Source organism: Chitinophagales bacterium (assembly GCA_020636495.1).
In the GTDB taxonomy this organism is placed as follows: Bacteria; Bacteroidota; Bacteroidia; order Chitinophagales; family Chitinophagaceae; genus UBA5543.
In genome coordinates this window covers 1,730,141-2,652,886 of sequence record JACJXQ010000008.1, presented here as the reverse complement: position 1 = coordinate 2,652,886, position 922,746 = coordinate 1,730,141, and the positions used below count along the sequence as shown (strand labels likewise).

Below are 922,746 nucleotides of genomic sequence, written 5' to 3'. Positions count from 1 at the left end.
AGAGCCGCTCTAAGTACGGTACGAAGAAGGCAAAAGAAAAGAAATAATATTAATTAATAATAAGCCATAATACAATCCAATGAGGAAGGCACAAGCTAAAAAAATACCTTTAGCACCAGATCCACGGTTCAATGACAAGATGGTAACCCGTTTTGTTAATTGTCTGATGTGGGGTGGTAACAAGAGCGTCGTATTGAAAGCATTCTACGACGCAATAGACAAAGTGAGCAAAACTACCGGCGAAGACGGTTACGAGGTTTGGAAAAAAGCCCTGGCCAATGTAACGCCTGCAGTTGAGGTTCGTAGCCGCCGTATTGGTGGTGCTACCTTCCAGATACCTGCGGAGGTTCGCCCTGATCGTAAGATCTCTCTGAGCATGAAGTGGTTGATCCGCTACAGCCGCGAGCGTAACGGCCGTACTATTGCCGACAAACTGGCTAACGAGATAGTAGCAGCCAGCAAGGGTGAAGGTGGTGCTTTTAAAAAGAAAGAAGATACACACCGTATGGCAGACGCGAACAAAGCGTTCTCTCACTTCAGGATCTAATAGCCTGGCAGGTGTAAATAATATTAAAGAAGGGTCGCAATGCGGCCCTTTTTTTTGCCCGCCACTGAAGGGCATTTTTCTGAATTTATACAAATGTGGATAACTTTATTGTACAAATGTGTAAAATGTACAAGATTGCACACTATATTTGTAAAAATTATAGTTTAGCATAAAATCAAATAAACAATGGCTGCAGATGACAAATTAAAGGTTCTTAAGCTCGCTCTGGACAAGATCGAGAAGGATTACGGTAAAGGCTCGGTAATGATGCTGGGCGACAAGCAAAAGGTAAATATTGATACGATCAGCACGGGCAGTTTGGGATTAGACGTGGCTTTGGGTGTTGGTGGTTTCCCACGCGGGCGTGTTATAGAGATATACGGCCCCGAGTCTTCAGGTAAAACAACGATAGCGATACATACTATTGCCGAGGCACAGAAAAAGGGTGGTATCTGCGCAATAATAGATGCTGAACACGCTTTTGACGCCAGCTATGCCCGCAAACTGGGGGTGGATGTAGATAACCTCATCATTTCTCAGCCGGACTACGGTGAGCAGGCACTTGAGATAGCTGACAGGCTGATATCTTCAGGCGCACTGGACGTGGTGGTTATTGACTCTGTAGCCGCACTGGTACCTAAGGGAGAACTGGAAGGCGAAATGGGCGATAGTAAAATGGGCCTGCAGGCCAGGCTGATGAGCCAGGCGCTGCGTAAGCTTACGGCTACTATCAACCGTACGGGGTGCTGCTGTATCTTCATCAACCAGCTCAGGGAGAAGATAGGTGTGATGTTTGGCAATCCGGAAACCACAACGGGTGGTAATGCGCTGAAGTTCTACGCTTCTGTACGTTTAGACATTCGTAGAATAAGCCAGATAAAAGACGGTGATGTGGCCAGTGGTAACCGTACCCGTGTAAAGGTGGTGAAAAACAAGGTCGCACCGCCATTCCGCACGGTTGAGTTCGATATTATATTCGGACAGGGCATAAGCAAGGTGGGCGAGATAATAGATATGGGTGTAGACCTGGGTATACTGAACAAGAGCGGCTCATGGTTTAGCTACGGCGATGCCAAGATAGGCCAGGGCAGGGAAGCGGTTAAAACTTTCATGCTGGACAATCCTGAGATGATGGCAGAAGTAGAGGGCAAGATAAGGACTGCTTTGCAGCCGGTAGAAGAATAGGCTAAGATAGGGTTAGTAAACATAAACGTGTAAAATGAAGAAGTCCCGCCATGTTATATGAGCGGGACTTCTTTTTAATATCTTAGCAGATATTATAGGCTGAAGCAGTAATACTACTTCAGGTGGCAGCCGGTAACATTACCTGTAACAGGTGTAGTACCTTCACATGTAGTTTTAGCTACAGATTTAACTGCTTCGATCTCGAAGTTGTCAGCAGGGTCTTCGCATTCGCAAGTCCACTTCTTCTTACAAGAAGTCATACCAAATGTGATCACCAGGGCGGATGCGATTAATAGAGCTTTTTTCATATAAAATGGTTTTTTGTTAATGGTGCCAAAATAGAACAAGATTTTTAAAAATCATACTCTTATTTGTAAATATATTATTAATGAATGTGTATGCAATAATAAAGCCCGCAACGGGTCTCTCCGTACGGGCTTTATCCGGTCTTTTTGATAAGTGTACTATTGAATGTCGCAGCCGGTACCTTTTGCGGAACATGTTGTCTGTGCTTCAGATTCGCTGCTCGCTTCAACAATAGTGCTGAAGTTATCGCATTCGCAATTATATTCTTTTTTGCAGGATGTTGCCAATATGTTGATGGCTATCAATGTGAGTGCTGTAATTGCTATCTTTTTCATACCTGGTATATTTTATTCTTAAAATCTGTATCCGATCTTAAAGCCGAACTGGCCAATGCTATTCGTATTTAAGTTTGTATTACCTACTTTGTCAAAATAAGTGAAACCCAATCCGAGTTCCAGCCCCAGGTGCAGGTGTGCATTGGGGTTGATGTTGAGCGAGTTGGTGACCATAATGCCCAGTGCCGTGCGTTGTTCCCAACCCGGAGTGGTTTGGCCAATGATGTTGCCATTATTATCGTAGATGAACTCTGTACCTGAATATTGTTGCCCGCTTATGTAAGCCAGGTTAGGACCAACAGCATAACGTACTACGCCTTTGCTACCTGTAGGGTAGAATTTCAGTCCCGGCATAATATAGTAGGTAGGAGGTGTGTTGCCTGACGTTGTTCCGAGAACGGGGTCGTAGTTATCATTTGCAAAAGCAATAGTTACCGGCATGTAAAAGCTCAGAATACCCGTCTTTTTATCGATAACACGCTCGTAAGACAGGCCTATGCCAACACCTGAGGTGATCTCCATAGGGATGAAGCTTACAATGTTGTTACCGTATTTCACCTGTTTCCTGTGGCTTGTTTCCCTTTCAGCTCTTACGGGGGCAAAGTTGTCTTCGCTGCCATTGGCGTATACGATGTGGGATACATGGTCCTTCTCTATTTTATAAATAGGGCCATCCAGGTTATCGGATTTTTGATAGGAGATGAGTTTGGGACCCACTTCTATTACTTTTACATCCATCACGTCGCCGTTCTTCTTATGCAGTTCGTCCTGTGCATATGCAAAAGAAAATGAACCAATGCAGATAATGGTAATGAACAGAGTTTTGATATTCATAAAATGTTTTTTGGGTAATATAGCACAGATTATGCCAATAATATTGTTTCCGGTTTATTTAACTATAAAAACTAACATTATTCATACGAAAAGGTTCCGTGCGGGCTTTCTATGACCACTTCTTTCTTTTCAGCAGCCTCTACATAGCCTGAAATGCAGGCGTCTATGCCAAAGCTACGGGCAATTTCTATAATGCTTTCAGCTGTATCCTTGTCGGTAAACAGTTCTAACCTTTGTCCCATATTGAACACCTGGTACATTTCGCGCCAATCTGTTCCAGCCGACTCCTGTATCATTCTGAATAAAGGAGGGGTGGGTAAGAGGTTGTTTTTGACAACCCTGAGCGGTTGGGGCAGATAGTGCAGGCATTTACTTTGTCCGCCACCACTACAGTGGATAATGCCATGTATGGCATCAAAATGTTTTTCCAATACTTGTAGAACAACGGGCGCATAGGTGCGGGTAGGCGATAAGATCATTTTGCCTATATCCAGTCCTGTTTCGGTAGGGTCGGTAAGGCTGTACTTACCGTTGTACACCACCTCTTCGGGCAGGTTCGGGTCTACACTTTCGGGATATTTAACAGCATATTGTTTGCTGAGCATTTCGTGACGGGCACTGGTAAGGCCGTTGCTGCCCATACCACTGTTATATTCAGTTTCGTAAGTTGCCTGACCATAACTTGCCAGGGAAACGATAACATCTCCGGGCTTCATTTTTTCGGTAGTTACCAGCTTGTCGCGCCTCATACGGCAGGCCATTGTACCATCAACAATAACTGTCCTTACCACATCCCCTACGTCGGCTGTTTCTCCTCCCAGGAATTTTATGTCAATTCCATATTCCCTTAACGTGTCGAAATATGACTGTGTGCCGTTTATTATTTCGGAGATGACATCGCCGGGTACCAGGTTCTTGTTTCGGCCTATGGTTGACGAATAAGTGAATGGCCCTGTAGCGCCTACGCACAGCAGGTCGTCTGTGTTCATCACGATAGCATCTATGGCTATACCTTTCCACACGCTTATGTCCCCGGTTTCTTTCCAGTACATATATGCGAGTATGGATTTGGTTCCCGCACCATCTGCATGCATCAGGTTGCAGTATGCGTCATCACCGCCCCAATAGTCGGGATATACCTTACAGAATGCATTGGGGAACAATCCCTTGTCCAGTTTCGATACAGCGCGGTGTACGTCTTCTTTCTGAGCGGAAACGCCACGCTGGTTATAACGATTATTGTCAGCCATAGAATGCTGCAAAAGTAAAAAGAAAACAGTTCTTTACCTTATATAATACCAAGATGCATCAACGAAGCAAGATGACGGTTCCTTTCTTAACAACCTCTTCGCTGTCGTTGCAAATGTATTTTATATAGTAGTTATATGTATCCTGGCCCAGGGGGCTACCGTTAAAAGTACCATCCCAACTATCGTTCACATTGTTTGTCTGGAAGACGATCTGCCCGCGCCTGTTGGCGATCATGAACTGCACCAGTTTTTTCCTGTCCATATTGATGAGCTTAAAGCGGTCGTTGTGGCTGTCTCCATTGGGGGTAAAGGCATCCGCAACAGGGATGTCGCAACATGCATCTGCATTGACCAGTATTGTATCATAGGCAGTGCATCCCCACTGGTTGGTCACTTGCAGGTAATAACCTTCTGTTCTCTCTACGGTTGCTATAACATCCGGCTGATTATTGGCTTTGAAAACCCGTGCCGGTTCCCAGCCATAAATGTACCGGTCTCCCTTTGTGGCTTTTAGTTTTAATTCTTTGCCTATACAGATGGGGTTTTTGTTGTCGATAGTTATAGCAGCTATCGGGAACGGGTATATGCTTATCTCTTTCTCAAAAGAATCAACACAGTGATGGTCGTTGACCACTACCTTGATCTTTTTCGTGCCGGTCACATCCCAGGTCAGGGCATACTGATCTCTGTATGTTTCATCAGCTATGTTCTGCTCCTGAACATACCATTTGAAATGAGGTGGCCCGGCCATCGGGAATAACATTATAGGTTCGCCTGCACATCCGTACGGGGGGATCTCAAATCCCGGTCGCGGATACTCGAGTACAAATACCTCGGCAGTATCAGATGTGTTGCAGATACCCCTGTAGGTAGTATGAATGATCTTTTTCGTACCTCCTGTTACCCAGAATACAGAAACGCTGTCAGTTCCGGCGCCATATACTATACTGCCGGAATCAACTCCCCAGAGGTAACCAATGATCTCGGGGTTGTTGCCTATGTTCCTGAGGCTGAGTATCTCGTTAACGCAAATGGTATCAGCAGAGATAGTAAAGTCAGCAAAGGTCATAGAATCGACAGTTAAGCTGACCGTACTTGTATCGTAACAGCCCAGGTTGTCAGTAGCATATACCGTGTACGTGACGTTGGTAAAAGGTGTTGCCTTGGGGTTATTGCACAGGCTACAGCTTAAGGTGGTAGCCGGTGTCCAGTTGTAGCTTATCGGGTTCGGCGAGTTAGATGAAACATTCAGTTGGTGCGTAGCACCGGGGCATACAGTATCGTTGGGCGATGTAGTGATGACATAACTGGTACCAATAAATACATCTGCTGTATCCTGTGTGTTACATTCGCCCATTGAAACTGCCAATGCTATTCTTTTTGCACCCGTGGATGTGTATTGAACAACGGCTGTGTCTGACTGTCCCCCGCCAGAAATGATCGTACCGCCGCCAGTGTTCCAAATTTGTGTTTTACCCGGGGGATTGTTTGATAGTGCATTGAAAACGGTTATCGGTTGTGTACCGCAAATGGTATCATCGGCCACCAGTTTCACTTTTACAAAGCTGTCTATCCCTATGGTTACATACCCGGTGTCAGTGCAGCCAAGTATATTCTTTGCTATGACAGTATATACCCCTGCAGCAGATCCTGTGAGTGTGGGGTTATCGCAGAAGGTGCAGCTTAGTCCTTTTGGAGGAGACCATTGGTAAGTATAAGGCCCGTCGCCACCACTGGCAATAGCCCTGATATTTGTTTTTGCTCCGATACATATAGTGGTATCGCCATATGCATTGACACTAACGGATGAGTGAACCGGAGCCGTAAATGTTGTATAGAGTGTATCCTTGCAGCCGAAACCCGGATATGGAGTGAGGATAACCGCAAATTGTGTACCTACAGAGGGAGTTGGAATTATGAGTGTCTGCGTGGTGTCTAATACAGTGGTAAGTGTAGCATCCCGCCATTCATATGACTGGTAACCCTGCGGGCCGTTCAGTGTGATCTGCCCTACAGCCGAATCGCAGATCGTGCCTTCTATCTGGAAAAGACCGCAATTCATATCGATATACCCGTACCCGAAGTGTCCGCCGGCACCGCAATCGGCAGATGAAAATTGTATAGCCACTGTTCGACCGATATAACCTGACAGGTCGATAGTAGCGGTAGTCCAGGGCTTATAGAATACCGGTGTCCCCAGGCTGTATTTAGATTGTACGAAGCCGGGAAGGCTGGATGAAGAAACATAGGTTACATGTGAGCACGGCAGTTGTGCATTCGTTGCAGAGTCAAAAGCTTCAACCTCAAAACGAGGTTGGTCGTTCGGGCTATGGCCGGGGTCCTGCATTACAATGGCATACCTGTATAGCAACACATGTTTGCCAGCAGTATTCGGGACATGTACATAGTAGCGTGCGCGCTCAGCCTGCGCGCCATTAATATCGTTGCCCAGCATCAACGAATAAGAACCACCGGATATGGCCACGATAGGGAACTTTCCAAATGGGTCAGTATTATTACCACTGGTAAGCGTATGCCTGTTGGTCACTACCCCAGAAGGTGTAACCGCAATAGGGCAGCAGCTACCTGTAAAAAATTCCCAGTTACTGAGATTGCCCAATTCAAAATCGATATTAGGGGGGCAGAATATAGTTTGTGCCTGGCCAAACTGTGTCCACATGCAGATAATGACGAGTAGTATAGAGCTGATCGTTCGTGTACCTGGTGCTTGTTTTATTGTGATATTACCGGTATTCATTAATAAGGTATTGTTCTGAATAATAAACCATGCAAAGGCCTGTACCACTCAATAAATATACCCGCACTGTTTGCAAAGTTATCTAATATAAACATATTTAATGTATCTGGCAAGAAATCGGCTAAATTGTCTACCTCAGCAATATCAAAGTTCCTTTCTTTGTCATTTCTTCCTTGCCATTACATAAGTATTGTATATAGTAGTTGTATGTATCCTGTCCCAATGGCTGTCCTTTGAATGTGCCGTCCCAGCCAGATGAAAGGGTATTGGAGTCGTATACAACCTGTCCGCGCCTGTTGGCTATCATAAATCGCACCAGGGTATGTTTGTTAATGTCTGGCGACCAGTAAGTGTCGTTATGACCGTCATTATTCGGGGTAAAGGCGTCAGGCATAAAAATGTCACAGCAAGGTGAAGCCTCTATCAGTACAGAATCATATGAAGAGCAACCCCATTGATTGGTTACCTGTAATGTATAAAGTTCTGTTCTTTCGGCCCTGGCAGTGACGTCTGGTTGGTTATTGTTGCTGAAAGCTAATGCGGGTTGCCATGAGTATTGGTACCTGCTTCCTCTTGTAGCTCTCATAGTAAATTCTTTGCCCTTGCAAATATCATCATAGTTGTTAACAGATATATCTGCGATAGGGTGAGCGTGTATGGCTACCTGTTTCTCATAATAGGTGGTGCATATGAGGTAGGTAAGCGTGAGTTTAATATCATTTGTACTTTCTGTCGGCCATGTGAGCCTGTATGATTCTTTAAAATTGGTATCTGCAATGCTCTGCCCGGTAATGCTCCAGTGATAGAAGCCATTGCTGAAAGCCGGAAACAGATCAACAGGTTCATTGATACAACCTTCTGAACTTACCTCGAATGAGGCGTAAGGATGATCGATAACATATATCTGTATACTATCTGAGCTGACACAAATGCCCTGTGTAGAGCGGATTTTTACCGTTTTATAACCAGGTGTTGTCCAGAATACGTTGATGCTATCAGTATTCAATCCGTAAGTGATCTGTCCTGTGTCTACACCCCATACGTAGTAGGCAGTAAAGGGGTTATTCCCCGTGTTAAATATATCGGCGCTTTTGTTCAGGCAAATGCTGTCAGAAACGGTTTTTAATACAGACTCTGTTGTTGTGTCAACCGATATCCTGATAAGTCCTGAGTCAAAGCAACCATATTGGTTGTTTGCGACTACTTTATATAGTGTTGTTGTGGTTGGGCTGGCAAATGGCGCAGGGCAGTTATTGCAGCTCAGCCCGGTTGATGGAGTCCATTGATAAGTGAGATTTATGGTACTTGTATTAGTAGTGGTCAATTGCAGCTGCTCGCCGGTACACATTGTATCGGGGGGCGGAACAGTAAAAGTGAAATCCGGTTTGACAAAAACGGTGAAGGTGTCAGAGTAACTGCATATGTTTTTAATGCAGTTGAGTATCACCCTCTTGATGCCTGGTGTGGTCCAGTGCAGTTTAACGAAATTAGCATTGCCGCCTCCTGCCAGTATGTTGCCTCCTGCAGTATTCCATGACTGTCCTGTATTGAGTACACTTTTCAGATTTGCGTTGGTGATGACGATACTGTCGCGCATACAAATGCTGTCGACGGGAGCCGACAGGTCTGCTTTTTCTACTGTGTCTACATTTATTACGATCGTGTCTTTAACCGTACATCCTTGTTGGTTGGTGACACTGAATATATATTGGGTGGTAGTGAGCCCGGAAAATACAGGGTTAGCACAATTGTTGCAACTCAGCCCGGTAGAAGGCGCCCACTGATATGTGAAAGGTGCACCGCTTCCGCTGACCTGCGGATAGATAGTAGCCACGTCATATTCACACACATTCGTGTCAGCATAGGTAATGCTCGTATTTGAATTCACAGGTGTTTTAAAAACAGTATATATAGTGTCTTTGCACCCGAAACCGGGATAGGGTGTAACTATCACGGCATAGACAGTGGGGGTGCCCGGCATGGGTGTGGTAAATGCCTGTTGATTGCCCAATATCGTCGTCAAAGCTGAGTCTCTCCATTGGTACGACTGATAGCCCGGAGGGCCATTGAGGGTTATGTTGTTGGTATTAGGGTCGCACCTGGTAGGAGCGATCTCAAAAACACCACAGTTCATGTCAATGTAACCATATCCATAGTGACCGCCATAACCACAATCGCCTGCGGCAAAGTCTATGGCTATTGTTTGCCCCTGGTATGCCGAAAGATTGATAGTGCCCGTTGTCCATGGCAGATAATAAGTACTGCTGTTACCGGCTTGTAAAAAGCCCGGTATGCTGGAAGAAGATACATAAGTATATTGGCTGCAAGGTAGAGGAGTAGAAGTAGCCGAATCATATGCTTTTACCTCGAAGCGTGGTTGTGCACTGGATGGATGCCCCGGGTCCTGGAATACCACCGCATATCGGTAGGTCAGAATGAAAGTACTGGAAGAAGTAGGCACCTGTACATAATACCGTGCACGTTCTGCCTGTGCGCCCGTTGTCTGGTTGCCCAGTTTTACTGAAAATAACCCGGCGGCAGGAGCTACTACAGGGAAGCCTGCAATAGGGTCAACGGCAGTACCTGAAGTAAGAGTGTGCCTGCCTGTTATTACGCCAGGAGTAGGTGTGTTAATGGGGCAACAGGAACCGCTGTAAAACTCCCAAACGCCCAGGTTACCCTGTTCGAAATTGATATTAGGCGGACAAAATACTGTCTGTGCCTGTAATTCAGGACATAGGAAAAGAAGCAGTAACGCAACCAGGTAAATTGCTCCAGGGCTTGCAACAGGTATTCTTGAGTTCATTTAACGTATCCGGATGAGTGTTGAAAAGGTAAATCTGATAAGATACAAGACTGTTAATATTAATTAACAGTTGGGGTATATTAATATTATTTATTTGAGTGTATTGCAATGCATTGTGTGTAATATGAACAACAGGATGTTTATTTGAGTTAGTTTTGTTGTAGTTGAGTACCTTTAATAGTTGACAGAGTGACGCATATATTATCTATGTTATATAAAAAGGCTTGTGTATGAGGCAGGGAAATGTCTTGTACTACATATTTGCTGCGGTTCGTATTTTCCTGTACCCGCTTGCGCTGATATATGGTGCTGTAGTATGGATGAGGAACCGCCTGTATGACAGTGGGTTTTATTCGTCCATTGAATTCAGTGTTCCCGTGATCAGTGTAGGCAACCTGTCAGTTGGGGGTACGGGTAAGACACCGCATATTGAGTACCTTATTCGACTGCTGCAATACCAATTCAGGACTGCAACGATGAGCAGGGGGTATAAAAGACGTACCCAGGGTTTTTTGCTGGCTGATGCGGAAACAAATGCATTGCGGATAGGTGATGAGCCTATGCAATATCATATGAAATTCCCCGGTCTTACTGTTAGCGTTGCCGAAGAGCGTATGACAGGTATACCCAAGCTGTTGCAACAGCGTCCGCTGACGGAGGTAGTGTTGCTGGACGATGCATTTCAGCACCGGTCAGTAAAACCGGGTGTGAATATTTTGATCACCGATCATGCCAAACCCTTTTACAAAGACAGGATACTGCCGGCGGGAACACTCAGGGAAAACAGACAGGCGTACAAAAGAGCAGACGTGGTAATTGTTTCAAAGTGCCCGGATAATATTACGACGCAAGAGGCAGATGAGATAACCCGAAACATCAACCCGCAGCAACATCAACAAGTGTTCTTCACCAAAATGTTCTACGAAACTCCATATGACCTGTTTACCGGGGAAAAGCTAACGCTGACAGGCAAGAACATAATACTGGTTTGTTGCATAGCCAAACCGGCACCGCTGATACAATACCTGGAAGCACAGGCCAAAGAAGTGCATGTGTTGTCATATCCTGATCATCATTACTTTTTGAAGAAGGATATAGAGGAGGTACAGGAAACCCATAAGAACTGGGACGCGGGTGATAAGATAATAGTAACCACAGAGAAGGATGCTGCCAGGTTATACCTGCATGCGGAAAAGCTGAAAGAGTGGGGCGTGACCATTGCCGTGCTACCGATACAGGTTTCTTTTTTATTTAATAGAGGAAGTGCGTTCGATCAATTAATTTTAAACTATACCGAGCGTACCATTAACGAAAATAATATGATGTATTATGGCGAGGAAGAATAGTAAAAGGAAAAATACCAACAGCGGCGGGAAAGTAGTGTATAAGGGAACTATAGAAGTAACCCGCAGTGGCCTGGGGTATGTAATGGTAGAAGGGCAGCCTAAAGATATTGTTGTTAAAAGGGAAAATATAAATAATGCACTGAACGGAGATGAGGTGAGAGTAGAGGTGTCTACGAGAGGCAAGAAGTTCGGCGCAAGGCCGGAAGGTGTGGTGGTAGATGTGATAAGAAGAAAACAATCTGAGTTCAGCGGCAGGATAGAAGTGCATAAGCATTTTGCCTTCCTTGTGCCCGATTCGGATAAAATGCCGGTAGATATTTTTATACCGTTGCATCTGCTGAACGGTGCAGGTCAGGGGGACAAGTGTATAGCCCGGATAGTGGAGTGGACTGGTAAATCGAAGAACCCTGTGGGGGAGGTGATAAGTGTGCTGACCAATGAAACGGCAGATGAGATAGCTATGCAGGGGATACTTGTTGAGAATGGTTTCCCGCTCACCTTTCCTGACGACGTTATGGAAGAGGCGGCACGATATCCTGAAGGAGTAAGTAAAGAAGATGTGCAAACACGCAGGGATATGCGTGATGAACTAACCCTGACCATTGACCCTGTAGATGCCAGGGATTTTGATGATGCTATTTCTGTAAAGACACTAAAGGGTGGTTATTATGAAATAGGGGTGCATATTGCAGATGTGAGCCATTATATAGAAGAAGGTTCAGCACTGGATAAAGAAGCATACAAAAGGGCGACCAGTGTGTACCTGCCGGACAGGGTGCTGCCGATGTTGCCTGAGCGACTGTCTAATGAATTGTGTTCGCTGCGGCCAGATGAAGATAAGTATACCTTTTCCGCAGTATTCACTATCAATAAAACAGGTAAGGTAAAAGACTATTGGCTGGGACGTACTGCTACACGTTCCAAACGCAGATTTACCTATGAGGATGTGCAGGCCATGATAGAAGGTGGTGAAGGTGATCATAAGAAAGAACTGCTGCTGCTGAATACTATAGCACAGAACCTGAGGCAACAGAGATTCGATCATGGAGCTATCAATTTCTCATCGCAGGAGGTACGTTTTAAACTGGATGAGCATGGCAAGCCGATAGGCATCATGATAAAAGAGAGTAAGGAAGCACACCAGTTGGTGGAAGAGTTCATGCTGCTGGCCAACCGTACTGTTGCGGAGCATGTGTCCAAGATCATGGTAAAAGGTAAGCCGGTTCCTTTCCCATACAGGGTGCATGACGATCCTAATGAAGAGAAGCTGAAACTGTTCACTACGTTTGCTGCGCGTTACGGGCACAAGTTCAATATTCAGACACCGGAGGCTATAGCAGCGTCGTTCAACGAGATGCTGGCATTGGCTCAGGGCAAACCTGAGCAGCATGTGTTAGAAACACTGGGCATACGTACGATGTCGAAAGCGGTATATACTACCGATAATATAGGCCACTATGGTTTAGGTTTCGAGGACTATTGTCACTTTACTTCACCCATACGCCGTTATCCTGATGTACTGGTGCACCGGATATTGGCACAGTGCCTGGAAGACAATATAAAACCGATAAAACACCTGGAGCAGCAGTGCCGCCATTGCTCAGACCAGGAACGCAGGGCCATGGACTGTGAACGTGCCGCCAATAAGTACAAGCAGGTAGAATTCATGCAGGATTATATTGGCGACGAGTTTGATGCGGTAGTGAGTGGTGTTGCCAGTTTCGGTTTCTGGGCAGAAACGGTGGAACATAAATGCGAGGGTATGGTTGGTATATCAGACCTGGCAGATATAGATGATTTTGAACTGCTGGAGAGTGAATATGCATTGGTGGGCAGGCACACAAGAATGCGTTTTGGTATAGGTGATAAAGTAAGGATAAGAGTAGTGTCTACCAACCTGGAAAAGCGACAAATGGATTTTATGCTGGTGGAGGCTCCGCAGACAGGAGTAATAAAAAAGAGTACAAAAAAGCCGATGGCAAAAACATCGGCGAGGAGAAAGAAGTAATACATGCAGAATTTTAAAGAGATAGTACAACAATTTGAAAAGCGGGTGCAGGACCCGCAACTATTCCCGGCAGTGACCCCCAATTTATATGAACCATGCCGTTACTTGCTGGCATTGGGTGCCAAGCGGGTTCGTCCTGCCTTGTGCATTATGAGCAACGAGGTGTTTGGCGAGATAAATGAGGACGCGTGGAATGCAGCTGCGGCCATTGAGCTGTTCCACAACTTTACGCTTATACATGATGATATAATGGATAAGGCTCCTTTGCGCAGGGGGAATCCTACGATACATGCTAAATATGGTTTAACCGCGGGTATACTGAGTGGTGACGTGATGTGCATTTATGCTTACGCGCAACTGGCCAAGATACAACCACATTTGCAGGTATTGCTTGAACTGTTCAATACGACTGCGATAGAAGTGTGCGAAGGGCAGCAAATGGATATGGATTTTGAGCAGAGAGATGATGTGTCGATAGATGAATATATACACATGATCACCTTGAAGACATCGGTACTGCTGGCGTGCAGCCTGAAAATGGGTGCCATACTTGGCGGTGCCACCGTAGAAAATGCAGAAAAACTGTACGAATTCGGGAAGAATGTGGGTATCGCATTCCAATTGCAGGACGACTACCTGGATGCTTTTGGCGATACTGAAAAGCTGGGTAAACAAAATGGCGGCGACATTATTGCTAACAAAAAAACATACCTGCTGCTGAACGCCTTTGAACGAGCGAACACATTGCAGCATACGGCTATAGAAGCATTGCTGAAAAGAGATGATGCAACGAAGGTGCCTGCTATGTTGTCGTTGTACACGAATACAGGTGCGGATGTAGCTTGCAGGGAAGCGGTTGCTCATTACTCAGACAAAGCATTTGCCAACCTGGAAGATATAGACGTGCCTGATGAGCGGAAGCAACCACTGTATCAACTCGCATCGTATTTGCTGCAAAGGGATAAATAGGATATTTTAGTAAGACAAATCAATACAAACTATGAATTACTGGCTGGTAAAATCAGAACCATTCAAATATAGCTGGGAGCAGTTTAAAAAAGAGAAGAAGACATTCTGGGATGGCGTGCGCAACTATGCGGCACGTAACAATCTGAGGGATATGCAAAAAGGCGACCAGGTCTTCTTTTATCATAGTAATGAGGGGCTGGCGATAGTGGGTATTGCCGAGGTGGTGAAAACAGCTTACCAGGACCCTACTACTGATAACCCTGCATGGGTGGTGGTAGACCTGAAGCCTGTTAAGGATATGCCCAACCCGGTAACGCTGGAAGCAATAAAAGCAGAGAAAGACCTGGCAGATATGGACCTGGTACGTTTGTCAAGGTTGTCAGTTGGAAAAGTGAAACCGGCAGAGTTTAAGAAGGTTTGTAAGATGGGAGGGTTGTAACAAATAAAAGTTGATATTTTCTCTATGCTTTGACATACGCTAAATACGAATATTGCGTTTAAACTATAAAATACCTGTTATGAGAACACTTTTCTTTTTTTTATGTCTATTCGTCTCAATGTATTCATTCGGACAGGCCAAGCATAGTTATGTTACGTACAATAAACTTGTAGAACTGAATGGGACAGATTATGTGCTTGCTTCGGTTGAAGACCATCATAAAATGCGAGTAGGAAGCAGGCACATATTATTTGTGAATGCTAAAAATGGAGAGCATAAGCAAATTGATTTTGCTAAGGATGAGTATATAACCAATATTGAACAAATAATATTAGATAGCATTGGCGTGAACAGGGTAGTAGTAACGATTGGTAAATTCAATACTGATAAAGATAAAGATGCGAATTGGGGAGATGCCAAAAGGTTAGTTGTATTATCAACAGACGGGAAGCAGATGTTGACTGAAGAAACTCACTTTGCAACCGGCTGGATACTTAAAAAGCAAACAGGAACTATAGTGATAACAGGATACGAAGATTCTGACAAGAGTGGTACACATGACAAAAATGACCAGCCACAGGTTATTATATACGACCTAAGGAAAATGACTATACTCGCAAAGATATAGGTGTTACTGCTTTTATTTCTCGACAGTTGGTATAAAATAAAAAGGTGCGGACATCCGCACCATTTTATTTTATGTTAATGTAGTTGTATTACATTTTTTCAATCACTACAGCGCTGGCACCGCCACCACCGTTACAGATACCGGCCGCACCGTACTTAGCGTTGTTTTGCTCCAGTACGTTGATGAGTGTAACCAGTATACGCGCACCACTGGCACCCAATGGGTGACCCATAGCTACGGCACCACCGTTCACATTCACCTGCTCAGGTTTCAGGTTCATTTTCTCCATGTTTACCAGTCCTACTACGCTGAATGCTTCGTTCAGCTCGTAATAAGAGATGTCTTCCATTTTCAGGCCTGCTTTTGCTACTGCTTTAGGCACAGCCAATGCAGGTGATGTGGTGAACCATTCAGGCGCCTGTGCGGCATCTGCATAGCCTTTTATTTTGGCTATAGGTTTCAGTCCCAGAGCTTCAGCTTTTTCTTTGCTCATCAGTACCAGTGCAGCAGCGCCGTCGTTCATCGTGCTGGCGTTAGCCGCTGTTACAGAACCATCTTTTGTGAAAGCAGATTTCAGAGCAGGTATCTTATCGAACTTAACGTTGAAAGGCTCTTCATCTTTAGCAAAAACTATAGGGTCTCCTTTACGTTGAGGTATCTCAACCGGGATGATCTCGTTGTCGAACTTACCACCTTCTACAGAAGCCTGGCTGCGTTTGTAACTTTCAACAGCAAACTCATCCTGTGCTTCGCGGCTGATGTTGCACTCGCTTGCGCAAAGTTCGGCAGCGTTACCCATAGGGTAGTTGTTGTACACATCTGTCAGGCCGTCTTTTGCCAGGCCGTCTATCAGTGTGATGTTGCCATACTTGTTTCCCCAACGTACTTTGTCGTTGTAGAAAGGTACATTACTCATGCTTTCCATACCACCTGCAACTACTACGTCTGCATCGCCCAGCATGATAGCTTGTGCGCCCTGCATAACTGCTTTCATACCACTGGCACATACTTTGTTTACGGTAGTACAAGGTATGCTGTTGGGCAGGCCCGCAAACAAAGCTGCCTGGCGTGCAGGTGCCTGGCCGAGGTTGGCCTGCATAACACAACCCATGAAAACTTCGTTCACTTCTTCAGGTGCAACACCTGCTTTTTCTATTGCGCCTTTTATTGCGAATGAACCGAGTTTGGTGGCAGAAAAATCTTTCAGAGAACCGCCCCAGCTACCCATAGGGGTACGGACCGCGGATATGATATACACTTCTTTCATAGAACTTAAATATTTTTAAAGACCGCCAAATGTAAGGAAAAAACGAGGGATTTCGGAGCTATGTATAACTTACACCTATATGTGTATTTGGTGTATGCATAAAATGGTAATTTGTTGTTAAACAGGTACAGCTTTATTTGAGAACAGATGATAAATTGTTATCTTTGAATATAACCACTCACGTACATGGTTACCCCTACAAATGAAGAGAAGAACATTAGTTTACATTTTAACAATATTCACACTTGCAGGTAATATGAATGTTACCGCGCACGAACCTGATGCTCCTGTTTCAATTACATCTAATGCCATATCCTCATTATACAGGCAGATAGATTTCAATGGTAGCGAAAGGCTGGATTATTATGTGTTCATGAATGCCATGACCGGGTACCTTAACCTGAAAGCAGAACATAAACTGAATGATGGCAAAAAACTGATAACTGTATGTGACTATTCACTATCTGCCAATAAGAAAAGGCTTTGGGTGATTGACCTTCAGGCTAAGAAAGTATTGCTGAATACTTATGTAGCCCATGGGCAGGGCACCGGCGAAGAACACGCAAAATATTTTTCCAATAAAGAAGGCTCACATAAAAGCAGCCTGGGCTTTTATGTAACAGGCGATACCTATCACGGACAGCATGGACTATCGCTTTACCTGCATGGCATGGACCAAGGATATAACTCTGCAGCATATGAACGCACGATAGTAGTACATGGCGCAGGATATGTAAGCAGTGATTTTATTGCCGGCACAGGCAGGCTGGGGCGCAGTTGGGGTTGCCCTGCTGTAAGCAATGAAATTGCTCCGCAACTTATTGATATGACCAAGGGAGGTACCTGCTTATTTATCTTCTACCCGGAGCAGAAATACCTGGCAGACAGCCATTGGCTGCATACGGTTGATGAGCAGAAAATGTAATGTTCTATAGTTCAATTTCAGTGAGCGGATCCCAGAATAAGGTTTTGAAATCCGCTATTGTATCATCCTTTACTTCGATACCTTCTTTTTCCAGTAGTTGCTGCATGCGTTCAGGAGGCGAAAAATGGTGTTTACCTGATAGCATACCGTTGCGATTCACTACCCTGTGAGCGGGCACTTTAGGTTTTGCATTGTGCGACAGATTCATAGCATAACCAACCATACGCGCACCGGATTTGACTCCTATAGCAGCCGATACTGCACCATAGGTGGTAACCCTGCCTTTGGGCACGCAACGAACCACATCGTATATGGCCTCGTAGATACTTTCTTTATTGGTTTCGTTTCTCTTCATGTTGTTTGCGGGCTGCCAGCAGATTATTGCGTTTCACTTCCGGCACATTGATATAGTCGTACGGGCAGTGGCGGCAACCCCTGCCGCAACAAAATCCCCTTTCAAGGTGGAAGTGCTCGGTAAATACCAGCATTCCTTCTTCGTTGATATAATAATCAATCTCTGGTGTCAATGGCCTTGTGTGTTTTGTATCGTTCTTCTACTTCTATTTCCGTTTCGGGCAGGGTAAAGGCAAGATAATAAATAGTACGTCCTTCGGCCAGGTGCATTTTTTCATAGAATGTCTGTATGGCCAGCGGACCTGTAGCTTTCCCTTTGCCATAAATATCAGCAATGTTCTCTTTTATCGTACAGTTATTCTGTGCTATCACCTCAAGGGTATATTCGTACAATTCTTTGGAATCCGTTTTCAGGTTGATGACACCACCCGGAGGAAGGATATGCTGATACCTGTACAGGAAGCGGGGGTGGGTAAGACGGTTCTTTTCGCGGGATTCTCTCAGGAACGGGTCAGGGAATATGATCCATATAGCTTCTATTTCTCCGGGTTGAAAATAGTCCTCTATCTGCAGTATATGGGTACGTAAGAATCCTACATTGGTCAATTCTTCCTCTAGTGCTTGTTTCGCACCTATGTATATCCTGTTGCCTTTTATATCAACACCCAGGTAGTTCTTGTCTTTGTTCTGCCTGCCCAGGTTCACACTGTACTCTCCTTTGCCACAAGCCAGCTCCAGCGTAATAGGGTTATTGTTATTGAAAAATGTATGCCATGATCCTTTAATGTCTTTAGGATATTGCAAAACATTCGTATATTTATTTATCGCTTCGAAGCGTACCAGTTTATTCTGTGCCATTCGCGCAAAGATAAACTGAAAACATGTAAACGATTTTCTAACGAATTATTTTTTTGCTTATGAGAAAAAGAACTCTACTTATTTCATCCATTTTAGCATTTTCAGCACTTACCTTTTCCAGTTATATGACCGGCCCGGCCAATAATTCTATTGGTAATGTAACGGGTAGCCCTAAGGCTAATGGTACCTGCGCGCAAGCCGGTTGTCATTCCGGAGGCGTATTTACAGCCCCTTCCGGAACCATTGAGCTGCGTAAAAAAAGTACCGGGCTTAATGGCCCGCTGGTAACTTCTTACGAAGCAGGTGAAGTTTATTATGTAACATTGACCGGGGCCGCTACCTCAAGTCATTTTGGCTTCCAGACCGTGGCACTGAAAAAATCAGATTCGTCTGAGGTGGGTACATATGGTGGTTTTTCGGCAAACGCGCACGGTTATCCTTCAGCCATACCAACCATTGCAGAACATAAAGTACCGGTAGCCAAGACGGCGTTAGATATGTTTGAGACTAAATTTGAATGGACAGCCCCTTCTTCGGGCGTGGGTGCTATAACTATGTATGCAATATTTACAGCCGTAAATAATGATGGTTTATCTACCGGGGATGTTGTTGGTACTACCTTCTCGCTCAACCTGGTTGATAAGACGTCTGTTGGCCAGGTGTCTAAGGAGGTCGTTTTCAAAACTTATCCGAATCCTGTGCAGGATATACTCACTTTGGATATGAATAAAGCCGAAGAGGGGTACTATGATATTACTGTGTACAGTTACACAGGTGCTATTGTAAGCCAAAGTAAATTGTATATCAGTCCTGCGAAGTATACCGGCACATTCAATACCTCAAACTGGGCACCGGGCAATTACTTTATGCAGATACATAAAGACGGCAGCACACGTGTAATGCCGATAGTGAAACAATAAATTGAACTGAATGAATAATTAAGGCCGGTCTAGTGAAGACCGGCTTTTTTAGTGCCATAATACAAGGATGGCGTAGAGCATCATCATGCCGTCTACCAATCCTAGATAAGCCCTGTCTGAGGGATGTTTGCGTGCATAGTCGATCACAAGTTTTACTGCTGCAGCAACAAACAGCTCAGCGCCCAGCCTCAGATGTGAGGGGTGCCTGATGTACTGTACAAAGCTCATGATGATAAATAATATCATGGATGCGCTCATAACCCTGTAGCTGCCTTTAATACCTATCATATTAGGCAGGGTAGCAATACCAGCGTCCATATCGGTCTGCATATCCCTGATGTCGAATGCAACACAGAGTGTAAGCATGAATACAAAACGCATCAGTATCTCGTATGGATAATCTGATATATTCATGTCGTGGTCAAGTATGGGTAGCACACTGGTGACGATGGTCCAGACTGTAGTAAGTACGGTTATCTTTATCCATCCGAAATCTTTCAGCCTTTTAGGGTTGCTGATAGGCAACAGCGGGATAGAATAAGAAAATGAAAGCAGTGCGAGTACTCCGCAGGCTACCAGTATTTTCAGTGGCAACAAGAAAACTGATACGATACAACCAACAAGTCCCGCACTGAGCAAAAGGTAGTGCCAAAGCCTGTGATGTTCTGACCAGCCAAACCTGTCTGATAGCTCCGGTGTTGATTTTTTTACCAGGTAGTGTACATTATACACCAGCAATGTACTGCTGAATACCAGCAAGTGCAGAGAGGAGTAGAGTGGTGGAATATCATTCAGTAACAGGCGCTCGGTGCTCATACAAAGCCCGACAGCACAAAATGCTGCAAAAAGACTGGTATATAATACCCAGTCAAGTACTTTATGTAAGATGTTCAACACAGGTTACCGAACATAAAAATACGGCTTCTTGTTGAGCCGTATTTTTATTATATCTTCTTTATAAAGGAATATTGCCGTGTTTGCGTTTAGGCCTGAGTTCTACTTTGTTCTCAAGCATTTTGTAAGCTCTTATGAGTTTTTCGCGTGTGGCATCAGGTAGTATCACCTCATCAATGAATCCACGGGCGGCAGCACCATAAGGATTAGCGAATTTGTCAATATATTCCTGTTCTTTTTCCTTCAGTTTTGCTTCGCTGTCAGCAGCTTCGGCTATCTCTTTCTTAAATATGATCTCCGCAGCACCTTTGGCACCCATTACGGCAATTTCAGCAGTAGGCCAAGCGTAGTTCAGGTCGGCGCCGATGTGTTTAGAGTTCATTACATCATAAGCACCTCCATATGCTTTGCGGGTAATGACGGTTACTTTAGGTACGGTTGCTTCACTAAGTGCATACAACAGTTTAGCACCATTGGTGATGATGCCATGCCATTCCTGGTCTGTACCCGGCAGGAAGCCCGGAACGTCTACCAATACCAGTAACGGAATATTAAAGGCATCGCAGAAACGAACAAAGCGGGCACCTTTCTTACTTGAGTCAATATCCAGTACACCAGCCAGGCTGGCAGGCTGGTTGGCCACAATGCCAATGCTACGACCGCCGATACGTGCAAAACCGACAACAATATTCTCAGCGTAGTTCTTATGTACTTCAAGGAACGAGTCTGTATCAACCACCTGCTCTATCACCTCCTTCATGTCATAAGGCTGGTTAGGGTTATCAGGAATAATGTCGTTCAATACCGGGCGTTTCTCGTCAGCGATATCATATGCATATACAGGGGCATCATCTTCGCAGTTTTGCGGCATGTAGCTCAGCAGTTGTTTCAGGTTCTCTATACAAGCTACCTCGTTGGCACAGGCAAAATGTGTAACGCCGGACTTGGAAGCATGTGTTTGTGCTCCACCCAGTTCTTCGCTGGTCACGGTCTCGTGAGTAACGGTTTTTACCACGTTAGGCCCTGTTACGAACATGTATGAAGTATGTTCTACCATAAGGATAAAGTCTGTTATTGCAGGCGAGTATACCGCACCACCGGCGCATGGCCCCATGATGGCAGAAAGCTGAGGTATAACACCGGAAGCTTTTACATTCCTGTGGAAGATATCGGCATAGCCACCCAATGACACTACACCTTCCTGTATCCTGGCACCGCCACTATCGTTCAGGCCTATAAGTGGTGCTCCGTTCTGCACAGCCAGGTCCATTATCTTACATATCTTTTCAGCATGTGTTTCTGACAGGCTACCCCCGAAAACGGTAAAGTCTTGTGAGAAAACATAGGTAAGCCTGCCGTTGATGGTGCCGTAACCTGTCACAACACCATCACCAAGGTATACTTCTTTATCCATACCAAAGTCGCGGCTGCGGTGTGTAACAAGCATGCCTACTTCTTCAAATGAGCCTTCGTCCAAAAGTAATTGGATACGCTCGCGGGCAGTCAGTTTGCCTTTCTTATGCTGGCTTTCAATGCGCTTTTCGCCACCGCCCTGCATCGCCTGGCTTATCTTGTCCTGTAATAAGGATAACTTATCCATAAAAGTGCTTTTTGTCTTAAAATACCCGGCAAACCTAATGTAAATGAAGCAAAACATTACTATTTAAACATGGTTTTAAGATATTCAGCTATGATTAGCTCATAGTTGTGTGATACCTTTGTGTCATGACTAAATACATACGGACCCTGGTATTAGCTTTTGTCTTAATAGCAGGCGTCAATATATCGTTCGGACAGGACATAGCAGCTTATGATGCTGAAATGTTGATGAAAAGATTAGCAGCTTCGCCTGATACATTATTTGTGGTCAATTTTTGGGCAACATGGTGCGGCCCTTGTGTGAAAGAACTGCCCGAGTTCGATAAGCTTGCAGGTAACTATAAAGGCAGGCCTGTGAAAGTATTGCTGGTAAGCCTGGACTTTAAAGAAGATTATCAAAAGAAGATACCAAAGTTTGTACAGAAGAAAAAACTGGAGCACGAGGTGGTGTGGTTCAATGAAACCAATGCTAACGAGTTTATTCCTAAGATAGACAATGAGTGGCAGGGCTCAATACCTGCTACATTACTGTTCTACAAAAAAAGAAGCTATCGTAAGTTTATTGAGGGCACTATACATAGCGATAACCTGAAGGTGCTGATCGACAAACAACTCATGGCCAGATACTAAGTAAGTACCATTGCGTATAGTACAACCATATAAGCAACTTAATAAGCTCATCGTAAATGAGACATTCGAGCCGGACGTGAGTTGGGGGCTGCGCATGGCTATTGCCGCTATGGCTCCGTTAATATGGGGTGTGTACACCGGCAGGCTGGTAGAAGCAGGCTGGGTAGCCCTGATGGCAGAATGTATTTGCTGGGTAGAGTTGAAAGGAGATTTTCAGCACAGGCTTAAGCTGCTGGCAGGTAGCTCTGCTTTAGCTATACTTTTTGCATTGTTAGGTAGTGTTACCGGGCATATATTGTGGTTGAGTGTAATTATGATGGCGGCAGTTGCCTTTGTTTCTTCATTATTGAAGAATATAGGCAACAGGGGTAGCGGGCTGGCTATTTGTGTGTATGCATTGTTCATATTCTGTAACGCATACCCAACCTCTACGATCCCTGAATTGCAAGAGCGTGCAATGCTGGTAGTGGGGGGCGCTTTGTGGAATGGTGTAGCAGCAGTAGTAGCATCGGTGTTTGTTCCCGCCCAGCGTCCTTACCGGCGGTCGATAGCCATCATATGGAAATCGATAAGTGCACTTACTCAAACTATTGCTAAAGGGTGGGATGGCAGTGGCCCAAGGAGTAATGAACACGATATATACCTGAAGGAAAAAGATATACGAACGGCTATTGATGCTTCATTGGAATTGTTTGAAACCATGGCTCATGAGTCTACAGAGAAGGATGGAGATGAGCATGTGCTGGCGCAAGTGCGTAAAGCTGCAGCTATCGTTGGTATACAGGTAACTACTATCAGCGAGGAGATGCATAACCTGCACCGCAGTATGCTGGACAGTAGTATCTGTGTGAAAATATTTTCTTTACTGCGTGCTATGGAGCAAACGCTGGAACGCATGGCAGTATATACCATTACTCACGAACCGGCGGAGGAGCTGATACTCCGCTCGCGCATCAGCAGGCTGAATAAGCTGACAACATTGTTGAAAGAACGTATTCCGGACGCGGGGTCTGAAAATGGGCCGCATATCGCAAGGATCATACTGCTTGCAGAGCGTAACACTAAAGTGATAGATGCGGCATTTAAACATCTTCAAAGTATTGTACAGGAAAAATCGATGATACGGTCATATTCCATGATGAAGACCATATTTATCCTGCACCCTAAATATTGGCTCAGGTATATACAGATACTGTTCAACTTCGGCACCTTTACCGCCAGGTATGCGTTGCGTTCTGCTATTGCTGCTGCTATTGCCATGTTCATATACAAGTTCTGGAATATTGACCATGGTTATTGGATTCCATTTACACTGATCATTGTAACACAAACCTACTTTGGTGCTACACTGAAAAAAGCACGTGACAGGGTGATAGGTACCGTAGCAGGTGGCATTGTTGCCGGTTTGTTTTTGCGATTGCCTACAGGACTGTACCTGCAGGAGGCATTGCTGTTCCTGACGTTTATACCTATGATCGTTTTTTTGCGCAAACGATATTCCTGGGCAGCGTTTTTTATTACAGTCAACCTGGTATTGCTATTTAACATCAACAGGGAGTTGAGTAGTGACCTGATACTGACCCGTGCATTGTCAACTGTTGCGGGCTCTCTTATTGCAGTGGTGGCAGGTTTTGCATTGTTACCTACCTGGGACAAAAAGTGGTTGCCCGTGCACTTGTCGCATGCCATACATATGAACTATGTTTACTTCTGTGCTATATTCTTTCCGGGCAAACAGGAAGGGGTATGGACAAAATACAAACGCAATGCAGAGTCAGCCAATAGCAATGCATTTGATTCTTTCAATAGATATATGGAAGAACCTGCATTCAGGAAACGCCCTTTTGCTATTTTCTATTACATTATCACACATAATATAAGAATTACCAGGGAGCTGAATAACATACAACTGGAACAGGGCGATATGAATGATGATACAGACCAGGACCTGGTGTTGCGGCAACAGAAACTTTTAACAGATTGTGACAGGCTATTTGTGAAGAATGTGTACTTACTCAAAAGTATAGACCCGTCGTCGACATATAATCTTCTTACTGACGGATCAATGAGCCAACCCCATATATTGCTGAGTAATCACCAGGAAATATATCTTGAAAAAATGCTGGTGGAGCTGAAAGCAATGAACAACGACCTTGAAATACTGGCCGAAAAGCTGCCACGTATCATGCAGTTGTAGTAGATTGCAGCATGAACTATTTAGGTCATGCGTTCCTGTCTTTGGGAGATGCAGAGATACTTACCGGGAATATGATAGGTGACTATGTGAAAGGCAGGGTGGCTTTAAATGATTACCCGGAAGGTATACAGAAGGGTATATTATTACATCGTAAAATAGATTCTTTTACAGATACCTTTCCCTCAGTACAGCGAGCGGCAGTATGGTTCCGCCAGAATTATGGTTTGTATTCAGGTGCAATAGTAGATACACTATTCGATCATTACCTGGCTACAGATCCCGCATACTTTAAAACAGAAGATGATCTGTTGGGTTTTACACAGGATGTGTATAAAAAGCTGGAGCAGCACAAAGAGTTCTTTCCTCCGAAATTCGCAGCTATGTTTCCTTATATGAAAGAGCAGAACTGGCTGTACAATTACCGCCATATGATGGGCGCACAGCGCTCCCTGCAAGGGTTACAGCGTCGCGCCAAACATATGCAGCCGGTTGATGAAGCCTATCGTACATTTGTTGTCAGCTACTACGAGATAGGACAATGCTACTACGAGTTTATAGAGAAAGTATATAAATTTGTTAATGATGAGTTAAAGGGGCCGATAGCTTGATCTTATGATATAGTTTTGTAGGTAGTGCCGGTGTATTATGCAGTATAAAAAAACCGTATTTAATGCTTTTTTCCTGATCATAGCTTTAGCTTGTTCGTTGCAGACGACAGGACTGAAAGCTTGTCCCAAATACACCGGGGAACCCAAGAAATTCGGCAGTATCAATCTTTATTTTGAGGACACCACCACTGTAGAATACCAGTTGATGAGGTATAAACTGGACTCATTCTACCGTGTGCAGGTAGCGCATGGATTTAACGGCAGCGTATTGATAGGATATCACGGGCAGATCATTTATGAGCGTTATTTTGGATATGCAGATAAAGGAGCCGGCAGAAAACTTACCCCGGACGCAGGCGTACAGTTAGCCTCAACATCCAAGACCTTTACAGCTACAGCCATTATGTACCTGCACCAGCACAAATACCTGAATATTGACCATAAGGTGCAAACTTACCTGCCAAATTTCCCTTATCCAGACGTGACGATCAAAATGTTACTGAACCACCGCTCCGGCGTTCCTGATTACCTTAGGTGGTACGCACGTTACAATAAGAATACTGTCACGCCGATATATAATGACGACCTGCTGGCTATGTTTGCCAAATACAAACCAGGGTTGGAATTTACCCCCAATACCCGGTTCAAATACAGCAACAGCAACTTTGCTATACTTGCCAGGCTGATAGAGGAAGTAACGGAGATGAATTACCGTGATTTCATGCAGCAGTATATTTTTGAGCCGCTGGGTATGACCAATACCTTCGTGTTTGACCCTGCCTGGGGACTGCCCGGTAATGCTACCAAAAGTTACAAATATGACTGGTCTGTATACCCGATAGTATTCTCTGATGGTATCTATGGAGATAAGGGGATATACAGCACCGTGCGTGATATGTATAAATGGGACCAGTCTTTTTACAACTACCTGTTCTTAGATAGTGCTACCACAGAGTATGCTTATGGCCCATGCTCTTTTGAAAGGCCCGGCGTTAAGAATTACGGCCTGGGCTGGCGCATGTACTGCTACCCTGACGGCGATAAAGTAGTATTTCACAATGGTTGGTGGCATGGTAACAATACAGTATTCCTCAGGTTCATCAAAGACAATTTTACTATCATAGTTCTTGGGAATAAATACAATAAGGGTATCTACCAGCACGGCCCTGCATTGTATAAGCTTATCAACAATTCACCGATGTCTGCCGATTTTGAGGAAGAGGGTTTAGAATAATCCCTTAATATTGTCGTTGTATGTAATGACAATGAACCGTTTTGCCACTTTTATACTACTCTGTTTATTACCTGTTTTATGCCGTGCTCAGCATAGCAAAAGCTGCATTGTGGTAGATGGCTACTCGGGAGAGACACTGCCATACGCCACTGTACGCTATGGCAATACTACACGGGGTACGGTTGCAGATATCAACGGCGTATTTTCCATACCTGCGGGCAATGCTTTTGCCGAACTACATATTTCTTACGCAGGTTACTCAACACTTACAGTGAGGCGACCGCTGCGCGATACCATACGGTTACAGCGCATTTCGGGCAAGATGGATGAAGTGGTGATACGCCCCGATAATGAAAAGATAAGACGCATTATTAATACCGCTATTGCGCATAAAAAAGAACACGACCCCGATCTGTTTGATGCTTATAAATGCCATGTGTATTATAAGATGGATGCGGATATGTTGCCATCTGCTGACTATAAGCAGGATGACAGCAGTACACAACAGTTCAATAAATTCATAGAGCAAAGGCATATACTATTCGGAGAGACCTATAGCAAGCGCTCTTACCGCAAGCGTGATAAACTGCAGGAGACCATACTGGCGTCGAAGCTGTCAGGGTTTCAGAAAACATACTTTACCAACCTCGTGACGGGGCTGCTGCCTTTTCATGTGTATACCGATGTGATAGCACTGAACGGCATCAACTATATGCACCCGGTTGCCCCGGGCTGGCAGGGCAAATACGAGTTCAGCCTGAACAATGAGTTGGTGCAGGATGGTGATACTACATTTATGCTGTCGTACTATCCAAAGAAGGGCGCCAATTTTAATTCATTGCGGGGTATCGTGTATATCAACAGTAATGGGTATGCTATAACGCATATCACCACCAACTCGGCAGACAGCGGGCAGGAGCGTTACCTGAAAATGGAACAGAACTATAAGCAGGTAGACGGCCGTTGGTTTCCCGCCGAGCTGAATTATGATTTCATCTTCAAAAAATATCCGAGCCCCAAGATAGGATTGCGCCTGAGTGGACACTCCATTGTAGATTCAGTTTCATTCAACGAGGACGACCTGGACAAATACAGTAAGGCATACCCTGTTACACTGCACGACTCGATAGATATGCGTACAGACGAAGAGTGGGCTGCTATAAGGCACGAACCGCTTACCCTGAAAGAGCAGAATACCTATGTGTTTATGGATAGTGTGTTTGAGGATGTAGGTGTTGATAAGCTAATGGACGTTGTTGGCTACTTTGCGGTGACGGGGAGGGTACATATAAATGCTGTAGATGTCGACCTGTCTCGCCTGTATACCTATAACGCCTATGAGAAAACAAGGCTGGGTCTGGGCTTATATACCAATGATAAGCTGGTGAAGAACCTGTCTGTAGGTGGCTGGTTTGGTTATGGTTTTAAAGACAAACAATGGAAATACGGCGGCTCTGTAAAGAAGTATTTTGACAGCAGGAAGGAATACTGGGCCGAGGTGGCTTACGAGAACACCTACCAAAACAGTGGTAATGTAAGTATCCACCCCGAGCTGGATATGCGCTACTACCGCAGCCTGCTGCTGAACAAGGTAGACAGGATAGTGGGCTATACCGCAACGGTACATGGCAGGGCGGGCTACCTGGAAGGGGATGTGCAATACAGCCTGCATACGCTAAAACCGCAATACTCCTATAAGTGGGGCAACGGTGATGCCTACAACACAAAGTTTGAGCAGCAGGAGGTGTCTCTGCACCTGAGGTATGCCTACAGGGAGAAGAGAGCGCCCTTGTTTGGCTATTACTTTCCTATAGCTACAAAATACCCGGTGTTGTACCTCAATATCAGTAGCGGCAATGTGAGGAGCCTCGGCTATGATGTGAACTATGCGAGGGTGGTGGGCGCAGTGAATTACAGGACACATATCAACAGGTGGGGGAAGGATATAGTAAGGGCGGAGGCAGGCCTGCTGCTGACGCAGAACGATGCACCCCTGCCGCGCTCGTTCCTGCTGGCGGCCAATGGCTACAGGCTGAACAAAGGGTACCTGTATGTATATGGCGGCTTTGTGACCATGCACCCGTACACGTATTACAACGACAGGTATGCCTGCCTGTTCTACCGACACGAGTTTGACAGGATGCTGTACAAAACAAAATACAGCGCGCCCTATATCAGCGTGATACACAACCTGCTGTATGGCAGCCTGAACAGGCAGAACAGTTTGGCAGGCGGCAACCTGGGTACACCCGCTACGGGCTATCACGAAACGGGGATGATGCTCAACAGGATCATCCGCCTCAACTATCTGAATATAGCCTACCTGGACATAAACGCCGGCGCCTTCTACCACTGGAACGGCCCTTTCGATTGGGGCAGCAACGGTATGTTTGTTGCCGGGGTGGGATTGAGTTTTTAAACCGTGACGGTGTAATATATTCCCCTCCTCGGAGGGGTGTAGGGGTGGGTTGCTCGCGAAGGACAATCGCGAATTACAAAACAATAGCCATTTGTGAGAGAGCAACAGAAATACAGATGACGCACTGACGCACGCGCGTCAACGCTACAATTTAGCGAAATTCATGAGGTAAGTAGAATTCATCTAAATTGCTTTCTTGATGAATGAAAGTTGTAAGGTCTTTCTTGATGAATCGTTCTATTTTTGATTGAATTGAATAGTAGTCAGCATCCTGTATGTAAACTTGAGTGTCTCCCGATTGCAATTTTAGACTTTGTAGTATATATGTATCCATTTCACGGTTAAATGTTGGGAATGAATAGCCAATTACGACTAATGCGCGTGACATTGATGTGCACTCCGTTATTGCTTTTTTTAAACTACCGTCGTCATCTTTCTCCCATTCAAATGAAATTGCAGGAATATATTTCGAGTTTTTGCCAGCATATTTATTGTAATTAATGAATAATGGCATTATATCTTTCCATGACATATCTGCAATGTCTTTGTCGCGGTGAAAGTTGGGGAGGTTTAAACCAAGTGTCAATTTTTGGTTCGTATCATAAAATCCTGTCGTACCATTAACTTTAATTATTCTGAATTTATTCTTTAAGTCAACTGGAATACTATTTTTATGTATCACATTAAGTTCATCATAAATAGAGTGAATATCTTCCGTCGCGCTCAATGCATATTTCATAAAAGCTTTTTCAAATTCGTAGTCATAGTTCCATGATATAATACGAATTTCATCAGGTAAGCGTGGTTCTTCCTTTGAAATTATAGAGGCAAAAAAGGCATCATATCTTTTATCAACTTTGTTGTTAAAATATCGGTATAGTTCGAAGAATAATATTATCGTACATTTTATAAGCTTATATTCACTGTTTTTATCGGTTGACCACAGCATCTTTGCGTATGTGTCAACAGTTTTATGCTCATTGCATGCTTTTAGAAGAATGTTTAAGTGGTCAAATACAAGGTCATATGCATTTCTCTCATTCTGATCCCAAAAAAAGTTGATTTGTTTCGATTTAATTGATTCAAGGTGGTTAAGTATTTCTGTAACTGCTTCTCCAAAATTGGCCATTGTTGGAAGAGCTCCAGCACTAGCACCAGCACCTAGTAAATATGTTACTCTATTTGCCATATTAAGTTAAATGTATAGTATATTTTGAAAGTTACATAAGGTGTTTTCACCCAATTCCCAAATTGACGCACTGACGCGCGCGCTACAGCGCGTCAGTGGTTATAGGGTATGCAGCTCACGGGTAAACGCCCGGTGTACATCGGCAAAAATGTTTCGTGCTTCTGCCTGTGCTTCCTGTAGTTCATCCTCTGCGTATCGCATCATAATAAACTGCTTGTCCAGTATGGTATATATGCCTATGCTCACCAGTTGCGGGTCGCAGTCCAGTATATTGTTGGCTATATATTGTTGCAGCAGCGGGTACCTGAGTTGCTGCTGCCAGCCGGGGTAGGGCTTTTCTGTTATGTAGTGGCAATGATAGCGCCCGTTGCGTTCCATTATCCAGGGTGCTTGTCCCGTCATTTTTACCTCATCGTGCAGGCCCTGCCAGCTCACCTGTTTGTTGCCGTATTTAAATTGCCACCCGTTGTTGTTCAGTTGCTCAAAATAGCTGGTGAAACTGTCCAGCATCGGCTCCTGTTTCTCCTTACATGCCTTGCTGCTGAACGTGCCCAGGTTGAAGGCTAAGTTGTTGTATGCCGTATCTATGTCTGCCCCGTGGTGTACGGTCAGCGCCGCACTGCGCCATTTGCTGCTCATGCCCGAGTTGAAGTTGCCGTTCTGTCCTTCCTGTAAGGCCTGTTTCAGTGCCAGCAGTTTGCCATAAAGGGCAGGTTGGTTGCGGCATTGCTCAATTTTTGTACATCTTATTTCTATCATGGTTGTAGTTTTTTTGGTTTGTTTTTTATTCGTCTTTGCTGAGTAGTCCCCCTATCCCCCTAAAGGGGAGACTAATTATGATAAGTTCATTTACATATAATAATCGCGATGTAAAACGGCTATTCTATATGCGTATTGAATCTCCCCTTTAGGGGGATAGGGGGATTGACGCATTGACGCGCGCGCTACAGTGCGTCAACCGCTACAGGCTATTCCTGTATGCCATAGTTTTTCAGTATGCGCCTTACCCGTCCGTGTGCGTGTATATTGCCAAACACCTCCACGGCTATTTTGCGCAGGCTCATGCCCTGCTGGCTGTAGCGGTAGCACAGGTTGCGTTGTGCGTCTGTATTTTCATCGCTGTTGATGTTGGCGGCACGCCTGCTGCCGTGTTTGCCCAGGTATTTATACACGTCTGTAGCGTTGTAACTCAGCACGTCCATAATGTCCAGTGCGTTTTGCAGGTCGGTATCGGTGCAGGTAAGCGCGGCGCGTTGCAGTTGCGTGTCAGCCTCGTAGTGGCGCAGTATGGTCAGTATCATGGCTATACGGTAGGCCATCAGCGCCATACGGTTGATGCTGCCGTCCAGCTCGGTGCCTATCTTGTCCTGCGTCCATTCTTTTACATACCTGAAGTGCGCTACAAATTGTTGTTGCTGCGCTGCGGTAAGCGTAAACTGTTTGGCTACCTGCTGATGTTGCAACAGGCGATACAGGTCGGCGTATTTGCCTGCGTAGTTCTCTATATGCAGCGCATGGGTAAAGTCGTTCTTGCTGAAGGGATCGCGAAAATCGTTGTTGCCATGCAGCATGTAGAACATGAACCTGCTGTACAGCCCGTTATCTATACTGGGTATCAGTTTCAGCAGTTGGTCGTAAGTGCCGGATAGCACTACGCTTAATGCCGGGTTTTGCACGGTCACATCCTCGTTGTTGGCACGGCGAAAAAAGCTGAGCGGCTCGTGGTGGTAGGCCTTGCGCAGTATATCGCTGAAGTTGCCATAGTCCTGCCGCAGCATATCGGCCAACGTGTCGCCCTCCGTTTCAAAAATAATACCGCTGCCGTCGTTCTCTTCCAGCAGTTGCATTACGGCGGTCTTGGTGGTGTTGGCGGGTATGAACAGTTTCAGGTGGCGTGGCTGTGCGGGCTCTGCGGGCGGTTCTGCCAGCTTGCCTTTGTTGTATTGTGCCAGCAGCATGTTATACTGCACCTTGTCGCGCTTGTAGCGTGCTTCTTCTTCTTTGGCTTCGTCCAGCCTGTTCAGGTGGGTGATCTCGCCCAGCAGCCTTGCCCATTTCAAAGCGCCCTTGCCCGTGCCGTAGGCGCCTACTACAAAGCAATACAGGTTGGTACCCACATTGCTGCCAAAGTAGTTGCCGTAATAGTTGGGCAGCATGCCGCTTATTACACCCAGTGCACTTACCAGGAACAGCTCCCGCTCCTCACCATCGCTGAAACGCTTTGCGGGTACACGCAGCATTTCGGGCAGGGTAGTGTACAGCTTGTCGGCAAAGCAGCGATAGCCTTTGCTTTCTTCTTCTCCGGGAGGTTGCAGCGGTATTTGCTCGTTTTGTTTTTTTGCTGCCTTCGATGCCTCATACAGTTCGTTGAACCAGTCTGTCTTCATGATGTCCTTAGGGTCTTCTTGTTTCAAAGGTTCCATAGTGATACTTTTTCATGGTTAAATAATAGTAGCAATAATACAACAATTATTGTTAATAACAAAATTACGTTTTATTTAATATAGTAAGTGACGCACTGACGCACTGACGCACGCGCGTCAGCGCTACAATTGAGGGCACAAAAAAGCGGCCATGCAAAATGCACAGCCGCTGTATGAATTTAAAACTACTAACTATTAACGACTATAGTTAGGTGCTTCTTTGGTAATTACTATATCGTGCGGGTGGCTTTCGGCCATACTTGCTGCGGTGATGCGTATGAACTGTGCATCGTTTTGCAGGGTCTTGATGTCTTTAGCACCGCAGTAACCCATACCTGCCCTCAGTCCGCCAACAAATTGTTGCACTATCTCGCTGAGCGTGCCTTTGTAAGGTACACGGCCAACGATACCTTCCGGTACCAGTTTCTTCACGTCTGCCTCCATGTCCTGGAAGTAGCGGTCTTTAGAACCTTCCTGCATCGCCTCAACAGAACCCATACCGCGGTATGATTTGAACTTACGTCCTTCGTATATGATGGTCTCGCCTGGGCTTTCCTCGGTACCTGCGAATATAGAACCAGCCATGATGCAGGATGCGCCTGCTGCCAGTGCCTTCACCATATCGCCTGTGTAGCGGATACCACCGTCTGCTATCACGGGTATGTTCTTACGTTTCAGCGCCTGTGCAGCTTCCATGATAGCCGTCAGTTGGGGGGCGCCTGCTCCTGTTACCACGCGGGTAGTACAGATAGAGCCCGGCCCTACACCTACTTTCACAGCATCAGCACCTGCTTCTGCCAGTGCCAGTGCACCTGCTGCGGTAGCTATGTTGCCGGCTATTACCGGTAGTTGTTTAAAGGATCTCTTCACCAGCTTCACCATATCTATCACACCTTTTGAGTGTCCGTGTGCGCTGTCTAAAGTAATGATGTCAACGCCTGCTGCCATCAGGGCTTCCACCCTTTGCAGCGTATCGGCTGTGATACCTACCGCGGCACCTGCCAGCAGTCGTCCCGCGCTGTCTTTGGCGGCGTTGGGGTGGCTTTTCAGGTGCAGTATATCCCTGAAAGTGATCAGGCCTATCAGCTTGCCTTTTTTGTCTACTATCGGCAGCTTCTCAATTTTGTGTTTCTCCAGTATGCTTTCTGCCTTAGACATGTTGGTGCCTATGGCGGCGGTTATCAGGTTGTCTTTGGTCATCACCTCGCTTATCTTCTTGCGCATGTTCTTTTCAAAGCGCAGGTCGCGGTTGGTGAGTATACCCACCAGCAGGTTGTTGTTGCCCACTATGGGAATACCGCCTATTTTGTTATCCTTCATCAGCTTTACAGCATCTGCCACTGTAGCCTCTGGGGTCAATGTTATGGGGTCTGTTATCAGCCCGCTCTCACTACGCTTTACTTTGCGCACCTGCTCTGCCTGGCGTTCAATGGACATATTCTTGTGCAGAATACCTATTCCGCCTTCGCGTGCCAGTGCAATAGCCAGTGGGGCGTCAGTTACCGTATCCATTGCCGCAGACATCATAGGGATGTTCAGCGTAATGTTTTTTGTCAGTTGGGAAGCTGTGCTCACTTCGCGTGGAAGTACTTCAGAGTAAGCAGGAGCCAGCAATACGTCATCGAAAGTAAGGCCTTCGCCGTAGAATTTAGATTTTGCAGCCATGTGCAAAGATATATCAGCAAAACAAAAATGAAAAATCAGATTTGGAAATAAGGCAATAGATTTTTTTCGGTGTACTTTAGTAAGGTATTTAACGGAAGGAAATATGTATAACCCCAAACTGGCCTTTGCCACTACAGACGAACAAAGAGACTACCAATACGAGGCTTTGCAGCAGTTACTTAAGTACCTGCAGGACAAGTCGCCCTTTTACCAGCGTTTGTTCAGGGAACACAATATTGATATTAATAATATCCGCTCGCTGGAGGATATGACCTTTCTGCCTACCACTTCAAAAAGTGATATGCAGGAGCATAACTGGGAGTTCCTCTGCGTGCCGGAGACGGATATAAAAGAATATACCGCTACATCGGGCACTATGGGCAAGCCTGTAACCATAGCCCTGACCGAGAACGACCTGCAAAGGCTGGCATATAATGAAGAACAATCATTCAAATGTGCCGACGGGCAGCCGGAAGATATTTACCAGCTTATGCTTACGCTGGACAGGCAGTTTATGGCGGGGATAGCTTATTACCAGGGCATCCGCAAGCTGGGTGCAGCGTTGGTACGTACAGGCCCGGGGTTGCCGGCGTTGCAGTGGGATGCTATCGGTAGGTTACAGTCTAATAGTATTGTTACCGTGCCGTCGTTCATGCTGAAGCTGATAGACTATGCTACCGAACACCAGGTAGACCTGAAACACTCGCCTGTGAAAAAGGCTATCTGCATCGGCGAAAGCATCAGGAATACTGATTTTGAACTGAACACGCTTGGGCAGAAGATACACGACGCATGGCCCATCCATTTATATAATACCTATGCGTCTACAGAAATGCAGACGGCCTTTACGGAGTGTAATGCAGGGGTAGGTGGCCATGAGCAGCCCGACCTGGTAATTATGGAGATACTGGACGACCACGGCAAACCCATACCTGCGGGCCAGTTTGGCGAGGTGACCATCACTACACTCGGCGTAGAGGGTATGCCGCTGCTGCGCTATCGTACGGGTGATATCTGTACTTATTATGATACCAAGTGTTATTGCGGAAGAACATCGCGGAGGTTATCGCCGGTATTGGGGCGCAAGCAGCAGATGATCAAATACAAAGGCACTACGCTTTACCCGCCCGCGATATTCGATATACTGAACAATATCGGCTATGTGAGCGAATATGTGGTGGAGACCTTTACCAATGAGCTGGGTACGGACGAACTGAAACTACATATACATACACCATTGCCCATAGATGATTGCGAAGCCAGGTTGAGGCCTGAGTTGCAGAGCAAGCTGAGGGTAGCTCCATTGCTGCATTTCCATTCGGCATCTGCTATTCACCAGATACAGTTCCCGGAAGGCAGCCGTAAGCAGGTGAGATTCCTGGATAACAGGGAAAACAAACTAGACTGATATGGCTAAGTATGTAGCATTTCACCGGGCGATAAATGTATCGGGTACCAAGATCATTAAGATGGAGTACCTGAGGCAGCTCTTTGCAGATATGGGTTTTAAGAATGTGGCCAGCTATATACAAAGCGGCAATGTATATTTTGAAGCACCCAAAAGCAAGAATGAAACCATATCGAAGAAGATTGAAAAGCACCTAAAGAAAGAACTGGGTTTTGAGGTTGAAACAATGGTGAGAACAGTAGATGAACTGGCTACCATTGCTGATGCCGACCCATACAAGGATATTGAGGATGATGGTAACGCTGTGGTCTACATCGGCTTCCTGTCGGAAGAGCCGGAACAGGACAAGCAGAAATTGCTTTGCTCTTTCAATAACGAGGTAGATGAATGTACGGTTATCGGTACAGAGCTGTATATATTAAGATATAAGGACAGGGGCAAAGCACGGTTTGAGAACAAGTTCATGGAAGGGAAACTGAAAGTAGTATGTACTACGCGCAACAGAAAGACCCTTTATAAGTTATTAGACCTTTATCAATAACATCTGAGGCCCGGGATCAACCCGGGCCTCAGCACATACCCATCTTCTCTATCACACTCGTTTTTTAATTATGTCCGTGCACCTTTGGCGTGGTTACAATATCATTGTATTCCTGTTGCGTAATGTACTGTGGTGTATAGGTACCGCCTTTTGCCTGCAACTGGGTATAAAACTCACGCATATGGTTTTTGCTGGCGCCGGCCAGGTTGTTGTACACTGTTGCTATGTCTGCATTCTGCACCTGGAATAATGCTTTTTCAATGTCATATATATCCATGTCTTCAATGGTCAGCCCTACGATGATGGCATCAAGTTCACTTTGATTGCCCTTTGCTACCAGGTCATTATACAGCTTCTGTATATCAGGATTAGTGAAAACACCTACTCCGTTGTTAGCTACAGGGTCGCTCATGTTGAACTTGTCCAGCAATGTCTTAACAGCATCCATATGTTTTTGTTCACTGGCAATGATGTTATTCAGGAAGGCCATATTGGTCCATTTGGCTACTAGTGTAGTGTACACATCCCTTGCCATCTTCTCTTCTTCTCTTGTGAATGTGATACTCTGCTGCTCAAATGCAGTGATGGTTGCGGAAGTTGGAGTCGTAGTCGATGTTGTGGGAACTACGTTTGTCTTTTCTTTTTTGCAAGATGTAAAACCGAATGCTGCGGTTAGAGCCAGTGCAATTACAAGTGTCTTTTTCATAATCCTGTGTTTTATAGTTATTAAATCAGGTACAGTGTAAAAGTACTATCATGCCTGCCGGCAGTTGGTTACAATAGTTACACAAAAAGATGACATTTGTCATCCTTGGCAATTTGTGTTACTCTTGCAGGAAACAGTTCCATATGAACAGAGTCTTTAAGTGGCTGATCGTTGTGCTGGCTGTGCTCAATTTCGGGTTTATGGCCTTTGACGGTTCGCGTGCATTGCTGGTGGGTGACTATGTACGACCTGAAACCGGTGAATATGCCGGGCAACTGGGGCCGTGGAGCAGACTGGTTACATCTGTTGGTGTTGATCCGGTAGGCACCCCGATGAAAGTCATCTTCCTGACTTTTGGCGTATTGGGCCTGGTGTTTGCTGTGAGTTACGCAATGAAGGTCAGGAATGCAGGAAGATATTTATTATTCCTGAACGTTCTGTCATTATGGTACCTGGTACCCGGCACGGTCTCAAGTATGATACAGATCATATTACTGTTGATGACAAGGCTCAAAAAACAAGAATGACACAGCATTGTCAGTTTCAGTTCATGTCCACCCTAATTCTGTCACCAATTTGTTTGTCAGGGATTATTTTGTTATTCTAGAGGTTCATACAGATATATATAATGAAGTTTATTTATTTTATCCCCTATTTCATACCGTTCGGAGTTATTGTCATTACTATCGAGGTGATCATGAGTATCCGGCATAAACAACACAAGTATGATCTGAAGGATTCTGCTGCGAGTGCGGGTGTTGGTACAGGGGCGGTGCTGATGCAGATGTTGACCAAAGCAGGGACACTTGCGGTGTTCACGGGGGTGTTTGAGTTGTTTGCCCCTGTAAGAGAGGCGTTGAATTATACGGCAGCCTTCGGGCAAAACTGGCTGGGTGCCAGCTGGTGGGTATGGATACTGGCCATTATAGGAGATGATTTCAACTTCTACTGGCACCACAGGTTCGCACACACCATACGCATACTATGGGCGGCGCATATTCCGCATCACTCGTCAGAGTATTTCAACTTCGGTACTTCTTTCCGCAATAGCTGGACCATATTTTTCGTAAAGCCGGTGTACTGGTTGTGGATGCCAGCCGTAGGCTTTCATCCTGTAATGGTGCTGATGGCGATGTCTATCAATTCGCTGTACCAGTTTACGCTGCATTCCTTGTCTGTACCGCACCTGGGCTGGTATGAGAAGATATTCAACACCCCCCAGCTGCACCAGATACACCATAGTAAGAACTTCTCTTATATGGATAAGAATTTTGGCGGTATCTTTATCATCTGGGATAAGCTGTTCGGCACTTTTCATAATGGCCGTGACGGGCAGGAAAGGCACTTTGGTGTTACCAAGCCACCTGAAAGTTACAACCCGATAAAGATAGTGATGCACGAGTTTGAGAATATCTGGATAGATGTGCGCAAAGCCAAAACATTGAAAGATAAGCTGAACTACATTTTTGGCGCGCCGGGCTGGAGCCCTGATAAATCGACCCTTACGGTTAAGGAGATGAGTAAGATCGTAAAGAAGCAGGAGGGTAAGCTAACAGAAGAGCAGAAGAAGGCATTCGGGTATATAGAGAGTAATCCCGATATGAAGAAGGAGTTGGTATCCTGATGTAGCCTGTAAATATTGTACTTATATGCGAAATGTTGTGTTTTGTTGTTAAAGACGAACACAACATTTTTCTTTTATAGCTTACTTTTGTTCCCCGCAGCCGTTTTTGTTTCCATTTTGTTTCCTTGCCTGGGCGATCTTCTTAGGCGTTATCTCTGTAAATGGTTGACTTACATTTTATTACAGTATTTTGTTTCCAAATGTTTCCTTTCAATGCGAAAAAATAAAAAGTATGTGGAACTGCTATTCCGATATTTCATGTTGGTGATATGTCAAAGAACTTTCGACTGAAGTCCAGTCATTAAACAATGACAAATATACGAAAATTATTGTAAATATGATTTTGTAATTTTGATGATCTGGTAGAGATTTCTTATTTTTAGTATTGTAAACGAGTTGTATATGTTAATAGGCCAGTTAGCTAAGCGTACAGGTTTCTCCAGGGATACGATCAGGTATTATGAGAAGATAGGATTGATCGTATTGCCTAAAAGGGCACGCAAGGAAAACAACTACAAGGATTACCCTGAAGACACTGTGCACGTGCTGAACGCCATACGCAAGTATAAGGACCTGGGCTTTACACTTGAGGAGATAAGGGAACTGCTCGTGCTGCAATCTATACAGGTGCTGGATATATCGAAAATGTTGCAGATAGTAGAACGCAAGATAACCGGTATGGATGAAGCCATTGAGCAACTACACAACTACAGGATGAGGCTGAACCGCGAGCACCAGTTGTTGCTGAAGAAGAAAACAGGCCATACCATATCTTTACCGGAAATGAAGCTTGCCGCCTAAGGTGTTACTATTTTGTCTATAATTCCATAGTCTACCGCTTCTTTAGCATTCATCCAGTAATCACGGTCAAAATCTTTCATAACCTGATGCTGCGTTTTGCCGCAATTGCCTGCCAGTATATCCGCTATTATTTCTTTGGTCTTTATTATCTGCCGCGCATTTATCTCAATATCTATGGAGTGTGCCCTGAAGCTGCCAATTGAAGGTTGGTGTATCATCACTTCAGCCATAGGATAAATGTAACGATGTCCCTTTTCTCCTGCCGATAACAATACTGAGCCCATACTTGCTGTGAAACCTATACAATAAGTATATACGGGTGATGATATAGCCTGCATCATGTCATGCATGGCGAAACCTGCAGTTACTACACCGCCGGGACTATTGATGTATAAATGTATGGGTGTGCCGGGAGTTACTGCCTCCAGGTAGGCCAGTTGCTCTATTACTTCTTTTGAGGTGTTGTCTTCTACCACTCCCCAAAGGAATATTTTCCTTTGTTCCAATAATGTTTTGTGCAGCGTGTTGCTGATGGATGATGTAAGTGTTTCTGTGAGTAATTCCTGCATGTCTGTTTTTACCTGCAAGTATAAGGGGTGGAGTATGGTCCACGGTTGCTACATAGGTTGAAGTTTTTTTGCTAATTCTTCCGCCCATTGCTGTGTCATAGATATGGCTACCTGTACGTTGGGTTCTTTCACTCTTGATTCGTCATTGGGTCGCATCAGCCACAGTGTACGGGAGTCTACCAGATCGGTACCTTTTTCTTTCAGCAGCCTGTCGAATGCTGCTTTTGACTCTTTGGTGCTGCCTGAACCTATTGTGAGTGCAGCGACAGGTTTGCCCTTCAACTCAGGATGTTTTTTTACAAATCCTGTTATAGCCATATCCGGGCGCCAGTTGTAGGTGTTGGCGCAGAGCATATATATGTCGTAGCCTGTAGTGGGGAGCTCTTTCATAGCTTTTACGGTTGCTACCGTCGCCTGTATGTGATGCTCTGACATCGCTTGTCCGAAAGCCCTGCATAACTGTTCGTCAAGGTTGTATATAGGGTCAGGGTCATAAACGATCAATACTTTCTTTATGTTATTTGTATTGCCATATTGCCAGCTTTTTGCAGGACCGGGCATTTCTGTCCATATGGTGAGTATGCCCCAGATGCCCAGTATTACCAGTATTGTTATCAGCATGATACGGGATAGCTTTTTCATAGTATGAAAATACAGGTTGTACTACTACTGGATTATGAGTATGGTCAATCGGAGGAGTGATATTGGTCATTCTTTACGCGGGTTTTTATTTCCCCTTGCTCAGCCACGCTTCAAATTCTTTCAGACTGTAGCTACTCAGGTTGCGCTCTTTGGTCAGGCCTCCTTTCTGGGCAGAGAGTGTACCATAATATACGTCGTGGTAACCTGCAATGGCGTGCGCGTCCGGGTCGATAGATAGAAGTGCGCCTGCTTCAATAGCGTAGGAAATCCATTTCCAGTCGAGGTCGAGACGGCGGGGGTGAGCGTTTATCTCAATTACCACGTTGTGCTTTACGCATTCATCTATGATCACCTTATGGTCGAGCGGGTAACCTTCGCGTGATAGCAGGAGCCTGCCTGTGGGGTGGCCTAGTATGGTAGTGTAGGGGTAGCGTATAGCCTTTAATACACGTTCCATAGCTTTCTCCTGTGTCATTTTCAGGTTGGTGTGTACGGATGCAATGACCAGGTCGAGTGTAGCCAGTACGTCATCTGAATAATCAAGGCTACCGTCATTCAGTATGTCCACCTCAATACTCTTGAATATCCTGAATGGTGCCAATTTTTCGTTGAGCGCATCTACCTCGCGGTGTTGTTCTGCAATGCGCTTGGGGTCTAATCCATTGGCGTAAAAAGCGGCCTGTGAGTGGTCGCTGATAACGAGGTATTCGTACCCCTGTTCTATGCAAGCCTTGGCCATAGCTTCGATGGTGTCGGCGCCATCGCTCCATGTAGAGTGGGAGTGTATTATGCCTTTGATATCGGAGGGTTGAATGAGTACGGGGAGTTTGTTTGCTGCAGCTTTGTCTAAAATGTCAGCTGTTTCCCGCAGCGCAGGAGGAATGTATTCCAGTTTGTTTGCTGAGAATATTTCTTCTTCGCTGGCAGGTGTTCCCGGTAACGTGTATTTGCCGGTAAAGGCTGTAAGAAACTCTTCGCCGGCAGAAGTGGAGAATAGGGTGTTGTAAAACTTTTCTTTGGTGGTGAGGTGTACGCGTATGGCCAGTTGGTTAGGAGCATCTACATACAGGACGTTGTCTTTTTCTTCGGTCTTTACTCCTGTGGTAACGCCAAACTGGCTTTGCAGTGTTTTGCTGTCCGTATCCGTAACAATGTCAATGAATTCAACTGTTGGTAATTGCCTGCGTATCTCGCCTGTCAGTGAGAATAGCTTGCCGGGGTTTGCTTTGCCTAATTGTGTTACGAGTACATTGGATATCTCTTCCACTTCGGCCCATAGCCTGAAGTTTTGATTGGCACGAATGAACTCGATGTTCTGCAAAATGCTTTGCTGGGTTTTTGCCCCAAACCCCTTGAAAGAAGCCAGCCTGTTCTCGTTGCAGGCATATTCCAGTTCGCCCACGCTTTCGATGCCCATTTCCTTCCATATCTGGGCAATTTTTTTCGGGCCTAGACCTTTTATTTGCATCATGTCCAGGATGCCTTGTGGCGTGCGGGCCAGGATATCTTCCAGGGCCTGTAGCTTACCTGTTTCCAACAGCTCGCGTATTTTACTGCCCGTACTTTGCCCTATACCACGCATTGTAAACAGTTCAGCATCGTCCATTTCGCTGGCCTGCCTTGGCAGTTTGTCTATGTTGTATGCAGCAATGCTATAGTTCTTGGCACGGAAGGCATCTTCGCCATGTATGTCCATCAGTTTGGACAGCAGAGAAAAGTGGTCTGATATTTCGCCGTTGGTCATTTTCTGTTCTTTCGTTGGAGCTTTAGAAGTAATTTATTGTCTTTTTTATTGTACAACTTATTTCCTTTACACATACTCGTGAAGTAAATGCCAGAATTAGACTGATTTGCGAAGACAAGGTAATTTCTGCCTGTTTCGAATGCTGCCTCGCAACTGGTAAAAGCAAAAGGGTCTATGGCAATAGTATCTGCTGATTTGCTTCCCTTGTACTGGTGAAGCACAACTGCTTTGTATTCAATGCCTTTTAACGTAATTGTTTTTTGATTGTCCGGAGTCAGGGATGTGTCAGAAAGGTTTTTTAATTCAATAATAATTACGTTCACAACAATGTCCGATGTATAGTAAGAACTCTTCGTTGTTATTCCATTAACGCATGTACAAGCAAAGCTGATGTTGCACAAAAATATCAGTACTGACGACAGGAGAAAATGAAACCTGATTTTATTCATCACACTTTCTCCTTTATGCAACGTTCCTTTACCCAGCCAATAGCCTTTTTTAACTGGTCATTACGGTCGAGCGATGTATTGTCGAGTACAAGAGCATCTTCTGCCTGTGTCAGCGGACTTTCTTCGCGATTGCTGTCAATATAATCGCGCATCTGGATGTTGGCCATTACCTCTTCGTAAGTAATGTTCGGATTTTTAGGGTACAGTTCCTGGAATCGGCGTTTGGCTCGTACGTCCATATCAGCGGTCATGAATATTTTCAGTTCGGCATTGGGGAATACCACGGTTCCTATATCCCTGCCGTCCATTACGATGCCTTTTTCTTTGCCCATTTCCTGTTGTTGCGCCACGGCAAAATCGCGCACCTCTTTTATAGCAGCCACATCGCTAACTTTTTCTGCTACGATCATGTCGTGTATATGGTGGGCTACATCTTCACCATTCAGGCATATCTCGGGTTGCTTAGTCGTCTCATTATATAAAAAACTCAGCTTGATATTCTTAAGCGCTTCTTTTACTTCCAGAATGTGACTTATGTTGACATCGTTGCGCAGGAAGTATAATGTAATGGCACGATACATAGCACCGCTATCTATATGCCTGTAGCCCAGTTCTTTTGCGAGCATCTTGGCAATAGTGCTTTTGCCGCAGGAAGAATGGCCATCTATCGCTATGATTATTTTGTCGTCCATAAGCACAAATTTCAGGCTTTGACGGGAGAAATAAAATAGGGTAAATGTTATAAAAATGTGGTAACTTAAACAATTACGCCCTCCTGTTTTGCAGGAGGGCGTAATTAATATCCAGTAGTTGATATTATCCTTTACTCATCTCCGCAAAATACTTGTGGAAGTAAGGTATTGTCTCAATGCCTTTGAAGTAGTTCTCAACGCCATATTTTTCGTTAGGCGAGTGGATAGCATCGCTGTCCAGGCCAAAGCCCATGAGTACGGTCTTCAAACCCAATGTTTTTTCAAACAGTGCAACTATCGGAATACTACCACCACCGCGTGTAGGTATCGGCTCTTTGCCAAAAGCAGTTGTTATGGCTTTTGCCGCAGCCTGGTAGGCAATTGAATCTGTAGGTGTAACTACAGGCTCACCACCGTGATGCGGAGTTATTTTTACTTTCACTTCAGCAGGAGCGATGCTCATAAAGTGCTTGGTGAACATGTCTGTTATTTCCTTTGAGGTCTGGTCCGGCACCAGCCGCATAGATATTTTTGCATATGCTTTGGATGGCAGCACTGTTTTAGCGCCTTCACCAATATAACCACCCCATATGCCATTCACATCCAGTGTAGGGCGTGTGCCGGTACGCTCAGTGGTAGAGTATCCTTTTTCGCCACGAACATCATCAATGCCCAGGTCTTTTTTATACTCATCCAGGTCGAATGGTTTGTTGTTGATGGCATCACGCTCAGCCTGGTTCAGTTCTTTTACCTTGTCGTAAAAGCCAGGGATCGTAATGTGATTGTTCTCGTCATGCAGAGAAGCGATCATCTGGCAAAGGATGTTGATGGGGTTGCCTACCGCACCGCCATATACACCACTGTGCAGGTCGCGGTTAGGGCCTGTAACCTCAACTTCAAGATAAGACAGTCCACGCAGGCCGGTCTCGATGGAAGGGTGCTCCATGCTGATCATCGCAGTATCTGATACCAGAACGATGTCAGCTTTCAATTTCTCAACATTATCTTCCAGGAACTTGCCCAGGTTGTCAGAGCCCACTTCTTCTTCTCCTTCGATCATCATCTTAACGTTGCATGCCAGGGTATTGGTCTTTGCCATTACTTCCAGTGCCTTAACGTGCATGAATACCTGTCCTTTGTCATCGGCAGAACCACGGGCATATATATTGCCGTCTTTGATCACCGGCTCGAACGGGCCGCTTTCCCACAGATCCAGCGGGTCGGGGGGTTGCACGTCGTAGTGACCGTACACCAGGACTGTAGGCAGGGCCGGGTCAACTATCTTTTCGCCATATACTATCGGGTGTCCTGCGGTAGGGCAAATTTCGGCTTTGTCACAACCTGCTTTCAGCAGCGATTCTTTCACCGCTTCGGCACAACGGGCGACATCGCCTTTATATTTACTGTCTGCGCTGATGGAAGGTATGCGCAACAGTTCTAATAATTCATCTAAGAAACGGTCCTTATTTTCGGACATGTAATCATTCCAAGCTTGCATATATATTGAGATTTAGGGCGTAAATGTAAGGCAGTTGAAATAAAATAAGGAATATGGATTCAGAAAGGGATGTTAACATATTCTATAAATATGAGGGAAGTACAGCCAAAATTGTAATATTATCAAAGTTTCGCTAACTTTGCACACTTTTAAAATTATACTGCCACGTATGAAGTTGTCTCAATTCAAATTTGAATTACCCCTTAACATTATTGCTCAAAACCCCACCAAAGCGAGAGAGGACAGCCGCCTGATGGTAGTGCACAAGGATACGGGTAAGATAGAGCATCGTACATTCAGGGATATTTCAGAATATTTTGACGACAAAGACGTAATGGTAGTTAATAATACCAAGGTATTCCCGGCACGTTTGTACGGTAAAAAAGAGAAGACCGGAGCCAAGATAGAAGTGTTTTTGTTGCGTGAACTGAATAAGACTAATCGCCTTTGGGATGTAATAGTAGACCCGGCACGTAAAATAAGGGTAGGTAATAAACTTTACTTTGGTGACAACGATGAGTTGGTTGCAGAGGTAATAGATAATACCACTTCGCGCGGACGTACAATCCGTTTCCTGTTTGACGGCGATGATGCTGCTTTCAGGAGGATGCTGGAACAGCTGGGTGAGACACCACTGCCTAAATACATCAAGCGTAAGCCTGATGAAATGGATAAGGAGCGTTACCAGACAGTATATGCTAAATACGAAGGTGCTGTGGCAGCTCCTACTGCCGGACTACACTTCAGCCGCGAACTGATCATGCGCCTGGAGATACAGGGTATCAAGTTTGCCGAAGTAACGCTGCATACAGGTTTAGGTACCTTCCGCCCGATAGAGGTAGAGGACCTGTCAAAGCATAAAATGGACGCAGAGTACTTCAAGGTGGATGAATATGCCGCTGCAATAGTAAACACTGCCAAGAAAGATAAAAGGCGCATCTGCTCGGTAGGTACTACTACTATGAGAGCGCTGGAGAGCTCAGTAACCGCTAACGGCCTGCTGAAACCGGAAGAAGGGTGGACCAACCTGTTCATCCATCCGCCATACGATTTTTCAATTGCCGATAGCCTCATTACCAACTTTCACCTGCCAAAAACCAGCCTGCTGATCATGGTTTGTGCATTTGCGGGTTACGACCTGGCTATGGAGGCTTATAAAACAGCTATAAAAGAAAAATACAGGTTCTTCAGTTATGGCGATGCTATGCTGGTTATATAATGTATATATAAATATCCACAGAATTTCAATTTTTCCACACAACGCACTTAGCAATAGGTGCGTTGTTGTATTTTTAGGTATATGCAAGACAAGATAAGATCAATTGTTGCGGCATCAATAGATGTTAAAAGCAAGGTTTTAAATGATAACGGGCTGTTAAAAACTATTGACGAAATAACTTCGTTAATAACAGCAGCGTTTAAAAATGGTAATAAGGTCTTGTTTTGTGGTAATGGAGGTAGCGCAGCAGATGCCCAGCATTTGGCAGCAGAATTCAGCGGGAGGTTCTATAAGGACAGGAAACCGCTGCCATCTGAGGCTTTGCACTGCAATACATCGTACCTGACAGCGGTAGCAAATGACTATGGATATGAGCAGGTATATAGCAGGATGGTGGCAGGAACAGGCAGGAAAGGTGACATATTAATAGCACTGAGTACCTCGGGCAACTCTGTTAATATTACAAACGCTTTACAAACCGCGCGGGAGATTGGTATGATTACTGTAGGGTTTACAGGTGAGGGCGGGGGCAAAATGAACGGCCTTTGCGACCTGATAATAAAAGTGCCAAGCAGTGACACGCCTAGAATACAGGAATCGCATATAATGATAGGCCATATTATTTGCCAATTGGTAGAAGATGGTTTTTTTGACTAGCTAAAAGGATATGACATGACGAACGAGCAAAATTTCCAGGGACAAATAGACAACAGCTGGACATTGTTTTTAGACCGCGATGGGGTGATCAATGAGGAAAATGTAGGGTCTTACATAACATCTGTTGAAGAATTCAAGTTTTACAAGGGTAGCCTGAAATCCCTCCGTTTATTAAATGACATATTCGGGCGTATTGTTGTGGTGACCAACCAGCGAGGCGTTGGCAAAGGGATCATGAGCCTGGAAGACCTGAAAGAAATACACCAGCATATGACCGCTAAGGTGGCGGATGAGGGAGGCCGTATAGATAAGATCTATGCTTGTACGGCACTGGATGATAATGATCACAACCGTAAGCCTAATACCGGTATGGCCATGCAGGCTACCAATGACTACCCGGAAATAGACCTCAAACGCAGTATCATGGTAGGTAACAACCTAAGCGATATGGAATTTGGTAAGAAGGCCGGGATGCGTACAGTATTTCTCACTTCTACCCATAAAGCTTACGATCTGCCGCACGACCTGATAGATGAGCAATTCCCTTCTTTGCACCATTGGGCCGTGAGCCTTACTGTTGAACCGGTAGGGTAGAGTAATGGTATATGTGTAATTCGTTGATAATTATAGTTATACAACGTAAATGAGTATCCACGATGAAATACAGCATTCTGTATGAATGTTGTGTTATAATTATTTGGATGAATTAAAAAAAGCACATACCTTTGCAGTCCTTTAATAATATGGCCAAACAGTCTTTAATTAAACAGGATGGAGTGATCGTAGAAGCTTTGTCAAATGCAATGTTTCGCGTGCGTCTCGAAAATGAACACGAAATATTAGCAACTATCTCCGGTAAAATGAGGATGCACTATATCCGTATTCTTCCCGGCGACAAAGTAGGAGTGGAAATGAGTCCTTATGATCTGTCAAGAGGCCGTATTATATATCGTTATAAATAAAATATAAATTTTAAAATAACCAAACTCATGAAGGTTAGAGCTTCAATCAAAAAGCGTAGTGCAGATTGTAAGATAGTACGTCGCAAAGGCAGATTGTATATTATCAACAAAAAGAACCCTCGTTTTAAACAACGCCAGGGATAATAACAGAAAACGTATTTTAAATAAATAATAATAGACATACATGGCTCGTATAGCTGGTATTGACCTTCCGAAAAACAAACGTGGTGAGATAGCGCTCACTTACATCTATGGTATTGGCCGTAGCACAGCCCAGTATATACTGGACAAAGCTGAGATAGATTACGATAAGAAAGCTGCTGAGTGGAACGACGATGAGCAAGCTGCTATCCGTAACATCATCACCGGTGAGTTTAAAGTAGAAGGACAATTGCGTTCTGAAGTTCAGATGAACATCAAGCGCCTGATGGATATCGCATGTTATCGCGGATTACGTCATCGTAAAGGTTTACCATTGCGTGGACAACGTACCCGTACCAACAGCCGTACCCGTAAGGGCAAGCGTAAAACCGTTGCAGGTAAAAAGAAAGCACCGAAAAAATAATATTTCTGCCATTGCCGGATCCGTTGAGGTGCAGCGGGGAGGAATGGCGGAAAGCCGGGTAATACCGGTTTTTGTTATATCAGACTACCTTTATTTAAAAGTAAAATGGCAAAAGCACAATCTACCCAAAAGGGAGCAAAAGTTGCAGCTAAAAAGCGCGTAGTAAAAGTGGACGCACATGGTGATGTTCACGTAAATGCTACATTCAACAACATCATTATCAGCATTACCAACAAGAGTGGCCAGGTTATTTCATGGTCTTCTGCCGGTAAAATGGGTTTCCGTGGTTCTAAAAAGAACACTCCATACGCAGCACAAATGGCAGCACAGGATTGTGCTAAAGTAGCTATTGACGCTGGTATGAAAAGGGCGGATGTAATAGTAAAAGGACCGGGTTCAGGCCGCGAAGGCGCTATCCGTTCTATAGCTAACTCAGGTATTGAGGTTGTATCTATCAAAGACGTTACTCCATTGCCACACAATGGTTGCCGCCCGCCTAAAAAGCGTCGCGTATAATATTTGAAACTATTTTTATTAATAACATGCTGTTGCGGATCGGCTTTTACGATTTTTATATGAGACGCAGCAGTAAAAACTAAAAAATCGTAATGGCACGTTACACAGGACCAAAAAACAGAATTTGCCGTATATTCGGTGAGCCCATCCTGGGATCAGGCAAGAGCCTGGACAAAAACAGCTTTCCCCCGGGACAGCATGGTAATTCTCGCAAGCGCAAATCTGCAAGTGAGTATTCAATCCAGCTGAAAGAAAAGCAAAAGGCTAAATACACTTATGGTGTATTGGAAAAGCAATTCCGTAACATCTATACCGAGGCTAACCGCCTGAAAGGTGCGACCAGTGAGAACCTGATCAAGTTGCTGGAATCTCGCCTGGACAACACAGTATACCGTATGGGTATTGCACCTACACGTCCTGCTGCTCGTCAGCTGGTATCTCACAAGCACATCATGGTAAACGGTAATATCGTGAATATACCTTCTTACCGCCTGAAACCGGGTGATGTTATTGAAGTGAAACCAAAATCAAGGGTTAATACCGACCTGATGGCGCAAGTAGGTTCAAAGAATCCAAAGATAAACTGGGTAGATTTTGATGAGAAGCAATTCAAAGGTACTTACCTGGCTCATCCTGAGCGTGAGAGCGTACCTGAGAACATCAAGGAACAGCTGATCGTCGAGTTGTACTCTAAATAATAATAAGCCCATACTCGCGTATGGGCTATAGTTATGTACAGGCAGTATGAATCATACCCTGTTTATTAAATAAAAAAGTTAAATAATAAAATATCAATATGGCCATATTGAACTTCCAGAAGCCGGATAAAATTGTTCTTCAGAAAGCAACAGATTTCGAAGCCCAATTTGAGTTTCGCCCATTAGAGCCTGGTTATGGTGTTACTATTGGTAACGCACTGCGCCGCGTATTACTTTCTTCGCTTGAAGGTTATGCCATCACAGGTATAAAGCTTGCCGGTGCCGACCATGAGTTTGCTACTATAAAAGGCGTGCTTGAAGACGTAACTGAGATCATCCTGAACCTGAAGCAGGTAAGGTTGAAAAAATCAGTGGAAGACGACATAGCTACTGACAGGGTAGAGCTGAACATCAAAGGCCAGGATACATTTACTGCCGGTATGATAGGTGAAGCACTGCCAAACTTTGAGGTGATGAACCCTGAGTTGGTTATCTGCAGCATGGAGCCGAGCATCAATTTCCAGATAGAATTGCAGATCGGTAAAGGACGTGGTTATGTTCCTGCTGAAGAGAACCGTATGGAAGATGCACCTCTCGGTTACATCGCTATCGACTCTATCTACACGCCGATCAAAAACGTAAAATATACGATTGAAAATACACGTGTTGAACAGCGTACAGACTTTGAAAAGCTGATCATGGAAGTAGTTACCGATGGTACTATTCACCCTGAAGAGGCTGTGAAAGAAGCCTCTCGTATCCTGATCCAGCACCTGATGATCATCACAGATGAGAACATCAGCCTGGATACTAAACGCGAAGAGAAAGAAGCGGTTGTAGACGAAGAGACACTGCAGGTACGTAAGACCCTGAATACACCACTGGAAGACCTGGAGCTTTCTGTACGTGCGTTCAACTGTCTGAAGGCTGCTAAGATCAACTCTCTGAGCGAGCTGGTTCAGTACACACAGGAAGAGCTGATGAAGTTCCGTAACTTCGGTCAGAAATCACTGTCTGAGATAGAGCAGGTACTGGGTGAGCGTGGTCTGCACTTCGGTATGGATATCAGCAAATACGTTCGCAGTAGCGACTAATAAATAATTCAAAAGTCATCCCGCATTTGCGGGGTGACTTTTATCTTTTTTAATTAACAATGTACCCCGTAACTCCTTGACACGGTGCGGGGGAAACTCAAAAAACAACAGTCATGCGTCACGGAGATAAAGTGAACAATCTTGGCCGTAAGAAGGCCCACAGGGTAGCATTAATGCAGAACCTGACCAGCCAGTTGATCGAGCACAAACGTATCGTTACAACATTGGCAAAAGCAAAAGCATTGCGTGTATATGCAGAGCCTATCATTACCCGTTCTAAGGTAGATTCTATGCACAACCGCCGCGTGGTTTTTGGCCACCTGCAGGACAAAGAAGCTGTTAAAGAACTGTTTGGCGTAATTGGTGACAAAGTAGCTAACCGTCCCGGTGGTTACACACGTATCATCAAGTTGCCTCGCCGTATGGGTGATGCCGCTGATATGGCAATGATAGAGCTGGTTGACTTCAACGAGATCTACAAGAAAGGTGCTGATGATGCAGCTAAGAAAACTCGTCGTAGCCGTCGTAGCAGTGCTAAGAAAGCTGCTCCTGCTGCTGCACCAGCAGAAACAGTTGCTGAAGAGCCAAAGGCAGAAGCTGTAGTTGAAGAAACACCTGCAGTTGAAGAAGCTCCTGTACAGGAAGAAAACAACGAAGAGAACAAAGAAGCTTAATCAGCTTATTTATTCCGAAATATTTAAGGGCTACTCATTGAGTAGCCCTTATTGTTTTAGTTCGTTTTTCTGTGTAACGTATTACCAGCTTCCACTGGCGCCACCGCCACCGAATCCACCGCCGCCGAAACCGCCAAATCCACCACCACTGCGGCCTCCGCCAAATCCACCACCAAATCCACCTCCACGGTGCCGGCCACCGCCCAGCAATTCGCCCAACAGCATGCCTGTAGCAATGTCGCCATACCCGCGTCCGCTCATATAGCCACCGCCACGGTTGTTGCCTCCGCCGCCTTTGCTTATGGCAAATACAATGATAACAATGATGATAATGAACAGTATGGTTACCAGTGGGGGTACTTTTTCTTTGCCGTGGTTGTAGTCAACTTCCGCCTTGTATTCTCCCTTAGTGGCCAGTATTATGGCATCGGCAGCCTTATTAAAACCGCCGTAAAAGTCTCCTTGTTTAAATTGGGGCACTATCTCGTTGCGGATAATACGCCCGCATATAATGTCTGTTAAAGCGCCTTCAAGACCATATCCTGACGATATGTTGACTTTCCTGTCTTCTTTCGATGCCAGGATAACTACACCATTGTCCTTGCCTTTTTGGCCCACGCCCCATCTTTGGCCCAGTTCAGTAGCATACTGCGCTACATCATACCCGCCCAGGTTTTTTATGGTAACAACCGTTATCTGTGTAGATGATGTTTTCGCATAATCTTCCAGCTTTGCTTCCAGTTGTTGTGCCTCACCCGGACTCATCATGCCGGCAAAATCATTTACCAACCTGGGAGGATTAGGTTGTTTGGGGAAATCGCCATCGCCGGCAAAGGCAATATGCGATAGCAACAATATGAACAGAATGCTGAGATAACGTAACAAGATATGCTCCTTTGGTTTTAGTTATTTGCCGAATACTATTTCATCGGGCAGTTCATTTTTAGTTACAGTAGGGTCGTATGGAAAGTATTTGGCCAATGCGTTACCTAACTCGTTGATACAGGCCACAAATCCTTCTGCCATTTGCCCGTTGCCCAGGTATTGCCTGAACACTTGTGCCGCATTTTTCCAGAATACAGGACCGCCTGCCTGCTCATATATTTCCTTATCGCCCAGTATGGCAAACTGGTGGTCGTCGTATGCCATGTATATCAATACGGCATTACGGCGTACTGTTTCAGTCATGCCCAGTTCGGCAAATACCTCTTTAGCACGGTCCATTGCATCTACATAGTTGCAACGGCTCTCCATAAATACACGCAGTTCTCCTGTCGTGTTTTTTTCCGCATTCTGTATAGCAGCCACCACTTTTTCCTGCTCTTCTTTATTGAGCGGCTGCTTATTCTTGCCAAATAAGCTCATGGTATCTATTTTTTTAGAATTCTACTTTCGGTGCTTTTTCTGCCCCGGCTTCTGCTTCAAACATACCTTTCTTCTGGAAACCAAGCATGCCTGCAAAAATGTTGTTAGGGAAAGTACGCACTTTTATGTTGTACTCTTTTACGGTCTCATTGAATCGCTGACGGGCAACAGTGATACGATTTTCTGTACCCTCAAGCTGATCTTGCAGTGACAGGAAGTTCTGGTTAGCCTTTAGTTCCGGATATTGCTCGCTTACTACCATCAGGCGCCCTAAAGCCTGGCTGAGCTGTCCCTGTGCCTGTTGGAATTGTTGCAGCTTTTCCGGGGTCAGGTCGTTAGGGTCTATCCTCATAGACGTAGCTTTGGCACGCGCTTCAATCACTTGTGTGAGTGTAGATTTTTCAAAATCAGCGGCTCCTTTTACAGTTGCTACAAGGTTGGGTACCAGGTCAGACCTGCGTTGATATTGGTTCTCTACCTCACCCCATTTGCTTTTCACTTCTTCGTCAACAGTAACCAGTGATTTTTGGAGGTTGCAAGCCTGGCATCCGCCTATCAGCAATATTGCAGCTACAACTATTAGTGCGATTGTTCCTTTTTTCATTGTTGATTTATTTTATGCAAAAGTAGCCTTTTTGGCATATACGCAAAAAGCGCCGTGTAACGCACGGCGCTCCTGTATTCCAGGCAAACTACCTCACTAAAAACTAAACACTACCTGAAATAATATCTTGCTGATGCACCGAACATATTGTGCGAGAAAAATTCAGGCCCACGACTGGTAAAGTTGACTGCAGGTTTTATGTCAGCACTTAAGCCGAGTGGTATTTTTTTGAAGATGTATTCAACACCACCTATGGCGTCAATACCTACTATAGGTTCGGGCCTGTCATACACCCAAACAGCTTCGTTTTGTCTGTACCAGGCGCCATTATCCCAAACGCCTGCATGCACACCACCACCCATGATTATACGCCATGAAGGATCGGGCATAATAATGTTACCTTCTAATAATGCAACCCCTGTAAAACTGTTGCCTCCATATACTCCACCTACATTTGCCTGAGCTTCGAAAGATAGGTGAGGAGAGAAAAATGTTTTAAATGTGACTCCGCCACCGTCAGGCGTAGCACGTAAGCCTATTGCACTGCTGCTTTTTTGTGCATATGTACCAAAGCTGGTTGACAACAATATTATTCCTGCTAACGCGATGATCTTTTTCATATTTCGTGAGTTTGATTGCTTATATAACCACGTAGCAAGTAAATGGTTCACTTATTATGAATACTTTAACAGTGTTTGCGGGCGTTCTGAATTCCTGTATGTATTGCTTACTTTTGCGCAAACAACAAGAATGAATATCAATTACGAGGCAAGCCTGGAGTATGCTCAGCAGCAAGACCTGTTAGATACACTACATCATTTCCGTACGCGTTTTCATATCCCTCAGCACGAGGGCAATGATGTGGTTTACTTGTGTGGTAATTCATTGGGTTTGCAACCCAAAAGTGTTGAGTACCTGATGCAACAGGAGTTGAAAGATTGGGCTAAATATGGTGTTGAAGGGCATTTTGAGGCAAGAAATCCTTGGTTCTCATATCACAAACTGTTCTCCGAGCGCCTGGGTCGCCTTGTCGGAGCCTCAAAAGATGAGGTGGTCGCTACTAATACATTGACCGTAAACCTGCATTTGTTAATGGTCTCTTTTTACAGGCCAAAAGGTAAGCGTTATAAAATAATGATGGAAGCAGGTGCTTTCCCCAGCGATCAGTATGCCATAGAAACGCAGGTGCGTATATATGGCTATGACCCTGCTGATGCTATCATAGAAATAGCTCCGAAAGAAGGCGAACATACCATTAACGATGAAGATATAATTAAAGCGATAGAAAAAGCTGGTGATAGCCTTGCGGTGGTAATGTTTGGCGGTGTGAATTATTACACCGGTCAGTTCTTCAATTTAAAAGCAATAACGGAAGCAGCTCATAAGGTAGGTGCCTATGCAGGTTACGACCTGGCACATGCTGCCGGAAACATACCATTGCAGTTACACGACTGGAACGTGGATTTTGCCTGCTGGTGTTCTTATAAATATCTGAATTCGGGACCGGGAGGCGTGGCAGGCCTGTTCGTTCACGAGCAACATTATGGCAATCCGGAGGTGTTCAGGCTGGCGGGCTGGTGGGGTAATGATGAGAAGGACCGCTTCAAAATGAAGAAAGGTTTTATACCACAAAATAACGCAGGTAGCTGGCAGATGAGTAATGCACCCGTGTTTAATATGGTAGCCCATAATGCAGCACTGGATCTGCATGATAATGCCGGTATGAAAGCACTCAGGGAGAAGAGTGAAAAGCTGACCGGCTACATGGAGTTTTTGTTGAGGCAAATAACTAACCTGGATTTTGAAATTATTACCCCATCTGAACCTGAGCGCAGGGGTGCGCAGTTGTCATTACTGTTTGGAGACAGGGGGAGAGAGGTGTTTGATGCTTTAACCCGGCAAGGCGTTATTGCAGACTGGAGGGAACCTAATGTGATACGTATTGCCCCTGTGCCTATGTATAATACCTTTGAAGATGCTTACAGGTTTTACCAGATATTGAAGAACCTGGGCGATAAAGAATCATAGTAGCTAAATACACGTTCATGCAATACCTGCTCTCATCTTTTCTGTTCTTACTGATATGTATGTCGGTAGGGTGCAAGTTGGAACATGGTGAAGATAACAGAAGAGAACGTACCTACATCACTGCACATACAAATGACCCGGACAGGTATATTTACGCCTGGCAGGGTAATATAGACGGGCAGTATCCTGTTTTGATGTGGTACAAAGAATTCGGTGATAAAGTAGCCGGTTCTCTTTTTTATACTGCACGGAAAAATGCTACGGCTATACAGTTGTCAGGGGCAAAAAAAGGAAAAGAATACGAGTTGCGGGAAATGCTACCTGATGGACGTGTGATAGGTATATGGCATGTGCAACCCGATGCTGTTTCAATGGAAGGTACATGGTATGACCCAAGGCAAGATATTACCCTTAACGTGTCGCTGATGCATATAGATACTGCAGTGACAGTGATAGCGCCCTGATATTTATGACAAACATATGACGATTAGGTGATAAGTTTAGGAATGTTTTAACGTTAATTTTAATGTAACTAAAACATCCCCCTATGTCAAAACTACACTATCTATTCGTTCTTTGCTTCTTTACAGCGTTATCCGGTTCTGCACAGTACAGTCTTTCAGTATCCAATCCTCACTTTAATGTAAATCAACGTACACAAGGAATAATAACAAGTCCGGAGGTGGTTGTGACACCCGATGGAGCCTATGCGCGTGTCGATATGACATTTACTATTAACCCTCAGTCTACTTATAAAGTAACAGACAGTTTAGAAGCGGTATTATTATTTGATCTTCCTGCAGGCAGTTTTATTCATGACTCCTGGCTATGGTTGGATGAAAATACGATCATCAAGGCTGATGTAGTTGAAAAAAACAGAGCTATCAGCATATACGAAGGCATTGTTAAGAGAAAAAGAGACCCTTCATTGTTATACAAAACCGGTGAGAACAGCTACCAGTTAAATGTCTATCCTATGACAACTGCATACCCTCGCAAGGTAAAAATAACATACGTTTCTCCTTTAAAATGGCACGGTGATCATGTGAATGTTGCCTTGCCTGTTCATCTTTTTGAGTCATCTCAGATATTGCCTGATATTATCGTCAAAGTGAAGAACGATTTCTTTTATAGCTCACCCGGGTTTGTAGAAAATGACTATAACAAGTATTTCCTGGGCAAGACAAATGGAGAGGATGCCTTAGTGTTGAGGGGGGCTGATTATAAAAACAATACATTTAACCTGCGTTATACAACCGGTAGTAATGAAATACAATTATATACGTACCCGGTTAACAACAGCGAAGGTGTATACCAACTGATCGTTCCGCCTGCTGCTTTTGGCTTGAATAAAAAACAGAATGTAGTATTTATCATCGATCATCCTAATGGCAGCAATACTATTTATTCATTGGCAGAGGTGTTGCAGGAATTGAAAATAAAATTGTTGACCGATTATAGTACAGATGATTCCTTCAATCTTTTTTATGAGTATGCCGGAAATATTGTTCAGGCATTTCAGGGCTGGCACAATATAGACATCGCATCAGTTAATGCAGCACTGTCTGGTGTGCCGTCATCAATATCCAAGTCAGGTAATCAATATCCTGATCTGATCAAATCAGCTTTGAGCTTTTGTGCTTCAAAAAGTGCATCGGAGGCACAGGTTGTTTTGTTGAGCAATAACAATAGTTATACTAATAATCAAAGCATAGTTGACCAGATGTATAAAAATTTAATAACGGATATGAATGGCAGCTTGCCTAACAAAATAGATGTTGTCAATTATAGTACAACTAAACAATATGTGTCGGGGAGTTATTACTACGCAAATGATATATGGTACAGTAAGCTGACTTTGGGCAGTGGTGGAAGTATATACAGGTACAAGACCTATTTGTACAAATATATAAACGGCAAATACAGCTATACTTACGACTTTGACCTGGGTTCCACGCTCACGTCCATTGCTGAGAATTCAGGTTCTGCCACTGCTTCATATAATGTTAATGTCAGCATTGCAAATGGATTTACTTATTCGCGGTATAATCTGAATTCTGTAAATAAGCTGAATATGTCCAGGCACTATATAGAAACCGGAAGGTACTCTGGAAATATTATGCCCGGTTCTGTGGTTGACGTTAATGCAATTTCAGGAGGTAATGCCATCCAGTTGCATGATACAATAAATACTATTATGAATGGCAACAACACTTTCGTGCCGGTGTGGACACATCACTATATATCAGAATTAATTGGTAAACAGAATCCAAGCTTTGTGCAGGAAATAATAGACAGCAGTATTAATAACCGGGTATTATGTTCTTATACAGCATTCCTGGCAATAGAGTCGGGAGATACCGTTAATACAAATCTTGATGATAATCCTAATGTTCTATATATAGGCGAGCTTCCTGAAGACCAGAAGTCTACTGTAAAATGCTTCCCCAATCCATTTAGAGATAGGTTGACCATTGAGTTTCCAAATGGGGTAGAAAGGATTGAGGTGTTTGACCTTACAGGAAGAAAGGTGTATAGCCATATAATTGAAAAAGGCATGCAAACTCATACTTGGAATGGGAAAGACATGAATGGTAATGACTTGCCTGCCGGTATGTATATGGTTATTGGCTATACTGCATCAGAGCGATTTACTGCCAAGGTGATGAAACAATAGTTGTCCATTTAATGACAGATCAAAGCCCCGCAATAAGCGGGGCTTTATAGTTTAGCGTATTAATGCCTGTTATTGTTAACTTTACGGGCATTTTTTATCCATGGCCATATATTATTCAATAGACGACTTACCCGATTTTTCGAACCCTGTTATTACTATTGGCACTTTTGATGGTGTGCATATGGGGCATAAGGTCATCTTGAAAGAGGTGCATAATTATGGCCGCAAGATAGGAGGGGAGACTGTCCTGCTCACCTTTGAACCTCACCCGCGCAAACTTATTTTCCCTGATACACCTATAGAGATACTTACTCCTCTTGATAAAAAGGTGGGGTTGATAACGAATGAAGGTATACAGTATATTGTGGTGGTACCTTTCACTAAAGATTTTGCAAGTCAATCTGCTGAGCAATACATTTCAGATTTTCTTGTTAAGTTGTTTCGTCCTTCTGTTATCATCATTGGCTACGACCACCAGTTTGGTCATGACAGGAAGGGCGACATAAGCTTGCTGCGCTCTATGCAAAAACAATATGGTTATGAGGTGGTAGAGATACCTGCACAACTGATAGATGAAGCCACCGTGAGTTCTACCAAAATAAGGAAAGCCTTGAAGAGCGGAGCCGTTAGTGAGGCTACTGCTATGCTGGGGCGCAACTATACAATATTGGGTACGGTACAAAAGGGTGCACAGCTAGGCCGTACCATTGGCTATCCTACAGCTAATGTCGTGCCCAACCATAAAGAGCAGATCATTCCGACCAATGGCGTATATGCTGTAAAAATAACCTACGCAGGCAATGAATATAATGCTATGCTGAACATTGGTTTCCGGCCTACGGTGAGTAGTGACATGACCCTGCATATAGAAGCATTCATCTTTGATTTTTCGGACGACATCTATAACGAAGAGATAGAGCTGGCTTTTGTAGAACGGCTGCGGGATGAACAAAAATTCAGCTCGTTGGATGAATTAAAAACTCAACTGGCCAAAGATGAAATAGCAGCTAAAAATGCACTGGGTATCAACTAAGGACCAGTTCCATTTTGCCTATCATTTCCTTCAGCAACTCACGGTCATCAGCTGTGCTTTCAATTCCTACGGCTTTAGTGCTGTATTTGCCCAGTAATAATAAGCAGGCTTCTATGCGGTGTGATGAGAACTTTTGCGCGGTAGCCAGCATTTGCCGGGCCCGGTTAGGGTAAGTGCCCAGAGCGGCAGCGGCGTCTTTTTCGTGTTTCCCCAGCAGGAAGCATGCCTGGTATAATTTGCTGAAATGGCTGTAAAAAGAGCCTATCAACAGGGGCATAGGCGACGACTTTGGGTTGGCGATGAAATAGGCCAGCATGCGGTACAGTTTATCCTTGTCCATGTTGGTGAGCGTTTCAGGGAACTCAAACACATTGTACTCCCTGCTGATACCGATATACTTCTGTATCATCTCTGTGGTCAGCGCTTTTTCTTCAGGCACATTGATGCGCACCTTGGCTATTTCGTTGGCTACTTTTTGCAGATCATTACCTAAAAATGTAGCCAGTATCTGCGATTCACGTTCACCAACTGCAAATCCTGTCTCTTTGCCATATGCCTGTATCCATCCGGGCACCTGTTCGTCTTTTATCTTGTCAGATGTGAAGTAATAGCCCTTTTCTTTGGCGTATTTAACCAGCTTGCCACGGCCGTCAGCTTTTTTAAACCTGTGTTCGATCAGGAATATCGTAGTTGGAGACGGATGCTCAAGATACCCAGCCAGTTCGTTGATACTACGCATCTGCGCGGCATCTTTCAATATCACTACCTGCCTTTCTGCAAACATCGGGAAACGTCTGCATGCATTTACCACGTCTGCCCATTCCACGTCCTTACCATACAATACCATCAAGTTGAAATCACGCTCTGCGGGCTGCAGTATCTTATCTTCAAAATACTCAGTAAGCATGTCAATGTAGAACGGCTCTTCACCGTCTACAAGGTAAACGGGCGCAAATTCCCTCTTCTCCAGCGATTGCAGTATTTTCTTAAAATCAGCTACCATTTTGTGCTTCGTCTACGTATATAGTTTCAAAACTGTCGTCCTCTCCTTTCAGCTTCAGGTATACCCTTGCTGATGTTGCTACATCACGCAGGCAATACCGTGCTATCCGGGGTAGGTCATTATCGTTGTAATAGACACTGCCTACCATACTACCATCAATATCTTCTTTGGGTGAAGGTATACCCAGTATCTCGGCCAGCAAAGATAAGGAGGTGTAGTTTTTAAAATCTCCGAATTTCCACATTTCCATAGTGTCAATATGAGGGTTCTCCCAGGGCTTTTTCCCGCTCAGATTCATGACAGGGGGAAGTGATAACCCATTTACCAGCATACGACGGCACAGGAAAGGAATGTCAAACTCCTTGATGTTGTGCCCGCAAAAGGCCATTTGTGAGTTGTAGGCTACAAACCTGGATACGAGGTCAGAGAATTCTTCCAGCAACTTTTTCTCGTCGTCCATCGCTAAGGATTTCAACCGCATATGCCATTTGCCCTCGCCGTGATACAGGCTGCCAAAGCCGATGCATACCACCTTTGCAAACTCGGCAAAGACACCCGATTTTTCGGTAAACAATTCGTCATATCCTACATTGTCTCCGGCGTCCCGTTTCATAAAACGGGCTTTCTTCTCCCATTCTGTCTGCATACGTTCTGATAATGAGCTGTACTCCTTTACCAGGGGCACTGTCTCAATGTCTATGAACATGATATGTTGATGAAGCTGCATGGCGTTTTAACAATTCTTTCTGTACGTAATGATACAATTTTTTGTTGTCCTGCTATAATCTACCGTTTATACATATTAAATTCATGCTACGGAAACAGGGAATAATATTTTTTCCTGTACGTTTGTAAACAAATTATTTTATGAGTCAGGATTTCAATAACCAGGAAGAACAACAGTCCACACAACAACAATCCCCTAAAAAGGATTATACCCGGGTGTATTGGGTGATAATAGGACTATTGCTGATATCTAATATTTATTTTATTTCCAGTCGCAGCAAGGTGGCAGGAGAAAGAGATAGGGTACAGGCGGAGTTTGATTTCAGCGATTCATCTCGTAAAGCTGTTGAGTCTGACTACAGTGCGGCCCTGGTTCGCCTGGACGAGCTGGTTTCAAAAAATTCAGCGATGGAAGGTATGCTGACCGACCGTGACGGAGAAATAGCTAAACTAAGAAGCCAGATCGATAAGATCATTAAAAACAAAAATGCTTCAGCCGCCGAGTTGGGTAAAGCCAAAAGGCTCATCAATATCCTGAATGGAAAAGTACAGACATACGAAGAGCGTATCGCAGCACTGGAGAGTGATAACGAACGCTTAGGTGTGGAGAGGACCGTTTTACAAGAAGAACGTGACGCACTGGATGCTGAAAGAGAACAACTGGCAAAACTGGGTTCTATCCTGCATGTTTCCAACATTCGCATGACGCCTATTGACATTAAACGGGGTGGTAAAAAAATATCAGAGACCCAAAAGGCAAAACGTGTTGACGTGATGCGTATAGAATTTGATATAGATGAGAACAGGATAAAAGAAACCAGTGTTACTGAATTTTACCTGCGTATTACTAACCCGGATGGAACGGTATTGAGCAACGCTGCTTATGGCTCGGGGGTAACTACTCTTGATGATGGACAATCTGTAAATTATACTTTGTCGAAATTGATAGAGGTGCAGAAAAATACACAGGTGAGCGACGTGGTTGTAGACTGGAACCAGGATAGTGATTACAAGGCCGGTGATTATAAAATAGAGATATACCAGGGCGGTTTCAAGGTCGGTTCAGGCAACGTTACTTTGAAATAAAGTATTCGTTATAAGGCAGTAATAACGCGGTTTTCAGGGTGGCTTAACAATAAGATAATGTGTCATTTCTTTTGAGTTAACATTTGCTGTCATAATATTGCGTCGGATTTCAGAGCTATATATGGACTTTTTAGGGAAAATATTAATTGTAGATGATGAACCGGATATAGTTGAATTCATCAGCTACAATTTAAAAAGCAAAGGCTACCAGATAGCTACTGCATACGACGGCATAGAAGCCTTAAGAAAAGCAAAAGAATTTCGCCCTGACCTGGTTCTTTTGGACGTGATGATGCCTAATAAAGACGGCATGCAGACACTACGCGAATTGAGGCAGACTCCCGACCTGGAGAATGTAGCCATAATCTTCCTGACAGCGCTGAGTGATGAAAAGTCTGAAATAGAAGGATTGAAACTTGGCGCTGACGATTACATCGCAAAACCTATTAAGCCTGAATTATTACTCACCCGTATTGCCGCAGCATTAAGACGTACGAAGGTAGATGAGGACGTAGAACAGAAGCTTACCTTCAACGACCTTGAGATCAACAAGACCAAATTCACAGTTACCTACAAGAATAACGAGATCATGCTGGCAAAGAAGGAGTTTGAACTCCTGTTATTACTGGCATCAAAACCGGGACGCGTATTTCTGCGCAATGAGATATTGCAGCGTGTTTGGGGAACTGACGTTATTGTAGGTGACAGGACCATCGACGTACATATCCGTAAGATACGCCAGAAACTGGGCGTAGACCTGATCACTACTGTAAAAGGCGTAGGATATAAGTTCGAAATGGTGTAGTTTAGTTTAACTATGTCATCTTTCCTGGATACGAAAAATGCCTCGCCGAGGTTATTGTCCACCATCACGGCTACGATCATCGCATGCGTAAACGCATTGATGAGTCTTTTCCTGATATCGGAATGGTATATTCCCCTTATCGTGTTCGGGACAACTTTCGTTATTATCTACTGGATATATAACTATACTTTACAGCACTTCATTTACAGGAAGATAAAGCTCATATATAAGTTCATTTACCAGACCAAGGCAACCAAGAAGGAAGAGTTCTTCTACAACAATATCCTGCCCCAGAAATCGCTGGAAGAGGTGAATATGGACGTGCAGACCTGGGCCATGCAGAAGAAGGACGAGATAGAGATGCTGCGTGCTAATGAACAGTTCCGCAAGGAGTTCCTGATGAACCTGGCCCACGAGCTGAGGACGCCCATTTTTGCAGTACAGGGCTATGTTGATACACTGGCAGGTGGCGCTATTCACGACGACACTGTGAACATGAAATTCCTGAGCAATGCTTCAAAAGGTATAGACAGGCTGGTGAGGCTGGTTGATGATCTGGACGAGATATCTAAGCTTGAATCGGGCAGGATACCCATCATACAGGAGTCATTCATCATACAGGACCTCGTGAAGGATGTATATGAAGAGATGTCGCTAAGGGCCAAAGAAAAAGGGATAGAACTGCTGTTTAAGAAAGGCACAGAAAGGCCGCTTACTGTGTATGCAGACCGTCCTAAAATAAGGCAGGTGTTAGTAAACCTGATAGAGAACGGCTTAAAGTACGGTAACGAAGGGGGCCATATCATTACCGGTTGCTACGAAATGGATGATAAGAACATTTATGTGGAAGTATCAGATAATGGCCCCGGTATTGCAGAAGAACATTTATCCCGCATTTTCGAACGTTTTTATCGTGCAGACCGTAGCCGTAGCCGCCATATAGGTGGCACGGGTCTTGGGCTGGCTATTGTAAAACATATTGTTGAAGCGCATGGCCAGACCGTTACGGTGCGTAGTAAGCTCAGCGTTGGTTCTTCATTTGGTTTCACATTGGAGAAGGGTAAGGAGTAAAGGGTGCTATTCATTTTATTATTAGTTTAACATTTCTATGAATGGAATATCGTAACTGATGTTTCTGTTAAGAAACACCTGTTATGAACATACGCTATATCATGCTGATGAGTGTGCTGCTGTGCAGTGCGACAGGCGCTCCTGCGCAAGAAACAACGATAACAAAACACATCGTTGAAAATACAGGCACAACCTTACAAAAAAGATTCAACCCTCCTGACGGATATATAAGGATGACTGCTGATGGCTTTGGAGAATATCTGCGAACGCTCCCTTTACAAAAGGACGGAGCGAAAGTGCATTTGTATGATGGAACGCTCAAGAATAGGCAGGATATACATATGGCTGTTATAAGGATGGATGTAGGCAACTATAACCTGCAGCAATGTGCAGATGCTGTCATACGGTTGAGAGCTGAATACCTGTATCAAAACCATTTGTATGATAAGATACACTTCAATTTTACTAACGGATTTAATGCTGCTTACTTTAAATGGAGGGAAGGGTACAGGGTGAAAGTGAATGGAAATAAATGTACCTGGGTGAAAACGCAACGTGCATCAACAGGTTATGAAAGCTTTCGGGATTACCTGAAAGTTGTGTTCAGTTATGCAGGCACCTTGTCACTGTCTAGGGAGATGCAGAAGGTGCCGTTTTCAAAAATGCAGATAGGGGATGTACTGATACAAGGAGGTACTCCGGGTCATGCCGTGATAGTCGTTGATATAGTTGAAAATAAAGCGGGTAATAAGCTGTTTATGCTGGCGCAAAGCTATATGCCTGCTCAGGAGATACATATATTGCGCAATTTGGGAGACCGGTCGATCAGCCCCTGGTACGATATCACCGATGTAAAGAATGTGATAAGCACGCCACAATGGAGCTTTTCTCCGGCCGACCTGAAAAGGTTCAAAGATTAACGGTGGTAATTCTGATGTATGTAACATATACTTGTGCACATAATATAAATTATTATCTTTGAGTGTACATAAGAGGGAGATATGCAACCAATATTCCGTGAAATATTCGGCGACCGTATATATGGCGCTGAGTTTCTGAGGCTATATAAGGATATGGCCCACACATATACAAGAGATACCATAGAGCAGCTATACAAGGATGTAGAAGACAAGGGGATTCCTGTGTCGTTTACAGAGATCAATGCTAAAGTGGCCGCATTTAACAACGAACTCATCAACAGGGCTACCTGGATACGTGAAGATTATAAAGAAAACAAAGGCTATTCATCTCCCAAGCTGACACGCGGCTGCAAAAAGATCATCAGCCAATGTGTAAAAGAATATCTACGTGCGCTCCAGATCGCCAACCGTACAGTTCAGTACGATTATGTTTCCTAAAAAAGAAGCTACCCGGAAGGGGTAGCTTGATACATACATATAGAGGAAAGAGAAGACTTGTTTATAACGATTCCCTTACATAAGGCGTTCGTTTTCTTGTAGTTACATTGTATCACAAATCTCGTGCAAACAACTGAAGAATACCAATGCAGTTAATCACTCCCTATCCACATTAATCCTCATAAAAGTAATAAGCACTACTTTGTTTATTTTCAGTTACTTAGATAATGCATTGTGATTTTATTTTTCTGATATCCACATTTGGCACCTTACAACTATCTATTTTGTGTATAGCGTATGTGTATTATTGTTTAACTGTTTAAAAAACAATTATATAGAAAGACCATTTTTACCGGATTGTAAGTGATATTGCGGATTTTGAGTTGAGTTTATCCACATATATTCACAGATAATCCACAAATAACGGATAGATAGTAGACTTTCCTATATGTACTGATATTGCAGGTTTTACTACAAATATCGCTCATTGATGATGTTCATATGGTGTAGCATATGTCCAATGTTGATGTATCCCAAAGCTCTGACCGTAAATGTGCCGCCATCGATCATGTGTATCACAGCCCTGCTTTGCTCACTCGTAATATGGCCGAAAAGTTTCAACCCTGTTGTACGCACAGCAGCAAACTCCTCAAGTATATCATCCCATGTTCTGCCCGAGACGTCTGCCCCGGCCGCGTACAGGTCCTGGTCCATATCATACATTATTGCAGCTCTGTCACCTCTTATTCCTGTTAAAGCACGGTAGTTCATCACTCTTTCTGTATCAGCAATGTGCATCAGCATTTCTTTCAGCGTCCATTTACCCTCTGCGTATCTATACTCATGTCTGTTTGCAGGAAGGTTACTGAAGAATCCTATTGCGTCGTCGGTATTTTGCCTGTATAGTTCCATAAAATCACCTTCAGGAACAAGTTGTATATAACGTTCGGCAAAGGGTTTGTATTCATTGCTATCTGGTCGTTGCATGCAGTTGTTGTTTGTGTAAATATACTACTGTATGTCATTGCAGATGCTGAAAGTTAACGTTACATTTATGTATGATGTACAAGTGAAAGCACAAAATATGGCAACAAATAAAAATTTGCAGACAGAGGTAGATGCATCCTACCTGTATGGAATGCTGGCAGCAAAAGAGACTGATAAGCAGGTCGCAAATGTTTTTGCGCAGATGAGTGATATAGAGAAGGGGCACGCGTTGGCTTTTATGCGCAAGACAGATCATGCTGCGACAAAATTACCGCCTCCGTCAGGTAGAGCTAAAACACTGAACCTTATAGGAAAGTTGTTTGGCTATGACTATGTTTTAGGTGTGCTTATGGACACGGAAAAAAGCTTGTCAGGAGCCATAATAGCCGGTAAAAGGAAAAATAACATGCCCATATCCGGCATGGAGACCAATCATGTAAAGATACTGAAGGCAATTGCTGAAAAGGATGCAGGCACAGCAGTGGATATGATGACACGGCTTGAAAAACGCCATCGTTCAGTAGGGGGGAATGCGCTGCGTGCAGCCGTGCTGGGGGGTAATGATGGACTGGTATCAAACTTTAGCCTTGTGATGGGAGTAGCGGGGGCAACAGAGGGAGGGAGTGGTGTTTTACTGGCTGGCCTGGCCGGCTTGCTGGCGGGTGCCTTGTCTATGGCGTTGGGCGAGTGGATATCCGTAAAAAGCTCCCAGGAGTTGTCAGAAAACCAGATGCAACTGGAAATGGATGAGTTGGAAACCAATCCTGAAGGAGAAGAACAGGAACTGGCATTGATATACATGGCAAAGGGTATACCTGAAGAGCAGGCAAAAAGCATGGCCCGGGATATTATGTCGGACACCGGGCGTGCACATGAGATATTGGTAAAAGAAGAGTTGGGTATTAATACCGAAGACCTGAAAGGCTCGGCGATAGAAGCTGCATTATACTCCTTTTTCCTGTTTGCCATAGGGGCTATAATACCGGTGGCTCCGTTTTTGTTTACAAGTGGAGTGCAGGCTATTTACCTGAGTGTGGCGTTAAGTGCCGCAGGTTTGTTTCTGATAGGCGCTGCAATAACCCTGTTTACCGGCAGGAGTGTATGGTATTCCGGTTTCAGGCAGGTATTGTTCGGTTTGCTGGCAGCCGCGGTTACTTATGGTATTGGCAGCCTTATAGGCGTATCGGTAGGGTAGTAGTAGCTGCCAGAATTATTCGTAAAATAATAATTTGTATTATTGTTATTATGTTGTATATTTGTTTTAAATACCTGCTTTGAAATTACTTGTATGACGTTGCAGTATCGACATAGTGAAAAAACAATATTTGTAAAACGCCCCGCTACATCGGGGCGTTTTTTATGGGCAGATTTGTTTGTGAGTATACGTATTTACTTAACAAAACTTAACAAAATAGATGCTAATCATTTGATCATTAGTCTTTTAGGTTGCTATGTTTGTTGCAGGGAAACTGTTTTTAGTACGTTCTTTCCGTTGTTACTTAACAATTTTGGGGTGCCGGTTACGCATTGTCATTCTTCAGTGACCCCTATTAAGAATTTACCAACCCGAAAACGTAAATTTGCACCCATGCAATTATCAGCACTTACAGCAATCAGTCCCGTAGATGGACGTTATAGGAATCAACTGGCATCATTATCGCCTTATTTTTCTGAGTTCGGGCTTATCCGTTACCGGGTACTGGTAGAAGTAGAGTACTTCATCTTCCTGGCTCAAAAGAAGATATTTACCCTTCCGGCAGAAGTAAAGCCCGCGAAACTCCGCAGGATATATACAGACTTTACCATAGAAGATGCACAGCAGATAAAGGACACAGAACGTATCACGAATCATGATGTTAAAGCGGTAGAATACTTCCTGAAAGAAAAGCTGAAAGCTATGGGAGGTGAAGATGTTTTAGAGTGGGTACACTTTGGTCTCACCTCGCAGGATATCAATAATACCGCTATTCCCCTGAGCTGGAAAGAAGCGATGGAGAATGAATACCTGCCTTTATTGCAAAATACCGTTTTGGCTATAAAGAAGATGGCAAAAGATTGGGGTGAGATTCCTTTACTGGCACGTACGCATGGTCAACCGGCATCGCCTACCATGCTGGGCAAAGAAATGATGGTGTTTGCAGAAAGGCTTGAAGGCCAGGTACGCTTGCTGAGTCATATACCTCATGCTGCTAAGTTTGGTGGCGCTACGGGTAATTTCAATGCGCACAATGTAGCCTTCCCGGGTATGAACTGGGAGAAGCTCGGCAATGAATTCGTAAACAACAAACTGGGGCTGGAACGTATGCAGTACACCACCCAGATAGAGCATTACGATAATATCGCTGCCCAGTTTGATGCATTAAAGCGTATCAATAATATCCTCATAGATTTTTCTCGGGATATATGGACTTATATTTCAATGGAATACTTCAGGCAAAAGACAAAGGCCGGAGAGATAGGCAGTAGTGCTATGCCGCACAAAGTAAATCCTATTGATTTTGAAAATGCGGAAGGCAACCTGGGTATTGCTAATGCCATATACGAGCACCTGAGTGCCAAGTTGCCCATCAGCCGCCTGCAGCGCGACCTGACAGATAGCACCGTATTGCGTAATATAGGTGTGCCTTTATCACATAGCTACCTGGCATTGCGCAGCCTTGAGAAGGGAATGGGTAAACTGTTGCTGAATAAAGACAAACTGAAACAAGACCTGGATAACAACTGGGCAGTTGTGGCAGAAGCGATACAGACTATCCTGCGCAGGGAGAATTATCCTAAACCTTATGAGGCGTTAAAAGACCTGACACGTGGAAAGACAAGTATCACAAAAGAGGATATACATGAATTTATCAAGACACTCAAGGTATCTGCAACGGTCAAAAGGGAGCTCAAGGCAATAACCCCTCATAACTATACCGGCATATTTTAATGCCGTTGTGGTCTTATGGTAATTATGTCTGTTATGTTAAAATGTATAAGTGTTGAAGGTTGGGCATAATTATTGTATTTTGAACCGTTGTAAAATCCGGTAGAATTATGCTCAGGGTGCTATTATTCATATTTACATTAGGAATTGCCACGCCGGCAATATCGCAGATAAGGGTAACAGCAGACAACCCGGATATCGACACACTACGCGTTGTGTTTTACAATGATAAGTGGGCGATTGAGCACGAAGTAGAAACAGGAGAGAATCTTTTCATGCTTTCGCGCAGGTTTCATGTTCCGCCGGCGTTACTGGCCGATATGAATGGTGTTGATTTCCAAACCATACTTCAACCGGGTTCAATACTATATATTCCTTTCGGTCCTTATAACCAGGCAAAGGGTGTTTCTGCTAATAGGTTTGACACAAGACCGCTTTCCTACGTTGTGCGCAAGTATGATAATATGTTCAGGTTAGCGCACCTTGCAGGTGTCTCTCAACGCACCATGCAAGACTGGAACGCAATGTCGGATAATTACCTGGAAGAAGGCAAGCATCTTTTTGTTGGCTGGGTTTTGTACGACGCATCAGATGCTCCGGTCGCTGATACAGTTTCTGTGAATAAACAGGGTATAGAAAATAAAAAAGAGCAAGAACAGAAGCCGGTGCAGAATGGCAGTCAGTCAAACGGTCGTAAAAATAAGAAGGGGCAGACTGTTATCGAATATGTAATAGGTAATAAGTACGATACGCTGCCTGAAATAGAAAAAGCATACCAGGCACAGACTGATAAAGAAGAAGTAGTGACAGAGGAGAAGGGCACAGCTGTGTTTTATGAAAATAAGGGTAAACTCAAAAGCAGCACAACTTTTTTTGCATTCCACAATATGGCAAAGCCGGGTACTATAATTAAGGTTTACAATCCGGGCACAGACAAAACGGTCTTTGTAAAAGTGCTGGGGCCTATACCAAACACCAAGCAATATTACAATTGTATCATTGGTATCAGCAGTGGTGCAAAAGAAGTATTGATGGTCACAGAAGATAAAGCCTGGTGTGAATTGAAATTTGCACCATCAAATTAAATCTTGAATGCATCATAATATCCATTGTGGTATTTGCAACTTATTAAATTATTTTGGCTGAATGAAAGTGCTGATCGTCCGGTTTTCCTCAATAGGTGATATAGTATTAACCAGCCCCGTGGTGCGTTGTCTGAAACGGATACCGGGCATGCAGGTTCACTTCCTGACGAAGGCCTCCTTTCGCGCAGTTGTTGAACATAATCCGAATATTGACAGGTGTTATTTCCTGGAAGATAGTTTAGATAAAATAATGCCGGCATTAAGAAAGGAAAAGTATGATCATATAATTGATCTGCATAAGAACATCAGGTCGTTGAAAGTTAAGCGGTCACTGGGGTGTCATTCTTTTTCTTTTAATAAACTCAATTTTGAGAAATGGATACTGGTCAACTTCAAAAAAAATATTCTGCCGGATAAGAGTATTGTGGATCGCTATTTTGAGGCAGTGCGTGATTTGGGAGTGAAAAATGATGGACAAGGGTTGGATTATTTTATTCCTGAAGAGGCAGAGGTCGGCAGCAAAGATATACCCATGAGTCATTGGGCCGGATATGTCGCTTGTGTAATCGGCGGCTCATATGCAACGAAAAAGTACCCTGTTGATAAATGGATCGAGTTTTGTAAAAAATGTCCCTATCCAATAATTCTTTTGGGTGGACCTGAAGATCGTGACGCCGGTGAGAAAATAGCAGTTACAGATAAAGTGAAAATCTACAACTCATGTGGTAAGTTCAAACTAAATGAGTCTGCCAGTCTTGTTAGATATGCAAAAGTTGTAATAAGTAATGATACGGGGCTTATGCATATTGCTGCTGCATTAAAAAAGCCAGTAATATCATTGTGGGGGAATACTGTTCCTTCTATGGGAATGTTCCCCTATTACGGGTTCAATAATCTGCAGACAAATGTCAGCCCTAAGTCTGTAATTATCGAAAATTGTAATATTAATTGCAGGCCATGTAGTAAGATAGGGTATGACTCTTGCCCGAAGAAACATTTTAAGTGCATGAATGATGTTGATAATGAGGTTGTTATAAGTCATTTGATTGATTTTTGGAAAGGCTCCCAACCTTAATTCATTTCTGGTATGTCTATTTATACAAAGCGTATAGTTTTGTATTGATTTTTTTATCTTTGTGAGACTAAAGTATAAAAGATAATACTTATATACGGCTTAGGTTGTATATGTTAAATATTTAAATAAATATGGTCATGAGAAAATTACTCTCATCATTATCGTTCACCATTGTAGTAGCCCTGCTGGTTATTTTTTCAAGCCAGAAAGCTTCTGCCTCGCATGCTGCGGGCGCAGAGATAATTTATGTACATATCAGTGATTCAACTTACCAGTTCTTCTTTAAGTTCTATCGCGACTGTACAGGTATATCTGAACCTCCTACTGCAGACCTGTGTTTCTATAACACCTGTACCAATCAGAATTTCAGCATTACTATGCAAAAGTGGACAGGTACATTACCGCCGGACAACAGGCCGAATGGTTCTTCCGTATCTGCCGGATGTTCTCAATATTCCAATAAGTGTGATAACTCATCATCCAATGTTCCGGGTTACCGTGAGTGGTGGTACTCTTGTATCGCAACATTGCCGTTAAAGTGTAACTACTGGAAATTTGGTGTGTCGATCAACGCACGTAACCCTCAAACCAACATCGTTCCGGGTAACTTATATGTTGAAACAGCGTTCAACAGCAGTTTTACATGGTTGAACTCATCTCCATACTATTCGGTTAAGCCGATACCATATGTTTGTCTGAACCAGGCATATACTTATAATAACGGAGCCCTGGATGCTGACGGTGACTCTTTATGGTCGCAGATGATCAACCCACTGGCAGCAGGTAACTGTGTTGGTACACCTGCTAATGCATCGCTGGTAACACTTACACCCCCAATTAATTTTACCAATAACCCGCTTCAAACGAATAACTCATTCAGTCTGAACGGTGCGAATGGCCAGATGTCTTTTACAGCTACCCTGCAGGGTGCAGCCACACTGACCATGAAGACCCGTGAGTTCAGGAAGAACGGTAATAATTTTTCAGAGATAGGTTCAATCATGCGCGACATCCAGGTGCAGGTACTGCCATGTAGTACGATAGCCCCTACACTGGATACAGTATCTATTAATGATAGCGGAGTATTCAGCAACGGATTTGTATATGGTTGTGTTGGCCAGAACCTGAACTTCTGTTTTGTGATCAAATCTACTGATACAGGTGCCGTATTGCTTGCAGAAGATAACCTGCTTACTGCAATACCCGGCGCAGCACTTACATATACTAACCTGAAGACAGACTCAGTAAGAGGCTGTTTCTCATGGACACCAACGATCAATGATGTGGGTAAACACAGTTTCCTTGTGATCATCAAGGACTCAACGTGTAAACCACCGGGCATCCTGTTACAGTATGCCAAGACGGTAGACCTTCAGATCTGGGGCCCTGTAGAGGCTTCACCAGATACGAGTATCTGTTACGGCGAGCCTGCCTTCCTGGGTGTAACCGGCGGAGCGAACTACCAGTGGACGGTATTGAGCGGTACAGACCCCAGTTTGTCTAACCCGAACATACCTAACCCTGTAGCTACACCAAAAGTAACGACCACTTACCTGGCAACCTCAACGATCAACCCATACTGTCCTACGTTCAACAAGGATACAGTAGTGATCACGGTACTGAATGGCCCCACTATGAGCGGTCAGCCTGATGATACTACCTGTCCTGGCGTAACCTTGCCGCTGGACCTGGGAATCGTTAAGAGTCCTGGTGTAACTTATAATGTAAAATGGACACCTGCAACAGGATTGAGCAGTGCTACTTCAGACAAGCCGGATGCCAAACTGAAAACAACTACCCAATATACAGTAGAAGTAGGATCCAGCGATAACCGTTGTAAGACACTGGATACAGTACTGATAGACGTATTGACGGGTCTGACACTGGATAACCATGATACACAGATATGTGTTGGCCAGTCAGTAGATGTACTGGGTAAAATGGATGCACGTTATAATATCGTATGGAATTCTAAAACAGACGGCGCAGCTACGTACAATCCGTCAAATGATATCGTAACAACGATCACTCCCGGTGATACGGGTAATCACACCTATGTGATCACCGGTGATTATTACAAGTGTAAGAATGTACCATTGGGTGCACCCAACGGCGATACATCGGCAGAGTTTGTGATCAATGTACAACCTAACCCGACCGTTAGTGTAGATGATGATGCGAGTATGTGTTATGGCGATACGATGCAACTGACAGCCGTAGTATCACCGGATAGTTACCACGACTACATCTATTCATGGGCACCTGGCGAGGCACTGGATTTCACAGACCGTACCAACCCGATCTTCTCAGCGATCACTGAGGGAACCACGACGTTGAAGTTCATAGCTAAGACGCCGGCTGGTTGTAGCGATAGTGATGAGGTGAGCCTGAATGTCTTCTCAGCGACATTCCTGTTCCTGCCGAATGATACCGCGATCTGTCCGGGTGATACCATATCTATAGATATGAATGTAGCGAGCGGCACTAAGTTCTACTGGTTACCTGATTTCAACATCAGCAGTGTGAGCAGCATGCAACCACGTATATGGCCAGTAGCAGATCAGCAATATTCAGTATATGGCGTAGACAGCCTTGGTTGCCTGGATACTGCGCATATCAGCATCACGGTACGCCCGAGGGCAGTGATAGACATGCCGGATTCAATAACGATCTATCCTGGAGAGAGCTACCAGATGGATCCCGGAGGTAACTGCCTGTACTATACATGGTTCCCACCACTGGGTCTGAACAATGCAGATATCAGCAATCCGTCGGTAAGTCCGAAAGTGAATACGAGGTATATAGTACATGGCCGCACAGAGGCTGGTTGTATGGTAACGGATTCACTGGATGTGATCGTGAACAATGACAGCTACCTGACGATGCCGAATGCATTCACTCCGGGTAAGCGTACTAACGGAACGCTGAAGATAGTGAGGAGAGGTATAGCAGACCTGAAGAGCTTTGCGGTGTACAACCGTTGGGGAGCTAAGGTATTTGAGACCAAAGACATCAATGAAGGTTGGGATGGCACCTACAATGGTGAGATACAACCGATGGGCGTATACCTGTACACAATAGAAGCAGTAACACCATCAGGACAAACATTTAGAAAACAAGGCAACGTAACACTGATACGTTAATATCTGGCAGATAATATATCAATCAGTATGAGTTGCATGACTTGAAATATGAAGTTTATGTATAGAAAGTTTGTACAATCATTAGCAACAGCGTTTGTAACGCTGTTGCTAATGTGCTTTAATCAAGACAGAGCTTTTGCATCGCATTTTGCAGCAGGAGAGATTTATTTAACCTATATCGGAGAGGGAGCAGACGGATGTAGTAATACAAGTGAGTATAAATACTTGCTGACGATAGACATCTACCGGGCCTGTGAAGGAGGTTCGCCGGCACCGCTTACGGCATTGGTGAATTATGGTTCTGTGAATGCCGGTGTGTCAAGCTCAATTAATATGAGCAACCCCATAAAAGATACTTTGCATGACCTGTGCGAAGCTTTTGTTCCTCAGAACTCATGTATTACCCCCGCCAATGCGTCTACTTTCCCTGCTTATATCAGGCACAGGTTTGTAGATACTCTGGTGTTGCCCTCTGCACAAACAGACTGGTTATTCTCTTATTCATCATGTTGCAGAAATAGTGGTATCGTGAATGGTGCGTCTAACGGCTCATTCTACATTGAGACAGGATTGAATAACCTGACAAAATACAATAATAGCACACCAAGGTTTCTGGTGAAACCATTGCCATATATATGTGCTATGCAGCCAGCAATTTACCTGAATGGCCCATATGATCCCAATGGCGACTCAATGTTCACTAAAGTTCAGGCACCACTGGGCGCAGCTAACACGCCTATCCCTTACCTGGCGCCAAATTATTCTCTTGCAGACCCTATGGGTGCTGCTCCGGGAACATCATTCAACTTTGATAATGCAACTGCGAGTGCATCGTTCACCCCTGCCAACCAGGGAAAATATGTTATGGCATTTCGCTGCGAAGAATTTGAACGCGGTACAGGTATATCGTTAGGATTCGTTGTACGTGACGTACAGGTTTCTGTATTTGGTTGCAACGCTCCTCCGCCTGCCGTAGACGACTTGCCATTGACGATCGATAATGCCAGCCTGGTGAAGGTAAATGGTGAGGATGCGATATTAGCATGCCCGGGTAGTAATATCAAATTTCCGGTAAATACAAAATCAACAAACCCCAACAGTAATATCTACCTGGAAGCGAACGTAGGTAGTATTCCGGGTTCAGCATTTACTACTACGGGTGCAGGCACAGCAAGTGTTACGGGTGAATTTACATGGACACCTACCTCTTCTGATATAGGTGAGCACACACTTATAATAACGGGTAAAGATTCAACTTGTAGTGGTACCGGTTTTGCGATTGTTCTGAAAAACTATACGGTACTGTTGATCAAAGTGGTTTCCGGACTGGATGCTGGACCAGATTTGCCTATATGTGAGATTGGCGGTGACTCTGTACAACTATTTGTGCGTGGTGCAGACGCTGCAGACAGTATCGGTCTTGTGTGGTCAGTTGCAGGTGGAGGCCCGGTTGAAGGTCTTAGTGATCTGACGATACATAACCCTAGGGCGAAGCCTGACGTAACTACAGACTATATTGTTTCGGCACCTCAAATGATAGGTGGCTGTAAATCAGTAGACACTGTTTCTGTATTTATTGATAAAACAAACGGTGTTGTGATCACACCTAAAAATCCGAACAATCCCGAAAATGCACTGGTACTATGTAGGCCAGGGTATATTCAGCTGGAAGCGTTAATATCCGGAAGGCCACCTAAGAATAATGTAGCATGTGGTACCGGTGGGCCAACCATCTGTTCTAAGCCTGATACGGGAATAGTTTACGGATCTGCTGTATACGGGCGTGTGCCTTACGATACGTTCAGCGTAAACTCTCCAATTATGTTCACAACTTTACGTACGAACAAGCAACAATACCTGATACATAAAGAAGACCTGCAGAACGCGGACATTTATTCGTCCACCATCAGGGGACTGGCAATGGAAGCTAAAGGAACAAGTAACCCGGGCTATGTATATAGTAACTTCAGGATATTTGTTAAGTGTACCGAAAAAAATGAACTCAGTAAAAATACAGGATTCGAGAATTTCGGTCTTACACAGGTATACTCTGCGCCTACCGTGACTTTTGAAGATGGTTTGCACGTATATCCTTTTACGTCTGCATATAACTGGGATACCACCAAAAACCTGATCGTACAATTTTGTTATAGTGACAACCCTGATGTTGATACAGGATGTGGTGTCTCTAGTAGCCCGCCAATTATTCCATATGTACCGACTACTTATATTTCCGGTTTGAAACTGGTAGGAGCTGATCCTACTGTTACAAGTGTATGTGGTATTGATAAGGACCCGAACATACTTGATGTGCCTGCCCGTCCGGTATTACACTTCATTTATTGCGAGGCTGATCCATTGCCTTTTGATGTAAAATGGACGAATTCCCAGTATTTGTCAGATACTACCATAGTTCAGCCATTGGCATACGTGCCTAAGACGTCAACCTTCGTAGTACAAACGATTGGCCGCAGTAACTGTGTGATGCGCGATACACTGGAGGTGTATGTACCAGAACACGACATGCGCGTAGAGCCTATTGATACAGCCTTCTGTCTCGGTGATAAAGCACCGTTCACTATCTACGGAGGTAAATTCTTCAAATGGTATGAGTATGATGCCGCCAATGACAGTTTCCTTACACCTGTAAGTGTGATCGACCCAACGAAAGGTTTCACCTATATCGGGCCACAGAGGAGCACAGATTACCGTATTGTGGTGTCAGACAGTGTATGGTGTTATGATACATTATCAGCCAAGATCAAGATACTTCCGTTGCCTGATGTACGTATCCTGAACAAGGATGATACGACCATCAAGTATGGTCAGTCGTTCCAGATACTGGCAACAGGTGCCAGGTTGTATAACTGGAGCCCGGTATCGTCGCTGAACAATCCTAATATCTCATACCCGATAGCACGTCCTACCGAAGATACTAAGTACATCGTAGGTGGTATAGCAACCAATGGTTGCCGTGCGTTTGACACGCTGCATGTGATAGTAGATAAGAAGGATAACCTGTTTGTACCGAGTGCGTTCAGCCCGAACGGAGATGGTAAGAATGACATCTTTAGGGTAACGAACCTGAGCTTCCAGCGCATCATGGAGTTCCGTGTGTTCAACCGCTGGGGTGTAGAGGTGTTCAGCACCAACGACAGCCGTATGGGTTGGGATGGTAACTATGAAGGTAAGCCACAGGAGATGGGTACTTACACCTACCTGATCCGCGTAGCTTATCCTGATGGATTTGTTGAGACCTACAAAGGTGAAACAACTTTAATAAGGTAATTTGTTGGTATTAATAAAAATTATATTTAAAAAGGCTTGTATTAATACAAGCCTTTTTTTTATTTTCAGAGGAAATTTTTAAAGCTTAAAAAAGCTGAATTGCCCAACCTTTTATTTATATAAGTATGTCATTATATAGAAGATGTGGTATTTTATTGCTGTTTTTGAGCGATTTATACTGTAATCTATTGAATTTCAAATAAGTAATATTTATTAAAAGAAAGCACTACGCATGATTCATTTCAACAAATTAAGAGGCTTTTTTACCGTGCTTATGGTCTTTATTATGACCAGCCTTATCGGTTTGCCCAAGGCAAATGCCTGCCACTTTGCCGCTGCTGATATCAGTATCAGATATGTAGGGCCGGGTGCCGACGGTTGTAGCGGAACGACCAAATACTGGTATATTGTGGAGCTGGATATTTACTATGCATGTATATCCTGCCAGGGAACAGGTGGTACAACCGCTACAATACAATATGCATCGGCCAGTGCACAGGCTGATGGTCTCCCTAATCCAAGTGGTAATTTTGTAGCTACAGATCCACAAACCAATATAGATACTGTGCACCAGTTATGTGCCCAGTTTGATGATAGTAACAGTTGCAAAACCAATCTGAAAACTGCCAGCAGGTATCCCGCGTTCAAAGTACGCAGGCATGTGAGTGATACTTTGAAACTGCCTTATGCCAGGACAGACTGGAGATTCTGGTGGTCGGGTAGTGCACGTAGTAACAGTAACGTAAACCTGGGTGGTTGCGGTTCTCTGTATGTAGAGGCCATGCTGGATAACCTGACTAAATACAACAACAGCACGGTGAAATTCCTGAGTAATCCTTTACCGTATATATGTGTTAATCAGCCTAATACTTACCTGAACGGCCCATATGATCCTGATGGTGACTCAATAAATGTTGAAATACAACCACCATACACAAGCACGGGTACGCAGTGTAATTATACGGCACCATCTACCTATGCGAACCCGATCGTGTCCAGCACAGGTTTTAACCTGAATAAGACAACAGGTAGTGTAGATTTTAAACCTACTCAAACAGGTCAATTCGTACTGGCTTTCAGGGGGGAGGATTACCTGAAAGGAACTAATATAAGACTGAGTTATGTATATCGTGACGTACAGGTGTCTGTATTGCCTTGTACTGAACCACCTCCGGGTATCGACTCACTGACGCAAGCCATTGCTTCGATTACCAATGGTACTGTGGTAAATACGCAATTTAAAGGACAGGCTGTATTTGTGTGTCCCGGTAGTGATATGGAATTTGACCTGAACTCAAAATCAGCAGATCCATCACACAACGTCTATATGTATGCCAATACAGGTCTTATTCCGGGTTCAAGTTTTACGACTACGGGCCAGGGTACAGGAAATGTTACAGGTACATTCAAATGGACCCCTACCACAAGCGATATAGGCGAACATACTTTAGTGGTACAATCTAAAGACTCAACTTGTTTGATCTCTCAACCTATCGTATTAACCAACTATCGTGTTATCCTGATAAAAGTACTTACCGGTATTGATGCCGGTCCGGATCAGCCGGTTTGCGAGTTGAACCCTAAACCTGTTCAACTGTTTGTTAGAGGCTATGAAGACCTGCGTCTGAAATGGACCCTGAACGGGGGGCCTGCGGTAGGTATCAGTGATGATACTCTGTACAACCCGACCGCTACTGTTTCGAAAACAACGGATTATGTCGTGTCTACAGTTGACCTTGCCGGTTCGTGCCGTGCTAAGGATACGGTTACACTGTTCATAGATGAGACCAATAAAGTGACCATCACTCCAAAGAATCCGAATAATCCTGATAATGCACTTGTGTTGTGTCGCCCCGGCTATATTCAGATGGAAGCCCTGCTTTCAGGAAAACCGCCGAAAAACAACGTTGCCTGTGGTGTAGGTAATCCTACTATTTGTTCTAAACAGGATACGGGCGCTGTGTTTGGTTCTGAGTTATACGGAAACCTGGCTTTTGATACTATCGGTACGGCGTCTCCTATTATGTACAATACATTGCGTACATCAAGGATGCAATACCTGATAAGAAGGGGTGAATTGAACAAATCAGATATATTCTCTTCTACAATCCGTAGCTTAAGCTTAGAAACGAAGGGTACTACCACTCCTACTTACGCTTATTCTAATTTCAGGATATATATCAAGTGTACAGAAAAAGAGCAGTTGAGCGATAAAGATGGATTTGAGAATTTCGGAATGACCCAGGTATATTCTGCCGCTAATGTAACATTTGATGACGGGGAACATTTCTATCCGTTTACCACGCCATATTCATGGGATACCACGAAGAACCTGATCATTCAGTTCTGTTTCAGTGATAATCCAACGGTTGATACGGGTTGCGGTGTTACTTCTGCTCCTCCTGTTGTAAAATATGTACCTACAACTTATGTTTCAGGTTTGACCCTGAAAGGAGCAGATGCAACAGTTACAAGTGTTTGCGGTGTAGATAAAGATCCTACAATAGCGGCTATTTTAGGTCGCCCCGCATTCAGGTTCGCATATTGTGAGGCCGATCCGCTTGACTTCATTATCACGTGGAACAAGAGCGAATATCTGTCAGATTCTACAATAACACAACCTTTGGCATACGTTCCTAAGAGTACCTCTTTCGTAGTACAAACGATTGGCCGCAGTAACTGTTTGATGCGCGATACACTGGAGGTGTATGTACCGGAACACGACATGCGCGTAGAGCCTATTGATACAGCTTTCTGTCTCGGTGATAAAGCACCGTTCACTATCTACGGAGGTAAATTCTTCAAATGGTATGAGTATGATGCCGCCAATGACAGTTTCCTTACTCCTGTAAGTGTGATCGACCCAACGAAAGGTTTCACCTATATCGGGCCACAGAGGAGCACAGATTACCGTATAGTAGTGTCAGACAGTGTATGGTGTTATGATACATTATCAGCCAAGATCAAGATACTTCCGTTGCCTGATGTACGTATCCTGAACAAGGATGATACGACCATCAAGTATGGCCAGTCGTTCCAGATACTGGCAACAGGTGCCAGGTTGTATAACTGGAGCCCGGTATCGTCACTGAACAATCCTAATATCTCTTATCCTATAGCACGTCCTACCGAGGATACAAAGTACATCGTAGGAGGTATAGCTACCAATGGTTGCCGTGCGTTTGACACGCTGCATGTTATAGTAGATAAGAAGGATAACCTGTTTGTACCGAGTGCGTTCAGCCCGAACGGAGATGGTAAGAATGACATCTTTAGGGTAACGAACCTGAGCTTCCAGCGCATCATGGAGTTCCGTGTGTTCAACCGCTGGGGTGTAGAGGTGTTCAGCACCAACGACAGCCGTATGGGTTGGGATGGTAACTATGAAGGTAAGCCACAGGAGATGGGTACTTACACCTACCTGATCCGCGTAGCTTATCCTGATGGATTTGTTGAGACCTACAAAGGTGAAACAACGCTGATACGATAAAAGATAAATTTTTATATATAAAAAGCCTGCATTTATAAGTGCAGGCTTTTTTGTTTTAAAAATCTTAATAAGATTTTTATTTTTTCCCAACGTTTTTGAAAAAATGATTGTCATCAGTATGTGGAAAATGCTGGTAGGTTAAATGTATGTTATAATAGAAATTTAACTAAATTAGCGTCATATACATTTTTTTAAAGACTAAAATATGGTGTCCCTGTTACAAAAAATCAAGTTTTATCAGCTTGCGATCCTATTAATGCTGATATCAACGCTGGGTGCAACGAAGGCGAAAGCATGTCACTTTGCTGCAGCTGACATTTATGTTACTTATATTGGTACGGGTGCTAATGGTTGTGGCACACCGGATTATCAATATGAGATAACGTTAATTGTATATCATGCCTGTCAGACATGTTACCTGGATGCAGGTACTACAGCACCGGTGTATTACAAGTCAGCTACTCTTGAGGCAGCTGGAAGCCCAAATGCATCAGGTACCGTTACTGTAACCAGCCTTACTACAGCACCGGATACATCGCACCAGCTTTGTGCGCAGTTTGCGGATAGTAACAGTTGTAAACAGTTGAGCACGGCATCAAGGTTCCCGGCATTCAGGGTCCGAACGTATAAAGGAACGGTCACACTGCCTTCCGCCCAGACCGATTGGCGGTTTTTCTGGTCGAACGGGGGGCGTAACAACAGTAACCTGTCAGGTTGCGGTAGTATTTATGTGGAAGCGGGACTTAATAACGTAACCAAGTATAATAACAGTACACCAAGGTTCTTAAGTAATCCTTTGCCTTATATATGTGTTGGTCAGCCAACTACCTATCTTAATGCACCTTACGACCCTAATGGTGACTCAATTTACGTATATCAACAAATTCCGTTTACGCCTACCGGTGGTGGCGTAAACCAGACAGGCCAGGTATGTGGTTACAATGCAGGCTGGAGCCTGGCAGACCCTATTGGCTCTTCTACAGGATATCAGCTTAATCCATTAACAGGTAGTGCTACATTCACACCAAAAACTACAGGATTCTTTGTGTTGGCTTTCAGAGGTGAAGATTATGAAAGAGGATCAGGCCAGCTTTTAAGTTATGTATACAGGGATGTGCAGGTAACAGTGTTGCCATGTACAGCACCACCGCCTGATATTGATTCAGTTGCACAGGTAATCACGTCGATACAAAATGCAACACTTGTGCAGACACCTACACAAGGTGAGGTAGTATATGTGTGTCCCGGTAGTGCAATGGAGTTTTCTGTTAACTCAGCTACAGATAGTACAACACACAATGTGTATATGTACGCCAACACAAGTTTATTGCCCGGTTCTAACTTTACAGTTACAGGTCAGGGTAGTAATAGTGTAACCGGTAACTTTACATGGACCCCTACACAGTCTCATATAGGAGACCATTCACTCGTAATAGAATCTAAAGACTCTACGTGTACATTATGGCAGCCTATCGTGTTGACCAACTACAGGGTTGTACTTATCAGGGTTGTTGAAGGTCTTGATGCGGGCCCGGACTTGCCGATATGCGAATTGAATCCACAACCTGTTCAGCTATTTACAAGAGGGGCAGACTTCCTTCGTTTGAAATGGACGGTAAACGGTGGTCCTGCCACAACATTGAGTGATGATACCATTCACAATCCACTGGCAACTCCTCCGGTAACTACAGATTATGTTGTTACTACCCCGGATCTGATAGCAACATGTAAATCAAGTGATACGGTTCAGGTCTTTATTGATGAGACCAACAAAGTAACCATCACTCCTAAGAATCCTAATAATGCGGATAACGCACTGGTATTATGCCGCCCGGGTTATATACAGTTAGAGGCTTTGCTGAAAGGTAAGCCACCAAAAAATAATGTAGCATGCGGTGTGGGTAATCCTACCATCTGTGCTAAACAGGACACGGCTGTTTTATATGGCTCCCCCATATATGGTGACCTTTATTATGATTCTATCGGACGTGTATCGCCGATAATGCATAACTCATTACGTACATCAAGGATGCAGTACCTGGTGCGTAGGGATGAAATGGCTAAATCAAAAATATACTCGTCTACTATCCGTAGTTTGGCAATCGAGTGTAAGGGTACTTCTAATCCAACTTATGTATACAGCAACTTCCGTATATTCATAAAATGTACTTCAAAAGAAGCGCTTAAAGATGCAGATGGTTTCGAGAACTTCGGTATGACGCAGGTTTATTACAATAATGCAGTTACGTTTGAGGACGGAATTCATTATTTTAACTTTACTACTCCTTACACCTGGGATACCACCAAGAACCTGATCATTCAATTATGTTACAGCGACAATGCGACAGTTGATACAGGTTGTGGTGTTACATCAACACCTCCAAGGCTTAATTATGTACCAACTACCTATGTTTCCGGTATGGTGTTGAAAGGAGCTGACGCTACTGTTACCAGCGTATGTGGCATAGATAAAGATCCTAATATAGAAGCGATCCAGGCTCGTCCTCTGTTTACATTCTCATATTGTGAGGCAGATCCTATTGATTTTGTAATTACATGGAACTCCGGCGAATACTTGTCAGATACAACAATAGCCCAGCCATTGGCATACGTGCCTAAAACGTCAACCTTCGTAGTACAAACGATTGGCCGCAGTAACTGTTTGATGCGCGATACACTGGAGGTGTATGTACCGGAACACGACATGCGCGTAGAGCCTATTGATACAGCCTTCTGTCTCGGTGATAAAGCACCGTTCACTATCTATGGAGGTAAATTCTTCAAATGGTATGAGTATGATGCCGCCAATGACAGTTTCCTTACACCTGTAAGTGTGATCGACCCAACGAAAGGTTTCACCTATATCGGGCCACAGAGGAGCACAGATTACCGTATTGTGGTGTCAGACAGTGTATGGTGTTATGATACATTATCAGCCAAGATCAAGATACTTCCGTTGCCTGATGTACGTATCCTGAACAAGGATGATACGACCATCAAGTATGGCCAGTCGTTCCAGATACTGGCAACAGGTGCCAGGTTGTATAACTGGAGCCCGGTATCGTCGCTGAACAATCCTAATATCTCATACCCGATAGCACGTCCTACCGAAGATACTAAGTACATCGTAGGTGGTATAGCAACCAATGGTTGCCGTGCGTTTGACACGTTGCATGTGATAGTAGATAAGAAGGATAACCTGTTTGTACCGAGTGCGTTCAGCCCGAACGGAGATGGTAAGAATGACATCTTTAGGGTAACGAACCTGAGCTTCCAGCGCATCATGGAGTTCCGTGTGTTCAACCGCTGGGGTGTAGAGGTGTTCAGCACCAACGACAGCCGTATGGGTTGGGATGGTAACTATGAAGGTAAGCCACAGGAGATGGGTACTTACACCTACCTGATCCGCGTAGCTTATCCTGATGGATTTGTTGAGACCTACAAAGGTGAAACAACTTTGATACGATAAAATAATTAAAGGTTAATAACATAAAGTCCGGAACATTATGTTTCCGGACTTTTTTATGCGCGCTATTAAGGTAGATAAACTGATAGTTAGTCTTTTAGTACCTGTTTTTAACAACAAGTAATAATATAAAATAATAAAAAGCAAACCCAACTATCGGAAGGATATGGCTTGTCTTTACTATAGAACTGACGTTATTTTTAGTAATAACCCTTCTAAAAAGAAAGATCATGATATCCGGAACTACCCAAAAGTTATCGCTTGTAGTTATAATTGCCTTGTTGCTTGCCATTATTCCTAATGTCTCCAAAGCATGCCACCTTGCAGCGGCAGATATGTATATAGAATATGCAGGCAAGGGGGTCAATGTGTGTAATCCTCAGCCGGATTATACTTATAGAGTCACCCTGATCACCTATTCTTATTGTAATTGTGGTTTAACAACTAGTACAACAGGAGAAAGGGTATACTATCAGTCAGCCAACGACGGAGGGCCAGCCCTCTCTCAATTATTACCTGCCGACCCGATGGATACTGTAGATCAGTTATGCCCGACATATTCGCTGATCAATCAGTGCCGGGTGCCGGGTAATGCCCAGTATCCGGGCTTTTACAGGTTGAAATATACAGGGATAATAACACTCCCTTCAGGTCAGTCGGATTGGCGGTTTTGGTGGTCTTCAAGTGCAAGGAATCCAAGCACCAACCTTGCCGGTACGGGATCTCTTTATATAGAGGCCGGCATGGATGTCCTGTCAAATTATTACAATAATACACCACGTTTCCTTTCAAACCCATTGCCATACATATGTGCCAACCAGCCATACAACTATCTTAATCTTCCGTGGGACCCTGATCCCTGGGATTCAAATAAAGTTAATGTAATAACATCTGTGCCCTTAAACGGTGCCAATAACCCGATTAATCATGCTGCGGGATATTCACCCACATCGCCGATCTCGGGTTACAGTCTGAATAACTCAACAGGTACAGCTACATTTACTCCTTCTGTTACAGGCCAATATACGCTCTCATTCAGAGCATCGGACAAAAGTAGCTATATTATCAGGGATGTTCAGATAGCTGTGTTGCCTTGTACAGCATCTCCGCCCAAAATGGATACAGTGGCTCAAAATCTTGAAAATGCCACACTGGTCCCCGTAGACCGAAAGGATGGGACCAAACGGATAGACTCAATAGTATATGCATGTCCTGGTAGTAAAATACAGTTTAATCTGAATGGCTGGACAGATGACCCTACTAATAATGTGTATATGCGATCTGACCTGTCTTTGTTCACAGGTGCTGGCTTTACGTCTTCAGGGTCAGGCTCAAGTAAAGTGACGAGTACCTTTACATGGACACCTGGTACAGGTGATTATGGCCAGCATATATTAGTTGTTACAACTGTCGACTCGTCTTGCAAGGCAAGCCAGCCAATCGTACTTACAACAAATGCTGTAATACTTATCTGGGTAGTTCCCGGTATTGATGCAGGGCCTGACCAGACAATTTGTGAGTTAAACCCACAACCGGTACAGTTATTTGTAAAAGGCTCTGACAACCTGCACCTTAAATGGTCAATGGTTGATGGTGGTCCTGTAATAGGATTTCAGGGCCCGGATATGCTGATACATAATCCTACGATACGGTATCCGCACATTGATGGAGGAGATACAATATTCAATCCCAAAACCTCTGGCTATATTGTTGCTACATCTGACCTTGTAGGCACATGTAAGGCAAGGGATACAGTTTGGGTATCGCTGGATACAACCAATACAGTGACCATTACTCCTAAGAATATAGAAGATCCTGAAAATGCTCTGGTGATCTGCCGCCCAACATATCTGCAACTGGAAGCCTTGATCAAAGGCAGGAGACCCCTGGATAATGCCCAATGTGGAATCAGTAAGATATCAACCATTTGCGACCTGCCCGGAACTAAGCCTGATACATTAGATTTCTATGGATCTCCGCTATATGGCCAGGCATTTTATGATACCGTTGGTGATGTGGCACCTACTATGTATACAACAGTGCGCTCTTCGGTAAAACAATACCTGGTAACGAAAGAAGATCTGTGGGAGTGGGGGTTGCGCTCTGCCGCTATTAATGCACTGGGTTTTGAAATGACTGGTTTCAACGGAACAAGTCATACTTATTCCAATTTCACAATATCCTTCAAGTGTACTGATACAAAAGAGTTAAGCAGGGAAAAAGGTTTTGAGAATTTTGGTATGCAAACTGTTTATACAGCTACTAATGAAACGCTTACAGATGGTGCATACATCTTTAAGTTCAAAGATGCTTATAACTGGGATACAACCAAGAACCTGATCATACAGTTGTGCTTCAGTAATACTACACCTGTAGCTTGCGATCCGGCAAATCCTGTACCGGTTATTAAATATGCTCCTACTACTTATGTATCTGGACTGTCATACAAGCCTGCGAATAATGTTACAGATTTCGTTTGTAACACGGGTAAAGACCCTGATATCATGGCTGGTAAGGCCAGACCATTGTTTAAGTTTGCCTATTGTGAGACAATGCCAAGACCTTTTGATATAAAATGGAAAGAAGGTGAGTATTTGTCTGATTCAACGATAGCTCAGCCATTGGCATATGTTAAGAAATCCGGTCGTTATATCGTTCAGACCATTGGCAGGAGTACATGTATCATGCGCGATACTCTGGAGGTATATGTACCGGAACATGATGTGAAAGTAGAGCCACTGGATACAGCTTTCTGTCTGGGAGATAAAGCGCCGTTCACTATCTATGGAGGTAAATTCTATAAGTGGTATGAATATGATGCTGCCAATGATAGTTTCCTCGCTCCGGTTAGTGTTACAGATCCAACCAAAGGGTTTACCTATATAGGACCACAAAGAAGCACTGATTACCGTATAGTTGTCTCAGATAGTGTTTGGTGTTACGATACACTTGCTGCCAGGATCAAAATACTGCCACTGCCGGATGTACGTATCCTGAATAAGGATGATACCACCATTAAGTATGGTCAGTCGTTCCAGATATTGGCAACAGGTGCCAGGTTGTATAACTGGAGCCCTGTCTCGTCACTGAACAATCCAAATATCTCTTATCCGATAGCACGTCCAACCGAGGATACTAAGTACATCGTAGGTGGTATTGCCACTAACGGTTGCAGAGCTTTTGATACACTCAATGTGATAGTCGATAAGAAAGATAACCTGTTTGTACCGAGCGCGTTCAGTCCAAACGGTGATGGAAAGAACGATATCTTCCGCGTAACGAATCTGAGTTTCCAGCGTATTATGGAGTTCAGAGTATTCAATCGCTGGGGTATAGAAGTGTTCAGTACCAACGACAGCCGCATGGGTTGGGACGGAACCTACCAGGGTAAACCACAGGACATAGGTACCTATACTTACCTGATACGGGTAGCTTACCCTGACGGTTTTGTAGAAACCTATAAGGGAGAAACAACACTGATACGGTAAAATAATATGAATGACAAAACTAAAACGGGCTCTTCAAAAAGAGCCCGTTTTAGTTGCATGATACTTGTTAGTGCCCTATTTTGTAACTGGTTATTCTTGTCAAAATGCTGTTGCTGCTCAAATCAATAGAAACAGGTACGATAAGTTATTGCCGGCATTTTAATGATATGTTATACAAAAGGATATTGGTATGCACTTTGCTGGTTATCACTGTTTTAGCAAACAGTTGTGATAGCCCTGCGGATAAAAGTGAAGTATCAGGGCCGGTAGACCTTAAATTCAATTTTTATGCTGACAGCACATACCGTTATTCAATAAAGAATAACATTGCGCTTACCCAACAGATAGATAAGGAAAATTCAATAGTCATCAACCAGAATATGACGTTGACAAGTGCTTATAAAGTAGTAGCTGTTAAACCGGGGCAAAAGACGGTTTCTGTAACCTATGAAAGAATCATGATGAGTTCAGGTAACCAGTTGTACTCTTTAGACTACGATTCGGAGAATGATAACGGAACAGACATAATGTATGAAGATCTCCGTAATCTTATAGATGAGAATTTTAAGATGACTGTGTCTGACAAAGGAGATATAATATCATCTGAACCAATAATGAAAAGCTCGATCGACGGAGTCGGGGCCTATAACTTCAGCGATAGCTCTATTCGCAAAATAATGGTGCATTCGCTACAGGTGTATCCCGGCACATCGGTACAGCCGGGGCAGATATGGGAAAAGACCTTTTCTACCTCAGTAGGTTTTGCCAATGTGCGCATCAAAAACAAATACCAGTTAGTATCTGTAAAAAATGGAATTGCACATGTTGAGTTACAAGGACGCATTACTTCTGATAATGCAGAACAGGCACAAAATAGTAGCATGGCGTTGAATGGCACTCAGAGTGGGTCTCTTGATATAGCTGTGAATAGCGGGCTGGTGCAAAATGGTAAAATTGCACAACAACTCTCCGGCAATATGGATATTACAGGAGAGACAACTCCTGTAACTATTGAATCCAATATTTACATTATGGGTACAATTAAAAATACAAATGGCTCTTTATAACCGGAAGTTATTCAGAGCCATTTGTTTTGCAACCTGTACTTAACAGATTAAGAGCAATTATTATGCCGTTTCAGCGTTACCATTCTCGTTTTTCTCCTCTTTTTCCAACTCTTCAGGCATTTTATCCGGAGCCTCAGGGTTCCATTCAATAATAAAGTTGTTTCTGCCGCTCCCTATCATCAAACCCATGTATTTCATCTGTACCAGTTCAAGCAGTGCAAGGAACGTAAATATTGCGTGAATGCGGTTTTCACATTCTGAGAATATAGTTTCAAAAGCTACGCGTGTATGCTCTTTAATATGACTTAAAAGGTATTTACGCTGGCTGTTCAGGCTGTAATTATATTTTACAACTACGTGCTGTGGCTTGTCTGTTCTATCCTTATAGCGGTTCATAACGCGCTCAAAGGCTTGCATCAACTTGTACATAGTGATGGTCTGTATCTCAGTCCCTTCACTATATTCTTCGCCAAGCGCATCCAGCTCTTTTTTGATGTTACCACGTTTCTGCTGTAGCAAGCGTTCTGCTTCCAGCACGATCATTTGTTCTGATGCTTCTTTGAATCGTTTATACTCAAGTATCTTATCTACCAGTTCCTGCCGGGGATCAATCTCATTTCCCTGCTCATCCAGTTCCTTTCGAGGCAATAGCATCTTTGCTTTAATACGCATCAGGGTAGACACAAATAGAATAAACTCGCTGGCCAGCTCAATATTCAATGACTCCAGTGTGTGTATATAGTCCAGAAAGTCTTTTGTGATAGTGTGTATCGGGATATTATAAATATCCAGCTCGTCCCGCTCTATAAAGAACAGAAGGAGATCAAAAGGCCCTTCAAACTGGTCTAATTTTATCTGGTAAGTTTCTGACATGCTGTTTTCTATTCCGGTATATTTATTCCCGTACTTTCAAATATAGTGTTTAATATCAGAATTTGTACAGGAAGCCAATACTGAACACTTGCTTGATCTGCCACCAACCAAGCTGGTTGCCCAGGTCATTCTTCTCAACAACCTGGCCTGTAGTTTTGTCAACCTCAGTACTTACATATGGTATGTCATTGTCGTAAATAAATGTACCTCCTAATGTAAGGCTGAAGTATTTAGCCAGCTTCCATGAGAACAGGTTATCCCATAGCACGTCTACGTTGCCGGGGCTGTCTTTTTTTACTACGTTACCTAAACTATCAGTATAATCCTTTGCCAGGTAGTTGGAGTACAGGTCAACCCTTACTTTATAGGTCAGGTTTTCTGTTATATTGGCTACATACCGTCCTGAAAAGTAGGCACCTAACTCATACCTTGCGGTTTTGCCATAGGCGATACCAAATGCGCCTTCCGGAGCCCTTTCTGTATATATTTTGCTGGCAACTGTCATTCTGCCCGCAACAGGAGAAATGAACAGGCTCAGGTTAGTACCTTTCCTGTATTCAATACCCGGAGCTAAAATAAAATATGCAGGAGCCAGGAATTTTGAGGTTGAGAATGTATCCCAATTATCAGCTTCATAATCATAGCCTTTTGTAAATTGTGATTTGAAGTTGAATAACGTGGTCAGGTAAAAATCTTTCCCCTCTTTTAATTGATAACCGTATTTTGATGTATAGTCGATACGGTCATCCATTTTGCGTGGCGTGAAATTGTTTGAGTATGCGTAAAACAAGCTGTAGGTCATATCCAGGTTGTTGCTCCATATATGCCTGTGGTATAGTCTGTTCAATACACCACTGAAAAGTCCGTTGACGGTAGCTGAGGCAATTTCGCCACCAGCAGCCCAATTGTGCAGGAATCCCTCGTTGATGCCCAAATTAAATGTCCCGTTATAAACCCACGCCACAGTATCAGTGTTGTTCATCGAAAGGTTAGTCCTTACTGAATCTGTTTTATCTAATTGTGCTTGTGCAGATAGTGTCAATATCGATAATGCAATAAGTAATACTCTCTTCATAATTCCTGTTATTTTGGTTTGTATTTTGATTCCATTAAAAATCTTGGTGCGTCAATTGGTTGTTCTACAAGCTCTTTCAACGATATCTCCGGGTGCTGCTGCATATAGGCTGCTACTATCTTGTAGCCTGTATATGCACCTATATTCCCTGGGCTCTCTCCAGGCATGGCTGTTGCACTAGGGCCATCCATCACATAACGTATCACCTTCTGCAGGTTGTTTTCATACAGTAGCTCCTGCTTTACAAAAAAGTCATAGACCATAGCTTCATTTTCGTTGCACCAGTTCAATTGTTCCGGCGAATAGGCCAGGCGTGTATGTTCTTGTACAAATGGTAAAACTTTACTTAAATAATACATTTCCTTACCGCTCTGTATCATCATGTCCAGCAGGGTTTTGCTGTCTACATTAAAGGGATGCGTTTCGCGGTATACAGTTCGCATTACGGCAACAGGTATATAGTCCTGAGTCAGTTGCCGTGAAAAATACTCGGGTATACCTACAGATTTATAAAACGGATAATCAGCTCCGAGGAACATATCCAGTCCAATACCTATTGTGTTGCTGCCGTAAGTAAGTGCTCCATAGTTGTTCAATCCTGACACCAGGTATATCAGATGGCGCTCTTTAAAGTCAGGGAAGTAATATTTTACATATTTAAATCCTCTCTTCAATTCATCATTTATTGGCTGCTCATTTGGATAATGGGCGAGAACACTGTCAAAAACCCCACGGTAGTCTTTATGGGTGAGAAAGGTTTTCAGCCCCTTCTCAATGGCCATACAGGTGTCTGTGAAGTTCCCGTTTATCCCAAACCCCATAAGTGTATCCAGGTAAAATCCCAGGAATTCAGGATACTTTGCCTGCAGTTGCACCAATCCCTCGCCCAAGTGGTTGGTGTCTAGTGCATACAGGTCTTTATCTAAACGTTGACTGGTTATTTCTACATTAATGTTATTCACATCAGGTGCATCTGTATTATCTCCGCAGCTCTCTGTAAAAGAGATACTCATTAGAGATATTATTATTAGTACGATGTGTCTTATTTTGTTATTTTTCATACACAAAAACTTTACATCCCGTTAAATGCTGTTATTTTTACGTGGGCAAAAATAAGATTAGTCTGTTATTTGCCTAAATATTCTTTTAAACCGGCATATTACATATAGATGAAGAAAATACTTACGATCATTATTTGCAGTATTTGTGCATACTCTGTTTCAGCACAATACACTTATGGCGAGCCTGTTGAATCTAAGAATAGGGCAAGAGGAGGCAGTGATTACAAACAAACACGAATTGGCATTTTTATCGCGCCAAACAATTCCTGGATGAAGCCGACAGCTTCAAAAAGCAATGATGGACTGTATGTGGTGAACAGCGAAGGGGCCAAGATAGGCTATACCTGGGGGCTGATGATCGATCATTTCTTTACAGAGAATTATGGTATCGCCACCGGTTTGCAACTGAATACCACAGGCGGTAAAATGAATGCACTTTATGACATCACTAAGCTGCCAACACCTGCACCGGTGAATATGGTCAAGTCTGCTAATTTTGACTATCGCCTGCAATATTTTGAAGTACCTTTTGGTTTGAAGCTTTTGAGCGATGAGTTGTCAGGGGGAGTACGGGTTTTCGGAAACATTGGAATTACTGCAGCCCTGAATATTGCAAGGAAGGGGACGTATGAGGTAGTATATACAGATACAGTCAGTGGAGTCAGTGTAGATAAGACTATTACAGGAGAAAACGAAAGGTTGCGTGGAGGTCTCAGTATTACCCCGATCTTGTTCCAGATGAACTTAGGCGCAGGTATAGAATACAGCCTTTCTCAGAAGATGAGCCTGTATATCGGCTTGTTCTTTAACAATGGCTTTGCACCCGATGTAACAAATCCTAAAGAGCTGAATATGGAATACAAAGGCTATTTCTCAGATGGGAACGTGAGATTAAATAACCTTGCGTTAAAGGTAGGTATGTTCTTCTGATAATTTGTAAAACCAATATGACAAAATTTGCCCATGCTCCTGTATGGGCTTTTTCATATAAATACTCGGCACTTTAATCGTAATTTTGCGACACATATGAAGATATTTCTCGCACAACAAAACTACCACATAGGCAATTTTGAGGCTAATACAGCTAAAATATCTGATGCTATCAGGCAGTCTAAGGAACAGGGTGGAGACCTGGTAGTCTTCTCCGAACTGGCTGTGTGTGGTTATCCCCCTAGAGACTTTTTAGAGTTCAACGATTTTGTGCAGCAAAGTATTAATGCAATAGAAACCATTGCAGGCGAAGCACAGGGTATAGGAGTGATAGTAGGAGGCCCAAGCAGGAACCCTGTTGTAGAAGGTAAAGACCTTTTTAACAGCGCATATCTGTTATATGATGGAAAAATACAGGCCGTAGTTAATAAAACCTTATTGCCTACCTATGATATATTTGACGAGTACAGGTACTTTGAGCCTGGAAATGAGTGGAATGTGCATGAGTTCATGGGTAAAAAGCTGGCCATAACCATATGCGAGGATATCTGGAACCTTGGCGATAACCCGCTGTACAGGATATGTCCTATGGATAAACTTATTGAACAAAGACCTGATGTTATCATAAATATCAGCGCCTCTCCATTCGACTATGCACAGGCACAAGAGCGTTTGGGGATAGTGAAACAGAATGTGTCAAAATATAAGGTGCCTATGGTATACTGCAATACCGTTGGTTCACAGACCGAGATCGTATTTGATGGAGGCTCTGTAGTAATGGATGCCGGGGAGAATCTTGTTGCAGAGCTGCCATATTTTCAGGAGGCACTTGTGGCGGTAGACCTTAAGGATGATAACACTTTTGCACAACCGGTTATCAAGGAAGCGGTAGATATACCCTACGTAGACCCTATGCCTAAACAGTTAGCCCCTACTCTTGATATTGACGAAATATATGATGCTCTTATTATGGGGATCAGGGATTACTTTGGCAAAATGGGTTTTACAAAAGCTACTGTTGCCTCTTCAGGTGGTATTGATAGTGCTGTTACGTTGGTGCTTGCTTGCCACGCCCTTGGCAGTGAGAATGTAGATGCATTACTCATGCCGTCTGAGTTTTCTACAGGGCATTCAGTAGACGATGCTGTTAGGTTATCTGAAAATTTAAATAACCCATATAATACATTGTCTATCAAGGATATATTTTACGAGTTTAGAAAAGCACTTACCCCTGTTTTTAAAGATTTGCCATTTAATATTGCAGAAGAAAATTTGCAATCCCGTATTCGTGGCGCTCTTGTCATGGCAATGTCTAACAAGTTCGGAACCATACTGTTAAACACGTCTAATAAAAGTGAATTATCGACAGGGTATGGTACCTTATATGGAGATATGGCAGGAGGGCTGGGTATCTTGGGTGATTTGTACAAAATGCAGGTATATGCACTCGCCAGGTACATCAACCGTGATAAGGAAATAATACCTGTACACATATTAGAAAAGGCTCCATCCGCTGAATTGAGGCCCGACCAGAAGGATAGCGACAGCTTACCGGAATATGATGTATTAGACCCGATATTATATCAATATATAGAACGTAGGCAAGGGCCCAAAGAGATCATAGCAATGGGTTATGACCCTGAATTAGTTGCTCGTATATTAAGGATGGTGAATGTGAATGAATATAAGAGGAACCAATTTTGTCCGATAATCAGGGTGTCACCTAAAGCATTTGGAGTAGGACGCAGGGTGCCGATAGTGGGTAAATACCTGTCATAAGGTCAGCGAAGATATACGCTGGCGGTTGCCTTGTCGTAGCCTAATATACCTTCGTCAATAAGTTTCCTGACTGACGACATCAGCTCGTCTTTGTCAATTAGGTGCAGCGTCCTGCACAGTTCTGCTATTCTTACAGGCCCCAATCCTCCGTATGAAGACACGCTTCGAATTATGTGTTGTTGAATGGTTTGTTCTGCTGTAAACGTGCCCCTCATTGTATGGCAAACATCACAATGTCCGCAGTTCTTAATCCGTTCCTCACCAAAATACCTCAGCATGTCTATTGTCCTGCAAACGGTCTTGTTGCTGGTAAAATGTATCATGGCGTTAGTTCGTGCTTTGTGTACATTTTTAAGTGCATTTATTCTTTCGGTGTTAATTATAAGATTTTGACTTTCAACGCGATAATGATGAAAGAATAGTTGCGGGCCATCCTTGGGCCGGTTGTACTGAATGAGCTCCATCTTATCCAGTTGTTGTAGCAATTGTATTACAAGCTGTGGTTTAATGCGCAGGTGTTTGGCTATCACTTTATGGTTGATGACAGTAGGATGGTAGAACAATGATCCATACAAACGCAACATAGTAGTAATGACCATATGCAGGTCAGGGTATACCTTACCGATATGGTCAAGCTCCTGCCTGTCGGCCATTATTTGTACTGTTGCCGGTTTTAGTACTGATTCGGTTAAGGTCCATAAGCCCTCCTGTTCCAATAGTTTTAAGGCGCATGCGGTAGTTGTCAGTGAAAGCTTGAATTTTGTACAAAAATCCTGCAGGTCAAAATTATAATAACGATAAGGTTCTGTTCCGGTTGGTATCTGCAGGTATTCTGCAACAGATTGGTACACTTTTCTGATGAATTCAAAAGGTGGGAATTGAGTTTCGGTAGATTCTTCTAACCTGTTGATATCTTGTTGATTATAAAACATGACTGAATATGCGCGTTTGCCATCTCTGCCAGCCCTGCCTGACTCCTGGTAATAGGCTTCCAGGTGCTCGGGCACGTCATAGTGCAATACCGATTGAACGTCCGGTTTATCTATTCCCATACCAAAAGCTATGGTGGCTACCATTACAGGCACCCGGTTGCTCATCCAAAGTTGCCGGTTTTCTGTACGTGCATCATTGGTCATGCCGGCATGGTAGGGCAGTGCATCTATTCCCATGCTCTGCAGTTGTCTGCTCAGCAGTTCTGTTTTCTTTCTGCTGCGGCAGTATATAATACAGCTTCCTGTATGTTTTTGCAGGTGTTCTGCTATGTCGTTATTCTTTTGCTCGCTGTATTGTACTGTATAATTAAGGTTAGCTCTTTCAAAGCTTTGCCTGAATACATTAGTCTGCTTCATTTGCAATTGTTGCAGCAGGTCCTCTACCACTTCTAAGGTGGCGGAAGCAGTGACAGCGAGTACAGGCAAATGTTTGAATACTTCTCTGAGAGTAGCAACTTTGAGGTAATCAGGCCTGAAATCGTGACCCCATTGTGAAACACAGTGTGCTTCATCAACGGCTATGAGCCGCAGGTTCATAGCAGGAAGGTATTCGTTGAAAAGGTCTGTTTGAATCCTTTCCGGAGAGATATACAATAGCTTGTATCCACCCTCTACAGTATTATTGAGTATTCTGTGTACATCTTGCCTGCTCATACCGGCGCTGATGTGTGCTGCGGAAATGCCCTGTTCCTTCAATCGTTCTACCTGCTCTTGCATCAGGGCTATGAGCGGTGTTATCACCAGGGTTATGCCGTTGTGTATTAATGAAGGCAACTGGTAGCAAATAGATTTGCCACCACCGGTTGGCAGTAAAGCAAGAGTATCTTCTCCTTGTAATACCGAGTTGATAATTTCTTTCTGCAATGGCCTGAAGTGGTCATAGCCCCAGTATTGTTTTAATATATCTTCCGGGTTGGGCAAATTATTGTTGATCTGCAAATATTGGTTTCAGTGCATTCGACCAGAGGTCTTTCTTTGCTTGAGGTTGTTGTTCCAACTCCTGTAAAGATAAGGTAGGTATCCATTTCGCCCCGTCAAAATGATTGATACTGTTGAGACGGAATAAAGCTGACACCCCTAGCTGGTTTGGGTGAACACCAAATAACAAGACATTTTCAGGTTGTATGGTGTTTTTTATTTGGTGCCATGCCACTTGCTTACCTGTTGCTACCTGAATGATATTATATTGTTCTGCAGTAAGTTTACAAGCATTGATTATTTTGTTTAATTGTGCCTGTTCTGCTGAATTTTCATTGTGTTGGGTTGTTACGATAAGCACTTTCCGTGGTGACATATCCGGCATAGCAATGTGATCGTTTTGCCAGAATATATCTATTTCAGTATCAATAATTTCAGTATTTAATATCCTCGGGAAATCAGTCATATCAAGTGTTTCAGCCTATCGTCATACAATTTTAGCAAATCTATTCCATTTTTTTTCGTTTCTTTGTAATCCTTTTCGAATTATTCGCTCTTTAAAATTTTTGCACATGAATGTATCCACATTTAATATAAATGTAAACAAAACCGAATTGAGCAGGCTCCACCAATTGAACCAGGATAATATTGAGTTCGGAAGACTGTATTCGGACCATATGCTGGTGGCTGACTATGAGAATGGTGAGTGGAAACAGCCACAGATAATACCATATGGTAATCTGAGCATGAGCCCTGCGACTTCTTTCATACACTACGGGCAGGCAATTTTCGAAGGTATAAAAGCATACAAAGACCCTGAAGGTAATCCGATAATATTCAGGCCGCATGATAACTGGAAACGTTTCAACCGTTCTGCTGAACGTTTGGGCATGCCCTATGTGCCAGAAGATATTTTTATGGAGGGTCTGAGGGAGCTTATTGAACTGGACAGGGATTGGGTTCCGGGTACTGAAGGTACTTCTCTTTATATACGTCCTTTTATGATGGCGATGGATGAGTTTATCGGTATCAAACCTACCACGAGGTTCAGGTTTATGATCATCTCCAGCCCGGCAGGTCCCTACTATGCTAAGCCTGTGTCCATATATGTTGACGAAACTTATGTAAGAGCTTTCCCCGGTGGAATAGGTTATACTAAAGCGGCAGGTAACTACGGTGCCAGTATGTACCCCATGACTGAAGTACGCAAGAAAGGTTTCGACCAGATATTGTGGATGGACGGAATAGAGCACAAGTATGTACAGGAGATAGGTACTATGAACGTGTTTTTTGTAATAGGTGATAAAGTAGTGACACCTGACCTGAGCGAGACCATATTGGAGGGTGTTACGCGTGATAGTGTTATCTCTATACTCAGAGAGAATGGGTATGAGGTAGAAGAGCGTCCTTTGCATATAGATGAGATTATTGAGGCCCACCGTTCCGGTAAGTTACTTGAAGCATTTGGAACAGGTACAGCGGCATCTGTTGCGCCAATATCGGACCTTACCTATATGGGGGTAAGAATGGAACTACCGGAACAATCAACATGGAAATTAGCACCATGGATCAAGGAAGAGCTTAATGACATCCGCTATGGTCGAAAGCCTGATACTCGTGGATGGGTATACCGGTTGTCGTAACTTGAAATACGTAACTAATAATAATCAATTTAAATGCCCTGCTGTGCAGGGCATTTTTTATTACGATTGATAACCATTGATTAACACAAATTGCGTATATGTTTTTTTAATTTGGCATTTGTGATGATAGCTATCAATCATATATAAATGAAATCGCTAAGTCTCCTCATATCACTATTTGTTTTGTCTGTTGTAGCATGCGGCGCAGACAACAGTACACATTATGTATTTTTTCTGCATAACAAGATACTTGAGGATATGCCGGATAGCGCATTCAATCAGCAATACGGTAGCTACGAATATGATGCAATAAAAGCTGCCTTTCAAGATCGTGGATATGTGTTGTATTCAGAGGAACGCCCATATGGTACTGACCCTGATCATTACTCATGGCTGGTGGCCAGGCAGGTGGATAGCTTATTGAAGGAAGGCATATCTCCGGAAAGTATCAGTGTTGTTGGCACCGGCAAAGGTGCCTTGATTACCATGCTCACCTCGGCTCATATCAGGAACGACCAAGTGAGGTATGTTGTGCTGAGCGGATGCAACGAACTGGTAGCGCATTACTTCAATATCGATCTTTATGGTACAGTTTTATCAATAAGAGAAAAGACAGACTATGTGTGGGTAAGCTGTGATGCGATAAAAGACGCCTCAAAAGGTGTTTACCGGTACGAAGAAGTAGAACTGAATACCGGCCTGCAAAATGGTTACCTGTATAAACCTATGAATGAATGGCTCTCCCTTGTATATGATTGGGTTGAAATGTAAACTAGTTCTTTGCCGTTCCTTTATTTATTGATATTTTTCCGCAAATATTTACAATATGGAATTTGGCAGGAGCGTACTGCTATTGTTAACCGCGTTGCTATTGAGTCACAGCGTGTATGCCCAGTATACCGAAGATGACGGTGGAATAGAAACCAAGAACGGACATTTGCGATACCTGTGTATTGGTGCAGGTGCCACCTACCAGGTGATGAACGACCCGTCTATATCTCCCATCTGGTACAGCAGGGTAGGAGTACAGCCAATGATAGGTAATATCAAGGTGAACCAGACATCGTATAGTGAAGTGTCTATGCGTGCATCCAGCATGAACCTGACGCATAATGTAGACAAGCCACTGAAGCCTAAGGTAAAGACCCAACGTGCATTGGTAGACTATCGTTACCTGGTGAAGCTGCCAACTGAAATGATGTATTATGACTTCAGGGTGGGGGCTATACTGTCCGGGTATTTTGGTTACAAAAATGCACCGATACTGGAAGACGCCGCAAAAGTATATGAATACGCCGCCAGCCTGGGGCTCTGTGGCAAGATAACCAAAGAAGTTACCGTTCGTGGCAAAACCTCCTTCCTGACATGGGATCTGGCAATACCCTTGCTGGCTAATACATCGCGTCCGTATTACCTGAACAGGCAGGAACTCGCCGACCCCGAAAACAATGTGATAGGCGACTTTTTCAGGAATAACGGAACGGGGTCTTTCGGCCGCTATTTCAGGGTGAACAGCAGGGCTGGGCTGATATACAGGCTGGACAACGGTAATGCCGTGCAGATATCCTACCAATGGGACTATACCCGCTTTAAGACCTTTAACAAAGCTTACTTCGCTGAGCATATTGTATCAGTAATATTCATGTTTAATTACTAACCGGACCAAGTGCAGATATGAAGAGAATAATCGTTTTTTTATCGCTGATCATAATGCTTACATCCTGTGAGCGCCTTTTGATGCCCGACCCTACCCCGAAATCGAATATTGCAGTATTTGAGAACCTATGGAAAACACTGGACGAAGGCTATGTGTATTTCGAGTATAAAGACATAGACTGGGATACGATACACAGGGAGTATCTTAAGAAGATATATGATACCATGGAGACCCGTGCCTTTTATGATACCTGTGTTAAAATGCTGAAATTACTGCACGACCCCTCTGTTAGTATGAAGACAGAGTTTGCTGAGTTCTACTTCATCGACACGACCTATTACAATGCAAACTTCAACCGTAAGCTGCTGGAGCGGTTCTACTGGAAGGACCACGAAAAGACCGGGCCGTTTATACATACCATTATCGACTCGATAGGGTACGTGTATTACGAGAGCTTTAACGATGAAGTTAAAGACGCACAACTGGATATCATCATAGAGAAGCTGCGGCTGAACAACGACAGTATAAAAGGCGTGGTGTTTGATATACGTAATAACCGGGGCGGAGACATCAGGAATGCATTCACCCTGCTGAAGAGGATGGGCATTGATACCAACTATACCATCACCGCCCAACTGTGGAAAGCCTATTATAAGCAGGGTCCGGAGCATGATGAGTTTGCGGATGCACAAACCAGCTATCTTGAACAAAGTGATAAAACCAAGTTCCCCAAACAATTCATCTTGCTGACCAACAGGGGCACATTGGGTTCAGCAGCATTGTTTGCCACCGGTGCGCAGGGCTATCCCAATGTCAAAGTATATGGCGATACCACGGGTGGCCAGGCAGGTATGATAGTAGGGGCTGAACTGTCCAACGGCTGGCAGATCACCTTCCCGGGTTCATACTACACCACCGATGATGACCGCAATATAGAAGAGGGGGTTCCGCCAACACTGAGGGTAGATATGGACCCTAACGACAAGACCCACGATGCTATACTGGACGCGGCATTAAATGCTATCAAGAACCCTTAACATCTCAATCACAAAAAAAAGATTAGGATTATTTTGTAAATTTCTATAATAAAGTACATTTACATATACCTAATTTTTTTTGTATGAAACTCAGATTACTTATTGCAACTGCTGCCCTGCTTTCCTTCGCTTCCTGCTCAAAAGACGGTGTTGAAGGTAATAATTGTCAAACCTGTAGCGAAATGAGGATCGTTGTGACGCTGAAACATCACGACGATGTTATTAATACAGGTAAGGTTTATCTTAAGAGAGACGCAACCAACATGCCTGATAGCTACGATGCATCTGCCGAAGTGGTGATGACGGACGAGGGCCCGATGGCTTTGTTCCTGAATCAGCGACCAGGCAAATTTTATATCTATGCTGATGGTTATGATACCAGTATCAACAAAGACGTTGCCGGAGGTGTACCGGTGAATATTACTTCAGACTTCATGTTTAAATACTACAGAATGATAGTACCTGTTACTGAAAAGTAAGAACAGGCTATTTCGATATTCATCCCGTCGCCCGACAGCGACGGGATTTTTTTATGTATTATGCAAAAGTATATAGTGAATATCAACCCCTGCAAAATGTGTTTTTTTGTATCGTTTTGTATCGAAAAGTATCTTTTTTAGGGTAGGGTACTCTGAATATTAAATGCTTGTAGATAATATAGATATATAACTTGTCTTGCTGTCATGTCGGTGAAATGGTTAATATGTCAAAGAACTTCTGAAATATACTTATAATTGACCATGTTAGTATATGTGTAAATATACGTAAAAAATATGTAATTATGACACTTATAAATTACAGATGCCTGATTTGTTTTATTATTAGCTAAATTGCTTATGTAATGAAGTCGTTATTCTCCGTTATTGCAATATTGTTATTAAGCTTGCAGGTATGCACAGCTACGCAATTGAAAAGCGTGAAAGTGCTTAATGCCAATAATGATAGTATAACTCTTGAGGTTGTAGCTTCATTTTCATTTGGTTCGGGTTCGTTTTGTCCGGTCATTCATGACACAACCAGCACCATAAATGGTAATGTATTGAACTTCTCTGTCTACTATGATATTTCAGAAGCATTTCCTGCTAATCATTGTATTAAGACAGATACATTGACCCTGGAAAAGATACCTCAAAATATTAAAGAGATCAGGATAAGTATGTATGGGTTGTTTATCTACCAGCCTCCTCCCCAGGTAGATACCTATTATTATGCTCCAGACTGGTCAATATTCCTGCCACTAAGTGTAGATGGTAATGAACAAAGTTTACCGGACACACATATTTACCCTAATCCCAATAACGGGAGGTTTGTTATTGAAAACTCATTCACAGGCCAGACAGGAGCCGTAAAGCTTGATATTGTTAATGCTATGGGACAGGTGGTATATAGTGAAAGTGTAATGCCGGCGAACAATTATCTGAAAAAGACAATCGATCTCGCAGAGAGCCCGCCGGGTATCTATACACTGAGACTGCATCGCACGGAAGGTGTGCAGGTAAAAAGGTTTGTCATCAGCAGGTAGTGTTATTTCAAATCCAGCAGGGCAACATTTTCTATATGATGTGTATGCGGGAACATATCAACCGGCTGCAGGCGGGTGATGTTATAGTCCTCGCAGAGTAGTGCCAGGTCCCGTGCCTGTGTGGCGGGGTTGCAACTTACATATACAATTTTCGGGGCACGCATCTTCAGCAGTTGTTGCACCAGCTTTTCGTGCATACCTGCACGTGGAGGATCGGTAATGATAACGTCGGGCCTGCCATGCTCCGCAAAGAATTCATCGGTACATATAGCGGCTACATCGCCGGCATAAAAGTCGCAGTGTTCAATATTATTAAGCGAAGCATTCTTTTTGGCATCTACTATGGCATCTTCTATCAGCTCGATACCGATCACCCGTTTTGCGCCTGCTGAGCAGAATATACCAATACTACCCGTGCCGCAATACAGATCATACAATACTTCGTTGCCGGTAAGTCCTGCAAACTCGCGGGTGACACGATATAGTTCTTCGGCCTGGTAGGTGTTGGTCTGGAAGAAGGATTTGGGAGATATCATAAAACGGAAATCCTCCAGTGTTTCTTCAATATAGCCTTTGCCGGAGTACAACTGTACATCCTGGTCGTGGATACTATCGTTCACCTTACCATTGATGGTATAGTGCAATGAAGTGATACCCGGTACATTTTGCAGAATATGTTCCAGTATGGCTTCGCGTTCTTTTTTATTCTCTTTTTTTACGATGAGGTTCACCAGCACCTCGCCGGTACGTGCTACACGTATCATGATATTGCGTAGCCAGCCGGTATGTGCTTTGTGGTCATAATAAGGCAAGTTTCGTTCAGTAGTGTATTCGCGCAATACTTTCAGCAAGGTATTAGTGGGTTCGTCCTGCAGGTAGCAATGCTCTATGGGCACCACTTTGTCGAAAAAGCCCGGGGCGTGAAAACCCAGTGCTGGTTCCGGTTGCAGCACTTCACCTTCTGCGGTTGCCAGTTCCTCTGTAGTACGGTAGCGGTGTGTGCAGAAGGTAAATTCCAGTTTGTTGCGGTAATGCTGTTGACGCGGGCTGCCCAGTATAGGCTGTATATCCGGCAGTGTTACATGACCAATGCGTTTCAACTGATCTGCAACCTGTTGTTGTTTGTATTTCAGTTGCAATTCGTATGGCAACATCTGCCATTTGCACCCCCCGCAAATACCAAAGTGTTCACAAAACGGTTCAACTCGGGTAGGCGAGGGGGTAGTAACCTCGGTAACCTTACCTTCGGCATAGCTTTTCTTGTTCTTCAGCACGCGTGCGGTCACTACATCGCCGGGTATGGCATTGGGCAGAAACAGTACTTTACCGTCTTCCAGGTGTGCAATACTTTTGCCTTCTGCCGCATACGATTCAATTGTAATATTATAAACCAGTGGTTTATTCTTTTTTCTCGCCAAAACCTGTTAGAATTTCGTTAAACAAGGGCAAAGCTACAACGCTTTGTCTATTATACCCCGTCAGGATTTATAAATTTACAGTCATATAGTAATGGCTAATATTAATTATTTAACCATTTTCTAAAAACAGCTACCTTCACGGGCCAAATTATGAGACAAATTCTACTTGCACTGTTCGTACTATCCTTTAGTTATTCAAACCTATTTGCGCAGGATGGCTACACGATAAAACTGAAAGTTACTGACCAGGCCGATAAAAAAGTGTTTTTAGCACACTATTACGGCAAGCCGTTACCCACTATTTACAAGGTTGACTCTGCGACATTGGACAAGAAAGGCAATGCCGTCATTCAAAGTACTGATAAGATCATAGGCGGGTTGTACCTGATCATACTGGATGACAACGCACATTATTTTGAATTTCTGCTGGATAACGGGCAGAAGATGGACATTACCGCCAGCGTAGCGAAAATGCCTATGGACGTAACATTTAAGAACAGTCCGGAGAATGACCGCTTTTTTAAATATGTCACTTTTCTGAGTGAAGTCAGCTCCAGGCATCAGCAATTGACAGCTGATATGGCAAAGGCAAAAACAAAACAAGACTCAGCAGCCATACAAGAGAAGTTCAGGGCTATGTCGGTGGATGTGACCCAATTCAGGAAAGATTATATCAAACAACATCCTAATACGCTGTTGTCAAATATCTTCCTGGCACTGGAAGTGCCTGAAGTGCCGACAGTAAAAAAGCAGGATGGTACTGTTGACAGGGAAGCACAGTATAAGCAGTATAAAGAGCATTACTGGGATAACTTTGATTTTAGTGATGAACGCCTGGTGTATACACCTTTACTGGAGGGCAAACTGGAAGAATATTTCACAAAACTGGTACCGGGCATACCTGATACTTTTAATAAAGAGGCGGATATAGTAGTAAAGAAATCACGTGCATCGAAAGAGATGTTTAAATTCGTAGTGCACTGGCTGACCAACTACGCACAGGAAAGCAACCTGATGGGCATGGATGCAGTGTTTGTGCACATGGTGGAGAGCTACTACATGAAAGGGGATGCCTACTGGCTGAATCCCGGAACTTTGCAAAAATACATAGACCGCGCACGTAGTATAGCACCTAACGTTATTGGTAACCTGGCACCTGAACTCAAGGTGAAGAAGATGGATAATGCTGATTTTTCGCTGAACGGGCTGGATGCTAAATATACCTTACTGGTGTTCTGGTCGCCCGATTGTGGCCACTGCCAGGAGGAGATACCTCGTATAGACTCTATGATACAAGCGGAAGGCCTGCTTAAGAAAGGTATGAAAGTGGTAGGCTTCAACGTAGATAAGGATACAGCAAAATGGCATAGGTTGGTGAAGAATGACCACCTGGACAATTGGATACATGTATATGATCCGGAGGGCACATCCAAATACAGGTCGCAATATGATGTGTATGGAACGCCTAGTGTATATTTGCTGGACGAAAAAAAGATAATCAGGGGTAAAAAGCTGGATCATACCAATATTCCTGTTGTGGTGAGTATACTGGAAGAAGAAGCAAAAGGAGCTTCAAAAAAATAAGAACTGAATTTACATTTAAGAATAATACTATATATGCGTAAGATAACAACAACCCTCTTATTGCTGTTCATAGCTATGACCGCAATGCAAACGGAGGCAAAAACCTTTAAGGGCAAAGACGGATATAAGATCAAAGTGAAGTTTACCGACCTGACAGACAGTACCATATACCTGGTGCATTACTATGGTAAACCGCTGCCTACCATCTATCGTTCAGACTCAGCCATACTTAATAAGAAAGGAGAGGCAGTATTTGAAACAGATACATTTACTGTTGGCGGTATCTATATGGTTTTGCTGTCAGACAAGTCATCATATTTTGAAATGTTGCTGAATAACGGCGATGAATTTTCCGTTACGGCTACCAAGTCGAAACTACCGTCCGGTATCACATTCAAGAACAGTGAAGAGAATACCCGTTTTGTGAAATATGTAGATTACCTGACAGACTATGGTAAAAGAAGTGTAGCGCTGAACGAAGAGTTTGAAAAGGCAAAGACAGCGGCTGATACAGAAGCTGTACGCAACCAGTATAAAAAATTGTCTAATGAACTGAAGCAATACCGCAGGGACTATTCAAAGAACTATCCTAATACATTGCTGACGAATATATTCAAAGCGCTGAACGTGCCGGAAGTACCGGAAGGCAAACACCTTTTGCCTGATGGTACAGAAGACAGCTCGTTTGCCTATGATTATTACAAAGGGCATTATTGGGATGATTTTGACTTCCAGGATGACAGGCTGATACACACACCTATTTATGATGGCAGGCTGGAAGAATATTTTGGTAAGCTGGTGTTGCCACTGGCCGATACATTTGAAAAGGAAGCAGATGCTATCATCGCCAAAACAAGAGGCACAAAAGACATGTTCAAATACACCCTGTGGTGGCTGACCCGCTATGCCGAGTCGAGCAAGATAATGGGTATGGATGCTGCCTTTGTATATCTTGTGGAAAATTATTATATGAGGGGTGATGCTTTCTGGCTGAGTACAGAAGACCTGGAAAAGTATATAGAGCGTGCTCAGAAAATAGCACCCAACGTGCTGGGAAAAATAGCACCAGAGTTGAAAATGCCTGATATTAACGGGAAAATACATTCGTTGCACGACCTGGACGCCAAATATACCCTGCTTATATTCTGGTCGCCGGAGTGCGGGCACTGCCTGACGGAAATGCCTAAAGTAGACTCACTGTACAAAGCAGTGCTAAAGAAAAAAGGGGTTAAGATATATGGAGTACGCACCGAAGGAGATACTACCAAGTGGAAAGAGGTGATAAAAGAAAAAGGTTTTGACGACTGGGTGCATGTGTATGACCCTGAAAGAAAGACAAGATTCAGGGCTGAATACGATATTTATAGCACTCCTGTTCTATATTTGTTGGATGAACGCAAGATCATCAGGGGTAAAAGGATAGACCACTCCAACATTCTTGATGTGATAGAGATGCTGGAAAGAAAAGAAAAAGACAAAAAAGCGGGTAAATTAAAATCATAAAAAAAATAAACAAATATGCTAACGCGAAAGTTGACCTTAACTTGTGCCGTCGTAGTACTACTCACCAACTCACTGTATGCGCAGACTTTATTTAAGTTCGGGAACACGGAAGTAGATAAGAACGAGTTTTTACGTGTTTACAAGAAGAATGCTATTAACCAGAAACCGGATTACAGCCGAGCCGCACTGAAAGAATATCTTGACTTGTATTCGTTGTTCAGGATGAAAGTGAAAGAGGCCGAAGAGCAGCATCTGGATACAATAACCAGTATCCAATATGAACTGAGCAACTACCGCAAACAACTGGCTCAATCTTACCTGACAGACGAAGAGGTAAGCAAGAAACAGATAGAAGAGGCCTATAGCAGGCTGCAGGAGGTGGTGAAAGTATCACATATACTGATACAGTCGTCGCCGATGGCGCCCTCTAAAGACACGGTTGCGCCCTATAAGCTGATAGACAGCCTGTACAATGTAATAACCAAGGGTAAAGCGTCATTCGCAAAGATGGCAGCCCAATATTCAGACGACAGGACATCGAAAGTGAATGGTGGTGAGATAGGTTATGTTACAGCGTTACAAACGGTTTATCCTTTTGAGAATGCGGCATACAGCACCCCGGTAGGTAAAGTGTCTAAGCCATTCAGGACACAGTATGGATATCATATCCTATATGTAGAGGACAGGAAGCCGGCACAGGGAGAAGTGCAGGTAGCGCAGATCATGATCGCATCGCCCAAAACAAAGACAGAGGAAGAGCGTGCTGAAGACCTGAAAAAAGCCAACCAGGTGAAGGCGGAATTGAAGAAGGGCGCGAAGTTTGAAGACATGGTGAAGAAATACTCTGACGACAACTATTCAAAAGAGAATGATGGTGTGATGGAGAAGTTTGGTATTGGTGCTTACGTTCCTGAGTTTGAGGCGGCAGCCTTTGCACTTAAAAAGCCCGGGGATATGTCTGATGTAATAAAAACAGACTATGGTTACCACATCCTGAAACTGGTTAAAAAATACCCTGTTCCTCCGTACGACAGCATCAAGCTGGAGCTGAAGAACAAAGTGGAGCGTGATGACCGTGCACAGATAGCACGCGAGAGTTTTTATAACAGCATCAAAAAGAAGAACAACTTTAAAGAATATCCTGAGAACGTAGAGCAACTGCAGGAAGCGTTTGTAGCAAGTATTGCCGACACTGGTGCTGATGCCAACAAGTTTGCGGCGAAAGACTATAAAGGCCCGGAAACAACACTTTTTGAATTGAAGGGAGTTAAGTACAAAGCATCAGACATGCTTACTTATGCTGAGCAGGTGACCCGTGGCCGTGTAATGGGGCCTAAAGCCATCATCTTCAAAAACATATACGACAACTATGTAAAGACCGTAGTGAATGATATAGAAGAAGAGAACCTGATCAACGAGAAACCGGAATTCAAAAACCTGATGACCGAGTATCGTGACGGTATCATGTTGTTTGAGCTGATGGACCGCAATGTATGGGGCAAAGCATCGAAAGATACCGCAGGTCTGAAAGAATTCTACGAAAAGAAGAAGAATAACTATACATGGCAGGCCGGTTTCAGGGGTTCTGTATACAACTTTAAAACAGAAGCGGCTATGAAAGAAGGTGTAAAAATGATGTCTAAGAAAGGAACGACTGACGAAGAGATCATCAAAAAGCTGAATACAGATAAAGCGCCGGGTTCTGTTAATATCCAGAAGGGTTATTATGAGTTCAGCAAGTTTGAGACATTCCCTAAAGCTGATATTAAGGCTGGTAAACCAACCGATGCCAAAAAGAATGCAGATGGTACTTACACTGTAGTAATGGCGAAAGAAGTGTTTGACGGTCCTAACCCTAAAACACTGGACGAGGCCAGGGGGTATGTAATAGCTGAATACCAGGATTACCTGGAGAAAACATGGAATGAACAACTACGCAAAAAATACCCTATGACTGTCAATGAAAAAGTATTTGACGATATGGTGAAATAATAATAGTTGTATTAAATATGCTTTCGGCCCCGTTGACAATAAACGGGGCCGTTTTCATTTATGTACTATTAGTTCGTATCTTGTTGATGTCTTAAATCTTTTGAATGAAAATTTCCTTTCACGGCGCTGCGCGCACTGTTACGGGGTCTAAACACCTGGTACATCTTAATAATCCTAAAAAGAAGTTTTTGCTGGACTGTGGTATGTTCCAGGGTATGGGCAAAGAAACGCTTACTCTGAATGCAGAGTGGGGTTTTGAGCCGTCGGAAGTAGACTTTGTTATTCTTTCTCATGCGCATATAGACCATATAGGGTTGCTGCCCAAACTGGTGAAGGATGGTTTCAGCGGGAGGATATTCTGTACACCTGCAACCAGGGAGCTGCTTGAGTTGTTGCTGATAGACTCCGCCTATATACAATTATCGGATACAATACACATTAATAAGCAACGCGACGCACAGGGCCGTGAACATGTGGAACCACTGTATACCGAAGCTGACGTGTATAATGTGCTTCCATATATAGAAACGGTGCGTTACAACCACCGTTTTCAAATAGATGATAGCGTTGAGTTGTTGTATACGGATTGCGGGCATATACTGGGTAGTGCCGCTGTGAACCTGAAAATAATTGAGAATGGAAAAGAAATACGCTTGACGTTTAGTGGTGATGTAGGTAGGTATAGTGACATGTTGCTTCGTTCACCGGAAGATTTTCCGCAGGCGGACTATATAATTGTTGAGTCTACCTATGGCGACAAGCTACACGACCTTGTGGCACCTGCAGTTGATGACCTGTTGCATTATATAGAACAAACCTGCCTTGAAAAGAAAGGGAAACTTATCATTCCGGCATTTAGCTTAGGCCGTACGCAGGAATTACTGTACATGCTCAACCTGCTGGAACTGGAAGGCAGGTTGCCTAATCTGACCTATTATGTTGACAGTCCATTGTCTACCAAAATAACGAACGTTATCAAGCATCACCCTGAGTGTTTCAATAAGCATGTGCAGGATGTGCTGAAGAAGGATAATGATGTGTTTATGTTCAAGGGACTTGAATTTGTAAAGGATGTGGATGCCTCTAAGCGACTGAATACGCTGGATGGTCCGTGTGTGATCATATCAGCTTCGGGTATGGCAGAAGCAGGAAGGGTGAAACATCATATAGCCAATAATATCGGCAACGCTGACAATACTATACTGATGGTGGGTTATTGTGAACCTAATTCGCTGGGTGGCAAATTAAAAAAACGTCCGGAGAGTGTTGGTATATTTGGTACACAGTATAATGTAAGGGCGCAGATAGCTATAATAGATTCAATGAGTGCGCATGCTGATTATGAAGATCTGTCGCAATGGCTGTCTTGCCAGCACAAAGAGGATGTGAAGAAAGTATTTCTTGTACATGGAGAATATGATGTGCAGATACGTTTCAGGGACCGCCTGGTAAGAAAGGGCTTTCTTGATGTAGAGATACCTGCACTACACCAGGAGATTGGCCTGGGTATCTGATAGGGTTATTTATAAAGGATATCCTCGTCTTCCAGTCGTTTCAACTGAATATCAGTGACCGGGGAAACGATGATGGGATATTTTTCGATGGTTACATCTGATTGGTCGAGGCCGAATGCACGTTCTTCGGAAAGACTCAGCTTTTTCAGTATGAAGTAGGCTTTCATGACCAGTCTTTCCCATAGTGGTAACTCATTGTCGCGCGACAGGAACTTTTCAATAACAATGAACCTGAAGTCGCCCATAAGATTGCTTTTGTTCAGCGATTCGTATCGGTTTATCACATTGATCTCTTTGTTGGCCACCATTTCTTCTACTACCTTTCTGAACATCAGGTGTATTTTATGGTCGACCCTGAAACCCAACCTGAACTCAACACGGATGATCTCGTTAGGTACTATCGTCTGCACCACATATTCCATAGTGTAGGGATCGTCTAATACATCTACGTGAACAAACCAGTATATATCGGCACGTTTGGGTTTGCGCTGCAGGATAGAGTACATTACTTTGTGTTCTATCTCATAAGGATTATTGGCGCTGGTGAGATAAACAAGGTGGGTAGAATATTTTAATACTGTTTTGTCGTTGCTCAGGTCTTGCAGGTCAGGTACGTATTGGTCCAGGCGCACGAACTCAACATACCTGTTCTTGATCTTGCGTGCCTTGAACCAGGCAAACATGACAGTGAACAAAATACCGCCTATCAATAAAGCGAAATAACCACCATGCGGAAATTTCTCCAGGTTGGCTATCAGGAACGAGGTCTCGATGGTGAGGAATACAGCCAGGTAGGCCACTATCCATATCATGGCTACACGCTTTACAAACAGGTAGTAGGAGAACAGTATTGAGGTCATGGTCATACATATGGCGATGGCCAGGCCATATGCAGCTTCCATGTGCGATGATTTCTGGAAAGACAGTACAATCGTAATGCAACCTGTGAACAGTAACAGGTTGATACCCGGAATGAAGCATTGGCCACGCTCAATAGAAGGGTAGCTGATCTTCATTTTGGGCCAAACGTTCAGTTTAACCGCTTCGCTTATCAGCGTGAATGAGCCGGATATCATAGCCTGGCTGGCGATGATCGCCGCCAGTGTTGCGATGATGATACCTATGATGACAAATGAATCAGGCATCAGGTCGAAAAATGGGTTGGCATTTGCAGAAGACCAGACAACACCGTTGTGATTTTTCAGCAGCCATGCGCCCTGACCCAGGTAGTTGGCTATCAAAGCTGTCTTTACGAATATCCACGATATGCGAATATTGCTTTTGCCACAATGGCCCAGGTCAGAGTATAAAGCTTCGGCTCCCGTAGTGCAGAGGAATACCGCACCGAGTATCCAGAATCCCTTAGGGTAAGCCGTAAGCAACTGAACTGCATAGTAGGGGTTGAAAGCCTTGAGCACATACCAGTATTCGCTGATATTGGTTAAGCCAAGAATGGCCAGCATAAGAAACCAGGTAAGCATAACCGGTCCGAAGTATTTACCTAGGTAAGCTGTGCCAAACTGCTGAAAAAAGAAAAGCCCCGAAAGAATGATAATAACAATGGTCATGATGGTTTGAGTGGTAACCGTGCCGATGCCCGGAATAGCCTGCAAACCTTCTATTGCTGATGTGACAGAGATAGGTGGTGTTATCATGCCATCGGCCAGCAACGTTGCTCCACCAATCATAGCCGGGAATACCGCCCACTTGCCATGCCGCCTCACCTGAGCAAACAAAGCGAATGTACCTCCTTCCCCTTTGTTGTCTGCCTGTAATGTCAGCAGCACATATTTTACAGTTGTTTGCAGGGTCAGAGTCCATATTACGCAGGACAGCCCTCCCAATATCAACATTTCTGTGATCTGCTTACCGTTGCAAATGGCGTTCAGTACATATAGGGGAGAGGTCCCGATGTCGCCGTATATAATACCCAGAGCTACTAAGAGTCCGGCGGCTGATGTTTTATGCAGATGTTTTCCCAAAACGAGCTCTGTGTATATTTATTAATTGCAAAGATAATGTTAAAATGATTGCTAAGAAAAGAATAATGTAACTTTGCACCGCTAAATGGTACAGATAGGTAATATACAATTAGGGGATTTCCCATTGTTGCTGGCGCCGATGGAAGATGTGAGTGATCCTCCTTTCCGTGCTGTATGTAAGGAGCATGGTGCGGATCTTATGTACACTGAGTTTATCTCGTCGGAGGGGCTGATACGTGATGCCATAAAAAGCCGTCAGAAGCTGGATATCTTTGAAGAAGAGCGCCCGATAGGCATACAGATATTTGGTGGTGATGAAGAAGCTATGGCCATGGCTGCAAGTATTGTGGACACGACTAACCCCGACCTGGTGGATATTAACTACGGATGCCCTGTGAAGAAAGTAGTTTGTAAGGGTGCCGGGGCAGGCGTGCTGAAGGATATAGACCTGATGGTACGCCTGACAAAGGCTGTTATTAAATCAACCCGCCTGCCCGTGACGGTAAAGACCCGCCTGGGATGGGATGATAACTCGAAGAATATAGAAGAGGTAGCTGAAAGGTTGCAGGATATAGGAGTAGCCGCTTTATCAATACATGGCCGCACACGTGTGCAGATGTATAAAGGTGAAGCTGACTGGACACTGATAGCGAAAGTGAAGGAAAATCCCCGCATCTCTATTCCGATATTTGGCAATGGCGATATTGACAGTCCGCAAAAAGCATTGGAATATAAGACCCGCTACGGGGTAGATGGTGTAATGATAGGACGTGCAGCGATCGGGTATCCCTGGATATTCAGGGAAATAAAACATTACCTGGCTACCGGTGAAACATTGTTACCCCCAACGCTAGAAGAACGACTGGATGCCTGTCGCAAACACCTTTATGGTTCCGTACAGTGGAAAGGTGAAAGACTTGGTATACTGGAAATGCGCAGGCACTATGCCAATTATCTGAAAGGCTTGCCAAATATTAAAGAGTTTCGTACCAAACTGGTATCGCTGGACACGCCGGCTGAACTGGAAGCAGTTTTCAGCGAAATAAACACCTATTACCGGGGTGTTGAATTGATGGCGTCGTAAAAACAGCTTTTTGTCATGCGGTTGTACTGACAAATTCATTTTTTAGTCATAAATCAGGTTGGCGATTGTACTGATGGTACGTGCACGATAAATTTGTTTTAACATAGTATATACCACTAAAAACAAATTTATGGCACGCCCTTTTTTATACGCAACATTATCTACCATATTATTATATGGTACAACTGCTTTTGCCCAGTCTACCTTTATGACCAAAGAATATGTAGACGTTAATAATGTCAAGTCTGCAATACTGGTACATGGCGACCTGAACTGGAACCCTGTTAGCCTGGGTAGTGATTGTGAATTCCCTACAGGTAGTGGAGTGAGTGTTTCGTCTGCAACTACATTATGGATGGCCGGGTTTGATCAGCAGGCGCAGTTGCATGTTTCTGCACAAACCTTCCGCCAGACAGGCAATGATTTCTGGCCGGGACCCCTTGAGAATGGTTCTCTAAACATGGCAACATCTACCAAGTGGGCTAAGATATGGAAGGTGAACTTTTTTGATATTAACACCTACCTGGCACAATCCATACATACAATAAATAATACACCCGACGCTATCCTGGAATGGCCGGCCAAAGGGAACCCATATGCAAAAGGTGTTTATGATTCTTCGTTAACCATTACAACCGCCATGGCACCTTTTGTTGATGTAGATAGTGATGGTTTATACGATCCTTTAAAGGGAGATTATCCTGAAATAAAAGGAGACCAGATGTTATGGTGGGTATTCAGTGACAATGGCCCGACACATAATAACAACCAGTCGCAGCCTTTTGGCGTAGAGGTGCATGCCAGCGCATATGGTTATAAGAGAGGTACCCTGCTGGATAATGTGGTTTATTACGAGATGGATATTATTAACAGGTCTTCGGCAGACTATGCAGCTTTCAGGATGGGGATCAATGCTGATATGGACCTGGGCTACTATCGGGATGATTATATAGGCTTTGATTCTGCCAGGAGGCTTGGCTATGTATATAACGGGAATGCAATTGATGGCACAGGACAATCCCAGGCCTCCTACGGTTCAGCACCCCCGGTAGCGGGATACACATTTTTACAGATGCCTGGAGATAATGGTAGTACAAAAAAACCTGCAGGCAGTTTTATGACCTTTAACAATGATATTACCCCGGCAGGTAATCCGCAAACAAGCGCTGAATTTGATAATTACTTACGCTCAAAATTCAGGGACGGACAGCAATTGATGAATGATTTTACCGGCTACGGAATAAATTCGTCAGGCAGAGGTTTTGGCACCGCCGCCCGGTATATATATGATGGTGACCCTTCTGATACTTCTGAATGGTCGGAATGCTCTTCATTAAACCCGGTAGGTGACAGGCGCTTTGTCATGGCTACCAACGACCTTACATTATCTTCAGGCGGCTCTGTTATCATTGCCTTTGCGTTGGTGGTAACTGATACCGCCGGTAACGGAAACACCTGTCCGGGAATAGATATTACCGGGATAAAAAAAGTAACTGATACCGCCTGGAAGAATTTTAATAATCCACCTAAGTCTTTTGTTTCTGTAGAAGAAATTACCGCAGGTCATGCATTAGGTATCTATCCTAATCCTGCCACTGACGTAGTACATATATCGGCACCTTTCAGCCTTGAACATAAGCCGGGTGACCTGCGTATATATGATATGATGGGCAGGGAAGCCAACATTTCATATTCAGTCAATGGCATAAATATAGATGTGCATATAAAAGACATTCCGGCTGGTATGTATCATATGGTTTACTCATCCGAAGGGGTGAGACAATCGGGTCTTTTTGTGAAGAGATAACGGGGGCGATATTGCCCCTTCTTTCTCTGTTATTTGAAGAACCGTAGTATAGCAAAGAAGCAGATACTGATAATAAAAACAGAGAACAATAATATGCCGAAGACATATTTTGGGGTTAATTGCCTGGCATCGTCTCTTGATCGTTTACGTTCTGCCAGCAGGTTATTCTCCATGCTGTCCATATAACTGCTCACATATAAAAGGCTATCCATTGTTTTCTTGCCACTCAACAGGTATTCCTTTTTCATGTCCGGGTTGTCGATAAAGGAGTTTTTTACTTCCATTGTCTTCTTCAGCAGCCCGAGTCTTTCCAGGGTAATTTCCTGTAATCTCGCCGCATGATCAGCCTGGTCGGGGTTGTCAGCTACCAGGAGTTTTATTGTATCAATAGCTTTGAGCGCATGACTATTAGCTTTTTGCCAATGCTCCAGGAAGATCGAGTCATCGGTGAGCAAAAAACCTCTTTGTGCTGATTCTGACCTGTTCACATCGGCTTCAACCTGTTTTATTTTTTGCCTGATCCTGTTGCTGTTAGAAACAAGGTCAATAGCTGTATTGAGCAATTGTATCCTGTAATAGAAGAATACGCCACAAAATACCAGGGAAAGTAAATAGATGATGAACAGTATCGTGGTGAATTTTACGTAATTGTTACGTGGCTTCATAATAACCTCCTTCTTAAAAATGGCATTCAGGCATTAAATGTACCTAAACACTGTTATATTTTATATATAGTGTTGCTATGAAATGTTATCGTACCTGCCTTGCGAAAAGGTAGGCAGCCAGCAGGCCGAATATCATATTCGGTATCCATACCGCCAGCAAAGGATCCAGGCCTGATTTGGTAGCAAAAGTATTGGTCAGCTGCATGGCCATGATATACATGGCACTGATAACAATACCTAAGGCCAGGTGCAGGCCGCTTCCTCCCCTGACCTTGCGGCTGGCTATGCATGCACCGATTATGGTTAATATCAGCCCCGCAAAAGGCTGTGCTGTGCGGCGGTACTTTTCTACATAAAAAAAGTTAAGTGTTTCTCTACCTCTTAGTTTTTCGCGGGCAATATACTTGTTCAGCTCCGGTGTTGTCAGGGCATCTTTGATCGCTTCGTCCTCGTCAAGGTCATGAGGGGTGAAAGGAAATTTCTTTTCCATTTCAGCGCGCTGTTCAAAGGTTTCGTTCAGGCTGTCGTTGGTCCGTATCTTAACGCTGTATAGCTTCCATACCCTGTTAACGGAGTCGTAGCTCACACGGTCGGCCATTATTTTCTCTTTCAGGTGAGTGCCTTCTATTGTCTCTGCAGTGAAGCGGTAACCGAAGTTAGACGAGTAGTCATAGTTCTGGATAAAGACATACAGGTTTTCCCGCAATCGCAAGTGTACATTCTTGTCTGACGACTGTGCATTATAGTGCAGGTACTTATCTTCGAAAGCTATACGTTCTTTATTGGCTGCGGGTACTATATAGTGGTTGGCAATAAGAGAGATGAGGCACAGAAAACTACCGGCAATAATAAAAGGCCGGAGCATACGTTGAAAGGACACACCCGAAGCAAGTATGGCTATTATCTCAGATTTATATGCCATTTTAGAGGTAAAGAAGATAGTAGCTATAAAGATGAATAAAGGGAAAAGAAGAGCGGTGATGTGCGGTACGAAATTGCTGAAGTAGTTAAGTATCTCATTCGTTGGTACATCCTTTTTTACAAAATCCTCTACTTTTTCAGAATAGTCAATGACACAGGCTATGACAGCCAGTATCATGATAGCGTAGAAGAACGTACCAAGGAATTTTTTAATAATATACAGGTCCAGCCTTTTCATCAATATGTTACAGTCTTTGTTTTAATACCGGGATCATTTCGCTTTTCCATGCTGCAAAATCTCCCTGTAAAATATGGTGGCGGGCTTGCTTTACCAAATGCAGGTAGAAAGACAGGTTGTGAATACTGGCCACCTGCAATGCGAGCAGCTCATTACCTACGAACAAATGCCTTAGGTAAGCCTTTGTATAGTAATTACTAGTAAGGCATTCAATACCATCGTCAATAACAGAAAAATCATCTTCCCACTTCTTGTTCTTTATGTTGATGACCCCTTTGCTGGTGAACAGCATGCCATTGCGTGCATTGCGTGTCGGCATCACACAGTCGAACATATCAATGCCCAGAGAAATGTTCTCCAGTATATTCCATGGGGTGCCTACACCCATCAGGTAGCGTGGCTTGTCTTCAGGCAGGAATTCGCAGCAATGCGCGCACATTTCATACATCATCTCTTCAGGCTCGCCTACCGACAGTCCGCCGATAGCGTTACCGTCACAATCCATTGAGGCTATGAACTCTGATGAAGCTTGTCGCAGGTCTTTATAAGTACTGCCCTGGACAATAGGGAAAAGGCTCTGGTTGTAACCATATTTAGGTTCTGTATCATTCATATGTTGTACGCAGCGTGCCAGCCAGCGGTGGGTCAGTTCCATTGATTTTCTTGCATAGCTGTAGTCAGAAGGATAGGGAGGACATTCGTCAAAAGCCATGATGATATCTGCACCTATGCTACGCTGAATGTCTACTACATTCTCAGGAGTAAATAAGTGCCTTGATCCGTCTATATGCGACTGGAACAGCGCCCCCTCTTCTTTCAGTTTGCGGTTATTAGCCAGCGAGAATACCTGGTAGCCGCCGCTGTCTGTGAGTATCGGTTTGTCCCAGCCCATGAACTTATGCAACCCACCGGCTCTTTCCAGTATACCTGTGCCGGGGCGCAGGTACAGGTGGTAGGTATTGCCCAGGATGATCTGCGCCTGTACCTGTTCTGAAAGCTGCTGCTGTGTAACGGCTTTTACCGTACCTACTGTGCCTACCGGCATGAATATAGGAGTGTCAATGCTACCATGTGCAGTCGTAATTACGCCTGCTCTTGCTTTCGACCCCGGGTCATTCGCTGAAAGTTTAAATTCCATTATTGACTGGCAAAAATCTATGATATAAACACAATACAGTGTTAAAACATAATAGTTTTAAAGTAGTAATTCTTTCCGTTTCTTTGTTATATGTTCACCAATGCCGCATTTCTGTTCTTTTTGCTTTGTGTAGCTATACAACTCATATTCGTGTTGTATTTCTTCATACGCATCTTTACCCCGCCGGCAAAAAAATACAATTATGCGCAGGGCGAGCCTGTATCAGTAATTATATGTGCTAAGAACGAAGCAGAAAACCTGCGAGCCAACCTGCCCGCAATTCTGGCGCAAAGATACACGAATGATGCGGGTAATACACATTTTGAAGTAGTAGTTGCCGACGATGCCTCTACCGATGATACCAAAAAGGTGCTGAATGAGATGCAAAAAATGTATGGCAACCTGGTAGTAGTGACCATACAGGCAGATGAAGAAAGAAAACTGCCGGGGAAAAAACATGCGCAGGCCAGGGCTGTTGCGGCAGCGAAGAACGATATATTTTTGATGACGGATGCTGATTGCCAGCCTGCCGGTCCACTATGGCTGTCGCTGATGGTGCAGCCTTTCAAAGAAGGGAAAGAGGCTGTGGCCGGTTACGGGCAATATAAAACGGAACCTACGCTGCTGAATACTTTCACCCGTTGGGAAACAGTACACACCTTTTTACAATACAGTACCTATGCAAAGGCGGGTATACCTTATATGGCTGTTGGACGCAACCTTGCCTGTACACGTGCCGCATACAATAAGGCTATTGCTTCGCGCCGGTGGGCTAAGTTGCCTTCGGGCGATGATGACCTGCTCATTGGTGCAGCAGGTAGTAAGGATAACGTTGCTGTTGTTTTTCACCCATCAGCCTTTACAACTACCAGTGCCCGGCCCACCTGGTCGTCGTGGGCCAGGCAAAAGCGCAGGCATCTGTCAACAGGTAAGTATTATAAGTTCACTGTTAAGACCCTGCTGGCAAAATATGGCTTGTCGCATGCATTTGTGTGGCTGTCATTTATCGTACTGTTGTTCACCCCGCTATGGGGCGAGGCTCTGGCGATTATGATGATGCGTAATGTGATATACTGGCTGGTGTGGCAGCGTGCGGCATGCGTGCTGAATGAAAAAAAACTCATCCGTTTCTTCCCGCTGTTCGATTTTGGCTGGTTGATGTATAACTTTGCGTTTTTGCCATACATAATCTGGAAAAACAAGCAACAGTGGACATAATCCATAAATACTTCGGAGATTTTACAGCTAAACAGGAAGAACAGTTCAGTGCACTGGATGCACTTTACCGAGACTGGAATGATAAAATTAACCTGATATCGCGCAAGGATATAGATTCACTTTACGAAAAACATATCCTTCACTCACTGGCTATTGCTGTGTTGTGCAATTTCCATCCCGGTACACGTGTTGTGGATATTGGCACCGGTGGTGGTTTTCCGGGTATACCATTGGCTATATTCTTTCCTGATGTGGAGTTTCTGCTGGTGGACAGTATAGGTAAAAAAATAAAGGTGGTGAATGATGTAGCAGAGAAGATCGGGCTGAAAAATGTAACCGGTGTGCACAGCAGGGTAGAGGAACTGAAGGGCAGGAAGTTTGATTTTGCCGTATCACGTGCCGTGGCTCCGCTGGGCGACTTGTGGAAGTGGGTAGCTCCTTTCCTTGTAAAAGGACAAAGGTCTGATGAGTTGCTGAACGGGTTGATATGCCTGAAAGGGGGTAACCTTGAAACGGAGATAGAGGAATCGGGACTTACCGCGGAGGCGTGGAGTGTACACGATATTTTTGACGAGCCTTTTTTTGAAGAGAAGTATGCGATCTACGTGGCTAAACAGTAGTCGTCAAGCTTCATGTTTCAACTTACGGTCTACATAGAAGGGGGCAAAAGGCAACAAGGATGCTGCAAAGATAAACGTGGCTTTTTTGAAACTCCAGCTATATGCCTGCCATGTCTGCACCAGGAATACTGCATACAATATGAATAATACCCCATGCGCCCAGCCAGTATATTGTACAGCTTCGGGCATGCCTCCTAAGTATTTCATGGGCATAGCTATGAATAATAGTACTAAGTAAGATATCCCCTCGAGTACGGCTATCTGCCTGAATCTTTTCAACAGTTGTTGTTTCATGGCTGCAAATATATCGTATTGAAGTGGTAGACTGTACAAGCTTGATTTTAGCTTTCCAGTATTTGCTAAATAATATTATTTTGCATCGCATTGGGGTATCCTGGAAATATATCCCGATATACGACTGGTTAATTCTATACATTGATGAAAAAAATATTATTACCTGTTCTCCTCCTGTTGTTTGTCAATGGTTATGCTCAAACCCGCGATCTGATATCTTTAGCTAAAGGTGATTTTCTGGGGATGAATGCACTTTTTGATGAAGATGAGAGCCTGTTTGGTTATATCTCGATATACGACTACGGAAAAACCGGAGATAAAACCAAGAAATTCGAATATGTTCTGTTGGATAAAAACCTGAACCCCTTCGCTAATAATACTTTTGAGGGAGACATCACAGCAGGTGACTACTATGGTTATATCAATTTTGATGGGGCAATAGTGTTGAAGCCAAGTAGTGTAGATTACAGCCTTGTTAAGCCCAACGATATGTTTACACCGTCGTCTATGGTTATTGATCTGAAAGACAACTCTGTAAAAAGAAAAGTGTTTTACGATTATGACCATGGGGTATTTAATGAACTTGAACAGAACGATACATGGAGGGACAAAAGAAAAGAATTCAGGACGGAGAAGAAGCAGAACAGCTTTAATTATATCTCTACAGTTGCTGAGATAAAAGAAGGCGGATACCTGGTGCATGAATATGATGCCTACCGTGGATATGTACAAAACAGCCACCTGATGAGGTATGATGAAAATAAAAAAGAAATGTGGCGTTACAGCTATAATGAAACGGCCACGAAGAAGCAATGGCAGGTATTGTATGCTCTTGAAAAAGACGAAAAATATTACTACGCACTACTAAAAAACCATGCAAAAGTTGAGTTTGATAAAGATTACGGAACTCCCGTGACCGTGTATAAAAAACCAGATACATATTCTTTACTGGTATTGGATATGAAAACAGGTAAAGAGGTGCATAAAAAACAAATTGCTGATTCTGCCGAACTGCTGTCCGAAATATTGAGTTTCCCTACATATAGCTACGGTTACCTGGATAATGATAAGTCGTTTGATGACAAAATAGTTATTGTAGGCAGAACCAGTAATGCTTTGTATACAACAGGTATCACGCGATTGGTTATCGACAGGAATACTTTCAATGTTGAACTTAAAGTCTTGTCCTACGGTAACGACTTTAAAGCACATATACCTAAGATAAATGCAACTGGTTTTGTTGAGAAGGGATATATGCTTGATCCAAGAGACCTTTTTTTTATGAAAGACGGAAGTGTAGGTATATTATTTGAAAAATACAGACCTGCAAGTGAATACAGGGGAGTGAAAACCACCGATATTGTGTACGTAAATACAGACAGTGCCTTTAATATTAAGAGTGTTACTGTCCTGGAAAAAGAGAAAACGAAATGGTATAATTCCGATTATCTGTTTTCTCAATACCTGAACGATGGCAATGATCTTGTGTTTTTTTACAGGGACTATCAGCAGAACGAGGAAACCAAGGACAAAAACTGGAATTTATATATCAATACGTTCATCGACAGCAAGTTTAAGCAGGAAATGATACCTATCTCAGCTAAAGAAAAATTTCTGATCTTCCCTTATATAGCCAAGGAGGGTTTCATCCTTTTGCAGGAGATAAATAAGAAAGACAAATATAACCAGGTTAGGTTAGAAAGGCTGAACTACTAAGGTCTCAGCTAATCGTGACTCTGGTAGTATGTAGCAATCTTTTGCAACTCATTTAGACTCATGTTCCACATTAAGTTCAGGAAGCGAATATAGCTTTCGTCATGGTCATCAGGCGCAACCCTGTCAAGGTGCTTGTTCAATTGATAATCTCTCCTGGCCACATATATTTTTTGAAGGTTCACAGATAGCCACTGTTTGTAGAAGGTGTCTCCCGGCGAGTTTTGCAGGTGTATTAGCGTAGTATATAATGCTTTGCCATATTGCTCGTTATGATACAGGTTGGGAATAAGCTCTAATTCTGCAATACGTTTTGCATTACTAAATATCCTGGTCTGTAGCTTATTTGTCTGGCTATTGTCAGCTAATTCAGGGAAGGTGTTTTTCAGGTGCTGTATACGTTCTGCACTTTTGGGGTGGGTTGATAATGAATCCCTGTTGAACTTAGGAATATATGATCCATAGTTGTATGCAGAAAAGTCTTCTGTGTGTAGCCACTTGTCGTTAAAAGGTTGACCGGGTATCCCGAAAACGCGTTTATATGTTTCTATCGCAAGTGTGTCTTTGGCTAAAGAGTCGAACCTGTCGATGACTTCCAGGGCTTCAATAAATGCAGTCTTCTTGTACGCTGTGTTTCTTATCAAGATATAACCGAATGAGTCTGCCTCCATTTCATGTTGCCGTGCTACTTCTCCTTCTTTATAAATTGAGCTTTTCAATAGTTGAATTGCATAGTCTGTTTTCTTTACGTCCTTTTGCCTTACAGCGCGTACATTTTCTACGTCATGTTTGTCTTTTTCAAAATAGAAGGCCAATGCTTTGATGCTGTGCTTTAATACCTGGTGGCCTATTTCATGTGCCAGGATACCGGCCACCTGGTCTTCGCTTTCAAGACAATAGAGCAACCCTGTGTTGACGAAAATGATATTGTCACCGATAGTGTGAGCATTAGGATAATTATCGCGGACCAGAACCACCTGCAATTTTCGGGGAATTGCCGGGTTTTTAGCTTTTAGTTCCTGTAGTATTGCAGTAGTCGCTGAAGATATCTCGGGGATATCGACCATTTTGCCATCCACGATATCTTCATTAAGAGTCTTAAAAAGCACTTTGTAGGTAGCTTCATAGTGTTTAAGCGCCTTCCTGTCATTTGTTTCTTCTTTGAGGCCTTCTATAAAAAGGTCATTCTGCAGCGGATAGGTTTTGATAAGTTCTGCGGTATATGATCGGCTAATTGTGTCGCCCGGCGTGTGTCGCTGGGCATGTGTCTGTGTTGAATATAGACTAATGACGATAAAGAGGCGGCATATTATGCCTCTCATTGTTTTTTTGCGATTTTGTGTTCGGGTTATTGGCTTCAATAGTAGTTTTTTTCGAAAAATAATAAAATGTTGGTTCGTTTCCAGATGCCATGATGTTTGTGCTCTTATGTCGTTAGCAAATTACTACCACCGTTCCAGCAACGATATCGTGTATAGCGCGCTTGTGTTTGTTGATGCTCACTGAGATTAGCGATATCCAACCTAACAGTATTTTTGCCGTCAGCCTTATATAGGATGACAGAATTCTGAACGGGAAATTTTCTGTCACCCATTCTACTTTTGTGCCTGTTAATCGCTGGCCGATGGTGCGTGAACGCAATATCATGATGGGTTCATATGATATCCCTAAAAAGAAAGCTACGATCTTAAGTGGGATTGAGTCTTCATTGATATTGTTTGCGATAACGAAGAATAACATAATAAGTATAAAGGCTATGATCTGATCTACAAATGTTGCCTGTACTCTTTTTAATAGACTGGGGTATTCCATTTAGCATAGTTTATAGTTCTATGAATTGGGGTGATATTGCGTCAGATAGCCATATGCCGTTTTCTTCAGCATAGAAGTTGATGCCGGACTTATATGCACTTGCCGCTTTTATAATCAGTATTTTGTTCCGGCCTTTTCTGCGGGATGCAACAACTATGGCGTTATGCTCATCTATTGACAAGTGTACATATTGCCTTTGCATTGGTTGCAGCCCCTTTTGGCATATGCTTTCAATAAATTCTGCTTTTGTGCCGTGATATAGTATGTCAGGTGGAGCTTGTCTGACCTTTTGTATCTGCTCATCTACAGAATGGCCGTACATTGCTCTTATTCTTTCTCCTACTATTTGGAATCGTTTCTTTCCGGGTACTTGTATAATACTGTCAATATGATCTTTTAATACATTTGGCCAGCCCTTGTCAGCTAAAGCCCGGAGCAGGTCGTCTACGTTTACCCAGCCTTCTGCATCCAGTTTAAGTCCATACTCTCCGGGAGCATGTCGTAAGGCATGAGATAAGGTCTTGCTTAGTTTTGTCAGCTTAGGAGTCATCGTTCTTATTTCCAGTAAAAATAAGCATAAACCTTTTCGATTTTATTAGACAGGTGTCAGAGTTGTAACCTTTGGTTAGTAATTTACCAATCTCATATTTGTCATTTTCTTGTATTTGTAAAATTTTAACACATGGCATAATATTTGTGTGTTTTTATGGTTATATTTAATACACAAAACTGCTCCCTATGAAAAAGATAACCGTTTCCCTTGCTTTGCTTGCAACTGTGTTGGTAATAGCATGTAATAAGAATAAACAATCGGCTACATCGAAACCCAATGCAGAAGTATACCTTGACCTTTCAGATACCACAGGGCATTATTTTGATTCGAAAAATTTTGGCGGAGGCTTCATAGGCGGTGGCCTTAATATACCTTATCCATCAGAATTGGATAAGATGGCAATACTAGGCCGTGTTTTGTTTTACGATGGGCATCTATCTTTGAATAACGCAATTTCTTGCGGAAGTTGCCACAAACAGGCATATGCATTTGCTGATAATGCCTCATTCAGTATGGGATTTGAAGGACGTATGACCGGTAGGAATACCCCTCCAATTCAGAACCTGGGGAAGAACCTTGGTATTATTTCCGACCCTAAGTTTAAACTCGTCTCAAATACACAATCCCTGTTCTGGGATGGAAGGGAAAATAACCTGGAAGCACTTGTAATACGACCTGTTGCTAACCATGTGGAAATGGGGATGGCAGATATTAACGACTTACCTGCTAAGCTAAATTCATTGCCATATTATAAAGGTTTGGTACAGGATGCCTACCATACAGATGAGTTGACCCTGGATATGATAAAAGAATCCATCTCTTATTTTATGATGGCGTTGAGTGCAGATAATTCTCGTTTCGTTCAGTTTGAGCGAGGCGAAGCCGAGCTGACAGCACAGGAACAGATAGGGATGCAATTGTTCAATGATAAGTATAACTGCGCAAGTTGCCATATTCCGGATGGTAATTACGGTGGTGAGCGCCCGAGGAATAATATAGGACTGGATGCGGTGTCAAAAGACAAAGGAGTAGGCGCCATTACTTTAAATCCACAACAGGATGGAGATTTTGTGATCCCGAAACTGACTAATGTAGCACTCACAGCACCTTATATGCACGATGGCAGGTTCAGTACTCTGGATAGCGTATTGGAACATTATAGTAAGGGTATCAAGGATAATCCTAACCTGGATGATCGCCTGAGGGATCAAGACGGACATCCGATGAGGATGAACATTTCTACCGATGACCGTAAAGCATTGATCGCATTCCTGAATACTTTGACAGATCACAGTATTACAACAAATCCGAAATATTCAAACCCATTTAAGATTAAATAATACCCACAACTTAAGTATGAAGAAACAAATAACAGTATTTGTAGCAGGATTATTATGCACTTTCAGCAGCGTATCGTTAGCACAGGATGATATAGAGCCTGTAAAGCCCAGGACAAAATTATTTGAACACCAGGTAGGTGTACAGATGAACGAGCTGGTGAGGCAGGTCTTCAACTTTAACGGTACCGGTAGTTCGCTGAACAACCCATACCTGTTGATGTACTCATTGAACCTGGCAAAATCAGGTTGGGGTGTTCGTTTAGGCCTGGGCCCCGAATTCAATACATTCAAAGACGATGATGGTATTACCATCAGGGAAAATAACGTTAATAAGATCAATGCCCGTTTAGGTTTAGAAAAATCATTTCGTCTTTCTGACAGGTGGACAGCAGGCGCCGGTCTTGACGGGGTATACAGCAGTGATATCAGTTATTCCAAAACCTCCGTTCGTTCGTTTGACTCAACCAGGACGGATCTTGCATCGCAAACAACCACACAGGGTGGCGGAGCAATGGGTTGGTTACGATATCGTATTTCGTCGCATGTGTTAATAGGTTCCGAGGCCAGTTTTTACTACCGCACCGGCAAATACAAGCAAAAGATAGAGATAACGCGCAGGGTGAGTAACGGCATAGGTACCCCGAAGTTTGAAACCTCAACCACAGAGCTGGACAACAAGCTGAAGGAAGGTGTTTTTAACCTGCCTATGGTATTTTACCTTATTGTCAGGTTCTGATATCATACAGGACATATATCTGTAATTTCTGTTCCATCTGCAAAAAACAATCCTTATTTTTGCGCCCTATTAAAACCAGCAATAAATGGGTCGGATATTTGAAGTACGTAAATCCAAGATGTTTGCCCGGTACGACCGGATGGCCAAACAATTTACAAGAATAGGTAAAGAAATTGCCATAGCTGTAAAGGCCGCAGGTCCTGATCCTGATAGTAACTCTGCTTTGAGGCGTATCATACAGAATGCCAAGTCTGTAAATATGCCTAAGGATCGTATTGAGGGAGCTATAAAAAATGCGCTTGGTAAGGATCATAGTAACTATGAAGAGGTTTTGTATGAAGGATATGCACCTCATGGCGTTGCCTTGCTCGTAGAAACTGCTACTGATAATACTACCCGTACAGTTGCCAATGTTCGCTCTCATTTCAATAAGGGTGGCGGTAACCTGGGTAACAGTGGTTCAGTAGGTTTTATGTTCAAGCATGTTGGGGTGTTTAAGCTTGATGCCGCGGGAGTAGACCAGGAAGAACTGGAACTCGAACTAATAGACGCAGGTTTGGAAGAGATGGGCGAGGATAGTGAAGGTAACCTGGTGTTAAGATGTGGTTTCAGTGATTTTGGTAATCTTCAGAAAGCGTTGGAAGAGAAGGGTTTAGAGACAAAATCAGGTGAATTGGAGTGGTTGCCGCTGAATACGGTTGATGTGACCGATGAACAGGCCGAAGATGTGGACAAATTAATAGAAAGATTAGAGCAGGACGACGACGTTCAACGCGTTTTTCATAACATGGCATAGTAAAATATAATTTATAAATCACTGAAAGCGAACCATATGGTTCGCTTTTTTTTGTCTTTAAAAATTTAATATTACCTAATTGTTAAGTTTTGATGAATTAATTGTAACTTTACTAAAAGCGATTAAATAAAAAACACAACCGAGAGGAAGTATGAAGAAAGCATTGGCCATATTATTCGTTAACCTGGTAGTCCCACTGGTACTGTTAGCCAACGATTTTACCCTGAATAAGGGATATGTAAATAACAAAGGTTTTTACGTTAGTGTACCTTTCGAAACACAGAATGACCTGATCATCCTTAATGTATCCCTGAACGGTCACCCAAAGAAATTTCTACTGGATACAGGCGCACCTACCGCCATTTCCTCTTCTTTACAAAAACAGTTCGATTTTGGATTTTTTGCCAGGCTGGGAGCCAGCGATATAAATGGCAATAGTGATTCCTTTACCGCTATCAGCGTTGATGAGCTCAATATAGGCGGGATGTCTGTTAAGGATGTACCTGCGTTAGTAGTCAGCAATAAGAATCCCATATTCAGGCACCTGGATATAGACGGCATAATAGGCAGCAACTTTTTGCGTCATATGATCGTACGTATTTCTGTAAAAGACAAAACCATAACCTTTACCGACAATATTGAACTACTGAACCTTGAGCATGCTTATGCTGAATATATGTCAACAGATAAGGACATGCAAAGCTCACCTGTGATCAAAGTGCATCTTGGGGATGATATTACAGAAGAATTGTTGTTTGATACCGGTTTTTCAGGTTTTTACGATCTGGCTTCAGTTAAGTTCTCTATGTTCAGCCAGCACGATGATGTAAACGTAATGGGGGTTGAAAAGGACAAAGCTATGTATGGTATGATGGGAGTAGAGAAGCCGACTGAAAAATATAAGGTGCTGATACCAAGGTATACTGTTGGGGGCTTTGTTTTCCATAATGTGATCGCGTATACTTCAAGCGACGATAACTCTAAGTTAGGTGCCAAGTTCCTGCGCACAGCCGATGTAACCCTTGACTATGTAAATAACAAATTTTACATGCAGCCTTACACGATGGCTGGTACAGCCTTTGGCGACTATTGCTGCATGGATGCATATTATTGCAAGACAGAATAGTGTGGTTTGGTTTTAGTGTCAGCGAGCGGCAGGGTTACTTGCCGCTCGTTGTTTTATGTGTAAATTCGCTGCATGGCAACCAAGCAATGCAGCAAATGCAATACACCTTTTGCATGTACCGCACCAATAGCGGGGTGCTGGTGTGAGCAATACACTGTGCCTATAGATACATTACAACACCTGAAAAGTACCTATGATAACTGCCTGTGCCCGGACTGCCTGTCTGAATATGCAACAGGAAATGCCCCGGCAGAAACAAGCCCGACAAATAAAGAATAGATTACCTTTGCCAGGTGAAACGTACTAATAATCTCCCATTATTGATAGGCCGCAAGCCACTTATTGAGGCCCTGAAACAAGGCACTGCCGTAGAAAAGATATTCCTGCTACGTACGGCTACGGGCGAGGAGATAAGCACAATCAAAAAGCTGGCAAGAGAAAAGAACATTCCACTGAGCCAGGTACCTGAAGAGAAGCTGAACAGTATGACCCGTAGCATGCACCAGGGCGTAGTAGCGTGGACCAGCCTGCTGAACTATACAGAACTGCAGGATGCCATATCATACGTGGTGGAGAATGGAGAAGTTCCGCTGTTCGTATTGTTGGATGGTGTGACCGATGTGCGTAATGTGGGTGCCATTGCCCGTACCGCTTTGTGTTGCGGTGCGCAGGGACTCATATTGCCCACCTCTTCATCTGCATCGCTTACTGAAGAAGCCATAAAGACATCAGCCGGAGCATTGACAAAAATATTGTTGTGCCGTATTCCTTCTGTACAGCAGGCAATAGACATCTTACGACTGAATGGGTTACAGGTGCTGGGTACGCAAATGAAAGGTAGTGTTCCTGTATATGAAGCCGACTTTTCGGTACCCTCCTGTATAGTAATGGGGGCGGAAGATACAGGTATCAGTAAGGATGTGTTGAAACGTGCTGACCAACTTATACATATACCCATGACTACAGGTTTCGACTCGCTGAATGTATCGGTAGCTACGGGTATGGTGTTGTATGAAGCCATGAGACAGCGTTTGCTGGCATAAAGTCTGTAGCGTGACGAAAAAACATTTTGCGATATAGAATTTACCATTACTTTTGCAGTGCTAAGGTTCTCACTATATGTGGGATGAAAAGGGAACCGGGTGTAAATCCCGGACATTACCCGATGCTGTAAGCTTCATTAGTATCTTTTGTACCCTCAAGCCACTGTTCTAAAAACGAACGGGAAGGCCACAAAAGATGAAGTAAGTCAGAAGACCTGCCTTGGTACATATTTACTTATCGCTGCTTTCGGGATCAAAAGCACAGGTAAGAACAAGACACCATCATTGTCTTTTTCTGTATCTGAATTTTTCCTTGGCTGCGTAATTGTTTAACTTTTTTAATTAACATTTATGCGCAAAATCTTGACTTTCGCAACCGCCCTGGCACTGGGCACCACAATGGTTGAAGCACAAACCGTTGCTACTTTTGACACGCTTACCCTGGCAGGTACAGACACTTTCTATGTTAACTATTCTAATCCCGGCAACGACGTGGGCTTCGACGACGGGTTGGCACATTTTGAATGTGTGTATGACACCGCCGGTTACAGCGGATTGAGCAAAGGTTTTGCTTATTCGAACATGACCGACAGTGCGAATGGAACTTACAATAATATCTATTCTGCTAAAACAGGTATAGGTTATAATGGTAGCAGCCAATACTTATTAGCATCTGCATACGATGCGATAGGCATTAAACTGAAAGGCAAAGCAGCAGGTCAGCCTGTAAAAGGTTTTTACATCACTAATACTGCTTATGGCTACGCCGAAATGAAAGGTGGTGGTTTCAGTAAGAAGTTCGGGGGGACACCGAACACTGATCCTGATTGGTTCAAAGTAACAATAAAGGGTTACCTGAACGGCATGCCGAAGACCGATAGCATAGATTTTTACCTGGCGGATTACAGGGATGCAGACAGTACGAAAGATTACATCATAAAAACATGGGAGTGGGTAAACCTGTTGCCGCTTGAAGAAGTGGATAGCCTGAGCTTCTCGCTTAGCTCTACAGACACGGCAGGAGGCTTTGGTATGAACAATCCTGCCTTCTTCTGTATGGATAATTTTGAGACCTTTGAGACATCTTCAGTAGGGAATACACCCGGGGTGTACGTAGCCAAAGTGTATCCGAACCCTGCCAGCGATAAGTTGTATATTGAGTTGCAGGACAAAGCTATAAAGGATATTACAGTGCTGGATATGTCGGGCAGGATGATAGAGCATTTTTCGGCTACGGATACTATTGTTGTGCATACAGGCAACTATGTACCTGGTGTATATTTCATCAGACTCTCGGGCGATAATGGAACGGCTGTTTCACGCTTTGTAAAACAATAACTATGAGGCAATTTGTTCTTTTATGTATGGTTTGCTGCACTATGCCTGCGCTGGCACAATACGCACCACAGGCAGGTGTTGCCGGCAGTGATGCTATCGGCAAGGATGATACGCGCATTGTAGCATGGGCAAAGACCTGCACCGTAGAGCGAGGCTGGCTGAATATTGCCGATAAATCGAAAGGACAGGTGACGCTGGGCGACCCCGGAAATGGTATTGGCAAGTCGGACAACGTGGTGGTGAGCCTGGGTGATAGTGGAGTAGCAGTTGTTACTTTTTCCGGAGCATTATACAATGGCCCCGGCCCTGACTTCGCCGTGTTTGAAAATGGTTTTGTGAATGGTGCCGATCCTGAAGAAGCATTCCTGGAACTGGCCTTTGTAGAGGTGAGCTCAGACGGGGTGAACTACACACGCTTTGCAGCTTCCTCGTTGACTGATACGCCACAGGTGCCCATGGCAGGAGTGTATATGAATGCCCGCAAGGTAAATAACCTGGCAGGTAAATACAGGGCCGGTTATGGTACGCCTTTCGACCTGGAAGAACTGAAAGGTTCGCCGGATCTGGATATAGACCATATAACACATGTAAGGATAGTTGACGTAATAGGTGACCTTGGTAGCCATGGTACGACAGATACCGCAGGTAATAAGATAAACGACCCATATCCTACGGAGATACCTTCGGGAGGTTTTGACCTGGATGCCGTGGCTGCATTGAGTATACCGGGTTGGTGGCCTGCAGGTATTGATGATGTAGCAACGAATTACAGGATATATCCCAACCCCGCAATTGATGTATTGCATGTTGATTGCGAAATGCAGTTGAAAAATATGACAGTAACAACTGTTACAGGTGTCGCAGTGATACAGTTGCCAATGAATGGCCAACATGCAAAAGTTGACATTGGTCATTTAACCACAGGGATATATTACCTAATATTGAACGATGCAAACGGCAACCAATGGGTAGAACGTTTTACAAAATACTAGGCGTCAGTATATGCCTGTTTGCTTCCGCCTGTCATAAGGAGGCGAAAACAGGCAGCCCTTCAACGACAATAGGTGAAACGCCGCCTGTAGCAGGTAATGAACGCAATGTGTATATAGCCTGTGAGGGAGCATTCGGCAACGGCAATGCATCGTTGTACATGCAGGACCAGTCTACACTCATTACTTATGAGAACGTGTACCTGAATGTGAACGGCAGCCTGTTGGGTGATGTGTTTCAGAGCATGGAACGTATTGATGACCAACTTTTTCTCTGCATCAACAATTCTGATAAGGTATTGATACTGGATGCCAATACAAGAAAATATAAAGGAGAATTGAGCATTCCCAAGCCACGGTATATTCTGAAGCTTAATTCAGAAAAAGCTTATGTGAGCAGCTTGTATGGCAATAAGGTGTACGTGATCAACCCAAAGGCAGGTAAAATTATGGGTACGATAGATATGCCTGCCAGGAATCCTGAAGGCATGATGTCGCTGGGTGTACGTACTTACATCTGTAATTGGGACACTGCCTGTAATAAGGTGTACATTGTAAATAATATTACCGACGAGCTGGTGGATAGCTACTCAATAGCGGGATATGCACCACAACATGCACTGACGGACAAATACGGTTTTGTATGGGTGTTATCTGGCAATGTAGAAAAAGGCAGGCGTGCTGCATTGACCAAATTAGTGCCGGGTGGTGCCGATATTATTGATTCCTTTATTTTCAATGAGTTGCAGGATGTCATTAAGCCAACTTTCAACAATGCTAAAGATGAGTTGTTGTTCATAGGTGTGGACTACCAGGGTAAAAGCGGCTATAATGGTATATTCAGGATGAACGTGAATAACGGAACATTGCCTGTTACGCCAATGATACCTGCACAGAAGTTTCAGTACTTTTGGGCATTGGCTGTTGACCCTGTTACTGATGATATATACGTAGGTGACCCCAAAGGGTTCATGCAGAAAGGTTCGGTGACTGTATATAACAGTAATGGTGAACGGAAGCGGGTTTTTGATGTGGGCATAGGCCCGGGATATTTTTACTTTGATGACAGACAGTAAGATAGTATTGAACAACCACTTTATAAGAACGGCATTGCTGATAGCGATGCTGTTCTCTTTTGCGCATGTTGGTGCGCAGGTTACCGATACGCTGAAAGAAGTAAAGATCAGGGCAAGGAAAGCGAAGGAGAAAGTAGCTAATGATGAACGGCTGAACACCTATTCACCGGGCCAGAATATCATAACCATAGATAGTACAATGCTGGAACAATACCGTTTTCAGAGCATGGCCAACCTATTGTCTCAGCAGGTGCCGGTATTCGTCAAGTCGTACGGGCTGAATAATGTGGCTACGCTCAATTTTCGCGGAGCATCGGCTGCGCAGTCGCAGGTGTACTGGAACGGAATACCCTTGCAAAATGCCGCACTGGGTATAGCTGACGTATCGTTATTGCCTGTTGCGCTTATGAATAAGGTGAATGTGGTATATGGCAGCTCGTCTGCGCTATGGGGCAGTGGTAATGTGGGTGGTGCCTTGCTGGTAGAGAATGACCTGCCGGATTATGATGACAGCGGCAGTTTCGTACATTCAGTATCGGCAGTGGCAGCCAGCTATGGGCATTACCAGGTGGGGTTGAAGTCTGCTTTATCAACTAAACGTTTTGTGCTGAGCGCTAACATATTCGGGCAGACTGCCACTAATGATTTTACCTACATGGATATTGCAGGCAAAGAGCAGCACATGAAGAATGCGCAGTTGCAGAGTGGAGTGGGACTGATACAGGCGGGCTATCAACTCAATGACAGGAGTACGCTTACGGGTAGGGTGTGGTACCAGCAATATTACAGGGAGATACCACCTGCTTTGTTCGAGTCGGTATCGCTGAAGAACCAGCGGGATGAATCTATCAGGACCATGCTGGAATGGAAACGCACAGGTGAAAAAACGAAAACCTATGCTAAACTGGCGTATATCCGCGATTTTGTCTGGTACAGGGACACAACCGTGCTGGTGAACTCGAAGAACTATACCGGGCAGGTATATGCCGAGGCGGGTGTTGACCACCGATTCAATGAGCATCACAAACTGCTGGTGTTTACTCCGGTATATATTTCATGGATAGAAATGATAACGGCTGGAGACAGGTATACGCAAAACCGTTTTGCACTGGCGGCAGCATATTTATATACAGGTTTGCATGATAAACTGAATGTATCGGTAAATGGCAGGGGAGAGGCAGTAAATAACATAAGCTACCTGCTGCCTGGTGTGAATGCCGGGTATGCAGTGAACAGGTTCCTGCATGTGCGTGCCAATGTGCAGCGCACCTATCGTGTGCCTACGCTCAACGAGCTGTATTACATACCGGGTGGCAATCCTTCTCTGAAACCGGAGCGCGGTTGGAATGAGGATATAGGATATACACTCTCAACAGGCTCATACACTTTAAAACGCGAATACCTGCATGATAAAAATAATAGTTTCGTTAATGCAAGGTTGCAAAGAAAATGTGTGGTGACACATAGCCTGAGTGTATATAACCGTGTCATAAACGACTGGATTGCCTGGTTTGGCGGTGCCATATGGACACCGCACAATATTGCAACCGTGCACAGCCGGGGATTGCAAACAGAGAATAAGCTTACTTATATAGTGCGTAAAGACCTTGTGCTACACATGTCAGTAAATGGTGCATATACGTTAGCTACTACAACTTCAAGCTATCTGCCGGGCGATGGTAGTATTGGTAAGCAGATACCCTATACGCCCTTGTATAACGGGCAGGGAAATGTAGGTGCTACGTGGAAGAGATTTTATGTGAATTATAATCACACATATACTGGGCTGCGTTATGTTACTACTGACGAATCGTTCAGCGTGGCGGCCTATACATTGGGCAACCTGCAACTGATGTACACTTTGCCATTAGGTGATAATCAACTGCAACTGACAGGGCAGTGCAACAATATATGGAATGCAAAGTACCAGGTAGTGAATGCGAGACCCATGCCGGGTGCCAATTGGTTAGTGGGAGCTAATTTTACCTTTGGGCAGTAAGTGTTGTGCTGTAGCATTGTGACAAGTGATACGGTGTTACAGAATATTTTCTCTTAAAGGTTTAATATCTTTAGATGTCATGAAAAGATTAAAGATATTGTCTTTCGTATTTTTGGTAATATCACTACTCTGTGTATTTGAATATATTAACCTTATGTCATTATATAAGGATCAGGTAGACTGGGGAACAACTACTGTAGAGCTTAATGATAAGTTGACCAAAGACCAAAAGACAATTCAGTTGAAAGAGATAGCTGCAATATCTACCCAGATCAATAATGCGAAGAAGTACACGGTTATACTATTTATTGTATCAGTAATAGGTATGATAGCATGTGTTGTAATGCTAAATAATAAGAAACAGGCATTTAAATAGCTAGCTGTAACACTGTAACAAGTGTTACATTCTTATTTATCATCCTTATAAATTGACCTCATGCGGCCGTATATGAGCATAAGAATACCAGCGCCGATAATAGCAAACATCTGGAACACTCCCTTTGTCCTGATGATACCATAGAACATGAGTATCATACCGGCTATGTATATCAATGATATGAGTGCCCATTTTTTTGACATGTGGCAAAGGTAATTATTGTAGTTGTAACTCTGTGTCAACAGTTACAGCTTGTATCCGTCAACTTCAATTAAGCCCCTTCATGGGTTTGGGATAAACCTTTTGGCCTCCAGTGTATCCTCGCATTCGCCTAAAAGTTGTGCTATAGTTTTATGACTGACAGGATGTGCCAACGTAGCAGCTATTTCATTCAGTGGTACCAGTGCAAACCGGCGTTTCTCTAATTGGGGATGGGGGATAATGAGGTCCGGCTCATTAATAATGGCATCATTGTAAAACAAGATGTCTATATCCAGGGTACGTTGTCCCCATTTTAGTGTACGCTGTCGGCCAAGGTTAGCTTCTATGCTGTTGATCTGTTTCAGTAGTTCCAAAGGCTGTAGTTCCGTATCAATACTCAGCGCCATATTCAGGAAGCTGGGTTGGTCTTCAATACCCCATGCAGCAGTTTCGTATAGGGCAGATCTTTGTGTAATGTTTCCGCAAGAATCCTGCAATTGCTGTGTCGCCTTGTTCAGCCAATCTGTTCTGTCCCCCTCGTTGCTGCCCAGTAGTAAATATGCCTTATTCATATGCCGTGCAAAGATAATGCTAAGCTGTTATAATGGCTTGCTGATGCGGTAGAACAGGTAATCGCCACGGTCGTTGTCGTATTGCTCAATGATGTCCTGTATCTTACCTGATCTGATATCTTCCTCCAATGCAATCAGTCCGCGGTCTACTTCCGGCTGGTCGGCATAGACGGTAAAGCTGGAGGCGCCGTTTCTTATTTCAGGTATAAGATATTGCTCCGGTTTGTACTTGTTTGAGAACAGGAAATGGTCGGTAAGCCCTTCATGCACAAAATACTTTTCAGTCTGAATGTCTGTAAATCCACAGCTGGTGAATAGCTCTGTCATTTCATCAATACTCAATACTACTTCTGATGAGTTTTTCATGGTTACCGGGAAGTAATGACACAACCAGTAGTGCATCAGTTGTTCCGGCGTAAAGCTCAGGAGCACAAAGTTGGCACCGGGTTTCAATATTCTGTATATTTCGCTGAATCCTTTTTCAATACTGTCCCAGTGGTGTACGGTAAAGGTCCCCATACCTCCTTCGAAGCTGTTGTCCGGCAATGGTATATGTTCGGCCTTTGCATGAATGAAAGTAGTCCCCGGGTTATTAACCCTTGCTTTTTCTATCATTACCTCCGAAGGCTCTACACCTGTCATGTGTAGTCCTTTTTCAGTCATAGCTTTCAGGTAGTTGCCTGTACCGCAGCCTATGTCAACATAGTTGCCTTCATGAATAGGTGCCATCAGGGCGTATAGTCTGCCAGCAATATAGGCGTCAGCTGTGCGTGTCTTGTTGTAGTTAACGCCTATGGTGTTGTATATCGGTTCCATATTATTCTGTTTCATCTTCAGGTTGGTCGGGCAGGGTAGTTGCTTCCATGAACGATTTGTGCGCCTTTCGTTCTCCTGCTTTTTCGAGTATTTGCAACAGGATATCATAATTTTCGTTGGTTCCACCCCTGCCGCTATACAAGAATCTGGCCAGGGATATTTGCTCGCTCTTCTTCATTTTACCTACTATATCGGCAAAAAGTTGTGGGTGCTTATTAGTGCAGTAGTAGATGGTCTTCTGCAATTCATCCACTACACCTTCGCTCCATGTGGGCATGTCTTTACCAATGCTTATAGCCTTGGGCAATACGGAATCTTCAAAATCATACCCCAGTTTTCTGAATGTCTTTACGTAATCGACACCTGTTCCCGCCAGTTCATCGCGCGTATGTGCATTGAACAGGTCCATAAAGTCTCTTTTATTATCGGGAAATGCAGAAATGAAACCTATCTGTAGTACAGGGGCATTCGGCTGTTTCTGCATTTCCACATAGTAATATTTTACTTTTTTAGCAGCATCAGAAAGATGTTGCCCGTAAACATGTATTTGAAGTAGCAGCAATAATACTGCAAGTGATCTCTTCATAGATAAGCGGACAGCCTTTTGCGGCAACCTTAAGGGTAAAGTTATAATATCAGGTCAAGAAAAAATAACTTCAATAATCCCCCTACATGACAGTGTTATTTAATATTTGTTTGTTGAATGACCCCTATATTTGCAGGTATACAATAATACTCAAGTAATTATGAAGCAGTTTTTTAAGATGTTCTTCGCCTCTCTGCTGGCAATGATCGTTGCCGGTGTAATCATTTTCGGGGTGTTGATCGGCATGATCATAGGTGCGGTAAGCAGTACGGTATCCAACAAACCCGAAGTAGCCATCACCTCCAACAGCGTTTTGTATATAGATCTGAAAACTCAGCTACGCGAGCAGGAGCAGGAAAACTCCCTGGCTGTTATTTCTGGTGAAAGTGGGTATAGCCCGGGTCTGTACGACGTTGTAAAATCGCTTGAACATGCAAAAGAAGATGACAATATCAAAGGAATTGTGTTGCGCCTGAACCCCACACCTAATGGATGGGCTACATTGCAACAACTACGCGAAGCTGTAAAGGACTTTAAGACCAGTGGTAAGTTCGTTTATGCCTATGGGGAAAATATTACCCAGGGGGCTTACTATGTGGCCACAGCTGCTGATAGCATCTTCCTGAATCCTGTGGGCGACCTGGAACTGAAGGGTTTCGCAACTGTACTGGCTTTCTTTAAAGGTACACTTGATAAGTTGGAGATAGAACCCGAGATATTCTATGCGGGTAAGTTTAAGAGTGCTACGGAGCCTTTCAGGGCCACCTCTATGAGCGATGCCAATCGAGAGCAGATAGTTGAGTTTCAACAGGACTTCTGGGATGAGTTCGTCAAAGCAGTGGCAGAATACACGGGTACTGATGCTGCTGCTGTAAATCAACTGGTGGCCAATGGAACAATTGAATTTGCTGAAGATGCTTTGAACAACAAACTGGTGAGTGGCCTGCGTTATTCGGACCAGGTGAATGATCTGCTGAAAGAAAAGACCGGAACGGATGAAGATAAAGAAGTGAAGCTGGTAACTATTGACAAGTACGCCAGGAAGCTGGATGTTAACGAAAGGAAGGCTGACCGTATTGCTATACTGTATGCTGAAGGTTCAATAGTTGATGGTGAGTCTGATCAGGATGGGCAGATAGCCAGTGCCAATATGCTGAAAACCATTCGCCAGATACGCAAGAATGATAAGATAAAGGCAGTAGTAATGCGTGTGAACTCCCCGGGTGGTAGTGCGTTGGCATCAGAGGTGATACTAAGGGAGCTTCGACTGTTGCAAAAAGAGAAGAAGCTTATTGTCTCTATGGGAGATGTAGCTGCATCCGGAGGTTACTATATTTCCTGCTATGCTGATAGCATTTTTGTAATGCCTAATACGGTAACAGGGAGTATTGGTGTGTTCACCATGCTGTTCAATATAGAGAATATGACCAAAAATAAATTGGGCATTACTTTCGATAAGGTGAAGAATGCACCTTATGCAGACTTCCCTAGTGGTTACCGCCCGTTAACTCCGGATGAAGCACAGCGTATGCAAAGGTCAGTAGATAAGATCTACGGCATATTCAAAAACCACGTTGCAGAAGGACGCCATATGAATGTAGAGGATGTGGATGTGATAGCACAAGGCCGAGTATGGAGTGGGACTGATGCTGTGAGTAATGGCCTGGCTGATGCTTACGGTGATATAGACAGGGCTATAGAGAGTGCTGCCGCTATGGCAGGTATTTCAGATTATTCTGTCGTTACATATCCAGAAACGGTAGATAAATTTGAGATGCTGCTAAAACGTATGAGTGGTGCTGAGGGTGTTTCTGCAGCCGTTAAGTCAGACATAGAAAAAGAATTGGAAACAGATTATCCGTTCATCAAACAACTGAAAATGCTGAAAAGCTTTAATGGCCGTGCTGTTGCGCTGATGCCTTTCAGCCTGAGTATGCAGTAATAAGAGTTTTAAACGTAATGAGATCCTGCCCTAAGGGCAGGATTTTTTTTGTGCGGTAAATCCAACATCAACAGTGCATCGTATATGTTGCTGAAACCAAATAATTAACCAATCAATTTTTCAAATTATGAAACGTATAATGATCGTGCCGGTAATGGCTCTGGCTCTGATAGCCACGCAACCTGTTGATAGCCTCGCAAAAGGTAAAGAAAAAGAAAAGACGGTAATGGTAGGTGGTGCGGCTATGTATCCATCTAAGAACATTGTAGAAAATGCAGTGAACTCAAAAGACCACACCACGCTGGTAGCTGCCGTGAAAGCAGCCGGGCTGGTAGAAACACTGCAGAGCGCAGGGCCTTTTACTGTATTTGCCCCCACTAACAAGGCTTTTGACATGCTGCCGAAAGGTACCGTAGAAACATTGCTGAAGCCGGAGAATAAAGACCAACTTACAGGTGTCTTAACTTATCATGTGGTAGCAGGCAACCTGGATGCTAAGGACCTGATGGACAAGATCAAAAAAGGTGGCGGTAATGCTACACTGAAAACCGTACAGGGTGAGAACCTGACCGTAATGCTGGATAAAAAGAACAATGTATGGGTAATGGACGCCAAAGGCGGAAAGGCTATGGTGACTATTGCTGACGTGTACCAGAAGAATGGTGTGATACATGTAATAGACCATGTATTATTACCATAATATTTTTTGCTGATATTTATTGTAAGCATAGCTTTGCGCAAAAGTTGATTAGGGGACTTAGTTCCCCTAATTTTGCATATATAAAAAGCATACAGTAAGTGATCAGGGAAAGCATTTCGGTATTCGACATATTTAAGATAGGCATAGGTCCCAGTAGCTCGCATACATTAGGCCCGTGGAAGGCTGCGTTGCGGTTCATTGATACGCTGAAAAAGACAGGACTGGATAAGGTAGAACATGTGAAGGTAATGCTATATGGCTCATTGGCTAAAACCGGTAAGGGACATGGTACGGATGTGGCTGTTTTATTAGGGTTGTGTGGAGAAGATCCAGTTACTTTCAATGTGAATGAGGTAACCCCAAGGGTCAACCTGATAAAGAAGACCAAAGAGTTAAACCTGAACGGAGACATTGTTATCCCGTTTGATTATAATGAGGACCTTGTTTTCCTGTACACTGAAAGTCTTCCTTTTCATCCTAATGCGGTTACTTTTCTTTGCAGGTTCAACGATGGTAAAGAAATAGCAGAAACCTATTATTCAATAGGCGGTGGTTTCGTTATCAAGGAGGCGGACGAAGATATTGCCCGCGGTGATGTACAACTTTCTTTCCCGATAGATAAAGCTAACGACCTGTTGCACTGGGGGCGTAAGACAGGACTGAGTATTGCAGATATAGTGCTGGAGAACGAAAGCGAGTGGCGCAGCGAAAAAGCTACAAAAGACGGTGTGCTGAACATATGGCGTATCATGCGTGAGTGTATCTACCGTGGTAGTCACATTACAGGGGAACTACCCGGAGGCCTTAATGTAAAAAGACGTGCCGCCGGACTCAATAAACGTTTACTGGCCGGCAGAACATACAATGATTACGAAGAGTGGATAGAAGCTATACGTGCGGGTGGTGAGAATTTTAAATATACGCTGGACTGGGTAAGTTGTTTTGCACTGGCTGTGAATGAGGAAAATGCCTCATTCGGCAGGGTAGTGACGGCCCCTACCAATGGTGCGGCCGGCGTTGTACCTGCAGTATTGCAATATTTCATTGTTTTCTGCGATGGCAATGATGAGGAGAAGATCATCAACTTCCTGCTTACAGCTTCTGAAATCGGTAGCATCTTCAAGAAAGGAGCAACACTTTCTGCCGCAATGGGTGGCTGCCAGGCCGAGATAGGGGTATCTTCTTCTATGGCGGCAGCGGCACTTACTGAGGCATTGGGAGGTAGTGTAAGACAAGCGCTGATGGCTGCCGAAATAGCTATGGAGCATCACCTTGGGTTGACATGCGATCCCGTAGGTGGCCTGGTACAGGTGCCTTGTATAGAACGTAATACTATGGGGGCAATAAAAGCCATTACTGCATCGCAGTTGGCTTTGGGCAGCAACCCTGATAACGCTAAGGTGTCATTAGATCATGCGGTGAAAAGTATGTGGGAGACGGCCCTTGATATGAATCACAAATATAAGGAAACCTCAGAAGGTGGACTGGCAACGCAAATAAAAGGAGAGGAAGAAATGCATATTCCGCTGAGCCTGCCTGAGTGCTGATATTCATCGGAAACATTACTTTTACAAAATGAACAACGGTTTTTTGCAGGAGCTATTCGGGGCTCAATACAATAAGGATAACTTTTTTCTGCTGGCAGGGCCATGCGCTATAGAAGGTGAAGAGATAGCATTGCGTACAGCGGAAAGGGTAGTGGCCATTTGTGTGAAATATAATATACCACTGATCTTTAAAGGTTCTTATCGCAAGGCCAACCGTACACGCCTGGATAGCTTTACGGGTATTGGTGATGAAACTGCTCTGAAGATATTGGCCAAAGTTCGCGACACGTTCAATGTTCCTGTTGTTACAGATATACATGCTGCCGATGAAGCCGCTATGGCTGCTGAATATGTAGATGTGTTACAGATCCCCGCTTTTCTTTGCCGCCAAACAGATATACTGGTCGCCGCTGCTAAAACAGGTAAGGTAGTAAACGTGAAAAAAGGACAGTTCCTGAGCCCTGAAGCTATGCAGTTTGCCGTAACCAAACTACAGGAAAGCGGTAACGATAAAGTGATACTTACTGACAGGGGAACAACATTTGGTTACACCGATCTTATAGTTGATTACAGGGGCATACCTGCCATGCGTAATATGAATGTACCCGTTGTATTGGATTGTACGCATTCGTTACAACAACCCAATCAAAGCAGTGGTGTAACGGGAGGTAACCCGGCAATGATAGAAACAATAGCCCGTGCAGGTATTGCCGTTGGTGCCGATGGACTGTTCATAGAAACACATCCTGACCCTTCAACAGCCAAATCTGATGGTGCCAATATGCTGCATCTTGACCTGTTGGATGGTCTTATGGATAAACTTACCCGCCTCAAAGCAGTCGTGAATACCCTCTAAAGTCAAGGTTGTACTTCGTACCCGATATTGCGATAGGTAGATGGCTTGTACATCGGATCTTTGAAATTGATATTACCGCCGTGTAATATAACGTTGTAGTATTTTTTTGTTATGTCTTTGGCTGGCATGCGGCCCTGCAATGTCAGGAAGTAGCTGTGCTCTTCGCCTACCACTTTATTGAAGTTTACATAATTGGCCATGCTGCTAACCGGGTTTCTCAACCTGCGGCCTAATTGCTTTTTTTTGCTAATAAGTTCTGCCCAGAAAAGTGTTCTGTCTTCCGGATTATACTGTATATAAATATTTTGGGCAAAACTCACTTTGTTCAGCCATTTTGTATGGTGGTACTGAGGCACGCATGCTGAGTTGAGTATAATATTATCTGCCCATTTAGTGTCATTTATCCTGAGTAGCTGTTTCTTTTTTACTGTTTGTCTCAGCAAGTAATTACCCATGCTATGAAAGAACAGGCTTATTTTACCGGTTCCCAGTTTACCGTTTGCTTTTAGCTGTTTTATTTCCTCCAACATTGGCACATGGTCAACGTATGCAAGCCTTGCATTTTTGATAGAGAACAGGTAGTTGCCCAGATTGCCTTTTGTTGTGGTGATGCTAGGGTAGTCAAGCATAATGACATTAACGCCATACTGTGATGACATCATCATACCCCTATTCAGTTCAGAGGTGAATATTTTACCCATACCTTCAGTATATATTACCCAGTCCTCGTTAGGGTGCGGCATAAGTTTGACGGCAGACGCCAGGCTTTTCTGTTTCAGAACATGCCATTGCCCTTTGTACGCGTAAACGAAGAAGTATAATAGAGTTCCGTCACCTCGTGTTTCGCTCATAAAACGTAACTTGTCTCCAGTGAGAAACCTGTTGCTGGCAACAACTATACATGTGTCAAGGTTTGCTGTGCCGGGAGCGGACATTTGTTCTTCATAGGCCAGCCTGTGCCACCATTCTTCGGTATTGAATGAATACCCTTGCCCGAAGCTATTACAGGTCAACAGTACGGATATTATAACCAATAATTTATTCATGTGTACAATAACAACTCTGCTGATAATTGGTTTAAAGTTACTTCAAAACGCCTAACCCCGTTCGGGGTATAGATTTTCGGGTAATAATATCTAATTTCAAGCCTCCAAATCAATTACACAATTCATGAATATTTTACGATCATCGGGGTATATATTTATAGCCACGACATTGCTGGCTAATACAGCTATTGCACAGAAGAAACAATACACAATGGCTGAGGCTACCAATGGTATCTATACTACATTGGCGCCAGAAGGGATAAAAAGCGCAAGCTGGGAGCCTGGCTCCAATAAGTTGTATCATGTTGTGAAGGCCGGTAATGACGATGCACTTATTTCGGTGCGTTTCCCTGACCTGGTTACTGATACGGTAATAAGACTGGATGAGCTCAATACAAAACTTGACAGGAGTGGTAAACTAAAATCTATGCCTGCCATAAATTGGATAGATAAAGGTCTGGTATGGATAAAAGATGGCGAGCAGTTATACCAGGGTACAGCTACGGGCGGTGGTTATATGTGGTCGAAGTGGGTGACCGTGCCTAAAGAGGCAGAGAACCTTACTATAGATAAATATCAGAATGTGGTATATACGGTTGCCAACAACCTGTATATGATCACCCGTGACAAAAGAACGCTTACGGTAACAGACGATAAGAATGAACATATTATCAATGGCCAGTCTGTACACCGAAATGAGTTTGGTATCAACGGCGGTATATTCTTATCTCCACAAGGCAACTACCTGGCTTATTATCATATGGATGAGACCATGGTGGCTGATTATCCTATCGTAGATTGGAGTGTTACGCCAGCTACACCTAAAGAGATCAAATACCCTATGGCAGGCGGCACTTCTCACCAGGTAAAGTTGCATGTATATAACCCGTCTAACAACCGCACCACTATTATCAATACACAAGGGCCAGCTGACCAATACCTGCCTTGTATCACATGGAGTCCGGATGAGTCGTATATATACATTGCTGTGCTAAACAGGGAGCAAGATCATATGTGGCTGAACCAATATGATGCTAAAACAGGTGAATTCGTTAAGACATTATTTGAAGAGACTTCTGATAAGTATGTAGAGCCGCTTACGCCGCTTACGTTCATCCCGGGCACTAACGATAGGTTTGTATGGCGCAGCCAGCGTGATGGGTATATGCATATGTACCTATATAATACAGATGGTAAAATGCTGAAGCAGCTCACAAAAGGAGATTGGGTGGTAAATGATATTGCAGGTACTATTGAGAGCGAGCATAAGTTCATCATTACAGGTTCTAAAGATTCTCCGCTTGAAGAACATGCCTATACGGTAGAATGGAGAAACGGTAGAATAGCTGAGATAGATCCGGAGGCTGGCTGGCATAGTGTTTCTGTTAATGACAATGGCTTGTATATGCTGGATGTGTTCAGCAGCGGAGATGTGGCTAAGAAGACGGAGGTAAGAAGTACAGATGGCAAGTACAGCCACCTGATGAAAGAGTCCGGTAATCCGCTGGTTGATTATGACCGCCCTGAAGTAAGGAGTGTAACATTAAAGGCTGATGACGGTACGCCATTGTATGGCAGGTTGATCATGCCGGTTGATTTTGACGCGAATAAGAAATATCCTGTTATTGTTTACCTGTACAATGGTCCGCATGTACAACTGATAAGGAACTCTTTCCCTGCCAGCCGTAATCTTTGGTACGAGTATCTGGCTCAGCATGGTTACGTGGTGTTCTCAATGGACGGACGTGGCAGTGGCAATAGGGGGCTGGCATTCGAGCAGGCTACGTTCGGCAAGTTAGGAACAGTGGAAATGGAAGATCAGTTGAAGGGGGTAGAGTACCTGAAGACATTGCCTTTTGTAGATGCAAACAGGATGGGCGTGCACGGTTGGAGCTTTGGCGGTTTTATGACCACATCATTGATGATGCGCCATCCCGATGTGTTCAAGGTCGGTGTTGCAGGTGGTCCGGTTATTGATTGGAACATGTACGAGGTGATGTACACAGAGCGTTATATGGATTCTCCGAAAAACAACAAAGCCGGATATGATGCCAATAATTTGTTGAATCATGTAGACAGGTTGAAAGGTAAATTACTTATCATACACGGTGCGCAGGACGATGTGGTGGTTTGGCAGCATTCGATGAAACTCATCCGCAAGTCTGTTGAGCTGGGCAAGCAGATAGATTATTTCGTGTATCCTTCTCATCCGCACAATGTGCGTGGAAAGGACAGGGTACACCTGATGCAGAAGATAACGGATTACTTTGATCTGTATCTGAAACCATAAAGAAAAATGCCCCGCATTGCGGGGCGTTTTTCTTTATAATAGTGTTGTTGTTTTACATGCTGATCCCCAGCACATCCTGCATGGTAAATACTCCTTTCTTATCAGCAATAAACTCTGCTGCCAATACAGCGCCCATTGCAAAGCCATTGCGGTTGTGTGCTGTATGGGTAATGCTTATGTCATCAATGGATGAAGTATAATTAATGGTGTGTGTACCCGGAACACCCTCTTCTCGCAGGGCGGTGATGTGTAATATATCTGCTCCCTGTTCTTCTTCGCTCCATTTGTTTTTGCGGTTTATGGCATCCAGTACCTGGTTAGCGAGTGTAATAGCCGTACCACTTGGTGAGTCTTTCTTTTGTGTATGGTGTATCTCGGTCATATTCACATCATAGGCAGGTTGCTCATTCATCAGCCTTGCCAGTAGTTTGTTCACCTCGAAGAATATATTGACACCTACGCTGTAATTAGACGCATACAGGAAAGCGGTATTATTATTTTTTGCAGCCTGTTGTGCCAGTGGAATATCACTGTTCCAACCAGTAGTGCCGCTGGTTACAGGTACACCTGCTTCCAGGCACAACAGCACATTGTTCTTAGCAGCTTCAGGTTGCGTCATTTCTATGGCTACGTCTGCCTTTTTCAGGTTATCTACAGTCAGTTCGTCCACGTTAGATGAGCTGATCTTCAGCACAATGTTATGTCCTCTTTCTGTTGCTATCTGTTCAATGGTCTTACCCATTTTTCCGTACCCGATTATCGCTATGTTCATACTATAAGAATATTAATGAAACTATGGTGAATATGGCAAATACGATACTGCCTATTCCGTTGGTGGTCATAAAGGCTATGTTTACCTTGCTCAGGTCGTTAGGTTTTACAAGTGTGTGCTGGTATATCAGCAGCCCGATAAATATTCCCGCACCTGTCCAGTATATCCAGTTGAAACTGGCCATGGCTCCGGCTATGATTACAAGTAGTGCGGATACTATATGTAACAGGGTAGAAACGCCCAAGGCGTTTTTAACACCTAATGCCGCCGGTATCGAGTGCAACTTATTACTCCTGTCAAAGTCCTCATCCTGCAATGCGTAGATAATGTCAAAGCCGGATACCCATGTGATAACAATGCCAGAAAAGAGTAATGGCAACCAGGAGAAGAAGCCTGTTACCACAAGGTATGCCCCGATCGGTGCCAGTGATAACCCTACCCCCAATACAAGGTGACACAGTGCGGTAAAACGTTTCGTATAACTGTAAAACAATATTACGAACAGTGCCACGAACGATAGGTAGAATACCATCATGTTGATAGCATAGCAAGTAGCTATAAACAACACGGAATTACCTATAACAAACCAAAGTGCATTTTGCGGATTGATAACACCTGCAGGTATCTCCCTTTTAGCCGTTCTGGGGTTCAGTGCGTCAATATCCCTGTCCAGGTAGCGATTGAAAGCCATAGCAGCAGTACGGGCAAATATCATACACAGTAACATCTTTATCAGCAGGTGCCATTCAAAGTTGAACTGTTCGTAAATAACTGCCAATGCAAAACCGATAAGCGCAAAGGGTAGTGCAAAGACAGTATGGCTGAACTTTATCAGCGATAAGTAGTCTTTGATACGTTGCACCATAGTAATATTTACTGTACTCATTTCGGTTTAACTTCTACCACAAATCCTATCGATATAGCTTCTTCCTGCCCATTACTGTATATCAACACATTTTTTCTTTGCTGGCCTACACGGTTGGTACTATTAAACTCTACTTCAATATTTCCCTCTGCGCCCGGTGGTATGGGCTCTTTAGGGAAAGAAGGTACCGTACAGCCACAGGAAGCAACCGCATTTGATATGAATAACGGGTTGTCGCCCGTATTTTTAAAGTGATATGAATGAATCACCTTTTCACCCTCTGTTATGGTGCCAAAATCGTACTTAGTATCATCGAACGAAATGATGGTTTTTGGCATGGCTTTCATTTCCTTATCACGTTGCTCTCTCTCGTTTTCATTGAAGTGTTTGTGGTCATTCCCTCCCTCTCCAATGCCGTATTTATTAAACAAGGCCGTACTGCTTACTCCGCTAAGCTCTACAAGCGCCAGTGTAAATACTGATAGTGTTAATACCGTAAGCAGTATTGTTTTTAATTGCTGGTTCATTCTGTTATGTGTTTGAATGTCGTATGTTAATTGTTCTGTTCCCAAACCTGTGCCAAATGTACTAACACTTCCACTGCTTTTTCCATGTCCTGTACACTTACATATTCCTGCTTAGAGTGGATGCCCATTTCGCCGGTAAAGATGTTAGGACAAGGCATACCCATAAAAGAGAGCCTTGAACCGTCAGTACCGCCGCGAATGCTCAGGCGGGTAGGGTTGAGACCAGCCATCTTATATGCTTCTTCAGCATAGTCCATTACAAATGGGTACTGATCCAGCATCTCTTTCATGTTGCGGTATTGCTCTTTTACCACAAAATCCATAGTTGCTCCCGGATATTTGGCTACCGTGTCGGTTGCAAGCTTCTTCAGGCGGTCTTCGTGTTCTGCCAGCTTGGCTGTATCAAAGTCACGTATGATGAACTGTATTGTCGTTTTTTCGATAAGCCCTTCAATATGTACAGCATGCACATAACCTTCCATGCCTTCCGTTGTTTCGGGGCTCCAACTGTCTTTGGGCAGTTGCTCCATGAAGTCGGCAGCTATTTTAATGGCGCTTACCATTTTGCCTTTTGCATATCCGGGGTGGGCACTGATACCATGAAAAGTAACGGTAGCTCCATCAGCGGAAAATGATTCTCCCTCCAGGTAGTTGCGCTCTCCACCATCCAGCGTATAGCCGAACTGTGCACCCAGTTTGTGCATGTCTACTTTATTAACACCGCGGCCTATCTCTTCGTCCGGCGTAAACAGGATACGTATATTGCCATGTTTGATTTCCTTGTGTGCCATCAGGTATTTGGCCAGGTCCATAATGATGGCAACACCGGCTTTGTCATCTGCTCCCAGCAGTGTGGTACCTGATGCTGTAATGATGTCATCCCCGATACGCTCTTTCAGGTAGGGGTGGTCATTGGTACTGATAATAACGTTATTATCGTCAGGCAGTATAATGTCAGTGCCATCCCATGCCTTATGTAGTATTGGTTTTACGCCGGTTCCGCTACAATCCGGTGCTGTGTCTACGTGTGCGCAATAGCATATCACAGGCACATCTTTATCCGTAGTGGCAGGAATGGTAGCATAAACATATCCATGTTCATCCAGTTCTGCATCTGTTATGCCTAGAGCTATCAACTCGTCTACCAGTATTCTGCTCAGGTCTTTTTGTTTTTCAGTTGATGGTTGTGATGGTGATTCCGGGTCGCTCTGAGTATCTACCTGTACATAGCGCATAAATCTTTCAGCCGCGCTATGGTCATAATTATTTAAAGACATATGGATAATTTGTTGTATTTAGTGAATTGAAGCGTAAAAATAGGCATTCTGAACGCCATCTGAAAACCTTTAAAAACAATTGTAATTTCGCCAACATATGGGTGGAGTTGAAAATATCATGTTATCCGAGATCATTACGGTCTCACTGACGCTTTTTGCGGTAATAGATATGTTGGGTTCTGTGCCTGTATTGTTATCGCTGAAAAAGAAAATGGGCGATATCAGTGCGGTGCAGGCTACTTTCGTTTCCGGTCTGCTCATGCTCCTGTTCTTCTTTGTGGGTGAAGCTGTGCTTAACCTTATGGGGTTGGATATCAGCTCTTTTGCTATTGCTGGTTCCATTGTGATATTCATCCTCGGTCTTGAAATGGTACTGGGTATGGAGTTTTTTCGCAGCGATAGCGAGGAAAAGTCGGGTAGCATAGTTCCTATTGCCTTTCCGCTGATAGCTGGCTCAGGTACTTTAACCACCATTATGTCGTTAAAAGCTACTTACCATGCTTATAATATCCTGATAGCTATACTTATTAATCTTGTTATTATATATGTGATCTTAAAGTCACTAAAATTGATAGAAAGATTGTTAGGGCCATCAGGTATCCTGGTAGTGCGTAAATTTTTCGGGGTAATACTGCTGGCCATTGCCGTCAAACTGTTCAAAAACAGTATCGGCATTAGTTTTTAGAATTCCGGGCTGCCATATATACTCGTAATAGCATCTGCGTATTTTTCGTATATCACTTTCCGTTTTATTTTTAGCGAAGGTGTCAGTTCCCCTGTATCAATGGTCCATTCTTTGGGCAACAGAACGAAACGTTTTATCTGTTCAGAATGACTGAACAGCGGGTTATACTTGTCAATTACCCGCTGTATCTTATCGATAACTTCAGGCATAGATATCAGCTCTTTATTGCTTTCCGGTGCAGGAAGCCCTTTTGCCTTTAGCCAGCTACGCAGGTGTGGGAAGCCGGGCACTATCAATGCGCTCACAAATTTCTGATTAGCACCTAATACGATCATCTGTTCAATAAACTGGCTTTCTTTCAGCTTGTTCTCAATTACCTGTGGTGCAACATACTTGCCGCCCGAAGTTTTGAATATTTCTTTTTTACGGTCAGTTATTTTCAGGAATCTGCCCTCTACCCATTCTCCTATATCTCCTGTTTTCAGCCAACCATCTTCCGTCATCACTTCGTCCGTCAGTTCCGGGTGCTTATAGTAACCCATCATGATGTTGTTACCTTTGCACAACAGTTCGCCATCCTCTGCCAGTTTTACCTGTACATTATCTATCAACGGGCCGATAGAGCCTATGCGCCTGTCCTCACTTTCAAATCTGTTCACCGATACAACAGGGGAAGTTTCTGTAAGTCCGTACCCTTCCATGATCACTATCTGTGCGGCAGTGAATACTCTTATCAGCCTTGGCTGGCAAGGGGCAGAGCCTGTAACAATAGCCTTTACTTTATTACCAAGTGCTTCCCGCCATTTACTGAATACAAGTTTATTGGCCAGCATCAGTTGGAAGCGATACCACCAACTGCCAGTATTAACGTTATCATATTTAAAACCCAGTTTCAGCGCCCAGAAGAATAACCAGCGTTTTATGCCTGTTAGTGCCATACCATTGGCCAGTATCTTCTCATATACTTTTTCCAGCAAACGCGGTACTGTTGTAAATACCAAAGGCTTTACCTCTTTCAGGTTTTCGCCTATCGTGTCCATACTTTCGGCATAGTATATGGAAAGCCCGGCATCTATATAGATATAGGTTACCATGCGTTCAAAAATATGGTTCAGCGGCAGGAAACTCAGTGTTCTGGCACCTTGCTCAGCAAATGAGAACGCAGGCATTGAATCATAAACATTACTTACAATGTTCTTATGGCTGAGCATTACGCCCTTTGGGTTACCCGTGGTGCCCGAAGTGTATATGATCGTAGCCAGCGTATCTTCAGTTATCCTTTCAATAATGCCCTGGTCTGGCTCTGTATGGTCATTTATTAGCTCGTGCCAGTGATTAGTGCCACTTGTTGGGTCAAATGAATAGATATGTCGCAATGTGGCAACTTTGTCAAATGCAGGTTTAAAACGGTCATATAGTTCTTTGTTTGCAACAAACAGTATACGTATACCTGCTTCGTTAAGGATGTATTCCATTTCATGCAGGCTGATGGTCGGGTAGAGTGGTGTAAGTACTGCCCCGGTCATCTGAACGGCAATATCTGTTATGATCCATTCTGGCCTGTTAGGAGATATTACGGCTATTTTTTCCTGTTGCTCCGGTTCAAGTATGCTATTGTTCAGGTTAAGACTAAGTAATCCGCCGCATAGATCACGTGCCATGGTCCACGTTTCAGCACTGCTGTATGTCCGCCAACTGCCTTTTTCTTTGGCAGCAAGCATAATGGAGGAGGGTTGCTCCTGCGCTCTTTTTTGTACTATGTCAAACAGGCGGGTTATCATACTTAAATATAACAAATTTCAAAACCTGTAGGTTATGTTTCGGCAACATTCTTCATTACTTTTGGGAACAATTAACGTTATATATAGTTCAGGAGAGAACTTCTTTTTTTTTATTCATGCGACTTAACATCAGCCATTTAATACCACTACCCTTACAGGAAGAGCATAATGCCTACAATGCTACGGTATGGGAGCAGGATATGGTGTTCAACCAGGGTGAGCAAGTGCTGGTGCTTGGCCCGTCAGGTTCCGGCAAAACATTACTGATGCAGATGTTATATGGTATCCGTGGCGATTATGGCGGCACTATCCACTGGAGTGCGTATAACCTGAAGGAAATATCAAAGGCACAGCTATCGCAACTTCGGGCCGCATCTATTAGTATGGTATTTCAGGATATCCGCTTATTCGATGAATTATCTGTATGGGATAATGTAGATGTAAAAAGACGCCTGACAGATACTGTTCCCGCATACGATGCAGAAAAATGGCTGGTACGTCTCGGACTGAAGGATAAGCTCGAAGTTCCTGTTTCTGTTCTGTCTTTAGGAGAACAACAAAGGGTGGCTATTGTTCGTGCTCTGGTACAACCTTTCGAATGGCTGTTAATGGACGAACCGTTCAGTCATTTGGATTTTTACAACAGGCAAAGAGCAGTTACATTAATAAAAGAAATAACTGCATATACACGTGCCGGTTTGATAGTAACATCAGTAGTAGAGAATGATGATTTTGTGTACGATAAAAAGGTATTGCTGTGAAACAGAGACCACGCAGAATATTGTTACGCAAACTCTTGCTGCGCTCGCAAAGCAATAAACGGCTCTGGCCTGCGTTGATCACACTATGTATGGGTACTGTATTATTATTGTATGCCATAATAGTATGGACAGGTTTCAGGGATATATTATCAGGTAAATATGATAAGGACAGCATTCATGGTACCTATGTTACAGTTAGTAAACCCATACCTAATGAAGGTGTCATTACTGAGCAAAAACAAGCTTTATTCTCCAATACAGAAATAAGGGCGCTTGCTGCATTGCCGGGTGTTAAGGACCTGGGTGTATTTATGCCCGGGCATTTTCCGGTAGAAGTATCATTTACAGGCAAGGATATGAGTTTTTCTACCAACCTGTTCATTGAGTCTGTTCCAGACAGGTTTATAGATAACAAGCCGCTGGACTGGTACTGGCAACGTACTTCGAAAGAGGTGCCTATTATTATTTCTACTGAGTTCCTGAATCTGTATAACTTCGGATATGCACCTAATGAAGGAGTACCACAATTAACGCGTGCTACTATCAGTAGTCTGCTCTTTGATTTGTCGGTTGGGAAAGGGGATAATAAAGAGACTTTTAAGGCAAGAGTGGTTGGTTTCTCCGACCGTATCAGTTCTATACTGGTGCCCCAGGCTTTTGTTCAATATGGTAATAAATACCTCGCAGATACAACGATAACACAACCGTCAAGATTGATAGTGCTGGTGACGGATCCTTCTGATGAACTGTTTACCACTTTTATTAATGAAAGAGGGTATATAACTAATGGCGAATTATTCAGATTAAGCAGGCTAAGGACAATTGTTACCGCTGCTTCCATTGGTATTGGTCTGCTCTCAGTAGTGTTACTAGTGATCAGTGGTATGGTGTTACTGCTATTTGCAGAACTGACAGTCGCAAAGGCCAAAGATAACCTGCATAAACTGGTGTTGCTGGGATATAGTCCTTACTTTCTGGGTAAGTTCATGTATCTCAGGTATGTCATTATTATCGTGCTTACTATGGTAGTAGCAGGTATTCTGGCCATTTTTGCACAAGTGCGTGTTGCCAAGTTTCTGCTCACTCTCAACCTGGATATGACCACCTTCCCGCCGGTTGAGGTGTGGGCAGCACTGGTCTGTATCACATTGGTATTATTCTTCTTGGTGAACAGAGTGATAAAGAAGGGGGTGAAGTAACCATGCAGACACACAAAAATGCCTGCCATTAGGCAGGCTTTTATAATACACAGCCAAGCGTTTATTTATGATGTGTCTCTACCTCAACATGGTGTTTCATGTTTGCGAGGTTATTGAGAATAATGTCGTAAAGTGATTTGTTATACGATTTTGAGATCATAATTGTACCGCTACTCATTGTTGCGCCTGTTATTGCAGACTCTGTGATGCCCGTGGACAGGGAGGAGAGACTTATCGACGTGATCGCAGTAAAGTCGAACGAGGTTGTTACATCTACGTTGTGCTGTTCGGTTTTGAGTTCCACGAGGTCCTCAATGATGACTTCGACAGGTAATGAGACATTGCCATTGTCAAATGTGCCCGTCAGTTTCAGGGATGGGGCATTACCATTGGTATTCAGCAGGATCTTTAGCTCTAATTCAGTGTATGTGCCAGCTGCTATGGAAAAGGTGCCAAAACTTGTAGCAGTAGTTGTCAACAGATTGATGGGAGTTGAATTTGAAGACTTATATTCTGTTTCTGTGGTGCCTTTTTTTGCTTCGAACTTTACTTGCTGTGGGTTGGCTACCGCAAAAGTCCATTGAATATTACCCGCCGTTACTTTTGCAAGGGAAGACGAAGTGTTAGTGGCGGTGAGTTGATAGCTCAGTTTGGTTTGGTCTTTCCCGGGATTATCATCGCCGTTTCCATTGCTATTGTTTGGATTATCATCGGTAGTGCTGATGGTAGTACTCTCTTTTTTTGTGCATGACATTGTAAATGTAGTGATAGATAAAATTGCTATTAATAATAGGCTTCTCATAACGTTTATATTTGTTTCTGAAAACAATGTTACAATGTTGTGTTGATATCAACATAATGAGATAGACCGAAACAGGAAATAAAATGGACGAAACGGGAAGAATAATAAAATTGTCTGTAGTGTCAAGGGTTGTAAGTGCATTGTTTAGATAAGTCTAATATTTTTGTTTTGATACTCTGCCGCTTAACACTTCAATGTTTTCCATAACAATACGATACAGGTAAACGCCAACAGGGTAATTCTTTGTGTCAACTGATACTTGCGCTATTGCCGGGTATGTTCGGACTTGATGGGGTCTGGTTGTTCCGTTCACTGGCAGAGGTATTTACTTTGTTATTAGTAAGTGGGTATTTGCTCCAGTTCAGGACCCGTTACTTTAGCCATGAAGCGATGGCACGTAAAGAGTCCTGATGCTAAACATCCTTTTTCTGTAGCACTAAGTTCCCGATTACCAATATATCCAACGCCGTTTCAAGGAATAGCTCTATAGCTTGTTCCGGGGTTTCTACTATTGGCTGTCGTCTTTTATTGAACGACGTATTCAGCAATATACCTATTCCGCTTTCTGCTTTGAAAGCTTGTAACAACGCATAGTATTCAGGATTCATGCTGCGTGTTACAGTTTGTACACGTGCGCTGTTATCAGCATGTGTTACTCCGGGCAGTAGTTCCCGGTATTCCGGTAATACTTCGTCTACCAATATCATATACGGGCTTTCATAGGCATACCTGAAATACTTGGTGACATCTTCTGCCAGAACAGAAGGGGCAAATGGCCTGAAGTCTTCCCTGAACTTTATTTCCCTGTTGATAAATGCCTGTACTTCCGGTAGCCCCGGGTCCGCAAGAATGCTCCTGTTGCCCAACGCCCGTGGGCCAAATTCGGCTCCATTTTGATACCAGGCAACTATCTTACCCTTAGCGAGGTATTGCGCTGTTTGCGCAGCTACATTGTCGGGATGGATAATATTTATTCCGGATACCTTAAATATCGCAGTGTACTTGTTGATCGCATTTTGTGCCTCTTCCTCAGGGTATGACTTGCCAAAGTAGGTGCTACCGATATGTTGTTGTTTTTCTTTTTTTAGTACCTCTAACCAGCCGTAATAAGCACACCCGATTGAAAGCCCGTTGTCTGCCGCAGCAGGTTGTATGTACAGGTTTTCTACTATGCCTTCTTTCAATAGTCGTGCATTGGCAACAGCATTCAGTGCAACGCCTCCTGCATAACAAAGGTTGGGGTGATAGTTGTGTTTGAGTCGTGTCTTGAAAGTGTATAGTATAGCTTCTTCCACTTCTCTTTGCGCCCATGCGGCTATGTCAGCAAAGTACTTGAAGCGCGTTTTGAAATCATCGTATCCTTTTGATGGTTGGGTAAGGTGCTTAAGAGCGTCCTCATTTACAAAAACTCTGTCGCCAGAATAGCGGAACAGGGGAGTATCATAGAGCGCCCTGTTGCCATATGGAGCAAGGCCCATGAGCTTACCTGCATCATCCATATTGCCGAATACATAGCCGCTTATGACGCTGTATAAGCCACCTATAGAGTGTTGGGTAGTAGGCAGCCTTAGTTCATTGTTCCCGCGGGCGCCGAATTCTGAAAAGTCTTTGATAAGTGGTTGAAGTATACCATTTGCAAAATGATAATAGCTGTCCTTTTCCGCTATCATCGTATTAGTGTCAGGTACATAGCATATGGCCTCCTTTGTATCATCACATTGCTCGTAAGGGCTGCCGCACCCGTCAATTATCAGTACATTGCTTTCATTGAAAGGACTGGTGCCGATAGCGCTATACGCATGTGCCAGGTGGTGAGATATGGTGACAAAAGGAATGTTACAATCAGCAGGAAAGAAACGGGCACCTGAATACCTGTCAGGCAGTATGTCTTTCTCAAAGTTTGCAGCCTGTACCACCAGCGACAGGTCTTTTATGGTAATACCTGCAGCATCCAGGCAATATTGTACTGTATGATAATCATTGCCTCCATCATGTTTAATGCGGGTCAGCCTTTCTTTTTCTATGGCTACTACTATTTTTCCGTCTTTGAGCAGGCAAGTGGAACCATCGTGAGATAAACCTGTTCCCAGTATGTAGGTGCTTTTGTTCATGGTTATTCAGGAATGTGTTTTCATAAAGAAGCCCCGCATTAGTGGGGGCTTCTTGTTTAACAACGTAGATATTACTTATTAATAGCTGCTATACCGGGTAGCTCTTTACCTTCAAAGTACTCCAGCATAGCCCCGCCGCCTGTAGATACATAGCTTACATCATTGGCAAAGCCAAATTTGTTTACCGCAGCCACACTGTCGCCGCCGCCTACAAGGCTGTAGGCGCCGCCTTTGGTTGCAGCTACTACTGCTTCTGCGATGGCTTTAGTGCCGTGCTGGAACTTTTCCATTTCAAATACACCCATCGGGCCATTCCATAGTATAGTTTTGGAATCCGTTATCACTTTGCTGAAGGTCTGGCATGCAAGAGGGCCAATATCCAGTCCCATCCAGCCATCCGGTATCTCCATATTGGGAGCATTAGCTGTATCTGCATCTGGGGCAAACTTATCAGCCAGTATACTGTCTGATGGCAGGTGAATACAAACGCCTTTTGCCTCTGCTTTCTTCAGCAGGTCGTTGGCCATATCCAGGCGGTCATCTTCGCATAGAGAGTTACCTATCTTGCCTCCTTGTGCTTTGAAGAAGGTATAAGCCATACCACCACCTATGATGATATCTGTTGCCCTGTCCAGCAGGTTCTCTATGATCAGTATCTTATCAGAAACTTTAGCACCACCTATGATAGCTACAAAAGGTTTCTGTGCTTCGTTCATCACTTTGTTGGCCGCTACTATCTCAGCTTCCATCAGCAGCCCGAACATTTTATTTTCCGGTGCAAAGAACTCAGCCACTACTGCCGTAGATGCATGCGCACGGTGAGCAGTACCAAACGCGTCATTTACATACACATCGCCCAGCTTGGCCAGGTTGGCTGCAAAGTCGCGGTCGCCGCCTTCTTCATGGGCAGAGAAACGCAGGTTTTCCAGTAACAGCACCTGTCCTGTCTGCAATTCTACTGCTTTCAGCTTGGCTTCTTCTCCTGCGGGGTCTGTTGCAAACAATACTTCCGTGCCCAGCAATTCTGCCAGGTGGTTTTGTATACGCTTCAGGGTAAAGTCTGCAAAGTCTTTAGAGGGGTCTTTCTTTATTTCTTTCAGCGGGCGGCCCCAGTGGCTCATCACCACGACACTACCTCCGTCTGTAAGTATCTTTTTGATGGTAGGGACAGCAGCACGCATACGTGTATCGTCAGTAATAACACCGTCTTTTATGGGCACGTTAAAGTCTACACGTACCAGTGCTCTCTTTCCGCTAAAGTCGTAATTGCTGAATTTGCTCATGTCTGGAGTAGTTTAGAGAGAGAAACGCCACCCTTGGGCGGCGTTTCTGTTCTTATGTTAATGTTATTATTTGCTTATTAAACCGGCAAAATGCTTAACTGTACGAACCAGCTGAGAAACATAGCTCATCTCGTTGTCGTACCAGCTGGCAGTTTTTACCAGTTGTGTATCGCCTACGGTCATTACTTTGGTTTGTGTCGCATCGAACAGAGAACCGAAAGATGTACCGATCACGTCGCTTGAAACGATCTCATCTTCAGTATAACCGAAGCTTTCGTTAGCAGCAGCTTTCATAGCAGCGTTGATCTCTTCAGCAGTAACTGATTTTTCCAGAACGGTTACCAGTTCTGTCAGAGAACCTGTGATGGTTGGTACACGCTGAGCACCACCGTCCAGTTTGCCTTTTAGTTCGGGCAGAACCAGGCCGATAGCTTTTGCAGCACCTGTTGAGTTAGGGATGATGTTGGCAGCGGCAGCACGTGCGCGGCGGAAATCACCTTTCGGGTGCGGAGCGTCCAGCGTGTTCTGGTCGTTGGTATAAGCATGTATCGTGCTCATGATACCGGACTTGATACCATAGTTGTTTTGCAACACCTGTGCCATTGGCGCCAGGCAGTTGGTAGTACAAGAAGCGCAGCTGATAACAGTTTCGCTACCATCCAGTACATCGTGGTTCACGTTGTAAACAACAGTTTTCAGGTCGCCGGTAGCAGGTGCAGAGATAACTACACGCTTAGCGCCTGCTGTGATGTGTGCTTTTGCTTTTTCTGCATCGGTAAAGAAACCGGTACACTCCAGCACTACATCTACATTGTGCGCACCCCACGGAATTTGTGAAGGGTCTTTCTGCGCATATATTTTTATTTCATCGCCGTTAACAGTAATAGAATCGTCGCCGCTGGAAACAGCTGCATCGAAACGGCCCTGCGCTGTGTCATACTTCAGCAGGTGGGCTAGAAATTTAGGACTGGTCAGGTCGTTGATCGCAACAACATCTATACCTTCCATGTTGTAGATCTGGCGGTAAGCCAGGCGGCCTATGCGGCCGAAACCATTAATGGCAACTTTTACTGTACTCATTCTATGGAATTATTTAATATGATTTACTTAAACGTGCCGCAAAGGTACGAGTATGGCAAATAATATCCAAGGTCGTATAAGGAAATGTGGTCATGTTAATATGGTAAATAACAAATTGTTGATAACTATTATGTAGTTTCCGCCCCTTATTTTGCTGAAGATGAGTACTGAACAACTGTTCCGGTCTACACGATACCGTATGCTGGAAAACGGGCATATATTGCTCTGGCTGGTGAAAGACACCTGTTGGGCGCTGGAATTCAAAGCCGGTGGCATTACCATGATATTGCCTACGCTGGGTATGGCCATATACCTGATGTGGCGCTCGCGCGGCAGCATGACCGAGCTGTTTCATAATATAGCGGTATGTATATGGATCATGGCGAACAGTGTATGGATGCTGGGCGAGTTCTTTGAAAAGGAGACGCGGCCATATGCGGTAGTGCTGTTTATTATAGGACTGGCCTTGCTGGCGGTGTACTATATCTTCTTCTTCAGACGGGAGTATGCACTTAAAGAGGAATTGCCTCAGGTTACTGATAGTCAATAAGCTATCGCTGAAATTGTTAAGTGATGTTAAGTAAACAGGTGTTTTTTCTGTAACAGCTCCTTGTGTGTGGTTATATATTAGTGTAATTTCTACTGCAAATTGGTTTGTATCGTTTTGTATTGTTTGGTATCGGAAAACAGGGTGGGGTGAAAAAACATTGTTTTTACAAATGGTTGTTTTGTAGTGTTTTAGCTTTTGTGCCTGCTTTTGTTGCTGAATTGCTGGTGATACTTGTTGATAGTTGAGATGTGTAACTGTTTTCATGACCGGGTGATCGGTTAAGGATAGAGTAATATTTACTATTTCAAAAATACGTAAATGTTATTATTTTTCAAATTAAAATATGGGTGCTGTATGTGTCAATCGGGGGATTGACATCTTCCGGGACGTAGTCGGGGACTACGCCCAACAGGGATGGTTTGGTTTATATTTTTTAACTTTATTTTCTACTGTACATCCATAGTTTATGACTGAAAATACATTGGAACGAGAGATGATTGGTGCAGTTGCTAAGTTGCTTAATATGGCAAGAGAACACACCTGGAATAGAATATCAGACAATACAAGGTTTATTTTGTCAGAAATCCATGATAGCGAACAGAATCTTTTTGAAGCAACAAGGTTAAAACAGAAAGAGAATAATAAAAAAGATACGGCCAGTTTAAAAGAGATCTTGCCACAACTCTTGGAGATGTTCGATAACCTATACGATATTAACCTTGAGATATATAAAACAACAAAGCACTATACAATAATAGACATACGTTGTTATCTTAAATCTTCCCTGGATGAAAAGTATCGTAAAAGTGTAGCTGAAAAAACTCCCATGTTACATTGTAAGATTCCATATCCTCCTTGGTTATGGGATAAAAAAGAGAAGTTTGATATCAACTGGCAACATAAAACATACCTTAATCAGTGGAAGATGCTTATAGCCAGGTTTAAATTGAAGGTTGAATCTTCGAGAAGATGAAACTGACGTCCAACAGAGACCATAAACAACACAGGCGTTACAAACGCCGTTCCGGTTGATCCTCGTTTCAAACGAGGACCAGAGGTGACTACGTCCAGCCTTACAATATGACATATCTGTGTATGGCTAATCCTGTTTATGCATTAACTTACCTGTAAATACATTGATGAAGCACTTATATTCCATACTGTTTATTGTTTTCTATTGTTTGACCAATAACGCAATAGCCCAGTGTTATCGTTATGAGTTAACAATGAATAGTTCAAAACATGGACATATAAGCGATGACCTTGTTTATTGTATAGACAGTAACTACTATGAGTTGATGCGGTATACTACAATGTCAGGCGGTGGGTGCGGACAGTTAAATACTTATCCACTGGCATCAGGATTTGTGATGCGGTTTAAAGATACACTGATACTTCATAATGTAAAGGCCGGCTTTAATACGAAAGTGAAAGTAACGGATACTACGTTGCGGGTAGTACAGGGTTTTGAATGGTTCAAAGAAATTGTGTTTCGTGGTTATGGTAATGAGTGGCGTAAAGACAAATGGAGAGATAGCATAGCTGTAAGGTATGATAATGATTATCTGAAACGATCGACTACTATTGATAGTTTGTTGTTTAGTGCAGGAAAACAACAGGACTCTATAACCAGGTATGCATTTGAAGAGGGCATTTACTCAGAATCGTATACAGGTGTTGTTTTGTCTCCCGAAGATAGTACTACGTTGCATGTTGACTTTCACGGCAGTTCGTATACATACAAATTAGGTGCCTCGTTGATGAGCAGAGGGCAATGGGAAAGGGTAGGTAATTATATTGTTTTTAAAGATGAGACCCTGAATGCTTATTTTATTACTGAACTTGTGGGTGACAATCGATTCAGGACTGATATATTTCCGTTAGCTCATTTCCCGATAGTGTTTGCATTGTACAAACGTGGAAGATAAAACTGTTACCCGTTGTCAGCGGACGCTGATCTTGTCTTGGGTCTAAGTGGATACTTAGACCAGTATTCTTTCATCTTTTCTGTCTTAGCCCTTTTAGGACCATCCCGATGGATTGGTCGGTCAGGAGTTGGGGTTTAAGTTCCGCTGTATGCCCTTCCATTTGGGGCGGGCTAGGGGAGAGGTTTTGAATAGTTTGCGGAATGTTTCTTCTGTCATGGCCTGCCATTCGGCAACGGATAAGTCTAGTATCTCGGGTATAGGTGTAAATTCCGGTTCGTGGTTGGGTTTTGAGAATCGGTTCCAGGGGCAAACGTCCTGGCATATGTCGCAGCCAAACATCCAGCCTTCCATTTTGTCGTGATACTCCGAAGGTATGAGTGCTTCTTTCAGTTCTATGGTGAAGTAAGAGATGCACTTACTGCCATCAACAACGGTGGGGCTAACAATGGCATCGGTAGGGCAGGCGTCTATGCAACGGGTGCAGGTGCCGCAATGGTCGGTGGCAAAGGGAGCGTCGTAGTCCAGTTGCAAGTCGCTGATGAGCGTGGCGATGAAGAAGAAGGAGCCGGACTGTTTGGTGAGCAGGTTGCCGTTCTTGCCTATCCAGCCCAGCCCAGTGCGTTGTGCCCAGGTACGCTCCAGCACGGGGGCGCTGTCTACAAATCCGCGGCCGTCTACTTCGCCAATGTTCTCCCTGATGTAATGCAGCAGTTGGTGCAGTTTGTCTTTTATTACAAAATGATAATCCTTGCCCCATGCGTATTTGGCTATTTTGGGCGCGTGGGGTTGTTGCTCCTGTTCGGGATAATAGTTGAGCAGCAGGGTGATGACAGATTTAGCGCCCGGCACCAGCTTGCGCGGGTCGGTACGCAGGTCGAAGTAGCGTTCCATGTAGTGCATAGTGCCATGATAGCCTTTATTCAGCCATTCTTCCAGTCTGCGGGCGTCATCCTCAAGGAATTCAGCACGGGCTATACCGCAAGCATCGAAGCCCAGGCGTTGTGCCTCGGCGCGTATCATTGCGGTATGTTGGGTGGTGTTCAAATTATAGTGCTATTTGAGAACACCCCTAACCCCTCCGCAGGAGGAGAAGTGTATTTATATTCCCCTCTTGAGAGGGGTTAGGGGTGTGTATACTCGCGTAAGACTTACTCGCTCTTTTGTTCAAAATCTTCAATAAACATTTCAATTACCCGTATTACATTTTGTATATCGTTCATTACTTGTTTGTCATCAAACCTGATAATTGTAATGCCAAGTTCGTTCATTCTTTTTTCTTTCAACAGATCTTTTACATATACTTCTTCAAAAGTATGAGTAAAACCGTCTAACTCAATGCCAAGCATCAGGTCATAACAAAAGAAATCAAGGATATAATTATCAATTGGCTTTTGCCTGTCAAAATCATAACCCAACATCTCCTTATTGCGTAAGTGTCCCCATAGCTTTATCTCACTTTTGGTACTGTTATTTCGCAGTTGTCTTGCCAGATGTTTCAGTTTGGGGTTGTATGGTATTAATTTTCTACGCACCGGTTAAATGTATAAAACAATTTCTTATTGTGCAGTGTGCCTGATAGTGTTGATTTTTCCTGTGCGAGTGGACACACCCCTAACCCCTCTCAAGAGGGGAAGTTGAATGCGTTACTCCCGCGCAATGACGCGAGTGGGAGAAGAGGAATGGAGCTTGTTTATTGTTGTTTTAAAGTTACACCTCTTATCTCTTCCAGCTTAGTAATGTATTGCTCACTATGCCTTACTGGAATGCCTGCTTCTACTTCGCAGAACAGTTGCAGGTCCTGCCGGTATATGGTTGCTTCCGATTGTTTCAGTTGTTGCATTACATCGTTCATAGCGGGGTAGTCGAATGATATGGTCACCATCTGCTCTATCTGTTTTTCTACTACTTCAGCTTTTGCCAGTGCTTCTTCGGTAGCTGTTTTGTAAGCGTTGATTAGCCCCGGCACACCCAGCAACGAGCCGCCGAAATAACGTACTACTACAACCAGTACATTAGTGAGTCCAGCACTATCTATCTGCCCTAGTATGGGTTTGCCCGCACTGCCCGAAGGCTCGCCGTCGTCGTTGGCACGAAACAGTGTGCCGTCTGTACCTATTCTGAAACCGAGGCAATAGTGTACGGCCTTGGGGTGTTCTTTCTTTAATGCTTTTACGTGTTCTTTTACTTCTTCCACATCACGCACGGGGTAGGCAAATCCGAAGAACTTGCTGCCACGGTCGCGAAAATCGCTGGTGGTGGGTGCCGTGATGGTCCTGTATGTATATTGTTCGTCCATTTAGTAACCTGAAAGTGCGATAAGGATTATGGAAATAACGGATAGTATGACACCTGCTATGCGGTGTTTGCCCGCCTGCTCCCTGAACAGGAGTATGGCCACTAAGGTAGTGCTTATTACAATGCCTATGTTGTTGACAGGTATAATAGCCGAGCTCTGCATAAAGTTGCTGTCGAACAGGCGTATGAGGTAGTAAATAGAAAAGTAGTTGGGGATGCCCAGCAAGATGCCTGCCAGTATGTTTTTCACTGCAAACTTATCCTTGCCCCAGGCGATGCGTATGATGGCATATGCGCTGCCTAGTATGGCGGCTACGGCAAAGGAGATAATGGTGAATGCCGGTTGTGTGTCAGCAATGTGCAGGTGAAAACTCTGCACATATTTCAGGTAGGTATCCAGCAGGCCGCTGAAGATGAATATCATGACGGGTAATGCCAGGTGTTTTAATTGAAAAGGCTGCCTTTCTTCTTTTTTTGTAGTGGCCAGGTATACGGCGGGTATGGATAATATGATACCTGATATCTTCCATGCATCCAGCGTATCATTATAGAGCCAGTACGAGAACAGCACAGGTATGACCAGTGATAGTTTATTAGGTATCGTAGTGGCTGTTATACCCAGCGTGCCAGTGCTGTAAGACAGCAGGTTGAACAGGAAGATAAAGTAGGTTCCGGCTACCAATGCGTGCCCGAACCAGCTATCGCTGGTCATGGTTGCGAGGTCGCAGGTAATGCCGTGTGTTACCAGTCCCGTAGCTACGCAAACCCAATAGTTTACCGATATAGCCTGCAGCGAATTGACCCCGTACTGTGCAAAAAGTTTGAACGTGGTAAATACATAAGTATTAAGCAGTATGACCAGCAGCAGGTAGAACATAAAAGTATTATAATGTGTAGCCGTTTACGTAGGGGTAATGGGTGCCTTTGTAGGTATACACATTCAGAACATCTTCGCTTATTTTTTGTTGAAAGGCAAACTGCTCGTGGGTAAGCTGTGGTGCAGGGATGCCCTTGCCCAATGTTTTATTACCAGTGAATATGCGCGCCTCATCCCATAAGCCATCTCGTATGAACGCCGCCAACAGGGTAGGGCCGCCTTCTACTATCAGCGATTGTTTGTTGGCGTGGTACAGCTTGTCCATGAGTTGAGGCAGAATATGAAATTCGAAGTTGAGTTGTACATAATGAGTAAGTCCCCCTGTTTCGTTTTTCGTTTCATTCAATATCCATGTCTCTACACTGTTGTCGAAGAGGTGGAGCGAGTTGTCTAATTGCAGTTTGCGGTCGGTGACGATGCGCAAAGGGTTGTTGCCCTGCCAATGCCGCGCGGTGAGTTGCGGGTTGTCGTGCAGGGCGGTATTGTAGCCGACCATAATGGCATCTTCTTCGGTACGCCATTTGTGCACCAGCTTGTTGCTTTCTGCGCTGCTTATCTGTAGTCGTTGTTTGTCCTCCGGTGCTATAAAGCCATCTTGTGTTTGCGCCCATTTCAGGATGATGTAAGGGCGCTTCTGCTCATGAAAGCAGAAGAACCGCCTGTCGACCCACTTGCCTGCTGCCTCCAGTATGCCTGTCTCTACACGTATGCCATTATCGGCTAGTATATGTATGCCTTTGCCGGATACCTGCTCAAAGGGGTCTGTATTGCAGATGACCACTTCTTTTACATGCTCCTTTACGAGTCGCAGGGCGCAGGGTGGAGTTTTACCGTAGTGCGCGCATGGCTCCAGCGATACGTACATGATGCTGTCCTTTATCAGCGGTTTATCAGCCTCCTGTACCGATGCCAGGCAATTGATCTCGGCATGTGCTTCGCCATATTGTTGGTGCCAGCCTTCGCCAATGATACGGCCATTGTGCACCAGTACTGCACCTACCATAGGGTTAGGGCTCACGTGGCCCTTGCCTTTTTCGGCCAGCTCAAGGCAGCGTTGTATGTATGCTTCGTGGTTCACGGCATAAAAATAATCAGATTATTCCCCCTATCCCCCTAAAGGGGAGACTAATTTATTGTATAAATTAGTAGCATGAACACTACGCATGAAATGAACAAACTGAACCGCACACAGTTTTTACTGGCTTTAGGCTTATTCCTTATTAGTTCAATTGCTGTTTCTTCATGCAATGTTAATGGGAATAGGGTGTATCCAAAAGTGATAGAAAAGTATGGCCTTATGTCACAATATGATGCGTCAAAATGGTACTTATATTGTGTGTATTGTGACAAACAGCCGGATTTTCTAAAAGGTATAATAGAGTACCGCGATTCAATGAAGTATTATCGTTATGTACCGGATACTATGTCCGAAGAAATAACCTATGGTCAACTTGAACTGAAATTGGATAGAATAGAATTGGTAAATGATACTACTAACCTGTATTTTTCCTTTTATCATAATGGTGAAAAGATCACACCGGATCGTGTAAATACTCCACCGTATGCAGGTACTATGTTTATAGGTGACAGTGATACAATATTTGCTTATCGTACATATGGTGATATGGCCTATTTTATGGTGAGGTGTGATAATAAGGACGATTGTAACTATCGAGAGGTCATTCCTGAACAGCCGGAGGTTATTCAGTATATCAGGAATAATAAGAACAACCTTAATGATTGGTTTAAGTATGAAGCTAATCGTCGCGGTATTATTTTAAAGTAAGGCTTACATGCCCCTTACCTTTTCGGCCAATTCAAGGCAGCGTTGTATGTATTGCGTGTGGTTCACTCCCCCAAATGTAATCAGATTATTTCCCCCTATCCCCTAAAGGGGAGACTAATTTGGAGGGGATGGGTAACAACTAATTATTTGCTATGCTTTTCTTCGTATTCTGCTAGGATATTACTGAGTTTGTCTTTCCCTCTGAAATTGTTACTTGTGTCTGATAGTAACTCTGTAACGATATAATATTCCTCTTCGTTTTTGATCTTCTTTCGTCTAAGTATTTTGGTAATTGTCTTTTCCTGTTCAAGTTCTGCATCTATTAAACCTCGCCCCGATTTTGCGATAAGCATATTATCTAAAATTTCTTTTTCGCTTTCGTCATATTCAACAAGGTGTTGAGCCATCGTAGTCATATCATTATATGCTTGTTTTAGTCCTTTGGGGTAGTCTTTGGGATGTTCAGCCTGTATCTGTTTGCATGAATCAATGAATAATTCTTTGTTGTTCTCATGAAATGCTTTTTCCCTCTCTTTTTTATCTATAATGTAGTCAAATATGGTAATGATCGATTCGTACATAAATTCTACACTGTTGTCAGGCTTTGTCATTTGATTGCTTTTTGATGAGCTAAATATAACGCATTCTTACCTCAGTATACTGAGGTTCACAGCTTATGTTTCATGGTGTCATATTAGTGTAATCATGTCTATCTTTACACTATGCATACCTACTTCTCAGCACAAAAGGAACTGGCAATAGCTTTACTGGCTGTTTATGATGACCGCGAGGCTACTGCTATAGCGCAGGAGGTGATGGAGTATATAACAGGAGCCTCTCGCCTGCAAAGGATAACGGATAAGGACAAGCTGCTCACTACGCACCAGCAATCAGATTATGACAGGATAGTACCTCTGCTGCTCAGTGCTACGCCATTGCAATATGTACTGGGCAGGGCGTTTTTTATGGGGCATGAATTTAAGGTGAATGAGCATGTACTGATACCGCGACCTGAAACGGAAGAACTGGTACAATGGATACTGGATGACCATAAGGGTGGCAGCCCGAAGATATTAGATATCGGTACAGGTAGCGGCTGTATTCCTATATCGCTGAAGTTGGGTTTGCCAAAGGCTGATGTTACCTCGGTAGATATCAGTATAGGTGCGATAGGTGTCGCAGAAGAAAATGCTAAGCGTTTGCAGGCTGATGTTACTTTCATTTTGCTTGATTTTTTGGATAAGGATGAATGGGCCGCGTTGCCTTCTTACGATGTTATTGTTTCTAATCCGCCATACATACCGGAAACGGAGCAGGATAGTATACATGCCAATGTAAAAGACTATGAGCCTGAACAGGCTTTGTTTGTGCCCGGCGATGACCCGCAACTATTTTACAGGCATATCGCTGAGTTTGGACATACCCATCTGAAAGAGGGTGGTATAGTGTATTGCGAGTTGCATGTAGACCATGCAGAGCAGACGCAGGAGCTATTTGTAAAAGAAGGGTACAAGGCAGTTGAGCTGATGAAGGATATGCACGGCAATAACCGAATGCTGAAAGCTCAAAAATAAAAAGGGAGCTGAATGAACAGCCCCCTCTTAATATTTACACGAAACTCTGAATTATGCTTTCTTAGCCCTGCTTGAAGTAGTAGTTGTTGTCTTCTTTACAGGATTTTCTTCTGCTATGTTGTTCACTGTTACTTTTTCCAGCTCACGAACTTGCTTTTTCAGTTCGTAGATAGTCTTGTACAGTTCATCCATTTCGCTACGGGTAGCTACAGGTATACCTACCATAGCTTTTTCCAGTTGCTTCTCAACATCTTTACGCAGTGTCAGTTGCATAGCATTTACTTCTGCCATCATTTTGCTGTACTCATCGCTTTCAAACAGTTCAACGAAAGTCTGGTCGCCGATGTTCAGCCAATCCTGGTAAACGGTCATCATGCTGTTGATCTCGTCACCGTTCTCTATTTTCCTTGTGATGTAGTCAGCCAGGTTGTCCATTACTTTGGCACCTTGCGTGTACACCATGTATTGCAGTTCTGAATTCTTGATATTGTAGATAACCATGCGGTTAGCGATGTCGTTCCACTCAGCTACCATTTTAGCGTTCTTGTCAGAACCCATCATTTTGGTCATCGGAGCAGCCGCTTCGTTCATCATTTTGGTGAACGCATTGTAGTTGTTCATCATAGTACCGAAGATGTCGTTCTGAGCAGGCATCATGTTACCCATCATGTCGCGCATCTGGTTGTAACCCGCTACACCATTCTGGTTCATCTTAGCGATGTTCTCCTGCATCATGTTGGTCATGTTCTGCATGTACTCACGGCTTTGCTCAGGCATGAAACCGAAGTATTTATCCATCAGGTCTTTGTACATAGCAGGGTTAGCGTACTGCTTGAACATCTCAGTGTTAAAAGTTTTGTCCTGGATAGACTTCATGAATGGGGTCCACATTTCAGAAAAACGAGTGAAAGCTTCAGAAACATTTACCATGTTACGGAAAGCATCCTGTGTAGTTCCGTTCTGGATGTCTTTCTGCATGTTTGAAAAGCTGTTGTTCAGCATTTCATAATATTGGTTGAACATACCGGTCCAGTCGTTAGCAGCTTTCTTCCATGCATCAGCAGAGAAAGGATTGTTAGCCTGGAACTTGTTCATCATGTCGTTCCACTGTGCAGCCTGGTTCATGTTTTTGTACCAGCTGTTCCAGCTGTTCATCATGTTGTTCCATGCTGCCATAGGATCGTTGTTAACAGTAGTGTTTTGTGTGCTGTTCTTCATGTGGTTCATGTTCATTTCCCACATTTGCTTAGCCATTTCCATTTGGTTGTTCATCCAGTTCTGATAGAATTCAGTCATTTTATCAGTGTTTTCCTGTGTTTTACCAGACATGTCAGCAGCTTTTTCTTTAGCTGAAGTGTATATGTTGTTCTGGCCTTCCAACCAGTTCTTGTACCACTCGCTGCCTTTTTCCACAGTTTCTTTAACGATGTTGTTACCATTAGCGAACTTCCTGGTTTGCTCGGTAACGTTATCCATCATTTGCTTCTGTGCTTCTACGATAGTGTCAACAAAATTCTTGCTGTCTTTGTTAGCCATGTTATTGTTTTTATAAATTAATTTGCTTAAAATTGCTTTTACTCTGCAAAGGTGCTGAACAAATCTCGTTCTGACATTTCTCCCTCGTTAATCTTATATTAAGGTTAATGCCCTACCATTTGGCGGCGCAAAGGTATGGAGATTATTTCCATTAAACAAAATAATATTATAATTTTTCTACCAATAAAGCAGCAGATAGCCTAGAACAGGTATTTACCCTTGTCTACCAATTGCTTAGCTATCCTTCTGCGGGCCTCTTTTGTATTGAAAGGCGCTATTTTGGTAAAACGTTTCATACCCAGCAGCATCATGCGTTGTTCATCGCCATCCGCAAATGCATTAATTGCACATTTACCTGAATGGTTGATACGGTCTGCAGCATCTGCTATAAACACGCGAGTAGCATCATATGCCAGTTCTTTTTTGTCGTCCTGTAGTTTCATCGTGCGTAGCAGCATACTTTCAGCCATAAAGGTATCCATCAGCATATCAGCCAGGTTCATCAATACTTCCTGCTCATGTTCAATTTTCATCATCAGCTTTTGTACAGCAGCGCCGGCACACATTAGTATGGCTTTCTTGAAGTTGGCTATTGCTTTACGTTCTGCAGCATATGGCGTATCATCTTCAGTAAAGTCAGGTATGCCCATCAGTTCTTTCTGAATGGCCATAGCAGGTTTCATCAGGTCTATTCGGCCTTTCATGGCCCGTTTCAGGTACATGTCAAGTGTTAGCAGCCTGTTGATCTCGTTCGTGCCTTCAAATATCCTGTTGATGCGGCTATCGCGATAAGAGCGGGATATGTCATATTCGTCAGAGAATCCATTACCTCCATGTATCTGCACACCTTCATCCACTACATAGTCCAGTGTTTCGGAGCCCAGTACTTTCAGCATAGCACATTCTATGGCATACTCTTCTGCTGCGCCTAATTGTGCTTCTGCTTCTGTTTTACCTGCTGCATCCATTTCTCTTTCTTTGTTGGCTATCCAGCTTGCCGTGCGGTACAGTGCACTGTCTGTAGCGAACACGCGTATAGCCATCTCGGCCAATTTGTGTTGTATTGCGCCAAACTGTGCTATGGGCGTTTTGAATTGCTCGCGCGTAGATGCATATTTAACGCTGATATTCAAAGCTCTTTTGGCGCCACCCAGTGCAGCGGCACATAATTTCAGGCGCCCGATATTCAGTATGTTGAATGCGATGATATGACCGCGCCCAATTTCGCCCAGCAGGTTGGTGGCGGGTATTTTACAGTTCTCGAAAAACACCTGTCTAGTGCTGGAACCTTTAATACCCATTTTGTGTTCTTCTTCGCCAAAACTCATGCCTTCTGTGCCACGTTCTACAATGAATGCGCTGAATTTGTCACCATCTACTTTGGCAAAGACAGTAAATACATCTGCAAAGCCTGAGTTGGTGATCCATATCTTCTGGCCATTTAAGACATAATGTTTACCATCTTCGGTAAGCGTTGCCGATGTTTTGCCACTCAATGCATCGGAACCAGAGTTGGGCTCTGTGAGTGCATATGCGCCTTTAAATTCACCTGTGGCTAGTTTGGGTATGTATTTCTGTTTCTGCTCTTCGGTTCCGAAATAGAGTATAGGCAATGAGCCAATGCCATTATGTGCAGCCATGGCAACGGCAAAAGAATGTCCTCCGCCCAGGCTTTCATTAATTAGGGTAGAGGTAACAAAGTCTTCACCAAGTCCACCATACTTTTCGGGGAATGCGGCACCTAAGAGGCCTAATTCTCCTGCCTTATCCAGCAGCGATACCATAAGGCCTTCTTTCTGGTTATCAATGTCAACCAGGTTGGGTATTACTTCTTTATCCAGGAATTCGTCGCAAGTTTGTGCTACCATGCGCTGTTCGTCACTAAAATCTTCCGGTGTGAATGTTTGTTCAGGAGTAGGTTCTGATATAAGAAAACTGCCGCCTGCGGGTGTTTTTATCTCTGTCTGTTCCATCTGAAAAACCGTTTGTATGAAGTTACTGAAAAAAGGATTGCGTAGTTGTTAAATTATTGTGTGTCAATACTTTTGTGCGAGCTATTTTTACCCGGTGTTTCATGGTATCTTGCGTACTCAACCCATGCAGATAGTTTTATACATAACAGGGGTATTGCTCTTATGCTACATCATTCTAATGATGTTGTACAGGCGGGGGTGGCGTAAAGAACCACTCTTTGTATTGCACGACAGTTATGTACCCTCAACGAAGATATCTGTTGTCATTCCTGCGCGGAATGAGGAAGAGAATATCGCTTCCTGCATCACGTCTGTGCTAACCCAGGATTATCCCCCTGCATTGCTTGAGGTCATTGTAATTGATGATCATTCCAATGATGATACAGCTGCTATAATAAGATCGTTTACAGATGAGCGTGTAAAATATATAGACCTGGCTGCACATATGGGCAGTGAAGCCAAAGTAGTGGCCTTTAAAAAGCTGGCACTGGCTACAGGTATTGCACAAAGTAAAGGTGACCTGATAGTGACCACTGATGCGGACTGTACTGCCGGAAAGAACTGGCTGAAAGAGATTGCTGCTAAATACGAGTTGGAACAGGCGGTAATGGTGGTTGCACCGGTGCGTTTTACCTCGGATAATAGTATAGTGCAGGTATTTCAACAGCTTGATTTTATGAGTATGCAGGGCATTACAGCGGCTACACTCAGGTTGAAGCTAGGTAATATGTGTAACGGCGCTAATCTTGCTTTTTCTAAGAAAGCATATGAAGAAGTAGGGGGGTATAAAGGAATTGATCACATTGCTTCGGGAGATGATTACCTGCTGATGATGAAACTGAACAGGTCTTTCCCCGGAGGTATTGCTTATTTGAAATCTGCTAACGCCATAGTATCTACACCGCCACAGCCGGGATGGATGAGTTTTTTGAATCAGCGTATACGCTGGGCCTCTAAATCGGGCAAGTATGATGATAACAAAATGACCGGGATATTGGCGATGGTATACTTGCTGAATGTACTCCTGTTTGCGCTGTTCGTATATGGTATTGTGCACCCTGTTTACCTGGCGTGGTTCTCTGCAGCATTACTGGTGAAAACAACGGTTGAATTAGTGTACCTGTTGCCTGTTGCGAATTTCTTTCATTGCAGGAGACGTTTACTCCTGTTCCCGGTATTGCAGCCGTTGCATATAGTGTATATTGTGCTTGCCGGTTTCCTTGGTTTTGCAGGAGTGTACCGTTGGAAAGACAGGACCGTTAAATAACTGTTGCGGGAAAGTTAAGTATGTAAAATAGTTATTAAATAATATACTGCTTTCGTACATTTGTCTATGCGTAAGGTTGTATTCTTTTCTGTACTGATAATAGTACTATCGATAGTAGGTTATGTGTATTGGTACTATTACAATCCATATAGCGAGGGATATCGTGAGGGTGTTCTGCAAAAATTCTCGAGAAAAGGAAATGTGTTTAAAACCTACGAAGGGGAGATGATACAACGTGGTTTCGGGCAGGTAGCCGGGGGGAACTTCAAAGCGCAATATTTTACCTTCAGTGTTGTGGATATAAAAGTGGCTGATTCGCTGGAGGGTTGTATGGACAAGCGGGTAAAGCTACACTATGTACAATACCGCAGAAGTCTGCCCTGGCGTGGCGATAATCATGCTAACGATGATATGCCCAAAGGGCAATATGTGGTAGACGGAATAGAAACCGTTAAAGACCTACCTGAAAACGAGAACTAAGATCATTACGCTAATACCAGGAATACGGTAGGTTGCTTTTCCCAGTCGGGCTTGTTCTTTTTCCAATCAGCTATACTCCTTGTTTTGATGTATGCATTTGCTCCTGTTACATTCCGGGCAATGCAGAGCCATGTGCTGTTGTTGCAGTTCTTCAGCAGCTCTTCAAATAATACCTGGTTCCTGTAAGGCGTTTCGATGAATATCTGCGTCTGTTTTTCTTTTGCAGATAATTGTTCCAGTTCTTTTATCCTTTTACTGCGTGCAGGATCTTTCAGGGGCAGATATCCATGAAAGGCAAAACTCTGGCCATTAAGTCCGGATGCCATCAACGCAAGTATCATAGAGTTAGGTCCCGTGAGTGGTATAATATCAACATTCAATTCATGTGCCTTTTGTACCAGTACAGAACCGGGGTCGGCAATGCCCGGGCAGCCTGCTTCACTCATCACTCCTATTGAATAGCCGTTTTTCAGCCATTCAGCGAGTGTTCGCAGATCAGGGCCATTGTGTTTATCTATTTCGGAGAAATGCAGGTTGTCTATAACAATAGAAGGGTGTAGCGCTTTAAGAAAACGCCTGGCGGTACGTACGTTCTCTACAAAATAGTGCTGTACCTGCAGGGTAACAGTTCCTATCTCTTCGCTGAGTGTATGCAGCGCGTCATCCGCTATCGGTATGGGTATAAGATATAATCCTGCCATGAGACGATAAAAATACATTATTGTTTCTCTTTCGCATGACAGTTGTAATTTTATTCGGTGTTAACATCAGAGTTTTACGAAAGGGAGGATGTGGTGCAGGTAGCAAAAGATCTGCTGGGGAAGGTGCTGGTTACTAATTTTGAAGGGGTGGTTACTTCCGGCATTATTGTAGAGACCGAAGCATATGCAGGTGTTACGGATAAGGCTTCACATGCTTACGGAGGCAGGCGTACCGCGAGAACGGAGATCATGTACCGCGAGGGTGGAGTGGCCTATGTATACCTGTGTTATGGTATACATCACCTGTTCAATGTAGTTACCAGTGCGCAGGATGTGCCTCATGCCGTTCTCATACGCGGATTGGAGCCGCTGGAAGGAATTGATATGATGCTTGAAAGAAGGGGTAGGAAAGTACTTTCGCCAGCTCTTACAGCCGGACCGGGTGCTTTGAGCAGCGCCATGGGGATTACTACACGGCTTACCGGTACATTATTACAGAGTGCGCACATATATATCGAGGACAGAGGTATTGATATAACAGGTAAAGATATAGTTGCGGGAACAAGGGTAGGCGTAGGTTATGCTGCAGAGGATGCTTATCTGCCCTACCGTTTTATGATAAAGGGTAATAAGTATATAAGTAAGGGTAAAGGACTTTAGTGCAATAAAAAAGGGTAGCAATTGCTACCCTTTTTTATTATTTAAAAAGTTTGATTAGAACTTAGGACAAGCGAAGTTGTAAGTAGGCTGGGCTGCACGCTTGTTGAAGCAACCGTTATATATCAGTGATATTTCGTAACCGCCGTTACCACCTGTAGCAGGAGCAAAGCTTGAAACGTTAACATCGTAGCTAACACCTAACTTCATTTTTGACCACTCGAAACCGATATATGGAGCGATCGCATCACCGTAGCGATACCAACCACCTAAGTAGAAGATAGTGCTCTTAGTGAATTCTTTATCATAACCGGGGTTCAAAACGAAACCTATAGCACCACCTGCCATGATCTCAGAAGCTGAAGCCTGGCTTTGGTACAAACCGCTTGCATACAGTACCAGGTTCTCGTTCAGATCGAATGAACCACCAATATAGCCGGAGTAACGTGGGCTGATAGTATGGTTATCATTCAGGAAAGACTCTGTTGGAGAAGTCAGGTGGTAGTAAGACAAGCCGATGTAAGCTGTACCATGCTCGGTAACACGACCTGAGTACATAACACCAGCATTGAAATCGGGATAAGTAAGATCCGCATTTCCAACTACTTCGCTGGTTTGGTAGTCAGCAACACCTGATTGAGGATTGTATTGATCTTCGAACTTCAGTTTAGTGAAGTCTAATGATTTTTGAACTAAAGCACCTTGCAGGCCAATAGATAACGTATGTTGTTTTTCGTAACCTAAAGCTTTGTGGTATGCAAGAGAAAGGCCGAGTGTAACGTTTTGTAAACCACCGAGGCCTGATTTGTCATAAAAACCTAAAACACCTACACCTAAAGCGTCTCCATTGCCCAGCGTACCTTTCATAGTAGCCATGTCGTAAGACAGGGTTGCTGTGGTATAAGGATTAGGAGATACACTTCCCCACTGAGAACGGAAGTTCACTGCAAGCCTTGCATCGCATTGAGTAAGGCCGGTCAGTGCCGGGTTCAGTGTAAGGGGAGATGCGAAGTATTGAGTAAAATGCGCATCCTGCGCCATACCTGAAGTTGTGAATATCATCGCAGCACCTACTCCTAATAATATTTTCTTCATCTGGGTAAACTTTTTAATAATTGTTAATTTATCGGTTTCTGCATGGCAAATTAAGCCAAAATCTATTACTATGCAAGACAGAAGGCATAATATTTTAGTTGGGTCAGGATTGCATTTTTATACCAAATGACAAATCGCCCGCGTCGCCCAGCCCCGGCACTATGTATCCGCGTGCTGTCAGCTCATCATCAATAGCTCCTGCCCATATATAAGCTTCCGGAAATTTTCGCTTAAGATGTTCAATACCAACGGTACATGCAATTACTGTTACTACATGTATCTGCGAGGGTTTCCCGTTCTCGAGCAGTGATTCAAGGGCCAGGGCAAGTGATGATCCGGTGGCCAGCATGGGGTCGGCTACTATAAGTGGTCGGCCTTCCAGTTCGGGGCTGGTAACGTAGTATTGAGCTATCTCAAAAGTGCCATCGCGATGGTGTTTGCGGTATCCGGCAATAAAAGCATTGTCTGCCTGGTCAAAATAGTTCATAACTCCCTGGTGCAGAGGTAATCCCGCACGTAAAAGGGTAGCCAGTACAGGCACCTGGCTCAGTTCAGTGCAATCTGCCTCGCCCATAGGGGTTTGCACTTTACAGTCAGTGTATGGGAGGTATTTGCTCAGTTCATATGCTGCCACCTCGCCTATACGTTCAATATTTCTGCGAAAACGCATCCTGTCTTGCTGAATACTGATATCCCTGATCTGGGCTATCCAGTTGCAGAGTATGGAGTTGCTATCACTCAGGTTTGTAACCATAATATGTGTGTTATACCCTGAAATTATTCAAAATTGTCTACAAGAGGAAATATTTGCCAGGTCATATATAAATGACAATTCAGAAGAAGTTGTTAACAATCAGTCATATATATAAGATTACAGTTAAAGTGGCGTTAAACCGGATGAGCTAAATTTTGATACCACCTACAAGGTTCTATTTTTGTACCTTTGCACGCATTTTGTATAAGTTACCAGCTACAAGCTAATAAATGGATATACTCGAATCATTAGATCGCAGCCGGCTGCCACAGCACATAGCCATTATTATGGATGGTAATGGCCGTTGGGCCAAAGAGCGTGGCCAGGACCGTGTCTATGGTCACCACGAAGGGGTAATAAGCGTGCGCGAGATAGTAAACACATGCGGCGAACTAGGTATTGGTTACCTGACTTTGTATGCGTTTTCTGCAGAGAACTGGAATCGCCCGCAGGAAGAGGTGAACGCCCTGATGGAGCTATTGGTGAACACCATACGCAAAGAGGCAGAAGAACTGAAGAAAAATAATGTGCGCCTGCATGTGATAGGTGATTTTGCCAGTTTGCCGGATATATGCCAGAAAGAGTTGAATGAAGCCATAGATATGACGGCTGCCAATACCGGGCTGAACCTGGTACTGGCACTTAGCTACAGCGCAAGGTGGGAGTTGGCAGAAGCCGCGAAGAAATTTGCAAAGGATGTACAGGATGGCAAGGCCGATGTGAATAGCCTGACCGACGAACAATTTCATAAATACCTGGCAACAGCAGCTTTTCCCGACCCGGAACTGATGATACGTACCAGCGGAGAACACCGTATCAGCAATTACCTGCTGTACCAGCTGGCCTATGCCGAATTGTATTTTACACCGGTACATTGGCCTGATTTCAGGAAACAGAACTTATATGAGGCACTGCTGGACTACCAGCAAAGGGAACGCCGTTTCGGAAAAACAAGTGAACAAATCCAAAAGAATACAGCCCAGCATGTATAAAGAAATATCACGAACTTTATTACTTATTGTCCTTTTTCTCTTTAATGCTGAGTTAGACTCCTTTGCCCAGATCAACACCTCAAAGGGCATAGCTAATATGAGGCAAGGCCCGCAGATGCCTGAAAAACCAATAGAATACACTATAGGAGGTATAACTGTATCCGGTACAAGGTTCCTGGATAATGACCTGCTGATAACGGTTTCGGGTCTGAGTGTAGGAGATAAAATAAAGGTTCCGACTGATGAAAAGGTTACACGAGCCATACGCAACCTGTGGAAACAGGAACTGTTCTCCGACATCAGCATATCGGCTACTAATATTGTAGGCGATAAAATATTCCTGAATATCGAGATAGAAGAGCGTCCCCGCCTGAGTAAATATAATTTCAAAGGGATACGCAAGAGTGAAGCTACAGAGCTTAAGGATAAACTTGGCCTTGTCAAGTCGCGTGTGGTAACAGAGGCAACAAAAAAAGAATCAGTAGTAAGGATACGTAAGTATTATTCCGAGAAGGGCTTTAACGACATCAGTGTATCAGTAGATGAAGTTATTGATACAATATCTGTCAACAGTGTTATACTGACCTTTGACATAGACAAGGGCGTGCGTACGCGCATCAACCAGATCAATGTGGCAGGTAATAATATAGTTTCTGATTCGCGGGTGAAGAAGACAATGAAAGGCACGAAAGAGATGGCCCGTATCAGCCTGCACCCGGCAGATGAGATCAGTATATATGAAGCAGAGGAGCGTTCTTTTAAGAACTATGTTAATAACCTGGGATTCCTGTCACCGTCAAAAACATTAGACGCGCTTGACCCGTATTTCAGGTACAATTTCTTCTCTTCGTCTAAGTTCAACGAAAAGAAATTCGAGTCAGATAAACAATCTATCGTAAGCTATTATAATACGCTCGGACACAGGGATGCCATTGTTACTGATGATACTGTTTATAAAGTAGGTGGCGGTAATATCAATATAGATATCAAGATAAGGGAAGGCCACCAATACTATTTTGGTGATATAGAATGGAAAGGTAACACTAAATACTCCGGCGAATTCCTGAGCAAGATACTAGGTATCAAACGCGGTGATATTTATAACGTAGAGTTGCTGGACACCAGGTTGGGTAAAGTGCTGAGCCCTGACGGTGGTGATGACGTGAGTAGTTTGTATATGAATGATGGTTACCTGTTCTTTAACGTGGATCCTGTTGAGGTATCTATTGTGGGTGATACGATCAACTACGAGATGCGTATTACCGAAGGACCACAGGCTACCATTAAGAATGTGACCATAACCGGTAACTTCCGTACCAACGAACATGTTATCAGGCGTGAGCTACGTACATTGCCGGGCAATAAATTCAGCCGTGCCGACCTGATACGTTCGCAAAGGGAGATAGCCAACCTTGGCTTTTTCGACCAGGAGAAGATAGGTATTCAACCAAAGCCTAACCAGGAAGATGGTACAGTGGATATTGAATATTCAGTAGTAGAAAAATCGAGCGACCAATTGCAGCTTTCTGCCGGTTTTGGTGGCGGTATCAGCTTCTACGGTAACGTCGGTGTCACCTTTAACAACTTCTCGCTGAGGAATGTGTTTAAACCGCAGTTCTGGGACCCATTACCTGTTGGTGATGGTCAGCGCTTTTCGGTTAACTATCAGTCGAACGGTAAATACTACAACTCTATGAACGTGTCGTTCACAGAGCCTTGGCTGGGTGGTAAAAAGCCTAACTCGCTTACTACCAACTTCATGTATAGTAAGTTCAGTAGTTCGATAACAGGGGCAAATGTCAACGAATCTTACATGCGCGTGCTGGGTGGTGGTGTATCTATGAGTCGCCGTGTAAAATGGCCTGATGATAACTTCGTATTTACTTATGGTATCAATTACCAGAATTTTAAATTGAAACAATATGAGTTGATATCCGGGTCGGGTTTTAACGACGGCCCAAGTAACAACCTGTACGCAAAACTTGTGTTGGCAAGGTATTCAATTGACCAGCCATTGTATCCGCGTAGTGGTTCGAATATCAACTTTACATTCCAGTTCACACCACCATATAGTTCTATAAGCGGCGATGATTTCAGTAGTGCTGCACCTGCCCAGAAATACAAATGGATAGAATATCATAAGTATCGTTTTACGGCAGAATGGTATCAGCGTATAGTGGGTAATATGGTATTCAAGTTCGCTACCAAGTACGGTTTCATGGGCTATTATAACCGTGATATCGGTTTCTCTCCGTTTGAGCGCTTCCAGGTAGGTGGTGGTGGTCTTTCCGGCCAGAACTATTTCGTAGGTCGTGATATCATTGCACAGAGGGGGTATAATGGTCCATATACCAGCGATGCAACGATATTCAATAAATACACCGCGGAGGTGCGCTATCCGTTCTCTCTGAGTCCTACATCTACTATTTACGGTTTGCTGTTTGTTGAGGCGGCTAATGCATGGGCTAATTTCAGCCAGTATAACCCGTCAAAACTTAATCGCTCTGCAGGTGTTGGTTTAAGGGTGTTCCTGCCCATGTTTGGTCTGCTTGGTTTAGACTACGGAGTAGGTTTCGACCGTTATGATAAAGCTGGTGGGTATACAAAGCTTAAGGATATAGCCAACTTTACCTTTATGCTGGGCTTTGAACCGGATTAATAACTTAGTATCAAATTCTTAAATAAACATAAACTCAACAAGGATGAAAAAGATATTATTAGGTTTGGTTTGTGCAATGATGGTAACTGTAAGTGTTGACGCACAACGTTACTGTGTGATAGACTCAAAATATATACTGGATAAATTAGTAGAATATAAGGACGCACAAACCAAGATAGACAAGCTGTCTGAAGACTGGCAAAAGGATATTGACAACCGTATGATGGAGGTAGACAGGATGTACAAAAGCTACCAGGCAGAGCGTGCCATGCTATCTGACGAAATGCGTAAAAAGCGTGAGGATGAGATAGTTGCGAAAGAAAAGAGTGTAAAGGACCTGCAAAAAGAAAGGTTTGGATACGAAGGTGACCTGTTCAAGGAGCGTCAAAAGCTTATAAAACCTGTACAGGACAAGGTGTTCAATGCTGTTCAGAAGTACGCTACCACTCACGCATACGATGTTGTTTTTGACAAGTCTGGTGGCGTAACACTGTTTTATGCAGATCCTAAGATCGATAAAAGCGACGAAGTGTTAAAATTACTTGGAATAAACAAATAATGGCATTTATTTTGCAACCCTGATACTAAAAACGAAAAACTTAATATGAAAAAAATAGTACTGATTGTAGCCTGCGGATTAATGTTGGGCAACATAGCAATTGCACAAACAAAATTCGGGCATATCAATTCAGCCGAACTATTAAAGAATATGCCTGATGTTACCAAGGCAGAGAATGAAATTCAAACCTATGCAAAAACCTTCCAGGAGCAACTGCAGGCGATGAGCAAAGAGTATGAAACAAAGGTTCAGGCTTTCCAGGCAGGTGAAAAGACCATGACGGAAGCAATGAAAGAAGTGAAGGTAAAAGAGATAAAAGACCTGGAAGCACGTATAGAAAGCACTAACCAGAGTGCACAGGAGAAAGTAGAAAAGAAAAGGCAGGAACTGCTGCAGCCGATCATTGATAAAGCAGATAAGGCAATTAAGAGTGTAGCTACTGAAAAAGGTTATGACTATATTTTTGACACCAGCACAGGTGCTTTCCTGCAGGTGAAACAATCAGACGATATCATGTCGCTGGTGAAGGCAAAACTGGGTATGCAATAATCAAAATGATTTAATTTATTCTGACGGGGCAAATAGTAATATTTGCCCCGTGTTTTTTAGGTACATGTACTTTTAACCAAGTATATTTGTCAGTACAGCGTAAAAATGAAAGCATGCAGGACGGAGCAATTGTTTCTTTAAGAAATGCGAACATATACCAGGGCCAGAGCCTGATTCTCAATAACGTACACTTTGAAGTAAGGAAAGGTGAGTTTGTATACCTGGTAGGGAAAACGGGTAGTGGAAAATCGAGCCTGCTGAAAACACTGTATGGTGATCTGTACCTGAAAGAAGGAGAGGGGCATGTTGCCGGTTTTGACTTGAAAACATTGAAATGGCAGAATGTTCCCCTGCTAAGGAGGAACCTGGGTATCGTATTCCAGGATTTCCGGTTGCTGACAGACAGAACGGTAAATGATAACCTTGAGTTCGTCTTAAAAGCCACGGGATGGACCGATAAGACCCTGATAAAAGAAAAGATAGATAATGTACTTCACAAGGTAGGATTGAGAAACAAAGGTTTTAAAATGCCTTACGAGATGTCAGGCGGTGAGCAACAGCGTGTGGACATAGCCCGAGCACTGCTGAACAATCCGCAACTGATACTGGCAGATGAACCAACAGGTAACCTGGATCCGGACACCCGTGATGAGATCATGCAGTTACTGTTCAATATATGTACAGACTACAATGCAGCTGTTATCATGGCCACGCATGATTACCATATCATTCAGAAATTCCCGGCAAGGGTTGTTCGTATTGAACATAGCGGAGTAAAAGAAATATCTGTAGCAGGTCTTTAAACCGATTTGAACAAAAGCCGGTATAACATCTTAGACAGGCTGAATAACCACAAAAAAGGTGTGAGTATCACATAAGCCGGATTGTGCCTGTAAATAGAACTGTATAGCCTCAATTCTCCCCTCCTCATTTTCCAGATGTTGCCGGAGGCGCCACCTGAACTGAGTTGAGGCCTGCCCAATACTGTAAGCGGTAGATTCAGCCAATGACAACCATATTTATGCGCTACTCTTATTGATAGTTCATGATCTTCGCAATACCTGTAGGTTTCATCAAAGCGCTCACTCAGCGACCTGCGTAAGGCAATGCATGAAGGCTGAAACGGGTTGCGCAGCAGGACAGAGGAGTAATTTAATGGTGTTATACCTTCTTGTAGGTTAGTGTTTTTTTGGGGGGCTGAAACAGTATACGGATGCCCCATGTATTGTATCTCCTTGTGTTCGGTGAATACCTTGCTTATTATTTCCAGTTTATCACTCGTCCAGGTGTCGTCACTATCCAGGAAGGCTATGATATCACCCTTTGCAGCATCCCACCCTCTGTTTCTTGCTGCAGAGGGGCCTGAATTGACTGGTAAGGATATGATGGTAATACCGGAAAATTGCTTTACTATTTCAAGTGTATCATCAGTACTGTGGTCATCCACAACTATTATTTCATAGGGCTGCAATGTCTGTTGCTTGCACGACAGGATAGCATGCTCAATACAGCCTGCTGCATTATATGCTGGTATTACTACACTTATGTTCATGAGCGACCATTTTGATGAGCAAATACCTCTTCGTATACTTTCAGCAAAATTTTTTCTTCGTTTTGCCAGCAATACTGTTCCCGCGCATTCATGCAGTTTTGCTGTAGTGCTTCATAGTATGCCTTATCTGTTATGAGCTTGTTGAGCGCAGCAGCAATATCTTCTTCAGTTGCAGGGTCGTTGACTAATACAGCTATTTCATAGTTTGCATTGATCTCCCTGTATTCTGGAAAGTTCATGCACACCTGTGGTACTGCATTGTGCATATAATCAAAATAACGGTTGGCAAGTGAGTATTCATTACTCAGGCTTACTGCATGAAACAAGGTAAGGCCAATGGTAGCTTGTTCCGTGTATTGTTTCAGTTCATCGGGTGGCAAGAACCCCTTGAATTGTATCTTATCCTGTAAGCCGTATTCAACTGTTAAAGCCTTTGCCTGTTCAAAAAAATTGCCTTCCCCACATACGATCAGTTGCATATCTACATGCCTCATGGCCGGTATCAGTTGCTCAAAGCATCGCCCTTCATTTACCCAGCCCTGGTAGAGTATATATCGTTTTTTCCGTTCAGGAATAGTGAAAGGCTTTAGTACTGTGGCATTGCGTACCACTGCATAGTTTTTATTGTATTTCTCGTTAAAGTAAAGCGCGCAGTAATGACCAACAGTATAGTTGTAATTGAAGTTAGGAAGTGTGGTACGCTCTATCCAGTCCCATATTTTTTTCTCCCTGGGTTTGGTGACCACTTCTTTCAGTTCAGTGAACAATTCATGTGCATCGTACACCCGTTTTTTATTCCTGATAATGGAAACAAGATATACAGGCATGATAGTGTCCAGGTCAATAGCGCACAACGCGTCACACCGTTTGAACAGCAGGTAAAAGAACAACATGATCCAGTAGCCGCCATACAGTAGTTTGCCTTGTTCTGCCAGTATTGGTATCCGTACCTGTTGGTAAGGACGGGGTGTTAACGGTTTGCTTTTTCCTCTTTTGAAACCTACTAATGTCACTTTGTATCCGGCTTCGGTCAGCGACGTGCAGATACGTATCATGCGCTGGTCATAATTCAGATCGTTGGTAACAGTAAAGATGATATGCTTGCCCATTATTTTCCGGTGGGTAAAAATAAGCCTTTTAAACTTGCGTTTTATTTATGTATTTCGCAGAATATGTCTTCCGGTCGAATATTGATATTAACCAATCGTGTGCCATTTCCGCTGAACGATGGTGGCAACCTGGCTATGAAAGCTATGGTTGACGGCTATAATGCAAACGGTTGGGATGTCTTTTTGTTGTCTATGAACACAAAAAGACATTACGTACCCGCAGCAACCCTGGCTAAGATATACAGGAATACCGTAGCTTTTGAAACAGTAGATATAGATAACTCAGTTAGACTTGTTCCATTATTGACTAATTTCTTCTTCAGCAAAGAGCCTGAACATGCAGTGCGTTTTAATGATAAAGCATTTGCGAAGAAACTCTCAGAAGTATTAGCCACATTCAAACCGGATGTGGTACAGGTGGAAAGCCTGTACTTGTCGGCATATATGCCTGTAATACGGCAATATAAGAGCATAAAGACTGTTTTGCGGTTGCACAATGTAGAATACCAGGTGTGGCAGCGACTGGCTGAAGAAACGGCTAACGTCCTGAAAAAACTATACCTGCATAACCTGGCTAAACGAATAAAACACTTCGAAGAACGTATATGGAAGGAGTATGACTTGTTGTTACCTATAACTCATAATGACGAAGGCATGGTAAAACAAATGGTGGCAGATGCTACCACTTATGTTGTGCCGTTTGGTATTGATACAAAGAAGATCTTCCAACCCAAAAGCGTAGAAGACTGGACAGGCTATCACATAGGTGCCATGGACTGGCTGCCCAACAGGGAGGGCATAGAGTGGTTCCTGGAGGAAGCGTGGCCGTTGATAAGAAAACAGGTGCCGGACTTTACCTTCGCTTTTGCAGGGCGTAACATGCCACAGTCATTCCCGGATATGCATATTGATGGGGTGGCTTGTGCCGGCGAGGTTCCTGATGCAGAGGCTTTTATTGCTGATAAAAAGATACTCATCGTGCCTATCAGGTCGGGCGGTGGGATCAGGGTCAAGATATTGGAAGCCATGGCAGCAGGTAAGGTAGTTATCAGTACAGCGGTAGGCATGCAGGGTATTGATGCTAAGGAGGGGAAACACTATCTCAAAGCTGACACTGCTATAACGTTTGCAGAGGCCGTTAAATGGTGTATGGAACATAAAGCGGAGGCAGAACGAATGGGGGAAGAGGCTAAAAAGCTCATTATCAATCATTACAACTTGTCTGTTATTGCACAAGGATTGTCTGAAAAGTTACTCGGATTGAAGGGCTGATATCCATTTGAGTAACTATATAACCATTTTTGATACACGTATTTACCTGCTGAGCCTATTTTATTTATTTAGGCATGGAATTAGCTGTAACTTTGCAGGTACATAGATATTAGGTATATGTTAGATACGATAGAGTCTGCGATAGAAGATCTGAAAAAAGGTAAACTACTGATAGTTGTAGATGACGAGGACCGCGAAAATGAAGGTGATTTTATTACCGCTGCGGCCAATGTTACCCCGGAGATAATCAACTTTATGTCAAAGTTCGGCAGGGGGCTTATCTGCGCTCCTGTTACCGAAGAACGTTGTGATGAGCTGAATCTGAACCTGATGGTGGAGAACAACACTGTTTTGCACCAGACGCCATTTACCGTTTCGGTAGACCTTATAGGTAATGGTTGTACGACAGGTATATCTGCACATGACAGGGCTAAGACTGTTCAGGCGCTCATTGATCCGAATACCAAACCGGACGACCTGGGCCGTCCCGGGCATATATTTCCTCTAAGGGCTAAAAGTGCCGGTGTGTTGAGGAGGGCAGGGCATACTGAAGCGACTGTTGACCTGGCAAGGCTGGCAGGCTTTGAGCCGGCGGGTGTTTTGGTAGAGATCATGAACGACGATGGTACTATGGCCAGGTTGCCGCAGCTTATGGACATAGCTAAGAAATTCGAACTTAAGATCATATCAATAAAAGACCTGATAGAGTACAGGCTGGCAAATGAAAGCCTGATTGAAGAAGAGGTGAGTGTGCAGATGCCCACCAAACGTGGTGACTTTGAACTTATTGCATTCAGGCAAATAACCACCGGTGAACACCACCTGGCGTTGAAAAAAGGTACATGGGACAAAGATGAACCGGTGTTGGTGCGTGTACACAGCTCATGTGTGACCGGCGATATACTACATTCTTTGCGTTGCGACTGTGGTGATCAGTTGGAAAAAGCCATGGAAATGGTAGAAGCAGAAGGAAAAGGTATCGTATTGTATATGAACCAGGAAGGCAGGGGCATAGGCTTGCTGAACAAACTGAAGGCCTATAAGCTACAGGAGGAAGGTAAGGATACAGTAGAGGCCAACCTGGCGCTTGGATTCAAGAATGATCAACGTGATTATGGTGTCGGTGCACAGATACTCCGGCACCTGGGTGTAAGCAAGATAAAACTGATGACCAACAACCCACGAAAAAGAGCTGGGCTGTTAGGTTACGGACTGGAGATCGTTGATAATGTACCTATAGAAATTAAGCCGAATAAGCACAACGAATTTTATTTACAGACAAAACGAGATAAATTAGGCCACGAGATACTTAAATGATCTCCCGTTTAACCAAGTCTGTTTATTTTGAAGATTCTCTTTTTAGCAAATCGTACTCCTTATCCGCCTTATCGAGGTGATAAGCTGAAGATATTTAACCTCGCAAGGAGGTTGAATAAGAGACATGAATTGCATTTACTCACCTTTGCACAGACAGATGAGGATTTGGGGTATAAAGCAGAATTAGAAAAGGTTTTTACCCGTGTACATTTTATTTACCTGCCCAAGTGGAAGTCGGCGTTAAATTGTGTCGCCGCATTGTGGTCTGCTACACCATTGCAGGTATTATATTTCAAGTCGGCCGCTATGAAGGCGAAACTTGCCGAGCTACTGGAGGGTGATGATTTTGATGCGGTACATGTGCAGCATTTAAGAATGTCTCCATACCTGGCAAATCGTAAAGAACTACCACGTATTCTTGATATGCCCGATGCGTTTTCTTTATACTGGGAGCGCAGGGAGAAAGCGGAAAAGAATCCTGTCTTAAAATTCATAAACGGTATTGAAAAAGACAGGCTGCTTCGATATGAGCAGATCATGAAGCGGTATGATCTTTCACTGGTTTGCTCGGCTGAAGACCTGGTATATCTGAAAGGCAAACATCAACTTTCAAATATTGAATTGCTCCCTAACGGTGTAGACCTGGATACTTTTGCAGCTAAAGATCATGACTACAGCCATAACAAGACACTACTGTTTACCGGTAACATGGACTATGCGCCTAATGTTGATGCAGTTCAGTATTTTGTTGCTGAAGTATTGCCGTTGATTCAGAAGGTGCATCCCGATGTACAATTCATAATTGCAGGGCAACGCCCGGTAAAAAAAGTGCAGGACCTGGCATCTGAAAATGTGAAAGTAACCGGTTTCATAAAGGACCTCGCGGCTGTATATAACGAAGCAAGTGTTGTTGTAGCTCCATTGCGCTTTGGAGCCGGTACGCAAAATAAAGTACTTGAAGCGATGGCTATGGGTGTACCGGTGGTATGTTCCGATATTGGTTTCAAAGGGCTGGGTATCGAGAGTGGAGAAGGGGCTGTTATGCAAACTACAGCCGGGACATTTGCCAATGCAGTTGTTGATCTGTTGAATAGCGAAGAAGAGCGGCGAAAAGTTGGACAAAAGGGTATTGAAGTGATCAGGAACAGCTTTGGCTGGGATGCTATAGCTCTTTTACTGGAAAAATATCTGCAACAGGTTAGCGGAAAATAACACTACTTCTTGTCTGTAGCATTGCTGTCGTCGTTCAGCAATTCATTTTCTCTTTGTATTTCTGCTTCTTCTTCTTTCTTCATGTATTTGGCACCGCCAAACAGGTCTTTCAGATTGTCGAAAGATTTACGATAAGACAAACCCACGCCACCACGTGTAATATTCTGGTCGGCCAGTACATCATAACTGCTGGTTCTGAATATATTCCCGCGCAAATTACCGCCTTCTTTCAGCAGGTACTGCAGCCTGAAGTCTCCCACAGGGTTAAAGTTACTGGTGCTGTTACTCGAAGTGGGTTTTCCCCAGTCTACCGAGCTACCCACTTCCACCGTCAGCCTGTCTTTAAAGAGGTTTTTCTTTACACCGATGGATACTGAGTTCCTGTTACTCGCTCCGGGGTCGTTATTGTCGTAGTTGTATTTTTTGTATTTCAGGTCAATGGCAATATTCTCATCACCAGTCAGCTTGCTTATCAGGTTGGTGAGTTGTGAGGATGCAGTGCCCGAAAATATATCACTCACATTATTTACAACACCTGAAGCAGCACCGGCCTCAAAGCCCCCTTCGGCCGGGATAAAGGCGTTCACTAACAACAGAGAAGCCACCTGGTTGAATAACTCGCGCTCATTATTGTTTACATTCTCCAGCTTTTTATAAGCTATAGTACCAGCACCGCTCTTGTCGGGCAGTTCTATTTTAAATCCTAGTTCCGGAGTGCCCAGGCTGCCTTTCATATTCAGTATCACGTTTATTTCTCTTGTTACTTTTGCCTGGTTTATCTCTCTTTCGCCCATGTCTTCCACCAGTGTTTTTTCAGACGGTGTTAACAGGTCATATAGTCGTGCACGGGTGGTGTAAATACCGTCCACATTCAGTTGTGTGTTGTCTATAGGTCCTACAAATTGTATGACGCTACCTTCATTCAGGCTGAATTTACGCTTGAAAAATAACTGAGGTAAGGTGAATGTATAGCTTCCGTTGTCTATTATGTAATTGCCAAACATGCGTATATCACCATTGGGTGGTATGTCCATGCTGATATTGCCCGTTCCGCTGGCATTGATAGCGTCTCCCGTTGTCGGGTCCATGATCATGGTTATCTCTGCCAGTGGGTTAAGTATCGCATCTATCTGTATGCTTAGTTTTGCGTTTTCTTTTTTTATCTCTTCTGGTTCGTCTCCATTTTTCTTAAATGTGATATAGCTGTATGCGCCAATGTCATTTGTACCGCTGCTCAGTGGTAAGAATAAATGAGACTTCTGTGCAGGCTGTGCCTTATTTATGCGAACCAGGACATCGTCAAAAGGCCCTGATATGACCAGGCTCTCAAATTTAGCTACCAGGTTGCCGTAGAACAGTTCACTTTCGTTTGGCCTCAGGTCTATTACTTCAAACTTAGGAGAGGTCATCCTGAAATTGAGTTTCATATCCCTGAGCCTGTCATGGTCTATTCCGCCGGTAAGCAATGCCCTGTTGTCAAACCTGTCATACAACGCCATCTTACCTACACTAATCGATGAGTTGTTAACATCGATCGTGGCTTCAGGTATGCGATACACAGCGCCTAAAAAGTCTATGTGCATACCAATTTCCTTCAGGCCTATTTTTCCATCAATATCAGGGGATGCCGATGTGCCTTTTATAATAATGTTGCCGTTCAGTGTTCCCTTAATATCACTTACAAAGCCTTTTAATACTGGTGATAGCCAGGATAAGGGAGTGTTAGTGAAGTTTACTTTTGCATCAATATTCTGTGATACGTTTTCAGCTAACGAAAAACGCCCGGAGGCTGACAGTGATTCTACGCCACGGGATATACCTGTTTTTTTATCCAGGGTCAGTAACTCTTTTTTACCGTCATAATTGCCTACGATGTTTATTGCACCGATGGTATCTGTTCCTATCTGTATGCCGCTTGCTTTCATATTGGCATCAACATACAGGTCAGAGAAAAGGTTGTTAACAGTAACCGTGCCATTTATCCTGCCTTTTATCTCATAGTCGGCCAGGCCGGTTATCTTGCCTATTTCAGAGGCATGAAAATTAGATATGTTTACGGCTATGCTTTGATCCAGTCCTTTGTTGCTGGAGTTGATGCTTATCTGCTGTGAGCCCGACTTAATAGCAAAATTGTTGATGGACAGGTAACCATCCGTATACACTATTTTGTTGTCACCGGATATATCCCATTTCTTTTTGTTCATGTAAAACTCCGAAGGGAATATGTTTGCATCAAGTGTGTCGCCGTGGGCAAATAACTGGCCTTTTATCACAGCATCGCCCAGCGCATTCTGCGAAGTAGTTGTGATGTAAAAGGTCATTTTGTCGGTGCCAAGTATTGAATTGACTTTTACGGAGCCGTTCATAGAGGTGTCGGTCAATGCAACTCTGCCAACATCAATATTTGTTATCAATGTTTTAAAAGTCCCTTTGGCATCAATGTTTGTATTGTTCAGTTGAATGCCGTTCACGACTCCTTTGTCAATATGAGCATTCAATTCCAACTCCTGCCTGGCGGTGATAAGATGTCCTGATATGGTAGTGTTGTTGAATCCTGATACAGTTGGTACAAATACCGCGAACAGGCTGTCGAGGTCGTTGGTCTCCAGGTCGAAGGTAATGTCCTGTTGTGCCCCCGCATTTGCAGGTGCGCTTATGTAGTTAGGAATATAACCAGAGATATAATACTGGAATGAATTGGCAAGTGTGCTCAACTCATAGTTGCCATTGACCTTTGCCGAAAATGCATTGCTGTTAATCGTGATCTTTTTATTTACACCTTCTTCAGTTGCGTTTACGTAAATTGAGTCAAGATCCAGTTGGTGACCGTTTTTTTCAAAGTCTATGTTGTATAGCTTGGCATAACCTGTAAAGTCATCGATGTTGTTGCCCTGCCAGTCCAGGTCAAAGTCTGCTACCAGGGTCATGGTATCATTTACCAGGTTAAGTGCGGCAAGGTTACTATGCAGCAGATTCGCTTTGGCGTTTATTTTAAGTGTCTTATCGCTGAAGTCGAATAGCCCGTAAAAGCCCAGCGAAAGGTTCGGGTCACTGATCAGCAAATTACCGGTAAACTTCTCCTTCTCCAGTTTTCCATCTGCATTGATGCCCTGGTAGGAATATTTTTTATATTCAATATGGTCAATGACAGTTTTGAAATTCATTGCCACACCATCTTGTTTCGATTCTGTACCGTCTACTTCGGCATTCAGTGTGATGGTTCCAAGGTCATCCTGTCTCAATAGTGCACCGAGATTCAGGTTGCTGACATTTACTTTCCCGGTAAAGGTAGTTTGTGCCTTATCTCCGTCAGGTATCTTCATGCTCACGTCAGATGTAATATTTCCCAGGTTGCTGGTAATAGTACCATTAACTACGAAATTGTTGATGTAACCTTTGAAATCGCCTTTGAAATAAGCGCGGGTAATATTTTCAAGGGCAACTGAGTTGTTGTCTTTTAATTGTGGGGCGTACCTGAAAATACCACTTCCGCTGGTAAAGAGTTCACCATTGGTATAGTTGATATAGGTAGTATTGATGTCGGGTAGCCCTTCCATGGTAAGGTTACCCCTGATAGTAGTAAAGCCATCGGTAAGACTCAGGTCTTTGGCTTTGATGTCTGCTACTGTACCTTTTATATCTCCTGAAATGTTAAGAACAGTAGGGTATTCTCTGAGTACTGTTGCGAAATAGGCTATGTCTTTTGAATCAACGGTAGATCTCCTGAAGTTGGCAACCATCACAACCTTCTCTATATAGTCCAGGAAATCGGGGAAGCGCTTATAGTGCATAGCATAGTAATCGCCAATGTTACTGTTAGCAGTTTGCAACAACAGGTCTTTGCATATGGATTCGTTAGGTGAAACCCTTATGTCTGCTTTCATTTTCTTAACCTGCAGGCCGCATCGTTCTTTTGCCGCCAGCTTGTCCAGGTTTACTGTCAGTGTATCACCATCTATCCTTATGTCTTCTGCCTCTAATTGTATGTCGCTTACATGTATATGTGCCGGGTCAAATTCGTCAGGGTAGGGTGTACGCGTGCCAACATCCAGGCTGAAAAAACAGTCTTTCAGATCAAGGCTGGATAATTTTATGTCCCACTTGCCGGGGTTAAAGGCAGTTGTGTCTATGGTATTAGATGGTGGGGCCTTGGGTTTGGGCGGACGTCCGCCATCATAATCCCTTAGTATTACTTTGGTGGCAGTAGCAGCTATATCATCTATTTCAATGATCTTCTTTTCAAGGTCAATTTTATCCGCGTCTATACTGAAACTGCCCACAGCAAAATTCATATCGCTGCCTACCCAGGCATCATTCATGTTAAATCTCACATTCTTAATATCTACCTCTTTTAGGTCGATATCCATAGTGCCGCTACTTTTTTTAGTGGTGGTATCGTTGCTGGTCCCAAAAGCGTCTATGATAAACTGGTAGTTCCATTCGTCAGATTTTGCAGTTCTGTATAGGTTAACGTATGCGTCGTGCAGGCCTACATATTTTATCACCGGTGTGCCGTCGCGGAAGATGAACCAGTCCGTTATCCTGAAACGTATCTCACCGGCATAAAGTAATGTGTCCTTGTCCGTCCCCTCCACATATATCCCCTGTACATATAGGTGATTGAGCGGGTCGATACGGATATGATCTATACTGACTGTGGTATTCAGCTTGTTTGACAGAAACTTGGTAGCACGGCCTACAATATAATTCTGAACAGGCGTCAGGTTGACCAGTAGTACCAACAGCAATATCAAAGCCACCAGGCTTATTGCTGTGTATTTCAATATTTTAAGAAATCGTTTCAGACTAAATTTATATAAAATTGCGGGCTACAAAAGTAACATCCTTAAGTTATATCCCATGCACTATTTTGTTAATAAATTACCATATAACGATCAGATATATGAGTGATTTTGAGCGGTATTTTTGTCCAGCTCCTGACAGGATACTGAAATCAATGTTATTTTGCAGGTAGTTCATATTTTATAAAGGGTTTTTAAAATATCATTTGATGAATAAAATATCGTTATACATACTTGCAATACTATCTGGAATGGGAGTAAACGCACAGGATATGGCAGCATTTAAGGGCACATATCCGCAGACAAAGAAAACAGATCAGTCGGACGTTTATTTTGGTACAAAGGTCAATGACCCTTATCGTTGGCTGGAAGACGACCTCTCCCAGGAGACAAAAGACTGGGTGAAGGCTGAGAACAAAGTAACCAATGAATACCTGGACCAGATACCTTTTCGCGATGCTATCAAGAAAAGACTGACTGAGTTGTGGAATTATGAAAAGTACAGCGCTCCGTTTAAAGAAGGGGATTATACTTACTTCTATAAGAACGACGGGTTGCAGAATCAGTCCATCCTGTTCCGCCAGAAAGGCAACGGGAAACCTGAAGTGTTTTTAGATCCAAATGCTTTTTCTAAAGACGGTACCACATCCCTGGCTGGTATCCAGTTCACAAAAGACGGTTCTCTTTGCGCCTACCAGATATCCGAGGGGGGCTCTGACTGGAGGAAGGTTATCATATTGGATACTAAAACCAGGAAAATGCTCGGTGATACCCTTGTAGATATTAAGTTCAGTGGCCTCTCCTGGAGAGGTAATGAAGGGTTCTATTACAGTAGCTATGACAAGCCCAAAGAGGGTAGTGAACTGTCTGGAAAGACACAGCAGCATAAATTATTCTTCCATAAGTTAGGTACACCTCAATCGTCAGATGAACTGATCTTTGGTGGAACCGTAACCCAAAGAAGGTACATCGGGGGCTCTGTAACAGAAGATCAGCAATACCTTGTTATTTCAGCTGCTAATGCTACTTATGGTAATGAGTTGTATGTGCAGTCGCTGAAACAGAAGAATGCTCCTATAGTTGCAATGGTAAAAGGTTTCGACTATGAGCAGGATGTAGTACATGCTGAAGATGGTATGCTGTATATACTCACCAATATGGGGGCTCCTAACAGGAGACTGATGATCGTAGATGCTAAAAGCCCGCAATCAGGAAACTGGTTGCCACTGATTCCAGAGATGAAATACCCTATGAGCATCTCAACATGTGGTGGTAAGTTCTTTGCGAGCTTCCTGAAAGATGCTGTATCAGAAGTGCGCCAGTATGATATGCGCGGGCAAGAAGAGCGCGTGATACAACTACCTGGATTAGGTACTGCCAGTGGATTCGGTGGTAAAAGAGAAGAGACGGAGCTGTATTACAACTTTACATCCTACGTTTATCCTCCAACGATATTCAAATACGATATTAAATCAGGTAAGACAGAAATATATAAGAAATCAGGTGTGAAATTCGATCCCGAAAGCTATGAAAGCAAACAGGTTTTTTACACCTCATATCCTGATGGTACATTGATACCAATGATCATAACCTACAAAAAGGGTACACAATTGAATGGTAAAAACCCACTTTTGTTATATGGTTACGGTGGCTTCAGTATCAGCCTCACGCCATCTTTCAGCGTGAGTAATATCGTGTTTCTTGAGAACGGGGGTATATATGCCGTAGCCAACCTGAGGGGAGGCGGAGAGTATGGTGATAGCTGGCATAATATGGGTACCAAGCTGCATAAGCAAAATGTATTCAATGACTTTATTTCTGCTGCACAATACCTGATAGATCAGAAATATACATCAAAAGATTACCTGGCTATTGCCGGCGGGTCTAATGGCGGATTGCTGGTGGGCGCATGCCTTACACAACGTCCCGACCTGTTCAAAGTTTGCTTTCCTGCAGTGGGTGTGCTGGATATGTTAAGGTATCATAAGTTTACCGCCGGCGCAGGCTGGGCTTACGACTATGGTACTGCCGATGACAATGCTGATATGTTCAACTACCTGCTGGGATATTCTCCTGTGCATAATGTAAAACCGGGCACCTGCTATCCGGCTACTATGGTCACTACAGGCGACCATGACGACAGGGTAGTACCTGCACACTCCTTTAAGTTTGCCGCTGCATTGCAGGCTGCACAAAGTTGTAATAAACCAACCCTGATACGTATTGAAACACAAGCTGGGCACGGTGCAGGTAAACCTACTTCAATGATCATCAGTGAGCAGGCAGATAAATGGGCTTTCCTGTTGTATAATATGGGATTAAGCTATCAATAACAGCTGCAGATCGTTTTAATAAAAAAGGGGGTGGATCAACCACCCCTTTTCTTTTTCCGTTTTTTTTCAGGACTGAATAAGCCATTCTTTTGCTGATCATTCTTTTTTATCCAGTCTATTACTTGCATATCCCTGATGGTGGTTTCCCTTACTCCTTCCAGTATATTCTGCCATATAAGGTTGAAGAATGATTTTAGCTCATCTCTTTTTACCTGTGTTTTGATATGCCGGACGTCATCACCGGGCATGGGATTGCCTGAATAGAGAATCATATTGTTGGCAATGAAACTAAGGAATCCTTTTGTTTTCTTTTCACCCACCTGGTTGGTCTCGTTCTTCAATATCCTTATCCCAAGGTTGCTATAGAGCATTGTAAAATAACCTCCGGCTGCATATTCATTACCTGATATTTTCAGGTCGAGACTTTTCATGTTCAGCGACTTTACATCCAGCAAAGAAAATGCTTTTGTTTGTTCGCTTACCTGGTAGCTTTGCATCCCCTCAAGTCTGGCATCAAGGCTGAAGGCTCCTTTAGGATCTGACATGGAGAACCGGAACAAAGCGTCTACATCTGTATATTTATTGAACTTGGCATTCAAGTGGGCTATCGCGATGCTGTCTTTCTCCAGGTAGGCGGGTATATTCGTTACATTGCTTATCGTGCCATCGATATTGTCAAAATGTATAGTTGCTTTCTTCCCTGTTTTATTGCTTATTTCAGCATAGGCCACGCTCCCTTTGTTTATTTTTATCTCGCCGATATATATCGGCAGCTTCATATTTCTTACAACCTGGTTTGGGAATTTGCCCAATTTGCTGATCGTATTAGCTGGGTGTCGCCTGTCCAGCAATATCTCCATTGAGCTGTGATTCAGGTATACGGCAGAGGAGGTAAGTATATGTTCTTGTTTTAGTTTGTTACGGTCTATCTTGTCAAATTCTATGGTTGGGAAGTTCAGATCATAAATCTCCTTCTGCATATCTACTTTCCGGTAAAATTCAGCAGTAGTACCTTTTAACCTGATGCGCAGGTCACGAGCGGTGATCTTATTCTCCTGGCTGCTGAAACGCAGGTTGGTACACGAATAATTATACATGGATGAGGGGGAAGCGTAGCTGAAGTTTCCCACAATTATTTCTCCATGGTCTGCCATCAGGAATTTGCTGGTATCTCTCAGGTAACTAAGGCCATACTGCCAGTTGCTGAGTTCAGCATCACACTTGTTGAAGCTGACAATATTTGAATCGTCGCCATTTAGAAAAATGTATCTGATATCGGCGTTCATCACTTTTAGTGTGTTAGCAGTAAACTCTTTATTTTGCTCTGTTCTATGGGAGGTGTCTTTTTTTATTAGTGCCGAGTCTGTCTTGTAAATAGCTATAGCAGGCCGCACAATAGTTAACAGGCCGCAACTAAAGCCTTCACCTCCTTTTAGCTTGTCCCACATGATGCTGCTTACCTTCAGACGTGGGATATTCACATCCACATACATAGGCTTGGCAGTACTGTCTGCTATACTCCGGGCAACTATGTCGCTGTCAGCCCATATATGAATGCCTCTAAGCGTGATACTCCTGGTCAGGATATTGAGCGATGCTCCTTGTACCGAGATATGATACAGGCTGTCTGTGCCGGCGGCAACTGCCTTTGGCAGCACATTCAGGATGATCTTCTTATACCTGCCCGCAACGATATTGCCGATCACGATAAGTAACAGGATCACAACTGCTGTTATGCCGATAAAGAGCTTCTTTTTTTTGGTCAGAGCTGGCACGAGAGGTTTTTGTATACCGTACTATACTGTCCGGTACGTGAAAATTAGCTATTACCTCAGATATAATAAAAGTGATTTATCAACAATCGGTTGATTAAAGTTATCTTGCAGCCGTTTAAATGTCTATATTATGTATCGTTCGCATACGTGTGGAGAATTACGTATTCAAAATGTAAAACAGGAAGTTGTATTGGCGGGCTGGGTGCAAACCGTTCGCAAATTTGGTGCTATCACCTTTATTGATATCAGGGACCGTTATGGTGTTACGCAACTTTTGTTCAACGAAAAGTTCAATAATGCTTTAGATAAGGCACCACTGGGCCGCGAATTTGTGATACAGGCTACAGGTGTTGTGCTGGAACGCAGTAACAAAAATCCCAAGATACCTACCGGTGATGTTGAGATAGAAGTGTCAGACTATAAAATACTCAATAAGTCCGCTGTTCCTCCTTTTACTATAGAAGAAGAAACAGATGGTGGTGACGAATTGTTGATGAAATATCGTTACCTGGATCTGAGACGCCAGCCGCTGCGCAGGAACCTGGACCTTCGGTATCGTATCAACCGCTCTGTAAGGAACTACCTGGATGGACAGGGCTTTATGGAGATTGAAACGCCGTTCCTTATAAAATCAACACCTGAGGGGGCTAGGGACTTTATCGTGCCATCGCGCATGAACGAAAACCAATTCTATGCTTTGCCACAAAGCCCGCAGACATTTAAGCAATTATTGATGGTCAGCGGTTTTGATAAGTATTTCCAGGTGGTAAAATGTTTCCGCGATGAGGACTTGCGGGCAGACAGGCAACCTGAATTTACGCAGGTCGATTGTGAAATGAGTTTTGTTGAACAAGAAGACATTTTGCAAACTTTCGAGGGGCTGGTCAAATACTTATTCAAAGAAGTAAAAGGTATCACTTTTGATGACGATTTTCCCCGTATGACCTGGGAGGAGGCAATGTGGAGTTATGGGAATGACAAGCCTGATATCCGTTTTGGTATGACCATTAACAACTGCAAGGCCAACAATAATGTGTATGCAGAAGTACTGAGTGAAGTGGATTTTAAAGTGTTTTCCGACGCGGAAACCATATTAGCTATAACAGTGCCCGGCGCTTCGGAGTATACCCGTAAACAACTGGATGAGCTTACTGAATGGGTAAAACGCCCGCAGATAGGCATGACAGGGCTGATATACCTGAAATGTAATGCGGACGGTACATTCAAAAGTAGTATTGATAAATTCCTGGATGGTAACAAGCCTGAACAACTGGCCGGGTTCTGTGGCGCTGATACCGGTGACCTGGTATTGATACTGGTTGGCACAGACGATAAAGCAAGGAAAGCCATGAGTGAATTAAGGCTGGAAATGGGTAACAGGCTGGGGCTCAGGAACCCCGATAACTACAAGCCATTGTGGGTGGTAGACTTTCCCTTATTGGAGCATGATTCGGAAGAGGACAGGTGGGTGGCGCGGCATCACCCGTTCACATCACCCAAGCCTGAACATATAGAATGGCTGGCAATGCCTGAAAAATATGGCGATATAAAGGCAAATGCTTACGATATTGTTCTGAATGGTACCGAGATTGGCGGCGGATCTATCCGTATCTATCAAAAGGATATTCAGCAACAGATGTTTGCCGCTCTGGGCATGGATGCCCATGAGGCAAATGAGAAATTTGGCTTCCTGCTGGGGGCATTTGAGTATGGGGCTCCCCCACATGGTGGTATTGCCCTGGGGTTCGACAGGCTTTGCGCGCTTATGGGCGGGCAGGAGTCAATAAGGGATTTCATAGCCTTCCCCAAAAACAATGCAGGCCGCGACGTAATGCTGGATGCGCCTTCATATGTTGATGATAAACAATTGGATGAGTTGAATATCAGAATAGTTAATACTAAAAAAGATGTTACTGAATAGGGGGACTTATGTTTTGATTTTCTGTTCAGATTATTATCTTTATAGCTGTAATAAAGTACTATGAAGAAACTTTTAATTGCTTCTGCATTGATATTAGGAGCCTCTATGGCTATGTTTTCATGCAATAACGGGGCCTATGATGCGAATCCTAATGTAGATGATGGTGCCGCGCTGAACCCCCTGAGCCCCGATAGTGGTGGTGTTTCTGTGTACCTTGGGTCTATGGAAGGTGTACTTAACAACAGGAAACTGGTTTATGCTCCCGCATTTTACTATGTAGATACAGCAGGTAATACGCAGATAATAGCCAGGGTTAAAGACGACAGCATTTTTCATCGTACTTTAAGGGTTACTTTTGCTCCATATTCAGGTATTGATACCTACTCAGTTACTGCCGGTGATATGAACCCAAGGGTGAATTTTGTGAAACTGGATACCAGCCGTGTTGACTTGGCAGGCAGGAAGATATATAACACTTATACAGCAAATACCGGTGATAAATTGGGTTATGCTACTATAAACATAATAGGTGAAGAAGGCGGCAACTACAGGGGATATTTATTTGGTAAATTATACCGTGTATTACCCGAAAAACAATTTGCCGACACAATGAGCTTAGAGTACACTGAGTTTTATTTCAGGAAGTTGAACTGGCCTTTGCCTCCTGAATATCTTCAGTATTTGGCAAACTAATTGAACATATTAATGATACTATAAAAAGAGCAGCCACGCATTGCGTGGCTGCTCTTTTTATGTCCATTTTCCGGATGTCTAGTAGTAATGGAATTCATTCTGCCTGAACTTCCAAATAAAGCCTGCATAGGCATCAATATTGTTTATCTTATTGGTCATTATCGATGATACAGCTGATGTGCTACCTAAATAGAATGGGCCTACACGTATTATTGCACCTACAGTAAATGTCTGGTAGCCTATCAGGGTAAAAGGTAATGATACTTTGGCTTTACGGCCTCCGTAGCTGGGGGTAAAGTTGATATAGTTTACATATGCCGGTTTATATACAGTGGCGCTGTTCCCTCTCAGGTTCAACAGTAGGTTTATAGCAAAATTCAGTTTATCTCCTGCATTGTAATCAGCATTCAACCTGAAAGCAGTAGGCAGCCCTACACGAAACTTCTCATGTTCTTCCTTCTTTCCAAGTAGTGTGTCCTTATCAAGTTTCTGCATATATTCAGACATGGCCTCATAGTCACGCTTGATAAGTATCCCTGTGTCAACATTGCTCATAGCAAGCCCATATGAACCACTGCCTTTATCCGCAACATAACCTATACCTCCTATATCTGTTAATGATGCTGCTACGCTGAACATGTAGGGTGTAGGCTCATTAGGGGTGCCATTAGGATGATATTCATATTGTCCGCCTATGTCCAATCCCAGGCCCCATCGCCCTGCACGTTCAAACCATGATGTCAGGTCGTTCTGTGCGTTGGGGTCTATATATGGGCCGATATTATAGGTATAATTGACGTTTACATCTCCTTTTACAGACCTCACACTGTCGTAATTGGCAGTATACTGTAGGTCGGGCGCATATATACTTCCGGCAACAAACCCCATCAGGTATTTTACAGAAACGCCACCTCGCAATACATGGTAGTAATCATTGACCATTATTCTTCCGTAACTGAAACCAATTTCTGCAAACGTATGTGTAGTGAACCCTGCATTCGTAAATGTGATTGGGTCACCATTGGGTATTTTCTTGCTACTGTTGCCCAGTACATCGAAATTTACGTCCGATATATTACCCGCCCTGTAAATCTGGCGGGCACGTGTGAAAACGCCGAAGTGATGGATGTCTTTATATTTAAATGACACGGCAGGGCCATTTATCTCAATATTGGCCCACATGTTTTTGTTGCTGCCTTCCAGTTCCCGGTAATAATCCTTATTCTCTATTGCCTGCCCGTTGAACCCCTGGTAGATGAACTTCTTTTTGAAATCATAAGCATTAGTGCCTGCCAGGCCGTTTGCCGAAAAAAGCAATACCTCTGTCCCGTTCTCAGAAAAGTTAACATAGGCAGGATTGGTGGCCATATGTTGTATGGCAGCATATTCTGTTGTGTTTAGACCAATGAATTGCTGTGCAGGGCTTAATAGCGGCAATAGCAGTACAGGTAGGATCAGCAGTGGTTGCACAAAGGAACGTTTCATTTAAGATATTGCTCTTGCTGTTTTGTTGTATGAAAAATAAGTGGGGCAATTTACTGATATATTTCCAAGGGAATGACTCTTAAGAAAACATAGTGGTGAAATATCCGTTTTCAGGGGTTGTTTTACAATCTCATGGCATAAAAAATGCCCCGTTACGAGTAACGGGGCATTTTTATGTTGTTGGTAAAAACCGAAATTAAGCGATCTCAACTTCAGCACCAGCTTCTTTCAGCTTAGCAGCCAGGTCGTCAGCTTCTGCTTTGCTAACACCTTCTTTCACGTTCTGAGGAGCGCCGTCTACCATTTCTTTAGCTTCTTTCAAACCTAAACCAGTCAGTTCTTTTACAACTTTAACTACGTTCAGTTTGTTAGCGCCGGCAGCTTTCAGTACTACGTTGAATGAAGTTTTCTCTTCAGCAGCACCGGCGTCGCCACCACCTGCTACTGGACCTGCAACAGCTACAGCTGCAGCTGCCGGCTCGATACCGTATTCGTCTTTCAATATCTGTGCTAGTTCGTTAACTTCTTTAACTGTAAGGTTAACGAGTTGTTCTGCGAATTCTTTAAGTTCTGCCATCGTAATGATGTTTTAATTTTCAGTTCAAAAATAAATTTAATATAGTTGGACTTGGAAGCCGTATTTATGATGCTGCTCTATCTTCCAACGCCTTAACAAGGCTAGCCAGTTTGTTACCTGCGTTAAGCGCACTGATAACATTTTTGGCAGGAGATTGCAACAATCCGATGATCTCGCCGATAAGCTCTGTTTTGCTCTTAAGCGATTTCAATACTGTCATGTTCTCTTCACCTACAAATACATCGCCATCGATGAAGGCTGCTTTGAATACAGGCCTTTCGGTTTTGTTGTCTTTGCGGAAAGTGCTGATGATGACAGCAGGTTCTTTTGCAGACTCGGAGAACATCAATGCTGTAACCCCTTTCAGAGAGTCGAATGCTCCTGTGTAGCGATCAGTATCAAGTTGCTCCAAAGCCTTTTGGATGAGGGAGTTCTTAGCCACCTTCATTTCCACGTTCTTTTCGAAACAGATACGACGAAGTTTGCTCGTCTGGTCTGCTGATAAAGATTCTGTATCTGTAAGGTAAAAGTTGTCATACTGAGAGAATTTCTCTTTCAGTGCTTCTATCACTTCACCTTTTTGAGCGGTTGTCATTGCCATTGCTAAATGTTTTTAAGGATAATTAACCTTCAAATTTCACGTTTACGATGCTACACTTTTAGTATCGATAGTTAAACCAGGGCTCATGGTACTTGCCATGCTCACACCTTTCAGGTATACACCTTTAGCTGTGGAAGGTTTCATACGTACCAATGTGTTGATCAATTCCTGAGCGTTCTCAGCCAATTTGTTAGGCTCGAAAGATACGCGGCCAACAGAGGCGTGGATGATACCTGCTTTGTCTACTTTAAAGGCGATCTTACCACCTTTAACATCGTTTACGGCAGATGCCACGTCGTTGGTAACAGTACCTGTCTTAGGGTTTGGCATCAGGTTACGAGGACCCAATACTTTACCCAACCTACCTATCTTAGGCATTACGGAAGGAGTAGCGATAACCACATCTATATCGGTCCATCCACCGTCGATCTTTTGGATATAGTCATCCAAACCAACGTGGTCTGCACCTGCGGCTTTAGCTTCAGCTTCTTTGTCAGGAGTACAAAGCACCAAAACGGTTTTTGTTTTACCGGTACCGTGTGGAAGCGTCACCGTACCACGGATAGCCTGGTCTGCCTTCTTAGGGTCAACACCAAGGCGTATGTGAAGGTCAACGGAACTGTCGAAACTTGTACAGTTGATATCCTTCATCATCCCTGCAGCTTCTGCAAGGGAGTAGTTCTTTTCTTTATCTATTTTAGCTTCTGCAGCTTTTCTTTTCTTTGTTAGTTTAGCCATTGCACTAAGTTTTAATAAGGTGAATCAATGGATTAATTGTCCCATGGGGCTGCGCCTGAAACCGTGATACCCATGCTGCGCGCTGTACCTGCAACCATACGCATGGCGCTTTCTACAGTGAAGCAGTTGAGATCAGCCATTTTGTCCTTGGCGATTTCTTCAACCTGAGCCCATGTTACCTTACCAACCTTGTTGCGGTTAGGCTCTTGAGATCCTTTCTTTTTCTTGGAAGCTTCCAACAACTGCACGGCAGCAGGAGGAGTCTTGATTACGAAATCGAAAGATTTGTCTGCATAAACTGTGATAACAACGGGAAGGACTTTCCCCATTTTGTCCTGTGTGCGAGCGTTGAATTGCTTACAGAACTCCATGATGTTCACACCCTTGGCACCTAGTGCAGGTCCTATCGGTGGTGCCGGATTGGCTTGGCCGCCTTTACATTGCAGCTTAACGAAGCCGCTGATTTGTTTAGCCATTTTTTTGACTTTTTTGGTGTTAACGAATCTCGGGGTTGTTCCCCGCTTATTCTCCCAAATGCGTTCTTATAAAGAGCAATATGAGAATTGGACGGCAAAAGTAGAACTAATATTCAAAACAAAAAAATAAAAATTTATTTTTCTGTTGCGCTGCCGGCGCGGTTTTTAATCAATAGCCAGCTTATACATGCTGCCGTTGTCGCCTACTATTATCAGCCTGCCGTCAGGCGCCAGTGTTATAGCACGCAATGCATTGCCGGTGAATTTCTTATACTCTGTCCAGCTATTGCCGCCATCGGTTGTGTATATCAGCAGGCCGTCTTCGCCGCAGGCCCAGCCTTTGTTGCTGTCTTTAAAATATATGTCCAGCAGCATGTAGTTCTTTTGTATTAGCAGGTTGCCGTTGCGCAGTTTGTCCCAGGTAGTACCGCCATTAGTGGTATGGTAGATGGTGCCCCTATACCCGCACACCCATACTTCCTGCTCATTCAGGCAGTATACCGACATGAAATTGTCATTTTTCACATCCATATACGCCCAACTATCTCCGCCGTTGTCTGTTTTCAGTACCGCACCAAAACCGGCTATATAACCCGTACCCGGCAGAGGCATAGCTATATCATTCAGGCCGAATTTCATATAGGTAGTATCGCTAATGTTGTAATTGCTGTCTATCCTTACTATCGTACCATAATTCTGGGCGTTGGTGGCCAGTGCTATACATCTGCCATTGGTAGTAAAAGCCATTGAGTTGAAGAACCACCAATAAGCGAGTTGGTGAAAAGACCAGGTAGCACCGTGGTCATTGGTTGCCAACAGCTTACCATCGGTTCCGCAGAGCCAGGCCTTGCCATTTGCGTCAACAGCCATGCCATACATGCCTTTGCCGGCCTCAGGGTACGATGCCAGCGACCAACTTTGCCCGGCGTCTGTGCTGGTAATGATATCTGCCTCATGAAATCTTTCACCACCACCAACAATGCATACGGAGTCATTCATGAAGTGTATCCTGTTCAGCCGGGAGATGGTATTCAGGTCTACCTGCTCTATTTTGCCGGGTTCTATGGTCTCCTTCCTGCACGATGTTATATTAGTAACTACCAGCAGTATAAATACGATCAGTGACAGGTTACGCATCACAATAGCTATCTTGTTGTTCAGTTTATACACTTTCAGATTACCTTTTCAGGTAGTTTATTATTGAGCCTCCGAATGTTATCGGCAGGCCGGATATCAGCCCAAATATAGGAAACATAGGTACGCAATCATACCCGACAGTTTATTGGTGATAATTATCCTTATTTATCGCTCTTTACGTCAACAGTAGGTATACGCACTATCTCTACCGTTGATGAAGCCAGCTTCACCGCCCCGTTCGTCTTTTGGATGGCTACGCCTATTTGCTCATTCAGCACATGTTTTACATGCCTTCTCTTTTTGTAATCAACTATATACCTCAGGTTGAATTGCATCCAGTTGTCCGTCATGGTAATGGCCAGGGTAGGGGCTACGTTGGCATCTTCTATATAGTACTTCTTTACTATCTCCTGCCAGGTGGCTATGGATTGCTGCACATAACCAGACAACTCTTCTGAGGCTATGTCTATTACTATCGACTTGGCCATTTCAATATCTGAGCCATACCTGATGGGCAGGTCAAACTCATCCCATACAAAAGGAAAATCCTGCGAGTAGTTGTAAATGGGCCCTCTGAATACAAACGCATTGCTCAGCTTAACAATACGGCCACTGTAGTTATCCGTGCTCACCCATTCGCCTATTTCCATCATCGTGGTGTATATGCTGTCTATGTCTATCACGTCGCCTTTTATACCATTGATCTCTATCCTGTCTCCCGGCTTGTACACCTTCACCAGGAAGATGTAGAACGAACCTGCTATGCTCAGTATCAGCTCCTGCAGGGTAATCGTAATGCCCGCCGTCAGCAAACCAAAGGCGAGCGTAAGGTCACTGATGCGGCCTGTGAAATAAGTGATGGTCAGCAAGACGATGAGTATATAGCCCAGTATCTCTATGCCCTTTTGCGACTTGTACCTGATGGTCGTATCAGGCAGTGCCTTCTTCAGTAGTTTGCGGATAAATGAAACCGCGAAGGCTATCAGCGCTATCCATACCAGGTATTTCAGGATGTCTACACTCACCGGGTGGTCGGCCAGCCATGATTTTATGTATTGAACAAGATCCATCAACAGGAATTATATCCTGCAAAAATACAATTTAGTAAATGGTATATTGGTGATTTATGTCATTTGTTGTGCGTGTGCAGAGCGTTACCCGAAAGGGAATTAGCTCACCAAATGGCAATTCAACGGCCCGTCATAATAAGGTTGGTCCTGGTCCTTGCTGATATCAGTACAGTTCTGCTTTGCCGAAGCGCGAGTGGCTCCTTTTACATCGGTCTGGTAAGGTGTTGCAGAGTCCATTAACTGGCAGGAGCACCGGTATGTCTTTTGGCAGGATGTCAATGCGATGCTTGCAGCAAAAACGGTTATTGCTATCAGTGTTTGTCGTTTCATTTTGAAATATGTTTTGGTGAGTGCGTGTATGTGGATAACGTTTTGAACGTCATTTTATTGTGTGGGGGTTCCACCACACCAGTCATTGCGAAGGAGTGTACCATCACATCACACACCGTCATGGCGAGGGAGTAACGCCCGTGGCGTTATGTACGTGGCCATCCAGCCAACCACCACTCTCCCCGTCATTGCAAAGAAGTATTTGCCTCGTCAAATACGCATGAAGCAATCCAGCCATGCGCCGGACACACAACTCATTCGCAAAATGATTCTACAGATGTTTATTCGTCACACTATTACTTCAATATGCCACACGAAGTACTATATTTATAACATGTTCAAAGGCGGTTGGGTATACATTATGGCATCTGTAAGCAAAAGAGTGTTGTATGTAGGTGTCACATCCGACATTGAAGGAAGAGCATGGGAGCATAAGAACAAAGTCTACCCGGATAGCTTTACAGCAAAATACAATTGTGTGCTCCTTGTCTACTATCAGTTCTTTGATAGTATAGAATCTGCCATAGAAGAAGAAAAGCGCATCAAATCATGGAAACGCTCAAAGAAAGAACAACTGATAAACAGACTGAACCCCGATTGGTCGGACCTGGCAGATAATATAGAGTACTGAGTCTGGACTGGATCGTCACGTCGTTCGTTCCTCTCTCTTCACGATGACGGGATAGGGGGAAGCCGAACGCACCCACAGCCAACCACGACCACACCCGTCATTGCGAAGGAGTATTTGCCTAGTCAAATACGCATGAAGCAATCTAGCCACGCGCCGGACACACGACTCATTCGCAAAATATCTCGTTCACACACGTAATAATAAACGCGTGACTAGATCGTCACGCCTGCCCCGATGAAGGCGGGGTCGTTCGTACCTCTCTCCTTACGATGACGGGAGAGGGGGAAGCCGAACACCAAACCCACAACCTACCACCACACACGTCATTGCGAAGGAGTATTTGCCTCGTCAAATACGCATGAAGCAATCCAGCCACGCGTCGGACAGGATACTCATTCGCAATCAGTTACGGATACTTCCTCCCCCTCGTAAAAGTTTAAAACTTAAATGACGAATATATAGCAGGTTTGTAACCGGCAGCACGTATTCTTCAGCTACCCCTCCCTCATAAAACGATCCTGCCCATCTTATCATCCTGTTAATCCTGATTCAGACAATAATTAAAATTGACATTATCACATATTTAACGTATATTTGCTAACAATGTACACACTAAAATAAATATCGCCATGCCCAACCTAAAGCATCACTTCAAGTTCGCCGCCCCGCTGATAAGCGGGCTTTTTTATACCCTGTACCTTCCTGTCAAAACATGGTTTTACTTAACAAACTTTAACAATTATACAGGTAATGCCTTGGTAGTCAATAAGTTAGTATTTTCACCATTTCTCAGGAAGTCGCGGCTACTTAACAATTTGGCATCGCTCCGGCGTGGCATCCATTATCAATTGACATGCTGTGGAAAACTACAACAGGGTATGCCCCTCCTTTTTCGTTATTTTGTTAGACGCAGTTTGGATAGTGCCATATGAAATTCTCACATCTACATAATCATACCCAATTCTCTTTGCTGGATGGTGCCTCATCCATCCCACGCCTGTTTGACAAGGCGATAAAGGATGAGATGCCCGCCATGGCCATTTCCGACCATGGTAACATGTTCGGCGTGTTCGACTTTGTGGCCACCGCCTGGAAGAACACCAAAGTAGTAGGAACAGACGAGAATGGAAAAGAGATAAAGGAGCCCGTGGTAAAACCGGTGGTGGGTTGTGAGTTCTACTTGGTAGAAGACAGGCACAAGCGCCAGTTCAGCCGCGACGAGCGGGACGTGCGCTACCACCAGCTACTGCTGGCCAAAGACGAGGTGGGCTACCGCAACCTCGTTAAGCTATGTAGCCTCGGCTACATGGAAGGGCTGTACGGCAAGTACCCGAGGATAGATAAAGAATTGATCCTCAAGTATCACGAGGGGCTTATCGCAACTACTTGTTGCCTGGCTGCCGAGGTGCCGCGTACCATTTTGCGCAAGGGCGAGGAGGAAGCCGAAAAGGTGTTCAAGTGGTGGCTCGACCTTTTTGGCGACGACTACTATGTAGAACTGCAGCGCCACGAGATACCCGACCAGGTAGCCGCCAACGAGGTGTTGCTGAAATTCGCAAAGAAGTACAACGTACCCGTTATCGCGTCTAACGACAGCCACTATGTGGAGCAGGACGATGCCAACGCACACGACATCCTGTTGTGTATCAACACGGGCGAAAAACAGTCGACACCCAAAGCGAAAGATTTTGATGACGAAGGGGGCAAGAGCAAAGACACCCGCTTCGCATTCTATAACGACCAGTTCTTTTTTAAGAACACCCAACAGATGACGGATCTGTTCAGGGACATCCCGCAGGCCATCGACAATACCCAGATGATAGTGGACAAGATAAAGCCGCTGAAACTGGAAAGGGATATCCTGCTGCCGCACTTTAAGGTGCCGGCAGAGTTCAACGACGACCAGGACAGGTACCTGGAGCACATCACATGGGAGGGAGCCAAAGAAAGGTACCGGGATATAACGCCCGAGATAGAAGAGCGTCTCAACTTCGAGCTGTTCACCATCCGCACCATGGGGTTTGCGGGTTACTTCCTTATCGTGGCCGACTTTATTAAGGCAGGCCGCGACCTTGGGGTGTTCGTAGGGCCGGGCAGGGGTAGTGCCGCGGGTAGTGCGGTGGCCTACTGTATCGGCATCACCAATATCGACCCTATTAAGTACAATCTCCTGTTCGAGCGTTTCCTGAACCCGGAACGTAAGAGCATGCCCGATATAGATACGGATTTTGACGATGCGGGCCGCCAGAAGGTGATAGACTATGTGGTGGATAAGTATGGTAAGAACCAGGTGGCACATATTGTTACCTACGGTACCATGGCCGCCAAAAGTAGTATCAAAGACGTAGCCCGCGTGCTTGATCTGCCGCTCGACCAGAGTAATATGCTGGCCAAGCTGGTGCCCGAACGCCCGGGTATATCACTGAAAAGATTACTGAACGCACCTATAAAAGGCGACAAGAGCCTGACCGATAAAGAAGGCCTGGGTGCCGATGAGATAGCCAATGTTGAGAAGCTGCGTGAGTTCCGCACTTCCAATACCGAACATGGCAAAGTGCTGAAGGAGGCAGAGAAGCTGGAGGGTAGTGTGCGCAATACGGGTATACACGCCGCGGGTATCATCATTGCCCCGAAAGACCTTTCGGAACTGATACCTGTTTGCGCTACCAAAGATGTGGAGCTGCTCATCACCCAGTTCGAGGGTGGTATCATTGAGAACTCCGGCGTTATCAAGATGGACTTTTTGGGTCTTAAAACCCTGACCATCATAAAAGATGCGTTGGCGCTCATCAAGCGTAACTACAATATTGATATCGAGATAGACGAGATACCGCTGGATGACGAGGAGACCTACAAGCTATACCAGAAGGGAGAGACCAATGGTACCTTCCAGTTTGAGAGTGTGGGTATGCAGAAGTACTTGCGCGAACTGAAGCCGGATAAGTTTGACGACCTGATAGCAATGAACGCCCTCTACCGCCCGGGCCCGCTTGAATATATACCCAACTTCATACGCCGTAAGCATGGCGAGGAGGAGATAAGCTACGACTTGCCGGAGATGGAAGAGTACCTGGGCGATACTTATGGTATCACGGTATACCAGGAGCAGGTGATGTTGCTGTCGCAGAAGCTGGCCGGCTTTAGTAAAGGCGACGCCGACGTACTACGTAAGGCGATGGGTAAAAAGCAGAAGGCGGTACTGGACAAAATGAAAAGCCAGTTTGTGGAAGGGGCCAAAGAAAAAGGACACCCCGAAGACAAACTGAATAAGATATGGACCGACTGGGAGGCATTTGCACAATACGCCTTCAACAAGTCGCACTCAACCTGTTATGCCTTCGTGGCCTACCAGACGGCATACCTCAAGGCGCATTATCCGTCAGAGTTCATGGCTGCGGTGCTCAATAACCAGGGCAATATCGATAAGATAAAGTTCTACATGGAGGAGTGCCAGCGTATGGGCTTGTCGGTATTGGGGCCCGATGTCAACGAGAGCCTGAAGGGTTTTTCGGTAAGTAAAGAGAGTGTCATCCGTTTCGGGATGAACGCCATAAAAGGAGTAGGAGAGGCCGCCGTGGAAGACCTGATACGCGAGCGCGAGGAGAATGGTTTGTTCTCGTCTCCTTTCGACCTGGTTTCCCGTGTCAACCAGCGTACGGTGAACAGGAAATCGCTGGAGAACCTGGTGCTGGCGGGTGCTATGGATAGCTTCCCCGAGCTGCACCGGGCGCAGTATTTCTACGCGCCTTCAGTAGACCCGATTACAGGCCTGGAACGCCTCACGCGCTTCGGCAACCAGGTGCAGGCGGCGGGCTCTATGACGGCCAACAGCCTGTTTGGCGAAACGGATATGCCGGACATCAAGCCACCTGTAATGCCCGAATGTGAGCCATGGACATTGTCAGAACTGCTGGAGAAGGAAAAGGACGTGGTAGGTATCTACCTGAGCGCCCACCCGCTGGACGGTTATAAGTTCGAAATGGAGAAGTACGGCTTCACCAATATCATTGATGTAGAGAAGTGTGTAGGCAGGACGATACGTATAGCCGGTTTCGTGACCGATGCGGAACACAGGACAACGAAGAAGGGCTCAAAATTCGGCAAGCTGGTGCTCAACGATTACACGGGTCATATTGATATTATGTTCTGGCAGAACAACTATGTGAAGTATGCCAACTTCCTGGATAATGGTCAAAAGCTGATGATACAGGGCTCTTACCGTGAACATCCTTACCGCCCAGGTGTTATGGAGTTTGATATACAGGATGTGATACTGCTGGATGATGTGAAAAAGAAGTTCACGAAAAAAGTGCATATGCTGGTGCCGCTGGAGAAGGTGAATGAGGAACTCATCAACTTCCTGGGTGTGAATCTCAAAGCCAACCCGGGTAATACCGATCTGAGGATACAGGTGCAGGATAACACAGCCAATATGACAGCGGCACTCAAGACAGGTGGGCAGAAAATTGCGATAAATGACGAACTGGTGCAATATATAGAAGATCATAGTTATATACGCATGCATATTGAAACGCAGTAGTGTCAATAACTATGTGGATAGCTTATGTGAGTATTTGAGCCGTCTATTGTAGTAGTTGTAATATGGTCGTATTTTTGCCGTCTTACTTAATGAGAAAATTATTTTAATTAATTATAAAACAAATAAAAATGGCAGCAGTATATACAGATGCTAATTTCGAGGCAGAAGTGCTGAGCACAGACAAGTTATCAGTTATCGATTTTTGGGCCCCATGGTGCGGTCCTTGTCTGGCTTTAGGACCTACTATCGAGGCTTTGGCTACTGAATATGACGGTAAAATAAACGTTGGTAAAGTGAACGTGGATGAGAATCCTAATTTGTCTATCGAGTATGGTATCACCAGTATACCTGCGGTACTGTTCATCAAAGGTGGCCAGGTAGTAGATAAGCAAGTGGGCGCAGCACCCAAAGGTGTATTCGAGAAGAAGATACAGTCTCACCTGTAATGTATTATAGGGTTAGTAATATATAACAAAGCTCCGCTATGGCGGAGCTTTGTGTTTTAGTGCATAAAAAAGCATTTGTTATAAGCTATATCAATGCTATTTCTCATGCAATATTTCGTTATATTTTACAGATTCACCGGTACTGCCGGAGTTCCATGTCTCAGTGAAATAGGTGATGTCATCCGAGCTTTTTGAGTATTGCAAATCGATTATGCCACTTTGCCCTTCAATCCTATACTGATGAGTTGCAGGGTCTGCATTGCTCCATATTCTGGGTAAGGTGTAGCTATTAAGTTCATTCTTGTATCCATTACTTCTCTGGCAACTGATGCTATCTTCTGTAACCGATGAAATAATCAGAATAAAGGAATCAATATTAACGGTATCTGCATACTGGTTATTTTTATAGTGATATGATGATATATATATACCGTGCAGCTGATGAGTACCTACCAGATCTTTAGATAATGCTATTTCTGACTTTTTGATTTTATTACACTGTGTTAACAAACAGCAGGAAGCAATGGTTATTACCAGGGTTGTTATTCTCATAAGGTAGGTTTATAAAAACAAACTCAAATATGATGCCATAAACTTCAGATCATTTCAAAGCATTCAGCACAGCCAGTAGCAGTTTACCGTCTATCCGGTGTTTGTAGTCGGGGTTGATGTATTCAAATAGTATGTCTCCGTTCTTATCTACCACAAAAACAGACGGTACCGGTAGAAATCCCGGGTTCTTTCCTCCTGAATGCTTTTGCAGTTGGTTGGTCTTCCATTTATGGTCTGGTGATTTATAGGCTATACCCATAGCCTTACAGAAAGTCCCGTCCCCGTCTGAGAGTAAGGTATATTTAAGTTCTTTTTTGTCTACTGTCACTTGCAGTTGTTCCGGGGCGTCCGGGCTTACGGCTATTACCTGGTACCCGGCTTTTATGATTTCATCCTCTATACCGGCTATTTGGGCCAGGTGTGCATTGCAATAGGGGCACCAGCCACCACGATAGAATATCAATACAGAGGGCTTTTGCTTTACTATATCGCGTATCTGTACAGGTTGGTTGTCTGTATTCAGTAGTGTTGCGGCAGGTATCTCTTCGCTTATAAGCAGGGGAGATATACTGTGGGCGTCTTCTGCAAACTGGGCGAAAACAGGAAAACTGAGACATGTGATCGCCAGTAAGAACAAGTATTTCATTATGTGGTGTTGTTTTCAGGTAAGACAAAAAATAACCCCGTACCTTACAGTACGGGGCTGAATATGTTAATATTATATAGTTTTATTACTTACCGTAATCTTCAACAATACCGCAGTAGTGGTATACTATTGCCGGGCGTTGCAGGTAATCTTCCTCGGTCTCATAATATTTACACGCATCTTCAGCATCATATTTTGTACCCTTGATGGTGTGGTGAGTTGTCTCGGTCTTCAATGTATCCTGGGTGTCGATTGCATAGGTTTTTAAATCACAAACACAATCGTATGTCTTGTGGCAGGAAGTTAAAGCAAACATCATCAAGGCCAGTGCGCCGGATATGGTCAAAATATTTTTCATGAACTCGTATTTATCCTCTAAAAATATGGTTAGTATTTGAAAAAAACAAGCGACTCGTAAATGAGTCGCTTGATTTGTTGTTGTAGCCTCGACAGGAATCGAACCTGTATCTAAAGTTTAGGAAACTTCTATTCTATCCATTGAACTACGAGGCCGTTTGGGGGTGCAAATTTAATGAATTGACATTAATTACCTAATAGAAGTTTTTTTGATGCCATTTTGGGTATGTGTAATACTATATATAATCAGCCAGAAGCTGTATTTTGTAGCCGTATGAGGTATTTGTTTTGCGCAGATAATAGTTTTAGACCTATCGGAACCCAAATGAAGCGCAGCATGATATTATGCTTGCTGTCCGTGGTTGTCGTTTTTGCTTCATGTACACGCGACGACAATTATCAGAAGAAGGAAGACACACCGGAATATGTAGAGCCCGCTACAATAGATCTTGGCGAATATCGTACCGCGCATGATATACCGGGTTACAAGTCATATCTGGATAGTATCTATGCCTTATTTGCTAACAGGAGTATCAGTGACCGGTTTTATGTCTGGTACTTATATGCGGATTCGTATGACAGGATTGGGAAAGATAGCCTTGCAATTGTTTATACAGACAGTGCAATACAGCTCTTAGATAACAATCCCCCGTCAAATTTTTCGCGTGACAATTATCTTTGGGCATACTACTTTAAAGCTGACAAAGAATTAAGACGTAAGAATCTTGATGTGGCATACAAGTATTATTACAAAGCTTTATCAATGGCTGAAAAGTATCATGATACCTGTGCGATCGGGTATTACGACCTTAAGATCGGTCTCATCATGTTTAGCACCCGTCAGTATAAAGATGCTTCCAGGTATTTTGTTAGTGCATATGATAACTGTCTTACATGTGAAAGGAACTTCGGGTACTTTTACAGAACACAGGAGTTGCTGAATGATATAGGATTATGCTTTGAACGTTTATCTCAATATGACAGTGCGATACTATATTATAAGAGGGATATAGAACTGCTGGAAAGCAACAGGGAAAACTTTCCTGATCAACGCAAAAGCCATATGGAGCTGGCGATAGCTATAGCAAAGGGTAATCTGGGAGGTGCTTATGCCAAAGCAGGTATGCCCGATAGTGCAGAACAAATGTTTAAAGAAAGCCTGTCCCAGGAAGACTACATTTTAGAGGAGCCAACTGATGCTCAGTTTACCCGTCTCAAGCTTGCTGAATTATACATAGGTAGCGGCAGGCTATCAGAAGCAAAGGGGCTTATCGATGAAATAGGGGAAATCAATAACGGGCAACCTGATAGAAACGTCTCGCTTAGGCTTGACAAAGTATACTGGCAGTATTGGGATAAAATGGGGGATACTAAAAAGGCCTATTCCTACTTGCAGTCATATAGGGCAAAAGAAGATACGGCAAGAAAATACGATATCAGTTTTTCACTGGCCAGCTTAGACAATAACGTAAAGAATATTGGTAACGAATATAAGATATCTGTATTGGAAGAAACTGCGAGCCAGCGGAAAATGTATCTCGTTGCCTTGATAATAATCGCTTTGTTCGCAGTTGTTATCATATTTCTTGTGATCAATAACCTGCGTCGTTCCAAGGTGCATGTTGCTAAGCTGACAGAAATGAATGACCGTATAAACGAACAGAGAAGACAACTGGAAAATACACTGCAAGAGCTGGAAAATGCCACTGGTGAAAAGGACAGGATATTAAAAGCAGTTTCGCATGATATGCGCAGCCCTATCAATTCTTCACTGGCATTGGTAGACATACTCAGGTCGCAGACTGACAAACTGGATGAAGAGCAGCTGGAGTACATAGACCTGATAAAAAAATCGAATGAGAATGCTTTGGGACTGACCAAAGACCTGCTTGAAGTTGCAACATTAAACACAGAACAATTGGAAAAAGAGCCTGTTGACATTACATCCGTTATGAGAGACAGGGTGAAGCTCTTGAAATATAAGGCTGCGGAAAAAGGGCAGGAACTAAGGTTCTCGGCACCGGATGATCATATTACTGCAACTGTCAATGAGGAGAAGATACTGCGTATACTCAGTAACCTGGTTACCAATGCAATAAAATTCAGTTCTATTGGCGGTGTCATAAATATCGACCTGAATAAAAATCCTGATTCTTTTATACTTAAAGTACAAGATAATGGGATAGGCATACCCGACAAAATGAAAGGACATGTTTTCGACCTGTTCTCAGAAGCAAAACGTTTTGGTACTTCAGGTGAGCAGCCTTTTGGTTTAGGGTTGTCTATTACTAAACAGATAGTAGAGGCACATAGTGGTAAGATATGGTTTGAAAGTGAAGAGGGGAGGGGTACAACCTTTTATGTTGAGATACCGCTATAGTACCTGTTTTACTTCCACTCAATCGTTTCTATCAGGTGGCTGATATCCTTTTTCAAAAACTCATTCACAGGTTTCAACGAGTCGGCATTAGGGGTTGCTTCAAAATATAGAGCTCCGCGCATATAGTTCTGTACAGAATCGGTAGCGTAGAATTGGTAGGCTGATGCCGCATCTCCGGTGACGTTGAAGAAAGCACTGTATACTTTGCGCTCATTATCATTATGGTAAAAATCCTGAATATAATCGGCTTTTTTCTCATGTACAGTATAGGTCATATGGTAAAAGTCTCCGTTGACCTTTTCTAATGTGTTGTCTTTGTTGATATACTTATAGCTGATATATATCTTGCCGCCAATTGATGGAAATTCGATGTTGATCCAATACGGGTTCTCCGGTTTGTCGCCAAAGAAATCAGGGTTGGTTACTATCTTTCCATAGGTGGGGTATTCAAATTTATAAGGGAAACCCGCACTGTCAAATGTAGTGTAGCTTTTCTCCGGCAGATCTATTTGAAAATATCCCCTTGGTTTAGGTGTATATACCTCCGGTCTGCAGGAAATAAAAAATGCGCAAACTAACAGTAGTACGATGTAACGGTTCATGCGTCAAAACTAATGCGATATTTTGATAATTGCAGCTTGAATGTTTTGATTATCTTAGCATCTATGCACGAGGCATTGGTAAAATTAAGGAAGACAGCAATTGTTTTAGCACTACTGACACTTGTCGGACTGGTGGTAGATTACATGTTGGATAAAATAAACTTTCCCGGAGCGTACACTTTGTTCCCAATTAGCCTGCTTATTATTACTTTATTAGTTATGTTGGTAATATGGTTGTTCAGGGCACTAATACAGAAAGACAGGTAATAGTTTTAAGTTATGTAATAAACAGAGTGGGCTGCTATATAGCAGCCCACTCTGTTTATTGTCTTATATTTCAAATTATCCAACAATAGGCTCTTTAACCATCAGATCAGGAGGTAATTCCTGCGGGTAAGCTTTTGCTTCCAGTTTTGCACGTACATCTGTAAATGCCTTTAAGGTCAGATCAATATCTTCGTCAGTGTGTGTAGCTGTTGGTATCAACCTCAGCATGATCTGTCCTTTAGGAATAACAGGATATAATACAACAGAGCAGAATATATGATAGTTTTCCCTCAGGTCATATATCAGCTGTGTTGTTTCATAAAGTGTCAGGTCGCCATGCAGGAACACGGGAGTTACCGGAGAATTGGTCGTGCCAATATCAAATCCTTTTTCACGTAATCCGTTTTGCAGGCGCTTTACATTATGCCATAATTTTTCTTTCAGTTCCGGATGTGTGCGCAGTAGCTCCAGCCTTTTCATATTACCTACTACCAGGGGCATTGGTAGTGATTTGGCAAATAATTGAGAACGTGTATTGTAACGCAGTACTTTTAAGATGTCAACATTACCTGCAATAAAACCGCCTATGCTGGCCATTGATTTGGCGAATGTAGAAAAGTACAGATCGATACCTTCCATGCAATTTTGCTCTTCACCTACACCTGCACCTGTTTTGCCTATTGTTCCAAATCCATGCGCATCATCAACGAACAGGCGGAAATCGTACTTTTCTTTAAGTTTTACTATATCGGCAATTTTACCCTGGTTGCCTGACATGCCAAATACACCTTCCGTGATCAACAGTATGCCACCACCTTGTTGATCGGCCAGTTTTTTAGCTCTTTGCAATTGTTTTTCACAATCCGCTATATCGTTGTGTTTGAAAACAAAACGCTTACCGGCATGCAGGCGTACACCGTCCAGTATACATGCATGAGATTCTGCATCATACACAATAACATCATGACGAACGCATAACAGATCTATAGCAGATACCATACCCTGGTAGCCATAGTTCAGTAGCATAGCATCGGGTTTACCCACAAACTCAGCCAGTTGTTTTTCAAATTGCTCATGCATATTTGAGTTACCGCTCATCATACGTGCACCCATCGGGTAGGCAAGTCCATATTGCTGTGCTGCATCTGCATCAGCTTTCCTTACTTCAGGATGGTTGGCCAGACCCAGGTAGTTGTTCAGACTCCATACTATTACCTCTTTTCCCCTGAACTTCATGCGATTGCCAATCTCGCCTTCCAATTTCGGGAATGAAAAATATCCCGGCACTTTATCAGCATGGTCACCTATTGGTCCCAGCCTGTTCTCAAACTTGGCAAATAAATCCATATGCGCTCTCTTGTGTTTAAAATGTAATGGCTTTCAAAAAAATATCGGCAAAATTAAGGAAAATATTGTTGGTACATAGTGCTTTATATAGCTGTAATTGCCATTTTTGTTACTTAATATGTTGATAAATATGAAAAAGTTGTTGTTGTATATATGTGTTTTTCTGCATGTGACAGGTGTGGCGGCACAAAAGACTGATGCTTTATCTCGCCCAAAACTGGTGGTTGGTATTGTTGTTGACCAGATGCGCTGGGATTATTTGTATAAATATTGTGAAAGATATGGGGATGATGGTTTCAAAAGGATGATAAACGAAGGGTATAACTGCCAGAATACAATGATCAACTACTTGCCCAGTTTTACAGGCCCCGGGCATGCCTGTGTATATACAGGATCTGTTCCTGCCATTCATGGCATTGCTTCCAATGACTGGCTGGATCTGCAAAATGGTAATGAAGTGTATTGTGTAGAAGATAATTCTGTGCGGTCGGTAGGGGGGAGCATGAGAGCAGGTATGATGAGCCCGCGCAACATGTATACTACAACGGTAACCGATGAATTAAGAATAGCATCTAAACAACATTCAAAGGTCTTTGGTATAGGGTTGAAAGACAGGGGGAGTATATTACCTGCAGGGCATAGTGCCAATGGAGCGTTTTGGTTTGATGACAGCACCGGCAACTTTATTACCAGTAGCTATTATATGAATGAATTGCCGGCATGGCTGGTGAGATTCAATGGCAGGCGATGGGCTGATAGCTTTGTGGATCTGGCATGGAAGACTTTGTATCCATTAGGTACTTATACTCATAGCACCCGGGATAATATGGTCACCGAGGGTAAACTACAGGGAGAAGATGCCCCTGTTTTTCCGCACTATACTCCACGGGAGAAAAAAAAGCCATATTATGGATTAAGAATTATGCCATGGGGTAACACGCTGACACTAAAAGCAGCCAGGGCATGTATAAAAGGGGAGCAGTTGGGGCAAAGAGAGGAAACCGACTTTTTATGCATCACGTTGTCAACTACAGACTATGCCGGACACAATTATGGACCTGATGCTATTGAAATGGAGGATATGTACCTACGCCTGGATCTCGAATTAGCCCAAATGTTGCGTTACCTGGATAATAAAGTCGGGAAGGGAAAATATACAGTATTTCTTACTGCAGATCATGGTGCGGCGCATAATGCAGCTTATATGAATCAACTTCGTATACCAGCGGGTAGTGAAACACAGGCAGAAGCTACCGGTAAGGTCAATGAATACTTAGTAGAACAAACAGGCGTTGACTCTGTTGTTCGGGCCTTGTATAACTACCAGGTCTACCTGGATGAACAATTAATAGCCGGCAAAGGATTAGACAGGGATGAGATAAAGAAGCTGGTCATCAGGTGGCTTTATCAACAAGATGGGGTGGCTATGGTAGCTGATATGGAAACGGCAGACATGGTTATGATTCCGGAACCGATACGCACTATGATAGTGAACGGTTACAACAGGGAGCGCAGCGGCTGCTTACAGATCATTCTTAAGCCGGGCTGGTATAGTGGCCATAGCAACACAGGTACTACGCATGGTACCTGGAGTCCTTATGATACGCATATACCCTTGCTTTGGTACGGGTGGGGTATTCCCGAAGGTGAAACTTATCGTACCGTATATATGACTGATATTGCTGCCACTTTAGCTGCCATGCTTCATGTACAGATGCCGAATGGGTGTACAGGTAGTGTAATAACTGAACTGTTTGAAGATTAGCTTATTTTGGTACTGCCTGGTCTAACCGTAACGTGAATGCAGCATTCTTATCAAAATAGCTCTCGAGGTCAAACTCGTATTTTTGTTTGCCTGCTGTGATGGTGATATGTGCCGTACAGGGCGGCATTGAACCATAGCTCTCTGCGGTCATCTTGATAGTATGTACAGGTAGTGCTTTGTTTAATGTAACATAGAATACAAGTGGAATCTCGTTAATTCCCTTTTTGTACAGGACTGGATTATCGTCCACGTATATGGATATTATATCACCATCTATTTTTGCGTTATCATATACTTCTATTTTTACCGAATCTGTTTCTATCTCTTTTACGCCGATAGCATGGTCTATTGTTGTGTTACGTTTTAAGTTAGTATCCGGTGCCGATATTGCCTGTTTTTTATCCGATGCGATATTCATAAGTTTTGGGTGAGTAAGGAAGTTATGTTGGAGAGGGATGGCAGCGTGCACAGGCTGGGTTATTTTAGTAACAGCAGGTAATGTAACTACAGGGTAATCGTTAAGGATCTCTTTGGGGGGTACCACTTCTATGGGAGGTAACTTTTGTATCCATACTGATGTAGCCATCATCTGCATCAGCCCGGTCTTGTTGTCCCGCCATTTACCTTCAAAGCGCAATACACCTCCATAATCTTTCAGCTTCATGGTGTAATTGCCCATGACATTGGAGTTGAGCGTGCCGAGGCGCACTTCAATTTCAGAAACCTCTCTGAAGAATATAGTTGAATCTTCTTTACTGTATACGCCTTTTATGACGTAGTGTTCATAATTGTTCCGGCTATAAAATAATTTAGTTGTGCCTCTGATCAGTGAGTCGTTATACAGTTCAAGCTCTACAATTAGTTCATCAACATTGGTACTCAGGAAAGTTTTGCCATAGTTGCCATACCATTTGCCTGACAGGTCCTGTGCAAATATTGTTTGCATGTAGAAAGTGAACGCTAATAATATGGCAAACCTGGCCATGCTTAATGGGTTTAAAATAAAGATAAGGAAGAATTAAGGTTTGATTGTCTTAGTATTTTCCTAAAATAGAAAGCTGTGATTTAGATGACTCATTCCAGACCAAGTGGCACACGTTAACGTTTATTTATAGAATAGCCGTGATTGGTTATCGGCATTGGTTTTCAAGGTCTTTTATATCACATGTCAGATACCGGGCAGTTCATTTTGTTGAACTTTTGACCTACAGTTAGTGTTTTATCATTAACCAAAACATATAGTTATGAAACCGAGTAACATGATAAAAACAGCAGCAATAGCATTATTAATGCCGGTGTTGTTTACAGCTTGTAAGAAGGATTATGTATGCACCTGCGACTCTGAAAATGCTTTAGGAGTAAGTAGTACAGAGACCTACACACTCAAGAATCAGACCAGGATAGATGCCAATGATGCCTGTGAGAACTTTGAAAAAGATAACAACTGGGAAACCCGTAATTGTCACCTTTAAAATGATAAAAGGAATACTAAGAAAGGACAGCCGAACGGCTGTCCTTTCTTAGTATCAGGATAAGCTTATAAACTGTGTAGTAGCCTCGACAGGAATCGAACCTGTATCTGGAGCTTCGGAAACTCTTATACTATCCATTGTACTACGAGGCCGGAAGAGACGTACAAAATAACGACTAAAAATAAAAAAGGGCAACTAATAATAGTTGCCCTTTTTTTGTACCACGTACGGGAATCGAACCCGTGATTCCTCCGTGAAAGGGAGGCGTCTTAACCCCTTGACCAACGCGGCGTACCCGATTTGGGATTGCAAAGATAGGGAGTTGATTTTTTATCTCAAAATTTTGTTTCAAAAATATTTTTAGGCTCCCATCGCTGCTATAATTCCATGGAAGTCAGCAGCTTTGAGTGCGGCTCCGCCTATTAATCCTCCATCCACATCTGCACATGCAAAAAGCTCATTTGCATTTGAGGGTTTGCAACTTCCGCCATACAATATGCTGGTGTTGTCAGCTACTTCCTGTCCGTATTTATTGGCCAATACTGAGCGTATGTGTGCGTGCATATCCTGGGCCTGCTCAGTGCTGGCAGTACGGCCGGTACCAATAGCCCATATAGGTTCGTATGCTATGGTTATATTATTGAATTGTGCAGCGTCCAGGTGGAACAGGCCTTCTACAATTTGTTTTTCTACATAGCTGTTTTGCGTATCTGCATCGCGTACTTCCAGCGGCTCACCGCAACAGAATATCACGTTCAGGCCATTAGCCAGTGCGATGTCTGTTTTCTTTGCCAGCATCTCATTGGTCTCGTTGAAGTATTCCCTGCGCTCAGAGTGGCCTAGTATCACATATTCAGCACCTGTACTTTTTACCATTTTAGCAGAGATCTCACCTGTATAAGCTCCTGATTCTTCTGTATAGCAGTTTTGCGCACCTACATGCACATGTTGCGTATTTTGTGTAAGCTGTGCAGCCTGTTGCAGGTGGATGTACGGAGGGCAAATAACGACAAGATTATCAGCGTTAACCGGGGGTAAGCCATTCAGTATCCCACTGATCAGTTCTTTACCTTCCTCAATATCAAGGTTCATTTTCCAGTTGCCTGCAACTATTTTTTTACGCATAAGTATTTTGATTTTGTAATATGATCATTTGTTAGCGAACAGATCTCTTTGTTCCTGAGTGGCTGCAAAGATATGTTCATACATTTTTATTTCATCGGCAGACAGGGATTTTCCTCTTCTTGCCATCATCCTGCCGGCTGTTTCCATAGCTCTTTCCAGTCGATACGTGGTCATGCCTTCGCTGCCACCCCATGCAAATGAAGGGACAAATTTTTCGGGGAAATTGCCTCCATATATATTCGCGGATACACCAACTACAGTACCCGTATTGAACATAGTATTGATACCTGATTTGGAATGGTCGCCCATGAGTAATCCGCAGAAAGTGAGTCCAGTAGCGACGGACTTAAAGCTATATTCATCCCATATCTTTACAGCATCGTAATTATTCTTCAGGTTAGAGCAATTGGTATCTGCACCCAGGTTGCACCATTCACCAATTACGGAGTTGCCCAGGTAGCCATCGTGTCCTTTATTGCTGTTGGCAAAAAATACCACATTGCTTATTTCGCCGCCCACTTTACAGCCCGGGCCTATAGTTGTGCCTCCGTATATCTTGGCCCCCATCTTAGTTACCGCCCCTTCGCAAATAGCTATCGGCCCCCTGAGCATACCGCCCTCCAGCAGGTTGGCGTTTCTGCCTATATATACAGGGCCTGTGGATGCATTGATGATACATCCGGCACTTATTTCAGCTCCTTCCTCTATAAAGAGTTGTTCCGAACCCGTAACCATAACATTGCCAGGCATAGGCTGACTGGTTCTACCAGCAGTTAGTATGACAAAATCATCAGCTATCGCTTTGTCGTTAAAGGAGAAGATATCCCAGTTGTGTTGTAGGTGATTAACTATTCCGGTATAAGGTATTTCTTGTACCGTTGTATCCACCTGTATCTTATTGCCAAACTTGACAACGCTGTCGGTTACCCGGGCTGCGATTATCAAGTCTCCGGAAACCAGTTGTTGTTGTGGCTGCAATTGGCTGATATGTTCCCACAGGTCTTTTGTGGCGAAAACGGCGCCGTTGATAAAGAGGTTATCTCCGCTGCCATTTTGAGGGAAAACGTCCTGTAGGTAGGCTACGGTAAGTGTACCCGTTGCTTGTTGTATGAAATACTCCCATCGTTCGCGCATGGTCATGATACCGCAGCGGATATCAGCTACCGGGCGAGTATGGGTAAACGGCAAAAGCCTGTTACGCAACTCACTGTCAAAGAGTATATACTTCATACTATTGTTTACCACCCTTCGTACTACCGGAAACCGGGATAGAGTACTTTATGAAAAACTAAAAATCCCGACAAAAGTCGGGATTTTAGCTGCTTAATGCAAGTATGTTCGAGAAGATTATTTCTTCTTACCGTAACGTTTATTGAACTTGTCGATACGACCTGCTGTATCCACAAATACTGATTTACCAGTATAGAACGGGTGAGATTTGTGAGATATCTCCACCTTGATCAGTGGGTATTCTTTACCATCTTCCCACTCAATAGTTTCTTTGGTAGGAGCAGTAGAACGTGTAATAAACGTATAATCGTTAGACATGTCTTTGAAGACAACTAAACGATAACTTTCCGGGTGTATGCCTTTTTTCATTATATTAATTTTTGGTGTATGGATTTTGCCATACTGTTTTAATAAGTGTGCAAAGGTAGTTTTTATTTTAATATCCAACAAAAAATCAACCCTTCTTCTTTTTCTTCTTTGATTTTACATGTTTGTCCAGTTCTTCGGCAGCCAACTCAGCAGAGTTGTAAGTGGCCAGTATCTTGCCATCAGGGCCTACCAGCACGGCTTGTGGTACGAATTGTACGCCATAAGTCTGCGCCGGGGCGGCACTCCAGCCACCCAGGTCACTCATATGGTATTCCCATTCCAGGCTGTCCTTGGCTATTGCAGCTATCCACTTCTCTTTATCCTGGTCAAGTGAAACGCTTAATACAGTAAAGCCTTTTTTAGCATCAACATACTTTTTATCCTTGTATTCGCGGTACATGCTTACCAGCCTTGGGTTGGCCCTGCGGCATGGTCCGCACCAGCTTGCCCAGAAGTCTATCAGTACATACCTTTTATTGTTTATTTCAGACAGTCTAATTGTATCGCCTTTAGGGGTAGGGTAGGCTATATCAGGTGCAACATCTCCTACCTTTATCTTTTCATTCTGGTATTGTGCCTGAGCAGATATGATGCCAATTGCCAGGATAAATAATGTACTTGTCAGTTTTTTCATATTGATTACTTGTTAGCAGTAGGCTAAGTTAAGTATGTTATGTTAATTCGTTAATAATCAAGTGTCAGTCCATCATAAGACAGGTGGAAACCTTCGGGTAGTTGGCGTTCTACATCTTCATGTCTACCCAGTTGGTGACTGATGTGCGTGAAATAGGTTTCTTCTACTCCTATACCTTTAGCCACGTCAATTGCCTCGTCGAGTGTATAATGTGAGGGGTGTTGTTCGTGGCGTAAGGCATTTAATACCAGTGTTTTACTTCCTTTTATCTTCTCTGCTTCTTCAGGTGAAATATAATTAGCATCAGTTATATAGGTGAAGTCTCCTACCCTGAAACCAAGTACATCCATATACATATGTTTCACCAGGATAGGGGTAAACTTCAATCCTTTAATTGCAAATGGGGTTTGTGCGTTTATTGTATTCAGGTCAACTCTCGGTATACCCGGGTACTGTATATCGCTAAAAACATATGAGAATTCTCTCTTGAGTGTTTGCTGCGTTTCTTCTGTGGCATAAAGGTGCATCGGCTCCTTTGAGAAGAAGTTGTATGCTCGTACATCATCCATACCTGCTACATGGTCTTTATGCCCATGGGTATACACAATAGCATCAAGATGCTTTACACCTGCGCGCAGCATCTGGTAGCGAAAGTCAGGGCCCGAATCTATTACTACGCTCACTTCCGGTGTTTCTATCCATATAGAACAGCGGAGTCGGTTATCTCTTTTATCAGCTGAGGTACATACAGGGCAACTGCACCCGATAAGGGGTACGCCTAGCGAAGTTCCGGTACCGAGGAATGTCACTTTCACGATCAGGCTTCAATTTCAGATTGTACGGAATTATTTCCGGGATTAGCGTTCTGTACTGTCTTGTACCATTTTTGCATTTCTGTACTAAGTTCCTCCTCTTTTACGTTAAGACTGGGTAATATCTCAATGAGGACATTAATACGTCCTTCCATGTCAAGGAATTTATTGATGACAGCCACACGGCGTTCATCAAGGATACAATAACCCGAGTTGAAATTACCCCTTTCGTAACGAATGGTAAAGTTAGCTTCTTCAAAAAGCTGTTCCATTTTTTTAAGGGTGTTTGCAGTATATTTGAAGCTCATTAGCAAAATCCGGTTTCGATGGTCAAATTTAGAAAAATAACGCTATTATTAGTGGTTTTGATGGCAGGGATGATAAATAACACCTATGCACAAAATTATTATGTGGATGATGAAAGGACTTTCTATGGTGGATTGATAGCCGGTTCAACTTTTTCGCAGGTGGACGGCGATAATTTTGCCGGGTACAGTAAACCTGGTTTCACGGTAGGGGGTATTGCATATGCCGAGTTGGCTAATAAGATAGCCGGTAGCGTTGAGATATTGTACACCCAGAAGGGGTCTAAGTCAAACAAAACACAACAATCTAACAACAAGACTTACCTGATCACTAATTACAGGATTGACCTGAATTATGCTGAGATACCCATCATGATCAACTATTTTGACAAGCGTAAGAGTCATTTCGGGGCGGGGCTTTCTTATTCAAGGCTCATCAATTATAAAGAAACTGTTACTACTACGCCCAACTTCCCGAACACAATAAACCTGGACGACTATCCGTTCAAGAAGTCGGACCTGAATTTCCTGATAAGCGGAAGTCTGCACCTATACAAAGGACTGTTCCTTACTTATCGTTTTCAATATTCATTATTCCCGGTACGGACAAAGATATATCCTGAATTCGGGCGTGCAGAGCAATATAACAACATGCATGTCCTCAGGTTGATGTACCTGTTCGGGTAGTGCATATTATCTCTGGTTGTAACAGCTAACTAAAAAGAATGAATAAGGGTTTGTGGTTGATGGTAGTAATGCTGGCCTGTTGTGCTACAAGAAGTAGCGCACAGGAAAAAAGTCATTTCTTTTCGCCAGACAAAGAGCAGGTTTTCTTTGGTGGTTTTACAGCTGGAGGCAATTTTACTACCGTAGATGGTGATAGTTACGGAGGTTATAAAAAGGCTGGTTGGGTATTTGGCGGTACTGTATATGTACGTTTCCTGCCCAAGGTGATGGCTGATCTTGAGTTGTTATATACACAAAAGGGTAGCAGGGGTATTGCTCAGAAAACCTCAGTTTACACAGGTGAATTTTTTGAACAATACTGGCTGGACCTGAATTATGTAGAAATACCTTTTATGCTGCATTATAACTTCACACCCAGGTGGCATATCGGGGTTGGTGCGGCATATGCCCGGCTTGTAAAATCCAGCGAAGATATTTATACTGATCAGCCGGTGAATATCGACCCTGATATTAACAGGTTCAATGATGATGATGTAAATTTTGTATTCGGGGGAGGATTGCAGATAGGGAAAGGGTGGTTCCTGATGGGGCGTTATCAGCGTTCTACAAAATCGATTCGGGCTGCGGCAAGAATACCGGTTTGGCAAAATTCATATGCCCAGTTCAACGACCTTTTCAGCCTCAGGCTGATGTACCTGATAGATTAAGTTACTTGCCTCCTATAAGCCGAAAACCTTTGGGATGCTCCTTAAGTTCGTTCATATCGGTGTTTACTTTCTGTAGTTTCTGGTCAGTGTTTTTGTAGGTTTTATCATCATTCAGCATTTTGTCAACCATATCCGACCGTTCCAGTTTTGTTGCCTGCTCTCTTGTAGTCTCTATAGTACTGCGCAGTTCATTCAAAGGCTTTGATATTTCTTTTGCCGCAAATGACGCGGTAGATGCTTCTGCATTTTTTATCGTTGTGTCCAGTTGTTCACTTTTCTTATCCAATACTTCCGACTGTGAACGTAACTCTTGTAGTGAGTTGACAATTTTATCTGCACTGTTCCTTATGCTGCTTACTTGTTTGTTGAGTTTACTCATGCTCTTTTCCATATCGCGGGCATCTCTTTGAGTATTGGCAACAAGCCCGTTATCCAGTTTACGGTTGAAATTGGAAAAGTTCTTATCAGCAGTTCCAAGTATATATTTTACAGACTCTACTATAGGTTCTATCTGGTCGTTCATGTCCATGATAGTGGTGTCGTATGTACCTTTCAGAACATCTTTATGCGTGTACATACCAGGACCTGCCCCCGGATCAAGTTCAATTAACTTTCCTCCCAGTAGCCCGGTAGATGCAAGTCGTGCAATCGTGCCTTTGGGTATCTTTGTCTTTTTATTGATAGACATGGTAACGGCTACTTTCTTGTCTGGGCCTTCAATAACTATATCGCTCACTTCTCCCACTCGAACCCCATTAATTAATACCGGGTTCGACCGCTGTAAGCCATTTACATGTTCATAATAGGTGTAGTAGTCATACTCCTGGTATACCATATAGCCATATTTATATACCAAAAGTCCTCCGCCTACCAATACCAGTAGTATAAATGTGGCCCAGGCACTTCTTTTATTAAAAGGTGTTTTCAATCAATTATATTTCGCCTGTAAATTACGGTTTATTGACGATTCGGCCATTTTACTGCTGTGGCTTTTGAAAATAGCTGATATCTGCCAGCTTTTCTCCGCCTTTTATACCAAAGTCAAGAGTTCTGATAGGGAATGGTATGGTAATGTCGTTTTCATCAAATGCTCTTTTTATAAGCATAATAGCTTCGCTGCGCCCCTGGAGCCAGATGGGTTGTTCCGGGTTGTTGATCCATATTCTCACTTCGAAATTAATAGAACTGTCACCAAATTCGTTGTAGAAGAATGTTATTTCGTCATCTGTACGAACCGATACTTTTTGAACAGCTTCCAGAACTATGCGTTTCACTTTTTCCAGGTCATCTCCGTATGATATGCCGACAGTAAGGTCCATTCTCCTCTTGCCAAGCATAGTATAGTTCTCTATAGCATTCTGGAATACGTCTTTGTTGGGTATGATCACCTTCTGTCCCTGGAAGGTTAGTAATACGGTATCACGAAGGTTGATATCCTGTATCTTACCCATATAATCAGCCAGTTTTACAATGTCGCCGATATGTATGGGGCGCCGGAAGGTAATGAAGACCCCTGAGATGAAATTGGCAGCTATGTCCTGGAAGGCAAATGCCAGGGCTAATCCGATGATACCTGCTCCTGCCAGTATAGATGTAACGGCTTTTTCCAGTTTTAGGATACTGAGTGTCACGAAAATGGTAACACCGATAAAAAGCACATGAATGAATGAGGCAAACAGGTTGTTGATCGTTAACTGACCTGATATTTTTGCTATAAGCTTGCGTGAGACACGTTTCAGTATGCGTGCCAGGAATAGTCCTACGACAAAAACGAATGCTGCCAGAACCAGGTTGGGCAGCATTTTAATAAACTCAACTACCCAACTGCTTAGTTTCTCTGCAAGAATATCATATGTTTTACTGAAATCCATTGATATTTATTTGACCAGCCTCTAAAATACAGTTATTATTTTAAAGGCAGAATGAAGAGAGGCGCACGGTCAGGTGCGCCTCTCATTTATGTCAATAGACGGATAGTTATATTTTTTGTACACTTATGGTTGTAAAAGTGCCTTCTGATATCACTACGGAGTCTGTTTTTGTAAATGTATGGTTGTCATTGTCATATTTGTATAGGGTAGCGGAGAATGTGCCGGACAACTTTTTTGCAGTAGCATCGTAAGATGTAATGTTTAATGTACCTGTTTCTGACATATACATCGGGCCGGTAGCATTATTTGCATCAGGAAAGTAGTATATCCTGCCATTTCCCTGTTTTCTTATGTCCGTCACATTGTAGTTACCCGTCGTTTTCCCGAAAACATCTATCGACAATTGAACATTATTGTCTTCGTATTTGACAAAAAGGTTGGTATCAGCCAGCTCGTAGCCACCACCTGCTTTAGATATACTCGTGCCATCCCGCTTAAAACAGATCATGCCGTCACCGCAACCGCCACTGTTGTTGGTTGGTGTTGATGGCGTTGTTGTGGTTGTTTTGTTGCAGGATATTGTTGATAGTGCGATCACTCCAATAGCTATATACTTTTTCATATCTGATTATTTGTATAAAGCTAAATAGGAATGATGTAACATGGAATACACCAAAACACGTATTTGTCAGCCGGTATCAGCAAAATAAAAAAGCCCGGCATTTGCCGGGCTTTTTTATAATATTTTTTCGAAAACTTTACCTGTTTGCCGGTTTGTCCCAGGTAAGGGCCAATGGCATCAGGATAACAGATATGTTATACCCCAAAGGACCACCATAGGTTCTGCTTATAACACCGGTTGCGAAACTCAGGTCTTTAGATTTATAATCGATCAGGTTGTAATTGCCCAGGTAAGCTGTACCTCTCACTTTAACGGCAACACCCAGAACGAATCCAACTTCTGCTTTAACAAATGGTACTGCTTTGATCAGTGCATCAGATTTTGTCCCATCGTCAATGGTAATATAAGATGTAGCAATACCTGCACCCGCAGATAGCAGCGTTTTGTGTTCCCTGCTCAATGAGGCATCACCACCATATTTGTAATTAAAACTTATTGGCCCTGAAGCCATCATAAATGGAATGCTCTCAGCCATATACAGGTCCTTATATACCAGTGGTATTTTGATGGAGTCATAAGTCAGATTTCCCATTAACACATTTGCTTCAATATCCAGGCAAAACATACTTTTCTCTGATGCCATAGCTATTGGAACAGATACACCCAGGTAACCACTCAAAGACTTGCTTAGTTTAGCATTTGTGCTGAAAGAGGTGTCTACTTCAACACCCCCTATATGGTTGACCATGTCATCATTTGTCGCAAATATGGTGTCGCGCACACGCATTGACATTGGATTGTTCATAAAGTGCCACCCATATACACCAAGGTATATGCGCTTGTGCAACTGAAGCTTGATCTTGTTATCCTTGATCTGATTGTGGGAATACCTGTTCAGCGCTGAATAACTCTGAGCTTCAGAAGGAAGGTATGACAATAAAAATACGGCCAATAAACACCAGGCAGCTTTATTTCTCATTGTGTGTGTAATTGATTTGAAGCTAAAATAATCTAAAAAGCTGTTTAAACAAATAGTTGGGCAGCTAGTTGACCTCATAGAGCCCTATTATTGTAAAAAAACGCTACAATATTGAAAAACCCTGTTTTATAAGGCTAAGAAAGGAACCGGTATAGGTGGTTACCTGTTTTTCCTGCTTTGTTTATAGTTTTTGTGTCCGCTACTCGCAGGTGGTTTATGTGTGCTGCAACTATCCAATACAAGAGCCATAGCGATCATTAATGCTACTATCGTGAACAGATTCTTCATTTTAGTCATTTTAAAAATAAATATAATAAAAAAATCTATAGTTGCGAGGAGTGCTTAGCATTTGATTTATTTAACAATGCCTATCGAACTTAAGATGAAACCGAATGTTTTATCATTGAACCAAAACTAAAAGTCATGAGATCTGTATTGTATCTGGTTGCCGTAATATTGGTCATAGGTTGGATCCTGGGTTTCTTCGTTTATAGTGCAGGACAAGTAATTCACATTTTGCTGGTTATTGCCTTAATAGCTTTGATATTAGGTGTAATACGCAGAGCTTAGTTTGCGGGCTTATATCTTGTTATTCAGCTTCTTTTTTATAAGCTTATTCAGGGGCAATTCATAATACCTGTAAGTAAGCATACTGGCTATTAGTGTTAGCCCCTAAACTACATATGCTTCTATATATCCCTTAGGCATGAGCACCGAAAAAGACGGAAACTTAGTTGGTATATAAGAGTAGTATCTGATAATGAGCATGTGTATCATATAAAAGCCGAAGCTGATCTCACCGAGGTATACCAGCACTTTGTTGGAGAGTATGTCGGAAAGGTAACCACGTGAGTAGGAGAAAGTATATATAAGCATTACCATTGGGGGCCAATAGTAGCATGAATACCTGTATCCCTGTGGAATATCGTTGTGAAAGTAGAAGAACACACATAATGCAAGGATAGAGGTAATTTCCGCTATTGTAGCAGCATTCCTGTTTCTTAATATCTCGATGTCCTTTCTTTTCCTGTACAGACGGTATAATATTACCCCGATAACAAAATCACCGATCCTCAACAGCGGATTGATATAGAAGTATTTTTCGTGGTAAGCTTCTTTTGCCAGGTAAAGCATAATGGGTATAAGCAATAATATTACGGGAGCTACTTTTATATACTTGCGCTTATACAGCAGGAAAACGATGAATGGGAACATGATGTAAAAGAACCATTCATCTGAGATACTCCAGGAAACCGAATTGAAGTAAAAGTAGATATCATCCGACGGGACAAAGCTTTGGATCAGGAACAGGTTCAGCACAAAGCGAGTGATCCACTCCGTTAATGCCCCTTTAAAAGAAAGTGGTATGGCTATAAGCAGAGTAAGTAAATGAAGTGGATAAATACGGGCAAATCGTGCGAGCCAGAATTGGGCAAATCGAGTTTCCCCGCATAATATTTTATCGTGATAACTATAGCCCAATACAAATCCACTCAAAATGAAAAAGAAACTGACACCTATATAACCCTCGTAAAAGATATCATCATATAAGTGTTGCAGAAATGGTGTCTCATCTTTCAAAAACCATAAATGGCTGAAAAACACCATCAAAGCGAAGAAAAAGCGTAAAGAAGTAAGGGGTTTTATCATTTGTATGAACAATAATGCTCAAAGTAAAAGCCCCGAGTAATATTTTACCTAATATAAAGCTTGAGATAACAACTGTGTAACAAGCGATATAAATGAATAAAGGCAGCCATTGGCTGCCTTTATTCATTATGATAATTGTGTTGATTAGCTCAATCCTTCAATTTCACCATTTACCAGTTTGATGTGGTTGGCTTGCGGATCCTTAGGCAATCCCGGCATACGCATAATATCACCGGCTACTGCTACAATAAATCCTGCACCCGCATTGATCACAACGTCACGGATGGTTATGTCGAAATCTGTTGGAGCATTGACCTTTTTAGGATCATCGCTGAAGGAATATTGCGTTTTAGCAATACAAACAGGCAGGTTGCCCCATCCCGATGCTTCGAACTTCTTCAGCTTCGTCAGTGTACCTGCTGCAAAGTTTACACCGTTAGCCCTGTATATCTTAGTGGCGATCTTTTCAATTTTTGTGCGCAGGCTATCATTGTCTTCGTATGTGAAGTTGATGTCTTTTGAAGGGTGCTCATCAATTACTTTCACAACCGTCTCAGCAAGCGCTGCAGCACCTTTACCTCCCTCAGCAAAGCCATTGTTGATAGCGAAAGCAACACCCTGATCTGCACACCATTGTGTCAGGTGATTCACCTCTTCATCTGTATCGAAATGGAACTTGTTGAACGACACAACTACGCTCTGGCCAAAATTCTTCATATTCTCTATATGACGCTGTAGGTTGGGCAGGCCGGCGATCATTGCATCAAGATTAGGCTTTTTGATGTCATCAGCATGTACACCACCATGCAGTTTCAGTGCTGCGGTAGTTACCACGATTATGGTAGCTTTAGGCCTCAGGCCGGATACACGGCATTTGATGTCAAGGAACTTCTCAGCACCCAGGTCGCTGCCAAAACCAGATTCGGTAACTACATAGTCGTTGCAACTCATGGCCATTTTGGTAGCCAGTACAGAGTTACATCCGTGGGCGATATTGGCAAAAGGTCCGCCATGAATAAACGCGGGCGTGTTTTCTGTTGTTTGCACCAGGTTGGGTAAAATAGCATCACGCAATAAAACCACGATCGACTCAGCTACCCCAAGGTCTTTAACCGTAAAAGGAGACTTGTCTGGGCGATAGCCTAATACTACACGCTCTATACGGGCCTGCAGGTCTTCTACACTGCTGGACAGGCAAAAGAGTGCCATGATCTCCGATGCCGGGGTGATATCAAAACCCATTTCTGTCGGTAGTCCGTTAGACAGGCCTCCCAGTCCGCTGACCATGTTACGTAAAGAACGGTCGTTTACGTCCAGTACCCTGCGCCAAACTATATTGTTCAGTGCTTCAGGGCTGTTCCTGTTCTGGTATTGATAGTTATCTATCAGGGCAGATAACATATTATTGGCACAGGTTATAGCGTGCATATCGCCTGTAAAGTGCAGGTTGATATCTTCCATCGGCAACACCTGGCTGTAACCGCCACCTGCAGCACCGCCTTTCATGCCAAAACAAGGCCCAAGGCTGGGCTCGCGCAATGCTACAGCAGCTTTTTTGCCTATATAGTTAAGCCCCAGTGAGGTAGCTACACTGGTTACAGTTTTACCAACACCCGCTTTGTTCGGGGTTATGGCTGTCACCAATATCAGGTTGCACTTTTTGATGTTTTCTTCATTCAGGTACGTAAGTGGCACTTTCGCTTTGGTTCTGCCATAAGGTATCAGGTCGTCTGCCTTTATACCTTGCTGTTCTGCGATCTCTGCGATTGGTTTCAGTTTTGCTGCCCTTGATATTTCAATATCTGATAACATATACTTTACTGTGTTTTGATTTTTAGACTGACGAATATATTAATTATCAGGTGAAAACAGGAATGTCAACCTTTAATAATTAAATAAGAAGCGCCACATACCCCCAAATGCTCTGGGTATCTCGCCGGGCTATAGGGTAGTTGCCTGCTTTCAATTATCGGGAAGAGGATATGATAACAATAGACCCTTGTTAAACAGTCTGTTTAGAAAAGACCCACTCTCATGTGTTGATTTGCTGTTTTGGTGTCTAATTAATTGAAAATCAATTGTATAAATTGTTTTCATTTGTTAACGGCTCGTTAGCGGGTTGCAAATACGTGGTTAACTGAAGCTGAAAATTTCTCTCAAGGCACTTTCCCGTCGCATCTTTGTATCAACAAACGAACAAACACAAACAACAAACATTTTTAAACAAACAACCAAACTAAAACAAACAAAAACAACAATTATGAAAAAGATCATCGCAATCGCAGTTTTCGCTTCAATCGGTTTCGCAGCTAACGCTCAAAACCAGGCTAACCAAACCTCTTCTGCTTCTCAAACTACCAACCTGGTGCTGAGCAACGCAATCGAGATCACTTTCACAGGTAACAGCTCTGCTACAGGTGCTGACGTGACTATCCCTTTCACAACAGTTAACGACTACGCTAACGGTGTTGAAAGTGATGCACAGGAACTGAAAGTACGTTCTAACAAGAATTTCTCAGTAGCTGTTAAAGCTAACGCTACAAACTTCTCATACACAGGTAACACTACCCCGGCTCCAACTATGCCAGTAAGTGGTGTTCTGGCAGTAAAAGTAACAGCCAACGGTACAGGTGGTTCTATAGCCAGCCCGTTCTCTTCAACTGCTTACTCTACTTTGACAGCTTCTAACCAGGACCTGATCACAGCAGCAGACCGTGGTGGTAACCAGACTTTCAGTGTAAAGTATAAAGCTACTCCAGGTTTCGCTTACCCTGCAGGTACTTACGCGGTTGACGTAGTGTACACTGCTACTCAGGAGTAATTGTTTCTCTCACTCGTAATATTAAGAAAGGAGCCCCGTAAGGCTCCTTTCTTTTATTTATGTATGAGTGTCCTGTTTAATTTGTTATCAGGTATGTGCTGTGACTTTTTCCACACCGTCCATTTTTTCTAATGTACTTTTTGCAGCATTCACCACTTCTTTCGTGCCTTGTACAACAACCAGGAATTTGCCTTGTTTGATGTCCTCATCATAGCTATGGGTTTCATTTATTTTTATGCCGGCTACGGTAAGGGCTGATACTATACCACCACCTATCAGGCCCAGGTCAAATCCCGCTATACCGCCGATGAGTGCGCCCGCTCCATACAAAAAGCCAAGCCCGGGAATAGCGAATATGCCTACTCCTGTTAATATACCCAATGCAGACCCGAGGGCTACGCCAATACCTGCCTCTGTTGTGGTTACTTTTGATACGTCATCATCATCAAGTATGATAGCATTCCTGGCTTTATCTGCCTTACCTATGATAGATAGTTGTTTGGAGGTTAAGTGATTCTGCTCTTTTAATGCACCTACGGCTTGTACAGCGGCTAAGTGATTATTGCATACAGCAATTAAGTTGTCCATGACTATTCTGTTTAAATATTGCCTGCACCATTACAGACAATATTTAAACAAACGAAAATAAATAAGGTTTGTTGCCGCTGTTATATAGATAATGTTTATAAAGTTCAAAGCTATTTATCAATGATCCTTATTTCAACACGACGGTTCATATTCTCATCGGCCAAAGACCTTTCCGGCCATTTTAATGGTTGTTGAATACCGAATCCTTCATAGGTCATACGATCAGGTTCAATGCCTTTGTCTGTAAGATATTCATATACCGCCCTGGCACGGTTCTTCGACAGGCCATATTCCTTTTCGTCATAGTCATAACCGTCTTCGGTAGTGTTGGTCAGGCAGCAGATATGGCCTTCTATGTTGATTTTCAGGGTTGGATTGAACTTCATCGTAGTATACAGGTTAAAAAGCGTTTCAGCTGATTCTTCCCTGATCATGTGACTGCCGGGCAGGAAGAATATATTATCCAGCCTTATCGTCTCATTTTTGGCGACCTTTGATATGTCTATTTTTGGTTGAGCTGCAGGCTCCGGTTTTTTAATTCCACTGTCAATAGTGATGATGGCCCGCCTGAAGTCATCTTCTTTGCTTCCGTTGGGTATGTTTTGAGTTAAGCCGAAAGCAACAGTACGGATACGGGATTGGTGAATGCCGCATTGGTTCAGCCTGAATGCCACATATTTGGCTCTGCTATCCGATACCAGTACAGTTTCGTTCTTGCCGATTGCATGACCGGCTATCATGATATTTACCTTGCCGTTCTTCTTAAGGTAATCACATAAATGTGCAATTATTGCGTCCTGCCCGGGTTTTAGTTTGATGCCACTGTTTTCTTTTGTCGTCTGTTCTTCAAAGTATACTTTCCACAAGTTGCCATCATTAGATATAGTGCGTGGAGTGCTCGGCTTTTCTTTAAATCCTCCGATAACAATATCTACCCGCCTGTCAGTAGGGTAGCCTTCAGCCCCTGTCATTTCACGACTGATCTCACCTTTGCCTGTTACCGTTTCTATCAGTTCAGGCCTTACGCCAAGCCCTTGCAGGTACTTTTCAACAGCATCTGCCCTTTTTTGAGACAAGGTAATATTCGACTCTTCTGTACCCAGGTAATCAGCATAACCTATAATGCCGTATTTCTTATTTGTTGGTAATATATCATAATAAGCAAGAGAGTCCAGTTGCGACCGTGTTTGGCTGTTTAGAGATGATACCGCAAGGTCAAAATATACATGTATCGTATCTGTACTTTGCGCATGGCAAAACAAAGGAAAAATAAAAGACAGCAATAATGGTAATATTCTTTTCATAGCATATGTTGTGTCAAAAATACATAAGATAATAAGACCTTAACGGTGAAATAAAGGGGGAATTGTGGAGAAGCAAAAAGAGCCTGCGCATAGCACAGGCTCTTCAATATGATAAGTATAAAATGTTTATTCTTTAATGTCGCAATAACCAACAAGGCCGTATTCATTGCAGTCCTTCTGAGCCTGAGTTCTGTTTATTGAGATAACGGTATGCACGTCTTTGCTGCCATTGGTTTTCAGGCACTCACAGGTATATGATTTATTGCAAGAGGGCAATACAGTGATGGTCAGTAACCCGGCTGCGATGAAAAGTATTGTTTTTTTCATATGTATTTTATCCTTTTAGCTCGTTTTTTTGAACAGTCATCAAATGTAATAAAAAATCAAATTACCTGTTAGTACCGCCGGCTGTTAATATGTTTTGGCCAGCTTAACTGTTCTTTTTTCAGTTCCGGTGTTTATGTTCACCATATACATTCCTGCCGGTAGGTTACTGATGTTGAATTGCATAGCATTTTCTCCGGTTTGCAATGTAATATTAGCGGCTTCTTGCACACGCCCCTGGATATCTGTTATCGTAACATAGGCATCTGATTGCCTGATACTGTTAATGCGGAGCTGTACCGACTCACGGGCAGGATTAGGATATACCTGAACCTCTGTCAATGCCGAAATGTATTGAACGCTTACATCAAAATATGGATATTTGAATGTGCCTGATTTTGCAGTACCGATACTCATATTATAGTAAGTGCCGGATGGGGTAGTGGTCAGCTTGCAGGCACGTACCATATACCAATAGGTACCATCTGTTCCAAATGAATCAGTATAGCTTGTTCCGGTAACCAGGCCGGAGCGCAGTTTGTATTCTCCGTATTCAGCATCAGACCTGTATACATAGTATCCGCTCACATTGGGTTCTGGGCTTGCTGTCCAGTTTATTACGGCTCCGGCAGCCGGGTTGGCTGTTGTCAATACAGTAGGCACTGGCTTTACATATTCCGTCCGAAGGCTGGGGTCGCCCATCAGTGCCATATTAACTGTTCTTGCCAGCGATGGTATAGGCGTTTCATATAAAGAGTAGTTGTTTTGCGATAAGCGTGTAGAGTAACCTATGGTCTCTCCCAATGCCATATGATGCAACGGCCAGTTAGGCCTGCCGCTCCAGAATGAGGCTAATGATGGTTCATTGGCACAGAGAGGTGCCCTGAGAAAGTTGTTGGTGTAATTCCAGTCGCCAAAGTAGCTACCGAAAAACATCGTGAAGATGGCTTTCATATTGCCTGCCGCAATATCATTGGTAGTGCCTACACCTCCGCAACTGGTATAGGTGCCGCCACCACAGCCATAGGCCCATTGATAGAAATCTGTATTCAGCGTAGTGACTATATCTTTCGCGAATACACTGTCAATGCCTACCATGACGGAAATATTCCGCCAGCCATTGCCTGCGAAACCTTCCTGGTAGGTTTTGAAATTGTCATCAACAATACCACGTTTGATGACATTTAAGGCACCGATCTTATATTGGTGTGCTTTGTTCAGATAGCTTTTCATGAGTACTTCCTCCGTCTTACTGAAAGCCGGCATGTCATAAAAGTCTACACGGCCCACCTGTAGCTCTATATCACTAGGGAAATAGCTGGGGTCAAACTTTCCGTCACCCGGTGTATTTCGGTTCAGTGTGTTTGCAGATGTGGTATTGTTTACCGAGGCATCTGTCCATGTGCCATTCAGTTCACCGTAATAGGCATCCGCAGGCCATGCTCCAATATGGTCTTTATGTCCGTCAGGATTTAATTCTCCGCTGTAAGGCACAGCAATATGCCCCAGTATATATACGCCTTCAACACTTGTGTCAGCTTGCGCAGTAGCTGTTATATAGCTTTTTACGGTAGCAACTGTAGCTGTTCTTGGAAAGTCTTTACGTATAACCTTCCACCCGTCGCCACTCAGGTCCTTCATCAAAGTTGCTATCTCGGTACTACAGGTATTTGTAAAGGCATCATCAACCAATAATATCATGGCACCCCTGTAATGAATGGCAGGCTCGTTGATACCTGCATATATATATCCGTGCGCTCCGGTGCTGTCTGTTTTTTTGATGTAGTACTCATAAGCACCACCGGCTGCTACTTTGTTGTCAATATAGCTTAATGTAGCATCCGGTAGCTGCGCAATGGCAGCACCCCACGCAGTAGCAGTTTTTGCTTTACGGTATATGTACGTAGTGCCGGTCCCCGGTGGACACACCCACCGTAATGTTACTGTTGGGTTAGGTGTAGCCTGCGTAGTTGCATTGATGCGTAAAGCATAGTAAGCTGTTGGCTGTGCCATAGCTGAAACAGACAACATTGCACATAAAAATGTAAAGAATTGCTTCATCTTCTTCTTTGATTTATGTTACAATATAATTAAATGTTATGACTACAGAGATTAAAAACTTTAGGCAATAGGGTGTGCTAATGAAAGTTATCCTGAAAAATGTAATACATCGAAAATTACCGGCAAGGTGCTATAGGATCAACGATTTGGGAAAGATATTTTTTGGGGTAGATCGTAAAAAAAGTGTCCACATATAACATTTTACTATCTTTATATGTAACCACCCATTTTTGTATGTTAAGACTCAAAAAATCATTTCCCGGCTTTTTAGCCGCCTTTTTTATCAGTTGTACACTACAGGCACAGTATGTTATTGAGCGTATTGATATCAATCCCGGACCGGCCGATTCCAGGCCACAGAGCTATGTAGGTATTGATTCGCTGGTCTATTTCCAGGCAGATGACGGTACGTATGGCTATGAATTATGGATATCTGACGGAACGGCTGCAGGTACAAAACGGGTAACGGACATTAAACCCGGACCAGGCTCCTCCAACCCCGAATTTTTTACAAAATATAAAGGGAAAGTATACTTTGCTGCTGATGATGGTACAAATGGTAAGGAACTCTGGGTAACAGACGGGACAGCATTGGGAACCCAGATGCTGAAAAATATAAATCCGGGTGCAGGCTCGTCTAATCCGGGGCTCTTTTATGTAGCTAAAAATCTTTTGTTTTTTAAAGCTGACGACGGAACGCATGGTAGAGAGTTGTGGGTAACTGATGGTACGGCAAATGGTACTATACTTCTAAAAGACATAAGGTCGGGAGGCCAACACTCAGATGCTGCAGTAGTTGCAGAGGTCAACGGGACTATTCTGGTGAATGCTTATGATGGTACTGCAAGAAATGCGATCTGGACTACGGATGGTACTACTGCCGGTACGCAGATATTCAAACTGGTAGGCTCAAATTCCAATGGTTGGGCAACGCTTACAGATGGCGTGATGTATAATGGTAAATATTATTTCAGGGCCCAGGCGGGAACACCTTTCGGTTATTCCTTATGGCAAACAGATGGCACTGCAAATGGTACAAGTTATGTCATGACATTTGACCCGGGTGGAAGTGGGGAAGGTATAAAAACAAATATGGTTGTTTTGCAGAATAAACTATTCTTCGGAGCGGATTCGTCAGGTGCATTAAACTCCAGGGATATTGAGCCATGGGTATCTGATGGCACTGCCAACGGAACACACCGACTGAAGAAAATACACCCAAGCGTTGTGCCTAACAGTTTGAATGGGGGGTACATTGATCAGCGGATTGTAACTCTTAAAGATAGTCTGGTGTTTTTTACTGCAACCGATTCTGTACACGGACTGGAGTTATGGGTGTCCGACGGCACTGCGAACGGAACAGTACTTATTCAGGATATTAATAAACAGAGTGACCAGGGTTCTAACCCGGACAGGTTTACCGCCTATGCTGGTAAATTGTTTTTTAGTGCCAGCGATACTTTTTACCCCAATCCTAAAGGTCCTGAGTTTTATGTAACTGATGGCACTACAGCGGGTACTAAAAAGGTACTCGGCCATTCGCAAGGTACTAATGGTATGGGCAGCATAATAGATATACTAGCGGTCGCTAACGGCTCCCTTTTCCTGAGAGGCTCGTTCGATACTACCGGTTTCGAGCTATGGGTCATAACAGATACAGCTTATAACAACAAAGACACGACTCATAACCCGGGGGCAGTTAAAACAGTTACAGCCAATACCGGCCTTAAAATTGCACCCAACCCTGCCAGCGGCAATATACTGTTGTCTTTCGATAAGATACAGAGCAATGGTATAGTGACTATTACCGACCTGTCAGGCAGGGTTGTAAAGAAAATAACTTTAGATAAACCCACTGAAACATTGAACATAAGCTTGCATAATATACCCGTCGGTACCTATATTGTCAGCCTGAAAAATACCGAAGGTATTGTTGCTGAAAAGATATTAATAGAATAGTAATAATAACATGGATCAGTAGATAAAAGAGCCGCGTTCACGCGGCTCTTTTATCTACTGAATATCTGAAACGCGGCTATTTTTTAGTTGTATTTGTAGTAAAAATAACGTAAATTTGATTAATTGTTAATCTCCTTTCAGGGCGTTGATGAGGTTCTTTGAAAATAATGAAAATGCAGTTATGTATTAGTGGAAATGGTCAGGTATAATCGGTTGAGATTTTGCTCCGAAACTGGTATTGAAGATCAATTAGTTATAGTATGCTTTTTTACACCCTACTGTTTTTTCGATATAAAACGATACAAAATGATACAAAACAGGATAAAGCTCCCGGTATCTGCTGAAAATAAGTAATGTATAACTTGTCCCGTTTTATATACTAGAAAAAAGCATCTTCAAAGTGCACGATCTCTTGTATGATGTCTTTTCGTGTAATGATACTGATAATGTCGAATCGTATCTGTGAATATTCGGGGTATTGGTACAGGAACTCTTCTGCCGCCGTTTTCAGGTAGTCTTGTTTTTTTTCGTCAACAGCATCCTCAGGATACCCGAAATAGGAGTCAGACCGGGTCTTAACTTCAATAAATATCAATAACCCATTATGTTCTGCGATAATGTCTACCTCTTTGCGTTCCCAACGCCAGTTACGATGCAACACATAATAACCTTTTGTTTGCAAAAAGTTTTCTGCAATTTCTTCCCCCTTTACGCCAGTTTCGTTATGTTTGGCCATCGAAAATAAATCTATGAAAAAACTGGTACAAAATTTCCCTACCCAACTGCACGAAGCTTTGCTGATAGGCCAGAGCTATAAATTTAGCACACCGAAGAAGCAATATGCTAATGTGGTACTCACCGGCCTGGGCGGAAGTGGTATAGGCGGTTCGATAGTACAGAATTTTGTATTTGATAAGCTGGCCGTTCCTTTTGTCGTTAATAAAGATTATTTCCTGCCTGCTTTTGTAAATAAAGACACGCTCGTTATCGTATCTTCTTATTCAGGAAATACCGAGGAAACATTGCAGGCCATGCAGCAGGCGCTCAAAGCAAAAGCGACAGTGGTATGTATTACATCAGGAGGTAAAGTGGCAGAGATAGCTAAGAAAAAGAACCTGGATTGTATACTGCTGCCTGCAGGAATGCCGCCACGCTCCTGCCTGGGATATTCTATGACCCAGGTACTGTTCATACTTCAGGGACTGGGCTTATTGAATTATAATCTGTCCAAAGACCTGAAAGCATCAATAAAACTTCTTACAGCACAGTCTAAGAGTATACAGGCAAAAGCCAAAGCATTGGCTAAAAAGCTTTACGGCAAGACTCCCGTTATATACTCAGGGCCGAATTTGGAAGGGGTAGCGGTGCGTTTCCGCCAGCAGATCAATGAGAATAGTAAGATGCTGTGCTGGCATCATGTAGTTCCCGAAATGAACCATAATGAGCTGGTGGGTTGGCGCGATAAGGACGATACAAAAGCTGTGGTCTTTCTGCGTGATAAAGATGATTACGCACGTACCCAGTTCCGTATTGAGGTGAACAAAAAAGTGATAAAAAAATACACGAAGAATATTACAGAATTATATACTGAGGGTAAAAGCTACTGGGAGAAGGTGTTCTACCTGGTCCATCTTACTGACTATACATCTGTTTACCTGGCAGAAATGCGCGGACAGGATGCTACAGAGGTTAAGGTGATAGATTTTCTGAAAGGAGAGCTTTCTAAGGTATAATTGAGGATAATAATAAAGAGGAAACGGCTGTATATATGACAGCCGTTTTTTTATGTCCGTAATCTTGTAAGGTATTGTTTATTTCATACCTTTGCAGTTCTGGCAAGTCTTATACGGCCAGCTCCTACTGAATCCCCCAGGACAGGAATGTAGCAAGGGTAGGTGGTCGTAGCGGCGCGATGTAAGTAACTTGCCAGTTCTTTTTTATAGCTCCCCTCATTTTGTTGATAATTTCATTTTCCCTGGCTGAATATTTAACTACTTTTGCCCCAGAAACCAATTGTATATGAAATTTTTTATAGATACAGCAAATCTTGACCAGATCAGGGAAGCAAACGACCTTGGCATACTGGACGGCGTTACTACCAACCCCAGCCTGATGGCTAAAGAGGGTATCAAAGGCGAAGAAGCCATAATGAATCACTACAAGACCATCTGTGATATAGTGGACGGTCCCGTAAGTGCCGAGGTAATAAGCACCGACTTTGACGGTATCATTGCCGAGGGTAAAAAACTGGCTAAGATACACGACAATATCGTGGTAAAGGTGCCTATGATCAAAGACGGTGTTAAGGCTATCAAATGGTTTACAGAAAATGGTATCCATACCAACTGTACGCTGGTATTCTCTGCAGGTCAGGCGATACTGGCTGCTAAGGCGGGTGCTACCTTCCTGTCTCCGTTCATTGGCCGAATAGATGATACAAACTGGGATGGAGTAGACCTGATACACCAGATAGTAGGTATCTACAATGCACAGGGTTTTATGACAGAGGTACTGGCAGCATCTATCCGCAATCCTTTACACATTGTAAAGTGTGCAGAGGCCGGTGCTGATATCTGCACTTGTCCTTTAAGTTCAATACTGGGACTACTGAAGCACCCTTTGACGGACATAGGCCTGGCGCAATTCCTGAAAGACGCACAAGGCTTACAATAAGCTTAGATATAACTGAAATAAAAAGGGCTGTAATTCAATATTACAGCCCTTTTTGTATGTCCTGTATCCCGGTTAGAGGATGGTCTTTTTCACTTCTTCCAGTATGTCAGCAGTCTCTTCTTTACTGTTGCCTTCGGCATATACACGCAGCAGCGGTTCGGTACCCGAAGCACGCAGCATTACCCAACCGCCATTGTCTAAGTGGTATTTCACGCCGTCAATTTTCTCTATGCGGTTGAAGGTGTATTTGCCGAACTGTGTATAACCGTCAGCACCGGCCTTGTTGATGATCGCCTCTTTCTGCTCGTTGGGCAGGGTCAGGTCGTTACGGTCGTAAACGAAAGTGCCGATCACATCATATACCTCCTCGCACAATTGTTTCAGGGTCTTACCTGTTTGCGTCATGAACTGGTATATCAGCAGACCATCGTAGATACCGTCACGCTCGGGGATGTGACCCTTAACAGCGATACCACCGCTTTCTTCACCACCTACCAGCACATCTTCCTGCGTCATGATCTCGCTAATGTATTTAAAGCCTATCGGCGTTACCTCTACAGGCAGGCCATAAGCCTCGCACATGCGCTTTACTCGGTCGGTAACAGAGAAGGCGATAGCCACCTTGCCCGTCATATTCTTATACTTATGCAGGTATTGTATCAATATCAGCAGTATGTGGTGGGCGTCTACAAAGTTGCCGTCCTCGTCGTACAGGCCTATGCGGTCGGCATCACCATCGGTAGCCAGTCCTATTTTCAATTCAGGCGTGGTAGCCATGGTATGCGCCAGTTCCTGCAGGTTTTTGTCTATCGGCTCAGGCGCCTGTCCGTGGAAACCGGGGTTGTTATCGCAATGCAGCAGGGTAGCGTTGGGCAGCAGGCGACGGATGACGTTCTGTCCTGCCCCATACATAGCATCGTATGCCAGCTTAAAGGGCGACTTGTTCAGCGCCTCGAAGTCAAAATGCTCCTGCAGGTAGCTTACATACATCTCTTCCAGCTCTACATATTCCAGCTTGCCGGCAGCTTCCAGGCTGTCTAAAGATGCACCGGGGATGGTTACATCCTCAGGTATCAGGGCTTCTACCTCGGCTATATGTTTAGGGCTGGTAGGACCACCATGAGGGCCTTTCAGTTTAAAACCATTATAGCTGGGAGGATTGTGAGAGGCTGTGATCACCACACCCTGGTCAGCACCCAGTTTCAGCACGCCAAACGACAGCATAGGGGTACTGATAAAACCTTTGGTCATGATAACATGTACGCCGTTGGCGCAGAGCACATCTGCCACGGTCTCGGTAAACATAGCACCACCAAAACGGCAGTCGTGGCCTACCACTACTTTAGGGTTGTCAGACTTTTGTTTCAGCCAGTCGGCCAGGGCCTTGCTTACGCGTGCTACGTTATACACTGTATAGTCTTTGGCTATTATAGCCCTCCATCCGTCTGTACCGAATTTTATCTTGTCAGGAATCATATTGTATTAAGTCAAAATTTTAAAGTGAAAACCCCAAAGCATGTTTTACCCGTGGTGGCGCAAAAATAGTAAAGTTTTGCGGGCTATACTTATGTGGGAATTGCCTATGTGTTGAGCGTGGTATATATGCAGGTGTAGATTAGCGCCACAGCGCTACAGTTCAGATTACCAACTCAGTAACTCCTGCATCAAAGTTTAAAATCACCCGACATGGTGAATTTACCGTATCTCATTGTGCCTTTATCGTCAAAGTTGGTTCGGTAAGTAATGTTATAACTCTGTGTTTTCACGTCTACTGCTCCATACCCGGATATGTTGAATGTGTCTTGAATGCTGGTGCCCAACGTCATATATTGACCGATAACTTGTTGCAGAGGTATGGTGATATTGCCACTTGAACAGTCAAAATCAAACTTTATTTGATCTGTACGTGCACTGTTTGTGGAGTTTAATGCTGAATAGGAAAGATAGTAATCAACCCCTGCTGATGAAAGCGTATATAATACAAGATTGTAAAAATACAGATGTTTTTCATATGAGAGCGGTGAAGGTGTAATGTTGGCAACACTGCCATATGCAGAATCTGAATAGTTGAAATTAGAAGTTTTATAACCATTTAAGAATGCATTGTTGCATTCCTGATCATCGGGCTTGGTAACTTCTATATTGAAGTGATAATCTTTCTGTGTGTTATTTTCTGTTTTTGTGACAAGTTTGATAGGGTAATTGCCGGGAGGAGTGAATTGGAAATCAAAGTGCAGGGATGAATTGTATGTCGGGTAACCGGATTTTACAGATATATTTCCGTAAGTATTAGTTGGCAAGTCTCCCAACGATAGATATACACGCGTATCAGTGATCGTGTTTTGGGTCACGGTGAAATCAATATCAAGTTGAGAAAAACTGTTTACCGTTTTGTCGGCCAGCCCGGGTATGTAGTATGAATCATCTGTTACTTTAGGGGTGTCAGTATTTGTGGTGTCAGCTATATAGACAACTTTTGTTGAGTCCTTTTTCTGGCAGGAAATGGCAAATATCAAAAGTAATGCCGCGACAGTAATTATAGTGTTTCTCATAAGTAGAAGCAGATTTGTCTAACAAGATAACTTTAATATTACAATAATACAATGTGTTTAAGTGCCGGTTAATAATAAAAATGCCCCCAAGAGTGGGAGCATATTTTATTGTATATGTTGTCTTATTCTTTTTAATAACTCAGTAGTTCCCTCATCTTTTCAGCTACCTTATCTACGTTGGGCAGCATGGCTGCTTCCAGTCCCATATTCATAGGTACTGCGGGCAGGTTCAGCGCGCCGAGTGTAGCCACGGGTGCGTCCAGGCTCTGGAAGCAATTTTGGGATATGCGTCCTGCCAGCGCCTCGCAGAAGGAGTTGTTCAGTTGCTCCTCTGTCAGCACCAGGCATTTACCATGCTTGCGAACTGTGTTGTATATCAGCTCTTCATCCAGCGGGAATATGGTGCGGATGTCTACTATGTCGATCTGGTCGTCGAAGCGCTTGGCGGCATTCTTAGCCCAATGTACGCCCATGCCGTAGGTGATAACGCACATACTGGCGCCTATTTCCATAGCTGCATCTGAGGCCTCTGCTACCAGCAGCCCTTTGCCGAAAGGCACTACGTAATCTTTGTCGGGCTCTATCATTTTAGCGTCTTCCGTGCCGGGCACTTTGCTCCAGTACAGTCCCTTGTGCTCCAACATCACTACAGGGTTGGGGTCGTAGAAGGCAGCCTTCATCAGGCCTTTCATATCGGCCGTGTTGCTGGGGTAGGCTATCTTGATACCTTTTATCGTGGCCAGTGTACTTTCCACGCTTCCGCTGTGGTACGGTCCGCCGCCGCCATAGGCGCCTATGGGTACACGTATGATATTAGAAACGGGGAACTTTCCACAACTCAGGTAGCAGCTTTTGCTTATCTCTGTTACCAGTTGGTTCAGCCCCGGGTATATATAGTCGGCAAATTGTACCTCTACTATTGGTTTCAGCCCCAGGGCGCTCATGCCTATGGTGCTGCCTATGATATAGGCTTCCTGTATAGCCGTGTTGAATACTCTTGTATCACCAAATTTCTGCGCCAGTGTAGCTGCTTCGCGGAATACACCACCTATACGTCCGCCCACATCCTGCCCGTAGAACAGGGCTTCGGGATGGTCGCGCATCAGCTCTTCAATAGCGTGCAGGGCAGCGTCAACCATTACGGTCTTATCGCCCGTGCCGGGGTTGCGTACTCCTTTCTCTTCCGTTATAGGAGTAGGGGCGAATACGTAGTCGCTAACGGTAGCCGGGTCGGGATCAGGAGCAGCAACTGCTTTCTCAAATTCAGAACGTACAAAAGTCAGTTCTTCGGCTTCTATAGCATCCAGTTGGTCTTCTGTTATGCCTTTCTGCAGCAGGCGCTTCCTCAGCTTTGGTCCGGGGTCATCCTGTGCGTGTTTGGCCAGGTCTTCTTCGGTACGGTACCACTCTTTACGTACACCGCTGGTGTGGTGTCCCAAAAGCGGAACTTTGGCATGCACCAGTATCGGCCTGCGTTCTTTGCGTACCCAGTCGATGGTGTATTGCATGGTCTTATAAGAGTCGGCAAAGTCGCTGCCGTTCACTTTTACACGTTCCATGCCTTTGAAGCCTGCGGCAAATTCGTAGGCGTTCATCGTGCGGGCCTCATCACTACTTACAGATATACCCCAGTCGTTGTCCTGTATCAGGTAGATGATAGGCAACTGGTGCAATACCGCAAACTGGAAAGCCTCGCTCACTTCACCCTCGGTAACGCTGCCGTCGCCCAATGAGCAAACCACAACGGGTGGTGTTTTGTAGTCGATGAGCTTTTGCTGTTCAATATATTTTATACCCTGCGCAACGCCGGTAGTAGGTATGGCCTGCATACCTGTGGCACTGCTCTGGTGTATGATACTCGGGAAATGCTCTCTGCGGATATTGGGATGGTTATAATAAGCGCGTCCGCCTGTAAAAGGATCATCACCTTTGGCCAGCAGTTGCAGCATCATCTCGTATGGACGGTAACCCATGCCCAGCATCATGCTCTCGTCCCTGTAATAAGGGCTCACATAGTCGCAAGACTCCAGCAGGAAACCCGTAGCCAGTTGTATGGCTTCGTGCCCGCGCGAGGTACTGTGCACGTATTTACATATAGGCCTGTTGGCTTCGTATGTTTCCGCCATAGCTTTAGCGGTCATCATCAGCCTGTAGGCTTTCAACAATATATCGTTAGAGAGTGTTTCTGATCTTTTATCCATATCCACGAGAGCGCAAAAGTAACTTCTAATCGTGAAAAATACGGAATTGCATGGTAAAAACGGGTTATGTGAGGTGAAATAAATTGACCCCGGGTGAGTTATACACAATGTTAAGCATGATATTGTTGATTTTTAACGCAGTTAATTTCCTTTAGAGCTAAGAACCGTTATTTTTGTTTTGCTAAAAAAGCCGATATGGGATCATTTGATTTTAAGAAACTACTACCACACGTTTATATACTATTAAGCTTTATTGTTATCGCTTTTATGTTCAGCTATCCGCAACTGGATGGCAAGGTGTTGTACCAGAGCGATTATGTACAGTGGAAGGCCATGGCGAAGGAGGGTATAGACTGGCATGAAAAAACAGGTGAGAATGTGATGTGGAGTAACTCCATGTTCGGTGGTATGCCCACATTTACCTACTATGTTGGCCATATCAGCAACTATATCTACCCGATACAGGAAGGTATCATGAATGTATTGGGCAAACCGGCAGGTTTCCTATTCCTGGCAATGCTCGGTTTTTATATACTATCCCTGGTGCTGGGTTTTGATAAGTGGGTGCGCATCGCAGGAGCGGTAGCTTATGCTTTCTCAACCTATAATATAACCCTGATAGAAGGTGGACACGAAACCAAGATGTGGGCACTGGCATATGTACCTATGGTCATAGCCGGTCTGTTGGTGATGTATCGAGGTAAATACTGGACGGGGATACCGCTCTTAGGTTTGCCAATGGCATTGCTTATGTGGACATCGCACTACCAGATCATGTACTATGCCATATTCATTATTATTGGTTTGGTCATTACCCTTTTTGTAATTGCATTACGCGAAGGTAACCTGAAGACCTTTTTTATCGCTTCAGTGGTTTCTTTGTTAACAGCCGCTGTAAGCGTGGGGCCTAACCTGCAGATATTCCTCTCTACACTGGAGTACAACAAAACCACCATGCGTGGTGGCGAAAGCGAACTGACCATTAACCACGATGCAGATAAAAAAAGCGGTGGGCTGGATAAGGACTATGCCTTTGGCTGGAGTAATGCATGGGGCGAAAGTTTTACCGTGTTGGTGCCTATGTTGTATGGTGGTTCTAACAGGGAAAATGTAGGAGAAGGTTCTGAAACATACGATGTAATGACAGGGCTTGGTGTGCCGGATCAACAGGCAGAAGGCTTTGCATCGGGGCTGCCAACTTATTGGGGACCTCAGCCATTTACAGGTGGTCCGTTCTATTTCGGAGCAATTATCATTTTCCTGTTTGTATTAGGGGTAATGATCATAAAAAGCCCGCACAAATGGTGGATACTTGCAGTGAGCTTACTTGCATTTTTGATGTCTACAGGAAAGCATTTTCCGTCGTTTAACTATTTCCTGTTCGACACACTGCCTGGTTTCAATAAGTTCCGTATCCCGAACATGATATTGGTGATACCTCAACTGTTGTTCCCGCTTCTGGGCGCATGGGCGCTGAATGATGTACTGAAAGATAAATTATCAAAGGAGGAAGTATGGAAGCAGGCTAAAATGGCCGGTATCATTACCGGTGGGCTCTGCCTGCTGCTGGCGTTTGGCAGCAGTATGTTCTTCGATTTCAAATCGTTCAGGGATCCTCAACTGCAGCAACAACTCACGCAATCATTCCAGAATGAGGATGCAGCTAATAAAGTATTAAGCGCTATTCAGTCAGACCGCTCGTCTATGGCCATGAAGTCCGGTATTACAAGTGCGCTGTTCATAGCATTAGCGGTAGGCCTGCTGTGGGCTTATTCAAAAAATAAGATCAAGGGACAGCATGTGGCAATGGCTATTATTGCACTAGTAGCTATTGACCTGATGAGGATAGATAGCCGCTATATGAATGAAGAGAATTACGTAGACCCCGATCAGTATGAGGCGCAGTTTACACCACGGCCGGTGGACCGACAGATCATGCAGGACCCTGACCCGTATTATCGTGTGCTGGATTTGTCAGTTGATCCGTTCAATAATGCAATGCAGGCAGCTCATCATAAATGTATCGGTGGTTATAGTCCTGCTAAAATGGAGCTATACCAGGATATGATAGATGTACACATGCGTTCCGGATTCAACCAGCAGGTGCTGAATATGCTGAATACGAAATACTTCATATCTCCGCAGGGCAAGAATGGCGAACCTGTTCCCATACCTAACCCTGAGGCATGCGGCAATGCATGGTTTGTCGATAATATTCAGTGGGAAGCTACTGCTGATGATGAGATCATGGCGCTGAACGCTCCCGCACTCGGAACGCCGGATACATTGGCCACCTCTTTCAGGCCATTGCAGACAGCGGTTATTCGTGATACTTATAAACCGGAATTAGGTAATTATCAATTTGGTAAAGACAGTGCTGCTGTTGTGAAACTGGATAAATACGGCTTGAATACCATCAGCTATTATGCTAACAACAGCAGGGATGGTTTTGCGGTGTTCTCTGATATTTATTATCCTTTCGGTTGGAAGGCTTATGTTGATGGTAATGAAACTCCCATCTATAAAGTTGACTACCTGCTGAGAGGTTTAAAGTTACCTGCGGGTGAACATAAAATAGAATTCAGGTTCCACCCTGAGAAGTTTTATACTGCGGATAAAGTAGCTATGGTTTCCAGCGTATTGTTATTGCTGGCTGCGTTTGGTTCTATATTCATGGCAGTGAAGGGAGGCAATAAAGAAGCTTAGTATCGATGGATAACGGCTCGTCAAATATCGTCCGGAAACTGTTTGGCTTACGCAGGGAATACAGCGTAGGTTTCTATATAACAGATTTCCTGTTCAGGAAGATATTCAGGCAGAATGCCGGCGTGAAATGGCCCATACATCATACCAGTACCATTCACAACCCATCGAGGCTGAAAGTTGGTAAGGAGACATTTCCTGCGGATTCGCCCGGGGTATATATCAATGCGTTGAATGGTATTTTTATTGGTGATTATACTAATCTGGGACCTAATGTAGGTATCATATCCGCCAATCATGATTTCATCGACAACAGTCAGCCGGCCGATGCACCGCCTATCCATATCGGCAGGTTCTGCTGGCTGGGCATGGGGGCGATAGTTTTGCCGGGCGTACAGTTGGGCGACTTCACCATTGTAGGGGCAGGGGCGATCGTAACACAAAGTTTCCCGGAAGGGTATTGTATTATAGCAGGCAATCCTGCAAAAGTTATCAAACAATTAAACCAGGAAGCGTGTGAAGCTTTTGCAAAAAGCAGAGCATAATAATACCATCTTTGGTAATTCGTTCCTCATCTTCCTGATCAGGTTCTTCCCCTCATTGGCTACACTGCTGGTGGTAGTATTCTTTTCGAGGGGGATAAGTGAAACGGATTATGGTAACTACCAGAATTTCTGGGTGCAGTTGTTCTTACTGAGTTCAATAGCCACGCTTGGGATACCAGCTTTTCTGCTTACCTACACACCCGCATTTGTCAAGCAAATGTTTGATGCACTGAAACGAAAGCACTACCTGTTAATAATGGGTTGGATGATATTGCTGGCGATAGTGTTTGCTGCTGTACATCATCATACTACGGGCATGGTGTGGTTCGTACCACTTGGTTTTTTTCTTGTGTATGGTTTGAATGCTATCGCAGAATCTATGCTGATAGTACTGCGTAAATTCAGTTTTCTGCTTATTGCTAATCTTATTTATACCGCGTTTTTCATAGTGCTGCATGTAGGCTTATTGGATGGTAGCTATGATATGGAAACCTTATTCCTGTACCTGTTGTGCCTTGGAGTATTGAAACTGATACCGGCAGCTATTAAAGCTACAATAGGTTTAAGGTCAGTGACTGATACCGCAGAGCATGATTACACTATGGCCGATATCCGTTCATTATGGATGCATGTAGGTATATACGATGTCATGCAGCGGGTGTTTACGTGGATAGATAAGTTTGCTATTTCATTACTCTTTACAGCTGGTGTTTCCGCTGTATATTTCAATGGTACGTTTGATATCCCTTTTCTACCTCTGCTGCTGGGAGCTGTGAGCAGTGCTGCCCTGATACAGATGTCCGGCTTTTCTAAAAAAGGAGATACAACACAGGCGGTAGCTATTGCCAACCAGACTGCAAGAATATTATCGGCGGTAGTGTTCCCTTTGTTCTTTTTCCTCTTTCTGTTCCGCGAGGAGCTGTTCATGGTAATATTAACGGATAAATATGCGGATGCGATACCCATATTTGCTGCCACAGTGTGTGTAGTGCCATTACGGGCTTATAATTTTACTTCTATCCTGCAAAACAGGCACAAGGGCAGGGTCATTAATACTGGGGCTTTGCTGGACCTTGTTGTGGCCATAGCACTTATGTACCCCTTATATCAATTGTTTGACATGGTAGGCATCGCAGTGAGTTTTGTCATCAGCAGCTATATACAGGGAGCATATTACCTGTATCAGACAGGTAAGGTCTTAAAAACGCCTGTACAGAAATTGGTACCTATAGGTAACTGGCTGATCAAATTAATTGTTTTTGGCTGTTTGTTTATAGCTATTCATTATGTGCTGGGTATGCTGTTTACCCGTTCAATTGTACTATTTTTAGGTAGCCTTATCCTGGCCGGTACCTTGCTGGTGTCACTGGCTATAGAATGGAAGGCGTCAAAAAAGGTATATGGCGAGCCACTTTCGCAGAAATAAAAAGAATATTGAAGCCGTAGAGAATACCGGCTTTTCCAGCCTCAGTAATACAGAGGGGAGCCGCCTTATAAACAAAGACGGCAGCACCAACCTGCGCAAGACCGGTATGCCTTTTTTGGAGCGTATCAGCCTGTTTCACACGTTGATACATATGAAATGGCCTAAGTTCCTGCTGATCGTATTCCTGTTCTATACTGCCATAAACTCACTGTTTGCACTGATTTATGTGATTATAGGGGTTGAAAGCCTGAAAGGGGTAAGTATGGAGGCAGAGAGCCTGCTGAATGGTTTCGAACAAGCCTTCTTTTTTAGTTCACAAACACTCACAACGGTGGGTTACGGCCATATTACTCCATTAGGGCTTGGCGCTAATATAGCAGCAGCATTAGAATCATTTGTAGGTATCCTGTCATTTGCCATGATGACGGGTTTGCTCTACGGACGTTTTTCTTTGCCAAGGGCTTATATCAAGTTCAGCGAAAATGTATTGGTAGCGCCTCATAAAGGTTATCGTGCGTTGATGATAAGACTCGCTTCTTATAAGAATAACCATATTACCGATGTAGAAGCTAAGATGACCATGGCCATGCACTATAAGGATAATGGTAAAGATGTGACCCGTTTTTATACACCAAAACTGGAAATTGAGAAGATAACCTCGCTGGCACTCAGCTGGACACTCGTTCACCTTATAGATGAAGAAAGCCCGCTGTTTGAGCTAGGGTTAGAAGAACTGAAACAGACTGATATAGAGATCATGTTTCATGTAAAAGGCTTCGATGATCATTTCTCAAATATTGTTCAGCAACGTACCTCATACACAGCCAACGAGATAGTATATGGTGCTAAGTTCCTGCCTGCTTTCCATCGTTCAGAAGATGGTACTACAACTGTGCTGGAACTGGACAAACTGAACCTGTATGAACCTGCAAAAGTGCCCGAGCCCAACCAGTCGTTGATAAATTCTTAACTTTGCACCATTATGATGAACACAGTAAATACTTCGAACGAGACACAGAGATTATTAGAAAAGGAAAGTAAATACGGAGCTCATAATTATCATCCGTTGCCCGTAATGCTGACCAAAGGAGAAGGCGTTTTTGTATGGGACGTTGATGGTAAGCGTTATTACGACTTCCTGTCAGGCTATTCCGCGCTCAACCAGGGGCATCGTCACCCTAAGGTGATGAAGGCGTTTTATGAGCAGGCAGAAAAGCTTACGCTCACATCCCGTGCTTTTCATGCTGATGCATTGGGAGAGTTCGCTGAATATATAACAGGTTATTTTGGTTATGATAAGGTATTGCCTATGAATACGGGTGCTGAAGCGGTAGAAACTGCTCTGAAGCTGGCACGCCGCTGGGGTTACCATGTAAAAGGTATCGAGGATAATAAAGCGAAGATCATAGTATGTGATGGCAACTTCCATGGACGTACCATCAATATCATTTCTTTCAGCAACGATCCCGACTCTAACAAGGATTTTGGTCCTTATACACCGGGGTACGAGATCATACCTTATAACGATACCGAAGCACTGGAAAAAGCACTGCAGGATAAAAACGTAGCTGCTTTTATGGTAGAACCTATACAGGGCGAGGCCGGGGTAGTAGTGCCCGACGATGGCTACCTCTCAAAAGCATATGCTATTTGTAAAGAAGCTAATGTGCTCTTTATAGCAGATGAGATACAGTCAGGCCTGGCACGTACCGGTAAAATGCTGGCTTGCGATTATGACGAAGTTCATCCTGACATCCTGATATTAGGTAAGGCGCTATCAGCAGGTGTTATGCCTGTGTCTGCAGTTCTGGCTAATGATGAGATCATGTTGACTATCAAGCCGGGCGAGCATGGTTCTACTTATGGTGGTAACCCGCTGGCATGTAAGGTAGCAATTGCCTCATTACAGGTACTGAAAGATGAAAAAATGGCGGAAAATGCTACGGTAATGGGTGAGTACCTGCGTGAAAAACTACGTGGACTAAACAACCGGCATATTTCACTGGTGCGCGGTAAAGGTCTGCTGAACGCAATCGTAATCAACCATCCTGATAAAGACGCTGCTTATGAAGTATGTCTGAAAATGATGGAGAATGGTCTGTTGGCCAAGCCGACTCATGGTGATAAGATCAGGTTTGCTCCACCATTGACCATTACAAAAGAACAACTGGATGAGTGTATTGACATTATAGCCCGCAGTATGGAAGTATTGTCTTAATACACCTCATTAAATAGCTTCAATAACAGAAGCGAATAAATTACTAAGTCTGCCATCTGCCGTTCCGGCTACCGCTATTATCTCCTGTATGTTTACAGGGTGCAGGTTGTTCGGGTCACACTCGTCAGTTACTACACTGACAGCGGCACATGGCAGGCTTAATTGATTGGCTACGATCACTTCAGGTACCGTACTCATACCTACCAGGTCACTACCTATTATTTTCAGGTAGCGGTATTCCGCTCTTGTTTCAAGGTTAGGCCCCATAACACAGGCATAAACGCCTTTGTGCAGATTTATCCCTTGCTCCGCAGCCTTGCTAATGATGATCGCTGATAGAGCTTTGTCGTAGGGGCAACTCATATCCGGGAAACGTGGTTCATATTCAACTCCTGTTAAGCCCCTGAGCGGATTGCCGGGTTGCAGGTTAATATGATCGTCTATCAGAACAAGGTCACCTTTTTTAAAGTCGAGGTTCACGCCACCGGCAGCATTACTCAGCAGCAGTTTTTTTATGCCCAGCTTATGCATTACCCTTACAGGAAAGGTGATCTGCTGCATGGAGTACCCTTCGTAGTAATGGAAACGTCCCTGCATAGCCAGCACAGTAGTGTTGCCAATCGTGCCATAAATCAGTTTGCCTGAATGAGACTCTACTGTAGCAACGGGAAAATGTGGTATCTCGCTGTAGGATATAGATGTGATGACAGTTATCTTATCAACCATTTTGCCCAGGCCTGTACCTAATACAATACCTACTTCCGGATCTTTGATACCCTTATCTGCTAAATACTGTGTTGCTTCTATTACCTGTTGCGTATAGTCCATACTTTCTTTATTTGACTGCGAATATAAAACCTTAGCTAAACAAATGCCCGCTATTCCGCAAATTGGGTATAAACTGTATCTTGCGCAGCTTCACATGTATGCACTGGTAAAAATATGGGTCAGAACGGGGTTGCGGTTCTATTGTGGTAAGGTCACCTTTGAAAAAAGGGATATGTACAATGGCAACCACCCATTGATACTGGCATGCAGCCATCCCAACTCCTTTTTTGATGCTTTGGTAATGGGGGCGTATCATCCGCGACAGTTACACTTCCTGGCTCGCGGTGATGCTTTTAAGAATCCTAAAGCTGCACGTGTGTTGCGTATGCTGAATATGATACCCATATACAGGTTGAGTGAGGGTAAGGAGAACCTGGATAATAATAAACAGACTTTTGAACAATGTATGCATGTATTGAAAAATAAGGGTGCTATCCTTATTTTTTCGGAAGGCATCAGTGTCAATGAGTGGCGGTTGCGACCCCTGAAAAAAGGCACGGCACGCCTTGCATGGATGTTTTGGGAAGAGCACAATGTAAAAGATATGGTAGTGCAACCTGTGGGTATCAACTATCATTCGTTTGCAGCAATTCCTAAAAAAGTGTATGTAGAGTATGCGCCCGTTATCAGTTCTCCGGCATTCAATTATGATAATACTGCAGTATTCTATAAACAGTTCAATAATGTGTTAACCGAAAGGTTGGCGAAGGTGGTATTGAATGAGGATAGCCCATTGCTGGCAAAACGTCGCAGCGACAATGCGGCGAAACTATCATTGGCAATACCCGCCCTGGCAGGCTACGTGCTGCACCGCGCATTTTTTGTGCAGTGGCGCAGGTTCATACGCTCTAAAACAAAGGATACGGTATTTTTTGATTCAGTATTGTTTGGCAGCCTCATTATTATTTACCCTATACTGGTATTGCTCATTACTATTGCTGCAGTGGTCGTTTCCGCTAATCATTGGTACTGGCTGTTATTTGTACTCATACCTTTTACAGCCTGGAGCTACAAGCGTTTCAAAAGCCTGTAGTTATTTCACTTTACTGAGCGCCAGCATTTTTACCATCCAGTCGGGCAGGGGTTTCTCCAGGTTCCGTTTTTTCAGGTTGATGTACAGGCCTAGCTTTTTCAGTACAGGAACTTTATGTGTTTCTACCAGTTCTATCAGTGTTCCTTCGGGGCTTTCAATATAGCAGAATCGTCCTGCGGCATTTTCCATGTCAAAAGAGTTCTCACTGTCTACCGAAAAATTGAACCCTTTTTCAATGGCTATTTTTTTCAGCCCATCCATATTGATGACATCAAAGCACAAATGAATAAAACCGCAATCGCCCCAATACCTGTCGGCGAATATTTTTACAGGCGTACGGTCCAACGCTTGTACAAGCTCTATCTCTATTGACCCCAGTAATTTCCCAAATCCTCCCTTGCCGCTTTGTGGTTTTTTTAGCAACACACGGCGGTACTTTCCGGGTTGAGATTCAGGGTTGTCAGAAAAAGTATCTGTTACGTCATATACCATATCAGATATGCCTAATACATCACGGTACAGCACTATAGCGCGTTCCATATCACTCACACCTATTACAGCCCCGGACACACCGCCAGTCATCTTGCCGGTTTGCTGAAACCACTGCCAGCCTTTTACTACATTGAACACATTGCCATAATGGTCTTTTACCCAGAAGTGTTGCTGCCCGGCCGGGTCGGTTTGAATATCGGATACCCAACTGCCAGACTTTTTGCAGTGCTGATGCGACTGTTCTACATTATAGCATTTGATCTTTGGTGCATTAATGCCCAGATCGCCATATTGTGGTTTTTGAGCAGGTTCTGATGGTGTACGGCTTTTGTACTGCCATATTTCAAAGCCACCCCCGCCTGACAGGTTCATGCTCAATATGGCCCTGCGATTGTGCACGGTTCCCCCGGTATATTGGGTCATCAGGGCAGCGTCGGCTACATCGTCAAACACCAGCACATCTATGCCGAAAAGATCTTTGTATTTCAGCATGCTGGCGTGTGCGTCTGCCACCCCGATACCTACCTGTTGTATTCCTGATATGAAATCGTGCATTCAGTTTTTTTGATTTTTTATAATAATGTTGTTGTGGAAGATACAAATTAATAGTTAGGGTTATGCATCCCTTTCTGATTAGCGATCTTCCTGTATACCGATGGCAGGAACCACCAGAACCAGAACAGGAAGCGTTCGGCACGTGCCACTATTATGTGTTTCTTTTTCTTTATCATTCCGTCCAGTATCTTTTTTGCGCATTCACTCACGGGTATGCCGTTCAGCAGGTCCTCGTCCATTTTGCCGTGCAGCTCTCCTGTTGCTGTAATGGCTGACATGGAAATAGGAGTGTTGATCCGGCCCGGGCTAACGATGGTTATCTCAAGACCCGGTATATCCATTTCAGTCTGCATGGTCTCAAAAAAGCCTTTTACTGCGTGCTTGGACGCCGCATAGCCTGTGCGTTTAGGGAAACCCATAAGCCCGGCCATACTGCTGATGGCTACAATGTGGCCGATTTTGCGTTTGGCAAAATGCGGCAACAGGTATTTGGTTATAGACACTACTGCAAAAAAGTTCACTTCCATGATCTTCCTGATGGTGTCCATCATCGTATCCTTTGCCACCGACCTCTGGCTCAGGCCGGCACTATGTATGACAACATCTATATGTCCATATACCCCTATGGCATCCTCCGTTAATTTTTGCAGCGTGTCGCTAAGAGCCAGGTCTGCCTGCAATACGGTACAATCTTTATTATGTGTAAGACAATCTTTCAATACATCATCCAATGCCTCTTTACGCCTGGCGGTGAGTACCAGTTTAGCTCCTTTACCCGCTAACTGCCTGGCTAGTTCTGCGCCAATACCGGACGAAGCCCCGGTTATCCACACTACTTTATCTTTGAAATACATCTCGGAAATATTGCTGTTCAGGCAAAAATACTCCTATTGCCTGTTCATACAAGTAATAATTGAAATGCCTGATGTTTTAAAAAAATCCGTATATTCTCGTTTCGACTAACGGGCAGTGAAGTGACAGGTGAGAATGACGGCCCCTGATATATAAAACATATTATAACTAAATGCCAGCTCATAACACCCCCTCTGACTGGTTCAAAGGTCTTGCGCAAAACTGGCGTAACGACCTGGTAGCTGCTGTCAGCGTATCGCTTGTAGCTTTGCCGCTTGCTTTGGGTATAGCCATAGCAGCCGGAGCCCCGCATATGTCTGGGGTAATATCCGCCGTGGTGGGTGGCGTGGTCACTACGTTTCTCCGTGGCAGCCACGTGGCTATCAATGGCCCGGCAAACTCACTCATCGCCCTTGTGCTCGTGGCCATAGGTATGCTGGACGATGGAACATGGCATACCTTTAATTATATTCTTGCGGCTTTTATCGTTTCCGGTGGCATACAGGTGGTGCTGGGCATATTCAGGCTGGGCAGAATAGCCGAGATGATCCCCTCGTCTGTTATTCACGGTATACTGGCGGCCATCGGTGTTATTATCGTGGCCAAACAGCTGCACGTAGCACTGGGCACCACGTCCGATGCGAAAAATATGGTAGGTGTATTGCTGGATGTGTTCAGGAACATAAAGCAGGTAAACCCCTTTGTGGCGGTTATATCCCTGCTGGGTATGCTGCTGCTGATCTTCCACGCGCGTATCAGTTATAAATTCTTCCATTTTCTGCCTGCGCCTATGTGGGTGTTGATACTGGCGGTACCATTCGTATTTGCCTTCAACTTTTTTGAGCCGCACGCCATTGAGCTATTCGGAAAGTCTTATAACGTAGGACCCGATATGCTGGTGTCTATTCCGCATAATATACTGGACGGCGTTATGTTTCCTGATTTCTCCAAACTGCATACAGGTTCGTTCTGGCTGGTGGTTATTTCTATATCTCTCATTACTACTGTTGAAACCCTTGCCAGTACCAAAGCCGTTGACAAGATAGACCCCTACAAACGCAAAACCAACCTGAACAAAGACCTTGTTGCCGTGGGGCTGAGTACCATGGTATCCGGCGCTATAGGCGGCCTGCCTGTTGTGACGGTTATCCTGCGCAGTACCGTAAACGTGCACAACAATGGCCGTACAAGATGGTCTAATTTCTTTCATGGTATACTGATACTGGTTTTTGTATTCATACTGTCTCCTTATCTGCAAATGGTGCCACTGGCGGCCCTTGCTGCCATACTCGTTTTCAGCGGGTTTAAGCTGACGGCTCCAAGGGTATACGCTAATAGCTACGGCCAGGGTATGGAGCAACTCTTGTTCATGGTGGGTACTATGATCATCACCCTGTACACCAACCTGCTATGGGGCATACTGGGCGGTATCGTCGTTACGCTAGGGGTACACATACTGCTGGCAAGGGTACCCGTGACCGTATTTTTCAGGATGGTATTTAAAACAGGCAACAGGCTGATAGAAAAGAAAGACGGTAGCTATGAACTAAAGATAAAAGGCGTCGCCAACTTCCTCACAATGCTGCGGCTGAACAAGCTGCTCGACCAGGTGCCCAAAGGAGCCCGGCTCAAGATCAACATCTCCACCGCCCGGCTGGTAGACATGACCGTACTCGAAAACCTCGACGATTTCAAGCGCATGCACAGGCTCAATGGCGGCAAGGTGAAGATAACAGGTGCAGAACACCACGTAGCCTCTACCAACCACCGCTTTGCGCTCAAGAGCCAGACCTCACCCATGCCCGTGCGCCTGTCATCCCGCCAGGTAGAATTGAAGAAACTGGCCATTGCCAACGATTGGGTGTACAGGCCCGAGATAGAGTGGGAGGTGTACGACCTGTACCGTTTCCATTTCTTCGAGTCGAGGCCGATAGAATATAAGACCAACGTAATAACAGGCGAGTACAAAGACACAGGCGTTTCGTGGGAACTGAGCGATATTACCTTCGACGAAGGTGCGCTGGTGGCCACAGAAGTGTACCACACCACCGTACAGGTGATACAGATGCCGTACACCATACCCGAATTTACACTCGAAGCCGAAGGCCTGTTCGAAAAAATATTCGACCGCGTGAAATCCTTGCCCAAGTACAAAGACATCGACTTTAAGCTCTTCAGCAAATTCTCCAACCAGTTTTTGCTGAAAGGCGAGGACGAAGAAGCCATCCGCAAATTCTTCCTTACCGACCATATTATAAACTTTCTTGAGAATGAGGAAGTGTACCATATAGAAAGCGACGGTAAAGCCCTGCTGGTGTTCAAATCGCTGCGTTTTTCACGCGCTGCCGAGATAGATAAGATGATACAATTCTCCGATGCGTTAGTGTCTAAACTACAGGCTACAGTGCCGCAGCAATAGCCACAGATGACATTCATCACCCCCGTTTTGTACAAAAACGATAGTTTTGCGGCAAAATTGAAGGGATGAAGTATTGGAAAAAGCTGTCGCACGCGCAGCAGGATGCAAGGATCACAAATGCGCTGGCGCAGAATATTGACTACAAACAAAAGGTATCGCTGGGCGTACCCGCCTCCCGGCTCGACGGCAACGTGTTTTACGAGCAGGCCCCTTTCCTCAAGGATGCCCCCCTGTTGCGTACCTATGTAGCCAATCCCAACCACATCGGTTGTCATACCCTGGGCGAATCCGAAGACTTTTTTAAAGGCACGCAGGATATAGAGCGCGAAGTGATAGAACTGCTGGCCGTAGACGTGCTCAAGGCCGAAGACCAGAGCTGCGACGGCTATGTAGCGGGCGGAGGTACCGAAGCCAACATACAGGCCGCATGGATATACCGCAACTACTTTATGCAGGAGCACGGGGCAGGGCAGCAGGAAATAGCCCTCATCGGCTCCGAAGATACCCACTACTCCATAGCCAAAGCCGCCAACCTGCTCAACCTCAACTGGTACAGCGTACCCGTGGCCAACGATACAAGGGCCATCATCCCCGCCGGGCTGAACGGTGTAGTAGAAACAGCCATGGCCAACGGAATAAAATATTTCATCATCATATCCAACATGGCCACCACCATGTTTGGCAGTGTAGACGACCCCGAACTGTACGTAGCCGCCATGCAGCAGCACAATGCACAGTTCAGGCTGCACCTCGACGGCGCTTTTGGTGGTTTTATCTATCCTACAAGCACGCCTGAGTCTACGGTCAACTTCAGCAACCCCCACGTATCGTCTGTTACCCTCGATGCACACAAAATGTTGCAGGCGCCCTATGGCACAGGCGTATTCCTGGCGCGCAAGGGGCTCATGCAGTATGTCTTCACCAAAGAGGCGCAATACGTACACGGCATGGACATCACCCTCAGCGGCAGCCGCTCCGGCGCCAATGCCATAGCCATATGGATGATACTGATGACCTACGGCCCACACGGCTGGTTCGAGAAGATCAACAAGCTGCTGTACCGTACCGACTGGTGTTGCCAACAACTCGACGCCCTTGGTGTGTCTTACTACCGTTACCCCAGGATGAACATCATTACCATACGTGCCGGGCATGTGCCCCATGCGCTTGCCGTAAAATACGGCCTTGTGCCCGACAGCCACGGACAGCAAGTGCAGTGGTACAAAATAGTAGTGATGGACCACGTAGAGATAGAACACCTCCAGGCCTTCATCGAAGAACTGAAAGCTGTTAATGTTACCGAGGCGTAGGTTATTCTTAACCGGTTCAAGGTGTAATTTGTTAAGTAAAGCTTTCTTAGAGTTTAACTGAAAGTTAATTGAGGGGTGTTGTAACTCATTGATTGGTAGTGTTCTGTGGTTATGATTGTTAAGTTTTGTTAAGTAAAATGGTAAACGTGTTGTACTTAACAATTTATAAAAAAGTCCCGCTAATGCGGGACTTTTTGTTTGTAATAAATTATCGTGGGATCGTATATGCTTCATGCCGTTTTTGCGGTTTGATGGGGTTGTTTTATTATAACAAATATACGCAAATAATAAATTCTATGCAAATTTAAAACAATCAAACCCTACATTAATAAGGGGGAAAATACCCTATGACAGTAGCTGGAAACAGATTATCTTGAGCCACTAACCAGTTTAGTATACCCTGATGACCGATAGAATTGATAAAAAGTCATTGTCCGAAAGGGATATCTGTACCAAGTACATTACACCGGCTATTGCAAATGCAGGGTGGGATGTAGAGTTGCAGGTATTAGAGGAGGTGTCATTTACAGACGGTAAGATATTTGTAAAGGGGAAACTCACTACAAGGGGAAAGCGCAAACGGGCTGATTATATACTCTATTACAAGCCTGATATTCCCATTGCTATCATTGAGGCTAAAGACAATAATCACACCATACGCTCAGGCATACAGCAGGCTTTAGGCTATGCTGATACATTAGATATTCCATGTGTGTTCAGCAGTAATGGCGATGGTTTTTTGTTTCACGATAAGACAGCAGAAGGCAGCAATATTGAGACGGAGCTTACATTAGATCAGTTTCCGGCTCCTGAGCAATTATGGGAGCGCTATAAAAAATACAAGGGTATTACCACACCTGAAGAAGAGCAAATAGTTGCGCAGGACTATTATTCTGATGGTAGCGGGCGAAAGCCTCGCTATTACCAACAGATAGCCATTAACAGAACCATTGAGGCTGTAGCTAAAGGGCAGGATAGAATATTGCTGGTAATGGCTACCGGTACGGGTAAAACATATACAGCATTCCAGATTGTTCACAGACTATGGAAGGCAGGCGCAAAAAAGAGGATATTATTCCTTGCTGACAGGAATGCTTTGATAGATCAGACAAAAAGAGGGGATTTTAAACATTTCAGGGATAAAATGACTGTGGTGAAACACAGGCAAATTGATAAGAGCTATGAAATATACCTCGCTCTATACCAAGGCTTAACAGGTAGTGATGAAGATGCTAATGTATATAAAGAGTTTTCTCCTGACTTCTTCGACCTTGTGATAATAGATGAGTGCCACAGAGGAAGTGCTAAAGACGACAGCGCATGGAGGGAAATACTTAATTACTTCAGCAAGGCTACACATATAGGTCTTACGGCTACCCCAAGGGAGACTAAAGAGATATCCAATAGCGAATACTTTGGAGACCCCATCTATACCTACTCGTTGAAACAAGGTATTGATGATGGGTTCCTTGCACCATACAGAGTAGTACGCATAGGGCTGAATGTGGACTATGAGGGCTGGAGGCCGGAGAAAGGTAAAACAGACAAAGCTGGTAAAGAAGTTGAAGACCGTATTTACAATAGAAAGGATTACGACAAGAACATTGTAATTGATGAGCGTACGGATATGGTGGCTAAAAAGTTGACCGAATTCCTGAAAGGGACTGACCGCTTTGCCAAGACCATAGTGTTTTGTGTGGATATAGACCATGCGGAACGTATGCGCTCTGCCATAGCAAAACATAATGCAGACCTTGTGGCGCAAAATCATAAGTATGTAATGCAGATAACAGGGGATAATGACGAGGGCAAGCGAGAACTGGACAATTTTATCAACCCCGAAGAAAAGTACCCTGTAATAGCCACCACAAGTAAGCTGATGACCACGGGTGTGGATGCACAGACCTGTAAAGTGATAGTATTGGATAGTAATATCCAGAGTATGACAGAGTTTAAGCAGATAATAGGCAGGGGTACACGTATCAATGAGGAGTTTGAAAAACTATATTTTACTATACTCGATTTCAGGAATGTTACAGACCTGTTTGCGGATAAGGAGTTTGATGGAGACCCGGTACGAGTTAAAATTGCTGGCGAAGACGAAGACCTGGGCAAAGTGGAACAGGAGGAAACGGAAGCTGCTACTGACACAACCGATATTGACGGTACTGAAGTAACCTTTGAACAACCACAAGTAAGATACCCGATAGGTAATCTGGGTAGCAAGGTAGGCGAACCAAGAGCCAAAATTTATGTGAATGGAGTGGATGTAACTGTGCTGAATACCCGTGAAATGTACTTCGATAAAGACGGTAAGCCTGTAACCGTTTCCCTGAAAGACCATACAAGGGATATTGTACTCAACCATTACACATCCCTGGAAGCATTTTTAAGCAGGTGGAATGAGGCTGACCGTAAGGATGCGATAATAAGAGAACTGGAAGAGCAAGGCGTATTGGTAAACGACCTGCGTAATGCGGTAGATAAAGAGCTGGACCTTTTTGACCTGGTATGCCATGTAGCTTACGACCAGCCACCGCTGACACGAAAAGAACGTGCCAACAACGTGAAAAAGCGCAACTACTTTACCAAATATGGTGACGAAGCCCGCAATGTGCTGGAGGCACTGTTGGATAAATATGCTGACGAAGGAGTAACCACATTGGAAAATACACAGGTACTGGCACTCGACCCGCTTACAGATTATGGCTCTCCCCGTGAGATCATAGAACTGTTTGGTGGTATGGATGCCTACCAAAAAGCTATACATGATTTAGAAAATGAATTATATCAAATAGGATAATAGAATTCCTCCTTGGAAGGAGGTGCCCCGAAGTATGAGGGGCGGAGGATGTTTGTCGCGAGTGTACATCCCCCTATGTCCCCCTTCGAAGGGGGAATTGTGAATATGAAAAATAAAATAATACCATATAATCCGAGGTTGAAGGAAATTGCGAGAAGGCTTCGTAAACAGGGCATATTGGGCGAAGTGTTGTTATGGAAACAATTGCAAAGGAAAGCTTTTGGTGTTGAGTTTCACAGGCAAGTGCCTATACTGGAATATATAGTGGACTTTTACTGCCATGAGTTGATGCTGGTTATAGAGATAGATGGTATTACCCACGATTTTGAAGGGGCTGATATAAAAGATGCAAAAAGGCAGGCGGAAATTGAAGCGTATGGGGTAGTGTTTATTAGATTTGCCGATTCGGAGATAAAAAAGAATATGCAGGGCGTGGTGCGGATTATTGAAAATGTGGTTTGGGAATTACAACAGCGAGGGTAGTACATCCCCCGCCTTCGGCACCCCCTTCAAAGGGGAAATTGAGGAATTCCTCCTTGGAAGGAGGTGTCCCGAAGTCTGAGGGGCGGAGGATGTTTGTCGCGAGTGTACATCCCCCTATGTCCCCCTTCGAAGGGGGAATTGTGGCGCGAGTGTACATCCCCCGTCGCCACAGGCGACACCCCCCTTCGAAGGGGGAATTTTAAAAAGGTAGATTATGGCTAATTTAAGCAGTACAATAAAAGCGATACAGGACATCATGCGTAAAGACGCTGGTGTGGATGGTGATGCGCAACGAATTTCACAATTAGGGTGGATGCTCTTCCTGAAAATATTTGATGAGAAAGAGCAGGAGTGGATGATAACCAACAGCAACTACAAATCGCCCATACGTAAAGACCTGAGATGGGCATCGTGGGCGGCAGACGAAGAAGGAATGACGGGTGATGAATTGCTGGACTTTGTGAACAATAACCTCTTTCCGGCTCTTAAGAACCTGAGCATACGCAACAATAAGGATGTGGCACGGATGGTGCGTGATGTGTTTGAGGATAGCTACAACTATATGAAAAGCGGTACACTGCTGCGGCAGGTCATCAATAAGATTAACACAGGCATTAAGCTTACCAGCAAGACCGACAGGCACGCATTTAACGATATATACGAACAGATACTCCGTGACCTGCAAAGTGCGGGCAATGCCGGAGAGTTCTATACTCCAAGGCCTGTAACACAGTTTGTGGTAGAAATGGTTGCCCCTAAGCTGGGTGAAACAGTGCTGGACCCTGCCTGCGGGACTGCGGGCTACCTGACCAATGTGGTGGACTATATAACCACCCACCAAAAGGTGAAGACCCTGGAGGAGCGTGCACAACTGCAAAACAACATACGTGGGGTAGAAAAGAAACCCCTGCCACATATGCTGGCTACTACCAACATGATACTACATGGTATAGAAGTGCCCAGTATAGACCACGACAACCTGCTGAACCGCAGCTGGACGGAGTGGACTAATAAAGACAGGGTGGATGTGATTTGTACCAACCCGCCGTTTGGAGGTATGGAAGAAGACGGGGTAGAAAATAACTTCCCGGCGCAATTCCGTACAAGGGAGACGGCCAACCTGTTTATGGCGCTGATAATACATATGCTGAAAGACGGAGGCCGTTGCGGATTGGTATTGCCCGATGGTTTCTTATTTGGTGAAGGTGTGGCTACACGCATAAAGGAAAACCTGCTGGAGAAATGCAACCTGCACACTATTGTACGCCTGCCCAATGGCGTGTTTGCCCCTTATACTAATATTAAAACTAACCTACTGTTTTTTACTAAAGGTGAACCCACCAAAGAAGTATGGTATTATGAACACCCATACCCGGAAGGCGTTAAGAACTATAACAAGACCAAGCCGATTAATATAAAAGAATTTGACAGAGAGAGGAAATGGTGGAACAACCGTAGGGAAAATGAATATGCATGGAAAGTATCTGTAGAAGATATAAAAGAGCGCGGCTATAACCTGGATATTAAGAATCCTAATACCGTAGAAGACACTCATGAATATTCAAGTGAAGAATTAATAGATAGATTGACAAAGTCATTTAGGAAAAGTCAGTTACTACTTGATGAATTAGCAACAGTATTGGGAAAATGAGGTTTAGAGACTTTTTGAAAATTCAGAAAGACAATTATGTCGATATTGATGATGCTTCTTCATACATCATTGCAGGTGTTCAAAACTATGGTAGAGGTATCGTCAATAGGCGACAGGTATTGGGTTCAGAGTTAACTATGAAGAAATATCAGGTTATCTCACCAAACCAGCTTATGTGGTGCAAAGTTGATACTAAAAATGGTGCATTTGGTATTACGCAATTACAACATAAAGGTGCATTAGCTTCAACTAATATGTGTCTTGCTCAGATAGACACTAAACTTGTTTATCCGCCTCTGCTACAGCTAATTTTTTCAATCAAATGGTATTATGAATCTATTAATAGCAAGTCAACAGGAACAACCAATAGGAAATATTTGACACCTAAGCAGGTTTTTGAAGAATTACACTTCCCCGACTTAACTATCGCAGAACAAAAGAGAATTGTAGCAAAAATCGATTTTTTCGAAAAATCAGGTTTTACATCTGAAATAGACTCCCAACTCACCAATATACAGCTACTACGCCAAACCATATTGCAGGAGGCGGTACAAGGCAAGCTGGTGCCACAAAACCCCAATGATGAGCCCGCTATCGAATTGCTGAAAAGAATCCAAGCAGAAAAAGAACAACTCATCAAAGAAAAGAAAATAAAAAAGCCCAAACCGTTACCACCCATTGCCGATGATGAAATACCCTATGATTTGCCTGAGGGGTGGGTGTGGTGTAGGTTAGGAGAATTGACGACTCTTATTACTAAAGGTTCATCACCAAAATGGCAGGGAATAAATTATGTTCAGAATGGCTTATTGTTTATTACGAGTGAAAATGTAAATAGCTATTACATTGATTATTCCAAGGAAAAGTTTGTTGAAGAACGTTTTAATGATATCGAACCTCGGTCGATTTTGAAATATGGCGACTATTTAATGAATATCGTTGGTGGGTCAATTGGTCGTACTGCCATGTATATGAATCATGAAATTGCAAATATTAACCAGGCGGTTTGTTTAATAAGAATAGAAACCACAAATGTTGACAAAGGATTTCTACTTCACTTTTTTAATAGTGAGATTTGTAAAGGTTATATGTTTGACAAACAGGTTGACAATGCAAGACCTAACCTTAGCATGGGAAATATAGCCAAATTTATTATCCCGCTTCCCCCTCTCAAAGAACAACAACGTATAGTCGCCAAAGTAGAGCAACTGATGCAGCTATGCGATGAACTGGAGGCACAGGTGCAGCAAAGCAAAACAGATGCAGAGCAGCTACTGCAGGCGGTATTAAGAGAAGCCTTTGAGGGTGGTGTGCGTACATCCCCCGCCGCCAAAGGCGGCACCCCCTTCGAAGGGGGAATTGTGGCTGCTGTTGCTGCAGAGGGAGAGGTGGTGTATAAAAAGAAGAAATGATCTGCAGACCTTCAGTAATTCCTCCTTTGAAGGAGTTGCCCCGAAGGATGAGGGGTGGAGGATGTTCTTCGCGAGTGTACATCCCCCTATGTCCCCCTTCATAGGGGGAATTGTGGCGCGAGTGGACATCTCCTGTCGCCGCGGGCGACACCCCCTACGAAGGGTGAATTTAGGACAGAACGTACAAGAGTGCGACGCAACGTATGCTGAATAGCATTGCCGGCCCCTGCCACATGACCTCCTCGTTACGAGGTTTTCGCATTAAGCAGTATTTTAGCCCCATGACACCCGAACGTTTAGCCAATATAACAAGAGTACTCAACAACCGTCAGCCGGATCTGGCCATAGTGATGGAGAACATAGAAGACCCCCACAATATATTCGCCGTCATGCGCACCTGCGATGCGGTGGGCGTACAGGATGTGTACGTGGTCAACACAAAATTCAGGGCACACAAAAAGCACGGCAATGCCAGCTCTTCATCGGCCGCCAAGTGGCTCACCCTCCACCAGTTCGACACGCTGGAGGACTGTATAGAAGTGGTAAAAAGCCGCTACGATAAGCTGTATGCAGGTTACCTCGGCGAGGGCTCACAGTCTATATACGATATGGACCTGACGGAGTCTGCGGCGCTGGTATTCGGCAACGAGCATTTCGGCGTTACAGAAGAGATGCTGGAGCACTGCGACGGCAGGTTTATCATACCACAGGTGGGCATGATACGCTCCCTGAACATATCGGTAGCCTGTGCGGTTACTTTGTATGAAGCAAGGCGTCAGCGGGCCGTAAAAGGCTATTATGACGATGAAACGCCCCGCCTCCCGGAACCGGACAGGCAGGTGCTGAAAGAAAAGTGGAGCAGGAGCCGCCACAAACAACAGTAAAAAAATAAGGCACCGGAAACCGGCGCCTTACTATAGTTCTTTGAAATAATAAATGTTTAGTTGCCTAAGTAAGATTTAAGCAGTTGGCAGCGTGTAGTAGTGCGCAGCTTGGTTATAGCTTTATCCTTGATCTGGCGCACACGCTCACGGGTCAGTGAGAATTTCTCACCGATATCTTCCAGGCTCATGGGGTGCTCAACACCTATACCAAAGTACAGTTTGATCACATCCCTCTGGCGCTCTGTAAGCGTACCCAGCGAACGTTCTATTTCGCAACGTAACGAGTCGTAATGAGACAGTTCTGAGTCGGCTGCTTCTGAGTTGGGGTTTTCCAGCACATCCAGCAGCGTATTGTCTTCGCTGTCCACAAAAGGAGCGTCAACAGATACGTGCCTTGCAGCAACACCAAGTGTAGTTTCTACTTCTTCGGTACCGATCTCCAGCAGTTCTGCCAGCTCTTCAGTAGAAGGTTCGCGCTCGAACTCCTGTTCTAACTGTGAGTATGCTTTGCTGATCTTGTTAGAGAGGCCTACTTTGTTCAGAGGCAGGCGCACGATACGTGATTGTTCGGCAAGTGCCTGGAGGATAGACTGGCGTATCCACCATACGGCGTAAGAGATGAATTTGAAACCCCTTGTTTCGTCAAAGCGTTGAGCCGCTTTTATCAGGCCAAGGTTACCTTCGTTGATAAGGTCGCTGAGGGAGAGGCCCTGGTTCTGATACTGTTTAGCCACAGACACTACGAAACGCAGGTTGGCTTTTGTCAGTTTCTCCAGTGCAATTTGATCGCCTTGTTTGATCCTGATGGCTAACTGCACTTCTTCTTCGGGGGTAATCAAATCTACTTTTCCAATTTCCTGCAGGTACTTCTCCAGGGACTGGCTTTCACGATTCGTAATCGATTTCGTGATTTTGAGCTGACGCATAGACATAGGCAGTAATAAATTTTTAAACTAGATATAAACGTGTAATCATCTTGTAATGGATCCCTTAAAAAATGTCATTACTAAGACAAATCTAAGGTTATAGACAATTCAACCCAAAAAAAATTAAGAATACCTTAACAAGCATTATAACATGTGTAGATATAACGATACAAAATATTTAGGACTAAACTTTGGTAAAAATTTTGATTGTTCAACCATTTTTATATTATTGCAGCATAAGATAGTCCCAGATGAATAAGAACAGAATAATGTATTCTCTAGAGTTCCCGATCAGATGCTCCCCTGCGATTTTGTATGAGTTTCTGTCAACGCCCGTAGGTTTGTCAGAGTGGTTTGCCGATAAAGTGGATCAGAAGGATGAAACCTTCAAGTTTTCGTGGAACGGCGCACAGGATATAGCCTACCAGATAGACAGCCTGGAGAATGAATATGTACGCTACCGTTGGGATTATTACGCGCCTGATGAGTTTTTCGAGTTCAGGATAGAACAGAGCCCCGTAACCAACGAGACCATCCTTACGATAACTGATTTTGCCGATAAAATCGACATAAAAGATCAGGAAAACCTATGGGATAGCCAGGTGCACGAACTGAAGCACAGGATAGGCAGTTGATACAGCCTGTTGTATGATATATTATTTAATCCGCTTCCCGACCCGGAGCGGATTTTTTATGTCCATAGGTGTTGTTGCTATGCAAAAACGTTATTGATAACATTCTACCATTTGATGATTCTGTACTGATTAGGTATATTTATATTCAATTATCCTGTATGCGCACACTCTTCACGCTGTTGTCAGCATTATTACCTTTACTATCGTTTGCCGTAGACAATACTAGCACCGAAGCTTTTTCAGCCAGGCATTTGTACTTTATGGAGAATAAAGGGCAGGTGACAGATCAGTATTATAAAGCGAGGCCGGATATAGACTTTAAATTGTCAGCAACATCGGGATTAAATGTGTATGTAGGTAGTGGAGCCATACACTACCAGTTTTATATGCCTGATACATCGATACATAGGATGCCTAAACAGCATGATAGTGTATTTGCAGAACAAAGGCCTGATATGCAGGATAGTATTAGGTACCTCATGTACCGTATGGATGTAGAACTGATTGGTGCAAATAAGGATGCAGTACTGAAAAAAGAAGGAAGGCAGGATTATTATGAGAATTACTACACTCCTGGTGTGGGTAAAGATGGTGCTACCGTATATGCTTATGAGAAAATAATCTATAGGAATATATACCCGAATATTGATTGGGTATTGTATGTAAACTCAAAAAGAAACAATACAGTTAAGTATGATTTTATCGTTCATCCCGGCGGTGATCCTTCAATCATTCAGTTGAAGTATAATGGGGCATCTGAAATTAACTTGAATCAGGATGGTAGTTTATCGGCTGTAACGCCACAGGGTATTATTACGGAAAATGCGCCTGTCTCATATTCAGAAGATGGAACAACGGTTGCAAGCAAGTTTGTGTTAAGTGGTAATATCCTGAGGTATAATGTAGCACCTTATGAGGGTACATTAGTTATAGATCCGGGGTTGGATTGGGGTACTTATTATGGGGATACGGCATATAATGATGAAGGGTATGGTGTTACAACCGACTTAGATAATAATGTGTATTTGACTGGAGAAACATCAAGCATAGGTAATATAGTAACAAGTGGTGCTTACCAAACTGTGCAAGGTGGCTGGTATGATGTTTTTCTCGTTAAGTTTGATAGTTATGGTAATCGTATTTGGGGGACTTTTTACGGAGATGTTGGCAATGATGCTGGCTTATCAGTTGCCATAGGGAATTCTAAAGCATTGTATGTTGCAGGCAGATCAACCAGTGTCATCGGAATTTCAACCTCAAATAGTTTTCAAAGTGTACTTGATGGTAGCCAAGACGGATTTCTGATAAAATTTGACACATCTGGTAAGAGAATATGGGGAACTTATTATGGAGGTAGTGCTGGTGATGTTGTTGAAGGAATAGGTATAGATGGTTTGGAGTTCATTTATCTTGTAGGGTCAACACAAAGTACAACTGGATTAGCTACCGTAAATGCTAACCAAACATCATATCGCAGTGTGTTTGTGGCAAAGTTTGATAGCACAGGACAACGAATTTGGGGTACGTACTTTGGGGGAAGTGGTTCAGAGGGTTTTAATAGTATTGATGTAACAGATAAAGGTGATTTATATATTGGCGGATGTAGTTTTGGAGGGTATGGCTTAGCGACTATTGGTGCTCACCAAGAATCATTTGGTGGAGGCTCACGTGATGCATATTTAGCTAGTTTTGATAGTTCTGGTAACTTGAAGTGGGCAACATATTATGGCGGATATAGAGAGGATGGTTCTTATTATAACAGTGTGGTCAGCGACAGATTAGGAAATGTGTATTTAGCAGGTTATGCATTCAGTCCAAATAATATTGCAAGCCCTAATGGCTATCACAACAGCTTGATTGGTGGGCTTTATGATGCATTTCTTGCAAAGTTTGATAGTTCAGGTAACCGTATTTGGGCAACTTACCTCGGAGGTTATGATTGGGATGCTGCATACGCTCTTAATATTGATAATAATTCGAACTTAATAATTGGAGGACGTACAAAAAGTACAAATGGCATAGCTACAAGTGGAACTTATCAGACATATTTTGCTGGTGGTGAATTTGATGCCTTTTTGATGAAAGTTGATAGTGCTGGTATTCCTTTATGGGGTACGTATTATGGAGGTGCGGGTATAGATGAAATAAGTTGTATCGCATGTGATATGCGTGGTAATATATTCGCTACAGGACGAACAACAAGTGTATATGGTATATCAAAAGGAAATGGGTTTCAATTAAACGGTGGTAAAGTTATATTCACACCACCATTTCCTCAATATGCTATATATGACGTTTTCCTTAGTAAGTTTTGTGATGCAAACCCGGTTTCCGGAACTATAACAGGTTCAGGTGCGATTTGTGAAGGCGGATCAACAACTTTCCAACCTGGTGTGCCATATGGTTCCTGGTTTTCTTTAACCGGCAATCTTGATATTGATTCGTTGGGTAATGTGACAGGTGAAACTGCAGGTATAGATACAGTGATATACGTTGTGTCTAATGCTTGCGGAACTGATACTGCTCGGCATCTTGTTACTATTATGCCAACTCCTGTTATAAGCATACAACCTGCTGATGTGGCCGTAAATGCCTCTCAAAGCTCATTGTTTACACTATATGTTACAGGAGCTGGTTTGGTGCATCAATGGCAGGAAGATGCAGGCAGTGGTTTTACGAATATTAATAATGGAGGGAATTATAGCGGCGCAAATACCAATACCCTGATTGTAAGCAATGCAACAATTGCTATGAATATGAATAAATACAGATGTGTAGTGTTATCTGGACCCTGCTCAGACACTTCTGATCCAGCAACCTTGTATGTATGGCCACTTAGTATTGATGATGTAGATGCAGCTAACATTCATATTGCTCCCAATCCAACTAATGGAGTAGTGACCATTACAGCACCTGAGAGTATTATTAAGGTGGAAGTATTCAGCCTAATGGGGCAGAAATTGTTATCGCACAATGCCACTACCAGAGCTGTTGAGATCGATCTGAAAGGACTTGCTGCCGGTGTGTATATAGTGAAGGTGAATGATAGCTATGTAAGCAGGGTGGTGAAAAAGTAATACTTATTCAGCCCAACTGCTGATAACGCTTTTTAGTTCTGCTTCGTTGCCTGTCAGTTCTGCAAGGCGGGTTACTACGCCTTCTACCAATGCGTCGGGGCAGGAAGCACCGGATGTAATGAGTACGTTTAAAGGGCGTTTTTCGGGCAGGTAGTTTTCCGTTGTTTGTTCTTCGTGCGTATGCAGGTCGAAGTGGGAGATAAGTTTATCGTCCAGCAGGCAGGCTTCATTTTTGATAAAATATGTTGGTAGCTCCGTTTCGCACAGTTCTACCAGGTGCGACGTATTGCTACTGTTATAACCGCCTATAACGATGGCCAGGTCTGCTTCCTGTTGCAACATGCCTTTTACAGCCGATTGGTTGTCGTTGGTAGCATAGCAGAGTGTATCACGGGTATCTGCCACACGTTCTGCTATTTTATCGGCAGAGAGTTGATAATGTTCTATCATTACCTGTTTCAGGTAGTCGGCAATGCCTTGTGTTTCGCTGGCCAACATGGTGGTCTGATTCACCACGCCTATACGTTGCAGGTGTTGTGTTACGTCAAAACCTTCTGAATGCTGCCATTTGAAATCGGTGTAGAATTGTTCCGCAGGCAGTTCTCCTGTCAGGAATTTGGCCAGGTGTTCAGCCTGTGCCATGTCTTTTACCACAACTGTGGGGGCGTTCTCTTTACTGTGCGAGAAGGTGGCTCTTGTTTCTTCGTGGCGTGGTTTGCCGTGAACAACTATTGTGTAACCGTCGTTGCCTATTTTTTCAGCACGGTTCCATACCTTTTCTACAAAGGGGCAGGTGGTTTCGTAGCGGGATGGTTCAATGCCTTTTTCGCGTAGTGTATTTTCCAGTTCTATGGTAGTGCCGAATGCCGGAATAATAACTATGTCATCACTGGTCAGTTCGTCCCAGCTCATAAGCATATTGCCCTTGGTGTCCATAATGAACCGCACACCTGAGCTTTGCAGGTCAGCATTAACGCCCGGGTTATGTATCATCTCGCTGAGCAGGAATACCCGTTTTTCCTTGTTCTCCGCTACCGCCCTGAAGGCTATCTCTATAGCATTTTCCACTCCATAACAGAACCCAAAATGACGCGCAAGATATATGTTCAGGCCGCCAGCCTGAAGGTGGGTGGGTGAGAAGTCTTTTTTCATTTTGTCGTCAGCCTTACGCTTTTGCTTGATAGCTGTTATTAAAGGACTACGATAATGTACGGGAACGTCGAATGATTTCATAACCGGGCGTAAAGTTAACTAAAAAGCAAGGCTCTGATAAGTATGAAATGTTAATATAAACCCACGGCTCATACAGAGATAGTCCAAAGATGTAAATGCTTATTTGTCTAGCCCTGTAATGGTCACATCCATACCTTGTTTTACCTGCATGATGCCTGTCGTCAGGATAGTGTCGCCTTTGCTCAATCCGTTGAGAATCTCAACCTTATCTTCCGTACGTGCGCCCAGTATTACTTTTACCATGTCGGCTTTGCCATTGCGTACTACGGCTACCAGTTTGTCTTTGGTAGTAGGTATCACAGATTGTGACGGTACCATAATGGCGTTACTATCGCTTTGCAACGGCACCAATATACGTGCGAATGAGCCGGCTACGAGTTTCTTATCATGGTTAGGAACAGATGCCCTTACGCGTATAGTACGTGTAACGGCATCAGCACCCGGATCTACAGCTGTGATTGTGCCCGTTAAAGTGTCTTGCATACCATTGACAGAGAAAAGTACCTTTTTGCCATTTTTTACCGAATTCCTATATTGGTCAGGTACGTTGAAATCCATTTTTAACGGATGTGTCTGTTGCAAGGTAGTGATGATAGTGGAAGGGGTAACCACGGCACCTACACTGATGTTGCGTATGCCGATATTGCCTGAAAAGGGTGCGATTATTTTGGTGGCACGTAGTTGCGCTTCCGCATATGCGATATCTGCTTCAATGGACTGCACCTGTGTTTGCGTTGTCTCATACTCCTGCCGGCTGATACCGCCAATATCTACCAGTGACTTTTGACGTTGTTGTGTCTTTAGTTGCAACTCGCGCTGAGCTTTAAGCTTTTGCAATTGCGCTTTTATTTCTTCATCATACAATTGCACCAATAGTTGGCCTTGTGCTACAGCAGAACCTTCATTGAAGTGTATACCTGTAACGCGGCCGGATACTTCAGGCAGAATGTTTATTTCTTCGTTTGGCAATAGTGAGCCGCTGGCGATATAGAGGTCGGAGAAGGAAGCCGGAGCTACTACATATCCTATGGCCGACAGACCACGTGGTTTGCCACCACCTTTGGGTGCTTCAGTTTTATCCTTGCAAGCGGAGAGCATTGCAGCCATACCTATCACTAATACCCCTGATCCCAAAATGTTTTTACCACGGTTCATTTATATTACTTTAATCAATAACTTAGAATAAGTCTGGCAAATATATTGATATAAATTTTGCGGACTGTAAATGAGGCTATTGTAAAAACTGTATGCAGTATAAGAAAAAGCTAATCGGGTTGTGTGTGATCGTATTTCTGCTGACATTAGTGCAGGTGGTATTGCCATACAGGCCCAACTGGACCATTATATACGCTGATTATATATTCGTTCCTTTCCAGTCGGTACGTAATATTATATTTGGCTGGTCGCAGCTCAGTTTCGGCGACCTTTTTTACTTTGTTTTAGGGCTGTTCCTGGTGATTTTACCCTTCAAATGGTTGTATTACCTGTTGACAGTACGAAGTAATGTGCATAAGCTCACGCATTCAATACTCAATACGATCATATTTGCAGCGAGTGTGTACTTGCTGTTCCTGCTGGGCTGGGGTGGCAACTATTACAAACCATCGCTGACCAACTACTGGCATATGGACGTTTCTGAGTGGAATGATGATTCGACAGAGCTGGCATATGACCGTTTTCTTAGCATGAAGCTTAATGAGTATGCAGGAAGCTACCAGCCATTGTATTTTATGAAGGTGCGCAAAGATGCTATGCATTATTACAAGGAATATACAGATTGTAAAGCAAGGTTGCATGGACTGAATATCAAGCCATCGGTATATGGCTACCTCATGCAGCACCTGGGTATACAAGGTTATTATAACCCCATAACAGGCGAGGCGCAGGTGAATCGGTTCCTGCCTCCTTTTATGCTGCCGTTTGTTGTACTGCATGAAATGGCTCACCAGGCTGGCATAGCTGCTGAAGATGATGCTAACCTGCTGGCCTACACTATAAGCGTAGAGTCAGAAGATACTACTTTCCGGTATTCTGCTTATCTCAATATGTGGCTGTACAATCATGGCAGACTAAGGCGCAGGGACTCTGTACTGGCAGATGAAATGAAAGCCATACTCAATCCATTGACATTACACCACCTGGATACTTTGCACCAGATACGTGAACGCTATAAAGGCGACCTTGGCAAGTACAGCACAGGTCTGTATGATACTTACCTGAAGATGCTGCAGCAAAAAGAGGGCATAGGTAGTTATAACCGCTCTGTAATTACCGCCTGGGCATGGGAGCAGAACGACACCTTGCGCAGGAGTAAAAAGCTACCTATCCCTTAGCCTTTATATTCGCCCCAAACACTGCGGAGTGTGTCAGATATTTCGCCGAGTGTACAAAGGTTCTCTACTGCATCTATGACTAAAGGCATGAGATTTTCTGTGCCAATAGCTGCATCTTTTATAGCTGACAGGCATTGCTGTACTTTGTCATTATCACGTTTGGCGCGTAGTGCGTTCAGCTTTTCAGACTGTACTTTGCGAATAGAGTCATCAATCCTGAATACAGGTGGTTTTTCGGCCTCTTTAGTTACGAATTTGTTGACACCGATAATGGGTTTGGTACCGGATTCAATGTCCTGGGTGTACTGGTATGATGAACGTGCTATTTCTTCCTGTACAAAACGTTGCTCAATAGCTTTTACCGCACCGCCCATAACGTCTATTTTGTCTATCAGTTTCCATGCTTCGGCTTCTACCTCGTTGGTCAGGTTCTCGACAAAATATGAGCCTGCCAATGGGTCTACGGTTTCCGTTACACCACTTTCAAAGGCTATTACCTGCTGGGTACGCAATGCGATACTTGCCGCCTCTTCGGTAGGCAGAGATAAAGCCTCGTCGTAACCATTGGTATGTAGTGACTGTGTTCCGCCCAGAACAGCACTCAGCGCCTGTAAAGAAACACGTACGATATTATTCTTGGGTTGTTGTGCGGTAAGCGTACTACCTCCTGTTTGTGTGTGGAAACGCAGCATCTGTGCTTTGGGGTCTGTTGCGCCAAGGTCTTTGGTTATTTTGGCCCACATACGTCTGGCAGCCCTGAACTTAGCTACCTCTTCAAAAAGGTTGTTATGTGCATTGAAGAAGAAAGAAAGACGTTTGGCAAATACATTAATATCCAGTCCTTTTTCAATAGCGGCTTTCAGGTATGCTTTACCATTAGCCAATGTAAAGGCCAGCTCTTGTACAGCGGTAGAACCAGCCTCACGAATGTGATAACCTGAAATGGAAATAGTGTTCCACTTGGGTACTTCTTTGCTGCAATATTCAAATATATCTGTTATGATACGCATGGATTGCTTGGGCGGATAGATATATGTGCCACGTGCCGCGTATTCTTTCAATATGTCGTTCTGTATAGTGCCGGATATCTTTTTAATGTCGGCGCCTTGTTTCTTTGCCAGTGCTATGTATAATGATAGCAGGATAAAACCGGTTGCATTTATGGTCATAGAGGTGGAGATGTCCTGTAGCTTAATGCCTTTGAAGAGTATCTCCATATCTTCCAGAGAGTCAATAGCCACGCCTACTTTACCTACTTCGCCTTCCGCCATCTCGCTGTCAGAATCATAGCCGATCTGTGTAGGCAGGTCGAAAGCGACAGACAGTCCCATAACTCCCTGGCTAAGCAGGAAGTGGTAGCGCTTGTTTGATTCCTCAGCCGTGCTGAAACCTGCATATTGGCGCATGGTCCATAACCTGTCGCGGTACATAGATGCATGTACACCACGGGTATAGGGATATTCGCCCGGCAGTTCCGTCATCTCTACGGGTTCTGTATATACTTCTTTTATCTCTATGCCTGAATCGGTCTTGAATTGTTTATCGCTCACTATTCCTGTGTTTTGAAAGTTATGCCTGTGGCCCGTGTGTCAGAATACGCCTGGATTCGTCAGTAATGATCTGTAATGCTACATCAGTAGGTTGTTCGCCTTCGTCACTCAGAATATACTCCATCAGTGCTTTATGTAATTCTTTGGCCGGTGCTTCGGGATTCAGCCTGCGGGCCATGGTATTGATGATGTTTATTTCCTGCTCTTTTACACCACTTACTGTTTGCCATACAAGGCGGGAGACATATATCTGCTGTGCCAGGTTATGGTCATATTCGGCTTTGATGGTCTGTACCAGCATAGCTTCATATACGGCTACATTCATATCTTTCTGGTACACCCTGTTCAATAGATTGCGTGGTTTGATACGTTCTACATAGAGTGTAAGCCGCTCATATGCCTGCAGGCGCATGGGTATGGTAATGTTCTGCGTTTCGTGGAATAGTGCCAACTGCTTGCGGGTGGTCTGCTCCGTAAGGAACTTACTGACGATCATATAAGTGACCATCAGCATGATAAGGGCGGGCAATGTGTACTTCAATATTTCAAGAAAAGTGCCTAAGAAACTATCCATTTGTTGTTTTTTGACTTTTATATGGTTGCAAAATAATGAGTTTCGGTTGGTTATTCGGTATTTTACAGCAAAATCAAGTATAGAAGAAAAGTTATCATGAGTACAGAACAGGAATACTTTGAGATAAATCGCGCACTCTGGAACGAGAAGACCAAACACCATACAGGTTCGGAGTTTTACGATATGGAAGGGTGGCTGAAAGGCGTTACTTCGTTGAAAGAGCCTGAACTGGCCTTGTTGGGCGATGTTCGTGGTAAGGACATACTTCACCTGCAATGCCATTTCGGTCAGGACAGCCTTTCGCTGGCCAGGATGGGAGCGCGGGTAACAGGTACTGATATTTCTGACGAAGCCATTGCCTACGCGCAAAAGCTGAACGATGAACTGAAACTTGATGCCCGTTTTGTACGCAGCGATACTTATGCCGTTCCAGAAAATGTCCGGGAGCAATTTGATATTGTGTTTGCCAGCTATGGCGTGATAGGCTGGCTGCCGGATATGCAACGCTGGGCAGATGTCGTGGCAAAAATGCTGAAACCCGGTGGGTGGTTGGTGTTTGTAGAATTTCACCCGGTAGTATGGATGTATGATAGCGGTTTCAGTCATATTCAATATTCTTACTTTAACTTAGCGCCTATTATAGAGAACGAGCAAGGGACCTATGCCGACCGAAATGCCGATATGCAGATGGAGGAGATAGGGTGGAACCATGCTATGAGTGATGTGCTGCAGAGCCTTATCAATGCCGGGTTGTCTATAGAACAGGTCAGAGAGTATGATTATTCACCATGCAATTGCTTTGCTAATACAGAGCAGGTGGAACCCGGCAAATGGCAGATAAAAGGTATAGGTGGTAAAATACCTATGATGTACAGCCTTATGGCCGTTAAGCAGTTACAGGCATCAATTCTTTAATAGCTTTCAGCAATGTGCTTGCCGCAAAAGGCTTGGTCAGGTACCTGTCTGCACCGGCATTGAGCCCGCGTTGTACATCTGCGGGATCGGCAAAGGCAGTGAGGAATACAAAGGGTATATGTGTTTCCTGTTCTGCTCTTACCTGCTTCAGTATGTCATAGCCAATAATGTCTGGCAACATAATGTCGCAAATGATCATGCCGATATTTTCAGTGCCTAGTAGTTCCAGTCCTTTTTTACCGGAGTCCGCATGAATTGCCTGCACCCCTGCTATCAGCATAATAGATCTGAGCATGCTGGCTATGCCGGGATCGTCTTCAATTATTAATACTTTTTGTTTAGACATGTTTCTTATCTCCTTATTTTTTCAGTGGTATCTGCATGGTAAATACAGAGCCCTCCGTTTGTTTGCTTGTTACTGTTATTGTTCCGTTATGTGTTTTGGCTACATGTTCTACCACCATGAGGCCAATTCCTGTACCTGATATGTTGCCCACATTGCTGGCACGATAAAAAGAGGTGAAGAGGTTATCCAGTTCTTCCTGTGGTATACCAATGCCGTGGTCTTTTACCTCAACTACCAGGTTGTTGCTACTCTTGTATAAACTCAGTTCAGGCGCTTCTTTACCAGGACTGTATTTAAATGCGTTGCCCACAAGGTTGTTAATAGCATGGCGCATCAGGCTCTTATCAAAGAAGGCGGTCTTTACCTCATCGTCGATATGTATCTGCAGGCTGCGCCCGTCTGCATGCGGCATAAACATTTCTCCCGCTACGCTATGTATATATTCCCTGACATCAACCTGTACCGGTTCGAATTTTATCTTGCCACTCTCTATCCTTCCTACCATCAGTAGTTCGTCCAGTATGTCTGTAATGCGGTTCACTTCTTTAACGATACCCGATGTCATGGCATGCGTATCTATCATGGCTGCTACCTCTTCGCCGCTGGTCTCGCACATCTCCAGTATCTCCGCCGACGACATGATAACTGAAAGTGGCGTACGCAGCTCGTGCGAGGTGATATGTATAAAGTGCGACTTCAGGTTATTGAGTTCTTTTTCTTTGGTGATAAGACGTTGCATATTCGCTTCGCGTAGCGTGCGTTCCGTGATATCACTTAGCCGGCCTGCTACCACTTCACCGTCCGCTTCGGTGCGCCTGCACCAAATGTAGTATTCGATATGGGCTGTATCTCCCGTGTCGGGGTTCAGCCTGCGGAAGACACCCTGCTGAGGCAGGTGCGTGTCTTTCAGGGTATCGAAGGCGGCATACAAAAGTTTCCTGTCTTCAGGATATACGTTTTCCATCACCTCGGCGCGGTACTGTCCTTTTATATCCATTTCTCCCAGGTGCATCAGGTTCAGGAAAGCCCGGTTGCAGAACTGAACATTTGCATCAAAGGTCATCTGGAATACACCATCGTTGAGGGTGTCTATCAGTGTGCGGAAGCGTTCTTTTTCCAGTGCTACCGCCAGTTCGCCTTCTTTTTGCTGGTTAATGTTCACCCCATAGCCGATCATGAATTCCATTTCGTCTTTCGGATTGATATACGGATAGAATATGCGCAGTACATAATTTTTCTTTCCGTCCGGGGTGGGGTGTTCGGTTATCCAGGACACTGCCTCGCGCGAGTCCTTAGCTTTATTGAATTTCGCTCTTCGCTCATCGGCAATAGAAACGTCCAGGCCTCTCATTTCTACGTACTCATAATCATCTTTGCCTATCATCCATTTACGTATCCCATCGCTTTTAATCGCCGTTTTATTCAGGTATATATAGCGGTGCTGTGGCGAGAATATGGCTACGTCGGCCGGTATCTCGTTGAGAACAGTATGGAAGAACTCTTTTTGATGCAGCAGTTCATCTTCCTTTTCTTTCAGTATCGTTACTTCCTCATAGTTCCATACATGGCTATGCAACTTACCTTCATCATATATTGGAGAGTACTTACGTACGAATACACGCCCGTCCGCCAATTCTACCTGGTCTTTCTGTTCTTTTCCTCCCTGCAGTATCTCTTCTATGTCCTCTACAAACAAGTCGGGGTGTTTGAACAGGTGCATGAAGTCTTTAGCTGTTCCCGCGCAATCCATCCCTTCCAGCTCTTCGGGTTTGGCATCAATGCCGAAAATTTCGAGGAACTTCTTATTCACATACATGATCTGCCTGTCCGTATTTTCTACCAGCAGCCCTGAAGAGAACGTATTAAAAACCAGTTGCATCGTCTTTACCATACCTGCTAATGATTTTTATTTTGCGTGAAATAAGTAGCTACCAGTTCATTTCTCGAAGTAACATCCATTTTCAGGTATACATTCTTCAGGTGGTGGTTCACCGTGTGGTGCGATATGAACAGCCGTTCGCCTATCTGTTTGTATGACAATCCATCCTTCATGCAACGTATGATCTCCGTTTCACGTTCCGTCAGGTCGAACTGTACCTGTAATTCGGCTATCACATCCCGTTTCTTCAACATGCCTATAAGCTTGGTGGCTACTGCCGGCTGCATATAGCTGCCGTCCGTTTCCAGCTTTTTGAAGGTCTCTGTTATCTCAGCCAGTTTAAATGGCTTGTAGATATAGGCGCTCGCCCCATTCTCAAACGCCTGCATAATAAGCTGGTCGCTGTTGTCGCCGGTCATGATGATAACCGACGTGTCCGGGAAACGTTGTTTCATTTCCGAGATGTGTTCCAGCCCGTTGCTGTCGTTCAGGTGCACGTCCAGCAATATATAGTCAGGTTGTGCAGGTTCTGTTTTGGTCAATGCCCCGATGCCCGGGTGCGAGAAAGCTATATCATAGCTTTGCATAGCGGTGAGGTACCTTTCGATATTTTGCCTGAGTGAGTGGTTATCCTCCAATATGCCAATAGTTTTTTTCTCCATATGTTTTCGTGTTTTTATTGGCTCTCTCTTACTTATGGCAAATATCTGAATTTTGTTGCTAGTATACTGAATTGTACCCACCCGGATAACATGCCTGTAACTACCGTGTAACAATCTGCTAACAAACTGAATTTCAGTTGTTCCCGGGCCTATTTACGGGAATGTTACAAAGGTAGTACCTGGCTGACCCCGACCGTATCACTAATGTTAGTAGTTTTTGTTGATATTGTGACAGATCAGGGGATCTGCTTCCTTTACGACGTAGTCAGGGGACTACGCCGAACGCGTTTATATCGTTTTGTATCGTTTGATATCGTAGATATATGTCTCTCATTTGTCTCATCTAGCTCACTTTGTTCGGTTTATCTCGTTTTTGGGTGGGGTGTCATGATCTTCGGGATGTGCTGCCCGGGGTTTGTGGTGGGTAAAGACGCGGGGTCGGGCAGGTCCGGGATGATAATCCGGTTGCCCTGTTCTATTTCATGGATGATGGCTTCGTACTCGTCCTCACGCTCTTCTATGAACTTTTTGTGCTCGCGCCATTCTTCAAACCGTTTTTCGTGTTCCGCCTTCATGCGCTCAAGGTCTTCGTTGGAAGGGATATAGTCCAGCACCCTCAACCCTTTTTCAGCGTATTGTTTTGCCATGTGGGGGTTGTCTCTTACCATTTCGGCCCTTAAGCCTGCCATATAGTCGGGGCCGTAAAGAAATTCCGTCCGTTCGTAGCTTTTAATATACCTGCGTTCCAGTTCGCGGATGTCTTTTTCGGGTTTGGACTGGTGTTGAGCAGGTTCCGCATTTTGTTTGCCGTAGCGCCTGTACCATTCGTTCTCTATCTTGGTGTCCAGCTCAATAGCCCGCATTACTTCGAAGGGGGTATAGTCTACCTCAATCACTTCTATTCTGTCTTTGAATTTGAAATACTTTTTCTGTTTCGCCCTGCCTTCTATTATATCGCACAGCTTTTTGCGTTTCAGCAGCATGGTGGCTTTTTCCGCTTCCATCTGTTGCTGCTGTTCTTCCTGGTAACGGTCTGCGGCTTCGCGACGCACGGCTGTCAATTGCTGCGTAATATAGTCCCGTACTTCGGGACGGTTGATGAGTTTGCGCGCCGCAATTTTCAGTGCTTCGCCTGATGCTTTGGGATATGCCTTCCGGTAGGCTGCTTCTTTATCGCCCGTAAGGATGTAATGATGGGCGAACAGTTCGTGTTCTATTTTCATAGTGTGATGTTGATTAGCTGATTCGGTAATTAGCTTATTAGCTAATGGAATCAAGGTGATAGAATGGGATAATGTGGGTATTATCCGTTTTGTTTATGTAGGCAAATATACGTTATTTTATTGTTTTTGTAAAATTTAATTTTTCTTGAACTGTTCCCGAATTTGTCAGGACAGGGATTAGTTTGGTTTTTGATAGGCTGTGACCATAAAGAACGGAAATGTAGTTACCCAAGTGGATGCTTGTTTTGTCTACGGACTGAGCGAGACACTCAGACCAGTTGGGGAATTTTATTTGTCTTGAATTGTGATTTTTTTGATTGATGGGCTTTGAGAATGAAAAAATGACTTGCAGATAACAAAAAGAATGAAATCTATATGATCGTTTGTTTATATTTGAGTATAAGCATTTTAATAATGAAAGCCTTTGTACTCCTATATAGCCTGTTATTTATCACAACAGATATCTTCGCTCAAAAAATACACATTTCCGACCTCTCAAACAGATGGTACTTTACTTATATGGACTCTCATGTAGGCCATCCTGGTTATACAGACACAGTTTCTGTACATAGATACTTTACAGGCACAAAAATGATAGATAGTGTTGTGTATAATGAGTATGAGGAATACTGGTCATCGGTAAGAACTTCCGGCCCCTGGACTTACTCTTATAAAAAATATCTTAGGGAAGATACAACTACACATAAAGTTTATGGTATAAATGCACCAAATGGTAATGAATATCTTTTATACGATTATAATTACCAGGTAGGCGATTCAGTATTTGATCCCGGTGCTAACTATTCAATATATTATGTTGATTCTTTAATCACTATAAACATAAATGGCATTGCACACAAAGCTATGCATTACAAGAGTGTAAGTCATTACTATATAGACTATTGGGTGGTTGAGGGTATTGGCTCATTAGTGCAAACTAACCTGGCTTTTCCTGTAATATCGTCAGATCTTATATGCTTCTCTAATAAGGGCAGTACAATTACGCCTCAACATCCGTTTAAATTCAATTGCGCAGACAGTACCTTGAATGTAATGCAACATACTATTACAGATTACAAAGTGAAGGTATACCCACAACCTGCACATGGTAAGGTAAACATCAAGTTGCCGGACCTGGTAGATGATTACAATATGACGATTTATAACAAGGTAGGAGATATAGTTTTTACTGAAAGAGCAAAGGCGGGTAGTGTAGTATCTGTAAAGGGTGATTACAGCACGGGTGTATATGTTTATAAGGTTACAGGGGTTAGTTCTGGTGCCGTTATTACCGGTAAGGTCATATTCAATTAGTGTTTTTGCTGAACTTTGATTTTACAGGTGTTGTTTTCAAAGGACTATTGTGGGAATCAGAAAAGGAATTGCAGTTATTCAAGCGGATGCTTGTTTTGTCTAGGGACTGAGCGGTGGCTCAGACCAGTTGTGACAAATCAGGGGATTTGTTTCCTTTACGACGTAGTCAGGGGACTACGCCGAACGGGGAGATAGGGGGATGAGATACATAATTCAAATATGCTATTATTGCATGATGCCCCGAAACAAAGGCTTACAGGTGATACAAAACTGGCTGTCTGCAAAAGGACTGCAGCCGTTCTCTTTCCAGGAGGAGACGTGGCAGATGTATGTGGAGGGGCAGAGTGGTATTGTGAATGCGCCTACGGGTTTTGGCAAAACCTATTCGGTATTCCTTGCGGTGGTCATCGACCATATCAATCATACTCCCGATTATACCACAAAGATCAACAATGGCCTTCAACTGATGTGGGTGACGCCCTTAAGGGCATTGGCCAAAGATATTGCCCGCGCCATGACCGAAGCACTGGAAGAGCTGGGCATTCCCTGGCAGGTGTCTATCCGCAACGGAGACACCACCACTGCCGACCGTGAAAAGCAGAAAAGGCATATGCCCGAGATATTGCTCATCACGCCGGAGAGTATTCACCTGTTGCTGGCGTCTAAAGATCCTGCCCGGTTTTTCAAACACCTGAAATGTATCGTGGTAGACGAATGGCACGAGTTGCTGGGTAGTAAGCGGGGCGTGCAGGTGGAGCTTGCGCTGGCTCATATCAGGTATTTAAGGTCAAAAGTCAAAACCCAAAACCCAAAAGAAGACGGAGACATCCTAATGCCATTGCGAATTTGGGGTATCTCTGCTACTATCGGCAACCTGGAGGAGGCGATGGCCGTGCTGCTGGGTACAGAGGATAATGGTGTCATTATCCGTTCGGACCTGCGCAAGGAGGTGGCTATACATACTATATTGCCCGAAACGGTAGAGCGTTTTCCGTGGGCGGGGCATATGGGGCTCAGGATGCTGGACCATGTGCTGCCCGTTATCAGGAATAATAAGTCAACACTGTTGTTCACCAATGTGCGTTCGCAAACGGAGCTTTGGTACCAGAGCCTGCTGGATGTGGCGCCCGACCTGGCAGGGGCTATAGCCCTGCACCACAGCAGTATTGATATGGACCTGCGCCTGTGGGTGGAGGAAAACCTGCATAAGGGAACATTGCAGGTAGTAGTGTGTACCGCCAGCCTTGACCTTGGTGTAGACTTTCGCCCGGTAGATACGGTGATACAGGTGGGCAGCCCCAAGGGGATAGCGCGGTTCATGCAGAGGGCAGGGCGCAGCGGTCACCGCCCGGGTGAGGTGAGTAATATACACTTTGTGCCTACACACTCGCTGGAGATAGTAGAGGCCGCCGCACTAAAGAAAGCCTATGAAGATGAGATAATAGAAAGCCGCACACCGGTAGTGCTGGCCTACGATGTGCTGATACAATATATGGTGACCATTGCTACGGGTGATGGTTTTGTCAGTGACGAACTGCTGGAAGAGGTGAGGACCACCCATTGTTATGCAGACCTGGCCAACGATGAGTGGGACTGGATGCTCTCTTTTATAACAACAGGTGGCAAAACGCTGCACGGCTACGACGAATATCATAAAGTGGTTTGTATAGACGGGCTGTACCGTGTCACCAGCAGGCGGGTGGCTATGCGGCACCGTATGCATATGGGTACTATTGTCGGCGACCCTATTATGCAGGTAAAGTTCATGAGCGGAGGCTATGTAGGTACTATAGAGGAGTACTTTATCTCCAGCCTTACACCCGGGGATGCCTTTGTGCTGGCAGGGCGCAAGCTTGAGCTGGTGCAGGTGAAAGATATGGTGGTGTATGTACGTAAGTCGACCGCCGCCAATGCCCGTGTGCCTGCATGGGGTGGGGGCAGGGTGCCTCTTTCTGCCAACCTGGGGTTGGTGCTCAGGCAGGCATTTCAGCAGGCATCAGTGAACCCTGCCGGTAACGAGTTGCTGGAGTTTCTGCAACCGTTGTTTGATACACAGCGCGAACATTCACGCATACCTAAAGAAGATGAGTTGCTGGTAGAGTTCATCAATACCAAGGACGGGTATCATATGTTCGTATATCCTTTTGAAGGGCGGCTGGTGCACCATGCTATGGCATCTATGCTGGCATACAGGCTGACGAAGATCAAGCCCATAACACTGTCCGTCGCCATGAATGATTATGGTTTTGAACTGCTGAGCGACCAGCCCATACCTGTAAGCGAAGAAGATATACATACTTTGTTCTCGCCGGATAACTGGTATGCCGACCTGCAGCGCAGCGTGAATGCTACCGAGATGACACGCCGTAAGTTCAGGGATGTTGCAGTGATATCAGGATTGATATTCCAGGGTTTTCCCGGGGAGTATAAAAAGCAGCGGCATTTGCAGAACTCAACAGGGTTGCTGTATGATGTATTGGTAGATAATGAGCCTAATAGTTTGCTGCTGCAACAGGCTTACCGGGAGGTGCTGACACATGAACTGGAAGCCCCCCGCCTGTATGATGCTTTGGTGCGTATCGCCAACAGTAAAATAATCATAGCGCGTCCTGATACGCTCACACCGTTTTGTTTCCCTATAAAAGTAGATAGCCTGCGTGAAGAACTGACCAGTGAAAAGCTGCAGGACCGCATAAAACGTATGCAGGCTGAGGCAGGCTCAGTATAGCTAAATGGCGGAAACCGTGTAGAGTGGCTGCATACAGCTGTGTGGATAACTACTATGCCTGAAAATGAAAAAATCCTTTGCAGAAATAATGGGGCGCTGTATCTTTGCCGTCCCAAAAAACGAAGTTCTTTTCAGTGCAGCAAGTCAGGAAATTTATTTTCGAAATTTTGAAAATAAATTTGGCGGGTAAAAATACTTTTCTACCTTTGCACTCCCTTCGCAAAAAGGATAGCTCTTAACATAACGGAACACATTGATTATCAGGGTGTTTATAGCGAAATAAAATATCTAAAAAACATTTTGCAAATTGAAAAACACCTTCTACCTTTGCACTCCGTTAGCGGGGAAAGCGGTAACGGAAAGATAACAAGGAGTTCTTAAAATAGTAATAGTGAAGCGGTATAGAGGCTGCGGATCGGGGTTCAACTCCTCATCACTTACAGAAGAGATCGGGTGGTATTTTGCCATGAAGATTTCTGAAGTTCTTTGAAAGATTGGAAATAAAAAAAAACAACAGCGCGATACAGATGAAGTTCTGTATTGCCAGGTAAGGTCCCGCCGATGGCGGGAACCACAATAGCGTAACAAATTAAGTTACACGTCTGATTCTCTTTTTTAAAAAATGAGTAATTAGTCAGTGAACGAACAATTCATTTACAATGGAGAGTTTGATCCTGGCTCAGGATGAACGCTAGCGGCAGGCTTAACACATGCAAGTCGAGGGGCAGCAGGTCTTCGGACGCTGGCGACCGGCAAACGGGTGCGGAACACGTACGCAACATACCCTTTACTGGGGGATAGCCCGGAGAAATTCGGATTAAGACCCCATAGTATGCGAGGAAGGCATCTTCTTTTCATTAAAAATTTATTGGTAAAGGATTGGCGTGCGTCCCATTAGATAGTTGGCGGGGTAACGGCCCACCAAGTCGGCGATGGGTAGCTGGTGTGAGAGCACGACCAGCCACACGGGCACTGAGACACGGGCCCGACTCCTACGGGAGGCAGCAGTGAGGAATATTGGTCAATGGACGCAAGTCTGAACCAGCCATGCCGCGTGGAGGATGACGGCCTTCTGGGTTGTAAACTTCTTTTATATGGGAAGAAAACCGGGGTTTCTACTCCGTCCGACGGTACCATATGAATAAGCACCGGCTAACTCCGTGCCAGCAGCCGCGGTAATACGGAGGGTGCAAGCGTTATCCGGATTTACTGGGTTTAAAGGGTGTGTAGGCGGATATTTAAGTCAGAGGTGAAATCTCCGGGCTCAACCCGGAAACTGCCTTTGATACTATTTATCTTGAATTTCGTTGAGGTTGGCGGAATATATCATGTAGCGGTGAAATGCATAGATATGATATAGAACACCGATTGCGTAGGCAGCTGGCTGAACGAACATTGACGCTGAGGCACGAAAGCGTGGGTAGCGAACAGGATTAGATACCCTGGTAGTCCACGCCCTAAACGATGATTACTCGACATACGCGATACACAGTGTGTGTCTGAGCGAAAGCATTAAGTAATCCACCTGGGAAGTACGTCCGCAAGGATGAAACTCAAAGGAATTGACGGGGGTCCGCACAAGCGGTGGAGTATGTGGTTTAATTCGATGATACGCGAGGAACCTTACCTGGGCTAGAATGCTAGGAGACCGTCGGTGAAAGCCGATTTTGTAGCAATACACTGCTAGCAAGGTGCTGCATGGCTGTCGTCAGCTCGTGCCGTGAGGTGTTGGGTTAAGTCCCGCAACGAGCGCAACCCCCATCTTCAGTTGCCAGCACGTAATGGTGGGAACTCTGAAGAAACTGCCGTCGTAAGACGCGAGGAAGGAGGGGACGATGTCAAGTCATCATGGCCTTTATGCCCAGGGCTACACACGTACTACAATGGGGAGGACAAAGGGCAGCGACCTGGTAACAGGAAGCTAATCTCAAAAACCTCTTCTCAGTTCAGATTGAGGTCTGCAACTCGACCTCATGAAGCTGGAATCGCTAGTAATCGCGCATCAGCAATGGCGCGGTGAATACGTTCCCGGACCTTGTACACACCGCCCGTCAAGCCATGGAAGCCGGGTGTACCTAAAGTCGGTAACCGCAAGGAGCCGCCTAGGGTAAAACTGGTAACTGGGGCTAAGTCGTAACAAGGTAGCCGTACCGGAAGGTGCGGCTGGAATACCTCCTTTTTAGAGCTAGAGCCTGGTAGCTGTTGTTTTTTTTCCATCTTTCAAGATATTGTTCTTTGTAGAATAGTTCTGCCGCTTAGGGGTTAATGCGGAAGTAAGGATCTGATGAAACTGTGCCCCTTTAGGGGTTGGGGTTTAAATAGATCCGTAGCTCAGGTGGTTAGAGCGCTACACTGATAATGTAGAGGTCCCCAGTTCAAGTCTGGGCGGGTCTACTTTTTTTTGAAGTTCTTAATAATAGTAAGGTATCTTATTACCGATGGGGGGTTAGCTCAGCTGGCTAGAGCACCTGCCTTGCACGCAGGGGGTCATCGGTTCGACTCCGATATCCTCCACTTTTTTTGACTGAGGGGATGGGTATTGAGTGGTAAGATATAAATGATGTAACAGTAACCAGGCTGTACATTGGGTTCAAGTCCTTAACATCAGCAAGAGGTTTTTTAAGATCTCGAAGTTCTTTGACATATTGGGTAGCAATTTTTTTTGTAGAACGTGTTTTTTCTAAAGCACTAAAAATATTTAAAGCGAATAAGGGCGTATGGTGGATGCCTAGGCACTAAGAGGCGATGAAGGACGTGGTAAGCTGCGATAAGCTATGATAAGCTGCATACAAGCGATATAATCATAGATTTCCGAATGGGACAACCTAATACACTGAAGGTGTATTACTCGAAAGAGAGCTAACCCGGGGAACTGAAACATCTAAGTACCCGGAGGAAAAGAAAATAACAAATGATTCCCTAAGTAGTGGCGAGCGAACAGGGAAAAGCCCAAACCAGGGGGGCGTGCTCCCCTGGGGTTGTAGGACTACATTTAGAAACGGACATCAAACTGAACCATCTGGAAAGTTGGGCGAAACAAGGTGAAAGCCCTGTAGGTGTAAATTGTCCGGGACGCGTAGTATCCTGAGTAAGGCGGGACCGGAGGAATCCTGCCTGAATCTGCCGGCACCATCCGGTAAGGCTAAATACTCCTTAGTGACCGATAGTGAACCAGTACCGTAAGGGAAAGGTGAAAAGTACTCCGAACAGGAGAGTGAAATAGTACCTGAAACCGTACGCTTACAAGCGGTCGGAGCCCTTTGGGGTGACGGCGTGCCTTTTGCATAATGAACCTACGAGTTGCTCCTCACTGGCGAGGTTAAGTTCTTAAGTAACGGAGCCGCAGCGAAAGCGAGTCCGAATAGGGCGATATAGTCAGTGGGGGCAGACGCGAAACTTTGTGATCTATCCATGGGCAGGCTGAAGGTTAGGTAAAACTAACTGGAGGGCCGAACTCGTAAACGTTGAAAAGTTTTGAGATGACCTGTGGATAGGGGTGAAAGGCCAATCAAACTGAGAGATAGCTCGTTCTCCCCGAAATGTTTTTAGGAACAGCGTCATAAATTAATGTATCATAGAGGTAGAGCTACTGACTGGGCTAGGGGGCTTCACCGCCTACCAAACCCTGACAAACTCCGAATGCTATGATATATGTATGGCAGTGAGGCTGTGGGCGCTAAGGTCCATGGCCGAGAGGGAAATAACCCAGACTATCATCTAAGGTCCCTAAATCTATGTTAAGTTGAACAAACGAAGTTCGAACCCTAAGACAGCCAGGATGTTGGCTTGGAAGCAGCCATTCATTTAAAGAGTGCGTAACAGCTCACTGGTCGAGGGTTCGGGCACGGAAAATGATCGGGCATCAAACATAGTACCGAAGATATAGATCACGCTTTCGGGCGTGATGGTAGGGGAGCATTCTAAACTGCGTTGAAGGTGTACCGTAAGGTATGTTGGAGCGTTTAGAAAAGAAAATGTAGGTATAAGTAACGATAAAAGCAGTGAAAAACTGCTTCGCCGAAAGACTAAGGGTTCCTGATCAACGCTAATCGGATCAGGGTTAGTCGGGTCCTTAGGCGTACCCGAAAGGGGAAGCTGATGGAAAACTGGTTAATATTCCAGTACTTGTTAATAATTCGATGGGGTGACGGAGAAGTGAAAAGCCCGCGAGGTGACGGAATACCTCGTTAAAGCGTGTAGTTATACGTCTGGTAGGCAAATCCGCCGGATGTGACGAACGTGATAGTACTCTAAGGCTTCGGCCGGCGAGATAGTGGCTGTAATCCTGCTCACGAGAAAAACCTCTAAGTTATGTTATTAACAACCCGTACCGTAAACCGACACAGGTAGTCGAGATGAGTATTCTAAGGCGCTCGGGTGAGCCGCGGAGAAGGAACTAGGCAAATTATAGCTGTAACTTCGGGATAAAGCTATCCCGCTTCGGCGGGACTCAGTGAAATGGTTCAACCAACTGTTTAGCAAAAACATAGGGCCCTGCAAATTCGAAAGAAGACGTATAGAGCCTGATACCTGCCCGGTGCCGGAAGGTTAAGGAAGCTTGTCAGGAGTAATCTGAAGCTTGCGACTGAAGCCCCGGTAAACGGCGGCCGTAACTATAACGGTCCTAAGGTAGCGAAATTCCTTGTCGGGTAAGTTCCGACCTGCACGAATGGTCTAATGAGTTGAACACTGTCTCCTCCGCGAGCCCGGTGAAATTGTAGTATCGGTGAAGATGCCGGTTACCCGCCACGGGACGAAAAGACCCCGTGAACCTTCACTACAACTTTGCATTGATTTTGGATAACAGATGTGTAGTATAGTTGGGAGACTGTGAAGCAGGTGCGCCAGCATTTGTGGAGTCATCGTTGAAATACCAACCTTCTGTTATTTAGAGTCTAATCCCATTGAAGATGGGAGACATTGCATGGTGGGTAGTTTGACTGGGGTGGTCGCCTCCTAAAAAGTAACGGAGGCTCGCAAAGGTGCCCTCAGTACGGTTGGTAATCGTACATAGAGCGTATTAGTATAAGGGTGCTTGACTGTGAGGCTGACCAGCCGAACAGGTGCGAAAGCAGGCTAAAGTGATCCGGTGGTTCTGTATGGAAGGGCCATCGCTCAAAGGATAAAAGGTACTCCGGGGATAACAGGCTGATCTCCCCCAAGAGCTCATATCGACGGGGAGGTTTGGCACCTCGATGTCGGTTCGTCACATCCTGGGGCTGGAGAAGGTCCCAAGGGTTGGGCTGTTCGCCCATTAAAGTGGCACGTGAACTGGGTTCAGAACGTCGCAAGACAGTTCGGTCTCTATCTGTGGTGGGCGTTAGTAAATTGCGTGGACATGACCTTAGTACGAGAGGACCGGGTCGTATGTACCGCTGGTGTATCTGTTGTGCCGCCAGGTGCAGTGCAGAGTAGCTATGTACAGCCAGGATAAGCGCTGAAAGCATCTAAGCGCGAAACCTTCCACTAGATGAATTTACTTTTAAGTGCCGTCAAAGACGATGACGTTGATAGGCTACAGGTGTAAAGGTGGTGACATCAAAGCCGAGTAGTACTAATTGCACGTAAGCTTTAACTTTATTTACTCTTGAAGGGTAGATCAGAACAAGTTTTTTAAGAATCATGTTCGTTAATACAAGATCAATTGTTCCCGATATGTCGATATTATTATAGTCCAAAAGGCAATGACTAAAGATCTTATGGTGGTATTGCCGAGGGTGTTCACCTCTTCCCATTCCGAACAGAGAAGTTAAGCCCCTCATGGCCGATGGTACTGCTAAGGCGGGAGAGTAGGTAGCTGCCATATTTACTGAAAGACCCCTCAACTTTTTTGTTGAGGGGTCTTTTGCTTTAGGGAAATGCCATATAGGCGATTGTCTATTAATTGCAATAATAGCCTTAGGGAAATATGGCATTGAATTACAATCTTTACCTTAGTTGTATATTCTTGAATTATGCATATCCGAATAACTCTGTTTATCATTATCTCATGCCTCTCCTACAGGGCTGCATGCCAGACTGAGCCGGTGTCTAAAAGGTATATGTACGAAAAGCCTTTTGAATGTTCTGATATTGCACACCAAAGTTCCATTTCATTTGCCGGGTTTATACAGTCACGTCAATACGACTCAGCGGATCAGGTGCTGAATTACTGGGAGGGTAAGTGCGGTACGCGTGAACCTATTTTCAGGGCAAGGGTCATATTGGCAATTGCTAAAGGTGGTGACGCTGACTCATTTGTAAACGAGCAAAATTTTGATCATTTCGAAAACTATATGCATAGGGCAGAAATGATACAGAACAGGAACTACCTGCCATATGATTATAGTCAGCCATATTTCGGTTATGTGCCTGTGGGGCAGGAGTTTGATAGTTTTTCTACGGAATTTTTTAAAATGAAGTGTGCAGAATTGAAACAAGACACCAATACGGTAAATTATCTATTGTGCAGGTTTTATGGATATAGTACAGAACACTTCTATTTAAGTTTACAGACGGGAAGATATGAGCGCAGCAACATTAGCAAGGAGTACTATAAGCTGGTAAATAAATATATAAACAGGCCTGAGTTTCATTGGTCGTTACTGGGAGGTGTGTGGATACCAACAGGCAATATCACGATACTGGGGACACACCCACGCGTAGGTGGACAAATGGGTATGAGATATAAAAAGCTAACTACAGATCTAACAGTAGCATTTAACTTTTTAAGATCGAAAACACCTTATAATGCAAAACGTGTACGATCTGATCAATCTGTTGTTGTTACAGATAAGTATTTTGGTGGGTACATAGGTTTGGATGCAGGGTACTGCACCTGGTCTAAAAAGAAAAACGAGTTGCTGGTATTGTCAGGAATAGGACTGGATGGCTTTGACGCGATAGATGCAGATACCATAAATAATCTAAAAGCTGAATCTACCTGGACTTACAATTTCAATTTTGGTGTTGGGTACAGGTACTATATAGGTCAATCCGTTTATGTCGGATTGAGAGCTAAATATAACATTGTAAATTATGCACTAACAGGAGCTGTAGACTTTACGGGCAATCCCTTTACCGTAACGCTTGTTGTTGGTGGTTTTAGCAATGACACAAAAAGGTATGCCCTGAAAGCACTCGATTATGATCCGCACAATTAGTTGCTGTACAGGATTGAGCAGTAGATGTTTTATTGCGGTATGTTATCTCTTTCGCCATTCCTTATAACTCTTCTTTTTGGGTTTTGCGGGTGACTTTTGTTCGTTGTTCTTAGGTAGTTGTTTTGTTTTTACCTCTTGTTTCTGTTGGGTGTGTTTTTCCTTTACAGTCCTTTCTTCTGCTGATTGTGTTTTGCTGGAAGAAGCAACCAGCCTGTTCATTTCATCTATTTCCGGTTGGGTGAGCAATCGCCATTTGCCTACGGGCAGGTTACCTAAGTGTACATTCATAATACGTACCCTTGTCAATGACATAACCTTGTAGTCCAGGTGCTGGCACATGCGGCGTATCTGCCTGTTCATGCCTTGTGTCAGTATGATGCGGAATCTTTTATTACCCTCTTTTTTTACAATACATTTGCGGGTCATCTTCCCCAAGACAGGCACACCGTTGCTCATCTGTTGAATGAACTCAGGTGTAAGAGCTTTGTTGACGGTAACTATATATTCTTTCTCGTGAAAGTTGCCCGCGCGTAATATTTTATTGACTATGTCTCCATCGTTTGTCAGGAATATCAACCCGTCAGAGTCTTTGTCCAGTCGCCCGATGGGGAATATCCTTTTAGGGTAGTTGATAAAGGAAATGATATTGGTTTTGTCTTTCAGGTCGGTAGTAGAGGTGATACCCACTGGTTTGTTCAGGGCGATGTATATGGTAGTTTTCTTTTTGGTGCCCTTTAGTTTTTCTCCATCTATTTCTACCGTATCGCTGTCAGCTACACGTGTACCCGAAAAAGCAGGCTCACCATTTACGGTGACCCTGCCTTGTTCAATATATTTATCTGCTTCTCTGCGCGAGCAGAAACCGGTGGAACTGATGTATTTATTCAGGCTTACCAGTTCTGCCTCATTGTTGTTATGTGTATGCATATATTATTTTGCCCTGCGGAACAGGTAGCGGGTGATGAACAATCCGCCCGAACTTGAACCTTCAGATGTTTGCGCATGCGAGCCGGTTACCACGCTCATCAGCTCCCATCCTTCGTTACTATATCCGTTGATGCGTTCAACAATAGCCTGGTCGTTGTTGGCAATATTCTTAAAATTCAGTCCTACCATGCTATAAAAGTTTTTCAGGTCTTTCTCCAGCAATTGTCCGTTGTTGTCGGTGGTAAGTATTCTTGACCGTCCCATACCTCCGGGGATAACAGATTCTATAGTTGAGAACTGGAAGTACTCATAGGTTACCCCTTGCTCAGCCGGTGCAGGCCTGAATGAAAATACCGCCATAACGATCATGGCAGTGAAAGCTGTAATAGATAACGTCTTCAATGTCTCTTTCATAAAATTTTTTTTTAATGTTGTAAAAATGGTTTTAAAAAATGTTGCCTTCTCTTTTCCAGCTTGCATACTGGCGTATTTTGGCGTATTTTATTCTTACTTCCATTGATGACAACTTACATACCAGGTACCCCCAATATCCGTCTAAAAAACCTGCCCTGATAATGTAGTCGGTGATGAACTTCCACTTAGGTACCAGCCATATTTTTAATATGCTGCAATCTTTACCTCTTTCCACGGCCGCCCTGGCGCTCAGTTCGCTGAATTTTTCTATTTGTCTTATATGGTCAGAAATAGAGTTGAAGCTATAGTGCAGCAGATCGCCTTTCAGGTTGCCAACAGGGCTGTTGCCGGCAGGCTGCCAATATTCGTGCACTTTTAACCCCGCCCATTTACCATTTGTCCTGTCGAACAGCCTTGTTTTCTTGTCAGGATACCATCTGCCATGCCTTATCCATTTGCCGCAGTAGTTGGTACACCTGTTATGATTATAATGTTTATACTGCGGGTTTTGCTTTACGGCCAGTATGCTATGGCTAAGTTCGGGGCTCAAAGCTTCATCCGCATCAATTGAGTATATCCAGTCGTTTGCTGCGGCTTCTGTAGCCAGAGTTCGCTGGGTTACATAATCAGTAAACGGTTGCAGTACAATCTTTGCACCTAATTGTTTAGCTATACTTACGGTATTGTCTGTAGATAAGCTGTCCACCACTACGATCTCGTCCGCAATATCTTTTACAGACTGTATGCATCGCTCAATGGTGGCTTCTTCATTTAGTGTTATGATGACTACACTAAGCTTTATCATGAACTTTTATTAAAAAACCCGGAAGTAGCTCCCGGGTTGTAAAAATAGTATTTATTGCGTGGACTATGATAATAGCTGCTGTCTGAGCAGGAACTCTAACTGTGAATTGGTAACACCCAGCTTTTCAGTCAGTTCTTTTTCATCTTTACGTAGCTTATAGATATCATACGCCCTTTGTATGGTCATATCCAGTTCTTCCTCATTCCATGGTTTTGTCAGGTAATGGAAAATCTTACCCTTATTCACCGCATCTATTACAGCATTCAGGTCGGCATAGCCGGTAAGTAATATGCGCATAGGGTCGGGGTGTTTTTCCAGTATTTTTTCCAGGAACTCCACACCCGTCATATTGGGCATACGCTGATCTGTAATGATGATGTCTATTGCCTCAGAGTCCATTATTTTAATGGCTTCTTCACCGCTGATGGCTGTAAATACTTTGTACTTGATCCGGAAAGTAGCCTTGAACGACATCAGGTTATGTTCCTCGTCATCCACATACAGCACTTTGATCTTATCTAATTTTGTGTCTCCCATTTTAATGCAATAATTAGCTTTACATTTGCATCAGGTACAATGTAGGAAAAAAAATATACAAAACGGAATTTATTTATTTTTTTATCCTTGTATCCTGGACATTTTTACGTTACATATACACTAATACTTCTCCGGATCATGTCAGACAATAATCAAGAAGTCTTCAAAAATAGTAAAGAAATCAATACTGTGTATCAACCTGATTTTTACAGGCTAACAGAACAGGGTGCCAAACAGAGGCTGGAGGCCCTCATCAGCTCTGATAAAAGTATTACAGTAATTGATGAATTGGATGGTCAACTCAGGGAACTGGTTAAAATACTCAACCCTAAGGTCAAGATCAAAGATGATGAATACCCCGCATTGGTAGAAAAACATTTGGCCGGGCGCAATCCTGAAGAGTATGGTGTCTGGGTATACTATCCATGGTCAAAAAAGGTAATTCATTTGCTGGATGAGGAGGAGTTTGTTGAAGTAAGAACGAACAGGAACCGCTATAAACTCACCAAAGCTGAACAGGAATACCTGAATACAAAAGCTATTGGTATCATAGGTTTGTCAGTAGGGCAGTCTATAGCTTTAACAATTGCCATGGAGCGTATTTGCGGTGAGTTAAGACTTGCTGATTTTGATACAGTAGAGTTGAGCAACCTGAACCGCATACGAACAGGCTTGCATAACCTGGGGTTAAAAAAGACCATACTGGCAGCACGAGAGATACTTGAAATAGACCCGTATTTAAATGTAAAAGTCTTTAACGAGGGTATTACAGACCGTAATATCAATGAGTTTTTTGAAGGAGGAAGGAAACTGGACCTGCTGGTAGAGGTTTGTGATGGCCTGGACATCAAGATACAAAGCCGTTTTAAAGCAAGAGCATTAAAGATACCGGTAGTAATGGATACCAATGACAGGGGAATGCTGGATGTGGAACGGTTTGACCTGGAGCCGGACCGGCCGGTGATGCATGGTCTTGCCGGCGATCTTAATCCTGAAATGATCAAAGACCTGACCAATGAACAGAAGATACCGTACATACTAAAAATGGTGGGTGCCGATACAATATCTACAAGGTTGAAGGCATCTATGATGGAGGTAGAGCAATCTATTAATACATGGCCGCAACTGGCGTCATCTGTTGTATTAGGTGGTGCTCTCACAACTGATACAGCCCGCAGGATATTGCTCGACCAGTTTCATGATTCCGGCAGGTATTATATAGATTTTGATGAGTTGGTATCAGACAAGAAAAAGCCGGATCAAAAGGCGCCTCATTTCAGTAACCCCTTTCAGCCATTGGAACTGAACGAGATGAAAGAGATTGTTTCTCGATTGCAACTGGAGACAATAGGCTATCAACCTTCGGATGAAGAGTTGGACAAACTTGTAGATGCAGCTATTATTGCGCCATCTGCCGGTAATAACCAGCCCTGGAAGTGGTTGTATACAAATGGATGGTTATTGTTGTTTCATGACAAGTTCAGGTCATGGTCGTGGGGAGATTTTGCAGAGATGGGAGCACATATGGGGTTGGGCACTGCCATAGAGAACGTTCACCTGCAGGCTCAACTGATGGGGCTAAAAGACAATGTGCAGATCTTTCCATTGCGGGGAGAACCTAAACTCATTGCAGCAATATATTTCGAAAAGACAGGTGTACAACCCGGACGGGAGGATAAATTACTTGCCGAAAACATTTATACCCGGTGTACCAACCGTATGTTGGGCGAACGTAAAAAACTACCCTTTGAATTTTATCAGCAAATAGACTATCTTGTTACTGGAAGTAGCGACGTTAAGTTGCTCCATACTGATAAAGAGGATGATCTTGATGAACTGGGCCGTATCATGGCTGCTTGCGACAGGATAAGAATGCTGCACCCCCAGGGGCACGAAGAATTCTACAGTGAAGTGAGATGGAACAGCAAGCATGCGGAAATGACACGCGATGGTATTGAGTTGGATGCAGTTGACCTGACGCAGGGTGAAAAGGCTGCATTTAGAGTAGGTACTGATTGGTCAGCTATCAGCCTGTTATCGGAGTGGGGCAAAGGAGATGCTTTCAGAAGATATTCTCAAGTAACAATGAAAGCAGCGTCTGCAGCATTGTTATTTGCTATACCTGGTTTTGAACATGAAAAATTGGTAAATGCAGGTAGGGCGGTGCAACGGGTTTGGATATACGCCAATACACAAGGTGTGACGGTACACCCGATGTTGTCGCCTGTTTTCTTTTTTAGCAGGATGGTAGTTGGAAAGGGAGAAGAACTACCTGGTTTCGCTAAAGAAGAACTTGCAGGGTTGCGGGAAAGCTTTTTAAAGATATTCCCGTTGCTCAATAAGGATGAGGGAGAATATTCAGAAGTCTTTCTGATGAAACTTGCACAGACCGACAAGGTGGGTGTGAGGTCATTAAGGAGGAACAAAAAAGATATATTCTATAGAGAGTAATGTTAAAGATCAGGGTATTTAGAGCTATTGATGATCTGGAATCATGCCGGCGTTTCGCAGAAGGACATGCGAACGTTCTGAGGGATTATGGTGTGACCAAAGTTACATCCTCTAAAAACGATTGGTTTTACAATCCCGATGTATACGTTGCGCTGGTTGAGATGGAGGACACAGGCGTTGTGGTTGGTGGTGAGCGCATACACATGGTGAATAAGAAATATCCGCTTCCGATAGAAGAAGCGGTGTCTGTAGTAGAGAAAAGGATATTTGACCTGGTAGCAGATTACGCAGATAATAAGGTTACCGGTGAGCTGTGTGGTTTATGGAATGCAAAGGCCATAGCCGGCAAAGGTGTAAGTATCCTGCTTACAAAATTAGGAGTTGCCATGGCCAACAGGCTAAAAATGGACAGCCTGTTTGTGCTGTGCGCACCTTATACGGTGAGTATGTGCCAGGCCGCAGGATTTGAAATTGAAACATCTATCGGTAATAACGGTACATTCATATATCCTAAGTTGGATCTTGTGGCAACTGCCCTGGTTGTAAAAGATATTGAAGGATTAAATACTGCAGCCGATGGGTTTAGAAAAGAAATATTTTCTTATATTGAGAAGCCTGTCAGCAATACAATAGTTCTGGGTGAGAAAGGAGAAACTGAAGTTGCATACAACTTGTTGCTGCCTAATAAGGATTAAGAGTAATGAAAGCATATTGTCGTCTTTTTTTTGTTTCCCTCCTGGCTATTTTCAGCACCCTACATGCAAGTGCTGACGATCACTTACCTCAAAAAAAAATTGTTATTACCGGTGCAGCCGTGCCAAAGCTGTTAGGTGAGTCGTTGAATATTTATGTAGACTCGGCAGGTACGAAGTCGTTTGACGAAGTGCGAACAGCTGACCTGTTTCAGCCTTCTGTGTCAGAAGTGCCCAACCTAGGTGTTGCACAATACGCTGTCTGGATAAAAATGATCGTCTCCAACGAATCCAACTATCGCAATTTTCTGTTGGAGATCGAAAACCCCCTTCTTGAAAAAGTAACATTCTATGCTCCGGGAGACGATGGCTATGAAGCAAAAGAGATAAATAAAGATCAACCATTCAGAGAAAGGGGCAACACCAGCCAGAACTTCCAGTTCGACATGCCCGCCGTGAGTAGCGAGCCCACTGTTTTTTATTTGCGTGTTGAAAGCAATACGCAGTTGTTGATACCTGTAAAAATTGGTTCGCCTGTAAAAGTGGCTAATGCAGATCTGAATAAAGACATGCTCAGTGGCTTGTATTTTGGCATCATGCTGGTCATGCTGTTGTACAACATGTTTGTGTACTTCAGTACAAAAGACAGGAGTTACCTGTACTACATATTATACATATTCAGTGTAGCGCTGGTGCAGTTGAATATTACCGGGCTGGGTTTTAAATATCTCTGGCCACAACATTACAGCTTCGAAAAGTACAGTCTTTACCTGTTCCCCTCATTTACGGCATTTGCCTCCATTGCGTTTATACGTAGTTTTCTGCATACAAAGCGTTTTGCGCCAAGATTGCACATAGGCTTTTGGGTATTTGTGATCGCGTATGTCGTTACGATGATCAACGCATTTGTCGGTGATAAACACCTGAGCTACAATTTGCTCAATTTTAATGCTTTGCCGCTGTCGTTATACATGATCGGAACGGCGGCATACATTCGTGTAAAACACAAATACAGGCCGGCATTATTCTTCCTGGTAGCGTGGACCGTATTCTTGCTAAGTGTAATGGTATTTGTTGTCAAAGACCTCGGGGTGTTGCCTTACAACCTGTTTACGGTATCCATTATCCAGATAGGTTCAGCATTCGTGGTTGTATTGCTGTCAATAGCACTGGCTGATAGTATCAATATACTCAGGAAAGAAAAAGAAGAATCTCAAAGCCAGGCATTAGCAGCACTTGAAGAAAATGCGAGGATAATCAGGGAGCAAAACGTAATACTGGAAACTAAAGTAAATGAGCGCACCCAGGAGCTGAGCCAATCGAATGCTGAGCTGAACAAAACCCTGCATGACCTGAAAGAGGCAGAAATGCACCTGGTTGAGTCAGAAAAAATGGCCTCGCTCGGTCAGTTGACAGCGGGTATCGCGCACGAGATCAATAACCCCATCAATTTTGTGACATCGAACGTAAAGCCGCTTAAGCGAGACATTGAGATGATCATAGAAATGCTGGGCAGGGTAGAGGAAATTACGGTTGATGCTGCTTTGCCACATGATGACAAGAAAAGGCAGATAGACGAGTTGAAAGAAGAAATGGATTACGATTATCTGAAAGAAGAGATCGAGTATTTGTTAAAAGGAATCACCGAGGGGTCTAATCGTACAGCAGAGATCGTAAAAGGCCTGAGGGTTTTTTCTAGATTGGATGAGGACGACTTGAAGATCGCAGATATAAATGAGGGTATTGACTCTACACTTGTTATTGTGAGAAACACTTTAGGCTCTAATATAGATATTGTAAAAGAATATGGTAACATTCCTACTATTGAATGTTACCCGGGTAAACTCAACCAGGTATTCCTGAATATTATTACAAATGGATTGCAGGCCATTACCTCAAGGTTCAAAGGTGAAAAAGGTGGCGTGATGACCATCTCCACTTTTTATAAAGACGACCAGGTAGTGATAAACATCAAGGATAACGGTATTGGTATGGACGAGAATACTAAAAAGAAAGTATTTGAGCCCTTCTTTACCACCAAAGAGGTAGGCGAAGGTACGGGCCTGGGCATGTCAATTGTATATAACACAATAAATAAACATAACGGAAAAATAGAACTGGAATCGGTATTGGGAGAGGGAACGGAATTTGTCATAAGTCTGCCCGCAAAACATGTAACTGTTCAAACTCAGGAAAACATTGGATAGTAAGAAAAAAATAAAGGTATTATATATAGACGATGAGCCTAATAACCTTGTCAGTTTCAAGGCGTCATTCCGCTTTGACTATAATATTTTCATCGCCAACAATACCGACGAAGCATTGCAAAAGCTGGAGGAAAACCCTGACATCAGCATTATCCTCAGCGACCAGAAAATGCCCGGCATGACAGGTGTCGAGTTTTTCGAAGACATTCGCACCAAATACCCTGCTCCCATCCGTATACTCATAACTGGTTATGCTGATATTGACGCGGTTATCAATGCGATAAACAGGGGGCATGTATTCAGGTATATCAAAAAGCCCTGGACGGACGTAGACATTCAGTCTGCTATCGACGAGGCTCACAAGTTCTATGTCACAACCTCTTTGCTGGCATTAAAGAATGATGAACTGCAGAAAGCGTATGATGAGCTGGATAAATTTGCCTACAGTGCCACACACGATATGCGTGGCCCTATATTGAGCGTGTTGGGTATCATAGACCTGACCAAGAATGCCGAGGATATGGCTGAGATAAAGGAAATGGTGGGTATGATGGAGAATGCAATGCTGAAACTGGATAACTATATTCAGAACCTGCACGACCACTATAGTATCAGACGCGGAGAATTGAATATTACAGAGGTGGATTTTGAGAATACGATGAAGGATATGAGTGACCTGTATGATATTACCAGCAGGCTGAAAAATGTTCGATTCGTAAAGTCAGTACACCAGGATGCAAAATTCCGGTCAGACGACATTTCTATCAAGATCATCCTTAATAATCTGTTATCAAACGCATTCAAGTATCAGAAAAAGAATAATGATGATAAATTTGTAGTATTCGAGATCAAAGTTGAGAATGGAACAGCTACTATCACGATTGAAGACAATGGTATCGGTATTCCTGAAAAGAACCTTGGAGAGGTATTCAATATGTTCTTCAGAGGGTCTAACGACGAGATAGGTTCTGGTTTTGGATTGTATAACGTTAAAGACGCCCTGGGAAAGATACACGGTAAAATAGAAGTAAAATCAAAAGAGAACGAGGGAACAAAATTTACAGTAACTATTCCAAGTAAGTAACAGATGAGTGGAAAAATAAATTTTATAGTCATAGACGATAGTAAGCTGGACTGCTTTATTGCAGAGAAGATCATTCAGAATACAGGCAAGGCTGAATCAGTCAAGGTTTTTCAGCAAGCTACAGAAGCTTTGAGCTATATCAAAGACACGCCTCCGCAGGCAGACGCTACAACTGTTGTTTTTTGTGATATACAAATGCCTGTGATGAACGGTTTTGAATTTGTTGAGAACTTTGAAGCGTTATCTGCCGACGTTAAAGCCAACTACCATATTTACATGCTCTCATCTTCTATTAATGAGAATGACATCGCAAAAGTTAAAGGGTATTCTTCGGTAAGACATTTCCTGAATAAGCCACTGACGAATGACACTATACTAGCCGTCCTTGAAGAGTATTGATACACCTATTTCAGCGGCTCTACGGTATACCCTTGTAGTCTTAGTAAATTAATAAGGCCTTTTTCGCCCCACAGGTGACCGGCACCTACCGCAAAGAATACGGATCGTTGGTCCATATGCTCTGCCATACGGTCTATCCATTTTTCATTTCTTTCATCCAGGAATGCATCCAGGTTATCGCCTTGTTCTTTAGACTTCAGTATCAGTTCGTAAAGAGCAGGAATATCCTGGTGAACGTATGCGTTGATCATTTCGATGTTGTCAGAGTCGTCGCCGGTTTTTCCGGATGCTACCTCCAGCAGTTCTTTAATAATGCTGTCTACCGGTATCTCATCCATCAGCTTTATCTGCTCTGCGGGACTTTCAAGGCCTGTTATTTCTTTCTGTTGACTTTTGGCCATGCCTGATATGGCTATCTCGTAAGAAACGGTACTATCGCAAAGCTGTACAGACGGCACCAGCAATGTTTGCAACACAATTGGTTTCATGCCGGCAAACATGGTTATGTCTATGTCCAGGCTGTCGGCAAAATATTTCTCTACCAGCTTATATTCTTCTTCAGTAAAGTGGTCTTGTAGTTTTTTGCCGTCTCCCTCTATCATTCCCGAAGCTATCTGCATGAGTATAGACGGGTCGTCCATATCCATTTCCATACATACTTCTTCTGATGCCTCAAGGCTCTTTTCCATGGCTTTGGTCCATATAAATTGTTCTTTGCATATCATATGTATGGTACCAAACAGGTAAGAAGGCTGGCGCATGTCTTTGCCACTTATTTTCCATAGCAAAGATCTGTTATCAGCTTGTTTAGACTGGGCATACACCTTGTCGCCGCATATGGTGCTGAGTAAAATAAAGGTGCAGAAGAGTATCTTGTTCATGCGGCTGTGTTTATTCAAATGCCAATGTAAGCAATCCTATGCCTATACCGAATAAAATAGCCAGTATCTTTTTAGCGGTCAGCATATGCGATTTTGTGCCGCTTTCGTAGAATATAGTAGTGGAAATGTGTATAAATGCTCCTGCAACTATCGGTATCAGCCATATCACCATTTGAGAGATGAAGTGATAACTCATACCCAGCATGTTAGCGAATATGCCTGAAAATGGTGTTATCATTGAAAATATGAACAGTCCGATAACTGTTTTTGTCTTCGACCTGTAGCTTTCATGTATCAGAGAGGTTGCAAGAATAGCCTCGGGAAGCTTGTGTGCAGCAACAGCCATATACAAAGCAGGCTCTGTGCTGTCCATCCTGTAATTGAAACCCAAGGGTAGACCTTCCATAAATGCATGTATTGTCAACCCCAGCATTATAGATGTGATGGGGATATGCTTATGGCCATCATGCACATGTATATGAGCATGTCCGTGTTCCACACCATGTGTCAGCCTTTGTATGAACAACTGGATGAAAAAACCCGCCAAAAGAAATATCCCCGCCTTTGAACCTATTTCCTCAAAAGTTTCCGGTAATAAGTGTAACAAGGTCATGCTGAGCAGGAATGCACCTGAAAAGGCCAGCAGGTATTGCATAGCGTCATCGTTCAGCCTTTTGTTCCATAGCGGTATGCTTCCGCCGAGGAATGTAATGGCAAATAGTAAAAGACTGTACGTTAATGACATGTTTATGCTATATGTGTGCAAACAACAAAAGTAAAATCATTTTTTTAATCAGGCAGGGCATATTATGCTTTCAATCGATAAAATATATGTGCCTATATTCTTTCCGGGAGCACATATTTGTATTTGTCACTATAAATCTTATATTTATTATACCAATGGATTTTCTGGATCTACATAAATTGACCCGAACGGAATTGTTGGCAGCCGGCAAACTGCTTATAGCACAGCCTTTTCTGAAAGATACCACCTTTGCCCGTTCTGTAATATTCCTTTGCGAACATAGTGCTGAAGGTGCTTTGGGATTTATTCTCAATCACCCGATGAATGTCAACATCGGCGATCTGTTGCCTGATATCTATGCACCGGATCTGTTTGTCAACCAGGGGGGACCTGTGCAGTTAGATACACTGCATGTATTACACCGCATCCCGGGTGATATCGGCGGAACTGAAGTGAATAAAGGCGTCTATTGGGGGGCTTCGTTCGATATGTTACAAACTATGTTTACCAGCCCCTCATATCCTGAATCGGATATAAGGCTCTTTGTTGGCTATGCCGGCTGGTCGCCCGGCCAGTTGGAAAACGAAATGGAAGAAGGTTCGTGGCTGGTAGCCGATACCTCTGCTGATATTATGTTTGATACCGAACCTGAAAAGATATGGCAACGGGCTATTTACTCACTTGGCAAAGATTATCGTTACCTGGCCAATATGCCCGCCGATCCCGGTCTTAATTAATATTTACCATACACGTCACCCTTCTCTTTATTAACTTTGGAGGCTCATGCATGTTTGTGTTATGCCATTAAGATTGTTAGTTGTCTGTTTGATGCTTTTAGTCGCCTCGTGCAGTAAGTCAGCAGGAGAGAAAGATAAAGAAGCGAGTGATACCCGTTTCTCAGTAATGTATTACGGGCAGGAACAGTGGGAGACATACAAAGGTCAGCCATATGGTATCATTAAAAAGGTGACTTTCAATGGTATTACAGACAGTGTCATCACCAACTCAATAGACATGGATTGGGCGCCGGTAGTAAAAGCATTCTTCGAGACGGATATCAGCAGCGATAAATTTGCCGGGCAGTACGACTTTTCGGCTTTTAACGATCCTGCATCCAAGACCAATACTTTCTTGTTTGAGGCAAAGAACAAGAAACTGTACACAAAAAAATTACAGGTAATTGCAGATGAAGAAACCAACCTGGTAAAGGCAATATATATTGAAGCGGGCAAAAGTGACCGCATGGGCACACGCGACCTGAAATTGTTCTATATACCTGTTACCTCCATAAGTATACAGGAGTTGGAGACTTCACGAACAGGCCGTCGCAAAGAACTGCGTGTAGCGTATGATTTCATGTAAAGAGTAAACCGGTATGACCAAAGAAGAGTTTAGTGACATAGCACCGGGTATTCCGCATCAGCCGGGATGTTACAAGTACTACGACAAGCATGGGGAGTTGCTGTATGTGGGCAAGGCTAAAGACCTGCGCAAGCGGGTAAGCTCTTACTTCAATAAGACCGTTGCTAATTATAAGACCACTAAACTGGTCATGTCTATTCATCATATAGAATATACGGTCACCAATACGGAGCATGATGCCTTTTTACTGGAGAATTCACTCATAAAACACTATCAGCCACGCTTTAATATCGACCTCAAAGATGATAAGACCTATCCATTTATAGTCATCAAAAAGGAACCCTTCCCGAGGGTATTCATCACGCGCAGAGTGATAAAAGATGGTTCAGAGTACCTGGGGCCGTTTACAGGTGTGGCACGGGTCAGGGAGTTGTTGGGCCTCATCAAGCAGTTGATACCATTGCGCACCTGCAACCTGAACCTGTCAGATGCAAATATTAAAAAAGGCAAATACAAGGTATGTCTTGAATATCACCTGGGCAACTGCAGCGGGCCTTGCGAAGGGCTGCAGAACGAACAGGAATATGCAGAGAACCTGCAACAGGTAAGGCATATACTCAAAGGTAACACGGGCGAGGTGTTCGGTTACCTGAAAGGCGAGATGCAACGTTACGCCTCAGAGCTGCAATTTGAAAAGGCAGAGATACACAAAAAAAAGATAGAAGACCTGGAGCGATACACCAGCCGTTCCGCAGTTGTCAATCCCCGCCTGGGTGATGTGGATGTGATAACGTTGGTAAGTGACGAAGAGCGTGCCTTTGTGAACTATATGATGGTGATAGGTGGTAATATCATCTACACGCAGAATATGATCGTGCAGAAAAAACTGGAAGAAACCGATGATGAGATATTATCTATAGCTTATGACAACCTGCGTACCACATTCAAAAGCACAACACGCGAGGTGCTGGCACCCATAAAGATAGACCTGGCAGATGAAAATGTTAAGCTGACCATACCTAAAATAGGGGATAAGAAAACACTGGTTGAATTAAGCCTGAAGAACGCTTTTGTTCACCGAGATGAGAACAAACGCAAAGAAACCCTGTTGCTGGGCGGAGCTTCAAAAGAAGGTAAGATGGAAGTGTTGGAAGAAATGCAGGATGCGCTGCAGCTTTCAGAATTACCGGTACACATTGAGTGTTTCGATAACTCCAACTTCCAGGGGGCGTTCCCCGTTTCTGCAATGGTATGTTTCAAAAACGGTGTGCCGTCAAAGAAAGATTATCGCCATTACCATATCAAAACTGTGGAAGGCATAAACGATTTCGCCTCTATGGCTGAGGTAGTGTATCGCCGTTACAAGCGCCTGCTGGATGAAAAGAAACCCCTGCCGCAACTAGTGATCATAGATGGTGGTAAAGGACAGTTAGGCTCGGCCATGGAAAGTATAGAAAAGCTGGGGCTTACCGGCCGTATGACGGTTGTTGGCCTGGCCAAAAGAGAAGAATCCATATTCTTTCCCGGAGATAGTGAGCCGCTACAATTACCCTACAATGGCTCGGTGAACCTGCTGATAAGGTACATAAGAGATGAGGTACACCGCTTTGGTATCACCTTCCACAGGGATACGCGCAGCAAAGGCACGTTTAAGAACGAGTTGGAGGCTATATCCGGAATCGGGGAGGCTACGGCCACGCAATTACTCAAGGAGTTCCGTTCGGTGAAAAATATCAAAACTATTACTGAGCGGGAACTGACAAGAGTAGTAGGGCAGAAAAAAGCCCGCCTCGTGTGGAACCACTTTCATGAGCATGAAGGCGACCCTACAGCTCCTGATGCATAATTTTTATTGATATTTCCTGCCCCTTTATTCCTTAGGAGCCTGTCTTCTTACATATTTGGTCAGTACCACTATCATCTGGCCTTCTATGCGTCCTTCTATCTGTTCTGTATTATCACTTACCAGGTGGATGTTCTTTATTACTGTACCTACGCGGGCGTTCACAGTACTGCCTTTTACGTCCAGCGATTTTGTCAGTACCACGCTGTCGCCGTTAAATAATTGTGCTCCGTTGGCATCTTTGTGCAGGTCTACACTGGCATCATTCTCATGGTCGCCGCTGGTTTTGGCCCATGCCAGTTGTTCATCATCCATATACATCATGTCCAGGCTTTCTGCCGCCCATGCCTCATTTCTCAGCCTGTTCAGCATACGCCAGCTCACTACCTGCACACCCGGCACCTCGCTCCACATGCTGGTGGTCAGCACGTTCCAATGCTTATTGTCCAGCTCTTCTTTCTTATCTATTTGTGCCAGGCATTTATCGCATATCAGTATATTATGCTCTTCATAACCTCCCGTTTGCGGGGGCACTTCATATACATTCATATGGCCTTCGGCCTCGCATAATTCACATTTATTTCCGCTGCGTGCTATTAATCTCTCTTCGAGTGTCATTTGCTGAGATGATAATGAGCGCCAAAGTTAAAAATATTACTGAGCTTATTATTGATGATATTGGTCATTGTATTGCTGATAATTAATTGTATAGTACGTTTATTTTATGTAAATTTGTATTATTTGAGTGAAGCTCTTTGAAATAGCAAATATTACAAACCAATAAAGTCTAAGCACTGTAGTTTTGTTATGTATGCAGAATATTTCCAATTGATTGCAGGCCTTTTGGGGCTGAAAATGCTGCTATTGACTATCAATCGGTTAGGAAGGTACTTTTTTACAAGGGTGTCGTTTTACATAACAAAACATAACAAAACGATACAAACCGGTTTTCGGCAGGTATGGTTGAGGTTTTCTTAAATGTATAATGGTGTTCACTGTTGTATATTTTCAGGATTTTATCCGTTGTTTTGCAGCCATGGTAAAAACCGTTTTGAACTGGAGCTCCGGCAAAGATGCTGCACTGGCTTATCACCTGTTGCGGCAGGACGAGCGTTATGATGTGACAACTTTGCTGACTACTGTTAACAGCGAGAAGGATAGGGTAGTGATGCACGGTGTTCGTGAGCAGTTGCTTGATATGCAGGCAGAACGGATGGGCATCAGGCATAAAAAAGTACACCTGCCGCCTTCACCCTCGCACGATGTGTACAACGAGGCCATGACCCATGTACTGGCACAACTGAAACAGGAAAACATAACCACGGCAGCGTTCGGCGATATTTTCCTGGAAGACCTGAGGAGGTATCGTGAAGACCAGTTAGCGACAGCAGGTTTCAAAGGTATATTCCCTGTTTGGGGGATGGATACTCGAGATATGGTGCAACTGGTTGACAATGTGGGTATTGAAGCGGTTATCGTATGCGTTAATGAGGCAGTTTTAGGCAAAGAGTTTCTTGGAAGAAAGATAGACTCATCTTTGCTGAACGACCTGCCCGCCGGTGTTGACCCTTGTGGGGAGAATGGGGAGTTCCACACTTTTGTGTACAACGCTCCGTATTTCAAAGCTCCCATTCCTATACAGTTGGGCGAAGTGGTGCATACTGTATATCCTTCTCCCGATCCTGATAAGGGCGAGGGGTATGGTTTCTGGTTCCTCGACCTGTATGTGTAGGTTGCCCCGTGGCACTCAGAAATAATGCTTTGTTACTATTCTTATTTTATTCATGGCACTGGTTTTCTTTTTTTAACTTTGCAGCCTTATTAATAAACGATCAAGATGCAAGAAGGACAATCGCAAGAACAACAATTGAATATAGAGCTGACAGAAGAGATGTCTGATGGCGTTTATTCTAACCTGGTGATCATTACGCACTCATTTGCCGAATTTGTATTCGACTTTGTAAATGTAATGCCAAACGTGCCTAAAGCCAAGGTAAAATCAAGGGTAGTAATGACCCCGCACCACGCCAAAAGGCTGATGCGCGCGTTGGTGGAGAACGTGAAACGCTTTGAAGCCCAGAATGGTGTGATACAGGAGCAGGAGCAGGTAAACATACCATTCAATTTTGGCGGTACTACAGGAGAAGCATAATAATATTATTACATATACTGCATGAACGAAAAGATACTGATACTCGATTTTGGTTCGCAATACACCCAGCTGATAGCCAGGGGTATCCGCGAAATGAATATTTATTGCGAGATACAACCTTGCACCAAACCGGTTGAGTATGATGAGCAACTGAAAGGGGTAATACTGTCAGGTAGTCCTTTCTCTGTGAATGACCCCAATGCCCCCAAGCCGGATATCAAGGCTATAGCTGATAAGCTACCCGTTCTGGCCGTATGTTACGGTGCTCAGTTGTTAGCTCAGCAATCAGGTGGTGCCGTAGGAAAATCTACACACAGGGAATACGGTCGTGCACATCTTAAAGATCTGGTAGACAACCCATTATTAGCTACTATATCAAGTGGTTCGCAGGTGTGGATGAGTCATAGCGATACGATCAAGGAGCTGCCGGAAGGCTTTACAGTGATAGCTAAAACGGAGAGTATTCCCGTTGCGGCATTTACATCGGCTGAAGGGTATGCTAAGAATCCTGTCTATGCTATACAGTTTCACCCCGAGGTGACACATAGCACTGATGGAAAGCAGTTGCTTAAGAATTTTGCGGTAGACATTTGTGGTTGCAGCCGCGACTGGACGCCTGCAGCGTTCATACAGGAAACAGTAGCCCGAATAAAAGAGCAGGTAGGTGATGGTAAGGTGGTGATGGCACTGAGTGGTGGGGTCGATTCTACTGTTGCTGCTACACTGATACATAAAGCCATTGGCGACAACCTGTATTGCATATTTGTAGATAACGGCCTGTTGCGCAAAGACGAGTTTCAGCAGGTGCTGGACGGTTACGCGCATCTTGGCCTGAATACGAAAGGTATCGACGCCAAACAGATGTTCTACGATAAGCTGGCGGGTGTATCAGATCCTGAAGGAAAAAGGAAAATTATTGGCGGCTTGTTTATCGATGTATTCTATGAGGAGTCGTTGAAAATAAAAGATGTTGCTTACCTGGGGCAGGGTACTATCTATCCTGATGTAATAGAGTCGGTATCTGTAAATGGCCCGTCTGTAACGATCAAGTCGCACCACAATGTGGGCGGACTACCAGAGAAAATGCACATGGAACTGGTTGAGCCACTACGCTTCCTGTTCAAAGATGAGGTAAGGCGCATAGGCCGTGAATTGGGTATCGACGATGTATTCCTGCAACGCCATCCTTTCCCTGGTCCGGGTCTGGGTATCCGTGTGTTAGGCGAGGTGACTGCCGAAAAGGTGCGTATGCTGCAAGAGGCAGATGCCATATACATCCAGCATATGCGCGATTTTGGTTTATACCATGATATCTGGCAGGCAGGCGCGATATTACTACCTGTACAGAGTGTAGGCGTTATGGGTGATGAGCGTACCTACGAGTTTACAGTTGCCCTGCGGGCAGTAACATCTGTAGATGGCATGACCGCTGACTGGGCGCATGTGCCATATGATTTCCTGGCAAAAGTGTCTAACGACATTATCAACAGGGTAAACGGTATCAACAGGGTAGTATACGACATCAGCTCGAAACCACCTGCAACAATAGAATGGGAATAGTAGTCGTAAAGACGGCGTTATGAGGAATACAGTATGTATTATATTGTTAGGAATGGCCATCGCGGTTATGTGCAGCACGGAAGTGCATGCACAAAGTCGCAGGGAGCGCAGGCAGGCAAGGCGAGAAGCAGAAAGAAGGGCCGAACAGCAGAAATATTACGAACAACACCCTTCTGAGAAAGCCAACAGGCCCTCTGTTCATACAAAAAATACAGTTGAAAAGAAACCACCTTCCATATACCCGCCATCAGACATAAAGGAGAGGTACAGGATAGATGTGCTGGCACCTTTATATCTTTCTGAGCTGGTGCAGGACGGTAAGGTTGTAGATAAAACAAAGCTTCCGGATAAAGTAATACCATCGCTCAAGTTTTACGAAGGCATGGTACTGGCAACAGACACGCTTAAGAAGTTGGGCTACAAATTCGACCTGTATATCTATGACGTAGCTGATGAGCTCGAATCGCCCGCTACGCTTGTCAATACAGATGCTTTCATGGGATCTGACCTGATATTGGGCATCCTGTCTTCCAAAGATTTCCCATTGATAGCTAATTATGCCAAGAAGCATCATATTAACTTTGTATCTGCATTGTCGCCTTCCAATCATAGTGTATCAGACAATCCGTACTTTATGATGATACAACCCACGTTGGAAACCCACTGCGATGCCGTTGAGCAATTCATTTATAAGAAGAATGGTATCATTACACCCTTGCTCTTTTACAGGACAACGGTATCGGTAGACAATGTTGCACTCAGCAATTTTGTTACCAATAATGCCATAGAATTTAAAAAGGTGCCTTGTGATGAAATGCCTACCCGCGACCAGTTGTTACCATTACTGAGCAAGGATATCAAGAATGTTATCGTTATGCCCATACTTAATGATAAGTATGTAGACGGCATTTTGCTGAGGCTGAACCAATGGTTTCCCGATTACCAGTTTGAAGTATGGGGCATGCCATCATGGGATAACATGATTTCGCTTAAAAAAGCAGATGCTTATCCTAATATCGTCATATATTTTACCAGTCCTTTCTATTTCGACCCATCTACCGCTTCAGGACAGGCCGTAATGAATGCCTATAAAAGGAAGTATGTAGGCAAGGCTGATAATATGGTATTTCGCGGGTATGAGACCATGCTTTGGTATGCCAACCTATTGAAAAGATATGGCACCATTTTTAATGAACACCTTTGGGATACCGGAGGAGCTCCGTTTACCCGTTATGAGATAAAACCCGAAACCAACGAGAAGGGTGATATCATGTATTATGAGAATAAGCACGTATACCTGTACAGGTACCAGGGTAGTTCCTATATGGTAGAGCAGTAATTAGTTATTTCCCGTTAGCTGCATCGTTGAATTTGTTTACAGGAAATTCCTGTGTTTTACCTTTGGGCGGGTTATTGGCCGAATTGGCTATCTGGGCCAGCTTGGCTTTGCGCATATAGTACAATATTGCAAACAGGCTCATCGAAATGGCTAATATGCTGAAAATCGCAAAGTTGGGATTAAAGTCCTGCATCAGCAGAGATACGGTAATTATCAGGATATTAGCTACGATCAGCACGACAACCGTATCTGTATGCGTAAAACCCATATCCAGCAGGTAATGGTGCAGATGTGTCCTGTCGGCTTTGAAAGGAGATACGCCTTTCATAAGGCGGGTAGTAAATACCCTGAATGTGTCAAAAACAGGTACGAAAAGCACTGAAAGCCCAATGACCAGCATATTGGCCGGAGAGGTAACTATTTTAGCAAAGCTGCTTTCTGCGTTAAAGGTGTTTACTGCCATGATGCATAGCAGGGATATGATAAAACCAATAAGCAGGGAGCCGGTATCTCCCATAAATATTTTGGCAGGGGAGATATTGTAGCGAAGAAATCCTACGATGCCACCTAAGAGGCAGAAAGAAAGACATGCTGCGCCCGGGTGACCAAACCCTGCTAAAGATATGCCTAAGGTTAAAGTGGAAAGTACACCTATAGAGCCTGCCAGTCCGTCAATACCGTCTATCAGGTTGTAGGCGTTTGTGATAAAAATCACGCCTACGATACTAAAAATAGCACTCCACCAGTAGGGCAGGTCTCCATAAACGCCTAGTATACCATGTAGTGACTTCAGCCTGATGTCTGCTACACAAACGACGATAAAAGCTGCGATGAACTGAGTAAAGAATTTTTTTGACGGACTGAGCGATATCAGGTCATCGGCAATACCTACCAGGAACAACAATAAAGAGGCCGCTATGATGTAGTTCCATTTGGCAAATGCTTCGGGTGAAATGAAGAGAGAGGCAGTAGTAATAAAACCAAAGAATATACCAATGCCACCAAGGTTGGGGATGACACGCAGGTGTATTTTCCTGTCATTGTCAGGAGTGTCATACAACCTCTTTTTTGTCGCCACCATAATTATCTGAGGTATGGAGATAATGCTGATGATCAGCGCGCTGACAAAACAAAGCAGATATAGAAGATGCGATGGTAGTTGAATCATATCAGTAATGATATGCGTATTTATTATACGTAAAGTTAGGGTAATAAAACCGTGAATTATAATGTGTAAGGGTTATCACGCTGTTAATTGAGGATTGAATTTTCAACGGTATGTGGATAACTATGACAGTTTTTTGAGCACGGACAGTATTCTGCCGGCCACTTTGCCGTCCCATAAGTAGGGTATACGTCCTTTTTTCCAATCTCCCGCAAATAACTTATGAAAAGCCTCAGTCATGGATTCAGGCTGTAACCCGACGATCTCGTTGAAACCAATGGTATAAGTATCTGGTCGTGCAACACTTTTCAGCAGGGTCATACATGGTATTTGCATCAGTGTCGTTTCATCCTGTAATTGTTCAGTATCTGTCAGAACAGCTTTTGCGTGATGTGCCAAGTAATAAAGTGAACTAATTCCTTGCGATTCAATTATATGCAGGTTAGGAGCTTTTATTCCCAATGACTTGAGTGTTTTTGACGAGTCATTATTTACGGGTAGTATTATCTGCAAACCTTTCGAGAGCCTTATGACCTGCAGTAGCAATGATTTCATTCTCGCCTGGCTGCCTGTTACGCTGGAATGTTCCAGGTTGAGGAGGAAGTATCTTTTTTGCTGAAGTTTCAGGGCGTTCCAGATAGCGGGTTGCGGCATATCCGCCATTTCCCTGTTTACAAGGTCAGAAACGGGGTTTCCGACAAAGAAAATATAGTCATCAGGTACCCCTTCATTTCGTAGGTTCTCCCCGGACGATTGGGCTATCGGGAAATAGTAATCTGTAACAGAATCGATAACTTTCCGATTTACCTCATCGCCTGAATAACGATTGAAGCTCCTCATCCCCGATCCTATGTGTGCTATTTTTATATCTGCGGTTTTGGCAGCTACCAGGCTACATGCCATAACACCGGTGCTATGGCCAAATAACATTACGATGTTTGGTTTCCCCGATACAAGCACTTGCTCATAGCGCATCAATGCAGCAGCGGCATAGGCTGCAGGGTCTGGTTCTGATATGTCTAGCAGAATATTGGGTGCAGGTATGCTGTAGTGAGAAAAACCTTCATCTTCGGGCTCAATATCAACTTTTGTTCCGGTATATATAAGACGGTAGCCGATGTCTACGCCAGCATCCTGTTGCTCCTGAACGGCTGCAATTACCGGTGCAATTTTGTAAAAATCGATCTTAGAACCTGCGATGAAATCAATCAGCATATTTCCCGAACTCTTATCGTACTGTACATATGTATTTAAAGGGTACTCTGCGCACAGTCCTCCAAATGTAAATATAACTAAAATGGAATCTGCTAAATCATCATGCAGATATTATCCACGAATGTTAATATTTAGTTTATAGTAATTATTCTGACAAAATATGCCTGGTAAAAGCATATAGATTGAAATCAGGTCGGGTCAGTGCTGAAGCTAATTCCTTTTTTATAGATGTTTTATCCAGGCCTTTCATCCTCTGTGCCTGTAGTATTTGCCAGCATTTTTCTGTGAGCAGAATCACTTTATGCTCAGAGTGGCTGTTGAGGTGGTCAAAATAGTTGTCAATGCTCTCAGCCAATTGAGTTATGCCCGTACCTTCTGTAGCTATCGTTTTGATAACGGGTATCTCACCTGCATTTGTTGCTTTTTGATGTACCATTATCCTTAAACTGGCAAATAGTGCATCGGCAGCATCCCTGTCGGCTTTATTGATCACAAATATGTCTGCTATCTCCATGATACCTGCTTTCAGTGTTTGTACCTCATCTCCGGCTTCGGGCACCAGTGTTACAATACTGCAATCAGCCAACCCTGCTATTTCCACTTCGCTTTGGCCAACACCTACGGTTTCTATCAATACTATGTCAAACGGTGCCTGCCTGACAACATCTGATATTTCAATGATCTTAGGATGCAGTCCTCCTAATGCTCCCCGACTGGCGAGTGACCTGATAAATACATTCGGGTCGTTATAAAACTCATTCATTCTTATACGATCGCCAAGTAGAGCGCCATAATTGAAGGGAGAGGAGGGGTCGACGGCGATAACAGCTATCTTTTTTCCTTGTTTGGACCAGAATTTAAGCAACGCACTCACCAGGGTGCTTTTCCCGGCTCCGGGAGGCCCGGTGATACCTATTAATTTTGCCTTGCTTTTGTTGGTAAGTTGCAGCAGTATATCTTCGTAACCGGGCAATGAATTTTCTATAATAGTAATTCCTCTTGCCAGTGCTTTATAATCACCCGCTTGTATGTCTGATAAAAGTTGTCTTATCTTGTCTTGCACTAAAATGAATTTACAACCGTTTTAGGTATATATCGCAATCGTGAGTAAAAATATATCTCTTAATTATAACCCGGAAATAAAGACGAATATAGCCATTGTCTGTGCATTGGGTATGCTGGCCGGTTTTTTATTGTCAAGGGCATTGCTTTCTGCAAGTACAATTGCATTTGGTATTAACGGACTTATTGGCGTGCACCCCCGTCACTGGTTCAGAAACAAATGGTGGCTATTGGGTGTAGCGTGGGTAGGCATTTATGTAGTTTCCGGCCTGTGGAGCGATAATATACCTCAGTGGAATGAAAGGGTATCTGTGAAATTGCCGGTATTATTATTACCTCTTTCATTTTCACTGTTACCTGCATTTTCTGAAAAACAACTACGCATGTTTACTGTAGGTGCTGCTATCTTGTTTCTTGGAAGCGTAGGGTATAGTATATATTTTCTTGTTTCTGACCCCGGGTATTATATAGAGCAGTATCGATTCTCGAAAGTGATGCCAACGCTTGCATCTCACGATTACATACGTTACAGCCTGTCAATATCGCTATTCATAATATGGTGTTTTTTTATGGTGCCTATTTTGACGAATAAACCGGCGAAGTTATTTATATATATATCATTGGTGATCCTTTGTGTTTACCTGCATGTTGTAGCCGTGAAGACAGGTCTATTGGTATTCTACCTGTTCGTACTGCTGTATGCAGTTTATATAGTGTTCAAACGCAAACCATTCACGGGCCTGGCAATACTGTTACTTATTGTACTATTTGCTATCAGCGCCTATAAGTACGTGCCTACTTTTGAACAAAAAGTAGATTATTTCAGGTACTCGTGGAAGGTATTTGAAGAAGGGCATTTTGATAGTGATTACAGCGACATCGGCCGCCTGGTGTCCTATGATGTGACACTGAAAATATTGCCTGACCACTTATGGGCAGGTACGGGCATAGGCGACATGCACGACGTGATGAGAGAAGGCTATAATAAGTATTATCCTTCGGTGCCGGCTTTTCAGCAACTCAAGCCGCACAACCAGTTTCTCGTTGTGGCTTTAGGTTGTGGTTTGCCAGCACTGTTGTTATTCCTTGTATGGATATTTTATCCTTTGAAGTGGGTACACCGGGACAGGAGTGGTTTTTTCTTATTCAGTACCTGGTTCGTCATGTTCGTACCACTGATGGTTGAGCCCTTCCTTGAATTGCAATTTGGTGTGTACCTTTATCTATTCTTTTTATTGTGGATGGCGCATGCTATGAAGCTCCAATCTGCAGAGGTGAAAAACACAAACAAATAACATGACGAATTTTATACCGATTTTCCCCTTAAATATTGTTGTTTATCCTACGGAACCATTAAACCTTCACATATTTGAGCCCAGGTATAAACAACTTATAAATGAATGTATACAGGAAAAGAAACATTTTGGTATACCCGTAGTGATGAATAACGGTGTCCAGGAATATGGAACCTCACTCGAGGTGATAGAACTTGTAAAAGAATACAACGATGGTGAAATGGATATAAAGGCCAGGGGGGTAAGTGTCTTTAAGATATTACATGTCGTAAAGGAAGTGCCGGACAAAATGTATTCAGGCGCAATTGTGAATTACCCGGAAAATATATTGGAGCCTGATGATACAAGGATTTCTGCAACGATACTCACCGAGGTGAAACGGCTATATGCACTATTGAATGTTGAGGAAAAATTCCCGCAAACAGACACAGGCGTGTTGTCCTATAAAATAGCTCATTATACAGGTATGGAACTCATGCAGGAATATGAATTGCTGAACCTGTTAACAGAAACGCAAAGACTGGAATATATACGTAAGCATCTTAGCAAGATGACACCCATGCTGCATAGTCTTGAGCAAGCCAAGACCAGAATAAAAATGAATGGACACTTCAGAGATTTGTCGCTCGGGGACCTTGAGTTATAATGAATTATTATTCTGTGGTAAAAAGTAGGGCAATTCTTCTTTCAATAAGTATCATTTTAGTATTTTAGGCATCTAACTGATAAAATCTTATTAATATCAATGAATCTTTGTATCGACTGGGGTAATACCCTCGTAAAGGCCGGTTTATTTGAGAACGGACAGCTTAAGGCTAATTATAGCTTCCCTGCTCATGACGCGCATATGCGTCTGACAGAAATATTGGAAGAGCAGAAGCCGGCGTATGCCATTATTGCCAGCGTCTCTTCACAATCTGCAGCGACTGAAGATATGTTAGCTTCAAATGTGAAAAGATTCATCAGGATGGATGACCGGACATCAACGCCTGTAATGAATGCCTACTCGTCAGATTCTGTTGGAGTAGACCGTCTTGCCATGGCAGTGGGTGCTCACAGTGTTAACCCAACCAAGAATAACCTGGTTGTTTGTTTAGGCACGTGCATCACATACAATTTTGTTCAGAACAACCGTACTTTCAGAGGAGGGGCTATATCACCGGGCCTACGCATGCGATTAAGAGCTATGCATGAGTTTACAGATAAGTTACCTGAAGTAAGCCTGGGAGGAGAGACGTTGCTGTTGGGCTATGATACTGAAACCTGTATGCGTAGTGGAGCCGTATTTGGGATCACATCTGAAATAGATGGTATGGTGAACGAATTTGCTGGCAAATACAGTGATTTTAACGCGGTGTTAACTGGTGGCGATATGCAATACTTTGAGGGCAAGCTTAAATGTGAGATATTTGCAGACCCTGATATCATTTTGAAGGGACTGAATATAATATTGAAACATAATGTTCCACAAGCTGTATAAGCATTACCTATTATTGATTTGTATTGTAGTAGTTGCCGGGACCGGCTACGCTCAAAACACGCAGAACTTTTCAACTAAGTCAAACAGGGAGAATGCTCCATATACCAGGTTTGGTATAGGTGAATTCAGGAATGGTATCAATCCGTTGATGAAAGGTATGGGCGGGATAACCTCCAGCTACAATAATCCTTTTGCCATAAATGCCAGTAATCCTGCATCATATGCTTCGTTATTACTGACTACTTATGAAGGTAGTTTGCAGGCAAGTACCAGGACGATCCACTCAGGTAATGAGAAGTTCAAAACGGGTATGGCCACTATCAACCATATGAATATCGGGATGCCTGTTGGCAAACATGCAGGTATGAGTTTCGGCTTTATGCCGTTGACACACATATATTATAAGTTGAGCGATACTTCTGTTATCCCTTTATATGGCAATAGTGTGCGTACATTTTATGGTGATGGTTCTTTGAGTTATGCTTATGTTGGTTTTGCAGGTAAGTATAAAGGCTTTAGTGCAGGGTTTAATTTCGGCTATATTTTTGGTAGTACTGTTTACTCCAGCTTGCTGGAAAGCATTGATAATACGCAGAACGTGAATGATGCCCAGTTTAGCAAAGTGGTGAAGAGTGGTGGAATATACTGGAAAGGTGGTTTGCAGTATAATGGCAAAATTGGCAGTAATCTATTATTAGGAGCCGGAGCTACTTTTGCTGTAAACCAGGATATTAAATCCAAGCTGGATGAATTCTGGATGAGCTACAACTATTCCGGAGGGGATACGGCATACAGTAGGCTAACCCAGCAGGGCACCCTTACAATGCCCTTGATGTATAGTGCAGGACTACAAATAGCTGATAGTAATAAATGGCTGATAGGAGTTGACTTTTCTGCAGCCAACTGGAGTAACTACCAGGGCTTGGGAAGGGTAGACTCAGTAGGAGATGTTTCATACAAAATAGCAGCAGGAGGTGAGTATACGCCTGATGCTACTGCACTCAGGAAGTATTTCAGTCGTGTGACGTACCGTCTTGGGTTCTATTACGGACAGGATTATGTATATGTACGTAATACGCCAATTAACTATTATGCAGTTACATTTGGTTTCGGCCTGCCTTTCAAAAGATATACTGACCGCGTAAATACTGCCTTTGAGATAGGTCGCAGAGGCAGTGAAACCAACGGATTATTCAGGGAGAACTTTGTTAAGGCTACCATTGGTATTACTTTGAATGATAAATGGTTCATCAAACGTAAATATGATTAATTGCAGTTACACACTAAATAAAACATTGGCCGGAGCAATACCGGCTGTTTTTTTTATGGCTGTATTTATTCTGGTTGGATGTAAGAATGATCCCAAGGAGATAAATGCCCTTGTGAATAAAAGTTCTATGCAGGAGGACAAGGCTGACGAGGTTACCATTATTTACAGTGAACGGGGGCAGTCCAAGATACGCATGTATGCCACAGAGTTTATCCGGAATGAGGTGGCCAAACCTCCCTATGTAGATATGCGCAAAGGGCTGAAAGTAGAGTTCTTTAATGACAGTACGCGTGTGGAGAGTACATTGACAGCCCAGTATGCCCGTTGGTATGAAGGTAAAGGTAATGTCCTGATCAGGGATAGTGTGGTTGTTGTGAATAAGAAGGGTGAAACTTTGAGGACCGAGGAACTGATCTGGAATCAGAATGTCAAGAAGTTTTATACCGAAAAGTTTGTACGCATTAATACACCCGACCAGGTGATGTATGGAGACGGGCTGGAAGCTAACGAAGACTTTTCGTGGTACCGCATTAAAAACCCCAAGGGTATAGTTCGGGTAAACAAAGAAGAAGTGCCGGAATAGATAGGGTATATGAAAATCACGCTAATTTCCCCCTTATGTCCTTTCCTGTTTATTGTTAATTTTGCACTTCGTTTCATTTAATACTACATTAAATAAGGTTATACTATAATGAAAAAGATTCTGCTGTCGCTGCTTGTAGCATGCGCAATGTTGCCTGCAAAGGCTGATGAGGGTATGTGGTTGCCCATGCTTATAGGTAAAAACTACGATGAGATGGTCAAAATGGGTCTTAAGTTGTCAAAGGAAGACCTGTATAACATCAACCACAGCAGTCTTAAGGATGCTGTGATACAATTTGGTGGAGGATGTACGGGTGAGATGATATCTCAAAATGGCTTGCTGATCACTAATCACCACTGTGGTTATGGCGCAATTACTGCATTAAGCTCTGTAGAGCATAACTACCTGGATAATGGATTCTGGGCATACAGCTACTCAGAGGAGTTGCCTGCAAAAGGTGTTACTGCTTTGTTCCTGGAGCGTATGGAAGATGTTACAGACCAGGTTGAAAAAGCTGTGGGACGGTCGAAAGGTGACAAGTATGATAAGAAGTATAAGAAGATCGTAGAAAAGCTGACTAAAGCTGCCGAAGCTGAAGGTAACTATGAAGCGCAGGTGAAAAGCTACTTTGAAGGCAACCAGTACATACTACTTGTGTACAAGAAGTATAAAGACGTACGGCTGGTAGGTACTCCTCCAAGGTCGCTGGGTAAATATGGCGGTGATACAGACAACTGGATGTGGCCAAGACATACTGCGGATTTTTCCATGTTCCGTGTATATGCCGATGCTAACAATGAGCCGGCTGAATACTCAAAAGATAATGTGCCTTATAAGCCTAAGAAGTTCTTACCTATCTCCATCAAAGGAGTAGAGGAGGGCGATTATTCAATGATATTCGGTTACCCCGGTCGTACCAACCGTTATGATGTGTCATACGGTATTGACATAGCTATCAACGAGACAAACCCGTCTATTGTAAAGCCACGTGAAAAACGCCTGGAGATCATGCGTAAGAACATGAAAACCGATAAGGCTGTTTACCTGAAGCTTACTTCTTATTATGCAGGTATCTCTAACTATTGGAAATACTTCATCGGCCAGACAGAGCAATTGAAGCGTCTGAAGGTAGTAGAGAAGAAGCAAAAAGAAGAAGCTGAATTCACTCAATGGGCGGCAAAGAATGCTCCCGAATATAAGGGTATCATGAAGGAGTTTGAGGCTATACATAATGCATACAGACCATATGCAAAACATAACATATACTATAGCCAGGCATTCCAGGGGTCATTGCTGGCTGCACTGGGGTCTGATTTCTACGACCTGTACCTGGAATTGAACAAGAAGAAACCTGACGAGAAAGAAATCGAAAAGCAGGTAAAAGACATCAAAAAGTCCCGCAAAAGCATCATGCCCAGGTTTGACCTGAATACAGAGAAAGAGATATTGGCAGAAATGGCTAAGATGTTCTACAATGATATTCCTAAGAACCAACATCCTGAAGTGTATCAGAATGTGATATTCAAGAAGTTTGCTAACAGCGACCTGGATAAAACCTTCAAAGATTACGCTGAATACGTGTTTGAAAACACTTTCCTGCTGGATACAGTTAAGTTGAATGCTTTCCTGGCAAATCCGAATCTTGAAGAGATGCTGGATGATGCAGCGTTAAGATATGCATTGAGTTTCGCTCGCAACTACAAAGAGGTGTACGAACCTAAGATCGACAAGTATAAGGATAGTAAAGAAGCGCTGAAAAAGAAATACATCCGTGGGTTGATGGAAATGAAGAAGAACGACCTGTTCTATCCAGACGCCAACTCTACAATGAGGATAAGCTACGGACAGGTGTTGAGCTACAGCCCGCAGGATGCAGTGCATTATGACTATTATACCACACTGGACGGATTTATGGAGAAGTACAAACCCGGTGATGATGAGTTTGACGCTCCTGCTGAACTGGTAAGCCTGTACAAGAAGAAGGACTACGGTAAATATGCAGATGCTAATGGTAAACTGCGTACGTGTTTTATAACTACTAATGATATTACAGGTGGTAACTCAGGCAGCCCGATCATCAACGGTAACGGTGAGTGGGTAGGTATAGCCTTTGACGGTAACTGGGAGGCAATGAGTGGTGATATTGCATTTGATAAGAAGTACAAAAGAACCATTTGTACTGATGCTCGTTTCATATTCTGGGTGATAGAGAAGATGGGTAAGGCTCATAACCTGATAGAAGAGGTAGATATGCACCAATAAGCATTTATACTCTGAATGTATAAAGGCAGGCTTCGTAAGAAGCCTGCCTTTATGTTTTATGTATTGAGTAGATAAATAAAAGTAGTTAAGATAGAGTCTTTTCCATATCAAGGAAGGTCTCTGCGGGTGATCTGTGATTCCATAGTACATCATATATAGCTGTAGCAATGGGAATATCGATCTTGTATTCTTTAGCTATGTGTTGCATGCCTCTTGCCGCATAGTAACCTTCTGCTACCATGTTCATTTCCAGTATTGCATTCCTGACAGAGTAGCCTTTGCCCAGCATGGTACCCAGCATACGGTTTCGGCTGTGCAGCGAGTAGCAGGTTACCAGCAGGTCGCCGAGGTATGCGCTGGTATGAAAGTCAGGGTGCTCGTCTGATGGATGTACCTGCCTGAAATGTGCATCCAGGTAGCGATACATTTCACGGTAGCAGTTGGTAATGTACACACTCAGGAAGTTGTCTCCATAGTCAAGTGCATGTGCCATGCCTGCGCCGACGGCATATATGTTTTTTAGTACTGCTGCAAACTGCACACCCCATATATCATGGTTGGTAGTAGCATATATATAGGTATTTCGGAAAGCATCTGCCATCGCAGTAGTCAGTTCGTCATTCAGTCCTGAGAAGGTGAGGTAAGAGATCCGTTCATCTGCCACCTCTTCGGCATGGCAGGGGCCGGTAACAGCCATGTACCTGTTCATATTGAATGACGGGTTCTTGCTCATATAGTCATTCAACAACAGGTTGCTGTCTGGCAGAATGCCTTTGATCGCAGAAACTACATTCTTGTCAGCCCAAAGTTTGGGGTCCACACTTTCAATTACACCCTGTACATATGCAGAAGGTACACATACTATCACCGTTGTACACTCGCTCAGTACTTCTTCAAGATCGTTGGTAGGTGTAATCGTTTCCGGCAGGAAGCGTACGGATGTGAGGTAGTGTGGGTTTTGGTAGCGTGTCTGCAGGCTGTTGGCAGCCTCTTCGTTCCTTACCCACCAATGTATGCTATGGCCATTATCTGTCAGTATTTTGGCTATTGCGGTGCCCCAGCTACCGTTACCTATCAATCCTATTTTACCCAGTACGTTATTACTCAATCCTTATTCAGTTATGTTATTAATCAGACGATTTGGCCTCGTACAGTTTGTCTTTATCTACTACTGTTACTGTTGATTTGTCTTTTAATGTACGTGCTATAGCACCGTAAGGAGCTATCACAACTTGTTCTCCTTCTTTCAGCCCGTCGTTTATCTGTATGTATTCGTTATCCTGTATACCTGTCTTTACATCGCGGATGGATACTTTTTCTGTTTTCTTATCGTACACGAATACTACCTGGCGTATCTCGTCGATACCGGCTGCATCCATCGCCTTCTTTACACTGTCCGGCCATTCGCGGGTAGTTACCGCATTAACAGGTACGGCCAGTGTATTAGGGTCTTTTCTTGTTTGTATCTCTACCGATGAGCTCATGCCCGGTTTGAACACAAAGCGACCCCGCTGCAACTCAGTACTCAGGTCCTGGTAGCTGTTCTCCAGTATCAGTATATGAACGGTATAGTTCGTTACCTGGTCGGTGCTAAGTGCATTGGATGCAGAAGTGCTGGATACGGCTATTTTAGAAACCACACCAGTGAATTTGCGGTTGCGGTAGGCATCAGCCACTATTGTTGTTGTATCGTTCAGCTTCACTTTAGCAATATCCGTTTCGCTAACATCTACACGAACTTCTATCCTGCGCATGTCTGCAATGGTCAGCATTTCGGTGCCCGCCATTTGCGCTGTACCCACCACGCGTTCGCCCAGTTTCACTTTCAGCAGTGATACCACACCTGTAACGGGTGCTACTATCGTTGTCCTTCTCAGGTTCTCGCGCGCCTGTGACAGGTTAGCCGCAGCTACATCAACACTGTAACCGCCGCCCTGCATGCTGGCCAACGAGCCTTCGTAGCTTGCCTTTGCTCCGAGGTACTGGGACTTTGCCTGTTCAAATTCAAGCGCAGAGATCACTTTGTCTTCGTACAATTTTTTATTCCTTTCAAACTGCGCTTTCTGTTGTTCGAAAGTGGCTTTAGCCTGTGCTGCCATTTGCTCGGCATTCTGTGCGCGCGACTTTGTTTCAGCTACACTTGCCGCAGCCTGTGTTACCTGCGAAGAATAGATAGTTGGGTTGATCTTGACCAGTACTTCTCCTTTGAATACACTGTCACCTTCTTCTACATTCAGTTCTGTTATCTCCCCGCTTACCTCAGGTGCAATTTTTACTTCCGTTTCAGGGTATATCTTACCACTGGCTGTTACTGTTTCGATAATTGTATGCGGGGCGGCGGCCTCTACAGCTACCTTGACGCCCTTATTGCCGGTGGTTTTACCAATGATGATGAGCACCACCAGTAAAACAACCGAACCGCCTACTATCCACCAGAGTTTTTTCTTGTTCATGTATCTGATTGTATGGTGTAAAGTTAATTATTTGACCTCACTACCCGGTGCAGCCCCCTCAACCGGAGATACAAACACCAGTTTCCCGTTAGCGTCATCGGCCATGAGTATCATGCCATTGCTTTCAATACCGCGCATTTTTCGGGGTGCCAGGTTGGCTACCACCGTTACTTGTTTGCCAATAATATCTTCAGGCTTAAAGTGCATGGCTATACCTGAAACAACCGTCCTTTTTTCAAAGCCCATATCTAATTCCAGTTTCAAAAGCTTATCCGCCTTTTCCACCTTTTCGGCATGGATGATAGTACCAACACGCAGGTCTATCTTCGCAAAATCGTCATATACTATTTCCGGTTTAATTGGTGTGTGCGTTGGTGTCGCAGGTTCTTCAGCGGCAGGTGCATTGGCAGTAGCAGCATTATGCAGTTTTTCTATTTGTTCTTTCATTTGTTCGTCTTCTATTTTCTTGAAGAGTAATTCAGGTGCACGCAACGGATAGCCCACTTTCAGCAAGTCTGTCCTTCCGGCGTTCTCCCATTCCAGCATCTTATCTACTACTTTCATCATGTGCAGCAGCTTTTGTGTAGTGAATGGCATGAAGGGGTTGGACAGGATGGCCAGGTTGGCTGTTAACTGCAGGCAAAGGTGCAGGCAGTTGTCTATCAGCTTCTGGTTGTCCGAGTTCTCTTGCAGCGATTTGGCTACTATCCACGGTTGTTTGTCCTGCATGTACTTGTTGCCCTTGCGAGCCAGGTCTATCACTTCGTATAGCGCATCGCGGAACTTGTACCGTTCCAGGCCATTCTCAACGGCTTCTTTGGCTTCTTTGATAGCTTTTATCAGCTCGTTGTCTGCCTCGTCCATCACGTCAGCATGCAGTGCAGGTACACGGCCACCACATAGTTTGTGCATCAATACGAAGGTGCGGTTGACGAAGTTGCCGTATATAGCTACCAGTTCGCTGTTGTTCCTGTCCTGGAAATCCTTCCAGGTAAAGTCATTGTCTTTTGTTTCGGGTGCGTTGGCGCAAAGCACGTAACGCAATATGTCCTGTTGGTCGGGGAAGTCCTGCAGATACTCATGTACCCATACCGCCCAGTTGCGGGAAGTAGATACTTTTTCGCCTTCAATATTGAGGAACTCATTGGCGGGCACGTTGTCGGGCAATACGAAATCGCCATGAGCCTTGAGCATAGAAGGGAATATGATACAGTGGAACACGATATTGTCTTTACCGATAAAGTGTACCAGCTTGGTGTCTTGTTGCTTCCAGTAGTCGGCCCACTGCGGAGTAAGGTCTTTAGTAGCACTAATATAACCGATAGGCGCATCGAACCAAACGTATAAAACCTTTCCTTCGGCACCCGGTAGTGGTACAGGTACGCCCCAGTCGCTGTCGCGGGTCATGGCACGGGGTTGCAGGCCATTATCCAGCCAGCTTTTACATTGGCCGTATACGTTGCTTTTCCACTCGTCCTTTTTGCCCTTTACTATCCATTCGTTCAGGAAACCCTCATATTTGTTCAGCGGGAAGTACCAGTGTTTGGTACTGCGTTTCACCGGAGTAGCGTTGCTGAGTGCGCTGCGTGGGTTCTTCAATTGTTCGGGCGAGAGGCTGCTACCGCATTTTTCACACTGGTCGCCATAGGCATTTTCATTACCACATACCGGGCAGGTGCCTATGATATACCTGTCTGCCAGAAATACCTTAGCTTCTTCATCGTAGTATTGTTCACTTTCCCTTTCTTCAAATACACCATCGTCATACAGCTTTTTGAAGAATGCCTGCGAGGTTTCGCGATGGGTGTCGCTACTGGTGCGCGAGTAGATGTCGAAAGAGACGCCCATCTGCTCAAAGCTATCCTTGATCATGGCGTGGTACCTGTCTACCACATCTTGCGGTGTGATGCCCTCTTTGCGGGCGCGTATGGTTATGGGAACACCATGTTCATCGCTGCCGCAAACAAATTTAATGTCACGTTTCTGAGCACGCTGGTAGCGAACATATATATCTGCCGGAAGGAAACAGCCTGCCAGGTGGCCGATGTGTATCGGGCCATTAGCATAGGGTAGCGCAGCTGTTACAAGTAACCGTTTATATTCCATTCTGTAAGTCTCTGTATTTGAGGGTGCAAGATAATCAATATGTAGCATGTGATGGTGGGTTAAGGGGAGTAAAAGGTTAATTAGTTGATAAGGTTAATATGTTAATGAGGTAATCGGTTGATAAGGATGTCTGGTTTAAATAGGTATTGTGCTGAATTTTCCCCCTATCCCCCTAAAGGGGAGACCTCTATTGTACGTCCCTGTTACGCTTATTTGTTCCTGTTGTTCCGTGTTTTGTTTCCATTTTGACTGGTTTTGTTTCCTGTAATTCTGACGGGCATATTTGTAATGTGTTGTAAATGAATGATGTGCGAGGTTTTGTTTCTTTTTGTTTCCCTGAAATGGAAATAAAAAGAAAAGACAGGTATAAAAAATCCCGCCGGGGGCGGGTAGTGTCATGCAGGAGTATATAAAATGTCGTGTCATGGCAGCTGTTATTAATATAGCAAAAATAAGTAAAATTGTTTGTTTTGTCAAGTTTAAGTTGATGGTGCTACCGGGGGTATTTACTTTTTATCGGCAGGTATCATAATACCCCTGTTCTTCATTTCTTCAAGCAGCTTTTCGGGAATGCCACGACAGGAACAATGTTTTATATGTTCCAGGTGCCATGCTATACGTTGACCGGTATTGGCATTTTGGGGCATGGGGTGAGCCAGGTGCCATTCTTTATTTATTCTGCCGGCGCGTTTCATTTCATATATGCTTTTTTTAGTTACACATTGCAATTTATTTAAAAGGAATATGTAGTAAACTGACATTTGTCATAAACAGCTTTGATAGCAGTCATCATATTAGGAATGCAGTACGGGTATTTTTGGATGATAAAATAATCCGCTATACACAAAAAGCAAAGAACATGGCGAAGCCTCATATAGTAATACTCGGATGCAACTTTGCCGGCCTTACAACTGCCAGGTATATTCATGCTGTGGTGAAAGACCATGCTGATATTACGATCATAGACCGTAAGTCGTTGCTCACTTTCGTGCCCAATATACCGTTGCAGGTACTGGCGAATGTGAATCCGGATATTGACCTGCATTATAAGTTCATGTCGTTTTTAGAGCATGATGGCAGCCGTTTTATACAGGCAGAGGTGTTGACGATAGATGCAGATACCAATACAGTATATTATCAACCTAACGAGCGGCCCGGCCACCCGACAAGGAAGATACAGTATGACTACCTGGTTGTAGCATTAGGTAATCGCCTGGCCTATGATAAAATAGACGGGTTCAGCGAGAACGGACACAGTGTGACGGATACCTTCCTGGGTAACAGATTGCGGAGGTACCTGCACAATGACTATAAGGGCGGTCCGATAGCGATCACATCGGATGTGTTTCACCAGGGTAAAAGTGATAAGCTGCCTGAAGGATTGCCCGTGGCGATGACAGCTTGTGAGGGGCCTCCCGTAGAGCTGTCATTCTCCCTGGCCCATTGGCTGGAAAAGAAAAACATTGGTAATGCCTCTACCATTTACCTGTCTACACCGGCTAAAGTGATAGCAGAAGACGCAGGTGAGACCATACTGAATCAACTGCTGCCCATGATGGCTAATATGGGGTATAACTATAAGGCCAATACCAACGGTATAAAGAAAGTATATGATGGAGGAATAGAGTTTAACGACGGATCGACACAGGAAGCTGAAATAGCTATCATGTTCCCCGACTGGGAGGCGCACCCTTTCCTGAAAGAATTACCATTTACAGATGATATGGGGTTTGTGGTTACCGACCTGTATATGCGCAACCCTGACTATACTAATATTTTTGCCGTAGGCGATGCGGCATCTGTTACCGTACCCAAGATAGGCTCGCTGGGGCATATGGAAGCAGAGGTGCTGGCCAATACCATAGGCAAAGAACTGGGCATTATAAAGGGGGAGATAAAACCGCTTGAATTTGAACTGCTGTGTATGGGAGATATGGGCGGTATAAAAGGATTTTATATGCGCACGAACGAGTGGTGGGGCGGTCATGAGAATCACCTGGAAACGGGGGTGACCGCGTATGCGCTCAAAATGGGTTTCAAACAGATGTATTATACGCTGGGCGGCAAGATACCACACTGGGGGCTGGCGCTTAGTGAAGTGATAGGTGACCATATGGTGGTATAGTGGTTATTTATGCAACAGGCTGTCTTTCCAGTTCCACCATTTTAGTTTTTCGGATTCGCGTTGGTCGGCAGGGGTATCTGCAAAATAGACCGCACACCTGAATACGTACAGTACACACCTGTCTTGCAGGGTACCTGCAAATTGATTGGAGCGATGGTAAAGTAGTTCAGGGTCTTGCCCTTTAAGCTCTGCAAGAGAACGTATGCCTATATTCCAGAGGTCGGTAGCTAAGGACTTGCCAACCCCCGGAATGATGCATAACTCTTTTATTGCTGCTTGTTTGGTCATTGGTATGTTGTGTGGGGTTTTGCAATCGCCGTTCCTGTACATTCTCTTTTCAAACGAGGACGAGTGGGGGGATTATCCCTAGTATATATCTGCTTTACTGATTTTCATTCCTGTTAATTTAAGTAAATAAAGACAGCATTCCTTATAAGCTGACTTTTCAGGTGACCATCTTTCGGCAACATGATAGTTGCCTTGCTCAATTCCTTCCATTATCCATTCGGCGCCATCAGTACCCATACGTTGGTTTTTATAAGGCATATCCCAGAAATTGCAGCTATTGATTAAGTGAGTAAATCGTAACCACTCCTCTTTTGTAAGTTCTCTCTTTCTGTCAATGATTATGCTGCCCGGTTCATATCCACCTGCGCCACTCGCAACTTTCCAATACAGACCGTATGTGTTATGGTAGTTCTCTATCCTGATAGCAATTGGATGATGAAAGGTCCGCAGCCAGGTAAAACGATAAGCAATAGTGTCTTTATATCTATACAACAATGGTTCTTCTAATGCACACAATTGAGCTGAATACCATTCTAAAGTGAATTTTACGCCATCAATCATATTTAGTACATCGTATGTGCTGTCTGTTGTCCAATCGTTCTTAAGCGATACTACATATTGATAAGGGAAATAGTATTTGTTGCTTTTAGGGATACCCATACTATCTATGTCAGTGGCAATTGTAACTTCATTGTAGTATTTCACTGTTTCATCATCACCTAAAAGTGTAGACAATTGAATTATTAGGTATTTATAATATTCTATAGTATGCTTTTCCAAGCGGGTTGCACGAATGAGATAAAACCTGCTCTGTCTGGCATAATCAATCACCTGTTTCTTATTAAACGACCTATAATAAGCCTCACCTAATAAGCGATTGGCCTCATAATTATTACTATCCAGCCGTATGGCCTTTTGCAGTTCATATATCATTTGTGTATCACCAGTGGAGTAATTAGCCTCTATGTATTGATATTTTGCCCGCATGATATATGGAGCCGGGCTATTTGTATCTACTCTAATTAAGCGGGCATATAAAGCATCTAATGAATCCTTTTGGCCAATATACAGATAAGAATAGGTTAAGTACCACGTTGCGATTTCATTCAGAGGGTCAATAGTATATATTTTATGAGCCTTTTTTGTCAGAGCTTTAGTATCCGTTATATATGTCTGCCGGAGGTCTTCTTCAAGCCTTTGCAGGTCTTGAGCAACACCAACAGTATGCACAAGCAACGAGAGTAATATGGCAATAATGTATTTGGACATGTTTTTTTAAGGTCTAGCTTTTCTAATCATCCCCATGCGTCTCTGCTTCGTACCAGGGGAATGAACCTGCATTTTTATTCAGCTCCCAATAGAAAGGAGAATGTTTTTTATCATAGTTGCCCACTTCATTCATCGTCTCGGCATCGTACAGGCGGCCATTTACCACAGTGTATTTAATACTTTCTGTATTGCGGATATTGTCCAGCGGGTTTTTGTCCATCACAAGCAGGTCGGCCAGTTTGCCGGGTTTTAATGAGCCAACATATTCGTCCAATCCCAGGCTTTTGGCCGGGTTAACAGTTGCCGTACGCAATGCTTCCATCGGTGTCATTCCGCCCTGTGCCATCATCCATATTTCCCAGTGCGCGCCAAGGCCCTGTAGTTGCCCGTGCGCTCCCATGTTGATGGTGACGCCCGCATCGCTGAGCTTTTTAAGGCTTTCAGATACCAGTATGTGTCCGTTCTCATACTCCTCTTCGGGTGCCATAACACGGTGGCGGCTGCGGGTGTCGATTACAGAGCGTGGAGTAAAGCGTAACAGTCTTTCTTTCTCCCATACATTGCTGTGCTGGTACCAGTAGTACTCGCCGCTCAGGCTGCCGTATGATACAATGAGCGTAGGTGTATTGGCCGTTTCTGAGCGTTTCCACAACTGTACTACATCATCGTACAACGGTGCGATGGGCAGGTTGTGCTCAATTGTCGTGTGTCCGTCCAGTATCATGCTTATGTTGTGGAAGAAGAAGGAACCGCCCTCCGGTACTACTTCCATCTTTAGTTCGCGTGCGGCTTCTATCACCATCTGGCGTTGCTCACGGCGTGGCTGGTTGTAGCTTTTAACACTAAACGCCCCGAAGGCATGGGTACGTATCAAGGCACTTTTAGCATCGTCCAATGAATTAATAACAGCTTTGAAGTCGCCATCGGCACCATACAGAATCGTGCCAGTAGAGAATACACGCGGTCCTACCATTTTACCTGCTTTCACCATCTCGCTTTGTGCAAATACAAATTCACTGTTGGCAGAAGGGTCGTGCATGGTAGTGACACCATAAGCAAGGTTGGCATAATATGGCCAATGCTTTTCGGGCACAATGCCGGAGTGGAAATGCCCCGCATGTGCATGCGCATCAATAAAGCCGGGTGTAATGGTTTTACCGCTGCAGTCTATTTCTTTTGTACCTGTGGGTATGGTCATTTCTTCGGTTTTGCCAATGGCTATTATCTTGTTGCCTTCTATTACGATGGTGCCATTCTCTATCACACCGTCTTTCTCCATAGTGATGATGCGGGCGTTGGTAAAGGCGATCTTACCCTGTGGTTTGTCTGTTTTCGCTATTAAACCAACAGGAGTGCCTTTTGCCGGAATACTAAAAGAGGAGTCAGGTTTGCCACCAACAAATTCGAACAGGTCCTGAAGGTTGATGGTATAGTACTGACCTCCGAGGGTATAGTGCAGCATTTTCCCGTTGCCACTCCAGTGCAGGTTGTACCCCGCATCTTTTGACACACGTCTCAGGGGAAAGTCTGAACTGTCGCTGCCGATAGTGATAGCTTTGCCCGTGTGTGGGAATGCCGCTATGTACACCTGGTACAGGTCGGTATAGGCTATCCATTGTTCATCGGGAGATACGGTGAAATGTTGTGCGTATTTTGTTGTGAATATAGTGCGCTCATCCTCTCCGTCTGTCTTACACCAGTTGTATGATTTTTCAAGCCCTCCACCTGAGAGGTAGTAGATACGTTTATCGTCTTTGCTGAAAGAAGGTTCGCTGCCACTATTGGTGACAAAAGTTTCGTCGCCACCATCGGCAGGCATGTAGTAGATGCCGGGTTTTGAAGTGTGCGCGGGGCCGAGTATGTTGCTGCCTCCTTCGCGTTCGTACACCAGCCATTTGCCATCGTGCGAAAATGAAGGAGTGCGGAAGATACCTTTCTTAGTGGTCAGCCTTTCTGGGTTGCCGCGATCCGTTTTTACTTTACAGATGCTGCCCCCGGCAACATCGCTCCATGTAGTATAAACAAGATATTTACCATCAGGAGAGAATGAAGGGTCGTACTCAAGCTCTTCAGAAGTAGTGATACGTTCGGGTGTACCGTTGGGTAGTTGCTTTTTGTAGATATGTCCCAGCGCACTAAAGACAAGGTATTTGCCGTCGGGTGATGTAACGGCCTGGCGGATCACATGTACTTTGAACTCATCTTTATCTATATCTTGTTTCACCCTTACTACTTCGGATATCTTATTGTTTACATCGCAGGAGAAAGGTATCACTGTCGCTTTGTTCACAGCATTCGCATCAATATTCATGATCTTACCTCCCGCCCATATAATGATGTGGCTGTCATCAGGCGTCCAAGCGAAGCCGGGATAAATGCCGAAAGTGGTCCATGCTTCCTGCTGGTCTTTTGATAGTTTGTCGTAAACAGGCCATTCGTCGCCTGTTTCTATATTGCGCAGGAATAAAACAGTTTTGGTTCTTACCCTTTTAACAAAGGCCAGTAGTTTCCCGTTGTGCGATACCTGCGGGCGCACGGCACCACCCGGTCCGCCGGTTACTCTTTCTGTAGTGCCTTTCTTCCTGTCAAAGCGGTTAATGACGAATATCTGGTTGTTGGGGTCTTTGTTGTATTCAAAATGTCCACCGGGATATACATCTTCACTGTAGTACACATAACGTCCGTCAGGGGAAACGCATGGTTCGTTCACGTCCTGTTGGTCGTTCTTGCGTTTGGTCAGTTGCAGGCCATTGCCGCCGCGAATATGGTACATCCACATTTCTCCTGCTCCCAATGAGCGGGTAGAAGTGAAGTGCTTGCGAGCAATGATGTACATACCGTCGGGTGTCCATACGCCATTGTTCAGCAGACGGAAGGATTCTTTTGTTACCTGGCGGGCATTTTTCCCATCTCTGTCCATTATCCATACGTTGTCGCCGCCACCTGCATCAGATGTAAAGCAGATCTGTTTACCGTCCGGGCTGAAACGGGGCTGTACTTCCATGGCTTTTCCTTGCCTTATTACTGTAGCATTGCCCCCTGCAGCTGGCATGATGTATATATCACCCAACAGGTCGAACACTATCTGTTTGCCATCAGGAGAGATGTCAAGGTTCATCCACGTGCCTTCGTTAACAGTAAAGGCTACTTCTTTCTGAGGTCCTCCGGGGTTCTCAATATCCCATTTCTTCTTTTTATCATCTGCTAAAAGACTCAGGGGCAGCAATAATAATATCAATAATGTTCTGAAAGACATATGGTACAATTTGGGTTAAAGATAGAAAAAGCGACGGATGAGTACAGGGGCAAAAGAAGGGGGAGTGAGGCAACTAATCTTCAAATGGCTACTTTTAAGGCGGCTGCCGGCCAGTTAGTCTGAAAACCATTAATAAAGCCTAAATTGCAGCTTCTATTATCGGGTATAACATAATAATGAAAGAAGCGCGAGTAACGAAATTATCCAGGCACCATAACAGGGCCAATAAACTGAAGAAGGCAGAGATAAAGGCAGCTCCTATTGACAGGAATGATATTGATATCGCAATTATAGACATTGTGCTGAAAGCCCTGTACTACAATTCTCATATAGATACGCTGAATGTAGAAACGGACATTTATAAAAATGCCAATATCAAGATACCGTATGTAGAGTCAGAAAGATTGTGGGAGGTGATGATCAACTCCGGCCTGGTGAACCCTGTAGCAGGTTTTGGTAATGCAGGTAAACTTAAACTCTCCCGCACAGGCTACCAGCTTATGGCCCAGTTTGGCGGGTATAAGGAGTATATGGAGGCTATGAAAAACAGCAACGCACAGGGAACTGTTCCCCAGATAATCATAGAAACACCGGGAGCCGAAGAGGAAGAGGATAATGATTGCAAGGAACTGACTGATGAGAAAAAATAAAGAAAAGCATTAACACATAACTGTGTATTACTATATCTCTTACGAAGTTAAATTAAGTTATTTTTGCACCATGAAGCATATGTTCAGGGCAATGGCCCTGTTGATCTTATTGTTTACCGTTTCAGGTGTTTCAGCACAAAACAATGGCGAATGGACCTTGCAGCGTGCGGTGCATTATGCTATAGACCATAATATATCTATACAGCAAAATGTACTGAACGCAAGGTTGGAAAAGCTGACCTTGCAACAGAACCGGTTGTCTCAATTGCCTAATGTGAATGTTTCTACAGGCTATGGACGTAGTTACGGACGTTCTATCGACCCGACAACTAACCAATTCGTTAACGGCAGCAGTTATGACTTTATGAGCCTTAGCGGTAATGCAGATGTGCTGCTGTTTGGCTGGTTTCAGAAACGCAACCGCATAGCACAGAGCAGATATAGCTTTGAGGCCGCCAATAAAGACCTGGAAAAGCTGAAGAATGATGTTTCGCTGAATGTGGCAACAGGCTTCCTGAGATTGCTGATGGCGCAGGAACAGGTGAAGATCAATGAGCAACAAGTGCAGGTTTCGGCTGAACAGTTGGGACAGACCCGCAGTTTTGTGGAAGCTGGAAGACTGCCCGAACTAAACCTTGTGCAGCTTGAATCTCAATTAGCAACAGACAGCGCCAACCTTATTGCCGCCATGTCTGAAGAAAATGCAGCATTATTAGATATAAAAGCACTGTTGAACCTGGATTTTGAAGAGACATTTGTACCTGTGATACCGGATATAAATGTACATAATGATTTTGCCAATGCTTACCTGCAACCGGAAGAAATCTATGCAGCCGCAGAAAAGAAACTGCCCAACGTGTATGCTGCAGAAATGCGTTTGAAGGCTGCAAGGAAAGGCTATTCGGCAGCCAAAGGTGCATTGCTGCCGCAACTATCGTTGAGCGCACAGGCTGGTACTAACTATTCAACACTGAATAAGGACTATACCGTTACCGGTGTTACAAATGATGCGGTACAGGGTACATTCGCTTATGATTCTGTAAATAAAAGCGCCTACCAGGTGTACCAGGCCAGCCCGGTATTTACTACCAGTACGCTGCCGTTGGGCAAACAACTTGACAACAACTTCAGGCAATCAATTTCGCTAGGGGTGAACATACCCTTGTTTAATGGCTGGTCGGCACAGACGAATGTAAGTAAGGCAAAAATAAATATGCTTAACCAGCAGTTGAGCCTGGACCAGGCAGAGCTGAAACTGAAGCAGGATGTATATAAAGCACAGAATGACGCACGTAATTCATTGCAGAAATACCTGTCATCTGTACGCGCTGCCGAAGCAGCAGAGAAAGCTTATCAATATGCACAAAAACGTAATGAGCTGGGGCTGACCAATACTGTAGAATACCTGGTGACAAAAAATAACTGGTACAGAGCTGCAGCCAACAAGACCAGTGCAAAATATGACCTTATATTTAAATTAAAGGTCATTGATTATTACCTCGGCAACGAGATAAAACTATAAGTACCAACATGAATGATCAATTAAGGGATGTATTACTGGAAGCTGTCCGGGCCGGAGGGGCTATTATACAGCACTATTTCCAGGGCGTATTTAAGATAGAGAACAAATCTACGGTTAATGACCTTGTGACCGAAGTAGATAAACATGCTGAGAAAGCTATTATTGATATCATAAAAAGAGAATTTCCTGAGCATACCGTTATCAGTGAAGAGGTAGGCGAGTTGCTACAGGACTCTGACTATGAGTGGATCATTGACCCGATAGATGGAACTGTGAATTTCGCCCATGGTATTCCTATATGCTGTGTAAGTATTGGCATCAGGCATAAAGGTGTCCTGATTTTGGGTACGGTATATAACCCGATAATGAATGAGTTGTTCTTTGCAGAGAAGGGCAAAGGAGCTTTCCTGAATGAAGAACCTATTTTTGTCTCGAAGAAAGCGGATTTTAAAAAGGCATGCCTGGTGACGGGTTTTCCATATAAATGGCCTAAATCCTATGTTCACCCTATAAAAGTATTTGAGCGTTTTATAATGGAAGGTTTGCCTGTGCGCAGGCTGGGTTCCGCTGCTATAGATCTGTGTTGGGTAGCCTGTGGACGTTTTGACGGATTCTGGGAATACAATCTGAATCCATGGGATATTGCTGCCGGCTACCTTATAGTTGAAGAAGCAGGCGGAAAGATAACCAACTTTGACGGAGACCCGTATGATGTGGACGATAAAGAGACCCTGGCCACTAATGGAATTATTCATGAAGATATGCTGAAACTGATAAGAAGTAATATTTGACAATATGGGCGAAGAAAGAACAGAAATAACCTCGCTGGGCGAGTTTGGGCTTATAGATCACCTGACCATGAATAACGAGACCCGTAATGCGGGTACTTTATTGTCGGTTGGAGATGACGGAGCTGTAATAGACCAGTTTGGCAGGCAGACGGTTATCAGTACAGATATGCTGGTAGAAGGTATACATTTTGACCTGATGTATACCCCCCTGAAGCACCTTGGGTATAAGGCTGTGGTCGTGAATCTCTCTGATATTGCAGCTATGTTTGCAACACCTACTCATATAACAATGAGTATTGCTATATCCAACAGGTTTTCGGTAGAGGCACTGGATGAGTTTTATGAAGGTGTATATGCAGCTTGTGAGCGATATAATGTTGACCTGGTAGGAGGAGATACCACTTCCTCAGATAAGGGGCTTATCATCAGTGTGACTGCGATAGGAGAAGTAGCGCCGGATAAATATGTCACCCGATCAGGTGCAAAAGAAGGAGACCTGTTGTGTGTATCCGGTACTTTAGGTGCTGCTTATCTCGGGCTACAGTTGCTGGAACGGGAAAAACGTATTTTCCTGGAGAGTCCCGGCGTTCAGCCCGACCTGCAAAAAAAAGCACATGTAGTAGGACGTATATTAAAACCCGAGGCAAGGACAGATGTTGTTACCTGGCTACAGGAGCATGATATTATGCCAACCTCTATGATAGATATCAGTGACGGGCTTAGCTCAGAGATATTGCATTTGTGTAATAAAAGCGGGGTAGGATGCGTGCTTTATGAAAATAAGATACCTATCCATGATGAGACAAGAGAGGTGGCATATGAATTTCAGATAGACCCGACGATGTGTGCCCTGAATGGTGGCGAGGATTATGAGTTGTTGTTTACCATCAGCCAGGATGATTACGAAAAGCTGGCTGTACATACGGATATTTATACAATAGGTTATATGACCGGTAAAGATACCGGTGTGAAATTGCATACCAAGGGCGGTAATGTTCACGACCTGATAGCACAAGGCTGGAACCCGATAGCCGGAGAAAAAAAATAACCACAGCCTATAATTAGTCAGGATTTTTTGTATTTTGCCGTAAATAACGATTTTAGTCATTATGAAGTTTTGGAAACATTCTTTACTGGCGGGGAGTATATTCTTAGGTATTGCCTCAACTGTTACGTATACGTCTTGCATTCATGACAGTTGTAAGACCCTGATGTGCCGCAACGGCGGTACTTGTGATGGCGAACTTTGCCTTTGCCCTGATGGCTGGCAGGGTACGCAGTGTGAGATAGCGTCAGGAGATAAATTTATCGGAACTTATGATGGCCAGACCAAAGTGAACTCAGATCCTGTAAGGATAGACTCTGCAAAAGTTTATTATATTTCAGGAGAAGACACACCCACAACAATAGAAACCATAATTTATAGCCGTAAACCGGAAAAACTGAGCGGTAAAGCTGTACTTGATCACATGTATATCAACAATGCTCCCGGTAAGACCATTACTTACAAGTATTTGGGAGAAGGTAAAATTGAGATACTTATCGATGAGATGGTAGACGGTAACAGGGTGATCACCAACTTCTCAGGTACTAAAAGGTAGTAATAAAAAATATTATTATAAAAAAATGGGGCGTCGTAAGACACCCCATTTTTGTTTCAGCTCTTTATTGGTCTATTCACCTTTTTCTTTGTCTTTTTCCGCAGCCAGCCGGGTCTCCTTCAATTTCCTGAATTGTTCTTTATTAGCCTCTTCTTCTTTTTCTTCTCTTTCCTGCTCCTGGTCATAAGCACGTATGATGCTTTTTACCAACCTGTGCCTCACTACGTCTGCCTCATCCAGGAGGATATATGCTATGCCGTCAATATCTTTAAGTATCCGGGCCGCTTTTACCAGCCCTGATTTCTGATTTTTGGGTAGGTCTATCTGTGTTAGGTCGCCTGTAAGAATGGCTTTTGCTGACGGCCCGATACGTGTGAGGAACATTTTTAACTGTAACTCTGTTGCGTTCTGTGCCTCGTCAAGGATGATGAAAGCATTATCCAGGGTACGACCACGCATATATGCCAACGGAGCTATCTCAATTATACGGTTGGCCATATAATAGTTCAGTTTATCTGACGGAATCATATCGTCCAGGGCATCATATAGAGGGCGTAGGTAAGGGTCGATCTTTTCTTTGAGATCGCCGGGAAGGAATCCCAGGCTTTCGCCGGCTTCAACAGCAGGACGCGTAAGAATTATTTTTCTGACTGCTTTGTTCTTTAATGCACGTACAGCAAGTGCTACTGCAGTGTATGTTTTACCAGTACCTGCAGGTCCGACTGCAAAGATGATGTCATTTTTTTCAGAAGCGCCTGTCAGTAGTTTCTGGTTCTGTGTCTTGGCACGTATCACTTTGCCGTTAGGACCAAAAACGATAATATCATTCGTACTGTTATTCTCGTTATTGAGAAAATCAGACCCTTCTTCATCATCGCCCAATATTTCGGCAAAGTAGTTCTCAGACAAATGGCCATTACGTTCCAGGTATTTTATTACCTGGCTGATGCGCAGTTGTGCATTTGCTACCTCTTCAGGTTGCCCGGCCAGTTTTATCTGGCTGCCACGAGACAACACCTTCAATAGCGGGAATTTGCGTTTCAGGATGTCGAATTTGCTGTTATTTACACCGAAGAACTCGATCGGGTTAACTGTTTCAAGACTTATTATCGCTTCTGTCAATGTGCTTTTATTTTAGTGTTAACTAATCATACAATTTTAATACAATCAGGTATGAATTACTGTTAACAAAAAATGAACAATTTCTATTTGTCGTAGTTGTTAACCGTCGTAATGTGTACTTGTTGTCATCTTCCATTAAGTTAATTCATTTAAACGCTGAAAGACGAAAATTGATGTTTGTTTTTATTAACCTGTTGTGCATATCTTTTTTTATATCAAAAAACAATCCTGATAATCAGTATCGCTACATATGAAGTATTATTTTTACATCCAGAACCGGAGCAATGTATACATTGAAGGATAAAGTTGTAGTTATAACCGGAGGCTCGTCTGGTATAGGAAAGGCATTAGCATTTGATGCTTTGAACAGGGGAGCCTGCGTAGCAGTATGTGCCAGGAATATAAATAAGCTTGAGGAGTTATATGGCAACATAGCAAAAGAGAGGATGGTATATATGCCTGTTGATGTAACCAGCCAGGTGGATTGCGAGAGACTGGTAACAACTGTTGTTGATAAGTGGGGTAAAGTAGACGTATTGCTGAACAATGCTGGTATAAGTATGAGAGCATTATTTGAAGATGCCAATGTATCAGTGATAAAAGAGCTTATGGATGTTAATTTCTTTGGCTCGGTATATTGTACCAAAGCGGCATTACCTCATATACTCAAGCAGAAAGGTGTCATAGTTGGGGTATCGTCGATAGCAGGGTACAGGGGACTGCCTGCCCGTACAGGATATGCGGCATCAAAGTTTGCCCTCCAGGGTTTTTTAGAATGCCTGAGAACGGAATTGCTGCATACAGGCACACATGTTATGTGGGTAGCTCCCGGATTTACTACATCTAATATCAGGAATGTTGCCCGTGCCCCGGACGGTAGTATGCAAGGCGAGACCCCACTGGACGAAAAGGGACTAATGTCTGCTGAAGAGTGCGCCGGTATCATATTGGATGCAGTACAAAAGCGTAAAAGGTCGGTAGTTATGACATTTATGGGTAAAATGACCGTTTTTATCAATAGAATCTGGCCAGGTTTTGTAGACAAGCGTGCTTACCGGCATTTTTTGAATGAGCCGAACTCTCCCCTGAAAAAATATGAAACCAACGGTTAGTAAAAAGCACCTGTCTATGAATATGGTGACCAATATCATATTTGTTAGTTACATAAGTAACAATGTGTCATGCTGATTTTTTGTAATTTCATTGCGTGGCAGATATGATTCACAAAATTAAATGATCATTTATGAACAATAATTTCAAAAACGTATGCCTGTTTGCAGCGTTGGTCCTATTTACTATCAATACCTATGGTCAATCGCAGGGTGATGTTTTTCGTCAGTATGTGAATGCACCAGTTACTCGGAACGGATCTCCGATGTCATTACCCTGGACAGGAGGTGCTAACAAGCCCCAACTGGCTATGGCCGATCTTAACCAGGATGGTGTTAAGGATATAGTGTTATTTGAAGATTATATAGGAGTAAAGACCTTAATAGCAACAACTGCTACGTCTTTCAGGTATGATCCATCCTATGAAGCCAATTTCCCTGCAATGAATGGCTATTTTACATTGATAGATTTCAATAAAGATGATGTTGTGGACCTTGTGCATAGAAGTTTTGCAGGTGTAGGTGTATATTATGGGTATTATTCCAATAGCCAGTTAAAGTTTAAATATTACAAAGACCTATACTATACCAATGCTACTGGACAGGTAAATGTTCACGTAGCACCGGCATCAATACCAGCATTCGGAGACGTGGATAATGATGGTGATATAGATATTATCTCATATGATGTGTGGGGAACACAAATAACATTCAATAGAAACTGCCAGAAAGAAGATGGTTTACCCAAAGATAGTATCAAGATATGTGTCAAGGATGAATGTTGGGGACGTACTTACCAGAACTTTGAACGTAAAGTGGGACTGAATTACAGTTGTTCGCAATGGGGTGTTACCTGCAAAGGCTGTGGCAGCCCTTCAAATAAAGGCACGCACGGTAGTAATACACTTTGCCTGATAGATATGGACAACGATGGTGACCTGGATTATTTTAATGGCAATGAGTCGTTTTCAGACATACAGTTCTTTTACAATGGCAGAAATATGGTGGGTTACGATTCTGTGATCCATGAGGATACTATCTGGAATGGTAATGGTGTTGATATGGTTATGCACAGTTTTCCAGCAGCATTTGTGCTGGATGTTGATCATGATAATGATGACGACCTTTTATTTACACCAACAGCGCTCAATTCAGAAAACTATAATTGTATCAGCTATTACAAGAATACAGGCAGCAATGCCAATAAGAATTACGTACACCAGTCCGACAATTTCCTGGTTGACCAGATGATAGATATGGGTATGGGATCTTATCCTGTATTATATGACTTTGATAAAGATGGGAAAAAGGATCTTTTTGTAGGCTCGGACGGGTTCTTTCAAAATCAGACATCATTGAATAAAAGCAAAATAGCCTACTACAGAAACACGTCTTCCAATCCGAAGTCTTATTCATTTGAATTAATGGACAGTGACTTCCTTGGCCTTGATTCGATGGGTTATATGGGGGCTGCGTTGGCCATTGGCGACCTTGATAATGATTCTCTCGATGACCTCGTAATAGGTCGTAGCGATGGTACGTTCGCATTTTTCAAAAACACTGCAGCCAGTGATACTGTTGCCCCTGTTTGGGTATTGGCTGATAGTTTAATGAAAGATCTTACCACATTCAAAACGCTTGACGTTGGTGATTATGCAACCCCATGCATATATGATATTGACAATGATGGCAAGATGGACCTTATTTCAGGTAACCAGTTAGGGGATCTTTATTACTACAACAATTTCGGAAGCGTTTCCGGCAATTTGAACGTGAAGTTCGTAACTGCTAACCTCGGAGGTGTTAAGATATCAGATCCATTTGAGCCGTATGCATATTCTGCTCCATACATCGGACCCATGGATAACACGCAAATTGATTACCTGGTTGTAGGTTGCGAATGGGGTGAACTGTATCGTTTTGACGGATTTCAGAATGGAGCTATGCCAGCGCAGTATACTATGTTAGACTCTGTATACTCATACATCAATGTAGGTAAGCGTTCAGCACCTGCCTTTGCCAACCTTGATAAGGATAATGACAATCTTTATGAGATGATAATCGGCAATGTACTTGGTGGACTGAATTTCTATAAACAGGATTACAAAGTACATGTAAATGACAGGGTTGCAGGTAATAAAAATGTTCGTGTATATCCTAACCCGGCAGGTAATGTCCTGAATGTGAAATGGGATGAAAGTTTTGCTGATGGCACAGTAATGGTACAGATCATATCAGTAACAGGACAGCAGGTGTTAATGCAATCTTTCGATAGTCATAAGAATAATTGCAGTCTTTCATTAAATGAGCTTTCTTCGGGTACATACTATTGTATAATTCAGTCAGGAGGAAACAAGAGCGTTCAACCTGTTACTGTATTGAGATAGCGATAATCTCTGTCACCTAAACCAGACCGAATAATGTCATGAGACACACCTGTATAGCCACTTTTGTCTTTATACTTCTATCCAATGCAGGGTTTGCCCAGTTCCAGGATGATGTTTACAGGCAGTATAGCGATGTTGTAGTTAAGAATGGAAATACCATTATGGAGCTACCCTGGACCGGGGGAGTGAATAATCCACACATTGCTATGGCAGACCTGAATCATGATGGCCTGAATGATATTGTAGTACTGGAAGATTACCTGAGCTTATCGACATATATAGCAACCGGCAAAGGCACCTTTCGTTATGATTTCCGCTATGAGCATAACTTTCCTGAAAATATTACCGGGTATATAAAATTTATGGACTTTAACCGGGATAATATACCTGACCTGGTGCACCATGGGAACAGTGGTGTGAGTGTAAGCTATGGCTATTACGATAAAGATTCATTAAAATTCAGGTATTATAAGGATCTCGGGTATATTCTGAACGGTAACTGGAGTAATGTTTTGGTATCGGGAAACAGTGTGCCGGGAATGGCTGATATAGATGGTGACACTGATATAGATATCCTGTCTTATAACTGGGCCGGCGAGTATATAACTTATTACCGGAATTGCCAGGTTGAGGATGGGCTGCCAAAGGATAGCATCAAAATATGTATTAAAGAAGTATGCTGGGGACGAACAAGGCAGAACTTTCAAAGGGCTCATGAGCTGGGTTTACCACCGTGCCCTCAATCTATATTTGACCCGATAACCTGCAAAGGCTGCGGAATACCATCACACAAAGGTACCGATGGCATCAATTCGTTATGTCTTTTTGATATAGACAGTGATGGTGACCTGGATTATTTTAACGGACACCAGGGGTTTACTGATATACAGTTTTTCAGAAATGGTAAGAGTCAATATGGCGTAGACTCAATGATCGCCGAGGATACAATATGGGGAGCAGGTGGCGTAAATATGTTTATGCCCAACTATCCGGTAGCATTTGTGCTGGATATTGATCATGATGGAGATGATGATCTGTTGTTCACGCCTATGGATAAAAGCACAGAGAACTATAAATCCATCAGCTTTTATGAGAATACAGGTAGTAACGCCAATAAGAATTTTGTTTACAGAAGCAGTACACATCTTGTAGACAGGATGATAGACCTTGGAATAGGTTCTTACCCCGTATTTTACGATTTTGACAAAGATGGTAAAAAAGACCTCTTCGTAAGTTCCGAGGGTTTTAAAGACCAGGCAACCCATAAGAATTTCAGCAGGGTGTTTTACTACAGGAATACATCAATCTCGGGCAAATATTCGTTTGAATTGGTAAGCGATGATTTCCTGGGTTTGCAGTCGCAGAAAATGGAAGGTATTGCTTTGGCAATGGGTGATCTGGACAATGATTCTCTGGATGACCTTGTGATAGGAAATGGCGATGGTACATTTACGTTCTATAAAAACTATGCAGCCAGCGATACCGTTGCACCGGTATGGCAGCTGGAAGTGAGTAAAATAAAAGACCCGATAACCAATAAAGATCTGAATGTGAGTGGGAATGCCACTCCTTGCATCTACGATATAGATAACGACGGCAAAAAAGATCTGTTATCCGGTAGCCAGTTTGGTGGCATACATTACTACAGCAATTTTGGTACAACTCCAGGCACATTGAGCCTTAAGTATGTTACCAACAAGCTAGGAGATGTAGATCCCCGGCATATTAATTATTCATATCCTAATACAGTGCCCTATATAGGGCCAACTGATGATAAGGAAATTGATTACCTGGTAGTTGGTTGTAGTTGGGGTATTTTGTACAGGTACGATGGATTTCAGAATGGGGCTATGCCGGCAAAGTATACAATGATAGATTCCCTGTATTCGTATATTGACATTGGCGAGCGCTCTGCGCCGGCTTTTGCAAATATTGACAATGATAGTACCAAGCTTTATGAAATGCTGCTCGGTAACGTGCTGGGTGGACTGAAATTCTATAAGCAGGATTTTAAAGTAAATATTACAGATAAGGTTGCCGGCAACAAAAATGTTGTGCTGTATCCTAACCCTGCTGCCAATATACTGAATGTAAAATGGGACAGAAGTTTTAGTGATGGAGATGTGACCGTTCAGTTATTCTCGTTGACCGGTCAGCTGATAATACAACAGAAATATGATGCAGGGGGTGTATCGTGCACGATGAATATCTCAGATGTCGCGTCCGGTACATATTATTGTGTTGTCAGGTCTGCTAATGACAATAGTGTTCAGCCTGTCAGCATTTTGAAATAGATATATAGTTATAGAAAAAGCCCTTGCAATACCAGTATTGCAAGGGCTTTTTCCTGGATAATATTATTCCCAAACGTATTGTTTCTTGTTCAGTAGTAGTGCTTCTCCTGCAATAGTCTTGTTTTCAGTACCGGCCTCGTAAACAGCACAATCATATAATATCCTGTTCTTCTCAGGAAATATCTCTTTAACAGTGATCACTGCTTCATAATCTGTATCCACAAACATGGGTTTCAACCATTTCATGCTCTGGCTCATATAAACATGTCCGTCTGCATACCAAAGTGCCCCAAATATTTTGGTGAAGACACTTGCGCCCAGAAATCCATGAATGATATTACGGCCGAACATACTCTCTTTTCCTGCCTGCGGATCAATATGTAGCGGGTTGGTATCTCCACTTACTCTTGCAAAAGTATCTACATCATCCTGCGTGTAGCTGTACAAATGGCGAAATTCATCTCCTACTTTTAACATAAATGCATTTTTCTTGTTGATAATATTTTTGAACCTAAGTAAGATAATAAATTGGCTTGTAAAAAATAATATCAACCAGTAAATAGGGGTGGCCGGGTGCTCATCATATCTTAATCTGCATTTGCTTTATATACAGCGTGCCATGTATTAGATTTACAGCCGGATATCACACAAGAATATAGTTTATATGAATATAAATAAAGTGCTCATTGCCAATAGGGGAGAAATTGCAATTCGTATTGCACGTGCTGCATCGGAGCTGGACATCAGAACTGTTGCTATATATACCTATGAAGACAGGTACTCACTACACAGGTATAAGGCTGATGAAGCCTACCAGGTTGGTGCTGATAATGACCCATTGAAACCCTACCTGGATATGGACGCTATCATTGCCATCGCTAAAGATTGCGGAGCTGATGCTATCCATCCGGGATATGGTTTTTTGTCAGAGAATGCAGTGTTCGCAACAAAATGTGCGGAGAATAGCATCATTTTTGTTGGTCCGCGACCAGATGTAATGTCAGCGCTAGGAGATAAGGTAACAGCCAAAGAGGTGGCTATGCGGGCAGGTGTACCCATAATTGAAAGCAATAAGTCTGACCTGAAGGATATAAATATTGCTTTGAGTGAAGCTAATCGTATTGGCTATCCACTTATGCTCAAAGCTGCCGCAGGTGGTGGTGGCCGTGGTATGCGTGTAGTAAGGACAGATGAAGATCTGAAAAAATCATTTCCCGAAGCGAGAAGTGAGGCTAAAAATGCCTTTGGCGATGATACCGTGTTTCTTGAAAAATTTGTTGAAAACCCGAAACATATTGAAGTACAGATTGCAGCGGACAACCATGGTAACATTGTTCACATGTTTGAACGTGATTGTTCGGTTCAGCGTCGTTTTCAAAAGGTGGTTGAGGTGGCTCCTGCTGTTACTTTGCAACAATCTACCAAGGATAAGCTGTATAAATATGCTACTGATATTGCCAGAGAAGTAAACTATAATAACCTGGGCACAGTAGAATTCCTGGTAGATGCATCTGAAGAAATATATTTTATCGAGGTTAATCCTCGTATACAGGTAGAACATACTGTTACTGAAATGGTAACAGGAGTCGACCTCGTCAAGACGCAGTTGTATGTAGCGGCAGGGTATAAACTTACCGACAAGGAAGTGGGTGTTGGTAAACAAAAAGATATAAGCATTGACGGAGTAGCAATACAGTGCCGTATCACAACAGAGGATCCGGCCAATGATTTTAAGCCGGACTATGGAACACTTGTTACTTATAGAAACGCCGCCGGTTTTGGTGTGCGCCTGGATGAGGGAAGTACATATCCGGGGATGAAGATCAGTCCGTTCTTTGATTCTATGCTTGTAAAAGTGAGTACCTGGGGTAATAACCTGGGAGACGCTGCCATGAAAATGCATCGTGCACTGAGGGAATTCAGGGTGCGGGGCGTAAAGAATAATATCCCGTTCCTGGAGAACCTGATAACACATGAGGGATTCAGGAATGGACAGACCACAGTCGGTTTTATACAGGAACATCCTGAGTTGTTCCGTTTTGCATTGAGACAAGACAGGGGAACAAAGACTTTGCGTTTTCTTGCAGATGTTACCGTAAATGGTAATCCGGATGTGAAGGTAAAATACGATGGCCGTGAGTTCAGAAAACCTGTTGTGCCACCCGTTGCATTGGGAACACCTTATACTGAAGGTACCAAAGACCTGTTGATAAAGCTTGGCCCTGACGGGTTTAGTGAATGGCTGAAGAAGGAAAAAAAGATACATTATACAGATACTACATTACGTGACGCTCATCAGTCGTTGCTGGCTACACGCATGCGTACGCATGATATGCTGAAAGTAGCAGGTAGCTTTGCCAAGCTGCACCCACAGACCTTTAGTATGGAGGTGTGGGGGGGCGCTACCTTTGACGTTGCCATGCGTTTCCTGAACGAAGATCCGTGGAAGAGGCTGGAGCAAATACGGGAAGCTGTGCCCAATATCTTGCTACAAATGCTGATACGCGGTGCCAACGGGGTTGGTTATACGGCTTATCCCGACAACCTGATTGAAAAATTTGTGGAACAGAGTTGGGAAAAGGGTATTGATATATTCAGGATATTTGACTCACTGAACTGGGCAGAAAATATCATCCCATGTATAGATATGGTACGCAAACGTACGCAAGGCCTTGCAGAAGCATCTGTATGCTATACCGGTGATATACTTGATCCTAAGCGTACGAAATACGACCTTGCCTACTATCAGCGGCTGGCAAAAGACCTGGAAAATGCCGGTGCCCATATACTTGCCATAAAGGATATGAGTGGGCTATTGAAACCATATGCCGCAACAGAACTGATAGTGGGTCTCAAGGATGTGGTGAACATACCGATACACCTGCATACGCATGATACATCCTCCTTGCAACCTGCTACTTACCTGAAAGCTATTGAAGCAGGAGTTGATGTAGTTGATGTTGCCATGGGGGCTGTATCAGGGCTTACATCACAGCCCAACTTCAATGCAGTTGTCGAAATGATGAGATTTCATGAACGTGAAAATACATTTGATATTGATTCATTGAATGAGTTCTCTAATTACTGGGAGGCGGTTCGTGAAATGTATTATCCTTATGAAAGTGGTTTGAAAGCAAGTGCGGCAGAAGTGTTCAGGCACGAGATACCCGGGGGGCAGTATTCAAATCTACGCCCGCAGGCCAAAGCATTAGGCCTTGAGGATAAGTTTGAAGATATTAAGAAAATGTATGCTACCGTGAATGATATGTTTGGTGATATTGTGAAGGTGACACCAAGCTCAAAAGTAGTAGGCGACATGGCACAGTTTATGGTGGCAAACGGATATAGCAGGGAAGATGTAATGATAAAAGGGGAGAGTATATCATTCCCTGAAAGTGTCCAGGAGTTTTTTATGGGTGTGTTGGGCCAACCAGAAGGAGGCATGCCCAAAGACTTGCAGAAGATAATCCTTAAAGACAAAGTGCCATTTACTGACAGGCCTAATAAGCACCTGGAACCGGTGGATTTTGAAAAGGAGCTAGCTGAGTTTAAAACTCAATTCGGGGATGACCTGGAGCTATGTGATTTTTTGTCGTATAAGTTGTATCCGAAAGTTTATGAGAATTACCTGAAATTTTACAGGGAGTATGGAGATGTATCCGTAGTACCTACGCCGTTATTCCTATACGGTATGAAAATGGGACAGGATGCTACCATAGAGATAGTAAAAGGTAAGACCTTGCTGATACGACTGTTAAGTATAGGAGATGTAAATGATGCCGGTAAGCGGACCGTTTTCTTCAAATTGAATGGCCAGACACGTAATATAGAGGTAGCAGACCGGTCAGTGAAGGTAGAACGAGTAGAGAATCGTAAAGCTGAAAAAGACAATGATAACCATATTTCAGCACCTCTCCAGGGTATGCTGTCAAAGATCCTGGTGAAAAAGGGTGATAAAGCCAAAAAGAACCAGCCATTGTTTGTAATTGAAGCAATGAAAATGGAAACTGTAATTACGGCTTCAAAAGATTGTACAATTTCAACTATTGAACTAACGGAAGGTACTTTGGTGAATACTAATGATCTTGTTGTTATGATTGATTAGTTTTATATGATCAGGCTTGTAGCTGAGTAAGGCTCGTTGGTAGCTGAAAAACATTATAATTACTTTAAGTGTAAATAATGATTGAGGCATTTCTCATCAGTCTTTTTTCTATTACCTTTGGTTACAACTTGTCAGTACCTCATATATGAAGAAAAATATAGCCTTATTAGCAGGCGGATATTCCGGTGAATACGTTATATCAATACAAACAGCAGCTACCATCAGGAAAAACCTTGATGAGAAGCGTTATAACATATACACGATAGTTGTAACAAAAGAAGATTGGTGGTATGATACTGATAGTGGTGCTAAAGTATCTGTTGATAAAAACGACTTTACCCTAAATATAGATGGACAAAAGATCGTATTTGACATGGCATTTATTGCTATGCATGGCACGCCCGGGGAAGATGGCAGGATGCAGGGGTACCTGGACATGATGAGCGTACCATATACATCATGCAATGCAATTGTTTCGGCACTTACCTTTAATAAGAGTTACTGTAACAAAGTAGTAAAAGACTTTAATGTAGTTAATATTGCTAATTCCGTACACCTTATAAAGGGAGAGCCTTATTCTGTAGGGTCAATCCTGGAACAGATACAACTTCCGATGTTCGTTAAGCCAAACGAAAGTGGTTCGAGCCTGGGTGTAACAAAGGTAAAATCTGTTGAAGAACTGTTGCCTGCTATAGAGAAAGCATTTAAGGAAGATGACCAGGTGCTGATAGAAGAATTTATTGAAGGCCGTGAGTTGACAATAGGTATTTATAAAGTAAAAGGCAAGCTACATGCATTGCCTGCCACAGAAATAGTGAGTAAGAATGAGTTTTTTGATTTTGAAGCAAAATATACACCAGGAGTAACAAATGAAATTACCCCTGCGCCAATAAGTGATAAGGTTAAAGATATGCTTGAAACCAAATCTCAGTATATTTATAGGCATCTTAATTGCAAGGGTGTTGTTAGGATGGACTACATTTTGCAAAATATTTCTGAGAAGTTATATTTTCTTGAAGTAAATACTATGCCGGGACAGAGTGAAGCAAGTATTGTGCCTCAACAGGTAGCAGCCGCAGGTATCAGCCTTAGCGAGTTTTATAACTCCCTGGTAGAAGATTGTTTGAGTACTGTTAAATAAACATCAACCATATAAATTATGGCATTGATAAACGAAAAATACAGAAAGTCTATATGGTTTCATCTGCTGCTGATGCTACTCGTTTCAGTGGTATTCTACATGGTGTTCTTTACCAGCCTTGACAGGATAACTGATCATGGACAGCAACAAAAAATGCCTGTTTTGCTTGATAAAACATTTGAAGAAGCAGCTAAGATATTAAATAAGGATGGCTTTGTAATCGATATAGATTCTGCTTTTGATATGAAGAAGGAGTACGGCGTGGTCCTGTCTCAAATGCCTGACACCGGTACATTTGTAAAAAGAGGTAGAACAGTATTCCTGGTGATCAATAAAGGACAGGCACCAATGATACCCATGCCTGACCTTACAGGTGTTTCTTACCAAAGTGCTGAGTTAGTGCTGAAAAGCAATAAATTACGTTTAGGTGACACCGTGCACCGCCCTGATATTGCAGATGGTGCTATATTAGAGCAATTGTATAAAGGTAAAGCTATCATGGCAGGAGATATGATACCCCAGGGCAGCAGTATTACCCTTGTCATAGGTGATGGTTTGGGTAATGTTTCGTTTGACGTACCTGACGTAATGGGCATGAGCTATCCGGAGGCAATTGCTGTACTGAATGCTTCAGGCCTGCAATTTATAGATCTGTGGGATGGTGGAATTACAGACTCGCAGAGTGCTGTGGTATATTACCAGTCTCCAACCGCTAAGAACAGCATGGGGGGAAGCAACCAGGTGAAAGAGGGGGATCTTGTTGATATAAGGGTGAAGCAAGGAGGGAAAACCGGAGTGCTGCAACAAGGCAATAAAAAGCCCGGCAAAAAGGTTAATAGTGGAGGTGACGACAACAACGGTGACTGGGACTAAGTGAGCCTGTAAACTAATGTAAGCAATGCGAACTGCGATTATTGTTATATGTATATTGTTAATGCATACTTTGTCATTCGCTCAGGAAGCGGTGGCACCATTGTACTATCACCCTCCGCAGAAGTCAGAGATACATTATAACTCAAGTTCAAGAGCCGCTAACAAAACAACAGCGATCACATTACCATTTTTTGAAGACTTCACTAGTGGTGGGTATTACCCTGATACGAATATCTGGGTAGACAGGAAGGTATATATAAATAATACGATGTGTGTAGGTGCGATAAGCAGAGGTGTAGCGACATTTGATGCTATTGACGAAACTGGTTTGCCTTACGAAACTACAAACAAAAATATCCTTAGGTATGCAGATAGTTTAACATCCCGGCCGATAGACCTGAGTATCTATAGCCCCGATGATAGCCTTTATTTCAGCTTTTTTTACCAACCGCAGGGTAATGGTTTTGATCCCCAACCACAAGACTCGCTTATGCTCTATTTTCGTCGTGCCAGCACTACGAGTCCGTGGACAAGAGTATGGCGAGTAGCAGGATCTACTTTACAGCCATTTCAACAAGTGATGATACCCGTAACTGATGCAAACTTGTTTCACGAAGGTTTTCAGTTCAGGTTTGTCAATAAAGCTTCTATCAATAATACCGACGATAACTGGAATGTTGATTATATCAGGTTTGGTCCAAACAGGAATATTAATGATACCCTTGTAAATGATGTTGCATTTGTAGAAGAGCCCTCATTCTTACTTTCTGACTATACATCAATGCCTTACCACCAATTTATGGCTAATGCAAATGCAGAGCGCGGGAGCCAGCACTCTACCACAATTAAGAATAACACAAAAGGTAATGTGAACATTAATTTTGGCTATTCTGCTAAAGAGTTCTACACCAATACACCACTTGCCAACGGCAGTAACGGCACTGGTATCCAGGCGGATAAAGAAGGTATTGCTACATTTCCTGTATATACCAATACAATAACTGCACCTTTGCAAAACTCAGCTGTTTTGTTTCAGCAGAAATATTATATTGAATCTACTTCTGAAACAGGTCCTGTTGTAAACGATACTATAATAAAGAACCAACTGTTTCATAATTTTCTGGCTTATGATGACGGAAGTCCTGAAAAAAGCTACTACCTGAAACTATTTACAACCCTGCCGGGTAAGTTAGCCATTGAACATCATCTGAATGTTTCAGATACTTTGAAGGGAGTCGCGATATATTTTGGCAGGCAGGTGCCATTGCCATATCAAAAATATTTTTCTGTAGTAGTGTATAAAGACATAGCCTATGGTGGTGGGGCAGACCAGGTGCTTTACCAGGAGGATTTCTTTATACCTGCATATTCACAGCAAAATAGTTTCTGGCTGTATAAGTTCGAAAAACCGTTGGTGCTTCCTGCAGGTAAGTTCTATATAGGAACTATTCAGCCCGCATTGGGCACCAGTGACAGTCTTTATTTTGGACTCGACCTCCAACGTATAACAAATAATCACGTATACTACAATGTATTGAACCAATGGAAATCATCAGACATCCAGGGCGCAGTAATGATACGTCCAATGTTTGGTGAATTTTTCCCTTCTATCATTTCCGGTCCTGTTAACAAGGAGACACATGAATGGGATATAATCCCTAATCCGGTCACGGACAAAATAAGGTTCAATTATAACAAGTATTATGGACAAGCCAGATATAGGATAACTGATTTAAGAGGCCGGACTGTAAAAGAAGGAATTGTACCTTCGTCAGAATGGGTGAATACATCTGACTTATACCCCGGAATATATATTGTACACTTCAGGGCAGATGGATATGAAAGTACGCCCAGAAAGATCATAAAACTATAATTTAGAATTACATGAAGGAGATCACAGTTGAAGAACTGAAGCAGAGACTGGACAACGGTGAAGAACTTAATATAATCGATGTACGTGAACCAGCTGAATACCAGGAATATAATATTGGCGCCAAACTGATTCCGCTGGGGTTGATAATGGGCATGCAGCTTGATGATATAGAGGACCTGAAGGGTGAAGAATTGATCATACATTGCCGTTCCGGTGCACGTAGCAGGCAAGCATGCCTTGTACTTGAACAGGCAGGGTTTCACAATACTGTTAATGTGATTGGTGGAGCATTAGCATGGCAGGATAAATACGGAGATCAGAAAATAAAATGAAAATATCAAAGTGAGCAAGAGACGAAGGGATGCATGATATAGAACCATATTATAACTGGAGGCATTTATATACTGCTGAAGAAGATGAGCTGTCGCCATTTTACGGAAAAGAGTATAGCGAGTTTGAGTTCAGCAATACAGTTTACAATTATTACATACACCCACAATGGGATGAATTCGGATCAAGGACTTTGTATATAAAAGTTTTATATGCAGACTATGACCTTAATTTCGTAATAATAGAATTGATAGGAGAATGGAATGATGCTGTTGAGAACGATATTATGCAGTTGAAAAGGAGCATAATTGACGAAATGACAGCTAAAGGCCTGTATAAATTCATACTCATCACCGAGAATGTCCTTAACTTTCACAGTAGTGACAGGGAATATTATGAGGAATGGTATGATGACATTAAAGATGAAGGGGGGTGGATCGTATCTATCAACATGCCTGAGTCAACCTGCTATGAATTCCAGTCATCAAAAATTGACAGATATATAAGGCTTTTACAAAGTGATAGATGGAGGACATTTCAACCGGAGCATTTCTTCCAGGTGGTAGACAACCAGATGCTGAGACTAGAACAGTAGATGTAAACAACTTTTTGTGCTGATAGTTGTTTAGTTGTCTGCAACTATGATAATTCAGTAGTGGTATATATATTAAATAATACAATTGTAAAATAGCCTGAGGGATTATTATCTTTGCAGTATTCTATTAATAATATACAGTCAAATCTTTTAAGATTTTATGTCCTGGAAAAACTATTTCAGTACCTCGGTTGGTAAAAAGTTGCAAATGAGCCTTACCGGCCTTTTTCTCATTGTGTTTCTAGTAGTTCACTGTTATATCAATGCACAGATATTCTGGAATGATGGCGGTGAGAAGTTTTCGGAAGCGGCCCACTTTATGGGAACCAATTTTGTGATACGCACTGTTGAGATCGGTCTTTTCGCATTCCTGATTTTGCACATTGTTCAGGGATTGATGCTATGGTCTAAAAACAGGGCGAAGAGAACAACAAGGTATGAAGTGAGTGCTGGTAATGCCACCAGCAAGTGGTATAGCCGCTCAATGGGCTTGTTAGGAACGCTCATCCTTATATTCCTGATCATACATATCAGCATGTTCTGGGCTCCCAATCGTGGTGCGCAGACTTTTGGCGAAGGCGAACTGGATCTGTATGCAATGATGCGTGATTCTTTTCAGAATATTGGTATAGTAGTGGTGTATATCCTGGGTTGTTTTTCCCTGGCATGGCACTTAGTACACGGTTTTTATAGTGCATTCCAGACACTAGGCCTGACAACAAACAAGTATAAAGGCATTATCAAATCGGTAGGTGTTGGTTTCGCCATCATAGTTCCGATAATATTTGCCCTGATGCCCATCGTGTTTTACATGGGTTGGATATCATAATAACGATCAACAGTATTTAATTTAAATAATTTCTTTTCTCCTGATATGACACTTAATTCTAAAATACCTTCTGGTCCGTTAGAGTCTAAATGGGAAACATATAAGTCCAAATGTAAGTTGGTAAACCCTGCCAATAAACGCCATTTGGATGTGATAGTAATTGGTACAGGCCTGGCGGGTGCATCTGCAGCTGCTTCCCTGGGTGAGATGGGGTATAAAGTGAAAACTTTCTGCTTCCAGGACAGTCCCCGTCGTGCGCACTCTATTGCTGCACAGGGAGGTATCAACGCCGCTAAGAACTACCAAAACGATGGTGACAGTACATACCGTTTGTTTTACGATACCGTGAAAGGCGGTGACTACCGCGCAAGGGAGGGTAATGTATACCGTCTTGCAGAGGTAAGTGCTAATATCATCGACCAGTGTGTGGCACAGGGTGTACCTTTTGCCCGCGAGTATGGCGGGCTGCTCAGCAACCGTTCATTTGGTGGTGTGCAGGTACAAAGGACTTTCTACGCTGCCGGCCAGACAGGTCAGCAGTTATTGATAGGTGCTTATCAGGCATTGGAACGCCAGGTGGCTTTAGGTAATGTTGTCCAGTATAGTCGTCATGAAATGCTGGAGATAGTGAAGATAGATGGTAAGGCAAGGGGCGTTATCGTTCGTAATCTGGTGACAGGTGAACTGGAGCGTCATTTCGGTCATGCGGTATTGCTGTGTTCCGGTGGGTACGGTAACGTGTTTTACCTGTCTACCAACGCAATGGGTAGTAACGTAACTGCAGCTTGGAAGGCACATAAACAAGGCGCATTCTTTGGTAATCCATGTTTCACACAGATTCACCCTACATGCATCCCTGTAAGTGGTGACCACCAGTCGAAACTGACGCTGATGTCTGAGTCGCTGCGTAATGATGGCCGTATATGGGTGCCTAAAAAACAAGGAGATAGCCGCAAAGCAAATGATATACCGGAAGAAGAGAGGGATTATTACCTGGAAAGAAGGTATCCTGCATTCGGCAACCTTGTTCCCCGCGATGTAGCGAGCCGTGCTGCAAAAGAGCGTTGTGATGCTGGGTATGGTGTAGGTGCTTCGAAACAAGCTGTATACCTGGATTACTCTTCGGCTATACAACGTTATGGCAAAATGGAGGTCAACAAGCAAGGTATTAATGACGCTGATGCAGATACAATAACTACTCTGGGTAAAGAAGTAGTAAAAGCCAAGTACGGTAACCTGTTCGAGATGTATGAAAAGATAACAGGTGAGAATCCATACGAGGTGCCTATGCGCATCTATCCGGCAGTACACTATACAATGGGCGGCCTTTGGGTAGACTATGAATTACAAACAACTGTTCCGGGCTTGTATGCATTAGGCGAAGCAAACTTCAGCGACCATGGTGCTAACCGCCTGGGAGCGTCTGCGCTGATGCAGGGGTTGGCAGACGGTTATTTTGTGATACCTTATACATTAGGTAACAACCTGGCGGATGATATCCGTACCAAGGCTATTCCAACTGATCATCCGGCTTTTGTTGAGGCCGAGAAGTCGGTAAGCGACCGTATCAATAAGTTGATGAGCATTAAGGGAACTGAGAGTGTTGAAAGTTTCCATAAACGCCTGGGTAAGATCATGTGGGATAAATGTGGTATGGCCCGTAACGAACAAGGACTGAAAGAAGCGATAGAAGAAATAAAAGCGCTGCGTAAAGAATTCTGGAGTAATGTACGCATACCTGGAGGCATCAATGAGTTCAACCCTGAACTGGATAAAGCTAACAGGGTTGCCGACTTCCTGGAGCTGGGAGAGTTGATGTGTATAGATGCGCTGAACCGAAATGAAAGTTGTGGTGGCCATTTCCGCGAGGAGTACCAGACTGAAGATGGAGAAGCAATGCGCCAGGATGATAAATATATGTACGTTGCTGCATGGGAATATAAAGGTGAAAGTAATTTTGAGTTGAATAAGGAAGACCTTGTTTACGATGTTGTTCACCCGACTCAACGTAGTTATAAATAATTTGACAATATTTTTAGCAATTAGCTGCTATGGAACATTACAATATGAATTTGACGTTGAAAGTATGGCGTCAGAAAAACAATAAAGAAAAAGGCCACTTCGAAACCTTCCAGGTTAAGGATATCTCTTCTGAAATGTCTTTCCTAGAAATGTTCGATGTGCTGAACGAGCAACTGGTTTCGGAGGGTAAAGAGCCAATCGCTTTCGACCATGACTGTCGTGAAGGTATATGTGGTATGTGTAGTATGCACATCAATGGCCGTGCACACGGTCCGTGGCATCATACTACAACCTGCCAGTTGCATATGCGAGAGTATAAAAATGGCGATACAATTGTGGTAGAACCGTTCAGGGCGAATGCATTCCCGGTTATTAAAGACCTGGTTGTAGACCGTACTTCGCTTGATCGCATTATACAGGCCGGTGGTTATGTATCTGTAAATACAGGTAATGCTGTTGACGCTAACTCTCTGCCAATAGAAAAACACCGTGCTGATGAAGCTTTTGCTGCGGCAGCATGTATAGGCTGTGGCGCTTGTGTCGCTGCATGTCCAAACGCATCTGCTATGCTATTTACATCTGCTAAGGTATCACACCTTGCTATGTTGCCCCAGGGCTCGCCTGAGCGTAAAGACAGGGTTTTGAACATGGTCAGCCAGCTGGATAAGGAAGGTTTTGGAGGATGTACTAACATAGGAGCCTGCGAGGCAGAATGCCCGAAAGGTATTTCGCTGGAAAACATAGCTCGCCTGAACAGGGAGTATATGAATGCCGTATTGGATGGAGGTTCTAATAATTCTATATAACAATAATTATAAAATAATGTGTAAAAAGGCTGCCCGATAAGGCAGCCTTTTGTTATTTTGCTGTATGGTCAGAAAGCTCATTCTTCTTATTACTGTGCTGTTGTGCACAACTGTATCTTTTGCACAGGTAGATAGTAATGCCAGTCATTTGCGTATCAGTTTCCTAACCTGTGGCCCCGGTGATGAGATATGGGCACAATTCGGACACAATGCAATAAGGGTGACAGATAGTGTGGCAGGTAGTGACCTGGTATATAACTATGGCACTTTTGCCTTTGGCGAAGGGTTTGAGATACAATTTATGAGAGGGAAGTTGCTGTATTATGTCTCAGCATATCCATATAGGTACTTTTTAGCAGAGTATTCACAGCCTGAGAGGAGGGTAGAAGAACAGGTGCTGCTGATAGGTGATAATGAAAAACGACAGATACAAGCCTTCCTGGTGAATAATGCCAAAGAGGAGAATCGCTATTATAAATATGATTTCTTTTTCGACAATTGTGCCACAAGGCTCAGGGATATTTTGCCTGACGTGTTGGGACCTGATTTTCATTACAGCAAAGTATTGCCCAAAGACTCAAAATTGACTTTCCGGAATATCATGGATGAGTACTTCTACCGTGTTCATTTTGAGCGTGTTGGTTGCAATTTGTTGTTAGGTAGCAGGATAGATAAAGTGATGACCGATAAGGATATTATGTTCCTGCCCGACTATGTACGTAATGGATTGCGTGGTGCAACTATAAACGGAAAGCTTGTAGCTGCAGAACCTGAAGTGATATTCGAAGGGCCTGGTCGTGTACCTGCAGGGCCTAACTGGCCGTTTATTATTATTACTATCTTGTCGTTATTAGCTATAACGGGACTTATTGTGCCGAACCTTAAGTTGCTTGGCAATATAATGAGCTTCATTTTCCTGTTTGTTACAGGGCTATTGGGCGTACTAATGCTGGTAATGTGGTTAGGCACTGACCACCAGGGTTGCCAGGATAACTTTAATGTTTTGTGGGCTTTGCCTACCAACCTTATACTTGCATTCTTGCCCAAACGTAATAAAAGCAGGTATGCTATTGTAGCTATAGCATTAATATTCGTGTCGTTGTTGCTGCATATCTTCCGCATACAGCAAATGCCGTTGATTGAACTATCGCCATTATTATTGGCCCTGTTATTCATATTCGGGTCTATTGTAAAAAGGAGTAAGTGATGGAAAGAAAGGTTATCAGTACTGAAAGGTTCCCGAAATTGTCTTATACCGTATCGGGTAAGGGTTATCCTGTTATCTTGTTACATGGTTTTCCGCTTGATGGTAAGATATGGGATAATGTTGTTACCCGGATATCAAAAGAGTACTGTGTCATTGTGCCTGACATACCGGGATGCGGCAGCAGTCATTTTGCAGGAGAAGTTCTCAGCATAGAAGACATGGCAAAAAGTATCAAACTGATAGCAGATCATGAGAAGCTTGATAAGATCATTTTAGCCGGTCATTCTATGGGCGGTTATGCTGCACTCGCTTTTGCAGCGCTTTTTCCCGGAAAACTTTTGGGGATTGGCCTGGTACATTCATTTGCTACGGCTGATAGTGAAGAAAAGAAGGATCAGCGCCTTAAGTCGATCGAACTCTTCAAAAAAGGAGGCAGAGAGCCTTTTATCAGGCAGATGATCCCGACGCTATTCTCCGCGGCGTCTAGGACAGAGCTTACTGAGGCTATAAGAAGCATTACTGAGCGGGCGTTATTAACTGAAAATAAAAGTTTAATTGCTTTTTACAATGCTATGATAAACAGGCCGGACAGAACAAGTAACTTGAAAGATAGTACTGTGCCGGTATTATGGATAATAGGAGAGGATGATAATATCGCAATAAACAAAAACTTAATGCAACAAACTTCACTGGCAAACGTTAACTTTGTATATGTCTACAGCCATTGCGGGCATATGGGTATGATTGAGGCTGATGAAGCATTGAGCAATGATCTTATGTCATTTGCTGAATATTGTTGCTGGCGGGACAGGACCAATTATGTTGAAAAGGGCTAAAATATTTCTTTACTTTTTACTGGTTGCACTTTGCTGCCAAAATCAGGCATTTGCTACGCATATTGTAGGTGGAGAGATAACATATAAATGCCTTGGCCCGGCTCCGGGTGGAAATATTAAATACGAAATAAAGATTGAAATTTACCAGGATTGCCTGAATGGTATTCCTGAGGCAAGGGCTGAAGACATACCCGCTTATGTAGGCATATTTGCCAATGATGGCTCACCTACGATTCCTCTTGACTCAATAGGCAACTTTACAAATGTTTATGGCACAGGACATTTTGATAGTTTCCTGGTTCCGAGGAACTTTAAGAATGAGTGTGTAAATAACCCTCCTGCTGTTTGCCTGAAGAGGCTTACTTTTACCAAGACATATTCTCTGCCTGTAAACAGTTCAGGTTATAGGGTGGTATATGTGCGTTGCTGTCGCAACGAAGCGATCCTGAATATTAAGAATCCGGGACAGGTTGGAGCTACCTATTTTTGTAACATCCCACCTGTGGCAGAAACAAGTTGTAATAACAGTGCTTATTTCAAAAACTACCCCCCGCAGATCATATGTGTGAACAATCCGCTTGTCTATGACCATTCAGCATTTGATATAGACGGAGATTCACTTAGTTACGAATTTTGTGATGCATATCCCGGAGGAACTACCACAAATCCCAAACCCAAGCAGTTGAGTGTGGTGCCAACACCAATTACACAGATCAGCAGTAACCCTCCGAGCTTTGGATATACACCTGGTTTTTCTCCTCAAAAACCTATGTTGGGAAACCCTTTGGTACAAATAAACCCTGTGACCGGAGTGATAACCGGTACGCCAACACTCCTTGGGCGATTTGTAGTAGCCGTTTGTGCTCATGAGTGGAGGAATGGTGTTATTATCAATACAGTTACCAGGGAGTTTCAGTTTGTGGTAACCAATTGCTCTAAAGCTGTAATTGCTGATATTCCTCAATTTTCAGATGAGTACAATACCTATCTGGTTTCCTGCAAGTCTAAAACAGTAAACTTTATTAATCGTAGTTCAGGCGGATTTAATTATGAGTGGTCTTTTGGTACAGGTGCTATATCAAACGATTTTGAGCCAACATATACTTACCCGGATACAGGAACTTATACAGTTCAGTTGATAGTAAATAAAGGCTCAACCTGTCCGGATAGCATTTCCCGGTTTGTAAAGGTGTATCCTGATTACAGTACAAACTATGAATATGATGGTTTGCGTTGTCCTAATTCACCTATGCAGTTCACAGATCTTTCTGAAGCGACATATAAACCTGTTGTACGTTGGGAATGGGACTTTGGAGACGGAGTGACATCAGACATGCAGAACCCTGAGCATACTTATGGGAAAGGAGGTGTTTATAAAGTTCAATTGATATCTACCAGCATAAAAGGTTGCAAAGATACCTCTGTAAAACAGGTAGATATTGAGGACTTCAGACCATTCGCAGGCAACGATACAATCATTGTAAAAGGAGAATATATTGACTTCAATGCAACAGGTGGATCAATATTTGAATGGTCACCGCCTGATTTCCTTAATTCGACTACAGTGCCAAACCCTAGAGGTTATTACACTGATACTGGAACTACATGGTATAATGTGTACATACGAAGCCCAAGGGGGTGTGAGGGTAATGATAGTATTAAGGTATGGGTAGTAGGACAGGGTTCTCTGTTTATACCCTCAGCGTTCACTCCTAATGGTGATGGAAAGAACGATCTTCTGCGTCCTATGAGCGTAGGCTACAGAGCCTATAAATATTTCAGAGTATTCAATCGTTGGGGAGAGATGGTCTATACTACCGATAGGATAGGAGATGGTTGGGATGGCTATTATAAAGGTAAAAAAGCTGATGTGGGTACCTATTTCTGGTTGCTGGATGCGGAAGATAAGGATGGGATAAAGGTGCAGCGCAAAGGTGATGCTACATTGATACGATAGTGAAGATATTTATCAAAAAGTTATAATGCAAGAGTGATGCTACGCATCACTCTTGTTGTTTATGGTTTCTACGGAAAGCGAAGTATCTTTACCATAAATAGAATTAAGTATGCCCGATACTATATTGATCACCGGAGCTACCTCTGGTTTCGGACGCGCGATAGCTGAAAAATTTGCAGAGAATGGCTATACGATTTGTGCGACAGGAAGAAGAGAAGACAGGCTGGAAGAATTAAAATCTGAGCTGGAAGATAAATACGGTGTTAAGGTAATAGCTATGCCTTTTGACGTTCGCAATCGTAATGAAGTAACTGAGGCGGTCAATGAGCTCAGGAGTAAAATAGATAAGATAGATATCCTGGTCAATAATGCCGGGTTGGCTTCAGGATTAAGCACAATAGATGAAGGAGATATTGACGATTGGGATGTCATGATAGATACCAATATTAAAGGACTGTTGTATGTTACCAGGATGGTGATGCCTCTACTGAAAAGCAGTAGAAAAGCCCACATCATTAATATTGGTTCCACAGCAGCGAAGACAGTCTATAAGAATGGCAACGTGTATTGTGCTACAAAATTTGCTGTTGATGCCTTAAGCCAGGCGATGCGCATAGACTTGTTGCCTTATGGTATAAAGGTTACGGCTATACACCCGGGTATGGCAGAAACGGAATTCTCACTTGTAAGATTCAAAGGGGATGCAGACAGGGCGAAAAATGTATATAATGACCTGAAGCCACTCATGGCTGAAGACATTGCGAACACCGCATTTTATTGTGCTACATTGCCTGCACATGTTTGTATTAACGATCTGACCATAACATGTACTAACCAGGCAAATAGCTTTTATACACTAAGAAATTCAGAGCTGGCAAAATAATATGTATACAGCAGAAACGAAGATCAGGGTGAGATATGGTGAGACCGACCAGATGGGCTACCTGTATTACGGAAATTATGCATTGTATTACGAAGTAGGTAGAGCAGAGGCCATAAGAGCACTGGGGTTTACATACCGTGAAATGGAAGAGTTGGGTATCATGATGCCGGTAGCGGAATTGAATAGCAAGTACCTGAGGCCTGCATTATATGACGACCTTGTAACGGTAAAGACGATGTTGAAGGAGCTTCCCCATGATGCAAAGATCCGGTTTCATTCAGAATTGTATAACGAAAAGAACGAATTGCTTAATGTCGGGCTGACCACACTGGTATTCTATGATCCTGTGAATCGTGTCAAGACAAATATGCCGGAACAACTATTAGAAAAATTAGCACCTTATTTCAGGTAAATTATGCAGAATATCAAAGCAACGATCATTACAATAGGGGACGAACTGTTGATTGGACAGACCATCGACACCAACTCAGCATGGATGGCAAAACAACTGAACGAAATAGGTATAGAGGTGTTCAGGCGTGTTGCTGTTGCTGATAAGGAGGAGGATATCAGGGTGGCACTTGACGAAGAGATTTCAAGGGCATCAATAATACTTATTACAGGTGGCCTGGGCCCTACTTCCGATGATATTACCAAACCATTCCTGTGCAAATATTTTGGAGGTAAAATGATCGTAGATGAGCGTGTACTTGAACATGTGCACCAGCTTTTTGCGATCAGAAACAGGCCTTTCCTGGAAATAAACAGTAAACAGGCCGAAGTGCCTGACGTCTGTACCGTGCTTTTTAACGAAGTGGGTACTGCGCCGGGGATGCTTTTTGAAAAAGACGGCAAATGGATAATATCCATGCCCGGAGTGCCTTTTGAGATGCAGGGCATTATTAACAAAGAAGTACTGCCTCGTTTGAAAGCGCATTTTCGGAGTGATGTTATTTTGCATCGCCATATCATTACCTCTGGCGAAGGTGAAAGTTATATATCAGAAACACTTAAAGACGTTGAAGCCGCATTACCACCATTTGTTAAAATATCTTATCTGCCATCTCCGGGTGTTGTTAAGCTGCGGCTTACAGGTAAAGGTGCTGACCGTCAACAAATTGAAAAAACTCTGGATGATTTTCAATCACAGATCACCGGTATCTTAGAGCGGATCGTCGTTTCCCTGGATGATATACCTATGCAGGAACTACTTGGGAAAGCTTTGTTGGAACAAAATGCTACTATTTCATTGGCAGAAAGCTGTACCGGTGGCTATGTAGCCCATCTTATCACGCAGGTACAGGGTTCAAGCAGCTATTTCAATGGGGCAATAGTGCCATATCAGTCTTCATTGAAACATAGCATTGTAGGTGTTAAGGAAAGCACACTTAAGGTGCACAGTGCCATCAGTGAGGAAACAGCAATAGAACTTGCACAAAATGCTCAGAAAATGTTTGGTACAGATTACTGCTTGTCTATTACCGGACAGTTAAGTTATGGAGGAGAAGACGCACATATACCCAAAGGACTGGTATGGATGGCTGTTGCAGGAAGTGAAGGTGTAAAAACTAAAAAGTTCCAGTTTCATTACAGCAGGGAGCTGAATAAAGAACTTGCAGCACAGATGGGGTTGTTGATGGTGTGGAAATATATAAAAGGTAAATTGTGAGCATGATATTTATCATAGGTATGCCGGCGGTTGGTAAATCGTACCTGGCAAAACAACTGGGAAAAAACTTCGGTTTCCGGTGTATAGACCTTGATGAGTATATTGAAACAAAAACAGGCAACAAGATAGACGAAATATTCATGAAGTATGGTGAAGGATATTTCCGCGAAGTGGAAACAACCTGTCTGTCTGCTATTGTAAAAGACAATATGGGGAGTGATATTATTGTTGCATGTGGTGGAGGTACTCCTGTATATGGTACTAATATGCAGCTTATGAAAGAGCATGGGTGTGTAGTGTATATTGAAGCCGAACTAGCAGTGTTGGCCGAAAGGATAAATAATGACGATATAATACGGCCGATGTTCTTAAATGCTGGGGATGTCATGGCCAGGTTGCATCAGTTGTATCTTGAACGAAAACCTTACTATGAGCTGGCCGACCAGAAGATCGGAATGAATGACATATCAATAAATAAACTGGAAAAAATAATAACAATATGTACAGGCAAGCAATATTAGCCGGCGCAATATTTGCTGCGGTAGCGGTGATATTAGGAGCATTTGGTGCACATGCATTGAAGCAGGTCTTGGACGATAGCCAATTACAAACATTTGAAACAGGGGTTAAGTACCAGTTCTACCATAGTTTCGCATTATTGGTTACAGGTCTGGCATATGCACACCTGCCTGTAAAAGCACTCAGGCTGGCATCTGCATTTTTTATTACAGGTGTGATTTTGTTCAGTGGTTCGCTATACCTGCTTACTTTTTTGAAAATGAATGGACAGGTTGGGCTGGGAGGTGTTGGTATTATTACTCCAGTAGGCGGTTTGTTCTTTATAGCCGGATGGATAATGTTGTTCATTGGTTTTTTGCAAAAGAAATAATATGAAAGCAGTAGTACTGATACCCGCACGAATTGGCTCAACACGTTTTCCGGCAAAGATGCTTGCAAAGATAAAAGGTGAAGCACTTATTTGTCGCACATGGCGTGCTGCCGTAGACACCGGCTTGTTTGCAGATGTTATTGTTGTAACAGATAGTGATGAGATACAGCAGGAAGTAGAGCGGACTGGTGGTAAGGTGCTCAGGAGCAAAATAGAACATGACAGCGGTACAGACAGAATAGCTGAAGTAGCAGAAGGCCTTGATGCAGATGTGGTGATAAATATACAGGGAGATGAGCCTTTTATTAAGAAGGAGCCATTAGAAAAATTACTCAGGCTATTTGATGATAAGGATGTAGTTGCTGCCTCTTTAGTACAGGAGACAAAAGATTCTGAGGTAGTTTCTAACCCCAATAAGGTCAAGGTATTGCTGGGTAGAGATATGAATGCTATATATTTTTCCCGCAGCCCTGTGCCCTACAAAAGAGATGAGTCGATAGACCAAATCTATTACATACACATAGGTATCTATGCTTTCAGGAAGCAGGCATTGATTAAATTTGCTTCATGGAAGCCTTCACCTCACGAGGTGGTAGAAAAGCTGGAATGTAACAGGTTCATTGATTATGGCATGCCTATAAAAATGGCGGTTACTGACCATGTTAGTATTGCTGTTGATACGCCGGACGATATTATTGCAGCAGAAAACTATATTGATAGAATGAACAAAAAATAGAGAATAATATTGCGACCATACCAATACATATCAATTCTCTTCCTGTTGTTTTTGTCATCAGGCGTTTGCCTGTATGTAATAGGTCTTATTGGATTAGGGTGGATAATAGGTTTTTGTGCTGTTTACCTGGTGCTGTTGTATTTCGCAGTTACCCAAATACGATGGAATTATTATATTAAGTCTTATAACAGGGGCAGTCACGAAAAATATATCGCACTTACATTTGATGACGGCCCCAATAGCCAGACGGCTGCAATTTTAGATATACTGAAAGAGGAACATGTACCAGCTGCATTTTTTTGCATTGGTAAGCATGTAGAGGCCAATCAACTATTGGCACATCGTATGAATGACGAAGGGCACCTTTTGGGTAATCATAGTTACTATCATACTCATAGTTTCGACTGGATGAGCTCAAGGAAAATGCAGGCAGAAATAGAACAATGTAACAATATTATTAAGCAGATAACAGGTAAGCAACCCGCTATGATCAGGCCACCATATGGTATTACGAATCCCAACCTGGCAAGAGCAGTAAAACGTTTAGGTATGTATTCAATAGGCTGGAGTCTGCGGTCGTTTGATACAATGTTTAAGGACAAAAACAAGCTTAAGGCACGGATAATTAACAAATTAAAAGGCGGAGATATAGTATTACTGCATGATTCTATGCAAGTAACACGTGAAATTTTAACTGATTTAATACGTGAGGCCCGAGAAAAGGGTTTTACCTTTGTGCGTATTGACAAATTACTCGAGGTTCAGGCATATGCGTAATATCGCAGGTATTATTTTATTGTTTAGTGCATTGACTACTGCAGCACAGCCTGCCGGATTCAAAAAGTTAGACGATGTACAGTCTTTTAATCGCTCACTATCCACTTCAAATAAACAGTTACAGGATATATCCAGCGATTTTAAGCAGGTTAAAAATATGTCATTACTGGCTGAAAAGATACAATCTAAGGGCAAGTTCTATTTTAAAAAAGACGATAAAGTTCGTATTGAATACACGGAGCCTTATAACTATTTGATGGTAGTGAATGGTACGCGTATGTTGGTGAGAGACGAACAAAAGACCAACAAGATAAATACAGCCAACAGCAAAATGATGCAGTCTGTAAATAGAGTGATGGTTGATTGTATGAGTGGTACTGTGATGTCAAATCCGGATTTTAAGGTCACAGTTTTTGAAAGCGGCAAACAATACCTGTTATCAATGAAACCTATATCAACCGATATGAAGACGATGTTCGATAAGATAGACGTGTATATGAATAAAGCAGGGCTGGACGTTGCAAAACTGGTTTTGACCGAGAGCGGCGGGGATTATACGAGCATGGATTTCTACAACACTAAGCACAACTCGTCTGTAAATGAAGCGTTATTTAAGGTTAAGTAGCCTTGTCATATTGTTTTTTGCCTCGTGCGCTACACCTTACAAGGGTTTACAGGAGCATAATGCTACCGAATCTGTTTACCGTTTTAAGCCACAGACAGACAGAACATTATATCGCTGTATCGTAGACGGCAGATTCATATTTAAAAAATTCCATCTTAGTGGGTTGCTGTTTTTCAAGCAGTTAGAAAATGGCACGATACGTGCTATATTTCAGAATGAGATGGGTATAGCTTTCTTTGATTTTGAGTGGGATAGTTCGGAAAACTTCAAAGTAAAGCAAATAATGCCGCAACTGAACAAAGAAGCTGTTTTGAAGACTTTGAGGAAAGATATGGAGATGATCCTTATGATAGGTATGGATAAAAAGTCTGAAATAATGTTGGGAGAAGATAGGGGTAAACAGCAGTTGTATCGTCTTAACAGAACAAGTGGTTACGTGTATTACACAGCAGAGGATAACCACCTGGTAAAAATTGAGAATGCCAATAAGAAAAAAATAATAGTAAGCGTTGACTTAAAAGGTAAAACCCCTGCATCGTCTATGCCGGACACCATGTTGTTTGACCACCACAAAGCCAACTTTACTATATCACTTACTAAAATTGAGCGCAATGTTAATGAATGATTTTTACAGGATAGAATACATACAGCGGGAGCCGAACAGTCTTTCCTGCAGAATTGTATTCAATGATCAGCATGACATATTTAAAGGCCATTTTCCCGGCCAGCCTGTAGTACCCGGGGTGTGCATGATGCAAATGGTGAAGGAGTTGTTGGAGGCACAGACGGACCAGAACCTATGGTTGAGAAATGCCGGACAGGTAAAATTTCTGCAACTGATAACACCTGATATTCAGCCTATGATAAATATTAGCTGGCAGCAAGACGATAACGGTTACAACGTTAGTGCCAATTTCAGCAATGACGCCGCATACCTGTTCAAGCTCACAGGTAATTTTGAAAGCCATATATAATATTGATTAATTTAAATTTGATTATCCTCCAATTTGTTGGGGGATTTTTTTTGTATTGTGATCCTTTATGACAAATGTCATCTTTCAGATTGATGAAAATTAGTTTTTAGGATAAAGGTGGATAATATCTTTACCGCCAATAGTGAACAAAAACATACAAATTAAGCAATACGGTCGTTTTTGAATATGCCGGCGAAAACTCATGATCATATTGAACACGGTCCGTCTTCCTGGCTGAAAACCCTTGAATGGCTCAGGCAGGAAAATGCATCCTTGAAAAACAGGCTTGCTGACGTTATTAAAGATAATGTCAGTAGTGAGTTGCTGGAAAAGGCTGAAAACTTTCAAAGCCTGTTCCTGGACAAGGATGCGGTTATTTCTTTGCTCAGGCGCGATATAGCCCAATTCAATGCCAGGTCCTCAAATAAGGAGACAACGGTATCAAAAGAATATACAAAACTGGGTGCCGATATTGCCCGGATGGAAAAAGAATTCCTGGCAGTAAAATCAGATTTTTACAAATTTCTTAATGAGAACAGGCGTGCTTAGTTAAGTAGCCTTTGCAGCTTTTCTTCGTTCAGAATGACAATATCGCCCTTTACGATGTCAATGAGTTTCTCATCTTTGAAATCACTCAGGGTACGTATTACAGACTCTTTTGCTGTACCTACCATATTGGCCAGATTCTCGCGGCTGATGTCTAAAGCAAACTGTTTCGCAGTGTCTTCAGGTTTGTACTTTTTGTACAACTCAAGTATTGTATCAGCCACACGTTTGCGCAGCGAGTTGTAGGCCAGCTTAAGTAGTTGCTGTTCTTTTTCTGTAACATTGTTTGCCAGTAGTTGTATAAACTTCATCATCACATGCCTGTTGTTATTCACCAGGCTTTCAAAATCTTCTTTGGGTATCAGAGCCAGTTCTGTACTTTCCATTGCTTCGGCCGATTCTTTGTACAGTGAGTTCTCAAGCAGGGCGTTATATCCAAAGAAACTACCGGCACTATACACATTCATGACCAGTTCTTTACCGTCGTCGTTGGTCTTGTAAGTCTTTACTTTGCCTTCAAGTATATAATACAAGCGGTGCGGGCGGGTGTCTTCCTGGTATATTACTTCTTTCTTTTTGTAAGTATTCGTGTTTCGGTTCTCTGTCAGCTCATTCAGTAGTTCTTTACCTGTGGTGGTACTGATGAGTGTATTGATCCCGTCGATATTGGCAGGAATATTGGCTTTCAGTATTTCTGCTTTTTTTAGTCTGCTTTCTACGGCATTCAGCAGTTCTGTACTGTTAAAAGGTTTGGTGATATAATCGTCTGCACCCAGCTCCATACCTTTGCGCATCTCTGCACGTTCGGCTTTAGCGGTCAGGAAGATGAATGGTATATTTACAGTGTCCTTATTCTTTTGCAGCATATGTATCACGCCATAACCATCAAGTATAGGCATCATAATATCGCAGACAATGATATCCGGTATGTTTTGTACGGCTAATGTTACTCCGGCTTGCCCGTCGGGGGCTGTAAGTACTTTGTAATTAGCCAGTTCCAGTATTTCTGCCAGGTTCTCACGGATGTCCGTGTTGTCTTCAATCAGCAGTATTGTTTTCATTATTGTTCTTATTCAGGTCTAAATTAATAATAAAAGTGGTTCCTTTATTCAGTTCGCTGTTGCAAACTATGGTGCCGTTCATTAATTCTACGTATTTGGACACAATATGCAGGCCCAACCCGGTGCCCTGGATATTAGAGACGTTGCTACCTCTGAAAAATCTGTCGAACAGGTGGGTCTGATCTTCTTCGGATATACCTAATCCGCTGTCTTGTACGGTAAGCGCCAGTTTGCCGTTTTCCTGCATTGTTTGGATAGTAATGTGTGAATTTTCCGGCGAGAATTTTATTGCGTTAGATATCAGGTTCATCATTATATGGCGGAGCAGAGACGGTTCCAGCCATGCCACTTCATCACCGCTATGGGTATACAGAATTTCCTGCCCGGGCTTTAGTATGGTCTGCATCTCGTTGACAACAGCCGTAATTACCTCTTTGAAATTTACCTCTGCAATACGTACTTGTATCTTGCCTTCTTCTATACGGCCAACCGACAAAAAGTCGTTCAGTATATCATTGAGCATGTTTACAGATGATACGATACGAGCTATGTGTTTGTCCCTTTTGCTCTGGTCCTCGGTCTTTATATACTGTGCTATCAGGTAGGCCGATGACAATATGGTGCTGAGCGGGGTACGAAACTCATGAGAAGCCATAGACACGAAACGGGATTTCAGTTCGTTTAGTTCCTTTTCCTTTTCCAGTGCTTCTGATAGTGAACTGGTACGCTCTTTGACCTTCTGCTCAAGCTTTGAGTTCAGCTCAATCAGAGCATCTTCCGACTCTTTACGTACTGTAATATCGTTGATGAAAGCGATGGCAAACTTTCCTTTGGCCGTTTCATAGCTGCTGATGCTTACCTCTACCGGAAATTCGCTGCCATCTTTCCTGATGCCGCTCAGATTCATACCAACCCCCATGGGGCGGCTATGTGTTTTCTTATTAATGAATCCATCCCTGTGGTGTACATGTTGTTGATGAAACCTTTGCGGGATGAGTATTTCTATCTTATTGCCGATGAGCTCGTCCAGTCTGTAGCCGAACTGTTTGGTAGCAAAATCGTTGGCCAGCATGATAACACCTTGCTGGTCGACAGTAAGTATGCCAATAGCGGCATTATTAAACAGAGCATTCAGCTCTTCGCTTCTGTTAGCACCGGGAGTAAGCATGTTGATGTTAGCTGTGAGGTTGAGATATATCAGACAATAAAGCTAATAAAAACAGCTCGAAAAAATGATAAAGACGCCTAATTACAGTCTTTACCCGGCTCGCAGGTATCAGCGTCATTACCCATTATTTCCAGGCCGGGGTGTTCCTGTGCATATTCACTCCATGCCTGGTTCAGTGCTTGTGAGAAAGTATTCACCGGTTGCGCGCCGCTTATACCATACTTGTTGTTCAGTACAAAGAAGGGAACACCACTGATGCGCAATTGTGCTGCCGCATCAACATCAGATTCCACGGCATCAGTATAACGGTCGCTGTCCAGGATGTTTTTTGCGTCTTCCAGCCCGATAGCCGCACACATATCTTCCAGCACCCGGTGGTCTGATATGTCTTTGCCTTCGGTGAAATATCCCCTGAAGAGTTGCTCTTCCATAGCGTCGCCTTTGCCATGCTCTTTGGCGTATTGCAATGCACGGTGCGCATCGAATGAGTTGGCTATTACAGCTTTATCGAAATTGTATTGAAGTCCTGCTTCAGCTGCCATTTTCACTACACGCTCATGCATCTGCATGCTTTGCTCTTTTGTGATGCCTTTGCGTTCGGCCAGGTAGGTGTACACATCTTTGCCGGGTTGGGGGCGTGTGTCCGGGTCCAGCTGAAAACTGTGCCATACCACCTCAATATCTTCTTTGTTGCCAAATTTTTCCATCGCCGCCTCAAAATGGCGCTTGCCTATATAACAAAAGGGACACATCACGTCCGACCAGATATCTACTCTCATTTTATTGCTTGTTGTACTCACCGTACAAAATTACCCCTTATGCTACACTTACCGTTTAAGCAGGTATAGATAATGGTTATGTTTTGGATGCCTGATGTTATTGTCCCATATTGGAGACTGTCCCGCATTCGGGACACGGGACAGTTCCTGTCTATTTAGTTCATCCCAAAGTAGGTGCGGTACCATTCTATCTGGTGGTGGTCTATGGCATCAGGGTTGATGATGTGCGCAGGGTCTATTTTGCTATACAATTGCTCAAGGCTGGCATAGTCGCGCTGGCTAATGACTTTGAAGCCGTTGCGCATCAATTGTGCCGCACAAACGCCTGCACCTATTTGATATTTCTTTTCTTCGGTAAAACGGTTGCCATCGTATATCACCTGGCTGCCGCAGGCGGCACTGATGTCCATCAGTACAGCTAGTTCTATATCCTGCTCACGGGCTATCTGCAACATGCGTTCAGAGGCTTTTATCATACCTTCCGTCCAGTCGTCGCCATGCTCGGTGAGCACGCGCGCGCTGCCTTCCAGCACATCCATACCCGTGCCGCCATGTATATCGCACATAGCCCTTGGCGTACCAAACGAAAAGTCTTCGGGGCAGAAGGTGTGTATCTTGATGGTATCGTAGTTCAGCAGTTTCAGGGCAGAGGGATACTTGCCATTGGCAGTGCCGTCGTAACCACAGAGAATGCCCGTAAGGCAGGCACTCAGTAATACCCTCAGCGGTTCTTCGGCTGTAGGCGTGCGTAAATTCTTCAGGTAGTCGATGTCTGTCATTATAAGTGATTTTTTTTGTACTACAAAGAAAATACAGCAGGCTTAAAGATGCTTGTCTTTTTTGCATGAATGTTTGTACATATTGCATAGTGTCGCTCCCGATAGTTGTCGGAATAGAAGACTGTCCGGCATTCGGGACACGGGACAATGGGACATCGTTAAAAATTCATCGTGCCTTTGATAGTGAGTGTTGCATAGTTTAGATTTGAGCTGTCCGGAGTTGACAGGTAGTTTATCTCGTAGCTGTAAGTTCTTGGCATCAGGTACCCATCGCCCCTTACCCAGTACTCCTGTATGCCTGCATATACTTTTTGCAGGGGAATCTTTATTTCTCCTGAATTACAGTCAATATCGAAATAAACGGGCGAATCGTTGTTAGTGCGTATGATCGTTTTGTAACTGCGTCCTACATACAGGCGGGGCAGTATTCCCTTTTTTACACCATTATTATTTTCCATAGAAATGTATGCCGGGTCACCTCCCAAAGAGCCTATCCATGTAGTAGGGTGGGTGCCTGTTATAGCCTTGATAAAGTACTCTATGCAATCACCCTCATTGGTAGAATCTACGACAATTTTATAAGGTTGAAGAATAGTGTCCCTATTCTCTGATATGGCGCGGACTGTTGCGGAATAGGTGCCGGGTACAGCCATTTTTGCCCGGGTATACAGGTATGTGCTGTACGGACTTACGCCTGCCTGCGACTCCAGCCATATTTTAAGGGATGCGGTATCGTAATTCAATACACTCAATATTACCTGCTCCTGTACAAGGCTGCCAGGGCTTATGGTCAGCTCAGTAGTGTCGCCGGCCATGTTGTGTTTCAGCGCCACATCTTTAACCCCCGAGACCTGGTAGCTATGTGCAGGCAGCGAGCCGGTGGTGTGGTCTTCTTTTTTTGTGCAGGCTGCCAGTGCAGGCAACAACAGTAGTAATATGATATATCTGTTCATAGTTAGTATGACTTTATTGGTGTGAATATTAAAATACCAGCTTTCCTTTTATCACGAATTTATCATGCAGGTCATACAGGTTGTCGTCGGTTTGGTAATATATGGTATAGGTACCTTTTGCCCGGTCTATTATGCCATTGCCCACCAGCACAAAGTTGCCGGTATAGGGTGTGGGTACATCTTTTTTGATGGTTGGTAGCCATCCGCCGCTACTCAGTCTTATGCTGCTCTCATTACAATTCACATATATTACCGTTCGCTCTCCGGGCTTGGGTATATAATTGTCTGATGTGTCGGGGCTGCCATACAGTGGCAACTGGTAGAACTGCAGGTAACTGCCGTCGTAGTGCAGGTAGGCATTATTGGTCACCTGGTTGCCGTATTGGTCTTCAATTATAAAATCACCAAGTGGTTTGCCGGCCTTTGCCGCTGTGCCAAAGTAGTTCTGGCAGGTATACCCGTCGGTGGAGTCTATATATATTGAAAAAGGCAGTTTCTTCATACTGCCATTTGCATTGGTGGCTGTGATGTACATAGGAAAAGCTCCGGGCATAGCCAGGTTCCCTTTCAGCTGTATATCTGCCTGAAAGGGCGTGGTGGTGGTCTTTGTTGAGATGCTTACAGCTAATCTCTCAGCCAGGCCTGTATCTACACCAATGGTCACCTCCTGCGCCGTATTGTCCCGGCTGTTTATTTCCAGGTGCAATGTTATTGAGTCGAGCGTGTTGACCAGGTGGACATCTTTTACGCCGGCAACAATATATGCCGGAGTGGTATCAGTTGTGGTATCGGTACTTTGTTTTTTAGCGCAGCTAAGCAGGGTGCATATGCATACCAGGGGCAGGATAAGACGTTTCATATAAGCCGGATATTGAATTAAAGGTAATGTATTGCAGCAATATCCGTGCCACAAGGGCGTGCCGGAAATTGGACTACTGAGGACAGCACAATAGAATTCGTGATTATGAGGTGAGAGGAACGAACTCACTGATAAATACGAGGTATTCATTGAGACCAATAAAAGACATGTCTGAACGAAATAGTCTCCTTAATAGCTGTGATGTAGCCAATTGCATGTGTTCAGGAGATGTCTCTCTACGTTCGACATGACGGCCCTGATTGTTTGTGGGGATAGTGTCCCATTTGCGGGACGCTCTCTTTTCTCATGGTCATTGGATAGTTTTTGGTTTTCACTTGTGCCTTTTGACTTATTAACCTCCCCAAGCGTCATAATAAGTTACCTTTTTGTATTCGGGTTTCTTTACCACGCGTTTGTCGGGGTTGTTTTCCTGCTCCTGTTTGCGTACCAGGTAGGCTTCCCGTTCGTCGGGATCCTGGTTCATTTCCCAGTCCGGTGTGTCGTCGGATATTAGTTCTTTACGTGGTGTGCGTTTTTCTTTGGCGCCTATGGTGTCTTCTTCCAGCAGGTAATGGTTAAAGTTGTTGCCATCGTACAGGTCTTTTACGGAGCCAAAGCCTATAGCGTCTCTCATCACATCGTGCTGTATGATCTCTGCCGCACGGCGCACGCTGTTCTTGCCATAGTCGTCTTTTATGCGGTACATGGCGCGGCGAGCCTCGTCTTTGCGTATGGTGTTCTCAAACAGGCTGTACTGCATCAGCTTCTGCGTTACAAAGGCCGATATAGATACCAGCATATGCTGCGTTTTGTTGCTGAACAGCTTAGCGCCTTTACGCTCATCCTCAAAGGCGTGTATCTTCTGCAGTATGTATTTGCGCATGTCCATAGCGTCCTGCGTGGGGTTGGCCAGTTTTATTTTCGTGTCCCAGCGGGTGCCGTCGTGGTATTTTATGGCAAAGCACACCTCCCCGCAAAACACCTCCTGTTTCACCATGCGCTGTTCCAGCCTTGTGCATAGCGATATAAGCATGCTCTCCAGCGCCTGCGGGTCTTCGCGTTGTTGTCGGCTTAGTGTTCTGCCGGCGCTCATGCCGCGGTAGTTGTTCTTATACATATCCACCTCCATAAAGTGCAGGCGCTTGTACCAGTAGTTGCCTACCACGCCGCCAAAAGCTTTGCGCAAAAGGGGCTCGCTGCTGTGCCTCATTTGCAGGGGGCTGCGTATGCCTATGGTCAGCAGTCGGCGCTCGTTGGCTTTGGCTATGCCGGGCAGGTCTGTCAGCTTTAGTTTAGACAAATGTTCATCTATGTTGTCCGGTGTTATTTCTACCAGTCCGTCGGGTTTTTGCAGCTCGGTAGCCAGCTTGGCCAAAAAGGCGTTGGGGGCTATGCCTATGCTGCACTTCACATACTCGCCACAGGTGCGGTATATGTCGGCTTTTATCTGCCGTGCCAGTGCGGTAAAGTCGCTGTACACCTTTCGGTAGCTGGTAAAGTTCATCACCGCCTCGTCAATACTTTTGGGCAGCACGTCGTCGCAATAGCTGCACAGCACTTTCATAATGCGCACGTGAAAGTCGCGATAGCGCTGCGGGCGGCACAATACGGGTATTATCTGCGGGCATAATTCTCGGCATTCGCCCAGCCGCATACCTGTTTTTACCCCGAATTTCTTGGCTTCGACAGATGGGGCTATAACGCAGGCATTGGCGCTGGGGTGGGTGATAACGCCTATGGGACGGTTGCGCAGTGCGGGGTTGTCCTGTTGCTCGCAACTGGCAAAAAAGCTGTTCATGTCCAGGTACATCATCACCGAACGGGCATTTACCGTTAGTGAGTTTTGCGAAAAACGATCTTTGGCTCTCAGTTCCTGTTCCATATTCCCGGGGTTTGTTTGTACCCGCAAATTAAATAAATTTGTACAAATGTGCAAAATTGTTCAAAAAATGTATGTACATTTGAATAAACGGAGAAAGAGACATGATCAACCAGCAAGCCAACCACCGATTTGACAAAGGCAGGGGCGCCCAGTATAACCCCAAAAACAAGTTCCTGGTAAATGAATACGTGCAGGAGCACCCGGAAGCCATAGACGACTGGGAAGCCGAAAAAAGGGAGACGGAATACATTTATGATGACAGCCGTACACTGGTAAACAAAGTAACCAGTCCCGATGTAGGTATGATGTACTCGGCCAATCCCTACCAGGGCTGCGAGCACGGGTGTATCTATTGTTATGCGCGCAACTCGCACGAGTATTGGGGCTACAGCGCAGGTGTAGATTTTGAAAGCCGCATTGTAGTCAAGAAGAATGCACCCGCCTTGCTAAAGAAGTTTTTCGAGAATAAGAACTGGGTACCGGCCCCTATATCACTATCAGGTAATACCGATTGCTACCAGCCTATAGAACGGAAAATGCGCATCACCCGCAAGCTGCTGGAGATATGCCTGGAGTACCGCAACCCCGTGGGCATCCTTACTAAGAACGCATTGGTATTAAGAGACCTGGATATATTGCAGGAGCTGAATAAATACGACCTGGTAAGTGTGTTCTCATCCATCACCTCGCTGGACGAGAACCTGCGCCGTGCCATGGAGCCACGCACTGCTTCTTACCGCTCAAGGCTGAATGTGGTGGAGACTTTATCTAAAGCAGGTATACCTACGGGCATCATGAACGCACCCATCATTCCCGGGCTGAATGATAACCATATGCATGATGTGTTGAAGGCGGCATCAGAAGCAGGAGCCAAAAGGGCGGGGTATACGGTAGTAAGGCTCAACGGGGCTATTGGCGGAATATTTAAAGACTGGTTGTACAAAGCCTTTCCTGACAGGGCAGAGAAAGTATGGCACCTCATCAGCGAATGTCACGAAGGGCATGTGAACGACAGCCGCTGGGGCAACCGTATTGTAGGCGATGGTAAGTTTGCTGAGCTGATAAAAACACAGTTTACCCTATACTGCAATAAGTTCGGGCTGAATCAGCAAGCATGGGTGCCTAACACCAATGCATTCAGAAGAATAAGGAATAACCAGTTGCCGTTGTTTTAGTTTCAGTGCAGAACTATTTTTATTGATGCAGGTATAGCATGCTTATATGAATGGGTATGTACCTATTCTGTATCTTGCCCTTCTTAAAAACAATATCATGAATATAAGTGAACTGCTGATGGCAGAACTGAAAAGAGAATCTGTAAGCACTAAAAAACTCCTGGAGTGTGTGCCGGAAGGTAAGAACGACTGGAAGCCACATGAAAAGTCAACTGAACTGAGTAAGCTCGCATCGCATGTGGCAGAGATACCCCACTGGATAGAAAAGGTACTGGTTTACGATGAGTTTGATATGGTTGCTACACCTTTTGAAAGGAAAGTTTGCAATAGCCGTGAAGAGTTGCTGGACTATTTTGAAACCAAACTGAATGCTGCCGTAGCTGCACTGGAAAAAGCTAATGATGAAGACCTGGCAAAAGACTGGACCTTTCGCGCGGGTGACCATGTTATTTTAAACAGCAGCAAGTACAATGCTATTCGCTCTATGGGGCTGAACCATCAAATACATCACCGTGCGCAACTAGGTGTATACCTGCGTTTGCTGGATATAGCTATCCCCGGTGTATATGGTCCATCTGCCGATGACAGGGCTAGAATGGAAGCACAGAAATAGTATTAATAAGGTGCTTTTTGCAGGGTGCTGCAATAAATTAGAATATTATATATGAACAAGCCACTTATTTACATAAGTGGCTTGTTCATATATCCTCCGGATATTTTACTCAATTTCCTCAAATACTATTAATATACTGGTTTCATCCTCATATACAGAATAAGTTCCGGCGTCTACATGTATGTCACCAATTGAGCTCTGATCTTCATCGTCTATATTTTTTATATCAAATCCTGAGGTGGTGAAATAGCCTTGACAGCTCCAATGAAATTCTCCGTCACGTGTATATATGATGCTTTTGTCACTTTCAGTCATAGAGTTTTTGTCCAGAGCTATATGTAATATACCGGATTCATAACCAATTTCACCTATAGCCTCACCTGCTGTTACATTATATTCGACTGGCGGTGCGACGTATTGGTATTCACAAAAATCGTAAGAGTTCGTACATTCCCACGTTCCGGTAATATTTTCCCTTGTCCCGAACTTCAGCCATGATACAAGGCCAGTAAAGGAGATCGGGCCTACCGTTCTTGCGGTGTTGGCAGTGTTGAGAGTAGGGTTGTGAGTATTTGTTTGTTTATTGCAAGCTGCAGTTATCAATAATAGTGATGCAAGGGAGATGATCCTGAACTTTCTCATATGATTTTGTTTTTTGGTTAGATATGAAATTATGAAAAAATACATTTCAGACCTTATTTCATTACACCCAGGTGTGTATGCTTGAAACCAGTATAATATTTTAAACCGAAACCGAAGATCCTGTCAAAGCTGGCGTGTGCTAGCATTATCAATCCTGCCAGTATTAAATAATCATTCAACAAGTAGTACCCGATACCTGCAACAATGATAGCTGCTGCCCTGTGATGAAACAGGTTGTATATGACAGCACCGGACTTGTTGTTCAGCAGGTAACCAATCATACCAATATCAGGGCTGAAGAACAGCAAAACATATACCCACCAACTTAACCCGATGTGCAATGTGTAGATAAGGTAAATGGCCGCAATAGTTAATGCCAGTTCTTCTATCTCTATGATTTTTTTCATTGTTCTTGTTTTTGTTGATACAAAGATGCCAATAGATTAAGGGCCTAAAATTGACATAGGTCAAGAAGTAAGATACGGTATATAATTTTCGGAAAATTTTGAAAGTTCAATTTCTTATCTATATTTGTATCATGAAAGTTGAACAAGCCAAACAAGAGTTTATTCAAAGTTGGGGTGTATTAGGTACACAATGGGGTATTAACAGGACAATGGCACAAATACACGCATTGTTGCTTGTTTCTGCTGAACCGTTGTGTGCAGATGATGTTATGGAACAGTTGCAGATCAGCCGGGGCAACACCAATACCAATATTCGTGAGTTGATAGATTGGCAATTAGTATATAAAGTACTAAAACAGGGTGAGCGAAAAGAGTTTTTTATTGCAGAGAAAGATATCTGGAAGGTTGCGATGCGTATCATTAAAGAGCGTAAGAAAAAAGAGTTCGACCCATTACTGGAAACTGTCTCGCAATTGCAGGATATAGACGGTGGGAAAAATAGTAAGGAAGGTAAGGCATTCCTGGAAACTATGCAGTCTATAGAGAGTTTTGCGCAAAAGGGTGATACAGCTTTAAATGGTCTTATTGCAGCCAATGAGGGTTGGTTTACCGGTACTTTGCTGAAATTATTTAAATAATCATTGTCTTTATTATAGCCGTGTTGTTTCACGGTTTTATTTTATATAAATGTTTCTAAAAATTCTGAAAATTTAATAATTATAATTAAAAATAAACAAAGATGAAGCCGATCATTATCAAATACAAGAAAGAACACAGTATCCGTGAACGAATACTATTATTCCTGCTGGGTCAGGTAATACCCGTGCACGCAAAATTATATGGCAGACGCCAGCCGTGGGGGCTACGTATGGAAAACCTGGAACAATACCCTGATGACACCCTGGGTAATGAGCTTGGAAGATTTTTACGTGCTGAAGAACTGCAACCAGTTCCTAAAGTAGAAAGACATGATGCGTTTCATATCCTGATGGATTTTTCCACACACATTTATGATGAAGCTGCCATGCAATTCTTTCTTATAGGTAATGGCAAAATATCACCATTTACATTAGGAACAGCGATTTTTGCAGGCCTGATGTTACCGGATCAATGGAAAAACTTCAGGTTGCAATATAAAAGAGGGCAAAAAACAAGATGTATTGCAAACTGGGACTTTAAAGAGTTGCTTGGATTTGAGTTTACCGATGTGAAGAAAGCAATATTCTTTCAACCTGTAGATAATATAGAATTGATGGCTAAACTAGACAGTTTTGATAAAAAATAGGGTTGTGCAGATCATCCCAATTGTTTTTTACGTAATCTGCTCATGGTTTCCGGTGTCATGCCCAGCATTGATGCCAGGTATTGCAGCGGTACATTGTTAAACAAGTCAGGCTGCAGCTCAAACAGCTTCTGATACCGTTCTTCAGCTGTCATGAACAAGTGGCTGTTCACACGCTCTTCTAATATGATAAAGCATTTGGCTATAAAGAGTTTCTCGAGTTTGTGCCATTCCGGGAGTATATTGCCAAGGCTGTCATAAGCCTCCTTATCTATTGTATATAGATCGCAATCGGTTAGTGCTAGTATATTCCATCGGGCTGAGGTATTAAATACAAAGCTCGCAAGGTCTGTTACAAAATAGCCGGTTGTTGATATCCATTGGGTTATTTCTTTGTCGCCGATGTTAGTGTATATACGTACAAGTCCCGACTGGATAAATGACAGTTGGTTGCATTGCCTGCCCTGTTTCAATAAATAATCTCCCTTCTTAACAGGATTGTACCTGAAACGTGAGGCAATTGTTTCGAGTGCCTCATTTTGTACATCGAAAAAGGTTTGTATGTATTGTTGCAGGTCAGTCATTTCATATCATGTTCAAATGCCTGAAATCCATTTTCTAGCCCAACTACTATGTCGTTTATTTCAAAATAGGGTATGGTATATATTTTACTATCCCGCAGGTGTTCAATAAAATAGTAATAATCTTTCAGGTCCCTCACTTCCAGCAATAGAAAGTCTGAGTGTTTTGCATGAAATGCTTCCGAATCAAACATCCTGATGTTGATCGTGTCGGAAAACTTGGCTGCTATGGGGATGAACTCCAGTTCAAAAAACTGCTTTCGTCTTTCTCTTGAAAGCTCAAGCCAATGTTTTGTGGCATTAAGTAGTATGAGTATTGTATGTTTCATGTAAAAAAATAACCCCGTTGTCCGGGGCTATTGTATTTATGAATATTAAGCTTTTGCCTGCTCAGCTGCAGCATGTTCCAGTGCGCCAAGATACCTTTCCGCATCCAGCGCAGCCATACATCCACTACCTGCTGCAGTTACAGCCTGGCGGTATATTTTATCCTGTACATCGCCACAAGCAAATACTCCCTCAACATTGGTTTTAGATGTGCCGGGTATGGTCTTGATGTAGCCTGCTTCGTCCATATCTATCACTCCTTTGAAAAGATCAGAATTTGGCTTATGACCGATTGCCACAAAGAATGCTCCTATCGGTATAGTTGTCTCTTCGTTAGTTTGATTGTTGATGATGGTTACACCATTCACCTTATTATCACCCAATACTTCCTTCGTTTCTGAGTTCCAGTATACTTTAATGTTGGCTGTATTCATCACCCTGTCCTGCATTACTTTGCTGGCACGCATCTCGTCACGGCGAACTATCATGTGTACGGTGCTGCAAAGTTTAGACAAGTACAATGCTTCTTCAGCAGCAGTATCTCCGGCTCCTACTATCGCTACTTCCTGTCCTTTGAAGAAGAAACCATCGCAAACAGCGCATGCCGAAACACCATGCCCGTTCAGTCGTTGTTCTGATTCTATATTCAACCACTTGGCCGACGCTCCAGTCGCAATGATAAGTGCATCTGCCTCAAGCCATTTTTCTTCATCTATTTCAACTTTGAAAGGGCGTTGAGACATATCTACTTTGGTAGCATAGCCCCAACGTATATCTGCTCCCATGCGCTTGGCCTGGTTCTCAAAGTCTATCATCATCTGCGGGCCCATGATACCTTCAGGATAGCCCGGGTAGTTCTCTACATCTGTTGTGATGGTCAGTTGACCGCCTGGTTGTAGTCCCTGGTACAAAACCGGGTTCATACCGGCACGGGCGGCATAAATAGCTGCAGTATATCCTGCAGGACCTGATCCAATGATCAGGCAATGTACTTTTTCTGTTTCTGACATATTCTTATTCTATTAACTGGGCAAATTTGCAAAAAAAATCTCAGGGTCTTCTAATTTCCCTATAAGCGAAATAAATAATTAAGACTCAAACTGAATGTAACATAAGTTGAACATACAGGCATATTATTTGCAGGAATGTGTAATGTTTTAGGGCTTATTGTTTTAGTACTGGAAAATTCATGAATAAATGCTATTCTATTTTACTTTCAGGGTGTAGTACAATGCCCCATATCCTGCCCATACACCTAAGGCATTGTTACTTATGTTAGATTTGACCTGTATGGGTGTTGCAAACGGACTGCCTAAAGTGCCCAGTGCAAACTCATAGGTATTCCAGAAGTCATATACATTTTTGTCAATGGCCGCCCATTTAAAAGTGATGCTATCACCGGGATAACATAGCCCCAATGAATCAAATGGTTTGGTCGTGGACCTTGGTTCTCCCAATACAAACTCTGTATTGAACAGTTTACCATCTATTATTTCATCAGAGTAAACTGAGTTGAGGCCTGGGTACATGGGTTCATCATTTCTTGAGGTATAATATCTTACATAATTGCCTGCGGTGTCAGGGTCTTTGAAGTATACCTGTAGTGTTCTTGAATGAGTATCTGCAGCGGGCCTGTCCGGTACTTTCGTCAGTATTGAGTCTATTGGTGTGGGGTTAGGTATTTTAGTGGTAGATGTGTACGTCTGGCCTTCGTATTTAATGGTTAATATATAGTATTTTTCAATTTCACCTACCATAAATGAATCCAGGGGTGGAATGACCGGATTATTAAAATCAATAAGACTGTAGTAATAGAACTTAACACCATTATTGCCTGTATCAACCGAATATTCATGAAGTTGTACTGTTTTAGTTCCGTTGCTTACATATACTTCAGCACCATGAACAGAAGTGTTTTGTAAAGTCTCAAGCGTTATCTTATCAAAATAACCTATAGATTTTGTGAGTAGTACGATAGGAGGTAGGTCATTCTCAATGCCACCTTCTACAACCAGCCTCGGCTCACCGGTATTCAGGTCGATCTTAACCTCTTTTTCGCAGGAAAGAAAGGTTATAAGGCCACAAAACAAAGCAGCAATCCCTGTGATCCTGAAGGTATTGCTGCCTGGAATATTTATTGACATGTATCTGTTCTTAAATTACTTATGTATCGCAATTTAAGGAAAAAACAGTTTGATATTTAGTTGCCGTATACATATTCACCTTCTGGTGTATACAATACCGGTAATATTTTGTGGTTACGTTCAAAGTAATCGTATTGGTATTTCATATTCACCCAGAATTTTTGCTTTTCATCTTCCTGGCCATATTCACGTCCCAGGAAGTTGAGTCCATTCCTGGTAAAACGGGTAGGGAAGATATGAACGGGTATATTCATCTCGCCACTTAGCTTAGCATTCAGGCATATTACATACAACTCTTCTATTACATTATTTGTCATGGGCATACAGCCAATGGTTGAGCAACCGCCGTGAATATAAATATCACCACCGGGTTTTTGCTTGTTGCTCAGCAGCAGGTCCGAATAGTTAGGATAGCTCACCAGCATAGACAGATAATAATCACTGCGGGGGTTGAAGTCTTCAATAAAATAAAAGCCTTCGGGCACCTGGCGGTCACCTTCCCACCTCTTCGGCCCTAATATGCCAGACAACGCGCATATCCTGTAGTTCTTTATCAGTTTATATTCTTCGTTGGAATTATCACGTGCCCACAACTCCAGTTCGTTCTGCGCTTTGAAAGCCCTGATGTAAATATCTCTTGGTGGGTATTGCAGGCCTTTATGCCTGAACATCCGCTGAATGCTATCGTTGAACTTAGCATACGCGCCGGAAACCCTGCTGAAGGAGAATTGAAAATTCTTAAATGTTTTGATGTCGTCTTGTGCAAATGTTGACGTAGCTATCAACAAGACCGGTAGCAATATTTTTAAAAACTTATGTGGCATATCAGCACTAAAGATCGATTATGGTCAAAAATAATAAATGCGAAGATAACCCCAATATCGTGGGATATGAGGTTTTTGCTATATAAAAAAGGGGGCTTAACGACCCCTTAACAAAAACTATAAGTTACCCCGCTTCTCTTGCTCGCGTTCTATAGATTCGAACAAAGCTTTGAAGTTTCCGGCACCAAAACTTTGTGCGCCTTTACGCTGTATTATTTCAAAGAACAATGTCGGGCGGTCTTCCTGTGGTTTTGTGAATATTTGCAGCAGGTAACCTTCTTCGTCCCGGTCTACAAGTATTTTCAGCTCTTGCAGTTGTTTCACCTCTTCATCAATATCTCCTACACGCTCCAGTAGGGTCTCATAATAAGCATCCGGCGTATCCAGGAATTCAATACCTCGTGATTTAAGCTCTTTTACGGTTTTCAGTATGTCGGCTGTAGCAACCGCAATATGTTGAACGCCCTCACCTTCATAAAAATCCAGGTATTCTTCTATCTGTGATTTCTTTTTGCCCTCAGCTGGTTCATTGATAGGGAACTTCACATAGCCGTTACCATTACTCATTACCTTACTCATCAGGGCAGAGTACTCGGTCGTTATCTGCTTGTCGTCAAATGTCAGGATGTTGGCAAAGCCCATAACATCTTCATACCATTGTACGGTTTCATTCATGCGGCCCCAGCCAACATTACCCACGCAGTGGTCTACATACAGTAACCCGGTTTCTGTTGGGTTGTATTCACTGGTCATTGGCTTGAAGCCTGGCATAAATACACCATTATAGTTCTTACGCTCAATAAACATGTGAACGGTTTCGCCATAGGTATAGATACCTGACATTTTCACCTCACCGTCTTCGTCAGTAAGTGTTATTGGCTCAGTATGAGGTTTTGCACCACGCTTTGTAGTTTCTTCAAAAGCGCTGTATGCATCATCCACCCACAGGGCCAGTACTTTTACACCATCACCATGTTTTTTGATATGCTCAGATATAGGGTGGTCTGATTTTAAAGGAGTGGTCAGTACCAGGCGAATCTTGCCTTGTTGCAATACATATGATGCTCTGTCTCTCACGCCTGTTTCCGGACCGGAATAAGCTACTGTCTGAAACCCGAAAGCGGTTTTGTAATAATGTGCCGCCTGCTTGGCGTTACCTACATAAAACTCGATATAGTCGGTTCCATTGATAGGAAGGAAATCCTTCGCCAATGCCATTTTCTGGCTTGCTGTTTGTGTATCCATATCTTTATTTTTATCTATACTTTACAAAAATAGTTTATTCCGCCCAACTCATGATGTAGCCTTCGTCTTCTATCCCCTGGGCATATTCAGTCATTTTCAGCGGGTGGAATGTATCAACCATAACCGCCAGTTCTCCGGTCTCTTTAGCTCCTATACTCTTTTCTACTGCTCCGGGATGCGGTCCGTGAGGTATGCCTGCTGGGTGCAGGGTGATCATACCCCTCGTTACATGCTTGCGGCTCATGAAATCACCGTCAACATAATAAAGTACTTCATCACTATCAATGTTGCTGTGGTTATAAGGAGCAGGAATAGCAGCCGGGTGATAGTCAAACAATCTCGGTACGAATGAGCAGATAACGAAGTTATGTGCGTCAAATGTTTGGTGTACCGGTGGTGGTTGGTGCACGCGGCCGGTAATTGGCTCAAAATCGTGTATACTGAAAGCATAAGGATATTCACATCCATCCCAACCCACAACATCAAATGGATGGTTGGCATACCATATAGGGTAGAGTAGTCCCTTCTTTTTGGTTTGTATCAGGAATTCACCTTTCTCGTCTATTGTTTCCAGGTCCTGCGGCTTACGTACATCTCGTTCACAGAATGGAGCATGCTCAAGCAACTGGCCATATTTGCTCAGGTAGCGTTTAGGGAATTGTATCGGGCTGAATGATTCTACAATGAACAGCCTGTTGTTCTCGTCCTCAAATGTTACCTGGTATATTGTACCCCTTGGTATAACAAGATAATCTCCGTACCCGAAAGGTATTTGTCCGTACTGCGTTTTCAGTACACCTTTCCCTTCATGAACGAATATTACTTCATCAGCGTCTGCATTCTTAAAGAAACTGTCTGCAAGACTTTTTTGCGGTGCAGCCAGTGTTATCTGTACATCGTTGTTGAACAGGACAATTTTACGGCTGTCCAGGTAATTCGCCTCCGGCTTGATATTGAAGCCCTGGTAGCTGCGATGTTTCAGTATATTGTCCGTTGCTGCTTTGGGGGATACATCTACCGGTTCTTCTGTTCTTATTATTTGCGTAGGTGGATGCACATGATATAGCAACGAGTAGTTGGAAGAGAAACCTTCTGTACTAAACAGTTGTTCTGAATACAGTTTGCCTTCTTCGTTCCTGAATTGTGTATGTCTTTTGTGCGGTATCTTCCCAAGGCTATAATAATGTGACATTATATCGTGTTTACCTGCAAAATTAAGACATTGTATGGCTAATACAATAACTTCCACTCATTCAGCTATTAATATGATTACTAGGTTCTTGTCTTAAGACATAAACATCAGCTGATTTTTTTGAATCTTATTGTAGCACTGTCACTCACATCTCTTTTATTGTAGCTCACATCAATATGTAGTAGGAAAATAATTATTATTTAATGTAAAATTAATCTCGAATTAATGTTCTTATATTGCGTGTTCTATTATTAATATGAAGAAAAACGTTTATCCATTATTGCTGACATTGTCGGCAGTAATAAGCCTTTACTCGTGTAGGAAAGAAAATACTTCTTTCTCCAACATTCATCAGCAAATTGATGTCGTTATCGATACTCCGGTAGTGCACGAAAGGTATGAAATATTAAGTGCTGTGTATGATTTTAAGGACTGGTATCGTCCCGGCAGATTACAGGTATTTGATATTGAGGGTAACCTGCTCAAAGAAAAGATAATTGAAACAGCATTGCTGGACTTTGCACGCTGGAAGGTGAACGGGCAATACAGGTATTCGTATATAGCATTAGACCCAACCATACAGACAATGAAGGGAGTCGGTTATATGCCGGGACATGTGACCATTCTGAATGAAAATCTTGACGAAATAAATCAACTGTTGTTATTGCCTTATAATGGCAGAACAATGGCGTTGCCGGTAGATGCACATGACTTTATTTACCTGGACGATGATCACTATATAACAATGTCATATGTTGAAACTGCGGTTGATAATATTCCTGCTTCTTTGAATCCTGCACAGGATATCAAAGTTGTTGCATGCATCATACAGGAGGTAAAGAACGGACAGGTTGTTTTTGAATGGAATGCAACCGACTATCCTGAATTTTATACTACAAGTGTCGAGGGAAATGATTTTACAAATAGTAGTGCTGTAAGGGATTATGCACACCTTAACAGTATCTTCATTGATCCGAATGATAATAATATTGTTGCATCTTTCCGCAACCTGGACCAGGTGGTAAAGATACACAGGCAAACTGGTAAGATACTCTGGAGACTTGGTGGAACAAACAGCGACTTTGTTTTAAACACACAACAGAAGTTCTTAAGGCAACATCATGCTACGATTACCAAAGGAGATAATACGTTACTTATGTTTGACAATGGTGACCAGACTTTAAGGCCTTATTCCAGGGTGGTTGAGTTTAAACTGAACGAAGTGACAAGAGTAGTAACTGGTTTTAAAGCTATTGATGTGCCGGAAAATGCATTCGGTCAGTATATGGGCTCTGTACAAAAGACAGGTAATTCTTATTTTATAGGCTGCGGTTCTGCTTCCAAAATATACGAAGTGGATAATAAAACACTGCAGGTGATCTTCCAGAAAAAACTGGACGGCCCTTCTTACAGGAGTTATAAATACTAATACATTTTTGCGTCTAAACAACAATGCCACCTCTTTGGTGGTATTGTTGTTTAATGGAATATGATCTTGCCGCTATAGGACATATTATTGTCTTTGTCAATAATTCTGTAATAATTCAACCCGTTCAGTGTGCCGGGATTGTCTATGGTTATAGATGTTTTGCCGGATATAATTTGTTCATATACAGTTTGTCCAAGTTGGTTGATTATAAAGACTATACCCGATTTGATATATGCCGGCATTTCTATTCGTGCAAATGTGGTGGCTGGCTGTGGTGAGATATTGATTGCAACCCCATTGTTGTATGTCAAATTCCGAACACTTACATGACAGCTTTGAGTATTGTCAATATAATCCACTTTTTTACTGAAAGGTTTTGCTACACCGCTTTGTTTGAAGCATAATAGTTCAGTGTTGCTTTCGAAAACATAAGGGTATAGCGGAAACATAATACCCATTGTAGAGCCGACCCCTTCTATCACACGGTAGCTGGTACTGCCACCAAAGCCCTGCATTTTGAATAGTTTATGATTTATACCACCAATTGTTATACTATCTAATTGTACTACATGCTGGAATGTTCCGTACTTGTTGATAGCTGTAAACGTGTCTCCGGTTTGCAGGTTAAAATCGTACAAAAGATGTTCATTGGTATCTGATACTAAATATGTGTGAAAGTCACTGTATACTTTTGCAAATACCTTATTAGCAACAGTATCTTCCCGAATAAGAATAGACTCATCAGGACTACCGCCCCATTTAGAATGAGTATAAGCTGTCAGGTACTTGTATTCAAGTGTGTCGATGGTTATTATGGAGTCTTTATAGTAAAAATTAAAATCGACCTCACTCATGCCGATATCTGCATAATGTTGGTACCAACTGTTTGATGTGTCTGTAAAGTGAATTTTTTGAGCAATTGCCAGGGATGTCATCACGGTTATTGTTAATATCGATAGGATGTGTTTCATAAGATGAGTATTAGTTGTTCAATAAAGATAAATAGTCTTCATGTATTGCTGTGAGTTTTCTTGTCACATTATTGTAACAAAGTAATAGCCACCTGCAATAGTCCGATGATAAAACCAACAACACCTCCCAGTATCTCTACAAAGCGGAATTCCTTTTTCATGATAGCAGCAAGTATTTCCTCTAGCTTATCACTGCTGAAGTTCTCTACTTTTTCTGTAACCATTTTTTCAATGTTGATTTTGGCTTTTAGTCCATCAGTGTATTCGCCTATCACCTGGGGTAGTAATGTGTTTATCTCTTCCATCATTCCCTCTTTCAGCTTCTCTATGGTACTATCGCCAATGAACATAGATACCACAGGTATCTTTTCTTTTAACCTGATACGGAGAAAGCTGTCAATATGATTTTCAATAGTTGGGGATATAGCTCTTAACTGTTCAGGGTCTTTTAATTTGTCAGCTATTTCGTCAAAGTGCAAAAGTTCACTTGCTACCATAATGCCTAGTTTCTGCGCAAACTGTTTCTGTCGCTTGGGAAAAATACCCTGGATAGTCAGGCCCAACAAATTTACAGGCTTCCTTGGGTGGAACAACATTTTTATAGCTATCCAGTTGGTAAAATAACCTATGAATGCAGAAATAAATGGTATCAGGTATATCAACATTAATTACCCCTTCTTGTTCTTATTAAGACTACTAAATACTATACCTGGTTTCGTTGGCTATCATGTACAGGTAGTCTCCATAACCACTCTTTTTGAACTTTTCTGCCAAAACCAGTAACTGTTCTTTGTTTATATAGCCCTTACGGTAGGCTATCTCTTCAATACAACCCACTTTCAGGCCCTGGCGTTTTTCTATTACTTCAATAAACTGGCCGGCCTCCTGTAGCGAATCGAATGTGCCGGTATCCAGCCATGCTGTGCCCCTGTCCAAAACACCCACTTCCAGTTTCCCTTTCTCAAGGTATACTTTATTTACATCTGTTATTTCCAGCTCACCTCTGGGTGATGGTTTCATATTTTTGGCTATTTCTACCACATCATTATCGTAGAAGTACAACCCCGGTACGGCAAAGTTCGATTTTGGATTCTGTGGTTTCTCTTCTATGCTTTTTACTTTAAAGCTGTCATCAAATTCAACAACGCCATAACGTTCAGGATCACTTACCTGGTAGGCAAATACTACGGCACCATCCGGGTTAGCCTTGTTTTGCAACAATTTGCCCATACCTGAACCATAGAAAATATTATCGCCTAATACCAGTGCTACAGAGTCCTGGCCGATAAACTCTTCACCCAATATGAATGCCTGCGCCAGTCCGTCCGGGCTTGGTTGAACAACATATTCGAATTTGCAGCCTATCTGGCTACCGTCACCTAACAGCTTTTTAAAACCTGACTGGTCATCGGGGGTAGTGATAATAAGTATCTCGTTTATGCCTGCCAGCAACAAAGTTGAAAGCGGGTAGTAGATCATTGGTTTGTCGTAAACAGGCATCAGTTGCTTGCTTACTGCTATTGTCAATGGATATAATCTTGTACCGGACCCCCCGGCAAGTATGATACCTTTCATAATTAATTATACTGTTTTTCGTAATAATGTTGATAAGCACCTGATGTTACGTGGTTTAACCACTCTTCATTGGCCAGGTACCAGTCTATAGTAATACTCAATCCTTCTTCAAATGTGACAGAGGGTTCCCAACCCAGCTCATTTTTTATCTTGTTGGCATCAATCGCATACCTGCGGTCGTGCCCGGGACGGTCTTTTACATAGGTGATCAGCTCAGCTGATTCTCCTTCAGCACGCCCCAGCTTCTTATCCATCTGGGTACACAATATTTTTATCAGCTCAATATTCTGCCACTCATTAAAACCTCCGATATTATAGGTTTCACCTTGCTTGCCGGTATGATAAACCGTATCTATCGCGCGGGCATGATCTACCACGTATAGCCAGTCACGGGTGTACTTGCCATCTCCATATACCGGCAGAGGCTTTTTATTGCGGATGTTGTTAATAAACAATGGGATCAGTTTCTCGGGAAATTGGTTCTGACCATAATTGTTCGAGCAGTTGGTGATGACAAATGGTAAACCATATGTATTTCCATAAGCACGCACCAAGTGGTCAGAAGAAGCCTTTGAGGCTGAGTAGGGCGATTGAGGATCGTATGGCGTTGTCTCAAGGAAAAATCCGGTTTCTCCCAGTGAGCCATATACTTCGTCTGTAGACACATGGTAGAAAAGCTTCCCTTCGTAATTATCCTTCCAAAGCTCTTTTGCGGCATTGAGCAGGTTGGCAGTGCCCATTACATTGGTCTTGATAAATGCATTAGGGTCAGTAATGGAACGATCTACATGACTTTCTGCCGCAAGATGAATTACACCATCAAAATTATATTGCTTAAACAGGTCATTCATTACTTCTGCTTCAGTTATGTCTGCCTTTACAAAAGTATAGTTTGAGGAATGTTCAATATCCTTCAGGTTTTCCAGGTTGCCGGCATAGGTCAGGGCGTCAAGATTGATAATATGATAGTCAGGGTATTTATTTACAAACAACCTTACTACATGCGAGCCAATAAATCCGGCTCCTCCAGTTATCAACAGTGTCTTTTTCATGCTGCGAAAATAGTTCAATACTTTGTTTATTTAATAGAATATGCAAATTAGTTCGCCTGTTATGTACATATCTCTGCTTGCTTCATGCAGTTATAGCTCTCTGTTTTTATTGGTCATCGTTTTCTTGCGAAAAGTTAAAGAATACATAACAATATCATTTTATGTATTCTTTAACGTATTGTTACGTTATGTTTGTTGCTCTTTACGTTACGTTCACTTTTTTAAAAACCACTACTATGTACAAAAACTTTATTTTCCCGATTCTTCTGGCCTTTTTTTTCCTTTCCGCTTCAGCCCAACGTTATTCCGATTTCAGTATCAGGCTTATAGAACCTGTAACAACAGACACAGTTTATACTGATATACAGTTTACCATAAAAGCTTCTATCAGGAATAATGGTGTTGATACATTTTTTATGACTGACAGCCTTGCTTTTGAATTGTCTTTTGACGGATCTCCTATCAGTTTCAGCAATGGTACCGGGTTTGTTCCATATATGGTACTGACCAATAAAGACCTGTGGCCTGGCGACAGTGCTGGTGTGTCTTTCAGTTTTACGGTCAATAAAGGATGGAAAACAGGACCGACTGATATATGCGTTGGAGTGTCTATGCTTAATAAAGTTGATACTATACTGGATACGGTTAGTAGCAATAACATGAGTTGTGCAAGTATAACTGTTTTGGATGTTCCGGTTTCAGTTAATGAGGTTAAAAAAGCGATTATGTCGGTAGGGGTTTATCCCAATCCTGCAAATAGTATCGCGAATTTTAGTGTAACGCTTAAGGAGCCACGTAATGTAGCTATCTCGCTGATGGATATAACTGGAAGGGTAGTAATGACAGAATCTCGGAATATTTCTGAAAAAGGAATGATAAGTTTCAATACAACAGAACTGCCCAAGGGAATGTATCTCTATAAAGTGCAGGCCGGTAGTGAGCAGGCATGGGGTAAGCTGGAGGTCAGGTAAATAATGTCCTCTTATAGGTTCACAGCAGCCAGTAAGCAGATAAGTATTGCAGAGAACATAATGATCTTCTGGGTAGCCTCTTTGCGGATGATAGCATTTGCAGCGTTAGCAGCGGCAGTAGCATTGTTCTGAGCGTAGTTGAAAGTTGTTGCTTGCATGATCTTTGTTTTTTCGTTTGTGTTTGTTTTGAATGTGTTTGTGTGTTTTTATTTTTTGTCGAAACGCCTTTGTTTGTTTCGTTGATACAAAGATGCAACGCAGAAGGGCCCCTTTCCAAATATTCGTTAACGGTTAACGCATGCTTTGGAATTAGTTAACGACCTCGAATGTTAACAGTTAACCAGCTATTAAGAAATAGAAAAGCCCCCTGATAGACATCAGGGGGCTTAAGGTTAATACTACACTTTTAAATGCTTATTTGTCTACGGATATTTTTATGCTTCGATAATTGCCTTTTATGGTTAGATCTCCGGCGCCCAACAGCCGTTCGTATTTGTTCATCACCTCTTTTGATTGTCTTACCCCATCTATAGTCAGCTTATTCCCCTTTTTCTCAATTTTGAAACCATTACGCCTGTCTATTAATCCATCCTTCTCCATAGCTTTCAACAACCGGTCTCTTGAGCTGGAAACATATATTTCAGCAGTAGGGGCCAGGGGAACTCTTTTGCCGTTGCGCGCTATGTATATTTCGTCATCACTAAGGTCATCATTGTGCCGCCTCATCTCGTGAGCATATGCTCTCATTTCCTCGCGTTTGGCCTGTGCTTGTTCTCTCCTTAATTCTGCCAGTTCTCTGGCTGCTACTGTCATTTGTCGCCTTGCCTCTGCCAGTTCCCTTTTTGCTTCTGCTATTTCCTTATCGTGTTGAGCCTTATTATAGGTATGCGACATTTCCTTGCCTGCTTCCTTTATGTTCTGTTGTGCTTCTTTCATGGCGCGGTTCACTTCTCTCATCGCATCTTTGACATCTGCCTGTATAGCGGTCCAATCCACTTTTTCCAGGGAGTCATTGAGTTCTGTACTGATACTTTCCCAGTCTACGTCTTCTATAGCGCTGCTGATTAAGTCTCCGAGGTCTATTTCCGTTAATACACCGTTGGCGGTCTCAAGTGCCAGCTTGGCTGTTTTGAGTGCTTCTTTTTCAATGTCCTTTTCCAATTGATCTTTACTGTAATCAGTTACAATCACTTTAGTAGACGATGAGGTCTTTCCTCCACTGGCAGAGCCACTCGTAGCATTGATTTTTCCTCCCGGTGTTGAAACATTCGTTGTTTTGCCGGTTTGGGCATTTTGTTCTGTTTTCTTTTTATCGTTTTTATCCTTTTTGTCTTGTGCTTTTACCTCAGGTATGATGAAGGTAACTGATACTATGAGCAGCAACACAGCTGTCGACACTGCCATAAGCTGGCCGGGGTTGATGTTGTTCTTTCTCATTTCCATAATCCTTTTTATCCTGGTTAATAATAAATTTTTGTCGCCACTTACTGCCAGCGCGGGCTGTGCAGGATTTAGCCGATAGGTTTCCAGTGTTGCCAGGGCCCTGGCATACGGTAGCCTGTCTCCGGTACGGTTGATGACTATATCATCACAGCAATGCTCCCGCTCCTTCCGTACTATTGACGATATCAGCCATACAAAAGGGTTGTAGAATAAGATAGTTTCGATGAACATCTGGATAATATTCAGCAGGTAATCATTTCGTTTTATATGCGCCAGTTCGTGTAGTAATATCGTTTCAGTTTCCTGCAGGCTCAGGTTGCCCGCCAGTGCTATAGGCATGAGCACTACAGGCTTCAAAGCCCCCATCACCATGGGCACACTTACTATTTCAGACAGGTGGAGTCGTATATTCTTGTTGATCTGCAGCGTCTGGCAGCATTTCGACAATATCCCCATCCATTGGTCAGGTACGTCAGATAAACCTGTAGTTCTCAGTTTATTTACCAGGAACAGGTTGTATAATAACCTGCATGCCAGCAATAGCATTCCGGTAATATACAAGCCTACTATTGCTCCAGTATGCATGCTGTACCATACCAGTAGTTTATTCCATACTGGGGCTGTTTCAATGCCTGTGCCGGGGTCATAAATAAACATAGTAGTTGCTACGGCATTACCTGCATCCTGTTGCAACATCATATTGTTATACTGGTATAGCAGGGTACTGCCAAACCAACCTATGAGTACGCCAAGCGCAGACAAAGCAGTATAATAACGTAATGATGAATAGTTGCCGGGAATAAAACGCAATGCCAGTCTCAGCAGAGCATATATCAGCAGTCCTTGCCACAGTGCATGCATCAATGCCCAGCCGATGGCGTAAATAAGTTCTGGTGTCTGGGGAAACAAATGATCCATAGTAGTGTTTTTTTGTGTGGTTATTTGTTTTCTATTTTATCCAGGTACTTTCTTATGGCTTCCAGTTCTGCAGCATCGGCTTTGTGGTTACCTAAGGCCTGCATCACCATCTGCATGGTATTTCCGTTAAATACAGTATCTACCATTTTCCTGATGAGTTGTCCCTGAGTTTTTTCCTTAGATACTACAGCTTCAAATATGTGTACTTTGGCAGAGTTGTCGCGTTTCACCAATCCTTTTTCATGCATGATCTGCATCAGCTTCAGGGTAGTGGTGTAGCCTGAACCTTTACTTGGTTCCAGTATTTCGTGTACTGTTCTTACGGTACTTGGTCCCCGGTTCCATAGTATGTTCAGTATCTCCAGTTCACTTTCAGTTGGTTTTATCTTATCCGTCATAGTTACACTGTTGTTGTACGAATAGTTTCGTAAACAAACATACGAATCATTTCGTAAATGCCAAATGTCTTATTGCAAAAAAATGTTAAAACGAAAAAAGCCATCCCTGTAGGGGATGGCTTTAAATATATTGAAATGGCTATGTATTAAGCCAGTGCAGCTACTTTCTTGGCAACACCTGATTTCAGGTTGCTGGCTTTGTTCTTGTGAATTACGTTGCGTTTTGCCAGTTTATCGATCATAGCAATGATCTTTGGCATTTGCTCAGTAGCTTCTTTTTTATCAGTTATAGCCAGTAATGTGCGTATTGCATTACGTGTGGTTTTGCCATAATAACGGTTACGGTCACGACGTGCTGCGTTTTTCCTTACACTCTTCCTGGTTGCTTTATGATTTGCCATTTATTTATTTCGTATTTTAAGGCTGCAAAGGTAAATTAAAAAAATAGAATTCAAAAATAATTTTATGATTACATGTCCTGTGCCATGTATATCTGCTGGCTTTTCTTTTCAAGAAACACTTTTTTAGCTAAAAAAGCGGTCATTTTCTCTTTAGGTATACGTAGTGCATAGGTGTCTTCTTCGTAGGTGTCATATTCAAATAATTCATAGTCATAATTCCACCTGTTCAGTTGTTTCAGGTCTATATCCAGCTCGTTGGCTATCAATTCCAGGTACAATGGGGAGGAGATGCGTACTATCGCCATTAACTTCAGCTCATCGTCGCTAAAACGAGACCTGGCCTTTTCTTTGGTCTTTTCCGCTTTTACCGGCCTTACATAGCTTATTTTGTCAGGTATTGCAGTGCCGATATAATAGTCCAATTTCTCAAATATAGTAGCAGTTGATACAAATGCCAGCACATGGTTCTGCGTTTCTTTGGGCAGGTAAGGTTTTATATCCCAGAAATTATCACTGCCGGTGCGTTGTATTGCTCTCAGTACAGGTCTTGGGCCGCTGTTGTAGGCTGCTATTACCAGCAGCCAGTCATTTAGCTCATCATACAGCTCTATCAGGTATTTGGCGGCCGCATTGGTAGAGCGTACCCAATCCTTGCGGTCGTCACGGCTCCTGTTCACCACAAGGCCCATTTCGCGTCCTGTATACGACATGAACTGCCACGGGCCAACTGCGCCTACCCTTGAGCGGGCTTTGTTGTTCAATGCCGACTCGATAACAGCCAGGTATTTCAACTCTTTGGGTATCCTGTATGATGTCAGTACACTGTCTATCATTGGGAATACAACTTCTGCACGATCCTGAACGATATTCAGTGTGCGGTTGCGCGTTTTCAGGTACTTTTCTGTAAAGCTTGTGATATAAGGCACCTTCTCACCAAAATAAGCAGTGTCCGTAGCAAAGGGTACATGCTTATATGTTTTGGGTTTGGCAGCTTCCAGGTTAGCGGCATACAGCTTAGGATCTATACCTTTACGAATTACTATGGTATCACTTTTTACCTTGTAAAAACTGTTGTCTAAGGCCTGCGCCATAGCACAATGTGTGTAAGAAAGCAGTAAAACAGGTATCAGTAATAAGCCTTTTATACGCATCGTAAGGTTACCTAATAAATTATTGCTGCCTGCTAAGACATGGGTTAATAAAATTATGAATTATGTAAAAGTTGTGTGCTGTGTAATGTAAGGGAGCAGTATTACTTCGACTTGTCAGAATTATCTTTCATGCCTGACTCGATCTCCTCCTGTACTCCTTTTTTAGCATCGTTAAATTCACGAATACCTTTACCGATACCACGGGCCAGTTCAGGTATTTTCTTACCTCCGAAAAGTACCACAACCACCACAAGAATAACTACCCACTCACCGGTACCCGGCATTCCGATCAATAAAGTCGGGTTAATTGCTAACAAAGACATGTGTTATATTTATTTTAAATAAACTGATTCTAACAAAATTATGGATTAATAACCGATTAATGGTGCATTTTGCCGTGTTTTTTCCTGCATTTAAGCTTGATTACCGCAAATAACCACCATTCAGCATTGTATGTATGTATTTTTTTATTTATTTAATGATTTATCCTCCCATTCGCTCCTTCAATTGGTTATTCATGCCTTTGGTGTAAGTGCGCCACTTTTCTATCACCTCGGTCATATCTTCCGGCAGTTCTGAATCGTATTGTATCCATTCACCGGTAACAGGATGTTTAAAGCCCAGTTCCTTAGCATGTAATGCATGTCGTTGCAAAATTTTGAAACAGTTGTCAATAAACTGCTTGTAGCGGGTAAAAACCGTTCCTTTTACTATCCTGTCGCCACCATAAGTGCTGTCGTTGAACAGCGGATGCCCTATATACCGCATATGTACACGTATCTGGTGGGTACGGCCTGTTTCCAGCCTCAGTTCCACAAGCGTTACATAGTTAAAACGTTCCAGCACTTTGTAATGTGTAATAGCTTCCTTGCCATGTTCACCGTCGGGGTAGGCATCCATACGCTTGCGATGGCGCTGGTCGCGGCCCACGTGGGCTACAATTGTACCCTCATCGTCGGCCAGGTCGCCCCATACCAGCGCAATGTACCTTCGGTGCACGGTGTGTTTCTTGAATTGTGCCGCCAGCTTTGTCATAGCCGCTTCTGACTTGCCTATTACGATCAACCCGCTGGTGTTCTTATCTATACGGTGCACCAGCCCCACGCGTGGCAGTCCTTCGGTGTCTATATTCTCTTTTTGCAGGTAAAAGGCCAGTGCATTTACCAGAGTGCCGTTACGATTGCCGTTGCCGGGGTGCACCACCATGCCGGCGGGCTTGTTGATGATCAGCGCATCGTCATCCTCATACACCACGTCCAGCGGAATGTCTTCAGGTAGTACCTCGGTGCTCTCCTGGCTGCGTGTTTCAAACAGTATCACCTCATCACCCGGCCTTACTTTATAGTTGCTTTTTACGATGGCTCCGTTCACCAGTATATGTCCCTCTTCTAATGCTTGCTGTATTTTATTGCGGGTAGCATGCTCCACCTTGTGCATCATGAACTTGTCTATGCGTAAGGGTTCCTGCCCTTTGTCTGTAATAAAGCGCATGCGTTCCACCCGTTCAGGAGCGGCCTCTTCATTATCCTCTTCAGGAATATCATCTTCCCACAGGTCTTCCGTTTCTTCTGCCATAATATGGTATAAGCCTGCAAAGATATAGTTAAACGAGCTACTTGTTGCCATACTCTTATTCTCTGACACTTTTATGAGTACCGAGGTATTGGTGGGGGCGAAGTATGTGCAAAGATGGCTGACTGATTGATAGGGTAGTGATACCGACCTGGCAGGAATACAGGTTTGTTTGTTAAGTAATTCAGTTTTTGAGTTTAACCATGAGTTAATATTCCGTTTCGCTAAGTTGTTGATAGTTAATGCTTTGCAGTGAAAACTGTTAAGTAATGTTAAGTAAAACAGTATAGTCGTTGTACTTAACAATGCATAAAAAAGTCCCGCAGAGGCGGGACCGGTTTTGTTGCGTATATGTTGGGGTGAGGGCATTGGCTTATAGTTTTATTAATGTCCCGCCATGGCGGGATCTTCGTAATTTCATTCGTTTTTATTATAACAAATATACGTTATTTTATTCATTATTACAATTATATTTTGTAGATAGTAATGCTTGTCTGAATCAGGATTCACAGGATTGGAGGATTAGCAGGATAAGAAGTTGGGGTGCTTTTAGGATGAGTGGATAAATGCAGCTTATTGCAAGTTCTCAGGGGATGTCTCTCTGCGTTCGACATGACGGCATTGATGGGGGCTGATCGGTGTGGTGACAACAGCGACCAAAGGGGGAAATACACACCCCACCTCACTGTGTTCGGTTGCCCCTCTCAAGAGGGGAAGGTAATTGCCTGTCGTTAGTTTCTGCGCTCAACATGACGGCTTTGATGGGGGGCTGATTGGTGCGGTGACAACAGCGACCAAAGGTGAAAACACCCTGTTATTTTTATCGCTCTAATTATTAACTTTATGTCAAATAATATCGCATGACTACTGTTATCACCAAAAACCATTGCCAGTGGATGAGCAGCATTGTAGCCTTCTTTCTAGTATTTACCATACTTTATTTTCCGGGCAATATGCTTAATGCACAAACATTATATAACATTATCCATACGAGCGGGACTGCTCAATATGGCAATACGTCTGTGACTGTAACGCCGGGTACGGGAACAACACAAACTGTTATAGTCCCCTGCATGGGAAGTCGTTATCTTATTGGTCATGGAGGAGCTTATGTAAATACATATAGTTTTAGTCTTTCCCCTGCATCAAATCATATCAGGATAACTTTAGGTGCAGCTGCTGATGGCGAAGATTTTTCATTTTCTATTAACGGCCAGCACCACATCCTAAGTTATAATGAGCTTACATCAGCTCCATGTTCAGGTTGTACAAACCCATTTGGTATTGATACTAATGGGAATCTTAATGATACTATAGGTAATGATTTTGGTTGTATTTTGATAGATATTACAGAGCCTAATATTTATTCTTTTGCGATTACGCACCTAACAGCCCTTTCTTCTGGTAGCCATTTAGGTGTGTACTTTGAAGAAGACACTACAGCATTTATCAAACAACCCTTTACTGATACGGTACTTTGCCCTTTGCAGACTATTCCGCTGGTGTACAATACCAGTTTCCGCTTTCAGAACAACAATACCTTTACCGCACAACTAAGTAACAGCAGCGGCAGCTTTGCCAACCCAATAAATATTGGTAGCCGTACAGATACCACAGGTGATACTATATGGTGTACCATACCCGTGAATACTACTCCGGGCAACGGTTACAGGATGCGTATTGTGAGCAGTAACCCTGCAGATACCTCGCTGGACAACCAGGTGGATATACGTGTTAAAGCTGCTCCACAAGGTGTGAGCAACAGCAGCAACAGCCCTGTGTGTACCACCGATACCCTGAGGCTGAACGGCAGCAGCACCAGCACGGGTGTAAGCTGGGCATGGACGGGGCCGAACAGCTTTACCTCCTCGGCAGAAGATACGGTGATAGCCAATACCGCCATGAATCATGCTGGTAACTATATACTTACTGCAACGCTCAACAGTACGGGCTGTAGTCTGAGGGATACCACTACTGTAACGGTGCACCAGACACCTGCCAAGCCTACAGCGGGTAGCAACAGCCCGGTGTGTGAGAACAAGACCTTAACATTATCGACGAGTACCACAACCAATGGGGTAAGCTATGCATGGACGGGCCCAGGCTATAGTTCGGCTACCCAAAACCCGACAGTGACCAACAATGCAGCGAGTACCCATGCGGGGGATTATATCAGTACAGTAACTATCAATGGTTGCAGCAACCGAGATACGGTAACGTTAAGCGTATTACCCAAACCTGCCAAACCAACGGCGGCAGCACCTAACAGTCCGCTATGCGCCCACCAGGACCTGCAACTGACGGCTACTACCATCAACGGCGCTAACTACACATGGTATGGCCCGGCAGGGTATTATGAGTACACACAAAACCCAACCCGCAACTACATGCAGCTGAACTATGCCGGCGCCTACTATGTATTCGCCAACCTGAATGGTTGTATATCAGATACGGACAGCGTGGTGGTGGTAGTGAATACCGACCCGAATGTGAATATCTATCCCACACCGGGCACTACCATTTGTGACGGGCAAAAAGCAATTTTCACGGCCATACCTACCAATGGTGGCAGCGTTGGCTATGACTGGCGGGTGAACGGAGTCAGCAAAGGCGTGACAACAACCAGCTATGCCACCACAAGCTTAAAGAACGGTGATGAGGTGACCTGCCTGATGGTGAGCATAGGCACCTGTGCCACCACCTTTACCGATACCAGCAACGCCATAAAAATGGTGGTGCAGGACCTGAAAACACCGGGTGTTACCATAACAGCAGATGCGGGGCCATCTTTATTCCCTAACGAGCCGATCAACTTTACGGCTGTAACACAGGACGCGGGAACTAACCCTAAGTACCAGTGGAAACGCAACGGGCAGAGCGTAGGCGGCGCCACAGGCAAAACATGGGGTGCCAATGCGAACTTCCTCACCAATAGCGACAATATCTGCGTACTCATTACGAGCGACTATGCCTGCCCGAGCCCGGATACGGCACTGAGCAACTGCATCAAGCTGGAGATAAGGCTGGGCGTGGAGGATATTGTCCGTGACAATAATATCCGTATTTATCCTAATCCTACAAGTGGTACTATTACAGTTACTTCATCTGCCATCATAGAGCAAATCACCCTGACCGACCTGTTAGGAAAACAGGTATTGAGCCAAACCGGCGGCAGTAAAACAGTTCATGCCGACATGAGCGGCCTTGCTACAGGTGTGTACATCATTAAAGTGAATGGCAGTGTAGCGGGGAGGGTTGTTAAGAAGTAAAAAGTCAAAAGTGAAAACCTAAAAATTTCCTGTTTTGCGAGCAGGCACGACGAAGCAACAGCGAAGCTCTCATTGAGGCCTTAAAAGACATAGTAATCGAAATAATCTTAAGAGCTCATCAGTGTTCTTCATCTGATAAGATTGCTTCGTTGCTCATTCTTCGCGCCTCGCAAACACCTGGTATTTTTTATATAGTTCCGGTTTTTGCGAGGAGGCACGACGAAGCAATCTATTAAGTTGAATATATTTAAGTTGTTAAATTAGTAGTACTAAATCCTGAATAATGTCAAAATCCGGAGCCGTATACATCATGTCTTCAGTAAACAGAAGGGCAATATATACAGGTGCTACTTCAGACCTTAAAGGTCGTGTTTGGGAACATAAGAACCGAATCTATCCTAATTCATTTACTGCCCGATATAGCTGTGTAAGGTTGGTGTATTTTGAGTTGTATGATTCTATAGGAGCTGCTAATGACGCTGAACGAAAGATAAAGGGAGGAAGTCGTGCAAAAAAGATAGCATTAATAAATGGTTTCAACCCGGAGTGGAAAGACTTATGGAATGTTATTATGAACTGGTAGAGTTCTTCAGCTCTTAAGATTGCTTCGTCGTGCCTCCTCGCAAACACCTGGTATTTTTTAAATAGTTCCGGTTTTTGCGAGCAGAGAAGCATGTCTGAATCAGGATTCACAGGATTGGAGGATTGGCAGGATAAGGTGTTGCGCTGCTTTTAGTGAGAGGGGGAATACAATACACGTTTGGGCAAGATTGCTTCCGCTGTATTTGTCGTGGCAAATACTCTGTCGCAATGACGCGAGAGGGGGAGGGTACTTCACAGTGTTGGGTTCAGTTTGACGGTTATGATGAAGGCTGCCTGAAGGGTACGGTGACAACGCCAACCGAAAGGGAAAATATCCTATATCAAATATCCATTATCCCATATCTAACCACAAAGCAACTTTTGATACCGAAACTACCGTCGATTTAGCCTAAATTTGCCCCACTGAAATTTTTAGATGATATGCATAATGCCTATTTCAAGTACGAAGAACCAAAAAATGAGCCGGTACTGAGCTATGCTCCCGGAAGTAATGAGCGTAAGCAATTACAACAGGCTTTAGCCGATATGAAAGCCGAGATGCGCGATATCCCGATGTATATCAACGGGCAGGAAGTACGCTCCGGCGATAAGCACGAGATACGTCCACCGCACGAAACGGGTCATCTTTTAGGTCATTTCCATGCAGGCAGTGCAGAACATGTGCAGCAGGCAATTGACGCGGCACTGGCAGCCAGGGAAGGCTGGGCGGCTATGCCCTGGGAACATCGTGCAGGTATCTTCATGAAAGCCGCAGAACTGCTGGCCACCAAATACCGTTCGCGTATGAATGCGGCCACTATGCTGGGGCAAAGCAAGAATGCCTACCAGGCTGAAATAGACAGCGCCTGCGAGTTGATCGACTTCCTGCGTTTCAATGTTCATTACCTGACAGATATATATAAGCAACAGCCATTATCACCCACAGGCATGCACAATCGCCTGGAATACCGTCCGCTGGAAGGGTTCATACTGGCGGTAACACCATTCAACTTCTCAGCAATAGGCGGCAACCTGCCAACAGCGCCTGCTATGTGTGGCAACGTGGTGGTTTGGAAACCTGCTAATACACAGGTGTACAGTGCCAGTGTATTCATGGAGATACTGAAAGAAGCAGGCCTGCCGGATGGTGTCATCAACCTGGTATATACCAGTGGCCCTACTGTAGGTGATATCTGTTTCAACCACAGGGATTTTGCAGGGGTACACTTTACAGGCTCAACAGGTGTGTTCCAGACCATGTGGAAGACCATTGGAGGCAACATAGCCAAATATAAGAGCTACCCGCGCATAGTAGGGGAGACCGGTGGTAAAGACTTCGTAATGGTGCACCCCAGTGCGAATGTAGATGCGGTAGTGGCCGGCCTGGCAAGGGGAGCTTTTGAATACCAGGGGCAAAAATGTTCTGCTGCCAGCAGAGCTTATTTGCCATCGAACCTGGCCGATGAGATAAAAACAAAACTGATAGCTGAGGTGAAGACCATGAAGATGGGTGTGGTGGACGACTTTACGAACTTCATCAATGCGGTGATAGATGAAAAATCTTTCAACAGCATTAAGAAATATATAGATGGCGTAGCAGATAGTGATAAAGCTGAGATCATATGTGGCGGTACCTGCGACAGCAGCAAAGGTTGGTACATTGAGCCTACTATCATTGAGGCCAAAGATCCTAAGTATGTGACCATGTGCGAAGAGATATTCGGCCCTGTATTGACCATTCACGTATACGAAGCGGATAAATGGGAAGAGGCGATAGACCTGGTAGATACCACTTCGGACTATGCGCTGACAGGAGCCATCTTCTCGCAAGACCGTTACGCTACAGAACTGATGACACGCAAGCTGGTGAACGCAGCGGGTAACTTCTACATCAACGATAAGCCTACTGGCGCTGTTGTAGGACAGCAGCCATTTGGTGGTGCACGTGCTTCAGGCACTAACGATAAGGCAGGCTCCGCATTGAACCTTTACCGTTGGCTGAATGCAAGGACCATTAAGGAAACTTATGTGCCGGTTGAGGATTACCGTTATCCCTTCATGCAGGCAGATTAATACAAAGTATGAAACGTAGCATACTGCTCATATTATTGACTTTGGCATTTGCGGGTTGCAAAGACTGCACCCGCTATGCCAGGGGCTATGTCGTAGATTTTAACAGCCATGAAGCGATAAAAGGAGCTGAGATACACAGCTTTGCCGACTTGAATGACCGCACCCGCGACCACAGGTTCATCCATACAGATAGCACCGGTTGGTTTGAAACGGCTTATGTTGTAGATGGCCTTGCCAAATGCGGCGGCCTGAAACTGGTGATCAGTTATCCCGGCTATCATACAGCTTATGCTATAGATATTCCCCTGGATGATACCATCTACCTGGAAAAGAAGAAGTATTAGTAGTTATTGTTTTGCTACTTATTGTACTGGTTCATAGTTTGTTGTATGCCTCTGAAGGCGAAGCTCTCGATCATTTCCACGCTCTTCAGCACCAGTTCTTTGACGATCGGAAACTCCTCGGAGGTCCATTTGCCCAATACAAAGTCTACCTGCATGCCTTTGGGGTAGTCATTGCCAATGCCAAATCGCAGTCTCGGGTATTTAGTGGTTTGCAGGCTTTCCTGGATGCTTTTCAGGCCGTTGTGGCCTCCGTCGCTGCCACTGCCTTTCATACGCAATGTGCCAAGTGGCAGTGCCAGGTCGTCCAGAATTACAAGAGTCTGTTCTACAGGAACTTTCTCTTTCTCCATCCAGTACTTGATGGCTTTGCCACTCAGGTTCATATAGGTAGAAGGTTTAATAATTACAAAATTTTTGCCTTTCCACTTGTATTCTGCCACTGCTGCCAGTCTGTCTTGTTTAAAGGTAACGTTGTTCTTTATCGCCAGTACATCGGCAACATCAAACCCGATATTATGTCTTGTTCCATCATATTCCGACCCGATGTTTCCTAAACCAATGATTAAAAATTTCATGTATATTTTGCTCTAAGTATTAATTTTGGGCAATATTTGTAAAAATCAATGTGTGATACTTGTAAAAATGTCAATATGTGTAAAAATATTTATTTGCATTACCCAACTAAATTAACTAATTTTTCGTCCTGATTATTAGACTAATACTGCAATATTAGCAATTCGTTAAAAATTGCATTGATTAAGGAACAAATTAAAATGTATATAATGAGAAAGGGATTTTACTTTCTAACATTAATTTTCTGTCTTGGTCTTTTTGATGCCACAGCAGCTTACTTTAATATCACAACCTTATCCGGTGTTCAGGTAGTAGGTGGTGTTACTGTGACAGTCAATCCTATTAACGGTCCTAATACCGGTACTACTTGTGGTACAGGTCCTTACCAGATAGGTAAACTGCACACTGACGGCTATGAATACAGGTTTGGAGGTACCGGTGTAACCCAGGTTCGTTTTGAAATGATCAGGATACACGATGATGATACTATACGTTTTGATGTTGATAATGGTTCAGGCTATACACAATATAACCTGACAGGGGCTAATTTAACTCCATATGCTGGTACCTGCAGCATGACCTCTAACAACATGACTACTCCCGGAGGCTTATTGAGTACTACCGGTGGTGCAACCGGTGCAGGCCAGGGTGTACAGGTAGATATATCACTTACACCAGCTAATATTTACGGCATTAAAGTAACTCACATCAGGGCTGCAGGTAATGCGATTGCCAGTGACGTTATCTATGCGGCATATTTGCAAGATGACTCCTGCTCTCTGGGTTTTGTTGCAATGGCAGACTCTCCGACATGTTCGGGCAGGGATATACAGCTTACCTCTACGGTATTCCCTAATACAACTTATGCCTGGACAACCAATGCGTTCCAGCAACCAACCTGGGCACCCTCAAGATTTGTTTCAGATCCTAAATTGCTTAACACAAACCAGGCACAGTCAGGACAATACATCGTTACGGCTACAAGGGGAGCTTGTATCTATAAAGACACGGTAAACATCAACGTTTCTCAGTCGCCAACTACAGGAACTGTAACGCAGGCAGGCCCTGTATGTCCAAACGAAAACGACACGATCTTCCTGAAAAACATCAACCTTCCTATTGGTGGATGGGCTGTTGCCTACGGTGCCTGGGGACGTGATACGTTTGATGCATCCCAGGGATATATCCTTGCAATAAAGAATATCCAGACCAGCCAGAAAGGCCTGTATAATATATATGCGGTGGATATCCTCGGATGTTATTCTGATACCTTCGGATTTATACTGAACGTATACGACGACATATTTGCCAACTTTACCTGGAGTGTATTAGAAGGTTGTGATCAGGATACTGTGACATTTGTTAACCAGACATCTACACCAAGTGGTGGCTATAACTCTACCTGGAATTTTGGTGACAACACTCCTTTGGTTCAGCTTAAAGACACAACGCACTATTACATAGTACCGAAACCAAATTACGACCCTCGTGACTATAAAGTGAAACTGGCCGTTGATAATGGTTTCTGTTATGATACACTGGAACAAACATTGACAATCAACCACCCTGTAAAAGCCAAATACATACTGGATGACGATAGTATTTGCCAGGGTGAGACCATTTCATTCTATGCCGGCGATAGTTCTTATGTAAAACCTGGTACAATACCACAGATGTTGTGGAGGTATGGCGATGGTGCCACAGATACAGTGTTTGACGTTCAACACCAGTACGATGTTGCAGGCCTTTATACGCCTACATTTGTTATGACTGACTTCCTGGGATGTTCTGATTCTTTCAAATTGCCTATAGTTGTTGACTCAAATGGTTTCGTATTCTTTGAGACAGATAAAGAAAACGTGTGTGTGGGTGAAGAGATCACATTCACGGCTAAGTATTCTAACTATGGTTACATTTCGGCGATATGGAACTTTGATGATGGTGTAACCATCCCTGATTCAACACTTGTATATCACTCATACCAGGAGCCTAAGACTTATAATGTAGTATTTGATATCAAGTACCGTATTTGTCCTGATGTAAGCTATACCGGTCAGTATACAGTAAAACCTGTTCCGACCGTGTACCTGGGCGATGATACTACTATCTGTCCTAATGGCTCACCCATCTTTATACAGGATGTGAATTATGGTAGTAATCCGAACACGAAATATTCATGGAATACGCCTGAAAAAGATGTAACACCGGGTATATGGATACACCATCATGGCAGGTATGCTGTTACAGCTGACCTGGATGGATGTAAAGCATCAGATACTCTTGTGGTTGAGAAAAATTGCTACATCAATATTCCTAATGCATTCACGCCAAACGGTGATGGTAACAGCGATTATTTCCTGCCTCGCCAACTGCTGTCTCGCAATGTAACGTCATTCGATATGCAGATATTCAACCGTTGGGGTGAGCAAGTGTTTGGTACACAAACCCTCAATGGCCGTGGATGGGATGGTAAATATGGTGGTGAAGATCAACCAACCGGTGCTTACATTTACCTGATTCAAGTAACATTTGCCAACGGGATTTCGGAACGTTACCAGGGTAATGTTACCTTATTAAGATAAAAGGCTCTTAATGAAATAAATAATAAAGGCTGCCGATCGGCAGCCTTTATTATTTATTGTAAGTTTTGTATAATATCCTGAGAAAGGAATAATCTTTAGTTAGCGTATTCGCTCATGAATTTGATACGCATCATTTGAAGTTGTTCAAGGGTTACGTTACTGTCTTTGAATTCTTCGTACGCGTCTTCTATGTTATCATCAGTACTACTGCGGAAATAGTCGAAAATGTCTTCCTGTTCATCATCATCCAGCTCTTCATCAATCGTGTAGTCTATATTGAGTTTAGTGCCGCTGGCAACAATGGTGTCCATTTCAGTAAGCAGCTCCTGCAAGGTGATGCCTTTATTCCGGGCAATAGTCTCAAGGGGTATCTTTTTGTCAATATTGAGGATGATGTACACCTTCATTCCGCTCTTGTTGACAACGCTCTTCATGACGAAATCATCCGGTTTTACAATGTCGTTCTCCTCAACATATTGTTCAATAAGAGAAACGAATTTCTTACCGAATTTTATTGCTTTGCCTTTACTTACTCCCTGTATCTTCTCCAGCTCTTCGAGTGTAGTGGGGTAGTTGGTTGCCATGTCCTTCAGTGAGTTTTCCAGGAAAACTACGAAAGGAGGTACATTTTTTTCTTTAGCTACCTGCTTTCTCAGGTCTTTCAACATATCGAAAAGAACCGGGTCTGTAGTGCCGGCATTGGCTGCTCCTGTCTGGGCTTCCTCATCATCGTTGTCACTGTCCTCAAATTTATTATTCAGCGCCACCATGATTGAGAATGGCTTTTTGAGGAACTTGTGCCCCTCAGGGGTGATCTTCAACAGGCCGTATTCCTCAATATCCTTTCTTACTAATCCTTCCAGCATCATCTGCCTGATTAGCGAGAACCAGAAATTGTCTTCCATTTCCATGATCTTACCTGAACCGAAGGCTTTTAGTTTGTCATGCCTGAACGTTTTTATTTGTGGCGTGGCCTTGCCAAGTATGACATTAACTACATAGTCTATATTAAACCGCTCATCCAATTGGTTGATAGCGTCCAGTACGATCTTTGAGCTGTCTTTAACTTCAAGCTTCTCTTTAGGGTTCAGGCAGTTGTCGCACTGCCCACAATTATCCTGTTTTAACTCTTCACCAAAATAATGTAGCAACAGTTTGCGCCTGCACACACCACTCTCGGCATAGGCAACAGTTTCGGCTATCAGTTGAGCCCCCATTTCCCTTTCGCTTAGTGGTTTGTCGCGCATCAGATGTTCCAGTTTCTGCACATCTTTGTGAGAATAGTACAGGATACATTTCCCTTCAAGCCCGTCCCTGCCTGCACGGCCGGTTTCCTGGTAGTAGTTTTCCAGTGACTTGGGAATGTTGTAATGTATGACGAAACGTACATCGGGCTTATCTATACCCATGCCAAAGGCAATGGTAGCGACTATTACATCTACCTCTTCCATCAGAAAATCATCCTGTCTTTTTGCTCTTACTGATGCTTCAAGGCCGGCGTGATAGGCAACAGCAGATATTTTATTGGCTCTGAGTGTATCAGCTAGTTCTTCTGTCGCCTTCCTATTGAGCGTATAGATTATGCCACTCTTGCCTTTGTTCTGATTGATGAATTTTACAATATTCTTAAGGTTGGTACTCTTATTGCCCTTTGGTTGGATCTCGTAGTACAGGTTAGCCCTGTTAAAAGAGGAGACAAAGATATTAGGGTCCTTTAATCCCAGGTTCTTTACTATGTCGTCCTGTACCTTTGGCGTAGCTGTCGCTGTAAGGGCTATAATGGGCAGGGAATCACTAATCTGGTCTATCATGGTCCTGAGTTTGCGGTACTCAGGCCTGAAATCATGCCCCCATTCTGATATACAATGTGCTTCATCAACCGCGATGAATGATATATTCATTTCGGAGAAAAACGTTATGTTTTCTTCTTTAGTCAGGGTTTCCGGGGCAACATATAAAAGCTTAGTAGTTCCATCCAGCAGGTCAGATTTTACTTTCTTTTGCTGTGTTTTACTCAAAGTAGAGTTAAGAAAATGAGCAATGTTATCCTTGCTGCTATAACTCCTTATCAGGTCCACCTGGTTTTTCATAAGAGCAATAAGGGGAGAAACTATAATAGCCACCCCGTCGCTAATAATGGCCGGCAATTGGTAGCATAATGACTTTCCACCACCTGTAGGCATTATCACAAATGTATCCCTGCCAGACAAAATGCTGTTAATTATCTGTTCCTGCTCTCCTTTAAATGATTCGAAACCAAAATTTTCCTGAAGCGCCTTTTTTAGGTTCAGTTTTGATTTTGAGGTAATAGTACCTGCTGTCATATTTTATTTTTTACACCTAAGTAAACGTCAGATCATTCAAAATATTTATGTGAAATATCTATATGTAGGTTGCGTTTGTAAAAAGGTTTGCGAATTTACAACTAACAATTTAAATAAAATGCCCTTAATATGCAATGTTTTCATAAAATATATACACACTTTAATTTGCACAGTTACTTGATGAGTAAACAGGGTGTCTTAATAAAAAAACACCCCCGGTTAATTGTCCGGGGGTGTTTTGAGACTACATATTTACATTATCGTAACAACGTTATGTTGCCTTGCTTTTGAATGGCGTGTCCTGAAGGTGTAACTGCTTTTATTGTGTAGATATAAACCCCTGTTGGTTGGGATGCTCCATTGTAGGTTCCATCCCAGCCCTCATTAATGTCAGAGGTCTCAAACACTTTTACTCCCCAACGGTTGTATACGGCAAATTCTTTCAGTTCAGCTATACCACGTCTTACTATTTTTAATGTTCCATTGGTCCTTCTGCCCGGTGTAAAGGCGTTTGGAAGATCCAGGTAGCTATCATTTATAACTATGATGTCTATAGAGTCTGTTACGGCACAACCTGCTTCAGTACGTCCGTGCACTATATATCTCGTATCAACTTCAGGACTTACAGATGGATTGCTTACATCGGCATTGTTCAATCCCAGTGGTGGGAACCATGTATAATACAGGCAATTGCCGCCGGGATCCATAGTATAGCTTTCTCCCGGGTAAATAGTCACCTTGTCAGGTATCTCAATTATTGCTCTAGGACGCACAGTTATGTTAATATGAGCAGTATCAAGGCAGCCAACACTGTCCTGGCCAAATACACTATAGCGCTGATCTGCAACTGGCCATACACGAGGTTGCAGACTACTGATGCTGCTTATATTCAGGTCAGGCGTCCAGTAAAACTTAGTGCCGCTGGCAACGTCCATATCTATTGATATACTATCGCCGGCACATATAGCAGTGTCTCCCGGTAAGAACAGGAAGGATGCTGCATATACATTCAGATTTACTTCGTCAGTATCGCTACAGCCTGCAGGTGTTTTTACTATAAACCTGAGTGTTGTACCTCCTTCAGTTATTGCTGAGAATATAGGGTTTTTACGATCAGGGAAGTCTAGCGCAACTCCGGGTGTCCAAGAATAAGTGTATTTCGAATATTTTTCGGGCGAAACTATCGCTGATAGTTGCATTGTATCGCCATAACACATGCTGGCATCGTCATCTATACTTGCAGTTGGTATTGGTTGAACGTCAATCACAAAATCAGCTGTAGTGTCACCATTCGGTGCTCCGAGTGGTACATTTTTACATTTATAGTAATCGCCTTTTATAACATACGTATGTTTACCAGTGTCACCCGGAGTGATCGTTGTTACAATATCATTTGACGGGTTGTAGGTGGCTGCTCCATCTGTTTTTGAGTTCCATACGATGTTATAGCGCGCATCTACTTTTCCCAGCACATCTACTGATTGTCCGACACATATCTGTGTATCATGATTATCGAGTGTCAAACCTGTCAGAACATCAATCAGCACGGTATCAATTGTTTTGCAACGATTATCGCTTGAGCCTACCTCGACCGTATATTGAGTAGTTGTTTTCAGTTTAGCATCAGGTTTGTCAGAAGTAGCACTGCTCAAACCTGTGGCAGGAGTCCATTTAACATTATATGTAACACCGGGCTTTTTAACAATACCCAGGTCAAGGGGCAATGTTACTCCCGGACAAGTAGTGTCATCATTTACTCCTGTCATATCGGGTCCTTTGAGAACCGTTATCGTAACGGTATCTTTATTCAGGTCAGGGCAATAAGTATTTACAGTTGATGTGACCTCGTATGTTGTCGTTACTTTCGGTGTAGCAATAGGATTTGGTATGTTAGTGCTATTTAAACTTGGATCAGTGCCATTTAATACCTTCCAGCTATAATTGCCTCCACCAACAACTCCAAGGAACGCAGGTTCCCCATAGCATATACTGGTATCGGGTGTTGCTTCAACAGGTCCCCATATTTTCAGGTCAATAACCTTGGCATACTGAAGCAGGATGCCCGGTGGTTTACATGTTGAATCTTTGATCAGTACCAGGAAATTGTGGCTACCGACATCGTTGATGGTAGGTGTCCAGTTAAAACAGCCTGTTACTGTGTCTGTTCCCTGGTTACTATAGTTTATAGTTGCACCGGGTATGGCTAAATTCAGGTTGTCTTCCGCAAGGAGCACCGTTTCTGTATCTGAAGAATAAACAGTAAAACAGAAATCAAGCTTTTGCCCTACACAGCCATATACAAGCCCATTGCCAAAGTCTCCTCCGATAACTGATACAGTATCGAGTGTAGGAGGAACAATGGTACACGGTATCACCTGTACCTGCACATCTCTCATAATAGAGCCAATCTCTGTCATCACGTTCCCGTTTTTGCGGTATTCAGATGTTTTGATGGATAATGCTGCCGCCCCGCTTTGTGTAGCAGTAAATGTCATTTGCCCGTTACCCCCTGTTAATACAAAAGAATTATTTGTTTGCATTGGGTTATTGGGGAAAGTTATCGGCGGGGTAGCATTTTGTACCGTTTGAACATTGGTATTGGTTGCTGCACATGAAGTGTTGTTCAACGGGTTGATCATCTGGGACCAGAGTGAATCTCCGTCAGCATCCAGCGCGCCATTGTTATAAGTGTATTGCCTGTTCAGACATACATATGGTATTGGTTTTACGGAGTAGAAAGGAGATGAATTATCCCATGTAAAACTGCTGTTAAATATAGTCTCTACATAAAAGTTATCCTGGCCCACAAGGTTACTTGAGGTATTTCTGCAACAAAGAGAAACACCGAATTCCCAGTAGTTACATTTAAGAGGTAAGGTAATGATGCATGAATACCACCATTCCCGGTAACCGGGGAGAAAGTATTGTGTATTGTCGCATTTGTTGAAAGAGTTGGAACAACCTGCCGAAACAGGGGCGCCGTTAGGACGGCCATCGGGTGGTAATGTCCCCGTCCATTTAGGCATGTTTACACTGAAACTCTGGTTGGTGCATGTGTTGTGACAACACAGCGTGAATGAATTAGGTTCAAAAGAACCTGTGCAATCCCGGTAGAATTTCATGAAGAATTGATACGTTGAGTCGCTGATATGTACGTATATTATCTCACCCCCGGCAGAGTGCGTAGCAAATGCTTTGTCCGGTATTAATAAGGATGATAGTAATAAGCACAATACACTAATAAAGGATAATGATCTGTTTTTCATTACTGAGTGTTTTTTGGTATGATAAATTGAATAGCTCTTATTGTATAAGACTAAGTCAGGATTGTTTATAGTTGGGTGTAATGTTAATTTTATTGTAAAATTGCTTTTTATTAATACGACTTATGTGTATTTGAATTGTCAGTTAATGGTACAGACCTTTTTGATATTGCCGTTGATTAATAGTGTTGATGGAGGTTGCAGACCACAATAAAAAAGGCCCCTATCTTGGGGCCTTTTTTATTATTAAAGTATTTAAGGAACACTTACCATCCAAGCAGGTAAGCGAAGATAAGAGGCGCAACAATAGTCGCGTCACTTTCTACTATATACTTAGGAGTATCTATATCCAGTTTACCCCATGTTATCTTCTCATTGGGCACGGCGCCGCTATAAGAACCATATGACGTAGTACTATCGCTTATCTGGCAGAAATAGCTCCAGAAAGGAACATCGTGCCATTCCAGGTCCTGGTACATCATCGGTACAACACATATTGGGAAGTCACCGGCAATGCCACCACCTATCTGGAAAAAGCCAACACCTTTACCAGAACTGTTGGTGCGATACCAGTCGGCCAGCCAGGTCATGTACTCAATGCCACTTTTCATGGTCGATGGTTTCAGTTCGCCTTTTATGCAATAGGAAGCAAATATGTTGCCCATAGTACTGTCTTCCCACCCCGGAACTACTATCGGAATATTCTTTTCCGCAGCAGCAATCATCCAGCTGTTTTTGGGGTCGATCTCGTAGTATTCTTTCATTACTCCGCTGAGCAATAATTTATACATATACTCATGTGGGAAATAACGCTCACCGCTATCCTCAGCATCTTTCCATATTTTATATATATGCTTTTGTATGCGACGGAATGCCTCTTCTTCAGGGATACAGGTATCGGTAACCCTATTGAAACCATTTTCCAGTAGTTCAAATTCCTCTTTCGGGCTAAGATCACGATAGTTAGGAACACGTTTGTAATGAGTGTGTGCCACAAGGTTCATAATGTCTTCTTCAAGGTTGGCACCAGTACAACTAATGATGGCAATTTTATCCTGGCGTATCATCTCTGCCAGGGAAATCCCCAATTCTGCTGTACTCATAGCACCTGCAAGTGACACCAGCATTTTTCCACCTTCAGCCAGGTGTGTTTCATATCCCTTGGCTGCATCTACCAAAGCTGCGGCATTGAAGTGGCGGTAATGATGTTGTATAAATTGAGAAACCGGACCTTTGTTCATGTCTGTAATTTTATCAACTTGATTAATGAAGCAGAGACGCCTGTTGACAAGCGTCTCTGTAAAAATATATCATTGTTGTTCTGATCTTAATTATCAGGCAACAGGTGTTTTAGAAACGATGTTCTTAATAGCATCCGTTGTCAGTGATTTAGGACGTTCGATAGGCAGGTTCAGTGCCCTGTCCCAACAAATGCTGGCTAATACGCCCAACGCACGGCTCACACCAAACAACACTGTATAGAATTCTTCTTCCACCAGGCCGTAGTGTTTCAGCAAAGCACCTGAGTGTGCGTCAACGTTTGGCCATGGGTTTTTGATCTTACCTGTAGCTTCTAATATTGCAGGAGCTACTTCATATACATTCCAAACTGTTTGTACAAGTGGGGAATCAGGACAATGTTTTTTGGCAAACTCCATTTGCGCCGTAAAGCGAGGGTCTGTTTTGCGAAGTACAGCGTGTCCATAGCCCGGCACAACTTTGCCCTGAGATAAAGTCTTCTTAATGTAATCTGCAATCTGCTCTTTGGTTGGTTGGTCATTGCCAATCTCTTCGCACATCTCTTCTATCCAGCGAATCACTTCCTGGTTGGCCAGGCCGTGCAGCGGACCGGCCAGGCCGGTCATACCTGCTGTAAATGCCAGGTAAGGATCGCTGAGAGCGCTACCTACCAGGTGCGTAGCATGTGCCGATACGTTACCGCCTTCGTGGTCTGCGTGTATGGTCATATACAAACGCATCAACGCCCAGAAGCTTTTGTCTTCGAAACCCAGCATGTGAGCAAAGTTTGCTGCCCAATCCAGGTCAGAATCCGGTTCGATACCGTGTCCATCATGGTATTTGCGGCGGTATATATATGCTGCCAGCTGTGGCAGACGAGCTATCAATGTGATCGTATCTTCGTAAATGTAATCCCAGTGTTCTTTCTTGCTGATACCGTCTTTGTATGCCTTTGCAAATTTTGATTCTGTTTGCAATGCCATTACCCCCATACAGAACAATGTCATAGGGTGAGAGGTAACAGGCATTTTATCAAGTACGTTGAAAACGTGTTTAGGTATGTTTGAGCGGCGTGAGAATACCATAGATAGATGTTCAACATCTTCTTTAGTAGGTAATTCTCCTACCAGCATCAGGTAAAATAATCCTTCCGGCAATGGCTCAATACCTCCTTCAGCTTTAGGCAATAGCTCTCTTAACTCCGGTATTGAATATCCACGAAAACGTATACCTTCTTCTGAGTCCAACAACGACGTTTCTGTCACCAATCCGGGTATGCCGCGCATACCCTGGTATGCCTGTGCAACCGTTACTTCGCCAAGTTTAGTATTACCATGTTGTGTCAAAAGGTCTTTTACTTCTGCCGCAAGTGCGTCTGCTTTTTCTTTAAAGCGTTCTTTAACGTAGCCCATAAAATTTGATGCCTGCTCTTTTATATGTTATATTTTTTTAAATTATAAGGTTGGAAGCACAAATGTACGAAATGTACACCAAGTATTAAAAAAGCATTATTAATCTTTTGTTTACAATCTGCTAAATTCTTAGGTTGATAGAATGAAGTATGGGATTATTGTTTATGTATAGATATCTGCTTCGCTATAGTTAACTTCATACCATCACCAGTGTGACCGAAAATGAGATTACTACTTGAACAGATAAGGAAATGCGATATTTGTAAGGAATACCTTCCTTCAAACCCCAACCCGGTATTACAGGCATCAGGCACATCAAGATTGCTCATTGTAGGACAGGCACCCGGCAGTAAAGTTGATAAATCTGGTATTCCATGGGACGATGCCAGTGGCACGCAATTGAGAAGGTGGTTAGGAATAGATCCCGACATATTTTACAATCCTGAGATTGTTGCACTTGTGCCTATGGGGTTCTGTTATCCGGGAAAAGGAGCGTCCGGTGATCTTCCTCCGCGGCCGGAATGTGCTCCACAATGGCACAGGTCATTGATGGCAAATATGAATAAGGTACATTTGACCTTACTGATAGGCCAATATGCCCAGGCATACTACCTGGGGAATGCGGTGAAAAACAACCTGACTGAGACGGTAAGGGCACATCGTGAATATTTACCGACATATCTTCCATTACCACACCCGTCACCTCGCAACCGTTTGTGGCTGTCTAAAAACAAGTGGTTTGAGCAGGATGTATTGCCCTTATTGCAAAAAATTGTAAGCGAATGTTTATTGAAGTAGACCTATTTGGTATTAGCTCTGTTTAGCCTGGCATAAATCAACGATAGAATAGTAAGTGCTATATACAACCCACCAATGAATATAAGTTGTTTGGGCTGGTACATGTATTCATAATAAAGTATGAGAGCGCCACCGGCAAACAAGCCAGACATAACAATGATGGCGTATAGAACTGAGGTGTTTGTCTCTTTCCTTTTAACAAAGTTGGCGTAAGCCATCAGAAAAGAAACGATAATGAAAGTGATACTGCCAAACTCAAGTATTGTTTCTAATCCACCACTTAATATCAGCAGAAATGACGACATGGTTATGGTAATAATTGCATTGTAGGGAATAAATACTTTTCTCTTTTTGGACATTATTCCTGGAAAGTAACCATCGGCTGCGATCACAGCCATAAGTCGTGAAGCGCCAAATATAGTTCCATTGATAGCGCTGCTTGTTGCAAGCAGTGCTCCGAAAATAACAATGACAAGTCCAAAATTGCCAAGTATACTTGCAGAACCTGAAGCAAGTGCATACTCTTTGTCGCTGATGATCAGTGATTTTGGTATGGTGCTAAGTGCTCCTATAGCGATAGCTATGTACAATAGAGTAGCAATAACAATGGCTGAATAGATAGCTCTTGGAATGTTTTTTGCAGGATCGCTCATTTCGTTGTACGCATGTATCACCAGTTGAAACCCTTCGAATGCAACAAAAGTGATAGCTGATACGATCACAATAGTTGTAAAAGATGTGTGAGCGTTGATAAGAGGAGTCATATTATTGATGTCTCCTTTGCCAGCCAGCAGTCCTGACATAAACAACAAGATGACAATCTTTGTATAGACCAATACATCTTCCAGTTTACCCATACCTTTTACACTGAGGATGTTCACTGTTGCAAATAATGTAAGTACGGCAGCGGCTACAAGCTTCAATGTCCAATCATTCTTGTAGGGCAGTACACTACACAGGTATGACGAGAATGTGTAAGCATACAATGCAAGGGTGCTGATATAACCAAAAACAATGAGCCAGCCAATAATAGAAGAAGCAAATTTTGAAGACGGAAAGGTTTTTTTAAAAAAAGAATAGGTGGCACCTTCGTCTTTATATAGCTGTGCCAGTCGCACATATGAGAAAGCAGCCAGGTAAGCCAGTATGCCGCCAATAAGTATTGCAATAGGGGTTGCGTTTCCAACCAGCTCAACAGATACGCCCAAAATAGAAAAGATACCACCTCCCACCATTCCGCCAAGGGCAATAGCAATTAGTTCTGCTACGCCAAGGGCTTTATCTCCTTTTTTTGTTTGTTTTCTGAACATCTGGATAGCTTGATCAATACTTGTATTGCTATGCCGGACTGAATCTTTACCACTTATCTTTTTCCTTCAGCACGGTCTTGTCAAATGTGCTTTGTGCCAGCGGGTGGTAGTTGTTTCGGTATTTAGCATATATATCCTGCGCCATCTTCTCTTTACCCGTAGCCATCATTTCGTTATATAAAGGCTCAAGGAATTTTCTGCGGCCTACTTTCCCGAGAAAAGTGTCCATAGCAGGGTAGGCAGCTTTATAGTCAGCTGTAATAGCTGTTTGATACCAAAGGTCTGCTATTTCACTGTTATTGCTGTTAGTGAAGTTGTACTGTTTATCCAAAGCTGACATTTGCTTTACAGAAAGCGGTTTGGGCATTTTACGCAGAAAATGCAACCATTCGTGAGTGGTCCATCCTGCTGTATTCAACCCGGCAGGATCAGTACCTGCAAGGAACTTAGCTCTTTCTTCATCTACTTTATTGAATCTTTCCATATCTGCCCTGGGAGCATTATCAGGAATTCCAGGGCCGTATACCCATGCATCGATATTTATTTTGTCTGCCAGTTCTTTATCACCTTTTATAAGGTTGGTATTCAGGTAATCAATAAAATCTTCTGTTGTAATAGTTTTGAAAGCATGTGAGTCGAAGTATCCTTTCAGAAATGCATCCATGCGCTCCCTGCCTACATTATTCTCTATTAACTTCAGAAAAAGAGCACCTTTTTCATAGGCTATGTCTGTTAAGCCTTCATCCGGGTCGCGTCCTTTCAGGTCAAGTTTCAAATGAGAATCTTGCATATTGCTATCTGCCTCCATTTCTTCTACCGTGTGCTGCAGGTCCTGGTAGCCAAGTTCCCAAAGCATGTCAGCATAGCTTTTGTCCGTCATTTTTTCTGTGAGCCTGCGCTCAAAATAAACTGTAAAGCCTTCATTCAGCCAGAAGTCATTCCAGGTAGCATTGGTCACCAGGTTGCCGCTCCAGTTGTGGGCCAATTCATGAGCTATCAGGTTCACCAGCGATTTGTCTCCCGATATGATCGTGGGAGTACAGAATGTCAATTTAGGATTTTCCATACCTCCGAGCGGAAAGCCAGAAGGGAGTACCAGAATATCATATCTGCCCCAGCGGTAAGGTCCATATAGTTCTTCTGCTGTGCGTACCATATCACCAACCTCGCTGAATTCATTATAAGCTGCGTCAATGACAGTCGGATCAGCATAAACACCTGTAAGTTTATCAATAGCCTTGAATTGCAGGTCGCCCACACCTAAAGCCATCAGGTAGGCCGGGATGGGTATGTTCATATTAAAATGGTAAATACCACTGTCGTTCTTTTGCTGTGGATTATCAGCACTCATCAGGGCTAACAGTCCTTGTGGTACCTGCACCCTTGCAGAATAGGTAAACCTGATTCCCGGGCCATCCGGACATGGTATCCAAGAGCGGGCATATATACTTTCCGATTGTGTATACAAGAAAGGAAATTGTTTGCCGGATGTTTGTTGAGGTTCTAACCACTGTAATGCTCTCGCAGATGGGTCTGACTTGTAAAAAATATCTATGTGCTTGCTGTCCTTGTTAACAGGGATTTTCAAAGCATTGCCCAGGTGTATTAACGCCGGTCCCCAGGTATACTGCACTTTTTTATCGTCTACATATACACTGTCAACAGTTAACCTGTATGCATCCAGGATCAGGCGGTCCAATCCGTATTTATTATTGATATCCCATGATGCACGGCCAATGATCCTGTGTTGTTCAAAATCAACTTTGATATCCAGGTCCAGGTGCTTTACCCGGATACTGTCAGCATTGCTTTGTGTGTGGTCATCTATTACAGCCACTGTTTCAGTATTTTCTGCCTTATCTCCCTGGTTGCAAGATGCTATTAAAGTAGCCATTGCAATACTTGAAACTATTTTTTTAAACATTTATGTAATCGGTATTTTTTTTAATTAGTTATCCGCATCTTCTTTTTTGATGCTTGCCCATGAGGTGTTTTTAATACTATCCAGTATTAGCCACAAAAATATGGAGGACAATATTAAGAAGACTATTTTTAGCGAAAATGATAATATTGTTAACATAGACGGAGATAACATACCCGAAAGATCAAATAATTTACCTTTCCCGGCATGATTGCCTATACCTACTACGGCTCCGTGTGTAAGACCAAGCACTCCAATAAACAGTATGGTGCCCAATACTCTGAATATGCCCTTAATGCCTGAATCCTTTACCTGTTCTTTTTTTGAGAATGGCAGCATCCTGTGGTTAATGCGTATGATAGCTGCAGAAAACAGGGTGATGTTAATAGTTGCGAGGAGAATATCCGGTATGGTGGCAGGCCCCCAGATAACAACCACAAATAATCCTATTGCCAGCATAAATGGCAGGAAGAATTTGACCCATATCGCTTTAAAGGCCCCCAGTATGATCTCTCCCGGTCTTTCTACAGGCGCAGCGTAGTATATCCAGGCTGCTTTGTATTGGTCGGACATAGTGACATAAGTCAATGCCTGGGATATTACGAAAAAAGACAGGTACAGGAGTATTACAAATGTATTATGTTGCGGTAATTCCCTCCATATATCTCCAAGCGATTTTGAGCTGTTTAATATGTAAAAGAAATAAACCGGTACATAAGCGAAAGTGGGGTAGACCCTCATTCGGAAGGTCCGGCTACGGTTAGTTTGTATCCATGCAATAATAAACCCTGCTTTGGAAGTTTCCGTTTTATTAAGCAGGTGCATTAATTGATGTTTCAGGCCTTGTTTGCCTTGTTGTTTGGCAACTTTGTTTGATTTTTTTACCGGGCTGATGTCATTATCAGATGAGACCAATGACCTCGTAAAGTGTGGGGCCAGCCATCTTACTGTTACCCATAAACTGGTAACCGGAAAAAGGATAGCAAGTATACTTAACCATTTCGTGCCGGGAAGGATATGAGCTGTTGGTTCTATCCATGTCCAGCTGGCTGCTATCCAATAGGTAGGCAAGAATTTAGCCCAGTCATAAGTTTCAATACGCATATGCTCTATCGCCTCAGTGTTCATCATTCTTGAAGAGAGCATCCAAACAGCAAAAAATACAATTGAAAATGCTATCTGGAAATAATTCAGTATATCCTTGAATTTTCCGGGGCCGGCTATACGTAACATTAAAATGTATAAGCCACATACACAGAATAATACAATGAATATTGTCAGCATCAAAGGAACAGGAAACCACAGTGCACCTACCCATCCCTTAATAAAACCAAACATTACCCATGCAGGTATCGACATAGGTATACCCATCCTGAAGAGGTAAATACCTATATATAACAAACGTGACAGCATGATGGTCCTGTCGCTGACAGGCCTTGAAAACAAGATGATCTTGTCTTTTGTGTCTATAAGAACATTGGCAAAATCAGTGATGAGCGTGAAGGTGAAAAAGAATGTGAAAACAGTATAAAAAAGAGCAAGCCCGATAACCGGTTCTACCGCAGTAATGAAGATCGGAAAAATGTAGATAAATCCGGTTACTAATGATAGGAACATCGTAAGTAGTATCGTGTTCCTGCGTTCTTTTTTCTTTTTGTGTTCTACGCCCCTATTGGCACCAAAGGACACAGGCTTACGGTTATCCATGGTAAGTTTGACTTCCAGTATCGCTTTCAGTTGTTCTGTGTCTGCACCCAGCATTTTCCATATGCCGGAAAAAAGCATGGCGAATTTTAGTAGCAGCTTACTCATGTGTGCTAATTGTATTTTCAGAGTTGTCCCTGAACGCCGAGGCAAAATCGCCTGCACGTTCAGTTATATTATCTGTCGAAGTGAGTTTCGAGAATATTTTTTCCAATGAGTCACTGCTTTCCTTGCGCAGTTCTTCAATTGTACCATCGGCTAAAACAACACCTTTGTCTATCAGAACGATCCTGTCGGATACTTTTTCGACAACATCCATCATATGCGAGCAATAAAAGATAGTTTTCCCTTCTGCTTTCAGCACCTGTAGCAGCTCTTTCACCATGATCACCGCATTCGCATCCAACCCTGAGAGCGGTTCATCCATTATTACGATCCTGGGATTATGTAACAACCCGGAGGTGATAAGTACCTTTTGCCGCATACCTTTTGAAAATCCGTCCATACGCTGGTCCAAATTATCTTTCAGGCCGAATATGTCCAGCATTTTCATCATCCGCTTCTCTATCAGATCATCCTGCAAATGGAAAAGCTTACCCACAAAGGTGAGATACTCTCTCGGTGTCAGCAGGTCATACAATTCTGTTAGTTCCGGTATATAACCAATGATCTTTTTTACTTCTATTACGTTTTCAGAAAGGTCAATACCTGAGACAGTAACATCTCCCTCGTAGTCCTGTATAATACCTGATAGTATCTTAACGGTAGTAGATTTACCTGCCCCGTTAGGGCCTATGTAGCCAATGATCTGACCGGGATATATGTCCAGGTTAATATTATCCAGCGCTTTTCTTTCCCCATATGTCTTGGAGAGATTTCTTATAGTAATAATAGGTTCCATAATTTTTAATTAGTGTTCCTCACGGTTATCAAAAGTACTCGTGTAAAACGTAAAAACAATATTCGACAATAAATGCTATGCCATAAGTAGCTTAAAGGCATGGTTCCATTCGTTGCGCAGGAACCCGGGTATGCACCATAACATACACAATGGTTCAATAGCTCTTGCAGAGGCTGCTTTGCCCATATCTACGGTTTCCCAGCCAAATTTGTCTAATATGTTAGTTGTTTCGGCCTTAGCATTTTCATTATTGCCGCATATGAACATCGAAGGCTTTCCCCCTTTAAATGAGGGATTGACCATATATGCATTGCCAACGCTGTTGAAAGCTTTGACAAAGTGAGCTGCCGGATAGCGCTCCTGGAGTATTTCCATTAATGACTCGTCCAATGATGTGAAAAAGTTCAATACGCCATCCATCGGAGGTTGTTCTGAAATGGGGTTTGTGGCATCTATTATGGTTTTACCCTTTAAGTTTTGTGGACCTGCGCTTTCTATTGCTTCTGTGGCCGCCCGCCCTGACACAGCCAGTACGATGATCTCACCGAATTCAGCTACTTCTTTAAAGCTCCCTGAAAAGGCATGTTTTCCTCCTTTTTCTTTCCAATCACCCAGTTTTGTGATGTCCCTGGAACCCAGCATTACAGCGTGCCCAAGGTGTAAAAAGCCATTTCCAAGAGTCCTGGCTACCTGGCCTGAACCTAAAATTCCAATTTTTTTTAAATTGCTCATATTTCTTTATGTTAATTTGTTTTATATGACCTATTAATCAGTAGTTAAAAGTAGGTTATGCTTGTGGAAAATGTATAATTTGAGTGGACAAAAACTTCTTAAAATATGCATAAAATACGCAACGATATATGTATATTTGAAATGTTGACATTTTTCTCAACCTTTTTGATTATTTTAACGTCTATAACGATACAATGAAAATTATCAGCAAAAATCTGTACTTAAATTTAATAACAATTATGAAGAAGCGCTATTTATTAATGTCGCTCTTTGCCCTGTTCAGTATGATGCTCACGGCAAACAAAGCTTCTGCCTCACACGCTGCGGGTGCGGAGATAATTTATGTACATATCAGCGATTCAACTTATCAGTATTTCTTTAAGTTCTATCGCGATTGTACAGGTATCCCTGAACCATCAAGCGTGCAGCTCTGTTTCTATAACACCTGTACTAACCAGAGCTTTAATATTAATATGAACAAATGGACAGGTACCTTACCACCGGACAACAGGCCGAATGGTTCTTCCGTATCTGCCGGATGTTCACAGTATTCCAATAAGTGTGATAACTCATCATCCAATGTTCCGGGTTACCGTGAGTGGTGGTACTCTTGTATCGCAACATTGCCGCTGAAGTGTAACTACTGGAAATTTGGTGTATCAATAAGTGCTCGTAACAACCAGACCAATATCATACCGGGTAACCTGTATGTAGAGACTGCATTCAACAGTAGTTTCACCTGGGTTAACTCATCTCCATACTATTCGGTTAAGCCGATACCATATGTTTGTCTGAACCAGGCATATACTTATAATAACGGTGCCCTGGATGCGGATGGTGACTCTTTGTGGTCTCAAATGATCAACCCGCTGGGCGCAGGGTCGTGCGTTGGTACTCCTTCTAATGCATCACTGGTAACACTGACACCTCCAATTAACTTTACCAATAACCCACTTCAGAGTAATAACTCATTCAGCCTGAATGGTGCGAATGGCCAGATGGCATTTACAGCTACCCTGCAGGGTGCAGCCACACTGACCATGAAGACCCGTGAGTTCAGGAAGAACGGTAATAATTTTTCAGAGATAGGTTCAATCATGCGCGACATCCAGGTGCAGGTACTGCCATGTAGTACGATAGCCCCTACACTGGATACAGTATCTATTAATGATAGCGGAGTATTCAGCAACGGATTTGTATATGGTTGTGTTGGCCAGAACCTGAACTTCTGTTTTGTGATCAAATCTACTGATACAGGTGCCGTATTGCTTGCAGAAGATAACCTGCTTACTGCAATACCCGGCGCAGCACTTACATATACTAACCTGAAGACAGACTCAGTAAGAGGCTGTTTCTCATGGACACCAACGATCAATGATGTGGGTAAACACAGTTTCCTTGTGATCATCAAGGACTCAACGTGTAAACCACCGGGCATCCTGTTACAGTATGCCAAGACGGTAGACCTTCAGATCTGGGGCCCTGTAGAGGCTTCACCAGATACGAGTATCTGTTACGGCGAGCCTGCCTTCCTGGGTGTAACCGGCGGAGCGAACTACCAGTGGACGGTATTGAGCGGTACAGACCCCAGTTTGTCTAACCCGAACATACCTAACCCTGTAGCTACACCAAAAGTAACGACCACTTACCTGGCAACCTCAACGATCAACCCATACTGTCCTACGTTCAACAAGGATACAGTAGTGATCACGGTACTGAATGGCCCCACTATGAGCGGTCAGCCTGATGATACTACCTGTCCTGGCGTAACCTTGCCGCTGGACCTGGGAATCGTTAAGAGTCCTGGTGTAACTTATAATGTAAAATGGACACCTGCAACAGGATTGAGCAGTGCTACTTCAGACAAGCCGGATGCCAAACTGAAAACAACTACCCAATATACAGTAGAAGTAGGATCCAGCGATAACCGTTGTAAGACACTGGATACAGTACTGATAGACGTATTGACGGGTCTGACACTGGATAACCATGATACACAGATATGTGTTGGCCAGTCAGTAGATGTACTGGGTAAAATGGATGCACGTTATAATATCGTATGGAATTCTAAAACAGACGGCGCAGCTACGTACAATCCGTCAAATGATATCGTAACAACGATCACTCCCGGTGATACGGGTAATCACACCTATGTGATCACCGGTGATTATTACAAGTGTAAGAATGTACCATTGGGTGCACCCAACGGCGATACATCGGCAGAGTTTGTGATCAATGTACAACCTAACCCGACCGTTAGTGTAGATGATGATGCGAGTATGTGTTATGGCGATACGATGCAACTGACAGCCGTAGTATCACCGGATAGTTACCACGACTACATCTATTCATGGGCACCTGGCGAGGCACTGGATTTCACAGACCGTACCAACCCGATCTTCTCAGCGATCACTGAGGGAACCACGACGTTGAAGTTCATAGCTAAGACGCCGGCTGGTTGTAGCGATAGTGATGAGGTGAGCCTGAATGTCTTCTCAGCGACATTCCTGTTCCTGCCGAATGATACCGCGATCTGTCCGGGTGATACCATATCTATAGATATGAATGTAGCGAGCGGCACTAAGTTCTACTGGTTACCTGATTTCAACATCAGCAGTGTGAGCAGCATGCAACCACGTATATGGCCAGTAGCAGATCAGCAATATTCAGTATATGGCGTAGACAGCCTTGGTTGCCTGGATACTGCGCATATCAGCATCACGGTACGCCCGAGGGCAGTGATAGACATGCCGGATTCAATAACGATCTATCCTGGAGAGAGCTACCAGATGGATCCCGGAGGTAACTGCCTGTACTATACATGGTTCCCACCACTGGGTCTGAACAATGCAGATATCAGCAATCCGTCGGTAAGTCCGAAAGTGAATACGAGGTATATAGTACATGGCCGCACAGAGGCTGGTTGTATGGTAACGGATTCACTGGATGTGATCGTGAACAATGACAGCTACCTGACGATGCCGAATGCATTCACTCCGGGTAAGCGTACTAACGGAACGCTGAAGATAGTGAGGAGAGGTATAGCAGACCTGAAGAGCTTTGCGGTGTACAACCGTTGGGGAGCTAAGGTATTTGAGACCAAAGACATCAATGAAGGTTGGGATGGCACCTACAATGGTGAGATACAACCGATGGGCGTATACCTGTACACAATAGAAGCAGTAACACCATCAGGACAAACATTTAGAAAACAAGGCAACGTAACACTGATACGTTAATCCTTAGATGATAATGCAAAAGGCGGAACATTTGTTCCGCCTTTTTTTTGTGCTATTATTATGGGAAAATATAGTGTCTATGAAGGTTATGCTATACCGTCCCTTTTATCTGCGTAAGTTTCGTACTTGTCACCGAATTCCAGGTGTAGTGCATTGCGCAGCAATGCCGGATAGGCGTACCAATAATTATTTTTTATTTTGTCCGCCATAAATTCTTTGCCATATTCAGCAGTAAGCAGGATGATCTCCGTTTCGTCAAGTACATCAGCATCTTCTTCCAGAAGTTCTTCACGATGCCTTTGTATCAACTCATAAAACTTCTCCCTGGTGTCGATACCGAAATGAATTAATTCTCGTTTTTCTTCCTTGTAATTACAAGGAGCATAGTCGTTCTGTTTCGGCAATAATTCAGATAGAACACTATATATATCGTCGGTAGTTATTTCCCTCATGATATAAAGTTATATGATAAATTCATTTCAGAAGGGCCGGGTACACATAAATCAGCAGGTTAATCAAATTTTCTAAGTAAATAATCCATTCCCAGCAATTCTGAACAGGTTGCTACTGCTGTTATGCTTACGCCCAATACACCATGGATATTTACATTTTGTCCTGTTAATAGTAGATTAGGTATCCGGGTGCGCGTTGCGATGGTTGTTTCGTTGGGTTTGTTGACATCTTTTAATATACCATATAAAGACCCTTCGGGCGTGCCAGTATAATCACGGTATGTGAGTGGGGTAGCCACCTTTTTAGCAATTATGTTACCCTTTAAAACAGGTAGACGCTCATATACTTTTTGCAGCAAAAGTTCGCTCTTCAATTCTTTAAAAGCGTCATATTCGGCACCTCTTTCCTGTTCATCTCCTGCACGGTTATGGGTGTTACTCCATTGATCTACTTCGCTGTAGTGCATATAGCATAGTATAGATACACTTTCCGCAAATTCCGGGTTGTTCTTGTCCTGTGTGTAAAACAATGTGTAGTTGGCCGGCCATTCTTTGATCCTGTAGTTCACAGCTGCCCATGCATCATTTGTAGCATTCCAATACAGGTTATGATGTTGCATGGGTACGGTTCCTTGTTTCAGTGCGAGATTCAGCATGAACGATGATATTGTTTGAGTCAGGTTCAGGACCCGATTCCGATATGCAGGTCGTATCAGATTACTATCAATAAGCGAAAGCAGAACCCCGGGATGCACATTTGAGATAAACTGCTTACCGTATATGCGTTCTCCATTCTTAGCCATTGCATACGATAAAGCTCCATTTTCTTCAATGAGTTTGGTAATTTCAGTATTGCGAAATATTGTGGCACCTAAATTTTGCAATTCATGCCATAAGAATTTAGAGATCTGTGAGCTGCCTGGAAGCACTTTATGACTACTATGTATATAGCTCTCTGTTACCAGTGCGTGCAGGTAGAACGGTGTTTTGCCGGGGATGCCCGCATAAAGCATATTGTTGCCAACTAATACATTTTTGAGTAGCGTGTTATCAGATATCTTATTTAGTGTTTCTGTTAATTCCCAGCCACTGACAGCTGCTTTTTCGTTAGGGTCTCCATTTCTTAACCTATATAAAGGGAAGTGGTCACCAACTTTTTTTATAGTAGTAATGTATTCTTTCAGGGCTTTCTCTTCTCCTGGAAAGTATGCTGATAGTTGTTCTGTGAAATTCTCAAAACCCTGTGCCAATGGATATTCATTTGCATCATTGCCAAAGGCGATCTTATCAAAAGCATCTTTGTTATATTCTTTCAGATGCAGTTTGCCCATAATGCCCGCATAAGAAAATATGCGGTTAAGGGTATGCCCCTCACCTAAACCGCCTATATAATGTACACAACTGTCAAATACTTTTTTTTCTACAGAGAATGTCTGCAGGCATCCGCCAATTTGTTTGTCCTTTTCAATAATACAAACCTTCATGCCTTCTTTGGCAAGTATAACAGCAGAAAGCAGGCCTCCAAGACCTGCTCCTACTATCACTATGTCGTATGTGTTACTATTTGTCAATAGGTTATTCAATTATTACATAGTCAGCAATTCTACCATTGTTAAGTCTTACAGGACCCTTAGCATTAGTGCTACGTTTTTTAATAGCTTCTATTTGTTCGTAACAATAGCCACGGCGGTTTTCTAGTGTTATTAAGTCCTCTGTTTCCCAATATTCGCCTTCATCAATAATGTCAAATTTCGAGAACTGGGACTGTATTGATTTAAAGAACTTAACTATTGAAATATGTACTTCTGCTGGAGCAAATTGAGTCTTGCAATAGTCACATAAAATAAGATCGTCGCCGAATTCCAATTTAAGTTGTTCTGAATTATAATGAGGTTCTATCGCTATGCCTCTTACACGACCGGTATATTCAGTGGATATTTCATTTATCACTCTGCTTATCTGTCCATGCTGTTCATCTATCAAACGATATGGCATACTATTGGAAATAGCAAATCTTTTAGCTGTATCTATTATTTTTGTTACTGCCTCTTCGTTTGTTGCTATACCATTAAAATGTATTGTCACTCCCATACTACATCATTTCCCGTATGTCTTCCATAATGCGCTTGGCAATATTGTTAGATGTTGTTTCAGAACCGCTTTCTGCATATATGCGGATGATGGGTTCTGTATTAGATGGGCGTAAGTGTACCCAATCCATGTCAAATTCTATCTTTAAACCGTCTTCTGTATTGATAGGTTGATTTTTGTACTTGTCTTGTATCTTGGCAAATATGCCTTTCAGGTCTATATCATCGCTAAGTTCTATCTTGTTTTTAGAAATGTAGTAGTTAGGATAGGTGTTGCGTAATGATTTGATACTCTTGCCGTACTTGGCCAGGTGTGTCAGGAAAAGAGCTATACCTATCAATGCATCACGGCCATAATGCATTTCAGGAACGATGATGCCGCCATTGCCTTCTCCGCCAATAACAGCATTTACAGCTTTCATTTTCCTCACTACATTCACTTCGCCCACGGCGCTGGGAGTATACTCTCCGCCATGTTTCTCAGTTACGTCCCGCAAAGCCCTTGTGCTGGACATGTTAGATACAGTATTCCCTTTTTTATGGCTCAATACATAATCTGCCACCGCTACAAGTGTATATTCTTCACCAAAAAGGCTGCCGTCCTCACAAACGAAACAAAGTCGATCTACATCCGGGTCAACAGCTATGCCTAAATGTGCATTTTGTTTCTCTACTGTATTGCACAGTTCCGTCAGGTTCTCGGGCAGTGGTTCTGGATTGTGTGCGAAATGGCCCGTTACCTCTTCATTTATTGTGATGACATCATCTACTCCCAATGCCTTTAACAGAGGAGGTACTGAAATAGCTCCGGTAGAGTTAACAGCATCTACTACTATCTTGAAATTCTTTGCCTTTATTGCCGAAATATCAACAAGTGGGTGCTGTAGTATTGCGTCAATATGCTTTTGTATATATGTATTGTCAGTTGTGACTTTGCCAAGTTTGTGTACTGCAGCATAGTCATGCGCTCCCTTCTCTGCATGGTCCAATATCCATTGTCCATCCTCTGCACTCAGGAATTCACCTTTGCTGTTCAGCAACTTAAGCGCATTCCACTCTTTAGGATTATGACTTGCCGTAAGGATGATACCTCCGGCAGCATTTTCCATAGTTACTGCCATTTCAACAGTAGGGGTAGTGCTGTAGTCCAGGTCAACAACATCAAAACCACAACCTTGTAATGTTGCGCATACCAGGTTGCGAACCATTTCCCCGGAAATACGTCCGTCACGTCCGATAACGATCTTGTTGTTACCACCTTGTTCATTTACCCAGGCTGCATATGCTGTAGTGAATTTTACAACATCAATCGGTGTAAGTCCTGAACCTTGTGGCCCGCCTATTGTACCCCTAATGCCGGATATTGATTTAATTAATGCCATATGTAACTATGCTGTAAGATTATGCCGCTAAGATAAACTAATAATTGCCTTTTGTTAAAGCTCCTTAATATTATGTTTATTGATGGTATTATTAGTTGTTATATGTAAGTGTTTTTTGACATTTCACATTGTTTTAAGATTAAAGATTGGGCTTTATTTACAGTAACGGTAGGATAATGTGTATTTTGTTGTACTAAAACCAATCCTTATGTATTACATATTCAGAAAAATTTATGGGGTTCCTTTGCTGCTGTTAATGTTGTTGTTTTCGTTCAATAACAATGTATCGGCGCAGGACCTAAAGCAAAATCTTCCGGTTGATCCCAAAGTCACTATTGGCAAATTTGCAAATGGCATTACCTACTATATCAGAACAAACAAAAAGCCGGAGAAAAAAGTTGAGTTGCGGCTGGTAGTTAATGCGGGCTCTATTCTTGAAGACGAAGACCAACGAGGTCTGGCTCACTTCATGGAGCATATGAACTTCAACGGAACTAAGAATTTTCAGAAAAACGAACTTGTTAGCTACCTGCAGTCTATCGGTGTGGAGTTTGGTGCTGACCTGAACGCTTATACCAGTTTTGACGAGACAGTATATATATTGCCTATTCCAACAGATAAAGAAGGTAACCTGGACAAGGGGTTCCAGATAATTGAAGACTGGGCACACAATGCACTGCTTACCGATCAGGATATCGACGACGAGCGTGGTGTTGTGCTGGAAGAAAGCCGTTTGGGTAAAGGTGCCGAAATGCGCATGATGCAGAAATATTTGCCTGAGATGCTTTCAGGAAGTCTGTATGCCGAGCGTTTGCCAATTGGAAAGGATGAAATATTAAAGACCTTTAAATATGAGACTATCCGTCGTTTTTACCATGATTGGTATCGTCCTGACCTGATGGCTGTAGTAGTTGTGGGGGATATAGATAAAGAAACAGCTATGAAATACTTGAAAAAGCATTTCGAACCCATGAAAAATCCTAAAACGGAAAGACCTCGTATCAATGCGCCGGTTGAGGCAAGAAAAGTTGCTAAAGCAATGGTGTTAACCGATAAAGAAGCTACAGGATATCGTTTACAGATAATATTCCCGTCTACGCCCAAAAGGAGTGAGGTAGTGATCAACGATTACAGGAGCAATATGGTTCGAAACCTTATGACAAGTGTGCTGAATACTCGTCTTAGCGACCTGGCACATAGCAGCAAACCACCATTCCCATATGCATTTACATATGTAGACGGTTGGGCAAGAGGATATGAAAGCCTGGTTGCATTTACCATGTTTGGAGAAGAAGGGCCGGAAACGGCACTGATGGCTTTGACAGCTGAACTGAAAAAAGCTAAAAAGTTCGGTTTTAATAAAACTGAGATCGAACTGGCTAAAAAGGACATGCTCAGCTCAATGGAGAAGACGTATAATGAACGAAATACCACAGAAAGTAACAGGCTGGTAGGCGAATATATACGTAACTTCCTGGAACAAGAACCGATCCCCGGAATTGAAAACGAATACGAATATTATAAGAATCTGTTACCGGGCATAAGGGTAGAGGAGTTGAATGAAGAAATAAAGAAACTGATGAGTAATATGAATTTCTTCTCTTTGATAACAGGGCCGGATAACGGCAAAGTGAAACTTCCTGGTGAGAAGGAGTTACTTACAATGACACAGGCCGGCTTTGAACAGGAAGTGAAACAAACTGAAGAGAATAAGGTAGCAACAAACCTTTTGCAAAAAGAGCCTGTACCCGGAAAAGTTACAAAGCTGACAAAAGTAGAAGGTTTTGATGCGGTTACTTACACGTTGAGTAACGGAATAAAGGTAACGACAAAGCCAACACAGTTTAAAAGTGATGAGATAATCATCCGAGGTATAAAAAAGGGTGGATCTGGTAACTACGGCGTAGCTGACGTGAATAATGTGCAGTATGCAACTGATGTGATAGCATCGATGGGCTACGGGCAGTTTACGCCTACAGACCTGACCAAAGCAATGGCTGGTAAGACCTTGAGCGTGAGCATGCGGATAGGTGATGTAGCTAATACTATCTCGGGTAGCAGCACCGTAAAAGATGTGGAAGATATGTTCCGGTTGATGTATCTGAAACTTACAAATCCACGTACCGATAAAGAACTGTTTGAAGCATATAAAAAGAAAGAGATCACACAATTGCAATTCCTGTCAGCTAACCCCACAGTGGCTTTTATCGATACTTTGATCGGAGATTACTACGCGAAAAACCCACTGGCCCCATCTCCAATACCCAAACCAAAGGATTTTGAATCGTTATCGATGAAAAGGATTGTGGACATCTATAATAATGAGTTCAGTTCTGCCGATGGTTACGAGTTTGTCATAGTTGGTAATGTCGATAATAAATCAATCGTTCCCCTCATCGAGAAATATATTGGCAGTTTACCTCAAACAGGAAAGTTACCATCGTTCAAGGATAATGGTGTACGACCTGTTTCTGGAAATAAAACGCTTAAGTATTATAAAGGTTCCGAGCCCAAAAGTATGATTCTGTCATTTGTGCATGGTGAGGCTAAGTATTCAGAAGACTTTGCCCTTAAAGTTAGCGCTTTGGCTGAAGTTTTGAATATAAGGGTGATCGAAGAATTGCGTGAAAAACTAGGTGGTATATATGGAGGAGGATACAGAGCCGGTGTTGAAAAAGAACCATATGAGAACTATACTATTACACTGCAACTACCGTGTGGTCCTGAAAATGTAGATAAACTGATAAAGGCTGCCGATGAAGTAGTAGCCGAAATAAAAAAGGATGGCCCCAAAAAAGAAGACCTGGATAAAGTTAAAAGCCAATGGCACGAGCAGCACAGGGAAAGTATTGAAAAGAATTCATGGTGGGCAAGTTCAATACAAGGCGTGTTATTCTGGGGTAGAAGCAAGGATAATAAGCTGGACTACGACGCGTGGATAGACAAACTGACGGTAAACGATATTAAAGAAGCTGCCAATAAAGTATTCTCAGGCAGTCAGTATACAGGTATCCTGTACCCGGAAGATGATAAGAAATAGCTAGCCTGAAACTTATGTAAAAAGGTGCAACAGCTAAATGTTGCACCTTTTTTAGTGAAAGAATGGCACATTGTCCATAAGGAAGTCTTTGTCGTATTCTATCATATACTCTTGCCTGAAGCTGGCAACATGGTCTTTTATATAGAAGTCTACAACCGGATAATCGTCAGTGATGATGTCTTTTGTTGTATTAGGAAGGTCAATTGCAAAACTGCTTAACTGGCCGGAAACAGGAAAGAAAAAGTCAGCAATTACATGAGCGGTGTCATAATTTTTGTTGTCACCAATACCGGCAATATACATGATGTCACCTTTGGTACTACCCCTTACTGTGGCATAGGTCTGGCAAGTCAGCCCGGATTTTTGAATTGTATTCAGTAAAAGTTGTTGTGCCATTCCGTTGGTGCCTTCTTCAAATCCATCAAATTCAATGAATATCTTACCATCAGGATTTAACAGGTCTTTTATCTTATTGAAGCATTCCAGACTCAGGAGGTATGAAGGGACACTGTCGCCCAGCAATGCGTCAATTATTACCAGGTCATACTTCTTCTTACACACATTTATAAAGTGTCTCCCGTCGTCTATAGTTGTATTGGCAACAGCACTTTTCAACCCGAAATATTTTTCCGCCAGTTCAGGCAACCTGCCATCTATTTCTACCGCGTCGTAGTTAATGTTCTTGTTCTCAAGTTGTTTAGCTACGCTGCCTCCTCCCAGTCCGATAAGTAAAGCATTGCTTCCTTCAGGCAAGGTAGATATCAATGCCCTGGAAAATCGGGTATAGAACAAAAGACTGAAATCATTGTCATTGCTGTTGATCCAAGTCTGCCAGATATGGTTCACCAACATACTCCGGGTGCGGAAGGTTTTATCCCTGAGCCTGTATTCAAAATCCATCACTTTTATCTGTCCTAAGATACCCTCGCTGTGGTAAAGAATATCATATTTATAAGTATTATCCTGCCTGTTATTATAAATAAAGAACGAAGACGGGATCAGCAATACAATTACGGCAATGGCACCTGTTTTCTTTTTGGGTCTTAATATAAACAGGTTAAGTGCGAAAAGTAAGATGCCCGCTACAACACAGGGTATGGCAATGCCCGCGACAGGTACCAGCCAGAAACCTGTTATTAAAGTTGCTATTACTCCTCCCGAGGTAGATACGGCATATACCAGTCCTGCTGCTTTACCTGAAGGGTTGTTTTCTCCGATTAATCCTATTAGCATCGGGCTGACAATACCCATACATAATATCGGGGGTAATAGAAAAAAGAGCTGCGAAATGATCATCCCTGCAAGGAAGGGCATTTCAATGGCCTTACTCATAATAGTATTGGCCGATAATGGCATTATGATAACAAGTGCAGCTGCAGCAGCTATGATGGTAAAAAGTGTATTATTCCTTTTTGCTTGTGCCTGCTTACTAAGTTCACCGCCTATATAATATCCAATGGTCAGTGCACCCAGTGTAATGGCCAGGGTAGAGGCCCAGACATACAGAGAGGACCCGAAAAAAGGAGCCAGCATCTTGCCACCTGCCAGTTCGGCGATCATTACACAAGAACCTTCAACAAAAGATAAGAGGAGCAGTTTGTTCTGAGCTATTGAATTCGTTGGCTCATTTGTATTTTTCGTGGCCATATGGTTGGGTCGTTACTTCTTTTTGAATGTTTCCAGGTGCATATCATATTCTTTTCTGGGGTCACTGTCCGATGGTAATTCGCGTTCCTTTTCTATAAATATTACCTTGCCTTCATCCAGGTAGTTGTTCTCATTATACAGATGGTAGGTTATTGCTGCTATGTTTTTGGTTACTTCCTGTAGTTGCTCATCTGTTTTGGCAAACAGTTCCTTATCGCCCAGCAATATTGTTACATCCTGGAAATCATGAACTTCAACACGTATCTGTGAGTTAAGAAGGCTGGGGTAGACCTTTTTCAATGTATCACGCATCTTTTCATTCAGCACGTCATTTATCATAGGGTCTGTTTCTTTACAGGCCGACGAGAACAGTACAATGCCCGCCAGTAAGCACCCGGCTATTTGTTTTATCATGTTTGTAAGCGTATTTGATGTTGCTAATAAATATAGTCAAATTACAAACAGGACAACCCTTTTGAAAAAAGTTCAGGATTTTTTGAAAAAAGATTTTGTGGTGAATAAAATGCTCTATACCTTTGCAGCCCGTTCAAGCAAAAACGGAAAGTTCTTTAGCAAATTTCCAAGGTATTTTATGGCGTTGTAATAATGACCAAAACAGTGTGAATAACTATTTTGGAAAATAATTTTGTGCATTGAATTTTAACTTCTACCTTTGCACTCCGTTAGCGGGGAAAGCGGTAACGAAAAGGTAACAAATAGTTCTTAAGATAGTAATAGTGAAGCGGTATAGAGGCTGCGGATCGGGGTTCAACTCCTCATCACTTACAGAAGAGATTGAGTGGTATTTAAGCCATGAAGATTTCTGAAGTTCTTTGAAAGATTGGAAATAAAAAAAACAACAGCGCGATACAGATGAAGTTCTGTATTGCCAGGTAAGGTCCCGCCGATGGCGGGAACCACAATAGCGTAACAAATTAAGTTACACGTCTGATTCTCTTTTTAAAAAATGAGTAATTAGTCAGTGAACGAACAATTCATTTACAATGGAGAGTTTGATCCTGGCTCAGGATGAACGCTAGCGGCAGGCTTAACACATGCAAGTCGAGGGGCAGCAGGTCTTCGGACGCTGGCGACCGGCAAACGGGTGCGGAACACGTACGCAACATACCCTTTACTGGGGGATAGCCCGGAGAAATTCGGATTAAGACCCCATAGTATGCGAGGAAGGCATCTTCTTTTCATTAAAAATTTATTGGTAAAGGATTGGCGTGCGTCCCATTAGATAGTTGGCGGGGTAACGGCCCACCAAGTCGGCGATGGGTAGCTGGTGTGAGAGCACGACCAGCCACACGGGCACTGAGACACGGGCCCGACTCCTACGGGAGGCAGCAGTGAGGAATATTGGTCAATGGACGCAAGTCTGAACCAGCCATGCCGCGTGGAGGATGACGGCCTTCTGGGTTGTAAACTTCTTTTATATGGGAAGAAAACCGGGGTTTCTACTCCGTCCGACGGTACCATATGAATAAGCACCGGCTAACTCCGTGCCAGCAGCCGCGGTAATACGGAGGGTGCAAGCGTTATCCGGATTTACTGGGTTTAAAGGGTGTGTAGGCGGATATTTAAGTCAGAGGTGAAATCTCCGGGCTCAACCCGGAAACTGCCTTTGATACTATTTATCTTGAATTTCGTTGAGGTTGGCGGAATATATCATGTAGCGGTGAAATGCATAGATATGATATAGAACACCGATTGCGTAGGCAGCTGGCTGAACGAACATTGACGCTGAGGCACGAAAGCGTGGGTAGCGAACAGGATTAGATACCCTGGTAGTCCACGCCCTAAACGATGATTACTCGACATACGCGATACACAGTGTGTGTCTGAGCGAAAGCATTAAGTAATCCACCTGGGAAGTACGTCCGCAAGGATGAAACTCAAAGGAATTGACGGGGGTCCGCACAAGCGGTGGAGTATGTGGTTTAATTCGATGATACGCGAGGAACCTTACCTGGGCTAGAATGCTAGGAGACCGTCGGTGAAAGCCGATTTTGTAGCAATACACTGCTAGCAAGGTGCTGCATGGCTGTCGTCAGCTCGTGCCGTGAGGTGTTGGGTTAAGTCCCGCAACGAGCGCAACCCCCATCTTCAGTTGCCAGCACGTAATGGTGGGAACTCTGAAGAAACTGCCGTCGTAAGACGCGAGGAAGGAGGGGACGATGTCAAGTCATCATGGCCTTTATGCCCAGGGCTACACACGTACTACAATGGGGAGGACAAAGGGCAGCGACCTGGTAACAGGAAGCTAATCTCAAAAACCTCTTCTCAGTTCAGATTGAGGTCTGCAACTCGACCTCATGAAGCTGGAATCGCTAGTAATCGCGCATCAGCAATGGCGCGGTGAATACGTTCCCGGACCTTGTACACACCGCCCGTCAAGCCATGGAAGCCGGGTGTACCTAAAGTCGGTAACCGCAAGGAGCCGCCTAGGGTAAAACTGGTAACTGGGGCTAAGTCGTAACAAGGTAGCCGTACCGGAAGGTGCGGCTGGAATACCTCCTTTTTAGAGCTAGAGCCTGGTAGCTGTTGTTTTTTTTCCATCTTTCAAGATATTGTTCTTTGTAGAATAGTTCTGCCGCTTAGGGGTTAATGCGGAAGTAAGGATCTGATGAAACTGTGCCCCTTTAGGGGTTGGGGTTTAAATAGATCCGTAGCTCAGGTGGTTAGAGCGCTACACTGATAATGTAGAGGTCCCCAGTTCAAGTCTGGGCGGGTCTACTTTTTTTTGAAGTTCTTAATAATAGTAAGGTATCTTATTACCGATGGGGGGTTAGCTCAGCTGGCTAGAGCACCTGCCTTGCACGCAGGGGGTCATCGGTTCGACTCCGATATCCTCCACTTTTTTTGACTGAGGGGATGGGTATTGAGTGGTAAGATATAAATGATGTAACAGTAACCAGGCTGTACATTGGGTTCAAGTCCTTAACATCAGCAAGAGGTTTTTTAAGATCTCGAAGTTCTTTGACATATTGGGTAGCAATTTTTTTTGTAGAACGTGTTTTTTCTAAAGCACTAAAAATATTTAAAGCGAATAAGGGCGTATGGTGGATGCCTAGGCACTAAGAGGCGATGAAGGACGTGGTAAGCTGCGATAAGCTATGATAAGCTGCATACAAGCGATATAATCATAGATTTCCGAATGGGACAACCTAATACACTGAAGGTGTATTACTCGAAAGAGAGCTAACCCGGGGAACTGAAACATCTAAGTACCCGGAGGAAAAGAAAATAACAAATGATTCCCTAAGTAGTGGCGAGCGAACAGGGAAAAGCCCAAACCAGGGGGGCGTGCTCCCCTGGGGTTGTAGGACTACATTTAGAAACGGACATCAAACTGAACCATCTGGAAAGTTGGGCGAAACAAGGTGAAAGCCCTGTAGGTGTAAATTGTCCGGGACGCGTAGTATCCTGAGTAAGGCGGGACCGGAGGAATCCTGCCTGAATCTGCCGGCACCATCCGGTAAGGCTAAATACTCCTTAGTGACCGATAGTGAACCAGTACCGTAAGGGAAAGGTGAAAAGTACTCCGAACAGGAGAGTGAAATAGTACCTGAAACCGTACGCTTACAAGCGGTCGGAGCCCTTTGGGGTGACGGCGTGCCTTTTGCATAATGAACCTACGAGTTGCTCCTCACTGGCGAGGTTAAGTTCTTAAGTAACGGAGCCGCAGCGAAAGCGAGTCCGAATAGGGCGATATAGTCAGTGGGGGCAGACGCGAAACTTTGTGATCTATCCATGGGCAGGCTGAAGGTTAGGTAAAACTAACTGGAGGGCCGAACTCGTAAACGTTGAAAAGTTTTGAGATGACCTGTGGATAGGGGTGAAAGGCCAATCAAACTGAGAGATAGCTCGTTCTCCCCGAAATGTTTTTAGGAACAGCGTCATAAATTAATGTATCATAGAGGTAGAGCTACTGACTGGGCTAGGGGGCTTCACCGCCTACCAAACCCTGACAAACTCCGAATGCTATGATATATGTATGGCAGTGAGGCTGTGGGCGCTAAGGTCCATGGCCGAGAGGGAAATAACCCAGACTATCATCTAAGGTCCCTAAATCTATGTTAAGTTGAACAAACGAAGTTCGAACCCTAAGACAGCCAGGATGTTGGCTTGGAAGCAGCCATTCATTTAAAGAGTGCGTAACAGCTCACTGGTCGAGGGTTCGGGCACGGAAAATGATCGGGCATCAAACATAGTACCGAAGATATAGATCACGCTTTCGGGCGTGATGGTAGGGGAGCATTCTAAACTGCGTTGAAGGTGTACCGTAAGGTATGTTGGAGCGTTTAGAAAAGAAAATGTAGGTATAAGTAACGATAAAAGCAGTGAAAAACTGCTTCGCCGAAAGACTAAGGGTTCCTGATCAACGCTAATCGGATCAGGGTTAGTCGGGTCCTTAGGCGTACCCGAAAGGGGAAGCTGATGGAAAACTGGTTAATATTCCAGTACTTGTTAATAATTCGATGGGGTGACGGAGAAGTGAAAAGCCCGCGAGGTGACGGAATACCTCGTTAAAGCGTGTAGTTATACGTCTGGTAGGCAAATCCGCCGGATGTGACGAACGTGATAGTACTCTAAGGCTTCGGCCGGCGAGATAGTGGCTGTAATCCTGCTCACGAGAAAAACCTCTAAGTTATGTTATTAACAACCCGTACCGTAAACCGACACAGGTAGTCGAGATGAGTATTCTAAGGCGCTCGGGTGAGCCGCGGAGAAGGAACTAGGCAAATTATAGCTGTAACTTCGGGATAAAGCTATCCCGCTTCGGCGGGACTCAGTGAAATGGTTCAACCAACTGTTTAGCAAAAACATAGGGCCCTGCAAATTCGAAAGAAGACGTATAGAGCCTGATACCTGCCCGGTGCCGGAAGGTTAAGGAAGCTTGTCAGGAGTAATCTGAAGCTTGCGACTGAAGCCCCGGTAAACGGCGGCCGTAACTATAACGGTCCTAAGGTAGCGAAATTCCTTGTCGGGTAAGTTCCGACCTGCACGAATGGTCTAATGAGTTGAACACTGTCTCCTCCGCGAGCCCGGTGAAATTGTAGTATCGGTGAAGATGCCGGTTACCCGCCACGGGACGAAAAGACCCCGTGAACCTTCACTACAACTTTGCATTGATTTTGGATAACAGATGTGTAGTATAGTTGGGAGACTGTGAAGCAGGTGCGCCAGCATTTGTGGAGTCATCGTTGAAATACCAACCTTCTGTTATTTAGAGTCTAATCCCATTGAAGATGGGAGACATTGCATGGTGGGTAGTTTGACTGGGGTGGTCGCCTCCTAAAAAGTAACGGAGGCTCGCAAAGGTGCCCTCAGTACGGTTGGTAATCGTACATAGAGCGTATTAGTATAAGGGTGCTTGACTGTGAGGCTGACCAGCCGAACAGGTGCGAAAGCAGGCTAAAGTGATCCGGTGGTTCTGTATGGAAGGGCCATCGCTCAAAGGATAAAAGGTACTCCGGGGATAACAGGCTGATCTCCCCCAAGAGCTCATATCGACGGGGAGGTTTGGCACCTCGATGTCGGTTCGTCACATCCTGGGGCTGGAGAAGGTCCCAAGGGTTGGGCTGTTCGCCCATTAAAGTGGCACGTGAACTGGGTTCAGAACGTCGCAAGACAGTTCGGTCTCTATCTGTGGTGGGCGTTAGTAAATTGCGTGGACATGACCTTAGTACGAGAGGACCGGGTCGTATGTACCGCTGGTGTATCTGTTGTGCCGCCAGGTGCAGTGCAGAGTAGCTATGTACAGCCAGGATAAGCGCTGAAAGCATCTAAGCGCGAAACCTTCCACTAGATGAATTTACTTTTAAGTGCCGTCAAAGACGATGACGTTGATAGGCTACAGGTGTAAAGGTGGTGACATCAAAGCCGAGTAGTACTAATTGCACGTAAGCTTTAACTTTATTTACTCTTGAAGGGTAGATCAGAACAAGTTTTTTAAGAATCATGTTCGTTAATACAAGATCAATTGTTCCCGATATGTCGATATTATTATAGTCCAAAAGGCAATGACTAAAGATCTTATGGTGGTATTGCCGAGGGTGTTCACCTCTTCCCATTCCGAACAGAGAAGTTAAGCCCCTCATGGCCGATGGTACTGCTAAGGCGGGAGAGTAGGTAGCTGCCATATTTACTGAAAGACCCCTCAACTTTTTTGTTGAGGGGTCTTTTGTTTTATACAGGTTGTCCGTCCGGAAGAACAACTGTCAATTATATAGGTATATCTATGATTATAGTTGTACCACGGCCGATAGTAGAATCAAAATCAACAGTTCCGTCCAGGTATTCTATCCTGGATATAATATTCTTAAGACCTATTCCCTCGAAATTTGACTTTTTACTTGTATCGAACCCCTTTCCGTTATCTTCAACAATAATATTCAATGTTTTATTGTCATGATCAACGATCTGTATGCCTAACATGTTTGCACCTGAATGTTTGATCACATTGTTTACTAATTCCTGAATCACTCTGTATAGTATGATCTCGGTAGTTTTATCCAGTTGGCGTGTAAGTCCTACTATTTCAAGGTTTATTTTTAGTAAACCTGTAGCAGTTATTTTATCAACAAATTCACGTATAGCGCTACTTAGCCCTAATTTGAATAAGGCATTAGGCATCATATTGTGAGAAACCGCCCTTATCTCTTTAATCGCTTCATCCAGTGTGTTTTTAAGCGTTGATAATTGTTCGCTTCTGTCAGTATCTGACTGAGGAGGGTGTTCCAGAGCTGAGGTCATCAGTTTTATTGCAGATAATTGTTGCCCGATACCATCGTGAAGGTCTTTTGCTATACGGGTACGTTCTCGCTCTTCTGCATCTATAACAGCTTTACTCCTTATATTCTGCTGTCGGATGATCTCTTCATTAAGTTCCTGTTGTTTATGCAGTTTATAACGGTTGTATAACAGATAGGAAATAATAAGGATAACAATAATAAGTATAGTCAACGCAATTGCGATTATATTTTTTTGCCTGATTGCGATTTGGTTATTGGCCAGTTCCAGTTTGTTTGTTTCAATCTCATGATCTTTCTTTTCTGTATCATACTTTGTTTGTAACTCTGTAATAGTTCGGCTATTACTTTCATTCACCAACGAGTCGTTCAGCTTTGTATAATCTATCATGTACTCATAAGCCTTTTTATAATCACCTTTAGCTTTGTATATCTGCGATGATATCAGGTAGGAATCCATGTACATGTTGATGATACCTTCTATCTTCTTAAGAATAGCCATGGCTGTATTAATATGCTGCTCTGCTAGGTCCGTTTTGTGCAGCATCAGGTAGGTTTGCGCAAGACTCAGGTGCGAAGTATACATACCCACACTATCGCCCAATTCAGTTTGGATAGCCAGTGCCTGTTTATGTAATGGCAATCCCTTTTGAGGAGATCCGCTTTCAGCATAAATATTCCCGCCATTACTCAGTAGTGTTGCAGTCTCATACTGGTCTCCCAGCTTTTTGAAAATATCAAGTGCCTTGTTGTTGTAAGCAATTGCACTGTCGTAAATACTCTGGAAGTAGTATATATAACCCATGTATCCATTGGCCCGGCCTAGCTCGAAAGAGTCTTTTGCAATACCAAACAGTTCTATTGCTTTCAGGTTGTTCTCTATGGCAAGAGGGTAGTTCTTTTGATCGGCATACAAATAGGCCAGGTTGTTGTGTGCTGCCGCTTCTCCTTGTATATCATCGATCTCTTCGCGCAATTTCAGTGCTTCAATAAAGGATTCTGCGGCATTTGTCTGTTTCCCTTGCATACGGTAAACATTGCCTAGGTTATTATAAACATCTGCTATCAGTCCTTTATCGTTGAGTTCGCGAGCCAGTTCTACACTCTTTTCATAGTAGGTGATCGCTTCGTCGGCCTTGTTCCAGTTTTTATAAATGATACCATACCTGTTGTATATACCGCACAGCCCTTCTGTATAATCATTTCTTTCAGCCAGTATCTTAGCTGTATCTAGGTAGGCGAGAGCAAGATCTTTGTCAACAGCCCTCAACGAAAAAGCCAGTTCATTATATATATCTACCTTGGCAGTATCATGCAGGTGCTTATTGGCCAGTAGTTCCGACAGGCTGTCGATCTCATACTGATTTTGCGCCCTTGCGCTAGTGTAGCCGGACAATACTAAAATGACGATGAGTAACTTAATATTCATAACTAAATATATGCCAAATTGCCTATTTGTAATAGCCTGTCATTCCTTTTGCTAATGATATGTTATTGCATTACATACATAATTGTAGTTAGGCAAGGTTTTTGTAATGTTGTAAATTATAATAAGGTGTACTATGAAAAAGCTTTTGACAATATGGGTAATTGTTGTGGCCTTTGTTTCCTGCAAAAGGGATAAGATAGGTTATACAGTACCTGTTGTCAATCCAACTCAAACCTACGATAACAGGTCCGTAGGGCTTTCTGCCAACGACTTTTTAAGTGCAGCAAAGTACAAAGCTATTAACGTTCAGTTTTGCAACGTTAATAAACACCCTTTCCCGGATAGTGTTGTGCAGGCAGCTGTTGCATTTCTTGACAAATATTGCCATAAACCAAACGGTATCTACGTTTCCTATGCAAATATTCCGCTGCAGGGAGGCAATCTTTATGTCAACGACCTGATCAATATCGAAAAGCAATATCGCGAACAATTCCAGGTAACAGGTGAGGATGGTATTGACACACTGGGTTTGTTCATTCTGCTTACAGAAGGTGACTATTACGAGAAGAATATATTGGGTGTCGCTTATAAAAATACTTCTGTAGCATTATTTGGCGGTATCATCGATGAACATTCAGGAGCAGAAGGACAACCTACATACGCAGCTGCAATGACTGCTGTTTTGGAGCACGAATTAGGACATATTTTTGGCCTGGTCAACCTTGGCTCTGCACTGCAATCAAACCACCAGGACGAAGCAAATGGTAAGCACTGTGATGTGCCGGGCTGCCTGATGAACTACCAAATGCAGACAACCGACTACATGAACGTATTTACAGGAGAAAAGATACCTGAACTGGATCCCAAATGCCTGGATGACCTGCGTGCAAACGGAGGTAAGTAATCTTAGTATTTTCTTTTCTTGAAATCGCCTCGTTTCCAGGCTTCATAAAATTCAGCCCATGCCAATGGGTTAAACCAATTGCTGGGTGGTTGCTGACCATAATATACAGCTTTCTGTGCCTGGATATTCTGGTAGGCACTTTGATTTTCACCACCATCTTTAGGAATAGTATAAGCCAGCGCACGCAGCATTAAAGCCTCAGTGTTTTTCCTGGCCCTTTCATAGCGGTCATCGGGAACATCCCAATATTTGAATGCGTAGTTGAATTCTTCTCGTGTAGGGTATGGGCGTATAATGGTTTCCTGCAGGTAAAATGTGTCCTGTGTCATCAGTTGTACCATTGAGAAATAATGGCCATCAATTTCATGAGGAATGATGAACTCTTTCGGGCGAAATCCCAGCTCTGTAAACACAAGTGTGTCACCTTTGTGTGCGACAATTGAGAAGACACCCAACTCGTTAGAGATAGTACCCCTGTAGTTGTTCTTCAGCATGATCACCGCACCCGGCACGGCACGCAGGCTGTCGGCAGTCATTGTGACCCCATTTATCTGCACGATTTTTTCTTCTTCGTTCTGTGCAAATGAACTATTCGCCAATAAAAGGCCGGTTGCTAATAACAGGCTGTACACCCTTGGTCTCATACGCATTTCGTCAAATTTACAGAGTTTTAGCCTATCTATAAAACCGATTTAATCATCATATCAATATAACTAATAAAACTATCAGTAATCAGGTATTGATTTATGCACAAAGAAAAACTCTATGGCTTACTTTTGCATAACACACATTTTACTTTAACAAAGGTTTAGTATGATTACGAAAGAAGCGGTTTTAAAGGCATTGAGTAATGTAGATGACCCGGACCTGGGCAAAGACCTCGTGACCCTGAATATGGTGAAGGATATTGAGATAAACGGCAATAATGTGTCGTTTACAGTGGTGTTGACAACACCGGCCTGCCCTATGAAGGAGATGATAGAAAAAGCCTGTATCAATGCCATACATCTGCTGGTGACCAAAGATGCCGTTGTTACTGTAAAAATGACCTCAAATGTGAATAGCAACCGTAAAGATAACCTCGCATTGCTGCCCAATGTTAAGAACATTATAGCCGTAGGCTCCGGCAAAGGCGGGGTAGGTAAGTCTACGGTGGCGGTCAACCTGGCTATTGCCCTGGCTGAAGAGGGTGCGAAAGTGGGTATATTGGACGCCGACATTTATGGCCCTTCTATACCTATTATGCTGGGCATACGCGACGAACGACCTAAAATGACAGACCCGGACGGAACGGGTAAAGGCAAGATCGTACCAATAGAAAGGCATGGTATCAAAGCCATGAGTATTGGGCTGCTGGTAGACGAGAAACAGGCAGTGGTTTGGAGAGGACCCATTGCCAGCTCTGCACTCAAACAATTCATCACCGATGTACACTGGGGCGACCTGGATTACCTTGTGATAGACCTGCCTCCGGGTACGGGCGATATACACCTTACCCTTGTGCAGGCTGTTCCGGTTACGGGAGCCGTTATCGTATCTACACCACAGGCAGTGGCTGCGGCTGACGCAAAAAAGGCCATCATGATGTTTAAACAACCGCAGATAAACATACCTATACTAGGTATAGTAGAAAATATGGCATATTTCACACCTGCCGAACTGCCTGAGAATAAATATTACCTGTTTGGTAAAGGTGGTGCGCACAAAATGGCCGAACAGTTTGAACTGCCATACCTGGGCGAAGTACCTATTGTACAAAACATACGCGAGGGGGGGGATATAGGTATGCCGGCTGCATTGGATGAGACCAATCCTTCCAGGGGGATATTCCTCGATCTGGCACGTAATGTAGCCAGAAATGTATCTATGCGTAATGCCAACATAGAGCCTACCAAAGTGGTGGAGATACTGGAGTAGGGTGATGACGAGTTGGAGATAGTGCCAACCCTCAGATGATCGCTACTTTAAAGTAATTGTCGTATTCAATGCAGTGGACATATGTGGAAATAGTTAGCCGTGTGCCAATTGCTTTTATCTCCTGCATTACCTCATGTATCGCTGTTTCGTTCAGTAGGACATCCATGACCCGGAGGACCGGTTGGTTCGGTGTCATGCCTTACCGGTTAGGGAATTGCAACATATAGATTCCCTCACTTGCCGGGGTCAAACTCTACCATCCACTCAATGCCATATTTATCTCTGAACATACCAAAGTAGGCTCCTCCGAAACTCTCTGTGATGGGTACTTCTATTTCTCCACCTGCCGAAAGTCCGTTGAATAATTGATCAGCTTCTTCCTTGCTTTCGGTGCTTACAGATATCTTACTCCTATGCTCCCGCTCGTTTACCTTTCCCATAAATTCTGGGACATCGTTGGCCATCAACTTATTGTTTTTCCCTATCGGCAATGCAATGTGCATGAGCTTATTCTCGTCTTTTTCGGCAATGGGCATTTCGGGGCCAGAAATGTCTTTGAAACGGATGATCTTTGAAAAGTCACCTCCAAATACTGACTTGTAAAACATAAATGCTTCTTCAGCATTGCCGTTGAAATTTATATGTGGATTGATGATCGCCATAGCTTTATCTTTTGTGATTCAAATGTACCGCATAACCACAAAGAAATAAGGTATGAAAACGTCAAAAAAGGTGGTTAGCTGCGCCATTGCTTAGGCAACAATGCAGACTCAGGCAAAAAGTTAAGGAAAAAAGGCGTTGAGCACACTCAACGCCTTTCACTGTCGTGTTATGAAGTACTATTCCAGTACGAAGCTTTCAATGAACTTGGTGTTGAAATCGCCGCTGCGGAACTTTTCGTCTTTCATTAATTGCAGGTGGAACGGGATAGTGGTCTTAACACCTTCTATCACATACTCGCTCAGTGCGCGCTCCATTGTGTTGATAGCTTCTTCGCGTGTTTGCGCTACGGCTATCAGCTTGCCTATCATTGAGTCGTAGTAGGGAGGTATGGTATAGCCTGCGTATATATGTGAGTCTACGCGTACACCATGTCCACCTGGGGTGTGCAATACCGTTATTTTGCCGGGGCTGGGCCTGAAATCGTTGTAAGGGTCTTCTGCATTGATACGGCATTCGATAGCGTGCATCTCAGGCAGGTAGTTCTTACCGCTGATCTCAATACCGGCAGCTATTTTGATCTGCTCTTTTATCAGGTCGAAGTTGATCACCTCTTCCGTAACACAGTGTTCTACCTGTATACGGGTGTTCATCTCCATAAAGTAGAAATTTCTGTGTTTGTCTACCAGGAACTCAATAGTGCCCACGCTCTCGTAGTTGATGGCTTTGGCCGCTTTGATAGCAGCCTCACCCATCGCTTCGCGCAGTTCAGGTGTCATAAAAGGAGAAGGGGACTCTTCTACCAATTTCTGGTGACGACGCTGAATAGAGCAGTCGCGCTCGCTGAGGTGGCAGACATTGCCAAACTGATCGCCGGCAATCTGTATCTCTATATGGCGTGGTTCTTCAACAAATTTTTCCATATAGATGCCATCGTTGCCAAATGCAGCTGCAGCTTCGCTACGGGCACTTTCAAATGCTTTTTCTATCTCTTCTTCTTTCCACACCAGGCGCATACCCTTACCGCCACCACCTGCTGTTGCTTTCAACAGTACAGGATAGCCCATGTCTGCTGCAAGTTTTTTAGCTTCTGCAGGGCCGCTTAACAGTCCTTCAGAGCCCGGGATAACCGGTACACCGGCCTTTATCATGGTATCTTTGGCGGTGATCTTGTCACCCATCAAGCGCATCATTTCAGAATTAGGCCCTATGAATTTGATGTTGTAACCGGCACAGATGTCTGCAAATTCAGCATTCTCGGCAAGAAAACCATAGCCCGGATGTATAGCATCGGCATTGGTTATCTCAGCCGCTGCCATGATACGTGGAATATTTAGGTAAGAGTCGGAGCTCTGTGGCTTACCGATACATACTGCCTCGTCGGCAAAACGTACGTGCAGGCTGTCAGCATCGGCAGTAGAGTAGACCGCTACCGTGCTGATACCCATTTCGCGGCAGGTGCGTATCACACGCAAAGCTATTTCACCCCTGTTTGCTATCAATATCTTCTTAAACATATGTTGTTAATTGCTTAATGTCTCAATGGCTCAGTTACTCATTGTTTTATCAACAAATTGAGCAATTGAGCCATTATAAAAAATAGTATTACGCAGGTTCAACCAGGAAAAGGGGCTGATCGAATTCTACCGGAGATGCATCATCCACGAGCACTTTTACGATCTTACCGTTCACCTCTGATTCTATCTCGTTGAACAGTTTCATTGCCTCGATGATGCATATATGGTCACCAGCAGCAATGCTGTCTCCAACACTTACAAACGGAGGCTCGCCGGGTTTACCACTACGATAGAAAGTTCCGATCATCGGAGACTTGATAGTGATCGTGTTGTCAGCTGCCGGAGCAGGAGCGGGAGTTGCAGCAGGTGCTTCTGCAGCCGGTACTGCCTGAGGAGCAGGTGCTACCAGTTGCTGAGCAACCGGTTGTGGTGCCTGAACTGTCACTACCTGTTGTTCACCCTTTTGCTCTTGTTTGATAGTAATTTCAAAATCACCATCCTTTATACTCAATTCACTGAGTTCAGATTTGTTGACAGCTTTTATCAGCTCCTGAATCTGCTTTAAATCCATAGTTTAAATTTTATTGATGGGTAATTTATTCTTTTACACGCTCCATATAGGCGCCTGTTTTTGTATCAATTCTTATTTTTTCGCCTTCGTTCACAAAAAGAGGAACGTTAACGGTAGCTCCTGTTTCAACAGTAGCCTGCTTTAAGGTACGTGTTGCGGTATCGCCTTTAAGGCCCGGCTCTGTATAGGTAACCTCCATTACTATGTTTGCGGGCAGTTCCACATTCATAGGTTGTTCTGTTTCGGTATTTACGTTGATATAGCACTCCTGTCCGTCTTTGTACAATGCAGGATTGTCTATAGCCGATTCAGGCATCGTTATCTGTTCAAAGGTCTCATTGTCCATGAAGTTGTAGCCCATGTCATCTTTGTACAGGAACTGGAACGTACGCTTTTCGATACGAACCGGGAAAATGGTATCTCCTGAGTTCCAGGTGTGTTCAATAGACCGTGTGTTATCTACACCTTTAAGTTTTGCCCAGACTTTGGCAGCCGCACGGGCTGTTTTGTTCTGGCCGAATTCTACTACTGAGTACAGGCTACCATCTAACTTCAGGATGATGCCGTTGCGAATATCTGCTGTTGTTGCCATATTTAATTTTTACGCGGGAAGCAAAAGTAACCTGAAAAAGCCAAAAAACTATACAATATGCCCTGATAATATCATTTTTTCAACCGGATTATTGCCAAAATCATACGGAATGTATGAAAATGAGGGCATTTCCTTTGTTATAATAAGGTTAGCTTTTTTACCCACAGCTATGCTACCCATTTGGTCAGCCATCTCCAGTGCGGCAGCTCCATTGATGGTAACTGCATTTATGGCCTCCTCAGGTGTCATTTTGAGTTGTGTGCAGGCCAATGTGAGTAGCAATGGGATATTACCCGAAGGACAAGAGCCGGGATTGTAGTCGGTAGCCAGGCACACCGGCAGGCCGGCATCAATGATCTTACGTGCAGGCTGGTAGCCAATGCCCAGGAAGAATGCAGCACCCGGTAAGAGGGTAGGTATGGTACTTCCTGACTTCAATGCATTTATCTCCTCTTCGCCCACTGCCTCAAGGTGGTCTACACTGATGGCCTTATGCTTCACCCCTACCTGAACACCGCCGGAGTGATGCAGTTGGTTGGCATGTATCTTGGGTTTGAGGCCATATTTCCATCCGGCTTCAAGCAGGCGCTCCGTTTCATCCACACTGAAAAACCCCTTCTCGCAGAATACATCCATGTAGTCGGCCAGTCCTTCGTCGGCTATTACTGGTAGCATTTTATTGATAATAAGGTTCAGGTAACCTTCATGATCTTCTTTAAAATCAGAAGGATATGCATGCGCTGCCAAAAAGGTAGCTTTGACGGGAATCAGTTCTTCTTCTTTCAATCGCCTGATGACACGGAGCATTTTCAGTTCAGCTTCCAGGCTCAATCCGTAGCCACTTTTTATCTCTATGGCACCCGTTCCCTGTGCTATGACCCTGTGCAGTCGTTCCAGGCTTTCGTCAAACAGTCTTACCTCGTCTATGCCCGCCATTTTGCCGGCAGAGTTCAGTATACCACCCCCTCGACGGGCTATCTCCTCGTAACTTAGCCCGTTGATGCGATCTACAAACTCTTCTTCGCGAGATGCGGCGAATACCAGGTGGGTGTGAGAATCGACCCATGCAGGTAAAACCAGTCCGCCGTTTACGTCGTGTACATTATCGGCCTGTATGGTATGGATGTGTTCCATATCACCAAAATCGCTTATCACACCATCCTCCAGGAGAAGCCAGGCGTTCTCAAGGCAGTCCATTTTCTTCATATCTGCACCCGCAACAAAGGGTTTCCTGTCGTTGCCTTGTTCTACATTACAAAGCTGTTTGATATTTGTGAGCAATAAATGCATAGGAACTGATTTAGGCTTTCAAAAGTAGCGCGAAACGCTGAAGACTTCAAACAAAAAAACGGGATATATATTCTTTACGAATACATATATCCCGTCAGTAAATGCTGTTTCAGATTATTTTTTCAGCTTATCGGCAAATACCTTTTTGAATTTGTCCATTTTGGGCTTTACCACAAACTGGCAGTAACCCTGGTTGGGATTCTCATTGTAGTAGTTTTGATGGTAGTCCTCAGCTTTATAAAACGTGGTATATGGAGATATCTCCGTAACTATCGGCCCCCTGAATGCGCCCTCTTCGTTCAGCCTGCGTTTGTATTCCTCCGCTTTTTCTTTCTGCTCTTTGTTATGGTAGAAGATAGCAGAACGGTATTGCGTACCCACATCATTGCCCTGGCGATTGAGGGTGGTAGGGTCGTGCGCTACCCAAAATGCGGCCAGCAGTTCATCGTAAGATATTTTAGAAGGGTCGTAATAGATATTACAAGCTTCTGCATGGCCTGTATTGCCGGTGCATACCTGTTTGTAGGTGGGGTTGGCCACATGGCCACCGATATATCCTGATTCTACTTTTTCCACACCATCCAGTTGCTGATACTGCGCCTCAACACACCAAAAGCACCCTGCTGCAAATGTGGCTACTTCCAGTTTATCGTTCTTAGATGCAGGTGTTGTTTCGTTCATGTCTTTAAATGTTTTTGATTCTGTGTATTTACCGTTTTGTGCACAAGCTGTAAGCTGTGTGGTTAAAAGTACAGCCCCGGCCAGTATTTTTGTGATCTTCAGCATAATTACAAATTTAATTGATATACGTTTTAAGACGCGTAATGGTTGTGTGGCTTACAGTTAGAGGTAGCCATTTAACATAGTGTTATAAAAAATATAACCCAATCGTAAAATAGTTTTTTGAAAATCCACCGGCTTATATAATTTTGCGCCCGGAGAGATGGCAGAGTGGTCGAATGCGGCGGTCTTGAAAACCGTTGACTGTTAAAGGTCCGGGGGTTCGAATCCCTCTCTCTCCGCCAGGCTCCCTTTGGGAGCTTTTTTTATGCAATTTGTGCAGCTTTTTCAAAAGCTTTTCCTGTTAAGTCATCCGGTTTGCAACCGGCATTCAGGAGATACAGTTAAATTATATGTTATTGTGATAAGTGCTGTCACTGTACCTGTAGTTTAGTATTATTATTAAAATAAAATTGGCAATTAGTTATTTTAGTTGTATATTTGATGTTATAAATGTTGGCGGTTTATTTCAGCTTGTTAATCCTTTTATGCCATATGAATAACGGAATTCACCGTCCCGGCCGGCCTGCCTGGCGCCAATTTTATCATAAGCTATATGTTACATTATCCCGCACCCAAAGCGGGATTTTTTATTATTTGTTAAGTGCCGCACGTTTACTGTTTTACTTAACATTAATTAACAGTTTCTCCATTAAATATCTGTATGTCAGTATCTTATGTTTGTTTATTATTAACTTGTGGTTAAATGACAAATGGGATTATAGCTCTATCCGTCAGAAGTTTAAAAGCTCTGCCTACGGTACCTGTTTTTGCTATATCCCATCGCTGCAGATATGGATATTTCATAGCCGGATATGAATGATTTGCCGTCACTTATGAGTTTAAATTGATTTCTAATGCTTTGTACCGGTTTATAAGGTCTTAAAAGCGTAATTTTCTAATATCATTGTTAAGGATGCACCTGAATAAATTTGTAGCCTTTATTGTATTGCTAGCCTTGTTGGCCCCAAAGGTTCATGCCCGGCAAGGTGATTGCCGCTGCAGTTTTGCTGATAGTGCTGCGGTAGCGAACCTGTTGGATCATGAACAGTATGATTCAGTGTTGCATATCATTGAGACACTGCACAAAAGATCGGATGTCATATGCATTTCCAGGTATTATGGTTACAGGGGCAGGGTTGCCTTTGAACAACGGTCTTATGACACCGCACTGGCATATTATCAGCGAGAGCGCGAAATGATCCTTTCTTACTGTGATTCCGGGCGTATTGTTGGTAACATGATAGACAATGCTGAGTGTTATTACAGGCAATCGAAGCTCGATAAGGCATTGTCCGACATGTTGCTTGCACTATCATTATCTGAAAGGTACAGGGATACTGCACACCTCATTGACTCATACTCGTTTTTATCGCTCCTGTTCAATAAACTACAACAGACGGATAAAGCGCTATTGTATTGCCGGATGCTGCAGCCTATTGTTGAGAATATGAATTATTCTGCTGAGAAAGCGGATCTATACAACAAATTATCATCCAGGTACCTGCACATATACCAGGATACGAAACATGAGCGATACTTTGATACTTGCAAATACTTTACTGCAACGGCGCACGCTACTGCCCTGCGATTGAATGACCGCTATGTACTGGTGCGTACTTACAATAAAATGCAGGCCATCGAATTCTATAAGAAGAATTATAAGAAGGCACTTATATACTTGGACAGTGCCAAACGTATATGCCAACCTGGAGTGGATGATGATATATTATATACGATCAGTGGCGACATAGCACATGTGTATATGGAGCTTGAAGCATATTCTGAGACGAAAAAATATGCTGATTCTTGTCTGTACTATGCTCAAAAAATAGGTTCATATGGTGGAGTGATGAATGCTTATGCCCTGTTATATCAGTGCGGAAACAGATCGAAAGATTATAAGCTGGCGCTAAACGCAATAGAGGAATATTTTGATATAAAGGACAGTGTTGAGTCGGTTGAAAAAACAAAAGCTGTAAATGAACTGGAGGAGAAATATAACCGCGCACAGAACGAACGCACCATCCGTGAGTTAAGCCAGGAAAAGGAGATCAGTAATCTAAAGATAAAGTACCTGACTGGCGGGATCCTTTCATCCATATTGATAATAATTGCCTTTTTTATGTACTACAGGCAACAGATCCTGAAAAAGAAGAATGAGTATCTTGAGGTAGAACAAAGACTGAACAGGGCAAGACTTAACCCACATTTGTTTTTCAATTCTTTGACCGCCATTCAGGGACATGCGCTGCGGGAAAAAGATATAGCTTCTGTTGCTTCATACTTGTCTAAACAGGCAAAAATAATGAGGATAACCCTTGAGAGCACCTACAAAGAGCTGGTATGTGTTGAGGATGAAGTGGATTTCTTAAAGCAATATCTGGACACGCAAATGCTACTATATAGAAACAGATTTGATTATGAAATAACCATTGATGAGGATATGGATACTGCTGACATAGCTATACCCAGCATGATCCTCCAGCCTTTTATTGAAAACTCGATAGAACACGGTTTTGCAGACATTGACTACAAGGGTGCCATTTCTGTTGTATTCAGGATGAATGATTATGGAGTAGAGGTGATAGTAAGTGACAATGGCAAGGGGTTTGCCAATACTAACAACGATAATAAATATCCTTCGAGGGCTACACAGATCATTAAAGACAGGTTATTTTTGCTAAACCGGCAGTACAAATCAAAAGCATTTTATAAAGTAGGTAATGCAGAGGAGGCCCGGGGAACAGTTGTGGTGGTGCAATTACCTTTAATACACATAAATGAAGGCGCTGATCATTGATAATAGCGAGCAGGTGCGTACTGCACTGGTAGAACAGCTCAGTTTATTTTGTACTGAGGAGATAACGCATATTCATGAAGCTGAAGGTGTGAATTCGGGTTTGTCGGCAATAAATGAAATAAAGCCGGACATAGTATTTCTTGATGTAGAAATGGATGACGGTACCGGACTGGAACTATTGACAAGGCTGGGAACCGTTACTTTTCAACTTGTGTTTGTAACTGCCTATAACAAATACGCAGTTGATGCATTTAAATTCAGTGCGATAGATTTTTTATTGAAACCTGTAGACCCGGAAGAGCTTATTGCAGCTGTTGCAAAAGCAAAGTTGAATATAGAACAACGGGACACAATTAACCAGGTGAAAGTGCTACAGGAGGCATTGCTTTATAATAGTGATAAAAAGATCGTGCTGCGTAATAGTGATGCGATATATATTGTCAAGGTCTCGGAAATAATTCATTGCAGGGCTGAAGGTTCTTACACTCATTTTAACCTGACTGAAAAACGGGAGATACTTATTTCTAAGGGGCTGAAGGAGTATGAAGATCTGTTAGCGCCATTCCATTTTGTGAGAACTCATCACGCTCACCTCGTGAACCTGAATAAGATTGTGAGGATGGAAAAGGCTGACGGCGGCACTTTGGTGTTAGACAATGGCACTCAGGTTCCGGTATCTCAACGCAAGCGCGAGCATATCCTGCAATTAATAAATAACCTTTAGCACAAACCTCATAGGCAGACATTGCAGTTATCCAAAATAGTCCGGCAGTTACCCATTTTGTACTGGCGGCAGATAGTTTATTCAGTTTCCCGGGATGCTGTATAGTATTTTTAATGAACAATAACTAGTTGTTGTATATAAGGCAATACTGTTGATATATCAGCAATTACACTTCAATCAATTTCGCAGACATAGAAGCAGCTCATAAGTATTACCCTTCATGAAAAATACCCTTATCCTCCAGGACAGAAAGCCTCGTTTTCGGGGCTTTTATTGTACAATAAACCTTTTCGTGTAGACAACGTTTTTCCGGGTTACTCTTAGTAAATAAACGCCGGGTACTGCCCCTGGCATTGTTACCTGTCCTGTATTGCCGGAAATCTGAGTTTTGACTATTTCCTGTCCGAACATATTTTCTACAAATATATCTGTTTCATCCGGGTACTGTTCATTCAATAAAATGGTAAATATTCCATTGTTTGGGTTAGGGTAAATGTGAATTTTGTTATCACTTTGGGCCTCAGTGACAAATGACAAGACAGTCATGGTTATTGGTGTACTGACTGTATCCCTTGGTTGCGGGCATGTATCTGCACATACTAGTTTACATGTGATAATGTCACCATCTTTCAGGGTCGTTGTTTTCCATACATTGTTGAATGCTCCAGGTATATTGCTGCCGTTCTTTTGCCATTGGTATTGTGGTTTTGAGCAGCCAGCTACTGTAGCGGTAAAGGTAGCCTGGGAGTCTTGCTTAATGGTGGTAGCAGGTAAAACGCTTATTGTAATCGCAGGAGTAGTAACAGGTGCAGTATGTATATCTACGGTAACCGTATCAGCATAGTTGCTGTTACCCGGGCAAACAGTATTGCCAGAGCTTACTACATAGGTAGTTTTAATGGAAGGGGAGGCTACAGGAGCCGGACAATTAGTGCAACTCAGGCTGGCAGTTGTGCCACCCGGCAATATGCTCCAGGAGTAAGCACCGCTACCGCCTGTTGTTTGTAATACGACAGATTCATTAGGGCATATTTTGGTGTCTATGATCGTTTTTACCTGGGGGAAGATACTTACAGCAAACGACCTGTTGTGATGCCGCATAACAGATAATGGGGTACACTCCAGATCTTTGATAATAAGGTGCATGTAACGTTTTCCTCCCCCAGCAACTGTAGGAGTCCATGTCAGGCATCCTCTTACGGAATCCCCCACCGGGGAATATGAGATAGTGGCTCCGGGAAATGCATATGAAAAATCCTGCGACACTTGCAATAAGGCAGAAGGGTTGCTTGATTTAATGTCAAAACACATTTGCAACGGCTGGCCTACACAACCATATAGTACCCCATTATTCCACACTGCGCCCGTTATACTACTCAGCACCGGCGTAAAAGTCGGGCTGGACGTAGCTGTGCTGCAGCTTATGGTTGCTACCTCTATATCACGCATTACACTTCCTATAAAAATGCCGTTGCGGTATTCATTGATACGGAATGCCAGGCTAAAGCGTCCCTGTGCAGTAGGTACAAATCCGGTTGTACCTGAAGATGGATCGAGAATAAATGTGTTGTTGGTTGGCAGGGGATTGAAAGGGACAGAAAGCGAAGGGGACAATGTTTTAAATGTTACATTGGTTGCAGCAGTAGAACAGGCTGTTGCCGCGAGTGGCATGATAACGGAAGTTGTCAGTGAATCTCCGTCTGCGTCAATAGCTCCGTTATTAATATATGTCATTGCATTCTGGCAGGTATAGTAAAACGGCTTTACGCTAAATACCGGAGAACTGTTGGCAAATGAAACCTGTGTATTGATGGTTGCTTCAGTATAAAAATCGCCACCGGTAATATTACCATTAGCATTGCGGCTGCTTAATGCAACAGAGAACTTCCAGTTGCTGCAACTGGCCGGGAGTGTGGTGATCGCGGAATATATGTGTTGTCTCCAGCCGGGCAGTATGGAGGAAGAGTTGGTACATTTAGTAGGCGTGCCGGTGCAAGAGGTGGGTATTTCTGCTCCGGACGGCGGGTTGCCGGTCCACTTAACCAGCGATAAAGTATAAGTCTGGTTGGTACAGGTGTTGTTAAAACACATGGTTACGGCGTTAGGCTCACCTACGCCTGCACATTCCATTGTCATGTAAAAGAATACCTGGTAGGTAGAGTCACTAATGTTGATGTATGTGATATTTCCACCTTCTATTCCTGAAGCTACTGACTTTTTGCAAGGTAATAATGATGCCAGTGTAATTGCTAAGAAAGATAATGTAAGGTTAATTCTATTCATGTTAGCTGATATTATGATGAGGAATGGTTTAGTGCACACTAAACCATTCCTGTCTGTAGTATCTATTTATGTATCATAAAGCTGGCAGTGCCTAGGTCATTTTCTGCTCGCACCGTGAGGATATATAATCCTGCGGGCAGGCTGTCCAGTTTTAATTGTTCCCTGTTTTCCGCAGTTATTTTGCTGAATACCAACTGGCCATATACATTCCGTATCTCTATCTTTGATTGGCCTGCCTTTTTCCTGTCGTCGTTCAACACTATGGTAAATATGCCATTATTAGGGTTGGGGTACAAATGTATATTCTTCATGGTACCAAAATCCTGAACATTGCCACCAACGTGCATGGTTATTACATTACTGAATGTATCCTGCGGGCTGGGACAGGTGTCTTTGCAGGTAAGTACACACCATATACGGTCCTGGTCTGTAAGCATTGATGTTTTGTAGATAGTTTGGGTAGCTCCGGAAATAGCATTGCCATTCAGCATCCATTGGTAGAACGGATTTGAGCAATTTGTCTGTGCAGCATTAAATGTGACTGTATCTCCTGCGTTGATGTTACTATCCGGTGCAACAAATATTTTTACACTGGCGTATGATACTGAAGAGGGAGGCAGTACAGTAATAGTTACTGTGTCTTTGTTCAGGTTAGGGCATATTGAGTTGCCGGTAGAGGTAACCACATAGGTTGTGGTGACGGATGGGGTAGCAACCGGGTTAGGGATGTTAGGATTAGACAGGCTGCCCGTGGAACCACCCGGCAAAATTGACCAGGTATATGTATTACCACCACTTGCACTGAGTTGTATCGATCCGTTGGGGCACATAATAGTATCGTTGATTGTCTTTGTTTTACCCCAAACGTTTATACCCAACCTGTATAGTGAACGCCAGACAATGCCCGGAGGTGCGCATGAAGAGTCGCTAACAAGAAACTTTATTTCATGATACCCTACGTCGTTGATGCCGGGTGTCCAGTTGAACACAGCATGCACAGAGTCAGTACCCTGGTTGGTGTAGGTAAGGGTGGCTCCCGGTATTGAAATAGAGATGTCATCGAGCAACTTGAATACACCGCCGCTTCCTTTCAGGTCGAAACAAAACGATAGGTTTTGCCCGGGGCAAGCATCTACCTTAGTAAGGTTAGTGCCTGTTTGTCCACAACCGAAATATACATTGTATCCATGCACCGGGTTGCCAGATATTGGAAGTGTTGTCACCTGCAATTCACGCATAACGGAGCCTATCAGTGAACCATTGCGATATTCACTCACACGCACAGCCATATTACTGAAACCCTGTGTAGTCGGGGTAAATGCATATTGGCCGTTGCTGCTGTTCAGGGCGAATGTGTTATTAGTTTGTATAGGGTTGTTGGTTATAGTATACGGCGGTGTAGCCACTGCGTATGCAGCTTTCACAGGCGCGTTAGCACAGTTGGCAGATCCCGTCAACGGTTGTAGCAGTTGTATTCTTAGTGAATCACCATCAGGGTCAACGGCACCTATGTTGTAGGTGTAAGACTGGTTCAAACCAGTATATACCAATGCCGGGGTGATAAACACAGGAGATGAGTTGTTAAGAGATACAGTATTGTCAAAAAAAGTTTCGAAGTAGATATTGCCGGCAGTGGGATTCATAAGGTTAGTTATGTTATTGCGATAGTCAACACGAGCAGAGAATTTCCAGCTGGCACAACGAAGTGGCAGAGTAACAACTGTTGCATAATATGTTTCCATATACCCGGGTAGCGCCGAAGCCGGACTATCGCAGGTAGTTTTATATTGTGGACATCCCGGGCCTACTTTTGTTGAATTGCCGTATTTATTCATGGTTAAGGCAAATGTAGCATTGGTGCATGTATTGTAAGTGCACAAAGTAACGCTATTGGGAGGTGCACTATAGGAACAGTCTGTAAATAGCCGCAGAATAACCCGGTATGTCGAATCGGAAACATGCTCATAGGTAAGGTCGCCTGCCGCTGCGCCAACATTGGCCGATGCACTGGTGCATATACCTGTCAGTGCAACGAATAATAATATCAGCGAGGATAGTGTCGTTTTCTTCATTTTGCTATCATTTGATGGTAAATCGTGTAGTTTGAATGCCATTGTCTGTTTCCATTTTTAAGATATAGATTCCCGGTGTTTTGCACGCGGTATGTATGCTGAATTCTTTTTCTTCAATTTCCCTTTTGGTATAAAGGACCTGCCCGTAAATATTTGCCAGTACAACTGAGTGTACTGTATAGACTGACTTAATGTTAAAGTCTCCATTGTTGGGGTTGGGGTAGAGGTTAATGTTGTTGTTTGTAGTCACATCGCTGATATCAGTCGTATATACTTTCATGGTTATCCTGTTGCTGTTGGTATATGATGGTGTAGCGCATGAGTCTTTACAACTGATATAGCACCATACCTGTTGACCATGGGTCATGTTGCTGGTAGTAAACGTATTCTGATCAGGGACATTGGCTACATTGCCGTCAACAACCCATGTATATTGCGGGTTGTTACAGCCCGTAGACGTTGCAGTAAACGTGACAGATGTATTAGGGGTAATTGTGCTGTCCGGCATTACTGTTATAGTAGCAGGGCCAGGGGTAGAAATGTTTGCAGGGATGATGATGGTAACAGTATCTGTGTTATTGTTGTTGCAGGTGGTGCTGTTCGACATTACTGCATAGGTTGTAGTGACGGTTGGCGTGGCTATTGGCTGAGAACTGTTGACGTTTGACAAACTGTTCGGTGTGCCACCGGGTAGTATGTTCCACGAAAAGCTGTTGCCACCCCATACAGGCAACTGTATGCTCTGTCCAGGGCAGATGAAGGTATCTTCTATGGTTTGCGTTGGTGGCCAGATGTAGAGGTAAACAGGTTGTACTTTAGTTCGCTGTGTATTATTGGGCACACAAGCAGAGTCGGTTGTATTGATAAGAATGGTATGTAAACCCCCATCGTTGATGCCTGGCACCCATGAGAATGTTGCAATGGCAGAATCTGTACCCTGGTTGGTATAGCTGATTGTAGCGCTAGGTGCAGATGTGGGCAGGTTGTCTGAATGGTAGAGCCATGCAGATGTATTGGCAGACCTGGAGTTCATACAGAACGAAATAGTATCTCCGACACATTTATATATATAATTTAGCCCCGGATTAGTAAGACCGCAACTAAATGTGTTGGTTACGGCGGCAGCCCCGGGTGATGGTGGGCGCATGTTTATGGTTACAGTATCCTTATTAAGTGTAGTGCAATAAGGATTGATAGTCGAGGTAACTACATAGGTAGTAGTGGTGGTAGGTGTAGCTATTGGGTAGGGAACATTTGGGTTGGACAAACTGTTCTGGCTACCGGACAGCACCGTCCAATGATAATTATCGCCGCCGGATACTGATAATGTTGCAGGGTTACCCGGGCATATTGTCGTGTCATTACCAGCCTTTGTGCGTCCCCATACATAATAATCCAATTGCCGTGCATACTGAAATACTACTCCTGTGCCATTGCAGATCGAGTCTGTAATAAGTACAAGAGATGCCCGTTGTCCTATGTCATAGATTGAGGGTACCCATGAAAATACTGCATGTACAGAATCTGTGCCTTGATTAGAATAGTACAATGATGCTCCGGGAATTGAAGAAATCAGGTTATCGGATAAAAAAATACGAGAATTAGTATCATTTGAAATTACATCGAAACAAAATGACATTTGGGAGCCGACACAACCGGGAATATAATAGTTGCCCTTATAATAAAATGTTGAAACGCTACAAGAAGAACCAGTCGAATAGGTTGGTGGTGCAGGGATATTGGATACTGTTTGCACTTGCATCTCTCTCATAACAGAACCGATCTGAACACCATTCCTGAATTCACGGGTTCTGAATACAACATTACTCTTTCCTATGGCAGTAGAAGTGAAAAAAATTAGACCATTAGCACCGTTCAGGTTAAATGTATTAGTCGTCTGAAATGGATTGTTTACGGTTGTATAAGACGGAGAAGCAGTACTGAATACCATATTTACAGCAGTATCATTGCATGTACTTACTCCTGTTCTCGGCAGTATAACATCTGTCCATAAAGAATCCCCGTCAGCATCCAGTGCTCCATTGTTGTATGAATAATTCTGGTTTTGTGGTACGGCATACATGGGTGTAATAGCATAGTAAGGAGAACTGTTTGCATGGGATATTGTATTATCAAATGTAACCTCTACATATAATGAAGAAGTGGTCGGATTCTGGAAGTTGTTAATATTATTTCGTGCCGGACCATAGGTAAATATCCTCCAAGAGTTACATCGCAGTGGTAATGTGGCTATCGCGCTGTACCACCATACACGATATGCTGATACCGGAGAACCTATACTATCGCAGTTTGTTTTTATTGAGGTGCATGGCGGGGCAATGATAGGGCCTAAGCCAGGTGGCAAGGTACCCATCCATTTGTTCATGTTTACAGAAAATGTAGTATTGGTGCATGAGTTGTAAAAACACAATGGCAAGGAGTCAGGTTCTGAGCTACCGCTGCAATCCCTGTAGTATTTGAAGAAGAACTGGTAAGTAGAATCTGAAATATGCACATATATAAGTTCACCACCAGCAGAGTTCGCATGGGTTTTCGGTGCATAGAATAGTAATATTACCAGCAATAGTATGCTGTAGCTAAAGGGGCTTTTCATAATAGGAATAGTTTGCTTATTAACTATAGACACAACTATGACAAAAAGAGTTGGTGTATATTTAACATTAAATCTACTATTAATGCAGCCAAAATTCTTTAAAAAACCATCTGATCTGCGAAAATGGCTTGTAAAGAACCATGAAACAGCAACAGAGCTACATGTGGGGTATTATAAGAAGGGGACAGGCAAACCCAGTATAACCTGGCCTGAATCTGTTGACGAGGCACTTTGTTTCGGTTGGATAGATGGTATGCGGCGCGGCATTGACGAAGAAAGTTACATGATACGTTTCACGCCACGCAAGCCCAAGAGCATATGGAGCGTTGTGAACGTAAAAAAGGTAGAGGAACTAAAAGCTAAGGGACTGATGTATCCAATGGGTTTAGCTGCATATGAACGTAAAGAAGATCATCGCTCTGTTATATATTCCTTTGAACAAAAAAAGGAAGACCTCGTTTTGCCGCCGGAATATCTGAAGGAATTCAAAAAGAATAGAAAGGCATGGGCATTTTTTGAACGGTCAGCTCCGCATTACCGGTTACCTGCTACCTGGTGGGTGATCAGTGCCAAACAGGAGACCACGCGCTTAAAAAGACTTAAGGAACTTATTACTGATTCAGAAGCCCACTTGAAAGTAAAGCATTTAAGGCGCTGATGTATTATTAATCAGCGGTTAATGCATAAAATGTTTTAAAACAGGTATGGTTTTTGTGTTTGTATTTTCTCTAACTTAGATAAACACTTTTCCGACATCATAAAAATTTCAATACCTATGAGACATCTTTATTTTTCAGCATTATTGCTTTTATCTTCTGCTACGTTATTTGCGCAGGATACAGTATCTACCAACGGACAGAAAAACGTTTTACTTGAATCAGCCACCGGAGCATGGACAGGCTGGGCTCCCGATGGCATCGTTTTCCTGGACAATGTGAAAGCTTCTTACCCGAGTACGATATGTTTGCAGCACCATAATAATGATGGTATGGTGAATACACAATCAACTGCCTACCAGGCTGCATTCAGTGTGACGGGATATCCAACCGGCGCCATCAACAGAAAACTCTATTCGGGTCAGTCTGGCATTTCTGCCTCACGCGGTATCTGGATGTCTTCTGTAGCTGCTGAATTGCAAAACAGCCCAACATTCGATGTTCGACTGATATATTCATACAATCCATCGACCAGGGTCATCTCTGCCAACGTACAAGGTACTGCACTCACCAGCCTTTCAGGCCTGTATTACACAAACGTATATATTGTTGAAGACAGCGTCACAGGTACGGGTTCACAATATAACCAGGCCAATTATTCAGACAATACAACCGGTCACCCTTTTTTCGGCAAAGGCAACCCGATAACTAATTTCTACCACATGAACGTGGTACGGGATATGCTGGGTGGTGTATATGGCACTGCTGCTTTCAATAATCCGACCACCAATACTACAGCCAACAATAGTTACACATATACAGTTCCTTCCGGTTATGACATAAATCATATCAGGTTGGTTGCAACTATTTCAAAATACGGAACTACTATTAATGACAGGGAAATACAGAATGCTGTTGAGACAAACTCGGGTGTTGTTGCATGTTCTTATGCCCAACCACAGGTGCAGATTTGCGTCGTAACAACTGATACAGTAAGTGGCAAAAACCTGATAGTATGGGAAAAAGCCGGTATCCAGCATGCTAAATCTTATAAGATATATAGGGAGACAAGCACGCCCGGCAACTACCAGCTTATCGGTACCCAGGCGGCTAATGTTTTCAGTACTTACCTGGATGCAGGTTCTAATCCCCAGTCGCAGAGCTACACTTATAAGCTGACAGTAGTAGACAGCTGTAACAGGGAGATGCCGCTTAGCTCAGCCAATGCTCATAGTACCGTACATGTTACTTTCAATACCCTTTCTAATAATACTATCTATATATCATGGGTGCCCTATGTAGGCCGGCCATATACAACCTACACTATTTCGCGTAGCAATAACAACGGCCCATGGACACAGGTAGCACAGGTAACTTCTTCTACTACAAGTTACAATGATGCGAATCCGCCAAGTGGTGTTAATTCATATCGTGTTGAGATACAGGTACCCGGAGGTTGCAGCCCAAGCGCTAAGACTACCGCATACAATACTATTATTTCAAATGCGGCTGTTGCATGGCATACAGGTATAGCTGCAGTAAACGGTAACAGCCTGAAAATATATCCCAATCCTGCAAATGATATGATCAATGTAGAAGGATTGAATGGAGAACAGAATATAACCATATTGGACGTAACCGGGAGGGTAGTTCTTAGTTCAGCATCAGTTGATACCCGCAACCAGGTAATGACAATAGATGTGTCGTCTTTTGCCAGGGGAGCATATATACTGAAAGCAACAGATGCAGAAGGAAATACAACAATCAATAGGTTCCAGAAATTATAATCATATTTCCTGATTGATTAAATAAAGAAAGCAGGCTTTTGTCTGCTTTCTTTATAATATGTCTTTCCACCTGTTTTCCAGTTGGTCTTTCATTTGCATGTCAGTCAGATCAAACTTTACCGGAACAACTGATGCGTATCCGTTAGCCAGTGCTTCTACATCAGTGTCTTCTCCTTTATCCATATTGATGAATTTTCCTGTCATCCAATAGTAATCTTTACCACGTGGATCAGTACGCCTATCAAACTCTTCCTGCCATTTAGCATAAGCCTGCCTGCATATCTTCAAACCCTTATAAGGTACGGTACCTGTTTTAGGAATGTTAACATTCAGCAAAGTGTGTTCTGGCACAGGGTCGGTAAGGAGTTTCATTACCAATGTTCGTGCTACTTCTTTAGCTATACTGAAATCGGCCTCGTACCTGTAGTCCAAAAGGGAAAATCCAATAGAAGGAACACCTTCAATTGCTGCTTCCATAGCGGCACTCATAGTGCCTGAATATATTACATTAATAGAGTGGTTGGCCCCATGGTTGATACCGCTCACACAGATGTCCGGCTTTTGTTTCAGAATGATATCTCGCGCTAGTTTTACACAATCAACAGGTGTACCACTACATTCCCAAGATTCAATGTCTTCAAAAACATCTGCCTTATGCAAGCGGAGAGGTTCACCAATAGTTACGGCATGTCCCATACCCGATTGTGGACTGTCAGGTGCTACAACCACTATTTTACCCAGATCTTTTACTGCTTCTACCAATGCCCTGATACCTGGCGCGGTAATGCCATCATCATTAGTAACTAATATTACCGGTTGCTCTTTAGTCATGAACAAATTTACCAATCCGATCTCAGTAACCGAAACCAGGCTATTAAGTAATAGATAACTATCCAGGCAAACGAGGCTAACAGGTAAACACTTGGCGGTATCTCATTTTTCATTTGCATCATCTGTTTAGCTACGCTCATTAGTGGGAAGGGTAGAAGTTCATCGCTTGCCTGGAGTGGTAGCAGATCGCCGGCGTTATAGTCCATTTTCCAGTTGATAAGTGACTGGAGCAGCTTTTCGATGATCATATTATACAGGAAGAATATACCAATAGCAATACCGCTGCGCTTGAACAAGTAAGCTATCAATAGCCCAAACCCATAGTAGTTCAATGACAACACAAATACATAAAACAGCTTCTCAATGTTTCCGGGAAAATTACTCATACTGTCTCCCGAAATGCCGAATACAAAACCAACAATAAAGGTGTAAAGTGTAGTGAATATGGCAAAGATCAGTACCATCAGCCATTTGGCATGATAAGAGTCCATTCTTGTCCATCCGTCAATAATATTCTGTCTTTGTGTGCGAAAGGAATATTCGTTGGTAATGATAATAATGGTGAGTATGGTGATGAACATCACAAATACACTGGTCCACCAGCCCATATTTTCCCATACATGCCCGAAGTTATAGGCCTGGTCCAGCAGATTGATGCCGTCTTTACCTTTTCCACCCATTTTCAGCACTCCCTGGTTGATGCCGTAGTTCCAAAGTGGTAGTAATAAGACAAACATGCCGATCATGATCCAGAAAGTGCGATACTTTCTAACTTTCAGCCATTCTATTGCAAATAGTTTTAACATCTGATGTGCTTATTTATTGGTGAGTTCCATGAATTTTGTTTCCAGGCTTTTCTTTCTCAGGGCCAGGTGCGAAAGCGTGATATTGTGTTGGATACAATATGTGTTTATTAGTGTTGTTGTTACACTTTTGTTGCAGTTGAGTAACAATTTGCCATTAACCGGTTTAACAGTATCTATCCCAGCCATTCCTTTTATCGCTTGTTCCAGTTCATTCAGGTCTGCCGAACTTATTTCTACCTGGTCCTCACTTACCAGCACTTCGTCCACTTTACCGCTTAGCAGTAAGTCACCTTTTTTCAGAATAGCTACATGCGTACAAACTTTTTCTACTTCATCGAGCAGGTGACTTGCTATGATTATGGTTTTGCCTTCCCTGTTCAATTGTATGATAAGGTCACGTATCTCGGCTATGCCCGCCGGGTCCAGCCCGTTGGTTGGTTCGTCAAATACCAGTACATCAGGATTGCCTAACAGGGCAGAGGCTATTGCCAGCCGTTGTTTCATGCCCAACGAGTAGGTTTGGAATTTACTATCCTTTCGTTGCCATAGCCCCACCTGCTCCAACACTCTCTGTCTGTCTTGTTGTCCCCGTTGCTTTATTGAGGCACTTATCTCCAGGTTGTCCCAGGCAGACATATAGTGGTAAAAGTTAGGAGTCTCCAGCAGTGAGCCTATTTGTTTCCGTGCTTCCGAAGCCGGTATTCCTCCCAGCCACTGATAGCTACCGGTATCTGCCCGCAGCACGTCAAGGACAATGCCCAGCAATGTTGTTTTACCACTACCGTTTGGGCCTAGTATGCCAAACACACTGCCCCTGGGCACGTCGAAAGATACACCCTTGAGTGCTTGTACTGGTCCGTAGGCTTTTGCAATTGAATTGATAGATAATATTGTTTCCAAAATATAGTTGTTTAATCTAAGAACAGGTCTTTTTGTAATGGTCCTCCGGGGACGATCGAGTATGGCTCAAAATCGGAAACGCCGGCATTGCGCAAAACATCTTCATCAAGCAGGTTCTGACCGGTATAAGTGGTTGATGGCTGATGCAGAATATAATCAACCGCATCTGCAATTATCTCTGGTTTACGGCTTCGTTGTATCAGCATTTCTCCTCCCAACAGGTTTTTGACTGCTGCCGTGGCGATGGTTGTTTTGGGCCACAGGGAGTTAGATGCTATCTTATAATCTTTCAGTTCTTCTGCCCAACCAATGGCCATCATACTCATATTGAATTTGCTTAGCGCATAGGGCAAAGCAGTACCCAACCATTGCGGAGTTATGTTCAATGGTGGGGACAGGGTAATAATATGTGGGTTTTCAGACTTTTTCAAAAATGGTATACAGTATTTAGTGAGCAGGAATGTACCTCTAACGTTGATGTCATGCATCAGGTCGAATTTTTTGGCCTCCGTTTGTTCCGTTCGCGTCAGGGAAATAGCTGATGCATTATTGATTACTGCGTCTATCCCTCCAAAAAACGAGATGGTCTCCCTGATGGCGTAAAGTATCTGGTCTTCTTCCCTGATATCGCAGGGTATGGCCAGTGCTCGTCCTCCTGCACTGTTTACTTCTTCAGCCACAGTGTGTATTGTACCTCCCAGCCGGGGGTCTTCGGTAACAGACTTTGCTGCAATAACTATATTAGCTCCCTGTGCAGCCAGCTTAATTGCTATAGCCCTGCCTATGCCCCTGCTTGCACCTGAAATGAAGATCGTTTTGCCGTTCATCTTGTAATATTATATCGTGAATATGACCTAAAAGTTACAGGTTAAATAACAAATGCAGGGAAATATTTATTACTATTTCAGTGATAATGGATTTTTATATTTTGCATGGGGAGTAAAGATGATGATTTTTGTCATATAGATTTGGCTGAGAATACGTTAAATTTACATAGCAATGTTCCTGAACGGTAAGTAACTATGGTTACAGTCTAAAAGAAAAACATAGCTTATTATTACAATATTGAACACAATTTAAATCGGTTGTTATGAACAGAATCTTTAAAACGGCATCATTACTTTCTATAGTTGCGGCCATGTCATTATCCTCATCTTCCTGCATCAGAGAGAAAACGGATATTATCCCTGATACGACAACAAAGCCACCTGTTGTGATACCTACTACTGGTAAGATGCAGATAAAATTCAACTATGTATTTGGTCATAATGAGCTCCCGTTTAGCATGAATACACAATTCGTACATCCAATGACGGGAGATACGATGACCTTTACATTATTCAGGTTTTATGTTTCTAACATAAAACTGAAAAAAGCTGATGGTAGCTGGTGGATACATCCAGACAGTTATTTTCTGGTAGACGCAAAAAGTACTTCAGAATCTACCTTAGCAATTGATAATGTACCCAATGGTAGCTATACCGAAATGGAGTATACTATGGGGGTAGATAGCATAATGAATGTAAGTGGTGCACATGAAGGAGCTTTGTCTTTTACAAATGCAATGTTTTGGGATTGGAACAGTGGTTATATCATGTTAAAGGCCGAGGGTAATTCACCCAATTCACCATCAGGTACATTTGCTTTACACCTCGGTGGCTTTTCGGGCGCAACCAACATAGTAACTGTAAAAACCACAGATTTCTCAGGAGATAAACTTAATATCAACAGCAGTGATACAAGAGTGGTTAAGTTGAAAGCCAACCCGGCACGCTTATGGCATAGTTCTCCGGCCCTGGACAGTATTTATGTAATACATGCTCCTGGTTATGCTGCACAAACTATGGCAAAGGATTTTTATAACGCAATTATTTACACCGGAATGGAATAAGGGTCGGATCATAATGTCTTTTAAAAGGGCATCGCTTAATCAGTGTTGCCCTTTTTTTGTGTGCAGTTGATAAACCTGTATAGATTGCTTTCTTATGCCACTTGTACGCTTGGCTGGCAGGTGATAAGTAATGCACCTATTCTAAATTGTTATTGCCCTGATCGGACCTTGCTATTTGAGCCATGACTGTCTGCTAGGAATTGTACATACAAAAATGCACCCACATATTGCGGGTGCATTTACGCTTATTTTATTACACAATTAAGGTTGCTTGAACTTGTCACTTGTGATCATAACAGAGTCAGTTAAAGTATGCAGGAATGCTATAAGGTCCTGTTTTTGCTGAGTTGTGAGATTTAGTCCATCTAGTTTTTCAGGTTTGGTCATTAACGGGTCTATATTTTGTACATAATGTACACCATGATCATAAAAGTCAATTACTTCTTCTAACGAAGTAAACCGTCCGTCGTGCATGAACAGCTTACGCAGTGCGACATTCCTTAAGTTAGGTGTCCTGAACTTACCCAGGTCATTAGCGTCTTTGGTTACATTATAATACCCATTATCAATTTCCTTGTTGTATACACTATCCACACCAGTATTGTGCAAAATATTGTCGGTAGCTATAACAGCTACGTGACAATGGAAGCAGTCACCCCCGCCATTAACTTTATCATTGGGGTCTGTTTTCGCTTCGCTGAAAAATATTTTCCTTCCACGTTCTTCCGCTGCTGTCAACTGAGCCTGTCCTTTGAAATAAAGGTCGTATTTGGTATCTCTTGAAACCAATACCCTCATATATTGCGCCAGTGCTTTAGCCAGGTCCTCAGCTTTTATCTCGTCTATGTTGTAGAATTTCTTAAACATAATACGGTACTCGCTGATATCATTTATCTTAGCCATGTCTGTTTTAAACCGTACTGTCACCTCAGCATACATCACATCTTCAAGCGTACCTATAATCCTTGAGTTCCACATGAAGTTTTTATACCATGCAAGGTTGATGAGTGGCAGTGCTGTAAGCCCTTTGTCAGGTTGAGATACCTGATCGTTTGAAAAACCGAATTTTTGCTGATGGCATGACTCACAGGTGCTCCCGTCGTTAGACAGTCTGCTATCAAAAAACAATCGTTTACCCAGATCTATACGCTCTTCATACATTTTATTATTCTCAGGTATCTCGGCAGGTGGGTAGTAGGTAGGTGGCACCAAATCATATGGTGTCATGACAACTGTGTCCACACTGTCAACATTATTGTTATCGCCAGGTTGCGTTGGCGTAGAGGGCTCTTTATGACACGACTGTATGTTCAGTGCCAGTGCTGCGAGTGTCCCGGCTATAATAATTCTGTATTTTATGTTCATATCTGTCGGTTGATTAAACGATATGATTATATCGTATCTTATAAAATTATGATTTTTTTTGCATCTGAAAAATGACCTTAGTCATTCCTTGATTATGCCATATGTGAATATAAGATTTTCAGCTATTCTGTGTTGTAACCTGGGTTACATTACTTTTTATTTCAAATACATCACATGTGATAATAGTTGAATATTTCTATATGTAAATAACATAAACTAATTTATTAACAATAAGCAATACATTAAGATTTTTTTTCTTTTTAACCCAACTTAAGGTAAACTCTTGATTGTCAGTAGTTGTAATGGATAACTGTGTAGCCCAATAAGATACTATATACACAGGAAATTTAAATACTTACATGATGAGAAAATTAACAGCCTTATTATTGCCTGTATTCTTTTTTGCAACTGCAGAAACAAGTGCACAGACTTATTACCAGATAAATGCACTGAGTGGAGTAACAGTAATAAATGGTGCTACGGTTACTGTGTCGCAATCTACACCTCCTCCCAATTCCGCGACTCTATGTAGTACCGGCCCCTACCAGATAGGGAAGAACTATTCCGATTATTACAACTACGATTTTTCTACAAATCCAGTAACACATTTTCGTCTTCAGATGATCCGTTTTCATGATGATGATACGGTTGAAGTATATGTGAACGGTAGTCCATATGCTATTACAGCTCTTAATCCATATAATGGAAATGCAACAACTGCATGCAGTTATACTACCAATAATATGTCATCTCCATCTACTGGATTAATTACAACAACCGGTGGTGCAACAGGCAAAGGACAAGGAGTTGAAATTGATATTACCAAAGCTCCCGGCCTTATTCAAAGTGTTCGTGTGAGGCATATCAGAGCTACAACGAATAACCTGGCGAGTGATGTGATCTATAATGCATATTTTGCTGATGATTCCTGCTCACTGGCTTTTGAGGCAAGTATACTGGATCCGATTTGCGCCGGTAAAGATGTTCAGCTATCTGTAACTAATTATCCCAATACCACGTATACATGGAGTTCTAATACTACACCTCCAACCGTTTTTACCGCGTCGGCTAATGATCGTGAACCTGTAATAAAGAATATCAGTCCGTTGAATACAGGTAAAATTTACATAAAAGGAGAAAGGGGAGTTTGTACTTATCATGACACGCTTGATATATCTGTTGCACCAGCCCCGGTTTTAGGCCTGGTAAAGCAAGCAGGTCCCTTCTGCCCGGGGGAGGATGATACACTGTCTGTACCAAACGTAAGCTTGCCGACAGGGGGAGATGTATATGCATGGTCAGTAAACGGTTTAGGTAAGTTTGATGCCACACAGGGCTATATAATTCCATTTCTGAATGTACAGCCGGTAAGCAAAGGTTGGTATTCTATTTATGCAGTAGATGGAAACGGATGTATTTCTGATACAGTGAACTTCTTTTTCGATGTACTTTCAGGAGTTGCAGCGAATTTTAACTACAATGTAAAAGAGGGTTGTGAACAGGATACCGTGGAGTTTATAAATACATCTGTTGATCAAACATCTCAAACATGGAATTTTGGAGATAATAGTCCCTTAGGTATTGATAAAAACCCGGTACATACCTACCTGGTAACAAAACCAAACATTGGTGCCCGTAAGTTTACGGTTCAACTGGCAATAGCTAATGGTTCTTGTGCAGATACTGCTACACAGGATATTGAACTGAATCACCCGCTGATAGCTGAGTTCACAATCGACGATGATAGTATATGCCAGGGCTCCACTATATCATTCTCAAATACATCATTGGTTAAAGCTGGTACCACACCTAAATTTATTTGGAATTCAGGCTATGGTGATGACTTTCAGGTTTTTGGGCTGGATCATGATAACCAGTATAATGTTGCCGGAATTTACCACCCTAAACTGACCCTTACAGACTACCTGGGTTGTGTCGCTACCTATGGTTTAGAGATCGTAGTTGATTCAACAGGTGGTATACTGTTTACAAACGATAAAGCAGATATCTGTATTGGTGATGAGATAATATTCGATGGTGATTATTATGCCGGTGGAGCAAATTCTATAACCTGGGATTTGGGTGATAATACCGGTAATACGGAAGAAAAACACATTCGTCATTCATATACAAAACCCGGCAAATACAACGTCACGTATAGTGTCGACTACCGCATTTGCCCCGATCTGCAAGTGAGTAAAGAAATAAACGCTAAACCATACCCTGATCTTTACCTGGGAGAAGATACATCTATATGCCCCAATGGCAACCCCATCTTTATCAGTGACCGTGTAAATCCTGACGGTGGAACAGGTATTAAATATAAGTGGCACACAGCTGACAAAGATGTTACACAAGGCATATATGTACATCACCCGGGCATGTACTCAGTAACCGCAGACCTTAATGGTTGCTCAGTGACAGATAGCATCGAAGTGAAAAAGGATTGCTATATCAATATACCGAACGCATTTACGCCAAACGGTGATGGTAATAGTGATTACTTCCTCCCCAGACAGATTTTATCACGTAACGTGACCGAATTTGCTATGCAGATATACAACCGTTGGGGACAATTGATTTACCAGACAAATGTACCTGATGGCCGTGGTTGGGATGGCAAATTCAAGAATGAGGAACAACCGACAGGGGTATATGTATATACTATACATGTTACATTCGGGAATAGTGTTTCTGAACGTTACCAGGGTAATGTTACACTGCTGAGATAAGTTATTCTCTGCACAATCACATAATAAAGGCGGTCATCGACCGCCTTTATGTTTTTAGAAATTATCAATAAAACTATTCCTGTACGTGTTCTATAATAACACCTGACGCGTCAATTTTCAGTTCCTCTTTGGGTTCGGTGATAGCTGCAATGGCTTCCTCACTTTCTCCCGCGTCTTCAGCATAATGTTGAAGTTCTTCTACTGTTGTCACCTCGCGTATGCCGGTTCCTTTCAGAAAAACATGTTTACCGGCAACGTCTTTAGGAACAAAGAAGTCGTGGCCTCGCATTTTTACAAAAATATCTTCTCCACTTTCGTTTTTGAGTTTCACCCAGCACCCCATGGCCTGGCAAACTTCAGAAAGATCGCCCTCAACAATGATATTGTCCAGGCTGTCTTTGCCTGCCATCTGTTCGTTGAACTGGCTAACAGTAATAGCTCCTTTCTTGTCAAAGGATTCACCATAGGACGAGTCAATAATTACTACATGAGTTTCCTCAGCAGCCTGTTCTGTATTACCGGATTGGCATGAACTAAAAACTATTGCCGGTACTATAAATAACAATGATACTCTTTTCATAACATTAATATTATCAATTAGTAGTAACTATTCTTTTCCAGGTAGTTGATCACATAATCCTTTACACCATCTTCAAGTGCTGTGATGGGGGCAGTATAACCTGCATTTCTCAGTTTGTGCATATCAGCTTCTGTATAGTACTGATACTTGTCCCTGATATCTTCAGGAGTATCAATATAGTTGATATGTACTGGTAAATTAAGTGTATGGAAAATAGCAGTAACCAAATCGTTAAACGTGCGCGCGTTACCGGTGCCAATATTATATAAACCATTGGCCGGCTGTTGTTGCATCAACCAAAGGCACATCTCTGTTACATCTTTCACATAAATAAAGTCACGTATCTGCTCACCGTCCCTGTAATCAGGGTTGTGCGAGCGGAATAACTTTACAGATCCATTCTGCTTTATTTGCCTGTACGCATGCATGATCACTGATGCCATACGCCCTTTATGATACTCGTTAGGGCCATATACATTAAAGAATTTTACTCCTGCCCAGAAGGGTGGCGCTGATGCCTGTTCAAGTGTCCAGATGTCAAATTCGTTTTTTGATACGCCATAAGGATTGAGCGGAGACAGCTTGTTGATAATATCGTGATCATCTTTGTAACCTAATTCGCCATTGCCGTATGTGGCGGCAGAAGAAGCATAAACAAGTGGAATGTTTTGCTTTGTGCAACCTTCCCATATCATTTTTGAATAATCCAGGTTCCATTTCTTATGGACTGCATAGTCCATCTCCGTGGTATCTGTTCTTGCTCCTAAATGGAACATGAATTGTACAACACCGGGATTTTCTGCCAGCCAATTGCCGAATATCTCACGGTCGACTTGCAGCATATATTCCTTATGAGTAAGATTCTTCAACTTCTCTTCAGCTGAGAAGTCGTCTACCAGTATGAGTTGACGATAGCCTGCCTTATTAAGCAGGCCGACAAGATAACTGCCTATGAAACCTGCCGCGCCTGTAATTGCTATTACATCGGTGGTTTGCATCAAATAGAATATTTATATTATGAATGAAGCCTAGTGGTGTGCTTCTTCATGAGCTTCTGCATCGTGGCCATGTGCTTCATGATCAGCGTCTGCGTCATGGTGTGCAGGAGCAGCATGCTCAGTTGCATGTTCACCGTGGCCTCCGTCATCGTGACCCATGATCTCAACAAAGTTTACAGCAGCTACAAACAAACCGGCCAGCAGCAGCATAAACCAAATAGATGATATAAACGAGCTACCCGGTTTAGAGTCAGCTGGAGCATGATGTGTATCGTGTGACATTCTTAATTGTATTTTACAAGGTGCAAATCTAATCGTTTAGCTTCATTTATACTATGCCTTACAGGCAATAATTCCTATTTTTTCGGTGCAGGCGGCTCCATAACGTGACCACAGTTCTTGCAGGTACGTTTTTCTTCATCTGCATAAAAACGCTCCATTACAGGCGGTAATTGCTTGACAATGTCCGTCAGTTCAAAATATTCTTCATATAATTTCTCGTTACAATTCTCACAAAACCACATGAAACCATCAATTTCAGGGTTTTTCCTCACTTTCTCTATTACCAGTCCTACTGATCCTTCAGACCTTTGGGGAGAGTGGGGCACCCTGCCCGGCAGCAGGAACATGTCGCCGGCTTTTATGGGTATATCTACTATTTTACCATCTTCTACAATACGTACTACAATATCACCTTCCAGTTGGTAGAATAGTTCCTCACTTTCATTAAAATGGAAATCTTTACGGCTGTTGGGTCCGCCTACTACCATTACAATAAAGTCATTGGCCTCTTTGTATACACATTGATTGCCAACGGGTGGTTTCAGCAAGTGTCTGTTCTCTTCTATCCATTTATTTAAGTTGAAAGGACGTTGAATGGCCATGTGTCAATATTTTTATTATAGTTACTTTAATATTTTCATTTTCACGGTTTCTATCCTTGTGTCGGAAACCAACAGGGTATCAAATTCATAATTCTCAATGACAATACGTTCTTTTAGTTTGGGTATAGTACCATGATTGGCAATGATAAAACCAGACAAGGTTTCAGATTCATCAGTAGAGAAGTCGAAATTGTATTTTTCATTCAGATAATCCAGTTCCAGCCTGCCGGAGAAGATATATTCATCTTCTGATATTTGCTTTTCCACATGGTCTGGCGTGTCGAATTCATCATTAATGTCGCCAAATATCTCTTCCAGAACGTCTTCCATAGTTACGATACCTGCAGTGCCACCAAATTCATCTATTACCCATGCAATACTTTTCCGGTCTTTGGTAAAACGGTTCATCAGGTCAACTGCGCTCATCGTTTCGGGTACTGCTGCAATATTGTGTATGATCTGGCTTATGTTCTCCGGTCTCCTGTTCAGGTCCAGGTGGTGTATATACCCGACAATATTATCAATAGTGTCTTTGTAAACGATTATCTTAGACAGTTTGGTCTCAATGAATTTCCGCTTGGCTTCTGCAATCGGTGTTTCAATGTCCAGGGCTTCTACCTCGTTACGCGGCACCATACACTTCCTGATCTTGACATTTACGAGGTATAGTGCATTCTCAAAAAGCTCGGTATTCAGTTCGTTTGAGTCACTTTCCTGTCCATGCATGGTTTGCTTAACAAAATGCTCCAGGTCTACACGGTTAAAAACCTGTTTTTTCTCTTTGATACGTACATTGAACAGGTATTTAAGCATGAACTCTGATATGTCAACAAATACTTTTGCTATAGGGTAGAGTATGATGTATAGTACCTGCATCGGTATACTGAAAAAAGCCAGTAACTGTTCTGATTTGGCTTTGAAAATGGCTTTAGGAAGAAATTCTGCAAAAAACAATATCACACATGTAGCAATGAGCGTGTCCAGCAACAAGTGTACATATTCTGAATTAAGGGGCGAAGGTAACATGTCCAGAAGCGGGTCTGTCAGCTCTGTCATCAACAAACCATAGATAACAAGTAATATATTTACCCCAACAAGACTGGTACCAATAAATTCAGCTGGTTTCTCCATAAAGCGAGAGAGAATCTTGCCTGAGATACTTCCTTGTTTTTTACGGAGCTCGATATTTAGTTTATTGACAGAAATAAAGGCTATTTCGGTACCTGCAAAAAAGCCTATCAGCAGAATGCAGCCAATGATGTACAATATTAGATTGGGATCAGCCATATGAATACTTAAAGATAAGGATTTGAGTAATAATTTGTAGTATCCTGTTTACGCATTGTCTCCTGATATAAAGTCTTCAATGGTGTCTATTAATTCCATGGTTGCCTTATCCAGGTCGTCATTTACTATAATTGTATCGAAGTTATGTGCAAAGGTGAGTTCAGATTCAGCCTTTTTGATGCGTTCTTCCAGGCTTTCAGGTGTCTCGGTACCCCTTTTCTCCAGTCTTTGCCTTAGTTCCTGTATACTGGGTGCCTGTATAAAAAGGCTCAGGGAGTTGTGCGGGTACTTCTTCTGTGTGGCTATCGCACCTTGGACGTCTATATCTACCAGTGGTGTCTGCCCATTATCCCATATGCGTTGCACTTCCGATTTTAGCGTGCCATAATACTTCCCGGTATAAACCATCTCCCATTCTACAAAAGCATCTTTATCCACAAGGTCTTTGAACTCTTCCTCTGTGTAGAAATAATAGTCTCTGCCATTCACCTCGTTGGGACGGGGCTGGCGGGTGCAAGCTGAAATAGAAAATGCAAGCTTAGGATATTTCTCCAGCAGGCGCTTTACCAGCGTGGTTTTGCCGGAACCTGAGGGAGCCGTAATGATTATGATCTTTCCTGTGTTCAAACCTTTGTGCTAAATAGGACGTAAAAAAACGAAAATATCATGGTTTTGCGAAGCCAGGGACGAAAAGAGGTGTACAATTTGTACACCTCTAATTATTTCAATATCAGTTCTGTATGCTTAGCAATACGTCTCAAAAGCATCCAGCAGGTTGGCAGCTATCATTTGGGCCGGGCGACCTTCTATCATATGGCGCTCGATCATATGTACTACCTGTCCGTCTTTCAACAAAGCTATTGCCGGTGAAGATGGAGGGTAAGGTAGTAAATAGGTTCTTGCCTGCTGTACAGCTGCTGTATCAAAACCTGCAAAGCTGGTCAGTATCTGATCTGGTTTCTTAGTGGCATTCTTCACGGCCGCAATAACACCTGGACGGGCGGTACCTGCAGAACAACCGCATACAGAGTTGATGAATAATAATGCTGTGCCGGATTTCTGTAATGCATTATCCACCTCTTCAGGTGTCTGCAATTCCTGGAAACCATTCTCTGTCACTTCAGCCTTCATCGGGGCTACTATTTCTATTGGATACATAATTGAAATTTATAGTTACAAAGTTACTATACCAAAACGTGCAGCCCAAGTACTACCGATAATAAATATTAATCTGCATATAAGCACAAAAGAGGGCTGCAGTAGAAACTGCAGCCCGGTTTGTAACCAAAACCCGCTTTACCCTAATTCTTCATTAATTTCATAGATACCTGTCCTGTACTATTCCTTATCTGTAGATTATACATACCCGGTGCCATATTATTCAGTGGAATGGTTACCCTGTTCTTACCATTCACCAGCTTTTTGTCTTGTGACCATATGGTGCGGCCCATCACATCAATGACCATAATTATGGTTTGTGTATTGGCATTAGATATGATATCCAGTGTGGTACTGGTTTGTGCAGGGTTAGGATATAGTTTTGTAGTAATGTTCACGTCTCCCAGGTTGCTGATGCTTTGTGGAATTTCGTTGCATAGCTTCCTTGAGCTATTGCCTCTTACCTCACCATTTGCGTTAGCCATGGTATGAACATTAACATACACACTGTCTTTGCGGAACTTATTGGATGATGCCGTTGTAAAGGGCGTGTTGGCATCCGTATCTAACCAATAGCCGAATATACCGCCATTTGCATAGTTAGGCGTAAGGGTATACATAACACCGCCATTTTGCCCGGGTATATTATTATGAAAGTGAGCAGCCGAAAATCCTGACAGGCTGTCAATAACCATCATATAGTGCGCGCCTGTCTGGCCCCTGTCGATAGATACCATGCCAGTACCTGAAGCGTCTGATGTCACCATCGGTGACTCCTGTGCACCGTTGATATGATAAGTATAACCTTCGCGGAAGGTGCGGTACACCTGGCCTCGTACTTCACCATTAGGGTTGGCTGCTGTATGAACATTCAGGTAAATATTTCCTTCAAGCATTGCATGTATGAATGTATCAGCCAACATTGCACCTGTCACTATACCTGAGATAGTATTCCCGTTTATGTTTCCTGAAGGTATGGCCACAACTACATTGCCGCCGACATTTACACCTCCCATATGAAAGTGTGCTCCGGTAATAGCACCTGACAAGCCATTCATTTGGGCATCGTACCATAAAGTGTCAAACGTATAGTTTAGTCTTAATCCTGCGACACCCATTTCCATACCTGTACCTGTTACAGCCATTGTTTCCTGCGCTGTATCAAGTTTAGCATCGAAATGTAAATAAGATTGCACCATCAATTGGCCACGTATCTCGCCATTAGGATTGGCCGTTGTATGAATATTGATATATAAGCTATCTCCCATTAATGCATCCAGGTACATAGATGGGTCAACGCTGCCTGATATCATATTGCCTGATACATAAGTTGTCAGGTTCTCGACAACAGCACCGTTCTGCCCGGCTATGGCTTTGTGCAGGTGTGCGCCGGTAATGGGGCCGCTCAATCCGTCTGCAACAACATTAAAGCTCAGCTTGCCCATATGCTTTTGCAGCATGAAAAAGCCAATAGCATTTGCACTGTTTGATACTGCGGGTACTTCGTTAGAGCCGTTTATCATTACTACCATGCCTTTGTCTTCTTCAGGTAAGATCTGCCCGCGTATTTCGCCGTTTGCATTGGTAGATGTGTGCAGATTCAGGTATAGCTGTCCTGCAAACAGCTTCTCAACAAAAGAACTGCTGAGTGTTGTTCCTGTTAATGTGCCTTTCAAATGATTTCCCATCATATAGGGCATCATGTTTACAACCACGGAACCATTAGCACCCATTGATGCTTCATGAATATGAATGCCGGTGATCGGACCTGACAAGTTGGTTGCCGTCATCTCAAAGCAAAGCGTGTCCCGTTCATCATTAAGATAAAACGTAGCCAAACCAAGTGCATTGGTAGATACAGCAGGTACTTCCTGAGCACCATTCATACGTGCCGCGAACAGGAACTTACCCGAAAGGTGGTCTGCATATGTATTGACAGAAAAAAGAATAGCAATAATAATTGCACTTACTCGTATACAAGTTCTCATAACATCTGTTTTTTAGTTTCAGATGTATGTACGGGGCAATTTTATTTTTGGTTTTCTATTTTGCAAAGAATTATATCCTTCAAAACCAATATTCTTGCATTTTGGCTAAAAAATCAGGGTCGGTTATAGGGAAATTCTTATTGTCCGGCAGTACGGCATCAATATCGCAATAAGGGCAAATAGCGGTATTGTTATTATCTGTCCATTCTTTGATCTCAATAGGGTTATATGTGCGCATGCAATAAAAACAGGCACATTTTTCACCATCTAATAATGTCTTTCGATGATTAGATGATAAGTTATGCGCCTGTTCTAAATACTCCTTAGAATACACGTTATTATTTTATTTTACCAGCCACAATATTCAATACTTCCTGTTCCATTCTGTCTGCAGCTTCATTCATCAGGCGTGCATTCTCAACCAGTGTTTTTACATCTTTATGGTCTTTCAGATCCTGTGCATTTATGATCACATTGAGATAAGCACCTTTTACGGCAGCACGTGCACACAAGGCTCCAACTCCCGCATCGCTGACACTGTTTGGGTTGCCAATTTCTGCCATAGCCTTTGCCAGGTCAAATGATTGGTATGCTAACTCCATAGTACGGTAAGGTACTTTTATGGCGTAGATCGTAGCTTCATCTATTGCAGCTTTTCGGGCAGTCTTTTCTTCATCATTACCTTTTGGCAGGCCGAATGCGGCCATTATCTTATTAAAAGCATTGGTGTCTTCATCTACAAGGGCCAGCATTTCTTTGAGGATAGCCTGGCCTTGCTCAGCATAGTTGCTGAACTCTTCCCAACGGTCGTCCCAACCTTTTTTGTGCGATGACAGGTTAGCTACCATGGTACCCAGCGCTGCACCTAAAACACCACAGTAAGCAGCAATAGAACCGCCACCCGGAGCCGGACTCTCACTGGCTGTTTCCAGCGCAAATCTATCCAGCGTCATATTGATGAGCGGTTGCGCTGATGCATCCCTCATTGCATATTCAATGATCTTTTTATTTGGGTCAAACGGTGCCAGCTCATCCAGCCCCATAGACCTGATGGCAATACGTACCAGCTCGGCTTCACCCACACCTACACTACGCTTTTGCTTGCGCAGGAAGAATTTGCCTGCTTCTAGCATAGCTTCAAGTGGTACCAGTCCTACCAATTCACTACCTGTTACCCGCAGGCCACGTGCGGTAGCACGTTCACAAACCGTATCGAAAGCTACATGGAGTGGAGTAACATGCATATTGGTCAGGTTCATAGATATCTGCGCAATACCATATTCCTCAATATACCAGCCAATACCTTTTACATTTTTCAGCAAGCCGGGCTCCCATATCAGTTCCCCATTGGCGTCTTTTGCAGGTTTACCTTTTTCGTCCTTTTTAGTACGACCTTTTTCACGAACATCAAAAGCTACCGCATTGGCACGACGTGTTGATGTAGTATTCAGGTTTACATTATAAGCTATCAGAAAATCACGGGCGCCAATGGCTGTGTTACCTGTAGTTTCGTTGAACTTAGCCGGGCCGAAATCAGGCTTCCATTCAGCAGTACCTATTTTTGCAGCAATACCCTCATATTCACCACTGCGTATATCGGCCAGGTTGCGACGATAATCGGCACTTGCTGCTTTTTCGTATAAATAAACAGGGATACCCAGCTCATCACCTACGCGCTTTCCCAGTTTTTTAGCAAATTCAGCCGTTTCTTCCAGCGTAATGCCTGAAACCGGAATCAGTGGACAAACATCAGTAGCACCCATGCGAGGGTGTTCGCCTGTATGGTTGCGCATATCAATCAGTTCAGCCGCTTTTTTTATAAGCCTGTATGCAGCTTCTATTACCGGTTCTGGAGCACCTACAAATGTTATCACGGTACGGTTGGTAGCCTTGCCGGGGTCGACGTCCAGCAGGGTAACGCCTTCTACACCAGCAGCCTCGTCGGCTACCAGTTTGATAATATCTGCATTGCGACCTTCACTAATATTAGGCACACATTCTATAATAGCATTGCTGAAGTCTTTCATCGGGTATTATTTTATTGTTTGGGTGCAAAGGTAAATACATTAGCCGTAAGAGAAAGTTTTGAGGTATGAGGAAAAGCCTGGTACCCAAATAGCAATATGTTTATTTAATAACACTTAAGTATATTTATTGTGTAAACGATACATTCAGAGCCAAACATTAGCACCTGATACAATGATAAAGCCTGCCTTGTCTGCTATTCTATTTTCGATACTGTTATTAATAGCAGGACCACCAATAGCTGGTGCACAAACAGAGGATTCTACTCATATTGATAATAAACGCCTTATTACTGTGGCAGGGGCGCATGCTATAACTATAGGAGGAACATTGGTCGCCCTGAACCAGGTATGGTATAAGCAATATGCGAAAAGCAGCTTTCATGTTAAAAACGACCTGGGTGAATGGCTACAGGTAGATAAGTTTGGTCATGCTTATAGTGCCTACAGCATGGCCGGACCGATGGCTGCTACCTATCAATGGAGTGGTTTGAGCAGGAGAACAAGTGTCATGCTGGGTAGCCTGGAAAGTTTTGCTGTACTTAGTACTATTGAAATGATGGATGCGTATTCGGCAGAGTGGGGCTTCAGCGACTGGGATATGGCAGCTAATGTTTTCGGCACCTTGTTGTTTGCAGGGCAGGAACTGTTATGGGAAGAACAGCGGATACAATACAAATTCAGCAGCAGGATAAGGAAATATACACCGGCATTACTGGAGGATCGGTCCAAACAGGTGTATGGCGAAAATATAGCAGAGCGTATGCTGAAAGACTATAATGCCCAGAGTTACTGGCTATCTGTAGGCATACATAGTTTTTACAAACCGTGGCCCAAATGGCTGAATGTTGCAGTAGGATATGGTGCCGACGATATGTATGGCGCATATTTTAATACATGGAAGGACGCAAACGGTAAATATTATGACAAGAGTGATATACACAGGTACAGACAATACTTTCTTAGCCTTGACGTAAACCTGGCCAACATCAATACCCGCTATGCTTTCCTCAACACAGTACTGGACTGCCTGACCATTAAGGTGCCTGCTCCTACACTTGAATATACCTCTCAGGGGAAATTTATTTTTCATCCGTTGTACTATTAGTGACATTATTATTTGGTTTGCAGCAATTTTACTATCTCGCTCCGTGAATCGTTGGTGTTGCGGATGAGTGTTATTTCAAACTTATTCAGGCTCTGCTGTAATTTCTGGTTCTCTACCATGCTCAGGTTATTGAAAAAATAAGCCAGTTCCGTGGTCTCTTCCTGTGTTGTGGTGGCATAGAGTGCCTTGGTGAGTACCCATGCAGTGGAACCTCCCTTCATGCCGGCATGTTTCAACCACAGGGTGTTGGGTGGTACCTGCATTACGGCCTCCATTATTTTGTTGAGATTTTCCTGCACTTTTTTGTCAAAATAGGAGCGGCTGTTGAGCTTCTGCATCAGCATGGCGTATTCATAAGGGGTAGATCCCGGCAAGCGGTCGCTCCAGACCTTTTGTGCAAACATGGGCAGCATGGTGATGGTGCTTTTATATTCCTTGTCATTTTTAAGCTTCTGATGTTCCCTGGCCGCCATATCGCGGTATTCTTTCATATTCATCTGCTCCAACTGGAATTGTGACCTGCCGTTTATTACACCGAGCGCTGCTGTAAAATAATATATGCTGTCGTGTTCTTTAAAACCCAGTTTTTGTAACTGTGCATTTACATTATCCAACCCCAGCAGATCAAGCAGATATTCTGTGTTGGCATTTGAACTGAAGTTGATCATTCCCTTAGCCACTTCCTCGAGTGTAACTTTGCCATTTTTGAATTGGCGTTTTTTGTCCATAAGGAACAGCCATTGCTCCTGCGCGCCGCCGTCAGTGCCCGGCAGGTAATATTTATTCAGTTCTGCAGTATCCACCAGCTTTGCGGGAAATATCTTTCCTTCCGCCACCTGCGTAGCGTATTCTATAGCCACAATTATTTTTACAGTGCTTGCCAGCGGTGATCTTCTGCCGGAGTTGATATCTGCCAGTACTTTGCCGTTCTGTACATAGTATATAGAAGAGCGTTCCGGGTTTTTCCTGATAAAATCGGCCACAAACTCGGCATTTTCCTGGCAATGAGCCTGCGATGAGCAAATGACAATCAGACAAAAAGAGGCGAGCAGGTGTTTCATGTATGTAAATATACGATGTTGAAGTACGCTATTGCTTTTCAAAAAATTGGGTGATTTTCCCGTTGTTTGGTAGGGTGGTGTTGGCTTATTTTTGTGTTGAGGATAATACATATACATATATGGAAACGAATAAAGTTGTGAAACAAACCGATCTGCTGGCTTTCAGTAGTGAGGTGAGCAGATTAGTAGAACAGGGATGGCAACTGGTGGGCGGCGTTTCGATAACGGAAGATAAAACACCCGATGCCAACGGTAACACTACCGAGGCTAAACTGGTATTTACACAGGCGTTGAGTTGGGCAAGCTGATACATATTATACCTTTAATGAACCACGAAAACCTCTTGCTGCATAATATGACTCAGCGCCGTTGTGGTAAGTAAATACCGTATTGTAACGACGGTCGCAGAAAATGGCTCCGCCTAACTGCCTGATATCATCCGGGGTAATGACCCAGCTTGATGTTTTCAGGTCGAACTTACCCAGCTTTTGCAGTTCTCGATATTGCTCTTCTGTCAACAAATCAATACCCATTTCTGCAGCTAAGGCCACAGCGCTGTTCTGTGGTTTGTGCTCTTTGCGCGACTCCCATGCGGCATGGTCATAACAGAGGCTGCGGCGGCCTTTGGGGCTTTCGGCAGCACAATCATAGAATATATATTCACCTGTTTTTTTATCTATGCCTACCATGTCGGGTTCGCCACCGGTCATCTCCATTTCGTTCAGCGACCATAGCTTGCCTTTGCTTTTTTCCAGCCTTGCCTGAATATCTGCCCACTTAATGCCTTTATGACGGCCCATGTTCTTTTCGAAACGGTACTGCAGTATATCCAGCAGCTCTTTTTGCTGTGATGATGGTAGTTGTTTTTTAGTACTCATGTCGCAAATTTGTATTGTGTAAAATCATAACGTTATTTATCGTATACATATTCCTCTTTTTTAAAATACTCATCAAAGTAGTCGTCCTCTTTAGGATAGTGATAGACTATAGATGAAAGCCTGCCGTCAGATAAATAGTTGCTTTTTGTTTCGTAGCAGCTTGTTATTACTACCATTCCATGTGCGCATATATCACTGCAATATGTACTACAAACCTCAACGTGCTTAACCCACTGATTATCAACATGAAAAATGCTGTCGATACGCGATGAAGTGTCATCGTTGAATTTACGTTGTATTGTGTACCCGTTATTAAAATAGGTATAGGATGCAATTGATATTTTAGCTTCAAACATACTATTATCCCACTCCCCACCATAAATAGAATCACTTGATATTTGTTTGTTTTTGTTGTAGTAAAAGGTCTGTGTAGCCCTTGAATTCCATTTTTTGTGTAACAAGCCCATATGGTCATAGTCGAAATGTGTAACAATGGTGTCCATCATGCCTCCTGAGTTATGTTTTAACTGATAATCAACAGTCATTTTCAACAATGTGTCTTGATAATAGTATTGTCTCTTGTGTTCAAGACAAGTTGTATCAGGAACAAACTGATCAATGTCTACAGCTTTTGTGCAATATTCTATTTCTAATATGGGTTGATTGTGGGCATTGAATTCAACTAGTTTTACAGGCATCGTATCGTTCTGGTTTTTTGAACTATGTTCATAAACAAAGGCTCTACTGATGTCCTGAGCTGTAACAGTATGGCAACATAGTAATAATGCGATATATAGGAGATGTTTCACTTTTATTATTTTTTTTAAAAAAATACTACTAATCATTTAATCCTTTTCCTTTCATTATATCCGGGGTGTATTTATCTATTCTCGACTCGCGGGTTTTAGCTTGTTTGGCCTGTGCAAAGTGGAACAGGTAGGCTCTCTGCCTGCCGGGTGTCAGTGCTTCGAAGGCGGCCTTGAGGGCTTTGTCTTTATCCAGCCTTGCCTGAAACTCTTCAGGGACAGGGTAGTCTTTCGTTTTCTTCATAGGCACCTTCAGCCCGGCTTTTTCTACCTCAGTGGCTTCGTAAATATATGCCTTGAGGGTAGGGGCCAGCTTTACTATCTCTTTTACATTGGTAAAGCGAATATGGCGCCCCGCCTGTACATTTTCGGTCTGCTGAATGAGGATGCCTTTCGGGTCGGCAAGGAGCACGCCTTTGAACAGGAGGAAGGCACAATACTCCTTAAAGCCGTGAATGAGTACAATGTTCGCTCCATCATAAGTGTAGCAAGGGCAACCCCATTTCAGCTCTTCCACCAGTCCGCAACTGAGGGCAATCTTTCTTAACTGCTCGTATTCCTTCTGCCATTGTGATGGCTTGTCGAAGAAGAAATCTGTTTTGGGGTTTGTACCATTCATATACATCTCATTTATGCTTTAGTCAGTACCAGTTTCCTGCTGCCGGGCCTGAAATACCAAGAGGTGGTTATAAGCACCAATAGTAATATGGGGCCGAACATGTCTTTTGCCGGGTGGCCTGTAGCTATATGCGAATATACGGCACCTGACATAGTAAAGAAAAAGCCCGCATAGGCCCATTCTTTTACCAGTGGATAGCGGGGTATGAGTATGGCTATTACGCCCAATATTTTGGTGAAACCCAGCAGGGTAACGAAATAGGCCGGGAAACCCATATCCAGTACAAACTGTGTTTGCTCTTTTACCTGCATTAACTGTACGATGCCTGTTGACAGCATGCCCAGCGAAAGCCAGAGGGTCGCTATCCAGTAGATGATCCTGTTTCTCTTGTTCATAGTTTTTCTATTTAAGTTGACCAACAATTTGCTGAAGACGGTTGTGCGCCATATTGATACCGAAGGCAAAGGGTAGTGCCAGCACCTGGTCCCTGATGGCGGGGGACTTGTATACTACCTTTATAGTGAGCTTGCTGGTGGTATCGCTCAGTGGTTCAAAGTTGAGGAACTCGAGCTGGGCATCGAAGGGGACATTGTCCATCTCGAAAGTGCGGGTTATCTTTTTGCCGGGCACCAACTCGTGGAAGACGCCATTGGCCGTGAAGACCAGGTTGCCCTTGGGGTCGTAGGTCTGAAACTCGTAGGCCCCGTGCTTCCTGCTTTCCTGTTTGATGATCTTACAGCCCATCCACTGTTCCAGTATATCGGGGTCTGTATAGGCTTTGAATACCAACTCTGCGGGCAGGTCGAACTCGCGGGTAATGGTGAGTTCCTGCCTGTCTTCTTCGGCGTGTACCTGTGTTTTACGTTCCATAATTATTCAGTTTCTTTTGGTTTGTAATTCTTCATAATGTCTTCCAGTTTGTTGAACCTGTCGTCCCAGAACTTGCGGAAGGGCTCGACAAAGTCTGCTATTTCTTTCATTTTAACGGGGTTAAGCGTGTAGTGTATCTCCCTGCCGTTTTGCTCCTGTTTCAATAGCTCGCACTCGGTGAGTATCTGTATATGCTTGGATATGGTTTGGCGCGACGAGTTGAAATTGGCGGCTATGGCACCTGGTGTCATGGCCTGTAGTGCTACCAGCGTGATGATGGCGCGGCGTGTGGGGTCGGCGATGGCCTGAAAAACATCTCTACGTAATTCCATTGTGCAGTTATTTGACTGCAAATATATGTGCAACCATTTAACTGCGCAAGTTTTATTTTGATAATGTTGTTCTGTATAACAAGTGGTGCATGAAATTTTATGAATGATAGAGTCGCTTAACTCAACTTGCGTTCTAAATATTGACTGTAGATTCTCCATCAGGCTTATGTTCATTTCTTTTGCCCCTCCAAAAGAAACGAACCAAAGAAAAAGAGTCCGCGTGCATATTACGGCTGATGCCGCGGTTGACGCTCCGATATGGTGTGGTGCTACTGTTCTGCCGGTCATATGTGCCCTGATCCTTTTTAGGGGATTTATATTGATTTTGTTAAGTAAAGTAGGTTTTGGTGTTAACTGAGTGCCGGTAGAGAAATGCTTTAATTGATTGATATTTAGCGTGTTGGGCTGCGAATTGTTAAGTTTTGTTAAGTAAATGGAAGAACTCGTTGTACTTAACAATGCATAAAAAAGTCCCGCATGGGCGGGACTGATGATCTTTGGTATGAGGTGGTGGTGCTTGGGCATGGCCAGGTGTTTTATTATAGTCCCGCCTCGGCGGGATTTCTGTAAATACATTCGCATTTATTATAGCAAATGTACGTTATTATTTAATTTATTCAAAAAAATAATGAATCAGAATTGATCTTATATATGGTATCTCAACTTTACAGCCTTATTCAGCTTTTCGTTCATTTCTTTTGCCCCTCCAAAAGAAACGAACCAAAAAAAAAGAGGCCGAAACCATAAGCTCCAATGGTTTCGGAGGTTGCAGTGATGTTACGACATTACTACTGCGCTGCCAGGCTTGAGAATTACTATATTAATAACCCTGTAAAGGGTATGGTTTTAGAACAGCTGTGTGTGCTCTGACCAGGGGAGTGTGCTTAGTTGATCAATGCCGGGTAATACCTCGAGGTGTATCACGCGCCTGTTCTTACGATTGTTGGCTCTTGAGGAGGAGTGAAAGAGTAGTGGTTTCATGAGCATAATGCTGCCGGCAGGTACTTCGCATATGTCTGTATCAGCATCAAAAAGGCCGGGGGAGTCGGTACGGACGATGCCGTTGCTGTGAGAGCCGGGTATGACCTTTAAGGCTCCGTTCTCAGCAGTTGTATCGTCCAGGTGGATGCGGAGGGTGATTATACTATCTAATATGTCTTGTGTTGGTTGAACGGAGTAATAGCCGTCTTTATGGCCCCAATTGATAAAGCCGGGAATGTCCTGCTTTTGCTGCAGGTTGATAGTTATATCCTGGTGCCAGGCCACAAACCAGTTGGATCGTGGCGGTTTGTCGAAATACAAGGAACGTATAACGGCTGCATTGCCTGATGGGGTAATTGTATTGAGCAGATCGCGCAGTTTGTCATTCGTAAGTACAGGGAGCAGACCGGGGTGTTGCGGTAGCAGGTTCCTGATAGCGAAAACATGATTGACGGGCTGTGTGGTTAATATGGTTGTTATTTCATCCAGCTCAGCAGCAGAGTAGATATTGCCGGCTATATAATAGCCTTTGTCCTGAAGTGTTTCGGGTATCATCGGGTACTAAGGTAATGTATCTTGTCTGAACCAGGATTTTCATGATTATATGATTAACAGGATTTGATTTTTCGGGTAAACTCATTTGTACCAGGATAGCGGGACGCTGGTGTTATCCCGGGTCTAAGGGAGACCCTTAGACCAGTGGGGGGTGAGTAATGATCAATTGCATATATTTATAACATTAAACCTGTACTATGCACAATATTTGGCCGTTTAATTGCCTGCTATATTTCATTACCCGGTATTATGACCGTAAGGAGCAAAAGGATAGAGCTGCCGGCAAAAAGGTAGGGATCACTTTCAGGATGTACCTGGTGATCTGGTTGGCGGTTTTTGGTGTATTGGGGTTTGCTGTCTATTATTTATACAATACCTATTGGCATGTGTGAATATATTCTGAATATTATTGCTCTATAATTATATGTTATGTTACCGAAGGCATGAGTATCGAAGTAGGTAAATTTTTCCTTTACCTACGGAGTACTTAACTATAACATGATTATAGAACGAATAGCAGAGCCTGACTAATGGCATGGCTGAACCTTCAATAGAGTGATGTAAACGTTATTTACTATATTTACAATGGACTGACCTACGGGCTGGTTCACCGACAGCCGACATTAACGTGTCGGCTGTACGTATTTTGTAGACTACCTGACGACGGTCTTTTTTGGAAAATAATTGAATTATTATGTTAAGTAGGAGCTGTACATGTGTACAGGACTTGCGTAATGGCGCTTTTTAGCCTTTTGGCTGACCTATAATATTCACAATGTGTAAAACATTGGGTAAAAATAAAACGCTCCTAAAATCGATTTATTTTCATTAAATTATTACATTTGCTTAAATGACAATAGCCCCACGGGCGGTGGAGCTATTGTACAAAGATTGAAAATTTTTTCCAAGCACAAAGTTAATCCATCTTGGTTAACTATGCAAATTTCCTCAATCTTTTTACGGTAATCCTGTGCCTACAGGGCTTTGTCATGTATTATTTAACGTCTAAAATTTAAAGACATGACAGAACTGGTACGATTGTACGGTGAGAAAATCTCAACAACCTCAATGGTTGTTGCCGACACGTTCGGCAAAAGACATGACAATGTCCTGAGAGACATTGAAAATCTTGATTGTAGCGAAGAATTTAAGCTCCTCAATTTTGAGGAGGCTAATTATAAGCTACGAGGTAATACTTACAGGTATTACTTTATTACCCGTGATGGCTTCTCTTTCTTGGCCATGGGGTATACTGGTGCAAAGGCTGCTAAATTCAAAGAGGCTTTCATAAAAGCATTTAACAGGATGGAACATGCGCTAAAAGTCGCTACCACGCCTGTACTGCTGCCGGTATACCAAAGCAGGATACTCAGCGACCCTGCTAAGAGCTGTCCTGATAACAGATGGTGTATTTTTGACCAGGCAAGCGAAATCATGCTTTTCATTGAAAAGGAGGTTGGCTCTATATGCCAGTATGATTTAGCAGATGGATCGATAGGAATGCATTGGGCAAAACACAGAGAAGATAAGCCATGGGCAAAAACAGTATCATATTACTACCACGAGTTTAATGACAAAAGAGGTACTGTACAGAGCAAGTGTTACCAGTATTCAGAACTGGAATACTTTAAGGTATGGCTGAAAAAGATATACAAAAAGACACTTTTGTATCCGTACCTGTACAACAAATTCAAAAAAGACAAATTGATGCTGCCAAGGGTAGAGGCATTGAAGCCTAAACTGATTGGCACAAAAGCTGTCTAATTTTTATTAAAAACTGTGAAATTAAGGGGTTGCGAAAGCAGCCCTTTTCTTTTGTTTGAATGAACAAATAGGGTGAAATCACCCTATGAGAAATGGCGGGTGGGTAGTACATTTATGTAAAACCTATATATTATGAATGTTCAAGAGCTACAAAATCAGGTAAATCAAGAGTTATTAAATAAAATAACAGAATTAAGTTATGAGATTAATAATATAAAATCTCAATTATCTGAATTAACAAGTATAGTTGCTGGAATTAACGATAGGAGTACTGCATTTGTACCGCATATAATGTCAAGTTATATGACATTAATTGAAACAGAGTTTGGTGCAAAGGTTCAAAGTAATTTCGAGGAAATTGAGCGTAATATAGCTCAATCTAAAGGAGGTTCGATATTAGGACAGATATTCGATGATGCTCCTGGCGAATAGCTTCTTTAGAAAGATAGCCTTTCCTAATACCTAATAGATATAGTAGTTTACGCAGATATTGCATACTGATTAGTTTAAACTCCGTTAATCCGCCGTGGCGGTTAAATAATTACCTATGTTTTGTGTTATCATGTTGTCCATTAACCACCTAAAGATTAATTAAGGCTTAGCCCCATCCAAACCCGTGCGGTGGCATTTGTTCTATAATTATATGTTATGTTACCGAAGGCATGAGTATCGAAGTAGGTAAATTTTTCCTTTACCTACGGAGTACTTAACTATAACATGATTATAGAACGAATAGCAGAGCCTGACTAATGGAATGGCTGAACCTTCAATAGAATTCCTGATATTATGTTAAGTATGATGTTTTTTTGTTAATAAGGCACCAAAAAGTATCCAAAATTTGGTCATATAGATGTAATCTATTATAGTTTTGCTTGCTTTTAACACAGAGTAGTGTACTTTTGTATGTACATACGCTACAATAAGCGACCAAACCAAAAGCACTTAAATTAGTATAGCTATACTTTGTTATGCCACGCAAAGCATCAAAAAACATACAAGTACCTAAAGTACTGACATACCACAATAAGATATCTCCTAATTATAGGGCACTACATGTAGACGGAGCGTATGGCGGAGTAACGCCTAAAGGATTTATTAATTTGAGTTTTTATTCAGAGCGTTTCCCCATACCTAAGTCAACAGATTTCAAGATAGACGAAAAGACAAAGTCTATATCAAAAATAAAGGATAGTGACGATAGTAAGGATGGGATATTAAAGGAATATGAATTTGGTATATACATGGATTTAGAAACGACTAAAAAAATAGTCAAATTTTTAAATGACAAAATTGTTGAACTAACTGAATTCAAAAAACAAACTCATAATGGAAACAATAGCACTAAAGACAAATAATAACAACTATACACCACAAGGTTGGGGTGCTGCTATACTTATGGGATTAATGGATACCATAAGATTCGAGTACACAAATGAAATTAGCGATATAGAGTGCTTGCCTGACCATAGAACAGTAAATGCAGGTATGATTATCTCAGAGCGTTCATTGCATAGCGTCTGGAAGGACGAAGATAATGCGGGATGGGAACAATACTTATAATGACAATTATACCGCATGGCTAAATACCTACAAGGCGATATAGTAATAGTAAACTTTCCGTTTACAGACCATGAAGGCTCAAAGCCAAGACCAGCTATTGTTGTATCCAATAGTAGAGTTAATAAATCGACAGATGTCATTCTTGCTGCTATTACAACTACATTATTGAATGATGATTTCTCATATCCAATAAACAAAAAGAAATTAACAACTCCGCTACATAATGAATTTTGTGAAGTAAGATGCCACAAGCTCTTTTTGGCTGAAAAATCTATAATAATTAAGAAAATATCTGCGCTAAAAAAAGTTCACCACCAAGACCTGTATAACATTATTAATTCCGCTATCGAGGTTATATAGTTCAATCCAATCTCTACATACTGCTGCCAGCTCAATATCCCCCGTGCGGTGGCATTTGTTCTATAATTGTATCATATGTTAATGTATCGTAGTTAGGTAAGTTTTTATCTACCTAACGTAGTACTTAATATATGATGATTATGGAACAAATATAGGGCAAGCCTGCTAATTATTATGTTAAGTAGCTAAATATTTTTCCACAATATATTATTGGGGTGGTAAACAAAAAGCCCTTATTTAGGGCTTAATTGCTACATTTGGTTCACCACAAACTAAATGTAATATGTTGATATTTTCAGTAAGCTACAATGACATTGAATTGCCAAAAATTAAAAAAGAAATTGAAAGGTTGCATATAAATATGCTTTCAAGTGAAATTGTTTCGTTTATAAGGTCTAAATATGATGACTTGTTTGATGACATCATATATATAAGATATGATGGAGAGCTTAACAACTTGAGGAAGTTAATTTCTTTTTCATCTGGAGATATGGTAATTCGGAACACGATTTATCAGGGATTATCTGATAATGGATTTCATGATTACTTATCTCATTCTGAAGGGTACGAACCTCGTCCAAAAGAAGATTGAGCCGATTTACCTTATCGACTACCTCGTCTACATTAGACTTAATTGTTGCCTTGTATATCCCGATAGAAGGTTTCATACTTATTCGTGCGTGAGCATATTTGTTCTATAATTGCACGTTATGTTACCGAAGGCTCCGAGTATCGGAGTGGCTTACATTTTCAATTAAGCCACGTAGTACTTAACAATAACGTTGTTATCGAACAAATAGAGCGTAGGCAAGGCAGACGGCTGCCTAATGGCATAGCTGGGGCAGCTTAATGATGTGACTTTCATGTTAACAAAAACCCCAATAAGACTATTGGGGTTTTCTTAATTTTATATGACCTAAATATAAAATAACATGGAAGACTTGAAACCTATATTGGTCGAAATTTTAGCAAGGCTAAGAATGCAAGACAACGAAAGATTACAAGAAATTATTAATGACAGAACAAATGGAATGGATTCTGAAAACATAAGAATAATTAATGAAACAGAAGCTAAGAACTATAAACTGATGCTTCAGTTTTACATTGATCAAGTTTCTTCAGAAGTTTAGCAAACTCCATGTGACGATTAATGTCATATGGCTTGAATGGCTTTAGCTTCTTTTTAAGAACCTTTTTTGTTCTCATACTACGGCAAATCCCAACAATATACTGTTACCAGATGACCATTATGGTAAATGCGATTGCATCATAGTATTGCTGGCCGTTTGCCGTGCGGTGGCATTTGTTCTATAATTGCACGTTATGTTACCGAAGGCTCCGAGTATCGGAGTGGCTTACATTTTCAATTAAGCCACGTAGTACTTAACAATAACGTTGTTATCGAACAAATAGAGCGTAGGCAAGGCAGACGGCTGCCTAATGGCATAGCTGGGGCAGCTTAATGATGTGATTGCATAAAACCTAAGACATTGTTGTCAATTTTAAGACAAATATAAAATAACATGGAAGACTTGAAACCTATATTGGTCGAAATTTTAGCAAGGCTAAGAATGCAAGACAACGAAAGATTACAAGAAATTATTAATGACAGAACAAATGGAATGGATTCTGAAAACATAAGAATAATTAATGAAACAGAAGCTAAGAACTATAAACTGATGCTTCAGTTTTACATTGATCAAGTTTCTTCAGAAGTTTAGCAAACTCCATGTGACGATTAATGTCATATGGCTTGAATGGTTTGCTTCTTTAAGAACTTGTTCTCATACTACGGCAAATCCCAACAATATACTGTTACCAGATGACCATTATGGTAAATGCGATTGCATCATAGTATGTGGCGTTGTGGCGTGATTTGTTCTATAATGTTTTACGAAGGCCAGATCGGAGTGTTAATCAATTAATGTGGTACAACAATAACGTGATCAACAAATAGAGCGGTAAGGCAGACGGCTGCCTAATGGTGTAGTAGCTTTACATGTGATTATAATAAAAACCTAATAAGACTGGTTTCTTAATTTTATATGACCTAAATATAAAATAACATGGAAGACTTGAAACCTATATTGGTCGAAATTTTAGCAAGGCTAAGAATGCAAGACAACGAAAGATTACAAGAAATTATTAATGACAGAACAAATGGAATGGATTCTGAAAACATAAGAATAATTAATGAAACAGAAGCTAAGAACTATAAACTGATGCTTCAGTTTTACATTGATCAAGTTTCTTCAGAAGTTTAGCAAACTCCATGTGACGATTAATGTCATATGGCTTGAATGGCTTTAGCTTCTTTTTAAGAACCTTTTTTGTTCTCATACTACGGCAAATCCCAACAATATACTGTTACCAGATGACCATTATGGTAAATGCGATTGCATCATAGTATTGCTGGCCGTTTGCCGTGCGGTGGCATTTGTTCTATAATTTACATTATGTTAAATAGTTGAAAAGTGCATGAATAAAGGGATAGATGGTATTCTACCCCTTGTTTCAGTTTAATCGGTATGGTAAACGTAATTTGTAGCAATGCGTGCGGGCACTAGTAATGTCTTAGCTGGCCGGGCTGGTTGCGTGTAGCAAACAGGTCGAGGTATTTGTTGCACGTATACCAGATATCCTTCTTCAGCTGATCGTTCTGAACTTTGCAGTTGTTGATAAAATCGCGGGCATATTCTTCCAGTTGATTGCCCAGGTTCTGCAGATGGTTGTTGTAAATGTCCTGACTGTCGGATAAACGCATTTCGCTGAATAACTCAGCGGAATGTTCATCGACCAGTTTCTTGGCTATGACAGAAAACCTGTCCAGCCGGTTTTGATGCAATTTCATAGACGGCACATTTTCCGGTTTCGTAATAGATAATCTCAGTATTGCTAACAACAGATGTACCTATCCTCCTGCGGCTCATCTATCGTTTGCATAATATGGTTATGGTGGTTTGTTGTGTCTCTCTTTTACCCCGGTCGTTCTTTTTCCTCTACTTAGATATGAATGTCCTATCGTCGCTTTTCCAGCCTGACCTCCTGTGGCGGAGATCGCTCATTTGTCACATTTGTGTAAATATAATAAAAATGTACCCCGAAAGGTACATTATAGATAAAAATTATATTAAAAAGATGCTATTAGCTTACTGCCTGTCCGTATAGCTCGGCTTTCAGGGCTTTTACCCTTGCATCGCTTCTGTAAGTATCAAAGTCCATCTCCCTGTCAATCATACCATTAGGTGTAATTTCAATTACCCTGTCGGCAACGGTTTGTGCCAGCTCATGGTCGCGTGTGGTGAACAGTATGGTACCCTTGAAATCTTTCATACCATTGTTGAGCGCCGTGATACTTTCCAGGTCCAGGTGGTTGGTGGGCTCGTCCAGCATCAGCACATTTCCTTTCAGCATCATCATGCGGCTGATCATACACCGCATCTTTTCACCTCCACTTAATACGGTGCAACTTTTTAAAGTTTCCTCACCTGAGAACAACATCCTGCCCAGAAAACCACGTATAAAGGTCTCGTCCTTTTCCTCAGAATACTGCCTGAGCCAGTCTACCAGGTTCATATCTTTACCTTCAAAATACTCGCTGTTATCGGCAGGCAGGTAGGTACTGGTGATGGTTACACCCCATTTATAACTGCCATCGAAAGACTGATCTTCTCCTGCAAGTATTTTATAGAAAGCTGTGGTTGCCAAGCTGTTATCCGACACTATAGCAACCTTTTGTCCACGCTTAAGGTCGAACGTAATATCCTTGAAATATACTTCCCCGTTCACAGATTTGCCCAGTCCGTTCACCTCCAGTATCTGGTCGCCGGCATCGCGCACCTGGTTGTTGAACAGGATGGCCGGGTATTTACGGTTAGAGGCCACCATGTCCTCGATCTTGATCTTATCGAGCGCTTTTTTACGGCTGGTAGCCTGCTTAGACTTAGAGGCGTTGGCCGAGAAACGTGCAATGAACTCCTGCAGCTCGCGTATCTTATCTTCCGCCTTTTTGTTGGCGTCGGTACGCTGCTTGAGCAACAACTGGCTACTCTCGTACCAGAAAGTGTAGTTACCGGTAAATATGGTAATTTTTCCAAAATCGATATCTGCCACGTGGGTACATACCGCATCGAGGAAGTGACGGTCGTGCGATACGACCAGTACTATCTTATCATAATCGGCCAGGAAGTTCTCCAGCCATGAGATGGTCTCCAGGTCCAGGTCGTTGGTAGGCTCATCGAGCAGCAGGATGTCCGGGTTGCCAAACAGAGCCTGTGCCAGCAATACCCTCACCTTTTCATTACCATCCAATTCCTTCATCTGCTTATAGTGCAGGTCTTCTTTGATACCCAGGTTGCTGAGCAGGGTTGCGGCGTCGCTTTCAGCGTTCCAGCCGTCCATTTCAGCAAAAGTGCCCTCCAGTTCGCCTACCCTCAGTCCGTCCTCTTCGGTAAAGTCTTCTTTAGCGTAGATGGCGTCCTTCTCCTTCATGATCTTATACAGCGGCTCATTGCCCATCAGTACGGTTTCCAGTACGGTGTTCTCGTCAAACTCATAGTGGTCCTGTTTCAGCACACTCATACGCTGTCCTTTGGATATCTCAACTTTACCCGTTGTGGGGTCGATATCGCCGGAAAGTATTTTAAGGAAAGTAGATTTGCCCGCGCCATTGGCACCGATAATACCATAGCAATTGCCCTCGGTGAAGCGGATATTCACATCTTCGAACAGGATCCTTTTGCCGTAGCGGAGCGATAAATTATTAACGTTTAACATTGTATAACTAAAAATTCAAAAGTAAAAAGTACAAAATCAGCATACAGGGTGCTGAAAAGAGGTGCAAAGGTACGTAGTTATTAGCTGATTAGCTAATGAGAAAATGTGAAAATCTAGTAACCTATGTAGTGTTTTACGGCCTATGGCTTGTAGGTGCACTCAGCCTCGTTGGGTCCCAGCCCGGCATCACTTTCGGCCTGTACGTGCAGCTTAGCGCATTCCGATTCGGCCAGCTTGTCCTGGGCGTATACCCTGTAGTTGCCGGAAATGGCCTCACCGGTTGCGCTATTTTTACAACTGCATGAATAATAGTTCCTGCCATCGCCACAGGCACTGAGACAAATAATGGACATGATTAAAAGAATGGATCGTTGCATCTGTCAGGGATTTGATACGCTAATATAAGGAACTGGTATAGAATTTGCCTTTATATATCCTAAAGAAACTTTATGAAACCTATATTGGCACTACCCTTGCTTTTCCTGTTCTCGTCGTGCGACCCCGGTACCGGCTATACCCGACTGTTGGAGAATAATACTAATAAGGAGATACATATAAGATTCTACCACGATTCTGTATATAACTATCGTAATAAAGAAGTAGTTGTGAAGGCTAATTCAACTACTGAGTTATTTCGCGATGGGCACATAGGCAGCAATCCCGACCCTATTTACCCCATGGTTGGGGTAGACTCTGTAGATATATGGATAGATAATGACCAGCTGAATAAAGACATTATGGACCCGGCAAACTGGGAAGTGAGGGTCAAAAACCTTGGGGCACGCAGCTATCAACACTACTATGGTTTTGTGGTGAATAAGGGGGATATTTCGGAGTAGCACTACTCTATTACCCTGGCAAACTCATGTATATGATGCGTGGCATAATTGAGCATATTTTCGACAGTTTTGGGGTGTAATTGCTTAAAAAGTTCGTCTAACGGCGCAAAAACGGGCAATTGTTCATATAAATTGGCGAATTCCTGCACGCTTGTTTCTTTGTCGAGTATGTCCTTGTTCTGTACATATGCTTTGAGCGCATCGTCAATAAGCTGTGCCATTTTTCCGTCGCCGATGGTGACCAGCCACTGAGGCATGGGTACCAGCATATTTACATAACCATTCTGTATCAGCTGTATAAAACCACCTTGCAGCAGATGATTCTGAATATAATCGTAGCATATCAGCATTTGTTGCCCCTCGGTCAGCTCGTCGAAAAAGGAGAAATCCTGGCGTTTGTACAACTCGGTATGCAAAGGTTGGCAAAGGAGGTCGTAATAAGCATACAGATCCCCGCTATCCTGAACAGCATTCAGTTCGTCTGCAGCAATGGCAGGTAGATATTTATCAGGCATATATATCGTGTTCGGTTATTTTTGCAAAAGTATGAAAGATACAAAGGATAATTTCTCCCAGCAATCGGATATATATGCCAACTACCGGCCGGGTTATCCGCAGGAGCTTTTTGACTGGTTGTACGCACAATGTAACAGCTTTGATACCGCCTGGGACTGTGCCACAGGCAACGGACAGGCAGCTGTAAAGATTGTAGCTATATTTCAAACAGTATGCGCTACTGATTTAAGCATCAGTCAATTAGAAAATTCGACTAAGAAAGACAATATCATTTACCAGCAGGAAAGAGCAGAGCAGCCGTCCTTTGCGGATAACAACTTTGACCTGGTGACCGTTGCTCAATCGCTGCACTGGTTTGACCATGCTGTCTTCTTTGAACAAGTGAAAAGAGTTGCGAAGAACGGAGCCGTTTTTGCCGCATGGGGTTATAATTTGCCCAGGGTCTCCCCTACCATAAATGACATAGTTGATGATTTTTACACTCATATAGTAGGGCCATATTGGGATGCTGAAAGGAAACATGTGGATAATGAATATGCATCAATTGAGGTTCCTTTTGAAAAGATAGAAGCTCAGAAGTTTAAAATCACATATGAATGGGCAGCCGAGCATATGTTGGGTTATCTGAATACCTGGTCGTCGGTGCAACATTATATAAAAAAGAATAATAAGAACCCTGTGGACCTGATAGCGAGTAAGTTAATGGATGCCTGGGGAGCCGGACCAAAGGAAGTAACCTTCCCGGTATTTATGAGAGCAGGCAGGGTAAAAAAATAGCGCACCGTAAATACGATGCGCCCTTTTTTATATGAATCAACCCTAAGGTGCCCCTAGTTTCTTTTATGTACTTTTCCTGAGCCTGAGATGTCAGTATCTAATGTAGAAGGATTGCCACGGTAATACACATCACCAGAACCACTTATGCGTACTTTCAGGTAGTCGTTGGCCTTTACGTATGCACTACCCGAGCCGGAGATGTTCACCTCTACCCTGTCTGCCTCGCTGTATTCGGAACTGAAACCACCTGAACCATTTATTTTGGCATACAATGACTTATAGCTGTTACCTTTCACTGAAATATCACCTGAACCATTGATGTCTGCATTGAAATTGTCCTGCTCAAAACCGGAACCTACCGCGATGTTTCCCGAGCCATTCATGCTGGTCTTGTCCAGGTAGGGGGTGTGTACTTCTACCGTAATATTATCATTGCGAACATTCCAGTAAAAATCTTTGAATTGCAGGATAAGCCTGTCACCTTTAAGTTTTGTCTCGAATACAGGTACCAGGTTACTATAACCGGTTACTATTATACTGTACACATCATCGTGTACTACTTCGATATGCGTGCTTCCGTTGGCTTCTATTTTGCTGAATTCTCCCACATAGCGTGTTTCTGAAACGGTAGGGCCTTCTCCCCTAAGCGCTCTTTTATGACAACTTGTGGTGCATACAGCCAATATTCCGACAGCAATAATTGTTACATACTTTTTCATAAGATCAGTTTTCTCTTTTTTTGTGTTCATAGTAATAACAGCTACCTTAAAGCTTACCCCTATATGTTTTTGTATATTTTTTATTTAAATATACATACTTGTCATCAGAACCTTGGCATTTGTTTATTAATTTAACCGCATGGATAAGAAACAGCGCCACCCCGTATATTATAGTGAGTACCTGCAACTGGATAAAATACTGAATGCACAGCAACCCGAGAGTGAAAAAGAGAATATCAAAGCCGATGATGAGCTGATGTTCATCATCATACACCAGACCTATGAGTTATGGTTCAAACAGATCATTCATGAATTGAACATCGTCAGGAATATATTCAAACAGGCAAGCATACCTAATAATTCCCCGGACATATATAATTCAGTACACCGCATTAAACGCATATGTGCTATCATGGATGTGGCCGTGCAGCAAATGACGGTAATGGAGACCATGACCCCACTGGACTTCCTGGAATTCAGGGACCTGCTGCGCCCGGCATCAGGATTTCAGAGTATACAGTTCAAGATCATAGAGGCAGCGTTGGGTCTATCGTACAAGCAGAGACATGGGCAGAATTACTACTTATCTCAACTGAATGAAAAGGATATAGAACGAGTAAAGAACGCTGAAGCAGAAGAGTCGCTTCTGGTGCTTATTAATCGCTGGCTGGAGCGTATGCCCTTCCTGAAAGATAATGAAGCATGGCCCGAGCGCAGTTTCTGGCAAGAATACCGTGAATCGTACAGCAGCAGCCTGCTGGAGCAGGAAATGAAGAACCTGGAGACATTCGATAATCTATTTATGAACGATGCTGCCTACCCTGATGACAGGAAGCTGAGTGCGGAGGCTAACAGGAGTGCTTTATTCATTATGCTGTACAGGGACTATCCGATGTTGCACCTGCCATTCGAACTGATCAGCAGCCTTTTGGAGATAGATGAAAAAATGTCGATGTGGCGCCACAGGCATATACATATGGTACAGCGTACTATCGGCAAGCGCGTAGGTACCGGTGGCAGCACAGGAGCACAATACCTGCAGGCGGCAGCCGATACCCATGTTATATTTAAAGAACTGGCCGAGTTGACATCATTCCTTGTGCCGAGGCATATGTTACCGGTATTGCCTGAACAATTAGGCTACGGACTTGGTTATAGATAAAGTCCAGCATAAACTATGTCGTTAGCAATAGATATAAATGACCTCAGGAAACAATACCCGGGTGCATGGACACCCGCATTGGATGGTCTGAGCCTGAGCGTGGAAGAAAAAAAGATAGTTGGTTTGCTGGGGCCAAACGGTGCCGGTAAAACTACCACTATTAATATCATATGCGGTTTAGTAAGCCCGGATAGTGGTAGTGCGAAGGTATTTGGTGTTGATTGTATAGAACACATTAATGCGGTGCGGTCGCAGATAGGTGTGGTACCTCAACAGATAGCCCTCTTTCCGAACCTTACGGCATGGGAGAATTTTATTTATATCGGTCGTTTGTATGGTATAGAAGATAAGTATATAAAGGAGCGTAGCCAGGACCTGCTGGAGAAACTGGGGCTGGAGAAACATGCTGACAAACGAGTGAACAGGTATAGCGGAGGTATGAAGCGGAGAGCCAATATCATAGCATCATTGTTGCACTACCCTGAAATACTGATACTGGATGAGCCAACCGCTGGTGTGGATGTTCAGTCACGTGCTATGATATTAAATTTCCTGAAAGACTATAAACAATTAGGCAAGACCATACTCTACACTTCTCACCTGCTGGACGAAGCGGAAAAGATATGTGACGAAGTAGTGATAGTAGATGAGGGCAAGTTTATCATAAGCGGTACGCCGCAAGAACTTATCAGAAATACAGAAGGCTGCAAACATCTTGAAGAAGTATTTTTACACCATACCGGACATTCAGTAAGAGACTAACAGAAGAAACATGAAGAAGATACTGGCAACTATTATCAAGGAGTGGACATTAGCAAGGCGCGACGTGGCCGGGTTGATGTTACTATTCCTGATGCCGGCAGTGCTGATAATAGTAATGGCCATGGTACAAGATGCCCCGTTCAAAGATTACCAGGAATTGAAATTTGACCTGCTGGTAGCTGACAACGATAATGGCAGCATTGCACGCTCTATAATTGAAGGGCTGAAAGAAAGTGGCAGTTTCAGGGTGACAGATAGTATTGACGGTGAGCCTGTTAGTGAAGATCAATTGAAACATTTATTACAAAGTGGTGATTTTAAGGTGGGTATAGTGATACCGAAAGGTGCGACAGCTGAAATGGTGAATGCCGCCAACCTTGTAGCCAATAGTATATCGGAGCAAACAGGCATGGGCAAGATGCCTTCGAGGGAAGCTCGGGATAGTATGTATATACGTATGTATTTTGACCCTGTGTCAAAACCTACTTTCAGGATGTCCGTAAATTTTGCTTTGGACAAACTGATCACATTCTCCAGCAGCCGTGTGTTGGTGGAGAGACTATCTAAGATGCGTGCCGCTACCGCTACAGATACAACAGGTTCAGCGCCTGATAATACAGAGCCAACAGTTATAGCAGCAGAAGCACGTCCCGACCTTACCAAAACGATGCAAGGGTTAGGTATAAAAGAGCAGATGCTGGGTGAAGCGGCGGGAGATAGTAAGTATATGAACTCTGTGCAGCACAATGTTCCTGCCTGGGCCATTTTCGGTATGTTCTTTATTGTAATACCCATTTGCAGTCACCTGATAAGAGAAAGGGAAGAGGGAAGTTCGCTGCGTATAGAATTGATACCCGGAGCAAGACGTTATGTTGCGCTTGGTAAAATATTATTCTATACCCTTGTATGCGCATTACAATTTGTAGTCATGTTTTGCGTGGGTATATTCCTGCTGCCTTTGTTGGGTTTACCGGCTTTATATCTTGGTCAGAATGCCTGGGTGTTATTACCTGTAGCTGTGGCTATAGCAGTGGCAGCGACATCCTATGGATACTTTATAGGTGTTGTGTTCAGGACTGCCAACCAGGCCATGCCTTTCGGTGCTATTTCGGTCGTGATACTATCAGCATTAGGTGGCATATGGGTGCCGGTAGACATACTGTCTCCCCTGCTGCAAAAGGCGGCTATGATATCACCCTTATACTGGGGGCTGGATGCGGTAAATAATATTACTCTACGAAGTGGCGGGTTTATGAATGTACTACCACATATAATAGTGTTGTCAGCTTTTAGTACGGTACTATGGGTCATCAGTACCTACAGGAATAAACGCCATACGAGATCTGTCAATTAATTCATCAAACTTTTTTCAGAACGAAAATCAGGTTAGCCGTCATTTTAGCTTTGTCCAGCACTTCGGTCTGCATCTTATGTCGCGCTGCAAACCCTTCTATCATACTGCGGCTGATAAAGTGTAGCTGGTTCTGCGTTTTATTAAAGCTGAACACTCTGGTAGAGAACATCTCCGTCATTTTTGTTCCCTTAATTCTTTCGGTTAGCTCTGATACACCATCACGAACAATGATCTGACCGCCGGGGTTAAGTGCCTTGTAGCATTTTTCCAGTAATATTTCTTGTTGTTCGGGTAGTAGATAATGCAATACATCGTTGATAATGATACCATCGCAAGCTTGCAGTTCTACCTGTGTCAGGTCACCTTGTTCAAAGTTCATGGATTCATCGCGCAGGAAGTTGTTTTGCGCTGTCTCTATCTTTTCATCATCGTAATCAATCCCTATGAACGAGCGATTAGGTTCCGCCCAATGTAACATATATGGGAGGAAACCATACCCGCAGCCAAGGTCGTAGAACTTACCTTCATGTGGAACCAACTCGTGGAACTGTTCATAGTAACCTTCAATTCTGGTCTTTACCCTGCAATACCACTCATGCACCGGACCTTTGTAAGTATAGCATCTTATCAATTGTTCCTTAAAATAAGTCGGTGTTTCTTTCTCTTCTTTGATCTTGTCCAGTTCGCTCCTCATCCACCTACCCATGTATTTGGCCCGTTCGCTGTAAGAATTGCCAAAAGTTGTATCACCCTGTGTTACACGTGGATGGATATATACTGACATGGTTCCATCTTTCAGCAACCAGTCTCCCTTTTGCATACAGTAGTTCATACCGTGTAAGACAACAGGAATTATGTCCAGCTTCAATTGTTCGGCCAGGTAAAATGCCCCTTTGTGAAAGCGGTGTATCGTATCATCAAAACTGCGTGTGCCTTCGGGGAACACAACAATAGAATAGCCCCTGTTCGCCAGGTCCTGCAACGGTTTAATACTGTCTTCTGCACCTTCGGCTACAGGGTAATATTCAGCCATACGTACCACAGCGCCAAACACCGGCGACCGCCATACCCATTTATTGGTGAGTAATACCAGTTTTGGGTTCAGCATTATCATGATAAGGATATCTAGGAACGACGAATGATTGGCAATGATGATGGCCGGTTTCTTAAAATCTTCGTTAGCAGGGTTGTATATTTTCTTTTTGGCATTACCCATAATGTACAGCATAGACTTTGAATACTTGCTGATACAATAATGGAACAAGTACTTGCCTTTATTCCTACCAAACGGCCAAAGCCTGGTGAAGAGTATCCCCAGTATGGTAAGTGCCATGGAGCCGATAAAGAAATAGGTAAAGGCGAATAACGAAATGAAGAAACTGCGAAGAGTGAAGGGCAGGTACTTTTTGTTGGCGCGGTTCTGTATCAGCCAGTTGAACAGGAAAGGCTGCAGCGTTTGCGAGATGAATAACACACACACAAGTCCGGTTACAGATATAAATGCTATGGAACGCAATGCAGGATGTTTGGCCAGCAACAATACGCCTAAACCTATTGTCACAGTAAGTGCAGATACATACACCGCTGACCGTACCGAAGCCAGCTTTAGTTTTCCTGTTTTATACCGTTCCACAAGACCATCCATTGTGAAGATGGTATAGTCATCGCCCAGGCCAAAGATGAGCGATGATATGATGATATTGACGATGTTGAATTTAAGTCCCAGGATAGACATCATACCTAATATCCATATCCAAGATATGGCCATAGGGAGGAACGCAATGATGGCCAGCTCGAAACGCCCATATCCCAGTAGCAACGCAAAGAATACAATGAGTGAGGAGTATATAGCAATATCCGTAAAGTCATTGTTCAATATAGCCACAAGCTGGTTAGCTCCCTGTTGCCTGTCAGTAACAGTTACGATGTCCTGTGCCGATAATTCATTAAATACCTGTTCACGATACTCAGCAGGAACCTTTAGAGCAGTAATAGCGTAATGATGCACTGTGTCTGCTGAAAAGCCACCGGGGAACAATGATTTGAGCTGTTTGGTTGTTGCGCTGTCAAATAAACTATACTCTCTGGTTAGTGTGTTCTCAAAACGGTTGAAAGCTCCTGTTGCAAATCCGGCGCCGGCAGCTTCCTTGTTTACGGCCCGTAATACAGCTGCTTTCTTCTCGTTATTCCAGTAGTTGTTCCAGCGATCGATACGGCGTTGTTGTTCTTTGCGTGATGATAATAATAATGTAGGGTCGGACACTCCCCTCACCCATCCTTTATCTTGTACGCCTTTTACCTTATCATGAAGCTGCTCCAGTTTTTGAAGAGCTTTTTCGCCTGACTCATCCTGCGCAACAAGGAATACGGAACTCAGTGCTACAGCATTGGCTTCGCGTACTTCATCCTGAGCTTTCTGTAGTTTAGGTGAAAGATAGTTCAGGTTCATCAGGTTGCTATCGAACTGTACACCTGTACTGAAGTACAACATCACAGGCGTGAACAATACAATGAACAACAACAATAGCTTGTTATTTTCCGGGCGCCATTCGGCCACTTTATCAAATATTGTCTGTTTGGGTACTTCTTGTTCTGAGCCAGTGCCTATAGGCAGGTGCGGCAGAAATATGAGTGTACATAACGCAGCTCCGAACAGGCTGGCAGCGGCAAACAACCCAAGGTCCTGCAGTATGGGTGTATTGACCAGTCGCAGCGAAAGGAATGCGGCAATGGTAGTAAAACTCCCCAGCGTGAGCGGCTGTGCCAGTTCTTTTACCGTTTCCCTAACATCTGTATTCTTCCTGTTTTGTGAGAGGAAGTGTATGGAGAAATCAATAGCTATACCCATAATAATGGCGCCTGCCCCCAAGGCAATAACAGATACAGATCCCTGGACGAGGCACAGCACCCCTAAACCCATTGCTCCGCCGTACAAAACCGGTATCAACAAAAACAGAGGTGTTCGTTTGCGTCGGAAAAAATAGAAGGTAAGTGCCAACAACAGGATAATAGTTACGGACAAGGTCAGTATAGTATCATAACGCATCTGTGTGGCGTTACCTGCTGCTACAGCAGGCCCACCGAAATACAAAATATTTATGCCGGGATGTGCCTGCTCCCAATTCTCAATATACCCGTCGGCTTCTTCAAAGAACTTAGCGTTTTCAACTGTTTCGTTAGCCTTATGAACAGGCTTCATGAAGAAAGTGAGCTTTCCACTCTGTTTATGAAAGAGGTAACCTTCGTAAGTCTCATAGTTATCATCATACTGTAGCGAACGTAATTTGCTCCATACAATACCTGACATGCCTATGGGGTCTGCAGCTACAAGTTTTTTATAGAAAACACTGGCCGGAGACAGCAGGATACGTTTGTTTGCAGCCAGTGTACGTGCTATTTGTTCTTCATTTGTAAGGCTATCCAGTTTTTGGTAGTCTTTTTCGGTAAGTAACAACGGGAGGTTTTGTTGTACCAATCCTGTCATTACTTCTTCCATGCCGCTGCCGGGTTGCAGTATTATTGTGTCAATATAATTACTGAACTGTTTATTGAACCCTGAATTAAAATCGTTAACAGCATTAACCATGCTATCCTGGTCGTGGTAGTTGCTATCTGTAAATGATGCAAGGAATATTACCTGCTCACCCGCCTGTGTATTGCTTATCACATCGTTCATGGCATGGATAGCTTTACTATCGGGCAACATGGAGGTGATGTCTTCCTTTAATTGTATCCTGCTTGCGAGGATAGCCCATATAGCGAAAGTGCCAAGGAACACCGCCCAGAACAGTGGTTTCCTGCGCCTGAAAAATTCGTATAGAGGTACAAATAAAATGTGCATGCAATAAAGTATGCGTAGTGTGCGAACTAAAAACTGTTAAAAATCCTTATATAACAGGTACTTCTTTCTAATCTGTTTAAAAGCAGCCAGGTCCTTATCCCATGACTTTTCAATGTCTTCAACCGACCAACCCTGTTGTATCTGTTTTCTCAACTCCTTTGTTCCTGCCAGGTTTTCAAAAAAGCTATTGAAGAATTTATCTTTGTTATCATGCCAGTCGTAAGCCCTTTTCAAAAAAGAGACAGTGAACTTACCGGCAATGGCTTTCTCTGCATCTTCGTCTGTCAAAGCGATCATCATTCCATAACAGGTTTTGGCAGCGTATAAAGGGTCAGGCCCTTCGTCTGCAATATTGGGCATAAACCCATACATGGCTTTGCCTTTGAATGCCGGATGTCCGAATTGCTGGAACGGTGTTTTGGTGCCGCGGCCTACACTTACATCTGTACCTTCGAACAGGCAAAGTGAGGGATAACAATATACGGCTGCCATGCTTCTCAGATTAGGAGAGGGATTTACCGGGAGTTTATACCTGGTAGTATGGTCGTAGTTCTTACAAGAGATAACTGTAAGCTTCAGTTTATCTGCGCCATCAAACCATTTCTCGCCTACCAGCATCTTTGCGTATTCACCGGGTGTCATGCCATATACTACAGGTATGGGCTGCATACCTACAAATGACTTAAGTGATTTATCCAATACCGGCCCTGCTACAAAAAAACCGTTGGGGTTAGGACGATCCAGTATCATAAACTGTTTGCCATAAGCTGCGCATGCTTCCATGGCATATTGCATGGTTGATATATACGTATAGAAACGAGCGCCTACGTCCTGTATGTCATAAACTACTATGTCTACATCCTGTAATTGCTCCTGTGTTGGTTTTTTATTTTTACCATATAAAGAAATAATAGGCAGACCTGTTTTTTCGTCTTTGCTATCGTCTACTTTTTCACCTGCTTCTGCCTTTCCCCTGAAGCCATGTTCCGGTGCAAGAATTTTAACAATATTGATACCTCTTTTCAATAAAGTGTCCGGTAACAATGTTTTGCCTGACCCTACTACAGAGGTCTGGTTGATGAGCAGTGCTACCCTTTTGCCCTCCAGCTGAGGCAGATACATATCCATTTGTTCAGCACCTGTAATAACAGGCTGCTGACCCTCGTTGCGCTGTGCGTAAGTATTCAGTACGAAAAACACAGGCATCATTACGATCATTAATAACTTTCCACCATTCATAAGCCCGAAAATTTGGTTAAAGATAAGCATGGAAACAGATATTCGCAGATTATAATGTACCTTGCAGAATAATCGCATTTTTTTAATTAAAACAATTATCATGCAACAGATCAAAAGCGGCGACAAGGTTAAAGTGCATTACCATGGAAAATTAACAACCGGTGAAACATTTGACTCTTCTGAAGGCCGTGAGCCACTGGAATTTACAGTTGGTGTTGGACAAGTAATTAAGGGTTTTGATGACGCCCTGATAGATATGACAACCGGTGAGAAAAAGACAGTAGAAATACCTGTAGATGAGGCTTATGGTGCCCGCAGGGAAGATATGGTGGTAGAATACCCTAAAGACCAGTTTCCTGCTGAAATGACGCCTGAAGTTGGTATGCAGCTGAATATGAGTGACAACCAGGGCAACAACTTCCCTGTTGTTATTACAGAGATCAAAGACGAGGTTGTAATATTAGACGCCAACCACCCACTGGCCGGTAAGGATCTGATATTTGACCTGGAGGTAGTATCTATCGGTTAATAAAGATACTGACCATATATAATTGTACCGGGGCATATGTCCCGGTATTTTTTTTAACAAGTATCATAATAACTGAATTATTACATTTGTTCCATTCAATACTAACTCATGTCCATATTGTCATTTATTTTATTGCAAGTTGATACAGCTACCCAGGTAATAGCCGGTATGGAAAATGCCGGAGCTGAAGAATTATCATTGATATACCTGCTACGTGAAGGAGGTGTCCTGATGATACCCCTGTTGCTTTGTTCGGTATTAATGGTATATGTGTTCATTGAACGTTTGAGGGTGATACGCAAGGCAGGTAATATTGACCCTACCTTCATGGCGCGCATAAAAGAACATGTAACAGACGGGAACCTGGTAGCTGCCAAAAACCTGGCGAAAACTACACAAGGCCCTATGGCAAGAATTATTGATAAAGGTCTGAGCCGTATTGGCAAACCGGTTGACCATATAGAAAAGTCTATGGAGAACACCGGGAAGTTGCAGGTATATAACCTGGAGAAGAACTTGTCTATGTTATCAACAATTGCCGGAATCGCGCCGATGTTTGGTTTCCTGGGTACTATTGCCGGTATGATCATCCTGTTCTTTAATATACAGCACAACGGATTTTCGATAGAACATATAGCGGGTGGTATCTATACTAAGATGGTAACATCAGCAGTTGGTCTTATCATTGGCCTGCTGTCATATGTGGCGTACAACTACCTGAACGCACAGATCAACAAGACAGTAAATAAGATGGAAGCAGCCGCGGTTGAATTCCTGGATATACTTCACGAACCCACACGCTAAACTGAGTATATGAACCTGAGGAAAGGATTAAGGGACAAAACGGAAGTACATACATCGGCACTGAACGATATACTGTTCATATTGCTGTTCTTCTTCCTGATCATATCTACATTGGCTAACCCCAATGTGGTTAAGGTGCTTACACCCAAAGCCTCGACCGATACCAAAGCGAAACAAACCGTTGTAGTTACCGTTGATTCGTTACAGCGTTTTTACGTAGGCACTACATTAACCCCGATAGATTCGTTAGAACCTGTAATAGCACGAATGGCAGCAAAAGCCAATGATGCTGAGCCTACCGTGGTTATTAATGGCGATAAAAAGGCTGACTGGGATAATGTGATGGCTGTAATGCGCGCCGCAAAAGCATCGAACCTGAAAGTAGTTGCCGCGATAGACAATGCTAAATGATGAATGTATAAAGCGCAGCAGCTTTCTTATATTTACATCATTATAAAGGCATTATTATCAGTATCCATCAGTCCATATTAGATACCCCCATTGAATACCAGAAAGGAGTTGGCCCGCAACGCGGCGAGATGTTGCGCAAAGAACTGGATATACAATATGCCGGTGATCTGTTGCACCACTACCCTTTTCGTTATAATGACCGTACCAAGCTCAACAAAGTAAACCAGATACGTACCGAAGGGGAATATGTGCAATTGATAGGTATCCTTATCAATATATACGAAGAAGGGACAGGCAGGGCAAGAAGACTTACTGCTACATTTTACGATGATACAGGACAGATAGAACTGATATGGTTCCAGGGGGCACAATGGATGAAGAAGACCCTGAAAGAGAATCAACACTACCTTGTATTCGGGAAAGTGTCTTTTTTTAATGGTACGCCGAACATAGCCCACCCGGACATAGACCCACTGAACGCAGAAACAGCAAAGGCAGGTATGACACCCGTGTACCCGCTTACGGAGAAGCTTAAAGGCCGAGGAGTTAATAATCGGGTATTAGCCAAGATCACCAAAGAACTGGTGAGCAGAATAACACCGGGAGATGTACCGGAGATATTGCCTGCCGACATTATAAGACAATATAAACTCTGCGACAGATATCATGCTATCAAGTGGATACACTATCCGGATACGGAAGAGCATATGCTGATGGCTAGGTTTCGCCTGAAGTGGGAGGAGCTGTTTGCTTCGCAACTAAAGGTGGGGCAACTGCGGGTGCAGCATCAAATACAGCCCGGATGGAAGTTTGAGACCGTAGGACATTATTTCAATACATTTTATAATGAGTACCTCCCATTTGAACTTACAGGTGCACAAAAAAGAGTACTGAAAGAGATTCGTTACGATACAGCCACTGGCAAACAAATGAACCGACTGGTGCAGGGAGACGTAGGTAGCGGTAAAACGATTGTTGCCGTTATGTCTATGCTGCTGGCTATGGACAACGGGCACCAGGCATGTATGATGGCACCTACAGAGATACTATCTCAGCAACATTATAAAAGTATCTGTAAGCTGGTAGAACCTATGGGTATCAAAGTGGCATTGCTTACAGGTAGCGTAAAAGGTAAAGAGCGAAAAGCTATTTTGAAAGGATTAGCTGAAGGTGAGATACAGATAGCTGTAGGTACTCATGCCCTGATAGAAGATACCGTTCAGTTCAGCAACCTGGGATTGGCGGTGATAGACGAACAGCATCGTTTTGGCGTAGGCCAAAGGGCCCGGCTGTGGAGTAAGAACGAAACGGCGCCGCATATACTGGTAATGACGGCTACACCTATTCCCCGTACACTGGCCATGACCTTGTATGGCGACCTTGATGTATCTGTTATTGACGAACTGCCACCCGGCAGGCAGGAGATAAAGACTGTTCATCGTAACGAGATGCGTAGGGCACATGTAATGGATTTCATCCGCAGCGAAGTAGATAAAGGCAGGCAGGCATACATAGTTTATCCGCTCATCGAAGAATCGGAAAAGATGGATTACGAAAGCCTGATGGCAGGTTACGAACAAGTGAAAGTATTTTTTCCGGAAAATAAGTACCGCATTGCCATGGTGCACGGTAAACAGGAGCAGGAACTGAAAGACAGAAATATGGCTCGCTTTGCCTCCGGTGACGCACAGGTATTGGTAGCCACTACTGTTATTGAAGTAGGTGTAGACGTACCAAATGCCAGTGTTATGCTTATAGAAAGCGCCGAACGTTTCGGCCTGTCGCAGATGCACCAGCTCAGGGGGCGTGTGGGTCGCGGAGCTGAGCAATCCTATTGTATCCTGCTTACAGGCAATAAGCTGTCAAAAGAAAGCAGGGAGCGGATGGATATCATGACCTCTACCGCCAACGGATTTATCATAGCGGAAAAAGACCTGGCTATGCGAGGCCCCGGTGACCTGTATGGTACCAAGCAAAGCGGTACTTTCCGTTTTAAGCTGGCCGACCTGATGACCGACACAGCTATTCTGGAAGAAACAAGGAAAGCCGCACAGGCGTTATTAGGTGTTGATCCTAAGCTTACGCACCCACAGAATCAGGGCATAGTAAATGTATTACTACAACAAGCCAAGCCTACCAATAACTGGAGCAAGATCAGTTAATTATCCTATTATAATTACTTATTGATAGTCAAAATTTATGCCCTTATCGACAAAATGTTAATTAAACGTTTGTTTGATTTTAAACAAGTGTTTAGTTTTGCAACGTAATTCTGAATATTATGGAGTTTACTGAAAAACAACACCATATACTGGATGTAGCAGAAGAGCTGTTCGCACAGAATGGTTTTAATGGTACTTCGGTAAGAGATATAGCCAAAGAAGCAGGGGTAAATATCGCAATGATATCTTACTACTTCGGTTCTAAAGAGAAGATGCTTGAAGCTCTTTTCATACGCAGGGCGAATGATGTAAAAATTCAGATAGAAGGTATCCTGAATGATGCTAAACTGGATTCATTAGCAAAAGTTTACAAGCTTATTGACGGTTATATTGATCGTATAATGCGCCAGACCAATTTTCATAAGATCATGGTCAGAGAGCAGATAGGTACCCGCGAGAATGAGATATCTCAACTGATAAAAGAAACCAAACAACGCAACAAAAACCTTGTTGCAAGTATTATTTACGAAGGCCAGAAGAAGGGCGTTTTCAGGAAAGGAGTAGACATTCCGCTACTGATGACTACCCTGTTTGGCACCTGTAATCAAATGCTTACAACATCAGGTTATTATAAAGAATCGAATAACCTGCAGCACATGTCTGACGAAGAATTTGCAACACATATAAGAAAGAAACTCAGTACACATTTAAAGAAAGTATTCAAAGCAATATTGACAAATGAAGACTAACACAAGAAAAGGACTGATCGTACTGTTGCTGATGATTGTCAGCATAACGCATATATCAGCACAGGTAGCCAAAAAAATAAGTCTTGAAGAGGCTATCAGCCTAAGTTTGCAACATAGCAAGCAACTGAAACTGGCTGAAGCCAAAACTGTTGAGGCCGGAGCAGCTTTAAGTGAATCCAGACAAAGAAGACTGCCTGATGTTAGTGCATCAGGGGCTTATATGAGGGTCACTCAACCTAACTTCAACCTTAAAATCCCTTTAAACAGCAGTAGCAGCCAGCAAGGTTCCGGGGAATCATCCGGAGGTAGTAGCGGAAGTTCTTTCCCTACGGTGAATGAAGCTATGTATGGCATGGCTTCTGCATCACTGCCTATATTTTCAGGGTTCAGGATCAATAATGGCATACAGTCTGCCAAGTACCTGAAAAAAGCCGCAGAACTTGATGCTGAACATGATAAGGATGAAGTAATAGCTAATACCATTGCAGCATATTGCAACCTGTACAAAGCTAAAGCAGCACTGGAGATCGTAAATGAGAACCTGAGACAATCACAGCAACGAGTAGCGGATCTTGAGAATATGGAGCGTAACGGGTTGCTAGCCAGGAACGACCTGTTGAAAGCACAGCTGCAACAATCGAATATAGAACTGGCCAAGCTGGATGCTGAGAATAACTGGAAGATCACCTACATCAATATGAATCTGATGCTTGGGCTGGATGAGTATACTGAGCTGGAACCGGAGATAACAGGATTTACTAATTATTCCGACAACAACGATTTCAGCTTTTGGGAAAATGCGGCACTCAATAACAGGGCCGATCTGAAAGCTATGGAAATGAGGAAGAATGCTGCTCTTGCAGGTGTAAGGGCAGCAAAGGGTGAGTACTACCCTTCCCTGGCTCTGACAGGTGGATATATAGCATTGAATGTTCCTAAAATATTGACGGCTTCTAATATTATTAACGGAGGTATCGGGATAAAGTATAGTCCATCTTCATTATGGAAGACAGGTTCTAAAGTAGCACAGGCCAAATCCAGACTTGAGCAGACAAGGATAACGCAGGATATACTGAGTGATGCTGCAAGGCTTGAATCAGCACAGAGCTATCAGCAATACTTGTCATCAATCAAGAAAATAGATGTTTACAAAAAAGCACAGGAGCAGGCTACAGAGAACTACAAGATAGTGAAGAATAAATATGACAACAGCCTGGCTACTACTACTGAGCTATTGGACGCAGATGTAGCTTTATTACAAGCAAAATTGAACCATGCATTTGCCAAAGCTGACGCATTTGTAGCTTATAACAAGCTGAAACAAGTGACAGGTACATTAGAACAGGCAACCATAACAAAATAAATAACCACGAGAAATATAAATAATCATGTCTGAAGTAAATACCACACAACAGGAAGGTAAAAAGAAGACCAACAAGAAGTTCATGATCATACTGGCAGTTGTGTTAGCTGCAGGTGTCATTTTCGGAGGAAAAAAGATCATACACTCCATGCATCATGAAGATACGGATGATGCACAGGTGGAGGCTGATATCAGCCCGGTGATACCACGCGTTTCAGGTTATATCAAAGAGGTAAGAGTATCTGACAACCAGGATGTGAAGAAAGGAGATACACTTATTATACTGGATGACAGGGACCTGCAGATACAACTGGCACAGGCACAGGCTGCGCTGGAGTCTGCAAAAAGCAACCTGGCTATGGCAGAAGCTACTACAGGTGCGTCCAAAGCACAGGTAGCTTCATCGCAGGCCAATGTTTCAACCATTGACGCACAGATAGAGACCGCGAAGGTGAATGTGTGGCGTGCCACACAGGATTTTAAAAGGTATGAGAACCTGGTAAAAGACCACTCTATTACTCAACAGCAATATGAGCAGGCACAGGCACAAAAAGAAACTGCAGAACACCAGTTACAGGTATTGGTTGAACAGAAATCAGCTGCACAGAAACAAACCAGTGCAGCCGCTTCTCAAAGCAATGCAACTTCTCAGCAGGTGAATGTAGCACTTGCTAATGTAAAGCAACGTGAGGCTGATGTAGCTAATGCAGAGCTGAACCTGTCTTATGCAGTAATAACAGCTTCTGAAGATGGTAATATCTCTAAAGTACCTGTGAATGAAGGCCAGTTGGTACAGGCGGGACAAACCCTGTTCAGCATAGTAGCAGAAGACGCAGTGTGGGTAGTTGCCAATTTTAAAGAGACACAGCTTGAGAAAATGAAACAGGGACAGGAAGTTCATGTGCATGTAGATGCATATCCTGGCCATGATTTCAAAGGAACTATCAGCTCATTCGCTCCGGCAACAGGTGCGCGTTTCTCATTATTACCTGCAGACAATGCATCAGGCAATTTCATTAAAGTAGTACAGAGGGTACCAGTGAAAATAGAATTCACAGACCTGAAGGATAAAATGCTGAGTATGCTGCGTGCAGGAATGAACGTACAGGTAGAAGTAACAGTAGACTAATTTTTTTAATAAGAAGGAGTAAGATATGACTCAACATGAGGACCTGGTAGAATATGGCTCAAGACGTATTATCATTACCATAACAGCCATTTTCTGCGCATTACTTGAAATAGTTGACACGACGATCGTGAACGTTGCGCTAAATGAAATGCGCGGCAATCTTGGTGCCACTCTTACGGAAGTAGGCTGGGTAATTACAGCTTATGCGATAGCCAATGTGATAATAGTACCTATGACCAGTTGGTTGTCTCAGCAGTTTGGCAGGCGCAACTATTTCGCTGCATCTATTATCATATTCACAGTAGCTTCATTCTTATGTGGTAATGCTACGAATATATGGGAGCTGGTTGCATTCAGGTTCATACAAGGCCTTGGTGGAGGTGCATTGCTGGTAACTTCTCAAACGATCATTACAGAAAGTTATCCTCCTGAAAAGAGAGGTATGGCGCAGGCTATATATGGTTTGGGTGTTATCATAGGCCCTACCCTTGGTCCAACATTAGGTGGTTTTATAGTAGATAACTACTCATGGCCATATATATTCTATATCAACCTACCGATAGGTATTATCGCTACGATCCTGACATTGCAGTTTGTAAGGAGTCCGAAATATGATGAAAAGACATCGAGGAAAGATATTGACTGGGGGGGTATCGCCTTACTTGCACTTGCTATCGGGTCGTTGCAGTATGTACTGGAGCGTGGTCAGGAAGAAGATTGGTTCAATGACCCCTATATAACTATACTGGCTATTGTTGCTGCATTAGGTATGTTCTTTTTTATCTGGAGGGAACTTACTTATCGTAACCCGATAGTGGAACTAAGGGTATTGAAGAACGGTAACCTGAGAATAGGAACAATACTTTCATTCATCCTTGGGTTCGGCTTGTATGGGTCTACATTTATTATTCCATTGTACACGCAGTCTACACTGGGCTGGACAGCACAACAATCCGGTATGCTCATGATACCGGCAGCATTGACTACAGCCTTTATGATGCCTATAATAGGCCGGCTGCTGCAAAAAGGTGTGCCACAACAATACCTGGTGGCAGGTGGTATGTTGCTGTTCTTTATATACAGTTTCTGGGGGTACAAAATACTGACACCTGATACAGGAGAAGACGCATTTTTCTGGCCTTTGATAGTGAGAGGATTTGGTATGGGGATGCTGTTCATACCTATTACCACCATGGCACTCTCTACACTGAAAGGTAAAGAAATAGGCCAGGGAGCAGCATTTACGGGTATGATGCGCCAGTTGGGAGGTTCGTTCGGTATTGCGATCATTACAACCTACATTACACGCAGAAACGTACAGCATAAGAGTGATATCGCCAGTCACCTGTCTATCAGCGATCCATCGGTACAACAAAGGCTGGATGGCATGCAACACAGTTTTATGGCCAAAGGTATGTCTGCCGATGCAGCATTAAGTAACAGTTACCGTATGCTGGATTTCAGCGTGGCCAAACAGGCGGTAGTTCTGTCTTATATGGATGTTTTCCTGATGATTGGTGCTATGTTCCTGGTATGTATCCCGTTTGTCCTGTTGGTAAAGCAGAAAAAAGATCAGCCACCGGTCAATTCTTCAGAAGCAATGCATTAAAAAACTGAAGTCCTTGCATTGTACAAGGACTTCAGTTTTGTTGCAAAACAGGTTCTCACCCTCTGCAACCTCAAATTAGTGGCTGTACAAAGTTACAAATATCTAAAGAGACATTTGCGTATTTTTACTAATGGCTTAATATTTGATATACCCTGTATTACCAGCTATGGAATTAGACAAAAAAGAAAAAGAATTGCTTGAGAATGCTCTTTCGGAATGGGAAAGAAGTAGCCTGTTATCTGAAGATAAAGCCAATGAATTACGTAGCACTTTCTCTGAAAAGAAAGCAGGTATGCAAGTGGCTCAATATTTCTTTGTAATAGCAATTGCCTGCACCCTGCTAGCCTTTGCAGCCATCTTTATAGATGATAAATTTCTGGAAAAGATCAAACAATATTTTAATATAGGGAATATTGTTATCGCAATTTCGTGTAGCGTTATCGCGGTCTTATGGTTTGGTTACCTGGCTAAAAAGAAGCGCTCTTTTAACTCATTGATATTTGAAGTGTACATGGTACTGGGTGGATTGGTTGTGGTTTCAGCCCTGGTGTATTATTGTAAGGACATTGGTTTTGGCCCGCAATATACGGGCTTACTTACAGCCATAACCATAGTTATATGGTTACTGGCCGTACCCTTTAAATCAAGAGCCCTGTGGCTTGCAGGAGTATTATCACTCATGGGATTTTATGGTTCGTTTAGTGAGTGGCAGCAAAATACGGATAATCTGTTCCTGGGTATGAACTACCCTATGCGTTTTACCATATTCGGTTTGCTGGTTATCGGACTGAGTTTTTTGCAGAACAAGATAAGGGCCGTGAAGTTCTCTCAAAGGTTGACATACATTATAGGGTTATTAATTTTCTTTACCGGGCTGTGGGGTGTATCTGTTTTTGGCAACTATGGACACTATTCAGAATGGGAACAAGTGAGACAAGTACAGGTGATAGGATATGCAATAGTTTTAGCCATTGCATCTATAACGGCTCTCTTGGGTGGAATAAAATACAGGGATGATATTACCCGTGATTTCGGTATTATATTCATACTCATCAACCTGTACAGCCGGTATTTTGAATTCTTCTGGAATACGACCAATAAAGGCATATTCTTTATCATACTTGCGGCATCGTTTGCACTGGTAGGCTGGCAGATAGAAAAGCGATTAACGAAGAACAAAACAACCCAATAGCACTATTTACTATTAATCTGTAATATTGCAGGCTGATAATGCTAATGGCAAGGTATTTACTGGAAATAAGATATAACGGTCTGGCGTTTCATGGTTCTCAGTTGCAGGGAGATACTCCAACGGTGCAACTGGCCATAAATAAGGCATTGTCTACATTGCTCAGAGGAGATATATCCAGCTATGGCGCCAGCAGGACAGATGAGGGTGTACATGCTTTATGTAATTACTATCATTTTGACACAAACCGGGTGCTGACAGCTAATTTTGTCTACAAGCTGAATGCAATTCTGCCTTATGAAATTGGTGTGAACAGGATGTTCCTGGCAAAAGATCCGGAGTTCAATTGCAGGTTTGCAGCTATCAGCAGGCAGTATAGGTACAGGATATACTTTAAAAAAGATCCTTTTAAATACCAGAGAGCACTATACCATCCTTATAAAATAAATCGTGCGATACTGGATGAAACTGCTAAGGCGTTATTGGAGTTTGAGAACTTTGAAACATTCTCTAAGCGTAATACACAAAGCTATACATTTATATGCAAGTTGACTGGCTCTCACTGGGAAGATCATGAAGATGAGTTGCATTACGTAGTACGTGGCAATCGTTTTTTAAGAGGGATGGTACGTGGCCTGGTAGGTACACAACTTAATGCCGCTAAAGGGAAACTGACAGTTGACGATTTTAGAAAAGTGATAGAAGCCAGGAATTGTACCTTAGCTGACTTCAGTGTGACCGGACATGGGCTGTATCTTGAAGATATTGTGTATCCTGAAGGTGAACTGATTGAGATAACAGATTAGGCTTAACGTTTCACCTGTACCGACTCAACCAGTTCCAATCCTTTTTTTCTTTCCTCGTAAAAGTTAATGTCTTTTATTCCGTCGAATTTTGGAATTGTACATACAGCAATCGGGTTGGCTTCATAAGTGAGTAATTTGCCACGTAGTTTATTCAGGTCGCAATACACTTCTATAAAAGTGCCGGCTTTCATAGACACCCTGATAAACTCCAGTTCAATATCTTTTTTAGTGGCCGGCATCAACAATATCAGCATCCATTCTTTACTGAAGCTGGGTGTATCTGTTCTACCCTTTCCGAACAACTTTTCAAAGTCCTGCTTCTTTTGGATCACGAAACAGTTTACACCGTCTTTTAATACAGATTCGTTCCCACTGAAGTAATAACCCTGTAGTTTTTTCATCTGCACAGGTGTTGGTTGTGCAAATGGCGAAAAACTTAATAGCAAGCATATTATTGTACTGAGTATAATTCTAAAGTACATGGGTATTCAATTTGTTAGCGCAATATATTAATTGTTTATCTCTATTCGTAATCCCCTATACCTGGACTACAGGGTAAAGCTTATTACGAGACAGCATGAGGTAGCCCCATTGGAAAACGAGAAAGATGAGCGGAACAAAAACAACCAGGTCGGCAATCATTAACAGTATAAGTGCTCCGGACAAGATGTACTTACTTTTGGCCGGCAGTACTTTCGACATGAAGGCCTCAGCAGTGGCACACATCCAGAAGATCAATGAAAAAGCCTGTGCGGTAAACAGCATCTCATATATAAACGGCCTATGCTGTATCTTAAATAATACAGCTATAACCATTGCAGCAATACAAAGAAATTGTGCAATGCGCATTACACGGCGCAAAAAAGATTTTTTACGCTTATTCGCCATAATAGGCTATCTCCTCTCTGCCTTCACTGTTTTTGATAGCACGATACATGCCAGCAGAGTTGAAGCAGAACAAGCCATTACCCGAACTGTCAACTGCAATCAAACCACCTTCGCCGCCTATTTTTACCAGTTTGTCTTTTACCACTATTTCGCAGGCTTCCTGTAATGACAGACCTTTATATTCCATCAGGCAGCTAACATCATGAGCAACTACAGCCCTGAGGAAAGGTTCTCCATGACCTGTGCAGCTAATAGCGCAGGTAGCATTGTTAGCATAAGTGCCTGCACCTATTACCGGGCTATCGCCTATGCGGCCAAACCTTTTGTTGGTCATACCGCCGGTAGAGGTACCTGCAGCCAGGTTGCCATCCGCATCACAGGCTACAGCTCCCACTGTACCAAATTTATGGTCAGGATTAGGAGCGCCTTTCAGGTTGTCTGCTTTATGGTCAAGTTGGTAGAAATCACTATCACGTATCTCTACCCACTGGTCGTATCGGAGTTTATTGAAGAAATATTCATCAGGGGTTTGCACCATCCCCCTTGAAATAGCGAATTCTGCTGCACCGCTGCCACTCAGGAAAACATGCCCTGAATGCAACATTACCTCTCTTGCCAATACGATCGGGTTCTTAATGTTGCGAACGCCTGCAATGGCACCTGCTTCCAGTGTTTTACCATTCATGATCGCGGCATCCATTTCGTTCAGCCCTTTTTTGGTAAACACTGCTCCCCTGCCTGCATTGAACAAAGGGTTGTCTTCCAACTCGGTAATGGCCGCTACAACGGCATCCATGGCAGAACCACCACCATTAAGTATCTTATAGCCTGCATCTAAGGCTGTTTGCAGACCTTGTTTATAATCTTTTTCATCTTGCGGGGTCATTATTGCAGGGGTAATATTACCTGCGCCACCATGTATTACTAATGTAACGGGCATCTATAAATATGTTTATTCTAATTATTGAAGATAAGCAGCTGTTATGTGCTCACCTTCGGTTTCTACATCAATATGTTCCTGCAGGGTTGTTGACACGCTATGTCCTACAATATCAGGAGTTATGGGGAAGGATTTATGCCTGCGGTCTACCAACACTGCTATCATCACCTTTTTAGGTTCATAACGCAATATGGGCGCCAGCGCATACAATAAAGTTTTGCCAGAATTGGCTACATCATCTATCAACACAACCGCTTTGCCTGTCAGATCTTCACTAATACTTATTTCATCAGATACAGGTTTGCGTTTGTTCAGTTTAACGATTATCGTTTCTACCTGTAAAGGGCTTATTTCTTTCAGCCTGCGGGCAAGGCTTTTGGCAACAATAGTTCCGCTTCCTTCAATACCTATCAGGGTAACAGACTTTTCATTACTGTAGTTTTCCCAAACCTGGTAAGCCATACGTTGCAGCTTCCAATTGATGCGTTCTTTATCCAGAATTATTGTGCGTTGTTTGCCCATGTATTGAAGATAATATTTTAATGAGAGCGAATAGCCACTACCGGGTTTAATCTTGATGCAGTACGGGCCGGAATAAACCCTGCCAGTATTCCAACAACAGCCGATATGCTGATACCAATAATAAAGTTTTGTAAAGATAACCTGACTGCGAAATCTGCAAAGGATGACAAGATAACTGCCAATAACATTACAAAGACGATTCCTAACAATCCACCAAATATGCTTAAAGTAACAGCTTCAACCAGGAACTCTAATAATATACTGCCTGACTTTGCACCAATTGCTTTTTTCAGTCCAATCATTTTGGTACGTTCTTTTACGGTTACAAACATGATATTGGCAATGCCAAACGCACCGACTAGTATTGAAAATCCACCGATTACAATGGCTATCAGGTCAATTTTCCCAAACATCATTTCCAAGCGTTCTGTGATCTGGCTCAGTTGGTTAATAGCAAAGTTGTTCTTCTCCCCCGGCCTTACTTTTCTAACTCTGCGCAAGGCCCCTTCCACTTCCAGCTTCGTATCTTCAAGGCTGATCGCATTGCCGGTTTTGATAATAAGTGTCGGGTCATTGTTCAATGACTTTACATCTACCATACCTGCAGCAGCATAGTAGGAATAAATGATACCATTGTCAAAATTGAATCCGGCCATATTCTGACCTACTTTACGCATTACCCCCACTACATTGAAGCTTCTGCCCCTGAAGGATATCTTTTTGCCTATTGCAGAACTGCCGCCCGGGAATAATGCATCATATACTGCACTGCCTATTACAACTGAATTTGCACCGCCATCTATTTCAGAAAGGCTAAGGTACCTGCCGTCATCAATTTCTATATTCTGTATCTTATCAAAAAAATTGGTTACAGCATAACCGGTAATGCCTGTTATTTCAAGGTCATTATGTTTCAGGCTCAATCCACCATCCCTGTAAGAAAGTGTAGCAAACTCGATCGTTTTAACATCACGTTCTACAGCTTTAAGTTCCGTGGGCCCCATGCTTGGCCTGCGCAGGAACTCCCACCATTTGTATTCCCCACCCTCGTCCATCCATGGCCAGCGGCCAATGTATAGTACATCGCTCCCGAGGCTGGATATCTCTGTTCGGATATTGTTTTTCATACTATCAAGCACCGTAAACACGGCAATAATGCAGAAAATACCAATCGTGATGCCCAGCAAAGACAGAAAGGTACGTAACTTGTTAGCACGCAATTCATGAATTGCCTGTGTTATGCTGGTTAATACTATCTGACCGGGGTTGTTCATCCGGAACAAATTTAAGGCTTAGTACCGAGATTATTTTTCAATGTTTACGGGTATCGCTTCTACTTTTCTTATTACACCATTAGAAAACTCCAGGTTTACTGACAATGTGTGTGTCCCGGTAGCCGCAGGCATATGTTTCAGTATGAAAATAATACTGTCATCTCCATAACTTTTATTGAATTGTTCAATATCAGTCCCTGAGAAGTAATCATTGAGGATATGACCGGCCTTATGTGATGCATCAAAGTCATGGTCACTGAAAATACTGATAGCAGTTACTGAATCAGTATACCTGAAGTTGATAACCGGGTCGCAAGCATAAGCCGCATTCACCAGCGGGTTAAATGTCGAAGGCTTACGACACATATTACTGCTGTATGATAACCCTAACCCAAGTCGAAGTTCCGACCATTTGACTTGCTCGCCCTGTTTCAAAGGTGTAGATGAGTATCCATACGCCGATAGACTGACATCTTTCAGCGAATAGCAATAATTGCCGGAACTACCACCGCAACCTATTTGGCATGAATATAAACATGCTGTGATATCGATTAGTAGTAATGACGTAATAAGGATAAGGATTTTGCGCATTTTATTGAATGTTTAAGGGTATATAACAACTTATATGCCAATCAATTAAAATAGTTTCTTGTCAGCCCCCAAATGATATGATAAGCTACTTATGATTAATCCCATAACAAAAAAATAATAATTACGCCTGTTAAGTGTCTGAATATCAGCCATTTGAAATTCGTGAAAATATTTAAACTTTTTTTAGACTAATCAAATTTTTAACCATACCTTTGTTCTTTACTATTTAATTACAAATACACAATGCAAGAAGGAACAGTAAAGTTTTTCAATGAGTCTAAAGGATTTGGATTCATTACACCCGCTGACGGCGGTAAAGACATCTTCGTACACGTTTCGGGCTTGAAGAGTGACATCTACGAGAACGACAAAGTACAATTTGATGTTGAAGAAGGTAAAAAAGGATTAAACGCAGTTAACGTAAAAGTTATCAACTAATAATTCAATGCCAAAATGTTCAGCATACTCCTCACGGGGTATGCTTTTTTATTGCCTGTAAGTGACGTCTTGGTATTCTTCCCGTCTTTTCCTGAACAGTGCGTTGGCGAATGGACATAATGGAATTATGCTAAGTCCTTTTTCCCGCGCCATTTCAACAGCTGCATCTACTAGTATCTTCCCAAGCCCACGACCTTCATAAGCAGAGTCTACCTCTGTGTGTTGAATAATGAACTTGTCTGTACCTGCATATACGTAATCCATTAGTGCTATACGCTTGCCATTTTCTTCTAAAAAGAAACGTGCTTTCTTATCATTACCTTCGTGTTGTACATTCATGAGCAGAGATTTTTTAGTGCATCCTGTCTCCCCGTGGTTTCAACTGCGCGAGTATTTCCTCCTCGATTTTCAGCCACTCCTTCCAGGTACTTCTTACTTTATCTTCAGGATAATATTGTTTTGCCAGGTCTATAAATGCCCGGTAATGGCCCGCTTCAGACACCATAAATTTGTAATAGAATTTACGCAGGGTCTCATCTTCCAGTCCTTCGCTCAACAAGCGGAAACGTTCACAGCTACGTGCTTCAATTAAGGCACATGTAAGTAGTTTGTGTAGTAGTTTTTCCTCTTTAGGTACGCCGTTCTTTGGTTGATTGGCTAATAACAGGTTCACATATTCATCTTTCCGTTGATGACCGAGTTCTATACCTCGTTTCTTCATCTCAGCATGTACCATTCTAAAATGCCCCCACTCTTCTGTAACAATGGGAGACAGTACTTCTACTAACTGATCCTTATCTGGATATTGCTGAATGATACTGATACATTGTGTAGCTGCTTTCTGTTCACAAAAAGCATGATCTGTCAGTATCTCTTCCAGTGAAATGGATGCCAGGTTTATCCACCTTGGGTCAGTAGGCATTTTCAGTCCCAGGATACTGTTGTCTGCCGTACTCATTGTTTATTTACCTATTGTCAGTTTTACCTGCTTACCATGTGCTCCGGCTTTGGTACTATCGGCAGCATTCAGGGTGATCTTTTCCAGGATGAGTGTATCTCCCCATTTAGAACGTGAAAGGATACCTTCCAACTGGTAATCTTTCAGTTTATTATCAAAACAGAACTCGGATAGATAATCTGTAAGTATCATGGGATTACCGATGGAATCTTCGTAGAGATTACGTTCACAATAAGTGAACATAAAACTTTTTACATCGAACACCCTGCCATTTGAATCGCGGGAGGTAAAACCTTGCCTCAAAAGCGAGTCGAATAATTGTTTTGAAATAACCCCACTATCTATATCGCTGTTTCCTATATAAACGGGTACTGGCACAGGCTTAGGCTTTTTTGCCTTTTCCTTATCCTGGTCTTTTTCATCAGCAAAAGCATTGGGTGCTGTTATTGCCACCAATAATAACATCAATATCTGTGCTGTCCGTCTCATTTCTATAAAGTTATAACAAACTAAGGCTTTCTTCAAGTGCTTTGATCTTAGCCACGGCATCCTCTTTTTTCTTACGCTCAATGTCTACTATCTCTGCTTTGGCATTCTGAACAAAACGTTCATTACTCAATTTCTTATCAACACTCACCAGGAAGCCTTGCAGGTATTCCAGTTCTTTTAGCAATTGTTCTTTCTGTGCACCGGTATCAACTACAGTTTCAGCTTCAATATATAGTTTGTCAGTCTGTACTACAACAGAAATACTACCTGGTTTAGCTTCATCGGTGAAACCAATATACTCGGCATTTATCTGCCTGCGCAGTATGTCCTGTACAGTATCATAAAACGAATTGTGCTGAGTAGTTATCCATAGCTTTATGGTTTCCTTCGGCTTTAGTCCATTTTTATTACGTGCATCTCTTACTGCGGTGATAACTTCCTGCAACATATCACCTTGTTTCAGTATGTCTTTGTTTACACTCTCGTATGCAGGCAGTTGTTTAACCATCAGGTCATGACCGGGTTTGCGATCACGAAGTTTGTGGTATATCTCTTCGGTAACAAATGGCATATACGGATGCAGTAGTTGCAACAACTCTTCATACATATCTACCGTGCGCTGGTATATATGATGCGACATGGGCTGGTCCATACCTGGCTTAACCCACTCCAGGTACCAGGAACAGAAATCATTCCATATAAGTGAATAGATATTTTTAAGACCTTCACTCAGCTTGAATTCCTTTATCTGTTCTGCTATTTGCTGAGAAGCTTCCGCCATTCGCTGCTCCATCCAGTCAAGTGCAAAATGAATATCGCTGTCTTCTACATTATCAGCAATACGCCCTTCCCAACCTTTTATCAACCTGAGGGCATTCCACATCTTATTAGAGAAGTTACGCCCCTGTTCTAATGTAGACTCATCATACAGCAGGTCGTTACCGGCAGGTGATGATATCATTACACTAAAACGAACCGCATCTGCACCATGTACGTCTATCAATTCCAGCAAATCGGGTGAGTTACCCAATTGTTTACTCATTTTCCTACCCTGCTTGTCACGTACTATACCTGTGAAGTATACTTCGTTGAATGGTTTTTCTCCAAGGAACTCATATCCGCCCATTATCATACGCGCTACCCAGAAGAATATGATCTCAGGAGCTGTAACGAGTGTATTGGTTGGATAGTAATATTTCAATTCAGCATTATCAGGATTTTTATTCCAGTCGAAAACCTCCATAGGCCATAACCAACTACTGAACCAAGTGTCCAATACATCTTCGTCCTGCCTTAACTCTGGTTGTTTTGCAGCAAGATCAGGTTTCTTTTGCTTGTATTGTTCATGAGCTTCTTCTGATGTTTCAGCTACATATATCGTGTTCTCACTATCATACCATGCAGGTATACGCTGCCCCCACCATAGCTGGCGACTGATACACCAGTCTTTGATGTTTTCCATCCAGTGGCTATACAGGTTCTTGAACTTTGCCGGGTGAAACTGGATATTACCATTCATAACATTTTCAATAGCTGGCTTAGCCATTTCATTCATGTTGCACCACCACTGCATAGACAGGCGTGGCTCTATCACGGCATCTGTACGCTCAGAAAAACCAACCTGGTTGCTGTAATCTTCTTCTTTTACAATATGTCCTGCGGCAGCAAGGTCTGCAACTATTTGTTTACGTACAGCAAAACGATCCTGGCCGATATACATACCGGCAGCCTCGCTCATAGTACCATCTTCATTCAGCGTATCAATAACAGGCAGGTTGTGTTTTAAGCCAAGGTTATAGTCATTAATATCGTGTGCCGGTGTTACTTTCAGCGCACCTGTACCAAATTCCAGGTCAATATAATCGTCGAAAATGATCGGCACTTCCCTGTTCACCAATGGTATAATGCACTTACGTCCTTTCAGGTGAGCATAGCGTGGGTCGTCAGGATGCACACACACCGCAGTATCACCAAGTATTGTTTCAGGTCGTACTGTTGCTATTGTGATGTATTCTTCCTCATCACCAACCAGACGATAACGAACATATACCAGTTTAGAGTTAGTTTGTTTATGTATTACTTCTTCATCACTCAAGGCAGTTTTCGCCTTGGGGTCCCAATTGATCATCTTTACCCCACGATATATGTATCCCTTGTTATACAGTTCTACAAACACCCTCATAACAGCAGCGTAGTAATGGTCGTCCATCGTGAAGTTGGTACGGTTCCAGTCCAAAGCACAGCCTAATTTCTTAAGCTGTTGCAGGATTATACCACCATATTTCTCTTTCCATTCCCAGGCATATTGCAGGAATTCATCCCGGGACAGTTTATTCTTATCGATGCCCTTATCGCGAAGCATACCCACTACTTTAGCTTCTGTAGCTATTGAAGCATGGTCTGTTCCAGGCACCCAGCATGTATTATAACCCAGCATTTTAGCACGGCGCAACAGCACATCCTGAACAGAATTGTTCAGAGCATGTCCCATATGCAATACTCCCGTAACGTTGGGAGGGGGCATGACTATAGTGTATGGCGGACGGTCATCAGGAGTAGATGTAAAGTATCCTGACTTGTTCCAGTGTTCATACCAATGCTGTTCTGCTTCCTTATGCTGAAAATTCTTACTGAGTTCCATTTTTTAGTACTATATCCGACTTTTAGTAAAGAGTGCAAAGATAATACCAATATAACTAAAGGGTTTATAACATTTTGCAAATCCGCACTTAACTTCAGGCATATCTGACGGCCAAAGGTCATATAAGTGAATTTTTACTTAAATTACACACCAAATACACATATATAATGAATTCAAAACTACTTCTATTTCTTACATCATGTCTTTTTGCTTTGGGGCAAAATGCTACCGCCCAGACCCCACAATGGAGCACGGATATAGCACCTATACTGTTTAATAATTGTGCCGGTTGTCACAGGCCGTCAGGAATAGGCCCTTTTGAACTATTGACTTACCAGGGAGCTGTGAATAAAGCTACATCAATATCTGCATCAGTTACAACAGGATATATGCCGCCATGGCCGCCTGATGCTCATTATAACAGGCTGGCGCATGAGCGTTTGCTGTCGCAGGCAGACATTAAGAAAATAGCTGATTGGGTAGCAGGCGGCACTCCACAGGGAGATCCAAACCTTGCACCGCCTGTACCTACCTTTAACCCTGATGGTGACCTTGCAGGTACGCCTGACCTGGTGACCCAAATACCGGCTTTTACCAGTACCGCGTCTACCGGTGATGTTTACCAATGTTTCGTTATTCCCAGCGGACTCACCTCGGAGAAATTCATTTCAGCATTTGAAGCGATACCGGGGAACAGGGACATTGTACACCACGTAATAGTATATGCTGATACTACAGGTATATGTGCCAATTTAGACGCACAATCGCCCGGTCCGGGATATGTAAGTTTTGGTGGTGCCGGTACCGATGCTGCTATCATGATAGGAGGTTGGGTGCCCGGCACACAACCAATGACCATGCCCGACAGCTTTGGTATAAGGATACCTAAAAATGCTGATATAGTATTGCAGATACACTACCCTGCCGGGTCTGCCGGGCAGGTTGACAGCACTAAGCTTAAATTCTACTTCTCGTCATTGCCAACCGCAAACATCCGTTCTGTACGAATAGATCCTGTATTGAACCATCTGGGCTCGCTTTGTACTATGGTTCCTTCCGGAGGATTGAATATACCAGCTAACCAGACAAAAGTATATACACAATCGTCCAGCATATCAGGCCTGGTAGGAGACATATCAATTCTGGGTATTGCACCACATATGCATCTGATAGGCAGAAGCATTAATGCTTATGGTGTGAAGAATGGCGATACGCTGAAGTTCATTGATATTCCGAAATGGGATTTCAGCTGGCAAGGATTCTATATGTTGCGTAACATAACCAAGCTACCTGCAGGTACCACTTTGTATTCAGAAGCATTTTACGACAATACATCCAGCAACCCATACAACCCAAGCAATCCGCCTAAAACAGTTACGGCAGGTGAGGCTACTACAGATGAGATGATGCTAACCTTCTTCATCTGGGCTTACTATAAGCCGGGTGATGAGTTTAAAGTGATCGATGGTTCAACACCTGTAGCATTAGATGTACCGACAACAGCGGCTTATGCAAAACAGGAATTATTCTCTCCATACCCCAACCCTGCCAGCGGACAACTTTATGTGAAATACTTCCTTCAAGAATCTGCAGCAGTCAGCATTTCCATAACAGATATACAGGGAAGGCTGGTAAGGCAGTTAATCACACAAGAGCAGGCACAGAAAGGCTATCATGTACAACCTTATTCAGTGGCTGATATCCCGGTAGGTACTTATATCCTGCAAATGCACACAGCAGACAGGACATTTACTGAAAAGGTGACCATACAGCACTAAAAAAATACATAATAACCATATAAAATAAGGGCAACGATTTTCACCGCTGCCCTTATCAATTAACCAAAACAACCACAGATCTGTAAGCCGGATTCTGTACTTCCGATGGCCCGGAAGCGGCTATCATTTATCTGGGATGCCTTTTGCAAGACACCTCGATCTGCCAACCCACGATCATCGGGCGGGACACCCTCAAGCAATCGCCTATTTGGCATTTCAGCACGCAAGGTTTACCCCATTCTGATGTTACCATCCTAATGCGTAGGCTCTTACCCTACATTTTCACCCTTACCACACCGAAGTATGGCGGTTATTTTCTGCGGCACTTTCTGTATCGCACTTTTGGCGCAATCCCACCCGTTAGGTGGTGCGTTTCCCTGTGCTGTCCGGACTTTCCTCCTGCAATACCCTTTAAAAAGCATCACAAGCGATAACCCGATCTATAGTTAATACAAAATTAACGAAAAAACAGCACGTAAGCATGTTAAAGTATTGACTTTATTTATATAGGCTGAACAAGGATAAATACTCTTTGTAAATAACTGATATTCAGAATATAATCAATTTGGATCGCCCGCTAACAGCTACTGGCACATGCTGCATATAAAGTACTGTTACTGCTTCACTAATTTACCCCCATACTCACCATTCACCTGAAGCATATATACCCCCTTTGATAAGTTTTGAATATTCAGGACAGCCTGATTTGTATCTGCGTTTTCAAATATTACTACTTGCCCCATCAAGTTGTATACCCTGATGTTTTCAAGCACATGAGGACCAACAATCGTAATCACATCATTTGCGGGGTTAGGGCTGAATACGAAACAGGTTGCTGCTACTTCATTAACGGACGATGGCCAGACCAGCAACTCAGCAGCATCAGATATGGCATCACAAAGATCACCAGCTACCAAGCACCTGTATCTCTGGTTGCTATTCAGTGTAGTTAAGTTGGTTATGGTCAATATATTGCTGGTAGCACCACTGTATTGTCCTGAATTAGTAATATTCTGGAATCCTGCACCGTTATCCATTTGCCATTGAAAGCTATTATTTGAACCCGTGGTGGTAACAGAGAATTTGGCTGTTTCCCCCACCATGTTCGCCAATGTAGCTGGGTGCATGGTAATGGGTGAAGTATGCACGGTAATTACATGACGTGCAGTATCTGTTCCACAGGTATTGGTAGCTAAACGCAGGATGGTATCCACACCTGTACTTATAGCTGTTATAAATCCAGAACTGTCAATATACACCTTACCATTTACTGATAGCCAATTTCCATTTTTGTAGTAACTGACTAACGTATCAGTTCCAGGCAAACAAAGTTCATGAGCGCCGTAAATAGCATTAAATACAAGTGTGGTATCGCACACCAGTGCAACAAAGCCGTCAGTAGCGGCTATCAATGTTGATTTATATGCACCCTGAGATGCGATACCATTTGAGCTGCCTGTTCCACCGCCTATAAAAATGTCCAATTTATTAATTGCAATACTGTTGATAACATCGCTACCATTTCCTCCGAAATAAGAGGTCCATAGCTCAGCTCCCGATGCATCAAACTTCGATAAGATTCCATCATACCCCCCCCCGCCATAACTAATTTGTAGGGCATTGGGTGTGGTCAGACCTGTTATCGTGGCACTGGCACCCCCAACATATATGTCGTCAAAATAATCTATAGCTACTGTGTTAATCACATCAGCGTCATCTCCACCATAATACGTTGACCATTGCAACTGACCGTTTGTGTTATACTTTGCCAAAAAACCATCACCTTCGGTACCATTTAATTGTGATTTATGGCTACCGCCTGTGGCAATGTTCAGTTTGCTGGTAGTACTGCCGCAAACATATACGTTACCCTTGCTGTCAAGTGCCAATGAGGTAGGTGTTTCAAGTTCTTCACCACCTAGGTAAGTAGCCCATAGCCTTGTACCTGAAGTAGTGAATTTTCCTACAAAACAATCCAACTTGTTATAGAGTGCCGGCTGGCTGGCACCGGGCGAACTTATGGAATCTTTACTGCGGGTTTGCCCAGAAAAATAAATAGCATTGATGCCACAAGCAATGTTTGTAACAATTTCAGCACTATCACCGCCATAATATGTACCCCATTGTAGTTGGCCACTATCGTTAAATTGCGCTATCATGCCATCAAGTGAAGCACTATCAGGATCACCGGTCACCTGATATGCATTAAGTGTAGCTATGCTATCCCAACTGTATGAATAACCTCCTACGTAAATCTTACCAGATGTGTCTGTAGACATGCAATATATCCTGTCATCCCTCTGTCCACCGTAATATGTTGACCATACTAATTTTCCGGAGTCAGTAAATTTTGAGATAAAACCATCCCCGAGTCCGCTTAACGTAGATTTGTATACATTCTGGGTTGACATGTTGGTCTTACTTCTTGTATACCCCGCCAGGTATATATAATGGTTGCCAGAACTGCCGGCGTTGTAATAACTAATCGCTGCATCAGCGCCATAATCAAGCCCGGCACCTCCTAGGTAGGTACCCCATACAGGGAATCCGGATGTATTGAATTTTGCAATAAATGCATCTACATTACCGCCAAATGTCTGCTGATGTGATCCTGATGTAGCAATATTTTGAGTGCAGTATGTAGTGCCGCCCAAATAGATATATGCACCTGAGCTATCTGCTATTAAGCCAAATCCTGTAGGTGCATCAGCACCAAAATATGTTGACCAGGTTACAGCCGGGTCTATTGTCAATATACCTGAATAGTCGCCGATTGTATAGCTCAGTATATCATCGGTAAGTTTGTATGCACAGTTGACAGAGCTCCCATCATCAATAAACGAAAAAGGCGCATCCTCTGTAATTACGCCAAGTGGGGTGGTAACAGCAAGTTTACCGTTTTCCTTCAACAGTAATGATTTATGACCTGCATATCGTAGGCGTATATCTGCTACATTTCCTCCGTCCCTAACAACAAACTCCTGCTTTAGTTGCCCGGCGGCTACAGACAATACCCAATCAATATTGTGGTAAATATTCTTGTAGGTAATCTTTTCGTACCATGATACCCTTTGGTTTGGTGCATCTATGCCCGCAGTATAGTAATACTCCTGGTAAGCTTGCTTCCCTTCTTTTATAATTTCAGCACTAGGGTTGGCTCCAATTAGCGCCACATCTAAGCGGTACATATTGAAGTTGGGACTTTCAATATCAGCAGGTGCGGAATTGAAGTTGTTGACATTTTGGCTATTCGTGTCCGCTTGGTAAAACTGGTAATGAAGCGCACCGTTGCCTACAAAAACGCTCAGACCATTACCTGCCTTCAGCTTAAAATCTATATCCTTTCTCTTTCTGAAATCTTGGTCTGTTACCTGCCCCTTATTTTCAGCGAAGGCTATACTGCTCTCATTATAGTCACCAAAGCTGGTGTCTATTGCAAAACAATGTCTCGATAAACAGAACAGGATTGCAAGTAATTTGAGGGTCGCATTCATTAGATAAATATAAAAACATCCTATGTTAAATTAAAATATTTCATCCTGGTAAGAGTTACCTGTATGTTTTGCTTCATGTTCCAGCAACCATTTCTTGGCTTTCAGTCCACCGGCATAGCCTGTCAGGCTACCGTCACTGCCCACTACCCTGTGGCAGGGAATGATAATGGCCAGGCAATTTTCACCATTGGCACGGGCTACAGCACGAATAGCCTTTTCATCGCCTAATACCTTTGCCTGCTGCATATAAGTGCGTGTAGCGCCATAAGGAATATCAATTAAAGCATTCCATACGTTTTGCTGAAAAGGTGTACCGCTCAATACTACAGGCAGGTCAAACTCTTTCCGTTCTCCCGAAAAATATTCATTTACCTGCTGTCTCAATAATTCAAAATTAGGATGTTCCCCCTCAACAAATTCATCGTTATGAAAAGTACAAATACGAGACTTGATCGCAGGCATCATCTTCCTGAATTCAAAATCAAAAAGGCATATACCTTCATCGGTTGCTCCGGCCAGCATTTTGCCTAATGGTGTTTCAATATGTGTGGTTGTTATCATAGCGAGTCAATTTCTTTCTGTACAAAACAGCTCACCTGCTCTGCCCTGTTAAATATCATCATGTGTCCGCCATCTTCTATCCACTCATTAGGATGTACATTTTCTGCCATTATCATTCTATCCTCCCTGCCATGTATGTGTGCTGTTAACGACTCCTCATAGGTATCGTTGCGCCATAGAGCAATAGCCCTCATTGCCCATTTCATAAACCTGCCGTCAGTAGCCTTTAGTATCATCCTGAGCATGGCTTCATCTTCATCTGTCTCAGCACCAAATTTGTTAATGAGTACCTGGTTAGGCGTTTTGTAGACTATTGGTGGAAGTATTTTTGATTTGACGAGCTTACCGAAAAGCCCGTCATAAGGTGGCATCTCATTCCTGGTTTTAGCACTGGATATAAGTATCAGCTTCTTTACCGGCCTTATCTTACATATCTCAACACCGATTATACCTCCCAGTGACACACCCAATATAATTGGGTCGTCTCCTGGTATCAATGCTGAGACTTTTTGCGCATAGCATGGCAATTCATCATACTCATCATATTCGGGCCAGGGAATATGCACCAACTCTGCATTATTTATCTTCAACCTGACAAATATGCGCTCATCTGCTCCGAGTCCACTTAAACAATAGATTTTTTTCATGTCTATATGCTAAAGTTAACTGAAACAACACAACTATCATTTTATATCAATGATAATGGTTGTAAATTGTGGTATAATTTTTCGTTTATGGGTTCCGGGATGACTAAGGTTGCGTTTGTAGTGTTGAGTATGGCTGTTTTTTTATCTGCATGTACAGATAGTGAAACAGCAGGTGAAACAAACACAGTTGTTACACAGGACACCATCAGCTTGCAAAAAAACAGTGATGTATATGCAACATGGGATGATTTCTATAAGCAGGATGATGCTACATTCTCTATAGACAGCTTCATGCTTACGGATACTTTTCCGGGTAAAATGCTGATACAAACATTCAAACCAACAGACTCATTCTATAACCTCTTTGGTAGTTTATTGGTATATAACTCCGACTCTTCTGCCTTTATAGATTGCTACAGTTCATCATGGATCATAGAAAAAGACAACAAGGGAGTGCTTAATGCTCGCGAGGCTGAAGTAGACCAGGAGGTCGCTGTGATCAATACAAAAACCAATATCAGGACAAGGGTATTTTTTTGCGGGCCTTCCTGCCAGGTACAAAAAGCATTTTGGTATAACGATGATATTGTGGGTATTATGGGACTAATGACAGAATACGCTGACGAATTTTATACACCTACTATCTGGTTTGTCGATATTCACAACGGGCTGACCATACCGTATCAACACCACTCAAGTGTCAGTTTGGTGCATGCTGATGATTTCGTGAAGAAATACATGGAAAGTAAAGGAGTAAAAGTATTGTATTAAGCCTGCTCTTCTTCAGGAGAAAAATAGTTCTTCAACTTCTCCTGCAGATTAACCTTGATGTTCCTGCTGGCCACCTCTATCATGTTTTTGAATGCTAGTGCATGTGATACGCCATGCCCGATAATAACAGTATCATTTATACCTAGAATTGGTGTGCCACCGTATATTTCATGGTTGAATGTGTCCAGGAATTCGTCCTGTATCTTGCGCTGTTCTATCAGCAGATGATACAAAGATTCTGATAGTTTGAGGATGACATTACCTACAAAACCTTCACAAACAATAATGTCTGCTTTGGTAGTAAAGATGTCCCTGCCTTCAATATTACCAACAAAATTCAGGTCTTTATTAGCCTTAAGAAGCGGATAAGTAGCCTGGGCAAGTATATTCCCTTTACCTTCTTCTTCACCTATATTCAACAGTCCAACTTTAGGATTCTCTACCCCCATTACATGCTTCATATACATAGAACCAAGCTGGGCGAACTGCAGCAGGTTTTCCGGCTTACAGTCTGCATTGATACCTACATCCAGCAACAGGTTGAAGGCACCATCGATCCTTGGAACAGGTGAAGCAATGGTCGGGCGTTGCACACCCGGTATATTTTTAACCGTGTACATAGCGCCAACCATCATAGCACCGGTATTGCCTGCACTGATAAAAGCGTCTGCTTTTTTTGCCTGCAACATGCCGAAGCCTATAGCAATGCTGGATTGTTGCTTTTCTTTCAATGCTTTGGTAGGATGTTCATCCATGCCGATCACCTGGGGAGCATCTACATAAGTATACCGGCCCTTATAAGCAGAGCTGAGCAATTCGTTGCATGCTACCTTAGTATCCGGCGTACCGATGAGCAATAGATGTACTGACTGGTCCTGATTTTCATCCAGGAACAGTTGTACACCTTTCAATGCTTCTGAGGGAGCATAATCACCCCCCATGATGTCAAACGCTATTTTCATCAAATAGGTTTAGTGAGGCTTATTGATTATCTCCGTCGATCGCGGGGGAGTTGTCCACTACAACGTTACCACGATAAAACAATTTACCTTCTACCCAGTGTGCACGGTGACGCAGGTGAGATTCACCGGTTGTCTTGTCTGTGCTCCAGGTTTCAGCAGTTGCCTTATAATGTGTACGGCGTTTTGCACTGCGTTGTTGTGAGTGGCGTCGTTTTGGATTAGGCATTTGTATTAATATTTATTTCTGTTTACGTTTATTTTTTTCTTTCTCTTTTTCCTTTAGAGCTTCCAGGCCTTTCCATATGTCAGACCTTGGTGCGTCATCTTCATGAACTGCAAGTTTATTCAGCAGTTTAAGGGTTTCAGGGTTACAACCATCACTTCCGTCAGGTTTCGGCGGGTGAATACGTTGCAAAGGTATGCTAAGCATTAGAAATTCATATATCCACTCGCGAAAGTTTATTACAGTTTCGCTACGAGGTACGAATACGACGTCCGCGTCTTCGTCTATTTCTTCTCCATCCTCGGTTCCGGTAAGCTTGATCATCAGGTCAAACTCATCCCAGAGCCTCAGCTTGAACATATCTCCACACCTGTCGCAAGGTACGCTTACACTTCCATCTATATCAAAATGACATAAGAAGAAATTGTTTTTTTTATCAAAACGCAGCGTTACCTGTGCATCAAGGGCTTCAAAGTCCCTTTCTGGATCGTTTTCTGTAAAGAACTTGTCGTTAAGCTCGTATTCAAAGATACTTTCCCCCGGTTTCAAACCTTGCCAGGCAATTTCAAATTCGCGGTGGTTCTTCATCTTATTAAGTTTTTACATTGCCGCCTGTTTAAATAAACAAAACAATCAATGTGTAAAAAACTGTTTTACTACGCTTTAACTTCGTCTCTTGCGCCTATTGTTGTCAAAAAACTTCAATGGGGTGCAAAGGTAACTATTTCTTATGAATTACAGCAATTTATTTCGTTTCAATAAAAACGCATACAATACCTGCTCTACAGGTTCACTCAGGTCTACCGGCACATAGTCTATTTTATACTGGTGACAGCGATTCTCAACCATCGCCCTGAATTCATGCATACGTACAAGATATTCATCTTTAACCTGTTGCGGTTGCAAGCGTACTTTGTCACCTGTTTCCATATCTACAAATTCAAACGGACGATTATCGAAGTCAAATTCTACTTCTTTTTCACCGTCAAGCGTATGGAAAAGTATCACTTCGTGTTTGTTGAACTTGAGGTGTTGCAATGCCAGGAACATATCTTCTATATGGTCAGGGTCATCCATCATATCGCTAAATATAATAATAAGTGATCTTTTGTGCATTTGCTCTGCGATAGTATGCAATGCGTTTGCGGCATTGGTGGCATTGTTGATATTCTCATTTTTAAGGGTTTCCTCCAACTGATGCATTAATAGCCTGTGATGGCTTTGTGCAGATCTGACCGGGGACATATACCGGAGTTTGTCGTCGAACAACGCAAGACCTGCAGCATCTAGTTGTCTTTTCAACAAATGCAGGAGACTTGCTGCAGCCACACAGCTGAATTGAAGCTTATTTACCTTGTTCTTGTCCTGCGGAAAAAGCATGGAAGACGAGGTGTCTATAGCAAGGCAGCACCTGAGATTAGTTTCTTCTTCATATCGTTTTATGAACATTTTATCGGTACGGCCATACACACGCCAGTCTATATGTCGCAACGGATCGCCGTTGTTATATAGCCTGTGCTCCGCAAACTCTACAGAAAAGCCATGAAATGGGCTCTTGTGCAAACCAATAATAAACCCCTCTACTACCTGTTTGGCTAAAAGTTCCAGGTTGTCTAACTGTGACCGTTCTAATAACATCTTACTGTTTTATGCTACAATTAAAGTTAGTCTTTTTGTCTGTTGTCATGATACGAAAACTGTTAAATAGTTCATACAAGTGTCCCGTGTCCCACTTATGGGACACGGGACAAACGGGACAGCTCCTACGTGTGAAGTATTACCGGCAGGTTAAAGAGCGTGGATAAAACCCTGAGAATTAACCCTTATTATTCATAGGAAACACATATTTAAACTAATTTGTGTTTGTGGATGTGGAAAATTCATTTTATCTTCAACCGTTAAATAACTGATTCATGAAATTACGCTCAGTGCTGTTAGCCGGTTTTGTTTCTTTTGTCATATTTGGAACAACTTCGTGCACGCAGGATTATATATGTCAATGTGAAATTGCTTATAGCGGACAGCCCGGGCTGCCCGACACTTTGATAAATGAATATCCCCTGACCGATACCAAGAAGAATGCGCAACAGATATGTGAAGAAGGTTCAGGTGAGTATGAAAAAGAAGGCATAAAAACTGTTGAGACCTGCGCCTTGTACTAGGCCTCTCAAATGCATTTGTTATAACTTGTTTTATATTGCAGCTACTACCTCAAAGTGGTAGCTGTTTTTTTATGCCTGCTCTTATCATCGTCTCAAAAGAAATATATCAGGCAATAAATTGTCGTGGCAAAATGATACCCTAACTTTGTATTATACATAACAAAAGGAGGAATTGCCATGCAGGATAAGAGTCATCCGCTCTACAGGATCAACGATTTTTTTGAAGCTTATGCTAATGCCGTAATCAACCATGACAGTAAATACCTGGCAAAGTGCCATGCACTACCCTGCAGCTTCATAGCCGACGATTCTACACTGGTATATACTACTGCCGCCAAACTGGAGGGCCTGATCAACCAAAGTAAGAGGTTCTATAATGTACATGGCATTACTGAGGCTACACCAGATATCAGGAGTAAAAGACCCATTACAGACCGAATAGTGCAGGTAAATCTTACATGGACATACAGCAATGCTAAAGGAAGAGCAATATACGACTGCGATTATCAGTACATATTGAAACTAGACGAGCACAATCAGTGGAAAATTGAAGCTGCTATATCCGTCAACGAGAAGGATAAAATAGAATTGTTAGTTAAAAAGAAGGGTTAGTAGTTAATCTTCAAACAAGCACTAAATACTAACCCTTGAGTACTAACAATTATTTAAAGGCATTTATACCAGTTACATCCATACCTGTTATAAGCAGATGTATATCATGCGTACCCTCGTAGGTTACTACAGATTCCAGGTTCATCATATGGCGCATAATACTGAATTCGCCTGTAATACCCATACCACCCAGTATCTGCCTGGCCTCGCGGGCTATTTTCAGCGCTATTTCGCAACTGTTTCGTTTAGCCATTGATATTTGAGCCGGAGTTGCCCTGTCTTCGTTACGCAGCGTACCTAAGCGCCAAACCAGCAGTTGCCCTTTGGTAATTTCTGTGATCATTTCGGCCAGTTTCTTCTGTGTAAGCTGGAAACCAGCTATCGGCTTGCCGAACTGTATACGTTGCTGAGCATAGCGCAATGCTGTGTCGTAGCAGTCCATTGCACAACCTAATGCGCCCCATGCAATGCCGAAACGCGCACTTGACAGACAGCCCAGAGGGCCTTTCAGTCCTTTTATTTCAGGGAATATGTTCTCTTTAGGCACTTTTACATTATCAAACACCAACTCGCCGGTAGCAGAAGCTCGTAAAGACCATTTGCCATGTGTGGTTGGTGTCGTAAAACCTTCCATACCACGCTCTACTACCAAACCACGGATGTCACTGTTCTCATCCTTAGCCCAAACAACCGCTATGTCAGCAAAAGGAGCGTTGGATATCCACATTTTGGCACCGTTCAGTATCACATGGTCACCTGCATCTTTAAAATTAGTGGTCATTCCGGCCGGATTTGAACCATGATCTGGTTCTGTCAGGCCAAAACATCCCATCATTTCGCCTGTAGCCAGCTTAGGCAGGTATTTTTTCTTCTGCTCTTCGCTTCCGTACTTATATATCGGGTACATTACCAGGGACCCCTGTACAGAGGCTGTAGAACGTACACCTGAGTCACCTCGCTCCAGTTCCTGCATCATGATACCATATGTAGTATAATCAAGACCGGCTCCGCCATACTCCTGGGGGATAAATGGGCCGAAACAACCATGTTCTCCCAGTCCATTGATGATCTGCTCAGGGAACTCGGCTTTTTGGGCATATTCCTCGATGATCGGGGAAATATCCTTTTTAACAAATGACCTGACAGAATCACGAATCAGCTTCTGTTCGTCAGTCAATAATTCATCTAAAAGATAATAATCCGGATGTTGATACAGGTCTTTCTGCATAAAAGTGTTAAAGTTGACGTTAATATGACGCGCAAAGGTAGCTATTTTGACAGAGGGAATGTACTTTTACAGGCAGAATTGGTGAGAAAGGGGCAGAATTTAATCACCTATACAGACATAGAGGAAATCCATAAGGTACATAAGACACAATCCTGAAAAGGAATTTAAATGAACAATAGTGGTTTTGGCGTGTTTTATAGTCGGTAGATCTAAAATGTTGGAACACATTTTGCGGGATTATGAAATTAGGGATTAATTCAAATACGAACAAACTTTTTTTAAAGTTTAACCGTCTATTAAAGTGAGGAACCTATTAATCCGGAGAAGACATATTAATTGATTGTACATTTTAAATACATACCATTATGAGGCAGTTAAAAATTGCCACTCAGATTACCAACCGTGATTCGCAAGCTGTAGAGAAATACCTGCAGGAGATCAGTAAAATTTCAATGATCGCACCTGAGGAGGAGACTACCCTTGCCCAGCGTATACACATGGGCGACCAGGTAGCATTGGAGAAGCTGGTAAAAGCGAATTTACGTTTCGTAGTATCTGTAGCCAAGCAATATCAGCACCAGGGTTTAAGCCTGAGTGATCTTATAAACGAAGGGAACCTTGGCCTGATAAAGGCCGCTCAGCGTTTTGACGAGACCAAAGGTTTCAAATTCATCTCTTACGCAGTATGGTGGATCCGCCAGTCTATTTTACAGGCTTTGGCTGAGCAGGGACGTCTTGTTCGTTTGCCACAGAATAAAATAGGCACGTATAACAAAGCAAATAAAGCATATATAGCTTTTGAGCAGGCTAATGAGCGTGAACCTTCTACCGAAGAACTGGCCAGCATCCTGGAGATGAGCGAAACGGAAGTAACCAACATATTTACTACTAATACCCGACATACTTCACTTGATGCTCCTGTGCATGAAGCTGAAGACGTGGCTATGGGGGACCTGCTGGCAGGTGGTGACGTGACAGATGATGATGTGATGAAAGATTCTTTACGCAGCGAGATACATCGAATACTTAAATCGCTGAGCGTACGCGAGGCAGAGATACTATCTGCTTATTTCGGGCTGGAGGGTGATAATGGCCCTACCATAGAGGAAATAGGACAGAAATATGACCTGACAAAAGAGCGTATCCGCCAGATCAAAGAGCGTGCTATCAAACGTCTGCAAAAAGCACGTTACAGCAACTCTCTGAAAGGCTACTTAGGTTAATGATTTGCTAATAAGATTGTTAAGCCGTGGTTAATCACCACGGCTTTTTTGTTGTCGGTGGTGTAGCGGCGATATATTTACAATAACAAAAAAAGCAATGTAAGATGCTGAATACAAACCATACCATATGCGACGAAAAAACGGTTAATTTATATAACCAGGACTATTCGGAAAAATACAGGCACTTTGACGACCTGTATGTAGATATGCCTGACTATAACCACTTTGTCCCTCTGTTGCAGGAGTTGACCGCAAGCTTCAAAAGGCCTATCAAAGTATTAGAAGTAGGTTGCGGCACAGGCAGGTACTTCCACGCACTGAAAAATACCGTTGAACTGACTGGTATAGATATCTCTGGGCCGATGCTGAAACTTGCAGAGACGCCATTGAAAAGCGAAGAGGTGAATATCCCGGTAATAAACTTAATAGAAGGTAGTGTATTTGACTATGATTTCGGCAATGAAAAGTTTGATTTCATCTATTCGATAGGAGTACTGGCAGAGCATGCCCCTTTTACAAAAGAGATATGCGATAAATTGTTTAGCCTGCTGAATGATGACGGCGCCATATACTTCACTGCCGTTGACCTGAATGACAGGAAGAACCTGAAACGCAGGCTTGCAGAAACTGCCTACCCATTATTGCCGGGTAAGATCAAAGAGGCTTTAGACAAAAGATGGGTAACCAACTATATGACACACGATGATCTGGATAAAATGATGTCTGAAAGCAGGTTCGATGATTATAACATCTCGTACTACAAAGCTGAAGGCGGTGGCTGGAAAGGGGCTCATCTGGAGTGTATCGCTAATAAATATGATACTATTGCACGTCCACTTTTCGTGTAAAATGTAAAATACTAAGCGATAACAGGTAAACAATAAGACCTGTGCCGATCGCTAAAACTGAACCTCCAAGGAAGAAGGCGAACCCTTCTTCCTTTACCATTTCAAGAGATATATTCCTAAAGTCTGGTATTATGGATTCTATACCAAGCATCCATTTTCCCAGCGCTACACTTAATGCCATAATGACGAACATTATAGGCGGAACACTGATATTGGCAGCAATGATGAACAAAGCTTTGTTGAGCCTGAATAATATAGCCAGGGGTATACCTACTGCCAGTTGAAAACCCCATATAGGCACAATACCCATAAACACGCCAAAACCCAGAGATACCGCTTTCTTATGGTTGCTTTCACCGGGTGTACCAAAAGCTGCTTTGTATATTACTTTCCTACCCTCCCGGCTGAACAGATTCCTGATAAAATCACGTGGTTTTACCCAGAATACAGAGATAAGCACCAGTATGGTATTCAGAATACTGATTCGGGTAAAATCTTTACCTGGCCGAAAATGAGAAACCCTTTCTTCCGGCCTTGGATAATAAACGGAAACTGGCACTCCCCTCACTGCAATGCCACTCCATGCAGCACGTACAATTACTTCTATTTCGAATTCGTATTTGGAAGTAAAGTATCTCTTATTGGCCAGCTTACTTACAGGGTAAGAACGGTAACCCGACTGCGTATCCTGCAGACGTATACCTGTATTTACCCAAAACCAAAAGTTAGAGAATCGATTACCAAAGCTGCTTTTGCCGGGTACATTCTCCTGGTCCATATTACGGGCACCTATCAGTAATGAATTGGGTTCTGCCTCCAACCAAGTAAGAAATTCAACCACATCCTTCGCATAGTGCTGGCCGTCGCTGTCTAGTGTTATGGCATGTTCATAGCCCAGCTTTACTGCTTCTTTAAAGCCACGCCTCAGGGCCATGCCTTTACCGGCATTAGGTTTATAGCTGACGATGTGTATCTGAGGGAACTGTTTTAGGATAACTTCAGTGTCATCCGTAGAACCATCGTTTACTACTATCACCTGATTGGTATACTTCAGCACATCATTCAGCACAGCAGCCAATGTACCTGCATTGTTGTAGGTAGGTATCAGCACACAGGCTTTCAAATCAAGAAAACGACGCTCGTAAACAGGTTGGTCCATCTCGCTATTACAGATGCTAAACTATTGTTTTATATTCTTTTTACACAAAGCAATTTTTTTCTGTATCGCTTCTTTTTCGTCAACAGTAGCCACCCTGAGGGTCAGAGCATGCTGATAGTACTTAAACGCTGCCGGATACCATTTGTTCATAAAGGCGTAATCACCTGCAATGCGCCATGCGTCATAATACATCGGGTTGCTTTGGATGACCTCTGCTGTATCTACAGGTTTGCCCTGCAGGAGCGCCATTTTATTTTTTCTGAATCTCAGAAAATCCGCATACTGCTGTGAGTAGATGAAACTATCTGCCGCAATGGTCAACCCAACATCATTGACGTTAAAGTCTTTTGATATATCCTTCAGCGCAAAGACCTTTCTAAGGTCGTAACAAATGTATTCGCCCAACTGCCACTTATCGGTACTCACCCACATACGCAGGCTATCCGGCTGAAAGATAACGGAGTGATGGGCTATCAGCTGGTTCACAGCCAGCTCATTGCCCATACCAATATCTGCACCATGCCAGCCTCCCCTGTCCCTGAGTATATCTGCCATTTTCTGCGGATTCAGAGGGTAATACATACCCATGAGTTCCTGAAGACGCATATACCTGTATACTGAAGCACTACGGTTCTTTTGTTCTTTATTCAGCTCCTGCTGTTCAAATTCCTTGCTCTGGTAGTGATTGGTACACTGTATATGGTCACTTTCCGCATCATACACAGAAAGCTTATCGGGTGTCTTTTCTATGATGATCGCCTTGCCGTCTGCAGCACTACCTACCAAAAAGCTTTCAGACACGAACATTGTGCGGCTTTTAGCAATAGCGACCGCCTCCTCTATATTTGACGCATATTGTAATACCTCCCTGGCTACTAATGATACCGGAGTTGCCGCACTGAAAGGAATATCGGAACGGGCCGCATTGATGGTCACTGTCAAACCTTTATCATTCATACCGGATACCACACCGACAAAACCGCCCCAGGTAATAAATGCAAATTTGTTGCCATTTTCAGGCGCATAAAAGGCGACTATCTTATTCTCTGCAAATTTGTCCCCGACCCAGAAATCAAAATTTCTACCCAGCAACATAGAACCATCCTCCGTCTTGCCTCCCCAAGCTCCGAACGATGTACATCCAACCAGCATCATATTCTGTAGCGCATGGCCAATGTCGTGTGCGGCATGATAATTCAAAATACGGGTGTATTTGTCCCCTACCCAATTAAAAGAGTCAGTAGCTGCGCGGGAAATACCATATATCTCGTCTTTATACTCTTCGGTTACATGTTCGGGTAAGTCACGGTTCATGAAGCCAATTACATACTTCAGGAATTTCAGGTACTTTTCAGATGGTATCATCTGTCTTATCTGGTCGGTAAAAGCTATCTCCTGGTCTACTATCTGTTGCTGTGAGAGTAATCCGTTTTTCGCCCCGATATCGTAGGGACTGCCTGAGACATACATTTCATACAATCCATGGTCATTCCGGCGTATCCAGTTGTCGTCTACCTTGAACAAGCTACCCTCTATGTGTTCTTTCCCATATACATAGTCTATACTGTCAGCTACCCGCGGTGGTGGATAGTCGGAAATATTATAAACATATATGCAAAACGCAATACATGCTACCAGGAATATACCCAGTATTACAGCCAGTACCTTAAGTATCTTCCTGATCACGTGCATGGATGCAAAGATAGTGCATAACCCGAACCACTTACCGGCTATTATTACAAATTTAGAAAGTAACAATATATCTGGTCGGTCAGCATGAATTGTTAAGGTTTGTTATAGTTTGAATAGTTATTACAAGTTCGCTTAGTTGTTGTGTTTTGTTGTAAAATCACAAGTATTTTTTACTAAATGACTAATTTCATTTTAATCGGTTCGCATGGCAATAAATAAAAGAACTTAATTGACAATTAAAGACAATTATTATACAAATATACGTAATTTAGCTCAATTAAAATAGTATAATTTATTTGAAAACATTATATTGCTGAATAAATGATCACATGAGTAACACCGAAACTGATAAATACATACAAGGTCTGACTGATGAAGACCTGCAGTTATATATTGATAATTACGCTAAGTACAGAACAGATTATCTACAATCTGCATTAAGTGAATTGAAGAGTCGTAATATTAACATTAGTGAAGATAAAATTAACGCTATTAATGAACACATAGCTAATAAAACAGATCTTGCAGATGAACCAATGTTTGAGAAGGACAGCCCAATACTTGAAAATAACAGACAAGATCACCTGTATACAGATGATGAAAATGCGCCCCTACTTTATTCTAAACAAGCTATTTGGGTATTTTCTGTCGTTTTCATGCCTATATTCGGATCTGTTATGATGGCTCAAAACATAAAAGCCAATCAGAAAGGCTATATACAAGTTATTATTTTCGGAATATTGTACACTGTTGCTTCCCTCGCTTTTCTGATGCAAATACCCAGAAATACAGGATTTACACTAATGGTTAATGGCCTGGGAGCAATGATATTAACTACTTATTTCTGGAACCGCTATATAGGCAACAACACGCTTTTCCGTAAAAGAAAAATATGGAGGCCTCTCATCATTGCTTTACTAATATGCATGCCATTTGTTTTGGCAATAATATTTTACGGTGTAGAGCAGTAATATTTTTTCTACCTAATGGTTCTTCCTGTTATTGAACCTGAAGGCCAGAGATGTGGTCAAAACATAGTCATCATTGAACCATGCCCCACCTCTGCGGAACATCGGGTTTTTGCCTGCGTAGCCTTTTCCTTCTACACGCCACAAAACATTTTTAGTTACCCATCTGTCGTAGGCCAGGCTATACCCCCAAAGAAAGAAACCTGCACCTACGCTGCCAGCATCATTAGGAGCTACTACGTAATATGGATCGCGAAAGTATTCGCCGCGTGCTACCCAGGCTGAGCGCCTGTTGACTTTGTATTTTGTTATCAGTGCAAAACCTGTCCAGTCGTCATAGGTACTGCTACCATCAGCTGTTTGCTGCAGGCCAAGGTCTGCAACTGCAGTAACCTGCCATCTTTTACTTAACTGCATGATGGCGTAAAAGTCTGTAAAGTACCGCATCTTCACCACACCAAAGGGCTGATCGTTACCTACAAAAGTGCTCATGTTGAATGTCAGCTTGTTGGTAGGCGTATAGGTTATCTGCATCCCTCCTGCCGGTGTTGAATTCCCGTTCACACGCTGAATGCGTTGCCATCCGTTCAGGTGCATCAGTGCGAAATACCATTTCTGGTTAATACTCCTGTAACTCAGTCTTACGCCTGCTTCATAATAAGGCGAGTTCTCTGCTATCAGGCTACGGGTGAGTGTAGGACAATCCATACTGATAGCACCTTCGGGGCCTATATGCGATTCAAACACACCCGCGTCCAGCCACAGTTCGCGAAACTTGTGCAGGCGAACACCTCCATTAGCTTCATAGATATTCTTAAGCACACCCGGTTCTGAGGCCATATTGGCATTGGCATATGTACCTGCCATGATACCGATGTTGGCACGTACCCTGTCTTTCTCGTATTTTGCACGGAGCATAGCGAGGTTTACATTCACCTCATTGTGCCTGTTGTGCGAATACACAAAATCGGGGCGATTGTTGCTGGTTGGTTGGTTAAAGTCGTAACCATAATACACCTCACCATACCCTTCTATCACCAACGGTTTCGGAGCTGAATATTCCTGTTCCTTCATTTCATTATCATCCTGGGCAAATGCTGTAGTAGTACAAAAGCCCAATATCAGCGGTAATAATATTTTCTTAACCATAGTATAAAAATACTATCTTGTTTGTAGGGTACAAGTTTTTATAGTTTTAATCTCACTTAAAAAAGTATAAAGATGCGCTGGCAGGGACGCAGAGAAAGCAGTAATGTAGAAGACCGCCGTAGCGGCGGTAGTAGTGGAAAAATGATAGGAGGAGGCGTTGGTGTACTAGTCATCGCAGCTATCGTTTACTTTTTGGGAGGAGACCCAACGGTTGTATTGCAACAAGCTGGCGATCTGCAAAGCTCATCAACAGAACAATACACTCCTGATGCAGCAGAAAATGAGGCTGCACAGTTCGTGTCGGTAGTATTAGCAGAAACTGAGGATTTCTGGCACAGAGAGTTTGCTGATATGGGTTATGAATATAAAGAACCCACACTGGTGCTATTTCATAGTTCTGTTGAGTCAGGTTGCGGACAGGCAGGTGCAGCAAGCGGACCTTTTTATTGCCCGCTTGACCAGAAAGTATATATCGACCTGTCTTTCTACGACGAACTGCATGGACGTTTCGGCGCACCCGGTGATTTTGCTATGGCATATGTAGTGGCTCACGAAGTTGGACACCATGTACAGACACTTTTAGGCATCTCTGAAAAAGTAAGGGCATTAAAAGAATCACGTAGTGAGGTGGAAGCTAATAAACTATCTGTAATGCAGGAACTTCAGGCTGATTTCTTTGCCGGTATGTGGGCTCATTATACAGACAGGATGCAGAATATACTGGATGAGGGAGATATAGACGAAGCACTGAATGCAGCCAATGCAATAGGTGATGACAGGTTGCAGAAACGGTTTGGTAACGGTACCGTAGTTCCTGATGCTTTTACGCACGGTACATCTGCCCAGAGAGTACGCTGGTTCAAAAAAGGCTATGACACAGGCGACATCAGCCAGGGTGATACTTTTGGCACGAGAGAACTTTAGCCTTATCAATGTTTGTTGAATTTACTTCTTCAACTCAAGATATATCGGGCAGTGATCAGAATGTTTTACATCCGGGTATATGTCTGCTGCCTTAAGTTTTTTGGCCAGCGGGTCTGTTACGCTGATGTAGTCGATACGCCAACCTTTGTTCTCTAATCTTACGGACGGAAAACGTTGGCTCCACCACGTGTAGTGATGCGGTTCTTTGTTGAAATGACGGAAGGTGTCTACATAACCATTATCGAAGAACTTATCCATCCATGCACGCTCTTCGGGCAGGAAACCGCTACTCTTCTTATTGCCCACCGGGTTATGGATGTCTATCTCTTTATGACAGATATTATAATCACCACAAATAATAAGGTTGGGGCGAGTTTTTCTCAGCTCATTAAGGTAGTCGTAAAATTCATCCAGCCATTGGTATTTATAGGTCTGGCGTTCGTCACCACTTGTACCACTTGGAAAGTAGGCGTTTATGAGTGAAATGTCCCCAAAATCGGCCCGTATCACCCTTCCTTCAAAATCGCTCTGTTCTATACCGTTACCATAAAAAACCTCAGTAGGTTTCTTTTTCGTAAAAATAGCTACACCGCTGTATCCTTTCTTTTCGGCAGAGAACCAGTAGTTTTGGTAGCCCAACTCTTCCAGTTCCTGGTGGTCAATATTCTCTTTTACTGCTTTCGTTTCCTGCAGGCATATCACGTCTGCAGGGTCTGTGGCTAACCAGTCCATAAATCCCTTTTTTATGGCTGCTCTTATTCCGTTTACGTTGTAGGATATAATTCTCATAATTATCTCGGATAGATTTCCTGGCGAAGTTGGTTCGCCCAGTTGATCAATGTTTCAGTTTCCTGTGCCGTAAGTATGGCATCTTTGTGTATCAGCGTATAACTGCTCAACGGCATTTCTTTCTCTTCCACCATTTCTACTACCTCATGTAGTTTATGGTCTGCTTTTTTAGCACTGTATGTAGCAAATTCAGAGAAGTTCAACTCCTCCTTACCTTCATTGATATGGTTCTGCAGCCACCAGCCTACAGGCTGTATATTGGTGTACCATGGATATTCGGTATTGTTACTGTGGCAATCAAAACAGGCTCGTTTCAGAATACTTTCTACGTTGCCCGGTAATGGGTGCTGTACCCTGATGTCGTTTTGCGAGGGTATTTCAGACACATTCTTTTGGGGGCGAATGAATTGGATGACCACCAATACAGCCAGCAATCCATACATTATTTTCTTAGCCATAGTATTTTGTTTGAGGCAAGATAAAAAATGTGGCAATTTTTAGTTGCCACATTCGGGAATATTTACTTTAAAGTTTCGTCCAGCCATTTGAAGAACTCCCTGTGCCATGCCAGTCCGTTCTGTGCGTGCAACACCCAATGGTTCTCATTCGGGAAGTATAGCAGCTTGCTTTTTATGCCCCTTAACTGTGCGGCCTGGAAGGCTTCCAACCCTTGCTCAATACCTACCCTGAAATCAATACCACCTTGTATGATCATGATAGGCGTATTCCATTTAGCTACCAGTTTGCTCGGGTCATATTTTTCATACGCGGCAGGTGTTGGTTTATCCCATGGCGCACCACCTAAGTCGAAGTTGGCAAACCATAGTTCTTCAGTTGTTCCGTACCAGCTTTTCATGTCGAACAAGCCATCGTGCGCAATAAAAGTCTTAAACCTGTTGTTATGGATGCCCGCAAGCATAAACACACTGTATCCTCCATAGCTGGCACCAATACAACCCAGTCTATCATTATCTACATAAGGTTCTTTAGCTATGTCGTCAATAGCAGCCAGGTAATCCTGCATGGGTTTACCACCCCAGTCTTTACTGATAGATTCATTCCATTGGGTACCCCAGCCCGGCATACCATGACGGTTAGGCGCAACAATGATATATCCGTTTGCAGCCATCAACTGGAAGTTCCAACGGAAGCTGTAGAATTGAGAGAGTGCAGACTGAGGTCCGCCCTGGCAATACAGCAGTGTAGGATACTTCTTCATAGGGTTGAAATCTGGCGGGTAGATCACCCAAACACCCATTTGCTCGCCACTACCTGTAGTTATCATGCGCAACTCTGTTTTGCTCATGCCTATCTTGCTATACAGATCATCATTTTCATGCGTTAATGCACGCATACTGCCATCTTTAGGATTTACAGCATATATCTCAGAAGCGTGATTCATATCCTTACGGTCTACAACCAGTTCTCCACCTGCAAGTTGTCCTGAAGGAGTACCCATATCAAAAGTACCTTTGGTCACCTGCCTTACTACCGGCAGCATTTTCGACATCAGGTTATGAGGAATAGCAATATCAAATAACTGTACCGTACCCTTAGACGGCGCATTTAAGTAGATATGTGTGCTGCTGTTGTCCCAGGCAAAGCCACTTACCGTTTCATCCCATGCAGCGGTCATATTCCTTTTATAGCTGTCACCGCCCCAGTCCATCACTATTATGTCATTCTTGTCAGCTTCATAACCATCGCGGCGCATGCTGGTCCAGGCCAACCTCTGCCCGTCAGGGCTGAAAGATGGGTTGGTATCAAATCCCATCATGCCTGCTGATAAGTTGATGGTATTACCTGTAGCCAATACATAATGGTAAATGTCCGTATTGGTACTTTGGGCATATTCCTTACCAAACTTCTTTTTAGTAACGTACAGCAAACCTTTGCTGTCGGGCGTCCACACTATATCCTCGGCTCCACCGAAAGGTTTTTGCGGGCAATCGTAGGGCATACCTTCTAACAGGTCTTTTGTACTTCCATCTTTTATTGATGTAATAAATACATGTGAGAATTTGCCATCTTCCCATGTGTCCCAATGGCGGTAGTTCAGATCGGTATATATCTGTACGGTAGTTTTAGGCAGGTCGGGATAAATATCCGTTCCCATCATTTTCTTTACAAGTACGTCTTTGCTATAAGCTATGTGTGTACCGTCTGGTGACACTTTAATATTATCCAGTCCTTCTACTCCTTCGTAAATACCCTTCCAGGTCTTCCCTTTGTCTTTACTCAGGTACAACACATTACCTTCAACAGCATACCAGCCGTTCCTGTCTCGTTGTATGACACTTTTATTATCCAGAACAAGTTCTTCGCGATTGCCGTTTGCTGCATTCAGTCCGTATTTCACAGCGGTTGACTTCTCCGTCTTCCAGTCGTATTGTCGTGCGCTATAATAAACAGTTCTGCCATCGCGGCTGATGTCTTGTACGCCTACACGTTTCAGGCTCCATAACAATTCCGGTGTCATTACATTTTGTGCTGACAGTCCCGAAGACACCAGCAACAATAAAGGGATCAATATGCGTTTCATATCAAGATATATTAATCAGTAAAGATAATTTTATTTAGCTCCGGGCCTATCCCCCCTTACGGGTGGTGCGCCTATTTTAGTTTTAGCAGATTGCCCTTCAGTAACCGGCATTACGAAATCCACTACAATCTCCCATCCTGCTTTCATATCTATAACATCCGTATGTGGTATAACGAGTTCAGGCTGTATCTTTTCAAAAAGGTTACCCGTATCCCAGATACCGTTCTCATTTTCGTCTACGATAATGGAAAGACTGTATTTTTCAGGCAAGAGCCGATTTATCTGTACAATAGTGTCAGTTACAGGCTTGTTATATAAGGTGTCTTTTTCTGTCGTTACAACAAGCCTGTATTTTTTGCCTAAATATACAGACGGGACATTTGTGATAAGTATTCCATAATCTTCTTCTCCTTTTGTGCGAAACATATGTTTTGATGGCGTTGCCATCTGTCCTGATGTATCTTCTGCAAAGTCTTTAAGTAGCTTAATGGTATACAAAGTATTTTCCTTCCAGTCTGCATCCATGAACAATATATTGGGCAGTGTGTCGCGGGTGATGGTAAACGGTATTAAAGTATCTGAACTGTCTAATGACAGCGAAATCCTTTCTATATCATAAGTATCTACTGTATTACCGAATGATATCTTCACAGGTTTGTTCAGGTCGTGGGTACGTTTATCTTTGTTAGAAGTGTCTACACCAACACTGTAACGAAAATCTTTACTATCTACGATCATACCCCTTCTTTTACCCGACCTTTCACGCATATTGGTTTTCACGCTATCAGCATCTTTTGCCGTATCTAATGGCGCAATTTCTTTAAAGAGTCTCAACTCTATAAGTTTACCAATAGTATCGGCAGGAAATATAATCGAATCTATAAATGCTATCCTTTCATTCGTACCATCATAAATAAGGTTATCGTTATCATCCTTCAATGCATATATACGGAACGACTTGCCCGGCAATCCAGGCAATATAAAATGGCCTTTGTCTTTTACCTTTACTACATATTCAGGTTTCTCCCTTACGATAGCGCTATCCGGCCTCCTGGCATCATACAGCACGATATTTATGTCGGATCCTGCAGGCTTCCCTGTTACAGCCTCATATGCAGTACCTGCTATCATCAGCGAGTCAAAAAAGCCACCGGTACTGAATATGTAATTCATATTCTTAAATACATTTCCTTCGTTCAGGTCTTTAATCGATTTTCCAAAACTGATACGGTAGGTGGTGCTATCCTTCAGCAACGAGTCAGGTATGCTCACCGTCAACTTTTTACCGGAAAGCACGGTTGTAAGAGGGAATGGCATTACGGGTGATATCTGTATCTCTTTTGTGGCATTGTCCAACGCAATGAACTCATCAAAACGCATTGTTATCTGCGTAACCCGGGTGTTCAATAACGAGTCTGCCGGACTTAATGAAACCAGTTTGGGAGGTGTGGTATCTTTTTTACCCCCTGTAGGAGGAACTATGTTGGCACAACCTGCAACCAACACCAATAAAAATACTACAGAAAAAATACGTAATGGAAACGCCTTCATCGTGAACAAAAATAAGATATAACTGTTGTAATAAAACCTATTTCGTTAAATGTAGGTACCTTTACATAAGTTTTTGATTTAAAGAACATTATTATATAATTACGGTATATGAGCTACAGCATGTTATTATTATTCAATTTCCTTTTTTGGGGTGCACCGGCTACTCCCAAAGACAAGATGCACAAAAGCATATATGAATTCAAAGTTGAGGCATTGGACGGTGGCACTATTGATTTTGCTGATTTCAAAGGTAAAAAGATACTCATAGTTAACACGGCCTCTAAGTGTGGCTTCACACCTCAATATGAAGGGCTTGAAACACTGTATGAGCAAAAGAAAGACAAACTAGTCATAGTGGGCTTTCCGGCTAACAACTTTATGCGCCAGGAGCCAGGTAACAATGAAGAGATAGCTGCTTTCTGTAAAAAGAACTACGGAGTAACCTTCCCGATGGCAGCCAAAATATCTGTGAAAGGTAAAGAAATGGCACCTATATATCACTGGCTGACGAAGAAGGAATACAACAACTATGAAGACAGCGATGTAAAGTGGAACTTCCAGAAATACCTGATAGATGAAGAAGGAAACCTGGTAGGCGTCTTTTCATCTAAGGTGAAACCTGACAGCGAGGAGCTTTTATCAGCTATTGATAAGTAATTACCTACGCGGACATTTTGTAGACGCGATGTCTTTGTCCGCCGTTTTCAATTCCCTGAACTTAACTGAACGTGATGGCAAATACATGTTATCACGTTTTTTTTGTTCCTTTTGCTGCTCTGATCTTTGTTCAGCTACATACACCCTGTCTTCCTTTTCCTGTTGTCTCTTTCCTTTCCTTGTCAATTGAGGAAACTTGACCAGCTTGTCGTGTTGTTTATGAGATCTCCAGAAAGAACGTTTGGGCGGGCAACTTGTCTTATGCCTTTGAGCATAAGCTTCTCCCTGTAGTGTACATAACGCCACAATAACCACTAACCACCATGTCATCTTCTGTTTCATACCTGCACATTTTATCTGTTATACCATCTACACCTGAAACAGGTTGCTCTATTATAACAGACGGCAGATAAGCTGCAGAAGTGAGGCATGATTTGTTAAAAAACTGTCACAAAAAACCAGTTACCTGCGGCGTGTCTTCCAATTGGCAGAAACTCCATTCACTGCAGTATTCAGCTGAGTAACAGGCTTTTTCTCCTTGTTCCAGACATAAGCAGAAAGCAGTGCAGCCACTTTTTCCGTGTCCTCGTCCCTGTCTTCCAAATACTCAGGTTTAAAGTACTTTTCGATGAACCCGGTATCGAAGTTGCCTGTACGGAAAGGTTCTGTTTGTACAGCCCATTTACCGAAACCAAGCGTAGTTTGTATGCCACTCACATGATACTCGTCTATTGCACGGCAGAGCCTGTCGATAGCCTCATCACGTGTAGCAGCATGCACTACCAGCTTGGCTATCATGGGGTCGTAGTAGATAGGAATATCCATACCTTGCTCGTATCCATCGTCTACCCTTACGCCGGGCCCTTTTGGCGGCATATAAGTCACCAGTTTACCTGTATCGGGCAGAAAGTTGTTGGCAGGATCTTCAGCGCAAACCCTTAATTCTATTGAGTGGCCGTTGATCTCCAGGTCGTCCTGGGAGAAGGAAAGCTTTTCTCCCCTTGCCACGTTTATCTGTTCGCGCACTAGGTCAACCCCGGTAATCATTTCCGTCACGCAGTGTTCTACCTGCAGGCGTGTGTTCATTTCCAGGAAGTAGAAGTTCAGGTTCTCGTCTACCAGGAACTCTACCGTACCGGCACCGTGGTATTTACAAGAACGTGCAACGGCAACTGCGCTTTCGCCCATAGCCTTACGTATATCAGGTGTCAGGCAACTGGATGGCGCCTCTTCTACCAGTTTCTGGTGGCGGCGCTGTATGGAACACTCACGCTCGAACAGGTAGACATAGTTACCATGCTGATCGCCCATGAGTTGTATCTCTATATGCCTTGGCGCAGCAACATATTTCTCGATGAATACCGCATCATCGCCGAAGGAACTTAATGCCTCACTTTTAGCCATTTGCATCTGGCTTCCTAGTTCATCTTCACTGTTCACTACACGCATACCCTTACCACCACCACCGGCAGAAGCTTTTATCAGCACGGGATATCCTGCTTCTTTGGCTATTTTCTTCGCTTCGTCTACACTTTGTATAGCGTTCTCAGTACCCGGTACCATAGGTACATTGAACTTCTTGGCGGCCTGCTTGGCAGATATCTTGCTACCCATCATATCGATAGAGTAAGCAGATGGGCCTATGAATATCAATCCCGCATCAGAAACGGCTTTTGAAAAAGCGGCGTTCTCACTTAGGAAACCGTAACCCGGGTGAATGCCATCAGCCCCGGTTTGTTTGGCTACTTCTATTATCTTCTCTGCCCTGAGATAAGATTGTGCTGATAAAGCCGGCCCGATACATACCGCCTCGTCGGCAAACCTGACAAAAGGCATATTTCTATCCGCTTCGGAAAATACAGCTACGGTTTTGATACCCATTTCCCTTGCCGTACGCATGATACGCAGGGCAATCTCGCCACGATTGGCCACCAGAATTTTTTGCATAAGCGCTAAGATAATTGATTCAGCGTAAACAGCGTACGTTACTCCTCAGATTTGAGACTATTCCCCTCTCCGTATTTCACGAACATATTAAGGTATAACACACGTGATATACGCATCAACCAGGGCTGGGCCAGCAGGACAATGGCTATACTGGTGGCCAGGTAATAATATACACTGTTATCCATAAAAGAAAGGCCGAATATGAGCCAGTAAGCTACCAGTACAATGGCAAATAACGCTACAGACAGGGCATAACTAACATAACCGGTGCCATAGTAGAAACCAACCTCCAGCTCGAACTTCTGGCCGCAGACAGGGCAAGTATCAGGCATATCCAGTACTTTGCCGAGGGGGAAAATGCTTTTATTGGTGAACATATTACCCTTTCTGCATTTGGGGCATTTCATATGAACCATCGAGGAGACAAGACCCGGTGTATTATCGTTAGCCATTTGTGATAATTTGTACAAAGATAATTACTAATAGCAGGTGGCAGTGTAACAATCATTACATACCGGCATAGAGGTGTTATATATAGTAGATTCTCCTGTATGTTATTACTACCCTTCAAAAATGTACATTTTTGTATCGTTTTGTATCGTTTTGTATCGAAATGTAGCAGATATTGGGGTATGTGTTTCAATTTATATACATATTACAAAAATGTCATTTCATAATAACCTTAGCTGGATAAAAAATTGTTTCCTTTTGTTTCCCCCGGAAAACTGGAAATAATAAAAATATTCGCATTGGTGACAGAGTTTCAAAGAGCTTCTTTACAATTGTAAATATACATAAATAATACGTATTTATGAAATAAAAAAATGATAAATATAGAATATTCGTTAACTTTAGTACACGTGTTAGTTTATAAAAAAAACAATTTGTGTTATGAGCAGGAAAAAGACAATAAATACAAAATTATTAATTGCAGGATTACTGGTAATGAATACCCTGGTGATCGTTAATTACTTTATACCGATACATATAGATGTCATTGACTTCTTTAAAGGTATGGGAGTGGCATTTATTGCAGCAAGCTTGTTTGTGTCTCCACACAAGCCAGAACAGAGTAATCCAGTTTAAATTAAGCTCCTACTTTACAATTGGCAATTGCCTCTAAAAGGAATAAATTGTGTGCTGATAGACGCAAAACAGAGACATTTATGCCTAAGGCTATAATTACAGGAGCTACACAGGGAATAGGGAAAGCTATTACAGAAAAATTATTATCACAGGGATTTGACGTGGCTGTATGCGCACGCACGGAAAGTGACCTGCAACAACTGGCACAGGAATGGAAAGCCGCTAATCCCGATGCGGAAATTATTACCTACCGTGCTGATATGGGTAAAAAAGAGGAGGTACTGGCCTTTGCGACTCATGTATTATCTGCATTCAAAAGCATTGACCTATTAGTAAATAACGCAGGATTGTTCTTTCCCGGCAAACTGATGGAAGAACCGGACGGGCACCTGGAAACACTCATGGAAGTAAATATGTACAGTGCCTACTACCTGACAAGGGCAGTTCAGCCATCTATGCCTAAACGAGCTAAGAGCCACATCTTTAATATATGCAGTGTTGCCAGCCTGAAGGCCTACCCTAACGGTGGTAGTTACGGTATTACCAAATACGCCCTGTTAGGTTTTTCCGAGAACCTGAGAGAAGAACTGAAAGAGGATGGCATCAGGGTGACCTCTATATGTCCCGGTGCTACCTACAGCCGCTCGTGGGAAGGAGCAGGTATAGACCCCGAAAGATTTATGGAAGCTAATGACGTAGCCGAGATGCTATGGGCCGCTTATCATCTCTCCGCAAAAGCAGATGTAGAAACACTTGTTATGCGCCCGATAAAAGGCGATTTGTGAGTTTTTTAACAGTGCTTTAACCGTACGCCAACATACACGGGGGCGGTTAAATTTTATTTTTGTACTTGTAAAAAATCATGATACATAAACGGAACATATTTCGCGTTATAGTAGCCTGCCTGATGGTGGCTGCATGTGCCAAAAGTGTGCCAGCACAGGATGCCGTATTCTCGGCCAGTGCCAGTGCCAACAAAATAGGCATACAGGACCAGGTGCAGGTGCAGTATATGATAAAAGACGTGCCTAACCTGAAAACACTGGGCCCCAAGCCAGAGATAAGTAAGGATTTTGCCATAGTGGGTGGCCCCTACCAGAGTTCAGGTACACAAATGAGCTATGTGAACGGGCACATGACCCGTAGCGAAAGCATCACTATTACCTATGTACTGCAACCCAAAAGGAAAGGTAAAATGACCATACCCGCGGCAGTAGCTACTGATGGTAATGGAGACACTTATGAGTCGAACAGCCTGCCACTGGAAGTGGTGGACGGAACACTTGCACAACAGCGGCAACAAAGAGCTTACGACCCTTTCAATGACGATCCTTTTGAAGCATTGATGCAGCAGCGCCAGCGCCAGATGCAGGCCATGCAACAAAGACAACAACAGCAACAAGCCACACCTGAAGAAGCCAATGTAAACCTGGATAAAGACCTGTTTATAAAAGTAGAGGTTGACAAGAGTAAAGTACATGTGGGCGAACAAATAACCGCATCGTATAAGCTGTATGCTGCCCTGCCTATGAATGTAAGCATATCCAAACTACCCTCTTTAAATGGCTTCTGGACCCAGGACTTTGATATGCCCAAGGGAAAGATAACACCCGTTGAAAAAGTAGTAGACGGTAAAAGGTACCAGGTATTTACGCTGAAAAAGTCGGCACTGTTCCCGCAACAATCAGGCACGCTGGAGCTTGACCCGGCTGAAGCAGAGGGTGTAGCCCGTATAGTACAAAAAACAAGGCAGCGCGACCCGTTCTTCGACGACCCGTTCTTCAGCAGCTTTTTTATGGATGACCCTATGGCAGACCAGTTCTTCAGCAGAATGGCGTATAAAGATGTGCGTGTAACGCTGAAAAGCAAGCCGGTAAAAATAGAAGTATTACCAGTACCGGAAGAAGGCAAACCGGAAAGTTATACGGGTGCCGTGGGCGACTTTACCGTAAACAGCAGTATAGATAAAACAGAAATAACCACAGATGACGTAGCCAACCTGAAACTGGTGATCACCGGCAGTGGAAATATAAAACTGATAGAAGCTCCCAGGCTGCAACTACCCAACGGGCTGAGCGGATATGATCCTGCCATAGTAGATACTATTACAGGACGTACTACTACCATCAGTGGCTCCAAGACCATCACCTATGCTATATCTGCCCGTACACCGGGAGATTATACGATTCCGTCGATACCTTTTACTTATTTCAATCCGGAAACAGGTAAATATGTAACGAGTAATACAGCACCTGTAAAGATACAGGTGAAACCCGGCAAGAATTACATGGCTGATGCGCCAAGCAATACTTTATTGACCGATATACACCCGATACATACATCGCCCATAGGCAACCTGAAACTGAACAGCAAACCGATCGTGCTCTCTGTTGGCTATTGGTCAATATATGCAGTGCCTCTGTTCGCCTTTATAGGCATCATAGCATGGAAACGAAGGGAAGATGAGTTGGCTAAGGACACAACCCTGCTCAGGAACAGGCGTGCCAATAAAGTGGCACTGAAAAGGCTGGCTGCCGCACAAAAGCTGTTGCAGAAAAACGAGCGCACGCCTTTTTACGAAGAAATATCAAAAGCAATTTGGTTATATTTAAGCGACAAGCTGAACATACCGTTATCCTCTTTATCGAAGGAAAATGTATGGGACGCTTTACATAACAGGAATATAGACAGAGCACTGCAGCAGCAAACGGAACAGGTGATGAATGAATGCGAGACCGCATTGTATTCCGGCACCGGAGGTTCGCAACAAATGAACCAGACCTATAACGAAGCTGTTGCCGTGATCAGTAAACTGGAAGAATCGTTCAAAGCATGAGTATAAGACTGTCGCTGACGTGTATAGCAATATTGCTGAATATCAGTGTTTTTGCCAATGGTAATTATGAAGACTGGTGGCAGAAAGGGAATAATTATTACACACAAAAGAACTATGACAGCGCGGCCTATTGCTATAACCAACTGGCCCAACTGCAACCGGGGAATGCAGAAGTGTATTACAACCTGGGGAACACCTATTACCGCCTGAACCTTATCAGCAAGGCGATATTGAATTATGAGCGGGCGCTGAAAGCAGAGCCCGGCCATAAGCAGGCCGCAGACAACCTGTACCTGACACAAAGCCGTATCAAGAACAGGATACAGGCCCTGCCCGAAATATTCTTTATACGATGGTGGAAAAGCATGACCGGGAATAACCTGGCCAATATTTACGCAGGCATCGCCGCATTCCTTTTCCTGCTGCTGATAGGCTACCAGATAGCAAAAAAGCTAGGTTACCTTACGTTGGATGTACCGGTACAGGCTACATGGGCTGCGGTATCATTAAGTGTATTATTCATTATACTGAGTATAGTATCTGCCCAGGGTTCTATCAGTGCTACACAGGCAATAGTGATGCAGGAAGAAGCACAAATGATGCGCGAACCTAAATACGCTCAACCCCTTAGCCTGATACCGGAAGGTACCAAAGTAGACATCAGCAAGGAAGAAGCGGGCTGGTATGAAGTGCGGCTGCCCGATGGCAGAACCGGCTGGCTGGCAACAGCAACGGTTGAAAAAATCTGACCAATTAAGTCGAACATTTTTTGTTGGTTTGCATATGGCTTACCGGGTAAAAACATCCTGGATACTGAGAGACCTGTTGTTCAAACGGCTGGTGTGGCGCATGCCGCCGGGCAACAGTAATGCAGATATTTACCTGACCTTTGATGACGGGCCACACCCTACGGCTACCCGTTTCGTACTGGATCAACTGAAACAATACAACGCCAAGGCTACCTTCTTCTGCATAGGTAAGAATGTAGCCGCGCATGAGGATATATATAGTGAGTTACTGGAACAGGGGCACAGCATAGGTAATCATACGCAAAACCACCTGAACGGCTGGCACACAAGGAAAGACAAATACCTTTGCAACATCAGGCAGGCAGAAGTACATATTGACAGCAGGATGTTCAGGCCGCCCTATGGCCGTATTACCCGCGGGCAGATCAATTCATTATTGATGCGCAACGATCCGTATACTATATATATGTGGGACGTACTGAGCGGGGATTTTGATACGGAACTAACACCGCAGCAGTGCTTAGATAATGTACTGCAAAATATACAGCCGGGCAGCATTGTCGTATTTCATGACAGCGATAAAGCATGGGAAAGGATGAGCTATACACTACCTAAAGTGCTGGCCTATTGCCGGGAGATGAACTGGAATTTAAAAGCATTACCGAACAACAGATGATATTTACAGATACACATACACACCTGTACGACGAGCAATTGACGACGGACGACAATATACAAACAGCTATAGACACCGGAGTAACCAAAATGTACATGCCTAACTGCGATAGCACCACCATAAAAGGCATGATGCAACTGGCGGAACAACACCCGCAAAACTGTTTCCCTATGATGGGCGTGCATCCATGCTACATAAAAGAGAACTATAAAGATGAGCTGGCAATAGCAGCAGAACAACTAACGCAACATAAGTTTTACGCCATAGGAGAAATAGGCCTGGACTACTATTGGGACATGACCTATAAAGAGCAGCAAATAGAAGCTTTTGCAACACAGATAGACTGGGCGCTGCAATATGACCTGCCTATAGTTATCCATAGCCGTGAATCGTTGCAGGATTGCATAGACATAGTACGCAAAAAACAGAATGGTAAGCTGAAAGGAATATTTCACTGTTTTGGCGGCAGCCTGCAGGAGGCACAACAGATAACGGAACTGGGCTTTTATATGGGTATTGGTGGCGTGGTTACCTTTAAGAACAGCAAGCTACCTGAAGTATTGAAAGAAGTAGACCTGGCCCATATAGTACTGGAAACAGATGCCCCCTACCTTGCTCCTACCCCATACAGGGGCAAAAGGAATGAAAGCAGCTATATACCGCTGATAGCAGAAAGGCTGGCGGATATAAAACAGGTGAATATATCTGTAGTAGCAGAAGCCACTACGGCTAATGCAGCGAAAATCTTCGGCAACTAATCACATTTTTAGTTAGCTTTGCAGCCCTTACGGAGAGATGCTCGAGTGGTTGAAGAGGCACGCCTGGAAAGTGTGTATACCTGTCAAAGGGTATCCAGGGTTCGAATCCCTGTCTCTCCGCAGAATAAAAATAAGCCTTAAAGCTGCTATGCTTTGAGGCTTATTTGTTCATATACCTTTCCAACAATTTGTACTATCTTTTCAGCAAGAAGCAGCAATATGCAAAGGGAACAATTTACAGAAGAGATCATCAACGGTTATACATTTAAAGGCGGATCTTTTTTACTCGGAAGCGCCATACTGAATGGAGAAGTAGTGGCAGAAGCGCAGGTAAAAGTACCGCTCCGCACATTGAACCGACATGGACTGATAGCCGGAGCCACCGGTACCGGTAAGACAAAAACATTACAGGTACTGGCTGAAGCCTTGAGTAATGCCAGCGTGCCCGTATTGCTGATGGATATAAAAGGCGACCTGAGCGGCCTTGCTGCTGCCAGCCCCGGTCACCCGAAAATTGACGAACGTGCAAAGCAACTGGGCATTGAGTTCAAACCTTCTGCTTTTCCTGTTGAATTATTATCGCTGAGTAATGAACCCGGGGTGAGGCTGAGGGCTACTGTTACTGAATTCGGGCCTGTATTACTGGCCAAAGTGCTGGATCTGAACAGCACACAGGAAAGCATACTGGCTATGTTATTCAAATACTGCGACGATAACCAGTTGCCGCTGCTGGACCTGAAAGACCTGCAAAAGACCCTGCAATGGGCTGCCAACGAAGGTAAAGACGCGCTGAAAGATGAATACGGCACAATTTCTACCTCGTCTGTCGGGACTATCATGCGCAAGGTAATAGAGTTGCAGCAACAGGGAGCTGATAATATATTCGGCGAGCCATCGTTTGAAGTAGAAGACCTGATGCGTATTGCAGATGACGGAAGAGGTATGATCAATATACTGCGTGTGACAGACATCCAGGACAAACCTAAGATGTTCTCTACATTCATGCTGCAACTGCTATCGGAACTGTATGCAAATATGCCTGAAGAAGGTGACCTGGACCAACCCAAACTGGTGATGTTCATAGACGAAGCGCACCTGGTATTTGATAATGCCAACAGTGTGCTGATCAGTCAACTGGAGACTATCATCAAGTTGATACGCTCAAAAGGAGTAGGTATATTCTTTGTGACACAAAACCCTGTAGATATAGCCCCGGCAGTACTCAGTCAATTAGGCCTTAAGATACAGCATGCGCTACGTGCCTTTACCGCCAACGACCGTAAAGCTATCAAGCAAACTGCGGAGAATTACCCCTTGAGTGAGTACTACGATACTGACGAGATCATCACACAACTGGGGACCGGTGAGGCCTTGGTCACCCTGCTGAATGAAAAGGGCATCCCTACTCCGCTGGCAGCTACTATGCTCTGCCCTCCGCAGTCGAGAATGGATATCCTCACGACCGAAGAAATAAATGCACTGGTAAGAAGATCAAGATTGACAGACAGGTATAACCGTACTATTGATAGCAAAAGTGCCTACGAGATACTAACGGAAAAACTACAGGCGGCTAAAGAAGCAGAGCCTGAAGTGAAAACACGCAGACAGGAAGAGGAAAAATCGACATTGGAAACAATTGCTGACAATGCCGTAGTAAAAAGCATGATGCGTACTGCAGGCAATATGATCGTGAGAAGCTTGTTGGGCTCACTAGGTGTAAGTACCAGCACGCGCAGGAAGAAGAAGAGTTTTTTCTAAGCTTATTCGTCTCTCAATTCTTTACCGGTCAGGTTGAGGAAAACATCTTCGAGGTTAGCTTCTTTAACAGGTTTCGGACGTGTGAAACCACTCGCTACCAGTTTGTCTATCAACTTGTCGGGTGTATCAATCGCTATTATCTTTCCGGCATCCATAATGGCTACCCGATCGCAGAGTTCTTCTGCCTCATCCATGTAGTGCGTGGTGATCACTACTGTTGCACCGCGTTCCCGCACTTTTCTTATCAGGTCCCAGAGATTGCGCCTGGCCTGTGGGTCCAGTCCGGTTGTGGGTTCATCCAGGAATATGATCTTAGGTTCGTTGATGAGCGTAGTAGCAATAGAGAACCTCTGCTTTTGCCCTCCTGACAACTGTTTGAATTTGTTTTTGGCTTTATCGCGCAGGTTCACCAGGTCGAGCAGTTCCATGGGTTCTACATGTTGGTTATATAAACCACCGAACAGCCTGATTATTTCTACGAGTGTAAGGTTGGGATAAAAACCTGCTGCCTGTAACTGAACACCAATGATCTTTTTGACGGCACGTGCCTGTTTGTCAATATCCATACCATCCAGTATCACCTCGCCGGAGTTTTTCTCTCTCAAAGTCTCAATGATCTCCAGTGTAGTTGTCTTTCCTGCACCATTAGGGCCTAACAGCCCGAATATCTCACCTTCGTGCACAGCAAAACTTAAATTATCTACTGCTGTAAAATCTCCGTATTTTTTTACCAGGTTGTTCACCCTGATGATGGTGCCGTTCATATATCGTTGGCCGTTAATTAATTTCTGATAACCAGCTACATTAATAGTTGATATAGCTGAATGGTTTCTTTGCTGACTTGTCCGTTCTTTTATTCATATGGGGCAGGTTTTGGTTCCTGCGTTCATAATACAGGCTATCAGCTTTTGACAGCGGGAAGTATTCTTCATATATCAGGCTGTCTACCTGGTATTCTTCTACCTTTTCTATCGACCCTGTAGTTTCGTTATAAAAACGCCATGTACCATGTCTCACAGCCCCCCTATCTGCCCTTACAGCTACCAGTTGTTGAATACCTGTAACAGGATCTTCTACCATGATGGTATCTACTTCTACATCTGGATTAAGCCCCCTGTACAGGCCAATACATGTCACCTGGCCCTTTACAAAGTATTTTACCTCACCATCGTAATAGTCTTTTTTAAAATTCTCTATGGCAACGAGGTCGCCTTCAATATTCACTTTATACCATGGCCCTGTTTTCAAACCATTGTAGTATGAACCTATTTCGGTATAAGCAGGGTTGCCGCGGTTTTCCTGGATCTTATTCAGCCACATGCCTGTTTTTCTACCCTTACTATCCAGCTGATTGAGCTTTTGTTTTTGCTTTTTGGTATCAGGTATCTGCTGTGCAGCAACTACTTGCGCATAGCATATCATAACAAACATAATTACCAACCGGAATAACCCCATATTCAAATATTGTTATACAGCGAATGACGTACCGCAACCGCACGTGCTGCTGGCATTCGGGTTACTGAATGCAAATCCGCGGGCGTTAAGTCCCTTCTGGAAGTCTATCTCCATGCCCTGCAGATATAATCCATGTGCATTCTTCATAATAACGGGAATACCGTCAATTTCGTACAAAGTATCATCCGCTTCCTGTTCGTCGAACCCCAACACATAGGTCATACCTGAACAACCACCACCTTTGACACCTACCCGCAGGTATTGTCCCTGGATAAAATCAGGTTCATTCATCAGTCTTTTTATTTCCTCTATCGCACCTTCTGTAAATTTTACCGGTGCATTTACCGTTGTTTCCATTACGTATGTATTTTCTACAAAGTTACCACACCCTGTACCGGTAACCAAATAAGCATATGGTAAGCCTGTATTTGTGAAATAAATATATTGAAAACAATTGGTATAACATTTATACCTTAACATTTTTATATTTGCCAACGTAAAGCAGATTAATAATTATGAGCGAGGTAACAGACATGGTCATTGATGATGCCGGCAATCAAATGAAAAAGGCCATCAGCCATTTAGAAACAGAATTAAGCCGTATAAGGGCAGGCAAAGCCAATACACAGATATTAGATGGTATAAATGTAGATTATTATGGCAGCCCCACACCGCTGAACCAGGTAGCTAACGTAACAGTGACCGATGCAAGGACACTAAGCATACAACCGTGGGAAAAGCCTATGCTGGCAGTAATAGAACGTGCGATCATAGCATCGAACATAGGATTGAATCCGCAAAATGACGGAAACATAATCCGTTTGTTTTTACCACCTCTAACAGAAGAACGTCGTAAAGAACTGGTAAAAAGGGTGAACGGCGAAGGTGAACAAGCAAAAATAGCCGTTCGCAGCATACGCAGAGATGCGATAGAACAAATAAAGAAAGAGCAGAAAGAGGGCCTTAGTGAAGACGCTGCAAAAGATGCAGAAGCCGAAGTGCAGGCTTTGACAGATAAACACATTGCATTGGTAGACCAGCACTGTAAGGACAAGGATAAAGAGATCATGACCATATAACAGGTTGACACATAGTATTTAAGAAGCCCGTACATAAAGCGTTGTACGGGCTTTTTTCATACTGCGAGTGAATTTCCTGTCTATTGTTTTAATTAAATGAATATTGGAGTGTGAAAATGTGCCTGTTTTTTATATTTTTAATGCAGTTAACATTTATATCAATTCCGTAAAATTTTCTTTATGAAAACCAGGATATTATCCATAGCGTTATTACTTGCCTCAACCGCTTCGATTGCACAAAACAAAGAAGCTGTAGACTATCAATACAAGAACAACAGCTTTAGTGTAGCACAACAGGAAAAGCAACTGACCAATGCCAGCACAGGTAAACTTTTTTACAGCAGGTTACAGGCTTTTGACAGTTTTAACAAAAAATCGTTGCTGCCTTATTTGTCCAGGGAAAATTTTTATGCTTACCTGGAAAAGTTCAAAGGGCTGATGGATATAGCCAATATGAATGGTTATAACAACCAGGTGAAGGCTATCAATACCATGTATAACAACATCAAGGGATTGAGCAGGTTATCTGCTAATGATGCACACAGGTACAGTCTGTATGAAATAACGGCACCTGTGTACAAGGCGATAGATGAGAGTTGGGGAAGTGACGTGGTTGACGCAATCATAAAAGAGGCTTACCTGAATCTGTACGACTATGTAAAATCGAAGGTGGCCAGCGGAGAGAGAGAGTTTGCCAATGCTATGGCATATGTGAATATGGATCCGATAAAAACAGATGAGTCTAAAGGCAGCTGCCCTTACACAGTAAATATTGACAAAAAAGTGCTTAAGAAAGATGATATCGAAGTTTATTTCTGCGACCTGGCATTGTTCAGGAAAATAAGCAAGAAATATACTGCAGGCTTACTGCAAGGCCCCATTAACGGCTGGCAGGCGTACAAAGACGAGAGCCAGGTAGTACGTGCCTTGTTACAGGCTTACGAGGGCAAAAAAGAGATCCCGGCCTACTACGTATACATGTACAAATTAAAAGACTATGGCAACCCGGCTACCGTTCAGCAAAATCTCCACAAAGACATGAACTGGTTTGTATGGGTTTTCCGCAATGGTGTATTATACTATTCTTATATGGCAGTGCCTTGCGCCGACCTGAATATGACGACTGTATATGAAGAACGTCCGCAACCGGCGCTTGATGGCAGCGACCCGGGTGCAGCAGTTTTTGAATAATAAAAAATAACAGAACAATACGAACAGGCGGCTGAGCGATCAGCCGCTTTTTTTTATTGATAGAATACCGCTACATCATCTAATGATCTGCGAACCAGGTCAGGAACAAGACATTCATCTGCAGGATACCCGACAGGAATTAACAGAAAAGGCTTTTCATGTTCCGGCCTGTTGAGGATCTTCGCCAGGAAATTCATAGGGCTTGGCGTATGTGTAAGTGCAACCAATCCGGCATTATGAATTGCCGTTAACAGGAAACCTGCTGCCAGGCCTACACTTTCCTGCACATAGTAATTATTCTTTTTCTTACCATTCTCACCGGGCTCGTATATACGTTTAAATACGACAATCAACCATGGTGCTATTTCAAGAAATTCTTTATGCCAGTCAGTTTGCAATGGCAAAAGATCTTCCAGCCATTCAGGCGGCATTCTATTATTATAGCTCTCGTATTCCTCTGCTTCAGCCGCTTCCCTGATCTGTTTTTTTAGTTCGGGATTGCTGATGGCACAAAAGGTCCATGGTTGTTTATGAGCACCGGAAGGAGCAGTAGAAGCAGTCATGATAATATCCTCAATCACCTTTTCAGGAACGTGTTTGTCTGAAAAATCACGTACGGTTCTGCGTTTTTCCATCCATTGCATAAAAGCTGCAGCACGCTGTATCGTTTCCTCCTCTCCGTAAGTTTCTTTTGTATATTTTATAAACGGGAACCCGTTGATGATCTGCTTATCCATAAATTGCCTTGTAGCTTTGAAACCATTATCACTCTGCTTTTGTCCATACTGCCGTGCGTCCTATCCATGAAAAACCGATATAACCCCGGACATCCAGTTTATCTCCTTTGAACGTAATGTTGCAGGAGTACGTTTTACCGTTCTTTGGATCATAGATCGTTCCGTCCTCATAACCGTTGTCTCCATCCTGCACAAAACCTTTCAGTACCATTAGTCCCAATAACGGATCATTCCTTTTGCTTTTGTCCGGATTGTTCTCATCTACCCTTGCCTTTCCGTCTTTTACAGGTGTTTCCAGCCAGTCTATCTTTCCGTAATATTTGTCATTCTTTGCTTTGTATATCTTTATTTTGGCTGTCTTTTCCTGGTTATACCACAGCCCCTCTATCTGTTCAGACTGTGCAAAAGCAGACTGTTGCCACAAGAAGAAAATGCATAAAATAAAAAATCTGACGAATACCTGTTTATACATAACCGGATAGTTTTGTTATGTACAAATTACTAAATAACTATGAGAAAAAATCAGTTACGGTCAGTAATAGAACCAATACCGGTAACTTTTGAAGTAAGTTCAGGATGACCGGTATAGCCTATCTCACCTGCACCGCTTATACGCGCGTCCAGCTTGTTGGTTACATGCAAACGCATATCGCCGGCACCGGAAACCCTGGCTTTTGCCTCTGCAGTGACCAGCTTTTCAGCGTTTACTTCTCCTGCACCTGTAACTTTGTAGTTTGCACTATTTACTGTTCCGGAATTAATATCCAGTTCTGAAGCACCGGATAATACCACATCAAGTTTATCAATGTGCATTTTTTCTATTTCAACATCAGACGCACCACGAACATGGAGTTCAAAATCATCTCCGTTTAAATCTCCGTGTATTTTAGCGTCAGCCGCGCCATTTATTTGCAGCTTAGCCAACCTGGGCAGGTGGATGTTTATATCTATGTTACTGAAATCAAAATTCAAAATACCGCTCTTCCTGTATACGCGCAGCGTACCTGCTGTTACCTCAGTTTTAATATACTCGTGCAGGTTGTGGTGTGTTTTCACATCTACCTCTGCAGTTTCGCCTACATATATATTAGCATTACCGGGCAGATCGATAATTATTTTATCGAAATCACTTACAGATTTCTGTTCAGTAGTTATAGCCCCCTCACCATGTACGGTTTCTTCTTTACAAGATGCGGCTAACAATAACAATGATGCTGTTGCCATAACAGCAACAGAGTGGAAATATTTTTTCATGAAGGTGTATTTTATAATGATATGAACGGGTTATGCTTTGCCCCTGTAACTCTTCCACCACACAAAACCAATTGTCCCCATGATGCCAAGAGGCAATGCAGCCAGGTACAGTATGCCGCCATTAAGCCCTTTTGCGCTTTTATCGTCCAACTGAGATGCTGTTTTGGTACACATAGAGCATCCCTGTGCAAATGCAGCCGGTGCCACACAAGTCAACATCAGTATTATCAACAACTTCTTGCTCATATAGCAAATTTAAGGATTTTATGCTGAATAATAAGGCGATATCATCAGGTAAACTATAACCCCTGTAACACTGACATAGAGCCATAGCGGCCAGGTGTACCGGGCCAGTTTCTTATGGCTGGCATATTCGCCCGTGAGCGAACGGTAAGCCGTGAACAGGATGAAAGGCAGAATGATAGTTGCCAGGAATATGTGCGTAATAAGGATGAAGTAGTAGAAATAGCGGATATTACCTTCACCGCCATAAACAGTATCACCGGCCAAAAGGTGGTGTGCTATATACGATACAAGGAAAACAACAGACAATGTGATGGCTGTAAGCATAATGCTTTTATGCTGTTGATAGTTTTTGTTCTTCACAGCAATCAGCGCCCATACCAGCAAGACAGATACAGCCGAATTGATAATGGCATTGATCATAGCAAATACGTGCACATCAAAGCCCAGGTCTACCTCAAGCTTTACCTTAGATAATATAGCCACAGCCGCAAAAACAACAAACGACACTGTATATATCAGCAGGCGTGCTTGTTTATCATTCTTTTTAAGTACAGGCGTCAACATTACTAACAGTTTTTATATTTTATGCCTTCTTTTATGTTTCTTTTCCAGCGTGAGCAGTATGATATCATCAGCGCAACGTCTTAATTCTGCCGTATCCAACCCGTCATAATACCCACGGATATGTCGGTCTTTGTCCAGTAATATCAGCTTCTGAGAATGGATAAAATCGTCTGCCCCCTGGTGCCCCTCCCCCATTACCACATGCAGTTCATTGTAGGCGTAGTTATAGATCGTATCCCTGCTACCTGTCAGGAAATACCAATGGTCATGATCTACTCCGTTCCTGTCAGCGTATTGACGCATAGCCGGGAAACTATCTCTTTCAGGATCCACCGTTATCGACACCAGTTGTACAGTAGTATCATTTTTCTTAAATGCCTTTTGCAACATTTTGATATGCTGTGTGAGTTGCGGGCAAACAGTAGGACAAGTTGTAAAGAAAAAATTGACCACTACGATCTTATCAGACAGGTCTTTGTTGACAGACACCGGTTTGCCAAACTGGTTGATAAGCGTAATATCGGCCACCTTATGAAAATTGGTGTCAACATATGTTGCTCCGTCCTCCTGTACGGTATCAATACTATCTACAATATAATAGTCAGGCAGAAATATTTTGTCTTTTGACATTACCTTGGCTATTATATAAAAAGACAGCGGTAGCAAAAATGCTACCGCCAGTCCACCTATAAATCCTTTATTCCATTTCATTTTAGTCATCCTCGAATCCTACCTGCTCTTTTTTAAATGACCGGATATTACCTGTATGTTTCGTTCATGAACAACCAGAAATCGCCATCTGCAAGGAATGCGATAATGAACCAGATGAAGAGCACCAGCGGAACCAGTACCAGCATCATGAAATTCTTCACCTCATCGCCCAGGTGCATAAATATGGCAACGATAAAACCGGCTTTTACCAATGTAAGTGCCAAAAATATTGTGTTCAATATAGGACGAGGCCATGAGTATGCAAATAACAGACCCAATGATACCTCAACAATAGTAACAATAGAAAGGAGTATCAACACATTGGTGATCCTTTTTATCTGCTTTTTACTTTCAGGAGAATTAATGTCTGTGTGGTGTGACATTATACCTGAATAAAGCTTAGACTGGTCGCCTTCGTAATAATGTAATTTTTCGCCTTCGCTATAAGTATGTTCTGACATTGTTTATTTGTATTAAATGTTGTGAGTGTTTTAGATTATAATAAGTAGAAGCAAGTGAATACGAATACCCAAACCAGGTCTACAAAGTGCCAGTACAGCCCCACTTTCTCGATCATTTCGTAGTGGCCTCTGTTATGGTAAGTACCATTAACGGTATTGATAAGGATTACTGTCAGGAAGGCAACCCCACTCGCAACGTGGAAACCGTGAAAACCGGTAATGGTAAAGAAGAAGTTGAAGAAGCTGTGTGTAGCCTCCGTCAGTTGCTCAGGAGTAGCTGCGGCATATTCAGCTGCATTGGTGTTAAAGAAACCTTCGTACATGCTTCTTGGTGTATCAGGATCTGTAAATGTTCCCCATAGACCACCTGTAAGATGTCCAAGGTGTGTCCACTCCCAAGCCTGACAGCTTAAGAATGCTATACCACCGACAATCGTCCAAAGCATCCATTTTATAACGCCTTGCTTATCGCCATAGTGACCGGCGTGTACTGCCAACACCATGGTTACGGAGCTTGCGATCAATATAAACGTCATCAAACTCACGAATACCAACGGAAGGTTTGCGTGTCCCATGAACGGAAACGCGTGGAATACGTGGTTCGGATCGGGCCATACCGCACTGAAGAAACGTTTGGTACCGTATGAAATAAGAAATGCACCGAAAGTAAAGGCATCTGACAATAGGAAGAACCACATCATCATTTTACCATAACTAACGTTAAACGGGGAGCGTCCGCCACCCCATGCTTTTGTTTCGACAGTCGTTGCTGAAGCGTTTGCCATAGATATTTATATAATAATTACTGTTTGGTCAATTTGGATGCGAATTTCGCAACTATTTTATTGATTTGCCAGAAAGAACACAAATAAATAAATCCACAATACATCAACAAAATGCCAGTATATGGCTACTATCTCCAGTCCGGTAGCGTTGTAGACCTTTACCCTTGTTCTAAAGGCACGGAAAAATACAATTAATAAAGCAATTATTCCACCTAAAATGTGCAATAAATGCAGACCTGCAATAACAAACAGAAAACTCTCGCTGGGGTTACCACTCACTTTGATGTTATTGCTATATAACTGCTGAAAACCAACCCATTGCAATACGGCAAATAACAAGCCCAAAACAAGTGTTGTTGTGATAAGTACCTTATAACGTGGTATTGCCCGTTGCTTAAAGGCTTTCAAACCCAAATGAATAGTAATGCTGCTGGCAACGATAACAAATGTTGAAATCCAGAAAGTAAATGGTAGCTGGTAATACACCCAATTACCCTGTGCGTGGCGTACGATATATGCACTAGTGAGACCTGCAAACATCATCACGATGCTACCCATTGCCATATACAGGGCAAACTTGTGCGGGTGCATTTTTTTTCTTTCCCCCTGCTGGTTCATGATCTTTTCCATATTTGTATGAATGTTTGTTTGTTATATTTTGTCAAAATATAATGCCAACAAGGTTACAGGTAGGTAAATAAACGAGGCAAACATGACACGTTTGGCCGATTTATAATCATTATGTACAAAAAACAGCACCGTGGCAGCAAAGTACATGAAGCCACAAATAAGCATCAGTAACATGCCGATCTTACCGCTGATACCGATCATAGACGGTACAAATGAAATAGGGATCAACACGATGCTGTAGAACATTGACTGCAGTGCGGTAAATTTAGAAGTACGCTCCTGTGATGGCAACATACTGATACCTGCCTTCAGGTATTCATCGTACCCCACCCAGCCTATGGCCCAATAGTGTGGAAATTGCCAGAAGAACTGTATCATGAACAATACCCAGCCACCCAGTCCCAGGCTGCCGGTAGCCGCTACCCACCCCAACAATGGTGGTAAAGCACCCGGTATAGCACCTATGAAGACGGCTACAGGATGTATCCTTTTCATAGGCGTATAGGCAAAACCGTATAATAGTAAAGATATAAAACTAAGTAAGCCTGTTAGCGGGTTAAAATGGTAGGCAAGTAACAACGCACCACTTACACCGGCTATAACGGCAATGATCCACCCTTCGGTAACACTGATGCGGCCTTGTGGGATAGGACGATTCTGTGTACGGGTCATCATTTTATCGCCTTCGCGCTCCAATACCTGGTTGATCGTGTTAGCGCCACCTGTAACCAGGATACCGCCAATAAACAACATAGCTACGTTCGTAAGGTCGAAAGCGATACCCGGGGCCAGCAGGTAGCCAATCACGCTGGAAAAAACCACCATAAAACTCAGGTTGGGTTTCAACAGCAGGCTGTAATCTTTAGTACGGCCCAGTAAGAAAAGTTGCCATTTGGCTTTGATCGACTGTTCTTTTAACATGCTTATTTCAGGCAGATCGTTAAAAAAGTAGTGCAAAGGTACTAAACCACGGCCTTATTATTAAGGATAATTTAAGATTAAATATACACAGGCAAAAAGCACATGCCGTTGTATCAATTAAAAGACATGACAATATATACAATCTTAAAATGTAGTAACATATTACAGCCAACATGTTGCCAGCTGTAATATGCAAATAACAGCTTATACGTCTGCTTTGTGCAGGTGGACATCCATTTGCGGGAAAGGTATGCCTATACCGGCCTTATCAAATGCTTTTTTCATATGCTCTGTGAGGTAGCGGTGAACCGTCCAGTAATCCTCAGTTTTGCACCAGGGACGTACGGCAAAATTCACAGAACTGTCGGCCAGCTCGCTGACAAAAATGTCAACAGGTTTTGTTTTATCTATTTCTGAGCAACTATCTACCACCTGCTGAATGACCTCTTTCGCCTTGTCGATATCGTCAGAATAACCAATGCCGAACGTCATAGGTACTTTTCGCTCAGTATTGGTTGACAGGTTCTCGATCGGTCCGGACAGTATACCGCCGTTTGGAACGATCACTACCCTGTTGTCCAATGTGGTCAATATGGTATTGAATATCTGTATCTCTTTAACAGTGCCGGAATATCCCTGGGTAATGATGAAGTCGCCTACCTTATAATACCTGAACAGTAGGATAACAATACCAGCTGCCATATGGCTCAGGTTGCCTTGCAGGGCCAGACCTACAGCAAAAGCCAGGGCACTTAGTATAGCAACAAATGACGTAACTTCTATACCGAACATAGAAGCGGCACTCAGTAATACCAACACCTTGATGGCAATACTTATCAATGATGTTATGAATGGCGCCAGTGACTCGTCAACTTCCCGTTTCAGCAGTATCTTTCGCACTTTTGCTGCCAAAAAACCAGCCAGCCAGAAACCGACGATGAGGGTTACAACAGCGCCTAAAAGACTTGGGGCATACTTTACCACCATTAATTTGATCTCTTCTAAATAATCCATAAACTATACTTTAAAATATGTGTGATCGAATGGGGATAATATAATAAAACCATTCTAAAGGCTGTTAACAGGTGATATTGTCAAATTGTTCAGCTTACGGAACAAGCAAGAAAAGCAGGAGATAAACATCCCCCGCCCTTTTGCTTGTTTATGTTACTCAAAACTACTCTCAATAATAAGTACGAACGGTATTGGCTTATGGTTTTCAACATCGTTTATCTTAATATTGTATCTAAGTACTTTATTTAACGATACGAAATATGAGATACACCATTGCTGCCTTACTGATAGCTATAATCATGTTGCAAGGTGTGCACAGTTCCGCCCAGTGCACTATCAGCGTTTCCATTGTCCAATTTCCGGATACGATATGCGAAGGCGCTTCATTTACACTAAGTGCCAATACAGGTACGGCAGGTGTGAATTTTCAATGGAGCGGTCCCGGCAACTACAGCAACACGGGACAGAATATCACGATACCTATAAGTACTAAATCTCATGCAGGAACCTATAAAGTAGTGGCTACTAAAACAGGCTGTACATCTGACAGCGATACCGTTGCTATTACTGTTCATTACAAACCTGACATCCCGGGCATTCAGACCAATGGTATAATATGCATCGGCGACACGATGAAGCTCACTTTAAAGCCCTACCCATCAAGGGTAGGACAAACTTTTATGTGGTGGGGACCGGCAGGTTTCAGTGAAACAGACACCTTTGCCTTTATCCCTAATGCATCTAAAGCCAACGCAGGAAATTACTTTTCGCTGGCGACAGACACTTTTGGTTGTGTATCGGACACCGGCAAATATGTTAGAGCACCGGAAACCATTAATACAAGGCCTGCTACCCCGGTAGCTTCAGGCATCAACCAGATATGCAAGGGAGACACATTGAAGATAACCGGCCCTGCAATACTAACAGGGCAAAAATACCATTGGAATGGTCCTGCATCATTGACTTTCAGTACAAAAGACATCTCATTAGCCAACTACACGCTTACAGGTATCAATAGTTTCATACTGACTGTAGATAGTATGGGCTGTTACTCCGAGCCCGATACAGTAGACATAAATGTACTGCCAACATCTGCGCCTAAAGTAACCATAAGTGCAAACCCGGGATTTATTGTAGGGCCAAATGCAGACGTAACCCTGACAGCTAACCCCGTAGATACCGGACTGAACATACAATACCAATGGAAAATAAATAGTAATGATGTAAACGGTGCCACCAATAAGACCTTTAAAGTGACAACACTGGTTGATGTTACGCATGGCGATGCCATTTCGGTGGGTATAACAACCGGACCTACATGCAACAGTACCAAGACGGTTGTAAGTGCACCAGTGGTTATAAATATCGACCTTGGCGTAGATGATGTTAATACGGACGACGAAGTCGCGATATATCCGAACCCGGCCGGCAACGTGATACATATCGATCTAAAGACAGAAGAATTGATAAACGCAATCATCTGTAATACTACCGGGCAGGTAATGGTCAATACCAACCTTAGCGAGAAAGAAACTGTCAATATTAGTAAACTAACACCGGGAGCCTATTATATAAGGTTGATTGGAAGTAGTTTGAACAAGACATATCAATTCATTAAGCGATAAAAAAGATATTTCGGTTATGTTAAAAGCTTTTCTTATTCTTTTGATATTACCGATAACTTGCTGGATTAACAAATCATCTGCAGCTACCTATACCGCCATACAATCAGGGTTGTTTTCAGCATCATCTTCCTGGGATAATGGAGTCCCCCCGCTTGTATTATCTTCAACCGACACGATTACTATACCTGCCGGAATTACCATAAAAATTGATAACAACATCACTGTTAACACTGTTGGTTCATCCATCGTAATAGACGGTATATTGATTGATTCTGTAACCTATAATTTTCCTTCAATATATTCTGACACACTGTATATAGGACAAGGGCACATAGGAGGTTCCGGGCTGATCGCGATCAGGAATTTTGTAGCGCTACAAAACCTTTCGTTAGACTTCGCGGGGCAAATGAACATTGCTTTTTTTTACTGCCATGGTATAAAACAAAACCTTGCTACTACCAAAGTAACCATTAAGAGCAACCTGTATCTGCTGGAAAATGACTATTTAATATCTAACGGAGTATTAGCACTCGATTCTTTTGCAACTGTCAACATCTATGACGGCAATCTTAAACCTTCGGGCAATCAATATACAATTGACTTTAACAATACCCATACCATATCATACAACAACATACAAGCGAGACTAACCGGTGAAGAGCTGAATTTTGGCACAGCAGCCGCCGACATATACATAAGTACAGCCACTGAAGTCCGACTTTCGAAAGACCTGCACATATACAGAACTCTGACCTTCAGGGAAGGATCTCTGACACTGGCAGGACATGACCTTGTTTTTGAGAACACAGCGGACTTCTATGACCTTTCCGGTTTTTCGAACCATGGCAGGATATATGCAGATACTAACTCAAACGTAAGAGTGTATTGTGACCATAACCTTTCGGATGCTTTGAACATAAATGGAGTGTTGAACGACTTTGAGCTCAATATGGGTGCTCCGAAATCAGTGGTCAAAATAGATGCAGACCTGAGTGTAAGCGGTGTACTTTACCTGAAGCAAGGATTATTAGACGTTGGCTTCAGCAGGATATACGCAACAACATTAGGCAGCGGAACTTACGGTGGCTCGGAGCATAGCTACCTTATAATGGAAGATACTCTTACAGTTACTGACTACCTGCTCATTGGCCAGCTGTGGAGATGGATACCCTCCGGCGCTACGCTTCATTTTCCAGTAGGTACCAAAGACCATTATACACCTGTAAATGTAACTAATCACTCATCTACCGCCGACCATGCGAAAGTCAGTGCAATAGATGGTGTCCGCTATAATGGTGTGTATGGTTATTTCCTTTCCGGCAACCAACCTACGACTTCAGTTTCATGGGCCGTTCAAACAGACATCAACCCTGACGATGCGGAGGTGGAATTAACATGGCCCGGAACATGCGAAGTGAATGGCCTGAACAGGAACAATGCTTACATCTCATTCTACAAAGAATATCCAACACCTTGGGATTCAATAACGCCGGGCCCTGCCTACTCTTTGCCGGGAGGCTACTATGGCCTAAAAAGAACCTTCAAATATGTAACAGTTTTTGGCAACAGGAACAGACATGTATACATGGCAATATTTGACGATAAGACATCATTGTTTTCAGAAGATATCTTTGCTTCAAAGGCCATGAGTATCTACCCGAACCCCGTTATGGACCAAATGACAATTACCGGAATTGACACAAAAATGCCTGTCATTGTAACCAATATATCCGGCCAATATTTCCCGTTGCCGGTTACCTTAAAAGGTAATGATATTCTCATGAATACCACTAATTTGCCCTATGGTGTGTATTTTGTCAGGATAGGCGGCAAAACTGCAAAGTTTGTAAAACAATACTGATACAAAACCAAATCGTGGTTTTAAGTGTTTATAAACTATGGTAGGGAAATTTCTGAAATGGATCAGGCAGCATTACCTGGCCATCATTAACAGTATAGCATTCTATCCGGCTATTATCGCCTTCTGTTTTCTTTTAGGAGCAATAGGTTTGTTTTTTTTCGACCATTCTGATATAGGGCATAGTATAAAAGACCTGACACCATGGCTAACGCTGAAAGACCCTGGTACGGCCAGAACTATCCTGGCTACTATTGCAGCCGGTATCCTGTCACTTTCAGTTTTTAGTTTTTCTATGGTGATGATACTGCTCAACCAGGCGGCAGTCAACATGTCTAACCGGATACTGGACATGATGATCGGCAACCGGTTTCACCAGGTGATCCTTGGTTTTTACATCGGTACTATCGTTTTTGCATTTTTCCTACTCAGCACCATAAGAGATGCTATTACCGAAGTGCCTATACCCTCTTTGAGCATCTACTCGCTTATTATACTCACAATTACAGATATATTCCTGTTTATCTACTTCCTGCACTACATTACACAATCAGTAAAGTACGAAACCATTATAGCACGTATTACCGACAATACCCGAAAGGCTTTTGCAGAATATTACGTGAATGAAAGGGAACCGACACATGATGATACTCTTTTCACAGGGCAAACGTTATATGCGCGTAAGTCAGGTTATTACCAGGGTTTTGCAGAAAAGAGGTTGCTCGATTATGCAACAGAACATAATTGCAGGATATCTATCATGCACCCTTCCGGCACTTATCTTGTAGCAGGTACCGCAGTTGCAGCAATAGAAGCCACCGGGGAACTTGATGCAACACACCTGCAACCCATAGCTGATGCGATAGATATTTTCGCTCAAAAGAACAATATGCCACTGCACCCCTACCTTGGCTGTACACAATTGTCAGAAATAGCAGTTAAAGCACTGAGTCCCGGCATAAACGACCCCGGCACTGCCATACTCAGCCTGAACGCTTTAGCCGAATTACTCTCATTTTGCCTGCACAAAGAACCGGTAATGCACTATAAAGACAGCGATGAAACCGTGCGCATTACCACAAGGGAGTATGAATTCAAAGACTATATCAATGGTTGTATCATGCCCATATGGGACTATGGCAAAGACGACAGGATGATACAGCAGGCATTCAAAAACGTATTAATACAATTACAAAACATTTCACGCCACGAAGCCGATGTTAAAATGATACAAAAGTTATTGAATATCGTAAATTCGGCCATCGAAGAACAGAAACAATAATACACAGGTATAACATTTTACATACATTGATTACCATTACAAGCGTACAAGACAAACACAACAAGGCACTGGCACACATAATACGCACCAGCCTGCAGGAATTTGATATAGACCTGAACGGTACTGTATTTGTGGATCCCTACCTGGACAATATGAGCGGGCACTTTACAGTACCCACCAAAACCTACTTCGTTGCCGAAGAGGACGGAGAAGTGATAGGAGGTTCCGGTATAGGGCCACTGGATGACACCAGTACTGAAGTTTGTGAACTGCAAAGAATGTTCCTTACCAAAACGGCGAGAGGTAAAGGCATAGGCAAACAACTGATGGCGGTGTGCCTGGCTAAAGCAAAGGAGATGGGTTTTAAACAATGCTACCTTGAGACATTTGAAGAAATGACCGATGCCATAGGCCTGTATGAACGCAGCGGGTTCAGGTATTTGGACGCTCCGATGGGCAACACAGGGCATTTTGCCTGTAAGACATGGATGCTTATAGACCTGTAATGGCACAATAAGACAGAACAAGCTTCGTTATATATGCAGTCCAAACTTATTGTAAATGAAAACCACAGTTGCTGTACTGGCCCTATCGGTATTGATATGCGCCTGCAATAAGAACAAGGCAATACCTGTAAACAATACAAACGAACCGGTACAGGTAATTGACTCTGCCCTGCTATTCGACAATATTTCAGACAGTGTTTTAATGGGAGTATATGACAGTATCAATATTCCATTTATTGTAAGGACCAACTACGAGGGTACACGAAAAATAACGCTGTCAGTATCAGGTATGCCCACACGGCTTAAGGCCGAACTTACGACCAGCAGTGGCACTACACCTTTATCATCAACACTGAAACTTTACACACACCTGCCTGTTGACAAGCCATTGCAAGGCGTTATCATTACAGCAACAGATGAATATGGCCATCAATATAAACAACCTGTAACACTACAATTAAGATACGCTAACAGGGAAATAATTGACATCTTTTATGAGCTGGCAAAAAACGCTACGGATAAACAAACCTATTACATGGATTACGACCCCGAAGCTAGCAAGGAGCCACGCCCGATAAAAGTCTCAGACGGACCCACCTTTAACAAAAACACAGCGACCATGGCAATGTATCTTACAGACTTGTTTTTACTGAACGGTTATGTTTCAGTTCACGACATGGCCCATCCTGAAAACAATATATCTTCTCTTGTAGCCTACCCCGATAAAGGCCAGATATCCTTTACCAGCAATACAATAAAAGGTGCTTTACAATCTACTACCGATACCTTCTCTGTAGTAACAGAAGCACTGAATTATTGCTATGACTTTCCTGATGGTAGCACAGGTTTTAAAATGCCTTATACGGTTAATGCAAAACAATATTATATCAGCGGTGTTTTCTGCTTCAAATGATACATTTGAGGAGGAACCTCAAATCTTATATCTTTGGCGAAAATTAATCCTATATGAGAAATTTCATTCTTTTATTAACCCTCAGTATCAGTTTGCTTACATCGTGCAATAAACCAAGCTCTACTCCGGCACAGGTTACAGAAGAAAACAGTTACATTGTAGCAGGCGTAGTGGATATTAAAATGGGCAATGCAGACAGCAGCGAGATAGCACTTGCCGTATCGCACCAGACAGGCATTCAGAAAAAAATAACCTTTTCATTAACCGGACTTCCCCAATATGCCTATGTAACCTTTGATCCTGCAGGTGGTACAGTGCCCTTCAATACGATCATGACCATTAATACTTATGTAGCAAAAACAGGTGTCTATCCTATAAAGTTATTAGTAACACCCGAAACCGGAACCGCAAAGGAATATACATTTAACCTTACTATAGATGAAAGTAAGCCTTGCAATGAAATTTTCTACAATGCACTACGTCAACTTGAATACCCGGAAGTAACGCGTAATGGCAGCACTGTCGTAAATGACACACGCATTTATTTTGATCAAAACAGCAAAAAACTGTTCTTCACAAAAACAATATTACAACCCGGTAAACCGGGCGAACAGGATTATGTAAGTTATGAAAGCAACGGACCCAAAGATGGTATGGCTTTTGAAATAGATTGCGACAATGCAACTATTAATATTCCTGCAGCAACAATCAAGGGTTCTGCACAACTCAGTAATCCCGTTTCCTTCCAGGTAAATGGTTCGGGCACTGTTAACTGGGCAACAAAAACGTACGAACTGGAGTACAACTCAGTATCACAGAGTAATGAGACCAATACTTATAAGATAAAAGGAAAACTGAAATAACTCGAAATGAGCGATTTGGCACTGCAGCCTATTACTTACAATTAGTGTAAGCACTGTGCCTAACAAAGTAAAGTTATCATCAGTCCTGTCCAAGAAAAAGATAATAACCGCTATCACCAAAAACAACTCCAAACTGAGAATTGTTGAATACAATATGTAAGCCCGGCACTTTAGACTTATCTGCCGGAATAAATTGAGTTTGCAAGAATGTTTCAGCTATGCCCATTAGCATAATTATCGGACGTTCTCCAGGATCCATACGATAATACGCAAACTCATTCCCTTTCATATGATCCTTCCATGGATCTGTTTGCCATAACGTATCACCCGCTTGCGAGAGAGCAGTAATAAGCACATGTGATGAATCCAGGATAAACCTGTTGTTAGTAACGGTGTCAGTTACGACATAAATGCCCCATGGGATCATGAAAGTATCTATTTCACCTGTTTCTTTATCCATAGACATGCGTGCTGGCTGAGCATCAATACGCGTAAATATTACCACCAACAACACAGAAACAATCAATATTTTCATCATAGAGTGTGCATTTATTATGAAGATATGGCCATTTTAAACAACCCCAGTCAAAGGATTGTAAAGATTGTGCTGTAGCGTCATTCCTCAGTTACTTACAATCAGTATAAGCACTACCGCATTGGTCATCCGGAGCCAGCCAGCCTTTTATTTGCTTGTCTTCATATAACAGTTCTATCTGCAGCCACTTGCCGTTACAGCCTGTAACGTGATACTCAGGCTCATAGCCTACGGGAACTGTAAATACTAAGGCAGAGGCAGTATCGTCTTTTTTATAGATGGATATAGGCTCAACATAATTGCGTCCGTATACGCTGATATGACTATTCTCTATCCAGCCTACGTCATACCATTTGCGTATACCATACGGGGCTACCTGTAGCATTTTGCCCTTTTGCGCCTGTATGGCAAAGTGAATAAAATCCTCATCCATGGCATTGTTGCCTACCAGGTACAGCTCCGTTTTCTTATCCGGCTGCTCGTACACATGCTCCTCCCATGTATACCGTGTTGACAGAAAGGCTTCGCAGTCGCATTGGTTTTTCTGTGCCTGCACATTGTTTGCACAACACATTAACAACAAAGGAATGAACCGGGCGACTTTCATGCTGAAAAGTTAGGCAATTATATGTTCAGCATAAATGAATTTTATGTATTGACGCGTTGACGCACTGACGCGTCAGTACGTCACTCACAGATCAATTAACTCATTACCTCCTTTAACTGATTAACTTTTATACCTAAATTTGGGCTATGTCTCAAAATGCAGTGACCAAGCAGGATATCCGAAGGGTGAAAGCCGGTATCATTACCGACACAGAAGACCTGTTGGCCACTGAAGAACCACTTGAGATAAGGTTAGTGTACGGGCCATTACATACTAAAAAGAACCTTGCCGTAACCATGCGTACACCCGGCAATGACGAGGAGTTAGCCATCGGGTTCCTGTACACAGAAGGTATTATCAGCAAGGCTGAAGATATAGCCTCCTGTACACAATTAAACGACAACGTGGTACAAGTGACGCTTGCAGCGGGTTGCACTCCCGACCTGAATAGTACGGAACGCAATTTCTATACTACTTCCAGTTGTGGAGTATGTGGCAAGGCATCTATTGATGCTATTAAGACGGAATGTGCCATTTATGACAAAGCTCCCCCATTCACCATACCGGCATCACTTATTTACACGTTACCTTCTATACTCAGGGAACAACAGTCCATGTTTCGCGAAACAGGAGGTATACATGGCGCTGCCTTATTTGACCTCTCTGGCAGGGTCATGCTGGTGCGCGAAGATGTAGGCCGTCATAATGCTATGGATAAGCTGGTGGGCGCAGCACTCAGATCCGGTCTTATTCCCTTGCAGCAACATATACTTTTGCTGAGTGGGAGGGCCAGTTTCGAGCTGGTACAAAAAGCCACAATGGCAGGACTTAAAGTAATAGTTTCGGTAGGCGCACCCAGCAGTCTTGCAGTACAAACAGCAGACGAATTCGGTATAACACTGGCTGGGTTTGCCAAAGAGGACAGGTTCAACATCTATTGCGGATCAGAACGTATAACTACGTGATTTTAAATAAATAACAACAAGTCATCTAAATATAATTATAATAATGAAACTTAGAATAAACGGCAATTCGGTAAGGTTAAGGTTGAGCAAAAGCGAGGTGGACGAGTTTGGCGAAAAAGGATATATGGAAGCGCGTACAGGTTTCGGCGATGTCACGCTGACATATGCCCTATCTGTTACCGATCATTGTGATATGAGGGCTGAATTTGCAGATGGGAAAATAACCATGTACCTGCCTGACACCAAGGCGAAAGAATGGGTGGAGACACCGAAGGTAGGCTTTGATGCGAACATGGACCTGGGTGATGGTAATGAATTGTACCTGCTGCTGGAAAAAGATTTCAAATGCCTGGATAATACCATAGAAGACCAGAGCGATAATTACGAAAATCCGTTAGCAGCGCAGTTCAAGAAATAGCTTGGTCACAAAAACCCACCGCCCAAAGCAGAATAAGAACAATCCATATTTCTGTTAAGGGAATCACCCTGAGACATGTAACTTTTTACTTCATCATATTTATCGCATTCAGCCTGCCCATCTACCCGGCTGCTTTTAAAAGGCACATGAAATGTGGTGTCTTTTGCTGTCGTTTCACCGGTTATAGTATTGCTGTTGGTGATAGTACAATTACATATTGTATATCTGTCGCATGAACAGCACACAAGGAAAAAGGTTATTGCAATAATAAAATATGATCTCAATTGGCCGGGATTAATTGCAAGTCTAATATATAAAAAATATCAGTATTATAACTCAAATTGATATACTTCTATTCGCAATGAAATAAGCATATTTTACGGGATTATTGATTAAATTTGAAAGCTAACATCAGAAAAGTACTTTAAGTTTAAGTGCTGCGAGGAACAGCATTTAAAACCCGATTAAATTATGTCAAAAAACCTTGGTGAATTATCAGGCAGGAAAGGGCTGCAGGAGAACCTTTTTGAAGAACTGGGCATAGCTGCAAGAGAAACGGGCACTGTTGCTGCAGACGATATACACAAGCTGGCAGAGGAATTCCTGATAGGAGATGCGAATGTGTATGGTACTGCTACCTTTTACGACTTTCTACGCCCTGAGAACAAAGGCAAGAAAGTATATGTGTGCAATGGCAGCTCATGCATGACCGCCGGCACGCAATCTGCACTGAAAGAAAAACTGCTGGAACATTACCAACCCGAAGAGATAGGCGAAATGTGCTGCCTCGGACGTTGCCACGAGAACAGCTCTTTTAACGTGAACGGGCTGAACTACTCAGGCGATGCTATCAACAACATAGAAGCACTGAAAAGAGGTGAGCGTGGAGCCATAGACAAGTATAATGTGGCTTCGCATGGCACGGCGGTGCTTACCAATCCATTCCCCGGCATAGACGAATACTATAAAATACTGGATACTGCATTAAGCATGTCGGCAGACGAACTGCTGGCAGAGTTGAAAACATCAGGCCTGCGTGGTCGTGGTGGTGCGGGCTTCCCCATATCATTCAAGCTGGAGTCTTGCAAAAACACTGCGGGCGATATGAAATTCATCGTATGTAATGCGGACGAAGGCGACCCCGGTGCTTACAGCGACAGGTACCTTCTGGAGCATCAGCCTCATGCTGTATTGATGGGCATGATGATAGCCGGATACATTGCCGGTGCCAATACAGGTGTTGTGTATATCCGTGGTGAGTATCCTGAATCCATAGAAATTACACAACAGGCCATCAACGACCTGAAAGCTAAAAAGCTGCTGGGTGATGACATACTGGGTACGGGTTTCAACTACGACTTTAAAGTAATAAAAGCACAGGGGGCTTACATATGTGGTGAGGAAACAGCACTGCTATCCTCAATCGAAGGACAACGCCCTGAAGTAAGGGTACGCCCTCCTTATCCTACACAGGAAGGATTGTTCAACAAACCTACAGTGGTCAACAATGTAGAGACATTGGCTTGCATCCCCTGGGTGATACAGAACGGCGGAGCAAAATTTGCTGCGATAGGTGTAGGCAAGTCAACAGGTACCAAGCTGGTATCACTGGACGGCTTCTTCAACAAACCCGGCATTTACGAAGTAGACATGGGTACACCTCTATCGGTTGTTATCAACGACCTGGGTGGTGGTTTCAAAGAAGATATAAAAGCCATGCACATTGGTGGTCCTCTTGGCGGACTGGTTCCGGTAGATAAGATCAATGACCTTTCCGTTGACTTTGAATCCTTCTCGCAGAACGGGTTCCTGTTAGGTCACGCATCCGTGGTATGTATACCACGCAACTACCCTATTATAAAATACATTGAGCACCTGTTCCAGTTTACCGCACACGAAAGCTGTGGTAAATGTTTCCCTTGCCGTTTGGGTTCTACCCGCGGTTACGAGATGGTGAACAAAGCACAGACCTCAGATTATAAAATGGACAGGAAACTGTTCACGGACTTGATAACCACTATGGAGATCGGTTCGCTCTGCGCATTGGGTGGCGGATTGCCTTTGCCTATACGCAACTCATTGAAATATTTTGATAACGAATTAGCACAATACTTCTCATAAAAACAGATAATTATGAGTAAACAATATTATGTAAAGCCGTCACAAGGTGGCATACAGAGCACAGATAAAGTAGCAGACAAGGTAGCCTATGTAGATGGCGTACCTTTCAAACTGATACCGGGAGAAACGATACTGGCCTTCCTCAAAAGGAACTTCGGCGAGGACTATGTGCCTACCCTCTGCGATGCGCCAAACCTGAAACCATTCGGAGCATGCCGTGTGTGTAGTGTAGATGTGGCATTGACAGCCAATGGAAGCAGCAAGGCGATGGCTTCCTGCCATACACCTGTGTCTCCGGACATGTATATCTATCCGCACTCATCTCGTATCAACGAACTGCGTAAGAATATTGTGGAACTGGTGCTGACAGACCACCCGCTGGACTGCCTGACATGTGAAGTGAATAATAACTGTGAGCTGCAAACCGTTGCCGCACAGGTAGGTATACGCGATGTGCGCTACCCTGAAGGGAAGAACCACCTGGACCGTAAGAAAGACCTGAGCCACCCGTATATGCGTACGGATATGTCCAAATGTATCAACTGTTCTCGTTGTGTGCGTGCTTGTGATGAAGTACAGGGACAATTTGTACTGAGTATGGCCGGCCGTGGTTTTGATGCACATATTGTAAAAGGACAGGAAGTTAGCTTCTTCGAATCAGATTGTGTAAGCTGCGGCGCATGTGCGCAGGCATGTCCAACTTCTGCCATTTCTGATATATACGAATCGAAATCAGTTGAAGTAGATGAGAAGGTACGTACCGTATGTACTTACTGTGGCGTGGGTTGTAACCTGGAAGTATCAGTAAAAGGTGGTAAGGTAAAATCTATACAGGCACCGTTTGATGCTGAAACCAACGGAGGCCATACCTGCCTTAAAGGCCGTTATGCTTTCGCTTTCTATAACCATCCTGACCGCCTGAACACACCGCTCATTAAAAAGAACGGTGAGTTTGTAGAGGCTACATGGGACGAGGCATATGACTTTATAGCTGATAAGCTGACAGATATTAAAGCAAAACATGGCGGTGATGCCATAGCCGGTATATCATCGGCCCGTGGTACGAACGAGGAAAACTACCTGGCACAGAAATTCATCCGTGCCGTGATGGGTACTAATAATATCGACTGTTGCGCACGTGTTTGCCACTCGCCTACTGCCATTGGCATGCAGCGCACATTCGGTACAGGTGCAGCTACCAACTCCATAATCGACCTGAAATATACAGAGTGTATCATGGTGATAGGCGCTAACCCTACATCTGGCCACCCTGTAACAGGTGCTAAACTGAAACAATTTGAAATAAGCGGCAAGCCAAGTATCGTTATCGACCCTCGTCGTACAGAACTGGCTAAGTATGCGACATACCATTTACAGCTGCGCCCCGGCACAAACGTGGCTATGCTGAATATGCTGCTGTATTATATCATCAGCGAGGGGCTGGAAGCTAAAGAATTTATCGAAGCACGTACTGAGGGCTACGAAGAGTTCAAAGCCAACATCCTGAAGCTGGATATGGACGAACTGTCTCGCATCACGGGTGTAGATAAAGAACTGGCACGCAAAGCAGCAATCGCTTACGCATCGGCTCATGCGGCTATGTCTTTCCACGGCCTGGGTGTTACGGAACATTCTCAAGGTACATTTACTGTTATGCAGATAGCTGACCTGGCTATGATCACCGGTAACATCGGCCGTCGTGGTGTGGGTGTTAACCCGCTGCGTGGCCAGAATAACGTACAGGGCGCTGCAGATATGGGGGCACAACCTTACCAGGGTGCCGGCTATATGAGCGTTACAGACCCGGGCTTCCATAAGCGTTACGAAGAATTCTACAATGCCAAGTTGCCTGATTATGAAGGCTACAAAATACCTGAGATGTTTGATGCAGCCATTGATGGCAAACTGAAAGCTATGTGGGTGATAGGTGAAGACATAGCTCAAACAGACCCCAATACGCATCACGTAGTTAAAGCATTAAATAGCCTGGAGCTACTTGTGGTACAGGAACTGTTCATGACGGAAACAGCTAAGCTGGCTACTGTTGTATTACCTGCATCTTCTTTCCTGGAAAAGAGTGGAACATTTACCAATGGTGAGCGCAGGATACAGGCAGTGAATGCGGTGGTTGACCCGATACCAGGTACAAAATCTGATGGACAGATCATGGTGGACATCATGAACCGTATGGGCTACAAGCAACCTGCAGTTTATGACCCTAAATGGGTACTTGAAGAAGTATCTCAGATAGTACCTTTCTTTGAAGGTGTGAAATGGGATGAATTAGGTAGCAATGGAAAGCAATGGCCGGTTGCCAAAGATGGCAAGGGTACTGATATGCTACACACGGAGACCTTCAAACGTGGCCTGGGTAAATTCGTTTTCAGCGAATGGATGGAAACATCCGAACTAGTACAACATGGTAAGGAATATCCGTACATCATCACTACCAACCGTGAGCTGGAGCATTACAACTGTGGAGCGATGACAAGGCGTACACCGAATGTGGATATACTGACAGAAGATGTATTACTCATCAGCCCTGAAGACGCTGCTAAAAACCTCATCAACGATGGTGATATGGTTTGTGTAGAATCTCCTCGTGGCAAGGTGGACATCAAAGCACGTATTACTGACGAAGTGAAACCGGGTGTACTAAGCAGCACCTTCCACTTCCCTGAAATAATGCTGAACAATATTACCTCCAGCGTATCAGACACTGAAGCTATGTGCCCTGAGTACAAAGTAGTAGCAGTAAACATCAGGAAAAGTAAAGGACAGTATAAGAACAAGCCTGCATAAGAAATATGGTTGGGGATAGTAAGGTATTTGGATATAAGTCAATGATAATTAACATTCTTATATGTATCTATATTTTCTTTTTCTTATTTCCAATTGGAACAGGTTTTGCAATCTTTATTCTTATACTTCTTTTCACACCGATCTATGGATGGGCAATTCCATTCATTAAAAAGATCCGACTTACCGAGGATTATTTAGAATCGTCGAGTATTTATGGGTTAGGAAAGAAAGACATTGTCGAATGGAAAGATATTACTGCTATTCGCATGCATGATAAGAGCCATGGCAGAATATCTTACTACCAACTATATGTACATAAACCAAGAGGTGGGATACTAAAAATAAATCTATATGGTTATTATTGGTTTGAACGAAAATCGCTCATCAAAGCATTGGGAAAACATATAGAAATCCCTAAATATCCGCCAATGCCTAAACTATGGGATATGATGTAACCTTATACATTATAGCGCAACACCTGCATTCATGTCACCTGAATTTGATTCAGATTTTTGCCCCTTGAATGCAAAGTGTATTAGCGGTATGCAACAAGAAGACCAATGTGTTATTCTACATTAATTACCTATTTTGACAGGCACTAACGTTGCTGTTAATACATTTCCGCTTTTCTGTTGTAACATAATAGTAAACGTATGCGTGGATGTAAACGCAGGAGCCTGGTATAATTCTAAATAATTCATATCAAAATTACCGGGCGAATTCAATGCTACCCTGTCAGGAATAACAAAATATGCTGTTAGGTCTGAACCTGCTGTATGAGCATCGTCAAAATCATGGTCACTAATCACCTCAATACTCACTATCGAATCCTGAATAATAGGTATCGCACTTTTTGAACATGCATATGCCGTATTTCCCAACAAAGCTGAGTTTTCTGAATGACAATAGCGTGCATCATCATTGACAGACAGTTGTATAGCAAAATTGCTGTAAGCAATAGAATCTCCGGTTTGCAATTCTGAGGAATCACGGATGTCTAATGCCCTGATACCTATATCCGTATAAGTTATGCATTCATGCGGGGCTTTAACTCCAATGCACGTACCACATGATACAAGACCGGCGATATTTATCACAAGCAATGGCAGCAATAGTAAAAGTTTTCTGATCATGGTAAGTTTTTCTATACATGGGTACAAATTCGGTGCCAACGAACTGCAACTTAAACTTCTGGTTAAATTAAAAAACTAAAAAATGCAGGCATATATTTGCACTAATAACAATTCTATGGCTGCCACTTTACAATGCAATGAGATATACGAAGTACTGGATAAACACTTCCCTGCAATAAATAACTTTATTGAAACTGATTATGAAATAGAGCGCAGCTACCTGTTGCATTTTGGCATTAATACAAAAGATAAGCTGGATGCTTTTGTTGAAAAACACAGAGATCAAGTCATGGAGATAGACTCCATTATGCTGGAACCGGATGATGAAGATGAGGAAACTGTAGAAGAGATAGCCTATGGCAGAGATTTTGGAGATATGACGCAAGCCGTAGGCGATTATTGCCTGGCCAACAATTGTTATTATGCTTACCCGGACTTACTGGCTGTGGCCATGGATACCGAATTTGAAGACCGTTTTGAAAACTATCTGCAAACAAACTACTACGATAAAGATATCTGGCCTGAGTTTAAGGTGGTTAACATTACCCCTTAAAATAGATGAGTGTTGCGATACAAAACACTCAATATAATCAGCTTTTCTTCGGTCCGTTATTCCACTTTTTCCTGTTGCCCGAACTCTTGCCCTTATTATAGTTTCTTTTGCCACCGCTACGATTACCTCCTTTGTGTTGCCCTCCTCCACCTCTGCGGCGCGGGTTGTATTCAGGACCGGCGGGAATACCCTCAGGCGGATTCTGTTTTTCCAGTTCGCGCTCTATCAATCGCTCTATGCGTGCAAACTTCTCCTGGTCTTTATCATTGATAAAGGTAATAGCAGTGCCTGTTGAAGCGGCACGGGCTGTACGGCCAATACGGTGCACATAATCTTCAGGATCCGGTGGCACATCATAATTCACTACAAGATCAATTCCTTCTACATCTATGCCACGCGACAGTACATCAGTACCTATCAGCACAGGTATGCGCCTGCTCTTGAACTTATTCATCAGGTCCTCACGTTCTGCCTGGTCCAGGTCAGAGTGGAAAGCCTTAGCTGTTATACCGGCTTTAGCCAGTTCACGATCCAGTTTCTTCACATTCTCTTTAGTAGAGGCAAAAATGATAATACTGGTGTAGGTGTTAGCTTTAAGTAATGCTTTAAGTAACTCTACTTTATTATCATCAAAAACCATGTAGGCCTGTTGATTAATACCTTCTGCCGGTTTTGATATAGCAATATTTACCTCAACAGGGTTTACCAATATCTTGTTGGCCAGTGCACGTATTTTGGGTGGCATGGTTGCTGAAAACAAAAGGGTCTGCCTGTGTGATGGTAGATAGCCAATGATCTTTACGATATCATCATAAAATCCCATATCCAGCATACGGTCAGCCTCGTCTAATACCAGGTGTTGCAAGTCATCAAGTTTCACCGCCCCGGAAGCCAGGTGCGAAATCAACCTGCCGGGCGTAGCTATCACAATGTCCACTCCCGCATCCAATGCACGGCGCTGCTGCGTGAATATTTCACCACTACCACCACCATATATGGGTATAGAGCTTATATCCATATAGTAGGCCAATCCATCTATCTGTTGGTCTATTTGTTGAGCCAGTTCACGTGTAGGTGCCAGTATCAGCGTATTCAGCTGGCATACAGGTGATGTAATGATCTTGTGCAGTAAGGGCAGCAGGTAAGCTGCCGTTTTGCCTGTACCCGTCTGGGCGCAGGCTATCAAGTCTTTATTATCAAGTATTACCGGGATCGCTTTCTCTTGTATCGGGGTTGGAGTTTTATACCCCATTGTATTCAACCCGTCCTCTACATCGGGGTCGAAACCAAAATCTTCAAATGTCAAATTCTTCGTTTCTTTATTTGCATGAAGTTACGCAATATTATAAACAAAGCGCATAAAGGCACTTAACACAGTATTTTATGATAAGGTTTTATCTTTGCTTCTAATAAAACAGATACAATTGTCGGCAATATCATACTACCTGGCTTTACCGTTTTTTTACCTCATTTCGCTGCTACCCTTCAGGGTGCTGTATATCCTGTCCGACTTCCTGTATTTCATCCTGTTTCATGTTCTCGGGTATCGTAAGCAGGTGGTGTACACCAACCTGCGTAACTCCTTCCCGGGAAAAACAGAACAAGAGATAGACCAGCTTGGTAGAAAATATTATAAATACCTGTGCGACCTGACACTGGAGACTTTCAAAACGCTGACTATCAGCCCGAAAGCGATGCTGAAGCATTGTGGTATCAGCAAAGAATCCCTGGAACTGTTCAACAAACTGGCAGAAAAGAACCAGAGCGTGATACTGGTATTGGGACACCTTGGCAACTGGGAATGGGCGGGCAATACGGTAAGCCTTACCTGCAAACACCACCTGTACGTAATATATCACCCACTCAGCAATAAGCACTTCGATGGCCTGATGTATAGGATGCGCAGTCGTTTCGGCTCAGGACTCATACCCATGAAAGATACTTTCAGGCGCATGCTGGGTAACAGGAGTGAACTCACAGCAACCGCATTCATTGCCGACCAGACCCCATCTCCTGAAGGTGCTTACTGGATGACCTTTCTAAACCAGGACACACCTATTTTCAAGGGAACAGAAGTTATTGCAAAAAAGATCAACTATCCCGTTGTTTATGGCGGCATTAGAAAACTGAGACGAGGTCACTATGAGATATTCGTTGAGATGCTGGTAGAAAACCCTAAGGACACAGCGGAGGGCGAGATCACAGAGATACATACCCGCAGACTGGAAAAAGACATCATAGAAAACCCCGAACTCTGGATATGGTCGCACAGGCGCTGGAAGCATAAAAGAAATTAATACTGAATAAATCTGTTGTATATTTGAGCGTGCTCGAAGGTAAACAGCTAATTTTAGCTACTAAAGAATATGCGTCGGAGAACAAAGCACAAAGCTGGTTCTCATTATTATCAACCCTATTGTTGCTGATAGGTTCATTTGCGTGCACAATACTCATACCTTATATTATTGGTAAGATCGCATTCAGTGTCCTTTCCGGCCTGTTGATGGTCCGTCTGTTCATTATCTATCACGACTTTCAGCACCATGCCATATTGCACCGGTCCGCACCTGCAAAGCTAATCATGACCCTTTACGGTATCTTTGTTCTGGCACCTGCCAGCATCTGGAAACGTTCACATGACTATCATCATGCACACAACTCCAAGCTATTCAGTGCCAGCATAGGGTCATACCCTATTGCTACCAAACAAAAGTTTTTGTCCATGTCTCCCGGAGAAAAGCGCGTATACCTGGCTATCAGGCACCCGCTCACCATAATAATGGGATATTTCTCCATGTTCATCTTTGGCATGTGTATCAATTCGTTTACCAGTGCTCCGCGCAAACATATAGATTCGCTTATTGCACTCATAGTCCATGCTTTACTAATATACATTGTGGTTCATTTCTTTGGCTGGCAGGCATGGATATTTACCATGTTCATTCCCTTCTTTATCGCCAGTGCCATGGGGGCATATTTATTCTATGCACAACATAATTTTCCCGGCACTGCTTTCAGTTGCAAAGAAGACTGGAAATATGAGATTGCTGCTCTTGAGTCTTCCAGCTATATGGTAATGAACCCCATAATGGAATGGTTCACAGGCAATATAGGCTACCACCATATTCACCACCTTAACTCAAGGATACCTTTCTACAGGCTACCTGAAGCAATGAAGGCTATACCCGAGCTACAGCAAGCAAAAACAACTACACTAAGACCCAAAGATATCATCGCCTGCTTCAGGCTGAAAGTCTGGGACCCGGAACTGAACCGCATGGTTGGTTTCAGAGAATTAAAAGGGAAAGTTGTTCCAGTACGTGCCTGATAATTTCAGTCGTTATTTTTTTATGAATATCTACTGTGCAACCACAACGAGTATCAGACATCATCATTCAACAAGGCCCCATATTGGTTCAATGCGATGCCTATCATTCTTACTACTACTTATTACGTCTTCCTGTTCGCGAGACAACTACAAAAACGCAGTCCATTACCAACAGCAACAACTAGACACTGAGATAATTGGTACAATACAACTGGTTTATGCTGTAAAGTACATGAAACAGGATATTCCTATTATGTTTGATGACAGCAGTTATCACTTATTCCCTTTTGCTTTGGGTAGCGCGCATCCTGTAAAAGGAGATCAGATAATAAAAGAAAAAGGCTCAACGCAATACCTCGTGATAAAAGGCAATGATACAGTCAGAATATATCCACAAACATGGAAATGGGTCATATACACTGATAGTATTGTAAGGAGGTAGTATTATTCCTGCTGTTGGAATAAAAAAGCCACACCGGGTGGTGTGGCTCAAATATTATTCAAAACATGAACTAAGCAGCTTTGTTCTTACCCATTTTACGGAGCATACGCGTATGATCCATCAAAGCAGTAACAAAGGTCTTCTGCTCATAATACGGCAGGTTATATTCCAGTGCTGTTTGCTTAACTATTGGCGCTATCTTCTTATAGTGTATATGGCATATGTGCGGGAACAGGTGATGTTCTATTTGCCTGTTCAGTCCACCTATGAACCATGACATGATCCTGCTTTTTGCTGAGAAGTTAGCTGTAGTATGCAGTTGGTGTACAGCCCAGTTATTCTGCATTTTCCTGTGGTCGTCAGGGTTTGGGAAATCACACTCTTCCATCACGTGTGCCAGTTGGAATATGGCGGAAAGAGAGAGGCCCGCAACAAAGTGCATCAATACAAAACCGATCAGCACCAGGTGCCATGGAGCACCCATTACAAAAATTGGCACGAACACGATCAGCGCATAGTACAATATTTTGTATACAGCCACTTCCAGCAAAGCAGACTTTAACGTCTTCTTCTCCTTCTTCAACAGGTCCAGCTTGTGATATTCATACACCTGGCGGAAGTCTTTAATTGTCGCCCATTGTAGCGTTAGTAAACCATACAGGAACCACGCATACAGGTGCTGAAATTTGTGCATAGCATACCACTTGGAATTGGGCGAAAAACGCAGGAATATTCCCGCGTCAATATCGTGGTCCAATCCTTCGATATTGGTATAGGTATGATGCAATATGTTATGCTGTATCTTCCAGGTAACATGATAACCACCCACCAGTACAATTACTTTACCCAATATTTTATTCAGCGTTTTGTTCTTTGAATAAGAACCATGGTTAGAATCGTGCATGATAGAGCAACCAACACCAACCATACCAATACCCATCAATACCCACATGCTTAAGAACGCAATTGCATTGGCATTGAATATTCCCGATATCATTACTGCCGTCGGTACCAGGTACATCAGGAGGATAAGTATTGTCTTAGTAACCATTGCCGCATTGGCATGCGGGTCTATGTTATGCTCTTTAAAATAAGCATCTATTTTCTTTTTGCAGGTATCGTAAAAACCTTCACCGTTACGGGGTGCAAATTTTACGAGGTCCAGCTTCTTGATCTCTGCCAAAATTGTTTGTTTTAATTTATAAATATGATAGAAGAGACCACTAGTTGGCCTCTTCAAATTTCTTTTTCAATTCAGCCGCTTTATCCAGTTTGTTCTGGCGGGCATATATTTCACGCATGGCAGAGATAGCAGACATGTACATATTTTTGTTATCATTGTCCAGGCTGCTCAACTTAGGTTCGTAAGTTGTATACACTTTCTCCAGGTGTGGGAATGCTTTTTCAAACAACCCATCCCTGATTGCTTTCAGATCATTGTATTTCTTATCATCTTCAGGAGTGGTACCGGTGATCAGGTTCATTTGCTCTGTCACCTGCGATGCCTGGTTGAAGAATAATACGCCCATATCATAATGGTAACCAACATTATCGGGATCTAATGAAATAGCTTTTTCAAAACCTTTTTCAGCTTTCATTACCAGGTCCTTATAATCTCCGGGCTGTGTATCCGATGAGCCGTCACTCTTTTTAGGAAAAGCCATATTTGTATAAGCATTGGCCAGGTTGTATTGGTAAACAGCATTCTCCGGTTCTGATGTAACGGCTTCCTGCAGTTTGGCTATCAGCTTATCTTGCTGTTTGGTACGGATGTAGTAATTCAGTTCCTCATTCCTGATATTAGTATTATTCGGAAATTTTGCCTTTGCTTCTTCCAATGTTGCCAGTTCTTTTGCCTGGTCGCCTTTCTTTTTGTATGCATCTGCAATGATCAGGTAGGTATTGGCATTGTTACCTTCTATCGGGTTACTTTTAAGTGCTTCAAGTACAGGCAATGCCTTGTCAACTTGTCCACTATAAAACGCGCTGTATGCCTGAATGACCAATGCACCAGAAGCTACAGTATCAAATCCCTTGTTACTGAAACGCTTACCGCCATCCATGTCATGTATTTCAACGGTTTGTTTTGCGTCATTATAGGCATCATCCCATTTTTTAGCATTGTAGCTCATAACTGCAGTATTATAACATTTATAAGCGCCATACATCAAACCATTGTTTACAGCATCTGTTTCGTAATTAGGCTTCAGCTCAACAACTTTCTTATAAGAAGTTATTGCTTCTTTGTAGTATCCTTTATCAGTATAACCCGGATCCTGGTCCATAGAAAGATATATGGAACCACGCACCAGCCATGCTTTAGGATCATCTTTAGTAGAAGGATCCTTTACAGCCTCTTCAATATACTCCATAGCTTCTTTGTATTCTTTGTACTTCAGGCTATTACTTGCGGACTGGATATTTTTCTTTTGGGCATAGCCTGCTGTTACACTCAGAGCAGCAGCCAATACCAATAATGTATTTTTCATTTATATTATTTTATGCGTATTCGAATCTTTGAATATACGAAGGTATTAAACCCCAAGGATAATACCTTTTAACTTTCAATTGTTTACTTAGTCCTGACTTTCAGTTGTTTCCTCTGCTCCTGCTTCCGCCTCATCGCCATCTTCATCCTCTTCCTGCTCTTGTATCCTGGCAATGGCTGCTATTTGATCACCTTCGTCAATATTTATGAGCTTAACTCCTTGCGTAGCACGTCCTGCTTCACGAATGTGTTCTACATTCATCCGGATGGTTAGTCCGGATTTGCAGGTGATCATCAAGTCATCTTTTTCATCTACAGCCAGCAAACCTACCAGCCCTCCTGTCTTTTCTGTGATGTTGATGGTCTTTACCCCCTTACCACCACGGTTGGTGATCCTGTAAGTAGTTTCCCATTCACCGGTCTCTTCGTTAATGCCTGCAAATGGAGTACGTTTACCAAGGCCTTTCTCAGAAACAACCAACACTTGTTTGCTGTCATCATTTTTAGCCAGGCATATCATACCTACCACACGGTCATTCTCATCATCCAGGTCAATACCGGAAACACCTATTGCCCCGCGGCCGGTTGACCTTACTTTGCTTTCTTCAAAACAGATAGCCCTGCCCGATGCAATTGCCATCATAATATAGTTATCACCGTCGGTTATCGCTACGTCCAGCAGTTCATCTCCCTCCTGGATCGTAATAGCGTTAACACCACTTTGACGCGGGCGGCTGAAATCTTCCAGTTTGGTCTTTTTGATGATACCTTTCTTTGTGCAGAGCATGATATATTTACCTTCGATAGACTCCTTATCATCCAGTTTACGAACGTCAATTACTGTACGTATCTTATCATCAGGTGGTATCTGTATCAGGTTTTGTATAGCACGGCCTTTGGCATTACGGTCTACTTCGGGTATTTCGTATACCTTCAGCCAGTAGCAACGTCCTTTTTCTGTAAAGAACATTAGGGTATCATGCGTAGAAGCAATGAACAGGTGCTCTATATAATCTTCTTCCCTGGTGCTGCCACCGCGTGCGCCTCTGCCTCCTCTTCGTTGTGCACGATATTCTGCAGCAGATGTACGCTTGATATACCCCAGGTGAGAAACAGTGATCACTACATCTTCCTCTTCTATCAGATCTTCAATACTCATTTCATTGGCCAGGTATTGAATTTCTGATTTACGCTCATCACCAAATTTCTTTTGCACTTCCAGCAACTCGTCTTTAATGATCTGGAAACGCATGCCTTCATTCGCCAGCACCTCTTTCAGGTGAGCGATCAGTTTCATTAATTCAGCATGCTCTTCACGTATCTTTTCACGTTCCATGCCGGTAAGACGCTGCAGCCTTAATTCAAGAACGGCTTTCGCCTGGATTTCCGTCATCTCGAACTGCTCCATCAATCCTGTTTTAGCTATATCAGGACTGGCAGAGTTACGTATCAATGCAATAACAGCATCCAGGTTGTCAAGTGCTATCAGGTAACCTTCCAATATATGCGCACGTTTTTCAGCTTCACGCAATTCGTACTGTGTACGGCGTACCACCACCTCGTGACGGAATTTTATGAACTCAGACACCAGGTCCTTTACATTCAAAGTCCTTGGGCGGCCATTTACCAGCGCTACATTGTTGATACCATAGGATGTCTGTAGTTCACTGAATTTATACAGGTTGTTGATAACAACCTGTGCTACAGCATCCCTGCGCAACTCTACAACTATACGTGTTCCTTCTTTATTAGATTCGTTGGCAACGTGGGTAATACCCTCTACTATTTTGTTGTTCACCAGGTTACCTATCTTCTCGGCCAGCGCATCCCTGCTCACCTGGTAAGGAACTTCTGATATTATTATCTGTTCTTTACCTGTTTTGGTTGTCTCAACATTTACCTTTCCCCTCAGCACTACCCTTCCACGGCCGGTGTGCATACCTTGTTTTATGCCTTCAATACCATAAATGATACCCCCTGTCGGAAAATCAGGAGCTTTGATATGGGTCATCAACTCATCTATGCTAATTTCATTATTGTCAATATAAGCGATACAACCATCTATCACTTCAGACAGGTTGTGTGGCATCATATTAGTAGCCATACCAACAGCAATACCCGAAGAACCGTTCAACAATAATTGCGGAATGCGTGTTGGCATTACGCTTGGCTCCTGCAACGAGTCGTCGAAGTTAAGCGTAAAGTCTACCGTATCCTTATCCAGGTCCTCCATCATGCTTTCTGCAAGACGTTGCAGCCTGGCCTCAGTATAACGCATGGCAGCCGGTCCGTCACCATCCTGCGAACCATAGTTACCTTGCCCGTCCACTAAAGTATAGCGCATGCTCCATGGCTGCGCCATACGCACCATAGCGTCATACACCGAAGTATCGCCGTGCGGGTGGTACTTACCCAGTACCTCACCCACGATACGGGCAGATTTTTTATGTGGTTTATTATAATTTACACCCAACTCGTGCATAGCATATAACACACGACGATGTACAGGTTTCAACCCGTCTCTTACGTCGGGCAAGGCACGTCCAACGATAACTGACATAGAATAGTCTATGTAAGCAGTTTTCATTTGTTCCTCTATGTTTACCTGGATAATTTTGTTTGCGTCATCAGCGCCATCCTGAGCAGTCAGGTCCTGATTGTTTTCGTCCATAATTTAACTTAAAGTGCAATATGCAAATATAGCTAAAAACGCCTTATTAATGGACGAAAAACTATACACATATGTGCATTTTAACATGAATAACTAATAGTTTTACATATATGTATGAAAAGAAAACATCCCGGATTGGGAATTGCATACCGACAATACCTTTCGCTATCAGCTACGAGGTTGTATTTCTCTTGTTTTTTACCTGTATCTGTGCCTCTGTATCTCTACTTTCATCATGTAATGACCCTTATGCGGGGATGCGCTTTTCCAGAAACTTTCGTGAAACACATTTTATTGAATTACAACCATTTGAATATGACAGATCAGTAAAGCCACAGCTATTAAGTAGTAAAATAAGGGTGGTTTATGGGTTCAGGTCGATTATTAACCCTGAGTTATTGTTACCGAATGATCTTCTTAATTACGAAAAAGGTAGACGTTATGATGCCCCACGTGTTTTGAAGTATCTCAAAGAACTCAAATCAGACTCTAATGCATTGATAGTAGGCATTACCAGTGCCGATATCTATACCTCAAAAAGAGACCGGTCAGGTAAGATCAGAAAACCTGAGTACAAATATAAAATATGGGGGATATTCGGTTTGGCCACCTGCCCCGGCAACAGTGCAGTTATTTCAACAAAACGGATCAAACACCCGGACGGGAGACAATATGAAGAAAGAATTATAAAGATAATATTGCATGAAATTGGACATAACCTTGGGTTAAAACATTGCTCTGACAAAAAGTGCCTTATGACTGATGCTGTAGAGAAAATCAGTACTATAGACAATGCCTCATCGGAGCTATGTAGAAAATGTTCATTGCAAATAGGCGAATAGATATTTGCGCAACTGATTTTTTCCTATGGCATTATAATTGTTATTTTACCCTTTACCATTATCAATATCTCAGAGAAAATGCTGAAAATACTGCGAACCCACTGGCCTGCTATCGTTATCTTATTCATTGCTTTATACACAGGGTTTGAGATATACCAGGATTTCGGGATGTCTATTGATGAACCCAGTCAGAGAGATATTGGTTTTGCCGCTTACCGGTATGCAAGAGGCAAATACGAAGGAAACTACTCAGAGTTTGTGCTCAGGGAACATGGCCCGGGGTTCGAGTTTGTTTACATATTTGTAGAACGACTATTCAAAATTGAGTCCTTCAGGGACATTTTTCTCACCAGGCACCTCATCACATACCTGTTTTTTGTGTTGAGCAGTATTGCTATGTATACTTGGGTATTCAGGGTATTTGCCAGTCGTTGGCTGGCTGTTTTTGGCATGGCGGCATATCTATTCCACCCTGTCCTGTTCGGGCACGCTTTCTTTAATCCCAAGGATATACCAGCTATGGCTATATTCCTCATATCCATGACCGTGGCACAATGGGCATTTGCCAAAAGAAAGCTGCTCCCTTTTTTCCTTTTGGGCCTGGTTTGCGGGTACAGCGGCACCGTACGGCTGATGAATATTATCATCCTTCTGCCCATAGCCTTTTTCTTCTTACTGGACCTGTTTTATTCCCTGCGTAGGAAAGAAAACATATTACCCGTAATATCCGGAGGTCTTACGGTTTGTGCGGGTACATGCATTGCTTTATATGCCTGCTGGCCGGCGCTTTGGGCCAACCCTATAGAAGGACTTAAATATGCCTACGAAACCGGCGCAAAATTCCCCTGGGACGGGGAAATGCTGCTAGGTGGCATGCACCTGAACTCTCTGAACTTGCCGTGGAGTTATATCCCTACCTGGTTTTTCATTACTACACCTGAGTTATTTCTTATACTGGGTATCATAGGCATGGCATTGTTGGTAGCCCGACTTATTGATGACCCGGATACTTATTGGTTAAATACCCCAAGACGTAGTATCCTGTTGGGATTTATCTGCTTCCTTCTGCCCATCATTGTGGTCATTTGTCTGAAGGTAATATTATACGACAGCTGGCGGCATATGTACTTCATTTATCCCGGGTTTGTGATACTCATGGTACTGGCGCTTAGTGAGCTCATGAAGAAAAAGCTGAAGCTACTTCTGTTGAGCCTTTGCGCCTTACAGTTCTTTATGATCGGTAGATTCATGATAAAAAACCACCCCTATGAGCATGTCTATTTCAACCATTTCGTTTCGCACGAAGAAGATTACCTGATGCACAACTATGAGCTGGACTATTGGGGTACCGGGCATAAGCTGGGGCTGGAATGGGTGGCCAAACATGACAAAAGATACGGTATCAGGATACTTATTGACCGTTGGACCCTACAGTTCAACTACCAGTTTCTGAACAGCGACATGCATGACAGGTTCGTACTTTCGTGGGATCCGAATGACGCTGATTATTACCTGGACTTTTTCCGAACCTATCCTTACAAATACCCGAATGCCGAAACTCCGAATGCCAGGATAGTATATGAAAAAAGAGTACTCGGCAGCCCGGTATACAGGATCGTCAAGCTGCGCTAAGGCTTTTTAAGTATAGCCATCGTCAGGCGGCTGATACATACCAGTTTGTCCCTTTCGTCAGTAATACGTATCTCCCACACATGGGTAGTTGCTCCTATATGCGCTGCCGTTGCGGTAGCAGTAACTACCCCATCCTTTTTACCCCTTACATGATTGCAGTTGATGTCCAGCCCCACACATATCTGTTTTGCCTTGTCAATACATAACGACGCCGCAACGCTGCCAACAGTCTCTGCAAGGGCTGCAGAGGCACCACCATGCAGTAAGCCATATGGCTGGCGGGTATTATCATTTACCGGCATAGTCGCTACGAGGTAGTCGTCGCCTATTTCAGTAAACAGGATGCCCAATGCTTTTGCCATTGTACCTTCTGACAAGCAGTTGAGATCATTTAACGTTGCAGTCGGCTGTTTCCATATCTGCATAGCCATTTTTTAAATACTTAAATGTGACAATAATATATCTATTCTATCAGTTATGAAATGATAAAACAATATTTACATTTGAGAAAATAACCCTCATTGATTGCAAATATATGCAGACAATACTTGTAGTAGGAGCCGGCAAAACATCTGTTTTTCTTATTGACTATCTGCTGACCAATTCGCAGCGGCTGAGCTGGCGTGTGCTGGTAGCAGACAGCAGCATGGAAGCCATTATCGATAAAACCAACCACCACCCTAACTCTGAAGCGGTAGTGATGGATATAGCTGATGACGCTGCAAGGGCGAAACTCGTATCACGCGCAGATATTGTTATATCACTGTTACCTCCTTCCCTGCATATACTTTTGGCCCAAGACTGCCTGGCTCTTAAAAAGCACCTGATCACTTCTTCTTATATCTCTGAAGACATGAAGGCGCTGGATGCCAAAGTAAAAGAGGCCGGCCTCATGTTCATGTGCGAAATGGGACTGGACCCGGGTATTGACCACATGACCGCCAACCAGATCATACACGGTATACAGAAAGTAGCCGGAGCTATTACTTCTTTCAAGTCCTTTGCCGGCGGACTGGTGTCCTCAGAGTCTGATACCAATCCGTGGCACTATAAGTTCAGCTGGAACCCCAGGAACGTTGTGCTCGCAGGTAGTAATGGCGCCAAATATCTTTCTAACGGAAAAGTGGTGGATATTACCTACGAAGAGCTTTTTGCACACCCGAAGCGCGGCGCCAAAATAGACGGTGTATCTCCTTTAGTCTATTACCCCAACCGGGACTCGGTGAGCTATATGCAGCAATATGACCTGCCAGATGTAAAGACCTTTATGCGTGCCACTTACCGGTACTCTGGCTACATGCGTGGCTGGAATGTACTGGTTCAGCTGGGACTGACCGACCCCAATGATACAGTAACTGCCAAAACCTATACCGACTGGGTATGTAACAAGAATGGTTTTGACAAGAACCGATCCCTGAAAGAACAGGTGGCTGCAAAAATGGACCTTGAACCCGGCGAAAGCACCATGAACATGGTAGCGTGGCTGGGCATTTTTGAAGACAAACCTATTGAGCAACCTGCCACCAGCTCTGCAGACATATTATTGAATGTGCTACTGCAAAAGTGGGCCATGAAACCAAATGACAAGGACCTGGTGATCATGCGGCACGAAGTGGAATACCTGCACAAAGGCAACAAAAAGACCACACTTGTCAGCACGATGACCGCCAAAGGCGATAACAGTAAATATTCAGCCATGGCCAAAACAGTCGGGCTGCCTATGGCCATACTGGCACGCCTGGTGCTGGGCAACAAGATAAAACCACCTGTTGGCGTACATATACCCAATATGCCAACTGTATACAAACCTGTATTGGCTGAGCTTGCTGAACATGGCATTGTGTTCAAGGAAGAAATAGACTAACCCGGCATCTATATTTTGTTTCCTTTTGTTTCCATTCAACTGCTATAAATAAGCAACAAGTCAACTACCCCGATTTGCTTATACCCCTTTGAGGTGTTCGCAAATATCCTTCCGCCAATTGCTTCATACTTTGCAAGGACGTGAGGGGAATTCTTAAAGTTGGATTGTTAAGTAATGTTAAGTAAATGATGCTTTTCAGTTGACTTAACCATCTGACAATATTGATGCTTTTCCATCATATCAAAGAACATAAGAGTGCGACTCCCAACAATACGAATATACGTATTTTTGTTATTATAAACAAACCAGATGAAAAGTTGTTTTTCAGTTATATGATAAAAAGGGTTAATGCCGGGCACGCATTACATTACTATGACAGTTGTTGCTCATTAATAGTAGTACATTTATGTAGTTAAATTTTTACCCTATGAAGAAAATCTACTATCATTTTGTATGCAGTGCATTATTTGTCATGCTTACATATACCTCAAATGCCCAATTCGGTGTATATGACGGATTGCCCAAAGACTCGGTAATGTTGACATTTACCGGTACAGACGTCAAAATAAAGGATACCAACTACTTTTATATCGGCAATACAGCTAATGATTCTCTCTGGCAGATAGGCAAGACCAACAAGAGCTTTTTTGCAGTAAACGGATTTACCAATGAGGGCATCATGACAGATAGTGTAAATCCGTACCCGGTAAATGCCAACAGTTCATTTGTGGTGACCACAGCTAAATACGGTCAGGTCAACCTCATTATGACCTTTACCCATAAATATGAAACGGATTCCGGAAAAGACGGTGGTATTGTCGAGATGTCGAGAGACAGTGGAAAAACATGGATCAATGTAATAGGCGATTGTTATTCCGGTACTACATCAGGTTTAGCCCAAGGGCTTGTTGCTTATAATTTCTACGGTTTTAACGACACGCTGGCAACGGGAGAACCCGCCTTTACGGGAAACAGTAATGGTTGGATAACCAGCAGACTCCAGTTTTGGGTAGGTTTGCCTGTGAAAACCACAGGTGGAGGCCCATCGTGCGTGCAACAAAACGCTCTTCTGCGGTTCCGGTTTATGAGCGATACTACGGCAGATACCCTGGCGGGATGGATCATAGACGATATCAAGTTTGAAAATGATGATTACGGCTCATCAGTTGCAGAGATCGGAGGATATGAATCGTTGAATGTGTACCCTGTTCCTTCGCATGACGGATGGATCAATTTTCCTGCAATAAACAAACCGGAATCGTACCGAATAGAGGTTTATGATATGGTAGGGAAGCAACTTGAATATATGCCCTACAACAGGAGAGTTGACCTGAGCAGCTATCCTGATGGCCTTTACCTGTATAAAGTGACAGATGGTACAGTCACATATACCGGAAGACTTATACTTGAATAGCCCAAACAGGATATGATTATTACTCCCTTCGGTACGGTGTTGTCACCGTACCAATCAGATTGCTTCGTCGTACCTCCTCGCAAAAACCGGAACTATATAAAAAATACCAGGTGTTTGCGAGGCGCGAAGAATGAGCAACGAAGCAATCTTATCAGATGAAGAACATTGATGAGTTGATTAGATTATTTCGGTCACTATGTCTTTTCAAGGCCTCAATGAGAGCTTCGCTGTTGCCACGCAGTTCATTCTTCACAGCTCGCCCAAACCGGGACAGTTTTAGGTTTTGACTTTTAAACTTTTACTTCTTAATAACCCTCCCCGCTACACTACCATTTACTTTGATGATGTACACACCCGCGGCAAGGCCGCTCATGTCGGCATGAACTGTTTTGCTACCGCCTGCCTGGTTCAGCACCTGTTTTCCTAACAGGTCGGTCAGGGTGAGTTCCTCTATGATGGCAGAGGATGTAACCGTAATAGTACCACTCGTCGGATTTGGATAAATACGGATATTATTGTCACGGACAATATCCTCTACGCCCAGCCTTATCTCCAGTTTGATGCAGTTGCTCAGTGCCGTATCCGGGCTCGGACAGGCATAGTCGCTGGTAATGAGTACACAGATATTGTCGCCATTGGTGAGGAAGTTCGCGTTAGCGCCCCATGTCTTGCCTGTGGCACCGCCTACATCCTGGCCGTTGCGTTTCCACTGGTATTTCGGATTAGTTCCCGCATCTTTCGGGTCTGCTGTAAAATTGATCGGCTCGTTAGGGAATAAAGATGGTCCCGCATCTGCTGTTATAGTTACGCCCGGTGTTTTCAGGTCCTGCACCACCATTTTTATCGCATTACTTGTATCGGTAAAGGTAGTTGCACAAGTACCTATGCTCACCATCAGGCAGGTCACTTCATCACCGTTCTTTAAGCTTGTGGTGGTATAGCTGGCTGTTGTCACTCCCTTGCTGGCTCCGTTGACTCTCCAATCATAACCCACACTGCCACCATTGGTAGGTATGGCCGTAAAAATTGCTTGTTGCCCGTCACAAATGGTAGTGCCGGGTGTGGGGTAAATATTCACATTCGGGTCGGTATTGACTACTACCACCACACTGTCGGTATCTGATATACAACCATTCAGGTTGGCGAATACATAGTAGGCTCCTGCATAGTTCAGCTGCATGTAGTTGCGGGTTGGGTTTTGGGTATATTCATAATACCCTGCCGGACCGTACCATGTGTAGTTAGCGCCATTGATGGTAGTAGCCGTCAGTTGCAGGTCCTGGTGGGCGCATAGCGGACTGTTGGGCGCTGCCGCCGTTGGCTTCGCTGGTTTGGGTAGTACGGTCACTGTTACCGTGTCACGGTTGCTGCAACCATTGATGGTTACCGTACTGATATAACTTCCCGCATGGGTACTCGCAGCGTTCGTGGTCACTGTTGGGTTTTGGGTTGTTGAACTATAGCCTGGGCCCGTCCATGCATAGCTTACCCCATTGGTTGTGGTACTCGTCGATAATGTTAAGGTCTTGTTCTCACACACCGGGCTGTTGCTACCCGCTGTAGGCTTGGCAGGTGTCTGGTGCACCGTTACAGTAGTGGTATCCCTCAGACTACAGCCGGTACTGTTGAGCGTAGCGGTAAGTATATAATTACCAGCATCACTCATAGCTGTATTGGCTATTACCGTATCTTCTGCCGAAGAGGTAAAGCTGTTCGGCCCCATCCATGCCCAGCTTACACCCGTGCTGGTGCTGCTGCCGTTCAGCATCAGGGTATCTGTTGTACACACAGGGCTATTGCTGCTGTTGCTCACACCTTGGGGAGCAGCTTTAACACGTATATCCACCTGGTTGTCCAGCGAGGTATCTGCAGGATTACTGCTCACAATACGCATCCTGTAGCCGTTTGCGGGAGTAGTATTCACAGGCATGGTGCACCATATCGTATCACCTGTAGTATCTGCACGGCTGCCTATATTCACAGGGCTGGCAAAACTGCCGCTGCTGTTACTTAGTTGTGCGGTAAAAGTATTGTTGTTCTGAAAACGGAAATTGGTATTATAAACTAAAGGAATGGTTTGCCCCGGGCATAACGCAGTATCTGTAAAAGGTTGTTTGATAAATGTAGTCGTATCTTCTTCAAAATAAGAACTGAAATGTGCTCCCGCACCCATCCTGTTGTGGTGAACAGTTACAGAATTGATACCGGGATAGTATATATCTACTTGTGCACAATCAGGTGATACACTTCCGTTGGGATAAAATATTTTCCCATTGACCAATGTTGCATAATAAGGACAATTACAAGTACCTGGATATGGAGACAAATTACCTTGAGACAAACTATATGTTGAATTATTCACTTTGAAGCTAATTTCCTCTCCTGCATCTGTAACGTTAAATATAAAACGCACATGCTTAGTAGGTATTGAATACTGGTACAAATATTCAGAATCGCCAGCGCTACCTATCGGATTAATACCTATCCCTCCACAAGTCGGTACAGGGTTAATAATAGAATTTCCGGAGCATGAAACCGTTACAATAGTATTACCTATCAAGGCCGCACCAGACTTTTGTGGCACAAGCAGCATGTTTTGTGCATATGTACCCACACCTACTGAGCAGAATAAAGCAACTAAACTAAGCGCGAGTAATGAGTATTTCCCCGCATGGCATAATGGAGATTGAGGTTTGGTATACAAATGGGATAGATACATAGTGACTATAGTTTTATAAGTAAATATATAAACTTTCAGCTAAATTAAAATAGGGTGAAAACACCCTATTTTTTTACAAAAAAGGCGCATACATTTGATTTGCCAAACCGAACCATACACATGAAAAATGGATATCCTGTATCACCCCAGAAGTATCTCTACCTGCGCTCCACACATCCTCCTTAGCGCATTCTGTACAATTTACCTACAGACAAATAATTTTATTATTCTTAAAACAATCATCACAAAATGAAACAAATAGCAAAATATTTTGCATGCGCATTACTTATGTGTAGCATCTGCATTTTAAATTCCTTTCCTGCACTCGCTCAAAACGTACAAGGCTCAAACTCAACAGCAAGCGGTATCAATGTAACAGGTACGTCAGGTTGCCAAAACACATCCACACTCACCTCACTTAACCTGGATATGTTTGATTTTGCCAGTAATGCATCTGCCCCTACTCCCGCATGTATCTGGGGTAACGGACAGGATCAATATGCTTGGGTTACCGGCTTCAGCGGAGCTACAACTTGCACAGGCACATATGCAGGAATTACTGTTGGAACAAGCTATACTGGAGCTCAAGACTACCAGGCACTACCTTTTTTTGCTAGTAGCTATGCAGGTAACCCGGTAAACGATGTAGATGTGGCCATAGGCGTACATACAGATGTAAGCAACGTGTCCTACGGAAATCCCGGTACGCCTAAGTACTTTGTATTGGCAGTGTACGAAAGCAATGGTGAGATATGGATGGAGTCATACGACCTGCACCTGGACGTAAGTGCAGGAACAGTAGCTGTAGATGTACCTACTTTTACTGCAATACCAGCGGGTGGTGGACCTCCATATACCGGATACATTACTGATAACCCTAAACAGTTATCCAGCAATGCAAACGGTACTGCTGGCTACCCTCATATCGACTTGATATATAATGATGTTTATCCTTATTCAGGAGTTGGACATGAAGCCATAGGTTATGTCGTAACATGGCATCAGCAAAATGCTAGTAACCCGGCGCAATATGAGGTTTGGGGAATTGACGGGGCAATAAGCGAGTTTTCACAAAACAAGCCTCCTACCCCGCACAGCAATCTTGATTTTTATATTGACAATGGTAAATATCCAGATGTTACAGGCATCACTTCTGCCAACCCTGACCCAACTTCGCCGAAGCCAAATAAAGCGTATGTTACCTATCTGAGGGATGATCAGAGTGCAGGTTTTACAGGCGATCAGGTATTGCTGGCAGATTGGGTGTACGACCCTCCTTCTACACCCGTTGTTAATCTTTACGGAGCTATTAGTAGCACTACCACCGGTAATGATGAGTTTCAGTACCCGAGGATAAACGGCCCGCAATATTATGATTACAGTACGCATGCTACAGACGACCCTGTTTGCGTAGTAGCAGTAACTGAAAATGACGGCGCTTCTCTGCACAAAGTAAATACCTATGCATGTTTCGACCCTTCAGGCACATTTACCGTGATCCCGCTCTTAGATGCGTCTGACCATACAGCAGGTACGGGTTTTAACACTAATGGTTACGAGGCAATTAAACCTGTAATAACAGGTGCGGGAAAGATAGTTTCGTCTCTTTATGCAGGTGCTGATTATGCTTATAGGGATTACCCTACTGTGTTTTATTCGGATTATACCTATGCTGTACAAAACTCACCTACATATGATTTTAGTGGTGATTTCTACGCATTCGGAACTGATATATTCCAAACAGCTACACCTACAATTTTTAAACCAAGTGGCAACTACCAGGAAGCAAATTGGCACAGTGTGGATTTGCAAACTACCACGCCGTTCAACCTGAGCGGTGATGAGCCTTATATGGCAGTAGCAACTACCAACAATTCTGGGCATGCATTAATGTTTGCATATTGGGATAAAGACTGGATATACCAGATGTTTACCGGCGCAACTCAATACGTATTCAAACCCGGGAAAGGAACCGGTATTGAGCAAACAAGATCCGGTAATATAGCTGTTTACCCCAACCCTGTTAAAACCCTCCTAAACATAACACAGGCCAATGGTGCTGATTATGTAATGATGGATATAACAGGCAGGAGCCTTTCAAAAGGTAAAATATCCGGCGATAAAGCAGAAGTAAACGTATCTTCTTTAGCTCCCGGCATGTATATGCTGCAACTCAGCAAAGATGGTCATACAGAACAAGTGAAATTCGTAAAACAATAACACCTTATCCGTTTACCTTAAAAGCCGCTCATATTGAGCGGCTTTCCTTTTTATATACCATTCCCCCTTTGGTCGCTGTTGTCACTGCACCAATCCCCCCCCATCAAAGCCGTCATGTCGAACGCAGGGAGACATCCCCTGAGAACTTGCAATAAGCTGCATTTATCCACGCATCCTATAAGTACCCCAACATCTTATCCTGCTAATCCTCCAATCCTGTGAATTCTGATTCAGACATGCTTCATGCTACACAAAAAAATATTGCAATAATAAATAAAATAACGTATATTTGTCGTAGTAAATGCGAATGCATTTACGAAGATCCCGCCATAGCGGGACAGTAATAAATCAAGAGCCATGCCCTCACCCCAACATATACACGAAATGACCAGTCCCGCCCCTGCGGGACTTTTTTATACATTGTTAAGTACAGCGACTATACCGTTTTACTTAACAATACTTAACAGTTCACATCACAACACACTAACTATCAATCACTTAAAACAAAACGATATTAACCCTTGGCTAAGGCTAAATAGAGAGTTACTTAACAAAACAGAGGATAAACTATGCAGTCTGCAACTGTGGCCTCGGGCGCACAGGCTGTGCGGAGAAATACTGCAACTCCTCCATAGCCTTGCTGTGGATGGTCTTGTAGGTCATATGCATCTGGTAGATCATAATGCTGTAAAAAACAGCCTTATCCAGCATCTTATGATTGTTGCGCAGCGCCCAGCCTACCAGCTTCCAGAAATATTTGCGGTTGCTGTCGCGTATGCCCAGCCGGTACACTACCCGCCACAATATCTTCAGTTGCGCCATATCGAAGGTAGAATGTATGCGCACCGTACTCTTAGGGAAACGGTAGGTCTCAAAGAATTTCATCAGCCGCTTATACGACTCAGCCGGAGTGTATATATGGTCTATAACATCAATAAACCCGCCAAAGAGCAGTGTCTCGTCCATCATGGGTACCACGTTGGTATCGCCCTCGGTAAAAGCAAAGGGTTTAGACAGGCGGTTCTCAAATTTGATACGTGTGTACAGCTCCGTACCCGGCGGCGCCTTCAGTATATTCACAATAGGCAGCGGTATACCACTCTCCTGGATAAACTGTATCTGCCTGCGGAAGATGCTCTCATCGTCCGTATCAAACCCTACAATAAATCCCGCCGAAATGATAAAACCACGCCCGTGTATCTCGTGGATGGTATCCATGAGGTTGCGCTTCAGGTTCTGGTTCTTCCGCGAAGCCTTCAGGCTCTCTTCCGATGGTGTCTCTACCCCTATGAACACGTGCCTGAAACCGGCATCCAGCATCAGCTGCATCAGCTCCTCATCATCGGCCAGGTTGATGGTAAGCTGTGTAGCAAAATAGAACTGGGGATTGTTCTTCTTCCTCCACGCTATAAGCGCGGGCAGCAGGTCCGATTTCAGCACCCGTTTGTTGCCTATCAGGTTGTCGTCGGCAAAAAGCACCAGTTGTGTATTACCGCTTTTGTTGATGGCTTCCAGCTCCGCAATGATCTGCTCAGGCATCTTGACACGGGGGCGCCTGCCCAGCAGGGCGGTCACGTCGCAGAAGTCGCACATGTAAGGGCAGCCGCGCGAGTATTGTACAATGGCGTACAGGTACTGGCTCATATCTACCAGCTCAAAGGCCGGCAGCGGCGATTGCTCTATATCAGCGTATTCACTCGACTTGTATATGGGTTTGGGCTTGCCATCGGCCATATCTTCCAAAAACCATGGCAGTGTTATCTCAGCCTCGTTCAGCACAAAATGGTCCACACCGTCAAAACGGGTGTACTCATGCGTAAACAGGGTACCCCCCGCAACTATCTTCACCCCCAGTTCATTACACCGGGCTATCACCTCCCTGGCAGACTCCTCCTGCACGTTCATAGCCGAAAGGAACACATAATCGGCCCATTGCAGGTCGGCGTCATCCATACTGCGTACATTCAGGTCCAGCACACGCTTCTCCCACTCACCGGGCAGCATAGCCGCGATGGTTAGCAATCCCAACGGTGGGTATGCCGCCTTTTTGCCGATAACATCCATAAAATGCCGCATGGCATAAAAGGTATCAGGCATTTCAGGATATACTAAAAGAATACGCAATGCTTATGTGTTTTGTATATGTGTATGTATCAATGATGATGAGCTTAAAGGTAACAACAAAAGCACAAAAAGCTGAAAGACAATGACAATAAACATAGAATTAATAATGGTAGACAGAATGCGATACGATGAAAAGATTCAGGAAAGTTGGCTTATTTTACCCCTGATAACTAAAAACTGCGAACATGAATAATGAAAGGATATACAGAATGCTTTTTTCCAGTGTATACCCTTTGTATATACAAAAGGTTGAGAAAAAGGGACGCACAAAAGAAGAATTGGATGCTGTCATCTCCTGGTTGACAGGTTATAATGAAAGAACGCTGCAGCAGCAAATAGACAGGAAAACCGATTTTGAGACCTTCTTCTCCGAAGCGCCTGCAATGAACCCGAATGTTTCAAAGATCACGGGTGTTATCTGTGGCTATAGGGTCGAAGATATTGAAGACCCGCTGGTACAGAAAGTGCGCTACCTGGATAAGCTGGTTGATGAACTGGCAAAAGGGAAAAAGATGGAGAAAATATTAAGGCAATGAAATTTTGTATGACTAAAAAACACCCTGACACGCATGAAAAAGTGATATCCGGGAACAGCCGGCGTTCTTGTTGCACATATAACAAAGAGGCCCCTGTAAAAACAGGGGCCTTAGGGAGAGATAAGCAACAAATAAGTATTTTATTCTTTAACCAGTTTTTGAGTAAAGTTTGCGTTGTCTCCTTTGAGCTCAACCATATAAATACCCGCGGGCAATTGTTGGAGGTCGACAGTTGTACTACCGGTTCCTTCCTGTAATGGTTTATAGAAAACTGTTTGCCCCGTAATACCCAACATTCTTATAGCTGCACTGCCTTCCAGTGCTTTGAAAGCAACTTTTACCTCTTTATGTGCAGGGTTGGGTATCAACTGCATCTCAGGTACAACTTTGTCTACTTCTGTCAGAGTCGATGGTTCGCCTACCATGTTGATCTCGAAACGCTGGTTGCCCTGTGAAAGGCTGTCACTGGTAATATCGAACCAATATTCAAAACCTGTTTTCAATTCCTGTTTTGTATTCAGGTATTTATCATGCAGGAAGAGTTTGGTTCCTGCAGGTATATCATACATACCTGTTCTGATGACATATTTGTTATAACGGTTGTAAGCGGTCAGACCCAGGGGAATAGATTTCGCATCTTCATACGGACGAATATCTACTGCCATACGTACATTATCGCTCGATAGCGTGAAGAAGTCCAGCCCCGGGTTGTACAGTTTTTTACCGTCCAGTTTATCTTCAACAGACATTCCGTTATCATCAAATCCTATCAGCAGCCTGTCCCAATGGGTAGTGGTATCATCAATGGAAAGCTCTACCCAGTAATTATTGGATGTTTTTTTAAACAACCCGATGCCACCACTGGCTTTATCTGCCTCCTCTATGGTAAGTGTATTATTGCTATTAGCAGACACAGTAGTGAAAAACGCAGCATAGGCCGGCAATACATACGACATCGTCCATGGATTGGTAACATATGCGCCCGCTGAACCTGATGTAGCATCCCATGCGTAATAGTTGGCCCCAACATTGCTGCCTCGTGCTACCCCATTCATTTGTATACCACTCGGGAATGGGTTACCACACCCCACAAATTCCGAGTTACTGCCTTTTGTCAGTGTAATGGTTTGTGTGCCCTGATTTACAGCACCGTCATACTCCCATGTAGTGGCAGATGGTGTATAACTACTCCCATTCAGTCCCTCACCTTTGCTTCCTCTTACAAACAACCTCACCAGTTCGTACTGATCCCAGCTATTGTTACCCGAGCCATTGGTGCTTGTAAACGCCGTCCACCCGGAATTGCTTCCGGTAGTACTGGTATCAGCATTTGATACATCGAACCAGAAAGCTGATGGATTGTTACTACTTGTTGTGGTAAAGCCATTGCTGCTGCCACCTGAACCGGTGATGTCAATCTCATCTGTCAGTTGAGACAACGCAATTGAGCTGGTGAATGGATGTGCTACAAAACGGAATGCTCTTTTGCCGGGTACATATTTTTCTATGGTTACGTTACCACCGAGATAGTTGCTGCCTGGGCCTGAGGCTATACGTGCCGTTTTAGTTACATCACTTTTTAAGATCAGTTCACCATTATTGGTGAGCTTACCTGATAGCGGCGTATAGGTATCAGTAATACTGATCTGACTACCTGAAGATATTGAAACACCTGTTACGGCGGAAATAGACAGGTTGGATATGGAGCCTACGCCTGATATGGTCTGCGCAGAAAATGAGTTTAATAGTATCTTCCCATCCCCTGTTACTGTTGCGGAGTCTAACGTTAAGTTGCCTCCTACGGTTATCTGCGCAGAGTTTGACAAAGTAACGGTAGGGCTATTTGCCAACCATAAATTGCCAACACTGATAGTACCAGAGCTTGCAGACGGTACATTTACGAGCATGTCAGCGTCTATTAGTGCAGTTTGCGATGCAGTTGGTGTGGCGCCGCAACTCCAGTTGGAGGTTGTGCCTAAGGTGCTGCTGGTAGCACCTACCCAGGTGTTCGTGTCGCTTACGGTAGTAATGCCCAATACACCGGAAAATACACTGTCTTCGTAGCAGGCATCGGTATAGTTTACTTTGCACTGAATGTAATCGCCACTGCTAAGTCCTGTTGTGGTAAGTGTATCGCTGTTGGAACCTATGGCTGAGCCATTTTTGTACCATTGGTACGAGGGGCTGGTAAAAGTACCTGATGTACTGAGGACAAACATAGCATTACCTCCCGACGAACAAATGGGGCTGGTGCCGGTTATGGTCGCAGATGTTTTTGTAGATGCAGGTTTGAATATTACCGCATAGTCTTCTGTCTGCCCGTATTGCAGGGTACCACATCCATTGGACGGGAAGGAGTTACCAGCGTATATTGACATAACACGCATGCGTAACGGTGTACAGGTTATAAGGCCGGAAGTGGGTATACCTATGGTAACAGAAAATAAGTCTGTATCCGCTGAAGTACCATAATTGGAATAGCCGAATGTAGCAAGTATTTCGCCGCTGCTGAAAGAGCCATCGTTATTCAGATCTATCCATACCTGCTTTTTTTGTGCATTTAAATAAGTAGCAAATTTAAGTTTGTAATTTTTGCCTTGTGTCAGGTTGGCCCTCATCTGGCAACTGTAGTCGTAATAGGCATAACCATCCGTATACACCCCAAGAGTCGTATTTTCCAGGTCGCCAAATTTAAAATAGATAGGCCCCATTTCTGTATTACCTGCATTGGTGGTAGTAGTTACACAGCTGGCAGCTACCACACTCAGGCTGGTGTCCATACCACCCATGGAGCTCAGCAGACCTGTACGGTACGATTTCATGATATCAACAAAACGCTCTTCCTGCCCTTCTGTAAACCTGTCGGGACAAGTACAATAGTTCATAAAGTTCTTGGCCACTTTGTCGTCGTAGGTGGCACTTACACATGAGTTGGTTGTGCCGGAAGCGCAATAACCAAGGTTGCGCACATGGGGTTCGGTATCACATACCAGGTCGCCCTGGGTGCTGCAACTTGAATTAGTAGGACAGGTGCTTCCGGTCCCGTCCCCTTCAAAGGTATGATACAACCCGAAAGCATGGCCTAACTCGTGTGGGAGTGTATAGTTACCCGCTGTGAACTGCGATGCCAGTACAACGGCACCATCAATTTCCCCACCTGCGCCGGGAAAATATGCGTAAGCTCCTGTGAATGTACCGGCTGTCAGACCATTATGATTATCTATCTTATTAACTATCCATATATTATAGTAAGATCTGTTGTTCCAGCGGCTGAGTGCCTTGACAACTGTTTCATCTACACCGGAGCTGGTAGATACTTTTACACCATTGCTTGAATAAGTACTGTTGCTGCTGAAATCAATACGATTGATGCCCGTGGTACTGTTGCAGCTTTCGTCGCGTTTGGCCAGCACAAATTTTACCGGGAAATAGGTACCGCCGCTATTGGTGTCCGGGTAGCTTGAATAGGTGGCATTATACGTTTCGTTCAGGTAATCTATTGTTGCCTCAATTACTGAGTCGGCAGGATTGTAGGTCGTACCGATCGCGCCGCCTGTGTGTATCACATGTACCACCACGGGTATCTCGTATATGGTGCCTACTGAGGTGGTTGCTATAAGAGATTGTGTGCCGTTGCGGTGCTTTTCGGCCCATGATGCATTAATGGCATCTACCTTTGCCTTGTACACAGGGTTGTTTGCCATTTGCTTTTTATGCATGATATCAAATCCGCATTGTTGCGCATATATGCCGGTCGCACCAAAGCATAAAATTATTAATAGTAGATTTTTCATATAATGAATATTAATTGTTACAAATAAAACAGGCCAGGAAATATATGCCTGCAAGTCCTACATATAAGTTGGCAATTGCCAGGATGATTATTGCTGCATACTTTTGCATATTATTTTTGTTTTTTCTTGTCGCTTATTTTTTTAATGCCGTATCCCGCAGCAGCGGCCGCTATCAGTGATACGCCTCCATCAAAAGGCACCGGCACATCATCAACGCCCTCGTCAAAGCCGGGGCCCTGAGCCAGCGCAACTGTTACTGCAAAACATATCATGCCTATTATCAGTAAAATGATCTTGGTTCTCATACTTATTGTTTCCATAACTATCTTTTGTTGTTTTTTTTATCACTCATTTTTTTAATGCCATACCCCGCAGCAGCGGCCGCTATCAGCGTTACACCCCCATCAAAGGGTGTATCAACGGGCGCATCGGGGAAACCCGGCCCCTGGGCCAGTGTTTCAACCGGCAGTGTGCAGTTTACGGTAAGCAGTACTGTGGTTAATAATATTATCCTTTTCATAATTGTATGTTTAGCCCCACCCAATCCTCCCCCCAAGGGGAGGGCTGGGTATTGAGGATAGTTATTAAATTATTCTTTGATCAGTTTTTCAGTGAACCTTGCATTTTTGCCTTGCAGCTCTACTATGTAGATACCTGCAGGTACGTTTTGCAACGGGATGGTAACACTCCCCGTCTGTGTATTCGTTATTGATTGGTACACCACTTGCCCTGTTATACTCGTCAGTTTAATTTGGGCCTCGCCCTCTATTTTGTCAAATGATACTTTCACATGACTGTAAGCGGGGTTGGGGATCAGCTGCATTTGCGCATTTTTTTCTTTTGCTGCTATGATGCCCGTGGTTGGCTTGCCCACCATATTTATTTCAAAACGCTTATTGCCTTGCGATAAGCTGTCGCTTGTTACATCAAACCAATATTCAGTACCGGCGTTCAACTCTTTGGTTTTGTTCAGGTATTTATCGTGCAGTACCAGTTTGGTGCCTGCGGGAATATTAAACATCCCTGTTCTGATAACATATGTATTGTATCTATTGTAAGCGGTTAAGCCCAATGGAATAGAATGTCCGTCATCGTAAGGACGAACATCTACCGCCAGTCGTTCATTATCTTTAGACAGTGTATAGAAATCAAGCCCGGGATTGTAGAACTTAACGGCATCGCTCTTATCCTGCACATCCATGGCATTGTCATCAAAGTTGATGAGCAGCCTGTCCCATTTTGTTGTGCTGTCGTATATGTACAGTTCTACCCAGTCGGCGGGTGCGGTAGTTTTAAAGAGCGCGCTGTCTCCCGTTGTTTTGTCCGTTTCAGCAAAGCTGAGTGTGTTATTCGTATTGGCAGTTACCGTGGTGATAAATGCTGAGAACATAGGCAATGAGTAAGACAATGACCAGGCGTTGGTGACATAAGCACCTGATGCGCCGCTGCGGGGATCCCACAGGTAGTAGTTGCTGCCTACATTTGAGCCTCGGGTTACCGTATTCATCTGCACGCTGCTGGCAAAAGGATTACCACAGGCTGCAAAAAAGGTGTTGCTGCCCTTAGTTAAAGTGCGTACCTGTGTACCCTGGTTGAGCTCGCCCGCTACCTGCAGTGTAACCGCAGAAGGTGTATAGGTACCCGGGCTTAAGCCCTCGCCCTTGGCACCACGTATATATACAAGTGCCAGGTCATGCTTGCCCCAGCTGTCGCCGGTGTTGGTAAACGCCTGCCAGCCGGGATTGGTACCCCCTACACTATAATCTGCAGTGGTTACATCCCACCAGTATGCTGATACAGGATTGCTGGTAGAATAGGTAAAACCACTATCCACGCCACCGGTGCCTGTAATATCTATATCATCTATTAACTGCGACAAAGGAATGTCTGTACTGAAAGGATGCCCCAGCATACGGTATGCCCTTACGCCACCGGCTATATACCGCTGCACATTTACATCGCCGCTTATAGTACCCGAAACAGTGCCAATGCGCCCGGTGCCGGTAGCATCGGAACCAACACCTAAGCGCCCATTGGTAGTAAGTGTTTTGCCGGATGCTACGCTGATGCTGCTTTCTTTCAGGTACATCGTATCGCCCCACATACTGACATCATCCGCGATATTTACTGTACCGCTGCCCATAAGGCTATCGCCGTAATATATAATGGCGTTATTCACATTTACCGTGCTGCTGCCCAGTGCCAGTGTTACCCCCGGCGAAACGTTCAGGTCTCCACAGGTGAAAGCCCCTGGGCTGGTGCTGCTCTCTATAAATACATTGCTGCTGCTGTTAGGGCTGCCATTGCTCCAGGTACTGCCGTTCCAGGCGTTCTGGTTGACGTATCGGTGTACGGGCATATCTTCATCGCATACAGCATATATCTCCCCGGTGCTATTTACAGCTAATTTGTTATGAGTATTACCTACATTAACAGTATTTAACCCTGCCGCTCCTACCTGTATCCACTCACTCCCGGTATACTTTAAAACGGTATTATATACTGTATTTTTCTCATCCTCTTCAATAAGTATATATGGCGTATTATTCCCATCAAAATCAATATCTGGGTAATATCCACCAGCAGAATTCAACACCCTAAAAAAACTATCCCCTAATACCGAAAGAGAGCTTCCGTCATATTTCAGTACGGAATGATAGTCATTGTCTGCTGCAACAACAATATATAGTTCACCGCTACTATCTGCTTCCATTTGCAAATAATTCCCACTTACAGGATAAGTAGCAACCGTTATCCAGCTACCGTTACTGTATTTTTTCAGGGTAGGATAGTCGTTGTTTGCTTTATCAATATATGCCACATACAGGCTGTCCTGGCCGTCTGCTGCTAAACTTAGGTTCCAAGCATTGCCATTACTAAAATTGGTGCTACCTACCTGCACCCAGCCGCTGCCATTGTATTTCATCACATTAGCCCTCAAGGTTGACTGGTCCTTGTAGGCAACATATAGCGTATCATTATTGTCAAAAATTATATCTGTTGTCTGTGTCACTGCATTTGAAGAAAAGCCGTAGCCTCCTACAACATTCCAGCTACCACTGCTGTATTTCATTACACTTATTTTTCCAGATACAGCGCCATCTTGGAATGCCACATGAGGTTCGTTGGCACTATTGAATGTCAAAGAGGTGTATCGGCCCAAGTTGATACTCAAATTGCTACCCAGTTTTGTCCATGTGTTGTTGATGTATCGGTACACCACCACCTTATCATTCTGGTCTGCCAGAGATGCATAGAGTGTGTCAGTAGCATCAAAAGCCAGGTCGTAGTCGTAAGAATATAGCAGCTTAGAGTTGGCTGTTTGCCACTGCGCCTTTGCAGGTAGCATACCGCAGCAGAGCAGCAGCGCCGCCAGCAGGTTGTATATTTTTGTTCTTCTGTTCATATCTATATCTGTTTTATTGTTCTGTACTAATTGAGGTATGTGGTTTGCTCAGGTCTTTTTTCATCAGGTCTATCTGCTGATCGTAATACCACCATATACCCAATATCATCCCTATGGCAACCACTACACAAAGCATTATTGCGATGGCAAACCGATCAATTCGGAAAAGTTTATTTTGTGCGATCCTGGTCATGGAACAAAGGTGATAGCAGGAGGAGGGCGAATACAAATTTTCCGCGTCTGAAAAGCGTATCAGCCGCGTGTCAAATGTGTATCAGGGGCGTATCAAAAACGTATCAGTGTTGATTGTCAACACGTTGCATATTGCGGAAATAAATAAATACAGCTATTGATGTATATGAATGCTGTGCGGAAAGCTTAGATATTTTTCAGCATTTCTTCCAGGTCGTCCTCATCGGCCAGGTTATACTTGCGGCGCAGGCGGCTTTTATAATTGCGCACAGTGCCATCGCTCACACCCAGCATATTGGCCATCTCCCTGTTGTTGAGGTCCAGCTTCAGTAGTGTCAGGTAGCGCAGCTCCGCAGGAGTCAGTGCGGGGAATTGCGTTTTCAGTTTGCCTATAAATCCGGAGTGTACCTCTTCAAATACGACCCTGAATTCGTCCCATTGGTCGTCGGTAAGAATAGTGGATTGTTGCAGGCGGGCTATGGCCTCATTCTTAGCTACAGTATCCTGCTCGTCAGACGCGTGTTGCAATTCCTCTCTCAGGTTGTCTATCTGTCGGTTCTTATCCTGCATCTGGCGGGTGAAGTGCAGCAGTTTGTTCTCGGCTTTGTCTCTGTCGCTCATGGCCTTCAGCTCTTTTTGCCTGTGCCTGAGCCTGCTGCGGTTGATGAGTAGCAGGCTGATGATGGCCAGCATCAATATCATAACGATGGCAAAGTTGCGCAGCCAGACGCTGTTCTTACGTAATGTTTCCAGGTATTCTACTTCTTTTTCATGTTTGGCCTGTTCCACACGTTGTTCCGCATTCAGCATCTGCTCTTTATCCCTTTGTGCATACAGGCTGTCCATCATCAACATTACAGAGTCTTTGTACAGCAGCGCCTTAGTATCCTGGCCGGAGGCGGCTAAAATATTTGCCTTTACCGCATAGAACTTCTTAAGGTTGTTGAAACTCCTCCTTACTTTCCTCATCAGCTTATCCGCACTGTCTATATATGTACGTGCAGTTGCTATATCTCCTTTGGTGAAAGATGCATCTGCTATGTAGATATAAGCAGTTACACTGGGCAGTGTGGTATTATTGTTGATCTCTTTCCATAAGGCCAGTTCCCGTTGAGACCACCGTATAGCTTCATTATATTTACCGGTTTGATAATACAGGCTACCGATATTGCCTACGGCCAGGGCCTCTTTCCTGGCATTGCCTGAGCTTCTGCTGTAATCGTACACTTGTGTGAAGTATATCAGTGCGGAGTCATATTGCTTCTGTTCACGGTAACAAAGTGCTAAGGTGGCTATCGGGTCAAGCATTGCTTCCGTTACTTCATTATTGGCAGCAGACAGTAGTTCCAGCAGTAATTCTTTGGCACGTCCCAGATCGGCAAAGTTGTAATACCATACAGCTAACTTGCTTTGTATGGGTGTACGTGCAGGAAATTCTTCTACTGAGAAATTTTTATATACTTCATATGCATTCAGCCCTATTTCTATACCTTTTTCCCGCTTGTCCGTCCTCCAGAAATAATTTGCCAGCTGTGCCCTGGCATCTGTAGCTTCAAAAATATATCCTTCTTTTTCAGCTTTGCTTATCTGTTTACTTACCTCCATTACTCTACCTGCCTTCCTCATATAGCTTAAGGAAGTAATGGGCAATAATGATAATTGGTAGTAAAAAGCATCATCCCCCTTGCTCTTCACGTAGTCTGCTATCTTTTGCAGGCTGTCTAATAGCTCTGCACGTTGCTCATCATTGTCAACATCGCGTGTAACGGTTTTTTCGAGCGTAACAACGTAATCGTATCGTTTTGCATATGTTGTATGCAACAGGGAGTCCGGCTGAGCAGATATGCCGTTAATACCAATTATCAACAATAATAAACAAGAAAAGAAATACCGCATACAGTATGCGAATATACGAGAGGAAGTGCATTTGAGTTCATTACACATATTATTTTTAGACGATAAAAAACAGTAATGTCCTTCGTACTGCATTTGAACCTGACATAGCGGGTGCTGTTTTGGGAACAACGTCAGGCATATTGTATGTTACATATCAACAACCACGATATAAGTTACAACTGTACTGCGCCAAATATGATTGGTGAACAGGTTATTTACAACCTTATAAAATAACAGAAATAACAAAGCCCCTGGTGATCAGAGGCTTTTGCTTTTATGTGATCCGGATTGGATTCGAACCAATGGCCTACTGCTTAGAAGGCAGTTGCTCTATCCAGCTGAGCTACCGGACCATTTCAGAAGGCGCAAATTTAGGCAAAATGAAGTTAGGTTTAGTATTTATTTACCCTTTTCTTGTTTGAACTTAGGATTTGGAGTTGGTGCTTCACCGTCTTTCATTACATCTATCGGTATAAGGTTCTCAACATATACCCATTTTTCACCTTTCCATTTCAACCCGTCATATTGGCCGCTGGGCACAAATGTATATTTCCTGTTTGGGTCATTTACCTGCGATACCAACCTGTCAAAGAATATAGCGTTGAAATCTGTATCCCAGTTCATAGATGCCTGAACTTCCTTTTTGTATTCCAGAATAAACCTGTTACTTGGCTTCTCAGGGTTACAGGAAGAAGGAATATCAAATATGGGCGCCCCGAATGTCACCCCCTTTTCTGTTAAGATCAACGGGTCTAACATCTTCTTATTGCTGATAGCACTTGATGCATTAAGTGTGAAAAGCGTGTAGACAGTTTCTCCATCCACTTTGTTGGACATTATCTTATATATGATACCTCCAAGCCACTTGCCCTGAGTTAGTACTGTATCTTCTTCACATTTTTTTATTTTGTCTGAATAGTCAAAAAGCGGAAATAGTTTCAGGTCAGATTGCGGTAATTGTACTGCACCATAATATCTGCGGGTTACTTCAGTCGGAGCTATGCCCCAGTTAAATATCCTGAAAGACTTGTCTTCGGGGTATATTATGTTTATCTCATTTTGCAGCTTCGGAAATTCGTATTCCCACGAATTGGATATTTTCAATGCCTGTACAAGTTGCTTTACAAACCGTTCTGTGTACTTTGCCCTGTCATCAGGAATAAAGGCATGGTACATAGAATCAGCAGTCACCAGCATAGAGTCCTCGATCTGCTGAATTTGTGTCCAGTCGTTCTGGGCATACGACTTGATACTAAAGCTAAATAATACCACCAACAATAGAGGTGTCCATATTTTATTGAACATTGACAGTAAACATTTACTCCAAACCTAAACAATTTACACGAAACAGTATAACAGCAAGTGTTAAACTATGTTTTTAGCACAAAAGCTGCTAATTTCGAACCTTGTAAATACATTGCGCATGCAGCTTGTACAACAGATACTTTTTATATTGATCTCAGGCGTATCCATATACCTTTTCGCAAAAAAGGTAGGTGAGATAAGGCGAAACATATTGTTGGGCAGGAAAGAAGACCTGACCGATAATCCCGGCCAAAGATGGAAGAACATGACATTACTGGCACTGGGCCAGAAAAAGATGTTCAAAAGGCCGATCCCGGCTATGCTCCACCTGTTTGTATATGCAGGCTTCATCATCATTAATGCGGAAATACTGGAGATAATCCTTGATGGTGTCACAGGTCACCACCGTTTGTTCGCTCCCCTGCTGGGCAGCTTATATTCAGTTTTAATAGGTTGTTTCGAGATACTGGCAGTACTGGTATTGTTAGGCTGTGCTATATTCCTGTTCCGCAGGAACATCATAAAAGTACCCCGCCTTGTGCAATCAGAGCTGAAAGGATGGCCTGAAAATGATGCTAACCTGATACTGATAACAGAGATCGTGCTTATGACGTTATTCCTATCTATGAATACGGCAGACCTTGTACTGCAAAGCCGTGGTGTGGAGCACTACACCGCTACCGATACGTTCTGGATAACGGGTATGTTTACAGGACTGTTCTCGGGACTATCTGACGGAACACTTATGGGAATTGAACGAGGTGGCTGGTGGCTGCATATTATCGGCGTACTGGCTTTCATGAATTACCTCCCATATTCCAAGCACTTCCATATTATAGTAGCTTTCCCTAATGCATATTATATGCGCCTGAAAAACCAGGGTGAAGCACAGAATATGCCGGAGATACAGAAGGAAGTGCTGTACATGATGGAGCCTGACAAAGCACCAACAGACGCTGCACCTGCTGAACCACAAAGGTTCGGTGCAAAAGACGTAATGGACCTGAGTTGGAAGAACCTGATGGATGCATATGCCTGTACTGAGTGCGGACGTTGTACAGCTATGTGCCCCGCCAACCAGACAGGTAAAACACTTTCACCGCGTAAGATAATGATGGACACCCGCGACAGGCTGGAAGAAGTGGGCGCTAATATCAATAAGAATAAAGAGTTTCAGGATGACGGAAAGACATTGGTTCATGACTACATATCGGTAGAAGAACTGAGGGCCTGTACTACCTGCCAGGCATGTGTTGAAGCCTGCCCTGTAACAATTGACCCGTTGAATATCATTATGCAGTTGCGCAGGTACCTGATCATGGAAGAAAGCAACAGCCCTGAAGAGTGGAACCTTATGTTCAATAATGTGGAGACCAATATGGCCCCATGGAAGTTCAGCCCTGACGACAGGGATAAATGGGCAGAAGAAATGATGCAGGCGTAATATTAACCTTAGAAAGAAAAAAGATTATGATAAAATCAATGGCTGAATATGCTGCGAATGGAGAAATGCCTGAAGTATTGTTTTGGGTAGGATGTGCAGGCAGCTTTGACCAGAGAGCTCAGAAAATAACCAAAGCTTTTGCACAGATACTGGATAAGGTCGGTGTAAAGTTTGCTATACTAGGGAAAGAAGAAATGTGTACAGGCGACCCCGCCAGGCGTGCAGGAAATGAGTTCCTGTTCCAGATGATGGCCTATAATAATATACAAACACTCAACGGGTATGGCATCAAGAAGATAGTTACAGCCTGTCCGCACTGTTTTAATGTTTTCAAAAATGAATATCCAGCCCTGGGCGGAACATACGAGGTGATACATCATACCACCTTCCTGCAAGGCCTGATCAATGACGGCCGTGTACGCCTGAAGGAAGGCGGTAGTTTTAAAGGCAAAAAAATAACCTACCACGACAGTTGCTACCTGGGACGTGGAAATAATATATACGAAGCACCACGCGAAGTATTGCAGGCACTGGACGTAGAACTGGTAGAAATGAAACGCTGCCGTACCAATGGGTTATGTTGCGGTGCTGGCGGTGCGCAAATGTTCAAAGAAGAGGAAAAAGGTACAACACGTATCAACTTTGAACGTGCTGAAGAGGCCATTGATACCGGAGCGAACATTATTGCAGCTAACTGTCCATTCTGTACAACAATGCTCGGCGACGGCCTGAAGAACAAAGAAAAAGAAGACGACATACAGGTAATGGATATTGCCGAAATGGTAGCTCAATCGCTGGCTGAGTAAGACTCGATAATGAAATCCATAAATACTTCCGGTAGTAAACCCGACTGGGAAAACAGTCTGCTGAATGATATTACTTTCATTAAGCAGAAGAAAAGGTACCCTTTAAATAAGAAAACGCTGACACCTGCATCTATAAGTGCTGTGGTATGGGTGTTACTCCTGCGTGGCGGCTTCCTGCTGGCTATGGGCGTAAAGAACCATAATCAGTACGTAAGCTGGGTGATGTATAGCGCTGTTCTGCTATTGATAGTATTAGTATTCTACCAGTATTATCGCATATTGAAATTTGACAGCATTCCTACAAAGTATTCGCCAGACAAGAATATGGAAATGCTGAAACGTTTTTTCACTACTAACAACCTCGCCTTTACCCGTCATGATGAAGCGCCAGAGGTGTTTATGATCATCAGCCGCAACCTGCATAACAATCCCAACAAAGAACACAGGGAAGTAATGGTATTCATTGCAGATGACAAGAAAATACTTGTCAATAGTCACTTTACAGGTTCCCGGTTCAGCGTTACCCCACCCTCTCGTAATTACCGCAAGATGTCAAACGAACTGAAACGCTGGCTGGATACCCATATGGATAAAGTTGATAATAAAGAAGTATCTGTAAAGGGTTTCTAACGTAACTTTACATCATGTTACAGGAATTACAAAACATCATTCCTGCTGATTTTTCAGACGATTCCAGGGTATGGGTCTACCAGAGCAGCAGGGCATTTATAGAGCGTGAGCAGGCTGAAATAAACGAGCAGTTAGAGCAATTCTACACCCAGTGGCAGAGCCATGGCGACCCTGTAAAAGGATGGGCTAAACTTGTATTCGGGCAATTCATCATATTCATGGCAGACGAAAGCAGCTCGCAGGTAAGCGGCTGCAGTACAGATTCGTCGGTGCGCATAGTCAAAAGTATCGAGCGCCAGTATGAAGTAAACATGTTCGACAGGATGATGCTGACCTTTCTTGTGAATGGTAAAGCTGAAATGCTACCCATGAACCAAGTGCAGTATGCCCTAGATAAAGGATATATCAAGCATGACACGCCACTATTCAGCAATGTGGTTCTTACAAAAGCAGAGCTAATGACCAAGTGGTTAGTTCCTCTTGAAAAAAGCTGGTTAGCTGGAAGGCTAAATCTATCCCACGCTGCAGAATAGGACATTATTACCATACTAATTACCCTTACCGTATATTTACAGGTATGAGAATAGCCATGCTTGCGGTACCATGTATGTTTGCCGCAAACATTACATATGCGCAAAAAATCATTCCTGAGATACATGTAAGCGATACATTGCTGAATGAGGTGATTATATCCGGCATTCACAACTCAAGTCCAAAGGCTACCTCTCTTAATTTAAAGGCATACAGCAGGGCGCTGTTAGAACAGAAATCTCCTTCCAACTTATCAGATGCATTATCCAACCTGCCTGGTGTTGGGCAAATGACAACAGGTAACGCTATAAGTAAACCTGTAATACGCGGACTATATGGCAACAGGATACTGGTACTACTGTCAGGGTTAAGGTTTGACAACCAGCAATGGCAGGATGAGCACGGACTGGGATTATCACAAATAGGCATTAGTAGTGTTGAGCTGATCCGTGGTCCGGCGTCTATATTATATGGGAGCGATGCATTGGGTGGTGTTGTCAATATTATTGAAGAGAAGCCTAAAAAGCAGGGTGACCTCTTTGATATTACCACAAGACTATACTCTAATTCGCGGGGAACCCTGACAGATATTGGCTATTCGCACAGAAACAGGAATACCTGGTGGCGACTGAGAGGAGGGTATGAAAATCATGCCGATTATGCAGATGGCAATAATACCCGTGTTCTCAACTCCCGCAATACAGGTTATTATGTAAAAGCAGGAGGCGGGTTCACAAAAATCAACTGGCAACAAGAGAACAGCTATAATTTTTCTTACAACAAGTATGGGTTCATCATAGATCAGCTGAACCTGTTCTTTGATAAAGACAGCCGATGGTCGCGCGACATGCCCGGACCACACCACGTAGTGATGCTGAATACATTCAGTTCGCAAAACACAATCAGATTGAGCGCATCTAAACTGAAAGTGAATGTAGGTGTACAAAGTAACAAACGAATGGAAGACGAAGGAGGCGGGAGCATCAGCCTGAATATGCACCTTTTATCACTGCTTGAAAACATCAAATGGGAGAAACAGCTCAACGAAAAGGTTTTATTCGTTGCCAACCACCAATTCACCTACGAGCACAATACCAACCTGGGTAAACGGATACTAGTGCCGGATGCTGACCTGCTTGAGGGAAGCGTATCTGGTTTCTTACGTTTTAAATTTTATAAAATAAACATAGAGACCGGTGCAGGAATGAGCTATAAAAGTATCAGCACGTATAGTACGGGCAGGGTAAACTCAAGTGGAGAAATACAACCGTTCACTGTCAGTCGCCCGATAGCAAACGGACTAGCAGGGTTTAGCTATAACCCCAACAGTCATACAAACATAAAATACAATATATCCAGTGGTTTCCGTATGGGCAACCTTGCAGAACTATCATCCAATGGCCTGCACGAAGGCTCTTACAGGTATGAGATAGGCAACCCCAACCTGAAAAGAGAACAAAACATCAATAACGATGTATCGCTGGAAATAAAACACAATCGTTGGCAGGCAGGCATTGCAGGATATTATAACAGGTTCTTTAACTACATATACCTTGCTCCCACAGCCGATTCATTTGTCGGATTCCAGATATTCCGGTACAAGCAACAAAACGCAGCTATATACGGCGGGGAGTTTATGGCTTCATACCTGGTTGCCAAAAGCATTGAATTGAAAGAAAACCTTGCTATAACAAGCGGGGTTCTGGACTTGGGAGGAAATTTACCCTTTATACCTGCCTATAAAAACGCCTTGTCATTGGTATTTACCCCCGTTACAAAAGGAGCTATCACTAACATCCGGATAGAACCGGCTATAGAATATTATTTCGCACAAAACACGCCTGCAATGTTTGAACTGGCTACCCCGGCCTATACACTTGTCAATTTCTATTCATCAGCGAATGCTGATATTTTTCACAGAACGTTCAATTTGAGCTTGTCGTGTAAAAACTTGCTGAACAATGCGTATGCCAGCCATTTATCCCGTATCAGGTATTACGGCTTGCTAAACCAGGGAATAAATATTATTTTTTCAGTCACGACTAACCTGTATGTACAGTAAATGCGCCAATCTGCTACCATACGTACGCATATTTCAGTAAGGCTTATACTCTTATTTGTATTTGCCGCGCATTTACTATATCCGTTAACCTATACGTGGAGAGTTAGCCTGAATAAGGAAAAACAAGCTGCACTTATCCTGTCAGTAGAAGATGAGGAGTATGTAACACTTACACTATCAAATGACACATACACAAAATCCTTAAGAGATGACGGGAAAGAACTGAGATTAAATGACAGGATGTATGATATTGTTTCAGTTGAACTAACGGGAGACAAAGCTATATGTAAAGTGTTGGCTGATGATCATGAAACGGACATAAATAAGGACCTCGCATCTGACATCAAAAAAGATGGTGCAGGAAAAACTGCAAAAAGGTTGGTGAACTGGCAACCTGTACTTTATATCCCAACTGAACTGACAAGACTTCTGTTTACAAATATTTCTAACGGTCCCTACCGGATTACCGGAACCTCTGTTCTGTCGGTTGGGCATATGCAGGTAATAGGTCGACCACCTCGAAATGTTTAACATTCCCTCCGCTATTTTTTTATTGTTAAACAACTAAATCGAGAAAAATGAAATATTTCGTTAAGGCAACTATGTTGCTCACACTTTTTGCTGCATTCACCTTGAGCCTGAGTTCATGTAAAAAAGATGAAGATGAAGGTTTATTACCGCAAATATCCTTTATAACTGACAATGGCTACACTTCGAAGGATGCTAATATGGCAACCAGTACAGACTTCAAAATTGGAATTAAAGCTGCTAAATCTGAAGACAAAGACGTACTGACCAAGTTTACCATTACCAAGTCAACCGACGGTGGTGCTGACAATACTGTTTTCACAAAAGACCTGAGTGGTGATGAGGCTAATTCATACTCGTATGACTATGCAGGTACAACTATGGATAAAGCCGGTAATGAAAAATACACATTTACCGTTGTGAACCGTGACGGGCTTATCAACAAAGCAAGCCTGGTGATAACTGTAAATTAATAGAAATAATATATTAAACAGTAAAAGCGGCAACCTAATGTTGCCGCTTTTGTTATTAAATCGTTACAAGTTTATTTCTTCAACTTTCCTTTAAAAAACTTGCCTAAACCTTTACCTGCTACAGCATATGACTCTTGCAAACGCGTACCACTGTCATAATCATTACCACCAAAAGTCCGGCCCTGGCAATTAAGTACCGACATGCGTGCTAATATTTTTCCCGGGTTAGCTGTTTCGACTATAACTGCCTCTCCATCGACCCTTGCATTTTTACGGCTTACATATACATTGTATCCGGGTTCAGTGTACTTGGTTTTGAATATCAGGGTGTATTTCGCTTCAGGTATATCACCACAGGTCATACCACTGTGCTCATTGAATAACTCCTCAAACTTAGGTTGAAATCGATTTTTCCTATCAGCCACCCAGGCTTTTTCCCATTCATCACCTTTGCCCTCCTCCTTCTTATTATAGTCTGCTTTTTTTGTTTTTATGTATTCTGCTTCGGTAGCAAATTTCCCCACACCCATTTTGCTGTAATCAAAATCCACATTGATGCTTTCAACACCTTTCAGCATATCTAGTTTACCGCTGAGTAATTTGATCTTTTGGGCTGAGCTTACAGTTCCGGCCAATAGATTTATCAAAAGCAGTGCCGACAAATAAATTTTATTCATAATAGATAATTTAGATATAAAGAAACAACAAATCCGACATAGATAAAAGAGCAAGTAATAGATACGAGGTTAATAATTATTGAATAATTCGACGAGCTGTAATTACGGGGCGTGATATAAATTGATTAATTTTAGCCGCCTTCAAAAGAATATCCCGTCATATGAAGCAAAAAACAACTTTGTAAGAAGAATAAATGTCAGATCAAAATAATCATTCAGAACATAACTCAGTGCTACTGAGTGACATGTATGAAAGCTGGTTCCTGGATTATGCAAGCTATGTAATACTGGAACGTGCTGTACCGGGAGTGAATGACGGTCTCAAACCCGTTCAGCGCCGTATCCTTCATGCGATGAAAGAAATGGACGATGGCAGGTATAACAAAATTGCCAATGTAATTGGACAGACCATGCAATACCACCCGCATGGTGATGCTTCTATCGGAGATGCGATCATAAACATTGGTCAAAAAGACCTGCTGATTGACACCCAGGGAAACTGGGGAGACGTTCGTACAGGAGACAGCGCAGCAGCAGCCAGGTATATTGAAGGCCGTTTATCAAAATTTGCCCTTGATGTTGCTTTTAATGGTAAGACAACGGAATGGCAACTGAGTTATGACGGCAGGAAAAATGAACCGGTAGCCTTACCCATGAAATTCCCCTTGCTATTGGCACAGGGGGCAGAAGGTATCGCAGTTGGACTCTCTACAAAAATATTACCACACAACTTCTGTGAGCTAATAGAGTCGTCAATAAAATACTTGAAAGGCAGGAAGTTTGAGCTATACCCTGATTTCGCTACAGGAGGCATGATCGATGTAAGCAATTACAATGATGGCGAACGTGGTGGTAAAGTAAGGGTACGTGCAAGAATAGAAGCAGAAGACAAAAAGACCTTGCTCATCAAGGATGTGCCGTATGGTATAACTACGGGGCAACTGGTAGATAGCATACTCAAGGCAAATGACAATGGTAAGATCAAGATAAAAAGTGTTGTAGATAATACTGCCAAAGATGTAGAACTGGTAGTACAACTGGCGCCCGGTGTAGACTCTGGACAGGCTATTGATGCATTATATGCATTTACAGATTGCGAGATATCCATCTCTCCCAATGCATGTGTTATCATTGATGACAAACCACACTTTATTGGTGTAACCCGCTTGTTGAAATACTCAGTAGATCACACCAAAGAGCTCCTGCTGAAAGAATTGCAGATAAAACTTGGTGAACTTGAAAATGACTGGCATTACTCTTCCCTTGAAAAAATATTCATTGAGAATCGCATATACAGGGACATAGAGGAAGAGACAACATGGGAGGGCGTGCTTGCGGCAATAGACAAAGGACTGAAGCCATTCAAGAAGAAACTGCGCAGGGAAGTTACCCAGGATGATATAATCAGGCTGACGGAAATAAAGATCAAAAGAATATCCAGGTTCGACTCCTTTAAAGCAGACGAACACATCAAAGGTGTCGAAGCAAATATTGAAGAAGTAAAATACAATATTGAACACCTGAACGACTATGCCATTACCTATTATGATGGTCTTCTGAAAAAATACGGTAAAGGACGGGAGCGCAAAACGGAGATACGACCTTTTGAAACCATACAAGCCACTGTAGTAGCTATAGCCAACACTAAGCTATATGTTAACAAGAAAGAAGGTTTTATAGGTACAGGACTAAAAAAGGACGAGTTCGCGTTTGACTGTTCCGACCTTGATAACATTATTGTTTTCAAGAAAGACGGAACTATGGTTGTGACCAAGGTTGCCGATAAGACCTTTGTGGGCAAGGACATTATTCACCTGGATATTTGGCAAAAGAATGATGACAGGACCACGTATAACATGATATATGTTGATGGTAAAACAGGCGTTTCTTATGGTAAGAGATTCAATGTTACAGCAATCACCCGAGACAAGGAATACAATCTGACAAAAGGCAACCCTAATAGTAAAGTGCATTATTTCAGTGCTAACCCTGATGGAGAAGCAGAGATAATCACCATTACACTATCGCCGGGCAGTAAAGCCAGAAACAAAGTATTTGACTATTACTTTGAGACACTGGAAATAAAAAGCCGCGGTGCACAGGGCAACCAGGTGACCAAATACCCAATACGAAGTATCAAACTGAAAGAGAAAGGTCGCTCTACCCTTTCGGGCCAGAAAATGTGGTACGATGATACACTAGGCAGGCTAAACAGAGACGGCAATGGCATGTTGCTGGGCAGCTTTGTAGCAGAGGATAAAATAATAGTATTTTATAAAGATGGTACCTATGAGCTAACTGACTTTGAACTAACCAATCGTTATGAACCGGATGATGTGGTGAGAATAGAATTGTTCAACCCGGAAAGAATTGTCAGTGCCATATACTTCGATAAAAAGTCCGGCAACTTCTATGGTAAACGGTTCAAAATAGAATCGACCCAACTTAAGAATCGCTATTTGTTTATAAAAGAAGGAGAAGGTAACTATCTTGAATTTGTCACTACCATTCAAGACCCGGTCCTCATATTCAAAACCGGAAAGAAAAAGTCCGATTTGACAGAAGAAACCATCGAATTCAGTGACCTTGTAGACATTACCGGCTGGCGTACTGTTGGCAGTAAGATCGGGGACAACACATTAAAAGAAATATCATTAGAAACGACTGGAGAATCAGAAGACGAAACACATACACTTTTTTAGCCCTCATTATATAAAAGAAAAATAACTATCTTCACGGATTATACCTGAAGTAAGCAGAATAGAGACTGATGAAAAAAACAGAACTGGAAATTGTCGCGCTATCTCATAGTATTACCCAGACACATTCATACGCAGTAGTTTTAGGTGAGTTAAACGGACTTAGGCGCTTACCGATTGTTATAGGCGGTTTTGAAGCACAGGCAATAGCAGTAGCCCTGGAACGGATGCAGCCCAGCCGACCTTTGACACATGACCTTTTTGCCAACCTTATGGCGACTTTTGAAATTGAACTGAAAGAAGTAGTAATCTACAAACTGGAAGAAGGCATTTTTTACGCAAAACTTCTTTGCCATCACAATGATGAAGTAGTTGAAATAGACTCTCGTACTTCAGATGCACTTGCCCTTGCAGTCCGCACTGGTTGCCGCATATTTACATATGAAAATATCTTAGATACAGCAGGCCTTTATCTTGACCCTTCTGAATCAGGGAATGCGGATAAACAAAATAAACCTGAAGAAAGCAGTGGCTCGTCGCCCGACGTATCACAAAACAAGGAACTCTCAGCCTTGACAGTTGATGAGTTGAAGGTTCTCTTGCAACAGGTATTGGAACAGGAAGACTATGTTAGAGCTATTCCAATACGAGATGAGATCAACAAACGAAAGAAAAACTGACGACAGTCACCGATTGATATTTAAAAACTCATTAATTTTATACATTATTAAAAGAAGAAAATGAAGAAATTATTTGTGGTTGCCCTTGCAGGCAGTATGGTGGCGTATGGAGCAAATGTGGCAGCACAAGCTAACAGAATATGCGGCAACGAAATTATCCAGCAGGAAATTAATAACGACGCGTATCTGAAAACATATTTTGAAAATTATTACAAACAATATGATGCAGAAAACAAAGCGATGGCAGAGGAAGCTTCCAGCGCTGAAAGTAAATCAACTGCATCTTATCCGGCCATTCTTATTCCCGTCGTTTTTCACGTAGTTCTAAACAAGGCCCAATTTGGCCAGATTTTGGATACTCCTGGTCTGTTAGATCGCATAAACTCCCAATTGTTGGCGATGAATGAAGACTACACAATGACAAATAACGATGTCGCTGCTGTTCCTGCAGGGTTCAAGTCGTTAGTAGGCAATGCCAACATACACTTTCAATTAGCAAGAAGGGATGCGCAGGGCAAAGCTAAACTTGGAGTAGTGTATAGCATGCAGAATACATCTTTTACAGGTTATAATGTCTATGATCATACCGTAAAACGCTCGGTATTAGGTGGTTCTGACCCATGGGACTATACTAAGTACCTTAATGTCTGGATTACCAGCATTAACCCTCCCACAAGTGGTGGGCAGGTGTTAGGATATGCGTTCAACAGTGTATATGCACAGACTACTTATGGAGATCCAGCGCTTGCCGGTATTGTGGTTCACTACCTGGCTTTTGGTAGAAAGACGCTATTATCACAGAACTTTTACAGCCCTTCTACAGAAAAAGGACGTACGCTGACTCACGAGCTTGGACACTTTTTTAACATATGGCATATATGGGGCAAAAGCACACCAGCTGGTGTGAAAAATTGCAATGATGATGATGGCATAACAGATACACCTTTGCAGGAAGAATCAAACAGCAGCTGTCCTATTGGAATTAAGGCCAACTGTACACAGGCATCTGATCCTAATGGTGAAATGTATATGAATTATATGGATTACTCCAGTGATGTTTGTACAAAAATGTTCAGCATAGGGCAAGTACAGAGAATGAGGTTTGAGCTTGACGATCCAAACGGACAGGTACATTCTCTGTCCCAACATCCGGAGCTGGCATCGTGGCCTACAGACGTATCTCCTATGGAATACAACAATAAAGTTGAAGTTGGCCCTAACCCATCAACAGGTAAGTTCAATGTATTTTTCTATGACAAGTACAACAAACTGAACAATATCGCTATTGTTAACAATGTTGGACAACAGGTAAAAGAAATCCCTGTTACAGATCAGCAACAATTAAATTATGGTATTGATATAACAGGAGTTCCTGAGGGCATATATATAGTTCAGTTACATTTTGACGAAGGGACAATTTTCAGAAAAGTAGTAGTAAAATAATGGCACATAGTATCAGTGTAGACGAGATAGTGAACCTATCAGGATTAAGTATAGAATTAAAAGACATTGCAGACAAAGTAATTCATAAAGAACGCCTTACCGAACAGGAGGGCGTTCTGCTTTTTGAAAAAGGAGAGCCCGGTTATTTAGGCTCCCTTGCAAATTATGTAACTCAGCAACTACATGGCAACAAGGTCTATTTCAACCGAAATTTCCATATTGAGCCAACAAACGTTTGTGTATTTACTTGCAACTTCTGTTCTTATTCAAGACAATACAAACATCGTGACGAAGGTTGGGAACTAAGCATTGAAGAAATGCTGGACATGGTGCGTAAATATGACGGACAACCGGTAACTGAAGTACATATAGTAGGCGGAGTGCACCCAAAAATGAACCTTGAGTTCTTTTGCGAAGTAATCAGCAAAATAAGAGGAATGCGTCCCGACCTGCACATTAAAGGTTTTACAGCTGTAGAACTTGATTATATGTTCAGAAAAGCCAAGCTATCTGTAAAAGAAGGTATGCAGAAGCTGAAAGATGCGGGCTTACAATCTTTGCCGGGCGGTGGTGCTGAAATATTTGACGATACGGTAAGAAAAGAAATATGCGCTGACAAGGTAGACGGTGCGGGATGGCTGGAAATACATAAAACTGCTCACCAACTGGGCATACATACCAATGCAACTATGCTGTACGGGCATATAGAAAGCTACAGGAACCGCGTAGACCATATGAGCCAGTTACGCAATCTGCAGGACGAAACAGGAGGATTCAATTGTTTTATACCACTTAAGTTCAGGAACAAAGACAATGACATGTCTCATATACCCGAAGTCTCGTTGATAGAGGACATGCGACTATACGCCATAGCCAGGATATTCATGGATAATTTCCGTAACCTGAAAGCATACTGGCCTATGTTGGGACGTCAATCTGCGCAGATGACCTTGTCCTTTGGCGTTAATGATCTGGATGGAACAATTGATGATACTACCAAAATATATTCAATGGCAGGATCTGAAGAACAAAGCCCGTCTATGAGTACTGAAGACTTATGTGACATGATAATCTCCGTGGGTAAAATACCTGTTGAACGGGATACTGTATATAACGAACTGAAAGTATATGAAACAGTAGCATAAAGCTACTGTTATTTATTCTTCGTAGAAATTCAGGTCTTTACCAAAGGTTTCATCTATCATAGCTACCGCCACAATACTGATAGCCATTACTACTACTCCGGTAATTATACCTGAACTGACATAGCTGAAGCTGCTTTGTAGTGTTGTAAACAGTAAACCTATACCTACCAGCGCACCACGTACCATGTTAGGTATAGTAGTTGCTGCTGTCGCACGTAGGTTTGTACCAAACTGTTCAGCCCCCATCGTAACGAATATGGCCCAAAAACCGGTACCGAAACCCAGTAATGCACATATAAAGTACATGTACGACGCACTGCCCCCGTTTTGTGTAAAGAATAATATAATACCAAGTAACGTTATTCCGTAAAACACATAGAGCGCTTTCTTTCGGCTTTGTAAATACTGGCTCAACACACCGATCAAGACATCACCGATGGATATTGCAACATAAGCAAACATTACTCCCCTGCCCGGGTCAATCGGTTCTTGTATCCCAAACTGTTTACCAAACTCTTTTGAGAAGATGATAAGTATCCCTACAACATACCATGTAGGCATACCAATAAGTATACTGAGTAAGTATTTTTTGAAACGTGTACCATTGGTAAAAAACATAAGGAAACTACCCCTTTTTACATTTTTCACCTGCGCCATATTCTTATACATGCCCGACTCAAATACGGAGACTCGCATCAGTAACAGGATAACTCCCAAACCTCCACCAATGAAATAACAGGTGCGCCAGTCAAACTGCTGCTTAATAAAGTAAGCGGCTACTGCACCCAATAGCCCTACACCTGCTACAAGAGAAGTAGCCAATCCTCTTTTCTCTTTGGGTATCAGCTCGCTGACTAATGTAATGCCAGCACCCAGCTCTCCTGCCAAACCAATACCTGCAATAAACCTTGCAGCCATATATTGGTCAACATTATGTACAAAGCCGTTAGCAATGTTTGCTAAAGAATACAGAACAATAGAACCAAACAATACACTCAACCGTCCACGCTTATCGCCCATAATACCCCATATGATACCACCAATGAGCAGCCCCCCCATTTGCCACTGTTGCAGCAACAACCCCTTCTGAGCTATTTGCTCACTGTTTAAACCAAGGTCTTGCAAACTTTCAATACGGATGATACCGAATAACAACAGGTCGTATATATCTACAAAATAGCCGAGGGCTGCTACTAATACAGGAATACTGAATATGGATATTTGCCGGGTTGTATTCATTTATGAGTTACTGGCTTCAGGACTCTTTTTATGGAAGAACATTTTAAGTATTACCGGAGCGGTAGTTACTACGATCAATCCGATAACTATCTTTTCGAAATTGTGTTTCACCCAGTCGTTCTCGCCTAAGAAGTAGCCGGCAAGTATCATACTTGTTACCCATGCCACACAACCCAAAATATTATAAACCACAAATGTTTTCCTTTCCATTTTCACCACGCCTGCCACTATTGGAGCAAAGGTGCGAACGATGGGTAGAAAACGAGCCAGAATTATAGCAGCACCACCTCGCTTATCATAAAAATCTTTTGCCTGATGAAGGTGCTTCTGTTTAAAAAGCAAGGTATCACGCTTCTCAAAAAGTAAGGGTCCTGTCTTTTTCCCAAACCAATACCCTACAAGGTTACCTATAATACCTGCTACCGTTATCAAAATGATCCAATATGAAAGATTAGCGAAATCGTTCTCAAATGGACTATGCGAGTTGGCGATCATTAATCCAGTGACAAATAACAGAGAGTCACCCGGCAGAAAAAAACCGACAAAAAGTCCTGTTTCGGCAAAAATGATAAAGGCAACCAGGTACAAACCACCATATAGGGTTACTAATGCCGCCAGTTTTTCGGCATCCATTAATTCTTTAAAAAACGTTATGAACTCCTGCATGTATATCTATTAGCGGGTGAAAATAGACAAATATTAGCAATAACAGTACCTATATAAATCAACTAAATCATAAAAATAGTGCGATTACCTGTTCAAAAGATCAATTTATCTGCAATACTCTGATTTCCCTGCAGCCCACCGGTATGTATGCATAATATCCGTACCTCATCAGGATAATCGCCTCTTAGTATTTGCTCTTTGAGGCCAAACATCATTTTAGCGGTGTAGACCATATCTAATGGTATTCCGTTCTGTCCATAAAAATTATTCATAAACATTGTCAGCTCATCAGTATATCGACCAAACCCTCCAAAATGCCAGTCGTCATATATCCGATAGGCATCTCTTTTTTCAGGGCGTATCAACCTGGATACTTCTTTACCCAGATAGCTTCCGCCTTTCATAGGAGCGTACCCAATTGTCCATAATTCATTACCTGTATTGTTTACAATACCCGATAATGTACTGCCGGTACCAACAGACACCGCAATATGTGTATAATCTGCCGGAATAAGATCAGCTATTTCGCCTGCACCTATAATTCCCATTTCGTTAGCCCCACCTTCTGGTATTATAAGAGGTGTAGCAAACATATCTGATAATTCTTTTAGAAAGTCGGGGTCGTTTTTCTTGCTATAAGTTTCGTTTGTGACAAAATGAAGATACATTCCGTTATCTGTGCAGAACTGTAAAGTTGAGGTAAGACTATGTTCAGCATATTTACCTTTTATTACGCCTATAGATCTGATCCCATTAAAGTTTGCCATTGCTGCTGTGGCAGCAAGGTGATTGGAATACGCGCCTCCAAAGGTAAGAACAGTATCTATGCCCTCCAGAATGCAATGTTCAATATTGTATTTCAGCTTAAACCACTTATTACCTGATACATGTTTATGAATGACGTCCAGCCTAAGCATATCAACACCTGTAACCTTATTTTCATACCAAGCTGCGTTTATCGGCTGTATGAACGGCTGTCTATCAGGAGTTATAGCCATACTCTTTCAGGTAATTTTCATTATCGCGCCACTTAGGGCGCACTTTTACAAATAGCTCGAGATGAACTTTCCTTTGTATAAATTCTTCTATTGCTTTTCGTGAGTTTATACCAAGTTGCTTTATCTGGCTACCTTTTTTGCCGATGACAATCACTTTTTGTGTTTCACGGCTGACTATAATAGTCGCTTTAATAACAGTCAGGTTCGTTTTTTCTTCGTAAGTATCAATGATTACAGCTGTATGATAGGGTATCTCTTCATGATACAGTTCATATATCTGTTGCCTGATCAGTTCGCTGGCAAAAAAGCGCATTGGCCTGTCCGACATGTTATCGTCAGGATAAAAAGGAAATCCTTCAGGCAGGTGGCTTAAAACTAGTGGTAATATTTTTGAGATATTGGCTTTAGTTACTGCTGATACCGGCTGTATCTTCCAGTCAGGATATTTGTCAGAAAATATTTTGACGTGTTTTTTCACATCGTCCTTATCTTTCAGTAGATCGGTTTTATTAAGCAGTAATATTACCGGCACCTTAAGGTTCAGTGTACTGACTATTGCCTCAAAGTTCTCTACAGGTTCTGTAATGTCATGCATCAAAATAGCTACATCAGCATCTTCTAATGCAGACTTCAGCTGTAGCATCATCTTCTGATGCAGCTTATATTTAGGTTCAATGATAATACCTGGCGTATCTGAAAAAACCACCTGGTATTTTTCATCATTCAGTATACCCAATATCCGGTGTCTTGTTGTTTGCACTTTAGGAGATGTGATAACAAGTTGCTCCCCCAATAACGCATTCAGCAAAGTTGACTTACCTGCATTAGGGGCTCCAAAAATGTTCACAAATCCTGCCTTAAAATGGTCGTTCAACGCTCCGCTCATACAAGTGTAAAAGTAATACGATAATAACCAATAACATGAATTTCGTAAAATAAAGAAACTATTGTTTGTTTATTGTCAACATGTACCGTATCTTTGCACCCTCACAGCGCGAGGTAGAGCAGCGGTAGCTCGTCGGGCTCATAACCCGAAGGTCACAGGTTCGATCCCTGTCCTCGCTACAACAATATTACGCCTCCTAAAGGGAGGCGTTTTTATTTACAAACTACTAATTAGCAATATGCTATATATTATAGCAAGACATACATATCTGCGCCTATTAAATTGCTGATATTTTACTACGACAATAGCTATTGTTAAGGTAAAATGAACAACGACCATCAATGTTTTTAAGAGGTATTTCACTATTTTGTGCCACTTTTAGGAGTAAGCATTAACATATTCTGTATCTAACACTGCTGTACTAGTGCTATTTAATTCGTTTGAGTTTTTACTGTTTTTGCCCATCGTGTTTTGTTTGTATTGGTTTGTATTCAACAAGTCATTGCGATGGCAGAATCTATTGATACTGACGGCCAGTTATTTTTTCTACGGTTGGTGGAGTACAAAATTCCTGGCATTGCTTGCATTAAGTACCTTGCTAGACTATTCTTATGGCTTCTGGGTGGCATCAACGAATAAAAAGAAAGCAAAGCTCTTTTTATGGTTAAGTATCATTAATAACCTTGGTATATTGGGCGTGTTTAAATATTATAATTTTTTCGCAACTCAGATACAAACCGCATTTGAAAGTATAGGAATACACACCAACCCTACCCTCTTGCACGTGGCTCTGCCAATAGGAATCTCATTCTACACATTCCATGGAATGTCCTACGTATTTGATATCTACAGAGGACATCAAAAGCCTGTATCAAGTTTTATTGACTATGCAGTATTTGTAAGCTTTTTCCCTTTATTGGTTGCCGGACCTATAGAAAGGGCTAACCACCTGCTACCCCAGGTACAACGGAAACGAACATTCAGGTATGTACAGGCAGTAGAAGGATCCCGACTTATTCTTTGGGGTATGTTCAAAAAAGTGATAATAGCTGATACTATTTCTTCGCATGTAGACCTGATTTTTAATCACTATGATACATCTAATGCTTTTTCACTTATTTTAGGTGTAATTGCATTCAGCTTCCAGATATATTGCGATTTTAGCGGCTACTCAGATATTGCATTGGGCACGGCTAAACTATTTGGGTTTGAGTTACTGAGTAATTTCCGTTTCCCATATTTCTCACGGGATATCGCTGAATTTTGGAGACGCTGGCATATAAGCCTGTCATCCTGGTTCAGAGATTATTTGTATATACCTTTAGGAGGGTCAAGAGAAGGAAAAGCGAAAGCAGTAAGAAACACATTCATCAAATTCCTGGTTAGTGGTTTCTGGCATGGTGCCAGCTGGAACTTTATCATCTGGGGAGGAATTCATGCAGCATGCTTTCTCCCCTTTTTACTCACAAACAGAAACAGGAGAAATGTAACAAACGTGGTGGCGCAAAACACGAGACTGCCTAACCTGAAAGAACTACGACAGATGCTGCTAACTTTTGCATTTGTTGCCCTTGCATGGATATTCTTCAGAGCACCGGATTTGCATGTTGCCATATCGTATATTAGACGAATATTCACCGACAGCATTCAAAATCCCAAACAATACCTTCATCTGCCACCTGCAATATCAACATTGGCTTATATCATTCCATTGGTAGTAATAGACTGGAGCCTTAGACGAGATGAGAGAAATCTACGGGTTTTCAACAATAAAACACTACGTTATCTGGTGTACATAATCATGATAATAATGTGCTATTTGTATATTGGTAAAACTGATTCAACGTTCATTTATTTCCAGTTCTAATGAAAAAATATATCCATAAGGTACTGGTCATATTTGTGATATTAGCAGCAATAGCTGTATCAGTAGAAATGTTAATATCATATAGACTGAACCAAAAACATCAATACTACGTTCAGGGTGATTGGCATATGCTTGAGGGGCACAATTCTGAACTGCTTTTTGTTGGCAATAGCAGAACATACAAGCATGTAGATCCGATCTTTTTAGACAGTGCACTGCATACTACTAGCGAAGTAATTGCACAAGACGGACAAACAATAGACTTTATATGGGTTAAATTCAGGGAATACACTAAAGTAAACTCAGCACCAAAGGAAATATATGTACAGACTGACCATTTTACACTATTCTTGCATGATAAACTATATGGCATACAAAATATAAGCCCATATTTCTTTATGAAACGCATCGACCTTTCAGATCTGTCGACAAAAGGAGGATATCATTCATATTACACATACCTGCCGATGATGGCTATGAAGTTTGAATACATAAGAAAAATGATACTGGATGATACACTTAAAAATTATTCCTTTAAAAAAAATAGGGGGGCAGAGCTGGTAGACCAGGAATGGAGCGGTGACTGGCAAAATACCCCGGAAGTTACTTTTGACCCAGAACACCCATGCCTCCGATTTATTGATTCATTTTTCAACTACTGCAAAACAAACAATGTAAAACTCAACTTCATATTTCCACCTATGTCTGCTCCTTCACTTAAAAACATTAAGGCATCTGATAGAATTGAGCAAGTTATCGCAAAGAAATCTGTAAAATATGGTTACCCTGCTCACTACAGAAATTATACGGATACAACATTATATAATGACAGTACATTATTCTATAATCATATGCATATGAACAGACGTGGCGTGAAAGTATTTATGCATCAACTATTATCTGACCCTGAGATATTCACATCGTTCAGGCAACTAACTGATATAACTGGTAGTAATACACAATAGGTCAACTTCGTGTATTATATTTGTTTAATCTAAAGTAATTAACTCAGGTGCTATTTAATTCGTTCGAGTTCTTATTGTTTTTACCCATTGTATTCTGCCTGTATTGGTTTGTGTTCAACAAGTCGCTACGCTGGCAGAATATTCTCATATTAGCAGCGAGTTACTTTTTTTATGGGTGGTGGAGCAAAAAATTCCTAGCCTTGCTGGCATTAAGCACTCTTTTAGACTACTCATATGGTTTCTGGGTAGCATCACCAAATAAGAAAAAGGCGAAACTATTTCTTTGGCTGAGTATCATTAACAACCTGGGTATACTTGGAGTATTTAAATACTACAACTTCTTTGCTACACAGGTGCAAACTGCGTTTGAAAGTATCGGCATACACACTAACCCGACATTGCTTCACGTAGCCCTCCCCATTGGTATTTCGTTCTATACTTTCCATGGCATGTCGTACGTATTTGACATATACAGGGGACACCAGAAACCGGTTTCTAATTTTATAGATTATGCTGTGTTCGTAAGCTTTTTCCCCTTGTTGGTTGCAGGCCCTATAGAACGGGCCAACCATCTGCTACCACAGGTACAGAAAAAGCGAACATTCAGATATGTACAGTCTGTTGAAGGGCTAAGGTTGATACTTTGGGGGATGTTCAAAAAGGTGGTCATCGCAGATAGTCTCGCTGTAACAGTTGATAGCATATTTAACAACTACCAGGAAGTAAATGGCATAACACTCATATTCGGAGCAATAGCTTTCAGTTTCCAGATATATTGCGATTTCAGTGGCTACTCAGATATTGCTTTGGGCACAGCTAAAATATTTGGGTTTGAACTACTCAGCAACTTCAAATTCCCCTATTTCTCAAGAGACATTGCAGAGTTCTGGCGAAGGTGGCACGTATCCTTATCATCCTGGTTCCGTGATTATTTATATATACCATTAGGCGGATCAAGAGATGGTAAATCAAAAGCAGTACGTAATACCTTTGTCATATTCCTGGTAAGTGGTTTCTGGCATGGGGCAAGTTGGAATTTTATTGCATGGGGATTTATTCATGCTTGTGGTTTTTTGCCACTTTTGTTATTGAACCGTAATAGGAAGCATCTTAGCAATGTAGTGGCACAAGATCACAAACTACCCAACTTGAAAGAACTCTGGCAGATGTTAAGCACATTTGCTTTTGTCACCTTTGCCTGGATATTTTTCAGGGCATCAGATATGACACTGGCAGTAAATTATATCAAAAATATTTTCGTCAGCATTGCCGGTGCTCCGGGACAAATAACCTCTCTACCAGATGGTTATGAGGCAGTAATATATATTGTACCTCTTATTATAGGTGACTGGTGGTTGCGACGGAATGAAAGACAATTACGTAGCTTTAATAATAAATACCTGAGATGGGCATTTTACCTGGTATTGATGCTCATACTGGTATATAAATCGATGGATCTGGACAATACAACATTCATCTATTTTCAATTCTGATGAAAAAGTTTTTAAGCAAAATATCACTCTTCCTGCTCGTATTGTTGGCATGTCTTATCGGCCTGTCTCAAATTCATATCAGCGACGAGTTTGTGATAGAAAAAACCCACGAAACGTCATACGAAAAACTGGCCTGGGATCTCAAAAAACTGCAACACCCTGAAACACTGAACGATGCAAATATATTTATTGGCCCAAGCCTTGTTCAGGGAGATGTAAACGACTCTATGCTAACCGCTTCCGGAATTTACTCGGTGAATATGGCTATTAACCATAATGGTTTTGACCTTGACCATTATGTTGCCAAACGTATAATGGAAGTTTCCAAACCAGCAAAAATGTTTTTGTACAGACCTCGAGACGGAGGTTCTATGCTCCACCCTATGATGCCATTGCTTGTGAGCCCGATTGACTATGCTTGTACATATCACCAGTTTCCCGTAACATTCATCCGCAAATACTTTCCTAAAAGGGTTTACTTTGCAATGCAATACCTGTGGAGCAAAGTATTTCCCGGTAACGCCATCTACCAGCCGTCAGCATATGGCTGGAGAGGCGAAGTGAATACTGTAATTGGCTCAATGAAGGATAATGAAGCTGCGATAGAAGAAGAGATCGCTCGCAGGGAAGATTTCGGCAAAACGAGGATCAATAAGGATGGAACTTTTTATACCCCCAGTACAATTAAAAGCTACTGGCGAAAGACATTATACTATTATCGGGGTGCAGCTGAGCCTATAAGGAGAATAACTGTTGAGTCAGCCCAAAAATACAACATACCTGTTTCAGAAATATACATGCCCGTTTATGACGACGCAATAATAGATTCCCGGACCGATAATAAAACTTTTTTCAGGCAGATATCCGGATATGACTACGACTGTTTCACTCTAAGTAGCTATTCATTCCTGAATGATTCTAATTTATGGTTTGACCATCACCACCTGAACTCGAATGGTGCAGTCATGTTTACAGATAGTTTGATCGTCCACTTTCCTCAAAAGTAGCTTCCCGAAAACGAAACTGATTTAGGTTATACCAAACTCTGGTATATATTTGTCCTGTTCACCTAACAAGGACATAGTGCTGTTTAATTCATTTGAATTCATACTATTTCTACCCATGGTATTGCTGCTGTACTGGTTTGTTTTTAACAGATCTCTGCGGCTGCAAAATTTGTTGCTCCTTGTGGCCAGTTATTTTTTTTATGGCTGGTGGAGCTGGAAGTTCATGGGATTGCTGGCACTAAGTACTCTGTTAGACTTCTCCTATGGCTTTGGTGTAGCATCTACTAACAAGAAAAAAGCAAAGCTTTTCCTCTGGCTCAGTATAATCAACAACCTGGGCATACTTGGCATATTCAAATATTACAACTTTTTTGCACTACAATTTAAAGAAGGATTGGAGCTGCTGGGGCTGCACTCAAATCCGGTATTGCTAAATATAATGCTGCCTGTTGGTATTTCCTTTTATACATTTCATGGCATGTCTTACGTTTTTGACATTTACAGGGGTAAGATCAGGCCGGTGACAAATATCATTGACTATGCCGTCTTTGTTGGATTTTTCCCCTTACTGGTTGCCGGCCCTATAGAGCGTGCGTCACATCTACTGCCACAAGTTCAAACTCCACGGAAATTCAACAAACAACAGACCACGGAAGGTTTAAGATTAATATTATGGGGTTTATTCAAAAAGATAGTCATCGCAGACAGTCTTGCTGAAACAGTTAACTACACGTTCGGGCACTATCAGGAACTGGACGGCTATAGCCTGGTGTCAGGCGCTATTGCGTTCAGTTTCCAGATATATGGAGATTTCAGCGGGTATTCTGACATCGCAATTGGAACAGCTAAACTTATGGGTTTTGAGTTGCTCAGCAACTTCAGGTTCCCTTATTTCTCAAGAGATATCGCTGAATTCTGGCGAAGGTGGCATATATCACTCACTTCCTGGTTTCGCGACTACTTATACATACCTCTTGGAGGATCAAAAGAAGGTAAGATAAAAACAGTAAGAAACGTGTTCATTATCTTTCTAGTAAGCGGTTTTTGGCATGGCGCAAATTGGACTTTCATAATATGGGGCTTTATACATGCATGCCTCTTCTTGCCAATATTACTACTTGATAAGAACCGTAACCATGTAAATGATATTGTCGCACAAAACAAGGTGCTCCCAAACCTCAAAGAACTCGGGCAAATGCTGGTTACTTTTTCACTTGTAACAATAACATGGGTCTTTTTTCGGGCAGATAATCTATCTTCTGCAACCGGCTATATATCATATATGATAACTAACATTATCAAACACCCCGGAAATATTGAAACAAAATATCTGGATATCTTTCTGTACATCTTGCCACTAGTGGCGGGAGACTGGTTGTTAAGACATAATGAACGCTCTCTATCTACCAGAGTATTAAACTTTATTGTAATCACTATCCTTTTCTGGCTTATCATTCTGAAAGCATTCGGAGGCCTGGAAATACAATTTATCTATTTCAGATTCTGATGAGAACAATGTTGAAAATATTGGCATTTATTTTGCTGGGCGAATTCATTTTCCAGGTGCATAAACACTGGGGAATCGAGCAGGTAAATGACATAACAGATCAACAGGAAAACTCTACAAAACCGGCAAATACACCTAATACTATTTATCTGCTGGGTGACTCATATACTAAGGGATTAGGTATAAAAAAAGAGAACCGCCTGATTAATACGATAAATGTAGATGGCTACTATGTTGCAGACTATAGCCATAGCAGTGACAATTGGGTAGATTATATAGGTAAAATAAGATCTATCGAGAAAGAACTCACTACAGGAGATATTATTGTTATTGGTGTTAATTGGAATGATGTCAGCTTCAATAAAGGCTCCATCAATAAATTATTCAGCCTGCAACATTCGGATTCAAACAAGGCTGAAATAAAAAAACTGGGTAAGAACACACAACCAAAAGGCATACGTAATATTGTTCATTTCTTATATCGAAACTCTGCAATGATCAATTTTCTCAGCAGTAATATTCAAAATACGTTACGTCGTAAAGGCATTCCGCTACCCATTGGTGATTTCCACTACCTAAAAGAAATAGCATACACAGAGAAAAAGGACGAAATGAATAGGGCAATGAATTATTTGCAGACTGTGAATAAAATACATAATACGACAATTATACTGTACCTGATGCCGGATTTCAACTTGACCAAAAATATCGGGTACTTTAAAAATTTCAGACAGTATTTTTTGCAGTTTACTAGTGCCAATGGAATAACGGTGCTAGACGGACCGGAGATGTTTATCGATGCTGACGACGGATATTACTGCATATCAACCCATGATGGTCACCCAAATGACAAAGCTCATATATTAATGGGCAGACAAATATCGAGTATTATTACGGCTGACAAGGTCAAAGAAAAAGAGATAAAGAATTGAAAATCATTACACTAAATCGCATATAAGCTATATCTCCTATCATTAGCAAGCAAATAACAAAAAAAGGAATAGTATTTATTTAAATTGCATTGTCATTTAATTAAATGAAAATGAAGAAACTAGTTGTACTGTTGCTTATCCTCGTGGTATCTGTAACAGCATGCAAACGTAAAAATGTTCGCGGTGACCTGAAAAACCGCCGGGATATGCTGGAGGCATCCAATTGGAAACTGATCAATATAACGGGTAATGGAGGTATGACATCATTACCGCCCTGCCAGCAGGACAACTACTATGAGTTTATCCCTGGCAGTTCAGGCAAATACCACGAAGGAGCAATCAATTGCCTTGATAGCCTTGGCACTGGTAATGCCCCAACTTACACACCCTTTTTGTGGCAGATGACCGGTGATCTGCGATATATCTATTTTATGGATTACGGAGGAGACCCGGACGCGAGGTTCCAATGGGAGATATTGAATATGACGTTCGATAAGCTAGATGTTCGTCAAAGAGTGGTAGAAAATGGAATTGATGTCAGACTGGACATGACGTTCGTAGCTATCTCAAAATAGCACAAATAACTGGTTTTCAATTATTTACATCCTTTAATTCCTAGCTCACATAATTTTTCCTTTAAAATGTTTGCTTTTTTAGCAGTATTATATAATATTGCAATAGTACAAGGTGAGGATAATGAGGCTAACCATACACATGTGCTGGACTGCATGTTTGGCTATTTTTCTGGTGATATCTGCAAGCTGTAACAGCAGCCAGGAACTTTTGTCCCCTCAATCATATCGTTATGCTAAAAAACAAGGCAACGTCCGGTTTATTGAGGATATTAGCATTTCTCCTTCTGCCAGCAGACAGATAAAAGTGATAGCAGGCGATAAGCTAAAACCACAACCTGTTGTTTCTGATGAACTGTTAAGTAAATACGCAACAATGATTGGGCTGGTACCTAAAGCCATGTCCAACTATATACTATACAAATTCATTGATGACTGGTATGGTGTAAAGTACAGCTACGGAGGCACTGATAAGTCCGGTATCGATTGTTCAGCCTTTGTTCAAAAGTTATACGAAGAAGTTTTTTGCACTGAATTAGTTAGAACCTCCAGGGATCAGTTCCATTCGTGCAAAATGGTATGGGATATTGATAATCTGATTGAAGGAGATCTGGTATTCTTCCGTACAAGAGGTAAACGAATTTCTCATGTTGGGATATACCTGGCGAACAACTTCTTTGTGCATGCATCATCCAGTGGTGTAATGATCAGCAACATTACTGAATCATACTGGTCTAAGCGCTTTGCAGGTGCAGGCAAAATACCTAAGGGAGACAAGGAAAAACAGCTACTTTAATCATTTCCTATTTTATCATATTCTGAGCAGCAATATAGCCACTGCTCCATGCATGCTGGAAATTATATCCGCCGGTAATACCATCTACATCCATTATCTCACCGGCAAAATATAAGCCCCTTACTATCTTACTGGATACACTTTGTGCATCTACCTCAGACAAAGTCACTCCCCCGCTGGTAACAAACTCCTCTTTAAAAGTGGTTTTACCCGAAACATAATACTCATTACTTACAAGGATTGTTACCATTTTGTTCTGCACCTTAGCAGGCAGTTCCCCCCAACGGGTTTCCTCCCCTATGCCACATTGCTGTAACATATATTCCCATAACCTTTTGGGCAAGCCGAATGGATTCCTGCCATGTACGAGTTGCTTACCTTGTTCCTGCCTCAGCCTGCTAATTTGCTCCCTTACATCATGTTCTTTATGGTCATTCAACCAATTGACCAATATTTTGAAATCATAATTACGCTCATGCAGTTCTCTAGCCCCCCATGCAGAACAACGTAGTACAACAGGTCCGCTCAATCCCCAATGAGTGATGAGTATCGGTCCTGTTTCTGATATCTTACTACCCTGTATCTTAACTGTTACCATTGGAACACTCACTCCCATTAATTCTGTAACAGGATGTTTAGGGATATTAAATGTAAACAAAGAAGGAACGGGAGACTGTATTGTATGCCCCGTTTCAGTTATCCATTTAAACTGCTCCAGTTTAGGAAAACCACCGCAGGCTATCAATACACGGTCAGCAACGTAATCACTGCCATCTTTAAAGGTTAATCTGCCCCCTTCAGCCAGTGGTTCTATCTTCTCTACAGCTTTACCATACCTTACCTGGGCTTTATTTATTTGCATTTGTTGCCATATGCAATCTATGATCGTCTGGGAGTCATCTGAAACAGGGAACATCCTGCCATCATCTTCTGTTTTCAGTTTGACGCCTCTCGACTGAAACCAATCTATAGTATCCTGTGGGGTAAATTGATATAATGTTTTACGCAAAAAACGTTGCCCTCTTGGGTAGCGTTTCAGCAGTTCAGGAATATCAAAGCATGCGTGAGTAACGTTACACCGTCCTCCACCCGACACTTTCACTTTTTGCAAAACCTTGTTTGTTTTTTCAAAAACAACAACCTCTCTTTCCTTTTGATAAGGAATATTAGCTGCTGCAAAACAACCCGCAGCCCCTGCCCCTATTATTGCTATCCGCATGAATGTTTTTAAGTACCGCTACTGCTAACAGGCTGTTTATATTCTATATCGTTTTAGATTGAGCATCAACGACAGCTATCGCCACCATGTTAACTATCTGCCTGACAGTACTGCCCAATTGCAGAACATGAACAGGTTTTCTCAACCCTAATAATATGGGGCCTACAGCCTCAGAACCACCCAACTCCTGCAACAAATGATAGGCAATGTTACCTGCAGCCAAGTTCGGAAATATAAGCGTATTGGGAGTCTCATTTACCAGGTCTGAAAAAGGGTAATTCTCCCTTAACAGATCTTTATTGAAGGCCACTCCAGCCTGCATCTCTCCATCTATTATCAATTCAGGATGCATCTGCTTTATTTTAGCTACTACATTTCTGACCAGGTTGGCCTCCGGCGAAGGTGTTGCCCCAAAATTAGAATATGATAACATAGCTATGCGAGGCCTGATATTGAAATGCTGCACGGCTCTTGCTGTTTGTAATGTAATGTCTGTCAGTTCCTCTTCTGTAGGGTTAAAATTTATTGTTGTATCAGCAAAGAATAAAGGGCCTCGTTTGGTAAGCATGATATACATACCGGCTACACGCTTGGCCGTTTCGTGGGTACCAATTATTTCCAGGGCAGGTCTTATCGTGTCAGGATACTGACGTGTAAGGCCGGAAATAAGCGCATCAGCTTCTCCCATATCCACCATCATACATCCAAAATACGGGCGTTCTCGCATGATCTTTTTAGCCTCATACAGGTTATATCCTCTTCTGTGGCGTTTCATAAAAAAGGCATTGCCAAATTTATCTCTACGGTCGGTAGTGTCATCGCTTCGCGGGTCTAATATCTCTACATCTGAAAGTTGAATCTTATTATCCTTTATCAGTGCTTTGATCTTCTTTTCATTTCCTAACAATATCGGGACGGCTATACCCTCATCTTTAACTATTTGTGCAGCTTTTAATACTTTCAGATTTTCGGCTTCTGCAAACACTACGCGTTTGGGATTTTGCTTTGCTTTATTTATTGCCCAGCGCAAAATATTATCATCGGTACCCAAACGTTTATATAGTTCCTCTTTATAAGCATCCCAATCCGTTATCGGGCTCTTTGCCACACCACTATCCATGGCTGCTTTAGCAACAGCCGGTGCCACAGTCACCAATAAGCGTGAATCTATTGGTTTGGGAATAATATAAGTTGAACCATATTCCAGGCTTTTCTCATTATATGCCACATTCACTATTTCAGGAACAGGTTCTTTGGCTAATGCTGCCAATGCTTTTACAGCAGCAAGTTTCATTTCCTCATTTATCATAGTTGCACGAACGTCAAGAGCGCCTCTGAATATGTAAGGGAAACCTAACACATTATTTACCTGGTTAGGATAATCACTCCTGCCTGTAGCCATAATAGCATCCGGCCTCGACTCCATAGCATCATCATACGGTATCTCAGGATCAGGATTTGCCAATGCGAAAATTACAGGATTTTCTGCCATTGGCTTTATCATTTCCTTAGTCAGCAGGTTACCCTTCGACAAACCGATAAAAACATCTGCGCCACTCAAAGCTTCTTCTAAAGGGATATTTCCTCCCGTTTGCGCAAATTGTTGTTTATACTCATCAAGGTCATCCCTGTCGGTTGTTATCAACCCCTTACTGTCAAACATGTATATGTTCTTTACATCAACACCAAGCGCTATGTATATCCTGCAGCAGGATATAGCAGATGCACCTGCGCCACTCACTACCAGTTTTACTTTTGTTATTTCTTTTTTTACTAACTCTAATGCATTTTGCAAAGCTGCACCTGATATAATTGCTGTACCGTGCTGATCATCGTGCATGACAGGAATATTCATCTCCTTCTTCAGTCTTTTTTCTATCTCGAAGCATTCAGGTGCTTTAATATCCTCCAGGTTTACTCCTCCAAATGTAGGCTCCATAGCCTTTACTGCATTGCAAAAACTATCTACGTCACTAGCATTCAGCTCAATATCAAAAACATCGATATCAGCGAAAATTTTAAATAATACGCCCTTGCCTTCCATTACAGGTTTTGATGCCTCAGGCCCTATATCTCCCAGACCTAAAACAGCTGTACCATTACTTATCACTCCTACAAGGTTGCCCTTGGCAGTATATTTATATACATCATCAGTGTTCTTATGTATCTCTTTACATGGCTCCGCAACGCCGGGTGAATACGCTAACGCAAGATCCCTCTGGGTTTTGGTCTCTTTGGTTGATATTACTTCTATTTTTCCGGGCCTTCCCTTTGCATGATATTCCAGCGCATCTTCCTTTCTGATCAAACTTGCCATGTAACTAAATTTTAAGAAAATGTAAGTTACGAAAATACAATAGCAAGCCTACTAAATTGCTGGTGCAGTATTGATATTTAGTGCTTGCTTCCTGATACTATTTATTTGTATGAAATGCCTGAGTTGATGTGCGACAACAAAACGAAATGTGTCTCCAAGTTTCAATTTTACCAACTTTGTTAAGCTGATAGGTACACGCACACTACGCATATCTGCCTTACGAGCCTTTTCCAATAGATGCAACAAATGCTTCTGCCCTGCGGCAAACTCTGACAATACTTTATCAGTATCAAGGCCAGGCCCGAAGTTATATTCAGCAGGTGCTGACATTTTCTTTCCTATTTTACCATTCTCTCCGGGCTGCATAAGTTTGGTAAAATACTGTCCAAGCCAGCCTGTTTTATATTCTGTGGCGATACTCACCTTGCTAGTCGAAACTGCCTGTTCTAATGCCTTTAGATAAAACCGGTTATAGCCGTTAAGATGTTCCAGCACTTGTGCAATACTCCATTTGCCCGAGGCTGGCTGTTCTAATAGTTCTCTTTGTGTCAAATGCTGTAATGTTGACAGTTCTGTCAAAGTGTATTGTACATCCTTTTCCAGATCATTGATAAGTGATTGTATTTTGAAAACTGGCATAAACATGAATATTTAAAACAAAGCTACCTGCACATTTATTATCAAATCTTGGTATGCACCAAGATTTTACAGTTTTACCCTACCTAAAAGCTTACTAAATGTAGTAGGATCAACACCAATGTAGGATGCGAGATATTTATGTGGTATCATATTTAACACCTGTGGGCTACGTCTTAACAATGTTGTAAAACGCTCTTCTGCCGTATAGGATAGTAACTCTATATTACGTTGAAGAGTACCCGCAAGAGCCTGGGTGAGAGCAACCCTTGCCCAGGTTTCAATACACCTGTGTTTATTTAACAGCTTCGAAAAATCATTGAAGTGAATACGCAAGAGCTTGCTCCTTGTTATTGTTTCCAGGCAATAACGGGATGGTTGTTGTAAAAGGAAACTATCTATGATGCCCGAAAATGAATGCGTGTAACTAAAAACAAGAGTGGCTTCCTTACCATTTCGTTCAATAAAAGCACGCTGAACACCATCTGCTACAAAATACATGTACTTCTCAATCGCATCTATACTGGTGATCGTTTGCTTTCGCCCCAATTCTATCTCATGCCAGCATACACACATCTCCTGCCAGGCAATTTCATCAACCGGGTGAACGTCAACAATTTGCTGATATAATATTCTAAGCAAATCCAATATAATTTATTAACATGTAAGAGATAAATAATGTTATTTCAATACAAAAGTGGCACGAAATTTACTGTAGTAAATATAAAGAAACACCTGCTTATATGGAATACAGTATTAAAATGAATGATATTGATGATGCCCGGGACATGTTCCTTTTAGCAAAAGATCGGTTGCTGGACATAAATGACTGGGATTGCCTGTTTGCAGGAAGTGAATACTCTATCACTTTAACCAACTCCAAAGGAGCAAAACTACATAGAGATGCCCGTGTAAATGACCTGGTAAATATTGCTGCTGCCAATAACATGGGCAACTCATCTGAAATGTGGATCAGGATCAAAGCCATTCAATACGACTTTTTCCCCGACGTCAGGTCCGAAAGCATATCAATATTGTTCTGCCTGTCCTTTTCTCCATCAGGTAATGGAGTTGAAACGGCATCCGCGGCAGAAGAAACCATTATTATCAAAAGGGAATATGACACTATTATAGCGCATTGCAATACAGGGAACGAATTACCTGATCCATACGCTGATATCCCGAACGAATTGGCAAATAACGATATAGAACTCCATCCGGTTCTGAGTATTCCGCAAACACATCTGCAGCAATTATTGCAGGGTTTCATAGCTATACATGAGCAGGCGTGATTGCTTATATGCCTATCACTTTTAAGAATATTCCGCATTGTGTAGAAATATAAATTAAGCAGAACTTTGCCTTCGCTAAAACATGACTACCAAGGAAAGAATATTACTCTTATTACTGGCATCACTCAACTTTACCCATATAATGGATTTCATGATCATGATGCCATTGGGAAATTTTCTTATGCCACACTTCAATATCAGCGCACAACAGTTTTCATTATTGGTTGCTGCATATACTTTCAGTGCTGCATTTGCCAGTATATCTGCCGCATCATTTGTTGACAGGTTCGACAGAAAAAAGGTACTGTTGTTTGCATATACAGGCTTTCTTACCGGAACATTGATGTGTGCTATAGCACCAAGTTACCAGTTATTATTGGCTGCAAGAATATTGGCTGGCCTGTTCGGAGGACTTATCGGGGCACAAGTATTATCTATAGTTGCTGATAAGATACCATTTGAAAGACGAGGGATGGCCATGGGTATTGTTATGGCAGCCTTTTCAGCTGCTTCTGTGTTTGGTGTTCCTTTCGGGTTGTACCTGTCAAAGTTCTTTAGTTGGCATGCACCATTTTATTTTGTTGCAGGAGTTGGCATAATTCTAATTCCACTACTTAATAGGTATATCCCTAACATGACAGACCACTTGCAGGATAAAAGCAAGCAGAAACTGAACCCGGTAATAATAATAAGGGATATCATTAAAGATAAAGATCAGAGGCTGGCAGTACTTTTGTCATCTACTATGATGCTAGGTCACTTTCTTATCATTCCATTCCTTTTTCCATTTATGGAACTGAACGTTGGGTTTTCCAATTCACAGACACCTTTGATATATATTGTCGGAGGAGGTTTGACCATTTTTACATCACCTATTATTGGCAGACTTGCAGATAGACTGGGAAAATTCAAATTATTCAGCTATATGATTCTGTTGGCTATTACACCTATTGCACTTATCACAAATATGCCAGCCATACCCTTTTACTTTGTGTTGTGTATTACTGGCTTTTGGTTCATTGTTTCAACAGGGCGTGCTATTCCCGCACAAGCTATTGTTAGCGAAGTAGTTCCGCCCGCACGTAGGGGTAGCTTCATGAATATTAACTCTGCCATACAGCAAATGGGTGTAGGAATGGCTTCACTAATTGCCGGATTGATTGTTATACGTACTCCGCAAGATAAGATAGTCAACTACAATATAACAGGGTATCTTAGCATATCTGTCATACTTTGCTGTCTGTATATAGGCTACCTGTTACACAGAGCTATGAAATTCAAAGACAAACCTGTTCACAACGAACATGTTGTGCACGGTAGCGCAATACAACCATTAAACATAAGTGAAGAAACAATAGCAGAATGACCTGACTTGTCTAGTTCTTAACGATCTTCTCTTTGTATATCACGTCATTATTATGATCTGAAAGACTGATATAATACGTTCCATTATCCAGGTTTGTAACATGAATTTTATTAGCCCCCGGCTGTAGCTCACACTTAACCAGATCATTACCGGTATAGTTATCTGAAATAATAGCTAACATTGGCTTATCGGTGCGATTTGTTATAAAAAGCGTATCGTTCATATTTTTTGTTTAAGAAAGGGTATAAATGTACATTGACTTAAATGTACAATCATAAATATTGGTAAGCAATACGTGGTAGCACGTATTTTTTATATACCCCAGAACAACTAGCAAATGGCAGTTTTCCTTTTCTTGCCAACGCTCCCTCTTTTCATTACTTTATTGATGTATTCAATAGCTGATGGCACCTTGCAGGAGGTTCCGTTCATATCTACGTAAACAGTCCCGATGCGTTTTGCTGTTTCTATTGCATATGTATTTAACTCAACAACATAGCTTCCTACCGCGATCACAAAACCATTCATAGTATACCTTACTCGATTGGGTGCCTTAGCAATAGTTTCTTCCACAAAAGACAATAGCCTTTTCAAAGCATTGATGTCCAGATCTTCGTCATTTTTTATTACTACGAAGCTTGATAAGGCAGCCCATCCACACGATGCCATCGCCTCCTCACCTGAATCTATCCAATCTAAAGCTAACTCCCAGCCATAATTACTTTCTGCTGTAACCCATGCTACAGTATATTCCGTCAGCATTTGCCAGTCGGCATGCTTCAACCATTTTTCCAAATGCTCTTTGGTCATTCTAGATGGTTCTGCTATTAGGCCAGCCAGGTATTTAGCATCTGATACACCAGAATCATAAAGAGCCAATGCTAATTCATGGTTCTTTTTGACCTTTTTTTGTATCACTTTCAGGTCTGCGACTTTTACACCATAACATGGATCTTTAGCACCATGTTTCATCAAAACTTTTTTTGTTGACTCGCTACCTAACTTCTTTAATAGTACCAGAATTTCATCAACCGTCATTTATATGCTTTTACTAAATATAGTAAAATGTAAAAAGCTTGGATTGTTGTTAGCAAAAAAATAATATCCCATTCGTAAAGTCAAGGTTATAAATTTTGTACATATTTCTTTTTTTATTAAACTTGCATGAACATATGGATACCAGAAGAGGGGGTGTATGAAACTATATATTTTCGAATCAGTCAGTGATAAATATAAATTACCATTCAGACTGTTTGCCATCAACCAAAACCTTAAAGTAACGCGCATCAGTTCTATACTGATCATTATTGCTTGCGTAGCATTACGTACAACAAGCTTCTTTATTGACTATTCATTTATTAAAGCACATCAGGAGTACAGGTTAGGATTTACATTTTTGCTATTAGCTTCTGTTGCATACTACCTGGGCATATTGTATACAAGAAACATGTCAATGAGGCGTGGACTATTGCTCAAACAGACTATTGCCAACAGCTACCCTTTGATTATCATCTTTAGTATGATGTGGTTGTCATTCACGTCAGGTCGTTCACCGGCCAATAATATGACCCTGTTTATGTTTAGTCTGCTGTTTGTGAGCGTCACCTGGTTGTATACCATCAGGGCAGCAGCAATGACCAGTATTATTACCTACATAGGCGCATGTATAGGGATATATTATTTCCTGGATACAAAAGAAGCCATAGTAATGAATATGGTTGCCGGCCTGATGCTGATCAGCGGCTTTTACTTTATCTCCCGTATGTTATATTCATATCATGCTAACTATTTCATTCAACTAAAACACATAGAACGCAACAACCACGAGATCAATAAGATAGGACAGTTAAAAACAGAAATGCTTGGCATAGTAGCTCATGATCTCCGTAGTCCTATCAACAGTATATCAGCCCTTGTTGAACTTGCCAGAAATATGAATGCTACACAGAATGAGCGTGAGCAATATTCAGACATGATAATAGAGGCTTGTGATGAGGCAAGGAATATTATCAGGGACCTTATACTGATAGTTAAAGGAGAAAGCTCGCAAGGGTTGCAGTTGCAGGACATAAATGTAAACCTGTTTCTTTCGAAGGTGCAACAACACTGGTCGCACCAGATGAAAGATGGAAAACAGATACTGCTGACAGTACCTGAAAATATCATTACAGCCAGGCTTGATGAAGATAAAATGCTCAGAGTGTTGGACAACTTTATCAGCAATGCAATAAAATTTACAAATGACGGGGCAAAAATACATCTGCAATTGTCTCCGAAAGGCAAAGAATATACATGTATAACTGTGTCTGACAATGGTATAGGGATACCAGAAAACATGCAGCCTTTCTTGTTCGACAGGTTCTCCAAAGCAGGCAGATTGGGGTTGAAAGGAGAAAAATCTCATGGGCTCGGGTTGAATATTTGTAAACAGATAATTGAACAGCATGGTGGTAACATCAGGCTGGAAAGCAGAGAAAATGAAGGTACCCATTTTCATATCACCATACCTCTTGATGCCTCTAAAACAACATCTGTACTGGATATGTATGAAGAGGAAGGAATAGAGAATTAACCAGTACATTCCTACAACAAAACCAGACCCAAAGCATTGCAGTATTTTGGTTGGGAAAACTACATAATGCGCACAATAATACAAGTTGCTTTTTGATTTATCGTTAATACACAAATTGTTCATCATGTTGATAAACAAGCATTTACGATCCCATTTGTTAAGTATTGTTAAGTAAAACCGTAAACTTGTTGCACTTAACAAATAATAAAAAATCCCGCTGTTGAGGCGGGACGATAAAATATTTACATTATTTCGATGCAAACCGGAACCTTGCCGGTAGTGATGGTTAAATTGGTTGTTCATATGGTGTCATGGTTTAAGCAGCCAGAATTATTTACATTGACAAATATACGTTATTATTTACAATTTATCAAATTATATTCGCTATAGATGCAAAGAAAGTGTAAGAACATGCAAGTCCTTAGTTACAAACTAAGGACAGCTTATTATTTTTTAAACACTACAGAGAGCTAGGGACACCCATCACGGTAACATATGATTTAACTAAATCTCCTGAATGCCGGTTACAAACCGGATGACTTAACTGACACAGATGACCCTACGGAACATCTGCGCCAGAGAAGCAGGGGTCAAAATTATCGGATAATATAAGTACCATTTCTAAAATATATGATATCTGTACTCAGGTTTTGAGTATTTCTTTCTATACTCTTCTTGAATTTCGTCCCTATGTTTACTAAACTCTAAAGCTCCCATTTCAATAAATTGAGTACTCATTTCAAAGTTCATTTGAGCCTCTATTTTAAAAGCCCCTGATGTCACTCCTTCTTTTAATAATTTGTGATAAAACTCACGTCTTGTCATATCCCACTCATGAAAAAAAAGTAGTAGTTGCAGGTAATATATTGTTCCTACTTCTGTCTCGGAAAAGAGTTTATTTTGCTTTTGATAAAAGTCAAAAACTTTGGTACAATGATCTTTTTGCGCCTTGATAGCATCCATACTATCAATTGAGGGAGGTAATAAATATTTCCTGTCTGGTTGAAAGTGATCATATAATGATGACATTTTTCGAACCCATTGGTCTTCAATCACCAGATGTAGTAATTCCTTACCGCTTTCTTTTTCTGTAACAGGCTCCAACATATATATTGAATCAACGAGGCCCATTATATATTTTTTAGCTGTGCTTGTTAGCAGAAACTTCTTGTAGGATGAATAATCCTTATCAAATAAAACATCCAACGAATATGCGGAAGAGCTATTAGACGTAATCCGTGTTATCTCATTGTTCAACAGACGCCATGCACCTGCCGAATCGCCTGAAAAATAATAGGCGCCAATTAAATTGTATCTGCAATCGGAGTTTAATTCATACTTCGATTCGTCACAAAAACTAATGATCGCCTTGTATTCACCTTTCAGAAAAAGAGAGTCTAAGGTATTGATGGTATGTATATATTTGTCTTGTGCTATAGAGTGCGCACAACTAAGCATGCTAACCATGAAAAACACTAATATCCTGTACATACTTTGAAGTTACTCTTTTAGGAGTAATGTTACCAAACTGGCACAGGCCTCCTTCAAGACCTGTGTCTACTATATAACCCGGCCTGTGACCGGTATTTGAAAAACTAAAGTAAATCTATTTTTATTAAGCCTGAATATTGCCGGTTGCAGACCAGGTGACTTATCTGGCGCAGATGCCTCTGCGGAACATCTGCGCCAGTGACCATTACTCCCGGGTGGAGATCAATATATCATTTGTTTTTCTTTACCGTACCTGCAATTTTTTTTGTACCATATGCCGCTGCTGCAATAAGTATAGCAGTGGCCCCTCCATCAAAAGGAGTATCAACAGGTGGGTCGGGGAACCCTGGTCCTTGTGCCATAGCTATTGTTACAGAAAAACATATAATTCCAATTAGGATGAGGATAAATTTTATTCCTACGCTGGTTTCCATAAATAAATATTTTTTGTCTTTTCTTTCCTAAGAAAAAATGAGGGCAGAAAAGGATGTTGATAAATTATTCCTTGATGAGTTTTTGTGTGAAACGTGCATTTTTACCAGCCAGATCGGCTATATATATACCCGATGGTATATTGTGCAATGGGATAACCACACTACCCGTACTGCCCTCAACCATCTTGCTGTATACAACCTGACCGGTTACACTCATCAACCTTAAGACAGAAGTACCCTCCATTTCATCAAAGGAAACCTTGACTTCGTCATAAGCCGGGTTGGGTATCAGTTGCATCCGGGGCGTTCGTGTATTTGCCTCTATAACACTATTGGTGGGCTTACCTACCATGTTGATCTCGAAACGTTTGTCGCCCTGTGACAGCGTATCTGACGTTACATCAAACCAATATTCATAACCCGCCTTCATTTCTTCGGTCTTATTCAGGTATTTATCGTGCAAGTATAATTTGGCACCTGCAGGAATATCGTAGTCGCCGGTTTTGATCACATACTTATTATACCTGTTATAGGCAGTCAGTCCAAGCGGTATACTTTTTAAGTCGCTGTAAGGACGAACATCAATTGCCAGCCTTGTACCATCTTTTAAAAGTGTGTAAAAATCAAGGTTGGGGTTATACAGTTTTTTAGCGTCTGCATTGTCCTGCACCTCCATAGCATTGTCGTCGAAGTGGATGAGCAACCTGTCCCATTTGGTAGTGCTGTCGTAGATATACAGTTCTACCCAGTTGGTTGCTGCTGTACCCTTGTGCAGGGCAGTTCCGCCTGAAACTTTGTCCTGCTCCTCGAAAGTGATATTGTCTGTTGCTGTAATCGTGGTAAAGAAGCCTGCATATGGTGGTAATATGTAAGAGCTGGTGAATGCATTGGCAACCCATGCGCCGTCTGCACCTGAAGAGGCATCCCATACATAGTAATTGGCACCTACATTACTGCCTTTACTCACATTCTGCATCTGTACACCACTCGGGTAGGGGTTGCCGCATACACCAAAGCTACTGTTGCTACCTTTGGTCATGGTTACTACCTGTGTACCCTGATTTACAGTTCCTGACATTTCGAATGTAGAAGCTGATGGAGTATAAGCCTGGCCATTTAAACCTTCTCCTTTTGCACCACGCAGATACAACAGCAACACTTCGTACTGGTCCCAGCTATTAGTATTGGCAGAAGTAAATGCTGTCCACCCACTGTTTACACTACTGCTTGAAGTATCTGCCGCGGTAGGGTTGAACCAGTAAGCCGAAGAAGCGTTAGAGGTTGTACTGGTAAATCCGTTTGCAGACCCGCCGCTACCTGTAATATCTATCTCGTCTGTCAACTGGTTTAATGCAATAGAAGAGGTAAAGGGGTGTGTATATAAGCGGTAGCATTTTTTTGCTATGCTATAACGTTGCACCATTACATCTCCGCTAATAGTACCTGCACTTTCACCAATGCGTCCTGTATTACTGGCATCTGAAGTTAGTCGTAGTTTGTTATTTGTATTTAGTGTGCAACCGCTTTCTACAACAATCGTTCCCTCATGTTCTAATGTATCGCCACTAAGCTCAGCAGTACCATCTTTCGTAAATGTAATAGTTCCTTGTCCCGTCACTCCATTACCGTTATTCACAAACCCACCATAAATAGTGATTGTTTTATTAGTACCTGTATTAAGCACATAACCATTTTTTATAAACAGGCCGGCACAGCTGAAACTTGCAGGTTCTGCATTTGAGTTTATGACCACATTATCGGTACTATCGGGGGTCCCATAAAGATCCCAACTACCATTCCAGGTGAACGGAGGGAATTTTCTTACAGTAGCTTTTTGGCTATTGCCGTAGTCTTGGTAGGCTACATAGGGTGTACCCCATCTGTCTATGACAAGAGAAGTATAGTCAGCTGTACTATCAGAAAAACCCGCACTGCCTACTACCGCCCAACTACTGCCATTATATTTCATTACGGTAGCTTTTTGGCTGTTACCTCCATCTTTATAAGCTATGTATGGTGTGCCCGAGCCGTCAATATCAAGAGACACATAACTACTGCTGCCTGCCGAAAAGCCCCTGCTACCTACTATATCCCAGCTACTGCCGTTGTACTTCATCACGGTAGTTTTACCGCTTTTACCAACATCCTGAAAAGCTATGTATGCAGTATCATTACTGTCAAATGCCAGCGAATTATAATAGGGGATGCCTGCCGAAAATCCTGCACTGCCTACATTTACCCAGCTACTACCATTGTATTTCATCACGGTGGCCTTATTGCTGTTGCCGGCATCCTGGTAAACTACATATGGTGTACCTGAACCATCCATAGCAAGTGAAACATAGTAAGCCCTGCCAGCCGAAAATCCAGCACTACCAACATTTACCCAGCTACTGCCATTGTATTTCATTACGGTAGCTTTGCCTGCACTGCCACCACCAAAATCAGAATAGGCAACATAAGGTGTGTCGTTACTACCTATAGCCATACAAGCATAGCTCATATCTCCTGCCGAAAATCCTGTACTGCCTACAGTTGCCCAACTACTGCCGTTGTATTTCATTACGGTAGCTTTATAAACACTATAATCCCGGTAAGCAACATACGGAGTACTACTCCCGTCTATAGCCAGAGAGACAAATTGAACACCATCTGCAGAAAATCCTGCACTACCCACAGTGTCCCAACTACTGCCGTTGTATTTCATTACGGTAGCCTTTTGGCTATTGCCGTTGTCTGAATAGGCGACATAGAGTGTATCATTATCATCAAGAGCTGAAGAAATATCAGCAACACTACCTGCAGAAAAACCTGCACTGCCTAAGGTGGTCCAAGTTTGCGCATGTGTGCTTAGCGAGAGTAATAAGAAGCTCACCATACAGAGCCATTTCATGTGTTTTAGTTGCATACTGTTGTTTTTGTGGCTTTCAGCAGGGCTGCAGCCGGGTTGTCGCATATAGTTAATTGATTATTTGTATTGTGTGTCGCTTTGCTATTACTGCCCTGTCATTAAGGGCATCAATACCTCTCTGGTAATACAGCCAGGTAAACACCATCAGTGCCAGGCACAGTAGCGTAACCAGTACATATGCCCACCAATGGGGTAACTGTTTTGTTCTTTTAGCGATCATGCAGCAAAGATGTGCTGCTGTACAGGCGGGATACAAAAAAACGGCGTCACAACGCCGTCACAATAAATTAAATAATTGAAATACTGATAGTTATAAATACACCTAAATACTATCTACCACCTCATTAATATCGCTTTCTGAAGGAAGGTCAAGCTTTTTCAGCAGGCGGTATTTGTAGTTTCTCACCGCAGCATCGCCCACACCCAGCATACCGGCCATCTCTTTGTTGGTCAGCCTGAGTTTGGTAAGTGCCATAAAACGGGTCTCGGCAGGAGTAAGGTCAGGCATATTTTCTCGTAAGCGATACAGGAAGCCTGAGTGTACTTCTTCAAAAGTATATTTAAAGTTATCCCACTGCTCTTCAGTAAGTATGATGGAGTTTTGTAATTTGATAAGGTTCTCTTTAGTATCAGGCAACTCATTGCTGCAAGGCAACGCTTGCAATCTTTCTATTTCTGCAGAGAAATTCTCTATGAGTTGGTTTTTCTCACGTAAGTTTTGGGTAAAGCTGTCTAAGCGTTCCTGTGCTTTTTTCAGCTTACTGTCTGCCAGTGCCAGGTTGCTATCTGCCAACTCTTTCTCAGCTTTCAGTTTTTTACGCCTGATGTTTTGCCTGTTAATAAACAGAACTGCTGAAATACCTACCAACGCCAGTATTGTCATCGTGCCGTTGCGCTCTGTTTTGCGTTGATCTATTTCTTTATCCTTTAGCTCATTAGCAAACTTTAGTGAGTCTGTTTTTTGCTTAACGGCATACTGAGCCTCTACCTGTGCAAATTTTCGTTCTTCAGCAAAATCTCGTAAGCTGTCTTGAATGGCAACAAATCGCTTATAGTAATTCATGGCATCTTTATACTGTCTCATTTCAACATATACATCTGATATGTTTTTGTAATCCTGTACGAGAAGAGATTTTATATCCAAACGCTCAGCAAGTTCAGCTGATCGCTTCAAATAATTCAATGCCATAGGTAGTGTCTTCCGAGTGTTCTTCATGTCTTTTGTACAGGATCTGCAATTGCTTACTACCCCTTGAAAGTAGAAATAGCCAATATTCGCAATTGAGTATGCCGCACTTTTTTCATCGCCCATATCTTGTTGTATGGATAGTGCCTTCTTCAAAAGTTCGATTCCTTTCGGAAGGTTGTCTTGCAAACAGTAGGTATTACCTAACTGACTATAAAGCATGGCCAACATTTTGGTAGAGTGCCCTTCTTTTGACTCTTCTTCTATAGCTTCTGAGTAGGCTGCCTGCGCCAATTTTATTTTTGCCAATTGTTCCTGTTCGTTCAATTTTACTAAGCCCGCCAGATGTAGCCCTCCTATAGCATTAAGAACATATACCGGGCTTTTGCCTGCTTGTTTATAAGCATCTTTTGCCTGTATATAATAGTCCAATGCTTTCTTATAGTCATCAGGAGTTCCATTACTAATGTCTCCCTTTTGTTTATATATCTGACCTATTGTAAGTAATATATTAGCAACAACTACATCATGGTTTACTTGTTTTGAATTGATCTTACGTGCATAGCCGAGTGCCTCTTGTAAATACGTCAGTGCTTCTGAAGGTTTGTTTTGCAAAGCATAGCACCTGCCAATAACCTGGTTAGATATTGCCAGGCCATGTATATAATTCAACTCTTTAGCCAATTCTAATGCCCTTTCACCATAAGCAATACTACTATCCTGATCTATGTTAAAATAGTCTCCGCTGATATCGCAAAGTAACACTACCCTGGCAGTGTCTTCTACATTTGGTACCTCTGCAATTAGTGAATCCAGTTTGTGCCGGATATTTTGCGCATATGTGCTGACCGATATGCACATACTGAAGATCAGAATATAAATAAAACGTAACAAAGCCGAATCCCTTATTAAACCTCTAATATATAAAAGCAGAAATATTAATTCAAAACCAATGTTTCCACATATACCTGCCAGGAAATAATACTCATACTGGGAAAATATGATCACAATCATGACGCTACGGGCGTTATTCGTTTGCCATGATGCGAACGGAGAGCCGTGGTGATATATTCGCGTGTAGATAACACCACACTAGCAAGCTCTGTGCGAGCCTCCTTACACAACTCCCCCGGAGCGGAAATATATTTTGCGTTATAGCAAAAAAAAGCCTTTCGAGGCTTTTGACCTGAAAGGCTTCATCTTTAGTAGTAGCGAGATCGGGAATTGAACCCGAGACCTCAGGGTTATGAATCCTGCGCTCTAACCGCCTGAGCTACCTCGCCATTATTCTTATTTGCGATTTAAGAGCGGCAAAGGTAAATCAAAAACTTGAAAATTAAACGCTTTCTAAAATGCTTTTTAATGCAGCGGGCAGATTTGTTACTTTCCGGGCAGAGTAATCGAAGCAAACCATCCCGGTTTTAGCATGGGCAATTTCAGTCTTTTCGTCATTGCGGGTGGTTTTTATCCTGTACAAAAGGTCGAAAGAAACTGCAGACAATTCAACGGCATATATTTCCACTTCTAATACATCTTTATAAAAGCTTTCTCCTTTATAGGCTATCATCACATCGGCCATGATGAGCCCCACTCCGCCCGCATCCATTTCAGTACAATCAAAATGTGCCAGCATTTGCACCCGGGCTTCATGAACAATAGACAGTATTGCGTCGTTACCTACATGCCCCCCATAATTCACATCGCCGATGCGGATGGGGATAGTGGTCTGAAATAGTGGATTTTCGGCAGGAAATTTTATTTTTACACGACTCATATTGAACACTAAAATAAAGCACAAAGATGAAGATTATCTGCATAGGAAGAAATTATGCTGAACATGCAAAAGAACTGAACAATGATGTACCGACCCGCCCGGTGATATTCATGAAACCTAAGAACGCTATTTTACTGCCGGGCAAACCATTCTACTATCCTGAATTTTCAGATAATATTCAATACGAGTGCGAACTGGTGGTAAAAATATGCAAGAACGGCAGGTATATACAGGAAAAATTCGCTCATAAATATTACGATGCAGTAACTGTGGGCATTGACTTTACAGCAAGAGACCTGCAACAGGAACTGAAATCTAAAGGATTGCCCTGGGAACTGGCTAAAGCATTTGACGGCTCGGCAGCAGTAGGAGAATTTATACCTATAACAAAGGACTTTAATATCAATGATCTGCAGTTTGAACTGATAAAGAACGGCGAAAGAGTGCAGGCAGGTAAGACCAGCGAAATGATATTCAACATCAATGAGATCATAGAATATGTTTCACAATACATATCTGTCAATATCGGTGACCTGATATTTACAGGTACCCCTGCGGGTGTTGGTGCTGTAAATGTATATGACACACTGGAAGGTTACCTGGCAGGCGAAAAGCTCCTGCATGTCGACATTCGCTAAGTCAACAACCATTTAATATATTACATAGCCCATGCGGACATACAACCCCCGGAAATGGTTTGAAATACTATTCCAGTTCCACAAGTCGGATACTTTGAGGCGCCTGTCGTTAGTCATTGTACTAATGGCGGTATATACCTGGGCAGTTGCCTATGTCGGGCTGAATTATATTGATCCGTCAGAAGTCCCCTTCATCGCCAACATACACCAGATGCACAACCTGCTGGGCTTTGCGCTGTCGCTTTTGCTGGTGTTCCGTACCAATACAGCATATGACCGTTGGTGGGAAGGCCGTAAGATATGGGGCGCATTGGTAAACACCAGTCGTAATATGGCCCTGAAAATGAACTCACTGCTGGATAGGGACGACGAGGACAACAGGGCTTTTTTCCGGGATGCCATACCTACTTACGCATCCGTGCTGAAAGACCATCTGCAATCGGAATATACCCGCTATACGCTGGATGATATAGACCACCCTGAACTGAAACAAATAGACGGCAACAAGCACGCCCCCAACCAGGTAGCCTCTATGATGAGCGACAGGCTGATATTGCTACAAAAACAGGGCAAATTGACAGGTGAACAACTGCTGTTTGTCAACGATAATTTAAATGCTTTCACCGACATTTGCGGCAAATGTGAGCGTATTAAGAATACCCCTATACCTTACTCGTACACAGCGTTTATCAAGAAGTTCATATTTATCTACATCATGACACTGCCCCTGGGCTATGTGTACAGCCTGCAATACCTGGTAGTACCCGTTGTGGCCGTGGTGTTCTATGTTATGGCCAGTCTTGAACTGATAGCAGAGGAGATAGAAGACCCTTTCGGGCACGACGATAATGACCTGCCTATGGGTAAGCTGGCTACTAACATCAGAAAACATGTAAATGAAATATTATAAACGGAGATATAACTATCCGTTATCCTCACAGTGTGTGGTTATTACACCGGAGAATAGTTATCTTAGCAGGAATAATATTACTACCCATGCGTATTAAGCTTCATATCATTGCATCACTGTTACTTACCGTTGCAGCTGCTCAGACAGGCTATGCACAAATGGCAAAGGTCGGTTGTATGGACCAGGGTATCCGTGTACAGGGCGAGCAGATAAAACACGATTTCAAAGCCCAGGGTATGGAGATATATAAAGATGCCATGCTGACCATGTCGTCTAAAGACCCCTACCCCATAGCGGTGCAACTGACACAAGGTACGCTGTACCAATTTGTTTTTGTGGGCAATAAAGATGCATCGAAACTATACTTTGAATTGTTTGACGGGGCTGATACCAAGCTGGTAGATAAAGTGGTGGAGAATAAAGGCAGTAACAACTTTATGATCTACTCATTCATACCGCAAAAAACAGACCTGTACCTGCTTATCGTTTCGCAGAAGGTAAAAGGAAACAGGGAAGTATGCGGCAGCTTTACCGTTATGCAGAAAGCCAATGGCGGTAATACCCAATAAATTAAATGAACAGAATGGATGTACAGATAGAGCAAAGTTGGAAAGAGGTGTTACAACCCGAATTCGACAAGCCCTACTTTGGACAGATAGCTGCATTTCTGAAAGCAGAAAAACAGGCAGGTAAGATCATATACCCTCCGGGGCCTTATATTTTCAATGCATTCAATTCTACCCCGTTTGACAAAGTAAAAGTGGTGATATTGGGACAAGACCCTTATCACAATCCCGGGCAGGCGCATGGACTGAGTTTTTCGGTACCAATGGGCGTTGCTGCTCCTCCCTCACTTGTCAATATGTTCAAAGAAATAGAGGCCGACCTTGGTATACCCCGACCGGGCCATGGCAACCTGGAGAAATGGACACAACAGGGGGTGCTACTACTTAATGCCTCACTGACCGTAGAGCAAAACAAGCCCATGTCGCACAGCAAGACAGGCTGGCACGATTTTACAAACAGCGTTATCAAAACATTGTCTGACAAGAAAGAGAAACTTGTATTTTTGCTCTGGGGAGGATTTGCCAAAAGCAAGCAGGATATGATAGACAAGAACAAACACCTGGTACTGACGGCAGTACATCCCTCACCGCTATCTGCACATAACGGTTTTTTTGGATGCAGGCACTTCAGCAAAGCAAACGCATGGCTGCAACAAAACGGACAAACACCTATCGACTGGAGTTTATAATCAACAACAATGAAATTCTTAGCCAAGATCGCAGGCCATATATATTTTGTACTCGGGTTGTTGCTGTTCGTCATCACCATGCTCATAGTATTCATCCCTATATGGCTGATATCCTTATTGCCTGAACCACAAAGGGCCAAAGCGCTGCACCCGGTATTCAGGTTGTGGATGGGCGTGTTCATGCCATTGGTGGGCTGCCCGGTATCACGAAAAGGCAAAGAGCACTTTAAAAAGGGAGAGAATTATGTAGTGGTGACCAACCACAACTCACTGGTAGACATTCCGGTATCATCGCCGTGGATACCGGGGCCCAATAAAACACTGGCCAAAATAGAGATGTCGCGCATACCTATATTCGGGGTGATATACAAAACAGGCTCTATACTGGTAGACCGTAAGCAAGAGAACAGTCGAAAAAAGAGCTTTACTGACATGCAGCGCATGCTGGATATGGGCCTGCACCTGTGCCTCTATCCGGAAGGTACACGCAACAAGACCAAAGAGCCTATACAACGATTTTACGACGGGGCATTCATAGCAGCTATCAAAGCACAGAAAGCTATCATCCCGGGTGTGATATTCAATACAGGTCGCATATTACCTCATGATAAAACGGCATGGGCAAGGCCATTGCGAATACGTTTTCATTTCCTGGAACCTATACCTACAGCGGGACTGACCATGGACGACCTGCCTGCCCTGAAAGAAAAAGTTCATACAATAATGACTGATCATTACCTTGCACATAAATAATGACCTTTTATATAGTAGGCACGGGCAATACGGCATGGTTCATGGCAACAAGGCTGCACAAAGCGGGTCATAGCTGCCTGGGGGTGTATGGACGCAATACGGCACATGCCCAGCAACTGGCCGAAGTGCTTAAAGCACCCGCACTTGCCGATGTAACGAACATACAGGACGACGCTGACTATTGCATACTGGCCATAACCGACCATGCTATAGTAGATGTAGCCGCTAATTTTAAGTTTGAGCACTGTACGCTGATACATACAGCGGGATCGCTAAGCAGGATGATACTGGAACCTTATGCAAAGCATGCAGGTGTTATGTGGCCCATCTATTCTATTGTAAAAGACAACCTGCCGAAACACAGGCAAATACCTATAGTAATAAAAGGCAGCACAGACCATGCAGAAGAGCTGCTGAAAAAGCTGGCAGCAGACATCACGGATATACAATATACCATAAGCTGGGAGCAACGCCAGTGGCTGCACCTGTGCGCCGTACTGTGCAACAACTTTACCAACCATATGATGGCAGTAAGTGAGCAGATATGTACCAGGCAACACATACCCTTCTCACTGCTGTACCCTATAGTGAGCCAGACGGCAGAGCGCATCAGCCAGGCATCGCCTATGAGGCTGCAAACGGGCCCGGCAAGACGGGGAGATAATATTACCATAGAAAAACACCTGGCATTATTGCAGCAAAACCCCGACTGGCAAGAGCTATACAAGTCTGTAACTACCTCCATAGATAAGATGTATAGGAACGATAAGGGAGAATAGCCCCTGATGACTTACTTTTGCGACCTAATACAGATAATATTCAAAATGTATAATATAAGATTTAAGTTTGAACAGAAAGGATTAGAGCCTGTTACAATAGAAAATGTAGAGCCGGGAATAAGTATTTTGGAAGTAGCGTTGGAGCATGACATTGAGCTGCACCACAATTGCGGGATGGTATGTGCTTGCAGCACCTGCCACCTGTATGTAAATAAGGGCGACGAACATTTGCAGGAGTTGAGCGATAAAGAAGAGGATTTTATTGACCGTGCCCGCAACCCGAGGCTGGAATCGCGCCTGGGTTGCCAGTGTGTATTGGAAGACGGCAATGGAGATATAGAAGTGACGATACCCGACCAGAGTCTGTTGCACGGGGAGTAGTAGTTAGGTATTGAATATTAGATAGTTGATGTTGGATTTGGCAACTATATTTGGTTTTGACTTTAAAATTTTGACTTTTTAAGATATGGCTCATTACGAACCACCGATCAATTGGAGTGACCACGAGGATATAGCACTGAAACTGTACGAACGTTTTGGTGATGAGTTTGGCGAGAGCAAGATATACCGCATTCGCTTTACAGACTTGCTGGAGTGGGTGCTGGAAATAGAGAACTTTGAAGGTAAACGCGAAGAAAGTAACGAAGGCCACCTGGAGATGATACAGAGCAGCTGGGTATATGAGTGGCGCGACAACCAGGATTAAATGAACGTACTAGAACTTTTTGCCCCGGTAAAGACATTCGTGTTTGACGTAGACGGCGTGCTGACCAACAGCCAGCTACTGGCTATGGAAGACGGCAGCCTGCTGCGCAGCGTGAACATAAAAGATGGCTATGCGCTGCAACTGGCCATAAAAAAGGGGTATCATATCTGGATCATATCTGGCGGAACCAGCGAGGCGATAAAGAAACGCTTTGAGAAACTGGGGCTGGAAGAGGTGCACATTGCCGTAAAAGACAAGAAAGCAGTACTGCAGGAGCTGGCCGCCAAACACAATATAGCCCTAGAGCACACCCTGTATATGGGCGATGATATGCCCGACTACGAAGTGATGCAAATGTGCGGGCTCCCCACCTGCCCCGCCGATGCCTGCCCTGAGATAAAGAACATCAGCAAATACGTTTCTCCCGTAAACGGCGGTATGGGTTGCGTACGCGACGTAGTGGAAAAAGTACTGAAGCTGAACGGACACTGGGCCGTGTAATTTCGTATCCTCGAAGGGGCTATTTATTTTTTGCAGGTATTTTCTGTTTATGACTTGTACCAACAAGAGGTTTTGTCCGAAATGTACCGTGTCCCGAAAGTGGGACAGTGAGAAAACGGGACACTACTTCAACCAATACTCTACTTTACCAGGGTTGGTACGAAACCCTATAACACCGTAGCCTTTTGCGAAATACACCTTATCAGCCCAGGTATTTTTCAGCAATTCCGGCCCGGTGGTAATGGTAATAAAAACGTTTTGATAGGTAGTGCCATGAAACGTATACGAGTTATGAGTTTCATATGTATCGTACTTGTCAAAATCGAGTGCTGACATGTCATTATTCTTTGTTTTTATGTAGTATCGCGCATTTACAAGGTCATACGTCAGCGCATCATTACCTGTACTGAAATTGCCATTCAATTTTCCAAGATTTCTCAATTCCATACGCATGGTCTGGTATATAACATCTCCATACTTTGTTGTATCCGGCGGTATGGACAATGTAATATATATCAGGCCTGTTACCTCGCATGTAGTGTGCTTTTTCTCAAATGCATCAAAGGAATATTCAGATGTATAAGCCCCTCCATAGTTGACCCAGGAAGTTGTCATAGAAAACTCGCCACCAGAGTCGTTTACAAAAACTACCCTATGACCTACACTATTGTAACCGGGAAACCAATTTTTGTAGAACGTTGCATCAAATGCAGGGCAGAATTCAACACCTTCTTTTTTACTGCAGGAGATTATAAAGAAGGATGCAATAAATAACATCAGAGGTAAAAAAGCAGGTAAGCGCATATAGTTTTGTATAGGTTGTAATGTATCAAACAATAACCATGCTAAGTTTTTGTAACTGATGTTGCACATGTTATAGTTTATAACAAAGGCTAATCGCCCAAGTGATGTTTTATTATATTTTAATATAGCTATAATGTCACAACTATCAACATGTCCTAACTTCACACATAACAAAACACACTACTATGAAACTACTACTGAAATATAACCTGGTACTGGTGTTATTAACCTTGTCTACAACAGTATTTGCCGGAGAGAAGGATAAAGTAAACATTAAATATGAGTTACCTGACGGTTGGTACAGGGCCGGGAGCGATCCTGGTAAATATGATATGGGTACCGACAAAGGTGGTGCAAAAGATGGAAGCAACTGTGCCACCATTGAATCTAACGCCAAACACATTAAAGGTTTCGGCACACTGATGCAGACCTCAAGCCCTGAAAAATTCAAGGGAAAAAGAGTGCGCATGACCGGCTATATGAAGTCGGAGCATGTAGATGGATGGGCGGGGTTTTGGTTGAGAGTAGATAAAAAAAATGGACAGGGAAGTTCAGCATTTGACAATATGAGCAAGCGTCCCGTAAAGGGGAATACGGAATGGACAAAATATGATATTGTACTGGACGTGGACGAAAACGCTGCTGACATAGCATATGGTGCCTTACTATCAGGAACCGGACAAATATGGTTTGACAAAATAACCTTTGAAATAGTTGATGCAACTACCCCATCTACTGACATAAAAGTAAAGAAAGAAGAGCCTGTCAACCTGAGTTTTGACGAATAAGATATAACACGCTCTACCATACAAAAGAAAAATGTCCCGCGTCCCGAAAGTGGGACAGTAAAAAAACGGGACACTACTCCGTACTGGTGGCTATGACAAAATACGCAATGGTACGTATGCACCACCCTGCTTTCGGAAAGTAACTTTGGGTAGATCAAACATTGATACTATGAAAAATATCTACCTTGCATTTATGGCTGCTATATTGTGCATAGCGAACGTACATGGGCAAAAAGTCATCAGCAATGGTTTCCCCGGCGTGGGCGTGGTGAATGGCACCAACTATATACGTACGGGCACTATCGGTACCATGAACAACTCATTTGTTGCGGCAAGCAGCACTATGGGCTTTGCATCAAATGTATGGGACAGTACATTGTACTTTATCGACATGGCTAATGAGACCATCACCGACTCTATAAAGCATTATGTGCAGGATATGGAAGTGCGCGGCGATACCCTTTACGCCATCAGTGGTGCCTACCTCCTGCGTATCAGGATATCTACCAAAGCGATTATTGACTCTGTCATGGTATCTACCCATCCATACAGGCTGGAGCTTTGCCCGGGTGCCGATGAGGCCTGGTTGTCTGACAGTACGCAGGTATATATAGTGAGCAACCTTACCGGCAGTATGACGGTAAGCTCTTTCAAAGCAGGAGTTGACCAGTATGACAACAGCCCCATACGTTTTACCAAAGGCGGCAGCATAGCTTATAAAGCTGCCACTATTACGCACAGAGTATATAAAATAGATGCTGCGAACAAAACCATTACCGACTCCGTAGATATTCCAGGTGGTAATAACAGCGGTGTTGCGGTATCATCAGACAGCAGCAAAATGTATGTATCCAACACCAACGACTTTAAGATATACGTAATAAAAACCTCTGACATGACACTAATGGACTCTATCAACAGTCCGCGCGAACCTTTTGAAATGTATACACACCCTACCCGTGCCGAGATGTGGTGCGTGAATCACTTTGATGATTCGGTAACCGTGTACAAAGAAAGTGACAACAGCGAACTGGCAGCCATAGACCTGCCACCCAGCCCGCATATTATAGCGTTTGTATATGGCAATACCGGTGTAAATGATGTAGCAGGGAAGATAGATGGTGTGCTATACCCTAACCCCGGCACAAAACAACTGCACGTATCCCTGCCTGTTGGTGGTGTGTACTCCATTGGCCTGTATGACAATGCCGGCAAAATGATACAAAGTCTGCACACAAAACAGCCGGTAACAACATTGCAGGTGGCAGATCTTCCCGCAGGTATGTATCACATCAACATAACCAACGATAAAGGAGCGCAACAACACCTGCAATGGGTGAAGTATGAATAACTGATATTTACTGATGAATGACAAAGCCCCGTGGTAAAAATACCACGGGGCTTTTTACTGTCTTACAATAACAGGCGTTACAATCTGCTAGTTTAAAACTGTTTTGGCACTTATCGTCAGCCTTACCTGTATGCTGCCTCCTGCACCACCGTCTTCCTTTTTCACCGGCATATCTTTGGTCCTGGTTAGCACTACACTTATGTTTCCGGTAGGGCAATTCTTAAGGTCGTCTGCCGTTATGGTCACAGTATTATTTGTTACCGATCTGGTCACAATATCGGTAGCTATTCCGCTCACAACAGATACGGTCATCGACTCCTGACCTGCGAGGGCAGCACCTGCCCAACTGAAATCAAACCCATTGCTTTTTGACACAGAAGATGGCAAGCCACCTACAATCTCCACATCTCCAATATCCGACCTCAGTACTACATTTGTTATGGTATCGCCGGAGTTCTTGGCCAGTGCAAAATCTACATCGGGCATGCCGTTCAGCGCCCAGGTATAGCGGGTTTTGTCTATCGAGCTGGTATTGGCGGTCATATTATTAGCCCTGACGGATGCTCCGTCGGAAAGCAGCACCTTAGCCCCCGACTTGTCCCTTACCTGGAAGCCGGCAGTAGCATTGGTACTGTTATCCGTTTTATTATATGCCACTTCGTATACCTGGTAATAAGGCACGTCATCCTTCAGGTCGTTCGAGTCTACCTTCTTGGTGCATCCGCCTGTTAATATTGCACCTGCGAGTAAGTATATCAATTTTTTCATAACATGGTTTTGAACTATTATTGCAAATACGTTGCCAGTTTTAAAGGCAATACTAAAACACCTCCGTAAAGCGTTACATATATATGAAAAAAGCCTTGCTGCCCGCAACATTATTGCTACTTACAGCCACTCTATTTTCCTGTAAGAAACCCTATACCTGCACCTGCGAAGGCGGTATCGTCTTTCAGCAATATTCTAAAGAAATTAAAGCTGCAAGCAGTAAAAAGGCCAGGGAAAAGTGCGAGGGTAATAATCAGCCCCCAAATACGCCCGATGTGATCAACTGCTGGCTGGAGTAATACTACTTCAGGTATCGTTTCATCTCCCTGTCGGCATCTCTCTGCTTAATGCTTTCGCGCTTGTCATGTGTTTTTTTACCCTTGGCCAGCCCTATGTCTATTTTAGCATAGCCATTCTCATTGATGTACATGGCCAGCGGCACAATGGTCAGTCCCTTTTCTTTTATCTTCTGGGCCCATTTGCGTAATTCCTTTTTGGTGAGCAGCAGCTTGCGCTCGCGTGTAGGCGCATGACCTGCATAGCCAGCATTCACATATTCAGCAATGTGCAGGCTTTTTATCCATAGCTCGCCTTCGTGAAAGAAACAATAACTATCGTTAAAGCTCACCTTCCCCGCCCGTACCGACTTTATTTCAGATCCGGTCAGCACGATGCCCGCCGTGAGTTTATCTTCTATTGCATACTCAAAAGTAACGGGGCGGTTCTTGATATATACCTGCTGCTGGGCCAAGCTTATTTATTGTCTTTTAAGAACCAGTCGATGGTAGTAGATAACTGCTTAACCAGGTCTTTGCGGTTCACGATAAAGTCCAGGAAGCCATGCTCCTGCAGGAACTCCGAGCGCTGAAACCCTTCTGGCAGGTCTTTCTTAATGGTCTCTTTGATCACCCTGGGACCGGCAAAGCCGATCAATGCCTTAGGCTCAGCAATATTGATATCGCCCAGCATAGCGTAGGACGCAGTAACACCACCCGTAGTCGGGTCTGTCATCAGTGAGATATAAGGAAGTTTTGCTTTGGCCAGCAGGGTCAGTTTTGCCGATGTTTTGGCCATCTGCATCAGCGAAAAGGCGCTTTCCATCATGCGAGCACCACCCGATTTTGAAATGATCATCAGGGGTAGCTTGTTGGCAATACAGTAGTCTATTGATTCGCTGATCTTTTCGCCTACTACCGAGCCCATGGAACCACCAATAAAATTGAAGTTCATGCAGGCTACTACCAGTCTCTTTCCGTCAACATTACCTACACCTACCGTCATGGCATCTTTCAGGCCCGTGGTTTTCTGTGCCCCGGCCAGCCTGTCGGTATAGGGTTTCATATCTACAAAACCCAGCTTGTCTGTGGGAGTAATATTCTCAAACAGCAGTTCGTGTTCCTGTCCGTCAAACAGTATTGCAAAATATTCTTTCGCGTTTATCCTGTTATGATAATCGCATTTAGGGCAAACATATAGTTGCTCTTCGAGTTCTTTGGTTGTCACTGTGTGTTTACACTCAGGACATTTATGCCAAAGTCCGTCCGGGGCTTCTTTCTTTTCCTGGGTACTGGTCAGGATACCCTTTTTAATACGTCGAAACCAGGTAGATGACATAATTTTCTGTTTTGTTATACAATCTCACTATTCCTGTCTGTCATTAGACGAATTGACAAAGATACGCTTTGGAACAGAAGTAAAAAGGATTATTGCTGAAATCTTAGGCATATATTACAAAGCATTATACTGCTCTTTTTATATTTTTATCGTTTCAACAATAGCTGAAACAAACGTGAGTAACCCAAGCGGCAACAATACAAGACTGATAGCCTGTATTACCATTATCATCCTTACCTCAATGCTGATGCTGGACAGGCTGGTACCAGAGGGCCTTTTTCTGGACGGTGTAACCTATGCCGCTATTTCGCGCAACCTGGCCATAGGCAAAGGCAGTTTCTGGGCATTATACTATCGTAACCCCTGGATCTTCTCTGAACACCCACCCCTGTTCTTTGGCTTACAGGCTATTTTCTTTAAGATATTTGGCGATCATTACCTGACTGAAAAAATATATTCATTCGTAATATGGTTACTGACAGCAATATTACTGAAGCAGTTCTGGAACCGCGCAATACCAGGTAACGGGGTAAGCTATAGTTACGCTTTGCCTTTACTGCTCTGGTGCCTGGTACCAACTATCACATGGGGATATACCAATAACATTCTTGACTGCACCATGGCCCTGTTTGATATTGCGGCAGTATGGACGTTATACCGCTCACTAAAGGACAACAACATGTGGGGGATCATAACCTGTGGTATACTGATATTCTGCGCCACATTGACCAAAGGCCCGGTAGGCGCTTTCCCGCTGGCTGTCCCCGGCCTATATTGGCTGGTATATCAACGAGGCAGTGGCAAACAGTTTTTTACAGCCGTAATGCTAACCATATTCCTTACAGCCATGCTAATAGCTTTTTATGTGATCTTTTACCAGTTTCCCGGACCTCGTGCCAGCTTCGACAGATATCTTAACCAACAACTTATAGCAGCATTGTCGGGGCAAAGGGAGATAACTACAGGAGGTTTGGGGCGCTGGCAATTGTTGTATGACCTTGCTATACAAATGCTGGTACCCATTGCCATTACAATAATACTTATAGTTATTGTACGGCTTTTGAAGTTAACCCCGCAAAAGACATCAGGTAAACATGCTCTCTTCTTTTTACTTATAGGACTGGCAGCATCTACCCCTATTATGATGAGTGTGAAACAACGCACATTCTACCTAGTGCCATCACTTCCCTATTATGTATTAGCAGTGGCTGCAATAGCCTACCCCTATTTTTTAGTAATAACGAACAGGTTCAAAGCCGGGCAAAAAGGGCTCAGGATATTCAGGCTCTCTGCCATAATTGTATCGCTTGGATTATGTATATACCTGGGTAGTAAGGTGGGCCAGGTGGGGCGCGATCATGAAATGATATCTAATATGCATTACCTGGCAGAAAAATTTCCGAAAGGAGAAGTACTGGGTATATGTGCAGAAGCCGAAAAAGATTATGCTTTCCTGGCTTACCTGGAACGTTATAACCAAATGGAAGTGAACCGCATATTTTATGCGCAGAAATATGTACTGATAGACAAAGAGCTTTGTAATAACGACATCATTCCAATTATAAATAGTATTGGCTTCAGAGAAGAACCTATTGGCCTGTCGAGGTATAAACTATACCACAGGCATTTTCCACTAAAATTCGACTTTACTCTACTAAATCCCGTTTTCCGGACAAGAGATAAATAACGGCCATCCTGATAGCCACACCATTTTCTACCTGGTCAAGAATAATAGATTGGTTGCCATCAGCTACATCAGAATTTAATTCTACTCCCCTGTTTATAGGTCCCGGGTGCATAATTGTTATTTCTTTGTCCAGGCTATCCAGCATCTGCCTGTTGATACCGTAGAAAAGCGCATACTCTCTCAATGTAGAAAAGAGTGGTTTGTTCTGCCTTTCCAATTGTATCCGCAATACATTGGCTACCTCGCACCATTGCAGTGCTTTTTTTACATTGTATTCTACTTTTACACCAAGGTCCTGTATGTGTTTGGGTATCAGCGTCGGCGGGCCTGCTACCATCACCTCTGCGCCAAGTTTCTTCAGGCAAAATATATTACTCAATGCCACCCTTGAGTGCATAATGTCTCCTATAATGGCTATTCGCTTACCCTTCAGGTCACCCAGTTTCTCGCGCATAGAGAATGCATCCAGCAACGCCTGCGTAGGATGTTCATTAATGCCATCACCTGCATTGATAATGCTGGCGTCGATATGGTCGGCAAGAAACCATGGTGCACCTGTCGCGCTGTGGCGCATTACCACCATATCCACTTTCATGGCCAGGATATTGTTTACTGTATCTATCAGCGTCTCACCTTTTGACACGGAAGAGCCGGACGCAGAAAAGTTGACCACGTCAGCACTCAACCTTTTCTCTGCCAGCTCAAACGAGATACGAGTACGGGTAGAATTCTCAAAGAACACATTGGCAACTGTTGTGTCACGCAGTGTAGGCACTTTCTTTATCGGGCGTTGTAAAACCTGCTTGAAATTATCCGCAGTACGGAATATAGTGTGTATATCCGCAGCCTGCAGTTCTTTAATTCCCAGTAAGTGTTTTACAGATAATGACATCTATTGTTTTGTCTTTATTTATCAAATAGTACCACCTCGTCCCTTGCGTCCTGTTCCGACCAGTATACTTTTACTTTTTGTGTAATGATAGTATCTATAGAATGACCGATGTAATCCGGTTGTATAGGTAACTCCCGGCTGAACCTTCTGTCGATCAACACAAGTAACTCCACACTTCTCGGGCGTCCGAAGTCTATGAGTGCATCCATGGCCGAACGTATGGTCCTGCCGGTATGCAACACATCGTCTATCAGTACCACGTCCCTGCCCTCAATACTGAATTCTATATCAGTACGTTTGGGTACATGTATATCATTGCCCTGGTGTATATCATCACGGTAAAAGGTAATATCCAGTTTACCATAGTCAATATATTTCTGTTTGGTAATTTGTTGCACGAGTTGTGCTATGCGGTCACTGAGTAATACTCCCCTGGGCTGAATACCTATTATAGCAGTATTTTCAAAATTAAGATGGTTTTCTATCAGCTGGTGCGCCAGCCGCTGCAGTGTAATATTAAGCTGAGTATGATCTAGCAGGGTCTTCAAAAAACTGCGTGTTTCGTGCAAAAGTAATATCTCTTAACCGATTATTAAATTATTCCATCGAATTTAAAGAATTAAAAAACAAATACAGGCTATTCCCCTTCCTCAAGGGAGAATATTTGTTCAACATTTGTTCCGAAATAACGTGCTATCCTGAGTGCCAGTAATGTTGACGGTATGTATTTGCCCGCTTCCATTGCATTAATAGTTTGGCGGGACACTCCTATAGCCTCAGCCAGCTCAGCCTGGGTAACATTCTTTTTGGCACGTTCCACCTTTACAGTATTCTTCATATTTGTTCCTCCCTCGCCAGGCGGCCTTTAATATGTACACGATAGTAATACACAAGGATAAAAATAACCAGGATAGTGAACAGGTTGCCATACAGCACATACATATAGCTGAGCCCGTATACCGTAACAGTGGCTACGGCCAATACAATATAGTTTATGTAAACACTTATCTGCAACGCCTTAAGCCTCACTTCATTCAGATATTCATCTTCATGTTTTTCCTTAGAAAAGGCCAGGAAGAATAAGCATGCAAATAAACTCACAACTGCCAGTTCATCGGTAAGGTTATGGTTGCTCGTATCTAAAAAGTCTTTTGTGCTGTGGCATGTATTGTATGCCAGAAACGGGAGATCGTATTCGTAGAAAAAGGCGAGTATCATCAAAACAATAGCAAAAGGCAATAGTGCCAATCCTGTTTTCCTAAACCAATGTGGTAATAACAATCTGTTCATCATGACAATTAATTTTTACTTTATGTAAAATAAACTTTACACAAAGTAAAGTAATATTTACATACCACGATGTTAAAATGTTATCAATTTTCTGCAATTATGTATTTTTCGTAGCAAACGGATAAAACATAAAGTACACAGCCCCGAGAATAAACAAAAAGGCAACTATATAATTCCACCTGAGAGGTTCTTTAAGAAAAAACAAAGCGAACAGTACAAATACGACCAGGGATATTATCTCTTGTATGGTCTTGAGTTGAAATGGGCCGAAACCTTCCTGAAGACCATAACGGTTATTAGCCGGTATCATAAATAAGTACTCAAAAAAAGCTATACCCCAGCTTATAAGAATAAGTTTAAACAATGGCATATCAGAACCACCGTTTTTTAAATGACCATACCACGCATATGTCATAAAACAATTAGAAATGGTTAGCATCAATATTGTACGCATACCCGGATGTATTATTCGTAAATGTACTAATGAAAGCTAATGTTGTCATTCAATACGATCTAAACAATATATCTAAGCCCCGAACATATTATACTTTATCACCTATGTGCCTGACGTCACAAAAATCATTGTATAAAATTCTATTATCTCCTTAAACCGTTTTTTCTTAGTAATTTCGTCCTCTTATTAATGTTTTTAATCCAAGCATTTCTATGCTGCAACTTCCCGAACAGACCGCATTTTACAAAGGCAAAGTGCGCGACGTATATACTATAGCTGACAAATTCCTGGTGATGGTGGTCAGTGACCGAATATCAGCCTTTGATGTAGTATTGCCCAGGCCTATACCTTACAAAGGTCAGGTATTAAATACCATAGCTGCCAAATTTCTGGATGCTACCAAAGACATCGTTCCAAACTGGAAGATCAGTGCTCCGCTACCGAATGTAACTATTGGACTTAAGTGTGAGACCTTTCCGGTAGAGATGGTCATTCGCGGCAACCTGACAGGACATGCTTGGCGCACATACAAAAGCGGTAAGCGCGAACTGTGCGGTGTAAAACTGCCGGAAGGAATGAAAGAAAATGACTTCTTTGACGCACCGATCATTACACCTTCTACCAAAGCGCATGAAGGACATGATGAGGACATTTCCCGCGAAGAGATCATCAGCCGTGGTTTGGTTAGTGAAGCTGATTATGAAATGCTGGAGAACTATACCCGCGCCCTGTTTGAGCGTGGCAGGCAAATGGCCCGTGAGCGCAGGTTGATACTGGTTGATACCAAGTATGAGTTCGGTAAGATCGGCGATATGATCTACCTGATAGACGAGATACACACACCGGACAGCAGCCGCTATTTTTATGCCGACGAATATGACGAACGCCAGGAAAAGGGGTTACCTCAAAAACAATTGAGTAAAGAGTTCGTTCGTGAATGGTTGATGGATAACGGTTTCCAGGGTAAAGACGGACAAATGGTACCTGAAATGACTGACGAAGTTGTGCATATGATATCAGAAAGGTATATTGAGCTATACGAACAGGTGACAGGCAACAAGTTTGTGAAAGAAGATGTGAAAGAAGATGAGTGGACACAAACACTGGTTAAAGAAGTAGAGAAATTGAAATAATACAAATCCGGCAATCGCCGGATTTTTTTTTGCCTGAACCCCGGCGCTTTTATTTTGTTACACTGATAAACACCATTAACACTTATGCGATACAGGTTTTATATAATAGGAACTATTTTACTACTTCTTACTGCTTTTACAGCATTGGTATACCCTACCCCGGGTACCATGTGGATAGCCGGGATCGTTTTCATATTATATATCCTTGGCGTATATGACAGTGTACAGCCCAGGCATACCATACGCAGGAATTTCCCCTTACTCGGACGCCTGCGTTACATGCTGGAAGATATTTCGCCCGAGATACAGCAATATTTTATTGAAAGAAATACCGATGGGAGACCTTTCTCGCGCAATGATCGTGCACTGGCCTATCAACGTGCAAAATCTCAGAATGACACGAGGCCGTTTGGTACGCAACTGGAAATAAACAGCGAGGATTACGAGGGGCTAAAACATTCTATATACCCTGCTAAGATCATGACAGAAGCGCCGCGCGTTACCGTTGGCGGGCCGGACTGTAAGCAATCCTATAGTGCATCCATACTCAATATATCGGCCATGAGTTTTGGTGCTTTAAGCGAGAATGCTATCAAAGCATTAAACATAGGAGCAAAAAAGGGAGGATTTTATCACAATACCGGTGAAGGTGGTTTATCAGATCATCACCTGCAGGGGGGGGATATTGTATGGCAGATAGGTACCGGATATTTTGGATGCAGAACACAAGGAGGCAACTTCAGCCCGGAAGAGTTTCAGAAAAAAGCTACCCTGCCGGAGGTAAAAATGATAGAACTTAAGATATCACAGGGGGCGAAACCGGGTCACGGCGGAGTGTTGCCTGCCGTGAAGAACACGCCGGAAATAGCCCGTATCCGCCTGCTGGAGCCACATACTACGGTACTATCCCCTCCGGGCCACAGCGCATTCTCCGATGCAAAAGGACTGCTGCATTTCATCAAACAATTACGAGAACTGAGTGGCGGCAAACCCGTGGGTTTTAAACTTTGTATCGGGCGGACAGATGAGTTTGTAGAGATATGCGAACAAATGAAAGCTACAGGCATCAAACCGGACTTTATAACCGTAGATGGCGCAGAAGGAGGTACGGGGGCTGCTCCACAGGAGTTCTCAGATAGTGTAGGCATGCCGGTGCAGCCTGCGCTCATTTTCGTACACCAGGCATTGATAGCTCATGACCTGAGGAAAGATATCCGCCTGATAGCATCAGGGAAAGTGATATCAGGTGTTTCCATACTAAAAATGATGGCCTTGGGTGCAGATATGTGTAACAGCGCACGGGGATTCATGTTCTCGGTAGGTTGCATACAGGCGTTACGCTGCAACACCAATGCCTGCCCTACCGGAGTAGCCACACAAAACAAGATGCTGATGAAAGGCCTGGTAGTAACGGAAAAAAGTGAACGGGTTTATCGGTTTCATGAGAACACCGTACATGCAGCACTGGAATTACTGGCTGCATCAGGTTGCAATAGCCTTGACGATATGGACGTGCATAAATTCATGCGTGGGGATGAATTTGAGACCATTGCCAACAAATATTTCCCGGATGTGTTAATGCAGTACCAGCCTAAAAGCGGTATGTAATAACCTTCAACCTGAAAATCTTGTTATCTTTGCAGTCCTTTAAAACAGATAGAAACATAGTATAATGGCTGATATACACACACAGAAAAGAGTGATCAAATCGCCGACGGGCACTACCTTGAACTGTAAAGACTGGGTAACAGAAGCAGCCTACCGTATGATACAGAACAACCTGGACCCCGAAGTGGCAGAACGCCCTGAAGATCTGGTAGTATATGGCGGTATAGGCAAAGCAGCCCGCAACTGGGAAAGCTTTGATAAGATACTGGAGTGCCTGCGCAACCTGGAAGAAGACCAGACGCTTATGGTGCAGTCAGGCAAGCCTGTGGGCATATTGCGTTCTCATAAGAACGCACCACGTGTGTTGATAGCCAACAGTAACCTTGTAGGCCGCTGGGCTACGTGGGAGCATTTCCGCGAGTTGGAAGCAAAAGGATTGATGATGTACGGACAGATGACTGCTGGTAGCTGGATATATATCGGCTCTCAGGGAATAGTACAGGGTACATACGAGACCTATCTGTCGCTGGCTAATATGCATTATAACGGCACACTGAGGGGTACGTTGAATGTAACAGCCGGTCTTGGCGGTATGGGCGGCGCTCAGCCACTAGCCATCACGATGAACGAAGGTGTATGCCTGGCTGCCGAAATGGAAGAATGGCGCATACAAAAACGTATTGAGACACGCTACCTGGATAAATACTCCCATGATATAGACGAGGCTATTGACTGGGCACTGAAAGCAAAAGAGAACAAAGAAGCAATATCAATAGGTGTATGCTGCAATGTTGTAGACCTGCTACAACGATTAATTGACCGCAACATCACTCCTGATACACTCACAGACCAGACATCGGCACACGATGAGTTGATAGGTTATTTCCCTGAAGGATTAAGTGTTGCAGAAGCTAATACTTTGCGTGAAAGCAACCCTGGCGAATACTCCTCCCGTTCACTCGACACAATGGCCAAACACGTCCGCCAGATGTTGGAGCTGCAAAAGCGTGGCGCTATCACGTTTGATTATGGCAACAACCTGCGTGGACAAGCACACGACAAACGTGGTGTGGAGAATGCATTTGACTTCCCGGGGTTTGTTCCGGCATATATACGTCCGCTGTTCTGCGATGGTAAAGGTCCGTTCCGCTGGGTAGCGCTCAGTGGCGACCCTGAAGATATTTATACTACCGACCAGGCGCTGAAAGAGTTGTTCCCTGAAAATGCGGGGCTGCTGCGTTGGCTGGATATGGCGAAAGAAAAGATCGCATTCCAGGGATTGCCAAGCCGTATATGCTGGCTGGGTATGGGCGAAAGAGAAAAAGCAGGGTTATTATTCAACAAACTGGTACGCGAAGGCAAGGTGAAAGCTCCTATCGTTATCGGTCGCGACCACCTGGATTGTGGCTCTGTAGCGTCTCCAAACAGGGAAACAGAAGCTATGAAAGATGGTAGTGATGCCGTTGCCGACTGGCCTATTCTTAATGCGCTTATCAATACAGCTGGCGGTGCAAGTTGGGTATCCTTCCACCACGGAGGCGGCGTGGGTATGGGTTACTCACTACACGCGGGTATGGTAATAGTAGCAGATGGCTCTGCCGATGCTGATGAGCGACTGAGCCGTGTTCTATACAACGACCCTGCGATGGGTATTCTTCGTCACCACGATGCAGGTTATGAACAGGCTACTGAAAATGCTGATAGGTTCGGATTGAATATCTGGAAATAAGCATTAGTAATATAAAATCCTGAGAGGCTGTTACAATTATGTAACAGCCTCTTTTATTATTTCCTCCTCAACACTACTACCCTTCTTACGACCATACAACAAGAAGAACGCATAAACAATTATGACGAGGTTCAGATATGCTATAAAGGTTGGATTAAATATTGTTGTAAAGTAATTCTTCAGCCTTAACCAATGCATCATACGTTCTAACGTAAAGAAATATGCCAATGAGAACAGGATATACAATAGATACTTACGCTCCAAAAATCCATAAGCAATAAAAAAGATCATTGCCGGGTGGGCGTACCGCTCATGCATTTGCGTATTAAAAAAATAAAACAACATATACAGGAGCCCGCATATCAACAGTAACTTTGATTTTGCGATCAATGGGGAAGGCTTATTCTTCAACTTCAATACAAGTATTCTCAACAGCGGAAATAATGCAGCAAATGATGAGGTAAAGAACAATATAAGTCCTATTGTCTTAAATGTCACACCTGCCACCATTCTGTTATCCGGCATCAGGTTAACCTCGGGCCTGGGCAAAATAAGATCCCAGAAAGTACATGCATTCAGGCTGATCATAGGATACCTGCCAACCGAACTGAAAACAACATGCCATATAGCGCCAACACCAAGTGAACTATTTATAAACGGGATCAGAAAAACAAACTGGATGGCTATAGCAGATAAAAATGGCAGCAATAATGCCTTCAAAGAACGTTCAGCTACCAGGTGATCTAAATAGAAAAAGCCGATAACAGGCAGCAAAATAATTGCCTGCACTTTCATATTGAAAGAAATGACATAAAACACAACACTTAATAATATCTTTCTTTTCCACGCATAATAAACTGCAATGAAATTGAGCGCAGAAAAAACGCCATCGAACTGCTCCCATATAAACGAATTATAGATATAGGCCAGGTTGAGCATATTCAACATAAGTAGAACAATGAATGCAATTCGCTTATCTATGTACTTGTACACATACCACAGGGCTAGCATATCAAAAGCTATCGGGAACGCCTTCAGGTAGCCAATGTTTTCCTGGATTGCTTTAAAACTCCCCTGAAACTTAGTATACACATATAGTGCAAACTGGAAAAATGGCATATAATCATTTCCTGGAGCAGCATATACCTCGGAAAAGCCATTAACATATATCTGGCTGGCCCATGCTATCCAAAAATTGATATCGTACTGTCCACCTGAATATGGACCTAACAAGGTCATAAATGTAAAAAGCAACAGAGTAATTGCTATTGTCTGCCTCGGGCTAATAGGACTATTGGTCATTCTTTAGGTTTATTAACTACTAACTTAACAAACGAAAAAATAATATTGATATTGTATGTGATAACTAATCAGGGCTCCCCTATGCTTATAGGAAGCCCTGATTAGTTTTTCCGGTATTGTATTTAGTTAATTTATTTTACCCACCATATCTTCAGGCTTCACCCACTCATCAAATTGCTCAGCTGTAACATATCCCAGGTCAATAGCTGTTTGTTTCAGCGTTTTGCCTTGTTTATGCGCTGTCTGTGCAATTTCCGCAGCTTTATAGTAACCGATCTTTGTATTCAGAGAAGTAACCAGCATCAGGGAATTATGCAGGTGAGCATCAATATTTGCCTGTATCGGCTCAATACCTACCGCACATTTGTCATTGAAAGAAACACAACCATCACCTATCAGCCTTGCGCTGTGCAGAAAGTTGTATATCATCATTGGCTTGAAAACATTCAATTCAAAATGCCCTGTAGCGCCCCCTACGTTGATAGCCACATCGTTACCCAACACTTGTGCTGCTATCATGGTCAGCGCCTCGCACTGTGTAGGGTTCACCTTACCCGGCATGATAGAAGACCCCGGTTCATTGTCAGGAATAGATATCTCCCCTATTCCGCAACGCGGGCCTGAGCTCAGCATACGTATATCGTTAGCAATTTTCATCAGGCTTACGGCTACTGTTTTCAGCGCACCATGCGCTTCTACAATTGCATCGTGCGCGGCCAGGCTCTCAAACTTATTCTCAGCCGTTACAAAAGGCAGGCCTGTCAGTTCTGCGATCTTAGCAGCAACTTTTTCGGCATATCCTTCAGGCGTGTTGATACCGGTACCAACTGCCGTTCCGCCCAATGCCAGCTCACCCAGGTGCTCCAGTGAATTATTGATAGCCTTCATACCATGATCCAATTGAGAAACATACCCGCTCAGTTCCTGTCCCAGGGTCAGCGGTGTGGCATCCATAAAGTGCGTACGGCCTATCTTAACGATATGCATGTATTCTTTTGACTTTGCAGCCAGCGTATCGCGCAGTTGCTTAATACCGGGGATCGTGTTTTCAACCAGTATCTTATAAGCAGCTATATGCATAGCTGTAGGAAAGGTATCATTTGAAGACTGTGACTTATTCACATCGTCGTTCGGGTGAATGAATTTTTCTTTATCTGTCAACTGGCCGCCATTCAACACATGAGCCCGGTAAGCTATTACCTCGTTACTGTTCATGTTTGATTGTGTGCCTGAACCTGTTTGCCAAACCACCAACGGGAATTCATTATCCAGTTTACCGTCCAGTATCTCATCACAAACCTGGCCTATCAGTTTCGACTTCTCAGCCGGTAATACACCGCAATCTGTATTCGTTAGTGCTGCAGCTTTTTTCAGGTAAGCAAAAGCCTTAATGATCTCTTTAGGCATCTTGTTGATGTCCTGGGCTATTTTGAAGTTCTCAATTGAACGTTGTGTCTGTGCACCATAATAGGCAGAAACAGGCACTTTCACCTCGCCCATTGTGTCTTTCTCAATACGAAATTCCATAGTACATTATTATATATAAACAATATTATTAGTCAATGACGGCGCAAAGTTATTAAATGAATGATGAAATATTATGATTATGGTCATAGGCCAATAAAAATTGAAGTAGGTTTATTATAATTACGGTCTAAATTATTCTGAATGAAAAACCTTGTTTTAACCCTCATGACAGTGATCATATCTTTCACTGCATTTTCCCAGGTAAAAAAGATTGAATATAGTGCACCCTTTGACGAGCCTCAAAAAGGTTTATGTAAGGTTTTACAAATATCTAATGGCAATACATTTTTTATTGTTGTCAATAGTGAAGGAATATCCGTGACAGTATACAAGCAGGATAGGAAACAAGCATCCAAAAGAATGCTGAGCAGCAACTTGTGGGACCCTAAGAACATGAAAAAAACAACTGTAGAAGGTATATATGAGATAAATGGAGAACCTGTTATCTTTCTTAATCAGCTTAACGACAGAGAACCTGTACTATACCGTATTCAGCTAAACCCTGATAATGGATCAATAGCACACCAAACAGAGATCGGGCGCTTACCTAAATACAAAATGCTTGCAGGTTATGCGTTAGCTTTTGGTGTTGATGAAGAAGATTTTATTGTTGAAAAGGACCCATATTCTGATGCATATGCAGTTGCTCATTACAACTCATTTGCTCATGAAACCGATAAACGTATTGAAGTAGTACACTATAACATCGTTAATGGCGAACACAAAGAAGTAAACCGTGTGTTTTACGACGCCCAGGGATACAAATACACCACTTTTATAGGCATGTGTGTGAATGGCGACAAGAGTGTGCATATGGCTGCATATGGCTATAACACTGCATCAAAGGGTGGTAAAGATTCTCGTGTCATAATTTCGCGTCTCAGTAAAGGAGATACAAAATTCACTCACCTGAATATTGAATTTACGGATGATTTTAAAGAAACGGTCGGGGAAATGATATATAATCCCAATACTAATATCATTCAACTACTTACCATAACTTTAGAAAAATCTAAAGGATTCGTAACTTATTACAACTCACTATTAAGTTATATTGACCCGGAATCTTTGCAAATAATAAAAACAACTTCAAGTGCGATAAGTGAACTAAATGCACATGTTAAGACTACAATTAAAGATAAAAAGGAGTTTGCAGGAATGTCTGTGGATCTTGTATTGAATCATGACAACACTTCCAGCATATTATTTGAGGAAAAACTAGAGATCATAAACTCTCACGCGCCACCTGAAAGTCATCTTGGGCTTATTGGCATAGTACAAATGGACAATACAGGTAAAGAAGAACAAGTCTATTCTTTACTTAAAAACCAGTTTGCTATAGGTCCGAGCATGCCTATATTATACATGTCTGCCAGGAGAAAAAGCATATGGAGATATGACATTCAGAAAATGCAGATAGACAGTCGATCATTCTACTCATACAACTATATCAATACATCTACCAACAATACTTATGTGATATTTAATGACAGCAAAGAAAATCACAAGAACTTCGGCAAGCCTATTGAAAAGTTCAATGACTTACGTACAATAAAAAATGTAAGTGAAAGCGTAGCTGTCTTTGAGAAGCTGAGTAATGGCAGAGCCGAAACCAACTATCTTTTCGGCAGGCCTACCAATGATGATTACTTTTCATTTTGCAAGATTGAATCATCTCACTTCAGAGACGAAACTAATACTTATGCAAGTATGATGGTTAAACGCGTAAAAAAAGACAAAAAGGCCTATATCTCATGGGTGACTTTTGAATAAGTGACAAATATCAGGTAATACGTCAGCTGGATATTGTAATTTTACAACGTGAAACATGGTTTTATCATTTTTCTCCTTTCAGGAATAAGCATACTGGCACTACTTTCTTTTAAAGAAAAAGACAAGCAGCAAAAACTGACCAAAGAACAATTGGGAGAAATGCTGTTCTTCGATACCATTTTATCAGAAGACAACAGCATTAGTTGCGCTTCTTGCCATAAACCAGAATTTGCCTTTGCAGACACTACTGCCTTCAGCACCGGTGTACATGGGAGGATAGGATCCCGCAACACACCATCGGCCATGAATGTGGCAGCAAGAGATGCCCTGTTCTGGGATGGACGGGCCGCTACCCTCGGCGAACAAGCACTTGGCCCCATAGCCAATCCTGTAGAGATGAACCTGCCTGTTGAGGAAGCTATTGTAAGGCTGAACAACAGTAAATACAGGCAATTATTCCTGGAAGTTTTTGGCAAGGTGCCTGATAAAGACAACCTTGGTGAAGCTATTGCAGCCTTTGAAGAAACACTGGAAACTGCAGACACCCCTAACGACCGCTGGCTGAACGACGAGCCGGGAGGACTTACAGCACAACAGGAACGCGGCAGGGCTATATTCAGAGTAAAGGGCAAATGCTTTGAATGCCACTTTACACCCGATTTCACGGCAGATGAGTTTCGTAGTATCGGGCTATTCAATGGTAAAGAATATAACGATTCAGGCAGGTATTATCACACGCATAATAAGGCTGATATAGGCAAATTCAAAGTGCCTGGTCTGAGGAACGTAGCCATTACGGCTCCATATATGCACGATGGTAGCATAAAAACATTGAGAGAAGTAATTGAATATTACGACCAGCCTCAGAAATTTATTCCTGATGCTATCGGAAGGGATAGCCTGCTACTGCAACCCCTCAACCTGACCGAAACAGAAAAGCAGGACCTGGAAGCATATCTGCATTCGCTTACAGACGACCGTTTCGTAAAAAAATAGCTTTGTTTTTTTCAGAAAGGTAGTTGAGCACTATATTGCGTACAAATATATATTTATGAAGCACCTATTATTCGCTGCCCTTACATTCTTGTTGTGTGTACAGGTATCAGTAGCACAAACCAACAAAGTAGAATACAGCGAACCTTTTGATGAGCCCGAAGATGGCTGGAGAAAAGTCTTGCAGTTATCCAGCGGGAATACATTTTTCTTTAACTATACCGGCAAAGACGGTATTGACGTATCTGTATATGACAAGAGCCGTAAGCTGATCGGCCAGAAGAATATACAAGGCGATAACTGGGAGCCTAAAGAATTCAAATTAACAAAAATAGCCGGGCTTTACGAGATAGGTGGTGCACCTGTTCTGTTCATACAGCAGGTATTGAAACGAACACCAAAATTATTCAGGTTAGTATTTAATCCCCAAACAGGTGCGCTGGTAAGCGAAGAACAAATAAGCACATTGGAAAAGTTCCATGCAGGCATGGCGTTTGCTATGGTGTATGGCGGTGTCGAAGAGCCGGCTTTCCACGTCGAAAAAAGTCCTGTATCCGATAATTATGCTGTAATCAATTTCAACTCCATCTCCCCCGAAAGCGACGAAAGGATCGAAGTGATGTATTATGGTGTTGAAGGTGGCAAACACAAAGTACTGGCGAAAGCCTTTTACGATGCCCAGGGCTTCAAGTATGTAAATTATATTGCGTCTTATGTAAATGATAAAAGTGTATTCATTTGTGCGTACGGGTTCAATACAAAAAATTCAGGCGGCAAAGACTCCAGGATACTTATATCACGCTTAGATCAGTCCACAGGTAGTTTCACCTATAAAAAAATAGAATTCTCGGACGACTTTATGGACACCAAAGGAATGTTGCAATACAACCCCGGTTCGGGAATGCTGCAACTGTTTACGCTCACCTACCTGTCTAAAAAGAGCAGTATGTGGAGCGGTAAACAAACCACAACTTACATTCCTTTGATAACACTGATAGACCCTTCAAGCCTGTTCATCGTAAAAGCAGATCCCTTTATCGGTGAATATGCAGCCACGCATGTAAAAGAAAAATTCAACGAAAAAGGTGGCTATTCCGGCATGCCTCAACATATGGTGGTCAATAAAGACAATACGACCACCATCATACAGGAGGAGATATACAAAATTCAACAACAAAGCGGATCTAAACTTAGTACCCTGGAAACCCAACTGGGTAACATTGCTATTACAGAGTTGGACATGAAAGGTAAAGAGACCATAGGTTACGCTGCAAAAAAATCACAAAAAGCCAGTGGCGACATCAGCCCTTTCAACTTGTCGGAACGGACAAAAGCCATATGGACATACCAACCGGCTTCTCTCAGGGGCAACAATACGCCGTTCTTTTCTTTCGACTACGTAAATACTACCAATGGGAAATACCTGATATTTAATGATTATCCTGAAAATTTTCATAAAAAAGAAGGTGATAAAATGGAGGTAGTAGTAGCAGCAAGTGATATGAATAGCGTTTATTATGAACTAAAGAACGGCTTCTTTGAAAAACACTTCCTGTTTGCTGCTCCCAAAGGAGATAAAGACCTGAAATTTGCCAATATTGCATCAGCTCATTTTGACGACGCCACTAACACTTATGCAACACTAATGATAGAACGGGATGGCAGAAAGAAATATGCTCATATAGCATGGGTGAAGTTCAAATAACGTATTTACATTATTAAGCTAAAATGCCTGCTTGTGAAGCAGGCATTTTCTTTTATATCTTCATACTGTTAACCAAAAATAAACATGAACAAAAGCAAGGCAAGAATTGCAGCATTACTTGCAGGCATATTGATATTTCTGTTCATCCTGTTGTCTGACACTTTTATGCTGGACAATAAAGCAACAAAGGTAATGGCCGTAGCTGCGCTCATGATCACATGGTGGGTAACACAGGTTCTACCAATGCCTGTGGTAGCATTACTGCCGTTATTGCTATTCCCATTATTAGGCATAGCCGGAATAGACGAGGTAGCTACATCATATGCCAATCCGATTATTTTTCTGTTTATGGGTGGCTTTATGATAGCCCTGGCAATAGAAAAATGGGGGCTGCATAAGCGCGGCGCACTATCTATCATACGCGTTACCGGTACCAGTGGAAACAGGATCATACTGGGATTTATACTTGCATCAGGACTGATGAGTATGTGGCTGAGCAATACAGCTACTACTATGATGATGTACCCCATCGCGCTTAGTGTTATAAAGGTGATGGAAGACAGTAATACAGGTAAGGGGAATGTAACCAACCTGGGCATTTGCCTGATGTTGGCTATTGCTTACTCCAGCAACTTCGGTGGTATAGCTACTATTATTGGTACACCACCCAATGTAGCCTATGTAGCTTATTTGCAGGAAGAAGCCGGATACACTTTCCAGTTTGCAGACTGGATGAAATTATGTCTTCCTATTTCTCTTATATTATTACTCACACTCTATTTCCTGATGGTCAAAGTACTGTACCCTAATCACATCCCTTCCAACCATCACACGAAAGAGCTGATAGGCGGAGAGCTAAAGAAGCTTGGAAAGTTATCTGCAACTGAAAAGCGCGTATTGGGTATTTTTCTAATAACTGCATTTTTATGGATCACCAAAAGTTTAATTAATGAATACCAAACTTTGTTCAAGCTCAACGATTCTATGATTGCTCTCCTCGGTGGTATACTCATGTTTGCTTTTCCATCAGGCGCTGCTGAGAACAAACCAATTCTCGAGTGGCATGATACAAAAAATATGGCCTGGGGGATATTAATATTATTTGGAGGAGGTATTGCTCTGGCAGGCCAACTGGAAAAAGCTGGTATTATTGAAAGCCTGGGTGATTGGATAGCGGGTTATGCAACAGGAGGAATACTGCTTGTCTTCATTGTTACTATAGTCTCTATCTTCATAAGCGAAGTAATGAGCAATGTAGCGCAGGTAATTGTATTTGCCCCGGTTATCGGTGGTATGGCACAAGCACTGCATATAGACCCTTTGCAATTGGGTATTGCTATGACACTAGGTGCCAGTTGTGCCGGTATGTTACCTATGGGTACACCTCCAAATGCGATTGTATTTGCCAGTGGCAGACTGAAATTACACCATATGACCACAACAGGTTTTGTCATGAATATTGTGTCCGCAGTGCTGATAACGTTGTTCTGCTGGTTTCTGCTCCCTCACCTGGTGGCACGCATCATATAATACCTCAGTAATACCTGTAGTGTGGCGGACGGATACCTGCAACACGTATATAAAGGTTGGCTTTGGCTTTATGATTGCTCAAATGGTCGTGAGCAAAATACATACCTTCCAGCCGTGTCATGGTATTACCCATATAAGATTTCACATGCTCGTGCAGCAGTTGGTCATCAGACATACTGGCTATATTGGCACGGGCAGCTTCCAATCGTTCTTTTACAAATTTTTTCAGGTCGTCCTTGGTCATCTCTGCGGCATTCACCTCAGGTATATTTTGCGGTCGTGGAATATCTTTCAGGAACAGGTTCGTGATCATTTCAGACGAGATACCAATATGTATGATCTGTTCTGCGAATGTACGTATGCTGTCATGAGGCTTGTAATTGAGCATATTATCCGGCATTGAATCTACCAGTTCAAGCACCTGTTCAATGGCAATGTCCCATACTTTCACATGTCCTTCTGATATTGCATACGATACGGGCTCATTCTCTTCAGCATTTTGACCGCATTGTGCAAAAAACAATATTACCAGAACCGGGATAAAAACTTTGAATAGGTTGCTCTTCATTGTCACCTGTTTATAAACTATTACGTTGTACAAACATAATGACTAATAAGCAAAAAAAGGATGAAACATATGTTTCATCCTTTTCACATGTGCGGCAGAGGAGATTCGAACTCCCACGCCCTTGCGAGCACAACGACCTCAACGTTGCTTGTCTACCAGTTTCAACACCGCCGCAAATGCCTGAGGGATTGCAAATGTAATGTCAATTTTAATAAACTCAAAAAGCAAAAAAAGATCATCTCCTCAGGATAATGCGAAAAGTTGTTCCTTTCCCGGTTTCTGTTTGCTTAACTAACAATGAACCATGATGATATTTTTCAATAATACGTTTAGAGAGGGACAGGCCTAACCCCCACCCTCTTTTCTTGGTAGTAAAACCCGGATCAAATATTTTCTTTACCAGGTGCTTAGGTATCCCCTTTCCTGTATCTGCCACATCAATACGTATCTGCTGTGGCGTATCCTCTACCTTTATGCTGATCGTACCCTTCCCTTCCATTGCATCCAGCGCATTGCGCATCAGGTTTTCCAGCACCCAGTCAAAAAGAGGCCCGCTGATATTGGCAGGTATCTCATGATCCATTGCGGCAAGCGTAATATTTACCTTTGCAGGCGACCTCTTCTGCATATATTCAGCCATATTCTGCAAACGCACACGCAAATCTTCCTCCTCAAGCACGGGTACGCTGCCTACTTTGCCAAACCTGTCCGCCACTAGTTTCAACCTGTCAAGGTCTTTTTGCATTTCGTCCAAAGCATCCTCATTGGTCTTGTCGTCTTTAAGTATCTCCAGCCATCCTTCAATAGAGCTGAGAGGAGTGCCCAACTGGTGTGCTGTCTCTTTTGACAAACCAACCCACACCTGGTTTTGTATAGATCGATGAGCAGAACTTAAAGCTATTAACACGACAACCAGGAACAGCATGATAATAGCCAGTTGTACATAAGGGAAATACCTCAACTGCGTAAGCAGGTACGATTCACCATAGTACACATAATGCTTGCCCAGCCCGTAACCCAGTTCGGCTTCAATAGGTGGGCCAACTTCTTTAAAATCTTCCAGTTTTCTTTTAAGATAGTTAGGATCCTTTCTCACTTTTGCCGTATCCAGGTTATTGTATTGTTGAATAACACCGGAATCATCTACAGCGATGAATGGTATCGTGGTATTTTGAGATACGAAACTGGATGCGAATATCAGGTCTTGCCCGAGTGATGATTCATCAACCATAATTTTAATACCTTCGGCCACCTGTTCCATCTTCTTCCGCTCTTCTGCTGCCAGTTTTGCAGCCAGCTGGCTGGTATAATACAGGGATGCGCCCACAATACATAGAGCTGCAAATATTAAATAAGTTTTCCAATTGAGATACTGGCGCATGAACACAATGTACGTACAACGAAATGACTATAAAAATATTATGATTTTGACTGAATATCTACTATTTTTGTCACTGCAAATATTGCCTTAATGGAGATGCAAAATAATAACGAAATAAAAGACCTGGACAACCAGGCAGATATAGAGCTAAGTAAGCCGTCCAAATCCCGGTTCCTGTTTTTATTATTCTTTTTCGGGATATTCATCTTTGCATGGTCAGGTTGCTACAACTTGTACGAGCACAGCTATAAGAGCAATAAGGACGTAGAGGTTCCCGATAATACGAAGTACGACCCCAAGTATAAATAATCATTAGCTTACACGCCAATGATTGTCTGTACCAATGATACCGCCGTTGTAATACTCAGTTACAATGGTAAAAAGTGGCATGAGCTCTTTTTACCGGAAATTGTTGCCGAGGCCACTACTGGCTACGATGTTATTGTTGCCGATAATGCATCTACAGACGATACGCTGGAATATGTACAGAACAGATTCCCGTCTGTAAAAACGCTCCATATCCCGCTCAACAGGGGTTTCTCCAATGGCTATGCCGAGGCACTGAAAAAGATACAGGCCAAATACTATATACTGCTCAGCGCCGATTTTGAGGTCACAAAGGGATGGTTCCCTCCCTTGCTGGCTGCTATGCAGCGATACCCCGGCCTTGCTGCATGCCAACCTAAAATAAGATACTGGAGAGAAAAAGAATACTTTGAATATGCCGGCGCAGCCGGTGGCTTCATGGACAGTTACGGCTATCTCTTTTGCCGCGGCAGAATATTTACAGAACTCGAAAAAGACAACGGCCAGTACAACGACGATATCGAAGTATTCTGGGCATCAGGCGGATGCTTCATGGTGCGTGCCGATCTGTATCATAAATACGGCGGACTGGACAATGACCTGTATGCACACATGGAGGAGGTAGATCTGTGCTGGCGACTGAAAAACGGCGGTTATAAAATAGGCTACATTGCCGACTCTACGGTATATCATGTAGGAGGCAGTGTCATCAGCTATGGCAGCCCGCAGAAATTATACTATAATTTCAGAAACAACCTGATACTGTTGCTGAAAAACGAGAAAACAAGCCGCCTTCTATGGCTTTTCCCGCTCAGATTCATATTGGATGGAGTGGCCGGAGCCAGGCTGCTTCTTACAGGTCATTTCACAGAAACCTTTACTATTATCAAAGCACATTTCCATTTTTACGGCAGCCTGGGCAAATGGCTGCAACGTAGAAAAGAATGCAAAAAACAGGTATCTCATCGCAACGAATCAGGCAGAATGAAAGCCAGCATAGTGTGGCAATTCTTCGTTCTACGTAAAAAGACATTCAATAAGCTGAAATGGGAGCCTGAAAGACTTAAATAGCTTGCTACTTACCCCTTTACCGACGTTTCCCGGCCATTGACCGACAATTGATAATATTTTACCTAATATGCTTTCCCGCCGGGTAATACTTGTTATACATTTGTATCATCAATTCAACAAAACAGATCTGATATGAACCAGATACGCGATAGACACAGGCCGTTTGACAGAATGCGGCGCAGAAGGAACAGCGGCGATAAGAGATGGTTTGGGGTATTTATACTTGTTATAGGAATAATTATTATGCTCAGGAAGTTTGACGTCTTTTACTTCAGCTTCCACACTATGTGGCCATGGGTATTGATTCTCATAGGTAGTATTATAGGGGCCAAAAGCCGCTTTCAGAATCACGCATGGTGGATACTAATACTCATAGGCTCTGCACACCTGATACCTGTATTTACCATTTTCGGAGTTACGTCTAAGGCCCTGCTCCTGCCTGCAGCTATGATCATACTGGGTGTTTTACTCATTCTGAGGCCTCAGTCAAAAAAAAAGTACTGGAACGATGGGAGATGTGACAACAACATACGAACTGTAACTAATAACGATAGTATGCTTAGTGTAGATGTTACCTTTGGTGGACATAAAGAGATCGTAACATCCAAAGACTTCAAAGGTGGCTCAGTCTCTGCTACCTTTGGCGGTGCCGAGATAAACATGATGAATGCCGGTAGCATTGACAAAAAAGTCAACCTGAACCTGAAAGTAACTTTTGGTGGTGTAGAACTGATAGTTCCTTCCAACTGGGAGATCAAGAATGAGTTGCAAACAACCATGGGTAATGTAGAAGACAACAGACAATTGTATACCAATACCGATAGCTCTGACGAAAAAACCATATTATACCTGACAGGCAACTGCAGCTTTGGTAATATTGAGATCAAATCATATTAATACTACTTTATGAAAACATTCGCATCACAGATCATCTACTCAATCAAATGCGACGGTGTATTTACCGGGCAATATGATGAACAATGGAGACTGGTGTTTGCAGAAGATGAGGAGCGTGCAATAGAAGAGGCAAAGACCGTTGGCATGAATGAGTCATCTATTATGGTCGACAGGCATGGTCGTACTATCAGCTGGGAACTGATAGCTATAAAGGACATCAGGGAATTACAACTGGGACACGGCTCTCTTCTGTCGTCAAAAGTTATTGACGTTACAGCCATAGCGTCCCCAGTCTGGAAACTGGAAGCCGTATAAAAAGCCAGGTCATTGCCTTTATCCAATAAAAATATAACGTGGTTTTTGCCGCTATCAGCATTTTCGATAGCGGCAGGCCACTTTATATTCCTGCATTTCATCTACAATATAGACACCTATACAGCGCTGACAGACAGCACTATCTCTGCTATATACATGTTACTGGCATTCTGGGGTATTGCCCAGTCAGTTAAGGTATACCCTACGCGAGTCGGAGTTACCTTATATAGTCTATTCGTGGCTGTATTCCTTGGCTTTTGCACCGTATACCTCAGCACAATAACTATCAGGTGGTGGCTGGATACCGGCGACAGCTATTACAGCCATTTCCTGGACAGTTCAGGGCCGGTACGTTATGTCATCTATTGGCTGCTCTTTAGTTGGATAGCTACTTTTTTTGCACTAAATAAAAGTATTACCACCCAGGAACAGAAGTTCAAACAACAGGCAGACAGTTCTGCATTGCACAAGGAAGCTGAGTTATTCAAATTACGCCAGCAATTGCAACCACATTTCTTATACAACAGCCTGAACTCGATCAATGCATTAACGATAATAGAGCCCGCCAAAGCCCAGGAAATGGTAGGTAAATTATCAGATTTCCTGCGCAACTCGGTTCAAAGAGAGGCGAAAGAAAAAATTCCTGTACAGGATGAATTAGACTACCTGCGCAATTACCTCGCCATTGAGTCCGTTCGTTTCGGAGACCGCTTGAATGTGACATTCAACCAGCAGAATGATATCAAAGGAACAATAGCCCCATTCCTGTTACAACCGCTGCTGGAAAATGCTATAAAATTCGGACTGTATGGCAATACAGGTAGTGTAACTATTGCTATAGATATAAAAGCTAAGAACGGGTTGTTGATATTCACTATCTCCAATCCATACGACGCACAGACCAACAATTCGCCCAAAGGAACAGGTTTTGGACTGGCAGGGGTACAGCGTAGGTTATATTTGCTATATGCACGTGCCGACCTGCTGGAAACCTCCAAAGACGGACAAATTTTCACCACTACGCTAAAAATACCACAAGACAATGTTTAAGGTAATACTCATTGATGACGAACCATTGGCCAGGCAACTACTCAAAAGCATGTTGAAAGACAACAACCAATTCGAAGTAGTTGCAGAATGTGGTGACGGTTTTGAAGGCTTCAAAGCTATCCAGCAACATCAGCCCAACCTGTTATTCCTGGATGTACAAATGCCCCGTCTGAATGGATTTGAAATGCTGGAGTTGCTGGATGAAGCCCCATCTGTAATTTTCTGTACCGCATTTGACGAGTATGCCATGAAAGCTTTTGAAACACATGCAGTTGACTATTTATTGAAACCTGTTACCAAAGAACGTTTTGAAAAAGCCATTGAAAAATTTATTTCACAGGCAGGTTATGTACGTGAAAACAACCTGGGCAATCTTGCTGAAGAACAGGTATACGAAGGTTATCAGAACAGGATAGTTGTAAAAGACAACGGCGTGATACGTATTATCCCTGCATCAGACATTCTGTATATTGAGGCAAATGATGACTACATCAAAATATTCACCAAAGAAGGCCATTTCCTGAAAAAGAGTACGCTTACCAGGATTGAGAACAGCTTTGACACCGAAGCATTCATTCGCGTACACAGGTCATATATTGTTCCTGTAAGCCAGTTGATACGTATTGAACCCTATGAAAAAGGTAGCCATATCGCACTGCTGCAATCCGGAGTAAAAGTACCCGTCAGCAAAACGGGTATGGAGAAACTCAAAGACACATTAGGCTGGTAAGGTCTGTTCTTGTTTTCATTGCACCGGGTATTTACATTATATCAGATAAATAATATATTTATGTTCTATTAAATAGGGATAAAACATAAATATCATGGCATCATCAGAATCAAACTCGTCAGCAGAAAGCGGTTTCTTTGACAGAAAAGCAACACGCGACTTTGGCAAGGCAACAATGTCCTTGACATTTATTCTTAACGTAATACTGGCCATCGCCGCTAATATTACCACGAAAGGTATTTCTAACCAGGTAATGATCATACTCATATTGGTATTGTCGGCTTTATATGTACTTGTTTTTATCAAAAGAGCCAAAGACGAGTCTCTGCCGCAATACACAATAGCTTCTGCCATAAATATTGCATTGCTGTTTACCTCTTTGACCGGTACCAATAAGTTCCTCGATAATGTAAAACCATCCTTACCTGCTGGTTCAGCAACAACAACACAAGCCTCTGTAAGCGACATCTTATATCATGTGATATTTCCTGCACAAAGCATATTCAGCGAAAAACAAGAAGCACTGGAAATATTAAATGCTACAGAAGAGAACATCAATGCCGCAAGCAATATTATTGGCAATATCGTAACAACCAACCAGGAAAGTATCAGTAGTATTTCTTCTGTTGTTGATTCGGTAAGAAACTATGTTGGCTACATTGAAGACAAATACAACGCAGTAAAGAATACTGCAAAGAACACCTTAAATAGGTATAACGAGGCATATGCATCGGCACCGCCCCCACGCCCCGCAGCACTGGCAAAACCGGCACCTGACATGGATATAAGTGATGAGAATGTATCCGGAGTGGCTGCTCCGGAAGCCAGGCCTGAGGAAGCTGATGATGTACAACCCGATACTGTTGCCCAAACCGAAACGATGCAACAATTGCAGGTGCAGCAGCAACAACTTGAAGAACAAAAACAGCAACTACAGAAACAGAAGGAGGAGCTGAACCGGATACGTGCCAAATGGTCCGCAACCCGCTGATAACTTTAGCAAACGGGCTATTCCTCTCTTTGACTATCAGGCATCTGTTCAAGTATTCGCCTTACCAGCAGGTAGCCACCAAGGCCGAAGAACATAATAGTAACAACCAGCAGTGGATGGCTCTGCATAAACATGAAAATATCGCTCTGCGTATATGGGCCATTATACATGATACCCAATAGCGTTGTACCTCCAATTAGATAAAAGCCAAAGTACGCCAGGAAGGTCAATGTGACCCACTTAGCCACACTTACGCCCTTTTGCTTTGCCAGTTGGCCATTACGCCACGAGCAAAAAATACTTAATAATATATCCATTCACTTACACTCCTTTCATAAACTCTGTTATGCTTTCTTTGATATGCGCTATCTGTTCGTTATTCAACCCGTGATGACAAGCCAGCAACATACCACCGCGCATCACTTTATCAGCTTCAGGGTAGCCACCAGAAGCAGCTTTGTGCGGCTGGTTCTTGAAGCCCGGCTGACGGAGGATATTTCCGGTGAAAACAGTTCGTGTCTGTATATTACGTTTCTCAAGGAATATCTGCAGGTCCTGGCGGATGAAAGGTGCTGTATCCCTAATGGTCAGGGCCATGGCAAGCCAGCCTGTTCTTGAATCTGGTAATTGTTTTGGCAACACGAAATATTCCTCATATTGCTCAAAGAACGAACGCAGATTATTATAATTAGCAGTACGTGCATCTATATTCTGTGCCAGCTTACCCAATTGTACCAGCCCAAACGCAGCACCCATTTCAGAGCCTTCTATATTATATCCGGGTTCCTCAAATACAAATTTTGCATCGTAAGGAATTCCCTCCAGTTCAACATTGAAACGGTTCTCTATCTTCTCTGATTCAACAAACAATGATGAACTCCGGCCCCAACTGCGTAGCAGTCTGCCACGGTTATAAAACGCTTCAGAATTCACACACAGCATGCCACCATTACCGGCACAATTAATAATGTGTGAACCATAGAAACTGGTAGTGCTCATATCGGTAAAACGGCCCGAAGACGCACCACCTATCTCAGCACCCAGAGTATCAGCCGAATCCTCCAGCACAAACAAGTCATGATCGTCTGCTATCTCCCTCAACGCTTCCCAGTCCGGCAGGTTGCCTATCAGGTTAGGTATGATCATAGCTCTCGTTTTCGACGTGATCATTTCTTTTACCTTATTCACATCAATATTGTAAGTACCTTCTTCCACATCAACAAACGCCGGCACCCAGCCTTTCTTAAGCTGTGGGGCTACAGTGGTAGAAAAAGTAAGAGCCGGTGTAATTATCTCAGCACCTTTATCATAATTCAGCAGATCGGCTGCCAGGTACAATGCAGATGAACCGCTGTTCACCATCAAACCATACTCTTTATTATATAAGGCTGCTATCTTTTCTTCCAGTTCGCGTACGTTTTTTCCCATCTGGGTGGAGGTACGCAGCACATTTACTACTGCTTCTATTTCTTCTTCTCCATGAACGGTCTTACCGTAGGGTACGTGTATGTAATCTGTTTGTAGCATATATCAATGTTAGGTAGCAAATATAGGTGTTAACTTTTAATTTCATTAGTTAACGCTTTCTGAAAAATTAATACATAAAGAAGCCGCCATACAGGCGGCTTCAAGCTCAAATATATTATATTTTATTATTGCACAGGATTGCCATCGGCATCCAGTTCCACAACCTCATAACCCAGGTTTTGAAGACTATCCCATACCTTAGCTTTATCACCTACCAGCAATACATTCATTTGGTTCATGGGTGGCAACTTCTGTTGGTTGACCCCATTTACCTCATCCAGTGTCATTTTAGCCAGCATATCATTCTGTTGTTTAGGATAATCTGCAGGCAAATGATAATCTAATATACGAGACAAAAATCCTGCTTTCTGGAAACCGGACTCATAATTCCTCGCATCGCTCTGCCCTATAGAATTCTTGGTAAATGCAAGTTCATCAGCTGTCATGCCGCCCGATTTATAATCATTAACTATTCTCATTATATCCCTCATGGCGCTGTCGGTAGCATCTGCTTTTATACCCGCACCAAATGTATATTCACCTGTGTACTTATTGGCGGAATAACCGGCCCTTGCACCATAGGTCCACCCTTTATCTTCACGAAGATGCAGGTTAAGACGACAATTGAATGCGCCCCCTAATGGATAGTTCATGATATAACTTTTGTAATAATCGCCCAGGGGATCATAACGCATATCGTTTACAGCTCCTATCCTGAACTCGGTCTGTGCCGCACCGGGTATATTCACAAAATATAATTTCGCTTTGGTAACTGCCGGTGTCTTTGGTAACGTAGGTAATTCAACTTTGTTATCAGGCAGTTTCTGTAAAAAGCCCAGTTGCTTAATTGCTTCGTCTTGCTTTATATCACCAACAACAACGACTTTTGCTTCATTTCTTGAAAAATAACTCTTGTAATAATTTTCTACGTCTGCCAACTCTATGTTTTCTAAGGTCTCAACCGTACCACTGGCCGGCCATCCAAGGATATTCTTATCAGTGTACAGGATCTTATCAAAAACGGTACCGGCAACATAGGTAGGGCGAACTTTTGCATTTTTCAGGTTTTCTATGTTGCGCTTTTTATTCCTGTCAAATGTATTCTGTTCAAATTTTGGGTTCAATATCTTCTCTTCCAGCAACTTCATTGTCTTGTCTGCATTCTTACGCAGTGTCCTTACCGTTACATTTACACCGTCTAATGATGTGCTGAAACGAATGCTGCTTCCCAATTTATCCAGCTCAACACTCATTTGTTCAGCCGTATAATTCTTCGAGTCTTCGTTCATCATATCTGTAAACAGATCTGCCAAACCAACTTTGTTCATATCGTTAGCTTCCAGCATATGCCCGCCTTTAAATTCAAGCAAATAGGTAACAACAGGTATTTCACTTGTTTGCGTACCGATCACATTTATTTTTCCGGGCAACTCAGCGGTCCAGAAATCAGGAACGTTTACTACAGGATTAGGACCGCTCATGGGTATCCTGCTCCTGTCAAAATTATCTTTGGCTTTGTTGTATTTCAGTCCGCTGTAACCATAGTCCGGAGCTTTATAACCTTTTTCAGAAACTATATAATTATCCGGAGCTGCTATATCTTGCTCATCAGCCTTTGTCACTACGCTCACCACCAGCCTGTTCTTACCTTTTACATACTTGTTATAAACACGCATTACATCTTCCTTAGTCACACTTTTATACCTTGCCAGCTCTTTACCAATGCGGTTGGCATCTCCTGTAAAGGTGTAAAATGCGGCAAGTGTAGACACTTTGCCTGATACACTTTCAAGACGATTGATGAGTGAAGCCTCCATTGAATTTCTGAATTTTTCAATATCCTCATCAGTCACACCACGCTCTTCAAATTCTTTAAGTGAAGCGTCCACTATTTTTTCGCAATCTGCCAATGAATTTCCGGGAAATGGCAAAACAGAAATTGCCAGGTCTCCTGCCAGTTCACTACACGGGTTAGAAACACTTGCACTTAATGCCTTCTGGCTCTTTACCATATTTTTATAAAAGATCGAGTTTTTACCTTGCCCCAATATTTCCGCCAGGCAATCCAGCGGCGCTTCATCAGGATGGTAATTCGGAACACCGGGGTAAGTAATATACAACAACGGGCGTTTGGCATAGTTGTCAACCATAGATACATACCTGTTCTTTTCAAGTTGCACCGCCGGTAATATTGTCTTGCTAACTTCCGGCCCACGTGGTATAGAAGCAAAGTATTGCTGAACCATCTTCAGCACTTCGTCCGTATTTACGTCTCCTCCAACGGTAAGAACTGCGTTATTTGGTCCGTACCAGCGCAAAAAGAAGTTTTTCAGGTCCTGTACGTTCACCCTGTTAAGGTCTTCTATATATCCTATGGTCAGCCATGAATACGGGTGCCCATAGGGATAAAGGTTTTTAGAAGCATATTCACGTAACAACCCGTACGGAACGTTATCGTACCTCTGTCCCCTTTCATTCTTTACAGTAGCGCGTTGCACTTCAAACTTCTGCTGGGTAACGGCATCCAGCAAAAAGCCCATACGGTCAGCTTCCAGCCATAACATTTTCTCCAGCTGGTTACTGGGTACAGTTTCAAAATAGTTGGTCCTGTCCTGATTTGTCGTTCCGTTCAGTGTACCTCCGGCCTCAGTAATGATCTTAAAATGCTGCTCATCAGCCACATTGTCCGACCCCTGGAACATCATATGCTCAAAGAAGTGAGCAAAGCCTGATTTACCTATTTCCTCTCTTGCAGAACCTACGTGGTAGGTTACATCTACATGCACTATAGGGTCAGAGTGGTCCTCGTGCACAATAACGGTCAGCCCGTTATCCAATACAAACCTTTTATAAGGTATTACCAGTTCGTCACCTTTCTTTGTAACGGTCTCAACCAGTTTTGCTTTCGCCTGTACATTGGGCGCATACAAAATACATGCCGCCACCAGGGCAATAAAAAAACGTTTCATTATACAGTTGCTGTTTTTAAGAACTCTAAAAATAGTTTATTATTCCTTAATGTGCAGGGGGATTTAGCAGGTGAATTCTCTTACTGCTTGGTCAGGGTGTACACTATTCCCATACTATATACTCCCCCATTATATCCGAATCCGGGGTTGAAACTCACATCGATATTGAAATCATGCTTGTTGGTGCCGCTTCCTTTTTGCCCGCTCCTGAGTTGTTGGCTGGTTGTACTCAATGTTTTGAAATTACTATGACCGTTGATGCGTATCCCCATCACTCCCGACGGCATATCTGTACTCCCGCTCTTGCTGAGTGGCGTGAAATTTGCACTTTGCGCCGCAAATGACACGATCCAGTTAGTATTGCTTTTTACCTTGATATTTGCATAGTTATTGGTCACAACACCATTGAAATAGTCATTCGGGGTACTGAACGATATAACACCACTCAGACTGGTAACGGTAATGGATTGTATTGAATACACAATAAAATTGCCCGAAACCGAACCGTTGGTCTGTGCTTTTATATAGGTTTGGCTACCTGCCAGGAGTAATATGGTTAATAATAAATACCTCAAGGCTGTGTCATTGTAAATAATATAGTAAAATTATATTGCCCTTCCGGGTAATCATAACCCAATGGCAAAAGGCTCACGTCATAAAAGAAATTGTTAGTGCTATTATCTTTTGACTGCTGAAAAAGTAACTGATCATACAAAGTTAGCTGTAATGGCCCTGATACAACATTTTTAAGTTTCTTAGCATTATTACTTCTCATTTCGAGTTCTATCGGTATTGTATTCTGGTTGGCCCCGCTGGGTGTACTATAGTTAGATGCCTTGGCGTACACAGTACAGTCACTGCTTTTACTCTTGAATTTCAGTTTAATGGCATTGGAAACAGTTTGTTTATTTTCAAAGTGCGATGGTTGGCTGACCGTGAAGTTAATAGATGACTGCAGGTCCACCTCTATATAATTATTCTTATCGCCGCTATCTTCAGGGTCATCGTCATCATGCTTCTTATACCCGTCGTGCGAGAATGTTACAAAACCTGTAAGGAGCATTAATGCTATGAGGTATACATATCTCATATGAAATTAAACTGTTAATTTGCTTTGTAATTGCTGACAAAAGTAGTTTTTTTGCACTGCATACTAACTCATATGAAAAATAACCTTCTTTTTTTATTCACAACTTTATTTTGCCTGGGTATTTTTCACTCAACAGTTTCCGGGCAAAATCTGGGCGTTTATCCTACCACACTTGATTTTAAACTTTCAGGTGGTCAGAGCGAAGCTCAGGTCATAAGTCTTTCCAATGGTTCGGCCAACAAGGTACAATTCAGGGTATATCTCAACGATTGGGTCAGGGACTCTGTCGGCGGGCATATTTATTATGAACCGGCTACTACCGAACGTTCATGTGCAAAATGGCTGACGATCGACAAGAACTTCATCGAGCTACAACCGGGCGAATCCACACAGCTTACGGTTCAGATGCTGGTACCTACCGATCCGGCAGCATCCAGCCAGATGAAATGGGCGATGCTTTTTATTGAAACCGTAGAAGAGAATGTAAGTAAAGATGATAAGACTGCCCAGGCTTCTGTAAAAAACCTGATACGGGTGGGTGTGCACATATACCAGACACCTCCGGGCCTTTCAGAGAAATCTATCAAAGTGATCGATTTAGTGCCGAACAAAGAGATACCTAACACTTACGACCTGGTATGCAAAAATACAGGAGATGTGATGATAGAATGTAAAGCATACCTGCAACTGGCAGCCGCAAATGGAGAGGAAACAAAGCTTGATTTTATTGAGTTCCCAATGTTCCCCGGACAGAAACGTTACGTTACTTTCGAGCTGCCTAAGAACTTACCTGATGGAAAATATAATGCTTTAGGCGTACTGGACGCGGGAGAAGATATTCCACTTGAGGCCGTTGAAAGTAGCGTAGAAGTCAAAACAGTCACCGATAGTTCTAATTAAAACAGCGCAACATAAAGCAATGAATGACAATCAGATACGATTTTTGGTTGTCATTTTTTTTGTTAATAAGTTGTTTTTCGGAAGTTAATTGTATTATATTCGTATTGTATAATGGTTTTCACCATTCTTACATTACGAGACCGAGAGAGACATTACAAGCATTGTTAACTTATCACAACATCATAACATGATGACCACGAGGATATTAATAGCTGTAATGTTGGTTTTGACAATTATTCCAACAAGCAAAACATTTGCACAGGATGCATCAGCAAGCCAGCTGGTCAAAGTGCATCTGGAACCTATTATTGAGATAGCTGCTCTTGAATCACCTAATGTAAATCTGGGATTTAATAGCATTAGTGATTATATAGGCGGAATCAGATCCAGCGCCCAGACATTTTCCGTGCATTCCAACAAAGACTTTGTTGTAAGCGTGCGCACCAATTCCTCTTCATTTTCCTATTCAGGCAATGCATACCCTGCTCCGCAAATGCCCGTCAGCAACGTTCTTTTTCTTGAAGTAGCGGAAAACCAAACGGGTGGAACCATAGCAAACTCTTTTAACGCTTACAGGTCGTTATCCAACACGCCACGCGATCTGCTGCTGGATTGTAAAAACGGGGGTAATCAAACATTCGCTGTAAACTACAAAGCCACACCCGGTACAGATTTTCCTGCAGGAGATTATACGGTAGATGTCATCTACACAGCAACACAACCATAGTTCATAAAAACAGCTTATTGGGCTGGCTATGTAGCTCAGATTACCTATATTTATTGAAATTGAGGTCGTGAATGAGGCGATATATAACCATCCTGGTATTTTTACTTTGTGGCTTACAGGCAGGTGCCAACCACTTTACCGGTGGAAACCTTCGGTATGAATACACAGGCGTCCAGCGCCAGTACAGGGTGGTACTGACACTATACAAGTCGTGCGAACCAACAGCTATCGACCTGCCATCATTCATCAATATCTATGCTGAATCCAAAAGCAAGAATATAATCCTCAGCAAAAACCTGGGAAGAATATCAGAAGATACATTGGCGGTATTTTGTCCGGGCACCATAAATACCTGCAATAATATGACATCTCCCTACCCTGGATATATAGTAGCAGAATACGCTGATACAATTATATTCCCGGTAGTAACCAATGACTGGAATCTTGTCTTTTCTAACAGCAGCCGCTCCCTTAACATTGTCAACCTGCAGGGTGCCAGTGGTACTGCTTTTTATATTGATGCCCCCGTAAACATGTCCGGAGTAGACAACTCTTCTGCAAAATTAGCTGAATACCCTCCTCATGTATTATTCATTAATGATAGTATTGCCATTCCTCTGTCGGCAACAGACGCTGATGGTGATACTGTTGCCTATAGCTTTATTAATCCTGAATCTTCTTCCGGAACGAATATACCCTATTATACAGGGTATAATTACTCGCAGCCATTCGGGCAAACCGGTTTGTGTTACATAAAAAATAATAATACGCTGGTGATGAAGGCTACCGCTGTTGGTAAATACACGATCGCCATGCGTATGAAAGAATACCGGAAAGGAAAGTACATTGGTTACACTACGCACGACTTTATCGTTACATGTGTAAGTAGTTCGCCGGGCAATAAATTGTCCATACCCGAACCTGCTACCAGGAAATACATGAACACGTACACTTGCCCGGGCCGTAAAAATTACCTGTCACTGAATTTTATCGACCCGGCTTCCGCCGACTCTGTCTACATGAATATTACAACGCCATCCATTCCGGGATTCTCTTTCAATACAACCGGTAGTAATGGTGTAGGCAGTGCTAATGGTTCAATAAGCTGGACTACCCCACTTTCAATGAACCCTTCAACACTTACTTTCTTTGATATCGCAGTTCTGGTCAGGGACAACGCCTGCAAACAAAAGGGCAAAGCCACCTATATTTACCGGGTAAATACAAGGGAGTGTAGTGCCGACTCGGTATGGCCGGGCGATGCTAATACTGATAAAGTTGTAGACATGTACGACCCACTGGCCATTGCTATGAACTATAATGATACTGGTAGTGCGCGTCCTAATGCAGCTACCACGTGGGCAGCGCAGTACTGCCAGTACTGGGATGGTTCTTTCCTGAATAATATTGATGTAAAACATGCTGACTGTAACGGTGACGGGATGATCGATACGGCTGATCTTGCCATTGTCGACTCCAATTACAGCAAAACGCACCCTAAAGGAGGTGCAGCACAAAAAACTACAGCCGGACCTGACCTGTATTTCGACCATTCAGGTATACACCCTAACCCCGACTCTACTGTTTCCATTAAAATGTTTCTGGGTAATGCCAACACACCTGTCTCGGACTTCTACGGATTGGCAACCCATGTGCTGGTAGATGGCCTTTCATTAGCAACTCCGCCCGTTATAAAACACGGTTCCAACTGGATAGGCGACTCAACCAATACGCTCAACTTTACTAAAGAGGTTTCGGCAACTTCGGTAGATTGGGCTTTGGCACGCACCAATAAACTAAATGTAAACGGGCAGGGATGGATCGCTGACCTTGAATTTAAAATACCGGCAAACACTGCAAGCGGCACTTTGGTCACACTTTCTTACAATAACACTAAGATAATTGATAAAGAAGGGCTTGATAAATTTGAGTTCAATACCCTTACCGACACGTTCTATGTCTGGCAGCCTGTATATATCAGCAATGTAAACAATAGCATCAGTAAGCTCAGGCTATACCCCAACCCTTCAGACGATAAAGCATTACTCAGCTTCCATTCACCGCAGCCTTGTACTATCAGCATCTGTGTTACTGATATGACCGGCAGAATACTGGAGTCGTATAACAACTCGTTACAAAAAGGAGATAATACGATACAGCTGTCTGCCGGAACGCTGCCACCCGGCCTCTACCTGGTCAAAGTTTCATCAATAGACGCTGGTTTTGCAGAGACTTTAAAATGGATAAGACGATAGCACTTTGCTATGGCATTATTATTGCTCATTCATTCCATAAAACATAGTTATGAAGCGGCTGTTACCCTTATTTGCTTTACCATTCCTGTTAGTAGCCTGTACAAGGGAAAATAACAACGGTACCGGTGATTGCAGTAAAGCAATATGCACACTTGAGTTCAGGTATATACAAACCAGTGTGATGTATAAGAACGGGGATACTGTAATATTGGATAAATATTATACTATCAACACCAATACCGGCGATACCATACAGGACAATAATGCCGGACTATACCCCGAGGGTAGCTATACCGTATTGACAGATAACTACACAAACAAAATGTTCAATAAGACATACAATTTCCGCTTTATAGGCATCCTGAACAATGTCATTGTGGTAGATGAACCATTTGCCATATCAGCAGACTGTTGCCACATTAGTAAAGTATCAGGCAACCAGTCTATAGTTATTGACTGACATTAGTTACGGGTGATAGTTGAAGTACAACTTTCGTTAATGGTAATACCCGATACGGTATAATTGATGATCAGCTTATCGTCATCATAGGTACCATCTCCACTATAGCTTACTGAATTCACAGTCTGTACAGGTATATCCAGCGTATTGGTTTTCGGGTCAATATTCGCATAAATAATATTGGTCATCACACCACTGAACAGGCCTTTTATATGAATACGGTTCTTAACAGTATCATCTGACACTATATTTACATTGTCATTCACTGATCCTTTGGTACTGCATGCTCCTGTTTCTGTAAAACTGCCGGCCAGGCCATCAGCCGGATTGGTATAAGGCAGTACAGTAACATTGATATAATAGTTATCAATACCGGCAGTAGCACTCGCGCCTTTTATCTTGATTTTGTAGGTTCCTTCTTTTACACGGACGTTTTTGATCACCATTGAGGTGTTGAAAGAAGGTTTTTCAGAATTTACAGGGTCAAACCTCACTTCCATGCCTTCCGGAAGATCTTCTCCGGTCAATAAGACTGTTTCCGATTTACCTGCCAGTTTCTCTACAAATATTAGAGAGCGCACTTCGCCTATCCTTTCCAGTGAGGTGTCTTTCAGGCCATTTACTTTATAGTCGAATTTTCCTGAATCTTCAGGTACATAGGGAGATAACGGCGTATCTTTTCCACAGGATATTACGGCAACTATTGATATTACCGCAAGAACCGCCATATATAAGTATTGCTTGCTACGCATCAGGTATTTCGTTTCGTTAAATTAAAGATAAGTATTGTTATGTTCTTATCACTCAATTTTCATAAAACTAAAACTATGCCATAAATAAAAAATATTATATTTATACCTATAACAACAAACGTTTATATGCAGCAAGCCAAGGTATCTATCAGTCAGTTTGCCACTACGTGGTTAGAAAAAGGGCTCAGTAACCAGCAGATAAAAACCGAGTTACTCAGCATTGGTGTTGACGAAAGGGATATAGCGGATATGCTGAAAGAAATAAGTAAAATGCGCCAGGCTCGTAATACAGCCAACGGGCTCTATTTTATCCTGGCAGGTGCCATGCTTTGCCTCATCAGTTGTATCATCACCCTCATGTCCGCTCAGACCAATGCTATGGTTTTATACGGATTCACCAGCATAGGTATAGTTGTTGTTTTTGTTGGTTTATATAAAATATTCGGTTAACATACTAATCATCAGTTAATAACAGCAGTAATTATCAAAAACAAACAATAATCAAAACAATTGCAACTGGCATATTTATTGGATGCTGTTACACATGATACTCCGTAAACTTCTTCATCCTGTTATTCTGTTAAGTGCGGTAGCCATGCTATATACCGGCTGTGGCAGAAAAAACATCTCATTCATATATCTGCCACCACATGTCGCAGTATTTACCGGCAATGAGCCTGTTCCTGATGATGGCACGGCATCTGCCAGTGCTATGTACATTGATGTCTACATCCCAACACAGGATGTAGGATATGTTTTCAATTATCTATTGCCGGGCAATGCTGCATATGCGCTGAGCCTGCCTGAACAGAGACATATACCGCTTGAGCAAATTACAGATATCTGCGTCCGGCCGTTGTCTGCTTACAATAGTAGGTATGCGGCACTCGATGATATGTCTGCTACCTGTTCTTTTTCAGTATTACAGGATCAATCCTCAACTATATCCAAAGACTCATTACTGAATTACAGGAACAGTTTCATGGACGAAGGTTTATATACAAGGTTCCGTATCTGGCTCAACGAATCTCCCTCCGACATCAGCAAACAGCAATTCATAGTTGAATTAATTACAACCGATGACGCACGGCTGGCCGATACCACGCAAACAATTACACTAAAACCATAAGCAATATCATGAAAAGACTACCGGCCATATTAATATTACTACTCATCGCGTGTGATGCGTCTGCACACGAGGACCGTTTTTATTTTTTCCTGAATATGGGTTGCGACTACCAGCTGAATAATGGTGATGTCGTCAACAATACATACAACACCAATGCACTGACGATCAGTAATACTGCTTCATCGCGCATCGGGCTGGAATTCCGTGGAGAGGTAACACATCACTTTTTCATGTCTGCAGGTATGGATTACAGGATAATCCCGCATAAACTCAATATCAACTACAGGGCAGATAAAGCGGGCTTTACTAACACAAACCAGGCATATACCGGGGCAATAGCCTTCACAAGCCATAATATCGACCCCTATATCAAGTTCGGGCATACCATACCAGTAACAAAGCGCGCTAAGATAGACATCTCATTTGGCGCGATATTCAGCGTACCGGTAAATGGAAAAATTAATGATAACAGCCTTGTCCTACTTAATATAACAAGCGATAAGTACAAAGACCTTGCTATGTACTCAAATGACACATGGGGAAATAAAACCCCGTCACTACTACCTGTAAAGTCCTTGTACACAATACAACTCGCTTACAGAATAAGCCCTGAAAAGGCAGGTGGCAAAAGGTATAAAGCAGGTATAGATTTTTCCGGTTCTGCTTCAGGCAGCATGAATAATGCTACGATAAAGTATTATGGTGCCAATCGCAGCGATGTTGGCAACAGCAGCTTCGCCGATCGTTTTCTGTCCGTAGGCTTGTTTGTAGCCCTAGGTATTTAAAGAACAAGGCCCGCACATATGCACGGGCCTCAACACTATATCTTTATTAATAGTTAATCATCATTCTGATCTTCAGACAAAGTGATCTTGGCCAGCCTGGCTGTTGCTTTCACCTCCGTTATCTTCACAATAAAACCGATACCTATTGCAGGCCTGCGCACTTTGTAGGCATATTTAGGATAGAAAGCTACATCATAACCCGGGTTATCTATCATCATATTGTACAATGCATAATTTCCTACCTTATCTGTAGCTATCATGCTGCCAACAACAGGTATCTTAGCACTGGTCACGGCAGATTTATCGCCGATGTACCCGCTTTCTTTCTTCAGTAAGCGACTCCAGTCTATACCCAGTACCTTTATTTCTTTTGCTGTACCATCTACCTGGTCACTAAAAATAAAATCATCTTTTTCGAATTTCACCAGCGAATTGGGTTCCCTCATTGTCCTGCTGGTTGTAGTGCAGGATGCAAAACTGACAGCAACTGCGGCTGCTAATAGTAGATGTTTATAAGTCATAAACGGTCGATTTTTTCGTGAAGATAATCTGTAGTAACTATATAGTCAATGCAAGATTATATATAAATATCCCATATCCAAACCAAATACTATTTAAATTTTATTTTAAAATATTATTTAGTATATTTGCTATTATAAAACAACATGTGAAACTATACAAACCATATCAACCTAACAATAACACCTCCCGCACTTATTGCGGGATTTTTTATGTGTACATTCTATTTTTTCGTTGCACAACAGGAAACAAAAAGAAACAAACCAGCCCCAAAACATTGATTACAAATAAATTACAAATATTCACCAATGAAAAAACAGGAACAAAATACCCTCTACAGGAAACAAAACAGGAACAATTGGAACAAAATCGTCACGGTTATCACCTTTTAACTTTTTACCCCATTAACTAATTGACCAATTTCATAAATTCGCACCATGTCCATTATTGTCAACAACCTGGTTAAAATATACGGCGAGCAGACCGCTGTCAACAATATATCATTCACACTGAATAAAGGCGAAGTAGTTGGTTTCCTCGGGCCGAACGGCGCGGGTAAATCTACTACCATGAAGATGATCACCACCTACCTGCCCCCTACTGCGGGCACAGCCAGTGTTTGCGGCTACGATATCGTCAAACAATCCATGGATGTACGCAAAAGGATCGGCTACCTGCCCGAAGCAAACCCGCTGTATTACGATATGTATGTTCGTGAGTACCTGGAGCTGAGTGCGGGCATACACGGCATCAAAAAGCCCAAAGACCGCATAGAGGAAATGATACATATGACAGGGCTTACCAAAGAGGCGCATAAAAAGATAGGTATGCTCAGCAAGGGCTATAAACAACGTACCGGCCTTGCGCAGGCAATGCTCCACGACCCCGAAGTGCTGATATTGGACGAACCTACCTCCGGCCTGGACCCATTACAGATAGTAGAGATACGAGACCTGATAACACGTATCGGTAAAGAGAAGACCGTACTCTTGTCAACGCACATCATGCAGGAGGTAGAGGCTATGTGCAGCCGTGTTATGATCATAAGCAGTGGCAACCTTGTTGCCGATGACAGCATGGAAAATATCAGATCGGCTAACCGCAGCCTGGAAGATATGTTCCGCGAGGTGGCGGGCCAGGCAGGCGTATCGGAAGAATAAAAAAATGTCCCGCAGGGCAGCACCCGGCGGGACACAATATATTAACGAATGAAAACTTAGAACCTTTCCAGCATGCTGAAGAAGAAGTCACCTTCTATCACAGCATTCTCATCACTATCAGAACCATGAACGGCATTTTCACCAATAGAAGTAGCATAAGCCTTGCGGATAGTACCTTCAGCAGCCTCAGCAGGGTTAGTAGCACCTATCAGGCTGCGGAAATCTTCAACTGCGTTGTCTTTTTCCAGTATCGCCGCTACAATAGGGCCACTGCTCATAAACTCGGTCAGCTCACCGTAAAAAGGACGCTCTTTGTGTACTGCGTAGAACATACCTGCCTGCTCTTTGCTCAGCTTGGTATATTTCATTGCAATGATCTTAAAACCTGCTTTGTTCATCATTTGCAGGATATTACCTATGTTACCGGCACGCACCGCATCCGGCTTTATCATAGTAAATGTACGGTTAGACATGATCTATCTTATTTAATTTTTATTAAAGACGGCGCAAAAGTAGGGTTTATTTGTGATTTTAAAATGAATAGCTGTGATAGATGCACTCAGAAACGTACTTTTGCAGCTTATTTTAATGTTCGAGGGCAGATATGAGACCAATACAGGATATACTACCGCTGTTACAGGCACCCAAAAAGATCTTCATCACCACACACCACAAACCGGATGGAGATGCGATCGGTAGTATGCTCGGTCTGTACCATTACCTCGTGAAAAAAGGACACCATGTCACCCCGGTCAGCCCGGGCGAGTGGCCGGAATTCCTGGCTTGGATGCCTGGCGTTAAAAATATGTTGAACTACGAGGCCGAACCCGAACTCGCAAAAAAAGCGATCAAAGAGGCTGACTTTATCTTCTGTGTCGATTTCAACAATTACTCACGCACCAAGCATATGGAGCAAGCACTGGAAGAGGCCACACAGCCTAAAGTACTCATAGACCACCACTTGTTCCCGGCCGATGTATGGACCTATGGCATGAGTGATGCTAAAAAGAGCAGTACCTGCGAAATGGTGTACGACTTCATTAATCTATCGGGAGATAACGATATGATTAACAAAGAGATGGCAGAATGTATTTACACCGGAGCATTAACTGACACAGGGTCTTTCCGCTTCCCGGTAACAACGGCAGATACACACCGCATGGTGGCCGACCTGATGACCCGGGGACTGGAGCACGCCAAGATACATGAGCACATATACGACTGCTGGGACATTAAACGCATGCATTTTCTCGGATATGTATTATTGGAGAAAATGGAGATATTCCCTCAATATCATGCCGGACTCATCAGCCTGTCCCGCAAAGATATTAAGCTGTTTGGCGTAAACACCGGCGATATGGAAGGATTGGTCAATTACCCGCTCAGCATTGCCAACATACGTTTCGCCACTATGATAACCGAACGTGGCGACGAGGTGAAACTGTCGTTCCGCAGCAAAGGAGACTTTGATGTGAACACATTTGCCAGGCAACATTTTAACGGCGGCGGGCATTTTAACGCCTCCGGAGGACGTGCAACCGAAAGTTTTACGGACACTGTAACATTATTTAAGCAAATTTTATCCGATATTCACCCCCGATAAAAAATAAACATGACAAAAAATCAGATTTTAGCATTAGCAATTGGCGCAATTAGCGTAGGTTTTACAAGCTGCGACAAAACAGGCGGTTACAAAAAAACATCAGACGGGCTTCTGTATCGCATTATTAAGGACGAACCGGGAGAAACACATCCAAAAGTAAATGACATCGTAGAAATGCATGTTAATATACGTATCGGTGACAGCACTCTGCTGAACTCTCGCCAGATAAATGGTAACCAACCATTCAAATTCCCACTGATGGAGGGTACTTTCAAAAGCGACTGGATAAATGGCATGACACTACTTACCGCAGGTGATAGTGCTATATTCTACGTCCCTGTTGACTCTGCTAAAAAGTATGCACAGGGCAACTTCCCTGAATTTGCTCAGAGCGGCGACACTGTAATATATGAAGTACAACTGTTGTCTGTTGAGTCTGCCGAAGATGTGAAGAAAAAAGAAGAAGAGGCAGCCAGCAAACAAAAAGAAAATGATGATGCAAAACTGCAGGCATATTTTGCAGAAAAGCACCTTACACCACAAAAAACGGAATCAGGCCTGTATTACATCATAGACAAACAAGGTTCAGGTCCGAACGTAGAAAAAGGTCAGAAGGTAACGGTAAACTACACAGGTACCAACCTGGAAGGAAAACCTTTTGACTCAAATGTTGATCCGCAGTTTAACCATGTGGAACCATTCTCTTTCGACGCAGGTGTAGGCCAGGTAATCCCCGGCTGGGATGAAGGTATCCTGTTGTTGAACAAAGGCAGCAAAGCGAGGTTTTTTATACCTTCACCTTTGGCATATGGCCCAAGGGATATGGGACCCGATATGGGAGCTAATGCGATACTGGTGTTCGAAGTAGAGATCAGGAACATCGAACCGGGCGACACTAAACCTGCACAATAATTTCAGTTTAACAGACAAACAGTAAGGATAGATGAGATACTTTCAATATATAGTTACCTGCTTTATTTGCTTTTCACTTTTCAGTTGTTCATCAACCAAAAAGGTGGCGGTAAAAGATGTACCTTTTCAAACAACCCAAAGTGGCATTAAATACAAAATTCCGAAAGATGCAAAAGGTAAGAATTACCCCCAGGAAGGTAACTATGTTGAAATATTCATCAAAACCTATTCGGGCGATAGCCTGATATTTAACTCGAGGGAGCAGACAGGTGGCAAGCCGGTCAACTTCCCGGTTAGCTTGCCTCGTTTCCATGGCGACCTGTCAGAGGTATTCCCACTTATGACACCGGGAGACAGTGGTATATTCATGGTATCGGTTGATACATTGAAGGCAAACAAGCAGAACCTGCAACCATGGATGAAGGAAGGTGAATACATTACCTACTCCATTGAATTGGTATCTGTAAAGACTCAAGAGCAGTTGGATAAAGAAAGGGCAGAGAAAGCCAAAGAATCCGGCGACCCGGAGAAAGAAGACAAGACGCTGAATGCTTACTTTAAGAAACACAAAGTAACACCTAAAAAGCGCCCTTCCGGTATGTACTACCTGGTAACCAAAGCTACTGATGGAGAAAAACCAATATCAGGGCAAAAGGTAAAAGTAAAATATACAGGAAAACTGATGGATGGTACTGTTTTTGATTCTAACGAAGACAAGGATCCTTTTGAGTTCATATTAGGTCGCGGACAAGTGATCAGGGGGTGGGACGAAGGTATCGCCCTGCTGAAAAAAGGTGAAAAAGCGACTCTGTATATCCCGTCATACCTGGCATATGGTGAGAATTCTCCCAGCCCGAAAATACCGGCTAACTCTGCATTGATATTCGATGTTGAGTTAGTTGATTTTTAACAGATAAACATAATATAATTAATTAAAGCATGAAAAAGACTACGTCTATATTTATCACAACCCTTTTTATCAGTGCACTAAGCGTTCCCGCTGCACATGCACAAACTAAAAAAGATAGCAAAAAAGATAAAAGCACTAAAACAGAAACTGCAAAAGTGCCTGTATCTGATTCAAAAGGTAGTATTACTCCTGATGGTTATACTACGCTGGAAGCAGGTACAGACTATAAGATCATCACAGATGTACCCGGTGATGTTTACCCTGACTATGGCGACTTCCTGGAAATACACCTGAACACAATGGTCGGAGACAGCATCATATTCGATACACGTGATGCAATGGGCAACGGACAACCGGCTCCACTCCAACTGCAGAAATCACCTTTTAAAGGAGACCTGCTGGAAGCATTGAAACATATGACCGCAGGAGACAGCGCTCAGGTTCGCCTTTCTGTTGATTCATTGATAGCTGCAGGTGTACCAGAAGCGCCATGGATGAAAAAAGGTGAAGGTCAAAAACTATTGTACAACCTGAGGATAGTTTCAGTTACGCCACAGGCAGTGAAAAAGAAAATGGATGAAGAGAAAGCTGCAAAACAAGGAGAAACTGATGAACAGCTTATAAAAGACTATCTGTCCAGGAACAAGATCAAAGCACAGAAAACAGAATCCGGATTGTACTATGCGATCAAAACGCCGGGTAGTGGTGAAAATGCAAGAGCAGGACAGAAAGTATCTGTAAACTATACCGGTATGCTGCTGAATGGCGAAAAGTTCGACTCAAATGTTGACCCTCAGTTCCAGCATGTTGAACCATTCGAATTCATGTTAGGTGCAGGTAATGTCATTAAAGGTTGGGATGAAGGAATAGCCCTGCTGAAAAAAGGTGGCAAAGCTACCCTTTACATTCCGTCAACTATGGCATACGGGCCTAACTCCCCCAGCCCTAAAATACCGGCAAACAGCGTACTGGTATTTGAAGTTGAACTGAATGATATCATGAATACCGGAAACGGACAATAAACAATGAGGTATCTCGCACTATATACTATGTTGTTCTTGTGGTATTTGCTTCCTGCAAATACCACATTTGCTTATACGAGTCAGGACAGCCTGCGAGGCAGCAATACCAATGGCCGCAACTGGTGGGATGTAAAGGAATATTACCTGTATGTGTCTTTTGATACGGCTCAGAAAAGCATCTCAGGCATGAACATCATGACCATCATCAAGGCTGATGTTGTGCCCGATAGTATGCAGGTAGACTTGCAGGAACCAATGATGCTGGATAGCGCTGTATATGAAAAGAAGAAAATAAAGATAGCACGAGATGGAAATGTGTACTGGCTGATACATGACTTTGGTAAATGGGATGGCAATAAGGAGCACAAGATAGAACTATACTATCATGGCAAACCCAGGCAAGCTAAGTTGCCCCCATGGGACGGTGGTTTCGTCTGGACAAAAGACAGTACGGGCAAACCTTGGATAGCTGTTGCCTGCCAGGGCCTGGGCGCCAGCAGTTGGTGGCCCTGCAAAGACTACCAGGGTGATGAACCGGACAACGGCATGACCATGAACTTATATGTTCCTTATGGTCTTATCACCATCAGCAACGGCAAATTTGCCGACAGGCAAGACACCAAAGACAGCACTTACTCGCTTTGGGTATGGCGTGTAAAGAACCCCATCAATACTTACGATGCCACCTTTTACATTGGTGACTATGCCGGATGGCCGGATACCATAAAAGGAGAAAAGGGAATACTGGATCTGGGGTTCTTCCCGCTGAAATATCATGAAAAGGTAGCCCGTGAACACTTCAAGGTAACCAAGCAGATGTTGCACTGCTTTGAATACTGGATGGGCCCCTACCCTTTTTACGAAGATGGATACAAACTGGTTGAAGCACCTTACCTGGGTATGGAACACCAGAGCGCTGTGGCCTATGGCAACGAATACAAAATGGGCTACCGTGGCGAGGACAGAAGCGGCAGCGGCGTAGGTCTTCTTTTCGACTTTATTATTGTGCACGAAAGCGGGCACGAGTGGTTTGGGAATAGTATTACAGCACAGGATATAGCCGACAATTGGCTGCACGAAGGGTTCACGACATACACGGAGGCCCTCTTTGCAGAATGTGCCTTTGGCAAGGATAAGGCCTTTCAATATGCTCGTGGTGAGTGGAAGAATATATTGAACCAATCGCCTGTGATAGGCAAATATGGTATACAGGATGAAGGCTCGCCAGATAAATATGATAAAGGCGCTGCTGTGGTGCATATGATACGTGTAATGATGAATGACGATGAGCAGTTCAGGCAGTTGTTGCGTGGACTGAACAAAGACTTCTATCATAAGATTGTGACATCGAAACAGGTAGAGCAATACATTATGGACAAGACAGGCCTAAAACTGGATAAGTTCTTCGACCAGTACCTGCGCTCCAAAAACATACCCGTACTGGAATGGTATGTCAACAAGAAAGAAAAGAAACTTTACTGTCGCTTTACCAATGTAGTGGCAGGCTTCTCTTTACCCTTGAACGTAAAGGGTGGCAAACTGGACTTGCCCATAATAGTCAGTGACAACTGGCAAAGCGTAGGCTGGAAAAAAGGTGGATACAATGTATCTTTCTCCAAAGATTTTCTGATAGAACCTAAACCCTAAGTTTTTATTAGGTTTGTACAATTAGCATGGCAAAAGGAAAGAAATCAGCAGAAACACCATTGATGAAACAACACGGGGAAATCAAAGCAAAATACCCCGATGCTGTATTGTTGTTCCGTGTGGGCGATTTCTATGAGACCTTTGGCGAGGATGCGCTTATCTCATCCCGTGTATTAGGTATTACGTTGACCAAAAGGGCCAATGGCTCCGCCTCACATATTGAGCTGGCGGGTTTCCCTCACCACTCTGTTGACACCTACCTGCACAAATTGGTAAAGGCCGGCTACCGTGTAGCCATTTGCGATCAGTTGGAAGACCCCAAAACAGTAAAAGGTATTGTAAAAAGAGGTGTTACAGAACTGGTAACACCCGGCGTAGCTACCAATGACAAGTTATTAGAGAACAAGACCAACAACTTTCTGGCTGCCCTTTACCTGGGAGACGACCAATGTGGTATAGCCTTTGTAGACATCAGTACAGGCGAATTTTATGCTGCACAAGGCATCGCAGAATATATGGACAAGTTGCTGCAAAGCTTTCAGCCCTCTGAAGTACTGCTGTCCAAGTCGCAACAAAAGAGATTCCGCGAGCAGTTTGACACCAAGGTATACACCTTTTTGCTGGACGAATGGGTATTCCAGGAGCAATATACTTACGACCTGCTGACAGGGCACTTCCAGACAACTTCACTTAAAGGATATGGCCTTGACGGTTCTAAAGCGGCGGCTATTGCAGCAGGAGCAACACTGCACTACCTGAAAGATACTGAACATGCCAACCTGCAACATATAAACACCCTGCAGCGCATAGTTGCCGATGACTTCCTTTGGATGGACAGGTTTACCATCCGTAACCTGGAACTGGTTCACAGCACTGATGAAAAAGGAGCATGCCTGCTGCAGGCTATCGACAGTACCTGTACTTCAATGGGTGCCCGTATGTTGAAACGTTGGATGATATTCCCCCTGTTCGACATACACCGTATCAACAACAGGTTAGACCTGGTGAGTCATCTCATCAAAGACCAGTCCCTGAATATATCCATCGTCAACCTGATGAAACAGATAGGCGATGTAGAAAGACTGGTAGGCAAGATACCACTGAAGAAAGCCAATCCACGCGAGGTACTGCAACTGGCCAAAAGTCTTCGTTTCATGGCCGAGATACTGGATTTATGTAACAACGATGGTTACGAGCAGTTGGCGAACATGACCCGGCTGATGCAGCCCCTTACAGAGTTGCAGGAACGTATACTGAATACGATAGTTGATGACGCCCCGGCACAAACAGCAAAAGGCGGCATCATCAGGGAAGAGGTTCATAAAGGACTGGACGACCTGAGAAAGATATCACGCAGTGGCAAGACATACCTGCTGGAGATACAACAGAAAGAATCAGAACGCACAGGTATTCCTTCGCTCAAAATATCCTTCAACAATGTATTTGGCTACTACCTCGAAGTAACCAATACCCATAAAGACAAGGTACCTCCTGAATGGGTACGTAAACAAACCCTGGCCAACGCCGAGCGATATATAACACAGGAACTGAAAGAGTATGAGGAGAAGATACTGGGTGCAGAAGAAAAAATACTGGCTATAGAGCTGGATCTGTATCAGCAATTATTGGCAGAAATAGAGCCTTACATCTCAACTATACAGACCAATGCACATATCATAGCCCAGATGGATTGCCTGCTGAGCTTTGCTTACAATGCAAAACAATACAAATACCACAGGCCTGAAATAACGCAGGAACCTGTACTGAACATAAAGCAGGCACGCCACCCTGTAATTGAGCAACAACTCCCCCCGGGAGAAGCTTATATAGCCAACGACCTTGTGTTAGACAAAACTGAACAACAGGTCATTATCCTGACCGGGCCAAACATGAGTGGTAAATCAGCACTACTCAGGCAAACTGCTATCATAACCCTGATGGCACACATGGGCAGCTTTGTACCTGCCGATAGTGCAAAGATCGGGCTGACAGATAAAATATTTACACGAGTAGGAGCTTCAGACAACCTGAGTGGTGGCGAAAGTACCTTTATGGTGGAGATGAACGAGACAGCCAGTATCATCAATAACATAACGGAACGCAGCCTTGTATTGCTGGATGAAATAGGTCGTGGTACTAGTACTTATGACGGTATATCAATAGCATGGTCAATTGTTGAGCATCTGCACAATACAGCAGCAAAACCTAAAACATTGTTTGCCACCCACTACCACGAACTGAATGAGCTCGAACAACGATTAGAGAGGGTCAGGAACTACCATATCACCCACAAAGAAACCGGCAACAAAGTAATATTCCTGCGTAAGCTGGCACCGGGCGGCAGTCGCCATAGCTTTGGTATACAGGTAGCACGGATGGCAGGTATGCCCCACTCTCTGTTAGATCGCGCCAACGAGATACTCAGCCTACTGGAAGAAAAGCACAGCAGCGAAAGCTCTACGTCCGAAAAGATAAAGAAAGTGCAACCTGCAGCCGCCAACTACCAGTTGAATATCTTCAATGGCCTTACAGACGACCTGCGGGACATACAGAAAGTTTTGTCCGAAACAGATATTAACACGCTCACTCCTGTTGAGGCCCTGATGAAGCTGAACGAACTGAAAAATATTGTAAAAGACTATCAATAAGTTTTATAGATACATTCACACTATATCATTGAACTTTATAAGGCTGTAATTGTTACAGAAAAAATATTAGTTCAATGAAATATATCGTTTCAATATTACTGCTTTCTTTTATCCTTTATTGTTCCGGTTGCATATCTGTAGTGGGAGGGCCCAAAAGGGCATTTGAAAATGCAAAGGAACATAACGTAGTTTTTGATGCGATCATTGTTCCCGGTATCCCATTGCAGAATGGCCATTGGGATTCAGTAATGAAGGCTCGTGTTATATGGGCATATGTGCTGTATAAGAACGGCATGACAAAGAACATTATCTTCTCAGGTAATGCCGTATACCAGCCGTATTATGAATCAAAAGTAATGGGACTATATGCACAGGCGCTGGGTATACCCAAAGAAAATATCTTTTATGACACGATGGCCAGACACAGCACTGAAAATGCTTACTACTCTTACCTGGTGGCTAAAAAACACCATTTCAAAGTATTGGCATTGGCATCTGACCCCTTTCAGTCTGCCCTGCTCCGTAAGTTCACAAAAGTGCGCTTCGGGACACAAATATATCATATGCCTTTTGTCATGGACTCTGTAAAAAAATATAGTAACTTCAATCCTGAGATCAATCCTGAACTGGCAAGAAGTAAAAACTTTAATGCTTCGCTCACTGATGAGCAATCAAGCTTCAGGCGTTTTTTCGGGACAATGGGTGGAGACATCAACTGGAAACAATACGAGCACAGAAGAGTTCCGCCTCTTTAACAAACAACACTAAATTGAAGTTACAATGACAAGCAACTACCACAAGCAAGAAGATGAAATTGTCATGAGCACTGACGGAGACGTTACTCAGGAAGACCTGGAGTCTCTGGGAGATAAGGACAAGGACATGGATGAAGGAGATGATGAACAAATGGGTAACACACAGTTGGATAATACTGACGATGACGGAGACCCTCTGAATGAAGAGATCGATGAATCAGGCAGCGACCTTGATATACCCGGTAGTGAGTTGGACGACGATGACGAAGAAATAGGTGAAGAAGATGAGGAGAACAACTACTATAGCGAAAGTGACAACAAAGACTAATTACTTTCTGTAAATGATACTATTAAGAGCAGGCTTTAAGCCTGCTCTGCTTTATTCAGTTTACTTTTATATCTACCGTAAGTAAAGTATACGACAAGACCTATCACCAACCATATAAGGAAACGTTCCCAATTTGAAGTGCCGGATTCGCAGAGCAAATAGCTGCAACAAAGAAAACCAACCACCGGTATCAACGAGTAGTCGTGCAGGTACGACAATACAGACATAATAAGAAACACGATACCGAATGCAATAAATGGAATCTGTTCCCTGATACCGTTATAACCCTCTCCTTTTGCTTCAAACAATGCACCGATACCTCCCGGATTATTCATGGCATACAATGTTACAGTAAGAAGAAATAAAACAGGCACTATATACTTTGCGTTTATATACGGTACTTTATACCTGCTGGGAGGTAGCTCGTCTGCCCTGCCCTCTGCCAAAAGCTTCTTACGTTGTTGCTGAAGCCGTATAATACCTGCACACACCAGTACAAATGCAAATAAGGTACCAACACTGCACAGGTCTACTACAACATCAAGATTCAGGAACATAGCAGGAATACCCACTACCAGCCCCGTAAGTATAGTAGAAAAAGAAGGAGTACCGTACCTGGGGTGAATACGTGAAAAAGCAGCAGGCAAGAGGCCGTCGCGGCTCATACTCATCCATATACGTGGCTGCCCCAGTTGAAATACCATCAATACACTGGCAGTAGCCACAATAGCACTGATGGCGACAATGCCAGCCAGCCAGTCAACATGATTGGCCTGGAATACATATGCAAGCGGGTCGCCCACATTCAGGTCCATATAGCTGACCATACCTGTCAGTACCAGGGCTATAGCAATATATAAGATGGTACATATAATAAGAGCATTGAACATAGCCTTGGGCAGATCTCGTTGCGGATCTTTACACTCCTCTGCTGTAGTTGAAATAGCATCAAAGCCGATATAAGAGAAGAACACTGCAGCAGTGCCGCCCATAACCCCTCTCAGTCCATTGGGCATAAACGGGCTCCAGTTATCAGGCTGTATATAAAACATACCTGCCAGTATCACCAGCCCAATCACTGCCAGCTTAAATATCACCATTGCATTGGTACTACGCTTGCTCTCCTTTATACCCACATATATGATCCATGTAATGATAAATGTGATAAAGAATGCAGGTAGGTCAAAGATCAGTTTTACGGCACCTAATTCAGGGGCATTCATCCATGCAGCCTTAGCTGCCTCAGTACCCATGTCTTTTGCGGTCCAGTAATCCATGGTCATCCAGTGAGGTACATGCAGCCCGAAACCTTCCAGCAACGATGTAAAATAATCGCTCCACGAAATAGCTACTGCAATATTGCCTATCGCGTATTCCATCAACAGGTCCCACCCTATGATCCAGGCTATTATTTCTCCGAATGCAACATATGAATAAGTATACGCGCTTCCCGACACAGGTACCATACTGGCAAATTCAGCATAACACATGGCTGCAAATCCGCAAGCCACAGACACGAATAGGAATAATAAAACAATTCCGGGACCGCCTTCAAAGCTAGCCTTGCCTATGGTCGAAAAGATACCTGCGCCAACTATTGCCGCTACCCCCATGAACGTAAGGTCGCGTACACCCAGAACACGTTTCATACCTGCGGCATGTGCATCGCTCATGCCACTGGCTACTTCCTTATTAATATGTTCAAGAGTTTTGCGACGAAATATTGACATGTAATACTGTTTGAAACTTTAAAGTACCCCCTATTTCTGTTATATCAAAAGGGGCAGTAGATGTACTTGTTAAAAACGCTCCTGTATTAACTTCCTTACAGGCTCCCACCCCGCAACCAAGAATACAACGTCCAGCAAAGCGGGCATACGTCTGAATAACTTTTGTGCCCGTGTACGCAGAAGCAATTCATCACCCAGCTCTTTCCATACTGCGTTGTCGTATGTTTTCATATACGCAGCAGAAAAGTCATTATGTTCAAAACAACGAATAGCGTGCAGCCCCGCCAACCTGCCGCTTGCCATAGCATTACCAATACCTTCTCCGGTTATCGGGTCTATCAGCGATGCCGCATCACCGCATAACATAAAGTTATCTCCCGACATCTGTACTCTTCTTGAGCCCAATGGCAGGCTATGCCCTTCCAGCTTACCTACAGGTTCAGCGTACTTAAAGCGTTCCTTTAACCCGGGCACTCCGTAAATGAAATCGTAGAACATGGCTCTCAGGTTGGCCTTTTTCGCTACGATATCACTGCTGATCATCCCGAAACCAACATTAGCCATACCTCCTGCTACAGGAAATATCCAGAAATAACCCGGCAAAAAATTCTTGTTGATATACATTTCTGTCTTGTCTGCATCCAGCTTATCTATTCCTTTGTAGTAAGCTCTTACCGCACCAATATGATGTTCCCTGTCTAAAATGGTTGAGGTAAGTTGCTTCGAGGTAACACTTTGAGCACCGTCAGCACCTATCACTAATTTTGCATGGTACGTATTCCCTTGCTTGTCTGTTATTACATACCCTTGTTCTCCGGGCCCAACACTTACCACTTTGCAATCCTGTACAACATCAGTACTCGCATATTGCTGTACCAGCTGAAACAGGTAGTTATCAAGATCAATACGTTTGCAGGTATAAGCCGGTATCTGCCAGTGTAGTTTCAGGGATTTGTTGTTATACACAACATCAGTATGCCTGGTCAGCAACTTTTGTTCAAAACTATTAAAGGTATCTGCCAATACAGTATCTATCTTACGCAGCGTATTGATGGCTCTCGCGGGCACAGCATCTCCACACACTTTATCCCTTGGAAAAATATCCCGCTCCAGTAGTGCTACTTTCAACCCACTGTCTTTCAGTGCTAATGCAGCAGCACATCCTGCAGGTCCTGCACCTGCTATTATTACATCATATTGTCTGAGAGATCCTTTATTCTGCATTATTGATACCGGGACGCTAATCTACTATATAATACAAGCAATTCAGTACATATTTATTTTGCAATACATCCCTCAAACCAGTACCTTTGCACCTCCCAAGACAGAGCATAATAATTCTTAATCAGTTATCAGGTTCAGATAACTACCGGGAGCTAATTGCAAAACGCCTTATAGGCAACATCCAATACCATAATAGTCATATAGAATAATTCATGAAGCCGATATTTCAATTATTTGACTTCAGACAGAAGGTTAATTATAAGAACGAGATACTATCCGGTCTCACTGTTGCACTTGCATTGGTGCCGGAAGCTGTAGCCTTTTCGCTCATAGCAGGGTTGTCTCCCCTGATAGGCCTCTATGCTGCATTTGTAATGGGGCTGGTAACATCTGTACTAGGTGGCAGACCGGGCATGATATCCGGAGCGACAGGTGCAGTTGCCGTTGTGATTGCCGCCCTGGTAGTAACTCACGGACAGGAATATATTTTCGCAACTGTGATACTGGCGGGCATTATGCAGGTACTGGCAGGCATATTTCGACTGGGTAAGTTCATACGCCTTGTACCTCAATCTGTGATGTACGGGTTTGTAAATGGCCTGGCTATCGTCATCTTTATGGCACAGCTTACACAGTTCAAAGAAGCGGATAATACAGGTACACTGCATTGGATGACCGGATCTACCCTTATGTTGATGCTGGGATTAGTTTTGCTGACCATGCTCATCATATGGGGATTGCCCAAGATAACTAAAGCCATTCCTGCTTCACTTACAGCTATACTCGTTATATCTGCTATTGTAATAGGACTGGGTATAGACACAAGAACAGTAGGCGATATAGCCTCTATTGAAGGTGGATTTCCTCCTTTCCATATTCCCGCAGTTCCTTTCACATGGGAAACCCTTGAGGTAATATTTCCTTATGCGTTGATAGTAGCAGGTGTAGGCTTGATAGAAAGCCTTTTGACACTGAACCTGATAGATGAGATAACACAAACAAGAGGACGCAGTAATAAAGAATGTGTGGCGCAAGGCGTTGCCAATGTAACATCGGGTTTCTTCTTTGGCATGGGAGGGTGTGCCATGATAGGCCAGAGCCTTATCAATATTTCGTCAGGGGCACGCGCAAGGCTGTCGGGTATTATAGCCGCAGTTATGCTGTTGATGTTCATTATGTTTGGCGCCCCTCTTATCGAACAATTACCAATGGCTGCGCTCACTGGTGTCATGATCATGGTGTCGATAGGTACATTTGAATGGGCCAGCCTCAGAACATTCGGCAAGATGCCTACGCACGATGTGCTGGTTATTATTATAGTAGCACTTGTTACTGTAGTGCTGCACAACCTGGCACTGGCAGTACTTATAGGTGTAATAATAGCTGCCCTTGTATTTGCATGGGAGAATGCAAAACGTATTCGTGCCCGCAAGTATATGGATGAAGCCGGGGTGAAACACTACGAGATATATGGTCCGTTGTTTTTTGGCTCGGTAGCCGCATTCAACGAAAAATTCGATATTCAGAATGACCCGGAAGAAGTGATCATCGACTTCAGGGAAAGCCGTGTTGCAGACATGTCAGGCATTGAAGCTTTGAACAGGCTTACTGAAAAATATAAGACTGCAGGAAAACAATTACACCTGCGTCACCTGAGCGGGGACTGCAGGCAGTTACTGAAAAATGCGGAAGAAGTAATAGAAGTGAATATTATAGAGGACCCGGCCTATAAAGTAGCAACAGATAAACTTGCATAAAAAAAACGGCGCTTCGGTGCCGTTTTTTTATTGTACACATACCATAAAGTAAAATCTTTGTGGTATAAATATGATACGTTCTACGGGAATAGACTTTCATATTACTAACAACCGGTTAGTACCTATGTCATTGATTCGTCAGAAAAGCACGCTTGTTAAGCTTCTTTAAGCATTGTTATGCATCATTATATGTTTAACAGGCGTAGCTGAACTTACTTTAGGCAAAAAAAGACATGAAAAACTTTACTCTTTTACTATTACTGGTAACTATATCATATTCATCTGCAAAGGCCCAATACTGTATGCTACCCGGCAGAACATCATATAGTACAAACCAGCCTGGTATTATCAATTTCAAACTACGAAACATAAACAGGTCATCAGCAAATGTTGAGAATCCCTTATCCTCCCCTTCCATTGTTGAAACGGGAGATTCAACTGTATTAGAAAGAGGCAAAACTTATGCACTGACTATACTTCATACAAAAGATGCAACTATTCCTGCTTTTGCTAACGCACGGAATAATATTCGTGTTTGGCTGGATTATAATGGCAACAAAGACTTTACAGATGCAGGAGAAACGATCATTACAAAGGATTTTGTTGCAGCAGGAACATTTACAGATAGTTTTACCGTTCCGATGACTGCCACGTTGGGAACAACGCGTCTGCGGGCAACAGCAAAGATGAGCTCTGATGCCGGCCATGTTGTTCCGACGCCGTGCGATGAGCCTAAGGACCCGATAGACTATCACGGTGAAATGGAAGATTATTGGGTTACTATAGTAGCTGAGGGGACTGCTGTAAATGAAGTGACGGGGAATGTGGTATCGGTAAATTTGTACCCTAACCCAACTACAGATAAGATTACGGTTACGCTATCTGACCTGCAACAAGCACCATTAACTATTGAACTATATAACATAACAGGAAAGAAAATAAGCACACTTGTTGAACAACAAGTTCAAAATGCCAACACATACCAATTCAACCTGGCAGAGAATGACGCAGGTGTTTATTTTCTGAAAATTGTTTCCGGTAACAATATTTCATACAAACGTATTGTCAGGGTAAACTAAGGTGTCGCTTACTGTTACCTGGGGGAGTGGTCATTCATTCCCCCTTCTTTCACTTAGATCAATATGTTATACCGTACAACTATACTGGTCATATATGTTCTCTTGTTTGCTATAGTTGCCTGCAAACATGAACCTGCTCTTATACGTAACACAAGTAGTAGTAACTATCCTGAAAATGTCGCTGATATCATCATCAACAAATGCGCAGTTACCGGCTGCCATAACAATGCCAGCTACAAAGGTGCAGGAGCACTTAACCTCACTACTTGGAACAAACTTTTTGAAGGTGGTAGTCTAGGAAGCTCAGTTATACCCTACCGGCAGGATTTCAGTACGCTGTGTTACTATACCAATACCGACACCAACTTTGGCGTAACATTACTACCCACCATGCCTGTCAATCAGCCTGCATTAAGCACAAAAGAATACCTTACGCTAAGGGACTGGATACTTGCAGGTGCACCGGACTCAAAGGGTCAAATTTGGCCGATGTTTGATCCCGGCAGAAAGAAAATATATATCACCAATAAACTTTGCGATGAGGTAACGGTATTTGATGCAGAAACCTTGTTGCAGATGAGATATGTAAAAGTCGGTAACAAATCATCAGAGGAGTTTCCGCACTCAGTAAAAGTAGCTCCAGACAAACAACACTGGTACGTATCATTTTTTGTCACTTCAGATATCGTGCAGAAATTCAGCGCAACTGATGACAAATTGATTGGCGAAATAAATATCGGTACGGGACAATGGACCTCCTTTACCATCTCAGAAGACTCGCGTTATGGTTTCTTTGTCGACAATGGCAAACCCGGAAAGATAGCTATTGCCGACCTTAAGAGCATGACCCTATTATATACATGGACATTTAATGATAAATTTAACTACCCTACAGGCATTGCCGTTAATAGCAAACTAAAGAAGGCATACGTGGGAAATGTCAATGGCAATTACATCTACTCCATTGACATGGATAATATGTCCAACCCCATAATTAAAGAACGGATCATCAATGATAGTAATAAACTGCTTAATAATTCTATCATCGACCCGACAGACCTTATAGCTGACACAACCAACGGCTTGTGTTATATAGCCTGTACAAAGTCGGCAGAAGTACGGGTGATGGATATGACTACCGACAGCATTATAAACATCATACCACTTGGCAGCAAACCAGCATTCATGAGTTATTCATATACCACAAAAAACATGTTTATTACCTGCCCTGATGATATTATGTCATTTCCCGGCAACAGAGGTTCTGTGCTTGTAGTAAACATGCAAGCCGGACAAGTGGTAAAAAAGATCAAAAGCGGGTACCAACCCTATGGGATAGCAGTAGACGACGAACAGCAGATGGTAACAGTTGTCAATGCCAATCTTAGTCCGGATGGTACCAAACCCCACCATTCATCTAACTGTATAGGCAGGAACGGGAATGTGACCTTTATTGATATGAGCACCATGGAATTAGTACCCGGCGTGCGATCAGAAGTAGCAGTTTATCCTTTCAGTACTGATGTTAGATAAGATCAATTTCTTGCTTACATTTGACAGCTAAAAGCTAAAAAGAGATGAATAAGCAGGTACAGGAATTCAACGAATATCGCAGCAAAATGAACGAGGTTATACTGGGTAAAAAGAACCTAGTCATCAACCGTTTATTCAACCTGGACACTAATACTTATGCAGAGGGAGCTTTACCTGTAAAGACCAAAGAGATGCTGGGCCTTGTTGCCAGTATGGTGCTACGTTGCGACGACTGTATAAAATATCACCTGGAAAAATGTCATGAACAGGGAGTGACCACAGACGAAGTATATGAAGTATTTGCCGTAGCCAACATTGTAGGAGGCACTATAGTAATACCACACACACGCCGTGGCGCTGAATACTGGGAAGCACTGCAGGAAGGTTAGGCTTCCTCTTCTGTCACCTCAGCTTCCTCATCATCCGTCTTCCTGTTCAGAGGTTTGCGGTCCGGGTGACTTGCATTGAACTCTTTTACCACATCTTCGTACAACTGTTCGTATATCGGCACTATTCGTCCTTTTTCAAACCCACGCGCATGAAGTGCGGCAGCATTCTTGTAACTGGCCAGTGTGGCATCGTCTCCGAGAATATGTATAGCGTGTTCCGACATGCTCATGATATCCCCTACTTCACACAGTGCTCCGGTCTTATCGTGCACATTGATCTCGGGCAATCCACCTGCATTGGTTGAAATAACCGGCACTCCGCATGCCATTGCCTCCAGTGCCGACAAACCAAAACTTTCGTACTGAGATGTAAGAAGGAACAGGTCTGAAATACTCAATATCTCATCCATCTGATCTTGCTTACCCAGGAAGCGGATATCTTTAAATATGCGCAATGTACGAGCCAGTTCCTCGGCATGTTGTCTTTCAGGCCCATCGCCCACCATCAGCAGTTTCGCCGGTATTTTCTCGCGAACACGCTCAAAGACACGTATCACATCGTCCACGCGCTTCACCTTACGAAAGTTGGAGGCATGTACCAATATGCGTTCGCCATTGGGTGCCACCATCTTCTTAAAATGTTCCTTGTCCGACTGGCGGAAACGTTCAGTATCCACAAAATTGGGAATAACGACAATGTCTTTCTCTATCTCAAAAGAGCGATAGGTTTCTTCCCTCAAATTGTCAGATACGGCCGTTATAGCAGAAGACTCGTTGATGGAGAATGTAACAACCGGTTCATAGGTAGCATCTTTACCCACAAGCGTAATATCCGTTCCATGCAGCGTTGTGATATAAGGTATATCAGCGTTGGTCTTTTTCAATATCTGCATAGCGAAATAGGCAGCGGAAGCATGTGGTATGGCATAATGTATATGCAGCAGATCCAGCTTATTGTTATTCACCACATTTACCAACGTGCTGCTTAATGCAGACTCATAAGGTGGATAGTCAAACAAAGGATACTTAGGCACGGAGACCTCGTGGTAGCAGATATTAGGATGGAAATGCAACCTTACAGGCTGTTGGTACGAAATAAAATGTATTTCGTGGCCCTTTAGTGACAAAGCCATACCTAACTCTGTAGCCAATACTCCACTACCACCAAAAGTGGGATAACACACTATTCCTATCTTCATATACTTGCTTCTTTATAACAGATGACCGGTCTACATTTTGGCGTGAGCCAATACATAAGCCCTGACTTTGTCAGATTGTGGCTTATCCAGGTTAGCCTTCTGGCTCATCCTTGGTAATATCTTTTCCCACTTATCAACTGTATGCGTTTCGGGCTCTTTTATTGCATGACATTTGCCACAATGGCCCTGAAAAATGGTCATACCTTCCTGCATTTGTGCTTCGGTAAAATTTTTCTTTACGTCAGCTACGATCTCTTCAGGAGATTTTGTGTTAGAAGCGGTTTTCTTAGAGCTACAACGAGCCATAAGTACGGATAAAGCAACAATAGTTAAAAGGGTTACAAACCTGTTCATAAAAGGATCATTTGTTAGTAAATGTAAACATTTGCACAAATCTATGGCATTATTAAAGTAAAATCATTACCCTGTTTTTTATATTTACGTAATGAGGCGATTATTATTATCTATTTCGGCTGCAATATGTATCAGCCAGGCATTTGCGCAGGACTCCCTGGTACTACAAAAGATCAGTGATAACATCATGTTGCACGGCCAATGCTACGACAACCTGCGTGTGCTCTGCAAAGATGTGGGACATCGCCTGAGTGGCAGCCCTGAAGCTGAAAAAGCAGTAGCCTGGGGCGAAAAAGCTATGGAAGCAGCCGGTGCTGATAAGGTTTGGTTACAGCCTGTAGACGTTCCTTACTGGGTAAGGGGTAAAGAAAGCCTGAAACTCAAATTCAGCAACAGCGATACGTACATAGAAGTGCCGATGTTATCACTGGGTAATGCTGTTGGCACTAATGGTAAAGTACTGGAAGCAGAGGTTATCATCGCCAATAGCTTTGAAGAGTTTGAACGCATACCTGCTAAAGACGTTAAAGGCAAGATCGTATTCTTCAACTATCGTTTCAGGCAAGACTTCATACATACTTTCAACGGATATGGAGATGCAGGCCCCTACCGTTGGAAAGGCCCTAGTATAGCATCTGCCAAGGGAGCCAGCGGTATCATCATACGCTCAGTCTCTACCGGCGTAGATGACTTCCCTCATACCGGTGCCATGCACTATGCCGATTCAGTTAAACCGATTCCTGCGGTAGCTATCGGCAATACCTCAGCCGATATGCTGGAACAACAGTTCAAAAAAGGGCCTGTAACCGCACAGATAACTGCTGAATGCAGAATGATAGGCACCGCAAAATCCTATAACGTCATAGGTGAAATAACAGGAACTGTTTACCCCAACAAAGTAATTGTTGTTGGCGGACACCTGGACTCCTGGGACGTAGGCGACGGTGCACATGATGACGGTGCAGGCTGCGTACAATCAATCGAGGTGATAAGAACGCTTAAGGCACTGAACATTCAACCACGATACACGGTAAGAGCCGTACTATTCATGAATGAAGAGAACGGCCTTAAAGGTGGCCTGGCTTACAACGACTCATCAATGGCCCACAAAGAAGAGCATATACTAGCCATAGAGTCAGATGCCGGTGGCTTTTCGCCCAGAGGTTTCGGACTGGCAATGGATGAATCGAAACGCAAACAGATACAGGCTTACCGCAAACTATTCCTGCCCTATGGCGTGTACGACTTTGACCATAGTGAAGGTGGTGCCGACATCTCTTATTTGCAGAAACGCGGTATACCTTGCGCGGGACTGCTGCCCGACCCTCAGCGTTATTTCGACCTGCACCATACCAATAATGATGTATTTGAACAGGTGAACCACAGGGAGCTGAAACTGGGTGCCGTTGCCCTTACCGACCTCGTGTACTTAGTAAGCCAATACGGATTGAAATAATGAACGATGTCAACCCCAATACCCGATGGCGGCATAAGTTGCTGCGCAAGCCCTCTGTTGTGGTGGCGCTGGGTATCATCGGGCTGACCACTATTATTGCCATATTTGCCTACCAGTTTGCCCCGGATGATACACCATATGCCAATCATATGATAGTAGAACTGGGTGCCAAAGAACCGGGGTTCACCACACAGTTATTGTATGTTCCCAAGACAACTGTACCAGCAAAGGGGGGCCTCCTTTCCCGAATATTCAGCGGCACGCCATCAGCCTTCAATACAGTTCCCATAAACAGTTATGCACTTCGTGACGATGAACTGTTGGTGACCCACTATATAGATGATGATATACAGGACACCATTATCTATCCTATAAGCTCCCTTGCAGTTGATAAGACCGCCGGCATTGCAGAACAACGACAATACGTGCAGGATAAACTGATAAAACAGAAAACCTTCTATTTAGGTACAGACAGGTATGGCAGGGATATCCTCTCCCGGTTGCTGATAGGGGCAAGGGTGAGCCTCTCTGTGGGCTTTATCGCCGTTCTGCTGTCCATCACGATAGGCATCTTTTTAGGCTCGCTTGCGGGGTATTATGGCGGCATTACAGACAACCTGGTGATGTGGTTCATTAACATCCTCTGGGCGATACCTACCCTGTTGCTCGTATTTGCCATCACACTGACCATAGGCAAGGGATTCTGGCAGATATTCATTGCCATAGGGCTGACCATGTGGGTGAGTGCCGCCAGGCTGATACGCGGGCAGGCGATGGCACTGAAAGAAATGGAATACATCACCGCAGCAAAAGCACTCGGACTGAGTGATGGCCGTATCATCTACAGGCATATACTGCCCAATATTGCCGGGCCTATCATGGTGATAGCAGCCAGTAATTTTGCTACCGCTATACTCATAGAAGCAGGCCTCAGCTTCCTGGGCATCGGTGTGCAACCTCCTACTCCGTCGTGGGGACTAATGATAAAGGAGCACTACAACTTCCTGCTCACCAACAGGCCTTTACTGGCCATTATACCCGGACTGGCGATTATGCTGCTGGTATATGCCTTCAACATACTGGGTAATGCCCTGAGGGATGTGCTGGATGTTCGCGGATAGCTGTTATACATACAACATATCATCATGCCAATATACTCAGATATCAAAAGCTGTTGTTTTGTATCGTTTTGTATCGTTTTTTCCTGTTTTTTTCGGGGTATATTCATTTTACGAAACAGTTAAAGCAATTATGCATATATAACTTCACAGTTAAGCCGCATCGCACAGTAAATCGCTATGAGTAATTTGTTTCCTTTTGTTTCCTGAAAAAAGAAAAAAATTCCATTGTGAAGGATCACTATAAGTCAAAGAGCTATGATCTTTCACATTGAAAGAACCATGCAAATATACGTAAATTTGTTATTATAAACAACTAACAATAAACCCCGCTAATTGCGGGGTTTAAATATTTTACGACATGATCACCTTTTTCAGGTGCCCGGTATTCAGTTCCGGGTTAGCCTTTTCGGCTTCTTCTATCGGGCCGAAGTCAGAGAGGTTATCACCCTTTTCTTTACCTACAGCCGTAGTATGTTCGTAGTGCACAGATACTTTCTTGTCTTTGGTTGTAATGGTCCAGCCATCATCCTCGGTAACTACCTTATGCGTACCCAGGTTGATCATAGGCTCTATAGCCAGCACCATACCCACCTTCAGGCGTTTACCATCGCCACGGCGGCCGTAGTTAGGCACCTGGGGGTCTTCGTGCAGGTTGCGCCCTACTCCGTGCCCTACCAGCTCGCGCACAACACCATAACCATGTTTTTTTGAGGTATAATCCTCAATAGTATAAGATATATCGCCAACACGGTTGCCTTCTTTAGCCTGCTCTATACCCAGCATCAGTGCCTCTTTGGTCACACGCATCAGTTGCAGGTACTCATCTTTTACTTCACCAATAGCAAAAGTATAGGCATGATCGCCATGGTAACCATCGCGATAAAAACCACAGTCAACGGATATTATGTCTCCTTCTTTAACCACGTATTTCGATGGGAAACCATGTACTACCTGCTCGTTGACAGATATACAAAGGCTGGCCGGGAAAGGCGAATATTTAGGTCCGTAACCCTTAAAAGAAGGCGTGCCGCCATGGTCCCTGATGAAAGTTTCCGCCATAGCATCAATAGACTCTGTAGTGATGCCCGGCTTTAAAAACTTTGCCACCTCGGTTAAGGTGGCAGTTACCATTAAGGCGTTTTTTCTTATGATCTCGATCTCTTCTGTACTTCTTATGTGTATCATGATCTGTTATACAGATGCTCCGGCTGCAGCCTGGCGTCCGGATATACGTCCGGTCTTCATCAGGCCATCGTACCTGCGCATCAGCAAATGACTTTCTATTTGTTGTAAAGTATCCAATATAACACCCACACCTATCAGCATAGAAGTACCACCGTAGAACGATGCGAAACCACTGGTAACACCCAGTAAGGCTGCAATACCCGGCAATACACCGGCCATAGCCAGGAATACAGAACCCGGTAATGTGATACGGTCCATGATAGTTGCGATGTAGTTGGCTGTAGGCTCTCCCGGCTTAACTCCCGGTATGAAACTGTTGTTACGTTTCAGATTATCAGCCATTTCAGTAGGGTTGAATATCAAAGCCGTATAGAAATATGTGAATGCGATAACCAGTATAGCATACAGTACGTTATATGGCAGAGATGTATAGTCAGACAGTGACCTTACAAAACCCTGTGCTGTTTCGTTATCAGTAAAGCTGATAAGAGTAGCGGGAATGAACATGATAGCCTGTGCGAATATGATAGGCATTACACCCGCAGAGTTCACTTTCAAAGGAATGAAATCGCGTGAACCGCCCGCTATTTCGCGTGCTGCATTGCTGCTGCCTATTACGCGACGTGCATAGTTCAGAGGTATCTTACGAACACCCTGTGTCAGCAGTATCAGACCAACGATCACTGCGATAAAGAATGCCATTTCTATCAGGAATATCAGCAGGCCACCACCGCCGCCCAGGTTCTTGGCAGAGAACTCCTGCACCAGCGATGCCGGGAGACGGGCGAAGATACCCACCATGATAAGCAGGGAAACACCATTACCAATACCACGGTCTGTGATCTTTTCACCCAGCCACATTACAAACAATGTACCGGCAGTTAATACGATAACCGTAGATAACCAGAACAGGAATGTACCGAACTCAGGTAAGATAGCAGAGCCGCTTTGTGCACGCAGGTAAGCAACATAAGCACTTGCCTGGAATGCTGTAACGATAACCGTAAGATACCTTGTGTATTGGTTTACCTTACGGCGTCCGCTTTCTTCCTTCTGCAGTTTTGATATCTGGGGTATAACGATACCTGCCAGCTGCATGAAGATAGAAGCAGAGATATAGGGCATAACACCCAAAGCAAATATGGATGCACGGCTGAAAGAACCACCTGCAAACATGTTGAACAGGCCTAAAAGACCTTGCTGGCTACCTTCAAGGGCCAGTACTTGAGGATTGATACCGGGTAATACTACGTAGCTGCCTACACGATAGACAAGGATAAGTGCCAGAGTATATACAATACGCTTACGGAGCTCGTCGATACTCCAGATGTTTTTAAGCGTGTCTATTAGTTTCTTCACAGGGACTATTGTTAATCAAATATGAAATGCGAATAAACGATAAAAGACGCATTTTACCAAATGCGTCTGTTTATCCGGAAATTTGTTACAGCAACTCTACAGTGCCGCCTGCTGCCTCAATAGCTTCTTTAGCTTTTGCGCTTATCGCATTCACTTTGAAAGCTACTTTTGACTTCAGTTCACCATTACCTAATATCTTCACCAGATCGGTACGGTTGGTCAAGCCATTTACATAAAGATTATCAAGAGAGAACTCCTGCAGTCCGTATTTTTCTACAAGGAAATCAATATCGCCCAGGTTAAATACTTTGTACTCTACCCTGTTCATATTTTTGAAACCACGCTTAGGCATACGACGCTGAATAGGCATCTGACCACCTTCGTGACCTATTTTAGACTGATAACCGGTACGAGCCTGCTGGCCCTTGTTACCTTTACCGGCTGTAACGCCAGAACCACTACCTTCACCACGACCAACACGCCTGTTTTTCTTTACTGATCCTTCTGCAGGCTTTAAATTGTGTAATTGCATTTTGAAACGATTTTTGAACTTGCGCGGAATGTGAAACCGCTCGCAGTTATATTAACAAATACTATTTTACTTCTTCCACTTTTACCAGGTGGCTTACGGTTCTTACCATACCCAAAACCTGGGGAGTACCTTCTACTTCCACTGTAGCGTGCATTTTACGCAGACCCAAAGCGAACAAAGTACGCTTTTGGTTCTCAGGGCGGTCGATGCCACTCTTTATTTGTGTTACTTTAATTTTAGCCATGACGCTAGTATTATTCAAATTAGTTAATATTCAATTGTCTATACAGGTTATTACCCGTTGAACACCTTCTTCAGGCTTATGTTGCGGTCTTTAGCCACACGCACAGGCTCGCGCAGTTGCTCCAGTGCAGAGAAAGTAGCTTTTACCACGTTGTGCGGGTTAGCAGAACCCAGGTTCTTGGTCAGTACGTCGGTAATACCGGCAGACTCCAGTACAGCCCTCATGCTACCACCAGCGATAACACCGGTACCGTGAGCGGCAGGCTTTATCAACACCTTAGCAGCACCCTCTTTGGCAAACTGTACGTGAGGGATAGTACCATGCAGAACCGGTATCTTGATCAGGTTCTTCTTGGCATCGTCTATACCTTTTGTAATTGCTTCCTGTACCTCTTTGGCTTTACCTAAACCATGACCTACAACACCAGCGCCATTACCAACAACAACCAGTGCAGAGAAACTGAATGCGCGACCACCTTTGGTTGTTTTTACAACACGGTTGATAGCTACCACTTTCTCCTGCAGTTCCAGGTCTCCGGCTTTAACTCGACTTAAATTTACTTTTGACATCAGTTACTTTATAGAAATAAGTTCGATAATAATTTTTAGAATTTCAGGCCACCTTCGCGTGCACCGTCTGCAACAGACTTAACACGGCCATGATATAAATAACCACCGCGATCGAATACGCATTTTTCGATGCCCAGCGCCAGTGCTTTTTGAGCAACAGACTTACCTACCATAGCTGATTTCTCAACTTTGTTACCTTTTTGAGCTGCGATATCTTTCTCGCGTGAATTTGCTGAAGCAAGTGTTGTACCTGTAGCGTCATCTATGAGTTGTACATAGATGTCTTTGTTGCTGCGGAATACGGACATACGAGGTTTTGTGGCGGTGCCTACAACCCTTGCACGTATACGCCAACGTAATTTCTGGCGGCGAACTACTTTTTTATCAAGTGCCATTTTATTTACATTTTACGGGCTTCCCGATGTTATACGAGAGCTACCGAGGTTTGTTAATTATTAGTATTCAAAAAAGCTTCCGCCCGGTATACCAGGCGGAAACCAATCAGTTATTATTTACCAGCTGCTTTACCTGCTTTGCGGCGAACCACCTCATCAGAGTAACGAACACCTTTTCCTTTGTAAGGCTCAGGCTTACGCAGGCTGCGTATCTTGGCAGCAACTTGTCCTAACAGTTGTTTGTCAATAGACTCAAGAGTGATCCTTGGAGGGATACCTTTTTCCATCTTAGCATCAGCTTTGATCTCTTTTGGCAGATCGAAGATGATGTTGTGAGAATAACCTAAAGACATATCAAGTGTCTGTCCCTGAACAGAAGCACGGAAACCCACACCCACCAGGTCAAGCTCTTTCTTAAATCCTTCAGTTACACCGGTTACCATGTTGGCTATCAACGCACGGCTCAGGCCATGTATCGCGCGGTGGCGGATCTGGTCTGTTGGGCGCTTAACCAGCAATTCAGTGTCATTGATCTCAACGGTGAGGTCGCGATCGATGTTCTCTTTCAACTCGCCTTTAGGTCCTTTTACAGTTACGGTGTTATCCTTGCCCACTGTAATGGTTACACCTTTCGGGATTGAAATTATACTTCTACCTATACGTGACATAGTATCTATGTATTTATTGTTGTTAAAGAAGCGAACCGGTCAGCCTTGTATAGGCACGGCTTAATGTATCCGCCTCTGTGAATATTATTAATAAATTGCTGCCATAACCTCGCCGCCTATCTTATTAGCGCGAGCTTCTTTATCAGTCATTACACCTTTCGATGTAGAAACGATGGCTATACCCAGTCCGCTCATTACACGAGGAAGCTCATTTGGCTTCTTGTACTGGCGCAAACCCGGACGGCTCACCCTTTCCAATGATTTGATCGCAGGTTCTTTTGTTTCCGGATGATATTTCAGGGCTATTTTGATAATACCTTGTTTGTTATCATCTTCAAATTTGTATTTCAGGATATACCCTTTATCGTAAAGGATCTCTGTAATACGCTTTTTCACATTTGATGCAGGGATCTCCACGATGCGGTGACGAGCCATCTGGCCGTTACGGATGCGGGTTAAATAGTCTGCTATCGGATCTGTTACCATTTTAATTTAAAAGTTTGTAAAGTAAATAATTGTGATTGGTTTCGCCTGGGGCTACCCTACTACGCGACCTCTCCACGTTTCATCATTACCAGCTGGCTTTACGTACACCCGGTATTTTACCATCAAGCGCCATGTCGCGGAAAATGTTACGACAGATACCGAAGTGGCGCATATAGCCTTTCGGACGGCCTGTTAACTGGCAACGATTCTTAAGACGTACCGGAGATGCGTTCTTTGGAAGTTTATCCAAAGCTTCATAGTCGCCGGCGGCTTTAAGAGCTGCACGCTTTTCAGCGTACTTTGCTACCATTTTCTCGCGTTTGCGTTGACGGGCTTTTATTGATTCTCTTGCCATTTATCTAAAATATTACTATTAGTTAGTTGCTTCTTTTTTCGCTGCATTTTTGAACGGCAGGCCTAACTCTTTCAGCAATTCGTATGCTTCTTCGTTAGTGTTTGCTGTCGTAACAAAAGTCAGGTCCATACCACTGATGCGGTTTACTTTGTCGATGTCTATCTCAGGATAGATGATCTGCTCTGTAATACCCATTGTGTAGTTACCGCGGCCATCGAACGATTTGTCGTTGATACCTTTGAAGTCACGTACACGTGGCAGGGTTACTGCGATGAAACGATCCAGGAATTCAAACATGGTAGTACCACGCAGCGTAACACGGCAGCCAATAGGCATGTTCTTACGCAGTTTGAAGTTCGAGATATCTTTCTTAGACAATGTAGGTACTGCTTTCTGACCTGTCACCAGTGTCATTTCACCTATTGCATCGTCTATCAGTTTTTTATCAGACACAGAGCCTTTAACACCCTGGTTGAGACATATTTTTACCAGGCGCGGGCATTGCATAACAGATGTGTAACCAAACTTCTTCATCAAAGCCGGCACTACTACATCTTTATAGTGCTTGCGCAGGCGCGGATTGTATACTGCTGTTTCCATTATTTAATTACCTCCCCTGATTTTTTAGAAATACGAACAAAACTTCCTTCTGTGCGCTCGCGCTTGATACGTACAGGAGCCTTTGCCTTTGCATCCCACAACATAACGTTAGAGATGTGTATAGGCGCCTCCTGCTTAACGATACCACCCTGCGGGTTTTGCGCATCAGGCTTGTTGTGCTTGGTTATGATGTTGACACCTTCCACCAAAACACGACTCTTCTGTGGATACACAGCCAGCACTTTGCGTGCTTTAGTGCGGTCCTTATCATTGCCGGCTATAACGACAACGTTATCGCCTTTCTTGATGTTAAACTTTGGTTTAAATCTGTTTTTCACAATACTTATGAATTAGTGTTGATCTTATACATCCGTAAAACGGGCTGCAAAGGTACAACTTATTTTATAATACTTCGGGTGCCAGAGAAACTATTTTCATATACCCTTTATCGCGCAGCTCACGGGCTACTGGTCCGAATATACGGGTACCGCGAGGCTCGTCAGAGTTATTCAGCAGTACTACCGCGTTATCATCAAAGTTGATATATGAACCATCTTTACGACGGAGCTTCTTCTTGGTACGTACGATAACCGCTTTAGATACCGTACCTTTCTTCATAGCGCCACCGGGTAAAGAATCTTTAACCGTAACCACTATTTTGTCGCCTACGCCGGCATAGTCCTGGCCGGAGTTACCCAGCACACGGATACACAGTACCTGCTTTGCTCCACTGTTATCGGCTACATTTAGCCTGGATTCTTGTTGTATCATCTAATAAAAGATTACTTAGCTTTTTCAATTATTTCTACCAGGCGCCAGCGTTTGGTTTTACTCAAAGGGCGCGTCTCCATAATGCGCACAGTATCGCCTATACCGGCAGTACCGTTTTCGTCATGCGCATGGAATTTGTTCGTTTTCTTTACGAACTTACCGTATATCGGGTGTTTCACCTTACGCTCAACAGTAACAGTAATGGTTTTATCCATTTTGTCGCTGAAGACGATACCTATACGGCTTTTCCTTCTTTTTCTTTCAGTCGTTGTTGACATATCAAAATTTTATTAAAAACCTAATACCCTTCTGCGTTGTTCCGTTTTCAAACGGGCTATTGTGCGACGCATAGAGCGGATAGATAGCGGATTCTCAATCGGGTTAACAGCGTGGCTGAACTTGGTCCTCTTCAGTTGCAACTGCTCCTCAGAGATCCTGTTGGTCAGTGCCTGGTCGTCCAGCGAACGCAAATCGTCAACTTTCGATTTTTTTGCCTTTGCCATTGTTTATTTATTTAAAATAGTTTGTACCTGGTTTAATATTAAGCACCTGCGTAATCCCTGCGCACCACGAATTTTGTTTTGATAGGCAGTTTCTGCGCTGCCAGTGCCAGTGCTTCCTGAGCTAATTGCTGAGGTACACCGTCAATTTCAAACATGATACGTCCGGGTTTTACAACTGCTGCCCAATATTCAAGGCTACCCTTACCTTTACCCATACGTACCTCTGCAGGTTTTTTGGTTATTGGTTTGTCAGGGAATATGCGGATCCATACATTACCCTCACGTTTCATGTGACGGGTCATTGTCTGACGCGCTGCCTCTATCTGGCGGTTGGTTATCCATTTAGGCTCCAATGCCTTAAGACCGAAAGAACCAAACGCTATAGTAGCGCCACGCTGTGCGTTTCCTTTGATCCTCCCTTTATGGGCTTTCCTGTGTTTTACTTTCTTTGGCTGTAACATTGTTACAATATATTTTATATACTATCCTACAATTTATTATTAACGACGACCACCGCGTCCACCGCCTCTGCGGTCTCCGCCACCTCTGCGGTCGCCACCACCACGTGGTGCATCACCACCCTGCGGGCCGCCACGACGGTCAGAACCGGCAGAGAAGTTAGGATTCAGGTCGCGCTTACCCAGTACTTCACCTTTACAGATCCATACTTTGATACCTATTTTACCATATACAGTACTTGCGAAGTAAGAACTGTAATCGATATCCATACGGAAAGTGTGCAATGGTGTACGGCCTTGTTTGAACTCTTCAGAACGAGCGATCTCAGCACCATTCAAACGTCCGCCCACTTTTATTTTGATACCCTCTGCACCCATGCGCATAGCTGTAGAGATGGCCATTTTGATAGCCCTTTTATAGCTCACACGGCTTTCCAGCTGGCGTGCAATAGTTTCTGCAACGATCTGGGCATCCAGTTCAGGACGACGGATCTCCATAATGTTGATCTGAACGTCATCTTTACCTGTCAGTTTTTTCAGCTCTTCTTTGATACGATCAACTTCAGAACCGCCTTTACCTATTATTATACCAGGCTTTGAAGTGTGTATGGTTACGATCAGTTTGCCTAACGTACGCTCAATTACGATGCGTGAAATACCGCCTTTGTTGATACGTGCGTTCAGGTAAGTGCGGATCTTATGATCCTCAACCAGCCTGTCGGCGAAATCTTTTTTAGCGCCATACCACATAGAGTCCCATCCGCGGATGATACCCAACCTGTTACCTATAGGATTCGCTTTTTGACCCATTCCTTAATTATTATTAGTTGAATGTTTATTATTCAGTTTCTTGATTAGTTGTTTCAGCTAATGAAGCAGCCACAGTGTTCCTACTGTCTACTACAATAGTTACGTGGTTGCTGCGCTTGCGTACACGGTATGCACGGCCCTGGGGGGCGGGTTGCATACGTTTGATAACGCGGGCGCCATCAACCATGATGGTCTTCACATACAAATTCGCATCAGCAACATCTACACCTTCGTTTTTGTTGCCCCAGTTAGCGATAGCGCTAACGAGCAGTTTCTCCAGAGGTACTGATGGGTGCTTTGTACTGAATTTCAAAGTATTCAAAGCTTTTTCTACATCCATACCACGGATCAGGTCTGCCAGCAGACGCATTTTGCGAGGCGATGTAGGATAGTTCCGTAAACGAGCTACAGCTTCCATTGTTCTTTTTTTATTAGTGGCCCACCAGAAGATGAGACCGGATGTTATTTTATATATTATTTACTACCACTATGGCTTTTGAAGTTGCGTGTTGGTGCAAATTCTCCAAGCTTGTGACCTACCATGTACTCTGTTACATATACCGGTATGAACTTGTTACCGTTGTGTACTGCGAATGTATGACCAACAAAGTCTGGCGTTATTGTAGAACGGCGGCTCCAGGTCTTAACAACACCTTTTTTTGCACTACCGTCGTTTATAGCAAGAACCTTGCGCTCCAGCTTATAATCTACATAAGGTCCTTTTTTTATCGAACGAGCCATATTATACTATTACTTTAAGTATTATAATTTTTTACCGTTTTTGCGCTGAATAATTAACTTATCAGAGCCTTTTTGTTTACGTGTCTTCTCACCTTTGGCGTATTTACCGGTACGGCTACGTGGGTGACCACCTGAAGCCCTACCTTCACCACCACCCATCGGGTGATCTACAGGGTTCATCGCAACACCACGGGTGCGTGGGCGGATACCTTTCCAACGGTTGCGGCCGGCTTTACCCATACTTTGCAGAGCGTGGTCGCTATTAGAAACGGTACCAACTGTAGCCATGCAAGTACCCAGTACTTTGCGCAGCTCACCACTTGGCATTTTCAGTACACAATATTTTTCTTCTTTCGCGCTCAGCTGTGCGTAAGTACCTGCACTACGAGCTATTGATGCGCCTTTACCAGGTTGCAGTTCGATGTTGTGAACTACGGTACCCAAAGGCATGTTTTTCAGCAATAATGCGTTACCTACTTCAGGAGCTACACTCTCACCGCTTACAACAGTAGCACCTACTTCCAGTCCCTGGGGAGCGATGATGTAACGTTTTTCACCATCTGCATACGAAAGCAGTGCGATGAATGCGGTACGGTTCGGATCGTATTCGATGGTCTTTACCGTTGCAGGAACGTCTTTTTTGTTACGTTTAAAGTCGATAACACGATACATGGTTTTGTTACCACCACCTATGTAGCGCATGTTACGACGGCCTGATGAGTTACGTCCGCCTGTTTTGTTGTTAACTTCCAACAAGCTTTTTTCAGGTACGTTTGTAGTAACCTCTGCGTATGCGTTACCAATTCTCCAGCGAGTACCGGCTGTTGTTGGTTTATATTTACGTAATGCCATTTCTCTTTTTCTTTATAACCTTAGATTGAGAATAAGTCGATAGTATCACCTTCTACCAGGGTTACTACTGCTTTTTTATACGATGACTTAACACCTTTCAATAAACCCGCCTTGGTAAAGCGGCTTTTGTTTTTGCCCGGAACAACTATAGTATTCACATTGTCCACTTTCACTCCGTAAAACTCCTCTACAGCTTTCTTCACTTCCAGCTTATTGGCCCTCTTATCCACTACAAAAGTGTAGCGGCCGGATTTTTCTATCTGGTTATTCACCTTTTCGGTGATAACAGGCCTTACCAATATATCAGCAGGTTTCATTTTATAATGATTTCAGTTTCTTAATTAATTATGCTTCTGTTGTTTCCTCTTCTATTTCAGAAAAAAGCTTTGCAGCAGATTCTGTAAATATCAGCACGTGTGCATTTACCAGGTCGTAAGTGTTCACATCGCTCAGAACGGTAGTTTTGTTCGATGCAACGTTACGGCTACTCAGGTAGATATTTTCATCTACATCAGGTAAAATGAACAGTGATTTCCTGTTATCACCCTGCAGTTTGCTGATCATTGCTGCGAAATCTTTAGTTTTCGGAGCACTCATTTGCTGATCTTCAACTACAACTATCTTGTTGTCTTTTGCTTTGTAAGCCAGGGCAGACATTTTAGCCAGGTCTTTCACCTTACGGTTCAGTTTGAAATCATAACCGTGTGGCAAAGGTCCGTTCACGGCACCACCACCTTTATATAAAGGGTTGCGGATGTTACCTTTACGGGATCCACCTGTACCTTTTTGACGGTGCAGCTTCTTAGATGAGCCTTTTACCTCTGCACGGGTCTTGGTTTTGTGTGTACCCTGACGTTGTGCAGCCAGATATTGTTTTACAGCCAGGTAAATAACATGGTTATTTGGCTCTATTCCGAATATCTCATCAGGCAACTCTATGTTGCGGCCTGTCTTTTCTCCTTTACTATTTAAAACGTCAACTTGCATGACAATACTAATTCTGAATTAATACGATTGAATTATTGTGACCCGGAACAGAACCTGTTATTAATATATAGTTCTTCTCAGGGAACACTTTCATTACTTTAAGCTTCTTGATCTTCACGCGATCGCCACCCATACGGCCGGCCATACGCATTCCTTTGAATACGCGGCTGGGGTATGATGAACCACCAATAGAACCAGGTGCGCGCTGACGATCGTGCTGACCGTGAGACGCCTCACCCACACCGGCAAATCCGTGGCGTTTTACAACACCCTGGAAACCTTTACCTTTTGAAGTACCAATTACACTTACGCTTTCGCCTTCAGCGAATATTTCGCAGGTAATTTCTTCACCAACTTGTTTATCAATGGAACTATTACGTATCTCTTTTACAACCGACTTAGGACTAGTGTTTGCTTTTGCAAAATGGTTGATCTGAGCTTTCGATGTATTTTTTTCTTTAGCCTCACCGTAGGCTATTTGCAGCGCATTATAACCGTCTGTTTCAACAGTTTTTTTCTGCGTAACCACACAAGGCCCAGCTTCGATAATGGTACAAGCCACTTGCCTGCCATTAGCATCGAACACACTGGTCATGCCTATTTTTTTACCAATTATACCTTTCATTTTCGATATATATTTAACCAAGCGCCCGGGTTGCCTTTGTGTGGACCGGGATTGGTTGTTTATCAATTTTGTTAAAGAACCTTACTTCTGTTATGCTTTTATCTCTACCTCAACACCGCTTGGCAGGTCCAGCTTCGAAAGAGCATCAACTGTACGGGAAGAAGAAGTATAGATATCCAACAAACGCTTGTGCGTGCAAAGTTGGAACTGCTCGCGGGCTTTCTTGTTAACGTGCGGCGAGCGCAATACTGTAAAGATCTTCTTCTGCGTTGGCAACGGAATAGGGCCTGTAACCACTGCTCCTGTGTTGCGCACAGTTTTTACTATTTTTTCAGCCGATTTATCAACCAGGTTGTGGTCGTAAGACTTAAGCTTAATTCTGATACGCTGTGACATACTTTATAATAACTTCTTACCCGTAAAAAATTGGGACTGCAAAGGTATTGGAAGTTTTTAATTCAACAAAATAAATTTCAGGAAAATTTAAAGTTTTGTTGACAGTACCTTAGTGGCACGAAAACTGCATGGAAACATAACCTTAGCTTAACTTAGAATGTTATAGTTTTTCGCACCGGAATATGGCAAAGATAGAACACATATCATTATATAACCTGGAACTGGAAAAAACCATGCTCGACATGGCAAAATTCATGGAATTGCCTGATAATAAGCCACTTGCAAATAACAGGTATTGCCTCTTCTACCCTATGATAGGCAAGGAATACAACGAGAAGAAAGACCTGATCGTGTATGGACAATTTGCAACTGACTGGAAACCAGCCTTTAAGCTTACAAAAGACAAGAAGCAGATAGAGACCCTTGTAAAAAAGGCCTATGAGTACTCTGTAGTATCGCGCGGGTGCCCGCTGGACTGGGTAAATAAATACTGGATAAAGCAGAACCTGTACCGCTCTTTTTTCTGGAACATTACCTACAAACTGGTGATGGAACGCTATGGCAGGACGGAAAAAGACTGGAACCACATCATTACCTACAGCAACCTGATGAAGATCAGCCCGATACCTGTTGACGTTTTCCCTAACGAATTGATACAGGGGCAGTTATTTAATGCTGCCCACTTATTCAAAGAAGAACTCAGCATTCTTCAGCCACGTAATGTATTGCTCATCACAGGTTTGCAAAACTGGGCCGAACCCGTGCTTAGGGCTGCCGGTATCAAATTCACCACGGAGAAAGGCGAGTTTGTTGAGGCGACAACTGCCTACAGGGGCAGCCATATAATTGTTGCAAAAAAACCTTTCACTGCCGATCACAGAAAGTTCCTGGATGAAATAAAACGGAATATGGTATAGCTTATAAAACATTAAACCCCGGCTACTACCGGGGTTTTGTTATTATTATAAATGATACCATTTTCTACTTAACCACCATCATCTTCCTTGTTTCGCGATAATTGCCAGCCTGCAAAGTACAATAATAGGTGCCTGCTGCAAGGTTTTGCGCGTTGAAGTTGAGACTATGGTCTCCGGCTGCCATATCCTGCTCTGCCAGGTTCTTTACCTGCCTGCCCAGCTGGTCGTATACTTTCAGGCTGACAAAACTCTTGTCTTTTAACTTAAATGTTATAGAGGTCTGCCCTGTGAACGGATTGGGGTAGTTGCTGAAATTGAGGTCTTTTTTACCTGCGGTCACCTCTTTTATCCCAACAACATCATTCACGCTGGTAATATGTGTAGAAAACAAGCCGTGAGAATGTGTGGCTACCACCACCAGGCCATCTGTAGTACGGTGGTCTATCATAGTAACAACAGAGTTGCCTATCTCGTTGGGTGCCTGTTGGGTCCAGAAAGTACCCTCTCCGTTCAGCCTGGTTGTAGCATACAATCCTACACTCGTACCCAACAGGTAGACAGTGCCATCACTTACCGGGATTATTTTTGCCCACCGTATTGAAGGACCGTCGCCTGTACCGTCAGCATTCTCCTCAAGGTCTCCGGCTACTTTGGTCCAGTTATCGCCACCATTAGTAGAATAAAACAAACTATAAACACCATAGTTAGAAAAAACAACCATAACATTGTCAGCATTTGACGGGTCTACAGCTATACAGCTTACATATCCACCCGACGGAAAGCCTAGAGTCGAGACGCCTTTGGGAGAGGGCGTGCCGGTATTTGCATTATCTATCCTTAACACATATTTACCTATGGTACCATAATATACCCTGTTAGCAGGGGTTTTAGATACTGCAACTGCAGAAATAGTAGTGCTCACACCCGGGAGTTGTACCCAGTTGGTGCTGATACTGTCCCAGTTGCTTGCATAAGGAATACCCGAAAGATCGTTATTCCTCCATAAAGATGACCCTCCGGCCATATACATGATATTGTTATCATTGGGGTCTAATACAAACGGGTTGATAAACATATAACCTTTTGCACCTATAGGGTCGATGCGCGCAAATTTGGTAATATTGCCGGAGCCATCCATTTCCGCACGCATCATCTTACCTAATTGAATACTGAAGTAATAAGCAGATTTATTATCAGCTATAGCACAATAGGAACCATCCCCACCCCTGGGTGACACCCAGGATGTACCGACATTGGATGAATTCGTGAACCAACTTCCATTATCCTGGGCACCCCCTATCACTACATCACCTGTGCCTGCATGATCTATAGCACACGTGTAGAACATGGAACTGATGTAACCGTTATTAAGCGAGGTCCATACCACTTTAGACGCAGTATTGTCCGTTGTCTTGAAAATACCGCCATCATTGGCAGATATCATTTTATTAGGGTCGCTGTACAAGAAAGCAATATCATGCTGATCCGGATGATGATTGGCGTAACCATTTACAATCGGCAAAGTAGTACCCTGTTCATATCCGCCGATGTAGGTTGTATTAGTACTGTCAGAGAATCCGGATGTAGAGCGATATAAATTGGTACCACCTATGAATACCACGTTTGTATCGTTTGGTTTTATTTTCACGACAATATCATAAGAGCCTTGTGTCTGATATTTATCAAAAGGCCCGCCGGTGCCCGGCAGATTTTCCGAAAAATCCTGCCACTGTCCTCCGGCACCGCTACCATCACCGGATAGGTATTTGTATTTCCACAAGCTATTCCAATCTGCTCCGCCATTATAATCCAGGGTTTGTTTCCCTGAACCGGGTGTATTGCCAAGAAAATATACCTGGGACTCATCGGCCGGGCTGATACCAACTTTAATACGTCTGTAGGTAGTTGCAAAACCAGCAGGTGTAATATTTGTAAAATTAACGCCGTCTGTAGAGCGATAAATACCCTTATTTGTGCCATCGCTGCTTAAGGTAGCATAAATTACACCTGTAGTTGTGATAGCAATATCTGTAAAAGTAGCCGCCGCCTGGTTAGTATCAGCACCTATTGCCAGTTTCCAACTCACTCCCCCATTGGAGCTCTTGTATATACCACCATAAGCTGCTGCATACACTACATCATCAATAGTATTAGACTTGTCTGTAACAATGTTCCAGACATAATCGCTCCAGACAGTGAAGGTACTCAAAGGCGATGTTGTGGAAGACAACACATTCCATGTTGCACCATTATCGGTTGATTTGTAGATACCATTACCACTATAATTAGCGCCACCACCACTGGCCGAAGCTCCATAAGCTTCTCCTGTACCAAAGTACCAGACATTCGTCTTACCGCTGCGCGTATCCTGTGCCAGGCAGGTAGCGCCCTGGTACCCTCCTATAGGTGTGGTTATTGCCCAGGTAGTACCACCATCTGTAGAGCGCCACATTCCTCCCGATGGCGTGCCGGCTACTAAGACATTCTCATTAGAGACGTCAATACCAAAGGCTCTGGTTCTACCTCCGACATTCCATGGACCACGTGCCTGCCAGGTTGCTGATGTGGTTTTATATTGTGCATACCCACCGGATGCTGCACCCGGCATAGATCCGGCATATGCCAGCTCACGTGCACGCATATGGTCAGGTATCCTTCCGGTGGCAGGGTCGTGCAGCAACATCCATTCGTGCATGGCCGCACCTTCTGCTTCCTCACCCTCTCCTGTTTCATACGCTTCATCGTCGACAACCGAAGACCTTTGTTCGCAAGACTGAAAAGCCAAAGCGAATACAGCGATGCAACTAAATAAAAACACCTTTCTCATAAACTGGTTTTAAAGGTTTACCTTCGTGAATAATCATAAACAATAAAATGCGTTGTATTACCGGGCAATATTCTTTGTTCAGCATTCGCTGTGAATATATGCCGTTTCTTCAGCCCCGGGTACCTTTCTTTCATATCCGGGAATATCTTTTTGGTTTTATGCAGTGTATAGGCAAATTCCATTTCTACGGTATCTCCTGTAACAGGAATATGTGTGACTGATGAGCCACAACTGCTCACCTCTAGAATTTCTACCATTGCCCTGCATGGATATTTTGCACAAAGGCTTTTTTCATCTTTATCCCTGCATGCTGACACACAGACCACTTTTCCGGTAATAGCACAAGACATTGGCATTCCCGGCTCCTGTGCTACTGCCAGCAGGCTATGGCAGGTCATAAGTATCGTTACTATTCTAAGTAGTTTATTTATCATACTGTAACATATCCGCTCTGTGGTATTTCTAAAAATACTAAATATTTTATGGAATGAACCCAGTGCTGATAAATACCCCAAAAACTGCTGTATTGCAGGCTGAGACGAACGATATGCACACTGCTAAAAGATGAAATAATATAATTTTCAATACTATTACCAAAAATGTTTTAATATATTAGTGTCATAATCACACATATGAAATTCGGAGAAGCAAAGAAATTCATACTAGGCAGACTAAAAAAAGAACTCCCCAACCACCTTTCATACCATAGTGTTGAGCACGTAAGGGATGTTTTTAATGCCTGTAAACTTTTAGCTGAAAAAGAAGGAGTAAAAGGGGATGACCTGAAACTCCTGCTTACCGCCGCACTTTTTCACGACTCCGGTTTTCTGAAAGGCCCAAAAGACCATGAAAAGAAATCGTGCCAGATTGCGCGGAAACACCTGCCTGAATATGATTATACTCCCGAACAGATAAAAAAGATATGTGGCATGATCATGGCCACCAAAGTACCGCAGCAACCGCAGAACCACCTGGAAGAGATCATTTGCGATGCTGACCTGGATTACCTAGGCAGGGACGATTTTTTCATTATCGGCGATAAACTTTTTGCCGAATTGTCCATGTATGGCATCTTGAACACGGAAGATGAATGGAACAGACTACAGGTAGGTTTCCTCGAAGCACACCATTTCTTCACCAAAACAGCCATCAGGCTGAGACAGAAAAGAAAAGACAAACACCTTAAACTGGTCAAATCCAAGATAGGATCATAACAAAGCATAATGAGCAGCAAAAAACTTAAGACATCCTATATCATACAGGATACTATTTATATGGTATTGGGTATATTATTCAGTGCCTTCGCTATGAACAGCTTCCTGGTACCCAATCATTTTATGGACGGCGGCGTAACGGGTATCTCCCTTTTAGGACACGAGGTATATAACTGGAACCTGGGCTTGTTGCTAGTACTGACCAATATTCCCTTTATAATCATGGGCGCTTACCAGATCAACAGGGGGTTCGCTATTAAAACTGCCATTGCTGTTGCCGGACTTGCACTTGCATTGCAATATATCAACTTCCCCACTGTCACTTCAGACAAGTTGTTAATATCCATGTTCGGGGGATTCTTCCTGGGACTGGGTATCGGCCTGGCCATGCGTGGTGGTTGCGCTATTGACGGGCTGGAGGTATTGGCACTGTATACTCTGAAAAAAACCAGCTTTACCATTACGGAAGTGATACTGGCTATGAATGTGGTGATATTCCTGTCTGCAGGTATGTATTTCGGACTGGAAACTGCGCTGTATGCCATGCTTACCTACTACATAGCCATGCGCACGATCGACTATGTGATAGAGGGTATGGAGGCATATACGGGTGTAACTATTATTTCCAGCAAAAGTGATGAGATCAAAGAAGCACTGGTGCTGAAAATGGGCAGGGGTATAACTATTTACAAAGGTGAGCGCGGCTTCATGAAAGATAGTTTTGAAGTAAGCCATGAATGTGATATCGTATTTACAGTTATCACACGCCTCGAGGTACGTAAACTGAAGAATGTCGTACATCATATAGACCACCGTGCATTCGTATTTACCCATACCATTAAAGAGACTGCCGGTGGCGTACTGAAAAGAAAAATAGCCCACTAAGTTGTGGAAAAACGGCATACATTCGTCTACATAACAAAGACCCCATGTACAAGGCAGTTTTCATACCAGCACTATTGATGCTGAATATCATTACAAGTAGTGCGCAGCAAAATCAAGATTCCATTACACAAAAGACACGTGTTGTTAACGGTGATACCGTTATTGTAGAAACACATCCCGGAGGTAAGAAGGTAATAACCGACCCGAAGACAGGTCAAACACAAGTTTTCGTTTATGTAGAACAAATGCCGGAACCAGGCTACGACCTGTACCAGTTCCTGACAGACAACCTGGTATACCCTGAAGATGCGCTTAAAGCAAAAATTGAGGGACGTGTAAATGTCAAATTCATTGTGACCACTACCGGAGACGTAACAGGTGCTGAGGTATTAAAACCCGTCCACCCCTCGCTTGACAAAGAAGCCTTGCGGGTAGTGAGCTCAATGCCGAAATGGAAACCCGGCAAACAAAACGGCAAAACCGTAAACGTTTACTTCACGCTGCCCATCAGCTTCAAACTCTGATATTTTACACTGCATTCCGTAACTTGCTTAAAAATCGGGATATGAGATATGCACTTTTCATTCTTCCTATGTTGGTGGCAGGTACTGCTTTTGCACAGAGAACAGTGAACGCTACTACCTACCAGAAGCAACAGGTATACCGCTTTGTAGAGCAGATGCCCGAACCCGGTTATGACCTGGACAAGTATATCAAAGACAATATGCACTATCCTGAAGATGCAAGGAAAGAAGGCGTAAAAGGCCGTGTATTGGTCGACTTTGTGATACAGGCCAACGGCGAACCCGCGAGTGTTACCGCACGCAATTCGTTCAGGTATCCTTCGCTTGCAAAAGAAGCGGTAAGACTCGTATCTGAAATGCCGAAGTGGAAACCCGGCATGAAAGACGGCAAAGCAGTCAATGTTCAACAGACCCTGCCTGTCATCTTTATTCCCTAGTAGCCATATTTATCTTTCCAGTTATGCTTCAGGTATTCTCTCAACCTGTTCTCAGCAGCGTTATTACCCGGGTCGTATAGTTTAGTACCTGCTATCTTCTCCGGCATAAACTCATGGTCGGCAAAGTTGCCTTCATGGCTGTGTGCGTATCGATACCCTTTGCCATAATCCAGGTTCTTCATCAGCTTGGTGGGTGCGTTGCGAATGCTGAGCGGTACGGGCAGATCACCCGTTTTTCTTACCAGTGCCTGCGCCTCATTTATCGCCATATAAGACGCATTGCTCTTGGCCGATGATGCCAGGTAAGTAGCACACTGCGACAGAATGATGCGGCACTCCGGGTACCCTATCATCTCTACAGCCTGAAAAGTAGTAGTTGCCAGCAACAACGCATTAGGGTTAGCATTACCAATATCTTCACTGGCCAGTATTACCATCCTGCGGGCTATGAACTTAGGATCCTCCCCACCCTCTATCATCCTGGCGAGCCAGTATACTGCAGCATTAGGATCGCTGCCGCGTAATGATTTGATAAATGCCGAAATAATTTCATAATGCTGTTCACCAGTCTTATCATACAAAGCCATTTTGCGCTGTACAATATCCTGCACCAGTTCATCAGTTACTTCTTTCTGCCCCTCCGGCATAGATGATACCACCAATTCAAACAAGTTGAGCAAACGCCGGCCGTCACCACCACTCAGTTGCAACAGTGCTTCCCAGTCTTTCACCATTACTCCCTTATTCTGCAACCAACTGTCAGTTTGCAACGCCTGGTTCACCATTTGCTTCAGGTGTTCCTCGTCCAGCGGTTTCAGTACATACACCTGGCAACGGCTCAGCAAGGCACCTATTACTTCAAACGAGGGGTTCTCTGTCGTAGCACCAATCAGGGTGATAATACCTTTTTCAACGGCTCCTAACAGGCTATCCTGCTGGGCTTTATTAAAACGATGTATCTCATCTATGAATAATAATGCATGGCCGCTCTTCCTTGCCATCTCTATTACAGCACGTACTTCCTTCACTCCGCTATCAATAGCGCTCAGTGTAAAAAAAGGCATATCCAGTGTCTGTGCAATGATCTGCGCAAGCGTGGTTTTGCCTACTCCCGGAGGGCCCCAGAATATGATGGAATGCGCTTTACCATTGCGCAACATTTGCTCTAATACCTTGCCCTCGCCCACCAGGTGTTCCTGCCCGATAAACTCGTCAAGGTTCTGTGGCCGCACTCGTTCAGCCAACGGAATCTGAGATAATGGTGTCATAGTATTAGCATATTCTTTACAAGTAAAATCATATATTCGTTGCTATGTTACGCAAATTACTGATCATAACGCTCCTTTTCAGCACGGTAGCGGTCACATACGGACAAAAAAAGGACAAAAAGAAGAAAAACAGGAAAGGAAAGACAGAGCAGGTTACAACTGACCCTGAAAAAATAGATTACAAAGCTGAAGGCGCACCACTCCCACACCTGGACATGACAACAAGGAAAGGCGAAAAACTTACAGAAAAGGACTTTGATAACGGTGCCAACCTGTTGGTGATGCTGTTTAACCCTACCTGCGATCACTGCCAGGAAATGACCGTTCAGTTAGAGAAGAACATAGACCTGTTCCAAAAAAGCAAAATACTTCTGATAGCTGCCCCTTCTATGATGGACTACCTTGAGTTTTACAACAATGTAACACGATATTCGAAATATCCGCAGATAACAGTAGCTGTTGACAGCGCAGGGTATATTGACAAAGTATTTACTTATACCGCGTTGCCACAAATTAATTTTTACGATAAGAAAAGAAAGCTACTGAAAACATTCTCAGGCGACACGCCAATTGAAGCATTGAAACCTTATATAGAATAACTTACGGCCTGCATGCAGACATGCAGCTAACAATACTCCAAATGGCTTAGTACCCTCTTAAGGATACTAAGCCGTTTGTTTTTTTACGTAGTCTCTTATTTTTCGAACATAGTCGAAATATCCTCTTTCCATGCTGGTCCAGAACACAGCGAATATGGCCAGACCAATACTACCCAAAGTAATGATGTAGGTATTGAATTTGCCATTCTTGTCTATGATAAGCAACATAAGTGATGCAGCGATCATAATAGTAACGAATGCCATGATCAGCATCGGTCCACCCGCATCAATCTTGCGCATTTTGGTGCTTACTACAACATGTGTTTTGCCTTCTTTGCCTTTGAACTCTACATGTGTGATCGGTAATGTTTTGATCCCTGTGTCATACTCAGCATGAGGAATAATTTTCAGCATCCTTCCCTTCTCGGAAACCTCGAAATCCATATTATGGACCTTCATGTGTTTACCGACAAGACGACCTTTTATGTCTTCTTCTGAAACGGAGGATACGTACCGGTAAGTTCTTGAAAATATCATAGGCACGATTTAATTGTTAAGAAATGTAACTATATGAAAGTTAACGCAAATATTTTGCCAAAGCAATATGCAAACAACCCTCATATATACAAGACGGCGTACTTATGAAAAAGGATAGCTGTAAGATGTTGATTTAAAATACTTTAACAGTTAACTGACATTTGTACAATTTATCCACTATTTTATTAAAATTATTTAATGGATAAAATTTGATTTTCAGGAAAATAATTATATATTATATACCCAGCAGTTTATAATAATCTTTTACTATTTGCTGGTAATATGGCTTCAGCACAGGGGGGGCTGTTTTATACTGTTCAGTAAGCTGGTTGCGGTCCTTCATGTATTGCTGCAGCTCTGCAGGCACGGGTCGGCTGATGTCTTTAGCAGTGTTAGATGAGCGTTTGTCATCCTGCTGTTGTTCCCTTACGGCCTTTTCTGCTTCCAGCAAGCGAGTCAGTATCTCCCGTTGCCGCAACAATAGTTCACTACCCAAACGACGGTTCACCAATTGGGTCTCATTCTTATCCATTTCCTCCTGTATCTCTCTCAGCTCTTTAGCAATTTCATTCATGCCTTTGCTGTTCAGCAGGCTGTTGAGTTCCTGTAGTTGCTTGCGCAAAGCTGCCTGTTGCTGAGCCATACGTGCCAGTTGTTCTGCATCGCCATACTCCTGTTTATCACCACCCTCTTTCTTTTTATCTCCCTGCCCGTCTTTGCCACTATCACCATTCTCTCCGTCCTGCGCACCTCTCTTCTGTTGTGCAGCTTTCATCTGTGCCATAGCATCGCCCAGTTTCTTTTGTTTGGTTATCACGTCACTCAGTTGTTGTCCCGGGCCCGGGCGTGGTGTTTTCCCACCGGGGTTCTTGCACATGCCTTTACTACCCTTCTCTGCCTGGCTTTGCATAGAAAGCAGGTTCGACAAAAGTTCATTCAGCATCAAAGCCAGGTTATTGGCATGTGTCATTACATATTGTTGCCTGGTAATTGCATCACTGATACGCCTTGCTTCAATTGACGATACCGTGTACCCCATGTTTCTCTCCAGCTCGGTAGTCTCTTTGTTCACGTTGGCAGCAAGCTGGTGCATGTCTTTACTCATCTCGAACAGGCTGTCGCGTATCATCTTCGAGTTGTCGTGCAGGCGGTTCTGCTCCTGTTGTTTGGCAACATAATTCTGGCTGGCCAGGTTCACATCTTTCAATTCATTCATCAGCTTTTCCTGGTCAAACGACAAGCGCATCAGGTTACTCAATATCTGCCTGACGGCCCTGATATCCTTCGTGAGCTGATCCATATCCATGCTGCTGGCGGCACTACGCAGGCTCTGCGCCATCTGTTTCAGGTTCTGCGAGGCTTTGCTTTGCGACTGGCTGGCTTTGCTATTCTGGTTCTGTTGCAGCTCTTCACTACTCTCTTTCATTTCCTGTTCCGCATCCTCGCCCAGTTTCTTTTCATCATCCAGGTCTTTTTCATCTTTCATGGTCTTATTCAGCTCCTCGATGTCTTTCATGTCTTTCTTCATAGCCTCGTCCAGCTCATTCTTAATATCCTTCTGCTCTTTGTCAAGTGCGGCATTTACACCGTCTTTTTTATCTGTTTTCTCTTTAAGGGCATCCTCTTTCTTAGCCAGCTCATCCATTTTATTAGCCATGTCTTCCAGGCGCATCTGCATTTCCATCTTGTTCATCATCTCCTTCATGCGCTCCATATCCATCTTAAACAACTTGTTGTCCTGCTCCAGTTGTTGCATGGTTTTCAGCGCCTGCTCTTTATTCAGCTTCTGCATCAGCTCCTGCAGCTTCTTCATTTGTTCCTGCAGTTCTTTGTTCAGCAGGTTGTCCATCTGTTTCTTCAGACTTTCCTGCTTATCTTTCAGGTCATCGCTGTATTGCTTTTGCTGGCTTTGCTGCAATTGTTCTTCAAAGCGTTTCTGCACAGCTTTCATCTCGTTCTGCATAGATTGTTGCATCTTCAACAGGTCCTGCAATGACTCCTGCTGCTCCCAGTCCATATCCTTACTTTTCAACAAGCGGCTTTGCATACCCCTGTATTCGTCCTGTAATTTATCTGAACGTTGTGCGCTGTTGCTCAGTCCTGAATTTATCTGTTGCGAGTTAGCGTTGATGGCCGAGTCCAGTTGTTTCCGGTCATACATCCTGTACTCCATCAGCTCGCTGCGTGTTGCCTTGCTGCCATGCACCCCGTCATTGTCCCATGCTTCAACGTAATAAGAGAGTTTTTGCCCGGGTTGCAGGTCCAGGTCCTGTATATCAAAGTAATGCTGGAACACCGTAGATATACCAGGCGTTATTTTCAGTGGAACACTCTTCTTAGCCAGTTCCTGGTTTTGCGCATTGGTAACGGTGTAATGGAATAATACCTTGCTTATGCCATAATCATCAGCAGCATTACCATTCAGCAATATTTGTTTGCCCGACACCGAATCCCTGTATTCCTGCAATTGCAGCACGGGATGTTCATCTGGTATCACTTTTACATAGTATTGAAAGCTGTCCGTTACCCCTGTTTTCTTATTGCTGAGCACAAGCACATAGCTGGTATCTGCCATAAAACGGAACTGCGATGTCCACTCATTATTATCTTTTTTGAAAGGTGTACTGTTCCCGTTCCCCATATTCATGCTGATCATATCAGTATGTTCTGCTACCAGCTGCCACTGTACAATAGTACCTGCAGGAACGGTTATATCGCCGAGGCTCTTCACCTGCTCATCTTTTCTACCCGTATATGCGGGATAGTCCAAATCAACTTTAAATGATTTAAGTATAGGCTTCTGCACTACATTCAGTATATACTCTTTTGAATAAAAACCCGCCGCATACAACCTGAAGGTTACGGGTTCTGTTACATTCCTGAACGTGTAGCTGAATTCGTTGTTACCGGCAGCCGACATGGGTATAATATCGTCCCCTATAGCTATGGCCATATCTGCAGGCAGCACATCTCCTTCTGTTGTTGCTTCTATCGCAAAGTCACTGTTGCGGGTTGCCTTCAATTCACCTGTTTTCAGCACAAAGTTGAATGGCGCAGGTTTCTCGAACGACTTTGTAGGTTGCAATAACCTAGCTGAAGCATCACGAAAAACATTGGGTGCCGCTACCAACATAAAGATACCTGCTAACAGCACAGGCAACAGGTAGGGCAGGTATTTCCGGTTCTTCGTCAGGTCTATAGCAGATACAACAGGAACCGTTACTAACTGTTTTGCCTTCTGGTCTATACTGGCTTCTATCAGCTCTTTACTGCTGTGCGCATCCGCATTTTTTCTCAGTTGTAATATATTCAGCAGCTTATCGCTTACGTCTGTAAAATGGTGCCCGATAATTACTGCTGCCTGCTCATGCGAAATAACCCTGCCCAGTTTAGCCATCTGCGTGAGGGGTATCACTATCCAGGCAACCAGTGCTGACATAGCACTTATGACGAATAATACAGCAATAGAAGTACGCAACCACGCAGGCAAATACAGATAATATTCACTTACTGTAACGGTAAGTACGAACAACAGGAACGACGTAAAGAAAACCAATATTCCCTTCAATAGCTTATTGGCATAATACTTACGTATAAATGCGTCTAATTTTGATATAAGCAGTTCATAATTACCCATAGTACATGACTATACGCAATATAAAGGTTTTTGCCATTATCACTGTCATAAGAGTATGTTATATAACTTTGCAGCCCTCAGCAGGTTAGTACATGATACAATTATACCCCGCTCACGCGGCTGAAGCATTAGAATTTGACAAGATACGTACCATGCTGCACAAGAAGTGCAGAACGGATGCCGCGCATGAACGTGTGGACAGCCTGCGTTTTCATACCCGGCTGGAATACATAGAAAAAGAGCTTAACGAAACACATGACTACAAAATGCTGCTGGGCGGCGGAGAAAGCTTCCCAAACGACTTTACCACCAACCTGCAAAAAGAACTGAAACTACTGTCTATACCCCGTTCGGTTTTGAGTAGCCAGCAATTACTTTCCTGCTATAAACTCGCAATTAATATGCGGGACATATTGATATGGTTCAGCAAACACGAAGGGTTATATAAACACCTGCGTGCTATATGCGAACACATCTCTTATGATAAACAGATAGCGCAGGTAATAACAGCAGTAATAGATGACACAGGAAATGTAAGGGATAATGCCTCGCGCGAGCTCATGTCTATCCGTAGCGAACTGGAGGCAAAAAGACAGCAACTGAGGAAGGTATTCGAAGGCATACTACGCAAGCTGAACAAACAGGGCTACCTGGCTGACATAGCTGAAAGTTTTCTGAATGGGAGGCGCACCGTAGCGGTTTTTGCAGAACATAAACGCATTGTAAAAGGTATACTACACGGTGAGAGCGAAAGCCAGAAAACGGTATTCATAGAACCGGAGGCAACCATTGAACTGAATAACGAGATATTCTCGCTGGAGCGTGCCGAAGCTAAAGAGATACAAAGAATACTTGCTGACGCGACACAACAATTATCTGTATATCACCCGCAACTGGAAACATACTATCATATCTGCGGACTATATGATTTCATCAGGGCGAAAGCGTTGTTTGCCAAAGATATCAACGGCAACATGCCACGCCTAAGCCCGCATCCGGGTATTGACCTTATAAAAGCACACCACCCGCTGCTGTTGCTGCACAATATGGCACATAACAAACCTACAATCCCCCTGCATATCAAACTGGACCGTCACCAGAGGGTACTCATCATCAGCGGACCCAACGCAGGAGGAAAAACTGTCACAATGAAAACAGCGGGTCTGATACAGCTTATGGCACAATCGGGCCTGCTGGTGCCGGTTGACAGTACTTCGGAAATAGGTGTTTTCAAACAACTGATGATACACATCGGCGATACTCAGTCGATAGAGCATGAATTAAGTACCTATAGCGCACACCTGCGCGATATGAAATACTTTATGAACAACGCCAATGGCAAGACCCTGTTCTTTATAGATGAACTGGGTAGCGGCTCCGACCCCAACCTGGGTGGCTCGTTTGCCGAAGCTATAGTGGAAGAACTGGCGGCCAAACATGCTTTGGGTATCATCACTACGCACTACCTGAACCTGAAGGTAATGGCAGGCAAGGTACCCGGCATTGTAAATGGCGCTATGGCTTTTGACGAAGAGAAACTGGAACCGTTATATCAACTGACCATTGGTAAACCCGGTAGTTCATACACATTTGCCATTGCTCAGCGCAGCGGGCTACCTCCTAAAATTATTGAGCGTGCACGAGAACTAACAGAGCGGGGTCATTTCAAACTGGACAAAATGTTGTTGAAAACAGAACAGCAGGCAGTGCGTTTGGGACAAAAGGAAAAAGAGCTGGACAAACTGATAAAAGAACAGGAACAGGCTAAGAAGCAATACGAAGAGCAGACAGATAGAGAGAAATTCAAACAACAACAGCAAACTATCAAACTGCAAAATGCGGTAAAGAAAGAAGAACTGGAGTACCTCCGCGACATGGAACGCAAGTTCAAGCAGATCATACAGGACTGGAAGAAAAGCGAGAATAAAAGTGAAGTAATTGAATCGGCAGAGAAGGTATTATTCAAAAAGAAACAGATACAGGCCAATGCATCTATGGCCAAAAAGGCGGATAAAAATTACAAAATGATTGGCGGCAAACCACAGGTGGGTAATTACGTTCGCAACAAAGTAAACCACCAGGTGGGAATACTCACCGAAATTAAAGACAAGAAAGCGGTGGTTACTATCGGTAAAATGCCATTCACAGTAAAATTGGACGACTGGGTGGTGGTAACTAAAAAATAACCTAATTTTATCCTACCTGTATCAATCACAACATTTTGATACATATCATTGTTATTGAAATAGTACAGGCAACTACATCTCCCGACAAGTTTTATAACATATAAGTTTTAGCATGCAATTAAACTCACATATAATTGTCATACTGTTGAGTAGTGTAGTAATACTTAGCTATTTCTATACCATCATCAGTAAAAAGACTAATATCCCTTCGGTATTGTTGCTTATTGCAACCGGTATCGGCATTAAATACTTCACGCAACAGTATGGCTTTACAGAGCAAAACGTGGAGCCGTTGGTCAGGGTATTAGGAGCTGTAGGGTTGGTGATGATCATACTAGAAGCCGCGCTCGATCTTGAGGTACACAAAGAGAAATTAAACCTGATACGCAACTCGTTCTTTTCTGCCCTGTCCATTTTCGTCATTTCGTCTATCGCTATAATGTACCTCATTGTGTACTGGTTGCACGAGCCCTATGATAAAGCGTTCATCTACGCCGTGCCCTTAAGTATCATCAGCAGTGCGATAGTAATACCCAGCACCAGCCACCTACCCGAAATGAAAAAGGAATTCATCATCTATGAAGCCTCATTTTCCGACATCATAGGCATCCTTGTGTTCAATTATATGATCATGACCAACGTCATGAATTTCCAGTCGACCATGCTGTTTGTGGGACGTATCGGTCTTGCGATTGTCATATCAGCTATAGCATCACTGATGCTGATCTATATGCTGTCAAAAATTGAAGGCATACTTAAATTCTTCCTGGTATTCGCAATCCTTTCAATCGTGTATTCATCGGGCGAACTGATACACCTCCCCGCCCTGATAATCATACTGGTATTCGGCAGCCTGCTCAACAACAGCTCATTGATCATAAGAGGACCGTTAAGGAAAGCCATCCCGTCTGAAAACATTGATAAGATACTTGAATTGATGAAGACCGTCACTGCCGAAACATCATTCCTGGTACGTACTTTCTTCTTCATACTGTTTGGATATACCATCAACCTGGCGGTACTGATAGAACCGGATGTAATAACCATAGGCACTATTATCGTAATGATACTACTGGTAGCCCGTTATATATACCTGCGCGTGATACTGAAAGCAAACCTGTTCCCCGAGCTCTTCCTCATGCCGCGTGGTTTGGTAACCATACTATTATTTTACAATATACCGGTAAGTAAACAACTCACCAACTTCAAAGTAGGTATCATATTCTATGTTGTAGTGGTCACCAGCCTGCTGATGATGGTAGGACTGATGTTCTTCAAAAAAGACAAAGTAGATTACCTGCAAAGCACGGAAGAATCTGCTATATAATAAGCCTAACTCCCCCCAGGTCTTCCAGCCTGTGCGTAAACCTGTCACTTGGTGAACTGATGAACATAAAGTTCTGCGGTATGTTCCACTTTTTGCTCAGTTCCTCAATGATCTTCGGCCCGAATTCGCCCTTTATCTGGATGAATTCGATCTTTATCTCGGGATAAGCCCTGTCCAGTACTTCAAAATCTACCATGAACTGCGGAGCTACTTCCTGCTCCTCATTCACCACGGCTACTATCTTTAGCTTACGGGTTATCTCATTTTCCGACACATACATCATCACCTTGTTCAGGATAGAGATGTCATCGCCTTTGGTAAAATACACAAACTCCTGGCCTGATAGTTTGCGTATAGCCTTTTTCAGGTGGAAACGACTGATCAATGATACCCTTTGTAGTGAATCGAAGAAACTGTTGGCAATAATGAGCAGGTATTGCAACATCTGGTTTCTTCTCAGGAACAGGATGATGATAACAATAGCAGGCACGAAATATTGCAGGAACACCACTAAGTATTCGGGGTGCATTTTTATGTTACCATACAAGGCAACGATCAGCGACAATACCGCAATAGCCACGACAAATGGTGCCGCATATTCAGGCCTGGGCAGGCGGCTCCTCTTTATTTTCAACAGGAAGTTACCATAGCCAAAGTACACCATAACTATAAGGAAAGATATGGTATATACACCTGCCAGGGGACCTATCTCTCCCCTTGTCACCAGCAATACAGAAAGGCACAACAGGAAGAATACAATGAGTATTCTCGGTGAACTGCCACGGCGGTTCTCTTTCAAAAGGAATTGTGGCAATACCCTGTCCAATGTCATACGTTTTATCAATCCGCCAACACCTACATAAGAAGTAAGCACCGCACCACTCAACACCAACACTGCATCAATTGAAATTAGAGAAGCCAGCCACGGACCTCCCGCTGTATGCCCAAGGTGAGACAATAATGCCTCCTGGTTCTGTGACACTTCAACCAATGGCAGCACCATGATTGCGATCAGTGCCATCAGCGGATTGATAACTGAAACCGCTACCCACATATTGCGCAAGGTTTTCGGGAAAACACCCGGCTCCTGCTCCTCTACAAAGTTGGCAGAACTTTCAAAGCCTGAAATACCTAACATAGCCGTGCTGAAACCAAGAAATAATGCTGTAGCTACCCCGCCCTCTACCGGCATCTTAAAGTTAGTCATGGCTATATCCATACCATGATTGAATACGAACCACCCGCCGGCTATCAGCAATATTGCCATAGAGCTCAAGTGTACGATAAATATGATAACCGCAACAATAGCACTCTCACTGATACCTGATATAGTGAGCAACAGGAACAATGTAAGTAAACCGATAGTGGCCAGTATTATAGGCACTGAATGAAATATACTGTGCAGGTAGTGCATTGCCTCACTGGCAGATATTACCGCCGTGGCCATATATGACAGTATGGTCAGGCAGGCAGCTACCGATGCATTACTTTTGCTGGTTGTATTCAGCAGTACGTTATAAGCTCCTCCGTTCAGTGGAAGCGCACCTACAACCTCGCCATATATCTTCCTGTAAAGAAATAATACCCCCGCCACTATCAGCAGCGATATCCAGGCATATTGCCCCGCATATACTATAGTGAGTGCTGATACATATAAACAGGAGGAGGTAATATCGTTACCACAAATTGCGGTGGCTGCTAACTGCTTTAACTTCTTGGGGTGGCTCATCTATCTTTCAATAAGTTTCTGTCCGTACACAAATGTCTGAAATAAATGACAAAGCATATACACATTATGATTTATCATTATTACCATTACTTTTCACGTTGAAAGAGGGGGTAATATAGTCAGGCGGCAGGTAGTCTGCGGGAATAGTGGTCTGGTTGCCGTCGCGCAAGGTGCTGTAATGCGGCGACATGATCTCTACGCCTGCTTCATTGAATTTATCCTGAATATGTTGGTGTATCGATGAATATATTACAGCCTGTTTGGACGGATCTTTGGTATAGGCATTGACCTGGTAACTCACATAAAAATCGTCCAGGCTGGTTTGCAGCACAAACGGGGCGGGGTCTTTTAATATATGGTCGCTCTCATTTGCTGCATTTATCAGCAATTCATGTACGTGTTTCCACGGCACGTCATAACCAATGGTAACTGTAGTATGCACTATCAACCCTATATCTTCAGCAGCCGTACTATAGTTGATGGTATGGCTGTTCATTACAGTTGCATTAGGTATCGTAATTTCTTCATTTTTGATGGTACGTATCCTTGTTACCAGCAAGGTCTTTTCTATGATATCCCCTGTCACGTCGCCTATCTGCACCCTGTCTCCCAGTCGGTAAGCACGCATATAAGTGAGCACAAGCCCTGCTACTATATTGGATAGTGATCCCGAAGAACCAAATGTGAACAATACACCAAGGAACACAGACACACCCTGGAAAATCGGCGAGTCCGAACCCGGCAGATAGGGGAATATCACTACCACCATAAAAGCAAATACTAATATCCTGATGATCTGGTAGGTAGGTGTTGCCCAGTCTGCATAAAACCCGGGCAGTTTCAACGCACCTCTTTCCACTTCGTGTTTCAGGTATTTTAGTCCTCTGAATACGTATCTGAAAATGAATATAATAACAATGATCGTGATCAGGTTGGGCAGGTAGTTCCACATGGCCAGCAACATCTTCTTCACCGGGCTCAGTATATATCCGAACAATGTGCCCGACAAGGTCTTCGTCCACGGAAAGATGCTGAACAGCACCGGCAATGCCAGGTATATCAGCAAGAAGATGATGACCCACCTGATGACGTTCGCCGTGAGGTGCAATGCCCTTACTTCGCTGTCTGCAGTAAATAGTTCATACTCCCGTATTTTAATGCCTTTGATAAAGGTGCCCTTTGCGCCAACTATTTTGCCAACCAGCCACTTATGCCCCTTGTTCAGGTACCTTATCAGTATCACTACTATTATGATGACCACTACCGCCAGGCCTATTTCTTTCAAAAGTGTCTGCAGGCTGGTGGCTTTACGATACTCTTTTATACTGTCGGCTATTTTTTGTTTATACAATGCCGCCAGTTTTTCCTTGTCCATTCCCATCCACAGGGCGTCAACATCTGTTATACTCAGGATGATACCATCACGGTACACAAGGTCTATCGTTTGTTCTGAAGTGAATATCTTTATTGAGTCGCTGTGATAGAACATGTCCGACTCTATCTCTTTTATCCGTACATCTATATTATGCGCCCTGACCCTGGGCGTGAACGGTCCCAGTTTGGCATATACATAAAACAAAGTGTCCAGCATAAAGGGTGACACTGGGAAACCTTCTACAAAGTGTTTTAGTGAATCTATCCTGGCTTTCTGCGCAGCTATCCGCTCCTGCTCTGCCGTTTTTATCTGTTGCAACTCTGCCAGCAGTTCCTGCTTCTTCAGGTTGTCGGTGGTTTTAAGTGAGCTTAATTCTGCCTCTAATGCTGCTTTTCTCAGCGAGTCCGCCGTCTTGGTAGAATCCAGTTTCTGTAAAAGTTTGGTATTGGCTACCAGCACTTCATTTTTCAATGAATCTGCCAGCGCCGTAGAATCAGCCGCAACAGAAACGCTGTCCTTTTGTGCGAAAGCTGCAAAAGGCAAATAAATACACAATATCAGCAGGGCGGAATATTTCCTCATTCAGTTCTCTTAAGGGATAATCAAATGTACTTAATACAATATTACATCAGCAATAATATATTAATGCATATTACCCTTAATATACAAAAAGCATTCCATTTTGTTCAGAACCTTATCTGCCCAAAGTCCACCGCACCCCTGCAAATGCCCTGATGCCCTGCATAGATGAATAATTATAGCTAGGGTCAAAAGTATAACCATGCGGGTTTTTTACCGGGTCGTCCACATACTTGTCAAAAGGATCAAAAGGACGCATAATAGGGTCTTTGGGTACAAAATTGAACAAGTTCTTTACTCCACCATATACTTCCAATTGTTTACTGATGTGTTTGGTAAACTGTATATTGGCTATAGCAAAAAATGGCGAATATTGTGGCCGATAATCATTCGGCAATACAGGCAGTCGCATTGGCCCGGTCCATTTGGTAGTAAAATCTATCGTCAGCAGTTGTTTGGTAAAGGTATAGCTGGCTATTACATTGCCCGACCATTTAGGCGCATGCAGTTGCTGCACCCTTTGCAGGTTGCCCGTACCGTCATCTTTTTTTAAATATACTTCCATATAGGTAGCGCCTACACTCAATTTGAACGGCACGTTGAAAGCCACATCTGTATTGACAGACACGCCCTGCGACACGGCAAAGCCGTCCAGGTTCTTGTAAATGATCTTATTCGGGTCTGTATCGAAATCGCCGGTTATCTTGTTGGTAAAGTAGGAGTAAAATGCCGTTGCATCTATACCAATATACATAGTTTGCAGTGGCACTTTCAACACATAGTTCAGATTGCTGTTGTAAGAGCGTTCGGGGTTGAGTTGTTCTGCTATCACTACCTGCCTGGCACCGGTTAGTGCGGCATGGTCTTCTGTAAACAGGTTCACTACCCTGTACCCGGTACCAAAGCTGGCACGCAGGGTATTGTTCTTGTTGGGCGACCATTTATACGCCAGCCTCGGCGAGTGGATATTTCCATGGTGCCTGTCATAGTCGTACCGGTAGCCTAAAAGTAATTTATGCTTATGCGCAAAGGTCCATTCGTCTTGAATATATGCACCCGGTAAAGGTGTTATGGCAGGCTGGTCGTCGCCATAAATGTTTGCGGTAGCAGGCGTATTATCGTTATAGAACGTATAACGGTAAGAAGAACCCAGCAGCAGGTTATGACGGTCGGCTATTTGTTTGTCCCAGTACGCCTGCACAAAAGCCACCTGCTGGTTTGCCATATAAGGAATGTTACCATAATATGAATTTTGATCATGATTGTTAAATGAGTATTGCGTGATGATCTTTTCTTTTACCGGCAGTTGATACATACCTATCAGTTCCCACCGTTTAGTATATATACTTTCACCGTAAATACTGTCGGAGCCACGCCAATCACTACTCCAGTTGGTCTGTCCGCCCCATCGGTCTTCATACACATACCTGGCGGCCAGTGAGGCCACCCTGCCCTCCATCCGTTCCAGGCTCATTTTGTTGAAAACGGATATCCTGTTCTGGATAGTCATATCAGTAAAGCCATCCCCGTTTTTATCTATCGGGTTGTTGTAATTATAGTAATTAACCCCGGTCATATTCTGCAGCTTGCCCATACTCAACTTCCCCGACACATCCATATTATACTCCTGCCACGAGGTACCCATCAGGTCAACACTCAGCAAGGAAGCTTTATCCGGTTTGCGTGTGATGACATTGATCACTCCCCCCATCGCCTCACTGCCATACAGCGACGATGCAGGGCCTTTTACTACTTCTATCCTGTCAACAATACTATTAGGTATGCCGCTCAGCCCGTAAACGGTGGCCAGGCCGCTCACTATCGGCATACCATCAATCAGTATCATGGTATAGGGGCCCTCCATACCATTGATGTGTATGTCCCCCGTATTGCACACGTTACAGTTCAGTTGCGGTTGCACCCCGTTGATGATACCCAATGCGTCAAACAGGCTGGGTGTCGGGTTCTTTTTAAAAAATGCAGGGGTAAATATCTCCACGGGTATCGGGCTGTCCATACGGCTCATCTCTTTCATGGTCCCTGTGATCACCACTTCGTCCATCGCGGCGCCCTCAGGCTTCAGCCCAATGGTGTAGTTCGTTTTCCCTGCTTTCAGCAATACGGTATCTGCTTTATAGCCTACATAGCTTACCACTATGCGCTTCACTCCCGCAGGTATGTTCAGTTCAAAACGTCCCAGTTCGTCCGTACCCGTGCCAACATTGGCACCCGGCACCATCACGGTACCGTAAGGCACGGGCTGGTTGCTGCGGGCATCATATACCATGCCTTTTAGTTGCATTTGCGCCTCACCCCGGGTAGCTATAAACAATAATATCAATACAAATAAAAACCTCATTTCTGCTTTTCTATCAGCAAAAATACATTTTTAGACTAATCTAACAAATTTATTTTAGAAGACTTAATTAATAATAATTAATGAACTAACAACCACAGTAATGTAATTTCTGTTTGTCGTTTTACAATTTCACAGATTAATCAATGATCTTTATGCTGCAACTTTTCATAAATGAAAGTCACAATTACCTTAATAGCTATATTATCACTATTGCATCTTACTTCGTTTGCACAAAAGGTTGAGGATCAAAGCTATATTCAATTTGTACATATTGGCAATAGTGATAGTCCAATGTGGAACCTGTATATATCGAAAGAAGGAGATACGCTGAAATTAACCAGAGACTACTCTATTCAATTTTGGGTCGACGACCTGTTATATGATAAGCTTAAGCAACAGTTAAAAAATTACAGGAATACAAAAGCTGACACAAGCAACACGTCAAGGTCAATATATTGCTTCTACTGTTACATGATAGAAACAATTGAAAATGGAGTAAATACTAATGCATTTATTATCAAAACAGATGTTGAAAGTGAATTATTCTTCAGAGAATTAACAAAAAGCATCCCACAAAAAATAAAAAACGAACGGCTGAGAAGAGAATTTCAAATAGGGATTATATTGAACATTCGAGGAAGAAGGGATTACGAACTATTTGAATGGTTCGCCATGCATAGAGAACTAGCATGGGGGTTTTACAATTTATTATAGGCATATATTGAACGGCATTCAACAAATAGGCCACGCTGGTCTAATCGACCCACATACTGGTCATCATATTGAAACGAGGGCAAGTATGGACAATCATAATCCTCATTCTATCAAAACAATCATAGTTTTAAGTTCCGCAGGGGTATTCTGCACTAGCCCCTTTACGAAATAGCAGAAGCCGCCCATAAGGCGGCTCTTGCATATTCCAAAATTGACAGGGATATGAGCTACTAATACTTAACGAAACGTGCCTGTTCTTTGTGGCCATCCTCATAGGTGGCTATAAGTACGTACTGAGTAGCGGGCCATCCTGCCACATTTACCTGTAGTTTGTTTTCTTTAGTTTGTTGTTGAAACACCTGTTTGCCCATCATATCATATACCGCAATCACAACAACACCTTCGGTCATGTCAATATTCAGGTTGTCGGCAACAGGGTTAGGATATACTATGAGCTTTTTATCTTCTGCAATCTCATTGGTTATAGCAAGGGCCTTGTTGCTGCCGCCTGTTATGGTTACGCTGTAGTCTTCTGTTTCACCGTAAAAACCACTCATACAGCCCGTAATGCTCACCCCATTCCTTGCCATGATAACGCGCATGCCGTGTGTGCCCGATCTTGCATTGTTAGGTATCGCCACCTTGAATTTGATGGTTTTTGTGTTATTAGCTGCCGCAGGACCGTAAGCTACTTCTGTCTCTTCGTATATGCTATTGTCATTATAGTCTATGTATATCTTGAATTGTTTGTTATTGAATGCTCCGCTGTTGCCGGCTCGTATCTGGGCGCTGTTCCTGCTGCTGCCTGCTGCAAGGCTGGTATTCATATTGGTCTGTACATATCCGCCGTTCTCTGCGTTGCTGGTGCGGCTGATGCTACCCAATTTGAAAAGCGATATCCAGTCACGGGTATTATTACCTGCACTGTTACAGCCCGCTGTTGTAAAAGTGGAAATGACAGGTGCACTGTTAAAATACGGACAGGTCTGGTTTACACACCATTCGTAAGTGGTATTAGCCTGCAAGTTACTTACTGTTTTGCTGCTTGCACTGGTATGGCCAAGGGATATCCAGGTAATGCTGCCCTGCGCCCTGTAAGCCACAACAAAATCTGACACATAAGTATTATAGCCAGCAGCAGGTGTCCAGTTCAACGTTGCGCCGGTCATGGTTACATTGCCGGCATTCAATCCTGAAGGTACCGGGCATGGTACTACATAGCTTGCTGTTGTATAACTGCTTACTCCATTCAGGCATATAGCTTTCACCCGCCAATCAAACGAAAGGCTGTGCATAATGCCTGTCAGCGAATGACTGTTTGTGGTCACCGTATCTATCACTTCCGGATAAGCCCATGGATATGAACTCTGTTTGGCTTCCAATACATAACCGGTGGCACCGTTCACGGCATTCCAGGTGAACGAGGTAACATTATTGGCATAACTCGCCTGCAGATTTACAGGGGCTGCGCATTGGCTGTAGACATTAGCTGTTACACCAAGCACGAATAAAATACAAAGTAGTGTGTTCTTCATATACTGATTGATTTGTTTATGACAAACCTACATTAACCCTCACTATGTATTAAGGCATTTTGACAAGTGATGACCTTTGTTTTACAACTGTAGATGTATTTATTTTTTAAAAACAGCCGTTGACCGCGGACGACATAGACAACACAGACGATACAAACCGTCCTGTAGCTTGATTTTCTTTACCTTTGCACCTTCAAAATATCAATATGGCTACTATATATTTCGATAATGCTGCTACAACCAGCCTGGACCCGGAAGTTCTGGAGGCAATGATGCCTTTCCTGACCGGTAAGTTCGGTAATCCATCTTCTATATATTCATATGGCAGAGAAACAAAATTGGGCATAGAAACAGCACGAAAGACGGTAGCCAAAACTCTGAGCTGTGCACCCGGCGAGATATTCTTCACCTCAGGAGGTACAGAAAGCAGCAATACGGCCCTCAACCGAGCGGTCAGCGACCTGGGTTGTACACATATCATCACCTCTGCTATCGAGCACCACGCTACCCTGCACACCGCAGAACACCTGGAAAAAATAGGACAGGTAAAACTCAGCCTTGTTGCACTCACCGACAACGGGCATATAGACCTCGGCGACCTGGAAAAACTGCTGGCAGATAGTGAAGAAAAGACACTCGTAACACTGATGCATGCCAACAACGAGATAGGCAACCTGCTGGATGTAAAAGCCGTTGGCGAACTATGCGAAAAATACAACGCTCTCTTCCATTGCGACATGGTACAGACAATCGGCCACTACCCACTCAACCTGAAAGAACTAAAAGTGCACTTTGCCAGTTCAGCGGGTCATAAGTTCCATGGCCCCAAAGGTGTGGGTATATTATATATAGATGATAACATCAGGATCAACCCGATGATATACGGGGGTGCACAGGAACGCAATATGCGTGCCGGTACTGAGAACCTGTACGGCATCATAGGCTATGCCAAAGCCCTGGAAAAGGCAATGGACAACTACGAAAAATTCAGCACCCATATACAGGACGTAAAAACGTATATGGCCGATCAATTGACAGCTAACTTTCCTGCCATCCTGTTCAACGGAGATACAAACGGACGTTGCTTATATACGGTACTCAATGTCTCATTCCCGAAAACTGACAGGTCAGACATGTTGCTTTTCAACCTGGACATGGCAGGTATATGCGTAAGCGGCGGCAGCGCCTGCAGCAGCGGCGCCAGCGCTGTAAGCCATGTGATACGTGCGTTGTATAGTATAGAAAGCGACAACATGGTGCCGATAAGATTCTCCTTCTCACACCATAATACCAGGGAAGAGGTAGACATTGTCATCAGCAAACTGAAAGAAATGGTATGATAACTTATATCGTTGCATAGTATGACCTGAAATAATATCTTAGCCTTATCACATGCCACAAACAGGAGCCATATCAAAACTTCGTAACTATTGGTTTACTCAGGTAAACAATAGCCCGCTCATCGTTTTCCGTATACTCTTCGGGTGTATCATGTTCATGGAGTTTGCGGTAGCCCTGAACTCCGGTTGGGTAACAGAAGTTTTTGTCAGGGCTCCTTTCCGGTTTACCTTCATCGGTTTCGAGTTCCTGCAGGCATTACAAGGCCCGGGTATGTATATCTACTATGTAGTAGCGTGTCTGGTATCTGCCATGGTCATACTGGGACTGTTCTATCGTTATAGCTCAGTTGTTCTCGCCCTCATGTGGACCGTGATATACTTCTCCCAAAAAGGACACTACAACAACCACTATTACCTGATGGTGCTCATATGCTGGCTGATGGTGATAGTACCTGCCGGGCGCAGGGCTTCGCTGGATGTCATGTTCGGGTGGGTAAAAGGCACCAACCAATGCGCGCGCTGGTGCTTGTCAATATTCATCATACAGATAGCTATTGTATATACCTACGCGTCCATTGCCAAATGGTACCCTGACTGGCTACATGCCATGCCTATGAAAATATGGTTCAAAAAAAGAGCCTCCGATCCGAGGCTGGGCTTTCTGTTCAGTAGTGAATCGTTCATGTACTTCATTGCCTACAGCGGCATCCTGTTCGACCTGCTGATAGTGCCTGCACTACTCTGGAAACGAACACGTGTACTGGCTGTAATTGCAATGCTCATATTCCACCAGTTCAATAAGATAGTATTTGGCATAGGCGTATTCCCCTACCTGGCTATGAGCCTGAATGTGTTCTTCTTCCCAGGCGCTACATTCGACAATACAGTGGGCATAATAAAGAACTCATTCTCCTACCCTGCCTTCAGTTTAAAAAAACAAACATGGATAACATGGGGCCTCTGCCTGTTCATCGCCTGGCAGATACTCACGCCGCTCAGGCATCACCTGTATAAGGGAGATGTTGTGTTTACAGAAGAAGGGCACCGCATGTCCTGGCGCATGATGCTGCGTAGCAAACGCGGTAGCGCAATATTCATGGTCAGAGACAAACATTCGGATTCTTCCTGGGTAATACAACCACAGGATGTAGTGCTGAAATACCAGAGCCGTAATGTAGCTACTCGACCGGATTTCATATGGCAGTTCGCACAGTACCTGGAAAAAGAATATGCTAATAGAGGTTATGATGTTACAGTAAAAGCAAAAGTGCTTTGCTCATTGAACGGCCGGCCACAAAGGCTTCTTGTAGATTCATCCGTAGACCTCGCTGCAGAGCCATGGCTGCCATTTACACATCATAAATGGATATTGACTGATTATAAGTAAACATTATTAGCTTTGTACACCATGGGCATATTCGATAAGATAAAGGACGCAATCCCTGCCAGTGTCAGGCCATTTCTCTTAAGGGCAACAATAGCGGTCATCATCTGGGAACTTGGTTACAATTTTGTACTTAGGCCACTAGGCTTCCCCGACCACCAATTGACTGTAGCGGTGCAATATGGTGCAGTTAAATTACTGTCTCTATTCTATAACGATGTTGTGCCCTACAGAAGCTATATCATGCTGAATGGAGAAAAGGCGGTAAGCATTGCCCGCCAATGCAATGGCCTGGAGCTTATAGCACTCTATCTTGGCTTTATCATATGCCTGCCGACAAAAACGAAAAGGATGTTGACGTTTGGCATAGCAGGCACGATCATTATCTACGTACTGAATATCATACGCGCAGCGTTGTTGGCAGTAATGTACAATCAAAGCCATTCCATGACAGAGTTTGCGCACCATTATGTATTCAAGATAGCCATTTACCTGGTGGTCTTTTTCGGGTGGGTATTGTACATAAAAAAACCGAAAAGCGATGGAACAAAGAAATAAATTCAGAATAGCGCTGGTGCTAATCACGCTTATCTGCTATATAGATTACCAGTTCTTCGGAGAAGGTTATGCTGTTCGCGAGATAGCACCATATATCAGACAGGCCGGACACCTGGTCATACTTGTTGCTGTTTTCCCGATAGGTTATTGGGCCTGGAATAAACACCCGATGCAATGGTTGAAAAAGATCTGGGTCTGGTCTTACAGTGCGGTAATATGCTTCATCCTCATCATTGGCCTGCTAAAGAACATGACCTCACTTATGGGTGCAGAGTTCCTGGATTGGGTAACAACGGTGCGCTACCTGTTTTCAAGCCCCTTGCCGCTTATACTCATTTATATGTTGTCCCTTATTGCTCAAAAAGGAAGATAAGTAATCCACACAAAATCCACAAAATGTGGATATTTTACAATTTAGCAAATTCTCATATGAGTATGCAGCACTGTATATTTGTTGCAAGGGTTGAGAGGATTACATTTTATAGCATACATACAAGAGGAAGAATAGTTATATAGCAACAATTTCAGCTATATACAGATGCTAAAAAATACCTCCCGTGTTTATTGGATATGTAAATAACAGCTGTCTCCGGCGAGGAAATAGTATGTTGGTTCATGTTAATGAGTTGTTAACCATTAACAAAATGAACTACGACCATTTACGTGCAGTATAATTTTGAAATACATGCCCAAATTTAAATATAAAGAATAGATAATCAATCAGTTAAACAACAATACGCAAATGAACAATCTCTATAAATTCATCCTTGTCCTGCTGGCATCATTTGCCATAATTAATCCCACCATATCGCAATGGTCTATTGTAGGCACAGCAGGCTTTACAAGTTCTGTAGCCAACAATACAGAAATGGCTATTGACAAGTATGATGTTCCGTACATAGCATTTAAAGACAACGCCAATGGCGACAAATTGAGTGTCAGAAAATGGACCGGTAGTAGCTGGAGTAGTATAGGCACCGCAATTTCCGGCAGCTCAGTCGATTATATATCCATGGCTATCGACCAGAATAACAATTATATCTACGTAGCCTATAAAGACTGGGGGTCGAATGGTAAGTTGAGTGTTAAAATGTACAATGGTAGCAGTTGGAGTACATTAGGTACGGGTGTCAGCAGTAGTTCCGCTGATTACATTTCTGCTTCTGTTTCACCGCAAACTGGCAAAGTGTACATTGCTTTTAAGGACAATAACCAAAGTGGCAAAGCAAGTATTTTATATTATTACAATGGTAACTGGTATTACCTGGGAGGAGCCGGGTTTACCTCTACGTCCGTTTCTTATACTTCTTTAGTTGTCACTCCTTCTGGCTATGGATACATGGCATACAGGGATAACAATAACAACCCGAGAATGGTGGAGTGGACAAGTAATGGTTGGGCTTCAACAGGAACAATATCCAGCAGTGGTTGCTCTGATGTCACCATCGCCTCAGATGCCAATGACGTTCCATATATTTCCTATATTGACTGGAATAATAGCAGCAAGATCACAGTAAGAAAATATAACAACAGTTCCTGGAGCAGTGTAGGTTCAGCAGGTTTTACGCCTAATGGTGTTGGCACACCCGACCTTGCCATTGACCAGAATACTAATATCCCTTACGTTGCATATAGGGATAATAACAACAACCAGAAGGCATCTGTTATGAAATATGATAATGGTAGCTGGACCAATGTCGGCTCTGCAGGTTTTACTTCAAATACAGTAGACTATACTTCGCTTGCTATTGATGATAATGGCATATTGTATGTAGGCTATAAAGACAATGCAGTCAGCCAAAAAGCTACAGTAATGAAGTATTCAGGTTCAGGCAGCAATTTCGGCGGTATTACATGGACAGGCTCAACCAGTACAGACTGGAATACATCATCTAACTGGTCTACAAATGCCGTTCCAACATCCGGCGACGATGTGTTGATACCTTCCGGCAAAAGCAGATATCCGAATGTCAATACCTCTACCACAATCTATTGTGCTGATATAACGGTACAAAGTGGTGCATCATTTACCTTAAACTACAGTACTGCGAAACTGAGGGTATATGGCGACATCGCAAACAGCGGCACTTTCAATGTCCCGTCCGGAAGAATTGAAATGAGGGGATCTTCAGCACAGACCATATCTTCAACAAGCACATTGGAGTTCGATGAATTCAGGTTGTACAATAGCTCAGGATGTACATTAAACGATTCTGTTGCGGTTACTGACATCTACTATCCGAGCAGTGGTACTTTAACCACAAATGGCAAGTTTATATTAAGAAGTACAAGCAGCAATACAGCCCAGATAAAAAACGGCAGTTCAAGTGGTAGTTATATCAGTGGCAATGTTGTTATTGAACGATATATACCGGGAGGTCAAAGGGCATACCGCTTCATGGCGCACCCTTTCAGTTCTTCAATACCCTTATCTCAGCTAACAGATGATATTGACATTACAGGACAGGGAGGCACATCAAATGGCTTTACGCAAGTACAGGTTAACTCACCCTCTGCATTCTGGTTTGATGTAACAACGGCAGACACAAGTACGGCTGGCAATAACCCCGGATGGAAAGATTTCACATCTGCATATACCAATAGCTGGGCACCCTATATGATGGCACGAATTATGATGAGAGGTTCTAAAGGCCAGGGACTAACACAAGGTTCTTACACACCTAATGCTGTAACACTGGACATGACGGGCCCGGTGAACCAGGGAGACAAAACAATAACACTATCAAAAGGGAACAACTCTGAGTTTGTTATTTGTGGCAATCCCTACCCCAGCCAGGTAGATCTTTCAAACGTGAGCAGGTCTAACAATATAGGATCCAACTTCTGTGTATGGGATCCACACCAGGGTACTTTTGGTGGATATACCTCCTACCAGTTCTCTTCCAGCTATATTCTACCTGCATGTGGTGCATTTGTGGCTGAGGTTACAAGTGGCAGTTCTGGCACTTTCTATTTCCAGGAGTCTGATAAGGTAAGCAGTTCGCCAGATGCATTGTTTAAAACTACTGCAGACCCGATAGAAGAGACGCCCCAGGGTTATACGGTAGAAATGAATATAGAAAGCAGTAACATCTTCTGGGACAGGTTGATCATTGCTTTTGATTCTTCTGCCAATGCTAGGCAGGATGACTCTGACATGATCAAGTTCTACAACCCCGATCTTGATTTCTATACATTAATGGATGACTCTACCAGGATATCTATTGATGTGAGACCATTTGAAGATGGCAAAACCATACCACTAGGGCTGGCTGCTTATGAGGATATGAATTTATCTATTAAAGTACCAAGGTATCGTGTACCTAAAAATACTGTTTTATACCTGCACGATAAATACACTAATAAAACTGAACTTTTGAGTGAAGGTTATCAATATACTTTTAGCGTTGACATGACCAAGCCGGGCAGTTTTGGTGATGACAGGTTCTCTATCAATATGGTGGATACGTTTACTGGCATACATGATATTAACACGCTTCAGACCGCTAAACTGCAATTATCACCCAACCCTGCAACCAATGCTGTCAGTGTATCATTTGCAGGAATTGACGGCACTGGGACAATAAGTATAACAGACATCACAGGAAAAGTAGTATTCAAACAGCAGGTAAATACTGTTTCAGGAAAACTGATAGTGCCTGTTGCTGAACTTAACAACGGAATTTATATAGTTGCATTAAACGCAAAAGGAATAAGGTTAACAGAAAAGTTGGTGAAACAACAATAATTTTTTGAAACCAAATACTATTCAGAATATGAAACGTATTGATCAAATGTTGCTGTTGTTGGTAGCTATTATGTTGCTGACAGGAATAAAAAATGTATACGCAGGCGGACCTGGTTTTGACAAGGATGTGCACAACTGGTACAACGGAGACGATGACGACCGAGGAGACGATGAGCATCATTGGGGTGATGATGATGACGACCAAAATGACAATGATATCCCTCTTGACGGAGGATTAAGTTTCCTGGCTGTGGCGGGAGCAGGCCTTGGTATAAAAAAAGTAAGGGACCGTATGGCCAAAAATAAAGACAATGATAAATAATAAATAACCGGGTCTGTGGATTATTATTCACAGACCTGCTACTTTTTTGACAGACAGTCACAGTTTATGCAACAACGAATACCTATATTGCTGCAAAAGCTAAAGGAGCTATCCGAACAGGGAAATAATCTCAGTGCTATTGATATTGACCTGATGCTGGACTATACCCGGGTGCTTTATGCCGATCTGCTGGAGATAAAAAAGACAACTCCTGCTATTCAACCCAATATTCCTTTACCGAAAACAGAAGAACCTTCTGCACCTTCATCACAAACGACACCAGGTACGGAGCCAAAGATTGATGATACAATGCAGTATGCAGAGGTACCTGCTTTTGACATTCGTACGATGATAGGCATCAACGACAAATACCTGTTCATAACTGAACTCTTTGCCGACGACAGGTCGGCTTACGATGACGCCATTAAAACAATTAATACATTCACCCGTTCAAACCAGGCCATTGAGTGGGTGAATAAAGAACTGGCAAAAAAGTATAAATGGGACCCGGAGAACGAAACAACTGTTTCTTTTTATGAACTTCTGAGTAAGTTCTTTCCCTCTATGTAATTAAGTATCTTATGGGTTGCCCCGGTGTTGCTCCTTACATATTTCTTAGCCGCGATACATGCGGCATTATAACCTATCCTGTCTGTTTCCCATTGCAGAATATTGTTCAGCATCGTATCTGGTTTACTTACAACTACAGAAGCCCCCATCTGTAAAAGATCGTTTGCCTCTTTAAATTTATGGTAAACAGGTCCGTGGAACACAGGTTTACCGTATACCGCCGGCTCCAGAAGGTTATGTATACCGCTTTTATTAAAACCTCCGCCTACATATGCAATATCTGCAAATTGATACAACCTCAGCAATAGCCCTATGCTGTCTATGAGCAATACTTTCTGATCGTAATAATCAATTTTGAATCTTGACCACAATACCGCATCTCCTTCGTGCAGTTCCATAAGGTCTTTCATATGAGCGATATTGGTTTCGTGTGGCACAACAACTAATTTCCATTTAGAAGGTAGCTTATCAAATACCTCCTTCAGGAGTACTTCGTCTTCCTTCCATGTACTACCTGCAACAATTACTTTATGGTCTTTGCAAAATTCTACCATGTCATCAAGGTCATAGGTATGACTAACGGCATCTGCAACCCTATCAAAACGGGTATCGCCACCAATACTGACATCTTTTACTCCTATCTCCTGCAACATTTGCACGGAAACTGCATCCTGTACAAAGATATGAGTGAATACCTTCAGCATTTTTCTGTGCAGATTACCATACCACTGAAAGTAAGGTTGGCTTTTCCTGAAAATTGCCGACACCAATAATACAGGTATATCCATCTCCTCAAGGCGCATCAGGTAAAAATACCAGAGTTCATATTTTACAAACAGCGCCAGGGAAGGATTAACTGTCTTGACAAAATGATGTGCATTATACATGCTGTCTAAAGGTAGATAGAATACATAATCAGCCCCCGGGTATGCCTTCCTTACCTCATATCCTGATGGCGAAAAAAAAGTAAGCACAATAGCATGTGTAGGGTACTTTACGCGTAATTTCTCGATAAGTGGTCTCCCCTGTTCAAATTCCCCCAACGAAGCGCAATGTATCCATATCCTGGGGCGTTCTTCCTCAAACAGGCTGTAGCGGATGTCACGCAACAGATCCCTGCGTCCACGTATAAATATCCTGGCTTTAGGATTGAACAGCGATGCCACTCTTACCCCTAAAGCATACATACGTATTGCTAACCAGTATATTACAACAGACATAATTATTCAAAAAAGAACTCCTCAGACTTACGTTTGAAAATCGGGATATACCATCCGGCCCTGATACCAAATAGCAGGTCAACACGGGCTGCATTATCAGTTCTTCTAACATCATATAAAAAATCCCTGCGCCCTTTTGTAAACCCTGCTGCCACATTCAACCCGATATGAAAGTTCAGCAAATTGTTATTCGCAAAATAAGTATAACCTATATACTGTTCCAGCATCCACCCGTTTGTAAGCCGGTCATACCCTTTTTTATAGTCGCCCTTCAATGGTACGATAATATCATCCCTGTCACGTATCAATACCTTATGTTCCATGAAACCCAACGTAGTGAGCAACATGATGCCATTATCACTATTGTGTTTGTCTATATTAAATATCCTTCCTCCCTGCAACCCGACCATATACCCCCGTTCATATATTGTAACACCTGTTCGCTCGCCAGTACTGCTGATAAATGATCCATATTGATCCATAATATTGATCATCAGGGAATCTATCCTGAGGTTGGTGCCAAACATGTAGTCATACTTCGGACCAATAACCCAATTAGACTTGGTTTTGTATAAAACCTGCCCGCCTACCCTATAACTGGTTCCGTAGCGTTTGGCCATATCAGCACCTGGAAAATCAATATCACCGTTCACTCCAATAATAAAGCCTTTGCGAGCCTCCTTCTTCACGGTACCAAACAGCCCATCCTGGCCCATGGCGTGCAAACCCGACAATACAAATATTACGATCAACAACCTGTGCATGTCATGTATATACTTTGAATTGGTGAAGATAATGCAAATGCATGGTAGAACATTGTTACAACGGTCATAAAAACGACATAAACTATATAGTAATATTTTGACGAATAAATCCTAAGGTGTAGGTTTGCAACCGTTAAAAACTGATTATGCATAAACTGCAGATGGTTGACCTGAAGCGTCAATACGAGAAGATAAAGCCGCAAGTAGATGCTGCCATGCAAAATGTAATAGACAATACTGCCTTTATCGGTGGCGCTGACGTAAAACTGTTTGCAGGAGAACTGGCTGAATACCTGGGGGTAAAACATGTTATTCCATGCGCAAATGGTACAGATGCCTTACAGATCGCATTAATGGCATTGGGCCTTAAACCCGGAGATGAAGTGATCACCCCATCCTTCACATATATAGCTACTGTAGAGGTAATGGCGCTATTAAGACTTAAGCCCGTTTTCGTGGACGTAGATGCCGACACATTCACTATGAACCTGGAATCAGTAAAAAATGCCATAACTCCTGCTACCAGGGCTATCGTTCCGGTTCACCTTTATGGACAGACGGCACATATGGAGCCGTTGCTGGCACTGGCATCTGAACATAACATCCCTGTAATAGAAGATACTGCGCAGGCTATTGGCGGCAATTATACCTTTTCTGATGGCCAAACTGTTAAAACAGGCAGCATGGGTACAATAGGCTGTACATCTTTCTTCCCATCAAAAAACCTGGGTTGCTATGGTGACGGTGGTGCCATGTTCACCAATGATGACACCCTGGCTGAAAAGCTGCAAATGATAGCTAACCACGGCCAGAAAGTTCGCTACTACCACGAAATGGTAGGTTGCAACAGTCGACTGGACAGCATACAGGCTGCCGTGTTAAGGATAAAACTACCTAAGCTGGATGAGTACTGCGATGCCCGCCGCGCCGCTGCTGACTACTATGATAATGCTTTTGCGGGGCATGAGAATATAACGACCCCATTCAGGGCTCCTTACAGTCATCACGTGTTTCACCAGTACACTTTGAAACTGAACAATGTAAGCAGGGATGCTGTACACACTGCCCTGGCAGAACGTAATATCCCATCAATGATATATTACCCTGTGCCCTGCCATAAGCAAAACATGCTAAAGGAGTTTGGCGGAGCAGACTATGTATTACCAGTAACAGATATGTTGCAGGAATGTGTAATTTCGCTGCCGATACATACAGAACTGACGGAAGAAGAATTGAACTTTATTACTACCAACTTTATTGAAATAGTAGAACAACTGCGCAACTAATGAACGTTATTGAGACTCCCATAAAAGGACTGCTGATCATTGAACCCAGGGTGTTCAATGACGACAGGGGATATTTCTTTGAAAGCTTTAACAGTAACACTTTCAAACAAGCTACAGGACTGGATATCAATTTTGTTCAGGACAACCAGGCAAGATCTACTATCAATGTACTGCGCGGGCTGCATTACCAGAATGCACCACACGCACAGACAAAACTGATACGCGCGCTGGAAGGTGCAATATGGGATGTGGTCGTAGACCTGCGCAAAGACAGCGATACTTACGGACGTTGGTATGGTATTGAATTATCTGCTGAAAATAAAAGGCAATTCCTGGTGCCTAGAGGATTTGCACATGGCTACTCGGTATTGACACCCACAGCAGAAGTCTTCTACAAATGTGACGACTTTTACAGCAAGGAAGATGAGGGCGGAGTATATTATGCAGACCCTGAACTGAATATAGACTGGAAAATAGATCTTGCAGATGCAATTGTCTCAGACAAAGACAAAGTACAACCTAAGCTCGTTGAGAACAATAGCAGGTTTTAACCTACTTCATATTCACGAACTGCAATGGAATATCCAGGTTAGCGCCGCGTAGCATCTGTATTACATCCTGTAAGTCATCTATCTTTTTACCTGTAACCCTGATGGTATCATCCTGTATGGCAGGCTGAACTTTTGAGCCGCTGTCTTTTATCAGTTTCACTATCTTTTTAGCCATATCGCGGTCGATGCCATTTTTCACAGGTACGGTCTTGCGGATGTATTTGCCGGAAGCCGCATGAGTTTTCGATCTGTCGAAACTGTTTGCTTCCAACCCCTGGCGCATAGCCTTGGTGATGATTATATCCTCAACCTGACCAAGTTGCATCTCATTTTCTACCTCCAGGTTGATGACCATATCTTTCTTATTCAATTCAACGTCGATATGCGAACCCTTAAAATCGTAACGGGTGGATATCTCCTTTTGGGCTACGTTTATAGCGTTATCCAAAGTTTGCAGATCTACTTTACTTGCTATATCAAATGAAGGCATATGCTTACTATTATTGGTGAGTAATAATTAATACAGGCTGATAAAAGTACAATAAAACCGTATCTTATACCAGCCTGCCAGTGAATTAGTTACATCCATTATTGCTTCAGTACCCGGAACACCTTAGTGCCGTAATCACTATCTGTCAACCTGAGCATATATAACCCGGCCGGAGACTGATGTATATCAACCGTATTATCCCCGGTGCTGATACTACCTGTTTTGATAGCCCTTCCGGTTACATCATACAATATGTAACTGCAAGGTTGTACTGATACGACATGTACCACATTCCCTGCCGGATTGGGATAGACCTGTATTTTATCCGCTGACTCCTGCACTTTATTTACAGACAACGTTGAAGCCAGATTCGTATAATGACTGTTCAGCGTAGAGGCATCCATTTCATAATTGGATATGTGTATCATAGCCACCGCACCACTTGTCTGTTCATTGTTGGTTCCATTGTCGTCGCGGAAGAATATGAGCACCTTATTGGAATCCATTACATACTGATCGGAGTTATCGTTGAGCGACCCCGCAAGCGTGTCGTTATAATACAGTGTGACATTCTTAGAACCTGCATTGCGGGTAACTGCCACATATTGGTATTTACCATTCGCAAAAAAGCTGTCCGTAGAGGTGAATTTACTGTACATCACCAGCTTTCCGTTCTGGTTGTACATCCCCGGGTCTTTATGCATGCTGTCAAAGTCTATGATCTTCTTATACCCCTTTATTGAATCCAGCTTGAAATACAGCTCTATAGTATAGGAACCGGAAGCCAGGAACCCGGCAGAATCAATGAATACAAGACCACAACCTTTATCAAAATTATATACGTTGTGTGAGATACCTATATTCAATGCATCCCAGCTATAAGCTCCGGTACATTGCGGAGCGAGGGCCGGGGCCTTGTAATATATCTCATCGAGTTTATTATTAAACTCATACCGATAAGTAGCATTCTGAGCAAAGAGCGCCTGCGAACAAAACAGAATCGAACAAAAGAGTAATATGTTTTTCATAAGGCAAATTTTTATAAAGTTAAAAAACCTGCTTACTGATGTCAACCCCTATTACCTTTCTGTTAATTTTTAATCCGGGGTTAACCCAGCTTTTCTTCATACTCCAGCATCTCTTCAAAAGCTTTGTCGTAGCCCCTGGTCAAGGTTTCCAGTTGGGTATTCAGGTTGCGGTAGGCCTCATCTACCTTCATGAACTTGTCTTTATCCGCATAGAACTCAGGGTCGGCCAGTTGGGCTTCCAGTTTCACCTTTTCTTCGTTCAGCTTATTGATCTGCTCTTCCAGTTTCTGGAAGGTGCGTTGTTTATTCTGAAACTCCTTTTGCAGCTTTTTCAGTTCTGAATTTTGCACAGGGGTCTGCTTTTTAGGTTCCGGTTTCTTTTCAACTACCGGTTCCGGAGCAGGTTTGGCTGTCTTGCGGCGTGCCCTCTCCTCCTCGTATACCGTCCACTCATCATAAGTACCATCAAATTCGCGTACCATACCGTCTTCGATGACCCATATCTTATTAGCTGTTTTACTGATAAAATACCTGTCGTGCGAAACAAGGATGAATGTACCCTGGTATTTGTTCAATGCCTCAATAAGCATTTCCACACTCTGCATATCCAGGTGGTTGGTCGGTTCATCCAGCATCAGGAAGTTACCTTTCATCGCAATGGTCTTGGCCAGCGCTACCCTCGCCTTTTCACCTCCGGATAGTACCTTTATCTTCTTGAAGACATCATCGCCGCTGAACAGGAAGCAACCTAACAATTGCCTTAGCTCCAGTTCGTTCTTGCCCGTACCTGCCAGGCTCATCTCTTCCAGTATCTCGTGTTCTATATTCAGCGCTTCCAGCTGGTGCTGAGCGTAGAAACTCTCCTCTACATTGTGCCCCCATTTGCGTTCACCGTCAAAGGTCTCGCGATCGGCAATAATCCTGAGCAAGGTAGACTTACCCTTACCGTTGGCGCCTATCAGGGCTATCTTATCGCCACGGTTGATCTCGGCATTGGCATGATCGAAGATGGTTTGCTCTCCGAACTTCTTGGATATATCTTTCAGCGTGCAGATTATCTTGCCCGGCTGTGTTTTTACGTCAAAGTTGATGTTCATGGTAGGAATAGAGGCATCGGGAGCTTCTATCTTATCCAGCTTGTCCAGGCGCTTCATAGCACTCTGAGCCTGTGCCGCCTTTGATGCTTTTGCTTTGAAACGCTCGATAAAACGTTCCTGCTGACGGATATAATCCTTCTGGTTCTCATAAGCCCGTTGCTGCAGCTCCATACGCTCTACCTTCTCCTTCTGGTAGAATGAGTAGTTGCCCGTGTACAGGTGCAGGCTCTGCTGCCATACCTCTACTATGCGGTTCACCATCCTGTCCAGGAAGTACCTGTCGTGCGAAACGATGATAACACTACCGGGGTATCCCTGCAGGTAGCGCTCCAGCCATTCTATTGACGGGAGGTCAAGGTGGTTGGTCGGCTCATCGAGCAGCAGCAGGTCGGGTGCCTGCAGCATCATTTTGGCCAGCAGCACACGCATCCTCCAGCCACCGCTGAACTGGTTGTAGGGCCTTTGCAGGTCGGTAGTACTAAAACCCAGTCCTTCCAGTACCTCCGCAGCTTTATGTTCCATTTCATAGCCTCCCGCAACCTCAAAATCGTGCAGCAGGTGACTGTATTTATCCAACAATACCTCATCGTCCGGCTTTGTCTCCAACTCCTTCAGCACCTTGTTCATTTCTATCTCCACCTCGTGCGCACGCTCGAAGGCCTGCATACCTACCGAAAGAATAGAATTCTCAGTAGAGAAACTCAGGAGATCCTGGTTAAAGAAGCCAATAGTCACATCTTTGGGCTTGTTGATAGTACCACTATCAATGGTATAAGCACCGGTGATGATGCGCAGCAAAGTAGACTTGCCCGCACCATTGCTGCCCACAAGGCCAATGCGCTGGCCTGTATCTACCTGCCAACTGGCATTTTCCAATATAGGCCTGGAACCGAAGTAAAATGAGATATTCTGTAATGAAACCAACATAAGCGGCGCAAAACTAACTGAAAAAACGCAGATAACCTTGGTGCAAAATGCGGCGAAACTGTTAAGTAAATCGTCGCTGACAACATATACAGGTTTAACCAAAAGTAATAATGCACCTTTACAAAAGGTTGATTGGCAATGCGTTACTAAAAAACTGTTAAGTATTGTTAAGTAAAACCTGTTTTGCAACAGAGCGTAACCCTTACAAAAAAGCCCCGCTTTGAGCGGGGCTTGTGTATGCTTGAATAAGGTATTTGGTGGTGTGGGCAGCATTGGTGACTATATTTAACCATGTCAAATATACGTAATTTTATTTAAAATAACAATATTTATTCCCGCGAGTCAACCACCCCGGTTGGGCTACATCCGCCAAAGGCGGAACGCCCAACATCCCCTCCCAGGAACAGGAGGGGAGTTTACGGATTCTTAGCCTATAGAGAGTCCTAGTGAATAAACAACGCTTGGACGAGATGGCCACGTTCATAACGCCACGGGCGTTACTTCCTCGCCATGACGAGAGTGAAGGAACAACAATCAGCTGTACAGATTGCTTCCAGCGTCGCAATAACCAGTATTTTTTTGATGACGGGTTGTATTGGTCAAGTTTTTATCGAAAAAAACAGCCGCCTCACGGGCGGCTGTTTAATTATTATGGTAACCTCTTCAGTAGTTTGGTTATTTCCAGTTGTTTTAGCTGTTGTTCCAGTTCGTCGCGCTGTGTTTTGTAGCTTTTGTCATAGGCAAGGTTGGTGGTCTCCAGCGGGTCGTTGGCCAGGTCGTATAGCTCATACTGGTTGGCATAAGTGCCCATCGCGTCGAAATAGTAATCAAACTTCCAGTTCTCCGTCCTGATACAACGGATGCGGTTGGCCGCGTTTACGGCTGACCATTTGTTGTTAGAACCCGCCTTGGTATCATCGAACGTGAACAGGATACTGTCCTGAACAGGCCTGCCCTCTGTAATGATGGGCAGCAGGCTGGTACCCGCAAGGTTGGTTGGCGGCTCGGCTACATTTGCCAGTTCCATCAATGTAGGCATAATATCTACCAGTGTCGCCAGAGCGTCTGAACCCACAGGGCCATTGTCAAACAACACCGGGTTAGATATCACCATCGGTACTTTGATGGCCTCTTCGTATGCAACAAATGTTTTTTGCCTGAGTCCGCCATGCGCCAGCCCCATTTCACCATGGTCGGATGTCTGGATAACAATAGCCTTATCAGCCAGCCTTGTTCCATCCGCTTCAGCATACAGTTCTTTTACCAGGTGGCCTATTTCCTTGTCAACCATAGTTTGCAGGTAGGCGTAAAAGTTGACATAGTTCAGCATAGATGTTTCGTCAGGCAAAGGTCCTAACAATACATTCATGCCCAGCAGTATCAGTTCCTGTGCCAGCGGTTTTTTACTTTTCAACAGTTGCTCATTCACCGTTGCTGGCAAAGCAATATCACGCCCCAGCCAGGTGTCGGGCTTGTAGCCGTATAAACCTGCAGTATTGGGGTAAGCCAGTACGTCGTGCGGGTTAACCAACGAAACAATAAGGCAGTAAGGTGTATTATCGCCCGCAGCCCTGCGCGCCTTTACCTGCTTCAGGTATTTAACACCTTGTGCCACATATTTGGCATCGTGGTTGGCATACCCTCCACCAAAGTTGAGCGGGTTAACATCTTCGCCCGCATCAGGAGCCTCCCACCCCATTGCACCATATAGTGCTATGTCGGCGGCAGTAAGCTGATCGTAATTGGTATTGGCACCGTTGGCCGCTGCACCTTTACTCATGTGCCATTTGCCCCTGTATTGCACATCGTAACCACTGGCCCAAAGGGTGTTCATAATATTGGGCAATGTGTTGTCCAGTGTCGGCTCGGCAGGTGATAAAGGGCCGCCCTCCGTCAGCGTCTGGCTCACGTTGTGAATAGCAGGATAGGTGCCTGTAAACAAAGTAGCGCGGCTCGGCGAACACATACATGTATTGCAAAAAGCCTTGTTGAAACTGAAGCCATTCTGTTTGAGGAATGTAAGCGTCTCCAGGTTTTGTGCTTCCCAACCCGGCGGATAATTTTCCGTAGGCGTAGTTTGTTCGTCAGTAATAATGAGGATGATGTCGGGCTGTTTGCCCAACTGTTCCAGCTTCTGGTTGAATTCCATGGCGGATGTTTTTAAAGTGATGAATAAATTGTTTACGAATGTTCGCGTAAGCTGAACAAGGCAAATGTAAACAAAGGAAGCAAGGAAAAACAGGGTGTTTTTCCCGTTGTTTGGTAGTGGGGAGTGGTGTATTTTGTCAGCTTGTTTACTGACAAGTCTAAGCGGGATGCATAGACCAATGTGATGGAAAGTCCTGAGTTGCAAACTCAGGACAGCGAGGGAGGGAGGGTCTGACTGTACATTGATATAGCTGAGGAACAAATGCTGCCGGTTACAAACCTGCTGACTATTCGTCATTTAAGTTAACAACTTAAACGAGTGCAGGGAATATTAAATCATGTATATTTATTTGCATCAACGCATAACATGAATTTCAGACAGCATATAGCCAAATATGTGACCGGGAATGTAACTACAGACCAACTTCCTTGCACCGGTATTATTGCGCTTGAAGAGGGGTTGGATTCTCCTTCACTTTGTATTCTTGCAGGACTAAGTAAATATGAAGAACCTTCTCAAATTGACTATTATTTCAAACTGACACTAGAAGAGCTAAGCATTACACTGCCCGATAAAAGACAAGCAGCAATAGAATATGCACTTGCAATTGTGGACGAAATATTTGATGGAACAAAAGATGTTATTACCGGAACAAGCGAAATTTGTAACAACGCTTTTGTCAGTTATGACTTTTTATCTGAAAGTAAACAGTATTGCTATGATAGTATCGGGTTTGAAAAGGCTTATGGGTTATTTGACACTTTTGATGAACTTTTGAATAGGGACAGATCCTGGCAAGTAGAAAAGACGAATGACGAATTAATGTATGAAATTAAAACAGCCCTTTTTGAAGAACTGAAAAATTGGAAGCACAGGATAAATAATGATTTGTGACATGGCTTTTTCCAGTTCCATCGTAATCTTCGATAGTAGCCCGTGTGACTGGTAAATGCAAGTATTTTCCAGTTTTGGGCGAGATGGCCACATACATAACGCCATGGGCGTTATTCTATCGCCATAACAGGAGTGAGATTCGCTTACTTAATATTCTTATATATATCAACGTAGGTAACGGGCACGTTTGAGCTATTGGGCTGTGTCAGGGTGAATTTCATTTGGGCGGTTGTCACTTCCAGGCCCATAGTATCGGGGTTGTTGTCGTATATAGCGATCCTGGTATCATTGTCCATGAGTTTCCAGGTCATGGTGGCGCTTTGCGGGTGGCCTGTGCATTTGTTGGTATTCTCATCCCTTGTTACCGTACCATCGGCAGCGAACTGGATAAAGTCGTCCTTTTCGCAGTCGTCCATATCGGCATACAGGTCGGCGGTGGTGTCTTTACCGTTGTATTGCGCGGTGGCGGTGCTGGCCGTTAATTGCCATTTGCCAGCTACCAGTAGCTTGCCTACGGCAGAGAGGTTATCGGTGCTTGTGCTGCTGCTTGCAGGGTCGGGCTCCTTATCGGTTTCAGATTTGGTACAGGCGGCAAAGAGTGCTATGCCGCATAATAAAGTTAATATCTTGCCGGTCAGATTCATAGAAGCAGATTTTAATATAAAAATACAAGATAATTTGTCTTGTGCAAGTGGATGGTCGGGCGCGTAGCGAGATTGCTTTGTCGTTCGTTCCTCACTCCGCGCAATGACGCGCGTGGTGTGGTTTGTGCAAGAAACGGTGCGGGTATCCCCCTATCCCCCTAAAGGGGAGACGCATTTTGACATAATGGTTGTTGTGGTTGTTTTGTTTTGGGCAAGGAGGATTTAGTCATTCCCTATCCACTAGACCGGTGGCTACATCCGTCGTAGGCGGACCGTCCAACATCCTCCCGCTATGGCGGGACAAGCTCTCCTAAGAACAGGAGGGAAGTTTGGCCCCCTACCCGACAAATGGATAAATGATTAACTTTATGGGAACACTTATTATATGCAGTATACAGTCAATAGCCGTGGATATAACCATTTTGAGGTGTTCAATGAACAAGATGACCCGGTAGGTACGCTTGATATCAATTCGTGGTGGATGCATAAAGCCAGTATAGCTACAGCCGCAGGTATGAACTATGCAGTGGCTCCCAAAGGGTTCTGGCAAACTACGTTCACAATCAGTCGCTACGATGTGGAATTCGTAAGCATAAAAGCCAGGCTGGGCGGCAGGGTGCATATCAGCTTTGCCAATGAGAACCGGGGCTATACTTTCAGGCAGAAGAGTTTCTGGGGCAGGACCTTTGCCATATATGACGAGGATGGCCACGAGATAGCCGAAATAGAATCCGGTTTTAACTGGCGTAAATGGAACTATAACTATACTATAGATGTTCATGGTAATACCCTTGATAAAGAAGCCAACCAACTACTACCCTTTTTGATGATATACTGTGCCAGGTATATACGCATACGCCGTTCGGCAGCTACCTAGCCGATAATTTTTTTTCAGATATTTTTTGCGGCAATATTCCCTTTGCAATCCAATAGCTGACAATGAGTTATAGCATTGACAAGCTTTTTGTGCTAAACAAAATATTTAATCATTTGATTAAAATATTTGTTTAAATCAAAAATCGTGCATTTCTTTGCACTTAATAACACCCCGATATGGCAAAGGAACAATTGGACAACAACACGGAAAACCGCATAAAGAATGCAGCGAGGGCTGTTTTCTACCGTAAAGGGTTTGCGGCAACCAAGACCAGGGATATTGCTGAAGAGGCAGGTATCAACGTAGCATTGCTGAACTATTATTTCCGTAGTAAGGAAAAGCTGTTCAATATCATCATGCTGGAAACGCTGCTGGCATTTTTCCAGTCGATGGCGGCGGTAGTGCGCGATGAGGAAACGACTCTTGAAGAGAAAATTGAACGTATGGTTGACCGTTACATAGACGTGTTGGTAAACGAACCAACCATACCCGTTTTTATTATGAGCGAGTTGAGAAACAACCCTGACGAATTGTTGGCACAACTAAATATAAGACAAATGATGTCGGGTGCAGCGCTGTTCAGGCAACTGGAAGACTATATGCGAGAGAATAACCGCAAGCCTGTGCCACCTGTTTACTTCATCATCAACCTGCTGGGGTTGGTAGCTTTCCCCTTTATCGCCAGTCCTATTGTAAGGCATATGGGCAACCTGTCGCAAGAGCAGTTCAACCATATGATGATAGAAAGAAAGCAACTGATACCGGTATGGATCAAGGCCATACTTAATTCGTAAACAATGCTTGCAATAAAATAAATGTGATGACAAAAATGAGATCGCTGAAACTATTATTTTTACTAATACCGCTACTTACAGGCATGAGTAGCTTCGCCCGGGAAGGCAGCCTGTCAATAGACAGTTGTTACAGTATGGCAGATGCCAACTATCCGCTGGTAAAACAATATGCACTAATAGCCCGGTCGCGGGACTACTCTATTGCCAATGCCAACAAGGCATATCTGCCGCAGTTCAACATTGCCGGGCAGGCCACGTATCAATCGGAGGTGACATCTTTGCCCATATCATTGCCGGGGGTAAACATAACTCCACTGAGCAAAGACCAATACAAGCTTTACGGCGAGGTAGACCAACCGTTGACGACACTGGTAACGCAAAAAAGCCAGAAGGAGTTTATTGATGCCACCTCGAAGATAGAACAACAGAAAACTGAGGTGGAGTTGTATAAACTGAAAGAGCGTATCAACAACCTGTACTTCGGCATACTGCTGATAGATGCGCAGATAGCACAAACCAGGCTGATGAAGAAAGATATTGAGTCGGGACTGGCAAAAGCCAATACAGCCATTGCCAATGGCACCGCCCTGAAAAGCAGCGGCGATAACCTGAAAGCTGAACTGCTTAATATAGATCAACGCATTATAGAACTGAACGCCAACCGTAAAGCCTACCTGAAAATGTTAGGGCTGTTCATTAATGCAGAACTGGCAGACGATATAAAGCTGGAAACACCTAATATAAAACTTAATACTGCGGGCATCAACCGGCCGGAGCTGAGGTTGTTTGACATGCAGAAGAACGCCTTTAATGTGCAGGACAAACTGATCAATGCTAAGAACCTGCCGAGATTCAGCCTGTTTATTCAAGGCGGCGTGGGCAGACCGGCACTGAACTTCCTGAACAACGATTTCAGAACCTATTATATAGGCGGGTTGAGGTTGAACTGGAGCCTGTCGGGTCTGTATACTGCGGGCAAAGAAAAGAAGATCATCGACCTGAACCGCAAAGCTGTTGACGTGCAAAAAGAGGTATTCCTGTTTAACACCAACCTGGCACTGGAACAACAGAACTCAGAAGTGCAGAAAGCGCAGGAGCTGATAGATACGGATAACGACATCATATCATTAAGGGAAAGTGTAAAAAATGCGACCAAAAATCAACTGGAATATGGTACAGCCACATCCAATGATTATATCACGGCTGTGAATGCAGAAGACAAAGCCAGGCAAAACCTGCTGATACACAGGATACAACTACTACTGGCACAGTATAACGTACAAACAACTTCAGGTAATTAATTCAGATAAAAATAAACATCATAATAATGCGCAAGACATTCATATTAGCAAGTATATCAGGGGCGATATTATTCGCTTCGGCCTGCAACAGCGGCAAGAACAAGTTTGACGCGTCTGGTTCGTTTGAAGCGGAGGAGACCATCATCTCTGCCGAAGCAATGGGCACTATACAACAGTTTGACTTAGAGGAAGGGCAATCGCTGAAAGCCGATGAGGTAGTCGGTTATATAGACAGCACACAGATATACCTGAAGAAAAAACAACTGGAAACTCAGATAGACGCGCTGTTGAGTAAAAGGCCGGATGTGCCGGTGCAACTGGCATCGCTGCAGGAGCAGTTGCGTGTGGCAGAAAGAGAGCAGAAACGTATCACCAACCTGGTGAAAGGAGATGCCGCTACCCAAAAACAATTAGACGATATCAATGCTAACATCAGCGTGCTGGAAAAACAGATAGCCGCGCAAAAATCGTCACTTAATATCTCATCGGAAGGTATTACAAAAGAAGTAACTCCGATACGTGTACAGATAGAACAACTGAACGACCAGTTGCGTAAATGCACGATCATCAACCCGGTAAAAGGAACCGTGCTGACCAAATATGCAGAGGTTAATGAAATGGCTAATGTGGGTAAGGCACTGTACAAAATAGCAGACCTGTCGAGCATTACCCTGAGGGCTTATATCACAGGCAATCAGCTACCGAAGGTAAAACTGAACGACAAGGTAAAAGTGATGACAGATGATGGTGATGGCGGATTTAAAGAGACCGAAGGTGTAATAACCTGGATCAACGACAAAGCAGAGTTTACGCCAAAAACCATACAGACAAAAGACGAGCGTGCCAATATGGTATATGCTATAAAAGTAAAAGTGAAGAACGATGGCAGTTACAAAATTGGTATGTACGGCGAAATAAAATTCCTGTAATGACAGACGTAGTACTCGAAAACATTACCAAGACCTACGAAAAGGGAACCGTAAAAGCGGTGAACAGCGTATCCTTCTCCGTAGAGAAAGGGGAACTGTTTGGGCTGATAGGACCGGACGGTGCGGGCAAGACCAGCATCTTCCGTATGCTGACCACCCTGCTGCTGCCGGATAGTGGTACTGCAAGCGTGAACGGGCTGGACATAGTGAATGATTACAGGACCATCCGCAAGAACGTAGGTTATATGCCCGGGAAATTCTCGCTGTACCAGGATCTGACCGTAGAAGAGAACCTGCATTTCTTCGCAACGGTATTTAATACATCCATTAAAGAGAACTACGACCTTGTAAAAGACATATATGTACAGATAGAGCCTTTCAAAGACAGGCGGGCGGGAAAGTTATCGGGTGGTATGAAACAGAAACTGGCGTTGTGCTGCGCTTTGATACACAAACCCAAAGTACTGTTCCTGGACGAACCTACAACGGGTGTGGATGCAGTATCGAGAAAAGAGTTCTGGGAGATGCTGAAACGGCTGAAGGAACAAGGTATCACCATATTGGTTTCTACCCCATACATGGATGAGGCTACCCTTTGTGAGCGTATAGCCCTGATACAGGATGGCAATATCATGTCGATAGACACACCTGGTAATATCATAGCTGATTACCCGGAGACGTTGTATGCCGTCAAGGCGGATAAAATGAGCAAACTACTACAGGACCTGCGAAGCAGCGAACAGATAAGCAGTTGCAACGCATTCGGTGAATATCACCATATAACCTTTAAAGATAGGGCGCATTACGACGGTGCTGAGATAAAGAAATTTCTTGAAGACAAAGGACACGGGCATATAGAGATAAAAGAAGTGACACCGACCATTGAAGATTGTTTTATAAAACTGATGAATTAGGCAATGACAGAGGAAGTAGTGATCAAAACGAATAAACTGACCAAGAAGTTCGGGAATTTCATCGCCACGAATGAGATAACGTTCGATGTGTATAAGGGAGAGATATTCGGTTTCCTGGGAGCAAACGGCGCGGGGAAGACAACAGCCATGCGAATGCTCTGCGGGCTGTCTATACCATCATCGGGCGAGGCAACCATAGCAGGATTTGACGTATATAAAGAGACCGAAGAGATAAAAAAGAACATAGGCTATATGAGCCAGAAGTTCTCACTATACGAGGATCTGACCGTAAGGGAGAACATACGTTTCTTTGGCGGGATATACGGATTGAGCGCGAAAGAGATAAAAGAGAAAAGTAAACACCTGGTTGAGACACTGGGATTAGAAAAGGTTGCCAACCAACTGGTGAGCTCATTGCCATTAGGCTGGAAACAAAAACTGGCTTTTTCTGTAGCTATCATCCACGATCCGGCTATTGTTTTCCTGGACGAACCGACCGGTGGCGTAGACCCTGTAACGCGCAGGCAGTTCTGGGATATGATATACAGCGCTGCCGACAGGGGTATTACCGTATTCGTGACTACCCACTATATGGATGAAGCGGAATACTGCAACAGGATATCGATGATGGTGGACGGTGTAATAAAAGCACTGGATACCCCTACCAACCTGAAAAAACAATTCTCTGCCGAAACAATGGACGAAGTGTTCTTTGAGTTGGCCAGGGGCGCACAACGTAAAGCTGATTAGGAATGAAACAGTTCATGATATTTGTACGAAAGGAGTTCTACCATGTTTTTCGCGATCCGAAAACATTGTTGCTGCTCTTTGGTATGCCTATAGCCCAGATCATACTATTCGGGTTTGCGCTGACCAATGAGATCAAGAATTCAAAAATAGTGGTATGCGATTACGCCAATGACATAGCATCTCACCGCATTATCGACAAGATAGCCGTAAGCGACAACTTTGTGCTGGAGCAGAACCTGATGAACCATTACGAGATAGAAGACGCTTTCAAATCAGGAAAAATAAAACTGGCTATTGTATTCCCTGCCAACTTTAATGAAGACCTGATGCACGAGAACAAAGCACAGGTACAGATAATAGCCGATGCATCAGACCCTAATACGGCCAACACACTCACCAACTACGCCACCAATATCATTATGAGCTACCAACAGGAGCTGATGAACGACAGGCGTCCCCCAATGCAGATACATACTGATATCCGGATGATATATAACCCGGAGCTGAAAGGCGTATACAATTTTGTACCTGGTGTGATGGCATTGGTACTGCTGTTGGTTTGTGTTTTGATGACATCGGTATCGATTGTGAAAGAGAAAGAGAACGGAACGATGGAGATATTGCTGGTATCTCCCTTCAAACCTATTATGGTAGTGATAGCTAAAGCGGTACCCTACTTCGTGTTATCTATCATTAACCTGACCGTAATACTGGTTATGAGTACTACCCTTGCAGGATTGCCCATACATGGCAGTATCGTGTTATTGTATTTTGAGAGTTCGTTGCTGATACTCTGCGCCTTATCGTTAGGGTTACTTATATCGAACGTAACAGCCAGCCAACAAACGGCAATGCTGATATCACTGATGGGTATGCTGTTACCTACGATACTATTATCAGGCTTTATGTTCCCGTTGGAGAATATGCCTGTACCATTACAAATCATCGCAAACATCGTACCCTCCAAATGGTATTACATTATCATCAAATCGGTAATGCTGAAAGGATTGGGCATAGGAGCCATATGGAAAGAAACATTGATACTGGCAGGTATGACGACATTCCTGCTGGTATTGAGTATTAAAAAATTTAAAAACAGGCTGGCATGAGGACACTAAAATTCCTGTTAAGAAAAGAATTCAGGCAGATATTCAGGAATACAACTATCCTGAGGATGATCATTGCCTTGCCTATTGTACAACTATTGGTGATGCCATTGGCGGCAGATTATGAGATAAAGAATATCAACATTTCTATTGTTGACCATGACCATTCGCCCTACTCTCAAAAGTTGACCAATAAGATACTGGCTTCGGGCTATTTCAGGCTAAACGATTTCAGCAATTCATATGATGAGTCTTTTCAGCAATTTCAGAAGGACAAGTCGGACCTGATACTGGAGATACCAGCTGATTTTGAGAAACAACTGGTGGTAGAAAATGATGCACACCTGCTACTGGCAGCTAACTCAATAAACGGCACCAAAGCTCTGGTGGGCAGTGCCTACCTTTCACGCATCATTGCTGACTATAATGGCGATATACGTACAGACTGGATACCCGAACAAAGTGTTCCGCCTGCACCTACTATTGAAGTCGCGGCTATCAACTGGTTCAATCCCTTACTCAACTACCCCTTCTTTATGGTGCCCGGCATACTGGTGATATTAGTTACTATGATCGGCTCATACATGTGTGCATTGAATATTGTGAAAGAAAAAGAAGTGGGTACTATAGAACAGATAAACGTAACACCGATCAAAAAACACATCTTTATTTTGGGCAAGCTTATACCTTTCTGGCTGATAGGTATGTTCGTTTTCACTGTTGGGCTGTTTGGTGTAGCCAGGCTTGTTTACCATATAGTACCGGCGGGTTCCATATTACTTATGTATGGGTTCCTGGCGGTCTACCTTATTGCACAACTGGGCATAGGTCTTTTGATATCTACCTATTCCAACACACAACAGCAAGCCATGTCACTGGCCTTTTTCTTTATGATGATATTTATCCTGATGGGGGGCCTGTTTACCTCAGTAGACAGTATGCCGCAATGGGCGCAATGGATAGCGCGCATAAACCCTGTAACCTACTTCATTGAAGTATTGAGGATGATCGTACTGAAAGGCAGTGGACTCAAAGACATCAGGATGCACCTTATTATCGTAGCAGGCATGGCCCTGTTCTTCAACGGCTGGGCGATACTCAATTATAAAAAGACCTCGTGACGCATAATATATATGTAACATATCTCATTCAATAGCAGACAGTTACTTTATTATTATTCATCCTATATCCCTTATATTTGACAGAATATTTTGTTATTTGAAACGAATTTCTGCCCCAGATTCAATGAAATACGATAGACTATTATTTACCCTGGTGTTTCTGCTCATGCTATCACCGGTCAGCTTGTTTGCACAAAAAAAACTCACGCTTAGCGGATATATGCGCGATGCACGTAGCAGCGAGGCTTTGATATCAGCTACTGTATTTGTAAAAGAACTGGGTATAGGTACATCAACCAATGAATATGGATTCTATTCCATCTCTATGCCTGCCGGCAGTTATACAATTGTCTTTTCCTATATTGGTTTTGGTACACGTACTGAAACCATGAACCTGGTGGAAAGCAAAGTGTATAATGTAGAATTGAAGAATGAGAATACATTAGACGAAGTAGAGATAACCTCAGAAAGGCAGGATAAGAATATCAACGGTACACAAATGGGTACCATATCCTTGTCAGCACAAAAAGTAAAGAAGCTGCCGGTTATATTCGGCGAAAGCGACATATTGAAAGTGCTGCAATTGATGCCCGGCGTACAATCGGCAGGCGAAGGCAACTCAGGTTTTTATGTGCGTGGCGGCGGACCTGACCAGAACCTGATACTGCTGGATGATGCAGTAGTATATAATACCGGCCACCTGTTCGGATTCTTTTCCGTTTTCAATACAGACGCGCTGAATAATGTTACACTGATAAAAGGCGGCATGCCCGCCAAGTATGGCGGACGCTTATCTTCTGTAGTAGACGTCTCGATGAAAGAAGGTAATATGAAAGAATACCATGCCGAAGGTGGTATCGGCCTGATAGCCTCGAGACTGACAGTAGAAGGGCCTATTAAGAAAGAGAAAGGTTCTTTCATGCTTTCGGGAAGAAGGACATACGTTGATGCACTGATCAGGCCGTTCGTAAAAAAAGGAAGTGCCTTCTCTAAATCCGGTTACTTTTTTTACGACGCTAACCTGAAGGCCAACTACAAAATGACCGATAAAGACCGCGTATATATGAGCGGCTACTTTGGCAGGGATAAATTTAAATTCGGTAGCGGCAGTGGTAATTTCAATGCGGATATCCCGTGGGGTAACAGTACCGCGACCATACGCTGGAACCACCTGTTCAGCAACAGGCTTTTTCTGAACACTACAGCTGTGTATAACGACTACCAATTCTCGTTTGGTGCCAACCAGGGAGATTTTGATGTTAAGATAGGTTCGGGGGTAAGAGATTACAACGCTAAAGTAGACCTGGATTATTTCTCTGCTTTCAATCATAACTTTAAAACAGGACTTGCCTATACCCACCACAAGTTCGTTCCCAACCAGGTATCCGGCAGTTCAGGCCAGGTAGAGCTTACACCCAATAATGCATTAATAAAATACGCGCACGAAGCAGGCGCTTACATTATGGATGAATTTGACCCCTTTAGCTGGCTGAAAGTAAATGCAGGAATCCGTTATTCATGGTTTGGTCAGATTGGCCCTTATACAATATATACCAACGACCTGAACGGCAAGCATACCGACAGTACTGTATACAACAAGGGGGACATAGTAAAAACATACGGCGGATGGGAGCCCAGGCTGAATATGCGCTTTGAACTGAGTGACAAGTCCTCTATAAAAGCAAGTGTTACCAAAACCTACCAGTACATACATTTAGTGAGCAATAACGGCAGTACCCTGCCTACCGACCTTTGGGTACCCAGTACATTGATAGTAAAGCCGCAACAGGCATGGCAGTATTCTATGGGCTATTTCCGTAATTTCTTCGACAACAACCTGGAGACTTCAATAGAAGTATATTATAAAGACATGAAGAACCAGGTAGAATATCGGTCAGGCTACGTGCCTAATACGATACAAGACCCGGAACTGGACTTTGTATTCGGCAAGGGGCAGGCCTATGGCGCAGAATTCTTCATCAATAAGACCAAAGGTAAATTTACGGGCTGGATAGGATATACACTTGCCTGGACCTACCGCAAATTCCCCGACCTGAATAATGGCAACCGCTACCCTGCCAAATACGACCGCAGGCACGACCTGTCTTTAGTAGCTTCTTATGAAGCCAGTAAAAAATGGACCTTCTCTACCGTTTTTGTTTATGGTTCAGGTAATGCCATTACGCTGCCCACCAACTATTACTTCGTCAGCCAGAACATTGTGCCGGAATACAGTAACCTGAATGCATACCGCTTGTTTGCCTACCACAGGCTCGACCTGTCTGCGGTGCTGACACCTCAAAAGCAAAAACGCAAGAATAAACGCTGGGAGAGCAGCTGGGCATTCTCTGTATATAACGTATACAGCAGGCAAAACCCCTACTTCCTGTACGTTGATACCAAAGGAGACCTGAATGAAGGTGTGGATGCCACGGTAAAACAGGTTTCTATCTTCCCGATACTACCCAGCATTACCTACAACTTCAAGTTCTGATAATACCTGACAGTATCGTGACATAACGCCCGGATATGGGAATAACTTTGCACATAAATTGAAAGAGGTGTGCAGATAGTAAATTATATACCCATAGCAACAACTGTATTTTCTTTATATTTTTTCCTGTTGTTATATAAGCATTGGAGCCGCAACAAGAGCTCTTTGTATATTTTCTGGTGGATGTTGGGTGTGTTCTTTTATGGCGCGGGAACAGTGACGGAGAGTATCAATACCCTTATGGGCTACTCACCTGCCAACTTCAAAGCATGGTACATATTCGGTGCCTTCCTGGGTGGTGCTCCGCTGGCACAGGGAACGGTACACCTGCTGATGAAGCGCAAAACTGCCAATACGCTTTCTATCATATTAACAGCAAGTATCGTTATATCATCTATACTCGTTATACTATCACCTCTTAAGGATGGTCCACATCCCAAGCTGGATGGCAAAATACTGGAGTGGACATTTATCAGGTACATCACACCGTTCATTAATATATATGCTTTTGCCTTCCTGGTAGGTGGCGCAGTCTATTCTGCTTATATATATGCACAAGACAGGAACTTCAAACACCGTTTCTGGGGCAATGTATTTATTGCTATAGGCGGCTTTCTCCCAGGCATCGGAGGTTCCTCAGCAAAAGCCGGCCATGTTGAAGTATTATATATTACAGAGTTCGTAGGTTTGTGCTTCATATTTGCCGGATACTATATTATTAAAAACAGTAAAGAAGTATCTGCGCACAGCAACCAGGCAGTTGCAGCCTGAGGCCCTTTACTGTAGGGCATTTCATCGAAACACCCCGTGTAATACACCCTGCTTTATTTCTTAATAGCTGGTTAACCGTTAACATTCTGCCCTGTTAAGCGCTTCCAAACAAGGCGTTAACCAAAGCCGTTTTTTTGGAAACGGGGGTGTCCGTGTTGCATCTTTGTATTGTCAACGGAAGTAACACACCCCGCGACATTCAAAACACAAAAATAAAGAACGGTCGACAAAGGGCGTTTCAAAACAAAAAAGAAAAACACACAACAAGCAAACAAACAAATCAAAACAAACAAAAAACACAAGATCATGCAACAAGTTACTTTCACTACCGCACCGGCCAACCAGGCAACTTACACAAACGCTATTGTTAAGAAAGAAGCCATTCAAAAAATCATTGTATTTACAGCCATGCTTACATGCTTTGTACTGGCAGTAAATATCTAAAAGATACTGCCGGGGTGTTTGTCTTTGGTTTTTTGTGATGATCTTACCAAAGCCCGGCATTTTATTTAAATTTTATCCTCTGTATATATGCAAGCCTCCGCTCACGGAGGCTTTTTTAATGTATTTGTCATAATACTATCATGTGTTACTTATGTAACGTTGAGTGAATTAAAATATGGTTATATTTGACAGGACAAATTTCACATTAAATATATATAAATGTTCAAAAAACAAAACGTGATTGTGTTTCTGCTGTTATTATTAGCAGGAACGGTGCAGGCGCAGGATGCACTTTACAGGGATGTTCAGGAAGCACATAAAAGGGGAGTAAGCTTCATGCCCGTGCAATTATTCTCAGAAACAAACGGTGAAAAACACAAGGAACTTGCAGAGGAAACATTATTAATGCCCGATAAAGCGGCAATTAAGGAAGTATACGAAACACATCCGTATGCGATAACATTACAACTGACCACAGAAAAAGGTATAGCCTATAACCTGGAAATGATGAGGAGTAATCCTTATGCCGATAATGCTGATATTGGTTACATAGACGCAACAGGCAAACACAAATTCAACTACGACAAGGGTGTACACTACCAGGGTGCAGTAAATGGGTATAACAGGTCTATCGCTGCAGCCAGTATTTTTGCTAATGGTGACGTAATGATCTTGTTTGCTAACGAAGACGGCAACTTTGTAGTAGGCGAACTGGAAGACAACAGTGGCAAATATGTATTGTATAATGATAAGGACTTTACCGTAACTCCGCCTATCAGCTGCGGAACGGTTGATTATGCGATAGAAGAAGAGTCGGACAACCCGACAGATGGTGGTAAGACCACAGCTGCTTACATGTGTAATAAGGTGAGCATCTACTGGGAGCTGGACTACCAGTTGTATACCAGCAAGCAAAAGAGTACCCTGCTAACGGGCGCTTACACCTCAGGCCTGTTCAACCAGGTGCAGACCTTGTACAGGAACGAACGTGTAGCTATAGAGCTGAAGTCAACGTACGTATGGACTATTCCTGATGGATATGGCGATGCAACTTCCAGCGATGGCCTGAATGACTTTACCAGTGCCTGGAATGCAAAGGGCAATAATTTTGACGGCGACATAGCCATGCTGCTTGCCAAAGATGATGCCGGCAATGGTGGTATTGCTTGGCTGGATGTGCTTTGTAACAGGAACAGGACTTATGCTTACGGCGACATTAACGGATCGTATGGCAGTCTCCCCTCTTACTCATGGGACGTACAGATGGTGACCCATGAAATGGGGCATAACCTGGGTTCAAGGCATACACACTGGTGTGGCTGGAAAACCGGCACGGGTGGTGCTTGTGGCTCAATAGATAATTGCTACAAACAGGAAAGCGGCGCTGGTTGCAGTACATGCGGCAGCACCTACAGCAACTCAGCTTCAACCAGTGCATGGAAAGGTACGATTATGAGCTACTGTCACCTCGTTTCAAGAGGTATTGACCTGGCCAATGGTTTTGGCCCGCTGCCGGGTGATGTGATCAGGAACAATGTATCATCAAGATCATGCCTGAGTTCAATCATCAGCGCAACGCTTACGCCTACAGATATTTGTAAGAATGTTGGTAAAGTGGATCTTATATTTGACAGTACACAGATCGGGACGTCAAACTTCGGAGCGAGTCAATACAAATATGTATGGTCGGGCAACGGAGGCAGTTCACAGAATATCACCGTTACTCAACCAGGTGTATATTCCGTAACCATAACTGACTCTAACGGTTGTAGTGCTTCTTTCAGCGCTACAGTAGGTATCAACGCAGATCCGGGATGTGCGTCAACAGGCATCAATGATGTAGCTAGAGAATACGTGAGTATGTATCCTAACCCTGCGCATGACCAGGTTATGCTGAAATATTTCAGCAGCTCATCTATTGCCACGGATATCAGGCTGACTGATATTTCGGGCAGGACGGTTAAAAACAAGACAGTTAATACTATTAACGGGGAAAACAATGTAATACTTGACCTTGATAATGTTCAACCGGGCATGTATTACATAACGATCAGCTCAGCTACCCAACAATACATTAACCTGAAGCTGGTAGTGAACTAATCAGAACATTCATTTAAATAAAAAAAGACGCAGTAATACTGCGTCTTTTTTATTATAAAGATCAATTGTTTAAGACCTTGGCGTCCATTTTACAGGTTGATTTTCAATAGGCTTGATGGTTTTCAGGTACTGAAATATTGCTGACAGGTCCTGGTCAGTCATTGTGCTGTACATCATCCAGGGCATAATGGAATTAAATTCATGCATAAAATCAATATGTGGTGACCTATATGCCGAATCCTGGTATAATTTAAAACGGGCAACAAACTGTTCTGGGGTCCAGTTACCAAGGCCTGTGGCATGCGGTGTAATATTCGGTGATCTGAGTGTTCCACCGGGTAGTTCAAATACCCTGCCACCACCAAATTCCAGTTCAGGTATTACTTGTCCTTTTTCCTCCGGAGTGTGGCACTCACGGCAGGCAGCAGCATTTACCAGGTATTTGCCATATTCAACTGCATTCGATGGTTGTGGAACTTCCTGTGCCGGGGTCCCTTTTACAGGAATGGTTCTCATAATAAGAGAGAACGGGAAATCTACTACCCTTTCCGGAACATCATTGTCGATCGAGGGCAACGTACGTATATAAGCTATGATCGAATAGATATCTTCATCAGCCATTCTACCATAATAGTGGTATGGCATAACGGGAAAGATTGGCTCGCCGTCATTCCGTACACCAGTAGTAATGAGGCGGTACAACTCACCATCAGTCCATGAGCCAATGCCGTGAGGTGTAATATTTCTTGAATAATACTCACCGGGAAATCCCAGTTCGCGGCCGAACTTCTCGCCACCGGCACCTTCTGTACCAGGTACCAATGGTGCAGCAAACTTAGACCAGTCTCTTGATGAATGGCAGTCCATACAAACAGCTACCGAGTTGGCCAGGTATTTACCTCTGGCTATTCGTTCAGGAGTTCGCTCAATATTTAGAATCGGTGCAGCTCCTACATTGGGCAATGCTGTTTTCAAATAGCCGATACCTGCAACTGCCAGTATTACTATCAACAGAACTATGATACCCAACCACTTGAATACTTTTTTCATACTATCTATTTATTTGTGGGATAATGTCTTACCCTCACAAAATATAAATAATTACAAAAAAATCATAATGTCATTAAACTTTTGGACATTACCTGATCAGATGCATATCGCCTTTCCTGAAGACATAACCGCATACAGAAGATCTGGCCTTGTAGTAATAAAAGTAGGTTGATAATTCGGCAGGAATACCTTTATAGTTTCCATCCCAGCAGTGTTCGCGTTCTGTGGCATGAAATACGCGCTCTCCCCAGCGATTATATATAGAAAATTCGAACTCCGTTACATCTCCGGGAACATGTACACGGTAACAGTCGTTAATGCCATCGCCGTTGGGTGTAAACGCATCGGGAATATACAGCCTCCCATCTCCCTGTAATACCTCCAGTATCACAGATGTAGTATCGGTACAACCCGCTGAGTCAGTTCCGGTAAGTATATATTCAGTTGTCTTGTCGGGACGTGCCTTCGTATGTGCTGATGCCGGATCATCAAGCCCATCCTGCGGCGACCATTTATAAACAGACGCGCCTGACGCCATCAATTCTCCATAATCCCGTGCGCAGTCCATATCCACTGCCTCTGCCACCAGCGATGGCAACCTTTTAATAACAGTATTCACAAACATGGTATCAAACCTGCCACACAGCAGTTCTTCTATCCGCACACCGAAAACAGTATTGACCAAAGGCCTGGCTACCGGATCGGCAACATGGCTGTTATCCAGCAGTTCCTGGGGCCACCACGTGTACTTATCACCTCCATGGGCATTTAAAGTCACCTCCTGCCCGGTACATACACTTTCGGGTTGGTCCACGGAAAACTGCACAGGTATTGTATCAATAGCTACATAGGCGGTATCCTTACACCCAAATGAATCGACAATAACCAATTCATACCTGATATTAAAGTCGATAGTGGCAGATGGCTCGCTGGCTGTCCTGCTGGATAACTTATACGCCGGGAACCAAGCATAATCCTTGCCACCCGAACCATGCAGTGTAATAGTTGCTCCGGGACAAACTGTAGTGTCATTACCCGCAAACGCATCTGGTGCAGGATAGGTATCCACTACTACGGTGTCCAGGTCTGAACAATTGTCATTACTGATGACCTTTAATACCAGCACTGACCTGCCGTTGAGTGACAATACCGGGTTGGCCACCGAAGGATCGCTCAACCCGGCGGCAGGCGACCACACATATGTTCCGCCACCTTTACCTTTCAACTTGACCTCTGTTCCCGGGCATGCTATTGTGTCCGGTCCAGCATCTGCTACGGGCAATGGTTTAATGTTCACCATCACCTGGTCAGTATCAGAACAACCCAGGCTATTGAAAACAGCAAGGGAATAAACACTATTCGTACCGGCATATACAACGGGATTAGGAGCATAAGGATTGCTGACCGTAGAGTCCGGGAACCAATGATAGATACCACCACCACTACCATTCAGGTTCATCCAGGTACCTGTACATACCGCAGTATCCGGGCCTGCATTTGCAACAGGATCCGGGTTCAGTGATAAATAGATACTGTCTGTGCTGCTGCAACCATACTGATTGTAAACCTTTAGTTGATAGGCAACAGGACCCGTGACAAATACTTTCGGTGTATCTGTATATGGATTATCCAGTCCTGTTGCCGGCTGCCACCTGTATAGAGTACCGCCCTTCCCTTTTAATTGAATTTCCTGCCACATACAAATGGATGTATCTGGGCCGGCATCAGCAACCGGGTCTGGATATACAGCCAGGGCAACATCATCTGTATCCTTACAACTATATGTGTTACTTACTACCAGTGCATAGGTCTTATTGGTGGTCACGGTAGCAACAGGATTCTGTATGGCCGGGTTTGACAAACCTGTTTGCGGATACCAGAAATAAAAACCGCCCGCACCTGCTCCGTTACCGTACAACTGTACTGTCTGCCCCATACAGGCACCCGTATCCGGGCCGGCATCTGCTATCGGTTTAGGGTAAACACTTACTTTTATCTCATCTGAATCCAGGCAACCATCGGTGGACTGGACTATTACTTTATATACAACTTCAGTATCTGCCCAGACATATGGATTTTGTATCGTACGAGATGGCAGTTTATAAGCCGGGGACCACAGATAGCTCGCTACTGATGCATGACTGCTAACACCCAAACGAACATACGCGAACGGGCAAACGTTCGTATCGTTGCCTGCTGAAATATCAGGATCAGTAAACTCATAAGCATACACACTATCCTCTTCCTTACAACCATAGCTATTAGAAGCTGTCAGTACATAAGGACTGCCGGAGTTAGTTATGGCCCTTGGATTGAGGATTGTAGTACTACTAAGCCCGGTCCCGGGAGTCCATACATAAGTAGCTCCTGAAGATACACTACCATTCAAGGTTACCGAATCACCGGGACAGGCAGACTGGTTGGCACCGGCATTAGCCGTGACACCGGGAAGTACCTGGACGTTAATTGCATCCGTATCCCTGCATCCTGCAGAATTGATCATTACCAGGTAATAGGTCCTGTTCACTGTTAGTTTCACTTTTGGCGTCAAGGTATTGGCACCTGTCATATCCGTGGTGGGATACCATTGATAACTGACGCCCGTTGCCTTACCCGAAAGCTGCAGACTGTCTCCCGGACAACCTGCGGTATCAGCACCGGCTACAGCACCGGGCAAAACGTTTACATCTACATCTGCAGTGTCTTTACATCCATACGCGTCCGTCACTATCACATGATAAATGGTAGTATCCGGTGGAGACGCAAAAGGGTTGTTGCAAGTAGTGCAGGTAAGTCCTGTTGTGGGATACCAGCTGAAAGTGACAGGTGGATTGGTACTACTGCCAGTAGCACTCAGTATCGCAAATTTATTTTTGCATATCGTTGTATCCGAAACAGCAGTTGCCGTAACCTGCGCGGTATCTTCAACATAGGTAGTAAAAAAGGTATCAGGACAGCCAAAACCGCTATATGGCGTTACTATTATGGCATATTTGGGGTGGGCACCATTTTTAGAAATAACAACAGATTGCGTTGTACCTATTGTTTGTGTGAATGTGGAATCCATCCACTGGTAATACTGGAAGCCGGGAGGAGCATTCAACGTAAGCGATGTATCACCATTACAATATACTCCCCTCACCTGGAACAGCCCACAATCCATATCAACGTATCCATATCCGAAATGGGCCCCTAATGCACAGTCTCCTGATGCAAAATCCAGCGCAACCGTTTTGCCTGCATACCCGGTCAGGTTGATCGTGGCGGTTGTCCATGGTTTGAAATATACATTACGCCCAACATTCGACAACTGGAAACCCGGCAGGCTGGCAGATGAAATATAGGTGAACTGGTTGCAGGGCACAGGCGCGCCGGTTGCAGAATCATATGCATTCACTTCAAACCGCGGCTGTTGTGACGGCTGATGCCCGGGGTTTTCAAACACCACGGCGTACCTGTAAAGAAATATATAATCTCCCGAAGTATTGGGTACATGTATATAATACCTGGCCTTTTCTGACTGGGAGTTTACATTAGTATTGCCCAGCTTTAACGAATAAGAACCACCACCCGGCGAAACGATAGGGAAACCACCATACGGGTCTGTATTAGTGCCGCTCGTCAATACATGCCTGTTGTTCAAAGGAGCTGTGGCTGTATTAGCGCTAATAGGGCAGCAATTGCCCACAAAAAACTGCCAGTTGGATAAATTGCCAAGTTCAAAATCAAGGTTAGGCGGGCAATAAACCGTTTGCGCACCGGCTTTACCGGCAACAACTGAAAACACTATAAATGCTCCCAGCACTACTACATATTCTTTCAGAAGCCAGGCAAAGCGCATACAGGCAGAATTATATATAAATATAACAATAAAACACCGTTCAAACTTTGATCACTACACATTAAAATCCCTGCGGTCACTACTATAACTAATAGTTAATGCACATTATTGTACTGACAATAATTAATCAGGAATAACAAAAAAGCCACCCGTAAACGGATGGCTTAGTGTGTATACCTGTTAAAGTTATTATTACCACTTCTTGTTCTGGAAACGAGAGCTGACAACCAAATCTTTGCTGCCCGGAGTGTATTTATAGAAACCCTCTCCGCTTTTAGCACCCAGGTAACCAGCCTGTACCATATTGGCTAGCAGTGTAGCAGGCGCATATTTCTGCTTACCAAAGCCCATATGCAATACGTTCATGATCGAATAACAAGTGTCCAGGCCTATGAAGTCTGCCAGTTGCAATGGCCCCATCGGGTGTGCCATACCCAGCTTCATGATCGTATCTATCTCTTCTACACCAGCAACACCTTCCTGTAATGTAATGATAGCTTCGTTGATCAGTGGCATCAGGATACGGTTGGAAACGAAACCGGGGTAATCCTGAACCACACAAGGTACCTTGCCCAGGAACTTAGACAGGTCATATATCACCTGTGTCACTTCTTCAGTGGTTGCATAACCATTGATGATCTCTATCAGCTTCATTACCGGTACAGGGTTCATGAAGTGCATACCTATTACCTGGCCGGGACGTTTTGTGTGTGAACCGATACGTGTAATAGAAATAGATGACGTATTCGTTGCCAGGATAGTATGCTCTGGGCAAAGTTTATCCAGGTCTTCAAAAATCTTGGTCTTCAGATCTATGTTCTCAGTAGCGGCTTCTATTACCAGGTCTGCGTCTTTTACAGCTTCTGCCAGGTTTGTGTAGGTAACGATACGGCTTAACGCATCGTTCTTCTGTTCTTCCGTCAGTTTTTCTTTTGCGATCTGGCGATCCATATTTTTGCCAATGGTCACCAACGCCCTGTCCATAGCTTCCTGTTTGATGTCCATCATGTGAACATTGAAGCCACTTTGTGCTAATACGTGGCAAATACCATTGCCCATTGTACCCGAACCGATAACGGTAACGATCTTGAATTTCTGTAACATGCTTTTAGTTTTTTCATCCAGATCAGCATGCCCCAGCTTTACCGGACTTTCTTTTTCTTGTATCATTTGACGTAAAATATTTTTAAAACGTGCCTAAGATAACGTTTTCTTAATAATTGACACAAGGATAATACCGGTGTGTGGGTAATTTAACGTTAACTGTTAGCAAAGCCTGCTGCACGATATTCTCGTCCTTATATTTACCCGAATCCTGTTTTAGCATTGCATTAACTGAAAACGTGGACATGTAAGGATTCTTTAACATTTATTATATTAAGTTTACCTGCATGAGGAACTTATTGTACATATTATGCGCAGGCATTATACTTTCCACCGGGGCCTGCAACAAATATCCCAACCTGACACAGGCAGAAAGAAAAGCAATCGGTCAATACAAATTTGAAAAGGTCACAAAACATAAGGACTTTCTGAGTTCGGAAAATGTTACGCAGGATTACAACAACATGATACTGCAACTGAATGACCAAAAAGAAGCAGCACTTATAGACCAGAATAATAATGTGACCTATTTTGGCAAATATGATGTCGTTACCCAACGCACCAGCACCGGCACCGATGATGACGGCAACACGAATTACACGAGCAACCATACGATCATCATAGACATCAAATCACCGGGGCGAGGCAGCAACTTTCACTGGGTTGGAGAAGATGCGAATATTACCAATAATAAGATCAGGTTCACCGCTCACAGATCTGACGGCAAGTATAAATTCAGATTAGATAAGATTTAAATACATTGTAACAACTGGCCATATTTTTAACAATGTGGCTGCATTATTTTATCCTAAATTTAAGGCTTCAAGTATATGAATATACAAAGAGCCACGCCGGTAAATGAATTACTGGCCAAACTGATCTTCCTGGTATTACCAACGGTATTTGTCAGCTATTACCTGCTATGGCATGCTAATGAGTATTATTCCTTTTTAAGAGCTAACGCATTACAACAAACTATATATTTTGGAGCGGGCATGGCAGTGAGTGCTATATTCTATGCATTCCGTTTCAGGTTCCTCCCCACTTTCGCACTATGGATGTTCGGGATGTTCCTCATATACCAGGGTCTTGACAACATGGCTGTAGGAGAATTTGATGCTTTTTTCATCTCGGTACAGTTTCTGGTATTCGCCATATTATCTACGGCCGGCTGGATGTTTGGCTGGGGTTTTGTAAGACTCAGATACTGGTCGGTATTTACAGCAACACTTCTGCTATCAGCATATATCTTATTGATAGCCAAGACACAGATGGACAATACGTATCAATTGCTCCGTGACTTTACACCGGCAGTTCTGTACGCAGTCTACATCCTGTATGCAGCAGAACAGATATACAGTTATAAAGATAAATCACAGAAATTCTGGTGGTTCATGAGCAGACGCCTGGCATTATTCAGCCTGTTGGCCTTACTCTTGTTCGGAGGCGTTGTCTACCTGATGCGGGCAGAGATCAATGAGACTGTAGCCAACTATGGTGGTGGAGGGAAAAGTGGAGAGAACAGCATGCTGAAGAAAAATAAGGATGGCACCTTTGATATTAATGAGTACTCACGCTTGCGCAGTAACCTGGGAAGGAGCAATGAATTACTATTCTGCGCACATATAGATAATTTCTTCCCTAACAGCGAGATACCTAACCCGCTGTACCTGACCGCTTTTTATTATACCTATTTCGACACATTAACCGAAACTTTTGAAAGAGACTCACTGATACCCTCTAACGATCTGTACCAGCCCAACCCGGGAAAGATGCCCCTTTTCTTTACAGATACTGACTCATCTGTGATAAAGAATAGCCTGGCAACCAAACTCAGGAAGACGGTAGATATAGAAGTATATAATAAACAGTTATCCACTAAAACCTATGTGGCACCCAATGTAGGTTACTTCTGCCAACCAGTGGCTATTGAGAAAGATTTCAGGAGCGAATTCATATCAGCATACCGCGCAAAGGGCTATGTATCAGAGCTTAACAGCGCTTACTTTGTATACAACTCGCAGGATGAACAAATACGTAAATTCCAGGAAAACAGATTTGAAGTATTACGTAAAGCCAATGACTACAAAGGTATTGATAATAAATTCTTAAGGTACTACACAGATATGCCTGACGATGAAAAGTTCAGGAAAATAAGTGACCTGGCCCATGAGGTAACCAAAGACGCCAAAACACCTGTAGATAAGGTACTTGCTATAAGAGATTACTTCCTGGCAAAAGACGAGAATGGCAAACAAATTTATACTTATACAGACAACCCCGGTATACCCGATATACCGAGTGCATCCAAACTAATGTACTTTCTGTTTGAGAACAAAAAAGGCTATTGCGCTTATTATGCAGGCGCTACCCTTTTTATGTTGCGAGCATTGGGCATTCCCTCCCGTATCACGGTAGGTTTTATGACCGTTGACCGTAGCGATAAGAACAAAGGCTGGTACTGGTACTACGCCGATCAGGCACATGCCTGGGTACAGGTATTCTTTCCTGAGTATGGTTGGTTGGATTTTGACACCACTGTTGGCAACGAAGATGCAGAACAAAGCCCGCAGCCCGACGGCACACCACCCATGCAGCCCCCAAGGGCATGGCTGGCAGCAGACGGTGAAATAAAAAGTGTAGATACCGCCAACAAGTCATTGATAATGAATGTACAACATCTTGTATTTCACGATAAGGAATATAAGTTGGATAGTGCGGTAGATATGCAGATGGACATGTCAGTGGCAGGTATATATATAGATAGTGTAGATGTGCTGTTGAGCGAACTGAAGAAAGGAGACAAAGGTACGGCTGTGTCATACGCACTGGCTTTGAAGAACATGCCGGAACACAAAGGCGAAAGTGGCAATGCCCTGGCTAAAAGAATACCTTCCCCCGCCCCGATAGACGAAATGTACCTGAAACGGGTAGATAAATCGAAACCGGAAACGAAGCCGGAAAAAGAGCAGGTGAAAAAACCTATGTCAGCTAATGACATACTTTTTGTACTTGGAACTATATTGGGTATTTTGATCATATTGCTCCTTGCCCTGCCTTCAATTGTATATACATATTATATTATAAGACAGAGGCGCTCAAAGGCTGATGGGCCAAGGTCATACTTTGCATACAGGGCTGCCAACTTCTACCTGCACCAGGTGGGTATATTCAGGGGCAACCAGACACCCATGCAATATGCCGTTAAGACCATCGACCCGCAAATGGGTACTAACTATGGTAGCTTTATGAATGTGTACCTGAAGCAGAAATACGCAATGCAACCGTTGAATGACGGAGAACGTAAAATAGTATCCGGCTTCCTGGCATCGTTCATAACGAAGGTAAAAACAGTGATACCATTCAAAACAAGGCTGGCAGGCTTTCTGAACCCGATTCGCACAATAAGTTTCTTTGTGCAACCAGGTGATGACGAATTAAATAATTCAGAAACAATGTCGTAGCTTATAAGCTGAATAGTATTAATTTTTAGCTTTGCTGACAGAATAAATAACCGATAGTGACTGCAACAAAAAACGGAAAGAGCCTTAAGGGCAGGTTAATAACCATACTGTGGATATTATTCGCCTCGGGAATTAGTGTATTCCTGTTGCTGATATTATTGATAAATATGGGGCTCATGGGCTACATGCCGTCTATGAGAGAACTGGAAAATCCTAATAGCTCCCTGGCATCAGACCTGTATGCTACCAATGGAGAACTGATAGGCAGGTATTATGTGCAGGATCGCTCAGCAACCAAATACGAGGATATTTCACCTAATGTATTTAATGCACTGATAGCCACCGAGGATTCCAGGTTCTACGAGCACTCCGGTGTTGACGGACGTGCTGTGTTGCGTGCTGTAATATTCCTGGGTAAAGACGGCGGTGGCAGTACCATAACACAACAGTTGGCCAAGAACCTTTTCCCCAGGGAGAAAGGGAGTAAACTAAAGACCATCCTTCAAAAACTAAAAGAATGGGTGATGGCTGTTAAGCTGGAAAAACAACTGACAAAAAATGAGATCATCACCCTTTACCTGAACACAGTACCTTTTGGTAGTAATGTATACGGTATCAGGAATGCCTCTCTTACCTTCTTTAATAAACAACCCAAAGACCTGAAGGTGGAAGAAGCTGCGGTAATTATTGGTATGCTTAAGGCCAGTACATTTTATAACCCGCACCTGAACCCTAAGAACGCGCTACGCAGGCGCAATACAGTTTTAGACCAGATGGCAAAGTATGACTACCTGACCATCAAAGATGCACACGAGATAAAGAAAAAGCCCATAAAGCTCGATTATAAAAAGCTGACACACCATGATGGTATTGCCCCATATTTCAGGCAGGTGGTGGAGTTGGAAGTGAAAAAGATATTCAAAGACCTGAAAAAACCGGACGGAACAAACTATAACATATATAAGGACGGCCTGAAGATATACACTACACTGGATGTAAAAATGCAGAAGTATGCTGAAGAAGCTGTTGCAGAACACATTAAAGAATTACAACAGGAATTCATCAGCCAGCGCAAATATAGCGACGGCAGCATATGGAATGAATACCAGCAATACCTGGATATGGCCATAAAAGCCACCCCAAGATATAAGGTACAAAAGGAAGAAGGCAAGTCGCACGAGCAGATAATGGGCGATATGAGAACTCCTGTAGCTATGACCGTTTTTGCATGGAACAAAGCAGGTGAGATTGATACAGTAATGACACCCGTAGACTCTATAAAATACATGAAGATGATGCTGCAGGCAGGCTTTATGGCTATGAACCCCTATACAGGTGAGGTGAAGGCATGGGTAGGTGGTATCAATCATACTTATTATCAATATGACCACGTCAACATCAATACCAAACGCCAGGTAGGTTCTACCATTAAGCCATTACTGTATTGCCTGGCAGTTGACAATGGATTTTCGCCCTGCGGTATATTGTCAACTGCACCTCAGTCGTTCCCTACCATTGAGAACTATGACGCCGGTGGTTCTGAAAAAGGTCCGTTGACCATGAAGCAGGCCCTGGCCGGCTCTATCAACAACGCCGCACTATACCTGATCAAGCAAGTGGGCATCAATGCCTTTGCTGATTTTATTCATAAGTGTGGTATAGAAAGCCATATCGATAAGGTTCCTTCGCTGGCATTGGGTGTACCTGATATTTCGCTGATCGAGATGCTTCGTGCCTATACTATGTTCCCATCCGGCGGAACCAATACACAACCCCTGTTCATCACCAAAATTGAAGATAAAGATGGAAACGTGTTGAAAAGCTTTATTCCGGTTCAGAAAGAACTCATCAACAAATACACTGCCTTTAAAATGGTGCGTCTTATGCAGGGCGTAGTCGACTTTGGTACAGCCAAGCGCATGAGGTTCAGGTATAACATAAATAGCGAGATAGCAGGTAAAACAGGTACTACGAACAGCCAGGCTGATGCATGGTTCATAGGCTACACCCCACAGATACTGGCTGGTGCATGGGTAGGTTGCGATGACCGGTATCTACGCTTCGGTACCACCAGGCTGGGACAAGGTGCCGCAGCTGCACTGCCTATATGGGCCTACTTTATGAAACGCGTATATGCAGACCCATCTCTTAAAATTGACCCTAATGCAAAATTCCAGGAACCGGAAGATTTTACGGAGTGCGCTGACTCAGTAGACCCGGCAACGTATAGGGGTAGCAACTCATCAGATGGACTTGAAGAAACTCCTCCGCCAATACCCGATGGGGAATGGGGTCGCTAAACGAACAGAAACTAAGAAATAATACAGATAGAGCATAGCGTATATGAACGTGAAGGGCAAGATAGTAAACGACCCGGTTTACGGATTTATCAGGTTTCCGGAAAATGAACTATTACAATTAATAGACCATAAATGGTTTCAACGCCTGAGGTACATCAGGCAGATGGGACCGGCGCACCTGGTGTACCCGGGTGCGGTGCATACCAGGTTCCACCACTCACTGGGAGCAGTGCACCTTATGGGCAAAGCCCTTGAGGAATTGAAAGCAAAAGGGGTTGCCATATCTGATGAGGAGACATTAGCTGCAAGAATAGCCATATTGCTGCACGACATAGGTCACGGGCCTTTTTCTCATGCCCTGGAACATACATTGGTAGAAGGTGTGACACATGAGCATATATCGGGTATGATCATGAACAAACTGAACATTGAGTTTGACGGTATGCTGGACGGTGCCATACGCGTATTCGACCAGTCGTACGAAAAGCCTTACCTGCATCAACTGGTATCCAGCCAGCTGGACGTAGACAGGATGGATTACCTGAACCGGGACAGCTTCTACACCGGCGTATCAGAAGGTGTTATTGGCTACGACAGGATACTGCAGATGCTCACCGTACAAGACAACCAGCTGATGGTGGAAGAAAAGGGCGTGCACTCAGTTGAAAAGTTTATCATAGCCCGCAGGCTCATGTACTGGCAGGTATACCTGCATAAAACAGTGCTGGGAGCAGAGGTATTACTCATCAACATATTAAAAAGAGCTAAAGAACTGGCCCAAAAAGGAGCGGATCTGTATGCCAGCCCTGCCCTCAAACATTTCCTCTACAATGCTGTTACCCTCAAAGATTTTGAGACCTCAGGCGAACACCTGGAGCAATACTGCATGCTGGATGATGTAGACCTGCTGGCATCAATAAAAGAATGGTGCAGGCACGAGGATAAGATACTGTCCCGCCTGTGCTGTATGATGCAATACAGGGACCTGTATAAAGTAGTACTGAGCTCGGAGCCGGTAGATAAGCTACTGGAGGAAAAGAGAATGGAGGCCCGTGAAACATATGGTATCGGTGATGAAGAGATGGACTATTTTGTATGTACAGGTATTACATCCAAGGATACATACAACATAAATGACGAGCGGATTCATATAGCCATGAAGAGCGGGGCAGTAAAAGACATATCGGAGATTGACAACCCCGTGGTCACGCAGGCGCTTGCAATGCCCGTACATAAGAACTACATTTGTTATATCCAACCCCGAAAATGAATGAATACATACAATAAAAGCAATATTATTATTGTTTAATTGTAATTTACAGGGGGTTTATCAGTAATAATAACATGCAATTTACCGCTCAGCAAATAGCTACACTTATACAAGGCACCATAGAGGGTGACCCAAATGCAACTATAAGCGATGTAGCCAAAATAGAGGATGCTACTGCAGGTTACCTGAGCTTTGTAGCCAATCCTAAATACGAGGAATTTTTGTACAAAAGCAAAGCATCCATCATTATCGTCAACGAAGCACTGGTGTTAGAACATGGTGTTTCCGCTACACTGATACGTGTAAAGGATGCATACAGCGCTTTTGCGCAACTGCTGGAAAAATACAATGAACTGAAAACCATAGGCGGCAAGACAGGTATCGACGACTCTGCAATTGTCTCAAAGTCAGCCAAAGTAGGCAAAGACGTGTATATCGGTGCATTATCATATATAGGTGACAATGTATCCATCAGCGACGGAGCAAAGATATTTCCCGGCTCATTTGTTGGCGACAACGTCAGTATAGGCAAGGGTACTGTATTATACGCCGGGGTAAAAATATATGACAGCTCCATTGTGGGCGAAAATGTTATTATCCATTCAGGCACTATCATAGGCAGCGACGGCTTTGGGTTCGCGCCTCAAAAGGACGGCACCTACAAAAAGATACCACAGATAGGCAACGTCATTATAGAAGACAATGTGGAAATAGGCTCCAACACCACTATCGACAGGGCTACGATGGGCTCTACCATCATCAGGAAAGGTGTAAAACTGGACAACCTGATACAGATAGCCCATAACGTGGAAATAGGTGAAAATACCGTCATAGCCGCACAAACAGGCATATCGGGCAGTACCAAAATAGGCCGCAATTGCGTGATAGGTGGCCAGGTAGGTATAGTCGGACATATACAGATAGCCGACTTTACCAGTATCAACGCGCAAAGCGGGCTGGCAAAATCTGTAACCACGCCCAACACGGCTTTAACAGGTTCTCCTGCCTATGAGTATAAAAGTTCATTAAAAAGTCAGGCAATTTTCAGAAATTTGCCTGATTTGCGAGACAGGCTGAATAATTTGGAAACAACAGTTGCTGAATTAAAGGCCATATTAAGCGAACAAAATATTTCGATAAAGAAGTGAGTGAAGATCTACTAATTAAACAAATCAAAGGCAATTCTGATAAGTCGCAGCAAAACCATTCTGCCCAGAATCAGCATACACTCAAAGGGTCTGTTACCCTGCCGGGTGTAGGCCTGCATACAGGACAGAAGGTAAATATGACCATGAAGCCTGCCAATCCCGGCTTCGGCATACGTTTTCAGCGTATCGATCTGCCTGAAAAACCTATCATAAAAGCCGATGTTGACCTGGTGGTAGACACATCTAGGGGCACAACCCTTGAGCAGAACGGTGTGAGGATCAGCACGGTAGAGCATTTACTTGCAGCGTTGGTCGGCATGAATGTAGATAATGTGCTGATAGAACTGGATGGCTCTGAGATACCCATCATGGATGGTAGTTCCAAACAGATCATCGAAGCGATAGACAGCGTGGGCATACAGGAACAGGATGCCAAACGTATTGTTTATGCTATAGATACCAACATTCACTATTACGACCCTGTAAAGAACGTAGACATGCTGGCCGTTCCTTCAAACGAATACCAGATAACTACGCTTATCGATTTCAACTCGCCTGTACTGGGCACACAGCACGCTACGCTGAAGCATATCTCTGAGTTCAAAGATGAGATAGCCCCCTGCCGTACCTTTTGTTTCCTGCACGAGTTGGAATACCTGCTGGACAACAACCTGATAAAAGGCGGCGACCTGAGCAACGCCATTGTAGTAGTAGACAAAGTGGTGAGTGATGATGCCTTGCAACGGTTATCTGAGATATTCAACAAGAAGAACATACAGGTAAAGCAGGAAGGAATATTGAACAATATTCAGCTGCACTTTGCCAACGAACCTGCCAGGCACAAACTGCTGGACGTAGTGGGCGACCTGGCACTGGTAGGACATTCTATCAGGGCGCATATCATTGCCAGCCGTCCCGGCCACGCTTCGAATGTGGAGTTTGCCAAGAAGATCAAACAATACATCAAGAAGAATAAGCACCTGTCTGACATACCTCATTACGACCCTAATCAGGAAGCTATCTACGATATCACACAGATTGAAAAGTCGCTGCCGCACAAATACCCGTTCCTGCTGGTAGATAAGATCATTGAGCTGAGCGACAGCCATGTAGTAGGTATCAAGAATGTGACCTTCAACGAGCATTTCTTCCAGGGGCACTTTCCGGGCAACCCCGTTATGCCCGGCGTATTGCAGATAGAAGCACTGGCTCAGACCGGCGGTATACTGGCGTTGAACAACTACAGCGACCCCGAAAACTACGATACTTACTTCCTGAAAATTGACAAAGTAAAGTTCAAGCAAAGGGTTGTGCCGGGCGATACGCTCATATTAAAACTGGAATTACTGAACCCCATACGCAGAGGTATATGCGAAATGCGTGGCACGGTATATGTAGGTAACAAACTCGTAACCGAAGCTGAGCTGGTTGCACAAATAGTTCCAAAAGACAAGAAATGATCCACCCACTTACATACATACACCCCGACTCCAAGATAGGGCCCAATGTAAAGATCGATCCGTTTACCACCGTCCACAAAAATGTGGAGATCGGCGAAGGTACGTGGATAGGTAGTAATGTTACCATTATGGAGGGCGCGCGTATCGGCAAGAACTGCAGGATATTCCCCAGTTCAGTCATATCCGCCATTCCGCAAGACCTGAAGTATAAAGGTGAAGATACCCGGGTGATCATAGGCGATAACACCACCATCCGTGAGTGTGTCACCATCAACAGGGGCACTACAGACAGGAACGAGACAAGAATTGGGAATCACTGCCTCATCATGGCTTATTCTCACATTGCGCACGACTGTATCGTGGGCGATCATTGTATCTTCTCCAACAATACCACGCTGGCAGGTCATATAGTAGTGGGCGACCATGTAATACTGGCAGGCCTTACAGCCGTGCAGCAGTTTGTTCGCATCGGTTCTCACTCTTTTATCACCGGTGGTTCGCTGGTACGCAAAGACGTACCACCATATGTAAAAGCCGCGCGTGAGCCGTTGTCTTATGTGGGTGTCAACTCTGTTGGACTGAAACGCAGAGGCTACTCTATTGATAAGATCAACCACATACTGGATATATACAGGATACTCTTTGTAAGAGGCTACAATACATCCAAAGCATTAAGCATCATTGAGACCGAGATACCTGTTTCTGACGAGCGCGACGAGATAATAACGTTTATCAGGGAAACAGGCCGCGGCATTATGAAAGGATATATCCGCAGGCATAATGAAGATATCTCTTGAGCATATAAGTAAGCGTTTTCAGCGACACTGGATATTCAAAGATGTAAACTACCACTTCACATCGCCCGGGGCTTATGCCATACTGGGCCAGAATGGTAGTGGTAAGTCTACCCTGCTCAGGATCATTGCCGGCATGCAATCTGCATCCGCAGGAAAGGTATTTTTCAGCGACAACGATACAGAGATACCCAAAGAAAAAATATTCAGCCACATCAGCTTTTGCGCTCCATCGCAGGAGATAGTGGAAGAAATGACCCTGGCAGAGTTTCTGAAATTTCATTTCTCGTTCAAACCCATATACCCCGGGTTGGATATAGAACAGGTTATAAAACTGACGGGGCTCGAAGCCGCAAAAGACAAGCAGATATCCGACTACTCATCGGGCATGAAGCAAAGGGTAAAACTGGCACAGGCTATTTTTACCGCCTCCCCCATCCTGTTGCTAGACGAACCTTGCACCAACCTCGACGATGAAGGTGTTTTACAATACAGGGAATGGATAGAGCAATACACCGCAAATAAACTCGTCATTGTCGCCTCCAACGACGTACGTGAATACCACTTCTGCAAAGAGCGCATTAGTATGCAGGAGTATAAGTAGCAAACATCAAGGCCTTACAATACCGGTGTTTGCGAAGTACAAAGCAACAGCCAAGCGCTCATTGAGTCCTTAAAAAGACATAGTGATCGAGATAATCAGCCCCCATCAAAGCCGTCATGTCAAACGCAGAGAGACATCTCCTGAGAACTTGCAATAAGCTGCATTTATCCACTCATCCAAAAGGCAGTACAAAAAAATCCTGCCAATCCTCCAATCCTGTGAATCCTGATTCAGACATTTTTTTCTCACCTCGCAAAAACCGGAAACTTTTAGGTTTTCTCCCGATAACTATCGGGATTTAAACGCTTACTTCCTAACAACCCTCCCCGCTACACTACCATTTACCTTGATGATATAAACACCCGCTGCAAGGCTGCTCATATCAGCATGAACTGTTTTGCCACCGCCAGTTTGGCTCAGCACCTGTTTTCCTAACAAGTCAGTCAGGGTGAGTTGCTCTATGATGGCAGAGGAGGTAACTGTAACAGTACCACTGGTAGGGTTGGGAGAGATACTAATGACACTTATACTCGAATCATCAACTTCCAGTGGCCAGACATACAATGTTGCAGTAGCTGAAGTATCAGAGCAGTTAACAGTTGATAGTATACACCTGAACTGCCAACCATTATAGGCCGAATATGTGTTGCTGATAGTCAACATGTTAGTATTAGTACCACTATACTGGCCACTATCGCTGAGGACTCTAAAACCACTACCCCTATTTTCCAGCCATTGATATGATATTCCGCTGCCAGTAGTTAATATGGTAAAGTATGAACTTCCACTACCTGTAGAAACAGCCATATCATTTGGCTGCATCATAATTGCAGGCAACGGCATTACTGCAATCGTATGAAGTACTGTATCAGCCCCACAGGAATTAGTAACAGTATAAGTAACAGTATCAACACCTGTTGATATACTCCATACCCTGCCATTGCTGTCAATGACAACATGACCATTTGTTGATGCCCAACTACCTCTTTTATCTTTATTACTCAATATAGAGCTATCTCCAATACACAAAGTTACCGTGCCTGAGATCGAATCTAATACAGGAGGCGTAAAACATATTTTGGATAAAAATCCATCGCATAGCCCTCCTAAAGCAGTTTGATGTACCCCTGAAGTAGCCCACACAGTATCACTATAAGTCAGTCCTGAAATATAAACCCCCTCAACATTATTACATGTAATACTCGCTCCCAGGTCTTTGAGTGGCCCTCCGTAATAACCTGCCCATAACAAAGTATCATCTTTTGAAAACTTGGCAACAAATACATCTTCTGCCCCGCTATATTGCGAAGAGTTATTCCGGGAAATATTGGTTGAACTTTTAGTATAACCTGTCATATATACGTTGTCAGAGTCATCTATATCAATACATGTTGCATATTCATCACCTTCACCACCATAATATGTTGACCATAGCCTGTTTCCAGAACTATCAAACTTGGCTAGAAAAGCATCGTATAATCCCTTATTAGTTGGCTGATGGCTGCCTTGTGTACTGATATTATTGATGCTGGCTGTATATCCACATAAATATATATTCGATAGCTTGTCAGTTATTACGCTTGCCCCCACATCTAAAAGGCTATCACCAAAATAAGTGCCCCAAAGGTATACTCCGGAAGAATCAAATTTGCCTACAAACGCATCACCATGGGGTTTAAGGTATTGCTGAAACGCTCCATTAGTAGCAATAGCAGTATCTGAGAATGTCCTCCCTGTAACTATTATTTTAAAGTCAGGATCGATTGCCATACCATATATTTTCGTATCAGAACTTTTCCATGCGACTCCTCCATAATAGGTTCCCCATTTGCGTACACCTGAGCTATCAAATTTCACAACAAAACCCTTGTCAAAATATCCTCCACCGCCTACCCAATGCGCTCCGGGAGTGGCAACTTCGTACTTGTTATGTATATTCCAGCTTTGCGACATCCCAGCCATATAAACATTATTGCCAGCATCAACTGCGATACAATAAGTCTCCTCCATTTCGTGTCCACCATAATAGGTACTCCAAACTCGATGCCCGTAACTATCAAACTTGGATAAAAATGCATCTGTTCTATTTGTACCTCCAAAATAATCGAGGCATAAAGTGTCCTGATGACAACCAACAGTTGCAATACTGGATGTACTTTTTGTGGTACCACCCATATAAACATTACCCGACATATCTGCAGCAATACTATAACAACTTTCAGTTGAGATTCCTCCCATATATGTACCCCATATAAGCTGTCCTTTAAAATCAAACTTCGCAAGGAATGCGTCATAATTACCCTCGTATGACGTTTGATGCGCACCGCTTGTCACAATATTATTCCAACTTGCTGTTGATCCATCTATATATACTCCCGTGCCATTCTTATCTATAATTACCTCTTGATTCGCATCTATTGAACTACCCCCATAGTAGGTACTCCAGTCCAACCCGGGGTCAATAATTAATATGCCTTCATAAGGTGAAACATAGTATTTCAAAACATTCCCACTCAAAACGAACCTGCTTGCAACTTTTGCCCCATCTTCCTGCAAGCACACGGGGGCATTTTCTGTAATAATACCCTGGGGGGTTGATGCAATTAGGCTACCATCCTCATTCAATTTAAGTTGCGATGCGCCTCTATATTTAAGTTGGATAACAGATGGGTCTCCTCCCGGGTGAATAATAAAGTCATATTTAACAGTATTCCCTCTTTTCGTATTGACGTATAATACCCAGTCAATATTCGGGTATACATTCTTATAGGTTATTTTCTCATACGCATACACTGTGACACCATCTGTTCCAACACCAGGTGTGTAATAATTCTCATAATATTCCTGTCTGCCTTGTTTTACCAGCAATGCATGCTTATTTGCACCCACCAGGTCCACATCCATACGATACATCAGGTAATTAACACTATCATTAATGCAAGGCTCACCCTCGGCAAACATAGTATCGTTCTGCCTTGCATTTTGTTTTATCGATGTGTCAGGCATATAGAACTGGTAGTATATAGCACCGCTGCCAATAAATATATTTAACCCGGATGTCGCAGATAATTTAAAGTCTACATCTGGCCTGGGATTATAATACTGATCCGTTACCTGACCCTTATTCTCAATAAAATATAATGGTTTGTTTGCAACAGGTTTTAAACCGGTATTTCCCACAGCAAATAATAATAACGGCAATAATGCTGACAACAGCGTGAACAGTATGCGCATACAGGATAGTTATCATATAAATATAATTAATCGGCACATATTTACACAGCTTCTATTCAGCATTTAGGTGTTTGTCTGTATATTTCCCCTTTGGTCGATGTGATCACCGTACTAATCAGCCACCTAATCAAGGCTGTCATACAAAACGAAACACCGTGCAGTGAAGTATCCGCCCTCCCTCACGCGTCATTGCGACAGAGTATTTGCCACGACAAATACGGCGGAAGCGATCTTGCCCAAACGAGTATTGTATTTCATGTGATCAAATTGCATTACTGCACACAGAACCGAATTGTTATATTGAACAAAATAACGTATATTTGCTATTGTAAATATCCCAGGAGTCTATGTCTTCACCTAACAACATACACGAAATCATCAGTCCCGCACCTGCGGGACTTTTTTATGTATTGTTAAGTACAATGACTATACCATTTTACTTAACAATACTTAACAATTCACATCACAACACACTAAATATCAATTACTTAAACCAAAACAAGATTAACCTATTGTTAAACCCAAAAACAGAATCACTTAACAAAATGACACCGGAACTCATCAAATTTTCAATACCCGGAGGATATGATCATCCACCACAACCCGGACGTATAAATATTAGCGAACAGAATATATTACAGCACGAAACCATGATTCATCCAAAATTATTTACTTTAGCTATCAACACGAGGCAATATGCTTTTTAATTCCCTGCACTTTGTTGCTTTCTTTATTATCACTACAATAGTTTACTTTCTGCTACCGCACAGGTACAGGTGGTTCCTTTTGTTGAGTATAAGCTGCTATTTCTATATGGCGTTTATACCCATATATATCCTCATACTGGGGTTCACTATTGTTATCGACTATATAGCGGGTATACTCATAGAACAGTCTGAACGGAATAAGAAACATTTGCTGGCCATGAGTATAGTGGCCAACGTGGGCGTGCTGTGCTTCTTTAAATACTACAACTTTCTGAATGAGAACCTCACCACCCTGCTGGGACTGGCATCATTCAAAAACCCGATACCGGCACTCAACATCATACTACCCATAGGTTTGTCCTTCCATACCTTCCAGGCCATGAGCTATACCATTGAGGTGTACAGGGGCAACCAGAAGGCGGAAAAACATTTAGGGATATATGCCCTGTATGTGATGTTCTACCCGCAGTTGGTTGCCGGTCCTATCGAGCGGCCGCAGAACGTGCTGCACCAGTTCTACAAAAAGGTAACCTTCGATTATGAACGCGTAGTAGAAGGGCTCAAGCTGATGCTATGGGGGCTGTTCAAGAAGATAGTGATAGCAGACAGGCTGGCTATTTATGTAGATGCCGTGTATAACAACCCGCAACACCACAGCGGTATCAGCAGTGCGGTAGCCACCGTATTCTTTGCCTTCCAGATATATTGCGACTTTTCAGGTTACTCAACCATAGCCATAGGCGCAGCCAAAGTGCTGGGCATCGACCTGATGGAGAACTTCAGGAGGCCTTACCTGGCAAAGTCTATCAAAGAGTTCTGGAGCAGGTGGCATATATCGCTGTCTACCTGGTTCCGGGACTACCTGTACATACCCATAGGCGGCAGCAGGGTGAAATTCCCGAAATACATCCGTAATATCCTCATCGTATTTATCATAAGCGGCATATGGCACGGCGCCAGCTGGACATTCGTGATATGGGGTGCCCTGCATGGCTTCTACCAGATAACAGAGGTACTGCTGAACAAATACGTGTACAAAGACAAGCCAAGGAGCAAAGCGGTTACAGTACTCAATTACATCACCACTTTTGTGCTGGTATGCCTGGCATGGGTATTCTTCCGCGCCAATACCGTGCAGGATGGTTTTACCATTATCAGCAATATACTCACCTTCAAAAAAGGCGGCCTGTTCATCGGCTTTGCAGCAGGGCTGGTATATTCTGTTCTGCTCATTATATTCCTTATCATTACGGAGATCAATTACGAATATTTCAATAACAAATTTTCATTGATATATAGTAAGCGCCCTGTAGTGCGCGAAGTAGGTTATGTATTGCTGCTGCTTACCATATTGATAATAGGTGTATTTAACGGAGGTCAATTTATATATTTTCAATTCTGATGAAACAACAGGTAACTAAACTGGTCATAAAGTCGGCAATACTACTGGTAGTATTGGTTGTGTGCGACCGTATCATAGGTACCGGGCTGGAGCACCTGTTTTATCAGCAAACCCACGGCGACGACTACACTACACTGCACGCCCTGACAAAAGCAGAAGATGACATACTGGTATTCGGCACATCCAGGGCATCGCACCATTACAATGCAAGGCTGCTCGCCGATGAAACGGGCAAAACCTGCTTTAACGCCGGCAGGGATGAAATGGAGATACCTTATACCAATGCATTGCTGAAACCAATATTCAAAAGGCGCAAACCTAAGCTTGTCATTGTTGATATAGGACCTATGGAGCTATCCGGCGACAAACAGATAGTATATGAAAGGGTAGCTACAGTATTAATGCCCTACTTGAACAAATACCCGGTTTTTGATTCAACCATTGCCAAAGCAGGTATTACAGAGCTATGGAAAATAAAAGCCTCAAAGATATACGCTTACAACTCCAAACTGGGCTCGGCTTTTCAGAATGCATACACCAATGTGGGGCATAGTTCCGATATGGGTTATGAGCCGCTGTACAAAACGATAGATACAGCCGTATACAAAGAAAGCATATGGAAAGACATTGACAAAGACCTGCCACTATCTGAGGATTATATCTCTACGCTTACAAGCATCATACAACAAGCTAAAACAAACGATGTTCAATTGGTGCTATGTATATCACCATTCTACTTTCATCATAATTTTTCAGCCAACAGTAGTTACAACAGGATCAAAAAAACAGCAGCAGACTACAACATACCGCTTCTTGACTTTACGAACGATCCTGAATTTACAGGTCAACCATTATTGTTCAACGACGATGTGCACCTGAACGACAGCGGGGCCGGAATATATACGTCAAAGGTAGCCGCTATCCTGTTGGCAAAGGGCATTATCAATAATAATAAATAGATATTACCATGGTATAACCATCGCATAGAATTTACTATATATATTTGTCACCAATGAAAAAAGCAGCCACATCTTTTATTGACGCATACAGGGGGTTATCTCCATCCGCATGGTGGTTGTCCATTGTTATGCTGGTCAACAGGATGGGTACGATGGTGTTGCCCTTCATGACCCTGTATATGACAGAGCGGCAAGGTGTATCTATTGGCAAGGCGGGGCTTGTTATTACTATATTCGGACTAGGTACAATTTGTGGCGGCTTTCTTGGCGGCAAACTAACTGATAAAATTGGCTTCTACTATATTCAGTTATTCTCATTGATAAGCGGTGGAATACTGTTTATTGTGCTGGGGCAGATGCATGATTATCTCTCAATATGCGGAGTAGCTTTTGTACTGAGCCTGGCCAACGAATCATTCAGGCCAGCCAATGCAGCCGCTATTGCCAACTACAGCGAAACGACAAACAGAACACGCAGCCTTGCACTAAACAGGCTAGCCATTAATCTTGGGTGGGCGGTAGGTGGTGCTGTTGGTGGTTTTGTAGCTGCACATAGCTACCATCTGCTGTTCTGGATAGACGGGCTGACCAATATGGCAGCTGCTCTTATGCTATGGCTATTATTAGCACCTTCAAAAAACAAGGAAACAACTAAGAAAAAAGAAGAACATACCGGACCCGTTATCTCGGCTTATAAAGACAGTCCGTTCCTGCTATTCGTTGCGCTGAATACAATATTCGCAATATGCTTCTTCCAGGTATTCACCACCATACCAGTATATTTCAAACAAGACCTGTTCTTGTCAGAAACTGAGATTGGGCTTGTCATGGCGTTGAACGGCATCATTATAACTGTAATAGAAATGGTGATCGTCCATCAACTGGAAGGCCGACGTCCTCCTTTGACCTATGTTATCATCGGTACAGTTCTGGTGTCAGCTGGGTTCATTACATTGAATATTATTCCGGGAATGATGATGGGGCTGGCAATAATATTCATCACGCTTATCACCTTTGGAGAGATCATCAATATGCCCTTTGCTTCCACCTATTGGATGAACCGTAGTAATAGTAAGAATATGGGACAATATGCGGGATTGTTCACTATATCATGGGCCACAGCGCAAATAGCCGGACCATCCATAGGTGCGCAAATAGCTCAGCACTGGGGATTTAGCACACTCTGGTGGGTAATCGGAATAATGTGTTTGGCTACCATTGCCGGTTACCGCTGGATAAAGGAAAAGCCTGTACCGGAAAAGGAAATTTAGCTACGCTCGCCAAAGATGCTGCTGCCAATGCGTACCATCGTACTACCCTCTTCCATAGCTATCTTATAATCGCCGCTCATACCCATAGAGCATACATTAAAGTAATCGGCTGTAATGAAATAAGTATCTTTGAGCAGGGTCTGTACATTCTTGATAGCGGCAAACTCGCGGCGCACCTGTTCCATATCATCGGTAAATGTAGCCATACCCATTACCCCTCTGATACGCACATTAGGCAAGTTGTCTTTCTGAGTCGTGTAGTACTCCATGAGTTCCGTCACTTCGTTGTTATCAAGGCCGTGTTTGGTCTCTTCTTCGGCTACATGTAGTTGAAGTAACACGTCAATAACCCTGTCGTGTTTTGCTGCCTGCTTATTGATCTCAAGTAATAGTTTAAAACTATCTACGGCATGTATCATGTGCACGAAGCCTGCTATGTATTTTACCTTGTTGGTTTGCAGGTGACCAATGTAATGCCAGTTGATATCTGCAGGAAGCTGTGGGTGTTTCTCTATTAACTCCTGCACATAATTCTCTCCGAAGTTCCTTTCACCCTGCCGATAAAGCTCTTCTATATCACTTACCGGTTTCTTTTTAGAGACCGCTACAAGAGTAACTCCTTTCTGCTCGGTCTCAGCTTTTAATTGCTTCCATGTGGTAATATCTACCATGCCCTAGTATTGTTCTTGCTCGTTTGGGAAATCCTTGCTCTTTACGTCAGTTATGTATTGTTGTGTAGCGCCTTTTATCTGGTCGTACAGATCCAGATAGCGACGCAGGAAACGGGGTGAGAATTCTTTGTTGATGCCCAGCATATCATGCATAACCAGCACCTGGCCATCTACATGCATACCAGCTCCTATACCTATGATGGGTATTTTCAGTTCATCCGCTACACGCTTGCCTAATGCAGCAGGTATTTTCTCAAGCACAATGGCAAAACATCCCGCCTCCTGTAACAGGTGAGCATTCCTCACCAACTCTTCGGCTTCTTCTTCTTCTTTGGCGCGCACTACGTAAGTACCGAATTTATAGATGGACTGTGGCGTTAATCCAAGATGTCCCATTACAGGTACACCGGCACTGATGATCCTCTTGATAGACTCTACTACTTCTACCCCACCTTCCAGCTTGATAGCATGTGCGCCCGTTTCTTTCATAATACGGATAGCAGAATTCAATGCCTCTTTACTATTGCCCTGGTAGGTACCAAAAGGCAGGTCTACCACAACAAGACAACGATTGATGGCACGCACCACACTCTGGGCATGATATATCATCTGGTCGAGTGTAATAGGTAATGTAGTTTCATGACCCGCCATTACATTTGATGCACTATCCCCTACCAATAACACATCTATCTCCGCATCGTCAAGAATACGGGCCATAGAATAATCATATGCCGTCAGCATGGCGATCTTCTCACCATTTTGCTTCATACGTTGTAATGTATTGGTAGTAACCTTCGTTATTTCTTTATGTGTAGACATAATAGTATTTGAGTAAGTAAAATTAGGCAAAACTACAGGAATATACCCGCAGCCATCTGCATAGCATCATTAAATGCTTCTCTGTCAAGCGATAAAGAAATATTATTTCTATCGGCCCAACTGATGATATTTTCAGTAGCGATGTTACCCACCAGCTCATCTTCAGCCATCGGGCACCCTCCTATTCCTTTCAAGGCACTATCAAAACTGGTACAGCCATTATCATAGGCAGCCTGTATCTTCTCTTCCCATTTATCGGCTGTTGAGTGAAAATGCGCACCTATAGTCACATCTTTAAACTCGGGCACCAAGCTTTTATAGATATATTCGATATTAGAAGGTTGAGCTACCCCTACCGTATCAGCCATAGCTATGGTCTTGATACCTAAGGCAGCCAGTTTGCCCACCCATTTAATAGCTATCTCTGCATTATATTCATCTCCATATGGATTGCCGAAACCCATGGATATATATATCACCAACTGCTTGCCATGCTGTACGCACAAATTCTGTATCTCCTCTACCTGCGCCAGCGACTGGTCGATGGTTTTATTCGTATTCCTTAGCTGGAAAGTTTCTGAAATAGAAAACGGAAAACCAAGATATGTCACCTGGTCGAAGGCAACAGCATCCTGAGCTCCGCGTGTATTGGCAATAATCGTCAACAATTTGGTATTTGTACCATCCATATTCAGTTGAGGCAGCACATCTTTCGTATCAGCCATTTGCGGTATGGCCTTAGGAGATACAAACGAACCACAATCCAGCACATCAAAGCCTACTTTGAGTAATGTATTCAGGTACGCAACTTTTTGTTCCGTTGGAATAAAATGCGCCCAACCCTGCATGGCATCGCGCGGACATTCAACTAATGTTATCTTATTGCTCATCGTACTACAAAGATACACGCTGTTAAAGATTATTTAAGCTTAACAAGTATAGCCAGTCCTTATATCAGTATTCCGTAACTTCATGCATCAAAATATAACATATGATACTATCCACAACCAACCAGCTAGAAGGCAAAACCATTAAAGAATACAAAGGCATAGTATTCGGTGAAACCATAATTGGTGCTAACCTTTTCAAAGACCTGTTCGCTTCCATCAGGGATATAGTGGGTGGCCGCTCCGGCTCTTATGAAAAAGTATTGCAGGAAGCCCGCGAAACAGCTATCAGCGAAATGGCACAAAAGGCACAATATTTAGGAGCCAATGGCGTGATAGGTATAGACGTTGACTACGAAGTTGTAGGCCAGTCAGGTAGTATGCTTATGGTAAGCGTTTCCGGTACCGCAGTATTGGTCGACTAGTTCGGGAACCCTTTTACAAGGTTTGGATGAGTTCCAGGAACTTATTCAAACCTTTCTTTTTTTCATCATCCAGCTTGTAGTGGATGCATTCTGTATAGTACTTCTTCAGGTCATATTCAATAAATACAGTATTGGCAACTATACGGTCTATATATTCCAGTCCTGCACCATTTGCCTGGTTAAAGTCGGACATGAACTGTTCGGGCAATTCTTTATTAGCTACCCATGCAGCAAATATGAATGGCAGGCCTGTATGCTCTTTCCATGCTTCTGACAGGTCATACACGTATTCAAAGTTGTTCAGTTGCTGCAATGCCCTGTCCCCTATTATCACGGCCGCTTCATCATCGCCAATGTTATCTATAAAGTCTTTTTCGGCCGGTTTCAGTTCAGGATTTACCTTCCAGTAATTTCTCAGCATCAGGCGCGCCAGCATTACAGAGGTGCGTGACTGGTAATCCAGGTATACCGTTTTAGCTTCTTCTATAGGAACATTACTGAAAATAGCCACAGAAGCCACATTACCATCTGCTGCTATACCATAATCAGAAATGATCTGCGCACCGGGTATTGAGGGAATGACCGCCACCGGCAGCAGGGCCAGGTCTATTTCATTATCCTTTAGTTGCTGTGCTAATATAGATGGATAATTTACACTCAGTTCTATCTCGTCTGTTACCGGGCTGTGCTCTATGCCATACAATAATGGTACTGTATTGAGATAACTTACCGCACCAACTTTTATTTTACTGCTCAACTATCTACTTTTAGGTCACAAAGATACAAGCTAAGCAACGAATTAATGTCGCAACAACTGATAATTTATACTGACGGTGCCGCCAGAGGCAACCCCGGCCCCGGAGGATACGGAATTGTGCTGAAATGGGGCAACATCATAAAAGAACTGTCACAAGGCTACAGGATGACCACCAATAACAGAATGGAACTGCTGGCGGTAATAGTGGCCCTGCAACAGTTGAAAAGAGATGGCGTGAACGCAGTGATATACACAGACTCTTCATACGTGGTCAACTCGGTAGAAAAAGGATGGGTGTTTGGCTGGGTAAAAACAGGTTTCAAAGGCAAGAAGAATGCTGACCTGTGGAGGTTGTTCTTACAGGAATACAAAAAACACAACATCAAATTCCAATGGGTAAAGGGGCACGCCAATAATGCAGGCAATAACCGTTGTGACGAGCTGGCCACCATGGCCGCAGACAGTGGTAACTGGCTGATAGATGAAGGATATGAAGCGGGGAACTAAGCCTCCTTACCATGCTTGGCATCATGCCACACATTATCCGTATTCCATTCTACCTGTCCTTCAAAAGGATGTTGGCGAACCTCACAATCGCTTTTGGCGCAAAGCTTGCATGAGTAGGGCTGGCAGGCGTCAATATGTATGAATATCTCGATCTTGTTATCGAAATGACTCGATATGAGATCTTCTACCCCATGTATGGCCAGCTCAGCATCCTTTACCTGGTAGTACCATGGTAAGGTAAGATGTGCATCTACATGCATGCGCTCTCCCTGCTCGGTTACTCTCAGGTTATGCAGGTCTACCCAGTCGTCTTTCCTGTTGTTTTGCAGCAGGTCTATTACTTCCTGCAACAGTTTCAGGTCTGATTCGTCCATGATGCCTGACATAGATTTCCGAACCACTTTATAGCCGGTAATAAGAATAACTATAGAGAATATAAGCGCTACTACACTATCCAGCCATTGCCAGCCTGTGAGCATGAGTAATGCCAGCCCAATAATGATGGCAACAGTAGAATATGCATCGGTCTTAAGATGGTTACCGGCAGATTCTACTATCAACGACTTCTGTTTCTTACCTTGCCGCACGGCATATACACCCGCGAAATAATTGAGTACACCCGTTACACCTACAATGGCGATACCAATATCCAGGCTGTGCAATGGTTTGGGTTCTACCAGTTGGTCTATGGCTTCGTAAATGATCATGAGGCCTGCAATGATGATAAGCGACCCTTCAATAGCAGCAGAAACAAACTGTGCTTTGCCATGACCGTAAGGGTGATTCATATCGCGGGGCTTGGCCGCCAGGATAATGCTGTACAGGCCTATTAAACCCGCTATCACGTTTACCGTGCTTTCCAACGCATCTGTAAGTACGGTTACAGAGTGTGTCAGGTACCATGCAGCTATCTTGCCTACGAATAATACAATAGACAAAAGCGCTATATATCTCTGTATCCTGATAGTTGTCATTATGCTAAAAGATTACTGTTTTCTCTGAATATTGCAGGTGTTTGTACCGGTGAGTTTATATATTATCTTTTTTCGCAACCAACTACACCATCATACTACTTTGTATCGTTTTGTATCGTTTGATATCGAAATGCATAGAGGGTGCTAAAACCTATTTTCTAACTTACTGAATATCAATACTTGTATTTTTGTCATTTTTCAGGGTATTATACTTAGCTTTTCATTGCTATATATAACTGATGTTTCCATGTTGTCAAAGAGCTTATATTAACCCTGCAAAAAGGGTAATAATTAATAACAAATATACAAAATTAAAACGTGAAATAATAATATATTTTATCTTCGCCAGCCGCAGCACAACCTGGCTGCCGGAATATAGCATAAAACATTTAGCGCTGAATGCCGGTCACAGACCGGATGATCTCATAGACACAGATGACCTGTGGAACATCTGCGCCAGTGGAGGTCCCACGCACGTCCTTCAATGTCAGATGTAACACCGACATACAGCACTCTCTTACTTACAGATGCCATGATATATACCCAACCACCCTTGAACATGGAATAAATATAATACATGCCTGGATCAGATGGTCACGTCCGTATCTGCATTCGCAGATACTCCCTCACCATGACGGGAGAGAATGAAGGTTATCAGACCGGATGATCTCATAGACACAGATGACCTGTGGAACATTTGCGCCAGTGGAACATTTGCGCCAGTGGAACATCTGCGCCAGTGGATAAGTCCTCAACAACACCATACTGACTCCGTTTACAAAACGGCTACATATTCTGTATTCGAGATGCCTTGCAGAACATCTCGAACAGCAAGGATATTACATTAAACATTTAGTCCTGAATGCCGGTCACAGACCGGATGATCTCATAGACACAGATGACCTGTGGAACATCTGCGCCAGTGGATGCCATGATATATACCCAACCACCCTTGAACGTGGTATAAATATAATACATGCCTGGATTAGATGGTCACGTCCGTATCTGCATTCGCAGGTACTCCCTAACCATGACGGGAGAGAATGAAGGTTATCAGACCGGATGATCTTATTGACACAGATGACCTTGGGAACATCTGCGCCAGCAGGGGCCAGCAGTTATCTGTTTAACACACCTATACATCCTGGATTACATATCATCTACATTCTTAAATATCCCCCGCATAGCAGCCCCACTCCAGCCGCCAAGTCCGCCAACCAATGCTCCAAGAATAACATTCACGATAATAAAAACAGTATGAGACAGACCTATTACCTGCGCTATGCGGCCGGATAACAGGTAATCATTGGCCGCGTCTTGTTTCAGTATCAATACAAGCCATAATAAGCCGATGGCTATACAGCCGGATAAGAAGCCCCTGCCTGCTTTTTGTTTGGCTATTACAGCAACAAGGAAAGGCACCACCGCCACCATCCACCAGCCGATATAATACGCTCCAAGCCATGAAAGCAATGCCGTTATCAATATGGTGACGATATTCTTCATTTACCTGCGGCTTTAATGGTCCAAGTATATTTTACCTTATCAGCATGCGGCTGTTTTCCCTGGCTTATAAAGGTCAATGTATCATATTTTCCACCGGCCCATTTATCCAGGAATGAAACGTAATACTTACTACCGGGGTTGCCGGACTGTCCGCCGGGATATACACCATACCCTTCGGGTATGTCCTTCATCTCTACTACCATTCTCCACGAAGGACCATGGTTACCTTTCATGGCATTAATAGTATTGCCCCAGCCTCCATTATGCATCTCTGAATAGCTGAAAGGTTTCAGTTTAGCCAGATGGGTTACAGAAGTGTTTTTCACTTTATACCATTCCAAACCAGTTGAAGATTTTAACCTGTTAAGGCTGTCAACTGCTTCTTTGTAACTCTTTGTGATAAAGTCATCATCATCCGGCAGCACATCACTGTTATTGATTAATATCTGCATGGTACGTTCAGGTAGTGGCATCAGTCCGTCTGGAGATATTTTGAACATACCCGTCCAGATGTCTTTGTACAGCAACGACCACCATACCTGGAATACCGTAGCAGCCTTGCTATCAGCATCGTAATTATAATCCCAGTTCTTAAGTAGTGACAAGTATTCATCACTACCCGTCTCAACTTTCTCCAGCATTAACGGCAGTATCTTCCTTGCCAGTACAGAATGTACATCGCTCTGCATACGGAACATATCTTCAACCGTTACGCCTCCAATTGTATCCAGCATTTCGTTTATACGCCATGCACGCAGCTCGTTGAATTTACCGTTGTACCAATAAGGATAAGCAGTATCGGTAACATTCTGGTTGGCAGAACTTAGAAAGCCTTGTTGCGGGTTCTTTACATGCGGATTCTCAGACACAGGTATCGGGCTACCCCAGAGTGTAGTGCTGTCGTGCCCCTGCATGATGTACTTGCCTTGCTCTTTCCATTTATTCACAAACTGCCCCTGCCCCCAAATAGCAATATCACCTTTTGTATCTGCGAAAATGAAATTCTGCGCAGGGCAGGAGAAATAGCCCATACCTTCTGCATAACCATCATAATCTTTAGCACGGTTCAGCAGGTACAGGCTGAGCATCTCGTTGCTCTCCTCAAGTGCCATCCATTTGAGTGCCAACGGTTGTTGTATGCCATTAGGTTCTTTAAAGTGTTCGTCATAGATAAGCGGGCCATGCAAAGTGTACCTTACCGTATCTATAAACTCAGAACCGCCTTTTATCTTAATGGTCTCAATTCTTTTATCAAAAGTCCTGTTCTCTCCATTGAAACGATAATGGTCATTATCCACTACATCAATAGTATAAAAGTCTTTTACATCGCGGTAATTGTTAGTAAAGCCCCATGCAATGTTATCGTTGTAGCCAATAACTACTCCCGGCGCTCCCGGTAGTGATACTCCATATACATTTATACCCGGCGCTGTCAATTGCACCTGGAACCATAAGGAAGGCAGGTTCAGCGCAAGGTGTGGGTCGTTGCACAATATCGGTTTGCCCGACCTTGTTCTGCTTCCGCTCAACGCCCAGTTATTACTACCCTTCCCGCTTTCACTATTGTCTTCAGGCGTTTTTTTGAAATCAACCTTTGCCCACTTGTCACCCTCAGGTACTGCAGCTTGCTGCATAGATACAGGATCGAATTTTGTACCCGCAGGAATTACAGGTGTACTACCGCTTATCTTTTCGGGAAAGAAGAAGGCTACCTGTTCTTTACTAAGTATGTTTTGTAAATAGTATGTAAGGCCTATATCATGTACATCACCAGCCAGGTCATCAGCCATATACATGAGCAATAATGTTGTCCTGAGATTCTCCCATGGTTCCGGTTTAAAGCCCATCAATTTATACTCCACCGGGTAATCTGCCGGACGTAACGATGCTATATATTCATTGATACCATCCCTGTAGCCATCAAGCGCTATTTTACTACGAGGATCTGCTTCCATTGCCTTCAACGACTGTTCAGCGCCATATACCATCCCCTTGCGCCTTTGCTCACGGTCATATTTCAACGCTTTGGGACCCAGCAATTCGCTTACCCTGCCTCCGGCAGCACGCGTCTGCAGGTCCATTTGCCATAAGCGGAAATAAGCGTGGATATATCCCTGAACAAAATATAGATCATAGTCATTAGTAGCCGTGATGTGCGGCACCAGCCTGTCGTCATACCAAACTGACGCATCTCCTTTTAAAGAATGGAATGTAAGGTCTGCCGTAAAGTCTTTATCAGCAGGTTCTGCATTGGCCCAGAAACCACTTACCGGGTCTAATAGCTTACCAATAGCAGGATTAGCTCCAATTGGTTTATTCAACCAGTAGATGATCGTTACTGATAGTATCAATGGCCATATCGCACGTAGAATTCTCATTTTATGTCTATTACCATTGATCTGTTATATCATAGCAAACTATTTCAGTGGCAGGTCTATCACATAAGAGTTGCCTTTGCTTATGGTCAATGACTGGTCGCGCAGCCAGGGGTTTAACAATTTCAGCATACGGTAATTGGTACCGTTATACATGGCAAAAGATGCCAGATCCGGTATTGACTCAGTAACAGTCACCTTTCTTACAGGTATGGGCCTGTATGCCTCATCTCTCTGAATGTTAAAGCCCAGTTGCTCAGGATTAGTCATTATGTATTTGAACGCCAGTATACGGAACAGGTAGTGCATGGTCTCATCAGGCAACAAAACATCGTAGTAGTTATCCTGCTTCTGATAATCAGCATTCCTTGAATATCCTGCTACACCGCAGTTATATGAGGCCGCAGCAGCCGTCCATGAACCGAATTTTGCGTATGCTTCCTTGAGGTACTGGCAAGCCGCGTCTGTGGCTTTTTCCAGGTGGTAACGCTCATCCACCTCTTTGTCCAGTTCCAATCCGTACCTGGGTGCGGTACCATCCATAAACTGCCAGAAACCGCGGGCACCTGCGGGAGAACGGGCAGGTGTCAATGAACTCTCAGCTACACAGAGGTACTTAAAATCATCAGGCACCCCGTTTGCACGAAGTCTTTGTTCTATTACAGGGAAATATCGGGTAGAACGGAGCAATATCTGCATGGTGTGCGAATGACGATAGCTATTGCCCAGTATCTCTTCCTGCAACAACTCCCTGACATCCCACTTTTGTAAAGGCACAGGCTCGCCTGCAAAACTTATCTGTTCGGGCAGATCAGGCACAAACCACTTGTATTGCAGCTTCCTGTTTTTCTTTACCTCCACCACTTCTTCGCCTTTGTCGGACGCGCGGAACGAGAATCCCGCAACGACAGCAGCACAAACCATAACTCCAAATGAAAAATATACTATCGGCTTCAATTTCATAACTATCAGCAATTTAAGGGTAACATAAATGTAAGCAATTACGCTCAAACAAGAAAAAGCTGCTCATATGAGCAGCTTTTTCTAAATCTATCTGTTTATTGTTGTTCGTCTTATTCTTCTTCGTCAAACTGCAGAACATCGCGGTTAGCCATCAGCAGTTCAAACTCTTCTTTAGAACCAACAATGATATCATCGTAGTCGCGCATACCGGTACCTGCAGGTATCAAGTTACCCGTGATAACATTTTCTTTCAGTCCCATCAAGTTGTCCGACTTACCGTTGATGGATGCTTGAGAAAGCACTTTCGTTGTTTCCTGGAATGACGCGGCAGATATCCAGCTACGTGTACCAAGGGAAGCCTTGGTGATACCCAACAACAACGGAGCCGAAGTGGCAGGTTGTGCGTCGCGGTATTCCACCAGTTTCTTATCGGCACGGCGCAGAGCACTGTTTTCTTCACGTATTTCGCGAAGTGTGGTTATCTGGCCCGGATGCAAGTCCTCCGAATCACCTGCTTCTGTAACAACCTTCTTGTCGAATATCCAGTCGTTCTCTTCCATGAATTCGAACTTATCAACCGTATCGTCTTCAAGGAACTTGGTATCTCCCGGATCTACTATTGTTACTTTACGCATCATCTGACGAACGATAACCTCAATGTGCTTATCGTTTATCTTCACACCCTGTAAGCGATATACTTCCTGTATCTCATTCACAAGATATTCTTGTACTGCGAAAGGTCCTTTAATATTCAAGATATCCGAAGGAGTAATGGCTCCGTCAGAAAGTGACGTACCCGCTTTCACGAAGTCACCGTCTTGAACCATGATGTGACGAGTAAGGGGCACCAAGTACTTTCTTACAACTTCATCTTTACTTTCTACGATTATCTCGCGGTTACCACGCTTGATGTTACCGAACGATACAACACCATCTATTGCAGATACGATAGCAGGGTTGCTCGGGTTACGAGCTTCGAACAATTCGGTTACACGTGGAAGACCACCCGTGATATCTCGGCTACGACCCATCACACGAGGAATCTTAACCAATACCTGACCACTGGTCACTCCGTCACCTTCTTTGATGATGATGTGTGAACCTACCGGAAGGTTGTAAGATTTCTCCTCCTTATCACTTATTACTATAAGTGAAGGTATCTTGGTTTTATCTTTTGTTTCGATAACCACTTTCTCACGGTGACCTGTCTGTTCGTCAGCCTCTTCGCGATAAGTAACACCTTCAATTACGTTGTCAAATTTGATCTTACCGTTTATTTCAGATACGATAACGGCGTTGAACGGATCCCATGTACAGATGATATCACCTTTCTTCAACTTCTGACCGTTCTTGATCTTCAGATGAGAACCGTAAGGGATGTTGTGTGTATTCAACAACCTGTCGTTCTCTACATCTATCACACGAAGTTCACCTGTACGACCGATTACAACCACAACTTCTTCACCTTCCATATTGGTGTACTTGGTGGTACGAAGTCCGTCGAACTGCGCAGTACCGTCGAACTTAGCCATCAAGTTGGATTCAATTGCAGAAGAACCCGCAACACCACCCACGTGGAACGTACGTAGTGTAAGCTGTGTACCCGGCTCACCGATCGATTGTGCAGCTATAATACCAACTGAGTCACCTTTCTGAGTCATGTTACCTGTTGCAAGGTTCTTACCATAACACTTCGCACACACACCACGACGACTCTCACAAGTCAATACAGAACGTATCTCAACCGCTTCAATTGCACTTTCTTCGATTGCTTTGGCAACATCAACTGTTATCTCAGCACCTGCTTCCACCAACAACTCTTCGGTAATTGGATCGAACACATCGTGTAGAGATGTACGTCCTAAAATCCTATCGTATAATGGTTCTACTATTTCTTCATTGTCTTTCAATGCAGAAGTTGCGATACCACGTAGTGTTCCACAATCTTCTTCGTTGATAACAACATCTTGAGCAACATCCACAAGACGACGAGTCAAATAACCCGCATCCGCCGTTTTAAGGGCCGTATCCGCAAGACCTTTACGCGCACCGTGTGTAGAGATGAAGTACTCCAATACGTTCAAACCTATTTTGAAGTTTGAAAGGATCGGGTTTTCAATGATCTCAGAACCGCTAGAACCCGAACGACGTGGTTTCGCCATCAGACCCCTCAAACCTGCCAGCTGCTTAACCTGTTGTTTAGAACCCCTCGCACCTGAATCAAGCATCATGTATACAGAGTTGAAACCTTGCTTATCGCTGGCCATCTCTTGTATCAATGTTTCTGTAACACGAGTATCAACACGTGACCAGATATCGATTATCTGGTTGTAACGTTCGTTGTTCGTGATAAGACCCATGTTATAGTTGTCCCAAACCTCATCCACTTCGGCTTGAGCTGAAATCACCAACTCTTCCTTAATGTTAGGTACGTTCAAATCTTCGATATTGAACGACAAACCACCTTTGAAGGCCATTGTGAAACCAAGCTTCTTGATGTTATCAAGGAAGTCAACGGTTGCAGGTATACCTGAGAATTTCAAGATATCACCGATGATCTCACGAAGTGACTTCTTCGTAAGTACCGCGTTCACATATCCTGTTTCTTTTGGTACGAACTGGTTGAATATTACACGACCAACGGTTGTTTCTATCAACTGGTTTTTGATGCCTTCTTTGGTTCTAACGTCTACTTTCACTCTAATCACTGCGTGAAGATCAACTCGTCCTTCGTTGTGTGCTATAATCACTTCTTCAGGACTGTAGAATGCCATACCCTCACCTTTCACCTTCATATCACCTTCAGTCTTCTTAGCCTTGGTGATGTAGTACAGACCCAATACCATGTCCTGAGAAGGAAGGGTGATCGGCGTACCGTTCTGAGGGTTAAGAATGTTGTGAGAAGCAAGCATCAACAATTGAGCTTCCAATATCGCCGCACTGCTCAAAGGTACGTGTACCGCCATCTGGTCACCATCGAAATCCGCGTTGAATGCGGTACATACCAATGGGTGAAGACGAATAGCTTTACCTTCTATCAGTTTAGGCTGGAATGCCTGTATTGACAATCTGTGTAGTGTAGGAGCACGGTTAAGCATTACAGGGTGTCCTTTCAGTACATTTTCAAGGATATCCCATACCACTGCTTCTTTGCGCTCAACAAGCTTCTTCGCACTCTTCACTGTTTTTACTATACCCCTCTCTATCAGCTTGCGTATGATAAACGGCTTAAACAATTCAGCCGCCATGTCTTTAGGTATACCACACTCGTGTAGTCTCATTTCAGGACCTACAACGATCACCGAACGACCCGAGTAGTCAACACGCTTACCCAACAAGTTTTGACGGAAACGACCTTGCTTACCTTTCAGTACATCCGAAAGTGATTTCAATGCACGGCCACCTTCTGCTTTAACGGCGTTGGACTTACGGCTGTTATCGAACAACGAGTCAACCGCTTCTTGCAACATACGCTTCTCGTTACGAAGAATCACCTCAGGAGCTTTGATCTCTATAAGGCGCTTCAAACGGTTGTTACGTATGATCACACGACGGTAAAGGTCGTTCAAATCGGAAGATGCGAAACGTCCACCATCCAACGGAACAAGTGGGCGAAGTTCAGGTGGAATAACAGGAATGTACTGCATAACAGTCCACTCAAGCCTATTCTCTACCCTTGTATTGGCATCACGGAAAGCTTCAACAACACTCAAACGCTTCAATGCTTCTTGCTTACGTTGTTGAGAAGTTTCTGTAGCTGCTGCGTTACGAAGGTCGTAAGACAATTGGTCAAGGTCTATACGGCTCAGCAATGCATGTACCGCATCGGCACCCATCTTAGCGATGAACTTGTTCGGATCATCGTCAGGCAGGTAATGATTATCAGGAGAGATAGATTCCAATATCTCCAGGTATTCATCTTCCGTCAACAGTTGAAGGTCTGTTTTCTCAGAATCCTTCAGGTTCAGTTTCTGGCGGATCAGCTCTTCAGCTTCACCGGCCTGAACTACTGTATAACGCTCATAATAAACGATACTTTCCAGTTTTTTAGAGCTGGTACCCAACAGGTAACCTATCTTGTTAGGCAGGCTCTTGAAGTACCATATGTGTACGATAGGCACCACCAGCTTGATGTGTCCCATACGCTCACGACGTACTTTCTTTTCAGTTACTTCTACGCCGCAACGGTCGCAGACGATACCCTTATAACGGATACGCTTGTACTTACCGCAATAGCATTCATAATCCTTTACAGGCCCGAATATCTTCTCGCAGAACAAACCATCACGCTCAGGTTTGTATGTACGGTAGTTAATAGTTTCAGGCTTTAAAACTTCACCATATGAACGATCCAGGATCGTATCAGGAGAAGCAAGACTTATCGTTATCCTGCTAAACCCTGCTTTTGGTCGGTTTTCTTTTTTAATAGCCATATATAAAACGGTCTTTAATTTTTTAATAATGTTCTTTACCTAATAACCTTGTCCGTGTGTTCTTAGTCAAATTTCAATTCCAGACCCAGACCACGCAGCTCGTTCACCAATACGTTAAATGATTCAGGAATACCCGTTTTAGGTATGTTGTCTCCTTTAACTATGGCTTCGTAAGTTTTAGCCCTGCCTATGATATCATCTGATTTCAAAGTCAGCAGTTCCTGCAGTATGTTAGACGCACCATATGCTTCCAGTGCCCATACCTCCATCTCACCAAAACGCTGACCACCGAATTGAGCTTTACCACCCAATGGTTGTTGCGTAATGAGACTGTATGGTCCGATAGAACGTGCGTGCATCTTGTCGTCTACAAGGTGGTGCAGCTTGATGATATATATGATACCAACAGTTGCTTTCTGGTCGAAACGCTCCCCTGTTTCACCATCATACAGGTAAGTATGGCAGTAATCAGGCAGGTTGGCGTTCTTGATAGCCTCGTTGATCTGGCTTACTGAAGCACCGTCAAATATCGGTGTAGCAAACCTTTCGTTCAGCTTCTCACCTGCCCATCCTAATATGGTCTCGTAGATCTGGCCCAGGTTCATCCTCGAAGGTACACCAAGCGGGTTCAGACATATATCAACCGGAGTTCCGTCTTCCAGGAATGGCATATCCTCATCACGTACTATTTTGGCAACGATACCTTTGTTACCGTGACGACCCGCCATCTTATCACCTACTTTCAGCTTGCGTTTGCTGGCCAGGTAAACTTTAGCCAGTTTCAACACGCCTGTTGGCAACTCATCACCTATACTCAGGTTGAACTTCTCACGCTTGTAACGTCCCAGTTCTTCGTTGTATTTGATGTTGTAGTTGTGCAACAGCAGGTTGATCTGCTCATCAGTATCTTCTTCACCTGTCCAACCCAGAGGGTTAACGTTCATGAAGTCGATAGAACCTAAAGTCTTAGAGTTGAACTTACCACCTTTGCTGATCAGCAGCTCACCAAAGTTGTTGGTAACACCGGCTGAGTTCTTGTTCTTCAACAATACCATCAGCTTGTCTATCAGCAGGTTCAGCAGTTCACCCAGGTTCTTATCGTGTACTTTCTCTATATTTTCCAGTGCCGCTTTTTCACGAACTTTTGCGTTCTTGTCTTTCTTCACACGCTGGAACAGTTTCTTATCTATAACCACACCTTCTGTACCGCTCGAAGCTTTCAGTGACGCATCTTTTGCATCACCGGCCTTATCACCAAATATGGCACGCAGCAGTTTTTCTTCAGGCGTAGGATCTGTTTCTCCTTTAGGAGTGATCTTACCTATCAGAATATCACCTTCGCCTACGTGTGCACCAATACGGATGATACCATTTTCATCCAGGTCTTTTGTAGCCTCTTCTGATACGTTAGGTATATCCGGTGTCAGCTCTTCTTCACCCAGTTTAGTATCACGCACTTCCAGTTCATACTCATCGATGTGTATTGATGTAAACAAGTCGTTACGTACCACGCGCTCACTTATTACTATCGCATCCTCGAAGTTGTAACCTTTCCATGGCATAAATGCTACTTTCAGGTTACGTCCCAGTGCCAGCTCACCATCTTTGGTTGCATAACCTTCGGTCAGGAAGTCACCTTCTTTCACCTTCTGATTTTTGCGAACGCAAGGCCTCAGGGTGATACTCGTGCTCTGGTTGGTTTTCTTATACTTAGTTAATGTATATACTTTCAGATCATCTTCAAATGACACCAGGCGCTGTTTCTCATCACGCTCATAACGTACGTGGATCTCATTAGCATCTACATACTCAACAATGCCATTACCTTCAGCGTGTATCTGTATACGTGCATCGCGTGCTGCCTTAGCTTCAAGGCCGGTACCTACTATCGGCACCTGCGGCAATATCAGCGGTACAGCCTGGCGTTGCATGTTCGATCCCATCAGCGCACGGTTGGCATCATCGTGCTCCAGGAACGGGATCAGAGAGGCACTCAAACCAACAATCTGGTTCGGAGCCACATCCATGTATTCTACTTCTTCTTTTTCCAGTATCGGGAAGTCACCTGTCTGCCTTGAACGTATCTTATCGTCAATAAAGTTTCCTTTATCATCCAGTGGCACGTTGGCCTGTGCGATCTTAGCATCGTCTTCCTCCTCAGCACTCAGGTATTGAGAAGTTTTCAGGTTTACTTTACCTTCTTTTACTTTACGGTATGGTGTTTCGATAAAGCCCATATCGTTTATCTTGGCGTGTACGCAAAGCGTAGATATCAGACCAATGTTCGGACCTTCCGGAGTTTCAATAGTACACAAACGACCATAGTGGCTGTAGTGTACGTCACGTACCTCGAAACCTGCACGTTCACGGCTCAGACCACCGGGTCCGAGTGCAGAGATACGACGCTTATGCGTGATCTCAGACAGCGGGTTGGTCTGGTCTAAGAACTGAGACAACTGAGATGTTCCGAAGAACGAGTTAATAACAGAAGATAATGTACGAGCATTGATCAGGTCGATCGGCGTGAACACCTCGTTATCGCGAACGTTCATACGCTCACGGATAGTACGTGCCATACGTGCCAGACCTACGCCAAACTGGGCAAACAATTGTTCGCCTACCGTACGTACACGACGGTTGCTCAGGTGGTCAATATCATCGATCTCTGCCTTACCATTGGTCAAACGCACCAGGTATTTAATAATAGAGATGATATCTTCTTTGCTTAAAACTTTCTTGTTCAGATCTATCTCCAGGCCCAATTTGCGGTTGATCTTGTAACGACCAACTTCGCCCAGATCGTAACGCTTATCGCTGAAGAACAGTTTCTCGATGATACCACGAGCTGTTTCATCATCCGGTGCATCAGAACCGCGCAACTGGCGATAGATGTGTTGAACTGCTTCCAATTCAGAGTTAGAAGTGTCCTTGTTCAATGTATTGTATATAATAGAGAAGTCGCCGCTTACTTCTTCCTTCTGCAGGAAGACTGTATCGATACCCATATCCAGTATCATTTCGATGTTCTCCTCATCCAGCACATTATCACGGTCCAACACTACTTCGTTACGCTCAATCGTTACCACTTCACCGGTATCTTCATCAACGAAGTCCTCAGTCCAGCTGCGCAGTACGCGTGCAGCCAACCTGCGGCCAACATTTTCTGCCAGTGCTTTCTTGTCTACCTTCACCTCATCAGCCATACCAAACAATTCCAGTATGTCTTTATCCGTTTCGTAGCCTATGGAACGTAACAGCGTTGTTACAGGGAATTTTTTCTTACGGTCGATGTACGCATACATAACATTATTGATGTCTGTAGCGAACTCCATCCACGCACCTTTGAAAGGTATAACCCTTGCACTGTATATCTTAGTGCCATTCGGGTGAACACTCTGACCAAAGAATACGCCCGGAGAACGGTGCAACTGAGATACTACTACCCTTTCAGCACCATTTATTACAAACGTACCGCGAGGGGTCATGTATGGGATATTACCCAGGAACACATCCTGAACGATAGTTTCAAAATCAACGTGCTCTTCATCATTACAACTCAGGCGCAATTTGGCCTTCAAAGGCACTGAATATGTAAGGCCACGCTCCATACACTCCTCTATCTTGTACCTTGGGGGGTCGATAAAGTAATCCAGGAATTCGAGCACGAATATGTTACGGGTGTCCGTAATGGGAAAATTCTCCTTGAATACACGGAATAAGCCTTCATTGTTACGCTTATCCGGCGTGGTTTCTAATTGGAAAAAGTCCTGGAAAGATCCGAGCTGAATTGCGAGTAGATCCGGAGTGTCGGCAACATCATGTATTTCACCAAAATTGATGCGGCCGGATGCGGTTCTTTTTTGTGGTACTGCCATAATATTGGTATATAATCCCGTTTTTTACAAACAAAAAATGCCCGTTCCAAAAGCTAACGCTTTCAGTACAGGTAACTTATCTGTATTAACAAAATTTGATCAAAAAGTTATTGTGCACAAGCTTGTTCCCGAAAAGGGATGCAAATATAGGCAGAATGGCGGAAACTATCAAAAAATATTCCAAAAATCATAATAGTGGAAAAATACTTTTAACACATACAAACAAAATGCCATAAATGTAATTTATTACATTTAATATGTCCGGCATCTATTATATTAATGCATCACCTTATTAGCCTCATACACATTAACACATTCAACATGTGTAGCCGGTTATTTTGTCACCTTCCCAATTATCTTTAAAAAATTATCCTTATGGTTCCTTGAAACGGGTATAGAGATATCATTGTCCATAATTACAGTTCCGGACGAGTCGTAGCGGGTAACATGAGCAACATTTACTATATAAGAACGGTGTACCTGCACAAAGCTCCTTTTGTTTAAAACTTCATAAAACCTGCTTAAGTGATAAGAGCTGACTATATGACCTTCTTTCATTACAACTTTGGCACAGCCGTTTACCGATTCGAGGAACAAAATATCGTCGACATTTATATACTTAACTCCGGACTGATCGGGAACACCAATTTTTGAACTAAGTGCCCCATGGTTACTCTCTTTTTGTATCAGTCCTTTATTCTCCAGTCGTTTTATAGCTCTTGAAACGCTATTGAGTAACTTTTTGTGGCTGGCCGGTTTCAATATATAATCACAGACATCAAAATTAAATGCGTCCAATGCAAACTCAGGGTGCGCCGTCACAAAAATCACTTCGCTTTGGTTTTCAGGTAATAACTCCAAAAGCTCAAACCCAGTCTTCTCCGGCATTGATATATCCAGAAACAAAACATTCGGCTTATTGGCCCTGATACCGGCAAGTGCTGAATCCCATGTGTTATATACACCTAATAAGCAGATCTCAGGATACAGTTGCAATAACATATCAGCAAGCAACTGACCTGCCTTAACTTCATCGTCAACGATCACACATGTGATACTACCGGGCATATTCAAAGTTCGTGATTTTTATTTTAACGATAGTCCCTGTCTGAGGTTCCTGCTTGTCTAGATACTCAATGTCAATGTGTATCTTCTCGTACTTATTAAAAACATCAACGAGTTCTTTTATAAGAATATTGCCGTAAGAGTCTGCTTTTTTGATCAACGAGGACCTGAGTTTTTTGGATCTTTGTCTTCCTACTCCATCATCTTCTACCTGTATAACCAATACCGAACTGTTCTTGCCTTCCAGTGAAAAAGACAACGCCAGAAATCCTTGCCCGTCTTTGTGAAAAATGCCATGATTCAGCGCATTTTCAACTATCGGTTGTAATATCAACGACGGTATCTTAACATGGTCAGGGTCTATAGCCTTGTCAATTATTATATTATAATCAAATTTGCCTTCAAAGCGGGACAATTGTAACTGAATATAATTTTCAATATTCTCAACCTCGTCAGCAATGGAAATATATTTATTCCGCGAGGATTTAATATAGGCTTGTAGCAACTCGGAAAACTGGCTGATATGGTTAAATGCCTGCTCGTTTTCATTCCTGTTAATGTGGTAAAGAGCAGTACTCAAACTATTGAAAATAAAATGAGGGTTAATCTGCGAGTAAATAGACTTTAGCTCAAGGCTGCTTTGCAGATTCTTCCGCTCGTTGTTCTTGTTTACAACACGCCTGGTAACCAAAATAATAAAATACGCCAGACCTATCAATAACATAAAACTGATAATCACCGCTACCAGTTTAGTTTCTGTTGTCTGCCACCATTGAGGTTGAACATAAATAACGATATTTACCGGTTTGCTTACCCATGAACCATCAAAAAAAGTAACCGACACATCATGGTAGCTATCAACTTCGAGATCCCTGACATATATTTTGTTGTCAGTGTTCGTATATACTTTGTCGTTAAACATATAATAGCTACCCCATTTCCCAGAGCCGGAAGGCCGGATCAGGTCCAGCTTTAGTGCATTTGTATTGGGGCTGACCAGGATGGTGTCAGCATTATTAAATTTGTACAGGGTGTCGTTATGATACAAAAGGTATGTTGAAGAACCTTCAATATCCAGAGGGGGTGTACTGCCTGTACTAACATAATATACCCCCTTGTCCGTTTTCATTAGCACACCTTCTGTTGAAAATTGAGCATCAGTAACAGAAGAATAGTATAAGTTTTTGGTATTGGGATAATTAGCAACATTTGTTATTGTTGACGGACCTGTAACCCGGCACCTAAGCACTCCAAATGGTCCGGCCATTGATAACAAGTCGCCAGTCAGATCAAATTTTGTCTTTTCAAGAACCAGGTTTTCAAAAAGTGAGCGGTAACTGTTAGTATAAATATTAAAAACTTTAAGGCTGTTATAATCCTTGACAAACAGGTTTCCATAATCATCTAAGACAACCTTTTCAATTCCTCTAATCCCATACAGCCCCAGCATTTCGCTATTTACCGACATGCGTTCCAGACTGTCTTCCCACACAAACAATAATTTATTTTTATTGTAAAATACCGCCATTTTCAACTTCTGGTTGTAATAGCCTGACTCGTATCTTATCCTGTCTATATTGACAATATTCACACTGCTATCCCTTGTATTGAATACGACCCTGTTCAACCCAAGACTACCACCAGTCACCTCGTAGAATGTATTGCTATCTACCGGGACGCAATCTATCATGTACCTTATCTGCAACCACTCTTCATGATACCCTTCTGACACTTTGCCATTATACGTGTTATGTACGAATAATTTTGTTGCTGGCACCAGCTCCCCCGCAAATCGGACCATCGTACTACTACTCGTCAAAAGCAGGCTCATGTCATGATTTATTTTTTTTATGCCGTGAACCCTTGTCAACTTATTATACTGTCGGGAATCAACAACATTGTTTTCTTTCAAGATTTTCAACTCATGTTCTTTTTCGCTCCACCAATAGCCGATACCATCCTCTGAGCCCAGTAATTTAAAACCTACAAGATCTATAAGCTCTCTTTTGATCAGGTTCTTGCTGTTGGCCCTCAAAAACAAGCCTTTGTCAGACGTTGTCAAGCATGCTCCCCAGTCGGGATCGTAGATAAAACAAGTACTATATGCAGGATTTAAAGACATTCCCGGGAACATATCACCCAGAAGATAACTATGCCTGATCTTCAGGCTGGTATCAATCACATAAATACTTTCTCCGGCAAATATGTAACAGGAATCTTTGTATGGAACACCATAAATAAGCCTTGGTGTACTGTCCGGTAAACAGGTATTAATAACATTGTTATTGCTTATATCATAATAGCTCACACAACTATCAGCCGGGTCAAAAAAGAATATGTAATTATTAAAATTCAACTTAACAAATGACCACGATAACGACCTGACAAGCTGAGAATCTACAATTCTCTGCTCACCACTACCCTTGCCTTTCAGCAGATCTCTGATATTCGTTAGTATGGCATTATGTGGATCGATACAAACAAGCACTTTATTACCAACAATCTCTGAGGCCACCCCTCCTGATCTCATCCGGTACGTTGCCCAATGAAATGTATCATTATGTATGACCCCCAGGTCAAAATCTCCATTATTGGAATGGGTACGGTTTGACAGCACCACACTATCTCCCAACTCTGTCAGATCCGCGGGATAAATAATCTTATCTTCATTATATTTAGCGACCGTTACTTTCCGGTACTTGTTATTCTGGATATATCCGATACCGGGCGCAATGGTATATAACCATAGCCGTCCCATACTATCTTCTGCCATACTCCACACATCCACACTGACCAAACCGTCTCCATAACCGTATCTTTTCAGCTCATATCCATTATACCTGTACAGACCATCAGGTGTGCCTATCCACAAATAGCCTAACCTGTCTTTCTTAGTAAAATAAACATGATCGGTGGTTAGTCCGTTCTTACTATCTATATGCAGCACAGCGCCTTGCTGTGCCAAAACATCGCAAACAACTATGCATACCAGCAGAAAGCCTGATAATATGCTTATAAATCGAACATTATTTTTTTTCAGACGAGTACCCATACCCTGGCTCAATCCAGTAAATTATCAGTTAGATGAGCTAAACTACTTAATTAGAATAAACATAGAGCCAGGACTATGATAATGATGCTATCTAAATCTAAAGATATCCGGATATTATGTGCGTATATATTTCTCATGCAATGACATATATCCGTGCTGGCACTGATACATAATTACCGCCCAAACGGTATATATCAGGAAAATATTGCAATTACCTTTGTGTCGTTAGGTTACTGATATACATTAAAAAAATAACCCTAACATACTATAAATATTAATTTCTTGATATTATATTTGTTCATAAACTAAAAAAAATCATACTTATGAAAAAGTTTGCCCCAATTGCAGCTGTAGCATTATTAGCAATCGCTTTTACATCTTGTAAAAAAGATTTCACTTGCGAGTGCACAGACTCAAACGGTACAGTTACTCCGTACACTTATCCTAAAACAACTAAAGCACTGGCAAAAACCAGCTGTGACGCTTCAAACGTTACATGGACTTCTGCAGGCGGAAGTTGCAAATTGAAATAATTTTATTTCATAACTTTATGTAAGGGGCGTATCATAAGATACGCCCCTTGATTTTATATCTATATTTGCAACACGATATGCAACTGATCAAGACAATATCCTTTTCAATACTTTCTGCACTGCTGGGCGCTCTTTTTTTATATTCTGCCTACTCCAAACTTTTTCCGATACAAACATTCGAGTACACGCTTGTAGAGTTTGTACATATGCCCTGGTGGTTGGCAGCATTATCGTCCAGGATATTGGTTGGATTAGAGGCAGCTTTGGGTACCCTGCTAGTATTTAACCTGTTTGGAGGAGAGAAATGGGTGTTAAAATTATCACTGTTGATACTGGCCATGTTCAGCATTTACCTACTTTACTTGTGGGTAAGCGTAGGTAATAATGTTAACTGCGGATGTTTTGGTGATGCTATATGGATGAGTCCGTCTTCGTCACTACTTAAGAACGCCGCTATGATCATCATACTAGTTCTGTTACATAAGTATCATAGCGGTATTAGCAAAAAATGGGCTAAATATGTCAGCATCATTGGCCTTGTCATTATCACAACTGTACCGCTATTTGTATTCCCGATACCCGGCACCAAACCTTCATTCCTTAATGAAGATAAATATGAGCTGGATCTGTCAGCACTGTACGAATCGGATAAACGCCCGGAACCTGAAATTGAATTAAGAAAAGGTAAACACATCATAGCCTTCATGAGCCTTACTTGCCCACACTGCAAAATGGCGGCATTAAAAATGCAACTTATGCACCGCGACAACCCTGACATATCAATGTTTTTTGTATTAAATGGAGATTCTGTAGATCTGAAACCTTTCTGGGAGAAAACCAATGCGGAAGAAATACCTCATACCATGCTCTTAGGCAGAGACTTTGTAGAGCTATCTGGCCTGAGCCTGCCTGCTATTTATTGGATCAACGATGGATGGGTAGAGGCCCGAAGTACGTATATCAACATGAACCAGGGTGAGATTGAAAAATGGCTAGAAGATAAAAAGCAGTAAAACAACCCGTTATACAATCTTAATTTTTCATAATACCCGGCACAAAAAACATACATTGGCTTGATATTTGTTTTAAAAAATTTATTCCTTCAGTATACAATAAACCAAAACCTTTAACGTTATTATAACAGTTTGGCTGCTCTGAAAGGGATTTAGAACATCAAAACATTAAGAGAAAGTATCTGGATATGTCTTATAAATTACCGCTGAAACATACACAAGCAAAGACAAATTGGATTACCGTTACTTTGATCAGTGTCTACGCATTAGTAGCACTACTTATCCTCATTAATACATAAGCAAGCTCCGGAAACCCTTCGTTAAGGCAACTATTTTTTTAGTCCGGCAGCCAGACTATACATCTTATTTGCCTGCGCAGCATCCCCCTGGCTTTTAAATATATCTCCCATTATTGTATAGCATTCCGCAGCAAAACCCGGATCTTGCTGAACCATGACCTGTGCTACCTTATTAAAATCGTTGAGCGCTTCCTGATACATACCCATGTTTTTTTCTACCATACCCAAGTAATAATAGGCGGCAATATAATCGGGCCTTTCGGAAATTATCTCTTTAAATAACGACCTGGCCTTTTCGCCTTCACCTTTATAGGCCAGTATCATAGCATACACCCTTTTGGTCTCAACGCCTGTCTTATCCAGTTCATATGCCTTTGCTGCATAAGTATAGGCGCTGTCCATACGGTTAAGTTCCATCAACACCCTGGCGGTCATGCTCAATACGTTAATGTTGGAGCTATCTTCATCCAGGTATTTCAGAAAGTAACTCACAGCTTCTTCCCTATTCCCTGCCTGCAATGCCTTAAATCCCAGAAGATCATTTTTGGACGGTCTTTTTATTAATGCACACAAAGGCTTTCCCTTCACTTTTGCCGTATATACTGTTGTTGGTGGCAACCATTGTTCTGCCTTTATTTCCTCCAATGGTATCAGAGCAATATGAAATAAGGCATAATCCCAATCCTGCTGATCCCGTTCATGAAACCTTACATAGGTGATCTTTACATTATTATGTCCCTTCATGTAGGGAAATAATAAGTGTGCCGAGTTAGTTGCTATAACAACTGTATCTTCAGGCTTATAGTTTGGCAATTCATGCTCGATAAAGTAATCAGTGCATTGCTTCACACTGTTATAATAATAATCTACTTCATAGTTACCGTATGCACCTTCTACACCACCGGCAAACTGGTTGTAATACGTAACTGTGTTTGGGAATGTAGGCACAATAAACAGTATCGGTTCAATAAGTAAGACCGCTGCTATTCCGAGCCCTATACCTGCCCTTTGCCATTTTGACTTTATATATCCATTCAGGTACGACCACCCCAACACAGACATTACTGCAACAGAAGGGAAAATAAACAGTACATGTCTCCATGCATGGTATACATTTGATTTTTTATAGATGATATAGAATAATGGGAATAAGGCTGTAAATGCGACAAAGTAGATCACATGTGCCTTTTTACTCCTTGCCGTTGCCCTGATAAAGGCAAAGAATAACAATACTCCGCCCAGTAAAGCATAAGTATTCGTTAAGAAAAAACTCTTGATCAGGTATGACGAAGGTAGCTCCCCTGACATCACTTTTTCTCCCTGCCAAATCTGGCTAAGGTTTATCTTAAAGTTACTCATCTCGCTTAAAGCAGTAAGCGGGTTGGTAAGCGGATTTTTTTGACCATATGGCCAGAAAAGGCTTCCTGCCAGGTAACCCAGGATCGCCAATATCAGCACAGGTTTGGTATAATCTTTAAGGTTGACATTTTCTTTACCGCCAATTGTCTTAGACAGGTAGACTATACCGACATAAACAAACAGGTAAGGTATCAGTAATATACCTGCAACACGTATGTTTATGGTAATACCGATACTTAAGATCAACCATAGATAGTCTGTTTTTTTTACATCCGGGAATCGGTCAAAAAACCTGATAATAAAATAAACTGATGCAATGTAACCCGCAGCCAGGGGAATATCCTTCGGGTTATTCATAGCATGCCCCAGAAAGAAAGGTGAAAGGAACATCAGCCATACACACAATGTAGCCAATCGTTTGTCTGTTATGTATGCTACTATCCTTGCACTAAAGAATATAGCAAGAAAGCCTGCCCAGGCATTCAGTATATGCCTGGTAGTATACTCGGCAAAAGGGGAAAATTTATTTATAACTGCACATATCAGGTCAAAAAAACCACCATAGTACATCAATACCCCATCCCTGTCAATATCCCTGGACATGTGAAATACAGTATCATCACTGCCAAAACTGGTAAAGTATTTCAATATTACTTTACCGTACTCGTTCATATCAACCTCGTCGCCAGATAAGCCAAACCAAAAACTCATGATTCCCATCAACAGGAATACAGATATAAGGCTTACCAGGAATATCCGCCCCCATAGCTGATCATTGATATCTGTTGACGAACCGACCACAGTAGTTTTTTTCACCCCAGGTGCTATCTCTGCAGCTGTATCCGTCTTTTTATTACTGTTGTTACCGGCTTTTGATTTTTTACTTGCCATAGTATTTGACGCATATTATTTTTTAAGCACTTGCCTCTTTCAATTGTCTGAACAAGGTAAAACCATGCTTTACAAATGAGATTGTCTTAACGCTTGCTGTCCCCCCTGCCCTGTCTCTGAAATGGATGTTAATCCACTTGATGCCGGCAAGCTTTTTTGTAAGTACAGACACTAATATATTGGCCAGGTGAAAGGACTCAGGAATTTTGCCGGTAATTTGCTCCAGTACACTACGATGTATCAGCCTGTACGGCACATTCGCATCGCGTACCCACTGGCCGGTGGCAAAAAAAGTAAATAGTGTTACAAAACGTGAGATAAGCGAGCGTTTCAAACCATCATCACGTGTTTTCCTGTAACCATATACTGCTTTATTGTTTTCTGCGGCAGAAAGCATCTCAGGAAAATATACCGGGTCGCACTGTCCGTCAGAATCTATCTGAAATATCCATTCAGCACCGTTATCAAGCGCCAGCTGATAGCCATATATACATGTTTGCCCGTGACCGGAATTAGGCTTATCTATGATCTTTATCTCTTTGTACCTAGCTTCATATTTCCGTAGTATCCCGAGCGTACCATCTTTCGATCCATCATTGATGATACAGAATGTGAACTGTTCTACATTTTCAGATAGGCACTTCTGCCACTCTTCAATAACGGCAGATACAGCTTCTTCTTCGTTATAAACGGGCATAACAACCCACAGGTTCTTAACTGCCATATCTTTCTTTGATACGATTAAAGGTAGACAAAGCACGTTCTATCACTTCGTCGGTATTATAATATGTATACTCTGCAAGTCTGCCACAAAAATATACATTGTTCTTTTCTGTTTCTCCATCTACCAGTGCTTTATACTTTTCATAAAGCTCCTTGTTGTCAGGTCTGGGAATGGGGTAATAAGGATCTCCTTCAGCACGTGGATATTCGTACGAGATAACTGTGTCAGGATGCTTTTGTTTGGTTACATGTTTTATCTCAACGGCGCGGGTATAGTCATGATCATTGGGGTAATTGATCTGTACACAAGGTTGTACGTATTCCTGATCAAACTTTTTGAACTCAAACTCCAATGAACGCCAGGGTAATTTTCCGAACCTGAAATCAAAATATTCATCTATCGGTCCGGCATAAACGGTTGCATATTCGGGAAGTATTGTATCCTTTATGTCTTTATAATCCGTATTAAGCATTACGTCAATATTCGGATTCGATATCATCTTATTGAACATTTCTGTAAACCCTTTGGCAGGTGTTACCTGGTTTTTATGATCTACATAACGTTCGTTGGTGTTCAGCCTGATGGGTATCCTACCGCATACAGACGGCGCCAGGTCGTTCGGGTGTATACCCCATTGTTTTTTTGTATAGCCTAAATAGAATGCTTCGTACAACTCTTTACCTACGCGAGACAATACAAACTCTTCTGAGTTCTCCGGGTTATCTATATGCTCACGCTTCTCTTCCAGCAGTGCTGCAGCTTCTTCTGCAGTCAGGTCAGGACGTTTGAAAAATTGCCTTAAGGTTAACAGGTTTATCGGGAAAGGGAACAATTCCCCCCTTGTTGACACTTTAACGAAATAGTCACCGGGTATCCATTCAGTAAACCCTGAAAGATACTTTAGCAATTCTTCATTATTGGTTCTGAAGTAATGCGGTCCGTACCGGTGAATCAATACGCCTGACTCGTGATACATATCATAACAGTTACCTGCTATGTGATCTCGTTTATCTACCAGCAGCACTTTCCAACCTAAGAGGTTAGCCGCACGCTCCGCAATAACACACCCTACAGGGCCAGCACCTACTACTAATAGTGAATATTTCTTTTCCTTGTCACTCATTTAACTAAAAAGCAGTTAAGATAGTACAAAACCCGCATGTGGCAAACTCAAATTATCGATGTGTATTAATGCAGTATGTCCATATTGTACCAACAGTTAACAGTCAGATCAAAGTTGGTCTTGTCAACATACACATATGCAACAAAAAAAAGGACATACCCCAAACGGTATGTCCTTTTATGTCTATAAATTAGTCAGGAAATTACCCTGCATTTTCTTCTGTGTTCTCCGCAGCGTCATTTGCATTATCTGCTGCATCTTCTGCATCAACCTCTGCTTCGGCTTCGGCTACTGCTGCCTGTACTTTAGCCGCCATTTTCTCTTCTACTTTCTTTACAGACTCAGCCATTGCAGCATGCCTCTTGTCAGCTTTGTGCTTACGGTGAGCTTCTTCGCGATCAGCAACCAGCTTTTCGTGATCAGAATTCCATGCTTCAAATTTCTGCATAGCAGCCGGTTCGTCAAACAAACCAAGGCTTACGCCACGCATCAGGTGTTTCATGTATAACACACCTTTGAATGACAATATACGGCGGCATGTATTAGTAGGTTGGGCACCATTTTGCAACCAATGCAATGAACGTTCACGGTTCAACCTGATAGTTGCCGGAACAGACAATGGATTGTAAGTACCTAATTTTTCAATGAATCTACCATCTCTTGGAGCTGCTGTATCAGCAACAACAATAAAGTAGAATGGACGCTTCTTAGAGCCGTGACGTTGGAGACGAATTTTAACCGCCATTAATAATAGAAATTATTCTGGTTTAACAATAAAAAATTAACGCCTGCAAAGTTAATGCATAATATTACTTTAAACAACTAGATTTTGACTTTAAACGAATTTTAACACAAAAATCTGGTTATTAATACTTTGCATAGCAAAATCCATCCACCTCATTACGATACTCAGACAACAACACTACTTTACGCCCGAAATGGCCTGAAGAAATGCTAAATACTATTATTCTATCTGGCTTTTCTTACGGCCCCTTATGTTAAAATTAACCCCTATCTCTGCAACCGGTTTTATTGAATAAGAATTGGGCACATTGTAAAAGTTGTTTTCGAATCGCCCCTGTCCATTGACATTATTATTTGCATCAAGTCTTATCAATGCTTCAATTGAGACATCCGGTGTTACGTAATAGTTTACTCCCCCACCTAATCCACAATTGATATAATTGTAGGAGTATTCATAAATACCGCCAAATTCCTTAGATGCTAACCTGTTAACGCCGGTATTGGCTTCAATAAACCAGAACAGCTTTTTATCTGCCGGAGCATTTTTCCCTGCAAAGTAATACCTAGCAAAGGGACGAATACCAACATTATAGGCAAAAGCATCAGCTTGTACCCTTCCCCCAACAAAGAGTGAAGTACCAACAACCCAATGCTTGTTAATAAAGTACCCCACCTTTGGCACCATAAAAGAGGAATTGATTGCCGAATACGCTTTTTCGGTTGTAACCCCTAATCCTATAAAAGTAGTTCCCTTCTCCGGCTGGGCTTTGGCAGACAAACAAATGAGCGATAAAAGTGCTGTAAAGAGTTGATTCTTTCTCATAAAAAATGGTTGTATAAGATTAACAATGAGACAAACCTATACAACCATATGCTAACAAAACGCCAACTAAGGCCTAATGAAAAGCTAATGTTATCTTCCGAATGGCATCTTAGCGCCCATGCCGGGAGGCATCATACCTTTCATCTTATTCATCTGCCCCATCATCTGGCGCATCTGGTCAAACTGCTTCATAAAGGCATTTACTTCTGATATATCTTTCCCCGCACCTTTGGCTATACGCTTACGCCTGTTACCATCTATCACATCAGGGTTATTGCGCTCATATGGGGTCATTGAGTTGATCATGGCCTCAATACCTTTAAAGGCATCATCAGAGATGTCTATATCTTTTATGGCCTTGCCTACACCGGGAATCATGCCCAGCAAGTCTTTTATGTTACCCATCTTCTTTATCTGTCCCAACTGCTGTTTAAAGTCCTCAAAGTCAAACTTATTCGCCCTTATCTTCTTTTCCAGCTTCTTGGCTTCTGCTTCGTCAAACTGGGCCTGGGCACGTTCTACCAGCGTGGTGATATCACCCATACCCAATATACGTTGCGCCATACGCTCAGGATAGAACACATCCAGGGTATCCAGCTTTTCGCCCATGCTCACGAACTTGATGGGCTTATCTACTGTGTATTTGATAGACAACGCTGCACCACCCCTGGTATCACCATCCAGCTTGGTCAGCACTACACCCGTAAAGTCCAGCCTGTCGTTGAAGGCTTTGGCGGTGTTCACTGCATCCTGCCCCGTCATACTATCCACAACAAACAGTATCTCGTGCGGGTTGACAGCAGCCTTTACATTAGCCACCTCGGTCATCATCGCCTCGTCTACTGCCAAACGGCCCGCAGTATCTATTATTACTACATTATTGCCATTCTGCTTGGCATGTGCCATGGCATTGGTTACAATAGCGATCACATCCTTATTCTCCGGCTCGCAGTACACAGGCACCTTAACTTGTTCGCCCAATACCTGCAACTGGTTGATGGCCGCCGGGCGGTAAACGTCTCCCGCTACCAATAAAGGCTTACGCCCTTTCTTAGACCTGAGGTAGTTGGCCAGCTTGCCGCTGAACGTTGTTTTACCGGAACCTTGCAAACCTGCTACCAAAATGACAGTAGGTTTCTGGTTCAGGTCAATTTCTTCCACTTCACCACCCATCAGTATGGCCAGCTCATCCTTCACTATCTTCACCATCTGCTGACCCGGAGACACTGCCTGCAATACCTTCTCGCCGGTGGCCTTATCCTTGACCTTATCGGTAAAGTCTTTGGCTATTTTATAGTTAACGTCGGCATCTACCAGCGCCCTTCTTATATCTTTAATGGTTGAAGCTATATTGATCTCGGAGATACGGCCTTCCCCTTTCAGTTGCTTAAACGCTCCTTCAAGTCTTTCACTAAGATTTTCAAACATATATTACCACCTTTTATAAAGGACTGCAAAGTTAATCGTTTTGACCAATTTAACAGCGCCGGCACACATAACAAAAGATACCAATATCACAGAAAGAATGCTGTACTCTGCTAAAAAATGCTATTTTCGTAGATTAATCTATTTACGATAACCGGCAGGTGACAGAAGAGGAAGCAGGCAGAATGTAAACATGTGTTTTTTTGAGCTTCTGTTCACAGCCGTCAATATATTGATCAATGGGATGTGGCAATTGCGGTACAGGTACCGATGGTAAACCTGCCGGGTGCAAAGGAAATGGAGGATGCAGCACCGGCGGATGTAACCGACTTAACGTATATGACTGGCTGAGCGGGCTACCGCTGCACGACGGGGCAAAACCATACCCTGTTATAGAAGTTTCTTTCAACAAAGGCAGCCGCAAAGAATTTTACAGGAACAACAACCAGCTGATACCTGAAAAAGGCCAGTGGATAGCCGTAGAGGGTGTTGGAGGTTTTGATGTAGGCCAGATTAGCCTTACCGGCGAACTGGTGAAACTCCAGATGAAGAAATATGGCATCAAAGAGAAGGATGTCACCAAACGCATACACCGCACAGCTACCGACGCCGACCTTGAGCTGTTCAGGACCAGCAAGGGCCGCGAGCAGGATATGCTGATACGCAGCCGCGCCATAGCCCGCCAGCTGAACCTGGAAATGAAGCTGGCTGAAGTAGAGCTGCAGGCCGATGGCAAAAAGGCAACCTTCTTCTACACTGCCGACCAACGCGTGGATTTCAGGGAACTGATAAAGATGTACGCCAACGACTTTAAGGTAAAGGTGGAGATGAAACAGATAGGCGCCCGCCAGGAAAGTGGTAAGGTAGGCGGCATAGGCAGTTGCGGACGCGAGCTGTGCTGCAGCACCTGGCTTACCGACTTTAAGAGCGTGAACACCACTGCTGCCAGGTACCAGAACCTGTCTATCAACCAGACCAAGCTGAGCGGCCAGTGCGGCAGGCTGAAATGTTGCCTGAATTACGAGCTGGACACCTATATGGATGCCCTGTCTGTATTTCCGGAGCAGGCAGATACCATAGCTACATCGGCGGGAACTGCTTACCTGCAAAAGAGGGACATCTTCAAGAACCTGATGTGGTACAGCTACCGCGAGAGCAACAAACAATATCCATTATCTATAGACCGTGTAAAAGAGATACTGGAACTGAATAAGAAAGGTATCAAACCCGATGAACTGCAACCTGTAGAACTGGAAGTGACCAGCAGCAAAACCGCTATTAAAGTAGATGCAGGGTTTGTGAACGATGTAGGCCAGATCAGCCTGAAATCGCTGGAGAAAGGCGGTGGCAAGAAAAAGAGCAAGAGCGGCAAAAACCGTAACAATAAAGGCGGTACCGGCGGCGGCAACCAACCCAACCAGCCGAAACAAGCCAAAGGCGATAACAACCAGCAACGCCGCAACGAAGGCGGCAAACGCCAGGATGGCAATAAAGGTGGCGGCAACAGGCGCAACCAGCAGGGCCAACCTCAGCAGGCGCAAGGCAACAGGCAGGAACAAAAGCCTAATGAACAACGCCAGCAGGGAGGCAACCGCCCGCAGAACCGCAATAAACGCAAAGGCGGCGGTGGCGGTAACAGGCCCAAACCGGAAGGTGGTAGCAGCAAGCCTGAACAATAACTTAAGCAACTGAACACATCATTATCCCGTATATGACTACTCATGTACGGGATTTTTGTTTCCATTACTGTGCAATTGTTCCCGTTTTGTATCCAAAACACACACTTTAGTCTACCATAGCGCCTATGTAACTAACTGATCACTAAACATCTACAGCGTTTTGTTTCCGGTTGTTTCCTGAACAATGTCTTTTCAATGGTGTCAACGAGCTCACTGTGTTCGGTTGTTTCCTGAATAATGTCTTTTAAAAGGTGTCAACGAGCTCACTGTGTTCGGTTGTTTCCTAAACAATGTCTTTTCAAAGGTGTCAACGAGCTCACTGCGTTCGGTTGTTAAGTGTTGTTAAGTAATTGATGCTATTTTTTGCCTTAATGAGCTCTCCAGATAGCAAAGCAGAACATTATTTCAAAGAGCTAATAACAATACAAATATATGTAAAATTGACCTAATAAACAAATATATGTCGGGAGTATCAGAACTTTAGGGAGACAGGACCGGAAGTAGCTGGATAAGATAGTGTATTCAATATGACGGCCCTGATGGGCGCTGCCTGATTGGTGCCGTGACGACACTGACCAAAGGGGGATCCCCCTATCCCCCTAAAGGGGAGACTAATTTAGTTGAATCCAAAGTATCCGGGTTTGCCTGCCCGACTTTGTCATTCAGGCGGGTGAGCAGTGAAGAATGAGTTCTCCCATCCTCGGAGGGGTGTAGGTGTGGGCTGTCTCGTGTTGTATTATTTCACACGAGTAATACACACTCCACCTCACTGTGTTCGGTTGCCCCTCTCAAGAGGGGAAGGTAATTGCCTGTCGTTAGTTTCTGCGATCGACATGACGGCATTGATGAGGGATGATCGGTGCGATGACAACACTTACCAATGGGGAAAAATTCATAATAAAATACAAAAACGCCCCGTTCTTCGCAGGAAGAACGGGGCGTTGAATATGATACCAGCTTACGCTATTAATCTTCTTTCTTAGCGATGTATTTTTTCTCCTTGATACGTGCTGATTTACCGAAACGCTCACGTTGGTAGAACAGTTTGGCACGACGAACGCGACCACGCTTATTAACCTTGATAGAATCGATATGTGGTGAGAACAGCGGGAATACACGCTCAACGCCTACACCATCAGAAATTTTACGTACTGTGAAAGTTTGCGTAAAACCCCTGCCCTGGCGCTTGATCACGTCACCTTTGAAAGACTGGATACGTGACTTCGTTCCTTCTACAATCTTATAGTCTACTGTTATATTATCACCAGCTTTAAAGTCCGGGTACTCAGCCTTTTGAGATACCTGACCGTGAACATATGCTACTGCGTTATCCATTTTGAATACATTTTGGGTCTGCAAAGGTAATGGGATTATTTATTTTTACAAAAAAAATTAATTGATCATTCTCCCGGGTCTTCCAGCATGTCGGGACGCCTTTCGGCCGTACGCTTCAGCGACTGTTCATGGCGCCATTCCTCTACCTTTTTAGGGTCTCCGCTCAGCAGTATGTCCGGTACTTTCCACCCCCTGAAATCGGCCGGGCGGGTGTATACAGGCGGTGCCAGCAGCCCGTCCTGGTGCGAATCGAACAGGGCCGAGGTCTCATCGTTGAGTACACCGGGTATCAGCCTGCCTATGGCATCGACCAATACGGCCGCAGCCAGTTCTCCCCCACTCAGCACATAATCACCTATGGATATCTCTTTAGTAACAAAATGCTGCCTGATCCGCTCATCAATACCTTTATAGTGGCCACAGATGATCATGAGGTTGTCCTTCATAGACAGGTAATTGGCCGTACCCTGTTTCAGCGTATCGCCGTCAGGCGTCATATATACTATATCGTCATAATTTCTTTCCGACTGTAATTTTTCTATCAGTATGGCCAGCGGCTCCGGCATCATGACCATGCCTGCTCCCCCGCCAAACTGGTAATCGTCTACCTGCGCCTGCTTATAAGGCGTATAGTCGCGCAGATTATGCACCACCACCTCCAGCAAACCTTTGGCCTGTGCCCTTTTCATAATAGAATGGCTCAAAGGACTGTCCAGCAACTGCGGCACTACCGATATTATATCAATTCTCATATTAATTATCTGTTCGCTCAGCCTTATTATTAACTATCCAGGTACACTTCCAGCAACCCGTCCGGCAGGTCAATCCTGATAAACTTATTTTTCACGTTCACTTCCTGTATCATATCCGGCACCAGCGGTACCAGTACTTCTTTATCATCAATAGTGAGCATGGCCAGCCATTGCCCGCTTATCAGCATTACATCCTCAATATTACCCAAACCTCCTTTCTTCTTATCAACCAGGCTGAAACCAATATACAACAAGGGGCTGTCTACCTTAGCCGTCTGCAGTACTTCTTCTCCGGCATATACCGTTTTGTTGACCAAAGGCAGCGCATCAGCCGGCTCGTTCACATCATCCAGCGTGATGATGTACTCTGTATCATTGGCCGCCTTAGCCGTTTCAACAAAAAAGGGAATGAAGCTGTCCCGCTTCAACTCAATAAATAAAGTATCTCCTTTTTTGAGCCAATTGGTGTTGTCAATTATCTGCCTGAGCACTATTGCTCCCTGCAGTCCGTGCGTGCCTGTTATCTTACCTACTTTCAGCATTTGTGGTGCAAAGTTAAAAATACCCGAAATAGAATTTGGCATTTGTTGAATATTCGATATTCAGCTCATCTCCCTTGCTGAACATGAGGTAGTCGTTCTGTGACACCTCAATACTCAGTTTTGTGGCGCTATCCAGGTAGAAATAGAAACTGTTGTTGTGTGGCATGTATTGTTTACGGGTAATAATGGTGCGTTCCACGGTCTTAGTGCCTTTCTTTATATCCGTTCTTATTTTCTGCAATGTGAACCTGTATGCCAGCCATGAACAAAACCCCAGGAACGATAACAGGAAACCAACACCGAGAAAGTAGTAGCCGAATTCGAACGGTTGTTCATCGCCGGCAAAGGCCCTGACCCATGCAACAATAAAAGGCAGTATGAAACAAATAACCATAAGCGCGCTGATGGCTTTATAGAATAAACGTGTCTCCTTCTCATCTTTGCTGATAAGGAACTGCAACTCGTCTGCAGACATCTGTTCGCTATGTATTACCGGTTGCTGACTCATGAGCCGGTGTACTTATGTCATATATGCTTTTATACTTGCGCGATGCGTAATCCATAAAAGCACTGAAATCAAGCCCTGTGCCCGTTACCTTTTTACACAACTCGTCAGAGCGGTACTTTTTACCATGTACATGTATCTTTTCTCTCAACCATTGCAACAAATGACCATATTCACCCTTCTCAAACTGCGTTTCCAGCCCTGTAAGATCAGTTTTAGCCTGCACATAATACTGTGCTGCATAGAAGCTACCCAGTGAGTAGGTTGGGAAATACCCGAAACTACCGTGTGCCCAGTGTACGTCCTGCAATACGCCCTGTTTATCGTCAGGCGGAGTGATGCCCAGGTATTTTTTGTACATCTCATTCCATGCCCCTGCCAGGTCTTTAGGGTCCAGTTCTTTTGATATCAAAGCCTTCTCTATCTCATAACGTATCATTACATGAAAGTGGTATGTCAGTTCATCAGCTTCAGTGCGCACCAATGATGGTTGTACTTTATTGATGCCCTTATAAAAAGCATCCATAGTTACGCCGCTCAGTTGCGCAGGGAAAAGTGACTGTAGTTTAGGATAGTAATACTTCCAGAAATGTGTACCGCGCCCTACGTTGTTCTCCCACAGGCGGGATTGTGATTCATGCACCGACAGAGAAGCAGCTGCTCCTAATGGCAATCCATATTGCGATGCCGGAAGTCCCTGCTCGTAAAGCGCATGTCCGCCCTCGTGAATACTGCTCCACAACAGTGACGCAAAATCATGCTCATTGACACGTGTTGTCACCCGCACATCCTGCGGAGAAAATGAAGTTGTGAACGGATGCTCTGAAAGGTCCTGCCTGCCTGCCTCAAAATCGTAGCCGATCTGTTTCAGGACATCCAGTGAAAAGTCCCACTGCTTGTCTTTAGGATAATGTCCAGACAGGAAAGCATCGTCAACCTGTTCGCTTTGCTTAATGCTCTCTAACAAGCCGGGCAGTTGTTTCCTTACTTCTTCAAACACAGGGTCGAGCATAGACACAGTAGCGCCTTTTTCATATTCATCCATCAATGCATCGTAGGGGTTGCCCTCATATCCATACAACGTCGCCTGTTCTATTTTCAAGGCTATCATCTTCTGCAGTTCCGGTGCATATACCGCGTAGCTATTCTCTTTGCGGGCCTTGATCCACGTATCGTAGCTGCGGCTTACCTGCTCCGTAAGCTTCTCAATAAATGAAGCAGGGAGTTGTTTATTCTTCAGGTAACTCTCCCTACTCAACCTTATGTTATGCTGCTGATCCTCTTCCAGGTCTCCCCTGCCTGCCAGTTCATCCAGCAGGTGGCCATAATCATCGCTTGTCACCATCTGGTGGGAAAGTGTAGCCAGTGTGGCCAATTGCTGCCCCCTGAAGGCAAAACCTTTGGCGGGCATATACACTTCCTGGTCCCAACCTAAAACAGCAGACGCATAGTCCAGGTCGGCAGCTTTTTGGGTAATTCGTTTGTATTCTTCGTAAAGTTCCTGTGTATTCTTTGATATTAACATCCTGTTTCTTTTTCTATCACGGAGCTTATTACAACACTATTCGCTAGTACTGTCTGCCTCCAGCCTTGTTACTTTATTTATTCCATCCAGTGCACTGAGCTTGCGGCAAAGGGTATCCAGTTCTTTGGTATCATATACATACACCATGATCGTACCGTCGAAAACACCATCATGAGAATCGAGGCTGATAGAACGCATGTTCATTTTCAGGTCGCCTGAAATAACATCGGTTATCTTGCGGATAACACCGACATCGTCTAACCCGACGATACGTACACCGGTAAGAAAAGAGATCTCTTTGTTCTTAGCCCATTTGGTTTTTACTACCCTATGGCCATAGTGTGCCAGCAACTGCGCAGCGTTAGGGCAGTCTGTACGGTGAATCTTCAACCCTTCGCCTGAAGTGATAAAACCAAATACATCATCGCCGGGAATAGGTTGGCAGCACTGCGCCAGTTTGTATAATATCTTGTCTGAACTTTCGCCAAATATGATAAGCTCGCTTTCTTTCGTACTTTTTATCTTGTTGGCATCATCTTCTGATATCAGGTGTTTAGAGTCCAGGTTTACCTCCTTAACAGGCTGTTGCAGCTTGTCCCCATGAACACTAAAGCCCCTTAACTCTTTTATATCAACACTACCAACAGCTATACCGTAGTACACATCAAGCGGAGACGGCTTTTTGAAATAGCTTGTTATCTCGTTGATATTGTGTGCCGATAGTGGTACACCCATGTGTTTGAGCTTACGCTGCAATATTTCTTTACCGTCCTCTGATATCCTTCTTTTCTCTTCTTTCAGGTAGTATTTGATGCGCGACTTGGCCTTACCTGTAATAACAAATTGCAGCCAGTCTTCAGAAGGTTTTTGCTTGGATGACGTGATGATCTCTACCTGGTCACCAGTCTTTATCTCGTGGCTCAGCGGCACCAGCCTGTAATTGACCTTGGCACCTATGCAACGGGCCCCTAGTTCGGAGTGGATATCAAAAGCGAAATCGAGAGCGGTGGCGCCTTTGGGCAAAACACGCATATCACCTTTGGGCGTATATATATATATTTCTTCGGTAAAGAGGTCGAGTTTGAAATCCTGCAGAAAATCCAGTGTATCTGTATCCGGGTTACTCAGCACCTCGCGCAGGTGTTCCAGCCAGCTATCCAGTTTGCTCTCGTGATTGCCGGGATTACCTTCTTTATACTTCCAATGCGCAGCCACACCTTTCTCAGCTATCTCATTCATACGACGGGTGCGTATCTGCACCTCTACCCACCGGCCAGCAGGCCCCATAACTGTTGTATGCAGTGCCTCGTAACCATTGCCCTTCGGCACACTTATCCAGTCGCGCAGCCTGTCCGGGCTGGGACGGTAAAAATTTGTTACGATAGAATACACCTTCCAGCAATCTTCTTTTTCTTTTTCGGGTGTTGAATCTAATATGATACGTATTGCAAACAGGTCATATACTTCCTCAAACGCTACGTGCTTGGTACGCATTTTATTCCAGATGGAATGTACCGATTTGGGACGGCCATATATCTCGTAGGTAAAATCGTTCTCATTCAACGCCTCTTTTATCGGTTTGCTGAACTCGTTGATGTAACGTGTACGTTCGCGTTTGGTTTCCCTCAGCCCCTGCATGATCTCGGTGTACACATCGGGTTGTGTATACTTAAGTGCCAGATCCTCCAACTCAGATTTTATCTCATATAGCCCCAGCCTGTGCGCCAGGGGTGAATAGATATAGGTTGTTTCGGAAGATATTTTGAGTTGCTTCTCGCGCTTCATGCTCTCAAGCGTGCGCATATTGTGCAGCCTGTCTGCCAACTTGATAAGTATAACCCGTGGATCATGGGCGAGTGTGAGTAATATCTTCCTGAAATTCTCCGCCTGTTCGGTTGTGGTTGACTTCAGGTCAACAACGGTAGATATTTTGGTCAGTCCATCTATGATACGTGCATAATCGGCACCAAATTCTGTTTCAATATCGTGCAGGGTTATTTCCGTATCCTCTACTACATCGTGTAGCAATGCACAGATGGCCGATGTTACCCCCATGCCTATCTCCTCTACCACAATGCGAGCCACGGCTATGGGATGCAGAATATACGGCTCGCCCGACTTGCGACGCATATCCTTGTGCGCATCGGCCGATATCTCAAATGCCCTTCTTATCCTCGGCCTGTCCCCCTTCTTTATACGGTGTTTCAGTGCACGCAACAATGCCCTGTACTCCCTGAGTATGAGCTTCTTTTCCTCGTCTTCGCTTTTACTATACGTCTGTAATATGGTCGTCTCCATCTGTCTGCAACAGTTCTAATAAATTTACGAAATTCGGAAGTAATAAATAATAAAAACAAAATATTCAGGTATAAACATACCTATGCCTGCCTGTCATATTAATACTTAGACCTGTAGAAATCTAAATAGGCCTGGATGTTCTTGTCTGCAAATAGTTTATTGAAATTAGGGGCCGATATCATAACTATCTCATACTCACCTGTCTGGTATTCTCTGAATATCTGTTTGGTCTTTTTCAGCGTATTCATGTATATCACGGCCTGGTTCTTATTGGTAAATGTTTTTACAGCAATCACCCCATCAACTGCATTAAGCATATCCAACTCTGTCTGTAATTGCAAAGAGCCGAATTTAAACTTATTAAAGTCCTCTATCCCTGCCTGAACCCCTTTGGTGCGCTGTGCCTGTGTTTTAAAACAGAACAGTACCAGGTGTTCCTCCTTAGGTTCATATACATACGCCGGAGGTGGTGTATTGCCTGGTTTAGGCAGGTCATTCGCTGCAGGTTTCAGGTTATTATCAGCTGCACTTGGCGGTGGGTTATTGCCAGCCGCGCTGCTCGATGGAGCTGCCGCTGCAGGTATATTTGAGATCACAGACCTGTTGTCGTTGATATACTTAAGCACAGCATCTGCCCAACGACGCAACGAATCGTTAGGGTTAGTATGAGATGTCACAAATGCGGTAAGTACCGAATCAGCAATACTGAATTGTTCCAGTTTGGCCAGTGCAATTGCTTCTATGATCTGGAACCTGTCTTTATATACCTGGACATCGAAGCGCTTCTGTCCTTCACGTGCACGGGGCAAAACGCCCTCAAAATCACGTTGCAGCAACATACTATATGTTTTATCGTAGTAGGACACAACATCTTCGCCGCCAACACTCAGGCCCGATCCGTCTTCTGCAGGCTTAACGAGTTTGGCCCACTTGCTATCCGGGTAGTCCTGCAGCAACTTTTGTCCCAGTGCTTTAGCCTCTTCCAGTTTGCCCTGTCTCAACGCTATTACATATCGCAGGTACAGTGCTTCGTCACCGTACTCATGTTTGGGGAAACGCTTATCCAGAGTATCCAGCACAGTTGTTGCAGGGGGATAATCTTCCAGGTCGCTTACATAAGCATTGGCAGCCGCCATATATGCTGCCCTGATACGAGCAAGGGCCGTGTCTTTACTTGCCTGGTCATTCGGGATCATCGCCATCAGGCTTTCTTCAGTAGGTATGCCGTTAGCATCTACATCAGGGTTGTCATCCCCATCCCCATTATTATTGCCTGTTGTTGAGGCAAAACCTCCTGCAGAGCTACGTCTCCAGTTATCCTCGTTGGGACGTGTACCCCACTTTTGTTTAAAGTCGTTGTACCCTTTCTGCATCAATGAAGGGTTGGAAAAATACCAATTGGCGTAGTTATTTTTTGAACGTGTCGTACTACTTCCGGCATTCTTCAATGCAGCATTCAGCCCTGCGTTCTCTGCCTGGAATATACTGTCCCTGCGCCTGTCTTCCAGCATCTTTATGTATTTCCGGACAACTGAACGCTGGTCTTTTTCGTCCATGGATGCCAGATTCAGCAGACTGTCATTAAGCCTGATCGTTCTTAGCGGATCTGTCAACTTACCTAGTGCAACACTCCTGCGCAGGGCTGTTTCCATCAGGTCACCTTCGGGATCGTCGCCCATAAATACGGCAGAACTGTCGTAGGCATCCTTGGCTAACTCATAATCGTGGCGGTTGTAATAAATATCACCTAGTGTAGCGTAAGACTTTGCCTTCTGGTCATTAGTTGATTTAGGCGCATTGATACCACTTTTCAGGTAACTTATTGCCTCTTCAGTATTCCCTCCATTAACAGACAGTTGACCCAGCAAATAGTATACCTGTTCGTAATACTTAGTGTACTTGCCATCTTTCAATATCTTTTTCAACTCTGCCACAGCCTCATGTTGTTCGCCCCCTGCCAGCATCAGGCTGGTGGCCATATTCTTCCTCGCATAGAAGTCCATGTCTATTTTAGGGTGCAGGTCCAATACGGTATTAAAATCCTGCGCAGAAGCTGTATACTCTTCATATTTCTGCTGCAACTGCCCGCTTATATATGCGGCACGCATTCTTACCCAGTCGGGCAATTTACTATCTTCAGACACCTCGTGCAACGGAGCAATAGCCCCCCTGAAATCTTTCTGACTCAGCCTGATAAAAGATTTTTCGAGTGCTATCCTTCCTGACAAAGAGCCTGAAAAATTGGGATCCGTCTCTATCAGGTCCAATACAGATTCTGCATCTCCCTCTTTATGTTGTTGTGTATATACCCTAGCCAGCCATAGTATAGCCTCATTATGAACAGAACGGTGCAACAGCAGTTTACTTATACCACCCTTTTCAGCCTGTACAACAGAGCTGCTTTGTTTGGATCTTTTTTTCTTTTTCTTTTTATCCCTGAGGCTCACTACGTATTTGAAAGCATCGGAAGCATTCTTGTAATCACCTTTATAGTAATATGCCTGCCCCAGCAGGAGGTACAGGTCATCTCCCCATTTGGTTCTGGGGTCGTGTATCTGTATACCCAGCGATGCTTTATGGATAATACTATCCATATCGGCAGATAGTACTGCCGAATCCCTGTCAGGATCGAAGGGGAAGAGCGCCAGGAGTGAATCATAATTTTCCCGTCGGAATCGCTGCATGTTATCCAATGCTTCGTCCATTTTCTGGTCGGCATTGAAATAATAGTTGAATCGTGTGAATGTATTCTGAATGACCGATCTCGGGAAGATCCATCGCTTTTTCAGCATATCCTCGTTGTTATAGGCCTCCCGTTTCTTCTTAATCTTCAGCTCGAGCGCCAGTTTGGCCTTTTCTTCCCGGTTCTTTTCCCTTACTACCCTGTCTTTTTCACGTTTGGCTTTGAGCTTTGCCAGGCTATCAGTTCTCGCTTTTCGTACCTCTTTCAGGCTATCCGTATAGATCTTCCTGGCGGTAGTTATGCTATCCGTATATGCCTTTCGCACTGCTGCGATGCTGTCATTTACCCGTTTGCGCTCAGTGGCTATGCTATCGTAATAGGCAGTCCGGACAGCTTTGATGCTATCTGCTTTCAGTTTTCGTACTACCTGAACACTATCCTTATATCGCTTGCTTTGCCGATAGGCACGTATTTCTGCCAGGCTGTCGGAGCGGTGTTTCTGCACGGCCCTGATACTGTCTACATAGGCTTTTCTTACAGCTACAATGCTATCCGTAACCCGTTTACGCACAGCTTTGATGCTGTCCAACCGTTTTTGCCTGACCAGTTTTATTGAATCCAGGCGGGCCTTCCTGAATGCAGCTACACTATCCTTATACCTTTTGCTTTGCCTGTATTCACGTATCACAGCCAGGCTGTCTGCCCTGCGCTGACGCACTTCCTTTATACTGTCCAGGCGTTGTTCCCTGGCCACTCTCATGCTATCAAAATAATGTTTCTGCGCCGTACGGGTTGAATCTAAAACGCGCTGCCTTTCTGCCCTTACACTGTCATTATACTTTTTCTGTGCTGCGCGGGTTGAGTCGATCTTTTCCTGCCGCACCTTGCTTACGCTGTCGTTATACCTCTGCTGCGCCTCTCGTGCGGAATCTATCTTATGCTGGCGGGCAATACGCAGGCTATCGGTGTTTTGCTGGGCATACAAATGCATGCCTGCAGCCATCACCAATAACAACAAAAACAAATATTTAATATACTGCCTGATACGTATTAAGGTATTTCGTTTCGGGTTGCTAACTTACTATATATAACTACTTTCTCCATAAAATATTTTACTGCCTGAGAATAGTATGTAAAGTACCTGACCCTAAAGCGCCAAAAATAGCTAAAAAGGTGAGAATTAATGCAATGCAGCTGTACAGACATAATTTGTTAACCTCTGTATAAAAATAGCTGCGCTATATAGCGTATGTGGCTAAAAATGTAACTTGCGGGATATTGAACAGCATGGAAGAATCTACACGCAAAAGCAAAAATTTCCTCAGGCGGCTGAATGATAACTACAGGGTTGTTTTCATAGACGATGAATCGCTGGAAGAAGTAGCCTCTTACAGGCTGACTATGCGTAAGTTATATATACTTATCTGCACCCTTTTTGTACTGGTAGCCATAGTAACATTATCCCTGGTCATGTTTACCCCGGTAAAATATTACATACCCGGATATGCCGGTGGTAAGAACAGATTGGAGATCGTGCGCCTGAAGCAAAATGTAGATTCACTGTCGGACCTGGTTGCAGCACAGGAACTATACCAGGAGAATATACGCAACATAATTACCGGGAATATGAAAACCCCGCTTGACACCAGCCTCCTGGACCTGAAAAAGACCCGACAGGAAGAAATAAACAGTCTGTTACCCGCATCGCAGGAAATCATGAAGCAGGCAGCCAAAAGCGTAAAGAAAGAAAAGGAGAGTGAGAAGAAAAAAAGAAAATAGTTGATTTTTTCTTAATTTAAAATTTACAGCTGCACAATGGAAAACAAAAACAATAATGCAATGAAATATGCAGGGCTGGGCGCACAGATGATGGGTACTCTTGCGGTAGCTACATGGCTGGGGTGGTATATTGATGAAAAAACAACATGGAATTTTCCTTTATTCATCATAATATTGCCTTTACTCGCGCTGGTATATTCCTTATGGAAACTGATCAAAGCGCTGGACAATCCGAAAAAATGAAAAAAACATTCTTAGCATCTATATCAGTTCTGTTCATACTACTTAGTGTGATCTTTTTCTGGCTAAGAACTATCGCTCCTGCATACAGTTTCCCGGCTCTGATGACAGGTAATGTTATCATGGCATTGCTATCCTTTGGTTCATTTATGCTTGTGACCAGGCAAATGAAAAGCAAGCCCGATGCTTTTGTGAGAGGTGTCTATTCCTCATCATTCCTGAAACTATCCGTTTGCGTTATCGCCGTTATGGTATATGCCATCATCAACAGGCCTGATGTGCACAAGCCATCCTTATTTGTACTATTCGGGGTATATGCAGCCTATACTGCAATAGAAACATGGTTGTTATCAAAACTAGCGAGAGAGACCAAATGAGGAAGAAAGAAACACCCCTATATCAGTTACAGCAATTTTTACCACCTGATACTTTCCAGATGGTAGCTCCCTATTTTAAAAAATATACCATACACCTTACATTAACCAGGGAAAGAAAAACAGTGCTGGGCGACTATCGTATGCCTACTACTAACCACCCCTATCACCGAATTACGGTTAACGTGAATCTCAACCCGTACAATTTTCTTATTACGCTGGTACATGAGCTAGCCCATATGATCACTCACGAACACTTCCAACACAAGGCTGCGGCACACGGAAGGGAGTGGAAAACCCAGTTCCGTCATATGCTCATGCCATATATCGGCAAAAAGATATTCCCTTCGGATATTGAAAAGGCTTTGATAAAATACATGCACAACCCTACGGCCAGTACCTGCACAGACCAGGATCTGTATAAAGCTCTTTACAATTACGATATACGCAAGCCATACTATATGCTGGTTTGCGACCTGGAACCGGGTCATTGGTTCCAGATAGAAGACGGGCGTGTCTTTGAAAAAATTGAACATTTGCGTACCCGCAGTATCTGCAAAGAAGTGGGTACCCGCAAAAAGTACTTCTTCCCGGGCATATATGAAGTAAAAAGAGTGCGGCGTCAAAGGCAACAGATAGCCTGATACGATAACTTCACCCTGTTTTTCACCCTGCCTGCAGGTTGTTTCATTCCTGATAAATAGTTATGCTTTAGTAACTTTGCATTTCTAAAATTCTAATAATGAACATAAAGAACAATTTGTTACTGGGTGCTGCGCTATTAGCTATCGCATCTTGTCAGCAAAAAGACAACACAGCAAGCAATAGAAAATTTATAGACCCTGCTAATATGGACACCACTGTTAGCCCCGGAGATAATTTCTTCTATTATGCTAATGGCGGATGGTTAAAAAATAACACCATACCCGAATCAGAAGCCAGGTGGGGCAGCTTTGACATACTCAGGGAGAACAACATGAATGCACTGCACACTCTGCTGGATGAAGCCGCTAAATCCAGCGCTGCACAGGGCACTGCCGAGCAGAAAGTTGGCGATTTCTACAAAAGCGGCATGGATACTACAGCCATCGATGCGGCTGGTATTAAACCATTGGAAGGTGTACTGGCAGGAGTTGACAATATGAAGACCGCTGACGACATAGTAAAAGAACTGAGCAACCTGCATACTATCGGATTGGCGCAAGTATATGGTTTCAGCGTATCGCCCGACGATAAGAACGTCACTAAACAAATATGCCAGATAGGCCAGGGTGGCCTGGGCATGCCCGACAGGGATTACTACTTCAATACTGATGAGCGTTCCTCAAAAATTCGCGATGCATACAAGGCATACCAGGTGAAAGTAATGGAATTGATGGGTATGGACGAAGCCGGAGCCCAGGCAGCGGCTGCTAACGTATACGCACTTGAGGAAAAACTGGCCGGTGCATCAATGACCCGTACAGAAAGACGTGATCCTTATAAAGTATACAACAAATACAGCCTTGACGAATTGAGTAAACTAACACCGGGCATGGACTGGAAGAGCATTTTTGCTGACCTGAAAGCCACAGGTGAAGACTCTGTTATTGTAGGTATGCCGGCATTTATGGCTGAAGTAAGCAAGCTGATACAAAACACTCCGGTTGATGTGTGGAAAACCTACCTGAAGTTCCATATAGTTAATGACATGGCTCCCTACCTGGGTAGTGATTATGACAATGCACGCTTTGACTTTTATGGTAAAGCTGTAAGTGGTCTACAGGAACAAAAACCTCGTTGGAAACGCGTACTCCGCGTAGTTGACGGTGGTGTTGGTGAACTGCTGGGTAAAACTTATGTTGACAAATACTTTACTCCGGAGGCCAAACAACGTATGCTGGACCTGGTGAACAACCTGCAAAAAACATACGAAGACCGTATAACACGCCTTGACTGGATGTCTGAAGAAACTAAACATAAGGCAATAGGTAAGCTGAACACATTTGTGAAGAAGATCGGTTATCCTGATAAATGGAGGGATTACAGCAAGCTCAGCATCGTGCCTGATAACTATGTAAAGAACGTCTTTGCGTCATCAGCTTTTGATTATGACTATATGATGAGCAAGTTGGGCAAGCCAGTTGACAAAACAGAATGGTTCATGACACCTCCAACCGTAAACGCATATTACAATCCCGCTTTTAATGAGATCGTATTCCCGGCAGGTATCCTGGCGTTCCCGTTCTTTGACAAAGATGCCGACGATGCTGTAAACTATGGTGGTATAGGTGGTGTAATTGGCCATGAAATGACGCATGGTTTTGATGACCAGGGTAGCAAATACGATGCGGATGGGAACCTGAAGAACTGGTGGACCGATGAAGATGCCAAAAGATTTGACGCTAAAACAGGTGTAGTAGTTGACCAGTTCAACAACTATACCGTACTGGATACCGTGCACGTGAACGGTAAACTGACACTAGGCGAGAACCTGGCAGACCTGGGTGGATTGGCTATTGCCTACGAAGCATTCCATAAAACCGAACAAGCTAAAAAAGGAGAAAAGATAGATGGGTTTACACCTGACCAACGTTTTTTCCTTAGCTGGGCACAGGTATGGTGCGCAAACACACGTGATGCAGAACTGGCTAACAGGATCATCACTGACCCGCACTCTCCTGTAGAATGGAGAACCAACGGCCCATTGAGCAATATGCCTGAGTTCTACCAAGCATTCAATATAAACGAAGGCGACAAGATGTACCGCGCTGATAGCATTCGTGCAAAAGTGTGGTAGACTTATAAATATTCAATCTGAAAAGCACGCTGCGAATGCAGCGTGCTTTTTTTTGCGGCACAAACTCCTTGCCATAAATGCATGCCAACCCACCTTCAGGCAATTATTACAACTGCATTACTAAACGCCAAAATTTTGTAATACAAAAGTAGATAATCGGTCACAAGACAGCCACATTCATATAAACTGAAAGTTTATTTGTGGAAAACACAGGACATTTGAATCAAGGATTAGAATCAGATGATTAACTGAAAAAATACAAGCTTATGAAACGGATGATTAAAATGCTCGTGATCATACTCACCTTTGGAGTGAGGCTCGCTGCACAAGGCACCTCGGGCTCTATTGTGGGCAACGTAGTAGATGACAGAAGTGAACCTGTAATTTCTGCAGTAGTACAGGCATTCCAGGGAGGAATTATGAAAGGCGGAACGACGACCGATTTTGATGGAAATTATGTGATCAAACCTCTTCAGCCAGGCAGATATGATGTGACTGTAAAGTACATAGGCTATAAGGAGAGTAAAACAGTTGGTATAATAGTGTCTGTTGGCAAACCCACTGAAGTAAAATTCAAGTTAAACCCGTCAACAACTTTGGATGAGATAGTTATTGTCGACTACAAAGTACCATTGATAGATAAATACAGTGGAAGTAATACGACCATTATGTCTGATCAATTAGAGAGCATGCCGACCCGGAATACGTCAAATATGGTATCAACCGCATCGGGCAGGCGTGGCAGGCAAAAGACAGTATTGGCTAACCCTGTATACTACAACCCCAGCGTGGAATCTTACAAGAAAGAACCGGAGAATGATTATAAAACCGTAAAAGCAAATCCCTTATCCACTATATCGGTAGATGTGGACAGGGCCTCATACAGTAACATACGCAGGTTTCTGAATGAAGGGCAACTACCTCCTGCTGACGCGGTGCGTATAGAGGAAATGATCAACTACTTTAATTATAGCTACCCGCAACCAGAGGGTAACGACCCCATCGCCATTGTTACTGAACTCACTGATTGCCCATGGCAGCCGGACCATCAATTACTGCACATAGGTATGCAAGCCAGGACAATGGCTGTAGAAACTCTACCCGCTTCGAACATGGTATTCCTTGTAGACGTGTCGGGTTCTATGAGCAGCCCAAATAAACTACCACTGGTAATAGAATCGCTGAAACTGCTGGCACATAACCTGCGTGCAAAAGACAAAATAGCGATAGTGGTATATGCTGGCAGTGCAGGCATGGTGCTTCCGCCCACCCCCGGCGATCAGAAACAGGCTATATATGAGGCACTTGACAGGCTGCAGGCAGGAGGTTCAACAGCAGGTGGCGCGGGCATTAAACTGGCTTACAAAATAGCGAATGACAATTATATACGTGGCGGCAACAACAGAATAGTGCTGGCAACTGATGGCGACTTTAACGTCGGAATAAGCGGAGACAACGAATTAGAAAGACTGATAACAAAAGAAAGAGAAAGCGGCATTTACCTGACCTGCCTGGGATATGGCATGGGTAATTACAAAGACTCAAAAATGGAGGTGTTGGCAGATAAAGGGAACGGCAACTATGCATACATTGACAACATAGAAGAGGCAAAGAAAACACTGGTTAAAGAATTTGGAGGTACTGTTTTCACCATAGCAAAGGATGTAAAAACACAGATCGAGTTCAACCCGGCGCTGGTGCAAGCATACAGGTTGGTAGGATATGAGAACAGGTTGTTGAACGAAGAAGATTTTAAAGATGACAAAAAAGATGCAGGAGATATGGGTTCCGGCCATAGTGTGACTATCATATATGAGATCATCCCTGCAGGCGTAAGGTCTGGCAAAATAAGAGATGTATCCGACCTGAAATACCAGGGTATGCAACCGGGCAATATCACAGGGGAACTGGCAACAGTGAAGTTCAGGTATAAAAGGCCTAATGGCAAAACAAGCATGGAAATGTCTCATGTAATAGCCAATAACATGCACAACATTTCCGAGGCGCGTCCTGATATACAATTTGCCGGTTCAGTAGCCATGTTCGGGATGTTGTTGAAAGACTCTGCCTACAAAGGCACCTCTACCTACGATAAGGTGCTTACCCTGGGAAAGGCCGGCAAGGGAGACGACAATGAAGGATACAGGGCAGAATACCTAAAACTGGTAAAAATTGCCCGGAAACTAACGCCAACCAAGGTAACAAAGGAAGATGAGGAGCTGGTGGGTTGGTTTGCAGAAGAGAATTAGGTAAGGACGGTAGATAAAAAGTACGGGCGGCTTTCTAGCCGCCCGCTTACGTTTCATGTGGGTGTTTTATTGCTTTTAAAACAAGGGCAATAAACCTCTTTTGCATTTTTATTACTCGCGTCCTTTCTTGTACCTGCAATATGGTGACTAATTATGGCTGCGATACGCCTGAGTCAGTCAAATACACGATCCGGTTAGTGAAAGGCCGTTTACTAACCATAAAAGACATTTTGCTAACCACAGGTGCAAGCGAAAGCTATATTTATTACATTGCTCACATGCACTTGAGAAATGCCATAGTAATAATCATTCTCTTATGCGCCGGGCCCGCCTGTACGTATGGACAAGACCCATATTACATACCTATAAGCACTAATACAGGGTTACCCTCAAATACGGTCTATCACATTACACAAGACAGCAAGGGTTTTATCTGGATAGCACATGCCGAAGGGCTGACTAAATATGACGGTCATGAATTCAAGACCTATACCTGTCACGAACAGACCTCAAAGCCAGGAACAAATATTGTTGAAGATAAGCTGGGGCGTATATGGTACCAGAATTTTGACGGATATCTTTACTATGTTGAAAATGACAGTTTGTACCCGCTTCGTGCCCAAAACGAAACAATAGGATTTACTCCATTTGGCATTGTAGACAGCGAGGTGGTAGTTATCGGGAAAAACGGTTTTGACTTTTTCGACATCCGGACACTTAAACTTAAGAAACGTGTAAACGACTCCACCTCATTATATGTCAACTCTGTGTGTGGTAACAATGCCTATTATGTAACATTAGGTGAACATTGTTTACGATTAGCTCCAGTAACGACATCAAAAAACAGGATTTGTATATGGGCTACCCGGTCCTTGCCAACCAGGGGCGTATTTTCACCATGGACAAGGGAGATTTCCATGGGTTAATATACGAGCTAATAGGCGGAGTCAACAAAGTTAATTTTGACGTGTCGGGAATTCGGTATGTACAGGCTGCCATGTTTTCCGGCAACTACTACTGGTTTTGCAGTACAGCCGGCACATTAGCCTTTGATGCAAAAGGGTACCCTGCAAACGACAACAAGCCATTATTTAAGGATAAAAATATTTCAGGCGTATTTAATGACAAGGAAGGTAATTATTGGTTCAGCACACTGAACGAAGGAATAATGTTTGTGCCTGACCTGAACATGAGGTTGACAGAAATGCGTAACTGTTCCCCATCTTTTATTGTTACCAACAAAGACGAAGTCTACATTTCCACAAATAAGAATGAGGTATATTCATTCAACCACGATAACAACACGTTATTACTCAGGTATAGAGATAGTCTTTCTCATGACGTTCTAGCCTTCAGAAGAGACCCATATGGCGGTGAATTTATGCTAGTGGCACAATCGCTGAAAGTGCTTAACCAAAATTTCAGGCCCACGCTTTTCTATTCAAGGGCTATTAAAGGGATAATACCCATTGACGATAAATATTATGCATATAGCGGCACAAGCATTGCCGGATTAATTCAGAAACACTCCGGTGGCCGTAGTAAGTGGGATTCGCTATTCCGATCTTCGCACCATGATATGGATGGGAAAGTGGCACATATCCTTACCGGCTACAGATTTAGTTCTGTTGCATACTCACCATATACCTCAGCCATATATTTCGGCGGCAACAACGGCCTGTACAAGATTACACCGGATAATATTTCCATTAGAGAAGTGACGTCTGATAATGAGCAGATCTATGCTACGCAATTGGAGTTGTTTGACCACAGGATATTTGCCATTACGGCAACGAACACACTACTGGTCATTGACAGCAACGACCAGGTAACAACAGTAAAAGATAGTAAAGGCCTGCATTTATACAGAATGTGCCCGGTGAATGATGAACTTATTGTGATGACAGACCGCGGTATTAAAAAATACAATTCCCGGAGCGGTTCACTCATTTCTACGGGAATACTAAGGGGTATCAAGAGCGAAGAGATCAGGGACATCAAGCCATTAGGAGATTTGCTGATGGTTGCTACCAACCGGGGTATTATCACAACACCTGCAAAAGAAAATACCATAGCGGCAGCACCTATCTTCAACATCACTTCCATCAGCATCAACAGCCGGGAGTACATACCACAAAAACGTCATGACCTGGGATACGATGAAAACAATATCGAGATAAGATATTCAATAATATACTATCGAAATCCTGACGCACATTCATTATACTATAAAATAAACGATGGGAAATGGACACACAACTCAAAAGCCTCGGGTGCATTGAAGCTTGCATCGTTATCTCCGGGAAATTATAAAATTGCTTTTTACATAGGAGAATTATCCGGGGAAACTTCAATAATTCCAACCGATACAATAACCCTTAACATACAACCACCCTTCTGGAATACAGCATGGTTCCTTACCATGGTCGTGTTTCTGGTGGTGTCGCTGGCTTATACCTATTATAGATGGCAGACAGGCCTGTTAAAAAAACAGAACCAACTATTGACGGACAAGGTAGAGTTGGAACGCAACCTGCATAAATCGGTGCTTACTTCCATCCGTTCGCAAATGAACCCGCACTTTTTTTACAATGCACTTAATACGATACAAGCATTCATCATTGCCGACGATAAAAGAAATGCTTCTACCTATCTTTCAAAATTCTCAAAACTCACCCGGACGATCCTGGAAATGACCGAGAAAGAGACCATTACCCTGGCTGAAGAGATCAACGCCTTGAGACTTTACCTCGACCTGGAAAAAGTAAGGTTCAATAATGAATTTCAATATTCAATAAATACAGAACAGGGTATTGACCCGGAGATCACCCGCATACCTTCCATGATCGTGCAACCTTATATTGAGAACTCAATTAAACACGGATTATTACATAAAAATGGAGAAAAGACATTACAAGTTTATTTCTGCAAAAATAAAGGTAATCTGTCCATAATAATTGACGATAATGGTATTGGCAGGAAGAAAAGCATGGAACTGAACAAGATCAGAACAGACAAGCATAAGTCCTTTGCAACAAAGGCGACCATGAAACGCATAGAAATATTAAATAAAGAGAACAAAAATATAGGTGTAGTATACACTGATAAATCAGACGAGTTTGACCGACCAGCCGGAACCACTGTCAGTATAACCATACCATTGATAAAAGAATAACATACGACATGATAAAAGTAATAATCGTTGATGATGAACTGATGGCACGTAATTTGCTGAAGGGCCTGCTAAAAGAGTATTGTCCGAACGTGGAAGTGCTTGCTGATTGTGCTGACCTGCCCAACGGTGTAAAAGCCATCAGGAAATATAAGCCTGACCTTGTATTTCTTGATATAGAGATGCCGGGACATACAGGTCTTGAATTGCTGGAGTTCTTTGACGAGGATGAAATAGACTTTGCCATTATCTTCACAACTGCTTACAACCAGTATGCCATACGTGCGTTTAAATTATCGGCAATAGACTACTTGTTGAAACCGATAGAGCCATCAGATCTAGAGCAATCTATTGAACGTTTTAAAAAACTGACAGACCGGAACAGACAAGCATACGAGACATTAAAGGAGAATTTATCTCAACAGGGAATAAGGAAAATTGCGGTACCTGAAGGAAATACTGTTAAGTTTCTTGAACTCGACCAGATATTATTCTTTAAGGCTGACAGCTCATATACCGAAATACACTTTACTGACGGCAGGAAAATGGTCATCAGCCGTACCCTGAAAAACATAGAAGATACCCTGGATAATCAAAACACATTCTTCAGGTGTCATAAATCCTACCTGGTCAACGTTCAATACATTACAGGGTATATAAAATCAGACGGCGGATACATTATCATGAATGACAATACCGAGATCCCTCTTTCCGGCGACCGGATACAGGAGCTCCTTGAATTTGTTTCATTCGTAAAAAGGAAATGATCCTGCTGACAATCAGCAGGATATTTCCTTTATCAACTCTTCAACTGCGTCAGTCTGGTACATATTGTCTATGTTCTGTTTGGCAACAAGGCCCATTACTTCCCAGTCTTTTCTCCTGGACCATGCGCGCTCCATAGCATTTGCCACGCATGTAAGGACGGGTGCTTCCGCTACAAAACCATTCACCCCTTCTGTGATCACCTCTGCATTGCCTCCTACGTCAGTAACAACAGCAGCTCTTTTGCAATAATTAGCCTCCAGTAGCGATAATGGTGTCCCCTCGCCTCTTGAAGGCAATAACAGGATATGATTCTTGTTCCATATATTCACAACATCATTTTCAAAACCCATAAAGTTGATCTTCTCTTCCAGGCCGTAGAATGCAACCAACTCTCTTATGTACTCTTCGTGCGGGCCTGAACCATATACATTAACTACATAGTTCCTGTCTTTCCACTGCGGCCGGGCAAAGGTTTCAATAATTATATCATAACCTTTCACGTCAGACTCCAGCCTGGCCACAACAGCAATATTGTACACATCAGTAGCAGGATACTTTTCCGTTGTTTTCTTTATCTTAATAGGATTTTTTATAACAGCAGCATTATCAATATGTCTTGCTATAGTTCGTTCTGCCACAGTTCTGTTCCTGTTGCTTACAAAAAATATCTTCTTCGCTTTTTGAAAATAGTCGATGAAAAAACTTCTTCTTTGCGGTTGAATATATTCATACTCGAGCAAAAACTGCGACATGATATATACAGGCTTTTTGAGCGACAATAGCCATTGACCGTGCTGCATAATAGCATTATCAAAAGCACCACCCTCGCTTATCAATATCACATCAGGATCAAAAGAAGCAACAGCTCTTTTCCAGCCTATGTCTTTCACCTTATTCAATGCCTTATCGGTAATATTGCCCTTTATATGATAATTAGGTCTGAAACTCAAAAGGCCTCCATGCTCTTTTATCTGTTGCAGTTTGTCTTGTACTTTGGGCCACTCCATGGTATTGGTCATGACCTTGTTACCCATATCAGACAACTTGAGTGCAGCATCTGACCACATTTGCTCGCTACCTCCCCATGGAGCTATCTCCAATGTTGAAAAAATGAATACTTTTTTCATTGATCGTGTGTTTTTTATTTCTTGTTTGGGTTTATTGAATAAACCCGAGTGTTATTAATTGTTCTGATAATACTTCGGAATACACATCCGCCCCTCTCTTATTCAGGTGACCGTTATTGGCAAAAAGTTGTGGGTCCGTGCTCAAGGCCAGGTTCTCATGTCTCAGGTAAGGAATATTGTTCACAGTTGCAATTGAGTCATACACCTTGAATATGCGCTCAGGTGTTGGTGTGCCACGTATAATGAACTTTTTGTACTCTGGTGCATAGGTTAATACAAGCTCTATATTTTTTTGCCTGCATATATTAATAATATCCCCTACGGCATCAATGCCCTCTTGTGTTACTCCGAAAAAACGAAGTGGTTTCAGTTCATCTTTTTCAATTTCTACATCTGTATTACTTACATATCCTTTATAATAATAATCGCCGTCTCCAATATCCGTTTGTCCTTTTAATGATTTAACAACTATACCCTTATAGTAGTCATTCAGTTCAACCAGTTTGAGGAAAGGCAGGTATTTATATAGATAAGTGTGCACACCTTCATTCTTCAAAGCTTTTTCTATTGGCGACGATGCTGCGCAGGTAATATATGAAGGATAATACTGCAATGACCTGTCATTCTCCAGCGAGTAGAGGTCCAGTGTCAATACCATATATTTAGGTGGCCTGTGTTGCAGCAAATACGATTCAAGTATCGTTTTCATTTCCAGGGCATTCGCTCCACTGGCCCCGGCATTGAAACTATTGAGCTTTGTGACGCTATCAACCACCCTTGGATTGACCATGTTCTTTACACGGGAGGAACCCAGCAATAATATATCATAAGTGGTTGTATCCTCAAGAAATACAAACTCGTTTTTGGCAATAGAATGAAAGTATTTTCTGTCCGACCATATAACGCCGTTGTACGCCAGCCATGAGATTCCCATTGCCAGTACCAGTGATGTTGTAAGTCTTAATAAATAATTCCTTTTCATATTCCTCTAAAATTGAAAGTATATAAAGCTTTCTCTGACAAACACGCCAAATACTATAGTAGCTGCCACTGTAAGCGTTATAAATGCAAGGTCCATTTTTGGCCTGTTATTCAACTCAGACAGATCTGACCTGTAATACTTTTCTACATATAGCAAGGCCGTACCAAACAACGCTATCAGCAACATACTGGTTATGCCAAAGCCACTTCGTTCATCAGCAGCCAGTAACGTCATTTTAAATGGCGCCGGGGTTTGAAACGTCATCATATTGCGGATAAACAACCACGCCTGGTTCAGATCTTTTGCCCTGAAGAATATCCAAGCAAAAACTACGGCACCAAATGTTACAAACCACCCCAAGAAGTTACCCAGCCAGGTATCCCTGTTCCAGCCCTTTTTATCCGCATATCGCTCATAAACGATATACCCAACCTGGTAGGCTGCATGCAGCCCGCCCCACACTATAAAGGTCCAGTTAGCTCCATGCCAAATACCTGACACTACAAATACAATAGCAATATTCAGGAGGTAACGACTGTATTTTACCCTGTTACCGCCCAGAGGTATATACAGGTAATCGCGAAACCATGTTGACAAGGATATATGCCACTTACTCCAGAACTCTTTGATGTTTGTTGCAAAGTATGGGCGTCTGAAATTGGTCATCAGGTCGTAGCCCATAATACGGGCAGAACCTATAGCTATATCAGAGTAACCCGAAAAGTCGCAATAGATCTGTATAGTAAAGAACAGTGACGCCAAAAGTAGATTTAACCAATGGTATGCAGATGGGTCGCTATACACAATATCTACATACAATGAGGCTCTGTCTGCAATCACTACCTTTTTAAACAGCCCCCATGCAATAAGCCTGGCTCCGGTTATCAGGTTCTCAGTATTAAAATATTTTTTCTCGTGGAATTGGTGAATAACATTTTGCGGGCGTTCAATTGGCCCCGCTACCAATTGTGGGAAAAACATCACATACAACGCATAAATACCAAAGTGGCGCTCAGCTGTCTGCCTGCCTTTATATACCTCTATAGTATAACTCATGGCCTGGAAAGTGTGGAATGACAAGCCTATCGGTAGAATAATATTCTGCAGGATCGGAAAATCTGTTCCAAGAGATGTATTGAACAAATGGTTGACATAATTATTCCACTGAACGATAACTGAGGATATCCATAATTCATCCATTACAGGTATGTGGAAGGGAATTACAGTATTCAGGTTGCCAATGATAAAATCATAATATTTGAAAAAACATAAGAAACCAACGTTAGCAACAATGCTTGCTACCAATATCCACTTTCGTTTACTGCCAGCGCTACGCTCTATATAGATACCGGCGAAGTAGTCTACCACGATCGTGACTGCCAGTATTAATATATATACCGGCAAAAATGCCATGTAAAAGAGGAAGCTTGCCATCAACAAATGCAGCCAGCGCAATTTGTGAGGCAAAAGAAAAAACAGTATGGCCACTGCCGGAAAGAACAGCAGGAATTCAAACGAATTAAATAACATCGTGCGTTTTTACTTTTGTTTTGATCCAGGAATATTGTCTAAACAGACCTGGTGTGTTTCGGGTAAAAATACACTCCACCACCCCCCTACTCCAAAAAAACAACCTGCTGATAACATTTGATTTGCTACGCGATAACATCGCGATAACAACTCCTGAAATACAAATTATTCGCGACAACAGTCATTTCAGCATTTCGATCACTGTAACAGTAGATTAATAAAAACCAGCAAATACTAGATAATTATTAACCAACTACTAAAACCAACTATTAAAAACATCTTTTATTGACATTATTATCCTGTTAAAGAGTTACTTATCATACTAACCTTTTCAAATTGAAATACGTCATTACAGTTTAAGATCAGTAAATAGTTTGCACATCATGAACAACCGGCAAATCATCATCTTACTAATCACCACCTTTGTTGTGATCATATATTTGAATATCCCGGCCAATAAAAAATGGCTGGAGAACCGTATACTTTCTTTTGCAGAAGAAATTGCGACCCAGACAGAACATATGAAACTGGAGGAGCGGAAAGAAATTCGCTGGCAATCATCTTATACTGCCATCGTCACAATTACAGATTTCATAAAAAAGCAAGATAAATCTGACCCGTTGGTATTATTACCGCCACAATCATATTATAAAAAAATAGACGCAAGAATACTGATCCCCGAACCTGTGGTCTGTTATTATTTTACCGGTCTCAAAACAACAACTATTAAATGCAAAGATGTTTATAAAGCCACGGGGTGCCTGATACATAATGGCAAAGAGTTTATATATCAACCTTTGAAAGACTCAACAGAAGTAAGTAAAGTGATTGAAATTTACAAAAACACCTGATCGTCATGAATATCCCCGGCTTAATATTTCTTTTAACAACACAATTCGTTGCCGGCAGAGGCATACTGGCTTTGTTTAACATAAAGCAAAAAACGTTACATACTATTGTCCTGGCAATGTTGAATGGGATCATGGTAATATCCCTGGTGCCAATGCTCATTGAGCTTGCTCACATACCTATTACAAAAACCAACATTATCCTATCTATATCTTTGATATCAATTGCCCTGTTTGCAATACCATTTAAAAGGTATAATTTTTCAATATTACAATTGAAAAACAAGGAGTATAAACTGCCCTCCTTGTATGAAGTGCTGTTTATTCTCTTTCTGGTATTCATTATGATACCAAGTATATGGCGTACTTATTATTTTCCGCCCAATGCAAGAGATGTCCTTTCTGGCCCGGAAGCCCTGGCAAAATATGCGATAGAAGAACATACTTTGAACAATTCTGTTTTCAGTATGAATCTTCTGGAGGCTACACCCAACCTATTGAAACCTCCTTTCATCAGTGACCTTCAGATAGTATACAAATTACTGGTACATCCTTTTGGGCAGGTATGGCTAACAATCATTGTTTTATGTTTTCTGACATGGCTATACAGTCTTTTGAGAGAAAAACTACACCCTGTATTAGCCGGTTTAATAACCCTTTTGTTCATCTCAATTCCGGAGCTTTATGGCTATACATACATACTGTTATGGGATTACAGTAACATGGTATTCTTTTTCGCCGGTTTTTACTTCCTGAACCAATACTTTGAGCACAAACAAAATTCATGCTTTCTTTACAGCTGTCTTATGTTTGGTTTTGCCACCTTCATTCGTGTAGAAACACTGATATTTGCAGGTTTGATAACACCTTATATATTCTTCCGTTTATGGCAGGAAAAAGTAAGCATTCAGAGGGTAATCATCAACCTCGTGTTATTCCTTGCAGTACCTTTTATTTTCTACTTTATATGGATCGACATTTTTGTAAAATACTACCTTCCACCCGGCCTTAACCTGGGTGCTGAATTAAACTTTTCGCCCGCAACTTCTTTCTTCGGTTGGTTGAGTAAGATCAATTCAAGGCTCATATTCGGTGGCATTAATATTGCTTTGTATGGATACTTCATATATTTCTTCTTACTTATTCTATTAATTGATGCCATATTCTTTCGTTCATTTAATAAAGAAGCCCGCCTGCTACTATTTGGTATACTGGTCATTTATTTAGGGTTGCCAATGCTCATTTATGTTACTAAATGGTTCAATATCACAACCGCTAAACGTGGATTGTTCAAGGCTTTCCCTCTTATAGCCTTGTACATGGGAAATAGTGCTTTGTTTTTAAAGTTATCCCGTGCTATATATAATTTTGAGTACCCACCCCAGGCAAGCAAGCAAAACAAGTCCACTGCAGCAACTGTTACAGTCCATTCAAACAAAAAGAAAAAAAAGAAAAGGAGTAATTAATCCCCCGCTTCGGCTTTCACAATATTCAGGTAGTTGTTGCTGAAGTTAATCTTTAGTTCAACCCACATTGGCAAGTGGTCTGACATCTGGAATGTTCGCCACTTTTTTTCGTAATATTTCCTGAGTTCTTTGTCATCACCGGCCATGGATCTGAGATCATCTATTGCTTTTTGCGTTGACTTTTGTTTTGTTGCAGACGTAGTGTTGTTCAATACCGTTTGCAGATCAGACATCTTACCCATAATAATCTTCAATATTTCAGGCTTGAAGTACTCATACTGTTCGTCCGAAAAAACCTTATCATAATAGTTATAAGCACCTGAACTATTATCATTGGCAGCAAACAAGACTTCGCCCTTCTTTTCCATATAGGCTATCTGGTCATAATACTTGGTTTTACCCATATTTGTGGTAACCGGCTTATTCTTAATATGGTCGGGGATAATAAATCCATTTTGTTCCAGCGCTTCCATGGTCTGGTGCGTCGGGCTTACAATATTAAAGTCACCTAATAGTATCAGGTTCTCTTCCTTTCGCTTAGCTCTCTTACCGAAAAATTGTGCAATAGCTGCAATTTCTCCCACCCTTTTCTTAAGTGCATTACCTGTGTCGGCCCCGTAGTAAATATGAACTGTGCACAGTTGAAACTTGAACCACCCTGCCTGGAATGCTACCAGGTATGGTGTGCGTGCAAATTGGCTATCTTCTACTTCACTGCCTTTGGGCAAAACGATCTGCCCGGCTATTTTTTTAAAACTCACCCGCTTGGTGTCATATATGAAGGCCATACGTTCCCCATTCCCGGGAGCTCCTTCTGTAACGTCTGTCAGCAGGTAGTCCCAATCAGGGCCCATGATATACATAAGCTTCTGAAAGGTTGTAAGATCATCACTTACCTCCTGTACCGCTATCACATCAAAAGCAGATAATATCTCACCTATATAAAAATAACTCTCCGGCAAGCGATGCCCATGCCCGAATTTATTAGAGCCGAAATCCCTGATATTCCATGTAGCTACCAGCAAGTTCTCATTGAATATCTTTTCCGGTACAGCTTTGGCAAGGTCAGCTTTCAGGTCTATAAGATGCCCTACCATATCGTGCCTGCGTTTCTTATCGGCTATTTCAGTTTTTACAGAATAGTATCTCATCGTTGTTGATTGATGTATGATCAATACTGCAAATTCTGTAATATATATGAGAAAAAACAGGGGAAAAACACCCAATAACAAATAAAAACGGAGTTACTATTTCGGCCTTAAATACCAATAAAATAAAGTATTTTGCTTATTGTCAATTATTACCCGTACCTTTGCGCCCTTAATTAAAAATTTAAGTTCTTTATTAAAATGGTAACATTCAAAGACTTCTCGATGAGAGAAGAATTGACTCGTGCCGTATCGGAATTAGGGTTTGAAAACCCTACGCCAATTCAGGAAAAGGTAGTGCCTTTCCTGCTTTCTACTCCAAACGACATTATTGGCCTTGCCCAGACGGGTACAGGCAAAACTGCCGCCTTCGGACTTCCGCTATTGCACAACATCGACGTTGCACAGAAACATGTGCAGGCATTAGTTCTCAGTCCTACACGTGAATTGTGTATGCAGATAGAGACGGAATTTCAGAAATACGGGCAGTATATGCGTGGCTTGAACACCACAGCAGTTTACGGCGGTGTGTCCATAGGTGGACAGATACGTAGCCTGAAATCCGGCACACAAGTGATCGTAGCTACTCCCGGCCGTCTAATCGACCTGCTGGAGCGCAAAGCTGTATCATTAGACCAGGTGAAATATGTAGTGCTCGATGAAGCGGACGAAATGCTGAACATGGGTTTCCGCGAGGATATCGAATTCATTTTATCTTCTGCCACTGAGCGTGAATACACCTGGCTGTTCTCAGCTACCATGTCAAACGACGTGCGTAAGATAGCCAAGCGTTTCATGAGTGAATGGAAGGAATTTGCCGTAGCAGCTGAAAACTCGCTCAACGAGAATATTGACCACCAATACTATGTAACGAATCATCACAACCGTTTCGAAACATTACGCAGGCTATTGGATTTTACTCCGGGTATATATGGCATCATCTTTACCCGCACTAAAAATGACGCCCAGGAAGTATCTGAGAAACTGATGAAGATGGGCTATCATGTAAGCCCGCTGCACGGAGATATGGACCAGAGTATGCGTACTAAAGTGCTGGAACGTTTTAAAAACAAGGCTTTGCAGATAGTTGTTGCTACAGATGTGGCAGCACGGGGTATTGACGTAAATGATATAACACACGTTATCAACTATGAGTTGCCCGACGACCCTGAGGTATATACGCACCGTAGCGGACGTACCGGCCGCGCCGGAAAATCAGGTATCTGTATGTCTATTGTTTCTCCGAAACAGATATCTAATATCCGCCAGATTGAACGACTGGTAAAACAGCGATTCAACCGCAGCGATATTCCTGATGGTGCTGAAGTAGTGCGCAAGCGCCTTTTCTTCCACCTGGAGCAGATAGCCACTGCTGAGCCACAGAAAGACTTTGCCGAAGTATATCTCAATTCTATTCATGAGCGCTTTGCAGATATGGATAAGGATGAGCTGATACGCAGGTTAATATGGTTGCAACTGGAAGATACCATGAGAGCTTATCACCATGCCAAAGATCTGAATGCAGGTTATGATGGTGGCGAAAAATCGGCAAGGGGCAATCGTGACAGTGTGCGATTGTTTATGAATATGGGTGAAAAAGACGGTATCTCATCCAGCAAGAAATTATTGGACCTGGTAGTTGGCGCTACAGATATAGAGTCCAACCTGATACAAAGAATAACGGTTAGAGAATTAAGCAGCTTTTTCAATGTTCCGGGTACTGCAGTTGATTTTATCATCACCGCACTCTCGCAGAAAAAAGTTAACGGCCGAAAGATACGTATCGAAGAAGCCGACCAGGCACAGGGCGGTCGCTCAGGTGGTGGCGCAGCATATGGTGGTCGTTCAGGCGGCAGGTCAGGTGGAGGATTTAAAGGTGGGAACAGAGAAAAAAGCGGGAAAGGACATAGAGAAAGAAGTTATTCACAAAGGTCTGACAATAAGGACTTTGGCAAAAAAAGACCGAGTTACAAAGGCCACAGCAAGGATTAATTTAACATATTAATAGGTACAATATTAAAAATTTGCAGTACATTTGCTGCCAATTAATAATATGTTATCATGAGATTCATATTTATTGTTTTAACCGTTTTATTCTTAGCGCAATTTTCGTTTGCTCAGACTACTGAAGCAGATCCGGAAATTGTGGGCAGGAATATTACTGACGAAGCCGTATCCAAAGGTGTGGCCAGCTACTACCACGATAAGTTCGTAGGCAGGCCAACGTCTACGGGCGAGATATTCAGTAATGATAAGTTTACGGCAGCCAGCAATACTTTGTCGCTCAATACATATGTTAAAGTAACCAACCTGAGCAATGGCAAATACCTTTATGTACGCATCAATGACCGTATGAGCAAGAATAATAAAAGGCTCATTGATATGGCGAGCGTATGTGCAAAAAAACTCGGCTATCATAACCAGGGACTTGCCAAAGTAAAGGTTGAAATTGTTTCGGAGGACGAAGGCATGCAGGGTATATTGGCACAACGACAAGCTGCTGCTGCCGAAGCTGAACAAGTAAACGAAATGTAACAAACGCTAATAAAGAAGCCCTCCTGCTTAAAACAGGAGGGCTTCTTCTTTTTATAACTACATGGAAATACTACAAGGCATTTTTGTACAGCATACGGAAGACAAAGGCAATGGTGTGTTCACGAACATTCCACTTGCCGCAGGCACCACTATCGAGGTGTCGCCTGTGATAGTAATGACCGCTGATGAACGTAAGCTTCTGGACCAGACCCTGCTGCATGATTATATATTTGAGTGGAAACCTGATGGAAAAAACTTATGCTGCATGGCACAAGGTTATATATCCGTGTACAACCACTCCACTGCTTCCAACTGCGAATATTTTATGGATTATTCAGCTGAGACAATGATGGTAAAGACCATAAGTGATGTAGCAGCCGGCGAAGAACTGACCGTGAACTACAACGGCGATTGGGACAACGAAAAGCCTGTGTGGTTTGATACAAAATAGTCAACTGTAAGCCTGCAATAAATTTGTAGCTTACAAAATAAATCAGTTATTATGGCATGGACAGAACAAAATAACGAACTGAGAAAAAGTTTCACTTTTAAAGACTTCTCAGAAGCCTTTGCTTTTATGACAAGAGTAGCATTAATTGCCGAAAAGCATGAACACCACCCTAACTGGAGTAATGTATGGAACAAAGTGGACATACGCCTGAACACACACGAAGCCGGTGACATTGTTACAGATAAGGACCGAAAACTCGCAGAAGCGATAGACAAGCTATTCTAACCTGAATACAGGATAGCGCATATGCTCCGGCTCGTGGTAGCCAGAAGCGTTGTATATGAAATGTAACTGGGCATTACCGTCCTTTGCAAATTCAGGATCAGCCATTTTCTTTTGTTCATATAATGCTTTCAGTCCGGCATCTTTTGTTAGCATCTCAGTTGCCAGGTCTTCAAATACATAGGCACTGTAGTGTTCCTTTTGCTGAAGTATGGCATCGAAGAATCCCCATGCAAAGAAAGCATCAGGTGCGGTCGGTTCTAATACTTCTACCAGGTAACGCTTTGCCGGTTGTGCTGTACGTATTATGTAGTCACCTTTTCTCAGTTGTAATTGCTGTTTATCCTTACTCACCTCTACATCTGTGTGCAGGTAATGCCCTTCGTAGGGATCGGGTCCTGTTTTGTGCCCGGTAATATGGTAAACGGTCAATGCCAGTACAGTATCATTATTAAGTTGCTCCATCTTCACTCCGTTCAGTTTCAGGCGTGTCACTACTTTGTTCCAACCTTGCGGAATGACATATGCTACAGGCACGGTAACACTATGCGAAACAGTACAAGTATTATAAAAAGGTACTTGCTTCACAAATGGTTTATTGCGGTCGTAATACAACCTGGGCTGTCCCGAAATGTCGCTGGGTTTCATGCCACCTTCATACCCTTTCAGCTCTATCATAGTCGGTTTAGTTGTGTCAACTGCCCAATCAATTGCCAACTCTGTGCTTTTAGCTATCCAGTCAGCCTGTTCAAGCCTCGTTGCTGACAATTCATTAGCATGAGTAGCCGCAAAATCAATAATACTGTGCATGAGTGCGTATGTAGACCTTACCCGTACAGAAAAAGGTTTCAGCATGTGTGTTTCTGCCACAAATGCATAAGTATTTTTAATGGCGGCATACCCGCTCAAAAATCTTGGTATTTCCAGAAATGACGGCCAGCCTTTATCTGGCGTTGTTCCCCATACATTTACATAAGGCACCAGGTCATAACCTTGTTTCTTCATGTCTTTATATATAGCCGGCTCAAATGTAGAGTTGAGGTATTTTCCCATGGGGCCACCCAGCTTGTTATGTTGTGTACTCAACAAGGTCATTATGTGCTGGTAATCTGCTCCGTTACTGACGTGATTATCGATAAGTATATCAGGTTTCAACAGATCAAAAAGGTATACCAGACTACGTGTTTCCCTGGCATCCATTTTGATAAAATCACGATTAAGATCCAGGTTCTGGGCATTACCCCTGAATCCCGTCAATGCCGGGCCGTTCTGATTTGCCCGCGAATGCTCTCTGAGGCGTGTTGCCCCGCTGATATTGAATACAGGTATTATGGCAAGTACAATATTGCCGGGAATTTTGATCACATTATGTGAAACATCCCAAAGCAGTTGCATACTGGCGACAATACCGTCGGGTTCTCCCGGGTGAATAGCATTATTGATCAGGATTATGGTCTTACCCTCTTCTTTCCAGTTTATTGTGTTGAATTTCCCGTCGCCTGAGTAGAATACAACCATCAACGGCTCATCAGTATCCGTAGCCCCGACAGTTCTCAGGCTAACATTCTTGTTTACACCGGCAATTTGTTTATAGAAATCTATAACTGACTTATAGTCCGGATTACGATCAACATGCTCCAAACCATGAGGACTTGTAAACTGTTGAGCAAACAGAGAAAAGCTGCATAATATCATGCAGCAAAAGATCAATAACCTTGTATACATTGGCTAAAGATAACACAACATAGTAAGAGAGAATGCAAAAGTGCTACCATAGGAGCTATGGTAGCAGGAATATTTCTTCAACTGATTATGCAGTATACAAAACCACGTCTGCCTGCTGTGCAGGAGCTTGCTGGAATACAAACTTCTTAGGCGGAGTCGGATGCCTTTGCGGGCGAGGCAATTTGCGTTTTGGTGCACAAGATTGCGTCATAGCAATCATTATAGTCAATACTCCCGAGATGAATAATGTCTTCTTCATATTAATGTGAATATACTACTCATCCTGAAAAAAAACAATCTACGACAAAAAAATAATTTTACAGATAGAGTCGAATACGTCTGAAAATCAGGGCTCTATAACAAACATAGGTCTCATTCTGCTCGTTATTCTCTTACCCAGGCGTATAAATGGCAACTCAACCAAACGATATACAATATAGGCCAGCAGTATGGTAAGCCCTACACAAATTAACAAAAGGCATACAAATGCTATTTTCTCATCAGGGAAGTAGGCCGACAACCGAGCCCTATGGTCAAATATGGCCGTCACTAATAGCCAGTGCATCAGGTATATACCATACGATATCCTACCGAAGAACGTAAGAATACTGTGCTCCAACAACCTTTGCGCCTTGCGGCTATGCACTATGTATACCAGTATGATAAACGAACCCAACCCGGTAAGATAAGAGACCTCGTAACCTAAGAATTTAAATATCACTTCATCATAGAACCAATTGGTGCCAAAAATATACTCCAGGTGCCTGGCAGAAAAAAGTATAATGCCTGCTGTTAATACGATATACCTTTTCCTGAAAAACCATGATCTTTCGAATGAATCATTAGTGATAGAATAATAATAGGTAGCCACCAGCGCGCCGAAAATAAAATGCCCGATAAACATTCCGCTGCAAAACATGCCTGTACCTATAAAAAAGAAAAAGCCGGCCAGCCACCATACAGATCGTTTGTCTTTATGCGCCATTAACACAACAAATGGTATAAAGAACGACATAACCAGTTCAATGGTCAGCGTCCAGCCAGGTAAGTAATATACATGGTCTGCGGGGCGGATAAGTGCAGCCTCTTGCCAGAAGCCATATTTGTTATAAATAAACAACTCAATGAATCTATGAAAGTCAAGCTCATGTCGCTGATGATACAATGCATTGGTAATAACAGCAATAAAAAAAGCCGGCCATAATCGAAAGAACCTGTTGATATAAAACTTGCGTACATCCAGTTTATGTTTCAGTACAACGTATTTGTAAGACAGCACAAAACCACTCAGTACAAAAAAGAAAGACACTGCATCAGCCCCATTAAATACGATAGAAGCCACCTTCATGTAGAGCTTATCCTTATAATCCCAATTAAGAAAATGGTAAAATACCACCATCAGGGCAGCGATCCCCCTCACGGAGTCAAGGTATCGTAAATGTAATTCGGGTTTTGCGGACTGCTCTGTATCAGGCATGTAGCTATTGTTTTTCACAACTAAGATATGTAAATGCAGGAAAACTGTGGCTTATTCCTTCATCCTTGAAACCTCTTTTAGCCAAAGGTCAGCTATCCGCATTAAATATACGTTCCATGGCCCATGCCTTCAGCCGCATTTCATCCCACTCCCCTTCTGCGCTGCTATCGTATGTTATCGCGCCACCGGCCTGGTAGCTTAAATACAGTGTGGCTGAATTGTAGAATAAACTACGGATAACTACATTGAAATCATAATTACCTTCCGGGGAGATATATCCTATTGTGCCGGAATAAAGCTCTCTTCGTTTATCCTCGTACTGCTCCACCAATTGCATCACCTTAATCTTGGGGGCACCCGTCATACTGCCCATCGGGAAAGAGTACCGTACTCCATCCATCAATAGAGCGTGCTCCTTCATCCTGCCAGCTACGGTAGATATCATCTGGTGTACTTGTGGGAAACTATATATACCGAACAGTTCTTTCACCTTTACTGACCCCGGCACGCAACTACGTGCCAGGTCATTCCGTACCAGGTCGGTTATCATTACATTTTCGGCCTTATCCTTAATACTGTTGCTGAGTGACTGTTTGATCGTTTCATCAGTTTCGGGGTCTTTATCCCTGCGGGCTGTACCTTTTATGGGTTGAGACAGCAACTCGTAGCCCTGCTTACGAATATAACGCTCAGGGCTGGCACACATCAGGTATGCACTACCATTCCTGTAGTAAGCAGCAAATGGCGCATGCGACAGGCCATTCAGTTTTGAAAAAACATTAAGTGGCTGCAACGTCACCCCCTCTGCATGATATTCATTACAATAGTTTATCTCGTAACAGTCGCCTTCTTTTATATGGCTACGCAAACTGTCTATATTTTGCAGGTACTTTTCTCGTAATGTTGTCTGCTGAAAACTAACAATTGGTACTGTCTCATCAATTTCAGCCGACGTATTCATTATCTCACGGTACACACCGTCAGGATCTGTGGTTAAGGTTTCAATTACCAGTTCCGCTTTATCCGTAGTGATGTAACAAACTATCTCCGGCTGAAAAAAACAAATATCATCGAAACCACTAACAGCCTCATGCCTTGATTTCAGTCCCCTCTCCAGCCTGTTCTTATAATCGTAGTTTATATGGCCGAATAACCAGTCTTTATGTTCTTCATGAAAAGCTGATGCTCCTTCCATTCCGTCCCGTTCAGTAACAACATGGCCTGTACCAAACCCGCCCAGGCACTCAAAGCGACTATATGGGTCGCGATAGTTATTGCTATCAAGAAAAACAAGAATGCTGAACCGTTGTGACCAGTTCAGCATTCTTGTTTTAATAATAGCACATTGCCCTTCGGCAATAGTATATATTGCTTTATTTCTTTGCAAACTCAAAAAGGACTATTAAAAATCGTCATCATCGTCATCATCGTCATCATCAAAATCCCCCAAGTCATCGAAGTCCTCTTCCAGTTCAAAATCGTCATCATCTTTAGCCTTCTTTTTGCCTGCCGCTGTTCCGGGTTTTGATTTCGGCATATCGAACTCTTCAAAATCCTCATCTTCAAAGTCATCGTCAAAATCATCATCACCAAAATCGTCGTCATCTTCGTCATCGTAATCATCGTCGTCGTCGTCGTCCGTCGATTTTGCAGCAAGCGGCGTGTTGAAGATACGTTCCAACAGATCACTGTTCTCCTCTGTTATCTCTACTTCAGATAGTTCAGTTGTTAATACACCTGTAACATCTATCATTACAGATGAAGTAGCGGATTGTCCCGTTGTTTTTTGCTCCGCCCTGGTTAGTGTTTCTGATTTCATAGCACTCGTATTAATTTGATTGCTTAACATGTTTTAATTGCTTAGGCTAAATTCTTATTTTTTTTTTAGATACAAAGTTTTTTTTCAAGAAAGTTTTTTCAATAGTTGATCGCGCCCTGTACCGTTTGATATATATGCAATTTTAGTACCTAAATACTGTTCTACAAAATCACAATACTCCTTAAAGGTCTTAGGTGTTTCTTCATATGTAGTACAATCATTTATAGGCTTTTCCCAACCATTAAAGCTATGGTATACCGGCTCAACTTTTGTATTACACAAGTCATAAGGCATTTCTTTTGTCTCAGTACCGTCAGCTATATACGCCACAGCTGCCTTCAAGGGGTTAAAGTTGTCCAGAACATCCGTTTTAGTAACTATCAGTTGGGTAACACCACTCAGCATTACTGCATACCGCAAGGCTACAAGATCTATCCAGCCACAACGCCTGGGTCTGCCGGTAGTAGCACCGAATTCATTACCTGCTTTGCGCAGGTTCTCACCAGTCTCATCTTCCAGTTCTGTAGGGAATGGTCCGCTACCAACACGTGTACAGTATGCTTTAGTAATACCAAATACTTCGCCTACTGCGGAGGGGGCCACGCCTAAACCATTACAAACACCGGCAGCAATTGTATTAGATGAAGTAACAAAAGGATAGGTTCCGAAATCAATATCCAGCATACTGCCCTGGGCACCTTCTGCCAGCACCTTTTTACCTGCTTTCAGATGATTATCCAGCCAGTATTCAGCATTCACAATGTTTAATGTGCGTAGAAATTTTACTGCTTCATAAAACTGTTCCTCCCACTCAGTGATATCTACCTCGTGGTTATATTGTCCCAACAGTTCAATATGTTTATCCTTAAGCTTCCTGTATTTTTCGTTAAATGTTGTTTCATTCACCAGGTCACCTACCCTCAGGCCGTTCCTGCCTGTTTTATCCATATATGCAGGGCCAATACCTTTCAGTGTAGAGCCGATCTTCTCTTTACCTTTTGCTGCTTCTGATGCCGCATCCAGCGCACGATGTGTTGGTGTAATAATGTGTGCACGCTGAGAGATGAACAACCTGCTCAACAGGTCAGGTTGCAGCGCTACTATTGTTTCTATCTCCTTCTTTAGTGTAACCGGGTCTATGACAACACCATTACCTATAAGGTTCAGGCAATGTGGTTGAAATACCCCCGAAGGAATAGTGTGCAACACCACCTTTTTACCTTCTATGTATAACGTGTGGCCTGCATTAGGACCACCCTGAAAACGCGCTATTATATCATAATTGGCAGCAAGGTAATCTACTATTTTTCCTTTGCCTTCATCACCCCACTGCAAACCCAGCAAAACGTCTACCATATGTAATATATTAATACAAATAAAAAAGCCGCTCGTATCAGAAACGCGCTTCCCTGTATGTAATTAGTAAAAATGTAATCTTCGGCAAATGTATAATACCGAGTGCTTATTTTTTCAAAAAAAATAAAATTATGGCAAAAACAATTTATCACTGCCTGATTATTCACTTAGATTTGTAATATGTCTTCGAAACTGGTACTAAATATGAGTGGCGCTACCGAGGATTTTTTCTCGGATACAGCTATGATAGGTATTGGTAGTGCCATGCCCGGCTACAGGTTTTGCTGGGCTATAAACCGGGATTTTGATTTTGATTTTGTACGCGAACCGGAATATGATGTAGAGTACCGCCCCGCAAAAGATCATATCCACTTCTTCTCGCTCTATCAATATGAGGTACCGTACAGTAGCTGCAAACACCTGCTATACCAACTCAGGAGCGAAAAGAAAGCTTTGCTGCCTGAAATAAAACAGCTGGACTATCTTTGGCTGATATGCAGTCCTACAGCCAATGAGGAGGCACGTATGATCACTGAAAACCTACGTAACCTTCCTGAGATACAACTGGCACAGATCATTCCACCAGACCGCTTGAAAAACCTGAACCACCTGATTATATAGCGTTAATATATCTTTAAACCGACAGCAATAAAATAATAGAATTATGTTAATTCGTTAATTGCCGTTATGTGCGTAACTGTATTTTTCTATTTTTGTTGCCTGTCAAACTAAATCTTGCATGAATTTTAGCAAAGTAAATAACCTTGTTGGTTGGATCACCGGCCTCATAGCCACAACCGTCTACATTTTAACAATGGAACCCACCGTCAGTTTCTGGGACTGCGGAGAATTCATTTCCTGTGCGTACAAAATAGAGGTAGGACACTCGCCGGGTGCACCGCTGTTTATGATGATACAAAGGCTCTTCGGCCTGCTGGCAGGTTCTGACACCCATAAGGTGGCTATGATGATGAACGCATGGTCAGCTATTGCAAGTGGATTGACCATCCTGTTCCTGTTCTGGACCATTACGCATTTTGCCCGCAGGATAGTTATTGGCAGGGAGGGAGAACCAGGCAACAACCAGATGATCATGATCATGGGCGCAGGTGTTATCGGCGCACTGGCATATACATTCTCTGATACATTCTGGTTCTCTGCTGTTGAGGCTGAGGTATATGCTACCTCTTCGTTCTTTACAGCACTCGTATTCTGGGCTATACTGAAATGGGAGCATGTGGCAGACCAGCCAGGTGCCGATAAGTGGCTGGTATTCATCGCATATATGATGGGGCTATCAGTTGGCATACACTTACTGAACTTACTGGCAATACCGGCTATTGCAATGGTATACTATTTCAGAAAATATGAGGTCACCACCTTTGGTACTGTCATCGCCTTCCTGGTAGGTTGCGCATTGCTGGGCCTGATACAATTTGGTGTACTGCAAGGCCTGCCCATACTGGCATCTAAACTCGACCTGCTGTTTGTAAACAGCTTTGGCATGCCTTTCGATTCAGGCGCATTCGTATTCATCGCATTACTTATAGCTGTACTGGCGTGGGGTGTTATATTCGTAAAACGCAAAGGCTGGTACCTGGCACACACAGGTATGCTTTGCCTGATATTCATCATCATTGGTTTCACAAGCTACCTGGCACCGCTCATCCGTTCCAGGGCTGATACGCCTATAGATATGACCAATCCTGATAACGCCATAAGCCTCGTATCTTATATTCAGCGTGAGCAGTTTGGCTCTCAACCTTTGTTGTTTGGCCCTGATTTTGATAAAAGGCCGATCAACTATGATGTAACAGGCCAACGCTATATCCGTTCTAAAAAGGATGGCAAAGATTTTTACGAAACAGTAGGTAATAAAATAGAACCTGTATTTGACAATGCAGATAAACGTTTCTTCCCCCGTATATGGGACTATAACGACCCCGGACATATCAATTTCTACAGGCAATACCTGGGACTGGCACAAAACGAAGCGCCCAGTTCTTCCGACAACTTTAACTACTTCTTCAACTACCAGATCAACTGGATGTGGTGGAGATACTTTATGTGGAACTATGCCGGACGGCAGAACGATATTGAAGGACAAGGAGACCCCAAGAATGGTAACTGGATATCAGGTATCACAGCTATTGACAACGGACTGTTCGGCAAAGGAGATATAGATGCCCGTACAGCCACAGGCTACAACGATGGATATAAGAATACTCCTTCCAGGAATGAGCTGTATATGCTGCCTTTCGCATTGGGTATCATCGGGCTGATATTCCAGTTCAACAAGAACAAAAGGGATGGTTATACAGTGCTGGTATTATTCTTCTTTACAGGTATCGCTACTGCCATCTATCTGAATATGTCCCCGCTTCAACCACGTGAAAGGGATTATGCATTTGCAGGGTCAACCTATGCATTTGCTATATGGATAGGCCTCGGTGTATTAATGGTTAATGAATGGTTCCAGAAATTCCTGAAAGGGAACGCCGGTAGTGCATTGGCAGTTATACTTTGCCTGGTAGCCGTTCCTGCCCTTATGGCCAAGGAAGAATGGGACGATCACGATCGCTCTAAGAAAACACTGGCACATTCTACAGCTACTAACGTACTGAGCTCGTGTGAGAAGAATGCGATACTCTTCACATTTGGTGATAATGATACTTACCCGCTTTGGTATTTGCAGGAAGTAGAAGGATACAGGACAGACGTACGCATCATCAATATGAGCCTGTTGGGTATCGATTGGTATATAGAGCAACTGACCAACCGCATAAATGATGCTATGCCTGTACCTATGGTATGGCAGAAGAAAGACTATGTGGGCGACCGCAGAAATTACATGCGTTATGTAAAGTCTCCACAGATACCTTCTGACAGGTACTTCAACCTTAACGAGATATGTAACTTTATCATTTCTGACAACCCGGATGCTAAGGTTCAGATGTCTGATGGCAGCAGGGAAAACTTCCTGCCGTCTAAAAACTTCTTCCTGCCGGCACTCAGCAAAGACGAGTTGGTAGCCAAGCACCTTGTATCTCCGGCTGACACTAACTATATCAGTACAGATGTGAGGTTCACATTCCCTAAAGATATTGCTTATAAGGACGACCTGGCTGCCATCAATATAATCGCTGCAATAGCAGCAGAAGGCTGGGAAAGGCCTGTGTACTTCAGCGGTGGCTTGCCTGGTGACAATTATATAGGCATGGACGATTATATGAAACTGGAAGGTGTGGTATTCCGACTGATGCCTTACAAGCAGGTTAACAAATCACCATCTCTGATGGGCGAAATGGGCAGCGTGAACCTGGATAAATGTTACGACCTATTCGCCAACCAATATACATGGGGCAATGCTGACCGCAATGATGTATACTTTGACGAGAAGAACAGGTTGATGTTTGCAGCCTACAGGATAAACAGCAGCCGCGTTGCTATGGAACTATATGCCAATGGTAAAGCTAAAGAAGCTAAAGAAGTGCTGGACAAGGTGAAGAAAGGCATCTCAGAAAGCGCTTACCAGTACGATGCAACGGCATACTATATGGCTATTGGTTACTACAACATAGGCGATAAAGAGACAGGCCGCGAAATGGCACTGAAACTGGCTAAAAATGCAGCTGATGAGCTCAATTATTACGAAACACTCAGTGAAGACCGCAGGGCCGGAACTATGCAAAGTGATGTAAGGCGTGAAATGCAGATAGTTGGTAGCCTTTCTCAAACAGCCGGACAAACCGGAGACACTGTGACAGCAAAAGAACTGGAAGCTCAATTGCAAATGATGGCCGCAAAAGTTCGCTAAACACTAATAAACAATAATACAGAAAGGCCTCCCTGTTCACGGGAGGCCTTTTTATTTTCATCTGTTCAGTGCTGTATGTATACCGTCCTGAAACAAAAATTCCCGTTGGTAATCTACCAACGGGAATTTGCTGAGGTCACGAGCGGATTCGAACCGCTGTACGAGGTTTTGCAGACCTCTGCCTAGCCACTCGGCCACGTGACCGTGAAGGATTGCAAATGTAGTAAAAAATCGTTTCTTTACAACAGCAAACAGGAAAATTATGGAGCATTTAAATCCCCGTCAGTTGGGCGATGCAGAACTGCTGATAACACAAAAAGGCAACATATATCACCTGGGTATTGCTCCGCAACATCTGGCCGATACTGTTATTACAGTGGGCGACCCTGCAAGGGTACCTGTAGTGTCAAAATATTTTGATAAGATAACCCATAGATCTGCACACAGGGAGTTCGTTTGCCATACAGGCTACATAGGTAAAAAGCAGGTAATGGTGGTTAGTTCAGGCATCGGTCCTGATAATATGGACATCGTGATGAACGAGTTGGATGCTTTGGCAAATATTGACTTCAACACAAAAAGGCCTGTTGAACATAAACGTACACTTTCCATCATAAGGTTGGGCACGTGCGGCAGCCTGCAGGCTGATATTGCAGCAGGGAGTATGATCACTTCGTCTTATGGTATAGGGCTGGACAACCTGCTGCATTATTACAAAATGGAGCGTAATGCCGACGAGCGTTTTATTATGGATGGATTCATGCAGCACACCCGTCTGCAGGGCAGTGCTATCCTACCCTATATAGCAGAAGGCTCCATTGCACTGAGAAAATATTTTGCAAAAGAATATATACAAGGCATAACGGTCACCTGCCCGGGGTTCTACGCACCACAGGGAAGGGCAATCAGAGGTCAATTGAACTTCCCTTATCTCGTAGATGCAATGTCTACCTTCAGTACACGCGACCTGCGGGTGACCAATTTCGAAATGGAAACCGCTGCGATGTACGGACTCGGCAAAGTACTGGGACATCGTTGCTGTTCCATCAGCATGGTGGTCAATAATCGGATAAATAACACCATGTCGCATAACATTGATGCAGATATTGAGTATATGATCAAACACACATTGAGCATTATAGAACACATATAGCGTTAAGCTATTCTTAAACAATAACAATGTAATGCGTTTCAAAAGCTCAACTTTATTAGTTTTACACACGATTTTATGTATCCCGATTTTCAGTATTTGCTTCAGAGCCTTTTAGGCACAGACATGCCCGAATGGCTGGGCATCTTTAAGACATTTGGATTTTTTGTAGCCCTGGCTTTCCTGGCAGCGGCATGGACACTCTCGCTTGAACTTAAGCGCAAAGAAACGCTTGGTTTATTGCATCCCACTACATCAACCATAGAAGTGGGAAAACCGGCTACAACCGCCGAGATCGTATGGTCTGCCCTTTCCGGGTTGCTTATCGGGTTCAAGGTCTTTGGCATGATCGGACATACAGCCGAAGTGTCGCCGGATCCGCTTGGCTACATATTCTCGATGAAAGGCAGTATGTTAGGCGCCGTTGTTGGTGCCGGATTTTTGGCTGCTATGAAAATTCGGGAGAAGAAGCAACAACAATTGCCGGAACCAGAACTGCGCAAAGTAACCACACACCCTCACCAAAGGGCCCTCGAGATATTGCTCATAGCTGCGGTATCGGGCATGGCAGGAGCGAAAATATTCAATGCTTTTGAAACATGGGACCAGTTCCTTGCCGATCCTATTGGTAACCTGTTCTCCTCTTCAGGCCTCACCTTTTACGGAGGGCTGATAGTTGCTACGATTTCGCTGTATTTCTATGCTCGTAAGCACAATATGAAATTTGTACACATTTGCGATGCTGCTGCCCCGGGGCTTATATTGGCCTATGGGTTGGGACGACTGGGCTGCCATTTTGCGGGAGATGGCGATTGGGGCATATTCAACAGTGCGTATATCACCGGCTCTGATGGCTCACTCCATCTGGCTGCTGCTGGTGAATTCGACCAGGTTGTAGAGCGGGTATCTGCCTATTACAAAGACGTACTGACCATACCACATATTTATGCGCCCGCTCCTTCATGGCTACCCGATTGGCTGTATGGCATGAACTATGCACATAATGTAAACCACGACGGCGTATTGCTACCGGGATGTGCAGGCAACTACTGTGGTGTATTACCGGTTAGTGTATTCCCTACTCCTATATATGAGTTTGTAGCATGCATGGTATTATTTGCAATTCTTTGGGCTTTACGTACACGAATGAAGTATCCTCTCCAACTGTTCGGAATATACCTTATAATGAATGGCCTGGAGCGCTTCTTTGTAGAGAAGATACGTGTGAACTATAAATATGATCTTGGTTTTATTCACCCCACACAGGCCGAGATCATCTCGACGGTACTGGTTATTACCGGTCTGATACTGCTATTTATGGTCAGGAAAAAGAAGAAGGAGATGCAACTATCATAGTTTACCTCCTTGGTCCTCTTATTCTGCGTGGCTTGTAGCTACGTCCCCTGCCTCTGAATGCAGGTATGTCATTCTGCAACCTGTATTTAGGCATGATACGTAGCTTTAAACCTGCAGTAATAGTATATGCTGTTATGTTATAATGCAGGTCCTCGTATGGACGTACTTCGGGTGCGCCTGCATCATATTTCAGTGAATAATTCCTTAAAGCTATATCCACGAATACTGCAGAGGCCTCGCTTATACCATGGGTATAACCAGCCTGGAGACCAAACATTATACCATTACCTCCATCAGGTGCCCTATATGACTCTTTATTGGTGTTGAAAGTTTTTGAATCATGGGTTGATAATGCATAACCTAGTGCGCCACCACCATATGCATATCCTCTCGGAAGGTTATATTTCCCGTTTACTACTACAGCACCGGATAGTAGTGACTTAGAGTAAACAAATCTGCGATTATCACCGCCTATGGTTGTTTTAAGATAAGTGGGATAGGTTACATCGGGCGATTTACGAGATAACTCCAACATCCGGGCTTCTATGCCGGCAGAAACGCTACGGTGTGGATTGAACATCAGGCTAAAACCGGAAGAATAGTTAAGGGTCATTTTACTGCCCTTATAGGTCATATTTTTACCCGGGTTGCTATTAATACTCATACCTCCGCCTAAAGCAACTTCAATAGCACCTCTTTGTGCAAATGCTGTGGTACTTATTAATGAGCACAATAGCAGTATTTTACCTTTCGATCCCGGAAATTTCATAAGAAACAGTGCTGTTTTGCTGGCAAAAATAGATGATAATACCCAAAAGGGAAAACCACTTTAAAAAGAACCTTGACAACGCTATACTTGATAAGTATTACCTGCGTGCAACTGCAATGCTTATAACTGTGTCTGTTTCAATTAATACATGATTAATCATTATTGCCTGTCACTGACGACCTGATGTGCTCCTTATATGAATCAGGCAATGTCGTTTCCCCATCATTATACAAGACATGTTCCAACCGCTTTGCATGCTCTGTAATTATCTTATTCTGTTTTTCAAAACGCTTACAAAACTTACAGATCATTAAATGTAATGACAGCCTTATCCGCTCCGCAATGGTTATCTTACCCTGTTCTTTTTTAGAAACCAGGTAAGTTGCCTCCTTACAACTAATCATGCCTATCATATCAGGTATTATTTTTTAAACCAGCTTTTATCCAGGCAATCTCTCAACTGAAGTTTCGCCCTGTGCACCAGTACCCAGTAATTAGACGGGGTAATATTAAGAATCTTACAAATTTCATCCGTATCTATATCATCTATATACTTCATCACGAAAACAGCTTTCTGGAGTTCTTTCAATTTGTTCTTACAGAAGTCTAATACGTTGTAGAACTCTTTCGTTTCTAATCGCGCAGAAGTGGTTTGCCACTCTTCAGGCAGGCGGTCTTTTCGCCAATGTCCCTCATCGGTAAACAGATCTGAGCCATAATCATCCATACCCAATTCCTCAAGCGAGTGGGCTGCCTTGCGATAATGGTCAGTTATCTTATTTCGGCAAATAGTGTATAACCAGCTTTTTTCAGATGCCTCTCCCCTGAACCCTTCCCTGGCCTTCCAGGCGCTCAGAAAGGTATCCTGTACTATGTCACGGGCTGTTTCTTCTGACGAGACCCTGGCCTTGGCAAAAGCATACAGCTTATCAGCATAATTGTCTACCCATTGTTCGGGGTGTAACGTATGTAACATATTGTACGCCTCTGGTTAGCTAATTTTACGTTGTATTACAACTTAGATTCAGGCAAATATCAACATTTTAATATAAATTAAGGATCAATACACAATAACTCATGAGACAGACCACATCTGTAATAGGCAAAGACAAGTACATCACCCGCATACATTCCTCAGCTGGCAACGACATAGTAGCTGATGAACCCTTTGATGCCGGAGGACAGAACCTGGGCTTTGCCCCGGGCGAATTGCTGGCTTCTGCATTAGGAGCATGCTCCTGCATTACCATGCGTATGTATGCCGACCGAAAAGAATGGCCTCTGGAAACGGTATCTATCATTGTAACTTACGAGCGGGACAAAGACACACGCACCAGCCACTTCAAAAAAGAAGTGACCATGACCGGCGATCTTGATGAAGACATGACCAAACGCCTGTTGCAGATAGCCGACAAGTGCCCGATACACTTTACACTCAGCAATCCCATAACTATTGAAACAGTGTTAAAATGATCATATTTATGTCATAACTGAATTCGATACAGAAGCTACATAAAGCATTTATTCGTAAATTAGGGTAACCTTAAATTGCAACTTATGGCACTCAGCGAAACATGGTTCCTGGATGGCTATATTGATTTTGAGCTGCAGAAATACAAGCTGCTGGCCTACCTGCAGGAAGTGAACAAATACTTTAACGATAACAAGCTGTACCCTCAACTTGCGGATGTCATCTTTCACTACCGCAACCTGGAAGACTTCAGAAAGAACAAACAACTTTTGCAGAACAGCTTTCCACGTCAACTGAGCCAGGTGAACCTGGAACGGCTGCAACTGGTGTATACCGAGATGCTGAAGGACAATGCCATGATGGCCGAACTGGAAGAGATCGTAAGCTTTGCCATAGACAGGATGAAGCATACTATTGACGATGGAACAGGCATATACGAACTGGTAGAACAACAGCTGAACATAGAGCCCGTAGGTATTATGCCGCTGTATAAGAATGAAGGCTATATGCTGTTGCGCTATAAGCAGCAGCATGAAGTACATGCCTACAACTACACCATCAGCATGCTGCAACATAATGACACCCGCTATAAAGCTGTCAAGATGGTGTATATAGACCGTTATGCAAAGAACATATCTATTACTTATGAGCACATAAAGACGCAGATCATAAAGAGCATACGCACACTACCCAACCCGGCCGTGTACTTTGTTGAGAGTAACCTTGAAGTGCCGCTGAAAGAGACACTGCTGCCCATTGCCAAACGGGCATTAGTACGCCAGATAGAAGCGGCTTAAGCCCCGCTTCTCTTCAATAGCTCAATCTGCTTGCGGGTGGGTAGCAGTATCAGCCTGAGCGTAGTATCGTTAGTAAAGTAGCTGATGGCCCAGTTGATGAAGATGAACAACCTGTTGCGTACACTTACTATCAGCATCAGGTGTAGTGCCATCCAGAACAGCCATGCGGGCAGCCCTGTAAAGCTCAGCAAAGGCAGGTCGCAGACGGCTTTGCTCTTGCCTACAGTGGCCATAGTGCCGGGGTTCTTGTATTTGAAGGGCAGCATCTCTTTCCCCTTTGCCAGCCTTTTCAGGTTCTTAGCCAGGTGCACACCTGCATTCACAGCCACATTGCCCAATTGCGGGTGTCCTTTGGGCCATGCTTCATTCTCCATATATGCCACATCGCCTATGGCGAATACATTATCTACGCCCGCTACCTCAGCCAGTTGATTGACCCGGATACGGTTGCCACGCACCAGCGACTCTTTGGGTATGCCCACGGGTACATTACCAGATATACCTGCTGCCCATATCATAGTATTAGTCGGGATAGTGCGGCCATCTTTGGTGGTCACCTGGTTACCGTCATAATCTTCTACCATTGTGTTGGTCCATAGCTGCACACCCATGGTTTTCAGGTAGCGCATAGACGTTTGCTGCGACTTTTCGCTCATGGCTGCCAGCGTAGTGTCCTGCCCTTCCAGCAGGTATATGCCCAGCTTGCTGAAGTCCATATCAGGATAGTCTTTAGGTAGTATACGGGTCTTCATCTCTGCCAGAGACCCTGCCAATTCAACACCAGTAGGGCCGCCACCTACTATCACTATGTTCATGATGCGCTCAAGCTCGTCCGGCGTAGCGCTGAGTGCGTCCTCGAAGTTGAGCAGTATGCGGTTCCTCAAGGCTATCGCCTCCGTGGTCGACTTCATTGGGAAGGCATACTTTTCGATATTGGCATTGCCGAAGTAGTTGGAAGTACAGCCGGTAGCCACCACCAGGTAGTCGTAAGCAAAGTCGCCATCTGCGGTGTGTACCTGCTGTGCCTGCGTGTCTATCCTGTTTACCTCCGTTATCCTGACATGCACATTGGGCTTGCGCTGAAAGACCTTACGCAGCGGGAACGATACCGAACTGGGCTCGAGACGGGCGGTTGCCACCTGGTAGAACAAAGGCTGAAACTGGTGAAAGTTATACTTGTCTATGAGTGTCACCTCGTAGTATTTAGCATCCAGCCTGCGAGCCAGTTGTAACCCGGCAAAACCTGCTCCTAATATTACAACTTGTTTCATACTGATACCTTTTTAGCAAAGCTACACAGGTATAACAAGGTATGATGTTAATAGTTGTATCATATCAGCGAGGCGGAAGATATGCACATCCAAACCGTCAGTTCTTCTCGTATACTATCCTGTTGTTGAGCTTTTGTGTGGGGCGGTAGTTATGATCGTACAGCGCACGGAAAGTAGCTATCTGATCTGCACTCAGCTTTACCGGTGTTTTCATCACCATCCACTGCAGGCCCATGGAACAAGGCGGCGTGGTGAGCGAACCGATATAGTTGAAGTAACCCGGTGACAGGGGTAATATCGTGTTGAGATTGATGTACGTACCTGTTGTATGCTCATGCATCTTTTCGCCGGGCAGGTTGCTCCATACTGCATCTATCAGTGCATTGGGTGTATCTCCCTGCTCTATCATCAGGCCTACCACCATGATCTCACCATCGTCGTTGGCGTGTACCAGGTGCATCTCCATAGGCGTGTGATAGCCATTGATGGTATGCTCGCTTTTAGCGTGAAAATGGAATTGCTTCAACTTATACTGCTTACCATTGTAGGTAACCGTATTCACAGCATCGCTGGTATTAGTGTTTACCTGTATGGTATGGCCGTTGTCAATTATTGATATAGGAAAATCATTGTAATTGAACTCCAGTGGTGGCAATACCGCTTTAAGGGTCGCAAATGTGTTGATGTCGATAGGTGACTGTATCACACCCTGGCAGTCGCCGCTGACACCGCCCCATGTTTCGGGCTGCTCGTAGTTCCAGTGCGCTTCTTCGTGCGTGGTTGTATCTACAGTGATGGTGGGGATGATGTCCGCCTTTTCTTTACGGCAGTTCTGAAACAATACCATAGACAGCGTTGCGCCCAGCAGGAGTACAGACCTCAGTTTCATAAGTAGTTCGTTTTTAAAGTAAACAAAGCAGGTTGAACCATGTAAATATGTAATAATTTATCAATTTATGCAACTATGCAGCAACCGGATCAAATATCATCGCCGGGTTTGGGGTATTTTTCGGGGAAGTACATTTTACCGGTCAGGGTGCCTGAACCATGATTTGTTTCCAAATGTTTCCTGTTCTCTTCATTTTTAAAACGTTCTATCTCTTCATCCGTCATTACCCTGGGCGGAGGTGCGGCCTCTCGTTGGCGGACAAAACCCTTGTAAAAGCTTTCTGACACGGGGTCGTTTTCGGTACGTTGGCGTTTTTCGGTCAGGGCTTCGCTCTTGAGGGTTAGGTAGTCGTTTTCGTGTGAGAAAAGTTTCCCCCTATCCCCCTCCCGCTCAAGCGGGATATCATTCCGTGTAGACGGAACGAGTGGGTTTTCCGGTACGAGCGTTTTCCCCCTATCCCCCTTAAGGGGAGACGGAACGAGTGAATTTTCCTGCGGGAGTGAACCCACCTCCGCCAACGGAAAATTATTCTGTGCGGGTGCTTCTTGTTTGCTTTGCTTTTTGCGGGGGAGCATGATAAGGCCGGTGGGAATGTCGGGGTTGACAGGGGCATTGGGGTCGTCGCAGGGGCGGCCATCTATATATATGTCAAAACGGGAGAGTTCAATATTGGAGGTGTCGCGCATACGGTTGCAGGCTTCCTCAAGTTTTGTATCAACTTCTATGGCTTTGATGATGTCACGGGGGCGAGGGTCTTCGTACACTATGCGGTAACCGTCTTCGTCTTTGATATACCGGCCCACTTTCATCTCGCAAGTGGCAATTTGATTGAGTATCTCCCGCTTTTTCATCACGCTGAGGATACGTACGTGCTGCTCCTGCTGCATTACCTTATAAGTCTCAAATACGGTTTGGCTACGGATGTCGCGAACGACAGCCTGTATTTCGTTAGCTATGTGCGTCTGCCGCAACAATCGTTCTGCAGATTTCTGCGCGGACAGTCCTTTGGCTTTGGGATAAGCGGCCCGGTAGGCCCTGAGTTTGTCGCCGTGTTTTATCATCTCCAGGATGAATGTGGCATGTTGTTGTTTCATAGTGAAAAGTTTTTAACCCTCCCGGCCTCCCTGAAGGGAGGAGCTATTGGTGAAGGTGGTTAAGGATCATCCTGAGCAGGATGTTTTTATGTAGCAAATATACGTTATTTAATCAATTTATCCAAATTTATATTATCTGTCAGCGGACGCTAATTTATCCCGGGTCTAAGCGGATGCACAGACCAGTAGTATCACTACCCTACTCACGTCATCGTGAGAAGTGCAGCGACGTGATGATCTTATCAAAGCGTGTATTCCCCCGCGTGAACAGATTGCCACGCTCCTAACGCCACGGGCGTTACTCACTCGCAATGACGAGGGGGAGGATAAGCGTATTATGCTTTATCATCAGTCTATCTCACCGAAGGGGATATCGGATATCGCGTAGTGTTTAGTGTCTTTGTAGTCGAAATGCCACCACTCGTAGGGGTACACTTTAAAGCCATGCTGCTGCATGGTATGTATCAGCAGTTCGCGGTTTTGTTTTTGTTGCGGTGTACAGCCTTCATATTCCGGGTATGAGCGTTCGGTCATCTCGTCATAACCGCTTGGCATATCTACCTCCCCGCCTGTATCCAGCTGGTATAGCGTCAGGTCTACAGCGCAGCCACGGTTGTGTACGGAGCCCTTTTGCGGGTCGGCCACAAACTTTTTATTTTCTTCAGGAGTAATGTCCCAGAAGTATTTGGTAATACTCCACGGGCGGTAGCCGTCATACACCATCAGCCCATAGCCCATTGGTGCAAGGTCTTTGTTAGCCTCGGCCAGTGCCATAGCAGCAGGACGTTGCATAAAAGCACGTGCCTCTTTATATACCTGTGTACCTGTAAAGTTGTCTTTGGTAGCATAGTGAATATTCAGCCTGATGGTACTGTCGAGGGTTATCAACTCTACCAGGTCATTCTTCCTGAATTTGTCTTGTTCATGCGGTGGCCCGTCCTGGCAGCCTATCATTATAGCGGCTAAAAGTATGGTGCTGAGTGTACGTATGAGCATGCACTAATATAGTGAATATTATGCGGGGACCGGTTAGCGTTGCAAACGCTGTTCCGTTGGATCCTCGTTACAAACAAGGACCAGTTTGAGGAAAATATTGCGTGTGGAGTGTTGCCACAGACCGCATACACATTGCTATCATATTACCATACCATGACAATAAATGGCATATTTTTTGCATTAGTTCAACAAACTTACAACTTATGAAACACCTGATGATCCTGCTTTTTTTTGCGATGAGTATTTATTCTTGTCAAAAAAAAGATAACCCTGCCGATACAACAAACCCATCTGATTCAGT

At 43.2% G+C, this 922,746-nt stretch carries 824 protein-coding genes, 14 tRNA genes, 6 rRNA genes, 2 other RNA genes and 1 riboswitch (2 of these 847 only partly in view); of the genes, 430 read left to right on the top strand and 416 right to left on the bottom strand.

Annotated elements, in window-relative coordinates; genetic code table 11:
* From H6550_11740 to recA, 3 genes are all read left to right on the top strand, one after another.
* On the top strand, nucleotides 1-47 hold the 3' end of the coding sequence (locus tag H6550_11740; protein MCB9046795.1) for a 30S ribosomal protein S12. It extends 334 nt beyond the left edge of the window; the window shows 47 of its 381 coding nt (coding positions 335-381); the start codon falls outside the window, past its left edge; the stop codon is at nucleotides 45-47.
* Between the two features lie 32 nt (nucleotides 48-79).
* Nucleotides 80-547, top strand: a complete 468-nt coding sequence (rpsG, locus tag H6550_11735; GenBank protein MCB9046794.1) for a 30S ribosomal protein S7 — start codon at nucleotides 80-82, stop codon at nucleotides 545-547.
* Nucleotides 548-733: 186 nt separating this feature from the next.
* On the top strand, nucleotides 734-1,732 hold the full coding sequence (gene recA, locus H6550_11730) for a recombinase RecA (GenBank protein MCB9046793.1): 999 nt from the start codon (nucleotides 734-736) through the stop codon (nucleotides 1,730-1,732).
* Nucleotides 1,733-1,845: 113 nt separating this feature from the next.
* Here the strand turns inward: recA and H6550_11725 are convergent, their stop codons facing one another.
* The 6 genes from H6550_11725 to H6550_11700 form a co-directional block, all read right to left on the bottom strand.
* Nucleotides 1,846-2,040: a hypothetical protein gene (locus H6550_11725; protein ID MCB9046792.1), complete on the bottom strand. Its 195-nt coding sequence runs from the start codon at nucleotides 2,038-2,040 to the stop codon at nucleotides 1,846-1,848.
* Between the two features lie 156 nt (nucleotides 2,041-2,196).
* Nucleotides 2,197-2,373 (bottom strand): hypothetical protein, encoded by a 177-nt coding sequence (locus H6550_11720; GenBank protein MCB9046791.1) that lies wholly within the window; start codon nucleotides 2,371-2,373, stop codon nucleotides 2,197-2,199.
* An 18-nt stretch (nucleotides 2,374-2,391) separates the two neighbouring features.
* Nucleotides 2,392-3,207, bottom strand: coding sequence for a hypothetical protein (locus H6550_11715; protein MCB9046790.1), 816 nt, complete (start codon nucleotides 3,205-3,207; stop codon nucleotides 2,392-2,394).
* Nucleotides 3,208-3,284: 77 nt separating this feature from the next.
* Nucleotides 3,285-4,457: a phosphoribosylformylglycinamidine cyclo-ligase gene (locus H6550_11710; GenBank protein ID MCB9046789.1), complete on the bottom strand. Its 1,173-nt coding sequence runs from the start codon at nucleotides 4,455-4,457 to the stop codon at nucleotides 3,285-3,287.
* Between the two features lie 58 nt (nucleotides 4,458-4,515).
* Nucleotides 4,516-7,215 (bottom strand): gliding motility-associated C-terminal domain-containing protein, encoded by a 2,700-nt coding sequence (locus H6550_11705; GenBank protein ID MCB9046788.1) that lies wholly within the window; start codon nucleotides 7,213-7,215, stop codon nucleotides 4,516-4,518.
* A 130-nt stretch (nucleotides 7,216-7,345) separates the two neighbouring features.
* The gene (locus H6550_11700) at nucleotides 7,346-10,021 is read right to left on the bottom strand and encodes a gliding motility-associated C-terminal domain-containing protein (protein MCB9046787.1); all 2,676 of its coding nucleotides are present in this window, start codon (nucleotides 10,019-10,021) and stop codon (nucleotides 7,346-7,348) included.
* A 230-nt stretch (nucleotides 10,022-10,251) separates the two neighbouring features.
* Here H6550_11700 and lpxK point away from each other — a divergent pair, with 230 nt between their 5' ends.
* The 5 genes from lpxK to H6550_11675 all read left to right on the top strand — a co-directional run bounded on the left by lpxK (nucleotide 10,252) and on the right by H6550_11675 (nucleotide 15,411).
* Nucleotides 10,252-11,367 (top strand): tetraacyldisaccharide 4'-kinase, encoded by a 1,116-nt coding sequence (lpxK, locus tag H6550_11695; protein ID MCB9046786.1) that lies wholly within the window; start codon nucleotides 10,252-10,254, stop codon nucleotides 11,365-11,367.
* On the top strand, nucleotides 11,351-13,375 hold the full coding sequence (gene rnr / locus H6550_11690; GenBank protein MCB9046785.1) for a ribonuclease R: 2,025 nt from the start codon (nucleotides 11,351-11,353) through the stop codon (nucleotides 13,373-13,375). Before lpxK ends, rnr begins: the two co-directional genes overlap by 17 nt.
* 3 nt (nucleotides 13,376-13,378) lie before the next feature.
* The gene (locus H6550_11685; GenBank protein MCB9046784.1) at nucleotides 13,379-14,344 is read left to right on the top strand and encodes a polyprenyl synthetase family protein; all 966 of its coding nucleotides are present in this window, start codon (nucleotides 13,379-13,381) and stop codon (nucleotides 14,342-14,344) included.
* A gap of 31 nt (nucleotides 14,345-14,375) precedes the next feature.
* On the top strand, nucleotides 14,376-14,783 hold the full coding sequence (locus H6550_11680) for an EVE domain-containing protein (protein MCB9046783.1): 408 nt from the start codon (nucleotides 14,376-14,378) through the stop codon (nucleotides 14,781-14,783).
* Nucleotides 14,784-14,862: 79 nt separating this feature from the next.
* Nucleotides 14,863-15,411 (top strand): hypothetical protein, encoded by a 549-nt coding sequence (locus tag H6550_11675; GenBank protein MCB9046782.1) that lies wholly within the window; start codon nucleotides 14,863-14,865, stop codon nucleotides 15,409-15,411.
* A gap of 88 nt (nucleotides 15,412-15,499) precedes the next feature.
* On the opposite strand, the gene H6550_11670 is transcribed toward H6550_11675, so the two are convergent.
* The gene (locus H6550_11670; protein ID MCB9046781.1) at nucleotides 15,500-16,678 is read right to left on the bottom strand and encodes an acetyl-CoA C-acyltransferase; all 1,179 of its coding nucleotides are present in this window, start codon (nucleotides 16,676-16,678) and stop codon (nucleotides 15,500-15,502) included.
* A 202-nt stretch (nucleotides 16,679-16,880) separates the two neighbouring features.
* Here H6550_11670 and H6550_11665 point away from each other — a divergent pair, with 202 nt between their 5' ends.
* Complete coding sequence (locus H6550_11665) at nucleotides 16,881-17,603, top strand: murein L,D-transpeptidase catalytic domain family protein (protein ID MCB9046780.1); 723 nt, start codon at nucleotides 16,881-16,883, stop codon at nucleotides 17,601-17,603.
* Between the two features lie 4 nt (nucleotides 17,604-17,607).
* Here the strand turns inward: H6550_11665 and H6550_11660 are convergent, their stop codons facing one another.
* The 3 genes from H6550_11660 to trmB are packed head-to-tail and all read right to left on the bottom strand — an operon-like array spanning nucleotide 17,608 to nucleotide 18,815.
* A complete protein-coding gene (locus tag H6550_11660; GenBank protein ID MCB9046779.1) occupies nucleotides 17,608-17,958 on the bottom strand; it encodes an MGMT family protein in 351 nt (116 codons plus the stop codon).
* The gene (locus tag H6550_11655; protein MCB9046778.1) at nucleotides 17,936-18,130 is read right to left on the bottom strand and encodes a hypothetical protein; all 195 of its coding nucleotides are present in this window, start codon (nucleotides 18,128-18,130) and stop codon (nucleotides 17,936-17,938) included. Before H6550_11655 ends, H6550_11660 begins: the two co-directional genes overlap by 23 nt.
* The gene (gene trmB, locus H6550_11650; protein ID MCB9046777.1) at nucleotides 18,114-18,815 is read right to left on the bottom strand and encodes a tRNA (guanosine(46)-N7)-methyltransferase TrmB; all 702 of its coding nucleotides are present in this window, start codon (nucleotides 18,813-18,815) and stop codon (nucleotides 18,114-18,116) included. The genes H6550_11655 and trmB overlap by 17 nt, the downstream gene beginning before the upstream one ends.
* Nucleotides 18,816-18,874: 59 nt before the next feature.
* On the opposite strand from trmB, the gene H6550_11645 reads away from it, so the two are divergent.
* Complete coding sequence (locus H6550_11645; GenBank protein MCB9046776.1) at nucleotides 18,875-19,735, top strand: T9SS type A sorting domain-containing protein; 861 nt, start codon at nucleotides 18,875-18,877, stop codon at nucleotides 19,733-19,735.
* 48 nt (nucleotides 19,736-19,783) lie between these two features.
* Here H6550_11645 and H6550_11640 read toward each other — a convergent pair whose 3' ends face one another.
* Nucleotides 19,784-20,632 carry a hypothetical protein gene (locus H6550_11640; GenBank protein ID MCB9046775.1) on the bottom strand — a complete coding sequence of 283 codons (849 nt, stop codon included), beginning with the start codon at nucleotides 20,630-20,632 and terminating at the stop codon, nucleotides 19,784-19,786.
* A 58-nt stretch (nucleotides 20,633-20,690) separates the two neighbouring features.
* Nucleotides 20,691-22,229 carry an acyl-CoA carboxylase subunit beta gene (locus H6550_11635; GenBank protein MCB9046774.1) on the bottom strand — a complete coding sequence of 513 codons (1,539 nt, stop codon included), beginning with the start codon at nucleotides 22,227-22,229 and terminating at the stop codon, nucleotides 20,691-20,693.
* A gap of 125 nt (nucleotides 22,230-22,354) precedes the next feature.
* Here H6550_11635 and H6550_11630 point away from each other — a divergent pair, with 125 nt between their 5' ends.
* The 5 genes from H6550_11630 to H6550_11610 all read left to right on the top strand — a co-directional run bounded on the left by H6550_11630 (nucleotide 22,355) and on the right by H6550_11610 (nucleotide 29,316).
* The gene (locus tag H6550_11630; GenBank protein MCB9046773.1) at nucleotides 22,355-22,858 is read left to right on the top strand and encodes a redoxin domain-containing protein; all 504 of its coding nucleotides are present in this window, start codon (nucleotides 22,355-22,357) and stop codon (nucleotides 22,856-22,858) included.
* A gap of 10 nt (nucleotides 22,859-22,868) precedes the next feature.
* The gene (locus tag H6550_11625; protein MCB9046772.1) at nucleotides 22,869-25,055 is read left to right on the top strand and encodes an FUSC family protein; all 2,187 of its coding nucleotides are present in this window, start codon (nucleotides 22,869-22,871) and stop codon (nucleotides 25,053-25,055) included.
* 11 nt (nucleotides 25,056-25,066) lie between these two features.
* Nucleotides 25,067-25,663, top strand: a complete 597-nt coding sequence (locus H6550_11620) for a DUF479 domain-containing protein (protein MCB9046771.1) — start codon at nucleotides 25,067-25,069, stop codon at nucleotides 25,661-25,663.
* Nucleotides 25,664-25,700: 37 nt separating this feature from the next.
* On the top strand, nucleotides 25,701-26,897 hold the full coding sequence (locus tag H6550_11615; protein ID MCB9046770.1) for a beta-lactamase family protein: 1,197 nt from the start codon (nucleotides 25,701-25,703) through the stop codon (nucleotides 26,895-26,897).
* Between the two features lie 109 nt (nucleotides 26,898-27,006).
* Complete coding sequence (locus tag H6550_11610; GenBank protein ID MCB9046769.1) at nucleotides 27,007-29,316, top strand: carboxypeptidase-like regulatory domain-containing protein; 2,310 nt, start codon at nucleotides 27,007-27,009, stop codon at nucleotides 29,314-29,316.
* Between the two features lie 151 nt (nucleotides 29,317-29,467).
* Here H6550_11610 and H6550_11605 read toward each other — a convergent pair whose 3' ends face one another.
* From H6550_11605 to guaB, 4 genes are all read right to left on the bottom strand, one after another.
* Nucleotides 29,468-30,505 (bottom strand): hypothetical protein, encoded by a 1,038-nt coding sequence (locus tag H6550_11605; protein ID MCB9046768.1) that lies wholly within the window; start codon nucleotides 30,503-30,505, stop codon nucleotides 29,468-29,470.
* Nucleotides 30,506-30,604: 99 nt separating this feature from the next.
* Entirely contained in the window at nucleotides 30,605-31,264 is a 660-nt protein-coding gene (locus H6550_11600; protein ID MCB9046767.1) for a hypothetical protein, read from the bottom strand.
* A 209-nt stretch (nucleotides 31,265-31,473) separates the two neighbouring features.
* On the bottom strand, nucleotides 31,474-32,928 hold the full coding sequence (locus H6550_11595) for a DUF3987 domain-containing protein (protein MCB9046766.1): 1,455 nt from the start codon (nucleotides 32,926-32,928) through the stop codon (nucleotides 31,474-31,476).
* 195 nt (nucleotides 32,929-33,123) lie between these two features.
* The gene (guaB, locus tag H6550_11590; GenBank protein MCB9046765.1) at nucleotides 33,124-34,593 is read right to left on the bottom strand and encodes an IMP dehydrogenase; all 1,470 of its coding nucleotides are present in this window, start codon (nucleotides 34,591-34,593) and stop codon (nucleotides 33,124-33,126) included.
* A gap of 103 nt (nucleotides 34,594-34,696) precedes the next feature.
* On the opposite strand from guaB, the gene H6550_11585 reads away from it, so the two are divergent.
* Nucleotides 34,697-36,001, top strand: a complete 1,305-nt coding sequence (locus tag H6550_11585; GenBank protein MCB9046764.1) for an AMP-binding protein — start codon at nucleotides 34,697-34,699, stop codon at nucleotides 35,999-36,001.
* Nucleotide 36,002: 1 nt separating this feature from the next.
* Nucleotides 36,003-36,542, top strand: a complete 540-nt coding sequence (locus H6550_11580; protein MCB9046763.1) for a DUF1697 domain-containing protein — start codon at nucleotides 36,003-36,005, stop codon at nucleotides 36,540-36,542.
* Nucleotides 36,543-36,606: 64 nt separating this feature from the next.
* Here the strand turns inward: H6550_11580 and H6550_11575 are convergent, their stop codons facing one another.
* Nucleotides 36,607-37,248, bottom strand: coding sequence for a DUF2202 domain-containing protein (locus tag H6550_11575; GenBank protein MCB9046762.1), 642 nt, complete (start codon nucleotides 37,246-37,248; stop codon nucleotides 36,607-36,609).
* Between the two features lie 143 nt (nucleotides 37,249-37,391).
* Here H6550_11575 and H6550_11570 point away from each other — a divergent pair, with 143 nt between their 5' ends.
* The 3 genes from H6550_11570 to H6550_11560 all read left to right on the top strand — a co-directional run bounded on the left by H6550_11570 (nucleotide 37,392) and on the right by H6550_11560 (nucleotide 39,673).
* Nucleotides 37,392-37,775 carry a hypothetical protein gene (locus H6550_11570; GenBank protein ID MCB9046761.1) on the top strand — a complete coding sequence of 128 codons (384 nt, stop codon included), beginning with the start codon at nucleotides 37,392-37,394 and terminating at the stop codon, nucleotides 37,773-37,775.
* 101 nt (nucleotides 37,776-37,876) lie between these two features.
* The gene (locus H6550_11565; GenBank protein MCB9046760.1) at nucleotides 37,877-38,872 is read left to right on the top strand and encodes a sterol desaturase family protein; all 996 of its coding nucleotides are present in this window, start codon (nucleotides 37,877-37,879) and stop codon (nucleotides 38,870-38,872) included.
* 402 nt (nucleotides 38,873-39,274) lie between these two features.
* On the top strand, nucleotides 39,275-39,673 hold the full coding sequence (locus tag H6550_11560) for a MerR family transcriptional regulator (GenBank protein MCB9046759.1): 399 nt from the start codon (nucleotides 39,275-39,277) through the stop codon (nucleotides 39,671-39,673).
* On the opposite strand, the gene H6550_11555 is transcribed toward H6550_11560, so the two are convergent.
* The 6 genes from H6550_11555 to H6550_11530 all read right to left on the bottom strand — a co-directional run bounded on the left by H6550_11555 (nucleotide 39,670) and on the right by H6550_11530 (nucleotide 45,267).
* Entirely contained in the window at nucleotides 39,670-40,242 is a 573-nt protein-coding gene (locus tag H6550_11555; GenBank protein ID MCB9046758.1) for an ATP-dependent Clp protease proteolytic subunit, read from the bottom strand. The two genes, H6550_11560 and H6550_11555, sit on opposite strands and share 4 nt — an antisense overlap.
* A gap of 48 nt (nucleotides 40,243-40,290) precedes the next feature.
* Nucleotides 40,291-40,884: a hypothetical protein gene (locus tag H6550_11550; protein ID MCB9046757.1), complete on the bottom strand. Its 594-nt coding sequence runs from the start codon at nucleotides 40,882-40,884 to the stop codon at nucleotides 40,291-40,293.
* 85 nt (nucleotides 40,885-40,969) lie between these two features.
* A complete protein-coding gene (locus H6550_11545) occupies nucleotides 40,970-42,628 on the bottom strand; it encodes a DNA polymerase/3'-5' exonuclease PolX (GenBank protein ID MCB9046756.1) in 1,659 nt (552 codons plus the stop codon).
* Entirely contained in the window at nucleotides 42,625-43,077 is a 453-nt protein-coding gene (locus H6550_11540) for a hypothetical protein (GenBank protein ID MCB9046755.1), read from the bottom strand. The genes H6550_11545 and H6550_11540 overlap by 4 nt, the downstream gene beginning before the upstream one ends.
* A complete protein-coding gene (locus tag H6550_11535; protein ID MCB9046754.1) occupies nucleotides 43,077-43,769 on the bottom strand; it encodes a (d)CMP kinase in 693 nt (230 codons plus the stop codon). Before H6550_11535 ends, H6550_11540 begins: the two co-directional genes overlap by 1 nt.
* A 124-nt stretch (nucleotides 43,770-43,893) precedes the next feature.
* Nucleotides 43,894-45,267, bottom strand: a complete 1,374-nt coding sequence (locus tag H6550_11530) for a dipeptidase (GenBank protein ID MCB9046753.1) — start codon at nucleotides 45,265-45,267, stop codon at nucleotides 43,894-43,896.
* 169 nt (nucleotides 45,268-45,436) lie between these two features.
* Here H6550_11530 and queA point away from each other — a divergent pair, with 169 nt between their 5' ends.
* From queA to rplQ, 10 genes are all read left to right on the top strand, one after another.
* On the top strand, nucleotides 45,437-46,486 hold the full coding sequence (gene queA, locus H6550_11525) for a tRNA preQ1(34) S-adenosylmethionine ribosyltransferase-isomerase QueA (GenBank protein ID MCB9046752.1): 1,050 nt from the start codon (nucleotides 45,437-45,439) through the stop codon (nucleotides 46,484-46,486).
* 81 nt (nucleotides 46,487-46,567) lie between these two features.
* Nucleotides 46,568-47,143: a D-sedoheptulose 7-phosphate isomerase gene (locus H6550_11520; protein MCB9046751.1), complete on the top strand. Its 576-nt coding sequence runs from the start codon at nucleotides 46,568-46,570 to the stop codon at nucleotides 47,141-47,143.
* A gap of 15 nt (nucleotides 47,144-47,158) precedes the next feature.
* Nucleotides 47,159-47,737 carry an HAD family hydrolase gene (locus H6550_11515; GenBank protein ID MCB9046750.1) on the top strand — a complete coding sequence of 193 codons (579 nt, stop codon included), beginning with the start codon at nucleotides 47,159-47,161 and terminating at the stop codon, nucleotides 47,735-47,737.
* A gap of 149 nt (nucleotides 47,738-47,886) precedes the next feature.
* Complete coding sequence (gene infA / locus H6550_11510; protein MCB9046749.1) at nucleotides 47,887-48,105, top strand: translation initiation factor IF-1; 219 nt, start codon at nucleotides 47,887-47,889, stop codon at nucleotides 48,103-48,105.
* Between the two features lie 27 nt (nucleotides 48,106-48,132).
* A complete protein-coding gene (rpmJ, locus tag H6550_11505; GenBank protein ID MCB9046748.1) occupies nucleotides 48,133-48,249 on the top strand; it encodes a 50S ribosomal protein L36 in 117 nt (38 codons plus the stop codon).
* A 40-nt stretch (nucleotides 48,250-48,289) separates the two neighbouring features.
* Nucleotides 48,290-48,670 carry a 30S ribosomal protein S13 gene (gene rpsM, locus H6550_11500; protein ID MCB9046747.1) on the top strand — a complete coding sequence of 127 codons (381 nt, stop codon included), beginning with the start codon at nucleotides 48,290-48,292 and terminating at the stop codon, nucleotides 48,668-48,670.
* A 105-nt stretch (nucleotides 48,671-48,775) separates the two neighbouring features.
* Nucleotides 48,776-49,186: a 30S ribosomal protein S11 gene (gene rpsK / locus H6550_11495; GenBank protein ID MCB9046746.1), complete on the top strand. Its 411-nt coding sequence runs from the start codon at nucleotides 48,776-48,778 to the stop codon at nucleotides 49,184-49,186.
* A 92-nt stretch (nucleotides 49,187-49,278) separates the two neighbouring features.
* A complete protein-coding gene (gene rpsD / locus H6550_11490; GenBank protein ID MCB9046745.1) occupies nucleotides 49,279-49,884 on the top strand; it encodes a 30S ribosomal protein S4 in 606 nt (201 codons plus the stop codon).
* A 98-nt stretch (nucleotides 49,885-49,982) separates the two neighbouring features.
* Nucleotides 49,983-50,978, top strand: a complete 996-nt coding sequence (locus H6550_11485) for a DNA-directed RNA polymerase subunit alpha (GenBank protein ID MCB9046744.1) — start codon at nucleotides 49,983-49,985, stop codon at nucleotides 50,976-50,978.
* A 113-nt stretch (nucleotides 50,979-51,091) separates the two neighbouring features.
* Entirely contained in the window at nucleotides 51,092-51,652 is a 561-nt protein-coding gene (gene rplQ / locus H6550_11480) for a 50S ribosomal protein L17 (GenBank protein ID MCB9046743.1), read from the top strand.
* An 81-nt stretch (nucleotides 51,653-51,733) separates the two neighbouring features.
* Here the strand turns inward: rplQ and H6550_11475 are convergent, their stop codons facing one another.
* From H6550_11475 to H6550_11460, 4 genes are all read right to left on the bottom strand, one after another.
* A complete protein-coding gene (locus H6550_11475; GenBank protein ID MCB9046742.1) occupies nucleotides 51,734-52,537 on the bottom strand; it encodes a TPM domain-containing protein in 804 nt (267 codons plus the stop codon).
* Nucleotides 52,538-52,558: 21 nt separating this feature from the next.
* Entirely contained in the window at nucleotides 52,559-53,017 is a 459-nt protein-coding gene (locus tag H6550_11470; GenBank protein MCB9046741.1) for a TPM domain-containing protein, read from the bottom strand.
* A 13-nt stretch (nucleotides 53,018-53,030) separates the two neighbouring features.
* Nucleotides 53,031-53,621 (bottom strand): LemA family protein, encoded by a 591-nt coding sequence (locus tag H6550_11465; protein MCB9046740.1) that lies wholly within the window; start codon nucleotides 53,619-53,621, stop codon nucleotides 53,031-53,033.
* Nucleotides 53,622-53,731: 110 nt separating this feature from the next.
* Nucleotides 53,732-54,241, bottom strand: a complete 510-nt coding sequence (locus H6550_11460; protein MCB9046739.1) for a hypothetical protein — start codon at nucleotides 54,239-54,241, stop codon at nucleotides 53,732-53,734.
* A gap of 136 nt (nucleotides 54,242-54,377) precedes the next feature.
* Between H6550_11460 and kynU the strand changes: the two genes are divergently transcribed.
* The 4 genes from kynU to H6550_11440 all read left to right on the top strand — a co-directional run bounded on the left by kynU (nucleotide 54,378) and on the right by H6550_11440 (nucleotide 59,359).
* The gene (kynU, locus tag H6550_11455) at nucleotides 54,378-55,649 is read left to right on the top strand and encodes a kynureninase (protein ID MCB9046738.1); all 1,272 of its coding nucleotides are present in this window, start codon (nucleotides 54,378-54,380) and stop codon (nucleotides 55,647-55,649) included.
* A 17-nt stretch (nucleotides 55,650-55,666) separates the two neighbouring features.
* Nucleotides 55,667-56,113: a hypothetical protein gene (locus tag H6550_11450; GenBank protein MCB9046737.1), complete on the top strand. Its 447-nt coding sequence runs from the start codon at nucleotides 55,667-55,669 to the stop codon at nucleotides 56,111-56,113.
* Nucleotides 56,114-56,196: 83 nt separating this feature from the next.
* Complete coding sequence (locus H6550_11445; protein ID MCB9046736.1) at nucleotides 56,197-58,326, top strand: T9SS type A sorting domain-containing protein; 2,130 nt, start codon at nucleotides 56,197-56,199, stop codon at nucleotides 58,324-58,326.
* A 100-nt stretch (nucleotides 58,327-58,426) separates the two neighbouring features.
* The gene (locus H6550_11440; GenBank protein MCB9046735.1) at nucleotides 58,427-59,359 is read left to right on the top strand and encodes a bifunctional riboflavin kinase/FAD synthetase; all 933 of its coding nucleotides are present in this window, start codon (nucleotides 58,427-58,429) and stop codon (nucleotides 59,357-59,359) included.
* On the opposite strand, the gene holA is transcribed toward H6550_11440, so the two are convergent.
* Together holA and H6550_11430 are read right to left on the bottom strand one after the other, a co-directional pair.
* Nucleotides 59,352-60,362, bottom strand: coding sequence for a DNA polymerase III subunit delta (gene holA / locus H6550_11435; protein MCB9046734.1), 1,011 nt, complete (start codon nucleotides 60,360-60,362; stop codon nucleotides 59,352-59,354). The two genes, H6550_11440 and holA, sit on opposite strands and share 8 nt — an antisense overlap.
* Nucleotides 60,352-61,089 carry a 3'-5' exonuclease gene (locus H6550_11430; GenBank protein ID MCB9046733.1) on the bottom strand — a complete coding sequence of 246 codons (738 nt, stop codon included), beginning with the start codon at nucleotides 61,087-61,089 and terminating at the stop codon, nucleotides 60,352-60,354. The genes holA and H6550_11430 overlap by 11 nt, the downstream gene beginning before the upstream one ends.
* A gap of 140 nt (nucleotides 61,090-61,229) precedes the next feature.
* Here H6550_11430 and H6550_11425 point away from each other — a divergent pair, with 140 nt between their 5' ends.
* From H6550_11425 to H6550_11405, 5 genes are all read left to right on the top strand, one after another.
* Nucleotides 61,230-62,174, top strand: a complete 945-nt coding sequence (locus tag H6550_11425; protein MCB9046732.1) for a hypothetical protein — start codon at nucleotides 61,230-61,232, stop codon at nucleotides 62,172-62,174.
* Nucleotides 62,175-62,295: 121 nt separating this feature from the next.
* On the top strand, nucleotides 62,296-62,979 hold the full coding sequence (locus H6550_11420) for a response regulator transcription factor (protein MCB9046731.1): 684 nt from the start codon (nucleotides 62,296-62,298) through the stop codon (nucleotides 62,977-62,979).
* 12 nt (nucleotides 62,980-62,991) lie between these two features.
* The gene (locus H6550_11415; protein ID MCB9046730.1) at nucleotides 62,992-64,050 is read left to right on the top strand and encodes a sensor histidine kinase; all 1,059 of its coding nucleotides are present in this window, start codon (nucleotides 62,992-62,994) and stop codon (nucleotides 64,048-64,050) included.
* An 83-nt stretch (nucleotides 64,051-64,133) separates the two neighbouring features.
* Nucleotides 64,134-64,970, top strand: coding sequence for a DUF4846 domain-containing protein (locus H6550_11410; GenBank protein MCB9046729.1), 837 nt, complete (start codon nucleotides 64,134-64,136; stop codon nucleotides 64,968-64,970).
* Nucleotides 64,971-65,051: 81 nt separating this feature from the next.
* The gene (locus H6550_11405) at nucleotides 65,052-65,408 is read left to right on the top strand and encodes a hypothetical protein (GenBank protein MCB9046728.1); all 357 of its coding nucleotides are present in this window, start codon (nucleotides 65,052-65,054) and stop codon (nucleotides 65,406-65,408) included.
* 471 nt (nucleotides 65,409-65,879) lie between these two features.
* On the opposite strand, the gene H6550_11400 is transcribed toward H6550_11405, so the two are convergent.
* The gene (locus H6550_11400; protein ID MCB9046727.1) at nucleotides 65,880-66,395 is read right to left on the bottom strand and encodes a DinB family protein; all 516 of its coding nucleotides are present in this window, start codon (nucleotides 66,393-66,395) and stop codon (nucleotides 65,880-65,882) included.
* A gap of 97 nt (nucleotides 66,396-66,492) precedes the next feature.
* Here H6550_11400 and H6550_11395 point away from each other — a divergent pair, with 97 nt between their 5' ends.
* The 10 genes from H6550_11395 to H6550_11350 all read left to right on the top strand — a co-directional run bounded on the left by H6550_11395 (nucleotide 66,493) and on the right by H6550_11350 (nucleotide 89,423).
* Nucleotides 66,493-67,590 carry a VIT1/CCC1 transporter family protein gene (locus H6550_11395; protein MCB9046726.1) on the top strand — a complete coding sequence of 366 codons (1,098 nt, stop codon included), beginning with the start codon at nucleotides 66,493-66,495 and terminating at the stop codon, nucleotides 67,588-67,590.
* Nucleotides 67,591-67,983: 393 nt separating this feature from the next.
* The gene (gene purB / locus H6550_11390) at nucleotides 67,984-69,324 is read left to right on the top strand and encodes an adenylosuccinate lyase (protein MCB9046725.1); all 1,341 of its coding nucleotides are present in this window, start codon (nucleotides 67,984-67,986) and stop codon (nucleotides 69,322-69,324) included.
* A gap of 107 nt (nucleotides 69,325-69,431) precedes the next feature.
* Nucleotides 69,432-70,406: a LysM peptidoglycan-binding domain-containing protein gene (locus H6550_11385; GenBank protein ID MCB9046724.1), complete on the top strand. Its 975-nt coding sequence runs from the start codon at nucleotides 69,432-69,434 to the stop codon at nucleotides 70,404-70,406.
* A gap of 61 nt (nucleotides 70,407-70,467) precedes the next feature.
* Nucleotides 70,468-71,481 carry a glycosyltransferase family 9 protein gene (locus H6550_11380; GenBank protein MCB9046723.1) on the top strand — a complete coding sequence of 338 codons (1,014 nt, stop codon included), beginning with the start codon at nucleotides 70,468-70,470 and terminating at the stop codon, nucleotides 71,479-71,481.
* A 137-nt stretch (nucleotides 71,482-71,618) separates the two neighbouring features.
* Nucleotides 71,619-74,624: a gliding motility-associated C-terminal domain-containing protein gene (locus H6550_11375; GenBank protein ID MCB9046722.1), complete on the top strand. Its 3,006-nt coding sequence runs from the start codon at nucleotides 71,619-71,621 to the stop codon at nucleotides 74,622-74,624.
* Nucleotides 74,625-74,681: 57 nt separating this feature from the next.
* A complete protein-coding gene (locus H6550_11370) occupies nucleotides 74,682-77,912 on the top strand; it encodes a gliding motility-associated C-terminal domain-containing protein (protein ID MCB9046721.1) in 3,231 nt (1,076 codons plus the stop codon).
* Between the two features lie 232 nt (nucleotides 77,913-78,144).
* Entirely contained in the window at nucleotides 78,145-81,402 is a 3,258-nt protein-coding gene (locus H6550_11365) for a gliding motility-associated C-terminal domain-containing protein (GenBank protein MCB9046720.1), read from the top strand.
* Between the two features lie 256 nt (nucleotides 81,403-81,658).
* Complete coding sequence (locus tag H6550_11360) at nucleotides 81,659-84,871, top strand: gliding motility-associated C-terminal domain-containing protein (protein MCB9046719.1); 3,213 nt, start codon at nucleotides 81,659-81,661, stop codon at nucleotides 84,869-84,871.
* A 227-nt stretch (nucleotides 84,872-85,098) separates the two neighbouring features.
* On the top strand, nucleotides 85,099-88,356 hold the full coding sequence (locus tag H6550_11355; GenBank protein ID MCB9046718.1) for a gliding motility-associated C-terminal domain-containing protein: 3,258 nt from the start codon (nucleotides 85,099-85,101) through the stop codon (nucleotides 88,354-88,356).
* A gap of 167 nt (nucleotides 88,357-88,523) precedes the next feature.
* Complete coding sequence (locus tag H6550_11350) at nucleotides 88,524-89,423, top strand: hypothetical protein (protein ID MCB9046717.1); 900 nt, start codon at nucleotides 88,524-88,526, stop codon at nucleotides 89,421-89,423.
* Between the two features lie 60 nt (nucleotides 89,424-89,483).
* On the opposite strand, the gene H6550_11345 is transcribed toward H6550_11350, so the two are convergent.
* From H6550_11345 to H6550_11335, 3 genes are read right to left on the bottom strand one after another with little or no spacing between them, the layout of a single operon-like run.
* The gene (locus H6550_11345) at nucleotides 89,484-90,296 is read right to left on the bottom strand and encodes a segregation/condensation protein A (GenBank protein MCB9046716.1); all 813 of its coding nucleotides are present in this window, start codon (nucleotides 90,294-90,296) and stop codon (nucleotides 89,484-89,486) included.
* Between the two features lie 55 nt (nucleotides 90,297-90,351).
* Complete coding sequence (locus H6550_11340; GenBank protein MCB9046715.1) at nucleotides 90,352-91,371, bottom strand: DUF3078 domain-containing protein; 1,020 nt, start codon at nucleotides 91,369-91,371, stop codon at nucleotides 90,352-90,354.
* A gap of 8 nt (nucleotides 91,372-91,379) precedes the next feature.
* Nucleotides 91,380-92,384, bottom strand: a complete 1,005-nt coding sequence (locus tag H6550_11335) for a hypothetical protein (protein MCB9046714.1) — start codon at nucleotides 92,382-92,384, stop codon at nucleotides 91,380-91,382.
* A 156-nt stretch (nucleotides 92,385-92,540) separates the two neighbouring features.
* On the opposite strand from H6550_11335, the gene H6550_11330 reads away from it, so the two are divergent.
* Both H6550_11330 and H6550_11325 read left to right on the top strand, forming a co-directional pair.
* Nucleotides 92,541-93,362 (top strand): PorT family protein, encoded by an 822-nt coding sequence (locus tag H6550_11330; GenBank protein MCB9046713.1) that lies wholly within the window; start codon nucleotides 92,541-92,543, stop codon nucleotides 93,360-93,362.
* Between the two features lie 96 nt (nucleotides 93,363-93,458).
* Nucleotides 93,459-95,141 carry an NAD+ synthase gene (locus H6550_11325; GenBank protein MCB9046712.1) on the top strand — a complete coding sequence of 561 codons (1,683 nt, stop codon included), beginning with the start codon at nucleotides 93,459-93,461 and terminating at the stop codon, nucleotides 95,139-95,141.
* Between the two features lie 2 nt (nucleotides 95,142-95,143).
* On the opposite strand, the gene H6550_11320 is transcribed toward H6550_11325, so the two are convergent.
* Both H6550_11320 and H6550_11315 read right to left on the bottom strand, forming a co-directional pair.
* Nucleotides 95,144-97,072: a RecQ family ATP-dependent DNA helicase gene (locus H6550_11320; GenBank protein MCB9046711.1), complete on the bottom strand. Its 1,929-nt coding sequence runs from the start codon at nucleotides 97,070-97,072 to the stop codon at nucleotides 95,144-95,146.
* Nucleotides 97,056-97,517: a DNA polymerase III subunit psi gene (locus H6550_11315; GenBank protein ID MCB9046710.1), complete on the bottom strand. Its 462-nt coding sequence runs from the start codon at nucleotides 97,515-97,517 to the stop codon at nucleotides 97,056-97,058. The genes H6550_11320 and H6550_11315 overlap by 17 nt, the downstream gene beginning before the upstream one ends.
* A gap of 106 nt (nucleotides 97,518-97,623) precedes the next feature.
* Here H6550_11315 and H6550_11310 point away from each other — a divergent pair, with 106 nt between their 5' ends.
* The 6 genes from H6550_11310 (at nucleotide 97,624) to H6550_11285 (ending at nucleotide 102,910) form a co-directional block, all read left to right on the top strand.
* Complete coding sequence (locus H6550_11310) at nucleotides 97,624-98,694, top strand: branched-chain amino acid aminotransferase (GenBank protein ID MCB9046709.1); 1,071 nt, start codon at nucleotides 97,624-97,626, stop codon at nucleotides 98,692-98,694.
* A gap of 147 nt (nucleotides 98,695-98,841) precedes the next feature.
* Nucleotides 98,842-99,465 (top strand): hypothetical protein, encoded by a 624-nt coding sequence (locus H6550_11305; protein MCB9046708.1) that lies wholly within the window; start codon nucleotides 98,842-98,844, stop codon nucleotides 99,463-99,465.
* A 55-nt stretch (nucleotides 99,466-99,520) separates the two neighbouring features.
* Complete coding sequence (locus H6550_11300; protein MCB9046707.1) at nucleotides 99,521-100,351, top strand: hypothetical protein; 831 nt, start codon at nucleotides 99,521-99,523, stop codon at nucleotides 100,349-100,351.
* A 17-nt stretch (nucleotides 100,352-100,368) separates the two neighbouring features.
* Complete coding sequence (locus H6550_11295) at nucleotides 100,369-101,388, top strand: S41 family peptidase (protein ID MCB9046706.1); 1,020 nt, start codon at nucleotides 100,369-100,371, stop codon at nucleotides 101,386-101,388.
* An 83-nt stretch (nucleotides 101,389-101,471) separates the two neighbouring features.
* A complete protein-coding gene (locus H6550_11290) occupies nucleotides 101,472-101,867 on the top strand; it encodes a hypothetical protein (protein ID MCB9046705.1) in 396 nt (131 codons plus the stop codon).
* Nucleotides 101,868-102,229: 362 nt separating this feature from the next.
* Nucleotides 102,230-102,910 carry a T9SS type A sorting domain-containing protein gene (locus H6550_11285; GenBank protein ID MCB9046704.1) on the top strand — a complete coding sequence of 227 codons (681 nt, stop codon included), beginning with the start codon at nucleotides 102,230-102,232 and terminating at the stop codon, nucleotides 102,908-102,910.
* 2 nt (nucleotides 102,911-102,912) lie between these two features.
* On the opposite strand, the gene rlmD is transcribed toward H6550_11285, so the two are convergent.
* The gene (rlmD, locus tag H6550_11280; protein ID MCB9046703.1) at nucleotides 102,913-104,328 is read right to left on the bottom strand and encodes a 23S rRNA (uracil(1939)-C(5))-methyltransferase RlmD; all 1,416 of its coding nucleotides are present in this window, start codon (nucleotides 104,326-104,328) and stop codon (nucleotides 102,913-102,915) included.
* 150 nt (nucleotides 104,329-104,478) lie between these two features.
* Between rlmD and H6550_11275 the strand changes: the two genes are divergently transcribed.
* The 4 genes from H6550_11275 to H6550_11260 all read left to right on the top strand — a co-directional run bounded on the left by H6550_11275 (nucleotide 104,479) and on the right by H6550_11260 (nucleotide 110,921).
* Nucleotides 104,479-105,912 carry a DUF5106 domain-containing protein gene (locus H6550_11275; GenBank protein ID MCB9046702.1) on the top strand — a complete coding sequence of 478 codons (1,434 nt, stop codon included), beginning with the start codon at nucleotides 104,479-104,481 and terminating at the stop codon, nucleotides 105,910-105,912.
* 33 nt (nucleotides 105,913-105,945) lie between these two features.
* Nucleotides 105,946-107,415 carry a DUF5106 domain-containing protein gene (locus H6550_11270; GenBank protein MCB9046701.1) on the top strand — a complete coding sequence of 490 codons (1,470 nt, stop codon included), beginning with the start codon at nucleotides 105,946-105,948 and terminating at the stop codon, nucleotides 107,413-107,415.
* Between the two features lie 15 nt (nucleotides 107,416-107,430).
* Complete coding sequence (locus H6550_11265) at nucleotides 107,431-109,407, top strand: peptidylprolyl isomerase (protein MCB9046700.1); 1,977 nt, start codon at nucleotides 107,431-107,433, stop codon at nucleotides 109,405-109,407.
* Nucleotides 109,408-109,511: 104 nt separating this feature from the next.
* On the top strand, nucleotides 109,512-110,921 hold the full coding sequence (locus tag H6550_11260; protein ID MCB9046699.1) for an MBL fold metallo-hydrolase: 1,410 nt from the start codon (nucleotides 109,512-109,514) through the stop codon (nucleotides 110,919-110,921).
* Between the two features lie 5 nt (nucleotides 110,922-110,926).
* Here H6550_11260 and H6550_11255 read toward each other — a convergent pair whose 3' ends face one another.
* The gene (locus H6550_11255; protein MCB9046698.1) at nucleotides 110,927-112,903 is read right to left on the bottom strand and encodes a KUP/HAK/KT family potassium transporter; all 1,977 of its coding nucleotides are present in this window, start codon (nucleotides 112,901-112,903) and stop codon (nucleotides 110,927-110,929) included.
* Nucleotides 112,904-112,988: 85 nt separating this feature from the next.
* On the opposite strand from H6550_11255, the gene dusB reads away from it, so the two are divergent.
* Together dusB and H6550_11245 are read left to right on the top strand one after the other, a co-directional pair.
* The gene (gene dusB, locus H6550_11250; protein ID MCB9046697.1) at nucleotides 112,989-113,987 is read left to right on the top strand and encodes a tRNA dihydrouridine synthase DusB; all 999 of its coding nucleotides are present in this window, start codon (nucleotides 112,989-112,991) and stop codon (nucleotides 113,985-113,987) included.
* Between the two features lie 130 nt (nucleotides 113,988-114,117).
* Entirely contained in the window at nucleotides 114,118-115,794 is a 1,677-nt protein-coding gene (locus H6550_11245) for a T9SS type A sorting domain-containing protein (protein MCB9046696.1), read from the top strand.
* Between the two features lie 29 nt (nucleotides 115,795-115,823).
* On the opposite strand, the gene H6550_11240 is transcribed toward H6550_11245, so the two are convergent.
* The 3 genes from H6550_11240 to tgt all read right to left on the bottom strand — a co-directional run bounded on the left by H6550_11240 (nucleotide 115,824) and on the right by tgt (nucleotide 118,756).
* Nucleotides 115,824-116,459: a CHASE3 domain-containing protein gene (locus H6550_11240; GenBank protein MCB9046695.1), complete on the bottom strand. Its 636-nt coding sequence runs from the start codon at nucleotides 116,457-116,459 to the stop codon at nucleotides 115,824-115,826.
* A gap of 85 nt (nucleotides 116,460-116,544) precedes the next feature.
* Nucleotides 116,545-117,618: an LptF/LptG family permease gene (locus tag H6550_11235; GenBank protein MCB9046694.1), complete on the bottom strand. Its 1,074-nt coding sequence runs from the start codon at nucleotides 117,616-117,618 to the stop codon at nucleotides 116,545-116,547.
* 7 nt (nucleotides 117,619-117,625) lie between these two features.
* Nucleotides 117,626-118,756, bottom strand: coding sequence for a tRNA guanosine(34) transglycosylase Tgt (gene tgt / locus H6550_11230; GenBank protein ID MCB9046693.1), 1,131 nt, complete (start codon nucleotides 118,754-118,756; stop codon nucleotides 117,626-117,628).
* Nucleotides 118,757-118,846: 90 nt separating this feature from the next.
* Between tgt and H6550_11225 the strand changes: the two genes are divergently transcribed.
* Together H6550_11225 and rsmG are read left to right on the top strand one after the other, a co-directional pair.
* Nucleotides 118,847-119,974 (top strand): glycosyltransferase, encoded by a 1,128-nt coding sequence (locus H6550_11225; protein ID MCB9046692.1) that lies wholly within the window; start codon nucleotides 118,847-118,849, stop codon nucleotides 119,972-119,974.
* Nucleotides 119,947-120,594: a 16S rRNA (guanine(527)-N(7))-methyltransferase RsmG gene (gene rsmG / locus H6550_11220; protein ID MCB9046691.1), complete on the top strand. Its 648-nt coding sequence runs from the start codon at nucleotides 119,947-119,949 to the stop codon at nucleotides 120,592-120,594. Before H6550_11225 ends, rsmG begins: the two co-directional genes overlap by 28 nt.
* A gap of 3 nt (nucleotides 120,595-120,597) precedes the next feature.
* On the opposite strand, the gene H6550_11215 is transcribed toward rsmG, so the two are convergent.
* Nucleotides 120,598-120,888 carry a DUF3817 domain-containing protein gene (locus H6550_11215; protein ID MCB9046690.1) on the bottom strand — a complete coding sequence of 97 codons (291 nt, stop codon included), beginning with the start codon at nucleotides 120,886-120,888 and terminating at the stop codon, nucleotides 120,598-120,600.
* A gap of 144 nt (nucleotides 120,889-121,032) precedes the next feature.
* Between H6550_11215 and H6550_11210 the strand changes: the two genes are divergently transcribed.
* Complete coding sequence (locus H6550_11210; protein MCB9046689.1) at nucleotides 121,033-122,604, top strand: hypothetical protein; 1,572 nt, start codon at nucleotides 121,033-121,035, stop codon at nucleotides 122,602-122,604.
* Between the two features lie 8 nt (nucleotides 122,605-122,612).
* Here the strand turns inward: H6550_11210 and H6550_11205 are convergent, their stop codons facing one another.
* The 3 genes from H6550_11205 to H6550_11195 form a co-directional block, all read right to left on the bottom strand.
* Nucleotides 122,613-123,923, bottom strand: a complete 1,311-nt coding sequence (locus tag H6550_11205; GenBank protein ID MCB9046688.1) for a M48 family metalloprotease — start codon at nucleotides 123,921-123,923, stop codon at nucleotides 122,613-122,615.
* Between the two features lie 112 nt (nucleotides 123,924-124,035).
* On the bottom strand, nucleotides 124,036-124,413 hold the full coding sequence (locus H6550_11200) for an RDD family protein (protein MCB9046687.1): 378 nt from the start codon (nucleotides 124,411-124,413) through the stop codon (nucleotides 124,036-124,038).
* A gap of 10 nt (nucleotides 124,414-124,423) precedes the next feature.
* Entirely contained in the window at nucleotides 124,424-124,963 is a 540-nt protein-coding gene (locus H6550_11195) for an RNA 2'-phosphotransferase (GenBank protein MCB9046686.1), read from the bottom strand.
* A 188-nt stretch (nucleotides 124,964-125,151) separates the two neighbouring features.
* On the opposite strand from H6550_11195, the gene H6550_11190 reads away from it, so the two are divergent.
* From H6550_11190 to H6550_11140, 11 genes are all read left to right on the top strand, one after another.
* Nucleotides 125,152-126,306, top strand: coding sequence for a c-type cytochrome (locus tag H6550_11190; GenBank protein MCB9046685.1), 1,155 nt, complete (start codon nucleotides 125,152-125,154; stop codon nucleotides 126,304-126,306).
* A 16-nt stretch (nucleotides 126,307-126,322) separates the two neighbouring features.
* A complete protein-coding gene (locus H6550_11185; GenBank protein MCB9046684.1) occupies nucleotides 126,323-127,042 on the top strand; it encodes a hypothetical protein in 720 nt (239 codons plus the stop codon).
* 85 nt (nucleotides 127,043-127,127) lie between these two features.
* Complete coding sequence (locus H6550_11180) at nucleotides 127,128-127,838, top strand: YebC/PmpR family DNA-binding transcriptional regulator (protein MCB9046683.1); 711 nt, start codon at nucleotides 127,128-127,130, stop codon at nucleotides 127,836-127,838.
* A gap of 151 nt (nucleotides 127,839-127,989) precedes the next feature.
* Complete coding sequence (locus H6550_11175) at nucleotides 127,990-128,964, top strand: clan AA aspartic protease (protein MCB9046682.1); 975 nt, start codon at nucleotides 127,990-127,992, stop codon at nucleotides 128,962-128,964.
* 72 nt (nucleotides 128,965-129,036) lie between these two features.
* Nucleotides 129,037-129,243, top strand: a complete 207-nt coding sequence (locus tag H6550_11170; protein ID MCB9046681.1) for a cysteine-rich CWC family protein — start codon at nucleotides 129,037-129,039, stop codon at nucleotides 129,241-129,243.
* Complete coding sequence (rlmB, locus tag H6550_11165; GenBank protein MCB9046680.1) at nucleotides 129,240-130,007, top strand: 23S rRNA (guanosine(2251)-2'-O)-methyltransferase RlmB; 768 nt, start codon at nucleotides 129,240-129,242, stop codon at nucleotides 130,005-130,007. Before H6550_11170 ends, rlmB begins: the two co-directional genes overlap by 4 nt.
* Before the next feature lie 46 nt (nucleotides 130,008-130,053).
* A riboswitch (cobalamin riboswitch) is annotated at nucleotides 130,054-130,245 on the top strand.
* Between the two features lie 113 nt (nucleotides 130,246-130,358).
* The gene (locus tag H6550_11160) at nucleotides 130,359-131,345 is read left to right on the top strand and encodes a DUF4465 domain-containing protein (protein MCB9046679.1); all 987 of its coding nucleotides are present in this window, start codon (nucleotides 130,359-130,361) and stop codon (nucleotides 131,343-131,345) included.
* A gap of 2 nt (nucleotides 131,346-131,347) precedes the next feature.
* A complete protein-coding gene (locus tag H6550_11155; protein ID MCB9046678.1) occupies nucleotides 131,348-132,337 on the top strand; it encodes a T9SS type A sorting domain-containing protein in 990 nt (329 codons plus the stop codon).
* Complete coding sequence (locus H6550_11150; protein ID MCB9046677.1) at nucleotides 132,310-133,410, top strand: hypothetical protein; 1,101 nt, start codon at nucleotides 132,310-132,312, stop codon at nucleotides 133,408-133,410. The genes H6550_11155 and H6550_11150 overlap by 28 nt, the downstream gene beginning before the upstream one ends.
* On the top strand, nucleotides 133,397-135,409 hold the full coding sequence (locus H6550_11145; GenBank protein MCB9046676.1) for a TonB-dependent receptor: 2,013 nt from the start codon (nucleotides 133,397-133,399) through the stop codon (nucleotides 135,407-135,409). Before H6550_11150 ends, H6550_11145 begins: the two co-directional genes overlap by 14 nt.
* Nucleotides 135,410-135,563: 154 nt before the next feature.
* Nucleotides 135,564-135,785 (top strand): hypothetical protein, encoded by a 222-nt coding sequence (locus tag H6550_11140; protein MCB9046675.1) that lies wholly within the window; start codon nucleotides 135,564-135,566, stop codon nucleotides 135,783-135,785.
* A gap of 32 nt (nucleotides 135,786-135,817) precedes the next feature.
* Here the strand turns inward: H6550_11140 and H6550_11135 are convergent, their stop codons facing one another.
* The 4 genes from H6550_11135 to H6550_11120 form a co-directional block, all read right to left on the bottom strand.
* Nucleotides 135,818-135,988, bottom strand: coding sequence for a hypothetical protein (locus tag H6550_11135; protein MCB9046674.1), 171 nt, complete (start codon nucleotides 135,986-135,988; stop codon nucleotides 135,818-135,820).
* 78 nt (nucleotides 135,989-136,066) lie between these two features.
* Complete coding sequence (gene folK / locus H6550_11130) at nucleotides 136,067-136,558, bottom strand: 2-amino-4-hydroxy-6-hydroxymethyldihydropteridine diphosphokinase (GenBank protein ID MCB9046673.1); 492 nt, start codon at nucleotides 136,556-136,558, stop codon at nucleotides 136,067-136,069.
* A 27-nt stretch (nucleotides 136,559-136,585) separates the two neighbouring features.
* A complete protein-coding gene (locus H6550_11125) occupies nucleotides 136,586-137,374 on the bottom strand; it encodes a methyltransferase domain-containing protein (GenBank protein MCB9046672.1) in 789 nt (262 codons plus the stop codon).
* 1 nt (nucleotide 137,375) lies between these two features.
* Entirely contained in the window at nucleotides 137,376-137,960 is a 585-nt protein-coding gene (locus H6550_11120; GenBank protein ID MCB9046671.1) for a hypothetical protein, read from the bottom strand.
* A 160-nt stretch (nucleotides 137,961-138,120) separates the two neighbouring features.
* Between H6550_11120 and sppA the strand changes: the two genes are divergently transcribed.
* The 4 genes from sppA (at nucleotide 138,121) to kdsA (ending at nucleotide 143,005) form a co-directional block, all read left to right on the top strand.
* Nucleotides 138,121-139,902, top strand: coding sequence for a signal peptide peptidase SppA (gene sppA, locus H6550_11115; protein ID MCB9046670.1), 1,782 nt, complete (start codon nucleotides 138,121-138,123; stop codon nucleotides 139,900-139,902).
* A 127-nt stretch (nucleotides 139,903-140,029) separates the two neighbouring features.
* Nucleotides 140,030-140,602 (top strand): fasciclin domain-containing protein, encoded by a 573-nt coding sequence (locus H6550_11110; GenBank protein MCB9046669.1) that lies wholly within the window; start codon nucleotides 140,030-140,032, stop codon nucleotides 140,600-140,602.
* A gap of 98 nt (nucleotides 140,603-140,700) precedes the next feature.
* Complete coding sequence (locus tag H6550_11105) at nucleotides 140,701-142,149, top strand: L-serine ammonia-lyase (protein MCB9046668.1); 1,449 nt, start codon at nucleotides 140,701-140,703, stop codon at nucleotides 142,147-142,149.
* 28 nt (nucleotides 142,150-142,177) lie between these two features.
* Complete coding sequence (kdsA, locus tag H6550_11100; GenBank protein MCB9046667.1) at nucleotides 142,178-143,005, top strand: 3-deoxy-8-phosphooctulonate synthase; 828 nt, start codon at nucleotides 142,178-142,180, stop codon at nucleotides 143,003-143,005.
* A 2-nt stretch (nucleotides 143,006-143,007) separates the two neighbouring features.
* Here kdsA and H6550_11095 read toward each other — a convergent pair whose 3' ends face one another.
* A complete protein-coding gene (locus H6550_11095) occupies nucleotides 143,008-144,051 on the bottom strand; it encodes an alpha/beta hydrolase (GenBank protein ID MCB9046666.1) in 1,044 nt (347 codons plus the stop codon).
* Between the two features lie 124 nt (nucleotides 144,052-144,175).
* Between H6550_11095 and H6550_11090 the strand changes: the two genes are divergently transcribed.
* Nucleotides 144,176-146,341 (top strand): DPP IV N-terminal domain-containing protein, encoded by a 2,166-nt coding sequence (locus H6550_11090; protein MCB9046665.1) that lies wholly within the window; start codon nucleotides 144,176-144,178, stop codon nucleotides 146,339-146,341.
* Nucleotides 146,342-146,393: 52 nt separating this feature from the next.
* On the opposite strand, the gene dapB is transcribed toward H6550_11090, so the two are convergent.
* Genes dapB through pepT form a run of 4 tightly spaced genes read right to left on the bottom strand, consistent with a single transcriptional unit; the run spans nucleotide 146,394 to nucleotide 149,782 of the window.
* Entirely contained in the window at nucleotides 146,394-147,113 is a 720-nt protein-coding gene (gene dapB / locus H6550_11085) for a 4-hydroxy-tetrahydrodipicolinate reductase (protein MCB9046664.1), read from the bottom strand.
* A gap of 1 nt (nucleotide 147,114) precedes the next feature.
* Nucleotides 147,115-147,978, bottom strand: coding sequence for a UbiA family prenyltransferase (locus H6550_11080; GenBank protein MCB9046663.1), 864 nt, complete (start codon nucleotides 147,976-147,978; stop codon nucleotides 147,115-147,117).
* 17 nt (nucleotides 147,979-147,995) lie between these two features.
* Nucleotides 147,996-148,505 (bottom strand): DUF1573 domain-containing protein, encoded by a 510-nt coding sequence (locus tag H6550_11075; protein MCB9046662.1) that lies wholly within the window; start codon nucleotides 148,503-148,505, stop codon nucleotides 147,996-147,998.
* A 26-nt stretch (nucleotides 148,506-148,531) separates the two neighbouring features.
* The gene (pepT, locus tag H6550_11070; GenBank protein ID MCB9046661.1) at nucleotides 148,532-149,782 is read right to left on the bottom strand and encodes a peptidase T; all 1,251 of its coding nucleotides are present in this window, start codon (nucleotides 149,780-149,782) and stop codon (nucleotides 148,532-148,534) included.
* 118 nt (nucleotides 149,783-149,900) lie between these two features.
* Here pepT and H6550_11065 point away from each other — a divergent pair, with 118 nt between their 5' ends.
* Nucleotides 149,901-150,467 (top strand): MarC family protein, encoded by a 567-nt coding sequence (locus tag H6550_11065; GenBank protein MCB9046660.1) that lies wholly within the window; start codon nucleotides 149,901-149,903, stop codon nucleotides 150,465-150,467.
* Here the strand turns inward: H6550_11065 and H6550_11060 are convergent.
* Nucleotides 150,464-152,248, bottom strand: a complete 1,785-nt coding sequence (locus H6550_11060) for a long-chain fatty acid--CoA ligase (GenBank protein MCB9046659.1) — start codon at nucleotides 152,246-152,248, stop codon at nucleotides 150,464-150,466. The genes H6550_11065 and H6550_11060 overlap by 4 nt on opposite strands.
* A gap of 116 nt (nucleotides 152,249-152,364) precedes the next feature.
* Between H6550_11060 and H6550_11055 the strand changes: the two genes are divergently transcribed.
* Nucleotides 152,365-153,009, top strand: a complete 645-nt coding sequence (locus tag H6550_11055) for an ATP-binding cassette domain-containing protein (GenBank protein MCB9046658.1) — start codon at nucleotides 152,365-152,367, stop codon at nucleotides 153,007-153,009.
* Complete coding sequence (locus H6550_11050; GenBank protein MCB9046657.1) at nucleotides 153,006-154,208, top strand: hypothetical protein; 1,203 nt, start codon at nucleotides 153,006-153,008, stop codon at nucleotides 154,206-154,208. The genes H6550_11055 and H6550_11050 overlap by 4 nt, the downstream gene beginning before the upstream one ends.
* Before the next feature lie 61 nt (nucleotides 154,209-154,269).
* Here the strand turns inward: H6550_11050 and H6550_11045 are convergent, their stop codons facing one another.
* From H6550_11045 to gap, 4 genes are all read right to left on the bottom strand, one after another.
* Nucleotides 154,270-155,010, bottom strand: coding sequence for a hypothetical protein (locus H6550_11045; GenBank protein ID MCB9046656.1), 741 nt, complete (start codon nucleotides 155,008-155,010; stop codon nucleotides 154,270-154,272).
* Between the two features lie 413 nt (nucleotides 155,011-155,423).
* A complete protein-coding gene (locus H6550_11040; protein MCB9046655.1) occupies nucleotides 155,424-157,121 on the bottom strand; it encodes a transferase in 1,698 nt (565 codons plus the stop codon).
* Between the two features lie 71 nt (nucleotides 157,122-157,192).
* Nucleotides 157,193-158,404 carry a phosphoglycerate kinase gene (locus tag H6550_11035; GenBank protein ID MCB9046654.1) on the bottom strand — a complete coding sequence of 404 codons (1,212 nt, stop codon included), beginning with the start codon at nucleotides 158,402-158,404 and terminating at the stop codon, nucleotides 157,193-157,195.
* Between the two features lie 66 nt (nucleotides 158,405-158,470).
* Nucleotides 158,471-159,484: a type I glyceraldehyde-3-phosphate dehydrogenase gene (gene gap / locus H6550_11030; protein ID MCB9046653.1), complete on the bottom strand. Its 1,014-nt coding sequence runs from the start codon at nucleotides 159,482-159,484 to the stop codon at nucleotides 158,471-158,473.
* Nucleotides 159,485-159,644: 160 nt separating this feature from the next.
* On the opposite strand from gap, the gene H6550_11025 reads away from it, so the two are divergent.
* From H6550_11025 to H6550_11015, 3 genes are all read left to right on the top strand, one after another.
* Nucleotides 159,645-160,034 carry a hypothetical protein gene (locus tag H6550_11025; protein ID MCB9046652.1) on the top strand — a complete coding sequence of 130 codons (390 nt, stop codon included), beginning with the start codon at nucleotides 159,645-159,647 and terminating at the stop codon, nucleotides 160,032-160,034.
* A 466-nt stretch (nucleotides 160,035-160,500) separates the two neighbouring features.
* Nucleotides 160,501-161,007, top strand: coding sequence for a hypothetical protein (locus tag H6550_11020; protein MCB9046651.1), 507 nt, complete (start codon nucleotides 160,501-160,503; stop codon nucleotides 161,005-161,007).
* A gap of 253 nt (nucleotides 161,008-161,260) precedes the next feature.
* Nucleotides 161,261-161,962 carry a hypothetical protein gene (locus tag H6550_11015; protein MCB9046650.1) on the top strand — a complete coding sequence of 234 codons (702 nt, stop codon included), beginning with the start codon at nucleotides 161,261-161,263 and terminating at the stop codon, nucleotides 161,960-161,962.
* Between the two features lie 120 nt (nucleotides 161,963-162,082).
* Here the strand turns inward: H6550_11015 and queG are convergent, their stop codons facing one another.
* From queG to ribD, 5 genes are all read right to left on the bottom strand, one after another.
* A complete protein-coding gene (gene queG / locus H6550_11010; GenBank protein ID MCB9046649.1) occupies nucleotides 162,083-162,982 on the bottom strand; it encodes a tRNA epoxyqueuosine(34) reductase QueG in 900 nt (299 codons plus the stop codon).
* Between the two features lie 128 nt (nucleotides 162,983-163,110).
* Complete coding sequence (locus H6550_11005) at nucleotides 163,111-163,494, bottom strand: DUF559 domain-containing protein (GenBank protein ID MCB9046648.1); 384 nt, start codon at nucleotides 163,492-163,494, stop codon at nucleotides 163,111-163,113.
* A gap of 158 nt (nucleotides 163,495-163,652) precedes the next feature.
* On the bottom strand, nucleotides 163,653-164,258 hold the full coding sequence (locus H6550_11000) for a YigZ family protein (protein MCB9046647.1): 606 nt from the start codon (nucleotides 164,256-164,258) through the stop codon (nucleotides 163,653-163,655).
* Nucleotides 164,259-165,134: an EamA/RhaT family transporter gene (locus tag H6550_10995; GenBank protein ID MCB9046646.1), complete on the bottom strand. Its 876-nt coding sequence runs from the start codon at nucleotides 165,132-165,134 to the stop codon at nucleotides 164,259-164,261.
* Nucleotides 165,135-165,141: 7 nt separating this feature from the next.
* Nucleotides 165,142-166,194: a bifunctional diaminohydroxyphosphoribosylaminopyrimidine deaminase/5-amino-6-(5-phosphoribosylamino)uracil reductase RibD gene (gene ribD / locus H6550_10990; GenBank protein MCB9046645.1), complete on the bottom strand. Its 1,053-nt coding sequence runs from the start codon at nucleotides 166,192-166,194 to the stop codon at nucleotides 165,142-165,144.
* Nucleotides 166,195-166,284: 90 nt separating this feature from the next.
* Between ribD and H6550_10985 the strand changes: the two genes are divergently transcribed.
* Nucleotides 166,285-166,920, top strand: a complete 636-nt coding sequence (locus H6550_10985; GenBank protein MCB9046644.1) for a hypothetical protein — start codon at nucleotides 166,285-166,287, stop codon at nucleotides 166,918-166,920.
* A 143-nt stretch (nucleotides 166,921-167,063) separates the two neighbouring features.
* On the opposite strand, the gene H6550_10980 is transcribed toward H6550_10985, so the two are convergent.
* On the bottom strand, nucleotides 167,064-167,531 hold the full coding sequence (locus tag H6550_10980; GenBank protein ID MCB9046643.1) for a hypothetical protein: 468 nt from the start codon (nucleotides 167,529-167,531) through the stop codon (nucleotides 167,064-167,066).
* A gap of 111 nt (nucleotides 167,532-167,642) precedes the next feature.
* Here H6550_10980 and prmC point away from each other — a divergent pair, with 111 nt between their 5' ends.
* Complete coding sequence (gene prmC / locus H6550_10975; GenBank protein MCB9046642.1) at nucleotides 167,643-168,494, top strand: peptide chain release factor N(5)-glutamine methyltransferase; 852 nt, start codon at nucleotides 167,643-167,645, stop codon at nucleotides 168,492-168,494.
* Between the two features lie 51 nt (nucleotides 168,495-168,545).
* Here prmC and H6550_10970 read toward each other — a convergent pair whose 3' ends face one another.
* Nucleotides 168,546-170,030 carry a hypothetical protein gene (locus H6550_10970; GenBank protein MCB9046641.1) on the bottom strand — a complete coding sequence of 495 codons (1,485 nt, stop codon included), beginning with the start codon at nucleotides 170,028-170,030 and terminating at the stop codon, nucleotides 168,546-168,548.
* Nucleotides 170,031-170,230: 200 nt separating this feature from the next.
* Entirely contained in the window at nucleotides 170,231-172,003 is a 1,773-nt protein-coding gene (locus H6550_10965) for an acyl-CoA dehydrogenase family protein (protein MCB9046640.1), read from the bottom strand.
* Nucleotides 172,004-172,181: 178 nt separating this feature from the next.
* Between H6550_10965 and H6550_10960 the strand changes: the two genes are divergently transcribed.
* Both H6550_10960 and H6550_10955 read left to right on the top strand, forming a co-directional pair.
* Nucleotides 172,182-173,270: a glycosyltransferase gene (locus tag H6550_10960; GenBank protein ID MCB9046639.1), complete on the top strand. Its 1,089-nt coding sequence runs from the start codon at nucleotides 172,182-172,184 to the stop codon at nucleotides 173,268-173,270.
* 66 nt (nucleotides 173,271-173,336) lie between these two features.
* The gene (locus tag H6550_10955) at nucleotides 173,337-173,750 is read left to right on the top strand and encodes a hypothetical protein (protein ID MCB9046638.1); all 414 of its coding nucleotides are present in this window, start codon (nucleotides 173,337-173,339) and stop codon (nucleotides 173,748-173,750) included.
* 5 nt (nucleotides 173,751-173,755) lie between these two features.
* On the opposite strand, the gene H6550_10950 is transcribed toward H6550_10955, so the two are convergent.
* Nucleotides 173,756-174,451: an SAM-dependent methyltransferase gene (locus H6550_10950; GenBank protein MCB9046637.1), complete on the bottom strand. Its 696-nt coding sequence runs from the start codon at nucleotides 174,449-174,451 to the stop codon at nucleotides 173,756-173,758.
* 57 nt (nucleotides 174,452-174,508) lie between these two features.
* Between H6550_10950 and H6550_10945 the strand changes: the two genes are divergently transcribed.
* Nucleotides 174,509-175,111, top strand: coding sequence for a DNA-3-methyladenine glycosylase (locus H6550_10945; GenBank protein ID MCB9046636.1), 603 nt, complete (start codon nucleotides 174,509-174,511; stop codon nucleotides 175,109-175,111).
* Nucleotides 175,112-175,165: 54 nt separating this feature from the next.
* Here H6550_10945 and H6550_10940 read toward each other — a convergent pair whose 3' ends face one another.
* Both H6550_10940 and upp read right to left on the bottom strand, forming a co-directional pair.
* On the bottom strand, nucleotides 175,166-176,203 hold the full coding sequence (locus tag H6550_10940) for a PorP/SprF family type IX secretion system membrane protein (GenBank protein ID MCB9046635.1): 1,038 nt from the start codon (nucleotides 176,201-176,203) through the stop codon (nucleotides 175,166-175,168).
* Nucleotides 176,204-176,306: 103 nt separating this feature from the next.
* Complete coding sequence (gene upp, locus H6550_10935) at nucleotides 176,307-176,957, bottom strand: uracil phosphoribosyltransferase (protein ID MCB9046634.1); 651 nt, start codon at nucleotides 176,955-176,957, stop codon at nucleotides 176,307-176,309.
* A 230-nt stretch (nucleotides 176,958-177,187) separates the two neighbouring features.
* On the opposite strand from upp, the gene H6550_10930 reads away from it, so the two are divergent.
* The 5 genes from H6550_10930 (at nucleotide 177,188) to H6550_10910 (ending at nucleotide 182,519) form a co-directional block, all read left to right on the top strand.
* A complete protein-coding gene (locus tag H6550_10930) occupies nucleotides 177,188-177,949 on the top strand; it encodes an isoprenyl transferase (GenBank protein ID MCB9046633.1) in 762 nt (253 codons plus the stop codon).
* Nucleotides 177,942-180,608, top strand: coding sequence for an outer membrane protein assembly factor (locus H6550_10925; protein MCB9046632.1), 2,667 nt, complete (start codon nucleotides 177,942-177,944; stop codon nucleotides 180,606-180,608). Before H6550_10930 ends, H6550_10925 begins: the two co-directional genes overlap by 8 nt.
* A 43-nt stretch (nucleotides 180,609-180,651) precedes the next feature.
* Nucleotides 180,652-181,167 carry an OmpH family outer membrane protein gene (locus H6550_10920; GenBank protein MCB9046631.1) on the top strand — a complete coding sequence of 172 codons (516 nt, stop codon included), beginning with the start codon at nucleotides 180,652-180,654 and terminating at the stop codon, nucleotides 181,165-181,167.
* Nucleotides 181,168-181,212: 45 nt separating this feature from the next.
* Entirely contained in the window at nucleotides 181,213-181,716 is a 504-nt protein-coding gene (locus tag H6550_10915) for an OmpH family outer membrane protein (protein ID MCB9046630.1), read from the top strand.
* 113 nt (nucleotides 181,717-181,829) lie between these two features.
* Nucleotides 181,830-182,519, top strand: coding sequence for an ATP-binding cassette domain-containing protein (locus tag H6550_10910; protein ID MCB9046629.1), 690 nt, complete (start codon nucleotides 181,830-181,832; stop codon nucleotides 182,517-182,519).
* Here H6550_10910 and H6550_10905 read toward each other — a convergent pair.
* Both H6550_10905 and H6550_10900 read right to left on the bottom strand, forming a co-directional pair.
* On the bottom strand, nucleotides 182,516-183,268 hold the full coding sequence (locus H6550_10905) for a glycosyltransferase family 2 protein (protein ID MCB9046628.1): 753 nt from the start codon (nucleotides 183,266-183,268) through the stop codon (nucleotides 182,516-182,518). The two genes, H6550_10910 and H6550_10905, sit on opposite strands and share 4 nt — an antisense overlap.
* Nucleotides 183,265-184,323 (bottom strand): glycosyltransferase, encoded by a 1,059-nt coding sequence (locus H6550_10900; GenBank protein ID MCB9046627.1) that lies wholly within the window; start codon nucleotides 184,321-184,323, stop codon nucleotides 183,265-183,267. Before H6550_10900 ends, H6550_10905 begins: the two co-directional genes overlap by 4 nt.
* Nucleotides 184,324-184,440: 117 nt before the next feature.
* Here H6550_10900 and H6550_10895 point away from each other — a divergent pair, with 117 nt between their 5' ends.
* The 3 genes from H6550_10895 (at nucleotide 184,441) to H6550_10885 (ending at nucleotide 188,178) form a co-directional block, all read left to right on the top strand.
* A complete protein-coding gene (locus H6550_10895) occupies nucleotides 184,441-185,649 on the top strand; it encodes a glycosyltransferase (protein MCB9046626.1) in 1,209 nt (402 codons plus the stop codon).
* A gap of 117 nt (nucleotides 185,650-185,766) precedes the next feature.
* Nucleotides 185,767-186,966: a bifunctional 3,4-dihydroxy-2-butanone-4-phosphate synthase/GTP cyclohydrolase II gene (locus H6550_10890; protein MCB9046625.1), complete on the top strand. Its 1,200-nt coding sequence runs from the start codon at nucleotides 185,767-185,769 to the stop codon at nucleotides 186,964-186,966.
* Between the two features lie 111 nt (nucleotides 186,967-187,077).
* Entirely contained in the window at nucleotides 187,078-188,178 is a 1,101-nt protein-coding gene (locus tag H6550_10885) for a glycosyltransferase (protein ID MCB9046624.1), read from the top strand.
* 2 nt (nucleotides 188,179-188,180) lie between these two features.
* Here H6550_10885 and H6550_10880 read toward each other — a convergent pair whose 3' ends face one another.
* Nucleotides 188,181-192,962, bottom strand: coding sequence for a translocation/assembly module TamB domain-containing protein (locus tag H6550_10880; protein ID MCB9046623.1), 4,782 nt, complete (start codon nucleotides 192,960-192,962; stop codon nucleotides 188,181-188,183).
* Between the two features lie 227 nt (nucleotides 192,963-193,189).
* On the opposite strand from H6550_10880, the gene H6550_10875 reads away from it, so the two are divergent.
* Entirely contained in the window at nucleotides 193,190-195,313 is a 2,124-nt protein-coding gene (locus H6550_10875) for a S9 family peptidase (GenBank protein ID MCB9046622.1), read from the top strand.
* 35 nt (nucleotides 195,314-195,348) lie between these two features.
* On the opposite strand, the gene H6550_10870 is transcribed toward H6550_10875, so the two are convergent.
* Nucleotides 195,349-197,088, bottom strand: a complete 1,740-nt coding sequence (locus H6550_10870) for a hypothetical protein (GenBank protein MCB9046621.1) — start codon at nucleotides 197,086-197,088, stop codon at nucleotides 195,349-195,351.
* A 130-nt stretch (nucleotides 197,089-197,218) separates the two neighbouring features.
* Here H6550_10870 and aspS point away from each other — a divergent pair, with 130 nt between their 5' ends.
* Nucleotides 197,219-199,009, top strand: a complete 1,791-nt coding sequence (gene aspS / locus H6550_10865; protein ID MCB9046620.1) for an aspartate--tRNA ligase — start codon at nucleotides 197,219-197,221, stop codon at nucleotides 199,007-199,009.
* Between the two features lie 60 nt (nucleotides 199,010-199,069).
* Nucleotides 199,070-199,702, top strand: coding sequence for a hypothetical protein (locus tag H6550_10860; protein ID MCB9046619.1), 633 nt, complete (start codon nucleotides 199,070-199,072; stop codon nucleotides 199,700-199,702).
* A 78-nt stretch (nucleotides 199,703-199,780) separates the two neighbouring features.
* On the opposite strand, the gene H6550_10855 is transcribed toward H6550_10860, so the two are convergent.
* From H6550_10855 to H6550_10820, 8 genes are all read right to left on the bottom strand, one after another.
* Nucleotides 199,781-201,187, bottom strand: a complete 1,407-nt coding sequence (locus H6550_10855) for a hypothetical protein (GenBank protein MCB9046618.1) — start codon at nucleotides 201,185-201,187, stop codon at nucleotides 199,781-199,783.
* Nucleotides 201,188-201,383: 196 nt separating this feature from the next.
* Nucleotides 201,384-201,764 carry a 50S ribosomal protein L7/L12 gene (gene rplL, locus H6550_10850; protein MCB9046617.1) on the bottom strand — a complete coding sequence of 127 codons (381 nt, stop codon included), beginning with the start codon at nucleotides 201,762-201,764 and terminating at the stop codon, nucleotides 201,384-201,386.
* A gap of 64 nt (nucleotides 201,765-201,828) precedes the next feature.
* Nucleotides 201,829-202,359 carry a 50S ribosomal protein L10 gene (locus tag H6550_10845; GenBank protein ID MCB9046616.1) on the bottom strand — a complete coding sequence of 177 codons (531 nt, stop codon included), beginning with the start codon at nucleotides 202,357-202,359 and terminating at the stop codon, nucleotides 201,829-201,831.
* A gap of 48 nt (nucleotides 202,360-202,407) precedes the next feature.
* Nucleotides 202,408-203,103 carry a 50S ribosomal protein L1 gene (locus tag H6550_10840; protein MCB9046615.1) on the bottom strand — a complete coding sequence of 232 codons (696 nt, stop codon included), beginning with the start codon at nucleotides 203,101-203,103 and terminating at the stop codon, nucleotides 202,408-202,410.
* A 32-nt stretch (nucleotides 203,104-203,135) separates the two neighbouring features.
* The gene (rplK, locus tag H6550_10835) at nucleotides 203,136-203,579 is read right to left on the bottom strand and encodes a 50S ribosomal protein L11 (protein MCB9046614.1); all 444 of its coding nucleotides are present in this window, start codon (nucleotides 203,577-203,579) and stop codon (nucleotides 203,136-203,138) included.
* Between the two features lie 165 nt (nucleotides 203,580-203,744).
* On the bottom strand, nucleotides 203,745-204,749 hold the full coding sequence (locus H6550_10830; protein MCB9046613.1) for a hypothetical protein: 1,005 nt from the start codon (nucleotides 204,747-204,749) through the stop codon (nucleotides 203,745-203,747).
* Nucleotides 204,750-204,877: 128 nt separating this feature from the next.
* Nucleotides 204,878-205,786: a mechanosensitive ion channel family protein gene (locus H6550_10825; protein MCB9046612.1), complete on the bottom strand. Its 909-nt coding sequence runs from the start codon at nucleotides 205,784-205,786 to the stop codon at nucleotides 204,878-204,880.
* Nucleotides 205,787-205,885: 99 nt separating this feature from the next.
* On the bottom strand, nucleotides 205,886-206,116 hold the full coding sequence (locus H6550_10820; protein MCB9046611.1) for a hypothetical protein: 231 nt from the start codon (nucleotides 206,114-206,116) through the stop codon (nucleotides 205,886-205,888).
* Between the two features lie 334 nt (nucleotides 206,117-206,450).
* Here H6550_10820 and H6550_10815 point away from each other — a divergent pair, with 334 nt between their 5' ends.
* The 3 genes from H6550_10815 (at nucleotide 206,451) to trxA (ending at nucleotide 211,733) form a co-directional block, all read left to right on the top strand.
* Nucleotides 206,451-206,747 (top strand): GIY-YIG nuclease family protein, encoded by a 297-nt coding sequence (locus H6550_10815; protein MCB9046610.1) that lies wholly within the window; start codon nucleotides 206,451-206,453, stop codon nucleotides 206,745-206,747.
* Between the two features lie 928 nt (nucleotides 206,748-207,675).
* On the top strand, nucleotides 207,676-211,287 hold the full coding sequence (gene dnaE, locus H6550_10810) for a DNA polymerase III subunit alpha (protein MCB9046609.1): 3,612 nt from the start codon (nucleotides 207,676-207,678) through the stop codon (nucleotides 211,285-211,287).
* A 128-nt stretch (nucleotides 211,288-211,415) separates the two neighbouring features.
* Entirely contained in the window at nucleotides 211,416-211,733 is a 318-nt protein-coding gene (trxA, locus tag H6550_10805; GenBank protein ID MCB9046608.1) for a thioredoxin, read from the top strand.
* A 96-nt stretch (nucleotides 211,734-211,829) separates the two neighbouring features.
* Here the strand turns inward: trxA and H6550_10800 are convergent, their stop codons facing one another.
* The 4 genes from H6550_10800 to H6550_10785 form a co-directional block, all read right to left on the bottom strand.
* Nucleotides 211,830-212,285: a hypothetical protein gene (locus tag H6550_10800; protein ID MCB9046607.1), complete on the bottom strand. Its 456-nt coding sequence runs from the start codon at nucleotides 212,283-212,285 to the stop codon at nucleotides 211,830-211,832.
* Nucleotides 212,286-212,334: 49 nt separating this feature from the next.
* The gene (locus H6550_10795) at nucleotides 212,335-212,931 is read right to left on the bottom strand and encodes an AhpC/TSA family protein (GenBank protein ID MCB9046606.1); all 597 of its coding nucleotides are present in this window, start codon (nucleotides 212,929-212,931) and stop codon (nucleotides 212,335-212,337) included.
* Nucleotides 212,932-213,016: 85 nt separating this feature from the next.
* Complete coding sequence (locus tag H6550_10790) at nucleotides 213,017-213,289, bottom strand: hypothetical protein (GenBank protein ID MCB9046605.1); 273 nt, start codon at nucleotides 213,287-213,289, stop codon at nucleotides 213,017-213,019.
* Between the two features lie 83 nt (nucleotides 213,290-213,372).
* Nucleotides 213,373-213,444: transfer RNA gene (locus H6550_10785), tRNA-Arg, on the bottom strand.
* A gap of 181 nt (nucleotides 213,445-213,625) precedes the next feature.
* Here H6550_10785 and H6550_10780 point away from each other — a divergent pair.
* Nucleotides 213,626-215,668, top strand: a complete 2,043-nt coding sequence (locus H6550_10780) for a hypothetical protein (protein ID MCB9046604.1) — start codon at nucleotides 213,626-213,628, stop codon at nucleotides 215,666-215,668.
* A gap of 8 nt (nucleotides 215,669-215,676) precedes the next feature.
* Here H6550_10780 and H6550_10775 read toward each other — a convergent pair whose 3' ends face one another.
* On the bottom strand, nucleotides 215,677-216,270 hold the full coding sequence (locus tag H6550_10775) for a hypothetical protein (protein MCB9046603.1): 594 nt from the start codon (nucleotides 216,268-216,270) through the stop codon (nucleotides 215,677-215,679).
* Between the two features lie 63 nt (nucleotides 216,271-216,333).
* Here H6550_10775 and H6550_10770 point away from each other — a divergent pair, with 63 nt between their 5' ends.
* A complete protein-coding gene (locus H6550_10770; protein MCB9046602.1) occupies nucleotides 216,334-216,537 on the top strand; it encodes a hypothetical protein in 204 nt (67 codons plus the stop codon).
* Between the two features lie 75 nt (nucleotides 216,538-216,612).
* On the opposite strand, the gene H6550_10765 is transcribed toward H6550_10770, so the two are convergent.
* Entirely contained in the window at nucleotides 216,613-217,884 is a 1,272-nt protein-coding gene (locus H6550_10765; protein MCB9046601.1) for an aminotransferase class I/II-fold pyridoxal phosphate-dependent enzyme, read from the bottom strand.
* Between the two features lie 130 nt (nucleotides 217,885-218,014).
* Here H6550_10765 and H6550_10760 point away from each other — a divergent pair, with 130 nt between their 5' ends.
* Nucleotides 218,015-219,649, top strand: a complete 1,635-nt coding sequence (locus H6550_10760; protein ID MCB9046600.1) for an alkaline phosphatase family protein — start codon at nucleotides 218,015-218,017, stop codon at nucleotides 219,647-219,649.
* Nucleotide 219,650: 1 nt separating this feature from the next.
* Here H6550_10760 and H6550_10755 read toward each other — a convergent pair whose 3' ends face one another.
* Nucleotides 219,651-220,634 carry a hypothetical protein gene (locus H6550_10755; protein MCB9046599.1) on the bottom strand — a complete coding sequence of 328 codons (984 nt, stop codon included), beginning with the start codon at nucleotides 220,632-220,634 and terminating at the stop codon, nucleotides 219,651-219,653.
* 259 nt (nucleotides 220,635-220,893) lie between these two features.
* On the opposite strand from H6550_10755, the gene H6550_10750 reads away from it, so the two are divergent.
* On the top strand, nucleotides 220,894-221,121 hold the full coding sequence (locus H6550_10750; protein ID MCB9046598.1) for a hypothetical protein: 228 nt from the start codon (nucleotides 220,894-220,896) through the stop codon (nucleotides 221,119-221,121).
* A gap of 80 nt (nucleotides 221,122-221,201) precedes the next feature.
* Here the strand turns inward: H6550_10750 and H6550_10745 are convergent.
* From H6550_10745 to H6550_10710, 8 genes are all read right to left on the bottom strand, one after another.
* A tRNA-Arg gene (locus H6550_10745) sits at nucleotides 221,202-221,273 on the bottom strand.
* 67 nt (nucleotides 221,274-221,340) lie between these two features.
* A tRNA-Glu gene (locus H6550_10740) sits at nucleotides 221,341-221,412 on the bottom strand.
* Between the two features lie 69 nt (nucleotides 221,413-221,481).
* On the bottom strand, nucleotides 221,482-222,246 hold the full coding sequence (locus tag H6550_10735; GenBank protein ID MCB9046597.1) for a triose-phosphate isomerase: 765 nt from the start codon (nucleotides 222,244-222,246) through the stop codon (nucleotides 221,482-221,484).
* A 24-nt stretch (nucleotides 222,247-222,270) separates the two neighbouring features.
* Nucleotides 222,271-223,476: a GlmU family protein gene (locus H6550_10730; protein MCB9046596.1), complete on the bottom strand. Its 1,206-nt coding sequence runs from the start codon at nucleotides 223,474-223,476 to the stop codon at nucleotides 222,271-222,273.
* Nucleotides 223,477-223,593: 117 nt separating this feature from the next.
* Entirely contained in the window at nucleotides 223,594-223,845 is a 252-nt protein-coding gene (locus H6550_10725; GenBank protein ID MCB9046595.1) for a type B 50S ribosomal protein L31, read from the bottom strand.
* An 85-nt stretch (nucleotides 223,846-223,930) separates the two neighbouring features.
* A complete protein-coding gene (locus H6550_10720; protein ID MCB9046594.1) occupies nucleotides 223,931-224,479 on the bottom strand; it encodes a TlpA family protein disulfide reductase in 549 nt (182 codons plus the stop codon).
* 50 nt (nucleotides 224,480-224,529) lie between these two features.
* Nucleotides 224,530-225,294: an MBL fold metallo-hydrolase gene (locus tag H6550_10715; protein MCB9046593.1), complete on the bottom strand. Its 765-nt coding sequence runs from the start codon at nucleotides 225,292-225,294 to the stop codon at nucleotides 224,530-224,532.
* A 2-nt stretch (nucleotides 225,295-225,296) separates the two neighbouring features.
* Complete coding sequence (locus tag H6550_10710) at nucleotides 225,297-225,599, bottom strand: hypothetical protein (GenBank protein ID MCB9046592.1); 303 nt, start codon at nucleotides 225,597-225,599, stop codon at nucleotides 225,297-225,299.
* 60 nt (nucleotides 225,600-225,659) lie between these two features.
* On the opposite strand from H6550_10710, the gene H6550_10705 reads away from it, so the two are divergent.
* Together H6550_10705 and H6550_10700 are read left to right on the top strand one after the other, a co-directional pair.
* Nucleotides 225,660-226,283 carry a PorT family protein gene (locus tag H6550_10705; protein MCB9046591.1) on the top strand — a complete coding sequence of 208 codons (624 nt, stop codon included), beginning with the start codon at nucleotides 225,660-225,662 and terminating at the stop codon, nucleotides 226,281-226,283.
* 38 nt (nucleotides 226,284-226,321) lie between these two features.
* Nucleotides 226,322-226,990, top strand: coding sequence for a PorT family protein (locus H6550_10700; protein MCB9046590.1), 669 nt, complete (start codon nucleotides 226,322-226,324; stop codon nucleotides 226,988-226,990).
* A gap of 1 nt (nucleotide 226,991) precedes the next feature.
* Here the strand turns inward: H6550_10700 and H6550_10695 are convergent, their stop codons facing one another.
* The 4 genes from H6550_10695 to H6550_10680 form a co-directional block, all read right to left on the bottom strand.
* Entirely contained in the window at nucleotides 226,992-227,918 is a 927-nt protein-coding gene (locus H6550_10695) for an MCE family protein (protein MCB9046589.1), read from the bottom strand.
* A gap of 49 nt (nucleotides 227,919-227,967) precedes the next feature.
* A complete protein-coding gene (locus H6550_10690; GenBank protein MCB9046588.1) occupies nucleotides 227,968-228,861 on the bottom strand; it encodes a mechanosensitive ion channel in 894 nt (297 codons plus the stop codon).
* Nucleotides 228,862-228,967: 106 nt separating this feature from the next.
* Nucleotides 228,968-229,483, bottom strand: coding sequence for a hypothetical protein (locus H6550_10685; GenBank protein ID MCB9046587.1), 516 nt, complete (start codon nucleotides 229,481-229,483; stop codon nucleotides 228,968-228,970).
* A gap of 136 nt (nucleotides 229,484-229,619) precedes the next feature.
* Complete coding sequence (locus H6550_10680) at nucleotides 229,620-230,462, bottom strand: hypothetical protein (GenBank protein ID MCB9046586.1); 843 nt, start codon at nucleotides 230,460-230,462, stop codon at nucleotides 229,620-229,622.
* Between the two features lie 423 nt (nucleotides 230,463-230,885).
* Between H6550_10680 and H6550_10675 the strand changes: the two genes are divergently transcribed.
* Complete coding sequence (locus H6550_10675; GenBank protein ID MCB9046585.1) at nucleotides 230,886-231,032, top strand: lmo0937 family membrane protein; 147 nt, start codon at nucleotides 230,886-230,888, stop codon at nucleotides 231,030-231,032.
* Nucleotides 231,033-231,134: 102 nt separating this feature from the next.
* On the opposite strand, the gene H6550_10670 is transcribed toward H6550_10675, so the two are convergent.
* The gene (locus tag H6550_10670; protein ID MCB9046584.1) at nucleotides 231,135-232,112 is read right to left on the bottom strand and encodes an acyltransferase; all 978 of its coding nucleotides are present in this window, start codon (nucleotides 232,110-232,112) and stop codon (nucleotides 231,135-231,137) included.
* Nucleotides 232,113-232,256: 144 nt separating this feature from the next.
* Complete coding sequence (locus H6550_10665; GenBank protein ID MCB9046583.1) at nucleotides 232,257-233,924, bottom strand: formate--tetrahydrofolate ligase; 1,668 nt, start codon at nucleotides 233,922-233,924, stop codon at nucleotides 232,257-232,259.
* A gap of 448 nt (nucleotides 233,925-234,372) precedes the next feature.
* Here H6550_10665 and H6550_10660 point away from each other — a divergent pair, with 448 nt between their 5' ends.
* A complete protein-coding gene (locus tag H6550_10660) occupies nucleotides 234,373-234,933 on the top strand; it encodes a hypothetical protein (GenBank protein MCB9046582.1) in 561 nt (186 codons plus the stop codon).
* An 87-nt stretch (nucleotides 234,934-235,020) separates the two neighbouring features.
* On the opposite strand, the gene H6550_10655 is transcribed toward H6550_10660, so the two are convergent.
* The 4 genes from H6550_10655 to H6550_10640 form a co-directional block, all read right to left on the bottom strand.
* Nucleotides 235,021-235,521 (bottom strand): hypothetical protein, encoded by a 501-nt coding sequence (locus tag H6550_10655; protein ID MCB9046581.1) that lies wholly within the window; start codon nucleotides 235,519-235,521, stop codon nucleotides 235,021-235,023.
* Nucleotides 235,522-235,631: 110 nt separating this feature from the next.
* Nucleotides 235,632-236,825, bottom strand: a complete 1,194-nt coding sequence (locus H6550_10650; protein MCB9046580.1) for an OmpA family protein — start codon at nucleotides 236,823-236,825, stop codon at nucleotides 235,632-235,634.
* A gap of 126 nt (nucleotides 236,826-236,951) precedes the next feature.
* Nucleotides 236,952-237,152 (bottom strand): hypothetical protein, encoded by a 201-nt coding sequence (locus H6550_10645; protein MCB9046579.1) that lies wholly within the window; start codon nucleotides 237,150-237,152, stop codon nucleotides 236,952-236,954.
* An 84-nt stretch (nucleotides 237,153-237,236) separates the two neighbouring features.
* A complete protein-coding gene (locus H6550_10640) occupies nucleotides 237,237-239,210 on the bottom strand; it encodes a T9SS type A sorting domain-containing protein (GenBank protein MCB9046578.1) in 1,974 nt (657 codons plus the stop codon).
* 234 nt (nucleotides 239,211-239,444) lie between these two features.
* Here H6550_10640 and H6550_10635 point away from each other — a divergent pair, with 234 nt between their 5' ends.
* Nucleotides 239,445-241,169: a T9SS type A sorting domain-containing protein gene (locus H6550_10635; GenBank protein MCB9046577.1), complete on the top strand. Its 1,725-nt coding sequence runs from the start codon at nucleotides 239,445-239,447 to the stop codon at nucleotides 241,167-241,169.
* A gap of 379 nt (nucleotides 241,170-241,548) precedes the next feature.
* Here H6550_10635 and H6550_10630 read toward each other — a convergent pair whose 3' ends face one another.
* Nucleotides 241,549-241,905, bottom strand: coding sequence for a YraN family protein (locus H6550_10630; GenBank protein MCB9046576.1), 357 nt, complete (start codon nucleotides 241,903-241,905; stop codon nucleotides 241,549-241,551).
* Between the two features lie 13 nt (nucleotides 241,906-241,918).
* Between H6550_10630 and H6550_10625 the strand changes: the two genes are divergently transcribed.
* The 3 genes from H6550_10625 (at nucleotide 241,919) to fsa (ending at nucleotide 243,842) form a co-directional block, all read left to right on the top strand.
* On the top strand, nucleotides 241,919-242,902 hold the full coding sequence (locus H6550_10625) for a bifunctional phosphoglucose/phosphomannose isomerase (protein MCB9046575.1): 984 nt from the start codon (nucleotides 241,919-241,921) through the stop codon (nucleotides 242,900-242,902).
* Nucleotides 242,903-243,002: 100 nt separating this feature from the next.
* Nucleotides 243,003-243,101: signal recognition particle sRNA small type (ffs, locus tag H6550_10620), an RNA gene on the top strand.
* Between the two features lie 87 nt (nucleotides 243,102-243,188).
* On the top strand, nucleotides 243,189-243,842 hold the full coding sequence (gene fsa, locus H6550_10615) for a fructose-6-phosphate aldolase (GenBank protein ID MCB9046574.1): 654 nt from the start codon (nucleotides 243,189-243,191) through the stop codon (nucleotides 243,840-243,842).
* Between the two features lie 72 nt (nucleotides 243,843-243,914).
* On the opposite strand, the gene H6550_10610 is transcribed toward fsa, so the two are convergent.
* The 3 genes from H6550_10610 to H6550_10600 all read right to left on the bottom strand — a co-directional run bounded on the left by H6550_10610 (nucleotide 243,915) and on the right by H6550_10600 (nucleotide 248,595).
* Nucleotides 243,915-245,318: a phosphoglucomutase/phosphomannomutase family protein gene (locus H6550_10610; protein MCB9046573.1), complete on the bottom strand. Its 1,404-nt coding sequence runs from the start codon at nucleotides 245,316-245,318 to the stop codon at nucleotides 243,915-243,917.
* A 188-nt stretch (nucleotides 245,319-245,506) separates the two neighbouring features.
* Nucleotides 245,507-246,394, bottom strand: coding sequence for a hypothetical protein (locus tag H6550_10605; protein ID MCB9046572.1), 888 nt, complete (start codon nucleotides 246,392-246,394; stop codon nucleotides 245,507-245,509).
* A 131-nt stretch (nucleotides 246,395-246,525) separates the two neighbouring features.
* Nucleotides 246,526-248,595, bottom strand: a complete 2,070-nt coding sequence (locus H6550_10600; protein MCB9046571.1) for a tungsten formylmethanofuran dehydrogenase — start codon at nucleotides 248,593-248,595, stop codon at nucleotides 246,526-246,528.
* Between the two features lie 195 nt (nucleotides 248,596-248,790).
* On the opposite strand from H6550_10600, the gene H6550_10595 reads away from it, so the two are divergent.
* The 5 genes from H6550_10595 to rocD are packed head-to-tail and all read left to right on the top strand — an operon-like array spanning nucleotide 248,791 to nucleotide 255,487.
* Nucleotides 248,791-251,301: a YfhO family protein gene (locus tag H6550_10595; protein MCB9046570.1), complete on the top strand. Its 2,511-nt coding sequence runs from the start codon at nucleotides 248,791-248,793 to the stop codon at nucleotides 251,299-251,301.
* Nucleotides 251,302-251,306: 5 nt separating this feature from the next.
* A complete protein-coding gene (locus H6550_10590) occupies nucleotides 251,307-251,843 on the top strand; it encodes an acyltransferase (GenBank protein MCB9046569.1) in 537 nt (178 codons plus the stop codon).
* A complete protein-coding gene (locus H6550_10585; GenBank protein MCB9046568.1) occupies nucleotides 251,815-253,269 on the top strand; it encodes a hypothetical protein in 1,455 nt (484 codons plus the stop codon). Before H6550_10590 ends, H6550_10585 begins: the two co-directional genes overlap by 29 nt.
* A complete protein-coding gene (locus tag H6550_10580) occupies nucleotides 253,244-254,239 on the top strand; it encodes an Inward rectifier potassium channel Irk (protein ID MCB9046567.1) in 996 nt (331 codons plus the stop codon). The genes H6550_10585 and H6550_10580 overlap by 26 nt, the downstream gene beginning before the upstream one ends.
* Before the next feature lie 12 nt (nucleotides 254,240-254,251).
* The gene (gene rocD, locus H6550_10575) at nucleotides 254,252-255,487 is read left to right on the top strand and encodes an ornithine--oxo-acid transaminase (protein ID MCB9046566.1); all 1,236 of its coding nucleotides are present in this window, start codon (nucleotides 254,252-254,254) and stop codon (nucleotides 255,485-255,487) included.
* 9 nt (nucleotides 255,488-255,496) lie between these two features.
* On the opposite strand, the gene H6550_10570 is transcribed toward rocD, so the two are convergent.
* Nucleotides 255,497-256,315: a purine-nucleoside phosphorylase gene (locus tag H6550_10570; GenBank protein ID MCB9046565.1), complete on the bottom strand. Its 819-nt coding sequence runs from the start codon at nucleotides 256,313-256,315 to the stop codon at nucleotides 255,497-255,499.
* A 94-nt stretch (nucleotides 256,316-256,409) separates the two neighbouring features.
* Here H6550_10570 and H6550_10565 point away from each other — a divergent pair, with 94 nt between their 5' ends.
* Complete coding sequence (locus H6550_10565; protein ID MCB9046564.1) at nucleotides 256,410-257,348, top strand: 1-acyl-sn-glycerol-3-phosphate acyltransferase; 939 nt, start codon at nucleotides 256,410-256,412, stop codon at nucleotides 257,346-257,348.
* Here H6550_10565 and H6550_10560 read toward each other — a convergent pair whose 3' ends face one another.
* Nucleotides 257,349-258,395 carry a VOC family protein gene (locus H6550_10560; GenBank protein MCB9046563.1) on the bottom strand — a complete coding sequence of 349 codons (1,047 nt, stop codon included), beginning with the start codon at nucleotides 258,393-258,395 and terminating at the stop codon, nucleotides 257,349-257,351.
* Between the two features lie 47 nt (nucleotides 258,396-258,442).
* Nucleotides 258,443-259,249 (bottom strand): SDR family oxidoreductase, encoded by an 807-nt coding sequence (locus H6550_10555; protein MCB9046562.1) that lies wholly within the window; start codon nucleotides 259,247-259,249, stop codon nucleotides 258,443-258,445.
* Between the two features lie 170 nt (nucleotides 259,250-259,419).
* On the opposite strand from H6550_10555, the gene H6550_10550 reads away from it, so the two are divergent.
* From H6550_10550 to H6550_10520, 7 genes are all read left to right on the top strand, one after another.
* The gene (locus H6550_10550; GenBank protein MCB9046561.1) at nucleotides 259,420-261,666 is read left to right on the top strand and encodes a SulP family inorganic anion transporter; all 2,247 of its coding nucleotides are present in this window, start codon (nucleotides 259,420-259,422) and stop codon (nucleotides 261,664-261,666) included.
* 65 nt (nucleotides 261,667-261,731) lie between these two features.
* A complete protein-coding gene (locus tag H6550_10545; GenBank protein MCB9046560.1) occupies nucleotides 261,732-262,976 on the top strand; it encodes an aspartate aminotransferase family protein in 1,245 nt (414 codons plus the stop codon).
* A 403-nt stretch (nucleotides 262,977-263,379) separates the two neighbouring features.
* On the top strand, nucleotides 263,380-265,779 hold the full coding sequence (locus tag H6550_10540; protein ID MCB9046559.1) for a DEAD/DEAH box helicase family protein: 2,400 nt from the start codon (nucleotides 263,380-263,382) through the stop codon (nucleotides 265,777-265,779).
* Between the two features lie 105 nt (nucleotides 265,780-265,884).
* The gene (locus tag H6550_10535; GenBank protein ID MCB9046558.1) at nucleotides 265,885-266,262 is read left to right on the top strand and encodes a DUF559 domain-containing protein; all 378 of its coding nucleotides are present in this window, start codon (nucleotides 265,885-265,887) and stop codon (nucleotides 266,260-266,262) included.
* Between the two features lie 214 nt (nucleotides 266,263-266,476).
* Nucleotides 266,477-267,913, top strand: coding sequence for an N-6 DNA methylase (locus H6550_10530; protein ID MCB9046557.1), 1,437 nt, complete (start codon nucleotides 266,477-266,479; stop codon nucleotides 267,911-267,913).
* Nucleotides 267,910-269,325, top strand: coding sequence for a restriction endonuclease subunit S (locus tag H6550_10525; GenBank protein ID MCB9046556.1), 1,416 nt, complete (start codon nucleotides 267,910-267,912; stop codon nucleotides 269,323-269,325). Before H6550_10530 ends, H6550_10525 begins: the two co-directional genes overlap by 4 nt.
* A gap of 281 nt (nucleotides 269,326-269,606) precedes the next feature.
* Nucleotides 269,607-270,209 carry an RNA methyltransferase gene (locus tag H6550_10520; GenBank protein MCB9046555.1) on the top strand — a complete coding sequence of 201 codons (603 nt, stop codon included), beginning with the start codon at nucleotides 269,607-269,609 and terminating at the stop codon, nucleotides 270,207-270,209.
* Between the two features lie 56 nt (nucleotides 270,210-270,265).
* Here H6550_10520 and H6550_10515 read toward each other — a convergent pair whose 3' ends face one another.
* Entirely contained in the window at nucleotides 270,266-271,135 is an 870-nt protein-coding gene (locus H6550_10515) for an RNA polymerase sigma factor RpoD/SigA (GenBank protein MCB9046554.1), read from the bottom strand.
* Between the two features lie 251 nt (nucleotides 271,136-271,386).
* Between H6550_10515 and H6550_10510 the strand changes: the two genes are divergently transcribed.
* Both H6550_10510 and H6550_10505 read left to right on the top strand, forming a co-directional pair.
* A complete protein-coding gene (locus H6550_10510) occupies nucleotides 271,387-271,770 on the top strand; it encodes an ATPase (protein MCB9046553.1) in 384 nt (127 codons plus the stop codon).
* 158 nt (nucleotides 271,771-271,928) lie between these two features.
* Nucleotides 271,929-274,847: an SBBP repeat-containing protein gene (locus H6550_10505; GenBank protein ID MCB9046552.1), complete on the top strand. Its 2,919-nt coding sequence runs from the start codon at nucleotides 271,929-271,931 to the stop codon at nucleotides 274,845-274,847.
* A 3-nt stretch (nucleotides 274,848-274,850) separates the two neighbouring features.
* On the opposite strand, the gene H6550_10500 is transcribed toward H6550_10505, so the two are convergent.
* Together H6550_10500 and H6550_10495 are read right to left on the bottom strand one after the other, a co-directional pair.
* Nucleotides 274,851-276,080, bottom strand: a complete 1,230-nt coding sequence (locus H6550_10500; protein ID MCB9046551.1) for a 4-hydroxy-3-methylbut-2-enyl diphosphate reductase — start codon at nucleotides 276,078-276,080, stop codon at nucleotides 274,851-274,853.
* Nucleotides 276,081-276,179: 99 nt separating this feature from the next.
* Entirely contained in the window at nucleotides 276,180-277,235 is a 1,056-nt protein-coding gene (locus H6550_10495) for an efflux RND transporter periplasmic adaptor subunit (GenBank protein ID MCB9046550.1), read from the bottom strand.
* A gap of 92 nt (nucleotides 277,236-277,327) precedes the next feature.
* Between H6550_10495 and H6550_10490 the strand changes: the two genes are divergently transcribed.
* Nucleotides 277,328-278,413: a DUF3810 family protein gene (locus H6550_10490; protein MCB9046549.1), complete on the top strand. Its 1,086-nt coding sequence runs from the start codon at nucleotides 277,328-277,330 to the stop codon at nucleotides 278,411-278,413.
* On the opposite strand, the gene H6550_10485 is transcribed toward H6550_10490, so the two are convergent.
* Together H6550_10485 and H6550_10480 are read right to left on the bottom strand one after the other, a co-directional pair.
* On the bottom strand, nucleotides 278,410-279,963 hold the full coding sequence (locus H6550_10485; protein MCB9046548.1) for a methylmalonyl-CoA mutase: 1,554 nt from the start codon (nucleotides 279,961-279,963) through the stop codon (nucleotides 278,410-278,412). The genes H6550_10490 and H6550_10485 overlap by 4 nt on opposite strands.
* A gap of 19 nt (nucleotides 279,964-279,982) precedes the next feature.
* A complete protein-coding gene (locus tag H6550_10480) occupies nucleotides 279,983-280,537 on the bottom strand; it encodes a hypothetical protein (protein MCB9046547.1) in 555 nt (184 codons plus the stop codon).
* 96 nt (nucleotides 280,538-280,633) lie between these two features.
* Between H6550_10480 and H6550_10475 the strand changes: the two genes are divergently transcribed.
* A complete protein-coding gene (locus H6550_10475) occupies nucleotides 280,634-281,452 on the top strand; it encodes a class I SAM-dependent methyltransferase (protein ID MCB9046546.1) in 819 nt (272 codons plus the stop codon).
* Here the strand turns inward: H6550_10475 and H6550_10470 are convergent.
* The 4 genes from H6550_10470 to H6550_10455 all read right to left on the bottom strand — a co-directional run bounded on the left by H6550_10470 (nucleotide 281,424) and on the right by H6550_10455 (nucleotide 285,562).
* Nucleotides 281,424-281,798, bottom strand: coding sequence for a response regulator (locus H6550_10470; protein ID MCB9046545.1), 375 nt, complete (start codon nucleotides 281,796-281,798; stop codon nucleotides 281,424-281,426). The genes H6550_10475 and H6550_10470 overlap by 29 nt on opposite strands.
* 13 nt (nucleotides 281,799-281,811) lie before the next feature.
* The gene (locus H6550_10465) at nucleotides 281,812-283,689 is read right to left on the bottom strand and encodes a PAS domain-containing protein (GenBank protein ID MCB9046544.1); all 1,878 of its coding nucleotides are present in this window, start codon (nucleotides 283,687-283,689) and stop codon (nucleotides 281,812-281,814) included.
* 5 nt (nucleotides 283,690-283,694) lie between these two features.
* On the bottom strand, nucleotides 283,695-284,339 hold the full coding sequence (locus tag H6550_10460) for a response regulator transcription factor (protein ID MCB9046543.1): 645 nt from the start codon (nucleotides 284,337-284,339) through the stop codon (nucleotides 283,695-283,697).
* Between the two features lie 362 nt (nucleotides 284,340-284,701).
* Nucleotides 284,702-285,562 (bottom strand): hypothetical protein, encoded by an 861-nt coding sequence (locus tag H6550_10455; protein MCB9046542.1) that lies wholly within the window; start codon nucleotides 285,560-285,562, stop codon nucleotides 284,702-284,704.
* Nucleotides 285,563-286,081: 519 nt separating this feature from the next.
* On the opposite strand from H6550_10455, the gene H6550_10450 reads away from it, so the two are divergent.
* Both H6550_10450 and H6550_10445 read left to right on the top strand, forming a co-directional pair.
* A complete protein-coding gene (locus H6550_10450) occupies nucleotides 286,082-286,876 on the top strand; it encodes a T9SS type A sorting domain-containing protein (GenBank protein MCB9046541.1) in 795 nt (264 codons plus the stop codon).
* 232 nt (nucleotides 286,877-287,108) lie between these two features.
* Nucleotides 287,109-289,604 (top strand): ligase-associated DNA damage response DEXH box helicase, encoded by a 2,496-nt coding sequence (locus H6550_10445; protein ID MCB9046540.1) that lies wholly within the window; start codon nucleotides 287,109-287,111, stop codon nucleotides 289,602-289,604.
* Between the two features lie 321 nt (nucleotides 289,605-289,925).
* On the opposite strand, the gene H6550_10440 is transcribed toward H6550_10445, so the two are convergent.
* Nucleotides 289,926-290,072, bottom strand: a complete 147-nt coding sequence (locus tag H6550_10440) for a hypothetical protein (protein ID MCB9046539.1) — start codon at nucleotides 290,070-290,072, stop codon at nucleotides 289,926-289,928.
* Between the two features lie 186 nt (nucleotides 290,073-290,258).
* On the opposite strand from H6550_10440, the gene H6550_10435 reads away from it, so the two are divergent.
* From H6550_10435 to H6550_10410, 6 genes are all read left to right on the top strand, one after another.
* Nucleotides 290,259-291,791 (top strand): 16S ribosomal RNA (locus tag H6550_10435).
* A gap of 133 nt (nucleotides 291,792-291,924) precedes the next feature.
* Nucleotides 291,925-291,998 (top strand) — tRNA-Ile (locus H6550_10430).
* A 46-nt stretch (nucleotides 291,999-292,044) separates the two neighbouring features.
* Nucleotides 292,045-292,118 (top strand) — tRNA-Ala (locus H6550_10425).
* A 177-nt stretch (nucleotides 292,119-292,295) separates the two neighbouring features.
* A 23S ribosomal RNA gene (locus tag H6550_10420) occupies nucleotides 292,296-295,185 on the top strand.
* A 117-nt stretch (nucleotides 295,186-295,302) separates the two neighbouring features.
* Nucleotides 295,303-295,410: ribosomal RNA gene (rrf, locus tag H6550_10415) — 5S ribosomal RNA — on the top strand.
* Together the 16S, 23S and 5S rRNA genes with 2 tRNA genes alongside form the textbook arrangement of a ribosomal RNA operon.
* Before the next feature lie 148 nt (nucleotides 295,411-295,558).
* A complete protein-coding gene (locus H6550_10410; GenBank protein MCB9046538.1) occupies nucleotides 295,559-296,746 on the top strand; it encodes a hypothetical protein in 1,188 nt (395 codons plus the stop codon).
* Between the two features lie 42 nt (nucleotides 296,747-296,788).
* On the opposite strand, the gene rluF is transcribed toward H6550_10410, so the two are convergent.
* The 4 genes from rluF to H6550_10390 form a co-directional block, all read right to left on the bottom strand.
* Nucleotides 296,789-297,673 carry a 23S rRNA pseudouridine(2604) synthase RluF gene (gene rluF / locus H6550_10405; protein MCB9046537.1) on the bottom strand — a complete coding sequence of 295 codons (885 nt, stop codon included), beginning with the start codon at nucleotides 297,671-297,673 and terminating at the stop codon, nucleotides 296,789-296,791.
* Between the two features lie 3 nt (nucleotides 297,674-297,676).
* Complete coding sequence (locus tag H6550_10400) at nucleotides 297,677-298,087, bottom strand: hypothetical protein (protein ID MCB9046536.1); 411 nt, start codon at nucleotides 298,085-298,087, stop codon at nucleotides 297,677-297,679.
* 31 nt (nucleotides 298,088-298,118) lie between these two features.
* The gene (locus H6550_10395) at nucleotides 298,119-298,892 is read right to left on the bottom strand and encodes a glycosyltransferase family 2 protein (protein MCB9046535.1); all 774 of its coding nucleotides are present in this window, start codon (nucleotides 298,890-298,892) and stop codon (nucleotides 298,119-298,121) included.
* Nucleotides 298,893-298,955: 63 nt separating this feature from the next.
* Nucleotides 298,956-299,429, bottom strand: coding sequence for a response regulator (locus H6550_10390; protein MCB9046534.1), 474 nt, complete (start codon nucleotides 299,427-299,429; stop codon nucleotides 298,956-298,958).
* Between the two features lie 138 nt (nucleotides 299,430-299,567).
* Here H6550_10390 and H6550_10385 point away from each other — a divergent pair, with 138 nt between their 5' ends.
* The 5 genes from H6550_10385 to H6550_10365 all read left to right on the top strand — a co-directional run bounded on the left by H6550_10385 (nucleotide 299,568) and on the right by H6550_10365 (nucleotide 306,262).
* The gene (locus H6550_10385) at nucleotides 299,568-301,880 is read left to right on the top strand and encodes an Rv1355c family protein (GenBank protein MCB9046533.1); all 2,313 of its coding nucleotides are present in this window, start codon (nucleotides 299,568-299,570) and stop codon (nucleotides 301,878-301,880) included.
* Nucleotides 301,880-302,575 (top strand): hypothetical protein, encoded by a 696-nt coding sequence (locus tag H6550_10380; GenBank protein MCB9046532.1) that lies wholly within the window; start codon nucleotides 301,880-301,882, stop codon nucleotides 302,573-302,575. The genes H6550_10385 and H6550_10380 overlap by 1 nt, the downstream gene beginning before the upstream one ends.
* 119 nt (nucleotides 302,576-302,694) lie before the next feature.
* Entirely contained in the window at nucleotides 302,695-304,779 is a 2,085-nt protein-coding gene (locus H6550_10375) for a sensor histidine kinase (GenBank protein ID MCB9046531.1), read from the top strand.
* A complete protein-coding gene (locus H6550_10370; protein MCB9046530.1) occupies nucleotides 304,772-305,863 on the top strand; it encodes a hybrid sensor histidine kinase/response regulator in 1,092 nt (363 codons plus the stop codon). Before H6550_10375 ends, H6550_10370 begins: the two co-directional genes overlap by 8 nt.
* A gap of 3 nt (nucleotides 305,864-305,866) precedes the next feature.
* Nucleotides 305,867-306,262 (top strand): response regulator, encoded by a 396-nt coding sequence (locus tag H6550_10365; GenBank protein ID MCB9046529.1) that lies wholly within the window; start codon nucleotides 305,867-305,869, stop codon nucleotides 306,260-306,262.
* A 5-nt stretch (nucleotides 306,263-306,267) separates the two neighbouring features.
* Here H6550_10365 and H6550_10360 read toward each other — a convergent pair whose 3' ends face one another.
* Together H6550_10360 and H6550_10355 are read right to left on the bottom strand one after the other, a co-directional pair.
* Nucleotides 306,268-307,143 carry a TraB/GumN family protein gene (locus tag H6550_10360; protein MCB9046528.1) on the bottom strand — a complete coding sequence of 292 codons (876 nt, stop codon included), beginning with the start codon at nucleotides 307,141-307,143 and terminating at the stop codon, nucleotides 306,268-306,270.
* 10 nt (nucleotides 307,144-307,153) lie between these two features.
* A complete protein-coding gene (locus tag H6550_10355; GenBank protein MCB9046527.1) occupies nucleotides 307,154-307,888 on the bottom strand; it encodes a ZIP family metal transporter in 735 nt (244 codons plus the stop codon).
* 155 nt (nucleotides 307,889-308,043) lie between these two features.
* Here H6550_10355 and H6550_10350 point away from each other — a divergent pair, with 155 nt between their 5' ends.
* The 3 genes from H6550_10350 to H6550_10340 all read left to right on the top strand — a co-directional run bounded on the left by H6550_10350 (nucleotide 308,044) and on the right by H6550_10340 (nucleotide 311,096).
* The gene (locus H6550_10350; protein MCB9046526.1) at nucleotides 308,044-308,625 is read left to right on the top strand and encodes a YqgE/AlgH family protein; all 582 of its coding nucleotides are present in this window, start codon (nucleotides 308,044-308,046) and stop codon (nucleotides 308,623-308,625) included.
* Between the two features lie 91 nt (nucleotides 308,626-308,716).
* Nucleotides 308,717-309,250 carry a hypothetical protein gene (locus H6550_10345; protein ID MCB9046525.1) on the top strand — a complete coding sequence of 178 codons (534 nt, stop codon included), beginning with the start codon at nucleotides 308,717-308,719 and terminating at the stop codon, nucleotides 309,248-309,250.
* A 13-nt stretch (nucleotides 309,251-309,263) separates the two neighbouring features.
* A complete protein-coding gene (locus H6550_10340; GenBank protein MCB9046524.1) occupies nucleotides 309,264-311,096 on the top strand; it encodes an excinuclease ABC subunit C in 1,833 nt (610 codons plus the stop codon).
* Between the two features lie 24 nt (nucleotides 311,097-311,120).
* Here the strand turns inward: H6550_10340 and H6550_10335 are convergent, their stop codons facing one another.
* Nucleotides 311,121-311,711 carry a PhnA domain-containing protein gene (locus H6550_10335; protein MCB9046523.1) on the bottom strand — a complete coding sequence of 197 codons (591 nt, stop codon included), beginning with the start codon at nucleotides 311,709-311,711 and terminating at the stop codon, nucleotides 311,121-311,123.
* Nucleotides 311,712-312,129: 418 nt separating this feature from the next.
* On the opposite strand from H6550_10335, the gene H6550_10330 reads away from it, so the two are divergent.
* The 4 genes from H6550_10330 to H6550_10315 all read left to right on the top strand — a co-directional run bounded on the left by H6550_10330 (nucleotide 312,130) and on the right by H6550_10315 (nucleotide 316,144).
* Nucleotides 312,130-312,825 (top strand): adenine nucleotide alpha hydrolase, encoded by a 696-nt coding sequence (locus tag H6550_10330; GenBank protein MCB9046522.1) that lies wholly within the window; start codon nucleotides 312,130-312,132, stop codon nucleotides 312,823-312,825.
* A gap of 105 nt (nucleotides 312,826-312,930) precedes the next feature.
* A complete protein-coding gene (locus tag H6550_10325; protein MCB9046521.1) occupies nucleotides 312,931-313,245 on the top strand; it encodes a DUF3467 domain-containing protein in 315 nt (104 codons plus the stop codon).
* Nucleotides 313,246-313,266: 21 nt separating this feature from the next.
* Nucleotides 313,267-314,805: a glutamine-hydrolyzing GMP synthase gene (gene guaA / locus H6550_10320; protein ID MCB9046520.1), complete on the top strand. Its 1,539-nt coding sequence runs from the start codon at nucleotides 313,267-313,269 to the stop codon at nucleotides 314,803-314,805.
* A 19-nt stretch (nucleotides 314,806-314,824) separates the two neighbouring features.
* Nucleotides 314,825-316,144: a hypothetical protein gene (locus H6550_10315; protein MCB9046519.1), complete on the top strand. Its 1,320-nt coding sequence runs from the start codon at nucleotides 314,825-314,827 to the stop codon at nucleotides 316,142-316,144.
* Between the two features lie 4 nt (nucleotides 316,145-316,148).
* On the opposite strand, the gene H6550_10310 is transcribed toward H6550_10315, so the two are convergent.
* From H6550_10310 to meaB, 3 genes are all read right to left on the bottom strand, one after another.
* Nucleotides 316,149-317,312, bottom strand: a complete 1,164-nt coding sequence (locus tag H6550_10310; GenBank protein ID MCB9046518.1) for an undecaprenyl/decaprenyl-phosphate alpha-N-acetylglucosaminyl 1-phosphate transferase — start codon at nucleotides 317,310-317,312, stop codon at nucleotides 316,149-316,151.
* Between the two features lie 120 nt (nucleotides 317,313-317,432).
* Nucleotides 317,433-318,524 (bottom strand): UDP-N-acetylglucosamine 2-epimerase, encoded by a 1,092-nt coding sequence (locus H6550_10305; protein ID MCB9046517.1) that lies wholly within the window; start codon nucleotides 318,522-318,524, stop codon nucleotides 317,433-317,435.
* Nucleotides 318,525-318,669: 145 nt separating this feature from the next.
* The gene (gene meaB / locus H6550_10300) at nucleotides 318,670-319,587 is read right to left on the bottom strand and encodes a methylmalonyl Co-A mutase-associated GTPase MeaB (GenBank protein ID MCB9046516.1); all 918 of its coding nucleotides are present in this window, start codon (nucleotides 319,585-319,587) and stop codon (nucleotides 318,670-318,672) included.
* A gap of 40 nt (nucleotides 319,588-319,627) precedes the next feature.
* On the opposite strand from meaB, the gene H6550_10295 reads away from it, so the two are divergent.
* The 6 genes from H6550_10295 to H6550_10270 all read left to right on the top strand — a co-directional run bounded on the left by H6550_10295 (nucleotide 319,628) and on the right by H6550_10270 (nucleotide 326,476).
* Nucleotides 319,628-320,881: an O-antigen ligase family protein gene (locus tag H6550_10295; protein MCB9046515.1), complete on the top strand. Its 1,254-nt coding sequence runs from the start codon at nucleotides 319,628-319,630 to the stop codon at nucleotides 320,879-320,881.
* A gap of 1 nt (nucleotide 320,882) precedes the next feature.
* Nucleotides 320,883-321,527, top strand: a complete 645-nt coding sequence (locus H6550_10290) for an LON peptidase substrate-binding domain-containing protein (protein MCB9046514.1) — start codon at nucleotides 320,883-320,885, stop codon at nucleotides 321,525-321,527.
* Nucleotides 321,528-321,626: 99 nt separating this feature from the next.
* Nucleotides 321,627-322,361: a type III pantothenate kinase gene (locus H6550_10285; GenBank protein ID MCB9046513.1), complete on the top strand. Its 735-nt coding sequence runs from the start codon at nucleotides 321,627-321,629 to the stop codon at nucleotides 322,359-322,361.
* Entirely contained in the window at nucleotides 322,342-323,631 is a 1,290-nt protein-coding gene (locus H6550_10280) for a hypothetical protein (protein ID MCB9046512.1), read from the top strand. The genes H6550_10285 and H6550_10280 overlap by 20 nt, the downstream gene beginning before the upstream one ends.
* 55 nt (nucleotides 323,632-323,686) lie before the next feature.
* Nucleotides 323,687-324,214, top strand: coding sequence for an LPS export ABC transporter periplasmic protein LptC (gene lptC / locus H6550_10275; protein ID MCB9046511.1), 528 nt, complete (start codon nucleotides 323,687-323,689; stop codon nucleotides 324,212-324,214).
* A gap of 108 nt (nucleotides 324,215-324,322) precedes the next feature.
* Nucleotides 324,323-326,476, top strand: coding sequence for a S46 family peptidase (locus H6550_10270; protein MCB9046510.1), 2,154 nt, complete (start codon nucleotides 324,323-324,325; stop codon nucleotides 326,474-326,476).
* An 85-nt stretch (nucleotides 326,477-326,561) separates the two neighbouring features.
* Here H6550_10270 and H6550_10265 read toward each other — a convergent pair whose 3' ends face one another.
* From H6550_10265 to H6550_10250, 4 genes are all read right to left on the bottom strand, one after another.
* A complete protein-coding gene (locus H6550_10265) occupies nucleotides 326,562-327,584 on the bottom strand; it encodes an NAD(P)-binding domain-containing protein (protein MCB9046509.1) in 1,023 nt (340 codons plus the stop codon).
* 19 nt (nucleotides 327,585-327,603) lie between these two features.
* Nucleotides 327,604-328,929 carry an efflux RND transporter periplasmic adaptor subunit gene (locus tag H6550_10260; GenBank protein ID MCB9046508.1) on the bottom strand — a complete coding sequence of 442 codons (1,326 nt, stop codon included), beginning with the start codon at nucleotides 328,927-328,929 and terminating at the stop codon, nucleotides 327,604-327,606.
* A gap of 27 nt (nucleotides 328,930-328,956) precedes the next feature.
* Nucleotides 328,957-331,035, bottom strand: a complete 2,079-nt coding sequence (gene metG / locus H6550_10255; protein MCB9046507.1) for a methionine--tRNA ligase — start codon at nucleotides 331,033-331,035, stop codon at nucleotides 328,957-328,959.
* Nucleotides 331,036-331,541: 506 nt separating this feature from the next.
* Nucleotides 331,542-331,730: a hypothetical protein gene (locus H6550_10250; GenBank protein MCB9046506.1), complete on the bottom strand. Its 189-nt coding sequence runs from the start codon at nucleotides 331,728-331,730 to the stop codon at nucleotides 331,542-331,544.
* Between the two features lie 164 nt (nucleotides 331,731-331,894).
* Between H6550_10250 and H6550_10245 the strand changes: the two genes are divergently transcribed.
* The gene (locus H6550_10245) at nucleotides 331,895-333,160 is read left to right on the top strand and encodes an FAD-dependent oxidoreductase (GenBank protein MCB9046505.1); all 1,266 of its coding nucleotides are present in this window, start codon (nucleotides 331,895-331,897) and stop codon (nucleotides 333,158-333,160) included.
* Nucleotides 333,161-333,163: 3 nt separating this feature from the next.
* Here H6550_10245 and H6550_10240 read toward each other — a convergent pair whose 3' ends face one another.
* The 3 genes from H6550_10240 to H6550_10230 all read right to left on the bottom strand — a co-directional run bounded on the left by H6550_10240 (nucleotide 333,164) and on the right by H6550_10230 (nucleotide 337,973).
* Nucleotides 333,164-333,448, bottom strand: coding sequence for a helix-hairpin-helix domain-containing protein (locus H6550_10240; protein MCB9046504.1), 285 nt, complete (start codon nucleotides 333,446-333,448; stop codon nucleotides 333,164-333,166).
* Nucleotides 333,449-333,526: 78 nt separating this feature from the next.
* Nucleotides 333,527-334,717, bottom strand: coding sequence for a hypothetical protein (locus tag H6550_10235; GenBank protein MCB9046503.1), 1,191 nt, complete (start codon nucleotides 334,715-334,717; stop codon nucleotides 333,527-333,529).
* A gap of 22 nt (nucleotides 334,718-334,739) precedes the next feature.
* Nucleotides 334,740-337,973, bottom strand: coding sequence for a PD40 domain-containing protein (locus H6550_10230; GenBank protein ID MCB9046502.1), 3,234 nt, complete (start codon nucleotides 337,971-337,973; stop codon nucleotides 334,740-334,742).
* 176 nt (nucleotides 337,974-338,149) lie between these two features.
* Here H6550_10230 and H6550_10225 point away from each other — a divergent pair, with 176 nt between their 5' ends.
* From H6550_10225 to H6550_10205, 5 genes are all read left to right on the top strand, one after another.
* Entirely contained in the window at nucleotides 338,150-338,623 is a 474-nt protein-coding gene (locus H6550_10225) for a hypothetical protein (GenBank protein ID MCB9046501.1), read from the top strand.
* Between the two features lie 70 nt (nucleotides 338,624-338,693).
* The gene (locus H6550_10220; GenBank protein MCB9046500.1) at nucleotides 338,694-340,145 is read left to right on the top strand and encodes a TolC family protein; all 1,452 of its coding nucleotides are present in this window, start codon (nucleotides 338,694-338,696) and stop codon (nucleotides 340,143-340,145) included.
* Nucleotides 340,146-340,153: 8 nt separating this feature from the next.
* A complete protein-coding gene (locus tag H6550_10215; protein MCB9046499.1) occupies nucleotides 340,154-340,936 on the top strand; it encodes an inositol monophosphatase in 783 nt (260 codons plus the stop codon).
* Between the two features lie 4 nt (nucleotides 340,937-340,940).
* Nucleotides 340,941-341,984, top strand: a complete 1,044-nt coding sequence (gene thiL, locus H6550_10210; protein ID MCB9046498.1) for a thiamine-phosphate kinase — start codon at nucleotides 340,941-340,943, stop codon at nucleotides 341,982-341,984.
* Between the two features lie 61 nt (nucleotides 341,985-342,045).
* Nucleotides 342,046-342,537 (top strand): hypothetical protein, encoded by a 492-nt coding sequence (locus tag H6550_10205; GenBank protein ID MCB9046497.1) that lies wholly within the window; start codon nucleotides 342,046-342,048, stop codon nucleotides 342,535-342,537.
* Nucleotides 342,538-342,609: 72 nt separating this feature from the next.
* Here the strand turns inward: H6550_10205 and H6550_10200 are convergent, their stop codons facing one another.
* On the bottom strand, nucleotides 342,610-343,659 hold the full coding sequence (locus H6550_10200; protein MCB9046496.1) for a PhoH family protein: 1,050 nt from the start codon (nucleotides 343,657-343,659) through the stop codon (nucleotides 342,610-342,612).
* 293 nt (nucleotides 343,660-343,952) lie between these two features.
* On the opposite strand from H6550_10200, the gene H6550_10195 reads away from it, so the two are divergent.
* The 3 genes from H6550_10195 (at nucleotide 343,953) to H6550_10185 (ending at nucleotide 349,449) form a co-directional block, all read left to right on the top strand.
* Nucleotides 343,953-344,771, top strand: a complete 819-nt coding sequence (locus H6550_10195) for an SDR family oxidoreductase (GenBank protein ID MCB9046495.1) — start codon at nucleotides 343,953-343,955, stop codon at nucleotides 344,769-344,771.
* A gap of 131 nt (nucleotides 344,772-344,902) precedes the next feature.
* On the top strand, nucleotides 344,903-347,155 hold the full coding sequence (locus H6550_10190; GenBank protein MCB9046494.1) for a T9SS type A sorting domain-containing protein: 2,253 nt from the start codon (nucleotides 344,903-344,905) through the stop codon (nucleotides 347,153-347,155).
* Nucleotides 347,156-347,193: 38 nt separating this feature from the next.
* Nucleotides 347,194-349,449 carry a T9SS type A sorting domain-containing protein gene (locus H6550_10185; protein MCB9046493.1) on the top strand — a complete coding sequence of 752 codons (2,256 nt, stop codon included), beginning with the start codon at nucleotides 347,194-347,196 and terminating at the stop codon, nucleotides 349,447-349,449.
* Between the two features lie 63 nt (nucleotides 349,450-349,512).
* Here H6550_10185 and H6550_10180 read toward each other — a convergent pair whose 3' ends face one another.
* The gene (locus H6550_10180; GenBank protein MCB9046492.1) at nucleotides 349,513-349,926 is read right to left on the bottom strand and encodes a MaoC family dehydratase; all 414 of its coding nucleotides are present in this window, start codon (nucleotides 349,924-349,926) and stop codon (nucleotides 349,513-349,515) included.
* 187 nt (nucleotides 349,927-350,113) lie between these two features.
* Here H6550_10180 and H6550_10175 point away from each other — a divergent pair, with 187 nt between their 5' ends.
* The 23 genes from H6550_10175 (at nucleotide 350,114) to H6550_10065 (ending at nucleotide 373,125) form a co-directional block, all read left to right on the top strand.
* A complete protein-coding gene (locus tag H6550_10175; protein ID MCB9046491.1) occupies nucleotides 350,114-353,554 on the top strand; it encodes a pyruvate carboxylase in 3,441 nt (1,146 codons plus the stop codon).
* Nucleotides 353,555-353,699: 145 nt separating this feature from the next.
* On the top strand, nucleotides 353,700-354,695 hold the full coding sequence (locus H6550_10170) for a D-alanine--D-alanine ligase (protein MCB9046490.1): 996 nt from the start codon (nucleotides 353,700-353,702) through the stop codon (nucleotides 354,693-354,695).
* 18 nt (nucleotides 354,696-354,713) lie between these two features.
* Nucleotides 354,714-355,568 (top strand): PASTA domain-containing protein, encoded by an 855-nt coding sequence (locus H6550_10165; GenBank protein MCB9046489.1) that lies wholly within the window; start codon nucleotides 354,714-354,716, stop codon nucleotides 355,566-355,568.
* A 61-nt stretch (nucleotides 355,569-355,629) separates the two neighbouring features.
* The gene (locus H6550_10160) at nucleotides 355,630-357,441 is read left to right on the top strand and encodes a T9SS type A sorting domain-containing protein (GenBank protein MCB9046488.1); all 1,812 of its coding nucleotides are present in this window, start codon (nucleotides 355,630-355,632) and stop codon (nucleotides 357,439-357,441) included.
* A gap of 11 nt (nucleotides 357,442-357,452) precedes the next feature.
* The gene (locus H6550_10155; GenBank protein MCB9046487.1) at nucleotides 357,453-357,773 is read left to right on the top strand and encodes a rhodanese-like domain-containing protein; all 321 of its coding nucleotides are present in this window, start codon (nucleotides 357,453-357,455) and stop codon (nucleotides 357,771-357,773) included.
* Between the two features lie 29 nt (nucleotides 357,774-357,802).
* Nucleotides 357,803-358,366 carry a hypothetical protein gene (locus tag H6550_10150; protein MCB9046486.1) on the top strand — a complete coding sequence of 188 codons (564 nt, stop codon included), beginning with the start codon at nucleotides 357,803-357,805 and terminating at the stop codon, nucleotides 358,364-358,366.
* A 160-nt stretch (nucleotides 358,367-358,526) separates the two neighbouring features.
* A complete protein-coding gene (locus tag H6550_10145; protein MCB9046485.1) occupies nucleotides 358,527-359,195 on the top strand; it encodes a succinate dehydrogenase cytochrome b subunit in 669 nt (222 codons plus the stop codon).
* 45 nt (nucleotides 359,196-359,240) lie between these two features.
* Nucleotides 359,241-361,217, top strand: coding sequence for a fumarate reductase/succinate dehydrogenase flavoprotein subunit (locus H6550_10140; GenBank protein MCB9046484.1), 1,977 nt, complete (start codon nucleotides 359,241-359,243; stop codon nucleotides 361,215-361,217).
* A gap of 29 nt (nucleotides 361,218-361,246) precedes the next feature.
* Nucleotides 361,247-362,023, top strand: a complete 777-nt coding sequence (locus H6550_10135; GenBank protein ID MCB9046483.1) for a succinate dehydrogenase/fumarate reductase iron-sulfur subunit — start codon at nucleotides 361,247-361,249, stop codon at nucleotides 362,021-362,023.
* 64 nt (nucleotides 362,024-362,087) lie between these two features.
* Nucleotides 362,088-363,230: a DUF4105 domain-containing protein gene (locus tag H6550_10130; protein ID MCB9046482.1), complete on the top strand. Its 1,143-nt coding sequence runs from the start codon at nucleotides 362,088-362,090 to the stop codon at nucleotides 363,228-363,230.
* Nucleotides 363,230-364,066: an alpha/beta hydrolase gene (locus H6550_10125; protein ID MCB9046481.1), complete on the top strand. Its 837-nt coding sequence runs from the start codon at nucleotides 363,230-363,232 to the stop codon at nucleotides 364,064-364,066. Before H6550_10130 ends, H6550_10125 begins: the two co-directional genes overlap by 1 nt.
* Nucleotides 363,999-366,023, top strand: coding sequence for a gliding motility-associated C-terminal domain-containing protein (locus tag H6550_10120; protein ID MCB9046480.1), 2,025 nt, complete (start codon nucleotides 363,999-364,001; stop codon nucleotides 366,021-366,023). The genes H6550_10125 and H6550_10120 overlap by 68 nt, the downstream gene beginning before the upstream one ends.
* Nucleotides 366,024-366,132: 109 nt before the next feature.
* On the top strand, nucleotides 366,133-366,906 hold the full coding sequence (locus tag H6550_10115) for an SDR family NAD(P)-dependent oxidoreductase (protein MCB9046479.1): 774 nt from the start codon (nucleotides 366,133-366,135) through the stop codon (nucleotides 366,904-366,906).
* A 1-nt stretch (nucleotide 366,907) separates the two neighbouring features.
* Nucleotides 366,908-367,318, top strand: coding sequence for an acyl-CoA thioesterase (locus tag H6550_10110; GenBank protein ID MCB9046478.1), 411 nt, complete (start codon nucleotides 366,908-366,910; stop codon nucleotides 367,316-367,318).
* A gap of 3 nt (nucleotides 367,319-367,321) precedes the next feature.
* Nucleotides 367,322-368,575: a CinA family nicotinamide mononucleotide deamidase-related protein gene (locus tag H6550_10105; GenBank protein MCB9046477.1), complete on the top strand. Its 1,254-nt coding sequence runs from the start codon at nucleotides 367,322-367,324 to the stop codon at nucleotides 368,573-368,575.
* A 2-nt stretch (nucleotides 368,576-368,577) separates the two neighbouring features.
* On the top strand, nucleotides 368,578-369,096 hold the full coding sequence (locus H6550_10100) for a shikimate kinase (GenBank protein ID MCB9046476.1): 519 nt from the start codon (nucleotides 368,578-368,580) through the stop codon (nucleotides 369,094-369,096).
* Nucleotides 369,075-369,464, top strand: a complete 390-nt coding sequence (locus H6550_10095) for a DUF423 domain-containing protein (GenBank protein MCB9046475.1) — start codon at nucleotides 369,075-369,077, stop codon at nucleotides 369,462-369,464. Before H6550_10100 ends, H6550_10095 begins: the two co-directional genes overlap by 22 nt.
* Nucleotide 369,465: 1 nt before the next feature.
* Entirely contained in the window at nucleotides 369,466-370,200 is a 735-nt protein-coding gene (gene kdsB, locus H6550_10090; GenBank protein ID MCB9046474.1) for a 3-deoxy-manno-octulosonate cytidylyltransferase, read from the top strand.
* 9 nt (nucleotides 370,201-370,209) lie between these two features.
* Nucleotides 370,210-370,977, top strand: coding sequence for a polysaccharide deacetylase family protein (locus H6550_10085; protein ID MCB9046473.1), 768 nt, complete (start codon nucleotides 370,210-370,212; stop codon nucleotides 370,975-370,977).
* Nucleotides 370,970-371,602, top strand: coding sequence for an outer membrane lipoprotein carrier protein LolA (locus H6550_10080; GenBank protein MCB9046472.1), 633 nt, complete (start codon nucleotides 370,970-370,972; stop codon nucleotides 371,600-371,602). The genes H6550_10085 and H6550_10080 overlap by 8 nt, the downstream gene beginning before the upstream one ends.
* Nucleotides 371,577-372,227 (top strand): hypothetical protein, encoded by a 651-nt coding sequence (locus H6550_10075; protein MCB9046471.1) that lies wholly within the window; start codon nucleotides 371,577-371,579, stop codon nucleotides 372,225-372,227. Before H6550_10080 ends, H6550_10075 begins: the two co-directional genes overlap by 26 nt.
* A complete protein-coding gene (locus H6550_10070; GenBank protein MCB9046470.1) occupies nucleotides 372,214-372,576 on the top strand; it encodes a 3-hydroxyacyl-ACP dehydratase in 363 nt (120 codons plus the stop codon). Before H6550_10075 ends, H6550_10070 begins: the two co-directional genes overlap by 14 nt.
* Nucleotides 372,577-372,762: 186 nt before the next feature.
* Complete coding sequence (locus tag H6550_10065; protein ID MCB9046469.1) at nucleotides 372,763-373,125, top strand: hypothetical protein; 363 nt, start codon at nucleotides 372,763-372,765, stop codon at nucleotides 373,123-373,125.
* Here H6550_10065 and H6550_10060 read toward each other — a convergent pair.
* The 7 genes from H6550_10060 to H6550_10030 all read right to left on the bottom strand — a co-directional run bounded on the left by H6550_10060 (nucleotide 373,122) and on the right by H6550_10030 (nucleotide 380,603).
* Nucleotides 373,122-374,183: a response regulator gene (locus tag H6550_10060; GenBank protein ID MCB9046468.1), complete on the bottom strand. Its 1,062-nt coding sequence runs from the start codon at nucleotides 374,181-374,183 to the stop codon at nucleotides 373,122-373,124. The genes H6550_10065 and H6550_10060 overlap by 4 nt on opposite strands.
* Nucleotides 374,161-375,351, bottom strand: a complete 1,191-nt coding sequence (locus H6550_10055) for a PAS domain-containing sensor histidine kinase (GenBank protein MCB9046467.1) — start codon at nucleotides 375,349-375,351, stop codon at nucleotides 374,161-374,163. Before H6550_10055 ends, H6550_10060 begins: the two co-directional genes overlap by 23 nt.
* Nucleotides 375,352-375,428: 77 nt before the next feature.
* On the bottom strand, nucleotides 375,429-376,130 hold the full coding sequence (locus tag H6550_10050; protein MCB9046466.1) for a DsbA family oxidoreductase: 702 nt from the start codon (nucleotides 376,128-376,130) through the stop codon (nucleotides 375,429-375,431).
* 155 nt (nucleotides 376,131-376,285) lie between these two features.
* A complete protein-coding gene (locus H6550_10045; GenBank protein MCB9046465.1) occupies nucleotides 376,286-376,909 on the bottom strand; it encodes a DUF523 domain-containing protein in 624 nt (207 codons plus the stop codon).
* 158 nt (nucleotides 376,910-377,067) lie between these two features.
* Nucleotides 377,068-377,862, bottom strand: coding sequence for a hypothetical protein (locus tag H6550_10040; protein ID MCB9046464.1), 795 nt, complete (start codon nucleotides 377,860-377,862; stop codon nucleotides 377,068-377,070).
* A gap of 28 nt (nucleotides 377,863-377,890) precedes the next feature.
* Nucleotides 377,891-378,721, bottom strand: coding sequence for a hypothetical protein (locus H6550_10035; GenBank protein ID MCB9046463.1), 831 nt, complete (start codon nucleotides 378,719-378,721; stop codon nucleotides 377,891-377,893).
* 352 nt (nucleotides 378,722-379,073) lie between these two features.
* Entirely contained in the window at nucleotides 379,074-380,603 is a 1,530-nt protein-coding gene (locus tag H6550_10030) for a DNA polymerase IV (GenBank protein ID MCB9046462.1), read from the bottom strand.
* A gap of 101 nt (nucleotides 380,604-380,704) precedes the next feature.
* Here H6550_10030 and H6550_10025 point away from each other — a divergent pair, with 101 nt between their 5' ends.
* Nucleotides 380,705-381,778: a PA0069 family radical SAM protein gene (locus H6550_10025; protein ID MCB9046461.1), complete on the top strand. Its 1,074-nt coding sequence runs from the start codon at nucleotides 380,705-380,707 to the stop codon at nucleotides 381,776-381,778.
* Between the two features lie 97 nt (nucleotides 381,779-381,875).
* Nucleotides 381,876-382,391 carry a hypothetical protein gene (locus H6550_10020; protein MCB9046460.1) on the top strand — a complete coding sequence of 172 codons (516 nt, stop codon included), beginning with the start codon at nucleotides 381,876-381,878 and terminating at the stop codon, nucleotides 382,389-382,391.
* A gap of 105 nt (nucleotides 382,392-382,496) precedes the next feature.
* On the opposite strand, the gene H6550_10015 is transcribed toward H6550_10020, so the two are convergent.
* Complete coding sequence (locus tag H6550_10015) at nucleotides 382,497-383,033, bottom strand: hypothetical protein (GenBank protein ID MCB9046459.1); 537 nt, start codon at nucleotides 383,031-383,033, stop codon at nucleotides 382,497-382,499.
* 53 nt (nucleotides 383,034-383,086) lie between these two features.
* Nucleotides 383,087-383,440: a DUF4260 domain-containing protein gene (locus H6550_10010; protein ID MCB9046458.1), complete on the bottom strand. Its 354-nt coding sequence runs from the start codon at nucleotides 383,438-383,440 to the stop codon at nucleotides 383,087-383,089.
* A 131-nt stretch (nucleotides 383,441-383,571) separates the two neighbouring features.
* On the opposite strand from H6550_10010, the gene H6550_10005 reads away from it, so the two are divergent.
* Together H6550_10005 and H6550_10000 are read left to right on the top strand one after the other, a co-directional pair.
* The gene (locus H6550_10005; GenBank protein ID MCB9046457.1) at nucleotides 383,572-384,078 is read left to right on the top strand and encodes a transcriptional regulator; all 507 of its coding nucleotides are present in this window, start codon (nucleotides 383,572-383,574) and stop codon (nucleotides 384,076-384,078) included.
* 101 nt (nucleotides 384,079-384,179) lie between these two features.
* Nucleotides 384,180-384,725, top strand: coding sequence for a hypothetical protein (locus tag H6550_10000; GenBank protein ID MCB9046456.1), 546 nt, complete (start codon nucleotides 384,180-384,182; stop codon nucleotides 384,723-384,725).
* A gap of 11 nt (nucleotides 384,726-384,736) precedes the next feature.
* Here H6550_10000 and H6550_09995 read toward each other — a convergent pair whose 3' ends face one another.
* The 7 genes from H6550_09995 to H6550_09965 all read right to left on the bottom strand — a co-directional run bounded on the left by H6550_09995 (nucleotide 384,737) and on the right by H6550_09965 (nucleotide 391,035).
* A complete protein-coding gene (locus H6550_09995) occupies nucleotides 384,737-385,306 on the bottom strand; it encodes a Crp/Fnr family transcriptional regulator (GenBank protein MCB9046455.1) in 570 nt (189 codons plus the stop codon).
* Nucleotides 385,303-385,632: a hypothetical protein gene (locus H6550_09990; protein ID MCB9046454.1), complete on the bottom strand. Its 330-nt coding sequence runs from the start codon at nucleotides 385,630-385,632 to the stop codon at nucleotides 385,303-385,305. The genes H6550_09995 and H6550_09990 overlap by 4 nt, the downstream gene beginning before the upstream one ends.
* A gap of 45 nt (nucleotides 385,633-385,677) precedes the next feature.
* Nucleotides 385,678-386,640, bottom strand: a complete 963-nt coding sequence (trxB, locus tag H6550_09985) for a thioredoxin-disulfide reductase (GenBank protein ID MCB9046453.1) — start codon at nucleotides 386,638-386,640, stop codon at nucleotides 385,678-385,680.
* 195 nt (nucleotides 386,641-386,835) lie between these two features.
* Entirely contained in the window at nucleotides 386,836-387,774 is a 939-nt protein-coding gene (locus tag H6550_09980) for a DUF4249 domain-containing protein (protein ID MCB9046452.1), read from the bottom strand.
* A gap of 56 nt (nucleotides 387,775-387,830) precedes the next feature.
* On the bottom strand, nucleotides 387,831-388,598 hold the full coding sequence (locus H6550_09975) for a L,D-transpeptidase family protein (GenBank protein ID MCB9046451.1): 768 nt from the start codon (nucleotides 388,596-388,598) through the stop codon (nucleotides 387,831-387,833).
* 117 nt (nucleotides 388,599-388,715) lie between these two features.
* Complete coding sequence (gene hppD, locus H6550_09970; GenBank protein ID MCB9046450.1) at nucleotides 388,716-389,843, bottom strand: 4-hydroxyphenylpyruvate dioxygenase; 1,128 nt, start codon at nucleotides 389,841-389,843, stop codon at nucleotides 388,716-388,718.
* A gap of 34 nt (nucleotides 389,844-389,877) precedes the next feature.
* Nucleotides 389,878-391,035: a homogentisate 1,2-dioxygenase gene (locus tag H6550_09965; protein MCB9046449.1), complete on the bottom strand. Its 1,158-nt coding sequence runs from the start codon at nucleotides 391,033-391,035 to the stop codon at nucleotides 389,878-389,880.
* A gap of 256 nt (nucleotides 391,036-391,291) precedes the next feature.
* On the opposite strand from H6550_09965, the gene H6550_09960 reads away from it, so the two are divergent.
* Nucleotides 391,292-392,464 carry an aryl-sulfate sulfotransferase gene (locus H6550_09960; protein MCB9046448.1) on the top strand — a complete coding sequence of 391 codons (1,173 nt, stop codon included), beginning with the start codon at nucleotides 391,292-391,294 and terminating at the stop codon, nucleotides 392,462-392,464.
* Between the two features lie 50 nt (nucleotides 392,465-392,514).
* Here the strand turns inward: H6550_09960 and H6550_09955 are convergent, their stop codons facing one another.
* The 4 genes from H6550_09955 to rfbB form a co-directional block, all read right to left on the bottom strand.
* Nucleotides 392,515-393,435, bottom strand: a complete 921-nt coding sequence (locus H6550_09955; protein MCB9046447.1) for a hypothetical protein — start codon at nucleotides 393,433-393,435, stop codon at nucleotides 392,515-392,517.
* 68 nt (nucleotides 393,436-393,503) lie between these two features.
* Nucleotides 393,504-394,100 (bottom strand): DUF445 family protein, encoded by a 597-nt coding sequence (locus tag H6550_09950; protein ID MCB9046446.1) that lies wholly within the window; start codon nucleotides 394,098-394,100, stop codon nucleotides 393,504-393,506.
* A gap of 31 nt (nucleotides 394,101-394,131) precedes the next feature.
* A complete protein-coding gene (gene rfbA / locus H6550_09945; protein ID MCB9046445.1) occupies nucleotides 394,132-395,010 on the bottom strand; it encodes a glucose-1-phosphate thymidylyltransferase RfbA in 879 nt (292 codons plus the stop codon).
* Between the two features lie 2 nt (nucleotides 395,011-395,012).
* Nucleotides 395,013-396,062: a dTDP-glucose 4,6-dehydratase gene (gene rfbB, locus H6550_09940; protein MCB9046444.1), complete on the bottom strand. Its 1,050-nt coding sequence runs from the start codon at nucleotides 396,060-396,062 to the stop codon at nucleotides 395,013-395,015.
* A 236-nt stretch (nucleotides 396,063-396,298) separates the two neighbouring features.
* On the opposite strand from rfbB, the gene H6550_09935 reads away from it, so the two are divergent.
* Nucleotides 396,299-397,033: a T9SS type A sorting domain-containing protein gene (locus H6550_09935; GenBank protein MCB9046443.1), complete on the top strand. Its 735-nt coding sequence runs from the start codon at nucleotides 396,299-396,301 to the stop codon at nucleotides 397,031-397,033.
* Between the two features lie 11 nt (nucleotides 397,034-397,044).
* On the opposite strand, the gene H6550_09930 is transcribed toward H6550_09935, so the two are convergent.
* The 7 genes from H6550_09930 to H6550_09900 all read right to left on the bottom strand — a co-directional run bounded on the left by H6550_09930 (nucleotide 397,045) and on the right by H6550_09900 (nucleotide 402,919).
* The gene (locus tag H6550_09930; protein ID MCB9046442.1) at nucleotides 397,045-397,191 is read right to left on the bottom strand and encodes a hypothetical protein; all 147 of its coding nucleotides are present in this window, start codon (nucleotides 397,189-397,191) and stop codon (nucleotides 397,045-397,047) included.
* 256 nt (nucleotides 397,192-397,447) lie between these two features.
* Nucleotides 397,448-399,394, bottom strand: coding sequence for a M48 family metalloprotease (locus H6550_09925; GenBank protein MCB9046441.1), 1,947 nt, complete (start codon nucleotides 399,392-399,394; stop codon nucleotides 397,448-397,450).
* A gap of 20 nt (nucleotides 399,395-399,414) precedes the next feature.
* On the bottom strand, nucleotides 399,415-399,792 hold the full coding sequence (locus tag H6550_09920) for a BlaI/MecI/CopY family transcriptional regulator (protein MCB9046440.1): 378 nt from the start codon (nucleotides 399,790-399,792) through the stop codon (nucleotides 399,415-399,417).
* Nucleotides 399,793-399,938: 146 nt separating this feature from the next.
* Nucleotides 399,939-400,193, bottom strand: coding sequence for a 30S ribosomal protein S20 (locus tag H6550_09915; protein MCB9046439.1), 255 nt, complete (start codon nucleotides 400,191-400,193; stop codon nucleotides 399,939-399,941).
* 68 nt (nucleotides 400,194-400,261) lie between these two features.
* Nucleotides 400,262-401,284 carry a lytic transglycosylase domain-containing protein gene (locus H6550_09910; GenBank protein ID MCB9046438.1) on the bottom strand — a complete coding sequence of 341 codons (1,023 nt, stop codon included), beginning with the start codon at nucleotides 401,282-401,284 and terminating at the stop codon, nucleotides 400,262-400,264.
* Between the two features lie 161 nt (nucleotides 401,285-401,445).
* Nucleotides 401,446-401,628, bottom strand: a complete 183-nt coding sequence (gene tatA / locus H6550_09905) for a twin-arginine translocase TatA/TatE family subunit (GenBank protein MCB9046437.1) — start codon at nucleotides 401,626-401,628, stop codon at nucleotides 401,446-401,448.
* A 199-nt stretch (nucleotides 401,629-401,827) separates the two neighbouring features.
* A complete protein-coding gene (locus H6550_09900; GenBank protein ID MCB9046436.1) occupies nucleotides 401,828-402,919 on the bottom strand; it encodes an RluA family pseudouridine synthase in 1,092 nt (363 codons plus the stop codon).
* A gap of 857 nt (nucleotides 402,920-403,776) precedes the next feature.
* On the opposite strand from H6550_09900, the gene H6550_09895 reads away from it, so the two are divergent.
* From H6550_09895 to H6550_09880, 4 genes are all read left to right on the top strand, one after another.
* Nucleotides 403,777-406,185: a T9SS type A sorting domain-containing protein gene (locus tag H6550_09895; GenBank protein MCB9046435.1), complete on the top strand. Its 2,409-nt coding sequence runs from the start codon at nucleotides 403,777-403,779 to the stop codon at nucleotides 406,183-406,185.
* A gap of 283 nt (nucleotides 406,186-406,468) precedes the next feature.
* Nucleotides 406,469-406,768, top strand: a complete 300-nt coding sequence (locus H6550_09890; protein ID MCB9046434.1) for a GIY-YIG nuclease family protein — start codon at nucleotides 406,469-406,471, stop codon at nucleotides 406,766-406,768.
* 440 nt (nucleotides 406,769-407,208) lie between these two features.
* Nucleotides 407,209-408,840 carry an L-glutamate gamma-semialdehyde dehydrogenase gene (pruA, locus tag H6550_09885; GenBank protein MCB9046433.1) on the top strand — a complete coding sequence of 544 codons (1,632 nt, stop codon included), beginning with the start codon at nucleotides 407,209-407,211 and terminating at the stop codon, nucleotides 408,838-408,840.
* Nucleotides 408,841-408,848: 8 nt separating this feature from the next.
* Nucleotides 408,849-409,184, top strand: a complete 336-nt coding sequence (locus tag H6550_09880; protein ID MCB9046432.1) for a carboxypeptidase regulatory-like domain-containing protein — start codon at nucleotides 408,849-408,851, stop codon at nucleotides 409,182-409,184.
* A gap of 14 nt (nucleotides 409,185-409,198) precedes the next feature.
* Here the strand turns inward: H6550_09880 and H6550_09875 are convergent, their stop codons facing one another.
* On the bottom strand, nucleotides 409,199-409,759 hold the full coding sequence (locus tag H6550_09875; protein ID MCB9046431.1) for an aminoacyl-tRNA hydrolase: 561 nt from the start codon (nucleotides 409,757-409,759) through the stop codon (nucleotides 409,199-409,201).
* Nucleotides 409,760-409,966: 207 nt separating this feature from the next.
* Between H6550_09875 and H6550_09870 the strand changes: the two genes are divergently transcribed.
* Entirely contained in the window at nucleotides 409,967-412,339 is a 2,373-nt protein-coding gene (locus tag H6550_09870; GenBank protein MCB9046430.1) for a gliding motility-associated C-terminal domain-containing protein, read from the top strand.
* A gap of 95 nt (nucleotides 412,340-412,434) precedes the next feature.
* Here the strand turns inward: H6550_09870 and recQ are convergent, their stop codons facing one another.
* The 4 genes from recQ to H6550_09850 all read right to left on the bottom strand — a co-directional run bounded on the left by recQ (nucleotide 412,435) and on the right by H6550_09850 (nucleotide 420,577).
* On the bottom strand, nucleotides 412,435-414,663 hold the full coding sequence (gene recQ, locus H6550_09865) for a DNA helicase RecQ (GenBank protein ID MCB9046429.1): 2,229 nt from the start codon (nucleotides 414,661-414,663) through the stop codon (nucleotides 412,435-412,437).
* A 257-nt stretch (nucleotides 414,664-414,920) separates the two neighbouring features.
* Complete coding sequence (locus H6550_09860) at nucleotides 414,921-417,929, bottom strand: gliding motility-associated C-terminal domain-containing protein (GenBank protein ID MCB9046428.1); 3,009 nt, start codon at nucleotides 417,927-417,929, stop codon at nucleotides 414,921-414,923.
* 263 nt (nucleotides 417,930-418,192) lie between these two features.
* Entirely contained in the window at nucleotides 418,193-419,167 is a 975-nt protein-coding gene (locus H6550_09855; GenBank protein ID MCB9046427.1) for a deoxyhypusine synthase family protein, read from the bottom strand.
* Nucleotides 419,168-419,260: 93 nt separating this feature from the next.
* Nucleotides 419,261-420,577 carry a citrate (Si)-synthase, eukaryotic gene (locus tag H6550_09850; GenBank protein ID MCB9046426.1) on the bottom strand — a complete coding sequence of 439 codons (1,317 nt, stop codon included), beginning with the start codon at nucleotides 420,575-420,577 and terminating at the stop codon, nucleotides 419,261-419,263.
* Between the two features lie 222 nt (nucleotides 420,578-420,799).
* On the opposite strand from H6550_09850, the gene H6550_09845 reads away from it, so the two are divergent.
* The gene (locus tag H6550_09845) at nucleotides 420,800-421,375 is read left to right on the top strand and encodes a uracil-DNA glycosylase family protein (protein ID MCB9046425.1); all 576 of its coding nucleotides are present in this window, start codon (nucleotides 420,800-420,802) and stop codon (nucleotides 421,373-421,375) included.
* Nucleotides 421,376-421,377: 2 nt separating this feature from the next.
* Here H6550_09845 and H6550_09840 read toward each other — a convergent pair whose 3' ends face one another.
* The 5 genes from H6550_09840 to H6550_09820 all read right to left on the bottom strand — a co-directional run bounded on the left by H6550_09840 (nucleotide 421,378) and on the right by H6550_09820 (nucleotide 427,943).
* Nucleotides 421,378-422,685, bottom strand: a complete 1,308-nt coding sequence (locus H6550_09840; protein MCB9046424.1) for an amino acid permease — start codon at nucleotides 422,683-422,685, stop codon at nucleotides 421,378-421,380.
* A gap of 46 nt (nucleotides 422,686-422,731) precedes the next feature.
* A complete protein-coding gene (locus H6550_09835) occupies nucleotides 422,732-424,609 on the bottom strand; it encodes a M1 family metallopeptidase (protein ID MCB9046423.1) in 1,878 nt (625 codons plus the stop codon).
* 24 nt (nucleotides 424,610-424,633) lie between these two features.
* A complete protein-coding gene (locus tag H6550_09830) occupies nucleotides 424,634-426,418 on the bottom strand; it encodes a hypothetical protein (protein ID MCB9046422.1) in 1,785 nt (594 codons plus the stop codon).
* A complete protein-coding gene (locus H6550_09825; protein ID MCB9046421.1) occupies nucleotides 426,411-427,211 on the bottom strand; it encodes an ABC transporter ATP-binding protein in 801 nt (266 codons plus the stop codon). The genes H6550_09830 and H6550_09825 overlap by 8 nt, the downstream gene beginning before the upstream one ends.
* Before the next feature lie 75 nt (nucleotides 427,212-427,286).
* Nucleotides 427,287-427,943, bottom strand: coding sequence for an NAD(P)-binding domain-containing protein (locus tag H6550_09820; protein ID MCB9046420.1), 657 nt, complete (start codon nucleotides 427,941-427,943; stop codon nucleotides 427,287-427,289).
* Nucleotides 427,944-428,182: 239 nt separating this feature from the next.
* Between H6550_09820 and H6550_09815 the strand changes: the two genes are divergently transcribed.
* Nucleotides 428,183-431,182: a gliding motility-associated C-terminal domain-containing protein gene (locus H6550_09815; protein ID MCB9046419.1), complete on the top strand. Its 3,000-nt coding sequence runs from the start codon at nucleotides 428,183-428,185 to the stop codon at nucleotides 431,180-431,182.
* 86 nt (nucleotides 431,183-431,268) lie between these two features.
* Here the strand turns inward: H6550_09815 and H6550_09810 are convergent, their stop codons facing one another.
* Genes H6550_09810 through glmM form a run of 4 tightly spaced genes read right to left on the bottom strand, consistent with a single transcriptional unit; the run spans nucleotide 431,269 to nucleotide 435,106 of the window.
* A complete protein-coding gene (locus tag H6550_09810; protein MCB9046418.1) occupies nucleotides 431,269-431,634 on the bottom strand; it encodes a hypothetical protein in 366 nt (121 codons plus the stop codon).
* A 59-nt stretch (nucleotides 431,635-431,693) separates the two neighbouring features.
* Entirely contained in the window at nucleotides 431,694-433,217 is a 1,524-nt protein-coding gene (locus tag H6550_09805) for an NAD(P)/FAD-dependent oxidoreductase (protein MCB9046417.1), read from the bottom strand.
* Entirely contained in the window at nucleotides 433,210-433,725 is a 516-nt protein-coding gene (locus tag H6550_09800) for a hypothetical protein (protein MCB9046416.1), read from the bottom strand. Before H6550_09800 ends, H6550_09805 begins: the two co-directional genes overlap by 8 nt.
* 1 nt (nucleotide 433,726) lies before the next feature.
* Nucleotides 433,727-435,106 (bottom strand): phosphoglucosamine mutase, encoded by a 1,380-nt coding sequence (gene glmM / locus H6550_09795; protein ID MCB9046415.1) that lies wholly within the window; start codon nucleotides 435,104-435,106, stop codon nucleotides 433,727-433,729.
* Nucleotides 435,107-435,314: 208 nt separating this feature from the next.
* On the opposite strand from glmM, the gene H6550_09790 reads away from it, so the two are divergent.
* Entirely contained in the window at nucleotides 435,315-438,146 is a 2,832-nt protein-coding gene (locus H6550_09790) for an insulinase family protein (GenBank protein MCB9046414.1), read from the top strand.
* Between the two features lie 51 nt (nucleotides 438,147-438,197).
* On the opposite strand, the gene H6550_09785 is transcribed toward H6550_09790, so the two are convergent.
* Together H6550_09785 and H6550_09780 are read right to left on the bottom strand one after the other, a co-directional pair.
* Nucleotides 438,198-439,793 (bottom strand): fused MFS/spermidine synthase, encoded by a 1,596-nt coding sequence (locus tag H6550_09785; GenBank protein ID MCB9046413.1) that lies wholly within the window; start codon nucleotides 439,791-439,793, stop codon nucleotides 438,198-438,200.
* A 12-nt stretch (nucleotides 439,794-439,805) separates the two neighbouring features.
* Entirely contained in the window at nucleotides 439,806-440,207 is a 402-nt protein-coding gene (locus H6550_09780; GenBank protein MCB9046412.1) for a hypothetical protein, read from the bottom strand.
* A gap of 585 nt (nucleotides 440,208-440,792) precedes the next feature.
* On the opposite strand from H6550_09780, the gene H6550_09775 reads away from it, so the two are divergent.
* The 5 genes from H6550_09775 to rrf (H6550_09755) all read left to right on the top strand — a co-directional run bounded on the left by H6550_09775 (nucleotide 440,793) and on the right by rrf (H6550_09755) (nucleotide 445,944).
* Nucleotides 440,793-442,325: ribosomal RNA gene (locus tag H6550_09775) — 16S ribosomal RNA — on the top strand.
* A gap of 133 nt (nucleotides 442,326-442,458) precedes the next feature.
* A tRNA-Ile gene (locus H6550_09770) sits at nucleotides 442,459-442,532 on the top strand.
* 46 nt (nucleotides 442,533-442,578) lie between these two features.
* A tRNA-Ala gene (locus H6550_09765) sits at nucleotides 442,579-442,652 on the top strand.
* Nucleotides 442,653-442,829: 177 nt separating this feature from the next.
* Nucleotides 442,830-445,719: ribosomal RNA gene (locus tag H6550_09760) — 23S ribosomal RNA — on the top strand.
* A gap of 117 nt (nucleotides 445,720-445,836) precedes the next feature.
* Nucleotides 445,837-445,944, top strand: a 5S ribosomal RNA gene (rrf, locus tag H6550_09755).
* Between the two features lie 80 nt (nucleotides 445,945-446,024).
* Here the strand turns inward: rrf (H6550_09755) and H6550_09750 are convergent.
* A complete protein-coding gene (locus H6550_09750) occupies nucleotides 446,025-447,980 on the bottom strand; it encodes a sensor histidine kinase (GenBank protein ID MCB9046411.1) in 1,956 nt (651 codons plus the stop codon).
* A gap of 133 nt (nucleotides 447,981-448,113) precedes the next feature.
* Here H6550_09750 and H6550_09745 point away from each other — a divergent pair, with 133 nt between their 5' ends.
* Nucleotides 448,114-448,884, top strand: coding sequence for a hypothetical protein (locus H6550_09745; protein ID MCB9046410.1), 771 nt, complete (start codon nucleotides 448,114-448,116; stop codon nucleotides 448,882-448,884).
* Nucleotides 448,885-448,886: 2 nt separating this feature from the next.
* On the opposite strand, the gene H6550_09740 is transcribed toward H6550_09745, so the two are convergent.
* The gene (locus H6550_09740; GenBank protein MCB9046409.1) at nucleotides 448,887-449,507 is read right to left on the bottom strand and encodes a carboxypeptidase-like regulatory domain-containing protein; all 621 of its coding nucleotides are present in this window, start codon (nucleotides 449,505-449,507) and stop codon (nucleotides 448,887-448,889) included.
* 190 nt (nucleotides 449,508-449,697) lie between these two features.
* Here H6550_09740 and H6550_09735 point away from each other — a divergent pair, with 190 nt between their 5' ends.
* Nucleotides 449,698-450,801 (top strand): Mrp/NBP35 family ATP-binding protein, encoded by a 1,104-nt coding sequence (locus H6550_09735; protein ID MCB9046408.1) that lies wholly within the window; start codon nucleotides 449,698-449,700, stop codon nucleotides 450,799-450,801.
* A 233-nt stretch (nucleotides 450,802-451,034) separates the two neighbouring features.
* On the opposite strand, the gene H6550_09730 is transcribed toward H6550_09735, so the two are convergent.
* The 6 genes from H6550_09730 to msrA form a co-directional block, all read right to left on the bottom strand.
* Complete coding sequence (locus tag H6550_09730) at nucleotides 451,035-451,463, bottom strand: VOC family protein (protein ID MCB9046407.1); 429 nt, start codon at nucleotides 451,461-451,463, stop codon at nucleotides 451,035-451,037.
* 177 nt (nucleotides 451,464-451,640) lie between these two features.
* Nucleotides 451,641-452,978 (bottom strand): acetyl-CoA carboxylase biotin carboxylase subunit, encoded by a 1,338-nt coding sequence (gene accC, locus H6550_09725; GenBank protein MCB9046406.1) that lies wholly within the window; start codon nucleotides 452,976-452,978, stop codon nucleotides 451,641-451,643.
* Nucleotides 452,979-453,066: 88 nt separating this feature from the next.
* A complete protein-coding gene (gene accB / locus H6550_09720; GenBank protein ID MCB9046405.1) occupies nucleotides 453,067-453,549 on the bottom strand; it encodes an acetyl-CoA carboxylase biotin carboxyl carrier protein in 483 nt (160 codons plus the stop codon).
* 25 nt (nucleotides 453,550-453,574) lie between these two features.
* Nucleotides 453,575-454,141 carry an elongation factor P gene (gene efp / locus H6550_09715; GenBank protein ID MCB9046404.1) on the bottom strand — a complete coding sequence of 189 codons (567 nt, stop codon included), beginning with the start codon at nucleotides 454,139-454,141 and terminating at the stop codon, nucleotides 453,575-453,577.
* A gap of 48 nt (nucleotides 454,142-454,189) precedes the next feature.
* Nucleotides 454,190-455,431: an imidazolonepropionase gene (locus H6550_09710; protein MCB9046403.1), complete on the bottom strand. Its 1,242-nt coding sequence runs from the start codon at nucleotides 455,429-455,431 to the stop codon at nucleotides 454,190-454,192.
* Between the two features lie 114 nt (nucleotides 455,432-455,545).
* Nucleotides 455,546-456,217 (bottom strand): peptide-methionine (S)-S-oxide reductase MsrA, encoded by a 672-nt coding sequence (gene msrA, locus H6550_09705; protein ID MCB9046402.1) that lies wholly within the window; start codon nucleotides 456,215-456,217, stop codon nucleotides 455,546-455,548.
* Between the two features lie 151 nt (nucleotides 456,218-456,368).
* Here msrA and H6550_09700 point away from each other — a divergent pair.
* The 3 genes from H6550_09700 to H6550_09690 all read left to right on the top strand — a co-directional run bounded on the left by H6550_09700 (nucleotide 456,369) and on the right by H6550_09690 (nucleotide 459,738).
* Nucleotides 456,369-456,456 (top strand) — tRNA-Ser (locus H6550_09700).
* Nucleotides 456,457-457,127: 671 nt separating this feature from the next.
* Entirely contained in the window at nucleotides 457,128-459,014 is a 1,887-nt protein-coding gene (locus tag H6550_09695; protein ID MCB9046401.1) for a histidine kinase, read from the top strand.
* Nucleotides 458,995-459,738 (top strand): response regulator transcription factor, encoded by a 744-nt coding sequence (locus H6550_09690; GenBank protein ID MCB9046400.1) that lies wholly within the window; start codon nucleotides 458,995-458,997, stop codon nucleotides 459,736-459,738. The genes H6550_09695 and H6550_09690 overlap by 20 nt, the downstream gene beginning before the upstream one ends.
* 270 nt (nucleotides 459,739-460,008) lie before the next feature.
* Here the strand turns inward: H6550_09690 and H6550_09685 are convergent, their stop codons facing one another.
* From H6550_09685 to H6550_09675, 3 genes are all read right to left on the bottom strand, one after another.
* Entirely contained in the window at nucleotides 460,009-462,021 is a 2,013-nt protein-coding gene (locus tag H6550_09685; GenBank protein MCB9046399.1) for a T9SS type A sorting domain-containing protein, read from the bottom strand.
* 62 nt (nucleotides 462,022-462,083) lie between these two features.
* On the bottom strand, nucleotides 462,084-464,135 hold the full coding sequence (locus H6550_09680) for a T9SS type A sorting domain-containing protein (GenBank protein ID MCB9046398.1): 2,052 nt from the start codon (nucleotides 464,133-464,135) through the stop codon (nucleotides 462,084-462,086).
* Complete coding sequence (locus H6550_09675) at nucleotides 464,101-466,707, bottom strand: T9SS type A sorting domain-containing protein (GenBank protein ID MCB9046397.1); 2,607 nt, start codon at nucleotides 466,705-466,707, stop codon at nucleotides 464,101-464,103. Before H6550_09675 ends, H6550_09680 begins: the two co-directional genes overlap by 35 nt.
* An 82-nt stretch (nucleotides 466,708-466,789) precedes the next feature.
* On the opposite strand from H6550_09675, the gene H6550_09670 reads away from it, so the two are divergent.
* Complete coding sequence (locus H6550_09670; GenBank protein ID MCB9046396.1) at nucleotides 466,790-467,365, top strand: YdeI/OmpD-associated family protein; 576 nt, start codon at nucleotides 466,790-466,792, stop codon at nucleotides 467,363-467,365.
* 117 nt (nucleotides 467,366-467,482) lie between these two features.
* Nucleotides 467,483-469,150, top strand: a complete 1,668-nt coding sequence (locus tag H6550_09665; GenBank protein MCB9046395.1) for an Omp28-related outer membrane protein — start codon at nucleotides 467,483-467,485, stop codon at nucleotides 469,148-469,150.
* Nucleotides 469,151-469,201: 51 nt separating this feature from the next.
* Here the strand turns inward: H6550_09665 and surE are convergent, their stop codons facing one another.
* Genes surE through H6550_09645 form a run of 4 tightly spaced genes read right to left on the bottom strand, consistent with a single transcriptional unit; the run spans nucleotide 469,202 to nucleotide 472,514 of the window.
* The gene (gene surE / locus H6550_09660; protein MCB9046394.1) at nucleotides 469,202-469,981 is read right to left on the bottom strand and encodes a 5'/3'-nucleotidase SurE; all 780 of its coding nucleotides are present in this window, start codon (nucleotides 469,979-469,981) and stop codon (nucleotides 469,202-469,204) included.
* 8 nt (nucleotides 469,982-469,989) lie between these two features.
* On the bottom strand, nucleotides 469,990-470,787 hold the full coding sequence (locus tag H6550_09655; protein MCB9046393.1) for an ABC transporter permease: 798 nt from the start codon (nucleotides 470,785-470,787) through the stop codon (nucleotides 469,990-469,992).
* Between the two features lie 9 nt (nucleotides 470,788-470,796).
* The gene (locus H6550_09650; GenBank protein MCB9046392.1) at nucleotides 470,797-471,687 is read right to left on the bottom strand and encodes an ABC transporter ATP-binding protein; all 891 of its coding nucleotides are present in this window, start codon (nucleotides 471,685-471,687) and stop codon (nucleotides 470,797-470,799) included.
* 11 nt (nucleotides 471,688-471,698) lie between these two features.
* Nucleotides 471,699-472,514 (bottom strand): NAD(P)-dependent oxidoreductase, encoded by an 816-nt coding sequence (locus tag H6550_09645; protein MCB9046391.1) that lies wholly within the window; start codon nucleotides 472,512-472,514, stop codon nucleotides 471,699-471,701.
* Between the two features lie 263 nt (nucleotides 472,515-472,777).
* Between H6550_09645 and H6550_09640 the strand changes: the two genes are divergently transcribed.
* The gene (locus tag H6550_09640) at nucleotides 472,778-473,578 is read left to right on the top strand and encodes a hypothetical protein (protein ID MCB9046390.1); all 801 of its coding nucleotides are present in this window, start codon (nucleotides 472,778-472,780) and stop codon (nucleotides 473,576-473,578) included.
* A gap of 261 nt (nucleotides 473,579-473,839) precedes the next feature.
* On the opposite strand, the gene H6550_09635 is transcribed toward H6550_09640, so the two are convergent.
* Entirely contained in the window at nucleotides 473,840-474,943 is a 1,104-nt protein-coding gene (locus tag H6550_09635; GenBank protein MCB9046389.1) for a hypothetical protein, read from the bottom strand.
* Nucleotides 474,944-475,302: 359 nt separating this feature from the next.
* Between H6550_09635 and H6550_09630 the strand changes: the two genes are divergently transcribed.
* Nucleotides 475,303-477,675: a gliding motility-associated C-terminal domain-containing protein gene (locus H6550_09630; protein MCB9046388.1), complete on the top strand. Its 2,373-nt coding sequence runs from the start codon at nucleotides 475,303-475,305 to the stop codon at nucleotides 477,673-477,675.
* Nucleotides 477,676-477,748: 73 nt separating this feature from the next.
* Here the strand turns inward: H6550_09630 and H6550_09625 are convergent, their stop codons facing one another.
* The 10 genes from H6550_09625 to ftcD form a co-directional block, all read right to left on the bottom strand.
* The gene (locus tag H6550_09625; GenBank protein MCB9046387.1) at nucleotides 477,749-478,255 is read right to left on the bottom strand and encodes a DUF4920 domain-containing protein; all 507 of its coding nucleotides are present in this window, start codon (nucleotides 478,253-478,255) and stop codon (nucleotides 477,749-477,751) included.
* Nucleotides 478,256-478,272: 17 nt separating this feature from the next.
* Nucleotides 478,273-479,253, bottom strand: coding sequence for an ADP-glyceromanno-heptose 6-epimerase (gene rfaD / locus H6550_09620; protein MCB9046386.1), 981 nt, complete (start codon nucleotides 479,251-479,253; stop codon nucleotides 478,273-478,275).
* Nucleotides 479,254-479,283: 30 nt separating this feature from the next.
* Nucleotides 479,284-479,535: a hypothetical protein gene (locus H6550_09615; GenBank protein ID MCB9046385.1), complete on the bottom strand. Its 252-nt coding sequence runs from the start codon at nucleotides 479,533-479,535 to the stop codon at nucleotides 479,284-479,286.
* A 74-nt stretch (nucleotides 479,536-479,609) separates the two neighbouring features.
* A complete protein-coding gene (locus H6550_09610) occupies nucleotides 479,610-480,137 on the bottom strand; it encodes a 3-hydroxyanthranilate 3,4-dioxygenase (protein MCB9046384.1) in 528 nt (175 codons plus the stop codon).
* Nucleotides 480,138-480,158: 21 nt separating this feature from the next.
* Nucleotides 480,159-481,424, bottom strand: a complete 1,266-nt coding sequence (locus tag H6550_09605; GenBank protein ID MCB9046383.1) for an HlyC/CorC family transporter — start codon at nucleotides 481,422-481,424, stop codon at nucleotides 480,159-480,161.
* A gap of 48 nt (nucleotides 481,425-481,472) precedes the next feature.
* Entirely contained in the window at nucleotides 481,473-482,051 is a 579-nt protein-coding gene (gene gmk / locus H6550_09600) for a guanylate kinase (protein ID MCB9046382.1), read from the bottom strand.
* 117 nt (nucleotides 482,052-482,168) lie between these two features.
* Nucleotides 482,169-482,582, bottom strand: coding sequence for a BrxA/BrxB family bacilliredoxin (locus tag H6550_09595; GenBank protein ID MCB9046381.1), 414 nt, complete (start codon nucleotides 482,580-482,582; stop codon nucleotides 482,169-482,171).
* A 143-nt stretch (nucleotides 482,583-482,725) separates the two neighbouring features.
* Nucleotides 482,726-484,570, bottom strand: coding sequence for a CHRD domain-containing protein (locus tag H6550_09590; protein ID MCB9046380.1), 1,845 nt, complete (start codon nucleotides 484,568-484,570; stop codon nucleotides 482,726-482,728).
* A 79-nt stretch (nucleotides 484,571-484,649) separates the two neighbouring features.
* Nucleotides 484,650-484,904 carry a cytoplasmic protein gene (locus H6550_09585; GenBank protein ID MCB9046379.1) on the bottom strand — a complete coding sequence of 85 codons (255 nt, stop codon included), beginning with the start codon at nucleotides 484,902-484,904 and terminating at the stop codon, nucleotides 484,650-484,652.
* A gap of 4 nt (nucleotides 484,905-484,908) precedes the next feature.
* Nucleotides 484,909-486,597 (bottom strand): glutamate formimidoyltransferase, encoded by a 1,689-nt coding sequence (gene ftcD, locus H6550_09580; protein MCB9046378.1) that lies wholly within the window; start codon nucleotides 486,595-486,597, stop codon nucleotides 484,909-484,911.
* Between the two features lie 172 nt (nucleotides 486,598-486,769).
* Here ftcD and H6550_09575 point away from each other — a divergent pair, with 172 nt between their 5' ends.
* Entirely contained in the window at nucleotides 486,770-487,702 is a 933-nt protein-coding gene (locus tag H6550_09575; protein ID MCB9046377.1) for a DUF2279 domain-containing protein, read from the top strand.
* 8 nt (nucleotides 487,703-487,710) lie between these two features.
* Here H6550_09575 and H6550_09570 read toward each other — a convergent pair whose 3' ends face one another.
* Nucleotides 487,711-488,763, bottom strand: a complete 1,053-nt coding sequence (locus tag H6550_09570) for a serine hydrolase (GenBank protein MCB9046376.1) — start codon at nucleotides 488,761-488,763, stop codon at nucleotides 487,711-487,713.
* Between the two features lie 119 nt (nucleotides 488,764-488,882).
* Here H6550_09570 and H6550_09565 point away from each other — a divergent pair, with 119 nt between their 5' ends.
* Nucleotides 488,883-489,071, top strand: coding sequence for a DUF1737 domain-containing protein (locus tag H6550_09565; protein ID MCB9046375.1), 189 nt, complete (start codon nucleotides 488,883-488,885; stop codon nucleotides 489,069-489,071).
* 6 nt (nucleotides 489,072-489,077) lie between these two features.
* On the opposite strand, the gene H6550_09560 is transcribed toward H6550_09565, so the two are convergent.
* The 7 genes from H6550_09560 to H6550_09530 all read right to left on the bottom strand — a co-directional run bounded on the left by H6550_09560 (nucleotide 489,078) and on the right by H6550_09530 (nucleotide 493,804).
* Entirely contained in the window at nucleotides 489,078-489,641 is a 564-nt protein-coding gene (locus H6550_09560; protein ID MCB9046374.1) for a DUF4256 domain-containing protein, read from the bottom strand.
* A 32-nt stretch (nucleotides 489,642-489,673) separates the two neighbouring features.
* Nucleotides 489,674-490,450: a hypothetical protein gene (locus H6550_09555; protein MCB9046373.1), complete on the bottom strand. Its 777-nt coding sequence runs from the start codon at nucleotides 490,448-490,450 to the stop codon at nucleotides 489,674-489,676.
* A 28-nt stretch (nucleotides 490,451-490,478) separates the two neighbouring features.
* The gene (locus tag H6550_09550; GenBank protein ID MCB9046372.1) at nucleotides 490,479-491,066 is read right to left on the bottom strand and encodes a YdeI/OmpD-associated family protein; all 588 of its coding nucleotides are present in this window, start codon (nucleotides 491,064-491,066) and stop codon (nucleotides 490,479-490,481) included.
* Nucleotides 491,067-491,077: 11 nt separating this feature from the next.
* Nucleotides 491,078-491,461, bottom strand: coding sequence for a DoxX family protein (locus H6550_09545; protein MCB9046371.1), 384 nt, complete (start codon nucleotides 491,459-491,461; stop codon nucleotides 491,078-491,080).
* Between the two features lie 7 nt (nucleotides 491,462-491,468).
* Nucleotides 491,469-491,936, bottom strand: a complete 468-nt coding sequence (locus H6550_09540) for an SRPBCC domain-containing protein (GenBank protein ID MCB9046370.1) — start codon at nucleotides 491,934-491,936, stop codon at nucleotides 491,469-491,471.
* A gap of 2 nt (nucleotides 491,937-491,938) precedes the next feature.
* Complete coding sequence (locus H6550_09535) at nucleotides 491,939-492,268, bottom strand: winged helix-turn-helix transcriptional regulator (protein MCB9046369.1); 330 nt, start codon at nucleotides 492,266-492,268, stop codon at nucleotides 491,939-491,941.
* Between the two features lie 846 nt (nucleotides 492,269-493,114).
* Nucleotides 493,115-493,804, bottom strand: a complete 690-nt coding sequence (locus H6550_09530) for a phytanoyl-CoA dioxygenase family protein (protein ID MCB9046368.1) — start codon at nucleotides 493,802-493,804, stop codon at nucleotides 493,115-493,117.
* 197 nt (nucleotides 493,805-494,001) lie between these two features.
* Between H6550_09530 and H6550_09525 the strand changes: the two genes are divergently transcribed.
* The 10 genes from H6550_09525 (at nucleotide 494,002) to H6550_09480 (ending at nucleotide 499,752) form a co-directional block, all read left to right on the top strand.
* Nucleotides 494,002-494,196: a hypothetical protein gene (locus tag H6550_09525; GenBank protein MCB9046367.1), complete on the top strand. Its 195-nt coding sequence runs from the start codon at nucleotides 494,002-494,004 to the stop codon at nucleotides 494,194-494,196.
* Between the two features lie 628 nt (nucleotides 494,197-494,824).
* Nucleotides 494,825-495,568 (top strand): Rha family transcriptional regulator, encoded by a 744-nt coding sequence (locus tag H6550_09520; protein MCB9046366.1) that lies wholly within the window; start codon nucleotides 494,825-494,827, stop codon nucleotides 495,566-495,568.
* 132 nt (nucleotides 495,569-495,700) lie between these two features.
* On the top strand, nucleotides 495,701-496,000 hold the full coding sequence (locus tag H6550_09515) for a hypothetical protein (protein ID MCB9046365.1): 300 nt from the start codon (nucleotides 495,701-495,703) through the stop codon (nucleotides 495,998-496,000).
* Nucleotides 496,001-496,536: 536 nt separating this feature from the next.
* Nucleotides 496,537-496,923 (top strand): hypothetical protein, encoded by a 387-nt coding sequence (locus H6550_09510; protein MCB9046364.1) that lies wholly within the window; start codon nucleotides 496,537-496,539, stop codon nucleotides 496,921-496,923.
* On the top strand, nucleotides 496,895-497,128 hold the full coding sequence (locus H6550_09505) for a hypothetical protein (GenBank protein ID MCB9046363.1): 234 nt from the start codon (nucleotides 496,895-496,897) through the stop codon (nucleotides 497,126-497,128). Before H6550_09510 ends, H6550_09505 begins: the two co-directional genes overlap by 29 nt.
* A 15-nt stretch (nucleotides 497,129-497,143) precedes the next feature.
* On the top strand, nucleotides 497,144-497,488 hold the full coding sequence (locus H6550_09500; GenBank protein MCB9046362.1) for a type II toxin-antitoxin system PemK/MazF family toxin: 345 nt from the start codon (nucleotides 497,144-497,146) through the stop codon (nucleotides 497,486-497,488).
* Between the two features lie 283 nt (nucleotides 497,489-497,771).
* Nucleotides 497,772-498,080 (top strand): hypothetical protein, encoded by a 309-nt coding sequence (locus tag H6550_09495; protein MCB9046361.1) that lies wholly within the window; start codon nucleotides 497,772-497,774, stop codon nucleotides 498,078-498,080.
* A gap of 340 nt (nucleotides 498,081-498,420) precedes the next feature.
* Nucleotides 498,421-498,618: a hypothetical protein gene (locus H6550_09490; protein MCB9046360.1), complete on the top strand. Its 198-nt coding sequence runs from the start codon at nucleotides 498,421-498,423 to the stop codon at nucleotides 498,616-498,618.
* A 393-nt stretch (nucleotides 498,619-499,011) separates the two neighbouring features.
* Nucleotides 499,012-499,209 (top strand): hypothetical protein, encoded by a 198-nt coding sequence (locus H6550_09485; GenBank protein MCB9046359.1) that lies wholly within the window; start codon nucleotides 499,012-499,014, stop codon nucleotides 499,207-499,209.
* Between the two features lie 345 nt (nucleotides 499,210-499,554).
* Nucleotides 499,555-499,752 (top strand): hypothetical protein, encoded by a 198-nt coding sequence (locus tag H6550_09480; protein MCB9046358.1) that lies wholly within the window; start codon nucleotides 499,555-499,557, stop codon nucleotides 499,750-499,752.
* A 299-nt stretch (nucleotides 499,753-500,051) separates the two neighbouring features.
* On the opposite strand, the gene H6550_09475 is transcribed toward H6550_09480, so the two are convergent.
* The 3 genes from H6550_09475 to H6550_09465 form a co-directional block, all read right to left on the bottom strand.
* Nucleotides 500,052-500,339 (bottom strand): hypothetical protein, encoded by a 288-nt coding sequence (locus tag H6550_09475; GenBank protein MCB9046357.1) that lies wholly within the window; start codon nucleotides 500,337-500,339, stop codon nucleotides 500,052-500,054.
* Nucleotides 500,340-500,632: 293 nt separating this feature from the next.
* Nucleotides 500,633-502,264: an ATP-binding cassette domain-containing protein gene (locus H6550_09470; GenBank protein MCB9046356.1), complete on the bottom strand. Its 1,632-nt coding sequence runs from the start codon at nucleotides 502,262-502,264 to the stop codon at nucleotides 500,633-500,635.
* A 140-nt stretch (nucleotides 502,265-502,404) separates the two neighbouring features.
* On the bottom strand, nucleotides 502,405-502,617 hold the full coding sequence (locus tag H6550_09465) for a hypothetical protein (protein ID MCB9046355.1): 213 nt from the start codon (nucleotides 502,615-502,617) through the stop codon (nucleotides 502,405-502,407).
* 96 nt (nucleotides 502,618-502,713) lie between these two features.
* Here H6550_09465 and H6550_09460 point away from each other — a divergent pair, with 96 nt between their 5' ends.
* A complete protein-coding gene (locus H6550_09460; protein MCB9046354.1) occupies nucleotides 502,714-503,103 on the top strand; it encodes a hypothetical protein in 390 nt (129 codons plus the stop codon).
* Nucleotides 503,104-503,105: 2 nt separating this feature from the next.
* Here the strand turns inward: H6550_09460 and H6550_09455 are convergent, their stop codons facing one another.
* Complete coding sequence (locus H6550_09455; protein ID MCB9046353.1) at nucleotides 503,106-503,618, bottom strand: DUF4375 domain-containing protein; 513 nt, start codon at nucleotides 503,616-503,618, stop codon at nucleotides 503,106-503,108.
* Between the two features lie 31 nt (nucleotides 503,619-503,649).
* On the opposite strand from H6550_09455, the gene H6550_09450 reads away from it, so the two are divergent.
* Nucleotides 503,650-504,396 (top strand): class I SAM-dependent methyltransferase, encoded by a 747-nt coding sequence (locus tag H6550_09450; GenBank protein MCB9046352.1) that lies wholly within the window; start codon nucleotides 503,650-503,652, stop codon nucleotides 504,394-504,396.
* A 53-nt stretch (nucleotides 504,397-504,449) separates the two neighbouring features.
* Here the strand turns inward: H6550_09450 and H6550_09445 are convergent, their stop codons facing one another.
* Complete coding sequence (locus H6550_09445) at nucleotides 504,450-505,115, bottom strand: DUF2807 domain-containing protein (protein MCB9046351.1); 666 nt, start codon at nucleotides 505,113-505,115, stop codon at nucleotides 504,450-504,452.
* Between the two features lie 139 nt (nucleotides 505,116-505,254).
* On the opposite strand from H6550_09445, the gene H6550_09440 reads away from it, so the two are divergent.
* From H6550_09440 to H6550_09430, 3 genes are read left to right on the top strand one after another with little or no spacing between them, the layout of a single operon-like run.
* Nucleotides 505,255-506,277: a tryptophan 2,3-dioxygenase gene (locus tag H6550_09440; protein MCB9046350.1), complete on the top strand. Its 1,023-nt coding sequence runs from the start codon at nucleotides 505,255-505,257 to the stop codon at nucleotides 506,275-506,277.
* 15 nt (nucleotides 506,278-506,292) lie between these two features.
* On the top strand, nucleotides 506,293-507,039 hold the full coding sequence (locus H6550_09435) for an ABC transporter ATP-binding protein (protein MCB9046349.1): 747 nt from the start codon (nucleotides 506,293-506,295) through the stop codon (nucleotides 507,037-507,039).
* Nucleotides 507,040-507,049: 10 nt separating this feature from the next.
* A complete protein-coding gene (locus tag H6550_09430; protein ID MCB9046348.1) occupies nucleotides 507,050-508,393 on the top strand; it encodes an ABC transporter permease in 1,344 nt (447 codons plus the stop codon).
* Nucleotides 508,394-508,397: 4 nt separating this feature from the next.
* Here the strand turns inward: H6550_09430 and H6550_09425 are convergent, their stop codons facing one another.
* Nucleotides 508,398-512,234 (bottom strand): 1-acyl-sn-glycerol-3-phosphate acyltransferase, encoded by a 3,837-nt coding sequence (locus H6550_09425; GenBank protein MCB9046347.1) that lies wholly within the window; start codon nucleotides 512,232-512,234, stop codon nucleotides 508,398-508,400.
* 36 nt (nucleotides 512,235-512,270) lie between these two features.
* A complete protein-coding gene (locus H6550_09420) occupies nucleotides 512,271-513,473 on the bottom strand; it encodes a DUF1343 domain-containing protein (GenBank protein ID MCB9046346.1) in 1,203 nt (400 codons plus the stop codon).
* Nucleotides 513,474-513,573: 100 nt separating this feature from the next.
* On the opposite strand from H6550_09420, the gene H6550_09415 reads away from it, so the two are divergent.
* The 10 genes from H6550_09415 to H6550_09370 all read left to right on the top strand — a co-directional run bounded on the left by H6550_09415 (nucleotide 513,574) and on the right by H6550_09370 (nucleotide 524,224).
* The gene (locus tag H6550_09415; protein ID MCB9046345.1) at nucleotides 513,574-514,002 is read left to right on the top strand and encodes a peptidylprolyl isomerase; all 429 of its coding nucleotides are present in this window, start codon (nucleotides 513,574-513,576) and stop codon (nucleotides 514,000-514,002) included.
* 108 nt (nucleotides 514,003-514,110) lie between these two features.
* A complete protein-coding gene (locus H6550_09410; protein MCB9046344.1) occupies nucleotides 514,111-514,806 on the top strand; it encodes a MotA/TolQ/ExbB proton channel family protein in 696 nt (231 codons plus the stop codon).
* A 9-nt stretch (nucleotides 514,807-514,815) separates the two neighbouring features.
* Nucleotides 514,816-515,217, top strand: a complete 402-nt coding sequence (locus tag H6550_09405; GenBank protein MCB9046343.1) for a biopolymer transporter ExbD — start codon at nucleotides 514,816-514,818, stop codon at nucleotides 515,215-515,217.
* 62 nt (nucleotides 515,218-515,279) lie between these two features.
* Complete coding sequence (gene recG, locus H6550_09400; GenBank protein ID MCB9046342.1) at nucleotides 515,280-517,379, top strand: ATP-dependent DNA helicase RecG; 2,100 nt, start codon at nucleotides 515,280-515,282, stop codon at nucleotides 517,377-517,379.
* Between the two features lie 119 nt (nucleotides 517,380-517,498).
* Nucleotides 517,499-518,128, top strand: a complete 630-nt coding sequence (locus H6550_09395; GenBank protein MCB9046341.1) for a TetR/AcrR family transcriptional regulator — start codon at nucleotides 517,499-517,501, stop codon at nucleotides 518,126-518,128.
* Nucleotides 518,118-519,491 (top strand): TolC family protein, encoded by a 1,374-nt coding sequence (locus H6550_09390; protein MCB9046340.1) that lies wholly within the window; start codon nucleotides 518,118-518,120, stop codon nucleotides 519,489-519,491. The genes H6550_09395 and H6550_09390 overlap by 11 nt, the downstream gene beginning before the upstream one ends.
* A gap of 25 nt (nucleotides 519,492-519,516) precedes the next feature.
* Entirely contained in the window at nucleotides 519,517-520,620 is a 1,104-nt protein-coding gene (locus H6550_09385; GenBank protein ID MCB9046339.1) for an HlyD family secretion protein, read from the top strand.
* Between the two features lie 25 nt (nucleotides 520,621-520,645).
* On the top strand, nucleotides 520,646-522,229 hold the full coding sequence (locus tag H6550_09380) for a DHA2 family efflux MFS transporter permease subunit (GenBank protein MCB9046338.1): 1,584 nt from the start codon (nucleotides 520,646-520,648) through the stop codon (nucleotides 522,227-522,229).
* A gap of 166 nt (nucleotides 522,230-522,395) precedes the next feature.
* Complete coding sequence (locus tag H6550_09375) at nucleotides 522,396-523,421, top strand: hypothetical protein (GenBank protein ID MCB9046337.1); 1,026 nt, start codon at nucleotides 522,396-522,398, stop codon at nucleotides 523,419-523,421.
* A 44-nt stretch (nucleotides 523,422-523,465) separates the two neighbouring features.
* Nucleotides 523,466-524,224, top strand: a complete 759-nt coding sequence (locus tag H6550_09370; protein ID MCB9046336.1) for a tRNA pseudouridine synthase A — start codon at nucleotides 523,466-523,468, stop codon at nucleotides 524,222-524,224.
* 2 nt (nucleotides 524,225-524,226) lie between these two features.
* Here the strand turns inward: H6550_09370 and H6550_09365 are convergent, their stop codons facing one another.
* The 6 genes from H6550_09365 to H6550_09340 all read right to left on the bottom strand — a co-directional run bounded on the left by H6550_09365 (nucleotide 524,227) and on the right by H6550_09340 (nucleotide 528,439).
* A complete protein-coding gene (locus H6550_09365) occupies nucleotides 524,227-524,625 on the bottom strand; it encodes a hypothetical protein (protein MCB9046335.1) in 399 nt (132 codons plus the stop codon).
* Nucleotides 524,626-524,761: 136 nt separating this feature from the next.
* Entirely contained in the window at nucleotides 524,762-525,112 is a 351-nt protein-coding gene (locus H6550_09360) for a hypothetical protein (GenBank protein MCB9046334.1), read from the bottom strand.
* Complete coding sequence (locus tag H6550_09355) at nucleotides 525,102-526,052, bottom strand: isoaspartyl peptidase/L-asparaginase (protein ID MCB9046333.1); 951 nt, start codon at nucleotides 526,050-526,052, stop codon at nucleotides 525,102-525,104. The genes H6550_09360 and H6550_09355 overlap by 11 nt, the downstream gene beginning before the upstream one ends.
* 21 nt (nucleotides 526,053-526,073) lie before the next feature.
* On the bottom strand, nucleotides 526,074-526,574 hold the full coding sequence (locus H6550_09350) for a phosphoribosyltransferase (protein MCB9046332.1): 501 nt from the start codon (nucleotides 526,572-526,574) through the stop codon (nucleotides 526,074-526,076).
* 17 nt (nucleotides 526,575-526,591) lie between these two features.
* The gene (locus H6550_09345) at nucleotides 526,592-527,848 is read right to left on the bottom strand and encodes an ABC transporter permease (GenBank protein MCB9046331.1); all 1,257 of its coding nucleotides are present in this window, start codon (nucleotides 527,846-527,848) and stop codon (nucleotides 526,592-526,594) included.
* Between the two features lie 30 nt (nucleotides 527,849-527,878).
* Nucleotides 527,879-528,439 carry a hypothetical protein gene (locus H6550_09340; protein MCB9046330.1) on the bottom strand — a complete coding sequence of 187 codons (561 nt, stop codon included), beginning with the start codon at nucleotides 528,437-528,439 and terminating at the stop codon, nucleotides 527,879-527,881.
* A gap of 243 nt (nucleotides 528,440-528,682) precedes the next feature.
* Here H6550_09340 and H6550_09335 point away from each other — a divergent pair, with 243 nt between their 5' ends.
* Nucleotides 528,683-528,877 (top strand): cold-shock protein, encoded by a 195-nt coding sequence (locus H6550_09335; GenBank protein MCB9046329.1) that lies wholly within the window; start codon nucleotides 528,683-528,685, stop codon nucleotides 528,875-528,877.
* A 48-nt stretch (nucleotides 528,878-528,925) separates the two neighbouring features.
* On the opposite strand, the gene H6550_09330 is transcribed toward H6550_09335, so the two are convergent.
* From H6550_09330 to H6550_09315, 4 genes are read right to left on the bottom strand one after another with little or no spacing between them, the layout of a single operon-like run.
* Nucleotides 528,926-529,216, bottom strand: a complete 291-nt coding sequence (locus H6550_09330; protein ID MCB9046328.1) for an N-acetyltransferase — start codon at nucleotides 529,214-529,216, stop codon at nucleotides 528,926-528,928.
* Between the two features lie 13 nt (nucleotides 529,217-529,229).
* Nucleotides 529,230-529,835 carry a tRNA-(ms[2]io[6]A)-hydroxylase gene (locus tag H6550_09325; protein ID MCB9046327.1) on the bottom strand — a complete coding sequence of 202 codons (606 nt, stop codon included), beginning with the start codon at nucleotides 529,833-529,835 and terminating at the stop codon, nucleotides 529,230-529,232.
* Nucleotides 529,836-529,838: 3 nt separating this feature from the next.
* On the bottom strand, nucleotides 529,839-530,324 hold the full coding sequence (locus H6550_09320) for a hypothetical protein (GenBank protein MCB9046326.1): 486 nt from the start codon (nucleotides 530,322-530,324) through the stop codon (nucleotides 529,839-529,841).
* A gap of 10 nt (nucleotides 530,325-530,334) precedes the next feature.
* A complete protein-coding gene (locus tag H6550_09315) occupies nucleotides 530,335-532,965 on the bottom strand; it encodes a valine--tRNA ligase (protein MCB9046325.1) in 2,631 nt (876 codons plus the stop codon).
* Nucleotides 532,966-533,132: 167 nt separating this feature from the next.
* On the opposite strand from H6550_09315, the gene H6550_09310 reads away from it, so the two are divergent.
* On the top strand, nucleotides 533,133-534,743 hold the full coding sequence (locus H6550_09310) for a T9SS type A sorting domain-containing protein (GenBank protein ID MCB9046324.1): 1,611 nt from the start codon (nucleotides 533,133-533,135) through the stop codon (nucleotides 534,741-534,743).
* A 67-nt stretch (nucleotides 534,744-534,810) separates the two neighbouring features.
* On the opposite strand, the gene rnpB is transcribed toward H6550_09310, so the two are convergent.
* From rnpB to H6550_09290, 4 genes are all read right to left on the bottom strand, one after another.
* Nucleotides 534,811-535,190: RNase P RNA component class A (gene rnpB, locus H6550_09305), an RNA gene on the bottom strand.
* A gap of 167 nt (nucleotides 535,191-535,357) precedes the next feature.
* Nucleotides 535,358-538,237, bottom strand: coding sequence for an SBBP repeat-containing protein (locus H6550_09300; GenBank protein ID MCB9046323.1), 2,880 nt, complete (start codon nucleotides 538,235-538,237; stop codon nucleotides 535,358-535,360).
* Nucleotides 538,238-538,267: 30 nt separating this feature from the next.
* A complete protein-coding gene (locus H6550_09295; GenBank protein ID MCB9046322.1) occupies nucleotides 538,268-538,798 on the bottom strand; it encodes a methylated-DNA--[protein]-cysteine S-methyltransferase in 531 nt (176 codons plus the stop codon).
* Complete coding sequence (locus H6550_09290) at nucleotides 538,795-539,445, bottom strand: alpha/beta hydrolase (protein ID MCB9046321.1); 651 nt, start codon at nucleotides 539,443-539,445, stop codon at nucleotides 538,795-538,797. Before H6550_09290 ends, H6550_09295 begins: the two co-directional genes overlap by 4 nt.
* A 6-nt stretch (nucleotides 539,446-539,451) precedes the next feature.
* On the opposite strand from H6550_09290, the gene H6550_09285 reads away from it, so the two are divergent.
* On the top strand, nucleotides 539,452-540,216 hold the full coding sequence (locus H6550_09285; protein ID MCB9046320.1) for a hypothetical protein: 765 nt from the start codon (nucleotides 539,452-539,454) through the stop codon (nucleotides 540,214-540,216).
* On the opposite strand, the gene plsX is transcribed toward H6550_09285, so the two are convergent.
* From plsX to H6550_09265, 4 genes are all read right to left on the bottom strand, one after another.
* A complete protein-coding gene (plsX, locus tag H6550_09280; protein ID MCB9046319.1) occupies nucleotides 540,213-541,178 on the bottom strand; it encodes a phosphate acyltransferase PlsX in 966 nt (321 codons plus the stop codon). The genes H6550_09285 and plsX overlap by 4 nt on opposite strands.
* Nucleotides 541,179-541,197: 19 nt before the next feature.
* Nucleotides 541,198-541,404 carry a 50S ribosomal protein L32 gene (gene rpmF, locus H6550_09275; protein ID MCB9046318.1) on the bottom strand — a complete coding sequence of 69 codons (207 nt, stop codon included), beginning with the start codon at nucleotides 541,402-541,404 and terminating at the stop codon, nucleotides 541,198-541,200.
* 12 nt (nucleotides 541,405-541,416) lie between these two features.
* Nucleotides 541,417-541,989 (bottom strand): DUF177 domain-containing protein, encoded by a 573-nt coding sequence (locus tag H6550_09270; protein ID MCB9046317.1) that lies wholly within the window; start codon nucleotides 541,987-541,989, stop codon nucleotides 541,417-541,419.
* Between the two features lie 147 nt (nucleotides 541,990-542,136).
* Nucleotides 542,137-543,039 carry a DUF58 domain-containing protein gene (locus H6550_09265; GenBank protein MCB9046316.1) on the bottom strand — a complete coding sequence of 301 codons (903 nt, stop codon included), beginning with the start codon at nucleotides 543,037-543,039 and terminating at the stop codon, nucleotides 542,137-542,139.
* A gap of 275 nt (nucleotides 543,040-543,314) precedes the next feature.
* On the opposite strand from H6550_09265, the gene H6550_09260 reads away from it, so the two are divergent.
* Both H6550_09260 and H6550_09255 read left to right on the top strand, forming a co-directional pair.
* Nucleotides 543,315-543,563 carry a hypothetical protein gene (locus tag H6550_09260; GenBank protein ID MCB9046315.1) on the top strand — a complete coding sequence of 83 codons (249 nt, stop codon included), beginning with the start codon at nucleotides 543,315-543,317 and terminating at the stop codon, nucleotides 543,561-543,563.
* 177 nt (nucleotides 543,564-543,740) lie between these two features.
* Nucleotides 543,741-544,175 (top strand): hypothetical protein, encoded by a 435-nt coding sequence (locus tag H6550_09255; GenBank protein MCB9046314.1) that lies wholly within the window; start codon nucleotides 543,741-543,743, stop codon nucleotides 544,173-544,175.
* A gap of 49 nt (nucleotides 544,176-544,224) precedes the next feature.
* Here H6550_09255 and H6550_09250 read toward each other — a convergent pair whose 3' ends face one another.
* On the bottom strand, nucleotides 544,225-545,403 hold the full coding sequence (locus H6550_09250; protein ID MCB9046313.1) for an acyl-CoA dehydrogenase family protein: 1,179 nt from the start codon (nucleotides 545,401-545,403) through the stop codon (nucleotides 544,225-544,227).
* Between the two features lie 365 nt (nucleotides 545,404-545,768).
* Between H6550_09250 and H6550_09245 the strand changes: the two genes are divergently transcribed.
* Both H6550_09245 and H6550_09240 read left to right on the top strand, forming a co-directional pair.
* The gene (locus H6550_09245) at nucleotides 545,769-546,626 is read left to right on the top strand and encodes an RNA polymerase sigma factor RpoD/SigA (protein ID MCB9046312.1); all 858 of its coding nucleotides are present in this window, start codon (nucleotides 545,769-545,771) and stop codon (nucleotides 546,624-546,626) included.
* A 104-nt stretch (nucleotides 546,627-546,730) separates the two neighbouring features.
* Nucleotides 546,731-547,474 (top strand): class I SAM-dependent methyltransferase, encoded by a 744-nt coding sequence (locus H6550_09240; protein ID MCB9046311.1) that lies wholly within the window; start codon nucleotides 546,731-546,733, stop codon nucleotides 547,472-547,474.
* Here the strand turns inward: H6550_09240 and H6550_09235 are convergent.
* Together H6550_09235 and H6550_09230 are read right to left on the bottom strand one after the other, a co-directional pair.
* On the bottom strand, nucleotides 547,449-548,633 hold the full coding sequence (locus H6550_09235) for a DUF2062 domain-containing protein (GenBank protein MCB9046310.1): 1,185 nt from the start codon (nucleotides 548,631-548,633) through the stop codon (nucleotides 547,449-547,451). The genes H6550_09240 and H6550_09235 overlap by 26 nt on opposite strands.
* A gap of 21 nt (nucleotides 548,634-548,654) precedes the next feature.
* A complete protein-coding gene (locus H6550_09230; protein ID MCB9046309.1) occupies nucleotides 548,655-550,325 on the bottom strand; it encodes a peptidase C45 in 1,671 nt (556 codons plus the stop codon).
* Nucleotides 550,326-550,654: 329 nt separating this feature from the next.
* Here H6550_09230 and H6550_09225 point away from each other — a divergent pair, with 329 nt between their 5' ends.
* On the top strand, nucleotides 550,655-551,296 hold the full coding sequence (locus H6550_09225) for a hypothetical protein (GenBank protein ID MCB9046308.1): 642 nt from the start codon (nucleotides 550,655-550,657) through the stop codon (nucleotides 551,294-551,296).
* A gap of 12 nt (nucleotides 551,297-551,308) precedes the next feature.
* Here H6550_09225 and H6550_09220 read toward each other — a convergent pair whose 3' ends face one another.
* Nucleotides 551,309-552,442, bottom strand: a complete 1,134-nt coding sequence (locus H6550_09220) for a porin (protein ID MCB9046307.1) — start codon at nucleotides 552,440-552,442, stop codon at nucleotides 551,309-551,311.
* Between the two features lie 72 nt (nucleotides 552,443-552,514).
* Here H6550_09220 and H6550_09215 point away from each other — a divergent pair, with 72 nt between their 5' ends.
* The gene (locus tag H6550_09215; GenBank protein MCB9046306.1) at nucleotides 552,515-553,366 is read left to right on the top strand and encodes a neutral zinc metallopeptidase; all 852 of its coding nucleotides are present in this window, start codon (nucleotides 552,515-552,517) and stop codon (nucleotides 553,364-553,366) included.
* Between the two features lie 21 nt (nucleotides 553,367-553,387).
* On the opposite strand, the gene xth is transcribed toward H6550_09215, so the two are convergent.
* From xth to H6550_09195, 4 genes are all read right to left on the bottom strand, one after another.
* On the bottom strand, nucleotides 553,388-554,155 hold the full coding sequence (xth, locus tag H6550_09210) for an exodeoxyribonuclease III (GenBank protein ID MCB9046305.1): 768 nt from the start codon (nucleotides 554,153-554,155) through the stop codon (nucleotides 553,388-553,390).
* A 2-nt stretch (nucleotides 554,156-554,157) separates the two neighbouring features.
* Nucleotides 554,158-554,613, bottom strand: a complete 456-nt coding sequence (locus tag H6550_09205; protein MCB9046304.1) for a heme-binding domain-containing protein — start codon at nucleotides 554,611-554,613, stop codon at nucleotides 554,158-554,160.
* A gap of 62 nt (nucleotides 554,614-554,675) precedes the next feature.
* Complete coding sequence (locus H6550_09200; protein ID MCB9046303.1) at nucleotides 554,676-556,697, bottom strand: S9 family peptidase; 2,022 nt, start codon at nucleotides 556,695-556,697, stop codon at nucleotides 554,676-554,678.
* A gap of 30 nt (nucleotides 556,698-556,727) precedes the next feature.
* Nucleotides 556,728-558,248, bottom strand: coding sequence for an Ig-like domain-containing protein (locus H6550_09195; GenBank protein MCB9046302.1), 1,521 nt, complete (start codon nucleotides 558,246-558,248; stop codon nucleotides 556,728-556,730).
* A 108-nt stretch (nucleotides 558,249-558,356) separates the two neighbouring features.
* On the opposite strand from H6550_09195, the gene H6550_09190 reads away from it, so the two are divergent.
* Nucleotides 558,357-558,905 (top strand): glutathione peroxidase, encoded by a 549-nt coding sequence (locus tag H6550_09190; protein MCB9046301.1) that lies wholly within the window; start codon nucleotides 558,357-558,359, stop codon nucleotides 558,903-558,905.
* Here the strand turns inward: H6550_09190 and H6550_09185 are convergent, their stop codons facing one another.
* The 3 genes from H6550_09185 to H6550_09175 all read right to left on the bottom strand — a co-directional run bounded on the left by H6550_09185 (nucleotide 558,906) and on the right by H6550_09175 (nucleotide 561,304).
* Nucleotides 558,906-559,247, bottom strand: coding sequence for a hypothetical protein (locus H6550_09185; protein ID MCB9046300.1), 342 nt, complete (start codon nucleotides 559,245-559,247; stop codon nucleotides 558,906-558,908).
* A gap of 120 nt (nucleotides 559,248-559,367) precedes the next feature.
* Entirely contained in the window at nucleotides 559,368-560,852 is a 1,485-nt protein-coding gene (accC, locus tag H6550_09180) for an acetyl-CoA carboxylase biotin carboxylase subunit (protein MCB9046299.1), read from the bottom strand.
* 38 nt (nucleotides 560,853-560,890) lie between these two features.
* The gene (locus tag H6550_09175) at nucleotides 560,891-561,304 is read right to left on the bottom strand and encodes a DUF983 domain-containing protein (GenBank protein MCB9046298.1); all 414 of its coding nucleotides are present in this window, start codon (nucleotides 561,302-561,304) and stop codon (nucleotides 560,891-560,893) included.
* A 439-nt stretch (nucleotides 561,305-561,743) separates the two neighbouring features.
* On the opposite strand from H6550_09175, the gene H6550_09170 reads away from it, so the two are divergent.
* The 8 genes from H6550_09170 to H6550_09135 all read left to right on the top strand — a co-directional run bounded on the left by H6550_09170 (nucleotide 561,744) and on the right by H6550_09135 (nucleotide 568,715).
* Nucleotides 561,744-561,938, top strand: coding sequence for a hypothetical protein (locus H6550_09170; protein ID MCB9046297.1), 195 nt, complete (start codon nucleotides 561,744-561,746; stop codon nucleotides 561,936-561,938).
* 80 nt (nucleotides 561,939-562,018) lie between these two features.
* Complete coding sequence (locus H6550_09165; protein ID MCB9046296.1) at nucleotides 562,019-562,723, top strand: SDR family oxidoreductase; 705 nt, start codon at nucleotides 562,019-562,021, stop codon at nucleotides 562,721-562,723.
* Between the two features lie 77 nt (nucleotides 562,724-562,800).
* A complete protein-coding gene (locus H6550_09160; protein ID MCB9046295.1) occupies nucleotides 562,801-564,774 on the top strand; it encodes a protein BatD in 1,974 nt (657 codons plus the stop codon).
* Nucleotides 564,771-565,523, top strand: a complete 753-nt coding sequence (locus H6550_09155; GenBank protein ID MCB9046294.1) for a tetratricopeptide repeat protein — start codon at nucleotides 564,771-564,773, stop codon at nucleotides 565,521-565,523. Before H6550_09160 ends, H6550_09155 begins: the two co-directional genes overlap by 4 nt.
* A 34-nt stretch (nucleotides 565,524-565,557) precedes the next feature.
* Nucleotides 565,558-566,199 carry a polysaccharide deacetylase family protein gene (locus H6550_09150; protein MCB9046293.1) on the top strand — a complete coding sequence of 214 codons (642 nt, stop codon included), beginning with the start codon at nucleotides 565,558-565,560 and terminating at the stop codon, nucleotides 566,197-566,199.
* A complete protein-coding gene (locus H6550_09145; GenBank protein MCB9046292.1) occupies nucleotides 566,196-566,957 on the top strand; it encodes a TatD family hydrolase in 762 nt (253 codons plus the stop codon). Before H6550_09150 ends, H6550_09145 begins: the two co-directional genes overlap by 4 nt.
* Before the next feature lie 31 nt (nucleotides 566,958-566,988).
* Nucleotides 566,989-567,077 (top strand) — tRNA-Ser (locus H6550_09140).
* A gap of 99 nt (nucleotides 567,078-567,176) precedes the next feature.
* Entirely contained in the window at nucleotides 567,177-568,715 is a 1,539-nt protein-coding gene (locus tag H6550_09135) for a DUF853 family protein (protein ID MCB9046291.1), read from the top strand.
* Nucleotides 568,716-568,717: 2 nt separating this feature from the next.
* Here the strand turns inward: H6550_09135 and H6550_09130 are convergent, their stop codons facing one another.
* Genes H6550_09130 through H6550_09120 form a run of 3 tightly spaced genes read right to left on the bottom strand, consistent with a single transcriptional unit; the run spans nucleotide 568,718 to nucleotide 570,527 of the window.
* Nucleotides 568,718-569,479: an ABC transporter ATP-binding protein gene (locus tag H6550_09130; GenBank protein MCB9046290.1), complete on the bottom strand. Its 762-nt coding sequence runs from the start codon at nucleotides 569,477-569,479 to the stop codon at nucleotides 568,718-568,720.
* Nucleotides 569,480-569,519: 40 nt separating this feature from the next.
* Nucleotides 569,520-570,137 (bottom strand): hypothetical protein, encoded by a 618-nt coding sequence (locus tag H6550_09125; GenBank protein ID MCB9046289.1) that lies wholly within the window; start codon nucleotides 570,135-570,137, stop codon nucleotides 569,520-569,522.
* 45 nt (nucleotides 570,138-570,182) lie between these two features.
* On the bottom strand, nucleotides 570,183-570,527 hold the full coding sequence (locus tag H6550_09120) for an iron-sulfur cluster assembly accessory protein (protein MCB9046288.1): 345 nt from the start codon (nucleotides 570,525-570,527) through the stop codon (nucleotides 570,183-570,185).
* Nucleotides 570,528-570,685: 158 nt separating this feature from the next.
* Between H6550_09120 and frr the strand changes: the two genes are divergently transcribed.
* Together frr and H6550_09110 are read left to right on the top strand one after the other, a co-directional pair.
* Nucleotides 570,686-571,249 (top strand): ribosome recycling factor, encoded by a 564-nt coding sequence (gene frr / locus H6550_09115; protein MCB9046287.1) that lies wholly within the window; start codon nucleotides 570,686-570,688, stop codon nucleotides 571,247-571,249.
* A 180-nt stretch (nucleotides 571,250-571,429) separates the two neighbouring features.
* Nucleotides 571,430-572,440 carry a hypothetical protein gene (locus H6550_09110; protein MCB9046286.1) on the top strand — a complete coding sequence of 337 codons (1,011 nt, stop codon included), beginning with the start codon at nucleotides 571,430-571,432 and terminating at the stop codon, nucleotides 572,438-572,440.
* Between the two features lie 53 nt (nucleotides 572,441-572,493).
* Here the strand turns inward: H6550_09110 and H6550_09105 are convergent, their stop codons facing one another.
* The 11 genes from H6550_09105 to H6550_09055 form a co-directional block, all read right to left on the bottom strand.
* On the bottom strand, nucleotides 572,494-573,177 hold the full coding sequence (locus H6550_09105; GenBank protein ID MCB9046285.1) for a nitroreductase family protein: 684 nt from the start codon (nucleotides 573,175-573,177) through the stop codon (nucleotides 572,494-572,496).
* A 28-nt stretch (nucleotides 573,178-573,205) separates the two neighbouring features.
* Complete coding sequence (locus tag H6550_09100; protein ID MCB9046284.1) at nucleotides 573,206-573,649, bottom strand: DUF2147 domain-containing protein; 444 nt, start codon at nucleotides 573,647-573,649, stop codon at nucleotides 573,206-573,208.
* A gap of 50 nt (nucleotides 573,650-573,699) precedes the next feature.
* A complete protein-coding gene (locus tag H6550_09095; GenBank protein MCB9046283.1) occupies nucleotides 573,700-574,431 on the bottom strand; it encodes a DUF2807 domain-containing protein in 732 nt (243 codons plus the stop codon).
* A 30-nt stretch (nucleotides 574,432-574,461) separates the two neighbouring features.
* Nucleotides 574,462-574,677, bottom strand: coding sequence for a hypothetical protein (locus tag H6550_09090; GenBank protein MCB9046282.1), 216 nt, complete (start codon nucleotides 574,675-574,677; stop codon nucleotides 574,462-574,464).
* 18 nt (nucleotides 574,678-574,695) lie between these two features.
* Nucleotides 574,696-575,241, bottom strand: a complete 546-nt coding sequence (locus H6550_09085; protein ID MCB9046281.1) for a DUF420 domain-containing protein — start codon at nucleotides 575,239-575,241, stop codon at nucleotides 574,696-574,698.
* Nucleotides 575,242-575,253: 12 nt separating this feature from the next.
* The gene (locus H6550_09080; GenBank protein MCB9046280.1) at nucleotides 575,254-575,952 is read right to left on the bottom strand and encodes an SCO family protein; all 699 of its coding nucleotides are present in this window, start codon (nucleotides 575,950-575,952) and stop codon (nucleotides 575,254-575,256) included.
* Nucleotides 575,953-575,999: 47 nt separating this feature from the next.
* Nucleotides 576,000-576,413: a cytochrome C oxidase subunit IV family protein gene (locus tag H6550_09075; GenBank protein ID MCB9046279.1), complete on the bottom strand. Its 414-nt coding sequence runs from the start codon at nucleotides 576,411-576,413 to the stop codon at nucleotides 576,000-576,002.
* 35 nt (nucleotides 576,414-576,448) lie between these two features.
* A complete protein-coding gene (locus H6550_09070; protein MCB9046278.1) occupies nucleotides 576,449-577,198 on the bottom strand; it encodes a cytochrome c oxidase subunit 3 in 750 nt (249 codons plus the stop codon).
* A 57-nt stretch (nucleotides 577,199-577,255) separates the two neighbouring features.
* The gene (locus H6550_09065; protein ID MCB9046277.1) at nucleotides 577,256-577,828 is read right to left on the bottom strand and encodes a cytochrome c oxidase subunit 3; all 573 of its coding nucleotides are present in this window, start codon (nucleotides 577,826-577,828) and stop codon (nucleotides 577,256-577,258) included.
* A gap of 21 nt (nucleotides 577,829-577,849) precedes the next feature.
* A complete protein-coding gene (cyoE, locus tag H6550_09060) occupies nucleotides 577,850-578,749 on the bottom strand; it encodes a protoheme IX farnesyltransferase (GenBank protein ID MCB9046276.1) in 900 nt (299 codons plus the stop codon).
* A 204-nt stretch (nucleotides 578,750-578,953) separates the two neighbouring features.
* Nucleotides 578,954-579,763 carry a mechanosensitive ion channel gene (locus tag H6550_09055; protein ID MCB9046275.1) on the bottom strand — a complete coding sequence of 270 codons (810 nt, stop codon included), beginning with the start codon at nucleotides 579,761-579,763 and terminating at the stop codon, nucleotides 578,954-578,956.
* Between the two features lie 260 nt (nucleotides 579,764-580,023).
* On the opposite strand from H6550_09055, the gene H6550_09050 reads away from it, so the two are divergent.
* The 6 genes from H6550_09050 to H6550_09025 all read left to right on the top strand — a co-directional run bounded on the left by H6550_09050 (nucleotide 580,024) and on the right by H6550_09025 (nucleotide 586,810).
* A complete protein-coding gene (locus tag H6550_09050) occupies nucleotides 580,024-581,388 on the top strand; it encodes a T9SS type A sorting domain-containing protein (protein ID MCB9046274.1) in 1,365 nt (454 codons plus the stop codon).
* A gap of 16 nt (nucleotides 581,389-581,404) precedes the next feature.
* Entirely contained in the window at nucleotides 581,405-583,249 is a 1,845-nt protein-coding gene (locus H6550_09045) for a T9SS type A sorting domain-containing protein (GenBank protein ID MCB9046273.1), read from the top strand.
* A gap of 37 nt (nucleotides 583,250-583,286) precedes the next feature.
* On the top strand, nucleotides 583,287-584,528 hold the full coding sequence (locus H6550_09040) for a DUF2254 domain-containing protein (protein ID MCB9046272.1): 1,242 nt from the start codon (nucleotides 583,287-583,289) through the stop codon (nucleotides 584,526-584,528).
* 152 nt (nucleotides 584,529-584,680) lie between these two features.
* The gene (locus H6550_09035; GenBank protein ID MCB9046271.1) at nucleotides 584,681-585,034 is read left to right on the top strand and encodes a GNAT family N-acetyltransferase; all 354 of its coding nucleotides are present in this window, start codon (nucleotides 584,681-584,683) and stop codon (nucleotides 585,032-585,034) included.
* A gap of 55 nt (nucleotides 585,035-585,089) precedes the next feature.
* The gene (locus H6550_09030; protein MCB9046270.1) at nucleotides 585,090-585,947 is read left to right on the top strand and encodes a hypothetical protein; all 858 of its coding nucleotides are present in this window, start codon (nucleotides 585,090-585,092) and stop codon (nucleotides 585,945-585,947) included.
* Nucleotides 585,948-586,000: 53 nt separating this feature from the next.
* Nucleotides 586,001-586,810, top strand: a complete 810-nt coding sequence (locus tag H6550_09025; GenBank protein MCB9046269.1) for a hypothetical protein — start codon at nucleotides 586,001-586,003, stop codon at nucleotides 586,808-586,810.
* Between the two features lie 79 nt (nucleotides 586,811-586,889).
* Here the strand turns inward: H6550_09025 and H6550_09020 are convergent, their stop codons facing one another.
* Together H6550_09020 and H6550_09015 are read right to left on the bottom strand one after the other, a co-directional pair.
* On the bottom strand, nucleotides 586,890-587,348 hold the full coding sequence (locus H6550_09020) for a hypothetical protein (protein MCB9046268.1): 459 nt from the start codon (nucleotides 587,346-587,348) through the stop codon (nucleotides 586,890-586,892).
* 88 nt (nucleotides 587,349-587,436) lie between these two features.
* Nucleotides 587,437-587,952, bottom strand: a complete 516-nt coding sequence (locus tag H6550_09015) for a hypothetical protein (protein ID MCB9046267.1) — start codon at nucleotides 587,950-587,952, stop codon at nucleotides 587,437-587,439.
* Nucleotides 587,953-588,098: 146 nt separating this feature from the next.
* Between H6550_09015 and fdhD the strand changes: the two genes are divergently transcribed.
* The 4 genes from fdhD (at nucleotide 588,099) to fdhF (ending at nucleotide 594,258) form a co-directional block, all read left to right on the top strand.
* Nucleotides 588,099-588,917 carry a formate dehydrogenase accessory sulfurtransferase FdhD gene (fdhD, locus tag H6550_09010; protein MCB9046266.1) on the top strand — a complete coding sequence of 273 codons (819 nt, stop codon included), beginning with the start codon at nucleotides 588,099-588,101 and terminating at the stop codon, nucleotides 588,915-588,917.
* A gap of 43 nt (nucleotides 588,918-588,960) precedes the next feature.
* Nucleotides 588,961-589,335 (top strand): hypothetical protein, encoded by a 375-nt coding sequence (locus tag H6550_09005; protein MCB9046265.1) that lies wholly within the window; start codon nucleotides 588,961-588,963, stop codon nucleotides 589,333-589,335.
* Between the two features lie 471 nt (nucleotides 589,336-589,806).
* The gene (locus H6550_09000) at nucleotides 589,807-591,456 is read left to right on the top strand and encodes an NAD(P)H-dependent oxidoreductase subunit E (GenBank protein ID MCB9046264.1); all 1,650 of its coding nucleotides are present in this window, start codon (nucleotides 589,807-589,809) and stop codon (nucleotides 591,454-591,456) included.
* A gap of 12 nt (nucleotides 591,457-591,468) precedes the next feature.
* Nucleotides 591,469-594,258 carry a formate dehydrogenase subunit alpha gene (fdhF, locus tag H6550_08995; protein MCB9046263.1) on the top strand — a complete coding sequence of 930 codons (2,790 nt, stop codon included), beginning with the start codon at nucleotides 591,469-591,471 and terminating at the stop codon, nucleotides 594,256-594,258.
* 575 nt (nucleotides 594,259-594,833) lie between these two features.
* On the opposite strand, the gene H6550_08990 is transcribed toward fdhF, so the two are convergent.
* On the bottom strand, nucleotides 594,834-595,391 hold the full coding sequence (locus H6550_08990) for a DUF5034 domain-containing protein (protein MCB9046262.1): 558 nt from the start codon (nucleotides 595,389-595,391) through the stop codon (nucleotides 594,834-594,836).
* A 115-nt stretch (nucleotides 595,392-595,506) separates the two neighbouring features.
* Between H6550_08990 and H6550_08985 the strand changes: the two genes are divergently transcribed.
* A complete protein-coding gene (locus H6550_08985) occupies nucleotides 595,507-595,944 on the top strand; it encodes a hypothetical protein (GenBank protein MCB9046261.1) in 438 nt (145 codons plus the stop codon).
* A gap of 37 nt (nucleotides 595,945-595,981) precedes the next feature.
* Here H6550_08985 and H6550_08980 read toward each other — a convergent pair whose 3' ends face one another.
* The gene (locus H6550_08980; protein ID MCB9046260.1) at nucleotides 595,982-597,250 is read right to left on the bottom strand and encodes a DEAD/DEAH box helicase; all 1,269 of its coding nucleotides are present in this window, start codon (nucleotides 597,248-597,250) and stop codon (nucleotides 595,982-595,984) included.
* A 118-nt stretch (nucleotides 597,251-597,368) separates the two neighbouring features.
* Here H6550_08980 and H6550_08975 point away from each other — a divergent pair, with 118 nt between their 5' ends.
* The 3 genes from H6550_08975 (at nucleotide 597,369) to H6550_08965 (ending at nucleotide 599,714) form a co-directional block, all read left to right on the top strand.
* Entirely contained in the window at nucleotides 597,369-598,241 is an 873-nt protein-coding gene (locus H6550_08975; protein ID MCB9046259.1) for a lysophospholipid acyltransferase family protein, read from the top strand.
* Between the two features lie 29 nt (nucleotides 598,242-598,270).
* Complete coding sequence (locus H6550_08970) at nucleotides 598,271-599,272, top strand: fatty acid desaturase (GenBank protein ID MCB9046258.1); 1,002 nt, start codon at nucleotides 598,271-598,273, stop codon at nucleotides 599,270-599,272.
* Nucleotides 599,273-599,504: 232 nt separating this feature from the next.
* The gene (locus tag H6550_08965; GenBank protein MCB9046257.1) at nucleotides 599,505-599,714 is read left to right on the top strand and encodes a hypothetical protein; all 210 of its coding nucleotides are present in this window, start codon (nucleotides 599,505-599,507) and stop codon (nucleotides 599,712-599,714) included.
* Nucleotides 599,715-599,784: 70 nt separating this feature from the next.
* Here H6550_08965 and H6550_08960 read toward each other — a convergent pair whose 3' ends face one another.
* The 3 genes from H6550_08960 to gyrA form a co-directional block, all read right to left on the bottom strand.
* A complete protein-coding gene (locus tag H6550_08960; protein ID MCB9046256.1) occupies nucleotides 599,785-600,765 on the bottom strand; it encodes an acyl-CoA desaturase in 981 nt (326 codons plus the stop codon).
* Nucleotides 600,766-600,937: 172 nt separating this feature from the next.
* Nucleotides 600,938-602,203 carry a tetratricopeptide repeat protein gene (locus H6550_08955; protein MCB9046255.1) on the bottom strand — a complete coding sequence of 422 codons (1,266 nt, stop codon included), beginning with the start codon at nucleotides 602,201-602,203 and terminating at the stop codon, nucleotides 600,938-600,940.
* Nucleotides 602,204-602,290: 87 nt separating this feature from the next.
* Complete coding sequence (gyrA, locus tag H6550_08950; GenBank protein MCB9046254.1) at nucleotides 602,291-604,873, bottom strand: DNA gyrase subunit A; 2,583 nt, start codon at nucleotides 604,871-604,873, stop codon at nucleotides 602,291-602,293.
* 257 nt (nucleotides 604,874-605,130) lie between these two features.
* Here gyrA and H6550_08945 point away from each other — a divergent pair, with 257 nt between their 5' ends.
* On the top strand, nucleotides 605,131-605,715 hold the full coding sequence (locus H6550_08945; GenBank protein MCB9046253.1) for a matrixin family metalloprotease: 585 nt from the start codon (nucleotides 605,131-605,133) through the stop codon (nucleotides 605,713-605,715).
* A 78-nt stretch (nucleotides 605,716-605,793) separates the two neighbouring features.
* Nucleotides 605,794-607,347: a hypothetical protein gene (locus H6550_08940; protein ID MCB9046252.1), complete on the top strand. Its 1,554-nt coding sequence runs from the start codon at nucleotides 605,794-605,796 to the stop codon at nucleotides 607,345-607,347.
* Here the strand turns inward: H6550_08940 and H6550_08935 are convergent.
* Nucleotides 607,344-607,772: a hotdog fold thioesterase gene (locus H6550_08935; protein ID MCB9046251.1), complete on the bottom strand. Its 429-nt coding sequence runs from the start codon at nucleotides 607,770-607,772 to the stop codon at nucleotides 607,344-607,346. The genes H6550_08940 and H6550_08935 overlap by 4 nt on opposite strands.
* Before the next feature lie 110 nt (nucleotides 607,773-607,882).
* Between H6550_08935 and H6550_08930 the strand changes: the two genes are divergently transcribed.
* Together H6550_08930 and H6550_08925 are read left to right on the top strand one after the other, a co-directional pair.
* Nucleotides 607,883-609,211, top strand: coding sequence for a saccharopine dehydrogenase NADP-binding domain-containing protein (locus H6550_08930; protein MCB9046250.1), 1,329 nt, complete (start codon nucleotides 607,883-607,885; stop codon nucleotides 609,209-609,211).
* Nucleotides 609,212-609,638: 427 nt separating this feature from the next.
* Nucleotides 609,639-610,625 carry a T9SS type A sorting domain-containing protein gene (locus H6550_08925; GenBank protein ID MCB9046249.1) on the top strand — a complete coding sequence of 329 codons (987 nt, stop codon included), beginning with the start codon at nucleotides 609,639-609,641 and terminating at the stop codon, nucleotides 610,623-610,625.
* Nucleotides 610,626-610,923: 298 nt separating this feature from the next.
* On the opposite strand, the gene H6550_08920 is transcribed toward H6550_08925, so the two are convergent.
* Nucleotides 610,924-613,344: a T9SS type A sorting domain-containing protein gene (locus H6550_08920; GenBank protein ID MCB9046248.1), complete on the bottom strand. Its 2,421-nt coding sequence runs from the start codon at nucleotides 613,342-613,344 to the stop codon at nucleotides 610,924-610,926.
* Nucleotides 613,345-613,593: 249 nt separating this feature from the next.
* Here H6550_08920 and H6550_08915 point away from each other — a divergent pair, with 249 nt between their 5' ends.
* Complete coding sequence (locus H6550_08915) at nucleotides 613,594-615,564, top strand: T9SS type A sorting domain-containing protein (protein MCB9046247.1); 1,971 nt, start codon at nucleotides 613,594-613,596, stop codon at nucleotides 615,562-615,564.
* A 567-nt stretch (nucleotides 615,565-616,131) separates the two neighbouring features.
* On the opposite strand, the gene H6550_08910 is transcribed toward H6550_08915, so the two are convergent.
* Complete coding sequence (locus H6550_08910) at nucleotides 616,132-617,688, bottom strand: B12-binding domain-containing radical SAM protein (GenBank protein ID MCB9046246.1); 1,557 nt, start codon at nucleotides 617,686-617,688, stop codon at nucleotides 616,132-616,134.
* 185 nt (nucleotides 617,689-617,873) lie between these two features.
* On the opposite strand from H6550_08910, the gene H6550_08905 reads away from it, so the two are divergent.
* On the top strand, nucleotides 617,874-618,224 hold the full coding sequence (locus tag H6550_08905) for a DUF2200 domain-containing protein (protein ID MCB9046245.1): 351 nt from the start codon (nucleotides 617,874-617,876) through the stop codon (nucleotides 618,222-618,224).
* A 140-nt stretch (nucleotides 618,225-618,364) separates the two neighbouring features.
* On the opposite strand, the gene H6550_08900 is transcribed toward H6550_08905, so the two are convergent.
* The 8 genes from H6550_08900 to H6550_08865 form a co-directional block, all read right to left on the bottom strand.
* Nucleotides 618,365-622,018: a T9SS type A sorting domain-containing protein gene (locus tag H6550_08900; GenBank protein ID MCB9046244.1), complete on the bottom strand. Its 3,654-nt coding sequence runs from the start codon at nucleotides 622,016-622,018 to the stop codon at nucleotides 618,365-618,367.
* Nucleotides 622,019-622,128: 110 nt separating this feature from the next.
* Nucleotides 622,129-622,338 (bottom strand): hypothetical protein, encoded by a 210-nt coding sequence (locus H6550_08895; GenBank protein ID MCB9046243.1) that lies wholly within the window; start codon nucleotides 622,336-622,338, stop codon nucleotides 622,129-622,131.
* Between the two features lie 2 nt (nucleotides 622,339-622,340).
* Nucleotides 622,341-622,538 carry a hypothetical protein gene (locus H6550_08890; GenBank protein MCB9046242.1) on the bottom strand — a complete coding sequence of 66 codons (198 nt, stop codon included), beginning with the start codon at nucleotides 622,536-622,538 and terminating at the stop codon, nucleotides 622,341-622,343.
* A gap of 69 nt (nucleotides 622,539-622,607) precedes the next feature.
* A complete protein-coding gene (locus H6550_08885) occupies nucleotides 622,608-625,424 on the bottom strand; it encodes a T9SS type A sorting domain-containing protein (GenBank protein MCB9046241.1) in 2,817 nt (938 codons plus the stop codon).
* 13 nt (nucleotides 625,425-625,437) lie between these two features.
* Nucleotides 625,438-625,617 (bottom strand): hypothetical protein, encoded by a 180-nt coding sequence (locus H6550_08880; GenBank protein MCB9046240.1) that lies wholly within the window; start codon nucleotides 625,615-625,617, stop codon nucleotides 625,438-625,440.
* Nucleotides 625,618-625,802: 185 nt separating this feature from the next.
* Nucleotides 625,803-627,512 (bottom strand): tetratricopeptide repeat protein, encoded by a 1,710-nt coding sequence (locus H6550_08875; GenBank protein MCB9046239.1) that lies wholly within the window; start codon nucleotides 627,510-627,512, stop codon nucleotides 625,803-625,805.
* 279 nt (nucleotides 627,513-627,791) lie between these two features.
* Nucleotides 627,792-627,865, bottom strand: a tRNA-Arg gene (locus H6550_08870).
* Nucleotides 627,866-627,911: 46 nt separating this feature from the next.
* Nucleotides 627,912-628,817 (bottom strand): hypothetical protein, encoded by a 906-nt coding sequence (locus H6550_08865; GenBank protein MCB9046238.1) that lies wholly within the window; start codon nucleotides 628,815-628,817, stop codon nucleotides 627,912-627,914.
* Nucleotides 628,818-628,935: 118 nt separating this feature from the next.
* Between H6550_08865 and H6550_08860 the strand changes: the two genes are divergently transcribed.
* From H6550_08860 to H6550_08830, 7 genes are read left to right on the top strand one after another with little or no spacing between them, the layout of a single operon-like run.
* Nucleotides 628,936-630,261 carry a (Fe-S)-binding protein gene (locus H6550_08860; GenBank protein MCB9046237.1) on the top strand — a complete coding sequence of 442 codons (1,326 nt, stop codon included), beginning with the start codon at nucleotides 628,936-628,938 and terminating at the stop codon, nucleotides 630,259-630,261.
* 23 nt (nucleotides 630,262-630,284) lie between these two features.
* Nucleotides 630,285-631,067 carry a (Fe-S)-binding protein gene (locus tag H6550_08855; protein MCB9046236.1) on the top strand — a complete coding sequence of 261 codons (783 nt, stop codon included), beginning with the start codon at nucleotides 630,285-630,287 and terminating at the stop codon, nucleotides 631,065-631,067.
* 9 nt (nucleotides 631,068-631,076) lie between these two features.
* Nucleotides 631,077-631,697: a hypothetical protein gene (locus tag H6550_08850; GenBank protein MCB9046235.1), complete on the top strand. Its 621-nt coding sequence runs from the start codon at nucleotides 631,077-631,079 to the stop codon at nucleotides 631,695-631,697.
* A 14-nt stretch (nucleotides 631,698-631,711) separates the two neighbouring features.
* Nucleotides 631,712-632,230 (top strand): hypothetical protein, encoded by a 519-nt coding sequence (locus H6550_08845; protein MCB9046234.1) that lies wholly within the window; start codon nucleotides 631,712-631,714, stop codon nucleotides 632,228-632,230.
* Between the two features lie 44 nt (nucleotides 632,231-632,274).
* On the top strand, nucleotides 632,275-634,290 hold the full coding sequence (locus H6550_08840; protein ID MCB9046233.1) for a TonB-dependent receptor: 2,016 nt from the start codon (nucleotides 632,275-632,277) through the stop codon (nucleotides 634,288-634,290).
* Nucleotides 634,291-634,821 (top strand): hypothetical protein, encoded by a 531-nt coding sequence (locus H6550_08835; protein MCB9046232.1) that lies wholly within the window; start codon nucleotides 634,291-634,293, stop codon nucleotides 634,819-634,821.
* Between the two features lie 47 nt (nucleotides 634,822-634,868).
* On the top strand, nucleotides 634,869-635,291 hold the full coding sequence (locus H6550_08830; protein MCB9046231.1) for a hypothetical protein: 423 nt from the start codon (nucleotides 634,869-634,871) through the stop codon (nucleotides 635,289-635,291).
* A gap of 71 nt (nucleotides 635,292-635,362) precedes the next feature.
* Here H6550_08830 and H6550_08825 read toward each other — a convergent pair whose 3' ends face one another.
* Nucleotides 635,363-635,968 (bottom strand): hypothetical protein, encoded by a 606-nt coding sequence (locus H6550_08825; GenBank protein ID MCB9046230.1) that lies wholly within the window; start codon nucleotides 635,966-635,968, stop codon nucleotides 635,363-635,365.
* Between the two features lie 194 nt (nucleotides 635,969-636,162).
* Here H6550_08825 and H6550_08820 point away from each other — a divergent pair, with 194 nt between their 5' ends.
* The 4 genes from H6550_08820 to mqnE all read left to right on the top strand — a co-directional run bounded on the left by H6550_08820 (nucleotide 636,163) and on the right by mqnE (nucleotide 641,935).
* Nucleotides 636,163-638,670, top strand: coding sequence for a DNA gyrase/topoisomerase IV subunit A (locus tag H6550_08820; protein ID MCB9046229.1), 2,508 nt, complete (start codon nucleotides 636,163-636,165; stop codon nucleotides 638,668-638,670).
* Between the two features lie 68 nt (nucleotides 638,671-638,738).
* On the top strand, nucleotides 638,739-639,347 hold the full coding sequence (locus H6550_08815) for a bifunctional nuclease family protein (GenBank protein ID MCB9046228.1): 609 nt from the start codon (nucleotides 638,739-638,741) through the stop codon (nucleotides 639,345-639,347).
* Nucleotides 639,348-639,407: 60 nt separating this feature from the next.
* Nucleotides 639,408-640,790: a T9SS type A sorting domain-containing protein gene (locus H6550_08810; protein MCB9046227.1), complete on the top strand. Its 1,383-nt coding sequence runs from the start codon at nucleotides 639,408-639,410 to the stop codon at nucleotides 640,788-640,790.
* Nucleotides 640,790-641,935, top strand: a complete 1,146-nt coding sequence (mqnE, locus tag H6550_08805) for an aminofutalosine synthase MqnE (GenBank protein MCB9046226.1) — start codon at nucleotides 640,790-640,792, stop codon at nucleotides 641,933-641,935. Before H6550_08810 ends, mqnE begins: the two co-directional genes overlap by 1 nt.
* 12 nt (nucleotides 641,936-641,947) lie before the next feature.
* Here the strand turns inward: mqnE and H6550_08800 are convergent, their stop codons facing one another.
* The 4 genes from H6550_08800 to era form a co-directional block, all read right to left on the bottom strand.
* Nucleotides 641,948-643,174 carry an MFS transporter gene (locus tag H6550_08800; protein MCB9046225.1) on the bottom strand — a complete coding sequence of 409 codons (1,227 nt, stop codon included), beginning with the start codon at nucleotides 643,172-643,174 and terminating at the stop codon, nucleotides 641,948-641,950.
* Nucleotides 643,175-643,840 (bottom strand): VTT domain-containing protein, encoded by a 666-nt coding sequence (locus tag H6550_08795; GenBank protein MCB9046224.1) that lies wholly within the window; start codon nucleotides 643,838-643,840, stop codon nucleotides 643,175-643,177.
* Nucleotides 643,841-643,932: 92 nt separating this feature from the next.
* Nucleotides 643,933-644,838 carry a 1-aminocyclopropane-1-carboxylate deaminase/D-cysteine desulfhydrase gene (locus H6550_08790; GenBank protein MCB9046223.1) on the bottom strand — a complete coding sequence of 302 codons (906 nt, stop codon included), beginning with the start codon at nucleotides 644,836-644,838 and terminating at the stop codon, nucleotides 643,933-643,935.
* The gene (gene era, locus H6550_08785; protein MCB9046222.1) at nucleotides 644,822-645,724 is read right to left on the bottom strand and encodes a GTPase Era; all 903 of its coding nucleotides are present in this window, start codon (nucleotides 645,722-645,724) and stop codon (nucleotides 644,822-644,824) included. The genes H6550_08790 and era overlap by 17 nt, the downstream gene beginning before the upstream one ends.
* A gap of 107 nt (nucleotides 645,725-645,831) precedes the next feature.
* On the opposite strand from era, the gene H6550_08780 reads away from it, so the two are divergent.
* From H6550_08780 to H6550_08740, 9 genes are all read left to right on the top strand, one after another.
* Nucleotides 645,832-645,903, top strand: a tRNA-Met gene (locus H6550_08780).
* Nucleotides 645,904-646,148: 245 nt separating this feature from the next.
* Nucleotides 646,149-647,591 carry an MBOAT family protein gene (locus H6550_08775; protein ID MCB9046221.1) on the top strand — a complete coding sequence of 481 codons (1,443 nt, stop codon included), beginning with the start codon at nucleotides 646,149-646,151 and terminating at the stop codon, nucleotides 647,589-647,591.
* The gene (locus H6550_08770; protein ID MCB9046220.1) at nucleotides 647,591-648,556 is read left to right on the top strand and encodes a hypothetical protein; all 966 of its coding nucleotides are present in this window, start codon (nucleotides 647,591-647,593) and stop codon (nucleotides 648,554-648,556) included. The genes H6550_08775 and H6550_08770 overlap by 1 nt, the downstream gene beginning before the upstream one ends.
* A 47-nt stretch (nucleotides 648,557-648,603) precedes the next feature.
* Entirely contained in the window at nucleotides 648,604-650,049 is a 1,446-nt protein-coding gene (locus tag H6550_08765; GenBank protein ID MCB9046219.1) for an MBOAT family protein, read from the top strand.
* Nucleotides 650,049-651,056: a hypothetical protein gene (locus tag H6550_08760; protein MCB9046218.1), complete on the top strand. Its 1,008-nt coding sequence runs from the start codon at nucleotides 650,049-650,051 to the stop codon at nucleotides 651,054-651,056. The genes H6550_08765 and H6550_08760 overlap by 1 nt, the downstream gene beginning before the upstream one ends.
* 76 nt (nucleotides 651,057-651,132) lie before the next feature.
* Nucleotides 651,133-652,563: an MBOAT family protein gene (locus tag H6550_08755; GenBank protein MCB9046217.1), complete on the top strand. Its 1,431-nt coding sequence runs from the start codon at nucleotides 651,133-651,135 to the stop codon at nucleotides 652,561-652,563.
* Nucleotides 652,563-653,495 carry a hypothetical protein gene (locus H6550_08750; protein ID MCB9046216.1) on the top strand — a complete coding sequence of 311 codons (933 nt, stop codon included), beginning with the start codon at nucleotides 652,563-652,565 and terminating at the stop codon, nucleotides 653,493-653,495. The genes H6550_08755 and H6550_08750 overlap by 1 nt, the downstream gene beginning before the upstream one ends.
* A 110-nt stretch (nucleotides 653,496-653,605) precedes the next feature.
* Nucleotides 653,606-654,070, top strand: coding sequence for a hypothetical protein (locus tag H6550_08745; protein ID MCB9046215.1), 465 nt, complete (start codon nucleotides 653,606-653,608; stop codon nucleotides 654,068-654,070).
* Nucleotides 654,071-654,209: 139 nt separating this feature from the next.
* Complete coding sequence (locus tag H6550_08740; protein MCB9046214.1) at nucleotides 654,210-654,863, top strand: C40 family peptidase; 654 nt, start codon at nucleotides 654,210-654,212, stop codon at nucleotides 654,861-654,863.
* Between the two features lie 7 nt (nucleotides 654,864-654,870).
* On the opposite strand, the gene H6550_08735 is transcribed toward H6550_08740, so the two are convergent.
* From H6550_08735 to H6550_08720, 4 genes are all read right to left on the bottom strand, one after another.
* Nucleotides 654,871-656,082 (bottom strand): NAD(P)/FAD-dependent oxidoreductase, encoded by a 1,212-nt coding sequence (locus H6550_08735; protein ID MCB9046213.1) that lies wholly within the window; start codon nucleotides 656,080-656,082, stop codon nucleotides 654,871-654,873.
* Nucleotides 656,083-656,125: 43 nt separating this feature from the next.
* Nucleotides 656,126-658,399, bottom strand: coding sequence for an NADP-dependent malic enzyme (locus H6550_08730; GenBank protein ID MCB9046212.1), 2,274 nt, complete (start codon nucleotides 658,397-658,399; stop codon nucleotides 656,126-656,128).
* Between the two features lie 51 nt (nucleotides 658,400-658,450).
* Nucleotides 658,451-659,038 carry a DinB family protein gene (locus tag H6550_08725; protein MCB9046211.1) on the bottom strand — a complete coding sequence of 196 codons (588 nt, stop codon included), beginning with the start codon at nucleotides 659,036-659,038 and terminating at the stop codon, nucleotides 658,451-658,453.
* Between the two features lie 66 nt (nucleotides 659,039-659,104).
* Nucleotides 659,105-659,677, bottom strand: coding sequence for a Crp/Fnr family transcriptional regulator (locus H6550_08720; protein ID MCB9046210.1), 573 nt, complete (start codon nucleotides 659,675-659,677; stop codon nucleotides 659,105-659,107).
* A 101-nt stretch (nucleotides 659,678-659,778) separates the two neighbouring features.
* Here H6550_08720 and H6550_08715 point away from each other — a divergent pair, with 101 nt between their 5' ends.
* Both H6550_08715 and H6550_08710 read left to right on the top strand, forming a co-directional pair.
* On the top strand, nucleotides 659,779-660,327 hold the full coding sequence (locus H6550_08715) for a hypothetical protein (GenBank protein MCB9046209.1): 549 nt from the start codon (nucleotides 659,779-659,781) through the stop codon (nucleotides 660,325-660,327).
* 82 nt (nucleotides 660,328-660,409) lie between these two features.
* Complete coding sequence (locus H6550_08710) at nucleotides 660,410-661,693, top strand: MFS transporter (GenBank protein MCB9046208.1); 1,284 nt, start codon at nucleotides 660,410-660,412, stop codon at nucleotides 661,691-661,693.
* A gap of 10 nt (nucleotides 661,694-661,703) precedes the next feature.
* On the opposite strand, the gene H6550_08705 is transcribed toward H6550_08710, so the two are convergent.
* Nucleotides 661,704-661,916 carry a T9SS type A sorting domain-containing protein gene (locus H6550_08705; protein MCB9046207.1) on the bottom strand — a complete coding sequence of 71 codons (213 nt, stop codon included), beginning with the start codon at nucleotides 661,914-661,916 and terminating at the stop codon, nucleotides 661,704-661,706.
* Between the two features lie 107 nt (nucleotides 661,917-662,023).
* Entirely contained in the window at nucleotides 662,024-662,731 is a 708-nt protein-coding gene (locus tag H6550_08700; protein ID MCB9046206.1) for a DNA alkylation repair protein, read from the bottom strand.
* 157 nt (nucleotides 662,732-662,888) lie between these two features.
* Between H6550_08700 and H6550_08695 the strand changes: the two genes are divergently transcribed.
* Nucleotides 662,889-664,265 (top strand): HAMP domain-containing histidine kinase, encoded by a 1,377-nt coding sequence (locus H6550_08695; protein ID MCB9046205.1) that lies wholly within the window; start codon nucleotides 662,889-662,891, stop codon nucleotides 664,263-664,265.
* Nucleotides 664,266-664,886: 621 nt separating this feature from the next.
* Here the strand turns inward: H6550_08695 and H6550_08690 are convergent.
* From H6550_08690 to H6550_08665, 6 genes are all read right to left on the bottom strand, one after another.
* Entirely contained in the window at nucleotides 664,887-665,756 is an 870-nt protein-coding gene (locus H6550_08690; protein MCB9046204.1) for a hypothetical protein, read from the bottom strand.
* A 498-nt stretch (nucleotides 665,757-666,254) separates the two neighbouring features.
* Nucleotides 666,255-669,098, bottom strand: coding sequence for a T9SS type A sorting domain-containing protein (locus tag H6550_08685; protein ID MCB9046203.1), 2,844 nt, complete (start codon nucleotides 669,096-669,098; stop codon nucleotides 666,255-666,257).
* 52 nt (nucleotides 669,099-669,150) lie between these two features.
* Nucleotides 669,151-669,321, bottom strand: coding sequence for a hypothetical protein (locus H6550_08680; protein ID MCB9046202.1), 171 nt, complete (start codon nucleotides 669,319-669,321; stop codon nucleotides 669,151-669,153).
* A 102-nt stretch (nucleotides 669,322-669,423) separates the two neighbouring features.
* A complete protein-coding gene (locus H6550_08675) occupies nucleotides 669,424-671,148 on the bottom strand; it encodes a hypothetical protein (protein ID MCB9046201.1) in 1,725 nt (574 codons plus the stop codon).
* Between the two features lie 348 nt (nucleotides 671,149-671,496).
* A tRNA-Met gene (locus H6550_08670) sits at nucleotides 671,497-671,570 on the bottom strand.
* Nucleotides 671,571-671,623: 53 nt separating this feature from the next.
* On the bottom strand, nucleotides 671,624-672,061 hold the full coding sequence (locus H6550_08665; protein MCB9046200.1) for an acyl-CoA thioesterase: 438 nt from the start codon (nucleotides 672,059-672,061) through the stop codon (nucleotides 671,624-671,626).
* A gap of 26 nt (nucleotides 672,062-672,087) precedes the next feature.
* Here H6550_08665 and H6550_08660 point away from each other — a divergent pair, with 26 nt between their 5' ends.
* From H6550_08660 to H6550_08620, 9 genes are all read left to right on the top strand, one after another.
* Nucleotides 672,088-672,699, top strand: a complete 612-nt coding sequence (locus H6550_08660) for a fumarylacetoacetate hydrolase family protein (GenBank protein ID MCB9046199.1) — start codon at nucleotides 672,088-672,090, stop codon at nucleotides 672,697-672,699.
* A 31-nt stretch (nucleotides 672,700-672,730) separates the two neighbouring features.
* Nucleotides 672,731-673,609 carry a hypothetical protein gene (locus H6550_08655; protein ID MCB9046198.1) on the top strand — a complete coding sequence of 293 codons (879 nt, stop codon included), beginning with the start codon at nucleotides 672,731-672,733 and terminating at the stop codon, nucleotides 673,607-673,609.
* An 86-nt stretch (nucleotides 673,610-673,695) separates the two neighbouring features.
* Nucleotides 673,696-674,178 (top strand): hypothetical protein, encoded by a 483-nt coding sequence (locus H6550_08650; protein MCB9046197.1) that lies wholly within the window; start codon nucleotides 673,696-673,698, stop codon nucleotides 674,176-674,178.
* 5 nt (nucleotides 674,179-674,183) lie between these two features.
* Nucleotides 674,184-674,864 carry a uracil-DNA glycosylase gene (gene ung / locus H6550_08645; GenBank protein MCB9046196.1) on the top strand — a complete coding sequence of 227 codons (681 nt, stop codon included), beginning with the start codon at nucleotides 674,184-674,186 and terminating at the stop codon, nucleotides 674,862-674,864.
* 9 nt (nucleotides 674,865-674,873) lie between these two features.
* Entirely contained in the window at nucleotides 674,874-675,617 is a 744-nt protein-coding gene (locus tag H6550_08640; protein MCB9046195.1) for a 1-acyl-sn-glycerol-3-phosphate acyltransferase, read from the top strand.
* Nucleotides 675,617-676,396 carry a DUF2520 domain-containing protein gene (locus H6550_08635; protein ID MCB9046194.1) on the top strand — a complete coding sequence of 260 codons (780 nt, stop codon included), beginning with the start codon at nucleotides 675,617-675,619 and terminating at the stop codon, nucleotides 676,394-676,396. The genes H6550_08640 and H6550_08635 overlap by 1 nt, the downstream gene beginning before the upstream one ends.
* Before the next feature lie 45 nt (nucleotides 676,397-676,441).
* Nucleotides 676,442-676,777, top strand: coding sequence for a 2Fe-2S iron-sulfur cluster binding domain-containing protein (locus H6550_08630; protein MCB9046193.1), 336 nt, complete (start codon nucleotides 676,442-676,444; stop codon nucleotides 676,775-676,777).
* Nucleotides 676,778-676,862: 85 nt separating this feature from the next.
* On the top strand, nucleotides 676,863-677,102 hold the full coding sequence (gene iscX / locus H6550_08625) for a Fe-S cluster assembly protein IscX (GenBank protein MCB9046192.1): 240 nt from the start codon (nucleotides 676,863-676,865) through the stop codon (nucleotides 677,100-677,102).
* Nucleotides 677,103-677,603, top strand: coding sequence for an HAD-IIIA family hydrolase (locus tag H6550_08620; GenBank protein ID MCB9046191.1), 501 nt, complete (start codon nucleotides 677,103-677,105; stop codon nucleotides 677,601-677,603). It begins immediately after the preceding gene.
* 123 nt (nucleotides 677,604-677,726) lie between these two features.
* Here H6550_08620 and H6550_08615 read toward each other — a convergent pair whose 3' ends face one another.
* Nucleotides 677,727-678,407 carry a hypothetical protein gene (locus H6550_08615; GenBank protein ID MCB9046190.1) on the bottom strand — a complete coding sequence of 227 codons (681 nt, stop codon included), beginning with the start codon at nucleotides 678,405-678,407 and terminating at the stop codon, nucleotides 677,727-677,729.
* A 185-nt stretch (nucleotides 678,408-678,592) separates the two neighbouring features.
* Here H6550_08615 and H6550_08610 point away from each other — a divergent pair, with 185 nt between their 5' ends.
* Nucleotides 678,593-679,195: a hypothetical protein gene (locus H6550_08610; protein ID MCB9046189.1), complete on the top strand. Its 603-nt coding sequence runs from the start codon at nucleotides 678,593-678,595 to the stop codon at nucleotides 679,193-679,195.
* Nucleotides 679,196-679,364: 169 nt separating this feature from the next.
* Nucleotides 679,365-680,546, top strand: coding sequence for a T9SS type A sorting domain-containing protein (locus H6550_08605; GenBank protein MCB9046188.1), 1,182 nt, complete (start codon nucleotides 679,365-679,367; stop codon nucleotides 680,544-680,546).
* An 87-nt stretch (nucleotides 680,547-680,633) separates the two neighbouring features.
* On the opposite strand, the gene H6550_08600 is transcribed toward H6550_08605, so the two are convergent.
* Nucleotides 680,634-681,314, bottom strand: a complete 681-nt coding sequence (locus tag H6550_08600) for a hypothetical protein (protein MCB9046187.1) — start codon at nucleotides 681,312-681,314, stop codon at nucleotides 680,634-680,636.
* Between the two features lie 83 nt (nucleotides 681,315-681,397).
* On the opposite strand from H6550_08600, the gene H6550_08595 reads away from it, so the two are divergent.
* Nucleotides 681,398-681,613, top strand: coding sequence for a hypothetical protein (locus H6550_08595; GenBank protein MCB9046186.1), 216 nt, complete (start codon nucleotides 681,398-681,400; stop codon nucleotides 681,611-681,613).
* Nucleotides 681,614-681,615: 2 nt separating this feature from the next.
* On the opposite strand, the gene smpB is transcribed toward H6550_08595, so the two are convergent.
* Complete coding sequence (smpB, locus tag H6550_08590) at nucleotides 681,616-682,065, bottom strand: SsrA-binding protein SmpB (GenBank protein ID MCB9046185.1); 450 nt, start codon at nucleotides 682,063-682,065, stop codon at nucleotides 681,616-681,618.
* Between the two features lie 2 nt (nucleotides 682,066-682,067).
* Nucleotides 682,068-682,928 carry an acetyl-CoA carboxylase carboxyltransferase subunit beta gene (locus tag H6550_08585; GenBank protein ID MCB9046184.1) on the bottom strand — a complete coding sequence of 287 codons (861 nt, stop codon included), beginning with the start codon at nucleotides 682,926-682,928 and terminating at the stop codon, nucleotides 682,068-682,070.
* Nucleotides 682,929-683,103: 175 nt separating this feature from the next.
* On the opposite strand from H6550_08585, the gene H6550_08580 reads away from it, so the two are divergent.
* Nucleotides 683,104-684,615: a glycosyltransferase family 39 protein gene (locus H6550_08580; protein MCB9046183.1), complete on the top strand. Its 1,512-nt coding sequence runs from the start codon at nucleotides 683,104-683,106 to the stop codon at nucleotides 684,613-684,615.
* On the opposite strand, the gene H6550_08575 is transcribed toward H6550_08580, so the two are convergent.
* The 5 genes from H6550_08575 to H6550_08555 all read right to left on the bottom strand — a co-directional run bounded on the left by H6550_08575 (nucleotide 684,575) and on the right by H6550_08555 (nucleotide 687,251).
* Nucleotides 684,575-685,507 carry an aspartate carbamoyltransferase catalytic subunit gene (locus tag H6550_08575; GenBank protein MCB9046182.1) on the bottom strand — a complete coding sequence of 311 codons (933 nt, stop codon included), beginning with the start codon at nucleotides 685,505-685,507 and terminating at the stop codon, nucleotides 684,575-684,577. The genes H6550_08580 and H6550_08575 overlap by 41 nt on opposite strands.
* 14 nt (nucleotides 685,508-685,521) lie before the next feature.
* A complete protein-coding gene (gene pyrR, locus H6550_08570) occupies nucleotides 685,522-686,055 on the bottom strand; it encodes a bifunctional pyr operon transcriptional regulator/uracil phosphoribosyltransferase PyrR (protein ID MCB9046181.1) in 534 nt (177 codons plus the stop codon).
* Nucleotides 686,056-686,144: 89 nt separating this feature from the next.
* Complete coding sequence (locus H6550_08565; protein ID MCB9046180.1) at nucleotides 686,145-686,345, bottom strand: helix-turn-helix transcriptional regulator; 201 nt, start codon at nucleotides 686,343-686,345, stop codon at nucleotides 686,145-686,147.
* Nucleotides 686,342-686,800, bottom strand: coding sequence for a hypothetical protein (locus tag H6550_08560; protein MCB9046179.1), 459 nt, complete (start codon nucleotides 686,798-686,800; stop codon nucleotides 686,342-686,344). Before H6550_08560 ends, H6550_08565 begins: the two co-directional genes overlap by 4 nt.
* A gap of 94 nt (nucleotides 686,801-686,894) precedes the next feature.
* Nucleotides 686,895-687,251 carry a DMT family protein gene (locus H6550_08555; GenBank protein ID MCB9046178.1) on the bottom strand — a complete coding sequence of 119 codons (357 nt, stop codon included), beginning with the start codon at nucleotides 687,249-687,251 and terminating at the stop codon, nucleotides 686,895-686,897.
* A gap of 212 nt (nucleotides 687,252-687,463) precedes the next feature.
* Between H6550_08555 and H6550_08550 the strand changes: the two genes are divergently transcribed.
* The 3 genes from H6550_08550 (at nucleotide 687,464) to hutU (ending at nucleotide 691,721) form a co-directional block, all read left to right on the top strand.
* The gene (locus tag H6550_08550; protein ID MCB9046177.1) at nucleotides 687,464-688,384 is read left to right on the top strand and encodes a phosphoribosylaminoimidazolesuccinocarboxamide synthase; all 921 of its coding nucleotides are present in this window, start codon (nucleotides 687,464-687,466) and stop codon (nucleotides 688,382-688,384) included.
* A gap of 84 nt (nucleotides 688,385-688,468) precedes the next feature.
* Nucleotides 688,469-689,992: an FMN-binding glutamate synthase family protein gene (locus H6550_08545; GenBank protein MCB9046176.1), complete on the top strand. Its 1,524-nt coding sequence runs from the start codon at nucleotides 688,469-688,471 to the stop codon at nucleotides 689,990-689,992.
* A 64-nt stretch (nucleotides 689,993-690,056) separates the two neighbouring features.
* Complete coding sequence (gene hutU, locus H6550_08540; GenBank protein ID MCB9046175.1) at nucleotides 690,057-691,721, top strand: urocanate hydratase; 1,665 nt, start codon at nucleotides 690,057-690,059, stop codon at nucleotides 691,719-691,721.
* A gap of 36 nt (nucleotides 691,722-691,757) precedes the next feature.
* Here the strand turns inward: hutU and H6550_08535 are convergent, their stop codons facing one another.
* Together H6550_08535 and fumC are read right to left on the bottom strand one after the other, a co-directional pair.
* Entirely contained in the window at nucleotides 691,758-693,023 is a 1,266-nt protein-coding gene (locus H6550_08535) for a hypothetical protein (protein ID MCB9046174.1), read from the bottom strand.
* Nucleotides 693,024-693,149: 126 nt separating this feature from the next.
* Nucleotides 693,150-694,550: a class II fumarate hydratase gene (fumC, locus tag H6550_08530; protein ID MCB9046173.1), complete on the bottom strand. Its 1,401-nt coding sequence runs from the start codon at nucleotides 694,548-694,550 to the stop codon at nucleotides 693,150-693,152.
* A 165-nt stretch (nucleotides 694,551-694,715) separates the two neighbouring features.
* Between fumC and H6550_08525 the strand changes: the two genes are divergently transcribed.
* The 4 genes from H6550_08525 to H6550_08510 all read left to right on the top strand — a co-directional run bounded on the left by H6550_08525 (nucleotide 694,716) and on the right by H6550_08510 (nucleotide 700,551).
* Nucleotides 694,716-696,323 (top strand): hypothetical protein, encoded by a 1,608-nt coding sequence (locus tag H6550_08525; protein MCB9046172.1) that lies wholly within the window; start codon nucleotides 694,716-694,718, stop codon nucleotides 696,321-696,323.
* A 159-nt stretch (nucleotides 696,324-696,482) separates the two neighbouring features.
* Nucleotides 696,483-697,319 (top strand): cytochrome-c peroxidase, encoded by an 837-nt coding sequence (locus H6550_08520; GenBank protein MCB9046171.1) that lies wholly within the window; start codon nucleotides 696,483-696,485, stop codon nucleotides 697,317-697,319.
* 55 nt (nucleotides 697,320-697,374) lie between these two features.
* Nucleotides 697,375-699,021 carry a hypothetical protein gene (locus tag H6550_08515; GenBank protein ID MCB9046170.1) on the top strand — a complete coding sequence of 549 codons (1,647 nt, stop codon included), beginning with the start codon at nucleotides 697,375-697,377 and terminating at the stop codon, nucleotides 699,019-699,021.
* A gap of 84 nt (nucleotides 699,022-699,105) precedes the next feature.
* Nucleotides 699,106-700,551 carry a DASS family sodium-coupled anion symporter gene (locus H6550_08510; GenBank protein MCB9046169.1) on the top strand — a complete coding sequence of 482 codons (1,446 nt, stop codon included), beginning with the start codon at nucleotides 699,106-699,108 and terminating at the stop codon, nucleotides 700,549-700,551.
* Nucleotides 700,552-700,555: 4 nt separating this feature from the next.
* Here H6550_08510 and H6550_08505 read toward each other — a convergent pair whose 3' ends face one another.
* The 3 genes from H6550_08505 to H6550_08495 form a co-directional block, all read right to left on the bottom strand.
* A complete protein-coding gene (locus H6550_08505) occupies nucleotides 700,556-701,119 on the bottom strand; it encodes a DinB family protein (protein MCB9046168.1) in 564 nt (187 codons plus the stop codon).
* Nucleotides 701,120-701,209: 90 nt separating this feature from the next.
* Nucleotides 701,210-701,293 (bottom strand) — tRNA-Leu (locus H6550_08500).
* 61 nt (nucleotides 701,294-701,354) lie between these two features.
* Nucleotides 701,355-702,500, bottom strand: a complete 1,146-nt coding sequence (locus H6550_08495; GenBank protein MCB9046167.1) for a HAMP domain-containing histidine kinase — start codon at nucleotides 702,498-702,500, stop codon at nucleotides 701,355-701,357.
* A 90-nt stretch (nucleotides 702,501-702,590) separates the two neighbouring features.
* Between H6550_08495 and H6550_08490 the strand changes: the two genes are divergently transcribed.
* The 7 genes from H6550_08490 to H6550_08460 all read left to right on the top strand — a co-directional run bounded on the left by H6550_08490 (nucleotide 702,591) and on the right by H6550_08460 (nucleotide 707,860).
* Entirely contained in the window at nucleotides 702,591-702,809 is a 219-nt protein-coding gene (locus tag H6550_08490; GenBank protein ID MCB9046166.1) for a hypothetical protein, read from the top strand.
* Nucleotides 702,810-702,827: 18 nt separating this feature from the next.
* Nucleotides 702,828-703,877 (top strand): glycosyltransferase family 2 protein, encoded by a 1,050-nt coding sequence (locus H6550_08485; GenBank protein MCB9046165.1) that lies wholly within the window; start codon nucleotides 702,828-702,830, stop codon nucleotides 703,875-703,877.
* 132 nt (nucleotides 703,878-704,009) lie between these two features.
* The gene (locus H6550_08480) at nucleotides 704,010-704,774 is read left to right on the top strand and encodes a hypothetical protein (protein MCB9046164.1); all 765 of its coding nucleotides are present in this window, start codon (nucleotides 704,010-704,012) and stop codon (nucleotides 704,772-704,774) included.
* A gap of 9 nt (nucleotides 704,775-704,783) precedes the next feature.
* On the top strand, nucleotides 704,784-705,089 hold the full coding sequence (locus tag H6550_08475; protein MCB9046163.1) for a DUF4288 domain-containing protein: 306 nt from the start codon (nucleotides 704,784-704,786) through the stop codon (nucleotides 705,087-705,089).
* A gap of 45 nt (nucleotides 705,090-705,134) precedes the next feature.
* Nucleotides 705,135-706,139 carry a histidine kinase gene (locus H6550_08470; GenBank protein MCB9046162.1) on the top strand — a complete coding sequence of 335 codons (1,005 nt, stop codon included), beginning with the start codon at nucleotides 705,135-705,137 and terminating at the stop codon, nucleotides 706,137-706,139.
* Nucleotides 706,132-706,869, top strand: coding sequence for a response regulator (locus H6550_08465; protein MCB9046161.1), 738 nt, complete (start codon nucleotides 706,132-706,134; stop codon nucleotides 706,867-706,869). Before H6550_08470 ends, H6550_08465 begins: the two co-directional genes overlap by 8 nt.
* Before the next feature lie 94 nt (nucleotides 706,870-706,963).
* The gene (locus tag H6550_08460; protein ID MCB9046160.1) at nucleotides 706,964-707,860 is read left to right on the top strand and encodes a hypothetical protein; all 897 of its coding nucleotides are present in this window, start codon (nucleotides 706,964-706,966) and stop codon (nucleotides 707,858-707,860) included.
* 17 nt (nucleotides 707,861-707,877) lie between these two features.
* Here the strand turns inward: H6550_08460 and H6550_08455 are convergent, their stop codons facing one another.
* The 5 genes from H6550_08455 to H6550_08435 all read right to left on the bottom strand — a co-directional run bounded on the left by H6550_08455 (nucleotide 707,878) and on the right by H6550_08435 (nucleotide 713,446).
* Nucleotides 707,878-708,177: a hypothetical protein gene (locus H6550_08455; GenBank protein MCB9046159.1), complete on the bottom strand. Its 300-nt coding sequence runs from the start codon at nucleotides 708,175-708,177 to the stop codon at nucleotides 707,878-707,880.
* A 4-nt stretch (nucleotides 708,178-708,181) separates the two neighbouring features.
* Complete coding sequence (locus tag H6550_08450) at nucleotides 708,182-709,369, bottom strand: aminotransferase class I/II-fold pyridoxal phosphate-dependent enzyme (GenBank protein ID MCB9046158.1); 1,188 nt, start codon at nucleotides 709,367-709,369, stop codon at nucleotides 708,182-708,184.
* A gap of 143 nt (nucleotides 709,370-709,512) precedes the next feature.
* Nucleotides 709,513-712,356, bottom strand: coding sequence for an insulinase family protein (locus H6550_08445; GenBank protein ID MCB9046157.1), 2,844 nt, complete (start codon nucleotides 712,354-712,356; stop codon nucleotides 709,513-709,515).
* 80 nt (nucleotides 712,357-712,436) lie between these two features.
* Nucleotides 712,437-712,931, bottom strand: coding sequence for a hypothetical protein (locus H6550_08440; GenBank protein MCB9046156.1), 495 nt, complete (start codon nucleotides 712,929-712,931; stop codon nucleotides 712,437-712,439).
* Nucleotides 712,928-713,446 (bottom strand): hypothetical protein, encoded by a 519-nt coding sequence (locus H6550_08435; GenBank protein MCB9046155.1) that lies wholly within the window; start codon nucleotides 713,444-713,446, stop codon nucleotides 712,928-712,930. The genes H6550_08440 and H6550_08435 overlap by 4 nt, the downstream gene beginning before the upstream one ends.
* A 72-nt stretch (nucleotides 713,447-713,518) precedes the next feature.
* Between H6550_08435 and H6550_08430 the strand changes: the two genes are divergently transcribed.
* The 4 genes from H6550_08430 to H6550_08415 all read left to right on the top strand — a co-directional run bounded on the left by H6550_08430 (nucleotide 713,519) and on the right by H6550_08415 (nucleotide 717,788).
* The gene (locus H6550_08430; protein MCB9046154.1) at nucleotides 713,519-714,346 is read left to right on the top strand and encodes a hypothetical protein; all 828 of its coding nucleotides are present in this window, start codon (nucleotides 713,519-713,521) and stop codon (nucleotides 714,344-714,346) included.
* A gap of 187 nt (nucleotides 714,347-714,533) precedes the next feature.
* Complete coding sequence (locus tag H6550_08425; protein ID MCB9046153.1) at nucleotides 714,534-715,073, top strand: hypothetical protein; 540 nt, start codon at nucleotides 714,534-714,536, stop codon at nucleotides 715,071-715,073.
* 71 nt (nucleotides 715,074-715,144) lie between these two features.
* Complete coding sequence (locus H6550_08420) at nucleotides 715,145-717,328, top strand: T9SS type A sorting domain-containing protein (protein MCB9046152.1); 2,184 nt, start codon at nucleotides 715,145-715,147, stop codon at nucleotides 717,326-717,328.
* 49 nt (nucleotides 717,329-717,377) lie between these two features.
* The gene (locus H6550_08415; protein MCB9046151.1) at nucleotides 717,378-717,788 is read left to right on the top strand and encodes a hypothetical protein; all 411 of its coding nucleotides are present in this window, start codon (nucleotides 717,378-717,380) and stop codon (nucleotides 717,786-717,788) included.
* Nucleotides 717,789-717,790: 2 nt separating this feature from the next.
* Here H6550_08415 and H6550_08410 read toward each other — a convergent pair whose 3' ends face one another.
* Entirely contained in the window at nucleotides 717,791-718,540 is a 750-nt protein-coding gene (locus H6550_08410; GenBank protein ID MCB9046150.1) for a hypothetical protein, read from the bottom strand.
* Nucleotides 718,541-718,666: 126 nt separating this feature from the next.
* Between H6550_08410 and H6550_08405 the strand changes: the two genes are divergently transcribed.
* The 3 genes from H6550_08405 (at nucleotide 718,667) to H6550_08395 (ending at nucleotide 720,454) form a co-directional block, all read left to right on the top strand.
* Nucleotides 718,667-718,990, top strand: coding sequence for a hypothetical protein (locus H6550_08405; protein MCB9046149.1), 324 nt, complete (start codon nucleotides 718,667-718,669; stop codon nucleotides 718,988-718,990).
* A gap of 94 nt (nucleotides 718,991-719,084) precedes the next feature.
* Nucleotides 719,085-719,669, top strand: coding sequence for a hypothetical protein (locus H6550_08400; GenBank protein MCB9046148.1), 585 nt, complete (start codon nucleotides 719,085-719,087; stop codon nucleotides 719,667-719,669).
* A gap of 8 nt (nucleotides 719,670-719,677) precedes the next feature.
* Complete coding sequence (locus tag H6550_08395) at nucleotides 719,678-720,454, top strand: hypothetical protein (protein ID MCB9046147.1); 777 nt, start codon at nucleotides 719,678-719,680, stop codon at nucleotides 720,452-720,454.
* 53 nt (nucleotides 720,455-720,507) lie between these two features.
* Here H6550_08395 and H6550_08390 read toward each other — a convergent pair whose 3' ends face one another.
* Nucleotides 720,508-720,975 carry a hypothetical protein gene (locus H6550_08390; GenBank protein ID MCB9046146.1) on the bottom strand — a complete coding sequence of 156 codons (468 nt, stop codon included), beginning with the start codon at nucleotides 720,973-720,975 and terminating at the stop codon, nucleotides 720,508-720,510.
* Between the two features lie 435 nt (nucleotides 720,976-721,410).
* Between H6550_08390 and H6550_08385 the strand changes: the two genes are divergently transcribed.
* Complete coding sequence (locus H6550_08385; protein ID MCB9046145.1) at nucleotides 721,411-722,133, top strand: ATP-binding cassette domain-containing protein; 723 nt, start codon at nucleotides 721,411-721,413, stop codon at nucleotides 722,131-722,133.
* Nucleotides 722,134-722,189: 56 nt separating this feature from the next.
* Here the strand turns inward: H6550_08385 and H6550_08380 are convergent, their stop codons facing one another.
* Nucleotides 722,190-722,609, bottom strand: a complete 420-nt coding sequence (locus H6550_08380; GenBank protein ID MCB9046144.1) for a nucleoside-diphosphate kinase — start codon at nucleotides 722,607-722,609, stop codon at nucleotides 722,190-722,192.
* Between the two features lie 128 nt (nucleotides 722,610-722,737).
* Between H6550_08380 and H6550_08375 the strand changes: the two genes are divergently transcribed.
* The 8 genes from H6550_08375 (at nucleotide 722,738) to H6550_08340 (ending at nucleotide 731,958) form a co-directional block, all read left to right on the top strand.
* Nucleotides 722,738-723,736 carry a DHH family phosphoesterase gene (locus H6550_08375; protein ID MCB9046143.1) on the top strand — a complete coding sequence of 333 codons (999 nt, stop codon included), beginning with the start codon at nucleotides 722,738-722,740 and terminating at the stop codon, nucleotides 723,734-723,736.
* A gap of 9 nt (nucleotides 723,737-723,745) precedes the next feature.
* Complete coding sequence (locus tag H6550_08370) at nucleotides 723,746-724,648, top strand: FKBP-type peptidyl-prolyl cis-trans isomerase (GenBank protein ID MCB9046142.1); 903 nt, start codon at nucleotides 723,746-723,748, stop codon at nucleotides 724,646-724,648.
* Nucleotides 724,649-724,679: 31 nt separating this feature from the next.
* Complete coding sequence (locus H6550_08365; GenBank protein ID MCB9046141.1) at nucleotides 724,680-725,558, top strand: FKBP-type peptidyl-prolyl cis-trans isomerase; 879 nt, start codon at nucleotides 724,680-724,682, stop codon at nucleotides 725,556-725,558.
* A 29-nt stretch (nucleotides 725,559-725,587) separates the two neighbouring features.
* Nucleotides 725,588-726,580 carry an FKBP-type peptidyl-prolyl cis-trans isomerase gene (locus tag H6550_08360; protein MCB9046140.1) on the top strand — a complete coding sequence of 331 codons (993 nt, stop codon included), beginning with the start codon at nucleotides 725,588-725,590 and terminating at the stop codon, nucleotides 726,578-726,580.
* Nucleotides 726,581-726,583: 3 nt separating this feature from the next.
* The gene (locus tag H6550_08355) at nucleotides 726,584-728,227 is read left to right on the top strand and encodes a M1 family metallopeptidase (protein ID MCB9046139.1); all 1,644 of its coding nucleotides are present in this window, start codon (nucleotides 726,584-726,586) and stop codon (nucleotides 728,225-728,227) included.
* A 26-nt stretch (nucleotides 728,228-728,253) separates the two neighbouring features.
* Nucleotides 728,254-730,875 (top strand): DNA mismatch repair protein MutS, encoded by a 2,622-nt coding sequence (gene mutS, locus H6550_08350; protein MCB9046138.1) that lies wholly within the window; start codon nucleotides 728,254-728,256, stop codon nucleotides 730,873-730,875.
* 74 nt (nucleotides 730,876-730,949) lie between these two features.
* Complete coding sequence (locus H6550_08345) at nucleotides 730,950-731,630, top strand: YdcF family protein (GenBank protein ID MCB9046137.1); 681 nt, start codon at nucleotides 730,950-730,952, stop codon at nucleotides 731,628-731,630.
* A 25-nt stretch (nucleotides 731,631-731,655) separates the two neighbouring features.
* A complete protein-coding gene (locus H6550_08340) occupies nucleotides 731,656-731,958 on the top strand; it encodes a hypothetical protein (GenBank protein ID MCB9046136.1) in 303 nt (100 codons plus the stop codon).
* Between the two features lie 35 nt (nucleotides 731,959-731,993).
* On the opposite strand, the gene H6550_08335 is transcribed toward H6550_08340, so the two are convergent.
* Entirely contained in the window at nucleotides 731,994-733,688 is a 1,695-nt protein-coding gene (locus tag H6550_08335; GenBank protein ID MCB9046135.1) for an amino acid permease, read from the bottom strand.
* A 69-nt stretch (nucleotides 733,689-733,757) separates the two neighbouring features.
* Complete coding sequence (locus H6550_08330) at nucleotides 733,758-734,912, bottom strand: geranylgeranyl reductase family protein (protein MCB9046134.1); 1,155 nt, start codon at nucleotides 734,910-734,912, stop codon at nucleotides 733,758-733,760.
* Between the two features lie 212 nt (nucleotides 734,913-735,124).
* Here H6550_08330 and H6550_08325 point away from each other — a divergent pair, with 212 nt between their 5' ends.
* The 4 genes from H6550_08325 to H6550_08310 all read left to right on the top strand — a co-directional run bounded on the left by H6550_08325 (nucleotide 735,125) and on the right by H6550_08310 (nucleotide 739,670).
* Entirely contained in the window at nucleotides 735,125-736,669 is a 1,545-nt protein-coding gene (locus H6550_08325; GenBank protein MCB9046133.1) for a SulP family inorganic anion transporter, read from the top strand.
* Nucleotides 736,670-736,902: 233 nt separating this feature from the next.
* Nucleotides 736,903-737,748, top strand: a complete 846-nt coding sequence (locus H6550_08320; protein ID MCB9046132.1) for a T9SS type A sorting domain-containing protein — start codon at nucleotides 736,903-736,905, stop codon at nucleotides 737,746-737,748.
* Between the two features lie 63 nt (nucleotides 737,749-737,811).
* The gene (locus tag H6550_08315; protein ID MCB9046131.1) at nucleotides 737,812-739,281 is read left to right on the top strand and encodes a hypothetical protein; all 1,470 of its coding nucleotides are present in this window, start codon (nucleotides 737,812-737,814) and stop codon (nucleotides 739,279-739,281) included.
* Between the two features lie 44 nt (nucleotides 739,282-739,325).
* Nucleotides 739,326-739,670 (top strand): carboxymuconolactone decarboxylase family protein, encoded by a 345-nt coding sequence (locus tag H6550_08310; protein ID MCB9046130.1) that lies wholly within the window; start codon nucleotides 739,326-739,328, stop codon nucleotides 739,668-739,670.
* Here the strand turns inward: H6550_08310 and bshA are convergent.
* The gene (gene bshA, locus H6550_08305; GenBank protein ID MCB9046129.1) at nucleotides 739,667-740,869 is read right to left on the bottom strand and encodes an N-acetyl-alpha-D-glucosaminyl L-malate synthase BshA; all 1,203 of its coding nucleotides are present in this window, start codon (nucleotides 740,867-740,869) and stop codon (nucleotides 739,667-739,669) included. The two genes, H6550_08310 and bshA, sit on opposite strands and share 4 nt — an antisense overlap.
* 30 nt (nucleotides 740,870-740,899) lie before the next feature.
* A complete protein-coding gene (locus tag H6550_08300) occupies nucleotides 740,900-741,223 on the bottom strand; it encodes a hypothetical protein (GenBank protein MCB9046128.1) in 324 nt (107 codons plus the stop codon).
* Between the two features lie 91 nt (nucleotides 741,224-741,314).
* On the opposite strand from H6550_08300, the gene H6550_08295 reads away from it, so the two are divergent.
* Nucleotides 741,315-742,679, top strand: a complete 1,365-nt coding sequence (locus H6550_08295) for a M20/M25/M40 family metallo-hydrolase (GenBank protein MCB9046127.1) — start codon at nucleotides 741,315-741,317, stop codon at nucleotides 742,677-742,679.
* Nucleotides 742,679-743,800, top strand: coding sequence for an ABC transporter permease (locus tag H6550_08290; GenBank protein MCB9046126.1), 1,122 nt, complete (start codon nucleotides 742,679-742,681; stop codon nucleotides 743,798-743,800). The genes H6550_08295 and H6550_08290 overlap by 1 nt, the downstream gene beginning before the upstream one ends.
* A 351-nt stretch (nucleotides 743,801-744,151) precedes the next feature.
* Here the strand turns inward: H6550_08290 and map are convergent, their stop codons facing one another.
* From map to rpsJ, 23 genes are all read right to left on the bottom strand, one after another.
* Entirely contained in the window at nucleotides 744,152-744,985 is an 834-nt protein-coding gene (gene map / locus H6550_08285; GenBank protein MCB9046125.1) for a type I methionyl aminopeptidase, read from the bottom strand.
* Nucleotides 744,986-744,991: 6 nt separating this feature from the next.
* On the bottom strand, nucleotides 744,992-746,344 hold the full coding sequence (secY, locus tag H6550_08280) for a preprotein translocase subunit SecY (GenBank protein ID MCB9046124.1): 1,353 nt from the start codon (nucleotides 746,342-746,344) through the stop codon (nucleotides 744,992-744,994).
* An 85-nt stretch (nucleotides 746,345-746,429) separates the two neighbouring features.
* Nucleotides 746,430-746,876 carry a 50S ribosomal protein L15 gene (rplO, locus tag H6550_08275; GenBank protein MCB9046123.1) on the bottom strand — a complete coding sequence of 149 codons (447 nt, stop codon included), beginning with the start codon at nucleotides 746,874-746,876 and terminating at the stop codon, nucleotides 746,430-746,432.
* Nucleotides 746,877-746,937: 61 nt separating this feature from the next.
* On the bottom strand, nucleotides 746,938-747,120 hold the full coding sequence (rpmD, locus tag H6550_08270) for a 50S ribosomal protein L30 (GenBank protein ID MCB9046122.1): 183 nt from the start codon (nucleotides 747,118-747,120) through the stop codon (nucleotides 746,938-746,940).
* A 50-nt stretch (nucleotides 747,121-747,170) separates the two neighbouring features.
* Nucleotides 747,171-747,689, bottom strand: coding sequence for a 30S ribosomal protein S5 (rpsE, locus tag H6550_08265; protein MCB9046121.1), 519 nt, complete (start codon nucleotides 747,687-747,689; stop codon nucleotides 747,171-747,173).
* A gap of 35 nt (nucleotides 747,690-747,724) precedes the next feature.
* Nucleotides 747,725-748,084, bottom strand: a complete 360-nt coding sequence (gene rplR / locus H6550_08260) for a 50S ribosomal protein L18 (protein MCB9046120.1) — start codon at nucleotides 748,082-748,084, stop codon at nucleotides 747,725-747,727.
* A gap of 113 nt (nucleotides 748,085-748,197) precedes the next feature.
* Nucleotides 748,198-748,752, bottom strand: a complete 555-nt coding sequence (gene rplF, locus H6550_08255; GenBank protein ID MCB9046119.1) for a 50S ribosomal protein L6 — start codon at nucleotides 748,750-748,752, stop codon at nucleotides 748,198-748,200.
* Nucleotides 748,753-748,839: 87 nt separating this feature from the next.
* On the bottom strand, nucleotides 748,840-749,238 hold the full coding sequence (gene rpsH, locus H6550_08250; GenBank protein MCB9046118.1) for a 30S ribosomal protein S8: 399 nt from the start codon (nucleotides 749,236-749,238) through the stop codon (nucleotides 748,840-748,842).
* An 85-nt stretch (nucleotides 749,239-749,323) separates the two neighbouring features.
* Nucleotides 749,324-749,593 (bottom strand): 30S ribosomal protein S14, encoded by a 270-nt coding sequence (rpsN, locus tag H6550_08245; GenBank protein ID MCB9046117.1) that lies wholly within the window; start codon nucleotides 749,591-749,593, stop codon nucleotides 749,324-749,326.
* 18 nt (nucleotides 749,594-749,611) lie between these two features.
* Nucleotides 749,612-750,193 carry a 50S ribosomal protein L5 gene (rplE, locus tag H6550_08240; protein ID MCB9046116.1) on the bottom strand — a complete coding sequence of 194 codons (582 nt, stop codon included), beginning with the start codon at nucleotides 750,191-750,193 and terminating at the stop codon, nucleotides 749,612-749,614.
* Entirely contained in the window at nucleotides 750,193-750,531 is a 339-nt protein-coding gene (rplX, locus tag H6550_08235; protein ID MCB9046115.1) for a 50S ribosomal protein L24, read from the bottom strand. The genes rplE and rplX overlap by 1 nt, the downstream gene beginning before the upstream one ends.
* Before the next feature lie 64 nt (nucleotides 750,532-750,595).
* Complete coding sequence (gene rplN, locus H6550_08230) at nucleotides 750,596-750,964, bottom strand: 50S ribosomal protein L14 (GenBank protein MCB9046114.1); 369 nt, start codon at nucleotides 750,962-750,964, stop codon at nucleotides 750,596-750,598.
* A gap of 11 nt (nucleotides 750,965-750,975) precedes the next feature.
* Nucleotides 750,976-751,242, bottom strand: coding sequence for a 30S ribosomal protein S17 (gene rpsQ, locus H6550_08225; GenBank protein MCB9046113.1), 267 nt, complete (start codon nucleotides 751,240-751,242; stop codon nucleotides 750,976-750,978).
* A 12-nt stretch (nucleotides 751,243-751,254) separates the two neighbouring features.
* Nucleotides 751,255-751,467, bottom strand: coding sequence for a 50S ribosomal protein L29 (gene rpmC / locus H6550_08220; GenBank protein MCB9046112.1), 213 nt, complete (start codon nucleotides 751,465-751,467; stop codon nucleotides 751,255-751,257).
* 38 nt (nucleotides 751,468-751,505) lie between these two features.
* A complete protein-coding gene (gene rplP / locus H6550_08215) occupies nucleotides 751,506-751,928 on the bottom strand; it encodes a 50S ribosomal protein L16 (GenBank protein ID MCB9046111.1) in 423 nt (140 codons plus the stop codon).
* A 39-nt stretch (nucleotides 751,929-751,967) separates the two neighbouring features.
* Nucleotides 751,968-752,735, bottom strand: a complete 768-nt coding sequence (gene rpsC / locus H6550_08210; GenBank protein ID MCB9046110.1) for a 30S ribosomal protein S3 — start codon at nucleotides 752,733-752,735, stop codon at nucleotides 751,968-751,970.
* A 28-nt stretch (nucleotides 752,736-752,763) separates the two neighbouring features.
* Nucleotides 752,764-753,153, bottom strand: coding sequence for a 50S ribosomal protein L22 (gene rplV, locus H6550_08205; protein MCB9046109.1), 390 nt, complete (start codon nucleotides 753,151-753,153; stop codon nucleotides 752,764-752,766).
* Nucleotides 753,154-753,209: 56 nt separating this feature from the next.
* Nucleotides 753,210-753,476, bottom strand: coding sequence for a 30S ribosomal protein S19 (gene rpsS / locus H6550_08200; GenBank protein ID MCB9046108.1), 267 nt, complete (start codon nucleotides 753,474-753,476; stop codon nucleotides 753,210-753,212).
* A 21-nt stretch (nucleotides 753,477-753,497) separates the two neighbouring features.
* A complete protein-coding gene (gene rplB, locus H6550_08195; protein ID MCB9046107.1) occupies nucleotides 753,498-754,328 on the bottom strand; it encodes a 50S ribosomal protein L2 in 831 nt (276 codons plus the stop codon).
* Nucleotides 754,329-754,348: 20 nt separating this feature from the next.
* Complete coding sequence (rplW, locus tag H6550_08190) at nucleotides 754,349-754,645, bottom strand: 50S ribosomal protein L23 (protein ID MCB9046106.1); 297 nt, start codon at nucleotides 754,643-754,645, stop codon at nucleotides 754,349-754,351.
* A 28-nt stretch (nucleotides 754,646-754,673) separates the two neighbouring features.
* Complete coding sequence (gene rplD / locus H6550_08185) at nucleotides 754,674-755,315, bottom strand: 50S ribosomal protein L4 (GenBank protein ID MCB9046105.1); 642 nt, start codon at nucleotides 755,313-755,315, stop codon at nucleotides 754,674-754,676.
* A 7-nt stretch (nucleotides 755,316-755,322) separates the two neighbouring features.
* Nucleotides 755,323-755,940: a 50S ribosomal protein L3 gene (gene rplC / locus H6550_08180; GenBank protein ID MCB9046104.1), complete on the bottom strand. Its 618-nt coding sequence runs from the start codon at nucleotides 755,938-755,940 to the stop codon at nucleotides 755,323-755,325.
* Nucleotides 755,941-756,030: 90 nt separating this feature from the next.
* On the bottom strand, nucleotides 756,031-756,336 hold the full coding sequence (gene rpsJ, locus H6550_08175; protein ID MCB9046103.1) for a 30S ribosomal protein S10: 306 nt from the start codon (nucleotides 756,334-756,336) through the stop codon (nucleotides 756,031-756,033).
* A gap of 182 nt (nucleotides 756,337-756,518) precedes the next feature.
* Here rpsJ and H6550_08170 point away from each other — a divergent pair, with 182 nt between their 5' ends.
* Nucleotides 756,519-757,253: a hypothetical protein gene (locus tag H6550_08170; protein MCB9046102.1), complete on the top strand. Its 735-nt coding sequence runs from the start codon at nucleotides 756,519-756,521 to the stop codon at nucleotides 757,251-757,253.
* Nucleotides 757,254-757,317: 64 nt separating this feature from the next.
* On the opposite strand, the gene H6550_08165 is transcribed toward H6550_08170, so the two are convergent.
* The gene (locus H6550_08165; GenBank protein MCB9046101.1) at nucleotides 757,318-760,080 is read right to left on the bottom strand and encodes a T9SS type A sorting domain-containing protein; all 2,763 of its coding nucleotides are present in this window, start codon (nucleotides 760,078-760,080) and stop codon (nucleotides 757,318-757,320) included.
* A gap of 17 nt (nucleotides 760,081-760,097) precedes the next feature.
* A complete protein-coding gene (locus H6550_08160; protein ID MCB9046100.1) occupies nucleotides 760,098-760,514 on the bottom strand; it encodes a hypothetical protein in 417 nt (138 codons plus the stop codon).
* Nucleotides 760,515-760,712: 198 nt separating this feature from the next.
* Between H6550_08160 and H6550_08155 the strand changes: the two genes are divergently transcribed.
* From H6550_08155 to H6550_08140, 4 genes are read left to right on the top strand one after another with little or no spacing between them, the layout of a single operon-like run.
* Nucleotides 760,713-761,294 carry an HD domain-containing protein gene (locus tag H6550_08155; GenBank protein MCB9046099.1) on the top strand — a complete coding sequence of 194 codons (582 nt, stop codon included), beginning with the start codon at nucleotides 760,713-760,715 and terminating at the stop codon, nucleotides 761,292-761,294.
* Nucleotides 761,295-761,303: 9 nt separating this feature from the next.
* A complete protein-coding gene (locus H6550_08150; GenBank protein MCB9046098.1) occupies nucleotides 761,304-762,179 on the top strand; it encodes a YitT family protein in 876 nt (291 codons plus the stop codon).
* Between the two features lie 44 nt (nucleotides 762,180-762,223).
* Complete coding sequence (locus H6550_08145; protein MCB9046097.1) at nucleotides 762,224-762,703, top strand: energy transducer TonB; 480 nt, start codon at nucleotides 762,224-762,226, stop codon at nucleotides 762,701-762,703.
* 41 nt (nucleotides 762,704-762,744) lie between these two features.
* The gene (locus tag H6550_08140; protein ID MCB9046096.1) at nucleotides 762,745-763,140 is read left to right on the top strand and encodes an energy transducer TonB; all 396 of its coding nucleotides are present in this window, start codon (nucleotides 762,745-762,747) and stop codon (nucleotides 763,138-763,140) included.
* Here H6550_08140 and H6550_08135 read toward each other — a convergent pair.
* Nucleotides 763,137-764,408: a replication-associated recombination protein A gene (locus tag H6550_08135; GenBank protein MCB9046095.1), complete on the bottom strand. Its 1,272-nt coding sequence runs from the start codon at nucleotides 764,406-764,408 to the stop codon at nucleotides 763,137-763,139. The genes H6550_08140 and H6550_08135 overlap by 4 nt on opposite strands.
* A 44-nt stretch (nucleotides 764,409-764,452) precedes the next feature.
* Here H6550_08135 and H6550_08130 point away from each other — a divergent pair, with 44 nt between their 5' ends.
* Entirely contained in the window at nucleotides 764,453-765,007 is a 555-nt protein-coding gene (locus H6550_08130) for a hypothetical protein (GenBank protein ID MCB9046094.1), read from the top strand.
* A gap of 66 nt (nucleotides 765,008-765,073) precedes the next feature.
* Here the strand turns inward: H6550_08130 and H6550_08125 are convergent, their stop codons facing one another.
* The gene (locus tag H6550_08125) at nucleotides 765,074-765,544 is read right to left on the bottom strand and encodes a hypothetical protein (protein MCB9046093.1); all 471 of its coding nucleotides are present in this window, start codon (nucleotides 765,542-765,544) and stop codon (nucleotides 765,074-765,076) included.
* A 235-nt stretch (nucleotides 765,545-765,779) separates the two neighbouring features.
* The gene (locus tag H6550_08120; protein MCB9046092.1) at nucleotides 765,780-769,181 is read right to left on the bottom strand and encodes a hypothetical protein; all 3,402 of its coding nucleotides are present in this window, start codon (nucleotides 769,179-769,181) and stop codon (nucleotides 765,780-765,782) included.
* Between the two features lie 95 nt (nucleotides 769,182-769,276).
* On the opposite strand from H6550_08120, the gene H6550_08115 reads away from it, so the two are divergent.
* Nucleotides 769,277-771,367: a DNA mismatch repair protein MutS gene (locus H6550_08115; GenBank protein MCB9046091.1), complete on the top strand. Its 2,091-nt coding sequence runs from the start codon at nucleotides 769,277-769,279 to the stop codon at nucleotides 771,365-771,367.
* Nucleotides 771,368-771,479: 112 nt separating this feature from the next.
* On the top strand, nucleotides 771,480-772,694 hold the full coding sequence (locus tag H6550_08110) for a cation:proton antiporter (GenBank protein MCB9046090.1): 1,215 nt from the start codon (nucleotides 771,480-771,482) through the stop codon (nucleotides 772,692-772,694).
* On the opposite strand, the gene H6550_08105 is transcribed toward H6550_08110, so the two are convergent.
* From H6550_08105 to H6550_08090, 4 genes are all read right to left on the bottom strand, one after another.
* Nucleotides 772,687-774,423: an APC family permease gene (locus H6550_08105; GenBank protein ID MCB9046089.1), complete on the bottom strand. Its 1,737-nt coding sequence runs from the start codon at nucleotides 774,421-774,423 to the stop codon at nucleotides 772,687-772,689. The two genes, H6550_08110 and H6550_08105, sit on opposite strands and share 8 nt — an antisense overlap.
* Before the next feature lie 64 nt (nucleotides 774,424-774,487).
* Entirely contained in the window at nucleotides 774,488-776,380 is a 1,893-nt protein-coding gene (locus tag H6550_08100) for a mechanosensitive ion channel family protein (GenBank protein ID MCB9046088.1), read from the bottom strand.
* 112 nt (nucleotides 776,381-776,492) lie between these two features.
* Nucleotides 776,493-778,736, bottom strand: coding sequence for a TonB-dependent receptor (locus tag H6550_08095; GenBank protein ID MCB9046087.1), 2,244 nt, complete (start codon nucleotides 778,734-778,736; stop codon nucleotides 776,493-776,495).
* A 944-nt stretch (nucleotides 778,737-779,680) separates the two neighbouring features.
* A complete protein-coding gene (locus H6550_08090) occupies nucleotides 779,681-780,985 on the bottom strand; it encodes a T9SS type A sorting domain-containing protein (protein ID MCB9046086.1) in 1,305 nt (434 codons plus the stop codon).
* A 206-nt stretch (nucleotides 780,986-781,191) separates the two neighbouring features.
* Between H6550_08090 and H6550_08085 the strand changes: the two genes are divergently transcribed.
* From H6550_08085 to H6550_08055, 7 genes are all read left to right on the top strand, one after another.
* Complete coding sequence (locus H6550_08085) at nucleotides 781,192-782,325, top strand: cysteine desulfurase (GenBank protein MCB9046085.1); 1,134 nt, start codon at nucleotides 781,192-781,194, stop codon at nucleotides 782,323-782,325.
* Between the two features lie 52 nt (nucleotides 782,326-782,377).
* Nucleotides 782,378-783,712, top strand: a complete 1,335-nt coding sequence (locus H6550_08080) for an HTTM domain-containing protein (GenBank protein ID MCB9046084.1) — start codon at nucleotides 782,378-782,380, stop codon at nucleotides 783,710-783,712.
* Nucleotides 783,713-783,733: 21 nt separating this feature from the next.
* Nucleotides 783,734-784,267 (top strand): archaeosortase/exosortase family protein, encoded by a 534-nt coding sequence (locus H6550_08075; protein MCB9046083.1) that lies wholly within the window; start codon nucleotides 783,734-783,736, stop codon nucleotides 784,265-784,267.
* A complete protein-coding gene (locus H6550_08070; GenBank protein ID MCB9046082.1) occupies nucleotides 784,251-784,640 on the top strand; it encodes a hypothetical protein in 390 nt (129 codons plus the stop codon). The genes H6550_08075 and H6550_08070 overlap by 17 nt, the downstream gene beginning before the upstream one ends.
* A gap of 369 nt (nucleotides 784,641-785,009) precedes the next feature.
* A complete protein-coding gene (locus tag H6550_08065; protein ID MCB9046081.1) occupies nucleotides 785,010-788,015 on the top strand; it encodes a T9SS type A sorting domain-containing protein in 3,006 nt (1,001 codons plus the stop codon).
* A gap of 28 nt (nucleotides 788,016-788,043) precedes the next feature.
* A complete protein-coding gene (locus tag H6550_08060; protein MCB9046080.1) occupies nucleotides 788,044-788,337 on the top strand; it encodes a hypothetical protein in 294 nt (97 codons plus the stop codon).
* A gap of 66 nt (nucleotides 788,338-788,403) precedes the next feature.
* Entirely contained in the window at nucleotides 788,404-788,907 is a 504-nt protein-coding gene (locus tag H6550_08055; protein ID MCB9046079.1) for a hypothetical protein, read from the top strand.
* Here H6550_08055 and H6550_08050 read toward each other — a convergent pair.
* Nucleotides 788,871-790,127, bottom strand: a complete 1,257-nt coding sequence (locus tag H6550_08050; protein MCB9046078.1) for a 3-deoxy-D-manno-octulosonic acid transferase — start codon at nucleotides 790,125-790,127, stop codon at nucleotides 788,871-788,873. The genes H6550_08055 and H6550_08050 overlap by 37 nt on opposite strands.
* 2 nt (nucleotides 790,128-790,129) lie before the next feature.
* Complete coding sequence (locus H6550_08045) at nucleotides 790,130-790,891, bottom strand: hypothetical protein (protein ID MCB9046077.1); 762 nt, start codon at nucleotides 790,889-790,891, stop codon at nucleotides 790,130-790,132.
* 161 nt (nucleotides 790,892-791,052) lie between these two features.
* Between H6550_08045 and H6550_08040 the strand changes: the two genes are divergently transcribed.
* Together H6550_08040 and rfbC are read left to right on the top strand one after the other, a co-directional pair.
* Nucleotides 791,053-792,177, top strand: coding sequence for a DegT/DnrJ/EryC1/StrS family aminotransferase (locus H6550_08040; GenBank protein ID MCB9046076.1), 1,125 nt, complete (start codon nucleotides 791,053-791,055; stop codon nucleotides 792,175-792,177).
* Complete coding sequence (gene rfbC / locus H6550_08035; protein MCB9046075.1) at nucleotides 792,177-792,728, top strand: dTDP-4-dehydrorhamnose 3,5-epimerase; 552 nt, start codon at nucleotides 792,177-792,179, stop codon at nucleotides 792,726-792,728. The genes H6550_08040 and rfbC overlap by 1 nt, the downstream gene beginning before the upstream one ends.
* 1 nt (nucleotide 792,729) lies before the next feature.
* Here rfbC and H6550_08030 read toward each other — a convergent pair whose 3' ends face one another.
* From H6550_08030 to H6550_08015, 4 genes are all read right to left on the bottom strand, one after another.
* Nucleotides 792,730-793,218, bottom strand: a complete 489-nt coding sequence (locus tag H6550_08030) for a YajQ family cyclic di-GMP-binding protein (GenBank protein MCB9046074.1) — start codon at nucleotides 793,216-793,218, stop codon at nucleotides 792,730-792,732.
* Between the two features lie 98 nt (nucleotides 793,219-793,316).
* Entirely contained in the window at nucleotides 793,317-794,246 is a 930-nt protein-coding gene (locus H6550_08025; GenBank protein MCB9046073.1) for a T9SS type A sorting domain-containing protein, read from the bottom strand.
* Nucleotides 794,247-794,326: 80 nt separating this feature from the next.
* Complete coding sequence (locus H6550_08020; GenBank protein ID MCB9046072.1) at nucleotides 794,327-796,270, bottom strand: ABC-F family ATP-binding cassette domain-containing protein; 1,944 nt, start codon at nucleotides 796,268-796,270, stop codon at nucleotides 794,327-794,329.
* Nucleotides 796,271-796,919: 649 nt separating this feature from the next.
* Nucleotides 796,920-798,419 carry a sulfatase-like hydrolase/transferase gene (locus H6550_08015; protein ID MCB9046071.1) on the bottom strand — a complete coding sequence of 500 codons (1,500 nt, stop codon included), beginning with the start codon at nucleotides 798,417-798,419 and terminating at the stop codon, nucleotides 796,920-796,922.
* A gap of 366 nt (nucleotides 798,420-798,785) precedes the next feature.
* On the opposite strand from H6550_08015, the gene H6550_08010 reads away from it, so the two are divergent.
* On the top strand, nucleotides 798,786-799,313 hold the full coding sequence (locus H6550_08010; protein MCB9046070.1) for a hypothetical protein: 528 nt from the start codon (nucleotides 798,786-798,788) through the stop codon (nucleotides 799,311-799,313).
* Nucleotides 799,314-799,456: 143 nt separating this feature from the next.
* On the opposite strand, the gene H6550_08005 is transcribed toward H6550_08010, so the two are convergent.
* On the bottom strand, nucleotides 799,457-799,957 hold the full coding sequence (locus H6550_08005; GenBank protein ID MCB9046069.1) for a lipocalin family protein: 501 nt from the start codon (nucleotides 799,955-799,957) through the stop codon (nucleotides 799,457-799,459).
* A 385-nt stretch (nucleotides 799,958-800,342) separates the two neighbouring features.
* Here H6550_08005 and H6550_08000 point away from each other — a divergent pair, with 385 nt between their 5' ends.
* The 12 genes from H6550_08000 (at nucleotide 800,343) to H6550_07945 (ending at nucleotide 813,558) form a co-directional block, all read left to right on the top strand.
* A complete protein-coding gene (locus tag H6550_08000; GenBank protein MCB9046068.1) occupies nucleotides 800,343-800,834 on the top strand; it encodes a hypothetical protein in 492 nt (163 codons plus the stop codon).
* Nucleotides 800,835-801,010: 176 nt separating this feature from the next.
* Nucleotides 801,011-801,628: a TetR/AcrR family transcriptional regulator gene (locus H6550_07995; GenBank protein ID MCB9046067.1), complete on the top strand. Its 618-nt coding sequence runs from the start codon at nucleotides 801,011-801,013 to the stop codon at nucleotides 801,626-801,628.
* Between the two features lie 26 nt (nucleotides 801,629-801,654).
* Nucleotides 801,655-802,929 carry a TolC family protein gene (locus H6550_07990; GenBank protein MCB9046066.1) on the top strand — a complete coding sequence of 425 codons (1,275 nt, stop codon included), beginning with the start codon at nucleotides 801,655-801,657 and terminating at the stop codon, nucleotides 802,927-802,929.
* Between the two features lie 26 nt (nucleotides 802,930-802,955).
* Nucleotides 802,956-803,858, top strand: coding sequence for an efflux RND transporter periplasmic adaptor subunit (locus tag H6550_07985; protein MCB9046065.1), 903 nt, complete (start codon nucleotides 802,956-802,958; stop codon nucleotides 803,856-803,858).
* Nucleotides 803,858-804,772, top strand: coding sequence for an ABC transporter ATP-binding protein (locus H6550_07980; protein ID MCB9046064.1), 915 nt, complete (start codon nucleotides 803,858-803,860; stop codon nucleotides 804,770-804,772). Before H6550_07985 ends, H6550_07980 begins: the two co-directional genes overlap by 1 nt.
* 3 nt (nucleotides 804,773-804,775) lie before the next feature.
* Nucleotides 804,776-805,522, top strand: a complete 747-nt coding sequence (locus H6550_07975) for an ABC transporter ATP-binding protein (GenBank protein MCB9046063.1) — start codon at nucleotides 804,776-804,778, stop codon at nucleotides 805,520-805,522.
* A 2-nt stretch (nucleotides 805,523-805,524) separates the two neighbouring features.
* A complete protein-coding gene (locus tag H6550_07970) occupies nucleotides 805,525-806,631 on the top strand; it encodes an ABC transporter permease (GenBank protein MCB9046062.1) in 1,107 nt (368 codons plus the stop codon).
* Nucleotides 806,628-807,749 carry an ABC transporter permease gene (locus H6550_07965; GenBank protein MCB9046061.1) on the top strand — a complete coding sequence of 374 codons (1,122 nt, stop codon included), beginning with the start codon at nucleotides 806,628-806,630 and terminating at the stop codon, nucleotides 807,747-807,749. Before H6550_07970 ends, H6550_07965 begins: the two co-directional genes overlap by 4 nt.
* Nucleotides 807,750-807,873: 124 nt before the next feature.
* Nucleotides 807,874-810,243 (top strand): TonB-dependent receptor, encoded by a 2,370-nt coding sequence (locus H6550_07960; GenBank protein MCB9046060.1) that lies wholly within the window; start codon nucleotides 807,874-807,876, stop codon nucleotides 810,241-810,243.
* 69 nt (nucleotides 810,244-810,312) lie between these two features.
* On the top strand, nucleotides 810,313-811,014 hold the full coding sequence (locus tag H6550_07955; protein ID MCB9046059.1) for a hypothetical protein: 702 nt from the start codon (nucleotides 810,313-810,315) through the stop codon (nucleotides 811,012-811,014).
* Nucleotides 811,015-811,320: 306 nt separating this feature from the next.
* Nucleotides 811,321-811,458, top strand: coding sequence for a hypothetical protein (locus tag H6550_07950; protein ID MCB9046058.1), 138 nt, complete (start codon nucleotides 811,321-811,323; stop codon nucleotides 811,456-811,458).
* Nucleotides 811,459-811,677: 219 nt separating this feature from the next.
* Nucleotides 811,678-813,558, top strand: coding sequence for a T9SS type A sorting domain-containing protein (locus H6550_07945; protein ID MCB9046057.1), 1,881 nt, complete (start codon nucleotides 811,678-811,680; stop codon nucleotides 813,556-813,558).
* A 69-nt stretch (nucleotides 813,559-813,627) separates the two neighbouring features.
* Here H6550_07945 and H6550_07940 read toward each other — a convergent pair whose 3' ends face one another.
* The 3 genes from H6550_07940 to H6550_07930 form a co-directional block, all read right to left on the bottom strand.
* Entirely contained in the window at nucleotides 813,628-814,608 is a 981-nt protein-coding gene (locus tag H6550_07940) for a c-type cytochrome (GenBank protein MCB9046056.1), read from the bottom strand.
* A gap of 88 nt (nucleotides 814,609-814,696) precedes the next feature.
* Nucleotides 814,697-818,449 carry a gliding motility-associated C-terminal domain-containing protein gene (locus H6550_07935; protein MCB9046055.1) on the bottom strand — a complete coding sequence of 1,251 codons (3,753 nt, stop codon included), beginning with the start codon at nucleotides 818,447-818,449 and terminating at the stop codon, nucleotides 814,697-814,699.
* 192 nt (nucleotides 818,450-818,641) lie between these two features.
* On the bottom strand, nucleotides 818,642-819,553 hold the full coding sequence (locus tag H6550_07930) for a 3-hydroxybutyryl-CoA dehydrogenase (protein MCB9046054.1): 912 nt from the start codon (nucleotides 819,551-819,553) through the stop codon (nucleotides 818,642-818,644).
* A gap of 287 nt (nucleotides 819,554-819,840) precedes the next feature.
* Here H6550_07930 and H6550_07925 point away from each other — a divergent pair, with 287 nt between their 5' ends.
* The 8 genes from H6550_07925 to H6550_07890 all read left to right on the top strand — a co-directional run bounded on the left by H6550_07925 (nucleotide 819,841) and on the right by H6550_07890 (nucleotide 830,593).
* The gene (locus H6550_07925; GenBank protein MCB9046053.1) at nucleotides 819,841-820,308 is read left to right on the top strand and encodes a hypothetical protein; all 468 of its coding nucleotides are present in this window, start codon (nucleotides 819,841-819,843) and stop codon (nucleotides 820,306-820,308) included.
* A gap of 75 nt (nucleotides 820,309-820,383) precedes the next feature.
* Nucleotides 820,384-823,017 (top strand): hypothetical protein, encoded by a 2,634-nt coding sequence (locus H6550_07920; GenBank protein MCB9046052.1) that lies wholly within the window; start codon nucleotides 820,384-820,386, stop codon nucleotides 823,015-823,017.
* Nucleotides 823,018-823,073: 56 nt separating this feature from the next.
* Nucleotides 823,074-825,317 carry a transglycosylase domain-containing protein gene (locus H6550_07915; protein MCB9046051.1) on the top strand — a complete coding sequence of 748 codons (2,244 nt, stop codon included), beginning with the start codon at nucleotides 823,074-823,076 and terminating at the stop codon, nucleotides 825,315-825,317.
* Between the two features lie 43 nt (nucleotides 825,318-825,360).
* The gene (locus tag H6550_07910) at nucleotides 825,361-826,587 is read left to right on the top strand and encodes an HD domain-containing protein (GenBank protein ID MCB9046050.1); all 1,227 of its coding nucleotides are present in this window, start codon (nucleotides 825,361-825,363) and stop codon (nucleotides 826,585-826,587) included.
* A 74-nt stretch (nucleotides 826,588-826,661) separates the two neighbouring features.
* The gene (gene lpxD / locus H6550_07905) at nucleotides 826,662-827,735 is read left to right on the top strand and encodes a UDP-3-O-(3-hydroxymyristoyl)glucosamine N-acyltransferase (GenBank protein MCB9046049.1); all 1,074 of its coding nucleotides are present in this window, start codon (nucleotides 826,662-826,664) and stop codon (nucleotides 827,733-827,735) included.
* 23 nt (nucleotides 827,736-827,758) lie between these two features.
* Nucleotides 827,759-829,195, top strand: a complete 1,437-nt coding sequence (locus H6550_07900) for a bifunctional UDP-3-O-[3-hydroxymyristoyl] N-acetylglucosamine deacetylase/3-hydroxyacyl-ACP dehydratase (protein MCB9046048.1) — start codon at nucleotides 827,759-827,761, stop codon at nucleotides 829,193-829,195.
* On the top strand, nucleotides 829,192-829,992 hold the full coding sequence (lpxA, locus tag H6550_07895) for an acyl-ACP--UDP-N-acetylglucosamine O-acyltransferase (GenBank protein ID MCB9046047.1): 801 nt from the start codon (nucleotides 829,192-829,194) through the stop codon (nucleotides 829,990-829,992). Before H6550_07900 ends, lpxA begins: the two co-directional genes overlap by 4 nt.
* Nucleotides 829,976-830,593 (top strand): ABC transporter ATP-binding protein, encoded by a 618-nt coding sequence (locus H6550_07890; GenBank protein MCB9046046.1) that lies wholly within the window; start codon nucleotides 829,976-829,978, stop codon nucleotides 830,591-830,593. The genes lpxA and H6550_07890 overlap by 17 nt, the downstream gene beginning before the upstream one ends.
* Nucleotides 830,594-830,899: 306 nt before the next feature.
* On the opposite strand, the gene H6550_07885 is transcribed toward H6550_07890, so the two are convergent.
* The gene (locus H6550_07885) at nucleotides 830,900-833,827 is read right to left on the bottom strand and encodes an SBBP repeat-containing protein (protein MCB9046045.1); all 2,928 of its coding nucleotides are present in this window, start codon (nucleotides 833,825-833,827) and stop codon (nucleotides 830,900-830,902) included.
* A gap of 696 nt (nucleotides 833,828-834,523) precedes the next feature.
* On the opposite strand from H6550_07885, the gene H6550_07880 reads away from it, so the two are divergent.
* From H6550_07880 to H6550_07870, 3 genes are read left to right on the top strand one after another with little or no spacing between them, the layout of a single operon-like run.
* On the top strand, nucleotides 834,524-835,936 hold the full coding sequence (locus H6550_07880) for an MBOAT family protein (protein MCB9046044.1): 1,413 nt from the start codon (nucleotides 834,524-834,526) through the stop codon (nucleotides 835,934-835,936).
* The gene (locus H6550_07875) at nucleotides 835,936-836,895 is read left to right on the top strand and encodes a hypothetical protein (protein MCB9046043.1); all 960 of its coding nucleotides are present in this window, start codon (nucleotides 835,936-835,938) and stop codon (nucleotides 836,893-836,895) included. Before H6550_07880 ends, H6550_07875 begins: the two co-directional genes overlap by 1 nt.
* Nucleotides 836,896-836,948: 53 nt before the next feature.
* On the top strand, nucleotides 836,949-838,166 hold the full coding sequence (locus tag H6550_07870) for an MFS transporter (GenBank protein MCB9046042.1): 1,218 nt from the start codon (nucleotides 836,949-836,951) through the stop codon (nucleotides 838,164-838,166).
* Here the strand turns inward: H6550_07870 and H6550_07865 are convergent.
* Genes H6550_07865 through H6550_07855 form a run of 3 tightly spaced genes read right to left on the bottom strand, consistent with a single transcriptional unit; the run spans nucleotide 838,163 to nucleotide 840,504 of the window.
* Nucleotides 838,163-838,837 (bottom strand): YggS family pyridoxal phosphate-dependent enzyme, encoded by a 675-nt coding sequence (locus tag H6550_07865; GenBank protein MCB9046041.1) that lies wholly within the window; start codon nucleotides 838,835-838,837, stop codon nucleotides 838,163-838,165. The two genes, H6550_07870 and H6550_07865, sit on opposite strands and share 4 nt — an antisense overlap.
* Nucleotides 838,838-838,840: 3 nt before the next feature.
* The gene (gene panB, locus H6550_07860; protein ID MCB9046040.1) at nucleotides 838,841-839,656 is read right to left on the bottom strand and encodes a 3-methyl-2-oxobutanoate hydroxymethyltransferase; all 816 of its coding nucleotides are present in this window, start codon (nucleotides 839,654-839,656) and stop codon (nucleotides 838,841-838,843) included.
* A gap of 32 nt (nucleotides 839,657-839,688) precedes the next feature.
* On the bottom strand, nucleotides 839,689-840,504 hold the full coding sequence (locus H6550_07855) for a hydroxymethylglutaryl-CoA lyase (protein MCB9046039.1): 816 nt from the start codon (nucleotides 840,502-840,504) through the stop codon (nucleotides 839,689-839,691).
* Between the two features lie 143 nt (nucleotides 840,505-840,647).
* Here H6550_07855 and H6550_07850 point away from each other — a divergent pair, with 143 nt between their 5' ends.
* Nucleotides 840,648-840,968 carry a heavy metal-binding domain-containing protein gene (locus tag H6550_07850; GenBank protein ID MCB9046038.1) on the top strand — a complete coding sequence of 107 codons (321 nt, stop codon included), beginning with the start codon at nucleotides 840,648-840,650 and terminating at the stop codon, nucleotides 840,966-840,968.
* Between the two features lie 13 nt (nucleotides 840,969-840,981).
* On the opposite strand, the gene H6550_07845 is transcribed toward H6550_07850, so the two are convergent.
* Entirely contained in the window at nucleotides 840,982-841,725 is a 744-nt protein-coding gene (locus H6550_07845; protein MCB9046037.1) for a menaquinone biosynthesis protein, read from the bottom strand.
* A 45-nt stretch (nucleotides 841,726-841,770) separates the two neighbouring features.
* On the opposite strand from H6550_07845, the gene rnhA reads away from it, so the two are divergent.
* A complete protein-coding gene (rnhA, locus tag H6550_07840; GenBank protein MCB9046036.1) occupies nucleotides 841,771-842,232 on the top strand; it encodes a ribonuclease HI in 462 nt (153 codons plus the stop codon).
* Here the strand turns inward: rnhA and H6550_07835 are convergent.
* Nucleotides 842,229-843,206, bottom strand: coding sequence for a cation transporter (locus tag H6550_07835; protein ID MCB9046035.1), 978 nt, complete (start codon nucleotides 843,204-843,206; stop codon nucleotides 842,229-842,231). The genes rnhA and H6550_07835 overlap by 4 nt on opposite strands.
* A gap of 644 nt (nucleotides 843,207-843,850) precedes the next feature.
* On the opposite strand from H6550_07835, the gene H6550_07830 reads away from it, so the two are divergent.
* Nucleotides 843,851-844,054: a hypothetical protein gene (locus tag H6550_07830; protein ID MCB9046034.1), complete on the top strand. Its 204-nt coding sequence runs from the start codon at nucleotides 843,851-843,853 to the stop codon at nucleotides 844,052-844,054.
* A gap of 301 nt (nucleotides 844,055-844,355) precedes the next feature.
* On the opposite strand, the gene H6550_07825 is transcribed toward H6550_07830, so the two are convergent.
* From H6550_07825 to H6550_07795, 7 genes are all read right to left on the bottom strand, one after another.
* Nucleotides 844,356-844,712 (bottom strand): hypothetical protein, encoded by a 357-nt coding sequence (locus H6550_07825; GenBank protein ID MCB9046033.1) that lies wholly within the window; start codon nucleotides 844,710-844,712, stop codon nucleotides 844,356-844,358.
* A complete protein-coding gene (locus tag H6550_07820) occupies nucleotides 844,709-847,090 on the bottom strand; it encodes a penicillin acylase family protein (GenBank protein ID MCB9046032.1) in 2,382 nt (793 codons plus the stop codon). Before H6550_07820 ends, H6550_07825 begins: the two co-directional genes overlap by 4 nt.
* Nucleotides 847,091-847,129: 39 nt before the next feature.
* Nucleotides 847,130-848,050, bottom strand: a complete 921-nt coding sequence (locus H6550_07815; GenBank protein ID MCB9046031.1) for a lytic transglycosylase domain-containing protein — start codon at nucleotides 848,048-848,050, stop codon at nucleotides 847,130-847,132.
* Between the two features lie 110 nt (nucleotides 848,051-848,160).
* A complete protein-coding gene (gene rpoC, locus H6550_07810; protein ID MCB9046030.1) occupies nucleotides 848,161-852,483 on the bottom strand; it encodes a DNA-directed RNA polymerase subunit beta' in 4,323 nt (1,440 codons plus the stop codon).
* 62 nt (nucleotides 852,484-852,545) lie between these two features.
* On the bottom strand, nucleotides 852,546-856,358 hold the full coding sequence (gene rpoB, locus H6550_07805; protein MCB9046029.1) for a DNA-directed RNA polymerase subunit beta: 3,813 nt from the start codon (nucleotides 856,356-856,358) through the stop codon (nucleotides 852,546-852,548).
* A gap of 333 nt (nucleotides 856,359-856,691) precedes the next feature.
* On the bottom strand, nucleotides 856,692-857,426 hold the full coding sequence (locus H6550_07800; GenBank protein MCB9046028.1) for a response regulator transcription factor: 735 nt from the start codon (nucleotides 857,424-857,426) through the stop codon (nucleotides 856,692-856,694).
* The gene (locus H6550_07795; protein ID MCB9046027.1) at nucleotides 857,416-860,475 is read right to left on the bottom strand and encodes a histidine kinase; all 3,060 of its coding nucleotides are present in this window, start codon (nucleotides 860,473-860,475) and stop codon (nucleotides 857,416-857,418) included. Before H6550_07795 ends, H6550_07800 begins: the two co-directional genes overlap by 11 nt.
* A gap of 323 nt (nucleotides 860,476-860,798) precedes the next feature.
* Here H6550_07795 and H6550_07790 point away from each other — a divergent pair, with 323 nt between their 5' ends.
* Both H6550_07790 and H6550_07785 read left to right on the top strand, forming a co-directional pair.
* Entirely contained in the window at nucleotides 860,799-861,008 is a 210-nt protein-coding gene (locus tag H6550_07790; protein MCB9046026.1) for a hypothetical protein, read from the top strand.
* Nucleotides 861,009-861,085: 77 nt separating this feature from the next.
* A complete protein-coding gene (locus H6550_07785; protein ID MCB9046025.1) occupies nucleotides 861,086-862,021 on the top strand; it encodes a hypothetical protein in 936 nt (311 codons plus the stop codon).
* 329 nt (nucleotides 862,022-862,350) lie between these two features.
* Here H6550_07785 and H6550_07780 read toward each other — a convergent pair whose 3' ends face one another.
* The 6 genes from H6550_07780 to ffh all read right to left on the bottom strand — a co-directional run bounded on the left by H6550_07780 (nucleotide 862,351) and on the right by ffh (nucleotide 869,412).
* Nucleotides 862,351-864,570, bottom strand: coding sequence for a hypothetical protein (locus tag H6550_07780; GenBank protein MCB9046024.1), 2,220 nt, complete (start codon nucleotides 864,568-864,570; stop codon nucleotides 862,351-862,353).
* Between the two features lie 22 nt (nucleotides 864,571-864,592).
* Entirely contained in the window at nucleotides 864,593-865,294 is a 702-nt protein-coding gene (locus H6550_07775; GenBank protein MCB9046023.1) for a glycosyltransferase family 2 protein, read from the bottom strand.
* A complete protein-coding gene (gene glf, locus H6550_07770) occupies nucleotides 865,284-866,417 on the bottom strand; it encodes a UDP-galactopyranose mutase (GenBank protein MCB9046022.1) in 1,134 nt (377 codons plus the stop codon). Before glf ends, H6550_07775 begins: the two co-directional genes overlap by 11 nt.
* 202 nt (nucleotides 866,418-866,619) lie before the next feature.
* Nucleotides 866,620-867,162 carry a 30S ribosomal protein S16 gene (gene rpsP, locus H6550_07765; GenBank protein ID MCB9046021.1) on the bottom strand — a complete coding sequence of 181 codons (543 nt, stop codon included), beginning with the start codon at nucleotides 867,160-867,162 and terminating at the stop codon, nucleotides 866,620-866,622.
* 219 nt (nucleotides 867,163-867,381) lie between these two features.
* Complete coding sequence (locus H6550_07760; GenBank protein MCB9046020.1) at nucleotides 867,382-867,984, bottom strand: hypothetical protein; 603 nt, start codon at nucleotides 867,982-867,984, stop codon at nucleotides 867,382-867,384.
* A 90-nt stretch (nucleotides 867,985-868,074) separates the two neighbouring features.
* Nucleotides 868,075-869,412 carry a signal recognition particle protein gene (ffh, locus tag H6550_07755; GenBank protein MCB9046019.1) on the bottom strand — a complete coding sequence of 446 codons (1,338 nt, stop codon included), beginning with the start codon at nucleotides 869,410-869,412 and terminating at the stop codon, nucleotides 868,075-868,077.
* Between the two features lie 236 nt (nucleotides 869,413-869,648).
* On the opposite strand from ffh, the gene H6550_07750 reads away from it, so the two are divergent.
* On the top strand, nucleotides 869,649-871,088 hold the full coding sequence (locus tag H6550_07750) for a hypothetical protein (protein MCB9046018.1): 1,440 nt from the start codon (nucleotides 869,649-869,651) through the stop codon (nucleotides 871,086-871,088).
* 966 nt (nucleotides 871,089-872,054) lie between these two features.
* Here H6550_07750 and rplS read toward each other — a convergent pair.
* The 7 genes from rplS to H6550_07715 form a co-directional block, all read right to left on the bottom strand.
* Nucleotides 872,055-872,423 carry a 50S ribosomal protein L19 gene (gene rplS, locus H6550_07745; protein MCB9046017.1) on the bottom strand — a complete coding sequence of 123 codons (369 nt, stop codon included), beginning with the start codon at nucleotides 872,421-872,423 and terminating at the stop codon, nucleotides 872,055-872,057.
* 65 nt (nucleotides 872,424-872,488) lie between these two features.
* Nucleotides 872,489-873,175 (bottom strand): tRNA (guanosine(37)-N1)-methyltransferase TrmD, encoded by a 687-nt coding sequence (gene trmD / locus H6550_07740; protein ID MCB9046016.1) that lies wholly within the window; start codon nucleotides 873,173-873,175, stop codon nucleotides 872,489-872,491.
* A gap of 29 nt (nucleotides 873,176-873,204) precedes the next feature.
* Nucleotides 873,205-873,759 carry a 16S rRNA processing protein RimM gene (rimM, locus tag H6550_07735; GenBank protein ID MCB9046015.1) on the bottom strand — a complete coding sequence of 185 codons (555 nt, stop codon included), beginning with the start codon at nucleotides 873,757-873,759 and terminating at the stop codon, nucleotides 873,205-873,207.
* Entirely contained in the window at nucleotides 873,731-874,225 is a 495-nt protein-coding gene (locus H6550_07730; protein MCB9046014.1) for a hypothetical protein, read from the bottom strand. The genes rimM and H6550_07730 overlap by 29 nt, the downstream gene beginning before the upstream one ends.
* Complete coding sequence (locus H6550_07725; protein MCB9046013.1) at nucleotides 874,200-875,747, bottom strand: carboxypeptidase M32; 1,548 nt, start codon at nucleotides 875,745-875,747, stop codon at nucleotides 874,200-874,202. Before H6550_07725 ends, H6550_07730 begins: the two co-directional genes overlap by 26 nt.
* 36 nt (nucleotides 875,748-875,783) lie before the next feature.
* Nucleotides 875,784-878,045: a bifunctional (p)ppGpp synthetase/guanosine-3',5'-bis(diphosphate) 3'-pyrophosphohydrolase gene (locus tag H6550_07720; protein ID MCB9046012.1), complete on the bottom strand. Its 2,262-nt coding sequence runs from the start codon at nucleotides 878,043-878,045 to the stop codon at nucleotides 875,784-875,786.
* A 98-nt stretch (nucleotides 878,046-878,143) separates the two neighbouring features.
* On the bottom strand, nucleotides 878,144-881,752 hold the full coding sequence (locus H6550_07715) for a hypothetical protein (GenBank protein ID MCB9046011.1): 3,609 nt from the start codon (nucleotides 881,750-881,752) through the stop codon (nucleotides 878,144-878,146).
* A 263-nt stretch (nucleotides 881,753-882,015) separates the two neighbouring features.
* Between H6550_07715 and H6550_07710 the strand changes: the two genes are divergently transcribed.
* From H6550_07710 to H6550_07670, 9 genes are all read left to right on the top strand, one after another.
* On the top strand, nucleotides 882,016-882,507 hold the full coding sequence (locus H6550_07710; protein MCB9046010.1) for a hypothetical protein: 492 nt from the start codon (nucleotides 882,016-882,018) through the stop codon (nucleotides 882,505-882,507).
* 36 nt (nucleotides 882,508-882,543) lie between these two features.
* Nucleotides 882,544-882,750 carry an AtpZ/AtpI family protein gene (locus H6550_07705; GenBank protein MCB9046009.1) on the top strand — a complete coding sequence of 69 codons (207 nt, stop codon included), beginning with the start codon at nucleotides 882,544-882,546 and terminating at the stop codon, nucleotides 882,748-882,750.
* Nucleotides 882,747-883,124 (top strand): hypothetical protein, encoded by a 378-nt coding sequence (locus H6550_07700; GenBank protein ID MCB9046008.1) that lies wholly within the window; start codon nucleotides 882,747-882,749, stop codon nucleotides 883,122-883,124. The genes H6550_07705 and H6550_07700 overlap by 4 nt, the downstream gene beginning before the upstream one ends.
* Nucleotides 883,121-883,765, top strand: coding sequence for a hypothetical protein (locus H6550_07695; GenBank protein MCB9046007.1), 645 nt, complete (start codon nucleotides 883,121-883,123; stop codon nucleotides 883,763-883,765). The genes H6550_07700 and H6550_07695 overlap by 4 nt, the downstream gene beginning before the upstream one ends.
* A 98-nt stretch (nucleotides 883,766-883,863) precedes the next feature.
* On the top strand, nucleotides 883,864-885,900 hold the full coding sequence (locus tag H6550_07690; GenBank protein MCB9046006.1) for a M13 family metallopeptidase: 2,037 nt from the start codon (nucleotides 883,864-883,866) through the stop codon (nucleotides 885,898-885,900).
* Nucleotides 885,901-886,166: 266 nt separating this feature from the next.
* A complete protein-coding gene (locus tag H6550_07685; protein ID MCB9046005.1) occupies nucleotides 886,167-888,149 on the top strand; it encodes a von Willebrand factor type A domain-containing protein in 1,983 nt (660 codons plus the stop codon).
* A gap of 140 nt (nucleotides 888,150-888,289) precedes the next feature.
* Complete coding sequence (locus tag H6550_07680; GenBank protein ID MCB9046004.1) at nucleotides 888,290-889,075, top strand: hypothetical protein; 786 nt, start codon at nucleotides 888,290-888,292, stop codon at nucleotides 889,073-889,075.
* Nucleotides 889,006-891,324 carry a histidine kinase gene (locus H6550_07675; GenBank protein ID MCB9046003.1) on the top strand — a complete coding sequence of 773 codons (2,319 nt, stop codon included), beginning with the start codon at nucleotides 889,006-889,008 and terminating at the stop codon, nucleotides 891,322-891,324. The genes H6550_07680 and H6550_07675 overlap by 70 nt, the downstream gene beginning before the upstream one ends.
* A gap of 8 nt (nucleotides 891,325-891,332) precedes the next feature.
* The gene (locus H6550_07670) at nucleotides 891,333-892,088 is read left to right on the top strand and encodes a response regulator (protein MCB9046002.1); all 756 of its coding nucleotides are present in this window, start codon (nucleotides 891,333-891,335) and stop codon (nucleotides 892,086-892,088) included.
* A gap of 12 nt (nucleotides 892,089-892,100) precedes the next feature.
* Here H6550_07670 and H6550_07665 read toward each other — a convergent pair whose 3' ends face one another.
* The 3 genes from H6550_07665 to H6550_07655 are packed head-to-tail and all read right to left on the bottom strand — an operon-like array spanning nucleotide 892,101 to nucleotide 895,728.
* Nucleotides 892,101-893,216, bottom strand: a complete 1,116-nt coding sequence (locus H6550_07665) for a glycosyltransferase family 4 protein (GenBank protein MCB9046001.1) — start codon at nucleotides 893,214-893,216, stop codon at nucleotides 892,101-892,103.
* 31 nt (nucleotides 893,217-893,247) lie between these two features.
* Entirely contained in the window at nucleotides 893,248-894,198 is a 951-nt protein-coding gene (locus tag H6550_07660; GenBank protein ID MCB9046000.1) for a hypothetical protein, read from the bottom strand.
* Between the two features lie 6 nt (nucleotides 894,199-894,204).
* Nucleotides 894,205-895,728, bottom strand: coding sequence for an MBOAT family protein (locus H6550_07655; protein MCB9045999.1), 1,524 nt, complete (start codon nucleotides 895,726-895,728; stop codon nucleotides 894,205-894,207).
* A gap of 383 nt (nucleotides 895,729-896,111) precedes the next feature.
* Between H6550_07655 and H6550_07650 the strand changes: the two genes are divergently transcribed.
* Together H6550_07650 and H6550_07645 are read left to right on the top strand one after the other, a co-directional pair.
* The gene (locus tag H6550_07650; protein MCB9045998.1) at nucleotides 896,112-896,579 is read left to right on the top strand and encodes a hypothetical protein; all 468 of its coding nucleotides are present in this window, start codon (nucleotides 896,112-896,114) and stop codon (nucleotides 896,577-896,579) included.
* A gap of 341 nt (nucleotides 896,580-896,920) precedes the next feature.
* Nucleotides 896,921-898,042: a hypothetical protein gene (locus H6550_07645; GenBank protein MCB9045997.1), complete on the top strand. Its 1,122-nt coding sequence runs from the start codon at nucleotides 896,921-896,923 to the stop codon at nucleotides 898,040-898,042.
* Here the strand turns inward: H6550_07645 and H6550_07640 are convergent.
* A complete protein-coding gene (locus tag H6550_07640) occupies nucleotides 898,039-899,082 on the bottom strand; it encodes an endonuclease/exonuclease/phosphatase family protein (protein MCB9045996.1) in 1,044 nt (347 codons plus the stop codon). The two genes, H6550_07645 and H6550_07640, sit on opposite strands and share 4 nt — an antisense overlap.
* Before the next feature lie 309 nt (nucleotides 899,083-899,391).
* Here H6550_07640 and H6550_07635 point away from each other — a divergent pair, with 309 nt between their 5' ends.
* The 4 genes from H6550_07635 to H6550_07620 all read left to right on the top strand — a co-directional run bounded on the left by H6550_07635 (nucleotide 899,392) and on the right by H6550_07620 (nucleotide 902,461).
* Nucleotides 899,392-901,182, top strand: coding sequence for a DEAD/DEAH box helicase (locus H6550_07635; GenBank protein MCB9045995.1), 1,791 nt, complete (start codon nucleotides 899,392-899,394; stop codon nucleotides 901,180-901,182).
* Nucleotides 901,183-901,251: 69 nt separating this feature from the next.
* Nucleotides 901,252-901,725 (top strand): septal ring lytic transglycosylase RlpA family protein, encoded by a 474-nt coding sequence (locus H6550_07630; GenBank protein MCB9045994.1) that lies wholly within the window; start codon nucleotides 901,252-901,254, stop codon nucleotides 901,723-901,725.
* A 61-nt stretch (nucleotides 901,726-901,786) separates the two neighbouring features.
* Nucleotides 901,787-902,176 (top strand): SET domain-containing protein-lysine N-methyltransferase, encoded by a 390-nt coding sequence (locus H6550_07625; GenBank protein ID MCB9045993.1) that lies wholly within the window; start codon nucleotides 901,787-901,789, stop codon nucleotides 902,174-902,176.
* 51 nt (nucleotides 902,177-902,227) lie between these two features.
* Complete coding sequence (locus H6550_07620) at nucleotides 902,228-902,461, top strand: 4a-hydroxytetrahydrobiopterin dehydratase (GenBank protein MCB9045992.1); 234 nt, start codon at nucleotides 902,228-902,230, stop codon at nucleotides 902,459-902,461.
* On the opposite strand, the gene H6550_07615 is transcribed toward H6550_07620, so the two are convergent.
* The 6 genes from H6550_07615 to H6550_07590 form a co-directional block, all read right to left on the bottom strand.
* The gene (locus H6550_07615; protein ID MCB9045991.1) at nucleotides 902,453-904,153 is read right to left on the bottom strand and encodes a hypothetical protein; all 1,701 of its coding nucleotides are present in this window, start codon (nucleotides 904,151-904,153) and stop codon (nucleotides 902,453-902,455) included. The two genes, H6550_07620 and H6550_07615, sit on opposite strands and share 9 nt — an antisense overlap.
* 115 nt (nucleotides 904,154-904,268) lie before the next feature.
* Nucleotides 904,269-904,442: a hypothetical protein gene (locus H6550_07610; GenBank protein ID MCB9045990.1), complete on the bottom strand. Its 174-nt coding sequence runs from the start codon at nucleotides 904,440-904,442 to the stop codon at nucleotides 904,269-904,271.
* An 87-nt stretch (nucleotides 904,443-904,529) separates the two neighbouring features.
* Entirely contained in the window at nucleotides 904,530-905,660 is a 1,131-nt protein-coding gene (locus H6550_07605; GenBank protein ID MCB9045989.1) for an acyltransferase, read from the bottom strand.
* 88 nt (nucleotides 905,661-905,748) lie between these two features.
* The gene (locus H6550_07600) at nucleotides 905,749-907,053 is read right to left on the bottom strand and encodes an anthranilate synthase component I family protein (protein ID MCB9045988.1); all 1,305 of its coding nucleotides are present in this window, start codon (nucleotides 907,051-907,053) and stop codon (nucleotides 905,749-905,751) included.
* A gap of 9 nt (nucleotides 907,054-907,062) precedes the next feature.
* Complete coding sequence (locus H6550_07595) at nucleotides 907,063-907,479, bottom strand: hypothetical protein (GenBank protein MCB9045987.1); 417 nt, start codon at nucleotides 907,477-907,479, stop codon at nucleotides 907,063-907,065.
* A gap of 84 nt (nucleotides 907,480-907,563) precedes the next feature.
* Nucleotides 907,564-908,835, bottom strand: a complete 1,272-nt coding sequence (locus H6550_07590; GenBank protein ID MCB9045986.1) for an adenylosuccinate synthase — start codon at nucleotides 908,833-908,835, stop codon at nucleotides 907,564-907,566.
* 180 nt (nucleotides 908,836-909,015) lie between these two features.
* On the opposite strand from H6550_07590, the gene H6550_07585 reads away from it, so the two are divergent.
* Nucleotides 909,016-909,456, top strand: coding sequence for an IPExxxVDY family protein (locus H6550_07585; protein MCB9045985.1), 441 nt, complete (start codon nucleotides 909,016-909,018; stop codon nucleotides 909,454-909,456).
* Nucleotides 909,457-909,574: 118 nt separating this feature from the next.
* Nucleotides 909,575-912,652, top strand: a complete 3,078-nt coding sequence (locus tag H6550_07580) for a DUF2723 domain-containing protein (protein ID MCB9045984.1) — start codon at nucleotides 909,575-909,577, stop codon at nucleotides 912,650-912,652.
* Nucleotides 912,653-912,785: 133 nt separating this feature from the next.
* Here the strand turns inward: H6550_07580 and H6550_07575 are convergent.
* A tRNA-Cys gene (locus tag H6550_07575) sits at nucleotides 912,786-912,856 on the bottom strand.
* A 58-nt stretch (nucleotides 912,857-912,914) separates the two neighbouring features.
* On the opposite strand from H6550_07575, the gene H6550_07570 reads away from it, so the two are divergent.
* On the top strand, nucleotides 912,915-913,805 hold the full coding sequence (locus tag H6550_07570; GenBank protein MCB9045983.1) for a nucleoside phosphorylase: 891 nt from the start codon (nucleotides 912,915-912,917) through the stop codon (nucleotides 913,803-913,805).
* Between the two features lie 75 nt (nucleotides 913,806-913,880).
* Entirely contained in the window at nucleotides 913,881-915,158 is a 1,278-nt protein-coding gene (locus H6550_07565) for a prolipoprotein diacylglyceryl transferase (protein ID MCB9045982.1), read from the top strand.
* A 1-nt stretch (nucleotide 915,159) separates the two neighbouring features.
* On the opposite strand, the gene H6550_07560 is transcribed toward H6550_07565, so the two are convergent.
* The 3 genes from H6550_07560 to H6550_07550 all read right to left on the bottom strand — a co-directional run bounded on the left by H6550_07560 (nucleotide 915,160) and on the right by H6550_07550 (nucleotide 916,903).
* Nucleotides 915,160-915,927 carry a hypothetical protein gene (locus tag H6550_07560; protein ID MCB9045981.1) on the bottom strand — a complete coding sequence of 256 codons (768 nt, stop codon included), beginning with the start codon at nucleotides 915,925-915,927 and terminating at the stop codon, nucleotides 915,160-915,162.
* 152 nt (nucleotides 915,928-916,079) lie between these two features.
* Entirely contained in the window at nucleotides 916,080-916,340 is a 261-nt protein-coding gene (locus H6550_07555; protein ID MCB9045980.1) for a hypothetical protein, read from the bottom strand.
* Nucleotides 916,341-916,348: 8 nt separating this feature from the next.
* Entirely contained in the window at nucleotides 916,349-916,903 is a 555-nt protein-coding gene (locus tag H6550_07550; GenBank protein MCB9045979.1) for a sigma-70 family RNA polymerase sigma factor, read from the bottom strand.
* 101 nt (nucleotides 916,904-917,004) lie between these two features.
* On the opposite strand from H6550_07550, the gene H6550_07545 reads away from it, so the two are divergent.
* Together H6550_07545 and H6550_07540 are read left to right on the top strand one after the other, a co-directional pair.
* Nucleotides 917,005-917,400, top strand: coding sequence for an OsmC family protein (locus tag H6550_07545; protein MCB9045978.1), 396 nt, complete (start codon nucleotides 917,005-917,007; stop codon nucleotides 917,398-917,400).
* 84 nt (nucleotides 917,401-917,484) lie between these two features.
* Nucleotides 917,485-918,195, top strand: a complete 711-nt coding sequence (locus H6550_07540; GenBank protein ID MCB9045977.1) for a hypothetical protein — start codon at nucleotides 917,485-917,487, stop codon at nucleotides 918,193-918,195.
* Here the strand turns inward: H6550_07540 and H6550_07535 are convergent.
* From H6550_07535 to H6550_07520, 4 genes are all read right to left on the bottom strand, one after another.
* Complete coding sequence (locus H6550_07535; GenBank protein MCB9045976.1) at nucleotides 918,192-919,466, bottom strand: NAD(P)/FAD-dependent oxidoreductase; 1,275 nt, start codon at nucleotides 919,464-919,466, stop codon at nucleotides 918,192-918,194. The two genes, H6550_07540 and H6550_07535, sit on opposite strands and share 4 nt — an antisense overlap.
* A gap of 97 nt (nucleotides 919,467-919,563) precedes the next feature.
* Nucleotides 919,564-920,355 (bottom strand): carbonic anhydrase family protein, encoded by a 792-nt coding sequence (locus H6550_07530; GenBank protein MCB9045975.1) that lies wholly within the window; start codon nucleotides 920,353-920,355, stop codon nucleotides 919,564-919,566.
* 89 nt (nucleotides 920,356-920,444) lie between these two features.
* A complete protein-coding gene (locus H6550_07525; GenBank protein ID MCB9045974.1) occupies nucleotides 920,445-921,449 on the bottom strand; it encodes a hypothetical protein in 1,005 nt (334 codons plus the stop codon).
* A 348-nt stretch (nucleotides 921,450-921,797) separates the two neighbouring features.
* Nucleotides 921,798-922,403: a M15 family metallopeptidase gene (locus H6550_07520; GenBank protein MCB9045973.1), complete on the bottom strand. Its 606-nt coding sequence runs from the start codon at nucleotides 922,401-922,403 to the stop codon at nucleotides 921,798-921,800.
* 245 nt (nucleotides 922,404-922,648) lie between these two features.
* On the opposite strand from H6550_07520, the gene H6550_07515 reads away from it, so the two are divergent.
* Nucleotides 922,649-922,746, top strand: partial view of a hypothetical protein gene (locus tag H6550_07515; protein MCB9045972.1) — the 5' portion only. Its footprint extends 736 nt past the window's final position; only the first 98 of its 834 coding nucleotides appear in the window; its start codon is at nucleotides 922,649-922,651; its stop codon lies off the right edge, out of view.

What these genes read in the sequence shown, in the direction of transcription:
- rpsG (MCB9046794.1), top strand. Translation starts at nt 80, where the DNA reads ATGAGGAAGGCACAAGCTAAAAAAATACCTTTAGCACCAGATCCACGG.
- recA (MCB9046793.1), top strand. Translation starts at nt 734, where the DNA reads ATGGCTGCAGATGACAAATTAAAGGTTCTTAAGCTCGCTCTGGACAAG.
- H6550_11725 (MCB9046792.1), bottom strand. Translation starts at nt 2,040, where the DNA reads ATGAAAAAAGCTCTATTAATCGCATCCGCCCTGGTGATCACATTTGGT.
- H6550_11720 (MCB9046791.1), bottom strand. Translation starts at nt 2,373, where the DNA reads ATGAAAAAGATAGCAATTACAGCACTCACATTGATAGCCATCAACATA.
- H6550_11715 (MCB9046790.1), bottom strand. Translation starts at nt 3,207, where the DNA reads ATGAATATCAAAACTCTGTTCATTACCATTATCTGCATTGGTTCATTT.
- H6550_11710 (MCB9046789.1), bottom strand. Translation starts at nt 4,457, where the DNA reads ATGGCTGACAATAATCGTTATAACCAGCGTGGCGTTTCCGCTCAGAAA.
- H6550_11705 (MCB9046788.1), bottom strand. Translation starts at nt 7,215, where the DNA reads ATGAATACCGGTAATATCACAATAAAACAAGCACCAGGTACACGAACG.
- H6550_11700 (MCB9046787.1), bottom strand. Translation starts at nt 10,021, where the DNA reads ATGAACTCAAGAATACCTGTTGCAAGCCCTGGAGCAATTTACCTGGTT.
- lpxK (MCB9046786.1), top strand. Translation starts at nt 10,252, where the DNA reads ATGAGGCAGGGAAATGTCTTGTACTACATATTTGCTGCGGTTCGTATT.
- rnr (MCB9046785.1), top strand. Translation starts at nt 11,351, where the DNA reads ATGGCGAGGAAGAATAGTAAAAGGAAAAATACCAACAGCGGCGGGAAA.
- H6550_11685 (MCB9046784.1), top strand. Translation starts at nt 13,379, where the DNA reads ATGCAGAATTTTAAAGAGATAGTACAACAATTTGAAAAGCGGGTGCAG.
- H6550_11680 (MCB9046783.1), top strand. Translation starts at nt 14,376, where the DNA reads ATGAATTACTGGCTGGTAAAATCAGAACCATTCAAATATAGCTGGGAG.
- H6550_11675 (MCB9046782.1), top strand. Translation starts at nt 14,863, where the DNA reads ATGAGAACACTTTTCTTTTTTTTATGTCTATTCGTCTCAATGTATTCA.
- H6550_11670 (MCB9046781.1), bottom strand. Translation starts at nt 16,678, where the DNA reads ATGAAAGAAGTGTATATCATATCCGCGGTCCGTACCCCTATGGGTAGC.
- H6550_11665 (MCB9046780.1), top strand. Translation starts at nt 16,881, where the DNA reads ATGAAGAGAAGAACATTAGTTTACATTTTAACAATATTCACACTTGCA.
- H6550_11660 (MCB9046779.1), bottom strand. Translation starts at nt 17,958, where the DNA reads ATGAAGAGAAACGAAACCAATAAAGAAAGTATCTACGAGGCCATATAC.
- trmB (MCB9046777.1), bottom strand. Translation starts at nt 18,815, where the DNA reads ATGGCACAGAATAAACTGGTACGCTTCGAAGCGATAAATAAATATACG.
- H6550_11645 (MCB9046776.1), top strand. Translation starts at nt 18,875, where the DNA reads ATGAGAAAAAGAACTCTACTTATTTCATCCATTTTAGCATTTTCAGCA.
- H6550_11635 (MCB9046774.1), bottom strand. Translation starts at nt 22,229, where the DNA reads ATGGATAAGTTATCCTTATTACAGGACAAGATAAGCCAGGCGATGCAG.
- H6550_11630 (MCB9046773.1), top strand. Translation starts at nt 22,355, where the DNA reads ATGACTAAATACATACGGACCCTGGTATTAGCTTTTGTCTTAATAGCA.
- H6550_11620 (MCB9046771.1), top strand. Translation starts at nt 25,067, where the DNA reads ATGAACTATTTAGGTCATGCGTTCCTGTCTTTGGGAGATGCAGAGATA.
- H6550_11615 (MCB9046770.1), top strand. Translation starts at nt 25,701, where the DNA reads ATGCAGTATAAAAAAACCGTATTTAATGCTTTTTTCCTGATCATAGCT.
- H6550_11605 (MCB9046768.1), bottom strand. Translation starts at nt 30,505, where the DNA reads ATGGCAAATAGAGTAACATATTTACTAGGTGCTGGTGCTAGTGCTGGA.
- H6550_11600 (MCB9046767.1), bottom strand. Translation starts at nt 31,264, where the DNA reads ATGATAGAAATAAGATGTACAAAAATTGAGCAATGCCGCAACCAACCT.
- H6550_11595 (MCB9046766.1), bottom strand. Translation starts at nt 32,928, where the DNA reads ATGGAACCTTTGAAACAAGAAGACCCTAAGGACATCATGAAGACAGAC.
- guaB (MCB9046765.1), bottom strand. Translation starts at nt 34,593, where the DNA reads ATGGCTGCAAAATCTAAATTCTACGGCGAAGGCCTTACTTTCGATGAC.
- H6550_11585 (MCB9046764.1), top strand. Translation starts at nt 34,697, where the DNA reads ATGTATAACCCCAAACTGGCCTTTGCCACTACAGACGAACAAAGAGAC.
- H6550_11580 (MCB9046763.1), top strand. Translation starts at nt 36,003, where the DNA reads ATGGCTAAGTATGTAGCATTTCACCGGGCGATAAATGTATCGGGTACC.
- H6550_11575 (MCB9046762.1), bottom strand. Translation starts at nt 37,248, where the DNA reads ATGAAAAAGACACTTGTAATTGCACTGGCTCTAACCGCAGCATTCGGT.
- H6550_11570 (MCB9046761.1), top strand. Translation starts at nt 37,392, where the DNA reads ATGAACAGAGTCTTTAAGTGGCTGATCGTTGTGCTGGCTGTGCTCAAT.
- H6550_11565 (MCB9046760.1), top strand. Translation starts at nt 37,877, where the DNA reads ATGAAGTTTATTTATTTTATCCCCTATTTCATACCGTTCGGAGTTATT.
- H6550_11560 (MCB9046759.1), top strand. Translation starts at nt 39,275, where the DNA reads ATGTTAATAGGCCAGTTAGCTAAGCGTACAGGTTTCTCCAGGGATACG.
- H6550_11555 (MCB9046758.1), bottom strand. Translation starts at nt 40,242, where the DNA reads ATGCAGGAATTACTCACAGAAACACTTACATCATCCATCAGCAACACG.
- H6550_11550 (MCB9046757.1), bottom strand. Translation starts at nt 40,884, where the DNA reads ATGAAAAAGCTATCCCGTATCATGCTGATAACAATACTGGTAATACTG.
- H6550_11545 (MCB9046756.1), bottom strand. Translation starts at nt 42,628, where the DNA reads ATGACCAACGGCGAAATATCAGACCACTTTTCTCTGCTGTCCAAACTG.
- H6550_11540 (MCB9046755.1), bottom strand. Translation starts at nt 43,077, where the DNA reads ATGAATAAAATCAGGTTTCATTTTCTCCTGTCGTCAGTACTGATATTT.
- H6550_11535 (MCB9046754.1), bottom strand. Translation starts at nt 43,769, where the DNA reads ATGGACGACAAAATAATCATAGCGATAGATGGCCATTCTTCCTGCGGC.
- H6550_11530 (MCB9046753.1), bottom strand. Translation starts at nt 45,267, where the DNA reads ATGCAAGCTTGGAATGATTACATGTCCGAAAATAAGGACCGTTTCTTA.
- queA (MCB9046752.1), top strand. Translation starts at nt 45,437, where the DNA reads ATGAAGTTGTCTCAATTCAAATTTGAATTACCCCTTAACATTATTGCT.
- H6550_11520 (MCB9046751.1), top strand. Translation starts at nt 46,568, where the DNA reads ATGCAAGACAAGATAAGATCAATTGTTGCGGCATCAATAGATGTTAAA.
- H6550_11515 (MCB9046750.1), top strand. Translation starts at nt 47,159, where the DNA reads ATGACGAACGAGCAAAATTTCCAGGGACAAATAGACAACAGCTGGACA.
- infA (MCB9046749.1), top strand. Translation starts at nt 47,887, where the DNA reads ATGGCCAAACAGTCTTTAATTAAACAGGATGGAGTGATCGTAGAAGCT.
- rpmJ (MCB9046748.1), top strand. Translation starts at nt 48,133, where the DNA reads ATGAAGGTTAGAGCTTCAATCAAAAAGCGTAGTGCAGATTGTAAGATA.
- rpsM (MCB9046747.1), top strand. Translation starts at nt 48,290, where the DNA reads ATGGCTCGTATAGCTGGTATTGACCTTCCGAAAAACAAACGTGGTGAG.
- rpsK (MCB9046746.1), top strand. Translation starts at nt 48,776, where the DNA reads ATGGCAAAAGCACAATCTACCCAAAAGGGAGCAAAAGTTGCAGCTAAA.
- rpsD (MCB9046745.1), top strand. Translation starts at nt 49,279, where the DNA reads ATGGCACGTTACACAGGACCAAAAAACAGAATTTGCCGTATATTCGGT.
- H6550_11485 (MCB9046744.1), top strand. Translation starts at nt 49,983, where the DNA reads ATGGCCATATTGAACTTCCAGAAGCCGGATAAAATTGTTCTTCAGAAA.
- rplQ (MCB9046743.1), top strand. Translation starts at nt 51,092, where the DNA reads ATGCGTCACGGAGATAAAGTGAACAATCTTGGCCGTAAGAAGGCCCAC.
- H6550_11470 (MCB9046741.1), bottom strand. Translation starts at nt 53,017, where the DNA reads ATGAGCTTATTTGGCAAGAATAAGCAGCCGCTCAATAAAGAAGAGCAG.
- H6550_11465 (MCB9046740.1), bottom strand. Translation starts at nt 53,621, where the DNA reads ATGAAAAAAGGAACAATCGCACTAATAGTTGTAGCTGCAATATTGCTG.
- H6550_11460 (MCB9046739.1), bottom strand. Translation starts at nt 54,241, where the DNA reads ATGAAAAAGATCATCGCGTTAGCAGGAATAATATTGTTGTCAACCAGC.
- H6550_11450 (MCB9046737.1), top strand. Translation starts at nt 55,667, where the DNA reads ATGCAATACCTGCTCTCATCTTTTCTGTTCTTACTGATATGTATGTCG.
- H6550_11445 (MCB9046736.1), top strand. Translation starts at nt 56,197, where the DNA reads ATGTCAAAACTACACTATCTATTCGTTCTTTGCTTCTTTACAGCGTTA.
- H6550_11440 (MCB9046735.1), top strand. Translation starts at nt 58,427, where the DNA reads ATGGCCATATATTATTCAATAGACGACTTACCCGATTTTTCGAACCCT.
- holA (MCB9046734.1), bottom strand. Translation starts at nt 60,362, where the DNA reads ATGGTAGCTGATTTTAAGAAAATACTGCAATCGCTGGAGAAGAGGGAA.
- H6550_11430 (MCB9046733.1), bottom strand. Translation starts at nt 61,089, where the DNA reads ATGCAGCTTCATCAACATATCATGTTCATAGACATTGAGACAGTGCCC.
- H6550_11425 (MCB9046732.1), top strand. Translation starts at nt 61,230, where the DNA reads ATGAGTCAGGATTTCAATAACCAGGAAGAACAACAGTCCACACAACAA.
- H6550_11420 (MCB9046731.1), top strand. Translation starts at nt 62,296, where the DNA reads ATGGACTTTTTAGGGAAAATATTAATTGTAGATGATGAACCGGATATA.
- H6550_11415 (MCB9046730.1), top strand. Translation starts at nt 62,992, where the DNA reads ATGTCATCTTTCCTGGATACGAAAAATGCCTCGCCGAGGTTATTGTCC.
- H6550_11410 (MCB9046729.1), top strand. Translation starts at nt 64,134, where the DNA reads ATGAACATACGCTATATCATGCTGATGAGTGTGCTGCTGTGCAGTGCG.
- H6550_11405 (MCB9046728.1), top strand. Translation starts at nt 65,052, where the DNA reads ATGCAACCAATATTCCGTGAAATATTCGGCGACCGTATATATGGCGCT.
- H6550_11400 (MCB9046727.1), bottom strand. Translation starts at nt 66,395, where the DNA reads ATGCAACGACCAGATAGCAATGAATACAAACCCTTTGCCGAACGTTAT.
- H6550_11395 (MCB9046726.1), top strand. Translation starts at nt 66,493, where the DNA reads ATGGCAACAAATAAAAATTTGCAGACAGAGGTAGATGCATCCTACCTG.
- purB (MCB9046725.1), top strand. Translation starts at nt 67,984, where the DNA reads ATGCAATTATCAGCACTTACAGCAATCAGTCCCGTAGATGGACGTTAT.
- H6550_11385 (MCB9046724.1), top strand. Translation starts at nt 69,432, where the DNA reads ATGCTCAGGGTGCTATTATTCATATTTACATTAGGAATTGCCACGCCG.
- H6550_11380 (MCB9046723.1), top strand. Translation starts at nt 70,468, where the DNA reads ATGAAAGTGCTGATCGTCCGGTTTTCCTCAATAGGTGATATAGTATTA.
- H6550_11375 (MCB9046722.1), top strand. Translation starts at nt 71,619, where the DNA reads ATGAGAAAATTACTCTCATCATTATCGTTCACCATTGTAGTAGCCCTG.
- H6550_11370 (MCB9046721.1), top strand. Translation starts at nt 74,682, where the DNA reads ATGTATAGAAAGTTTGTACAATCATTAGCAACAGCGTTTGTAACGCTG.
- H6550_11365 (MCB9046720.1), top strand. Translation starts at nt 78,145, where the DNA reads ATGATTCATTTCAACAAATTAAGAGGCTTTTTTACCGTGCTTATGGTC.
- H6550_11360 (MCB9046719.1), top strand. Translation starts at nt 81,659, where the DNA reads ATGCTGATATCAACGCTGGGTGCAACGAAGGCGAAAGCATGTCACTTT.
- H6550_11355 (MCB9046718.1), top strand. Translation starts at nt 85,099, where the DNA reads ATGATATCCGGAACTACCCAAAAGTTATCGCTTGTAGTTATAATTGCC.
- H6550_11350 (MCB9046717.1), top strand. Translation starts at nt 88,524, where the DNA reads ATGTTATACAAAAGGATATTGGTATGCACTTTGCTGGTTATCACTGTT.
- H6550_11345 (MCB9046716.1), bottom strand. Translation starts at nt 90,296, where the DNA reads ATGTCAGAAACTTACCAGATAAAATTAGACCAGTTTGAAGGGCCTTTT.
- H6550_11340 (MCB9046715.1), bottom strand. Translation starts at nt 91,371, where the DNA reads ATGAAGAGAGTATTACTTATTGCATTATCGATATTGACACTATCTGCA.
- H6550_11335 (MCB9046714.1), bottom strand. Translation starts at nt 92,384, where the DNA reads ATGAGTATCTCTTTTACAGAGAGCTGCGGAGATAATACAGATGCACCT.
- H6550_11330 (MCB9046713.1), top strand. Translation starts at nt 92,541, where the DNA reads ATGAAGAAAATACTTACGATCATTATTTGCAGTATTTGTGCATACTCT.
- H6550_11325 (MCB9046712.1), top strand. Translation starts at nt 93,459, where the DNA reads ATGAAGATATTTCTCGCACAACAAAACTACCACATAGGCAATTTTGAG.
- H6550_11315 (MCB9046710.1), bottom strand. Translation starts at nt 97,517, where the DNA reads ATGACTGATTTCCCGAGGATATTAAATACTGAAATTATTGATACTGAA.
- H6550_11310 (MCB9046709.1), top strand. Translation starts at nt 97,624, where the DNA reads ATGAATGTATCCACATTTAATATAAATGTAAACAAAACCGAATTGAGC.
- H6550_11305 (MCB9046708.1), top strand. Translation starts at nt 98,842, where the DNA reads ATGAAATCGCTAAGTCTCCTCATATCACTATTTGTTTTGTCTGTTGTA.
- H6550_11300 (MCB9046707.1), top strand. Translation starts at nt 99,521, where the DNA reads ATGGAATTTGGCAGGAGCGTACTGCTATTGTTAACCGCGTTGCTATTG.
- H6550_11295 (MCB9046706.1), top strand. Translation starts at nt 100,369, where the DNA reads ATGAAGAGAATAATCGTTTTTTTATCGCTGATCATAATGCTTACATCC.
- H6550_11290 (MCB9046705.1), top strand. Translation starts at nt 101,472, where the DNA reads ATGAAACTCAGATTACTTATTGCAACTGCTGCCCTGCTTTCCTTCGCT.
- H6550_11285 (MCB9046704.1), top strand. Translation starts at nt 102,230, where the DNA reads ATGAAGTCGTTATTCTCCGTTATTGCAATATTGTTATTAAGCTTGCAG.
- H6550_11275 (MCB9046702.1), top strand. Translation starts at nt 104,479, where the DNA reads ATGAGACAAATTCTACTTGCACTGTTCGTACTATCCTTTAGTTATTCA.
- H6550_11270 (MCB9046701.1), top strand. Translation starts at nt 105,946, where the DNA reads ATGCGTAAGATAACAACAACCCTCTTATTGCTGTTCATAGCTATGACC.
- H6550_11265 (MCB9046700.1), top strand. Translation starts at nt 107,431, where the DNA reads ATGCTAACGCGAAAGTTGACCTTAACTTGTGCCGTCGTAGTACTACTC.
- H6550_11260 (MCB9046699.1), top strand. Translation starts at nt 109,512, where the DNA reads ATGAAAATTTCCTTTCACGGCGCTGCGCGCACTGTTACGGGGTCTAAA.
- dusB (MCB9046697.1), top strand. Translation starts at nt 112,989, where the DNA reads ATGGTACAGATAGGTAATATACAATTAGGGGATTTCCCATTGTTGCTG.
- H6550_11245 (MCB9046696.1), top strand. Translation starts at nt 114,118, where the DNA reads ATGGCACGCCCTTTTTTATACGCAACATTATCTACCATATTATTATAT.
- H6550_11240 (MCB9046695.1), bottom strand. Translation starts at nt 116,459, where the DNA reads ATGAAGCCACGTAACAATTACGTAAAATTCACCACGATACTGTTCATC.
- H6550_11235 (MCB9046694.1), bottom strand. Translation starts at nt 117,618, where the DNA reads ATGAAAAGGCTGGACCTGTATATTATTAAAAAATTCCTTGGTACGTTC.
- tgt (MCB9046693.1), bottom strand. Translation starts at nt 118,756, where the DNA reads ATGGAATTTAAACTTTCAGCGAATGACCCGGGGTCGAAAGCAAGAGCA.
- H6550_11225 (MCB9046692.1), top strand. Translation starts at nt 118,847, where the DNA reads ATGTTCACCAATGCCGCATTTCTGTTCTTTTTGCTTTGTGTAGCTATA.
- H6550_11215 (MCB9046690.1), bottom strand. Translation starts at nt 120,888, where the DNA reads ATGAAACAACAACTGTTGAAAAGATTCAGGCAGATAGCCGTACTCGAG.
- H6550_11210 (MCB9046689.1), top strand. Translation starts at nt 121,033, where the DNA reads ATGAAAAAAATATTATTACCTGTTCTCCTCCTGTTGTTTGTCAATGGT.
- H6550_11205 (MCB9046688.1), bottom strand. Translation starts at nt 123,923, where the DNA reads ATGAGAGGCATAATATGCCGCCTCTTTATCGTCATTAGTCTATATTCA.
- H6550_11200 (MCB9046687.1), bottom strand. Translation starts at nt 124,413, where the DNA reads ATGGAATACCCCAGTCTATTAAAAAGAGTACAGGCAACATTTGTAGAT.
- H6550_11195 (MCB9046686.1), bottom strand. Translation starts at nt 124,963, where the DNA reads ATGACTCCTAAGCTGACAAAACTAAGCAAGACCTTATCTCATGCCTTA.
- H6550_11190 (MCB9046685.1), top strand. Translation starts at nt 125,152, where the DNA reads ATGAAAAAGATAACCGTTTCCCTTGCTTTGCTTGCAACTGTGTTGGTA.
- H6550_11185 (MCB9046684.1), top strand. Translation starts at nt 126,323, where the DNA reads ATGAAGAAACAAATAACAGTATTTGTAGCAGGATTATTATGCACTTTC.
- H6550_11180 (MCB9046683.1), top strand. Translation starts at nt 127,128, where the DNA reads ATGGGTCGGATATTTGAAGTACGTAAATCCAAGATGTTTGCCCGGTAC.
- H6550_11175 (MCB9046682.1), top strand. Translation starts at nt 127,990, where the DNA reads ATGAAGAAAGCATTGGCCATATTATTCGTTAACCTGGTAGTCCCACTG.
- H6550_11170 (MCB9046681.1), top strand. Translation starts at nt 129,037, where the DNA reads ATGGCAACCAAGCAATGCAGCAAATGCAATACACCTTTTGCATGTACC.
- H6550_11160 (MCB9046679.1), top strand. Translation starts at nt 130,359, where the DNA reads ATGCGCAAAATCTTGACTTTCGCAACCGCCCTGGCACTGGGCACCACA.
- H6550_11155 (MCB9046678.1), top strand. Translation starts at nt 131,348, where the DNA reads ATGAGGCAATTTGTTCTTTTATGTATGGTTTGCTGCACTATGCCTGCG.
- H6550_11150 (MCB9046677.1), top strand. Translation starts at nt 132,310, where the DNA reads ATGGGTAGAACGTTTTACAAAATACTAGGCGTCAGTATATGCCTGTTT.
- H6550_11145 (MCB9046676.1), top strand. Translation starts at nt 133,397, where the DNA reads ATGACAGACAGTAAGATAGTATTGAACAACCACTTTATAAGAACGGCA.
- H6550_11140 (MCB9046675.1), top strand. Translation starts at nt 135,564, where the DNA reads ATGTCATTATATAAGGATCAGGTAGACTGGGGAACAACTACTGTAGAG.
- H6550_11135 (MCB9046674.1), bottom strand. Translation starts at nt 135,988, where the DNA reads ATGTCAAAAAAATGGGCACTCATATCATTGATATACATAGCCGGTATG.
- folK (MCB9046673.1), bottom strand. Translation starts at nt 136,558, where the DNA reads ATGAATAAGGCATATTTACTACTGGGCAGCAACGAGGGGGACAGAACA.
- H6550_11125 (MCB9046672.1), bottom strand. Translation starts at nt 137,374, where the DNA reads ATGGAACCGATATACAACACCATAGGCGTTAACTACAACAAGACACGC.
- H6550_11120 (MCB9046671.1), bottom strand. Translation starts at nt 137,960, where the DNA reads ATGAAGAGATCACTTGCAGTATTATTGCTGCTACTTCAAATACATGTT.
- sppA (MCB9046670.1), top strand. Translation starts at nt 138,121, where the DNA reads ATGAAGCAGTTTTTTAAGATGTTCTTCGCCTCTCTGCTGGCAATGATC.
- H6550_11110 (MCB9046669.1), top strand. Translation starts at nt 140,030, where the DNA reads ATGAAACGTATAATGATCGTGCCGGTAATGGCTCTGGCTCTGATAGCC.
- kdsA (MCB9046667.1), top strand. Translation starts at nt 142,178, where the DNA reads ATGAACAACGGTTTTTTGCAGGAGCTATTCGGGGCTCAATACAATAAG.
- H6550_11095 (MCB9046666.1), bottom strand. Translation starts at nt 144,051, where the DNA reads ATGAATAAATTATTGGTTATAATATCCGTACTGTTGACCTGTAATAGC.
- H6550_11090 (MCB9046665.1), top strand. Translation starts at nt 144,176, where the DNA reads ATGAATATTTTACGATCATCGGGGTATATATTTATAGCCACGACATTG.
- dapB (MCB9046664.1), bottom strand. Translation starts at nt 147,113, where the DNA reads ATGAACATAGCGATAATCGGGTACGGAAAAATGGGTAAGACCATTGAA.
- H6550_11080 (MCB9046663.1), bottom strand. Translation starts at nt 147,978, where the DNA reads ATGGTGCAACGTATCAAAGACTACTTATCGCTGATAAAGTTCAGCCAT.
- H6550_11075 (MCB9046662.1), bottom strand. Translation starts at nt 148,505, where the DNA reads ATGAACCAGCAATTAAAAACAATACTGCTTACGGTATTAACACTATCA.
- pepT (MCB9046661.1), bottom strand. Translation starts at nt 149,782, where the DNA reads ATGTCTTTAAATAATTATGACCATAGCGCGGCTGAAAGATTTATGCGC.
- H6550_11065 (MCB9046660.1), top strand. Translation starts at nt 149,901, where the DNA reads ATGTTATCCGAGATCATTACGGTCTCACTGACGCTTTTTGCGGTAATA.
- H6550_11060 (MCB9046659.1), bottom strand. Translation starts at nt 152,248, where the DNA reads ATGATAACCCGCCTGTTTGACATAGTACAAAAAAGAGCGCAGGAGCAA.
- H6550_11055 (MCB9046658.1), top strand. Translation starts at nt 152,365, where the DNA reads ATGCGACTTAACATCAGCCATTTAATACCACTACCCTTACAGGAAGAG.
- H6550_11045 (MCB9046656.1), bottom strand. Translation starts at nt 155,010, where the DNA reads ATGAGAAGCCTATTATTAATAGCAATTTTATCTATCACTACATTTACA.
- H6550_11040 (MCB9046655.1), bottom strand. Translation starts at nt 157,121, where the DNA reads ATGAACAAAAGCACCTACATACTGGGAACAGGTTTATCTCACGATGGT.
- H6550_11035 (MCB9046654.1), bottom strand. Translation starts at nt 158,404, where the DNA reads ATGAGCAAATTCAGCAATTACGACTTTAGCGGAAAGAGAGCACTGGTA.
- gap (MCB9046653.1), bottom strand. Translation starts at nt 159,484, where the DNA reads ATGAGTACAGTAAAAGTTGCCATTAATGGTTTCGGCCGCATAGGCCGC.
- H6550_11025 (MCB9046652.1), top strand. Translation starts at nt 159,645, where the DNA reads ATGAGTACTGAACAACTGTTCCGGTCTACACGATACCGTATGCTGGAA.
- H6550_11020 (MCB9046651.1), top strand. Translation starts at nt 160,501, where the DNA reads ATGACTGAAAATACATTGGAACGAGAGATGATTGGTGCAGTTGCTAAG.
- H6550_11015 (MCB9046650.1), top strand. Translation starts at nt 161,261, where the DNA reads ATGAATAGTTCAAAACATGGACATATAAGCGATGACCTTGTTTATTGT.
- queG (MCB9046649.1), bottom strand. Translation starts at nt 162,982, where the DNA reads ATGATACGCGCCGAGGCACAACGCCTGGGCTTCGATGCTTGCGGTATA.
- H6550_11000 (MCB9046647.1), bottom strand. Translation starts at nt 164,258, where the DNA reads ATGGACGAACAATATACATACAGGACCATCACGGCACCCACCACCAGC.
- H6550_10995 (MCB9046646.1), bottom strand. Translation starts at nt 165,134, where the DNA reads ATGTTCTACCTGCTGCTGGTCATACTGCTTAATACTTATGTATTTACC.
- H6550_10985 (MCB9046644.1), top strand. Translation starts at nt 166,285, where the DNA reads ATGAACACTACGCATGAAATGAACAAACTGAACCGCACACAGTTTTTA.
- H6550_10980 (MCB9046643.1), bottom strand. Translation starts at nt 167,531, where the DNA reads ATGACAAAGCCTGACAACAGTGTAGAATTTATGTACGAATCGATCATT.
- prmC (MCB9046642.1), top strand. Translation starts at nt 167,643, where the DNA reads ATGCATACCTACTTCTCAGCACAAAAGGAACTGGCAATAGCTTTACTG.
- H6550_10970 (MCB9046641.1), bottom strand. Translation starts at nt 170,030, where the DNA reads ATGGCTAACAAAGACAGCAAGAATTTTGTTGACACTATCGTAGAAGCA.
- H6550_10965 (MCB9046640.1), bottom strand. Translation starts at nt 172,003, where the DNA reads ATGGAACAGACAGAGATAAAAACACCCGCAGGCGGCAGTTTTCTTATA.
- H6550_10960 (MCB9046639.1), top strand. Translation starts at nt 172,182, where the DNA reads ATGATGTTGTACAGGCGGGGGTGGCGTAAAGAACCACTCTTTGTATTG.
- H6550_10955 (MCB9046638.1), top strand. Translation starts at nt 173,337, where the DNA reads ATGCGTAAGGTTGTATTCTTTTCTGTACTGATAATAGTACTATCGATA.
- H6550_10950 (MCB9046637.1), bottom strand. Translation starts at nt 174,451, where the DNA reads ATGGCAGGATTATATCTTATACCCATACCGATAGCGGATGACGCGCTG.
- H6550_10940 (MCB9046635.1), bottom strand. Translation starts at nt 176,203, where the DNA reads ATGAAGAAAATATTATTAGGAGTAGGTGCTGCGATGATATTCACAACT.
- upp (MCB9046634.1), bottom strand. Translation starts at nt 176,957, where the DNA reads ATGGTTACAAACCTGAGTGATAGCAACTCCATACTCTGCAACTGGATA.
- H6550_10930 (MCB9046633.1), top strand. Translation starts at nt 177,188, where the DNA reads ATGGATATACTCGAATCATTAGATCGCAGCCGGCTGCCACAGCACATA.
- H6550_10925 (MCB9046632.1), top strand. Translation starts at nt 177,942, where the DNA reads ATGTATAAAGAAATATCACGAACTTTATTACTTATTGTCCTTTTTCTC.
- H6550_10920 (MCB9046631.1), top strand. Translation starts at nt 180,652, where the DNA reads ATGAAAAAGATATTATTAGGTTTGGTTTGTGCAATGATGGTAACTGTA.
- H6550_10915 (MCB9046630.1), top strand. Translation starts at nt 181,213, where the DNA reads ATGAAAAAAATAGTACTGATTGTAGCCTGCGGATTAATGTTGGGCAAC.
- H6550_10910 (MCB9046629.1), top strand. Translation starts at nt 181,830, where the DNA reads ATGCAGGACGGAGCAATTGTTTCTTTAAGAAATGCGAACATATACCAG.
- H6550_10905 (MCB9046628.1), bottom strand. Translation starts at nt 183,268, where the DNA reads ATGAACATAAGTGTAGTAATACCAGCATATAATGCAGCAGGCTGTATT.
- H6550_10900 (MCB9046627.1), bottom strand. Translation starts at nt 184,323, where the DNA reads ATGATACGTATCTGCACGTCGCTGACCGAAGCCGGATACAAAGTGACA.
- H6550_10895 (MCB9046626.1), top strand. Translation starts at nt 184,441, where the DNA reads ATGTCTTCCGGTCGAATATTGATATTAACCAATCGTGTGCCATTTCCG.
- H6550_10890 (MCB9046625.1), top strand. Translation starts at nt 185,767, where the DNA reads ATGTTAGATACGATAGAGTCTGCGATAGAAGATCTGAAAAAAGGTAAA.
- H6550_10875 (MCB9046622.1), top strand. Translation starts at nt 193,190, where the DNA reads ATGAATAAAATATCGTTATACATACTTGCAATACTATCTGGAATGGGA.
- aspS (MCB9046620.1), top strand. Translation starts at nt 197,219, where the DNA reads ATGTATCGTTCGCATACGTGTGGAGAATTACGTATTCAAAATGTAAAA.
- H6550_10860 (MCB9046619.1), top strand. Translation starts at nt 199,070, where the DNA reads ATGAAGAAACTTTTAATTGCTTCTGCATTGATATTAGGAGCCTCTATG.
- H6550_10855 (MCB9046618.1), bottom strand. Translation starts at nt 201,187, where the DNA reads ATGAAACGTTCCTTTGTGCAACCACTGCTGATCCTACCTGTACTGCTA.
- rplL (MCB9046617.1), bottom strand. Translation starts at nt 201,764, where the DNA reads ATGGCAGAACTTAAAGAATTCGCAGAACAACTCGTTAACCTTACAGTT.
- H6550_10845 (MCB9046616.1), bottom strand. Translation starts at nt 202,359, where the DNA reads ATGACAACCGCTCAAAAAGGTGAAGTGATAGAAGCACTGAAAGAGAAA.
- H6550_10840 (MCB9046615.1), bottom strand. Translation starts at nt 203,103, where the DNA reads ATGGCTAAACTAACAAAGAAAAGAAAAGCTGCAGAAGCTAAAATAGAT.
- rplK (MCB9046614.1), bottom strand. Translation starts at nt 203,579, where the DNA reads ATGGCTAAACAAATCAGCGGCTTCGTTAAGCTGCAATGTAAAGGCGGC.
- H6550_10825 (MCB9046612.1), bottom strand. Translation starts at nt 205,786, where the DNA reads ATGGATCTTGTTCAATACATAAAATCATGGCTGGCCGACCACCCGGTG.
- H6550_10820 (MCB9046611.1), bottom strand. Translation starts at nt 206,116, where the DNA reads ATGAAACGACAAACACTGATAGCAATAACCGTTTTTGCTGCAAGCATC.
- H6550_10815 (MCB9046610.1), top strand. Translation starts at nt 206,451, where the DNA reads ATGTTCAAAGGCGGTTGGGTATACATTATGGCATCTGTAAGCAAAAGA.
- dnaE (MCB9046609.1), top strand. Translation starts at nt 207,676, where the DNA reads ATGAAATTCTCACATCTACATAATCATACCCAATTCTCTTTGCTGGAT.
- trxA (MCB9046608.1), top strand. Translation starts at nt 211,416, where the DNA reads ATGGCAGCAGTATATACAGATGCTAATTTCGAGGCAGAAGTGCTGAGC.
- H6550_10800 (MCB9046607.1), bottom strand. Translation starts at nt 212,285, where the DNA reads ATGAGAATAACAACCCTGGTAATAACCATTGCTTCCTGCTGTTTGTTA.
- H6550_10795 (MCB9046606.1), bottom strand. Translation starts at nt 212,931, where the DNA reads ATGAAATACTTGTTCTTACTGGCGATCACATGTCTCAGTTTTCCTGTT.
- H6550_10790 (MCB9046605.1), bottom strand. Translation starts at nt 213,289, where the DNA reads ATGAAAAATATTTTGACCATATCCGGCGCACTGGCCTTGATGATGTTT.
- H6550_10780 (MCB9046604.1), top strand. Translation starts at nt 213,626, where the DNA reads ATGATATTATGCTTGCTGTCCGTGGTTGTCGTTTTTGCTTCATGTACA.
- H6550_10775 (MCB9046603.1), bottom strand. Translation starts at nt 216,270, where the DNA reads ATGAACCGTTACATCGTACTACTGTTAGTTTGCGCATTTTTTATTTCC.
- H6550_10770 (MCB9046602.1), top strand. Translation starts at nt 216,334, where the DNA reads ATGCACGAGGCATTGGTAAAATTAAGGAAGACAGCAATTGTTTTAGCA.
- H6550_10765 (MCB9046601.1), bottom strand. Translation starts at nt 217,884, where the DNA reads ATGGATTTATTTGCCAAGTTTGAGAACAGGCTGGGACCAATAGGTGAC.
- H6550_10760 (MCB9046600.1), top strand. Translation starts at nt 218,015, where the DNA reads ATGAAAAAGTTGTTGTTGTATATATGTGTTTTTCTGCATGTGACAGGT.
- H6550_10755 (MCB9046599.1), bottom strand. Translation starts at nt 220,634, where the DNA reads ATGGCCAGGTTTGCCATATTATTAGCGTTCACTTTCTACATGCAAACA.
- H6550_10750 (MCB9046598.1), top strand. Translation starts at nt 220,894, where the DNA reads ATGAAACCGAGTAACATGATAAAAACAGCAGCAATAGCATTATTAATG.
- H6550_10735 (MCB9046597.1), bottom strand. Translation starts at nt 222,246, where the DNA reads ATGCGTAAAAAAATAGTTGCAGGCAACTGGAAAATGAACCTTGATATT.
- H6550_10730 (MCB9046596.1), bottom strand. Translation starts at nt 223,476, where the DNA reads ATGAAGTATATACTCTTTGACAGTGAGTTGCGTAACAGGCTTTTGCCG.
- H6550_10725 (MCB9046595.1), bottom strand. Translation starts at nt 223,845, where the DNA reads ATGAAAAAAGGCATACACCCGGAAAGTTATCGTTTAGTTGTCTTCAAA.
- H6550_10720 (MCB9046594.1), bottom strand. Translation starts at nt 224,479, where the DNA reads ATGAAAAAACTGACAAGTACATTATTTATCCTGGCAATTGGCATCATA.
- H6550_10710 (MCB9046592.1), bottom strand. Translation starts at nt 225,599, where the DNA reads ATGAGCTTCAAATATACTGCAAACACCCTTAAAAAAATGGAACAGCTT.
- H6550_10705 (MCB9046591.1), top strand. Translation starts at nt 225,660, where the DNA reads ATGGCAGGGATGATAAATAACACCTATGCACAAAATTATTATGTGGAT.
- H6550_10700 (MCB9046590.1), top strand. Translation starts at nt 226,322, where the DNA reads ATGAATAAGGGTTTGTGGTTGATGGTAGTAATGCTGGCCTGTTGTGCT.
- H6550_10690 (MCB9046588.1), bottom strand. Translation starts at nt 228,861, where the DNA reads ATGGATTTCAGTAAAACATATGATATTCTTGCAGAGAAACTAAGCAGT.
- H6550_10685 (MCB9046587.1), bottom strand. Translation starts at nt 229,483, where the DNA reads ATGAAAAAGTATATAGCTATTGGAGTGATCGCACTATCAACAATATCC.
- H6550_10680 (MCB9046586.1), bottom strand. Translation starts at nt 230,462, where the DNA reads ATGAGAAATAAAGCTGCCTGGTGTTTATTGGCCGTATTTTTATTGTCA.
- H6550_10675 (MCB9046585.1), top strand. Translation starts at nt 230,886, where the DNA reads ATGAGATCTGTATTGTATCTGGTTGCCGTAATATTGGTCATAGGTTGG.
- H6550_10670 (MCB9046584.1), bottom strand. Translation starts at nt 232,112, where the DNA reads ATGATAAAACCCCTTACTTCTTTACGCTTTTTCTTCGCTTTGATGGTG.
- H6550_10665 (MCB9046583.1), bottom strand. Translation starts at nt 233,924, where the DNA reads ATGTTATCAGATATTGAAATATCAAGGGCAGCAAAACTGAAACCAATC.
- H6550_10660 (MCB9046582.1), top strand. Translation starts at nt 234,373, where the DNA reads ATGAAAAAGATCATCGCAATCGCAGTTTTCGCTTCAATCGGTTTCGCA.
- H6550_10655 (MCB9046581.1), bottom strand. Translation starts at nt 235,521, where the DNA reads ATGGACAACTTAATTGCTGTATGCAATAATCACTTAGCCGCTGTACAA.
- H6550_10650 (MCB9046580.1), bottom strand. Translation starts at nt 236,825, where the DNA reads ATGAAAAGAATATTACCATTATTGCTGTCTTTTATTTTTCCTTTGTTT.
- H6550_10645 (MCB9046579.1), bottom strand. Translation starts at nt 237,152, where the DNA reads ATGAAAAAAACAATACTTTTCATCGCAGCCGGGTTACTGACCATCACT.
- H6550_10640 (MCB9046578.1), bottom strand. Translation starts at nt 239,210, where the DNA reads ATGAAGCAATTCTTTACATTTTTATGTGCAATGTTGTCTGTTTCAGCT.
- H6550_10635 (MCB9046577.1), top strand. Translation starts at nt 239,445, where the DNA reads ATGTTAAGACTCAAAAAATCATTTCCCGGCTTTTTAGCCGCCTTTTTT.
- H6550_10630 (MCB9046576.1), bottom strand. Translation starts at nt 241,905, where the DNA reads ATGGCCAAACATAACGAAACTGGCGTAAAGGGGGAAGAAATTGCAGAA.
- H6550_10625 (MCB9046575.1), top strand. Translation starts at nt 241,919, where the DNA reads ATGAAAAAACTGGTACAAAATTTCCCTACCCAACTGCACGAAGCTTTG.
- fsa (MCB9046574.1), top strand. Translation starts at nt 243,189, where the DNA reads ATGAAATTTTTTATAGATACAGCAAATCTTGACCAGATCAGGGAAGCA.
- H6550_10610 (MCB9046573.1), bottom strand. Translation starts at nt 245,318, where the DNA reads ATGATTCCTGACAAGATAAAATTCGGTACAGACGGATGGAGGGCTATA.
- H6550_10605 (MCB9046572.1), bottom strand. Translation starts at nt 246,394, where the DNA reads ATGAGAAACACTATAATTACTGTCGCGGCATTACTTTTGATATTTGCC.
- H6550_10600 (MCB9046571.1), bottom strand. Translation starts at nt 248,595, where the DNA reads ATGGATAAAAGATCAGAAACACTCTCTAACGATATATTGTTGAAAGCC.
- H6550_10595 (MCB9046570.1), top strand. Translation starts at nt 248,791, where the DNA reads ATGGGATCATTTGATTTTAAGAAACTACTACCACACGTTTATATACTA.
- H6550_10590 (MCB9046569.1), top strand. Translation starts at nt 251,307, where the DNA reads ATGGATAACGGCTCGTCAAATATCGTCCGGAAACTGTTTGGCTTACGC.
- H6550_10580 (MCB9046567.1), top strand. Translation starts at nt 253,244, where the DNA reads ATGGCGAGCCACTTTCGCAGAAATAAAAAGAATATTGAAGCCGTAGAG.
- rocD (MCB9046566.1), top strand. Translation starts at nt 254,252, where the DNA reads ATGATGAACACAGTAAATACTTCGAACGAGACACAGAGATTATTAGAA.
- H6550_10570 (MCB9046565.1), bottom strand. Translation starts at nt 256,315, where the DNA reads ATGGACTATACGCAACAGGTAATAGAAGCAACACAGTATTTAGCAGAT.
- H6550_10565 (MCB9046564.1), top strand. Translation starts at nt 256,410, where the DNA reads ATGTATGCACTGGTAAAAATATGGGTCAGAACGGGGTTGCGGTTCTAT.
- H6550_10560 (MCB9046563.1), bottom strand. Translation starts at nt 258,395, where the DNA reads ATGCACGATTTCATATCAGGAATACAACAGGTAGGTATCGGGGTGGCA.
- H6550_10555 (MCB9046562.1), bottom strand. Translation starts at nt 259,249, where the DNA reads ATGTATTTCAAAGATAAAGTAGTGTGGATAACCGGGGCTTCGTCCGGT.
- H6550_10550 (MCB9046561.1), top strand. Translation starts at nt 259,420, where the DNA reads ATGCCAGCTCATAACACCCCCTCTGACTGGTTCAAAGGTCTTGCGCAA.
- H6550_10545 (MCB9046560.1), top strand. Translation starts at nt 261,732, where the DNA reads ATGAAGTATTGGAAAAAGCTGTCGCACGCGCAGCAGGATGCAAGGATC.
- H6550_10540 (MCB9046559.1), top strand. Translation starts at nt 263,380, where the DNA reads ATGACCGATAGAATTGATAAAAAGTCATTGTCCGAAAGGGATATCTGT.
- H6550_10535 (MCB9046558.1), top strand. Translation starts at nt 265,885, where the DNA reads ATGAAAAATAAAATAATACCATATAATCCGAGGTTGAAGGAAATTGCG.
- H6550_10530 (MCB9046557.1), top strand. Translation starts at nt 266,477, where the DNA reads ATGGCTAATTTAAGCAGTACAATAAAAGCGATACAGGACATCATGCGT.
- H6550_10525 (MCB9046556.1), top strand. Translation starts at nt 267,910, where the DNA reads ATGAGGTTTAGAGACTTTTTGAAAATTCAGAAAGACAATTATGTCGAT.
- H6550_10520 (MCB9046555.1), top strand. Translation starts at nt 269,607, where the DNA reads ATGACACCCGAACGTTTAGCCAATATAACAAGAGTACTCAACAACCGT.
- H6550_10515 (MCB9046554.1), bottom strand. Translation starts at nt 271,135, where the DNA reads ATGCGTCAGCTCAAAATCACGAAATCGATTACGAATCGTGAAAGCCAG.
- H6550_10510 (MCB9046553.1), top strand. Translation starts at nt 271,387, where the DNA reads ATGAATAAGAACAGAATAATGTATTCTCTAGAGTTCCCGATCAGATGC.
- H6550_10505 (MCB9046552.1), top strand. Translation starts at nt 271,929, where the DNA reads ATGCGCACACTCTTCACGCTGTTGTCAGCATTATTACCTTTACTATCG.
- H6550_10500 (MCB9046551.1), bottom strand. Translation starts at nt 276,080, where the DNA reads ATGAAATCATTCGACGTTCCCGTACATTATCGTAGTCCTTTAATAACA.
- H6550_10495 (MCB9046550.1), bottom strand. Translation starts at nt 277,235, where the DNA reads ATGAACCGTGGTAAAAACATTTTGGGATCAGGGGTATTAGTGATAGGT.
- H6550_10490 (MCB9046549.1), top strand. Translation starts at nt 277,328, where the DNA reads ATGCAGTATAAGAAAAAGCTAATCGGGTTGTGTGTGATCGTATTTCTG.
- H6550_10480 (MCB9046547.1), bottom strand. Translation starts at nt 280,537, where the DNA reads ATGGATAGTTTCTTAGGCACTTTTCTTGAAATATTGAAGTACACATTG.
- H6550_10475 (MCB9046546.1), top strand. Translation starts at nt 280,634, where the DNA reads ATGAGTACAGAACAGGAATACTTTGAGATAAATCGCGCACTCTGGAAC.
- H6550_10470 (MCB9046545.1), bottom strand. Translation starts at nt 281,798, where the DNA reads ATGTCTAAACAAAAAGTATTAATAATTGAAGACGATCCCGGCATAGCC.
- H6550_10465 (MCB9046544.1), bottom strand. Translation starts at nt 283,689, where the DNA reads ATGGTAAAGACGATGCAACTGGTTTTTAATACGTTCTCTTCAGGGCTG.
- H6550_10460 (MCB9046543.1), bottom strand. Translation starts at nt 284,339, where the DNA reads ATGGAGAAAAAAACTATTGGCATATTGGAGGATAACCACTCACTCAGG.
- H6550_10455 (MCB9046542.1), bottom strand. Translation starts at nt 285,562, where the DNA reads ATGAAAATAGAACACGAACTGTTCGCCCATCATTACATCCTTACGGGC.
- H6550_10450 (MCB9046541.1), top strand. Translation starts at nt 286,082, where the DNA reads ATGGACTCTCATGTAGGCCATCCTGGTTATACAGACACAGTTTCTGTA.
- H6550_10445 (MCB9046540.1), top strand. Translation starts at nt 287,109, where the DNA reads ATGATGCCCCGAAACAAAGGCTTACAGGTGATACAAAACTGGCTGTCT.
- H6550_10440 (MCB9046539.1), bottom strand. Translation starts at nt 290,072, where the DNA reads ATGGCAAAATACCACCCGATCTCTTCTGTAAGTGATGAGGAGTTGAAC.
- H6550_10410 (MCB9046538.1), top strand. Translation starts at nt 295,559, where the DNA reads ATGCATATCCGAATAACTCTGTTTATCATTATCTCATGCCTCTCCTAC.
- rluF (MCB9046537.1), bottom strand. Translation starts at nt 297,673, where the DNA reads ATGCATACACATAACAACAATGAGGCAGAACTGGTAAGCCTGAATAAA.
- H6550_10400 (MCB9046536.1), bottom strand. Translation starts at nt 298,087, where the DNA reads ATGAAAGAGACATTGAAGACGTTATCTATTACAGCTTTCACTGCCATG.
- H6550_10395 (MCB9046535.1), bottom strand. Translation starts at nt 298,892, where the DNA reads ATGATAAAGCTTAGTGTAGTCATCATAACACTAAATGAAGAAGCCACC.
- H6550_10390 (MCB9046534.1), bottom strand. Translation starts at nt 299,429, where the DNA reads ATGGGAGACACAAAATTAGATAAGATCAAAGTGCTGTATGTGGATGAC.
- H6550_10385 (MCB9046533.1), top strand. Translation starts at nt 299,568, where the DNA reads ATGTCAGACAATAATCAAGAAGTCTTCAAAAATAGTAAAGAAATCAAT.
- H6550_10380 (MCB9046532.1), top strand. Translation starts at nt 301,880, where the DNA reads ATGTTAAAGATCAGGGTATTTAGAGCTATTGATGATCTGGAATCATGC.
- H6550_10365 (MCB9046529.1), top strand. Translation starts at nt 305,867, where the DNA reads ATGAGTGGAAAAATAAATTTTATAGTCATAGACGATAGTAAGCTGGAC.
- H6550_10360 (MCB9046528.1), bottom strand. Translation starts at nt 307,143, where the DNA reads ATGAACAAGATACTCTTCTGCACCTTTATTTTACTCAGCACCATATGC.
- H6550_10355 (MCB9046527.1), bottom strand. Translation starts at nt 307,888, where the DNA reads ATGTCATTAACGTACAGTCTTTTACTATTTGCCATTACATTCCTCGGC.
- H6550_10350 (MCB9046526.1), top strand. Translation starts at nt 308,044, where the DNA reads ATGGATTTTCTGGATCTACATAAATTGACCCGAACGGAATTGTTGGCA.
- H6550_10345 (MCB9046525.1), top strand. Translation starts at nt 308,717, where the DNA reads ATGCTTTTAGTCGCCTCGTGCAGTAAGTCAGCAGGAGAGAAAGATAAA.
- H6550_10340 (MCB9046524.1), top strand. Translation starts at nt 309,264, where the DNA reads ATGACCAAAGAAGAGTTTAGTGACATAGCACCGGGTATTCCGCATCAG.
- H6550_10335 (MCB9046523.1), bottom strand. Translation starts at nt 311,711, where the DNA reads ATGACACTCGAAGAGAGATTAATAGCACGCAGCGGAAATAAATGTGAA.
- H6550_10330 (MCB9046522.1), top strand. Translation starts at nt 312,130, where the DNA reads ATGGTAAAAACCGTTTTGAACTGGAGCTCCGGCAAAGATGCTGCACTG.
- H6550_10325 (MCB9046521.1), top strand. Translation starts at nt 312,931, where the DNA reads ATGCAAGAAGGACAATCGCAAGAACAACAATTGAATATAGAGCTGACA.
- guaA (MCB9046520.1), top strand. Translation starts at nt 313,267, where the DNA reads ATGAACGAAAAGATACTGATACTCGATTTTGGTTCGCAATACACCCAG.
- H6550_10315 (MCB9046519.1), top strand. Translation starts at nt 314,825, where the DNA reads ATGAGGAATACAGTATGTATTATATTGTTAGGAATGGCCATCGCGGTT.
- H6550_10310 (MCB9046518.1), bottom strand. Translation starts at nt 317,312, where the DNA reads ATGATTCAACTACCATCGCATCTTCTATATCTGCTTTGTTTTGTCAGC.
- H6550_10305 (MCB9046517.1), bottom strand. Translation starts at nt 318,524, where the DNA reads ATGCTGATTGATTTCATCGCAGGTTCTAAGATCGATTTTTACAAAATT.
- H6550_10290 (MCB9046514.1), top strand. Translation starts at nt 320,883, where the DNA reads ATGACGAATTTTATACCGATTTTCCCCTTAAATATTGTTGTTTATCCT.
- H6550_10285 (MCB9046513.1), top strand. Translation starts at nt 321,627, where the DNA reads ATGAATCTTTGTATCGACTGGGGTAATACCCTCGTAAAGGCCGGTTTA.
- H6550_10280 (MCB9046512.1), top strand. Translation starts at nt 322,342, where the DNA reads ATGTTCCACAAGCTGTATAAGCATTACCTATTATTGATTTGTATTGTA.
- lptC (MCB9046511.1), top strand. Translation starts at nt 323,687, where the DNA reads ATGGCTGTATTTATTCTGGTTGGATGTAAGAATGATCCCAAGGAGATA.
- H6550_10270 (MCB9046510.1), top strand. Translation starts at nt 324,323, where the DNA reads ATGAAAAAGATTCTGCTGTCGCTGCTTGTAGCATGCGCAATGTTGCCT.
- H6550_10260 (MCB9046508.1), bottom strand. Translation starts at nt 328,929, where the DNA reads ATGAACAAGAAAAAACTCTGGTGGATAGTAGGCGGTTCGGTTGTTTTA.
- metG (MCB9046507.1), bottom strand. Translation starts at nt 331,035, where the DNA reads ATGGAATATAAACGGTTACTTGTAACAGCTGCGCTACCCTATGCTAAT.
- H6550_10250 (MCB9046506.1), bottom strand. Translation starts at nt 331,730, where the DNA reads ATGAAACGCGCCGGCAGAATAAATAAAGAATGGCACCTGGCTCACCCC.
- H6550_10245 (MCB9046505.1), top strand. Translation starts at nt 331,895, where the DNA reads ATGGCGAAGCCTCATATAGTAATACTCGGATGCAACTTTGCCGGCCTT.
- H6550_10240 (MCB9046504.1), bottom strand. Translation starts at nt 333,448, where the DNA reads ATGACCAAACAAGCAGCAATAAAAGAGTTATGCATCATTCCGGGGGTT.
- H6550_10235 (MCB9046503.1), bottom strand. Translation starts at nt 334,717, where the DNA reads ATGTCCAAATACATTATTGCCATATTACTCTCGTTGCTTGTGCATACT.
- H6550_10230 (MCB9046502.1), bottom strand. Translation starts at nt 337,973, where the DNA reads ATGTCTTTCAGAACATTATTGATATTATTATTGCTGCCCCTGAGTCTT.
- H6550_10225 (MCB9046501.1), top strand. Translation starts at nt 338,150, where the DNA reads ATGAAAGAAGCGCGAGTAACGAAATTATCCAGGCACCATAACAGGGCC.
- H6550_10220 (MCB9046500.1), top strand. Translation starts at nt 338,694, where the DNA reads ATGAAGCATATGTTCAGGGCAATGGCCCTGTTGATCTTATTGTTTACC.
- H6550_10215 (MCB9046499.1), top strand. Translation starts at nt 340,154, where the DNA reads ATGAATGATCAATTAAGGGATGTATTACTGGAAGCTGTCCGGGCCGGA.
- thiL (MCB9046498.1), top strand. Translation starts at nt 340,941, where the DNA reads ATGGGCGAAGAAAGAACAGAAATAACCTCGCTGGGCGAGTTTGGGCTT.
- H6550_10205 (MCB9046497.1), top strand. Translation starts at nt 342,046, where the DNA reads ATGAAGTTTTGGAAACATTCTTTACTGGCGGGGAGTATATTCTTAGGT.
- H6550_10190 (MCB9046494.1), top strand. Translation starts at nt 344,903, where the DNA reads ATGAACAATAATTTCAAAAACGTATGCCTGTTTGCAGCGTTGGTCCTA.
- H6550_10185 (MCB9046493.1), top strand. Translation starts at nt 347,194, where the DNA reads ATGAGACACACCTGTATAGCCACTTTTGTCTTTATACTTCTATCCAAT.
- H6550_10180 (MCB9046492.1), bottom strand. Translation starts at nt 349,926, where the DNA reads ATGTTAAAAGTAGGAGATGAATTTCGCCATTTGTACAGCTACACGCAG.
- H6550_10175 (MCB9046491.1), top strand. Translation starts at nt 350,114, where the DNA reads ATGAATATAAATAAAGTGCTCATTGCCAATAGGGGAGAAATTGCAATT.
- H6550_10170 (MCB9046490.1), top strand. Translation starts at nt 353,700, where the DNA reads ATGAAGAAAAATATAGCCTTATTAGCAGGCGGATATTCCGGTGAATAC.
- H6550_10165 (MCB9046489.1), top strand. Translation starts at nt 354,714, where the DNA reads ATGGCATTGATAAACGAAAAATACAGAAAGTCTATATGGTTTCATCTG.
- H6550_10160 (MCB9046488.1), top strand. Translation starts at nt 355,630, where the DNA reads ATGCATACTTTGTCATTCGCTCAGGAAGCGGTGGCACCATTGTACTAT.
- H6550_10155 (MCB9046487.1), top strand. Translation starts at nt 357,453, where the DNA reads ATGAAGGAGATCACAGTTGAAGAACTGAAGCAGAGACTGGACAACGGT.
- H6550_10150 (MCB9046486.1), top strand. Translation starts at nt 357,803, where the DNA reads ATGCATGATATAGAACCATATTATAACTGGAGGCATTTATATACTGCT.
- H6550_10145 (MCB9046485.1), top strand. Translation starts at nt 358,527, where the DNA reads ATGTCCTGGAAAAACTATTTCAGTACCTCGGTTGGTAAAAAGTTGCAA.
- H6550_10140 (MCB9046484.1), top strand. Translation starts at nt 359,241, where the DNA reads ATGACACTTAATTCTAAAATACCTTCTGGTCCGTTAGAGTCTAAATGG.
- H6550_10135 (MCB9046483.1), top strand. Translation starts at nt 361,247, where the DNA reads ATGGAACATTACAATATGAATTTGACGTTGAAAGTATGGCGTCAGAAA.
- H6550_10130 (MCB9046482.1), top strand. Translation starts at nt 362,088, where the DNA reads ATGGTCAGAAAGCTCATTCTTCTTATTACTGTGCTGTTGTGCACAACT.
- H6550_10125 (MCB9046481.1), top strand. Translation starts at nt 363,230, where the DNA reads ATGGAAAGAAAGGTTATCAGTACTGAAAGGTTCCCGAAATTGTCTTAT.
- H6550_10120 (MCB9046480.1), top strand. Translation starts at nt 363,999, where the DNA reads ATGATCTTATGTCATTTGCTGAATATTGTTGCTGGCGGGACAGGACCA.
- H6550_10115 (MCB9046479.1), top strand. Translation starts at nt 366,133, where the DNA reads ATGCCCGATACTATATTGATCACCGGAGCTACCTCTGGTTTCGGACGC.
- H6550_10110 (MCB9046478.1), top strand. Translation starts at nt 366,908, where the DNA reads ATGTATACAGCAGAAACGAAGATCAGGGTGAGATATGGTGAGACCGAC.
- H6550_10105 (MCB9046477.1), top strand. Translation starts at nt 367,322, where the DNA reads ATGCAGAATATCAAAGCAACGATCATTACAATAGGGGACGAACTGTTG.
- H6550_10100 (MCB9046476.1), top strand. Translation starts at nt 368,578, where the DNA reads ATGATATTTATCATAGGTATGCCGGCGGTTGGTAAATCGTACCTGGCA.
- H6550_10095 (MCB9046475.1), top strand. Translation starts at nt 369,075, where the DNA reads ATGTACAGGCAAGCAATATTAGCCGGCGCAATATTTGCTGCGGTAGCG.
- kdsB (MCB9046474.1), top strand. Translation starts at nt 369,466, where the DNA reads ATGAAAGCAGTAGTACTGATACCCGCACGAATTGGCTCAACACGTTTT.
- H6550_10080 (MCB9046472.1), top strand. Translation starts at nt 370,970, where the DNA reads ATGCGTAATATCGCAGGTATTATTTTATTGTTTAGTGCATTGACTACT.
- H6550_10075 (MCB9046471.1), top strand. Translation starts at nt 371,577, where the DNA reads ATGAAGCGTTATTTAAGGTTAAGTAGCCTTGTCATATTGTTTTTTGCC.
- H6550_10070 (MCB9046470.1), top strand. Translation starts at nt 372,214, where the DNA reads ATGTTAATGAATGATTTTTACAGGATAGAATACATACAGCGGGAGCCG.
- H6550_10065 (MCB9046469.1), top strand. Translation starts at nt 372,763, where the DNA reads ATGCCGGCGAAAACTCATGATCATATTGAACACGGTCCGTCTTCCTGG.
- H6550_10060 (MCB9046468.1), bottom strand. Translation starts at nt 374,183, where the DNA reads ATGAAAACAATACTGCTGATTGAAGACAACACGGACATCCGTGAGAAC.
- H6550_10055 (MCB9046467.1), bottom strand. Translation starts at nt 375,351, where the DNA reads ATGCTTACTCCCGGTGCTAACAGAAGCGAAGAGCTGAATGCTCTGTTT.
- H6550_10050 (MCB9046466.1), bottom strand. Translation starts at nt 376,130, where the DNA reads ATGAGAGTAGATATCTGGTCGGACGTGATGTGTCCCTTTTGTTATATA.
- H6550_10045 (MCB9046465.1), bottom strand. Translation starts at nt 376,909, where the DNA reads ATGACAGACATCGACTACCTGAAGAATTTACGCACGCCTACAGCCGAA.
- H6550_10040 (MCB9046464.1), bottom strand. Translation starts at nt 377,862, where the DNA reads ATGAACAGATATATCATATTACTACTGTTGTTGCCTGCACTGGCAGCC.
- H6550_10035 (MCB9046463.1), bottom strand. Translation starts at nt 378,721, where the DNA reads ATGAAACGTCTTATCCTGCCCCTGGTATGCATATGCACCCTGCTTAGC.
- H6550_10030 (MCB9046462.1), bottom strand. Translation starts at nt 380,603, where the DNA reads ATGGAACAGGAACTGAGAGCCAAAGATCGTTTTTCGCAAAACTCACTA.
- H6550_10025 (MCB9046461.1), top strand. Translation starts at nt 380,705, where the DNA reads ATGATCAACCAGCAAGCCAACCACCGATTTGACAAAGGCAGGGGCGCC.
- H6550_10020 (MCB9046460.1), top strand. Translation starts at nt 381,876, where the DNA reads ATGAATATAAGTGAACTGCTGATGGCAGAACTGAAAAGAGAATCTGTA.
- H6550_10015 (MCB9046459.1), bottom strand. Translation starts at nt 383,033, where the DNA reads ATGAGAAAGTTCAGGATCATCTCCCTTGCATCACTATTATTGATAACT.
- H6550_10010 (MCB9046458.1), bottom strand. Translation starts at nt 383,440, where the DNA reads ATGAAAAAAATCATAGAGATAGAAGAACTGGCATTAACTATTGCGGCC.
- H6550_10005 (MCB9046457.1), top strand. Translation starts at nt 383,572, where the DNA reads ATGAAAGTTGAACAAGCCAAACAAGAGTTTATTCAAAGTTGGGGTGTA.
- H6550_10000 (MCB9046456.1), top strand. Translation starts at nt 384,180, where the DNA reads ATGAAGCCGATCATTATCAAATACAAGAAAGAACACAGTATCCGTGAA.
- H6550_09995 (MCB9046455.1), bottom strand. Translation starts at nt 385,306, where the DNA reads ATGACTGACCTGCAACAATACATACAAACCTTTTTCGATGTACAAAAT.
- H6550_09990 (MCB9046454.1), bottom strand. Translation starts at nt 385,632, where the DNA reads ATGAAACATACAATACTCATACTACTTAATGCCACAAAACATTGGCTT.
- trxB (MCB9046453.1), bottom strand. Translation starts at nt 386,640, where the DNA reads ATGTCAGAAACAGAAAAAGTACATTGCCTGATCATTGGATCAGGTCCT.
- H6550_09980 (MCB9046452.1), bottom strand. Translation starts at nt 387,774, where the DNA reads ATGTCAATAAATATTCCAGGCAGCAATACCTTCAGGATCACAGGGATT.
- H6550_09975 (MCB9046451.1), bottom strand. Translation starts at nt 388,598, where the DNA reads ATGCCACATAAGTTTTTAAAAATATTGCTACCGGTCTTGTTGATAGCT.
- hppD (MCB9046450.1), bottom strand. Translation starts at nt 389,843, where the DNA reads ATGGATACACAAACAGCAAGCCAGAAAATGGCATTGGCGAAGGATTTC.
- H6550_09965 (MCB9046449.1), bottom strand. Translation starts at nt 391,035, where the DNA reads ATGTCACATTATTATAGCCTTGGGAAGATACCGCACAAAAGACATACA.
- H6550_09960 (MCB9046448.1), top strand. Translation starts at nt 391,292, where the DNA reads ATGAAGAAAAACGTTTATCCATTATTGCTGACATTGTCGGCAGTAATA.
- H6550_09955 (MCB9046447.1), bottom strand. Translation starts at nt 393,435, where the DNA reads ATGAAACACATCCTATCGATATTAACAATAACCGTGATGACATCCCTG.
- H6550_09950 (MCB9046446.1), bottom strand. Translation starts at nt 394,100, where the DNA reads ATGTTGATATACCTGATACCATTTATTTCTGCATTCATAGGTTATTTT.
- rfbA (MCB9046445.1), bottom strand. Translation starts at nt 395,010, where the DNA reads ATGAAAGGTATCATACTTGCCGGGGGGTCCGGTACAAGATTATATCCA.
- rfbB (MCB9046444.1), bottom strand. Translation starts at nt 396,062, where the DNA reads ATGAAAAAGACACTGTTGATAACTGGAGGAGCCGGATTTATTGGCTCG.
- H6550_09935 (MCB9046443.1), top strand. Translation starts at nt 396,299, where the DNA reads ATGTACAAAAACTTTATTTTCCCGATTCTTCTGGCCTTTTTTTTCCTT.
- H6550_09930 (MCB9046442.1), bottom strand. Translation starts at nt 397,191, where the DNA reads ATGCAAGCAACAACTTTCAACTACGCTCAGAACAATGCTACTGCCGCT.
- H6550_09925 (MCB9046441.1), bottom strand. Translation starts at nt 399,394, where the DNA reads ATGGATCATTTGTTTCCCCAGACACCAGAACTTATTTACGCCATCGGC.
- H6550_09920 (MCB9046440.1), bottom strand. Translation starts at nt 399,792, where the DNA reads ATGACGGATAAGATAAAACCAACTGAAAGTGAACTGGAGATACTGAAC.
- H6550_09915 (MCB9046439.1), bottom strand. Translation starts at nt 400,193, where the DNA reads ATGGCAAATCATAAAGCAACCAGGAAGAGTGTAAGGAAAAACGCAGCA.
- H6550_09910 (MCB9046438.1), bottom strand. Translation starts at nt 401,284, where the DNA reads ATGGCGCAGGCCTTAGACAACAGTTTTTACAAGGTAAAAAGTGATACC.
- tatA (MCB9046437.1), bottom strand. Translation starts at nt 401,628, where the DNA reads ATGCCGGGTACCGGTGAGTGGGTAGTTATTCTTGTGGTGGTTGTGGTA.
- H6550_09900 (MCB9046436.1), bottom strand. Translation starts at nt 402,919, where the DNA reads ATGGCAGAAGAAACGGAAGACCTGTGGGAAGATGATATTCCTGAAGAG.
- H6550_09895 (MCB9046435.1), top strand. Translation starts at nt 403,777, where the DNA reads ATGACTACTGTTATCACCAAAAACCATTGCCAGTGGATGAGCAGCATT.
- H6550_09890 (MCB9046434.1), top strand. Translation starts at nt 406,469, where the DNA reads ATGTCAAAATCCGGAGCCGTATACATCATGTCTTCAGTAAACAGAAGG.
- pruA (MCB9046433.1), top strand. Translation starts at nt 407,209, where the DNA reads ATGCATAATGCCTATTTCAAGTACGAAGAACCAAAAAATGAGCCGGTA.
- H6550_09880 (MCB9046432.1), top strand. Translation starts at nt 408,849, where the DNA reads ATGAAACGTAGCATACTGCTCATATTATTGACTTTGGCATTTGCGGGT.
- H6550_09875 (MCB9046431.1), bottom strand. Translation starts at nt 409,759, where the DNA reads ATGAAATTTTTAATCATTGGTTTAGGAAACATCGGGTCGGAATATGAT.
- H6550_09870 (MCB9046430.1), top strand. Translation starts at nt 409,967, where the DNA reads ATGAGAAAGGGATTTTACTTTCTAACATTAATTTTCTGTCTTGGTCTT.
- recQ (MCB9046429.1), bottom strand. Translation starts at nt 414,663, where the DNA reads ATGACAGCAGGTACTATTACCTCAAAATCAAAACTGAACCTAAAAAAG.
- H6550_09860 (MCB9046428.1), bottom strand. Translation starts at nt 417,929, where the DNA reads ATGAAAAACAGATCATTATCCTTTATTAGTGTATTGTGCTTATTACTA.
- H6550_09855 (MCB9046427.1), bottom strand. Translation starts at nt 419,167, where the DNA reads ATGAACAAAGGTCCGGTTTCTCAATTTATACAACATCATTACCGCCAC.
- H6550_09850 (MCB9046426.1), bottom strand. Translation starts at nt 420,577, where the DNA reads ATGGGCTACGTTAAAGAACGCTTTAAAGAAAAAGCAGACGCACTTGCG.
- H6550_09845 (MCB9046425.1), top strand. Translation starts at nt 420,800, where the DNA reads ATGAGATTACTACTTGAACAGATAAGGAAATGCGATATTTGTAAGGAA.
- H6550_09840 (MCB9046424.1), bottom strand. Translation starts at nt 422,685, where the DNA reads ATGTTCAGAAAACAAACAAAAAAAGGAGATAAAGCCCTTGGCGTAGCA.
- H6550_09835 (MCB9046423.1), bottom strand. Translation starts at nt 424,609, where the DNA reads ATGTTTAAAAAAATAGTTTCAAGTATTGCAATGGCTACTTTAATAGCA.
- H6550_09830 (MCB9046422.1), bottom strand. Translation starts at nt 426,418, where the DNA reads ATGAGTAAGCTGCTACTAAAATTCGCCATGCTTTTTTCCGGCATATGG.
- H6550_09825 (MCB9046421.1), bottom strand. Translation starts at nt 427,211, where the DNA reads ATGGAACCTATTATTACTATAAGAAATCTCTCCAAGACATATGGGGAA.
- H6550_09820 (MCB9046420.1), bottom strand. Translation starts at nt 427,943, where the DNA reads ATGAGCAATTTAAAAAAAATTGGAATTTTAGGTTCAGGCCAGGTAGCC.
- H6550_09815 (MCB9046419.1), top strand. Translation starts at nt 428,183, where the DNA reads ATGAAGAAGCGCTATTTATTAATGTCGCTCTTTGCCCTGTTCAGTATG.
- H6550_09810 (MCB9046418.1), bottom strand. Translation starts at nt 431,634, where the DNA reads ATGAGGGAAATAACTACCGACGATATATATAGTGTTCTATCTGAATTA.
- H6550_09800 (MCB9046416.1), bottom strand. Translation starts at nt 433,725, where the DNA reads ATGGGAGTGACAATACATTTTAATGGTATAGCAACAAACGAAGAGGCA.
- glmM (MCB9046415.1), bottom strand. Translation starts at nt 435,106, where the DNA reads ATGGCATTAATTAAATCAATATCCGGCATTAGGGGTACAATAGGCGGG.
- H6550_09790 (MCB9046414.1), top strand. Translation starts at nt 435,315, where the DNA reads ATGTATTACATATTCAGAAAAATTTATGGGGTTCCTTTGCTGCTGTTA.
- H6550_09785 (MCB9046413.1), bottom strand. Translation starts at nt 439,793, where the DNA reads ATGGCCACGAAAAATACAAATGAGCCAACGAATTCAATAGCTCAGAAC.
- H6550_09780 (MCB9046412.1), bottom strand. Translation starts at nt 440,207, where the DNA reads ATGATAAAACAAATAGCCGGGTGCTTACTGGCGGGCATTGTACTGTTC.
- H6550_09750 (MCB9046411.1), bottom strand. Translation starts at nt 447,980, where the DNA reads ATGAATATTAAGTTACTCATCGTCATTTTAGTATTGTCCGGCTACACT.
- H6550_09745 (MCB9046410.1), top strand. Translation starts at nt 448,114, where the DNA reads ATGAAAAAGCTTTTGACAATATGGGTAATTGTTGTGGCCTTTGTTTCC.
- H6550_09735 (MCB9046408.1), top strand. Translation starts at nt 449,698, where the DNA reads ATGATTACGAAAGAAGCGGTTTTAAAGGCATTGAGTAATGTAGATGAC.
- H6550_09730 (MCB9046407.1), bottom strand. Translation starts at nt 451,463, where the DNA reads ATGGCGATCATCAATCCACATATAAATTTCAACGGCAATGCTGAAGAA.
- accC (MCB9046406.1), bottom strand. Translation starts at nt 452,978, where the DNA reads ATGTTTAAGAAGATATTGATAGCAAACAGGGGTGAAATAGCTTTGCGT.
- accB (MCB9046405.1), bottom strand. Translation starts at nt 453,549, where the DNA reads ATGGATTTAAAGCAGATTCAGGAGCTGATAAAAGCTGTCAACAAATCT.
- efp (MCB9046404.1), bottom strand. Translation starts at nt 454,141, where the DNA reads ATGGCAACAACAGCAGATATTCGCAACGGCATCATCCTGAAGTTAGAT.
- H6550_09710 (MCB9046403.1), bottom strand. Translation starts at nt 455,431, where the DNA reads ATGCATTTATTGCTCACAAATATCAAACAGCTTTGTAATGTAGAACAA.
- msrA (MCB9046402.1), bottom strand. Translation starts at nt 456,217, where the DNA reads ATGCTGAAGATCACAAAAATACTGGCCGGGGCTGTACTTTTAACCACA.
- H6550_09695 (MCB9046401.1), top strand. Translation starts at nt 457,128, where the DNA reads ATGCACCTGAATAAATTTGTAGCCTTTATTGTATTGCTAGCCTTGTTG.
- H6550_09690 (MCB9046400.1), top strand. Translation starts at nt 458,995, where the DNA reads ATGAAGGCGCTGATCATTGATAATAGCGAGCAGGTGCGTACTGCACTG.
- H6550_09685 (MCB9046399.1), bottom strand. Translation starts at nt 462,021, where the DNA reads ATGAATAGAATTAACCTTACATTATCTTTCTTAGCAATTACACTGGCA.
- H6550_09680 (MCB9046398.1), bottom strand. Translation starts at nt 464,135, where the DNA reads ATGGCATTCAAACTACACGATTTACCATCAAATGATAGCAAAATGAAG.
- H6550_09675 (MCB9046397.1), bottom strand. Translation starts at nt 466,707, where the DNA reads ATGAAAAGCCCCTTTAGCTACAGCATACTATTGCTGGTAATATTACTA.
- H6550_09670 (MCB9046396.1), top strand. Translation starts at nt 466,790, where the DNA reads ATGCAGCCAAAATTCTTTAAAAAACCATCTGATCTGCGAAAATGGCTT.
- H6550_09665 (MCB9046395.1), top strand. Translation starts at nt 467,483, where the DNA reads ATGAGACATCTTTATTTTTCAGCATTATTGCTTTTATCTTCTGCTACG.
- surE (MCB9046394.1), bottom strand. Translation starts at nt 469,981, where the DNA reads ATGACTAAAGAGCAACCGGTAATATTAGTTACTAATGATGATGGCATT.
- H6550_09655 (MCB9046393.1), bottom strand. Translation starts at nt 470,787, where the DNA reads ATGTTAAAACTATTTGCAATAGAATGGCTGAAAGTTAGAAAGTATCGC.
- H6550_09645 (MCB9046391.1), bottom strand. Translation starts at nt 472,514, where the DNA reads ATGAACGGCAAAACGATCTTCATTTCAGGTGCAAGCAGGGGCATAGGC.
- H6550_09640 (MCB9046390.1), top strand. Translation starts at nt 472,778, where the DNA reads ATGAACAGAATCTTTAAAACGGCATCATTACTTTCTATAGTTGCGGCC.
- H6550_09635 (MCB9046389.1), bottom strand. Translation starts at nt 474,943, where the DNA reads ATGAACATAAAATACAGAATTATTATAGCCGGGACACTCGCAGCACTG.
- H6550_09630 (MCB9046388.1), top strand. Translation starts at nt 475,303, where the DNA reads ATGATGAGAAAATTAACAGCCTTATTATTGCCTGTATTCTTTTTTGCA.
- H6550_09625 (MCB9046387.1), bottom strand. Translation starts at nt 478,255, where the DNA reads ATGAAAAGAGTATCATTGTTATTTATAGTACCGGCAATAGTTTTTAGT.
- rfaD (MCB9046386.1), bottom strand. Translation starts at nt 479,253, where the DNA reads ATGCAAACCACCGATGTAATAGCAATTACAGGCGCGGCAGGTTTCATA.
- H6550_09615 (MCB9046385.1), bottom strand. Translation starts at nt 479,535, where the DNA reads ATGTCACACGATACACATCATGCTCCAGCTGACTCTAAACCGGGTAGC.
- H6550_09610 (MCB9046384.1), bottom strand. Translation starts at nt 480,137, where the DNA reads ATGGCCATTCAACGTCCTTTCAACTTAAATAAATGGATAGAAGAGAAC.
- H6550_09605 (MCB9046383.1), bottom strand. Translation starts at nt 481,424, where the DNA reads ATGGCTGATCCCAATCTAATATTGTACATCATTGGCTGCATTCTGCTG.
- H6550_09595 (MCB9046381.1), bottom strand. Translation starts at nt 482,582, where the DNA reads ATGTATCCAATAGAAATAGTAGCCCCGATGAAGGCTGAAGTGACAGAG.
- H6550_09590 (MCB9046380.1), bottom strand. Translation starts at nt 484,570, where the DNA reads ATGAGAACTTGTATACGAGTAAGTGCAATTATTATTGCTATTCTTTTT.
- ftcD (MCB9046378.1), bottom strand. Translation starts at nt 486,597, where the DNA reads ATGAAAGACTTCAGCAATGCTATTATAGAATGTGTGCCTAATATTAGT.
- H6550_09575 (MCB9046377.1), top strand. Translation starts at nt 486,770, where the DNA reads ATGATAAAGCCTGCCTTGTCTGCTATTCTATTTTCGATACTGTTATTA.
- H6550_09570 (MCB9046376.1), bottom strand. Translation starts at nt 488,763, where the DNA reads ATGAAACACCTGCTCGCCTCTTTTTGTCTGATTGTCATTTGCTCATCG.
- H6550_09565 (MCB9046375.1), top strand. Translation starts at nt 488,883, where the DNA reads ATGGAAACGAATAAAGTTGTGAAACAAACCGATCTGCTGGCTTTCAGT.
- H6550_09560 (MCB9046374.1), bottom strand. Translation starts at nt 489,641, where the DNA reads ATGAGTACTAAAAAACAACTACCATCATCACAGCAAAAAGAGCTGCTG.
- H6550_09550 (MCB9046372.1), bottom strand. Translation starts at nt 491,066, where the DNA reads ATGAATGGTACAAACCCCAAAACAGATTTCTTCTTCGACAAGCCATCA.
- H6550_09545 (MCB9046371.1), bottom strand. Translation starts at nt 491,461, where the DNA reads ATGAACAAGAGAAACAGGATCATCTACTGGATAGCGACCCTCTGGCTT.
- H6550_09540 (MCB9046370.1), bottom strand. Translation starts at nt 491,936, where the DNA reads ATGGAACGTAAAACACAGGTACACGCCGAAGAAGACAGGCAGGAACTC.
- H6550_09535 (MCB9046369.1), bottom strand. Translation starts at nt 492,268, where the DNA reads ATGGAATTACGTAGAGATGTTTTTCAGGCCATCGCCGACCCCACACGC.
- H6550_09530 (MCB9046368.1), bottom strand. Translation starts at nt 493,804, where the DNA reads ATGATACCCGAAACACTTCAGGACAAAGGCTATTATATAGCCGGCAAT.
- H6550_09525 (MCB9046367.1), top strand. Translation starts at nt 494,002, where the DNA reads ATGCACAATATTTGGCCGTTTAATTGCCTGCTATATTTCATTACCCGG.
- H6550_09520 (MCB9046366.1), top strand. Translation starts at nt 494,825, where the DNA reads ATGACAGAACTGGTACGATTGTACGGTGAGAAAATCTCAACAACCTCA.
- H6550_09515 (MCB9046365.1), top strand. Translation starts at nt 495,701, where the DNA reads ATGAATGTTCAAGAGCTACAAAATCAGGTAAATCAAGAGTTATTAAAT.
- H6550_09510 (MCB9046364.1), top strand. Translation starts at nt 496,537, where the DNA reads ATGCCACGCAAAGCATCAAAAAACATACAAGTACCTAAAGTACTGACA.
- H6550_09505 (MCB9046363.1), top strand. Translation starts at nt 496,895, where the DNA reads ATGGAAACAATAGCACTAAAGACAAATAATAACAACTATACACCACAA.
- H6550_09500 (MCB9046362.1), top strand. Translation starts at nt 497,144, where the DNA reads ATGGCTAAATACCTACAAGGCGATATAGTAATAGTAAACTTTCCGTTT.
- H6550_09495 (MCB9046361.1), top strand. Translation starts at nt 497,772, where the DNA reads ATGTTGATATTTTCAGTAAGCTACAATGACATTGAATTGCCAAAAATT.
- H6550_09490 (MCB9046360.1), top strand. Translation starts at nt 498,421, where the DNA reads ATGGAAGACTTGAAACCTATATTGGTCGAAATTTTAGCAAGGCTAAGA.
- H6550_09485 (MCB9046359.1), top strand. Translation starts at nt 499,012, where the DNA reads ATGGAAGACTTGAAACCTATATTGGTCGAAATTTTAGCAAGGCTAAGA.
- H6550_09480 (MCB9046358.1), top strand. Translation starts at nt 499,555, where the DNA reads ATGGAAGACTTGAAACCTATATTGGTCGAAATTTTAGCAAGGCTAAGA.
- H6550_09475 (MCB9046357.1), bottom strand. Translation starts at nt 500,339, where the DNA reads ATGAAATTGCATCAAAACCGGCTGGACAGGTTTTCTGTCATAGCCAAG.
- H6550_09470 (MCB9046356.1), bottom strand. Translation starts at nt 502,264, where the DNA reads ATGTTAAACGTTAATAATTTATCGCTCCGCTACGGCAAAAGGATCCTG.
- H6550_09465 (MCB9046355.1), bottom strand. Translation starts at nt 502,617, where the DNA reads ATGTCCATTATTTGTCTCAGTGCCTGTGGCGATGGCAGGAACTATTAT.
- H6550_09460 (MCB9046354.1), top strand. Translation starts at nt 502,714, where the DNA reads ATGAAACCTATATTGGCACTACCCTTGCTTTTCCTGTTCTCGTCGTGC.
- H6550_09455 (MCB9046353.1), bottom strand. Translation starts at nt 503,618, where the DNA reads ATGCCTGATAAATATCTACCTGCCATTGCTGCAGACGAACTGAATGCT.
- H6550_09450 (MCB9046352.1), top strand. Translation starts at nt 503,650, where the DNA reads ATGAAAGATACAAAGGATAATTTCTCCCAGCAATCGGATATATATGCC.
- H6550_09445 (MCB9046351.1), bottom strand. Translation starts at nt 505,115, where the DNA reads ATGAAAAAGTATGTAACAATTATTGCTGTCGGAATATTGGCTGTATGC.
- H6550_09440 (MCB9046350.1), top strand. Translation starts at nt 505,255, where the DNA reads ATGGATAAGAAACAGCGCCACCCCGTATATTATAGTGAGTACCTGCAA.
- H6550_09435 (MCB9046349.1), top strand. Translation starts at nt 506,293, where the DNA reads ATGTCGTTAGCAATAGATATAAATGACCTCAGGAAACAATACCCGGGT.
- H6550_09430 (MCB9046348.1), top strand. Translation starts at nt 507,050, where the DNA reads ATGAAGAAGATACTGGCAACTATTATCAAGGAGTGGACATTAGCAAGG.
- H6550_09425 (MCB9046347.1), bottom strand. Translation starts at nt 512,234, where the DNA reads ATGCACATTTTATTTGTACCTCTATACGAATTTTTCAGGCGCAGGAAA.
- H6550_09420 (MCB9046346.1), bottom strand. Translation starts at nt 513,473, where the DNA reads ATGAATGGTGGAAAGTTATTAATGATCGTAATGATGCCTGTGTTTTTC.
- H6550_09415 (MCB9046345.1), top strand. Translation starts at nt 513,574, where the DNA reads ATGCAACAGATCAAAAGCGGCGACAAGGTTAAAGTGCATTACCATGGA.
- H6550_09410 (MCB9046344.1), top strand. Translation starts at nt 514,111, where the DNA reads ATGTCCATATTGTCATTTATTTTATTGCAAGTTGATACAGCTACCCAG.
- H6550_09405 (MCB9046343.1), top strand. Translation starts at nt 514,816, where the DNA reads ATGAACCTGAGGAAAGGATTAAGGGACAAAACGGAAGTACATACATCG.
- H6550_09395 (MCB9046341.1), top strand. Translation starts at nt 517,499, where the DNA reads ATGGAGTTTACTGAAAAACAACACCATATACTGGATGTAGCAGAAGAG.
- H6550_09390 (MCB9046340.1), top strand. Translation starts at nt 518,118, where the DNA reads ATGAAGACTAACACAAGAAAAGGACTGATCGTACTGTTGCTGATGATT.
- H6550_09385 (MCB9046339.1), top strand. Translation starts at nt 519,517, where the DNA reads ATGTCTGAAGTAAATACCACACAACAGGAAGGTAAAAAGAAGACCAAC.
- H6550_09380 (MCB9046338.1), top strand. Translation starts at nt 520,646, where the DNA reads ATGACTCAACATGAGGACCTGGTAGAATATGGCTCAAGACGTATTATC.
- H6550_09375 (MCB9046337.1), top strand. Translation starts at nt 522,396, where the DNA reads ATGGAATTAGACAAAAAAGAAAAAGAATTGCTTGAGAATGCTCTTTCG.
- H6550_09370 (MCB9046336.1), top strand. Translation starts at nt 523,466, where the DNA reads ATGGCAAGGTATTTACTGGAAATAAGATATAACGGTCTGGCGTTTCAT.
- H6550_09365 (MCB9046335.1), bottom strand. Translation starts at nt 524,625, where the DNA reads ATGAAAAAACTACAGGGTTATTACTTCAGTGGGAACGAATCTGTATTA.
- H6550_09360 (MCB9046334.1), bottom strand. Translation starts at nt 525,112, where the DNA reads ATGGCGAATAAGCGTAAAAAATCTTTTTTGCGCCGTGTAATGCGCATT.
- H6550_09355 (MCB9046333.1), bottom strand. Translation starts at nt 526,052, where the DNA reads ATGCCCGTTACATTAGTAATACATGGTGGCGCAGGTAATATTACCCCT.
- H6550_09350 (MCB9046332.1), bottom strand. Translation starts at nt 526,574, where the DNA reads ATGGGCAAACAACGCACAATAATTCTGGATAAAGAACGCATCAATTGG.
- H6550_09345 (MCB9046331.1), bottom strand. Translation starts at nt 527,848, where the DNA reads ATGAACAACCCCGGTCAGATAGTATTAACCAGCATAACACAGGCAATT.
- H6550_09340 (MCB9046330.1), bottom strand. Translation starts at nt 528,439, where the DNA reads ATGCGCAAAATCCTTATCCTTATTACGTCATTACTACTAATCGATATC.
- H6550_09335 (MCB9046329.1), top strand. Translation starts at nt 528,683, where the DNA reads ATGCAAGAAGGAACAGTAAAGTTTTTCAATGAGTCTAAAGGATTTGGA.
- H6550_09330 (MCB9046328.1), bottom strand. Translation starts at nt 529,216, where the DNA reads ATGAATGTACAACACGAAGGTAATGATAAGAAAGCACGTTTCTTTTTA.
- H6550_09325 (MCB9046327.1), bottom strand. Translation starts at nt 529,835, where the DNA reads ATGAGTACGGCAGACAACAGTATCCTGGGACTGAAAATGCCTACTGAC.
- H6550_09320 (MCB9046326.1), bottom strand. Translation starts at nt 530,324, where the DNA reads ATGAGACGGACAGCACAGATATTGATGTTATTATTGGTGGCAATAACA.
- H6550_09315 (MCB9046325.1), bottom strand. Translation starts at nt 532,965, where the DNA reads ATGGAACTCAGTAAGAATTTTCAGCATAAGGAAGCAGAACAGCATTGG.
- H6550_09310 (MCB9046324.1), top strand. Translation starts at nt 533,133, where the DNA reads ATGAATTCAAAACTACTTCTATTTCTTACATCATGTCTTTTTGCTTTG.
- H6550_09300 (MCB9046323.1), bottom strand. Translation starts at nt 538,237, where the DNA reads ATGAATGCGACCCTCAAATTACTTGCAATCCTGTTCTGTTTATCGAGA.
- H6550_09295 (MCB9046322.1), bottom strand. Translation starts at nt 538,798, where the DNA reads ATGATAACAACCACACATATTGAAACACCATTAGGCAAAATGCTGGCC.
- H6550_09290 (MCB9046321.1), bottom strand. Translation starts at nt 539,445, where the DNA reads ATGAAAAAAATCTATTGTTTAAGTGGACTCGGAGCAGATGAGCGCATA.
- H6550_09285 (MCB9046320.1), top strand. Translation starts at nt 539,452, where the DNA reads ATGCTAAAGTTAACTGAAACAACACAACTATCATTTTATATCAATGAT.
- plsX (MCB9046319.1), bottom strand. Translation starts at nt 541,178, where the DNA reads ATGAAAATAGCGTTTGACATCATGGGGGGTGATTATGCTCCCTCAGAA.
- rpmF (MCB9046318.1), bottom strand. Translation starts at nt 541,404, where the DNA reads ATGCCTAATCCAAAACGACGCCACTCACAACAACGCAGTGCAAAACGC.
- H6550_09270 (MCB9046317.1), bottom strand. Translation starts at nt 541,989, where the DNA reads ATGAAGAACCACCGCGAATTTGAAATTGCCTGGCAAGGTTTGAAACCG.
- H6550_09265 (MCB9046316.1), bottom strand. Translation starts at nt 543,039, where the DNA reads ATGTTATTAGAACGGTCACAGTTAGACAACCTGGAACTTTTAGCCAAA.
- H6550_09260 (MCB9046315.1), top strand. Translation starts at nt 543,315, where the DNA reads ATGAAATTACGCTCAGTGCTGTTAGCCGGTTTTGTTTCTTTTGTCATA.
- H6550_09255 (MCB9046314.1), top strand. Translation starts at nt 543,741, where the DNA reads ATGCAGGATAAGAGTCATCCGCTCTACAGGATCAACGATTTTTTTGAA.
- H6550_09250 (MCB9046313.1), bottom strand. Translation starts at nt 545,403, where the DNA reads ATGCAGAAAGACCTGTATCAACATCCGGATTATTATCTTTTAGATGAA.
- H6550_09245 (MCB9046312.1), top strand. Translation starts at nt 545,769, where the DNA reads ATGAGGCAGTTAAAAATTGCCACTCAGATTACCAACCGTGATTCGCAA.
- H6550_09240 (MCB9046311.1), top strand. Translation starts at nt 546,731, where the DNA reads ATGCTGAATACAAACCATACCATATGCGACGAAAAAACGGTTAATTTA.
- H6550_09235 (MCB9046310.1), bottom strand. Translation starts at nt 548,633, where the DNA reads ATGGACCAACCTGTTTACGAGCGTCGTTTTCTTGATTTGAAAGCCTGT.
- H6550_09230 (MCB9046309.1), bottom strand. Translation starts at nt 550,325, where the DNA reads ATGCACGTGATCAGGAAGATACTTAAGGTACTGGCTGTAATACTGGGT.
- H6550_09225 (MCB9046308.1), top strand. Translation starts at nt 550,655, where the DNA reads ATGAGTAACACCGAAACTGATAAATACATACAAGGTCTGACTGATGAA.
- H6550_09220 (MCB9046307.1), bottom strand. Translation starts at nt 552,442, where the DNA reads ATGGTTAAGAAAATATTATTACCGCTGATATTGGGCTTTTGTACTACT.
- H6550_09215 (MCB9046306.1), top strand. Translation starts at nt 552,515, where the DNA reads ATGCGCTGGCAGGGACGCAGAGAAAGCAGTAATGTAGAAGACCGCCGT.
- xth (MCB9046305.1), bottom strand. Translation starts at nt 554,155, where the DNA reads ATGAGAATTATATCCTACAACGTAAACGGAATAAGAGCAGCCATAAAA.
- H6550_09205 (MCB9046304.1), bottom strand. Translation starts at nt 554,613, where the DNA reads ATGGCTAAGAAAATAATGTATGGATTGCTGGCTGTATTGGTGGTCATC.
- H6550_09200 (MCB9046303.1), bottom strand. Translation starts at nt 556,697, where the DNA reads ATGAAACGCATATTGATCCCTTTATTGTTGCTGGTGTCTTCGGGACTG.
- H6550_09195 (MCB9046302.1), bottom strand. Translation starts at nt 558,248, where the DNA reads ATGAAGGCGTTTCCATTACGTATTTTTTCTGTAGTATTTTTATTGGTG.
- H6550_09190 (MCB9046301.1), top strand. Translation starts at nt 558,357, where the DNA reads ATGAGCTACAGCATGTTATTATTATTCAATTTCCTTTTTTGGGGTGCA.
- H6550_09185 (MCB9046300.1), bottom strand. Translation starts at nt 559,247, where the DNA reads ATGAAACAGAAGATGACATGGTGGTTAGTGGTTATTGTGGCGTTATGT.
- accC (MCB9046299.1), bottom strand. Translation starts at nt 560,852, where the DNA reads ATGCAAAAAATTCTGGTGGCCAATCGTGGCGAGATTGCCCTGCGTATC.
- H6550_09175 (MCB9046298.1), bottom strand. Translation starts at nt 561,304, where the DNA reads ATGGCTAACGATAATACACCGGGTCTTGTCTCCTCGATGGTTCATATG.
- H6550_09170 (MCB9046297.1), top strand. Translation starts at nt 561,744, where the DNA reads ATGAGCAGGAAAAAGACAATAAATACAAAATTATTAATTGCAGGATTA.
- H6550_09165 (MCB9046296.1), top strand. Translation starts at nt 562,019, where the DNA reads ATGCCTAAGGCTATAATTACAGGAGCTACACAGGGAATAGGGAAAGCT.
- H6550_09160 (MCB9046295.1), top strand. Translation starts at nt 562,801, where the DNA reads ATGATACATAAACGGAACATATTTCGCGTTATAGTAGCCTGCCTGATG.
- H6550_09155 (MCB9046294.1), top strand. Translation starts at nt 564,771, where the DNA reads ATGAGTATAAGACTGTCGCTGACGTGTATAGCAATATTGCTGAATATC.
- H6550_09150 (MCB9046293.1), top strand. Translation starts at nt 565,558, where the DNA reads ATGGCTTACCGGGTAAAAACATCCTGGATACTGAGAGACCTGTTGTTC.
- H6550_09145 (MCB9046292.1), top strand. Translation starts at nt 566,196, where the DNA reads ATGATATTTACAGATACACATACACACCTGTACGACGAGCAATTGACG.
- H6550_09135 (MCB9046291.1), top strand. Translation starts at nt 567,177, where the DNA reads ATGCAAAGGGAACAATTTACAGAAGAGATCATCAACGGTTATACATTT.
- H6550_09130 (MCB9046290.1), bottom strand. Translation starts at nt 569,479, where the DNA reads ATGAACGGCACCATCATCAGGGTGAACAACCTGGTAAAAAAATACGGA.
- H6550_09125 (MCB9046289.1), bottom strand. Translation starts at nt 570,137, where the DNA reads ATGATATGCTATGCGCAAGTAGTTGCTGCACAGCAGATACCTGATACC.
- H6550_09120 (MCB9046288.1), bottom strand. Translation starts at nt 570,527, where the DNA reads ATGGAAACAACGGTAAATGCACCGGTAAAATTTACAGAAGGTGCGATA.
- frr (MCB9046287.1), top strand. Translation starts at nt 570,686, where the DNA reads ATGAGCGAGGTAACAGACATGGTCATTGATGATGCCGGCAATCAAATG.
- H6550_09110 (MCB9046286.1), top strand. Translation starts at nt 571,430, where the DNA reads ATGAAAACCAGGATATTATCCATAGCGTTATTACTTGCCTCAACCGCT.
- H6550_09105 (MCB9046285.1), bottom strand. Translation starts at nt 573,177, where the DNA reads ATGGATAAGCAGATCATCAACGGGTTCCCGTTTATAAAATATACAAAA.
- H6550_09100 (MCB9046284.1), bottom strand. Translation starts at nt 573,649, where the DNA reads ATGTATAAACAGGTATTCGTCAGATTTTTTATTTTATGCATTTTCTTC.
- H6550_09095 (MCB9046283.1), bottom strand. Translation starts at nt 574,431, where the DNA reads ATGAAAAAATATTTCCACTCTGTTGCTGTTATGGCAACAGCATCATTG.
- H6550_09090 (MCB9046282.1), bottom strand. Translation starts at nt 574,677, where the DNA reads ATGAGCAAGAAGTTGTTGATAATACTGATGTTGACTTGTGTGGCACCG.
- H6550_09085 (MCB9046281.1), bottom strand. Translation starts at nt 575,241, where the DNA reads ATGTTGACGCCTGTACTTAAAAAGAATGATAAACAAGCACGCCTGCTG.
- H6550_09080 (MCB9046280.1), bottom strand. Translation starts at nt 575,952, where the DNA reads ATGAAATGGAATAAAGGATTTATAGGTGGACTGGCGGTAGCATTTTTG.
- H6550_09075 (MCB9046279.1), bottom strand. Translation starts at nt 576,413, where the DNA reads ATGTCAGAACATACTTATAGCGAAGGCGAAAAATTACATTATTACGAA.
- H6550_09070 (MCB9046278.1), bottom strand. Translation starts at nt 577,198, where the DNA reads ATGGCAAACGCTTCAGCAACGACTGTCGAAACAAAAGCATGGGGTGGC.
- H6550_09065 (MCB9046277.1), bottom strand. Translation starts at nt 577,828, where the DNA reads ATGGAAAAGATCATGAACCAGCAGGGGGAAAGAAAAAAAATGCACCCG.
- cyoE (MCB9046276.1), bottom strand. Translation starts at nt 578,749, where the DNA reads ATGTTAAAAGAACAGTCGATCAAAGCCAAATGGCAACTTTTCTTACTG.
- H6550_09055 (MCB9046275.1), bottom strand. Translation starts at nt 579,763, where the DNA reads ATGGATTATTTAGAAGAGATCAAATTAATGGTGGTAAAGTATGCCCCA.
- H6550_09050 (MCB9046274.1), top strand. Translation starts at nt 580,024, where the DNA reads ATGAGATACACCATTGCTGCCTTACTGATAGCTATAATCATGTTGCAA.
- H6550_09045 (MCB9046273.1), top strand. Translation starts at nt 581,405, where the DNA reads ATGTTAAAAGCTTTTCTTATTCTTTTGATATTACCGATAACTTGCTGG.
- H6550_09040 (MCB9046272.1), top strand. Translation starts at nt 583,287, where the DNA reads ATGGTAGGGAAATTTCTGAAATGGATCAGGCAGCATTACCTGGCCATC.
- H6550_09035 (MCB9046271.1), top strand. Translation starts at nt 584,681, where the DNA reads ATGAGCGGGCACTTTACAGTACCCACCAAAACCTACTTCGTTGCCGAA.
- H6550_09030 (MCB9046270.1), top strand. Translation starts at nt 585,090, where the DNA reads ATGAAAACCACAGTTGCTGTACTGGCCCTATCGGTATTGATATGCGCC.
- H6550_09025 (MCB9046269.1), top strand. Translation starts at nt 586,001, where the DNA reads ATGAGAAATTTCATTCTTTTATTAACCCTCAGTATCAGTTTGCTTACA.
- H6550_09020 (MCB9046268.1), bottom strand. Translation starts at nt 587,348, where the DNA reads ATGATGAAAATATTGATTGTTTCTGTGTTGTTGGTGGTAATATTTACG.
- H6550_09015 (MCB9046267.1), bottom strand. Translation starts at nt 587,952, where the DNA reads ATGAAAGTCGCCCGGTTCATTCCTTTGTTGTTAATGTGTTGTGCAAAC.
- fdhD (MCB9046266.1), top strand. Translation starts at nt 588,099, where the DNA reads ATGTCTCAAAATGCAGTGACCAAGCAGGATATCCGAAGGGTGAAAGCC.
- H6550_09005 (MCB9046265.1), top strand. Translation starts at nt 588,961, where the DNA reads ATGAAACTTAGAATAAACGGCAATTCGGTAAGGTTAAGGTTGAGCAAA.
- H6550_09000 (MCB9046264.1), top strand. Translation starts at nt 589,807, where the DNA reads ATGTCAAAAAACCTTGGTGAATTATCAGGCAGGAAAGGGCTGCAGGAG.
- fdhF (MCB9046263.1), top strand. Translation starts at nt 591,469, where the DNA reads ATGAGTAAACAATATTATGTAAAGCCGTCACAAGGTGGCATACAGAGC.
- H6550_08990 (MCB9046262.1), bottom strand. Translation starts at nt 595,391, where the DNA reads ATGATCAGAAAACTTTTACTATTGCTGCCATTGCTTGTGATAAATATC.
- H6550_08985 (MCB9046261.1), top strand. Translation starts at nt 595,507, where the DNA reads ATGGCTGCCACTTTACAATGCAATGAGATATACGAAGTACTGGATAAA.
- H6550_08965 (MCB9046257.1), top strand. Translation starts at nt 599,505, where the DNA reads ATGAAACAGGATATTCCTATTATGTTTGATGACAGCAGTTATCACTTA.
- H6550_08960 (MCB9046256.1), bottom strand. Translation starts at nt 600,765, where the DNA reads ATGGTTACTAAGACAATACTTATCCTCCTGATGTACCTGGTACCGACG.
- H6550_08955 (MCB9046255.1), bottom strand. Translation starts at nt 602,203, where the DNA reads ATGAAAAATACATTATTGGTATTGGCTGCTGCTCTGAGTGTAACAGCA.
- gyrA (MCB9046254.1), bottom strand. Translation starts at nt 604,873, where the DNA reads ATGGACGAAAACAATCAGGACCTGACTGCTCAGGATGGCGCTGATGAC.
- H6550_08945 (MCB9046253.1), top strand. Translation starts at nt 605,131, where the DNA reads ATGCGCTTTTCCAGAAACTTTCGTGAAACACATTTTATTGAATTACAA.
- H6550_08940 (MCB9046252.1), top strand. Translation starts at nt 605,794, where the DNA reads ATGCTGAAAATACTGCGAACCCACTGGCCTGCTATCGTTATCTTATTC.
- H6550_08935 (MCB9046251.1), bottom strand. Translation starts at nt 607,772, where the DNA reads ATGCAGATATGGAAACAGCCGACTGCAACGTTAAATGATCTCAACTGC.
- H6550_08930 (MCB9046250.1), top strand. Translation starts at nt 607,883, where the DNA reads ATGCAGACAATACTTGTAGTAGGAGCCGGCAAAACATCTGTTTTTCTT.
- H6550_08925 (MCB9046249.1), top strand. Translation starts at nt 609,639, where the DNA reads ATGAAGAAAATCTACTATCATTTTGTATGCAGTGCATTATTTGTCATG.
- H6550_08920 (MCB9046248.1), bottom strand. Translation starts at nt 613,344, where the DNA reads ATGTATCTATCCCATTTGTATACCAAACCTCAATCTCCATTATGCCAT.
- H6550_08915 (MCB9046247.1), top strand. Translation starts at nt 613,594, where the DNA reads ATGAAACAAATAGCAAAATATTTTGCATGCGCATTACTTATGTGTAGC.
- H6550_08905 (MCB9046245.1), top strand. Translation starts at nt 617,874, where the DNA reads ATGAATAATGAAAGGATATACAGAATGCTTTTTTCCAGTGTATACCCT.
- H6550_08900 (MCB9046244.1), bottom strand. Translation starts at nt 622,018, where the DNA reads ATGAAAAATCTACTATTAATAATTTTATGCTTTGGTGCGACCGGCATA.
- H6550_08895 (MCB9046243.1), bottom strand. Translation starts at nt 622,338, where the DNA reads ATGGAAACAATAAGTATGAGAACCAAGATCATTTTACTGATAATAGGC.
- H6550_08890 (MCB9046242.1), bottom strand. Translation starts at nt 622,538, where the DNA reads ATGAAAAGGATAATATTATTAACCACAGTACTGCTTACCGTAAACTGC.
- H6550_08885 (MCB9046241.1), bottom strand. Translation starts at nt 625,424, where the DNA reads ATGAACAGAAGAACAAAAATATACAACCTGCTGGCGGCGCTGCTGCTC.
- H6550_08880 (MCB9046240.1), bottom strand. Translation starts at nt 625,617, where the DNA reads ATGACCAGGATCGCACAAAATAAACTTTTCCGAATTGATCGGTTTGCC.
- H6550_08875 (MCB9046239.1), bottom strand. Translation starts at nt 627,512, where the DNA reads ATGCGGTATTTCTTTTCTTGTTTATTATTGTTGATAATTGGTATTAAC.
- H6550_08865 (MCB9046238.1), bottom strand. Translation starts at nt 628,817, where the DNA reads ATGTTCAATAAAATATGGACACCTCTATTGTTGGTGGTATTATTTAGC.
- H6550_08860 (MCB9046237.1), top strand. Translation starts at nt 628,936, where the DNA reads ATGCAGCTTGTACAACAGATACTTTTTATATTGATCTCAGGCGTATCC.
- H6550_08850 (MCB9046235.1), top strand. Translation starts at nt 631,077, where the DNA reads ATGAAATCCATAAATACTTCCGGTAGTAAACCCGACTGGGAAAACAGT.
- H6550_08845 (MCB9046234.1), top strand. Translation starts at nt 631,712, where the DNA reads ATGTTACAGGAATTACAAAACATCATTCCTGCTGATTTTTCAGACGAT.
- H6550_08840 (MCB9046233.1), top strand. Translation starts at nt 632,275, where the DNA reads ATGAGAATAGCCATGCTTGCGGTACCATGTATGTTTGCCGCAAACATT.
- H6550_08835 (MCB9046232.1), top strand. Translation starts at nt 634,291, where the DNA reads ATGCGCCAATCTGCTACCATACGTACGCATATTTCAGTAAGGCTTATA.
- H6550_08830 (MCB9046231.1), top strand. Translation starts at nt 634,869, where the DNA reads ATGAAATATTTCGTTAAGGCAACTATGTTGCTCACACTTTTTGCTGCA.
- H6550_08825 (MCB9046230.1), bottom strand. Translation starts at nt 635,968, where the DNA reads ATGAATAAAATTTATTTGTCGGCACTGCTTTTGATAAATCTATTGGCC.
- H6550_08820 (MCB9046229.1), top strand. Translation starts at nt 636,163, where the DNA reads ATGTCAGATCAAAATAATCATTCAGAACATAACTCAGTGCTACTGAGT.
- H6550_08815 (MCB9046228.1), top strand. Translation starts at nt 638,739, where the DNA reads ATGAAAAAAACAGAACTGGAAATTGTCGCGCTATCTCATAGTATTACC.
- H6550_08810 (MCB9046227.1), top strand. Translation starts at nt 639,408, where the DNA reads ATGAAGAAATTATTTGTGGTTGCCCTTGCAGGCAGTATGGTGGCGTAT.
- mqnE (MCB9046226.1), top strand. Translation starts at nt 640,790, where the DNA reads ATGGCACATAGTATCAGTGTAGACGAGATAGTGAACCTATCAGGATTA.
- H6550_08800 (MCB9046225.1), bottom strand. Translation starts at nt 643,174, where the DNA reads ATGAATACAACCCGGCAAATATCCATATTCAGTATTCCTGTATTAGTA.
- H6550_08795 (MCB9046224.1), bottom strand. Translation starts at nt 643,840, where the DNA reads ATGCAGGAGTTCATAACGTTTTTTAAAGAATTAATGGATGCCGAAAAA.
- H6550_08790 (MCB9046223.1), bottom strand. Translation starts at nt 644,838, where the DNA reads ATGGCTATAACTCCTGATAGACAGCCGTTCATACAGCCGATAAACGCA.
- era (MCB9046222.1), bottom strand. Translation starts at nt 645,724, where the DNA reads ATGAGCGGAGCGTTGAACGACCATTTTAAGGCAGGATTTGTGAACATT.
- H6550_08770 (MCB9046220.1), top strand. Translation starts at nt 647,591, where the DNA reads ATGAAAAAATATATCCATAAGGTACTGGTCATATTTGTGATATTAGCA.
- H6550_08760 (MCB9046218.1), top strand. Translation starts at nt 650,049, where the DNA reads ATGAAAAAGTTTTTAAGCAAAATATCACTCTTCCTGCTCGTATTGTTG.
- H6550_08750 (MCB9046216.1), top strand. Translation starts at nt 652,563, where the DNA reads ATGAGAACAATGTTGAAAATATTGGCATTTATTTTGCTGGGCGAATTC.
- H6550_08745 (MCB9046215.1), top strand. Translation starts at nt 653,606, where the DNA reads ATGAAGAAACTAGTTGTACTGTTGCTTATCCTCGTGGTATCTGTAACA.
- H6550_08740 (MCB9046214.1), top strand. Translation starts at nt 654,210, where the DNA reads ATGTGCTGGACTGCATGTTTGGCTATTTTTCTGGTGATATCTGCAAGC.
- H6550_08735 (MCB9046213.1), bottom strand. Translation starts at nt 656,082, where the DNA reads ATGCGGATAGCAATAATAGGGGCAGGGGCTGCGGGTTGTTTTGCAGCA.
- H6550_08730 (MCB9046212.1), bottom strand. Translation starts at nt 658,399, where the DNA reads ATGGCAAGTTTGATCAGAAAGGAAGATGCGCTGGAATATCATGCAAAG.
- H6550_08725 (MCB9046211.1), bottom strand. Translation starts at nt 659,038, where the DNA reads ATGCCAGTTTTCAAAATACAATCACTTATCAATGATCTGGAAAAGGAT.
- H6550_08715 (MCB9046209.1), top strand. Translation starts at nt 659,779, where the DNA reads ATGGAATACAGTATTAAAATGAATGATATTGATGATGCCCGGGACATG.
- H6550_08710 (MCB9046208.1), top strand. Translation starts at nt 660,410, where the DNA reads ATGACTACCAAGGAAAGAATATTACTCTTATTACTGGCATCACTCAAC.
- H6550_08705 (MCB9046207.1), bottom strand. Translation starts at nt 661,916, where the DNA reads ATGAACGATACGCTTTTTATAACAAATCGCACCGATAAGCCAATGTTA.
- H6550_08700 (MCB9046206.1), bottom strand. Translation starts at nt 662,731, where the DNA reads ATGACGGTTGATGAAATTCTGGTACTATTAAAGAAGTTAGGTAGCGAG.
- H6550_08695 (MCB9046205.1), top strand. Translation starts at nt 662,889, where the DNA reads ATGAAACTATATATTTTCGAATCAGTCAGTGATAAATATAAATTACCA.
- H6550_08690 (MCB9046204.1), bottom strand. Translation starts at nt 665,756, where the DNA reads ATGTACAGGATATTAGTGTTTTTCATGGTTAGCATGCTTAGTTGTGCG.
- H6550_08685 (MCB9046203.1), bottom strand. Translation starts at nt 669,098, where the DNA reads ATGCAACTAAAACACATGAAATGGCTCTGTATGGTGAGCTTCTTATTA.
- H6550_08680 (MCB9046202.1), bottom strand. Translation starts at nt 669,321, where the DNA reads ATGATCGCTAAAAGAACAAAACAGTTACCCCATTGGTGGGCATATGTA.
- H6550_08675 (MCB9046201.1), bottom strand. Translation starts at nt 671,148, where the DNA reads ATGTGCATATCGGTCAGCACATATGCGCAAAATATCCGGCACAAACTG.
- H6550_08665 (MCB9046200.1), bottom strand. Translation starts at nt 672,061, where the DNA reads ATGAGTCGTGTAAAAATAAAATTTCCTGCCGAAAATCCACTATTTCAG.
- H6550_08660 (MCB9046199.1), top strand. Translation starts at nt 672,088, where the DNA reads ATGAAGATTATCTGCATAGGAAGAAATTATGCTGAACATGCAAAAGAA.
- H6550_08655 (MCB9046198.1), top strand. Translation starts at nt 672,731, where the DNA reads ATGCGGACATACAACCCCCGGAAATGGTTTGAAATACTATTCCAGTTC.
- H6550_08650 (MCB9046197.1), top strand. Translation starts at nt 673,696, where the DNA reads ATGCGTATTAAGCTTCATATCATTGCATCACTGTTACTTACCGTTGCA.
- ung (MCB9046196.1), top strand. Translation starts at nt 674,184, where the DNA reads ATGAACAGAATGGATGTACAGATAGAGCAAAGTTGGAAAGAGGTGTTA.
- H6550_08640 (MCB9046195.1), top strand. Translation starts at nt 674,874, where the DNA reads ATGAAATTCTTAGCCAAGATCGCAGGCCATATATATTTTGTACTCGGG.
- H6550_08635 (MCB9046194.1), top strand. Translation starts at nt 675,617, where the DNA reads ATGACCTTTTATATAGTAGGCACGGGCAATACGGCATGGTTCATGGCA.
- H6550_08630 (MCB9046193.1), top strand. Translation starts at nt 676,442, where the DNA reads ATGTATAATATAAGATTTAAGTTTGAACAGAAAGGATTAGAGCCTGTT.
- iscX (MCB9046192.1), top strand. Translation starts at nt 676,863, where the DNA reads ATGGCTCATTACGAACCACCGATCAATTGGAGTGACCACGAGGATATA.
- H6550_08620 (MCB9046191.1), top strand. Translation starts at nt 677,103, where the DNA reads ATGAACGTACTAGAACTTTTTGCCCCGGTAAAGACATTCGTGTTTGAC.
- H6550_08615 (MCB9046190.1), bottom strand. Translation starts at nt 678,407, where the DNA reads ATGCGCTTACCTGCTTTTTTACCTCTGATGTTATTTATTGCATCCTTC.
- H6550_08610 (MCB9046189.1), top strand. Translation starts at nt 678,593, where the DNA reads ATGAAACTACTACTGAAATATAACCTGGTACTGGTGTTATTAACCTTG.
- H6550_08605 (MCB9046188.1), top strand. Translation starts at nt 679,365, where the DNA reads ATGAAAAATATCTACCTTGCATTTATGGCTGCTATATTGTGCATAGCG.
- H6550_08600 (MCB9046187.1), bottom strand. Translation starts at nt 681,314, where the DNA reads ATGAAAAAATTGATATACTTACTCGCAGGTGCAATATTAACAGGCGGA.
- H6550_08595 (MCB9046186.1), top strand. Translation starts at nt 681,398, where the DNA reads ATGAAAAAAGCCTTGCTGCCCGCAACATTATTGCTACTTACAGCCACT.
- H6550_08585 (MCB9046184.1), bottom strand. Translation starts at nt 682,928, where the DNA reads ATGTCATCTACCTGGTTTCGACGTATTAAAAAGGGTATCCTGACCAGT.
- H6550_08575 (MCB9046182.1), bottom strand. Translation starts at nt 685,507, where the DNA reads ATGTCATTATCTGTAAAACACTTACTGGGAATTAAAGAACTGCAGGCT.
- H6550_08565 (MCB9046180.1), bottom strand. Translation starts at nt 686,345, where the DNA reads ATGAAGAATACTGTAAAGGTGGAACGTGCCAAAAAGAATGTTACCCAG.
- H6550_08560 (MCB9046179.1), bottom strand. Translation starts at nt 686,800, where the DNA reads ATGATGAACAGATTGTTATTACCACATTGGTTTAGGAAAACAGGATTG.
- H6550_08555 (MCB9046178.1), bottom strand. Translation starts at nt 687,251, where the DNA reads ATGCGTACAATATTGATGCTAACCATTTCTAATTGTTTTATGACATAT.
- H6550_08550 (MCB9046177.1), top strand. Translation starts at nt 687,464, where the DNA reads ATGCTGCAACTTCCCGAACAGACCGCATTTTACAAAGGCAAAGTGCGC.
- H6550_08545 (MCB9046176.1), top strand. Translation starts at nt 688,469, where the DNA reads ATGCGATACAGGTTTTATATAATAGGAACTATTTTACTACTTCTTACT.
- hutU (MCB9046175.1), top strand. Translation starts at nt 690,057, where the DNA reads ATGGCTGATATACACACACAGAAAAGAGTGATCAAATCGCCGACGGGC.
- H6550_08535 (MCB9046174.1), bottom strand. Translation starts at nt 693,023, where the DNA reads ATGACCAATAGTCCTATTAGCCCGAGGCAGACAATAGCAATTACTCTG.
- fumC (MCB9046173.1), bottom strand. Translation starts at nt 694,550, where the DNA reads ATGGAATTTCGTATTGAGAAAGACACAATGGGCGAGGTGAAAGTGCCT.
- H6550_08525 (MCB9046172.1), top strand. Translation starts at nt 694,716, where the DNA reads ATGACAGTGATCATATCTTTCACTGCATTTTCCCAGGTAAAAAAGATT.
- H6550_08520 (MCB9046171.1), top strand. Translation starts at nt 696,483, where the DNA reads ATGCTGTTCTTCGATACCATTTTATCAGAAGACAACAGCATTAGTTGC.
- H6550_08515 (MCB9046170.1), top strand. Translation starts at nt 697,375, where the DNA reads ATGAAGCACCTATTATTCGCTGCCCTTACATTCTTGTTGTGTGTACAG.
- H6550_08510 (MCB9046169.1), top strand. Translation starts at nt 699,106, where the DNA reads ATGAACAAAAGCAAGGCAAGAATTGCAGCATTACTTGCAGGCATATTG.
- H6550_08505 (MCB9046168.1), bottom strand. Translation starts at nt 701,119, where the DNA reads ATGAAGAGCAACCTATTCAAAGTTTTTATCCCGGTTCTGGTAATATTG.
- H6550_08495 (MCB9046167.1), bottom strand. Translation starts at nt 702,500, where the DNA reads ATGCGCCAGTATCTCAATTGGAAAACTTATTTAATATTTGCAGCTCTA.
- H6550_08490 (MCB9046166.1), top strand. Translation starts at nt 702,591, where the DNA reads ATGGAGATGCAAAATAATAACGAAATAAAAGACCTGGACAACCAGGCA.
- H6550_08485 (MCB9046165.1), top strand. Translation starts at nt 702,828, where the DNA reads ATGATTGTCTGTACCAATGATACCGCCGTTGTAATACTCAGTTACAAT.
- H6550_08480 (MCB9046164.1), top strand. Translation starts at nt 704,010, where the DNA reads ATGAACCAGATACGCGATAGACACAGGCCGTTTGACAGAATGCGGCGC.
- H6550_08475 (MCB9046163.1), top strand. Translation starts at nt 704,784, where the DNA reads ATGAAAACATTCGCATCACAGATCATCTACTCAATCAAATGCGACGGT.
- H6550_08465 (MCB9046161.1), top strand. Translation starts at nt 706,132, where the DNA reads ATGTTTAAGGTAATACTCATTGATGACGAACCATTGGCCAGGCAACTA.
- H6550_08460 (MCB9046160.1), top strand. Translation starts at nt 706,964, where the DNA reads ATGGCATCATCAGAATCAAACTCGTCAGCAGAAAGCGGTTTCTTTGAC.
- H6550_08455 (MCB9046159.1), bottom strand. Translation starts at nt 708,177, where the DNA reads ATGGATATATTATTAAGTATTTTTTGCTCGTGGCGTAATGGCCAACTG.
- H6550_08445 (MCB9046157.1), bottom strand. Translation starts at nt 712,356, where the DNA reads ATGAAACGTTTTTTTATTGCCCTGGTGGCGGCATGTATTTTGTATGCG.
- H6550_08435 (MCB9046155.1), bottom strand. Translation starts at nt 713,446, where the DNA reads ATGAGATATGTATACCTCATAGCATTAATGCTCCTTACAGGTTTTGTA.
- H6550_08430 (MCB9046154.1), top strand. Translation starts at nt 713,519, where the DNA reads ATGAAAAATAACCTTCTTTTTTTATTCACAACTTTATTTTGCCTGGGT.
- H6550_08425 (MCB9046153.1), top strand. Translation starts at nt 714,534, where the DNA reads ATGATGACCACGAGGATATTAATAGCTGTAATGTTGGTTTTGACAATT.
- H6550_08420 (MCB9046152.1), top strand. Translation starts at nt 715,145, where the DNA reads ATGAGGCGATATATAACCATCCTGGTATTTTTACTTTGTGGCTTACAG.
- H6550_08415 (MCB9046151.1), top strand. Translation starts at nt 717,378, where the DNA reads ATGAAGCGGCTGTTACCCTTATTTGCTTTACCATTCCTGTTAGTAGCC.
- H6550_08410 (MCB9046150.1), bottom strand. Translation starts at nt 718,540, where the DNA reads ATGCGTAGCAAGCAATACTTATATATGGCGGTTCTTGCGGTAATATCA.
- H6550_08405 (MCB9046149.1), top strand. Translation starts at nt 718,667, where the DNA reads ATGCAGCAAGCCAAGGTATCTATCAGTCAGTTTGCCACTACGTGGTTA.
- H6550_08400 (MCB9046148.1), top strand. Translation starts at nt 719,085, where the DNA reads ATGATACTCCGTAAACTTCTTCATCCTGTTATTCTGTTAAGTGCGGTA.
- H6550_08395 (MCB9046147.1), top strand. Translation starts at nt 719,678, where the DNA reads ATGAAAAGACTACCGGCCATATTAATATTACTACTCATCGCGTGTGAT.
- H6550_08390 (MCB9046146.1), bottom strand. Translation starts at nt 720,975, where the DNA reads ATGACTTATAAACATCTACTATTAGCAGCCGCAGTTGCTGTCAGTTTT.
- H6550_08385 (MCB9046145.1), top strand. Translation starts at nt 721,411, where the DNA reads ATGTCCATTATTGTCAACAACCTGGTTAAAATATACGGCGAGCAGACC.
- H6550_08375 (MCB9046143.1), top strand. Translation starts at nt 722,738, where the DNA reads ATGAGACCAATACAGGATATACTACCGCTGTTACAGGCACCCAAAAAG.
- H6550_08370 (MCB9046142.1), top strand. Translation starts at nt 723,746, where the DNA reads ATGACAAAAAATCAGATTTTAGCATTAGCAATTGGCGCAATTAGCGTA.
- H6550_08365 (MCB9046141.1), top strand. Translation starts at nt 724,680, where the DNA reads ATGAGATACTTTCAATATATAGTTACCTGCTTTATTTGCTTTTCACTT.
- H6550_08360 (MCB9046140.1), top strand. Translation starts at nt 725,588, where the DNA reads ATGAAAAAGACTACGTCTATATTTATCACAACCCTTTTTATCAGTGCA.
- H6550_08355 (MCB9046139.1), top strand. Translation starts at nt 726,584, where the DNA reads ATGAGGTATCTCGCACTATATACTATGTTGTTCTTGTGGTATTTGCTT.
- mutS (MCB9046138.1), top strand. Translation starts at nt 728,254, where the DNA reads ATGGCAAAAGGAAAGAAATCAGCAGAAACACCATTGATGAAACAACAC.
- H6550_08345 (MCB9046137.1), top strand. Translation starts at nt 730,950, where the DNA reads ATGAAATATATCGTTTCAATATTACTGCTTTCTTTTATCCTTTATTGT.
- H6550_08340 (MCB9046136.1), top strand. Translation starts at nt 731,656, where the DNA reads ATGACAAGCAACTACCACAAGCAAGAAGATGAAATTGTCATGAGCACT.
- H6550_08335 (MCB9046135.1), bottom strand. Translation starts at nt 733,688, where the DNA reads ATGTCAATATTTCGTCGCAAAACTCTTGAACATATTAATAAGGAAGTA.
- H6550_08330 (MCB9046134.1), bottom strand. Translation starts at nt 734,912, where the DNA reads ATGCAGAATAAAGGATCTCTCAGACAATATGATGTAATAATAGCAGGT.
- H6550_08325 (MCB9046133.1), top strand. Translation starts at nt 735,125, where the DNA reads ATGAAGCCGATATTTCAATTATTTGACTTCAGACAGAAGGTTAATTAT.
- H6550_08320 (MCB9046132.1), top strand. Translation starts at nt 736,903, where the DNA reads ATGAAAAACTTTACTCTTTTACTATTACTGGTAACTATATCATATTCA.
- H6550_08315 (MCB9046131.1), top strand. Translation starts at nt 737,812, where the DNA reads ATGTTATACCGTACAACTATACTGGTCATATATGTTCTCTTGTTTGCT.
- H6550_08310 (MCB9046130.1), top strand. Translation starts at nt 739,326, where the DNA reads ATGAATAAGCAGGTACAGGAATTCAACGAATATCGCAGCAAAATGAAC.
- bshA (MCB9046129.1), bottom strand. Translation starts at nt 740,869, where the DNA reads ATGAAGATAGGAATAGTGTGTTATCCCACTTTTGGTGGTAGTGGAGTA.
- H6550_08300 (MCB9046128.1), bottom strand. Translation starts at nt 741,223, where the DNA reads ATGAACAGGTTTGTAACCCTTTTAACTATTGTTGCTTTATCCGTACTT.
- H6550_08295 (MCB9046127.1), top strand. Translation starts at nt 741,315, where the DNA reads ATGAGGCGATTATTATTATCTATTTCGGCTGCAATATGTATCAGCCAG.
- H6550_08290 (MCB9046126.1), top strand. Translation starts at nt 742,679, where the DNA reads ATGAACGATGTCAACCCCAATACCCGATGGCGGCATAAGTTGCTGCGC.
- map (MCB9046125.1), bottom strand. Translation starts at nt 744,985, where the DNA reads ATGATACACATAAGAAGTACAGAAGAGATCGAGATCATAAGAAAAAAC.
- rplO (MCB9046123.1), bottom strand. Translation starts at nt 746,876, where the DNA reads ATGCAATTACACAATTTAAAGCCTGCAGAAGGATCAGTAAAGAAAAAC.
- rpmD (MCB9046122.1), bottom strand. Translation starts at nt 747,120, where the DNA reads ATGGCTAAAATTAAAGTAACACAAATAAAGAGTGGCATCGACCGCCCT.
- rpsE (MCB9046121.1), bottom strand. Translation starts at nt 747,689, where the DNA reads ATGTCAAAAGTAAATTTAAGTCGAGTTAAAGCCGGAGACCTGGAACTG.
- rplR (MCB9046120.1), bottom strand. Translation starts at nt 748,084, where the DNA reads ATGGCACTTGATAAAAAAGTAGTTCGCCGCCAGAAATTACGTTGGCGT.
- rplF (MCB9046119.1), bottom strand. Translation starts at nt 748,752, where the DNA reads ATGTCACGTATAGGTAGAAGTATAATTTCAATCCCGAAAGGTGTAACC.
- rpsH (MCB9046118.1), bottom strand. Translation starts at nt 749,238, where the DNA reads ATGGTAACAGATCCGATAGCAGACTATTTAACCCGCATCCGTAACGGC.
- rpsN (MCB9046117.1), bottom strand. Translation starts at nt 749,593, where the DNA reads ATGGCAAGAGAATCAATAAAAGCCCGTCAACGCAAACGCGAGAAAATG.
- rplE (MCB9046116.1), bottom strand. Translation starts at nt 750,193, where the DNA reads ATGGAAACAGCAGTATACAATCCGCGCCTGCGCAAGCACTATAAAGAT.
- rplN (MCB9046114.1), bottom strand. Translation starts at nt 750,964, where the DNA reads ATGATACAACAAGAATCCAGGCTAAATGTAGCCGATAACAGTGGAGCA.
- rpsQ (MCB9046113.1), bottom strand. Translation starts at nt 751,242, where the DNA reads ATGTCAACAACGACTGAAAGAAAAAGAAGGAAAAGCCGTATAGGTATC.
- rpmC (MCB9046112.1), bottom strand. Translation starts at nt 751,467, where the DNA reads ATGGCAAAGGCAAAAAAATCGAAAGTTGACGATTTGCGTTCGCTGGAC.
- rplP (MCB9046111.1), bottom strand. Translation starts at nt 751,928, where the DNA reads ATGTTACAGCCAAAGAAAGTAAAACACAGGAAAGCCCATAAAGGGAGG.
- rpsC (MCB9046110.1), bottom strand. Translation starts at nt 752,735, where the DNA reads ATGGGTCAAAAAGCGAATCCTATAGGTAACAGGTTGGGTATCATCCGC.
- rplV (MCB9046109.1), bottom strand. Translation starts at nt 753,153, where the DNA reads ATGGAAGCTGTAGCTCGTTTACGGAACTATCCTACATCGCCTCGCAAA.
- rpsS (MCB9046108.1), bottom strand. Translation starts at nt 753,476, where the DNA reads ATGGCTCGTTCGATAAAAAAAGGACCTTATGTAGATTATAAGCTGGAG.
- rplB (MCB9046107.1), bottom strand. Translation starts at nt 754,328, where the DNA reads ATGGCATTACGTAAATATAAACCAACAACAGCCGGTACTCGCTGGAGA.
- rplW (MCB9046106.1), bottom strand. Translation starts at nt 754,645, where the DNA reads ATGAAACCTGCTGATATATTGGTAAGGCCTGTTATCACCGAAAAGGTG.
- rplD (MCB9046105.1), bottom strand. Translation starts at nt 755,315, where the DNA reads ATGCAAGTTGACGTTTTAAATAGTAAAGGAGAAAAGACAGGCCGCAAC.
- rplC (MCB9046104.1), bottom strand. Translation starts at nt 755,940, where the DNA reads ATGAAAGGTATAATTGGTAAAAAAATAGGCATGACCAGTGTGTTCGAT.
- rpsJ (MCB9046103.1), bottom strand. Translation starts at nt 756,336, where the DNA reads ATGTCACAGCGTATCAGAATTAAGCTTAAGTCTTACGACCACAACCTG.
- H6550_08170 (MCB9046102.1), top strand. Translation starts at nt 756,519, where the DNA reads ATGGCAAAGATAGAACACATATCATTATATAACCTGGAACTGGAAAAA.
- H6550_08165 (MCB9046101.1), bottom strand. Translation starts at nt 760,080, where the DNA reads ATGAGAAAGGTGTTTTTATTTAGTTGCATCGCTGTATTCGCTTTGGCT.
- H6550_08160 (MCB9046100.1), bottom strand. Translation starts at nt 760,514, where the DNA reads ATGATAAATAAACTACTTAGAATAGTAACGATACTTATGACCTGCCAT.
- H6550_08155 (MCB9046099.1), top strand. Translation starts at nt 760,713, where the DNA reads ATGAAATTCGGAGAAGCAAAGAAATTCATACTAGGCAGACTAAAAAAA.
- H6550_08150 (MCB9046098.1), top strand. Translation starts at nt 761,304, where the DNA reads ATGAGCAGCAAAAAACTTAAGACATCCTATATCATACAGGATACTATT.
- H6550_08145 (MCB9046097.1), top strand. Translation starts at nt 762,224, where the DNA reads ATGTACAAGGCAGTTTTCATACCAGCACTATTGATGCTGAATATCATT.
- H6550_08140 (MCB9046096.1), top strand. Translation starts at nt 762,745, where the DNA reads ATGAGATATGCACTTTTCATTCTTCCTATGTTGGTGGCAGGTACTGCT.
- H6550_08135 (MCB9046095.1), bottom strand. Translation starts at nt 764,408, where the DNA reads ATGACACCATTATCTCAGATTCCGTTGGCTGAACGAGTGCGGCCACAG.
- H6550_08130 (MCB9046094.1), top strand. Translation starts at nt 764,453, where the DNA reads ATGTTACGCAAATTACTGATCATAACGCTCCTTTTCAGCACGGTAGCG.
- H6550_08125 (MCB9046093.1), bottom strand. Translation starts at nt 765,544, where the DNA reads ATGATATTTTCAAGAACTTACCGGTACGTATCCTCCGTTTCAGAAGAA.
- H6550_08120 (MCB9046092.1), bottom strand. Translation starts at nt 769,181, where the DNA reads ATGGGTAATTATGAACTGCTTATATCAAAATTAGACGCATTTATACGT.
- H6550_08110 (MCB9046090.1), top strand. Translation starts at nt 771,480, where the DNA reads ATGCAATTAAACTCACATATAATTGTCATACTGTTGAGTAGTGTAGTA.
- H6550_08105 (MCB9046089.1), bottom strand. Translation starts at nt 774,423, where the DNA reads ATGAGCCACCCCAAGAAGTTAAAGCAGTTAGCAGCCACCGCAATTTGT.
- H6550_08100 (MCB9046088.1), bottom strand. Translation starts at nt 776,380, where the DNA reads ATGAGGAAATATTCCGCCCTGCTGATATTGTGTATTTATTTGCCTTTT.
- H6550_08095 (MCB9046087.1), bottom strand. Translation starts at nt 778,736, where the DNA reads ATGAGGTTTTTATTTGTATTGATATTATTGTTTATAGCTACCCGGGGT.
- H6550_08090 (MCB9046086.1), bottom strand. Translation starts at nt 780,985, where the DNA reads ATGAAGAACACACTACTTTGTATTTTATTCGTGCTTGGTGTAACAGCT.
- H6550_08085 (MCB9046085.1), top strand. Translation starts at nt 781,192, where the DNA reads ATGGCTACTATATATTTCGATAATGCTGCTACAACCAGCCTGGACCCG.
- H6550_08080 (MCB9046084.1), top strand. Translation starts at nt 782,378, where the DNA reads ATGCCACAAACAGGAGCCATATCAAAACTTCGTAACTATTGGTTTACT.
- H6550_08075 (MCB9046083.1), top strand. Translation starts at nt 783,734, where the DNA reads ATGGGCATATTCGATAAGATAAAGGACGCAATCCCTGCCAGTGTCAGG.
- H6550_08070 (MCB9046082.1), top strand. Translation starts at nt 784,251, where the DNA reads ATGGAACAAAGAAATAAATTCAGAATAGCGCTGGTGCTAATCACGCTT.
- H6550_08065 (MCB9046081.1), top strand. Translation starts at nt 785,010, where the DNA reads ATGAACAATCTCTATAAATTCATCCTTGTCCTGCTGGCATCATTTGCC.
- H6550_08060 (MCB9046080.1), top strand. Translation starts at nt 788,044, where the DNA reads ATGAAACGTATTGATCAAATGTTGCTGTTGTTGGTAGCTATTATGTTG.
- H6550_08055 (MCB9046079.1), top strand. Translation starts at nt 788,404, where the DNA reads ATGCAACAACGAATACCTATATTGCTGCAAAAGCTAAAGGAGCTATCC.
- H6550_08050 (MCB9046078.1), bottom strand. Translation starts at nt 790,127, where the DNA reads ATGTCTGTTGTAATATACTGGTTAGCAATACGTATGTATGCTTTAGGG.
- H6550_08045 (MCB9046077.1), bottom strand. Translation starts at nt 790,891, where the DNA reads ATGCACAGGTTGTTGATCGTAATATTTGTATTGTCGGGTTTGCACGCC.
- H6550_08040 (MCB9046076.1), top strand. Translation starts at nt 791,053, where the DNA reads ATGGTTGACCTGAAGCGTCAATACGAGAAGATAAAGCCGCAAGTAGAT.
- rfbC (MCB9046075.1), top strand. Translation starts at nt 792,177, where the DNA reads ATGAACGTTATTGAGACTCCCATAAAAGGACTGCTGATCATTGAACCC.
- H6550_08030 (MCB9046074.1), bottom strand. Translation starts at nt 793,218, where the DNA reads ATGCCTTCATTTGATATAGCAAGTAAAGTAGATCTGCAAACTTTGGAT.
- H6550_08025 (MCB9046073.1), bottom strand. Translation starts at nt 794,246, where the DNA reads ATGAAAAACATATTACTCTTTTGTTCGATTCTGTTTTGTTCGCAGGCG.
- H6550_08020 (MCB9046072.1), bottom strand. Translation starts at nt 796,270, where the DNA reads ATGTTGGTTTCATTACAGAATATCTCATTTTACTTCGGTTCCAGGCCT.
- H6550_08015 (MCB9046071.1), bottom strand. Translation starts at nt 798,419, where the DNA reads ATGGAATTCAACCAGAAGCTGGAACAGTTGGGCAAACAGCCCGACATC.
- H6550_08010 (MCB9046070.1), top strand. Translation starts at nt 798,786, where the DNA reads ATGAATTTCAGACAGCATATAGCCAAATATGTGACCGGGAATGTAACT.
- H6550_08005 (MCB9046069.1), bottom strand. Translation starts at nt 799,957, where the DNA reads ATGAATCTGACCGGCAAGATATTAACTTTATTATGCGGCATAGCACTC.
- H6550_08000 (MCB9046068.1), top strand. Translation starts at nt 800,343, where the DNA reads ATGCAGTATACAGTCAATAGCCGTGGATATAACCATTTTGAGGTGTTC.
- H6550_07995 (MCB9046067.1), top strand. Translation starts at nt 801,011, where the DNA reads ATGGCAAAGGAACAATTGGACAACAACACGGAAAACCGCATAAAGAAT.
- H6550_07990 (MCB9046066.1), top strand. Translation starts at nt 801,655, where the DNA reads ATGACAAAAATGAGATCGCTGAAACTATTATTTTTACTAATACCGCTA.
- H6550_07985 (MCB9046065.1), top strand. Translation starts at nt 802,956, where the DNA reads ATGCGCAAGACATTCATATTAGCAAGTATATCAGGGGCGATATTATTC.
- H6550_07980 (MCB9046064.1), top strand. Translation starts at nt 803,858, where the DNA reads ATGACAGACGTAGTACTCGAAAACATTACCAAGACCTACGAAAAGGGA.
- H6550_07975 (MCB9046063.1), top strand. Translation starts at nt 804,776, where the DNA reads ATGACAGAGGAAGTAGTGATCAAAACGAATAAACTGACCAAGAAGTTC.
- H6550_07970 (MCB9046062.1), top strand. Translation starts at nt 805,525, where the DNA reads ATGAAACAGTTCATGATATTTGTACGAAAGGAGTTCTACCATGTTTTT.
- H6550_07965 (MCB9046061.1), top strand. Translation starts at nt 806,628, where the DNA reads ATGAGGACACTAAAATTCCTGTTAAGAAAAGAATTCAGGCAGATATTC.
- H6550_07960 (MCB9046060.1), top strand. Translation starts at nt 807,874, where the DNA reads ATGAAATACGATAGACTATTATTTACCCTGGTGTTTCTGCTCATGCTA.
- H6550_07950 (MCB9046058.1), top strand. Translation starts at nt 811,321, where the DNA reads ATGCAACAAGTTACTTTCACTACCGCACCGGCCAACCAGGCAACTTAC.
- H6550_07945 (MCB9046057.1), top strand. Translation starts at nt 811,678, where the DNA reads ATGTTCAAAAAACAAAACGTGATTGTGTTTCTGCTGTTATTATTAGCA.
- H6550_07940 (MCB9046056.1), bottom strand. Translation starts at nt 814,608, where the DNA reads ATGAAAAAAGTATTCAAGTGGTTGGGTATCATAGTTCTGTTGATAGTA.
- H6550_07935 (MCB9046055.1), bottom strand. Translation starts at nt 818,449, where the DNA reads ATGCGCTTTGCCTGGCTTCTGAAAGAATATGTAGTAGTGCTGGGAGCA.
- H6550_07930 (MCB9046054.1), bottom strand. Translation starts at nt 819,553, where the DNA reads ATGTTACAGAAATTCAAGATCGTTACCGTTATCGGTTCGGGTACAATG.
- H6550_07925 (MCB9046053.1), top strand. Translation starts at nt 819,841, where the DNA reads ATGAGGAACTTATTGTACATATTATGCGCAGGCATTATACTTTCCACC.
- H6550_07920 (MCB9046052.1), top strand. Translation starts at nt 820,384, where the DNA reads ATGAATATACAAAGAGCCACGCCGGTAAATGAATTACTGGCCAAACTG.
- H6550_07910 (MCB9046050.1), top strand. Translation starts at nt 825,361, where the DNA reads ATGAACGTGAAGGGCAAGATAGTAAACGACCCGGTTTACGGATTTATC.
- lpxD (MCB9046049.1), top strand. Translation starts at nt 826,662, where the DNA reads ATGCAATTTACCGCTCAGCAAATAGCTACACTTATACAAGGCACCATA.
- lpxA (MCB9046047.1), top strand. Translation starts at nt 829,192, where the DNA reads ATGATCCACCCACTTACATACATACACCCCGACTCCAAGATAGGGCCC.
- H6550_07890 (MCB9046046.1), top strand. Translation starts at nt 829,976, where the DNA reads ATGAAGATATCTCTTGAGCATATAAGTAAGCGTTTTCAGCGACACTGG.
- H6550_07885 (MCB9046045.1), bottom strand. Translation starts at nt 833,827, where the DNA reads ATGCGCATACTGTTCACGCTGTTGTCAGCATTATTGCCGTTATTATTA.
- H6550_07880 (MCB9046044.1), top strand. Translation starts at nt 834,524, where the DNA reads ATGCTTTTTAATTCCCTGCACTTTGTTGCTTTCTTTATTATCACTACA.
- H6550_07875 (MCB9046043.1), top strand. Translation starts at nt 835,936, where the DNA reads ATGAAACAACAGGTAACTAAACTGGTCATAAAGTCGGCAATACTACTG.
- H6550_07870 (MCB9046042.1), top strand. Translation starts at nt 836,949, where the DNA reads ATGAAAAAAGCAGCCACATCTTTTATTGACGCATACAGGGGGTTATCT.
- H6550_07865 (MCB9046041.1), bottom strand. Translation starts at nt 838,837, where the DNA reads ATGGTAGATATTACCACATGGAAGCAATTAAAAGCTGAGACCGAGCAG.
- panB (MCB9046040.1), bottom strand. Translation starts at nt 839,656, where the DNA reads ATGTCTACACATAAAGAAATAACGAAGGTTACTACCAATACATTACAA.
- H6550_07855 (MCB9046039.1), bottom strand. Translation starts at nt 840,504, where the DNA reads ATGCAGGGTTGGGCGCATTTTATTCCAACGGAACAAAAAGTTGCGTAC.
- H6550_07850 (MCB9046038.1), top strand. Translation starts at nt 840,648, where the DNA reads ATGATACTATCCACAACCAACCAGCTAGAAGGCAAAACCATTAAAGAA.
- rnhA (MCB9046036.1), top strand. Translation starts at nt 841,771, where the DNA reads ATGTCGCAACAACTGATAATTTATACTGACGGTGCCGCCAGAGGCAAC.
- H6550_07835 (MCB9046035.1), bottom strand. Translation starts at nt 843,206, where the DNA reads ATGACAACTATCAGGATACAGAGATATATAGCGCTTTTGTCTATTGTA.
- H6550_07830 (MCB9046034.1), top strand. Translation starts at nt 843,851, where the DNA reads ATGAAGGTTATCAGACCGGATGATCTCATAGACACAGATGACCTGTGG.
- H6550_07825 (MCB9046033.1), bottom strand. Translation starts at nt 844,712, where the DNA reads ATGAAGAATATCGTCACCATATTGATAACGGCATTGCTTTCATGGCTT.
- H6550_07820 (MCB9046032.1), bottom strand. Translation starts at nt 847,090, where the DNA reads ATGAGAATTCTACGTGCGATATGGCCATTGATACTATCAGTAACGATC.
- H6550_07815 (MCB9046031.1), bottom strand. Translation starts at nt 848,050, where the DNA reads ATGAAATTGAAGCCGATAGTATATTTTTCATTTGGAGTTATGGTTTGT.
- rpoC (MCB9046030.1), bottom strand. Translation starts at nt 852,483, where the DNA reads ATGGCTATTAAAAAAGAAAACCGACCAAAAGCAGGGTTTAGCAGGATA.
- rpoB (MCB9046029.1), bottom strand. Translation starts at nt 856,358, where the DNA reads ATGGCAGTACCACAAAAAAGAACCGCATCCGGCCGCATCAATTTTGGT.
- H6550_07800 (MCB9046028.1), bottom strand. Translation starts at nt 857,426, where the DNA reads ATGCCCGGTAGTATCACATGTGTGATCGTTGACGATGAAGTTAAGGCA.
- H6550_07795 (MCB9046027.1), bottom strand. Translation starts at nt 860,475, where the DNA reads ATGGGTACTCGTCTGAAAAAAAATAATGTTCGATTTATAAGCATATTA.
- H6550_07790 (MCB9046026.1), top strand. Translation starts at nt 860,799, where the DNA reads ATGAAAAAGTTTGCCCCAATTGCAGCTGTAGCATTATTAGCAATCGCT.
- H6550_07785 (MCB9046025.1), top strand. Translation starts at nt 861,086, where the DNA reads ATGCAACTGATCAAGACAATATCCTTTTCAATACTTTCTGCACTGCTG.
- H6550_07780 (MCB9046024.1), bottom strand. Translation starts at nt 864,570, where the DNA reads ATGGCAAGTAAAAAATCAAAAGCCGGTAACAACAGTAATAAAAAGACG.
- H6550_07775 (MCB9046023.1), bottom strand. Translation starts at nt 865,294, where the DNA reads ATGGCAGTTAAGAACCTGTGGGTTGTTATGCCCGTTTATAACGAAGAA.
- glf (MCB9046022.1), bottom strand. Translation starts at nt 866,417, where the DNA reads ATGAGTGACAAGGAAAAGAAATATTCACTATTAGTAGTAGGTGCTGGC.
- rpsP (MCB9046021.1), bottom strand. Translation starts at nt 867,162, where the DNA reads ATGGCGGTTAAAATTCGTCTCCAACGTCACGGCTCTAAGAAGCGTCCA.
- H6550_07760 (MCB9046020.1), bottom strand. Translation starts at nt 867,984, where the DNA reads ATGAGAAAGAATCAACTCTTTACAGCACTTTTATCGCTCATTTGTTTG.
- ffh (MCB9046019.1), bottom strand. Translation starts at nt 869,412, where the DNA reads ATGTTTGAAAATCTTAGTGAAAGACTTGAAGGAGCGTTTAAGCAACTG.
- H6550_07750 (MCB9046018.1), top strand. Translation starts at nt 869,649, where the DNA reads ATGGGATGTGGCAATTGCGGTACAGGTACCGATGGTAAACCTGCCGGG.
- rplS (MCB9046017.1), bottom strand. Translation starts at nt 872,423, where the DNA reads ATGGATAACGCAGTAGCATATGTTCACGGTCAGGTATCTCAAAAGGCT.
- trmD (MCB9046016.1), bottom strand. Translation starts at nt 873,175, where the DNA reads ATGAGAATTGATATAATATCGGTAGTGCCGCAGTTGCTGGACAGTCCT.
- rimM (MCB9046015.1), bottom strand. Translation starts at nt 873,759, where the DNA reads ATGCCAAATTCTATTTCGGGTATTTTTAACTTTGCACCACAAATGCTG.
- H6550_07730 (MCB9046014.1), bottom strand. Translation starts at nt 874,225, where the DNA reads ATGAGTCAGCAACCGGTAATACATAGCGAACAGATGTCTGCAGACGAG.
- H6550_07725 (MCB9046013.1), bottom strand. Translation starts at nt 875,747, where the DNA reads ATGTTAATATCAAAGAATACACAGGAACTTTACGAAGAATACAAACGA.
- H6550_07720 (MCB9046012.1), bottom strand. Translation starts at nt 878,045, where the DNA reads ATGGAGACGACCATATTACAGACGTATAGTAAAAGCGAAGACGAGGAA.
- H6550_07710 (MCB9046010.1), top strand. Translation starts at nt 882,016, where the DNA reads ATGGAAGAATCTACACGCAAAAGCAAAAATTTCCTCAGGCGGCTGAAT.
- H6550_07705 (MCB9046009.1), top strand. Translation starts at nt 882,544, where the DNA reads ATGGAAAACAAAAACAATAATGCAATGAAATATGCAGGGCTGGGCGCA.
- H6550_07700 (MCB9046008.1), top strand. Translation starts at nt 882,747, where the DNA reads ATGAAAAAAACATTCTTAGCATCTATATCAGTTCTGTTCATACTACTT.
- H6550_07695 (MCB9046007.1), top strand. Translation starts at nt 883,121, where the DNA reads ATGAGGAAGAAAGAAACACCCCTATATCAGTTACAGCAATTTTTACCA.
- H6550_07690 (MCB9046006.1), top strand. Translation starts at nt 883,864, where the DNA reads ATGAACATAAAGAACAATTTGTTACTGGGTGCTGCGCTATTAGCTATC.
- H6550_07685 (MCB9046005.1), top strand. Translation starts at nt 886,167, where the DNA reads ATGAAACGGATGATTAAAATGCTCGTGATCATACTCACCTTTGGAGTG.
- H6550_07680 (MCB9046004.1), top strand. Translation starts at nt 888,290, where the DNA reads ATGGTGACTAATTATGGCTGCGATACGCCTGAGTCAGTCAAATACACG.
- H6550_07675 (MCB9046003.1), top strand. Translation starts at nt 889,006, where the DNA reads ATGGGCTACCCGGTCCTTGCCAACCAGGGGCGTATTTTCACCATGGAC.
- H6550_07670 (MCB9046002.1), top strand. Translation starts at nt 891,333, where the DNA reads ATGATAAAAGTAATAATCGTTGATGATGAACTGATGGCACGTAATTTG.
- H6550_07665 (MCB9046001.1), bottom strand. Translation starts at nt 893,216, where the DNA reads ATGAAAAAAGTATTCATTTTTTCAACATTGGAGATAGCTCCATGGGGA.
- H6550_07660 (MCB9046000.1), bottom strand. Translation starts at nt 894,198, where the DNA reads ATGAAAAGGAATTATTTATTAAGACTTACAACATCACTGGTACTGGCA.
- H6550_07655 (MCB9045999.1), bottom strand. Translation starts at nt 895,728, where the DNA reads ATGTTATTTAATTCGTTTGAATTCCTGCTGTTCTTTCCGGCAGTGGCC.
- H6550_07650 (MCB9045998.1), top strand. Translation starts at nt 896,112, where the DNA reads ATGAACAACCGGCAAATCATCATCTTACTAATCACCACCTTTGTTGTG.
- H6550_07645 (MCB9045997.1), top strand. Translation starts at nt 896,921, where the DNA reads ATGATACCAAGTATATGGCGTACTTATTATTTTCCGCCCAATGCAAGA.
- H6550_07635 (MCB9045995.1), top strand. Translation starts at nt 899,392, where the DNA reads ATGGTAACATTCAAAGACTTCTCGATGAGAGAAGAATTGACTCGTGCC.
- H6550_07630 (MCB9045994.1), top strand. Translation starts at nt 901,252, where the DNA reads ATGAGATTCATATTTATTGTTTTAACCGTTTTATTCTTAGCGCAATTT.
- H6550_07625 (MCB9045993.1), top strand. Translation starts at nt 901,787, where the DNA reads ATGGAAATACTACAAGGCATTTTTGTACAGCATACGGAAGACAAAGGC.
- H6550_07620 (MCB9045992.1), top strand. Translation starts at nt 902,228, where the DNA reads ATGGCATGGACAGAACAAAATAACGAACTGAGAAAAAGTTTCACTTTT.
- H6550_07615 (MCB9045991.1), bottom strand. Translation starts at nt 904,153, where the DNA reads ATGATATTATGCAGCTTTTCTCTGTTTGCTCAACAGTTTACAAGTCCT.
- H6550_07610 (MCB9045990.1), bottom strand. Translation starts at nt 904,442, where the DNA reads ATGAAGAAGACATTATTCATCTCGGGAGTATTGACTATAATGATTGCT.
- H6550_07605 (MCB9045989.1), bottom strand. Translation starts at nt 905,660, where the DNA reads ATGCCTGATACAGAGCAGTCCGCAAAACCCGAATTACATTTACGATAC.
- H6550_07595 (MCB9045987.1), bottom strand. Translation starts at nt 907,479, where the DNA reads ATGAAATCAGAAACACTAACCAGGGCGGAGCAAAAAACAACGGGACAA.
- H6550_07590 (MCB9045986.1), bottom strand. Translation starts at nt 908,835, where the DNA reads ATGGTAGACGTTTTGCTGGGTTTGCAGTGGGGTGATGAAGGCAAAGGA.
- H6550_07585 (MCB9045985.1), top strand. Translation starts at nt 909,016, where the DNA reads ATGTCTTCGAAACTGGTACTAAATATGAGTGGCGCTACCGAGGATTTT.
- H6550_07580 (MCB9045984.1), top strand. Translation starts at nt 909,575, where the DNA reads ATGAATTTTAGCAAAGTAAATAACCTTGTTGGTTGGATCACCGGCCTC.
- H6550_07570 (MCB9045983.1), top strand. Translation starts at nt 912,915, where the DNA reads ATGGAGCATTTAAATCCCCGTCAGTTGGGCGATGCAGAACTGCTGATA.
- H6550_07565 (MCB9045982.1), top strand. Translation starts at nt 913,881, where the DNA reads ATGTATCCCGATTTTCAGTATTTGCTTCAGAGCCTTTTAGGCACAGAC.
- H6550_07560 (MCB9045981.1), bottom strand. Translation starts at nt 915,927, where the DNA reads ATGAAATTTCCGGGATCGAAAGGTAAAATACTGCTATTGTGCTCATTA.
- H6550_07555 (MCB9045980.1), bottom strand. Translation starts at nt 916,340, where the DNA reads ATGATAGGCATGATTAGTTGTAAGGAGGCAACTTACCTGGTTTCTAAA.
- H6550_07550 (MCB9045979.1), bottom strand. Translation starts at nt 916,903, where the DNA reads ATGTTACATACGTTACACCCCGAACAATGGGTAGACAATTATGCTGAT.
- H6550_07545 (MCB9045978.1), top strand. Translation starts at nt 917,005, where the DNA reads ATGAGACAGACCACATCTGTAATAGGCAAAGACAAGTACATCACCCGC.
- H6550_07540 (MCB9045977.1), top strand. Translation starts at nt 917,485, where the DNA reads ATGGCACTCAGCGAAACATGGTTCCTGGATGGCTATATTGATTTTGAG.
- H6550_07535 (MCB9045976.1), bottom strand. Translation starts at nt 919,466, where the DNA reads ATGAAACAAGTTGTAATATTAGGAGCAGGTTTTGCCGGGTTACAACTG.
- H6550_07530 (MCB9045975.1), bottom strand. Translation starts at nt 920,355, where the DNA reads ATGAAACTGAGGTCTGTACTCCTGCTGGGCGCAACGCTGTCTATGGTA.
- H6550_07525 (MCB9045974.1), bottom strand. Translation starts at nt 921,449, where the DNA reads ATGAAACAACAACATGCCACATTCATCCTGGAGATGATAAAACACGGC.
- H6550_07520 (MCB9045973.1), bottom strand. Translation starts at nt 922,403, where the DNA reads ATGATAGGCTGCCAGGACGGGCCACCGCATGAACAAGACAAATTCAGG.